832 protein-coding genes, 14 tRNA genes, 15 pseudogenes and 2 riboswitches (2 of these 863 only partly in view) are annotated in these 914,841 nt (G+C 65.1%); of the genes and pseudogenes, 416 read left to right on the top strand and 445 right to left on the bottom strand.

The window, feature by feature from the left end:
- Together V5F68_RS10080 and gltX are read right to left on the bottom strand one after the other, a co-directional pair.
- Nucleotides 1-73: the start of a sulfurtransferase TusA family protein gene (locus V5F68_RS10080; RefSeq protein ID WP_394012410.1), read on the bottom strand. The gene continues 206 nt to the left of window position 1, outside the view; only the first 73 of its 279 coding nucleotides appear in the window; the start codon lies at nt 71-73; the stop codon falls past the left edge of the window.
- Nucleotides 70-1,485: a glutamate--tRNA ligase gene (gltX, locus tag V5F68_RS10075; protein WP_394012409.1), complete on the bottom strand. Its 1,416-nt coding sequence runs from the start codon at nt 1,483-1,485 to the stop codon at nt 70-72. The genes V5F68_RS10080 and gltX overlap by 4 nt, the downstream gene beginning before the upstream one ends.
- Before the next feature lie 127 nt (nt 1,486-1,612).
- Here gltX and V5F68_RS10070 point away from each other — a divergent pair, with 127 nt between their 5' ends.
- Complete coding sequence (locus V5F68_RS10070; protein ID WP_394012408.1) at nt 1,613-3,904, top strand: ComEC/Rec2 family competence protein; 2,292 nt, start codon at nt 1,613-1,615, stop codon at nt 3,902-3,904.
- Between the two features lie 28 nt (nt 3,905-3,932).
- On the opposite strand, the gene lexA is transcribed toward V5F68_RS10070, so the two are convergent.
- The 9 genes from lexA to V5F68_RS10025 all read right to left on the bottom strand — a co-directional run bounded on the left by lexA (nt 3,933) and on the right by V5F68_RS10025 (nt 13,063).
- A complete protein-coding gene (lexA, locus tag V5F68_RS10065; RefSeq protein WP_348845220.1) occupies nt 3,933-4,652 on the bottom strand; it encodes a transcriptional repressor LexA in 720 nt (239 codons plus the stop codon).
- Between the two features lie 137 nt (nt 4,653-4,789).
- The gene (locus V5F68_RS10060; protein ID WP_394012407.1) at nt 4,790-6,001 is read right to left on the bottom strand and encodes a molybdopterin molybdotransferase MoeA; all 1,212 of its coding nucleotides are present in this window, start codon (nt 5,999-6,001) and stop codon (nt 4,790-4,792) included.
- A gap of 37 nt (nt 6,002-6,038) precedes the next feature.
- A complete protein-coding gene (gene moaC / locus V5F68_RS10055; protein ID WP_394012406.1) occupies nt 6,039-6,521 on the bottom strand; it encodes a cyclic pyranopterin monophosphate synthase MoaC in 483 nt (160 codons plus the stop codon).
- Nucleotides 6,522-6,525: 4 nt separating this feature from the next.
- Entirely contained in the window at nt 6,526-6,942 is a 417-nt protein-coding gene (locus V5F68_RS10050) for a DUF2147 domain-containing protein (protein ID WP_394012405.1), read from the bottom strand.
- Nucleotides 6,943-7,071: 129 nt separating this feature from the next.
- The gene (gene trpC / locus V5F68_RS10045) at nt 7,072-7,863 is read right to left on the bottom strand and encodes an indole-3-glycerol phosphate synthase TrpC (protein WP_394012404.1); all 792 of its coding nucleotides are present in this window, start codon (nt 7,861-7,863) and stop codon (nt 7,072-7,074) included.
- Nucleotides 7,860-8,894 carry an anthranilate phosphoribosyltransferase gene (trpD, locus tag V5F68_RS10040; RefSeq protein WP_394012403.1) on the bottom strand — a complete coding sequence of 345 codons (1,035 nt, stop codon included), beginning with the start codon at nt 8,892-8,894 and terminating at the stop codon, nt 7,860-7,862. The genes trpC and trpD overlap by 4 nt, the downstream gene beginning before the upstream one ends.
- Nucleotides 8,895-8,898: 4 nt before the next feature.
- Nucleotides 8,899-9,504 carry an anthranilate synthase component II gene (locus tag V5F68_RS10035; RefSeq protein WP_394012402.1) on the bottom strand — a complete coding sequence of 202 codons (606 nt, stop codon included), beginning with the start codon at nt 9,502-9,504 and terminating at the stop codon, nt 8,899-8,901.
- A 140-nt stretch (nt 9,505-9,644) separates the two neighbouring features.
- The gene (gene trpE / locus V5F68_RS10030) at nt 9,645-11,156 is read right to left on the bottom strand and encodes an anthranilate synthase component I (RefSeq protein ID WP_394012608.1); all 1,512 of its coding nucleotides are present in this window, start codon (nt 11,154-11,156) and stop codon (nt 9,645-9,647) included.
- An 11-nt stretch (nt 11,157-11,167) separates the two neighbouring features.
- On the bottom strand, nt 11,168-13,063 hold the full coding sequence (locus V5F68_RS10025; protein WP_394012401.1) for a peptidylprolyl isomerase: 1,896 nt from the start codon (nt 13,061-13,063) through the stop codon (nt 11,168-11,170).
- 169 nt (nt 13,064-13,232) lie between these two features.
- Here V5F68_RS10025 and tpiA point away from each other — a divergent pair, with 169 nt between their 5' ends.
- Nucleotides 13,233-13,991 carry a triose-phosphate isomerase gene (gene tpiA, locus V5F68_RS10020; RefSeq protein ID WP_394012400.1) on the top strand — a complete coding sequence of 253 codons (759 nt, stop codon included), beginning with the start codon at nt 13,233-13,235 and terminating at the stop codon, nt 13,989-13,991.
- A 65-nt stretch (nt 13,992-14,056) separates the two neighbouring features.
- Here tpiA and V5F68_RS10015 read toward each other — a convergent pair whose 3' ends face one another.
- Entirely contained in the window at nt 14,057-14,524 is a 468-nt protein-coding gene (locus V5F68_RS10015; protein WP_348845229.1) for an outer membrane protein assembly factor BamE, read from the bottom strand.
- 200 nt (nt 14,525-14,724) lie between these two features.
- On the opposite strand from V5F68_RS10015, the gene V5F68_RS10010 reads away from it, so the two are divergent.
- The 6 genes and pseudogenes from V5F68_RS10010 to V5F68_RS09985 all read left to right on the top strand — a co-directional run.
- Nucleotides 14,725-15,285 carry a ubiquinol-cytochrome C chaperone family protein gene (locus tag V5F68_RS10010; protein ID WP_394012399.1) on the top strand — a complete coding sequence of 187 codons (561 nt, stop codon included), beginning with the start codon at nt 14,725-14,727 and terminating at the stop codon, nt 15,283-15,285.
- A complete protein-coding gene (locus V5F68_RS10005; RefSeq protein ID WP_394012398.1) occupies nt 15,278-15,793 on the top strand; it encodes a YceD family protein in 516 nt (171 codons plus the stop codon). The genes V5F68_RS10010 and V5F68_RS10005 overlap by 8 nt, the downstream gene beginning before the upstream one ends.
- A gap of 100 nt (nt 15,794-15,893) precedes the next feature.
- Complete coding sequence (gene plsX / locus V5F68_RS10000) at nt 15,894-16,967, top strand: phosphate acyltransferase PlsX (protein WP_394012397.1); 1,074 nt, start codon at nt 15,894-15,896, stop codon at nt 16,965-16,967.
- The gene (locus tag V5F68_RS09995; RefSeq protein WP_394012396.1) at nt 16,964-17,938 is read left to right on the top strand and encodes a beta-ketoacyl-ACP synthase III; all 975 of its coding nucleotides are present in this window, start codon (nt 16,964-16,966) and stop codon (nt 17,936-17,938) included. Before plsX ends, V5F68_RS09995 begins: the two co-directional genes overlap by 4 nt.
- An 86-nt stretch (nt 17,939-18,024) precedes the next feature.
- Nucleotides 18,025-18,342, top strand: a complete 318-nt coding sequence (locus tag V5F68_RS09990) for an integration host factor subunit alpha (protein WP_348845236.1) — start codon at nt 18,025-18,027, stop codon at nt 18,340-18,342.
- Nucleotides 18,343-18,389: 47 nt separating this feature from the next.
- Nucleotides 18,390-18,668: pseudogene (locus V5F68_RS09985) on the top strand (MerR family transcriptional regulator); the annotation flags it as partial.
- 1,677 nt (nt 18,669-20,345) lie between these two features.
- Here the strand turns inward: V5F68_RS09985 and V5F68_RS09980 are convergent.
- A pseudogene (locus tag V5F68_RS09980) lies at nt 20,346-20,693 on the bottom strand (septal ring lytic transglycosylase RlpA family protein); the annotation flags it as partial.
- A gap of 443 nt (nt 20,694-21,136) precedes the next feature.
- On the opposite strand from V5F68_RS09980, the gene V5F68_RS09975 reads away from it, so the two are divergent.
- Nucleotides 21,137-21,214: transfer RNA gene (locus tag V5F68_RS09975), tRNA-Pro, on the top strand.
- Nucleotides 21,215-21,293: 79 nt separating this feature from the next.
- On the opposite strand, the gene V5F68_RS09970 is transcribed toward V5F68_RS09975, so the two are convergent.
- Nucleotides 21,294-22,454 carry a GGDEF domain-containing protein gene (locus tag V5F68_RS09970; protein WP_394012394.1) on the bottom strand — a complete coding sequence of 387 codons (1,161 nt, stop codon included), beginning with the start codon at nt 22,452-22,454 and terminating at the stop codon, nt 21,294-21,296.
- Between the two features lie 252 nt (nt 22,455-22,706).
- Here V5F68_RS09970 and V5F68_RS09965 point away from each other — a divergent pair, with 252 nt between their 5' ends.
- Nucleotides 22,707-23,435 (top strand): ZIP family metal transporter, encoded by a 729-nt coding sequence (locus V5F68_RS09965; protein WP_394012393.1) that lies wholly within the window; start codon nt 22,707-22,709, stop codon nt 23,433-23,435.
- 38 nt (nt 23,436-23,473) lie between these two features.
- On the opposite strand, the gene V5F68_RS09960 is transcribed toward V5F68_RS09965, so the two are convergent.
- Both V5F68_RS09960 and glgX read right to left on the bottom strand, forming a co-directional pair.
- On the bottom strand, nt 23,474-25,504 hold the full coding sequence (locus tag V5F68_RS09960; RefSeq protein ID WP_394012392.1) for an AI-2E family transporter: 2,031 nt from the start codon (nt 25,502-25,504) through the stop codon (nt 23,474-23,476).
- Nucleotides 25,501-27,651, bottom strand: a complete 2,151-nt coding sequence (gene glgX, locus V5F68_RS09955; RefSeq protein WP_394012391.1) for a glycogen debranching protein GlgX — start codon at nt 27,649-27,651, stop codon at nt 25,501-25,503. The genes V5F68_RS09960 and glgX overlap by 4 nt, the downstream gene beginning before the upstream one ends.
- Nucleotides 27,652-27,855: 204 nt before the next feature.
- Here glgX and V5F68_RS09950 point away from each other — a divergent pair, with 204 nt between their 5' ends.
- The 22 genes and pseudogenes from V5F68_RS09950 (at nt 27,856) to V5F68_RS09845 (ending at nt 49,101) form a co-directional block, all read left to right on the top strand.
- On the top strand, nt 27,856-28,650 hold the full coding sequence (locus V5F68_RS09950; protein WP_394012390.1) for an MBL fold metallo-hydrolase: 795 nt from the start codon (nt 27,856-27,858) through the stop codon (nt 28,648-28,650).
- A gap of 181 nt (nt 28,651-28,831) precedes the next feature.
- Nucleotides 28,832-30,205 carry a sensor histidine kinase gene (locus V5F68_RS09945; RefSeq protein ID WP_394012389.1) on the top strand — a complete coding sequence of 458 codons (1,374 nt, stop codon included), beginning with the start codon at nt 28,832-28,834 and terminating at the stop codon, nt 30,203-30,205.
- A gap of 53 nt (nt 30,206-30,258) precedes the next feature.
- Nucleotides 30,259-31,209: an NADH-quinone oxidoreductase subunit B family protein gene (locus V5F68_RS09940; protein ID WP_509274709.1), complete on the top strand. Its 951-nt coding sequence runs from the start codon at nt 30,259-30,261 to the stop codon at nt 31,207-31,209.
- The gene (locus tag V5F68_RS09935; RefSeq protein ID WP_394012387.1) at nt 31,206-32,684 is read left to right on the top strand and encodes a nickel-dependent hydrogenase large subunit; all 1,479 of its coding nucleotides are present in this window, start codon (nt 31,206-31,208) and stop codon (nt 32,682-32,684) included. Before V5F68_RS09940 ends, V5F68_RS09935 begins: the two co-directional genes overlap by 4 nt.
- A 7-nt stretch (nt 32,685-32,691) precedes the next feature.
- The gene (gene hypF, locus V5F68_RS09930; protein ID WP_394012386.1) at nt 32,692-35,052 is read left to right on the top strand and encodes a carbamoyltransferase HypF; all 2,361 of its coding nucleotides are present in this window, start codon (nt 32,692-32,694) and stop codon (nt 35,050-35,052) included.
- Between the two features lie 146 nt (nt 35,053-35,198).
- The gene (locus tag V5F68_RS09925; protein ID WP_394012385.1) at nt 35,199-36,281 is read left to right on the top strand and encodes a hydrogenase small subunit; all 1,083 of its coding nucleotides are present in this window, start codon (nt 35,199-35,201) and stop codon (nt 36,279-36,281) included.
- The gene (locus V5F68_RS09920) at nt 36,278-38,092 is read left to right on the top strand and encodes a nickel-dependent hydrogenase large subunit (RefSeq protein ID WP_394012384.1); all 1,815 of its coding nucleotides are present in this window, start codon (nt 36,278-36,280) and stop codon (nt 38,090-38,092) included. Before V5F68_RS09925 ends, V5F68_RS09920 begins: the two co-directional genes overlap by 4 nt.
- Before the next feature lie 12 nt (nt 38,093-38,104).
- A complete protein-coding gene (cybH, locus tag V5F68_RS09915; protein ID WP_394012383.1) occupies nt 38,105-38,863 on the top strand; it encodes a Ni/Fe-hydrogenase, b-type cytochrome subunit in 759 nt (252 codons plus the stop codon).
- Between the two features lie 259 nt (nt 38,864-39,122).
- Complete coding sequence (locus tag V5F68_RS09910) at nt 39,123-39,746, top strand: HyaD/HybD family hydrogenase maturation endopeptidase (protein ID WP_394012382.1); 624 nt, start codon at nt 39,123-39,125, stop codon at nt 39,744-39,746.
- A gap of 1 nt (nt 39,747) precedes the next feature.
- A complete protein-coding gene (locus tag V5F68_RS09905) occupies nt 39,748-40,077 on the top strand; it encodes a HypC/HybG/HupF family hydrogenase formation chaperone (RefSeq protein WP_394012381.1) in 330 nt (109 codons plus the stop codon).
- Complete coding sequence (locus V5F68_RS09900) at nt 40,077-40,496, top strand: thioredoxin domain-containing protein (protein WP_394012380.1); 420 nt, start codon at nt 40,077-40,079, stop codon at nt 40,494-40,496. Before V5F68_RS09905 ends, V5F68_RS09900 begins: the two co-directional genes overlap by 1 nt.
- A 10-nt stretch (nt 40,497-40,506) precedes the next feature.
- The gene (locus V5F68_RS09895; RefSeq protein ID WP_394012379.1) at nt 40,507-41,352 is read left to right on the top strand and encodes a hydrogenase expression/formation protein; all 846 of its coding nucleotides are present in this window, start codon (nt 40,507-40,509) and stop codon (nt 41,350-41,352) included.
- Nucleotides 41,353-41,361: 9 nt separating this feature from the next.
- A complete protein-coding gene (locus V5F68_RS09890; protein ID WP_394012378.1) occupies nt 41,362-42,228 on the top strand; it encodes a [NiFe]-hydrogenase assembly chaperone HybE in 867 nt (288 codons plus the stop codon).
- On the top strand, nt 42,225-43,175 hold the full coding sequence (locus tag V5F68_RS09885) for a nickel-dependent hydrogenase large subunit (RefSeq protein ID WP_394012377.1): 951 nt from the start codon (nt 42,225-42,227) through the stop codon (nt 43,173-43,175). The genes V5F68_RS09890 and V5F68_RS09885 overlap by 4 nt, the downstream gene beginning before the upstream one ends.
- 1 nt (nt 43,176) lies before the next feature.
- Nucleotides 43,177-43,518, top strand: a complete 342-nt coding sequence (hypA, locus tag V5F68_RS09880; RefSeq protein ID WP_394012376.1) for a hydrogenase maturation nickel metallochaperone HypA — start codon at nt 43,177-43,179, stop codon at nt 43,516-43,518.
- Nucleotides 43,518-43,691 (top strand): annotated as a pseudogene (locus V5F68_RS09875) (hydrogenase nickel incorporation protein HypB); the annotation flags it as partial. The gene hypA and the pseudogene V5F68_RS09875, both read left to right, overlap by 1 nt.
- A 57-nt stretch (nt 43,692-43,748) precedes the next feature.
- Nucleotides 43,749-44,468, top strand: coding sequence for a hydrogenase nickel incorporation protein HypB (hypB, locus tag V5F68_RS09870; protein ID WP_394012374.1), 720 nt, complete (start codon nt 43,749-43,751; stop codon nt 44,466-44,468).
- A 4-nt stretch (nt 44,469-44,472) separates the two neighbouring features.
- Entirely contained in the window at nt 44,473-45,948 is a 1,476-nt protein-coding gene (locus tag V5F68_RS09865) for a sigma-54-dependent transcriptional regulator (protein WP_394012373.1), read from the top strand.
- A gap of 12 nt (nt 45,949-45,960) precedes the next feature.
- Entirely contained in the window at nt 45,961-46,260 is a 300-nt protein-coding gene (locus V5F68_RS09860) for a HypC/HybG/HupF family hydrogenase formation chaperone (RefSeq protein ID WP_394012372.1), read from the top strand.
- An 11-nt stretch (nt 46,261-46,271) separates the two neighbouring features.
- Entirely contained in the window at nt 46,272-47,393 is a 1,122-nt protein-coding gene (gene hypD, locus V5F68_RS09855) for a hydrogenase formation protein HypD (protein WP_394012371.1), read from the top strand.
- Nucleotides 47,390-48,457 carry a hydrogenase expression/formation protein HypE gene (hypE, locus tag V5F68_RS09850; protein ID WP_394012370.1) on the top strand — a complete coding sequence of 356 codons (1,068 nt, stop codon included), beginning with the start codon at nt 47,390-47,392 and terminating at the stop codon, nt 48,455-48,457. Before hypD ends, hypE begins: the two co-directional genes overlap by 4 nt.
- 41 nt (nt 48,458-48,498) lie before the next feature.
- Nucleotides 48,499-49,101, top strand: coding sequence for a HupE/UreJ family protein (locus V5F68_RS09845; RefSeq protein WP_394012369.1), 603 nt, complete (start codon nt 48,499-48,501; stop codon nt 49,099-49,101).
- Nucleotides 49,102-49,404: 303 nt separating this feature from the next.
- Here V5F68_RS09845 and V5F68_RS09840 read toward each other — a convergent pair whose 3' ends face one another.
- Nucleotides 49,405-50,751 (bottom strand): UDP-glucose dehydrogenase family protein, encoded by a 1,347-nt coding sequence (locus tag V5F68_RS09840; RefSeq protein WP_394012368.1) that lies wholly within the window; start codon nt 50,749-50,751, stop codon nt 49,405-49,407.
- 188 nt (nt 50,752-50,939) lie between these two features.
- Nucleotides 50,940-51,737: a 3-deoxy-8-phosphooctulonate synthase gene (kdsA, locus tag V5F68_RS09835; RefSeq protein WP_509274708.1), complete on the bottom strand. Its 798-nt coding sequence runs from the start codon at nt 51,735-51,737 to the stop codon at nt 50,940-50,942.
- A gap of 276 nt (nt 51,738-52,013) precedes the next feature.
- On the opposite strand from kdsA, the gene cysQ reads away from it, so the two are divergent.
- The 4 genes from cysQ (at nt 52,014) to cbiB (ending at nt 56,943) form a co-directional block, all read left to right on the top strand.
- Nucleotides 52,014-52,850, top strand: coding sequence for a 3'(2'),5'-bisphosphate nucleotidase CysQ (gene cysQ / locus V5F68_RS09830; protein ID WP_394012366.1), 837 nt, complete (start codon nt 52,014-52,016; stop codon nt 52,848-52,850).
- 37 nt (nt 52,851-52,887) lie between these two features.
- Nucleotides 52,888-53,805 (top strand): sulfate adenylyltransferase subunit CysD, encoded by a 918-nt coding sequence (gene cysD / locus V5F68_RS09825; RefSeq protein WP_394012365.1) that lies wholly within the window; start codon nt 52,888-52,890, stop codon nt 53,803-53,805.
- Complete coding sequence (cysN, locus tag V5F68_RS09820) at nt 53,805-55,715, top strand: sulfate adenylyltransferase subunit CysN (RefSeq protein ID WP_394012364.1); 1,911 nt, start codon at nt 53,805-53,807, stop codon at nt 55,713-55,715. The genes cysD and cysN overlap by 1 nt, the downstream gene beginning before the upstream one ends.
- A 256-nt stretch (nt 55,716-55,971) precedes the next feature.
- Nucleotides 55,972-56,943, top strand: coding sequence for an adenosylcobinamide-phosphate synthase CbiB (cbiB, locus tag V5F68_RS09815; RefSeq protein WP_394012363.1), 972 nt, complete (start codon nt 55,972-55,974; stop codon nt 56,941-56,943).
- On the opposite strand, the gene V5F68_RS09810 is transcribed toward cbiB, so the two are convergent.
- The 9 genes from V5F68_RS09810 to V5F68_RS09770 form a co-directional block, all read right to left on the bottom strand.
- On the bottom strand, nt 56,927-58,387 hold the full coding sequence (locus tag V5F68_RS09810) for a cobyric acid synthase (RefSeq protein ID WP_394012362.1): 1,461 nt from the start codon (nt 58,385-58,387) through the stop codon (nt 56,927-56,929). The two genes, cbiB and V5F68_RS09810, sit on opposite strands and share 17 nt — an antisense overlap.
- A complete protein-coding gene (cobO, locus tag V5F68_RS09805; protein WP_394012361.1) occupies nt 58,387-59,019 on the bottom strand; it encodes a cob(I)yrinic acid a,c-diamide adenosyltransferase in 633 nt (210 codons plus the stop codon). Before cobO ends, V5F68_RS09810 begins: the two co-directional genes overlap by 1 nt.
- The gene (gene cobU, locus V5F68_RS09800) at nt 59,016-59,558 is read right to left on the bottom strand and encodes a bifunctional adenosylcobinamide kinase/adenosylcobinamide-phosphate guanylyltransferase (RefSeq protein WP_394012360.1); all 543 of its coding nucleotides are present in this window, start codon (nt 59,556-59,558) and stop codon (nt 59,016-59,018) included. Before cobU ends, cobO begins: the two co-directional genes overlap by 4 nt.
- 118 nt (nt 59,559-59,676) lie before the next feature.
- Nucleotides 59,677-59,882: riboswitch (cobalamin riboswitch) on the bottom strand.
- Between the two features lie 40 nt (nt 59,883-59,922).
- Entirely contained in the window at nt 59,923-61,362 is a 1,440-nt protein-coding gene (gene rfaE1 / locus V5F68_RS09795) for a D-glycero-beta-D-manno-heptose-7-phosphate kinase (RefSeq protein ID WP_394012359.1), read from the bottom strand.
- 54 nt (nt 61,363-61,416) lie between these two features.
- Nucleotides 61,417-62,427: an ADP-glyceromanno-heptose 6-epimerase gene (rfaD, locus tag V5F68_RS09790; RefSeq protein ID WP_394012358.1), complete on the bottom strand. Its 1,011-nt coding sequence runs from the start codon at nt 62,425-62,427 to the stop codon at nt 61,417-61,419.
- A 12-nt stretch (nt 62,428-62,439) separates the two neighbouring features.
- Nucleotides 62,440-63,531, bottom strand: a complete 1,092-nt coding sequence (waaC, locus tag V5F68_RS09785; protein ID WP_394012357.1) for a lipopolysaccharide heptosyltransferase I — start codon at nt 63,529-63,531, stop codon at nt 62,440-62,442.
- The gene (gene waaF / locus V5F68_RS09780) at nt 63,528-64,550 is read right to left on the bottom strand and encodes a lipopolysaccharide heptosyltransferase II (RefSeq protein WP_348848120.1); all 1,023 of its coding nucleotides are present in this window, start codon (nt 64,548-64,550) and stop codon (nt 63,528-63,530) included. Before waaF (V5F68_RS09780) ends, waaC begins: the two co-directional genes overlap by 4 nt.
- A gap of 216 nt (nt 64,551-64,766) precedes the next feature.
- Nucleotides 64,767-65,297, bottom strand: coding sequence for a phasin (locus V5F68_RS09775; protein ID WP_394104097.1), 531 nt, complete (start codon nt 65,295-65,297; stop codon nt 64,767-64,769).
- A 102-nt stretch (nt 65,298-65,399) separates the two neighbouring features.
- Complete coding sequence (locus tag V5F68_RS09770) at nt 65,400-65,963, bottom strand: phasin family protein (RefSeq protein WP_348848118.1); 564 nt, start codon at nt 65,961-65,963, stop codon at nt 65,400-65,402.
- 219 nt (nt 65,964-66,182) lie between these two features.
- On the opposite strand from V5F68_RS09770, the gene V5F68_RS09765 reads away from it, so the two are divergent.
- The 5 genes from V5F68_RS09765 to V5F68_RS09745 all read left to right on the top strand — a co-directional run bounded on the left by V5F68_RS09765 (nt 66,183) and on the right by V5F68_RS09745 (nt 72,797).
- Complete coding sequence (locus tag V5F68_RS09765; protein WP_394012355.1) at nt 66,183-68,777, top strand: PAS domain-containing protein; 2,595 nt, start codon at nt 66,183-66,185, stop codon at nt 68,775-68,777.
- A 206-nt stretch (nt 68,778-68,983) separates the two neighbouring features.
- Complete coding sequence (locus tag V5F68_RS09760; protein ID WP_394012354.1) at nt 68,984-69,220, top strand: (2Fe-2S)-binding protein; 237 nt, start codon at nt 68,984-68,986, stop codon at nt 69,218-69,220.
- A 103-nt stretch (nt 69,221-69,323) separates the two neighbouring features.
- Nucleotides 69,324-69,806 carry a bacterioferritin gene (gene bfr / locus V5F68_RS09755; RefSeq protein ID WP_348848115.1) on the top strand — a complete coding sequence of 161 codons (483 nt, stop codon included), beginning with the start codon at nt 69,324-69,326 and terminating at the stop codon, nt 69,804-69,806.
- A 200-nt stretch (nt 69,807-70,006) separates the two neighbouring features.
- Complete coding sequence (locus V5F68_RS09750) at nt 70,007-71,035, top strand: extracellular solute-binding protein (protein ID WP_394012353.1); 1,029 nt, start codon at nt 70,007-70,009, stop codon at nt 71,033-71,035.
- Nucleotides 71,036-71,156: 121 nt separating this feature from the next.
- Complete coding sequence (locus tag V5F68_RS09745) at nt 71,157-72,797, top strand: ABC transporter permease (protein ID WP_394012352.1); 1,641 nt, start codon at nt 71,157-71,159, stop codon at nt 72,795-72,797.
- Nucleotides 72,798-72,887: 90 nt separating this feature from the next.
- Here V5F68_RS09745 and V5F68_RS09740 read toward each other — a convergent pair whose 3' ends face one another.
- Nucleotides 72,888-74,831 (bottom strand): acetoacetate--CoA ligase, encoded by a 1,944-nt coding sequence (locus V5F68_RS09740; RefSeq protein ID WP_394012351.1) that lies wholly within the window; start codon nt 74,829-74,831, stop codon nt 72,888-72,890.
- A gap of 321 nt (nt 74,832-75,152) precedes the next feature.
- On the opposite strand from V5F68_RS09740, the gene V5F68_RS09735 reads away from it, so the two are divergent.
- Entirely contained in the window at nt 75,153-76,991 is a 1,839-nt protein-coding gene (locus tag V5F68_RS09735) for an AsmA family protein (RefSeq protein WP_394012350.1), read from the top strand.
- A gap of 36 nt (nt 76,992-77,027) precedes the next feature.
- Here the strand turns inward: V5F68_RS09735 and V5F68_RS09730 are convergent, their stop codons facing one another.
- Genes V5F68_RS09730 through thrC form a run of 3 tightly spaced genes read right to left on the bottom strand, consistent with a single transcriptional unit; the run spans nt 77,028 to nt 80,389 of the window.
- Nucleotides 77,028-77,681, bottom strand: coding sequence for a GNAT family N-acetyltransferase (locus V5F68_RS09730; RefSeq protein WP_394012349.1), 654 nt, complete (start codon nt 77,679-77,681; stop codon nt 77,028-77,030).
- Nucleotides 77,682-77,714: 33 nt separating this feature from the next.
- Entirely contained in the window at nt 77,715-78,980 is a 1,266-nt protein-coding gene (locus V5F68_RS09725; protein WP_394012348.1) for a M16 family metallopeptidase, read from the bottom strand.
- A complete protein-coding gene (gene thrC / locus V5F68_RS09720) occupies nt 78,977-80,389 on the bottom strand; it encodes a threonine synthase (RefSeq protein WP_394012347.1) in 1,413 nt (470 codons plus the stop codon). The genes V5F68_RS09725 and thrC overlap by 4 nt, the downstream gene beginning before the upstream one ends.
- A 248-nt stretch (nt 80,390-80,637) precedes the next feature.
- On the opposite strand from thrC, the gene purB reads away from it, so the two are divergent.
- Nucleotides 80,638-81,945, top strand: coding sequence for an adenylosuccinate lyase (purB, locus tag V5F68_RS09715; RefSeq protein ID WP_394012346.1), 1,308 nt, complete (start codon nt 80,638-80,640; stop codon nt 81,943-81,945).
- Nucleotides 81,946-82,031: 86 nt separating this feature from the next.
- Here the strand turns inward: purB and grxD are convergent, their stop codons facing one another.
- The 7 genes from grxD to purC all read right to left on the bottom strand — a co-directional run bounded on the left by grxD (nt 82,032) and on the right by purC (nt 87,631).
- The gene (gene grxD, locus V5F68_RS09710; protein WP_394012345.1) at nt 82,032-82,370 is read right to left on the bottom strand and encodes a Grx4 family monothiol glutaredoxin; all 339 of its coding nucleotides are present in this window, start codon (nt 82,368-82,370) and stop codon (nt 82,032-82,034) included.
- A gap of 110 nt (nt 82,371-82,480) precedes the next feature.
- On the bottom strand, nt 82,481-82,951 hold the full coding sequence (locus V5F68_RS09705) for a RidA family protein (RefSeq protein ID WP_394012344.1): 471 nt from the start codon (nt 82,949-82,951) through the stop codon (nt 82,481-82,483).
- A gap of 119 nt (nt 82,952-83,070) precedes the next feature.
- Nucleotides 83,071-83,304, bottom strand: coding sequence for a BolA family protein (locus V5F68_RS09700; protein WP_348848104.1), 234 nt, complete (start codon nt 83,302-83,304; stop codon nt 83,071-83,073).
- A 45-nt stretch (nt 83,305-83,349) separates the two neighbouring features.
- The gene (purL, locus tag V5F68_RS09695; protein WP_394012607.1) at nt 83,350-85,557 is read right to left on the bottom strand and encodes a phosphoribosylformylglycinamidine synthase subunit PurL; all 2,208 of its coding nucleotides are present in this window, start codon (nt 85,555-85,557) and stop codon (nt 83,350-83,352) included.
- A 37-nt stretch (nt 85,558-85,594) separates the two neighbouring features.
- Entirely contained in the window at nt 85,595-86,296 is a 702-nt protein-coding gene (purQ, locus tag V5F68_RS09690) for a phosphoribosylformylglycinamidine synthase subunit PurQ (RefSeq protein WP_394012343.1), read from the bottom strand.
- A gap of 226 nt (nt 86,297-86,522) precedes the next feature.
- A complete protein-coding gene (gene purS, locus V5F68_RS09685; protein ID WP_348848102.1) occupies nt 86,523-86,765 on the bottom strand; it encodes a phosphoribosylformylglycinamidine synthase subunit PurS in 243 nt (80 codons plus the stop codon).
- A gap of 71 nt (nt 86,766-86,836) precedes the next feature.
- Nucleotides 86,837-87,631 (bottom strand): phosphoribosylaminoimidazolesuccinocarboxamide synthase, encoded by a 795-nt coding sequence (gene purC / locus V5F68_RS09680; RefSeq protein WP_348848140.1) that lies wholly within the window; start codon nt 87,629-87,631, stop codon nt 86,837-86,839.
- Nucleotides 87,632-87,891: 260 nt separating this feature from the next.
- Between purC and V5F68_RS09675 the strand changes: the two genes are divergently transcribed.
- The 3 genes from V5F68_RS09675 (at nt 87,892) to V5F68_RS09665 (ending at nt 89,588) form a co-directional block, all read left to right on the top strand.
- The gene (locus tag V5F68_RS09675) at nt 87,892-88,215 is read left to right on the top strand and encodes a DUF1476 domain-containing protein (RefSeq protein WP_348848101.1); all 324 of its coding nucleotides are present in this window, start codon (nt 87,892-87,894) and stop codon (nt 88,213-88,215) included.
- 162 nt (nt 88,216-88,377) lie between these two features.
- Entirely contained in the window at nt 88,378-88,836 is a 459-nt protein-coding gene (locus tag V5F68_RS09670; RefSeq protein WP_394012342.1) for an SH3 domain-containing protein, read from the top strand.
- A gap of 59 nt (nt 88,837-88,895) precedes the next feature.
- Nucleotides 88,896-89,588: an MgtC/SapB family protein gene (locus tag V5F68_RS09665; protein ID WP_394012341.1), complete on the top strand. Its 693-nt coding sequence runs from the start codon at nt 88,896-88,898 to the stop codon at nt 89,586-89,588.
- Between the two features lie 82 nt (nt 89,589-89,670).
- Here the strand turns inward: V5F68_RS09665 and rpsD are convergent, their stop codons facing one another.
- Nucleotides 89,671-90,288, bottom strand: coding sequence for a 30S ribosomal protein S4 (gene rpsD / locus V5F68_RS09660; RefSeq protein ID WP_394012340.1), 618 nt, complete (start codon nt 90,286-90,288; stop codon nt 89,671-89,673).
- A 280-nt stretch (nt 90,289-90,568) separates the two neighbouring features.
- On the opposite strand from rpsD, the gene V5F68_RS09655 reads away from it, so the two are divergent.
- The gene (locus V5F68_RS09655; RefSeq protein ID WP_394012339.1) at nt 90,569-91,324 is read left to right on the top strand and encodes a type 1 glutamine amidotransferase; all 756 of its coding nucleotides are present in this window, start codon (nt 90,569-90,571) and stop codon (nt 91,322-91,324) included.
- Here V5F68_RS09655 and V5F68_RS09650 read toward each other — a convergent pair.
- From V5F68_RS09650 to V5F68_RS09640, 3 genes are all read right to left on the bottom strand, one after another.
- Entirely contained in the window at nt 91,279-92,523 is a 1,245-nt protein-coding gene (locus V5F68_RS09650) for a lytic murein transglycosylase (RefSeq protein WP_394012338.1), read from the bottom strand. The two genes, V5F68_RS09655 and V5F68_RS09650, sit on opposite strands and share 46 nt — an antisense overlap.
- 21 nt (nt 92,524-92,544) lie before the next feature.
- Complete coding sequence (gene murI / locus V5F68_RS09645; RefSeq protein ID WP_394012337.1) at nt 92,545-93,414, bottom strand: glutamate racemase; 870 nt, start codon at nt 93,412-93,414, stop codon at nt 92,545-92,547.
- 122 nt (nt 93,415-93,536) lie between these two features.
- Nucleotides 93,537-93,857, bottom strand: coding sequence for a 2Fe-2S iron-sulfur cluster-binding protein (locus V5F68_RS09640; RefSeq protein WP_394012336.1), 321 nt, complete (start codon nt 93,855-93,857; stop codon nt 93,537-93,539).
- Between the two features lie 294 nt (nt 93,858-94,151).
- Between V5F68_RS09640 and V5F68_RS09635 the strand changes: the two genes are divergently transcribed.
- Complete coding sequence (locus tag V5F68_RS09635; protein WP_394012335.1) at nt 94,152-99,314, top strand: apolipoprotein A-IV repeat region-like domain-containing protein; 5,163 nt, start codon at nt 94,152-94,154, stop codon at nt 99,312-99,314.
- A 193-nt stretch (nt 99,315-99,507) separates the two neighbouring features.
- On the opposite strand, the gene V5F68_RS09630 is transcribed toward V5F68_RS09635, so the two are convergent.
- Genes V5F68_RS09630 through V5F68_RS09615 form a run of 4 tightly spaced genes read right to left on the bottom strand, consistent with a single transcriptional unit; the run spans nt 99,508 to nt 102,978 of the window.
- On the bottom strand, nt 99,508-100,104 hold the full coding sequence (locus V5F68_RS09630; RefSeq protein ID WP_394012334.1) for an ABC-type transport auxiliary lipoprotein family protein: 597 nt from the start codon (nt 100,102-100,104) through the stop codon (nt 99,508-99,510).
- 33 nt (nt 100,105-100,137) lie between these two features.
- Complete coding sequence (locus tag V5F68_RS09625) at nt 100,138-101,058, bottom strand: MlaD family protein (RefSeq protein WP_394012333.1); 921 nt, start codon at nt 101,056-101,058, stop codon at nt 100,138-100,140.
- A gap of 15 nt (nt 101,059-101,073) precedes the next feature.
- Nucleotides 101,074-101,892, bottom strand: a complete 819-nt coding sequence (locus V5F68_RS09620; protein ID WP_394012332.1) for an ABC transporter ATP-binding protein — start codon at nt 101,890-101,892, stop codon at nt 101,074-101,076.
- Nucleotides 101,893-101,898: 6 nt separating this feature from the next.
- Nucleotides 101,899-102,978 carry an ABC transporter permease gene (locus V5F68_RS09615; protein ID WP_394012606.1) on the bottom strand — a complete coding sequence of 360 codons (1,080 nt, stop codon included), beginning with the start codon at nt 102,976-102,978 and terminating at the stop codon, nt 101,899-101,901.
- A gap of 195 nt (nt 102,979-103,173) precedes the next feature.
- Between V5F68_RS09615 and dgcA the strand changes: the two genes are divergently transcribed.
- The gene (dgcA, locus tag V5F68_RS09610; protein WP_394012331.1) at nt 103,174-104,151 is read left to right on the top strand and encodes an N-acetyl-D-Glu racemase DgcA; all 978 of its coding nucleotides are present in this window, start codon (nt 103,174-103,176) and stop codon (nt 104,149-104,151) included.
- Here dgcA and V5F68_RS09605 read toward each other — a convergent pair.
- The 4 genes from V5F68_RS09605 to V5F68_RS09590 form a co-directional block, all read right to left on the bottom strand.
- Nucleotides 104,103-105,290: an MFS transporter gene (locus V5F68_RS09605; protein WP_394012330.1), complete on the bottom strand. Its 1,188-nt coding sequence runs from the start codon at nt 105,288-105,290 to the stop codon at nt 104,103-104,105. The genes dgcA and V5F68_RS09605 overlap by 49 nt on opposite strands.
- An 88-nt stretch (nt 105,291-105,378) precedes the next feature.
- Nucleotides 105,379-106,365 carry a threonine ammonia-lyase gene (locus V5F68_RS09600; protein WP_394012329.1) on the bottom strand — a complete coding sequence of 329 codons (987 nt, stop codon included), beginning with the start codon at nt 106,363-106,365 and terminating at the stop codon, nt 105,379-105,381.
- The gene (locus V5F68_RS09595; protein ID WP_394012328.1) at nt 106,362-107,429 is read right to left on the bottom strand and encodes a glycosyltransferase family 4 protein; all 1,068 of its coding nucleotides are present in this window, start codon (nt 107,427-107,429) and stop codon (nt 106,362-106,364) included. The genes V5F68_RS09600 and V5F68_RS09595 overlap by 4 nt, the downstream gene beginning before the upstream one ends.
- The gene (locus V5F68_RS09590; RefSeq protein WP_348848085.1) at nt 107,429-108,229 is read right to left on the bottom strand and encodes a UDP-2,3-diacylglucosamine diphosphatase; all 801 of its coding nucleotides are present in this window, start codon (nt 108,227-108,229) and stop codon (nt 107,429-107,431) included. The genes V5F68_RS09595 and V5F68_RS09590 overlap by 1 nt, the downstream gene beginning before the upstream one ends.
- 284 nt (nt 108,230-108,513) lie before the next feature.
- On the opposite strand from V5F68_RS09590, the gene V5F68_RS09585 reads away from it, so the two are divergent.
- On the top strand, nt 108,514-109,362 hold the full coding sequence (locus tag V5F68_RS09585; RefSeq protein ID WP_394012327.1) for a fumarylacetoacetate hydrolase family protein: 849 nt from the start codon (nt 108,514-108,516) through the stop codon (nt 109,360-109,362).
- A 39-nt stretch (nt 109,363-109,401) separates the two neighbouring features.
- On the opposite strand, the gene V5F68_RS09580 is transcribed toward V5F68_RS09585, so the two are convergent.
- The 3 genes from V5F68_RS09580 to V5F68_RS09570 all read right to left on the bottom strand — a co-directional run bounded on the left by V5F68_RS09580 (nt 109,402) and on the right by V5F68_RS09570 (nt 112,032).
- On the bottom strand, nt 109,402-110,523 hold the full coding sequence (locus V5F68_RS09580; RefSeq protein WP_394012326.1) for a carboxylate-amine ligase: 1,122 nt from the start codon (nt 110,521-110,523) through the stop codon (nt 109,402-109,404).
- Between the two features lie 274 nt (nt 110,524-110,797).
- Nucleotides 110,798-111,553 (bottom strand): 16S rRNA (uracil(1498)-N(3))-methyltransferase, encoded by a 756-nt coding sequence (locus V5F68_RS09575; protein WP_394012325.1) that lies wholly within the window; start codon nt 111,551-111,553, stop codon nt 110,798-110,800.
- 77 nt (nt 111,554-111,630) lie between these two features.
- The gene (locus tag V5F68_RS09570) at nt 111,631-112,032 is read right to left on the bottom strand and encodes a c-type cytochrome (protein WP_394012324.1); all 402 of its coding nucleotides are present in this window, start codon (nt 112,030-112,032) and stop codon (nt 111,631-111,633) included.
- A 208-nt stretch (nt 112,033-112,240) separates the two neighbouring features.
- On the opposite strand from V5F68_RS09570, the gene V5F68_RS09565 reads away from it, so the two are divergent.
- Genes V5F68_RS09565 through V5F68_RS09545 form a run of 5 tightly spaced genes read left to right on the top strand, consistent with a single transcriptional unit; the run spans nt 112,241 to nt 116,202 of the window.
- Nucleotides 112,241-112,849, top strand: a complete 609-nt coding sequence (locus tag V5F68_RS09565) for an amino acid kinase family protein (protein ID WP_394012323.1) — start codon at nt 112,241-112,243, stop codon at nt 112,847-112,849.
- Nucleotides 112,846-113,415: a flavoprotein gene (locus V5F68_RS09560; protein WP_394012322.1), complete on the top strand. Its 570-nt coding sequence runs from the start codon at nt 112,846-112,848 to the stop codon at nt 113,413-113,415. Before V5F68_RS09565 ends, V5F68_RS09560 begins: the two co-directional genes overlap by 4 nt.
- Before the next feature lie 2 nt (nt 113,416-113,417).
- Nucleotides 113,418-114,842, top strand: a complete 1,425-nt coding sequence (locus V5F68_RS09555) for a DUF6513 domain-containing protein (protein WP_394012321.1) — start codon at nt 113,418-113,420, stop codon at nt 114,840-114,842.
- Nucleotides 114,839-115,420, top strand: a complete 582-nt coding sequence (locus tag V5F68_RS09550; protein WP_394012320.1) for a DUF447 domain-containing protein — start codon at nt 114,839-114,841, stop codon at nt 115,418-115,420. The genes V5F68_RS09555 and V5F68_RS09550 overlap by 4 nt, the downstream gene beginning before the upstream one ends.
- Complete coding sequence (locus tag V5F68_RS09545; protein WP_394012319.1) at nt 115,417-116,202, top strand: (5-formylfuran-3-yl)methyl phosphate synthase; 786 nt, start codon at nt 115,417-115,419, stop codon at nt 116,200-116,202. The genes V5F68_RS09550 and V5F68_RS09545 overlap by 4 nt, the downstream gene beginning before the upstream one ends.
- A gap of 98 nt (nt 116,203-116,300) precedes the next feature.
- Here the strand turns inward: V5F68_RS09545 and tgt are convergent, their stop codons facing one another.
- The 4 genes from tgt to V5F68_RS09525 form a co-directional block, all read right to left on the bottom strand.
- Nucleotides 116,301-117,437 (bottom strand): tRNA guanosine(34) transglycosylase Tgt, encoded by a 1,137-nt coding sequence (gene tgt / locus V5F68_RS09540; protein ID WP_394012318.1) that lies wholly within the window; start codon nt 117,435-117,437, stop codon nt 116,301-116,303.
- Complete coding sequence (gene queA / locus V5F68_RS09535; protein ID WP_394012317.1) at nt 117,434-118,525, bottom strand: tRNA preQ1(34) S-adenosylmethionine ribosyltransferase-isomerase QueA; 1,092 nt, start codon at nt 118,523-118,525, stop codon at nt 117,434-117,436. The genes tgt and queA overlap by 4 nt, the downstream gene beginning before the upstream one ends.
- 83 nt (nt 118,526-118,608) lie before the next feature.
- A complete protein-coding gene (locus tag V5F68_RS09530) occupies nt 118,609-119,211 on the bottom strand; it encodes an exopolysaccharide biosynthesis protein (protein WP_348848074.1) in 603 nt (200 codons plus the stop codon).
- Between the two features lie 121 nt (nt 119,212-119,332).
- The gene (locus tag V5F68_RS09525) at nt 119,333-119,602 is read right to left on the bottom strand and encodes an usg protein (protein WP_394012605.1); all 270 of its coding nucleotides are present in this window, start codon (nt 119,600-119,602) and stop codon (nt 119,333-119,335) included.
- 297 nt (nt 119,603-119,899) lie between these two features.
- On the opposite strand from V5F68_RS09525, the gene groES reads away from it, so the two are divergent.
- A complete protein-coding gene (gene groES / locus V5F68_RS09520) occupies nt 119,900-120,187 on the top strand; it encodes a co-chaperone GroES (protein ID WP_348848073.1) in 288 nt (95 codons plus the stop codon).
- Between the two features lie 46 nt (nt 120,188-120,233).
- Nucleotides 120,234-121,865: a chaperonin GroEL gene (gene groL, locus V5F68_RS09515; protein WP_394012316.1), complete on the top strand. Its 1,632-nt coding sequence runs from the start codon at nt 120,234-120,236 to the stop codon at nt 121,863-121,865.
- Nucleotides 121,866-122,011: 146 nt separating this feature from the next.
- Here the strand turns inward: groL and recQ are convergent, their stop codons facing one another.
- Nucleotides 122,012-123,856 (bottom strand): DNA helicase RecQ, encoded by a 1,845-nt coding sequence (gene recQ, locus V5F68_RS09510; RefSeq protein ID WP_394012315.1) that lies wholly within the window; start codon nt 123,854-123,856, stop codon nt 122,012-122,014.
- 42 nt (nt 123,857-123,898) lie between these two features.
- Nucleotides 123,899-124,609, bottom strand: a complete 711-nt coding sequence (locus V5F68_RS09505; RefSeq protein WP_394012314.1) for a metal-dependent hydrolase — start codon at nt 124,607-124,609, stop codon at nt 123,899-123,901.
- 254 nt (nt 124,610-124,863) lie between these two features.
- On the opposite strand from V5F68_RS09505, the gene ruvX reads away from it, so the two are divergent.
- Nucleotides 124,864-125,370, top strand: a complete 507-nt coding sequence (gene ruvX, locus V5F68_RS09500) for a Holliday junction resolvase RuvX (RefSeq protein ID WP_394012604.1) — start codon at nt 124,864-124,866, stop codon at nt 125,368-125,370.
- A gap of 105 nt (nt 125,371-125,475) precedes the next feature.
- Here the strand turns inward: ruvX and V5F68_RS09495 are convergent, their stop codons facing one another.
- Complete coding sequence (locus V5F68_RS09495) at nt 125,476-126,774, bottom strand: DNA polymerase IV (protein WP_394012313.1); 1,299 nt, start codon at nt 126,772-126,774, stop codon at nt 125,476-125,478.
- A 6-nt stretch (nt 126,775-126,780) separates the two neighbouring features.
- Nucleotides 126,781-127,107: a DUF3572 domain-containing protein gene (locus V5F68_RS09490; protein ID WP_394012312.1), complete on the bottom strand. Its 327-nt coding sequence runs from the start codon at nt 127,105-127,107 to the stop codon at nt 126,781-126,783.
- Nucleotides 127,108-127,248: 141 nt separating this feature from the next.
- Here V5F68_RS09490 and V5F68_RS09485 point away from each other — a divergent pair, with 141 nt between their 5' ends.
- Complete coding sequence (locus tag V5F68_RS09485; protein WP_348848135.1) at nt 127,249-127,617, top strand: response regulator; 369 nt, start codon at nt 127,249-127,251, stop codon at nt 127,615-127,617.
- 365 nt (nt 127,618-127,982) lie between these two features.
- On the opposite strand, the gene rpmG is transcribed toward V5F68_RS09485, so the two are convergent.
- From rpmG to rnr, 5 genes are all read right to left on the bottom strand, one after another.
- Nucleotides 127,983-128,150, bottom strand: a complete 168-nt coding sequence (gene rpmG / locus V5F68_RS09480; protein WP_132033308.1) for a 50S ribosomal protein L33 — start codon at nt 128,148-128,150, stop codon at nt 127,983-127,985.
- A gap of 119 nt (nt 128,151-128,269) precedes the next feature.
- The gene (locus tag V5F68_RS09475) at nt 128,270-129,445 is read right to left on the bottom strand and encodes an MFS transporter (RefSeq protein WP_394012311.1); all 1,176 of its coding nucleotides are present in this window, start codon (nt 129,443-129,445) and stop codon (nt 128,270-128,272) included.
- Nucleotides 129,446-129,490: 45 nt separating this feature from the next.
- A complete protein-coding gene (locus V5F68_RS09470; RefSeq protein ID WP_394012310.1) occupies nt 129,491-130,225 on the bottom strand; it encodes an NUDIX hydrolase in 735 nt (244 codons plus the stop codon).
- Nucleotides 130,222-130,695: a DUF983 domain-containing protein gene (locus V5F68_RS09465; RefSeq protein WP_394012309.1), complete on the bottom strand. Its 474-nt coding sequence runs from the start codon at nt 130,693-130,695 to the stop codon at nt 130,222-130,224. The genes V5F68_RS09470 and V5F68_RS09465 overlap by 4 nt, the downstream gene beginning before the upstream one ends.
- Nucleotides 130,692-133,097 (bottom strand): ribonuclease R, encoded by a 2,406-nt coding sequence (gene rnr / locus V5F68_RS09460; RefSeq protein WP_394012603.1) that lies wholly within the window; start codon nt 133,095-133,097, stop codon nt 130,692-130,694. The genes V5F68_RS09465 and rnr overlap by 4 nt, the downstream gene beginning before the upstream one ends.
- 379 nt (nt 133,098-133,476) lie before the next feature.
- On the opposite strand from rnr, the gene V5F68_RS09455 reads away from it, so the two are divergent.
- Nucleotides 133,477-134,979: an MDR family MFS transporter gene (locus V5F68_RS09455; RefSeq protein ID WP_394012308.1), complete on the top strand. Its 1,503-nt coding sequence runs from the start codon at nt 133,477-133,479 to the stop codon at nt 134,977-134,979.
- A gap of 77 nt (nt 134,980-135,056) precedes the next feature.
- Here V5F68_RS09455 and topA read toward each other — a convergent pair whose 3' ends face one another.
- Nucleotides 135,057-137,744, bottom strand: a complete 2,688-nt coding sequence (gene topA, locus V5F68_RS09450) for a type I DNA topoisomerase (protein ID WP_394012307.1) — start codon at nt 137,742-137,744, stop codon at nt 135,057-135,059.
- Nucleotides 137,745-137,941: 197 nt separating this feature from the next.
- On the opposite strand from topA, the gene V5F68_RS09445 reads away from it, so the two are divergent.
- On the top strand, nt 137,942-138,175 hold the full coding sequence (locus tag V5F68_RS09445; RefSeq protein WP_394012306.1) for a hypothetical protein: 234 nt from the start codon (nt 137,942-137,944) through the stop codon (nt 138,173-138,175).
- Between the two features lie 18 nt (nt 138,176-138,193).
- On the opposite strand, the gene dprA is transcribed toward V5F68_RS09445, so the two are convergent.
- Genes dprA through V5F68_RS09425 form a run of 4 tightly spaced genes read right to left on the bottom strand, consistent with a single transcriptional unit; the run spans nt 138,194 to nt 142,209 of the window.
- Entirely contained in the window at nt 138,194-139,303 is a 1,110-nt protein-coding gene (dprA, locus tag V5F68_RS09440) for a DNA-processing protein DprA (protein WP_394012305.1), read from the bottom strand.
- 7 nt (nt 139,304-139,310) lie between these two features.
- Nucleotides 139,311-139,922 carry a glycerol-3-phosphate 1-O-acyltransferase PlsY gene (plsY, locus tag V5F68_RS09435; RefSeq protein WP_348848061.1) on the bottom strand — a complete coding sequence of 204 codons (612 nt, stop codon included), beginning with the start codon at nt 139,920-139,922 and terminating at the stop codon, nt 139,311-139,313.
- Nucleotides 139,923-139,955: 33 nt separating this feature from the next.
- Entirely contained in the window at nt 139,956-141,269 is a 1,314-nt protein-coding gene (locus V5F68_RS09430; RefSeq protein WP_394012304.1) for a dihydroorotase, read from the bottom strand.
- Entirely contained in the window at nt 141,262-142,209 is a 948-nt protein-coding gene (locus V5F68_RS09425; RefSeq protein WP_394012303.1) for an aspartate carbamoyltransferase catalytic subunit, read from the bottom strand. Before V5F68_RS09425 ends, V5F68_RS09430 begins: the two co-directional genes overlap by 8 nt.
- Nucleotides 142,210-142,521: 312 nt before the next feature.
- Here V5F68_RS09425 and V5F68_RS09420 point away from each other — a divergent pair, with 312 nt between their 5' ends.
- Nucleotides 142,522-142,962, top strand: a complete 441-nt coding sequence (locus V5F68_RS09420; protein ID WP_394012302.1) for a hypothetical protein — start codon at nt 142,522-142,524, stop codon at nt 142,960-142,962.
- Between the two features lie 103 nt (nt 142,963-143,065).
- On the opposite strand, the gene V5F68_RS09415 is transcribed toward V5F68_RS09420, so the two are convergent.
- The 7 genes from V5F68_RS09415 to V5F68_RS09385 all read right to left on the bottom strand — a co-directional run bounded on the left by V5F68_RS09415 (nt 143,066) and on the right by V5F68_RS09385 (nt 151,003).
- Nucleotides 143,066-144,004 carry an AEC family transporter gene (locus V5F68_RS09415; protein ID WP_394012301.1) on the bottom strand — a complete coding sequence of 313 codons (939 nt, stop codon included), beginning with the start codon at nt 144,002-144,004 and terminating at the stop codon, nt 143,066-143,068.
- 113 nt (nt 144,005-144,117) lie between these two features.
- Complete coding sequence (recJ, locus tag V5F68_RS09410; protein ID WP_394012602.1) at nt 144,118-145,869, bottom strand: single-stranded-DNA-specific exonuclease RecJ; 1,752 nt, start codon at nt 145,867-145,869, stop codon at nt 144,118-144,120.
- Nucleotides 145,870-146,033: 164 nt separating this feature from the next.
- Nucleotides 146,034-147,017: a class II fructose-bisphosphatase gene (gene glpX, locus V5F68_RS09405; protein ID WP_394012300.1), complete on the bottom strand. Its 984-nt coding sequence runs from the start codon at nt 147,015-147,017 to the stop codon at nt 146,034-146,036.
- Between the two features lie 3 nt (nt 147,018-147,020).
- Nucleotides 147,021-148,316: a homoserine dehydrogenase gene (locus tag V5F68_RS09400; RefSeq protein WP_394012299.1), complete on the bottom strand. Its 1,296-nt coding sequence runs from the start codon at nt 148,314-148,316 to the stop codon at nt 147,021-147,023.
- A 24-nt stretch (nt 148,317-148,340) separates the two neighbouring features.
- A complete protein-coding gene (locus tag V5F68_RS09395; RefSeq protein ID WP_348848051.1) occupies nt 148,341-149,558 on the bottom strand; it encodes an LL-diaminopimelate aminotransferase in 1,218 nt (405 codons plus the stop codon).
- Between the two features lie 57 nt (nt 149,559-149,615).
- Nucleotides 149,616-150,704: a lipopolysaccharide heptosyltransferase II gene (gene waaF, locus V5F68_RS09390; protein ID WP_394012298.1), complete on the bottom strand. Its 1,089-nt coding sequence runs from the start codon at nt 150,702-150,704 to the stop codon at nt 149,616-149,618.
- Nucleotides 150,701-151,003 (bottom strand): hypothetical protein, encoded by a 303-nt coding sequence (locus V5F68_RS09385; RefSeq protein ID WP_394012297.1) that lies wholly within the window; start codon nt 151,001-151,003, stop codon nt 150,701-150,703. The genes waaF (V5F68_RS09390) and V5F68_RS09385 overlap by 4 nt, the downstream gene beginning before the upstream one ends.
- Nucleotides 151,004-151,202: 199 nt before the next feature.
- On the opposite strand from V5F68_RS09385, the gene phaC reads away from it, so the two are divergent.
- The 4 genes from phaC to V5F68_RS09365 all read left to right on the top strand — a co-directional run bounded on the left by phaC (nt 151,203) and on the right by V5F68_RS09365 (nt 157,236).
- On the top strand, nt 151,203-153,011 hold the full coding sequence (gene phaC, locus V5F68_RS09380; RefSeq protein ID WP_394012296.1) for a class I poly(R)-hydroxyalkanoic acid synthase: 1,809 nt from the start codon (nt 151,203-151,205) through the stop codon (nt 153,009-153,011).
- A 284-nt stretch (nt 153,012-153,295) separates the two neighbouring features.
- On the top strand, nt 153,296-155,029 hold the full coding sequence (locus V5F68_RS09375) for a Vps62-related protein (protein WP_394012295.1): 1,734 nt from the start codon (nt 153,296-153,298) through the stop codon (nt 155,027-155,029).
- Nucleotides 155,030-155,068: 39 nt separating this feature from the next.
- A complete protein-coding gene (locus V5F68_RS09370; RefSeq protein WP_394012294.1) occupies nt 155,069-155,449 on the top strand; it encodes a type 2 periplasmic-binding domain-containing protein in 381 nt (126 codons plus the stop codon).
- A gap of 395 nt (nt 155,450-155,844) precedes the next feature.
- Nucleotides 155,845-157,236: a GntP family permease gene (locus tag V5F68_RS09365; RefSeq protein WP_394012293.1), complete on the top strand. Its 1,392-nt coding sequence runs from the start codon at nt 155,845-155,847 to the stop codon at nt 157,234-157,236.
- 7 nt (nt 157,237-157,243) lie between these two features.
- On the opposite strand, the gene V5F68_RS09360 is transcribed toward V5F68_RS09365, so the two are convergent.
- The 7 genes from V5F68_RS09360 to V5F68_RS09330 form a co-directional block, all read right to left on the bottom strand.
- Nucleotides 157,244-158,905, bottom strand: coding sequence for a Na/Pi cotransporter family protein (locus V5F68_RS09360; RefSeq protein ID WP_394012292.1), 1,662 nt, complete (start codon nt 158,903-158,905; stop codon nt 157,244-157,246).
- A 143-nt stretch (nt 158,906-159,048) separates the two neighbouring features.
- Nucleotides 159,049-160,617, bottom strand: coding sequence for a methionine--tRNA ligase (gene metG / locus V5F68_RS09355; RefSeq protein ID WP_394012291.1), 1,569 nt, complete (start codon nt 160,615-160,617; stop codon nt 159,049-159,051).
- A gap of 44 nt (nt 160,618-160,661) precedes the next feature.
- Nucleotides 160,662-161,699, bottom strand: coding sequence for a DNA polymerase III subunit delta' (locus V5F68_RS09350; protein ID WP_394012290.1), 1,038 nt, complete (start codon nt 161,697-161,699; stop codon nt 160,662-160,664).
- Nucleotides 161,696-162,361 carry a dTMP kinase gene (gene tmk, locus V5F68_RS09345; RefSeq protein WP_394012289.1) on the bottom strand — a complete coding sequence of 222 codons (666 nt, stop codon included), beginning with the start codon at nt 162,359-162,361 and terminating at the stop codon, nt 161,696-161,698. The genes V5F68_RS09350 and tmk overlap by 4 nt, the downstream gene beginning before the upstream one ends.
- Nucleotides 162,358-163,503: a D-alanyl-D-alanine carboxypeptidase family protein gene (locus V5F68_RS09340; protein WP_394012288.1), complete on the bottom strand. Its 1,146-nt coding sequence runs from the start codon at nt 163,501-163,503 to the stop codon at nt 162,358-162,360. Before V5F68_RS09340 ends, tmk begins: the two co-directional genes overlap by 4 nt.
- A gap of 133 nt (nt 163,504-163,636) precedes the next feature.
- Complete coding sequence (locus V5F68_RS09335) at nt 163,637-164,662, bottom strand: septal ring lytic transglycosylase RlpA family protein (protein ID WP_394012287.1); 1,026 nt, start codon at nt 164,660-164,662, stop codon at nt 163,637-163,639.
- Between the two features lie 325 nt (nt 164,663-164,987).
- Nucleotides 164,988-167,081 (bottom strand): methyl-accepting chemotaxis protein, encoded by a 2,094-nt coding sequence (locus tag V5F68_RS09330; protein WP_394012286.1) that lies wholly within the window; start codon nt 167,079-167,081, stop codon nt 164,988-164,990.
- Nucleotides 167,082-167,331: 250 nt separating this feature from the next.
- Between V5F68_RS09330 and V5F68_RS09325 the strand changes: the two genes are divergently transcribed.
- Nucleotides 167,332-167,556: an FmdB family zinc ribbon protein gene (locus V5F68_RS09325; RefSeq protein WP_394012285.1), complete on the top strand. Its 225-nt coding sequence runs from the start codon at nt 167,332-167,334 to the stop codon at nt 167,554-167,556.
- Nucleotides 167,557-167,599: 43 nt separating this feature from the next.
- On the opposite strand, the gene V5F68_RS09320 is transcribed toward V5F68_RS09325, so the two are convergent.
- Nucleotides 167,600-169,132 (bottom strand): helicase HerA domain-containing protein, encoded by a 1,533-nt coding sequence (locus tag V5F68_RS09320; protein WP_394012284.1) that lies wholly within the window; start codon nt 169,130-169,132, stop codon nt 167,600-167,602.
- Between the two features lie 576 nt (nt 169,133-169,708).
- On the opposite strand from V5F68_RS09320, the gene V5F68_RS09315 reads away from it, so the two are divergent.
- The 4 genes from V5F68_RS09315 to V5F68_RS09300 all read left to right on the top strand — a co-directional run bounded on the left by V5F68_RS09315 (nt 169,709) and on the right by V5F68_RS09300 (nt 174,173).
- Nucleotides 169,709-170,758, top strand: a complete 1,050-nt coding sequence (locus V5F68_RS09315) for a helix-turn-helix domain-containing protein (RefSeq protein ID WP_394012283.1) — start codon at nt 169,709-169,711, stop codon at nt 170,756-170,758.
- 141 nt (nt 170,759-170,899) lie between these two features.
- Nucleotides 170,900-171,811: a formylglycine-generating enzyme family protein gene (locus tag V5F68_RS09310; protein ID WP_394012601.1), complete on the top strand. Its 912-nt coding sequence runs from the start codon at nt 170,900-170,902 to the stop codon at nt 171,809-171,811.
- Nucleotides 171,812-171,849: 38 nt separating this feature from the next.
- The gene (locus V5F68_RS09305; protein ID WP_394012282.1) at nt 171,850-173,328 is read left to right on the top strand and encodes an arylsulfatase B; all 1,479 of its coding nucleotides are present in this window, start codon (nt 171,850-171,852) and stop codon (nt 173,326-173,328) included.
- Complete coding sequence (locus V5F68_RS09300; RefSeq protein ID WP_394012281.1) at nt 173,328-174,173, top strand: porin family protein; 846 nt, start codon at nt 173,328-173,330, stop codon at nt 174,171-174,173. The genes V5F68_RS09305 and V5F68_RS09300 overlap by 1 nt, the downstream gene beginning before the upstream one ends.
- A gap of 59 nt (nt 174,174-174,232) precedes the next feature.
- On the opposite strand, the gene V5F68_RS09295 is transcribed toward V5F68_RS09300, so the two are convergent.
- Nucleotides 174,233-174,322, bottom strand: a tRNA-Ser gene (locus V5F68_RS09295).
- A gap of 152 nt (nt 174,323-174,474) precedes the next feature.
- Here V5F68_RS09295 and V5F68_RS09290 point away from each other — a divergent pair.
- Together V5F68_RS09290 and V5F68_RS09285 are read left to right on the top strand one after the other, a co-directional pair.
- Nucleotides 174,475-175,140: a class I SAM-dependent methyltransferase gene (locus tag V5F68_RS09290; RefSeq protein WP_394012280.1), complete on the top strand. Its 666-nt coding sequence runs from the start codon at nt 174,475-174,477 to the stop codon at nt 175,138-175,140.
- 115 nt (nt 175,141-175,255) lie between these two features.
- A complete protein-coding gene (locus V5F68_RS09285) occupies nt 175,256-176,032 on the top strand; it encodes a VOC family protein (protein ID WP_394012600.1) in 777 nt (258 codons plus the stop codon).
- 37 nt (nt 176,033-176,069) lie between these two features.
- Here the strand turns inward: V5F68_RS09285 and V5F68_RS09280 are convergent, their stop codons facing one another.
- From V5F68_RS09280 to V5F68_RS09255, 6 genes are all read right to left on the bottom strand, one after another.
- Nucleotides 176,070-176,663: a nucleoside 2-deoxyribosyltransferase gene (locus tag V5F68_RS09280; protein ID WP_394012279.1), complete on the bottom strand. Its 594-nt coding sequence runs from the start codon at nt 176,661-176,663 to the stop codon at nt 176,070-176,072.
- 86 nt (nt 176,664-176,749) lie between these two features.
- On the bottom strand, nt 176,750-176,944 hold the full coding sequence (locus V5F68_RS09275) for a hypothetical protein (RefSeq protein ID WP_394012278.1): 195 nt from the start codon (nt 176,942-176,944) through the stop codon (nt 176,750-176,752).
- A 68-nt stretch (nt 176,945-177,012) separates the two neighbouring features.
- Nucleotides 177,013-177,804: an amino acid ABC transporter ATP-binding protein gene (locus V5F68_RS09270; protein ID WP_348848003.1), complete on the bottom strand. Its 792-nt coding sequence runs from the start codon at nt 177,802-177,804 to the stop codon at nt 177,013-177,015.
- Nucleotides 177,805-177,815: 11 nt separating this feature from the next.
- Nucleotides 177,816-179,207: an amino acid ABC transporter permease gene (locus V5F68_RS09265; RefSeq protein ID WP_394012277.1), complete on the bottom strand. Its 1,392-nt coding sequence runs from the start codon at nt 179,205-179,207 to the stop codon at nt 177,816-177,818.
- A gap of 7 nt (nt 179,208-179,214) precedes the next feature.
- The gene (locus V5F68_RS09260; protein ID WP_394012276.1) at nt 179,215-180,507 is read right to left on the bottom strand and encodes an amino acid ABC transporter permease; all 1,293 of its coding nucleotides are present in this window, start codon (nt 180,505-180,507) and stop codon (nt 179,215-179,217) included.
- Between the two features lie 138 nt (nt 180,508-180,645).
- Nucleotides 180,646-181,656 (bottom strand): amino acid ABC transporter substrate-binding protein, encoded by a 1,011-nt coding sequence (locus tag V5F68_RS09255; protein WP_394012275.1) that lies wholly within the window; start codon nt 181,654-181,656, stop codon nt 180,646-180,648.
- Between the two features lie 174 nt (nt 181,657-181,830).
- Here V5F68_RS09255 and metC point away from each other — a divergent pair, with 174 nt between their 5' ends.
- On the top strand, nt 181,831-183,009 hold the full coding sequence (metC, locus tag V5F68_RS09250) for a cystathionine beta-lyase (RefSeq protein ID WP_394012274.1): 1,179 nt from the start codon (nt 181,831-181,833) through the stop codon (nt 183,007-183,009).
- A 131-nt stretch (nt 183,010-183,140) separates the two neighbouring features.
- Here metC and V5F68_RS09245 read toward each other — a convergent pair whose 3' ends face one another.
- The 11 genes from V5F68_RS09245 to V5F68_RS09195 form a co-directional block, all read right to left on the bottom strand.
- Nucleotides 183,141-183,473: a lipid-A-disaccharide synthase N-terminal domain-containing protein gene (locus tag V5F68_RS09245; protein WP_394012273.1), complete on the bottom strand. Its 333-nt coding sequence runs from the start codon at nt 183,471-183,473 to the stop codon at nt 183,141-183,143.
- Nucleotides 183,463-184,161 carry a glycosyltransferase gene (locus tag V5F68_RS09240; protein ID WP_509274687.1) on the bottom strand — a complete coding sequence of 233 codons (699 nt, stop codon included), beginning with the start codon at nt 184,159-184,161 and terminating at the stop codon, nt 183,463-183,465. Before V5F68_RS09240 ends, V5F68_RS09245 begins: the two co-directional genes overlap by 11 nt.
- Before the next feature lie 53 nt (nt 184,162-184,214).
- Nucleotides 184,215-185,120, bottom strand: coding sequence for a phosphatase PAP2 family protein (locus V5F68_RS09235; RefSeq protein WP_394012271.1), 906 nt, complete (start codon nt 185,118-185,120; stop codon nt 184,215-184,217).
- A complete protein-coding gene (locus V5F68_RS09230; RefSeq protein ID WP_394012269.1) occupies nt 185,117-186,847 on the bottom strand; it encodes a phospholipid carrier-dependent glycosyltransferase in 1,731 nt (576 codons plus the stop codon). The genes V5F68_RS09235 and V5F68_RS09230 overlap by 4 nt, the downstream gene beginning before the upstream one ends.
- Before the next feature lie 154 nt (nt 186,848-187,001).
- Entirely contained in the window at nt 187,002-187,820 is an 819-nt protein-coding gene (locus V5F68_RS09225) for a hypothetical protein (RefSeq protein ID WP_394012267.1), read from the bottom strand.
- Nucleotides 187,821-187,968: 148 nt separating this feature from the next.
- Nucleotides 187,969-188,157, bottom strand: a complete 189-nt coding sequence (hemP, locus tag V5F68_RS09220) for a hemin uptake protein HemP (protein WP_394012265.1) — start codon at nt 188,155-188,157, stop codon at nt 187,969-187,971.
- Between the two features lie 270 nt (nt 188,158-188,427).
- The gene (locus V5F68_RS09215) at nt 188,428-191,547 is read right to left on the bottom strand and encodes an efflux RND transporter permease subunit (RefSeq protein ID WP_394012263.1); all 3,120 of its coding nucleotides are present in this window, start codon (nt 191,545-191,547) and stop codon (nt 188,428-188,430) included.
- Between the two features lie 3 nt (nt 191,548-191,550).
- On the bottom strand, nt 191,551-192,711 hold the full coding sequence (locus tag V5F68_RS09210) for an efflux RND transporter periplasmic adaptor subunit (protein WP_394012261.1): 1,161 nt from the start codon (nt 192,709-192,711) through the stop codon (nt 191,551-191,553).
- Between the two features lie 180 nt (nt 192,712-192,891).
- Nucleotides 192,892-194,091, bottom strand: coding sequence for an aminotransferase (locus V5F68_RS09205; protein ID WP_394012259.1), 1,200 nt, complete (start codon nt 194,089-194,091; stop codon nt 192,892-192,894).
- A 112-nt stretch (nt 194,092-194,203) separates the two neighbouring features.
- A complete protein-coding gene (locus V5F68_RS09200) occupies nt 194,204-194,500 on the bottom strand; it encodes a hypothetical protein (RefSeq protein WP_394012257.1) in 297 nt (98 codons plus the stop codon).
- A gap of 75 nt (nt 194,501-194,575) precedes the next feature.
- Nucleotides 194,576-196,357, bottom strand: coding sequence for a potassium/proton antiporter (locus V5F68_RS09195; protein WP_394012255.1), 1,782 nt, complete (start codon nt 196,355-196,357; stop codon nt 194,576-194,578).
- A 149-nt stretch (nt 196,358-196,506) separates the two neighbouring features.
- Here V5F68_RS09195 and V5F68_RS09190 point away from each other — a divergent pair, with 149 nt between their 5' ends.
- Nucleotides 196,507-196,800 carry a hypothetical protein gene (locus tag V5F68_RS09190; protein WP_394012253.1) on the top strand — a complete coding sequence of 98 codons (294 nt, stop codon included), beginning with the start codon at nt 196,507-196,509 and terminating at the stop codon, nt 196,798-196,800.
- A 255-nt stretch (nt 196,801-197,055) separates the two neighbouring features.
- Here V5F68_RS09190 and V5F68_RS09185 read toward each other — a convergent pair whose 3' ends face one another.
- From V5F68_RS09185 to V5F68_RS09165, 5 genes are all read right to left on the bottom strand, one after another.
- Complete coding sequence (locus V5F68_RS09185; protein WP_394012251.1) at nt 197,056-197,760, bottom strand: hypothetical protein; 705 nt, start codon at nt 197,758-197,760, stop codon at nt 197,056-197,058.
- Between the two features lie 156 nt (nt 197,761-197,916).
- Nucleotides 197,917-197,993: transfer RNA gene (locus tag V5F68_RS09180), tRNA-Arg, on the bottom strand.
- A gap of 70 nt (nt 197,994-198,063) precedes the next feature.
- Nucleotides 198,064-198,369 carry an ETC complex I subunit gene (locus V5F68_RS09175; RefSeq protein WP_348847981.1) on the bottom strand — a complete coding sequence of 102 codons (306 nt, stop codon included), beginning with the start codon at nt 198,367-198,369 and terminating at the stop codon, nt 198,064-198,066.
- A 166-nt stretch (nt 198,370-198,535) separates the two neighbouring features.
- The gene (locus V5F68_RS09170) at nt 198,536-198,811 is read right to left on the bottom strand and encodes a hypothetical protein (protein WP_394012249.1); all 276 of its coding nucleotides are present in this window, start codon (nt 198,809-198,811) and stop codon (nt 198,536-198,538) included.
- Nucleotides 198,812-198,843: 32 nt separating this feature from the next.
- Entirely contained in the window at nt 198,844-199,167 is a 324-nt protein-coding gene (locus V5F68_RS09165) for a hypothetical protein (protein WP_394012247.1), read from the bottom strand.
- A gap of 278 nt (nt 199,168-199,445) precedes the next feature.
- On the opposite strand from V5F68_RS09165, the gene V5F68_RS09160 reads away from it, so the two are divergent.
- The gene (locus V5F68_RS09160) at nt 199,446-200,387 is read left to right on the top strand and encodes a hypothetical protein (RefSeq protein ID WP_394012245.1); all 942 of its coding nucleotides are present in this window, start codon (nt 199,446-199,448) and stop codon (nt 200,385-200,387) included.
- A 20-nt stretch (nt 200,388-200,407) separates the two neighbouring features.
- On the opposite strand, the gene V5F68_RS09155 is transcribed toward V5F68_RS09160, so the two are convergent.
- Both V5F68_RS09155 and V5F68_RS09150 read right to left on the bottom strand, forming a co-directional pair.
- Nucleotides 200,408-201,040, bottom strand: a complete 633-nt coding sequence (locus V5F68_RS09155; RefSeq protein ID WP_394012243.1) for an alpha/beta hydrolase — start codon at nt 201,038-201,040, stop codon at nt 200,408-200,410.
- Nucleotides 201,041-201,119: 79 nt separating this feature from the next.
- Nucleotides 201,120-202,049 (bottom strand): ring-cleaving dioxygenase, encoded by a 930-nt coding sequence (locus tag V5F68_RS09150; RefSeq protein ID WP_394012241.1) that lies wholly within the window; start codon nt 202,047-202,049, stop codon nt 201,120-201,122.
- Between the two features lie 336 nt (nt 202,050-202,385).
- Here V5F68_RS09150 and V5F68_RS09145 point away from each other — a divergent pair, with 336 nt between their 5' ends.
- Nucleotides 202,386-202,892 carry a GNAT family N-acetyltransferase gene (locus tag V5F68_RS09145; protein WP_394012239.1) on the top strand — a complete coding sequence of 169 codons (507 nt, stop codon included), beginning with the start codon at nt 202,386-202,388 and terminating at the stop codon, nt 202,890-202,892.
- 104 nt (nt 202,893-202,996) lie between these two features.
- Here V5F68_RS09145 and V5F68_RS09140 read toward each other — a convergent pair whose 3' ends face one another.
- Nucleotides 202,997-204,436 carry a class II 3-deoxy-7-phosphoheptulonate synthase gene (locus V5F68_RS09140; protein WP_394012237.1) on the bottom strand — a complete coding sequence of 480 codons (1,440 nt, stop codon included), beginning with the start codon at nt 204,434-204,436 and terminating at the stop codon, nt 202,997-202,999.
- Between the two features lie 259 nt (nt 204,437-204,695).
- On the opposite strand from V5F68_RS09140, the gene V5F68_RS09135 reads away from it, so the two are divergent.
- Both V5F68_RS09135 and V5F68_RS09130 read left to right on the top strand, forming a co-directional pair.
- Nucleotides 204,696-205,019 (top strand): hypothetical protein, encoded by a 324-nt coding sequence (locus V5F68_RS09135; RefSeq protein ID WP_394012235.1) that lies wholly within the window; start codon nt 204,696-204,698, stop codon nt 205,017-205,019.
- 142 nt (nt 205,020-205,161) lie between these two features.
- Nucleotides 205,162-205,608, top strand: a complete 447-nt coding sequence (locus V5F68_RS09130) for an RrF2 family transcriptional regulator (protein WP_394012233.1) — start codon at nt 205,162-205,164, stop codon at nt 205,606-205,608.
- A gap of 10 nt (nt 205,609-205,618) precedes the next feature.
- Here V5F68_RS09130 and V5F68_RS09125 read toward each other — a convergent pair whose 3' ends face one another.
- The 8 genes from V5F68_RS09125 to V5F68_RS09090 all read right to left on the bottom strand — a co-directional run bounded on the left by V5F68_RS09125 (nt 205,619) and on the right by V5F68_RS09090 (nt 211,590).
- Nucleotides 205,619-206,002 carry a hypothetical protein gene (locus V5F68_RS09125; protein ID WP_394012231.1) on the bottom strand — a complete coding sequence of 128 codons (384 nt, stop codon included), beginning with the start codon at nt 206,000-206,002 and terminating at the stop codon, nt 205,619-205,621.
- 140 nt (nt 206,003-206,142) lie between these two features.
- On the bottom strand, nt 206,143-206,448 hold the full coding sequence (locus V5F68_RS09120) for a ubiquitin family protein (protein ID WP_394012229.1): 306 nt from the start codon (nt 206,446-206,448) through the stop codon (nt 206,143-206,145).
- A 21-nt stretch (nt 206,449-206,469) separates the two neighbouring features.
- A complete protein-coding gene (locus tag V5F68_RS09115) occupies nt 206,470-207,552 on the bottom strand; it encodes a WD40/YVTN/BNR-like repeat-containing protein (RefSeq protein WP_394012227.1) in 1,083 nt (360 codons plus the stop codon).
- Between the two features lie 36 nt (nt 207,553-207,588).
- Nucleotides 207,589-208,002, bottom strand: coding sequence for a VOC family protein (locus tag V5F68_RS09110; protein WP_394012225.1), 414 nt, complete (start codon nt 208,000-208,002; stop codon nt 207,589-207,591).
- 208 nt (nt 208,003-208,210) lie between these two features.
- Nucleotides 208,211-208,302, bottom strand: a tRNA-Ser gene (locus V5F68_RS09105).
- 64 nt (nt 208,303-208,366) lie between these two features.
- A complete protein-coding gene (locus tag V5F68_RS09100; RefSeq protein WP_394012223.1) occupies nt 208,367-208,780 on the bottom strand; it encodes a DUF6165 family protein in 414 nt (137 codons plus the stop codon).
- Nucleotides 208,767-210,698, bottom strand: a complete 1,932-nt coding sequence (locus tag V5F68_RS09095; RefSeq protein WP_394012221.1) for a tetratricopeptide repeat protein — start codon at nt 210,696-210,698, stop codon at nt 208,767-208,769. Before V5F68_RS09095 ends, V5F68_RS09100 begins: the two co-directional genes overlap by 14 nt.
- A 187-nt stretch (nt 210,699-210,885) precedes the next feature.
- On the bottom strand, nt 210,886-211,590 hold the full coding sequence (locus tag V5F68_RS09090; protein ID WP_394012219.1) for a glutathione S-transferase N-terminal domain-containing protein: 705 nt from the start codon (nt 211,588-211,590) through the stop codon (nt 210,886-210,888).
- On the opposite strand from V5F68_RS09090, the gene V5F68_RS09085 reads away from it, so the two are divergent.
- The 5 genes from V5F68_RS09085 (at nt 211,558) to V5F68_RS09065 (ending at nt 215,571) form a co-directional block, all read left to right on the top strand.
- On the top strand, nt 211,558-211,755 hold the full coding sequence (locus V5F68_RS09085; RefSeq protein ID WP_394100455.1) for a hypothetical protein: 198 nt from the start codon (nt 211,558-211,560) through the stop codon (nt 211,753-211,755). The two genes, V5F68_RS09090 and V5F68_RS09085, sit on opposite strands and share 33 nt — an antisense overlap.
- Before the next feature lie 122 nt (nt 211,756-211,877).
- Nucleotides 211,878-213,008 (top strand): TRAP transporter substrate-binding protein, encoded by a 1,131-nt coding sequence (locus V5F68_RS09080; RefSeq protein WP_394012217.1) that lies wholly within the window; start codon nt 211,878-211,880, stop codon nt 213,006-213,008.
- A 167-nt stretch (nt 213,009-213,175) separates the two neighbouring features.
- Nucleotides 213,176-213,775 (top strand): TRAP transporter small permease subunit, encoded by a 600-nt coding sequence (locus V5F68_RS09075; RefSeq protein ID WP_394012215.1) that lies wholly within the window; start codon nt 213,176-213,178, stop codon nt 213,773-213,775.
- Nucleotides 213,775-215,100: a TRAP transporter large permease gene (locus tag V5F68_RS09070; protein ID WP_394012213.1), complete on the top strand. Its 1,326-nt coding sequence runs from the start codon at nt 213,775-213,777 to the stop codon at nt 215,098-215,100. The genes V5F68_RS09075 and V5F68_RS09070 overlap by 1 nt, the downstream gene beginning before the upstream one ends.
- Nucleotides 215,101-215,106: 6 nt before the next feature.
- On the top strand, nt 215,107-215,571 hold the full coding sequence (locus V5F68_RS09065; protein ID WP_394012211.1) for a DUF488 domain-containing protein: 465 nt from the start codon (nt 215,107-215,109) through the stop codon (nt 215,569-215,571).
- Nucleotides 215,572-215,574: 3 nt separating this feature from the next.
- Here the strand turns inward: V5F68_RS09065 and V5F68_RS09060 are convergent, their stop codons facing one another.
- The 4 genes from V5F68_RS09060 to V5F68_RS09045 all read right to left on the bottom strand — a co-directional run bounded on the left by V5F68_RS09060 (nt 215,575) and on the right by V5F68_RS09045 (nt 219,613).
- Entirely contained in the window at nt 215,575-216,774 is a 1,200-nt protein-coding gene (locus V5F68_RS09060) for an MFS transporter (protein WP_394012209.1), read from the bottom strand.
- Nucleotides 216,775-216,876: 102 nt separating this feature from the next.
- On the bottom strand, nt 216,877-218,538 hold the full coding sequence (locus V5F68_RS09055) for an NTP transferase domain-containing protein (RefSeq protein ID WP_394012207.1): 1,662 nt from the start codon (nt 218,536-218,538) through the stop codon (nt 216,877-216,879).
- Complete coding sequence (locus V5F68_RS09050) at nt 218,535-219,248, bottom strand: XdhC family protein (protein ID WP_394012205.1); 714 nt, start codon at nt 219,246-219,248, stop codon at nt 218,535-218,537. The genes V5F68_RS09055 and V5F68_RS09050 overlap by 4 nt, the downstream gene beginning before the upstream one ends.
- A 41-nt stretch (nt 219,249-219,289) precedes the next feature.
- Nucleotides 219,290-219,613 carry an XdhC family protein gene (locus V5F68_RS09045; RefSeq protein ID WP_394012203.1) on the bottom strand — a complete coding sequence of 108 codons (324 nt, stop codon included), beginning with the start codon at nt 219,611-219,613 and terminating at the stop codon, nt 219,290-219,292.
- Nucleotides 219,614-219,730: 117 nt separating this feature from the next.
- On the opposite strand from V5F68_RS09045, the gene V5F68_RS09040 reads away from it, so the two are divergent.
- Complete coding sequence (locus V5F68_RS09040; RefSeq protein WP_394012201.1) at nt 219,731-220,777, top strand: lysine-2,3-aminomutase-like protein; 1,047 nt, start codon at nt 219,731-219,733, stop codon at nt 220,775-220,777.
- Here the strand turns inward: V5F68_RS09040 and V5F68_RS09035 are convergent.
- From V5F68_RS09035 to V5F68_RS09010, 6 genes are all read right to left on the bottom strand, one after another.
- Nucleotides 220,747-221,997 (bottom strand): vWA domain-containing protein, encoded by a 1,251-nt coding sequence (locus V5F68_RS09035; protein ID WP_394012199.1) that lies wholly within the window; start codon nt 221,995-221,997, stop codon nt 220,747-220,749. The two genes, V5F68_RS09040 and V5F68_RS09035, sit on opposite strands and share 31 nt — an antisense overlap.
- A complete protein-coding gene (locus V5F68_RS09030; protein WP_394012197.1) occupies nt 221,994-222,947 on the bottom strand; it encodes an AAA family ATPase in 954 nt (317 codons plus the stop codon). Before V5F68_RS09030 ends, V5F68_RS09035 begins: the two co-directional genes overlap by 4 nt.
- A gap of 41 nt (nt 222,948-222,988) precedes the next feature.
- On the bottom strand, nt 222,989-223,600 hold the full coding sequence (locus V5F68_RS09025) for a TMEM175 family protein (RefSeq protein WP_394012195.1): 612 nt from the start codon (nt 223,598-223,600) through the stop codon (nt 222,989-222,991).
- A gap of 158 nt (nt 223,601-223,758) precedes the next feature.
- A complete protein-coding gene (locus V5F68_RS09020) occupies nt 223,759-224,559 on the bottom strand; it encodes an FAD binding domain-containing protein (protein ID WP_394012193.1) in 801 nt (266 codons plus the stop codon).
- Nucleotides 224,560-224,571: 12 nt separating this feature from the next.
- Nucleotides 224,572-226,962, bottom strand: a complete 2,391-nt coding sequence (locus tag V5F68_RS09015) for a xanthine dehydrogenase family protein molybdopterin-binding subunit (protein WP_394012191.1) — start codon at nt 226,960-226,962, stop codon at nt 224,572-224,574.
- Nucleotides 226,963-227,077: 115 nt separating this feature from the next.
- Entirely contained in the window at nt 227,078-227,569 is a 492-nt protein-coding gene (locus V5F68_RS09010; protein WP_394012189.1) for a (2Fe-2S)-binding protein, read from the bottom strand.
- A gap of 366 nt (nt 227,570-227,935) precedes the next feature.
- Here V5F68_RS09010 and V5F68_RS09005 point away from each other — a divergent pair, with 366 nt between their 5' ends.
- The 7 genes from V5F68_RS09005 to V5F68_RS08975 all read left to right on the top strand — a co-directional run bounded on the left by V5F68_RS09005 (nt 227,936) and on the right by V5F68_RS08975 (nt 234,308).
- Complete coding sequence (locus V5F68_RS09005) at nt 227,936-228,853, top strand: branched-chain amino acid ABC transporter permease (RefSeq protein WP_394012187.1); 918 nt, start codon at nt 227,936-227,938, stop codon at nt 228,851-228,853.
- Complete coding sequence (livM, locus tag V5F68_RS09000) at nt 228,853-230,280, top strand: high-affinity branched-chain amino acid ABC transporter permease LivM (protein WP_394012185.1); 1,428 nt, start codon at nt 228,853-228,855, stop codon at nt 230,278-230,280. The genes V5F68_RS09005 and livM overlap by 1 nt, the downstream gene beginning before the upstream one ends.
- Nucleotides 230,277-231,185: an ABC transporter ATP-binding protein gene (locus tag V5F68_RS08995; protein WP_394012183.1), complete on the top strand. Its 909-nt coding sequence runs from the start codon at nt 230,277-230,279 to the stop codon at nt 231,183-231,185. Before livM ends, V5F68_RS08995 begins: the two co-directional genes overlap by 4 nt.
- A gap of 47 nt (nt 231,186-231,232) precedes the next feature.
- Nucleotides 231,233-231,901: an ABC transporter ATP-binding protein gene (locus tag V5F68_RS08990; protein WP_394012598.1), complete on the top strand. Its 669-nt coding sequence runs from the start codon at nt 231,233-231,235 to the stop codon at nt 231,899-231,901.
- A gap of 3 nt (nt 231,902-231,904) precedes the next feature.
- Nucleotides 231,905-232,360 (top strand): DUF6867 family protein, encoded by a 456-nt coding sequence (locus V5F68_RS08985; protein WP_394012181.1) that lies wholly within the window; start codon nt 231,905-231,907, stop codon nt 232,358-232,360.
- A 111-nt stretch (nt 232,361-232,471) separates the two neighbouring features.
- Nucleotides 232,472-233,587: a branched-chain amino acid ABC transporter substrate-binding protein gene (locus V5F68_RS08980; RefSeq protein ID WP_394012179.1), complete on the top strand. Its 1,116-nt coding sequence runs from the start codon at nt 232,472-232,474 to the stop codon at nt 233,585-233,587.
- 100 nt (nt 233,588-233,687) lie between these two features.
- Nucleotides 233,688-234,308 (top strand): glutathione S-transferase, encoded by a 621-nt coding sequence (locus V5F68_RS08975; RefSeq protein WP_394012177.1) that lies wholly within the window; start codon nt 233,688-233,690, stop codon nt 234,306-234,308.
- Nucleotides 234,309-234,313: 5 nt separating this feature from the next.
- Here V5F68_RS08975 and V5F68_RS08970 read toward each other — a convergent pair whose 3' ends face one another.
- Complete coding sequence (locus tag V5F68_RS08970; protein ID WP_348848425.1) at nt 234,314-235,045, bottom strand: cytochrome c biogenesis CcdA family protein; 732 nt, start codon at nt 235,043-235,045, stop codon at nt 234,314-234,316.
- A gap of 244 nt (nt 235,046-235,289) precedes the next feature.
- Here V5F68_RS08970 and V5F68_RS08965 point away from each other — a divergent pair, with 244 nt between their 5' ends.
- Together V5F68_RS08965 and V5F68_RS08960 are read left to right on the top strand one after the other, a co-directional pair.
- Entirely contained in the window at nt 235,290-236,282 is a 993-nt protein-coding gene (locus tag V5F68_RS08965) for a P1 family peptidase (protein ID WP_394012175.1), read from the top strand.
- 10 nt (nt 236,283-236,292) lie between these two features.
- On the top strand, nt 236,293-236,802 hold the full coding sequence (locus V5F68_RS08960) for a hypothetical protein (RefSeq protein ID WP_394012173.1): 510 nt from the start codon (nt 236,293-236,295) through the stop codon (nt 236,800-236,802).
- 7 nt (nt 236,803-236,809) lie between these two features.
- Here V5F68_RS08960 and V5F68_RS08955 read toward each other — a convergent pair whose 3' ends face one another.
- The 8 genes from V5F68_RS08955 to coxB all read right to left on the bottom strand — a co-directional run bounded on the left by V5F68_RS08955 (nt 236,810) and on the right by coxB (nt 243,661).
- Nucleotides 236,810-237,553 carry an SURF1 family protein gene (locus V5F68_RS08955; protein ID WP_394012171.1) on the bottom strand — a complete coding sequence of 248 codons (744 nt, stop codon included), beginning with the start codon at nt 237,551-237,553 and terminating at the stop codon, nt 236,810-236,812.
- Nucleotides 237,550-237,933 (bottom strand): DUF983 domain-containing protein, encoded by a 384-nt coding sequence (locus tag V5F68_RS08950; RefSeq protein ID WP_348848421.1) that lies wholly within the window; start codon nt 237,931-237,933, stop codon nt 237,550-237,552. The genes V5F68_RS08955 and V5F68_RS08950 overlap by 4 nt, the downstream gene beginning before the upstream one ends.
- Nucleotides 237,934-238,031: 98 nt before the next feature.
- Nucleotides 238,032-238,862, bottom strand: coding sequence for a cytochrome c oxidase subunit 3 (locus V5F68_RS08945; RefSeq protein ID WP_394012169.1), 831 nt, complete (start codon nt 238,860-238,862; stop codon nt 238,032-238,034).
- A 142-nt stretch (nt 238,863-239,004) separates the two neighbouring features.
- Nucleotides 239,005-239,646: a cytochrome c oxidase assembly protein gene (locus V5F68_RS08940; protein ID WP_394012167.1), complete on the bottom strand. Its 642-nt coding sequence runs from the start codon at nt 239,644-239,646 to the stop codon at nt 239,005-239,007.
- Nucleotides 239,647-239,653: 7 nt separating this feature from the next.
- Entirely contained in the window at nt 239,654-239,836 is a 183-nt protein-coding gene (locus tag V5F68_RS08935) for a cytochrome c oxidase system small membrane protein (protein WP_394012165.1), read from the bottom strand.
- A gap of 3 nt (nt 239,837-239,839) precedes the next feature.
- Nucleotides 239,840-240,772: a heme o synthase gene (locus V5F68_RS08930; RefSeq protein WP_394012163.1), complete on the bottom strand. Its 933-nt coding sequence runs from the start codon at nt 240,770-240,772 to the stop codon at nt 239,840-239,842.
- Between the two features lie 250 nt (nt 240,773-241,022).
- The gene (gene ctaD, locus V5F68_RS08925; RefSeq protein ID WP_348848416.1) at nt 241,023-242,633 is read right to left on the bottom strand and encodes a cytochrome c oxidase subunit I; all 1,611 of its coding nucleotides are present in this window, start codon (nt 242,631-242,633) and stop codon (nt 241,023-241,025) included.
- Nucleotides 242,634-242,788: 155 nt separating this feature from the next.
- Complete coding sequence (gene coxB, locus V5F68_RS08920; protein WP_394012161.1) at nt 242,789-243,661, bottom strand: cytochrome c oxidase subunit II; 873 nt, start codon at nt 243,659-243,661, stop codon at nt 242,789-242,791.
- Nucleotides 243,662-244,113: 452 nt separating this feature from the next.
- On the opposite strand from coxB, the gene V5F68_RS08915 reads away from it, so the two are divergent.
- The 4 genes from V5F68_RS08915 (at nt 244,114) to V5F68_RS08900 (ending at nt 249,429) form a co-directional block, all read left to right on the top strand.
- Nucleotides 244,114-244,692, top strand: a complete 579-nt coding sequence (locus tag V5F68_RS08915) for an invasion associated locus B family protein (RefSeq protein WP_394012159.1) — start codon at nt 244,114-244,116, stop codon at nt 244,690-244,692.
- Between the two features lie 167 nt (nt 244,693-244,859).
- Complete coding sequence (locus V5F68_RS08910; RefSeq protein WP_394012157.1) at nt 244,860-246,695, top strand: monovalent cation:proton antiporter-2 (CPA2) family protein; 1,836 nt, start codon at nt 244,860-244,862, stop codon at nt 246,693-246,695.
- Nucleotides 246,696-246,853: 158 nt separating this feature from the next.
- Nucleotides 246,854-248,281, top strand: coding sequence for an MATE family efflux transporter (locus tag V5F68_RS08905; protein WP_394012155.1), 1,428 nt, complete (start codon nt 246,854-246,856; stop codon nt 248,279-248,281).
- A gap of 47 nt (nt 248,282-248,328) precedes the next feature.
- Nucleotides 248,329-249,429: a DUF937 domain-containing protein gene (locus V5F68_RS08900; RefSeq protein ID WP_394012153.1), complete on the top strand. Its 1,101-nt coding sequence runs from the start codon at nt 248,329-248,331 to the stop codon at nt 249,427-249,429.
- 98 nt (nt 249,430-249,527) lie between these two features.
- Here V5F68_RS08900 and V5F68_RS08895 read toward each other — a convergent pair whose 3' ends face one another.
- Nucleotides 249,528-249,827: a DUF1127 domain-containing protein gene (locus V5F68_RS08895; RefSeq protein WP_394012151.1), complete on the bottom strand. Its 300-nt coding sequence runs from the start codon at nt 249,825-249,827 to the stop codon at nt 249,528-249,530.
- Nucleotides 249,828-249,994: 167 nt separating this feature from the next.
- On the opposite strand from V5F68_RS08895, the gene V5F68_RS08890 reads away from it, so the two are divergent.
- Entirely contained in the window at nt 249,995-250,876 is an 882-nt protein-coding gene (locus V5F68_RS08890; RefSeq protein ID WP_348848410.1) for a LysR substrate-binding domain-containing protein, read from the top strand.
- Between the two features lie 2 nt (nt 250,877-250,878).
- On the opposite strand, the gene V5F68_RS08885 is transcribed toward V5F68_RS08890, so the two are convergent.
- The 5 genes from V5F68_RS08885 to V5F68_RS08865 all read right to left on the bottom strand — a co-directional run bounded on the left by V5F68_RS08885 (nt 250,879) and on the right by V5F68_RS08865 (nt 257,841).
- Nucleotides 250,879-251,805 (bottom strand): DMT family transporter, encoded by a 927-nt coding sequence (locus V5F68_RS08885; protein ID WP_394012149.1) that lies wholly within the window; start codon nt 251,803-251,805, stop codon nt 250,879-250,881.
- Nucleotides 251,806-251,921: 116 nt separating this feature from the next.
- Nucleotides 251,922-253,292: a glutamate--cysteine ligase gene (locus V5F68_RS08880; RefSeq protein WP_394012147.1), complete on the bottom strand. Its 1,371-nt coding sequence runs from the start codon at nt 253,290-253,292 to the stop codon at nt 251,922-251,924.
- Between the two features lie 236 nt (nt 253,293-253,528).
- Nucleotides 253,529-254,548: an AI-2E family transporter gene (locus tag V5F68_RS08875; RefSeq protein WP_394012145.1), complete on the bottom strand. Its 1,020-nt coding sequence runs from the start codon at nt 254,546-254,548 to the stop codon at nt 253,529-253,531.
- 154 nt (nt 254,549-254,702) lie between these two features.
- A complete protein-coding gene (locus V5F68_RS08870; protein WP_394012143.1) occupies nt 254,703-256,352 on the bottom strand; it encodes a long-chain-fatty-acid--CoA ligase in 1,650 nt (549 codons plus the stop codon).
- A gap of 157 nt (nt 256,353-256,509) precedes the next feature.
- Complete coding sequence (locus V5F68_RS08865; RefSeq protein ID WP_394012141.1) at nt 256,510-257,841, bottom strand: OmpP1/FadL family transporter; 1,332 nt, start codon at nt 257,839-257,841, stop codon at nt 256,510-256,512.
- A gap of 510 nt (nt 257,842-258,351) precedes the next feature.
- On the opposite strand from V5F68_RS08865, the gene V5F68_RS08860 reads away from it, so the two are divergent.
- The 5 genes from V5F68_RS08860 to V5F68_RS08840 all read left to right on the top strand — a co-directional run bounded on the left by V5F68_RS08860 (nt 258,352) and on the right by V5F68_RS08840 (nt 264,718).
- On the top strand, nt 258,352-258,732 hold the full coding sequence (locus tag V5F68_RS08860) for a MerR family transcriptional regulator (RefSeq protein ID WP_394012139.1): 381 nt from the start codon (nt 258,352-258,354) through the stop codon (nt 258,730-258,732).
- Nucleotides 258,733-258,973: 241 nt separating this feature from the next.
- Complete coding sequence (locus V5F68_RS08855) at nt 258,974-260,110, top strand: thiolase family protein (RefSeq protein WP_394012137.1); 1,137 nt, start codon at nt 258,974-258,976, stop codon at nt 260,108-260,110.
- Nucleotides 260,111-260,124: 14 nt separating this feature from the next.
- Complete coding sequence (locus V5F68_RS08850; protein ID WP_394012136.1) at nt 260,125-262,452, top strand: 3-hydroxyacyl-CoA dehydrogenase/enoyl-CoA hydratase family protein; 2,328 nt, start codon at nt 260,125-260,127, stop codon at nt 262,450-262,452.
- A gap of 85 nt (nt 262,453-262,537) precedes the next feature.
- A complete protein-coding gene (locus V5F68_RS08845) occupies nt 262,538-264,328 on the top strand; it encodes an acyl-CoA dehydrogenase C-terminal domain-containing protein (RefSeq protein WP_394012134.1) in 1,791 nt (596 codons plus the stop codon).
- A gap of 81 nt (nt 264,329-264,409) precedes the next feature.
- Nucleotides 264,410-264,718 (top strand): SCP2 sterol-binding domain-containing protein, encoded by a 309-nt coding sequence (locus V5F68_RS08840; protein WP_394012132.1) that lies wholly within the window; start codon nt 264,410-264,412, stop codon nt 264,716-264,718.
- Between the two features lie 39 nt (nt 264,719-264,757).
- Here V5F68_RS08840 and V5F68_RS08835 read toward each other — a convergent pair whose 3' ends face one another.
- Both V5F68_RS08835 and V5F68_RS08830 read right to left on the bottom strand, forming a co-directional pair.
- Nucleotides 264,758-265,240, bottom strand: a complete 483-nt coding sequence (locus V5F68_RS08835) for a ferritin-like domain-containing protein (protein ID WP_394012130.1) — start codon at nt 265,238-265,240, stop codon at nt 264,758-264,760.
- Between the two features lie 60 nt (nt 265,241-265,300).
- Nucleotides 265,301-265,666 carry a 2Fe-2S iron-sulfur cluster-binding protein gene (locus tag V5F68_RS08830; RefSeq protein WP_394012128.1) on the bottom strand — a complete coding sequence of 122 codons (366 nt, stop codon included), beginning with the start codon at nt 265,664-265,666 and terminating at the stop codon, nt 265,301-265,303.
- 556 nt (nt 265,667-266,222) lie between these two features.
- On the opposite strand from V5F68_RS08830, the gene V5F68_RS08825 reads away from it, so the two are divergent.
- Nucleotides 266,223-266,756 carry a hypothetical protein gene (locus tag V5F68_RS08825; protein WP_394012126.1) on the top strand — a complete coding sequence of 178 codons (534 nt, stop codon included), beginning with the start codon at nt 266,223-266,225 and terminating at the stop codon, nt 266,754-266,756.
- 118 nt (nt 266,757-266,874) lie between these two features.
- Here the strand turns inward: V5F68_RS08825 and V5F68_RS08820 are convergent, their stop codons facing one another.
- Nucleotides 266,875-267,300, bottom strand: coding sequence for an organic hydroperoxide resistance protein (locus V5F68_RS08820; protein WP_394012124.1), 426 nt, complete (start codon nt 267,298-267,300; stop codon nt 266,875-266,877).
- 262 nt (nt 267,301-267,562) lie between these two features.
- On the opposite strand from V5F68_RS08820, the gene V5F68_RS08815 reads away from it, so the two are divergent.
- A complete protein-coding gene (locus tag V5F68_RS08815; RefSeq protein ID WP_394012122.1) occupies nt 267,563-268,876 on the top strand; it encodes an MFS transporter in 1,314 nt (437 codons plus the stop codon).
- 83 nt (nt 268,877-268,959) lie between these two features.
- Here the strand turns inward: V5F68_RS08815 and V5F68_RS08810 are convergent, their stop codons facing one another.
- Together V5F68_RS08810 and V5F68_RS08805 are read right to left on the bottom strand one after the other, a co-directional pair.
- Complete coding sequence (locus tag V5F68_RS08810; protein ID WP_394012120.1) at nt 268,960-270,294, bottom strand: ATP-binding protein; 1,335 nt, start codon at nt 270,292-270,294, stop codon at nt 268,960-268,962.
- Entirely contained in the window at nt 270,291-271,013 is a 723-nt protein-coding gene (locus V5F68_RS08805; protein ID WP_394012118.1) for a response regulator, read from the bottom strand. Before V5F68_RS08805 ends, V5F68_RS08810 begins: the two co-directional genes overlap by 4 nt.
- Nucleotides 271,014-271,223: 210 nt before the next feature.
- Between V5F68_RS08805 and V5F68_RS08800 the strand changes: the two genes are divergently transcribed.
- Together V5F68_RS08800 and V5F68_RS08795 are read left to right on the top strand one after the other, a co-directional pair.
- Nucleotides 271,224-271,982: a hypothetical protein gene (locus V5F68_RS08800; RefSeq protein WP_394012116.1), complete on the top strand. Its 759-nt coding sequence runs from the start codon at nt 271,224-271,226 to the stop codon at nt 271,980-271,982.
- Between the two features lie 76 nt (nt 271,983-272,058).
- Complete coding sequence (locus tag V5F68_RS08795) at nt 272,059-272,295, top strand: hypothetical protein (protein ID WP_394012114.1); 237 nt, start codon at nt 272,059-272,061, stop codon at nt 272,293-272,295.
- Between the two features lie 25 nt (nt 272,296-272,320).
- Here V5F68_RS08795 and mdoH read toward each other — a convergent pair whose 3' ends face one another.
- The 12 genes from mdoH to exbB form a co-directional block, all read right to left on the bottom strand.
- Nucleotides 272,321-274,495 (bottom strand): glucans biosynthesis glucosyltransferase MdoH, encoded by a 2,175-nt coding sequence (gene mdoH / locus V5F68_RS08790; RefSeq protein WP_394012112.1) that lies wholly within the window; start codon nt 274,493-274,495, stop codon nt 272,321-272,323.
- Nucleotides 274,483-276,018 (bottom strand): OpgD/OpgG family glucan biosynthesis protein, encoded by a 1,536-nt coding sequence (locus tag V5F68_RS08785; protein WP_394012110.1) that lies wholly within the window; start codon nt 276,016-276,018, stop codon nt 274,483-274,485. Before V5F68_RS08785 ends, mdoH begins: the two co-directional genes overlap by 13 nt.
- A 144-nt stretch (nt 276,019-276,162) precedes the next feature.
- Nucleotides 276,163-277,161, bottom strand: a complete 999-nt coding sequence (thiL, locus tag V5F68_RS08780) for a thiamine-phosphate kinase (protein ID WP_394012108.1) — start codon at nt 277,159-277,161, stop codon at nt 276,163-276,165.
- Between the two features lies 1 nt (nt 277,162).
- On the bottom strand, nt 277,163-277,645 hold the full coding sequence (gene nusB / locus V5F68_RS08775; RefSeq protein ID WP_394012106.1) for a transcription antitermination factor NusB: 483 nt from the start codon (nt 277,643-277,645) through the stop codon (nt 277,163-277,165).
- Nucleotides 277,642-278,133 (bottom strand): 6,7-dimethyl-8-ribityllumazine synthase, encoded by a 492-nt coding sequence (gene ribH, locus V5F68_RS08770; protein WP_394012104.1) that lies wholly within the window; start codon nt 278,131-278,133, stop codon nt 277,642-277,644. The genes nusB and ribH overlap by 4 nt, the downstream gene beginning before the upstream one ends.
- 6 nt (nt 278,134-278,139) lie before the next feature.
- Nucleotides 278,140-278,778 carry a riboflavin synthase gene (locus V5F68_RS08765; protein ID WP_394012102.1) on the bottom strand — a complete coding sequence of 213 codons (639 nt, stop codon included), beginning with the start codon at nt 278,776-278,778 and terminating at the stop codon, nt 278,140-278,142.
- Nucleotides 278,779-279,002: 224 nt separating this feature from the next.
- On the bottom strand, nt 279,003-280,139 hold the full coding sequence (gene ribD, locus V5F68_RS08760) for a bifunctional diaminohydroxyphosphoribosylaminopyrimidine deaminase/5-amino-6-(5-phosphoribosylamino)uracil reductase RibD (RefSeq protein WP_394012100.1): 1,137 nt from the start codon (nt 280,137-280,139) through the stop codon (nt 279,003-279,005).
- Nucleotides 280,140-280,143: 4 nt separating this feature from the next.
- Nucleotides 280,144-280,653: a transcriptional regulator NrdR gene (gene nrdR / locus V5F68_RS08755; protein ID WP_394012098.1), complete on the bottom strand. Its 510-nt coding sequence runs from the start codon at nt 280,651-280,653 to the stop codon at nt 280,144-280,146.
- A 28-nt stretch (nt 280,654-280,681) separates the two neighbouring features.
- Entirely contained in the window at nt 280,682-281,995 is a 1,314-nt protein-coding gene (gene glyA / locus V5F68_RS08750; protein ID WP_394012096.1) for a serine hydroxymethyltransferase, read from the bottom strand.
- A 188-nt stretch (nt 281,996-282,183) separates the two neighbouring features.
- Complete coding sequence (locus V5F68_RS08745) at nt 282,184-283,041, bottom strand: energy transducer TonB family protein (protein WP_394012094.1); 858 nt, start codon at nt 283,039-283,041, stop codon at nt 282,184-282,186.
- Complete coding sequence (gene exbD, locus V5F68_RS08740; protein WP_394012092.1) at nt 283,038-283,547, bottom strand: TonB system transport protein ExbD; 510 nt, start codon at nt 283,545-283,547, stop codon at nt 283,038-283,040. The genes V5F68_RS08745 and exbD overlap by 4 nt, the downstream gene beginning before the upstream one ends.
- 3 nt (nt 283,548-283,550) lie before the next feature.
- Nucleotides 283,551-284,381, bottom strand: coding sequence for a tonB-system energizer ExbB (exbB, locus tag V5F68_RS08735; protein ID WP_509274686.1), 831 nt, complete (start codon nt 284,379-284,381; stop codon nt 283,551-283,553).
- Between exbB and V5F68_RS08730 the strand changes: the two genes are divergently transcribed.
- Nucleotides 284,380-284,958, top strand: coding sequence for a hypothetical protein (locus V5F68_RS08730; RefSeq protein ID WP_394012088.1), 579 nt, complete (start codon nt 284,380-284,382; stop codon nt 284,956-284,958). The genes exbB and V5F68_RS08730 overlap by 2 nt on opposite strands.
- Nucleotides 284,959-285,000: 42 nt before the next feature.
- Complete coding sequence (gene rimO / locus V5F68_RS08725) at nt 285,001-286,335, top strand: 30S ribosomal protein S12 methylthiotransferase RimO (RefSeq protein ID WP_394012086.1); 1,335 nt, start codon at nt 285,001-285,003, stop codon at nt 286,333-286,335.
- Nucleotides 286,336-286,419: 84 nt separating this feature from the next.
- On the opposite strand, the gene rpoZ is transcribed toward rimO, so the two are convergent.
- Nucleotides 286,420-286,806: a DNA-directed RNA polymerase subunit omega gene (rpoZ, locus tag V5F68_RS08720; RefSeq protein ID WP_348848380.1), complete on the bottom strand. Its 387-nt coding sequence runs from the start codon at nt 286,804-286,806 to the stop codon at nt 286,420-286,422.
- 203 nt (nt 286,807-287,009) lie between these two features.
- On the opposite strand from rpoZ, the gene V5F68_RS08715 reads away from it, so the two are divergent.
- A complete protein-coding gene (locus V5F68_RS08715) occupies nt 287,010-287,615 on the top strand; it encodes a LabA-like NYN domain-containing protein (protein ID WP_348848379.1) in 606 nt (201 codons plus the stop codon).
- 6 nt (nt 287,616-287,621) lie between these two features.
- The gene (locus V5F68_RS08710) at nt 287,622-288,257 is read left to right on the top strand and encodes a uracil-DNA glycosylase (RefSeq protein ID WP_394012084.1); all 636 of its coding nucleotides are present in this window, start codon (nt 287,622-287,624) and stop codon (nt 288,255-288,257) included.
- On the opposite strand, the gene V5F68_RS08705 is transcribed toward V5F68_RS08710, so the two are convergent.
- The 3 genes from V5F68_RS08705 to dapA form a co-directional block, all read right to left on the bottom strand.
- Nucleotides 288,254-288,820, bottom strand: a complete 567-nt coding sequence (locus V5F68_RS08705) for a peroxiredoxin (RefSeq protein WP_394012082.1) — start codon at nt 288,818-288,820, stop codon at nt 288,254-288,256. The genes V5F68_RS08710 and V5F68_RS08705 overlap by 4 nt on opposite strands.
- A 109-nt stretch (nt 288,821-288,929) precedes the next feature.
- A complete protein-coding gene (gene smpB, locus V5F68_RS08700) occupies nt 288,930-289,409 on the bottom strand; it encodes an SsrA-binding protein SmpB (RefSeq protein WP_394012080.1) in 480 nt (159 codons plus the stop codon).
- A 60-nt stretch (nt 289,410-289,469) separates the two neighbouring features.
- Nucleotides 289,470-290,369, bottom strand: coding sequence for a 4-hydroxy-tetrahydrodipicolinate synthase (gene dapA, locus V5F68_RS08695; RefSeq protein ID WP_394012078.1), 900 nt, complete (start codon nt 290,367-290,369; stop codon nt 289,470-289,472).
- Between the two features lie 261 nt (nt 290,370-290,630).
- Between dapA and V5F68_RS08690 the strand changes: the two genes are divergently transcribed.
- Nucleotides 290,631-292,844, top strand: a complete 2,214-nt coding sequence (locus tag V5F68_RS08690; RefSeq protein ID WP_394012076.1) for a transglycosylase SLT domain-containing protein — start codon at nt 290,631-290,633, stop codon at nt 292,842-292,844.
- Between the two features lie 138 nt (nt 292,845-292,982).
- On the top strand, nt 292,983-294,233 hold the full coding sequence (locus V5F68_RS08685; protein ID WP_394012074.1) for a multidrug effflux MFS transporter: 1,251 nt from the start codon (nt 292,983-292,985) through the stop codon (nt 294,231-294,233).
- 54 nt (nt 294,234-294,287) lie between these two features.
- On the opposite strand, the gene V5F68_RS08680 is transcribed toward V5F68_RS08685, so the two are convergent.
- The 3 genes from V5F68_RS08680 to gor all read right to left on the bottom strand — a co-directional run bounded on the left by V5F68_RS08680 (nt 294,288) and on the right by gor (nt 296,458).
- The gene (locus tag V5F68_RS08680) at nt 294,288-294,584 is read right to left on the bottom strand and encodes a hypothetical protein (RefSeq protein WP_394012072.1); all 297 of its coding nucleotides are present in this window, start codon (nt 294,582-294,584) and stop codon (nt 294,288-294,290) included.
- A 25-nt stretch (nt 294,585-294,609) separates the two neighbouring features.
- Nucleotides 294,610-295,002 carry a hypothetical protein gene (locus tag V5F68_RS08675; protein WP_394012070.1) on the bottom strand — a complete coding sequence of 131 codons (393 nt, stop codon included), beginning with the start codon at nt 295,000-295,002 and terminating at the stop codon, nt 294,610-294,612.
- Between the two features lie 94 nt (nt 295,003-295,096).
- A complete protein-coding gene (gene gor / locus V5F68_RS08670) occupies nt 295,097-296,458 on the bottom strand; it encodes a glutathione-disulfide reductase (RefSeq protein WP_394012068.1) in 1,362 nt (453 codons plus the stop codon).
- Nucleotides 296,459-296,633: 175 nt separating this feature from the next.
- Here gor and V5F68_RS08665 point away from each other — a divergent pair, with 175 nt between their 5' ends.
- The gene (locus tag V5F68_RS08665; RefSeq protein WP_394012066.1) at nt 296,634-298,784 is read left to right on the top strand and encodes a glycosyltransferase family 2 protein; all 2,151 of its coding nucleotides are present in this window, start codon (nt 296,634-296,636) and stop codon (nt 298,782-298,784) included.
- A gap of 24 nt (nt 298,785-298,808) precedes the next feature.
- Here the strand turns inward: V5F68_RS08665 and V5F68_RS08660 are convergent, their stop codons facing one another.
- The 3 genes from V5F68_RS08660 to V5F68_RS08650 form a co-directional block, all read right to left on the bottom strand.
- Entirely contained in the window at nt 298,809-299,330 is a 522-nt protein-coding gene (locus V5F68_RS08660) for a DUF2059 domain-containing protein (protein WP_394012064.1), read from the bottom strand.
- Between the two features lie 22 nt (nt 299,331-299,352).
- Nucleotides 299,353-300,057, bottom strand: a complete 705-nt coding sequence (rpiA, locus tag V5F68_RS08655) for a ribose-5-phosphate isomerase RpiA (protein WP_394012062.1) — start codon at nt 300,055-300,057, stop codon at nt 299,353-299,355.
- A gap of 97 nt (nt 300,058-300,154) precedes the next feature.
- Complete coding sequence (locus tag V5F68_RS08650) at nt 300,155-300,604, bottom strand: hypothetical protein (RefSeq protein WP_394012060.1); 450 nt, start codon at nt 300,602-300,604, stop codon at nt 300,155-300,157.
- Nucleotides 300,605-300,731: 127 nt separating this feature from the next.
- On the opposite strand from V5F68_RS08650, the gene gph reads away from it, so the two are divergent.
- Both gph and V5F68_RS08640 read left to right on the top strand, forming a co-directional pair.
- Nucleotides 300,732-301,418 (top strand): phosphoglycolate phosphatase, encoded by a 687-nt coding sequence (gene gph / locus V5F68_RS08645; protein ID WP_394012058.1) that lies wholly within the window; start codon nt 300,732-300,734, stop codon nt 301,416-301,418.
- 110 nt (nt 301,419-301,528) lie between these two features.
- Nucleotides 301,529-301,603 (top strand) — tRNA-Val (locus V5F68_RS08640).
- A gap of 273 nt (nt 301,604-301,876) precedes the next feature.
- Here the strand turns inward: V5F68_RS08640 and V5F68_RS08635 are convergent.
- The 4 genes from V5F68_RS08635 to V5F68_RS08620 form a co-directional block, all read right to left on the bottom strand.
- Nucleotides 301,877-302,170, bottom strand: coding sequence for a hypothetical protein (locus V5F68_RS08635; protein WP_394012056.1), 294 nt, complete (start codon nt 302,168-302,170; stop codon nt 301,877-301,879).
- Nucleotides 302,171-302,313: 143 nt separating this feature from the next.
- Nucleotides 302,314-303,318, bottom strand: a complete 1,005-nt coding sequence (locus V5F68_RS08630) for a hypothetical protein (protein ID WP_394012054.1) — start codon at nt 303,316-303,318, stop codon at nt 302,314-302,316.
- A complete protein-coding gene (locus V5F68_RS08625) occupies nt 303,315-304,895 on the bottom strand; it encodes a glycosyltransferase family protein (RefSeq protein ID WP_394012052.1) in 1,581 nt (526 codons plus the stop codon). Before V5F68_RS08625 ends, V5F68_RS08630 begins: the two co-directional genes overlap by 4 nt.
- A 45-nt stretch (nt 304,896-304,940) precedes the next feature.
- On the bottom strand, nt 304,941-306,233 hold the full coding sequence (locus V5F68_RS08620; protein ID WP_394012050.1) for an FkbM family methyltransferase: 1,293 nt from the start codon (nt 306,231-306,233) through the stop codon (nt 304,941-304,943).
- Nucleotides 306,234-306,668: 435 nt separating this feature from the next.
- Here V5F68_RS08620 and V5F68_RS08615 point away from each other — a divergent pair, with 435 nt between their 5' ends.
- The 5 genes from V5F68_RS08615 to V5F68_RS08595 all read left to right on the top strand — a co-directional run bounded on the left by V5F68_RS08615 (nt 306,669) and on the right by V5F68_RS08595 (nt 311,887).
- Nucleotides 306,669-307,652, top strand: a complete 984-nt coding sequence (locus tag V5F68_RS08615) for a class I SAM-dependent methyltransferase (protein WP_394012048.1) — start codon at nt 306,669-306,671, stop codon at nt 307,650-307,652.
- A 259-nt stretch (nt 307,653-307,911) separates the two neighbouring features.
- Nucleotides 307,912-309,462: a hypothetical protein gene (locus V5F68_RS08610; RefSeq protein ID WP_394012047.1), complete on the top strand. Its 1,551-nt coding sequence runs from the start codon at nt 307,912-307,914 to the stop codon at nt 309,460-309,462.
- A 144-nt stretch (nt 309,463-309,606) separates the two neighbouring features.
- Complete coding sequence (locus V5F68_RS08605) at nt 309,607-310,287, top strand: VIT1/CCC1 transporter family protein (protein WP_394012045.1); 681 nt, start codon at nt 309,607-309,609, stop codon at nt 310,285-310,287.
- 6 nt (nt 310,288-310,293) lie between these two features.
- A complete protein-coding gene (locus V5F68_RS08600; RefSeq protein ID WP_394012043.1) occupies nt 310,294-311,145 on the top strand; it encodes an alpha/beta fold hydrolase in 852 nt (283 codons plus the stop codon).
- 157 nt (nt 311,146-311,302) lie between these two features.
- A complete protein-coding gene (locus V5F68_RS08595) occupies nt 311,303-311,887 on the top strand; it encodes a L,D-transpeptidase (RefSeq protein ID WP_348848355.1) in 585 nt (194 codons plus the stop codon).
- A 144-nt stretch (nt 311,888-312,031) separates the two neighbouring features.
- Here the strand turns inward: V5F68_RS08595 and V5F68_RS08590 are convergent, their stop codons facing one another.
- The 6 genes from V5F68_RS08590 to V5F68_RS08565 form a co-directional block, all read right to left on the bottom strand.
- Nucleotides 312,032-312,238 carry a cold-shock protein gene (locus V5F68_RS08590; RefSeq protein ID WP_348848354.1) on the bottom strand — a complete coding sequence of 69 codons (207 nt, stop codon included), beginning with the start codon at nt 312,236-312,238 and terminating at the stop codon, nt 312,032-312,034.
- A gap of 434 nt (nt 312,239-312,672) precedes the next feature.
- A complete protein-coding gene (locus V5F68_RS08585; RefSeq protein WP_394012041.1) occupies nt 312,673-313,704 on the bottom strand; it encodes an ABC transporter substrate-binding protein in 1,032 nt (343 codons plus the stop codon).
- 18 nt (nt 313,705-313,722) lie between these two features.
- Nucleotides 313,723-314,532: an ABC transporter permease gene (locus V5F68_RS08580; protein WP_394012039.1), complete on the bottom strand. Its 810-nt coding sequence runs from the start codon at nt 314,530-314,532 to the stop codon at nt 313,723-313,725.
- Nucleotides 314,529-315,386: an ABC transporter ATP-binding protein gene (locus V5F68_RS08575; protein WP_394012037.1), complete on the bottom strand. Its 858-nt coding sequence runs from the start codon at nt 315,384-315,386 to the stop codon at nt 314,529-314,531. The genes V5F68_RS08580 and V5F68_RS08575 overlap by 4 nt, the downstream gene beginning before the upstream one ends.
- Before the next feature lie 235 nt (nt 315,387-315,621).
- The gene (gene infA / locus V5F68_RS08570; protein ID WP_012115181.1) at nt 315,622-315,897 is read right to left on the bottom strand and encodes a translation initiation factor IF-1; all 276 of its coding nucleotides are present in this window, start codon (nt 315,895-315,897) and stop codon (nt 315,622-315,624) included.
- Between the two features lie 26 nt (nt 315,898-315,923).
- A complete protein-coding gene (locus V5F68_RS08565) occupies nt 315,924-317,444 on the bottom strand; it encodes a DEAD/DEAH box helicase (protein ID WP_394012035.1) in 1,521 nt (506 codons plus the stop codon).
- A 340-nt stretch (nt 317,445-317,784) separates the two neighbouring features.
- Here V5F68_RS08565 and V5F68_RS08560 point away from each other — a divergent pair, with 340 nt between their 5' ends.
- Together V5F68_RS08560 and V5F68_RS08555 are read left to right on the top strand one after the other, a co-directional pair.
- Nucleotides 317,785-318,309: a DedA family protein gene (locus V5F68_RS08560; RefSeq protein ID WP_394012033.1), complete on the top strand. Its 525-nt coding sequence runs from the start codon at nt 317,785-317,787 to the stop codon at nt 318,307-318,309.
- An 82-nt stretch (nt 318,310-318,391) separates the two neighbouring features.
- Nucleotides 318,392-318,736: a hypothetical protein gene (locus V5F68_RS08555; protein WP_394012031.1), complete on the top strand. Its 345-nt coding sequence runs from the start codon at nt 318,392-318,394 to the stop codon at nt 318,734-318,736.
- Here the strand turns inward: V5F68_RS08555 and V5F68_RS08550 are convergent.
- From V5F68_RS08550 to V5F68_RS08535, 4 genes are all read right to left on the bottom strand, one after another.
- Nucleotides 318,729-319,874, bottom strand: a complete 1,146-nt coding sequence (locus tag V5F68_RS08550; RefSeq protein WP_394012030.1) for an AGE family epimerase/isomerase — start codon at nt 319,872-319,874, stop codon at nt 318,729-318,731. The two genes, V5F68_RS08555 and V5F68_RS08550, sit on opposite strands and share 8 nt — an antisense overlap.
- 210 nt (nt 319,875-320,084) lie before the next feature.
- On the bottom strand, nt 320,085-320,579 hold the full coding sequence (locus V5F68_RS08545; protein ID WP_394012028.1) for a DUF192 domain-containing protein: 495 nt from the start codon (nt 320,577-320,579) through the stop codon (nt 320,085-320,087).
- A 9-nt stretch (nt 320,580-320,588) separates the two neighbouring features.
- Nucleotides 320,589-321,167 (bottom strand): cold-shock protein, encoded by a 579-nt coding sequence (locus tag V5F68_RS08540; RefSeq protein ID WP_394012026.1) that lies wholly within the window; start codon nt 321,165-321,167, stop codon nt 320,589-320,591.
- Nucleotides 321,168-321,300: 133 nt separating this feature from the next.
- On the bottom strand, nt 321,301-322,062 hold the full coding sequence (locus V5F68_RS08535) for an SIR2 family NAD-dependent protein deacylase (RefSeq protein ID WP_394012024.1): 762 nt from the start codon (nt 322,060-322,062) through the stop codon (nt 321,301-321,303).
- Between the two features lie 51 nt (nt 322,063-322,113).
- On the opposite strand from V5F68_RS08535, the gene V5F68_RS08530 reads away from it, so the two are divergent.
- The 3 genes from V5F68_RS08530 (at nt 322,114) to V5F68_RS08520 (ending at nt 323,044) form a co-directional block, all read left to right on the top strand.
- The gene (locus tag V5F68_RS08530) at nt 322,114-322,536 is read left to right on the top strand and encodes a VOC family protein (RefSeq protein ID WP_394012022.1); all 423 of its coding nucleotides are present in this window, start codon (nt 322,114-322,116) and stop codon (nt 322,534-322,536) included.
- Nucleotides 322,537-322,715: 179 nt separating this feature from the next.
- A tRNA-Glu gene (locus V5F68_RS08525) sits at nt 322,716-322,790 on the top strand.
- 177 nt (nt 322,791-322,967) lie between these two features.
- Nucleotides 322,968-323,044: transfer RNA gene (locus V5F68_RS08520), tRNA-Pro, on the top strand.
- Between the two features lie 97 nt (nt 323,045-323,141).
- On the opposite strand, the gene V5F68_RS08515 is transcribed toward V5F68_RS08520, so the two are convergent.
- The 3 genes from V5F68_RS08515 to V5F68_RS08505 form a co-directional block, all read right to left on the bottom strand.
- On the bottom strand, nt 323,142-323,852 hold the full coding sequence (locus V5F68_RS08515; RefSeq protein ID WP_394012020.1) for a helix-hairpin-helix domain-containing protein: 711 nt from the start codon (nt 323,850-323,852) through the stop codon (nt 323,142-323,144).
- A 150-nt stretch (nt 323,853-324,002) separates the two neighbouring features.
- Nucleotides 324,003-326,210 carry a flagellar motor protein MotB gene (locus V5F68_RS08510; protein ID WP_394012018.1) on the bottom strand — a complete coding sequence of 736 codons (2,208 nt, stop codon included), beginning with the start codon at nt 326,208-326,210 and terminating at the stop codon, nt 324,003-324,005.
- Nucleotides 326,211-326,450: 240 nt separating this feature from the next.
- Nucleotides 326,451-327,962: a porin gene (locus tag V5F68_RS08505; RefSeq protein WP_394012016.1), complete on the bottom strand. Its 1,512-nt coding sequence runs from the start codon at nt 327,960-327,962 to the stop codon at nt 326,451-326,453.
- 578 nt (nt 327,963-328,540) lie between these two features.
- Between V5F68_RS08505 and V5F68_RS08500 the strand changes: the two genes are divergently transcribed.
- Nucleotides 328,541-329,548 carry an NAD-dependent epimerase/dehydratase family protein gene (locus V5F68_RS08500; protein ID WP_394012014.1) on the top strand — a complete coding sequence of 336 codons (1,008 nt, stop codon included), beginning with the start codon at nt 328,541-328,543 and terminating at the stop codon, nt 329,546-329,548.
- A gap of 123 nt (nt 329,549-329,671) precedes the next feature.
- Here V5F68_RS08500 and V5F68_RS08495 read toward each other — a convergent pair whose 3' ends face one another.
- The 3 genes from V5F68_RS08495 to V5F68_RS08485 form a co-directional block, all read right to left on the bottom strand.
- Nucleotides 329,672-329,926 (bottom strand): hypothetical protein, encoded by a 255-nt coding sequence (locus V5F68_RS08495; RefSeq protein ID WP_394012012.1) that lies wholly within the window; start codon nt 329,924-329,926, stop codon nt 329,672-329,674.
- A gap of 173 nt (nt 329,927-330,099) precedes the next feature.
- Complete coding sequence (locus V5F68_RS08490; protein ID WP_394012597.1) at nt 330,100-331,689, bottom strand: PEP/pyruvate-binding domain-containing protein; 1,590 nt, start codon at nt 331,687-331,689, stop codon at nt 330,100-330,102.
- A gap of 14 nt (nt 331,690-331,703) precedes the next feature.
- A complete protein-coding gene (locus V5F68_RS08485; RefSeq protein WP_394012010.1) occupies nt 331,704-333,632 on the bottom strand; it encodes a hypothetical protein in 1,929 nt (642 codons plus the stop codon).
- Between the two features lie 394 nt (nt 333,633-334,026).
- Here V5F68_RS08485 and V5F68_RS08480 point away from each other — a divergent pair, with 394 nt between their 5' ends.
- The 7 genes from V5F68_RS08480 (at nt 334,027) to V5F68_RS08450 (ending at nt 346,445) form a co-directional block, all read left to right on the top strand.
- Nucleotides 334,027-335,007 (top strand): alginate O-acetyltransferase AlgX-related protein, encoded by a 981-nt coding sequence (locus V5F68_RS08480; RefSeq protein ID WP_394100452.1) that lies wholly within the window; start codon nt 334,027-334,029, stop codon nt 335,005-335,007.
- A 375-nt stretch (nt 335,008-335,382) separates the two neighbouring features.
- Nucleotides 335,383-336,324 carry a KpsF/GutQ family sugar-phosphate isomerase gene (locus V5F68_RS08475; RefSeq protein ID WP_394012006.1) on the top strand — a complete coding sequence of 314 codons (942 nt, stop codon included), beginning with the start codon at nt 335,383-335,385 and terminating at the stop codon, nt 336,322-336,324.
- 531 nt (nt 336,325-336,855) lie between these two features.
- Nucleotides 336,856-337,707 carry a class I SAM-dependent methyltransferase gene (locus V5F68_RS08470; protein ID WP_394012005.1) on the top strand — a complete coding sequence of 284 codons (852 nt, stop codon included), beginning with the start codon at nt 336,856-336,858 and terminating at the stop codon, nt 337,705-337,707.
- 58 nt (nt 337,708-337,765) lie between these two features.
- The gene (locus tag V5F68_RS08465; protein ID WP_394012003.1) at nt 337,766-343,105 is read left to right on the top strand and encodes a glycosyltransferase; all 5,340 of its coding nucleotides are present in this window, start codon (nt 337,766-337,768) and stop codon (nt 343,103-343,105) included.
- A 196-nt stretch (nt 343,106-343,301) separates the two neighbouring features.
- Nucleotides 343,302-344,564, top strand: a complete 1,263-nt coding sequence (locus V5F68_RS08460; RefSeq protein WP_394012001.1) for a glycosyltransferase family 61 protein — start codon at nt 343,302-343,304, stop codon at nt 344,562-344,564.
- A gap of 91 nt (nt 344,565-344,655) precedes the next feature.
- Nucleotides 344,656-345,327: an FkbM family methyltransferase gene (locus V5F68_RS08455; RefSeq protein WP_394011999.1), complete on the top strand. Its 672-nt coding sequence runs from the start codon at nt 344,656-344,658 to the stop codon at nt 345,325-345,327.
- Between the two features lie 122 nt (nt 345,328-345,449).
- Nucleotides 345,450-346,445: a heparin lyase I family protein gene (locus V5F68_RS08450; protein WP_394011997.1), complete on the top strand. Its 996-nt coding sequence runs from the start codon at nt 345,450-345,452 to the stop codon at nt 346,443-346,445.
- A gap of 140 nt (nt 346,446-346,585) precedes the next feature.
- On the opposite strand, the pseudogene V5F68_RS08445 reads toward V5F68_RS08450, so the two are convergent.
- Nucleotides 346,586-346,987: pseudogene (locus tag V5F68_RS08445) on the bottom strand (transposase); the annotation flags it as partial.
- Nucleotides 346,988-347,171: 184 nt separating this feature from the next.
- On the opposite strand from V5F68_RS08445, the gene V5F68_RS08440 reads away from it, so the two are divergent.
- The 9 genes from V5F68_RS08440 to V5F68_RS08400 all read left to right on the top strand — a co-directional run bounded on the left by V5F68_RS08440 (nt 347,172) and on the right by V5F68_RS08400 (nt 362,215).
- On the top strand, nt 347,172-349,883 hold the full coding sequence (locus tag V5F68_RS08440) for a glycosyltransferase (protein ID WP_394011995.1): 2,712 nt from the start codon (nt 347,172-347,174) through the stop codon (nt 349,881-349,883).
- 82 nt (nt 349,884-349,965) lie between these two features.
- Complete coding sequence (locus tag V5F68_RS08435; RefSeq protein ID WP_394011993.1) at nt 349,966-351,384, top strand: mannose-1-phosphate guanylyltransferase/mannose-6-phosphate isomerase; 1,419 nt, start codon at nt 349,966-349,968, stop codon at nt 351,382-351,384.
- Nucleotides 351,385-351,523: 139 nt separating this feature from the next.
- Nucleotides 351,524-352,081, top strand: a complete 558-nt coding sequence (gene rfbC, locus V5F68_RS08430) for a dTDP-4-dehydrorhamnose 3,5-epimerase (RefSeq protein ID WP_394011991.1) — start codon at nt 351,524-351,526, stop codon at nt 352,079-352,081.
- A gap of 18 nt (nt 352,082-352,099) precedes the next feature.
- A complete protein-coding gene (gene rfbB, locus V5F68_RS08425; RefSeq protein ID WP_394011989.1) occupies nt 352,100-353,158 on the top strand; it encodes a dTDP-glucose 4,6-dehydratase in 1,059 nt (352 codons plus the stop codon).
- On the top strand, nt 353,158-354,051 hold the full coding sequence (rfbD, locus tag V5F68_RS08420; RefSeq protein ID WP_394011987.1) for a dTDP-4-dehydrorhamnose reductase: 894 nt from the start codon (nt 353,158-353,160) through the stop codon (nt 354,049-354,051). Before rfbB ends, rfbD begins: the two co-directional genes overlap by 1 nt.
- Nucleotides 354,048-354,920: a glucose-1-phosphate thymidylyltransferase RfbA gene (rfbA, locus tag V5F68_RS08415; protein ID WP_394011985.1), complete on the top strand. Its 873-nt coding sequence runs from the start codon at nt 354,048-354,050 to the stop codon at nt 354,918-354,920. The genes rfbD and rfbA overlap by 4 nt, the downstream gene beginning before the upstream one ends.
- Nucleotides 354,921-355,136: 216 nt before the next feature.
- Nucleotides 355,137-355,910 carry a ferredoxin--NADP reductase gene (locus V5F68_RS08410; RefSeq protein WP_348846515.1) on the top strand — a complete coding sequence of 258 codons (774 nt, stop codon included), beginning with the start codon at nt 355,137-355,139 and terminating at the stop codon, nt 355,908-355,910.
- 150 nt (nt 355,911-356,060) lie between these two features.
- Nucleotides 356,061-359,357 carry an autotransporter family protein gene (locus V5F68_RS08405; protein ID WP_394011983.1) on the top strand — a complete coding sequence of 1,099 codons (3,297 nt, stop codon included), beginning with the start codon at nt 356,061-356,063 and terminating at the stop codon, nt 359,355-359,357.
- Between the two features lie 230 nt (nt 359,358-359,587).
- The gene (locus tag V5F68_RS08400; protein ID WP_394011981.1) at nt 359,588-362,215 is read left to right on the top strand and encodes a PepSY domain-containing protein; all 2,628 of its coding nucleotides are present in this window, start codon (nt 359,588-359,590) and stop codon (nt 362,213-362,215) included.
- A 22-nt stretch (nt 362,216-362,237) separates the two neighbouring features.
- Here the strand turns inward: V5F68_RS08400 and V5F68_RS08395 are convergent, their stop codons facing one another.
- Entirely contained in the window at nt 362,238-362,858 is a 621-nt protein-coding gene (locus tag V5F68_RS08395) for a helix-turn-helix domain-containing protein (protein WP_394011979.1), read from the bottom strand.
- A gap of 87 nt (nt 362,859-362,945) precedes the next feature.
- Nucleotides 362,946-363,761 (bottom strand): bifunctional hydroxymethylpyrimidine kinase/phosphomethylpyrimidine kinase, encoded by an 816-nt coding sequence (thiD, locus tag V5F68_RS08390; protein WP_394011977.1) that lies wholly within the window; start codon nt 363,759-363,761, stop codon nt 362,946-362,948.
- Nucleotides 363,762-363,835: 74 nt separating this feature from the next.
- Nucleotides 363,836-363,940, bottom strand: a riboswitch (TPP riboswitch).
- A 130-nt stretch (nt 363,941-364,070) separates the two neighbouring features.
- Here thiD and V5F68_RS08385 point away from each other — a divergent pair.
- Nucleotides 364,071-364,307 carry an Lrp/AsnC ligand binding domain-containing protein gene (locus V5F68_RS08385; RefSeq protein WP_394011975.1) on the top strand — a complete coding sequence of 79 codons (237 nt, stop codon included), beginning with the start codon at nt 364,071-364,073 and terminating at the stop codon, nt 364,305-364,307.
- Between the two features lie 198 nt (nt 364,308-364,505).
- Here the strand turns inward: V5F68_RS08385 and V5F68_RS08380 are convergent, their stop codons facing one another.
- The 5 genes from V5F68_RS08380 to V5F68_RS08360 all read right to left on the bottom strand — a co-directional run bounded on the left by V5F68_RS08380 (nt 364,506) and on the right by V5F68_RS08360 (nt 370,199).
- Complete coding sequence (locus V5F68_RS08380) at nt 364,506-365,036, bottom strand: chromate transporter (RefSeq protein ID WP_348846509.1); 531 nt, start codon at nt 365,034-365,036, stop codon at nt 364,506-364,508.
- The gene (locus tag V5F68_RS08375) at nt 365,033-365,623 is read right to left on the bottom strand and encodes a chromate transporter (protein WP_394011973.1); all 591 of its coding nucleotides are present in this window, start codon (nt 365,621-365,623) and stop codon (nt 365,033-365,035) included. Before V5F68_RS08375 ends, V5F68_RS08380 begins: the two co-directional genes overlap by 4 nt.
- A 76-nt stretch (nt 365,624-365,699) precedes the next feature.
- Entirely contained in the window at nt 365,700-366,590 is an 891-nt protein-coding gene (locus tag V5F68_RS08370; protein ID WP_394011971.1) for a DMT family transporter, read from the bottom strand.
- Between the two features lie 327 nt (nt 366,591-366,917).
- Nucleotides 366,918-369,218: a xanthine dehydrogenase family protein molybdopterin-binding subunit gene (locus V5F68_RS08365; protein WP_394011969.1), complete on the bottom strand. Its 2,301-nt coding sequence runs from the start codon at nt 369,216-369,218 to the stop codon at nt 366,918-366,920.
- Between the two features lie 228 nt (nt 369,219-369,446).
- Nucleotides 369,447-370,199, bottom strand: a complete 753-nt coding sequence (locus tag V5F68_RS08360; RefSeq protein WP_394011967.1) for a competence/damage-inducible protein A — start codon at nt 370,197-370,199, stop codon at nt 369,447-369,449.
- 161 nt (nt 370,200-370,360) lie between these two features.
- Between V5F68_RS08360 and V5F68_RS08355 the strand changes: the two genes are divergently transcribed.
- From V5F68_RS08355 to V5F68_RS08310, 10 genes are all read left to right on the top strand, one after another.
- Complete coding sequence (locus tag V5F68_RS08355) at nt 370,361-371,776, top strand: circularly permuted type 2 ATP-grasp protein (RefSeq protein WP_348846504.1); 1,416 nt, start codon at nt 370,361-370,363, stop codon at nt 371,774-371,776.
- A gap of 73 nt (nt 371,777-371,849) precedes the next feature.
- A complete protein-coding gene (locus V5F68_RS08350) occupies nt 371,850-372,800 on the top strand; it encodes an alpha-E domain-containing protein (protein WP_394011965.1) in 951 nt (316 codons plus the stop codon).
- Nucleotides 372,801-372,844: 44 nt separating this feature from the next.
- On the top strand, nt 372,845-373,672 hold the full coding sequence (locus V5F68_RS08345; RefSeq protein ID WP_394011963.1) for a transglutaminase family protein: 828 nt from the start codon (nt 372,845-372,847) through the stop codon (nt 373,670-373,672).
- Between the two features lie 106 nt (nt 373,673-373,778).
- Nucleotides 373,779-374,213: an HIT family protein gene (locus V5F68_RS08340; RefSeq protein ID WP_394011961.1), complete on the top strand. Its 435-nt coding sequence runs from the start codon at nt 373,779-373,781 to the stop codon at nt 374,211-374,213.
- Nucleotides 374,210-375,238: a beta-ribofuranosylaminobenzene 5'-phosphate synthase family protein gene (locus V5F68_RS08335; RefSeq protein ID WP_394011959.1), complete on the top strand. Its 1,029-nt coding sequence runs from the start codon at nt 374,210-374,212 to the stop codon at nt 375,236-375,238. The genes V5F68_RS08340 and V5F68_RS08335 overlap by 4 nt, the downstream gene beginning before the upstream one ends.
- Nucleotides 375,239-375,299: 61 nt before the next feature.
- On the top strand, nt 375,300-376,211 hold the full coding sequence (locus V5F68_RS08330) for an NAD(P)-dependent methylenetetrahydromethanopterin dehydrogenase (RefSeq protein WP_394011957.1): 912 nt from the start codon (nt 375,300-375,302) through the stop codon (nt 376,209-376,211).
- A gap of 4 nt (nt 376,212-376,215) precedes the next feature.
- Complete coding sequence (locus V5F68_RS08325; protein WP_394011955.1) at nt 376,216-377,358, top strand: ATP-grasp domain-containing protein; 1,143 nt, start codon at nt 376,216-376,218, stop codon at nt 377,356-377,358.
- Nucleotides 377,355-378,308, top strand: coding sequence for a methenyltetrahydromethanopterin cyclohydrolase (mch, locus tag V5F68_RS08320; RefSeq protein WP_394011953.1), 954 nt, complete (start codon nt 377,355-377,357; stop codon nt 378,306-378,308). The genes V5F68_RS08325 and mch overlap by 4 nt, the downstream gene beginning before the upstream one ends.
- Before the next feature lie 6 nt (nt 378,309-378,314).
- Nucleotides 378,315-379,211 (top strand): ATP-grasp domain-containing protein, encoded by an 897-nt coding sequence (locus V5F68_RS08315; RefSeq protein ID WP_394011951.1) that lies wholly within the window; start codon nt 378,315-378,317, stop codon nt 379,209-379,211.
- A complete protein-coding gene (locus V5F68_RS08310; protein WP_394011949.1) occupies nt 379,208-380,089 on the top strand; it encodes a triphosphoribosyl-dephospho-CoA synthase in 882 nt (293 codons plus the stop codon). The genes V5F68_RS08315 and V5F68_RS08310 overlap by 4 nt, the downstream gene beginning before the upstream one ends.
- Before the next feature lie 7 nt (nt 380,090-380,096).
- Here the strand turns inward: V5F68_RS08310 and V5F68_RS08305 are convergent, their stop codons facing one another.
- Nucleotides 380,097-380,789, bottom strand: a complete 693-nt coding sequence (locus V5F68_RS08305; RefSeq protein WP_394011947.1) for a HisA/HisF-related TIM barrel protein — start codon at nt 380,787-380,789, stop codon at nt 380,097-380,099.
- A 35-nt stretch (nt 380,790-380,824) separates the two neighbouring features.
- Between V5F68_RS08305 and V5F68_RS08300 the strand changes: the two genes are divergently transcribed.
- The 6 genes from V5F68_RS08300 (at nt 380,825) to V5F68_RS08275 (ending at nt 387,015) form a co-directional block, all read left to right on the top strand.
- Nucleotides 380,825-381,802, top strand: a complete 978-nt coding sequence (locus V5F68_RS08300) for an ATP-grasp domain-containing protein (protein WP_394011945.1) — start codon at nt 380,825-380,827, stop codon at nt 381,800-381,802.
- Nucleotides 381,799-382,887 (top strand): hydantoinase/oxoprolinase family protein, encoded by a 1,089-nt coding sequence (locus tag V5F68_RS08295; RefSeq protein WP_394011943.1) that lies wholly within the window; start codon nt 381,799-381,801, stop codon nt 382,885-382,887. Before V5F68_RS08300 ends, V5F68_RS08295 begins: the two co-directional genes overlap by 4 nt.
- Before the next feature lie 5 nt (nt 382,888-382,892).
- The gene (folB, locus tag V5F68_RS08290; RefSeq protein ID WP_348846491.1) at nt 382,893-383,321 is read left to right on the top strand and encodes a dihydroneopterin aldolase; all 429 of its coding nucleotides are present in this window, start codon (nt 382,893-382,895) and stop codon (nt 383,319-383,321) included.
- A gap of 95 nt (nt 383,322-383,416) precedes the next feature.
- Nucleotides 383,417-384,406, top strand: a complete 990-nt coding sequence (locus tag V5F68_RS08285) for a class 1 fructose-bisphosphatase (RefSeq protein WP_394011941.1) — start codon at nt 383,417-383,419, stop codon at nt 384,404-384,406.
- Between the two features lie 77 nt (nt 384,407-384,483).
- Nucleotides 384,484-385,164 carry a ribulose-phosphate 3-epimerase gene (gene rpe, locus V5F68_RS08280; protein ID WP_394011939.1) on the top strand — a complete coding sequence of 227 codons (681 nt, stop codon included), beginning with the start codon at nt 384,484-384,486 and terminating at the stop codon, nt 385,162-385,164.
- Between the two features lie 234 nt (nt 385,165-385,398).
- Nucleotides 385,399-387,015, top strand: a complete 1,617-nt coding sequence (locus V5F68_RS08275; RefSeq protein ID WP_394011937.1) for an acyl-CoA synthetase — start codon at nt 385,399-385,401, stop codon at nt 387,013-387,015.
- 103 nt (nt 387,016-387,118) lie between these two features.
- Here V5F68_RS08275 and V5F68_RS08270 read toward each other — a convergent pair whose 3' ends face one another.
- The 3 genes from V5F68_RS08270 to V5F68_RS08260 all read right to left on the bottom strand — a co-directional run bounded on the left by V5F68_RS08270 (nt 387,119) and on the right by V5F68_RS08260 (nt 389,074).
- A complete protein-coding gene (locus V5F68_RS08270; RefSeq protein WP_394011935.1) occupies nt 387,119-388,228 on the bottom strand; it encodes a polyamine ABC transporter substrate-binding protein in 1,110 nt (369 codons plus the stop codon).
- A gap of 164 nt (nt 388,229-388,392) precedes the next feature.
- Nucleotides 388,393-388,599 (bottom strand): DUF1328 domain-containing protein, encoded by a 207-nt coding sequence (locus V5F68_RS08265; RefSeq protein ID WP_394011933.1) that lies wholly within the window; start codon nt 388,597-388,599, stop codon nt 388,393-388,395.
- A gap of 73 nt (nt 388,600-388,672) precedes the next feature.
- Entirely contained in the window at nt 388,673-389,074 is a 402-nt protein-coding gene (locus tag V5F68_RS08260; protein ID WP_394011931.1) for a hypothetical protein, read from the bottom strand.
- Nucleotides 389,075-389,148: 74 nt separating this feature from the next.
- Here V5F68_RS08260 and V5F68_RS08255 point away from each other — a divergent pair, with 74 nt between their 5' ends.
- A complete protein-coding gene (locus V5F68_RS08255; RefSeq protein ID WP_394011929.1) occupies nt 389,149-390,078 on the top strand; it encodes a diacylglycerol/lipid kinase family protein in 930 nt (309 codons plus the stop codon).
- 6 nt (nt 390,079-390,084) lie between these two features.
- On the opposite strand, the gene V5F68_RS08250 is transcribed toward V5F68_RS08255, so the two are convergent.
- The gene (locus tag V5F68_RS08250) at nt 390,085-390,819 is read right to left on the bottom strand and encodes an SIMPL domain-containing protein (RefSeq protein ID WP_394011927.1); all 735 of its coding nucleotides are present in this window, start codon (nt 390,817-390,819) and stop codon (nt 390,085-390,087) included.
- Nucleotides 390,820-390,935: 116 nt separating this feature from the next.
- On the opposite strand from V5F68_RS08250, the gene V5F68_RS08245 reads away from it, so the two are divergent.
- From V5F68_RS08245 to V5F68_RS08235, 3 genes are all read left to right on the top strand, one after another.
- Nucleotides 390,936-391,011, top strand: a tRNA-Ile gene (locus V5F68_RS08245).
- 227 nt (nt 391,012-391,238) lie between these two features.
- On the top strand, nt 391,239-391,997 hold the full coding sequence (locus tag V5F68_RS08240) for a YopT-type cysteine protease domain-containing protein (RefSeq protein WP_394011925.1): 759 nt from the start codon (nt 391,239-391,241) through the stop codon (nt 391,995-391,997).
- Nucleotides 391,998-392,291: 294 nt separating this feature from the next.
- The gene (locus V5F68_RS08235; protein ID WP_394011923.1) at nt 392,292-392,660 is read left to right on the top strand and encodes an RcnB family protein; all 369 of its coding nucleotides are present in this window, start codon (nt 392,292-392,294) and stop codon (nt 392,658-392,660) included.
- A gap of 62 nt (nt 392,661-392,722) precedes the next feature.
- Here V5F68_RS08235 and V5F68_RS08230 read toward each other — a convergent pair whose 3' ends face one another.
- A complete protein-coding gene (locus V5F68_RS08230; protein WP_394011921.1) occupies nt 392,723-393,427 on the bottom strand; it encodes a hypothetical protein in 705 nt (234 codons plus the stop codon).
- Nucleotides 393,428-393,637: 210 nt separating this feature from the next.
- On the bottom strand, nt 393,638-393,877 hold the full coding sequence (locus V5F68_RS08225; protein ID WP_348846544.1) for a GCG_CRPN prefix-to-repeats domain-containing protein: 240 nt from the start codon (nt 393,875-393,877) through the stop codon (nt 393,638-393,640).
- 553 nt (nt 393,878-394,430) lie between these two features.
- Between V5F68_RS08225 and V5F68_RS08220 the strand changes: the two genes are divergently transcribed.
- Entirely contained in the window at nt 394,431-394,703 is a 273-nt protein-coding gene (locus tag V5F68_RS08220; RefSeq protein ID WP_394011919.1) for a hypothetical protein, read from the top strand.
- A gap of 78 nt (nt 394,704-394,781) precedes the next feature.
- On the opposite strand, the gene V5F68_RS08215 is transcribed toward V5F68_RS08220, so the two are convergent.
- The 6 genes from V5F68_RS08215 to kdpF form a co-directional block, all read right to left on the bottom strand.
- Nucleotides 394,782-395,471, bottom strand: a complete 690-nt coding sequence (locus tag V5F68_RS08215) for a response regulator (protein WP_394011917.1) — start codon at nt 395,469-395,471, stop codon at nt 394,782-394,784.
- Nucleotides 395,472-395,481: 10 nt separating this feature from the next.
- On the bottom strand, nt 395,482-398,175 hold the full coding sequence (locus V5F68_RS08210; RefSeq protein ID WP_394011915.1) for a DUF4118 domain-containing protein: 2,694 nt from the start codon (nt 398,173-398,175) through the stop codon (nt 395,482-395,484).
- A gap of 79 nt (nt 398,176-398,254) precedes the next feature.
- Nucleotides 398,255-398,818, bottom strand: coding sequence for a potassium-transporting ATPase subunit KdpC (gene kdpC / locus V5F68_RS08205; protein ID WP_394011913.1), 564 nt, complete (start codon nt 398,816-398,818; stop codon nt 398,255-398,257).
- A 26-nt stretch (nt 398,819-398,844) separates the two neighbouring features.
- Nucleotides 398,845-400,896 (bottom strand): potassium-transporting ATPase subunit KdpB, encoded by a 2,052-nt coding sequence (kdpB, locus tag V5F68_RS08200; protein ID WP_394011911.1) that lies wholly within the window; start codon nt 400,894-400,896, stop codon nt 398,845-398,847.
- 15 nt (nt 400,897-400,911) lie between these two features.
- Complete coding sequence (gene kdpA, locus V5F68_RS08195; RefSeq protein ID WP_394011909.1) at nt 400,912-402,621, bottom strand: potassium-transporting ATPase subunit KdpA; 1,710 nt, start codon at nt 402,619-402,621, stop codon at nt 400,912-400,914.
- Between the two features lie 49 nt (nt 402,622-402,670).
- Entirely contained in the window at nt 402,671-402,757 is an 87-nt protein-coding gene (gene kdpF / locus V5F68_RS08190; protein WP_348846543.1) for a K(+)-transporting ATPase subunit F, read from the bottom strand.
- Between the two features lie 337 nt (nt 402,758-403,094).
- Between kdpF and V5F68_RS08185 the strand changes: the two genes are divergently transcribed.
- Nucleotides 403,095-404,636 (top strand): bifunctional aminoglycoside phosphotransferase/ATP-binding protein, encoded by a 1,542-nt coding sequence (locus V5F68_RS08185; RefSeq protein WP_394011907.1) that lies wholly within the window; start codon nt 403,095-403,097, stop codon nt 404,634-404,636.
- 6 nt (nt 404,637-404,642) lie between these two features.
- On the opposite strand, the gene V5F68_RS08180 is transcribed toward V5F68_RS08185, so the two are convergent.
- From V5F68_RS08180 to V5F68_RS08165, 4 genes are all read right to left on the bottom strand, one after another.
- Nucleotides 404,643-405,038 (bottom strand): hypothetical protein, encoded by a 396-nt coding sequence (locus V5F68_RS08180; RefSeq protein WP_394011905.1) that lies wholly within the window; start codon nt 405,036-405,038, stop codon nt 404,643-404,645.
- Between the two features lie 131 nt (nt 405,039-405,169).
- A complete protein-coding gene (selD, locus tag V5F68_RS08175; protein WP_394011903.1) occupies nt 405,170-406,219 on the bottom strand; it encodes a selenide, water dikinase SelD in 1,050 nt (349 codons plus the stop codon).
- Between the two features lie 72 nt (nt 406,220-406,291).
- Entirely contained in the window at nt 406,292-407,404 is a 1,113-nt protein-coding gene (locus V5F68_RS08170; RefSeq protein ID WP_394011901.1) for a transglutaminase-like domain-containing protein, read from the bottom strand.
- The gene (locus V5F68_RS08165) at nt 407,401-408,039 is read right to left on the bottom strand and encodes a TlpA family protein disulfide reductase (protein ID WP_394011899.1); all 639 of its coding nucleotides are present in this window, start codon (nt 408,037-408,039) and stop codon (nt 407,401-407,403) included. Before V5F68_RS08165 ends, V5F68_RS08170 begins: the two co-directional genes overlap by 4 nt.
- A 498-nt stretch (nt 408,040-408,537) precedes the next feature.
- Here V5F68_RS08165 and fdnG point away from each other — a divergent pair, with 498 nt between their 5' ends.
- The 10 genes and pseudogenes from fdnG to V5F68_RS08115 all read left to right on the top strand — a co-directional run bounded on the left by fdnG (nt 408,538) and on the right by V5F68_RS08115 (nt 419,679).
- Complete coding sequence (fdnG, locus tag V5F68_RS08160) at nt 408,538-411,624, top strand: formate dehydrogenase-N subunit alpha (protein ID WP_394011897.1); 3,087 nt, start codon at nt 408,538-408,540, stop codon at nt 411,622-411,624.
- Nucleotides 411,625-411,637: 13 nt separating this feature from the next.
- Complete coding sequence (gene fdxH / locus V5F68_RS08155; protein WP_394011895.1) at nt 411,638-412,579, top strand: formate dehydrogenase subunit beta; 942 nt, start codon at nt 411,638-411,640, stop codon at nt 412,577-412,579.
- Entirely contained in the window at nt 412,576-413,268 is a 693-nt protein-coding gene (locus V5F68_RS08150; RefSeq protein ID WP_394011893.1) for a formate dehydrogenase subunit gamma, read from the top strand. The genes fdxH and V5F68_RS08150 overlap by 4 nt, the downstream gene beginning before the upstream one ends.
- Before the next feature lie 164 nt (nt 413,269-413,432).
- A complete protein-coding gene (gene fdhE / locus V5F68_RS08145) occupies nt 413,433-414,362 on the top strand; it encodes a formate dehydrogenase accessory protein FdhE (protein ID WP_394011891.1) in 930 nt (309 codons plus the stop codon).
- Nucleotides 414,363-414,372: 10 nt separating this feature from the next.
- Nucleotides 414,373-415,809 carry an L-seryl-tRNA(Sec) selenium transferase gene (gene selA / locus V5F68_RS08140; RefSeq protein WP_394011890.1) on the top strand — a complete coding sequence of 479 codons (1,437 nt, stop codon included), beginning with the start codon at nt 414,373-414,375 and terminating at the stop codon, nt 415,807-415,809.
- Entirely contained in the window at nt 415,796-416,623 is an 828-nt protein-coding gene (locus V5F68_RS08135; RefSeq protein ID WP_394011888.1) for a tetratricopeptide repeat protein, read from the top strand. Before selA ends, V5F68_RS08135 begins: the two co-directional genes overlap by 14 nt.
- Nucleotides 416,620-418,440, top strand: a pseudogene (gene selB / locus V5F68_RS08130) (selenocysteine-specific translation elongation factor); the annotation flags it as partial. The gene V5F68_RS08135 and the pseudogene selB, both read left to right, overlap by 4 nt.
- A 144-nt stretch (nt 418,441-418,584) precedes the next feature.
- Nucleotides 418,585-418,680 (top strand) — tRNA-Sec (locus tag V5F68_RS08125).
- Nucleotides 418,681-418,781: 101 nt separating this feature from the next.
- Complete coding sequence (locus V5F68_RS08120; protein ID WP_394011886.1) at nt 418,782-419,270, top strand: hypothetical protein; 489 nt, start codon at nt 418,782-418,784, stop codon at nt 419,268-419,270.
- Complete coding sequence (locus V5F68_RS08115; protein ID WP_394011884.1) at nt 419,257-419,679, top strand: hypothetical protein; 423 nt, start codon at nt 419,257-419,259, stop codon at nt 419,677-419,679. Before V5F68_RS08120 ends, V5F68_RS08115 begins: the two co-directional genes overlap by 14 nt.
- A gap of 23 nt (nt 419,680-419,702) precedes the next feature.
- Here V5F68_RS08115 and V5F68_RS08110 read toward each other — a convergent pair whose 3' ends face one another.
- A complete protein-coding gene (locus V5F68_RS08110) occupies nt 419,703-420,530 on the bottom strand; it encodes a M15 family metallopeptidase (RefSeq protein WP_394011882.1) in 828 nt (275 codons plus the stop codon).
- 77 nt (nt 420,531-420,607) lie between these two features.
- Here V5F68_RS08110 and V5F68_RS08105 point away from each other — a divergent pair, with 77 nt between their 5' ends.
- The 4 genes from V5F68_RS08105 to V5F68_RS08090 all read left to right on the top strand — a co-directional run bounded on the left by V5F68_RS08105 (nt 420,608) and on the right by V5F68_RS08090 (nt 424,259).
- On the top strand, nt 420,608-421,534 hold the full coding sequence (locus V5F68_RS08105; protein ID WP_394011880.1) for an NAD-dependent epimerase/dehydratase family protein: 927 nt from the start codon (nt 420,608-420,610) through the stop codon (nt 421,532-421,534).
- Nucleotides 421,535-421,545: 11 nt separating this feature from the next.
- A complete protein-coding gene (locus tag V5F68_RS08100; RefSeq protein ID WP_394011878.1) occupies nt 421,546-422,862 on the top strand; it encodes an NAD(P)/FAD-dependent oxidoreductase in 1,317 nt (438 codons plus the stop codon).
- A gap of 26 nt (nt 422,863-422,888) precedes the next feature.
- Nucleotides 422,889-423,305 (top strand): GtrA family protein, encoded by a 417-nt coding sequence (locus tag V5F68_RS08095; protein ID WP_394011876.1) that lies wholly within the window; start codon nt 422,889-422,891, stop codon nt 423,303-423,305.
- 90 nt (nt 423,306-423,395) lie between these two features.
- On the top strand, nt 423,396-424,259 hold the full coding sequence (locus V5F68_RS08090) for a transglutaminase family protein (protein ID WP_394011874.1): 864 nt from the start codon (nt 423,396-423,398) through the stop codon (nt 424,257-424,259).
- Between the two features lie 30 nt (nt 424,260-424,289).
- Here V5F68_RS08090 and V5F68_RS08085 read toward each other — a convergent pair whose 3' ends face one another.
- The 7 genes from V5F68_RS08085 to V5F68_RS08055 form a co-directional block, all read right to left on the bottom strand.
- Nucleotides 424,290-425,285 (bottom strand): alcohol dehydrogenase catalytic domain-containing protein, encoded by a 996-nt coding sequence (locus V5F68_RS08085; protein WP_394011872.1) that lies wholly within the window; start codon nt 425,283-425,285, stop codon nt 424,290-424,292.
- A 10-nt stretch (nt 425,286-425,295) separates the two neighbouring features.
- On the bottom strand, nt 425,296-426,084 hold the full coding sequence (locus V5F68_RS08080) for an SDR family NAD(P)-dependent oxidoreductase (RefSeq protein ID WP_394011870.1): 789 nt from the start codon (nt 426,082-426,084) through the stop codon (nt 425,296-425,298).
- Nucleotides 426,077-427,390, bottom strand: coding sequence for a sulfopropanediol 3-dehydrogenase (gene hpsN, locus V5F68_RS08075; RefSeq protein WP_394011868.1), 1,314 nt, complete (start codon nt 427,388-427,390; stop codon nt 426,077-426,079). The genes V5F68_RS08080 and hpsN overlap by 8 nt, the downstream gene beginning before the upstream one ends.
- A gap of 73 nt (nt 427,391-427,463) precedes the next feature.
- Nucleotides 427,464-428,519 (bottom strand): ABC transporter substrate-binding protein, encoded by a 1,056-nt coding sequence (locus V5F68_RS08070; protein WP_394011866.1) that lies wholly within the window; start codon nt 428,517-428,519, stop codon nt 427,464-427,466.
- A gap of 52 nt (nt 428,520-428,571) precedes the next feature.
- Nucleotides 428,572-429,360 (bottom strand): ABC transporter ATP-binding protein, encoded by a 789-nt coding sequence (locus V5F68_RS08065; protein WP_394011864.1) that lies wholly within the window; start codon nt 429,358-429,360, stop codon nt 428,572-428,574.
- A 6-nt stretch (nt 429,361-429,366) separates the two neighbouring features.
- Complete coding sequence (locus V5F68_RS08060) at nt 429,367-430,149, bottom strand: ABC transporter permease (protein ID WP_394011862.1); 783 nt, start codon at nt 430,147-430,149, stop codon at nt 429,367-429,369.
- Nucleotides 430,146-430,931 (bottom strand): ABC transporter permease, encoded by a 786-nt coding sequence (locus V5F68_RS08055; RefSeq protein WP_394011860.1) that lies wholly within the window; start codon nt 430,929-430,931, stop codon nt 430,146-430,148. The genes V5F68_RS08060 and V5F68_RS08055 overlap by 4 nt, the downstream gene beginning before the upstream one ends.
- A 228-nt stretch (nt 430,932-431,159) precedes the next feature.
- On the opposite strand from V5F68_RS08055, the gene V5F68_RS08050 reads away from it, so the two are divergent.
- A complete protein-coding gene (locus V5F68_RS08050) occupies nt 431,160-432,179 on the top strand; it encodes a LacI family DNA-binding transcriptional regulator (RefSeq protein WP_394011858.1) in 1,020 nt (339 codons plus the stop codon).
- A gap of 24 nt (nt 432,180-432,203) precedes the next feature.
- Here V5F68_RS08050 and V5F68_RS08045 read toward each other — a convergent pair whose 3' ends face one another.
- Nucleotides 432,204-433,262, bottom strand: a complete 1,059-nt coding sequence (locus tag V5F68_RS08045; RefSeq protein ID WP_394011856.1) for a YeiH family protein — start codon at nt 433,260-433,262, stop codon at nt 432,204-432,206.
- Between the two features lie 95 nt (nt 433,263-433,357).
- Between V5F68_RS08045 and V5F68_RS08040 the strand changes: the two genes are divergently transcribed.
- Together V5F68_RS08040 and V5F68_RS08035 are read left to right on the top strand one after the other, a co-directional pair.
- Nucleotides 433,358-434,290, top strand: coding sequence for a LysR substrate-binding domain-containing protein (locus tag V5F68_RS08040; protein ID WP_394011854.1), 933 nt, complete (start codon nt 433,358-433,360; stop codon nt 434,288-434,290).
- A gap of 274 nt (nt 434,291-434,564) precedes the next feature.
- The gene (locus tag V5F68_RS08035; RefSeq protein ID WP_394011852.1) at nt 434,565-434,747 is read left to right on the top strand and encodes a hypothetical protein; all 183 of its coding nucleotides are present in this window, start codon (nt 434,565-434,567) and stop codon (nt 434,745-434,747) included.
- A 72-nt stretch (nt 434,748-434,819) separates the two neighbouring features.
- On the opposite strand, the gene V5F68_RS08030 is transcribed toward V5F68_RS08035, so the two are convergent.
- Nucleotides 434,820-435,854 (bottom strand): Ldh family oxidoreductase, encoded by a 1,035-nt coding sequence (locus V5F68_RS08030; protein ID WP_394011850.1) that lies wholly within the window; start codon nt 435,852-435,854, stop codon nt 434,820-434,822.
- Nucleotides 435,851-436,783, bottom strand: a complete 933-nt coding sequence (locus V5F68_RS08025; protein ID WP_394011848.1) for a hydroxyacid dehydrogenase — start codon at nt 436,781-436,783, stop codon at nt 435,851-435,853. Before V5F68_RS08025 ends, V5F68_RS08030 begins: the two co-directional genes overlap by 4 nt.
- Before the next feature lie 177 nt (nt 436,784-436,960).
- On the opposite strand from V5F68_RS08025, the gene V5F68_RS08020 reads away from it, so the two are divergent.
- The 25 genes from V5F68_RS08020 to V5F68_RS07900 all read left to right on the top strand — a co-directional run bounded on the left by V5F68_RS08020 (nt 436,961) and on the right by V5F68_RS07900 (nt 461,650).
- Nucleotides 436,961-437,731 carry a GntR family transcriptional regulator gene (locus V5F68_RS08020; RefSeq protein ID WP_394011846.1) on the top strand — a complete coding sequence of 257 codons (771 nt, stop codon included), beginning with the start codon at nt 436,961-436,963 and terminating at the stop codon, nt 437,729-437,731.
- A gap of 434 nt (nt 437,732-438,165) precedes the next feature.
- Complete coding sequence (locus tag V5F68_RS08015; protein ID WP_394011844.1) at nt 438,166-438,936, top strand: ABC transporter ATP-binding protein; 771 nt, start codon at nt 438,166-438,168, stop codon at nt 438,934-438,936.
- 73 nt (nt 438,937-439,009) lie between these two features.
- Nucleotides 439,010-439,819, top strand: coding sequence for an ABC transporter permease (locus tag V5F68_RS08010; RefSeq protein ID WP_394012596.1), 810 nt, complete (start codon nt 439,010-439,012; stop codon nt 439,817-439,819).
- Between the two features lie 96 nt (nt 439,820-439,915).
- Nucleotides 439,916-440,923, top strand: a complete 1,008-nt coding sequence (locus tag V5F68_RS08005) for an ABC transporter substrate-binding protein (protein ID WP_394011842.1) — start codon at nt 439,916-439,918, stop codon at nt 440,921-440,923.
- Nucleotides 440,924-440,987: 64 nt separating this feature from the next.
- The gene (locus V5F68_RS08000) at nt 440,988-441,737 is read left to right on the top strand and encodes a succinate dehydrogenase/fumarate reductase iron-sulfur subunit (protein WP_394011840.1); all 750 of its coding nucleotides are present in this window, start codon (nt 440,988-440,990) and stop codon (nt 441,735-441,737) included.
- Nucleotides 441,734-442,063 (top strand): succinate dehydrogenase/fumarate reductase transmembrane subunit, encoded by a 330-nt coding sequence (locus V5F68_RS07995; RefSeq protein ID WP_394011838.1) that lies wholly within the window; start codon nt 441,734-441,736, stop codon nt 442,061-442,063. Before V5F68_RS08000 ends, V5F68_RS07995 begins: the two co-directional genes overlap by 4 nt.
- Nucleotides 442,060-442,419: a succinate dehydrogenase, cytochrome b556 subunit gene (gene sdhC, locus V5F68_RS07990; protein WP_394011836.1), complete on the top strand. Its 360-nt coding sequence runs from the start codon at nt 442,060-442,062 to the stop codon at nt 442,417-442,419. Before V5F68_RS07995 ends, sdhC begins: the two co-directional genes overlap by 4 nt.
- Nucleotides 442,416-443,156 (top strand): sulfite exporter TauE/SafE family protein, encoded by a 741-nt coding sequence (locus V5F68_RS07985; RefSeq protein ID WP_394011834.1) that lies wholly within the window; start codon nt 442,416-442,418, stop codon nt 443,154-443,156. The genes sdhC and V5F68_RS07985 overlap by 4 nt, the downstream gene beginning before the upstream one ends.
- A 10-nt stretch (nt 443,157-443,166) precedes the next feature.
- Nucleotides 443,167-444,039, top strand: coding sequence for a fumarate hydratase (locus tag V5F68_RS07980; protein ID WP_394011832.1), 873 nt, complete (start codon nt 443,167-443,169; stop codon nt 444,037-444,039).
- Between the two features lie 10 nt (nt 444,040-444,049).
- Nucleotides 444,050-444,661 (top strand): fumarate hydratase C-terminal domain-containing protein, encoded by a 612-nt coding sequence (locus tag V5F68_RS07975; RefSeq protein ID WP_394011830.1) that lies wholly within the window; start codon nt 444,050-444,052, stop codon nt 444,659-444,661.
- Nucleotides 444,658-446,388 carry an L-aspartate oxidase gene (locus V5F68_RS07970; protein ID WP_394011828.1) on the top strand — a complete coding sequence of 577 codons (1,731 nt, stop codon included), beginning with the start codon at nt 444,658-444,660 and terminating at the stop codon, nt 446,386-446,388. The genes V5F68_RS07975 and V5F68_RS07970 overlap by 4 nt, the downstream gene beginning before the upstream one ends.
- Before the next feature lie 37 nt (nt 446,389-446,425).
- A complete protein-coding gene (locus V5F68_RS07965) occupies nt 446,426-448,060 on the top strand; it encodes a thiamine pyrophosphate-binding protein (protein WP_394011826.1) in 1,635 nt (544 codons plus the stop codon).
- Nucleotides 448,061-448,120: 60 nt separating this feature from the next.
- Nucleotides 448,121-449,119, top strand: a complete 999-nt coding sequence (locus V5F68_RS07960) for an ABC transporter substrate-binding protein (protein WP_394011824.1) — start codon at nt 448,121-448,123, stop codon at nt 449,117-449,119.
- 140 nt (nt 449,120-449,259) lie between these two features.
- Complete coding sequence (locus V5F68_RS07955; protein ID WP_394011822.1) at nt 449,260-449,580, top strand: UxaA family hydrolase; 321 nt, start codon at nt 449,260-449,262, stop codon at nt 449,578-449,580.
- 8 nt (nt 449,581-449,588) lie between these two features.
- Nucleotides 449,589-450,869, top strand: coding sequence for a UxaA family hydrolase (locus V5F68_RS07950; RefSeq protein WP_394011820.1), 1,281 nt, complete (start codon nt 449,589-449,591; stop codon nt 450,867-450,869).
- 452 nt (nt 450,870-451,321) lie between these two features.
- Complete coding sequence (locus V5F68_RS07945; protein WP_149577635.1) at nt 451,322-451,621, top strand: ArsR/SmtB family transcription factor; 300 nt, start codon at nt 451,322-451,324, stop codon at nt 451,619-451,621.
- The gene (locus V5F68_RS07940) at nt 451,618-452,682 is read left to right on the top strand and encodes a permease (protein WP_149577636.1); all 1,065 of its coding nucleotides are present in this window, start codon (nt 451,618-451,620) and stop codon (nt 452,680-452,682) included. The genes V5F68_RS07945 and V5F68_RS07940 overlap by 4 nt, the downstream gene beginning before the upstream one ends.
- Before the next feature lie 19 nt (nt 452,683-452,701).
- Entirely contained in the window at nt 452,702-452,938 is a 237-nt protein-coding gene (locus V5F68_RS07935; protein ID WP_149577637.1) for a thioredoxin family protein, read from the top strand.
- Nucleotides 452,935-453,351 carry an OsmC family protein gene (locus V5F68_RS07930; protein WP_432445298.1) on the top strand — a complete coding sequence of 139 codons (417 nt, stop codon included), beginning with the start codon at nt 452,935-452,937 and terminating at the stop codon, nt 453,349-453,351. The genes V5F68_RS07935 and V5F68_RS07930 overlap by 4 nt, the downstream gene beginning before the upstream one ends.
- Before the next feature lie 67 nt (nt 453,352-453,418).
- Nucleotides 453,419-454,606: a thiolase family protein gene (locus tag V5F68_RS07925; RefSeq protein WP_149577639.1), complete on the top strand. Its 1,188-nt coding sequence runs from the start codon at nt 453,419-453,421 to the stop codon at nt 454,604-454,606.
- Between the two features lie 232 nt (nt 454,607-454,838).
- Nucleotides 454,839-455,714 (top strand): substrate-binding domain-containing protein, encoded by an 876-nt coding sequence (locus V5F68_RS07920; protein ID WP_149577640.1) that lies wholly within the window; start codon nt 454,839-454,841, stop codon nt 455,712-455,714.
- A gap of 5 nt (nt 455,715-455,719) precedes the next feature.
- A complete protein-coding gene (locus V5F68_RS07915; protein ID WP_149577641.1) occupies nt 455,720-457,171 on the top strand; it encodes a sensor histidine kinase in 1,452 nt (483 codons plus the stop codon).
- A complete protein-coding gene (locus tag V5F68_RS07910) occupies nt 457,161-458,483 on the top strand; it encodes a sigma-54-dependent transcriptional regulator (protein ID WP_149577642.1) in 1,323 nt (440 codons plus the stop codon). The genes V5F68_RS07915 and V5F68_RS07910 overlap by 11 nt, the downstream gene beginning before the upstream one ends.
- 171 nt (nt 458,484-458,654) lie before the next feature.
- The gene (locus tag V5F68_RS07905; protein ID WP_012115921.1) at nt 458,655-459,176 is read left to right on the top strand and encodes an arsenate reductase (azurin) small subunit; all 522 of its coding nucleotides are present in this window, start codon (nt 458,655-458,657) and stop codon (nt 459,174-459,176) included.
- A gap of 11 nt (nt 459,177-459,187) precedes the next feature.
- Nucleotides 459,188-461,650: an arsenate reductase (azurin) large subunit gene (locus V5F68_RS07900; protein ID WP_149577643.1), complete on the top strand. Its 2,463-nt coding sequence runs from the start codon at nt 459,188-459,190 to the stop codon at nt 461,648-461,650.
- Nucleotides 461,651-461,698: 48 nt separating this feature from the next.
- Here V5F68_RS07900 and V5F68_RS07895 read toward each other — a convergent pair whose 3' ends face one another.
- Complete coding sequence (locus tag V5F68_RS07895) at nt 461,699-462,547, bottom strand: sulfite exporter TauE/SafE family protein (RefSeq protein WP_149577644.1); 849 nt, start codon at nt 462,545-462,547, stop codon at nt 461,699-461,701.
- A 227-nt stretch (nt 462,548-462,774) separates the two neighbouring features.
- Here V5F68_RS07895 and V5F68_RS07890 point away from each other — a divergent pair, with 227 nt between their 5' ends.
- Nucleotides 462,775-463,728, top strand: coding sequence for a helix-turn-helix transcriptional regulator (locus V5F68_RS07890; RefSeq protein WP_149577645.1), 954 nt, complete (start codon nt 462,775-462,777; stop codon nt 463,726-463,728).
- A gap of 84 nt (nt 463,729-463,812) precedes the next feature.
- Here V5F68_RS07890 and pstB read toward each other — a convergent pair whose 3' ends face one another.
- From pstB to V5F68_RS07870, 4 genes are all read right to left on the bottom strand, one after another.
- On the bottom strand, nt 463,813-464,652 hold the full coding sequence (gene pstB, locus V5F68_RS07885) for a phosphate ABC transporter ATP-binding protein PstB (RefSeq protein ID WP_012115925.1): 840 nt from the start codon (nt 464,650-464,652) through the stop codon (nt 463,813-463,815).
- Complete coding sequence (gene pstA, locus V5F68_RS07880; protein WP_394011818.1) at nt 464,652-465,611, bottom strand: phosphate ABC transporter permease PstA; 960 nt, start codon at nt 465,609-465,611, stop codon at nt 464,652-464,654. The genes pstB and pstA overlap by 1 nt, the downstream gene beginning before the upstream one ends.
- Entirely contained in the window at nt 465,598-466,506 is a 909-nt protein-coding gene (gene pstC / locus V5F68_RS07875; RefSeq protein ID WP_041575981.1) for a phosphate ABC transporter permease subunit PstC, read from the bottom strand. The genes pstA and pstC overlap by 14 nt, the downstream gene beginning before the upstream one ends.
- Nucleotides 466,507-466,611: 105 nt before the next feature.
- Nucleotides 466,612-467,613, bottom strand: coding sequence for a PstS family phosphate ABC transporter substrate-binding protein (locus tag V5F68_RS07870; RefSeq protein WP_012115928.1), 1,002 nt, complete (start codon nt 467,611-467,613; stop codon nt 466,612-466,614).
- A 545-nt stretch (nt 467,614-468,158) separates the two neighbouring features.
- On the opposite strand from V5F68_RS07870, the gene pstS reads away from it, so the two are divergent.
- From pstS to V5F68_RS07805, 13 genes are all read left to right on the top strand, one after another.
- Nucleotides 468,159-469,187, top strand: coding sequence for a phosphate ABC transporter substrate-binding protein PstS (gene pstS / locus V5F68_RS07865; protein ID WP_012115929.1), 1,029 nt, complete (start codon nt 468,159-468,161; stop codon nt 469,185-469,187).
- A gap of 45 nt (nt 469,188-469,232) precedes the next feature.
- Nucleotides 469,233-470,120, top strand: a complete 888-nt coding sequence (locus tag V5F68_RS07860) for an arsenate reductase/protein-tyrosine-phosphatase family protein (RefSeq protein WP_149577646.1) — start codon at nt 469,233-469,235, stop codon at nt 470,118-470,120.
- A gap of 81 nt (nt 470,121-470,201) precedes the next feature.
- On the top strand, nt 470,202-471,263 hold the full coding sequence (gene arsB / locus V5F68_RS07855; RefSeq protein ID WP_149577647.1) for an ACR3 family arsenite efflux transporter: 1,062 nt from the start codon (nt 470,202-470,204) through the stop codon (nt 471,261-471,263).
- 52 nt (nt 471,264-471,315) lie between these two features.
- Nucleotides 471,316-472,359, top strand: a complete 1,044-nt coding sequence (locus V5F68_RS07850) for an ArsJ-associated glyceraldehyde-3-phosphate dehydrogenase (protein ID WP_149577648.1) — start codon at nt 471,316-471,318, stop codon at nt 472,357-472,359.
- A gap of 1 nt (nt 472,360) precedes the next feature.
- Nucleotides 472,361-473,620: an organoarsenical effux MFS transporter ArsJ gene (gene arsJ / locus V5F68_RS07845; protein WP_149577649.1), complete on the top strand. Its 1,260-nt coding sequence runs from the start codon at nt 472,361-472,363 to the stop codon at nt 473,618-473,620.
- A 111-nt stretch (nt 473,621-473,731) separates the two neighbouring features.
- Nucleotides 473,732-474,655 (top strand): phosphate/phosphite/phosphonate ABC transporter substrate-binding protein, encoded by a 924-nt coding sequence (phnD, locus tag V5F68_RS07840; protein ID WP_509211091.1) that lies wholly within the window; start codon nt 473,732-473,734, stop codon nt 474,653-474,655.
- Between the two features lie 23 nt (nt 474,656-474,678).
- On the top strand, nt 474,679-475,533 hold the full coding sequence (gene phnC / locus V5F68_RS07835) for a phosphonate ABC transporter ATP-binding protein (RefSeq protein WP_149577651.1): 855 nt from the start codon (nt 474,679-474,681) through the stop codon (nt 475,531-475,533).
- Complete coding sequence (gene phnE, locus V5F68_RS07830; protein WP_394011816.1) at nt 475,530-476,336, top strand: phosphonate ABC transporter, permease protein PhnE; 807 nt, start codon at nt 475,530-475,532, stop codon at nt 476,334-476,336. Before phnC ends, phnE (V5F68_RS07830) begins: the two co-directional genes overlap by 4 nt.
- Entirely contained in the window at nt 476,336-477,154 is an 819-nt protein-coding gene (phnE, locus tag V5F68_RS07825) for a phosphonate ABC transporter, permease protein PhnE (protein WP_012115937.1), read from the top strand. The genes phnE (V5F68_RS07830) and phnE (V5F68_RS07825) overlap by 1 nt, the downstream gene beginning before the upstream one ends.
- A 17-nt stretch (nt 477,155-477,171) precedes the next feature.
- Nucleotides 477,172-477,606: an arsenate reductase (glutaredoxin) gene (gene arsC, locus V5F68_RS07820; RefSeq protein WP_012115938.1), complete on the top strand. Its 435-nt coding sequence runs from the start codon at nt 477,172-477,174 to the stop codon at nt 477,604-477,606.
- Between the two features lie 178 nt (nt 477,607-477,784).
- On the top strand, nt 477,785-478,132 hold the full coding sequence (locus V5F68_RS07815) for a PadR family transcriptional regulator (RefSeq protein WP_049776178.1): 348 nt from the start codon (nt 477,785-477,787) through the stop codon (nt 478,130-478,132).
- Nucleotides 478,133-478,193: 61 nt separating this feature from the next.
- On the top strand, nt 478,194-479,609 hold the full coding sequence (locus V5F68_RS07810; protein WP_149577653.1) for an FAD-dependent oxidoreductase: 1,416 nt from the start codon (nt 478,194-478,196) through the stop codon (nt 479,607-479,609).
- The gene (locus tag V5F68_RS07805; protein ID WP_149577654.1) at nt 479,606-480,904 is read left to right on the top strand and encodes an MFS transporter; all 1,299 of its coding nucleotides are present in this window, start codon (nt 479,606-479,608) and stop codon (nt 480,902-480,904) included. The genes V5F68_RS07810 and V5F68_RS07805 overlap by 4 nt, the downstream gene beginning before the upstream one ends.
- Nucleotides 480,905-481,210: 306 nt before the next feature.
- On the opposite strand, the gene V5F68_RS07800 is transcribed toward V5F68_RS07805, so the two are convergent.
- The 10 genes from V5F68_RS07800 to V5F68_RS07755 form a co-directional block, all read right to left on the bottom strand.
- Nucleotides 481,211-482,422, bottom strand: coding sequence for a ZIP family metal transporter (locus V5F68_RS07800; RefSeq protein ID WP_149577655.1), 1,212 nt, complete (start codon nt 482,420-482,422; stop codon nt 481,211-481,213).
- Complete coding sequence (locus tag V5F68_RS07795) at nt 482,419-483,549, bottom strand: multicopper oxidase domain-containing protein (protein ID WP_149577656.1); 1,131 nt, start codon at nt 483,547-483,549, stop codon at nt 482,419-482,421. Before V5F68_RS07795 ends, V5F68_RS07800 begins: the two co-directional genes overlap by 4 nt.
- A 453-nt stretch (nt 483,550-484,002) precedes the next feature.
- Nucleotides 484,003-484,119, bottom strand: a complete 117-nt coding sequence (locus V5F68_RS07790) for an SHOCT domain-containing protein (RefSeq protein ID WP_458575389.1) — start codon at nt 484,117-484,119, stop codon at nt 484,003-484,005.
- A 12-nt stretch (nt 484,120-484,131) separates the two neighbouring features.
- The gene (locus tag V5F68_RS07785; RefSeq protein ID WP_149577657.1) at nt 484,132-487,308 is read right to left on the bottom strand and encodes an efflux RND transporter permease subunit; all 3,177 of its coding nucleotides are present in this window, start codon (nt 487,306-487,308) and stop codon (nt 484,132-484,134) included.
- The gene (locus V5F68_RS07780) at nt 487,305-488,726 is read right to left on the bottom strand and encodes an efflux RND transporter periplasmic adaptor subunit (RefSeq protein ID WP_149577658.1); all 1,422 of its coding nucleotides are present in this window, start codon (nt 488,724-488,726) and stop codon (nt 487,305-487,307) included. The genes V5F68_RS07785 and V5F68_RS07780 overlap by 4 nt, the downstream gene beginning before the upstream one ends.
- Complete coding sequence (locus V5F68_RS07775; protein ID WP_149577659.1) at nt 488,723-489,130, bottom strand: FixH family protein; 408 nt, start codon at nt 489,128-489,130, stop codon at nt 488,723-488,725. The genes V5F68_RS07780 and V5F68_RS07775 overlap by 4 nt, the downstream gene beginning before the upstream one ends.
- Nucleotides 489,131-489,261: 131 nt before the next feature.
- Nucleotides 489,262-489,738, bottom strand: coding sequence for a hypothetical protein (locus tag V5F68_RS07770; RefSeq protein WP_232847562.1), 477 nt, complete (start codon nt 489,736-489,738; stop codon nt 489,262-489,264).
- Nucleotides 489,739-489,919: 181 nt separating this feature from the next.
- The gene (locus V5F68_RS07765) at nt 489,920-490,987 is read right to left on the bottom strand and encodes a helix-turn-helix domain-containing protein (RefSeq protein ID WP_209483269.1); all 1,068 of its coding nucleotides are present in this window, start codon (nt 490,985-490,987) and stop codon (nt 489,920-489,922) included.
- A 3-nt stretch (nt 490,988-490,990) separates the two neighbouring features.
- A complete protein-coding gene (locus tag V5F68_RS07760; RefSeq protein WP_209483271.1) occupies nt 490,991-491,632 on the bottom strand; it encodes a hypothetical protein in 642 nt (213 codons plus the stop codon).
- A gap of 291 nt (nt 491,633-491,923) precedes the next feature.
- On the bottom strand, nt 491,924-494,173 hold the full coding sequence (locus tag V5F68_RS07755; RefSeq protein WP_149577662.1) for a heavy metal translocating P-type ATPase: 2,250 nt from the start codon (nt 494,171-494,173) through the stop codon (nt 491,924-491,926).
- 67 nt (nt 494,174-494,240) lie between these two features.
- Here V5F68_RS07755 and V5F68_RS07750 point away from each other — a divergent pair.
- From V5F68_RS07750 to V5F68_RS07685, 14 genes and pseudogenes are all read left to right on the top strand, one after another.
- A pseudogene (locus V5F68_RS07750) lies at nt 494,241-494,675 on the top strand (MerR family transcriptional regulator); the annotation flags it as partial.
- A gap of 158 nt (nt 494,676-494,833) precedes the next feature.
- Nucleotides 494,834-495,265 carry a hypothetical protein gene (locus tag V5F68_RS07745; RefSeq protein ID WP_149577664.1) on the top strand — a complete coding sequence of 144 codons (432 nt, stop codon included), beginning with the start codon at nt 494,834-494,836 and terminating at the stop codon, nt 495,263-495,265.
- 65 nt (nt 495,266-495,330) lie between these two features.
- Entirely contained in the window at nt 495,331-496,602 is a 1,272-nt protein-coding gene (locus V5F68_RS07740) for a TolC family protein (RefSeq protein WP_149577665.1), read from the top strand.
- The gene (gene ihpB, locus V5F68_RS07735; protein WP_149577666.1) at nt 496,599-497,588 is read left to right on the top strand and encodes a divalent metal ion exporter adaptor subunit IhpB; all 990 of its coding nucleotides are present in this window, start codon (nt 496,599-496,601) and stop codon (nt 497,586-497,588) included. Before V5F68_RS07740 ends, ihpB begins: the two co-directional genes overlap by 4 nt.
- Complete coding sequence (locus V5F68_RS07730) at nt 497,578-497,967, top strand: P-II family nitrogen regulator (protein ID WP_149577667.1); 390 nt, start codon at nt 497,578-497,580, stop codon at nt 497,965-497,967. Before ihpB ends, V5F68_RS07730 begins: the two co-directional genes overlap by 11 nt.
- The gene (locus V5F68_RS07725; protein WP_149577668.1) at nt 497,964-501,173 is read left to right on the top strand and encodes an efflux RND transporter permease subunit; all 3,210 of its coding nucleotides are present in this window, start codon (nt 497,964-497,966) and stop codon (nt 501,171-501,173) included. The genes V5F68_RS07730 and V5F68_RS07725 overlap by 4 nt, the downstream gene beginning before the upstream one ends.
- Nucleotides 501,174-501,195: 22 nt before the next feature.
- Nucleotides 501,196-501,573: a hypothetical protein gene (locus V5F68_RS07720; protein WP_149577669.1), complete on the top strand. Its 378-nt coding sequence runs from the start codon at nt 501,196-501,198 to the stop codon at nt 501,571-501,573.
- A 673-nt stretch (nt 501,574-502,246) separates the two neighbouring features.
- Nucleotides 502,247-502,507 (top strand): hypothetical protein, encoded by a 261-nt coding sequence (locus V5F68_RS07715; protein WP_394011814.1) that lies wholly within the window; start codon nt 502,247-502,249, stop codon nt 502,505-502,507.
- Nucleotides 502,508-502,722: 215 nt separating this feature from the next.
- Entirely contained in the window at nt 502,723-503,379 is a 657-nt protein-coding gene (locus V5F68_RS07710; RefSeq protein WP_393983247.1) for a hypothetical protein, read from the top strand.
- Nucleotides 503,380-503,440: 61 nt separating this feature from the next.
- Nucleotides 503,441-503,788, top strand: a pseudogene (locus tag V5F68_RS07705) (heavy metal translocating P-type ATPase); the annotation flags it as partial.
- Nucleotides 503,789-503,864: 76 nt separating this feature from the next.
- Nucleotides 503,865-504,964 (top strand): IS3 family transposase gene (locus V5F68_RS07700; protein WP_348841875.1). Its coding sequence is split into 2 segments (ribosomal slippage): nt 503,865-504,117 and nt 504,117-504,964, totalling 1,101 coding nucleotides; the frame shifts between segments, so codons are not numbered across the junction.
- A 217-nt stretch (nt 504,965-505,181) separates the two neighbouring features.
- Nucleotides 505,182-507,185, top strand: coding sequence for a heavy metal translocating P-type ATPase (locus tag V5F68_RS07695; protein WP_373878174.1), 2,004 nt, complete (start codon nt 505,182-505,184; stop codon nt 507,183-507,185).
- A 58-nt stretch (nt 507,186-507,243) separates the two neighbouring features.
- On the top strand, nt 507,244-507,720 hold the full coding sequence (locus V5F68_RS07690) for a hypothetical protein (protein ID WP_394011811.1): 477 nt from the start codon (nt 507,244-507,246) through the stop codon (nt 507,718-507,720).
- Nucleotides 507,721-508,302: 582 nt separating this feature from the next.
- Complete coding sequence (locus V5F68_RS07685; RefSeq protein ID WP_149577671.1) at nt 508,303-509,283, top strand: LysR family transcriptional regulator; 981 nt, start codon at nt 508,303-508,305, stop codon at nt 509,281-509,283.
- On the opposite strand, the gene V5F68_RS07680 is transcribed toward V5F68_RS07685, so the two are convergent.
- The 11 genes from V5F68_RS07680 to trbB are packed head-to-tail and all read right to left on the bottom strand — an operon-like array spanning nt 509,171 to nt 518,759.
- Nucleotides 509,171-509,455 (bottom strand): DUF2274 domain-containing protein, encoded by a 285-nt coding sequence (locus V5F68_RS07680; protein ID WP_138397510.1) that lies wholly within the window; start codon nt 509,453-509,455, stop codon nt 509,171-509,173. The genes V5F68_RS07685 and V5F68_RS07680 overlap by 113 nt on opposite strands.
- Before the next feature lies 1 nt (nt 509,456).
- On the bottom strand, nt 509,457-510,701 hold the full coding sequence (locus V5F68_RS07675; protein WP_012115962.1) for a TraB/TrbI/VirB10 family type IV secretion system protein: 1,245 nt from the start codon (nt 510,699-510,701) through the stop codon (nt 509,457-509,459).
- Nucleotides 510,698-511,750, bottom strand: a complete 1,053-nt coding sequence (gene trbG / locus V5F68_RS07670; RefSeq protein WP_012115963.1) for a P-type conjugative transfer protein TrbG — start codon at nt 511,748-511,750, stop codon at nt 510,698-510,700. The genes V5F68_RS07675 and trbG overlap by 4 nt, the downstream gene beginning before the upstream one ends.
- Entirely contained in the window at nt 511,747-512,436 is a 690-nt protein-coding gene (gene trbF / locus V5F68_RS07665; protein WP_012115964.1) for a conjugal transfer protein TrbF, read from the bottom strand. Before trbF ends, trbG begins: the two co-directional genes overlap by 4 nt.
- Nucleotides 512,433-513,722 carry a P-type conjugative transfer protein TrbL gene (gene trbL / locus V5F68_RS07660; protein ID WP_012115965.1) on the bottom strand — a complete coding sequence of 430 codons (1,290 nt, stop codon included), beginning with the start codon at nt 513,720-513,722 and terminating at the stop codon, nt 512,433-512,435. Before trbL ends, trbF begins: the two co-directional genes overlap by 4 nt.
- A complete protein-coding gene (trbK-alt, locus tag V5F68_RS07655; protein WP_012115966.1) occupies nt 513,719-513,982 on the bottom strand; it encodes a putative entry exclusion protein TrbK-alt in 264 nt (87 codons plus the stop codon). The genes trbL and trbK-alt overlap by 4 nt, the downstream gene beginning before the upstream one ends.
- 9 nt (nt 513,983-513,991) lie before the next feature.
- The gene (gene trbJ / locus V5F68_RS07650; RefSeq protein WP_149577672.1) at nt 513,992-514,726 is read right to left on the bottom strand and encodes a P-type conjugative transfer protein TrbJ; all 735 of its coding nucleotides are present in this window, start codon (nt 514,724-514,726) and stop codon (nt 513,992-513,994) included.
- Nucleotides 514,723-517,161 carry a conjugal transfer protein TrbE gene (gene trbE / locus V5F68_RS07645; protein WP_012115968.1) on the bottom strand — a complete coding sequence of 813 codons (2,439 nt, stop codon included), beginning with the start codon at nt 517,159-517,161 and terminating at the stop codon, nt 514,723-514,725. The genes trbJ and trbE overlap by 4 nt, the downstream gene beginning before the upstream one ends.
- Nucleotides 517,162-517,171: 10 nt before the next feature.
- The gene (locus tag V5F68_RS07640; RefSeq protein WP_012115969.1) at nt 517,172-517,444 is read right to left on the bottom strand and encodes a VirB3 family type IV secretion system protein; all 273 of its coding nucleotides are present in this window, start codon (nt 517,442-517,444) and stop codon (nt 517,172-517,174) included.
- Nucleotides 517,444-517,743 carry a TrbC/VirB2 family type IV secretion system protein gene (locus V5F68_RS07635; protein ID WP_041577517.1) on the bottom strand — a complete coding sequence of 100 codons (300 nt, stop codon included), beginning with the start codon at nt 517,741-517,743 and terminating at the stop codon, nt 517,444-517,446. The genes V5F68_RS07640 and V5F68_RS07635 overlap by 1 nt, the downstream gene beginning before the upstream one ends.
- A gap of 29 nt (nt 517,744-517,772) precedes the next feature.
- Nucleotides 517,773-518,759 (bottom strand): P-type conjugative transfer ATPase TrbB, encoded by a 987-nt coding sequence (gene trbB, locus V5F68_RS07630; RefSeq protein ID WP_149577673.1) that lies wholly within the window; start codon nt 518,757-518,759, stop codon nt 517,773-517,775.
- A 498-nt stretch (nt 518,760-519,257) separates the two neighbouring features.
- On the opposite strand from trbB, the gene V5F68_RS07625 reads away from it, so the two are divergent.
- From V5F68_RS07625 to V5F68_RS07615, 3 genes are all read left to right on the top strand, one after another.
- Nucleotides 519,258-520,538 (top strand): DUF6035 family protein, encoded by a 1,281-nt coding sequence (locus V5F68_RS07625; protein ID WP_232847563.1) that lies wholly within the window; start codon nt 519,258-519,260, stop codon nt 520,536-520,538.
- Nucleotides 520,539-520,667: 129 nt separating this feature from the next.
- Complete coding sequence (locus V5F68_RS07620) at nt 520,668-521,351, top strand: HNH endonuclease signature motif containing protein (protein ID WP_232847564.1); 684 nt, start codon at nt 520,668-520,670, stop codon at nt 521,349-521,351.
- 84 nt (nt 521,352-521,435) lie between these two features.
- A protein-coding gene (locus V5F68_RS07615; RefSeq protein WP_394011809.1) for an IS3 family transposase occupies nt 521,436-522,534 on the top strand; the annotation gives its coding sequence in 2 pieces (ribosomal slippage) (nt 521,436-521,686 and nt 521,685-522,534; 1,101 coding nt in all).
- A gap of 167 nt (nt 522,535-522,701) precedes the next feature.
- Here V5F68_RS07615 and V5F68_RS07610 read toward each other — a convergent pair.
- The 14 genes from V5F68_RS07610 to V5F68_RS07545 all read right to left on the bottom strand — a co-directional run bounded on the left by V5F68_RS07610 (nt 522,702) and on the right by V5F68_RS07545 (nt 534,263).
- The gene (locus V5F68_RS07610) at nt 522,702-523,136 is read right to left on the bottom strand and encodes a CopG family transcriptional regulator (protein ID WP_149578520.1); all 435 of its coding nucleotides are present in this window, start codon (nt 523,134-523,136) and stop codon (nt 522,702-522,704) included.
- A gap of 5 nt (nt 523,137-523,141) precedes the next feature.
- On the bottom strand, nt 523,142-525,121 hold the full coding sequence (locus V5F68_RS07605; protein WP_149578521.1) for a conjugal transfer protein TraG: 1,980 nt from the start codon (nt 525,119-525,121) through the stop codon (nt 523,142-523,144).
- Nucleotides 525,122-525,145: 24 nt separating this feature from the next.
- Complete coding sequence (locus V5F68_RS07600; protein ID WP_149578522.1) at nt 525,146-526,885, bottom strand: relaxase/mobilization nuclease domain-containing protein; 1,740 nt, start codon at nt 526,883-526,885, stop codon at nt 525,146-525,148.
- 555 nt (nt 526,886-527,440) lie between these two features.
- Nucleotides 527,441-528,529 carry an IS110 family RNA-guided transposase gene (locus tag V5F68_RS07595; RefSeq protein ID WP_012112611.1) on the bottom strand — a complete coding sequence of 363 codons (1,089 nt, stop codon included), beginning with the start codon at nt 528,527-528,529 and terminating at the stop codon, nt 527,441-527,443.
- 190 nt (nt 528,530-528,719) lie between these two features.
- Nucleotides 528,720-529,385 (bottom strand): lytic transglycosylase domain-containing protein, encoded by a 666-nt coding sequence (locus tag V5F68_RS07590; protein ID WP_394011807.1) that lies wholly within the window; start codon nt 529,383-529,385, stop codon nt 528,720-528,722.
- 165 nt (nt 529,386-529,550) lie between these two features.
- The gene (locus tag V5F68_RS07585) at nt 529,551-530,096 is read right to left on the bottom strand and encodes a S26 family signal peptidase (RefSeq protein WP_394011805.1); all 546 of its coding nucleotides are present in this window, start codon (nt 530,094-530,096) and stop codon (nt 529,551-529,553) included.
- Nucleotides 530,093-530,623, bottom strand: a complete 531-nt coding sequence (locus V5F68_RS07580; RefSeq protein ID WP_394011803.1) for a DUF2840 domain-containing protein — start codon at nt 530,621-530,623, stop codon at nt 530,093-530,095. The genes V5F68_RS07585 and V5F68_RS07580 overlap by 4 nt, the downstream gene beginning before the upstream one ends.
- Entirely contained in the window at nt 530,620-530,871 is a 252-nt protein-coding gene (locus tag V5F68_RS07575) for a hypothetical protein (protein ID WP_149578524.1), read from the bottom strand. Before V5F68_RS07575 ends, V5F68_RS07580 begins: the two co-directional genes overlap by 4 nt.
- A complete protein-coding gene (gene parA, locus V5F68_RS07570; RefSeq protein WP_394011801.1) occupies nt 530,868-531,521 on the bottom strand; it encodes a ParA family partition ATPase in 654 nt (217 codons plus the stop codon). Before parA ends, V5F68_RS07575 begins: the two co-directional genes overlap by 4 nt.
- Nucleotides 531,518-532,672, bottom strand: a complete 1,155-nt coding sequence (locus tag V5F68_RS07565) for a replication initiator protein A (RefSeq protein ID WP_394011799.1) — start codon at nt 532,670-532,672, stop codon at nt 531,518-531,520. Before V5F68_RS07565 ends, parA begins: the two co-directional genes overlap by 4 nt.
- 15 nt (nt 532,673-532,687) lie before the next feature.
- Entirely contained in the window at nt 532,688-532,969 is a 282-nt protein-coding gene (locus V5F68_RS07560) for a helix-turn-helix transcriptional regulator (RefSeq protein WP_149578527.1), read from the bottom strand.
- 140 nt (nt 532,970-533,109) lie between these two features.
- Nucleotides 533,110-533,613, bottom strand: a complete 504-nt coding sequence (locus V5F68_RS07555) for a DUF2285 domain-containing protein (RefSeq protein ID WP_309298308.1) — start codon at nt 533,611-533,613, stop codon at nt 533,110-533,112.
- Nucleotides 533,534-533,878, bottom strand: coding sequence for a transcriptional regulator domain-containing protein (locus V5F68_RS07550; RefSeq protein WP_232847637.1), 345 nt, complete (start codon nt 533,876-533,878; stop codon nt 533,534-533,536). The genes V5F68_RS07555 and V5F68_RS07550 overlap by 80 nt, the downstream gene beginning before the upstream one ends.
- A gap of 127 nt (nt 533,879-534,005) precedes the next feature.
- On the bottom strand, nt 534,006-534,263 hold the full coding sequence (locus tag V5F68_RS07545) for a DNA -binding domain-containing protein (RefSeq protein ID WP_149578528.1): 258 nt from the start codon (nt 534,261-534,263) through the stop codon (nt 534,006-534,008).
- A 205-nt stretch (nt 534,264-534,468) separates the two neighbouring features.
- On the opposite strand from V5F68_RS07545, the gene V5F68_RS07540 reads away from it, so the two are divergent.
- On the top strand, nt 534,469-534,687 hold the full coding sequence (locus tag V5F68_RS07540; RefSeq protein WP_138397488.1) for a helix-turn-helix domain-containing protein: 219 nt from the start codon (nt 534,469-534,471) through the stop codon (nt 534,685-534,687).
- 57 nt (nt 534,688-534,744) lie between these two features.
- Here V5F68_RS07540 and V5F68_RS07535 read toward each other — a convergent pair.
- Both V5F68_RS07535 and V5F68_RS07530 read right to left on the bottom strand, forming a co-directional pair.
- Nucleotides 534,745-534,921 (bottom strand): annotated as a pseudogene (locus V5F68_RS07535) (DUF736 domain-containing protein); the annotation flags it as partial.
- Between the two features lie 161 nt (nt 534,922-535,082).
- Nucleotides 535,083-535,382, bottom strand: coding sequence for a DUF736 domain-containing protein (locus V5F68_RS07530; RefSeq protein WP_149578558.1), 300 nt, complete (start codon nt 535,380-535,382; stop codon nt 535,083-535,085).
- Nucleotides 535,383-535,417: 35 nt separating this feature from the next.
- Between V5F68_RS07530 and V5F68_RS07525 the strand changes: the two genes are divergently transcribed.
- From V5F68_RS07525 to V5F68_RS07515, 3 genes are all read left to right on the top strand, one after another.
- Entirely contained in the window at nt 535,418-536,308 is an 891-nt protein-coding gene (locus V5F68_RS07525; protein WP_509274674.1) for a tyrosine-type recombinase/integrase, read from the top strand.
- Entirely contained in the window at nt 536,211-536,441 is a 231-nt protein-coding gene (locus tag V5F68_RS07520) for an integrase (protein ID WP_188079666.1), read from the top strand. The genes V5F68_RS07525 and V5F68_RS07520 overlap by 98 nt, the downstream gene beginning before the upstream one ends.
- Before the next feature lie 436 nt (nt 536,442-536,877).
- The gene (locus tag V5F68_RS07515; RefSeq protein WP_149578558.1) at nt 536,878-537,177 is read left to right on the top strand and encodes a DUF736 domain-containing protein; all 300 of its coding nucleotides are present in this window, start codon (nt 536,878-536,880) and stop codon (nt 537,175-537,177) included.
- 356 nt (nt 537,178-537,533) lie between these two features.
- Here V5F68_RS07515 and V5F68_RS07510 read toward each other — a convergent pair whose 3' ends face one another.
- The 3 genes from V5F68_RS07510 to V5F68_RS07500 are packed head-to-tail and all read right to left on the bottom strand — an operon-like array spanning nt 537,534 to nt 538,897.
- On the bottom strand, nt 537,534-537,920 hold the full coding sequence (locus V5F68_RS07510; RefSeq protein ID WP_149578546.1) for a DUF302 domain-containing protein: 387 nt from the start codon (nt 537,918-537,920) through the stop codon (nt 537,534-537,536).
- Between the two features lie 45 nt (nt 537,921-537,965).
- Nucleotides 537,966-538,655, bottom strand: a complete 690-nt coding sequence (locus V5F68_RS07505; protein WP_245327175.1) for a c-type cytochrome — start codon at nt 538,653-538,655, stop codon at nt 537,966-537,968.
- Nucleotides 538,656-538,687: 32 nt separating this feature from the next.
- Entirely contained in the window at nt 538,688-538,897 is a 210-nt protein-coding gene (locus V5F68_RS07500) for an SHOCT domain-containing protein (RefSeq protein ID WP_149578544.1), read from the bottom strand.
- Nucleotides 538,898-539,075: 178 nt separating this feature from the next.
- Between V5F68_RS07500 and V5F68_RS07495 the strand changes: the two genes are divergently transcribed.
- The 9 genes and pseudogenes from V5F68_RS07495 to V5F68_RS07455 all read left to right on the top strand — a co-directional run bounded on the left by V5F68_RS07495 (nt 539,076) and on the right by V5F68_RS07455 (nt 550,700).
- On the top strand, nt 539,076-539,354 hold the full coding sequence (locus V5F68_RS07495) for a metal/formaldehyde-sensitive transcriptional repressor (protein WP_138399103.1): 279 nt from the start codon (nt 539,076-539,078) through the stop codon (nt 539,352-539,354).
- Between the two features lie 12 nt (nt 539,355-539,366).
- The gene (locus V5F68_RS07490) at nt 539,367-540,536 is read left to right on the top strand and encodes a nickel/cobalt efflux transporter (protein WP_149578543.1); all 1,170 of its coding nucleotides are present in this window, start codon (nt 539,367-539,369) and stop codon (nt 540,534-540,536) included.
- 63 nt (nt 540,537-540,599) lie between these two features.
- The gene (locus V5F68_RS07485; RefSeq protein ID WP_149578547.1) at nt 540,600-541,313 is read left to right on the top strand and encodes a response regulator; all 714 of its coding nucleotides are present in this window, start codon (nt 540,600-540,602) and stop codon (nt 541,311-541,313) included.
- Nucleotides 541,310-542,644, top strand: a complete 1,335-nt coding sequence (locus V5F68_RS07480) for an ATP-binding protein (RefSeq protein ID WP_209483288.1) — start codon at nt 541,310-541,312, stop codon at nt 542,642-542,644. The genes V5F68_RS07485 and V5F68_RS07480 overlap by 4 nt, the downstream gene beginning before the upstream one ends.
- 93 nt (nt 542,645-542,737) lie before the next feature.
- Nucleotides 542,738-544,363, top strand: a complete 1,626-nt coding sequence (locus V5F68_RS07475) for an efflux RND transporter periplasmic adaptor subunit (protein WP_238513388.1) — start codon at nt 542,738-542,740, stop codon at nt 544,361-544,363.
- Between the two features lie 9 nt (nt 544,364-544,372).
- Nucleotides 544,373-547,504, top strand: coding sequence for an efflux RND transporter permease subunit (locus V5F68_RS07470; protein ID WP_209483290.1), 3,132 nt, complete (start codon nt 544,373-544,375; stop codon nt 547,502-547,504).
- A 12-nt stretch (nt 547,505-547,516) separates the two neighbouring features.
- Nucleotides 547,517-547,891, top strand: a complete 375-nt coding sequence (locus V5F68_RS07465) for a hypothetical protein (protein ID WP_149577254.1) — start codon at nt 547,517-547,519, stop codon at nt 547,889-547,891.
- Between the two features lie 62 nt (nt 547,892-547,953).
- The gene (locus V5F68_RS07460) at nt 547,954-549,474 is read left to right on the top strand and encodes a multicopper oxidase family protein (protein WP_149577255.1); all 1,521 of its coding nucleotides are present in this window, start codon (nt 547,954-547,956) and stop codon (nt 549,472-549,474) included.
- A gap of 98 nt (nt 549,475-549,572) precedes the next feature.
- A pseudogene (locus V5F68_RS07455) lies at nt 549,573-550,700 on the top strand (MFS transporter).
- Nucleotides 550,701-550,976: 276 nt separating this feature from the next.
- On the opposite strand, the gene V5F68_RS07450 reads toward V5F68_RS07455, so the two are convergent.
- From V5F68_RS07450 to V5F68_RS07425, 6 genes and pseudogenes are all read right to left on the bottom strand, one after another.
- On the bottom strand, nt 550,977-553,364 hold the full coding sequence (locus tag V5F68_RS07450; RefSeq protein ID WP_232847551.1) for a heavy metal translocating P-type ATPase: 2,388 nt from the start codon (nt 553,362-553,364) through the stop codon (nt 550,977-550,979).
- A gap of 153 nt (nt 553,365-553,517) precedes the next feature.
- Nucleotides 553,518-553,874: pseudogene (locus V5F68_RS07445) on the bottom strand (methyltransferase family protein); the annotation flags it as partial.
- Nucleotides 553,875-554,026: 152 nt separating this feature from the next.
- Nucleotides 554,027-554,320, bottom strand: coding sequence for a DUF2933 domain-containing protein (locus V5F68_RS07440; protein WP_188079545.1), 294 nt, complete (start codon nt 554,318-554,320; stop codon nt 554,027-554,029).
- A 67-nt stretch (nt 554,321-554,387) separates the two neighbouring features.
- Complete coding sequence (locus V5F68_RS07435) at nt 554,388-554,987, bottom strand: Spy/CpxP family protein refolding chaperone (protein WP_149577257.1); 600 nt, start codon at nt 554,985-554,987, stop codon at nt 554,388-554,390.
- Between the two features lie 2 nt (nt 554,988-554,989).
- Nucleotides 554,990-556,888, bottom strand: coding sequence for a DUF3141 domain-containing protein (locus tag V5F68_RS07430; protein ID WP_149577258.1), 1,899 nt, complete (start codon nt 556,886-556,888; stop codon nt 554,990-554,992).
- A 138-nt stretch (nt 556,889-557,026) separates the two neighbouring features.
- The gene (locus tag V5F68_RS07425; RefSeq protein WP_041576132.1) at nt 557,027-557,410 is read right to left on the bottom strand and encodes a hypothetical protein; all 384 of its coding nucleotides are present in this window, start codon (nt 557,408-557,410) and stop codon (nt 557,027-557,029) included.
- A gap of 98 nt (nt 557,411-557,508) precedes the next feature.
- Here V5F68_RS07425 and V5F68_RS07420 point away from each other — a divergent pair, with 98 nt between their 5' ends.
- Entirely contained in the window at nt 557,509-557,718 is a 210-nt protein-coding gene (locus tag V5F68_RS07420) for a hypothetical protein (RefSeq protein ID WP_012116555.1), read from the top strand.
- A gap of 354 nt (nt 557,719-558,072) precedes the next feature.
- Here the strand turns inward: V5F68_RS07420 and V5F68_RS07415 are convergent, their stop codons facing one another.
- The 11 genes from V5F68_RS07415 to V5F68_RS07365 form a co-directional block, all read right to left on the bottom strand.
- Entirely contained in the window at nt 558,073-558,501 is a 429-nt protein-coding gene (locus V5F68_RS07415; protein ID WP_012116554.1) for a hypothetical protein, read from the bottom strand.
- Between the two features lie 137 nt (nt 558,502-558,638).
- Nucleotides 558,639-558,806, bottom strand: coding sequence for a hypothetical protein (locus V5F68_RS07410; RefSeq protein WP_188079546.1), 168 nt, complete (start codon nt 558,804-558,806; stop codon nt 558,639-558,641).
- 385 nt (nt 558,807-559,191) lie between these two features.
- Nucleotides 559,192-560,115, bottom strand: coding sequence for a DUF2493 domain-containing protein (locus tag V5F68_RS07405; protein ID WP_012116552.1), 924 nt, complete (start codon nt 560,113-560,115; stop codon nt 559,192-559,194).
- A 339-nt stretch (nt 560,116-560,454) separates the two neighbouring features.
- Nucleotides 560,455-561,492, bottom strand: a complete 1,038-nt coding sequence (locus tag V5F68_RS07400; protein ID WP_394016225.1) for a DUF7146 domain-containing protein — start codon at nt 561,490-561,492, stop codon at nt 560,455-560,457.
- A gap of 92 nt (nt 561,493-561,584) precedes the next feature.
- A complete protein-coding gene (locus tag V5F68_RS07395) occupies nt 561,585-563,648 on the bottom strand; it encodes a ParB/RepB/Spo0J family partition protein (protein ID WP_012116550.1) in 2,064 nt (687 codons plus the stop codon).
- A gap of 173 nt (nt 563,649-563,821) precedes the next feature.
- The gene (locus V5F68_RS07390; RefSeq protein WP_012116549.1) at nt 563,822-565,015 is read right to left on the bottom strand and encodes a hypothetical protein; all 1,194 of its coding nucleotides are present in this window, start codon (nt 565,013-565,015) and stop codon (nt 563,822-563,824) included.
- A 187-nt stretch (nt 565,016-565,202) separates the two neighbouring features.
- A complete protein-coding gene (locus V5F68_RS07385; RefSeq protein WP_012116548.1) occupies nt 565,203-565,724 on the bottom strand; it encodes a hypothetical protein in 522 nt (173 codons plus the stop codon).
- Between the two features lie 21 nt (nt 565,725-565,745).
- On the bottom strand, nt 565,746-567,740 hold the full coding sequence (locus V5F68_RS07380; RefSeq protein WP_012116547.1) for an ATP-binding protein: 1,995 nt from the start codon (nt 567,738-567,740) through the stop codon (nt 565,746-565,748).
- A gap of 2 nt (nt 567,741-567,742) precedes the next feature.
- Nucleotides 567,743-569,134 (bottom strand): SIR2 family protein, encoded by a 1,392-nt coding sequence (locus tag V5F68_RS07375; protein WP_188079547.1) that lies wholly within the window; start codon nt 569,132-569,134, stop codon nt 567,743-567,745.
- Nucleotides 569,131-569,574 (bottom strand): type II toxin-antitoxin system VapC family toxin, encoded by a 444-nt coding sequence (locus V5F68_RS07370; protein WP_012116545.1) that lies wholly within the window; start codon nt 569,572-569,574, stop codon nt 569,131-569,133. The genes V5F68_RS07375 and V5F68_RS07370 overlap by 4 nt, the downstream gene beginning before the upstream one ends.
- Nucleotides 569,571-569,873, bottom strand: coding sequence for a hypothetical protein (locus tag V5F68_RS07365; protein ID WP_012116544.1), 303 nt, complete (start codon nt 569,871-569,873; stop codon nt 569,571-569,573). Before V5F68_RS07365 ends, V5F68_RS07370 begins: the two co-directional genes overlap by 4 nt.
- A gap of 252 nt (nt 569,874-570,125) precedes the next feature.
- On the opposite strand from V5F68_RS07365, the gene V5F68_RS07360 reads away from it, so the two are divergent.
- The 3 genes and pseudogenes from V5F68_RS07360 (at nt 570,126) to V5F68_RS07350 (ending at nt 572,031) form a co-directional block, all read left to right on the top strand.
- Complete coding sequence (locus V5F68_RS07360; protein ID WP_229644185.1) at nt 570,126-570,353, top strand: hypothetical protein; 228 nt, start codon at nt 570,126-570,128, stop codon at nt 570,351-570,353.
- 19 nt (nt 570,354-570,372) lie between these two features.
- A pseudogene (locus tag V5F68_RS07355) lies at nt 570,373-571,167 on the top strand (recombinase family protein); the annotation flags it as partial.
- Nucleotides 571,168-571,353: 186 nt separating this feature from the next.
- Complete coding sequence (locus tag V5F68_RS07350; RefSeq protein ID WP_509274706.1) at nt 571,354-572,031, top strand: hypothetical protein; 678 nt, start codon at nt 571,354-571,356, stop codon at nt 572,029-572,031.
- Here the strand turns inward: V5F68_RS07350 and V5F68_RS07345 are convergent.
- Nucleotides 571,988-572,064 (bottom strand) — tRNA-Met (locus tag V5F68_RS07345). The two genes, V5F68_RS07350 and V5F68_RS07345, sit on opposite strands and share 44 nt — an antisense overlap.
- 127 nt (nt 572,065-572,191) lie before the next feature.
- Nucleotides 572,192-573,055 carry an RNA methyltransferase gene (locus tag V5F68_RS07340; RefSeq protein ID WP_394016224.1) on the bottom strand — a complete coding sequence of 288 codons (864 nt, stop codon included), beginning with the start codon at nt 573,053-573,055 and terminating at the stop codon, nt 572,192-572,194.
- A 197-nt stretch (nt 573,056-573,252) separates the two neighbouring features.
- Between V5F68_RS07340 and V5F68_RS07335 the strand changes: the two genes are divergently transcribed.
- Complete coding sequence (locus V5F68_RS07335; RefSeq protein WP_348846431.1) at nt 573,253-574,467, top strand: NADP-dependent isocitrate dehydrogenase; 1,215 nt, start codon at nt 573,253-573,255, stop codon at nt 574,465-574,467.
- Nucleotides 574,468-574,507: 40 nt separating this feature from the next.
- Here the strand turns inward: V5F68_RS07335 and V5F68_RS07330 are convergent, their stop codons facing one another.
- The 3 genes from V5F68_RS07330 to recA form a co-directional block, all read right to left on the bottom strand.
- On the bottom strand, nt 574,508-575,749 hold the full coding sequence (locus V5F68_RS07330) for a cyclic nucleotide-gated ion channel (protein ID WP_394016223.1): 1,242 nt from the start codon (nt 575,747-575,749) through the stop codon (nt 574,508-574,510).
- Between the two features lie 327 nt (nt 575,750-576,076).
- Nucleotides 576,077-578,725 carry an alanine--tRNA ligase gene (alaS, locus tag V5F68_RS07325; RefSeq protein WP_394016222.1) on the bottom strand — a complete coding sequence of 883 codons (2,649 nt, stop codon included), beginning with the start codon at nt 578,723-578,725 and terminating at the stop codon, nt 576,077-576,079.
- 281 nt (nt 578,726-579,006) lie between these two features.
- Nucleotides 579,007-580,089, bottom strand: coding sequence for a recombinase RecA (gene recA, locus V5F68_RS07320; protein WP_394016226.1), 1,083 nt, complete (start codon nt 580,087-580,089; stop codon nt 579,007-579,009).
- A 256-nt stretch (nt 580,090-580,345) separates the two neighbouring features.
- On the opposite strand from recA, the gene uxuA reads away from it, so the two are divergent.
- The gene (uxuA, locus tag V5F68_RS07315) at nt 580,346-581,419 is read left to right on the top strand and encodes a mannonate dehydratase (RefSeq protein ID WP_394016221.1); all 1,074 of its coding nucleotides are present in this window, start codon (nt 580,346-580,348) and stop codon (nt 581,417-581,419) included.
- Nucleotides 581,420-581,450: 31 nt separating this feature from the next.
- On the opposite strand, the gene V5F68_RS07310 is transcribed toward uxuA, so the two are convergent.
- A complete protein-coding gene (locus tag V5F68_RS07310; protein WP_394016220.1) occupies nt 581,451-582,185 on the bottom strand; it encodes a FadR/GntR family transcriptional regulator in 735 nt (244 codons plus the stop codon).
- Nucleotides 582,186-582,321: 136 nt separating this feature from the next.
- Here V5F68_RS07310 and V5F68_RS07305 point away from each other — a divergent pair, with 136 nt between their 5' ends.
- The 6 genes from V5F68_RS07305 (at nt 582,322) to V5F68_RS07280 (ending at nt 588,276) form a co-directional block, all read left to right on the top strand.
- Nucleotides 582,322-583,401, top strand: a complete 1,080-nt coding sequence (locus V5F68_RS07305) for a LacI family DNA-binding transcriptional regulator (RefSeq protein ID WP_394016219.1) — start codon at nt 582,322-582,324, stop codon at nt 583,399-583,401.
- Nucleotides 583,402-583,484: 83 nt separating this feature from the next.
- Complete coding sequence (locus V5F68_RS07300) at nt 583,485-584,510, top strand: ABC transporter substrate-binding protein (protein WP_394016218.1); 1,026 nt, start codon at nt 583,485-583,487, stop codon at nt 584,508-584,510.
- A gap of 245 nt (nt 584,511-584,755) precedes the next feature.
- On the top strand, nt 584,756-585,574 hold the full coding sequence (locus tag V5F68_RS07295; RefSeq protein ID WP_394013982.1) for an ABC transporter permease: 819 nt from the start codon (nt 584,756-584,758) through the stop codon (nt 585,572-585,574).
- A 5-nt stretch (nt 585,575-585,579) separates the two neighbouring features.
- A complete protein-coding gene (locus tag V5F68_RS07290) occupies nt 585,580-586,386 on the top strand; it encodes an ABC transporter permease (protein ID WP_394013981.1) in 807 nt (268 codons plus the stop codon).
- Complete coding sequence (locus V5F68_RS07285) at nt 586,383-587,456, top strand: ABC transporter ATP-binding protein (RefSeq protein ID WP_394013980.1); 1,074 nt, start codon at nt 586,383-586,385, stop codon at nt 587,454-587,456. Before V5F68_RS07290 ends, V5F68_RS07285 begins: the two co-directional genes overlap by 4 nt.
- A gap of 4 nt (nt 587,457-587,460) precedes the next feature.
- The gene (locus tag V5F68_RS07280) at nt 587,461-588,276 is read left to right on the top strand and encodes a phosphodiesterase (protein WP_394013979.1); all 816 of its coding nucleotides are present in this window, start codon (nt 587,461-587,463) and stop codon (nt 588,274-588,276) included.
- 40 nt (nt 588,277-588,316) lie between these two features.
- Here the strand turns inward: V5F68_RS07280 and V5F68_RS07275 are convergent, their stop codons facing one another.
- Complete coding sequence (locus V5F68_RS07275; RefSeq protein WP_394013978.1) at nt 588,317-589,018, bottom strand: GntR family transcriptional regulator; 702 nt, start codon at nt 589,016-589,018, stop codon at nt 588,317-588,319.
- Between the two features lie 132 nt (nt 589,019-589,150).
- Here V5F68_RS07275 and V5F68_RS07270 point away from each other — a divergent pair, with 132 nt between their 5' ends.
- The 11 genes from V5F68_RS07270 (at nt 589,151) to V5F68_RS07220 (ending at nt 600,463) form a co-directional block, all read left to right on the top strand.
- Nucleotides 589,151-590,230, top strand: coding sequence for a 4-hydroxythreonine-4-phosphate dehydrogenase PdxA (locus tag V5F68_RS07270; protein ID WP_394013977.1), 1,080 nt, complete (start codon nt 589,151-589,153; stop codon nt 590,228-590,230).
- A gap of 40 nt (nt 590,231-590,270) precedes the next feature.
- Nucleotides 590,271-591,164: an amidohydrolase family protein gene (locus V5F68_RS07265; protein ID WP_394013976.1), complete on the top strand. Its 894-nt coding sequence runs from the start codon at nt 590,271-590,273 to the stop codon at nt 591,162-591,164.
- A gap of 43 nt (nt 591,165-591,207) precedes the next feature.
- Complete coding sequence (locus V5F68_RS07260; protein ID WP_509274673.1) at nt 591,208-592,056, top strand: NAD(P)-binding domain-containing protein; 849 nt, start codon at nt 591,208-591,210, stop codon at nt 592,054-592,056.
- Between the two features lie 26 nt (nt 592,057-592,082).
- Nucleotides 592,083-593,018, top strand: coding sequence for an NAD(P)-dependent oxidoreductase (locus tag V5F68_RS07255; RefSeq protein WP_394013974.1), 936 nt, complete (start codon nt 592,083-592,085; stop codon nt 593,016-593,018).
- Nucleotides 593,019-593,068: 50 nt separating this feature from the next.
- Nucleotides 593,069-594,373, top strand: coding sequence for a histidinol dehydrogenase (gene hisD, locus V5F68_RS07250; RefSeq protein ID WP_394013973.1), 1,305 nt, complete (start codon nt 593,069-593,071; stop codon nt 594,371-594,373).
- A 9-nt stretch (nt 594,374-594,382) separates the two neighbouring features.
- Nucleotides 594,383-595,165 (top strand): SDR family NAD(P)-dependent oxidoreductase, encoded by a 783-nt coding sequence (locus tag V5F68_RS07245; protein WP_394013972.1) that lies wholly within the window; start codon nt 594,383-594,385, stop codon nt 595,163-595,165.
- 29 nt (nt 595,166-595,194) lie between these two features.
- On the top strand, nt 595,195-595,941 hold the full coding sequence (locus V5F68_RS07240) for an SDR family NAD(P)-dependent oxidoreductase (protein WP_394013971.1): 747 nt from the start codon (nt 595,195-595,197) through the stop codon (nt 595,939-595,941).
- Between the two features lie 82 nt (nt 595,942-596,023).
- Nucleotides 596,024-597,073 (top strand): ABC transporter ATP-binding protein, encoded by a 1,050-nt coding sequence (locus V5F68_RS07235; RefSeq protein WP_394013970.1) that lies wholly within the window; start codon nt 596,024-596,026, stop codon nt 597,071-597,073.
- A gap of 65 nt (nt 597,074-597,138) precedes the next feature.
- Nucleotides 597,139-598,491: an ABC transporter substrate-binding protein gene (locus tag V5F68_RS07230; RefSeq protein WP_394013969.1), complete on the top strand. Its 1,353-nt coding sequence runs from the start codon at nt 597,139-597,141 to the stop codon at nt 598,489-598,491.
- Between the two features lie 149 nt (nt 598,492-598,640).
- Entirely contained in the window at nt 598,641-599,534 is an 894-nt protein-coding gene (locus V5F68_RS07225) for a carbohydrate ABC transporter permease (protein ID WP_394014000.1), read from the top strand.
- 20 nt (nt 599,535-599,554) lie between these two features.
- Nucleotides 599,555-600,463 carry a carbohydrate ABC transporter permease gene (locus V5F68_RS07220; RefSeq protein WP_394013968.1) on the top strand — a complete coding sequence of 303 codons (909 nt, stop codon included), beginning with the start codon at nt 599,555-599,557 and terminating at the stop codon, nt 600,461-600,463.
- Between the two features lie 91 nt (nt 600,464-600,554).
- Here V5F68_RS07220 and V5F68_RS07215 read toward each other — a convergent pair whose 3' ends face one another.
- From V5F68_RS07215 to V5F68_RS07185, 7 genes are all read right to left on the bottom strand, one after another.
- A complete protein-coding gene (locus tag V5F68_RS07215) occupies nt 600,555-601,451 on the bottom strand; it encodes an alpha/beta hydrolase (protein WP_394013967.1) in 897 nt (298 codons plus the stop codon).
- 7 nt (nt 601,452-601,458) lie between these two features.
- Nucleotides 601,459-602,451: an ABC transporter substrate-binding protein gene (locus tag V5F68_RS07210; protein ID WP_394013966.1), complete on the bottom strand. Its 993-nt coding sequence runs from the start codon at nt 602,449-602,451 to the stop codon at nt 601,459-601,461.
- 79 nt (nt 602,452-602,530) lie between these two features.
- Complete coding sequence (locus V5F68_RS07205) at nt 602,531-603,397, bottom strand: ABC transporter permease (protein ID WP_394013965.1); 867 nt, start codon at nt 603,395-603,397, stop codon at nt 602,531-602,533.
- Nucleotides 603,394-604,164, bottom strand: a complete 771-nt coding sequence (locus V5F68_RS07200) for an ABC transporter ATP-binding protein (RefSeq protein WP_394013964.1) — start codon at nt 604,162-604,164, stop codon at nt 603,394-603,396. The genes V5F68_RS07205 and V5F68_RS07200 overlap by 4 nt, the downstream gene beginning before the upstream one ends.
- Nucleotides 604,165-604,177: 13 nt before the next feature.
- Complete coding sequence (locus tag V5F68_RS07195) at nt 604,178-604,963, bottom strand: SDR family NAD(P)-dependent oxidoreductase (protein ID WP_394013963.1); 786 nt, start codon at nt 604,961-604,963, stop codon at nt 604,178-604,180.
- Between the two features lie 9 nt (nt 604,964-604,972).
- A complete protein-coding gene (locus V5F68_RS07190; protein WP_394013962.1) occupies nt 604,973-605,779 on the bottom strand; it encodes an SDR family NAD(P)-dependent oxidoreductase in 807 nt (268 codons plus the stop codon).
- Nucleotides 605,780-605,783: 4 nt separating this feature from the next.
- Nucleotides 605,784-606,578, bottom strand: a complete 795-nt coding sequence (locus V5F68_RS07185; RefSeq protein WP_394013961.1) for an SDR family NAD(P)-dependent oxidoreductase — start codon at nt 606,576-606,578, stop codon at nt 605,784-605,786.
- Between the two features lie 510 nt (nt 606,579-607,088).
- Between V5F68_RS07185 and V5F68_RS07180 the strand changes: the two genes are divergently transcribed.
- Nucleotides 607,089-607,778 carry a GntR family transcriptional regulator gene (locus V5F68_RS07180; RefSeq protein ID WP_394013960.1) on the top strand — a complete coding sequence of 230 codons (690 nt, stop codon included), beginning with the start codon at nt 607,089-607,091 and terminating at the stop codon, nt 607,776-607,778.
- A gap of 34 nt (nt 607,779-607,812) precedes the next feature.
- Here V5F68_RS07180 and V5F68_RS07175 read toward each other — a convergent pair whose 3' ends face one another.
- The 5 genes from V5F68_RS07175 to V5F68_RS07155 all read right to left on the bottom strand — a co-directional run bounded on the left by V5F68_RS07175 (nt 607,813) and on the right by V5F68_RS07155 (nt 612,372).
- Nucleotides 607,813-608,271: a DoxX family protein gene (locus V5F68_RS07175; RefSeq protein ID WP_394013959.1), complete on the bottom strand. Its 459-nt coding sequence runs from the start codon at nt 608,269-608,271 to the stop codon at nt 607,813-607,815.
- A gap of 50 nt (nt 608,272-608,321) precedes the next feature.
- The gene (locus V5F68_RS07170) at nt 608,322-610,319 is read right to left on the bottom strand and encodes an amidohydrolase (RefSeq protein ID WP_394013958.1); all 1,998 of its coding nucleotides are present in this window, start codon (nt 610,317-610,319) and stop codon (nt 608,322-608,324) included.
- Nucleotides 610,316-610,591, bottom strand: coding sequence for a XapX domain-containing protein (locus V5F68_RS07165; RefSeq protein WP_394013957.1), 276 nt, complete (start codon nt 610,589-610,591; stop codon nt 610,316-610,318). The genes V5F68_RS07170 and V5F68_RS07165 overlap by 4 nt, the downstream gene beginning before the upstream one ends.
- A gap of 77 nt (nt 610,592-610,668) precedes the next feature.
- A complete protein-coding gene (locus V5F68_RS07160; protein ID WP_394013956.1) occupies nt 610,669-611,505 on the bottom strand; it encodes an alpha/beta fold hydrolase in 837 nt (278 codons plus the stop codon).
- A 213-nt stretch (nt 611,506-611,718) separates the two neighbouring features.
- A complete protein-coding gene (locus tag V5F68_RS07155) occupies nt 611,719-612,372 on the bottom strand; it encodes a hydrolase (protein ID WP_394013955.1) in 654 nt (217 codons plus the stop codon).
- 99 nt (nt 612,373-612,471) lie between these two features.
- Here V5F68_RS07155 and V5F68_RS07150 point away from each other — a divergent pair, with 99 nt between their 5' ends.
- Entirely contained in the window at nt 612,472-612,837 is a 366-nt protein-coding gene (locus tag V5F68_RS07150) for a winged helix-turn-helix transcriptional regulator (protein WP_394013954.1), read from the top strand.
- Nucleotides 612,838-612,964: 127 nt separating this feature from the next.
- Here V5F68_RS07150 and V5F68_RS07145 read toward each other — a convergent pair whose 3' ends face one another.
- From V5F68_RS07145 to V5F68_RS07130, 4 genes are read right to left on the bottom strand one after another with little or no spacing between them, the layout of a single operon-like run.
- Entirely contained in the window at nt 612,965-614,206 is a 1,242-nt protein-coding gene (locus tag V5F68_RS07145) for an MFS transporter (protein ID WP_394013953.1), read from the bottom strand.
- Complete coding sequence (locus V5F68_RS07140) at nt 614,203-614,532, bottom strand: hypothetical protein (RefSeq protein WP_394013952.1); 330 nt, start codon at nt 614,530-614,532, stop codon at nt 614,203-614,205. Before V5F68_RS07140 ends, V5F68_RS07145 begins: the two co-directional genes overlap by 4 nt.
- Nucleotides 614,533-615,099 (bottom strand): cysteine hydrolase family protein, encoded by a 567-nt coding sequence (locus V5F68_RS07135; protein ID WP_394013951.1) that lies wholly within the window; start codon nt 615,097-615,099, stop codon nt 614,533-614,535. It lies immediately after the preceding gene.
- Between the two features lie 36 nt (nt 615,100-615,135).
- A complete protein-coding gene (locus V5F68_RS07130) occupies nt 615,136-615,615 on the bottom strand; it encodes a MarR family winged helix-turn-helix transcriptional regulator (RefSeq protein ID WP_394013950.1) in 480 nt (159 codons plus the stop codon).
- Between the two features lie 209 nt (nt 615,616-615,824).
- On the opposite strand from V5F68_RS07130, the gene V5F68_RS07125 reads away from it, so the two are divergent.
- The 11 genes from V5F68_RS07125 (at nt 615,825) to V5F68_RS07075 (ending at nt 628,077) form a co-directional block, all read left to right on the top strand.
- A complete protein-coding gene (locus V5F68_RS07125) occupies nt 615,825-617,744 on the top strand; it encodes a methyl-accepting chemotaxis protein (RefSeq protein ID WP_394013949.1) in 1,920 nt (639 codons plus the stop codon).
- A complete protein-coding gene (locus tag V5F68_RS07120) occupies nt 617,737-619,278 on the top strand; it encodes a chemotaxis protein CheW (RefSeq protein WP_394013948.1) in 1,542 nt (513 codons plus the stop codon). The genes V5F68_RS07125 and V5F68_RS07120 overlap by 8 nt, the downstream gene beginning before the upstream one ends.
- Nucleotides 619,279-619,281: 3 nt before the next feature.
- The gene (cheB, locus tag V5F68_RS07115) at nt 619,282-620,370 is read left to right on the top strand and encodes a chemotaxis-specific protein-glutamate methyltransferase CheB (RefSeq protein WP_394013947.1); all 1,089 of its coding nucleotides are present in this window, start codon (nt 619,282-619,284) and stop codon (nt 620,368-620,370) included.
- On the top strand, nt 620,361-620,978 hold the full coding sequence (locus V5F68_RS07110; RefSeq protein WP_394013946.1) for a HEAT repeat domain-containing protein: 618 nt from the start codon (nt 620,361-620,363) through the stop codon (nt 620,976-620,978). Before cheB ends, V5F68_RS07110 begins: the two co-directional genes overlap by 10 nt.
- A 61-nt stretch (nt 620,979-621,039) precedes the next feature.
- The gene (locus V5F68_RS07105) at nt 621,040-621,819 is read left to right on the top strand and encodes a CheR family methyltransferase (protein ID WP_509274705.1); all 780 of its coding nucleotides are present in this window, start codon (nt 621,040-621,042) and stop codon (nt 621,817-621,819) included.
- Nucleotides 621,812-622,201: a response regulator gene (locus tag V5F68_RS07100; RefSeq protein WP_394013944.1), complete on the top strand. Its 390-nt coding sequence runs from the start codon at nt 621,812-621,814 to the stop codon at nt 622,199-622,201. Before V5F68_RS07105 ends, V5F68_RS07100 begins: the two co-directional genes overlap by 8 nt.
- Nucleotides 622,198-624,399: a chemotaxis protein CheA gene (locus tag V5F68_RS07095; protein ID WP_394013943.1), complete on the top strand. Its 2,202-nt coding sequence runs from the start codon at nt 622,198-622,200 to the stop codon at nt 624,397-624,399. Before V5F68_RS07100 ends, V5F68_RS07095 begins: the two co-directional genes overlap by 4 nt.
- Nucleotides 624,396-624,644: a hypothetical protein gene (locus V5F68_RS07090; protein ID WP_394013942.1), complete on the top strand. Its 249-nt coding sequence runs from the start codon at nt 624,396-624,398 to the stop codon at nt 624,642-624,644. The genes V5F68_RS07095 and V5F68_RS07090 overlap by 4 nt, the downstream gene beginning before the upstream one ends.
- Nucleotides 624,645-624,723: 79 nt before the next feature.
- Nucleotides 624,724-625,107: a response regulator transcription factor gene (locus tag V5F68_RS07085; protein ID WP_394013941.1), complete on the top strand. Its 384-nt coding sequence runs from the start codon at nt 624,724-624,726 to the stop codon at nt 625,105-625,107.
- Nucleotides 625,107-625,745: a chemotaxis protein CheX gene (locus V5F68_RS07080; RefSeq protein WP_394013939.1), complete on the top strand. Its 639-nt coding sequence runs from the start codon at nt 625,107-625,109 to the stop codon at nt 625,743-625,745. Before V5F68_RS07085 ends, V5F68_RS07080 begins: the two co-directional genes overlap by 1 nt.
- A 4-nt stretch (nt 625,746-625,749) precedes the next feature.
- Nucleotides 625,750-628,077 carry a PAS domain-containing hybrid sensor histidine kinase/response regulator gene (locus V5F68_RS07075; RefSeq protein ID WP_394013938.1) on the top strand — a complete coding sequence of 776 codons (2,328 nt, stop codon included), beginning with the start codon at nt 625,750-625,752 and terminating at the stop codon, nt 628,075-628,077.
- A 16-nt stretch (nt 628,078-628,093) separates the two neighbouring features.
- On the opposite strand, the gene V5F68_RS07070 is transcribed toward V5F68_RS07075, so the two are convergent.
- Nucleotides 628,094-628,975 carry an NmrA family NAD(P)-binding protein gene (locus V5F68_RS07070; protein ID WP_394013936.1) on the bottom strand — a complete coding sequence of 294 codons (882 nt, stop codon included), beginning with the start codon at nt 628,973-628,975 and terminating at the stop codon, nt 628,094-628,096.
- A 178-nt stretch (nt 628,976-629,153) separates the two neighbouring features.
- Here V5F68_RS07070 and V5F68_RS07065 point away from each other — a divergent pair, with 178 nt between their 5' ends.
- Nucleotides 629,154-630,065: a LysR family transcriptional regulator gene (locus tag V5F68_RS07065; RefSeq protein WP_394013934.1), complete on the top strand. Its 912-nt coding sequence runs from the start codon at nt 629,154-629,156 to the stop codon at nt 630,063-630,065.
- Nucleotides 630,066-630,153: 88 nt separating this feature from the next.
- On the opposite strand, the gene V5F68_RS07060 is transcribed toward V5F68_RS07065, so the two are convergent.
- On the bottom strand, nt 630,154-631,173 hold the full coding sequence (locus V5F68_RS07060) for a sugar-binding transcriptional regulator (protein ID WP_394013933.1): 1,020 nt from the start codon (nt 631,171-631,173) through the stop codon (nt 630,154-630,156).
- Between the two features lie 89 nt (nt 631,174-631,262).
- Between V5F68_RS07060 and phnA the strand changes: the two genes are divergently transcribed.
- The 6 genes from phnA to V5F68_RS07030 are packed head-to-tail and all read left to right on the top strand — an operon-like array spanning nt 631,263 to nt 637,982.
- Nucleotides 631,263-632,522 (top strand): phosphonoacetate hydrolase, encoded by a 1,260-nt coding sequence (gene phnA / locus V5F68_RS07055; RefSeq protein ID WP_394013931.1) that lies wholly within the window; start codon nt 631,263-631,265, stop codon nt 632,520-632,522.
- A gap of 1 nt (nt 632,523) precedes the next feature.
- Complete coding sequence (locus tag V5F68_RS07050) at nt 632,524-633,789, top strand: alkaline phosphatase family protein (protein WP_394013930.1); 1,266 nt, start codon at nt 632,524-632,526, stop codon at nt 633,787-633,789.
- Between the two features lie 12 nt (nt 633,790-633,801).
- A complete protein-coding gene (locus tag V5F68_RS07045) occupies nt 633,802-634,920 on the top strand; it encodes an ABC transporter ATP-binding protein (RefSeq protein WP_394013929.1) in 1,119 nt (372 codons plus the stop codon).
- Nucleotides 634,917-635,846, top strand: coding sequence for a carbohydrate ABC transporter permease (locus V5F68_RS07040; RefSeq protein ID WP_394013928.1), 930 nt, complete (start codon nt 634,917-634,919; stop codon nt 635,844-635,846). Before V5F68_RS07045 ends, V5F68_RS07040 begins: the two co-directional genes overlap by 4 nt.
- Nucleotides 635,843-636,676, top strand: a complete 834-nt coding sequence (locus tag V5F68_RS07035; RefSeq protein WP_394013926.1) for a carbohydrate ABC transporter permease — start codon at nt 635,843-635,845, stop codon at nt 636,674-636,676. The genes V5F68_RS07040 and V5F68_RS07035 overlap by 4 nt, the downstream gene beginning before the upstream one ends.
- Nucleotides 636,677-636,698: 22 nt before the next feature.
- Entirely contained in the window at nt 636,699-637,982 is a 1,284-nt protein-coding gene (locus V5F68_RS07030) for an ABC transporter substrate-binding protein (RefSeq protein ID WP_394013924.1), read from the top strand.
- A gap of 213 nt (nt 637,983-638,195) precedes the next feature.
- On the opposite strand, the gene V5F68_RS07025 is transcribed toward V5F68_RS07030, so the two are convergent.
- The 10 genes from V5F68_RS07025 to V5F68_RS06980 form a co-directional block, all read right to left on the bottom strand.
- Nucleotides 638,196-638,271: transfer RNA gene (locus V5F68_RS07025), tRNA-Phe, on the bottom strand.
- Nucleotides 638,272-638,462: 191 nt separating this feature from the next.
- The gene (locus V5F68_RS07020) at nt 638,463-639,422 is read right to left on the bottom strand and encodes an antibiotic biosynthesis monooxygenase (protein ID WP_394013923.1); all 960 of its coding nucleotides are present in this window, start codon (nt 639,420-639,422) and stop codon (nt 638,463-638,465) included.
- A gap of 11 nt (nt 639,423-639,433) precedes the next feature.
- Nucleotides 639,434-642,133 (bottom strand): molybdopterin-dependent oxidoreductase, encoded by a 2,700-nt coding sequence (locus V5F68_RS07015; RefSeq protein ID WP_394013922.1) that lies wholly within the window; start codon nt 642,131-642,133, stop codon nt 639,434-639,436.
- Nucleotides 642,130-642,960 (bottom strand): FAD binding domain-containing protein, encoded by an 831-nt coding sequence (locus V5F68_RS07010; protein WP_394013921.1) that lies wholly within the window; start codon nt 642,958-642,960, stop codon nt 642,130-642,132. Before V5F68_RS07010 ends, V5F68_RS07015 begins: the two co-directional genes overlap by 4 nt.
- 81 nt (nt 642,961-643,041) lie before the next feature.
- Nucleotides 643,042-644,046 carry a hypothetical protein gene (locus V5F68_RS07005; protein WP_394013920.1) on the bottom strand — a complete coding sequence of 335 codons (1,005 nt, stop codon included), beginning with the start codon at nt 644,044-644,046 and terminating at the stop codon, nt 643,042-643,044.
- Nucleotides 644,047-644,631: 585 nt separating this feature from the next.
- On the bottom strand, nt 644,632-647,871 hold the full coding sequence (locus tag V5F68_RS07000; RefSeq protein WP_394013919.1) for a hypothetical protein: 3,240 nt from the start codon (nt 647,869-647,871) through the stop codon (nt 644,632-644,634).
- A 180-nt stretch (nt 647,872-648,051) separates the two neighbouring features.
- Nucleotides 648,052-649,236: an extracellular catalytic domain type 1 short-chain-length polyhydroxyalkanoate depolymerase gene (locus tag V5F68_RS06995; protein WP_394013918.1), complete on the bottom strand. Its 1,185-nt coding sequence runs from the start codon at nt 649,234-649,236 to the stop codon at nt 648,052-648,054.
- A gap of 102 nt (nt 649,237-649,338) precedes the next feature.
- The gene (locus tag V5F68_RS06990; protein WP_509274672.1) at nt 649,339-649,758 is read right to left on the bottom strand and encodes a ribbon-helix-helix domain-containing protein; all 420 of its coding nucleotides are present in this window, start codon (nt 649,756-649,758) and stop codon (nt 649,339-649,341) included.
- 110 nt (nt 649,759-649,868) lie between these two features.
- Nucleotides 649,869-651,248, bottom strand: a complete 1,380-nt coding sequence (locus V5F68_RS06985) for an FAD-containing oxidoreductase (protein ID WP_394013915.1) — start codon at nt 651,246-651,248, stop codon at nt 649,869-649,871.
- The gene (locus V5F68_RS06980; RefSeq protein ID WP_394013914.1) at nt 651,245-651,709 is read right to left on the bottom strand and encodes a DUF4126 family protein; all 465 of its coding nucleotides are present in this window, start codon (nt 651,707-651,709) and stop codon (nt 651,245-651,247) included. Before V5F68_RS06980 ends, V5F68_RS06985 begins: the two co-directional genes overlap by 4 nt.
- 465 nt (nt 651,710-652,174) lie before the next feature.
- On the opposite strand from V5F68_RS06980, the gene V5F68_RS06975 reads away from it, so the two are divergent.
- The 9 genes from V5F68_RS06975 to V5F68_RS06935 all read left to right on the top strand — a co-directional run bounded on the left by V5F68_RS06975 (nt 652,175) and on the right by V5F68_RS06935 (nt 660,010).
- Nucleotides 652,175-652,330, top strand: coding sequence for a hypothetical protein (locus V5F68_RS06975; protein WP_348846347.1), 156 nt, complete (start codon nt 652,175-652,177; stop codon nt 652,328-652,330).
- Nucleotides 652,331-652,529: 199 nt separating this feature from the next.
- Nucleotides 652,530-652,901 carry a YciI family protein gene (locus V5F68_RS06970; RefSeq protein ID WP_394013913.1) on the top strand — a complete coding sequence of 124 codons (372 nt, stop codon included), beginning with the start codon at nt 652,530-652,532 and terminating at the stop codon, nt 652,899-652,901.
- Nucleotides 652,898-654,175 (top strand): RNA polymerase sigma factor, encoded by a 1,278-nt coding sequence (locus tag V5F68_RS06965; protein ID WP_394013912.1) that lies wholly within the window; start codon nt 652,898-652,900, stop codon nt 654,173-654,175. The genes V5F68_RS06970 and V5F68_RS06965 overlap by 4 nt, the downstream gene beginning before the upstream one ends.
- Before the next feature lie 125 nt (nt 654,176-654,300).
- A complete protein-coding gene (locus V5F68_RS06960; protein WP_348846344.1) occupies nt 654,301-654,960 on the top strand; it encodes a helix-turn-helix domain-containing protein in 660 nt (219 codons plus the stop codon).
- A 118-nt stretch (nt 654,961-655,078) separates the two neighbouring features.
- Nucleotides 655,079-655,978 carry a class II glutamine amidotransferase gene (locus V5F68_RS06955; RefSeq protein WP_394013911.1) on the top strand — a complete coding sequence of 300 codons (900 nt, stop codon included), beginning with the start codon at nt 655,079-655,081 and terminating at the stop codon, nt 655,976-655,978.
- Nucleotides 655,975-656,682 (top strand): protein glxC, encoded by a 708-nt coding sequence (locus tag V5F68_RS06950; protein WP_394013910.1) that lies wholly within the window; start codon nt 655,975-655,977, stop codon nt 656,680-656,682. The genes V5F68_RS06955 and V5F68_RS06950 overlap by 4 nt, the downstream gene beginning before the upstream one ends.
- A 20-nt stretch (nt 656,683-656,702) precedes the next feature.
- Nucleotides 656,703-658,040, top strand: a complete 1,338-nt coding sequence (locus V5F68_RS06945; RefSeq protein WP_348846341.1) for an FMN-binding glutamate synthase family protein — start codon at nt 656,703-656,705, stop codon at nt 658,038-658,040.
- A 97-nt stretch (nt 658,041-658,137) separates the two neighbouring features.
- Nucleotides 658,138-659,484 carry a type III glutamate--ammonia ligase gene (gene glnT, locus V5F68_RS06940; protein ID WP_394013999.1) on the top strand — a complete coding sequence of 449 codons (1,347 nt, stop codon included), beginning with the start codon at nt 658,138-658,140 and terminating at the stop codon, nt 659,482-659,484.
- 205 nt (nt 659,485-659,689) lie between these two features.
- Entirely contained in the window at nt 659,690-660,010 is a 321-nt protein-coding gene (locus V5F68_RS06935) for a glycine zipper domain-containing protein (protein ID WP_348846340.1), read from the top strand.
- Nucleotides 660,011-660,059: 49 nt separating this feature from the next.
- Here the strand turns inward: V5F68_RS06935 and V5F68_RS06930 are convergent, their stop codons facing one another.
- Nucleotides 660,060-661,049, bottom strand: coding sequence for a LysR family transcriptional regulator (locus V5F68_RS06930; protein ID WP_394013908.1), 990 nt, complete (start codon nt 661,047-661,049; stop codon nt 660,060-660,062).
- Between the two features lie 104 nt (nt 661,050-661,153).
- Here V5F68_RS06930 and V5F68_RS06925 point away from each other — a divergent pair, with 104 nt between their 5' ends.
- The 6 genes from V5F68_RS06925 (at nt 661,154) to atzF (ending at nt 669,526) form a co-directional block, all read left to right on the top strand.
- The gene (locus tag V5F68_RS06925) at nt 661,154-662,407 is read left to right on the top strand and encodes a sarcosine oxidase subunit beta family protein (RefSeq protein WP_394013907.1); all 1,254 of its coding nucleotides are present in this window, start codon (nt 661,154-661,156) and stop codon (nt 662,405-662,407) included.
- Nucleotide 662,408: 1 nt separating this feature from the next.
- Nucleotides 662,409-662,687: a sarcosine oxidase subunit delta gene (locus tag V5F68_RS06920; protein ID WP_394013906.1), complete on the top strand. Its 279-nt coding sequence runs from the start codon at nt 662,409-662,411 to the stop codon at nt 662,685-662,687.
- Nucleotides 662,684-665,647, top strand: a complete 2,964-nt coding sequence (locus V5F68_RS06915; protein WP_394013904.1) for a sarcosine oxidase subunit alpha family protein — start codon at nt 662,684-662,686, stop codon at nt 665,645-665,647. The genes V5F68_RS06920 and V5F68_RS06915 overlap by 4 nt, the downstream gene beginning before the upstream one ends.
- Entirely contained in the window at nt 665,640-666,254 is a 615-nt protein-coding gene (locus V5F68_RS06910) for a sarcosine oxidase subunit gamma (RefSeq protein WP_394013903.1), read from the top strand. Before V5F68_RS06915 ends, V5F68_RS06910 begins: the two co-directional genes overlap by 8 nt.
- A 63-nt stretch (nt 666,255-666,317) precedes the next feature.
- A complete protein-coding gene (gene purU / locus V5F68_RS06905; protein WP_394013902.1) occupies nt 666,318-667,187 on the top strand; it encodes a formyltetrahydrofolate deformylase in 870 nt (289 codons plus the stop codon).
- A gap of 545 nt (nt 667,188-667,732) precedes the next feature.
- A complete protein-coding gene (gene atzF, locus V5F68_RS06900; protein ID WP_394013901.1) occupies nt 667,733-669,526 on the top strand; it encodes an allophanate hydrolase in 1,794 nt (597 codons plus the stop codon).
- Between the two features lie 30 nt (nt 669,527-669,556).
- Here the strand turns inward: atzF and V5F68_RS06895 are convergent, their stop codons facing one another.
- The 12 genes from V5F68_RS06895 to V5F68_RS06840 form a co-directional block, all read right to left on the bottom strand.
- Nucleotides 669,557-670,270: a GntR family transcriptional regulator gene (locus tag V5F68_RS06895; RefSeq protein ID WP_394013900.1), complete on the bottom strand. Its 714-nt coding sequence runs from the start codon at nt 670,268-670,270 to the stop codon at nt 669,557-669,559.
- Between the two features lie 54 nt (nt 670,271-670,324).
- Nucleotides 670,325-670,723 (bottom strand): oxalurate catabolism protein HpxZ, encoded by a 399-nt coding sequence (hpxZ, locus tag V5F68_RS06890; RefSeq protein ID WP_394013899.1) that lies wholly within the window; start codon nt 670,721-670,723, stop codon nt 670,325-670,327.
- Between the two features lie 8 nt (nt 670,724-670,731).
- Nucleotides 670,732-672,159, bottom strand: a complete 1,428-nt coding sequence (locus tag V5F68_RS06885; protein WP_394013898.1) for an AtzE family amidohydrolase — start codon at nt 672,157-672,159, stop codon at nt 670,732-670,734.
- The gene (locus V5F68_RS06880) at nt 672,156-672,371 is read right to left on the bottom strand and encodes an AtzG-like protein (RefSeq protein ID WP_394013897.1); all 216 of its coding nucleotides are present in this window, start codon (nt 672,369-672,371) and stop codon (nt 672,156-672,158) included. The genes V5F68_RS06885 and V5F68_RS06880 overlap by 4 nt, the downstream gene beginning before the upstream one ends.
- 9 nt (nt 672,372-672,380) lie before the next feature.
- Nucleotides 672,381-674,198, bottom strand: coding sequence for a dipeptide ABC transporter ATP-binding protein (locus tag V5F68_RS06875; RefSeq protein ID WP_394013998.1), 1,818 nt, complete (start codon nt 674,196-674,198; stop codon nt 672,381-672,383).
- 29 nt (nt 674,199-674,227) lie between these two features.
- Nucleotides 674,228-675,124 (bottom strand): ABC transporter permease, encoded by an 897-nt coding sequence (locus V5F68_RS06870; protein ID WP_394013896.1) that lies wholly within the window; start codon nt 675,122-675,124, stop codon nt 674,228-674,230.
- Complete coding sequence (locus tag V5F68_RS06865) at nt 675,121-676,134, bottom strand: ABC transporter permease (protein WP_348846327.1); 1,014 nt, start codon at nt 676,132-676,134, stop codon at nt 675,121-675,123. The genes V5F68_RS06870 and V5F68_RS06865 overlap by 4 nt, the downstream gene beginning before the upstream one ends.
- A 206-nt stretch (nt 676,135-676,340) precedes the next feature.
- Nucleotides 676,341-677,963, bottom strand: coding sequence for an ABC transporter substrate-binding protein (locus tag V5F68_RS06860; RefSeq protein ID WP_394013894.1), 1,623 nt, complete (start codon nt 677,961-677,963; stop codon nt 676,341-676,343).
- A 294-nt stretch (nt 677,964-678,257) separates the two neighbouring features.
- A complete protein-coding gene (gene pssA, locus V5F68_RS06855; protein WP_394013892.1) occupies nt 678,258-679,079 on the bottom strand; it encodes a CDP-diacylglycerol--serine O-phosphatidyltransferase in 822 nt (273 codons plus the stop codon).
- Nucleotides 679,080-679,082: 3 nt separating this feature from the next.
- A complete protein-coding gene (locus tag V5F68_RS06850) occupies nt 679,083-679,784 on the bottom strand; it encodes a phosphatidylserine decarboxylase (protein ID WP_394013891.1) in 702 nt (233 codons plus the stop codon).
- Nucleotides 679,785-680,428: 644 nt separating this feature from the next.
- Nucleotides 680,429-682,402 (bottom strand): ABCB family ABC transporter ATP-binding protein/permease, encoded by a 1,974-nt coding sequence (locus tag V5F68_RS06845; RefSeq protein WP_394013890.1) that lies wholly within the window; start codon nt 682,400-682,402, stop codon nt 680,429-680,431.
- Nucleotides 682,403-682,412: 10 nt separating this feature from the next.
- Complete coding sequence (locus V5F68_RS06840; protein ID WP_348846321.1) at nt 682,413-682,757, bottom strand: ArsR/SmtB family transcription factor; 345 nt, start codon at nt 682,755-682,757, stop codon at nt 682,413-682,415.
- A 159-nt stretch (nt 682,758-682,916) separates the two neighbouring features.
- On the opposite strand from V5F68_RS06840, the gene V5F68_RS06835 reads away from it, so the two are divergent.
- Nucleotides 682,917-683,522: an LOG family protein gene (locus tag V5F68_RS06835; RefSeq protein WP_394013889.1), complete on the top strand. Its 606-nt coding sequence runs from the start codon at nt 682,917-682,919 to the stop codon at nt 683,520-683,522.
- Nucleotides 683,523-683,552: 30 nt separating this feature from the next.
- Here the strand turns inward: V5F68_RS06835 and cimA are convergent, their stop codons facing one another.
- From cimA to cysS, 3 genes are read right to left on the bottom strand one after another with little or no spacing between them, the layout of a single operon-like run.
- On the bottom strand, nt 683,553-685,202 hold the full coding sequence (gene cimA, locus V5F68_RS06830; protein ID WP_394013888.1) for a citramalate synthase: 1,650 nt from the start codon (nt 685,200-685,202) through the stop codon (nt 683,553-683,555).
- Nucleotides 685,199-685,729 (bottom strand): GNAT family N-acetyltransferase, encoded by a 531-nt coding sequence (locus tag V5F68_RS06825; RefSeq protein ID WP_394013887.1) that lies wholly within the window; start codon nt 685,727-685,729, stop codon nt 685,199-685,201. Before V5F68_RS06825 ends, cimA begins: the two co-directional genes overlap by 4 nt.
- On the bottom strand, nt 685,729-687,117 hold the full coding sequence (gene cysS / locus V5F68_RS06820; RefSeq protein WP_394013886.1) for a cysteine--tRNA ligase: 1,389 nt from the start codon (nt 687,115-687,117) through the stop codon (nt 685,729-685,731). The genes V5F68_RS06825 and cysS overlap by 1 nt, the downstream gene beginning before the upstream one ends.
- A gap of 438 nt (nt 687,118-687,555) precedes the next feature.
- Here cysS and V5F68_RS06815 point away from each other — a divergent pair, with 438 nt between their 5' ends.
- Nucleotides 687,556-687,870, top strand: a complete 315-nt coding sequence (locus V5F68_RS06815; RefSeq protein ID WP_394013885.1) for a hypothetical protein — start codon at nt 687,556-687,558, stop codon at nt 687,868-687,870.
- A gap of 54 nt (nt 687,871-687,924) precedes the next feature.
- Here the strand turns inward: V5F68_RS06815 and V5F68_RS06810 are convergent, their stop codons facing one another.
- On the bottom strand, nt 687,925-688,437 hold the full coding sequence (locus V5F68_RS06810; protein ID WP_394013884.1) for a CreA family protein: 513 nt from the start codon (nt 688,435-688,437) through the stop codon (nt 687,925-687,927).
- 156 nt (nt 688,438-688,593) lie between these two features.
- On the opposite strand from V5F68_RS06810, the gene V5F68_RS06805 reads away from it, so the two are divergent.
- Together V5F68_RS06805 and V5F68_RS06800 are read left to right on the top strand one after the other, a co-directional pair.
- On the top strand, nt 688,594-689,697 hold the full coding sequence (locus V5F68_RS06805) for a TRAP transporter substrate-binding protein (RefSeq protein WP_394013883.1): 1,104 nt from the start codon (nt 688,594-688,596) through the stop codon (nt 689,695-689,697).
- A gap of 111 nt (nt 689,698-689,808) precedes the next feature.
- A complete protein-coding gene (locus V5F68_RS06800; RefSeq protein WP_394013882.1) occupies nt 689,809-691,035 on the top strand; it encodes a DUF2865 domain-containing protein in 1,227 nt (408 codons plus the stop codon).
- 40 nt (nt 691,036-691,075) lie between these two features.
- Here the strand turns inward: V5F68_RS06800 and V5F68_RS06795 are convergent, their stop codons facing one another.
- Nucleotides 691,076-692,230 (bottom strand): GGDEF domain-containing protein, encoded by a 1,155-nt coding sequence (locus tag V5F68_RS06795; RefSeq protein WP_394013881.1) that lies wholly within the window; start codon nt 692,228-692,230, stop codon nt 691,076-691,078.
- A gap of 250 nt (nt 692,231-692,480) precedes the next feature.
- Between V5F68_RS06795 and V5F68_RS06790 the strand changes: the two genes are divergently transcribed.
- Entirely contained in the window at nt 692,481-692,831 is a 351-nt protein-coding gene (locus tag V5F68_RS06790; RefSeq protein WP_394013879.1) for a DMT family protein, read from the top strand.
- 111 nt (nt 692,832-692,942) lie between these two features.
- On the opposite strand, the gene V5F68_RS06785 is transcribed toward V5F68_RS06790, so the two are convergent.
- Together V5F68_RS06785 and V5F68_RS06780 are read right to left on the bottom strand one after the other, a co-directional pair.
- Entirely contained in the window at nt 692,943-693,305 is a 363-nt protein-coding gene (locus V5F68_RS06785) for a hypothetical protein (RefSeq protein ID WP_394013877.1), read from the bottom strand.
- 247 nt (nt 693,306-693,552) lie between these two features.
- Complete coding sequence (locus V5F68_RS06780; RefSeq protein ID WP_509274704.1) at nt 693,553-694,128, bottom strand: glutathione binding-like protein; 576 nt, start codon at nt 694,126-694,128, stop codon at nt 693,553-693,555.
- A gap of 317 nt (nt 694,129-694,445) precedes the next feature.
- Here V5F68_RS06780 and V5F68_RS06775 point away from each other — a divergent pair, with 317 nt between their 5' ends.
- The 5 genes from V5F68_RS06775 (at nt 694,446) to msrP (ending at nt 698,754) form a co-directional block, all read left to right on the top strand.
- Nucleotides 694,446-695,648: a pyridoxal phosphate-dependent aminotransferase gene (locus V5F68_RS06775; RefSeq protein ID WP_394013874.1), complete on the top strand. Its 1,203-nt coding sequence runs from the start codon at nt 694,446-694,448 to the stop codon at nt 695,646-695,648.
- A 182-nt stretch (nt 695,649-695,830) separates the two neighbouring features.
- Nucleotides 695,831-696,313, top strand: a complete 483-nt coding sequence (locus V5F68_RS06770; protein ID WP_394013873.1) for a DUF992 domain-containing protein — start codon at nt 695,831-695,833, stop codon at nt 696,311-696,313.
- Nucleotides 696,314-696,479: 166 nt separating this feature from the next.
- Entirely contained in the window at nt 696,480-696,968 is a 489-nt protein-coding gene (locus V5F68_RS06765) for a DUF992 domain-containing protein (protein WP_394013872.1), read from the top strand.
- A gap of 20 nt (nt 696,969-696,988) precedes the next feature.
- Entirely contained in the window at nt 696,989-697,654 is a 666-nt protein-coding gene (locus tag V5F68_RS06760) for a DUF992 domain-containing protein (RefSeq protein ID WP_394013871.1), read from the top strand.
- 134 nt (nt 697,655-697,788) lie between these two features.
- Complete coding sequence (gene msrP, locus V5F68_RS06755) at nt 697,789-698,754, top strand: protein-methionine-sulfoxide reductase catalytic subunit MsrP (protein ID WP_394013870.1); 966 nt, start codon at nt 697,789-697,791, stop codon at nt 698,752-698,754.
- A 6-nt stretch (nt 698,755-698,760) separates the two neighbouring features.
- On the opposite strand, the gene V5F68_RS06750 is transcribed toward msrP, so the two are convergent.
- From V5F68_RS06750 to V5F68_RS06740, 3 genes are all read right to left on the bottom strand, one after another.
- Nucleotides 698,761-699,570 (bottom strand): COG3904 family protein, encoded by an 810-nt coding sequence (locus V5F68_RS06750; protein WP_394013869.1) that lies wholly within the window; start codon nt 699,568-699,570, stop codon nt 698,761-698,763.
- Nucleotides 699,571-699,575: 5 nt separating this feature from the next.
- Nucleotides 699,576-700,955 (bottom strand): hypothetical protein, encoded by a 1,380-nt coding sequence (locus V5F68_RS06745; protein ID WP_394013868.1) that lies wholly within the window; start codon nt 700,953-700,955, stop codon nt 699,576-699,578.
- A 125-nt stretch (nt 700,956-701,080) separates the two neighbouring features.
- Nucleotides 701,081-702,313 carry a type III PLP-dependent enzyme domain-containing protein gene (locus V5F68_RS06740; RefSeq protein WP_394013997.1) on the bottom strand — a complete coding sequence of 411 codons (1,233 nt, stop codon included), beginning with the start codon at nt 702,311-702,313 and terminating at the stop codon, nt 701,081-701,083.
- Between the two features lie 300 nt (nt 702,314-702,613).
- On the opposite strand from V5F68_RS06740, the gene V5F68_RS06735 reads away from it, so the two are divergent.
- The 6 genes from V5F68_RS06735 to V5F68_RS06710 all read left to right on the top strand — a co-directional run bounded on the left by V5F68_RS06735 (nt 702,614) and on the right by V5F68_RS06710 (nt 708,038).
- Nucleotides 702,614-703,078: a hypothetical protein gene (locus V5F68_RS06735; RefSeq protein WP_394013866.1), complete on the top strand. Its 465-nt coding sequence runs from the start codon at nt 702,614-702,616 to the stop codon at nt 703,076-703,078.
- Nucleotides 703,075-703,740 carry a ribonuclease T2 family protein gene (locus tag V5F68_RS06730; RefSeq protein ID WP_394013865.1) on the top strand — a complete coding sequence of 222 codons (666 nt, stop codon included), beginning with the start codon at nt 703,075-703,077 and terminating at the stop codon, nt 703,738-703,740. Before V5F68_RS06735 ends, V5F68_RS06730 begins: the two co-directional genes overlap by 4 nt.
- A 39-nt stretch (nt 703,741-703,779) precedes the next feature.
- Nucleotides 703,780-704,631, top strand: a complete 852-nt coding sequence (locus V5F68_RS06725) for a 23S rRNA (adenine(2030)-N(6))-methyltransferase RlmJ (protein WP_394013863.1) — start codon at nt 703,780-703,782, stop codon at nt 704,629-704,631.
- Between the two features lie 110 nt (nt 704,632-704,741).
- Nucleotides 704,742-705,335 carry a glutathione S-transferase N-terminal domain-containing protein gene (locus V5F68_RS06720; protein WP_394013862.1) on the top strand — a complete coding sequence of 198 codons (594 nt, stop codon included), beginning with the start codon at nt 704,742-704,744 and terminating at the stop codon, nt 705,333-705,335.
- A 186-nt stretch (nt 705,336-705,521) separates the two neighbouring features.
- Nucleotides 705,522-705,911, top strand: a complete 390-nt coding sequence (locus tag V5F68_RS06715; RefSeq protein ID WP_394013860.1) for a response regulator — start codon at nt 705,522-705,524, stop codon at nt 705,909-705,911.
- Nucleotides 705,912-705,914: 3 nt separating this feature from the next.
- Nucleotides 705,915-708,038, top strand: a complete 2,124-nt coding sequence (locus tag V5F68_RS06710) for an ATP-binding protein (RefSeq protein ID WP_394013858.1) — start codon at nt 705,915-705,917, stop codon at nt 708,036-708,038.
- 151 nt (nt 708,039-708,189) lie between these two features.
- On the opposite strand, the gene V5F68_RS06705 is transcribed toward V5F68_RS06710, so the two are convergent.
- From V5F68_RS06705 to flgF, 21 genes are all read right to left on the bottom strand, one after another.
- A complete protein-coding gene (locus V5F68_RS06705) occupies nt 708,190-709,020 on the bottom strand; it encodes a CheR family methyltransferase (protein ID WP_394013996.1) in 831 nt (276 codons plus the stop codon).
- A complete protein-coding gene (locus V5F68_RS06700) occupies nt 709,020-710,231 on the bottom strand; it encodes a protein-glutamate methylesterase/protein-glutamine glutaminase (protein WP_394013857.1) in 1,212 nt (403 codons plus the stop codon). The genes V5F68_RS06705 and V5F68_RS06700 overlap by 1 nt, the downstream gene beginning before the upstream one ends.
- 56 nt (nt 710,232-710,287) lie before the next feature.
- Entirely contained in the window at nt 710,288-710,668 is a 381-nt protein-coding gene (locus V5F68_RS06695) for a response regulator (RefSeq protein WP_394013856.1), read from the bottom strand.
- A 27-nt stretch (nt 710,669-710,695) separates the two neighbouring features.
- Nucleotides 710,696-711,169 carry a chemotaxis protein CheW gene (locus V5F68_RS06690; RefSeq protein ID WP_348846293.1) on the bottom strand — a complete coding sequence of 158 codons (474 nt, stop codon included), beginning with the start codon at nt 711,167-711,169 and terminating at the stop codon, nt 710,696-710,698.
- Nucleotides 711,166-713,988 (bottom strand): hybrid sensor histidine kinase/response regulator, encoded by a 2,823-nt coding sequence (locus V5F68_RS06685; protein WP_394013854.1) that lies wholly within the window; start codon nt 713,986-713,988, stop codon nt 711,166-711,168. The genes V5F68_RS06690 and V5F68_RS06685 overlap by 4 nt, the downstream gene beginning before the upstream one ends.
- Nucleotides 713,989-714,198: 210 nt before the next feature.
- Nucleotides 714,199-715,872: a methyl-accepting chemotaxis protein gene (locus V5F68_RS06680; RefSeq protein WP_394013852.1), complete on the bottom strand. Its 1,674-nt coding sequence runs from the start codon at nt 715,870-715,872 to the stop codon at nt 714,199-714,201.
- A gap of 17 nt (nt 715,873-715,889) precedes the next feature.
- Entirely contained in the window at nt 715,890-716,405 is a 516-nt protein-coding gene (locus V5F68_RS06675; RefSeq protein ID WP_394013851.1) for a hypothetical protein, read from the bottom strand.
- A 3-nt stretch (nt 716,406-716,408) separates the two neighbouring features.
- Nucleotides 716,409-716,807 carry a hypothetical protein gene (locus V5F68_RS06670; RefSeq protein WP_394013849.1) on the bottom strand — a complete coding sequence of 133 codons (399 nt, stop codon included), beginning with the start codon at nt 716,805-716,807 and terminating at the stop codon, nt 716,409-716,411.
- A gap of 11 nt (nt 716,808-716,818) precedes the next feature.
- Entirely contained in the window at nt 716,819-717,325 is a 507-nt protein-coding gene (locus V5F68_RS06665; RefSeq protein WP_394013848.1) for a rod-binding protein, read from the bottom strand.
- A 50-nt stretch (nt 717,326-717,375) separates the two neighbouring features.
- Nucleotides 717,376-717,789 (bottom strand): hypothetical protein, encoded by a 414-nt coding sequence (locus tag V5F68_RS06660; RefSeq protein WP_394013846.1) that lies wholly within the window; start codon nt 717,787-717,789, stop codon nt 717,376-717,378.
- A gap of 15 nt (nt 717,790-717,804) precedes the next feature.
- Nucleotides 717,805-718,560 carry a flagellar biosynthesis protein FliR gene (gene fliR / locus V5F68_RS06655; RefSeq protein WP_394013844.1) on the bottom strand — a complete coding sequence of 252 codons (756 nt, stop codon included), beginning with the start codon at nt 718,558-718,560 and terminating at the stop codon, nt 717,805-717,807.
- Nucleotides 718,557-720,644, bottom strand: a complete 2,088-nt coding sequence (gene flhA, locus V5F68_RS06650) for a flagellar biosynthesis protein FlhA (protein ID WP_394013843.1) — start codon at nt 720,642-720,644, stop codon at nt 718,557-718,559. Before flhA ends, fliR begins: the two co-directional genes overlap by 4 nt.
- A 72-nt stretch (nt 720,645-720,716) precedes the next feature.
- Nucleotides 720,717-720,983, bottom strand: a complete 267-nt coding sequence (gene fliQ / locus V5F68_RS06645) for a flagellar biosynthesis protein FliQ (RefSeq protein ID WP_394013842.1) — start codon at nt 720,981-720,983, stop codon at nt 720,717-720,719.
- Between the two features lies 1 nt (nt 720,984).
- Nucleotides 720,985-721,398, bottom strand: a complete 414-nt coding sequence (gene flgD, locus V5F68_RS06640) for a flagellar hook assembly protein FlgD (protein ID WP_394013841.1) — start codon at nt 721,396-721,398, stop codon at nt 720,985-720,987.
- A 58-nt stretch (nt 721,399-721,456) separates the two neighbouring features.
- Complete coding sequence (gene flbT, locus V5F68_RS06635; protein WP_394013840.1) at nt 721,457-721,873, bottom strand: flagellar biosynthesis repressor FlbT; 417 nt, start codon at nt 721,871-721,873, stop codon at nt 721,457-721,459.
- Nucleotides 721,870-722,217: a flagellar biosynthesis regulator FlaF gene (gene flaF / locus V5F68_RS06630; protein WP_394013839.1), complete on the bottom strand. Its 348-nt coding sequence runs from the start codon at nt 722,215-722,217 to the stop codon at nt 721,870-721,872. Before flaF ends, flbT begins: the two co-directional genes overlap by 4 nt.
- A 20-nt stretch (nt 722,218-722,237) precedes the next feature.
- Entirely contained in the window at nt 722,238-723,287 is a 1,050-nt protein-coding gene (locus V5F68_RS06625; RefSeq protein ID WP_394013838.1) for a flagellar hook-associated family protein, read from the bottom strand.
- Between the two features lie 5 nt (nt 723,288-723,292).
- A complete protein-coding gene (gene flgK, locus V5F68_RS06620; RefSeq protein ID WP_394013837.1) occupies nt 723,293-724,750 on the bottom strand; it encodes a flagellar hook-associated protein FlgK in 1,458 nt (485 codons plus the stop codon).
- Nucleotides 724,751-724,787: 37 nt separating this feature from the next.
- Nucleotides 724,788-726,047, bottom strand: coding sequence for a flagellar hook protein FlgE (locus V5F68_RS06615; protein ID WP_394013836.1), 1,260 nt, complete (start codon nt 726,045-726,047; stop codon nt 724,788-724,790).
- A 107-nt stretch (nt 726,048-726,154) separates the two neighbouring features.
- A complete protein-coding gene (fliI, locus tag V5F68_RS06610) occupies nt 726,155-727,477 on the bottom strand; it encodes a flagellar protein export ATPase FliI (RefSeq protein WP_394013835.1) in 1,323 nt (440 codons plus the stop codon).
- 40 nt (nt 727,478-727,517) lie between these two features.
- Nucleotides 727,518-728,240 carry a flagellar basal-body rod protein FlgF gene (flgF, locus tag V5F68_RS06605; RefSeq protein WP_394013834.1) on the bottom strand — a complete coding sequence of 241 codons (723 nt, stop codon included), beginning with the start codon at nt 728,238-728,240 and terminating at the stop codon, nt 727,518-727,520.
- Nucleotides 728,241-728,491: 251 nt separating this feature from the next.
- On the opposite strand from flgF, the gene motA reads away from it, so the two are divergent.
- The 24 genes from motA to V5F68_RS06485 all read left to right on the top strand — a co-directional run bounded on the left by motA (nt 728,492) and on the right by V5F68_RS06485 (nt 750,819).
- Complete coding sequence (motA, locus tag V5F68_RS06600) at nt 728,492-729,382, top strand: flagellar motor stator protein MotA (protein ID WP_348846275.1); 891 nt, start codon at nt 728,492-728,494, stop codon at nt 729,380-729,382.
- A 2-nt stretch (nt 729,383-729,384) separates the two neighbouring features.
- Complete coding sequence (locus V5F68_RS06595) at nt 729,385-730,311, top strand: flagellar motor switch protein FliM (protein WP_348846274.1); 927 nt, start codon at nt 729,385-729,387, stop codon at nt 730,309-730,311.
- Nucleotides 730,292-730,618 carry a hypothetical protein gene (locus V5F68_RS06590; protein WP_394013831.1) on the top strand — a complete coding sequence of 109 codons (327 nt, stop codon included), beginning with the start codon at nt 730,292-730,294 and terminating at the stop codon, nt 730,616-730,618. The genes V5F68_RS06595 and V5F68_RS06590 overlap by 20 nt, the downstream gene beginning before the upstream one ends.
- A 60-nt stretch (nt 730,619-730,678) precedes the next feature.
- The gene (gene fliN, locus V5F68_RS06585; protein WP_394013830.1) at nt 730,679-731,053 is read left to right on the top strand and encodes a flagellar motor switch protein FliN; all 375 of its coding nucleotides are present in this window, start codon (nt 730,679-730,681) and stop codon (nt 731,051-731,053) included.
- 12 nt (nt 731,054-731,065) lie between these two features.
- The gene (locus tag V5F68_RS06580; RefSeq protein WP_394013829.1) at nt 731,066-732,100 is read left to right on the top strand and encodes a flagellar motor switch protein FliG; all 1,035 of its coding nucleotides are present in this window, start codon (nt 731,066-731,068) and stop codon (nt 732,098-732,100) included.
- A gap of 11 nt (nt 732,101-732,111) precedes the next feature.
- Entirely contained in the window at nt 732,112-733,188 is a 1,077-nt protein-coding gene (gene flhB / locus V5F68_RS06575) for a flagellar biosynthesis protein FlhB (protein WP_394013827.1), read from the top strand.
- Complete coding sequence (locus V5F68_RS06570) at nt 733,175-733,633, top strand: BspJ family T4SS effector nucleomodulin (RefSeq protein ID WP_394013826.1); 459 nt, start codon at nt 733,175-733,177, stop codon at nt 733,631-733,633. The genes flhB and V5F68_RS06570 overlap by 14 nt, the downstream gene beginning before the upstream one ends.
- Before the next feature lie 73 nt (nt 733,634-733,706).
- Nucleotides 733,707-734,087 (top strand): flagellar basal body rod protein FlgB, encoded by a 381-nt coding sequence (flgB, locus tag V5F68_RS06565; protein WP_348846268.1) that lies wholly within the window; start codon nt 733,707-733,709, stop codon nt 734,085-734,087.
- 17 nt (nt 734,088-734,104) lie between these two features.
- A complete protein-coding gene (gene flgC, locus V5F68_RS06560; protein ID WP_394013995.1) occupies nt 734,105-734,518 on the top strand; it encodes a flagellar basal body rod protein FlgC in 414 nt (137 codons plus the stop codon).
- A gap of 2 nt (nt 734,519-734,520) precedes the next feature.
- Entirely contained in the window at nt 734,521-734,865 is a 345-nt protein-coding gene (gene fliE, locus V5F68_RS06555; RefSeq protein WP_394013825.1) for a flagellar hook-basal body complex protein FliE, read from the top strand.
- A gap of 9 nt (nt 734,866-734,874) precedes the next feature.
- Nucleotides 734,875-735,663: a flagellar basal-body rod protein FlgG gene (gene flgG / locus V5F68_RS06550; RefSeq protein ID WP_394013824.1), complete on the top strand. Its 789-nt coding sequence runs from the start codon at nt 734,875-734,877 to the stop codon at nt 735,661-735,663.
- 77 nt (nt 735,664-735,740) lie between these two features.
- A complete protein-coding gene (gene flgA / locus V5F68_RS06545) occupies nt 735,741-736,340 on the top strand; it encodes a flagellar basal body P-ring formation chaperone FlgA (protein ID WP_394013822.1) in 600 nt (199 codons plus the stop codon).
- Nucleotides 736,337-737,473 carry a flagellar basal body P-ring protein FlgI gene (gene flgI, locus V5F68_RS06540; RefSeq protein WP_394013821.1) on the top strand — a complete coding sequence of 379 codons (1,137 nt, stop codon included), beginning with the start codon at nt 736,337-736,339 and terminating at the stop codon, nt 737,471-737,473. The genes flgA and flgI overlap by 4 nt, the downstream gene beginning before the upstream one ends.
- Before the next feature lie 264 nt (nt 737,474-737,737).
- Nucleotides 737,738-738,466, top strand: coding sequence for a MotE family protein (locus V5F68_RS06535; RefSeq protein WP_394013820.1), 729 nt, complete (start codon nt 737,738-737,740; stop codon nt 738,464-738,466).
- Nucleotides 738,466-739,212, top strand: a complete 747-nt coding sequence (locus V5F68_RS06530; RefSeq protein ID WP_394013818.1) for a flagellar basal body L-ring protein FlgH — start codon at nt 738,466-738,468, stop codon at nt 739,210-739,212. Before V5F68_RS06535 ends, V5F68_RS06530 begins: the two co-directional genes overlap by 1 nt.
- An 87-nt stretch (nt 739,213-739,299) precedes the next feature.
- Complete coding sequence (locus tag V5F68_RS06525; protein WP_394013816.1) at nt 739,300-739,743, top strand: flagellar basal body-associated FliL family protein; 444 nt, start codon at nt 739,300-739,302, stop codon at nt 739,741-739,743.
- An 11-nt stretch (nt 739,744-739,754) separates the two neighbouring features.
- Nucleotides 739,755-740,564: a flagellar type III secretion system pore protein FliP gene (gene fliP, locus V5F68_RS06520; protein WP_394013814.1), complete on the top strand. Its 810-nt coding sequence runs from the start codon at nt 739,755-739,757 to the stop codon at nt 740,562-740,564.
- A 280-nt stretch (nt 740,565-740,844) separates the two neighbouring features.
- Entirely contained in the window at nt 740,845-741,888 is a 1,044-nt protein-coding gene (locus V5F68_RS06515; protein WP_394013813.1) for a flagellin N-terminal helical domain-containing protein, read from the top strand.
- A gap of 329 nt (nt 741,889-742,217) precedes the next feature.
- Nucleotides 742,218-743,897, top strand: coding sequence for a flagellar basal-body MS-ring/collar protein FliF (fliF, locus tag V5F68_RS06510; protein WP_394013812.1), 1,680 nt, complete (start codon nt 742,218-742,220; stop codon nt 743,895-743,897).
- A gap of 2 nt (nt 743,898-743,899) precedes the next feature.
- Entirely contained in the window at nt 743,900-744,634 is a 735-nt protein-coding gene (locus V5F68_RS06505) for a hypothetical protein (protein WP_394013811.1), read from the top strand.
- Between the two features lie 9 nt (nt 744,635-744,643).
- Nucleotides 744,644-745,912: a MotB family protein gene (locus V5F68_RS06500; protein ID WP_394013810.1), complete on the top strand. Its 1,269-nt coding sequence runs from the start codon at nt 744,644-744,646 to the stop codon at nt 745,910-745,912.
- Nucleotides 745,909-748,290 (top strand): MotC family chemotaxis protein, encoded by a 2,382-nt coding sequence (locus tag V5F68_RS06495; RefSeq protein WP_394013808.1) that lies wholly within the window; start codon nt 745,909-745,911, stop codon nt 748,288-748,290. The genes V5F68_RS06500 and V5F68_RS06495 overlap by 4 nt, the downstream gene beginning before the upstream one ends.
- A gap of 104 nt (nt 748,291-748,394) precedes the next feature.
- Nucleotides 748,395-750,143, top strand: a complete 1,749-nt coding sequence (locus V5F68_RS06490) for a flagellar hook-length control protein FliK (RefSeq protein ID WP_394013807.1) — start codon at nt 748,395-748,397, stop codon at nt 750,141-750,143.
- A gap of 97 nt (nt 750,144-750,240) precedes the next feature.
- Nucleotides 750,241-750,819 carry a transglycosylase SLT domain-containing protein gene (locus V5F68_RS06485; protein ID WP_394013806.1) on the top strand — a complete coding sequence of 193 codons (579 nt, stop codon included), beginning with the start codon at nt 750,241-750,243 and terminating at the stop codon, nt 750,817-750,819.
- Between the two features lie 103 nt (nt 750,820-750,922).
- Here V5F68_RS06485 and V5F68_RS06480 read toward each other — a convergent pair whose 3' ends face one another.
- Nucleotides 750,923-751,582 (bottom strand): protein phosphatase CheZ, encoded by a 660-nt coding sequence (locus V5F68_RS06480; RefSeq protein WP_394013804.1) that lies wholly within the window; start codon nt 751,580-751,582, stop codon nt 750,923-750,925.
- Between the two features lie 226 nt (nt 751,583-751,808).
- On the opposite strand from V5F68_RS06480, the gene V5F68_RS06475 reads away from it, so the two are divergent.
- The 3 genes from V5F68_RS06475 to V5F68_RS06465 all read left to right on the top strand — a co-directional run bounded on the left by V5F68_RS06475 (nt 751,809) and on the right by V5F68_RS06465 (nt 755,285).
- Nucleotides 751,809-752,192: a response regulator gene (locus V5F68_RS06475; RefSeq protein ID WP_394013802.1), complete on the top strand. Its 384-nt coding sequence runs from the start codon at nt 751,809-751,811 to the stop codon at nt 752,190-752,192.
- A gap of 556 nt (nt 752,193-752,748) precedes the next feature.
- Nucleotides 752,749-753,417, top strand: a complete 669-nt coding sequence (locus V5F68_RS06470; protein WP_394013801.1) for a response regulator transcription factor — start codon at nt 752,749-752,751, stop codon at nt 753,415-753,417.
- Between the two features lie 191 nt (nt 753,418-753,608).
- Nucleotides 753,609-755,285 carry a methyl-accepting chemotaxis protein gene (locus tag V5F68_RS06465; protein WP_394013800.1) on the top strand — a complete coding sequence of 559 codons (1,677 nt, stop codon included), beginning with the start codon at nt 753,609-753,611 and terminating at the stop codon, nt 755,283-755,285.
- A gap of 250 nt (nt 755,286-755,535) precedes the next feature.
- Here V5F68_RS06465 and V5F68_RS06460 read toward each other — a convergent pair whose 3' ends face one another.
- The 6 genes from V5F68_RS06460 to V5F68_RS06435 all read right to left on the bottom strand — a co-directional run bounded on the left by V5F68_RS06460 (nt 755,536) and on the right by V5F68_RS06435 (nt 760,846).
- Nucleotides 755,536-756,321 (bottom strand): response regulator, encoded by a 786-nt coding sequence (locus tag V5F68_RS06460; RefSeq protein ID WP_394013799.1) that lies wholly within the window; start codon nt 756,319-756,321, stop codon nt 755,536-755,538.
- 3 nt (nt 756,322-756,324) lie between these two features.
- Complete coding sequence (locus V5F68_RS06455; protein WP_394013798.1) at nt 756,325-757,542, bottom strand: EAL domain-containing response regulator; 1,218 nt, start codon at nt 757,540-757,542, stop codon at nt 756,325-756,327.
- Between the two features lie 13 nt (nt 757,543-757,555).
- On the bottom strand, nt 757,556-757,951 hold the full coding sequence (locus tag V5F68_RS06450; protein WP_394013797.1) for a response regulator: 396 nt from the start codon (nt 757,949-757,951) through the stop codon (nt 757,556-757,558).
- Complete coding sequence (locus V5F68_RS06445; RefSeq protein ID WP_394013796.1) at nt 757,948-759,702, bottom strand: sensor histidine kinase; 1,755 nt, start codon at nt 759,700-759,702, stop codon at nt 757,948-757,950. Before V5F68_RS06445 ends, V5F68_RS06450 begins: the two co-directional genes overlap by 4 nt.
- A complete protein-coding gene (locus tag V5F68_RS06440) occupies nt 759,683-760,174 on the bottom strand; it encodes a putative pterin-binding protein (RefSeq protein WP_394013795.1) in 492 nt (163 codons plus the stop codon). The genes V5F68_RS06445 and V5F68_RS06440 overlap by 20 nt, the downstream gene beginning before the upstream one ends.
- A 273-nt stretch (nt 760,175-760,447) precedes the next feature.
- Entirely contained in the window at nt 760,448-760,846 is a 399-nt protein-coding gene (locus tag V5F68_RS06435; protein WP_394013994.1) for a DUF1236 domain-containing protein, read from the bottom strand.
- On the opposite strand from V5F68_RS06435, the gene V5F68_RS06430 reads away from it, so the two are divergent.
- Nucleotides 760,839-761,075 carry a hypothetical protein gene (locus tag V5F68_RS06430; RefSeq protein ID WP_394014001.1) on the top strand — a complete coding sequence of 79 codons (237 nt, stop codon included), beginning with the start codon at nt 760,839-760,841 and terminating at the stop codon, nt 761,073-761,075. The two genes, V5F68_RS06435 and V5F68_RS06430, sit on opposite strands and share 8 nt — an antisense overlap.
- Nucleotides 761,076-761,084: 9 nt before the next feature.
- Here V5F68_RS06430 and V5F68_RS06425 read toward each other — a convergent pair whose 3' ends face one another.
- A complete protein-coding gene (locus V5F68_RS06425) occupies nt 761,085-762,485 on the bottom strand; it encodes an aspartate aminotransferase family protein (protein ID WP_394013794.1) in 1,401 nt (466 codons plus the stop codon).
- 234 nt (nt 762,486-762,719) lie between these two features.
- Between V5F68_RS06425 and tmpT the strand changes: the two genes are divergently transcribed.
- The gene (gene tmpT, locus V5F68_RS06420; protein WP_394013793.1) at nt 762,720-763,358 is read left to right on the top strand and encodes a thiopurine S-methyltransferase; all 639 of its coding nucleotides are present in this window, start codon (nt 762,720-762,722) and stop codon (nt 763,356-763,358) included.
- A gap of 16 nt (nt 763,359-763,374) precedes the next feature.
- Here the strand turns inward: tmpT and V5F68_RS06415 are convergent, their stop codons facing one another.
- The 3 genes from V5F68_RS06415 to V5F68_RS06405 all read right to left on the bottom strand — a co-directional run bounded on the left by V5F68_RS06415 (nt 763,375) and on the right by V5F68_RS06405 (nt 765,844).
- On the bottom strand, nt 763,375-764,859 hold the full coding sequence (locus V5F68_RS06415; RefSeq protein WP_394013792.1) for an aldehyde dehydrogenase: 1,485 nt from the start codon (nt 764,857-764,859) through the stop codon (nt 763,375-763,377).
- A 146-nt stretch (nt 764,860-765,005) separates the two neighbouring features.
- A complete protein-coding gene (yacG, locus tag V5F68_RS06410; protein ID WP_348846241.1) occupies nt 765,006-765,227 on the bottom strand; it encodes a DNA gyrase inhibitor YacG in 222 nt (73 codons plus the stop codon).
- Nucleotides 765,224-765,844 carry a Maf-like protein gene (locus tag V5F68_RS06405; RefSeq protein WP_348846240.1) on the bottom strand — a complete coding sequence of 207 codons (621 nt, stop codon included), beginning with the start codon at nt 765,842-765,844 and terminating at the stop codon, nt 765,224-765,226. The genes yacG and V5F68_RS06405 overlap by 4 nt, the downstream gene beginning before the upstream one ends.
- A gap of 229 nt (nt 765,845-766,073) precedes the next feature.
- Between V5F68_RS06405 and V5F68_RS06400 the strand changes: the two genes are divergently transcribed.
- Complete coding sequence (locus V5F68_RS06400; protein ID WP_394013791.1) at nt 766,074-767,075, top strand: alpha/beta fold hydrolase; 1,002 nt, start codon at nt 766,074-766,076, stop codon at nt 767,073-767,075.
- 140 nt (nt 767,076-767,215) lie between these two features.
- Here the strand turns inward: V5F68_RS06400 and V5F68_RS06395 are convergent, their stop codons facing one another.
- The 6 genes from V5F68_RS06395 to V5F68_RS06370 all read right to left on the bottom strand — a co-directional run bounded on the left by V5F68_RS06395 (nt 767,216) and on the right by V5F68_RS06370 (nt 771,799).
- Nucleotides 767,216-767,680: an arsenate-mycothiol transferase ArsC gene (locus V5F68_RS06395; RefSeq protein WP_348846238.1), complete on the bottom strand. Its 465-nt coding sequence runs from the start codon at nt 767,678-767,680 to the stop codon at nt 767,216-767,218.
- A 1-nt stretch (nt 767,681) separates the two neighbouring features.
- On the bottom strand, nt 767,682-768,167 hold the full coding sequence (locus tag V5F68_RS06390; RefSeq protein ID WP_394013790.1) for a UPF0262 family protein: 486 nt from the start codon (nt 768,165-768,167) through the stop codon (nt 767,682-767,684).
- A gap of 4 nt (nt 768,168-768,171) precedes the next feature.
- On the bottom strand, nt 768,172-769,479 hold the full coding sequence (hisD, locus tag V5F68_RS06385; RefSeq protein ID WP_394013789.1) for a histidinol dehydrogenase: 1,308 nt from the start codon (nt 769,477-769,479) through the stop codon (nt 768,172-768,174).
- A 105-nt stretch (nt 769,480-769,584) separates the two neighbouring features.
- The gene (locus V5F68_RS06380) at nt 769,585-770,034 is read right to left on the bottom strand and encodes a DUF2948 family protein (protein ID WP_394013788.1); all 450 of its coding nucleotides are present in this window, start codon (nt 770,032-770,034) and stop codon (nt 769,585-769,587) included.
- Nucleotides 770,035-770,162: 128 nt separating this feature from the next.
- On the bottom strand, nt 770,163-771,452 hold the full coding sequence (gene murA, locus V5F68_RS06375; RefSeq protein WP_394013787.1) for a UDP-N-acetylglucosamine 1-carboxyvinyltransferase: 1,290 nt from the start codon (nt 771,450-771,452) through the stop codon (nt 770,163-770,165).
- Between the two features lie 152 nt (nt 771,453-771,604).
- On the bottom strand, nt 771,605-771,799 hold the full coding sequence (locus tag V5F68_RS06370; protein WP_394013786.1) for a hypothetical protein: 195 nt from the start codon (nt 771,797-771,799) through the stop codon (nt 771,605-771,607).
- A gap of 230 nt (nt 771,800-772,029) precedes the next feature.
- Between V5F68_RS06370 and V5F68_RS06365 the strand changes: the two genes are divergently transcribed.
- Nucleotides 772,030-772,105 (top strand) — tRNA-Thr (locus V5F68_RS06365).
- A gap of 56 nt (nt 772,106-772,161) precedes the next feature.
- Complete coding sequence (locus tag V5F68_RS06360) at nt 772,162-773,469, top strand: tyrosine-type recombinase/integrase (protein ID WP_394013785.1); 1,308 nt, start codon at nt 772,162-772,164, stop codon at nt 773,467-773,469.
- A 1,524-nt stretch (nt 773,470-774,993) separates the two neighbouring features.
- Here V5F68_RS06360 and V5F68_RS06355 read toward each other — a convergent pair.
- Nucleotides 774,994-775,626 carry a recombinase family protein gene (locus tag V5F68_RS06355; RefSeq protein WP_394013784.1) on the bottom strand — a complete coding sequence of 211 codons (633 nt, stop codon included), beginning with the start codon at nt 775,624-775,626 and terminating at the stop codon, nt 774,994-774,996.
- Between the two features lie 471 nt (nt 775,627-776,097).
- On the opposite strand from V5F68_RS06355, the gene V5F68_RS06350 reads away from it, so the two are divergent.
- Complete coding sequence (locus V5F68_RS06350) at nt 776,098-777,186, top strand: FRG domain-containing protein (protein ID WP_394013783.1); 1,089 nt, start codon at nt 776,098-776,100, stop codon at nt 777,184-777,186.
- Nucleotides 777,187-777,207: 21 nt separating this feature from the next.
- On the opposite strand, the gene V5F68_RS06345 is transcribed toward V5F68_RS06350, so the two are convergent.
- The gene (locus tag V5F68_RS06345; RefSeq protein WP_394013782.1) at nt 777,208-777,495 is read right to left on the bottom strand and encodes a helix-turn-helix transcriptional regulator; all 288 of its coding nucleotides are present in this window, start codon (nt 777,493-777,495) and stop codon (nt 777,208-777,210) included.
- 106 nt (nt 777,496-777,601) lie between these two features.
- Between V5F68_RS06345 and V5F68_RS06340 the strand changes: the two genes are divergently transcribed.
- The 6 genes from V5F68_RS06340 to V5F68_RS06315 all read left to right on the top strand — a co-directional run bounded on the left by V5F68_RS06340 (nt 777,602) and on the right by V5F68_RS06315 (nt 789,615).
- Nucleotides 777,602-777,937 (top strand): hypothetical protein, encoded by a 336-nt coding sequence (locus V5F68_RS06340; RefSeq protein ID WP_394013781.1) that lies wholly within the window; start codon nt 777,602-777,604, stop codon nt 777,935-777,937.
- A gap of 630 nt (nt 777,938-778,567) precedes the next feature.
- Entirely contained in the window at nt 778,568-779,704 is a 1,137-nt protein-coding gene (locus V5F68_RS06335; protein WP_394013780.1) for a hypothetical protein, read from the top strand.
- Between the two features lie 199 nt (nt 779,705-779,903).
- Nucleotides 779,904-779,979: transfer RNA gene (locus V5F68_RS06330), tRNA-Thr, on the top strand.
- A gap of 352 nt (nt 779,980-780,331) precedes the next feature.
- Nucleotides 780,332-781,108 carry a helix-turn-helix transcriptional regulator gene (locus V5F68_RS06325; RefSeq protein ID WP_394013779.1) on the top strand — a complete coding sequence of 259 codons (777 nt, stop codon included), beginning with the start codon at nt 780,332-780,334 and terminating at the stop codon, nt 781,106-781,108.
- Between the two features lie 112 nt (nt 781,109-781,220).
- Nucleotides 781,221-787,802: an MBG domain-containing protein gene (locus V5F68_RS06320; RefSeq protein ID WP_394013778.1), complete on the top strand. Its 6,582-nt coding sequence runs from the start codon at nt 781,221-781,223 to the stop codon at nt 787,800-787,802.
- Nucleotides 787,803-787,806: 4 nt separating this feature from the next.
- Entirely contained in the window at nt 787,807-789,615 is a 1,809-nt protein-coding gene (locus tag V5F68_RS06315; RefSeq protein ID WP_394013777.1) for a ShlB/FhaC/HecB family hemolysin secretion/activation protein, read from the top strand.
- Between the two features lie 27 nt (nt 789,616-789,642).
- Here V5F68_RS06315 and V5F68_RS06310 read toward each other — a convergent pair.
- Nucleotides 789,643-790,017 (bottom strand): annotated as a pseudogene (locus V5F68_RS06310) (integrase core domain-containing protein); the annotation flags it as partial.
- 51 nt (nt 790,018-790,068) lie between these two features.
- Nucleotides 790,069-790,275, bottom strand: a pseudogene (locus V5F68_RS06305) (transposase); the annotation flags it as partial.
- A 278-nt stretch (nt 790,276-790,553) separates the two neighbouring features.
- Between V5F68_RS06305 and V5F68_RS06300 the strand changes: the two are divergent.
- Nucleotides 790,554-790,658: pseudogene (locus V5F68_RS06300) on the top strand (EamA/RhaT family transporter); the annotation flags it as partial.
- Here the strand turns inward: V5F68_RS06300 and V5F68_RS06295 are convergent.
- The gene (locus V5F68_RS06295; RefSeq protein WP_394013776.1) at nt 790,655-792,202 is read right to left on the bottom strand and encodes an FAD-dependent monooxygenase; all 1,548 of its coding nucleotides are present in this window, start codon (nt 792,200-792,202) and stop codon (nt 790,655-790,657) included. The pseudogene V5F68_RS06300 and the gene V5F68_RS06295 overlap by 4 nt on opposite strands.
- Before the next feature lie 435 nt (nt 792,203-792,637).
- Nucleotides 792,638-793,546 carry a LysR substrate-binding domain-containing protein gene (locus V5F68_RS06290; RefSeq protein ID WP_394013775.1) on the bottom strand — a complete coding sequence of 303 codons (909 nt, stop codon included), beginning with the start codon at nt 793,544-793,546 and terminating at the stop codon, nt 792,638-792,640.
- Nucleotides 793,547-793,604: 58 nt separating this feature from the next.
- Between V5F68_RS06290 and V5F68_RS06285 the strand changes: the two are divergent.
- Both V5F68_RS06285 and V5F68_RS06280 read left to right on the top strand, forming a co-directional pair.
- Nucleotides 793,605-794,681: pseudogene (locus V5F68_RS06285) on the top strand (MFS transporter); the annotation flags it as partial.
- A gap of 201 nt (nt 794,682-794,882) precedes the next feature.
- On the top strand, nt 794,883-795,308 hold the full coding sequence (locus V5F68_RS06280; protein WP_394013993.1) for a GFA family protein: 426 nt from the start codon (nt 794,883-794,885) through the stop codon (nt 795,306-795,308).
- Between the two features lie 186 nt (nt 795,309-795,494).
- Here V5F68_RS06280 and V5F68_RS06275 read toward each other — a convergent pair whose 3' ends face one another.
- Nucleotides 795,495-795,953: a MarR family winged helix-turn-helix transcriptional regulator gene (locus V5F68_RS06275; protein WP_394013774.1), complete on the bottom strand. Its 459-nt coding sequence runs from the start codon at nt 795,951-795,953 to the stop codon at nt 795,495-795,497.
- Between the two features lie 57 nt (nt 795,954-796,010).
- Here V5F68_RS06275 and V5F68_RS06270 point away from each other — a divergent pair, with 57 nt between their 5' ends.
- Nucleotides 796,011-797,129, top strand: coding sequence for an FAD-dependent oxidoreductase (locus tag V5F68_RS06270; protein ID WP_394013773.1), 1,119 nt, complete (start codon nt 796,011-796,013; stop codon nt 797,127-797,129).
- A 341-nt stretch (nt 797,130-797,470) separates the two neighbouring features.
- On the opposite strand, the gene V5F68_RS06265 is transcribed toward V5F68_RS06270, so the two are convergent.
- The gene (locus V5F68_RS06265; protein ID WP_394013772.1) at nt 797,471-798,313 is read right to left on the bottom strand and encodes a helix-turn-helix transcriptional regulator; all 843 of its coding nucleotides are present in this window, start codon (nt 798,311-798,313) and stop codon (nt 797,471-797,473) included.
- 92 nt (nt 798,314-798,405) lie between these two features.
- Between V5F68_RS06265 and V5F68_RS06260 the strand changes: the two genes are divergently transcribed.
- Together V5F68_RS06260 and V5F68_RS06255 are read left to right on the top strand one after the other, a co-directional pair.
- Nucleotides 798,406-799,302 (top strand): SDR family oxidoreductase, encoded by an 897-nt coding sequence (locus V5F68_RS06260; RefSeq protein ID WP_394013771.1) that lies wholly within the window; start codon nt 798,406-798,408, stop codon nt 799,300-799,302.
- A 136-nt stretch (nt 799,303-799,438) separates the two neighbouring features.
- Nucleotides 799,439-801,469, top strand: coding sequence for a YgiQ family radical SAM protein (locus V5F68_RS06255; protein WP_394013770.1), 2,031 nt, complete (start codon nt 799,439-799,441; stop codon nt 801,467-801,469).
- Nucleotides 801,470-801,497: 28 nt separating this feature from the next.
- Here the strand turns inward: V5F68_RS06255 and V5F68_RS06250 are convergent, their stop codons facing one another.
- Entirely contained in the window at nt 801,498-802,769 is a 1,272-nt protein-coding gene (locus V5F68_RS06250; RefSeq protein WP_394013769.1) for an RsmB/NOP family class I SAM-dependent RNA methyltransferase, read from the bottom strand.
- Between the two features lie 282 nt (nt 802,770-803,051).
- Between V5F68_RS06250 and V5F68_RS06245 the strand changes: the two genes are divergently transcribed.
- Nucleotides 803,052-804,524 carry a protein adenylyltransferase SelO gene (locus V5F68_RS06245; protein ID WP_394013768.1) on the top strand — a complete coding sequence of 491 codons (1,473 nt, stop codon included), beginning with the start codon at nt 803,052-803,054 and terminating at the stop codon, nt 804,522-804,524.
- A 145-nt stretch (nt 804,525-804,669) separates the two neighbouring features.
- On the opposite strand, the gene V5F68_RS06240 is transcribed toward V5F68_RS06245, so the two are convergent.
- The 4 genes from V5F68_RS06240 to V5F68_RS06225 form a co-directional block, all read right to left on the bottom strand.
- Nucleotides 804,670-805,329 carry an aspartate racemase/maleate isomerase family protein gene (locus V5F68_RS06240; protein WP_509274671.1) on the bottom strand — a complete coding sequence of 220 codons (660 nt, stop codon included), beginning with the start codon at nt 805,327-805,329 and terminating at the stop codon, nt 804,670-804,672.
- 62 nt (nt 805,330-805,391) lie between these two features.
- The gene (locus tag V5F68_RS06235; protein ID WP_394013766.1) at nt 805,392-806,771 is read right to left on the bottom strand and encodes an MmgE/PrpD family protein; all 1,380 of its coding nucleotides are present in this window, start codon (nt 806,769-806,771) and stop codon (nt 805,392-805,394) included.
- Nucleotides 806,772-806,828: 57 nt separating this feature from the next.
- Nucleotides 806,829-808,160: an MFS transporter gene (locus tag V5F68_RS06230; protein WP_394013765.1), complete on the bottom strand. Its 1,332-nt coding sequence runs from the start codon at nt 808,158-808,160 to the stop codon at nt 806,829-806,831.
- Nucleotides 808,157-808,972 carry an alpha/beta fold hydrolase gene (locus V5F68_RS06225; protein ID WP_394013764.1) on the bottom strand — a complete coding sequence of 272 codons (816 nt, stop codon included), beginning with the start codon at nt 808,970-808,972 and terminating at the stop codon, nt 808,157-808,159. Before V5F68_RS06225 ends, V5F68_RS06230 begins: the two co-directional genes overlap by 4 nt.
- Nucleotides 808,973-809,432: 460 nt before the next feature.
- Between V5F68_RS06225 and V5F68_RS06220 the strand changes: the two genes are divergently transcribed.
- Nucleotides 809,433-810,335 (top strand): LysR family transcriptional regulator, encoded by a 903-nt coding sequence (locus tag V5F68_RS06220; RefSeq protein WP_394013763.1) that lies wholly within the window; start codon nt 809,433-809,435, stop codon nt 810,333-810,335.
- 39 nt (nt 810,336-810,374) lie between these two features.
- Here the strand turns inward: V5F68_RS06220 and paoC are convergent, their stop codons facing one another.
- Genes paoC through paoA form a run of 3 tightly spaced genes read right to left on the bottom strand, consistent with a single transcriptional unit; the run spans nt 810,375 to nt 814,160 of the window.
- A complete protein-coding gene (gene paoC, locus V5F68_RS06215; RefSeq protein ID WP_394013762.1) occupies nt 810,375-812,573 on the bottom strand; it encodes an aldehyde oxidoreductase molybdenum-binding subunit PaoC in 2,199 nt (732 codons plus the stop codon).
- A 4-nt stretch (nt 812,574-812,577) separates the two neighbouring features.
- Nucleotides 812,578-813,528, bottom strand: a complete 951-nt coding sequence (locus V5F68_RS06210) for an FAD binding domain-containing protein (protein ID WP_394013761.1) — start codon at nt 813,526-813,528, stop codon at nt 812,578-812,580.
- Entirely contained in the window at nt 813,525-814,160 is a 636-nt protein-coding gene (gene paoA / locus V5F68_RS06205; protein WP_394013760.1) for an aldehyde dehydrogenase iron-sulfur subunit PaoA, read from the bottom strand. Before paoA ends, V5F68_RS06210 begins: the two co-directional genes overlap by 4 nt.
- Nucleotides 814,161-814,526: 366 nt before the next feature.
- Between paoA and V5F68_RS06200 the strand changes: the two genes are divergently transcribed.
- On the top strand, nt 814,527-815,312 hold the full coding sequence (locus V5F68_RS06200) for an extensin-like domain-containing protein (RefSeq protein ID WP_394013759.1): 786 nt from the start codon (nt 814,527-814,529) through the stop codon (nt 815,310-815,312).
- Between the two features lie 15 nt (nt 815,313-815,327).
- Here V5F68_RS06200 and V5F68_RS06195 read toward each other — a convergent pair whose 3' ends face one another.
- From V5F68_RS06195 to V5F68_RS06175, 5 genes are all read right to left on the bottom strand, one after another.
- Nucleotides 815,328-816,410, bottom strand: coding sequence for an ABC transporter ATP-binding protein (locus V5F68_RS06195; RefSeq protein WP_394013758.1), 1,083 nt, complete (start codon nt 816,408-816,410; stop codon nt 815,328-815,330).
- A gap of 23 nt (nt 816,411-816,433) precedes the next feature.
- On the bottom strand, nt 816,434-817,828 hold the full coding sequence (locus V5F68_RS06190) for an FAD-dependent oxidoreductase (protein WP_394013757.1): 1,395 nt from the start codon (nt 817,826-817,828) through the stop codon (nt 816,434-816,436).
- Between the two features lie 46 nt (nt 817,829-817,874).
- Nucleotides 817,875-818,717 (bottom strand): carbohydrate ABC transporter permease, encoded by an 843-nt coding sequence (locus V5F68_RS06185; protein WP_394013756.1) that lies wholly within the window; start codon nt 818,715-818,717, stop codon nt 817,875-817,877.
- Nucleotides 818,707-819,579: a carbohydrate ABC transporter permease gene (locus tag V5F68_RS06180; RefSeq protein WP_394013755.1), complete on the bottom strand. Its 873-nt coding sequence runs from the start codon at nt 819,577-819,579 to the stop codon at nt 818,707-818,709. Before V5F68_RS06180 ends, V5F68_RS06185 begins: the two co-directional genes overlap by 11 nt.
- A 153-nt stretch (nt 819,580-819,732) precedes the next feature.
- Nucleotides 819,733-821,013, bottom strand: a complete 1,281-nt coding sequence (locus V5F68_RS06175) for an ABC transporter substrate-binding protein (RefSeq protein WP_394013754.1) — start codon at nt 821,011-821,013, stop codon at nt 819,733-819,735.
- A gap of 302 nt (nt 821,014-821,315) precedes the next feature.
- On the opposite strand from V5F68_RS06175, the gene hexR reads away from it, so the two are divergent.
- On the top strand, nt 821,316-822,182 hold the full coding sequence (hexR, locus tag V5F68_RS06170; protein ID WP_394013753.1) for a transcriptional regulator HexR: 867 nt from the start codon (nt 821,316-821,318) through the stop codon (nt 822,180-822,182).
- Nucleotides 822,183-822,305: 123 nt separating this feature from the next.
- Here the strand turns inward: hexR and V5F68_RS06165 are convergent, their stop codons facing one another.
- The 3 genes from V5F68_RS06165 to V5F68_RS06155 are packed head-to-tail and all read right to left on the bottom strand — an operon-like array spanning nt 822,306 to nt 827,332.
- Nucleotides 822,306-825,539 carry an ATP-binding protein gene (locus V5F68_RS06165; protein ID WP_394013752.1) on the bottom strand — a complete coding sequence of 1,078 codons (3,234 nt, stop codon included), beginning with the start codon at nt 825,537-825,539 and terminating at the stop codon, nt 822,306-822,308.
- A complete protein-coding gene (locus V5F68_RS06160) occupies nt 825,536-826,207 on the bottom strand; it encodes a hypothetical protein (protein ID WP_394013751.1) in 672 nt (223 codons plus the stop codon). Before V5F68_RS06160 ends, V5F68_RS06165 begins: the two co-directional genes overlap by 4 nt.
- Nucleotides 826,208-827,332 (bottom strand): endonuclease domain-containing protein, encoded by a 1,125-nt coding sequence (locus tag V5F68_RS06155; RefSeq protein ID WP_394013750.1) that lies wholly within the window; start codon nt 827,330-827,332, stop codon nt 826,208-826,210.
- 404 nt (nt 827,333-827,736) lie between these two features.
- On the opposite strand from V5F68_RS06155, the gene V5F68_RS06150 reads away from it, so the two are divergent.
- From V5F68_RS06150 to V5F68_RS06140, 3 genes are all read left to right on the top strand, one after another.
- Nucleotides 827,737-835,905: a hypothetical protein gene (locus V5F68_RS06150; protein WP_394013749.1), complete on the top strand. Its 8,169-nt coding sequence runs from the start codon at nt 827,737-827,739 to the stop codon at nt 835,903-835,905.
- Between the two features lie 122 nt (nt 835,906-836,027).
- Complete coding sequence (locus V5F68_RS06145) at nt 836,028-836,873, top strand: universal stress protein (RefSeq protein WP_394013748.1); 846 nt, start codon at nt 836,028-836,030, stop codon at nt 836,871-836,873.
- A gap of 269 nt (nt 836,874-837,142) precedes the next feature.
- Complete coding sequence (locus V5F68_RS06140) at nt 837,143-837,466, top strand: twin-arginine translocation signal domain-containing protein (protein ID WP_394013747.1); 324 nt, start codon at nt 837,143-837,145, stop codon at nt 837,464-837,466.
- A 99-nt stretch (nt 837,467-837,565) separates the two neighbouring features.
- Here V5F68_RS06140 and V5F68_RS06135 read toward each other — a convergent pair whose 3' ends face one another.
- Nucleotides 837,566-838,123 (bottom strand): DUF1269 domain-containing protein, encoded by a 558-nt coding sequence (locus V5F68_RS06135; RefSeq protein WP_394013746.1) that lies wholly within the window; start codon nt 838,121-838,123, stop codon nt 837,566-837,568.
- Between the two features lie 281 nt (nt 838,124-838,404).
- Nucleotides 838,405-839,805 carry an NUDIX hydrolase gene (locus V5F68_RS06130; protein WP_394013745.1) on the bottom strand — a complete coding sequence of 467 codons (1,401 nt, stop codon included), beginning with the start codon at nt 839,803-839,805 and terminating at the stop codon, nt 838,405-838,407.
- A 119-nt stretch (nt 839,806-839,924) separates the two neighbouring features.
- Between V5F68_RS06130 and egtB the strand changes: the two genes are divergently transcribed.
- From egtB to V5F68_RS06115, 3 genes are all read left to right on the top strand, one after another.
- A complete protein-coding gene (gene egtB, locus V5F68_RS06125; RefSeq protein ID WP_394013744.1) occupies nt 839,925-841,187 on the top strand; it encodes an ergothioneine biosynthesis protein EgtB in 1,263 nt (420 codons plus the stop codon).
- 13 nt (nt 841,188-841,200) lie between these two features.
- Complete coding sequence (gene egtD, locus V5F68_RS06120) at nt 841,201-842,169, top strand: L-histidine N(alpha)-methyltransferase (RefSeq protein ID WP_394013743.1); 969 nt, start codon at nt 841,201-841,203, stop codon at nt 842,167-842,169.
- Between the two features lie 164 nt (nt 842,170-842,333).
- A complete protein-coding gene (locus V5F68_RS06115) occupies nt 842,334-843,626 on the top strand; it encodes an MFS transporter (RefSeq protein WP_394013742.1) in 1,293 nt (430 codons plus the stop codon).
- A gap of 41 nt (nt 843,627-843,667) precedes the next feature.
- On the opposite strand, the gene V5F68_RS06110 is transcribed toward V5F68_RS06115, so the two are convergent.
- The 6 genes from V5F68_RS06110 to V5F68_RS06085 all read right to left on the bottom strand — a co-directional run bounded on the left by V5F68_RS06110 (nt 843,668) and on the right by V5F68_RS06085 (nt 851,074).
- On the bottom strand, nt 843,668-844,723 hold the full coding sequence (locus V5F68_RS06110) for a heme-dependent oxidative N-demethylase family protein (RefSeq protein ID WP_394013741.1): 1,056 nt from the start codon (nt 844,721-844,723) through the stop codon (nt 843,668-843,670).
- 216 nt (nt 844,724-844,939) lie between these two features.
- A complete protein-coding gene (locus V5F68_RS06105) occupies nt 844,940-845,896 on the bottom strand; it encodes a PDR/VanB family oxidoreductase (RefSeq protein WP_394013740.1) in 957 nt (318 codons plus the stop codon).
- Nucleotides 845,893-846,480 carry a dimethylamine monooxygenase subunit DmmA family protein gene (locus tag V5F68_RS06100; RefSeq protein ID WP_394013739.1) on the bottom strand — a complete coding sequence of 196 codons (588 nt, stop codon included), beginning with the start codon at nt 846,478-846,480 and terminating at the stop codon, nt 845,893-845,895. Before V5F68_RS06100 ends, V5F68_RS06105 begins: the two co-directional genes overlap by 4 nt.
- A gap of 192 nt (nt 846,481-846,672) precedes the next feature.
- Nucleotides 846,673-848,988 (bottom strand): trimethylamine N-oxide demethylase, encoded by a 2,316-nt coding sequence (locus V5F68_RS06095; RefSeq protein ID WP_394013738.1) that lies wholly within the window; start codon nt 848,986-848,988, stop codon nt 846,673-846,675.
- 5 nt (nt 848,989-848,993) lie between these two features.
- Nucleotides 848,994-849,596: a flavin reductase family protein gene (locus V5F68_RS06090; protein ID WP_394013737.1), complete on the bottom strand. Its 603-nt coding sequence runs from the start codon at nt 849,594-849,596 to the stop codon at nt 848,994-848,996.
- A 74-nt stretch (nt 849,597-849,670) separates the two neighbouring features.
- A complete protein-coding gene (locus tag V5F68_RS06085; RefSeq protein WP_394013736.1) occupies nt 849,671-851,074 on the bottom strand; it encodes an acyl-CoA dehydrogenase family protein in 1,404 nt (467 codons plus the stop codon).
- 312 nt (nt 851,075-851,386) lie between these two features.
- Between V5F68_RS06085 and V5F68_RS06080 the strand changes: the two genes are divergently transcribed.
- Nucleotides 851,387-852,514, top strand: coding sequence for an aminomethyl transferase family protein (locus tag V5F68_RS06080; protein ID WP_394013735.1), 1,128 nt, complete (start codon nt 851,387-851,389; stop codon nt 852,512-852,514).
- Between the two features lie 253 nt (nt 852,515-852,767).
- Nucleotides 852,768-854,030 (top strand): alpha/beta hydrolase, encoded by a 1,263-nt coding sequence (locus V5F68_RS06075; RefSeq protein ID WP_394013734.1) that lies wholly within the window; start codon nt 852,768-852,770, stop codon nt 854,028-854,030.
- A 16-nt stretch (nt 854,031-854,046) separates the two neighbouring features.
- On the opposite strand, the gene V5F68_RS06070 is transcribed toward V5F68_RS06075, so the two are convergent.
- The 5 genes from V5F68_RS06070 to V5F68_RS06050 all read right to left on the bottom strand — a co-directional run bounded on the left by V5F68_RS06070 (nt 854,047) and on the right by V5F68_RS06050 (nt 857,298).
- Nucleotides 854,047-854,307 (bottom strand): hypothetical protein, encoded by a 261-nt coding sequence (locus tag V5F68_RS06070; RefSeq protein ID WP_394013733.1) that lies wholly within the window; start codon nt 854,305-854,307, stop codon nt 854,047-854,049.
- Between the two features lie 150 nt (nt 854,308-854,457).
- Nucleotides 854,458-855,354, bottom strand: coding sequence for a dienelactone hydrolase family protein (locus V5F68_RS06065; RefSeq protein ID WP_394013732.1), 897 nt, complete (start codon nt 855,352-855,354; stop codon nt 854,458-854,460).
- Between the two features lie 168 nt (nt 855,355-855,522).
- The gene (gene copD, locus V5F68_RS06060) at nt 855,523-856,344 is read right to left on the bottom strand and encodes a copper homeostasis membrane protein CopD (RefSeq protein WP_509274670.1); all 822 of its coding nucleotides are present in this window, start codon (nt 856,342-856,344) and stop codon (nt 855,523-855,525) included.
- Nucleotides 856,345-856,403: 59 nt separating this feature from the next.
- On the bottom strand, nt 856,404-856,772 hold the full coding sequence (copC, locus tag V5F68_RS06055; RefSeq protein WP_394013730.1) for a copper homeostasis periplasmic binding protein CopC: 369 nt from the start codon (nt 856,770-856,772) through the stop codon (nt 856,404-856,406).
- A gap of 100 nt (nt 856,773-856,872) precedes the next feature.
- Nucleotides 856,873-857,298, bottom strand: a complete 426-nt coding sequence (locus V5F68_RS06050) for a Cif family virulence factor (RefSeq protein ID WP_394013729.1) — start codon at nt 857,296-857,298, stop codon at nt 856,873-856,875.
- A gap of 220 nt (nt 857,299-857,518) precedes the next feature.
- On the opposite strand from V5F68_RS06050, the gene V5F68_RS06045 reads away from it, so the two are divergent.
- The 5 genes from V5F68_RS06045 (at nt 857,519) to V5F68_RS06025 (ending at nt 862,869) form a co-directional block, all read left to right on the top strand.
- Complete coding sequence (locus V5F68_RS06045; protein WP_394013728.1) at nt 857,519-858,040, top strand: DUF305 domain-containing protein; 522 nt, start codon at nt 857,519-857,521, stop codon at nt 858,038-858,040.
- 12 nt (nt 858,041-858,052) lie between these two features.
- Nucleotides 858,053-859,510 carry a YncE family protein gene (locus tag V5F68_RS06040; RefSeq protein ID WP_394013727.1) on the top strand — a complete coding sequence of 486 codons (1,458 nt, stop codon included), beginning with the start codon at nt 858,053-858,055 and terminating at the stop codon, nt 859,508-859,510.
- 75 nt (nt 859,511-859,585) lie between these two features.
- Complete coding sequence (locus tag V5F68_RS06035; protein WP_394013726.1) at nt 859,586-860,116, top strand: RNA polymerase sigma factor; 531 nt, start codon at nt 859,586-859,588, stop codon at nt 860,114-860,116.
- The gene (locus V5F68_RS06030; RefSeq protein ID WP_394013725.1) at nt 860,113-860,892 is read left to right on the top strand and encodes an anti-sigma factor family protein; all 780 of its coding nucleotides are present in this window, start codon (nt 860,113-860,115) and stop codon (nt 860,890-860,892) included. The genes V5F68_RS06035 and V5F68_RS06030 overlap by 4 nt, the downstream gene beginning before the upstream one ends.
- 600 nt (nt 860,893-861,492) lie before the next feature.
- The gene (locus V5F68_RS06025) at nt 861,493-862,869 is read left to right on the top strand and encodes a Fic family protein (RefSeq protein WP_394013724.1); all 1,377 of its coding nucleotides are present in this window, start codon (nt 861,493-861,495) and stop codon (nt 862,867-862,869) included.
- Between the two features lie 234 nt (nt 862,870-863,103).
- Here the strand turns inward: V5F68_RS06025 and epmA are convergent, their stop codons facing one another.
- Entirely contained in the window at nt 863,104-864,153 is a 1,050-nt protein-coding gene (epmA, locus tag V5F68_RS06020; RefSeq protein WP_394013723.1) for an EF-P lysine aminoacylase EpmA, read from the bottom strand.
- A gap of 138 nt (nt 864,154-864,291) precedes the next feature.
- Between epmA and efp the strand changes: the two genes are divergently transcribed.
- The 4 genes from efp (at nt 864,292) to cydB (ending at nt 868,025) form a co-directional block, all read left to right on the top strand.
- Nucleotides 864,292-864,861: an elongation factor P gene (gene efp, locus V5F68_RS06015; protein WP_394013722.1), complete on the top strand. Its 570-nt coding sequence runs from the start codon at nt 864,292-864,294 to the stop codon at nt 864,859-864,861.
- A gap of 154 nt (nt 864,862-865,015) precedes the next feature.
- Nucleotides 865,016-865,405 carry a response regulator gene (locus tag V5F68_RS06010; protein ID WP_394013721.1) on the top strand — a complete coding sequence of 130 codons (390 nt, stop codon included), beginning with the start codon at nt 865,016-865,018 and terminating at the stop codon, nt 865,403-865,405.
- A 202-nt stretch (nt 865,406-865,607) separates the two neighbouring features.
- Nucleotides 865,608-867,008, top strand: a complete 1,401-nt coding sequence (locus V5F68_RS06005; protein WP_394013720.1) for a cytochrome ubiquinol oxidase subunit I — start codon at nt 865,608-865,610, stop codon at nt 867,006-867,008.
- A 12-nt stretch (nt 867,009-867,020) separates the two neighbouring features.
- Complete coding sequence (gene cydB / locus V5F68_RS06000; RefSeq protein WP_394013719.1) at nt 867,021-868,025, top strand: cytochrome d ubiquinol oxidase subunit II; 1,005 nt, start codon at nt 867,021-867,023, stop codon at nt 868,023-868,025.
- A 16-nt stretch (nt 868,026-868,041) separates the two neighbouring features.
- On the opposite strand, the gene ureG is transcribed toward cydB, so the two are convergent.
- From ureG to urtA, 11 genes are all read right to left on the bottom strand, one after another.
- On the bottom strand, nt 868,042-868,668 hold the full coding sequence (gene ureG, locus V5F68_RS05995) for an urease accessory protein UreG (RefSeq protein ID WP_394013718.1): 627 nt from the start codon (nt 868,666-868,668) through the stop codon (nt 868,042-868,044).
- Nucleotides 868,665-869,372, bottom strand: a complete 708-nt coding sequence (locus V5F68_RS05990) for an urease accessory protein UreF (RefSeq protein WP_394013717.1) — start codon at nt 869,370-869,372, stop codon at nt 868,665-868,667. The genes ureG and V5F68_RS05990 overlap by 4 nt, the downstream gene beginning before the upstream one ends.
- On the bottom strand, nt 869,365-870,156 hold the full coding sequence (locus V5F68_RS05985; protein WP_394013716.1) for an urease accessory protein UreE: 792 nt from the start codon (nt 870,154-870,156) through the stop codon (nt 869,365-869,367). Before V5F68_RS05985 ends, V5F68_RS05990 begins: the two co-directional genes overlap by 8 nt.
- A gap of 9 nt (nt 870,157-870,165) precedes the next feature.
- Complete coding sequence (gene ureC / locus V5F68_RS05980) at nt 870,166-871,884, bottom strand: urease subunit alpha (RefSeq protein ID WP_394013715.1); 1,719 nt, start codon at nt 871,882-871,884, stop codon at nt 870,166-870,168.
- Nucleotides 871,885-871,973: 89 nt separating this feature from the next.
- Nucleotides 871,974-872,594: an urease subunit gamma gene (locus V5F68_RS05975; protein WP_394013714.1), complete on the bottom strand. Its 621-nt coding sequence runs from the start codon at nt 872,592-872,594 to the stop codon at nt 871,974-871,976.
- Between the two features lie 11 nt (nt 872,595-872,605).
- Nucleotides 872,606-873,469: an urease accessory protein UreD gene (locus V5F68_RS05970; RefSeq protein WP_394013992.1), complete on the bottom strand. Its 864-nt coding sequence runs from the start codon at nt 873,467-873,469 to the stop codon at nt 872,606-872,608.
- A complete protein-coding gene (gene urtE / locus V5F68_RS05965) occupies nt 873,441-874,136 on the bottom strand; it encodes an urea ABC transporter ATP-binding subunit UrtE (protein WP_394013713.1) in 696 nt (231 codons plus the stop codon). The genes V5F68_RS05970 and urtE overlap by 29 nt, the downstream gene beginning before the upstream one ends.
- Before the next feature lie 3 nt (nt 874,137-874,139).
- The gene (gene urtD / locus V5F68_RS05960) at nt 874,140-874,910 is read right to left on the bottom strand and encodes an urea ABC transporter ATP-binding protein UrtD (protein WP_348846158.1); all 771 of its coding nucleotides are present in this window, start codon (nt 874,908-874,910) and stop codon (nt 874,140-874,142) included.
- A 4-nt stretch (nt 874,911-874,914) separates the two neighbouring features.
- Entirely contained in the window at nt 874,915-876,042 is a 1,128-nt protein-coding gene (urtC, locus tag V5F68_RS05955) for an urea ABC transporter permease subunit UrtC (RefSeq protein ID WP_394013712.1), read from the bottom strand.
- Complete coding sequence (urtB, locus tag V5F68_RS05950) at nt 876,039-877,670, bottom strand: urea ABC transporter permease subunit UrtB (RefSeq protein WP_394013711.1); 1,632 nt, start codon at nt 877,668-877,670, stop codon at nt 876,039-876,041. The genes urtC and urtB overlap by 4 nt, the downstream gene beginning before the upstream one ends.
- Nucleotides 877,671-877,812: 142 nt before the next feature.
- A complete protein-coding gene (gene urtA, locus V5F68_RS05945) occupies nt 877,813-879,114 on the bottom strand; it encodes an urea ABC transporter substrate-binding protein (RefSeq protein WP_394013710.1) in 1,302 nt (433 codons plus the stop codon).
- A gap of 498 nt (nt 879,115-879,612) precedes the next feature.
- Here urtA and V5F68_RS05940 point away from each other — a divergent pair, with 498 nt between their 5' ends.
- Complete coding sequence (locus V5F68_RS05940) at nt 879,613-880,224, top strand: carbonic anhydrase (RefSeq protein ID WP_394013709.1); 612 nt, start codon at nt 879,613-879,615, stop codon at nt 880,222-880,224.
- A 106-nt stretch (nt 880,225-880,330) separates the two neighbouring features.
- On the top strand, nt 880,331-881,695 hold the full coding sequence (gene mgtE, locus V5F68_RS05935; RefSeq protein ID WP_394013708.1) for a magnesium transporter: 1,365 nt from the start codon (nt 880,331-880,333) through the stop codon (nt 881,693-881,695).
- A gap of 73 nt (nt 881,696-881,768) precedes the next feature.
- Here mgtE and V5F68_RS05930 read toward each other — a convergent pair whose 3' ends face one another.
- Nucleotides 881,769-882,020: a hypothetical protein gene (locus V5F68_RS05930; protein ID WP_394013707.1), complete on the bottom strand. Its 252-nt coding sequence runs from the start codon at nt 882,018-882,020 to the stop codon at nt 881,769-881,771.
- 190 nt (nt 882,021-882,210) lie between these two features.
- On the opposite strand from V5F68_RS05930, the gene V5F68_RS05925 reads away from it, so the two are divergent.
- The 3 genes from V5F68_RS05925 to V5F68_RS05915 all read left to right on the top strand — a co-directional run bounded on the left by V5F68_RS05925 (nt 882,211) and on the right by V5F68_RS05915 (nt 885,340).
- Nucleotides 882,211-883,533 (top strand): HdeD family acid-resistance protein, encoded by a 1,323-nt coding sequence (locus V5F68_RS05925; RefSeq protein ID WP_394013706.1) that lies wholly within the window; start codon nt 882,211-882,213, stop codon nt 883,531-883,533.
- Complete coding sequence (locus V5F68_RS05920; RefSeq protein ID WP_394013705.1) at nt 883,530-884,687, top strand: MFS transporter; 1,158 nt, start codon at nt 883,530-883,532, stop codon at nt 884,685-884,687. Before V5F68_RS05925 ends, V5F68_RS05920 begins: the two co-directional genes overlap by 4 nt.
- 134 nt (nt 884,688-884,821) lie before the next feature.
- Nucleotides 884,822-885,340, top strand: coding sequence for a hypothetical protein (locus tag V5F68_RS05915; RefSeq protein WP_394013704.1), 519 nt, complete (start codon nt 884,822-884,824; stop codon nt 885,338-885,340).
- Nucleotides 885,341-885,616: 276 nt separating this feature from the next.
- Here the strand turns inward: V5F68_RS05915 and V5F68_RS05910 are convergent.
- Nucleotides 885,617-885,693: transfer RNA gene (locus V5F68_RS05910), tRNA-Pro, on the bottom strand.
- A gap of 147 nt (nt 885,694-885,840) precedes the next feature.
- Between V5F68_RS05910 and fabI the strand changes: the two genes are divergently transcribed.
- The 4 genes from fabI (at nt 885,841) to V5F68_RS05890 (ending at nt 888,306) form a co-directional block, all read left to right on the top strand.
- Nucleotides 885,841-886,668, top strand: a complete 828-nt coding sequence (gene fabI / locus V5F68_RS05905; RefSeq protein WP_348846145.1) for an enoyl-ACP reductase FabI — start codon at nt 885,841-885,843, stop codon at nt 886,666-886,668.
- Nucleotides 886,669-886,678: 10 nt separating this feature from the next.
- The gene (locus V5F68_RS05900) at nt 886,679-887,233 is read left to right on the top strand and encodes a hypothetical protein (protein WP_394013703.1); all 555 of its coding nucleotides are present in this window, start codon (nt 886,679-886,681) and stop codon (nt 887,231-887,233) included.
- Nucleotides 887,234-887,315: 82 nt separating this feature from the next.
- Complete coding sequence (locus V5F68_RS05895) at nt 887,316-887,720, top strand: hypothetical protein (RefSeq protein WP_394013702.1); 405 nt, start codon at nt 887,316-887,318, stop codon at nt 887,718-887,720.
- A gap of 1 nt (nt 887,721) precedes the next feature.
- Nucleotides 887,722-888,306 (top strand): histidine phosphatase family protein, encoded by a 585-nt coding sequence (locus tag V5F68_RS05890; RefSeq protein WP_394013701.1) that lies wholly within the window; start codon nt 887,722-887,724, stop codon nt 888,304-888,306.
- Nucleotides 888,307-888,338: 32 nt separating this feature from the next.
- Here V5F68_RS05890 and V5F68_RS05885 read toward each other — a convergent pair whose 3' ends face one another.
- Nucleotides 888,339-889,658, bottom strand: coding sequence for a hemolysin family protein (locus V5F68_RS05885; RefSeq protein ID WP_394013700.1), 1,320 nt, complete (start codon nt 889,656-889,658; stop codon nt 888,339-888,341).
- Between the two features lie 191 nt (nt 889,659-889,849).
- On the opposite strand from V5F68_RS05885, the gene aroC reads away from it, so the two are divergent.
- From aroC to V5F68_RS05870, 3 genes are all read left to right on the top strand, one after another.
- Nucleotides 889,850-890,965, top strand: a complete 1,116-nt coding sequence (gene aroC, locus V5F68_RS05880; protein WP_394013699.1) for a chorismate synthase — start codon at nt 889,850-889,852, stop codon at nt 890,963-890,965.
- Nucleotides 890,966-891,031: 66 nt separating this feature from the next.
- Entirely contained in the window at nt 891,032-892,342 is a 1,311-nt protein-coding gene (gene ribB, locus V5F68_RS05875; protein ID WP_394013698.1) for a 3,4-dihydroxy-2-butanone-4-phosphate synthase, read from the top strand.
- Nucleotides 892,343-892,451: 109 nt separating this feature from the next.
- Nucleotides 892,452-893,282: a DUF1194 domain-containing protein gene (locus tag V5F68_RS05870; protein WP_394013697.1), complete on the top strand. Its 831-nt coding sequence runs from the start codon at nt 892,452-892,454 to the stop codon at nt 893,280-893,282.
- Nucleotides 893,283-893,455: 173 nt separating this feature from the next.
- Here V5F68_RS05870 and V5F68_RS05865 read toward each other — a convergent pair whose 3' ends face one another.
- Together V5F68_RS05865 and V5F68_RS05860 are read right to left on the bottom strand one after the other, a co-directional pair.
- A complete protein-coding gene (locus V5F68_RS05865) occupies nt 893,456-894,679 on the bottom strand; it encodes a class I SAM-dependent RNA methyltransferase (RefSeq protein ID WP_394013696.1) in 1,224 nt (407 codons plus the stop codon).
- Nucleotides 894,676-895,404, bottom strand: coding sequence for a TlyA family RNA methyltransferase (locus V5F68_RS05860; protein ID WP_394013695.1), 729 nt, complete (start codon nt 895,402-895,404; stop codon nt 894,676-894,678). Before V5F68_RS05860 ends, V5F68_RS05865 begins: the two co-directional genes overlap by 4 nt.
- A gap of 168 nt (nt 895,405-895,572) precedes the next feature.
- Here V5F68_RS05860 and V5F68_RS05855 point away from each other — a divergent pair, with 168 nt between their 5' ends.
- Nucleotides 895,573-896,142, top strand: coding sequence for a hypothetical protein (locus tag V5F68_RS05855; protein WP_394013694.1), 570 nt, complete (start codon nt 895,573-895,575; stop codon nt 896,140-896,142).
- 102 nt (nt 896,143-896,244) lie between these two features.
- Nucleotides 896,245-896,706, top strand: a complete 462-nt coding sequence (locus tag V5F68_RS05850; protein WP_394013693.1) for a hypothetical protein — start codon at nt 896,245-896,247, stop codon at nt 896,704-896,706.
- 121 nt (nt 896,707-896,827) lie between these two features.
- Here V5F68_RS05850 and dxs read toward each other — a convergent pair whose 3' ends face one another.
- Entirely contained in the window at nt 896,828-898,747 is a 1,920-nt protein-coding gene (gene dxs / locus V5F68_RS05845) for a 1-deoxy-D-xylulose-5-phosphate synthase (RefSeq protein ID WP_394013692.1), read from the bottom strand.
- 232 nt (nt 898,748-898,979) lie between these two features.
- Nucleotides 898,980-899,873, bottom strand: a complete 894-nt coding sequence (locus V5F68_RS05840) for a glycosyltransferase family 2 protein (RefSeq protein WP_394013691.1) — start codon at nt 899,871-899,873, stop codon at nt 898,980-898,982.
- Nucleotides 899,874-900,023: 150 nt separating this feature from the next.
- Between V5F68_RS05840 and V5F68_RS05835 the strand changes: the two genes are divergently transcribed.
- Together V5F68_RS05835 and V5F68_RS05830 are read left to right on the top strand one after the other, a co-directional pair.
- Nucleotides 900,024-901,409, top strand: coding sequence for a hypothetical protein (locus tag V5F68_RS05835; RefSeq protein WP_394013690.1), 1,386 nt, complete (start codon nt 900,024-900,026; stop codon nt 901,407-901,409).
- Entirely contained in the window at nt 901,406-901,996 is a 591-nt protein-coding gene (locus V5F68_RS05830) for a protein-S-isoprenylcysteine O-methyltransferase (RefSeq protein ID WP_394013689.1), read from the top strand. The genes V5F68_RS05835 and V5F68_RS05830 overlap by 4 nt, the downstream gene beginning before the upstream one ends.
- Before the next feature lie 100 nt (nt 901,997-902,096).
- Here V5F68_RS05830 and V5F68_RS05825 read toward each other — a convergent pair whose 3' ends face one another.
- A complete protein-coding gene (locus V5F68_RS05825; protein WP_394013688.1) occupies nt 902,097-902,381 on the bottom strand; it encodes an exodeoxyribonuclease VII small subunit in 285 nt (94 codons plus the stop codon).
- A gap of 196 nt (nt 902,382-902,577) precedes the next feature.
- Here V5F68_RS05825 and V5F68_RS05820 point away from each other — a divergent pair, with 196 nt between their 5' ends.
- The 3 genes from V5F68_RS05820 (at nt 902,578) to V5F68_RS05810 (ending at nt 905,831) form a co-directional block, all read left to right on the top strand.
- Nucleotides 902,578-903,774, top strand: coding sequence for an ATP phosphoribosyltransferase regulatory subunit (locus V5F68_RS05820; protein ID WP_394013687.1), 1,197 nt, complete (start codon nt 902,578-902,580; stop codon nt 903,772-903,774).
- Nucleotides 903,771-904,751, top strand: a complete 981-nt coding sequence (gene hisG / locus V5F68_RS05815; RefSeq protein WP_394013686.1) for an ATP phosphoribosyltransferase — start codon at nt 903,771-903,773, stop codon at nt 904,749-904,751. The genes V5F68_RS05820 and hisG overlap by 4 nt, the downstream gene beginning before the upstream one ends.
- Nucleotides 904,752-904,856: 105 nt before the next feature.
- Nucleotides 904,857-905,831: a malate dehydrogenase gene (locus V5F68_RS05810; RefSeq protein ID WP_394013685.1), complete on the top strand. Its 975-nt coding sequence runs from the start codon at nt 904,857-904,859 to the stop codon at nt 905,829-905,831.
- 71 nt (nt 905,832-905,902) lie between these two features.
- Here the strand turns inward: V5F68_RS05810 and V5F68_RS05805 are convergent, their stop codons facing one another.
- The gene (locus tag V5F68_RS05805) at nt 905,903-907,123 is read right to left on the bottom strand and encodes an acyltransferase family protein (protein WP_394013684.1); all 1,221 of its coding nucleotides are present in this window, start codon (nt 907,121-907,123) and stop codon (nt 905,903-905,905) included.
- Between the two features lie 245 nt (nt 907,124-907,368).
- Here V5F68_RS05805 and pepN point away from each other — a divergent pair, with 245 nt between their 5' ends.
- The 4 genes from pepN to V5F68_RS05785 all read left to right on the top strand — a co-directional run bounded on the left by pepN (nt 907,369) and on the right by V5F68_RS05785 (nt 914,023).
- A complete protein-coding gene (gene pepN, locus V5F68_RS05800; RefSeq protein ID WP_394013683.1) occupies nt 907,369-910,002 on the top strand; it encodes an aminopeptidase N in 2,634 nt (877 codons plus the stop codon).
- A gap of 129 nt (nt 910,003-910,131) precedes the next feature.
- Nucleotides 910,132-910,440 carry a hypothetical protein gene (locus V5F68_RS05795; protein WP_394013682.1) on the top strand — a complete coding sequence of 103 codons (309 nt, stop codon included), beginning with the start codon at nt 910,132-910,134 and terminating at the stop codon, nt 910,438-910,440.
- 88 nt (nt 910,441-910,528) lie between these two features.
- On the top strand, nt 910,529-911,491 hold the full coding sequence (locus V5F68_RS05790) for a LysR family transcriptional regulator (RefSeq protein ID WP_394013681.1): 963 nt from the start codon (nt 910,529-910,531) through the stop codon (nt 911,489-911,491).
- A 216-nt stretch (nt 911,492-911,707) separates the two neighbouring features.
- Nucleotides 911,708-914,023, top strand: a complete 2,316-nt coding sequence (locus V5F68_RS05785; RefSeq protein WP_348846121.1) for an ATP-binding protein — start codon at nt 911,708-911,710, stop codon at nt 914,021-914,023.
- Between the two features lie 27 nt (nt 914,024-914,050).
- Here the strand turns inward: V5F68_RS05785 and V5F68_RS05780 are convergent, their stop codons facing one another.
- Nucleotides 914,051-914,841, bottom strand: the 3' end of a protein-coding gene (locus V5F68_RS05780; protein WP_394013680.1) for a bifunctional [glutamine synthetase] adenylyltransferase/[glutamine synthetase]-adenylyl-L-tyrosine phosphorylase. It continues 2,182 nt past the right edge of the window; the window shows 791 of its 2,973 coding nt (coding positions 2,183-2,973); its start codon lies off the right edge, out of view; it ends in the stop codon at nt 914,051-914,053.

Below are 914,841 nucleotides of genomic sequence, written 5' to 3'. Positions count from 1 at the left end.
GGTCCAGATGCACCTCGCACGGGCCAGCCTGCGGCTCCTCCACCGGCGATTTGCGCGGGAACGGGCCGATCACGCGGCCTGCTCCTTGAGCCGGGCGAGGCTTTCTTCGCGCCCGAGCACCGAGAGAACGTCGAAAATGGGCGGCGAGGTGGTGCGCCCGGTCAGGGCGGCCCGCAGCGGCTGGGCGACCGCCCCGAGCTTGACGCCGGCCGTCTCCGCATAAGCGCGCACCACCGCTTCCGTCGCCGGCACGGTCCACTCGGCAGCGGCAAGCGCCGGCAGGAGTGCACCAAGATGGGCGCGCGCCTCCCCCGTGAGCAGGGCGCTTGCCTTCTCTTCCAGCGGCAGGGGGCGTTCGGCGAAGATGAAGCCGGCATTGTCCAGCAATTCCACCAGCGTCTTCGCCCGCTCCTTCAGGCCGGGCATGGCGGCGCGCAGCTGCGCCTTGTGCTCCGGCGTCATCTTGGCCAGCCGCTCCGCGCCATCCGGCAGATAGGGGATGAGGGCCATGACCGCATCGAACAATTCATCGTCCGTGCTCGCGCGGATGTAATGCCCGTTGATGTTTTCCAGCTTCTGGAAATCGAACCGCGCGGCCGAGCGGCCCACATGGTCGAGATCGAACAAAGCGATCATTTCCGCGGTGGAGAACATCTCCTGGTCGCCATGGCTCCAGCCGAGGCGCACCAGATAATTGCGCAATGCCGCCGGCAGGTACCCCATGGCCCGGTAGGCATCGACCCCGAGCGCGCCGTGCCGCTTGGACAGCTTGGCGCCGTCCGGCCCGTGGATGAGGGGAATATGGGCCATTTCGGGCACCGGCCAGCCGAGCGCGCGATAGATCTGAGTCTGCCGCGCGGCATTGGTCAGGTGGTCGTCGCCGCGGATGATGTGGGTGACGCCCATGTCATGGTCGTCCACCACCACGGCCAGCATGTAGGTGGGGGTGCCGTCGGAGCGCAGCAGGACGAGATCGTCCAGGTCCTTGTTGGGGAAGGTGACGGTGCCCTGCACCAGATCGTGGATTACGGTCTCGCCATCCTGCGGCGCGCGCAAGCGGATCACCGGCTTGCGATCCTTCGGCGCCTCGGAGGGGTCGCGATCGCGCCAGCGGCCGTCATAGCGCGGCGGGCGGCCCTCCTTGCGGGCGGTCTCGCGCATCTCCTCCAGCTCTTCCGCCGTGGCATAGCAGGGATAGGCATTTCCCAGCGCCACCATCTGCGCCACCGCTTCCTGGTGCCGCGCGACGCGGGCGAACTGATAGACCGTGTCTCCGTCCCATTCGATGCCGAGCCAGGTCAGGCCGTCGAGGATCGCGTCGATGGCTTCCTTCGTGGAGCGCTGGCGGTCCGTATCCTCGATGCGCAGCAGCATCTTGCCGCCCTTGGCGCGGGCATAGAGCCAGTTGAACAGGGCGGTGCGGGCGCCGCCGATGTGCAGGAAGCCCGTGGGAGAAGGAGCAAAGCGCGTAACGATCTCTGACATGAAGGTCCGCCGAAAAGGGGTCTGGAGCGGGGCGGGCGTGCCGCCGGGATGCTGTGTGCACCGCCGGCATATGGCGCGCGGGCGGCGCCCGTGTAGCATAGGCGCGCGCGTTGGGGAACGCGGGGGCATGGCGGGCACATCAAACACTGGCGAGGAGGACCCGCCGCGCACGGAGATGCGCGGCGCGCGCGCTGCTGTCTGGGGCGCGGCGCAGGCTCTGCCGCGTCCGCGTCCGTTCGGTGCTCTGGGCGATCTGCGGGAACGCCTGCTGGCGGGTCTTGCCGCAGACATCCGCGCCGAGGCGGAGGCGGGGCGGCTGGTGTTGTGGCTGCCGGTGCTGTTCGCCGCCGGCATCCTGCTGTATTTCGGCGCCGATCAGGAGCCCTCCCTCCTCGCCGGCCTCCTGCTGACGGCGGCGCTGCTGGCCGCGACGCTGGCGGCGCGGGCGCACGTGTTTTCCTTCGCCGTGCTCGCGGGCGCGACGGCTCTTGCCTGCGGCTTCACCCTGGCATGTCTCCAGACCGCCCGTATCACGCGGCCGATCCTGATCCCGCCGGCGGGCAGCGTGCGGCTGACCGGATTTGTGGAGCACCTCGAGAAGCGGGCGAGCGCTGACCGCATCCTCCTGCGCGTCGAGACGGCGCAGGCCAAGGGGCTGGATTTCAAGCCCGAGCGGGTGCGCCTTTCGCTGCCGCGCGGTTCGGCACCGACGGTGGGCACCGGCATCGCAGTTTCCGCGCGCCTTCTGCCCCCGCTTGGGCCGGCGATGGTCGGCGCTCACGATTTTGGGCGCGCGCCCTGGTTCGCGGGGATCGATGCGGTGGGCTTTGCCCTCGGCCCGCCAAAGACGACAAACCTCGCGCAGGCCCCGCCGCTCTCGGTGCGCGTTGCCTCGCTGGTCCACACGGTGCGGGTCGCGCTCGCCGCGCGCATCCGCCTGGTGTTGAGCGGCACCGCCGCCGATATTGCCGTGGCGCTCGTGACGGGCGATCGTTCCTCCATCGCGCCGGCGGTGGAGGAGAGCATGCGCCTGTCCGGCCTCACCCACGTGCTGTCGATCTCGGGGCTGCACATGGCGCTGGTGGCTGGAACGCTGTTCGCGCTGGTGCGCGGGCTGCTGGCGCTGTTCCCGCCCTTGGCGCTCGGCGCGCCGGTTAAATCCCTGGCTGCGCTCTGCGCGCTGATCGGCAGCGCGCTTTATCTCGTCCTGTCGGGCAACGATGTCGCCGCGCAGCGCTCGTTCCTCATGCTGGGCCTAGTGTTGTTGGGCGTGATCGTCGGACGCGCCGCACTGACTTTGCGCAGCGTCGCGGTGGCGGCGGTGCTGGTGCTCGCGGCGGCGCCGATTTCAGTGCTCGACCCCGGCATGCAGATGTCGTTTGCCGCCACGCTCGCTCTGGTGGCCGCGTTCGAGCGGCTGCGGCCGTTGCGCCTCGGATGGACGGCCGAGGGTCGCGTCGCGCATGTCGCGCTCAAAGCGGCGCTGTTCGTGGGCGGCCTTGCGATGACCTCCCTTGTCGCCGGTCTTGCCACCGCGCCTTACGGAGCCCTGCATTTCCAGCGCATCGGAGCCTATGGCCTGCTTTCGAATCTCGCGGCCATGCCGGCCGTGAGCTTCCTGGTGATGCCGTTCGGCCTGCTCGGGGTGCTGCTGCTGCCGTTCGGCCTGGATTCGTTAGCATGGCCGGTCATGGGGCTCGGCCTCGACATCATGGTGGGGGTTTCGGACAAGGTGGCCGCACTGCCGGGTGCGGGCCTGCGGACCGACTGGTTCAACCCGCCCTCGGTTCTCGCGGCGAGCCTTGCCCTGCTGTGCCTGTGCTTGCTGCGCGGGCGGCTTGCGGCAATCGCCGTCTTCCCGGCGCTGGTGGCTCTCGCGCTCGGTGGCGCGGCGCCACGGCCGGACATTCTTATCGCACCGAACGGGCGCACGGTGGCGGTGCGTGGCGGCGACGGCAAGCTCTCGATCCTCGGGGCCAGCTCGAACCGGATGGTGGCAGAGCAATGGCTCAGCCGCGAGAGCGATACGCGCACGGCGCAATCCGAGGGGTTGGAGAATGCCTTTCGCTGCGACCCGCTGGGCTGCACGGCAACGACGCCCGGCGGCATCCTCGCCGTCTCACGCCGGCCGGAGGGGCTGGAGGCGGATTGCCTCAACGCGGCGCTCGTCGTGACCCCACACCCCGCTCCCAGGAAATGCCCGGCGAAGGTGATTACACCTGCCGACATGGCCCATACCGGCACGCTTGCGCTGTTCAGGGCCCCAGACGTACCGTCGTCCCCGGCGGGATGGCGCATCGTTCCGGCGCGCTCTCCCCGTCAGCAACGCCCGTGGATGCCGCCTTTGCCTCCGGTGGCCGCCGAGGGCGAGGAGGGACCGGGCGCTGCCGGACAGATGCAGGACGACGCCGCGCGCTGACGATCGAAATCGGCAGGGCTGCCCGCCCTCAATAGCGGCGCATCAGCCCGACCAGCCGGCCCTGCACCCGCACGCGGTCAGGTCCGAAAATCCGGGTCTCATAGGCGGGATTTGCCGCTTCCAGCGCGATGGAAGCGCCTTTCTTGCGCAGGCGCTTCAATGTGGCTTCCTCGTCATCCACCAGGGCGACGATGATGTCGCCCGTCTCGGCGCTGTCGCATTTGCGTATCAGCACGGTGTCGCCGTCCAGAATGCCGGCCTCGATCATGCTGTCGCCGCGCACTTCCAACGCGAAGTGCTCGCCCGTGCCCAGCATTTCCGGCGGCACGTTCAAGGTGTGGCTGCGGGTTTGGATTGCGGAAATGGGAGAGCCGGCGGCGATGCGGCCCATGACCGGCACGGTCACGGTGGGCGAACTCTCCTCGTCCTCCACCGGCGGGCGTACGCGGCCGAGGCTGCCTTCGATCACACTGGGGGAAAAGCCGCGCCCGCCTGAGGATGCGGCGCGGCTCGCGGCGAGGCCGGGGGCGGCGCTGTCCGGCAGGCGAACCACTTCCAGCGCCCGAGCGCGATTGGGAAGACGGCGGATGAAGCCGCGCTCTTCCAGGGCCGTGATCAGCCGATGAATGCCCGACTTGGAGCGAAGGTCGAGGGCTTCCTTCATCTCGTCGAAGGAGGGCGGGACGCCGGTTTCCTTCAGGCGTTCATGGATGAAACGCAACAGATCGTATTGCTTGCGCGTCAGCATGGTCTCACCCGTCCCCATCCCGCTTCCGGTTCGGCAGCGATGACCCGCAGGAGATCACCAAAACCGAAACAAATCATGAACAAGCATTAGCTGTTCCTTTTGTGTTCTGCAAGGGTGAACATCGCGTTAACGGTATTTCAGGAGGGCAATTGCAGGATCTGGCAGGGGTCCCCGATCGCGCCGGCCGGCGCAAAGGCGGGGCGGATCAACAGGCAATCGGCCGTGGCAAGGGTGGTCAGCATGGCGCTGTCCTGGATCGGCAGCGGGTTTGCAACCAATGCTCCGTCGGGCGCGAACGACAGGGTCGCGCGCATATAATCGACGCGGGAATCGTTGGCCTTCACCGGGCAGCCAAGACGCGCCGCGCGCAAAGGCTGGCCATGGGCGGCACCCTGGAGCGCATTCAACAGGGGAATCAGGAACAGCACGGCGCCGACATAGGCGGAAACCGGATTGCCCGGCAGGCCAAGCACGCGCATGCCCTCGCGCGCACCGAACATCAGCGGCTTTCCGGGCCGCAGCGCGATCCGATGGACGGTGAGCGTCACGCCCTCGCTCCGCAGGGCCGGCACGATCAGGTCATGCTCGCCAACAGATGCCCCGCCGGAGGTGACCAGCACGTCTATTCCCGATTCGGCGGCCGAGCGGATGGCGGCGCGGGTGGCCTCCAGCGAATCGCCGACGAGCCCCAGATCTACGGCTTCGGCACCGTGTGCACGGGCGAGGGCGGCGACGCCGTAGACATTTGAAACGACGACCTCGGAGAGGGCGCCGCTGCCTTGGCCCGGACGAACCAGTTCATCCCCGGTTTGCAGGATGCCCACCTTGGGGCGCGCATGGACGCGCAGAACGGGATGGTCCGCTGCGGCCGCCAGCATCACGTCGCGGTCGCTCAGGCGTCGCCCGGCGGGCAGGATCAGGCTGTCGGCGGGAAAATCGAACCCGGCCTTGCGCACGTTGCGCAAAGGCGCGGTGGGTGCGGTGGTGGTGAGAAAGTCACCGTCCCGCTCCACATTCTCTTGGATCACCACCGTGTCCGCGCCCGCGGGCAGCAGGGCGCCGGTGAAGATGCGAACCGCTTCGCCGGTCGCAATCGCTCCGGGAAACGGGCGCCCGGCGGCGGATTCCCCGATCACCCGCAAGGTTGCGGGAACATGCGCGATGTCTGAAGCCGCCACCGCATATCCGTCCATGGCGGACATGTCGGCCGCCGGTTGGCTTCGGCGGGCCCACAGATCGGCGGCGAGCACGCGGCCCGTCGCCTCGGCGACTGGCACGGACTGCGCAGACAGGGGCACGACGCCGGCCACCACGAGCGCGAGGGCCTCTTCCACCGGCATCAATGCCATGTCGCCTGCTCCGAATTCTATTTCTGGCTCGGGCGCCTTAGGCGTCGTCGGCGCGCCATTCGCCGGAGCGTCCGCCCGCTTTCTCCAGCAGGCGAATCCCCTCGATGCGCATGCCGCGATCAGCGGCCTTGGCCATGTCATAGATGGTCAGGCAGGCGAGGGAAACCGCCGTAAGCGCCTCCATCTCCACCCCGGTCTGGCCGCTGGTCTTGACGCGGGCGCGCACGACGAGGCCGGGGAGGGTCGCATCGGGCTCGATTTCAACTTCCACCTTGGAAATCATCAGCGGATGGCAAAGTGGAATAAGCTCGTGGGTGCGCTTGGACGCCATGATGCCGGCGATCCGGGCGACGCCGAGCACGTCGCCCTTCTTGGCATTGCCCGAGAGGATCAGCTCCAGCGTCGGCGCCGCCATCACGACCCGCCCCTCCGCCAGGGCCTCGCGCGTGGTCACCGCCTTTTGCGAGACGTCGACCATATGGGCCGCGCCCGAGGCATCGAGATGGGTCAGCTGCGCCATGTGGCTATTTCGCCCGCGTCCAGGTCTGGGTCTCGCAGAATGGCACCACGACGCAACCGCGCACCTTCAGCGTGTTGTCGCCGGCAAGGCTCAGCGAGGCGCTATAGGTCTTGCCGTCGTCGGGATTGTAGATCTGTCCGCCGGACCAGTTGCCACCGCTGCCGGTGAAGCCCTGGAGGATCAGCAGGCCCTTAAGGGTTCGCCCGCGCAGGCTGGCATTGGAATTCTTGGAATCGGTGAGGCCGGGATTGGTCTTGATGTCGTCCGAGGAGACGAGGCGGCCGCACACGGATCCGCCACAGGGCACGATTTCCACCACGCCCTGGTCAGTGGGCGTCAGCCACGTGCCGGTCACGTCGGCGGCTAAAACAGGCGATGCCAAAACGGACAGCACCGCCACCATCAAGGGCACCTTACGCATTGTCCCCTCCCGAAAATCCATGCCCGGAAGATTCGCGATCCCGGAACGCGCGGCACTATGGCAGAGGTGCCTTTGCGCAGCCAGCAGCCGAGCGGGATGGTCGCCACGCTCTTTACAGCGGTTCACCTGTCAGGCGGCAAGAAGCGTACGCGTCGCGGATGCGACATCGCTTTGCCGCATGAGGCTCTCGCCGACGAGGATTGTGCCGATGCCGATGCCGGCGAGGCGCGCCACGTCCTGCGAGGTGAAGATGCCGCTTTCGCCGATGCAGATGCGGTCCTTCGGCACCCGTGGGGCGAGGAGTGCGCTGGTGTCCAGCGTGGTCTCGAAGGTCCGCAGATTGCGGTTGTTGATGCCGACCAGCGTGCAGGGCAGGGCAAGCGCGCGATCCAGCTCTTCTGCGTCATGGACTTCCACGATGGCGTCCATGCCATAGGCGGTCGCCGCGTCCAGCAGGTCGCGGGCCAACGCGTCATCGACGCCGGCCATGATGATCAGGATGCAATCGGCGCCCCAGGCCCGCGCTTCCGCCACCTGATAGGTGTCGTACATGAAATCCTTCCGCAGCACCGGCAGGGAAACCGCCGCGCGCGCCTGGATCAGGAATTGCGGCGCGCCTTGGAACGAGGGCGTGTCGGTGAGGACGGAGAGGCATGCGGCCCCGCCCGCCTCATAGGCACGGGCGAGCGCGGGAGGATCAAAGTCGGCGCGGATCAGGCCCTTGGAGGGGCTGGCCTTCTTGATCTCGGCGATCAAAGCGGTGCGTCCGGCATCCAAGGCCGCGCGCAGGGCGCCGGCGAAGGGGCGCACCGGGCTCGCCGCGCGGGCGTCCGCTTCCACCTCGGCGAGCGGACGTGCGGCCTTGGCGGCGGCGATCTCTTCGCGCTTATAGGCTTCGATGCGGGTGAGGATATCGCTCATGACTTCACCGGAGGCGCGACTTTTTCGGAAACCATCACAAGCTGTTCCAGCCGGGCGCGCGCCGAGCCGGTGTCGAGGGAGGTCTGCGCCATGGCGACCCCCTCCGTGAGATCCGCGGCGCGGCCGGCGATGAGCAGAGCGGCCGCCGCATTCATCACGGCCACGTCGCGATAGGCGCCGGGTTCACCATCCAGCACCGCGCGCAGGGCGATGGCATTGTGAGCGGCATCGCCGCCCTTCAAGGCCTCGGGCGCGACGCACCGCAGACCCACATCCTCGGGCGCGATCTCGAACGTGTGGATGCGATCCTCGTCCAGGGAAGCCACGTGGGTCACGCCGGACAAGGTGATCTCGTCCAAACCGTCGGAGCCGTTCACCACCCAGGCGCGCTGCGATCCGAGTGTGCGCAGCACCTCGGCGAGCGGCACGATCCAGGATTTGGCGTAGACGCCGACCATCTGCCGCTTCACGCCGGCCGGATTGGAGAGCGGGCCGAGCAGGTTGAAGATGGTGCGGGTGCCCATTTCCACCCGCGTCGGCCCCACATGCTTCATGGCCGGATGGTGAGAGGGCGCGAACATGAAGCCGATGCCGGCCTCGGCGATGCAGCGCGAGATGCCCTCGGGCATAAGGTCCAGCCGCACGCCCAGCGCCGCCAGCACATCCGCGGCCCCCGACTTGGAGGAGAGCGCACGGTTGCCGTGCTTGGCCACCGGCACGCCCGCGCCCGCTACGATAAAGGCGGCGCAGGTGGAAATATTGTAGGAGCCGGAGGCATCGCCCCCGGTACCCACCACATCCACCGCCTCGTCCGGCGCTTCCACGGGCAGCATCTTGGCCCGCATGACGCTGACGGCGCCGGCGATTTCCTCCACGGTCTCGCCGCGCACACGCAGGCCCATGAGCAGCGCGCCCATCTGTGAGGGCGTGGCATCGCCCGACATCATCTTGTCGAAGACGTAGGCGGATTCCTCGCGCGTCAGCGCCGCGCCGGTCGCGACCTTGCCGAGCAGGGGACGGAACTGTTCCATGGCGTCAGCTCCGCCCCTGCCGGCTCGCGTTGAAGGCGCGGGCGATTTCAAGGAAATTGCGCAGCAGGGCGTGGCCATTTTCCGAGGCGATGCTCTCGGGATGGAATTGCACCCCGTGCACGGGCAGCGTGCGGTGGGCGAGCCCCATGATGAGGCCATCCTCGGTGCGCGCCGTCACCTCCAGCGCGTCGGGCAAGGTGTTCTGCTCGACGATCAGGGAATGATAGCGGGTCGCGAGGAAGGAATGGTTCAGGCCGCGGAACACCGAGCGGCCCTCATGATGGATCTGCGACATCTTCCCGTGCATGGGAATCGGCGCGCGCACCACGTCGCCGCCGAACACCTGGCCGATCGCTTGATGGCCGAGGCACACGCCGAACAGCGGCACTTCGGTGCTCGCCCGGGCGATGAGATCGCAGCAGATGCCGGCTTCCGTTGGCGTGCACGGGCCGGGCGATATGACGATGGCGTCCGGCTTTTCAGCCAGCACGTCCTCGACGCTCAGCGCATCGTTGCGGTGAACGGTGACATTTGCGCCCAGCTCGCCGAGATAATGGACGAGGTTGTAGGTGAAGCTGTCGTAATTATCGATCAGCGTAACGGCGGTCATCGTGGCTCCAGGCCCGGCGGATCCGGGCAGGCGCGCTCCTCGCGGAAGATTTGGGAGCTGCCCCTGAGTTAAAGCGCGGGGGTGACGGAAGGGTCAAGCCTCACGCCATCGCTCGTGGATGCACGCCAGCCGCGCCATGGTCACTGGCCCCTCTTGGCATGGGCGGCGAAACGCACCGCTTCCTCGCCGGCGCGGAACAGGGCCTTGGCCTTGTTGATGCATTCCTGGTGCTCGCTCAGCGGCACGGAATCATACACCAGCCCGGCGCCGGCCTGCACATACATGCGCCCGTCCTTCACCACGGCTGTGCGCAGCACGATGCAGGTGTCCATCTCGCCATTGGCGCTGAAATAGCCGATGGCGCCGGCATAGATGCCGCGCTTGTCCTTCTCCAGCTCGTCGATGATTTCCATGGCCCGCACCTTGGGCGCACCGGAGACCGTGCCGGCGGGAAAGCCCGCCGCGAGCGCGTCGAGCGCGTCGAAGCGCGGGTCCACCTTCCCCTCGACGTTGGAGACGATGTGCATCACCTGGCTGTAGCGCTCGATGAAGAAGCTGTCGGTGACCTCTACCGTGCCGATCTGCGAGACCCTGCCGGCATCGTTACGGCCGAGGTCCAGCAGCATGAGATGCTCCGCCCGCTCCTTGGGATCAGCGAGCAATTCCTGTGCGAGTGCCTCGTCCTCGACATGAGTCGCACCCCGCTTGCGGGTGCCGGCGATGGGGCGGATGGTGACCTTGCCGTCGCGCAGCCGCACCAGGATTTCCGGGCTGGAGCAGACGACGGAAAAGCCCTCGAAGTTCAGATACACCAGGAACGGTGCGGGATTGACCCGCCGCAACGCTCGGTAGAGCGCGAACGGGGGCAGGGCGAACGGGCTTTCGAACCGCTGGGAGAGCACCACCTGGAAGATGTCGCCGGCGCGGATGTAATCCTTCGCCTTCTCCACCATGGCGCAGAATTCCGCCTCGGTGGTGTTGGAAACGGGCTCCACATGGGTGTGAAACGGCTCCGGCGCCGGGTGGGCCATGGGCCGGTCGAGCCCTGCCACCACGCTGTCGAGCCGGGCGAGCGCCGCCTCGAACGCCGCGCGGGCGGACACGCCCTCCTGCGGGCGCACCGGCGTCACGGCGGTGAGTTCGTCCTTCACCGCATCGAACACCACCATCAGCGTCGGCCGGATGAGCAAAGCTTCCGGCACGCCGATGGGATCGGGCTTGGCCGGCGCGAGGCGCTCCATCTGGCGCACCATGTCGTAGCCGAGATAGCCGAAAACGCCCGCCGCCATGGGCGGGGCCCCGGCCGGCAGATCGATGGCCGATTCGGCGAGCAGGCTGCGCAGGGACATCAAAGGCGGCTCGGCGCAGGGCTGGAAGGCGCGCGTGTCACTCAGGGCGGAACGGTTGATTTCCGCCTTGTCGCCATTGGCCCGCCAGATCACGTCGGGATCGAGGCCGATCATGGAATAGCGGCCGCGCGTCTGGCCGCCCTCCACCGATTCCAGCAGGAACGCATTGGGCTTTTCGCCCGCGATCTTGAGGAAGGCGGAGACCGGCGTCTCGAGGTCCGCGATCAGGGTGGTGGTCACCACCTGCGCCTCGCCGCGCGCATAGCGCTGGGCGAAGGCATCGAAATCCGTGGGAGCGTTCATCATGGTCGCGATCAATTCGTGCCGCCGCCGATCGCCTGCTGAAGCAGGCGTTCGTTCACCGAGACGCCAATCTGGCTGCGCAGCTGGGCGAGATATTGCAGCAGCAGGTCGGTTTCGATCTGCTGGCCGATGCGGGCGGCGGCTTGCTGCTCCGCCGGCGTCACCTGCGGCACCGTGATGCCCGTCACCTGGAACACGATCCGCTCGGCCGGCACGGTCCCGGAGGCGAGGCCGAAGCCGTTCAACGGCACATCGAAGATCTTGGCGACGGCGTCAGCCGAGAAATCCGAGGCGGCGCGGCCTCTTTGCAGGTTCTGTGCAGTTTTCAATTCAAGCCCGGCGCCGGTGGCGACATCGACCAGCGGCTTGCCGCTTTGAAGGTAGGCCAGCAATTGCTTCGCCTTGGCATCCACCGCTTTGACGGTTTCGTCCTCGGTCCAGCGGGCGAGCACCTGATCGCGCACTTCGTCGAACGGACGCTCCCGCGCCGGCGTCACTTCATTGACGTCGTACCAGACATAGCCGCCGTTCTGCGGCAATTGCACCGGCTCGGTCTCGACACCGGGCCGCGAAGCGAAGGCACCAGCGACGACCTCCGCGCTGCCCGGAACGTCGCGAATCTCCGCGCCCGTGGGATCGCGGCCGGAGCGATCCACCGCGTCGATGGTTTCGGTATGGAGGCCGAGCTTCTGCGCGATCTCGGCGAGGGTCGCTCCAGAGCCGCGCTCGTCTTCGATGGAATCGTGCTTGTCGAGCAATTCGCGGCGCGCGCGATCGAGCGCAAGTTCCTTGCGCAAAGCGTCCTGCACCTGTTCGAACGGCTGTGTCTGGCCCGGTTCGATCTTGGTGACATGCACCAGCGCCGAGCCGAACGCACCGGGAATGGGCGCGCTGGTGCCATCGAGCGGCAGCGAGAACGCGGCTTCGGCAATCTTCGGGTCGATGAGATCGGACCGGACGACGGTGCCGAGGTCGATGTCCTTCGGGCTAAGGCCGCGCGCGGCGGCGATCTGCTCGAAGGTTTCTCCGGCCTTGATCTTGTCCGCGGCCTGCTGCGCCTCGTCGGCGTTGGAGAACACGATCTGCTGGACCGCGCGACGCTCCGGGCTGCCGAAGCGGCCGGTGTTGCGGTCATAGGCCGCCTTCACGTCCGCATCCGCCACCTGCACCCAGGGCGCAAGGGTGGCAGGGGTGAGGGCCAGCACCGTGATCTTGCGATACTCCGGCGCGCGGAACGTGATCTTGTGGGTGTTGAAGAACGCCTGGAGCTGCTCGTCGGTGGGCATGGGCACCGGGCCGGCGGTGGTCGGGCCGACCGACATATAGGCGACCGCGCGCTGCTCGCTTTCATAGCGATGCGCGGCGTCCAGCAGAACCGCGGGCGCCACGAGATCGCCGCCGAGCGCGGAGGCGATCTGCTGGCGCAGCATCCGCTGCTTCTCGGCCGCGAGGAAGCGCGGCTCGGTGAGATTGTTGGCGCGCAGAAGCTGTTGGAAATAAGCGGGATCGAATTCGGTCGCGCCGGGCCGGCGCAGGGCCGGATTGGCGCGCACGGCGCGCGCCACCTCTTCGTCCGAGATCGCAAGACCCAGGGCCTTGGCGGTATCGTCGAGGGTCGCCTCGGCCACCATCTGGTTCAGGATCTGGCGGTCCAGGCCGAACGCGCGTGCCTGTTCGGGCGTGAACGGGCGCCCGGTGCGGCGGCCAATCTGCTGCACCTGGTCCAGATACTGCTGGCGGAACGCGTCGGCCGAAATCTCGGTATCGCCGACCTTGGCGACCGCGCGGGCGCTTTGGCCCCGAAACACGTCTGCGATGCCCCAAACGAGAAAGCTGACGGTGAGCAGAAGAAGGAAGGCCTTGGCGATAAAGCCGGAGGCGCCTTTACGGAGAGTCTGAAGTACCATTGCTCAGTCTGGTTTGAGGAGGGGCGCGGCCCCGACGCAGAAGCCGCGCATCATAGGGAGGGGCACCCCGCGCCGCAACGGCGCAGGCGGTGCTGTTTGCCGTGTTGCGCGCCCTCTGATAACCGGTCCGAAACTTCCCTGTCCATCCGTGTCTGTCCTGGAGGATTTCATGCCCGCTGCCCGCCGTCCGCTCGTTGCCGGAAACTGGAAGATGAACGGACTGCGGCACTCGGGGGCGGAATTGCTCGCCATGGTCGATGGCTATGACGCCGCCCTGCAGGCTCGCGTCGATCTGTTGATCTGCCCGCCGGCCACTTTGATCGCCGGATTGGCGGGAGAGATCGCCGGCGCGGCCATCGCGATCGGCGGGCAGGATTGCCACGCCAAGCCCTGCGGGGCGCACACTGGGGATATTTCCGCCGAGATGATCGCCGATGCGGGCGGCACCTTCGTCATCGTCGGGCACAGCGAGCGCCGCACCGATCATGGCGAGAGCGACGACATGGTCCGCGCCAAGGCGGCCGCCGCGCTGCGCGCCGGCTTGGTTCCGGTGGTCTGCGTCGGCGAGACTCAGGCGGAGCGCGATGCCGATGCCTGCCTCCATGTGGTGGCGCGGCAGGTGCGCGGGTCGCTGCCGGACGAGGCCCCGGCAGACCGGCTGGTGATTGCTTATGAGCCGGTCTGGGCGATCGGATCGGGTCGCGTTCCCACGGTTGCGGAGGTTGAAGAGGTGCACGCCGAGATTCGCAACGTGCTGCGGGAGCGTTTCGGCGCGGACGCGGAAAAAGTCCGAATCCTCTACGGCGGCTCGGTGAAGCCGGAGAACGCAGTGGTTCTGCTCCGTGCCGCGAACGTGGACGGCGCCCTGGTGGGCGGCGCGAGCCTCAAGTCGGCCGATTTCCTGGCGATCGCCAGCGCCTATCTGTGAGACGCTGGGCCCTCGCGACAGGTTCAAGGTGCAGATAATAGGCACCCTGAACCTGCCGCGGCATCTTAAAGCGAGAAGTTGGTCGCGCTCAGCAATTGCTTGATGACGCTCAGCTCTTCGCCGCTGGTGGGGGTCTTCTGCGAGACGAAATCGAACACCTTTCCGTCCTGCAGGCCGTAGTTCGCGATGCGAGTGACGCGGCGGTTCTTGTCGAAATAGATCGCGAGCACCTTCTGCTCGGTGATCTCTGGCTTCAGGAAGGCGACCCGCTTTTCCACCTGCGAGATATAATAGAACACGTCGCCCTGAACGGTGGAGACGGTAGAGGGCGTGCCGAGCACCAGCAGCACCTGTTCCTGGCTCGAGCCCACGGGCACCTGTTCCAGCGCGCCTTCGCTCATGACATAGCCGCGCTGGTAGGTCCGCACCACGCCGCTGATGGACGTGCCCGCCCCGCCGACGAAGTTCGCGCAGCCGGACAGCGTGCCCGCCGTCACCACCAGCCCGAGCGCGGCGCAGACTTTCCTATGCAAGGCGCTACGCGAAACGGAACTTCTCACTTGCGATGACGCCACGCCGATTCCCTCGATTTCAGCCCGTGCGGCACATGCCGCCTGATCCCTGAGCGATGCTGCTGCAGATGCCACTGCCCTTGCCACGACGCCTCCAGCGCGCTACGCCCCATGCTCATCCGCGTCTAGCCAACGAGCGACGCACAGACCCGCAAAAAGTGATGCTGAATCTGTTTCGTCGACCCGAGCGCCGTGCGACCATCCAGCGCCTCTATGGCGTGATCGTGGCGCAGGCGCGGCAGCCCGCCTTCTATACCGACTTTGCCGTGCCCGATACCATAGAGGGACGGTTCGAATTGGTATTGCTGCATACATTTCTGGTGTGCCATCGCCTCAAAAGCGGGGATGAGGCGAGCCGCGACATGTCGCAAATGGTGTTCGACGCGTTTCTCGACGACATGGACCGCACGTTGCGCGAAATGGGCGTTGGGGACCTATCCGTGCCCAAGCGCATGAAGAAGATCGGCCAGGCGTTCTATGGCCGTGCCGGCGTGTTCGACGCGGCATTGCAGGCGGATGCATCCGCCGAAGCCTTGGACGAAGCCATCGCGCGAAATGTATATGAGGTCGAGCCGGCCGCGCTCGGCGCGCAGGGCAAGGCGCTCGCCAGCTATGTGCGACAGGCGGTCGCGGTCCTCGCCGCAACTCCCGCGGACCTGTTCGCGCGCGGCGAGGTTCATTTTCCCGCCCCGAATGCAGGCGAGGGTGCCGCTCATGACTGATCTGCCTTTTTCCTATCTGCTGTCCGTGGCCGATGTGCCGTCCCACAGCGTCACGGTGAACCTGGCGCCCGACGAGGCGCAGAGGAGCGCCGTGGCGCGTTTTCTGGACATTCCCGCCGTGCACGCTCTCACAGCAGAACTGCGGATCGTACCGGAAGGCGAGGGCGCGCATGTGGTGGGGCGCCTCAAGGCGCGGGTGCGCCAGATCTCCGTCGTCTCCCTGGAGCCGTTCGACAGCGACCTTGAGGAAGAGGTCGACGTGCATTTCGCGCCGGAGGAAGTCCTCGCGGCACGTGCGGTTGATGAGGACGATCCGGAGGCCGAGCTGGACCAGCCCGACGCCATCGTCAATGGAAGCATCGATCTCGGGCATCTCGTAACGGAATTTCTTTCCCTCGCGCTCGATCCGTACCCCCGGTTGCCGGGAGAGGTTTTTGAAACCGTTGCTGAAGCGCCGGAGGCGCTGTCGCCGTTTGCGGAACTCGCCCGCCTGAAGGACAAATCTTGATTGCCTGCGTCAAATATTGCGGTGTGCGCCCGAGTGGTTATTGTCCGGCCGCTCTGAAGCGGGTGCCTCGTCCGCAGAACAAACTGGAACGTTTGCCTCGATGACCGTGCCCGTTCGCATTGCCGTTGACGCCATGGGCGGGGACCATGGACCGGAGACCGTTCTCGCCGGATGCGCGTTCGCGCTGGAACGGCATCCGGACACGCAATTCATCCTGTTCGGAAACGAAGAGCGCGTTCGTGCCGTCCTGGCTGCTCATGCCAATCTCGCGGCGGCTTCCCGCGTCGTTCACACCGAGATTGTCGTCGGCATGGACGACAAGCCCAGCCAAGCGCTCCGCAATGGCCGGTACAAATCTTCCATGTGGCGCGCCATCGACGCGGTGAAGACCCATGATGCCGATGCGGCGGTTTCCGCCGGCAATACCGGCGCGCTGATGGCCATGGCCAAGTTCAACCTGCGCACGATGCCGGGCATCGGTCGCCCGGCGATCGCCGCCATCTGGCCGACCCTGCGCGGCGAGAGCATCGTGCTCGATGTCGGCGCGTCGATCGGCGCGACCGCCCAGAGCCTCGTCGAAATGGCGATCATGGGCTCGGCCATGGCGCGCTCGGTGCTGAGCATCGAACGTCCCACCATCGGTCTGCTGAATGTGGGCGTCGAAGAGATCAAGGGCGTCGAAGAGGTCAAGGAAGCCGGCCGCCTGCTGCGCGAGGACACCGCCACGGACCTGCTCTACCACGGGTTCGTGGAAGGCAACGACATCGGCGCGGGCACGGTCGACGTGGTGGTGACGGAAGGGTTTTCAGGGAACATCGCGCTGAAGACCGCCGAAGGCACCGCCAAGCAATTGGCGAGCTATCTGCGCTCGGCGATGGGGCGGACCTGGCGCACCAAGCTCGGATACCTTCTGGCGCGCGACGCCTTTCGCGTCTTGCGGGAAAAAATGGATCCCCGCCGCTCGAACGGCGGCGTTTTCCTTGGTCTCAACGGTGTGGTGATCAAGAGCCACGGCGGCGCCGACGCGGAGGGTTTCGCGGCGGCCGTGGACCTTGGCTACGACATGGTGCGGCATCAATTGCTGTCGCGCATCAAAACCAGTCTCCTCGCGCGCGTGCCCCCGTCCGATGGGGCAGGGGCGGCGGTGCCGGCAGAAGCGGAAGGTCAATCGTGAGCGTCATCAAGTCCGTGGTCCGTGGTGTGGGCTCCTACCTGCCGGAACGAGTCCTCACCAATAGCGAACTTGCCCGCTCGGTTGACACGTCGGACGAATGGATCGTGCAGAGGACCGGCATCCGCGAGCGTCATATCGCCGCGACCGGGGAGATGACGTCGGACCTCGCGCGGCATGCTGCGACCCGTGCGCTGGCGGATGCCGGCCTCGAAGCCGCCGACATCGATTTGATCGTCCTCGCAACTTCGACGCCGGATCAAACCTTTCCCGCAACCGCCGCAACCGTCCAGGCGGAACTGGGCATCACGCGCGGCGCGGCATTCGATCTGCAGGCGGTGTGCTCCGGCTTCGTGTTCGCGCTGGCGACCGCCGACGCGCACCTGCGCACCGGCAGCTTCAAGCGCGCGCTGGTGATCGGGGCGGAAACCTTTTCGCGCATCCTCGACTGGGAAGATCGCGGAACCTGCGTGCTGTTCGGCGATGGGGCCGGCGCGGTGGTGCTTGAGGCTCGCGACGCGGCGGATGTTGGCAATCGTGGGATTCTCACCACCCATTTGCGCTCCGATGGCCGGCACCGGAGCAAATTGTTTGTGGATGGCGGGCCCTCTTCGACCCAGACTGTCGGGCATCTGCGCATGGAAGGCCGCGAGGTTTTCAAGCATGCCGTGGGCATGATCACCGATGTGATCGTGGATGCATTTGAGGCGACCGGTGCCTCGGCGGAGACGATCGACTGGTTCGTGCCGCATCAGGCCAATCGGCGGATCATCGACGCGAGCGCTCAGAAGCTTGGAATTGCACCATCCAAGGTTGTGACCACCGTGGACATCCACGGGAATACCTCTGCGGCATCGATCCCCCTCGCGCTCGACGTGGCGCACAAGGATGGCCGCATCAAAACGGGTGACTTGGTTTTGCTGGAGGCCATGGGCGGAGGCTTCACCTGGGGCTCCGCCCTAATCCGATGGTAAGTAAATCATTAATGACGTTGACCAGCCTCGCCCTGAGTGGATAGGGTCGCAACGGCTGTCCCTCTCTCTTGGGGCCGGGGAGACATATGGCTGGTAAGACCATAACGCGTGCCGATCTCTGTGAGGCGGTCTACCAACAGGTGGGCTTGTCGCGGACGGAATCCGCAGCGCTTGTAGAACTTGTGCTGAGCGAAATCGCCGACTGCCTCGCCAAAGGCGAGACGGTGAAGCTTTCCTCTTTTGGTTCATTTGTCGTGCGCTCCAAGGGGCAGCGCATCGGCCGCAATCCGAAGACCGGCGAGGAGGTGCCAATTGAGCCCCGCCGCGTCATGGTCTTCAAGCCGTCCAGCATCTTGAAGAATCGCATAAACGGGCGCACAGAAAACGGCCTGGATCGCGACTGATCCGGTGGTGCGGGCATGATGCCCGCAGTGCATGGAGGCGAGCGCACGTGTCCGGAGCGAGGCAAACGGACAAATCACCGGACGCCTTTCGCACCATCAGCGAGGTGGCCGAGGATCTCGACCTGCCCCAGCACGTGTTGCGCTTCTGGGAAACCCGATTCACGCAGATCAAGCCCATCAAACGGGCCGGCGGCCGAAGGTTCTACCGACCTGAGGATGTCGATCTGCTGCGGGGCGTCCGTCACCTGCTCTATGGTGAAGGCTATACCATCAAGGGCGTGCAGCGAATCCTCAAGGAGCAAGGGATTCACTACGTCCAGGATCTCGCCATCGAAGAAGAGGCGGCCGGCTTCCAGCCGATGCCCGCGCCCGTCCAGGGACGCGCCGAACCGCCGCGCCGGCAGGCCGCTCCGCCGGACGATTACGACGAAGCGCCTTACGCGACCGATATCGAGCCTGAGCCGCGTCGGCGGGCCAATGGGCGCGGGCAAGCCGAAGGTGGTCAGGCCGGCTTCGGCGGCTTCCTCGGCCTCTTGCCACGTCGCGGCAAGGCGCGCACCGAGCCGCCGGTCGAAGAGCCTCCCGTCATCGCGGAGCTTCCGTTCCCGGAGTTTTCTCAACATACCCGCCGCCATGAAGGGCCTGTTGAGCCCCGCCTCGAGGCCCCGCGGCCGCCCGCACCCGTGCGTCCGGCTGCCGCGCCGCGCCGCGCCGGCGCCCCTCCGGGGCCGGTTGAGCCGAGGCTCGACCGGGACGATGAGAGCTTCTACCGGCGAATGCCTGAACCCGCCTATCCTGAGCCTGACTATCCTGAAGAGGATGACGAGGACGACGATCAGGTGGAGTCCTATGCTCCGCCCCGCGCCGCGCCCTCGTTCGCTCCAGAGCCGCGGCGCGAGCCTGATGTGGTCAGCCCGCCCGCCGTTCCGCAGCGGCGACCGACGCGCGGACCCGCCTCGCGGCTGCCAGAGCCACCACCGGTTCCCGAGCTTGAAGACCCCTTGTTGCCGTTCTTCGACGATGATGCCTTCGGTCCCGACAGCACGCAGATTTCGGAACCCCTGGATGCCCGCATCCGGCGGCTAAAGGAGCATGCGCCGGGGCCGCCGGAGGAATACATCCCCGCGCGCGCACGCCGGGCGGAGGTTCCACGTGGTGAAGTTCCGCGCGAAGACGACCGAGAGGTGACGTTCCGGGCGGATATGCGCGATAGCGAACGGCGTCCGCCGCCAGGCCCCGCACGCGGCATCTCGCAGCCGGCGGACGACTGGCCGAGAGAGTGGCGCGAGGACGAGGCGCAATTTGCTCCGGACCTCGGCGCGGAGCCGCGCGCTCCTAGCCTTAACGTGCCGCCTTTGCGGGCGGACGATCGTCGCGATCTCCGACGCTCCGAGACGCGGCCGCCGTCGCGACCTCACGCGGTCCCCCCGGCCGAGCCCGTTGGAAAATTGCGTCTGGGACCTTTGACCGGCCCGGTGGAGGAATTTGAATTGGAGGATCCGGAGCCGTTGCGGTGGGATCACCATCAGGGCTTTCGGCCGGATGTTGTCCCGCGCGAACCCCATCGGCCGGGTCCGCCGGAGCAATATCTGCCGCCGCACCTGCGCAGCGACCCGCGCGTGGTCGGCGCACCGCCGACCCCAATCCCGGTCCTGTCGCGCGACGACGTGCACCGCCTTCAGGCGACGCTCTATGAATTGGGTGAATGCCGCCGCCTGCTGACCGGAGCGGCGGAGCGGCCGGACGAGCCTTCGCAATAAGCGTTGGCACACGGCGCGTTCTGGGACGCCGCTTAGATCAGGCTTTCCCGCATTTCTTCACGCGGAAAAGCCTGAAGGCGGTGCCGGCCGACCAAGGACGGCACCTGAAGTCGCTCAGTTCGCGGGCTCTTCCGCCTGGGGCTGCTGCTGCAGCCATGCGAACAGATTAACCGGCGCGGGTGCTGCCGGCGCGGCTTGATCCTGATCCGGGGCGGCTTCGGCAACCTGCTCGCGCCCTAGCACGGCGACGGAGACGCGCGTCACGCCGTGGCCGGTGAATCCGAGTTCTGACGCCGCGGCTCGCGAGACGTCGATGATGCGGCCGCGGACAAACGGTCCACGATCGTTGATACGGACCACCACCGCGCGGCCATTGCGCAGGTTGGTCACGCGAACCTTCGTTCCGAAGGGGAGTGAGCGATGGGCCGCAGTCAGGGCATTGGGATTGAAACGTTCGCCGCTTGCGGTGCCCCGACCCTGCCAATAATAGGAAGCAACACCGGTTTGTCCGGCATCAGCTTTGGCGGGTGTACAGAACGCGCCGAGCGTTAGCGCAAATGTTCCAAGCAGAAACCCCTTCTGGATCTCCATTCCCTCGACCTCCATGTTGTTGATGGGAGATCGGCGAATGACGTTCTATTCAGGCGACAATGTCACCATTCCGCGGCGGAATCATGATATCGCGCAGCTAAGCTTAAAAAATCTTGTCGATTTTACCAGTATAAATCAAAGTTAACATCAAGTTTCTACGCAAGTAATGACGATATTCAGTGGTGTTTGTTATTTGCACCGATCTTTTACTTATAAATAAAAATGTCATGTGGCGAAGTCACCAAAGCGTGTTCGCCGGCTTGCCCGATTCCCGCCCCATAGCACCATGGCACCGGCAGTGGCGCGTCGAGGCCACCGGCGATTCACCCCCGGCACTGCGGAAGGGGGAGGGCCCGCTTTGGGGCCGCGACCCCGAGCGCGGTGGATAGCGTCAATTCACTCTTGTAGCCGCCAACGTGATGGTCTAAGCCTCCCCTCCACGTCGGAGCGTAGCGCAGCCCGGTTAGCGCACTAGTCTGGGGGACTAGGGGTCGGAGGTTCAAATCCTCTCGCTCCGACCATTTCAAATCCTTGAAAACATGAGCCTAGCTGGCACCCGTCCGGGGGGCATGGGCTTGCCTGCGATATCGGCCGGCCTGTTCAGAAATCCACGTCCACGCGATTGCGGCCCCTCGTCTTGGCCACATAGAGCGCCCGGTCCGCCCGCCGCAGCAGGGCGTCGAAATCTGGATCCGTGGGGCGGAAGCCGGCAACCCCGACGGAGACCGTGATCGGGATCATCACATTTCCGGCCATGAACGGGGCGTCGTGGACCGCGCGGCGCAGCCGCTCCCCGCAGGCCAGCGCCTGCGGCTCATCCACATCGCTCATCAGCACGACGAACTCCTCGCCGCCGAGCCGGGCGAGCATCTCGCTGCCACGCGTGCTGGCCTGTAGCCGCATTGCCACGTGCTTCAGGGCCACGTCGCCGATTTCGTGGCCGTGCCGATCATTGATATCCTTGAAATTATCCACGTCGATCACCGCAAGCGCGAGGCCGCCGCTCTGCACGCGGTTGGCTTCGAAGCGCAATGCGCCGATGTCGATGAGCGTACGCCGGTTGGCGAGCCCGGTGAGATAATCCGTGGAGGCGGCCCGCTCCCATTGGCGACGGATACGTTCCGAGCACATGAGCACGAAGGCCGTGGTTCCAATCACCGGCAGAAGCGCCGCCACCATCGTGGTGGCGAGGTTGACCCAGGTCGAGCCATTGCCGACGCTGAAGTTTGGCGGCAGGCCGACAAGGCCGAAATACACGGCCCTGAACAGAACGAACGTCATCACCCCGGCAAAAATTCCCATCAGGACCCGACGGCTCATTGCCGTATCACGGGCCGATTGGGCTCTCAGCGTGTACCAGCTCGCGCCCATCAGGGTGAGCCAGACGATCGAGACGATCTGGATGCGTGCCGAGGTGTCGGGCTGGACGAATGCGAACCAGGTGAGGCCGAAGACACCGACTGCCAAAGGCAGGAGCAGCAGCGGACGCGGCCGGCGGCCATAGAACTGCCGCAGCGCGTGGACGTAAGCCGTCAGGCCAAGCATGACCACGCCGTTTGCGAACATGATCATGAAGCCGCGCGGAATGAGGTCTTCCGATGCGAAGGTCGCACAGCCCAGAGCGATCAGGAGCGTCCCGATCTCCCAACTGATGGCGGCCGGCCGCAGCGCTGCCGGCAAGTCGCGATACATGAGGCCAAGCACGCAGCCATTGGTCAGCATCATGAGAGTCGCGATGCCGAGCGCACCCCATGGATCCATTCCGGCTGCCCCCGACCCTTGGTTCAATGCGGCGAGATGCTCGACGGATCAGCAACCCCAGGCGAGCATAGGCGCGGCGGCAGTATTGTTCGATATGACGATGCACGCGATCTTTATGTGACGCTGGGGCGAGATGATGCAGCCGAGTGCTCCCGCGTTTTGCACCGGCATGCTTCGATAGAAGGATACGGGGGTTCGTCGCCGTGTCACGGTGAAGCCCTAGACGGTGACTTTCCCTGCGGGACGCCCGGCATGCTGAATCCGCTTCTTTTGACCCTGATCCCCGCCGCCGCCGTCATCGTCGGCGCGTTGCTTGGCTTTGTCTGGCGCCCCGGCGCGGCGATCCGCAGCGCGGTTCAGCACTTCACCGCTGGCGTTGTGATGGCCGCCGTGGGTGCCGAGCTATTGCCGGAGCTTGGAGACGCACATCCCCTCGGCATCGCGATCGGCTTCAGTCTTGGCGGGGCGCTCATGCTGGCGGTCAAGCGATGGATCGGCGGGGCGGTAGAGCCGGAAGAGGACGCGCCCGACGCGAGATCAAACGGAAACAGCACCGGGCTGCTCGTTACGGTCGGCGTCGATCTGTTCATCGACGGGCTGCTGTGTGCGGTCGCGCTGGCGGCGGCGCCGGAAAGCGGGTTGGTGATCGTCGCTGCCCTGACGCTGGAGGTCTTTTTCCTAGGCCTTGCCACCAGTGTCTCCCTCAGTCGACCCGGGTCCGGGGCAGCAGGGGTGATCAAGGCCTCGGCGCTCGCCCTGTTGGTGCCTGTGGGCGGGGCGGTTGGCGCGCTCGCTTTCCTGTCCTTGCCGGACATTTGGCAGGTCGGCATCCTGGCCTTCGCGACCGCCGCCTTGATTTACTTGGTCGCTGAGGAACTCCTAGCGGAGGCCCACGCCGACGGTGAGGACACGCCTTTTGTGGCGGCAAGCTTTTTCCTGGGCTTTCTCGCGGTGCTGATGCTCAAGGCTTTTGGTGGGTGATCACCAGAGCGGACGCGCGGGGGCGGGGCGGCGGCGCTTTAGGCGGTTGCGGTTGCCGCCTGAGGGCCGATGGAAACGGCTCGGCCTTGGGGTTCGGGGCGGGGGTCTTCGGTTTGATCCGCAGACTCCACACGGCCCGCCGCGATCAGGCAGGCCGCCAGCGTATCTTCCAGGCTTGTCGCCACCGCGTTGATTCCCGATTGGCTTTCGAGCGCGGAGCGCATCGCGCTGTCGTCGTGGGCGCCAAATGCCGCAAGAAGGATCGCGCTTTCAGGCAGGCGCCGGCGCAGCCGACGACTGGAATAGCGCATGTGTGCGGTGCTCTCGCTTTCCAGGGAAGACAGAATGGTCAGCATATGGCCGGAGGTGCTGAGATTGGCCAAATTGGCAATCGTCAGTGTTTCCGGACCGCAGACACGCGCCGCCAAACCGTGGCGCTTTAGCAGATGGGCCAATAGATCGGCCGCCGCAAGATCGAGGCCGGACCGGGCCGCGATGCAGAGGATGGGACTTTCGCCACGCCAGCGCGGCGGGAGGGTTTCGGCGTCGACCACGGGATAGGCGCCGCCCGCCGGACTGAGCGCAACAGCCGCCTCGGCTTCCGCTTCGTCCGTCTCGCCCTTGGGAATCCCGTCCGGAATATCGGACAGATTCTCCAGCAGTTCCCCGAGGCTGAGGCGCAGGCGCGCGATCCGGGCATCGTCGAGGGTGCCACGGGCGAGATCCTGCTGTGCCAGTCGCAGGCCGGGCAGGGCGACATTGTCGAGATAGGAGAGAAAGCTGCGCTCCTTGAGGAATTCCTCGGCCTTGCTGGTCGCTTCGGTGGGATCACCCGCCAGCATGCGCTGGTAAAACAATTCGGGCGCGCTGAGCGGCGGCCGGTCCCCAAGCATCACATCGAGGAATTCCAGCTGGTCCACGTGCCGGCCGAGAACCACTGCGCAGAGGGTCAACGGAGTTGCGAGCACGAGCCCGATCGGCCCCCATAGCCAGGTCCAGAACGTCGCCGAGGCGACCACCGCCACCGGAGAAAGGCCAGTGCTCCGCCCGTAGACCAACGGCTCGATGATATGGCCGACCAAGGGTTCTACGAGTGCGAACAAGGCGATGGTGGAGAGCACGATGCTCCAGCCAGGATCGACTGCGAGTGCGAGCGCGATCGGCAGCAAGGCCGCGATGACCGCGCCGATATAGGGCACGAAGCGAAGCACCGCGGCCATGAGGCCCCACAGAAGCGGGCTGGGGACGCCGATAACCCATAGGCCAAGGCCGATCACGGTGCCGAAGCCGGCGTTCAGCATCACCTGCATCAGGAAGAAGCGAGAAAGCCTGCGTGCGGCATCGTCGAGCGCGGCGGTGGTGCGCTGAATGTCGCTTGCCCCCGCCAGGCGGATGAAGCGATTGCGCAGATCCTCCCGTTGCAACAGGATGAAGATGAGAAAGATGAAGATAATACCGGTCGTTGCCAGCGGATGGATCAACGGCGTCATCACTGCCCCGAGCATCCCTAAAGTGCCGGGATTCGGCTGCCTGATCTCAACGGGCAAAGGCGGTTGGTCGGCCGTATCCGAATTTGGGGTTCCCTTCCGGCTTTCCGGACTGGGGCGGTCGAGTTCATTGCCCAGATCCTGAAGCATCTGCGCCGCGCGCTCCAGGGTGCCGGAGCCCTCTGTCGCGCCACGGAGCGAGCGGATCTTGTCGCGGATATTCACTTGGTATTGCGGCAGGTCACCCGCCAGGTCGGCAACCTGGCTGGCCACCACAGCCCCCAAGGAGATCAAGCCGAAGAAGGTGAACAAGACGACGACGGTGACACACAGTGTGCGGGGAATTTTCAGCCGCCGAAGCACCACGATGACCGGAGCGAGCACGAAGCTGAGGAGCATCGCGAGCGCCACCGGGACAAGTACCTCGCGCCCGAAATAGAGCATAGCGATGATGGCGCTCGTCGCCAGCAGCGTGCCGACGGCACCGGATCCGAGCGGAATGGTGGCGCGCGGCGTGATGACCGGCTGCTGGAAGATGGGGCGGGCCGCGCGTTCGGCGGCATTGCCCTCCGGCTCGTTCATGAGGCGACTTCGAGCAGCAGGAGCGAGCGGCCGGTGACTTCATACACATGGCCGAACGGGAACGTCGGCTGCTGATCCGGGAAGGGTGCGTTGGTATCGACGATCAGACGCCAGCCCCCGCCGCCCACGACCTCGGGCAGGCTGAAATTCACCACGTCGAAGTGCGCATTCACGATGAGGAGGAGCGTCGTATCCGTCCCCTTCCGGCGGATGCCGGTGGGCTGGGCGCGTCCGTCCATCAGCACGCCCATGCACCGGCTCAACCCATCCTGCCACTGCTCATCGCCCATTTCGGTACCGTCGGGCGCAAGCCAGCACACGTCCTTGACGTCGAGTTCCTTGTTGTAGGCCCCGCTGAGGAAACGGCTTCTGCGCAGCAGGGGATGGGACTGGCGCACCGCGATGACTTTGCGCACGAAGGCGTGCAACTCACGGCCGGCAGGGGAAAAATCCCAATCAATCCAGCCAATCTCATTGTCCTGGCAATAGGCGTTGTTGTTGCCTCCCTGGGTGCGCGCGAACTCATCGCCGCCGAGGATCATCGGCGTTCCTTGCGAGAACAGCAGCGTCGCCAGCATGTTGCGCATCTGGCGCGCACGCAGGGCGCAGATCTCCGGGTCGTCCGTCGCGCCCTCGACCCCATGATTCCAGGAGAGATTGTGGGAATGGCCGTCGCGATTGTCCTCGCCATTCGCCTCATTGTGCTTGTCGTTGTAGGAGACCAGATCCGCCAGGGTAAAGCCGTCGTGCGCGGAAATGAAATTCACCGAGGACCACGGCTTGCGTCCGCGCCGGTTGAAGAAATCGCCGGAGGCGGTGAGACGGGTAGCAAGTTCCGCGATCTGGCCGTCGTCACCCTTCCAATAGGCCCTGACGGTGTCGCGATAGCGGTCGTTCCATTCCGCCCAGCCCGGCGAGAATCCGCCGACCTGATATCCACCTGGGCCACAATCCCAGGGTTCGGCAATCAGCTTTACTTGGGAGAGTACAGGGTCTTGCCGGCATGAATCGAGGAACCCGCCGCCCTCATCGAACCCATGGGATTCACGTCCGAGAATGGTGGCGAGATCGAAGCGGAACCCGTCGACCTGCATTTCGGTGGCCCAATAGCGCAGACTGTCCGTCACCATCTGCAGGACGCGCGGATGCGACAGGTTCACTGTGTTTCCGGTGCCCGTGTCGTTGATGTAAAAGCGCTTGTCGGCCGGAAGACGGTAATATGATGCGTTATCGATGCCCTTGAACGACAGTGTCGGTCCAAGCTCGTTGCCCTCGGCGGTGTGGTTGTAGACCACATCGAGGATGATCTCGATGCCCGCCGCGTGGTAGCGCGCGACCATCTCCTTGAATTCATTGACGTTGGGGCTCGCCAGATACAGCGGGTGCGGCGCAAAGAAGGAGATTGTGTTGTATCCCCAATAATTGCGCAGGCCTTTTTCGACCAGATAACTGTCATCCACGAAGCCATGCACGGGCAGCAGTTCCAGGGCGGTGATCCCTAGGTCGCGCAAATGGTCGATGACCTCCGGCGCCATGAGGCCGGCGAAGGTGCCGCGCAGGTCTTCGCGCACCTGGGGATGGCGCATGGTGTAGCCGCGCGCATGAGCTTCGTAGAGAATGGTGCGATCCCACGGCACCATGGGGCGGCGGGTCATGCCCCAGGTGAACGCCGGATCGATCACCCGGCATTTCGGCATGAAGGCAGCGCTATCGCGGGTGTCGAAAGTGAGGTCCTTGTTCTTGTCCTTGCTCTCGAGCTGATAACCGAACAAGGCGGGATTCCAGGTCAGCTCCCCCACCATCTGTTTGCCATAGGGATCCAGCAACAGCTTGTTGGCGTTGAAGCGATGGCCCGCCTGGGGCTCATAGGGGCCGTGGACGCGATAGGCATAAACCAGACCGGGACGGGCATCCGGCAGATAGCCGTGCCACACTTCGTCGGTATATTCGGGAAGCTCGATGCGCTCCACCTCGCGCTCGCCCTCGGGATCGAAGAGGCAGAGCTCCACCTTGGTGGCATTGGCGGAAAACAGAGCGAAATTTACGCCAAGTCCATCCCAGGTCGCGCCCAAGGGAAACGGATTCCCCTCCCGGACCCGCGACGCCTTCATCACCTGAGGAGCCGCTGCCGATACCAGCATATCCATGTCCTTGCCCCGCGTTGGTGCGTCCGGCCAGCGGGCCGACCCATGCCTGCTCAACGCAGCAAGGCTGCGTTGGTTGCGTCGCCGCGGAAGGTCCTGATCCGGTTCACAGAGCCTGGGGAGAATCGGGCACACTGCCCGCGAGAGCCTTGGTGATCCGCGCCGGCGGCGGTAAGGCTCCAGGGTGACAGCGTGCGGAAGCTTCCCATGGGCTTGACCTTCACCATACTCGGTTGCGGTTCCTCGGGCGGCGTTCCGCGCGTGGGCCAGGGCTGGGGCGCGTGCGATCCAACCAATCCCCGCAATCGGCGGCGGCGTTGCTCCCTGCTTGTTCAGCGGCAGGGGCCGGACGGCGTCACGACGGTGCTCGTGGACACATCGCCCGATCTGCGGGAGCAATTGCTGGATGCGCAGGTGGACCGGCTCGATGGCGTGCTCTTCACCCACGCCCATGCTGACCACACCCATGGGATCGACGATGTGCGCCCGCTGGCGATCCACTTGCGCCGGCGCATTGATGTCTACACCGATGCCGAAACCTCGGCCGCACTGCACGAACGCTTCGGCTATTGCTTCAGCACCCCGCCGGGAGGCGTCTATCCCCCGATCCTGACCGAGCACCGGTTTCATGAGGGCCGGGCCGTGCAGATCGATGGCCCGGGCGGACCCATTGTCGCACTACCGTTTCGCCAGCATCATGGCGAGATCGACTCATTCGGCTTTCGTTTCGAGGGTGTCGCTTATTCAAGCGATGTCAGCGCATTTCCAGATAATTCATTGAAATATCTGGAGGATCTGGATATCTGGATTCTTGATGCGTTGCGTGAAGCTCCGCATCCATCCCATTTCAGCCTGAGCGAGGCGCTCGCCCATATCGAGCGGTTGAAGCCCCGGCGCGCCATTCTCACCAACCTGCATACCGACCTGGATTACGGGCGCTTGGCCGCCATTCTGCCCGCAAGCGTCATCCCCGCTTTCGACGGCATGACGTTTCAGGCCTGAGAGCCCTCACCTGCCGCGTAAGATAAGCCATCGAGTCTAAGTGGCTGTGTTTCATCTGTTAATTTGTGAATGAAACCTGACCCGCACGGGTGGTGAAGGCGCCTCGCGGATCCTCTGTTGTGATCCGGGGCGCGGCGGGCTTAGCATGTCCGTTCATTCGTGAACCCTGGTCTCCACTTCCATGCCCGGATCCGGTAGCAAAGGCCGCGCGCTCGACCCCGCCTCTGGCGGGCTGGGAATCGATGCGGCCGCTGCTCTCAGCGCCGATGCCGAGCAGGCCTGGATCGCCGTCATCCGCAAGATGGATGAGACCTATGCCGAGCTGGTGACCCAGCAGGTGGAGCTGGAGAACAAGAACGCCGCGCTGGAAGAAGCCCAGGCCTTCATCGCCGGCGTGATGGCCTCAATGACCGACGCCCTGATCGCCTGCGACCTGACCGGCCGGATCGAACAGGTGAATGTCGCCGCCGAACGGTTGCTCGGCCGAGCGGGGTCGGACTTGCTGGAGCTCCGCCTGTCCGATTTGTTGGCGCCGGAGACGCCGACCGGCTTTGCCGACGTGCTGGCTATCGTCGCAAAGCGCCAGCGCATTGTGGATCGCGATTTTGCTTTCTCCACACCGGACGGACCCCTTCCGGTTTCGGTGAATGGCGCGATCCGGTTCGATTCTCGTGGCCGCGCGGTCGGCATTGTTCTGATGGGCCGGCCGATCGGAGAATTGCGTCAAGCCTATAGGGACCTCGCCGCTGCCCACGAGCGGCTGAAGCAGGCGCAGCAGCAATTGGTGCATGCGGAAAAAATGGCTTCGCTCGGGCGGCTGGTTGCCGGCGTCGCGCACGAATTGAACAATCCCATCTCCTTCGTTTACGGCAATGCCCACGCTTTGAAACTCTATGGCGAGCGGCTCGTGAGCTATGTGGACGCGCTTCACGGCTCTGGCCCGGTGCCGGATGACCTGCGAGCGCGGTTGAAGATCGACCGCACCTTGGCGGAGATGGCCCCAACCATCGCGGGCATGCTGGAGGGGGCGGAACGGGTTCGCGACATTGTCGCCGATCTGCGGCGCTTTTCCTCCGATCGAAGGCAGGCATCCGAACCGGTCGACATGGCGGCTCTGGTGCGCTCCTCGCTGGAATGGGTGGCGAAAGCGAAAAATCCGCCGGTCGACACCACGTTTCAGCTGGTAGGGCCGCTCGACGTGATCGGCCATCCCGGCCAATTGCACCAGATGATGATGAACCTCATTCAAAATGCGATGGACGCTATGGAAGGCGCCTCCGACCGCCGGCTCAAAATCGCCGGTGAGCAACGCGGCGACCGGGTGGTCATAACCGTGCAGGACAGCGGCCCCGGTATCCCGGCGGAGATCGCGACGCGGATCTTCGATCCCTTCTTTACGACGAAGGCGGTGGGCAAGGGCACGGGCCTCGGCCTTTCCATCAGCTATCGCATCGTGCAGGAGCACGAGGGTGTGCTTGAAGCGAGCAATCACCCGGAGGGCGGCGCTCTGATGCGCGTGACCTTGCCCGCGGCGCTGTCGGGCAGCCCGTCGTGAGCGGGCGATTCAACATCCTCTGGCTGCAATCTGGTGGCTGCGGCGGCTGCACCATGTCGCTGCTCTGCGCCGAGGGGCCTGATCTCATCACCACCCTCGACAGTGCCGGAATCCACCTCCTCTGGCATCCGAGCCTTTCTGAGGAGACGGGAGGGGAAGCGCTGGCCGTATTCGAACAGATACGGACCGGTGCGGTGCGTCTCGATGCTCTATGTGTCGAAGGTTCCCTTTTACGCGGCCCGAACGGAACGGGGCGTTTCCATGTGCTGGCCGGCACCGGGCGCCCCACAATCGAATGGGTGCGCGAGATGGCCGGCCTTGCCGAGCATGTGGTTGCCGTGGGTACCTGCGCCGCTTATGGCGGTGTGACGGCTGCCGGCTCCAATCCCACCGACGCATGCGGCCTGCAATATGACGGGCGGCGCGAGGGCGGCGCGCTGGGCGCCGCATTTCGCTCCCGCTCCGGCCTGCCGGTCATCAATGTTGCCGGATGCCCCACACACCCCAATTGGGTGACCGAGACCTTGATGCTGCTCGCCGCGGGGCTGCTCGGCGCGCAGGATCTCGATGCCTATCGCCGGCCGCGCTTCTATGCCGACCATCTCGTGCACCACGGCTGCCCGCGCAACGAATATTACGAGTTCAAGGCGAGCGCGGAGAAGCTCTCCGACCTCGGCTGCATGATGGAGCATCTGGGCTGCCTCGGCACCCAGGCCCATGCGGATTGCAACACTCGCTCTTGGAACGGGGAGGGCTCGTGCACCCGTGGCGGCTATGCCTGCATAAATTGCACGGCCCCCGAATTCGAAGAGCCGGGCCACGCCTTCCTGGAAACCCCGAAGGTCGCCGGCATTCCCGTCGGCCTGCCCACCGACATGCCGAAGGCCTGGTTCATCGCCTTGTCCTCGCTGGCGAAAGCGGCGACGCCGGAGCGGCTGCGGCGCAATGCGGTGAGCGATCATCTGGTGGTGCCGCCCACGGTGCGGGACATCAAGCGGCGATGAGCGAAGCACAAGGTTCAGCGGGCGAAGGCGTCACGCGGCTCATTGTCGGGCCGTTCAATCGCGTGGAAGGCGATCTCGAGGTGCGGCTGGACATCGCCAATGGCGCAGTGGCCCAGGCCCATGTGTCTTCGCCGCTGTTTCGAGGCTTCGAGCGTATTCTGGAAGGGCGGGACCCGATGGATGCGCTGGTGATCGCGCCGCGCATCTGCGGAATTTGCTCGGTCTCCCAGTCCCAGGCCGCCGCGCTTGCACTCGCAGGCTTGCAGGGGCTGGTCCCGACCAGAAACGGGCAAATCGCCACCAATCTCATCGTCGCGACCGAGAATGTGGCCGACCATCTCACCCATTTCCATCTCTTCTTCATGCCGGATTTCGCCCGCGCGGCCTATGCGGGGCGCCCCTGGTTCGCGAAGGCGGAAGCCCGCTTCAAGGCCGGGCGCGGCACCAGCGCGCGGCGCCTGCTGGAAGCGCGGGCAACCTTGCTCCATGTCCTCGGCCTGCTCGCCGGCCGTTGGCCGCACACCTTGGCAATCCAGCCGGGGGGCGTGACCAAGCGCGCGGAATCCCGCGATAAGGTCCGCCTTCTGGCGACGCTGGGCGCGGTGCGCGCGGTGCTGGAAGATCAGCTCTTCGGCACGAAGCTGGAGCAGGTGGCGGCGCTCACTGAACGCGCCGAGCTGTACGCGTGGCGTGCCAGGGGCCCGGAAGGGGATTTCCGCTTGTTCCTGGAAATCGCAGCCGATCTGGAACTAGCGCATCAAGGCCGCGCCTATGATCGGTTTCTCTCGTATGGGGCCTATCCCGCACAGGAAGGTACGCTCTATCCCGCCGGCGTCCATGTCGCCGGGCAGGCGGGTGGCTTCGATCCGGCGGATATCGCAGAGGATCACACCTTCTCCCGCATGGAGGAGCGCACGCACGCCCACCATCCGTTCCAAGGCTCGACCGTGCCCGACGCTGCGGACGAGACCGGATACACATGGTGCAAGGCGCCGCGCCTGAACGGCCTGCCGTTCGAAACCGGCGCTCTGGCGCGTCAGGTCATCGACGGCCAGCCCCTCATCCGCGATCTCGTGGCATCGGGCGGAGGCACCGTTTTTTCCCGCGTCATCGCGCGGCTGGTGGAAAGCGCCCGTACCCTCATGGCGATGGAAACCTGGGTGCGGGCGCTGGAGCCGGAGGGCTCCTGGTGTGCCCAGGGGCAGATGCCGGACCGGGGCCGTTTCGCAGGACTGACGGAAGCGGCGCGCGGCGCGCTCGGCCATTGGGTGGAAGTGGAGGGCGGCAAGATCTCGCGGTACCAGATCATCGCCCCGACCACCTGGAACTTCTCGCCGCGCGATGCCGCCGGGATGCCCGGCCCGCTTGAAGCCGCGCTGGTCGGGGCCGTCGTCCGGCCCGACGAAAGCACGCCACTGAGTGTGCAGCACATCGTGCGGTCGTTCGACCCCTGCATGGTCTGCACGGTGCACTGAGGCGGCGATGTCCGAAATTAAAGGGGCCGAGATCATCGTGCGCGGCATCGTGCAGGGTGTTGGATTTCGACCCTTCGTGTGGCGCCTCGCACGGCGCCTTGGGCTTTCGGGCGAAGTCGGCAACCGGGGCGATGCGGTCTTCATCCATGCGGGGGGCTCGGTGGAAGCCCTGGCCACATTGGTTTCGGCGCTGCGCGATGAGGCGCCCGTCCTGTCCCGGGTTGAGGCGATCTCCTCGCATCCCGCGCCCCCGCCCGTTAGCCGGGTGTTCCGCATTGCCGAGAGCGGGGCAGGGGCTGTTTCGGTCGGCATCGTGCCGGATATCGCCACTTGTCCTGCTTGTCGGGCGGAAATCGCAGATCCAGGCGCACGCCGCTTCCAATATGCTTTTACAAACTGCACGGACTGCGGGCCGCGATTTTCCATCGTCCGGGGTCTGCCCTACGACCGCGCCCGCACCACCATGCAGGGCTTTCCCCTGTGCCCTGCCTGCCGCGCAGAATATGAAAATCCGGAAGACCGGCGCTTTCACGCCCAGCCCATCGCCTGCTCCGCCTGCGGGCCGCGCCTGAGCTGGACCTCCTTGGGGCCTGTGCCCGATCCGGCAGAGGCTGATGACGATGCCCTGACCCAGGCCGTGACTGCCTTAAAGGCCGGCGGCATCATCGCCGTCAAAGGGATCGGCGGCTTCCATATCGCCTGCGACGCCACGGACTGTATGGCGGTGAACGAATTGCGGCTGCGCAAGCATCGGCCGTCAAAACCGCTGGCGGTGATGGTCGCGGATCTTGAGGCCGCCTCGGCGCTCTGCCATCTCGCTCCCGGCGATGCGGCGGCGCTCTTGGACCCGGCCGCACCCATCGTGCTCATGCGACGGCGGGACGACGGTCGGCTTGCGCCAGGGGTGGCGCCGGGACCCGGGCGGGTCGGCATCATGCTGGTCTATACGCCCTTGCACCATCTGCTGCTCCAGCGGGTCGGGCGGCCGCTGGTGATGACCAGCGCCAATCGCGCCAACGCGCCGCAGGTGTTTCGGGACGCGAATGCCGCGCCGATGCTTGCCGGCATCGTGGACGGCATTCTCGGCCACGACCGGCCGATCGCCCGCCGCCTGGAGGACCCCGTCGTCCGCGTCGTGGGTGGGCGCGCCCGCGTGATGCGACGCGGACGCGGGCAGGCTCCGCGTCCGCTCGATCTTCCGGAAGATTTCGCGGGCGCGCCGCCGGTGCTCGCCATGGGTGGGGATCTGAAAAGTGCGGCCTGCCTCACCCACGGGCGCAAAGCGCTGCTGACCCACCACTTCGGAGAGCTTGACGCGCCGACGGTGGAGGATGAGTTCGCCAGCGCGATGGCTGATTATGAAGGCGTCTTCTCCCACGTCGCTACGGCTGTCGCCGTGGATCTCCATCCCGATTATCGCGCCACCCGGTTTGGGAGCCAATATGCCGAGAAACGCGGCTTGCGCATGATCGGCGTACAGCACCACCATGCCCACATCGCGGCCGTCATGGCGGAAAACAGCTGGCGCCGCGACGCCGGCCCGGTCGTCGGCATCGCCCTGGACGGGCTCGGGCTCGGGACCGACGGCACCGCATGGGGGGCCGAGATTCTCGTGTGCGATTATCTCACGTTCCGAAGGCACGGCCGGCTGCGACCAATCCCGCTTGCGGGTGGCGACGCGGCGAGCCGAGAGCCGTGGCGCGTCCTACTCGCCCACCTCGACGCGGCGCTGACGGCCGAGGCCGTTCTGGCCGAGCTATTTGCGGGCAAGCCCATCGCCACCGTGCGGGCGATGATCGCGAAGCAGGTCAACGCACCGTTGGCGAGTTCAGCGGGGCGCCTGTTCGATGCCATGGCCGCACTGCTGGGTCTGGCACCGGATCGCCTCAGCTTCGAGGGCGAGGCCGCCATGGCGCTGGAAGCTCATGCCGAAGGGCGGGAGGCGCCGGCGCCCTATCCCTTCTCCATGTCGAATAAAGGCGACCTGCTTGAGCTCGACCCCGCCCCGCTCTGGCGCGCCGCGCTGGCGGATCGCGCAGCCAAGGTCGGCATCGAGACCTGCGCCGCAAATTTCCACGCCGGCGTCGCGATCGCCTTCGCGGATGCGGCGGCGCACGTCGCCCGTGCCGAAGGACTGCGCCACGTGGCCCTGTCGGGCGGGGTGTTCCAGAATGGCCTCCTGCTGGAAGCCATCACAGAACGCCTCGCCTCGGCCGGCTACGCGGTGATGTTGCCCGCCGAAGTTCCGGCCAATGACGGCGGGCTCGCTTTCGGCCAGGCGGCGGTGGCGGCAGCGCGCCTTCTGGCGGACCTGGAACTGGCGAACTTGAAAACCGGTCACGCGCTTTCCGCATCAGCTGGAAAGTGAGGTGTCACTTTCCGCCCCCGATGCCCCTATATTCTCCCAACACTTTGATATTATTAAAGATAAAAACTGGCACGCGGGTTGCTGATGGAGCCTGAGCGCATCGCCTCGACGCGATGGCGTGAGAGCACCACCAGGAGGGACGCCGCATGGTCGGCCTCGAAACCTTTTATGATGTCATGCGGCGGCAGGGCATCACCCGCCGCTCGTTCTTGAAATATTGCTCGCTCACCGCCGCCGCGCTCGGACTCGGCCCGGAACTCGCGCCGCAGATCGCCCACGCCATGGAAACCAAGCCGCGCCTTCCGGTGCTGTGGTTGCATGGGCTGGAATGCACCTGCTGCTCGGAGAGCTTCATCCGCTCTGCCCATCCCCTGGTGAAGGATGTGGTGCTCTCCATGATCTCGCTGGACTATGACGACACGCTCATGGCGTCGGCCGGCCACCAGGCGGAAGCCATCCTCGACGAGGTGATGACCAAATACAAAGGCAATTACATCCTCGCCGTGGAGGGCAATCCGCCGCTCAATGAAGACGGCATGTATTGCATCATCGGCGGCAAGCCGTTCGTGGACCAGTTGAAGAAGGTGGCCAAGGACGCGAAGGCCATCATCTCCTGGGGCTCATGCGCCTCCTACGGTTGCGTGCAGGCGGCGCGGCCGAACCCCACCCGCGCCACGCCGGTGCACGAGGTGATCTTCGACAAGCCCATCATCAAGGTGCCGGGCTGCCCGCCCATCGCCGAGGTGATGACCGGCGTCATCACCTACATGCTCACCTTCGATCGCATCCCGGAACTGGACCGCCAGGGCCGGCCCAAGATGTTCTATTCCCAGCGCATTCACGACAAATGCTACCGGCGCCCGCATTTCGACGCCGGCCAATATGTCGAGAAGTTCGACGATGAGGGCGCCCGCAAGGGCTATTGCCTCTACAAGATGGGCTGCAAGGGCCCGACCACCTACAACGCCTGTTCGACCGTGCGCTGGAACGACGGCGTCTCCTTCCCGATCCAAGCCGGACACGGCTGCATCGGCTGCTCCGAGGACGGCTTCTGGGACAAGGGCTCCTGGTACGCGCGCCTCGCGGACATCAATGGCAAGGGCTTCGGTGTGGAAGCCAATGCAGATCAGATCGGGCTCGCGGCTGCGGGCGTCGTGGGCGGCGCCGTGGCGGTGCACGCAGCGGTCAGCGCCCTGAAGCGCGCCCAGCATAAGGGAGACGCCAAGTGACCATCCAGACCCCCAACGGCTTCAGCCTGGACACCGCCGGGCGCCGCATCGTCGTCGATCCGGTCACGCGCATTGAAGGCCATATGCGCTGCGAAGTGAACGTGGACGCCAACAATGTGATCCGCAATGCGGTCTCCACCGGCACCATGTGGCGCGGGCTTGAGGTGATCCTCAAGGGCCGCGATCCGCGCGACGCCTGGGCGTTCGTGGAGCGCATCTGTGGTGTCTGCACGGGCTGCCACGCGCTCACCTCGGTGCGTGCCGTGGAAGATGCGTTGCAGATCAAGATCCCCAACAACGCCTTCCTGATCCGCGAGATTATGGCGAAGGTGCTGCAATGGCACGACCACGTCGTGCACTTCTATCATCTGCACGCGCTCGACTGGGTGAACCCCGTCAACGCCCTGAAGGCGGACCCCAAGGCGACGTCGGCGCTTCAGCAAGCGATTTCCGACCATTCCAAATCCTCGCCCGGCTATTTCCGCGACGTGCAGAACCGGCTGAAGAAATTCGTCGAGAGCGGCCAGCTCGGCATCTTCAAGAACGGCTATTGGGATAATCCGGCCTATCTCCTGCCGCCCGAGGCTGACCTGCTGGCGGTGACGCATTATCTCGAGGCGCTCGATTTCCAGCGCGAGATCGTCAAGGTCCACACCATCTTCGGCGGCAAGAACCCGCATCCGAACTACATGGTGGGTGGCGTGCCCTGCGCCATCAACATGGAAGGTGACATGTCGGCCGGCGCGCCTCTGAACATGGAGCGGTTGAACTTCGTGAAGCTGAAGCTTCAGGAAGCCTACGAATTTTCAAAGAACGTCTATGTGCCGGACGTGATCGCCATCGCAAGCTACTACAAGGGCTGGCTCTATGGTGGCGGGCTCTCGGCCACCAACGTGATGGATTATGGCGATTACGAAGCCATCCAGGGCAAGAAATCCACGGACCGCCTGCCGGGCGGCGTGATCCTGAATGGCAATTGGAATGAGATTCACCCCATCGACCCGCGCGACCCCGAGCAGGTGCAGGAGTTCGTCACCCATTCCTGGTACACCTACGGCGCGGGCAATAACGACAAGGGCCTGCACCCCTGGGACGGCGTGACCGAACCCAACTACCAGCTTGGCCCTGCCGCCAAGGGCACCAAGACCAATATCGAGGCCGTGGACGAAGCGGCGAAATATTCCTGGATCAAGGCACCGCGCTGGAAGGGCAATGCGTGCGAGGTGGGCCCGCTCGCCCGCTACACCCTCGCCTATGCCCATGGGGTGGATTATGTAAAGGGGCAGGTGGACGAGGCGCTCGGCCGCTTCAACACGCTGGCCGGCACCAACCTGACGCCGAAGCAGGCACTTCCCACCACCATTGGCCGCACGTTGGCGCGCGCCCTTGAGGCGCATTATTGCGCCGAGATGATGCTGACCGACTTCGACAATCTGATCGCTAACATCAAGGCCGGCGACAGCACCACTGCCAATGTGGAGAAATGGGACCCCGCCACCTGGCCGAAGGAAGCCAAGGGCGTCGGCACGGTCGCCGCACCCCGCGGCGGTCTTGGACACTGGATCAAGATCAAGGACGGCCGGATCGAGAACTACCAGTGCGTCGTCCCGACCACCTGGAACGGCGGCCCGCGCGATCCCAAGGGCAATATCGGCGCATTCGAAGCCTCGCTTCTGAACACGCCTATGGAACGGCCGGATGAGCCCGTAGAGATCCTGCGGACGCTCCATTCGTTCGACCCGTGCTTGGCCTGCTCCACCCATGTGCTGGCGCCGGGCGGCGAGGAACTCGCCCGCGTCACCGTGCGCTGAGGGGAGGGAGCAATGACCGACACCTCCCTCGGGGCCGGTTCCGGAGCGGCCGGCGCTGCGCCGGCTGCGGCTCCCGCACCATCGGCCAACGGCTGGCGGAAGCTGACCACCGTCTATGTCTATGAGGCGCCGGTGCGACTCTGGCACTGGGTCAACGCTCTCTCGATCCTGGTGCTTTGTGTCACCGGCTATCTCATCGGCTCGCCGCTCCCCACCTTATCGGGGGAGGCCAGTGCCCATTACATGATGGGAACGATCCGGTTCGTGCACTTCGCGGCCGCCTATATCTTCGCTATCGGCTTCATTGGCCGGGCTTTGTGGGCTCTGGTGGGCAACCAATATTCGCGCGAGCTCTTCACCTTCCCGTTCTGGAGGAAGGCCTTCTGGCGGGGGCTTTTTATCGAGGTGAAGTGGTACGCCTTCCTGAAGCCGCGCCCCCTGAAGTTTGTCGGCCACAATCCCCTCGCGCAGGTGTTCATGTTCTGGGTGATGGTGGTGGGCGGGCTGTTCATGATCGGAACAGGGTTCGCCCTCTATTCGGAAGGCGAGGGCCTCGGCAGCTGGCAGGATCGGCTGTTCGGCTGGATCATCCCCGCCCTGGGGGGCAGCATGAACGTGCACACCTTCCACCATATCGGCATGTGGGTGTTCATCCTGTTCATCATCATTCACGTCTATTCGGTGATCCGGGAAGACATCATGTCCCGTCAGAGCATGGTGTCGGCCATCACCAACGGCTACCGGACGTTTCGGGACGACGACCCGGAATAGCGGCGACCGACGACAGGTCAGAAAGGCGCGGCTTTTGCCGCGCTTTTTTGTTTTGGAAAGTTTCCTTACAAAAATCCAGAGATCTGGAAGGTTTTCAGCCAGACGGTCGTTCGGTCTCGGGCTAAGCTCGTGCGCGAGGCCTTGGCAGGGCTGGTTTTGCGGGCCGAAAAAGCGCTGGCACGGGTCTTGTATTGGTCCAATTCGAAAAAGCCGCGGCGGCAGACCGCATCGGGAGAATCCCCAGGGAGAAAGGCGTCGCATGGCCGACGATCGCATCCTCGTGCTCGGAATTGGCAACATCCTGTGGGCGGATGAAGGGTTTGGCGTGCGGGTCGTGGAGGCCATCGATCGCGACTTCGTCATGCCCGACGGCGTGACCCTACTGGATGGTGGTACCCAGGGCCTCTATCTGCTCCCGCACCTGGAAGAGGCCGACATCGTCGTGATCGTCGATGCGGTCGATTACGGCCTACCGCCCGGCACGCTGCATTTTCTGAGCGACGACGAGGTTCCCGCCGTGCTCGGCGCGCGCAAGGTGAGCCTGCATCAAACCGGGTTTCAGGAAGTGCTCGCTCTGCTTCAGTTGCGCGGCTGCGCGCCCCGCGTCTTGCGCCTGGTGGGGGTGCAGCCCCATACGCTCGATGATTATGGCGGCGGCCTGACCGACATGGTGGCGGCGCAGGTGGCGCCCGCAGCCGCGCACGTCGTCGCCTTGTTGAAGGATGCGTTCGGCGTCACGCTCGCGCCCCGCACGCTCGCAGACGAAGCCGTTCTGGCTCCGGCGATCGCCCGGCAAGCCTATGAATCCGGTCGCCCCAGCGCGGCGGAGGCGTGTCGCATCGGTGATGCGCGCGTACTGGCCCTCAGAAGCGAAGGCGCCTGAGATGTGTGTCGGTATCCCCATGCGCGTTGTCGAGCGCTTCGGCGATTTCGCCCAATGCGAAAGCGACGGCAAGGTAGAGCGGATCGACCTGTCTCTGGTGCCAGAAGCTGGGATCGGCGACCACGTCCTCGTGTTTCTGGGCGCGGCCCGGCGCGTCGTGGATGGGCACGAGGCGCGCTTGATCGCCGATGCGCTCGCCGCCCTATCCGCCGTCATCACCGGCAACGGTCCGGCCTCTGTCCTTAATGCGGCGTTCGCGGATCTCGATCGTGAACCGCAATTGCCGCCTCATCTGGCCGCCGCCCTTGCCGCCGGCCGAAAGGAAGCCTGATGGCCGAGATCGCATCCAACATCCCGCCCGCCGCGGCGGCGCTCCATCCCCTGGTCCAGCGGCTCATCACCGCCCACGGCTACGCTTATGTGGAAACGCCCGAGGACCTCGGCGCCGATCCGCGCGACCGGCTGCTGTTTCTGCCAGCCCACGGAAAAACGCACATGGAAACGCCCGATATCGCGGCGGTGCTCCCCGAACTGGTTCGGGCCCTGGATAGTGGGCGCCAGCCTTTGACGGGCGCGGTGGCTGGGCCTGCGATCGAACTCGCCCTGCGCGACGCCCTTGCTCTTGCCCTTCCGGCAATCGTGGTCCTGCGCGACGGAGATCCAATTGGGTCGATAGCGCGCATGCGCGACTGGGACGAATACCTCACCCGGCTCGGCACGGTGCTCGCCGAGACCTGCGTGACTCATTGAGGATCCCGGAATGGCATCGCTTCCCATCGCCACGCATCCGCCCATCGGCTTTGGTCCCGGCAGCCAGACGGAAGGCGCGGACGGCCTCGCCTATCTGCCGATGCCATCGGGGATGCGCGTATATGAATCCCATCTCCCCGAGGTCGAGGACAAGGCCCGCTACGCTGCGGCCTTCGCCGCCCTGGAAGAGGTGCAGCGCGCGCTGGAAGGCTGGAAGCCGGGCGACCATGCCAGTGTCTCGCTGAACGGCTTCGACGCGGCGAACCGGCGGCTGATCGATGAGGCGCTGGGCGAGGGCGAAGTCGCCGTGCGCGTCAGCGGCGGCGGTGCGCCCCTGGAAATCCAGGAAGCGACCTTCGCCGGGGTGTGGCGGGTGCGCGGCACGGAGGGGGTGGACCGGATCGAGGTTGGCGCGTTTCCGCGCGGCGCTCTTCTGCGTGCCTTTCCCTCGCATTGGGAGATTGATCTGGCGGACACCGCCCGGCCGCGCTCCGGTGTCGTCAACGCGCCGCCGATCATTGCCGAGATCGCCCACCGCACCGAAGGGCGCGCGCCGGGAACGCCGGCCCATGTCATCAATTTCTCCCTTCTGCCGCACACGCACGAGGATCTCGCGCTGATCGACGCGGCGGTCGGGGTCGGCGGCCTTACCATCCTCTCGCGCGGCTATGGCAATTGCCGCATCGACGCGGCGGCGCGGCGTGATGTCTGGCGTGTGCGCTATTACAATTCCACCGACATGCTCATCCTGGACACGCTTGAAATCACCGATCTGCCAGAGGTCGCCTGCGCCGCGCCGGAAGACATCGCCGATTCCGCCGAACGGCTGACCGAAGTGCTCGGGGCCATGCGATGAGGACCGATCATGCGGTTTGAAGGCTCATTTCGCGGCGCGAACGGCGGGCTCGACCCCAAGACCCGCCTGGAGTGCAAGGTGTGCTGGCACGTCTACGACCCCGCCGAGGGGTGTGAGACGTGGCAAGTGCCCGCCGGTACTCCTTTCGTGGACTTGCCGGACCACTGGCGCTGCCCGGTGTGCGATGGCGACCGCGAACAATTCATGGTGCTCGACCAGGGGGAGGGGATCGCCGCCGCGCCCGCGCCGGCGGTTGATCCGCGCCTGGAGGAGATCGTCCGCACGGTGCCGCTGCGCCTGGAAGCTGCGTTCCGCGAGATTCACGCAGGCCAGATGCGGGGCGTGCCCATCGTCAATGAGACGCTCTCGGTAAAGGCCGTGGGTTTCCGCGCCTATGAGGGGCGGGTGTTCGGCATGCTGATCACCCCCTGGTTCATGAATCTTGTCCTGCTTCCCGGCCCTGACGAGGATTGGACGCGCCTCGCCACCGGAACCAAGGAACTGATCGCCTTTCCCTCGGGCTGGTATGAATTTCTCAGCGCGAACCGCCCGGAAACCGGCCCCTACAAGGCTTGTTCGCTGTTTTCGCCCATGTTCGACTTCACCTCGATGCTTCAGGCGACGGAAACTGCGACCGCGGCCTTGATCGCTTTGCTTGATCCCGCTCATCGCGAAGAAGGCGCTCCGACGGCCGAAATTCGCCGCCGACGCACCGAGGAATTGGCGGCGCAGGAGGCTGCGGAGGCAGCGGCTTCACGCGATGACGCCGTGTCGCCCGATGCGGCGGAACAGCGGCCGGTGCTTTCGCCCCAGCCCACACGTCGCGAACTGATTTTCGGCGCCGCCGGCGCCCGCGCGGCATCGGAGCCGGCATGAGCGTGGCATTGACCATCGCGCGGCCCGGGGTCGCGGCAGGCTGGCACTTCACCAGCGCGCCGATGCTCGATCCGGAGCCGCTGCTGGTCGGCCGGCGCGTGGAAGATGCGCTGGAGCTGTTGCCGCGCGTGTTCAATCTCTGCGGGGCCGCCCATCGCGCGGCCGCAAGCCATGCGCTTGGCCTGCCCGGTACGGAAAACGCAGTCGAGATTCGGGCTGAGACCGTGCGCGACCACGGCATAGCGCTGTTTCAACTTTGGCCAAGCCTGCTCGGCACCATGCCCGATAGGGCAGGCCTTGCTTTGCTTGCACGCGGGACGCCGAAGGAATTGGTCCGGCATGTGTGCGGCGAAGACAATCTGCCCGAATTCTCCCTGGCCGATCTGGACTCTTGGCTGGCCCGCGCGCCGACACCCGCCGCACGATTGCTGAGCGAGGTGCGCGACCGCCTGGATCCGGCATGGGGGCGGGCCGCGCTTCCACCTCTCAACGTCGCGGCACTCGACCTGGACCTGATGGAAGACGTGCCTTCACCCCGGTGCGAGGCCACAGTGCTTGAACGTGTGCGCACCGCACCCGTGATCCGTGCGCTGCTCCAGGAGGAAGGCGCGAGCCTGTTCGTGCGCCTGCTCGCGCGCATCGTGGATCTGCTCTGGATGACGGAGAGCGGCCGCGACACGCGGCTTCATGGGCAAGCCGGGGCAGGGGTCGGGTACGCGCAAGCGGCGCGGGGCATCCTCGTCCACCAGGCGAAGGTGAGGGATGGCCTCGTCGCCTCCTATCGCGTCCGCACGCCCAGCGCCTGGAATCTGACGCCGGGCGGCCTGTTCGCGCGCGTGCTCGCGGCCTTGCCGGCGCGGCGCGAGGCGCAGATGCTGGCACGGATTGCCGAATGCGCGGTCAATCCCTGTGTTCCGCTCACCCTCCACTTTTCAACGGAGGCATGACATGCACGAGATGGCGTTATGCGAAAGCCTGCGTGCCGCCATTGAGGACGCGGCGCGGGTCCAGAACTTCTCTCGCGTGACGCGGGTGCGGCTGGCGATCGGGGCGTTCGCCGGCGTCGAGCCCGAGGCATTGCGCTTTGGCTTCGACGTTGTCATGCGCGGTTCGCTCGCGGAAGGCGCGGAGCTGGTGATGCTCGAGGACAGCGGCACCGCCTGGTGCTTCACGTGCGGAACGACGGTGCCGCTCGCCACGCGCCTCGACCCGTGCCCTGCCTGCGGGGGGGAGCGCCTGGTGCCCAATGGCGGCACCGAGATGAAAATCAAAGACCTGGAGGTCGTGTGATGTGCGTCGCCTGCGGTTGTGGATCCGATGCCGTCACCCTATCCGGTCCCGATGCGGCGCAGACGGGGCAGGGGACCCATACCCATACTCACGATGCGGATGCCCACTCCGGGGCGCACCATCATGAGCATGCGCATGCGCATGGGCATTCCCATTCCCATGACCACCAGCACCACGATGCTGCCGCGCAGCCGCAACACAGCCATGCGCCCGGTCTCGACGCGCGCCGCATGGTGGAGATCGAGCACAATATCCTGGCCAAGAACGACGGGTTCGCGGCGCAAAACCGCGTCCGGCTCGCAGCGGATGGGGTGTTCGCCCTGAACCTGCTCGCAGGTCCGGGTGCTGGCAAGACGACGCTGCTGGTCGAGACCCTGAAAGCCCTTTGCGGCCGCGTTCCCGCAGCCGTCATCGAGGGCGACCAGCAGACCGCGAACGATGCCGCGCGGATCCGCGCGGTCGGCTTTCCCGCGGTCCAGATCAACACCGGCAAGGGCTGCCACCTGGACGCGCACATGGTGGGCCATGCGCTGGACCGGCTACCGCTTCCGGCCGGTGGGATATTGTTCATCGAAAATGTCGGTAACCTGGTCTGCCCGGCGGCCTTCGATCTCGGTGAGGACAAGCGCATCACCCTCCTCTCCGTGACGGAGGGCGAAGACAAGCCGCTGAAATACCCGGATATCTTCCAGGGGGCCGATCTGGTCCTGCTCACCAAGGCCGACCTGTTGCCGCATCTGGACGTGGATTTCGACGCGATTGCCGGAAATGTCGCGCGCATCAATCCCACGGCGCGCGTGATCACCCTTTCCTCGCGCTCGGGCGCCGGATTTACGGAATGGCTGGCTTGGCTTGAGGGCGCGCGCCGCGCGCGGCTGGAAGATCTGGCGCGGGTCGCCGAACAGCGGGCACAGGCGCTGCGCGGCGTCGTCCATACGGCGGCGGAGTAGGGGGATGAGCACCCGCCCCGCCCTTCTCCTGGTGGACGACGAGCCCCGTTCGGTGGAGGTGATGGCGCGCGTGCTCGGCGAGGAGTTCGAGGTCTTCACCGCCCTCGGCGCGGCGGAGGCGCGGCGCATCCTGGAAAGCGAGTGGGTCCAGGCGGTGTTCTGCGATCAGCGCATGCCGGACGTGTCGGGCGTCGCCTTTTTGACCGAAGTGCGCGAGCGCTGGCCGGAAATCGTGCGCGTGATCGTCACCGGCTATACCGAGCCGGAAGACATGATCGGCGCGATCAACGGCGCCGGAATCTACCAATACATCACCAAGCCCTGGCATCCGGACCAATTGCTGCTGGTGGCGCGCAATGCCGCCCATCTGTTCGCCCTGCAACGCGACCATCATCGCCTCTCGCTGGAACTGAAGCTCGCCGCGCCGGTGGCGCAGGCCCGCCTTGCCGCCCAGCACGAGCGCGTGGCGCGGAATTTCCATTTCGATACCCTGATCCGCAGTCCCGAAAGCCCGTTGAACGAGACCTGCCGGCGCGCGGCCCAGGTGGCGGTGTTCGATGTGCCGGTGCTGATCCAGGGAGAGACGGGCACCGGCAAGGAACTGCTCGCGCGGGCAATCCATTATTCCAGCCTGCGTTCGGAGCGCCCGTTCTTCGCCGTCAATTGCGGAGCCATTCCCGACGAATTGCTGGAGTCCGAGCTGTTCGGGCACAAGAAAGGCGCCTTCACCGGCGCCCATACCACCCGCATCGGTCTGCTGGATGAGGCGGATGGCGGCACGGTGCTACTGGATGAGATCGGCGACGTTTCTCCCGCATTTCAGGTCAAGCTTCTGCGTTTCCTCCAGGAGGGCGAGATCCGGCCCGTCGGCTCCAACGAGGCCAAGCGCGTCAACGTGCGCGTGCTGTCCGCCACCCACCGCGACCTCACGCAGGAGGTCGCGGGAGGACGGTTCCGCGAGGATCTCTTTTACCGTCTGTCCGCCATGGTGCTGATGATGCCGGCCCTGCGCGCCCGACGCGACGATCTGCGGGTGCTTGCGACCACCATTCTGGATGGCTTGTGCAATCTCCACGGCAAGGTGGTGAAGGGCTTCACCGATGAGGCGCTCGCCTGCATGGAGGCTTACGATTGGCCCGGCAATGTGCGCGAAATGCAAAATGAGGTGCTGCGCATGCTGGTGCTCTCCACCGGGTCCCAGCTGGGCGCCGATCTGCTCTCGCCCCATGTGGTGCGCGCTGCCGCCGCGCCGGAGGGCGCGTCCCAGCAAATCGCCTTGCCCGACGGGGGTCTGCCCGACGGCGGGCTGCTGAAGGACCGCATCGAGCGCATCGAGGCATCCATCCTCATGGAAACGCTCGTGCGCTGTCGCTGGAACAAGAGCCGGGCGGCCGAGGAACTCGGCCTGTCCCGCGTCGGCCTGCGGGCCAAGATCGACCGCTACGGTATCGCCCGCGGTCGCACCTTCGCGCGCCATTAAGGAGACGAACCCATGTGCCTCGGGATTCCCGGTCGGATCGTCGCCATCACCGACGCGGACGCGATGCTGGCGATCGTGGATGTCTCCGGCGTCCGCCGCAGCGTCGATGTCGTGTGCGTGGCCGAGCCGGGTGCGCCGCTGGACGCGCTGGTCGGCGTGTGGGTGCTGGTGCACGTGGGCTTCGCCATGAGCCGGATCGATGAGGCGGAGGCAGCAGCCACGCTGAAGGTGCTCGCTGAAATCGGCGAGATGGACGCGGAGATGGACGCGATGCGCATCGGCAGCGTCGAGCCGCTTGTGCGGGCAGGGTAGGGGCGGCGATCATGCGTTTCGTCAATGAATTCCGCGATCCGGCCCTCGCGACCGGACTGATCCGGGAAATCGGCGTGCTCGCGGCCCGCCTGGAGCGGGGGCGCACCAATCCGGTGGCCGTCATGGAAGTTTGCGGCGGGCACACCCACGCCATCTTCCGCTACGGGCTGGAAGGGCTGCTCCCCGACATCATCGAATTCGTGCACGGCCCGGGATGCCCGGTCTGCGTGCTTCCCATGGGGCGGGTGGATGACTGCGTCGCCATCGCAGAGCGGCCGGAGGTGATCTTCGCCACCTTCGGAGATGCCATGCGCGTCCCGGGCTCACGCAAGAGCCTGCTCCAGGCCAAGGCGGATGGCGCCGATGTGCGCATGGTCTATTCGCCGCTCGATGCGCTGGAGCTGGCGCGGCGCAATCCCAACTGCGAGGTGGTCTTCTTCGGCCTTGGGTTTGAAACCACCATGCCTTCAACCGCGCTCACCGTGCTGCGCGCTGCCCGCGAGGACATCGCGAATTTCTCCCTGTTCTGCAATCACATCACCATCATCCCGACGCTGCGCGCCTTGCTGGAGCAGCCGGACTTCGGCATCGACGGCTTCATCGGGCCGGGCCACGTCTCCATGGTGATTGGCACGGCCCCCTACCGGTTCATCGCAGAGGAGTTCCATCGCCCGCTGGTTGTGGCAGGGTTCGAGCCGATCGACCTGCTGCAATCCTTGCTGATGGTGCTGCGGCAGCTCGCGGCCGGCGAGGCGCAGATCGAAAATCAATATGCGCGGGTGGTGCCGGAAGGCGGCAACCCCGCTGCGCTTGCCGCAGTGGCGCAGGTGTATGAAACCCGCCCCACATTCGAATGGCGCGGGCTCGGCTCCATTGCCGAATCGGGGGTACGGCTGCGTGAACCCTATGCCCGGTTCGATGCCGAACGGCGCTTCGCCGTGCCGGATGTGAAGGTCGCCGATCCCGCGGCCTGCCGCTGCGGCGAGGTGCTCACCGGCGCCGTGAAGCCCTGGGCCTGCCCGGTGTTCGGCACCAGTTGCACGCCCGAAATGCCGCTCGGCGCACTGATGGTTTCCTCCGAAGGCGCATGCGCTGCGTATTATCAATATGGCGGCATGAAGGGGGCGGCATGAACATTCCTTTTGACCGGCCCGTGCGCCGGCCCCGCCGCGTGACGCAGGCCACCGTGACGCTGGCCCATGGCGGCGGTGGCACAGCCATGCGCGACCTCATTGAGGATGTGTTTCTGGAAACCTTCGCGGGGGCAGGGCACCCCGCCCCGGAGGATCAGGCGCGGTTCGACCTGACGGCGCTGGCCGCGCTGGGCGACCGTCTGGCTTTCACGACCGATTCCTTCGTCGTCGATCCCCTGTTCTTCCCAGGCGGCGACATTGGCACCCTTGCCGTCTGCGGTACGGTGAACGATCTGGCCGTCGGCGGAGCGCGGCCGGTGGCTCTGTCTTGCGCGGTGATCATCGAAGAAGGGTTGCCAGTCGAGACCCTGCGCGCGGTCGTCGCCTCCATGGCGCGCACGGCGGCAGCGGCCGGCGTGTCCATCGTGACCGGAGATACGAAGGTGGTCTCGCGCGGAGCGTGCGACAAGCTGTTCATCACCACCACCGGCATCGGCGTGGTGCGGGCCGGCCTCCATGTGGGCATCGACCGCGCGCGGCCCGGCGATGTGGTGCTGGTGAATGGCCTGCTTGGCGATCACGGGGCGGCGATTTTAAACGCCCGCGGGGATCTGGCTTTGGAGACCACGATCGAGAGCGATTGCGCCCCGTTGCATGATCTCGTCGACGTTCTCGTCACGGCGGCGCCGGGGGTTCGAATGATGCGGGATGCCACGCGCGGCGGCGCTGCGGCGGTGCTGAACGAACTGGCAGACGCGAGCGCGGTGGGCGTGCGGATACGCGAAGTGGATCTGCCGATCCGCCTCGAAGTGAACGGCTTTTGCGAGATTCTCGGCCTCGACCCGCTCTATCTTGCCAACGAGGGCAAGCTGATCGCGGTGGTCCCTGCCGAGGAAGCGGCAGCTGCACTTTCGGCATGGCGTGTGCATCCACTGGGGCAGGGGGCCGTCGCCATCGGCACCGTGGTGGCGGAGCGGCCCGGCCGTGTCGTGATGGAAACGCGCTTTGGCGGCGAGCGCATCGTGGACATGCTGGTCGGCGATCAATTGCCCCGGATCTGTTGAGTTTGATGCAAGATGAACCCGTCCTTCAGGAGAGTGGCTTTATGACCCGTCCCGCCTTTCGTCTTCTCGCGATCGCCGGAGCCTTGGCCCTGGTGCCTTCAATGGCCTTCGCCCATACCGGCGTCGGAGCCACGCACGGCTTCGTCCATGGCTTCATGCATCCGGTCACCGGCCTCGATCACGTGCTGGCCATGGTCACGGTCGGCATTCTTGCCTGGCAGATGGGCGGGCGCGCCCTTTGGTTGCTGCCGGCTAGCTTCGTGGCCTTGATGGCGGCCGGCGGCGCCCTGGGCATGGGCGGCTTCAACCTGCCATACGTCGAGACGGGCATCGCCTTGTCGGTGGTCGTCCTCGGCGCAGCCGTGGCCATGGGGGTGAAAGCGCCGCTGGCCTTCGCCATGGGCCTGGTCGGTATGTTCGCCATTTTCCACGGTCACGCACACGGCGCCGAAATGCCGGAGAACGTCGGCGGCCTGTCCTATGGCCTCGGCTTCATGCTCGGCACCGCGCTGCTGCATCTCGCAGGCCTGGGTCTTGGCTTCGCCATTGGCCGGCTCGGCGAAACGTCCGGACGAGCGTGGGTACGCGGCGCAGGCGCTGCCATTTCCCTCGCGGGCGTCGCGCTACTGAGCGGCGCACTCTGAGCGATCCAACAAGCCGCTGAGAGTTTGGGCCGGTGCTGCGAAGTTCGCGGTGCCGGCCTCGCTTCTGATTAGAACCGGCGGCACACCGAGCGGTCTCATCCGTAGCCACGAATCCCACAGAGAATAGTTCCATAATATCTCTTCTGCGATTTATGGATTGGTGATTTCCATCCAGCGTGGGGCTTTCTTCCCTGCCCGCAGCTTGGATTTTGGCTGCGGGTGCATCTCTACATCCCTGGCATGCGGCGTGCGGTCTGACGGCATCCGGCCACAGGCGATGTTGCCCATGGCCGGAGTGCTTGATCATTCCGCGGCTTTGGCTGCCCCGACGCCGGACTGTGCACTCGGCCGTCCGACGCTGTCATAGGTGAAGCCAGCTTCGGCCATTTCGTCGGGCCGATAGATATTGCGCAGGTCCACAAGCACCGGCTGCGTCATGATCGTCTTCAGTTTGGCGAAGTCGAGAGCGCGGAACGCGTCCCATTCCGTCACGATGACAATCGCATCCGCCCCTTCCGCGATCTCATAGGGTCCGGAGCCGTAGTGCACGCCGGCGGGCAATACTTTCTTGGCTTCGTCCATTCCCTCGGGGTCGTACGCCCGTACCTTCACGCCACGATCCAGAAGCGTGTTGACGATGGCGATCGCCGGGCTGTCGCGCATATCGTCGGTGTTGGGCTTGAACGTGAGGCCGAGCACCGCAACGGTCTTGCCGCGGGGATCGGAACCCAGCGCGCGTATCACCTTCTTGCCCACTGCGAGCTTACGCACGTCGTTGACCGCGACCACGGTCTCGATAATCCGCAGCGGCGTGCCCGCCTGCTGCGCGGTGCGCGTCAGCGCCAGCGTATCCTTGGGAAAACACGAGCCACCGTAGCCCGGTCCGGCGTGCAGGAATTTGCCGCCGATGCGGTTGTCGAGGCCGATGCCCCGAGCAACTTCCTGCACATTCGCGCCCACTTCCTCGCATAGATCGGCGATCTCGTTGATGAAAGTGATCTTCATCGCGAGGAACGCATTGCCGGCATATTTGATCAGCTCGGAAGTGCGGCGGCTGGTAAACAGAAGAGGCAGATTGTTCAAGGATAGCGGGCGGTACACCTGCGCCATTACTTCGCGCGCACGAGGCTCCTCACTGCCCACCACCACGCGATCAGGCCGCTTGAAATCCTCAATCGCCGCGCCTTCCCGCAGGAACTCCGGGTTAGAAACCACGGAGATATCGGCATCCGGCCGAGTTTCGCGGATAACCCGCTCCACTTCGTCGCCGGTGCCCACAGGCACCGTCGATTTTGTAACCACGACGGTATAGCCGTCCGCTGCCGCTGCAATTTCACGCGCTGCCGCATAGACGTAGGACAAATCGGCATGTCCGTCGCCACGCCGCGACGGGGTGCCGACGGCGATGAATACGGCGTTTGCTTCCTTCACCGCTTCGGTCAGATCGGTGGCAAAATCCAGCCGGCCGGCCGCGACATTGCGATGAACGAGTTCGTCAAGGCCGGGCTCGAAAATGGGAATTTCTCCCTTCTCGAGCATGGCGATCTTATTGGCGTCCTTGTCTATGCACGTGACCCGATGGCCGAAATCCGCGAAACAGGCTCCGGATACCAGTCCAACGTACCCCGTTCCGATCATCGCAATGCGCATGTGTGCCAAAGTCCCAGTTTCGCAGAAAGGTGCTGCAGCTTACAGCATCTCGCCGCCGTGCGCCGCAATGCAGCAAAGAAACAGTGCTTTTCCTTAAACGATCCCAGCGCGCAGGCAAATGAGCATATGAGGGCACCAATCAGGTCCGCGGCAAAGCGTCTGGTACGGGGCGGCGTTGGCGTCGCTGATTAAGAAATTGCCGTCACCAGCGGCCCCTTGGCGAGGGCGTCGAAGGCCTGGAGGGCGCGGAGCAAGGGCTCCATGTTCCTCAGCGCAATCATGTTCGGGCCGTCCGAGGGGGCATGGTCGGGGTCGGGATGAGTCTCGATAAAAACAGCCGCCACGCCCACGGAAACCGCAGCTCGCGCAAGAACGGGCACGAATTCCCGCTGCCCACCGGAGGAGGCACCCTGCCCTCCTGGCTGTTGCACGGAATGCGTGGCGTCGAACACCACTGGCGCGCCGGTTGCCGCCAACTCGGGCAAAGCGCGCATGTCGGATACCAACGTGTTGTACCCGAACGAAACGCCGCGTTCGGTCACCAAGACATTGGGATTCCCGGACTGGGTCAGCTTGGCCACGACGTTCTTCATGTCCCAGGGCGCCAGGAACTGGCCCTTTTTGACGTTCACGACTCGGCCGGTCTGAGCTGCGGCGATCAGAAGGTCCGTCTGCCGGCAGAGAAAGGCGGGAATCTGCAGAATATCCACGACCTCAGCGAGGGGAGCGCATTGGTCGATCTCGTGGACATCGGTCAGGACCGGAGCGCCAATGGTCTCGCGGATCTCGGCGAAGATGGGCAGTGCGGCCTTGAGGCCAATGCCCCGAGCGCCCGAGATGGACGTGCGGTTGGCTTTATCGAACGAAGATTTGAACACCAACCCCATGCCCAGGCGCTTGGTGATGGCCGAAAGCTCTTTCGCCACGTCCATCACGTGGTCACGGCTCTCGATCTGGCACGGCCCCGCGATCAGCGTGAGGGGCATCCGATTCGAAATCTTGAGGTCGCCGACCTCAACGACCGCGTTCGGGACATTTGTGTCGCTCACGCGTTTCTCCTGCACTGTTTCACCGGCCCCGATAGTCCGCGTTGTGGCATGAAAAGGGGCTTGGAACGACATGTGTCCTACGAACGAGGGCGGCGCAACATTTCACAATAAACAATAATACGACGTGAAATATTTAATTTCCCGCTCACGCATTGCAAAGGCGTGTACGCACGTTTAGTTTGCCATTATCAGGATTGGTCTCAGCGCGCGCCCATGGCTCAAGTTTCTCCCGTTCCCGCACTGGTCTCGGGGCTTGTCTCGCTGGCCCTGCGCGCCGGACGCGTCATTCTCGATATATACGCCACCGATTTTGCAGTGAGCCAGAAGGCGGACGCCTCTCAGGTCACGCAGGCGGATCGTGACGCTGAAGCGTTGATCCTCGACGGGCTGGCGCGGCTGCATCCCGGCGTTCCTATCGTCGCGGAAGAAGAAGCGGCCGCAGGTCGCACCCCCCATGCGGGCGAGCGCTTCTTTCTCGTGGATCCGCTGGACGGAACGAAGGAGTTCGTCTCCCGCAACGGCGAGTTCACAGTCAATATCGCCCTTATCGAGCACGGCACGCCCATCGCCGGTGTCGTCTATGCCCCTGCTTTGGGCGTGCTCTATGCCGGGGAGGTCGGCTCGGGCGCGTGGAAAGGCCTGGTCCGCGACGATCATCTGACCTCGCTCGTGCCAATCCAGGTGCGCGACGCCCCTGCCCGGCTCTCGGCCATTGGCAGCCGCTCGCACGGCGCGGCTGAGACCGGCGACTGGCTTCAGCAATTCCCCATCGGATCCTTCGTCGCCGCGGGCTCCTCACTGAAATTTTGTCTGGTCGCGGAGGGCGCGGCCGATCTCTATCCCCGCCTCGGTCGCACGATGGAATGGGATACCGCAGCCGGCGATGCGGTGCTGCGGGCGGCGGGCGGCGTGGTCACCACGATGGACGGCCTGCCGCTGACCTATGGCCGGTGTATTCAGGCCGGGGATGCGCCGTTCGCGAACCCCCACTTCGTCGCCTATGGCGACCGCAATTTGGTCCGGCATTCGTCCGCCCAAGCTGGCGGCTGAGCCGCGATCGGCCCTCTCTTGGCCGAGACAACAAGGAATGTTGCACGTGTCGCCCAATCGATTGACGCATCTTCAGCGTCTTGAAGCGGAATCCATCTTCATCCTGCGCGAGGTCGCGGCCGAATTTCGCAACCCGGTGATGCTGTATTCGATCGGCAAGGATTCCGCGGTGATGCTTCATCTCGCGATGAAGGCGTTTTATCCGTCGAAACCGCCCTTCCCGCTTCTTCACGTGGATACCACATGGAAATTTCGAGAAATGATCGCGTTCCGCGATGAGATGGCCAAGACCCTGGGGTTCGACCTGCTGGTTCATACCAATCAGGACGGGTTGGCGCAGGGTATCAATCCTTTCGACCATGGATCTTCGCTGTACACCAATATTATGAAGACGGACGCCCTGAAGGAGGCGTTGACCAAATACGGCTTCGACGCCGCTTTCGGTGGTGCGCGGCGTGACGAGGAAAAAAGCCGTGCCAAGGAGCGTGTTTTCTCCTTCCGCACGGCCAATCATGGATGGGATCCAAAAAACCAACGGCCTGAATTATGGAATCTCTACAACGCCCGTGTGAAGCCGGGTGAATCCATCCGCGTGTTTCCGCTCTCCAATTGGACTGAGCTGGATATCTGGCAATATATTCTTGCGGAACGCATTCCCATCGTGCCGCTTTATTTTGCCGCCAGACGCCCAATTGTGTGGCGCGACGGGCAGATGATCATGGTGGACGACGCGCGCATGCCGCTATTGCCGGGAGAGACGCCGGAACACCGCATGATCCGCTTCCGCACTCTCGGCTGTTATCCGCTGACTGCCGCCATCGACAGTACTGCGGCCACGCTTGAAGATATCGTCCAGGAAATGCTGGTCGCACGCACCTCAGAGCGGTCTGGCCGCCTGATCGACCATGATGATGCCGCTTCGATGGAAAAGAAGAAGCGCGAGGGCTATTTCTGATGAACGTCGCTCCGCTTACGGAATTGTTCGCTACCGAAGGCAAGAGTCTCTTGCGCTTCCTCACCTGCGGCAGCGTTGATGACGGAAAGTCCACTCTTATTGGCCGCTTGCTCTACGATACCAAGCTGCTGTTTGACGACCAGGTTGCGACCCTTGCTCAGGATTCCCGCAAACACGGCACCGCCGGCGACGAGCTGGACTTCGCATTGCTTGTCGACGGTCTGGCGGCGGAGCGCGAGCAGGGAATCACCATCGATGTTGCCTATCGCTTCTTCAATACCGAGCGGCGGAAGTTCATCGTTGCTGATACGCCCGGGCATGAACAATATACCCGCAATATGGCGACGGGCGCCTCCAATTCGGATCTCGCAGTCATCCTCGTCGATGCACGGCAAGGACTTCTGACCCAGACCCGCCGCCATTCCTTCATCGTGTCTCTGCTTGGCATTCGCCATGTGGTTCTGGCGGTGAACAAGATCGACCTCGTTCAGTTTTCGCAGAGCCGGTTCGAGGAGATCGTCGCCGACTATACCAAGCTGATCGGTCCTCTGGGATTCGGGACCTTTCAAGCGGTGCCGCTTTCGGCGCGCTATGGCGACAACATCATGGGGCGCAGCGCCAATACGCCCTGGTATCACGGCCCCGCCTTGGTCGAATACCTGGAAAACGTGGACGTCGCCGAGAAGGCAGTCTCCCGCCCTTTCCGACTTCCTGTGCAATGGGTTAACCGGCCCAATCTTGATTTTAGAGGCTTCTCCGGCACCATCGTGAGCGGCTCCGTTCGCCCGGGCGACAGCGTGGTGGTTGCCGGATCCGGACGCACCACGCATGTAAAGTCCATTGTCACCAAAGACGGAAACCTCACCGAGGCTGTCGCCGGGCAGGCGGTGACGCTGACCCTTGCGGATGAGGTGGATATTTCCCGCGGGGATATCCTTGCCGACCCTGTGCACCGCCCGGAGCGGGCCGACCAGTTCGCGGCGCAGATTATCTGGATGCATGATGAACCGCTGCTTCCAGGACGGCCCTATCTAATCAAAATGGGGACGCGCACCGTCGGTGCCACCTTCACCGAAATAAAGCATAAAATGGACGTTAATACATTCCAGGAACTGGCGGCAAAAACGCTTTCCCTGAATGAGGTTGGCGTGGTGAATATCGCCAGCCGTGATGCGTTTTCGTTCGATGCATTCTCCGACGTTCCGGAAACTGGTGCCTTCATTGTCATAGATCGGTTGAGCAACCAGACAGTCGGCGCGGGAATGGTGCAGTTCGCCTTGCGACGGGCGACCAACGTGCATTGGCAGGCGCTCGATGTCTCCAAAGAAGCTCGCGCCACGTTGAAGCATCAGCGGCCCGCCGTATTGTGGTTCACTGGCCTGTCGGGATCAGGTAAATCGACCATCGCCTCCCTGGTCGAAAAGAAATTGTACGCAGCCGGCCGTCATACTTACATGCTTGACGGAGATAATGTTCGTCACGGTCTCAATAAAGACCTTGGATTTACGGATGTCGATCGGGTAGAAAACATCCGGCGTGTTGCTGAGGTCGCGCGATTGTTCGTGGATGCTGGACTAGTGGTTCTGGTCTCCTTCATCTCGCCGTTCAAGGCGGACCGGCAAATGGCCCGGGAGCTTTTAAGCGCAGGGGAGTTCATCGAGGTATTCGTGGATACCCCGATTGAGGTTGCGGAAAAGCGCGACGTAAAAGGCCTTTATAAAAAGGCACGCCAAGGGATTTTGGCCAATTTTACCGGCATCGATAGCCCCTACGAGGTCCCTGAAACTCCCGAACTGCACCTCGCCGGGGGCGAAAAAACGGCCGAGGAACTCGCGGAACAGGTGTTCAACTATCTATCCGAGCGAAATTACCTGCATAGCGACGAGGACGCGGGCGACTGGACGATCTAGGAAACTCTAGCGAGCGCGGGGGCGCGACCTGCCTGACCGCGCTCCACCGCCCCCCTTCTCGCCGACGAACATCGGATTCCTGGGCCATTTCCGCGGTTCTCAGCGAGATGAAACCGTGATTTCGGCCAAATAACTTCGGCGACATACAGCCTCGGTGGCCGGCGGGCCGCAAGGGGGTTTCCTCGCCGGTCGGCCTTGGTCTAAACCAGAGCGTGGGCCGCGAGAATGTGGCCTGCTACCAACGGGCTCGATCGCCTTGACCTTCCTGCTGACATTTCTGGCCCTCGCCATCGAAGCGGGGTTTGGCTATCCGGTCCGCCTGCTGAACCTGATCGGCCATCCCGTCATCTGGATCGGCCGGCTGATCTCGGTGCTCGATCTTGCCTGGAACCGGGCGGAGCTGAGTTTCGCCCGGCGGCGCATGCGGGGCGTGCTGGCGCTTGTGGTGCTGCTTGTGAGCGCCGCAGTGCCGGCCGCGCTTATCGCCGATGTGTTCGACCTGTTGCCCGGTGGGATAGTTCTCACCGCCATCGTCGGCTCGACGCTGCTGGCCCGGCGCTCGCTCCACGAGCATGTGGCGGCGGTGGCCGATGCGCTTGAAATCCACGGGCTCGAAGCGGGGCGCGCCACGGTCTCGCGCATCGTCGGCCGCGACCCGGCCCAGCTCGATGAAGCGGGCGTGACCCGGGCGGCCATCGAAAGCCTGGCGGAGAACTTTTCCGACGGTGTCGTGGCCCCCGCCTTCTGGATGGCCATGGCCGGGCTGCCTGGCATCGCCGCCTACAAGGCCATCAATACCGCCGACAGCATGATCGGCCATCGCACGCCGCGCCACGAGGCGTTCGGCTGGGCCTCCGCGCGGCTCGATGATCTGGTGAACCTGCCTGCCTCGCGCCTCTCGGGGCTGCTGATCATTGCCGCAGCGGTCTTCACGCACGGCGCATCGCCCGCCGGTGCGTGGCGCGCGGTGCGCCGCGATGCCGGCAAGCACCGCTCTCCCAATGCCGGATGGCCGGAAGCGGCGATGGCGGGCGCCCTCGGCATCTCAATCGCGGGGCCGCGCACCTATGCGGGCGTGCTCGCGGACCTGCCCTTCATGGGCGACGGCCGGCGCGAGATCGGCGCCGCCGACATTCGTTCCGCCTTGCATCTCTACCGGATCGCGAACCGCCTGCTCATGGGGCTCGCCCTGTTCTGCGCGGTGCTGGTGGTCATCGCGCGAGGCTGAGCAGAAGGTCGAGATCGAGATGGGCTTCCAGGTGCGCGGCAAGCGCATCCAGGGTCTCGTCCACCTGCGCCTCGTATGAGATTTGTGGCGCGCCGGCGCCCAGCGCGGCGAGCCAAGCGGCGCGCTGGGAATCATCGGCGAACAGCCCATGTACATAACTGCCCATGATGCGCCCGTCGGGTGTTGTCGCGCCATCCGCCTCGCCCGTGGCGAGGCGCGAGAACGGGCGGGCCGTGTCCGCGCCAGTGGTCTCGCCCATATGCATCTCATAGCCTGCGAAGGGCGCCTGGAGGCAGGAGTGGCCCGCAACGGCAACCAGACGCTTCTCGCCCGAGAGAATGGTTTCCACATCCAGCAGGCCGAGCGCCTCCGCCCGGCCCGGCGGGCCTTCGACGCCGTCAGGATCGTCCACCCACCGTCCCAGCATCTGATAGCCGCCGCACAGGCCCAGCACCCGCCCGCCGCGCCGGGCATGGGCGATGATGTCGTGATGCAGGCCGCTGGATTTCAACGCCGCGAGGTCGGAAATCGTGGCCTTGGAGCCGATCAGCAGCACAAGGTCGGTGTCCACCGGCAAGCTCTCGCCCGGCTGCAGGCGCACCACCTCGACCGCCGGCTCCGCATCCAGCGGGTCGAGATCGTCGAAATTGGAGACATGAGGCAGGATCGGCACCGCGATCCTCACCTTGGCGTGGGGCTTTGCCGGCGGCGGCCCCTGGAGCGCGAGCGCATCCTCAGCCGGTAGGCGCGCGGCGGCGGGAAAATGCGGGATGAGGCCGAGCGCAGCCCAGCCGGTGTGCCCCGCCACCAGCGCCATGCCGTCGGCGAACAAGGCGGGATCGCCCCGGAATTTGTTCACCACGAAGCCGGCGATCAGTGCGGCATCCTCCACCGCCAGGACGGTTTTGGTGCCGACGAGGCTGGCGATGACACCGCCCCGGTCGATGTCGCCGATCAGCACCACCGGCACGTCGGCGGCGCGGGCAAACCCCATATTGGCGATGTCGTTGCGGCGCAGATTGACTTCCGAGGCGCTCCCCGCCCCTTCCACCAGCACGAGTTCGGCCTCGCCCTTCAGCCGCGCGAAGCTCTCAAGCACGGCAGGCATGAGGCTCTGCTTCAGGCCCTGGTAGGCGCTGGCCTTGGCGGTGGTGAGCACCCTGCCCTGCACCACCACCTGCGCACCCACCTCGCTCTGCGGCTTCAGGAGCACCGGGTTCATGTGCACGCTCAAAGGCACTCGCGCGGCCCGGGCCTGAAGCGCCTGCGCGCGGCCGATCTCGCCGCCGTCGGCGGTCACGGCGGCATTGTTCGACATGTTCTGCGGCTTGAAGGGCCGCACCCGCAGGCCGCGATTGGCGAAGGCGCGGGCAAGGCCGGCCACCAGCAGGCTCTTGCCCACGTCCGAGCCGGTGCCCTGGAACATCAGTGCGCGGGCAGCCATCAGAATTCGATGCCGGCCTGCGCCTTCACGCCGGCGGAGAAATGATGTTTCACCAATCCCATCTCGGTCACGAGGTCCGCCGCCTCCAGAAGCTCCGGCTTCGCGTTTCGGCCGGTGACGACCACATGCAGGTCGCCCCGGCGCGCTTTCAGCGTCGCGACCACGTCGGTGAGGTCAAGATAGCCGTAGCGCAAAGCGATGTTCAGCTCGTCCAGCACGATCAGGGAGAGGGTCTCGTCGGCCAGCAGCTCGCGGGCTTTGTCGAACGCCCGCGCGGCAGCGGCGGTGTCGCGGGCGAGGTCCTGGGTTTCCCAGGTGAAGCCCTCGCCCATGGTGTGCCAGCGCACGCGATCGCCGAACGCTGCGAAGGCGTCCTTCTCACCGGTGTGCCAGGCGCCCTTGATGAATTGCACCACGCCCACCTTGCGGCCGTAGCCGAGCATGCGCAGCGCCAGCCCGAACGCGGCCGTGCTCTTGCCCTTGCCGGGGCCGGTGTGGACGATCAGCAGCCCCTTCTCCAGGGTCTTTTCCGCCACCTCGGCATCCTGCACCGCTTTGCGCTTGGCCATTTTCTCGCGATGGCGAGCGGCCTGGGCGTCGTCGCCGGCGGCATTTTCGGTTTCATCGCTCATCGAGGCGTGTCCTTCACAATCATGGGCAGGCCGGCCACCATGAAGATCACCTCATGGGCCGTTGCGGCCATGCGTTGGCTGAGCCGGCCGGCGGCGTCGCGAAACCGGCGGGCGAGGGCGTTGTCCGGCACGATGCCGAGCCCCACCTCATTCGCCACCAGCACGCTGAGTCCTGTGCGGGCGGTGATGGCGTCCACAAGGCGATCCTCTTCCGCCGCGAGATCGTGCTCCGCCAGCATGTGGTTGGTGAGCCACAAGGTGAGGCAATCCAGCAGCAGCGGCATGTCGGGCGGCAGGGCCTGGACGATATCGGCGGCATCGAACGGCGCATCGTGGGAGACCCAGCGCGCATCGCGCCGCGCCTGGTGCAGGCGGATGCGCTCGCTCATTTCGGCGTCGAAGGCTTGCGCCGTCGCCACATAGGCGAAGGGCGGGGCGGCGGCTTCCACCCGCTGCTCGGCATGGCGGCTCTTGCCGGACCGCGCGCCGCCGAGCACCAGCACGATCCGGCCCCGCGCCCCGGCCGCGCTCGCGCTCAAGCCGGCACCTGCGAGTGCCGGCGGCAAGAGCTGTGGCAGGCACTGGCCGCGATGCGCGGACCCAACATGAGAGTCTCCCTGGCCCTCCCGCCGAGAGCCGGCCTGTGGCGCCCGCGATGCGGGCTCTGCGTCCTCGGCAGGTCTCCTGGCTTGCGGATCTGCGCGCCCCCACCCTTCCCGAGGCGCGCCTCAGTGGTGGGCACCTCAGTGGTTCATGGGTTTGCTCTCCGCCGACAGTTGCGGGGGCAGCCGCGGCATAGGGAGAAACCCTCCCGCACCGCGTTCCCTTTTGATCCCGAAGGAACCGACGACGCGCCGACTATAAGGCCGCCGCCCCGCGCCGCAACCGCCCGCCCCCGCGATCTCAGCTTCTAGCTTTCGCAACCAGCGTCGAGGTGGACTGGCCCGGCGTCAGTTCGGCGAGCACCAGCTTTCCGCCATTGGCAATCACGATATCGGCGCCGACCACATCCTCGGGCTTATAATCCGCCCCCTTCACCAGCACGTCCGGCAGCAAGGCCGTAATGATCTCCAGCGGCGTGTCCTCCTCGAACAGCACCACCAGATCCACGCAGCGCATGGCGCCGATCACCCGCGCGCGGGCTGTCTCGTCCTGGAGCGGGCGCGTCGGGCCCTTCAGACGGCGCACCGAGGCATCGGTGTTGAGCCCCACGACGAGGCGGTCGCCCTGCGCGGCCGCCGCTTCCAGCATGCCCACATGGCCGGGATGCAGCAGATCGAAGCAGCCGTTGGTGAAGACGATGCGCGCGCCGCTCGCCCGCCAGCGGTCCATGATATCGCGCGCCTTGTCGCGCGAGACGAGGGCGCCCGCCGGCTCCAGCTGCGGCACCGAGCGCTGCAGCGCGGCGGTGAGTTCCGCGCGCGTCACCACCGCCGTGCCGAGCTTGGCCACGGCAATCGCGGCGGCGGCATTGGCGACCGGCACGCTGGCTTCCAGGTTGAGCCCGCAGGCGAGCGACAAGGCGAGCGCGGCCAGCGCCGTATCGCCGGCGCCGGAAACATCGAACACCTCGCGCGCCTCGGCCGGCACATGGAGCACGGTGCCGTTGCGGCGCCAGAGCGTCATGCCCTTTTCCGCGCGCGTCACCAGCACATCGCCGCCGAACTGGGCACTCGCGGCCTGTGCGGCGCGCTCGGCGTCGGCATCGGTCTCGTCCGGCAGGCCGGTGGCCTCGCTCAATTCGCGCCGGTTGGGCGTTACCAGCGTCGCGCCGCGATAGACCTCGAAGGTGCGGCGCTTGGGATCGACGATCACCGGCACGCCCAGCGTGCGCGCCTCGGCCAGCACGGCGGCGACGACACGGTCGCCGAGCACCCCCTTGGCATAGTCGGAGAGCACCACCACCGAACAGCCCGCCATGGCGCGGCTGGCGGCCGCGATCAAGGCGTCCTCGACGGCGGCGGACGGCGGGGCGGACATCTCGGCATCGATGCGGACGATCTGCTGGCGCCCGCTCATCACCCGCGTCTTGGTGACGGTGGGGCGGATGGCGTCCACCACCAGGCCGGACAGATCGATCCGCGCATAGGGCGCGAGCGCGGCGCGCAGCTGGTCGGCCTCCCCGTCGGCCCCGACCAGCCCCACGAGGCGGATCGGCGCGCCCATGGCGGCGGCATTGGCGGCGACGTTCGCCGCCCCGCCCGGCACGATGCGTTCCGCGCCATGCAGCAGCACCGGCACCGGCGCCTCGGGCGAGATGCGCGAAACCGAGCCGAGGATGTAGCGATCCACCATGACATCGCCGATGACGGCGACGGGACCGGGCTTGGTATCAGGAAGCATGGTGCCGGTATCCTGGGGCAAGATCAGCCGTTGGGTCGTGCAAGGTCCCGGTCATCAGGCGGAATTGCGGCCGCGCAGATGCTCGGTGACATAGATCCGCACGCCATCCTCCAGCGAGGTGAACGGGTGGGTAAAGCCTGCGGCGCGCAGTTTCGAGACGTCCGCCTGGGTGAAATATTGATACGCGTTGCGGATGGAAACCGGCATATCGACATAGGTGATGCGCGGTTCTTTGCCTGCCGCCGTGAACACGGCCTTTGCGAGATCCGCGAAGCTGCGGGCCTGCCCGGTGCCGACATTGAAAATGCCGCTGGCGGCGGGCGTCTCCAGCAGCCAGCGCACCACCGCGACGCAATCGCCCACATAGACGAAATCCCGCAGCTGCCCGCCATCCTCATATCCCGGATCGTGCGACTTGAAGAGCGTCACCGCCTCGCCCATCGCCGCGGTCGGATAGATCTTGTGGACCACCGAGCGCATGTCGTCCTTGTGGGCCTCGCCCGGGCCATAGACGTTGAAGAAGCGCAGGCCCGCCCATTGCGGCGGCACCGGACGGCCGGCGGCGACGTCGGCCGCGAAGCGGCGGTCCGCCATCAGCTTGCTCCAGCCATAGGCATTCAGCGGCGCCAGGCGGTCGAGCGCGGCTGCGCCCTCTTCATCCCGGAAGCCGTCGGTGCCATCGCCATAGGTGGCGGCGGATGAGGCATAGATGAAGCGGATGCCCTTGCGGGCGCATTGGTCCCACAGGTCCAGCGTCGGGCGGATGTTGCGGGCGACGATCTTGTCGCCGTCCCGCTCCGTGGTCGCGGAAATCGCGCCCATGTGGACGATCGCGCCCAGCCGTCCACCCTCGCGTTCCACGAAGGCGGAAACCGCCTCCGGCCGGATCACGTCATCCAAAAGGATGTCGCGCAGGTTGAGCCATTTGGGGCCGTCCTCCAGCCAATCGGCAATCACCACGCGCCAGCCGTCGGCAGCCAGGGCGCGGGCGATGTTCGAGCCGATGAAGCCGGCGCCCCCGGTGACAAGGATCGTATCGCGGGCGGAACGGGCGGAGCGGATCATTCAGGCTACCATTCAAGGCGAACGCGGTGATGTGCCCCCGTGTGCCACGCTGCTTCCGGTCTTGTCCATCGCATCGGCATGTCCGAAGCGCAGGACATTGAGCGCGCGCCACACGTCCCGTGCGCTGAAATCCGTCAGGCAGGGCGGTCCCTCGACGAGATCGGGGGCGATCCGGCAATGGGCGCGCTCGCACGGCGCGCACGGGCGCAGCGATTTCAATTCCAGCGCCTTCGGTCCGAAAAGGCCGGTCAGGCGGGGATTTGTCGGGCCGTAAAGCCCAACCGTCGGCACTGCGAGCGCGGCCGCGAGATGGCCGAGGCCGGAATCGACGCTTACCACCGCCTGCGCGCGCGCGATCACCGGGGCGAGCGCGGAAATGGGACCGGGCGGCACGATCCGCACCGAGGGGATCCCGTCCGCGATGGCGACGGCGCGCGCCGTCTCTTCCGAACCCTGGGCGAAGATGCGGGTTTCATAGCCCCGCTCGGCGGCCATCTGCGCCAGCTCGCGCCAGTGTTTCACCGGCCATGTCTTGGTGCGCCAGGTGGTGCCGTGCAGCATCACGATATAAGGCCGCTCGCCCCCCTGCCCTTGGGCATTGGCGGGCACCGAAAGTCCGGCGTCGGCGGTCAGCCCGTCCAGGGAATAGCCGAGGCTGGCGGCGAACAGCTTGCGCAGCCGCACCGCCATATGCTCGGTTTCCGGCACCACATGGGTCGCGTGATAGGTGAAGGTCGCAAGACTCTCGCGGGCGCTGCCACGGGCAAAGCCATGGCGCCGCCCGCGCGTGAACAGGCCGACAGCGGCGCTCTTCATCAGCCCTTGGGCGTCGATCACCACATCATAGGTTTCAGCGCGCAAAGCGGTGCGGATCGCGGCGACCGCCCCGCTGCGCAGCGCTTCGCCCGGCGCCTTGCGCAAGCGGCGCAGCGGCACGGGGATGGCGCGTCGCACGGCGGGGTGGGCCTCAACCAGGGGAACGAACGCTTCCTCCACCGCCCAATCGAGCGTGAGACCGGGAACCGCGCGCATGGCATCGGTCACCGCCGGGAACGTGTGCACCACGTCGCCCAGGGAGGACAGCTTGACCACGAGAACCTTCATGCCTGAACGGCCCGCGCCGCCGCCAGGACTTCCTCCGGGGCGATCACTTCAAGGCAGGCCAGGGTACCGAGCGGGCATTCGCGCTTGTGGCACGGGCGGCACGGCAGCTCGCGCGCCACGACGCGCGCCCGGGGGCCGGTCGGCGGCGTCATCTTCTCGGAGCTGGAGCCGTAGATCACCACAAGGGGCCGGTCGAGGGCGCCGGCCACATGCATGAGCCCGGAATCGTTCGAGACCACCACATCCGCCATGCCCAGCAGGGCGGCGGCGTCCATCAGCGTGGTCTTGCCAGCGATATTGTCCACCGGGACGCGGCTCAGCTTCACGATCTGCGCCGCGATGGACACGTCCTTCGGCCCGCCCAGGATGCGCACGCGATACCCCGCTTCCACGGCCCGCGCCGCGAGCCGGGCGAACTTGGTGGCCGGCCATTGCTTGGCCGGGCCATATTCGGCCCCCGGGCAGAGCGCCATCACGGGCCCCTCCCCGGTGAGGGGGAAACGCCCGGCGGCTGCTTCGCGCGCGCCATCCGGCAGGAAAAGGGTCGGACGCGGCGCGGCCAGCTGGTCGCCGCGCGGGGCGCCGAGGGCCACGAAACGGTCGATGGTGCGCGCGGTCTTGCGATCCCGATCGGGGCGCGAATCCGTCAGCAGCAGGCTGCGGCCCTCGGCGGCATAGCCGATGCGCTCGGGAATACCGGCGGCGAAGGGCACGATGGCGGCCTTGAAGGCCCGCGGCAGGATGATGGCTTTGCCATAGCCCTCCTTGCGCAGCGCCCTTCCCGCCTTCCAGCGCTCCATCAGCCCGAATTCGCCATGGCCGAGGCCGAGGGGAATGGTTCTGCGCACGCCGCGGATCAGCCGGGCGATCGGTAGGGAGGCCGGCGGCGCGATGACATCGATGGGGCGGCCCGGATCGCGGATGCGCAGGCTTTCGATCAGGCTCGCCGCCATCACCATGTCTCCGACCCAGGACGGGCCGACAAGCAGGATGGGCGAATAGGAACCGATGGCGCGCATTTTGTGCTCACTTGGACCCGCGCGTCTTGGCAAGACGCGCCGTGCCCGTCAAGGCGCGATCCCGTGACGAGGGCGGTGCGCGGGGCTGCGAAATCAGATGCGCCGCCGGGGTCACGTCGCCGGGCCGCTGAAGAAGAAAGCATGCGGCACGCCGCGGCAATAAAAAAGGCGCCGGCAATGCGGCGCCTCTTCCAAGAAGACAACGAAGGCGTGCGATCAGGCGGCCTTGTTGAGGGTCTTTTCCACGCCGGCCTTGATGGGCTCGGAGGTTTCGGTCGCGATCTTCTGCGCGAGGGCCGACAATTCCTTGGCCTGGCCGGAGAGCGCATCGAACTGGTGGCGCAGGTGAGCGGTGGAAAGTTCCACGGCTTCCGCTGCCGACTTCGCCGAAACCACCGACGCGAAGAAATCGAACGCGGCATTCACGTTCGAGCGCAGGATTTCGAGCGACTTGAGATTGTATTCAGAAACACCCTTGCTCGCGGTCGAATAGCTATCTTCGAGGATATCGCTGGTCTGGGCGGCGGCCGCCTTCATCTTTTCATAGTTTCCACGATAGCTCTCGACGCTCTTTTCCGCCATTTCGCGGAAAGCGGCCGGAACTTCCATTTTGGCGAACGCGCCGTTTGCTGCGTTCATCTGGTCTTGGAAGGCTTTGGCGAAGGTGTCGTTCATAGTTTCCTCGGTGCGGTGGCTTGGCTTCAATTCAGGCCCGCGCAGGCCGAAAAGCTCGCTCGATTGCAGCAAGCGCCTTTTCTGCCCTCAGCCTCGACCCCGCGACACTATAGCCTAAAAAGTGTGCGGCACAAAAATAATTTTTGCGCCGCACAACAACCTCGTCCCGTCTAATCAGTAAGTCCGGTTCGGATCGTGCGGCTGTTCGAACTGGCTTGCCGCCTGCTGCGTGGCGTTCTGCGCATCATGGGCGGCAGCGGTGCCGGCCGCCTGGGCGGCCTCGGCGGTGGACTTGGCATGTTGCGCCGCGGCAGCGCCGAGGGCCTGGACGCGCTCGGCCAGCGCGCGGGCGTGCTCGTCCAGCGAGCGCACGGTGGACTCCCCAAGGTTGCGGGCATCCGAGCCGAGGGCGGCGGCCTGGCTGGCCACGGCCTGCACCTGAGCGGTGACGAACTCCGCTTGCAGCGAGAGGACTTCCTGCGGGCTCTTTGCGCGCACCAGCTTGTTCAGAAAATCGAAGCTGGCGTTCACATTGGATTCGACAAGACCCAAAGTCTTCTGACGCAACTCGCGGATGCCGGACCGCACTTCCTCGATCCGCCCTTCGGACTCGTTGACGGCACTGCGCGCGGTATCGAACAGAGTATCGAAGGCCTGGCGCGCCTGCGTGACGTTCTTTTCGGCTATGGCCCTCAATTCCGCGGGCAGCTCAAGATCGGGACCCAGTTTCGTGGTCATCGTCGTCACTCCTCGGGCTCTTGGGGAGATCAGCCAACGGCGCCGGCCGCTCCGACCATATCTTAGTCTGTCATTGCCTATGCACCGCAATACGAAACATTAATGCGACGGCTATGGGCTTGCGGTACTGTTAAGGTTTATCTGCCACCATAGCATGTAGGGTGCTGGGATTTAGGTCGAGATGGTGCGATCGAAAAACAAGGGGTGTCATTCGCAGTGATGAGCGAACACACGTCGCGCCTCTTGGCATTGAACGAACCCGCGCTCGCTCCTCTGCTGCGCGACGATCTCGCTTCGTTTCTGATATCCGTGCGGGACGGCACAGTGGTAGCCGCCACCGCCGCCTGCGCGCGGCTTGGACTACGCGAAGATCAGGCGGCTCCGAAACCGCTGCTCGATATCGTGCGACAGGTTGCCGCCAGCCCAAATGGCCCGCGTCATCTGGAGCGGGTCCGTCTGCCGGCGCAGCTTTCGACGCGCCTATTCTCCTGCGCCTGCCTTTCCTCGCCCCTGGGCCGGCTGGTATTGTTCGCCGATCCTGAAGCCTTTGTGCCGGGAAACCTTCTGCCTACGGGCAAGGCGCCGCAGGCGGATGCACGGACCATGATCGAGGAAACACGCCCGATCCGCTTCACATGGGAAGCGGATGGTGACGGGGTCATCCGCTTTCTGTCGGAAACAGCGGTGGACGGGCTGGGGCTGCGCCTCGGCGGCTGGCTCGGCCGCAGCTTCCGGCAATTGGCGGACGCCGGGCTGTTGCGCGACAGCAGCGCCATCGAGGCTGCGCTCGAGGCGGGTTCGAGCTTTGCCGACGTCCTTCTCTATACGGAAGAACCGCAGCCGCGCCGTATCGTGCTGGGTGGCATGCCCCTGCTGGATGGCATGCGCCGCCGCACAGGCGTTCGCGGATTTGGAATCCTGTGGCCGCCCTCGGCCTTCGATGATACGGCAGCACGCATGTCCAGGAGCGGTGAGCGCGACGATGCGCCGATGAATGTCGTGCCTTTGCGGGGTGGTCATCTCACGCAACGGGAACGCTCCGCGTTTCACGAGATCGCCCGCACCCTGCACGAAGCCGTGAACGGCTGGAATGCGCCGCAGCGGGAGGCGCGCGATCCTGAAAACGCGGGTGTTCCGCCGGAAGGCGTTCCTGACGCCTTTCGGTCACCCCGCGAAGACGGGCCTGAGGATGCGGAGTTGGAGCCCGCGACTTCCGCAGAGGCCGGGGAACCAAGCGAGGTCTTAGATCCGAGCGACGCCTTGCCCGATCCCGTCCTGGATGATCTCTCGAACGCTTCCCCGTTCGTCCCCGCCTCGGAAGGGGACGACATCGCCCCAGGTTTCGCCGATGAAGTGAGGGAGAGCGCGGGTCGTCTCGTGGACGCCGCACCCATATTTGAGCCTGCGCCTAGCTTAGTCGGCTCCGCCGACAGCCTGCTGGACCGCCTTCCGCTGGGCATCGCCATTCAGCAGCATGGGCGGTTCGTGCGCGTCAACCGCACCATCCTGGGCTGGGCGGGGATGGCCGATACGGAAGAATTCCAGCGCACCGGAGGCGTGGCCCAACGCTTGTGGCGGGCGGAGGCCGGGGGCCAATTGCATTTCACGCGGGCCGAGGGCGAGGCCCTTCCTGTGGAGGTGCGCCTCGTCTCCGCGCCCTGGAACGGCGAGACGGCGCTTGTGCACCTCGTCCGCGCCATTGAGCCGACGTCGGCGGACACCCACGGTGCGCGGGCATCGGTTCGGCATCGCGCACGGCATGAGGCTCTGGACCTTATTCCCGTTCCGGTTGCTCTGCTGGATTCCGCCGGCACGCTGCAATATCTGAACCTTTCCGCGGTCAAGCTCGGCGGCCGCGCGCGAGACGCGCTGCTCGGTACCACTTTCGCCTCGCTTTTCGTCGCGGAGGACCAGCATCTGGTGGAGGCCTTGTTCGCCGCCGGTTCGCAGAGCGGGCGGGTCAATGCCTCCGGCTTTCGTCTGCTGAACGGGGACGGCCGCCCCTCCCCCGTCGACGTCACGATCGCGCGCGCCGACCACGCGCCCGAGGACCGGCCCACCTATTGCGCGGTATTCCGCGAGATCGCCCCCGCGCCCGACGCATCGGCGGCGCCTGCGGTTCAGGATACCGACGCGCTCCTGCGCCGGCTCTCCCACGGCGTGCGCGAGCCCTTGAACGTAATGTTCGGGTTCGTGGAAGCGGTGCGTTCCGGGGCGTTCGGTGCCATCGGCACACGCCGCTACAGCAAGCTTGCCGAAGGCGCTGTGCTCGCGGGCCGGCAGTTGATGGCCACGCTTGAGGACATCGAGGGGCTCATCGCCTCTCCCGACGCCCCCAACAAGACGGTGCTCGACATCAACGCGCTGGTGGATGACGCGGTGGCCCACCTGGCGGGGACCGCTCAGCGCCGGCGCATCCTGATCCGGCGGGATTTCAGCCCGCAGGCCACCATCCGCTGCGATGGCGCCCGCACCGCGCAGATGGTGCGTCTGCTGCTGGAGGAAGCCCTGCGTGGCACGCCCGAGGGCCAATATGTCCTTATCTCGACCATCGCGGAGCCGGGAGGCGCCGAGGATTCGATGACCTCCGTGGCGGTGCTGATCCGCGACGAAGGCGCGAGCCTCTCCGAGGAGGAAATCGCGCAGGCGCTCGACGTGACCCGTCATGCCGCCGTGGCGGACCGCTTTGGAACCGCAGGCCTGCCCTTCCGTATGGCGCGGATTGCCGCACTGGCGCGCAGTGTCGGCGGGTCCTTGAACCTGAGGCGCGGTATCGAGGGCGGGATGCTCAGCGAGCTGCGCCTGCCGAAGTGAAGAACACACGCCATTTCCGCAGCGTAGTCCTCATGGACGCAAAATAGAACTATTCGAAGGTTTAGTTTTAAAGCCTTCCAATGTCGCGTGCCAATCCCACATTGATGGGGTGATGGCATTGACGAGGCGCTCGGCCTTCTGCCAGAAATAACAAGGTTACGGTGTTGTTTAGAGCTTCTCTAAGCAACGGAGATCTTGGTCGGGCCATGATCGTTTGTTCGTGCAACGTGTTTTCTGACCATCAGGTCCGCGACGCCCTGGCGTCATCGGGCGGCGCCCGCTCGCCTGGCGAGGTGTATCGGTGCCTTGGCTGCTCGCCGCAATGCGGACGGTGCGCGCGTACTATTCGCGCCATCATGGATCAGGTACAAAGCTCGTGCTCTTCCTGCGCCGCTGAATGCCCGGCGGCCGCACTCACCGGCCGACTTATCGCCGCGGAATGAGGGAAATCCCGGAGTTGCACGGGTGCTGCTCTTAGTTTAGAACTTCTCTAACTATATTTCCAGTGAGACGGTGCCATGCGGCGCCGCTTTAAGGAGTTGGGACATGAAGGGTGATGCCAAGGTCATCGAGTATCTGAACCGAGGCCTTCGTTCGGAGCTCACCGCGATCAACCAGTATTGGTTGCATTACCGCATGCTCGACAACTGGGGATACAAGGCGCTCGCGAAGAAGTGGCGCGCCGAATCCATCGAGGAGATGGTGCACGCCGACAAGTTCGTGGACCGCATCCTGTTCCTCGACGGCTTCCCGAACCTGCAGGTGCTGGATCCGCTGCGCATCGGCCAGGACGTGAAGGAAATTCTCGACGCCGATCTGGCGGCCGAGCAGGAAGCCCGCGCCCTGTATCAGGAAGCCGCCGCTTACTGCCATTCGGTGAAGGATTTCCCGAGCCGCGACCTGTTCGAAGAGCTGATGACGGACGAGGAAGGCCACATCGACTTCCTCGAAACCCAGCTCGACCTCGTCGCCAAGCTCGGCCTGCCGCTCTATGCGCAGCATCACATTGGCGAACTCGACGAGCACTGAGCCTTTTTGCTTTCCATGCTTTGAAAGCCCGGCGGAAACGCCGGGCTTTTTCTTTTTCGGTCCCGCAACATCTTGTTTAGATATTCTCTAACCTTTTGTCTTCACACGCTCTTTCGTTGACGTTGCGTATGGTGGCGCGTTAGCGATCAAGCAGAGATTGGCAGCTCGCGTGCTGTCGCATCGCTTGGTGAGGCGTGTCCATGTCCAGGAAAGTTTGCTCCCCGCTCCTTCTCGCCGCCTGCGGCTGGGCCGTGCTCTCGGCCGCGCCCGTGGCCGCCGAAGAAGTGGTGAACGTCTATACGACCCGCGAGCCCGGCCTTTCGGCGCCGCTGTTCGACGCCTTCACCAAGGCCACCGGCATCACCGTCAACAGCGTGTTCGTGAAGGACGGGCTGGCCGAGCGCGTGAAGGCGGAAGGCGCCGCCTCCCCCGCCGACGTGCTGATGACCGTGGACGTGGGCAATCTGCTGGACGTGGTGGACGCCGGCGTCACCCAGCCGGTGGAAACCGCAGTCCTTACCGCCGCCGTGCCGGCCAATCTGCGCGATCCGGCGGGAAACTGGTACGCCCTCTCCATGCGCGCCCGCCTGGTCTATGAGGCGAAGGACGTGAAGCTGGCCGACTTCCACTATGAGGATCTCGCCGATCCCAAATGGAAGGGCAAGGTCTGCATCCGCTCGGGCCAGCACCCTTACAATGTCGCGCTGACCGCCGCCTATATCGTCCATCACGGTGAGGCGAAGACCGAGGAATGGCTGCGCGGCCTCAAGGCCAATCTCGCCCGCAAGGCCACCGGCGGCGACCGCGAGGGCGCGCGCGACATCCTCGGCGGCATCTGCGACATCGCGGTCGGCAATTCCTATTATGTCGGTCTCATGCGCTCGGGCATGGGTGGGCCGGAACAGAAGAAGTGGGGCGAGGGCATCGACGTGGTGCTGCCCACCTTCGAGGGCGGAGGCACCCATGTGAACGTCTCCGGCGCGGCGGTGGCCAAAAATGCGCCGAACAAAGCCAACGCCATCAAGCTGCTGGAATTCGCCGTTTCGCCCGACATGCAGCACATCTATGCGCAGCAGAACATGGAATACCCGATCCTGGCCGGCGCCAAGGTCGATCCCATCATCGGCGCGCTCGGCCCGCTGAAGGTCGATTCCATCTCGCTCGTGGACATCGCCAAAGCGCGCAAGAAGGCCAGCGAGCTGATCGACAAGGTCGGCTTCGACAATTGATCGACGCAAGATTGTGAGCGACGCGACCTTCGAGCAGAAACCAGGGACTCTGCCCGGCCCTAAATCCCTTAAGCTGCCGGGCACCGCGAAGGTGTCCCGGCTTCTGCTTGGGGCTGGAGCCGTGGCTGGATTCGTTCTGCTGCCGGTGGTCGCGCTGGTCGAGATTGCGCTTCAGGGCTCCGGGGATCTGTGGCCACACCTCGTCGATTCGGTGCTTCCGGTCGCGCTCGGGCAGACGCTGACGCTTCTGGTCGGTGTGGGCGTCGCGACCATCCTCATGGCGGTGCCGTGCGCCTGGCTGGTGGCGACCTGCGATTTTCCCGGCCGCAAGCTACTCGATTGGGCACTGCTGCTTCCCCTGGCGGTGCCGAGCTACATCGTCGCCTATTCCTATCTCGACGTGCTGCACCCCCTTGGGCCCGTGCAGAGCGCGATCCGCTGGGCGCTGGGCATTTCCAGCCCGCGCGGCCTGCATCTGCCAGACGTGCGCTCGGTGGGCGGGTGCATCTTCGTGCTCAGCTGCGTGCTGTACCCCTATGTCTACTTCTCCGCGCGCGCGAGCTTCATCGTGCAGTCTGCGGCGGCGCTGGAAGTGGCGCGGACCCTTGGGGCGAGCCGCATGCGCACCATCTTGCGCATTGCCCTGCCCCTGGCGCGCCCGGCCATTGTGGCCGGCGTCACCCTCGTCCTGCTGGAAGCCTTGGGCGATATCGGCGCCTCCGAATTCCTCGGCATGCGGACCCTGACGGTGTCCATCTACACCACCTGGGTGAACCGGGCGAACCTGCCGGGCGCGGCGCAGATCGCTTTGGTGATGCTGGTGCTCGTGCTCGCGGTCATCCTTACCGAGCGCTGGGCACGTCGTGGCGCGCGCTATGTCGCCACCGGCTCCACCCGCCCGCAATCACCGCTGCGCCTGACCGGGGGCGCCGGGATCACCGCCACGGTGTTTTGCTGCCTGCCGATCCTGCTGGGTTTCGTGGTGCCTGTGTTGCACCTCGGCACTGCTGCCGCGCAGCGCATCGAATTCAGTGGTTTTTCCGGCGGCATTCTCATTGAAACACGCAACAGCGCCCTGCTGGCCCTCTCCGGCACGCTGGTGGCGCTTACGCTCGGTTCGGTGGTCGCCATGGCCCAGAGGCTGACGCGCTCTTCGCTGGCGGTCTGGTTCGCGCGCATCGCCGGCCTCGGCTATGCGGTGCCGGGAACGGTGCTCGCCATTGGCCTGCTGACGCCGCTCGCCGGATTCGACAATGCGGTGAACCGGGCGATGACATCCCTGTTCGGCGTGTCCACCGGCCTGTTGATTTCGGGCTCCGGCGCGGCGCTGGTGATTGCCTATGCCATCCGCTTCCTCACCATCCCCATCGGCGGGCTGGAGGCGGGCTATTCCAAGCTTTCGCTGCATCTCGACATGGCGGCCCGCAGCCTCGGCTGCTCGCAGCGGGCGACCGTGCGGCGCATCCATCTGCCGCTGCTGCGGCCGGCTCTCGCGACCGCGGCGCTCATGGTGTTCGTGGACGGCATGAAGGAATTGCCGGCTACGCTGCTGCTGCGCCCCCTCGGCGTCGAGACGCTGGCGACGCATATCTATGCGGAAGCGGCCCGCAGTACCTACGAGGATGGGGCGCTGGCGGCGTTGCTGATCGTGTTGGTGGGACTGGCGCCGGTGATTCTGCTGGCGCGGATCTCGCGGGCCGGCGTGCCGACCTCGACCAGCCGCAGCCCCGTGAGCCCGAGCCCGGCGTCCGATCCGCGCTGAGGACGCGCGCGACGCGGCGAGCCGATCTTTAGCAAAAAGGCGTGCCGCGGGGATCGCCCACGACACGCCCATTCTTACTTGCGCAGGGTCTCAGCTGCGCAGGCTCTGCAGATCCTGATACTGGAACAGGGCCTCGGGGTTTGCGAGAGCGTCCGTGTTCTTCACCGGCCGCCCGTGGACGATCTCACGCACCGCAAGCTCGGTGATCTTGCCGGAGCGGGTGCGGGGAATGTCATCCACCTGCACCACCTTCGCGGGCACGTGGCGCGGGCTGGCGCCGGTGCGGATCTGGCTCTTGATGCGGCTGACCAGGGCATCGTCCAGCGTGATGCCTTCGCGCAGCCGCACGAACAGCACCACGCGCACGTCATTGTCCCAATCCTGGCCAATGGCGACGGATTCCATCACCTCGGAGATCTGCTCGACCTGGGCATAGATTTCCGCAGTACCGATGCGCACGCCCTGCGGGTTCAGCGTGGCGTCGGAGCGGCCGAGGATGATGATGCCGCCGTGCTCGGTCCACATGGCGAAGTCGCCATGGCACCAGATGTTCGGGAAACGCTCGAAATAGGCGGCGTGATACTTCGCGCCCTCCGGGTCGTTCCAGAACTTCACGGGCATGGAGGGGAAAGGCTTGGTACAGACCAGTTCGCCACGCTCCTGGCGCACCGGCACGCCCTCCTCCGACCACACGTCCACCGCCATGCCGAGGCCGGCCGCCTGGATCTCGCCGGCCCACACGGGCGCCGTCGGATCGCCCAGCACGAAGCAGGAGATGATGTCCGTGCCGCCGGAGATGGAGGCCAGATGCACGTCCTTCTTGATGGCCTCATAGACGTATTCGAAGCCCTCGGGCGCCAGCGGCGAGCCGGTGGACGTGATCAGCTTCACCGACGAAAGGTCATGGGTGTCGCAGGGACGCAGGCCTTCCTTGTGGAGCGAGTCGATATATTTGGCCGAGGTGCCGAACAACGTGAACTTTTCATCCTGGGCATAATCGAACAGCACCTGGGGCGTCGGGGCGAAGGGAGAACCATCGAACAGGCACAGGGTCGCGCCGATGCCGAGCCCGGATACCAACCAGTTCCACATCATCCAGCCGCAAGTGCTGAAATAGAACAGCCGGTCACCGGCGTTCGAATCGCACTGATAGCGGTGCTCCTTGAGATGCTGGAGCAAAGTCCCGCCTACCCCGTGGACGATGCACTTTGGCACGCCCGTCGTGCCGGAGGAGAAGGCGATGTACACTGGGTGGTTGAAGGGAACGCGCTCGAAAGTGACTGCAGCCGCCGTGAACGGCGCAATGAAGGCCGGGAAGGTGGCCGCGCGCGGCAGCTTGGCGGCGACCTCGTCGGCGCATTCCAGATAGGGAACGATGACGATCTTGTGGGCGGTCGGCAGCCCGGTCGCCACCTGCACCAGCTTGTCGCCGATATCCACCCGCTTGCCGTTATACCAATAGCCGTCGCAGGCGAAGAACACCTTCGGCTCGATCTGGCCGAAGCGATCCAGCACCCCGCGCTCGCCGAAATCGGGCGAACAGGAGGAGAAGATCGCGCCCAGCGAGGTGACCGCGAGCATGATCGCGATCGTTTCGGGCATGTTCGGCATCATCGCCGCGACCCGGTCGCCCACGCCGACCCCTTCGGCCTTCAGCGCCTGCTGAATGCGCGAGGTCAAGGCATGCAATTCGTCGAAGGACAGGCGCTTTTTCACCTTGTCCTCGCCACGGAATATCAGCGCCGTCTCCGCGCCCTGCTTGCGGAGCAGGTTCTCGGCGAAATTCAGCTTTGCATCCGGAAAGAACTGGGCGCCCGGCATCTTGTCGCCGTCGACCAAGCGTTCGACGCCTTTTTCGCCGATCACGGCGCAATCGTCCCACACCACGTCCCAGAAGTCGGCCGGGTTCGCGATGCTCCAGGCATGCAGGTCGGCATAGGACGCGAGAGACTGGCCGTGCTTGCTGTTGACCGCGCCGATCAGTGCCGTGACATGGGTGCGAGCGATGCGCTCGGCATCCGGTTTCCACAGCATATGTTCTCTTTGAGTCACGATGCCCTCCCTGACTTGGCCACCACGTGCCACGGCGGCGGTACCGCCTAAGACATAACCCCTGGCCAAGGCCTCTGCTAGCGGGTGAATTGAGCGCCACAGCCATCAAACCGACACAGACCCCGAAGAATGTCCCCGCTTCCTGGGAGAAGTGATAGAAGCTTCCGGCTCGGTGCGGCACGAGCCCAGTCCCAAACCCGAAGACCGGATGAATACGTGGTGAATTTCGGTGCAACGGCCCGGCGGTTGATTTTGATTCTGGCCGCGACCGCATGTGTGCTCGCAGCCGTATGTGTGGCCGCCATGGTTCTCGTTCCCGCGCTGGTGCCCGCCAATGAAGTGCGGCGCCTCGCGAGCGATGCCTTGTTGCGCGCGACCGGACGCGTCGCGCAGATCGCCAATGCCGACGAAGATATCGGCACCAGCGAACCTGGCGTGGCCCTCCTGCCCTCGCCTCGACTGATTCTCGGCAAGTTCGCGGTGGCGCTCGACGATGGCGCCTCTTTTGATGCCGAAGGCGCGGTCGCCCGGCTGCGTTTATTGCCACTGCTGTTCGGACGGATGGAAGTCGCCGACATCACATTGCTGCGCCCGACCCTGCTGGTCACGGGCAAGCGCCTCCCGCACGCCCTGCGGCTCAGTCCGTTGGTGGGCTCGGCCGATGTGCCCGAACTGCGCCTGCGCGGCGGCACGATCGCCATGCGCAACGCAGAGGGCCTCACGCAGGAACTGATCAGCGATATCGATGCGTCGCTTGAGCGGTCCTCGGGCGGCAATGCCCTGGCACTCACGCTCGGCTTCACCTGGCGCGACCGGCAGGTCGACGGCCGCATCTCCATTGCCGATGCGGCCGCCTTTCTCGCCGGCCAGGCGAGCGAGAGCCGCGTCGATCTTTCCACCGGAACGTCCTGGGTGCGGTTCCGTGGGCTCGCCGCAGGCGGAGAGGCGCCGACCTTGCTCGGCGATGCCTCCGGCGAGACCAATGCGCTACGCGGCCTGCTGGACTGGGTCGAGATGCCGGCGCCCACCTCTGGCGGGTTCGGCCATTTCTCATTTTCCGGCAAGGTTTCCGCGAGCCGTCGCGAAATCTCCCTCACGCCCGCCAATGCGGAGCTGGATGGCAATCGCAGCGAGGGCGCGCTCTCGGTCAAGCTCGATGGCCCCCGCCCTTCGGTTCAAGGCACGTTCGCCGCAGACAGCCTGAACGTGACGCCTTACGGGCGACTGGTGCTGACCGACGAGGGCGGCACCAATTGGGATCGGGGCACGCTTTCAACGGACGGCCTCAAGGCGATCGACGTGGACCTGCGCCTGTCCGCCGGAACGGTGCGCACCGAGGACCGCACCTTTGAGCGCGTCGCCACCAGCGCCACCTTGCGCGCGGGTCGCCTGGTTCTGGCGCTGGGCAATGTTCAGGCCTGGGGCGGGGCCGTGCGCGCCTCCCTGGCCCTTGCACCGCGCCCCGATAGCGCCGACGGCATCCTGGTCCATCTGGAAGGCGATGCCATGGATGTCGCGCTGGATCAGGCGCTCGATGACCTCGCCGGCTTGCGCAAGCTGGAGGGCAAGGGCGATCTTCAGCTGCTGCTGGAGGGATCGGGCAACAGCATTTTCGAGATCGCCCAGAGCCTGCAGGGCCGGATCGCGCTCTCGGGCAAGGCCGGCGCGGTGGTCGGGCTGGACGTGGCACAGGCGCTCAAGCGCATCGAGCAGCGTCCGCTTTCGGCCGGGGGCGACTTGCGCGGCGGCCGAACCGCCTTTGACGCACTATCCGCGAAGCTGACCATCGCCAAGGGCACCGCCTATGTGGATGAGGGCCGGCTCGAAGCCAAACAGGTGCGTGTCAACGTCACCGGCACCGTCTCGGTGATTCTGCGGGATCTGGATCTACACGGTCAGGCCGGGCTTTTGCCGGCGGCCGGCACCAGCGGCGACAAGCTGGCGTTCGATCTGCCCTTCCTCGTTCAGGGCCCCTGGACCAGCCCCAATGTGATGATCGACCCCCAAAGCCTCATTCGCCGGTCCGGCGCCGCCCAGCCGCTGCTGGACGCGGTGCGGGCACGCGGCTCCGGGGAAGCCGCGGTGCGCTCGGTGATCGAGCAATTGGCCAAGCCCGCCGCTGTGGCTCTTCCCGCGAACTGACGCACACCCAGCGGCTATTGGCCTGTCCGCCGACGGCTATTGAGACGTTCGGGTCGGCTCCACCGCGCGCAGGGGCGTCACCTGCGTCACCTGAAAGGGTGTCAGCGCCGCCTCGTCGCTCCGCAGGCGGGCGAACAGGAAATGGTCTTCCCAGGTGCCGTTGATGCAAAGATATTCGCGGGCGAAGCCTTCGCGTACGAACCCGGATCGGCGAAGAAGATTGATGGAGGCGGAATTGTTCGTCATGCACGCCGCCTCAATGCGGCGCAGATGCAGCACATCGAACGCCACGGGCACCACGGCCGCCACCGCCGCCTTCATATAGCCCTGCCCCGCGTGCCGCGCACCCATCCAATAGCCGAGGCTCGCGGCCTGGCACACGCCGCGCCGTACGTTCGACAGAGTGAGCCCGCCGAGGAGCGCATCGTCGGCGGTGCGAAAGATGAAGAGCGGGTAGGCTTCATCGCGCTGCATGTCCCGCGCGTAGCGGCGCAGCCGGCGGCGAAAGGCGCTCTTCGTCAGATCGTCCAGGGGCCAGAGCGGCTCCCAGGGGGTGAGGAAGTCGCGGCTTTCCTCCCGCAGGGCCTGCCAGCTTGCAAAGTCTTTCATCTGCGGCACGCGCAGATATACGCCGTCGCCCATGATGGATGGCAACGCGCTTTGCTCGAAGACAGAACTGAACAACCACATGCCCGATCCCGCCACAGCGAGGAATGACGCGCGTCACCGCATCGTCAAACGTTCCATCACCCGCGCAGCCGGTTCAAGCCCCTTCCCCGGCCCGATCGCCGATAAGGTTGGGCGCGCATTGGCCAGGAGGTCCCGCGCGCTCGCGCGCACGCTCTCCACCGTGACGGCTTCAACCTTGGCGACGATTTCTTCCACCGGGATGATCCGGTCGAACCCGAGGATCTGCCGCGCCGCCTGATCCGCCCGCGCGCCGGAGCTTTCCTGCGCGGTCAGCACGCCGACCTTCATCTGGGCCTTAGCGCGGTTCACTTCGACTTCGGTGGCGCCGTCCGCCAACGCGAGCAGTTGATCGATCACCACATCGGTCAGTTCACCGACATCGCCCTCGTCGGTGCCCGCGTAAATACCGAACAGGCCCGTGTCCGCATAGGCCCAATGAAAGGCATAAATCGAATAACACAGGCCGCGCGTTTCGCGCACTTCCTGGAACAGGCGCGAGGACATGCCCCCGCCCAGCACATTCGTCAGAACCTGAAGTGCATGATAGCCGGGGTCGGTATAGGCGCGCCCCTCCAGCCCCAGCACGATATGCACCTGCTCCAGATCGCGCGGCGTGAGCACCGTGCCGCCGCCATAGGCTGCAAGTGGCGTCGCCGGCTTTTGCGCGGAGCCTATGGTGCGCAGTCGCTCGGTCGCCTCGCGCACCAGATGGTCGTGATCCACGGCGCCCGAAGCAGACACGACCATGCGCGGGCCGCGATAGCTGCGCTCCAGATAGGTGCCGAGCGCGCTTGGGTTGAAGCCGCGCACCGTCTCCGGCGTCCCCAGAATGGAACGCCCGATGGCCTGTCCGGGAAAGGCGCGCTCCTGGAACAGATCGAACACGAGATCATCCGGCGTGTCCTGCACAGCGCCGATCTCCTGCACGATCACATTCTGCTCGCGCACCAGCTCGTCCGGCGCGAAGGCCGGCTCGGTGAGGATGTCAGCGAGGATATCGAGCCCGAGCCCGAGATCCTCGCCCAGGACACGCACATTATAGGACGTGTGCTCGACGGAGGTGGCGGCATTGATATCGCCACCCACCTGCTCGATTTCCTCGGCGATGCGCCGCGCGGAGCGCCGGCGCGTGCCTTTGAACGCCATGTGCTCGAGCAGATGGGAGATGCCGTGCTCGTTCTCCTGCTCATCGCGAGCCCCTGCCCCGACCCAGATGCCGAGCGACACCGTGCCGAGATGCGGCATCGGATCGGAGATGACGGTGATTCCGTTATCCAGCGTGGTCCGCGTGACGCTCATGCGGCCGCGCCCGAGGTGATGCGGGAATGGCTGGAGATGAAGCTTTCGATGGCCGCGAGATCATTCGGCAAAATGGTGGTCTTCTCCTTGCGGGTCATCAGGTCCGCCATATGCGGGGGCAGCGCGGGGCGCTTGCCGGTGGCGGCTTCCACCACGTCCGGGAACTTGGCCGGATGGGCTGTGGAAAGGATCACCTGCGGGACGCGGGGATTGTGTTCCACCTTCCCAGCAACCGCGAGCGCGACAGCGGTGTGAGGATCCACCACATAGTCGGCCTCGCGATAGATGCGGGTGATCGTGGCGAGCGTTTCCGGCTCGTCCGCCCGGCCGGCGGAGAATTCCCCGCAGATGGTGGCCATCGCCTCGCGCGGCAAGGTGAAGGCGCCGGACTGGGTCAGCGAAGCCATCAATTGACGCAGGGCGGCCGAATCCCGGTTGAGCGCCTCGAACAGGACGCGCTCGAAATTCGACGAGATCTGGATGTCCATGGAGGGCGAGGAGGACGGCTGCACGCCGCGCACCTCATAGCGCCCGCTCTCAAGCGTGCGGGCGAGGATGTCGTTCACATTGGTGGCGATGGTGAGATCGCGGATCGGCAAGCCCATGCGCTTGGCGACCCAGCCGGCCAGGATGTCGCCGAAATTGCCGGTCGGCACGACAAACGAAACCTCACGCGCCGGGGCGCCGAGGGCCGTGGCGGCGTAGAAATAATAGACCACCTGAGCGACAATGCGCGCCCAATTGATGGAATTCACGCCCGCCAGCGCCATGCGGTCGCGGAAGCCGTGATGGTTGAACATGCCCTTCACCAGGGCCTGGCAATCGTCGAACGTGCCTTCCACCGCGATCGCATGCACGTTGTGCGCGCCGACGCCGGTCATCTGGCGGCGCTGCACCTCCGACACGCGGCCATGGGGATAGAGGATGAACACATCCACCGCATCGGAATGGCGGAACGCCTCAATGGCGGCGCTGCCGGTGTCGCCCGAGGTGGCGCCGACGATGGTCGCCCGCGCGCCACGGGCGGATAGCACATGGTCCATGAGCCGCGACAGCAGCTGCATGGCCACGTCCTTGAACGCCAGGGTCGGGCCGTGGAACAGCTCCAGCACGAACCGGTTCGGTCCAATCTGGACCAGGGGCGTGGTCGCCGGATGGCGGAAATGGCGGTACGCATCCTCGATCATGAGGTCGAGGGCCTGCTGGGGAATCGCCCCGGCGACGAAGGGAGAAATGATTCTGCGGGCCACTTCGGCATAGGGCCGCCCGGCGAGCTCGGCGATCTCCTCCGCGGATATCGTGGGCCAGGTTTCCGGCACATAGAGGCCGCCGTCACGGGCAAGGCCCGCCAGCAAGGCATCGGCGAAGGACAATGGCGGCGCCTCGCCGCGCGTGGACACGTACAGCACTCATGTTCTCCGGGCATCGGCGTCCTCGGACGCCTCCCAACCTAACCCCGCAGAGCCGTTGCGGGAAGGCGCGGCCGAAACGATACCCCGCCTGTGGGCCGCGTCTTATCCGGCATTGCGGCTTGAAGCCAGCCCGCCGCAGCCTGCGTCATGCAAATGCGCACATATAGGCAGCGTCGGCGGCGCTACCGAAAGCGGCCTTGATCTGATACAGGGCTCGCCTTGCCGATAATGAAAAGAGCGTCGCGATGATCCCCCGCTACAGCCGCCCGGAAATGGCCAGCCTCTGGTCCCCCGAAGCACGGTTCCGCATCTGGTTCGAGATCGAGGCCCATGCCGCCGATGCCATGGCGGAGCTTGGCATCGTGCCGAAGGAAGCCGCCGCCAAGATCTGGGAACTGGGCCGGGACGCCGAATTCGACGTGGACCGCATCGACGCCATCGAGCGCGAAGTGAAGCACGACGTGATCGCCTTCCTGACCCATCTCTCCGAGATCGTCGGTCCCGAGGCGCGCTTCGTGCACCAGGGGATGACCTCCTCCGACGTGCTGGACACCTGCCTCGCGGTGCAGCTGGCGCGCGCCTCGGACCTGCTGATCGCCGACATCGACCATTTGCTGGCGGTGCTTGAGCGGCGTGCGTTCGAGCACAAGCTGACCCCCACCGTCGGCCGCTCGCACGGCATCCATGCCGAGCCGACCACCTTCGGCATCAAGCTGGCCATCGCCCATGCCGAATTCCAGCGCGCCCGCGTGCGGCTGGTGGCGGCGCGCGCGGAGATCGCGACCTGCGCCATTTCCGGCGCGGTGGGCACCTTCGCCCATATCGATCCGCGCGTGGAGGAGCATGTCGCGGCCAAGATGGGGCTGAGCGTGGAGACCGTCTCCACCCAGGTGATCCCGCGCGACCGGCACGCCATGTTCTTCGCCACGCTTGGCGTGATCGCCTCTTCGGTGGAGCGGCTGGCCACTGAAATCCGCCATCTCCAGCGCACCGAAGTGCTGGAAGCGGAGGAATATTTCTCCGAGGCCCAGAAGGGCTCCTCGGCCATGCCCCACAAGCGCAATCCGGTGCTCACCGAAAACCTCACCGGCCTTGCGCGCATGGTGCGCGCCTATGCGCTCCCGGCCATGGAGAATGTGGCGCTCTGGCACGAGCGCGACATCTCGCATTCTTCCGTGGAGCGCATGATCGGCCCGGACGCGACCGTGACGTTGGACTTCGCCCTCGCCCGTCTTGCCGGCGTTGTGGACAAGCTGGTGGTGCATGCCGACAACATGCAGAAGAACATGGATAAGCTCGGCGGCCTCATCCATTCCCAGCGGGTTCTGCTGGCCCTCACCCAGAAGGGCGCGAGCCGCGAGGACAGCTATCGCCTCGTCCAGCGCAACGCGATGCGCGTGTGGCGCGGCGAAGGCGATTTCCGCACGTTCCTGCTGAACGACGAAGACGTGCGCAAGTATCTGAGCGAGGACGACATTAACGAGAAGTTCGATCTCGGCTACCACCTCAAGCATGCCGATACGATCTTCAAGCGCGTGTTCGGCCACGCCTGAGGAGCGACGGGCAACTCCGAACCCCGAAAACAAAAATGCCCGGGTCAGCCCCGGGCATTTTCATTTCCACCTTTGGAACAGCGAAATCAGCCAAGGGCGCGATCGCGTACGGGCACGCCCTTTTCCTCGAACAGCGGGATCAGCTCGCCCGCCTGGAACATCTCGCGGACGATGTCGCAGCCGCCGAGGAATTCGCCCTTCACATAGATCTGGGGAATGGTCGGCCAGCTCGCATAGTCCTTGATGCCCTGGCGCAGCTCGTCGGATTCCAGGACATTGATGCCCTTATAGGCGACGCCCACATGGTCCAGGATCTGCACCACCTGGCCGGAAAAGCCGCACATGGGAAACTGCGGTGTGCCCTTCATGAACACGACCACGTCGTTGTCCTTGACCTCACGGTCGATGAATTCGCGAATGCTCATATCTCTAGTCCAGATCTGGTCCGAAGACGCCGGTTCATGCCGAGAACATCGGGCTTGAAAGCGCAAAGTGCAAGGGCGGGGCGCGACGGGCACCCATGCCCTCACGAGACTTATTTTTTCGCCGGAGCGTAGAATGTCCCCTCGACTTCGAGGATGTCGTCCTGGTTCAGACGGTCCACCTCGACGATGGTCCGCGGCGGATAGGGGCCGTTGCCCCACAGCTCTTCCTGGATCTTGTTGGCGATCGGACGGAAGCGGTACATGTCGGTAACATAGACCACGAGGCGCACCGCATCCTGAAGCGTCGCCCCTTCCGATTCCGCGATCAGCTTCATATTAAGGAAGGCCTGTCGCACGCGGGCTTCGTCTCCGGCGACCAAGGTATTGGTCGCCGGGTCGATGCCGCGCATGCCGGCGATGAAGACGAAGTCACCCGCGCGCGTGCCAAGGTTCCACGTGCCGGTCGGCTTAATGGCGCCGGGGGGCGATAGGGTCTTCACCCCATTCGGCGAATCGGCCAACGCCGTCAGAGGGGTTAGGGCTACGGCGGTTGCAACGAGTAGGGAATCAATGCGTGTCATGGCAAAACCTTGGCGCGAGAGATCGCCGAATGGTTTGCAATGAACCAGGTTAAGTCAATGATATTGTTTGATTAATTTCCATGCAACTGACGCCGAAACGAGCGCCGCCCGCGATCGTTTCAGGCAGGCGCCGAGGTCTTCAGCGCGAGGGCATGGAGCACGCCGCCCATGTTGCCCTGGAGCGCGGCATAGACCATCTGGTGCTGCTGAACGCGGCTCTTGCCGCGAAACGCCTCCGACACGATGGTCGCTGCATAATGATCGCCATCGCCGGCGAGATCCTCGATGGAGATCTGGGCGTCCGGCAGCGCGCTCTTGATGAGCCGCTCGATGTCGCGAGAATCCATGGCCATGGGTTTATTCCTTCGCTGGGAGCGCCGCAGTCGAGCCTTCGGCCCTCACGACATGGAACTCATGTAGATGGGCAGCCATGACTCGTGCCGATCGCGCAATGCTTCCACGAATATTGAGCGGTCGCCTGGCAGGATCAAGCGGTCGCCGCCGGTCTTGCCGATCTTGGTGATGGGAACGCCCGCCGCTTCCGCGCGCCGCACGATATCGCTGCCCTGGCCGTGGGCGGCGGTGACGACATAGCGCGCCTGATCTTCGCCGAACCAGAAGGCGTGGGGCGCCATGTTGCAATGGCTGTCCACGGCGGCACCGAGATTGCCGGCCATCGCCATTTCGGCGACGGCCACCAGCAGGCCACCGTCAGATACGTCATGGGCAGCGCTGACGAGGCCGTCGAGGATGAGCGCGCGCACGAAATCGCCGTTGCGCTTTTCGGCGACGAGGTCCACCGGCGGCGGGGCCCCCTCTTCGCGTTCGCAGATCAGGCCGAGATAGATGGAGGCGCCGAGCCAGCCCTCGGTCTTGCCGATCACATAGATCGGCTCGCCGGCGGCCTTGAAGGCAAGGCTCATGGTCTTGGAGAGGTCGTCGATCAGGCCGACGCCGCCAATCGTCGGGGTCGGCAGGATGCCCTTGCCGTTGGTCTCGTTGTAGAGGCTGACATTGCCCGAGACGACCGGGAAATCCAGCGCTTCGCAGGCCGCGCCGATGCCCTTCACGCAGCCGACGAACTGGCCCATCGTGTAGGGCTTCTCGGGATTGCCGAAGTTCAGATTGTCGGTGACGGCGATGGGGGTCGCGCCGACGGCGGTGAGGTTGCGCCAGGCTTCGGCGACCGCCTGCTTGCCGCCTTCGAAGGGATCGGCCTCGCAATAGCGCGGCGTCACGTCCGTGGTGAGGGCGAGCGCCTTCGGCCCTTCCTCGACCCGCACGACGGCCGCGTCGCCGCCCGGCTTCTGGACGGTGTTGCCGAGAATGAGATGGTCATACTGTTCCCAAACCCACCGCTTGGAACAGAGGTCGGGAGAGGAGAGCATCTGCTCCAGCGCGTCGGCGAGCGTTACGCTGGTCGGCACGTCCGCCGGTGTCAGCACGGGGCGCGGGGGCGATTCGTTGAACGGACGGTAATATTCGGGAGCCTCGTCGCCGAGTTCCTTGATGGGAAGATCGGCTTCCACCACGCCCTTATGCTTCACCACGAAGCGCAACGTATCGGTGGTCTTGCCCACCACGGCGAAGTCCAGGCCCCATTTCTTGAAGATGGCCTCGGCCTCGGCCTCCTTGCCGTCGGCGATCACCATGAGCATGCGCTCCTGGCTTTCGGACAGCATCATCTCATAAGCGCTCATGCCGGTTTCGCGGCAGGGCACTGCATCGAGATTCAATTCCACGCCGAGGTCGCCCTTGGCGCCCATCTCGACGGCCGAGCAGGTGAGGCCGGCGGCGCCCATGTCCTGGATCGCCACGACGCAGCCCGCCTTCATGATCTCCAGGCAGGCTTCCAGCAGCAGCTTTTCCGCGAACGGATCGCCGACCTGCACGGTCGGGCGCTTCTCCTCGGCATCGGCGCCGAACTCGGCCGAGGCCATGGTCGCGCCGTGGATGCCGTCGCGCCCGGTCTTCGAGCCGAGATAGACGATTGAACGGCCCACGCCTGCGGCCGCCGCATAGAAAATCTCATTGGTCTTGGCGAGGCCGACGGCCATGGCATTGACCAGGATGTTGCCGTTGTAGCGCCCGTGGAAGCCGATCGAGCCGCCCACGGTAGGCACGCCGAACGAATTGCCGTAGCCGCCAATGCCCGCAACAACGCCCGCTAGCAATTGGCGGGTGCGCGGGTGGTGGCAATTGCCGAAACGCAGGGCGTTCAGCGCGGCGATGGGCCGGGCGCCCATGGTGAACACGTCGCGCAGAATGCCCCCGACGCCCGTTCCCGCGCCCTGGTAGGGCTCGATGAAGGAGGGGTGGTTGTGGCTCTCCATCTTGAACACGACGGCAAGCCCGCCGCCGATGTCCACCACGCCCGCATTCTCACCGGGCCCCTGGATCACGCGGGGCCCCGTGGTCGGCAGGGTGCGCAGCCAGACCTTCGAGGATTTATAGGAGCAATGCTCGTTCCACATGGCGGAAACGATGCCGAGCTCGGTGATCGTGGGTTCGCGCCCGATCAATTCGACGAAGCGCTGATACTCGTCCGGCTTGAGGCCATGCTCGGCCACCAGTTCGGGCGTGATGCGCGGGGTATTGGGGATCATGTTCACGGGTGCGATCCAATCCGAGGGCGCGGGGCGGCTAAGCCGCCACCTTCAGCGCAGCGGCGAGACTTTCGAACAGGCCCCGACCGTCGGTCCGCCCGATCTGAGCCTCGATGCTATTTTCCGGGTGCGGCATCATGCCGAGAACATTGAGCTTCTCGGAATAAATGCCGGCGATGCCATTGATGGCGCCATTCGGCCCGTCGGCCTGGTCGATCTGGCCGTCGGCGCGGGCATAGCGGAAGGCGATGCGCCCTTCCGCTTCCAATTGCTTGATGGTCGCTTCGTCGGCGGTGTAGTTGCCCTCGCCATGTGCGACGGGAATGCGTAGCAGTTCATTCTTGCGATAGGCGCGCGTAAACGCCGTATCCGCCCGCTCCACCCGCAGGAAGACCTCGCGGCAGACGAAGCGCAGCTTGGCATTGCGCACCAGAACGCCCGGCAGCAGGCCGGCTTCGCAGAGAATCTGGAAGCCGTTGCAGATGCCCAGCACCAAGCCGCCCTTTTCGGCATGCGCGCGGACCGCGCCCATGATGTTGGCGCGCGCGGCGATCGCGCCGCAGCGCAGATAGTCGCCGTAGGAAAACCCGCCCGGCAGCACCACGAGGTCCGTGTGCTTGGGCAGTTCGCTCTCGCCATGCCAGACGATGTTCACATTGGAGCCGGCGACGAGCTTCAGCGCGCGGGCGGCGTCGTGCTCGCGGTTCGATCCAGGGAAGAGAATGACTGCTGATTTCATGGGATCAGTGCATATCCGCGCGTTCAAACCGGCAGGAGGCCCAAGCGGCCATGCAGGTTGAAATGGGGCCGGAGACTATACCAGTTTCAATACGGGGCCACGAAGCCGGGCTCGCCAGGGCGGGCTTGCAATCGTGGCCCTTGCGATCGTGACGGCGGACGATGCGGAGATCGGCCATGAGTCCCTCGTTCGCGTCAGAGGCGAGCGGTGACATCAACACACTCTATCACTCTGCAAACTCGACCTTGTAGGTCTCGATCACGGTATTGGCGAGGAGGCGGTCACACGCCTCCTTCAAGGCGCCCTCGGCGGACGCCCGGTCATTGCCGGCCAGCTCCACGTCGAAAACCTTACCCTGACGCACGCTCTGCACACCGGAGACGCCGAGCGAACGCAACGCGCCCTCGATGGCCTTTCCCTGGGGATCGAGCACTGCGGATTTCAGCGTGACGATAACGCGCGCCTTCATTGAACATCACTCACAACAGAAGCGGGGGCCTTTCGGCCCCCGCGTAGCAGCTAGGGTCAAAGGTCACAAGCTCACTTGACGAGCACCGGCCCAGTTCCCTGGATCGGCTCGTTCTCGGCGATGATGCCGAGCCGGCGCGCGACCTCGGTATAGGCTTCCACCAGCCCGCCCATGTCACGGCGGAACCGGTCTTTGTCGAGCTTGTCGCTCGACTTCACGTCCCACAGACGGCAGGAATCGGGGCTGATCTCGTCAGCAACGACGATGCGCATCATGTCGTTTTCCCACAGCCGGCCGCATTCCATCTTGAAATCGACCAGGCGAATCCCGACCCCGAGGAACAGGCCGGAGAGGAAATCGTTCACGCGGATTGCAAGGGCGATGATGTCGTCGATCTCCTGGGTGGTTGCCCACCCGAAAGCCGTGACATGCTCTTCGGAAACCAGCGGATCGTTCAGGGCATCGTTCTTGTAGTAGAATTCGATGATCGAACGCGGCAGCGCGGTGCCTTCCTCGATGCCCAAGCGCGTGGACAGCGAACCGGCAGCGACATTGCGCACAACGATCTCCAGCGGGATGATCTCCACCTCGCGGATGAGCTGCTCGCGCATATTCAGACGGCGAATGAAGTGCGTGGGCACGCCGATGTCGTTCAACCGCGAGAATATATACTCGGAGATGCGGTTGTTCAGCACACCCTTGCCGTCAATGACTTCGTGCTTCTTGGCGTTGAAGGCGGTGGCATCATCCTTAAAGTGCTGGATGAGTGTTCCAGGCTCGGGGCCTTCATAGAGGACCTTCGCCTTGCCTTCGTAAATGCGGCGGCGGCGGCTCATGGGTGTATACCGTCGATTGAGGAAATCCATGGGTTTGCCAAGGCTCCGTTTTCGGTGACGCTCCTTGGCGGGGCGCGCTGGGGCTGTTTCGCAGCACAGAACGCGCCTGATCGAACACTAGCCGATTGGCGCGCCAGATACAACGTATTGGGTCCACAGGGGTCGATGAGCCGTCCCGGTCCGTTGCGTCACATTGATCTGGGATGGCCGCGCCTATATTCAAGGGCCGCGAGGGTGACGTTCGGACATGAGCGATCCCCGGTCACGGAAACGTCAAGATGAGGGCTGCCATGACGACGTTCGACAAGCGCGAGGAGGGGTTCGAAAAGCGATTCGCGCTCGACGAAGAGATCCGCTTCAAGGCGGTGGCGCGGCGCAACAAGCTGCTGGGCCTGTGGGCTGCGGAGAAGCTCGGCCTGTCCGAGGAAGACGCGCAGGCCTATGCCAAGGAAGTGGTCGTCGCCGATCTCGAAGAGCATGGCGACGAGGACGTCTATCGCAAACTGCGGACCGATTTCGACGCCAAGGGCGTGGAAGTTTCGGAACATCAGATTCGCCGGAACATGGACGAGTTCCTTGCCCAGGCGGTGCTGGAAGTGCGTTCGGAAGGCTGAGCCTCCGCTTTTTTGCTTTCACCTGCGGTGCAAGCTTCACGCAGTGTTCCCGATGCAAATGGGGAGCAGCCGTTCCAAGGGATCGGATGCTCCCCGGCTGTCGGCCAACCGTCGATCCGCCAGGAGCGAGGTGCCGCGGCGCGCAATGTTGGAGCGTGAATCATGAAGGCGTTGATTCGAATCCTGGTCACCGCGTTCGGTTTGGTCGCCCCGGCCTCGCTCGCATATGCCGATTCCGCGACGGTGCTGGGCGATCTGAACGTCCGCGCAGGCCCGGGCACAAACTTTCCGGTCATAGGCAGCCTCGTGCGGGGCATGAACGTGCAGGTCATGAGCTGCACGCCGGCGTGGTGCAGCATCGGTTGGCGCGGCCCGGCCTATGTATCGGCCGCCTATCTCGGCTTCGACGGTCCCCCGCCTTATATCCAGCCCGGTCCCGTGGTGGTGGTTCCCGGCCCCTCTCCCGTGCCGGTCGCGCCGGCCATCGTGATCGCGCCGCCGACGGCCCCGCTGGTCTATGCCGCGCCGCCCCCGGTGCTTTTCTACCCGCCGCCGCCGCGTTTCTACGGGCCTCCTCCCGCACCCGGCCCCTATGTCGGCTTCGGCGTCTGGTCCTGGTAGGCAGCGCATTTCCGCTCCGGACGTGCTTATGCTTGGCGGGCACCTAGCCGGAGCCCGTCATGCCGCTTCACCCCGATTGGGCCGATATCGCCCTGCGCCTCGCCTGCGCCTTCATCGCATGTGGGTTGATCGGGCTTGATCGCGGCACCCAGCAGCGCGCCGCCGGCCTACGCACCAACATCATCGTCGGAATCGCAGCCTGCGTCGCGATGATCAGTGCGAATCTGCTGCTGACGCTGAGTGGCAAGGGTCCGGACTCCTTCGTGCAGACCGATGTAATGCGATTGCCGCTCGGCATCCTCACCGGCGTCGGCTTCATCGGCGCCGGCGCGGTGCTCCATCGGGAAGGGTTGACGCTGGGCGTCACCACCGCAGCCAGCCTCTGGTACGTCACGGTGATGGGCCTGTGCTTCGGTGCCGGCCAATTCGCATTGGGCGGAATGGCGCTCGGGCTCGGGCTTCTTACCCTGTGGGGGCTGAAGCGGATCGAAGAGAAGATGGCGCACAAGAAGCCGGTCAAGCTCAGCCTGGTCCTCGGGCGCGACGGACCCTCGGAAGCCGTGATCCGCAAGCTCCTGGAAGAGGCGGCCATGAAGGTGCGCCACTATTCGCTGCGGGTGGAGCCGGTCACGGGACAGCGCGAACTGCATTTCGACCTGTGGTGGTCGGTCCGCAGCGTAGCGGAAGCGCCCGCGCTCCTGGAGTTGCTCGCTTCCAAGCCCGGCGTGCTGCAATTGGACTGGGAAGTCTGAGCACCGGCCCCACGTCGTTCGCCCAGAAACAGAAAAGGCCGCCCGAGGGCGGCCTTTCCCAAAAATCCTGCGATCTGTTCGATCAGCGTGAATAGAATTCGACGACCAGATTGGGCTCCATCTGCACCGGATACGGCACTTCATTGAGCTCCGGGATGCGCACGAAGGTGGCAGCCATCTTGTTGTGGTCGACTTCCAGGAAGTCCGGCACGTCGCGCTCGGCGAGCTGGGATGCTTCGAGCACCAGGGCCAGCTGCTTGGAAGAATCCTTCACCTCGATCACATCGCCGACCTTCACCAGGTAGGACGGGATGTTGACGCGGCGGCCGTTCACCTTCACGTGGCCGTGGCTCACGAACTGGCGGGCGGCGAACACGGTGGGGACGAATTTGGCGCGATAGACCACCGCATCGAGGCGACGCTCGAGCAGGCCGATCAGGTTGGCGCCGGTGTCACCCTTGAGGCGGGAAGCTTCGACATAGACAGCGTAGAACTGCTTCTCGCCGATCGAGCCATAATAGCCCTTCAGCTTCTGCTTGGCGCGCAGCTGCACGCCGAAGTCCGAAAGCTTGCCCTTGCGGCGCTGGCCGTGCTGGCCGGGGCCGTATTCGCGGCGATTCACGGGGCTCTTCGGGCGGCCCCAAATGTTTTCACCCATACGGCGATCGATCTTATGCTTCGCCGCAATGCGCTTGCTCATGTAACGCGGATCCTTAGTTTCGTTTTCATTGGGTTTGGATCGCGACCCCTCCTCTGCGGCTTCCGAACACGTTCGAAAATCCACTGACAGGTCCTGCGGCGCGCTGCCGAAGGTCCACGGGTGCGTGAAACGCCAAATAGCCTTCCCGCCGGGGGATTGCTCACCCAGCGAGAACGGGGCTTCTAGTCGCAGATGCCCGCGCTGTCAACGCATAGTGCTTTGCCGGCGGCGCCGCCCGTCTTATTTTGCACCGCAGCACCACCGCCATGGGATGCCGCCGATGAAGGTTCTGGTCTTTCAACACGCAGCCGCCGAGCATCCCGGCAGCTTCCGGGACTTCATGACGGCCGACGGCGTCGAATGGGACGCGATCGAGCTGGACGAGGGGGAAGCCATCCCCGATCTCGCGCCCTACGACGCTCTCATGGTGTTCGGCGGCCCCATGGATGTGTGGCAGGAAGAGGCGCATCCCTGGCTCGTCGCCGAAAAGCAGGCCATCCGCGACTGGGTGCGCGCCAGCCGGCCTTATCTCGGCATCTGCTTCGGGCATCAATTGCTGACTGATGCCTTGGGTGGGACCGTGGCTCTTATGCCGACGCCGGAAGTTGGGGTTCGCGATGTCGCGCTCACTTCGGACGGCGCGGCCTCGCCCTTGTTTGCGGGCACTGCGGCCAGCTTTCCAACGCTGCAATGGCATGGCGCGGCCGTGACGGCGCCGCCCGAGGGCGCCGTGGTGCTCGCGGCAAACGCCCATTGCCCCATCCAGGCGCTTCAGGTTGGGGCGAGCGCCTTCGGCATCCAGTATCATGTGGAGCTGACCGAAGAGACGGTCCCCGAATGGGGCGTCATCGACGAATATCGCTGCGCGCTCGAAAGCATCACCGGCGAAGGTGGTCAGGCGATCCTGGAGCAGGATGTCGCCCACCTCCTGCCGATCTTCAAAGCCCAAGCCGAGCGGCTGTACCGGAACTTTCACGCGGTGGTGGAGGCTCACCGCGCCTTGCGCAGCGCCTCTAGCACCGCAATTCCGGGATAGCCGTCCGCAGGCGAAAGGCCGATCCTCTGCTGGAAGCCGCGAACGGCGCGCATGGTGTCCTGCCCCACCCGCCCGTCGGTGCCGCCGGTGTTGAAGCCGATTGCGGTCAGCCGCTGCTGGATTTCCTGGATCTCCGGCAAGGTCAGGGCCCGCTCTCCACCCGGCCAGGGCGTTTCGAAAGGCCCCTCCCCCATGACGCGGTCGCCCAGGTGCGCGACCGCGAGCGCATAGTTTGACGAAGGATTGTACGAGCGGACCGCATAGAAATTGTGGAGCAGAAGCAGCGCCGGGCCACCGTTGCCGCCGGGAAGCCAGAGCCGGGCATTGTCGTCATAGCCCGCCAGCGACTGGCCATCGATGGTTGTGACCCCGAGGCCGCCCCAGCCGGCAAGGGTCCGCGTGGTCTTGCCGTCGGCTTGCGCCATGTTGAAGCCGGCCGGCAAGCGCGCCTCGAAGCCCCACGGCTCCCCGCGCCGGTATTTGCCCCGCTTCAGAATGAAATTGGCCGTGCCGGCCAATGCGTCGTCGGGCTTTCCGAACGGCGAGATGCGTCCGTTGCCGTCATAATCCACGCCCATGTTGAGCCAGACTTCCGGCATCCACTGGGTGTGGCCCATGGCTCCGGCCCAGGAGCCGACCATCTCGCTCGGCGTGCCCCAGCCGCGCTGGACGATCACCAGCGCGTTGAGAAGCTCGGTTTCCCAATATTTGCGCCGGCGGGGTTCCCCCCAGGCGAGAGCCGAAAGGGAATTGAACACCGGCTTCATGTGCTTGGGGTTCTCGACCACGTCGCCGAAGGCCGATTCCATGCCCCAATAGCCGAGCATGATGCGGCGATCGACGCCGAAATCTGACTCGATCCGGCCGAGCAGCGCGGCATATTCCGTTGCCCGCTTCTTGCCGGTGGCGATGCGCCAGTCGGAGACGCGGCGATTGAGATATTGCCAGGTCTGCTCTTGGAATTCCGGCTGCGAGCGATCCTGCGCGTAGACGCTCTTGTCCGGCACCACCTCGGCGAACACGCGGTCATAGACCTGATCGGAGACGCCGCGCGCCTGGGCACGGGCGCGGAACTTCTGCACCCAGACGGGAAAAGGCTGGGCCGCGCTCTGCGCCTGCGCAGATGACGCAAGGATACCCGAGAGACCCGCGCCGATTAGGCCCGTCGTGAAGGTGCGGCGGTCCAGCTTGAGGCTCACAATGGTGTTCCCGATTGGCGGCTAGGATGCCACAGCCAGACGCGTGGGCAAAATCTCCGGCGTTTCGACGCGGCGCTGCACGAGACCGCCGACCAAGGCCGCGTCCATCGCCCGGCCCGTGGAGATCAGCCGCACGGGGCCGGGACTGCTGGCAAACGCGGTGGGGCCGAGCAGCGACACCACCCGCCGCGCGATGGCTTCGGCCGGATCCACCCAGGCGACCGGCCATGGCGCAAGCCGGCGAAGCTGATCGAGGATCAGGGGATAATGGGTGCACGCGAGAACGACCGTGTCGGTGCGCCCGCCGGCATCACGGACGAAGCAGGGCGCAATCTCCGCGCGAATGTCGGCGTCATCGACCGGAATGCCCTGGATCAGGGATTCAGCAATGCCGGCCAGCCGCTCGCTCGGCACGAGGGCCACCTGGCAGGAACTCGCGAACTCCCGGATGAGGGCGCTCGTATAGTCCCGCCGCACGGTTCCGGGCGTGGCGAGGACACTCACCCGTCGCGAGACGGAGGCGGCGCAGGCGGGCTTGATGGCGGGCACGGTGCCGACGAAGGGCACGCCATACCGCGCCCGGAGAACCGGAAGAGCCAAGGTGGAAGCGGTGTTGCACGCGACCACCACGATGTCCGGACGCACGGCCGGAAGGAGACCGTCCATCACGTCACAGACGCGGCCGGAGAGCGCGGAATCGCTCAGCGCGCCGTAGGGAAATCCGGCATCGTCCGCCGCATAGACATAATGCGCGTCCGGCCGCAGCCGTGTGATTTCACGAAAAACCGACAAGCCGCCCAGCCCGGAATCGAACACCAGGATGGTCGGCGGATGAAAACTCAAGGACGGCACGGCAGCATATCTCTCGGCCGAAGCGGTGACTCTTGCCATGGTGTATCCTCGTCGCCCCAGGCGATATTGTGGCTACGAGACGTAAATGAAGCATGAGCGGGGTGCGCCCATGCCATGGCGGTCCACATCGACGAGCGGAAGGTTTTGCGCCTGAAGCGGCCTCAGCCCTGGAATTCGGGGGTGTGCAGGACCAGGCCGTCCAGCTTCGCATCCAGCACGATCTGGCAGGAGAGGCGCGAGGTCGGACGCACGTCGCGGGCGAAATCGAGCATGTCTTCTTCCATGCCCTGTGGTTCTCCCACCGCCTCACGCCATGCTTCGTCCACATAGACGTGGCAGGTGGCACATGAACAGGCGCCGCCGCACTCCGCATCGATGCCGGGAACGAGGTGGCGGACGGCAACCTCCATGGCGGTACTGCCCTCCGGCGCCGTGAAAGTGCGCGCGACCCCATCAAAGGAAACGAATGTAATGCGCGGCATGTCTTAGTCAGTCCCACAGGTTCCGCAGCGGGCAGCGGCGTGCATGCCCGCTGGGGCGGCTATAACGGCCGTCGATCTGCAAGGCCAGAGCTAAGACGGCGCTGTTGTTAACGATATCTTCACATGTGTGGCCGGGTGTGGTTCCAATCACCACCGGCTCATAGTTAAGATAAGGTAAGGTAAACCGTCTGGTTCAGGAAGGCGCTTGCTCTCCGCGACCCGGCGATTTCGAGCGAAGTTCGGGCGATTGACGTGCTCGCACATCCATCCCCGCGACAGAGGCGAACGGCCACAATGAAGACCCCGAAGAAGATCCAGGATCCCACCGAGGCCGCCCTCTCGGCGATCCAGGAGGCGTTGACCCTGCCCCTCGACGATGCGGAGGTTACCTCTGCGGCGGACGAAAGGCCGGCACCGCCAGCGCGGGATGGAAGGTCTCCCGGGCGCCGTCCGAGGGTCGATGTCGCCGGCCGCCGTGCCGCCAACGATGATCGCCAGACGGTCGGTCAGTTGCTCAGCCAGTTGCAGCGCCGCTCCTCGGCCGCTCCGTTCTGGTGGGCGCTCGCGGCATCGGCGGTGTGGATCGCCTTCGGCGTCGCCTATGCGGTGGCGTCCCATTCCGCCGCCTTCGCCGAGGCCAATGGCGTCAATGCCATTCTTGCGTCTCCCGCGCTTCTGACCATCGTTGCGGGCCTCATCCTGCCGCCCCTCGCCTTCTTCGCCATGGCCGCGATGGTGCGCCGCTCGCGTGACCTGCAATTGATCGCCCGCTCCATGACGGAAGTGGCGCTGCGCCTGGCCCAGCCGGAATCCCTCGGCACCGATGCGGTGGTTTCGGTCGGCCAGGCGGTGCGCCGCGAAGTGGCCGCCATGGGCGAAGGCCTCGACCGCGCGGTGGCTCGCGCCGCCGAGCTCGAAGCCGTGGTCCGCAACGAGGTGTCGATCCTTGAGCGCGCCTATGAAGGCAACGAGATCCGCATTCGGAACCTCATCGAAGAGCTTCAGGCCGAACGCCAGAACATCCTGATCCACACGGACCGGTTGCGCGAAGGCATCATGGATGCCGACAGCCTGCTGTCCACCGACATCAAGGAAATCGCCGACCGCGTGGAAAGCGGCGTGCTCACGGCCGCGGAGCGCGTCACCGACGTGTTCACCCAGCGCGGTGGCGAAATTCTCGACAACCTCACGCGCTCCAGTGAAAAGCTGGAAGGCACCTTGAAGAGCCGCACCGAAGAATTGAACGCGAGCCTTCTCAGCTCGAGCGGCGAACTCGCGAGCATGATTTCCCGCTGGAGCGAGGAAGTCAGCGCGAATGTTGAAAACACCCGCTCCGTTATCGCCGATACGCTTGCCGCCAACAGTGCCCGTCTCAGCACCGACATGGCGGAGCGCGTTGCGGACATGAACGACACGGCCCAGCGGATGCAGGAGAATATCTTCGCGGCCGCCGACCGGGCGGGTGAGATGTTCGCTGAAAAGGGCGAGCAGATGGTCGAGACGCTCGCCCGCGTCGGTGACACGGTCGCGGACGGCATCAATGCCAAGAGCAACGAGGTGATCGACCGTCTCCATCTGACCGGCACCGAATTGCGCGCCGATCTCGCCCAGGCGAGCGAAAAGCTGGAAGGCACCCTCAAGGCACGGACCGACGACCTCAGCGCCTCGCTGATGTCGGCAACCACCGAAGTGTCCCTGCTCGTCTCGCGCTGGAGCGACGAGGTCTACTCGGGCGTGGAATCCTCACGCACGGTCATTGCCGAGACGCTCACGGCCAACAGCGTCCAGATCACCCAGGACATCGCCGAGCGCGTCGGCGACGTCACGGATACGCTACGCCGGACCGGCGAAAACATGGTGCAGGAATTCTCCACGCGCGGCGGCGAAGTGGTGCGCAAGCTTGAGGAGACCGGCGCCCGCGTCGCGGAAACCATCTCGCTCCATGGCGGTGATTTCGCTGACCGCATCGAGACAACCGGCAACCGCATTCACGAAACCATCGCGGCGCAAAGCGATGCGCTACAGGATCGCCTCGCCGACACCGGCGACCGCCTCGCGCAAGCGCTGGAGCAGAGTGGCATCCAGGTGACCGCGTCCCTGGTGCAGAAGGGCGATGAGATCGCCGAATCCCTCACCCGCGCCGGCACCGACATGACCGACCGCCTGGGTACCGTCGGCACCGAGGTGACCGAGGCCATCGGTTCGCGCGGCAGCAAGGTGACGCAGGCGTTCAGCGAGACCGCCGATCTGCTGGTCACCACCATCACCGCCAAGAGCGAAGCGATCGAGGACATGCTCGACGGGCGCCTCAAGGCCTTGGATGAGACCATCACGGTTCGCGGCGGCGAGCTTGCGGACCGCATCGGGCGCGACAGCACCCTCATGGCTCGGGCCGTACGCGATGGCGTCAGCACGTTCGACAGCACCCTGCGCGAACACGCGCCGGCCCTGGTGGACGGCATCGCCAATCAAGTCGACACGCTCAACCAGACTCTGCGCGGCGCGCTCGACACCATGGACGAGCGCTTCGGCACCGCCACCCAGGCGGCGGCGACCACCCTGGATGAGCGCGTTGCGCGCATCGCCCAGACCATCGACGCCCGGGCCGAAAGCCTGACGGACGCCCTTGCCGACCGGACTGCCGAGATCACCAAGCTGCTGGCGGACGGAACGCAATCGAGCCAGCTGGCGCTGGACGGCACCCTCTCCTCCCTCGACGCTTTCTTCGCGGAACGCACCCAGGCCCTGACCCAGGAACTGGCGAGCCGCACCAGCGCGATCAGCAACACGATCGCGGACGGCGCCCGCACCACCCGGGCCGCGGTCGAGCAGTCGCTCGACACCCTCAACGACCTGTTCACGCAGCGCAGCCAGGCGCTCACCGAGGCCTTGGACAGCCGGACCAGCGAGATCGGTAACGTCATCGCCGAGGGCACCCGTTCCACTCAGACGGCGGTCGAGCAGTCTCTGGACTCCCTCGGCGGCATGTTTGCCCAGCGCAGCCAGACCCTCACCGAGGAATTGGCCAACCGGACCACGGAAATCACTCGTGCCTTGAACGAAGGCACCCGCGCCACCCATGCGGCAGTGGAACAATCGCTCGACACACTGGAAGCCTTCTTCAACCAGCGCACCGAGAGCCTCAGCGACACGCTGACCAACCGCACCGCGGACATCGCCCGCACACTCACCGAGGGCACCCGTTCGACCGGTGCGGCCCTCGACCAATCGCTTGAATCTCTGGACGCTTTCTTCGGCGAACGGGCGGACAGCATCGCCGACAAGGTGGCAGCGCGCACGGCCCATATCACGCAGACCCTCGCCGAAGGTACGGACGCCACCAACGCGGCGCTCGACCAGTCTCTCAACCAGCTCGACTCCTTCTTCGCGACCCGCAGCCGCGCGCTCAGCGACATGGTGGGCGAACGCGCCAACTTCGCGAGCCGCACCATCGGCACGCGTGCCGACGAAATCGCCGCCATGCTCGACGGGCGCGTGGCGCGCATCGAGGACCTCGTGACCGGCCGCCTGGCCGAGGTCACGGAGGGATTGGAGCAGCGCGGCCTTGCCGTCGCCGAAAGCCTCGCCAGCCGCGTGGAAGCGGTGACCAGTCAGATGTCGAGCGAAGCCGGCACGGTCGAGCGGAACCTCGTGCAACTCGCGGACAAGGTCGGGCGCGGCCTCTCCCTCCAGGCGGAAAGCGTCTCTGCGACGCTGGGCACGCGCCTCAACGAAATCGGCGATCTCATCGATGCGAAGAGCGGCAGCTTCCTGGCGGCGCTCCAGAGCACCAGCGAGAGCGCGGTGGAGCGGATCACCTCCACCAACGCCACGCTCCAGGCGGACGTGCAGGGCATCGTCGAGCGGCTCAATACCGCCAACGGCACTTTCCAGGAGGCCATGAGCAATGTGGTGGCCTCGCTGACCCAGTTCGAGGGTGGCTTCGCCGATCAAGTGAAGGCGCTTGAAAGCTCAGTGGGCCTGATGGGCGATGCGGCAAGCGCGACTTTGGGCCAGATGGATGCGCAGGTTCAGACCCTGCGCACCCTCACCCAGGGCGCCTTGAAGGATATCGCCGGCCTGACCACCCGCTTCGAGGAACAGGGCCGGCTGGTGCGCGCCGCCTCCGAAGCGCTGGGCCAGAGCCACGAGCAGGTGGACCAGACCCTCACCAACCGGCGTGCGTCCATCGAGCAGCTGGCCACGGCCCTCACCGAACGCGTGCAGGATCTCGACGACCGGCTTCAGGGCTTCCACGGCACGCTGGAGCAGTCGCTCCAGACCGCGCAGAAGCGGGCCCGCGAGATCGCCGCCATCGTCGCGGATTCGGCCAGCAGCTCCTCGAAGGCACTCGAAAGCCAGATGGAGCGCATGCGCTCCAGTTCGGATGCGGAGCGCGAGCGGATGATGCAGGCGCTGACCAGCACCTACCAATCCGCGCTGACCGATGTGAACGGCCTGTTCGAGGACACCGGCCGCCGCTTCAACGATGTGGCGCGCGAGCTGAAGGGCGCGGCGCAGGAGGTGCAGCAGTCCATCGAGCTGGCGCGCGAGGAAATGAAGCGTGGCATCCTTGAACTGCCCGCCGAGACCGAGGCCAGCGCCGCAACCATGCGGCGCGCGGTTGCCGAGCAGATCAAGGCACTGGCGGAGCTGAACGAGATCGTAGCGCGGCAAGGCCAGACGGCCGATGTCGCGGCACCCGCGGGCCGCGTTGTGGCACGGGATGTTGCAGCGCGTGACCCGGTCGTTCGCGAGGCGGCGGTGCGCCGCGAACCGGTGCGAGAGGCCCCGCGCGACATGCGTCCCGAGCCGACCCAGGCCCAGCCCGTGCGCACCCGCGCCGAGCCGCCGAGCGCTCCCGTCGTTGGTCCGTTCGAACCGAACCGCCGCCCGGCCACACGCCGGCCGGAACCAGCAGCCGAGCGGACGCAGGAGACCCGCCCCGCCGCCCGCGCCCCGCAGCCGCGCGATAGCGAAGAAAATACCCGCGAAGGCTGGCTTTCCGAGCTTCTGGCGCGCGCGTCCGGCGATCTGGCGGAAGCCAAGCTGGATCCCAAGCCGGAGCCGGTGCGCCCCGCGCCCCGCCCTGCACGCGACCGGCCTCATCATCACACCATCGAGTCGCTTGACTCGCTCTCGGTGGATATCGCCCGCATGATCGATCATCAGGCGGCCGTGGAATTGTGGGAACGCTACAAGCGCGGCGAGCGCAACGTGTTCACGCGCAAGCTCTACACGATGCAGGGCCAGCAGACCTTCGAGGAACTGCGCCGCAAGTATCGCTCCGACGCGGAATTCCACGAGATCGTGGACCGCTATGTCGCCGAATTCGAGCGCCTGCTCGATCAGGTGGCGGCGGACGACCGAGGCAACGTGCTGACCAAGACTTACCTCACCTCGGATACGGGCAAGGTCTACACCATGCTCGCCCATGCGGCGGGACGCTTCGACTGAGGCCAGCCGCGCACAGATAGACATGAAAAAGGGCGGGAGTGATCCCGCCCTTTTTCATGTTCGCAGGCCATGGAGAGGTGCGCGACGAGCACATTCTTCCGGCGCAAGGGTTCGGAAAGCGCCGCGCACGGCTATCCCGCCGGCGTGATCGGCCCGACGGGATAGCGGCAAAGAGACGAAATTGATCGTGCGCTCAAAAGCGCACGGATGCCCAGCGCACGATCTCAACCAGCACCTGGTTGGATGCGGCATCTAGCGAAGCTGCCACGGTCGCGCCGTTGACGGTCGCCACGGGCACGCGCGCCGAGAACACCTGCGCCGCGAGGATGCGGCCGCCGGCATTGCCGATGATCTTGGCGGAAAGCTCGACCACCGCCGTGGAGGTGCCGTTCTCCACCCGCACGCCAAAGGTGCGGATGTCGATGTTGAGCTGATATTCTGCCGTGATCCCGTCACCCGGGCGCGCGACCCGGCGCAGCTTGCTGCCGTTCTCGAACGCCTGGATGGTGCGCGCCTGGAGCAGCGCCGGCAGGCGGTCGCCCCATTGCGCGTCGGCAAGGTAGGTGATCTGCCCCGGTGCCGGTTCCACCAGGATCTTCTCGGTGTCGAGCGCGGCCAGGGCCGTGGGAATCGGCACCACCATCTGCCCGTTGCCCGCTCCGCGCGCCGTGAAATTGCCGGGAGCCGAGAGGTCGAATGTCGGCACCGGCGCTGACGAACAAGCGGTCAGCGCCAGCGCCGTCATGAGGGCCAGGAACGGCCGCACAGGGTAGCGCGGAGAAAGGGACACGTTACTCACCCTCGGCTGGCGGATCATCACGGTTCACCGCCTGTATTCAGGAACGGAACTGCCGCCGAAGATGAACTGGCGGGGGTTGCGTTCCAGATTTTTGAAGACGCGCTCGATTTCCGAGAGCGTGCGACGTCCGTCCGTCGCCAGCGCCTCGTATTGGCGCAGGCCGGGGCCGGTAAACTTCTCGATCTGGCTCGCAAGATCGGCGGTGCGCTTATCCAAATTGTCCGAGAGGCGGCGCACGGATGCAGCCGCATCGGACACCTGCTGCACCATCCCGTCCTTGTCGCCGGTGGCACGCTTCAGATTGTCCAGCACGCCGTCCGCCTTGCTGGCGAGGTCGTTCAGCTGGCCGGACAGATCGTTCACCCGTTTCAGGAGCGAGCCGACATCCTCGGACTTGTCGGATACCGCCTTCGTAAAGGTATCCACATTGGCGACGATGGCGGCCACCTTCTGCGGGTCGATGGCTTCAAGCACGGTGTTTACGCGCCGCGCCACGCCTTGCACGGTCTCGACCAAGCTGGCGATACCCGTGCCGCCTTCGGCTTCGATGCGGGGAAAGCCGTTCGGGCCGATCGGCAGCGGCGCCGCATTGGCCGCGCCGCCGCGAATGCTGACCGCGACGATGCCGGTCAGCCCTTGCGACTCGAGCGTTGCACGCGCATCGGCGAGGATCGGCACCGTCGGCTGAACGCCGATGCGCACCAGAACCTCGTCGGGCGCCCCCGGGACCAGGCCCAGCTGCAACACCTGCCCGACGGGAATGCCGTTGAACAGAACGTTGTTGCCCTGCCTCAGCCCGCTCACGGTGCCGGAATAGACGATCTCATAGGTCTTCCGACCCTCTGAGTCCTGAGGCCGCGCGAACCAATAGACGAAGGCGAACGCGGCAACGATCACGATCAGGGTAAATGCGCCTATGGTGGTGTAGTTGGCACGGGTTTCCATCCTTACCTTCCCACCTCACCGTTTCGCCTGAACCGCGCGGGCGCGCGTTCCGTGGAAATACGCCCGCAGCCACGGATGCTGCGATTCCATCATCGTCTCGATCGTGCCTTGAGCAATAACTTTACCATCTGCCAGAGCCGCGATTCGATCGCAGACCGTGTGCAGACTGTCGAGATCGTGCGTTACCATGAAAACGGTCAGGCCCAAAGTCTGCTGAAGCGTTCGGATCAGTTCATCAAAGTCCCCGGCCCCGATCGGGTCCAGGCCGGAGGTGGGCTCGTCGAGGAACAGGATCTCGGGATCGAGGGCCAGCGAGCGCGCAAGTGCGGCACGCTTGATCATGCCGCCGGAAAGCTCGGACGGCAATTTCTCGCCCACATCGCATTTCAGCCCGACCATCTCGATCTTGGCATAGGCGATGTCATCCATCATGCGCTGAGAGAGTTTGAGATTCTCCCTGAGCGGAAACTGAATGTTCTGTTTCACGGTCAAGGACGAGAACAGAGCCCCCTGCTGGAACAGCACGCCCCACCTGCGTTCCATGGCGGAGCGTTCGGCCTCGCTCAAGGTATCGATGTCGTGTCCGAACACCTCGACATGGCCCGAACGCTTGGGAACCAGCCCGAGAATGGTGCGCGTGAGCACCGATTTTCCGCCGCCGGAGGTGCCGACGAAGCCGAGGATCTCCCCACGCAGGATGTCGAGGCTGAGGTGATCCAGGATAATGCGGTCGCCGAAACCCACCACAAGGTCGCGCACCCGGATGATGGGTTCGCGATAGCCCTCCATCTCCTCCAGTCCGCTGCGCCTCATTTCGAGCGTGGTGGTGTTCATCGCGCCTCACATATCGATCGAGGCGAAGAACATCGCGAACACGCCGTCCATGACGATCACGAGAAAGATCGACTGCACGACGGACTTGGTGGTGTGGTTGCCGAGCGATTCGGCGCTACCGCCCACGCTGAGCCCTTCCAGGCAGGCCACAAGCCCGATCACCGCGGCCATGAACGGCGCCTTGATCATTCCCACCAGGAAATGGTCGATGGAGATTGCATCCTTCAGGCGGTCGATGAACACGTCCGGCGCGATGCCGCCATAGGTCCACGCCACCAGCCCGCCGCCGATGAGCGCCGACATGGAGCCGATGAAGGTGAGCAGCGGCAACGCGATGATCAGGGCCAGGATGCGAGGGACCACCAGGATTTCCACCGGGTCGAACCCCATCACACGCAGGGCGTCCACCTCCTCGCGCATGCGCATCGAGCCGAGCTCGGCAGTATAGGCGCTGCCGGAGCGTCCGGCGATCATGATCGACACGATCAGCACGCCCAGCTCGCGCAGCACCAGCACGCCGACCATGTCCACCACATAGATGTCGGCGCCGAAGCGGCGGAAATGGAAGATGCCCTGCTGGGCCAGAATGCAGCCGATCAGGAACGTGATGAGAATGATGATCGGCACCGCGCGGAAACCGACGCGATCGACCTGATTGACCATGGCGGTGAAGCGGAACGTGCGCGGACGCCCCATCATGCGCAGCCCGGCGGCTATCGAGGCGCCGATGAAATTCAGCAGCTGCATGGCGTCGATGGAGATTGAGACCACTTCGCGGCCGACCCGCTCAAGGATCGAATCGTGCGGTCGCACGGGCGGCTGAGGCTCGAGCCCGGTGCGCTTCATCTCCTCCAGCAGCACCCGGTACCGGCGCTTGAGGCCGCGCACCTCGGGCTCCACCCCGTTCACCGCCCAGGCGCGGCGCAGGCGCTCCAGCAGCAGCGCACCGAAGGTGTCCATGCGCTCGATGCCGGAAAGATCGATGTCCACATTGCCGGCGCGAGGATGCGCGCTGGTGGCCTCGTCCACCAGATGCTCGAGATCGTTCGCCCGGTCCGATGTCCAGATGCCGCGCCCGACCACCATCAGGCGGCCATCGGTGGGCGTAACATCAAGGAGCGAGGCGTTGGCCACTCAGGTCTCCGGAAAAGGACTGCGCTTGAGCGCGCGCAGCACCATGGTCATACTCGGCCCGCCGAACCGCGTCGAGGGTGCAAAACCGCCGACGATCCGGGCCGAGGCCCGGCCATTCCTTCAACAGGCCCACAGCGTTAACGAAATATGCCATCCCTTACGGTCGAGATCGAGCGCTTTCCCATTGCGGGAACCTTCACCATTTCCCGCGGCTCGAAGACCGAAGCGGTGGTCGTGGTCGCCCAATTGCGGGACGGCCCTTTCCTCGGGCGCGGCGAATGTGTCCCCTATGCGCGCTATGGCGAGACCGTGGAGGGTGTCGCCGATGCCATTCGGTCCGTCGCGCCAGCCCTTGCGGTCGGGCTGGATCGTGCCGGGCTGCAACGGCTTATGCCCGCGGGTGCAGCGCGCAATGCGCTCGACTGCGCTTTTTGGGATCTTGAGGCGAAGCGCGCCGGCGTTCCCGCCCACCGTATCGCCGGCATCCCCGCGCCCCGGCCTCTGACGACCGCTTATACCCTGAGCCTCGACACGCCGGCGGTCATGGCCCAGGCGGCCGCAGCCGCGGGACGACCTCTGCTCAAGCTGAAGCTGGGCGGCGCGGGCGACGTTGAGCGGATCACCGCCATCAGCGCGGCTGTGCCGCAGGCCCGGTTGATCGTCGATGCCAACGAAAGCTGGAGCGCAGCCGATCTCCAAACCAATCTCGCCGCCTGTGCGCGCGCCGGAGTGGAATTGATCGAACAGCCCCTTCCGGCGAACGATGATTCCGCGCTGGCCCATGTCGCTCATCTCGTGCCGATCTGCGCGGACGAAAGTGTGCATGATCGCGCCGGGCTGGCGGATCTACGCACACGGTACGATGCCGTGAACATCAAGCTGGACAAGACGGGGGGCCTCACCGAGGCACTCGCGCTCGCCGATGCGGCGAAGGCGCAGGGCTTCACGCTCATGGTCGGCTGCATGCTCGCCTCTTCCCTTGCCATGGCGCCGGCTATGCTGGTGGCGCAACTGGCGCAGTTCGTGGACCTGGACGGCCCGCTGCTGCTGGCGCGGGATCGGGAACCCGGCCTGCGTTACGATGGCGCCCTCGCGTTTCCGCCAGAGCCGGCGCTCTGGGGCTGAAGCCAACGCGTCCCCAGGGCAAGAATGCCGCCAAGGCCGCCGAGCACCGCCGAAGCGAAGAAGCATTGCGCGCCATATTCGGTCCAAAAGGCGCCCGCCGCCGCGCTCGCTCCGGACAAGGCAAGGCTGACGGTCCAGGCGGCGATGGACTGCGCGCCTGCGGCGCGGTGCTCCGGCGTGGTGCGCGCCACAAGCTCGACCATGCCGAGATAGGTTGCGCCAAAAGTGGCGCCATGCAGCAGTTGCAGCAACACCAAAGCGGGCAACGGCAGGCTGTATGCATAGCAGGTGAAGCGGATCACCGCCGCAAGGCCGCCGAGCGCGATCAGATTCAAGGGGCCGAGGCGTGCGACAGCGCGGGTCCCGAAACGGAAAAATACGATTTCGGCCACCACACCAATGGCCCAGAGCGCGCCGATGACGCTCAGGGAGATCCCGGTTGCCGCCCAGTGCAGGGAGCCGAAGGCATAGAGCGTCGCATGGCTTGCCTGAACCAGCGCCGCCGCCGCTATGCCCGCGACCAGCACGGGCGGAACCCGCATGGCCGGGAGATTGAGCGCCGCCGTTTCCGGCGGGCGCTTCAATTCCGGCAACGCCAGGGTGCCGAAGAACAGGGCCACCTGCCCCGCGATCATCAGCAGCACCACGATGCTCGCGCCGGCCTGCGCCACCAGAACCCCACCCAGCAGATTGGCACAGACGAAGGCGGCCGAGCCCCACAAGCGGCTTCGGCCATAATCCACCACCCCGCGCCGCGCCTGCCGGGTTGTATAGGCGTCCAGCAGGGCGAAGGAGGGATTCCACGCCATGGCTGTGATGCCTAGCACCACATAGATGGCAAATGTACCGCTGCAGAAGGCGAGCGCCGCCATCATCGTGCTGCTCGCGAGGGCGAGGCCCACCAGAATGGCTTTGGGCCGGCCGAGGCGGTCCGACAGCAACCCAAGCACCGGCGTTGCCACGAGCCGTGTCACCAGCGGCACAGCCAGCGCCACGCCGATCTCATCAGGATCGAGGCCGCGCGCGATGAGCCAGAGGGAGAAGAACGGCATATAGATGCCGAGCGAGAAATAGAGGGCGCCGAAGGCACAGGCCAGGGACCGTTGAACCGAGCGTGCGTTCCTCTCGCCTTTCATCATCGAGGTCTTCCGCAGACGCCCACGTCCCTGGGCGCGACAGGGGGCACGGGCGAAGGTCGCCCGTTTTGGGAAGGTTCGAGATCCAGTTTCAGGCTTGCAGGCAGGCCACGAACGTCGCCACGTCCACATTGCCGCCCGACAGCACGATGGCGACCACCTTACCGCGCGCGTCGTACCGGCCTGCGAGCAGAGCTGCCAGAGCAACCGCCCCACCGGGTTCGACCACGAGCTTCAGTTCGCGGAACGCAAAGGCTACTGCCCGCGCGACTTCCGTGTCGGTGGCGGAAACCGCTTCCCCGGAAAGCCGGCGGTTGATCTCGAACGTGAGCGCGCCGGGTGTCGGGGCCAGCAGTGCGTCGCAGAAGGAACCGGTGGCACTGGCATTGCGCTCGCGAACGCCGGATTGGAACGAACGCACATGGTCGTCGAACAGGGCCGGCTCGGCGATGATGATGCGGGCATCGGGAACCCGCGCCTTGACCGCCAGGGCGATTCCCGCCATCAGCCCGCCGCCGGACGCATTGGCGCTGACGATATCCGGCGCCAGCCCCAGCGCGGCGAGATCCGCAACGATCTCAAGCCCGGTCGTCCCCTGACCGGCGATGATGTCGGGGTCGTCATAGGGGGGCACGAAGATCGCGCCCCGCTCTGCGGCGATTGCATTGGCGATCGCGTCCCGGTCTTCGGTGGTGCGGTCGTATTCCACCACTTCCGCGCCAAGCTCGATCGTGCGTTCGCGCTTCAGGGCCGGAGCATCGGTCGGCATAACGATGACCGCCGGCATGCCCAGCAGCTTCGCCGCAGCAGCGACACCCTGCGCATGGTTGCCCGACGAGCAGGCCACAACTCCCGCTGCCCGCAGTTCCACGGGAATCTGCGACATCCGATTATAGGCGCCGCGAAACTTGAAGGAGCCTGTGCGCTGGAGCGTCTCGGGCTTCACGAAGATGCGCCCGCCGGTCAACTCGCTGAGCACCGGGGAAAACACCAGCGGGGTCCGCACGGCGACGCCGGCGAGGCGAACGGCAGCGGCATCGACGTCCGCGGCGGTCGGGAGGTGAGGAATCGTATTCATGCGGACGAGACGATACGCGTCCTGCGCAGCAAGCGAAAGCGGCGGGCAACCGGGCCAAAATCGTGCGCGATCAGTACATTGTCGAGAAACTGGCGGGCGCATTCGCGCCAGGTGTGGCGCAACGCGAACTCCCGTGCGGCCACCGGCGACAGCTCCAGCGCCTTCAGGCAGGCGTTGCGCAGGTCTTCGTCCAGCACGCCGACAGGCTCGGTCGCATCTTCCAGAACATCCTTCGGCCCGGTGACGGGATAGGCGGCGACAGGCAGGCCGCTCGCCAACGCTTCAAGCAGCACGATGCCAAAGGTATCGGTGCGGCTAGGAAAAACGAAGACGTCGCTGCCGGAATAGACCCGTGCCAGATCCTCGCCCTCCATCGGACCGAGGAAATGGCTTTCAGGATAGCGCTCGCGCAAGCTGTTCAAAGCCGGCCCGCCGCCCACCACCACCTTGGAACCAGGCAGGTCCAGGGCGAGAAAGGCCTCGATGTTCTTTTCCACCGCCACGCGGCCGACAAACAGAAAGATCGGCTTGGGCAGGCCCAGGTCTACATCCGGACGGGGACGGAACATGTCCGCATCAACACCGCGCGACCAGCGCATCAACCGCTTGAATCCGCGCGCGTCCAATTCACGCTCCAGCGTCGCGGTGGAGACCATGACGCCGCCGCCGGCATTGTGGAAGCTGCGCAGCCACGCGTAGGTCAGGCGCTCCGGCACCGGCGCGCGGGCGGAGAGATATTCGGGAAACTTGGTGTGATAGCTGGTGGTGAAGGTGCGTTTGCTGGCAATGCAGGCGCGCCGCACCAGCATGCCGATCGGGCCCTCGGTCGCCACATGAACGAAGTCTGGCCGCATCGCCTCGATCCGCCGCATGATCATGCGCGGCGTTGCGAGCGCCAAGCGAATTTCCTGATATGTGGGAAGCGGAACAGTTTTAAACCCTTGAGGGCTCAGGAACATCATCTCCGCGCCAAGCGCCTCGGCCTCTCGGGCGGTGTGTTCAAGCGAACGAACAACCCCATTGATCTGGGGGTGCCAGGCATCCGTGGCGACAAGTACCCGCATCAGGCCGCCGCGCGCGCCCCCTCGACTTCGGATTCAGGCGCCGCCTCGAGGCGGCGTGTCCAGGAAATGATTTCCATGCGCCCGTCTTCATGCTCCGCGATCGCGGTGCAGCTCTCGACCCAGTCCCCGCAATTCACGTACCGCACGCCGAACTGGTCATGGATGACCGCATGGTGGATGTGGCCGCAGATCACGCCATCCACCTTATGCCGCTTGGCCTCATCGGCAACCGCTTCTTCGAATTTGCCGATGTAATTCACCGCATTCTTCACCTTGAGCTTCGCCCATTGGCTGAGCGACCAATAGGTGAGGCCGAGCTTGCGGCGCGCAAGGTTCACATAGGTGTTGACCGCGAGCGCGAGCGTATAGGCGCCGTCTCCGAGGAAGGCGAGCCACTTGGCGTGGCGCACCACTACGTCGAAGACATCCCCATGGATCACCAGATAGCGCTTGCCGTCCGCCGCCTCGTGGATGGCGGTCTCCACCACTTCTATGCCGCCGAAATGGGTGCCGTAGTAATCGCGAAGAAATTCATCATGATTTCCTGGCAGATAGACCATGCGCGTGCCTTTGCGGCCCTTGCGCAACAGCTTCTGAACCACGTCGTTGTGTTTTTGCGGCCAGTACCAGGAGCTGCGCAGCCGCCAGCCGTCCACGATGTCGCCGACCAGATAAACCGTGTCAGCATCATGGAATTTCAGGAAATCGAGAAGTAGGTCGGCCTGACATCCCTTTGTCCCGAGATGGACATCGGAGATGAATAAAGCTCTGAACCTGCGTGCTTCAGGGCTGTCGCTCACGGCATGGCCTCTGCGGAAAAATTGCTCCCTGAGAGCAGTGTGACGGACTTAGCCGGAGTCGTGTATCCTTTTTATGACGCCACTGCGAACAACTTCTCGGATCTTACTGCATAGCAACATATTGAGCCGACGACCAATCCCTACCCGCTTACAGGAAGGGACGCTGGAGGCGAATCGGCATAATCCGGCACCGCAAGCATTGACCAAATGGCCTCCGCGCGCCAGCTTGCGCGTCAGTGGACCCGTCCGTGTCCGCACCATCATTCAGCTCAGGGAGAGGTCCGATGAAGCTCGTTCGCTTCGGGGAAAAAGGGCGAGAAAAGCCTGGTTTAATCGATTCAACAGGCAAGATTCGGGACATCTCGTCGCTTGTTCAGGACATTTCCGGCGATGTTCTGACCCCGGAGGGTCTGGCCCGGATTCGCGCTGCCGATCCCCAGGGCTTCCCGCTCGCTCCCGAAGGCGTCCGCCTGGGATCCTGCGTCGCACGCCCGGGCAATTTTGTCGCGGTCGGGTTGAACTTCGCTGACCACGCGGAAGAAACCGGCAATCCCATTCCCGAAGAGCCTGTGTTGTTCAACAAGGCGCCCAATTGTGTCGTCGGCCCGAACGACGACGTGATGATCCCCAAAGGCTCCACCAAGCTCGATTGGGAAGTCGAACTGCTGATCGTCATCGGTGCCCGCGCACGCTATGTGGAAAAGGAAGATGCGCTCAAGCATGTGGCGGGCTATGCCGTGTGCAACGACGTGTCGGAACGCGCATTCCAGATTGAGCGCGGCGGCCAATGGACCAAGGGGAAGGGCAGCGAGACCTTCGGCCCCATCGGTCCCTGGCTCGTGACCAGCGACGAGATGCCGGACACCTCCGACCTTGCCATGTGGTTGGAAGTAAACGGCGAAAAGGTTCAGAACGGCTCCACCCGGACCATGATCTTCGATCCGGCCTATCTGGTGTCCTATATCAGCCAGTTCATGGTGCTGGATCCGGGCGACATCATCACGACCGGCACGCCGCCGGGCGTTGGCCTGGGCATGAAGCCGCCCCGGTATCTCAAGGCCGGGGACGTCATGCGCGTCGGCATCGAGGGCCTCGGCGAACAGCAGCAGACTGTGATCCCCTTCAAGGCCTGACCCAAGAGGGCCCCTCACGAAGGGGCCCTTTTCATTTTATCACTGCAGCGTGGCGTGGGCGAGCCAGGTCTTGACCGCGTTTAGGGCCTCGCCCCGGTTTCCGGTGCGATGATGCGCCTCCTGAAACACCGCCAATTGCATGTCTGCGCTTGTGCCGGCGAGGGAAATGGTCCGCAGGTGCAGCAACGCGTCGAGCGTGCCAATCGCGTCCGCGTCCTCCCCCACCATGGCGATCAGCGATTCCACCGCATCGGAAACCGGCACCGCGCGCCGCTCCGCGAGGTTCACGAACGAGCCGTGGATGCCGTAGCGCTGGGCGCGCCATTTGTTCTCGTTGGCGATGGCGCGATCGACCGCTCCGATGTTCGCATTGTGCTCCGGATGGCGCACGAGATAGCGCACCAGCGAGCGATAAAGCGCTGCAATCGCAACCGTATCCTGGATGCGGGTGCAGCTGTCCGGCGCCCGCAATTCCAAGGTGGGGTGCTTTGAAGACGGGCGGATGGCCCACCACACATAGCTCGAATCGGTGATCGCGCGGGCCTCGACCATGGCGTCCACATAGGCTTGGTAATCAGCGCTGTCCTCGAACAGCTCCGGCAGCCCGGTGCGCGGCAATTCGTCATAAGCGGCCAAGCGATAGCCCATCAACCCGGTCTGTTTCGAACCCCAGAAGGGAGACGAGGTGGCGAGCGCGATGAAGTGCGGGATGTAAGGCAGGATGCGCCGCATCACGTTCACCCGCTGGTCCGGGTCGGGCAGCTCCACATGGACGTGCAGCCCGCACACCATGTTGCGCTCCCCCAGCATCTGCAGGTCGTGCATCATGCCGGTGTAGCGATTGGCCTCGGTGTGGCGCACGCCTTCCCAGGTGGCCGTGGGGTGGGTGCCGGCGGCGATGAAACTCAAGCCGTGCTCGGCGGCGACCTTCGCCGCTCGGGCCCGCAATTCCCTCAGTTCATCGAGCGCGCTGCCGGTCTGGGTCGCGGGGCTGGTGGCCATCTCCAGCTGGGATTGCAGCAATTCCACCGTGACGGCGCTGCCGAGGTGATGGGACAGATCGTCGAAGAACCGAGCCGGCATGCGCCTTTGAACGGCCTTGGATTCCGCATCGACAACGAAGAATTCTTCCTCGATTCCGAATCGGTATTCTTCTGACATGGACCTTCCCTCCGCAATTCCCCCTGATGCGAGGCTATAACGCCACGCTTCGGGTTCGGTTGCCGTGAGGGTGAAGAAAAATGGGACCTAAATGCGACGAGACATACGAGAGGGGGATTTTTACTTATTTAGAATTATTGCGGCTAGAATTTACGTTGCGCTGTAAATGCCTTAGCTCGATAAAAATTAAGATGCTGAGCCTCGGAACAAAACTACGGGGGAGGCGTTTCGCGCGCCTGTTCTGGCGGCGCAACTCCCCCCCTGAACTCCAGGTTCAGCCAGATATGCCACCCGCGAGGTCGCCCCGGGCCGTCTGGGCGAGCGTGAGTGCGGCCACTGCGGCAGTGTCCGCGCGCAGGATGCGCGGGCCGAGCGAAAGCACCACCACGCCGGGATGGGCGTGGAGCATGCGCCGCTCTTCCGAGGCGAATCCCCCCTCCGGGCCGATCAGCACGCTCATGGGGCCGGGTGGCGCCGTCTTTAGCGCTGCGATGGGATCGCTGAGCGCCGCACTCTCGTCGCAGAACACCAGCACCCGCTCGGCCGGAAGGGCCGCGAGCCATTTGTCGAGGGCGAGCGGTTCGCCCACCGTCGGCAGGGCGAGAATGCCGCATTGTTCGGCCGCTTCCACCGCATTGGCGCGCATGCGTTCCGTATTGACCCGCGTCACCTGGGTATAGCGGGTCACTACCGGTGTCAGCCGCCCCGCGCCCATCTCCACCGCCTTCTGAATCATATAATCCAGCCGCGCGTGCTTCAGTGGCGCGAAGGCATATTCGAGGTCCGAGGCGGGTGGCTGGGGCCGCAATTGCCGCTCGGCGGCGAAGCGCGCCTCGCGCTTGTGCCCTTCGATGCGATGGGCCAGCCATTCGCCGTCCCGCCCGTTGAACAGCAGGAGGCTGCCGCCGACCTGCATGCGCAGCACATTGGAGACATAATGGGCCTGCTCGGCCGCCAGCAGGATCTGCGCGCCGTCGCTCAGATCATCGTCTACGAACAAGCGCTGAAGCCGCGAAGGATTGTCGGACATGAAGGCCCCTCCCGCCCAAGCCACACCATGGCCGAGGCGATATGACAAGCCTCCGCGGCGTCCTGATCAGGCGCGATCTACTTCTTCGTGCCGTCGGCGTTGAACTGGGCGAGGAAGGCGATCAGCGCGGCGCGTTCGCCCTCGGGCTTCACGCCGAAAAAGGCCATCTTGCCCTTCGGCGCCAGCACCTTGGGATTGGCGATGTAGTCGTTCAGCGTCGCCTCGTCCCACACCTTGCCGGCCTCTCCGCCGGCCTTGATGTCGTCGGAATAGGCATAGTCCGGATAGGCGCCCCATTTGCGGCCGACGATGCCGTTGAGCGGCGGACCGACCTTCACCTTGGCGTCGGGTCCGATCATGTGGCAGGCCATGCACTTGCGGAACGATTGTTCACCGCGCGCCAGATCCGGTTCTTCCGCATGCACGAGCGTCGTGGAGAGGGCCAGGGCGGCCATGGCCGAAAGCAAAAGACGAGACATGACTTCTTTTCCCTAGGCGGCCGCCCGGTCGCGGGCGTCGCCGGTCGCGACATAAGAACCGCCCTTTAGGCATTCCAATGAGCCATTTGCGCGCGGATGACCGTTGGTCAGTCAATGGTGCACCGCACGCGCGGGTGCCCTTGGAGCGGGAGCCGGCCTCCGCTAACATCTTCTTTTCTTGGATTCTCAATGGGCGAAGGGGCACGCCATGGCGCCTCAGGTCGTGAAGCTCGGCGGCAGCCTGGAACGCAGCGGCGACATCAGGTCGCTGGCGTCCCGGCTGAGCGACGTGCCGGGGCTGGTCCTTGTACCTGGCGGCGGGCGCTTCGCGGATGCGGTGCGGGAGGCCGAGCGCCCGCTTGCGCTTTCCGGGCCCGCCTGCCACCGCATGGCGATCCTGGCCATGGAGCAGATGGCCCACGTCCTGCTGGATTGCGCGCCAGCGCTGCGCCCCTGCCACACGCTCGACGAGCTCAGCTTGGCCGCGCATCGCCGGGTGGCCGCCCTGTGGTTTCCGGCGCAGATGCTGCTTCATCATCCCGAAATCCCGGAAAGCTGGGATGTCACCTCGGACAGCCTTGCCTGCTGGCTGGCCCGCACCCTTGGCGCGGAGCAACTGGTACTCGTGAAGGCGCCGGGCGCGCCGGTCCCGCCTTCGGGCCGGCCCGAGGGCGTGCGGGAATGGGCGGCGTGCGGGGTGGTGGATGCCGCCTTCCCGATGTTCGCCATGGGCTTTTCCGGCACGATTCGCCTCGTGGCCGCCGATGACGGGGCGACACTCGACCGTCTCTTTCCTCCCACCGCGAGCGCAGCATGAGCAAAGGCGCATATCCCCGCTGGGCCTGGGCGCTTTCGGGCTCCGGCCATTTCTTCACCGAGAGCTTGGAACTCATCCACACGCTGGGCGATGTGGATCTGTTCGTCTCAGCGGCGGCGGAAGAGGTTCTGCGCATGTACAAGCAGGACAAGAGCCCCCTGCCCGCCAATACCCACGTGTTCCGCGACACCACCGCGAGCGCGGCGCCCGTGGGCATGTTCTACGAGGGCAAGTACCACACGCTTGTGGTGGCGCCGGCCTCCTCGAACACGGTGGCGAAATGCGTCTACGGCATTTCCGACACGCTGGTCACCAATTGCTTCGCCCAGGCCGGCAAATGCCGGGTGCCGGGGATCGTCTTTGCCTGCGACACCGCGCCCGAGCTGATCACCATGGCGCCCGGCGGGCCGGTGCCCGTCTATCCCCGGAAGATCGACCTGGAAAACACCGAGAAGCTCAAGGGCTTCGAAGCGACGACGGTGGCTGAATCCCTCGCCGACCTGCGCGCCGCCATCGCCGCCCGCAAGGCCGAGCTGGACGCGCGCGTCCGCGAGCCGGCGCGCTAGGGATGGCGGAGCGCATCGTCCTCCTGACCGGATCGCTGGCGCAGCCACGCGTTGCCAAGGTGGCGGAGGAGATCGCGGACGCCTATCTGGAACCCGTGGTGGTGAATATTGGCGTGAAGGTCGCCGCCCTGATGACCTCGGAGATCGTGGAGCGCCGCCTCGTGCTGCCCGAGGGGGTGGAGCGGGTGGTGATGCCGGGGCGGTTCAAGGGGGATCTGGAGCGGCTCACGGCGCGCTTCGGCGTGCCCTTCCTGCGGGGGCCGGACGAGGCAGCGGACATTCCAGATTTCTTCGGCAAGGGCGGCGGTTCGGCGGACCTGACCCGGCACGACGTGACGATCTTCGCCGAGATCGTGGACGCAACGAAGCTGACGGTGGACGAGGTGCTGGCGCGCGCCCGCGCCTTGAAGGCCGACGGGGCAGACGTAATCGACCTCGGCAGTTTGCCGGACCAGGTCTTTCCCCATCTCGAAGCCTTCATCGCAGCCTTGCACAAGGACGGCATGAAGGTGAGCGTGGATTCCTTCGATCCGCAGGAGCTGTCCCGCGCCACCCGCGCCGGCGCCGATTATCTGCTGAGTCTCAACGAGGAGACGCTCGCAATCCTCGACGAAGGCCCGGCGGTTCCGGTGCTGGTGCCGGCCAAGCCCGGCGATCTGGACTCGCTCATCCGCGCGATCGACGCCTGCCGCGCCAAGGGGCGGAACTTCCTCGCCGATCCCATCCTCGATCCCATCCATTTCGGCTTCACGGCCTCGCTGGTGCGCTATGCCGAGCTGCGCCGGCGCATGCCGGATGTGCCGATCCTGATGGGCATCGGCAATGTCACCGAGCTGACGGACGCCGACACCACCGGCATCAACGCCATTCTCATGGGGGTGATTTCGGAGCTGCATATCGCAGCGGTGCTGGCGGTGCAGGTGAGCCCCCATTGCCGCACGGCGGTGCGCGAATTCGACCGGGCACGGCGGGAATTCTTTGCCGCGCGGGAAGCCGGGGCTTTGCCCCAGGGCTTCGGCGGCGGACTGATGGCGCTGCGTGACCGCAAGCCTTTCACCGCCTCCCCCGAGGAAGTGCAGCGCCTGGCAGGCGAGGTGCGGGACCGCAATTTCCGCATCGCCGTCTCGGACCAGGGCATTCACGCCTACAATCGCGACGGCCACCATGTGGCGGGCGATCCTTATGGGCTGTTTCCCCATCTCAAGGTGGAGGATGACGGCGCCCACGCCTTCTATCTCGGGGTCGAAACCGCACGGGCGGAAATCGCCTTGATGCTCGGCAAGCGCTATGCCCAGGACGAGGCGCTGAAATGGGGAGTCATCGGCGAGACCGCCGCCAGCGCCGAAGAGGCGCACCGGCTCGCCTTCAAGGAGCGTGGCGCGACGTTTTCTTCCAAGGCACGCACCGCGCCGGATGACGACGCATGATCCGCGAAACCATCGTCACCACTTTGTCGGTTGAGGGCGAACCACATGTGGCGCCCATGGGGGCGACGGTGATCGCGGGCGGCTATCTGCTGCTGCCCTTTCGCCCCTCGCGTACGCTGGACAATCTGTTGGCGCGCCGCGTAGGCACTATCAATCTTACGGATGATGCCCGCATTTTCGCCGGCTGCGTCACCGGCCGCAAACGCGACTGGCCCACCGTGCCGGCGGACGTGATCGCCGGCGTGCGGCTGGCGCAAACCGTGGCCCATGAAGAGTTCGAGGTTGTGGAGGTGGTCGAAGACGCCCAGCGGCCGCGGCTGACCTGCAGGGTGGTGCATCGTGCCCATGACGGCGCTTTCGCCGGCCTCAACCGGGCCGTGGCGGCGGTGGTGGAGGGCGCCGTTCTGGTCTCCCGCCTTTGCCTGCTCGATGCGGAAAAAGTGGACCGGGAAATGGCGTATCTCTCCATCGCCGTGGAGAAAACCGGCGGCCCGCAAGAGCGGGAAGCCTGGCAATGGCTGTGCGACGCCGTGGCGGAGTTCCGCGCCGGCGCGGCGGGGCGTGAGGTGACGCGATGACCGTTGTCTCCCGAGCCGCTCCTTCCGCCCCCGGCCTGCTGGCGAGTGTTGCAACCCTTGCGGAAATGGAGTGCGCGCTCGCGGGCGGCGCCGACATCGTGGACCTCAAGAACCCCTCGCGCGGCGCGCTTGGCGCCTGGGCCGTTCCTGCCCTGGAGGCGGCGGTGACACGCTGGCGTGCCCTGCCCGTCCCCCGGCCGCTGCTGAGCGCCACCGTGGGCGATCATCCCTTAGAGCCGCGGGTGCTGGCGCAGGCGGTGCGCACGGTCGGGGCAACGGGTGTGCCGCTGGTGAAGATCGGGTTCTGCACCCAGGCCGAAGATGGTGCCCTCAATGCCTGCCTCCATGCGCTCGAGCCGCTGGCGCGGGAGCATCGGCTGATCGCGGTTCTGTTCGCAGACCAGGCGCCGGATTTCGCGGTGCTCCCGCAATTGAAGGCCTGCGGATTCCACGGCGCCATGCTGGACACGGCGGACAAGGGCGCCGGGCGGCTCACCGACCATCTCCCCCTGCCCCGGCTCGCAGCTTTCGTTGCGGCGGCGCGGGACCTCGGCTTGCTGACCGGCCTCGCGGGGTCCCTGCGCCTCGCCGATATCGCGCCCTTGCGTGCGCTTTCCCCGGACTATCTGGGGTTTCGCGGCGCCCTGTGCGGCGGCGCGCGGACGGATGCGCTCGATCCCGTGGCCCTGGCACGGGTGCGGGCGGCGATGGATTTGAGCCTCGAAGGAGAGCGCGCCGGCCAGTTCTTTTCTAAAAATGTTTCACGTGAAACAATGGCTTAGCGCGGACGAACAGTGGTTTCCTGGCGCTTCTCCGCGCCTTTTTGGCCGATGGCACCGTCAATTCGGCCGAAGTTCCGCGAACATGAATCCGCCGACCCTCAGCCCCGCTCGGGAATATCGCCCGCCGCCCATCCGGCCTTCGTCTGGGCGCGAAACTCCTGGAACCGCCCCTCGGCGATGGCGGCGCGCATGCCGGCCATCAGGTCCTGGTAATAATGCAGGTTCGCCCAGGAGAGCAGCATGGAGCCCAGCATCTCGCCGCAGCGGATGAGGTGGTGGAGATAGGCGCGCGAATAATCCCGCAGCGCCGGGCAGCCGCTCTCCTCGTCCAGGGGACGCGGGTCCTCCGCGTGGCGCGCGTTCTTCAGATTGATCTTGCCGAAGCGGGTGAAGGCGAGCGCATGCCGGCCCGAACGGGTGGGCATGACGCAATCAAACATGTCGATGCCGCGCCCCACCGCCTCCAGCAGATCGTCGGGCGTGCCCACCCCCATGAGATAGCGCGGCTTGGTGGAGGGCAGATAAGGCTCCACCGTCTCGATCATGCGCAGCATGACCTCCTGCGGCTCGCCCACGGCGAGGCCGCCGATGGAATAGCCGGGGAAGTCCATATCCGCCAAGGCGTGGGCGGATTCGATGCGCAGGCGCTCCACGGCGCCCCCCTGGACGATGCCGAACAGGGCCCGCCCCTTGGGCTGCGCCTCGAACGCGCGCTTGGAGCGCTCCGCCCAGCGCAGCGACAGGCGCATGGCGCGCTCGGCCTCGGCATCCTCGCACGGCAGGCGCACGCATTCATCCAGCTGCATTTGAATGTCCGAGCCGAGCAGCCCCTGGATCTCCACCGCCCGCTCCGGCGTCAGCTCGTGCACCGCCCCGTCGATATGGGAGCGGAAGGTGACGCCGTCCTCGCTCAGTTTGCGCAAGGCCGAGAGCGACATGACCTGGAAGCCGCCGGAATCGGTGAGGATCGGCCGCTCCCAGCGCATGAAATGATGCAGCCCGCCGAGCCGGGCGATGCGCTCGGCGCCGGGGCGCAGCATCAAATGATAGGTGTTGCCCAAAAGGATATCGGCGCCCGTGGCGCGCACCTGCTCAGGATAGACGCCCTTCACGGTTGCCGCCGTGCCCACCGGCATGAAGGCGGGCGTGCGGATTTCACCCCGCGGCGTGGAGATTTCGCCCGTGCGCGCGGCGCCGTCGGTGGCGTGGAGGGCGAAGGAAAAGGCGTCGGTCATCGGTGCAGGCGCTCGGGCAGAAGCAGGCAGGCATCGCCATAGGAATAGAAGCGATAGCCGTCCGCGATGGCATGGGCATAGGCGCGCTTCTGGAGATCGTGGCCGATCAGGGCGGCCACCAGCATCACCAAGGTCGAGCGCGGCAGGTGGAAGTTCGTCAGCATCGCGTCCACGGCGCGGAAGGCATAGCCGGGGGTGATGAAAATGTCGGTCTCGCCGCGATAGGCAGACAGGGTCCCGTCGGGCGCGGCGGCGCTCTCGATCAGCCGGGTCGGCGTTGAGCCGATGGTGATGATCCGACCACCGGCCGCGCGCACGGCATTGAGGGCGGCGGCGGTCTCTTCGCTCACCTCGCCCCATTCGGCATGCATGCGATGGCCGGAGGTGTCGTCCGCCTTCACCGGCAGGAAGGTGCCCGGCCCCACATGCAGCGTCACCTTATGGAAAGAAGCACCGGCGGCGCGGACCGCGTCCATCAGCGCGGGGGTGAAATGCAGGCTGGCCGTGGGCGCGGCGACCGAGCCTTCCACCTGCGCGAAAATCGGCTGGTAGTCGATGCGGTCCTGCGCATCCTCCGGCCGTCGGGCGGCGATATAAGGCGGCAGCGGCATATGGCCGACCGCATCGATGGCGGCATCGAGCGCCGCGCCGGACAGGTCGAAGGCGAAATCCACGTCGCCCTCCTCGCCCTTGGCCAGCACGGTCGCATCCAGCGTGCCGAGGGCGCACGTCTCGCCCGCACCGCCGAAGCGCACCCGATCCCCCGGCGCGAGGCGCTTGGCGGGACGCGCGAAGGTGCGCCAGCACTCGGGTGAAAGGCGCTTCACCAACGTCGCCTCGATGCGCACGGTGGAGCCGCCCTCGCGGCTGCGGGTGCCGTCGAGGCGGGCGGGGATGACCTTGGTATCGTTGATGACCAGCGCATCGCCCGGCCGCAGGAAGCGGGGCAGGTCGCCGATATGGGCGTCCTCCAGCTCCGGCGTTCCGTCAGGGCGCACCACCAGCAGGCGCGCGGCGGCGCGCGGCTCGGCGGGGCGGAGCGCGATCAGCTCGGGCGGCAGTTCGAAATCAAAGGCGTCTACGCGCATGAAACCCACATGCGCCGCGGTCCATGCGGCGGGAGCGCCTTCCTAATTCGGTTTGGCCGGAAGGGAAACCACCAAACGAGCGCTCAGAAGATGGCGACGGCGCCCTGCCAGATGGCCCAGCTCATGGCCGCCGTGATCAAAATACCCAGCACGGTGGCGAAGAAGCCGGCGAGGATCACCGCGCCGTCGCGCTCCACCAGGCCGAGGCCGAAGATGCACACGGCAAAGCCCGGCGGCAGATTGCCGAGGAACGGAATGGGCAGCAGCAAGATGAAGCCGAGCAGCACCACCACCGCGCCCACCACCCGGCGGGCCGTGGGGCCGGCGAACATCTCCATGCGGGGCCGCGACCAGCGCTCGAACCATTCGATGGTGGGACGCGACCGGGTGACGATGGCGTCCAGCATGCTGCGGGAGAAGGTCTGGCGGGCGATCCGGTCCGGCAGCCACAATTCCTGCCGGCCCATGGCCATCTGCAGGCCGATGAGGCCGAGCACGATACCGCAGATCACCGGGATTCCCGGCGGCATGGGAATGCAATTGGGAATGCCGAACAGCAGAAAAGTAATGCCGAAGGCGCGGTTGCGCAGCGCATTGATCAGATCGCCGATGGCGACGCGCTCTCCTTCCTGGGCGGCGAGTACGGCGGCGAGCAGTTCAGACGTGCGCGGTGTGCGATGATCCACGGGGGCCTCGGGTCCTTCAGGCCTTCCTCTTAGCACCGCGAAAGCGGCGCTGTCAGGGCATAAGCTGCAATCGCTCCAGCCTGTTGGCTTGCCCCCGTGGATCGCTCCGGCGCCGAACGCCTCAGTGCAACACGAACAGGCCGCTGACGGTGCGCAGTTCGGCGGGCTTGATCAATTGCTGGTGCGTGACCTCCACCGAATGCAACTTTCCGTCCAGATCGCGCTCCCAAAATTCAAGGAATTTCATCAGCTCGGGAAATTTCGGGCACAAATCATATTGCTGCCAGATAAAGCTCTGCAAGAACGCCGGGTGGTCCGGCATGCGGTAGAGAATGTGAGCGGTGGCCAGGCCGTAGCCCGCCATCTGTTTGGCAAAACCCTCCGAAACCATCTTCGACACCTCCGTGCGGTGCTCCAATCGATCATGGGCAAAAGGATTGTCGGCTCGCTACCTTGCGCGGGCCAGACTAAAATTTGGTATATCGGTTCAAATTCAAGGCGTTAGCAGCGAAGGCGCCGGAGTGCTGACAAGGTGGCCGGGACCGGCCCCGTAGCACTCACCACCGAAGAGTGCTAATAATCCGCCCGCCTGCCCTTGCGAGGGGACGAAGCCCCTCCTAGATCAGGCTGGCCGCGGCGGTGATGCCGCGCCCGTGAAGAAGATCAAACATTGAACCGGAGGTTCCCGATGGGTTTCCGCCCTTTACATGACCGCGTGGTCGTGAAGCGCATTGAAGCGGAGCAGAAGACTGCTGGCGGCATCATTATCCCCGACACCGCCAAGGAAAAGCCCCAGGAGGGCGAGGTGGTTTCCGTGGGCCCTGGCGCGCGTGACGAAAGCGGCACTGTTGTCGCCCTCGACGTGAAGGCCGGCGATCGCGTGCTGTTCGGCAAGTGGTCCGGCTCCGAGGTGAAGATCGACGGCCAGGACCTGCTCATCATGAAGGAAAGCGACATCCTCGGCGTCATCGCCTGAGCCGTCGCCTTCCCTTCCACGTTCCTCGAAATTCAGGAGACGGCACATGGCTGCCAAAGAAGTAAAATTCTCCGTTGATGCGCGCGATCGCTTGCTGCGCGGCGTCGACATTCTCGCCAACGCCGTAAAGGTCACCCTCGGTCCCAAGGGCCGCAACGTGGTGATCGAAAAGTCCTACGGCGCCCCGCGCATCACCAAGGACGGCGTGACCGTCGCCAAGGAAATCGAACTGGAAGACAAGTTCGAGAACCTCGGCGCCCAGCTGCTCCGCGAAGTCGCGTCCAAGACCAATGACCTGGCCGGCGACGGCACCACCACCGCGACCGTGCTGGCCCAGGCCATCGTCCGTGAAGGCGCCAAGTCGGTCGCCGCCGGCATGAACCCCATGGACCTGAAGCGCGGCATCGACCTCGCGGTCGACGCCATCGTCAAGGATCTCGCCGCCAAGTCCAAGAAGGTGACCTCGAACGCCGAGATCGCCCAGGTCGGCACCATCTCCGCCAACGGCGATGCCGAAGTCGGCAAGTTCCTGGCCGAGGCCATGGAGCGGGTCGGCAACGAAGGCGTCATCACGGTCGAGGAAGCCAAGACCGCGCTCAGCGAGCTGGACGTCGTCGAAGGCATGCAGTTCGACCGCGGCTATCTCTCGCCCTATTTCGTCACCAATGCCGAGAAGATGCGCGTTGAGTTTGAGGATCCCTACATCCTCATCAACGAGAAGAAGCTCTCGGGCCTCCAGGAATTGCTGCCGGTTCTCGAAGCCGTCGTGCAGTCCGGCAAGCCGCTCGTGATCATCGCCGAGGACGTGGAAGGCGAAGCCCTCGCCACCCTCGTCGTGAACAAGCTGCGCGGCGGCCTCAAGGTCGCGGCCGTGAAGGCTCCCGGCTTCGGTGATCGCCGCAAGGCCATGCTGCAGGATATCGCCATCCTGACCGGCGGCCAGGCCATCTCGGAAGACCTCGGCATCAAGCTCGACAGCGTCGATCTTTCCATGCTCGGCCGCGCCAAGAAGGTCGTGATCGAGAAGGAAAACACCACGATCGTGGACGGCGCCGGCGAGAAGGCCGACATCGAAGCCCGCGTGGCGCAGATCAAGGCGCAGATCGAGGAGACCACCTCGGACTACGACCGTGAGAAGCTCCAGGAGCGTCTGGCCAAGCTGGCCGGTGGCGTCGCCGTCATCCGCGTCGGCGGCTCCACGGAAGTGGAAGTGAAGGAAAAGAAGGACCGCGTCGACGACGCCCTGCACGCCACCCGCGCTGCGGTGGAAGAAGGCATCGTCCCCGGCGGCGGCGTTGCGCTGCTGCGCTCCATCGCTGTGCTGGCCGGCATCGCGGTTGAGAATGCCGACCAGAAGACCGGCATCGAGATCGTGCGCCGCGCGATCCAGACCCCGGCCCGCCAGATCGTCCAGAACGCGGGCGACGATGGTTCGGTCGTGGTCGGCAAGATCCTGGAAAACCCGGATTATTCCTTCGGCTACAACGCCCAGACCGGCGAGTATGTCGACATGGTGAAGGCCGGCATCATCGACCCCACCAAGGTCGTGCGCACCGCCCTGCAGGATGCCGCCTCGGTGGCTTCGCTGCTCATCACCACGGAAGCGCTCATCGCCGAAGTGCCCAAGAAGGGCGGGGCCGCGATGCCCCAGATGCCCGGCGGCGGCATGGATTACTGATCGCTTCGCAGCGTTCGGTTCAGGGGAAGGGCGCAGCGCGAGCTGCGCCCTTTTTCGTTGCGCGCCGCCATTTTGAGCGCGCGTGTTGAGAGAAAGCTTTAAGTGCGGCGCAGGATTTTTCGCGCGGCCCGGAGCAATGCCCGCCGCTACGCCTCGCGCACGGCTTTCAGGAATTGCGTGCCATAGCGCTCCAGCTTGGCTTCGCCCACGCCGGACACATCGCCGAGCCCGGCCAGCGAGCGTGGCCGCACGCGCGCGATCTCCATCAGCGTCGTGTCGTGGAAGATCACATAAGGCGGCACGCCCTGAGCGCGCGCCAGCTCCAGGCGCAGCGCCCGCAGCTTCTGATACAGCGCCTCGTCGTGGGGATCGGAGAGCGCCGTCTTCGGCGCCCGCGCCCCGCCCGTCACCCGCGCCGCACGGGTGCGCGCTTCCACCTTCAGCTCGATACGCCGTTCCCCGCGCAGCACCGGCCGGCAGGCGGTCGAAAGGGACAGGCCGCCGTGGCCTTCCACATCCACCTGAAGCAGGCCGAGCGCCACCACCTGCCGGACGATGGCGCGCCACTCGTCCCGCGAGGTCTCCTTGCCGATGCCGAACGTGCTCAGCGTGTCGTGCTGGAATTTGGTGATCTTCTCCGTGGTCGCGCCCACGAGCACATCGATGACGTGCCCGGCGCCGAAGCGCTCGCCGGTGCGATAGACGCAGGACAGCAGCTTCTGCACCGCCTGCGTGCCGTCATAGGTGCGCACCGGCTCCAGGCAGGTGTCGCAATTGCCGCACGGCTCTTCGCGCTGCTCCTCGAAATAGGACAGCAGCACCTGGCGCCGGCAATTGGCGGTCTCGCACAGCCCCAGCAAAGCATCGAGCTTCTGCCGCTCCACGCGCTTGCGGGCTTCGGGCGCGTCGGAAGCCTCCACAAACTGGATCAGCTTCGCCACATCCTCGACGCCATAGAGCAGCAGCGCCTCGGAGGGCAGACCATCGCGCCCGGCGCGGCCGGTCTCCTGATAATAGGCCTCGATGCTCTTCGGCAGGTCGAGATGCACCACGAAGCGCACGTCCGGCTTGTCGATGCCCATGCCGAACGCCACCGTCGCCACCATCACGATGCCGTCTTCCTTCAGGAAGCGATCCTGGTGGCGGGCGCGCGTTTCGGCGTCGAGCCCGGCGTGATAGGGCAGCGCCATGCGGCCCTCGTCCATCAGCGCCTGGGCGGTGGCCTCCACCTTCGCGCGGCTCATGCAATAGATGATGCCGGCTTCGCCCTCGTGCTCGTCCAGCAGCGCCCGCAGCTGGGCCTTTGGGTTGGACTTGGCGGCGATGCGATAGCGGATATTCGGCCGGTCGAAGCTGGAGAGGAAGACCCGCCCCTCCTCCAGCCCCAGCCGCTCGACGATCTCGCGGCGCGTCGGCCCATCGGCGGTGGCGGTGAGCGCGATGCGGGGAATCCCGGGGAAACGCTCGTGCAGCAGCGTCAGCTGGCGATATTCCGGGCGGAAATCGTGCCCCCATTGGGAGACGCAGTGCGCTTCGTCGATGGCGAAGAGCGCGATGCGCGCGCCCTGGAGCAAGGTGAGGAAGCTGTCGGTCAGAAGGCGCTCGGGCGCCACATAGAGCAGATCGAGTTCGCCCATGGCGAGCGCCCGCTCCACCTGCCGCGCCTCGCCGGGCGGCAGCGAGGAATTGAGCGCCGCGGCTCTCACGCCCAACTGGCGCAGCGCCTGCACCTGGTCGTGCATCAAGGCGATGAGCGGGGAAATGACGATGCCCGTGCCGGGCCGCACCAGGGCCGGCACCTGATAGCACAGCGACTTGCCGCCGCCGGTGGGCATAAGCACGAGCGCATCGCCGCCAGCGCAGACGTGCGCGACGATCTCCGCCTGCGGCCCGCGAAACGCCTCATATCCGAAGACATGACGCAGGATCTCTCGCGGGTCCTTAGACGAAGGGGGGACCTTCGGCGACTCAAGCGGCAGGGCGGCGAACATGGCCCTTTATAACGCGGGCCGGCGAGCCGGCAACGCGCCGCCTCACAGCTCGAAGCTGCCGCCGCTCGCCGGCACGATCACCTTGGTGGGATGCCCTTCCAGCGCGGCGACGAACCGCCGGGCGTCCTTCACCAGAATGGGGAACGAGCCGTAATGGCACGGCACCACATTCTCCACATTAAGGAACCGCTTCACCGCCAGCGCCGCCGTGTCCGGCCCCATGGTGAACCGGTCGCCGATGGGCACGAACGCCACCTTCGGCTTGTGGATCTCGCTCAGCAGCGCCATGTCGGAAAAGATGTCGGTATCGCCCAGGTGCCACACCGTCGGCTGGCCCGGCGCCTTCACGATCAGGCCCGTGGGATTGCCGAGATATGTCGGGTGCGCGCCGCCGCCGCCGGAGGAATGATCCCCGCGCACCATGGTGACGGTGAAGCCGCCGAGATCGACCGTGCCGCCGGTGTTCATCATCTCGAACTTGGTCAGGCCCTGGCCGCCGAGAAAACCGGAAATCTCCGGATTGCAGACCACCGGGATCGCCCGGTGCGCCGCTTCGGCTTCTTTGACGATCTCCACGGTATCGCCGATGTGATCGCCATGCCCATGGGTCAGCAGAATATGCGTAACGCCCTGCACCGCATTGCGCCGCCCGGCCGAAAAGGATGGGTTGCCGGTGAAAAACGGGTCGATGAGCACGGCCTTGTCCGCGAAGTCCAGGCGGAAGGCGGCATGTCCGAACCATGTGATTTTCATGAAATGGCCTTCGAGATTCGATCCCCGGGGCGAAACCGAAGCGGAGCCCGCCGCCGTGGGGAAAGGATGGTCTTCCCGGGGCTTTCGCGCAGGAGGCATGTTGCGCGCCAACCGCCCTGGGGTGTCGGACGAGTATCGCGAAAGCCGTTCGTCGGTGCAACGCGCAAGGCATGCGGCGCGCGCATGTGTGACGCGGGGGGCGTCGCATGCTAGCCAAGGGAATGAGCAAGGATCAGCCCGCCGTCTCCCCCCCAATTGCCGCGCGCGTGCTGCCGCTTGCCGATCTCGTCGGCCTCCTGCCGCCGCGCGGCGCGTTGCTGGGACTGGACCTCGGCACCAAGACCATCGGCGTCGCCAGCTGCGACCCCGACCGGCGGCTTGCCACCGTGGTGGAAACCGTGTGGCGCACCAAATTCACCGCCGATGCGGCGCGTCTGCTGGTTCTCGCCAGGGAGCGCAATGCGGTCGCCTTCATCCTCGGCCTGCCGCTCAACATGGACGGGAGCGAAGGCCCCCGTGCCCAGGCGAGCCGCACGTTCGCGCGCAATTTCGCGCGCATCAGCGAGCGGCCCATCGGGCTCTGGGACGAGCGCCTCTCCACCGCCGCCGTCGAACGCGCGCTGATCGCGGCGGACGCGAGCCGGGCGAAGCGGGCGCAGGTGATCGACCAGCACGCCGCCGCCTTCATCCTCCAGGGCGCGCTGGATTTCCTCGGCCGCATTGCGGACGAGAACGCGCCCGAGGAAGACCTGCCGGATTAGCGCGGAGGAACGCAGGCGGAACACGCGGGCACGGGCGATTCGGACACGGTTCGGTCCCGCCACGTTCTCATCGCCGCACCGCCCCTGTCCCGCTTTGGGACGGCCTCAGCGCGGGCGCGGCGGACGGCGATGGCGCGGCGTCGCACCCAGCAGGATGCCGCGATCCACGGCCCCCGCCCCGAACTTGGCGCGCAATTGCTCCATGGCGTCTTCCGCCGCCTTGAGGCGCGGGGTTTTCGTGTCCACCAGGTCGGCAGGGTCTGCCTCGGCGCCCGGCACGAGATCGGACAGGCCGACGCCGATGAGGCGATAGGCCGTGCCGTCCACCTCCTTCAGCAACAGATCGTGGGCGGCCTCATACAGCCGCGCGGCCAGCCGGGTGGGCGTGTCGAGGGCGCGCGAGCGAGTCTTGGCGCGGAAATCGGCGCCCTTCAGCTTCAGCGTCACCGTGCGCCCGGCGATCTCGCCGCGCCGCAGGCGGCCGCACACCTCTTCGCACAGGCCGTAGAGAATCTGCTCTAGCGGGCGCAAATCGCGGATGTCGGTGTCGAACGTGGTTTCGGCGGAAACGCTTTTCGCCTCGCGATGCGGCTCCACCTTGCGCATGTCTATGCCGAACGACAGCCGCCACAGCCGCTGCCCTTCCGCCCCATAGCGGCGCAGCATGTCGATTTCGCCGAGGCGCTGGATGTCGGCGATGCGGTTCAGCCCATCGCGTGCGAGCTTCGCCCCGAAGGCGGGCCCCACGCCCCAGATGAAGGTGATCGGCCGAGGCGCGAGAAAGTCCGCGGCCTCCTCCTGCCCCAGCACCGAATAGCCGCGCGGCTTGTCCAGGTCGGAGGCGGTCTTGGCCAGGAATTTGTTGCTTGCGAGCCCTATCGAAACGGTAATCCCAACTTCGGTTTCCACCTGCTGGGCAAAGCGCGCCAGCGCGCGGCCCGGCGAGAGGCGGTGCAGCCGCTCGGTGCCGGCGAGATCGAGGAAGGCCTCGTCGATGGAGAGCGGCTCCACCAAAGGGGTCAGCGCCTGCATGAGCGCGCGCACCTGCCGGCCGGCGACGCGGTATTTCTCCATGTTCGGCTTCAGCACCACCGCCTGCGGGCACAGGGCCTTGGCCTTGAACATGGGCATGGCGGAACGCACCCCATGGATGCGGGCGATATAGCACGCGGTGGAGACCACCCCGCGCGTGCCGCCGCCGATGATCAGCGGCACATCCGCAAGGCTCGGATCGTCCCGCTTCTCGACCGCGGCGAAGAAGGCGTCGCAATCCACATGGGCGACGGTGAGCGAATCGATGTGCGCGTGCCGCACCAAACGCGGACTGCCGCAGGCAACGCACCTCGGCCCGCTTCCCGCATCGGCGAGGCAGTCGCGGCAGAAGCCCGGAAGCGGCGCGTTCACGGATCGTCAGCGCTCGCGGCGCGCCGGCGCGTCGGGATCGAAGGGCGGATTGAGCACGTCGTGGGCGCGCGCCACATCCTGCGGCTTCAAGCCGGCATGGGTCGAGAATTCGAGCAGCAAGGGCTCGTCTGCCAGCAAAAAGGCGAGCAGGCCGGCATTGAAATGAGGCTCGCGGGCCGCCGCGCGCAGTTCCGCCGGGCCGAGCCCGGTCTCGGCCAGGAAGCGGCCGATGCGGTCCGGCTCCTGCGCCAGGAACCCGAGGGCGGACAGCGCGACGGCATCGGCCGCATGCCGCACCCGCGCCGGTGTGTTCGAATGATCTTTGATGGGCATTTGCGCTTCCGCAACGAATGGTCTCTAGCTTGAGCCATCATGTCCGATCCTCGCGCGAAAAGCGAAGCGGTTGGCATGCAGCACGATGTTCGGAGCCGCGCCACCGGCGCGGAGGCGGGCCTCATGGGCGGGGACAGAGGTATGCCGAAAACGGTGATGATCGTGGAGGACAACGAGCTGAACATGAAGCTCTTCCACGATCTGCTGGAAGCCAACGGGTATCAGACCGTGCAGACCCGCACCGGCGTGGAAGCGGTGCCGCTTGCGCGCAAGCACAAGCCGGACCTTATCTTGATGGACATCCAGCTGCCCGAGGTCTCGGGCCTGGAAGTGACCGGCTGGCTGAAGGCCGACCCCGAGCTGCGCTCAATTCCCGTGGTCGCCGTGACCGCGTTCGCCATGAAGGGCGATGAGGAACGCATCCGGGCGGGCGGGTGCGAAGCCTATCTTTCCAAGCCCATTTCGGTTGCGAAATTCCTGGAGACGGTGCGCATTTATAGCGGGGGATGACCGCGCCGGGCGCGAATCGGGTGCTTTGACATCGCGCGCGCTTCCGCTACCTTCGACCTGTCGGGACGTGAAGCTCGGTGTCTGCGCAGGGCGCGGGCCCGCTTCGAAAATACCCTACGGAGTGCTCAGGTCCGCCGCATCTCCTGGGTCCGTGGGGTTCGGCCGGCGGCCGGGCTGTGTGGGTGGCCTCCCCGCGCGCCCGCCGTCGGCCACCCGCCCGATTCTTCTCATTCCGCATGCCACCCGCCCCTGCCCTCCCCCGCGGGAAAGACGCTGCACGCGGAAGGCGGAGCTGCGCCGCCCTCGCCGCAAAAGAAAAGGGCGCCCCGAGAGGCGCCCTGGTCAGTCACGATGAACGGGTCAGATCACTTGATCTTCGTCTCGCGGAATTCGACGTGCTTCTTGGCCACCGGGTCATACTTCTTCAGCACCAGCTTGTCGGTCTTGGTGCGGGAGTTCTTCTTGGTGACATAGAACACGCCCGTGTCCGCGCTGGACAGAAGCTTGATCTTAATGGTTGCAGCCTTGGCCATGGTCTATCCTTGATGCCGCTACGGCGCGCGAACCGAAAGCGGTCGCGGAAAAGAATTACGCTCGCGCCACCGCGTTGGCGGCACGTGGGCGCGGAAATTCCCCCATCACGCCCGAAATGTCAAGCATGGGCGCGCTTTTCCACCATCATGTGGCCGGCCACCACCAGCACATACATGCCCAGCATGCCGGCCATCACATACGCGAAGCCGTAAGGGTTGTAGATGTCCATGCCGAGACCGACCAGCGGCGGGCCGATGATGAGCCCCAGCGAATAGAGCATCACGAACGCCGCATTGGCGGCAGCAAGGTCGGCGCCGTGGAATCGCGCGCCGAGATGGGCGAGGCCCACGGTGTAGAGGCTGCCCACGACGCCGGTGGCCAGGAACACCGCGACCTTGAACGCCAGCGTATCGACCGCGATCTGCACCATCACCAGCGCGCCGATGGTGCCGAACAACGCGCAGCCCAGCAGCAGGATACGGCGGTCGATTCGGTCGCTGACGAGGCCGAGGGGAATCTGGAACACCACATTCCCCAGCACCGCGATGGTGAGCAGCAGCGAGGCCCCCCCCTCCGGCAGGCCGAGCCGCACGCCATAGAGCGGCAGGAAGCTCATGACGGCGGTTTCGATCGCGCCGAACACCAGGGCGGCGAGCGTCGCGACCGGCGACAGGCGGATGAACATCAGCACGCCGTGATGGTCGCCATCGGCGATTTTGGGCGTCATGCCACGGGCCATCAGGATGGGAATGGCGCCGGCCGCGAGCATGACCACGCCGGCCACATAGGGCGGCCAGCCGCGCGTGCCGAGCAGGCCGAGAATCGCCGGCCCGATGGCCGCGCCCACGGACAGGCCGGTGGCATAGATTCCCATGATCAGACCGCGCCGGTGCGGTGGCGCGACCGCATTGATCCAATATTCGCTCACCGCGAACAGGACGCAGAGCGCGGCGCCGAAGGCGAACCGCAACGGAAACCACAGCAGGAACGAAGGCACCAGCTTGAAGGCCAGCAGGCTCAAGGCGGTCACGGCGATCGCCAGCGTCAGCAGCGCCCGCACCCCGAGCTTGCGCACCATCAGCGGCACGAACGGCGCGGTCGCAACCGTCGCCACCCCCGCCACAGCGGTGTTGATGCCGATCCAGGTATTTGAAATGCCGCGCGATTCCAGCTCGAGCGCCAGGAGCGGAATCGACAGGCTGATACCGATGCCGACCACCGATATGGCGGAGATCGCTGCGGTAATTGAGGCAGCCCGGCTCATGGGAGCGCCGGACTGCTGGGGGGCATGCATGAGAATTCCTGAGACGTTCCTGAAGGGTGTCCGGCAGCCTGCCGCCTAATCGAGCAGGGTGCGCACGAATTTGCCGTAGCGCACGCTGTAGAACGGCACCGGCGTCTCGCGACGGAAGCCTGCGTCGAGCCGCGCCTGCACCTCTTCAAGTATGACGCGCGTGATGGCGGGAAGTTCCGCCTTCTCGGTTTCCTTGAAGGTGAGCCAGCGGGTTTCGATGAGCTCGGAGTCTGGGCCCACCATGCCTTCCACCTTCTTGGCGATGGCGCTCACGTCCGCTGCGAAGAAGCGCGTGTCGAAGCGCTTGGGGCGGCGCGGCGGCGTGATGGCCCGCAGCACGAAGGTGAGCGATTCGAGATTGGGGAACACGCCGTGCTCGCGGAAGGCGTTCCAGCCTTCGGCCGGGCTTTCCGGCGCGCCGGCTTCCGTGGTGCCGACCAGGATGCCGGTTTCCTCGTACATCTCGCGGATGGCGGCGGCGGCCAGGGCCCGGCTGCGCTGCGCGCTGGCGCGGGGCACCTGTTCCTGCAGGCGACGCTCGCTCTCATTGTCCAGCATGCCGAAGACGGGCATGGCGCGGTCGCTGGCCTCCAGGCTGCCGCCGGGAAACACGAACACGTTGGGCATGAAGCGGTGGCCGGGGTGCCGCAGCCCCATCAGCACGCGCGGCTCCTTGCGGCTGCGGTCCAGCAGGATCAGCGAAGCCGCATCGCGCGGCCGCACGTTGGGGCTGGTCTGCTGGCGTTCGACAGCGGAAAGGCGTGCAGCAAGATCAGTCATTGGGAGGCCGTTGGGAGAGCGGAGGGGCGCGGTTCGCGTTCGGGACTGTTCGGGTCGAAGCCATGCATGCGCCGCGACCATTGCAGCGCGATGAGGGCCCCCTTCAATACCGGGAGCAGCACCAAGCTCAAGACCAGAGTGAGGGGAAGGAACGTGACGAGGTGGATCCAGACCGCCGGGCGGAACACTTCTTCCACCAGAACGAGCAGTGGCACGACGATATGTCCCACCACGAAAATCACCGCATAGGGCGGGGCATCGTCGGCGCGGTGATGGTGGAATTCCTCATCGCAGACCGGGCACGCCTCGTTCACCTTGATATAGGAGCTGAACATGCGGCCGGTGCCGCATTGGGGACAGCGGCCGAGCGCACCGCGCGCCAGTGCACGCCCGAGCGGACGCTCGGCGCCTGGCGCGGAAGCCGCCTGCCCATAAGCATAGGCGCGGCCGGTCGGATCGATGGCACTCATGGTCGTTTGCGTCCCCCGCCCGCATCCGACGGGCCTGACTTGGATGGCCCGGATTTGGATGGCCCGGATTTGCCGGCGCCGGTTTTACCCGTGCGCGGCTTTCCCGGACCTTTGCGCGCCGGGCCGGCGGCATCGGCTGCCGGCCTGAAGCTGCGCCCCTTGCCCGCTGCCGCCTTGCCCGGACCGGGACGGCGGCCGGGACGTGCCCCGGCGCGGGCGCCCCTTACATAGGCGCCCTCCGACAGAAGCTCAAATCGCAGCGCGCCGGCGACGGGCGCGGCTTCCACGAGCTTCACCTCGACCCGGTCGCCGATGCGGTGCATCTCGCCCGTCCGATCGCCCACCAGGGCCTGCCGCGCCTCATCAAAGCGGTAATAATCCGCGCCCAGGGTCGAGGCCGGGATGAAGCCGTCGGCGCCGGTCTCATCGAGTGCGACGAACAGTCCCGCCTTGGTGGCTCCCGTGATGCGGGCGGCGAAGGTGGCGCCGATTTGGTCGGCGAGATGATGGGCGATGAGGCGGTCCACCGTCTCGCGCTCCGCCGCCATGGCACGCCGCTCGGTGCCGGAAATGGCGGTGGCCACCTCGGCCAATTGCTCCGCCGTGGTGCCCTCGGGCAGGCCGTCCTTGCCGAAATGATGCGCGCGCACCAGCCCGCGATGGACAATCAGGTCCGAATAGCGGCGGATCGGCGAGGTGAAATGCGCGTAGCGCCGCAGGTTGAGGCCGAAATGCCCGTAGTTTTCAGGCGAATATTCCGCCTGGGACTGGCTGCGTAGCACCACTTGGTTGACCATGGGCGCGATGTCGCTGCCCACCACCTGCGCCAGGATATGGTTGAAATTGGAGGGCCGAACCTGGTCGCTCTTGGGCAGCTTGATGTCCAGCGTCGCCAGAAACTCCCGCAGGATCGAGAGCTTTTCCAGCGTCGGGCCGTCGTGCACGCGATAGACCAGCGGCGTGCGCTTCTCTTCCAAAGTCTCGGCCGCCGCCACATTGGCGAGGATCATGAACTCCTCGATCAGGCGGTGGGCGTCCAGGCGCTGCGGCACGATCACCCGGTCCACCGTGCCGTCGTCCTTCAGCACGATCTTGCGCTCGGGCAGATCGAGATCCAGCGGCTGGCGGGCTTCCCGCGCGATCTTGAGGCAGGCATAGGCGGCATAGAGCGGGCGCAGCACGCCCTCCACGAGCGGGTCGGTGACCTCGTCCGCCTGCCCGTCGATGGCCGCCTGCGCCTGGGCATAGGCAAGCTTGGCCGCGGACCGCATAAGCACGCGATGGAACGTGTGACCGCGCTTGCGGCCGTCGGCGCCGATGACCATGCGCACCGCGAGCGCGGGGCGGTCCTCGTGCGGCCGCAGCGAGCACAGATCGTTGGAGATGCGCTCCGGCAGCATGGGCACCACCCGGTCCGGGAAATAGACCGAATTGCCCCGCAGCAGCGCTTCGCGGTCCAGCGCCGAGCCCGGCGGGATATAAGCGGCGACATCCGCGATGGCGACCGTGAGGATGAAGCCGCCCTTGTTGGCCGGGTCTTCGTCCGCCTCCGCATGGACCGCGTCGTCATGGTCCTTGGCGTCCGGCGGGTCGATGGTGACGAGCGGCAGCTTGCGCCAATCCTCCCGCCCGGCAAGCTTCACCGGCTTGGCGGCGGCGGCCTCCTCCAGCACGGCGGGCGGGAAGACGTGGGGAATGCCGTGGGCGTGGATGGCGACCAGCGAGATCGCCTTTTCGGTGGCCAGCGAGCCGAGCCGCTCCTTCACCCGCGCCGTGGGCAGGCCGAACACGCGCTGGCGCATGAGCTCGACCGAAACCAAATCGCCGTCCTGCGCCTCCTGTTCCGCGCCAGGCGGCACCTGCAATTCGCGGCCGAGATTCTTCTTGTCCACGGGGATGATGCGCCCGCCGCCGTGCGGGGCGGCGCGGAAAATGCCGATGGTCTGCTTGCGCGCCTTCTCCAGCACTTTGATGACGCGGCCGGTGGGCAACCCCTCCTGCGCGCGATCATCGAAGATGCGCAGCAGCACCCGGTCCGACAGGCCGGGCGCCGGCCCCTGCCCGCGCCGTGGCGTCACAACACGGATGCGCGGCGGCTCGCCGTGCTGCTCCTCGTCCCATTCCACCGGAACGGCGATCAGCTCGCCGTCGGCGTCGCGGCTCGAGATATCGGCCAGCAGCACGCCGCCCAGGGCGCCGGGCACGTGCACCTTGCGCCGACGGCGCTCTACCGCTCCATCTTCGGCGAGATCGCGCAGCAGCGCCTTCAGCTCGATCTTCTGCGCCCCGTTGAGACCGTACGCCCGAGCGATCTCCCGCTTGTCCACTTCGCCGCCGCGCGCCGCGATGAAGGCCGTCAGCTCCGCCTTGGTGGGCACCTCGCCCTGGCGGGCGGGGGGCACGAAGGCCGCGCGCGCCTCCGCCTCGACCGCCGCGAGCCGGCGGCCGGCGCGCGTCTTGCTCCCCGCCTTGGGACGGGAACGGGGAGAATGGCCGGCGGGCGTTGAGGATTTCGGCAAGGCAGGGGTCCAGTGATCGGGCAGAACCTACCTGAGCGAGGCGGCTTCGACCAGCTTTTGCCAAAGCCGCCCTCGCGGCACTTAGGCACCGCGCGCACGCCACGATGCGGTGTCACGAAAAAGCGAGCAGGGTCACTTCGGTATCAAATAACCGTCTTCGGCATTGAACCCAAGGCGCGGAAGGCAGAAAGTGCCGGCCTTTCCTATAGAAGCCTGCGTTGTTCGGGCTCGCGCGGCTCAGCCGCCTTCCCATGAGTGTTTCATGAGCGCCTCTTCCGAACCGTCCAGTTCCGCATCTTCCGGCTCGCCGTCCCTCGCCCACGCGGAAATCCTCACCATCATCGTCGGCATCATGCTGGCGATGCTGCTCGCCGCGCTGGACCAGACCATCGTCGCCACCGCCTTGCCCACGATCGGCTCGGACCTGAACGATTTCGTCAACCTGTCCTGGGTCGTCACGGCCTATCTGCTCAGTTCCACGGCCGTAACGCCGCTCTACGGGAAGATGAGCGACGTGCTGGGGCGGCGGGTGGTGCTGATGTTCGCCATCGGCGTCTTCATGCTGGGCTCGCTCGCCTGCGCGCTTGCCCCGTCCATGCTGGTGCTGATCCTGGCGCGGGGCCTGCAGGGTCTCGGCGGTGGCGGGCTGATCTCGCTGTCGCAGACCATCATTGCGGACGTGGTCTCGCCGCGCGAACGGGGACGTTACCAGGGCTACATCGCAGGAGTGTTCGCCGCCAGCAGCATCGCGGGGCCGGTGCTCGGTGGCGTCATCTCTGACCATCTGCACTGGTCGGTGATCTTCTGGATCAACCTGCCGCTCGGCCTCGCGGCCTTTCTGATGACCGACAGGACCTTGCGCCGCCTGCCCCGCCACGAGCGGCGCCACAAGGTGGACGTGCTCGGCGGCGTGCTCATGATCGCTTCCACAACGAGCCTGCTGCTGGCGCTGACCTGGGGCGGGGTGCGCTATCCCTGGTCGTCCCCACTCATCCTCGGCCTGTTCGCGACCGCGCTCGTGCTGTCCGTGACCTTCGTGTGGCGCATGAAGACGGCGCCGGAACCGTTTCTTCCACTCTCGATCCTCGCCAACCGGGTGGTGAGCATGAGCGTCAGCTCGGTGTTCTTCGTCGCCGGAATCATGATCGCGCTGTCGATCAACGTGCCGCTCTATTTCGAGACGGTGCGCCTGTTCACACCCAGCCAATCTGGCCTGGCGCTGATTCCGCAATCGGCGGGCGTGGTGCTCGGCGCGGTCATCTCGGGCCGGGCGATGGCCCACCTCACCCATTACAAGCTGCCGGCCATGATCGGGCTGTCCGTCTCCTGCACCTGCCTCGTCACGCTGGCGCTGCTGCCGGACCACACGCCGATCATCCTCTGGCTGGTCCTGCTCGGGCTGATGGGGATCGGCATCGGCACCGTTCTGCCGGTCTCCACGGTGGCGATCCAGAACGCCGTTCTGCCACATCAATTGGGCACCGCGACCGGCACTTCCAACTTCTTCCGTGCGCTTGGGAGCGCGGTGTCCGTGGCGATGCTCGGCGCGGTCCTGCTCGGAGCATTGGGCGTGTCGCAGCAGGGCGATATCGCCACCCTCGCCCACAATGCCGACCCGGCGCTGCTGAGCCATGCGTTCCATCTGGTGTTCGGTGCGGCGGCGGCGGCAATGCTCTGCGGCCTCGGCTTCCTCATTGCCATGGAGGAGCGCCCCCTGCGCCGGAGCGTGCGGGACACCGACGAGGTCCCCGCTTTGGCGGAGTGAAGACACCGGCCTGGGCGGCCGGAGTCCGTTCCGTTTTCGCCGCGGCCTAGGAGGCCACGGACTTGGGCTTCGGCGGCCTAGGATTCGGCGGACTTGGCCTTTGCCGCCGGCTTTTTCGCCGCAGCTTTCTTGGCGACCGTTTTCTTGGCCGCTGGTTTCTTGGCGGCAGCCTTCGCTGGCTTCTCGTCCGCGCTCTTCGGGGCCGCGCTCTTTTTGGCGGCGGTTTTCGCCGGCGCCTTGCGCGCGGTCTTGCCGGCGGGAGCGGTGGCCGCCTTGGCGTCGATCAGCGTGATCGCCTCCGCCAGCGTCAGCTGGTCCGGATCGAGCGCCTTGGGCAAGGTCGCGTTGATCTTGCCATGATTGACGTAAGGTCCGAACCGGCCCGGCCGCACGGTGATCGCGCCGCCGCTCGGATGGTCGCCGAGATTGCGGCCTGCGGTGGCCCCGCCGCGCGCGCCCCTGCCCTTGGACTGCTTCTCCGCCAGCAAGGTGATCGCGCGATTGAGGCCGATGGCGAGAATGTCGTCGCCATCCTCCAGATTCGCATAGACCTTGCCGTGCTGGATGTAGGGTCCGAACCGCCCGATGCCGGCGAGAATGGGTTCGCCATCTTCCGGATGGACGCCGATGGGGCGCGGAAGCGCCAGCAGCGCCAGCGCTTTTTCCAGGTCCACGTCGGCCGGCTTCAGCCCCTTCGGCAGGCTGGAGCGCTTGGGCTTGGCGCCGTCGACGCCTTCACCCAATTGCAAATAGGTGCCGAACCGCCCGTCCCGGATGGTCACTTCAAGCCCGCTCTCGGGATCGGTCCCGAGCTTGCGCGTGCCTTCGCCTTCCTGAGGGGCCTCGCCGCTGAGCGGCTGGGTGTGACGGCATTCGGGATAGTTCGAGCAGCCGATGAAGGCGCCGAACTTGCCCATCTTGAGCGAGAGCCGGCCGGTGCCGCAGGTCGGGCACAGGCGCGGATCGGTGCCGTCCGCCTTCGGCGGGAAGATGTGCGCGGTCAGCATCTCGTCGAGCGCGTCGAGCACCTGCGAGACCCGCAGATCCTTCGTGGCATCGACCGCGAGCGAGAAATCCGCCCAGAATTCGCGCAGCACCTGTTTCCAGTCCACCTCGTCGGCGGACACGCGATCGAGCTTCTCCTCCAGGTCGGCGGTGAAGTCGTATTCCACGTACTTCTTGAAGAAGCTCTCCAGGAAGGCGGTCACGAGCCGCCCCTTGTCCTCGGCGACGAGGCGCTTCTTTTCCAGCTTCACATATTCGCGGTCCTGCAGCACCGCGAGCACGGCCGCATAGGTGGAAGGCCGGCCGATGCCGAGCTCCTCCATGCGCTTCACCAGCGAGGCTTCCGAAAAGCGGGGCGGCGGCTCGGTGAAATGCTGGGTGGTGGCGATCTCGCGTTTGTCCAGCTTCTCGCCCGTCGACATGGCGGGGAGCCGGCGGCTCTCCTCGTCCTCGTCGTCGTCGTCCTTGCCTTCGCGATACAGGGCCAGGAACCCGTCGAACTTCACCACCGTGCCGGTGGCGGTAAGGTCCAGCGCACGGGCGCCGGCCTGGGCAACGATGTCTGCCGTCGTGCGTTCCAGCGCCGCCGATTCCATCTGGCTCGCAACCGTGCGGGTCCAGATCAGTTCGTAGAGGCGGGCCTGGTCGGTATCGAGATGGCGTGCCACCTCGCGCGGGCTGCGATGGGAATCGGTGGGGCGGATGGCCTCGTGGGCCTCCTGGGCGTTCTTGGCCTTGGTGGTGTATTTGCGCGGAACGGCCGGCAGGTAGCGGTCGCCGAACTGCTTGCCGATGGCGCTGCGCGTCGCCGCCACCGCTTCCGGCGCCATGTCTACGCCGTCGGTTCGCATATAGGTGATGAGGCCCACGGTCTCGCCGCCGATGTCCACGCCTTCATACAGGCGCTGGGCGATCTGCATGGTGCGGGCCGGCGCAAGGCCGAGCTTGCGGCTCGCCTCTTGTTGCAAGGTGGAGGTGGTGAACGGCGGCTGCGGATGCCGCTTGAGCGGCTTCGCCTCGATATTGCGCACCGAGAAGGCGGCGCTCTCCAGCGATGCGCGGAAGGCAGCGGCTTCCTCGGCCGTGCCGACGGACAGGCGCGTGATCTTCTTGCCATCCGCACCGGAGAGGCGCGCTTCGAACGTTTCGCCGCGCGGCGTCGCGAGCTGGGCGACGATGGACCAATATTCGCGCGGAACGAAGGTCTCGATCTCCCGCTCGCGGTCGCAGACCAGGCGAAGCGCCACGGACTGCACGCGGCCGGCCGAGCGGGCGCCCGGCAGCTTGCGCCACAGCACCGGGGAAAGGGTGAAGCCCACCAGATAGTCGAGGGCGCGGCGGGCGAGATAGGCATCCACCAGCGCGATGTCGATCGCGCGCGGCTGCTTCATCGCCTCAAGCACCGCCTGCTTGGTGATGGCGTTGAAGACAACGCGCTCGACCTTCTGGCCCTTGAGCGCCTTCTTCTCGCGCAGCACCTCGAGCACGTGCCAGGAAATCGCCTCGCCTTCGCGATCCGGGTCGGTGGCGAGGATCAGCCCATCGGCCGCCTTCACCGCCTTGGCGATGTCGCTCAGGCGCTTCTGCGATTTCGGATCGACCTCCCATAGCATGCGGAAGTCGGCCTCGGGGTCAACCGAGCCGTCCTTCGACGGGAGATCGCGGACGTGTCCGTAGGAGGCGATGACCTCGTAATCCGGACCAAGATATTTGTTGATCGTCTTCGCCTTTGCGGGCGATTCGACGATGACGACCTGCATGACGGCTGCTGTCTCTTGAAATCGCCGCGGCCCCTGGCGGCGCCGGCAACATGGGGTGCGATGCCCGGCCTGTCAAATCTGCCGGCGACGTGACCCCTCTCCGCAGGCTCTTTCGCCTAATACAACCCTGAGTAGCTTGTTTAACGTCCCCTAACTCGCAGGATGCGCACCTGTGGACAGGGCAAGAGGATGTCGGGATGTCTGGGGCGCGCGAAGACTTCAACGAGGACCAGGCCGCAGAGTTCGCCGCCTATGTGGCGTCACTGACTACAGAATTGTCCCGCCTGGCACGGCGGCACCGGCTGCCCACTCTCGCCTATTTGCTGGAAATGTCGAGGATGGAAGCGCGTGGTATCGCACAACCGTCACCTTTGGGTGAAAGCGGGAGCGCCCACGAGAAAGGCCAAGGCGCGCGCGACGCGCGCGAATAGACGGCGCGCGCGGAACAGCTAACGCAGGCTCACCAATCCTCCGCCATGTCGCTCCAGGCGCCCCGCCAGGTCCAGTTCCAGGAGCACCCATTGCACATCGCTGACGCTGGCCCCGGAGAATCGCACCAGATCGTCCATCGGCGTCGGCACCGGCCCGAGCAGTTCAGCGATGCGCGCGCGCACCGTGTCGTCGGGAGGAGAAGGATCGGGAGGCGGTGCGGGCGCTTCGAGATCCTGCGCCGGCGGATGTGCGAACAGGGGGGTCAGCGCCTCCACCACATCGGCGGCGGAGGTCACGAGGGTCGCGCCCCGCTTCAGCAAGGCATTGGTGCCCCCCGCGCGCGGATCCAGGGGCGAGCCGGGTATCGCGAACACCTCCCGGCCCTGTTCCGCGGCGAGGCGAGCCGTGATGAGGGAGCCGGAACGCTCCGCCGCCTCGACCACCACAACCCCGAGTGCCATGCCGGACACGAGCCGGTTGCGGCGGGGAAAATCCCGCGCGCGCGGCTCCCAAGTGATCGGCATCTCCGACACCAGCGCGCCGCGCTCGGCGACGGCCTCGATCAGCTTGAGATTTTCCGGCGGATATGGCCGGGCCAGGCCGCCGGCGAATACGCCGATGGTGCCGCTTGCGAGGCTGGCTTCGTGGGCGGCGGCATCGATGCCGCGTGCCAGCCCGGACACGACCGCGTATCCCGCTGCCCCAAGGTCACGGGCGAATCGGCCGGCGAGCGTACGCCCCGCGGCCGAGGCATTGCGCGCGCCGACGATGGCGACCTTGGGCGCCCTTAAGGTCTCGCCCGCGCCGCGCACGCACAGCAGTGGCGGCGCATCGTCGATCTCCTGAAGGGGATGGGGATAATCCGCCTCGCCCATGGCGACCAGCCGGCCGCCCATGCGCGCGAGGGCCGCGATTTCGTCCTCGACCTCGGCCAGAGTCGGAACGCGGGGCGGAATCAGCCGCCCGCCCTTGCGCGCGAGAGACGGCAGGGCCTCCAGAGCCGCGGCGGCGCCACCGAACTGGTTCACAAGCGCCCGGAAGGTGCGCGGCCCCACCTGTTCGGTCCGGATCAGCCGCAGCCAATCGGCGCGCTGCCGGGGCGAGAGGGTGACGCCCCGCCGTGCCATGGTGCGGTCAGCCCTTCGCGCCGATGCGGCCTTCGGTGCCCGAAAGAAGGCGGGCGATGTTGGCGTGATGTTTCGCCCAAAGCAGCACGGCAAGGCCCGCCATCAGCAGCCCCATCTTGGGCCCGGCCGCGAAATAGGCGCACAGCGCCGTCGCCGCCGAGGCAATGAGGGCCGAGAGCGAGGAATAGCGCGTGAGCGCGGCGATACCGAGCCAGACCAGGGCGAACACCAATGCGGACGGCCAATACAGCCCCAGCGCGACGCCGAGAAAGGTCGCGACCCCCTTGCCGCCCTTGAAGCCGAGCCACACCGGGAACAGATGCCCGAAAAACGCGCCGAGGCCGGCTGCGAGCGCCGCGTCTTCCCCCAGCCAGGCGCGGGCGATGAGCACCGCCGCCGTGCCCTTCAGGGCGTCTCCCAGCAAGGTGAGCGCGGCAAGGTCCTTGCGGCCGGTGCGCAGCACATTGGTGGCGCCGATGTTGCCCGAACCGATGGTGCGGATGTCACGCGTGCCGGCGATGCGCGTGATCAGAATGCCGAACGGGATCGAGCCCAGGAGATAACCGAGGGCCAGCGCCGCCAGGCTCCAGGGCAAGGCGAGAGTCCAGGAAAGCTGCATGCAGATGCCTCACGCGCCGGCAAGGCCGACCGATCAAACGTATTCGTACACCGTTCGCCCGGCAACCAGGGTGCGTAGCACGCGCCCGGTCATGCGGGCTTCGTCGAACGGCGTGTTGCGCGACCGCGAGCTGAGCTGCGCGGGGTCCACCAGCCAGGGCATATCGGGGTCGAACACCACGAGATCCGCCGGCGCGCCGGGACGCAGGGTTCCCACCGGCAGGCCGAGCAGTTCCGCGGGCCGGGTGGAGAGGGCGCGCAGCACGTTCACGATGTCCACCTGATCGGAATGCACCAGCCGCAGCGCCGCGGAAAGCAGCGTCTCCACGCCGATGGCGCCGGGCTCCGCCTCCGAGAAGGGGAGCCGCTTCATTTCCACGTCCTGCGGGATGTGATCGGACACCACCACGTCGATCAGGCCGGAGGCCAGCGCGTGAATGAGCGCCTGCCGGTCATCCTCGCTCCGCAGCGGCGGGTTCAATTTGAAATAGGTCCGGTACTGGCCGATATCCAGCTCGTTGAAGCTGAGGTGGTTGATGCTGGCGGAGGCGGTGACCGGAAGCCCGGCCTGCTTCGCGCGCGCCAGAACCTCCAGCGACTCGGCGCAGGTGATGGCGGCAGCGTGATAGCGCCCGCGCGCCCCGTCCACCAGCCGCAGATCGCGTTCCAGAACAATGGTTTCAGCCGATTTCGGATTGCCCGGCAAACCGAGCCGGGTGGCGAATGCGCCCTCGTTCATGGCCCCTTGGGACATGGAGGCGTCCTCGGTGTGATGCACGATCAGCGCATCGAAATCCCGCGCATAGGTCAGGCAGCGACGCAGCACCTGGGCGCTGCCGAGCGAATGCGGCCCGTCGGTGAAGGCCACGGCCCCAGCCGCCTGGAGCAGGCCGATTTCGGTCATCTCCTCCCCCTTCAGCCCTTTGGTCAGGGCCGCCATGGGGTGGACGCGGACGATCGCGGTGTCGCGGGCGCGGCGGAGGATGAAATCGACGATGGCGGGATCGTCCACCACCGGGTCCGTGTCCGGCTGGCACACGATGGTGGTGACGCCGCCGGCCGCTGCCGCCCGGCTGGCCGAGGCCAGGGTCTCGCGATGCTCGGCCCCCGGCTCGCCCACGAAGGCACGCATGTCGACGAGGCCGGGCGCGACGATGGCGCCCCGGCAATCCACGATTTCCGCGCCATCCGGGACGCCGGCGGCCGCGATGCCGAACGCGCTGTCCTCGATCCGGCCGCCGACCACCAGCACGTCGCCGTGGAAATCCGAGCCGCGCGAGGGGTCGATCACCCGCGCATTCGCGAGAACCACCGGGCGCACTTCCGAGGGACGGACGGGCTCACGCATTGGGCAGTTTCCGCGCCAGGGCATCGAGCACCGCCATGCGGACCGCGACGCCCATTTCCACCTGTTCCCGGATCAGGGATTGCGGCCCGTCGGCGACGCTGGAATCGATCTCGACGCCGCGGTTCATGGGGCCGGGATGCATCACCAGGGCATCGGGCTTGGCGCGCCGAAGCTTGGCCTGGTCGAGGCCGAAATAGTGGAAATATTCCTTCACCGAGGGAATGAAAGACCCGGCCATGCGCTCGCGTTGGAGGCGCAGCATCATCACGATATCCGCCCCCTCAAGCCCGCTGTCCATGGAGCGATGGACCTCGATGCCGAACTGCTCGATCCCACTCGGTAGCAGGGTGGAGGGCGCGATCACCCGCACCTTCGCGCCGAGCGTCGCCAGCAGGTGGATGTTGGAACGCGCCACGCGCGAATGCAGGACATCCCCGCAGATCGCGACCGTCAGCCCCTGGATCCGCCCCTTGTTGCGGCGGATGGTGAGCGCATCCAGCAGCGCCTGGGTGGGATGCTCGTGCGCGCCGTCGCCGGCATTCACCACGCAGCAATCCACCTTGCGCGCCAGCAGCGCCACGGCGCCGGAGGCATGGTGGCGCACCACCAATATGTCGGGATGCATGGCGTTGAGCGTCATGGCGGTGTCGATGAGGCTTTCGCCTTTCTTCACCGAAGAGGTGCCCACCGACATGTTCATCACATCGGCGCCCAGGCGCTTGCCGGCGATCTCGAAGGAGGATTGCGTGCGCGTGGAGGCCTCGAAGAACAGATTGATCTGCGTGCGTCCGCGCAGCGTGGTGCGCTTCTTCTCGATCTGCCGGTTGAGGTCGACGAATTCCTCGGCGAGATCCAGCAGCCCGACGATCTCGCCGGCTGAAAGACCTTCGATGCCGATCAGGTCGCGGCGATCAAGGGTGAAGGCGGGAGAAGGATGCATGGCAGGCGGCAGGCTTAACCACACTCGGCCCAAGCCGCAAGGGCGGAACGGGATGAGCCACAGCCCATTCACCGATTCCCGCCGCCATTTTTCCCCCTAATCTTTATCCGGTCTCTTGTTGGCCGTGGAGAACAGAAATTTGACGTTTCGCCGCCATTGTTCATTCACAGCGCATTCACGCGGTGCGGCGCAGTATTAATCCTCGAAAGCGCAGACACAATTCGGCTTAGATCGTGGCCGATACCAATTGAAACGGCTCTCGTAGCTCTAGGTTTGAGCGCGGGACACCGCAACGTTCAGGAGATGTTCACCATGTCCATTCTCACCAAGCAGGTCGCGGCGCTGGGGCTGGTGGCGGCCCTTGGCGTGATTTCGCTGACCCCGGCGATGGCCGGCGCCATCGGCACCGGCGCGGCGAGCCTCTCCGCAGCGGTGCCGAATGGCGTCACCCAGGTTCAATACTGGGGGCCCCGCTATGGCTATGGCCGCGGCGGCTGCTGGAATTGCGGCCGCTATTACAACAATAACAACAATGGCGCGGCGGTCGGCGCGGGCATCGCGCTCGGCATTCTCGGCGCGGCCGCGATCGCCGGTGCGGCAAGCGCACCCCCGCCGCCCCCGCCAGTCTATTACGCCCCGCCCCCGCCGGCCCTCTACGCGCCCGCGCCGCCCGTGGTTTATGCGCCGCAGGCCCGTGGCGGATGCTGGTTTCCCACCGACACCCACGGCAATGGCTATTGGGGCGCCTGCTGAGGCGTGCAGCTTAGCTTCAGGGATCCAAGGGCGGCTTTGGCCGCCCTTTTCTTTTGCGCCACTCCTGAACCGATGATCTCGGCGCGACCTGAGCGGGCGCACCTCACCCGCCGATGGCCAGGGCCGCGGCGATCACGAGCGGCAGGGTGATTCCCGCGACGATAAGTTGAAGGGTCAAGATCTGCGCCAGCAAAGGCGCGTCGCCGCCCATTTGACGAGCCAGCACATAGCCCGCCGGCGACGAGGGCACGGCACAGATGACGATCACCACGGCCAGTTCCATGCCCTTGAGGCCGAGCAGCAGGCCAAACGCCAGCGCCAAGGCGGGCTTGACCAGGAGGCACAGCACGAGGCTGTAAAGAACCGCCGCATTCGGCCGGGCGAGATGCTTCAGCCCCACGCCGGCGCCCACCACCACCAAGCCCGTCGCGAGCGAGGCGCGTCCCAGAATATTCCCCACTTCCAGGGCCACGGTCGGCACCGGCACGTGCAGCATATTGATTACCGCGCCGGCGACGCAGGATACGATAAGGGGATTTCTCACCAATTGCCGGACGATACGCCCAGCGGTCGGGGGCTCCGCGCCCGCATAGCGGGCGATCACCGCGACCACCACCACGTTGATCGCCGGAATGAGGCACACCAGCATCACCGCCGCTACGGCAACGCCCGAGGCGCCATAGAGGCCGTCCGCCAAGGCGAGCGCGACATAGGTGTTCCAGCGCACCGTGCCCTGATACACGGCGGTGAATGCCGGTCCGTCGATGCCATGCCGGCGCATCAGAAACGGACGGACCACCAACAGCCCCCCGCACAGCACGGCGAGCGAGAGCCCCATCGCGCCGACGGTGCCGAGCAGGCTCACGCGGGACATGTCCGCACGGATCGCCGAAACAAACAGCAGCGCCGGAAAGAGAACGTAATAGGTGATTTGCTCCATGCCGACCCAATGGGCCGGATCCGGCAGCACCCATTTGCGCAAACCCAGGCCCAGCGCCACCACGGCGACGACTGGCAGCAGCGCTGAGAGAATGGTTTCCATGGGCGACCGCGGACGCAAGGGGAAGGACGACGCGGGCGATTCGAAACGCGCCCAAGAGCTTTCCTTCCATGCGCCGGCTTCGACGGCGACTCAAGCAAACGCCGCGCGAAGGCTCATCCTTGCCCGTCGGGTCCCGCTTCCGCGACATCGCGCAGGCGCAGCGTGACACGGGCTTCGCCTTGCCAATGGTCGAGATCGAGCGAACCCGCCACATGCACAGTGCGCCCGCGCAGTTCCATCAGCGCACGGCCGAGCGGCTCCTCGGCGCAGCGGAAGGCAACAGCGCGCAAAGTTGAGCCGTCGCGCGCGGTCAGGCGGGCGCGCAGATGGCCGGCGCCAAAGGTTTCCACATAGGAGACGCGGTGTGCGGGAAACGCGAAAACGGGTTCGGGATTTCCCGCGCCGTAGGGCCCGGCCTTCGCCACCAGATCGACCAGCGATGGGGTCGCGCCAGAGGCGGTCAGGGCGGCATCGATGGTGAGCGCGCCTTCCGATCGCGCGCGGTCGACGGCTTCAGCAAGCTCCGCTTCCAGATAGGCGCGCAGATCGCCGAGCCGGCGGCGCTCTACCGTCAGGCCCGCGGCCATGGCGTGCCCGCCGCCTTTCACCAGCAATCCCGCTTCCACCGCGCCGCGAACCGCGCGCCCGAGATCCACTCCGGGGATGGAGCGAGCCGAGCCGGTGCCGATTTCGCCGAGGAAGGCGATGGCGAGCGCCGGGCGGTTGAAGCGCTCCTTGAGGCGCGAGGCCACAAGCCCCACCACGCCGGGATGCCAGCCCTCCCCGCTCACCACCACGGCGGCGCCCGCCTCATCGCCATGTGCCGCGAAGGCCTCCGCCTCCGCGCTGGCGAGGATCGCGCGCTCCACCTCCTGGCGCTCGGTATTGAGGCGGTCGAGTTCGGCCGCCATGACCTTGGCTTCCATCGGGTCCTGCTCCAGCAGCAGGCGCGTGCCGAGTGTCGCATCGCCGATGCGGCCGCCGGCATTGATGCGCGGGCCGAGCAGGAAGCCGAGATGCCAGGGGCGCGGCGGCCCGTCGAGCCGCGCCACGTCCATCAGGGCGGTGAGCCCCGGCCGCTGGCGCCGGCGCAGGGCAATCAACCCCTTCGTCACATATGCGCGGTTGAGGCCGACGAGCGGCACCACGTCCGCCACCGTGCCGAGCGCCACGAGATCGAGCGATGCGAGCAGGTCCGGCGCCGGCTGATCGGAGGTCCAGTGCCCCTCCTCACGCAGGCGACGCACGAGGCCGACCATGGTGACGAATACAAGACCCGCCGCACACAGGTGCCCCAGGCCGGAAAGATCGTCCTCCCGGTTCGGGTTCACGATCGCCTCGGCCTCGGGCAGGGTCTCGCCGGCCTGGTGATGGTCGATCACAACCACATCGAGGCCGATGCGCCGCGCGGCGGCGAGTGGCTCCAGGCTGGTGGTGCCGCAATCCACCGTGACCAGCAGCGTCACGCCGCGCGCCGCCAATTGCTCGATGGCGGCGATGTTCGGGCCGTACCCTTCGAAAATGCGGTCGGGAATATGGAACAGCGGGTCCAGCCCGCCGGCGCGCAGCACGCTCACCAGCAAAGCGGTGGAGGTGGCGCCGTCCACGTCGTAGTCTCCGAAGACCGCTACGGTTTCCCCGGTGCAGACGGCGGCGGCGAGGCGTTCCACCGCCGCTTCCATGTCGGTCAGCGTGTTGGGATCGGGCAGAAGCGTGCGGATGGCGGGATCGAGATAGGCCGGCACATCCTCGATGGCGACCCCGCGCCCGGCGAGGATGCGCGCCAGAAGCTCCGGCAGATCATAGCGCTGGGTGATGGCGAGCGCGCTCTGGGCGGCGCGCAGGTCCAGCCGGTCACGCCACATCCGCCCGGTGGCGGAGGTGGTGACGCCGAGAAAGGGGCGATTCGTCGGATGCACGGTCACGCCCCATGAAGCCAGAGCCACACTCCGGCGTCGAGAGCGCGCATGCGATCACCGGGCAGGAGGTGAGGAAAGCACGCGCCCGCCGGGGCAGGCCCCGCCGTGCCTCAGAACACGAACTTGGAAAAATCCCGGTGCTCGGTCTTCACCCGCCGCACGGTGCCGGTGGATGAGCGCATGAGCACGGTGTCGGTCTCGATCACCTCGCGGCCGAAGCGCACGCCTTCGAGCAGCGCGCCGTTGGTAACGCCGGTGGCCGACACCAGGCAATCTCCGCGCACCATCTCGGAGAGCTTGTAGATGCGCGAGAAATCGCGGATGCCCATCTGCTTGGCCTTGGCGCGCTTGGCTTCGCTGTCGAGCACGAGCCGGCCTTCCATCTGGCCGCCGATGCACCGCAGCGCCGCCGCCGCCAGCACGCCTTCAGCGGCGCCGCCACTGCCGAGATAGATGTCCACGCCGCTATCCTGGGGATTGGTGGTGTGGATGATTCCCGCCACGTCTCCGTCGGTGATCAGCTTCACCGAGGCGCCGACCGCATGAACCGCCTCGATCAGCGCGGCGTGACGCGGGCGGTCGAGCACCAATGCGGTGATCTCCGAGGGAGAGATCCCCCGCGCCTTCGCCAGCGCCTGGATGTTTTCCTGCGGCGTCGCCGCGAGCGAGACAATGCCTTCGGGATAACCGGGGCCGATGGCGATCTTTTCCATGTAGACCGGCGGCGCGGCGAGCAGCGAGCCGGTCTCAGCGATGACGATCACGGAGATGGAGCCGGGCATGTTCTTCGCGCACAGCGTGGTGCCTTCGAGCGGATCGACGGCGATATCCACCGCGTCGCCACCCTCGCCCACCTCCTCGCCGAGGAACAGATGGGGCACCTCCCCTTCCAGGCCTTCGCCGATCACCACCCGCCCGCTCAGCGGCATCTTGGAGAGTTCACGATAAGCGGCGGCGCTCGCCGCCTCGTCTGCCGCCTGCTCGTCGCCGCGGCCCCGAAGCCGCGCCGCGGCCACTGCGGCGCGTTCGGTGACGCGAGCGAGTTCGAGGGCAAAGCGGCGATCCAGCACCTGGGCGGCGCGCGGCTCGGGCATGGATCAGTCCTTCTCGATGCGGATCACCTGGGGCGGATTGGCGATCACGCCTTCCGCTTCGATCGCCGCCACGGCACGCCGCACGGCCTCTTCCGTGGTGGCATAGGTGATGAGGATCACCGTCGCCTGCTCGCCGTCGCCCTTTCGGGTGGGACGGTGCTGCACGATGGACTCAAGCGAGATGCCCTCGTCCGCCATGCGGCCGGCGATAGTGGCCGCTGTGCCCGGCTTGTTCACGGCAGCGAGGCGGATGTAATAGCCGCCCTCGTGCAATTGCATGGGCGCCCGGCGCGGCACCTGGAGGGCCGCGCTCGGCAGGCCGAACGGATAGCCGTGCGCGCCCCGCGCCAGATCCACCAGATCCGCAACCACGGCGGAGGCGGTCGCGGCGCCGCCGGCCCCGGGGCCAACCAGGGTAAGGGCGACCGCATCGCCATCCACCGCGACCGCATTGGTGACGCCCGCGACCTGGGCGATGGGCCAATGCTTGGGCACCATGGTGGGATGGACGCGCTGCTCGATGCCATCGTCGGTGCGCACGGCCACGCCCAGCAGCTTCACCTTGTAGCCAAGCTCGTCCGCCGCCTGGAGATCGGCCAGGGTCAGCGAACGGATGCCTTCCACATAGATCGCATCCGCATCCACCTGCGTGCCGAACGCGAGCGAAGTGAGCAGGGCCAGCTTGTGGGCGGTGTCGTGCCCATCGATGTCGAAGGTCGGGTCCGCCTCCGCATAGCCGAGGCGCTGGGCCTCCGCGAGGCAGGTTTCAAACGAAAGCCCCTCATCCGCCATGCGGGTGAGGATGTAATTGCAGGTGCCGTTGAGAATGCCGGAGACGCGGGCGATGCGATTGCCCACCAGCGCTTCCCGCAAGGTCTTCACGATGGGTATGCCGCCGGCCACAGCGGCTTCGAAGTCCAGCGAAACGCCGGAGGCCTCGGCAGCGGCGGCCAGGGCCATGCCGTGCTTCGCCAGCAATGCCTTGTTGGCGGTGACCACCGGCTTGCCGGCGGCCAAGGCGGCGGCGACCGCTGCCTTGGCGGGGTCGCCTTCGCCACCCATGAGCTCGACGAACACGTCGATCCCGGCATCGTTCGCGAGCGAAACCGGATCGTCGTGCCAGCGCACACCGGAAAGGTCGATGCCGCGGTCCTTCGAGCGGTCGCGGGCGCTCACCGCCACCACTTTCACGGTGCGGCCGGTGCGCGCCGCAATTTCCGCCGCCTGGCCCGCCAGCATCTTCACGACGCCGACGCCGACGGTGCCGAGGCCAGCCAGCCCCACGTTCAAGTCACTCATGGGAAATCGGACTTCCTAATGCGATCAGCGGGCGGCGCTAAGCGGCACGACATTGTGCAGCGTGGTGCCGGCGGTCTCGAAGAAGCGACGCACATTGCGCGCCGCCTGGCGGATGCGCTGCTCGTTCTCCACGACCGCGATGCGGACGAAATCATCGCCATGCTCGCCGAAGCCCACGCCCGGAGCCACGGCCACTTCCGCCTTCTCGATCAGAAGCTTGGCGAATTCCACGCTGCCCATGGCGCGGAACGGCTCGGGAATCGGCGCCCAGGCGAACATGGACGCTTCCGGAACGGGAATGGTCCATCCCGCGCGGCCGAAGCTTTCCACCAGCGCATCGCGGCGACGCTTGTAGGTCTCGCGCATCTCCGCGATGCAATCCTGCGGGCCGTTCAACGCGGCGGTGGCCGCCACCTGGATCGGCGTGTAGGCGCCGTAATCGAGATACGATTTCACCCGCGAGAGCGCGGCGATCAGCCGGTCGTTGCCGACCGCGAAACCCATACGCCAGCCGGCCATGGAATAGGTCTTGGACATGGAGGTGAATTCCACCGTCACGTCCATGGCGCCCGGCACCTGCAGCACGGAGGGCGGCGGGGTGTCGCCGTAATAGAGCTCCGCATAGGCCAGGTCCGAGAGGATGATGAGGTCGTTCTTCTTCGCGAAGGCGACCACGTCCTTATAGAAATCCAGGCTGGCGACGGTGGCCGTCGGGTTCGACGGGTAGCAAAGCACCACCGCGATGGGCTTGGGAATGGAATGCTGTACGGCCCGTTCCATGGCATGAAAGAAACCGGCATCCGGCTCCACCGGCACGGAGCGGATCACGCCACCCGCCATCAGGAAGCCGAAGGCGTGGATCGGATAGCTCGGGTTGGGCGTCAGGATGACATCGCCCGGCGCCGTGATGGCCTGCGCCATGTTGGCGAAGCCTTCCTTCGAGCCGAGGGTCGCGACCACCTGCCGGTCCGGATCAAGCTTCACGCCGAACCGGCGAGCATAATAGGCAGCTTGGGCGCGGCGCAGACCGGGAATGCCCTTGGAGGCCGAGTAACGGTCGGTGCGCGGCTTGCCGATGGTTTCCTTCAGCTTCTCGATCACATGGGCCGGCGCATCGAGATCCGGATTGCCCATGCCGAGGTCAACGATATCCGCGCCGTTGTTACGGGCGGCGGCCTTCACACGATTCACCTGCTCGAACACATAAGGCGGCAGCCGGCGAATGCGGTGGAAATCGGTCATCTCAGTCAAGCTCCCAAGCCGCGCGCCCTTCTTCTCCCGGCGCGGCGAACGAGCGTTCTACCACTGTTCGGTGAATGAAAAAGTGCTCATCGAATGCTGCAAGTGCGAGATTTGCATCAAAAGCGCATCTTCCACCGTCCGGGTTGCGATTTGCGTAAGGTCAAGGCCGCCATTCGGGGGGCGCACCTCTCGCACGCAGGCATTGCTTGGGCCCGTAATGGCACAGACGGTCGGGCCGAACAGGCCCACGCACGGCACGTCCAACGCCGCCGTCATATGCAAAATGCCCGAATCGTTCCCGAGCAGCACATTTGCGCTCGCGGCTTGATAGACGGCCTCCTCGAGCGGGGTTGCGGTAAAATCGCGCACTGGGGCCGACGCAGCGATAATGCGCGCCGCCTCCGCCTCCGCCGGTCCGCCGAGCACCCATACGGCAAAGCCGCGCGCCGCGAACGCGGCGGCGATCTCCCCGAAACGCTGCGCCGGCCAGAGCCGCTTCACATTGTATGCCCCCGGGGCCAGGGCCAGCACCGGCCGGCCGTCCGGCACGGCCTGGGCGCTTTTCTGCCACGCATAAAGATCGGTGGGCTGCACCTTGAGCCGTGGCGGGAGAATGGCTTCCATCACCTCCCCGGGCTCGCGCGCCAGGGCGCAGACCTTCTCGGTTTCACCGTGGATCTGCCGCTCGCCCCAGCGGACCTGATTGATGAGCAGCACACGACCCTCACCAAACCATCCGACGCGCTCGGGGATGCCGGCGAGGAAAGGCACGATGGCGGCCTTATAGGTGCGGCTCACCACGTAAACCCGGCGATACCTCTCGCCGCGCAATTGGCGCGCGAGATCCAGCTTCTGCCGCAGGCCGAGGGCGCGATGGGGGGTATTGTCGACCCAGGCCTTGCGCAGCTCCGGCACGAAGCGCACCAGGCGGTCGGTGGGGCTGCGGCAGAGGAAATCGATGGCGACGCCGGGAAACCGGCGGGCCACATGGCGGGCGAGCGCAAAACAGCGCACGTGATCGCCGATGCCGCCGAAACCGGCGATCAGGAATGCCGGGCGATCCTCTTGCCCGGTGCGGGCCTTCTCCAACCCAGGCGCGCCGCCGTTCGTTTCCTCAGCGGGCACCGTGCGCGCGGCAAAGCTCACGGCTGACCCTTCTGTGCGTCCGCGTCAGCCTGCTGGAGCCGGCGCTGGGCATCGTTTGCAGAATTCTCCAGCTCCGACTGAACCTTCGCCAATTCCGCGGGCGACATCGTCGGCGGGCGCGGAGTGGGCGGAACACTGAAGTTGGGGAAATTGCCCGCTTCCACCTTCGGCACGTCGGGGACCTTGGGTTCCAGGAAGGGAATGCTCGATTCGCCCGCGCAGCCCGCAAGCGCAAGCGCCAGGAGCAGGCCGGACACGGCCGCGCAGGCGCGCACGGACAGGAGCCGGCGTGTGCGCATGGCCGAAAATGTCTGGCGCCTCGCGCTATTCATCTTTTCCCCGCATAATCTTCCATGCCGCTCATCCGCCGCAGACGAAGCACCTCGCCCCTCGGCATGCGGCCCGCTAATATGCCCGAAGCAGGAAACGCGAAACAGGCCCCGTCACGATCTCTTAAAAAGATCCGACTCCCGGCGGGGCGCCGCCCAAGGATTGACCATGTCCGCGCCAAAGGACCTCACACCCGCCACGCGCCCCGGCCGGCTCGATATGGACGCCTTCGCCCGCAACCTTGCTCAATTGATCGAGGAAGGCGGCAAAGCGATGGCGGCTTATATCCGCCCCCGCGAGGCCGGCATCAAGAAGGACGATATGGCGGACGACATCGCCGACGCCTTCAAGACGTTTGGCCAAGTCGCGGAATATTGGATGTCGGATCCCCAGCGCACGGCCGAGGCGCAATCCCGCCTCATGACCAATTACATCTCGGTATGGTCCGCGGCGCTGAAGAGAATGTCCGGCGAAGCGGCAGAGACGGTCACCGCGCCGGATCCCAAGGACGGGCGCTTCAAGGATCCGGAGTGGAATTCGAATCCCTTCTTCGACGCGCTGAAGCAGACTTACCTCGTGACCACCCACTGGGCCGATTCCATGGTGAAAGAGGCCGATGGCCTCGACCCCCATGTGAAGCACAAGGCTGAGTTCCTGGTCCGGCAGCTCACCAACGCCATTTCCCCATCCAATTTCATTCTCACCAACCCGGAGCTGCTGCGCGAGACGCTCAACTCCAATGGTGAGAATCTGGTGCGGGGCATGAAGCACTTCACCGAGGACCTGATCGAGGGCAATGGCGACCTGCGCATCCGCCAGACCGACCTCTCCGCCTTCGAAGTCGGCCGCAACCTGGCGACCACACCCGGAAAGGTTGTATTCGAAACCGAGCTGATGCAGCTCATCCAATACGCGCCCACCACGCCGAACGTGAAGAAGCTGCCGGTGCTCCTGGTGCCGCCGTGGATCAACAAATTCTATATTCTCGACCTCAACCCCGAGAAATCCTTCATTAAATGGCTGGTCGACCAGGGCCTGACGGTGTTCGTCATTTCCTGGGTCAATCCCGACGCGCGCCTCGCCGCCAAGGGCTTCGACGATTATATGCGCGAAGGCATCATGGCCGCGCTCGATGCCATCGAGAAGGCCACCGGCGAGCATGAGGTCCACACCATGGGCTATTGCGTCGGTGGTACGCTGCTGGCCGTGACGCTGGCTTATATGGCCGCCGCCGGCGACACCCGCATCCCGAGCGCCACCTTCCTCACGACCCAGATCGACTTCACCCACGCGGGCGATCTGAAGGTGTTCGTGGACGAGGAGCAACTCGCGGTCATCGAACGCAAGATGCAGGAGACCGGCTATCTGGAAGGCCGCAAGATGGCCTCCGCCTTCAACATGCTGCGTTCCAACGATTTGATCTGGCCCTACGTGGTGAACAATTACATGAAGGGCCAGCAGCCCTTCCCGTTCGACCTGCTTTATTGGAACGCCGATTCCACCCGCATGCCGGCGGCGAACCATTCCTATTACCTGCGCAATTGCTACCTGGAAAACAACATCGCCAAGGGCCTCGCGCGGATCGCCGGCGTGCCGATCGACATGCATAAGGTGAACATCCCGGTTTATGCCCTTGCCACCCGCGAGGATCATATCGCCCCGCCCAAATCGGCCTTCATCGGCGCCGGCCTGCTGAGCGGCCCGGTGCGTTTCGTGCTGGCGGGGTCCGGGCATATCGCCGGCGTCGTGAATCCCCCCGCCAAGGTGAAGTACCAGCATTGGACCGGCGGTTCGGTGGGCGGGGCCTATGAGGATTGGCTCGGGGCTGCGCAGGAACATCCCGGCTCCTGGTGGCCGGACTGGATGCAGTGGTTTACCGCCATGCATGCGGACGAGGTTCCGGCCCGCGAACCCGGCGGCGGCGTTCTACAACCTATTGAAGACGCCCCCGGCCGCTACGTGCGCGCACGCTCCTAAGATCCTTATCAAAATCCAGCTTAACCGACGCTACGTAACCCCGGCGCGGCGACGGCAGGGTACACGCGCCACAACCAATTAGGTTGTGTATATTATTTATTGCACGTTTTTGGTGTATCCAGCATAGTCCTGCCACGGACGTCGCTCGCCCGGACCACATCAGCATGCGGCCGCCTTCTTTGGGCGGGCGCCCCCTTGCCGCACACCCCGGAGACGGGTGTGGCCAGGCCATGTCACTTGCTGCCTGGTCGCCGGTCGATGCTCCGATATCTGAGGAGGGATCTATGGCTAACGGCGATATGGAGCCCATCGGGGCTGAGAAAAGTGAAAAGAAGACCAAATCCAAAAGCGGAAGTTCTGGCGGATCCGGCGGCGGGAACCGGCTCTCGCAGATCGCCAATAAGAAGAACGATGCAGGTGTCGGACACGGCTATGACGTGAGCCGCGGCCTCAACCTCCAGCAGGCGCTGCGCAGCCAGCTGTTCGATCTGCAGGTGGAATCGACCGGCGACGACGATTTCGAGTTTGTCATCGTCAAGCGCAACGCCGACGGCACGGTTTCCGCCCGCGCCCAATTGGAGTGGACGGTTCTGCCCACCCAGGGCTTCAACCGCATTTTCGGCTCGACCGCCGACCAATACACCTCGGAAGTATCGGAAAAGCTCGGCCTCGATGCTTCTTATGGCGGCTTCTCCGGGGCTATATCCAATGCCGTCACCGATACGCGCACGCTGAAGACCACCAGCAGCCTGCTGACCTTGCGCTACGTGCGCACCATCGCGCGCGTCGAACTGCCGGCCAATTTCAAGAGCTTCGTGCGGCCCGAGGTGGCAGCGATCCTGAACGGCAAGGAAGAGGCGCTCACCGAATTCTTCGATCAATACGGCACGCACTTCGTCCGCCAGAGCCTCTACGGCGGCTATTGCGAATGCACCACGGTGCTCAAATCCGCCGAGAGTTCGCGCGTGGAGAAAGTGGAATCCTCCATCAAGGCCTCGTTCGACAGCACGGCGGGCCTTGCTGACGCGGCAGAGGGCACTCCCAAAGTGAAGGCCGGCTCGGTCACCGCCCGCGCGGAACGCAACAAGGAGACCAGCGAGACCTTCAAGAAGGAGACGGAATCCGTCGCCTGGCTCTCGGTGGGGGGCAAGAGCGCAGTGCTAAATCAGGACCATATTCCCGACTGGGCGGCCAGCATCGACGAGGCGCCGACCCTTTGCGGGTTCGAGACGCGAAACGCTTTGGTCCCCATCTGGACCCTGTGCACTTCGCCCGACCGCGCCCGCAAGGTGGAAGCGCACGCCCGGCAATTTCTGAAGCAACGCAATGCCGGCATCATCTATGCGACCGAGAGCCGGTTGAAACTTTCGAAGTGCGATACCTTCACGACGCTGCTGACCGACAAGGGCATGGGCACGGCAAACGACATGTCGGTCTTTGTCCCGGTCCGCAGCGCGCATCAGAAGGACTTCTTCCTGCTTGGCCACATGGTGGAAAGCCATTACGGCCAGGCGCGCGGCACCACCTATCTGGTGAAGGACCCGAGCCCCAATCAGACCCTGCTCAAGCCGCCGGTCAGCTGCATCCAGATCTGGTCTTCGGTGGGCAGCGGATTTCGCGAGTTCAGCATCTGGAGAATGGTGGCGCCCGACGGCTATGTCGCCCTCGGTCACATCATCTCGCCCACCTGGAAGGCGCCTCCGCTGGAGGATTTCCGTTGCGTCCGCGAGGTCGATACCGAGGCCGCGCGCTATAGCGGCTCGGTCTGGTCCAACACCATCGGCAAGGTGAATTTCCTCGCCACAGGCACCAATCTGTGGGGCTCCGGGTGGCGCATGTTCAGCGCCGGGGACGTCGGCGGGGCGGTTCGCGTCGGCGACCGGGAAGCCGAGATCTACCGTATCGAGCCCAAGACCGCGCTCAGCGGCATTCCGCTGAACCTGTTCCACGGCTTCGATTATTGGAACAACCCCTCGGGCACACCGGTCACGCTCAAAGCCAGCCTGCTCGAGGGCTGAGACCTCCCGTCTTTTCAACCGCAATGCTGGAGACCAACCATGATCCCTGTTTCGATGGGCGCGCACCGGCGTGTGATGTCCGGTGTGGGCGCTGCGCTTGCCGTCGCCCTGTTGTTCGCTTCGTCCGGCGTCGCCGAAGCCGGCACATGGCGCATTGGAGAGCGGCTGAATTATTTCTGCCGCAACGGAGAGAAATCCCGTGACAGCGTTCAGTATTGTCACAACTGCAACAACGTTTTCGGCCCGGGAAGCTATGTGACCTGGACTTTCCCGGTGACCTGCGATGGCCGGCGAACCAGTTTTCAGGTGCGGGGCGAGCTGAAATGCAACGGCTGGCCGTCAGAACCCGAGCAACGGCGCCGCATCACAGACAACGCGGTTTCCAAACTGCCGACGAGTTCCCGCGCCTGCCCGCGCTAGTTCGCTCGGCAATCGGCGGCGATGATCTGCGCGGAAACAAGTCCGTGCCGGTGCCGCCCTCGTCTTTCACTCATGATGGTCGGGCTTGTCCCGGCCATCCGCTCCGCACAGCCCATCCGCCCCTGAAAGCAGGCGCCGATGGGGTCGGGCGGGCCCGTCAATCCGCCCCGGATGTCCGTAAAGTCACCCCATCGTCACGCTTCCCTTACGCGAACCAGGACGGCACCAATGGCCTTGCCGCACATCCCACTACCGGGCTTGCGCATATGTCGCACGGCGGTCAGGTTAGCCCGCTAGTGATCGGTGTGCAGGTGCGAACATTCGCCCCGCACACCATCGACGGCACGCCAGGGGGCTGGCGGCCGACATTGTCCTCAGGGCTTAAGGGATAGACGATGAGTTTCCTCATCTGCCTGGGCGCGCTCGCGTTTTTGATGTTCGTCGCGTATCGCGGCTTTAGCGTGATCCTGTTCGCACCCGTCGCCGCGCTCGGCGCGGTCCTGCTCACCGATCCGGCGGCCGTGCCCGTCATCTATTCCGGCCTGTTCATGGACAAGATGGTGGGCTTCATAAAGCTCTACTTTCCCTTGTTCCTGCTCGGCGCCGTGTTCGGCAAGGTGATCGAGCTTTCCGGCTTCTCCCGCGCCATCGTCTCCGCCATCATCGGCATCCTCGGCGCCGGCCAGGCCATGCTGGCCATCGTGCTGGTGGGCGCGGTGCTCACCTATGGCGGCGTTTCGCTGTTCGTGGTGGTGTTCGCGGTCTATCCCTTCGGCGCGGAGCTGTTCCGGCAGGTGGGAATCCCGAAGCGGCTCCTGCCCGCTGCCATCGCGCTCGGCGCCTTCGGCTTCACCATGGACACCCTGCCGGGCACGCCGCAAATCCAGAACATCATCCCCACCACCTTCTTCCACACGACGGCCTATGCGGCGCCGATCCTGGGCCTGGTGGGCGCGGTCTTCATGCTGGCGCTTGGCCTTGCCTATCTCGACTTCCGCCGGCGGCAGGCGGCGAAGGCGGGCGAGACCTATGGCGAAAACCATTCCAACGAGCCCACCCTGCGCGCCGACGAGCCGCTGGTGAACCCTTTCATCGCCATCTCCCCGCTGGTGGTGGTGGGCGTCTCCAACCTGCTGATCGGCTGGGCGATTCCGCACGCCTATGGCGACACGGCCCGCGCGGCGCTCACGCCGGGCACCCCGGAAATCAGCCTTGCGGTGAATTCGGTGGTGGCGATCTGGTCGGTCGCCGGCGCGCTGCTGCTGGGCATTCTCACGGTTTTCGTCTTCTCCTTCCGCCGGGTGGCCGCGCAGTTCGCGGACGGTTCGAAGGCTGCGGTCGCGGGGGCGTTGCTCGCCGGTCTCAATACGGCGTCGGAATACGGCTTCGGCGCGGTGATCGCCGCCCTGCCCGGCTTCCTCGTCATCAAGAGCGCGCTCACCGCGATCCCAAACCCGCTGATCAACGAGGCGATCTCGATCACGGCGCTGGCCGGCATCACCGGCTCCGCATCCGGCGGCCTCTCGATCGCGCTCGCGGCCATGTCGGAGCAGTTCATCGCCGCCGCCAATGCGGCCGGCATTCCCATGGAAGTGATGCACCGCGTCGCCGCCATGGCGTCTGGCGGCATGGACACCCTGCCCCACAACGGCGCTGTGATCACCCTGCTCGCCGTGTGCGGCCTCACCCATCGCCAATCCTATGGCGACATCTTCGCCATTACGCTGGTGAAGACGTTGGCGGTGTTCTTCGTGATCGGCTTCTACTACCTGACCGGCCTGTATTGAGGCCCGGTCATGCCGGGTCGGATGCGATCCGGCTCGGCAGCAGGTCGCCGCTCTGTTCCAGCACGGGATAGGCGGCGGCCGCCACGATGTGGCTGTTGATCTGCTTCATGTCGCTGAGCAGGTCGAGATGCAGCGAGGAGGTCTCGATCGAATCTGTCTGGCCGCCGCGCATGCGCTCCAGATGGGATTTCGTGCCCTCGGCCTCCGCATTGCGGAACACGGATTTTTCCTCGGCCAGCATCCGCGCGGCGCGCGGATCCTCTGTCATGAACAAGGACGAGGCGAGGCGCAGATTTGTGCTCAGCCGTTCCATGAGCGCGCGTACCTCCGCCTCGCTCTGCGGCGAAAAGGCGAGGCCGCGCTTCACCCGCTTGTCGGCGTGGATCAGCAGATTGCTCTCCACCATATCGCCGGCCTGCTCCATCTGGGTGGAGAAGGTGAGCACCCGCTGGAGCCGGGCCTGATCGGCCTCGGACAAATCGTGCGGATCGAGCCCCATGAGATAGCTGCGGATCGCCGAATTGAGGCTGTCGATGATGTCCTCGTTGCGCTTTATCTGCGCCACATGGCTGAGATCGCCGCCGACGACCGCCGCCTGGGCGTCCTTCAACATGGTGTCCAGCAAATCGGCGAGACGCATCGCCTCACGCGCAGCCGCACCGAGCGCGACCACCGGCACCTCGCGCGCAGCCGGATCGAGATAGAGCGGGCGAGCGGGATCGGCGAGGTCCACATGTGCCGGCATCAGCTTTTCCAAAAGCTTCGCGAACGGCCCCAGGATGGGAAAGAACAGTAGCGCCAGCGCCAGGTTGAACAAGGTGTGGAAATCGGCCACGGCGCGGCCGTTGTCCGGCTGGAGCACCACCATCAGTTCGCCGATCGGGCCGAGAAGGGCCAGGGCGATGACCGTGCCGAAGATGCGGTTCAGCAAATTTCCCACCGGCAGACGGCGCGCCGCCGCCCCACCTCCGGACGCGCCTTCCAGCACCGGATTGATGGCCGATCCGATATTCGCGCCCAGTACCAGGGCGAACGCCGCGTCCGGCGGAACCACGCCTTTGCTCGCAAAGGACATGATGAGCAGGACCACGGCGACGCTGGAATGCGCCGCCCAGGTCACCACCGCGGCCAGCAGCACGTCGATCAGCGGCATGGTGGCCACCGCGCCGAGGAACATGCGCAGGCTCGGCGCGTCCTCGTACGGCGTCATCAGTTCCAGCAATTGATGCAGCGCCAGGAGCATCAGCCCCAGGCCGATGAACACACGCCCGATGTCCCGCGTACGCTCGACGCTGCCGCGCCGGAACATCATCACGCCCACCAGAATCAGCGCCGGGGAAAAAGCGGCGCCGTCGAAAGACAGCACCTGCACGATGAGCGTCGTGCCCACGTTCGCGCCCAGCATCACGGCAAGCGCTGGCACGAGGTCCACGAGGCCTGCGGCGGCGAATCCCGAGACCATCAGTCCGGTCGCCGTGCTGGACTGGAGGATCGCAGTGACGCCGAGTCCGGCGAGAAAGGCGCGCGGCTGGCTCTTGAGGGCATTGCCGAGCACGCTGCGCAGCTTCGGCCCGAACGTGCGCTGGATGCCGGACTGCACCATGTGCGTGCCCCACAGCAGCAGGGCGATGGCACCGGCGAGGTTCAGAAGGGTGAGCGAGATGTTCATCCTGAAGGGTCGCCTTGTTCGGTTCACAGGCACACGCGCGGGCCCGGCGCCGGCGCGTGTCCACGACCTGCCGCTCGCATGCGAGCGTTTCACCCTCAGCCGCCGCGATCAAGCGGCGACCGATGCGTTTTGCTCAAACCCGCTCAGGCCGACGCGCCCGCTTCCCCTTCGGGCTCCACATAGCGTGGGAAAATGCCGACAGGCGGGGGAATGACGACGCCGCCAGCCAGGCGGTGCCCGCCGCCGAGGCGGGAGAAATCCCGTTCGTCCGCAGGCAGCAGCAGCAGATCCAGCATTCGGCTGGCGCTGCCCGGCATCACCGGCTGCGCGAGAATCGCCACCTGCCGGATTACTTCGGCGGTGGTCCACAGCACCGTCTTCATGCGCTCAGGATCGGTCTTGCGCAGCGCCCAGGGGGCAGCGGCGGCGAAATAGCGATTGGCGTCCGCCACCACCGCCCACACCGCCGCGAGATATTGGTGGATCGCCTGGATGTCCATCGCCTCGCGAGCCCTGGCGAGCATGTCGTCGGCTGCCGCGAGAATGGCTTCGTCCTCTGCCGAGAGCGGGCCGGGCGCAGGGATAATTCCATCCAGATTCTTGGAAATCATGGACAGCGAGCGCTGCGCGAGATTGCCGAGGTCGTTCGCCAGATCCGCATTCATGCGCGTGACGATGGACTCATGGCTGTAGGAGCCGTCCTGGCCGAACGAAACCTCGCGCAGGAAGAAATAGCGCACCGCGTCCACGCCATAGGCTTTCACGAGGTCGAACGGATCGACCACATTGCCCACCGACTTGGACATCTTCTCCCCGCGGTTGAACAGGAAACCGTGGCCGAACACGCGTTTGGGCGCGGCAAGCCCCGCCGACCACAGGAAGGCCGGCCAATAGACCGCGTGGAAACGCGTGATGTCCTTGCCGATGACATGCACATCCGCCGGCCAGTATTTGGCGAACAACTCGCCCTGCGTATCGGGATAGCCGAGCGCGGTGATGTAGTTCGTCAGCGCATCCACCCACACATACATGATGTGCTTGGGATCACCCGGAACGGGAATGCCCCAGTCGAACGTGGTGCGCGAGATGGAAAGATCCTGAAGACCGCCGGAAACGAAGCTCACCACCTCGTTGCGGCGCGCGTCCGGGGCGATGAAATCGGGATTTGCGGCGTAATGGTCCAGCAATTTTTCCTGATAGGCCGAGAGGCGGAAGAAATAGCTCTCCTCCTCCACCCATTCCACCGGCGTGCCCTGGGGACCAAGGCGCACGCCGTCAGCGTTCAGCTGGGTTTCGTCCTCGGCGTAATAGGCCTCGTCGCGCACCGAATACCAGCCGGCATAGGTGGACTTATAGATGTCCCCGTTCGCGGCCATCTTTTCCCAGATCGCCTGGCAGGACTTCTTGTGGCGCTCTTCCGTGGTGCGGATGAAATCGTCGATGGAGAGGCCGAACGCCTCCACCATGGCCTCGAAGCGCGGCACATTGCGTTCCAGCAGCTGGCGCGGCGTCAAGCCCGCCTTCTGCGCGGTCTGGAGCATCTTGATGCCGTGCTCGTCCGTACCTGTCAGGAAGCGCACGTCATAGCCGTCGAGCCGCTTGAAGCGAGCGATGCAATCGGTGGCGATCGCCTCATAGGCATGGCCCATGTGGGGCACGCCATTGGGATAGGCGATGGCGGTGGTGATGTAGAACGTCGGCTTCAAAGACATGGCGGCCCGCTTGAATGCGCGAGGAGGCTCGCCTCGGTTCGCGCTCAGGCGCGCGCGGCCTCGGCCAGCTCGGTGAAAATGCGAAAGACCAACGCCTTGCGGTCGAGATTGAACGTATCCGCCTCGCCCGCCGCGCGCCGAACCTTCTCCCACACCTCACCCAAGCGGACAAGGCGCCCGCGCTCCCATTGCCCTCCGGTGGCGGTCTGCGCGATCCAGTCGCTCACCGCCTCGACGAACAGGTCGAAGCCGTCGCCCCGGTCTCCCTGCAGCCGGGCGCCGAGCGCGTGCATCTCTTCCGGCCGCGCCTGAGGCAGTTGATCCAGCAGCCGCAGGGTTGCGGCACGCACCTCCATACCCTCGCCGCGTGCAAGGATCAGCGCTCGCCGCACGCTGCCGCCGCTCGCCTCCGCCGCCTGTGGCAGGCGCGCGGGATCGAGATCCGGGATTTCATCCTTCAGATGGTCCAGGGCAGAAAGCACATCGCCCGGCCCAAGCTCCCGCAGGCGCACAAGACGCGTGCGTGACCGGATCGTGGGCAGTACCCGCCCGGGAGCATGGGTGACAAGAAGGAACAAGGAGCGCGGCGGCGGCTCCTCCAGCGTCTTCAGCAAGGCATTTGCGCCAGCCGCGTTGAGGTCGTCCACGGCGTCCACGATGCACACCCGCCAACCGCCGGACGACGCCGTGGCGCCGAAGAACATGCGCACGCGCCGCACCATCTCCGCCGGGATCATGGTGGGGATCTTGTCTTCGCCCGCTTCCGGCACGCGGCGGATGGCGAGCAAATCTGGATGCGTGAGAGCCGCCACCTGCCGGGCGACGGGATGGTGCGCATCTACGGCGAAGTTGTGCCGATCCGGCCCCGCCTGCGCGCCCGAGAGCACGAAGCGAGCGATGCGGTAGGCGAGCGTTGCCTTGCCGATACCCTCGGCGCCGCCGATGAGCAGTGCATGTGGGAACCGGCCCGAGCGCCAATCGCCGAGGAGGTCCGCCTCCACCGCCTCATGCCCGAAAAGAAGCGTCTGCTCGCGCGGGTGCAGTGCCCCCGCGAGGCGGTCACCTTCCACCGCCGCGCTCATGCGGGCGCATCCGCGACGGCTGGCAGCGGGAGGCGGGAGGTTACAGCCGATAGGATCCGCGCGGCGACGCTGTCCACGTCGCCCCCGGCGTCGATCACCATGCAACGCTCCGGCTCGGCTTCCGCCAGCGACAGGAAGGCGGTGCGGATGGCTGCATGATAGTCCGCACCCTCACGCTCGAAACGATCGGCCGCTGCCCCCTTCCCCCGTGCGGCGGCGCGCGCGAGGCCGATTTCCGGCGGCACGTCGAGCACGAGCGTCAGGTCCGGGACGGTATCACCGACGCTGACCCGATCGAGCGCGCGCAGCAGGCGCGGATCCGCCTTGCCGACGGCGCCCTGATAGACGCGGGTGGAATCTGTGAAACGGTCGCAGATCACCCAGGTGCCAGCAGCAAGTGCCGGCGCGATGGTCTCGCGCACGTGGTCGGCGCGTGCAGCGGCAAACAGGGCCGCCTCGCCTTGCGGGCCGAGGGGTTGGGCAAGGCCGGAGAGCAGAACCTCACGGACCTTCTCCGCGAACGGCGAGCCGCCGGGCTCGCGGGTGACGCGCACTTTGACGCCCCGCGTCTCGAGTGCCGCGGCGAGAATGCGGGCCTGCGTGGATTTTCCCGTGCCCTCGCCGCCTTCCAGGGTGATGAAACGGCCGCGCGCGGCGGTCATTTCTGGATCTTGGCCATCAGCTTGGTGCCGAGGTCGCGGGCCGTGTCGCCGACCAGGACACCGGCGCCGTCCATGGCGCGCTGCCACATCGTGCCGACCGGCACGTCGGCCGTCGTGACCAGAGGTACATCCAGCACCTTGAGCTGTCCGCGCGTGATTTCCAGCTGCGCCACCTCCGCCCCCTTGGCAATCGGCGCTCGCAGGGGACCACGATACGTGATGCGCGCCACCAGCTTGTCCTGGCTGTTGCGCGGCATCAGGAGAGAAATAGGCTCACGTGCGGCAAGCCCGACCGACCCCGTCTCGCCGCCGAAGACAGCAGCGCGAGCGAGTTCCGCATCGGCCGCAAACAGGGCGCGATGTTCGAAGGAATGGAAGCCCCAGTCCAGCAGGCGGCGCATCTCTTCCAGCCGCACCTTTTCCGAGGATGCGCCCATCACCACGGCGATCAGCCGCTGGTTGTTCTGCACCGCTGAGCCGACGAGATGATAGCCGACGTCCTTGACCCAGGACGCATGCAGGCCATCGGCGCCAACCCCGGCGTCCAGCAAGGGGTTGCGATTGCGCTGCTTGATCTTGCTCCACTCGATGCCCGGCACCGCGAAAATGGGATAGAGGTTCGGGAAGGTCCGGATGATGTAGCGCGAGAGCTGCGCCATATCACGCGCGGTGGTGAGTTGCCCGGGATCGGCGAAGCCCGTGGAATTGCGGAAGGAGGAACCCGTAAGGCCTAACTCCTCGGCCTTGGCGTTCATCTTCACCGTGAATTCGCCCTCGGTGCCCGCTACTCCTTCTGCCAGCGCGATGGCCGCATCATTACCCGAGATGGCGAGCGCCCCGATCAGCAGATCGCCGACGCGCACGTTGCTCTTGACCGCCGCGAACATGGCCGCGCCGCCGGAGGGGCCGCCGCCGCGCCGCCAGGCATTCTCGCTCACCGTGAAGAGCGTGTCCTGGGTAATACGGCCGGCCCGGATCTCGTCGAATACGATGGCGCCCGTCATGATCTTCACGATGCCGCCGGGCGCGAGGCGCTTTTCTGAATCCTTGTCGAACAGAATGGCCCCGGTGGAGAAGTCCACCAGAATCGCGCTCGGCACCACGGTTTGGAACGTGGATTGCGCGTGGGCCGGAAGCCCCATGGTCGCCGTACCCAGAATCGCAAAACCTGCCGCCAGGGCGACAGGCTTGGTAGCAGCGGATTTCAGAAAACGGCTCAGACGAGCGAGGGTACCGATTGCGCGTTTGGAAATGCGACGGTCGCGCCCGCCGGAATTAACGCCCAGAGCCATCGGTTGCCACACCTGCGTAGCTGAGGCCGCTCACGGGCGCAGGGCCCACGCTCCAGCCGGAAGAAGGAGCTGTACTGCGTGCCACAGGCTGGGCCTGGAAGGCAACACGCTGCTGAGCAGCGACGGGCACGGGCGCAGGAGCGACAGCAGCCGTGCGGACCGGCGCGGGGGTCGCCACGGCGGCGGTGCGGACCTGAACAGGGGCCGGGGCTGCTTCGGCTTCGGCCTGGCGGACCGGCGCCGCGGCCTCTTCGCCGTCCTCATGCCCGAGATCGAACGGGCGCTGCAGCGGCTCCGGCACGGAACCGGCGTTGGACGTTTCCGGCATGGCGCGCGGCAGCGCGGGCACGAACGGAGTGGCCGAAGCCACCATGACGGCCGAGCCGCTCGGCACTTGGGCCGGCTCGTTGATGCTCAGCGAGGCCGAGAGCTTGCGATCGTCCGATCCATCGAGCGGCGCGCGGGCGACATACTCCACCCGCACCTTCGCGACACCCTTGCCCGAGAAGCCGAGCAAGTCGGCGGTGCGATGGGACACGTCGATCACCCGGTTCTGGTGATAGGGCCCGCGATCATTCACACGCACGATAATGGAATGGTTGTTGTTCAGATTGGTGACGCGCACATAGCACGGCATGGGCAGGGTGGGATGGGCAGCGGAGATTGAGCCGCGATCGAAGACTTCGCCGTTCGCCGTCAGGCGCCCGTGGAAATCATCGCCATACCAGGATGCGATGCCCTCGGCCTTATAATTGGGATTTTCCGCCGGCACATAGGTGCGCCCGGCGATCACATAGGGTTTGCCGATACGATAGGCGCCACCGCCCTTGGGCACGGGCTGGCCATCCGCCACCACGCGCGGGCTGGCCGAAACGCCGTATTTCGGATCAATGGTGGAGCCGAGCTTGTTTGCGCTGCTGCAGCCGGCGAGAAGAAGGCAGATCGCGCCGAGGCTCAAAGTGCCGCGCCAGATGCGGAGCCGCGATGCGATCGTCTGCTCTGTCGTCATGTGCGCCCTGTCTCACCGACGTGCCGAAAGTCCGACTCGCCGTCCGCCCCATGGATAGCCGTCACTATGTCACGGCAGGCTTCGATATGACAGAATTGGACTGGAGAACACGGCGAAAATGCGGCGCAGCTGCGGCCATGGTTAATGTTCTGTAATGAAACGTTAGCTGCCAAGGGTTTGAAAGCACTGACTTCCTTAGCGGCATATGGCGAAGGCATCGCCATTTTCTGGCCTTGACAAGCGGCCGGCGACGAAATCTCGGTGTGAGGGAGGCGGCCTCCCTGGCCGCCCCTGGTCCCGCCTCCTGCGGTTCGGATGAGATACCTCACGCGGCCGCGCGAATGGTGCCGAGAAAACGTTGCATCTCCCCTTCCAGGCGCGCGGCCTGATCCGTGAGTGCAGCGGACGCATTGAGCACAAGCACTGCCGCAGAGCCCGTCTCGTCGGCGGTTTTGGCGACATCGGAAATATGGGAGGTGACCGAATTGGTGCCGGTCGCGGCCTGGTCCACGTTGCGGACGATCTCCTTCGTGGCCATGCCCTGTTCCTCCACTGCGGCGGAAATTTCGTTCGCGACGTCGCTCATTTTGCGAATTTGAGCGCCGACGCCTTCGATCACCTTCACCGCCTGCTGGGTGCTTTCCTGAATGGCGGTGATCTGGGTTTCGATCTCCTCGGTCGCTTTCGCAGTCTGGGTCGCGAGGGCTTTCACCTCCGAAGCCACAACCGCGAACCCCTTGCCCGCATCGCCGGCGCGAGCCGCTTCGATCGTTGCGTTAAGGGCCAGCAGATTGGTCTGGGAGGCGATGTTCGAGATCAGCACGATGAAATCGCCGATGCGGGATGCCGCCTGAGACAGTTCACGAATGACGTCTCCCGTCTTGACCGCTTCGTCGACGGCGGAGGCCGACATTCGCGCGGAATACTCCACCCGCCGGGCAATCTCATCCACGGACGAACCAAGTTCCTCAGCGGAAGAGGCGACCATGACAACATTGGTCGACGCCTCTTCTGCCGCTGCCGCCACGGCCGTGGAGCGTGAGGATGTTTTGTCCGCGGCCACCGTCATGTTTTGCGCCGTTTGATGCAGTTCGGCGGATGCCGACGACACGCTGCCGATGATGCCACCGACCGCATTCTCGAACCGGGTGGCGAGGTCGTTCATCGCCCGGCGCCGCTCGTCTTCGGCCGCCTGCCGATTTTTCTCGGCGGATTCCTCGATCGCCCGAGTCCGGGTGAGGCTTTCCTTGAAGACCATCAAGGCCTTTGCAATCGCGCCGACCTCGTCGGTCCGGGCGACATACGGAACACTGACCGTAAGATCGCCATCGGAAACCCGCGTCATCACGCTGGTGAGCAGGCCGAGAGGACCCGTGACGCGGCGGATCACAACCACAAGCCCGACCACGGCCAACGCAACCGCCACAATCAGGACCAGGCCGTAGATCACCAGCTTGCGCCCGGCCTCGGCTTCCGCAGCCGCAGCTCTGGCAGCGATCGCGTCCACGGCAACGGCCGCGACGTTGGCGATGGCCGTCTGCCCCGGCTCGGAGCGATCACGCCACTCCTGGAGCGCAATGCCCGCCGGCTTGCCGTTGCTCACATTGGCGATGACGCCGTCGCGCAGTGTCTTATAGGGACCCGAGAAAAATGCATTTTGCGCGGTGTCGATAGCGGCCTTCAGGTCAGCCGGGGCATTCGTCGCAAGTCCGATCTCACGCACGGTCGCCCAGGAGAAGGTGAAGCGGCCATTGTTGATGAGAAGGGTCTTCCATTCCTGCTCGTTCAGGGCGCGACCCTCACCGACGACCTCGTTCAACATGAGATTGCCGGAGCCGATCTCGGCACGCGTGGCCCAGGCCATCGAGCGGGCGAGAATGAGCTGCGACAGAGCCGGATCGATGCTGCGGATCTGCGCTTCCACGGCGGTGGACGTGTCTTCGAGGGTCGTGAGCAAGGCAGCCCCGTCCGCGAGCATGCGTTGCGCGACGCTCGCATCACGCTGTTCGCGCGGGCGGGTGAGCTGTACATCGATCTGCTGGCGAAGGATCTTGAGCTGGTCGTACTCGCGTTTCAGCTGGTCGAGCAACGGCTTCAGCGCGGGGTCGATGTCGGAAGCCGCCGCCAGAGTGGCATTCAATGCCGCAGTGACCCGCTCGCGACGCTCCGCGAGCTGCTTCAGACCGGTGGGATTGTCGCCGTTGGGCAGCGACAGCACGCTGACGCTTCCGCCGCGTTCGTAGCGAAACACGGACAGCGCCTGAAACAGGCTTCGCTCAATAGTCGCATATCGCGAAACCTCCTGCGCCGCCGTGAAGCTGCGGTATGCGCTGAGCAGGGACATGCTGCACAACATCGCGAGCATGAGGCTCATCAGGCAGAAGAGGGAGACCAGGGTTGTCTTGATGGAGATGCGCATGGTTCCGCCCGGGTAAGAATTCAGACGGCAAACTGCAGGCGCGAGCTTGCGCGGACCTTGATTTCTCCGGGGCTGAACCAGCGCTGTCTCCCCTGCCCGCGCGTGGCGCGATTTCTGCAAAGGAGGCTAAGCCCGGCGATCCGGGCATGCGGCTAACCTACGGGCTCCTGCGGAAATAGAGGCGGGGCCTGTCCGCGAAAACAAACATCGGTGGGTCCACCTCGCCGAACCGACATGCAAAGGCGCCGACATGCCGCTTTACAGCTTCCATTGTGCGCAATGCGACAAGGATGTCGAATTGCTGATCGGCTTCTCGGAAAAGCCGACCTGCCCATTATGCGGAGGAGCAGACATGCAGAGGCTGATGTCGCGCGTGGCGCCGGAGGGCAAGAGCGCCGGCATCGCCAAATCGGCGCGGGCACAAGCGGCGCGCGAGGGGCATTTGAGCAACTTCAGCCGCTCGGAACGGCGCTGACTTTCAATCGCCCTTCCCGGCTTGATCCGGCATCGTCTGCCGTTCAGTCGGCCGGCGTCGCCTCTGGCATGGCCGCGCCCGCCGCAGCGTTGGGATCGCCGGGCGCGGTTTCCCAGGCGAGGCCCGGAATCGCCACGATGCGGCGGCCGCGACTGTCGGCACGGCACACGATCACCCGCTGCTCCTCCATATAAGCCAGAAGGCGCCGCGCGCGGCCGGGCGAACGGCTGCCATAGGCGTGGGCTACATCCGCATCTGAAGGGCACGGACGGCGATCGAACGCGGCGCGCGCCAGCAGGAGGAACACCCCCTGCATGTCCTCGGGCAGAGCGCCGGCCATGGTAAGGACTTCCGCCCAGGGTGACTCTGCAGCTTCGGCTTCGGCGATGTCGATGCCGGCATGGGCGATGGCAAGCCGGCGGCGAAAAGCCGAGAGGCTGAGGGGCTCGCCGCCCACCCGACGGATCCGGCAGCGCACGAGAAAATCCTGATACAACACCGCCATCGTGCGGAATCCCGCGTCGCTTTCGCTGAGAATTTCACGCAGCGCGAGGTCGATCGCCGCCTGCCGCTGTTCCGGCGAGATACCTGGTACCGGCTCCGGAGCGGGCGGCGCGGATGCGGGCACGCTGCGGGAGAGCTGGGCCAGCACATCGGCGGTCGGCGCCACCGCCGGTGTCCGGCGCGGTATCAGCGCGCGCGTCTCCTCTGCGCCTGGCGTGAAGATCAGGTCGTGGGCGTCCTCGGCGGCTGCGGGCTCCGGTAGCGGCATCAGCTTGGGACTGGTGGTATGCGCCGCCGTCTCCACCGGGCCGATCCGCACCGGCAGGGGCCGGCGCGCCAATGCGGGACCCAGGGCGACGAAATTGCCGCTTTCCAAATCCCGGAACGTCTCTGCCTGCCGCCGCTCCATGCCCAGGAGATCGGCGGCACGGGCCATGTCGATGTCCAGGAAGGTCCGGCCCATGAGAAAATTGGACGCTTCGGCGGCGACGTTCTTCGCAAGCTTCGCAAGGCGCTGGGTGGCGATAACCCCGGCAAGGCCGCGCTTGCGGCCGCGGCACATGAGATTGGTCATGGCGCCGAGCGACACCCGGCGCGCATCGTCGGAAACCTCGCCGGCGGCGGCAGGCGCAAACAATTGCGCCTCGTCCACGACGACCAGAAGGGGGTACCACATATCCCGGTCGGCATCGAACAGGCCGCCGAGGAATGCGGCGGCGGCGCGCATCTGCTGCTCGCTATCCAGCCCCTCCAGATTCAGCACCACCGACACACGATGCTGGCGCACCCGGGCAGCGATGCGCTGGAGATCGGCTTCACCACGCTGGGCATCCACCACCACATGACCGAACCGATCAGCAAGAGCGGTGAACTCCCCCTCCGGATCGATGACCGCCTGCTGCACCCAGGGCGCGCTCTGCTCGAGGAGGCGGCGCAGGAGATGCGATTTTCCCGAGCCCGAATTCCCCTGCACCAGAAGCCGCGTGGCCAGCAATTCCTCGAGGTCCAGCACGGCCGTGGCTCCGCCTGCGCGAGTCCCGAGATCGATGGACACCTTGGCGGGAACCGTCATTGCAACGAGCGCCCTGCGGAGAACGGGGAAAGATTCATGACGCCACTCCTATCGATTCCCGCGCTGGATTCAACCGCAGCGCAGGCTCGGACTGGCGAGGTCCACCGGGTAACAAGCCGCCGGCGCCCATGGCGGCCGCAGCGCTAGCTGCCCCCATCCTCCCCCGACGGACGGGTCATGCGACGATATTCGCGTGGGCTCAAATCGGTGGCCTTGCGGAAGGAGCGGGAAATATGCGCCGGCGCGCGGAGCGCATCCTCAAAAGGGTCTTCTTTAGTTCGGCAGCGGCGGCAATCTCGGCATCGGCCTCTTCGCCGTCATATTGTTCGTGTCGTTGTTGCCCTTCTTCGCTTTCAAGAACGTGACCCGGATCATCGGTTGGCCAAGAATGCGTCATATCCTGTTTGGGCGTCCGGAGAGGATGCTGTGAGCCTCTTGCCGGCCCTCTGCGGCCGGCTACCGATCGTGACGTTGCGGGATGCAGCGACATTACGAACGGCTTGGTCCGGATCGCGACTGCCGCCGCATCGGCGGTGCCCGGCGGTGGTGCCGGGTGGTGCTTTCGGATCGCGCTAGATGTGGGACCGGCATCCGATCCGCTTGGCGCTGGTTCATATGCTGCCGCAGGTTGCCGGTGCGCATGGCATCGCGCTGGCGCCGCTCTTGGCAAGAGCCGGTATAGACGGCCGCCTGGAAGAAGACGGCGTGGTCGCACGAGCGCAGATATCGACCCTGCTGCAGGAAACCGCGCGTCGGACGGGAGAGCCGACCATCGGGCTTGATCTGGCCGCCTGCGCCGATCCGGTGCGGCTCGGCCTTTCCGGGCGTGCGCTATTTTCAGGCCGGACGCTGCGCGAGTGTCTCGCAGCCCACGCGCGGCATATGCCGACGCTGCAGGGCGGCGTGCGTCTCCAGATTGACGAGCGCGGCGGCCGTGTCTCGTGGCGCCACAGTTTCGATGATAGCGACCCGACCCATGGCGGCGTGCTTACTGAGGGCGTGGCAGGCTTCATGGTCGGTGCCTTGCGCGCGATCATGGGGACGAGCGAGAGCGCGATGCATGTCAGCCTGCCGCATCAGGCCCGCGCGCCGCTGCGCGCCTATGAGGACAAGCTGGCGGTGGATGTCTCCTTCGGCCATCGTCATGGGCTCGTGATCAGCTTCGACGCCCACTGGCTGGATCGACCCAACCCGCTGTTCGGCACCGAATGGGCGCGGGTGGACGGGACGCCCGTTCCGATCATTCAGTGGGATGGGCGTAATGATGCAGCATTGATGCTGGCGCTCGAGCGCCTGATATCCGTGGCCGCGCTTGCCGGTACGCTCTCGCTCGTCGATGCCGCGCGCAGCCTCGGGCGCTCGCCGCGCACGCTGCAACGCCGCTTGGCTCTCCTGGGCACCACGTTCGAGGTGCTGGTGGATCAGTGGCGGCGCGCGCAAGCCCGGCAGCAACTCACGGAGAGCTCACTCCCCGTAGCCGTCATCGCACGCCGGCTGGGTTATCAGGATCCCGCCCATTTCGTTCGCGCTTTCCGTCGGTGGGAAGGGCATCCGCCGCTTGCCTGGCGCCGTGCCGCTTGGCGCGAAATGGCAATTGAGCCGCGCGAAGGCGCCTTGTTATTGTAAATTTGGCGCGTCACCGGAATCGTGACACCTCGGAGGCTGGCTTCCCGAGGCGTGGCGTGTCGGAGTGGCAACGGAGCGGCGATGCAGGTGACAGCTACGGCCCGGAGCGGCCCCGCTCCGGAGGCTCCGGCAATGCCCGACATGGTGTGGATCCCCGCCGGTTCCTTCACCATGGGCTCGGATCGCCATTATCCCGAGGAGGCCCCTGCTCATCGCGTCGAGGTCGACGGCTTCTTCATGGACCGCATGCCCGTCACCAACCGCGCATTCGCCGAATTCGTCGCGGCGACCGGCCATTCGACGCTCGCTGAGCAGGCTCCGCGCGCGCAGGACTATCCCGGCGCCGATCCCAGCCTTCTGGTGCCCGGTTCCCTTGTCTTCACGGTGCCCGAGGCGCCCGTGGAAGAAGAGGATTGGATGGGCTGGTGGCGCTTCATGCCCGGTGCGGACTGGTGCCATCCCCAAGGGCCCGGCAGCGACCTTTTCGGTCGGGAGGATCATCCTGTCGTGCATGTCTGCCACAGCGACGCACTGGCCTTTGCACGCTGGTGCGGCAAGGACCTGCCGAGCGAAGCGGAATGGGAGTTCGCCGCGCGCGGCGGGCTCGATGGTGCCGATTTCGCCTGGGGCGACGTATTGGCACCCGGCGGCGTGCATCGCGCCAACACCTGGCAGGGCGTATTCCCCTACGAAAACCTGGCGGAGGACGGCTATACCGGCACCTCCCCGGTCTCCGCTTTCCCGCCGAACGGCTACGGCCTTCTCGACATGATCGGGAATGTCTGGGAATGGACCGATGATTGGTACGCGCCTCATCCGCACGCCACCGCGAAGGCCTGCTGCCTGCCGCGCAACCCGCGCGGCGGCCGGCGGGAGGATAGTCCCGATCCGGCGAATCCCTCGGCGCCGCGCAAAGTGCTGAAGGGCGGCTCTCATCTGTGCGCGCCCAACTATTGCCGGCGCTACCGTCCCGCTGCCCGCCAGCCGCAAACCCTCGACACGGCCTCGGTGCACATCGGGTTCAGATGCGTCCGTCGTGTCGCAGCATCATGACTTCCAACCCTTTGGACCACCCGATTCAAGGACCCTCCGTGACCAATCGTGATTCCTCTTCCGTGCCGGGGCGGATGCATGGCCCCAGCCGCCGCGAGGTTCTGGCCGGCAGCGCCGGCTTCCTCGCCGCCGTTTCCGGCCTGGCGCTCCTCGCCCCCGGTGCGCGCGCCGAAAACGCGCCACGCCCGCATATTCTCTACATCGTGGCCGACGATCTCGGCTTCGCCGATGTGGGATTCCGAGGTTCAGATATTCGCACCCCGAATATCGACGCTCTCGCGGCCGGCGGCGCGAAGCTCGACCGCTTCTATACCCAGCCCTTCTGTACCCCGACCCGTGCGGCGCTGCTCACGGGCCGGTACCCGATGCGCTACGGGCTTCAGGTTGGCGCGATCCCCTCGGGCGCCGGCTATGGCCTTGCCACCGACGAACTCCTGCTACCGCAGGTGCTCAAGGAGGTCGGCTATCGCACGGCTCTTGTAGGCAAATGGCATCTCGGCCACGCCGATCAGAAATACTGGCCGCGGCAGCGTGGCTTCGACTATTTCTATGGCCCGCTGGTCGGGGAAATCGACCATTTCAAGCATGAGGCGCATGGCGTTACCGATTGGTATCGCGGCAACGCGCTCCTAAAGGAAGATGGCTACGATACCGAGCTGTTCGGTGCCGATGCGATCCGCCTGATCGGCGGGCACGACCCGAAAACGCCGCTCTTTCTCTATCTCGCCTTCACGGCGCCCCACACGCCCTACCAAGCCCCACAACGCTACCTCGACCAATATTCGGGCATCGCCGATCCTGAACGCCGGGCCTATGCGGCGATGATTACCGCAATGGACGAGCAGATCGGCAAGGTGGTCGCAGCCCTCGAGGCGCGCGGCATGCGGGATAACACGTTGATCGTGTTCCACAGCGACAATGGCGGCACACGCAACAAGATGTTCGCCGGCGAGGGCGCGGTGGCCGGCGACCTGCCACCCAGCAACGCGCCGCTACGCGAGGGCAAGGGCTCTCTCTATGAGGGCGGCACGCGCGTCGTGGCGTTCGCCAACTGGCCGGGTCGCGTCGCGACAGGCACGGCGGAGGGCGTGATGCATGTGGTCGACATGCTGCCGACCCTGGCAAAGCTTGCGGGAGGATCGCTTGGCAGCAGCAAGCCGCTCGACGGCACGGATGTCTGGCCGGCGCTCGCGGCGGGCCAGGCCGGCCGCGGCGAGGTGCTCTACAACGTCGACCCGACGCAGGGCGCCGTGCGCGAGGGGAATTGGAAACTCGTCTGGCACGTGGCGCTTCCACCCAAGGTGGAGCTGTTCGATCTCGCCAACGACCCGTCCGAGCGGACGGACCTCTCGGCCGCCCATCCCGACAAGGTCGCGCACTTGCAGCAGCGTGTGGTGGATTTCGCCCTGACTATGGCGCCGCCACTCTTCTATACGGCCGCGCTCAAGGCTACGCTTTCCGCGCCCTTGGCGACCCCCGGCGAGGCGCTCTACGAGATGGGTCTGGAGAACGATTGATGCGCGAGCCCCGCTTCCGGCACCTTGGCCTGTTTTGCGCGGCTCAGGCGCTTAGCGCCGCGATCTTGCTCGCGCTACCCTGGGGCGCGCCGGCGCATGCGGCCGATCTGGCGGCCGCCCCGCCGCCGGCGCCGGCGCCGGTGGTCGTCGCGGTACCGACCGCCGACACGCCGGTATTCTATGGCACGCTTTATCTCTGGGCGAGTTCTCTCAGCGGCAGGACCTCCACTCTGCCAAATCTGCCGCCCGCAGACATCGACCTAAGCTTCAAGGACCTGTTGAAGAATCTCAACGGCGCCGTCATGGCCGCCGGCGAAATGCGCGTTGGACGCTGGGGCTTCCTCACGGATGTGATGTTCACGCAGGTCACGCCGACCGGCACGCTCCCTGGCCCCTTGCGGTCCGACATCGCGCTGCGCGCCCGCAGCCTCACCCTGTCGGCCGATGTGCTCTATCGGCTCTACGAATCCACGACGCTGAATGTCGATGCCGGCGCGGGCCTGCGCTATTGGCATCTCGGCAACAAGCTCAGCATAGACCCGGCCTTCCTGCCGGCCTCGTTTAGCTTCACTCAATCGGAGGATTGGGCCGACCCGGTCATCGCTGGCCGCATTCAGGCCCAGCTCGGCGGGCCCTGGAGCATGACTCTGGTCGGCGACATTGGCGGCTTTGGTGTTGGCTCTAATTCAACCTGGCAAGCGATCGGCACGCTCAACTACCAGTGGAACGATAAGCTCGCGCTGCGCGCCGGCTACCGCGCGCTCTCGGTGGACTATGAGAATGGCAGCTTTCTCTATGACGTGCTGATGCAGGGTCCTATCGTGGGCGCGACCTACCGCTTCTAGCGTGCACGCCCATCCCCCGAGGTGGCGCGGCGCGTGTCGCGTACCCAGTTGGGCGTGAATGGCGGAAGGGGTGGGATTCGAACCCACGGTGGGCTTGCACCCACGGCGGTTTTCAAGACCGCTGCCTTAAACCACTCGGCCACCCTTCCCGCCGCGCCATTTCAGGCGGAGCCTTCGCCTCATACCTCAAGGCAGTTGTCCGCGTCGAGTGTGCTCGGCCGGTGCTCCTGCGCCATCCCCGATTTCCTGCCGGCACGATCATCTGTAGGGTGGTAGTGCCACCATGGAGATCAGAGCACACATGAGCGAGATGCGAGCCGAGCTGGTGCGCAAACTGTGGCACGGCCATGACCCGTTTGAGGGCTTCGATCCCACGGGAATAAAGGTGGACATGCAGGGCTGGGGCTCAACCCACCCCTATCTCGTTACGAGCGTGCACGAGATCCGTCCGGCACTGATCATCGAGGTGGGCGTGTGGAAGGGGCGCTCCGTCATCACCATGGCGAAAACCCTACGCGCGCTCGGCATTCCCGGCATGGTGCTGGCGGTGGACACGTGGCTCGGCAGCTCCGAGCACTGGGCGATTCCCAACATGTTCGCGGATCTGCGGATGAAGCAGGGATATCCGAGCCTCTACCAAACTTTCATGGCCAATATCATCCATGAAGGTCTGCAGGATTTGGTGCTGCCTTTGCCGCTGGATAGCGGCAACGCAAGTGTCTTGATGCGCGCGCATAAGATCCGCCCGCAGATGATGCATATCGATGCCGGCCATGATTATCGCTCGGTCGCCAACGATATCTTGCAATGGTGGCCGCTGCTGGAATCCAAAGGCATTCTCATCGGCGACGACTACCGGGTGGACGGTCATTTTCCCGGCGTGCGGCGCGCTTTCGACGAACTTGCGGCAGCAGGCGGGTTGGAACTGGAACATGCCCCCACCAAATGCCGTATCCGTAAGCCCTAGCCGCTCCGCACGGTCACAAAGCCACCGCCCAACGGGCGTATGACGACAGATGCAATCCCGGCGCTCCCCGGGCCGAGCGCCCGCCGTGGCAAATGCTAAAACAGGAGGAAAACTCATGGCTTCGTCTCATGGCCGGTTCGTCTGGTACGAACTGATGACCCCCGACATGGATGCCGCCACCGCCTTCTATGGCGATGTTGTCGGCTGGGGCGCGCAGAAGCATGACATGCCCGGAATGCCTTATACGCTGTTCACCACAGACGTGGGACCGGTCGCCGGGCTCATGACCCTGCCGCAAGACTTGCGCGACCAAGGGGTGCCACCCAATTGGACAGGCTATGTGCATGTGGACGATGTTGACGCAACGGCCGAACGGTCCAAGACCCTCGGCGGCGCATTGATTTTCGCGCCGCGGGATATCCCGGGCGTCGGCCGTTTTGCAGTGATCGGCGATCCGCAGGGCGCGGTGATTTCCCTATTCAAATGGGAAGACGAGAGCGCCCATCCGCTTCCAGACCAGATGGCAAAGGGGAATGTGGGCTGGCACGAGCTTCTCGCCCGCGACTGGGAGGCCGCCCTGCCCTTCTATGCAGAGCTTTTTGGGTGGCAGAAGGATCAAGCAGTGGATATGGGCCCCATGGGCACCTATCAATTGTTTGGCCAGGGAGGTAACGCCTTCGGCGGCATGTTTACAAAACCTGATGCCGTTCCGATGCCGTTCTGGCTGTATTATTTCGTGGTGGGCGACATCGATGAGGCCGGCGCACGGGTTAAGGCGAGCGGCGGTCAGGTGATCAACGGGCCGATGCCCGTTCCTGGCGGCGCATTCATCCTCCAGGCGCTAGACCCGCAAGGCGCTATGTTTGCCTTGGTGGGCGGACGAGCGGCCTGAACCCATCGCACCCGCAGCCCGTGCGGCTTGCGGGTGCCTACCACCCGATGATGCGATTGACGATGAAGCTGAGGACGAACGACACAATGAGCGCGATGACGACCTTCGACCCGAGGCCAAGCTTCAGAGCCCGGGCGCGCTCCATCCGCTGAACATATTCCGCCGCCGCGGCGACCGCTTCTTCGGCGGTGGCGGCCACCGGCACGCCGGGATGGGAAATCATCAGATTTTCCACATGACCGAAATCCTCGATCAGATGTCCATCGGCGTCACGCAGTTCGGCTGCTTCCGACAGCGACTCGATCCGTTGTGCCATCGGGCGGGGATCGTTCGTCCACAGGAACACCGGAAGGCCGCGGGCCTCGGCATACCCGAGCTCCCATGCCGTGCCGGGATCCATATGCGGGCCCCGGAACGGCGTGATGTTGGCGATGATGGCATCGGCCCGATCAAGTTGGGAAATGCAGCGTGCCCGGATTTGGGCGGAGGTCACAGCATCGTCCTGATCGGCGGTGTCGAACGGATGTAATGCTGTGATCCCATGCTTGGCACACAACTCGACCAAAGCGACGTAATGTGCCTTGGCATCCGCGCGGAAGACATCCGGCCCTGCAAGATAAACGCGTGCCATGGTCCTGCGCCGAGCAATCATGGGGGCGCAAGCAGCGCCGGCCGCCCCTCATAGCACGCGACATCCCCATGAGGGCACCGGCTTCCTCACACCGAGGTCAGGTAACTCGCAGCAAAGCCGATAACCACCAGCACCAGCCCCACGGCGAGAATGGTGACGATGCGGCCCGAGGAAACACCCTGCTTCGCTTTGGGAGACGACTTCACCACCTCACCTTCCGTGCCGCGCTGGTCCGGGGCTCGAAAGGCTGCTTCCTCGCGGCGTTCTTTCTGATCGTCCATGTGATGTCTCCTTTTCTTTGGAGACGTAACGCTGGGACGTGGGTTTCGGTTCGGTGCTCCCCCACCGCTCAGTGCAGGATTTGCGAGAGGAAGAGCTTCGTCCGTTCATGCTGAGGATTGGAGAAGAACGCGTTGGGCTCGTTCATCTCGATGATCTGCCCAGCGTCCATGAAGATCACCCGGTCGGCCACCTGACGGGCAAATCCCATTTCGTGGGTGACGCACAGCATGGTCATGCCTTCCTCGGCGAGGCTCACCATGGTGTCGAGAACCTCTTTCACCATTTCCGGATCCAACGCCGAGGTCGGCTCGTCGAACAGCATGATGCGCGGACGCATGCAGAGGGCGCGAGCGATGGCGACGCGCTGCTGCTGACCGCCCGAGAGCTGGCCGGGATATTTGTTCGCCTGCTCCGGGATCTTCACCTTCTTCAGGAAGTGCATCGCCACCTCGTCCGCCTCTTTCTTGGGCATCTTGCGGACCCACATGGGGGCGAGCGTGCAATTCTCCAGGATGGTGAGGTGCGGAAACAGGTTGAAGTGCTGGAACACCATGCCGACCTCGCGGCGCACCTCGTCGATGCGCTTGAGATCGTTGGTCAGTTCGATCCCGTCCACGACGATGCTGCCCTTCTGGTGTTCCTCCAGGCGGTTGATGCAGCGGATCATGGTGGACTTGCCGGAGCCGGAGGGCCCGCAGATGACGATGCGCTCGCCGCGCTTCACGGTGAGGTTGATGTCCCGCAGCACGTGGAAGTCGCCGTACCATTTGTTGACTGCGACCAGTTCCACCGCGACCGCTGGCGCGGTCGCCTCGACCTCGGCGATGAGCGGATCTTGGGTATGAGAGACTGAAGACATGGCACGCTCCCTCAATGACGGTTGGACCGGTCGAGCCGCTTTTCCAGCGCCATCGAATACCGGGACATGCCGTAGCAGAAGACGAAATAGACAAGCCCCGCGAAGCCGAAGCCGGTGAACAGCGTGGTCGGCGTCGCCCAGGACGGATCGGTGAAGGACGCGCGCAGAATGCCCAGCAGATCGAAGATCGAAACGATCAGGACCAGTGTGGTGTCCTTGAACAGGCCGATGAAGTTGTTCACGATTCCGGGGATCACCAGCTTCAGGGCCTGAGGCAGGATGACGAGGCGCATCATCAGGCCTGAACGCAGGCCCATCGCCTGCGCGCCCTCGTATTGGCCCTTGGGAATCGCCTGGAGACCGCCGCGCACCACCTCCGCCATATAAGCGGAGGCAAAAAGCGCCACGCCCACCAGCGCCCGCAACAGCCCGTCGATGGTGAACCGGCCCGGCAGGAACAGGGGCAGCATATAGGTTGCGAAGAACAGCACGGTGATCAGCGGCACGCCGCGCCAGAACTCGATGAAAACGATGGAAGAAATTTTCACCAGCGGCAGGTTGGATCGCCGGCCGAGAGCGAGCAGGATGCCCAGCGGCAGCGACACGACAATGCCGGTGACGGCGATCACGAGCGTCACCAGCAGGCCGCCCCATTGGCGGGTCTCCACTTCCTGAAGGCCGAAATCTAGGTCCACGGCCAGCAGCACCAAGGCGATAACGCCGAAGGTGGAGAGCGTGCCGCGAACGGCACCGCGCCGGCTGCCACCGAAAACCGGCGCCGCGAGAGCTGCGATTGCACACGCAAGTCCGGTCACGATGATGAACTGCACCCAATAGGACAGGCGCAGCCCGGCGAACGAGCCCCGAATGTTTTCAAGCCCGGTGCCCCCCAGCAGGAAATTATTGAGCGCGAGATTGCCGCCGGTCAGCAGAACAAAGCTCACCACCGGATAGATGCCGAAAAAGGCAAGCGCGTTCAACCGCTTGTAGGGTACTTTGGGGAACAGAAGCGGGGCGAGCAACGCCGCACCGAGAAAATAGACGATATTGACCCGCCACCGCTCGCTCTCCGGATAGAAGCCGTACAAGATTTGGTTGAACTTGGCATAGATGAAGGGCCAGCACGCCCCGACAGGACGGCCGATCTTCTCAGGCAGGCATGCGTCGCGCCCAGCCCCGCTCCAGACTGCGTCAAAGATGAAGAACTTCAGCAGTGGGGGGATGGTGACATAGACCACCAAAATGCCGAGCAGCGTCAGCAACACCTGCCCGACCGAGCCGAACAGATGGGCGCGGGACCAGCCATAGATGCCGCGATTGGAGACCGGCGCCGGCTCCTGGGGGCGCAAATCCTTGGGAGCGACAAAAGCCGCCTGGGGCGCGGGGCGCGTTGCAGTGTTCATGGCGCCCTCACCGTTCCACGAGCGCGACGCGCTTGTTGTACCAACCCATCAACGCCGAAGTGAGGATGGAGATGGTGAGGTAGACCGCCATCGTGATGGCGATGATTTCGATCGCCTGACCGGTCTGGTTCAGCGTCGTACCGGCAAAGATCGCGAACAGGTCCGGATAGCCGACCGCGACGCCCAGGGTCGAATTTTTGGTGATGTTCAGATATTGGCTGGTCAGCGGTGGCACGATCACGCGCATGGCCTGCGGGATGACCACGAGACGCAGGGTCGGACCCGAGCGCAGCCCAAGCGATTTTGCCGCCTCGGTCTGGCCCTTGGACACAGCGAGGATGCCGGCGCGCACGATCTCGGCGATGAAGCCGGCGGTGTAGATCGACAATGCCAGCAGCAGCGAAACGAATTCCGGAATCACGCGCACGCCGCCAACGAAGTTGAAGCCTTGCAGCGCCGGCTTTTCGAGCGTGACAGGCACACCGAGCGCGAAGCACACGATGATCGGCAGGCCGACGATGAGGCCGAAGCCGGTCCAGAACACCGGGAATTGCTGGCCCGTCGCCAATTGCCGCGCCTTCGCCCACCGGCCGATCAGGAACGAGGCGAGGATGGCGAGGAAGAACGCCACCACAACCCAGACGAAGCCGCTCTCGAACACCGGTCTGGGAACGACCAGGCCGCGATTGTTGACGAACACCGACGGACCCGCCACATCGCCGGCAAGGGTCCGAAACGTGGAACCGAGTGGCGCGAGGCCGATTCCCGCGAAGGTGTCGGCAAGGAAATTGAACAGGGGTTGCAGGCCGAAGCCCCAGCTCTGGCGCGGGTTCGGCATCGCCGCCAGAACCGCAAGGTACCAGAACAGGATCTGGAACAGAGGCGGCAGATTGCGCGTCACTTCCACGTAAGCGGAGGCCAGCGCCTTGATGACCACATTCTCGGACAGGCGCGCGACACCCACCAGAAAGCCGAGGATGGTGGCAAGGATAATGCCGAGGAACGCCACCAGCAGCGTGTTGAGGAGGCCCACCAGGAAGGCGCGGCCGTAGCTCATGGATTCCGAATAGGGAATGAGCGTCTGCGTAATGCCGAAGCCGGCGGAATTGTCGAGGAAGCCAAACCCGGAGGCGATGCCTTGCCGGGCAAGGTTGGCCTGGGCATTGGCGAAGAACGACCAGGCGAGCCAGATGAGCGCGATGCCCAATGCGATCTGGATCACTGCGGAACGGAGCGCCGGGTCGGTCCACGACCATCGCCGGCGCGTCGGAGCGGGCTCCGACCAGCGTGCGTCTGTCATCTAGCCCCTCAAGATCCAGGACTCTGCGGCCCTTTGGAAAATGTAGAAAAGTGAGAAAGGTCGTTCCGCCTCCAGCCGAGACGGCGCCGGCGGGCCGGCGAAAAGATCCGGCGCCCACAAGGGCGCCGGATCGCTACTTCAGCGCACCGGCATGCCGTACTGGAGGCCGCCCTGGTTCCACAGCTTGTTGAGGCCGCGGTTGATGGCAAGCGGGGTCGACGCGCCGAGATTGCGCTCGAAGATCTCGCCGTAATTGCCCACCTGCTTCACGATCTTGACGACCCAATCATTGGGCACGCCCACCGCTTCGCCGTACTTGCCATCTGAACCCAGTAGACGCTTGATCTCCGGATTCTGGGAATTGATCATCTCGTCCACGTTCTTGCTGTTCACGCCAAGCTCTTCGGCATTGAGAAGCACGAAATAGGTCCATTTGATCAGATCAAACCACTGATCGTCGCCGTGACGCACCAGCGGGCCAAGCGGTTCCTTGGAGATGACTTCCGGCAGAACGACGTGGTCATTCGCGTTGGTCAGCTTCAGCCGCACCGAATAAAGCTGCGACTGGTCCGAGGTGAAGGCATCGCACCGGCCGGAATCATAAGCCTTCACCGTCTCGTCGATGGTGGCGAACGCGATCAGCTCATACTTGAGATTGTTGGTGCGGAAATAATCGCCAACGTTCAGCTCGTTGGTGGTGCCCGTCTGCACGCAGATGGAAGCGCCAGCCAAATCCTTGACGGACTTCAGGTTCAGCGACTTGCGCACCAGGAAGCCCTGGCCGTCGTAATACATCACGCCGGCGAAGTTAAAGCCGAGGGTGGTGTCGCGCGACATGGTCCAGGTGGTGTTGCGCGAAAGCACGTCGATGCCGCCTGACTGAAGCGCAGTGAAGCGGTCCTTCGCCGAAAGCGGGGAGAATTTCACCTTGGTCGCATCGCCGAAGATGGCCGCCGCGACGGCGCGGCAGAAGTCCACGTCGATGCCGGTCCAGTTGCCTTTGTCGTCGGGATTGGAAAATCCCGGAAGGCCTTGCGTCACGCCGCAATTCAGAGCGCCGCGCGCCTTCACGTCGTCAAGCGTCGCGGCATGCCCCGCGCCGACGCCAAGCGCGATCAATCCAGCCACTGCACACAGGATGCGTTTCACGGAAGGTCCCTTCTCTTGTTGCACCTGAAGCCAATCGGACAACGTCCCGGTGTTCGGGATCGACGCCGTTGTCCGGGACGTCGTATGGGATACATCTCAATCCCTCGCGACCGGGTGGTCAATAGCATGCCGCGAGCGTGGGCAGACGCAGGATTAGGCATTTCGGAGCATCCGATGACGCCCACCGACCGTAAAGCAAGTTTCGAGCCAGAAACCGAGGTGGTCCGCCTCGGCCGCGATCCGTTCCGTTTTGATGGGTTCGTCAACCCGCCCGTGGTGCGCGGTTCAACGGTGCTCTATCCAAATTATGCCGATCTCGCCGCCCACCGCAGCCGCTACAGCTACGGCCGCCGCGGCAATCCGACCACGGAAGCCCTTGAAACGGCTCTGCAAGCCTTGGAAGGCTCCGACGGCGTGGCACTTACGCCGTCCGGCCTGTCGGCCTGCTCGATCGCGCTGCTGAGCGCCCTGGCCGCCGGCGACCACCTGCTGATGGTGGACACTGTCTACTACCCCACACGCCGTTTCTGCGACACGGTGCTGCGCCGCATGGGTGTTGAGACCACTTATTATGATCCTCTCGCTGCGGCAGGGATCGCGCAACTGTTACGGGAAAACACGCGCGCCATATTCCTTGAGGCGCCAGGCTCCCAAAGCTTCGAAATGCAGGATGTGCCGGCCATCACCACGGTCGCGCGCGCTCGCGGCATCACCACGCTCATCGACAATACGTGGGCAACGCCCCTGTTTTTCAAGCCGCACGATTTCGGTGTGGATATCTCCATCCAGGCCGGCACGAAATATATCGGCGGGCACGCCGATCTCAATCTCGGCACCATTTCTGCGGTTGGGCAGAGCTGGAAGCGGGTGCACGACACCCATGGAGACATGGGAATCTGTATCAGCCCCGACGACGCCGCCCTTGGTTCGCGCGGCCTGCGCACCATGGCGGTTCGGCTCGAGCGCCATCAGGCATCGGCATTGACGGTGGCCCGCTGGCTGCAGGCCCGCCCCGAGGTCTCTCGGGTGCTCCATCCGGGGCTTGAGAACAATCCGGGTCACGCCATTTGGAAACGCGATTTCAAGGGTTCGTCGGGCCTGTTCAGCATCATTCTGAAGCCGGTGGCGGAGCCGGCGCTGGCGGCCTTCTTCGATGCGCTTGAACTGTTCGGCATGGGCTATTCGTGGGGCGGCTACGAAAGCCTCATCATCGCATTCGACTGCTCCACCTATCGCACCGCGACCAAGTGGCAGGCCGAAGGCCCCGGGGTACGACTCCACATCGGGCTCGAAAGCCCTGCGGATCTGATGGCGGACCTTGATCAGGCCTTCGCGAAGATGGCGGCGGCCTAGGACCGCCCGTCTTTTCCCAATTCGGTGCGCACCTCCCGGCCCACCGCAACCGCAGAACTCTCCCCCCTAACGCGGGGGGAAAGCTTGGAGGATCGGACAACGGGGGAGCCGTATTCGAGCCGCTACGGTCGTCACGTCGCCGCGCGGTCCGCCCGGCGCTCGCGCAAGGCGAATTGCAGATTGCGAATGTAGATGAAAGTCGAGAGGGCCTGCCCGGCGATGAACACCGGATCCTTGCGATACAGCGCATAGACCAGTAGCAGCGTGCCACCGCCCAGCGAAAAGGTCCAAAACGCAAACGGTATTACCGAGCGCCCGGCCCGCTCGCTCGCAAGCCATTGCACCACGAACCGCATGGTGAACAGGATCTGCGCCACGAAGCCGAGGACGACCCACCAGTCGAGTTGCGAGACGAACACGTCATGCAAATAATTCCCGGCGGCCTGGACCAGTTCAACGAGCATTCGGATCAACCTCAACCAGTTCCGGCACGCGACGGCGCCGGATCAGCCACCACACCCCCAGAAGATCGGCGATGCCGACCCAAAGGCGATCGAAGAAGCCATATTTGGATTTCCCGTGCCAGCGCGGCCGGTCCACCACCGGACATGTCACGATGCCGTACCCTTCACGCGCGACAAGCGCGGGCGTGAAGCGGTGAAGCCCGTCAAATACCGGCAGGCGCAGATAGAGTTCGCGCCGCACGACTTTCAAGCCGCACCCTGTATCCTTCGTACCGTCCTGCAGCAATCCCCTGCGCACGCCATTCGCGATGCGCGACTGGATGCGCTTGAAGACGGTATCCTTGCGTCCCTGACGCTCGCCCTGGGCCATACCGACCCGTGCCCCCCCCTCGTCCAGCAGACGCAAGAGCTGCGGCAGATAGATCGGGTTGTTCTGCCCATCGCCGTCGAGCAGCAGAAGAATCTCTCCAGTCGCCGCCCAGGCGCCGGTGTTGACGCCGGCGGATTTCCCGCAGGCCTTCGCGTGGCGCAGAATCCGCACATGGGGCCGGGTCGCGGCGACCGCGTTGAGCTGGACCAACGTGTCATCGGTGGATCCGTCGTCGACGAAGATCAGCTCAAAGGGCTCTTTAAGCGCGGCTTCGATCTCCACCACGAGCGGGGCGATGTTTTCCGCCTCGTCCTTCACCGAGATGACGACTGAAAGACGAGGATTTTGCGGGGAGTTGGGCGCGGGGGAATTCAAGATCTCGCCTCTTCGAGCGCGGATATGCGTGCGGATTTAGGAACAAGGTGGGCCAGCCTGCGTGCGCTCGGCCCGGCCATCGGGCGGACTGCACCGTCACCAGCCACGGCAAAGACCAGACGGCGTGCCGCGAACAGCTTTACCATCAAGATGGTCGAAAGGCTTGCGAGCGCAGCGCCAGCAAGCACATCGCTGGGATAATGCGATCCGAGCACCACACGCGATATGGCGACAAGGACCGCAACGCAAATCAGCGCCGCCCGCGCACGCGGATAAAGGGCGGCGAACGCGAGCGCGACCGCAAACACCACCGTGCTATGGCCTGAGGGGAAGGACGAGAAGCTGGCCCGCATGGCGAACCAATCGAACGTGAGCTGTGCGTTCGGGCCTGCAAGATGAAGGGCCATGTACGGCCGCGCGCGGCCGAGCAGATACTTCACCACCAGCACCGCCAGCCCGACCCCGGCGACATTCAAGAACAAGAAGCCGAGGCGCGCCGCCACCGCCGCCGCGATGCGCCGACCCATGTCGTCGAGATGCGGTTTGAGCGCGAGCACGCCGAGCAAGGCGAGCCCCAACGGCCACAGAATGACGCCGCCGAGCCCGAGCGCCGTGATGCGCTCGAAGAAATGCACGATGCCCATGGGCGTCTTCAGCCGCAGGCCCGGGATCAAAGGGTCCACAAGGATCATAGAAGCGGCAACCAGACTCGCCACGAGGATGGCCAGGGATATGCCTTCCACCGCACCGGCCAGCCCGACTCGCGGCTGCGGCCCGCGGACGGTACGCCGCCAAAGGTAGCGCCACGCCCCGAGCAGGCTCGCGAAGAGCGCCAGAAGATCGGCGAACATGCGCGCAAGGCGGCCATTCGCCCGGGTCTCCTGCGGCGCGGCATCGGTCATGGCGTGCCCTCCGCCGGCCGATAGGCGGTGATGCTCACCTTGCGCCCGCCATTATAGGTGAAGCCGTCCACCGTCGCAGTGGCGCGGTAGGCCAGCCCGATATCGCGAGCGTGGGCCTCGAACAGCGGCTTCATATCCGCCCCGATGAACGCGATCGCGCATCCGCCCTTCTTGAGCAGGTCGCCGGCTTGGTGGGGATCGGTGAACTTGATATCCGTGCCCACGAGGAAGACGAGGCTCGGCTCCTGATAGGGGACGGTTGCGACATTGGCCGCCGGGCAGCCGCTTTCGCGCACGATCTCGGCGAGACGCTCGGAAATCCACACGCCGCGCATTTGCGGCAGCAGCACCCCGAACACACCCCAATACAGAACGAGAGCGCCCAACACCGCAACCAGGAAAGCCGGTTGCGGCCCCGGCGCGGCAATGCTGCGCGCGGCGATCACCATCAGCACCACCGCCACAGCCAGCAATGGCCACGCGACAAGCGCGAGGCCGCTGCCGAGATAGTGGAACCCGACCACAAGCACGATGAACAACAGGCCGCCGAGGATCGGCCAGAAATTGGCGAAATCGCGCATCCGCCGGCCCTGCCCTGCGAGCGCGCCCCGTTCCATCGCCAGAGCGGCAAGAATGGCAAGAGCGGGATAGAGCGGCAGGACATAATGCGGCAGTTTGGTCGCGGTGATCTCGAATACGATCCAGGCCGGAACCACCCAGGCCAGCAGGAACCGCACCGCGCGTTCCCTGCGCGCGCGCCAGGCGAACGGCACCGCCATGGCGACAAGGGCGATTGCCGGCCAGAACGTTCCCCACATGGCGAGCAGATAGGTGCCCGGCGGGCCCCAATGCCCTTCCTGCCCGTCCGTGACCTTGCCCAACATGTCGACGCCGACCGCAAGTTTATAGAAGGCGCCGTTGGTCACGAAATAAATGGCGATGAACCATGGCAGGCAGACGAGCGCGCACCACGCCAACCCGGGCAGAGGCTTCAACCGCCGCAGAAACCCGCCGGATCGCTCGATGATCACCAGGACCAGGACCGGCAGGCCCACGAACAGCGGCGCCATGGGCCCCTTCACCATGATACCCACGCCGAGCCCGGTCCAGAAAATCGCAGCCCGCGCGAAATCGCCTTTCGTGTCACCATCGGGTGTCACATAGACACGCGCGAGGACCGCCATCGAGCACAGGGTGGTAAACAGCAGAACGGCATCGGTCTTCGCGAGGCGCGCTTCAACGCCCAGCAGGACACAGCTCGCCATCATCAGCCCAGCCATGAGCGCGCCACGCCGGGATACGAAGTTCAGCGCCGCCCAATAGGTCAGCAACACCGCACCGACGGCGGCGAACAAAGACGGCAGGCGGTAAAAGATGATGGACGAGCGCGCCGAGGGACCGACCACAGCCTCAGCGATCGTTACGCTCGCCGCCTGGAGCCAGTGAATACCGGCCGGCTTCTTGTAGCGCACCTGATCGTGGAAGCGGATGTCCACATAATTGCCGCTCTCGAGCATCTGCTTCGTCGCCTGGGCGAAGCGCGCTTCGTCGCGGTCGATGGGCGAGATGCTGGAAATGCCCGGGAGGAAGGCAAGGAACGCCACCACCACCAGCGTCAGCAGGGCGCGCGCATGGCTCGCGGCCACGCGATCGAGGCCCTCGCTCAAAGAGGTCCCAATGTCGATGGCCCGGGTGCGGCGCGTGCCGGCGGGCTCGGAAATGGCCATGCGTTCAGTTGGTCCGGTCGTTCAGGGCGCGGGACCATAGCAGAAACGCCCGCGCCGGAAAGAGCCACCTCCCCGCTTGGCACCGACCATATTCCCTTACGCCTGCACTGGCGGAGCAGATGGGCGGAAGAATGGCGACTCCCTGCCTGGAATGTCAGGCGGCGTCGCCGAACTCGTTCCAGTCGAGATCGGCTCCGAAGACAAGCCAACGGGCGTTCGCTCCCAGCACCCCCGCGAGGGCCACGCTACCGGGAATCAGCGCCGGCAGGGCCGAGAGGATCGCGCCGGGCCGCCTGCGTCCCCCGCCCCAAATCATGCGCTGGGTGCTATGCGCCTGGATGTGGCGGCTCGCCCGCTCGATGGCCAGCGGACTGGCATCGTGGGCAAGACGCAGGCGAAGCCATAAATCCGCATGGTTGCTCCGCGAGATGCCGAACGACGCCGCGTTCTCCTGCACATCACCGATGCGATAATCAAGCACGACCGGAACCGCGTGCCCCAACACAAAGGGCACCGCACGGTATGCTTCGGAACCGGAAAGCTGGAGATGCAGCCCGAAGGCGCCGAGCCGGCGCATCAGCGCACCGGCAGCGGCTTCGCCCGCGGCGGCAAGATCAGCCCCATCGACAGCAATGGCCGCCACGCCGTGTCGTGCAAGGTTCCCAAGGGTCGCAGCATCAAGCCAGGCATTGCCAGGAACCACGGCCCGCAAGCGCGTTGGCGCATGCCTGACAATCCCCAGCACGTCGGACAGCAGTGCCGGCGCCGGGATGCTTACAAGGGCTGCGGATGTTCCGGTCAGATCCATGCGGCGGAGCAGAAAGCGCGCCAGGGATTTCGTGCGTTGCTCGCCTTGTGCCGGCCAGGCGGCGAGGGTGTCACAATCCGGCAGGGGCAAGAACGCGTCCACCACGTCCATGCCGCCTGTGGCTTCAATCCCATCGCGGAGTGTGCGCGCGTCAACGGCCTTCATGTCTTCCGCCCCCCACCTTCGCACCCGGTATGTTATCGCCACGAGAGTGCGAAACAATAGCCGGCTTTTCGAAGGTAACGGAAGTCATCTTAATGAAGACTGCATCCGCTCTGGATGCAATCTGATCGGCCTTTTGTGCTGCACCGCACTATTTTGTCAGAATGAGCTTGCCCTGTGCGGTCAAACGCAATTGGTAAACTTGCTCTCCGTGGGCGATGGTAATCACACGCCCGGCAGCAAACAAATCGCGGCTGTCGAGTTGTTCGCCGATCATCGGCAAGGCCCGCGCCTTGTTTTCCGCCCCCCACGCAGCCCCGCTATGTTCATGCTTCGCCATTTTGAATTACTCCAAATCAAATTCTCGCCTAGAATGGCTTAGAGCAAGTTTTTGCGCTCCTTAGAACCATTCAATATTAGATCTTCACTACATGAATGTTCAGTAATACATTAAAGCGCGCAAATCAACGCAGGCGCATCAAGGCGCTTCGCAATGCACGCGGCATGGCGGCGGATCGGGCTAAAACGGCTCGAGGCGTTCGGATAATGCGTGACCGGCGGCAACAGCAATGGCGTTGGGTTGCTCAAGCCTGGCCTTTCGATCGGCGCGCTATTCGGCCGGCGCGGGTGGCGGCGCGGGGTGCGGATCCTCGCCGCCGGAGACTGCGCGGGTCACGATACGGTCGAATCGATCCAGATAGAGGTAGATCACCGGCGTGATGTAGAGAGTCAGCAATTGCGACACCAACAGCCCGCCCACCACGGCGATGCCGAGCGGCTGACGCAATTCCGAGCCCGCTCCGGCGCCGAGCGCAATTGGCAGCACGCCGAAGATCGCAGCCAGCGTGGTCATCATGATCGGGCGGAACCGCATCAAGCAGGCTTCCCGAATGGCATCCTGCGCGTCCACGCCCTCGCGCCGCCGGCCGAGGGCGAAGTCGATCATCATGATCGCGTTCTTTTTCACGATGCCCACCAGCATGACGATGCCGATGATGGCGATGACCGACAATTCCATGTCGAAAGCCATCAGCGTCACGATTGCGCCAATGCCGGCGGAGGGTAGGCCCGACAAAATCGTCAGCGGGTGGATGAAGCTCTCGTACAGGATGCCGAGCACGATATAGATCACCACCACGGCCGCCAGGATCAGCAGCGGTTGGTTGGAAAGTGAATCCTGGAAGACTTGGGCTGTGCCCTGGAAGCCGGTATTCACGCTTGGCGGCAGGTTCGCTGCCAGCTCCGCCGAGCGGATTTGCTCAACCGCCTGGCCAAGCGACGTGCCCGGCGTGAGGTTGAAGGAGATGGTCACAGCCGGTTGCTGCTGCTGGTGGGCGATCTGCAGCGGGCCGACCGTCCGGCGGATCTCGGCGACCGATTCCAGGGGCACCACCCCGCCCTTGGAGGTGCGCAGATAGACCTTGCTGAGGTCATTGGCATCGCGCTGGAAGCGCGGCTGCACCTCGGCGATGATCGCGTATTGGTTGGTCGAAGTGTAGAGCGTGGCGACCTGCCGGGTGCCGAACTGGGTATAGAGCGCGTCACGCAGCTGCGCTTCGGTAATGCCGAGGGCCGCCGCCTTGTCTTTATCGAGATCGATCGTGAGCTGCGGATTTGAGATCTGCAGATCCGATGTCACGTCGCGCAGCCCGGGGAGCTCGGCCAGACGATCCAGCAGCGCCGGAGCGGCGGTATAAAGAGCGGCCGTATCAGAGCTTTGCAGCGTGTATTGATACTGGCTCTTGGAGGCTACGCCGCCGATATTGATGTTCTGAACGGGCTGAAAGAACACGTTGACGCCGGGAATCACCGCCATCCGCTTGCGCAGGTCCTGAATGATCTGCGTCGCGTTTTTGCTGCGCTCCGCGCGCGGCTTCAGCGCCACGAACAGGCGCCCGGTATTGGTGGTGCGACTCACCCCGGTCGCGCCGGCGGTGGAGACGAGATAGGCGACGCTCGGGTCCTCGCGGACCGCGTCTGCGACCCGCTTTTGCCGCTCGACCATGGCTTCGAACGACGTGTCGGTCGCCGCTTCCACCGTGCCGGTGATGAAGCCGGTATCCTCGGTGGGGAAAAACCCTTTGGGGATCGCGATATAGAGAGCGACCGAAGCAAACAGCGTCGCAAACGTCACGCCCAGCATGAACGGACGGTGCCGCAGCACAAAATCCAGGCTGCGGCGATAGCCGCCGAGCCAGGCCTCGAACATGGCTTCGGTGACGCGAAAGAACGCGTTGGGCTTCTTGTGATGGTCCACAGGCTTGAGGACACGGGCGCAGAGCATGGGTGTCAGGGTCAGGGAGACAAAGCCCGACACCAGGATGGCGATCGAGATCGTGACCGCGAACTCGCGGAACACACGCCCGACCACGCCCCCCATGAACAACACCGGGATGAACACCGCGACCAGTGACAGCGTCATGGAAATGATGGTGAATCCGATTTCCCGCGCACCGAGGATCGCCGCCGCGAACGGTTTCATGCCGTTCTCGATATGGCGATAGATATTCTCCAGCACCACGATGGCGTCATCCACCACGAAGCCGACGCACAAGGTGAGCGCCAGCAGCGTCATGTTGTTGATGGAGAAGTTCAGCACCCACATGGCGGCGAAGGTGGCGATGATGGAGATCGGCAGCGCCAGCGCCGGTATGATGGTTGCGCGCACGTTGCGCAGAAACAGGAAGATCACCAGAACCACCAGCACGATGGCTTCCATCAAGGTCTTCTGCACGTCGGCCACCGCATCGCGGATGGAGACCGAGCGATCGTTGAGCACCTGGATGTTCACCGAAGCCGGAAGCTGGGCACGGTATTGGGCGAGATGGGCGCGCACTTCGTCCACGACGGCCACGGTGTTGGCTTCGGGCTGGCGGACGACGGCAAGGACGATGGATCGTTCGTCATTGAACCAGGAGGCGATGCGCTCGTTCTCCACGCCGTTGGTGATGCGGGCGATCTCATCCAGCCGCACCGGCGCGCCGTTGCGCCACGCCACCACCAGCCGGCGATAGACCTCCGCATCCGCCTTTGGGATGCCCATGTCGATGGTGATGGACTGCTTGGGCCCCGACAATTGCCCGATCGGCGTGTTGGAAGCCGCAGCCTGGATCGCGCCCTGGATGTCGGCGGCGGATATATTGCGGGTGGCGGCTGCGGCGGGATCCACGCGAATGCGCACCGCATACTTCTGGGTGCCGAAAATCTGCACCTGCGCCACGCCGGGCAATTGGGAAATCTGCTGGCCGATGATGGTGTCGGCATATTCGTTCACCGACGACAAGGGCAGCGTATCTGAGGAGATGGCCAGTAGGATCACCGGCGCGTCTGCCGGATTGACCTTCCTGAAGCTCGGCGGCGTGGTCATCTCGTCCGGCAATTGCCGCTGCGCCACCGAAAGCGCCGACTGCACGTCGAGAGCGGCCGCATCGATATTGCGGGACAGATCGAACTGGATGGTAATCGAGGTCGAGCCCTGGGTGCTCGATGAGGTCAACGAGGTGATGCCGGAGATGGTCGAAAGCTGGCGCTCGATGGGTGTCGCCACCGCGGAGGCCATGGTTTCAGGGCTGGCGCCTGGAAGCGTCGCGGTGATGTTGATGGTGGGAAAGTCCACCCGCGGCAGCGCCGCCACCGGCAGAAGCCGGTAAGCGAAGAGGCCGGCCACGATCAACGACAGCATCATGAGTGTCGTCAGGACTGGGCGGCGGATGCATAGTTCCGCAAACATGGCTCAGCTCCCGGCCGGCCGCTGCGGCGATATCGTCTTCACGTCCACCCGACTGCCGGCCCGCAGCGAAAGCTGGCCTTCCGTCACCACGGTCTCGCCGTCCGAGAGGCCCTTCGTGACCACAGCCTCGCCATCCACGGTGCGGGCGACGGTCACCGGACGTACTTGTGCCAAGCCCTTTTCGATCACGAACACGAACGCACCATTCTGGCCGTTCTGCACCGCCTCTGCAGGCACGGCGATCACATCCGGCTCCATGCGCAAGGTCACCGAAACGTCGCCAAGTGTGCCCGGCCAGAGGCGCTCGTCCTCGTTCGGGAACAGCGCTCGCACCATCAACGTGCCGGTCTGGGGGTCGATTGTGTTGTCAATGGCCACTACCCGCCCGCCGCTGACGCGGTCGTTGCTACCCTGGAGGCGCAGATCCACGTCCGCCTTGCCCATGGCGGCACGCACTTCTCCTACGTAGCGTTCCGGGACGCCGAAGGTGACATAGATGGGCTTGAACTGGCGAACGGTTGCGAGCGTATCGTCCACCCGGATGACAGCTCCGGGGCGCACGCCGGAAATGCCGATGCGGCCCGTCACCGGCGAGGCGATCTCATAATAGGTTCGCTGTACCCGCAGGTTTTGAAGATTGGCCTCATCCTGCTCGACCGTCGCCCGCTGCATGTCGGCGGTCGTCTTGGCGTCGTCGAGCTGGACCTGCGATACCGCGCTGCGGGCGAGAAGACCGCTGTAGCGCTCCACATCCCGCTGGGCTTTCTCAAGCTGAACCTTATCCTTGGCGAGCGTTGCTTCGGCCTGGCGAATCTGCGCGTCCACCTCGCGCGCATCGAGCACCAGCAGGACATCGCCCTTCTTGACCGCCGCGCCGTCTTCGAACAGCACCTGCTCCACCCGGCTGGTCACGCGGGCGCGGATGGCTACCGTGACCAGAGGTTCTACAGTGCCCAGCGCCTCGAGGCGCAAGGGCATGTCCTTTTCAACCGCTGGGGCCACCAGAACCGGTACCCGCCGTTCCTGCTGCGCCTGGGCGTTTGCGGTGCCGCCTGTTTTTCCGATCAGACCGTGGGTCCACGCATAGGCCACTGCGCCGATCGCGGCAAAGCCGAGAACGACGATGAGTATCCGGCGCCTGTTCGCACTGCGTCCCACACCCATGAACACCTCAACCGCAGAAGCCGCATGTGACCGGATCGCGCGCACGCGCTCCGACCTTCCGTAAGCGTACCTTCATTTGACCCCGATTGAGCGTCGAGGAAAGCGGCTTTTGTCGCTCGGCCCCTTCCCTAACGTATCCGTGATAACTCAAAATCACACTTACACCCGGCAAAAGGTAACTCACCGATATACCGCTATGGCGTTTTGCAGACGGTCGAGAGCGGCATCCAGAGTGCCGTCGCGCTTGGCAAAGCAGAAGCGCACCACCGAGCGCACCGGGTCCTGTGCATAGAAGGCGGATACCGGGATCGCGGCGACGCCGTGCGTACGCACCAGGTCCAGGCAAAAGGCCTCGTCGTCCAGTGCGGGATCGAGTGCCGAAAGATCGATGGACAGGAAATAGGTGCCCGCGCTCGGCAACACAGGAAAGCCAAGCGCGGAAAGCCCGCCGGCAAGCCGATCGCGCGCGCGCTGGAGCTGGGCGCGCATATCCTCGAAATAGCGGTCGTCCTTGCCAAGGCCATAGGCTACTGCAGCCTGGAGGTTCGGCGGCGTTGTGAAGGTGAGGAACTGGTGGGCCTTGGAAAGGACGCGCATCAGCTCCGGCGCGGCACAGACCATGCCGACCTTCCAGCCCGTCATGCCGAAGATCTTGCCCGCCGATCCTATTTTCACAGTGCGGTCGCGCATGCCCGGCAACGCCATGAGCGGCAGGTGGCGCCGACCGTCAAACACCACATGCTCCCACACGTCGTCGCACACCGCGAGTGCGTCGAAGGCTATGCAATGGTCCGCGATCAGCTGAAGTTCTTCGCGGCTGTGGACGACGCCGGTCGGATTTTGTGGGTTGTTGAACAGCACCAGCTTGGTGCGCGGACTGAACACGCGTGAGAGCTGCTCCGCGGTTATCCGCCAGGAGGGCGGCTCCAGCCGAACAAGGCGCGGCACGCCGCCGGCGCGCAGCACCAGCGGCAGATACGCGTCATAGAGAGGCTGAAAGAGCACCACCTCGTCGCCCGGCTCGATGAGCGCGAACAAAGCGCCGGCAAGCGCCTCTGTGGCGCCAGAGGTGACCATGATCTCGCGTTCAGGATCCAGATCGAGCCCCTGCCAATGACGGTAATGCACCGCCGCCGCTTGCCGCAATTCCGGCAACCCCATCATAGGCGGATATTGATTCCAGCCGTTCAGCACCACATCGGCAGCCTTCTGGCGCACATCGAGCGGACCCGGATCATCAGGAAAACCCTGGCCGAGATTGACAGCATCGTGGGTCCGGGCGAGTCCCGACATCACCTCGAAAATGGTGGTCGGCAGAGCGGAATAGACCGGATTGAGAGTTCGCCCTACGGGATGCGGGGCCGCGGCTGGCTGAGACATGACACGCACGCAATCATTCTTGAAAGGATGGGCAATCAAACCGGCGAGTGGCAGAGCGGGAATCGGTCCCCGCGTCAAGGCCGACGATCAAATCCGGACGGATGCTTCTGCGCTATGCGGTTTTTGCTTCTGGCGCGGAAAGCGGTACCAGGGCCGTTGCCAGTTCTTCGTCGGTGACGGATGCCAGAGGCTTCAGCAGCTTGGCGGCCCGTGTCCGCTCGCCCGCGCGCATGACAAGAATCACGGTCTCGGCTCCGCCGCAGGCAGGGTCTCCACAGGCAATCTCACTCACTGAAACCGAAGCCGCTTCATCCAGAGCCAGAATGCGCCGGACGCTTTCGGCGAGCGTTCGGCCCGCATCGCGCGCCCCGTCTCGCTCGCCCCGGCCCCGCATGAACAATCGCACCATCGGGTGCCTCCCCTTGCGACTCGCAATCCGTGCGCACGTGGCTCGGCCGAAGCGACCCGAGCGCCAACGTGGCGGTCACATAGTGCCTGTTTGATTGCGGCCTTTGCGTGCCAGGCGCAAAAACGCCTGAATGAATTGCGTCCCCCGCCCCGCGTCCTCCCGCTCCAGCCGCAGTGCGGCCAATGTCACGCGGCCGTTTTCCACCTGCCGCACCTCGATGGCCGCGTGGCCGAACACGATACGCATGCCCGGCGCCGGACGGTCGTCCGTACGATCCGCAAAGGCAGCTGCCACGGTGAAGTCCCGGTCCTTTGGCGGAATCGGCAAGCCATAGAGCTCGCCGATGTCGCCGAGCCGGATTTCGCCAGCAAAGGGAAAAGCCGCATCCTGGCCCCAGACCAATTCCTCCAGCATGAACAGCCGATCAAGCTGATGCACGCGCTGCGGCGGCGTGAGCAGATAGACGTAATCCCGGGACAACAGGAGGCCGGCCTCCTCGGGGCCCAGCACCTTCCCCTCACGCACCACCAGGACCATGCGCGCCCAGTCCGGCAGCAGGTCGGCCCGGATCCCCACCGTCCCAGCCGCTACGGGATAGGCCACAAGCTCATGCTCGCTTTGCCCCGGAAGATCGATCTCGAAGCGCTGCGGCTCGCGGAGCGGATCTGCGAGTGCCACATCCAGCCGGCGCGCTGCGAGCGCGAGGGTCCAGCCATGCAGCAACAGCGACGTCACGACCACGATGAAGGCGATGTTGAAATAGGTGTGCGCTCCCGGAAGTCCGGCAAGCATGGGAATGGTGGCAAGAAAGATGGAAACTGCGCCGCGCAGCCCGGCCCACGAAACGAACACCTTTTCCCGCAGCGAAAAGCCGAACGGCAATAGGCAGATAAACACCGTCGCCGGCCTCCCGAGCAGAATGAGGAAGGCGGCAACACCAAGGCCGGGCAGAATGGCGTCGATCAGGCTGTGCGGCGACACCAGCAAGCCGAGCATCACGAACATGACGATCTGGCACAGCCAGGTCACGGTATCGTGGAAGCTCGTGATGGCCGCGAGCGCCCGTACCGGCCGATTTCCGACAACGAGGCCGGCAAGATAGACCGCGAGAAACCCGGACCCATGCAGCACTGACGTAAACGCAAAGATCACGATTGCAGAGGCGACCACGAATACCGGATGCAGGCCCGCCGGCAGATCTATGCGATTGATCATGAAGGCGAGCAGGAATCCCCCGGCCACGCCGAACACGATGCCGAGAACAAGTTCCTGTCCCGCGCCGGCCAGGATGTCCCAGCCGGCATGGCTGCTGCCCGCCATGAGCAGCTCCACCAGGATGATGGTGAGAAACACGGCGGCGGGATCGTTGGTGGCCGATTCGATCTCGATGACCGCCCCGACCCTGCGGCCAAGACGCAGGCCCTGTGCACGCACCAGGAACAGGACCGCGGCAGCATCGGTGGATGCGACAATGGCCCCAACCAGCAAGCCTTCCAGAAAGCCCAGACCCAGCAGCAGCATGGCCGCGCCAGCGACCAGCGCCGCCGTCATGAATACGCCGGCGGTGGACAGCAGAAAGGCAGGAGCGAGCGCACCACGCATGGTAGTGGCCCGCATGCGCAGCCCGCCGTCGAACAGGATGACCGCCAAAGCGGCGGAGCCTACGACATAGGTGGCCCCGTAATCGCTGAAGTGGATTCCGCCCGGACCATCCTCTCCGGCGAGCACGCCGATCAAAAGAAAGATCAGCAGCAAAGGCGCGCCGAACCGCGCTGCCAGCAGGCTCGATAGCGTGCCGACCACCACGAGGGCGGCACCTACCAGCAGCACCAAATTTGATAGCCCGATCACTTCCATCAGCGCTTGAAATCCTGCATTTGCCTCACACTTGGGACATGCAATGCTCGCCTGTATCCCGATTGTGGCGCTGGGGGTATAAAAACCCCATGTGACGCCAAGGCCAACAAAACGTGCCGCGGCAGATCAGCCGAAGATGGATAGGACCCATGTCGTCAGATTTCGCTGCCCGAGCCTTCCTGGTCAGGGCGTGCTTGCGTACCGCATCAGGTGCGACCACGCCCGAACCTGATACCGTATGCTTCGATCTTGATCTTGCTCTGCAGATCGTCGACGACGATCTACCGTACGTTGCGGGGATCGCAGTCTTCGCCCTTAACGCGGATGGGCAGTTGCTGAGCCAGTTCCCTTTGGTGAGCAAAGGCGTGCAAATCCCGGCGCCCAGGCCCCTCACCTTGGTCTCGCAGCGCGCGCCGGAAAAGAAGTCCATCGCTGCGGCGTGAGGCCTAGCGTGGATTAACCGCGATTTGCCATGAAGCGCACGGCTTCTATCGGCGATGTAAAATTATAAATCCGCACTTTCTTGCTGCCGCACAGGTCACAGCGAAGGCTGATATCCTGCGCCGCCCTCTCCTCCTCCGTTCCCACTGGCTGAAGACGCGGGGATTCAGAGGAAATGATGGAGCGGCGGCGACATCTTGGGCATTCGGCACAGATCATTCTTCACTGTAGCCCCAAGCCACTAGCGATCATAGCCCTCAGCGGGTCCGGCGCACATTAAGGAACAGGCCGCTCCACGCCTCCGGTGGCAGCACGTCGCGCATCCCGATGGCTCGGAGAAAACCGGGCACGATCGTGCCTTCGGCTGCCGTGAGCGCATCGTAATCCAGCACAGTCACGGCATCATCACCCAAGACCTCGCGGAAGGGGGCGAGACGAGCCTCGTAGTCCCACAGCCAGGAATCATCGGCCGTGTAATGATATTCATCCGGCCGAATGACATCTCCCCACAGATGCCGAGATCTTTGGAGCTGCGCGCGATAGGAGGCCATAAAGGCCGTCTTCTCCCGAAGGCATGCAACGATCCGAACAGGCTGGGGCAGCACATCCCGCAGCCACGCGACTTCATCCCTGTAACGCAGCAGGCAGATCCCTTCCGCCGAGAACAAGCAGGTGCGGCCCACATGCGCGACGCGGAGCGCGAGGAGATCCTGCTCCACCGCGCTTCGATAGGCTTCGTCAAACACCAATCCGCTTTCGAGGCGGAACGTGGAAATGCGGCCCGGGCGCATCGCTGCAGCATGCAATTCCACATGATTGTTGATCAGATGGCGACCCGTGTAATAAACCCAGCCGGCCCGCAGCAGATCATCGCGCCCGTATCCGAGCACATGCTGTATGGAATTCGTTCCGGTCTTGTGGAAGCCGATGTGGACGATGCTGCCATTTAGCTGGATGCCCACAGCGGTCTCCGCTCACACGCCTTTCCACATACAGGTCGCAGCTTCGCACGAGACGTCAATTGCAGCGGGCTCGGACAACAGGCTGGCGGCAGTGAAAATATATAATTGCGCCAAGAGGAGCCAGGCGCGCCAGCAAGGTGCCCCATGGGGCCACGTTGGCGACCCCGGCAGGGCTCGAACCTGCGACCTGCCGCTTAGAAGGCGGCTGCTCTATCCAGCTGAGCTACGGGGCCACGCGGCCGTTCTAACATGAACGCACGCCGCTTTCGCCGCGCGTTGCACTGTCATCCACCGAACGCGCAATCAATGAGTCCACTGGCCCTGGCGTCGGAAGGAAAAGTTGTCCGAATACGCGATTTTCCGGCGTACCGGCTCGTGAGGCTCGAACACCTGGTAAGGAATGGCGCGGCGCTCGGCATAGGCCACGGCCTCTTCCTTGGTCTCGAAACGCAGGTGGATCTGGCTCTTCATGTCGGCGGAGCTGGTGTAGCCCATCAGTGGCTCGACGGAGCGCGCGCGCTCCGGCTCATATTCCAGCACCCAATGCTTGGTCTTGCCAACGCCGGACTGCATCGCGTTGCGCGCCGGCTTGAAGATGCGTGCCACCATTGCTCGCCTGCCCCGATGTATCGCCGAGCCGAGGGGCCTTGCCCCCGACAGGCCACGCCGTCGAAAATACTTAAGTTCGGATGCTTCTATCGTGACGTGAAGGCTCTTGCAATGCGGCCCTCGTCCCGCCGCCGGCGAACCGGCGACGGGCATTGTTCAGCAGCGATCAGGAATTGATCATCTTCAGGCAGGTGGCGGCAGCTTCAGCAGAGGCGCGTGCCGTTCCCTGGTTGATCTGGCCAGACATGACAAGGCTCTTGGTCTGCGCGGTAATGACGGCACGCGCATCAGCGCCGGGCTTCATCTGTGGCGCCGCGGCGGCATAGATCGCCTGAGAATCGGCGGTGAGACCGGCCGCGCATTTGTTCGCCGCCGGGCGATCCGCGAACACGGAGGTGGAGACGAGGCACAGGCTCAGGGCCGCAATCATCTTGAATGTCACAGGCTTCTCCATCGTGATGGCATTGGACCGCTTCAGCGGACGCCGACTCGGTTCACCGGTCCGCCAGCATTTGCACCATATCCCGGCGCACCGACACCGACTCCAGGTGTGACGCCCACGCCGGCAGCACCCGCACCAACGCCCGGCCGAACGCCCACGCCGGTGCCATTGGCGACGCACCCAGCCGGATAGCCGGGCCGGGTGCAATAAACCACGCGGGGCTTCGGGCGCACAACGCAGCCTGCGGGAACGCCGGGGCCGGTACAATAGACAACCGCCTGGCTCGGCGTAGGAACGGCGGCGATGGCGGCCAGGGCCAGAGCGGCGGCGGAAAGCGTGACGGCGAGACGAGACATGGCTCAACTCCCAGAGACATAGGGCGCTAAGGGTTAGGCGTGGCGACTGGGGTTCTCAATGGCGATTCTTGACCGTTCGCGGCAATAAATGGGGAAGATTTTTTTGGGCATGTCTCGCGCTCCGTCGAGGCGTGCTAGATGTCGGTATCACTTACTGCTTGTCTCAAACTTGCGGCTGGCCGGATACCGAGCGGGGAATGGACCTAGACCAGCGATCCTCTGAGAGCGCATCGCACGACGCGGCATCTTCCGCTGCGTTTGGAGACGCTTTCGTGCATATGGCTGCGCTGCGTCAGCAGCCTGGTTTCTCTGTGGCTGTCGACCAAGCCATGCGAGGCCTCACGGGCATGTACCGTGGCCACCTGCTCCCGAACCGCATTCTCAACGATCGCGGCCGCTTGGCGCTCGCCCTGTGCACGCTCTATCTCCATCACGAGCCGGACGAGAACGGCGTGGGCGTCACCGTGACACGGCTGTCCAACCTTTGCCAGGACACTGGCGTATGCAGCCGCGGGCGCGCGAAAGCCATGATTTTGCTGATGCGCTGGGCCGGCTTTCTCGAGGTCGGGCGCACGTCCGATATCCGTGCTCAAAGCGGGCGCATACGCCCGCTGGTCCCGACGCAGCGCCTCCTGGACGAACATACCCGGCGCTGGGCCATCATGAGTGGGGCGTTGGCCCACATCAATCCGCTCGGCTCCCTCATTCTTGCGGGGCTGGACAATCCAGACTTCCTAAGCGCCCTGATCCGGCAATTGGGCCGCCGGTATATGACCGGCGTGCGCCTGCTCGATACCGCGCGTGCGCTCGCTCTTTTTGCGGAGCGAGACGGTGGGCTGATGATGGCATTCCTTCTGGCGGCGGCAGCAAATGATGCGCTGGCGGCCGGGAGTGACGCGCCCCCCGCTGTTTCCATCTCCGCTCTGGCGCGAGGATGTCATGTATCGCGCGCGCACGTTCTGAAATTGGCGCGCGAGGCGGAAGCAGAAGGACTGCTGCGACGCCTTCCGGGTTTTGAAGGCGGCATCATGGCCACCTCCGCACTGCATGCTGGAATCGAGGATTTCTTCGCCGCGGGTTTTTCGGTTCTGATGAGTTGCGGGCGCGACGCGCTGGCAGAGATCGAGGATCGCACGCCACGGGGCACGGGCACGATGACCCACGCCCCGCATATGGCAGTGCCCCCACGGCCAGACTGCAGCTCCGACATCAGGCCCTGAAGCTCAGGCTTGCGCCGCCATCAGCTGGCTGCGGACAGCGCGTCGATCCACGCTTTCGCTTTGACGAGGTCGGCTTGCGTCAGGCCGTGCCCGGCCGGAACCGTCACATGCTCCACCTGAGCCCCGCTTGCCGCCAGCATCCGCGCCAGGGCGGCCGCATTGCCGGCCGGCACGATCGGATCCATGGCGCCCGAGAGGATCAGCACCGGCGCTGCCGAGTGACCGACGGGAAGTTTTTCTTCCAGCGGCACCATGGCGCGTAGCAACACGGCACCAGCCAGCGCCTCGGGCCGAAGCAGCAGCATGGCCGCCGCAATATTGGCGCCGTTGGAAAATCCGACCGCCACCGGCGCCGAAAGGCCGTATTTGGCGCGCGCTTCACCAATGAAATCGGCAAGCTCGTTGGCGCGGCGCTTGACGTCTTGATGATCGAAGACGCCTTCCGCAAGACGTTGGAAGAAGCGGGGCATGCCGGCTTCAAGCACCTTTCCGCGCGGTGAAAGCAGGGCCGCGTTAGGCGAAAGCGCGCGGCCCAGCGGCAGGAGATCGTTCTCATCACCGCCGGTTCCGTGGAGCAACAGCAATGGCGCAGCGCCAGGGCGGAGAGCAGGCTCGAAGCTGTGGGTGAAGGAGAGTGCGGCGTCTGCCGTCAATGGATAAGTGGTCATTTCAGACCTCGTATGGGCATGCCCTGCGCCGGTGCGCAGGGCGGGAGAGGGATGCTTTCAGTGATCAGACCAGGACCGGGAGCACCTGCTCGATGATCTCGCGGCGCGGTTCGAGGAAGGACGGCAATTTCAGCGCCTCCCCCAACTTGGCCGCCGGTTCGTCAACAGCGAAGCCGGGAATGTCGGTGGCGATCTCGAACAGGACGTGACCGGGTTCGCGGAAATAAACCGAGCGGAAATAGTTCCGGTCCTTCTGCTCCGTGGTGTGAATGCCGTGGTTCTCGGCCAACCGCTTCACCATTTCGGCCTCCGCCGCGTCATCGGCGGCGCGGAAGGCCACATGGTGCACGGAACCGGCACCGGCGCGGCCGCGCAGGAAATCCCCGGCCACACGCAGGTCGACGATGCCGCCCATGGCGGTGCCGGTCGAGTAGCGCACGAGGCTGCCCTCGCGTGCGGCTTCGGCAAAGCCCAGCACGTCCGTAAGGATGGCGCCCGTCGGGGCCGCATCGGCCACCAGCAGGCTCACACTATGAAAGCCGCGAATAGCGGCGTCCGGCGGGATTTCGCCAGTGCTCCAAGCCGGCTCCTTCTCCGCACCCGGCACGCCCACCAGGGCAAGGCGCGTTCCATCGGGATCACGGAAGCCGAGCACGCTCTCGCCGAAGCGCTTCGTCGGCGCGTCGTGAACCACTCCCTTCTCGACAAAGCGATGGGCCCAATAGCCGATGGCACCCTCCGGCACGCGAAAAACGGTCTCCTGCGTCTCGCCGACGCCAAGACGGCCCGCCGCCGCATGCTCCCAGGGGAAGAACGTCAGAATGCTGCCCGGGTGACCCGCTTCATCACCGTAATAGAAGTGATAGGTGCCCGGATCGTCGAAATTGACGGTCTTTTTCACGAGGCGAAGGCCCAGCGTGTCCGTGTAGAAGGTCTTGTTCCTCTGGGCGGGGCCGGAGATCGCGGTGACGTGGTGAATCCCGTGTGTGGTCATGGCTGGCTCCTATGCCAAAAATTCTGTCTCCCTTGAAATAGAGCAAGATCAACATTCTTCAACACGCAGATCATTGCATGGATGCAAGCTGACTTTGCCAAGCTGGGGGAGTGCGTTGGCGGATGCGTGACGGCCCGGGACTGGGTGCTGGACCGAGCCGCGCGCACATGCTATCCGCCGGCCTCCATTCGTTCGGGCCGGACTCTTTATGAGGCAGATGCAGCAGCGACGACGATCTGAAGGTACGCGCCAGACGGGCGCGTGATCGTTGACGCCTGCCCGCTTGACCGGCCTTTTGCCGGCGCGGCCCCCTGCATCTTGCCTGGTTCCCATCCCATGACCGAACTTCCCGTTACCGTTGCGCCCGAATCCCCCGCCGACGCCCCAGCAATCGACAAGCTGCACCGGCGCACCTTCGGGCCAGGCCGCTTCGCCCGCACCGCCTTTCGGCTGAGGGAGCAGGCGCCACATGATCCCGCTCTCTCCTTTGTCGCCTATCTCGGCACGATGATGGTGGGATCGGTGCGGCTGACGCCCATCGAGATCGGCGGCCATCCCGCCTTGCTGCTTGGGCCGCTGACCGTGGAGCCGCCGTTTCAGTCGGTGGGTATCGGCGCCCGGCTCATGCAGATTTCGATGGCGGCCGCCCGAGACGCGGGCCATCGGCTGATCCTCCTGGTTGGCGATGCGCCCTATTATGAGCGGTTCGGCTTCAAGCCAGTAACGAGTGGTCGCGTGAGTCTGCCCGGCCCGGTGGATCCCGGACGGCTGCTTGTGGCCGAGTTGCAGCCCGGCGCATTCGATGGTGTCAGCGGCCTGGCGCGGGGACGCCCCGCCCCATAGCTCAGCGCCGTTCCCCGCAAATCCCGGCCCCGAAAATGAAAACGCCCCCGGAGATTTCCGGGGGCGTCGTGTTTTCCGATCTCAAAAGCGAAGTGCCGACCACCTCACTCGGCAGCGGCGACATCCGGGCGGACGCGCGCCTGGCGCTCCCGCTTCAGCAGCTCGGCCACCAAGAAGGCGAGCTCGATGGACTGCTCCGCATTGAGGCGCGGATCGCAATAGGTGTGGTAGCGATCGCGCAGGTCTTCGTCCGAGATGGCCCGCGCGCCACCGGTGCATTCGGTAACGTTCTTGCCGGTCATCTCCAGATGCACGCCACCGGCAAAAGTGCCTTCCGCCGCGTGCACGTCGAAGAAGGTCTTGATCTCCGACAGGATGCGATCGAACGGGCGGGTCTTGTAGCCCGAACCGGCCTTGATGGTGTTGCCGTGCATGGGATCGCACGACCACACCACGGTGCGGCCTTCCTTTTCGACTGCGCGGATCAAGGCCGGCAGATGCTCGCCCACCTTGTCCGCACCGAAGCGGCAGATCAGCGTGATGCGGCCGGCCTCATTGTCCGGCTGAAGGATATCCAGCAGGCGCAACAGGCCATCGCCGCTGAGCGAAGGGCCGCACTTGATGCCGATCGGGTTACGGATGCCGCGGAAATATTCCACATGGGCATGGTCGGGCTGACGGGTGCGATCGCCGATCCACAGCAGGTGGCCGGAGGTCGCGTACCAGTCGCCCGAAGTGGAATCCACCCGGGTCAGCGCCTGCTCATAGCCGAGCAGAAGCGCTTCGTGGCTGGTGAAGATGTCCGTGGTCCGCATCTCTGGATGGGACTGGGGATCGATCCCGCAGGCGCGCATGAAGTCGAGCGCCTCGGTGATGCGGTTTGCCAGTTCCTGGTAGCGATGGGACTGCGGGCTGTCCTTCACGAAGCCCAGCATCCACTGGTGGGCGTTCGACAGGTTTGCATAGCCGCCGGTCGCGAACGCGCGCAGCAGATTGAGCGTCGCCGCCGACTGGCGGTACGCTTCGATCTGTCGGCGCGGATCCGGCTGGCGGGCTTCCGGGGTGAAGGCGATGTCGTTGACGATATCGCCGCGGTAGCTGGGCAAATCGACGCCGTTCACCGTCTCGATATCGGAGGAGCGCGGCTTGGCGAACTGGCCAGCAATGCGGCCCACCTTCACCACAGGCACGCCGCCCGAGAATGCGGTGACCACCGCCATCTGCAGAAACACGCGGAAGAAATCGCGGATATTGTCGGCCGAATGCTCGTCGAAGCTTTCTGCGCAATCGCCGCCCTGGAGCAGGAAGGCTTCTCCCTTCGCCACCTTGGCAAGCTCTGCCTTCAGACGGCGGGCCTCACCTGCAAAAACAAGTGGCGGGTAGGAGGCAAGCTTGCGCTCGACCTCCGTGAGGGCTTCCGCGTCGGTATAGTTCGGCATCTGCACGACCGGATAAAATCGCCAGGAATCCGGACGCCAGCCTTCGGCGCGGCGAGAGGTGGTCTCGGCGCCAGGGTTGCGGTCGGATACGAAGCGGGTCGTCATGATGCTCTCCATCGGGTCGTCCGGCGGCCTGCCCAGCACTTCGGGCAAAGCCAACCCCATGATGCGGTGCCGGAAGGCGGGCTTATACACCACCAGTCGCCACAGCGTAAGAGAAGGCCTCGACAGCCAGAAACGCCCCTCATATGGGGACGCCGGAGGCGGACGGCAGGGGTAGCGTTTGTGCGGGGAACGACTATCTTTACAGTTCATAATTGGGAATTAGGTTGAGCGCATAGCCGATGCGGCTACGGAGTGGCGGATGCCGAAGCTCGTGATCTTCCTCGCCAAGCATGCAGCGCTTGGCTTTGCAATCGCCGTGGGGTTTGTCGGCGGGCTGGTCGCGCTGGACTTGGGGCATTTGCGCACGCTGCTTGCCGGTAGCGGCGAAGCTTGGCTCCCTGCCTTCGTGTTGACGTTCGCGATGGGCCTGACTTTCTCCAGCGTGAAAATGGGTGTGGCGGTCATGCTGCTGAGCGAGGATGAGCCGCGTGGCCCTGCAGAGCCGAAGAGCGGCCGCGGCGCACGCCTTCCCGGTGCTGCTTCTTTTCGTCCGGCCCCTGTTCGCGTGCCGGTGCGCCGCTGAAGCCTCACCCTCTAAAAGTTGCAAGTGCCGCACCGACTGCAGGTCCCAGCCCTAACCCTGAGCCCAGCCATATCAAACCGAGCCCGTCTGCACGGTTGACCCCCGTTCGCGGACGAACCAAAAGGGGGCAAGGGGAGCAAACATGCTGACAAAAAAAGGAAAGTACGGGCTCAAGGCGGCGGTTCACCTCGCCCGCCTCGCCCCGGGAGACTCCGTTCAGGTGGCGGATATCGCCGAGGCGAACCAGATTCCGAAAAAGTTCCTGGACGTGATCCTCGGCGAACTGCGCAATGCCGGCATGCTATCCAGCAAGAAGGGGCGCACCGGCGGCTATCGTCTCGCCAAGCCGCCCGAGGACATTATCGTCGGCGATCTCATCCGCGCCTTGGACGGGCCCCTGGCCGCCCTGCCCTGCGCCAGCAGGAACGCTTACGTGCCATGTGACGACTGTGACATCGCGCATTGCGAGGTGCGCCTGTTAATGGTGCGGGTGCGCGATGCGATCGGTACGGTCCTCGATACCTATACCCTGGCGCAGATGCGGGACCTCTCCGCCGACCAGCTCGGTTCGTTCGTCGATTATATCTGAGGGACGTGTATCAGCGCCGGTTGGGGCCAAGATAGGGTGACGGCGGCTGCTCAGAGAACCGCTGAAGATCGTATTGCGGATAGGCGCGCGCCAAAGCTTTCGGCTCCGCCGGTGTGCTCCCGTCCACCGCATAGACCAGCTTTCCGTCGGCCAGACGCTCGACCCGGACGTCATGATGATAGGATCGCAGCAGAGCCACCATATCCCGTGCGCCAAAAGGCATGGCACGCTCGACCTCGGGAATCTTCATCTGCGCGTTGAAATAGATCCAGCCGGCAGGTATCGCCACGCACGCAATCAGAAGCAAAAGCCCCTTCGACATCTGAACAAGACGCGGGCCACGCTTCGCATAATCCGTGCGGATATTGACACGATCTTCGAAGCTGAACCCCATCCGGCCTCTCCATAAAAGGCGCGCGGTTGCACGGTGCGCCGGACGGCAAATATGGAAGAATTGAATTAAGAAGTTTAGCTGCGGGGCGCTCCTTCGTCACCTCGTGCCTAGCCCCATCTTGACGTCCCCGACCGACCCATTTAGCCGCCGCTGATGGCGGTCAGCACGAAGACGTCCATGCCCTGGGCCAGCGCTGTCGTGAGGCCCGCCCGCCGCCCGGCCACGAAGATATTGATATGCCGGCGCACCGCGGGGCTGGAATCGCAGAGCCGGTCGCGCATCCCCGGCCATCGGCCATCAAGCGCGCTCAACATCTCATCAACCGTTGTCGCGCGAAGCCGCACCCGCCGCTCGGCGCCCGGGAAAAGCCGAACCAGATGGTCGGGAAGGCGCACAAGAACCTCAGGCTTCGCGTCCAACCCGATCTGAGAGACCTCGTCCGCCATATCAGTCCTTCCACCGCAGGCTCAGACCTCGACCACCAGTGTTTCCACCGACGTGATCAGTGGCAAGTGCTCGGCGATACAGGTCCATCGGCAACCCTCGTCGGCACTGCAGTACAGTGCTCCGGAATTGGTCCCGAAATAGACCCCTGCAGGTTCCAGCGCGTCCGTCGCCATGGCCTGGCGCAGGACGTTGAAATAGGCTCCCTTCTGGGGAAGGCCTTCAATGTGCTTATCCCAGGACCGGCCGCCGTCCGTTGTGCGCCACACCGCCGCCTTCGCGTCCGGCATGAAACGCCCCACCGTGTCTCCATTCAGCGGGATCAGGTACAGCATCTCGTCATTGCGTGGATGCACGGCGGCCGGGAAGCCGAACGAGGACGGCAATCCGGCCTCGATGCTCGACCAACTGCGCCCGCCGTCGTCGGATCGATATATGCCGCAGTGATTTTGCTGATAAAGCCGGTCCGGCATGTTGGGCGCCATCACCAGGCAGTGCACGCACTGGCCGAACTCCGGATAATTCTGGCCCTCCGGCATATAATCCGCCCGCGTGCCGCGATTGCGGGCTTCCCACGTCTCGCCGCCATCAGCCGAATGGAACACGCCCGCGGCGGAGATGCCGACCCAGATCTGTGCGTCGTCCTTGGGATTCAGCACGAGTGAATGCAGGATAAGCCCCGCTCCACCAGGATGCCAATCCGAGCGGGAGGGATGGTTCTGCAGCCCGGACAGATGGGTAAAGCTCTCGCCGCCGTCGGAACTGCGGAAGAGCCCGGCAGGCTCGACACCGACATAAAGCGCGTCAGCCCCTTGGGCGAGGCTCCACGCGCTCTTCACCGGCGCAGCCCCAGCTTCATAGGAGAGACCCTCACTCGAATGCGTCCAGCTCTCACCAAGATCCGTGGACTTCCAGACCGCTGGGCCGAACCATTCGTTTCCGCCCGCCGCATAGATCGTTCCCGAGCGCGGATCGCCAACCACATGATTCAGCGGCCAAGTTTCACAAAACGGGCCGCGCACGTTCCATTTCGTACGAGCACTGTCGCTTTCCGCGATGAAAGCGCCCTTCTTCGTGCCGACCAGCACGAGGATCTTCGTCGCCATCGTCTCCTCCATGCTTCCAACGCCTTGCATTCGGTCTTACGGCACCAGATTGACCATCCAGGCGACACCGAAATGGTCCGTAACCATGCCGAAGCACGGCGAGAAGAAAGTCTTTCCCAACGGCATCTGCACTTGGCCCGTATCTGCCAGCGCGTTGAAGAAACGATGGGCCTCCGCCTCGCTCTTCACGATGAGGGACAGGCAGAAGCCATGAAAACTGGTGCTGTTCCGGCATCCCCCGTCGGAGGCCATGACGGTGCTTTCCCCGATCTTGAAGCTCACATGCATGATCTTGTTTTCGGAGCCGGGGGAGACCATGCCCGGCGGCGGCGCCTCAGGCGCCTCGCTGTACCGCATCAGCAATTCGACTTCGGCGCCGAGCGCGCCCTTATAGAATTCGAGCGCTTCCTCGCACTTGCCGTCAAAGGTCAGGTAGGGCTGGATCAGCATCAGATTTCCCCGCATGTCACGCTGCGACGTGGACGGATGCGGTTGGCGCAGCCGTCAGGGGCAAGGACGGGCGGCTCGCCATGAAGCCGACAGCCCGCTCGAAATTTTTTCGCAGAGCGGCCGGGGGAATTGGGCGGGTGATTGCGGTGCGATTGGCAGAGCTCGCAAGCCGCCTGCTGACGAGACCCGAATGGGATGTCGGGAAGGGTGGCGGAGACGGAGGGATTCGAACCCTCGAGACCCTTTTGGGGGTCTGCTCATTTAGCAAACGAGTGCCTTCAGCCTCTCGGCCACGTCTCCATTGCGCCCACCTATGCCGAACGAAAGACGGCTTTGCAAGTCGCCGCCGCCCTTGCCCCCGGAATTAAGTGCCGGCGTAGGACTTCTCTTCCACGATCAGAGAGCCGGAACGGACGTTGATCTCCTTCTTGATCGCGGCCCGCCGGTCGTTGGTCACATAGACCGAGCGGGCAAGCTCCACGAACTTGGCATCAAAGCGCTTTTCGGCTTCAAGTTCGCGTAGATCGTCCTCGATCACCCACAGCGCCTCGTTCACGCTTTTGATCTCGGCCGTCAGTCCCTCGAATCCGGTGCTCAGACCGTGAACATCGCGCAGCCGCTCCAAGGCGGTCAGCTCACGCACGACGTTTGCCCGCTTTACCGGATCGGTAATTCGCTCCGCCTTGATCTCGAGAATGGTGATCTTGTCGATCAGTTCGCCAGCAGAGACCGGAGCGAGAATCTCGACCTGGGTTGCGACAGCTTCACTTGTGCTCATGATTCTCGGCCTTGCCCATCTCAACTCCCGCCGCGATGGCAGTGAAGACGCCGCCCCAGTGCCCCGGTTGTTCCTGCCGCACCACGCGTACCGACGGGTAGAAGCGGCTTTCCACATCGCTCCCCGCGAAGGCGAAATGTGCCCCGCCGCTCGCCGCAAGCAACACCGGCCGGTTCATTGCCGCCGCAAGGTGCGCTATCGGCGCATCGACGCTCACGAGCAGATCCAAATGGTGAAGCAAAGCGGCACTGTCGAGAAACGTACCGTCGGCGTCAAAATCACTCTCCAGACGCAAAATGCGCCCGCGGAAAGACACGTGATCCATCTCGTCTGCGGCGGGTCCTTGTTGGAGACCAACAAGACGCACACCCTCGATCGCGGCAAGCGGAGCGAATGCTTCCAGCGGCGCGCTGCGCAGGGGATCGACGCGGCCCGCGTCCTCGCTCTGCCAATGGATGCCGATTACCAGATCCCCGGCAGAGCGCGCATGACTCCACGCCGAAAGCCGCTCCGGCGCCGCGTGCATGTAAGGCACCTGTGGCCACAGGGCGGGGTCGGGCGCGATGAGATTCGGCAGGCTCGTCAGCGCGACGCCCAGCACGCCCTCTTCCGCTGGATCGATTTGGGCGGGATCTGTGAGGATCACGACGCGGGGGTCGAGGTTGGCAAACAGAGCGGCGGCCGCTGGGTCGGAAAGCAGCAGACGGGGTTCGATTCCGCGGTCCGCCAAAATCGGCAGCAGGCGAACAAGGGCGAGCGTGTCCGAAAGACTTTCCCCAGCGGCCACGACCAAGGCGCGTGGGCTTCCCGCGCCATCCCAGATTCCAACGTTGCGCAGGGCAAGACGGGCGCGCGGCGCCTGCGCTGCGGCATCCAGCGCTGCCCATCCCTCGGCCCAGGCGCCACGCTCCAACGCTTCGCTCGCGCGGGCCGCAAGCGCGTGCGGATTGTGAGCGTCGAGATGCAGGGCCTTGTCGATTGCGGCGCGGGCGTCAACACGATCCGCGAGATGGGTCAGAAGCCGCGCCCGCGCCAGCAGAGCCTCGGTGAATGGCGGTTCCGCCGCAAGCAGGGCGTCGAGATCCTCCAGAGCGCCTTCCGCATCGCCGAGACCTTCGCGCGCCATGCCCCGTTCGAAGAGGGCCGCCGGGTCGGCCGGCATAGCCTCGAGGACGGCTGCGCTCTGTTCGAGCGCGGCGGCAAACGCCGCGAGGCGGCGCAGGATGAAGGCGTAGCGCAGACGAAAGTCAGCACGTAGCGGCGCAAGGGCAACAACCCGGTCGTAGGCGTCGCGCGCGCCCGGCAAGTCGCCGAGCTGAAAGCAGCATTCCCCGAGCAGGTGGTAGCCGTCGACAAAATCGGGGGCCAGCTTCACCGCTTGCTCGGCCGCGGCACGCGCCGCCGCCACCTCGCCGCGCTCCAGCAGGATGAAGCCCTTGTTGACGGGATGGACCGGAGACCAGGGCTGCAGCTGCAGCAGCCGTTCGCAATCCGCCAGTGCCGCATCGGGATGGCCCGCGCGCACCAAAGCGACCGAACGATTGGCCAGGGCCTCCACCGCCAGAGGATCCAGTTCCAGCGTCCGCGAATAGGCCTTGGCGGCTGCTTCGTGCCGGCCGAGGGCACCCAGCGCATTGGCCGCCTGGAAGTGAGCTTCACTCAGTTGGGGTGCGAGCTTGATGGCCCGTTCGGCGGCCGCCAGCGCCTTCTCGAATTGTCCGCCCCCCTGCAGCGCCACCGCAAGGAGGATTGCCGCATGCGGATCCTTAGGCGCCAGATTGGCGGTCCGGCGCGCGCTCGGCAGCGCCTCCTCCGCATTCCCCGTCTGGATCAGGGCCATGGCCAGCATCCGATGCGCATCGACAAGCGCCGGCTGGAGCTGCACAGCGAGGCGAAATCCCTCAATGGCCTTATCCATCTGCCCCGCCCGGGCAAATGCGGCGGCTTGGCCAAGTATCGTGCGCGGATCGGGCGACATTGAAAAAGCAACTCCTGGACCCTGCAGCCGCAGGCAATCCGAATGCCCGGGCGCGAGCGCCACGGGCGGTGGCGGCGGTCGCATCTAAGCCGAGCCGACGTAAAAAGCGAGGGCCCGCCTCTAACCTTCAGCGGGCGCGCTGTCCGAACAGGATGCTCTGAGCTTCCTTGTCCTTCGAAAGGTCGGGCTTGCGCTGCTCGGCGCTGACGGCGAGACCACGCTGCACCGCGGGGCGCATCTTCACCGTCTCCAGCCAGCGCTGGAAATGCGGGAATTCCTCGATTTTCTGGCCCTGGCGTTCCCAGAGCTTCGCCCAACCAACGCAGGCCATATCGGCAATGGAATAGTCGCCCGCCAGGAACTCGCGATCCTTAAGGCGGGTGTTCATCACGCCATACAGGCGGTGAACCTCGTTGGTATAGCGATCGATGGCATAGGGGATCTTTTCCGGCGCATAGATCCGGAAATGATGGGCCTGCCCCGCCATAGGGCCCAACCCGCCCATCTGCCAGAACAGCCACTCGTCCACCTCGACCCGTTTGCGCTCGTCGGCGGGGTAGAATTTGCCGGTCTTGCGGCCGAGATATTGGAGGATCGCGCCCGACTCGAACACCGAGATCGGATTGCCGTCCGGCCCGTTGGGATCGACAATCGCGGGGATCTTATTGTTGGGGGAAATGGCCAGAAATTCCGGCTTGAACTGGTCGCCTTTGCCGATGTTCACCAGTTGCACGGAATAGGGCAGCTCGCACTCCTCGAGCATAATGGCGATTTTCCACCCGTTGGGGGTGGGCCAATAATGAAGCTCGATGGGCTGCTGGACTTCGGCCATTTCAATGCTCCCCGCTCGACCGGGCAGACCCGGCGACGGTGCATACAGGTATTCCGCCGCGCGCATTCCGGCAAGCATGGCGCGCGTGGCATCGCCATCCGGCAAAAATGCGCCCGCCCCAAGGAAGGCGCGACCGGTTTCCGCCACCAGGTCGAATATTTTTGATCGAACTAGACTAAAGTCTATTGCCGTAACGGCATGACGTAGCGTCTGCTAAGACTTCGGGGGAAAGGTGCGCCAACACCGCAATGGTTCCAAAGAGAACCGCACCCCCTAGGGAGGATCCATTGACTGACACGTCCAACGTGAATGATTCCGCGCGTCCGTCGCGCCGCGGCTTTCTCACGGCTGCTGCGGCCACCGCAGCCGGTGCCGCCGTTATAGCGGCTCCCGCTGTCCATGCTCAGGCGCCGATCAAGCTAAAATTCCAGTCAACCTGGCCGAACAAGGACATCTTCCACGAATATGCGGGCGATTTCGTCCGATACGTGAACCAGATGGCCGGGGGCCGCGTGGAGCTCGAGCTCCTTGCCGCGGGCGCTGTGGTCCCGGCATTCCAGGTGCTGGACGCGGTCAGCTCCGGCATCATCGATGGCGGGCACGGTGTATCCGCTTATTGGTACGGCAAGAACAAGGCGTTCTCGCTGTTCGGAACAGCCCCCGCCTTTGGGTGGGACGCCGACGAATTGCTCGGCTGGGTGCGGTATGGCGGCGGCCAGCAGCTGTATGACGAACTCACCCAGCAGATCCTGAAGCTCAACGTCGTGGGGCTGCTCACCGGGCCCATGCCGACCCAACCGCTCGGCTGGTTTAAGGCCGAGATCACGAGCCCGGACCAGATGAAGGGCATGAAATACCGGACCGTTGGCCTCGGCGCCGATCTCTTCAAGGAAATGGGCGTCGCGGTGACCATCGTTCCCGGCGGCGAAATCGTGCCGGCCATGGACCGCGGCCTGCTGGAAGGAGCGGAATTCAACAATCCCTCGTCCGACACCGTGCTCGGCTTCCCGGATGTGTCCAAAGTTTACATGGTGCAGAGCTATCATCAGGCGCTCGAATGCTTCGAGGTCCTGTTCAACAAGACCAAGTTTGAGAGCCTGCCGAAGGACGTTCAGGCCATCATCCGAGGCGCCGCGGATGCTGCCTCCTCGGATATGATGTGGAAGGCGCAGGACCGCTATTCCAAGGATCTGGAGGCGCTCAAAGCCCGCGGTGTGAAGGTGATAACCACGCCGAAATCGGTGCTTGAGGCCCAGCTCAACGCCTGGGACAAGGTGATCGCCAATCTGTCCGCCGATCCGTTCTTCAAAAAGGTGGTGGACAGCCAGATGGCATGGGCCAAGCGCGTCGTCGGCTTCCGCCTTCAGTATGAGGTGGATAGCGCGTTCGCCTACAACCACTTCTTCCAGAAGGCCTGATCCGGGCGGCGACACGTGCCGGATGCAACTCCCTCGTCTCGAAACCGCGTCCATCCATGGCCCATGGCCATGGATGGCGGGCACATGAGGCACAGGCAGCATCGCGGCGCGTTCACCGCGGAGGATGAGGGGCGTCGTCACGGCTGCCGAAGCGGAGAATTCGCTCAATGCAAGCGTTTCTGATCGGTATCGATAAATTCAATACCTTCGTTGGAAAGTTGTTCGCCTGGGTCATCGTCATCCTAACAGTCGCCATCTGCTACGAGGTTTTCTGCAGATATGCGCTGCGCTCTCCCACGTCTTGGGCTTATGACGTCTCCTACATATTGTACGGCACTTTATTTATGATGGCGGGTGCCTACACGCTCTCACGTAACGGCCATGTCCGCGGCGACTTTCTCTATCGCAATTGGCCGCCAAAGCGGCAGGCTCTCGTCGATCTCGTCCTCTATTTTCTGTTTTTCTTCCCCGGCATCATTGCTCTGATCTACTCGGGCTGGGGCTATTTCTACCTTTCGTATTTGCTCAACGAGCATTCATCCTTCTCGCCCGACGGGCCGATGATCTGGCCCTTCAAGGGGCTGATCCCCATTACGGGCGTGCTCATGTTCATGCAGGGCGTCGTAGAGGTGATCCGCTGCATCATCACTCTGCGGACCGGCGTGTGGCCCGATCGGCTGCACGATGTCGAGGAAATGGAGAAACTCGTTCTCGAAGAAGCAGCCAACAAGGCGGATGCCGAAGCTATCGGCAAGGGGGTACTGTGATGTTTTTGTCGGATCCCGCCCTCGGCATTTTGATGCTCTTCCTCTTCCTCGTCTTCCTCATGCTCGGATTTCCCATTGCCTTTACGCTGATGGCTCTGGGCGTCGGATTTGGATACGTGACGCGCGGCGACACAGTGTTTCAGCTGTTCGTCCAACGCACCTATAGCGTTATGGCGAACGACGTTCTGATCTCGATCCCCCTGTTCCTGTTCATGGGCTATGTGGTGGAACGCGCCAACATTCTCGATCGCCTGTTTCGGGCGATCCAGTTGGCGGCGGGCTGGGTGCCGGGATCACTCGCGGTGGCCACTTTAATCACCTGCGCCATGTTCGCGACCGCCACCGGCATCGTCGGCGCCGTGGTGACGCTGATGGGGCTGCTGGCCTTTCCCGCCATGCTGCGGGCCGGCTACGATACCAAGATCGCCGCGGGCGTGGTCTGCGCGGGCGGTTGCCTTGGCATCCTGATCCCACCGAGCGTCATGTTGATCCTCTACGGCGCCACCGCCGGTGTCTCGGTGGTGAAGCTGTATGCCGCCGCGTTTCTGCCCGGCCTCATGCTCACCGGCCTTTACATGGGCTATGTCATCATCCGCGCCATGCTGAACCCGGCACTCGCGCCAAAGCTGCCGCCGGAAGAGAAAGCGAGTTCGTTCGGTGAAATCGCCTTCGCATTGGCGAGCTCGTTCTTCCCCCTGGCGGTGCTGATCAGCGGTGTGCTCGGAGCCATCATCTTCGGTCTGGCGACGCCTTCGGAAGCGGCCGCGGTGGGCGCGGCGGGCGCTGTGCTGCTCGCCCTCGCCTACCGAACCTTCTCGGTCGACAAGCTGAAGGAGAGCGTATTCCTCACCGCGCGCGCCTCCGCGATGGTGTGCTGGCTGTTCGTAGGCTCGGCGGTGTTCTCGGCGGTGTTCGCCTTGCTGGGCGGGCAGAGGGTGGTGGAGGAATTCATTCTTTCCCTCAATCTCGGCCCCATCGGCTTCCTGTTGTTGACCCAGGCCATCATCTTCGTGCTGGGCTGGCCCTTGGAGTGGACCGAGATCATCGTGATCTTTCTGCCCATCTTCCTGCCTCTGCTGGACGATTTCGGTGTGGATCCGATCTTCTTCGGCATCCTGGTGGCCCTCAACCTTCAGACCTCGTTCCTGTCTCCACCGGTGGCCATGGCCCCCTTCTATCTGAAGGGGGTGGCACCAAAGAACGTGTCCATTGACCAGATTTTCTCTGGCGTCATGCCCTTCCTCTACCTCGTCATCGTCGCAATGATCCTACTTTATGTCTTCCCCGGCATCGCGCTGTGGCTGCCGAGGGCGCTTTACGGATGAGGATCGATGGCGAAGACCAAAGCGACCGAACTCTTCACGGTCGGCTATGAGCAAACGACGTCCGGCGCGTTTCAGGACACACTGACCCGCGCCGGCGTTGATCTGCTGGTGGACGTGCGCGCGGTCGCCGCCTCGCGCCGGCCGGGCTTCTCGAAGACCGCGCTGGCGGCAGGGATCTCCGAACATGGCATCGCCTATGTCCATCTGCGGGCGCTGGGGACGCCGAAGGAGGGCCGGCTTGCAGCCCGCTCCGGCGATCACGATGCGCTGATGCGCATCTATGACGCTCACCTCGCGACGGACAAAGCCCGCGAGGCGCTGGATGAATTGGCGTCACTCGCACAGGGTCGCCGCATCTGCCTCATGTGCTACGAGCGCCACGTGGAAGGATGCCACCGTCTGCGGCTCTCCCAATTCCTGTGCGAGCGGCTCGACCTGCCGGTGACGCATCTGATTGCGGATCCGTTCTGAAGCTCAGGCCCGGTCTCGCGGCATGGTCAGCACGAGACCGAAAGAGAGAAGGCAGCCGATCGCGCCCGCAAGGAACATGGAGCCATATCCGAAGGCGGCTACCAATACGCCCGCCACCGGACCTGTAACGCCAAGCGCAATATCGAAGAAGGCCAAGAACCCTCCGACCGCAAGGCCCCGGCTTTCCGCCGGCACCCGACGGACAGCTTCGACTCCGAGAGCAGGAAAGATCAGGGAAAAGCCCACGCCTGAAAGGGCCGCGCCCGCCAGGGCGAGCGTGGGCTCGGTGGCGAGCCAGAGCATGAACTGGGCCACCGCTTCCACCAGCAACGAGACCGCAGCGACGCCGACGCCGCCGATGCGATCCGGCAGATGCGCGAGGAACAGACGCACGCCAATATAGCTGGCGCCGAACAAGAACAACCCTGCTCCGGCATTCGGCCACCCGCGGCTGGCAAACACGAGCGCCAGGAAGGTCGCCAGAACGGCAAACGGTGCGGTGGCCAGCGCCAGCGCGACGCCGTGGCGCCAGATCAGGCCCAACACGCGGTGAAAGCCGAGCCTTCGCCCCGGCATCGTGGGCACTCCTGCGATCAGGAATACCATCGGTATCGCAACGAGAGGCGCCGTAGCGGCGACTGCCGCGACGCCGGCGAATCCATAAGTGGCATTGATGGCGATCCCGACGGGAGCACCCAGGCCGATGGCGGCATAAAGCGCTATGCCCTGCCACGCCATGACCCGGCCGGTATTGGCAAGGCCGACGCGACCAATACCCCATGCCATGGCGCCGGTCAGAAACAAGCTTTCCGCAAGGCCGAGGCACAGACGGCCCGCGGTCAGGATCCCGAGGCTTACAACAGGCACTGCCGCCTCGAGGGAACCGAGATAGAAAAGCCCGGCCAGCACCGCCAGTGGCAGGCCCACCACAACGGTCTTCTTTGCACCGTAGCGGTCAACCGCCGATCCAGCCATCTGGCGGGTCAGCAAGGTGGCAAGAGATTGGATGCCCACCGCAAGCCCGGCGGTCGCGATGCTGAAGCCGAGCCCTTCGTGCACATGCAAGGCCAGCACCGGCAGCGGCACTGCGATGGCAAGGCCGCTAAAGAACACGATCCAGACGAGCGGCAATAGACGCAACAGCACGCCGCTCGATGAGACAGGGGCAAGCTCGGGCCGCAAAGGATTTGGAGGATTCAACATCAAACTGCGCTTTCGATGATGGCGGCCACACAAGCCGCACCACGTTGCGCGTTGGTTGACGTTAGACGCTTACGAAGGGAAGCCACCCTCATAACGGGGTCATTAGAGTTTGGCATTGGAATGGTCAAGCGTCTCTGTCGCCTGTTCCGACACCTGCGCGCGGGCTTGCGAGAGAGCCTCGGGTGTGTCCACGTCCAGGAAGGCGGCCGGTCCGTTCACCTCGATTTCCACAACGGCCTCCGCATGGGCCGCGACGAGATGGCGGGCCCCCACGTCACCCTCGAGTTTCGAAAGGGCGTCGAAGAATCGACGATCCCACAGGACCGGGTTGCCACGCCGCCCGTCCGCCACCGGCAGAACGATGAGACGGCCTGCATCGGGATCAAACGCGTCAACGAGGGTATCGAGGATCTGTGGCCCCACCAGGGGCATGTCGCCGAGCATGACCAATGCCGCACTTGCTCCGCCAGGCACCGCCGCGATGCCGGTGCGTACGGAGGTGGACAGACCCTCGGCGAATTCCGGATTGTGCACGAAGATGACCGGAAGATCGGCGAGGATCTGTTCCACCCGTGCACGCTCGTGCCCGGTCACTACCACCACCGGGGAGGCCCGAGAGGCAAGCGCGGCTTCCACCACACGGCGCACGACCGGGCGTCCGCCCACGTCCTCCAGCAATTTGTTGGGCCCACCCATGCGGGTTCCCCGCCCCGCCGCCAGCACAATGGCGGCCACGGGCCCCTTTTCGTCCGCCATCTCGTCAATCCCGATTCCACCGCGGGGCTGGGGCCGCGTGATGATTTCGCCCAAAAGGCCGCCTACGCCCCAGACACCGATGTCCGACGCCGTAAGGGGCACATCGGCAAGGCAGCGCATGAGCACCCAGTCGAAGCCGTTCTCCTTGGGGCTGCGTGCGCAGCCGGGCGCCCCCAGCACCGGAACGCCGTCGAGGATGCCGAGCATCAGCAGATTGCCAGGGTCCACCGGCATGCCGAGCCGTTCCACGCGGCCGCCCGCCATCTCAAGGGCGGCGGGGATCACATCTCGCCGATCCACAATCGCGGACGCGCCGAACACCACGATGCAATCCGCTCCCTCGGCGCGCACCCTTTCCAGGGCCGCTGCCAATTCCGGGGCTGCGTGCGGCACGCGCAGGTCGTGACAGATGGCAGCGCCCGCCGGGGCCAGGCGCTGGCGCGTGACCCGCAGGGTCTTTTCCACCACCTTGTCGGCAAGACCGGGAAGCAGAGTCGAAATCACCGCCACCCGCCGGCGGCGGAACGGAGCGATCCGCACTGCCGGGCGCGCGAGAGCAATCGCCCCCTCCATCAGCGCGGCTGAAATCGCATAGGGAATGATCTTCACCGTCGCCACCATGTCGCCCTCGGCGATGGCGCGGAACGGCTCCAGCGTGGCGAAGGTGACAGCTTCGTCCAGCGCGTTGAGGGCATCGACGGTCGGCCGATCGATCTCGAGAATCCCAGGACGTGTGGCGAACAGGTTTGCGCGGCCGGTGAAGGCCATGGCGGCGCGCAGTCCATCGCCGGCCAAGCACGCAGCGAGCCGGTCGGCTGCGGAATCTTCCGAGACATCGCCGGGCTCCAGCCGGGCGGCGACCACCGCGGTAAGCCCGGCCGCCTGGAGTGCCGCGATCTCTCCGGGCCCGATCCGCGCTCCCTTTTTCAGGGTGAAATGCTCCGTCCGCACAGAATGGGCAAGGATGGCGCCGTGCGCCAGCGCCAGCGGGACGGCTCCAAATTTCACGCGGCTGCCTCGGTCTTGGCCTGCGCGAGGCTACCGCCCTTGCGCAGGGCCCCAATGATCTGGGCGAGCACGGAAACGGCGATCTCCTCCGGACTCGCCGCACCGATATCGAGGCCGATGGGCGCATGGATGCGACCGATCTCCGCCGGCGAGAGCCCGAGCGCGGCCAAGCGCTCCATCCGCTTGGCATGGGTGCGCCGCGAGCCGAGGGCACCAACATAAAAGCAGTCCGCCTTCAGCGCGGCTTGAAGCGCGGGCTCGTCGATCTTCGGATCATGGGTCAGGGCGGCGACGGCCGTGAAAGCGTCGAGCGTCACATCCTTCAGCGCCTCGTCCGGCCATTTGGCGATAAGCGTCGTATCCGGAAAGCGCTCGGGCGTTGCAAAGGCGGTGCGCGGATCGATGATGGTGATGTCGTAGCCTGCGATCCGGGCAAGCGGCGCCAGCGCCTGGGAGATATGAACGGCGCCGATAGCCACGATGCGCGGCGGCGGCACCTGGACGGTCAGGAACACCCGACCCGCCGGCGTTTCGACGATGCCGCTCTTTCCGCTGGCCAGGGCGGCCCGCAATAAAGGCTCAAGCGCATCGCCCGAAATCGCATGACGCTCCACAAGGCGCTGCGCTCCGGTTTCAAGTTCGGTAATCAGGACGGTGGCGCGACGGGCGGCGCGCGCGGCTGTCAGCTGCGACAAGAGTTCGAGGTGCATGATCGCGCTTCCTCAGAATGCGGCGGGACGGGCGGCTCGGCTCAGTCCACGCGCTCAACATAGACGCGGATGGCACCGCCGCAGGAGAGCCCCACGCGCCACGCCGTTTCATCGGCGACGCCGAATTCCAGGATTCGCGGCTTGCCGGATTCGATTACGTCCATCGCTTCGCTGACCACTGCACCTTCCACGCATCCCCCGGACACGGAGCCCAGGAACCCGCCGTCCTGGTCCACAGCCAGATGGCTGCCCACCGGCCGTGGCGCCGAGCCCCAGGTTTCCAGAACGGTTGCAAGCGCGACCCCTTTGCCTTCTCGGCGCCAACGCAGGGCGCCTTCAAGGACATCCTCGTTCGAGTTGGTCATGGAATCCTCCTGCGGAGTGCGATTCTGGCAATTGGGCTGCGTTACCTATATAGGGGCGGCCCCGCGCATATTGCGCATTCAGACGCCACATCACGGAAATTTTCCGTCGGAAACGCCATGTCGACCCTGCGCACCGCCGACGATATCATCGCGGCCGGCCTTGCTCCCGAGGCGCGGCGGGAGGATCTGACGCGGGTCGGTGCACGCTATGCGGTGGCGATCACAGCAACCCTCGCGGAGCTCATCGCGCGCGAAGATCCAGAAGATCCCATCGCACGCCAGTTCTTGCCCGACCGTGCTGAACTCGATGTGCAGGCGGTGGAATTGGCCGACCCCATCGGCGATGACGCCCATTCCCCCGTGCCGGGCATCGTGCACCGCTATCCGGATCGGGTCTTACTGAAGCTGGTCAGCGTGTGTGCCGTCTATTGCCGCTTCTGCTTCCGCCGCGAGATGGTGGGCCCCGGCGGCGAAACCGCGCTGAGCCCGGCGCAGTTCGAGGCCGCCCTGGCCTATATCGCGGGCACCCCCGCTATCTGGGAGGTGATCCTCACCGGCGGCGACCCCTTCATGGTCTCGCCCCGCCGCATGGCCGAGGTGGTGCAGCGTCTTTCGGCCACCGAGCATGTGAAGGTGGTGCGCTTCCACACCCGCGTGCCCATCGCCGCGCCCGAGCGGGTCAACGATGAGCTGATCGCCGCCCTCAAGGCGCCGGGCCTGGCCTCCTATGTGGTGGTCCATGCCAACCACGCCCGCGAACTCCAACCGAATGTGCGTGCGGCGCTCGCCCAGCTCGTGGATGCCGGCGTGCCGGTGCTGTCGCAATCGGTGCTGCTCAAGGGCGTGAACGACGACGCGCAGGTGCTCACCAATCTGTTTCGCGCGCTCGTGGAATGCCGGGTGAAGCCCTATTATCTGCACCATCCCGACCTTGCGCCCGGCACGGCGCATTTCCGACTGCCCATCGCGACCGGAGAGGCCCTGATGCGCACCCTCCGGGGGCGCCTCTCCGGTGTTGCGCTGCCGACCTATGTGCTCGACATCCCAGGCGGATACGGCAAAGTTCCGCTCAGCGCTGGCTATCTTGAGCCCGACGGTCGGAACGTGAGGGACCATTGCGGAGGGGTGCACGCCTATCCGCCAGACTTCCCCGCAGGAGAGTGATGGGCAGCGTTGCTCCCGCCCACGCGCAGCGGCGCCTTCTCTGCTTCCCGTCCGAGCGCGGACACCAGCGCCTCAAGGCTCGCTAGATTGTGGACGGGCCGGAAGGCATCCACATGCGGCAACATCGCCCTGATTCCGCGCGCCTTGGGCTCGAATCGGTCGTAGCGAAGCAAGGGATTGAGCCAGATCAGCCGGTGGCCCGACCGGCGCAAACGGTCCATCTCAAGTTCGAGTGTGGCGTCGGCGTCCCGCTCCAGCCCGTCCGTGATGAGGAGCACGATAGGGTTTTGCCCCATCACCCGGCGTGACCAGATCTTGTTGAACGCCCGGAGCGAAGCAGCGATGCGCGTGCCGCCGGACCAGTCCTGCGCGGCCTGGCCGGCCTTCTCCAGCGCTTCGTCCGGATCGCGATGGCGCAGCACGCGCGTGACATTGGTGAGCCGCGTGCCGAACAAGAACGTGTGCACCCGTCCGCGCCGCTCCGTGAGCGCATGAAGGAAATGCAGGACCGGCCGCGAATAATCCGCCATGGATCCGGAAATATCCACCAGCGCCACCACCGGGCGCGGGCGCACGCTCGGCCCCTTCTTGCGCAGGGGCATAAAGGCTCCCCCGCTGGCGAGCGACGCTCGCAGGGTGGACCTGAGATCGAATGCCCGCCCTTTTCGCTCCGGCTTCAGGCGACGTGTCGAGACCTCGTCATCGGGCAGGCGTAGGCGGGCGATCCGCTGCCGCGCCAAGGCAATCTCCTCGGCGTTCATCTGGGCGAAATCCTTGGTACGCAGCACGTCCTCGCTGGAGGCTGTGAAATGAGCCTCGACCTCGATCTCGCTCTTCTTGGCGCGTTGCTCGCGGCCCACACCGGCGAATAGCGCATCTTCCACGCGCTTGCGCAGATGCGGCTTTTCCTTCGCCTCTGCCCCTGGCGCAGGCGGCGAGAGCATTGCGATCAGCCGCTCCGACTGCGCGCGCCGACGCCAGAATAAATGGAACGCTTGGTCGAATATCTCCTGGTGCTCATGGCGACTGACGAACACGGCCCGCAGCACGTTGTAGAAATCCTCGCGCGCGCCGATGCCCGCCGCATCGACCGCCTGGGCGGCATCCAGAACCGTGCCCGGCCCCACTGGCAGGCCGGCGGCGCGCAGCGCGCGGCCGAAATAGGCAATATTTTCCGAAAGCCGGCCTTCGGTCCCGGCAGACGATGCCGCGCCGCTCATTCGCGCGGTCGCAAGGCCTCGCGCGTTTCCGCGATCAGCCGTTCGATACGCCCGGCGTCGGTGCGGGCAATGTCATCCTGATATTTCAACAGCACGCCGAGCGTGTCTCCCACTATGGCAGGATCAAGAGCGGCGGCATCGAGTTCAACCAGGGCCGACGCCCAATCGAGCGTCTCGGCGACTCCGGGGACCTTGAACACGTCCTCCTTACGCAGCGCCTGAACGAAAGCCACCACCTCGCGCGACAGGCGCTCGGGCAGGCCCGGCAGACGCGCTCTCAGGATCTCGAGCTCGCGTTCGGCACTCGGATAATCCACCCAATGATAAAGGCATCGCCGCTTCAGGGCGTCGTGGATCTCTCGGGTGCGGTTGGATGTGAGGATGATCAAAGGCGGGTGCGCCGCCTTGATCGTTCCCAGTTCCGGGATGGTCACCTGGAAATCGGAAAGCACCTCCAGCAGGAAGGCTTCAAACGCTTCGTCGGTGCGGTCCAGTTCGTCTATCAGCAGCACCGGCGGGCCAGCCGGGTCGGGCATCAAGGCATCCAGCAACGGGCGACGCAGCAGATAGCGTTCCGAGAAAACATCGGAGGCGATCTCCCCCTTGTCGCTCTCTCCGGCGGCTTCCGCAAGGCGAATGGCGATCATCTGCGCGGCATAGTTCCATTCATAGACCGCGCCGGAAAGATCGAGCCCCTCATAGCATTGCAGGCGGATCAACCGCCGCCCAAGGGCTTTTGCGAGGGTGCGTGCCACTTCCGTCTTGCCGACGCCCGCCTCGCCCTCCAGCAAAAGGGGGCGCCCCATACGCAGCGCCAGAAACAACACGGTTGCGAGGGCCCGGTCGGGCACATAACCCGCCCCGCGCAGCAAAGTATCTGTGGCGTCGATGGACAAGGGAAAAGCGGAGGGTGAAACGTCGGATGCGGTCATGGGGCCAGTCTGGTTCATCGGCGCTCCCTCTCCCCCTTCACGCCGGCCCCGGCACACAGCTAGGCTTCGGCGGAGGCGGCGGGCGGCGCAGCAGGATCCTCGGAGGCGGCGGGCAGGAAACGGGAGAGCCCGTTCAGCAAATAGGCATACATGGCATAACGGGGTTCTATCAAACTGAAGAGCACGGAGACCGCCGCCGCGGCGCTGAACAAGAGCAGCCGTGCCTGCGCCGCGCGTGCCTCACCCTTCCTGGCCCGGGGCATGTCCAGCTGCAGCAGAAGCATGGAGAGCGCACCAAGGATCACCATGTTTGCGGCATAGAGCCATACCGCTGGAGCGAACTGGCCGTAATGGCCAACAACGCTGGACGAAAACGGCACGCTGGTGATGAAGAAGAGATAGAGCAGCCAAATTCGCCCGCACAGACGGGACAGTTCCTCGCCCCTGTGGCGCAGGCTGATGTTGCCGCGCCATAACGCGGCAAGCACGAAGAAGCTGATGATATAAGTGACATATTCCGATCCAAGGGTGCGCAGATGCGCCACTAGGTCCGCCGCACTGCTGATCGGCAGGCCGTCCGGCAAACGGAGCTCCAGCACCAGCAAGGTCATGGCGAAGGCGAATATGCCGTCGGTGAGAGCGTCGATCCGCGATGCAGGCAGAGTTCTCATCGGGATCAGCCAATCCGGCACAGGTCACTTCCGGGACCATCGCTCATGCAATGGGGATGGGCGGAAGACATAACCGGCCCGTCTCCTTTGTGCGGCAGCATCCTACAGAAGCAAAGCCGGTGGAAGTCCCGGTGTAGCGCACCGGGACCGCCGCCATCTTAGCCGACGATAGCCGCTACCGCCCGCTTCGCCATGACTTTCACGAGTTGAGCGCGATACTCGGCACTGCCGTGCAGGTCCGCCATGACGTCGGAAGGATCGAGCGTCAGCGCATCCACTGCAGCAGGGGAAAAATCCGCTGCGAGGGCGGCCTCGGCATCGCTCCATCGGAACACGCCGCCCTGCCCGGCTCCGGTCACCGCCACGCGCACCTCCCCGCCGCGCTCCGCCACGAACACGCCGGCCATGGCATAGCGCGAAGCGGGGTTGCGGAACTTGCGGTAGGCCGCGCGGGCCCCGACGGGAAACTCCACCGCCAGGATCACTTCATCCTCTGCCAGTGCGGTCTCAAACAAGCCGGTGAAGAAGTCATCGGCCGCGATGCGGCGCACATTGGTGATGATGGTGGCGCCGAGCGCGAGGCACGCAGCAGGATAGTCCGCGGTCGGATCGTTGTTCGCGATGGATCCTCCGATGGTCCCACGGTTTCGCACGGCCGGGTCGCCGATAAGGCCGGCCAAATCCCCCAGTGCGGGAATCGCGTCGGCCACCACGGACGAGGCGGCCACTTCTGCATGACGGGTCATGGCGCCGATGGTCAGGAAATATTGGCTGTGCTCGATGCGGCTGAGTTCCGGAATCGCCGCGAGGTCCACCAGGACGGTGGGTTGAGCAAGCCGCTGCTTGAGAGTCGGCAGAAGGGTCTGCCCACCGGCCAGCAGCTTCACATCCTCTCCTGCTCGCAGAGCTGCCAGCGCTTCATCGAGGCCGGTGGGGCGCTGATAATCGAACGCGTACATGATGCGTCTCCCTCACTCGGCCGCGCGGCGGGCGGTCTGGCCTTGTGCGATCTTCCATAGCGTCGCCGGGGTGGCCGGCATGGGTATATCCTCCGTGCCCAGCGCGTCCGTCAAAGCATTGATGACGGCCGGGGGCGCGGCGATGGCGCCCGCTTCCCCACAGCCCTTCATACCGAGCGGATTGGAAGGGCAACGGGTCTCGGTCATACCGACAACGAACGAGGGCAGATCGCCGGCACGTGGCATGGTGTAGTCCATAAAGGAGCCGGTCACGAGTTGCCCATCGGCATCATAGCGCACCCCTTCGAGCAGCGCCTGACCGACGCCCTGGGCGATACCGCCGTGGACCTGCCCTTCCACGATCATCGGATTGATGATCGAGCCGAAATCGTCCACCGCAACCCATTTGACGATCTCCGTGGTGCCCGTCTCCGGATCCACCTCCAGTTCGCAAATGTGGCAGCCGGCCGGGAAGGTGAAATTGACAGGGTCGTAGAACGCCCCTTCCTTCAACCCCGGCTCGATCTCGGACGTCGGGAATTTGTGCGCGACATAAGCGTTCAGCGCCACCGCGGCAAACGCGAGCGAACGGTCGGTGCCGCTGACGTTGAAATGGCCATCCTTGAACTCGATGTCGCCTTCCGAGGCCTCCAGGATATGGGCCGCGATCTTCTTCGCCTTGGCCTCAACCTTGTCCAGGGCCTTGGAGATGGCGGACATGCCCACTGCGCCGGAGCGCGACCCGTAAGTGCCCATGCCGAACTGCACCTTGTCGGTGTCGCCGTGGACGATGGTCACTTGGTCGATGGGAATGCCGAGGCGAGCGGAAACCAGCTGAGCAAAGGTAGTTTCATGGCCTTGGCCATGGCTATGGGAGCCCGTGAGCACCTCCACATTCCCGGTGGGATTCACACGCACCTCGGCGCTTTCCCACAGGCCCACGCCCGCACCCAGCGAGCCCACGGCCGCAGAAGGAGCGATGCCGCAGGCTTCGATATAATTGGAAAGCCCGATGCCACGCAGCTTGCCGCGCCGGGCGGCTTCCGCCTTGCGGGCCGGGAAATTGGCATAGTCCGCAAGCTCCAGCGCCTTATCGAGCGAGGCCGCATAGCCCCCGATGTCATAAGAAAGGATCACCGGCGTCTGATGCGGGAAGCTGGTGATGAAATTGCGCCGCCGGAACTCAGCCGAATCCTGCCCGATCTCACGCGCCGCCTTCTCCACGATACGCTCCACCAGGAACGTCGCTTCCGGCCGGCCGGCACCGCGATAGGCATCCACCGGCGCCGTGTTGGTATAGACCGCGTCGACCTCGCAATAGATGGCGGGGATATCGTATTGGCCGGACAGCAGCGTCGCGTAGAGATAGGTCGGCACGCAGGAAGCGAAAGTGGAGAGATAGGCCCCCATGTTCGCTACCGTCTTCACCCGGAAGCCGATGATCTTGCCCTGCCCGTCCATGGCCAGTTCACCATGGGTGACATGATCTCGCCCATGGGCGTCGCACAGAAACGCCTCCGAGCGATCGCACGTCCATTTCACGGGGCGGCCCACCCGCTTGGACGCCCAGGCGCAGACGGTCTCCTCCGCATAGATAAAGATCTTGGAACCAAAGCCGCCGCCGACATCCGGCGCGATCACGCGGAGCTTGTTTTCCGGGGCGAGGCCGACGAATGCTGAAAGCACCAGGCGCGCCACGTGCGGGTTCTGGCTGGTGGTCCACAGCGTGTAGGCTTCATCGCCCGCATCATATTCGCCGATGGCCGCGCGCGGTTCCATGGGGTTGGGGGCGAGGCGGTTGTTGACGAGGTCGATCTTGGTCACATGAGCGGCGCGGGCGAAGGCCGCCTCGGTGGCGGCCTTGTCGCCCAATTCCCATTCGAACACCGTGTTGCCGGGCGCGTCGTCGTGGATCTGCGCCGCGCCGGGCGCCCGCGCCGCCCCAAGGTCGGCTGCAGCAGGAAGCACTTCGTAATCCACCTCGATCGCGGCGGCGGCATCCTTGGCGGCATTCAGCGTCTCGCCGATCACCACCGCTATATGGTCGCCCACATAGCGCACCTTGTCCTTTGCGAGCGCGGGGTGGTGACCCGCCTTCATGGGCGAGCCGTCCTTGGAATGAATCATCCAGCCGCAGATGAGCCCGCGAATGCCGTCATGCGCCAAATCCTGCCCGGTAAGGATGGCGACCACGCCCGGCATCTTGGCGGCTGCAGAGGTGTCGATGCCACGGATCAAAGCGTGGGCATAAGGCGAGCGCAGGAAATAAGCGTGGGCCTGACCGGGCCGGGAGAGGTCGTCGGTATAGCGACCCTTGCCCGTGATGAAGCGGCGGTCTTCCTTGCGGCGGACCGGCGCGCCGAGTGGCGTCACCTTGCTGGTGTCGAAGCTGTTGGCGTTCATGGCGTCCTCCCTGGGGGACTGGCGGAACTTGGACCCCCGGGCAGCGCGCTTGCGTCTTGGCGGCCAGCGTCACGGCACCGGGACATGTGACAATCGGGCGAACGGCCCGGCACCGTCACTCGGCGGCGTGCTGCAGCGCGCCGCCCATGGCCTGCGCACCAGCCTCTACCGCCTTGACGATATTGTGATAGCCGGTGCAGCGGCAGAGATTGCCGTCGAGATGCGCGCGGATGGTCGCCTCGTCGAGTTCGGCGCCATGGTGGGCCACCAGATCCAGCGCGGTCATGATCATGCCCGGCGTGCAGAACCCGCATTGCAGGCCATGGTGCTCGCGGAAGGCTTCCTGCATGGGATGAAGAGTGGCCCCGTCCGCGATCCCCTCGATGGTGGTCACGGCGTGCCCATCGGCCTGCACGGCCAGCATCGTGCACGCCTTCACCGCGGCGCCATCCAGATGCACCACGCAGGCCCCGCATTGGCTTGTGTCGCAGCCGACGTGGGTGCCGGTCAGCAGCAGTTTTTCCCGCAGGAACTGCACCAGCAGGGTCCGTGGCTCGACATCCGCAGAAACCGCCTGGCCGTTCACTGTCATGGCAATTTGCGTCATCCAGGTCCTCCCGCAGCAGGCGCCACGCCGGTTGCGCGCTCGCGCTTCGGCCCGGCCCGCACCTTTTATTTCTTCCAGTGTGGGTCTGCCAAGGTGACGTGGTCAAGGCCGATCGCGGCCGAGCGAAAGCAAATCCAAGTCGACACTCCTTCCCTGCCCGGCCCGAGGTGAGGACATGAAAATCATGTGACGCCACGCAACCAGGTGTTGCGTCGCGCTTCGCCTGTGGGAAACTCCGGTGCTTGCGCGCAAAGCCGCGCACCGATTTGTCTCCCGACGCACCTCGCGCTATGAGTCGAATGGAAAGCGCCCAAACTCCAGGCACGATCAAGAAATAGGCGCACTCGAACACAGGGCATCGGACGGATGGATATTTTCCTCCAGCAGCTCATCAACGGGCTGACGCTAGGCTCCATCTACGGCCTCATCGCCATCGGTTACACGATGGTCTTCGGCATCATCGGCATGGTGAACTTCGCCCACGGCGACGTGTTCATGGTGTCGAGCTTCATCGGCCTCACCTGCTTCCTGCTGTTGACCTCCGTGCTCGGCATCACATCGGTCTTCCTCGTGCTCGCCATCGTGCTTGTGGTGGCCATGATCTTTACCGGTCTTGTGAGCTGGACGATCGAGCGCCTTGCCTATCGCCCGCTGCGGGGCTCGTTCCGCCTCGCGCCCATGATCTCCGCCATCGGCATGTCGATCCTGCTCTCCAACTTCGTGCAGGTGGCGCAGGGCCCGCGTAACAAATCGATCCCTCCCCTGGTGACGGACGTGATCGTGCTGATCGATCGGGACGGCTATCAGGTCACCCTCGCCTACAAGCAATTGATCATCATGGCTGTCACGGCCGTGTGCCTGGGCATCTTCTGGTTCGTGGTCCAGAAGACCTCGCTCGGCCGCGCCCAGCGTGCCTGCGAGCAGGACCGCAAGATGGCGGCGCTCCTTGGCGTGGACGTGGACCGCACGATTTCCCTCACCTTCATCATCGGCGCCGCCCTGGCCGCCGTTGCGGGCACCATGTATCTGATGAATTATGGCGTGGTGAATTTCTCCGACGGCTTCGTGCCCGGTGTAAAGGCGTTCACGGCGGCGGTGCTGGGCGGCATCGGATCGCTGCCGGGTGCAGTGCTCGGCGGCCTGCTCATCGGCCTGATCGAGACGTTCTGGTCCGCCTATTTCACAATTGAATACAAGGATGTGGCCGCCTTCTCCATCCTCGCCATCACGCTCATCTTCATGCCCCAGGGCCTGCTCGGCCGGCCGGAAGTGGAGAAGGTTTGATGCAGGCCGGCGTGTCTGCGGGACACCGGGAGGCCGTGCTGCCCGTCGCGCTGAAGGATGCCGCCATTAGCGCGGTGCTCACCTTTCTGGTCCTGACGCCTCTGGTCGGGCTGCGCGCAACGGAGGATTCCGGCGGCCCCTTGATTCTCACCTATCGGTTCGGGCTGGTGCTGATCTTCGCGGCCATTGTGGCGGTGCTGCGCTTCGTGCTGCATCTCACGCTCTGGCGGCCGGGGCGGATCAAGGGCGGGCGCAGCAATGCAGCGCTGGCAGCGCTCGCCGACAAGGCGGAGCCCTTCGCGAAGCCGGTGTTCTTCTCCTTCGCCATCGCCTTTCCCGCACTCGCGGTGCTCGCGGCCGGCGACCTCGGCGCAAGCCGCTATTACATCGATCTCGGCATCTACATCATGACCTATGTGATGTTGGGCTGGGGCCTCAACATCGTGGTCGGCCTCGCGGGTCTGCTCGATCTCGGCTATGTCGCCTTCTACGCGGTCGGCGCCTATGCCTTCGCGCTGCTTTCCACCAGCGTGCCGATCAACGATTTCTTCGCCGGCCACCTGGGAGAGGGATTTTGGGCCGCCTGGTCGTTCTGGCTGTGCCTTCCCATTTCCGGCCTCCTTGCTGCCTTCTGGGGGCTGATCCTCGGCTTTCCTGTTCTGCGGCTGCGGGGTGATTATCTCGCCATCGTTACTCTGGCCTTTGGTGAAATCATCCGTCTCGTGCTGATCAATTGGGTGGATCTGACCAACGGCGGCGCGGGCATCTCCTCCATTCCCGCCATTACCTTCTTCGGCATCCCCTTCTCCTCGGGCGATGATGGGTTCGCGGCTCTGTTCGGCCTGCAATTCAATGCGATGCACCGCATTATCTTCCTCTATTTCGTCATTCTCGGCCTTGCCGCCCTCACCGCCCTCGCCACGGTGCGGCTGCGGCGCATGCCGGTGGGGCGCGCCTGGGAGGCGCTGCGGGAAGACGAGATCGCCTGCCGCTCGCTCGGCATCAACACCACCCTGACCAAGCTCACCGCCTTCTCCATCGGGGCCATGTTCGGCGGCTTTGCCGGTGCTTTCTTCGCGGTGCGGGTGCGGTTCGTGTCGCCGGAATCATTCACCTTCATGGAATCGGCGGTCATCCTCGCGATCGTGGTGCTGGGGGGAATGGGATCCCAGATGGGGGTGGCGGCCTCGGCCATCCTGCTGATCGGGGGCATGGAATTGCTGCGCAACCTCACCTTCCTGAAGGACCCTTGGCTGCTCGGGCCGGATTTCGACCCCACCCTTTACCGCATGCTCATCTTCGGCTTCGCCATGGTCGCAGTGATGGTGTGGCGGCCGCGCGGGCTGGTCTCCAGCCGGCTCGCCACCATCTTCCTGAAGGAACGCAAGAAGGTCTCGGGCGATCTCGTGAAGGAGGGCCACGGATGAGGCCCTGGGAGAGCGACCCCATCCTGCTGGTTGACCATCTGAGTATGCGTTTCGGCGGCCTTGTCGCTGTCGGCGATGTCTCGCTGCGGGCCGGACGCGGCGACATTACAGCGGTCATCGGTCCCAACGGCGCCGGGAAGACCACGGTCTTCAACTGCATCACCGGCTTTTATAAACCGAGCTCGGGGCGCCTCGCGCTTGCCCATGGGGGGGCGCCGACGGCGGCCGAGATCGACGCCCTGACCCGCAACGGGCTCGCCGCCTCCCGCACCGATGCCGGTGCCCTGTTCCTGCTGGAGCGGCTGCCGGACTACAAGGTGGCCTCGCAGGCCAAGGTCGCCCGCACCTTTCAGAACATCCGCCTGTTCTCGGGCATGACGGTGCTGGAAAATCTGCTGGTTGCCCAGCATATGAGCCTGACCGAGACCGGACTTCTCTCCCCATCGGCCCTGCTCAACCTGCCGAGCTGGCGCCGGCGCGAGAAGATGGCGGTGGACCGCGCGCTCCACTGGCTGGAGCGCATCTCCCTGGTGGATCGCGCGGACGATCCTGCCGGCGACCTGCCTTACGGCGACCAACGTCGCCTTGAGATCGCCCGCGCCATGTGCAGTGAGCCGGCCCTGTTGTGCCTGGACGAGCCCGCGGCCGGACTCAATCCGCGGGAATCCGCCGCCCTCAATGCGTTGCTGCTGGCGATCCGCGAAGAAAAGACGTCCGTGCTGCTGATCGAGCACGACATGTCGGTGGTGATGGAGATTTCGGACCACGTGATCGTGCTGGAATATGGCCGCAAAATCGCGGATGGCACGCCCGCCGAAGTGCGCTCCGACCCGCGCGTCATTGCCGCCTATCTGGGCGTGGACGAGGATGCCATCGAGCAGGTGGAAGAGGAGGTGGGACCGTGAGCTCCCTGCTTTCCCTCTCCGGCGTGAAGACCTTCTACGGCAAGATCATGGCCCTGCGCGGCGTCGATCTTGAGGTAAACGAAGGCGAGATCGTCACACTCATCGGGGCAAACGGGGCCGGCAAGTCCACCCTCATGATGACCATCTGCGGGGCACCGCGCGCGCAGGAAGGAACCATCCTGTTCGCCGGGCAGGACATTACGCGCCTGCCCACCCACGAAATCATGAGGATGAACATCGCCCAGTCCCCGGAAGGGCGTCGCATCTTTCCACGCATGAGCGTCTACGAAAATCTGCAAATGGGCGCCGCATTGTCCGGCGGGGTTCATTTCGCGCAGGATCTCGAGCGCATGTTCGAGATGTTCCCGCGCCTCAAGGAACGCCTGCAGCAGCGCGGCGGGACACTCTCCGGCGGCGAGCAGCAGATGCTGGCGATCGCCCGCGCGCTCATGAGCCGTCCGCGCCTGCTGCTGCTGGACGAACCTTCCCTCGGCTTGGCACCACTTGTTGTGCGGCAGATTTTCGACGTGATCCGCGATCTGAACCAGACCGAGGGCCTCACCGTCTTCCTGGTGGAACAGAACGCCTATCACGCGCTCAAGCTCGCCCATCGCGGCTATGTGTTGGTGAACGGCGCCATCACCATGGCCGGCACCGGGCGCGAATTGCTGGAGCGACCCGAGGTGAAGGCTGCCTATCTGGAAGGGGGCGCGTGAGCCATGGCGAATCTGCCCCATCCCGGCCGCCCCTCCTCGCCCATGATCCTCCTGCCGGTTCTGGCTCTCGCGGCTATGCTGGTGCTCTTCATCGTACGGCCGAGCGCGGTGGTGGAAGTCTCAACCGGCGATTTCATGCTGGTGACGCTGTTTCTGGGCGGCGGCGCCGCCTGGCTCACGGGGCGGGCCGTGGCAAAGGGGTGGAAGCCCTTCACCCTGGTGCTCGTCTATTCTCTGCTGCTGACGGCGGCCGTGCGGTTCTGCCATTTCGCCCTGTTCAAGGGCACGCTGTTCGCGCTCGACTATTATCTCGTGGAAGCGGTGCTGCTGTTCGCCATCGCGACGCTCGGCTTCCGGTCCGTGCGCAAGCAGCAGATGACCGCGCGCTACGATTGGCTCTACGAATCTGCCGGCCCGCTTTCCTGGCGCAACAAGGCCGGCACGGATGAAGCGGCGTGACCTATTTGGCGTGTCGACAGGCGATGAGAAACCGGCACAATGGCGGCCGGACGCACGCTCTGCCGGCGCGGTGAGGGTCTTCGGCGCACGGTATAACCAGAGGAGAACAGGATGAGGAAGCTGTTACTTGCCGGCCTCGCGGTCGGTGCCGGCCTCGCCCTTGCGGCGGCCGGGTCGGCTGCCTATGCGCAGGCGCCTCTCAAGATGGGCGCGGGCGGTCCCATGACCGGCCCGAATGCCGCTTTCGGCGCGCAGATCAAGACGGGCGTCGAACAAGCCGTGGCGGACATCAATGCTGCCGGCGGCATCAACGGCCAGAAGATCGAGCTTTCGATCGGCGACGACGCCTCGAAGCCCGAGCAGGGCAAATCTGCGGCGAACAAGTTCATCTCCGACGGCGTGAAATACGTGGTCGGCCACTTCAACTCGGGCGTCTCGATCCCGACCTCCACGGATTATGAGGAAGCCGGCGTTCTGCAGATCAGCCCGGCCTCGACCAACCCGCAGTTCACTGAACGCAAGATGTGGAACACGTTCCGCACCTGCGGCCGCGACGATCAGCAGGGCGCGGTCGCCGGCGACTACATCGTCGCCAATTTCAAGGACAAGAAGGTCGCCATCGTCCACGACAAGACCCCCTACGGGAAGGGCCTTGCGGACGAGACCCAGAAAGCCATGAACAAGGGCGGCGTTAAGGAAGTGCTCTATGAGGGCATCAATCCTGGCGAGAAGGATTATTCCGCTCTCGTCTCCAAGCTGAAGGCAGCGGGTGTGGACTTGGTCTATTTCGGTGGCCTGCATCCTGAAGCCGGGCTGCTCGTGCGCCAGATGCGCGACCAGGGCCTGAAGAGCGTTCTGTTCTCGGGCGACGGCATTACCGACAAGGAATTCTGGTCCATTGCCGGGCCCGGCGCCGCCGGCACGCTGATGACCTTCGGTCCCGATCCCCGCAAGAACCCCGCCGCGAAAGAAGTGGTGGATAAGTTTAAGGCGAAGGGCATCGATCCAGAAGGCTATGTCCTGTATTCCTACGCCGCCGTGCAGATTATCAAGCAAGCCGCCGAGGCGACCAAGTCTACCGACCCGAAGAAGATCGCCGACTACATGCATTCCGGCGCGACCTTCCAGACGGTTCTTGGCCCGCTCTCCTTCGACAAGAAGGGCGACATCACCAAGAAGGATTACGTCGTCTATATCTGGAAGGACGGCGCCTACAGCGAAATCTGACCGTATTTCGGTCGGCTGATGAAAGGCCCGCGCTTCGGCGCGGGCCTTTTTCATGGCACGCCACTTATGTTACGCCGCCGCACTGACAAGAGGACGAGCGATGCTGAAGATCTGGGGACGCCTCAACTCCACCAATGTGAAGAAAGTGGTGTGGGCCGCACGGGAATTGAGCCTGCCTTACGAGCACGCCAACGCTGGCGGACCGTTCGGGCTCGTGAACGAGCCCGAATATCGCGCGCTGAATCCCAACGGACTCGTTCCCTGTGTGGAAGACCAGGGCTTGATCCTGTGGGAATCCAATGCCGTCGTGCGTTATCTTGCAGCCCGCCACGGAGCCGGCACGCTATGGCCGGAAAATCCAGCCGTGCGCGCCATCGGCGACAAATGGATGGATTGGACCTCCACCTCATTTGCCGCGCCGTTCCGGGATGTGTTCTGGAACCTCATCCGGCTCGATCCGGAGAAGCGCGACATGGGCGCGGTGGAGGCCGGCATCGTCGCCTGCGCAGATCTTCTGGCGCGGGCGGACGCCGCGCTCGCGGACCATCCCTATCTGTCGGGGGACGCTTTCGCGATGGGCGATATCCCGCTCGGCTGCTTCGCTTATGGGTGGTTCGAAATGCCCATAACCCGCCCGCCGATGCCTCATCTGGAAGCCTGGTACGTACGGCTGAAAGACCGCCCGGCCTATCGCGACGCGGTCATGACGCCGCTCACCTGAGCGCTTCACCCGATGGTGGAAAGGGCCGGAAACGTCTCAATCAGCCAGTAGGAGACGCTGGCAATCCAGCCCGACATGAAAGCGATGCCGGTGAGCACCAGCATCGCCCCCATCACCTTCTCCATCACCGGCAGAAGGCGGCGCATGTGGCGCAGGCCGTCCAGGAACGGCCGCACCGCCACCGCCGCCAACAGGAACGGCACACCGAGACCGGCGGAATAGATCGCAAGCAGGCCCGCACCCTTCGCGACCGTTGCCTCCGATCCGGCCACCGCGAGGATCGCGCCCAGCACCGGCCCGAGGCACGGCGTCCAGCCGAAAGCAAAGGCGAGGCCCATTACGAACGCCCCCCACAGGCCGGTCGGCTCGTTCACGTGCGGCCGGGCGGTCCGCGACAGCAGATGGATCTTGAAAACGCCGAGGAAATTCAGCCCCATCACGATGATCGCGAGACCGGCGATGATGGACAGCACCTCCTGATGCGCGCGCAGCACCTCGCCAATGGCAGAGGCGCCGGCGCCCAAGGCGACAAACACAACGGTAAAGCCACTCACGAACAGCAGCGCGCCGAAAATCGCGCGCCGCCCCACCTGCTGCAGCGGTTCAGCCTTGGAGAGGTCTTCCAGCGTCGCGCCGCCGAGGAAGCACAGATAAGGCGGCACCAAAGGCAGGACGCAGGGGGAGAGGAAGCTCGCAAGGCCGGCGGCGAAGGCGGCTGGCAGCGTGACATCGGCCATGGGAGGGTCGCACCCTTCGTACGCGAAACCGAAACCCGCCGATGGGAGACGCACGGCCGGGCCTTTCGCCGACTGTCATGGGCCGGAAGTGCGCCCTCGCACAAGGGGAGCGGAACGGCCCTCCCCGCCATGTGATATGCCCCTTTGCCGCAGCCCGGCCCAGGCTGGCTTGCGCTGGGTGTGGACGTGAAGGCAGATCCTGCTCTAGAGCTTAGGCGGGGTTGCCCGGGGGCCGGGAAGTGACATGCTGAATCTCCTCACCGACGTACCCGGGCTCCAGGTGGGCCACGCCACCGACCTCAAGCTTGGATCGGGCGTAACGGCGGTGCTGTGCGATGTACCGACCATCGCCGCCGTCGATGTGCGTGGTGGCAGCCCCGGCACCCGCGAAACAGACCTTCTCGCCCCCGGTGCCAGCGTCCAGCATGTGGATGCGCTCTTCCTCTCCGGCGGATCGGCCTTCGGACTTGATGCTGGCTCCGGGATCATGTCCTGGCTTGCGGAGCGGGGACGCGGGCACCCGGTCGGTTCCGTGCGGGTGCCCATCGTGCCCGGCGCGATCCTGTTCGACCTCCTCAATGGCGGCGACAAGGCCTGGGGCCGCCATTCCCCCTATGCCGGCCTTGGATATCAGGCCGCCGAGGCGGCGCGTGGCGGCAGCTTCCTGCTCGGCTCTGTCGGAGCAGGCACCGGCGCGACCACGGCTCACGTCAAGGGTGGCTTAGGCTCGGCTTCCGCCATAACACCGGGTGGGCATGTGGTCGGGGCTCTTGTGGCGGTCAATGCGGTGGGCAGCCCGCTTATCGGCACCGGGCCTCACCTGCGTGCGGCGCCGTTCGAGCAGAATGGCGAGTTCGGCGGTTGCGGCATGCCCCAGCATTGGCCGGACGATGCCTCGGCGCTCGCCATGAAGGGCGCCACGCCCCGCGCCAACACCACCATTGCGGTGGTTGCGACGGACGCTGTTCTCACACGCTCCCAGGCACGTGCCTTTGCCGTAATGGCGCAGGATGGTTTGGCTTTATCGCTGTTTCCGGTACACACACAGCTCGACGGCGATTGCGTGTTTGCCCTTGCAACGGGTCGCAAAGAGCTTGACCCGATCCGTCACGCTGAGGCCGAGCTCGGGGCAACCGCCGCATGCGTGCTCGCGCGTGCCGTTGGACGGGCCGTATTCGAAGCCACCACCTTGCCTTTTCCCGGCGCCCAAGCCGCTTGGCGCGACCGTTTCCGCTAAAGGATACCAGATGCCCCGCCTGCCCACGATCCGCCCGGTTCGGCATGACAATGACGACGCGCCGCGCCTTTCCGGCCTTTTGGCGATCGTCTTCTGGTGCGCGTGCGGGATCACAGCTGTTCCGCTCGCGGGTATCTTCACGCTGATTTCCCTCCTCGGCCCCCAAGCGGCATGGTCGGCCATTGCGGATTCGCTATCGGCTCCCGGTGGGTCCTCGCAAATGCTGAGGTTCGGCCTGCTGCCGCAAGTCGTTCTGTTTGTCTGGGCGATCAGCTTCGTCATTTTGACCGTGCGGCGCTCGGCGCGCACGCGTGCCCTGGCACCCGCCTTGTTGGTCGTGTGGTTGATCGTGACCGCGTTCAGCCAATTTGCCATCCGCGACCTCCTGGCCCCGGACGGCCTCACCGTGGGCGATCTCGCGGCACTGCTCCCTGCCCTTCTTGCCCAAGGCGTCGGCGTTGCCGGGTTCGTCGGCTATATGCGTGAAGGCGAGCGTCCACGCCGTTATTATCGAGTCTGAAGGCGGGTCACAGGGTCCCGCGGCGCCTCGAAATGACGAACGCCACATAGACGCCCGCGAGCGTTACCGCGAGGCCGTACCATGTGAGTGCATATTCCAAATGGCGGTTGGAAAAGGAGAGCCGCGTTTCCCCGCCCTGGGGCAAGCCCCCGGGGTTCGCGGTCGCATCGGCATCAATGATGAAAGGCGCAACTTTCGCTAGGCCGCGTGCGGCGCCGATCTCCGCCGGATCGCGGCGAAACCAGGCATTGTGCGCAGGGTCGTTCGCCGGCACGAACCAGCTGGCTTCTTCCGGCATGCGCAGAAGGCCCGTGATGGTGACGGTCCCTTCGATCTGCCCCTCCCGCCGCCTCTCAGGCGCGCGGCGATCTTCCGGCACGAAGCCGCGATTGACCAGGATCGCCGATCCGTCGGCCAGCATCAGCGGCGTCAGCACCAGGAATCCGGGCCCCTTGAACGGCCCTTTCGGGTCGGACAGCACCGTGTAGACCAAGGTCTCCTTCCCATGGTCGAAGATGCCGGTAGCACGCACCGGCTGATACTCGTCCACCTCACGGGTAACGCTTGGCCATTGGGACACGGGGAGCACCGGGTGCGGATGCTGGGTGGCACGCTCCTGGACTTGAGCGACCAGTTCGTTCTTCCAGCTTAGCCGTTCCAACTGCCACGTACCGAGGCCGATCAGCACGGCAAGCGCAGCGAAGGTGGCCAGGGTGGGCAGCAGCAGCCCGCGACGCGCCGCCCCGCTCATTCGCCGTCGCGCGGCTCCAGTCGCCCCTCGGATGCCCGGTTCGCATATTGCATCGCGACCAGCACACCCTTGAACGGGCGAAGGAGCCCGAGCGTGACGATCAGAATGCCGGGAATCCAGAGCAAGGCGTGGACCCAAAGGGGCGGTTCGAACGTGACTTCGACCCAGAAGGCGAGCGCCACCACCAAAAACCCGCCGATGAGGATGACGAACACCGCTGGCCCATCACCGGCGTCGATGAACGAATAGTCCAGGCCGCAGGCCTCGCATTCCGGCGCGAGCTGGAGGAACCCCTTGAACAGCTTTCCCTTCCCACAGCGCGGGCAGCGGCAGGATAGGCCGGCGACGATGGGCGAAACAGGGCTGTAATACGGTTCCATGGGTATTCCCGTTCCGCGGCCGCGGCCAGCTACCAAACAAAACGGGGCGGCTCACGCCGCCCCGCCGATTCCTAAGAAACCCGTGGGGCTCCACAACTTCAATGGACGGACGAGCCGGCGCCCCAGACGTAGATAAAGGCGAACAGGAAGAGCCACACCACGTCCACGAAGTGCCAGTACCAAGCGGCGGCTTCGAAGCCGAAATGCTTCTGCGGCGTAAAATCCCCTGCGACGGCGCGCAGCAGGCACACCAGGAGGAAGATGGTGCCCACGATCACATGGAAGCCATGGAAGCCGGTCGCCATGAAGAAGGTGGCGCCATAAATGTTGCCCGAGAAGCCGAAGTGCACGTGCAGATATTCGAACGCCTGGCACGTCGTGAACAGCACGCCCAGCACGACCGTGAGCAGCAGGCCCCACTTGAGGCCCTGGCGGTCATTCTCCAGCAACGCGTGATGCGCCCATGTGACCGTCGTGCCGGAGGTCAGCAGCAGCAGGGTGTTGAGCAGCGGCAGGTGCCAGGGATCCAGCGATTCGATGCCATGGGGCGGCCACACGCCGCCGGTCACCTCGAACCGCGAATAATTTATCGCTTCGCCGGAAAACAGCGCCGCATCGAAATAGGCCCAAAACCACGCGACGAAGAACATGACTTCGGAGGCGATGAACAGGATCATGCCGTAGCGCAGGCCTATCTGCACCACCGGGGTATGGAAACCCAGATGGCCTTCGCGGATCATGTCCCGCCACCAGCCAAACATGGTGTAGAGCACGCCCAGGAACCCGATGCCCATCGGGATCGCCGTTCCACCATGCATCCACACCACCGCACCAGCGGTGAGGATGAAGGCCGAGATCGAGCCCACGATGGGCCACGGGCTCGGCTCCACCATGTGATAATCGTGCTGCTTCACGTGTCCCTCGGCCATTTGAAGCGGCCTCCCCTTCCAGCATTAAAATTCTACCAGGACCTTACGCTCCGCCGCAATGCGACGGTTACGTCCATCCCAACAACCAACCCGCCCGGCAGTCCGGGCTTAATCCTGTCCTGGCGCCGCCGCTCACGCCGGCTCACAGAGCCTTTTTCGAACTCTCGCTCGCAGGCTCAGCCGCGCGCGCCACCGGTGCCGCAGGCTTGGGCGCCGGGAAGAAGGTGTAAGACAATGTGATGGTCTTCACAGTGTTGAATTCGGGATCGTCCGCGATGGCTGGATCAATGAAGAACACCACCGGCATGTCTACCTTTTCGTTGGCGTGCATGGTCTGCTCGGAAAAGCAGAAGCACTGCATTTTCACGAAATACGCACCCGCCGGGGCCGGCGTGACATTGTAAGTGGCGTTGCCATAGGTTTCCGCCGACGAAAGATTGCGGGCGAGATAATAGACCATCTTGGTCTCGCCAATGCGCACGCTCACGTCCGCCTGCTCCGGCTTGAACTCCCAGGGCAGGCCGGGGGCGATATTGGAATCGAAGCGCACCTGGATCGTGCGGTCGAGCACCTTGTCAGGTGCGGCCGTGCCGACCCGCGTCGCACCGCCGAAACCGGTGAGCGAGCAGAACATCGCGTAGAAAGGCACGATGGCATAAGCCGCGCCCACCATGCCGACGGCAAAGGCGAGGCACGCCAAAGCGACCGGCATATGCCGGAACCGACGCCGCTTTGCGACGATGGGACCAGGTTCGGGTAAGGGGGGGGGCGGGGAAGTGCTCATTGCGTCCTCACAGTGGCCTGTTCAGCACGGCCGGACCCATCTTCACGATGGTGACCACGTAGAAAAGGATCACCAGAAAACCCAGCACCGACGCGATGGCGACAGATCGCGCCCGTCGGCGCCGCTTCTGCTCCTCGGTCAGAACGACGCCCTGTACCTCAGGCGCTCGCTTGTCCTTCTCATCCACCACGGATCAAACTCCCACCAGCGCTTCGACCAAAAGCGAGGCGAAGAGCAAAAACAGATAGAGAATGGAGAAGCCGAACAATTGCTTGCTTGCCTTTACGGCCGCTGCGCCCTCGCGCACGCGATAGACCTTCACGGCGAGCCATATCATGCCCGCGCCCAAAATGGCGGCCACCGCACCATAGCCATACCCGGCATAGCCCAGCCCGACCGGCACCAAGGCCAGCGGCACCAGGAAAAGCGTGTAAAGCAGGATTTGACGACGGGTCTCATCGGGCCCCGCGGTTACGGGCAGCATGGGAACCCCGGCGCGGGCATAATCATCGGCGCGATACAACGCGAGCGCCCAGAAATGCGGCGGCGTCCAGAAGAAGATGATCGCCACGAGGAGGAGGCTTTCAAGGCCCACCGAGCCAGAGGCAGCCGCCCATGCCACCATGGGCGGAAACGCGCCCGCAGCACCGCCGATGACGATGTTCTGCGATGTCGAGCGCTTCAGCCACATGGTGTAGATGACCACGTAGAAGAAGATCGTGAAGGCAAGCAGGGCACCGGCGAGCACATTCACCAGCAGGCCAAGCACCACGACTGAAAAGGCCGAGAGGGTCAGGCCGAAGGCCAGCGCCTCCTGTGGCGTCACCCGTCCGCCAGGGATGGGGCGATTCTTGGTGCGCGACATGACGGCGTCGATATCGGCATCCCACCACATGTTGAGCGCCCCGGCCGCGCCAGCGCCAACCGCGATGCACAGCAGGGCTGTAAAGGCGATCACCGGGTGCACGTGGTCGGGCGCACGAACCAGGCCGACCAAAGCCGTGAAGATCACCAGCGACATGACGCGCGGCTTCAGGAGCGACAGGTAATCGCGCGGCGAAGCGAGGCCAAGGCCCGTTTCGCTACCTCCCGTCGTCTGGTTCAAGCTCACGCTCACGTCACTCATGCGTACCGGTCCTGTCATACTGATCTTGCTCGGAACCGCAGGGCGGCGCGGTTCCCTCATACGCGTCAACTAAGCCGGCCTTGCGGCGCCTCCGGTTCCCCACCGCGGGAACCTTCCCAGACCCTCCACCGGCATTTCAGTGGCGGATACATTGCAGGTGTCCGTCACCGCTGGCCGTTTTCGAACCAACTCTCGAAACAGAACCGGCGCGGGAAACCGCGCCGGTTCACCCCGAGGGAAAAGCCGACGCTCACTTGATGCGCGGCAGAACTTCGAACTGGTGGAACGGAGGAGGCGAGGTCAACGTCCACTCCAGGGTGGTCGCACCGGGACCCCAGGGGTTCGGTCCAGCCAACTCCTTGCGGCGAAAGGCAACCACGATGCCGGTCAGGAAGATCAGCACGGCGAAGCCGGAGATATAGGAGCCGATGGACGAGATGTAGTTCCAATGCGCGAACGCATCGGGATAGTCCACATAGCGGCGCGGCATGCCGGCGAGGCCGAGGAAATGCTGCGGGAAGAACACCAGGTTCACGCCCACGAACGTAACCCAGAAGTGCAGCTTGCCCCAGAATTCCGGGATCATGTAGCCGCTCATCTTCGGGAACCAATAGTACCAGCCGGCGAAGATGGCGAACACGGCGCCGAGCGACAGCACGTAGTGGAAATGGGCCACCACGTAATAGGTGTCATGCAGCGAACGGTCGATGCCGGCGTTCGAGAGCACGACGCCGGTGACGCCGCCGACCGTGAAGAGGAAGATGAACCCGATGGCCCACAGCATGGGGGTGCGGAACTGCACCGATCCACCCCACATGGTGGCAATCCAGGAGAAGATCTTCACGCCCGTCGGAATGGCGATGATCATGGTCGCCGCGACGAAATAGGACTGCGTCGAGGCGGAGAGGCCAACCGTATACATATGGTGCGCCCACACCACGAAGCCGACCACGCCGATCGCGACCATGGCGTAGGCCATGCCGAGATAACCGAACACCGGCTTGCGCGAGAAGGTCGAGACGATATGGGAGACGATGCCGAAGCCCGGCAGGATCAGGATGTACACCTCGGGGTGGCCGAAGAACCAGAACAGGTGCTGGAACAGGATCGGATCGCCGCCGCCGGCCGGATCGAAGAAGGTGGTGCCGAAATTGCGATCCGTCAGCAGCATGGTGATGGCGCCGGCAAGCACCGGGAGCGACAGCAACAGCAGGAAGGCGGTGATCAGCTGGGCCCAGGCGAACAGCGGCATCTTGTGCAGCGTCATGCCAGGCGCGCGCATGTTGAAGATGGTGGTGATGAGGTTGATCGCGCCAAGGATCGAGGACGCGCCAGCGATATGCAGCGCGAAGATCAGCAGATCCATGGCCGGGCCGGGGTGGCCGAGCTTGGACGACAGCGGGGGATAGATGGTCCAACCGCCGCCGAAGCCGTTGGAGCCGGCGGCGCCTTCGACGAACAGCGAGATGATCGCGAGCGCGAATGCGGGCGGCATCAGCCAGAACGCGATGTTGTTGATGCGCGGGAAGGCCGTGTCCGGCGCGCCGATCATCAAGGGAATGAAGTAATTGCCGAAGCCGCCGATCAGCGCGGGCATCACCATGAAGAAGATCATGATAAGGCCGTGGCCCGTGGTGAACACGTTGAAGGTCTGCGGATTCTTGAAATATTGAAGGCCCGGCTCCATCAGTTCCAGACGGATGCCGATGGACAGCGCGCCGCCCACGATCCCCGCCACGATGGCGAAGATCAGGTACATGATGCCGATGTCCTTGTTATTCGTCGAGAACACCCACCGCTTCCATCCCGTGGGATTGTGCTCGGCATGTGCCGCGTCGTGCGCGATAGCCTCGGTGGCCATGAGTCTAGTCCTCAATCTCTTGACGTTGCCGTCTTATCTTTAAGCGCCGTCGGGTCGTACCAGGCCCGTGGGCGGGCCCTTCGATTTCGCACACGAGGCGGCGTCCTGCCATCTCGCGCGAGTTGTTTCCGGTCGATGCGTCCGAGGCGGGCGCCTCAGTTGGCCGCATCAGCGAGCACAAGCGTTCCGGCGACCGGCGCCTGCACCGTGCGGACGGACGAGGGTGCCGCAGAGAACTTCTGCTTGGCCTGCGCGATCCAGGCGTCGAACTCGGCCTGGCTCACCACACGCACCGCGATCGGCATGAACGCGTGGTCGCGACCACACAGTTCGGAGCATTGGCCGTAATAGATGCCTTCCTTGGTCGCCTTGAACCAGGATTCATTCAGGCGCCCGGGCAACGCGTCGATCTTAACGCCGAAGGACGGCACCGCGAAGGAATGGATGACGTCGGCGGCGGTCACCTGGATCCGCACGGTCTTGTTCACCGGCACGATCACTTCATTGTCCACCGCCAGCAGGCGGGGCTGGCCTGGCTTCAGATCCTTCTCCGGCACCATCAGCGAATCAAAGCCGAAGCCGCCGTTATCCGGATATTCATAGGACCAGTACCACTGATGGCCCGTAACCTTCACGGTCATGTCCGCCGGCGGAATGTTCAGCTCCAGATGGAGCAGGCGGAACGAGGGGATCGCGATCGCCACCAGGATCATCACCGGAGCAACCGTCCAGATGACCTCGATCAGCGTGTTGTGGGAGGTCTTCGAGGGCACCGGATTGGCCCGCTCGTTGAAGCGGACCATCACGATCGCCAGCAGCACCATCACGAACAGCACGATGGCCACGATGATGGCGAGCACGAAATTGTTGAACGAATGGATGCTGGCCATCACGGGCGTCGCGGCATCCTGAAGGCCGATCTGCCAGTCGGACGGCTGGCCCATACCGGCCCACGCAGCCGAGCTCAGCGAAATCGCGGCGACCATCGCGGCCACGGCGAGAGCACCGGTGCGAATGAACGAAATCATGGTAATCTGCTCTCCCTGCGCGGCGCCGTCGCTACCGCAAGCGCAGCGGTGATCGGTAGTTGGCGGACGCCGTAAGCGCGCCCGGTGGACCGGCGCATTCTTGACTTAAATCAAACACAAATCACCGCACCCCGCAATTGCGGCGCACAGGCGCACCGATGCGACACAAGGTCGGACTCCCCCTCCCCTGACAACCTGCCGGCAAAGAATTTAGCGGGGGCATTTTTACCGCCCCCCGGTGTGGGGATCCGCGCGAGAGGGTGCGGCCGGAGCGCCAGAGTGGCCGGAAACAGCCGTTTCCCATCAATTCTCCGTTTTATTCCGCAAAGGGCCGCCGCATTCTTGACATGGACGGTCAGCCTTTTAAGCCAAAACTCACGGGCGGCACGCTACGCCCTCATTGACAGTCGCGGCCCGTTTTGGATCGCCGCCAGTTTTCGGAGCCGGTGCCCATGGAGTTCATGTTGTCGCGGGGCCTCGCCCGCACGGATCGGCGCCCTGAGGCCGCCCGCCTGGTGCCGGCTGGCAAGGTCATGTGCGCCTTCATCGTCGCGGTGTTCGGCTTTTGCGGCCTGCTCTCCACCTCCCGGCCGGCCGCGGCGCAGGGCGTCGTGAAGCAAGTCTATGGGGACTGGCAGATTCGCTGCGACACGCCTCCGGGTGCGCAAACCGAACAGTGTGTCCTGCTGCAGAGCGTCCAGGCCGACGACCGCCCGAATGTCGGCCTCACCGTCATTATTCTGAAGACCGCCGACCAGAAAAGCCGGCTGCTGCGCGTTCTGGCGCCGCTTGGCGTGCTGATTCCCTCCGGCCTCGGCTTGAAGATCGACGATACCGACGTCGGCCGCGCCGGCTTCGTGCGGTGCCTGCCCAATGGCTGCGTCGCAGAAGTGGTTATGGATGACGCGCTGGTGGGGCGGTTGCGCCAGGGCAAGCAGGCGACCTTCATCATCTTCCAGACGCCGGAAGAGGGCATTGGAATACCGTTGGGTCTCAACGGCTTCGGCCCCGGCTTCGACGCTCTCAAATAGGCGTTGCCGTTACGCAACAGGCCGGGGCCGGCGCCCGCATATCGTCACAATTCTCTTGGTGCGGAGCTGTGTCCCGCCTTTAATGACGGTCGGTTCTGGCGGCATGGTTTGGCCATTGTTGCTCTGCACAAGAGCGGCCGGCGCAAGCTTGGCAGAAGGCATGGCGGATGCACGGAGACGACCACACCCTGTTCATCAGCGCTCTCGCCTTTCTGGTGGCGGCGGTGGTTTCCGTGCCGGTGGCCCGGCGGCTCGGGTTATCGCCGGTGGTGGGTTATCTGGCCGCTGGCATCGCTATTGGCCCCGCCGGCTTCAATGTGGCCGATCCCACGACCGTCATAGCGGTGGCCGAACTCGGCGTCGTACTGCTGCTGTTCCTCATCGGGCTTGAGCTTCAGCCGTCGCGCCTGCTTTCCATGGGGCGCTATATTTTCGGCCTCGGCACCGCGCAATTGCTGATTACCGGCATGACGATCGCGCTCGTGTCCTGGCTGCTGGGGTTCGGCATCGCGGGGGCGATCATCACCGGCATGGCGCTGGCCATGTCTGCAACCTCGATCGCCCTTCAGCTGCTGGGTGAGCATAACGACCTCTCTTCCGGCTACGGCCAGCGCGCCTTCTCGATCCTGCTGTTCCAGGACATCGCCATCGTCCCCCTGCTGGCACTGGTGCCGCTGCTGGCGCCGGGCGAATCCAATCTCGGCACGGACGTGACGGCGACCCTCCTAAAGGCGGCGGCGGCGCTAGCGGCGGTCAGCGTGATCGTGGTGTCCGGACGCTTCCTGCTGAATCCGCTGTTCCGCCTGCTCGCCCGCTCCGGTGCGCGCGAGGCGATGACGGCGGCGGCGCTGCTGGTGGTGCTCGGCGCGGCCGGCCTGATGGCGACCGTGGGGCTTTCCATGGCGCTCGGGGCCTTCCTTGCCGGGCTGTTATTGTCCGAAAGCACCTTCCGCCACGAGCTGGAAGCCAATATCGACGCCTTCCGCGGCTTGCTGCTGGCGGTATTCTTCATGGGCGTCGGCATGTCGCTGGACCTCACGGTCCTGCTGCCGCACATCCTGCCGGTTGTGCTCGCCGCCTTGATGATCACGGCGATCAAATTCCTGGTGGTGTTTCTGCTCTATCGCACCGACCACCGCACGGACGCGGACGCGCTGCGCGCCGGTGCGGTGCTGATGCCGGCGGGCGAATTCGCCTTCGTGCTGTTTCCGCTGGCCCTCGCCAACGGCATTCTCAATCGCGAGCAGGCCGAGCTTCTCACCGCAACGGCCGCGCTGACCATGATGATCGGTCCGCTGGTGTTCGCCGGCATCGGGCGCCTGCTGCCACGGCTGCGCCACGCCGAGCCGGAGCCGGAGCCGGACGATTTCACCGACGCCAACGGGCGCGTGCTGGTGATCGGCTTCGGCCGCTTCGGCCAGATCGTCTCGCAATGCCTGCTGGCGGAAGGCGTGGGCGTCACCATCATCGACAATGACGTGGAGATGATTCAGAGCGCCGGGCGCTTCGGCGTGCACATCTATTATGGCGACGGCACCCGCCTGGACGTGCTGCGCGCCGCCGGCGCGGACCAGGCGGAAGTCATCGCCGTGTGCGTGGACGACCGCGAGGCGGCCGACCGGATCGTCGATATCGTGCAGGCCAACATGCCCAATGCGCGCCTTCACGTGCGCGCCTTCGACCGCGTCCACGCCATGGCACTGCTGCGCAAATCCGTCGATTACGAAATGCGCGAGACGCTGGAATCGGCCTTCGCCTTTGGCGGGCGGACGCTGGAAGCACTGGGCGTGGATCAGGAGGCTGTTGCCGCACTGGTCGCGGACGTGCGCGCCCGCGACCGCAAGCGGCTCGAATTGCAGGTGCAGGAAGGGCTTTACGCTGGTATCGAACTGGCCGGCCAGAAGGTGGAACCCGAGCCCCTCACCGACCCCAACAAGCCCGCCAAGCCGCTCAATCCAGAGGCGCAGGACGTGCTGGCCCACGAAACCGAATTTTCGGGCTGACCCCACCCGTTGCACGCTGGCGGATGGCGTCGTCCGCCGATTTGTGGCGCAAGATCGCGCGGCCTGATCTACAACGGGCGCGCTCGCCGGTCCGTCGCGGCCACGGCGATCAGCCCGGCTGAATCCCGCGAAACAGCCCCAACGAACCATCGGACCGCATGAGCGCAGCGCCCGCGAAATTCCTCCAAGGTTCCATCATGCGCCATGTGGCGGTGATGGCCGCCACGGGGTCGATCGGCCTGGTCGCCGTGTTCCTCGTGGACCTGCTGAACCTGTTCTACATCTCGCTTCTCGGCGAGGCGGAGCTGGCCGCCGCCATCGGCTATGCCGGGACGATGCTTTTTTTCACCACCTCGGTGGCGCTCGGCATCATGATCGCGGGCTCGGCCGTGGTGTCGCGCGCGCTTGGCGCAGGCAACCGGGAGGATGCCCGCGCGCTCGCCACCATCGCGGTTCTCTACATGGTGCTGGTGTGCGTGATCCTGACCGCCATCTCGCTGCCGCTCATCCGGCCGCTGCTGTCGCTGCTCGGAGCCCACGGGCGCACGCTTGACATCGCCGACCGTTTCCTCGTCGTGGTCACCCTGTCGACGCCGCTGCTGGGCATCGGGATGGTGACCTCCGGACTGCTGCGAGCGACCGGCGATGCCGGACGGGCCATGTGGGTGACGCTGGGCGGCGGCCTGCTGACGGCCGTCCTGGACCCGATCCTCATTCTCGCCCTGGGCCTGGGCGTGGATGGCGCCGCCATCGTCTCTGTCGCCGCGCGCCTGTTCATGGCGCTCTACGGGTTGCAGGCGTGCCACCGCAGGCACAATCTGTTTCGCCGTCCGACCCTTACCATGTGGCATCGCCATGCCGGACCGATCTCGGCGATCGCGATTCCCGCCATTCTCACCAATGTCGCGACGCCGGTGGGCAATGCCTATGTCACCGCCAAGCTCGCCCCGTTCGGCGATGGCGCGGTGGCGGCGTTCGCGGTCATCGGACGGGTGATTCCCGTGGCCTTCGGCCCGTTGTTCGCCCTCACCGGGGCGGTTGGGCCGATCTTCGGACAGAATTTCGGTGCCGGACTGTTCGACCGTCTGCGCACCACGCTCAAGGATAGCCTGATCCTGACCCTGCTCTATGTGGGTGTGGTGTGGGTGCTGCTGGCGCTGCTGCGCAATACCATTTCCTCGGTGTTCGGCCTCACGCCCGAGGGCCAGCAGATCGTTGCCTTCTTCTGCCTCGTCACGGCCGGAAGCTTCATTTTCCTCGGTGGATTGTTCGTCGCCAATGCGGCGTTCAACAATCTTGGGGCGCCGCTGCTCTCCACCTTCTTCAACTGGGGCCGTGCCACAGTCGGCACCATTCCGCTGGTGTGGATCGGCAGCGACATCATGGGCGCCAACGGGGTGATTCTCGGCCAAGCCATCGGCGCCGTCGCATTCGGCATCGCGGCCATGGTTTTTGCTTTCCGCGTGATCGAAAGGATCGCCGCGGCACCGCCGCCGGTAGCGGATCGAGGGCCCGCACCGCATCTGTCCACCGTAGAATTGCCCCCACTCTCCTCCCCTCAAGACGCGACCGCCATCGAGCCGTGATTTTGGCGAGACGATGGCGTAGAGTCGCTCCGTCGGGAGGCCGTTAAATGGACCAGTTCGTGCAATTGCTGAGGGCTGCTCAAGGCGGGCAGGGCCTGGAGAATCTTGCCCAGATCTACGGACTGACCGCGCAGCAGGCCCAGAAGGCCGCGGAAGCCGTCATGCCCGCATTCGCGGCCGGCATTCAGCGCGCTATGCAGTCGCCCGAGGGGCTCGCCAACCTCATGGTGCTGATGATGCGTGGCCCCTATGGCGGCTTTTACGATCGGCCGCCGTCCGCGCCCGACCAGTTCTCGCAAGCCGGCGCCAATGCGCTCGACGCGCTCTTCGGTTCGCCCGAGATCAGCACGGCGGTGGCCAATCACGCGGCCGCCAGCACCGGCCTGGCCACGGCGGTCGTGCGCAAGATCATGCCCGATTTCGCGACCCTCGTGATGGGGGGACTCACCAAATCGCTCGCCGCCTCGGGCGCGATGAACCAGATGCTCGCGGCCATGCTGGCGCGCGCAAACGGGCTCCCCGTGCCCACCGGCAATCCCTGGGTGGATGGCCTCGCCACCTGGATGAACAGCGCCATGCCGCGCCAATCCCAGAGCACCGGCAATCCATGGGTGGACGCGTTTGCGCAGATGATGCTGCAATCGCCGTGGAGCGGCGGCACCGCCGGCGCCTGGAGCCAACCGGGCATGGGCGCCTCCTGGGCCGATGCTGCGCGTCCCCAGCCGGGCGCTTATCGTGCGCCGGGGCGTTCCGGCGCCTCAAGCCAGGATTTATATGGCAATGCCACCAATGCGTGGCAGGAACTCATCGCCGCCATGATGGAGACCATGACCGCGGTTTCCGGAGACGCTGCTCAGCGCCAGGTCGCCGCGGCCGCAAAGCCGATCGCCCTACCGCCGCCCCCTCCCCCGCCGGAGCCGCTGGCGGCGCTCGGGCAATGGCCGATGCAGGATTATTTTGCCCAATTGTTCGCCCAGGGCTTCCCACCCAACGCGAAGACCGGCGGGCACGATCCGGCGGCCCCCTTTGCAGGCCTCGCCGCTTTCTATCCGTTTCCGGATTTCTGGAGCCAGATGCTCGGCCGCAGCGCGGCCCACGGCCATGCCTCGCCGACGAAGACCGGAACACGGCCGACTCGCAAAGGTTGAGACCGCGAAAACAAAGAAGGCCCGCGCCGGTTGCGGCCGGCACGGGCCTAGATGGGCGGTCGCGAGGGGCTTTGACCGCCGATTGAATGGCCGCGAGATCAGGCCTGGCGGCGTGCCTTGAGCCAGGCTGCCGTGCGCCGTTCCACCGCGCGGCGCACCAGCAGCACCGAGGGATCGACCCAGGCCGGCTCGGCCGCCGCGTCACGAATGTCTCCGCGCGTCAGGCCAATGTCGCGCAGCATATGATCGTCGAGCGCGTTAAGGGCGCGGACGGCGCGACGATGCTCCATGGCGCGTACCACTTTCAGTCCCTGGCCAAGGGTCTGCAGCACGAACGTGGCCAGGACGGCGCCGAAGGGCGCGAGACCGGCAGTGCGGATTTCGCCATGAATGCTCATCGTCATCTCCATTGTCCGGCGCCTGCCCGTTCTGCTCCCAGAAGCACCGGGGGGACCACCCGATCTCACTGCGCCGCGACCCCCTCCTTGTGCGACGCGACGTAAAATCACGCTAGCGAATGTTATTCATCTGAAATATCATTATTGCTGATAGATCGAGATCGCTCATGACCATATTGCTCGACACCGATCAGCTTCGGACCTTCGTCGCCATCGCCGAGACCGGCAGTTTCACGCGCGCCGCCGAAGTGGTTCACAAGACCCAATCGGCGGTGTCCATGCAGATGAAGCGCCTCGAAGAACGGGTGGGCCGCCCGGTATTCGCGCGAGATGGACGCGCCTCGCGCCTGACGGACGACGGCCAGCGCCTCCTCGACTACGCGCGGCGCATCGTGAAGCTCAATCTGGAGGCGGTCGCGAGCTTCGCCGACGCAACGCTGTCAGGCCGCGTCTGCCTTGGCGTGCCGGACGATTATGCAGATCGCTATCTGCCGGAAATCATGGCGCGATTCTCGCGCACGCATCCCTCCGTGGAACTGACGGTCATCTGCGAGCCCAGTTGCGAACTGGTGGAGCGCATCAAGGCCGGCACCCTCGATCTTGCGATCATCACCTATACGGAGACATCGGCGCGCGATTCCCAGGTGATCCGCCGGGAGCGGCTGCTGTGGGTCGGCTCGGCGCGGCATGCCGCGCACCTCGAAACTCCGGTGCCCCTGGCCCTCGGGCGCCCCACCTGCGTGTGGCGCGATGCGGCCGTAACCCGCCTTGCAGGCTGCGGGCGCGCCCATCGCGTGCTCTACACCAGCCCGAATGCCGGCGCCGTCTCCGCTGCCGTCTTGGCGGGGCTGGCGGTGAGCGTATTTCCCGAATCGGCGTTGCGGCCGGGCATGCGCGTGCTCGGGCCGGCGGACGGCTATCCGCCGTTGCCGCCGTGCGATATCGCGCTGCTGCGCAACCGCCACGAGCCGAACGCCCTCGCCGACGCGCTGGCCCTCCATATCATCCAGGGACTCGACAACGTCACCGAGGCAGACGCCGCCGAATAGCCTCAGGTAGCCACAGCGCGGCCCGGAGTGAGCACCACCACGTTGCCGGCAAGCACCAGCGCAACGCCAAGCCCCGCCTCGAGCGTCCAATGGTAGCCCTCGAAAACCGTCGAGATGAGCAGCGCCACCAGCGGGAACAGCACCGTGCCGTAGCCCGCGCGACTCGCGCCGATGCGGCGGATCAATTGCAGATAGATCGCGAACCCGAGCAGCGTCGGCCCGACGATGAGATAGGCCAGCGCGCCGAGATAGCGCGGCGTCCATTCCACCTGGACCGGCGCACCTGAGACCAGCGTCGCCAGCAGGAACACCAGGCACCCATAGGCCATGCCCCAGGCGGTGGCGGAAAACAGCGGCAGGCCGCGCCGCGAGACGACGCCAGTCAAGAGGCTGCCGAGCGAGAACAGGAGCGTGCCGGCGATCGCCAGCGCAAGGGCCACCAGCACCGCCCCATCGAATCCGGTTTCAACAAGACTCGGCTCGAATACCAGGGCGATTCCACCCACCCCCAGCAGCGTGCCCACCAGGATGCGCGCGGTGAGCCGCGTGCCGAACATCAGTGCCGACAGAACCGGAATGCACACCGAAGCGAGTGAGAACACCACCGACATGACGCCGGATTTCAGGTGATAGCCGGCATAATAGAAGGTGAGGAAGTTCAGCGAGAACAGGCATGCGCCCAGCCCGGCGAACAACAGGTGGTCGCGCGGCCTGAAAGCCAGCCGTCCGCCAGAAACGCCCACGGCGACGAACATGACCGCCCCCGCGATGAGGAAGCGTAGCATGCCGGAAACCTCCGGCGCGACGACGCCGAGTTGCAGGCGTAGCGGCAGCCAGCCAGTGCCCCAGAGCAGCACGGTTGCGACATAGAGCGTCGCCTCCACGGTGCCGAACGCGGTCGGGGCGGCGGGAGGCGTGGACGCGGCCATGGGTTCCAAACTCCGGGAGATGGCCCGTTAGACCCTAGCATCGCGTTGCGCGAACCACCTGTCCGCGCATAGCCGCCATGCGCGACGCACATGCGCGGCCGCCCGGTTGATCCGCCTCAGTAGGCGAGCGCCTTGAAGACCGGCTCCACGGACTCATCCCAGGGGCCGAGAAAGAGGTCGCGTAGCTTTTCCGCGGGTGTCTTGCCGCTGGCGAGAATCTCTTTCAGCGGGACAAGGAAGCGGGTTTCGTCGCGGCCCTGGCTGTCGAGATGGCGCCGCCGCTTCAAGCCGCCTGCCGACAAGGCCACCATGTCGGCCGCGATATCGCGCACCTTGCGGCCGGCGATGGCGGCATCGAGTGCCAGACGAGGCACATCGTCTCGAAGCGCCTGCCGCTCCGCCTCGGTCCAATCCTTCACCAGCTCAAGAGCCGCATCGAGGCTTTGAGAATCATACAGCACGCCAGCCCATAGGGCCGGCAGCGCGCACAATTCCGCCCAAGGGCCGGCGTCGGCGCCGCGCATCTCCAGGAAGCGCTTCAGCCGCACTTCCGGGAAGATGGTGGAGAGGTGATTCACCCAGTCCGACAGGGTCGCGGTCTCGCCAGGCAGCGCGGGATGGCGCCCCGCGAGGAGATCGCGGAAGGACGATCCCGCCACATCAATATAGGCATCGCCACGCTTGACGAAATACATAGGGACATCAAGTGCATAGTCTACGTAGCGCTCAAATCCCATGCCGTCTTCGAAGGCGAAGGGCAGCATGCCGGCGCGCTGGTTGTCGGTGTCCCGCCAGATCTGCGAGCGGAACGAGAGGAAGCCGTTGAGCTTGCCTTCGGTGAAGGGCGAATTGGCAAACAGCGCGGTCGCGATGGGCTGGAGGGCGAGGCTCGCCCGCAGCTTGCGCACCATGTCCGCTTCCGAGGAATAATCCAGGTTCACCTGCACGGTGCAGGTTCTGAACATCATGTCGAGACCAAGCTTGCCGACCTTCGGCATGTAATTGGCCATGATCTTGTAGCGGCCCTTCGGCATCACCGGCGTCTCGGCGCGGGTCCATTTCGGGCTCATGCCGATGCCGAGAAAGCCGATACCGAGCGGCTCGGCGACCTGACGCACCTGCGTCAAATGCGTGTTGATCTCCGAGCACGTTTCGTGGATCGACAGCAAAGGCGCGCCGGAAAGTTCGAACTGGCCGCCCGGTTCCAGCGAGATGGCGCCCCCGCCGTTGGGGTCGGAGAGCCCGATCAGGGTCTCGCCTTCCAGGATCGGCTCCCAGCCCGAAAGCTTCTGCATGCCTTCCAGGACCGCCCGGATTCCCGCCTCGCCTTCATAGGGAACAGGTTCGTGCCGGCCGATCGTGAAGGGGATCTTCTCGTGCTCGGTGCCGAGCCGGAAGGCGGATTCCGGCTTGTTCCCCTGTTCGATCCAGGCGACCAACTCGTCGCGGGATTGGATCGGGGTCGCATCCAGCATATCGCGAGCCATACGCGCATTTTCCCTGGCGCGATCCGCAAGGGCCCAAGGTCCCTTCGCCGGAGCGCACCGCGTAAAGAGGTTGGATCATGCACGCGCCAGCGCTGAGGCGCCGGCTGGCATGTTGAGAACGGGCGCGCGAACATACACGGCGTCCACGCCACCGCAAACCGTCCGATGCGCAGGCGTTTCAAACGCGCCTTAAGGTCGCGCTCAAGCCGCTCGCGCCTCTTCATGAGGTGTTCGTCTCAGGCGGATGATGTGCCCTGCCCGCCAGCCTCCGCGACGGAGTCGCGCCGCCACACCGCGAACACGACCACGGTCAACGGCGTCGCGAGAAGCACGCCGAGCGGGCCGAGCAGCGTGCCGAACGCCACCACGGCGAACAGGCTGACCGCGGGAGGAAGCGAAACCATCTCCTGCTGAAGCAGGGGTGAGATGACGTTGCCCTCCAATTGCTGGACCACCAGGAACAGGGCCAGCGTCCAGGCCGCCTCCTCATAGCCGACGGTGAAGGCGAGCAGCAGCGCGGGCACTGCTGCCGCCACCGGCCCGATCATGGGCACGAATTCCGCCAGCCCGGCAAACAGGCCAAGCGCGAACGCGGAAGGAATGCCGATAATGTAAAGCCCGACACCGCTCAGCACGCCGACCAAGATCATGGCCAGAACCTGCGCTTTTAGAAAATTGCGCAATCCAAGATTGGCGCGGTCCAGCGCCGAATCGATCTGCGGGCGCCAGCCTTCGGGAAAGACCGTGAGGATGCCGGACCGATACAATCCCGGCTGGATCGCAAGGTAGATGCCTCCGGCAAGGATCAGGAACACGCCCAGGAGCACATTGGCGACATTGCTGGTGAAGCCGCGCAAGGCGGTGAGCATGGTGGTGCCGGAGGGAACCGCATTTTCCGCATGGCGGATCAGGTCGTCGGTCAGGCCTTGCAATCCGAAGCGATCGCGGAACTCGGCCCAGGCCTGCGGCAGGCGCTGCACCAGTTCCATCACCTGGGCGCGAATGAGACTACCGAACAGGTAAAGGGTGAGCCCGATGGCCACGGCCACCAGCAGCCCCGCCACGGCAAGCGCGGCCCGCTGCGGCAAGGCGGTGGCGCGCGCGATCGGCTCGGCCAAAGCGTGCAGGGCGACGGCGATGAGCACCGCCGCGAAAATCAGCAGGATCAGATCGGAGAGCAGCCAGGCAATCAGGAAACCGGTGGCCACGAGACACCCGATCGCCACCCCGCGCGCAACGCGCGTCTCATAACTCATGTGCGGCCCCATCTGCGGCGTCCGTCATCGGGCGGCGCGAATCCCGTCGCTTCCGCAACGCCACCGGCAGTGGGGCGTTCCCCCACCATCCTAGCCCGCAGCGCCGCAGGCCGGGCAGGCATTTCGGCGCAGGGAGACGGCGCGCGCCGCACAATTACGGCAGGTTCTTGCGCCGCTCTTCCTCGACGAGCTCCTTCTTCGAGAGCTTGCCCACCATGGTCTTGGGCAGCGTCTCGCGGATTTCCACCTCCTTCGGCATCTCGATCTTCGACACCTGTTTGGTGAGGAAGGCGAGCAGATCCTCGGGCGTGGCGCTCGCCTCGGCCCGCAGCGTCACGAACGCCTTGGGACTTTGGCCGCGATATTTGTCCGGCACGGCGATCACCACGCATTCCGCGACGGCGGGATGCAGATAGAGAGCTTCCTCGATCACACGCGGATAGACATTGTAGCCGCCGCACAGGATCACATCCTTGATGCGATCCACCAGGAACAGATAGCCGTCCGCATCGAGATAGCCCACATCGCCGGTGCGGAAGGCACCTTCGATGAAGGCGTGGGCGGTTTCCTCGGGTCGGTTCCAATAGCCGGACATGACCTGTGGCCCGCGCGCACAGACCTCACCCTTTTCACCCAGTGGCATTAGCCGTGTCGGGTCGGTGAGGTCGCGGATCTCGATCTGCGTGCCCGGAACGGCGGTGCCGACCGAACCATCCTTGATAAGCCCGAGCGGGGGATTGGCGGTGAGCACCGGCGCGGTTTCGCTCAGCCCATAGCCTTCCACCAGCTTGCAGCCGCTCAGTTCCTCGAAGCGATGGCGCACTTCCCCCGGCAGCGGCGCGCCGCCGGAAATGCACAGGCGCAGCGAGGACAGGTCATATTTGGCTAGGTCCGGCGCATTGTTGATGGCGGTGTAAATGGTCGGAACACCGGGAAACAAGGTCGGCTTCTGGGAGGTGATGGTCGCCAACAGATCGCCCAGATGGAAGCGCGGCACCAGGATGATTTCTGAGCCGGCGGCGATGGGAATGTTCATTACCGTCGTCATGGCGAACACGTGGAACAGGGGCAGCACGCCCAGCACCCGCTCGCCGCCGACTTCCAGGCAGTTCACGTGCGCCTTCACCTGCCGCGCGTTCGCGACCACGTTCGCGTGGGTCAGCATCGCACCCTTGGGAATGCCCGTGGTGCCGCCGGTATATTGCAGCACGGCGATATCGCGCAGCGGATCGACCGATACCGGCGCCGGCCGCGCCACGTCATGCACGAGATCCTGATAACGGACGTGGCGGCCATCCTCCCGGGAAAACTCCGCCATGTCCTTGCGTCGCAGCAGGGGAAACAGCAGCCCTTTCAGCCAGGGGAGGATTTTCGCGAACGGGCAGACGATGATCGTCTTCAGCCCGGATTCTTCGGCCACCGACGCGACGCGGGAATGGATCACCTTCAGGTCCGGAACCACCATGATGGTCGTGCCGGAATCGCGAATCTGGTTGGCCAGCTCCCGCTCGACGTAAAGCGGGCTGAAATTCACCACGATGCCGCCGGCGCGCAGGATGGCGTAATAGAAGATCACCGAATATGGCGTGTTGGGCAGACACAGGCCGACCCGCGTCTCCTTCCGCACTCCAAGGCGCTGCAGGCCGGCAGCGGCGGCATCGACCATCGCGCCGAGCTGTGCGTAGGTCCATTTGCGACCCATGAAATTCATCGCCGCCCGCGTGCCGAACTCGGCCACGCTCACGTCCAGCAGGTCGGTCACCGGACCCACCGCGATGCCTGCTTCCTGATTGCGATCCAGCACCGACGTTCCCCTCTCGATGGAGGCGCGGACGCCGTGTGAAACGGGCCAGCCTCTCTTGCTTGCGACGGCCCCTCGCGACGCCGTCGAGCACATCATGGAGCGAAATTGTGCCGGGAAAGCGAAGCTTACGCGCTTTCCCGGTCACATCGCCCCTCACCTATTTGGTGATGAGGGCGGTCTTCACCGGGACAGTATCGAAGCGGTAGCGCACGCCGACGGACACGATGTCCACGTAGGCGTTGTTGACTTCGGCGACCAGCACGCCGCGGGTGAGATTGGCGGTGTCCAGCGGGGTCAGGTTGATCGGGCCGCTTTCGCCGAAGATATGGGTATAGGCAAGATCGATGCTCAGATTTTCCGTCCACGCATAGGTCAAGCCGCCGGAAAGCCAGAGGCGGTTGCTGTCGGGCAGACGCGGGGTGCGGTATTCGTCGGTGACCGGCGAGATTTCATAAGCAAGACCGGCGCGCAGGGTGAGCTTGGGGTCCCACTGATACTCGAAGCCGCCAGAGAAGAACCAGCCGTCCTGCCAATGCAGAGAGAGGATCGAGGGGGCCGAAGGCACCGCGCTGTTCGGCTGGATGACCAATTGCTGAAGGTTGGACCAATTGGTCCATTCAACCGTACCCAGCACGGTCCAGCGCGGATCGAGCTGCGAGCGCAAGCTGGCGGTGATCTGGTCCGGCAGGTTCAGGCCGGCTGACGCGGGCGCCTGACCGGCGATCACCCCGATGGGCAGCGACGACGTGACTGAGCCGCTCAGATTCTGGTCGATGGCCGAGCGATAGCCGATGCCGAGCGTCGTGCCGGGGCGCAGGGTGAACAAGGCGCCGAGGGTAAAGCCGACGCCCATGTCGTCGCCATTCACTTCGGCGGACCCCTGAAGATAGGACGGCGCACCGGTAAGGATCTGCGCCTGGTTCAGCTTGGCGTCGATGTAATTGACCGCCACGCCGCCACCGAGGGTCAGCCAGTCGTTGACCTTATAGGCCACCGAAGCGGTGGCGTTCATGTCGAAGATGCGGCTGTAGCAGCCATAATAACGGCCGGACCAATTGCACGGGGCGTCCGTGATGAGGCCGTAGGGCGACGTGATCGCGAGGCCGACCGCCCAGCGATCCCACGCATAGCTGACATAGCCCGTGGGCAGCGTGCCGTTATCGACGATATCACCCACGCCGACATTGCCGAGATTGGTGCCGAGCGCACTGCGGGCGCCGATCACGTCGATCGAGGCATGGGGCGCAATGTAGGTGACGTTTCCTTCCACCGACAGGCCGGGAGAAAAGCTCATGGCCGCCGGGTTCCAATACATGGACGCAAGGCCCGCCCCGCCCGCGGCGTCACCGGCGAACGACGTGCCTTGATAATAGGAGCTTTGTTCCCTCAGGCCGAACCCGCCGGCCGAGGCGGTCGAAACGCCGCCAAGAAGCAGGGCCGGCATCATCAGAGCGGTACCGGTACGGGCCATAGCGTGACGTTTGGACATGATGCCCCCTCAGGTTGCGTTTCCCATTGGGCATGCCGTCTTTTGTGCGGCGCACGTATCAGTGCTTCTCATGCCCTATACGTCAACAAGGATGCCTATTCGAACGGGGGCGTCAACCAGACTGGCGTCCGATTATCTCCAAAAACAACTTAAACCACACCTCTGTGGCAGACATGCAACGCACTTCCCGCAGACGTTCCAGCCGGGATGGTTGAATTCGATGACTGACAGCAGCAATGCGACAGCTCGATTGACCTTTCTTCTCCGTGAACCCTCCTCGCCGCTCAGGTAAAGGCGTTGTGCACTGCTCTGCCCGCCGGCTCGATTCTTGTGCGCCGCAATAATGCCTTCGGATCTCACGAATCCTTGTCTTGGCGGGCGGGGAGGTGGGGGCTTGTATCGAAGGTTAAAGCATGTATCCTGCCGTTCGTTGGATGACGTATAGGTGAGGGTGCGACAGTGGCAGTTAAGCGCGGCGCCTCGGGTGCCATAACCGACACATTTTTCACCGTGACCGAGTTGGCACGGGACCTGTCCGTCACGGCCCGCACCATCCGATTCTATGAAGACAAGGGGCTCATCACCCCCCGCCGCGCCGGCAACATCCGCGTCTATACCAAGCGGGACCGCGCACGGATGGCATTGATTCTGCGCGGCAAGCGGCTCGGCTTCAGCCTGCGGGAAATCAAGGACTATCTGGACCTTTACGACGTCGACCCCACCCAGATCGAGCAGATCCGTCTTCTGCTCAAGCAGGTTCGCAGCCGGCTTGAGATGCTGGAGGACCAGCGCCTGGCCCTGGAGGAAACGATCGTCGAGCTGAAGGAGATCGAGGAACAGACCGAGGCGGCCCTGAAGCAGGAAGTCGCCGCCAAGCGCATCGCCGGTTGAGGCGCGCGCCTCTCGGCGGCGTACCGCGCCGAGACGGGTGTCGATCTGGCGTCACGAAGCACGCCCCATAATCGGGCGGTCCGCGCCAGCGCTCGACCCGTCCCGCGCGCCCCAAGATGATACGAGCATTGATAGGTCGGCCCGCCCCTTTGCGAACGTTCGGCGCCTTAATGTGCTCGCCCAATCATCGAACACGACAAATAAGAACATTCGGCAAAAAAGACATCTGGTAGGAGAGCCCATGCAGAACGTGGTTATCGCAGGCTATGCCCGCTCGCCTTTCGCGCCCGCCAAGAAGGGAGATCTTGCGCGCGTCCGTCCGGACGATATGGCCGCCCAGGTTGTGCGGGAGTTGATCGCGCGCTCGAAAGTCAATCCCGAGGATATCGAAGATCTGATCGTCGGCTGCGCCTTTCCCGAGGCCGAGCAAGGGTTCAACGTGGCGCGCCTGATCGGCATGATCGCCGACCTGCCCCAATCAGTCGCCGGCGTCACGGTGAATCGCTTCTGCGGCTCCTCCATGCAGGCCATTCATATGGCCGCCGGGCAGATCCAGCTGGGCGCCGGCGAGGTGTTCGTATGCGCGGGTGTCGAGAGCATGAGCCGCGTGCCCATGACCGGCTTCAACCCCATGCCGAACCCGTCCCTGCACGAGAAGAACCCAGCCGCCTACATGGCCATGGGCGACACGGCGGAGAATGTCGCGCGCAAATGGCAGATCAGCCGCGCCGACCAGGACGCCTTCGCCCTCAAGAGCCAGCAGAAGGCCGCGAAAGCCCAGGCCGAGGGGCGGCTGAAGGATGAGATCGTCGACATCCGCATCAACGGCAAGAGCGTGGATGCGGACGGCTGCATCCGGACCGAGGCCAAAGCCGAGGATTTCGCTGGACTGAAGCCGGCATTCGACGAAAACGGCACCGTGACCGCCGGCACCTCCTCGCCGCTCACCGACGGCGCTTCCGCCGTGCTGGTGTGCACCGAAGCTTATGCCGAGAAGCACGGCCTCACCCCGCTCGCCCGCCTGCGCGGCGTTGCGGTGGCCGGCTGCGCGCCGGAAATCATGGGCATCGGCCCGGTCGCGGCCACCCGCAAGGCCCTGGCGCGCTCCAACATCCAGGTCGGCGACCTCGATGTGGTCGAGCTGAACGAAGCTTTCGCGTCCCAGGCGCTCGCCTGCATCAGCGATCTGGGGCTGCGGGACGACACCATCAATATCGACGGCGGCGCCATCGCCATCGGCCATCCGCTCGGCGCGACCGGCGCGCGGATCGTCGGCAAGGCGGCTTCGCTGCTCCAGCGCGAGGGCGGGCGCTATGCGCTTGCGACCCAGTGCATCGGCGGCGGACAGGGCATCGCCACCGTTCTCGAACGCATCTGAGCGGAGCGCGAGAGATGAACGAGATCAAGAAGGTCGCCGTCATCGGCGCAGGCGTCATGGGCGCCGGCATCGCGGCCCATGTGGCGAACGCGGGCATCCCGGTGTTGCTGTTGGACATCGTCCCCCAGGGCGCGACCAACCGCAATGCCATCGCGGAGGGCGCCATCGCCCGCCTGCTGCAGGCAGACCCTGCCGCCTTCATGTCCAAGGCCGCGGCAAAGCTGGTCACGCCCGGCAATACCGAGGATCATCTCGATCAGCTCGCCTCCTGCGATTGGATCGTGGAAGCGGTGATCGAGCGGCTGGACATCAAGCAGGCGCTCTATGCAAAAATCGAGGCTGCGCGCACCCCCGGCAGCGCGGTGTCCTCGAACACCTCCACCATCCCGCTCGCCGATCTGACCGCCGGCCTGCCGGAAAGCTTCGCCCGCGATTTCCTCATCACCCATTTCTTCAATCCGCCGCGCTACATGCGGCTGCTGGAGATCGTCGCCGGCCCCAAGACCGATCCCTCCACGGTGGCAAAGGTCTCGGCTTTCGCCGACGTGAAGCTCGGCAAGACGGTAGTGACTTGCAAGGACACGCCCGGCTTCATCGCCAATCGCCTCGGCACTTATTGGCTGAACCTCGCGGTGGGCGAAGCCATCGAGAAGGGCCTGAAGGTGGAAGAGGCGGACGCCGTAATGGGCCGTCCGTTCGGCATTCCCAAGACCGGCATCTTCGGCCTGCTGGATCTCGTCGGTCTCGACCTGATGCCGCATGTACAGGGCAGCCTGGAGCGCGCGCTTCCCAAGAGCGATCCCTTCCACGCCACGCTGCGCGACATCCCTCTGGTCAAGACCATGATCGAGACCGGGTACACGGGCCGCAAGGGCAAGGGCGGCTTCTATCGGCTGAACCGCGAGAACGGCGGCAAGCTGAAGGAAGCCATCGATTTGTCCACCGGCGCGTATCGCCCGCAGGAAAAGGCGGCGCTGCCGGAGCTTGAGGACGGCGGCGGCAAGGACCTGCTCGCCCTTCTCTCTGCCCCCGGCGCGGCCGGGCGCTATGCCTGGGCTGTGATGGGGCGCACCCTCTCCTATGCCGCTCGTCTGGTGGGCGAGGCGGCGGACGACGTGGTCGCCATCGATGAGGCCATGCGCCTCGGCTATAATTGGAAATGGGGCCCGTTCGAGCTGATCGACAAGATCGGCGCGGCCAACCTCATCGCCCGCCTGAAGGCGGACGGGGAAGAGATTCCCGCTCTCCTCGCCAGCGCCGAGGCCCAGCCTTTCTATCGGGTGGAGAACGGCACGCGGCGCTATCTCGGCCTCGACGGGGCCTATCACGACGTGGTGCGCCCGGACGGCGTGCTGCTGCTCGCCGACATCAAGCTCAACAGCGAGCCCTTGATGAAGAACGGTTCGGCGGCGCTGTGGGATATCGGCGACGGCGTGGTGTGCCTGGAATTCACCAGCAAGGGCAATTCGCTGGACGAAGGCATCATCACGCTCCTCGGCAAGGCGACGCGCCTCGTGAAGGACAAGTACAAGGCGCTCGTCATCTATAACGAGGGCACGAACTTTTCCGTCGGCGCCAATCTCGGCCTTGCTTTGTTCGCCTGCAACATCGCGGCGTTCGGCGAGGTGGAGAAACTGGTAGCGACCGGGCAGAAAGCCTATCAGGACCTCAAATACGCCCCCTTCCCCGTCGTCTCCGCGCCCGCCGGCATGGCCCTCGGCGGCGGCTGCGAGATCCTGCTGCATTCCGATACGGTGCAGGCCCATGCGGAAAGCTATATCGGCCTCGTGGAATGCGGTGTCGGCCTGCTGCCAGGCTGGGGCGGATGCAAGGAGATGCTGACTCGCTGGCAGAACGCCAAGGGCATGCCCAAGGGCCCCATGCCCGCCACCTCAAAGGTGTTCGAGCTGGTGAGCGTCGCCACCGTCTCCAAGTCCGCCGCCGAGGCGAAGGAATATCTGTTCCTGCGCGACAGCGACGGCATCACCATGAACCGCGATCGCCTGCTGGCGGATGCCAAGGCCAAGGCCCTGGCGCTGGCAGAAAACTACGTGCCGCCCAAGCCCAAAGACCTCACCTTGCCCGGCCCCTCTGGCAAGACCGCACTGGTGATGGCGGCGGAAGGCTTCCACCGGCGCGGCATGGCCACCAAGCACGACCTGGTGGTGGCCGGCGCGCTGGCCGAGGTGCTGTCCGGCGGCAAGGCGGACCATATCGAGCCGGTGACGGAAGCCCAGGTGCTGGAGCTGGAGCTGGCGAACTTCATGCGCCTCATCAAGACCAACGCCACCCTCGCCCGCATCGAGCACACGCTGGAAACCGGCCGCCCGTTGCGGAACTGAGCCGCCGGATCTGAACAGTCCCCTCTCCCGCTTGCGGGAAGAGGGCGCTTTTCGCGCAAAATTCAAGAATCTCGGGAGAGCGACCATGCAGACGTATCAGCCCCCGCTCCGCGACATGCGCTTCGTGCTGCACGAGCTACATGGCAGCGAAAGCCTGAAGGACATGAAGGGCCTCGAAGAGGTCACGCCTGATCTCATCGACGCGGTGCTGGAGGAAGCCGGCAAGCTGGTGACCGAGGTGCTGGCGCCCATCAACATGGCCGCCGATCAGGAGGGCTGCACCTACGAGAATGGCGTGGTGCGCACGCCCAAGGGCTTCAAGCAGGCTTATGAAACCTATCGCGAGGGCGGCTGGAACGGCATCGCCTGCGATCCCGAATGGGGCGGCCAGGGCCTGCCGGCGAGCGTGACCAAGTTCATTGAAGAGATGATGTGCTCGGCCAACCTTGCCTTTGGGCTCTATCCCGGCCTTACCCACGGCGCCTATATCGCCCTGAAGAACCATGCGTCCCAGGAGCTGAAGGAACGCTATCTGCCGAAGATGGTGGAAGGCGTCTGGACCGGCACCATGTGCCTCACCGAGCCGCATTGCGGCACCGACCTCGGCCTGCTGCGCACCAAGGCGACGCCCCGGGGCGACGGCAGCTATGCCATAACTGGCAACAAGATCTTCATTTCCGCCGGCGAGCATGACCTGACCGAGAACATCGTCCATCTGGTGCTGGCCCGCCTGCCGGATGCGCCGAAGGGCGTGAAGGGCATCAGCCTGTTCCTGGTGCCGAAGTTCCTGCCCACCGAAGATGGCCGCCCGGGCATGCGCAACGGCGTGCAGTGCACCGGCATCGAGCACAAGATGGGCATCCACGGCTCCGCGACGTGCCAACTCTCCTTCGACGAGGCGACGGGCTGGCTGGTCGGCGAGCCGCACAAGGGCATGCGCGCCATGTTCTCCATGATGAATTCCGAGCGCCTCTCCGTGGGCACGCAAGGGCTCGGCGTGGGTGAAGCCGCCTATCAGAGCGCGGTGACTTATGCCAAGGAGCGGCTCCAGGGCCGCGCGCTGACCGGCGCCAAATATCCCGACAAGCCCGCCGACCCGATCATCGTACATCCCGACGTGCGGCGCACGTTGATGACCATGCGCGCCTACAACGAGGGGTGCCGCGCACTTTCCGGCTGGGTCGCCCGCAATCTCGATCTGATGGAGCGTTCCAACGATCCGGAAGAGCGCCAGCGGGCGGAGGACTTCACCGCGCTGATGACCCCGATCGTGAAGGCCATGTTCACCGATCTCGGCTTCACCAACGCCTCGCTCGGCGTGCAGGTCTATGGCGGCCACGGCTACATCCGCGACCACGGCATGGAGCAGTATCTGCGCGATGCCCGCATCGCCATGATCTACGAGGGCACCAATGGCGTGCAGGCGCTGGATCTCGTGGGCCGCAAGCTCGGCGCCCATACCGGGCGCTATCTGCGGGCCTTCTTCCACCCGGTGCTGAACTATATCGACGCAAAGCTGGACGACCCCGATCTCGGACCCTTGGTCGGCCCGCTCGGCAAGGCGTTCGGCGCGCTGCAGCTGGCCACCGCCCATATCGCCCAGAAAGGCATGCAGGACCCGGACGAGGCCGGCGCCGCGGCCACCGAATATCTGCGCCTGTTCGGCCTCGTGGCGCTCGGCTACATGTGGGTGCGCATGGCAGAGGTGGCGTTGCAGAAGCGGGGCGAGGCCAATGGCGACGCCGGTTTTTATGAAGCCAAGATCGTGACCGCGCGCTTCTTCATCGACCGCCTGCTGCCGGAAGTGGCGGCCCTGTGGGGCTCCATCAAGGCGGGCAAGGCCTCCATGATGGCACTGGACGACGCGGCCTTCTGACCCTACCTCGGGGCGTGCCGCAGACGCGCGCCCCGCTTTGGATGCGGCGCCTCGACGAGGCGCACGGAGACAGGACCCAACATGGCAGACCTTTCCTCCCTCATCGAACTCATGAACGATCGCGCCGGCGCCCTCAGCGAGCTCGGCTATCGCGTGCGGTTCGACCTGACCGACACCGACGAATCCATCATTCTGGATGCAACGGGCCCTGCCGTGGAGGTGCGCGAAGGAACCGGCGAGGCTGATGCCGTTCTCAAGCTTTCCACCGATACGCTGGACAAGCTGATCACCGGCCGCATCGGCCCAATGCTCGCCTTCTCCACCGGCCGGTTGCGCGTTGAAGGCTCCCAGGGCGTGGCGCTGAAGCTAGCGGGCCTGCTGGATCAGTAATCCGGTCCAGCAGGGCGTTGATGGCACTCCGGTGCGTGCTTATTCAGCGACCACCGGCAGCGCTTCGCCCGCCTTGTGCGCTGCGATCCATTTGTGGATCTCCCGGACATGTTCGGATTCCTCTTCGACGAACTCCTTTGCGAGCACCCGAATTTCGGGATCTTGCGTGGTTTCGAAGATCTTCCGGTAATAGTCGAGGCTCGCCTGCTCGGCGTCGCGGGCGATGTCCAGCGCCTGTTCCCGCCCGATAAACGGATCCGCGGCCCAGATCGCCGCTGCCTCCGGGCTTTCCAGATCCGGCCAATCGAACTCACCCGGCTTCAGCGTGGGAATGTCGCGGAACATGGAACGCGCGCGCGCATCCGCGAGATGAAGGCGGGAATAATTCGACAGTCGGCGAAACAGAGTCGCGACCTGTTGGTTGCCGCAGCTTTGCATTACGTCAGCCAGCTCGCCGAAGCGGAGCGCCGCCTCCTCCTCAAGCTTGACCGCATACGCGAGAAATTGTTCTACAGTATCCACGCATCACCTTGCCAGAATTGAGGGAACTCATTGCTGCGCTCGAGTGGATGCAGCAGGGTGTCAGGCGGCAGCTCCCTCTTCCACATAGTGGATGATGATTTCCTCTTCGCGCGCGATAAACTGGCACGCCAGCCGGAAAGGCGGGGCGATGTCATTGATCTCGGCTTCCGTGATCTGTTCCTTGGTGATCTTGCCGAGATCCTGGAGCTTGGTCTTTTCCCGATCCGTCAGGGCGATGGCCATGCGAGGCTTGCCGATGACATATTCGATCTGGATGAGGCAGGATCCGCACTCACCTTCCTGACAATCATAAGCGATCTTCACTCCATTGGAGCGGGCGACCGCTAGAATAGTACTTGTGTCTCCCGCCACTGCGTAGACACGTTTATCTTTGACGGTCGGCGATCTGAACGTGACGATAGGCATGTTTAAATCCTATTGATTGGGCGTTCTTATTAGAGATATCTGCACATGACTGCCGCCACGTCACAGTCGCGACGGTCTTGCACGAACCTGCTCACGTTGAGACATGAGGCACATGTCCATTTCTTGAGCACTGTATTTCAGCAAGAAGCGTGCCACGCGATGCGCGGCTTGTTCTCCCCCGGGAAGAGATTGGGAAGCCTGGATTGACCGGCGATCTCGCGGCGCAATCTGCGCGCTGCCGGCTTCTTGGTGCCTGCACAAACTCAATGCCGGTGCGGCAAAGGGCTCAGGCCTCGCCGCTCATGTAGTGGTGGCAAAATCAGCGGTCGCGATGGGGAATATTGCAGGCGATCGTTGCAATGCCAATAGCCAACTTAGATTTCACGCTATGCGACGTCTTTGTCGCAAACCTCCTTAACGTTAACCTTAAGCCGACAACAATGTCGACTGCCTCAAATGTGCGGGCCCAGTTGTTCGGACACTAGCTATCCATATGCAGAATGATAATGTGCCCGTCATGGGGATGGATTCCATACCCGCGTACAGGGAGAGATCGATGAAATCTGTGATTTTCGGCGCGCTGTTCGCGATGGTCGGCGCCATCGGTATGGCGAACGCCCAAGGCGCAAAGCCCGCTAATACCGAGGAAATGAAGCCGGCGAACTGGTTGTTCGTTCAGGTGGCCGATTCGGTCACGGTCGACGACAAGACCATCACCCTGAAGGGCGTCGCGCCCCAGACCCTCATGTTCTCCGACCGCCCCGAGCGGATGACCGGCGATGCGCCGACCGCGAACTTCGTGAAGTTCTGGACCACCGGCAAGGACAGCTTCCAGAAGGATGCTCCCAACGCCACGCTCGCCGTGACCGTGGATGGAAAGCCCGTGACCGCCGTGGTGGAACTCACCAATCCGGTGCTCACCGGCGATACGCTGGTCTATAATTACAAGCTGCTCAGCGACGAGAAGCCCGCCTCCGGCACCAACGCCAGCCTGTTCATCGACTGGTGGTACGGCTACGGCCCCTATTGGCACCCCGGCTATTGCTGGCGCGGTCCCTACGGCGGCCTGCACTGCCGTCCGGGCTGGTGAGCCCTCGCTTCTCTGAAGCCTGAAACGAAGACCCCCGCCCGGCTCGGCCGCGGCGGGGGTTTTCTTTTTGAGGTGCGAGGGGCGGCCGTGCGGGCAGCCCATCGCACCTTCGATTCGTTCAGGCGACTTCGAGACCCACATCCACATTGTTGCGGGTGGCGTTGGAATAGGGGCAGATCTGGTGGGCCTTAGCGACCAGATCCTCGGCCTGGGCGCGCTCGATGCCGGGCAGCGAGATCTTCAGCGCGGCGGTGATTCCGAAACCGCCTTCCGAGCGCGGGCCGATTCCGATCGTGGCGGTGACCGTGGCATCAGCGGGGATGCGCACCTTCTCCTGTCCGCCAACAACCTTCAGCGCGCCGAGGAAGCAGGCGGAATAGCCGGCCGCGAACAATTGTTCGGGATTGTTGCCTTCGCCGCCGGCGCCGCCGAGTTCCTTGGGGGTGGTCAGCTTCACGTCGAGCGTGCCGTCGGCAGTGGTCGCGCGGCCGTCGCGGCCCCCGGTGGCGGTGGCCTGGGTGGTGTATTTCACATCGACAGACATGGGATGACTCCTTGAAAATCCATTTGGGACGCTGCGGCAACCGCTCCCCTTGCTCTGTGCGAGCCAGCGCGGCGACCTGATAAGAGTTTTATATCTCACGATTAAATCGCGCGCAATATATTTTTTGAGCTGTCTCTGATACCGCCTTGCCACACCGGCCGGACAAGCGCGGCGCGCGCCGCCGCGGCATTGCCTGCGGGCTGAAAGCTTCCTATTCAGAAGCGGTTGCAGCGGATGGGGCCTCAGGCCCATGGAGAACGCGATGTCTGAAACCGCGCATATGGACACCAGCCTGCCCCGCAAATCTCCCTCGAAGGCCGCCACGGTATTTCGCGTCACCAGCGGCAACTTCCTGGAAATGTTCGACTTCTTCCTGTTCGGTTTTTACGCGACGCACCTGGCCGCGGCGTTCTTTCCGGTGCACGACCCGTTCGCCTCCCTGATGCTGACCTTCGGCACGTTCGGCGCGGGCTTCCTGATGCGTCCCCTCGGCGCGATCATCCTCGGCGCGTATGTGGATAAGATCGGCCGGCGCAAGGGCCTGATCCTTACGCTGGCGATCATGTCGTGCGGCACCATTCTCGTCGCCTTCGTGCCGGGATACGCGACCATCGGCCTGCTGGCGCCGCTGCTCGTGCTCATCGGCCGGCTGCTGCAAGGCTTCTCCGCGGGCGTGGAGCTGGGTGGAGTCTCGGTCTATCTGTCGGAAATGGCGACGCCGGGCCACAAGGGCTTCTACGTGAGCTTCCAGTCCGCGAGCCAGCAGGTGGCGATCATCGTCGCCGCCGCCCTCGGCTTCGCGCTGAATGAATGGATGAGCCCGCAGGCCGTCTCCGACTGGGGCTGGCGCATCCCCTTCTTCATCGGCTGCCTGATCGTGCCGTTCATCTTCGTCATCCGTACCTCGCTCCAGGAGACGGAGGCGTTTCTCGCGCGCAAGCATCGCCCTGATGCCAGCGAGATCTTCCGCTCCATGCTCACCAACTGGCCGCTGGTGCTGGCGGGCATGATGCTGGTGGTGATGACGACGGTCTCTTTCTATCTCATCACCGTCTACACACCGACCTTCGGCCGCGCGGTGCTGAAGCTCAGCGCCGCCGACAGCCTCATCGTCACCTTCTGCATTGGTGTTTCGAACTTCTTCTGGCTGCCGGTGATGGGCGCGCTGTCGGACAGGGTCGGGCGCTGGCCGCTACTCGCGGGCTTTTCCTTGCTAGCCTTGGTCACAGGCTATCCCACCCTCGCCTGGCTGGTGAGCGATCCGACCTTCGGCCGCATGCTGCTGGTGGAGCTGTGGCTCTCGTTCCTGTACGCGAGCTATAACGGCGCCATGGTGGTCGCGCTCACCGAGGTGATGCCAGTGAACGTGCGGACCTCGGGCTTCTCGCTCGCCTACAGCCTCGCCACCGCCTTGTTCGGCGGCTTCACGCCCGCCGCCTGCACCTGGCTGATCGAGGCGACAGGCGACAAGGCCGCTCCTGGCCTATGGCTCGGGTTTGCGGCCCTGTGCGGCCTGCTGGCCACTGCCGCGCTCTATCTGCGCCGCGACGGCCGCAGCCTGGTGAATGCCGTCTAGGCGGCCGGTTGGGGCGAACGGGATCCGGTTCGCCCGAACACACCGCAAGAGCAACGCGCGGCGCCCCCCGCGTGTCACGGAGCCTAGGTCGCTGCCATGTCCTCAGGCTCGGCCACGCTGGGCAGTTCCACCCGCTGGATCAGGCCGCCGGACGGCTTGTTGGCGAGCGCCAGCTTGCCGCCGTGCCGCTGGATGATCTCGTGGGCGATTGCCAGCCCGAGGCCGGCACCGGGGATCGTCACCTGGCGCGCCGGATCGGTCCGGAAGAAGGGCTCGAACACCTGCGCCATCAGATGTTCGGGAATGCCGGGTCCGTCGTCCTCGATCAGCAGCAGGGCGCATCCCGCGCCCGAGCGCAGATAGACGCGCGCACCGCGCCCGTGGGTGGCGGCATTGACGATGAGATTGCGAATCGCGCGCTTGAGCGAGAGCGGCTTGCCCGCGACGTTCAACTGGCACGCCTCGACCAGCTCGGCACCGAGACTGCTTTGCTCGGTTTCGCGCACCACGGCCTTCACCACCTCGTCGAGCGGCACGTTTTCATCCGGCGCGCCGCTGACTTCCTCGCGCACCAGGCGGATGGCGCTGTCGGCGATGTGGTCGAGCTCGGCGAGATCGTGGAACCAGCGCTCGCGCTCCTCCTCATCTTCGATGAATTCCGCTCGCAGGCGCAGGCGCGTGAGGGGGGTGCGCAGATCGTGCGCGGCCGCGGCGACGATCCGCATGCGGCTGTCCATCGCCATCTTCAGCCGGTGGGACAGCAGATTGATGGTGCGCGCGGCAGCCCGCACCTCGGTAGAGCCGGTTTCAGCGAGCTGCGGCAGTGAACCGTCCACGCTGACCTGATCCACCGCCTGCTCGATGAGCGCGAGCGGCCGCAGCAGGCGCTGAACCGCCACCGCCACCACGATCGTGACACCGAGGGCCACCAGGGCGAACCATCCCAGCACCCCGTAGGGAATCGTCGGTGGCGGGGGCAGCATGTGCTGCTCGATGGGAAATCTCAGCCATCGGCCATCCTTGAGATGGACCAGCGCCAGATGCCCCCGGCTCTCCTCGTCCGGCGGGCCATCGGCGGGGGGCGGGCCCCCGGGTGACGAGCCGGGGGCGAATTCCGAAATTACGGTCACGGCGCGGGCGATACCCAGCCGGCCCAGAGCCTCGGTCAGCGCCCGGGAGGCAAACGGATCGGCCATGCCTTCGGGCGGGGTGACGCTGAAGATGTCTGGGCTTGCGACCGCATCCGCCCCGTTCTCGACCATCTTCACCACCATCGCGAGCTGGCTCGCGGTCACCGCCTGCTCGAACATCGGGCGCGGACGTCCGCTGAACAGAAAAAACACCGCGGTGGCAAGGACGAGCACCAGCAGGATCGCCGCGACCAGAAGCGCCGTGACCCGCGCGCGCAGGGATTTCACGATGCGCTCTCGAGCGTCTCCACGCGCGCGGCGAACTGATAGCCGCCGTTGCGCTGGGTCTTGAGGATCTGGAATGAGCCGGCATCGCCGAGCTTGCGCCGCAACCGGCTGACCAGCACGTCGATGGAGCGGTCGAACGGCCCCGCTTCCCGGCCCTGGGTGATGTCGAGCAACTGGTCGCGCGAAAGGATGCGGCCCGGCCGCTCCAGGAAAGCGAGCAGCAGGTCGAATTCGGCCGCCGTAAAGGCGAGGTCGACGCCTGCGGGATCGAGCACCTGACGCGAGGCGCGCTCCACCGTGAAGCCGCAGAAGCTGTATTTCTGCGCGAGTCCCGGGTCGGGCGGCACGTCATGCATGCGCCGCAGCACCGCGCGGATGCGCGCCACCAGTTCGCGCGCGTTGAACGGCTTGCCGAGATAATCGTCCGCGCCCACCTCCAGGCCGATGATGCGGTCAACCTCCTCCTTGAGCGCGGTTAGAAGAATGATGGGCACGCGCGAGCGTGAGCGCAGCGACCGGCACAGATCGAGGCCCGAGGCGTCTGGCAGCATCAGATCCAGCACCACGAAGTCGATGCGATTGGTGGTGAGCTTCTCTTCCATCTCCCGGCCGGTGGCGGCGAGGGACACGCGAAAGCCCTGGCTCGCCAGATAGCGGCCAAGCAGTTTTCTGATTTCGTGGTCGTCATCGACCACAAGAATGTGCGGCGCCGCTTCCAAACGATTGTTTCCCGTTGCAGTCCTCGACGCTCTAGCGCACGCCGCGAAAATATCTGCCGGCGGATTGCAATTTTCCATTGCCATCATGCGCTCAGCAATCGCCGCTCACAAATACCCGATTTTTAGAAACATCCAGAAACGCACCGCCACACCAGGGCAATTGCCGGGGCGCATCGTCAGGTCATCGCAAACGACTTGAGGACGACGCATATGTTGAAACGGGCCATTCTCGCCCCCTCGGTGGTACTGGCGCTCGGCATCGGCGTGGCCGGCTTTGCGGCCGGTGGCCTTGCCTTCGCGGATGGCGCAACCGTTGTGGCGAAGAGCACGGACCGCCTTTCAGCCAGCGAGGGCACGAGCCAGTTTGCTGTCAGCACCCGACCCTTTCAAGTGGCGGAGGCAACCGTGCCCGGCCCACGCGACCGGCAGGCGGACAGGTGGCAAAATGCCGATGAAGACCTGAAGGGGGCCCGACGCCCCGATCGAGGCCCCGGCCCGGTCGGCGGGCAGATGGTGGCGGCGGCCTCCCTTTCCACCATGGAGACCTATATCGGCATCCGCGCCGATCAACTCGATGCGTGGCGCGCCTATACCAATGCCGTGCTGGCGCTGCTCCAGCCGCCCAAGCCGCCGCAGGAAGAGCCCAAGCCCGCCGCCTTCGAGCGCGCCGAGGCGATCGCCACCCACATGGCGGATCAGGGCACCAAGGCACAGGCCGTTCTCGCCGCGCTCACGGCGCTGAAAAGCAAGCTCACGGAGGACCAGCTCCAGCGCGCGGCGGAGCTTTCCGCGCTGCTGCCGCCCGGCCCGCCGCGCGGCCCGCTCGCGTTTGCGTTCGGCGCGCCCCTCGCCCCGCCGATGCCGCCGCCCGGCGTCGAACACCCCCACCTAGGCGGACATGGCCCGCAGGCCCTGCCGGATCCTTCCGACGCCGACGCGGCGTCCCGGCATCCGCGCCCGGCGCTCTGAGCGCAGGCAGATCAACGGGCGGGGGCCCATGCGAGGACGGGCGCAAAGCGCCCTCCCGGTATCACAAGGAGCCCACATGACACCGACGCACGCGGCACATATCGACATCGCGCAGGCCGACGTAACCGAATTCGTCGCCAAGCTGATCTATGAGCGGACCTATCACAAGGTCTGGGAAGACGCGGCCCAATGGGCGCGCAAGGACAGTGTCTCCTGTGCCGAAACAGTGGTGGACGCGCTGCGGCACGCGGCGCTTTTGCCGGGCGAGCAGGCCCCCGTGCACCGGGCGCACGTGCAGCCGCCCCGCCGCTGAACCGCTTCGGGGTCAGGAAGCGACCTCAGCCGCGAGGGTCCGGGAGGGCCAGGAGCGCGGCGAGCGCCTCGCCATCGCCAAGCGCCGCGGCCTTTTCTCGCGCGGAAAGCGCGCCGATCGCCTCCGGCAGGCTTGCGGCATCGGCGATCTTGGCGCGTGCCACCAGGCGTTCGGGGGAATGATCCCCGCGCCGGCGCGCACCGCCGTCCGGCAGGAAGGCGATATGGGCCGCCCTCAGGCGCCCGTCGCCCCGCAGCCGGGCCACCGCCTCGCCCTCGCGCAGCTCCACGGCCAGTTGCTCGGCGATCCGACCGGCCTGTTCCAGCACGGGCGGTGGCGTGCGCTCCTCGGGCACCGTGAGGAGGCCGAGCCGCCGCAATCCCGTCCCGGCGCCGCGCAATGCCGTGAGCGCCACCAGCGGCACCGCCAGCACGAGGCCGAGGATCACCGGGCTCATCCACCAGAACAATGGCGCGGCGATGAGATAGGCCACCACACCCAGGGCGAGCCCGAGCAGGGTGTGAAAACCATACCGCTGCAGCAGCGCACCGAGCGGCACCGAGCCATCATCCCGCCGCTGCGGCTGCCAGCCGGAATCGCGGCCCATGAGGATGCTGGCCACCGCCGAGGATTGGATGATCATCATGATCGGCGCCATCAGGCCCGAGAGCAGGGTTTCCACCAGCACCCCGAAGAACGCCAGGATGCCGCCGCCGAACCCGCGCCGCCGGCGCGCGTCGAACAGCATCAGCACATAGGCGATGAGCTTCGGCGCCAGCAGCACCGACATGGTGCCGACGAACACCCAGGCGGCGCGGACGGGGTCCTGCGCCGGCCAGCTGGGAAACAGCGAGAATTGCGAGGGGAAATAGTCCGGCGGCACGAAGCGCCCCTGCAACGATACCAGAAGGCCGGCGGTCAGCATGGCGAGCCACAGCGGCGCCGTGATGTAGGAGCCGATCCCGGTCAGGAGATGCAGGCGGCTGATGAATTTCAGCCCGCGCCCCGGCAGCACCGCGGCGTGCTGGAGATTGCCCTGGCACCAGCGCCGGTCGCGCACCGCAAGGTCGGTGAGGGAGGGCGGGCCTTCCTCATAGCTGCCCTCCAGGCCCGGCACCATGTGCACCGCGAAGCCGCCGCGCCGGATCAGCGCCGCCTCGACGAAATCATGGCTCAGAATATGCCCGCCGAACGGCTTGCGGCCCCGCAGATGGGGCAGGCCCGCGCAGTGCGCGAAGGCGCCGGTGCGGATGATGGCGTTATGGCCCCAATAATTGCTTTCGCTGCCGTGCCACCAGGAAAGGCCGTGGGCCAGCAGCGGCCCGTAGAGCCGCCCCGCGAACTGTTGGAGCCGCGCGAACAGGGTGCGCCCGCCGACGATGATCGGCAGGGTCTGGATCAGGCCCACGCCGGGATGTTGCTCCATGGCGGCGGCGAGGCGCACGATGGCGTCGCCCGTCATGACGCTGTCGGCGTCGAGCACGATCATGCTCTCATAGGCGCCGCCGAAGCGCGTGACCCATTCGCCGATATTGCCGGCCTTGCGGTCGATATTCTTCGCCCGCCGCCGGTAGAACAGATGGCCCTCCCCGCCGGTGCGCCCGCGCAGGGCGAGATAGCCAGCCTCCTCGGCGATCCAGACATCCGGGTCGGTGGTGTCGGAGAGGATGAAGACGTCGAACTTGTCCCCCTGCCCGGTCGCCAGGAGCGATTCATAGGTCGCCTGGAGCCCCGCCATCACCCGCGCCGGGCTCTCGTTGTAGCAGGGCATCAGGAGCGCGGTGCGCGCGGAAACCTCCGGCAGGGGCGCGTCGGGGTCGATGCCCAGCGGCCCGGCGCCGTGATGCATCAGGGAAAAAATGCCGCTCAGCGCACTGGTGCAGGAAAAGGCGATCCAGGCGAACAGAATCACGAACAGGACCAGCACAACGCCTTCCAGCCAGGAGAGCGAACCCACCGAGAGCACCAGATACATCTCCCACGCCGCAAAGGCGGTCATGAGGATGGCGCCACCGATCACCAGCAGGCGCCGCCATGCAAGGCCGGCCGGCCCGGTGTCGGGCCGGCGCGTCACGTGCGGGGGAACGGAGAGAGATTGCACCGGCATGGCGAGCGGCGCCTGCGGGGGAAGCGCCGGGGCGATGGCCTCGGGCGACGGGGCACCCGCCGCGACGGGCCGCGCGTCCGTCACGCTGTCCATCGGTAAACCCAGACTTCCGAAACCAGGTCCTTGTCGCGCAGGATCTGCGCCCGCAGCTCCGCGAGATCCGTATTCTGCGGATCGAGCACGAACGAAAGTCGCCAGCCCTGGATATCTGGATTGGGCTGCAACACCACGTCCTTGACCGCCCCGGCGCTGGTCGAGACCTCGGCGCGCACGGTGGCGATATCCATGTCCTTCAGTTTGTCACCGACCACATCGACGACGAACAGCCGCCCCCCGCTGGCAGCGCCGGACCGGGTGGCGCCGAAGCGTGCCGGCGGGGCAGATTCCGCGTGATCCCAGGCCCAATAGAGGCGATAGGTGAAGGTATATTCCCCGCCCTTGCGCAGCGGCTCCTTGGGCCGCCAATAGGTCACGACATTGTCGTGCACCTCCTCGCGGGTGGGGATCTCGATCAGATGCACGGCGCCTTCGCCCCAATCGCCGATGGGCTCCACCCATACGCTCGGCCGCTTCTCGTAGCGTGCTTCCAGATCCTGGTAGTCGAAGAAGGAGCGCTGGCGCTGCATCAGCCCGAAACCGCGCAGATTGGAATCGACGAACTGGCTGACCTCCAGCCGCTTGGGATTGGTGAGCGGGCGCCACAGCCGCTCCCCCCGGCCGTTGATGATGGCAAGGCCCTCCGCATCGCGCACGGCGGGCCGGAAGTCGTCCACGTCGTTGCGGTCGTTGGGGGCGAAGAAGAACATGGACGTGAGGGTCGCGATGCCGGCCTGATCCATGTCGGCGCGAGGATAAAGCGTCATCTCCACCGTCATGGCCGTGGGATCGCCGGGACGGATGGTGAAACGGAAGGCGGCGGCCGCGCTCGGGCTGTCGAGAAGCGCGTGCACCACCACCGAATCCGTGTCCGGCCGCGGCTGCTCGATCCAATAGGCCACGAACAGCGGGAATTCCTCGCCGCCCGGATCTCCGGTCTTCACCGAAAGGCCGCGGGCCGAGGAGCCATACACCTGCCCCTTGCCGACCGCACGGAAATAGCTCGCGCCCTGGAAAGCGGCGACCTCGTCGAAATAATCCGGCCGGTTCATGGGGGCGTGCAGGCGGAAGCCGGAAAAACCGAGATTGTCCTTGGGGTCCGGTGCCGCGACATTGTGCTCGAAATTGAACAAGTCGGGCGAATAGGGCAGCGGGCGCGCCTTGCCGTCGGCAACGATGGCGATGTCCACCCGGTCGCGGAACAGAAAGCCGCGATGGAACATCTGCAATTGAAACGGCAGCTTCTCGGCGCGCCACAGCGCTTTGTCCGGGTTGAAGCGGATGTTGCGGTAATCGTCATAGCTCAGCTTGTCGAGCTGGGCCGGCAGCTTCTGGTCACCGGCCTTGTAGGGCTTGGCGGCGCGCTCGCGGGCCAGCTGGCGCACCGTGGAAGCGTCGAACGGCGTGCCGTCGCCCGCGGGCGCCTGCGCCTGCGCCGCCAGCCCGCCGAAGAACGAGGCGCCAAACGCGCCCATGAGCGGAAGGAAAGCGGCGGCCTTGACGACCTGGCGTCGATGCATGGACGAGCCTCATGTTAGGAAGGTCATGCCGCAACTCGCCTCCCTTAAGGATTGCGATGCCGCAGCTTAACTGTGGGCGGGGAGATTGGTTCCGCAGCGCAATGGCGGCATCACGGCGCGTTCGCGACCGCTCTGCGGCGATGCTCAGAAATGACTGAAACTAAGCCGTTCCAGAACCATGGGATTGCCGGCCGGATCGAGCAGATCCAGGCCGCTTTGCGCCCGCGTCTCGCCGATGATGGTGCAGGGCACACCGGCCGTCTGCGCCGCCGCCAGAAAGGCATCGACCTCGGCAAGCGGGATGGTGGCGGCGATCTCATAATCGTCGCCGCCGGTTAGGGCCGTGGCGAACAGGGCCGGTTCTGCGGCGATGGCGGCCCGCGCCGCCTCCGAGAGCGGCACCCGCGCGGCGAAGATCCGCCCGCCGCAGCCGGAGGCCGAAAGCATCTTCGCGACATCGCCGATGAGCCCGTCGGAGACATCCATGCCCGCCGCCGCATGGTCGCGCAACGCGCCGGCCAAGGGGAGGCGCGGCTGCGGATGAAGATAACGGTCGGCGAGATGCGCGATATCCTTCGTATCCAGGCCGGCGAAGCCCGCACGCGCGGGATCGAGCCGCCATTGCAGCCCCAGCGCCGCATCGCCGATGGTGCCGGAAACGATAATCGCCTGATCCGGCCGGGCACCCGTGCGGGGCACGAAGCGACCGCGCGGCACGGCGCCGAAGGCGGTGATCGAAAGGGTCAGCGGCCCCGGCGTATGCACCGTGTCGCCGCCGAGGATGGGGCAGTCGTAAAAATCCGCATCGGCGCCGAGGCCCGCGGAGAAGGCTTCCATCCATGCGCCGGTCACGTCGCGCGGCAGGGCCAGCGCGAGCAGCGCGCCGAGCGGGCGGGCGCCCTTGGCGGCAAGGTCGGAGAGGTTCACCCGCATCACCTTGCGGGCGATGGAGGCCGGCGGGTCGTCGGGAAAGAAATGCACACCCGCGACCACCGCATCCTTGGTGAGGACGAGGTCGCAATCGGCCGGCGGTGTGAGGATGGCGGCATCGTCCAGCAGCCCCCGCGCGGCGGCGTCCGTGGCGATGGGCCGGAAATACCGGCCGATGAACTCATCCTCGCCCGAACCGCCGTCCGCGACCATCTCAATCGGTTCCGTTGCGGGCGAACTCGCTGGCGCGCAGGTCACGCGCGAGAGCATCCAGCACGGCATTGACCATGCCGGTCTCGTCACGGTCGAGGAAGGCGCCGGCGACGTTGACATATTCGGCGATCACCACGCGGGCCGGCACATCCGGACGCGAGGACAGCTCAAACGCACCCGCGCGCAGCACCGCGCGCAGCACCACTTCCACGCGGCGCAGCGGCCAGCCGTCGGAGAGCGCCTTGTCCACCATGGGATCGAGCGTGCGCTGGTCGCGGACCACGCCTTCCACCACGTCCTTGAACAGGGTCACGTCGGCGTCGGGATATTGCGTGCCCTCCACCTCCTGCCCGAGCCAGTGGCTCTGGAACTCGGCGAAGATCTCGTTCACCGGCGTGCCGGCCACGTCCATCTGGTAGAGCGCCTGCACCGCGCCCAAGCGGGCGAGGCTTTTGCGCATGGGTTTCGGCGCGGTCTCGCTCATTCCGACACCCGGCGCTTGAGGCGCAGCAGATTGAGCGCCGCCTCGGCCGCCCCGCCGCCCTTGTTGCCCTCGGAGACGCGCGCGCGCTCCCAGGCCTGCGCCTCGGTATCCACGGTGAGGATGCCGTTGCCCACCGGCATCGCATGGGCGAGGCCGAGGTCCATGAGGCCGCGCGCGGATTCGCCCGCGACGATCTCGAAATGATAGGTCTCGCCCCGGATGACGCAGCCGAGCGCCACGACGGCGTCGATGGGCGTATCGGTGATTTCCGCGCCGTCCATGGCGATTTCGGCGGCGATGGGGATTTCCAGCGCGCCGGGCACCGTTACCACCTCGACCTCGACCCCGGCCGCTTCCAGCGCGGCGCGCGCGCCGGCGAGCAGTTCGTCGGCCAAGGCCTCGTAATAGCGGGCTTCCACAATGAGCACCCGCGCGCCGGAAACCGGCTCCGCCGCGGTGCCTGCGCGCTCGTTGCGCGTGCTGACCATGTCAAATCACTCCTGAATTGGGCGCGAGGGGTACTCGCCGCGAGGGAACTCCGCAAGTCGCGCCGCATAGCGCGCCATCAGGTCCACTTCGAGATTGACGTCGTCGCCGGCCTTCACGCCCCCCCAGGAGGTGACCGCGAGGGTGTGGGGGATGAGCAGGCAGGTGAAAAAATTGCCATCCACGGTGTTCACCGTGAGCGAGGTGCCATCGAGGCAGACCGAGCCCTTCGCGGCGATGAAGCGGGCGAGATCCGCCGGCGCCTCGAAGGTGAATTTGGTGGTCTCGGCAAAATCCTCCCGCGCCGCGACCCGCGCCATGGCGTCCACATGGCCGGTCACGATATGTCCGCCGAGTTCCGCGCCAATGGCCAGCGCGCGCTCCAGATTGATGCGCCGCCCCGCCTGCCATTGCGCCACCGTGGTGATGGCCAAGGTCTCAGGCGCCGCATCCACCGTGAAGAGGCTGCGCCGGGGGCCGCCCTCGCGCACCGCCGTCACCGTGAGGCAGACGCCCGAGCAGGCGATCGACGCGCCGATGGCGATGCCGGCGGGATCATAATCCGAGGCGATGACAAGGGTGCGCACCTCGTGATGCGCGGTCACCTCGGTGAGAAGGCCAAGATCCGTGACGATGCCGGTGAACATGGTGTGCGTCCAAATCCATATGGGCCCGGCCGTGCCGTCATCCCCCGCGGGAATGCGCGTGGCACCGCCCGGCCTCGGCGGCGGGCGCGCCAGGGTGCGCCGCAAAAGCCAGATGTCACGCCCTTAGAGCATGTCGCGGCGAAAATCGCGTCCCTTTTTCGCGATGGCGCAGCGCCGCAGCGCATGGCGCCCCTGCGTGTGGCGCGGACGGCGGCGCCGCGGCCTCACCGCCGGCGCAGGCGCATCAGATGGTCGGGGCCGAGGTCCGCATGCTCGACCTCGACGAAACCCACCGGCGCGGTGAGGCGCTCCAGCGCCCGGCCCGGCAAGGCGTCGAGCGCGTCGGGGCCGAGCGGGCGCGCACCGCGCAGCAGCGCCACCTCGTCCACGAGGCCAGCATCCAGCAGCGCGGCCGCCAGATGCGGGCCGCCTTCCACCATGAGCCGCGTCACGCCCAGCAGCCCGAGCAGATGCAGGCTCGCGCCAAGATCGAGCCGCCCGTCGCCCGCGCGCGGCACCCGCAGGACTTCCAGGCCGAGGTCCACCAGGATACGTTCGGGGCCGAGCGGGGCATCCTCCGCGCACACCACCCACACCGGCACCTCCTGCGCGGTGCGCACCAGAGCGGAGGACGGCGGCAGGCGCAGGTCGCTGTCCAGCACCACGCGCACCGGCGAACGCCCTTCCAGGCCCGGCAGGCGGCAGGTGAGCATGGGATCGTCGGCCAGCACGGTGCCGATGCCCACCATGATGGCATCGTTGTGGGCGCGCATGAGATGGACGCGGGTGCGCGCCTCTTCCCCCGTGATCGCCGCCGGGCGCGGGCCGGGTAGTGCCGCCTTGCCGTCAGCGGAAACCGCCATCTTCAGCAGCACATGCGGCCGTCCACGCGTGACACGGCTGATGTGCCCGGCATGATCTTCCAGGGCCTGTTCGGCGCCGACCCCCACCGTCACCCAGATGCCGGCGGCCCGCAGGCGCGCGACGCCCCGGCCCTTCACACGATGGTCGGGATCCTCGATGGCCGCCACCACACGGCTAATGCCGGCGGCGACCACCGCATCCGCGCAAGGGGGCGTGCGGCCGTGATGGGAGCAGGGTTCGAGCGTGACATAGAGCGTCGCGCCGCGTGCGCCCTCCCCCGACTGCGCCAAGGCAAGAGGTTCGGCGTGGGGCCGGCCGGCGGGCGCGGTGCCGGCGGCGCCGAGGATCTTCGGCCCGTGCTCCGTCTGCCGCACCACGAGCGCGCCGACCGAGGGATTGGGCCAGGTGCGGCCGAGGCCCTCCTGCCCGACCAGCAGCGCCTCAGCCATCAGCCGCTCGTCTTCCTGCGGGGAGATGACCGCCTCAGGGGCTGCCATGGGATCAGTCCTCGTGCGCCGCGGAAGCCGACTTGGGTTCGCCGGCGCCCGGCTTGGGCTCGCCGTCCGACGACAGCTCGCCGAGCAGGCTTTCGAAATCTTTCGCTTCGCGGAAATTGCGATAGACCGAAGCAAAACGGACGTAAGCCACGTCGTCGATCTGCTTGAGGCCTTCCATCACCAGTTCGCCGATGGTCTCGGAGGTGATGTCGCTGTCGCCGAGGCTTTCCAGCTGCCGCACCAGGCCGGAGAGCATGCGCTCCACCCGCTCCGGCTCCACCGGCCGCTTGCGCAGGGCGATCTCCACCGAGCGGGCGAGCTTGTCCCGGTCGAACGGGACGCGCCGGCCGGACCGCTTCAGGACCATGAGCTCGCGCAATTGCACGCGCTCGAACGTGGTGAAGCGGCCGCCGCAATCGGGGCACACCCGGCGGCGGCGAATGGCCGTGTTGTCCTCGGTCGGCCGGCTATCCTTCACCTGGGTGTCCAGGCTTCCGCAGTACGGGCACCGCATGTTGGATAGCTCCCCGGCGCCCCCGCGCTCAGCTGTAGATGGGGAAGCGCGCCAGAAGCTCGGCCACTTTCCCGCGAACCGCCTGTTCCACCAGGCTATCCTCGTCCGTGCCCTTCTGCGAGAGCACGTCGAGGACTTCCGCGATCATGTGGCCCACCTGTTGGAATTCCGCCACCCCGAATCCGCGCGTCGTCCCCGCCGGCGTACCGAGACGCACGCCCGAGGTGACGAACGGCTTTTCGGGATCGAAGGGAATGCCGTTCTTATTCGTGGTGATGTGGGCGCGCCCCAGCGCCGCCTCGGAGACCTTGCCGGTCAGCCGCTTGGGCCGCAGGTCCACCAGCATCAGATGGGTGTCGGTGCCGCCGGAGACGATGGCGAACCCGTGGCCGCGCAGCGTGTCGGCAAGCGCCTTGGCGTTCTCCACCACGTTCTTCGCATAGATCTTGAACGAGGGCTGGAGCGCCTCGCCGAAGGCCACCGCCTTGCCGGCGATGACATGCATCAGCGGGCCGCCCTGGATGCCCGGGAAGATCGCGGAATTGATCTTCTTGGCCAGATCCTCGTCATTGGTCAGGATCATGCCGCCGCGCGGGCCGCGCAGAGTCTTGTGGGTGGTGGTGGTCACCACATGGGCGTGCGGGAACGGGCTCGGATGCGCGCCGCCTGCCACGAGGCCGGCGAAATGCGCCATGTCCACCATCAGCTTGGCGCCCACCGAATCGGCGATGGCGCGCATCTTGGCGAAATCGATGATGCGGGGATAAGCCGAGCCGCCGGCGACGATCACCTTGGGCTTGTGCTGGTCGGCGAGCTTGGCCACTTCCTCATAGTCGATGCGCTGGTCATCCTCGCGCACGCCATAGGCGATGGGGGTGAACCACTTGCCGGACATGTTCACGGGCGAGCCGTGGGTCAGGTGTCCGCCGGCCGCCAGATTGAGACCCAGAAACGCATCGCCGGGCTGCATGAGGGCGAAGAACACGGCCTGATTGGCCTGGCTGCCGGAATTGGGCTGCACATTGGCGAAGCCGCACCCGAACAGCTTCTTCGCCCGGTCGATCGCGAGATTTTCCGCGACATCCACGAACTGGCAGCCGCCGTAATAGCGCTTGCCCGGATAGCCTTCGGCATATTTGTTCGTGAGAACCGAACCCTGCGCTTCCAGAACCGCGCGCGAGACGATGTTCTCGGACGCAATCAGTTCGATTTCCTCGCGCTGGCGACCGAGCTCCGCCGTAATCGCGGCGGCGATCTCGGGATCGCTCTCCGAGAGCGGCGCGGAGAAGAAGCGGTTCAGATCCTCCGTGACGGAGGCGCGGTTCGCGTCGAGCGAGGCCATGAAGGTGGTCTCCGAGGGTTTCGCTGCGCCGGCTCGCGGCACGGCTGGCGCGAACTTGGGCAGGGGTGGTCGCTTAGCACAGGGTTGCGGCCAAGTCCAAAGCCCCACCCCACCTTTCCGGCACGGCAGGGCTGCGCGGGCCGAGGGGCGTGCGCGGCGCGCGCTCCCTCGCCTCACGTATTGCACCGTCAGCGCGGGTTGAAGTTCACCGGCACGGTGAGGCTGATGGTGCTGCCGGTGACTTCCGGCGGCGGCGCCGGCACGGGCGAGGCGCGCTGGATCAGCGAAAGCACCTCCCGGTCCAGGGCGGCGGAGCCGGCGGAGCCGGCAAGGCTCGAGGACACGACCCGCCCCGAGCGGTCGATGGTGAAGCGCAGGCGCGCCATGCCCTTGTCGCCATTGGCGTCGGAGGGATAGCGCTTATAGCGGTTGAGGTGCGCCATCAGCTGTCCACGCCAGGTCGCCTGCGCCGCCGAATTCGCGGAGGACGCACCGATGGCCGGCGCCGCGGCGGTGGTCGCCACCGGCGCATCGGTCTTCGGCGCGGCGGTGGTTGCTGGCGCGGCGGGCTTGCGACTCGCCTTCTTTTTCGGCGGCTCGGGCTTTTCCTGCGGCTTCGGCTTTTCCTTCACCTCCTCCACCGGCTTCTGCTGGGGCAACGTCACCTCGGCCATGGGCGGCGGCGGGGGAAGCTCGAACACTTCCTCCACCTTCTCCATCACCTGCTGCTCGGGCGGCGGGGGCGAATCATCCGGGGTCTCTGGGGCGTCGGGCACCGGGTCCGGTGCTTTCACCATGGGCGGGCCGGGCGCGACATCGGGCGTTTCGGTCGGCGACGACACCGCGAGATCGGCCAGCTCGATCACCATCGCCGCCGCCGGAAGATCGCCCTCCTGGTCGCGCTGCCAATAGAGGCCGATATAGACCAGCGCCCCGTGGATGAGGAAAATCACCAGAGCCGCCAGAGCCCAGCGCGCGATGAAGCCCAGCACCTCCGCCCGCGTCGGATGATGCCAGTGGAAATGGGGATGGTGGATCGAGGTCACCGCCCCGCCCCAGGCCCAGCGGACACGGGCGCCGCGGAAGGCGGCGCCGCTGGTGCAGTGGCCGGCAGCGCAGGCGCGGCGGCGCCCGTGGTCGCGCCTTCCAGCCCCACCAGAGCCACCTTCAGATAGCCCGCATTGCGCAGCAGGTTCATCACTTCCATCACGTCGCCATAGGGCACGGAGCGGTCGGCGCGCACGAACACGCGCTGCTGCTTGTCGCCGTTCGAGGCGGCATCCAGAACCCGGCCGAAGCCGTCGCGCGGCACCTGGTCATTGCCCAGCGAAAGGGAAAGATCGCTCTTCACCGTCAGAAACAGCGGCTTGTCCGGTCGCGGCTGCGGCTGGGCGTTGGAGGTCGGCAGGTCCACCTGCACGTCCACGGTGGCCAAGGGAGCGGCGACCATGAAGATGATCAGCAGCACGAGGATGACGTCGATGAACGGCGTGACGTTGATTTCGTGGTTTTCGACGAGATCGTCCCCGCCGAGATCGAGCTTCGCGGCCATGGCTCACTCCGCCGCTGCGCGCAGGGACGGCGCCATGATGCCGGCCTCCTGCCGGTCGAGGTCACGCGAGAGGTGCCGCAGCACTTCGGAGGAGGAATCCCCCAGCGTCGCCTTGTAATTGGCGATGGCGCGCGCGAACACGTTGTAGATCACCACCGCCGGAATGGCGGCAACCAGGCCGATGGCGGTGGCGAGCAGCGCTTCCGCAATGCCCGGCGCCACAACGGCGAGATTGGTGGTCTGTGCCTTCGAGATGCCGATGAAGCTGTTCATGATGCCCCAGACGGTGCCGAACAGCCCGACGAACGGCGCCGTCGCGCCGATGGTGGCCAGAAGGCCCGTGCCCACCTGCATGCGGCGCGTGGCATAGGCATCGATCCGGCTCAGCGAAATCGCCACGCTCTCCTTGATGCCTTCCGCCGGCAGGCCGCGCGAGGCCTCGAGTTCCGCCAGGGCGGCGCGCACCAGGCGGTTGGTGGTGGTCTTGGCGGTGCCGAGCGCGCCGGCGGCCGGCAGGAGCCCGCTGGATTTGCGCAGGATCTTGAGCCCGCGCCGGGCCTGCGCCAGCGCCATGAAAAGTTCGAGCACCTTCACCACGGCCACGGTCCAGGTGACCACGGATGCGAAGGCAAGCCCGAGCATCACCGCCTTCACCACCAGATCCGCCGCCATGAACATGCCCCACGGCGAAAGATCGTGCGGCAGGATCAGGGACGCGGAGGTCGCCACGGGCGCTTGATGCGCGGCATCGGGTGCGGTGTTCGTCGCCGGCTGGGGGGCGCTGGCGGCCGGAGCGCCGAGCGCAGGCGTTCCAGGAGGCGCCGTCGGCGCCATGGGCTGGGCGGCATTCGATACGGGAGCGGGTTTTGCAGGACCTGCCGTCAAAGCCGGCGTCGCGGGTTGCGCGGGCGTGGAAGCAGAGGGAGCCTGCGGCAGCGGCTGCTGCGCCATCACCGCGCCGGGCGCCGCAAAGGCGCAGGCCAGGACCAGGGAAAAAATCGAACCCCAACGGACGCACGCGCTGGGCATGCATGAAAATTCGCGTGTCGTCATCGCGCTTCACCGGCAAGAAAAAGAAAGCTGGTTTGGCTGGCGACCCGCAAAGGGGATTGGCTGGCTGCCCATTCATTACGCCATCGGGCGAGCAACGTTAAGCCTTTTTCGCCGCTGCGACCATGCGCGCCAATACCGCAACGTCATGACACTCTTCTTGCATGGGCCCGCCGAACGCTCGGACGAAAGCCTGCGGACGGCTCCTCCAAGCGGCGCTCCCGGCGTGCTGGCCCCCACTTCCATCAAGCCGCGCGTCCCCACGGCGGAAGGCGGCACCGGCACGATCCGCCGCTGCGGCGCGGGGATTGCCAGTTTCGTGTTCCGGCGCGGGATTGACGCCGCCCCTATCCTCGCTTAACGCGTCGGCGCTCCTGACACTGATGGAAACGCGCCCCGCGCCATGGCCGAACTCGCGCCGAAGACTTCGCCTCGTATTTCGTTCGTCTCGCTTGGCTGCCCGAAGGCGCTGGTGGACAGCGAACGCATCATCACGCGCCTGCGCGCCGAAGGCTATGAACTCTCCCGCGGCCATGACGGCGCGGACCTCGTGATCGTCAACACCTGCGGGTTTCTGGACAGCGCCAAGGCGGAGAGCCTTTCCGCCATCGGCGAGGCGCTGGCGGAGAACGGCAAGGTGGTCGTCACCGGCTGCATGGGCGCCGAGCCGGAGCAGATCCGCGCGGTGCACCCGAGCGTTCTCGCCATTTCCGGCCCCCAGCAATATGAGAGCGTGCTCGCCGCCGTGCACGAAGCCGTGCCGCCGCAGCATGATCCGTTCCTGGATCTCGTGCCCGAGCACGGCATCAAGCTGACCCCGCGCCATTATGCGTATCTGAAGATTTCCGAAGGCTGCAACAATCGCTGCACCTTCTGCATCATCCCCAAGCTGCGCGGCGACCTTGTGAGCCGCCCCCTCGCCGATGTGATGCGCGAGGCCGAGCGCCTCGTCGCCGCCGGGGTGAAGGAACTGCTGGTGATCTCGCAGGATACCTCGGCCTACGGCGTCGACATCAAATATGCCGAGAGCCTGTGGCGCGATCGCGAACGCTCCGCCCGCTTCTTCGATCTGGCCGAGGCGCTGGGCGAGCTCGGCGCGTGGGTGCGCCTGCATTATGTCTATCCCTATCCCCATGTGGACCGGGTGATGGACCTGATGGCGAGCGGCAAGGTGCTGCCCTATCTGGATATTCCCTTCCAGCATGCGAGCCCGACGGTGCTCAGGCGCATGAAGCGGCCGGCGTCGCAGGAGAAGACCCTGGCGCGCGTGCAGGCTTGGCGCGCGGCGGTGCCGGACCTGACCTTGCGCTCCACCTTCATCGTCGGCTTTCCCGGCGAGACGGAGGAGGAATTCACCGAGCTGCTGGACTTCCTGAAGGAAGCCGAACTCGACCGCGTGGGCTGCTTCAAGTTCGAGCCGGTGGCCGGCGCCCCCGCCAACGCCCTCGCCGATCCGGTGCCCGACGAGGTGAAGGCCGAGCGCTACGATCGGTTCATGAAGACCCAGCAGGCGATTTCCGCGCGCCGCCTCAAGCGCAAGGTGGGCACGCGCCAGCAGGTCATCATCGACAGCGTCGGCCCGGCCGGCGCCATCGGCCGCACCAAGGGCGACGCGCCGGAGATCGACGGGCGCGTGCATGTCGCCTCGCGCCGTCCGCTGCGGGTGGGCGAGATCACCACCGTGAAGATCGATGCGGCGGACGCCTATGACCTGCGGGGCAGCGCCGTCGGCTTCTGAGACGCAAGCCGGCCAAAAGAAAACGCGGCCGGCAGAAGCCGACCGCGTTCACACATCACGCAAATTCAATCGAGACGAAGGGGTTCAGCCCTCGTCCTCGTCATTGTGCTCGGGCGGCACGAGGCCCTGGAGGCCGGCCAGAAGCTCCTCCTCGGTCATGCGGTCGAGCACGATATCGGTATCGTCGCTGGAGCCCACGCTGGAGGCGATCATCGGCACCGTCTCGGGTTCCGGCTCGTCCACCTCGGTGTACTTCTGCAGGGTGTGGATGAGGTCTTCCTTCAGATCCTCGGGGCTCACCGTCTCATCCGCGATTTCACGCAGGGCAACGACCGGGTTCTTGTCGTTGTCGCGGTCGACCGTGATGGGCGCCCCGGAGGAAATCATGCGGGCGCGGTGGCCGGCGAGGAGAACCAGCTCGAAACGGTTGTCGACCTTGTCGATGCAGTCCTCAACGGTGACACGGGCCATGGGCTCGGCACTCCCTCGTGCGCGGTAGAATAAGGTAGGATATTAGTTTGAAGAGGGGTTGTTTACATGAAAGCCCGGGACGCGGCAAGGGCGGGCAGGCTTTTCACTTGCGCTCCGCTTAAGTCTGGCGGAGAAAGGTCGGAATTCCCATTTTATACCCATTCTAGCTTGTACACTCTCCCTCTTGGTTTTGGACGCCCTTTATGAATGGACTGGAAAAGATCGCGCTGCTTATTGATGGCGCCAATCTCTATTCAGCGACAAAGGCTCTCGGTTTTGACATCGACTATAAGCGCCTCTTGAAAGAATTTCAGTCGCGCGGGTATCTTTTGCGCGCTTTTTACTACACCACCTTGATCGAAGACCAGGAATATTCTTCCATTCGGCCGTTGTTGGACTGGCTGGACTATAACGGCTATTCCGTCGTCACAAAACTGGCACGCGAATTCACGGACTCCCAGGGCCGCCGCCGGGTGCGCGGGAACATGGATATCGAAATCGCCGTGGACGCGATGGAACTCGCCGGCCACGTGGACCATATCGTGCTGTTTTCCGGCGACGGGGATTTCCGCTCCCTGGTCGAAGCCTTGCAGCGCAAGGGCATTCGGGTCAGCGTCGTTTCCACCGTCTCCACCCAGCCGCCGCTCATCTCGGACGAATTGCGGCGGCAGGCCGATATCTTCCTGGATCTCGTGGACCTGCAATCGAAGATCGGCCGCGATCCCGCCGAGCGGCAGGGACGCATGCACGAGACCCCGCGCTTTCTGGAGCGACGCGGCTCGCCGCTGCCCGACGCCGAAGAGCCCTGATCCTGCATGGAACAGCAGCCGGGGCATGATTGCCCCCTATGCCCGCGCCTCGCGGCATTTCGCGATCAATGGCGCGCGGCCGAGCCCTCCTGGTTCAATGGTCCGGTGCCCGGATTCGGCCCGCACGATGCCCGCTTGCTGATCGTCGGCCTGGCGCCGGGACTGCGCGGCGCGAACCGCACCGGTCGCCCGTTCACCGGCGATTTCGCCGGCGACCTGCTCTATCAGACCTTGCTGGATTTCGGTTTCGCCGTCGGCACTTACGGTGCGCGGCCGGACGACGGGCTGGAGCTGCGCGATGCCCGCATCGTCAATGCCGTGCGCTGCGTTCCGCCGGAGAACAAGCCCACGACGGAGGAGATCCGCACCTGCCGGCCCTTCCTCCATTCCGCCATTGCGGCCATGCCGAACCTCAAGGCGATCATCGCGCTCGGCAAGATCGGCCATGATTCAACCGTCGCCGCGCTCGGCGAAAAGCTGTCGCGCGTGAAGTTCGGCCATGGCGCGCAGGCGCAGATCGGTGCTCTGCGCCTGTTCGGCAGCTATCATTGCTCGCGCTACAACACCAATACGGGCGTCCTGACGCCGGCCATGTTCGCCGACGTATTCCGGGCCGCGCAGGCCTATCTGGAGACAGCCTAGGCGGAAACGTGGCGCCGCAGGAATTCCAGCACGTCCCCGGCATTCTTGTGGGGCGGGAATACCGGATAGAACACGTGCTCCACCACCCCGTCCTCGATGATGAGGGTGATGCGCTTCAGCAGCACCTTGCCCTCCACCGTGAAGGTGGGCAGCGAAACCGATCGTGTGAATTCCAGCGCGTGGTCGGACAGCAGCGAGAACGGCAAATTTAGCCGCTCCGCGGCTTCACGCTGGTAGTCGGTGTCCTGGGTCGACAGCCCGAAGACATGGTGCGCCCCAACTTCGATCAATTCCTCGAAATGGTCGCGAAAGGCGCAGCTTTGCGGTGTGCACCCACGGGCGCCGGGAATCTCGTCCCAACCTTCCGGGTTCGGCTGGTTCGGCTGGCCGGTGCGCGGGTAGCAATAGACCACGATGCGCCCGGAGAGGGAGGAGAGATCCACCACACGCCCATCGGTCGCCCGCAGGGGGATGATGGGCAGCTCCAGCCCCGGCAGATGGCTCGCCTGGCCGTCGTCCTCGGGGGTGGGAAGGTTTTCGGGAAGTTCGGTCCAGTCGGCCACGGCTCCACCCCATGTTGTGCGCGGGGCCAGGACGACCGACCCCGGATCATTGGTTATATCTTAGCAAAGGCGCGGCCACGATCCAGCTGGGGCACGGGCCGCCTGCCGGCTAACCGCGATCGCGCATGAGGCGGGCCTTGTCGCGGCCCCAGTCGCGTTCCTTCACGGCCTCGCGCTTGTCGTGCGTCTTGCGGCCCTTGCCGATCGCCACCTCGACCTTGGCGCGACCCTGCTCGTTGAAATAGATCTTCATGGCGACGATGGTCATGCCCTCGCGCTCCACCGCCTGCGCCAGCTTGCCGATCTGGCGCTTGTGCATCAGCAGCTTGCGGGGGCGGCGGGTCTCGTGGTTGAAGCGGTTGGCTTCCAGATATTCGGGAATATAGGCATTGTAGAGCCACAGTTCCCCGTTCTTGGCGGCGGCATAGCTCTCGCCGATGGTCGCCTTGCCGCTGCGCAGGCTCTTGACCTCGGTGCCGGTCAACATGATCCCGGCCTCGAAGACCTCGCCGATCTCATAGTCAAACCGGGCACGCCGATTGTCGGCGACCACTTTGCGCGGCAGTTCTTTCTTCTTTTTTTCTGACATGTGCATCCGGGGACGGCGGCGGAAGAGAAGAGATCTCCCGCCGCGTGCTGTCCCTCAACCTCAGTTCAGGAGGCCCGCATGGGCCATCGCGCTGCGCACGACCGCGCGGGTGGTTTCGGAGACCGGCACCATGGGCAGGCGCACGTCCTCGGCCATCTTGCCGAGCACCGAGAGCGCGAACTTGGTCGGCGCCGGGTTGGTCTCGACAAACAAGGCGGTGTGCAGGGGAAACAATTTGTCCTGCAGCGCCAGCGCCGTCTTGAAGTCGCCGGCGAGACAGGCGCCCATCAGCTCCGAGGAGAGACGCGGCGCCACGTTGGAGGCCACCGAGATGCAGCCGTGGCCGCCATGGGCCATGAAGCCGAGCGCGGTCGCGTCCTCACCCGAGAACTGGATGAAATCCGGCCCTAGGGTCAGCCGCTGCTGGGACACGCGCGCCAGATTGGCGGTGGCATCCTTCACGCCCACGATGTTCTTCAGCTCATAAAGCCGCGCCATGGTCTCGACCGACATGTCGATCACCGACCGGCTCGGAATATTGTAGATGAAGATCGGCAGGCCGACGGCGTCGTTGATCGCCTTGAAGTGCTGAAACAGGCCCTCCTGCGTGGGCTTGTTGTAATAGGGCGTCACCACCAGCAAAGCGTCAGCGCCCACCTTCTCGGCATGGCGCGAGAATTCGACCGCGCTCTCGGTGGAGTTGGAGCCGGTGCCGGCCATCACCGGAACACGCCCCTTCACCTGCTCGACGCAGATCTCGATCACGCGATTGTGTTCCTCGTGGCTCACCGTCGGGCTCTCGCCCGTGGTGCCGACCGGAACCAGGCCGTCGATGCCCTCGGCGATCTGCCAATCGACGAAGTCGCGGAACGCTTTTTCATCCAGCGCACCATCCCGGAAAGGAGTGACCAGGGCCGTAAACTGACCCCGGAAGTGCGGCAGGGACGACGAGGAGGACATGGCAGGTGCCTTGTTGTGAATCACGATTCGCGCCCGCGCGGTTTCGGCGAGCGGATCGCATCAGATAAACTGTTGCGAGCCGGCCGGAAAGGGTGGCGCGGGCTGCGGCCCTCGTTTTGCCGGTTTCGTGAGGCTCCTGGGCCTCGCCTGCTTAGCATTTCGTCAAGGCACATAGAGAACAATACGGCGAAACATCCGGCCTCGAACACGGTCGCGGGGCATCGGGCTCGACTGAGTCCTGCCAGGACGTGAGGAACGAACATGTCGCCTGCCTACCGCCTTATCTCCCGCACCGCTTTGGCGATTGCGCTCGCCTGGGCCGCGCCGGTGATGGCCGCATCCGACAGCTCCGATTCGCCGCCCGCAAAGCCCGCCGCCAAGACCACCTCCGCCAAGCCGGCCGAGTCCAAGGCGAAGACCGATCCGAAAAAGGCGGAGAAGAAGACCGACTCGAAGAAGGCCGAGAGCAAGAAGGGCGAATCCAAGAAGGCCGCGTCCTCGAAGCCGAATGCCAAGCCCGCGAGCGCCGCCCTCACCCTCGCGCCCGCTGGCGCGCCGCCGGTTTCGCTCTCGGGCGAACTTGGCCAGCTGCGCTCGGCCGTCACCGCCGCCAAGAACGGACAGGGCACCCAGGCCCTGGCGATGGCGCGCGAGCTGAGCGATCCCGTGGCCCGGAACCTCGTGACGTGGCTGGTCATCCGCAATGCGCCGAACGACCTCGGCTTCGATGGCATCAATGCGTTCCTGAAGGAAAAGCCCGGCTGGCCCACCCAGAACACCCTGCGCCGCCGCGCGGAACGGGTTCTGCTGGCTGAGAACCGCAGCCCGGACGTGATCCGCGCCTTCTTCTCGGAAGCCGACCCGCTTTCCGGCGAGGGCAAGATTGCCCTGGCCCGCGCTTTCGCCGCCTCCGGCGACCGCACCACCACCGCCGCTTTGGTGCGCGAGGCGTGGCGCGAGGATGAATTGAGCGAGTCCGTCGAAAAGACGGTGATGAGCGAATTCGGCACCATCCTCACCCGCGCGGACCACAAGGCGCGCGCCGACAAGTTCAGCTACAAGCCCGATACCGAGCGTGCTATGCGCGCCGCAGCGCGTGCGGGGTCCGACGTGGTGGCCCTCACCCAGGCCCGCCTCGCCATCGCCCGCAAGGAGTCCGACGGCGCGAGGCTGCTCGCCGCCGTGCCGTTCACGCTGGCCAACGACCCGGCCTATCTGTTTGCGAAATCCCAGCTCGCCCGCCGCGCGCAGAAGCCGGCCGAGGCCGCCCAGGCGCTGTTGAGCGCCCCCGACACGCGTGCCGCCGTGGGGGATGCTGACGAATGGTGGATCGAGCGCCGCCTGGTGTCGCGCGAGTTGCTCGACGACGGGGATTTCAAGACCGCCTATCGCGTTGCCGCCCATGGCGCGACGCCGACCTCGGACAATTACCGCGCCGAGGAGGAATTCACCGCCGGCTGGATCGCGCTGCGCTTCCTCAAGGACCCGCGCACCGCCGCCCAGCATTTCGCCCGCATGGAAAGCGAGCAGAAGCACCCGATCACGCTCGCCCGCGCCGCCTATTGGCAGGGCCGGGCGGCGGAGGCCATGGGCGACACGGGCACTGCCCGCGCCCGCTATGAATCTGCGGCCCGCTTCAGCACCACCTATTATGGGCAGATGTCCCGCGCGCGGCTCGGCCTGCCGCCGGTGGCGCTGCGCCGCCAGCCGGAGGCCTCCGGCCAGGCCCGCGCCACGTTCGATCGCATTGAGCCGGTGCGCGCCATCCGCCTGCTCTATGCTATCGGCGAGCGGGATATTCCGCTGACCATCTATTATGACCTCGCCTGGCGGATGGAGGATTCCACCCATCTCGCCATGGTGGCGGAACTCGCCCAGGCCAATAACGACACCCGCGGCGTGCTCGTGGTCGGCAAGGAAGGCTCGGCGGAGGGGCATCCCCTCGATGCCGCGTCCTTCCCCACCTTCGGCCTGCCGTCCTACACCTCCATCGGCAATCCGGTGGACAAGGCGGTCATCTATGCGGTGGCCCGGCAGGAGAGCCAGTTCAACCCGCGCACGCTCTCCAGCGCCAAGGCCATGGGCTACATGCAGGTGACGCCCGCCGCCGGCCGCGAAGTTTCCAAGCAGACCGGCGCGCCCTATAACGAGGCGCGGCTGATGAGCGACCAGTCCTACAACGTCCAGTTCGGTGCGGCCGAGCTTGGCGAGTTGGTCAGCAATTACGGCGGCAATTACGTGCTGGTGTTCGCCGCCTACAATGCCGGGCGCGGCAGCGTGCGCAAATGGATCGAACGCTATGGTGATCCGCGCGACCCGGACGTGGACGTGGTGGACTGGGTGGAATGCATCCCCTTCTCCGAGACCCGCAATTACGTGCAGCGGGTGATGGAGAATTACCAAGTCTACAAGGTGCGGTTCGGCGGCGCCTCCAAGTTCCAGCTGGAAGCCGATTTGCGCGGCACGACGCGCTGAACGAAAGCAAAAGGGGATCGCCGGGGCGTCGGTGCGTTTACACAATAAAGTGCGGGCACTCCCCGCACTGATCGCCTAGAAGCGGGCGGAACGCCCTCCCCTTGCGCCGTCGCACGGCGCGATTTCGAGCCCTTTCCCATGATGAACCGCAAGAGCGATCCGGCCCGGCCGGGCGCATCGGCACCCGGCTTTACCGAATTCGTCGCAATTATTGCCCTGATGATGGGGCTGACCGCCTTCTCCATCGATAATCTTTTGCCGGCCTTCGAGCCAATCCATCGTCATTTCGCGGTCCAGAACGCGAACGACCTCCAGCTCATCATCTCCGCCTATCTGATCGGCTTCGCGGTGATGCAGATCGTGTTCGGCACGCTGTCGGACGTGTTCGGCCGCAAGACCATGCTGATGATCGGGCTGGCGGTGTATGCCGGCGGCTGCGTCCTCGCCATGACGGCGGAGAGCTTCAACACGCTGCTGTTCGCCCGCGCCATCCAAGGCATGGGCTCGGCGGCCGCGCGCGTGCTTTCGGTCGCCATCGTGCGCGACCGCTTCCAGGGGCGCGACATGGCGCGGGTCATGTCGTTCGCCATGATGGTGTTCCTGGTGGTACCGATCGTCGCGCCGGCGGCCGGCGGAGCGATCCTTCTGGTCGGCAATTGGCACATGATCTTCGGCGCCATGCTGCTGATGAGCCTCGTCCTCGCCACCTGGTTCGCGCTGCGCATGCCGGAAACACTGCATCCGGAATATCGCGTGCCGTTTTCCATGCGGGCGATCTTCGCCGGCCTGAAGATGACCGTCACGAACCGGCGCTCCTTCGGCTACGCCAATGCCATGGGCCTCATGCTCGGCTGCCTGATGGCCTATGTGGGCTCCTCCCAGCAGATCTTCGAGACCGAGGTCTATCACCTCGGGCGCCTGTTCCCGCTGGCGTTCGCCGCCATCGCGGGCGTGATGTCTGTCGCCTCCTTCATCAACGCCCGCCTGGTGAACCGGGTGGGCATGCGGCGGCTGTCCCATTTCGGGTTGTGCGGCTTCACCTTGGTGGGGGCGCTGCAGGTGACGGCGGCGCTGGGCTTCGACGGGCGTCCGCCGGTGCTGCTGTTCTGCCTGCTGGTGGGGCTCAATCAGGCGCTGTTCGCACTGACGGTGCCCAATTTCAACTCCATCGCCATGGAGCCCCTGGGCGCGGTGGCGGGCACCGCCTCCTCGTTCCTGGGTTTCTACACGACGCTGATGGGGGCCCTGCTCGGCATGGCCTTCGGCCGTGCCTTCGATGGCACGGTGCTGCCGCTCGGCCTCGGCTATTGCCTGCTCGGGGCGCTCGGCGTGCTCGCGGTGCTATGGGCCGAGCGTTGGCGCCTGTTCGGCACCGCGCCCGGCCACTAGCCGACATCCCGGGCACGCCGGTCGGTTTCTCTCCCCGCCCAGGCGGGGAGAGGATTATTTACCGAGTTCCTTCTGGCAATCCGCGATGGTCTTGCCGAGCTTGGCGCGGCTGGCGTCGTCCTCGGTGGTCTCGCGCAGCGTGCACGCGTCGAGGCTGTCGAACGCGCCGAGATTGGAGATCTTGGCGCCGGTGAAGGCCTCCAGCGTTGCTTGGCGATCCTCCGGGCCGAGCCGCTGATACCGCAGCACCGCGCCCGGCTTGTCCTGGGCGGGGGTGATGGGATCGGCGAAGGCGAAAGTGGGCGCGAGGACGAGCGCGCAGACGAACAGGACGGCGGCGGGACGCTGCACGGGGAAACTCCAGGGTGGTGCGGTGTTACGCCTCTATTTGCACTGCCCGAAAATAGTCGTCCAGCATGTCTCTGGGGAAGGCCGGCAGGTTTTCTAGACCGATCTGTCGCAGCAGCGGCGGCATGGGCACATCGAGCATCACCTCGCTCTCGCGCTTAAGCTGCCGGGCGGCGCGCAGCACACTTTCCGATTGGTCGCGGATCACCGAGGCCAAGGTGTCGGCGTCCTCAAGATCGAACAGAGCGAGCATCACCTGCGGGTCGGCTTCCATCTGGTGGTGGAACACGGTGCGGTAATTGGCCGGCAGCGCGCGGATGCCCTCGGCCACACGCGGCGCGGCGGCGCGGCGCTCGTCCACATTGCTGGAGAGCGGGGCCCGGCCCGTGCTGTCGACATCGATCTGGGGAATCTGGGTCATGGCGCTGTCTCCGGCTTTCCCGCGGCGCGAACGGCCGCAGGACTCGCGCAGACAACGCCCTGAGGCCCCGTCGGGTTCGCCTCGGCGCGCCGGTTTATGACGCCTTCGTCCGCAACGTCACCAATTCCTCCGCCGAGGTCGGATGAACCGCGACGGTGCGGTCGAAATCCGCCTTGGTGGCGCCGAGGCCGAGGGCGACCGCCGCAAGCTGGATCATCTCGGATGCCGCATCGCCGAGGACGTGGCAGCCGAGCACCCGGTCGGTCTGCGCATCCACCACCAGCTTCATGAAAGTGCGCGCCGGATTGCCCGAGAGCGTCGCCTTGAGCGGGCGAAAATCGGTCTTGTAGATGTCGAGCGTATAGCCGGCCTTACGCGCGGCAGCCTCCGAGAGACCCACGGTGCCGATCTCCGGCTCGCTGAACACGGCGGTGGCGATCAGCGAATGATCCACCTGCCAGGGCTTGTTGCCGAAAACGGTATCGGCGAAGGCGTGCCCTTCGCGAATGGCGACCGGCGTCAGGTTGATGCGGTTGGTCACGTCACCGACCGCATAGACGGAGGCAATATTGGTGGCGGAATGGGCGTTCACCTTCACGGCGCCCACTTGGTCCAGCTCGACGCCTGCGGTTTCCAGGCCCAGGTTGCGCGTGTTGGGCACGCGGCCGATGGCCAGCATCACCTCGTCCACCTCCACCTCGGTGTCGTCCGAGAGGCGAACCCGCTTGCCGCCTTCCACCGCCGTGATGGAGGTGAGCGTGCGCCCACACAGCATGCGAACGCCGGCCTGCTCCATCTCCTTCGCGAGATGGGCGCGGATCTCATCGTCGAAGCCGCGCAGAATCACCTCGGCCCGCTGCACCAGCGTGACCTCGCAGCCGAGCGCGTTGAACATGCCCGCGAATTCCACCGCGATATAGCCGCCGCCCTGGATCAGGATGCGCTTCGGCAGCGCCGGGAGATGGAAGGCCTCGTTCGAGGTGATGGCCAGTTCGCAGCCGGGAATCGAGGGGCCGAGCGCGGGATGGGCGCCGGTGGCGATGAGGATATATTTCGCCCGCACCCGCTCGCCGGTGGCGAGGATGTGCACGGTGTTGGGCCCCTCGACCACCGCACGCGATGCAACGATCGTCACCCCCGCCGCTTCCGCATTGCGGCGATAGATGCCTTCCAGGCGGCCGATTTCGCGGTCCTTGTTGGCGATCAGGGTCGGCCAGTCGAAGCGCGCGCCCTCCACGCTCCAGCCGAAGCCCTCCATGTCCTTGAGGTCCTGCGCATAGCGGCCGGCGTAAACCAGCAGCTTCTTCGGCACGCAGCCGCGAATGACGCAGGTGCCGCCCATGCGGAACTCTTCCGCCAGCATCACCTTGGCGCCGTGCTGGGCGGCGATTCGCGCGGCGCGCACGCCGCCGGACCCGCCACCGATGACGAAGAGATCGATTTCGGTGTCGGACATGGCGTGCTCCTGTTGGCCTGCGCGGCTGGGCCTTCGCGGCCTTGCCGAGATGTAGACACGCAGCCTGCGCCGTCAAGCGCGCGCACGGCATGGCTGTACCCACGCTTGCGGGGCGCTGCCAGGGGTGCTTCAAGACGCGGAACGCTCCCCGCCGACCCAGGCAGAACGCACACGGATGCCCGCAGAGATTTCCCCGCTCTGGCTTCGCGCCGAAGATGCTCCCGAACGCGGCCGGCGCTTTTCCCTGCCCTGGCTCTGGCGCGCGCGCCTCGCCGTCAAGGAAGGCGTGTTCGCGGTGGAAATCGCCCGCGCGACGCCCGGGGACACCGAGCCGCTGGAACTCGCCTTTCTGGGTTTCGGCGGCGCGCCGCTCGGCCATGCGACCGTCGCCGCGCCGGTCGCCGCGCTCCTCCTGCCGCGCGGCACCGCGACAATCGCCGTCACGCACGGGGCCGCGCTGCGTCTGGGCCTCTATCCGCGCGGCAAATTGTGGCTGAAGCTGCATGCCTTCGCCCACGGCAGCTTTCCCGGCCTTCCCCCGCACCGGCGCTGGCGGGCGGCCGGCGCCGCGGCGCGGGACCTGCGCGGCATGCACGCCTCGCTGTTCGCGGATTCGCCCGCGCGGCAGGCCCAAGCGACGCGGCGCTACCGGCGTTATCGCAAGGCCTATGTGGAGGATTTCTCCGGGCCGCTGGCGCCTGCGGGAGCGACCCTTTCGTTCCTCAGCGTGCTCGGCACGGACACGCGCGCGGAAGATCTCGCCGCCTGCCTTGCCGCCCTGCGCGCGCAGAGCGACCCCCATTGGGAATGGCTGATCGGCCTGCCCGCCGGGGAGGATGCCGCGCGGGCGCAACTGACGGGCGAACCGCGCGTGCGCCTGCTGGCCGATGCCGGAACGGCGCCGCTCACCTTCAATGCGCTTCTCGCCGCCGCGAGCGGCGAGACGCTGGCCTTGCTCGATCCCTCCGGCCGCCCCACCCGCGATGCGGTGGCGATGCTCCGCGCGGCGTTCGCGGCCCATGCCGACTGCATGCTCGCCTATACCGACGAGGAGACGCTGGACGCGGCCGGCGCGCCCCTCGACGGCGTCTTCAAGCCGGCGTTCAACCGCCATCTCCTGCGGGCGGTGGATTATTTCGGCGATCTCGTCACGCTGCGCACGGCCCATGCCCGCGCCATCGGCGGCGCGCGGGCGTATCTGCCCCTGGCGTGGCGCTATGATCTGCTCCTGCGCGCGGCGGGCGCCCTTTCGCCCTCAGCCATCCGCCATATTCCGCGCGTCGGCTATGGACGGCAGGGCGCTGGCGGCTGGACCGGCTTTTCCTCCCCCGATCAGGCCCGCGAGGCCGCCCGGGCGCTGGAGGATGCCACCGGCGCCCCGGTGGAGATCCGCGCCGATCTGAAGCTGCGCCCGCACTACCGCCTGCCGGATGTGCCGCCGCTGGTGTCGTTCGTCATTCCGACGCGCGATCGCGCCGATCTCATGGGGATGGCGCTGCGCTCCCTGGTGACGCACACGGCCTATCGCAATTTCGAGATCGTCATTGTCGACAACGGTTCGGTGGAGCTGGAAACGTTCGCCTTGTTCGCGGAGATCAAGGCCGCCTGGCCGCGTACGATCGTGGTGCGCGATGACGGCGGGTTCAATTATCCGCGCATCTGCAACGCCGGCGTGGACGCGGCGTCGGGCGATCTGATCTGCCTGCTGAACAACGATATCGAAGTGGTGGAGCCCGGCTGGCTGCACGAAATGGTCTCGCTCGCTGCCTTGCCGCAGACCGGCATCGTCGGGGCGAAGCTGCTGTTTCCCGACCATACCCTCCAGCACGCGGGCGTGATCGCCGGGCTGTTCCGCTATGCCGCCCACTGGTTTTCCCACGGTGCCGAGGACATGGCCGGCCATCTCGGGCGCCTGCATGCGCGCAACAATCTCAGCGCGGTCACCGGCGCCTGCCTGATGATCAGCCGGCAGTGCTGGGACCAGATCGGCCCGCTCGATGCCGTGCGCTTCGCCGAGGATTGCAACGATATCGACCTGTGCCTGCGGGCGCGGGCCGGCGGGTTCGAGCTGGTGTGGACGCCGTTCGCGCTGCTGCTGCACCATGAATCCGCCTCGCGCGGGCGCCGGCGCAGCAAGGCCCATCGCGAGCGGCTCAAAGCGCAGCGGGCGCGCATGGAAGCGCTCTGGCACACCGCGACGCTGGTGGACCCGCACTACAATCCGAATCTCGCGCGCAATAGCCTGCACGCGGGAATCGCCAAGAGCCCGGAGGGCAGCCGGGCCCCCCGCACCGACGCCATCGCCCCGCCGCACGCGACGCCCTGAGGCGCCGCGCCGAAGAGGCTCAGATCACAGATCGTAGCCGCGCTTCTTCATCTCGACGCGGATCCGCTCCATGGCGTCCGAATTGAGCTTGGCGCTCCAGGCCTGGATGTTCTGCACCGCCTGCTGAACGATGGCGGGGCGATCGTTCACCAGCTTCTGCCCGGTGGGGGACTTGTAGAACGCCAGCGCGTCCTTCAGCTCCGCCTCGGTGAAGCGCTGGGCATAGGAGGTGGCGACCATGTCGATGATCTCGGCCTGGCGCTTCTCGAATTCCGGGCGCAGGGCGACGGCCACGTCGCGCAATTGCGGCGCGAGATCGGGATTGGTCTGCAGGAAGCCGAGCGCGGCGCCATCCACCAGGTTCGCGATCACGCCGTTGAAGGCATGTGCCTCGCCATTGGCGTTCACGAGATCGCGGGCGGCCTGCATCTGCCCGGCGGTGGGCTGGGCCGTCAAAGGCTGGGCCTGCTGGGCGAACGCGAAGCCACCGGAGAGCGAGAGGGCGAACAGGCCGGCACCGAGGCACTGGATAAAGGAGGGGCGCATATTCTTCTCCGTTCGATTGGGTTCAGGCAGACCGTTCGAGCAGCTCGATGCCGCCAGGACCAGCCAGGATGACGCGGCGCGCGAGGCCGAGGAAAAGTCCGTGTTCCACCACGCCGGCCACCTGCTCGATGCGGCGGGCGAGGCCCACCGGATCGGGGATGCGGCCGAGATGGGCGTCGAGAATGACATTGCCCTGGTCGGTGACGAAGGGTGTCTCCCCCCCGGTCCGCCGCAGGACCAGATCGCCGGGGCAGCCGGCGGCCGCCATCGCGCGCGCCAGGCGCAGCGTAATGGCGCCCACGCCGAAATCCACAATCTCGATGGGCAGCGGAAAGCGGCCGAGCACCGGCACATGCTTGGAGGCGTCGGCGATCACCACCATCTCGCGCGCGGCGCTGGCCACGATCTTCTCGCGCAGCAGCGCCCCGCCGCCGCCCTTGATGAGGGCGAGATCGGGCCCGACCTCGTCCGCGCCGTCGATGCACAGATCCAGCTCCGGCAGTTCGTCGAGCGTCGCGAGCGGCACGCCGAGCGACAGCGCCTGGGCACGGGTCTGCTCGGAGGTGGGCACGCCCACCACGTTCAGCCCCGCGCGGACGCGCACCGCGAGCAGATCGACGAAATGCCGCGCCGTGGAGCCCGTGCCTAGGCCAAGGCGCATGCCGTCCGTCACGAACTCGAGGGCGCGGGCGGCGGCGGCGCGCTTCAGGTCTTCGGCATCGGCCATGGGGGCGTCCGGTGGCTGGCGTTGGCTGGCTGAACGGTTGCTAGCCTTGATCGGCGCCGCGGACAAGCGGGGAGACCGGCGACAGATGGCTTCACGGCTACTTTGCCTGCGGCGTGCACAGGACCATGGGCTCCGCGCCGCCCCCGCCGCTCTTGGGGACGTCGCGCACATAGCACACGCTCATCTCGCCCGTGTCCGCATTCACGCGGAAAATGCCGGTCTCTCCGGCAAAGCGCGCCGAGACCAGGGAATAGACCCCCGCCTTCTGGGCGCCCGCGCCCTCGCCCTTCGGGAAGCAACGCGTGATGCCCACCAGCGCGCTGTCCGGCCGCTCGAACTGGCAGGCGGAGACTTCGCCAGTCTGCCGGTTGACCGAATAGACGCGATTGGCCTGGGCGGAAGGCGGCGCCTCGAAGGCGTAATTGCCCGCACCCGGCCCGGTTTGCGCCAGGGCCGCCGTGCCGCACAGCGCGCCCGCCGAAAGGCAGGCGGCCTGCAAGATCCTGCGCCCCGGAATGCCCCTGCCGCGTCCAGACCGTTCGACCATCTCTCGTCTCCTTCGCGCCGCGCCGCAGGGGCGCCATGTGCAGGCGACGCTGGACATGAAAAGCGGCAGGATTGTAGGCAGGGGGGCAGACAGCCAAGAAATGCCGACCCCCGCAAGGATTGTTCCCATGCCGCAGCCGCGCCCCGTCATCGCCTTCGACCTCGACGGCACGCTGGTCGATACCGCGCCCGACCTGCTGGCGACCCTGGATGCGGTGCTGGCCGATTATTCCATCGCCCCGGTGGACCGCGACGCCACCCGCAACATGATCGGCGGCGGCGCGCGCATGCTGATCGTGCGGGCGCTGGAGCATAACGGCATCGTTGCCCCCAAGGACGACCTGGACGCCCTGACGGGGCGCTTCATCACCCATTATGCCGAACATATCGCCGACCATTCCCGGCCCTTCCCCGGCCTCCTGGAGGCGCTGGACGCGCTCGAAGGGGAAGGCGCCCTGCTTGCGGTGTGCACCAACAAGCTGGAGCGCCTCGCCCGCCTGCTGCTGGACCGGCTCGACCTGACGCGCCGCTTCGTCGCCATCACCGGGGCGGACACCTACGCAAAGCCGAAGCCCGACCCCCTCCCCCTGCTGTCCACCTTCGCGGCGGCTGGCGCCGACGGCGGATTCGGGCTGATGGTCGGCGACAGCGCGACCGACGTCGCCACCGCCAAGGCGGCCGGAGTGCCGGTGATCGCCGTTTCGTTCGGCTATACGGAGGTCGCGCCCGCGGAGCTCGGAGCCGACCTCCTGATCCATCATTTCGACCAGTTGCAAGGCGCGGTGCGCGATCTGCTGCGCCAGCCGGCGCGGTGAACGCGGCTTGGGCGCGGCGCCTCGGCCTGTGGATAGGTCGCCCTGCCCTTGACACCCCCGCGTGGCGGCACTAAATCGCTGCCTCCTGCCAGACGGCAAACGAAATGGCCGGTCGATTAGCTCAGCGGGAGAGCACTCCCTTCACACGGGAGGGGTCGTAGGTTCAATCCCTACATCGACCACCATTCTTCTTCCCCCCATTCCGCTGATCCTCTCCGCGCACGAGCCCACGCGGCCCGCGGCTGTGTGCTTGGCAAGGCCGGCCGTCTCCGCTCCGCGTTCCTTTTCACTGGCAGGCGCCCCCCGGCGCGTGGCGGATTCATTCGCGTGAACTCGGCCGAAATCGCGGTTTCAACCGCCGAAAAGCCGGCGCGAAGCACCACAAAACCAATGTTCGTCCGCGCTAAGCCATTGTTTCACGTGAAACATTTTTGGTGAGACAGCGCCAATGCCCCGTCTCACCATCCCCACCTCCGGTCCCGTTCCGGCTCATAGCAGGTGTACCCCACGAAGCATTGGGGATTATCGCGGGTGCGCACCCATTCCGGCCGCAGCGCTTCGCCCGGCATGCAGAAGGTAATGTCCCGGACGTAGCGATCGAACGTGGTGGGCGAGGTGTCGAGCAAAGCGGCACCACGGCTTTGCACCAGCCCCGCCGTGGCGGCGCATGACATTTTATAGCTCGCCGGGCGCGCGCACGCCGCCGAGACCCCGGCGCACAAAAGCAGCAGGCTCAGACCTATTCTGTTCACGGGCGTATCCTCCCGGAGGTGCGGCATGACTCTGACCCTCCGCGCTCAACAAGCCGGTGTGAGCCTCGCAGTTCCAACGAGACGCAGAGCGGAGCGGAGCGGATCAGAGCGCAGACCACGCAGTCCGCCAAGAACCCGCCCGCCTAAGCAGTCGACAGGGGTTTCTCCGACGCGAACGGGTTCAGCGCCGCGTGTTTCGCCCCAATTGCAGTCCGGTGGTTCAGCCGATCCTCGCGCGAGATGGGCTGGCCAGAGTCATAATTTCCATATTTCCACCAGCGCGGCGGGAGACCCTGAACGGCATGGCGCCGCAGCGTGTCCTTGTACCACTTGACCAGTTCGAAGATGGCGGTCTCCCCTTCGGAATAGCGCTCGATCATGATCATGCCGACGTGCGTGACCTTGGTGAAATGGTAGAAGCGCAGCACGTCTCCGCCCGAGAGGATGTCGCCCTCGGGACTGATGGTGAGCTTGCGCTGGCTCAGGTTCCAACTGGCGACATTGTAGCCCTTATGACGCAGGATCGCCGTGGACGGGAAGAACACCGGCACGTGGTTGCACCATTTCTGATCCGTGAAGAGCCCGCCGGGAACGTCGTCGAAGCAGAAATCCAGCAGCCGGTCCCGCCACCATTCAGCAAACCGCAGCCCTTCGCTGGTGTTGGCGACAGCGACGAACCCGAGATTGAAAATTCCATACTTCAGCGAGCCGATCTCATTGTCCATGATTGCGGCGCGATCCGTGTCGGGATCGATCTGATGCGGGGTCAACACGATGCTGTGGCGGCCCAGCAGGTCAACGGCCTCAGTGAGCGGCGAGAAAACGGCGATGTCCGGATCCAGATAGATGACCTTGCCAATACCCTCATCGAGCATCCGGCAAAGCATCGCCCCCTTTACCGCGGTGCAAAGCTCCACAACGTCGTGCTGAAACGCCCAGGATAGGAAATTGGGAATGCCCAGATCGCGCGCCCAGACCAGATGATGGATCCCCTCCGCCTCAGCGTCGAAAACGAAACCCGCGGGTTCTTCATCGACCATGCACATCCAGATCTCCCAGTCCGGATGCGCGACGCGCAGAGTCTGAAAGAGGACGCGCGCACGGTCCAGATAGGCGAAGGACGCACTTGTAAAAAATGCCGTTCTCACGCGATCCCCCCCGACAACTCTGCCATCGGATCGGTATCTATGAGATCCGCACTGCCCATGGACGGTACGAGGGCGCCATAGCGGCGCGGCGAATCCCGCACAATGGTCACCAGCTTGCCCGATTTGAACAGATGGTTCAGATCCGCGTCGCTGCTCAACTCGACCGAGCAATCCCTGGCAAACTGCTTGATGGCGTCGCCCACATTCCCTTCCCCGAATCGGGCAACGATGAATGCACCTGCAGCAATCGCCTCATGCACCGTGAAGCAGAATGTCTCCGGCCAAATCGACCACGACACCACCACATCGATGCCGTGGATAAGGAGCGCATCCACCATGGCATTTCGATCTTCCGAAGTGACCCGGACGGGAACGTGTTCAATTCGGCTGCCGTGCGCCCCTTCCGCCTCCGAGGAGAAGGCGTAGAAGCGATAGCGTCGGTCCCCGGCAAGAGCGAGCGCCAGATCCTCGAAGCTTACCCAGCCCTTATGAAAACTCCGAGTGCCAATAAAACCAACGCGTAGCGGAAGCCTTGGTTCGGGTCGCTGTTCGCCGGCGGAGACGAAAAGCTCACCCGGATTTACAACGACGCTTTCAAAGCGACAGCCGGTCGTGCGTTCCCAAACGCGCAAAGCCGCGCGAGACGGCGCAACGATGGTCGGAGATAACGTGTCGAGCAAACCGCGGATCCGCGCCATATGCTCCCCGCGTTCGCGCCCATGTACGCAGATTCCGCACGCCATGGAATCGGGCGGTGGGCCGGCACAATAGACGATGTCGTTGCGCAGAAGAGCGTAGCTCTCACAGGCGGCAAAGAAATCATGGGCCCAGAAAAAGATCTTCCCGCTGGGCTGAGATTCGATCAGCCGTGTGAGGATCTCAGGCGAATGCCCCATCAAATGGTGAATGATCCAGCGCGGGGCCCCTTGCGAGGTTACCATCCGGCCTAGCAACCTCTGCAATTGATCGAAATCGAGACGCCCTGCTTCGGCACCATTGATCCTGACGCTGAAGATGAACTCGTCAGTCTCCTCTGACAATTTCGGCAAAGGCTGCGCCGGAGACAGATGGATATAGTTCACCTCGTCAGACAATTCACCTTGCTCGTCCGCGATGACGTTTTGCACGCCGCCGAAATTAACACGGTAATCGTCATGGCTAACGCTAACAACGGTAGGACGCCTCTCAATCAACAGGGCCGCGGCTTTTTCTTCGGCATCGTTTGCGGGAGGAATGATCTCTATCACCCAATCTTTCACGACTTCGCGCTGAGGCCGCGCATGCGCGAGCCGATACTTCAAGGCGCCGCTGCGATTCCGCGCGATCCGCCCCTCCGATTTGCCGGCTACAATATAATGATAAAATGGATTGATGCCGGCCGCCCGGATATCGTCATACCGCTCAAGATAGAAGGTTGTATCAAACTCTGCCGAAGGATTACGACCCTCGCGCCACCCATATTCACAATAATGAAATACAGGCTCAACCTCACGCGACCCCACATCCGGATACATACTTAGATAATACTTTTTGTCAAAATATTCGCGAACCGTGCATAGCTCATAATCATCTGACATCACTGCCACCCAATGAGTGAATTCGTGCTCAATACTATCCCTGCCCTAGAGCCCAATTCTTTTTCTCAAAGCCCGCAGTTTTCCGTGCTTTTTCTTAAGCTCAGCTATTCTAGCTTCGTTTTGAACCTGGATCTCGATAATTCGATCCTGAAGCGCACGTACCTCTGCCGCAGTCTCGGATTCGCGACCGGCGGCCTCGGCTTCGCGGCGCCCCCCTTCTGCCAGAAGCTCACGCATCTGCACCAGGGTGTTACGAAGATCATCAATGGTCAGGGCGAGCGTGCTTACAGTCTTGGCATGACGTTCAGCACCTTCTGCCAATGCCGCTTCCAGGCGCCGAACCCGCCGCTTCGTCTTCGAATCTGCTACGGCCGGACCATCAGGTAGGTCGACCGCAACGTCGAGGCGCTCAGGTGGTGAAATGAGGAATGTGTCTTCGGCGAGCCCCTGCGAACGATGACTGAGGACGCCGACCAATTGCTCCTTCGGCAGGTCCAGCCATTCGCGCTCACCCCAGCGAGGCGTCCGCCACATGGCACGCTGCAAGTCCACCAGCGATTCAATGCGCAACAATATGCAGGCCGCATCCTTCAGTGCCTCAGGGAGCGCCACATTGTGCACTCCCACGAGGAGACCCGCCTCATAGGCATAAGGAAAAATAGGCTCGACTTGCCCGGCATAATTGTTTGGATTGTGCGCAGACCAAGCGAAATACCAGACCGGCCGACCGGAGGTGAGCAACAGTTCAGCGAGCGAAAATACCGCCGGGGCTTCGTTGCACTCGATCCAGAAAACAGCTTCGGAGGTCAGGGCAGAGGGACTGCCGCGGAGGATGTCCAGCTCCATCCCCTCCACATCCATTTTGACGAGATCGAAGGGGCCAAACTCCGCAACGAGTTCATCGAGCGTGACGACCGTCGGAGGGGGCGCGACTGGCGTTTCGCCCTCTGCATCAGGCAGATAGCTCGTCCCTCCCATGTTCGATGGGTCGGCCCGGCCGGAGGTCAGCAAAGACTCCCTGCCAGCCACCAGAGCCTCAATCCGCCGGTAGGGGACGGAAAGATTCGTTTTGAGATTGGCTTCCAGCAGCGTGGAAGACTGAGGATTGGCCTCTACCAGGCAAGCAAAGCTCAAGTCCGCCTGCTGCGCGAGGCCCATGGTGAACGTACCAATAAAGGCGCCGAGATCGAGGATGCGCGCACCCGGCTGTATTATGGAAGAGACGAACACACTTTCTAGCCAGGCCCACTCGCCATAATAGCTGATAAACCGACCAATAATGTCATCAGCACTGGAGGGAAGACAAACAGTACCGTAACGGCAATCGAGATTTTTCATACCCATACCCGAAATGCTGCCGCGCCCCGGCCTTAGATTCACAACACAGAGCTATAAGGCCCGCTCCCGCCGGCTTCAAGCGTAGGTGGGCGCACACGGAGCAATCGCGAACGAAATGTCGTTAAATCCCCCCGATCTTCATTAATCCGCGCCCGATGAACCGCGGCACCGCGCCGACTGCGCTCAATATTTATCCAATCCAGCGCCCATTTTAGGATGACGACGGGCGTTTACGCTTAAGCTTAAGATTGTTTTCCTCCGTTTTTTATCAAGAGATTTGGTGTTGCGTTCGCGTCCAATTCCGTTTCCTATGCGCCACGAAATTCAATAATGATGCAAAATGACCTCAATCATTTGCCGTCGGACATTCGACGGGTGACATGATTATTATACCTCCGATTTTCAAAATTCCCCCTTCATGGGACGTCTTTTGCAATGCTCGATATACATTCCTATTTTACAGTTCCGCTCGTGGATCTCCAGACAGAAAGCGAGAATTATGCTGGTATTTTCGTACCGGCGCCCGAAATGGGGACTCAAAAGGTCGGGATTACACAGCAATTCTTAGAAAATGCCGAGGTCTATCACAACAGATATGCTGCATCGTCGCATTGGCTCGACATGTTTACTCGGATATTTGCCCAGACCGGAAGGCCGCATGGTGAAAATCTGAACATCCTGGACATCGGGACCGGGTCCGGGGTGAACACCGTCATCCCATTTCTTGAACTGTTCCCTGGCTGCCGCATCGTCGGCACGGATTTGTCCCCGCAGCTTCTGCGTCTTCTGCAGGCCTATGTCGCCTCCGCCGGGCTACAGGATCAGGTCGCCTGCGTCTGCACCGACGCGATGCGCGATTTCTTCAAGGCGGGCTCGGCGGACATCGTGATCGGCGGCGCGATTCTGCACCACCTGATAGACCCTGTCGCGTGCCTGAAGGCGGCCCATCGCGCGTTAAAGCCGGGTGGCATCGCCGTGTTCATTGAGCCGTTCGAGGGCTATAGCGTTCTGCGCGCTGCATTCAGCACCATAATTTCCCGGGCCGAGGCGACCGGTGAGGTCGTGAACGGAGATGCGGTCGCTTTCATGAAGCGCATGATGCTTGATTATGAGGTGCGGGCCGGACGCGACAAGACCGCATCCATCTATCCCCACCTCGACGACAAATGGCTGTTCACGCGCACTTATATCCAGGATGCGGCGCGCGAGGCCGGCTTCGCCTCCGCCGAGGTAGTGCCCATGTATCCCACCCAGTCACAGTATCGCAGCGCAGCCACCAATCTCCTCGGCATGGGCGACCTCGATTCCACCGCCCTGCCCGACTGGGCCTGGGAAATCATCGACACTTTCGACGTGTGCTTCTCCGATGACCTGAAGGGGGAAGCAACCATGGAAAGCGGCATCGTCTTTCGTAGTTGAACTGCGCTACCATGCCTATCAGAGCGCCTGACTGACAGCGGCCTGAGGTGCTTGCTTAGCACAGAAGGCGCTGGGGAAAAGAGCTGCGTGGGACGTGCGGACGCCAGAGAGCTGAGGCGAATCGCTCTCGGATTTCGCGTGTCATATAATGTTTGAGCTTGGTGGCAGCGTGCCAGCCAAAGCCCCCTGCGCACCGCTTTACATACGCCCTGCAATTATATAAATAATTCGATATCTTTATATATACTGCAGGCACGCTATGTATTACCGAATATTTTTGAGAAAATGTTATCCATATTTAGCACTTTCTTTGGGATTCACTTTGATATTTCTATTTATTAGCGTCTATAAATTCAATTGGCCATATATTGATGATTTTAATATTGCAAAATGGTATGATGAATTATATATATCCAAGACAAACACTGTTTTTAATATGTTATTTTTTACTCGGAATGGACCTCATTTTGTAGGTCTTTTTTCGGTTATTTCGGCAGCTATTTTTCATTTTTATGGAATTGATTATACTAAAATCGTTTTATGTAGCCTTTTTTGTCTCTTTTTATCTTCTATTTTAATATACTTTACTGTTAGAAAATCATTTGAGGGGCGCTTAAATTTGGCACTGCCTATCATAATAGTTTTATTGATTTTTCAACCTACCCAAATAAAACATATATTATGGGCTTTTGAACTTAGCTGGTTCTTGGTTACCCTGTTTTTATTTCTAAATTTATACTTAGTAGAGCGCTCTGGAAAATGGATCGTATTAACGCCTTTTTTCGCGTTACTCGCCTGTTTCTGTTCATTTCAAGGCTTTTTTCTGCTTCCCACGCTAGCGCTCCACCTGGCGCTCAAAAAAACTGCGCCGTACCGCCTTGCCCTGATCATCCTCAGCCTCGCAGTGTTTGTAATCATGATCGCCGCGTCCTTACGCTCGTCGGCCGACAGTACACATGTATCGCTGCAGCAGGCCCCCGCGATAGCAATGTATACGATCAGCGTCATTGGGGGCACCTTCGGCTTGCGTGACCCTACAGCCTCTTTCTTGTTGGGCCTCGGCATCTTGGCATGCGCCGCCACTCTCTGCGTGTCAGTAGCGCGCAAGGTTTTCGATTTGAGCGTCGTGGACCGAGTCGCCCTGGTCCTAGTTGGTGCGTCGCTCTTGATGATCGCAGCATTCAGTTTGGGCCGTTTTCAATATGGCCTGCCCTGGGCGTTGTTCAGCTTCCACGCGGCGCCATTGCTCATCCCCATGCTGCTCGGGATAGCACTCTGGTCGATGAACCAAACGATGGTGTCCGGCTCTGCCATCATGGTGCTCCCCGCCGTTTATGTGCTGGCCAGCTGGGTTGTCGCCGTACCCTACGCCGTCAAATTTGCCGCTTCATTTAGGGATCGCCAGCAAGTTGCACTGGTCATCACCTGCACACCCACGACTTCCCTCGAATATGCGACACGCGTAAACATAGGATCTTTAGATTTTATCTCCTTGGTTGAATCTACATTACCTATCCTGAAACCGCTGTGCGCCCAGCCTTTGCCAGAGCGCGTAGTGAGAATGGCGACCTTTCCAGAATTGTATAATCAAATTATCGCAAAAAATCCGGATGCCCGCGGGCCGCTAGAAGCCTTATGGCAATTGTATTTCACGCGTGCCGATCTGGTTGAGGCCTTCCAAGTCGAAAGTCCGACGCGGGCGAAAGATCTTTTGAATTGGGCGATCTCAGCATCAAGGACCGAAACTTTATTTGGAGGTGACCAACGCCCGTACCAGTCATATTTCGAACATAGATCGCCCTTGGATTGAACGCCCTTAACGACCACCCCTTCCGGCTGCAGTTCTAAACAACAAGCGCGGCCGTCACAGCGACAAAGGGATGTGCTAAGAGCGATCCGCCTTAGATCTGGGTGCCGTCGGCGCCCGCGCGGGCAACCAGGAGGCGTGGGGACGATGGGAGTATTTGAAGGGATTAGCCGCTCTTTCAAGGCCTCCATCGGCGAAATCGTGTTCGGCATGGAAGACGGTACCGTCTCCATCTTCGGCCTCGTGTTCGGCGTCGCCCTGACGACCAATGATGCCAAGACCGTGCTGATCGCCGGTGCCACGGGTGCTGCGGCGGCCGCCGTCTCCATGATGGCGGGCTCCTATCTCGATGCGGAATCGGTGCGCGATGCGAAGCGGGCCCAGATGCAGGCGGCGCCGGCCGAGCGGCGCGCTGAACTCGCCGAAAATCTCACCGCCATTCGCAACAGCCTGCGCACGGCCGGCGTCGCCCCCACCGATGTGGATCAGATCAGCGCCGCCATCGGCCGCAGCCCGCAGGCCGTGCCGGCCTTGCGCGCGGCGCTTACGCCGGACGGCAATGGCGACGCCTCCCCGGCGGCGCACGCCTTCTGGATGTTCGTGTCGGACCTGTTCGCCGGCTTCACCCCGGTCATACCCTTCGCCCTGCTCCCCATGGCGGAGGCGCGCATCGTGTCGCTGGCGGTTACAGCCTTGCTGCTTCTGGCGCTCGGCATCGGACGCGGCCTGGTGGCCAAGCGGCCGGTGGCCCGCACCGCGTTCGAAACCCTATCCGTCGCCACCTGCGCGGCCCTGGCGGGCATCGCCATGGGTCACCTTCTCTCCTGAGGCGCCATGCGCGATCCCGTCACCCTCCTGCCGCACCGGTCCACCCACGTGACCGCGCCAGACGGCGTATCGCTGGCGGTTCAGGAATGGGGCACGGCGCTAGGCCGGCCGGTGCTCTTCATCCATGGCTATAGCCAGAGCGGGCTATGCTGGCACCGGCAGGTGGAGAGTGATGCGCTGGCGCACCTTCGGCTGATCACCTTTGATCTGCGCGGTCACGGGGCTTCCGCCAAGCCGCTCAAGGCCATGTATTATAAGGAGGATGCCCGGTGGGCCGGCGATATCGCCGCGCTGATCTCTCAGCTCGAGCTTGATCGGCCGGTGCTGGTGGGCTGGTCGTATGGCGGGCGAGTCATTTGCGATTATCTGCACCAGCATGGCGATTCCGCGCTTGGCGGCGTGGTGTTCGTGGACGCGGTTGTGGCGACCGAACGGGCGCTGTTCGGCACCTGCAACAATCTGATGCGGCTGATGGGCAGCGAGGATCTCGCGACCAACATCACCGCCACCCGCGCTTTCCTGCGCAAATGCTTCGAGATCCCGCTTGATGCCGACAGCTTCGAAATCGCCCTCGCCGCGAACATGATGACGCCGCCTCTCGTGCGCGCGAGCATGGGCGGGCGGCCGGCGGATTATGCGGCCGAACTGGCCGCTCTTACCCGCCCGGTGTTGACAGTGCACGGGCGCAAGGATCAGGTGATTCTGCCCGCCATGGCGGATCGCATTGCCGAACATGCCAAACGGGCCGAGCACGTGGTTTTTGAAACCTGCGGCCACGCCCCGTTCCTGGAGGCCCCGGTGGCCTTCAACGCCCTGCTCGCGGGCTTCATCCAAATGGCTGGACATTCCCCTAAGTAAGCAATCGTCCCTCTTGCGGCGTTCGATCACAGATGCGTTCCGCGGGGAACCCTGTCGCCACAAATTGGTTGCATGATCGCCGCATTTGAGGCGACAACCGTTATGACGCTGGTGGACGCTGCGTTCCCGGCGACATCATTGACCGAGGTGGGTCCCCATGGCCTTCAAGACCTTCGCCGTCGCCAGTTTCGCCGCCCTCGTGATCGGGGCGCTGCCCGCAAAAGCCAACGACAATTACGACATCTTCGGCTTCAACAAGCTGTTCGGGACCTCCTCGATGGGGGTGACCGCCGGCACCTCGCCGATCCCGCGCCAGATGGTCGCGATCGACGGCAAGTACAAGCCCGGGTCGATCATCATCCGCACCAACGAGCGGCGCCTGTATTACGTGACGGCGCCGGGCCAAGCGATCCAATATGGCGTCGGCGTCGGCCGCGAGGGCTTTCAGTGGTCGGGGGTGAAGACCGTGAGCGCCAAGAAGGAATGGCCCTCCTGGACCCCGCCGTCACAGATGCTGAAGCGCCGTCCGGACCTGCCGCGCTACATGCCCGGCGGCATCGACAATCCGCTCGGGGCGCGCGCCATGTATCTTGGCTCGAGCCTGTACCGGATCCACGGCTCCAACGAGCCTGACACCATCGGACAGGCGGTGTCGTCCGGCTGCATCCGCATGACCAATGACGATGTGACCGACCTTTATAATCGCGTGAAAGTCGGCGCCACGGTCTACGTGATGCGCTGACCCAAAGGCGCGCCGGCAGTTCGGAGCGGGAAGCCTTGGACAAAGAAAAGGCCGCTGCGGCGAAGGCCGGCGGCCGAAAGTCCTGTCCGGGGTGCCGGACAAGGAAAGAACCGATCCGACTGATGCCGGATCGGCGGGGCAGCCTCAGAGGGCGGAGAGGTTCGAAGCCTTGGACTTGCCGCGGTTGTCGTCGACGATCTCGAACGACACCTTCTGGCCCTCGTTGAGGGTGTTCAGCCCAGAGCGCTCAACGTCGCTGATGTGGACGAACACGTCGGCGCCGCCGCCATCCTGCTGGATGAAGCCGAAGCCCTTCTGGGTGTTGAAAAACTTGACAGTACCTGTGGCCATATCGGCCTCCGTTCAGACGTTGCATTTGCTCCGCGCATGACACGCGGGAGCCTGACAGTCCGAAGGGAGTAGGCTTGAGATCGCGGCCCGAAGGGAACGAAACAAGGCAGGCCGCACGAACTGTCTCAGCCCCTTTCGCGCCGCGGTCTCACCGCCGGCCACGAAAAAGCACCCAGTCAGAGTCGGGGACTGGAGTACATCCGTCCACGCCCCCATGCCGCGCTCGCGCGCAGGACATCTGTCTGGGATGAATTCAACATAAGCACAAACTGCGTCGCAACAAGGGCATGCGCGCACTTTCCGCTCGGAGCGGCTCCGCCCGTTTGGCGAACGCCCCACGCGCGTCTTATTTTCATGCACAAAATCAATAACTTGAACGATCGCGGCGCGGCGACCGCTCCGCCATATTTCTTCTGCGCGACCCGCGGCCTGGGCTATTTGATGGTTTCGGCCGCCTTGGTGACGAAACGCCCGTCGAATGTCTTCGGCAGATCGATCTTCGCCGCCTTCAGCTCCGGGTCGAACTCCACCAGCATGTTCAGCGCGTTCTTCATCCCGCTCTCGGGGATGATTCCGGTTTGCGAATAGATGGGCTTGGATGCCTTCACCGCCGCGATATAGAGAGCCGGATCGCCGAGTAGATATTCTTCCGGCACCACCTTCGCCACATCTTCGGGCGTGGCGGTCTTCAGCCACATCAAGGCTTTGTAGAAGGCGTTAACCAGCTTCTGGGTGGTGACGGGATTTTCCGCGATGAAATCCGTCTTCATATAGAGCACCGCCGCCGGATTGGTGCCGCCGAAGATCTTCTGGTTTCCCTCCTCGGTGCGGCTATCCGCCAGCACCACCACGTCGCCGTCGCTCTCGAGCTTCGTGATGACGGGATCGAGGTTCGACATGGCGTCGATCTCGCCCCGCTTCATCTGCGCAACCGCGGACGCCCCACCGCCGACGCCGACGAAGGCCACGTCTTCCGGCTTCAAGCCTTCCTTGGCGAGCAGGAAATTAACGAAGAAATTGGTCGAGGATCCGGGCGCCGTCACGCCGATCTTCGCGCCCTTGAGATCCTTGATGCTCTTATAGGTATCGGCCTTGTCCTTGCGCACCACCAGGACGATGCCGGGATAGCGGCCGAGCTCGATCACAGACGTGATGTCCTGCCCCTTGGCCTGCATACGAATCGTATGCTCATAGGCGCCGGTCACCACGTCGATGGAGCCGCCGATCAACGCCTGGAGGGATTTCGCGCCGCCGCCGAAATCGTTGATGGTGACGTCGAGCCCCTCCTCCTTGAAGAAGCCCTTCCGCTCGGCGATCGTCAACGGGAGATAATAAAGCAGCGGCTTGCCGCCGACGCCGAGGGTCAGGCTCGGCTTCTCCGCCTTTTGAGCCATGGCAGGAACGGCCGCGCTAAGCGCCAGAAGACCGCCGAGCGCCAGCCGGGCCAGCTGAAATGCACGTCTCATGGGATTTCCTCCGTCCTATTATCTTTGGTTCGACGCGGCGGTGGGGCGCCACACCATCAGGCGATTCTCGATCGCGCTGACGAACGTGTCGATGATGATGACGAAGATCGCCAACACCAGCATGCCAGAAAATACGCCGGTGACGTCGAACACCCCTTCGGCCTGATGAATGCGATAGCCGAGCCCCGCCGCCGACCCCAGATATTCGCCCACCACCGCTCCCACCAGCGCGAACCCAACCGCGGTGTGAAGGGAGGAGAACATCCAGGAGAGCGCCGAAGGCCAATAGACATGGCGCAGAAGCTGGCGCTCGCTCATGCCGAGCATGCGGGCGTTGGCCAGCACGGTCGGGCTCACCTCCTTCACGCCCTGGTAGACGTTGAAGAACACGATGAAGAACACGAGCGTGACGCCGAGCGCCACCTTCGACCAGATGCCAAGCCCGAGCCATAGGGCGAAAATCGGCGCCAGCACCACGCGCGGCAAGGCATTGGCCATTTTCACATAAGGGTCGAACACGGCGGCCACCATCTGCTGGCGGGCGAACCAGAAGCCCACCAGCACGCCGCCGATGGCGCCGATGAGGAAGGCCAGCACCGTTTCCAGCAGGGTGACGCCGAGGTGATACCAGATCACGCCAGTCGCAAAATCGCGCCACGTGCGCTCGAAAACGGCGAGCGGTGTCGAGAAAAAGAAGGGGTCCAGAAGATAGAAGGCCTTGGCGGAAACCAGCCCGGCCGGAATTTTGATGGTGGACGCAAAGTGCCAAATGGCGATGAGGACTACCGCGACCAGCAATTGCAGCAGGTGAAGCACGAGGCGGTTCATGCCGGAACACCCTCGGCCTGACGATAACCCTTCACCACTTCCTCTTTCAGCGCCGACCAGATCTCGCGATGCAAGGCGTGGAAGATCGGGTCGAGGCGCACCTCGGCGATATCGCGCGGGCGCGGAAGGTCCACCTTCCATTGGCCGATGATGCGCGAGGCGGGGCCCGCGCCCATGATCACCACCCGGTCGGCGAGTGCGATCGCCTCTTCCAAGTCATGGGTGACGAACAGCACCGCCTTGCGGTCAGCGCTCCACAGGTCCAGCAGCAGATTGCCCATGATCTGGCGTGTCTGTGCATCCAGCGGACCGAAGGGCTCGTCCATCAACAGGATCTTGGGATCACGGATCAGCACCTGGGCTAGCCCCACGCGCTTGCGCTGTCCGCCCGAGAGCATGTGGGGATAGCGGTCGGCAAAGGCAGCCAGCCCCACCCGCTTGAGCCAAGCCATGGCCCGCTCGCGCGCTTCGGCGGCCGGCACGCCCACCACATTGAGCCCGATGGCGACGTTCTGGACCGCCGTTTTCCAAGGAAACAGCGCTTCGGCCTGAAACAGATATCCCGCCTGCCGGTTCAGGCCGGCGAGCGGCGCGCCGAAGATGGAGACCTTTCCGGCGCCCGGAATGAGAAGCCCCGCCGTGGCGTTGAGCAAAGTGGATTTTCCACAGCCGGTGGGCCCGACAATGGCCACGAACTCACCGTCGGCGGCCTGTAGATCGGCACCCTCGACGGCGATGAAGGCAGCTTCACCCTTGGCCCGGGCGGGAAAGACGATCTGGACGCCCGCGAGTTCCACGGCGCAAGGAGACGCTTGACCAGCGGAAACGGCCGTCTCCGGAATCGACCCTGCCATTCATCCTCCCGCGCTCCGGTGAGCCGGTTATTGCTTAGGCCGGGAGGGTAAGGGGATTTTTTCCCGATGGGGAGGGCGTACCCCAACGAAAACGCCGCCATCCCTGGGGATGGCGGCGCATATCACACGGATCTGAGGGGCGCCCGGGCGCGCCAAAAGTCCACCTGATGATGAAAGCACCAAGTGTCGCGGCGGCACGATCGGCGAAACGAAGCGGGTAGACCCCGCAAACGCATCAGCGACGGCGGAAATTTTGCTGGCGGCGAGCGCCGGGAGGGGGAGCATTGCCTTCCGCCTTGTGGCGGAAATTGATGCGACCGCGATCGAGGTCGTACGGCGACATCTCGACCACCACCCGGTCCCCTTCAATGGTGCGGATGCGGTTCTTCTTCATCTTGCCGGCCGCATAGGCCAGGATCTGATGATCGTTATCGAGCCGCACACGGAAGTTGCCGTCCGGCAGAACCTCCGTGACCGTTCCTTCGAATTCCAGCAATTCTTCCTTCGCCATATAGTCTTCTCCAGCTACCCCAGATTTCAACGCGGGCGCTTGAACGCCGTGCCCGGCTTGCCGCCGCTGGCAGGCCCGGAACCGGCGCGCATGAAGCCGACAGCACCGATTTCCGATGCGCCGCGTTGGCCGCCCGGGGCGCGAACCGCCCGTTGATCTTGCCGCGCGCCCGTGCGCGGCGATTCAGCAGGGCGGCCCGAGGGCACGCCCGCATTGCGAGATTCATTCGAGCGCCCCTCATGGGAACGCCCATCCTGGCCGCCACGGCCTTCGTGACCGCGATGGTCGCCGCGGTGGTCGTGTCCACGACCTTCAGGACGGGGACCGCGACCCTGGCTCGGCGCGCCGCTGCGGCCACCGGCCGGCTTGTTGCGTGCCGGGGCTCCGGCCGAGGGGTCGACAATCGGCGCTGTGCCGGGCGTCGAACGCCGATCGGTGAGCGGCAATTGCATGCGGATCAGCTTTTCGATGGAACGCAGGTACGCGCGCTCCTCGCCGTCGCAGAACGAAATCGCGATGCCCTCGCGCCCTGCGCGCGCGGTGCGGCCGATGCGGTGAACATAGGATTCCGGCACGTTCGGCAGATCGAAATTGAACACGTGGCTGACGCCAGTGACATCAATGCCGCGCGCGGCGATATCGGTGGCCACCAGGGTGCGCACGGTGCCTTCGCGGAACGCTGCAAGCACGCGATCACGCTGGTTCTGCGACTTGTTGCCGTGGATCGCCTCGGCGGCGCGGCCGTATTTGGCGAGCGCGCTCACCACCTTGTCCGCGCCATGCTTGGTGCGGGTGAAGACGAGCGAGCGCTCGACCCCCTCGCCGCCCAGCAATTCGGCCAGCAGGGCCGGCTTGCCCTGCTTTTCCACCAGCATCACGTGCTGCTCGACACGATCGGCCGTCTTGGCTGCCGGGGTGACGGAGACCGTTACGGGATTGCGCAGCATGGAGCCGGCAAGGTCCGCGATGGCGGACGGCATGGTCGCCGAGAAGAACAGATTGTGCCGCTTGGCCGGGAGGCGGCGAATGATGGCGCGAATGGCGTGGACGAAGCCCATGTCCAGCATCTGGTCGGCTTCATCGAGGACGAAGACTTCCACCGCGTCGAGCTTCACGGCGTGGTTTTCGGCAAGATCCAGCAAACGGCCGGGGGTCGCCACCAGCACGTCCACGCCGCGATGCAGGGCGCGGATCTGCCGGCCCATGGGCACGCCGCCAATGGCGAGTTCCACGGTGCGGCCGGTGTGACGGCCGAACTTCTCGAAATTCTCCACAATCTGGCCCGACAGCTCGCGGGTCGGCGAAAGCACGAGCACGCGGACGTGCTTGGGCTCGGGCCGGCGCGGATGGCGCACCATATGGTCGAGGATCGGGAGCGCGAACGCGGCGGTCTTGCCGGTGCCGGTCTGGGCGATGCCGATCAGATCATGACCGGCGAGGATTTGGGGGATGGCCTGCGCCTGGATCGGCGTCGGGGTAACATGGCGCTCTTCGGTGAGGGCCTGGACGATAGGTTCGGCAAGGCCGAGTTCGGAAAAAGAGGTCAAGCTCTGTCTTTCATGCGGCGAACGCCGCAGGAGCGCAGGACCAGGTCCGCGCGCCACGCGCATTCGCGAGGTGTGTGACACCCCGCGTGGCCTGGGCTGTCGAATTCTGCAAAATGATTATCGGGCTTAAGCCGACGAGAATGGAGCATTCCCGGAGCGTTCCGCTACGCGGCCCGAGAGCGACCTGACCGACATCATTCATGCCGCCGACCGCTACAGCCCGCCATATGGCCCAGATCCATGATGATTTCAAGGCAAAGCCCGTTCGCAGCCGCATTTTGTGCCCTGCCCCCCCTTGCGAGGGCTGCGGGCATGACCGAAATAGCCCGACGGAGGCCTTATGATCGATTTCGACGCCTATGCTGCGCCGGTGCTGGATTTCATTCGCGCGCGCCAATCCCTCGCTCCGGCAATCGTGTTTGCGCTGGCCTTTGGCGAATCCATCGCCTTCCTGTCCCTGCTGATCCCGGCGACCGTTCTGTTGTTGGGCATAGGGGCGCTGATCCAGGCTGGCGGGCTGGATTTTTGGTCCATCTGGTTCGCCGCTGCCTGCGGTGCCGTGCTGGGAGATGCGTTGTCCTATTGGTTCGGTCTCCATTTCAAACAACGGGCCAAGGCTTTCTGGCCGCTCTCCCGGCGACCGGACCTGGTACAACAGGGGGAAGGCTTTTTCGCCCGGTTCGGCATCTGGGGCGTGGCTTTGGGGCGCTTCTTCGGCCCCGCCCGCGCGGTGGTCCCTTTGATTGCGGGCATCCTGGCGATGCCGCAGATTCCGTTTCAAGTGGCAAACGTGCTGAGCGCGCTGGTCTGGGCCTTCGTGATGCTCGCGCCAGGCGCCGCCGTGCTTAAAGCCTTTGGCTGGTGAGGCCGGAATTCGGAACAGGTCTGGAGGGTGCGGGGTTGGCTTTAACGAAATCGGTTGAGCGAAAGCCCTACCAGGAGTCTCCATGCCCCATCGCCCGGATATCCGCGTTCCTAAGAACCGCTCCGGCGCACATGCGCGCCGCATCGTGGTGTTGACCACACTTGTCTATTCCTTTCTCGGTTTGGCCACGGGCGCGTTCGCGCAGGTTGGCAGTGATCCGCGTCCGCCGGATGCGCCCGGTCCGACGCTGCCCGCACCGCGCAGCGACGAAAATCTCAGCAAACGGCTGGACCGCACCGAAGGGGTCATTCCCCCGCCCCGCAATGTCGACCCGGAGTTGACCCACCCGGCACCGGATGTCGGAACCACTCCGATCATCCCTCCGCCCGGCAGCCCCGGGGGAAATCCGCAAGTACAACCTAAATAGTCGGCCTCGAGCCTTCTGCCTTCGCCAGAACCTCGATCGCCAGCACGATATGATAAAGGCTGCTGGCCCGCGTGGGCTCGACAATCGGCTTACCTTGGCGATCCATATGCTCCCACCAAGCGCCTGTTACCGGATGGTCGAAATACTTCATAATCCCGCGCGCCACCTCGGCAATCTTGCGCGTAACGCGTATGTGCTCGTCAGGGTCTTCCGTGATCCCTTGGAGGGCGACATAAGCCTTGAGCCGTTCCGTTTGCGGCCATAAGCGGGCACGGTCGTCACGCACGGTCAGATCGGCGCTGAGTTCGTTTATGGCGAGGCCAGTGGACGGATCTACGCCAAACCGGTCAGCAACGGTGATCAATCTCCGTCCGACAGCGACCGCATCAGGCCTCTGCCGAAGGAGGCCCCATTGGATAAGAAGCCACGCCCATTCGTACTGGTGCCCCGGCTCCACCACCTGCATAGCACCGGAAATCGGGCGCCAATCGTGATCGAAATGCTCGTAAAGGGCACCCGTATCTGGATCGATGAAGGCAGAAAGACAGAGCTCCGCGATCTCATCCGCAAGATCAGCCCAGGCCTTGTCTGGTGCCGTCCGCAACCAGGCCAGACACGCTTCCAACAAATGCATATGCGGATTGGCCTTCAGCGGAACGCTGGGCGGGCTCGATTCCTCGAATCCGGCACGCGGATGAGCGTAATCGCGTCGCATGTTTTCAAGCAAGCCACGGGCGCGCTGGAGCGCGGTCTCCTTCTGCTCCCCCACGGCGTGGCAGGTCGCCAATGCGAAGAGGACAAAAGCGTGGTCGTATGAGTCGAAGCCGCTGTTGAGGGTTTCGCCCAGCGACGTGCGCGTCGCGAGCAGCGCCCCGTCCGCAGTAAAAAATCTGTCTAGCGCCGACATTCCGTGGCGCAGGATCGGCCGGCCCGGCCCCTCCCAGCCAAGACGCTCCGTCGCTGCAAAGGCATAGATCTGACGGGCAACCAAGCGTGCGCGTCGCGGTTCGGAAATCACGATGCCTGATGGGTCAAACCGTTCGTAAAACCCACCGTGCTCTCGATCAACGCCGGACGTAGACCAGAACGGCATGGCCTGATGGAAGAGCCAATGAAGCAGTTTTGAAAGCTCACTCACTCAAACACCCTCACTTGGCGCCGCCCTTTTGAAATATCTTGCGGAGTAAATATTACTCTCCGTCGGAGAACTACGCTCTTAAGCAAAGCCACAGACAATCCTGTGCCGCCGCAGAGAATGAAATGCTGTCTGCTGGGGCGCTCAACAATGAAGCCACCGTCAGAGCAGGCTGGGGTTCAAAAGGCTGAAGACTGGGGAGGCGTTCCAGCCTCAGTCCTTCTTGAACAATGCCGTCGACAGCCGATCTCCCGGAGCGATACCAAGCCGTTTTGCCGCGCCACCGGAAATCTCCACCACCACCTTCACGGGCTCGCCCGAGGAGATGGTCCGGGTGGAGAAGGGGGTGGTCATCTCCTCGATGCGCGCAATGGTGCCGTCCTCCCGCACGAAAAGCATGTCGAGCGGAATAAAAGTATTCTTCATCCACATGTAGACGGGTTCGCTCTTGCCGAAATCGAACAGCATTCCCTGCCGTTCGGGCAATTCCTTGCGATACATGAGGCCGGTCTCTCGTTGTTGCTCTGTGCGCGCAACTTCGACCTCCAGGACGACTACGCCCTTGCGGGTTGCGATCTCCAATGCTTCGAGCGGCGCATCGGCCGCCCATACCGACGCAACATTTGCCGTCAGGGTCAAAAGCAGGGCGACGCAGAGAGACAGGACGCGAGCCGGCACCAGCGGACCCGCCCAAACCAAACGCAGCATGAAAGATCCTCAGTGCTTTTCCGGCAGGCCGTCTTCGACCTTCACGTCGGTGGCCATAAGGCCCTTCGGGCCGTCACCATACCGAACCTGCACGTCTTGCCCCGGTCGCAATTCCGTGAGGCCTCGGCGACGCAAGGTCTCCATATGGACGAAGATGTCGGGGCTGTCTTCGCCTTGCGTAAGAAAGCCAAAACCGCGCAAGCGGTTGAACCATTTCACCGTAGCCTTCTCGAAACCGCCGCTGGGCTCGATGGTGGCGCGGGCACGCGTTGCCGGCATGGACGGGGGAATGGCCGTGGACAGATCAAGCGATACGATGCGAAAGGCCTGCAGACCCTTGCTGCGCTCGATCGCCTCACAGACGATGCGGGCCCCTTCCATCGCCGTCTGGAAGCCGCCGCGCCGCAGGCAGGTGACGTGAATGAGAATGTCCGGTCCGCCGCTATCGGGAACGATGAAGCCGTATCCCTTGGTCACGTCGAACCATTTGATTGCACCGGCGACCTCGACGAGGCGCACCGGGGTTTCCGCCAGATCCTCTGACGGGGCGATGGGATGTGGCCCAAGCCCTTGTCCGTAGGAGCCCATGTCTACCCCGACCGTTACGCATACGGGTCATCGATTCAAGAGACGACAGGATAGCAAGACATCTATGGCTCGGACACCCTTTCCCGAGCCTGCTCGTACAGAATTCGAGCCGCAAAAATAGGCACAGGGAGAATTAGGCAAACGGCGCTAGCACATCGCCGATCTCTCCGCGCACCACCAGGTCGGCGATATCGTCGAGTTCCGTCGGCTCCCGGTTCAGGATCACCAGGCGCGCACCGTTCTGTTTTGCCCGAATCGGAAATGATGCCGCCGGATACACCACCAGGGATGAGCCGATCACGATGAAAAGGTCGCTGGCGCGCGTCATGGCTCCGGCGCGCAGCATTTCTCCCTGCGGCATGGATTGGCCAAAGGAGATTGTGGCGCTCTTCACCGGTCCTCCGCATGCGGGGCAATCGGGCGCAAGCTCGCCGTGGGCGTGGAATTGGGTGCGGACCCAATCCAGCTCGTAGCGTTCGGTGCATTCAAGGCACGTGGCATAGGTGCCATTGCCGTGCAGCTCCACAAGAGCATCATCCGGCACGCCGGAGGCTTGGTGGAGCCCGTCGATGTTCTGCGTGATGATGCCTGCGAGTCGCCCCTCCTGCAGCAGGCGAGACAAGGCGCGGTGGCCACGGCCGGGCTTTGCATCGGAGAAGGCCACATCCATCGCAAACTTACGCCGCCACGCTTCGGTACGCGCAGCCCGATGCGCGAGGAACACCTCCAAAGGAATCGGCTTGTTCTGCGACCACAGGCCGCCAGGCGAGCGGAAATCGGGAATGCCGCATTCGGTGGAGAGGCCGGCGCCGGTGAAAGCGACCGCATGGCGTGCGCTTGCAAGATATTCCGCCAGGCGGGCCTGGGCGCTCTTGAGATCGGCTTCCAAAGTCATACGTTGCGCGTGCCGCTCGCCGGCACTCCTATGTTCAGCCAAGGACCAGCCATGCGCTTCCTCCACACGATGGTCCGCGTGACCGACATCGACGAGTCTCTGGACTTTTATTGCAATAAGCTGGGTCTGCATGAGGTGCGCCGCAAGGAGGTGCCGCAAGGCCGCTACACGCTGGTCTTCCTTGCGCCTCCGAGGCAGGAGAATATTGCCGAGATTGAACTGACCTACAATTGGGACAAGGAGCCTTACGGCGAAGGTCGCAATTTCGGCCATCTGGCGTTCGAAGTGGACGACATCTATGGCCTGTGCGAACGCCTCCAGGCCGGCGGCGTCACCATCAACCGGCCGCCCCGTGACGGGTATATGGCGTTCGTTCGTTCACCCGACAACGTCTCGGTCGAACTGTTGCAGAAGGGCGGACCCAAGCCCCCGCAGGAGCCCTGGGCCTCCATGCCCAACACCGGGAAATGGTGAGCCCGACCGCGCGACGGCTGGATCGGATCTAACCTATTCGAATTGAGCAAGTCGCTATTTTTATTGGGCTTTTTAAGAATGACCGCGGTTCATAGCGACGTTCATCCACAGGCCGAGGTGTTTCGGCGGGTAAGGTCTTGCCCGCCGCAACGCCTGCCCCTATAAGGGCCACGCGCTTTGCGCCCTTCGTCTATCGGTTAGGACGCCACCCTTTCACGGTGGAGAGAGGGGTTCGACTCCCCTAGGGCGCGCCATCTCATTTATCCTCATCTTTCGGCGCGAGGAGCGAGATCGCTTCTTAAATTATGACGCTTCGCCTGGATACTTCCGGTGCGGCGGCACCCTAAACGCGGCGTGACGTCCCTTATTTCTTCCCAGGGCTTGCCCTGCCTCTCCGGAAAAACTAAGGAAGGCGAAGGCGCTTCGCCCGTCGGAGCATAGCGCAGCCCGGTAGCGCATCTGCTTTGGGAGCAGAGGGTCGCAGGTTCGAATCCTGCTGCTCCGACCATTTTCTTTCTCACCGCGAAAATTGCTGCGGCTGTGCATCATCAGCGCCCGCGCGCGGATTTGGCTCGGCCCCGGCACCCACGCGTACCTAAGAACGCTCACGCGTCGTCGGTCGACGGATTGGATGGTGTTCGTGCGCGCGCCTGTCCGATCCAGTCCTCGCGTTCGACTCGGCCGCGAAATCCAAGAGAGGCGCCGATCCATCGGGCCTCGTCCTGTGTCCAGTCGGCGATCTGCCGGAAGTGGTAGATGCCCAGCGCGTTCAATTTCCTTTCGTTCAAGGGACCTATTCCCTTGAGTTGCTTGAGGTCATCCGCGCCTGGGGAGTCAGGTTGCGCCAGCGCAGGCGGGCGCCTTCCCGGCAGAGCCGGGTCTCCCCCGACGGGTGCGGGTGTGAGTGCGAACAAAGTGGGTTGATCTACCTCTGCACCCTCCCCCAGCGTGCCAGCCTGCGGATCGCCGGGCGCGGATACTGACGCCGCCGCGGTGCGCCGTTTGGCATTGCTTGGCGGCGGGCGATCTGCTCCAGGCGCATCAATGCTGGGAGACGAAGAGGGAGGCTCATCCATCGATTTGCCCGGCGATATGGGCCTATCGCTCGGAGAAGCGGGGCCGTCCTGGGTGTCCATTCTCCCCGTTTCGGCATCCGTCTCTTGCCCCATGTCATCCAGCGGCAAGAAGGTTGTCTGGGCGAAGAGAGAGATCCGCCGACGATGTTCGGCGCGCCGCCGCAAAAGCAGGCCAAAAGCGACGCCGACCGCACATGCGAGCGTTAGGAGCAGCGCGGTTTCGATCTCGAAAGACATCATGGCTGCGGCCCTCGCGTCGCCGGCGGCAGGGCATATCCGACGGCAAGACCAAGGATGAATGCGCCAAGCACATACGGCCAGAGGGTGAATGCGAGATAGGCCATTTTCTCTGTCCTCGAGAGGCTGCCGTGTCCGCCGGTGTCTGAAATGTTATCGCAACACCGGTTCCGGTGCGGCTTCGCCGCTGGACCTGATATCCACCTGCACGCTCCCCCGCACGTGGCCGGAGACCGGATCGAAACCGGGTGCCGGCCCTCCGGTCCCGGTGCTCACGAACAATCTGCCCGGCGCAACGCCGGCCTGTTGCAGATAGGTGGAAATGGTGTCCGCACGGGCACGTGACAAGGCAAAATCGCCCCCGCCGCTGCCTTCCGGCACGCCAAGGACATCAACCTGCGTGGCGGGACAGCGTTGGACGGCATAGACAATGCGATCAAGGGCCGGGCCGCTCTGCCCGGCGAGACGAACGCTGTGCCCGTCAAACAACAACGGTCTGCGAGCGAGAATCTGCTCCACCTCACGGGCACATTCCTGATCGGATTCCGGCGTTCCCGGCGGCGCCCGGTCCAGGGAGATTTCGCTAACGAAGCCCCGCGGCAAAGCCTTGCGGACACTGGCGACAATCTCGCCGACCGCGGCCGGGTGCAACGCGGCGCCGGACAATTGCACCTGCCCATCGACGATCCTCAGTTCCGCCGTTTCGAGCCGCGCCATCTGGGATATGATTTTTGGAAGCACCTCGGAAAGCCCAGCGGGCGCACCGGCACCGACCCCGCTGACATCATTGATCCGCGCATCGGGATACAGATTCAGCAGAAGTGTGTGGATTGCCGCCTGGGTCGCCAGATCTGGGAAAAAGCCAGACACCGTGACGCCTTCGCCATCCCGACGCACGGCAAAAACATAAGGGGAAATGAGGGGCGGACGCAGCGCAGAAACATCCACCTGAATGCCCGGTGGAGGTGCCTGGGCCGCAGTGCGGATCGTCACATATGCGCTGGAATCGGCCGCCTCGCCCGATAATGTGATGCTCGTTCCGGAAAGCTCCACGCGCCCTTCGTGAAGTTTTGCCAGTTGCCCCAGGGCAAAGTTCGCGGCATTGACCCAGGCATCGGCAGACGGACCGCCCGAAGCGAGCTTTGTTTCATCAGAAACCGTGACGCTCGGCAATGCGCTGCGTGCCGCCTCCACGATGCCGCGGCTGGCCTCCTCACTTGGTGCCACGCCAGTAAGTTTGAGCGTGTCGCCATTCAGACTAGCGGCCCATAGGAAGGGCGAAACGCGCGGGGGCTCCACAAGGAAACGAGCGAACGTAAAGCCCTCCGGGGGTGTTCGGCGCGCCGCCATCAGCGCGTCGAACGAACCATAATCCGGACTGGCACCCTCCAAGGTGATCGAGGTATCGGCGATAAGGACCCGCCCCTTCGGCAGTTGCGCCAATTGCTGTAGGGCATAGCTGATAGCTTTTACCCAGCGCTCGGTGCTCGGTGCACCATCAGCGAGATGCATGTCGTCGGTGACGCGCGCATCATCAAGGGCGCCGCGGACCGCTGCGAGAACCTGCTGCCGTGCCTCTTCGGAGGGCACATATCCAAGCAAGCGGATCTGATCACCCTCACGGACAGCCGACCACATATACGGAGCGGCGACCGGCGGACGCACCGCGAATGTTCCGACGCGGAAGCCCTGAGGCAGCGGATCCCGGAAAGTCGCAGCGAGGGCATCATAGGTCGCGAGATCCGGGCTGCGGCCCTCGATGGTCATGACATCATCGGAGAGGGTCACGCGGCCGGCAGGCAGGCGAACCAATTGCTGAAGCGCGAAAGCAACCACCGATGAAAAATCGCCGGCCGGGGCGCCGCGGGCGCGAACCAGTCGGTCAATCCCTTGAACCGACAGACCACCGGGGAGCGCACGTGCGGCTTCAGTTATCCGCGCCAGAGCATATGCGGACGGCACATAGCCGGAAACCAGCAAAGTACGGCCGTCGCGCACAGCGGTGAAGGTGAAGGGGCGGCGTTCGGGGAGCATGACGATGGAGTCGCTCACCTGCCGGACGCCGAATAAATTCTCTAGCGCCGTCCGCACCTTAACTCGCGGCTGCTCCGCCAGAGCCTCGCCGGTGATCACCGCATCACGGCCATTAAACCGCACTTGAACCCACGATTCGCCGGTATTCCGCAAAGCTTCAATGGCACGTTCTTCGAGATCCGCCTCGATCGCCGGGCGTTGCAGCAAGGCGAGCCACCAGAGCAGAACCAAGCCCGCCAGCGCGAGTGCGAGGAGCCCAAAGGCAGGCCACCCGAGCCAGTTCCCGGAGCGCTGGCGTGGCAGATTTTCACCCGCTCCAGCTTGCATGCTGCGTCTCATTCCTCCTGGGATCCGGCACGGGAGGCCGATGATGTGTGATCCCATGGATCGGCGGATGGGTAAAGCCAATCCGAAAAGTGCGGGCCGTGCCTCGGCCGGCTTCGGCCCACCGGCCACATCACGCGGGTGCGGCCCTAACCTATCGGCGAAGTGGCAACTCATGGGCAGGAATCAAAAAGGCCCCGGTGGAAACCACCGGGGCCAATCTCAAACCGACTGTTGAGTCGATCAGAAGTTGCGCTGGGCGCGGAGACCACCCGACCACACGTCGGTGGAGCCACCAACGCCGGAGGTGACCGAAGACAGCGTGCCAACGGCAGTCGGGAAGTAGGAAACGTTGTTGGCGAGCGTGTTGTTGCCGCCTTCAACCTTCGAGTACAGGACTTCCACACCGAGGTCGAGGTTCTTGACCGGCGACCAGATGGTGTTGAGGCCGACCTGCCACATCTTCACGTCGGCAGCGCCAACGGTGTTCTGCGGCACGGAGACGTCCACGTAACCGGCATACACGGCCGAACGCAGGTTCGGCATCCAGTAGTGGCGATACTGACCCTGGAGGGCCCAGCCGGACTCGGTGTCGTAGCTGAGGTTGGAGCCGTTCCACACGGCATCAGCCAGCGGGTAGAACGCGCCACCGTAGGACACGTACGAACCGAAGGTGTTGATGTCGGTGGAGCCGAGGCTGGTGGCGCGGCCCTGGGTGGTGCCCGAGAGGCCGAGGTAGCTCAGAGCGCCGTCAGCATAGTTGGCCTGGATGTACAGGCTGTCGCCGGGGGAGATGACGGGGAGCTTGATCTCCACCGAACCACCGAGCGCCCAACCCCAGGTCGTGTCGGTGCTCTGGCCGAGGTAAGCAACGCCAGTCGGGTAAGCGCCCGAGGTGACGGGGGTGAGCGCAACGATCTGGTGCAGGGCACCGGACAGCTGAGCCGAACCCCAAGCCTGGTCGACGCGCAGGTTGGCGACGATGTCAGGAGCCTGCGTGCCGCCCTGGTAGTTGGTGTAGGAGCCGAGAGCGCCAATCGTGCCCGGCGTCACGGCCAGGAGGCCAGCGGCGGAGCCCTGCACACCGGTCACGCGGTTGGCCGCATCTTCCAACGCCAAGCTGGCGGAGAAGCCGTTGCCGAACTGCGCCGTGTAGGCGATCACGGTGTTCCACTGGTTCGAACCCGCATACGGGGTCGTCAGCATGTAGTCGATACCCGTGTCGAAGAACGACTGGGTGTAACCGAACGTGAAGCCAGCGAACTGGATGAACACGCGCTCGACGTAGAGGTTGCCGCCGCCGTTGGACGGGGTGGCCGAGGAGCCCGAAGCGCCCCAGGAGTTCCACTCGATGCCGCCGCGGACGTACGAACGCAGAACGCCGTAGTCGGTCGCGGTGCGGGCGTCGAAGTCGAACACGCCGCGAACGCGGGTCGTGTAGTCCGAGCTACGATCGGTCTTGAAGGGGTAAGCAGCAGCGCCGGTGCCGGGGTTGCTGAAGGCAGCGCCGGAGACGGAGGAGATCGCCGGGTTGAACGTGCCAACGCCGTTCACATAGTAGTCGGCGCGAGCATAGCCGCCGATCTTCAGGCAGGTGTCGGTGCCCGGAACATAATAGTAGCCGGCGCCGTAAGCGGAGCAGACCTTCACATACTCAACGGCCTTCGCCTTAACAGGCAGATCGGCGGCGTTCGCTCCAGCGACCGCGACGAGACCCGCCGCGCTGCCGAGGAGAAGGCTCTTCACCATCTTCATCGTGTGACCTCCAAGTTTCGTTCCGAGGGAGCTAGCGCCGCTTCGTCGGTGCCACTGCACCCCGAGAGGGTTCTTGCCCCGATTCCCCACCACGCCCGGGCCGAAGCCACAAACACAGGAAGGGCGACCGGGGACTGCCCCCCTTCGTCGCAAAGCAACCATACAAAAGGCTCACCTAGGATCAACGGCTGTATGGCCCGGAAAGGGCCTTGGACACTGGATTTCCAGGCGGTGTTGCAGGATTAACACGCCTTATTTTGACTATCATAGTACCGTACATATGTCGACAAATCGTGGCCAGCGTTGAAGCTCTGCGTCGCCGGCTGACGAAATTGTGCGCGCTGACGCGAAATTGGGCCGGACACCCCGTAAGCGAAAACTTGGCCGCCAGCCCGCCTTCCGCCATCGAATCGTTCTTGGAATCACTCTGGGTGGCGCTGAAGATTCGCCATTCCCCATGTCGGCCGCGCCCCTCGCACTGGAATCGGGCTGCCGAATGTGGTGAAGACACGCACGCGCCCGATGGTATCGCCACGGGCGTGGCGCTTAGCGTTCGGCAGCCCGACGAGACATCAGTTATGCGGATCTTGGTTACCGGCACCGCCGGCTTCATCGGCTTCCATCTGGCGCGCCTGCTGCTGCGCTCGGGGCATGAAATTGCCGGCGTCGACGGGCTGACTCCTTATTACGATGTCACGCTGAAGCGTCGACGCGAGGGATTGCTGCTGCAAAACGCCGGTTTCCAGGCCCATGAGGTGATGCTCGAAGATACCGTGGCGCTTCACGCCATCGCCGATGCGTTCCAGCCGGAGGCGATCATCCACCTCGCGGCACAGGCGGGCGTACGCTACAGCCTGGAAAACCCGCGCTCATATGTGGAAGCCAATCTGGTCGGCACTTTCAATGTGATGGAGTTGGCGCGGCTGCATGCGGTGAAGCATTTCATGCTGGCCTCGACGAGCTCCGTCTATGGCGCCAACACGCTGATGCCATTCGTCGAGGATGAACGCACCGATTATCCTCTCACCCTCTACGCGGCCACCAAGAAGGCCACGGAGGTGATGAGCCATTCCTATTCGCACCTCTGGAACATCCCCACGACCGCGTTTCGCTTCTTCACGGTCTATGGGCCATGGGGCCGGCCCGACATGGCGCTCTTCAAATTCACGAGTTGCATGCTCCGCGGCGAGCCCATTGACGTCTATAACCACGGCGAAATGTATCGCGACTTCACCTATGTGGACGATTTGGTGAAAGCGGTGGCGCTGCTGCTCAATGTCGTACCCGCCCGCGCGACGGCGGACGCGACCGACGACCACCTGGGCACAAGCCCGGTCGCGCCCTTCCGCGTGGTAAACATCGGCAAGGGCAGTCCGGTGCGTCTTCTGGATTTCATCGAGGAAATCGAGCGGTGCGTCGGCCACCGGGCCATTCGCAATTATATGCCCATGCAGCCGGGGGACGTGCCCCACACCTATGCGAATGTGGATCTGCTGGAGCGGCTGACGGGATATCGTCCCGACACCGAAGTCGCCGTGGGCGTCGCCGCGTTCGTTGCCTGGTACAAGGATTATTACGGCTGCTGACGTCGGCCGGGGAGAACTTTCGGGTCGGGTCGATGAACGAGGTCGAGCGCGCCGCCCTCGTTCATCGAGTCGCCCTGAACCTAACGCTATTACCTGAGTCCACGGGCTGAACCTGGTCGCGGCTCAGACCTTGCCGGGCAGCGTGGGAGCGGTCGGCAGCGGGGTGGCAGCGAGCTTGGCGTTGTTCGCCTGCAGGGCAGCGGCGGCGCTGTTGATCGCGGACAGGTCGGGGCTGGTCACCTTGGCCGGAACGGCCGAGACGGACGCCGGAGGGGTGGAGGTCGCGGCGGCCTTCGCGGCGACGGCGGTCGCAGAGGTCTGCTTGAGCTGGGCGATCTTCGCGGCAGCGCTGCTGGTGGTGGAAGTGACGGTGGTCATGGTTCTCTCCATAATGATCTGGATCACCAATTCGGTGTGATCCACCGGCACCTAAGCGTACGGGCCTGTCCCGAAGCTTGCCCCCGCAACGGGGCACCTCCCCGTTGGGGAAAAAGAACGGATCGGCCGCATTGCAGGCTCCCGTTCTAAGGCGCCGGGACAGGCGTGCCCGATCATGCGGCAGGCTGCGCCTGCGCCCGCCACCGCGCGATCTCGGCGAGATCGGCTTCAGGCCGCTCCTGCTCCACCCTGCCCTGCCCCAGGAACAAGGCGCCGGCGTCGGCATCGAGTGTCAGCCAATCGCCCTGGCGCAGCAGCGTGGTTCCGACCAGGGCCGTCTGCGTGGCGGGATCGATCCTTAGAGCAGCGCAGCCAACGATGCAGGGCTTGCCCAATTGGCGGGCCACCAATGCCGCATGCGCCGTGCGTCCGCCCACCGCCGTGACGATGCCGTCCGCCGCCGCGAATCCCGCCACATCGCTGGTGCTGGTATCGGGACGCACAAGCACCACCGGCGTTCCGGCGGCCGCAAGACGCACCGCACTTTCCGAATCGAACGCGATCCGCCCCACGGCGACGCCGGCCGAGGCGCTGATGCCCTGGGCCACCGGGACCCCCACATTCACCAATCGCTTCGTCAACAGGCTCGGGAGGTCGACATCGCCGAGTCGGGCCAACCCCTCGGCGGGGGAAATGAGTCCCTCCGCCACCAGATCGATGGCGAACCGCAACGCGGCGCGCGGGGTCCGCTTGGCCGATCGCGTCTGGAGGATCCAGAGCACGCCTTCGTCGATGGTGAACTCCACGTCCTGGACATCGCGGAAGGCCTGCTCCAGCTGCACCAGGCGCGTGCGCAAATCGCGCGCTGCCTCAGGCGCGGCTCGTATGATCGCGGCCTCTGTATCGGGCGTTCGGCTGCCGGACACGACATCCTCGCCCTGTGCGCCGAACAGCACGTCGATCACCGGCTGCGCCGCGCCGCTCGAAGGATCGCGGGAAAAGGCGACGCCCGCGCCGGAAGACAGGCCCCGATTGCCATAGACCATCGCCTGCACGGTGACCGCCGTGCCCTGCAGATCTTCCAGGTGCTGAAGCTTGCGATAGGTGGTGGCGCGCTCGCTGGTCCAGGAGCGGTAGACCGCCCGCGCCGCCGCCTCGACCTGCGCCTCCGGGTCGCCGGGGAGATCGAGGTCCGCCACGTCGATCAGCTGTTCATACAATCCGGCGAGCCGCTCGAGCGCCTCGCTGTCCAGATCGGCCTCGCTTAAGACCGCTTCCGTACGCACCAGGGTTTCACGGGCATGCGCGACCGCCGCTCTGTCCGCGCCCAGGACGACGTCCGCGTAGCTTTCCAGGAACCGGCGGCGGCAATCCCAGGCGAAGCGCGGGTTCCCGCTGGTGCGGATCAGCCCCTGAACCGCCTCCGTGGTGCAACCGACGTTCAAAACCGTGTCCAGCATTCCGGGCATGGATCGGGCGGCGCCGGATCGCACCGAAACCAGCAGCGGCCGCCTGCGATCGCCGAAAACCTTGCCGGTGGCCCCTTCCAGGAAGGCCAGCCCCTCGCGCAGCCCGTCCTTGAGCTTGTGCAGGGCGCTGGCTTCCCCCCGCACGATGGCGGCGCACAGATCCACGGGCAGGACGAAAGCGGGCGGAACGGGCAGACCCAGCGCCGCCATGCGCGCCAGATTGGCGGCCTTTGCGCCGATGACGTCGGCTGAAGGTGTCGCTGTGGACCCGCCACCGATGCGTGCGATGTGCATCATCCCCTCCGCGCTCACTTTGAAAGATCGGCGAGCACATGCTCGCGCAACACATGGCCGAAGCCGGCCAGCCGGTCGGTCGCGCGCTCCAGCGCCCGCGCGAGATCGAGCGCGCCGAGCGCGGTCCTCAGGTCATAAGTCTCGGTGAGCACCAGCGCGGTCACCGCGCGTTCGGCGGCATCGCCCGCATGTTCTTCCTCGATGAGCCGACCTACGGCGGCCAGCGCATCTTCCGAATCAACCCGCTGCCCCTCCGGCACTTCGGCCGCCGCGGTGACGCCGCTCGCGGCCCCGCCCGCCGCCGCCACCGCCGCCGCGCACAGATCCGCGAGCGGCTTCAGCAGGGCCGGGGGAAGCCCATCCGGCACCAGCGAGGCGACGAATGCCGCCTGCTCCAGTTCGTCGATCGCTTCCTCTATGCCATTCACGAGGCGCGCGATGGCGGGGTCGGCATCGAACCGCGCCGCGGTATTGCGTGCTTCCAGGGCGATGCGATCCGCCTTTTCCTCGATCCGCCGCGCCGCATCCGCAAGGCGCGTCCGATCAAAGGCGCGCTGTGCCTGTTGCTCCGCGATACTATGGGCAATGGCGACCGCGATCTCCCGCGCCAGCCCCGCCTGTCGCACCACGATCGCCAGCAAGGTGGCCTCGACCCGCTGCATGTGTCGCACCAGGTCTGCCTCGATCCGATCGCGCGCGAGCCGCACCGAGCTGCCGTTCAGAAGCGCCTCGGCGGACACCTTCAGAACGGTCTTGAGAAAATCCACGGCAGCATCGCGCCCGAGCGCGCTATCGAGCCGCTCGCCAAAGCCGATGCGCGTCGGAGCCGCATGATGGACGGCGGCCGCGACCAACTCGCTGCCACCCAGCTCCAGAAAACCGCGCTGACCCACCTTATTACGCGCCGCCCAATCGAGCACCCGCACGGCATCGGCCTTGATCACCCAGTTCCGGAGCACCTTGCGGGCCTTGTTCCAGTCGATCAGGAACACCAGGGACGCGCCGACCTCTTCCAGAAAGGCGTCGCGTGCCGCGGCATCACCATAGGGGTAGCGACCCGTGACGAGATAGAAGACCCCATCATCGCCGAGCGCCTCACCGCTCTTGCGCTCCAGCCCACTCCATTCGGCGGGAAAATCCCGCAGCAGACCGGTGAAGAACTTGGCGCGGGCGAGATGCACGTCGGTATAAGTGACGGTGACGGCCCCACCCTCCACCGAAATGACCACAACATGGGCATCGGTCTCGCCAATGTCGTTTTGAATGGTGAGGCGTGTGCCGGACCGCGCGGCGGTCGTGGAAAGGCCGGGATGATCGAACTTGAGCGCCCGGGTGGAGTCGAGTCCGCGCATGAAGGCTTCCACCGCCGGGCGGTCCTCGGGGAGCAACCCGAACGCATGGGCCCCGGCGACCACCTCTTCCGCGTGCAGCGCCGACAGGCGGTTGAGCGCCTTGTGCAGGTCCATCACCAGCCGATGCAGGCTGTCCCCGCCATGATCCGACAGGCCGGTGAGCTGGGAAATCAGCGCGACATCCACCGTGTCGCTGACACCGAGCGGCAGCGCAGCTTTCAGCGCCTCCAGCCGCGCGAGCCCAGAATCGCCCTCCGCCCGGTCCCCGGCGGCGACGCAGCGCGCCATGGTTTCCACATCGCTCCAGATTACGACCCCAAGATCGCCAACACCCGGCGCATGCACCTGGCCGCCCGGCAACAGCGCGGCTTGGGAGATCAGAGCCTCCATTGCCGAGGCATCGAGCCCGGCGGTCCGGCATTCCTCCGCCAGATCGAACGGCGCCCCCTGCGGGTTACGCGCATGGCGCCCTGCCCCCTGAAGGACGCTAAGGCGCGCCTTCACCTGGTCATTCGCGCGCAGGCCCTCGGCGATGAGCGCCGGAAGCAAGATATCGCCCTGCCCCAGCCGCTCGATGATTCCGGTTTTCATGACTGCCACCCTCGTCGGTCGCATCCGACCAAAGCACGAGAGCCCCCACCTGTGATTGCGGCAGGTCAGTCACGGGGTTGTCATGTTGGGAGTGGGTTCAGATGCGGGCAGCAACGTTTGCCGGAGCTGCAGAACCGGGTTGACGTTGGACAGCGGTAAATCGGTGAAAAGGGTTGTCTCCAAAACACCCCCGATGAGCTGTGCTTGAGCGCTTCTATGTCGCGTCGGTAGACACGACCGCGCCGCGGCGCCGGTGCCGGGGTATTCCGACATCCGCTTTGATCTCGAAGCGGGAGAAGGATATAGTTCTTAAGAGAGACAGGGAGGCTGGCTGGCCGAGTGCATTGTGCCGTCGCTGGCTGCGAGTGTAAGGACCTTAATGATGAGTCGAGAAGTGCCACAAGAAATTGCGATAGGAAAAAATGGCCAGCTCTTTCTCATTGGGGGAAACCACTCCGTCCTTGAATATATCTCCGGCGAAAAGCAGATCTTAGAGGGCGCAAAGCGTATATTTCGGAACAACATTCGTGCGCGCGCCGAATATTGCACCCAACGCGGCATGAATTATGCTCATTTTGTCTGCCCCGACAAACACACTATTTTGTTCGATGATTTTCCGTTCGAAATTAAAGTCAATGTCAGCAAGATTTTTGACGATTTTTGCGAAGGAGATGTTGTTCTCCCGACCGCTGAACTGAGAAAAGTTCAGGAACTCGAAGGCGCTTATATGCGGACCGATACGCATTGGTCTGCGTTGGGTCAGCTCGAAGTCGTGCGCCAAGTCATTAATCGTCTCGATTGGCAAATCCCGACGGCGAAGAAGAAGCTTGATGCGATCCGCAATGCCTTGATTATCCAAAAGGATTATATTGGGGACCTTGGAAACAAGCTCAACCCCAAAGATAAAGAAGATCGCTTAATTTACCCTCTTCCGTCCCATATTTTTAAGTTCAACAACGGCGTCACCGGAAACAATGGGACAATAACCGCCTACATTAATCCAGAGGCTACCGGCAAACTTATGGTCTTTGGAGACTCGTTTATTATAAGCTGTATGGACATGATCTCCTCATTTTTTGGGGAAAGCATTGTAGTAAGAACGCCATTCTTTCATCGTGAAATGGTCGATCAATTTAAACCCGACGCTGTATTAACGGCGAATGTCGAGCGGTATCTCCCCAATATGCCGCTGGACGATGACGCACCGATCGCAACGCTTTTTGCACAAATCCTGGACCGCGAATTCAGGCCAGATCCGTATCACTTTGAGGTTCTTTCCGCATTACTTCGCCCCGATTCCAACCATAAGGAGCGGACTTTAAAGCGGGTCTTTGCGGCTTTGGAGGAGAAGAAAACAGCAGCCGCCATGGCCTGAGAGGCTTCGGCGGCCTAGCTCCGGGAGCATGGTGTTTTGCGCGTGCCGATTTGGAATTTCGCACCGAGCCTTGGCCGATCTTAGTCGTCACACCGCCCGTTTTCTGCTGGCGAGCTGGTTATCGGTATTCTTGTCCCCGATGGGCCCCATCTCGTTGAATGGCACGACAAGCGGCAGCTACGAGACGGGTTCGAAATTGCGTTGGCTGACTCATTGGACGAGACAAGCAGTCCATTGCCGGGCTTTTTAATAGGCCTGAAGGTCTTGTTGTGCCGCCGCGAAGTGCCGGCCCGCTGCGGCTGATAAGGGGAAGAGCACGTGACTTTGTCTGTCGCCACCGTACCGGGTAGATCAAGCCCAACCCTTGAGACCGCCGTGCGTACCGTCGAACTCGAGGCACTTGGCCTGGCGCGACTGCGCGAGACCCTGCTAGGGCCGGTCGGAGTCGCTTTTGAACAGGCCGTCGATGCAATTTTGGCATCGCGCGGCCGCGTCGTTGTCAGCGGAATGGGAAAGAGTGGCCACATCGGCCGCAAGATTGCGGCGACCCTTGCGTCAACGGGAACGCCGTCCTTTTTCATGCATCCAGCCGAAGCGAGTCACGGCGACCTTGGTATGGTGACGAAAGAGGACGTTCTCGTCCTTATTTCGTGGTCCGGCGAAACCGTAGAGTTCCGCGCCATCATCGAATATGGGAAGCGGTATTCCATTCCGATGATTGCCCTCACCTCGGGGCGCGACAGTACGATGGCACGCGCAAGCGATTTCCCACTCGTTCTGCCTTCCGCGGAAGAGGCCTGCCCAAACAAGCTCGCCCCGACCACCTCCACCACCCTGCAACTGGTCATGGGCGATGCGCTCGCCGTCAGCTTGCTGAAACGAAGGGGCTTCTCGCCGGAGCAGTTCAAGGTTTTCCATCCAGGCGGCAAGCTTGGAACGATCTTGATCCGAGCATCCGATCTGATGCATTCGGGCCCGGACTTGCCGATGGTAAAATCCGATACGCCCGTGCCCGAGGTGCTGCTTGCCATGAGCGCAGGCCGGCTCGGCTGCGTGCTTGTGAGAGCCGAAGATGAGAGCCTTGGTGGCCTCGTGACCGACGGCGACATCCGTCGCGCTGTTGCCGATGGTGACTTGGCGGGAGTCGTCAGTAAATTTATGACGAAGACACCGGTGAGCGTGGCACCCTCTACGCTCGCGAGCGAGTGCCTTGCATTAATGAACGATCGGAAAATCACGGTCCTTGTGATCTGCGAGGGGACCAAGCCGGTCGGCCTCCTTCACCTGCACGACCTTCTAAGAGCGGGCGTTGGCTGAGGCCCGAATTTCGGACGCTCCCCTGCCACACGTGCGCTAACGGCAGACACGCTTTCCGGGCAAATCGCTGCCGCGTGCGCACTGGAATGGCAATCAAGCTGGCATTTAAATCGTCGCTCCGATATCCCGCTGACGCTCCGCATTGCGCTGCGACACGCGTCCTTCTTTGCGACACGCAGGCACCGCCTCAAAACCCATAGCCGACGACCCCTCAGATTACTTAACCGGTACCGCTATCCACACGGCGACGCGCCGCCGCATATCAAAGCGTGATGCAAAGCCTCCTTCCAACCTACGGTGTTTGCCCCTTTGAAAAATCACTTAATGGGGCTGGTTCGGCTCAAAATCGCCAGGTAATAACCCTCGCACAGCTTAGGCTTCGCAATTAAGGTGTGGCATCCTGGTGCCACTAAAATGCAGCCCTGGTGACACGGGGACTCCAAATCGTGAATCTGAGAACGCCTTATATTGCGATGCAAGATACATCGCGTTAAGCTTTTATGTCGGTTCGGTGTGCGGACGACCGCACCAATGATCAGTGATGTTTGGGGGGCCATTCTTGTCATGCGGTCGGGAGAAGCGGGGGGATCGAACACATTGATTGATAGCGAAGCTGCTGTTGAGGCAGCCCTTCAAAAGGCAAAAAACTCCGGCTTCCTTGCCAAGGCGGTAACAGAATACCGTCGCGTGTCTGCATGGATCGGCAACCAGATAGATTTAAATAGCGCGTCCATCCTTGATTTTGGTTGTGGGGAGGGCGTTCCCGCCGTATCTTTTGCACTGCGGCATCCAAAAGCAAAGGTCGTTGGCGCAGATATTGTCGCAACCTCGTTGAGAAATGTAACACGATCTTACAGATCTGAGGCCTCGCTGGACATTCCCGCAAACGTTACCTTTGAGACGCTTGCCGACGGTCGACTGACCCACACCAATAATTTTGATATTATTTATTCGTGGTCTACTTTTGAGCACATCAAACCGGATAGAATAGAACCGGTGTCTTTGCAATTGCGAGAAGCTTTAAAGCATGACGGATTGTTGTTCATTCAATCCAGTCCGCTGTATTTTTCGCCAACAGGCTCACATTTGTACCGGTATTTTAGCTCCCCGTGGCACCACCTCCTTCTACCGTTGGACGAAATTCGAAACGGAATAATTTCAGAGACTGCAGGAGATCGCGAATTAAGAGAATGGCAACAATTCCTCGATCTAAACAGGTTAACTGCCAATCAAATACTTTCAAAAATTGAAAATTGCGGGCTAAAACTAAAAAGAAAGCAATTATTTACTTCAGACATACAGCCACCTACAGAATTGCTGGATATATATTCTTCAGACGCTCTTATTACTACTGGATTTCAGGCGCTCTTTTTCAAAGAATAAAGTGATGTAAAAAATATACCGAGATATGGCGAGATTTATGGAACGCGGAACTTTTAATATGAAATCAGTCCCGTCAGAAAACGCATCGGACGACCCGTTTTCGCGGGCGATTGGTTACATATCTCGCCTGGATCGCCTGCTGGAGCGGATCGGTTCAAAGCTGAGCTCCACGTCAAATGGCAGCGCCGAAGACCGCGCCGCGTGGGAAACGATCTCTGCCGACTTGCTATCCGCTGGGGAAGAACAGGCGGCCGGCGCACATCTGCTGCGCCTCATCATGGTTAACCCCACACTTTTCAGGCGCATGCGTTATGCGGGCCTTGATGAAGTCTGGGAGCTTAAATCTCGTTGGGATCTACAAATTGAGAAGCTCAATCGGTTGCGAGCTCTCTATGTGACGCGTACGAACAAATTGGCAGCCACGGTTGCAGCACTGCCCGCACCCGACGTTGTCGCCAAACTGAGCAGCGCCAGCTCTCAACTGGCTGCCGTCTCTAAATGGACGGACATACTTGCCGATGCGACAAGGTATTTCGCCGAGCGAGCGGCCCGCACTCATTCGGCCTCCAAACACATGTTATCCGAACGCCAGCTGGAGCGCGACCTTTCTCCGCTTCCTGTGGACAAAGCCCTTCTTCGATCTTACGCAATTATTCAAAAAAGCGGTGCATTTGATTCAGTTTATTATCGCAGTCAGTTCTCGGATGGGCTTCCCGCCGTTAACGATTTGATATTGCACTATTTGTGCTTTGGATGGAAAATGGGGATTAATCCCCATCCGTTATTTTCAATTGACTATTACGTTAGGCAACGTCCTCAGTTTTCCGCTGGAATTGTCGATCCGCTGTCTGACTTCCTGACGCTCAACTCACATCAAATTATAAATCCGCATCCATTTTTTATTACGACCTATTATCTCACGACTCTTGCAGATGATAAAGTTTCAGGAAACGCGTTCCAGTATTTTGTCCGGAATAATCAATCAAACGCGTTCACACATCCACTTTTCGATGTCAAATACTACTCTAATCAAGCTGAGATAAATTTTCCCACCTACAAGGACGCGCTTACCCATTATCTGACATACGGGTGGCATCGCGGCCTCTCATTTTCACGGATGTTTGACGTTCAATTCTACCGTTCACAATTGCTGTTGGATCTGGACATTGAGCCGTTTACGCATTTTGTGATGCAAGGTGCGAAAAGCGGTTTGTTGCCCAACCCGCTTTTCGATACTCAACATTATATTTCTCTCGCTCCGCGTCTTTTTGATACGCATCCAGATCCACTGACGCATTATCTGCTTATCGGTGAAGAGATTGGCCTTGCTCCATCTCGCTTCTTTGATCCCGATTTTTACAAAGAAGGGCTTCCCAAGGAGCAGCGCGACACGAATTCTTTGCTACACTACCTAACGGTAGGAGGCCATGACGATAGAGACCCGGTCAATGGCTTCCGGGCCGCTGAGTACCGGCAAGCCTTTATGGCTGCCTCCCCCGATCGACGCTCTCTCACTCCGATGGAGTATTTTCTTACGGTCGGCGCGACGGAGCTGAACAGCGCTTTTCTCCGGGAATTTGTCCTACCGTCGGCTGAGACCAAAACGAACTCCGACGTTTCCTCGCAGCCTTCTCCCTCCGCCAACGGACCCCTGGGCGCCCCGGAGCCGGCGCCAGCGCGCGCCCAACTTCCTGGCCCAGCCCCCGGCAAGTCCGAATTAACGGAAGCGCCAAAGCCACGGCCCTCAGGGAACCAGCAACTCCTTATGCTCGACCTGACTCCGGAGGAGATCGCTCGGCATAATTTTAAGCAGTATCCTGGGAAATGCAAAATCCTCCCTGAGCGACCGTTCGTTATGCTGGTCGCTCACGCAGCCGGGGAGCAGCTTTTTGGCAGCGAAAGAAGCTTCCTCGACATGGTCGAGGGGCTCCACCTACTTGGATTGAATATCGCTGTCATACTGCCACGCAACATTCCCGACTATACAAATGCCATCCGCGCGAAATCGCAGTACGTCGCAACTTTTAATTACGACTGGTGGCGAAAAGATGATGAAGAATCGCCAGAGGCCATTGAACTCTTCTCACGGTTGATAAATTTTCACAATATTGATGTTGTTCATGTAAACACGTTAATGCTGCGCGAATGCCTTACCGCAGCCCGCGCATGCAACGTCTCTTCGGTCGTGCACATCCGAGAGCTGATCGGCTCTGATTTGGCGTTGCAAGAGTTGATCGGACGCTCTGGTTCCGACATCATCGCTGAAGTAACAAAGAATGCCGATTGGGTTATTTGCAACTCAAATACTACTGCCAAGAATTTTAACAAACCGGGCCGGACCTTTGTCGTTCCTAATATGGTTCATCTTGAGCATTTCAAGTTTGAAAATAAACTGACAGATAATAAAGTTCGCTTCGGTCTCATCAGCAGCAATATTCCTAAGAAGGGAATTTCCGATGTTGTGACTCTGGCTAAACTTGTCGAAAACACTGCTCCTAATGCAGAATTTTTGCTAATTGGGCCCGAGACCGATATCGTTCGAGGAATAAAGGCGGACCAAGCCGCAGGGACGGCGCCCCGCAATATTATATTCCCGGGATATGCGCGCACACCGATGGACGCCGTAGCTCAGGTCAATGTGGTGCTCACGTTTTCTCATTTTGCCGAATCCTTCGGGCGCACCGCACTTGAGGCGATGGCGGCGGAGCGACCCGTCATTGGGTACCGGCATGGGGCTATCCCTGAATTGGTGCGCCATGGCGTAAATGGCTATCTCGTACCGTTGGGCGAGCCCGAAGCGGCAGTGCCGTATATTGAGGAACTATGCACTGATCCCAAGCGCGTCGCTCTTCTGGGCGCATCAGGTCGGAGCATCGCCGAGCGCAACTACGGTTTGGAAAGCTATGTGAAGGCCTTCGATGAGGCCTACGGCGCGATCCTTGCCGACGTTACAGCTCGACGGGCACCGAGCTTCATGGTTGACGTCTCAAACGGTCCGATCGTACGCCCCGCGCGGAGAGCGGGGCTTAAAGAAGTTGAGGTCAAGCCACGGGTTGCATACTTCTGCTGGCACTTTCCTGTGCCTTCGGAAACGTTCGTTCTCAATGAACTGCGTCTGCTTGTGGCGGAAGGTGTGGATGTTATTGTCTTTTGCCGCCAGACCCCGCACAAGAATTTCAAGCCCGATTTTCCCATCACTTTTGAACGTGTAAGTTCAGTTGAACAACTTGCGGTTCGCATAAAGGAAACTGACCGAACAATTGTTCACGCCCATTTCGTTTATCCAACCGTCACGGATATGGTGTGGCCGGCATGTGAGATTGCGCAAATACCTTTTACTTTTATCGCGCATGCACAAGATATTTTTAAATACGACAATGATCGCCTTAATCGTCTTGCCGAAATCGGCGCGTCCCCTCTCTGCAGGGCGATGTTTACGCTTTCCAACTACCATCTTGAGTTCGTAGTGGCGCGCGGCTTCCCGCGGTCTAAAGTGATTATCAATCCCAACGCGGTCGATACCGATAAGTTCACGGTGCGTGATTTTTCGTCCGTGAGCCGTCAATCGCGGCGTGTCATTGCAGTCCACCGGTTCGTTCCCAAAAAGGGGCTCGACCTTCTCATCCGTTCCGCTCAGTACCTGATGGACCTGGATATCCAGATCGACATTTATGGCTACGGCGACCTGGAGGAACAATACAAAGCGATCATTAGCGAGCTTGGGTTGACCAACGTCCATTTGCGCGGGGCACTCACGCAAGACCAGGTCGCCGAGGTTATGGGCCAGGCAGACCTATTCGCCTGCCCCTGCGTCCAGGTGCCCCATACCGGAGATATGGATGGTCTTCCAACGTCCTTGATTGAGGGCATGGCGGCCGGCGTGCCGGTTTTGACCACGGACGTTGGGGCCGTTCCCGAACTCGTCGAAGACGGCATCACGGGTATCGTGGCGAAGCCGACCGCCGAGAGCGTCGCGGCAGCCATCCGCCGGTTCTATTCCATGCCCGAATCCCAGGTGCGGGCGATGGTCCGGTTCGCAGCTGATCACGTGGTTCGCACGCACGGCGCCGCCAGGCTTGTCCGGGTGCTAAAGCGTGTTTGGCAGAACAGGACCATTGATATCCTGATCGTCAGCTGGAATGAGCTCGAAGAATTGCGCGCGGTGATCGAGCGCGTGGTCGAAAACACCTCCCTGCCCTACCATTTGATTGTCTGTGACAACCAAAGTTCGAAGGAACCTGTCGCGGCCTATTTGGATTGGGTGCACGGCAAGTATGATCGCGTTACGGTCATCCACAACGATTCAAATGCAATGGTTGGCCCGGGCACCAATCGGTGCCTGGAGCACGGAATAAGCGACTACGCGATATATGTATGTGGACGCGAAGGGTTCAGCTTTAGCCGTGGCTGGGAGATTCCTTTCGTCCACACCTTCGAAGAAAATCCGAAGCTCGGTCTCGCAGGCACGCTGGGGCGTTCACCGACCTATATGACCGGAAAGGACTATCCCAGCGGAATTGCATTATTCGATGCCTTCCGAAACAAGGACTTCGCCGCCAACAACAAGGATCGCGATTTTTATCATATTCAGGGAGGGCTGTTTGGGATCCGGCGTTCTGTTGTGGATAAGATCGGGGGCTTTAGTTATGACGTCCCCCACAGCTACACGGATGTCGAATATTCATATTTCGTTGAAAGCGAAGGCTGGGAACTAGGTGAGGTTCCCGGGCTACTCGCCCTCTTTAATAAGAGTCGCCCAACACTAAGGCAACGCTTTGACGAGCGGGTAACCATAGCTCATCCGGTTCTCTTGAAGGACTTGGCGCTCTATGAAGGCGTCAAGGCGCGCAAGCTGAAGCATTGCAATATCTGTGACTGGTTCGGGTCCGATTTCGTTGCCGAGCAGATATGCCCGTCCTGCGAAGCCGATAGCAAATCGCGCACGCTCTATCGCTGGCTGAGCGATACATTCTATATGTACCGCCGTTTGCCGGCCCTTGCCGTCGGGCTCGAGGGTCGGATGCTCCAGGTATGGAAAGAGCAGTTCCAGGGTCCGCGGCACAGCAAGGAAGAATTTCTTGAGCTGCTACGGCAGAAGGGCAGGCTCCAGAATCGTGCCGGCGGCATGAGCTTGGCGGCCTTGCGGCTGGCTGGAGCGACCCCAGATGAAATGTCGCTGATTTTCAAAGAGTTGAAACGGCTCATGGTTCCAGGGGGCAAGGTCCTTCTGCAACTTCCTCCTGACGACCGCGACTTTGACGCCTGGCTTTCGAACATCCGATTGTTAATAGAGGTAGAATTTTTTGATTTCTTAAAGCACCATATCTATGTGTCTTCTGCTATCGCCTATTCCTGCGAAGGAATAATTGAGTTTCAACAGAGAAATGCACAATCATAGCTATTGCTGAACGAGACCGTTACAATCCACAGGAAAAGCCAAAATTTTAACAAAATGCCTCATTCGACCTATGGAGGCATGTTGCGCTTCTGTAACGAGCGGGAAACTCCAACTCTATGCATGCCGTTAAATTAACGCAATTTAACCCTTATTCTAACTTAATGACAAGTCACCACCGAAAGAAGAGGGTGCGAACGTGGGTTTGGATGAATTATTTCTAAAACTTCAGTGCACGCCGTCCCAAATGCGTTATTTTCGTGACAAACTTGTCGCAATAACGGGCGGTGCTTCCGGGGAAAATATTCCTTTATTGCTTGAGGGGCGATACGTAGCGCAAGATTCTGGTAGAATTTTTGGTGACGGCTTATATGAATTTGCGGATCCGATAAATTCGTTTGCGGAATGCATTCCTTTGAAAGGCGAAAGGGCGGTTGAAATCGGCGATGTTTTTTTTCTAACCGATGAGCGACCGCTTTCTGTGACTTCACTAATAAAGCGAAGACCACGCGCACCTGCAGTGACCGGATATATTTCAGATAAATCGTCATTCGCTTTTTCTGTTCTTTTTGATATCCCCATATTGTTCAAAATTGACGCCGAATTGCCCCGCATCGTTAAAGAATTATCTAGTATTAACTATGAGGGAATTTATTCGGTGGGAGGAAGGCGTCTTTGGCGCGACCCCCAGCGCACGATAGAAGGGGCCGCTTTAATATACGATGAATTTGTTGGCTATAATTATTGCCATTGGCTACTTGATTGGCTCCCTAGATTGTCATTGCTTGAAACGATTGGCGCCAGAATCGAGGATATCAACATACTCCTCACGCGTAAACCCACTCAATTTCAGAAGCAGACTTTTTTCCATTTAGGCGTTAAGGAAAATCAATATATAACATTGGGCAACAAAGAGCAGGACGATATGACTTTTATCGCATCTAACAGTTTTATTGGGACCTCAACAACAAGCCTCGGCTACCTACATGCGTTACATGGAGGTAGCGATTGGGCGGTTAACTTTTTGCGGACCAAACTTGTTCCCCCTTCAATAAAAGGAGAATCTGTTCGGCTAATTCTGAATCGACATCAAACGCGCCGGCTATTTTTTGATGATCAAGCTCAGAAGGCACTCGACGCGGCGGGATTTATAACCGTTTTTCCTGAAGACCTTTCAGTCGAAAAGCAAATTGCTCTTTTTTCTACAGCTGAGAGGATTGTTTCAGCTCACGGAGCCGGCCTAGCGAATATAGTTTTTTGTAGGCCACAAACCGCTATACTGGAGATATTTCCCGAAAATTACTCGACATCGGCATATTTTATTACGGCCTCAGCAGCAAGTCTTCGATATTCTTGCGCCGTTGCGACTCGAATCGAGGACGACACAAAGAGGGGACATATTAGAGATTTCGATCTTTTTTGTACTAATGATTTTGTTTCAAAATGGCTTGATCTCATTTAAATACGACCTGTTCTTGGCAATTGCCTTGAAAAGGCGTATAAATACTAAAGACATGTATATGGTAAATGTATACAAAATATAGGAATCGGTCATGAATCAGATAGATGATATCTTGAACTCCGAAGCGTTAAACAAGCTCGGCGCAAAGCTCAGCTTTTCTCAATTTGGAGAGGACATGCTTATGGCTCATTTTTTGCGCCACCGAGATGGCTTTTATGTTGATGTAGGATGTCATGACCCATTACGGTATTCAAATACCGCATGGTTTCATTTAGTCCGAGGTTGGTCCGGCATCAATATAGATGCCGATTCCGAATCTATTGCCAAGTTTTCTATCGCTCGGCCCAACGATATCAATTTAAATTATGGCGTAGGCGATTCTGCGAGTGTTTTGGAGTTTACAATATTCGGAGATGGTTCGCAAAATTCTTTTGATTCAAAGATGGTTGCTGCGGTTTCAGAGCGCTTCAAGGTATCCCGAAAGGTTAGCGTTCCTGTTTTGCCTCTTCGAGATATCTTATCCGAGCATCTGCCTGCGGGTCGGGTTATTGATTACATGAATATTGATTGTGAGGGATTTGATGAAAAGGTAATTGATGGAAATGATTGGACGTTGTATTCGCCCAGATTTTTATCAGTTGAAGTTCCCGGGCTTCGCATTGATCGCGTTTCTGAAAATTCTATTGTACGAAAGCTGACGTCTGTTGGCTATTTTTTTAGATCTCAGTGTTATTTAACTGCGATATTCCAACGAAAGGATTAGTATACCTAACTACCCCCTAATGTTCTAGTAAGCTTTTGGAAAAATTTGTCCAAGCGATCGGTCGAAATCTGATATCTGCCAGCGGAAATCGGCCAAAGATCGATTAATAACGGACTGCAGCCATGGAATTTAAACCTTGCTTAAGATTTTTAAATATTTTATGCGTCTTTCAAGTATTCGTTTTAGTACAATCAAGCGGGGCTTGTGGGGAACATTTATCCAACGTATTGAGATCTCTCTCATTCGATGAGCCCTATGTCCATATAGAATCAAAGCCTCCGAATTCATTTTCAAAGGGGGTCGGGCCAAAAATTGAGATTGGGCCCTCTACGTCACCTATTACAACAAGCGTTGATACTGATACTCCTTTTCATTTGTGGCTTTCCCAAGAGCATTTTGGAAATGGAAATCATGCACTTGGAATGTCTATAGACCGCGAATCAAGCTTAACCCGAATTGGAAAAAAGAGTAAAGTCGAACTTAATTTTGTTCGGCATGATGAATATGCTACAGATGAATTTTATAATCATAGATTTATACTTAAAGATGGAGTCGGCCTATATCTTGGCTTCGCCTTTAGGTTAGGCACGGATTACGAGGCTCCCAACCGCTGGGTATTGCATTTTCAGGTTTGGGAATCGAGCAGCATTGCGAGACCTAATGTACAACCACCTTTAGCGTTGGTCGTTGACCCTAACAGATCGTTAGATAAAGATTACATCTGGATGATGCTGATAAAGAGAAATGATTTCTTTGCTAATAATGCTCCAACTTACGACAATGGTCAAAAGCTCCTATTTTCCGACGGCAGCGAATATGTTAAGGTGAAGCGAAACAGATGGTATTCAATTGTCTTTTTTTTACGACCTAGCCCAGACGATTTGAGCCTTACTGAAGGGGGACTTAATTCTAGATCTATTATGATGTGGATAAACGGATTAGAGGTTTTAAATCATAAAGGATCTTGGGGATACAGCTCAAATGTACTATCAGATCCGCGCAATTATAGTATAAAACTTGGAATCTACCGCGCAGCACAAAATACGTCTCAGACTGTTTATTTTGATAGTATCCGATGGGGAACTTCTTTTGACGCTGTTGATCCATCCGCTCGATAAATCTCTGTTCGCCGCTTCTGCTTCTCGGTATCGATGTTGCATTAAAGTAGCACTACTTTGGCGGAATCAGATTGGCGGTCTGCAGATGGCCCTTCGGCAGTGGGGGCATGTTCGTGCGGGTGATGCCCAGCAGAATGCCTTTATGACGGCTCTGCGGACCTGAGGCAGGGTCGGCCTCGGCGGTCCCTTCCGCAGGTTTTTTCTCCGGTGGCCAGTTCCAGGCGCCAGTGCTGGAGGAAGGCATAGGCGATCATGGTCATCAGGGCATGGCGGTGGAGACCGCGCCGGGAGCGGCCCTCGTAGTGGTCGAGGCCCAGTTACTCCTTCATCTGCTGATGGGCCTGCTCGCACACCCAGCGCGCCTTGATGGCAGCGGCTTGCTTCTTGAGAGAGGCTTCGACCGGCAGGCTGGAGAGATAGTATTTGCGCTCGCCCGAGGCGCGCCACTCTTCCACCACCCAGGCCTCCTCCCCTGGCATGTGCTGCAGGCCCTTGTCGTGGATGCGCTGGGGCGGCCCATCGGCGATGCGGACGCGATGTGCTATTTGGCTGGGTTGAACCATATAGCCTGATACGAAGAATCATGAAGAGACCCCGAGCGCTGACCATATCCATCGGACTTGGAGCGAAAGGTCCCATACCGGTCCTGCAGCTCGGACATGCACGACGAACGTTGGGCGCAAGAAGGCTCAGGCGCGGCGTCATGAACCTCGTCGGAAGTCCCTGATGAGCATCGTCGGAAAGATCGAAACTATCGATGCCAATGCAATCACCGGCTTCATCCGGTTAGAGCAGAATTTATGTGTCGTTCGCAACCTGTTTATAGTCGTCGATAAGTTTCCCTTCCCGCTGCGCCCTGAACATATGTTCGCCTCTGGAGAGGATGGCGGCGCGCGGCTGGAATTTGCTGTGTCGACCGCCGAAATCTTACGAGCTGGCTTCTCCAACGTCGAGGTTGGTTGGTCCCGCGAGGAGAAAATAGTCGCCCTCACCTTCAACCTGCAAGTCCTTGATGCGCGCGCCGTTCGAACATTTGATGTCGAGATTTCCGCCCGTGCAGAAAAGGGCTGGTGCACCCTTCAGGCGACGACAGACATGCAGGTCTCGCGTGTATTGATCGAAGTTGAGATCAATGGTGTCTTTTACCTGGATTTTGTTCTCGACACGCGCAAGCCCACGAGCGGCGATACATCCCCACGCGCCATCTGTTGTTTTCCGCTGCCCTTCTCTGCGCAGGAGACAGAGACGTTCGACCTTGCTGTGTTTCAGACCAATGGCCTGGTTAGGTCCTTGAGGTTTGATGCGACACTCGACGCGTCCATGGCCCAGGATGCCGAGCGGCTTTCACGCCAATATTACCCTCCCGCATATCGCTCAGAACGGCCCGTCGCGATCCTCGCCCGGGTGGGCGGCGGGCTCGAATCCGTATGCGCCTGCGTTATTTCCGTGCTGACGCACACGGAGGCGAACGCGCGATTGGTCCTTGTACAAGATGGGCGTTTGGATCCTTCCGCCGCCAGTTATCTGGAACAGCTGAGCCGCTCGGATCGGGTTATTTTCATCAAGGATGATCCAGGACGTGTCTTCCGTGCAAATGCTGTGAACGCGGCCTTAAATATGGTGCCCGGCGAAGATATCGTGCTTCTGAAATCGGACGTGCTTGTCGGCCCGGGGTGGCTGTCCGGGCTTGCGACAGCGGTCTACAGTGAAGGAAACATCGCCACCGCGACGGCACTTTCGAACGCGGGGGGGCTGTTCGACTTGCCCATTGCGACCCCGCTCGAGACCCGTCTTCGCGACGGGCTGTGTCGGAGCGTCACGCAACGTAGCCTCAGTCTTTTTCCCGCGACGCCAGTGGCCCAGGGTCCATGCGTTTATATCCGACGATCTGCGCTTGAGGACGTGGAGATCCACGACGTTGAATCCCTTTCTATCGACGGGACGGCCCAGATCGCATTGTGTTTGAAGGCGAGCAAGCTGGGATGGCGCCATGTCGTCGACGATCGAACTCTGGTTCTGCGCAGTTTGAGTGCCGACCGTTTGGACCGAAAATTGGGATCGGGAGCGCTGCCGGGCGCAAATGCGTTGTTTTCGGTTTTCCCGGAGCTTGAGAGCTTGATCGAGTCGATCAGGGCCAATCAGGCACTCGCGATGGCGAGGTTTCGTGCCGAGGGAGCCCACGTGAGCGCGAAAATGCGAGTTCTGTCCGTCATTTCTACGGATACAGGTGGCACGCCACAGACAAATCGGGATCTTCAGCGCGGCGTCGCTAGGGACGTAGAGATGCTGGTGCTTCGCAGCGATGGGCAGATGCTGACGTTGACGGACCCCTCCGGCGCGCTCATTCGCAGCCATCGTCTACTGGAGCCGATGACCCTCGGGTCCCACGTTTCTGCTGAATATAATCAGATACTTCAACGTTGGCTGATTGAATTTGCGATCGAGTTGCTGCACATCCGCCATATCGCCTGGCACAGCCTTTCCCTTCCCTGGATTGCACGTACCCTGCATATTCCGGTGATCTACTCTTTTCATGATTATTATTCCGTATGTCCTTCGCTTCGACTTTTGGACGGCAATAACATTTATTGCGGAGGTGTGTGCACCCAATCCGAAACCGCGTGCACGCCGGACCTCTGGGACATGGCGCATTCACCCCCGCTGAAGCACCGCTTCGTCCGCACCTGGAAGGAGATGATGGAGAATACGCTTCTGGCATGCGATGCCTTCGTTACGACCTCGCAAGCCGCGCGGGACCTCATGCGGTCTCATTACCCGTTGTTGAAGGACCGCCCTTTCAATGTCATCCCGCACGGCCGCGATCTGGTCATGACGGAACTGGTCGATGTTTTTCCGCCCGCACCAGGCACGCCTTTACGGTTGATAGCGCCCGGCAATATTTCGCCCGCGAAGGGGTCTGATGTTCTGTTACAGATTCAGGAACTACGTCCGGTGGATGAGATGGAAATCCATGTCGTGGGCGCGTCTGTGGCGGAAGTTCAGAACAGCGCATTGATCACGTCCGGGCCTTATACGCGCGAGGATTTTCCCGAGATCGTAGCCAGGATTCGTCCCCACATCGGACTTGTTCTGTCAATCTGGCCCGAAACCTACAGCCACACACTGACCGAGCTTTGGTCCTGTGGCGTTCCGGTCATAGCTTTTGATCGTGGTGCGGTGGGCGAGCGGATCCGCGAATCCGGCGGTGGATGGCTTTTACCGCAAGACGCAGGCGCTGAAGACATATGCGCATTGATCGCGCATCTGGAACGGCGACCCGACGAATATGAGGCCAGACGGATCGAGATCGAACACTGGCAGTCCGGCACGGGAACCGAGCGTGACGTTGCAGCAATGGCGGACGACTACCTTTCGCTTTACCGACAGATCATGTTCCACAAATCACTGGCGAGCCATTTCCCCAGCCCGCTCGGGTGACATATTTATACCCACGCGATGTGCTGGACGAACTGGACGCCACCGTGCCAATTGAACGGCACGAGATGGATCGGAGACCACAATGAGCTCGGCGAAAATTGTCCCGGTTATTCTAGCGGGGGGAACGGGGACGCGCTTGTGGCCGCTGTCTCGGAATACGCTGCCGAAGCAATTTCTGACTTTAACCGAGGGATTGACACTTTATCAGGATACCATCTCCCGAGTCTCTGATAAATCGATGTTTCTTTCCCCCATCGTGGTTACGAACGATGATTTCCGCTTCTTCGCGCAGCGTCAGGCGGCGGAGATTGGCGTTGAGGCCACAGTGATCCTGGAGCCTGCGCGGCGCGACAGTGCGCCGGCGCTTATCGCGGCTGCGGCGATGGCTCAGAAGCTCCATGGGGAAGAGGTGCTGGTCCTGGCGCTTGCGGCCGACCATGTTGTGCTCAAACCCAAGGCGTTCCTTGAGGCTGTTAGCGTGGCGGCGCAGGTGGCGGCCACTGGGAAGATCGTGACTTTCGGCATCGTTCCGGATTCTCCGCGCACCAGCTATGGCTATATTCGCCTCGGCGCGCCGCTTGCCGCGGGCGGCAATGTGGTGTCCGCGTTCGTGGAGAAACCCGACAGAGAAACCGCTTCTCGCTACGTTTCGGAGGGATTTCTCTGGAATTCGGGAAATTTTCTCTTTCCCGCAGGGCTGATGATCGCCGAAGCCCAGCGCTTCGAGCCGGAACTGACCGATGCCGCGCTGAAGGCCGTCGCGACCGCGTCGGAAGATCTCGGATTCATCCGCCTCGGCCGTGAGGCGTTCGAGGCGGCCCCCGCCAAATCGATCGACTTTGCGGTACTTGAACATACCACCAACGCGGCGGTGATCGGCGGCGATTTCGGCTGGTCTGATATCGGCTCCTGGGATGCGGTGCGCGAAATCGGCACGCCGGACGCCGACGGCAATGTGGTTCAGGGCTCCGTTGCACTTCTCGATAGCCACAATTCTTACGTGCGCTCGGATGGACCGCTCGTCACCGGCATCGGCCTGGAGGGCCTGTCGGTCATCGCCACGGAAGACGCTGTGCTGGTGATGCCGTCCAATCGCAGCCAGGACGTGAAGGCTCTGGTCGCCTCGCTCAAAGCCGCCAAAATCAATGCCGCCGACGAGCACCTCAAGGTGCATCGCCCCTGGGGCACCTACCAGACCATCTGTCGCGGCGAGCGGTTCCATGTGAAGAGGATCGTCGTCGAGCCCGGCGCCAAGCTCTCGTTGCAGAAGCACCACCACAGGGCGGAGCATTGGGTGGTTGTGCGCGGCACGGCCGAAGTGACGATCGACGATCGCATCTTCACGGTGCGGGAGAATGAATCCACCTATATTCCGCTGGGGGGCGTGCACCGGCTCGCCAATCCCGGCCGGATCAACCTCGAACTGATCGAAGTCCAGACCGGATCTTATCTCGGCGAGGACGATATCGTTCGCATCGAGGACATCTACCATCGCGCATGATGCAATGCCGCATGGAGGGCGGGCTCACCCCGCGAATGGAGGCCCGCCCGCCCTGAAAATGCTGCAACTGCTCATTGACCTTGCGGGGGCCCAAGGCTAGTTTCCCGACACACCTTTGCAGGGGGCTGCGCGCTTTCATATGACGTCTTTCACCCCACTGGCGATCCCCGAGGTCATCCTGGTTGTTCCGCCCCGGTTCAAAGATCCGCGCGGCTATTTCAGCGAAACTTATGTTGAGGCGCGGTATAGCGCGAACGGCATTACCTCGCGCTTCATCCAGGACAACGAGTCCCTCTCGGTTCCCGTCGGGACTATTCGCGGGCTTCACTTTCAAGCCCCGCCGTTTGCCCAGGCAAAGCTGGTGCGCGTCATCGCCGGCGCGGTGTTCGACGTCGCGGTGGATATCCGCAAAGGGTCGCCGACCTACGGCCGCTGGGTGGGCGCCACGCTGACCGCGGAAAAGGGCGAACAATTGTTCATCCCTCACGGTTTCGCTCACGCCTTTTGCACAATAGAGCCCGACAGCAAGGTGGCCTACAAGGTCGACGGTTCGTATTCCCGCGAAAGCGAGGGCGGCATAGCGTGGGACGACCCCGACCTTGCGATCGAATGGCCGGCGTCGGATCCCTTGCTGTCCGATAAGGATCGCGAATGGCCGCGCCTGAAGGATTATGATAGCCCGTTCACCTACGCGTGACGGCACGACGGGGCGATTATGGCACAACGCATTCTTGTTACCGGTGGAGCGGGCTTCATCGGGTCGGCCCTGGTGCGCTATCTCATAGCGTCCACCTCCGCTGAGGTCCTGACCTACGACAGCCTGACCTATGCGGGTACGCTCACGTCGCTGGCCCCGGTGATGGACAATCCGCGCCACAGCTTCGTGCAGGCCGATATTTGCGATGCCGCCGCATTCCAGGCTGCGCTTGAGAGCTTCCGGCCCGACCGCGTCATGCATCTTGCGGCCGAAAGCCATGTGGACCGCTCGATCGACGGGCCTTCGGCCTTCATCACCACCAATGTCATCGGCACCTATACGCTGCTGCAGGAAGCCCTGCGCTATTGGCGCGGCCTGGAGGGCGCGGCGCGCGATGCCTTCCGCTTCCAGCACATTTCCACAGACGAGGTGTTCGGCAGCCTCGGCGCCGAGGGGTTCTTCCGCGAGGAGACGCCCTACCAGCCCAATTCGCCCTATTCCGCCTCCAAGGCTTCGTCGGACCATCTGGTGCGCGCCTGGCATCACACCTACGGCCTCCCGGTGGTGATGTCGAACTGCTCGAACAATTACGGGCCTTACCATTTCCCCGAGAAGTTGATCCCGCTCATCATTCTCAACGCGCTGGAAGGCCTGCCGCTGCCGGTCTATGGCGCGGGCGAGAATGTGCGCGACTGGCTGTTCGTGGAGGACCATGCCGAGGCGCTGCACCTGATCGGCTCGAAGGGCCGTGTGGGCGAGAGCTATAATGTCGGCGGCGCCAATGAGCGGCGCAATATCGATGTGGTGCGGACCATCTGCGCCATTCTCGACGACATCCGCCCGGATGCCCGCATCGGCAAGCGCGAGGATCTGATCCGCTTTGTCACCGACCGGCCGGGTCACGACGCGCGCTATGCCATCGACTTTTCCAAGCTGAACACCGAGCTCGGCTGGAGCCCGCGCGAAACCTTCGAAACCGGTCTGCGCAAGACCATCGAATGGTATCTCGCCAATCCCGGCTGGTGGGAGCCGCTGCGCACCCGCTATGCCGGCCAGCGGCTGGGGCTCGCCTCCTGATGCGCATCGTCCTCTTCGGCGCCAAGGGCCAGGTTGGCCAGGAACTCACGGCTCTTGCCGCCGAACGCGGCCTGGATCTCATCGCCTTCGAGCGGGCCCAGGTGGACATCTGCGACCCCGCGGCCGTTGCCCGCGCCCTGGAGGCCAAGCGCCCGGACCTGGTGGTGAACGCCGCCGCCTACACCGCCGTGGACAAGGCGGAGAAGGAAGCGGAACTCGCCACCCGCGCCAATGCGCAGGCGCCGGGCCTTCTGGCCGAGCGCTGCGCCCGCTATGGCACCCCGCTGATCCATATCTCCACCGATTATGTGTTCGACGGCACCAAGAAGGGCGCCTATCTGGAGAGCGATCCGATCGCCCCGCTCGGCGTCTACGGACGCACCAAGGCGGCCGGCGAAGCGGCTGTGCGGGCGCAGAACGAGCGCCACCTCATCCTGCGCACCTCATGGGTGTACGGCGTGCACGGCGCCAATTTCCTGAAGACCATGCTGCGCCTCGCCGGCGAGCGCGATCGCCTCACCATCGTCGCGGACCAGCAGGGCTGTCCGACCGCCACGCGGGACATCGCCGAGGGCATCCTGGCGGCCGCAAAGGCCGTCGAGGACGGAACGGCGCGCTGGGGCACCTATAATCTGGCCGGCAACGGCGCCACCACTTGGCACGGATTTGCCAGCGAGATCATCACGCAGGCGGCGCGCCATACCGGACGCACGCCCGAGGTGGCGCCCATCGCCACGGCCGACTATCCCACACCCGCCCAGCGGCCCGCCAATTCCGAACTGGATTCGAGCCTGTTCGAGCGCACGTTCGGCTATCGCGCGCCGCCCTGGCGCTCTCGCGTTGCCGAAGTGGTGGACGGACTGCTCGCATCGACGCTCAAGGAGCCCACGTGAAAGGCATCATCCTCGCCGGCGGGTCCGGCACCCGGCTGCACCCGATCACCCTCGTGGTGTCCAAGCAATTGCTGCCGGTCTACGACAAGCCGATGATCTATTATCCCCTGTGCACGCTCATGTCGGCGGGCATTCGGGATATCCTCATCATCACCACCCCGCATGACAGCGCGCTGTTCCAGTCGCTGCTCAAGGACGGCAGTCAGTTCGGCATCAAGATCACCTACGCCGTCCAGGACCAGCCGCGCGGCCTTGCCGATGCGTTCATCGTCGGCCGGGACTTCATCGGCGACGAGCGGGTGGCGCTGGTACTCGGGGATAACCTCTTCTTCGGCCATGGCTTGCCAGAACTGCTCCAGGAAGCCGTAGCCCGCCCCGAAGGCGCGACCGTGTTCGGCTACCCGGTCCAGGATCCCGAGCGCTACGGCGTGGCGGAGATCGACGACACCGGGCGGGTGATCTCGCTGGAGGAGAAGCCGGCAATGCCGCGCTCGAACCTCGCGGTGACAGGTCTTTATTTCTACGACAACCGCGTCGTGGACATCGCCGCCAATCTCGCGCCTTCCCCGCGCGGCGAGATCGAGATCACGGACGTCAACCGCGTCTATATGGAACTCGGCGCGCTGCATGTGAGCCTGATGGGCCGGGGCTTCGCCTGGCTCGACACCGGCACGCCGGATTCTCTGGTGGAAGCCGCGCAATTCGTGCAGATCCTGGAAAAGCGCCAGGGGCTCAAGATTTCCGCGCCCGAGGAAATCGCCTTCCGCGCGGGCTTCATCACCGCCGAGGAGTTGCGCGCTCAGGGCAAGGTGCGTGCGAAATCGGCCTATGGCGCCTATCTGATGCGCCTCGCCGACGACGGCATTTGACCTCACCGACCGGCGGGGACGTGCCCCGCCGTTTGATCTGGCGCATGGTCGATTGCCGCAGCCGCTGTCACATCTCGTCGATGATGCGGTGCAGCAGTAGCGCGCCGTCAGCGCATGATTTACAGTGGAACCATATATCCCACAGAGAGATCAGGTTAAACACGCATATGGCGTGGGTTTCCTGCTCCTTTCCGCGTTCCTCCTGACTGGCCGGCCATGAGCAATTTCAACGAAGAAACGGTGAAGAGCGTCCACCACTGGACCGAAAATCTGTTCACCTTCACCACCACGCGCGATCCCGGTTTCCGCTTCCTCAACGGCCAGTTCGCCATGATCGGCCTGATGGTGGACGGCAAGCCGCTGCTGCGCGCCTATTCCATGGCCAGTGCCAATTACGAGGAAGACCTCCAGTTCTTCTCCATCAAGGTGCAGAACGGGCCGCTCACCTCGCGCCTCCAGCATCTCAAGGTGGGCGACAAGATCCTGGTCGGCCGCAAGGCGACCGGCACGCTGATCCAGGACAATCTGCTGCCGGGCAAGAACCTCTATCTGCTCTCCACCGGCACCGGCCTTGCGCCCTTCCTCTCGGTGGTGAAGGACCCGGACGCCTACGAGCGGTTCGAGAAGATCGTCCTCATCCACGGCTGCCGTTCCGTGGCCGAGCTGGCCTATGACGAGTACCTCACCAAGGAGTTGCCGGAGAACGAATTCATCGGCGACGAGGTGAAGGCCAAGCTGATCTATTACCCGACCGTCACGCGAGAGCCGTTTCGCCACCAGGGCCGCATCACCTCCTTGATCGAGAACGGACAATTGTTCGCTGATATCGGCCTGCCCCCCATCGATCCGCAGAACGACCGCCTGATGCTCTGCGGCAGCCCGGCGATGCTCAAGGATCTGGTGCAATTGCTGGAATCCCGCGGTTTCGCGGAAGGCAGCCAGTCGCAGCCCGGCCATTACGTGATCGAGAAGGCGTTCGTCGAGCGCTGAGGCCAAGTCCGCCGTACCGTAAGTTCGGATACTGCGGCTTGATGGCAACAGCGCCGATGAATCCGAAACATATAGTCACCTACATGATACCACTAACTTGTCTCCGGATGAGGAAAGCTGCACCTTCCCCTTGAGTTGGGGAGGGTGGCGATGCTCAATTTCTTCCGGGCGGCGGGCAGTCGCGAAACGGCGGGCGCACGTCCGGCCGGAAAGCCGTTCGTGAGCCATCGGGCCTTGGCGGCGCGACTTGCCGGGCACATCACCGCATGCGCCTCCGCGCTTTTCCTGTCGCTCGCAGCAACGACCCCTGCGGCCGCGCAGAGCGCCTGCCTTACGGCGGATTGCATCGCATTCCAGACCAGCGGCCAGGTGGGTGCGCTTTCGGCCTTCGCCACCCTGCTCAGCACGGCGCAGGGCCAAGCCTTTCTGCAAGCGGTGATGGCGAAGGAAAACGAGATCTACTTCAGCTCGACCTACGACCAAAAGAATCTCGCGGTGCTGAACGCCATCGACCCCTTCGTGCCGAACGGCGTCTCCGCGAACGTCTGGAACATGGTGAATACGCCGCTGGCACCCACCATGGTGCAGAACGCGAACAACAATCTGCTGCCCGCCAATGTGGTCGACCTGCTGAACGTGGTGCTGAACGATACGCTGCAGGTCACCGCCCTGAAGGACGCATACGCCCCGACGAATATCTACGGCATTGCCTATAATTATAACGTCCCCGGCAGCGTGGGCGACCCGCGCCCGTTCCTGACTTCGCCGAGCATCGCGGCCAATCCCTGGACCACCGGACAGGCGGATGCCTTTTCGCTCACCGGTCCCGCCTCGCAGGCACAGCAATGGATCGACAACACCACGTCCGCCGCCTTTCCCAGCGGCCATTCCGCCGCCGGTAACAGCACCGCTCTGACCTATGCCTGGATGATGCCGGAGCAATATCAGGCGCTGCTGGTGGCGGGGCAGGAATTCGGCCTCAGCCGCAATATCCTCGGCGTGCACTACCCCACCGATGTGATCGGCGGCCGCATCGCGGCGATGTTCAATCTGGTTCAGCTCCTCTCCAACAATCCGAACTATTCCAGCAATTTCTTCGAGGTGGCCACGGCCGCCTCGGCCGAGCTGCACGTCCAGCTCGGCAGCGCGCTCGCCGTGCCCTATGCCGGCTGCGCGGGAAACGTGGCGGGCTGCATCGCCACAGGCACTTTCCCCAGCGCCGCAGCCTTCAGCCAGGCCCGCCAGCAATATATCTCGTCCATCACCTATGACCTCCCCTCGGTGGGGTCCACCACCGATGCGCCGATCGTTCCCCAGAACGCCGAGTTGCTGATCTTCACCCGCTTTCCCTACCTGTCGCAACAGCAGTTGCGCGACGTGCTGGCGAGCACCGAACTGCCCTCCGGCGCGCCGCTCGACGACCACCAGACCGGATGGGCGCGGCTCGACCTGTATTCCGCCGCAAGCGGCTATGGCGCATTCACCCAGGACGTCACCGTCACCATGAATGCCGCAGCCGGCGGCTACAGTGCCATCGACGTGTGGAGCAACGACATCTCGGGCCCGGGCGGGCTCACCAAGCTCGGCACCGGCACGCTCGTGCTCGCGGGCACTGATACCTACACAGGCGGCACCGTGGTGGGCGGCGGCACGCTCGCCGTCACGGGTTCCATCATCGGCGACCTCACGATCCTGGCGGGGGCGAATTTCGTGACCGCGGGCGGCTACAGCGTCGCGGCAGATGCGCAATTGCTCAATTCCGGCACCTTCACCTCGGTGAATGCCGCCCTGTACAGCTACGGCACATTGATTAATGGCGGCGCCCTCGACAGCGCGGTGATCAATGCCGGCACCATGGCCAACCTCGCCGGCGGCACGGTCACGGGCGCGATCACCAACACCGGCATGCTGATCAACAACGGCACCATCAAGGGCGACGTCACCAACACCGGCACCTTCAAGGGAACCGGCGTTCTCAACGGCGCCCTGGCCAATGCTGGCATTGTCGCGCCGGGCAATTCCATCGGCACCCTCACAGTCAACGGCGCCGTCAGCTTCTCACCCGGCTCCACCTATCAGGCGGAGATCGGAGCGCCGGGCCAGAGCGATCTGATCACCGCCACCGGGCCGGTCACGATTTCCGGCGCTGCGCTGAACATCATCGCAGGAGTGGGCGCGACGCCGCAGCTCGGCTCCTACACGCTGCTCACGTCGAACGCGGGCATCACCGGCGCCTTCGCCAGCGTGAACGACCCGTTTGGCACCGCCTATCCCTTCCTGGACCTGACCACCACGCTTTCCGGCACCACGCTCGGCGTGAACGTGGTGCTGGACACCTCCGCCCTCGCGGCGGCGGGCCGCACGCCCAATGAGCGCGCGGTGAGCGTCGCGCTCGGCTCCCTGCCCTCCTCCAATGCCGTGCTGCAGGCCGTCGTCGGGCTGAATGGCACGACCGCCCCGCCCGCATTCGACGCCCTCTCCGGCCAGATCTACGCCTCCGCCGCGACGGTGCTGCAGGAACAATCCATCTATCTGCGCGAGGCGATCGGCGCCCGCCAGCGGCAGGCCACTGCGGGCGCACCGCAGGCGGGGCCGCAGACCACGCAGCTCGCACCCGGCTTCGCGGCGACCGCATGGCTCCAGGGCTATGGCGCCTGGGGCAGCAGCGACGCCACGGCGGACACCGCGAGCCTTTCGCGCTCCATCGGCGGCGTCATTGCCGGCATCGATACGCCGGTGGGCGAAGCCTGGCGCCTCGGCATCGCCGGCGGCTACAGCCAATCCACCTATGATGTGAATGCCCTGGCCTCCTCCGGCACCAGCGACAATTACGACCTTGCCGTCTATGCCAGCACCCGGTTCGCGCAAGTGGACCTGCGGCTCGGGGCGGCCTACGGCTGGCACGATCTTTCCACCAGCCGCACGGTGCAGTTTCCCGGCTTCCTGAACGGCCTCTCCTCGGACAACAAGGCCGGCACCACGCAGGTGTTCGGCGAGATCGCACAGGGCTTCATGGCCGGCGCGACCCGCTTCGAGCCCTTCGCCGGCCTTGCCTATGTGCATCTGGACATGGACGGCTTCACCGAATCCGGCGGCGCCGCCGCGCTCACTTCCGGCGGCATGACGCAGGACAACACCTTCACCACGCTCGGCATGCGCGTCAGCCAGAGCATGGCCCTCGGCACCGGCACGCTCACCGCGCGTGGCGGCCTTGCCTGGCAATATGCCTTCGGCGACATCAATCCCGACATCGGCTTCGCCTTTGCGAGCGGAAGCACCCCGTTCACGGTGAGCGGCGCCCCCATCGGGCGCAATGCGGCGCTGGTGAATGCCGGGCTCGACTTCCGCGCCACCGCCAACATGGTGGTGGGCATCAGCTATGGCGGGCAATTCTCCGACCAGGGCATGGACAATGCGCTGAACGGGCGCCTCGCCATCAGCTTCTGATCCTGTCCGCAACCCAATGAAACATCCGGCAGGCCCGCGCCGCGCCGGATGTTTCATTGCCGATCTGTAATAAATCCCTGAGGTAAGGACCAGACAAGCCTTGCTTCCCAGTCTGGATTTATAATCATTCCATTCATTTGTCCGCGTATTGAGGAACATAAGTCCGGTTGATATGCCATAGCCTGGCTGTTTATTGCCATGTATGCCCGCGTGGCCCCAGGATATTGAGCATGTTGAAGGCCGTCTGGTTTCAGATCCATTGGTTTCTCGGCATAACCGCCGGCATCGTGCTGGCGGTGGTGGGCGTCACCGGGGCCATGCTCTCGTTCGAGGACGAAATCCTCGCCGCGCTCAATCCCGGAATCATCACCGTCCAGCCGGCGGCGCCCGGCCCGCTCGCGCCGGACCAATTGCTCGAGCGCATCCGCGCCAACGCGCCCGGCAAGACTCCGACAGCCCTGATGGTTTCCGCGGATCCCACCCGCGCCGCGCGCGTCACCTTCTCCCCGCCGCCCCAGCCGGCGGGCGCACCCGCCGCCGGTCCAGGCGGGCCGCGCGGCGAAAACCGCTATGTGAGCCCATATGACGGCACGCTGCTGGGCGATGTGCAGGGCCAGGCGTTCTTCCGCTTCGTGATGCAGGTGCACCGCTGGCTGGCGGCCGGCGATGTCGGCAAGCAGATCGTCGGCGCCTCCACCATCGGCCTGATCGTGCTTTCGCTCTCGGGCCTTTATCTGCGCTGGCCGCGCAGGGCGCTCGACTGGCGCAACTGGATGCGGCTGGATTTCGGCCGGCGGGGCCGCAGCTTCCTGTGGGAATTGCATTCGGTCATCGGCACCTGGGTGTTGCCCTTCTATCTGCTGGCCTCGCTGACCGGCCTGTACTGGTCCTACGACTGGTATCGCGGCGCGCTGTTCGACCTCACCGGCACGCCCCGCCCGGCTCAGCAGGGACAGCGCCCCGCGGGTCCGCCCCCCGCGCCCGCTGGAGCCCCGGGAGCAGGCCCACCTCCCACCGGCGAGCGCGCGCCGCGGGAAGGACGCGAGGCGCGCGGCGGGCCGCCGCTGAACCTTGCCGTGCTCTGGCCCGCGTTCGTGCGCGAATCCGGCGGCTTCAGCATTGCCACCGTGCGCCTGCCCCAAGGCAATGCGCAGACGCTGACGATCACCTATCAGCCCGTGAACCCGGCCCATGAACGGGCGAACAACACCCTTGTCCTGGACGCCTCTGGGCAGGTGCGCGAGCATCGCCGTTACGATGATCTGCCGGCGGGCCAGAAGCTCATGGGCAGCATCTTCCCGCTGCATTCCGGCAGCTTCTTCGGCTTTACCGGCACGCTGCTGATGATGGTGGCGAGTCTGTTGATGCCCTTGTTCGCCATCACCGGCTGGATGCTCTATCTCGACCGTCGCAAAAAGAAGCGCGAGGCCCGCGCCGCCGCCGCACCGGTCGCCGCCGCCATGCCCGACACCGCGCCGGTGCTGGTCGCCTATGCCAGCCAGACCGGCACCGCGGAGCGCCTCGCCTGGCAGAGCGCGAAGGCCCTGCAAGCGGCCGGCCTGCCGGTGACCGTGGAATCCCTGGCCGGGCTTGCACCCGAAGCGCTGACCAGGGCGAAGCGGGCGTTATTCGTCGTCTCCACCTTCGGCGAGGGCGAGCCGCCGGACACCGCCCGTGCTTTCGCTCGGCGGATGGCCGCGCACAACGGCGAGACGGGGCTGGCGAACCTTGATTATGGCGTGCTGGCGCTGGGCGACCGGTCGTTCACGCGCTTCTGCGGGTTCGGCGCGGAACTCGACGCCTGGCTGCGCACCCACGGCGCGACGCCGCTGTTCGATCGTATCGAGGTCGACATGGAGGATGCGGGCGCGCTGCGCCATTGGCAGCAGCATCTCGGCACATTGTCCGGCCTGACCACCCTGCCCGACTGGAGCCAGCCCAATTATGAGGATTGGCGCCTCGCCAGCCGCCGCCTGCTCAATGCCGGCAGCGCCGGTCTGCCGACCTTCCATCTCGCGCTGGACCGGGACGGGACACCCGCCGGCTGGGCCGCCGGCGACATCGCCGAGATCGGCCCGCGCCTGGATATGGAAACCGTTCGACGCACGCTCGATGCCCTCAAGCTCGACGGCGACGCCCCGGTCCAGAATGGCGGACAGACTCTGCCCCTGCGCGAGCTTTTGGCGCGCAGCCTGCAACCAGCGCAGGATCGGTCCGGCGGCAGCGCGCAGGAGATCGCAGACGGCCTCAAACCCTTGCCGCATCGGGAATATTCCATTGCCACCATTCCCGAGGACGGACGGATCGAACTCCTGGTGCGCCAGACGCGGACGCCCGAAGGCGACTATGGCCTTGGCTCCGGCTGGCTGACTCACCATGCGCCGGAAGGCGCGCGGATCGCGTTGCGCATCAGGTCCAACCCGGCCTTCCACGGACCGGACGATGCCCGGCCGCTGATTCTCATCGGCAACGGCACCGGCCTTGCGGGCCTTCGGGCCCATCTCAAGCGCCGCGTGCGCGCCGGGCAGGACGCCAATTGGCTGATCTTCGGGGAGCGCAACCGGCAGCACGATTTCTATTTCCGCGACGAGATCACCGCATGGCAGAGCGCCGGCGCGCTGGCGCGGCTGGACCTCGCCTTCTCCCGCGACCAGGCGGAGCACCTCTATGTGCAGCATCGCCTTAAGGAAGCCGGTGCGGAGGTGGTGCGCTGGATCGAGACCGGAGCGGCGATCTATGTGTGCGGCAGCCTCCAGGGCATGGCCCCCGCGGTGGACCATGTGCTCAGCGAGCTGATCGGCACCGAGGCGCTGGAACAGCTTGCCGCGCAGCGCCGCTATTGCCGCGACGTCTATTGACGGGGCGGGTAGCGCCCGACCCTCAGTCGAGCACGGCCGCCTTCAGCAGGCAGACCATGAAGGCGGCGGCCGGCTCGGTGCCGAGGTTGCGGATGACGTGGCGGCGGTCGCAGCGATAGCGCAGCGTTTCGCCCGCCTTCGCGGTCTCTGTCACGCCGCCCACCTCGACCGTGAGGGTGCCCGCGGTCACCGTCAGGCATTCGATGGAGCCGATCTGGTGGCCGTCGGAGTCCAGCTCGCCGCCCGGCTCGGCGAGGAATTCGTAATATTGCAGCCACTCCACCGTCTTGATCCAGCCGATGATGGAAAGCCGGCACCGCCCGTCCTGCGAAACCAGGATCGGCGTCTCGGCGCGGGTCATCTTCTCGATGAAGGGCGCTTCGTCCGAAGAGGCGAGGACGCGCTCCACCGTCATGTCCAGCGCGTGAGACAGGCGCCAGACGGTGGCGAGGGTGGGATTTGTCTCGTTGCGCTCGATCTGGCTGATGATGGACTTCGCCACGCCGGACTGCTCGGAGAGTTCGGACAGCGAGAGATTATAGGCCTTGCGCAGCCGCTGAATGGTCTTGCCGAGCTGCCCGGTCATCGCCTGGGCGCCATCCTCCGGCCCCCGCTCGCTGCCCTTCTCCCGCTGTTGCGCCATGCCCTATCCCTTTTGCCGAACGATCGTTCGCCGCACCGGACGATACTGCGAAAAGCCGTTCATGCAAGCGGGTTCAGCGCAATTTGCTCAATTGGCCCAGAGGGCATGGAAGTGGTGCACGGGGCCATGGCCATGGCCCACATCCAGCGCATCGGCGGCGGCGATGGCCCCGGTGATATAAGCCTTTGCGGCCCGCACCGCGCCTTCCAGATCCGCGCCCTTGGCAAGGCCGGCGGCGATGGCGGAGGAGAGCGTGCACCCCGTGCCGTGGGTGTTGCGCGTGGCATGGCGCGGGGCGGACAGGCGCAGCACCCCGTCGGCGCTCACCAAAAGGTCGATGCTCTCCGGCCCCGAGCCATGGCCGCCCTTCATGAGCACCGCGCCGCAGCCGAGCGCTAGCAAGGCTTGGCCCTGGGCGAGCATCTGCGCCTCGTCCTGCGCCACCGGCTGGTCTAGCAGGGCGCCGGCCTCGGGCAGGTTGGGCGTGATGAGCATGGCGCGCGGCAGCAACACCTCCTTGAGGGTGGCGATTGCGGCATCCTCCAGCAGACGAGCGCCGGAGGCGGCGACCATCACCGGATCCAGCACGATGGCGCGGGCCTGGTGCCGCGCCAGCCCCTCCGCCACCGCCTGGATCGCCGCCGGGCGCGAAAGCATGCCGATCTTCACCGCCGCGACCTTCAGGTCGCTGAACACGGCGTCGATCTGCGCGCCGATGAAAGCGGGCGGCACGTCGTGGATGGCGCTGACGCCCGTGGTGTTCTGCGCGGTCAAAGCCGTGAGGACGCTGGCGCCATACACGCCGAGGGCGGAGAAGGTCTTCAGGTCCGCCTGGATGCCGGCGCCGCCGCTGGAATCCGAGCCGGCAATGGTTACGGCGATGGGGATGAGGCTCTGTGACACGCGGCAGCTCCGACGGGCATCGAGGATGGCGCGGGAAGCCGGAAGATGCGGCGGGACAGGCGGCCCGAACGGCCGCCCTGCGCAATCTCGGTTTCCTTCGCCGGCATGATCCGGATCAGGTTCGCGGGTTGGACAAGCCTCTCAGCCCCGCATGATGCGGGACACCCCGACGAGATGGCTTAGATGTAGAGAACCCCTGCCCGCCCATCAAGCCCGGCGGGTCAGCCTATGCGGCCTGCGCCCTTGCAAGGGCGCGCCCTTTTCGCCACCTTGGCGCCGCCCCGACGGGCCGCGCCAAGGAGAGTTTCCGTGATCGCCTTCTTCGTCCAGATCAAATGCCAGCTTGGGAAATCCTATGAGGTGGCCAACGCTTTGGCGGATGCGGAGATCGCCTCGGAAATCTATTCCACCGCCGGGGATTTCGACCTGCTGGTGAAATTCTATGTGCCCACGGACACCGACATCGGCCATTTCGTGAACGAGAAGGTGCAGAAGCTGGAGGGCATCCAGGACACGCGCACCATCATCACGTTCAAGGCCTTCTGACGCCCGCCCGCCGGCGTCTGGCCGGAAAATGTTTCACGTGAAACAATGGCTTAGCGCGGACGAACAGCGGTTTACTGGCGCTTCTCCGCGGCTCCACCGCGGACGAAACCGCGATTTCGGGCGAAATTCCGCAGATGAATTTCGGCGACGCGCCCATCGGCCGGCGAAGCCTGCCGGCCGCCGCATGTCGCGCGACTTCTAGACCAGCCCGGCCAGGCCCAGCGCGCCGCCCACGGCGATCAGCCAGATCGGATTGAGCCGCGTCGTCAGCGCGCCGATGGCGGCGAAAGCGGTGAGCCCATAGGCGAGCCAATGGGTATCGGCCAGGCGCATGAGGATGTACGCGCTCGCCAGCACGATGCCGATGGTGAGCGCCGCCAGGCCGCGCTGGATGGCGATGCGCAGGGGCGCGTCGCGGAAGCGGTGGGACAGGCGCGACATGCCATAGGCCGCCGCCCCCGCCGGCACGCACATGACGAAGGTGCAGGCGATGGCGCCGGGAATGCCCGCCACATACCAGCCGATCAGCGTCACCAGCAGCACGTTCGGCCCGGGCGTGACCTGGGCGATGGCGAACAGATCCGCGAACGTATCCCCGCTCATCCAGCCATTGGCCTCCACCGCCATGCGGTGCAGCTCGGGGATCACCGCGTTTGCCCCGCCGATGGCGAGGAACGAGATGACGAACATATGGGCGACGAGATCGCCCAGGGGATCGCGCCCGCTCATCGCGACCACCGCCATGCGGCGATGATGGAAAACGGCGCCAACACCAGGATCACCAGCAGCAGGGGAAAGCCCATCAGCCCGGCGCCGGTGAAGGCGAGCGCGGCGAACACCAAGGCGATGGGGTTGCGCCGCTCGACGAAGCCCATCTTCAGCCCCAGCGCCACGAACAGCCCGACCGCCGCCGCCGAGATGCCCCGCAGCATGCCCGAGACGGCGGGCAATTGGCCGTAATGCACATACAGCGTCGCGAGCGTCAGGCCGATGATGCAAGGCGCGATGATGAGGCCGCCGAAAGCCGCCGCCGCGCCCAGGACGCCGCCGAATCGCGCGCCCACGCAGAACGACATGTTCACGATGTTCGGGCCCGGCATGAGCTGGCAGATGGAGAGCAGTTCGTTGAACTCGCGCGGGCCGAGCCAGCGGCGCTGCTCCACCAGTTCGCGCCGCGCGAACGGCAGCGCGCCGCCGAATCCCGAAAGGGCGATGCGCAGGAAACCGAAGAACAGATCCGGCACGCGCGGCGGCGCGACATCGCCCGTATCCGAGAGAAGGTCCTCGGGGCCGGACTTGCGGGGCGTGGGGCTCATGGTCTTGCCTTCATGGGCCAGTCGTCTCCTGCCTCGATGCCGCGCATCTTTCGGCGCCGGGCTTCACTCTCAATGCTTACGGCACGGTGCGCGGCGCGCGGCGGTGCTCCCGCCAGGCCAGGCCCGCGCCCGCCGCCACCACCAGCGCCGCGCCGCAGAACATGAGCGGATGCGGCCATTCATGGAAGAAAATGGCGCCGAACATGACCGCCCACAGCAGGGTCGCGTAATTGAAGGGCGCCACCACGGAGGCCGGCGCATGGCGATTCGCGGCGGTCAGGAAAATCTGCCCGAGGCCGCCGGCAATGCCGATGCCGGCCAGCGCCAGCCCTTCCCGCCAGCTCGGCAGGGTCCAGCCGAAGGGCGCCGTCGCGAGGCCGGCGACGCTCGCCACGGACGAAAAATAGAACACGATGGCGCCGGTGGTCTCGGTCTGGGTCAGCCGGCGCACCTGCGTCACCGCGAAACCCGCCCCCACCGCGCCCGCGAGCGCGAAGCCGACGCCGATCAGCACGCCCTCAGTGCGCAGGTCGCTGGGCGAAAACGCGGGCCAGAGCATGACAAGAATGCCGAGGAATCCCACCGCCACCGCGCACCAGCGATAGTTCGGCACGCGCTCGCGCAGCAGCAGCGCCGCCAGCACCACAGCCACCAGCGGGGTCACATAGGTGATCGCCACGGCCTCGGCGAGCGGGATGAAGGCCAGCGCGGCGAACCCGGCCCACATGGCCCCAACGCCGACCGTGCCGCGCACCACATGGCCGAACGGCGATCGGGTCACCAGCGCCGAACGCAACTCCCCGCGCCAGGCCAGCCACACCACCACGGGCAGCAGGCCCAGGAAGCTGCGGGCAAACACGATCTCACCGCTCGGCACGTCGTCGGCCACGGCGCGCACGAGGGCGGACATGATCGCGAAGGTGAGCGTCGCGCCCAGCTGAAAGAGGATACCGGCGATTGGGTTCATTATGGATTCTTGTCTGGCACGCTGCCCCCGCAGGGAGCACCGCCATGGCGAGAACCGCCATATAGCCCGGAGACCGGTAAAGGAGTCATGTCCGATCCACATGCCAGCGGCCCGAGCATTTCGCCCAGCGCCGGGCAAGCGGAACCACAGCCGGGCGTCACGCTGAGTCACGCACGGGCGCGTTCCCGCGCATCCACTCTAGCCGCCAGCGCCGGATTGCCCGCATCGCGCCGTCGGCGCCGCATGAATGGCCGGGACACGCCCGGCCATGACGCGCGGAAGACGCGGCCGCGGGTTCGCCGCGCCGCGCGGGGACTTCAGCGCCGCTCAGCGCGCGGCGGCGATGGCGGCGAACACGGCGGCCGGGGTTGCGGGCATATCCATCTGGCCGATGCGGTATGAACGCCACAGGGCATCCACCACCGCATTCATCACCGCCGGGCAGGAGCCGATGGCCCCCGCCTCGCCCGCGCCCTTCACGCCCAGCGGATTGGTGGCGCAGGGCACGTTGCGGGTTTCGAAATGGATCGGCGGTAGGTCTTCCGCGCGCGGCAGGGCATAGTCCATGAAACTCGCGGTCAGAAGCTGGCCCTCGGCGTCATAGACCGTGCGTTCCAGCAGGGCCTGCCCCACCCCTTGCGCCACACCGCCATGCACCTGCCCTTCCAGCAGGGCCGGGGTGATGACCGCGCCGAAATCGTCCACGATCACATAGGAGACGAGCTCCACCGCACCGGTGTCGGGGTCGATCTCCACCTCGCAGGCGTGGGTGCCGTTGGGATAGGTGGCTTCCGGCGGCGCGAAGGCATCCTGGGCGTTCAGCAGTTCGGGCGTGGCGGCCGGATGCACCGCCAGTTCGGCCAGCGACAGGCGTCGGTCCGTGCCGGCAACTTCCACGCCGCCCGCTTCCAGTTCGATGTCCGCCGCGTCGGCCTCCAGCGCCTCGGCGCCCAGCTCCCGCAGGTTCTGCGCGAGTCGGCGCGCCGCCCCCGCCACGGCCGCGCCGCCCACGGGAATGGAGCGCGAGCCGCCCGTGCCGCCGCCGGTCTTGGTGGCGTCCGTATCGCCCTGGTGCACCACGATCTGATCCATGGGCACTTTCAGATGGGCGGCGGCGAGATGGGCATAGGCGGTCTTGTGGCCCTGCCCGGTGGATTGCGTGCCGATGCGCAGCGAAATGGTGCCGTCGCCCTCCAGGCGCAGATAGGCCGGCTCCGGCGAGCCGCCGCCGCACGCCTCGATATAGGAGGCAAAGCCGAAGCCGCGCAGCTTGCCCCGCGCCTTCGCTTGCTGCTCGCGCACGGCGAAGCCGGCCTTGTCCGCCACCTCCAGCGCCCGCGTCATGTGGCCGTCGAACTCGCCGCTGTCATACAGCCGCCCGGAGCAGGTCTGGTACGGCATGGCGGAGGGCGGGATGAAATTGAGCCGCCGCAGCTCGTCCGGGGCGATGCCGGCTTCGCGCGCGGCCGCGTCCACCAGGCGCTCGATCACATAGGCCGCCTCAGGCCGCCCGGCGCCGCGATAGGCGTCCACCGGGACGGTATGGGTATAGATGGCGCGCACCCGCGCGTGAAACACAGGGATGGTGTAGAGGCCGGGCAGCATGCTCGCCCCGCCCACCGGGATATAGGCGCCGTAATAGGCGATATAGGCGCCGAGATTGGCCAGCGTATCCACGCGCAGCGCCAGGAACCGCCCGTCCCGGTCCATGGCCAGCTCGGCATAGGTGATGTTGTCGCGGCCGTGGCTGTCGCCCTGGAAATGCTCGCTGCGGTCGCCGATCCAGGCCACCGCCCGGTTCAGCCGGCGGGCCGCCAGCGCGGCGAGGGGATATTCGCCGAACGGGAACATCTTGGTGCCGAAGCCGCCGCCCACGTCCGGCGTCACCACGTGGAGGTCCTCGCGCGGCCAGTTCAGGATCTTGTCGGCGATGGCGTCGCGCAGCAGATGGCTGCCCTGGCTGCCGAGGGTGAGGCGCACGCGGCCGTTGTCCTCCACCTCCGCCAGCACGCCGCGCGTCTCCATGTAATTGGTGACGAGGCGGTTGTTCACCAGCCGGACCTTCACCACGCGATGCGCCTGGGCGAAGGCCGCGTTCGTCGCCGCCGCATCGCCCAGCTCGCTCGTGAAGGCGATGTTGTGCGCGCGCTCCGCGAACACCCGCGGCGCGCCGTCGGCGATGGCGGCCTCCATGTCGGCGACGGCGTCGAGCGGCTCCCAGTCGATCTCCAGCGCCTCGGCGGCATCGCGCGCCGCGTCCAGGGTCTCGGCGACGATGAAGGCCACCGGCTCGCCCACATGGCGCACCACGCCCTCCGCCAGCACCGGGTGATGGGGCTTCCACATATGGGCTTCGCCCACCACCGCCACGCTCGCCGCCACCGGCAGCCCGCCGCAGCCCTCGAAATCGGCGGCGGTCAGCACCAGGTGAACGCCCGGCATGGCGCTGACCGCCTCCAGATTGCCGAAGGCGAAGCGCGCGTGGGGATAGGGCGAGCGCAGCACGAAGCCCTGCAATGCCTCGGCCCGCGCCGCGATATCGCCGACATAGCGTCCGGCGCCGGTGAGCAAAGCGGGATCTTCCAGGCGGGTGAAGGGCTGGCCGTGGCCGAACTTGAGGGCAGTCATTCAGCATCGCTCCATGCTCGCCGGGCGGCGAAGGCGAAAGGGGGCGCCGCACCTTCCGCCGGGCGGACGCGCCGCGCACCCGGCCGGGTGCGCCGGCAGCAGCGCCGGGGTGGTGGACGGGAGAATCGGCGGGACGCGGACGGGGTGGGACGCTCTTCGACGAAATGGTCGTTCATCCCCGCAAGCGCAAGCGCGGGTGGGGATGAACTGTGCGGCGCAGCATAACCCTCAGGCGCGGGCGCGCGCCAGATCCGCCACCATGCGCGCCACCGCATCGCGCGCCGCCTCGACCACCTGCGGGTCGCGCGAGCGCACCACGATATTGGTGTTGGGCCCGCTCTCGTCGAAGAACGGATAGGAGCCGATGGTCGCTTCGGGATATTCCTCGGCGATCGCTTTCAGGGGCGCGGCGATATCGCCCTCGCGCGCATCGGCCCGCACGGTCTGCGACAGCATGGGGGCGTTGGAGCGCAGGGTCGGGATGATCTCCTCCAGCATCGCCTGCATGATGCGCGGCACGCCGGCCATCACATACACATTGCCGATGTTGAAGCCGGGCGCCTTGGACACGGAATTGACCACCAGTTCGGCCCCGGCGGGAATGCGCGCCATGCGCAGGCGCGCCTCGTTGAGGTCCTTCTCGGCAATGTGTTCCAGCAACATGGCGCGGGCGCGGGGATCCACGTCGATGGAGACGCCGAACGCCTTGGCCACCGCGTCGGCGGTGATGTCGTCGTGGGTCGGGCCGATGCCGCCGGTGGTGAAGACATAGGTGTAGCGGGCGCGCAGGGCGTTCAGCGCGGCGACGATATCGTCCTCCACGTCGGAGACCACCCGCACCTCCCGCAGATCGACGCCTGCTTCGGTGAGTCGCTCGGCGATATGGCCGATGTTCTTATCCTTGGTGCGGCCGGAGAGGATTTCGTCGCCGATCACCAGGAGAGCCGCGCTGACAATTTGCGCGCCGAGTGCTTCGCTCATGTCGCCTTCCCTTGCCCCGCCCGATGACAATCGGCGGGTTTTTGCCTAAAACTTAGTCACTGCCATTCAGCCGCAGAGGCGAAGGTTGGACTTGCTGCCATTATCTCTTCCTTGGCACGATGTTTGTACATAGGATTCAATCAAGCGGAGTGGCAGTCCCAATGCGGCGCGCGTTCGACGAGATGTCCTGTGAAGACGGCACGGTCCGTCAGGCTTACGATTCGCTCAATCGGTGGTTGAGCAAGGTTCCCCATGAGATTCTGGATCAGCGCCGGAAGGAGGCGGAGTTCATTTTCCGGCGGATCGGCATCACGTTCGCCGTCTATGGCGAGCAGAACGCGCAAGAGCGCCTGATCCCGTTCGACATCGTCCCGCGCATCATCACAAACGAGGAATGGGGCCGGCTCTCGAAGGGCCTGGAGCAGCGCGTGAAGGCGCTGAACATGTATATCAGCGACGTCTACGGCAAGCGCGAGGTGCTCAAGGCCGGCGTGGTGCCCGAGGATCTGGTCTATCAGAACCCCGCCTTCCGGCCCGAGATGAACGGCCAGCGCGTGCCGCACAACGTCTATGTGCACATCGCCGGCATCGACATCGTGCGCACCGACCCCGACACCTTCTATGTGCTGGAGGACAATGCCCGCACCCCGTCCGGCGTGTCCTACATGCTGGAAAACCGCGAGATCATGCTCCGCCTGTTCCCCGAGCTGTTCGCGCAGCATCGCGTGGCGCCGGTGGAGAAATATGCCGACGACCTGCTCGCCACCCTGCGCTCCCTCGCCCCGCGCGGCGGCAGCGAGCCGAACGTCGCAATCCTCACCCCCGGCATCTACAATTCCGCTTATTACGAGCACTCCTTCCTGGCCGATAAACTGGGCGTCGACCTGGTCGAGGGCCGCGACCTGTTCGTGAAGGACAATGTGGTGTTCATGCGCACCACCGAGGGCCCGAAGCGCGTGGACGTGATCTATCGCCGCCTCGACGACGATTTCATCGATCCCCTCGCCTTCCGGCCGGACAGCGTGCTCGGCGTGCCGGGCCTGATGAGCGCCTATCTCTCCGGCAACGTCACGCTGACCAATGCGGTCGGCACCGGGGTCGCGGACGACAAGGCCGTCTACAGCTACATGCCGGACATCATCCGCTTCTATCTCGGCGAAGAGCCCCTGCTGCCGAACGTGCCGACCTGGCGCTGCCGCGAGCCGGAGCATCTCGCCTATGTGCTCGATCATCTGAGCGAGCTGGTGGTGAAGGAAGTGCACGGCTCCGGCGGCTACGGCATGCTGGTGGGCCCGATGGCCGACAAGGCGCAGATCGAGATCTTCCGCGCCAAGCTGAAGCACGACCCCGCCAATTTCATCGCCCAGCCGACGCTCGCCCTTTCCACCTGCCCCACGCTGGTGGAAAAAGGCATCGCGCCGCGCCATGTGGACCTGCGGCCGTTCATCCTGACCGGCAGCGACAAGGTGCGCATCGTGCCGGGCGGCCTCACCCGCGTCGCCATGAAGGAGGGATCGCTGGTGGTCAATTCCAGCCAGGGCGGCGGCACCAAGGACACCTGGGTTCTCGACGCCTGAACCGCGGCTTCGACATGTCTCGCGGTGCCGCATCCGCGGCACCCTTCTCATCCTTCTGCCAGATGGGCTGACCATGCTCTCCCGCACCGCCGAAAACCTCTATTGGCTGTCGCGCTATGTGGAGCGCGCCGATTGTCTCGCGCGTATCCTCGACGTCGCCCAGCGCCTGTCCTACACGCCCGTGCCCACCGAAGGGCCGACCAATGAATGGGGGTCCGCCGTGCTCACGGCCGGCTGCGCCGAGGAATTCGTCGCCCGCCACGGCCCGCTCGAAGAAGCGAGCGAGGACCATGTGGTCTCCTTCCTCGCCTTCGACCTCGACAACCCCAGCTCCATCCGCAACTGCTTCGAGGTCGCGCGCACCAACGCGCGCTCGGTGCGCACCGCGCTGACCTCGGAAATGTGGGATGTCATCAACTCGTCCTGGATCGAATTGCGCTCATTCCCGGACAAGGCGCTGAGCCGCGAGGAACTGGCCCGCTTCCTGGCGTTCGTAAAGGAAACCTCGCTGCGCTTTGATGGCGCCACCTTCCGCACCATGCTGCGCAACGACGCCTATTGGTTCACCCGCGCCGGCGCCCATGTGGAGCGCGCCGACAACACCGCCCGCATCCTGGACGTGAAGTATCACGTGCTGCTGCCGGAGCAGGAGCACGTGGGCGGGCCGCTGGATTATTTCCAATGGGCCTCGATCCTGCGGTCGGTCTCGGCGCTCACCGCCTTCCACTGGGTCTATCGCGACAGCGTGAAGCCCTGGCTGGTGGCCGACCTGCTGATCCTCAACCGCGCCATGCCGCGCTCGCTCGCCAGCTGCTATGACAATCTCTCGCGCTGCCTGGACGACATCGCCGGCGCCTATGGTCGGCAGGGTCCCGCGCAGCGGCTGGCCCGCACCACCCAGGCGCGGCTGTCAAACCGGACCATCGAGGATATCTTCCAGAGCGGCCTGCACGAGTTCATCAGTGAGTTCATCACCGACAACAACAAGCTGGCCGCTGAAATCACGGAACAATATCTCGTCTGACCGTCGGCGTGCCGATCGGAATTGGATGAGGCGAGGGCAGAACGATGCGGGTCCGCATTTACCATCAGATCATCCACAAACTGGAGCCGGGGCTGCGCATCGCCACGGCCACCATCAAGCTCACCCCCCGCAACCATGAGGGCCAGCACATCGTGCGTTGGCCGCTGGATGTGCAGCCCGACTGCCGCCTCTATTCCCACGAGGACGCATTCGGAAACCTGTGCCACACCTTCTCGGTCGAAGGGCCGCTGGACCAGATCACCCTTCTCGCCGAGGGCGATGTGGAGACCCGCGACATGACGGGCGTGGTGCGCGGCACGGTGGAGCGCTTTCCGCCCTCCCTGTTCCTGCGGCAGACCGACTTCACGATGCCCGACGCCGCGATCGAGGCCATGGCCGCAGAGGCGGTGGATGCGGACGGCCCGCTGGCCCAGGCCCATGCCCTGATGGCGCTGGTCCATGAGGCCATCGACGAAGTTCCCATGCAAAGCGCCGCCCTGGCCCGCGCGGCCGCTGCGGTGCTCGCGGAAGGCGAAGGCACCTCGGGTGAGATCGCCCATGTGTTCACCTCCGCCGCGCGGCATTTGCGCATTCCGGCGCGGCATATTTCCGGCTATGCGACGCAGGATGACGAGCCAGGCACCGCACGCGAATGGGCGGAAGTGCATGTGCCCAAGCTCGGCTGGGTGGCGTTCGACTGCGGGCGCAAGGTCTGCGCCACCGAGGAGCACGTGCGGGTGGCGGTGGCATTGGATTCGCTCGGCGTCGCCCCGGTGCGCGGCACCGGCATCAACACCAGCGAGGAGGCCACGGCCAATGCCGTGAGCTATTCCTCGCGCCACGGCCAGAGCCAGAGCCAGACCCAGGAATGAACCGCGGGCCGGGGGCGCCCACCTGCGGCGCGCCCGCCCGTTTGCGCTTGACCCGGGACGCATCCCTTGCGATGCGGGACACCACATCCGGCACCGGGAGGTAATCATGAGCGAGACGCCCGCCTACGATCCCGCCAACATCTTCGCCAAGATCCTGCGCGGCGAACTGCCGGCCCACAAGATCTACGAGGACGACCGCGCGCTCGTGTTCCTCGACATCATGCCGCGCGCGCCCGGCCATGCGCTGGTGATTCCCAAGGCGCCGGCCCGCAATCTGCTCGACATCGCGCCCGACGACCTCGCCTATGTGGCGCAGGTGGCGCAGAAGGTCGCCAAGGCCGCCATGCGCGTGTTCGCGGCCGACGGCATCACCGTGCAGCAATTCAACGAGGCGGCCGGCGGGCAGGAAGTGTTCCACCTGCATGTGCACGTGATTCCGCGCCACGAGGGCGTCGCGCTGAAGCCGCCGGTCTCCTTCCGGGAAGACAATGCGGTTCTGGCCGACCAAGCCGCGAAGCTCAAGGCAGAACTCGCCCGGTGACGGGAGGTCGCGCCGCCCCGGCCGCCGGCGTGCGCATTCACGCGCCGGCGCGGCTGCATCTCGGCTTTCTCGACCTCGGCGGCGCGCTGGGCCGGCGTTTCGGCAGTCTCGGCCTCACGCTGGAGGCGCCGGAAACCTGCGTCCGCATCGAAAGGGCGGTAGAGGACAGCCTGGCCGGTCCCGATGCCGCGCGCGCCGGTCGCGCGCGGGACCTGGTGCGTGCGGCGCTCGGAATCGACCTGCCGCTCGCCATCTCCATAGAGCACGCGCTCCCCGCCCATGGCGGCCTCGGCTCCGGCACCCAATTGGCGCTGGCGGTGGCGATGGGCATCGCGCGCCTCGCCGGCCGGCCGCTGGACGTGCGCGACGCGGCCCGCCTGCTGACGCGCGGCCGCCGCTCCGCCATCGGCATCGGCGCGTTCGAAACCGGCGGGGTGATCCTCGACGGCGGCAAGCCGGTGGCGTCGGCGGCAGAAGATGTGGGGGCTGCCCCGCCGATTCTCGCCCGGCTGCCGGTGCCCGAGGCGTGGCGCATCCTGCTGGTGTTCGACACCGCGAAAAGCGGACTGTCCGGCGAGGCCGAGACCCGCGCCATGGAGACTCTGCCGCCGTTCGCGCAAACGCTCGCCGCCCATCTGTGCCATCTGGTGCTGATGCAGGCGCTGCCCGCCCTTGCGGAAGGTGATGCGGCGGGGTTCGGCAGCGCGGTCGGTGCGGTCCAAAGGCACCTGGGCGACCATTATGCCGCGGCCCAGGGCGGCGGGCGCCACACCAGCGCGGATGTCGCTCACGCCCTTGCTTTCGTTGAGGAAAACGGAATTTCGGGGGTCGGCCAGACGTCCTGGGGGCCGACCGGCTTCGCCATTGTGGAGAGCGCGGCACGCGGCGAGGCGCTTTTGCAGGCGTTGCGCACCCGCTATGCTGATCGCGCGAACCTGTCGTTCGCATGCGTGCGGGGAAACAACCGCGGCGCCCGTATCGTCGATCTGCCGGAGCAGGACCTGCCACAGCAGGATTTGTCCTAGCCGTTCGACGCCAAGGCGTGGCCACCCGCTTTCCTGTTTCCCCGGACGGAGCAAGACGGCCATGGCCACCGCCGCCCCCATTCTGCACATGATCTCGCCCCTGCCCCACGTCAGCCCGTTCGATGTGAACATGGCGGCGGACGCGGGCTATGCGCACCTGATGCCCTATTCCAACGTGACGCTCGATCAGGTCCGCGACCTGACGCAGGACATGATGTTCTCCCGCGCCCCCGAGGCGGCGGCCCGCACCGGCCTGTTCATCGGCGGCAAGGACGCCTCCCTCGCGCTCGACATGGCCGATGCCGCACGCGCCGCGCTGTTTCCCCCGTTCGAGATTTCGATCTTCGCCGATCCCGCCGGCGCCTTCACCACCGCCGCCGCCATGGTGGCACTGGTGGAGCAGGCGCTCTCCGAACGCGGCACCCTCGGCCTTTTGGGCGCGCGGGTGCAGGTCTATGGCGCCACGGGCGTCGTGGGTGGCATTGCCGCCGTCATGGCGGCGAAAGCCGGAGCGCAGGTGATGCTGGTCGGCCATCGCGAGATCGCCAGCGTCGCCACCAAGGCAGACGATTTCCATGAGCGCTTCGGCGTCGCCCTCACCGCCGTCGTCGCCCGCAACGACGCGGAAAAGCACAGTCTCGTGGGCGAGGCGGAGGTGATCCTCGCCACCGGCCGGGCCGGGGTGGAAATCCTCACCGCTGCTCACCTGGCGTCCGCGCGCGAGCTGAAGGTCGCCGCCGACGTGAATGCGGTGCCGCCGGCCGGCATCGCCGGCATCGGCCCCCATGACAAGGGCATCGCATTGCCTCATGGTGTCGGTATCGGAGCCCTCGCCGTCGGGAATCTGAAATACCGGGTCCAGCATGCGTTGCTCCGGCGCATGCACGAAACCGACACGGCCCTCTTCATCGGCCTCGACGAGGCCTTCGCGCTGGCCAGACAGATGGCCGCGGCGTTGCAAACTGCGGGTTGAGCTTATGGATCTCGCCGTCATCGCCCTGTCCGCGCGGCCCCTGGCGGCGAGCGCCGCGCGCGCCGGTTTCGCGGCGCTTTCCCTCGATCTGTTCGCCGATCTCGACACCTGCGCCAATGCCGCGCGCTGCGTGCGCGTGCACAAGAAGAACGGCTTCTCCTTCGATGGCGACGACCTTATCCAGGCGCTCGCAAACCTCTCCCCCCCCGGCCTGCCGGTGGTGCTGGGCGGCGGGTTCGAGGACGACACGCAGCTGATGACCCGCATCGCCGAGCGCAATCCGATCCTCGGCAACATGGCCGAGACGGTGCGCGTGCTGAAGGACCCGCTGGCGCTCGCCGCCCTGTGCGGCCATCTCGGCATCGCCTTTCCGCCCGTGACGCTGGAGGCCCCCGCGGGCGATCTCGCCGGCGCGCCGCTGCTGGAGAAAAAGATCGGTGGCGCCGGCGGCAGCCACATCCGCCGCCGCGCGCCGGAGGAAACCGGCCCGCCCGCCCCAGGGCATTATCTGCAGCGGGAAGTCAGCGGCACCGCTTATTCGCTGCTGATCCTTTCCAATGGAAAAGAAGCCCTTCCCGTCGGCGCGAGTTGGCAATGGTCGCATTCCGATAGCACCCATCCGTTCCGCTATGGCGGCGCGGTCGGCCCGGTGCCGTTGCCCGCCAAGCATGCGGCGGCGATCCTCGCTGGCGCCCTGCGCATCGCCACGGTCTGCGGGCTCGTGGGCCTGATCTCGGTGGACGTGCTGGTGGAGGCGGACCGCTGGTGGCTGGTGGAGATCAATCCCCGGATCGGCGCGAGCATCGACATTTTCGACGTGGAGCCCATGCCGCCCTTGCTGGCGCTGCATCTGGCGGCCTGCGGCGGCAAGCTGCCCAAGGGGCTGCCGCAGCCCAAGGGCGCGACCGCCGCCGGCATTCTCTATGCCGACAGCGACGTGATGATTCCCGCCGGCGCATGGCCGGACCATGTGTGCGACCGCACCGCCGCCGGCACCATCATTCCCGCCGGCGCGCCCATCTGCACGGTGAAGCGCACCGCCAGCGACATGTCGGCGGCCGTGGCACAGGTGCGCGACGGGCTGGCCGAAATGCGCAACCGCCTCGGCCTGCCGCAGAGCCAGCAGGTGGCGAGCAGCGACGCATGATCCGGCCCGATCTCTCGCGGCGCGCCGCCGTTCTGGTGGAGGCGCTGGTTCGCGACGCGGACGCGCTGCGCCTGTCACTCTCCACCGCCCCCCACGGCGCACGCATTGTCGATGCCGGCATCACCGCGCGCGGCGGGCTGGAGGCGGGACGGCGGATCGCCGAAATCTGCCTCGGCGGGCTGGGGCAGGTGACGTTCCAGACCTCCGACCGCTTTGCCCCCTGGACCACGCTTGTTACGGTCGGCACCTGCGACCCGGTGCTCGCCTGCCTCGGCAGCCAATATGCCGGCTGGCAGTTGGCGGCTGGCGATTTCTTCGCCCTCGGCTCGGGCCCCGGCCGCGCCACGGCGGCGAAGGAGCCGCTGTTCGCCGAACTCGGCTTGCGCGAACAGGGCGCGGACATCGTCCTGGTGCTGGAAACCGGCCAGATGCCGCCGGCCGAGGTGATAGAGCAGATCCGCGCCGCCACGGGGGTCGCGGGGGAAAACATCACCCTCATCCTCACACCCACCAGCAGCCTTGCGGGCGGGGTGCAGATCGCGGCGCGGGTGCTGGAGGTGGCGCTACACAAGGCGCATGCCCTGCATTTCCCGCTGGATCGCATCCTCGATGGGCGGGGCAGCGCACCGGTGCCGCCGCCGGCCCCGGATTTCATCGCCGCCATGGGTCGCACCAATGACGCGACCCTCTATGGGGGCGAGGTGCAGCTTTATGTGAGCGGAGCGGCGGACGACGCCCGCGATCTCGCCCAGCGCCTGCCCAGCCTCACCTCCCGCGATCACGGCCGGCCGTTCGCCGAGGTGTTCGCCGCCTATGAGTGCGATTTCTATCGCATCGACCCGCTGCTGTTTTCCCCGGCGCAGGTGCTGGTTACCGCCGTCGACCATGGCGTGAGCTTCACCGCCGGGGCGGTCGATCCGGCTCTGATCGCCCGTTCATTTGCCGGCTGAATACCAATGGCCGCCGCATTCGATCCCCGCATCGCGATCTTCGCCGAGCGGGCGGACTGGCATACCCGCCGCCTCGTCGCGGCGCTGAAGAAGCGCGGCCGCGCAGCGCGGCTGCTGTCGCTGAAATCCTGCGGCTTCGCGGTGGGCGCAACGCCCCACGGCCTGCTGCTGCCGGGCTTCGAGGAGGCGCTGCCGCAGAGCGCCTTCGTGCGCATCATGCCCGGCGGGTCCACCGAGCAGATCACCTTGCGGCTCGGCGTGCTGCATGCGCTGCGCGAGTCCGGCGTCCGGGTCATGAACGAGGCCCGCGCCATCGAGCGCTGCATCGACAAGAGTATGACCACCTTCCTGCTCGCCCGCGCCGGCCTGCCGACGCCGCGCACCTTGGTGCTCGAAGACCCACAGGCAGCGCAGATGCTCATCGACGCCGCACCGGGCGATACGGTGCTGAAGCCCTTGTTCGGTGCGCAGGGGCGCGGCCTGCGCCGCCTCGCGCCGAAGGACGCGCTGCCGGGGGCGGAGGAGATGGACGGGGTCTATTATCTCCAGGACTTCATTCCGCCCGCCGACGGCCGCCATGCGGATTACCGCGTATTCGTGGTGGGCGGCCGGGCGGAAGGCGCCATGCGGCGGGTCGCGAGCCATTGGATCACCAATATCCACCAGGGCGCCAAAGGCGAGCCGGTGCCGGCCACCGGCGCGCTGGCCGAAATCGCGGTTGCGGCGGCGGGGGCGGTGGGCGCGCATTTCGCCGGCGTGGACCTGATCGCTGACGCGGCCGGCCGCCTGCTGGTGCTGGAAGTGAATTCCATGCCCGCCTGGAGCGGCCTTCACGCCGCAACCGGGCTGGACATGGCCGTGCCGCTCGCCGCTTTGCTCGCCGGCGAAAGGGCGATGGCATGACACTGGAGTGCACCACACCGGATCGCGCCGCTGACCTGTTTGAGCGCGCCTGCCGGGCCGAGTTGCAGACCCTGAAGCCGGGCAATGTGCATGTGCACGCGGCCGGGCACGATATGGACGTGGCGCAGTTCGAGCGCGCCGCGGCGGCGGCGGCTCCCGCGCTCTCGGCGCCTGGCATCTCAGGGGTTGGGCTCTGCATCGGCGCGCGCATCGAGGCGGCGGTGTCGGCATCGCTCGCGGCGGCCGGCTGCAACACCAATCTCGGCATCGTGTTGTTGTGCGCGCCGCTGGTCCACGCCGCGCTCTCGCCCGGTCCCGGCGATTTGCGGGCGCGCCTGAAGGCGGCGCTGGAGGCGCTGACCATGGAAGATGCGGCCAGCGCCTTCCGCGCCATCGCCGCCGCCAAACCCGGCGGGCTCGGCACGGCGCGCGCCGATGTGCGCTTCCCCGCCGCCGTCGATTTGAAGGCGGCCATGGCCGAAGCCGCGCCCCGCGACCGCATCGCCTTTCAATATGTCCACGGCTTCGCGGACGTGTTCGAAATCGGCGGCGCGCGGCTTCACGGCTGCGCGGACCCGTTTGCGCCAGAGCTCGTGCAGGCGGTCTATCTGGATTTCCTCACCGCCTTTCCGGACAGCCATATCGCCCGCAAGTTCGGCGCGGGCACGGCCGAGGCGGTGCTGGAGGAGGCGCGTGAGACGGTCCGCCTCAGGGCCACCTTCAAAGAATGGGAGTCGCGGCACATCTCCCTGCTGGCCTTCGATTCATCCTTGAAAAAGCGCGGCCTTAATCCCGGAACCAGCGCCGATCTCACGGTGGCGAGCGTGCTCGCGCACGCCCTGGAGCGTGAGGGCCTGGAGCGTGAGGGCCATGGCTGAACCCGCGTCAGGAAAAGCGCGCGAGATCCTCGGGCGAAAGGCGCCCGTCGTGCAAGGCGGTGGCGATCAATGCGCCGCTGATCCCCATGGCGGCCAAGGTGTCGAGGTCCCCCGCATGGCGCACGCCGCCGGCGGCGAACAGAGCCAGATCGCCGCCGCGCGCCTGAATGTTCGCCAGCCGCTCCAGGTCCGGCCCGGCGCCCGAGCCTACTTTCGCGAGCGTCATGGCGATTACCCGGCGCGGCCAAAGCGCGGGCGTCGCATGCACCGCGTGTGGGCCGCGCGGCCCCTGCGCGTCATGATCGAGCGAGAGCACGAAATCCAGCCCCGCCATGCCGGCGAGCGCCCCCGCATCGGTCAGCGTCTCGCTGCCGACCACCGGAATGCCGGCATCGGCCGCATGACGCGCGGCGAGCGCCGCGCGGCTGTTCTCGCCCGCGTCCACCCACAAGGCGAGAGCGGGAAAGGCCGCGCGCAAGTCGCGGATGGCGGGCGCATTGTCGCCTTCCCCCGCGATGGCATCGAGGTCGGCCACGTAGAGGGTCTCGAACGGCGCCAGCGCCAGCAGTGCCGCCACGATGTCGCGCGGCGCGCTGCCGGCCACCAGCGGCGAGACGATGGGCGCATAAAGATGGCGCGCACCCTGGCGGGCGTGCACCACAAGCCCTCCCTTAAGATCGATGACCGGGATAACCTGCATCTTCGTGTCCGAGCCTGGTCCGGGAAGGAAAGCGCATGCGCGTCTTTGTCTGCGAGTTCGTGACATCCGGCGGCCTGCGCGACAAGGCGCTTCCGCAAACCCTGCTGCCGGAGGGCACGCTGATGCGCGATGCCATGGTGAGCGACCTGGAGAATATTCCGGGCGTGCAGGTGGTGTTGTGCCACGACGACCGCCTCGCGCCGCCCCGCGCGGACAGCGTTCCAGTGGCGGAAGGCGAGGATCCCTGGGCGGTCTGGGCGCGCCTCGCGGGCACGGCCCATGTGGTCTGGCCCGTGGCGCCGGAAACCGACGGCCTGCTGGAGCGTCTTGTGGCGCTCGCCCGCACTGGCGCGGCGCGGGTGATCGCGAGCGAAGCGGCGGCGCTGCGAATCGCCGGGCGCAAGAGCCTCACCGCCCAGCATCTCGCGGCGGCGGGCATTCCCCATATCCCGACCTATGCGCTCGCGGCGATGCCGGACACTCTCGCGGCCCCGCTCGTCACCAAGCCGGACGATGGCGCGGGTGCCACGCAAACCCACATCTGGCGCAGCCTGGATGCCCTACGCGCGGCGCAGTTGCCGCCCGCCGGCCTCATCGTCCAGCCCTATGTGGCGGGCGTCGCCGCCAGCCTCACCGTGCTGTGCCGGCCCGATGGCGTGACCTTGCTGACCGCCAATCTCCAGGAACTGGCGGAGGACGAGGGCCGTCTCTCGCTGACCGGGCTCACGGTCGGCTGCCTGCCGGACGCGGACGGCAAGTTCGCGGCGCTCGCGCGGGCCGTGGTGGCCGCCATTCCCGGCCTCAGCGGCATCATCGGCATCGATCTCATCATGACCGAAGACGGGCCGGTGGTGGTGGAGGTCAATCCCCGCATCACCACCTCCTATGCCGGCCTGCACGCCAGCCTCGGCATCAATCCCGCCGCCTTCCTGCCGGAACTGATCCGCGACGGCCGCCCGCCCGCCGTGCCGCACCTGCCCATGGCCGTGCCGGTGGAGGTGAAGGTGCGATGAGCGATTTCGCCTTCCTCGGCTGGGATGTGGGCGGCGCCCATCTCAAGCGCGCCGCCTTCGATGACGCGGGCATCCTGCGCGCCGTCGACATGGCCCCCTGCGCACTGTGGCGCGGCATGGACCACCTCGATGCCGCACTCGCCACCCTCGGCCCGCTGCCGCACCTGCCCTCCGCCGTGACCATGACGGGCGAACTGGTGGATCTGTGGCCCGACCGCGCCACCGGCGTCACGGCGCTCGCGGCGGTGCTCGGCGCCCGCCTCGGGCCCGGATGCCGGATCTATGCCGGGCCGGACGGCCTTGTGCCCGTCTCCGCCGCGACCGAGCATGTGGAGGGCATCGCCTCGGCGAACTGGCACGCCACCGCCGCCGCGCTCGCCACCGAGCTGCCGTGCGGGATTTTGGTGGATATCGGCTCCACCACCACCGATCTCATTCCCTTCGCCGGCGGCGCGGTCACGGCGCGCGGCTTCAGCGATGCCGAGCGCCTCGCCAGCAGCGAACTGGTCTATGGCGGCGTGGCGCGCACGCCGGTGATGGCGCTTGCGCCCGCGCTGCCGTTTGCCGGCGGCTTCGTGCCGCTGATGGCGGAGCATTTCGCCACCGCCGCCGATATCTACCGCCTCACCGGCGACCTGCCGGAACATGGCGACCTGCATCCCGCGGCGGATGGCGGCCCGAAGACGCTGGACGCCAGCGCGCGGCGTCTGCTGCGCATGGTGGGGCGCGATCTCGGGCCGGCGACTCTGGAGCAGGCGCGCCAGCTGGCGGACTATGCGGCGGCGGTGCAGCTCCACACGCTGCATGGCGCGCTCGCCTGCGTGCTCTCGGGCGCGAGCCTGCCCGCCGATGCGCCGATCGTCGGCGCCGGCATCGGCCGCTTCCTGGCCGAGCGGCTCGCGGCGCGGATCGGACGCCCCTATCTGGATGTGGGCGCCGTCTTCACCGACGATCCCGCGCTTGCGGCGCGCGCCGCAGATTGCGCGCCCGCCGTCGCCGTCGCCCGCCTTGCTTTTACCCGGCTTGCTTTCGCGGGCGCGGCCTCGCACCCTCGTTCCTCCCTCGTCACCCCGAGCCTCGCGTGAGCCCCATGATCGACCCCAGCGACCCGGAAGCCCTCGAAGCGGCCGAGGCCGAGCCCGCCGCCGCGGTGCCGCGTCGCGACCGCCTGTTCCTGCGCGCCCTGCCCTTCTACGCCCGCCATGGCGTGTTCGATGCCGAGCAGCAGCTGGGCCAGCGCTTCGTGGTGGATGTGGACTGGTGGCTCGACACGCGCCCCGCCGCCTGGGCCGACGATCCCGCCCTCACCGTCTCCTACCAGACGGTCTACGAGCATGTGCGGGCGGTGGTGGAGGACGACATCGTCCACCTGGTGGAAACGCTCGCCGAGCGCATCGCCGCGCGCCTGCTGGACCATTTTCCGCAGATCGAGCAGGTGCGCGTGGTGGTGCACAAGCCGGGGGCGCCGATCAGCGGCGTGTTCGGCGACGTGGGCGTGGAAATCCACCGCGGCCGGTGAACGGCACGCGCCAAAGCTCGACGGCTTCCCCGTCGTGCGCCATAAGAGCGCCGAACCGGCGGGATATGTCCCGCGGCGGATGATGGAGGCACAAGGTGAGCGACGTCGTGACCCTGCAAGGCTATCTCGGAAGCTGGGCGGCCGAGGATGATACCCGCAAGGCCGTTGCCGCAGCCGTGGAGCGCATCGCGCAGGCCGGCGTGACCATCGCCGACATGGTGGCGCGCGGCCCCCTCGCCGAGCATTTCGCCAAGATCCGCGGCGACGAGGCCAATGCCGGCGGCGATGCCCAGAAGGAACTGGACGTGATCGCCGAGGAGGCCATCGTCTCCGCCCTGAAAACTGCGCCCGTCGCCTTCCTCGGCTCCGAGGAAAGCGAGACGCCGATCCCGCTGAACGATGCCGGCACGCTGGTGGTGGCGGTGGACCCGCTGGACGGCTCCTCGAACATCGACACCAACGTCTCCATCGGCACCATCTATTCGGTGTTGCCCTATAGCGCCGCCGCTTTCCCCGACCCGGTGGAAGCTCTGAAGCAGAAGGGCACGGCCCAGCTCGCCTCCGGCTTCCTGGTCTACGGCCCCTCCACGCTGCTGGTCTCCACCGTGGGCGCGGGCACGCAGGTGTTCGTGCTGGACCGGGCGAGCGGCGATTTCATCCTCGCCCGTGCCGCCGTGGAAGTGCCCGCCGCCACCAAGGAATATGGCGTCAACCAATCCAACGTCCGCCATTGGGCGGCGCCCATGCGCGCCTATATCGAGGATTGCCTCGCCGGCAAGGACGGCCCGCGCGGCAAGGATTTCAACATGCGCTGGGTCGGCTCCATGGTGGCCGATGCGTTCCGCATCTTCACCCGCGGCGGCGTCTATCTCTATCCCGGCGACAGCCGCAAGGGCTATGGCGAAGGCCGCCTGCGCCTGATCTACGAGGCCAATCCGGTGGCCTTCCTGGTGGAACAGGCGCAGGGCGCCGCCACCGACGGCAAGACCCGCATTCTCGACATCGTCCCGCAGAAGCTGCACCAGCGCATTCCGCTGGTGTTCGGCTCGCGCGAGGAAGTGGAAAAGATCGCCAGCTATTATTGAAGGATGTGGCGGCGCGCCCGCCCGGTCCCCATATGACGGGCGCCGCATCGAAACGCCGCCGCTGAGGAGTTGAAGCCATGAATTTCCCGCTGATCGCGCCCTCGATCCTCGCCAGCGACTTCTCCCGCCTCGGCGAAGAAGTGCGCGACGTCGCGGCGGCCGGGGCCGATTACATCCATCTCGACGTGATGGACGGGCATTTCGTGCCCAACATCACCTTCGGGCCGGACATCATCAAGGCGCTGCGTCCCTACACCGACAAGGTGTTCGACGTGCATCTGATGATCTCGCCGGTGGAGCCCTATCTGGAAGCCTTCGCCAAGGCGGGGGCGGATATCATCACCGTGCAGGTGGAAGCGACCGACCATCTCGACCGCTGCCTCCAGGTCATTCGCGGGCTCGGCAAGAAAGCCGGCGTGGCGCTGAACCCGGCCACCTCCGAGCGGGTGCTGGACTATGTGCTGGATAAGACCGACCTCATCTGCGTGATGACCGTCAATCCCGGCTTCGGCGGACAGGCCTTCATCCCCGACGTGCTGCCCAAGATCGAGCGCATCCGCGACATGATCCGCGGCCGCGACATCCGCCTGGAGATCGACGGCGGCGTGAATCCGCAGACCGGCGCCCTGTGCGTCCAGGCCGGGGCGGACGTGCTGGTGGCGGGATCGGCCGTGTTCAAGGGCGGGATCGAGGGCTATCGCGCCAATATCGCCGCCATCCGCGACCAAGCCGCGAGCGCCCTCGGGCTGGTGGCCTGATCGGCGCGGCCAACGCCGCCGAGCGTGCCCCTCACCCGGCCGCTTTGCGGCCGACCTCTCCCCGGCGGGGAGAGGTGAGGGAACGGGGAACTCTTTCCTTCGGGAGGGATGAGGAGCCGGCGCTAGGGCTTCCATCCATCTTGACGTCGACATTAAAAAACGTTCGATCGTTTCCATAAAAGCCCGGGTCGCTCCTCTTGAAGAGAAAGCGGAAAACCGGCGGGAGGAAACATCATGCTGCGCCCGGCCTCGACCTATGATGCCCTCGTGCGTCAATTCCGCTGGGAGATTCCGGCGCGCTTCAATATGGGCGTCGCCTGCGCGGACGCACACGCCACGGGCGCGAACAAGCCGGCGCTGATCTTCGTGGAGGAAACCGGCGCGGTGACGCGCTATTCCTTCGAGGATCTCGCCGCCCTCACCAATCGCTTCGCCAATGTTCTGATAGCCTGCGGGCTCGCGCGCATGGACCGGGCCGCGGTGTTCCTGCCGCAGGCGCCGGAAACCGCCATCGCCCATATCGCCGCGTTCAAGGCGGGCATGGTCTCAGTGCCGCTGTTCACCTTGTTCGGCGACGAGGCGCTGGAATTCCGCCTCAACGCCTCCGGCGCCAAGGTGCTGGTGACGGATCTGGCCGGCCTCGCCAAGCTCCAGCGCATCCGCGACCGGCTTCCGGCCCTCACCCATGTCTTCGTCATCGGCCCGGACAAGGGCGATGCGGCGAGCCTCTCCTTCGACGATGCGCTCGCCCGCGCCTCGGATCGCTTCGCCCCGGTGGATACCGGGCCGGACGATCCCGGCATCATCATCTTCACCTCGGGCACGACGGGAAATCCCAAGGGCGCGCTGCACGGGCATCGCGTGCTGCTGGGGCATCTGCCCTGCATCGAATTCGTCCACCAATACATGCCTCAGCCCGGCGACCTGCATTGGACGCCGGCGGACTGGGCCTGGATCGGCGGCTTGTTCGACGTGCTGTTCCCGAGCCTTTATCTGGGCGTGCCCGTGCTCGCCTATCGGGCGAAGAAGTTCGATCCGGATGCGGCCATGGCGCTGATGGCGGACCACAAGGTGCGCAACGTCTTCCTGCCGCCAACCGCGCTGAAACTGCTGCGGCATGCCGATGTGCGCCGCCCGGCGGGCCTGAACCTGCGCTCATTGCTCACCGGCGGCGAGACGCTGGGCGCGGAGCTTGGCGACTTCGTGCAGGAGCGCCTGGGCGTCGAGGCGCGGGAGATCTACGGCCAGACCGAATGCAATCTGGTGGTCGGGTCCAATTCCAATTTCTTCCCCATCCGCCCCGGCGCCATGGGCAAGCCGATCCCCGGCCATGATGTCCAGATCGTCGACGATGCCGGCACTGTCCTGCCCGCGGGCACGGAAGGCCATGTGGCGGTGCGCCGGGGCGATCCGGTGATGATGCTGGAATATTTCAACAATCCGAAAGCCACGGCGGAAAAATACGCGGGCGACTTCCTGCTCACCGGCGACATGGGGCGCCAGGATGAGGAGGGCTATCTCTGGTATGTCGGCCGCTCGGACGATGTCATCACCTCCGCCGGCTATCGCATCGGACCGGGCGAGATCGAGGATTGCATCCTGCGCCACCCCGCCGTCGCCTTCGTCGCGGTGGTGGGCGTGCCGGACGCCGTGCGCACCGAGGCCGTGAAGGCCTGGATCGTGCTCAACGACGGCCATGCCGGCAGCGAGGCTCTGGTGGCGGACATCCAGCGCCATGTGCGCGAGCGGCTTTCCGCGCATGAATATCCGCGCCACGTCGCTTTCACCGATGCCCTGCCCATGACCGCCACCGGCAAGATCCTGCGGCGCGAACTGCGCGCGCGCGGCTGAGGGCGCACGGCTGAGGGCGCACGGCTGAGGCCGAGCAAAAGAAAAGCGCCCCGCGCACGAGTCGCGGGGCGCCATTGGCTTCAGACGGGGAGCCCCTTGGGGCTCACTTGCCGCGCTTGAACTTGGTCCAGGTCTTGGTCACCACGCGCTGGATATCCATCGGATAGGTGGTGACGGTGAACAGCAGGTCGAAGGTCGCCTGGTCCGGGTAGATCGAGGGATTGTCCAGGATCGCCTTGTCGATGAACTTCTGCGATGCCAGGTTTCCGTTGGCGTAGGAGATATAGTTCGAGTTCTTCGCGGCAACTTCCGGACGCATCATGTAATTGATGAAGGTGTGAGCCTCATACACATTCTTCGCGTCCTTGGGGATGGCGAAATTGTCGAACCACATCAGCGCGCCCTGCTTGGGAATCGCATAGGCGATCTCGACCGGCTTCTTCTTGGTCTTCTTTGCGGCTTCCGCGGCGCGGGTCTTGGCCTGGAACACGTCGCCCGACCAGCCCACCGCGATGCAGATGTCACCGCGCGCCAGCGCGTTGATATAGCCAGAGGAATCAAACTTGCGGATGAACGGGCGCACCGTCATCAGCAAATCGCCGGCCTTGGCGATATCGTCCGGATTCTTGGAATTGGGATCCATGCCGAGATAGCGCAGAGCGGAGGGAATGACCTCCTCCGGGCCATCGAGGAAATAGACGCCGCAATCCTTCAGCTTGGAGAGGTTTTCCGGCTTGAACACGATGTCCCAGGTGTTCAGCGGAATGTCGCCGAGCCGCTGCTTCACCATGTCCACATTATAGCCGATGCCCGTGGTGCCCCACATATAGTTCACGGCATAATCATTGCCGGGATCATAGACAGCCAGGCGCTTGGTGATTTCCGGCCAGGCATATTGCAGGTTCGGCAGCTTGGACTTGTCCAGCTTCTGGAACACACCCGCGGTGATCTGGCGCTGAAGGAACGAGCCGCTCGGCACCACCACGTCATAGCCGGTCTTGCCGGCCAGGAGCTTGGTCTCCAGAACCTCGTTGCTGTCGAAAACGTCGTAGCGAACCTTGATGCCGGTCTCCTTGGTGAAATCCTCCAAGACCGATTCGTCGATATAATCCGACCAATTATAGACGTTCACCACCTTCTGTTGTGCCAGCGCTGGCATGGCGCCGAAGGCGACCATCCCGAACGCCGCGGCGAGGGCAAGGCGACGCATCATTATTCTCCTCTGGAAGACCCCGCGAAGCCGTTGTCCGGCTTCATCCAGTAGAGGCTATTGCGCCGGAGCGATCGGCTCAACTCCCAAAACGTCGCTTCCTGCCGCACCGCACACCGATTGGCGTCGCACACCCTTGACATGCGCGCGCGGCGCCACACATGACGCTAGGTAAACACAACGGAAGAGAGAAGCGACGCCGAGCCGGTTGCATGACCGAGCAGCACAAAGAACAGAAGCACCAGCGCCGCCAATGCGATGAAAATCCCGAACAGGACAAAGGAAATGCGGCGCGCGACCGCAGACACGTTGAAGAATCCCATCGCCCCCGCGATCATGGAAATCACGAGGAAGATGATGGCGTATTTCAGCATTGCCACACTCCACAGAAGGGTTTCCGCCGTGGAACCACCAAGGCAATGCTTTCGTTCCCCTACCGCGCTCAGGTCAGCGCGCATCCGCCCATTGGCGAATTTCCTCCTTCAACCGGCGGAAATCCCAGAAGGCGGCGCCCATCAGCACGAACGGCACGGCGGCCAGAATGAGCGAGGTCGTCTGCGACCAGCCGACCGCGTTCCGCAGAAAGTCGTAGGCAAGATATGTGGTCAGCAAGGTCAGGACGGCGGCACCGGACAGGTACATGGCGCGCGTCAGGCGCGACACGCCGTAGCCCACCAGAAGAGCGAACACGAATGCCAGCCCGAGGGCCCAAACCCAGTTAAGTCCGAACTGGCGCGCGACGAAATTTCCGCCGGATATGCAGAAGAACACCAAAGCCACCAGCAGCAGAAGGCCGGCGCGCAAACGAAATATCCACGGCCGCGCCTGCGTTCCCTCAATGTTTGCCATTCGCGCAATCCTTATCGCCCATAACCAAGCCACACGCCCACGGTTTTCATCCCTGCGGCACTCGGAGTCAAAAGATGGGGCGAACCCTGGTCGTACTCAATGCAAAAGCCGGCACCGTGCAGGATCTGGGCGCCGAGCGCCTCCGCAAGGAGGTGGATGAAGCCCTGACCGAGCCGGGAAAAGAAGTGGACGTGGTGGTGCTGCAGGGCGAGGAGATGATCGAGGCGATCCGCTCCGCGCGCCGCAAGGGCTATGATGCGGTGGTGGTCGGCGCCGGGGACGGCACGCTGAGCTACGCGGCCTCCGTGCTTGCCGACACCGAAACCGCGCTCGGCGTGCTGCCGCTCGGCACCATGAACCTTCTGGCCCACGACATCGGCCTGCCGCGCGACCTGCCGGGCGCGCTCCAGGGCCTGCGTGAAGCCGAACCCATGCGGGTGGACGTGGCGACCCTGAACGGCCGGGCCTTCCACGGCGTCTCCGGCGTCGGCTTCTTTTCCCAGATGGCGCTGGCGCGCGAGGCGGTGCGCGATTCGCGCGGGCGCATCGTCGGCTGGCTCATGGCGCTCGGCAAGGCGCTCACCCGCTCGGGCCGGCTTTCACTGGAAATCGAAATCGAGGGCCGGCGCGAGCCCATCGATGCCTATGCGGCGCTGGTGACGAACAATGCCTTCGACGCGCCGGGCTGGCACCGCTCGCGCCTCGATGGCGGGGAATTGGAAATCCACATCGCCGAGGAGCGCGGCGCGCTGGCCAAGATCCGCGTGGGCGCGGATCTGCTGGTGGATTCCTGGCGCAACAATCCCGGCATCCACTCCTTCCGGGCCAAGGCGCTGACCATCCACGCCCCGCGCCGCCGGCGCGCCTGGGTGGCCACCGACGGCGAGATCACCCGCGAGACCATGCCCCTGCACTATCGCATCATGCCGGAGGCGCTCACCCTTCTGCTGCCGCCGAGTTCCGTGCAGCGGGCCGCGAAAGCCCAGCGCGACGACATCACCTGAACCCGTTCAGCGCGGCTCGACCTCATAGACGATGGTCACCTGGGCACGGGCCGTGGTCTCTCCGGCCTGGACGGGAACCGCGCGCGCATCAGCCTTCATCATCATAGGCGCCGGCGCGACCGCGCCCATATCGTGCGTCGGACTGATGCGGCGGATGCGCACGAGGCGCAGGCCCGCCGCCTCGGCGAGGCTCTGTGCCTGGGTCTTCGCGTCCTCGACCGCCGCCAGGCGCGCCTGCTGCTCGATGGCGCTCGGGTCCTGGAGCGAGAAGCTGAGGCCGCTGGCCTGATTGGCGCCCGCCTGCACCAGCTTGTCCAAAAGTCCGCCGAGCTTGGAGAGGTCGCGCACCTTCACGTTCACCGTGTTGCGCACCTCATAGCCGGTCAGGCGCGGCGCCTCGCGCTGGCCCTGCTGGGGATAGACATATTGCGGCTGGATCGAGAAGCCCGAGGTGACAAGATCCTTCGGTTCGACGCCGGCGGCCTGGATGGCCGCGATCACATCGGCCACGCTCTTCGAATTGCTGGAAAGGGCTTCGTCGGCGGTCTTGCCCACGGTGAGCACGCCGGTGGAGAGGCTCGCCATATCCGGCGTGGCGCTCGCCTCGCCCTGGCCTATGACGGTGAGGGTTGCGCGCGACAGGTCTTCCGCGCGTGCGCTGACGGTGCCGAGGGATGCGGAGAGGGCCAGGGCGAGAAGACCGCCGCAAAGGGCGCTGCGCCGGAACACGGGAAAAGACATGGGACGCTCCGCTGGGTGTGTGTCCCACACACCACTGTGGGAAGGCGGCGCCAATGGGGCGAAGGCGCGCTTATGCCGGTTGTTCACACGGCTAGGGATTGGTAGGACGTTGCGGGGGGCCTGTAGCTCAACGGTTAGAGCTGACCGCTCATAACGGTCTGGTTGCAGGTTCGAGTCCTGCCGGGCCCACCAATTCCAATGCCCCTGCTTATGTGCGCGGATCGGAACGTCTGGCGCAGTGGAACAGGTTCGGCGAGCAAGATCCGAACGAGCGCCGGTTCCCACGCATCGAAAGATTCGGTGAGAATTGGGCATTCTTAAATAAATGCGATTGCGGCCCAGCGCCTCAGTTCCACACGTCACATGCCTGCAATGAGGTAAGCGGTTAACTCCAGGGCCTGCCGGCGGAGGAGACTCGAATGCCTCAGCAAATCTCATTCGCGCCGTATGCTCAGCGCATCGAAGTTTTGAAGACGATCTGGGCCATCGACCTGGAGAATAAATTCGAAACGATGTCGGCCGAAGATAAAATGAGCGCCTATCCCTTCATAGGCGGCGTTTGCTTCGGTCTGTGCTGCAAATGGCTTGAACTTAGCTTGAACAGCCCGTCGACGGTCGGGGCAAATCGCGTAAAATTACTAAAATCCAACCCCTTCGTTCCTCCCGAACGAAAGAAAGAATCGCAGGCCTATTTTTACCAGGCGGTAAATGCGCAGAGCACATTTGAAAAAACGGAGATGATTCAAGGGAAAAAGCACGTAAAATTGACACCGATGGACAGATACCGACGCCTGCTGAAGCGTTTTGGATTAGACACGGATTATCCATCAAAAGATCAAATTTCGTGGCAATTTGCGCAAAACTTCTTAAAACAAACTGTTAATTTAATAAAACCAAACTCACGGTCGCTGATAGGGATCAGAGATACTGATGTCGGGTTTTCTCACGCCATATGCTGCCATCATTTCGATGAAAAGAGACATTATTTATTCGACCCAAATTCGGGAGAATATTTATTTGACCTTGGAGAAAATCCTGCCAAATCGATATGTGAATTATATAGAAAATTTCTATCTGATAAGAAATATCTAGATGGATACAGCCCAACTGAAATGGACATGGTTAGCATAGATGACTGCGCTATTTTCAATATTACGAGATGTCTTGAAACAGATTAAGTTATGAATGCCGATGAGGGTGCATTGCCTCCATCGCATCGTATGGCTACCCCCTCCATGGTCGTGAACGCGGGTTGAACCTTGGCCCGCTTCCCCATGGCGCCCCAGATCCCCCCTTCCAGCCCCCAGCGGGCAGCAGCGGCGGCGAACCGAGACCGGTGCGCATCGTCGCCCCTTCAGCCGTCCCGACCGCCCTCCCCCTACGGAATTAGGAACCTCTGCCGATGCGGGACAGTTGTCCTGCTGCGTCGCCACCTCTGCGCCGGCGCATTTTCCCACATCGGAAGGTTCTAGATGCGGAATCGAATAGCAATTCTCGCTGCCATCTCGCTTGAAGCCTCGCCCATCGCCATGGCCTCCCTCGCCCAGGCACAAACGCCTTACGGACAGCCCGGCAATCATCAGCCCGGCCCGCCACCGGGAGCGCATGTGAACCCAGGCCCAGGCTATCACCGGCCGGCCGCGCCGAAAGCCAATTCCTATGCCTGGCGCAAGAAAGGCGGGCGGGTGCCACACGGGCGCGGTCAAGTCGTTTCCGACTACCGACGTCACGGCCTGCGCCAGCCGCCGCGCGGCTATCATTGGGTCCGCGACGGCAACAGCTATATTCTGGCCGGGATCACCAGCGGCATCATCTCGAGCATTCTCAGCGCGACGCGATAGCCGTAATGGTCGGGGCGGGAGACGGGCTCGACCGTTCCCCGCTCGACCGTTGCGCCCCAGGGCTAATTCTCGTCATCGTCGGGCGGAAGTCGATTGACGACCTTCATCGCCGGAGGGGCGGCAACGCCCATGCCCATGCCGAGCCCAACACCGCCGCCTGCCCCTAAGCCTCCGCCTGCCCCTAAACCACCACCCTTATCGCCACCGCCGCGGCGCGCCTCCTCCCCGCCCCGCTCTTTGCCTTTCCCGCCCGTGCCGGTGGGTCGGGCCGGCCCTTGGCGCGGGATGACCAAATCCGGCGGAATAGGATCGAGATCCAGCGCTTCCCGCACGAAGTTCCGCAGCGAGACGACCAGATCGTGCGTATGCACCGGTCGGCCCGAGACCAGCTCATACACCGCGCTTGTGGCAAGGCGGACCTGCTCGTCGGTGCCAAGAAGGATGATGTCGGAAAGCGCGGCTTCCACCGCATCTCGCACGCGTCGGGCGCGTTCAGAACCCGCGAGCGGTTCGAGAACCTCTCCCAAATCCCCCTCGGCCGCCTGTTCGCCCCGGCGGCGAAGGTCTCGCAGATGGGTGGGGTCGACACTCAGATCGCCCGTGAAGGAACCGCCGAGCGTCTTGTAGGCGGCGATGAGCGTCCGCAACCGTTCGTTGATCTGGCGGTTCATGCGCTCGCGGCGCTTCTGGATCGTCGCCATCACCATCAGGCGGATGCCGACGCCGATAAGCGTCACCAGTGCGAGCCCGACGAGGGTTGCGATCACGCTTTCCCAGGAGCTGAAATCAATGCTTCGCAGGGCGGCCTCCGCAGGTTTCTCCCACCGCCCACACTACCCCAGAAATTAAAAGCGCCCGAACATTCCGTCCGGGCGCGGTGCTCTCTTCTCCAGGGCGCTGCGCCGCGCTGGGTCTCGCCGGCGGCGAGCGGTTTGACGAGAGCCGGACGGGTCCGGCTCTGTCAGGGCGCGCCGCGATTACCAGTTGCAAACGCGGCGGGGACCCCACGGGGTGGCCCGCCACCAGCAGCGACGCGGAGCATTGGGGCGACAGCCGCCATAGGGACCGCGATGCCAGCCCACGCCGCAGCCCTGGGCCACCTGGATCACATTGGCCGTCGCCGCCGCCGGCGGGAGCTGAACCGGAAACGCCTCGGCATCGACGGCGGCGAAAGCCGTCGAAAACAGAACCGCAGCGGCAAGGAGGGAATGGCGCATCATGCTCAAGCCTCACGTTGATGGAATGCGCCGACAATGCAGATCCCGGCCCAGCGTTCCAGGCAATCCGGGGAAGTAACCGTTTCCCCACGGCGATGAGCCGGGGAAGGAAGCTGAAGGATTACCGGGGTAGCTGCCTCGGGCGCATTGCAAGATGAAATAATGCGCTGCCGCATGTATTTGCTGCTTCGCGCAAGGTCATGTGGGCAGTGATCGGGGCCCGTCCGTGTCTTCTCCCGGAGCGTCGCTATACCGTCAAGAATCCGAATCGCGCCCTGCAAAAAGAGGCGGCCGCAGCTTCCATCTACCCCGCTACGGCGTGTGCGCCCTCCGTCGAAAATTCTTCAAAATCAAATTTGAAATTTTTTCGAAACCGATGGAACCTGATGCCAGCGCGTGCGTTTGGCCCTTGTTGTCCGCGGGCGTCACGCTTGTGGGCGATCCCTTCTTTTGTGGCTCGTTTTCTTTCGCGCTTCGCTTCCTTGACCGGGGCGGAGCATGTGATCGTTGGAGCGCAGGGAAGTGGGGAACACGCGGCCTTGGAGGGAATAAGATGCAAACACAATCCCCAAGTTACGTGTTGCGTCCGCTGCGTATCTTCATTGGCGGGGAAGACCACCACGTCCGTGGCCTGGAGGATGCCATCGGCTTCCTGCGGGCCCATGAGCGGGACGAGGTTGGAGAATATGCCGAAATGTTGCTGGCCCAGATGGAGCACGCCCGCACGCCGGAAATGCGGGCTCGTGCCTGGGTCGCCTTCGAAACCTGGTCACAGGCATTCGGGCTTTCGGTTGAAGGATTCGGGGCCTATTCGCACGCCGCCTGAGCGCGCGCCCCCTTTTTCAATATCGCCCGTCACGTCAACGCGACGGGCACCCGCTTCCCCCGGAGCGGAAGCGCGGCATCACCCCATGCCGCCGGCGCGATAGCCTATGCCCGGCTCGGTGATGATAAGGCTCGGCGCGCTCGGGTCTAGCTCCAGCTTCTGCCGCAGCTGCCCCACATAAACCCGCAGATATTGCGTGTCCTGCCCATGCGCGGGGCCCCACACGGTGGTGAGCAATTGGTGGTGCGTCACCACCTTGCCCTCGTGGCGGGCGAGAAACACCAGAAGGTCGAACTCTTTCGGCGTCAGCTTCACGTCTTCCCCGTCGCGCGTCACGCGATGGCGCGGACGGTCGATCTCGATCGGCCCCACGCGCAGGATCGGGTCTTCCGAGACGTCGCCGGCGCGATGGCGCAGGGCGGCGCGGATGCGCGCCATCAGCTCACCGATGCCGAACGGCTTGTTGACGAAATCATCGGCGCCGAGGTCCAGCGCCTCGATCTTCTCCGCCTCGCGGTCGCGGGCAGACAGCACGATCACAGGCACCTGAGACCAGCCGCGCAGCCGGCGGATCACGTCCTTGCCGTCCATGTCGGGCAAGCCGAGGTCGAGCACCACCGCGTCGGGGGGATGGGTCGCGATTTCGCGCAAAGCGCGGGCGCCGTCCTCCGCCGCCGCCACCTCATAGCCGGCTGCCGTCAGGGCCGGGGCGAGAAAACGATGGATCGCCGGCTCGTCGTCCACCACCAGGATCTTGCCGAGGCTCATGGCACCGTCCTCACACTGCCGCGGCGGCGGGCTCGCCGCCGATCGGAAGCGAAAAAATGATCCGCGCGCCGCGTCGGTCGCCATCCACCGGGCTTTCGGCGCGCACGCTGCCGCCGTGGGCTTCGACGATGCCCTTGGCGATGGCAAGTCCGAGGCCGGACCCCTCCCCGCCATCGGCCGCCTCGCGCACAGCGCGCACGAATTTCTCGAACACATGGGGCAGAAGATCCGGCGCGATGCCGGGCCCGTCGTCGGTGACGGAGATTTCAAGCCGATCCCCGGCCCGCCGTGCCGCCAGCACCACATGGGCGCCGGGGCCGGCATAGCGCACGGCATTGCCCACCACGTTCGCAAGCGCCTGGTTCAGCAGGATCTGGTCCGCGAACACCAGCGGCAGGTCCTTTTCGCTCTCCACCGCGAACAATTGCGTGGCGCCGCGCCGCTTGGCGAGCGCGACCGCCTGATTGATGACTTCGTTGATATCGGTCCAGTCGCGCCGCAGATCGAGCGCGCCAGCTTCCAGACGCGTCATGGAGAGCAGATTGCGCACCATGCCGTCCAGGTGCTCCGCTTCCTCGCGGACCTGCGAAAGCAGATCGCGCCGCTGCTCCGGGGCGATGCGGGTGCCGTAGTCGATGAGCGCGGTCGCGGCCCCCAGGATGGAGGAGAGCGGCGTGCGGAAATCGTGGCTGATGGAGGCGAGCAGGATATTGCGCACCCGCTCTGTCTCCGCCGCCGATTTCACGCCGGCCATCTCGTCGGCGAGCGCCGAGCGGTCGAGGGCGACCGCCGTCTGGTCGGCGAGCGTATCAAGCAAGACCGCCGATTCCGGATCGAGTGGACCGGCCGGCCCCGCGAATTCGATGCCGATCACGCCCACCTGCGCATTGCGGGCGCGTAGCGGCAGGAACAGCCACGGCACGCTCGGCAATGTGCCGGTGCCGGCGCCCGCCGGCTCGTTGCGCTCCAGCGCCCAGCGGGCGGCACTCATGGAGGCGGTGTCGAGCCGGTCTTCCGGCGGCCACGCCGCCGCCAGCACCACCTGCGTGCCCTGCGGCACCAGAATGGCGGTGGAGCGGCCGAGAATGGTCTGGATCTCGGAAGCCGCCGCCTCCGCAACGGCGCCGGATTCCACCAAAGTGGAGAGCTTGCGGGTGAATTCATAAAGCCGCCGCGCCGCGCGCATGCGGATCGCCGCCGCTTCCGCCCGCTCGCGCGAGCGGCCGGCCACCGCCGAGATCAGAACCGCGATGATAAGGAAGATGGCCAGCGCCAGCAGTTCGTGCGGCCGCGCGATGGTAAAGGTGTAGACCGGGTCGATGAAGAAGAAATTGTAGGTCAGCGCCGACAGCAGCGAGGCGAACACCGCCGCCCGCACGCCGAACTGGATCGCCGGCACCAGCACCGCGAGTAGATAGACCATTGAGACGTTGGGCAGCGCCACCAATTGGGTGAGCCCCTCCCCCGCGATCGTCGCAAGGGCCACGGAGCACGCCGCCACCACATAGCCGAGCGTGTCGCCGTGAGGTGCGGCGGGGCGCGGCGGGCGAACCGGCGGCGCTTCGTTTTCCTCGCCGAACGTCACCACGTGGACGGCGATGCCGCGCGCTTTGCGCACCAGGGCATCGGCAAGGGTGCGCCAGAACAGGCGGTTGAGGCGCGAGGGGCGCGCCTGCGCCACCACGATCTGCGTCACGTTCTCGAACCGCGCGAAGCGCAGCAGCTCGGCCACCAGATCATTGCCGACCAGCGCCCGCGTCTCGGCGCCGAGACTTTCCGCGAGGCGCAGCGCCTCCTGGATGCGCTGGCGCTCGGCGACGCTCGGCAGGGCGCCGGGACGCTCCACGGTGATGGCGAACCAGGGCGCGTCGGCAAGGTCGGCGAGGCGCTTCGCCTCTCGCACCACCCGCTGGGCCGACGCATCCGGGCCGACGCAGACGAGAATGCGTTCCCCCGCCGCCCACGGCCCCTCGATGGCGCCGCCCTGCATGTGCTCTACAAGATCGCTGTCCACCCGCGCGGCCACCCGGCGCAAAGCGAGTTCGCGCAAGGCTGTGAGGTTGGTCGGCTTGAAGAAATTCTCGATCGCCCGCGCGGCCGTATCCTGGATGTAGATCTTGCCCTCCGCGAGCCGCTTCAGCAGCTCGTCCGGCGGCAGATCCACCATCACCACCTCGTCCGCTTCCTGGAGCGCGGTATCCGGCACGGTTTCGCGCACCCGCACGCCGCAGATGCGCTGGACCACTTCGTTCAGGCTTTCCAGATGCTGGATATTGAGCGTGGTCCACACGTCGATGCCGGCATCAAGGATGTCGCGCACATCCTGCCAGCGCTTGGGGTGTCGGCTGCCCGGCACATTGGTGTGGGCGTATTCGTCCACCAGCAGCAAGGCCGGCCGGCGCGCCAGAGCGGCGTCGAGATCGAACTCTGGCACGAGGCGGCCGCGATAGGCGATGGATTTGCGCGGCAGGATCTCCAGCCCCTGCGTGATCGCCTCGGTCTCCCGGCGTCCGTGGGTCTCGACGATGCCCGCCACCACGTCCAACCCGCCTTCCTTGGCGACCCGTGCCGCCTGGCACATGGCATAGGTCTTTCCGACGCCCGGCGCTGCGCCCAGGAACACGCGCAGCTTCCCCCTGCCCTCGCGCTCGGCCTTGGCGAGGAGGGCATCCGGCGAGGCGCGCGGCTTGTCCTGCAATTTCAAGTCCCTTTTTGGTGCGCTCTGCGGCGGCGCTACGGGAATGGATGAGCCGATCCTTCGCGGACCGGCCCTTCCGTGGCAACTATTTTTGCGCGTCCAAGGCGATGTTCAGTTTCAGCACGTTCACGCGCGGCTCGCCGAAAATGCCGAGTTCGCGCGGCTCGATGTTCTGCGCCACCACCTGCCGCACCTTGTCTTCCGGAAGGTTGCGGGCGGCCGCGACGCGCTTCACCTGATCCTGCGCATAGGCCGGAGAGATGTGCGGATCGAGCCCGCTGCCGGAGGTGGTGACGGCATCGGCGGGGATTTCGCCGGTGATGCCGTCCGTGCGGAGCGCCGCAACATCGGCGACGATGCGGTCCTTCAGCTTGGCGCTGGTGGGCGCGAGATTGCTGCCGGAGGAGTTGGAGGCATCATAACCGTCTCCGGCCGCCGACGGCCGGGGATGGAAATAGCCCGCGCCCTCGGTCTTCTGGCCGATGAGGGCGGAGCCGACGACCACGCCGTTGCGTTCGATCCGGCTGCCGTTCGCGGCGGCGGGGAAGGCCAGTTGGGCGAGGCCGGTGACGGCGAGCGGATAGGCAATGCCCGTGATCACCGTGAATGCGGCGACCAGGACGATGGCGGGACGAAGCTGGGACAACATATGCGCCTCCTTCAGGCGAGGCCAGTTCAGGCGAGACCAAGTGCGGTCACGGCGAGATCGATCAGCTTGATGCCGATGAAGGGCACCAGGATGCCGCCGAGGCCGTAGATCAACAGGTTGCGGGCAAGCACGCTTTCCGCGCTGGCGGGCTTGTAGGGCACGCCCCGCAAGGCCAGCGGGATCAGCGCGATGATGATCAGGGCGTTGAAGATCACCGCGGAGAGGATGGCGCTCTGCGGCGTCGACAGGCCCATGATGTTGAGCACGCTCAATTCCGGGATCGCGACGATGAACAGCGCCGGGATGATGGCGAAATATTTCGCCACGTCGTTGGCGATGGAGAAGGTGGTCAGCGAGCCACGCGTCATGAGGAGCTGCTTGCCGATGCCGACGATCTCGATGAGCTTGGTGGGATCGCTGTCGAGATCCACCATGTTGCCGGCCTCGCGGGCGGCCTGGGTGCCGGTCTGCATGGCCACGCCCACGTCCGCCTGCGCCAAAGCGGGCGCATCGTTGGTGCCGTCGCCGCACATGGCCACCAGCCGCCCGCGCCGCTGCTCGTTGCGGATATAGCTCAGCTTGTCCTGCGGGGTGGCCTCGGCGATGAAATCGTCGACGCCGGCTTCCGAGGCGATGGCGGCGGCGGTCACGGGGTTGTCGCCCGTCACCATCACGGTGCGGATGCCCATGCGGCGCAATTCGGCGAAGCGCTCCTTGATGTCGGGCTTCACCACGTCCTTCAGATGGATGACGCCGAGCAGGCGACCGCCTTCCGCAAGGCCAAGCGGCGTGCCGCCCGAGCGGGCGATGCGATCCACCGCCGCCTTGAACTCGGCCGGCTCGCTCGCCTTGCCGGTCAGTCCTTCAGAGACGAAGCGGCGCACCGCATCCACCGCGCCCTTGCGCACTTTGCGCCCGGCAAGGTCGATGCCGGAGATGCGGGTGGACGCCGAGAACGGCACGAAGCTCGCCCCCTCCGGCACGAGGGTCACGTCGATGCCGAAGGTCTCCCGCGCCAAGGCGAGGATGGAGCGGCCTTCCGCGGTCTCGTCGGCCAGCGAGGCGAGCACCGCCGCCTCCATGGCTTCGCGCTCGCTCACGCCCGGAACGGGGATGACCTCGGTGGCCATGCGGTTGCCGAACGTGATGGTGCCGGTCTTGTCCAGCAGCAGGGTGTCCACGTCGCCCGCCGCTTCCACCGCGCGGCCGGACATGGCCAGCACGTTGTGGCGCACCAGGCGATCCATGCCGGCGATGCCGATGGCCGAGAGCAGGCCGCCGATGGTGGTGGGGATCAAGGTGACCAGCAGCGCCACCAGCACCGGCACCGCCAGTTCCGTGCCGCCATAGAGGCCGAGGCCATAGAGCGTCACGACGGTGATGAGGAAGATCAGCGTCATGCCCACCAGCAGGATGGTGAGGGCGATCTCGTTCGGGGTCTTCTGCCGTTCAGCGCCTTCCACCAGGGCGATCATGCGATCGAGGAAGGAGGAGCCGGCGGCCGCCGTGATGCGCACCACCACATAGTCCGACACCACGGTGGTGCCACCGGTCACGGCCGAGCGGTCGCCGCCGCTTTCGCGGATGACGGGCGCGCTCTCGCCCGTGATGGCGGCCTCGTTCACCGAGGCGATGCCTTCGATGATCTCGCCGTCGCCGGGCACGAGGTCGCCGGCTTCCACGAGGACGATGTCGCCCACCTTCAGATCCAGGGCCGAAACGCTGGAGAAACGCTCGCGGTTCTTCGGGTCGGCGAGCTTCTTCGCCACCGTGTCGGTGCGGGCGCGCTTCAGGCTTTCCGCCTGGGCGCGGCCCCGCCCTTCCGCCACCGCTTCCGCGAAATTGGCAAACAGGACCGTGAACCACAGCCAGCCCATGATCTGGCCGGTGAAGGACACCGGCGCGCCGGTGAGCAGGTCGCGCAGGAAAATGGCGGTGACGAGCGCCGCCACCACTTCGGTGACGAAAATCACCGGATTTTTCATCAGGGAGCGCGGATCGAGCTTCTTGACGGCATCGATCGCGGCCCGGCCGATCAGGTCGGGGCTGGCGATGGAGGAGACGGATTTTGCGGACATTTTAAGCTCCGTTCCTCAGAAGGTCTTGCCGGCCAGCATCTGCACCTGCTCGGCGATGGGGCCGAGGGCGAATGCCGGGAAAAACTGCAGACCGCCGAGGATCAAGATGACGCCGATGAGAAGGGCCACGAACAGCGGCCCATGGGTCGGGAACGTGCCGGTGGAAGCGGCGAGGCGCGGCTTGGCGGCGAGCGAGCCGGCGATCGCCATCATCGGCACGATGTAGGCGAAGCGGCCGAACAGCATGGCGAAGCCGAGCGTCGTGTTCCACCAGGGCGTATTGGCCGAGAGCGAGGCGAAGGCCGAGCCGTTGTTGCCGGTGCCGGAGGCATAGGCATAGAGCACCTCGGTCAAGCCATGGGGTCCGCCGTTGCCGATGCCGGCCGCGGGCCCCGGAAGATTGGCGGCGAGCGCCGTGAAGCCGAGCACGAAGATGGGCAGCACGAGGCTCGCCAGCACCGCCATCTTCACTTCCTTGGCCTCGATCTTCTTGCCGAGATATTCCGGGGTGCGGCCCACCATGAGGCCGGCCACGAACACGGCGATGATCGCCATCACCAGCAGGCCGTAGAGGCCCGAGCCGACACCGCCCGGAAGGATCTCGCCGAGCTTGATGAGCACCAGGGGCACCAGGCCGCCGAGCGGGGTGAAGGAGCCGTGCATTGCGTTCACCGCGCCGCAGGAAAGCCCGGTCGTCACCGCCGCCCAGAGCGCGGAGAGCGCGAGGCCGAAGCGCACTTCCTTGCCTTCCATATTGCCGCCGGCCGGGTCGAGCCCTGCCTGTTGCAGCACCGGCGTGCCGGCCGCTTCCGCCCAATAGGCGACGGCCACACCCGCGATCAGCAGGATGAAGACCACGGCGAGCAGGGCTTTCGCCTGGCGCTTGTCGCCGATGAGATGGCCGAAGGCGAACACGATGGCGGTGGAGATCACCAGCATCTGCCACACTTGCAGCATGTTGCCGAGCGCGGTCGGGTTCTCGAACGGGTGGGCGGCGTTGACGTTGAAGAAGCCGCCGCCGTTTGTGCCCAACTGCTTGATGGCAATCTGGGAGGCCACCGGGCCGATGGCGATGTTCTGCTGCGCGCCATCGAGCGTGGTGGCGGCGAACGAGCCGTCCAGCGTCTGCGGCATGCCGGTCGCCACCAGGATCAGAGCGGTGACGAACGCCAGCGGCAACAGAATGTAGAGCGTCGAGCGGGTGGCATCGACGAAGAAATTGCCAACGCCCGCCGCGCCGGAGCGGGCGAAGCCCCGCACCAAGGCGATGGCGAGCGCGATGCCGGTGGCGGCGGACAGGAAGTTCTGCACCGTGAGCCCCACCATCTGGCTGAAATTGCTCATGGTGGTCTCGCCGCCATAGGCCTGCCAATTGGTGTTGGTGACGAAGCTCACCGCCGTGTTGAAAGCGAGATCCGGCGTCAGGGCGCCGAAGCCCTGCGGGTTCACCGGCAGCACGCCCTGCAGGCGCAGGATCGCATACAGCAGAGCGAAGCCGGCGGCGTTCAGCGCCAGCATGCCGAGCGTATAGGCGACCCAACCCTGTTCCTTGTCCGGATCGACCCCGGCGAGGCGGTAGAGGCCGCGCTCGACCGGGCCGAGCACAGGGGTCAGAAAATTGCGTTCACCCGCGAACACGCGGGCCATGAAGCGACCGAGCGGGATGGCGCATGCCACCACCGCTATGAAGAGGATCGCGATCTGAAGCCAGCCATTGGAGGTCATGGCGTTGCATCACCTGAGAAAAGCGTTGGGGGGATTGGCGCGGGGGCGGTCAGAACCGCTCAGGTCGCACCAATGCGAAAACGAGATAGGCTGCGAGCGAGAGGCTCACCGCCGCCCCGAGAACGAGGTCGAGCATGGGTTTCTCCTCAGGCTTGCGCCGCAAAGCGCAGGTAGAGCGCCATCAAAGCGAAGAAGGCGAAGCCGAGAACGAGATAGATAAGGTCAAGCATGGAGCACTCCTTGCGTGGAGGTGTCCTAGACCCGCTGCGCATAAAGCCGCGATCCGGGATTTGCCGGCCGGCATAAGGATTCCATAAAGACGCGTCAGGGGGTGCGTCCCTGCGCACGCGGGACCCAGCAGGGCAAAGGCGAGCTTGCCCCTTGATCTGCGCCGCACCAATGAGGCGTATCAAGGCGGCCGGCTTCCGGCATAAGGATATTCAGGCATTCCCCGGCGCGCGGAGCTTTGGGCCATGGACAGCCATGTGGTCGCGGACCAGAACGCGGTGTTCGCCTTCCTGGCCGACCCCTCGACCCATGGCGGCGCGCAAGTCTCGCGCATCGATACCCATGGCGCCGCCGTCTTCCTGGCAGGCGCGGTCGCCTACAAGGTGAAGCGGGCGGTTGCCTTCCCCTATATGGATTTCTCGACCCTGGAGAAGCGCCACGCCGCCTGCGAGCGCGAGCTGGACGTGAACCGCGCCAACGCGCCCGGCATCTATCTCGCCGTCGTGCCGATTGCGCGCACGGCCGATGGACTTTCCCTGGGCGGCACGGGCACGCCGGTGGAGTATGCGGTGAAGATGCGCCGCTTCGACGAGGCCCAAACCCTCGACCGGCTGAAGAAGGACGCCTTCACCCCGGCCCTCATCGCCGCCCTCGCCCACGCCGTCAGCGCGGCCCACGCCCGCGCCCCGGTGATACGGAACGCGGCGGACGCCATCGCGCCGCTCGCCAGTGTCATCGAACAGAATGCCGCTGACTTCGCCGAAAACCCGGAGTTCTTCCCGCCGGAGGCAGCCCGCACCCTCACGCAGGCCACTGTCGACGCGCTGGAATCGGTGGCGCCATTGCTGCGGAGGCGGGCGGCGCAGGGCCATGTGCGGCGCTGCCACGGCGACCTGCACTTGCGCAACATCGTGCTGCTGGATGGCACGCCGGTGCTGTTCGACGCCATCGAGTTCAACGACGACATCGCCGTCTGCGATGTGCTTTACGACCTCGCCTTCCTGCTGATGGATCTGTGGGAGCGCGGCCTATCGGACGCGGCCAATGGGGTGCTGAACCGGTATCTGTGGGCGGGGCCGGAAGAGCATTATGCGGCGCTCGCGGCGCTGCCTCTGTTTCTCAGCCTGCGCGCCGCGATCCGAGCCAAGGTGCAGGCGGCGGGCTTGGCGCATCTGCCTGCGGCGCGGCAGGAGGAGGCGGGCGCGGAAATCGCCCATTATTTCGCCCAGGCGCGGGCATTCCTCGGCGCCCCGAAGGCACGTCTCCTGGCGGTCGGTGGGCTGTCGGGCACGGGCAAGAGCACACTTGCCGCTGCGCTCGCGCCAAGTCTCGGGCGGGCGCCGGGGGCCGTGATCCTGCGTAGCGACATCGAACGCAAGTCCATGGCAGGCATCGGCGAGACCGAGGCCCTTCCGCCGGAGGCCTATACGCCGGAAGCGACCCGGGCGGTCTATGATCGGGTGCGCACGCGCGCCGCTCTCGCGCTGACCGCCGGCCACACCGCCATCGCAGATGCCGTCCATGCACAGCCTCAGGAGCGCCGAGCGATCGAAGCGGTGGCGCACGAAGCCGGCGTCGATTTCCTCGGACTATGGCTCGACGCGCCCGTCGCCACCCTCATCGAGCGCGTCGAGAAGCGGCACGGCGATGCATCCGACGCCACGGCAGACGTGGTGCGCCGACAGGCCGATTACGATCTTGGCGAAATATCCTGGCACAGGATCGCGGCGGCCCACGGCGTGCGGGACGAAGCGCGCGCGATCCTCAAGGCTGCCGGCTTCATCTGACCGGGTTCAGCAATCCTTGCGGGTAGGCCCGACCACGGACGGATTGACCCCTTCGACAGTCGCCGGATGATCCGTGGGAGAACCGGACGTGGGTCCGCTCGGCCCGGTGCCGATGTAGGAGCCGCCGGTGCCGCCGGACCAGCCGGACGACCCCGCTCCGCCCGGCGCCGTGCCGGATCCATCACCACCCGCCGGAGCGGTTGCCGCCGCAGAGGCTGTGGCATCGCAGCCGCTATTGTTCTTGATGGGCGGCCCGGCCTTTTCAGCCGGCACCTGCGCGCTTCCCGGCTGCGGCGGGGTCACGACGGCTTGAGCCGCCGCGTCGCCCGAAAGGATGGCACCAAGCGCGACGGACGCGATGAGTGCGGCGAGAAGTTTCGCCGCCTTATTTGAGTGGGTCACAGGCGCGCCCTCCGGGCTGTTGTGTTTTCACAACGGCAACGCCCGACGGGGGCTCTGCGTTCCCTTGCGGCGTACGGGCCTGCCGTCGGATGCGCTCCGAAAGGCGCGTCGAGCGGGACCGGCCGACGCGCTCAGGCGTCCACCAAGACCTTCGCCTCCCCCGCCTCCACCCGGCCTATGCGGCGGGCAGCGGGATAGCCGGCGGCGAGAATCTCGCCCAGCACCCGGTCCGCCTGCTCCTGCGCCACCGATACCAGCAGGCCGCCGGAGGTCTGCGGGTCGGTCAGCAGGTGGCGCTGCCAATCCTCGATCCCAGGCGGCAGCTCGATGCCCTCGCCATAGCTCGCCCAATTGCGATGCGACGCGCCGGTGACGAACCCCTGCCGCACCAGGGCCTCGGCATGGGAGAGCACCGGCAAATCCTTCCTCTCGATATGAATGCGCACGCCCGAGCCGCGCGCCATTTCGAGCCCATGGCCCAGCAGGCCGAAGCCGGTGACGTCCGTGACGCCGTGCACCGCTTCGTCCTGCGCCAGCGTGGCGCCGACCTTGTTGAGCAAGGTGGTGGAGGCGATCATCTCCTCATAGGCGTCGGGCGAAAGCGCCTCTTTCTTGAAGGCGGCGGAATAGATGCCGATGCCCAGCGCCTTGGTGAGGATCAGCGTATCCCCCGGCTTCGCGTCGCTGTTGCGGCGGATCTGGCTCTTGCGCACCGTGCCGATGACGGCGAGGCCATAGATGGGCTCGCCGGTGTCGATGGAATGGCCGCCGGCCACCGGAATGCCCGCCGCCGCGCACACAGCCGCTCCCCCCTGGAGGATCTCGCGGACGATCTGCGTGTCCACCTTGCCGAGCGGCATGCCCAGGATGGCCAGCGCCATGATGGGCGTGCCGCCCATGGCATAGACGTCCGAAATCGCATTGGTGGCAGCGATGCGGCCGAAATGGTCGGGATTGTCCACCACCGGCATGAAGAAGTCGGTGGTCGCGACGATGCAGGTATCGCCGTCGAGATCCCACACGGCGGCATCATCCCCCGTTTCCGTGCCCACCAGAAGCTTTGCGAACGGCTGCGCCATCGCCTGCCCGCCCAGCAATTCCTGAAGAACGGAAGGGGCCAGCTTGCAGCCGCAGCCGCCGCCATGGGCAAGGCTGGTGAGACGGAAGACGGTATCAGTCATGCGGGGCGTCTCTCACTCGTTCGTTCGGCGAGACCCCCGCCGCGAAGGGCGGGGGTTTGGCACGGGACAGGCTCAGACCGAAATCTCGGTGGCGCGGATGGAATAGCGGAAGGTGTCGGGGTCGAGGCAATCCAGCCGACCCGCCACGGTCTCCGCCTGCGGATACATGAGGAAGCCCACTTTAGGCCCCTTGGAGCCGGGCAGCGCCACGTCGTGGGCGATATTATAGGCCATCCAATTGCCTTCCCAGGCGCCGAACAGGGTCTTGCGGGCCGCCACCACCTTGGGATCGTCAATGCCCAGCTTTCCCGGCGGCTCCTCCAGCACGACCTTGCGCACGTCGGCGGGGTCCATGGGCACCCATCCGTAGCCGGAAAGGAACACTTCCGAGCGGCAATGCTGCGCCTTCGTCACCACCTCGGAATTGGCACCGAGGCTCTTGTATCCGAATTTCGAAGGCGCCACGCGCAGGCCGTAGACATCGCGGGCGGGAATGCCGGCAGCGCGCACCAAACCGACGAACAGGGCATTCAGATCGGCGCACTTGCCGCCCAGATCGCCGCTCTTCAGCAAGCCGGCGATATCGCCCACCCCGCAGCCGCGGGTTGCCGGGTTGCGATAGGTGTTTTCCACGATCCATTCGTAGATGGCGCGCACCTTGGTGACCTCATCCTTGGCGCCGGAGGTGATCTTGTCCGAGGTCTGCTTGACGACGCCGTCGGTGGGGATGAGGTCGGTGGCGGCAAGGAAGGTCATGCGCTCCTTTTCCCCGAGCGGGGCGGCGGTACCGGGCTTGGACAGGTCCACCGCCCGGTCGCGGGTCGCGATCTTGCTGGTGATCTCCACCGCCGGAGCCGCTTCGCTCGCCGACCATTCGAGCGCGAGCATCTGTGCGCCAAATTTTGGATCGCCCACCACTTCGGCGGTGGCGGCATTGGTGGACCAGATGCTGCCGCCGGGACGGAACCATTGATCCTCGGAGAACGCCGGCAGCGGCACCCAGGCGCGCACTGGGCCGACGGTCTTGCCGTCCGGCTTCGCCACTTCCAGGCGCGTCACCACCTGAAAATTGCGCCAAGCGCCGGGCTGTGGCGCGAACCCGTTCTGCGCCCAGGCTCCGGCCGGCAGCAGGGCGGCGGCGGAGAGGGCCGCACCGGAAACCACGAAATCGCGACGCGTAATCATTGTGTGGGTCCTCCAGAAGGTGGATTGGTTGAATCTTGGGCCGGGTGGGCCGGGGTGCTGAGGGGAAACAATGCGGAGATCGTCCGGTCGTTTTCGGCGCGATCCCAATCCACCGGCCCCTGTGCCTGCGCGTGCACGCGGCCGTCCGGTCCCACGAGCACGCTGGAGGGCAGCACGCTGACCTCCCAGGCCCGCGCGGCCAGCCGCTCGCGATCCATCAGGATGGGAAAGGCGACCGGAGTGGTCTCGAGGAACCGGCGCACCCGCGCGTCCACCTCCCCCACGTCCACGGCGAGCAGGGTCATGGGCCGGTCAGCGAAGCGCGTGGCGAGGCGATTGAGCGCCGGCAATTCTTCCCGGCAGGGCTCGCACCAAGTGGCGAAGAAATGCACCAGAACCACCCGCCCTCGAAGTTCGGCGCGGTCCATGATCGCGGCCGGCGCCCCCACCGGGACGAGCGTTTCCAGCGCGAGCGGCGGCGCGGAGGCGGACGCAGGGGTGCCGTCTTCGCCCGTGACAAGGAGGCCAGCGCTTCCCTGGGCGGCGGCGGGGGCGGAAACACACGGCAGGCCGGTGAAAAGTGCGGACACCAGCAGCGCAGCGAAAGCGCCCCGCCGGCTCTCAACAGCGCGCATTCCTTGCTTCGGCTTTATGGTGCAGTTCAGCGGCCTTGCACGGCGCCAGCCACGGAGAAGGAACAGCGGGCGCGCGAATGCCCGCCCCATGCCGTAAGGGCAAGGGATTATGGCATCCAAAATATCGCCCCGAGCCTCGGGAGCCGGCGTGAGGTTCACGCTCAAATGGTGCGCCCGCCCCTCGCACCGGTCAATCGGTGCGCAATCAATATTTCGTGGCTCGACTGAGAAAGACATGCGATGCGCGCAATGATCTTCGCATCTGCAGCATTTTTTGAAATGTTCATTTCGCTGACGCAGCGTCGCCTTGAAAATATTTGCGAGTAAAAAGCAAATGAGACCGCATCATTTTCTTGAGACACGCGCATTTGTGCTCGCGAAGTTTGACATGGTTCCAATTCCAAAATAGCGTCGTGAAGAGCCGGAATCCCGGACAAGGGTGAGTTTTTCCCCTTTTGATTGTCCCCCGTTGGGGGCACTTATCGGAGGTCTTCTTCGATGAACATGGAGCTCTCGCGGCGCCAGTTCTTGAAAACGGCGGGTGCGGGAATCGCGGGCACGTCTCTCGGAGCGTTCGGCTTCGGAGGCATAGAGCAAGCCTACGCAGATTCCATCCGTCCCTTCCGCCTTTTCAATACCACTGAGACGCGCAACACCTGCACTTACTGCTCGGTGGCCTGCGGCATCCTGATCTATTCCAAGGGTGATCTGAAAAAGGGCGAAAAAGCCGAAATCACCCATATCGAGGGCGACGTCGACCACCCCACCAATCGCGGCACCCTGTGCCCGAAGGGCGCGGCCCTCCTCGACATCGTGCACTCCAAGACCCGCCTGCATCACCCCATGCTGCGCAAGGCCGGCTCCGACAAGTTCGAGCAGGTGAGCTGGGATGTGGCGCTGGACAAGATCGCGCGGGTCCTCAAGGATGATCGCGACAAGAACTTCATCGCCAAGAACAATGACGGCGTGACCGTCAATCGCTGGGTGACCACCGGCTTCCTCGCCGCCTCGGCCACCACCAACGAAACTGCCTGGTGCACGTACAAGGTTGTACGCAGCGCCGGCATGCTGGTATTCGACAACCAAGCGCGGGTTTGACACGGCCCCACGGTGTCCAGTTTGGGCCCAACTTTTGGCCGTGGCGCGATGACCAATTCGTGGACTGATATCAAGAACACGGATCTGGTTGTCATCATGGGCGGCAATGCCGCCGAGGCGCACCCTTGCGGGTTTAAATGGGTTACGGAGGCGAAAGCCACCCGTGGCGCGAAGCTTGTCGTGGTCGATCCGCGCTATACGCGGTCGGCGGCGGTTTCCGATTATTACGCGCCGATCCGCCAGGGAACCGACATCGCGTTCCTGAATGGCGTGATCAATTACTGCATCCAGAACGACAAGGTGCAGTGGGACTATGTGAAGGCCTTCACCAACGCGACCTATGTCGTGAAGGACGGCTTCGAGTATAAGGACGGCCTGTTCACCGGCTATGACGAAAGCAAGCGGGACTATAACCGCTCGACCTGGGACTACCAGATCGGCGCCGACGGCTATGCCGTGGTGGACGATACGCTGGAAAACCCCCGGTGCGTCTGGAACCTGCTGAAACAGCACGTTTCGATCTACACCCCGGAAATGGTGGAACGCATCACCGGCACGCCGAAGGATAAATTCCTGAAGGTGGCGTCGATGATTGCCGAGTGCTCGGCGCCGAACAAGACGATGACGTCGATGTACGCGCTCGGCTGGACCCAGCATTCCAAGGGCTCCCAGAACATCCGCACCATGGCGATGCTCCAGCTCATCCTGGGCAATATCGGCGTGCGCGGCGGCGGCATGAATGCCTTGCGCGGGCATTCCAATATCCAGGGTCTGACCGACATCGGCCTGATGTCGAACCTGATCCCCGGCTATCTGACCTTGCCGACGGAAAAGGAAGCCGACTTCCCCACCTATATGTCGACGCGCGGCTTCAAGCCGTTGCGGCCGAACCAGATGAGCTACTGGCAGAACTACAAGAAGTTCTTCGTCAGTTTCCAGAAGGCCATGTGGGGCCCGGCAGCGACGGCGGAAAACAACTTCGCCTACGACTATCTCCCGAAGCTCGATGTTCCCGCCTACGATGTCCTGCGTGCTTTCGAGCTCATGAAGCAGGGCAAGATGAACGCCTATTTCTGCCAGGGCTTCAACCCGCTCCAGGCGTTCCCCAACAAGGCCAAGCTTGCCGAAGCGCTCGGCAAGTTGAAGCTGCTGGTCATCATGGACCCGCTGGAGACCGAAACCGCCCGGTTCTGGGAGAACCACGGGGTCTACAATCCCGCCGATCCCGCCAAGATCCAGACTGAGGTGATCCAGCTTCCGACCACCTGCTTCGCCGAGGACGAAGGCGCGCTGGTGAATTCCGGCCGCTGGCTCCAATGGCATTGGGCCGCCGGCTCGCCCCCGGGCGAGTCCAAGCCCGATACCTGGATCATGGCGCAGATCTTCCTGCGGCTGAAAGCCTTGTACCAGAAGGAGGGCGGCGCGTTCCCGGACGCCATCGTCAATCTGCAATGGAACTACAAGGACCCCAACGAGCCATCCCCCGAGGAACTCGCGAAGGAGATGAACGGCTATGTCGTGAGCGACGTGGCCGACCCCAACGATCCGACCAAGAAGCTGCTGGAGGCCGGCAAGCAATTGCCGAGCTTCGCCGCCTATCGCGACGACGGCACCACCGCCGGCGGCTGCTGGATCTATTCCGGCTGCTTCACCGAGGCGGGCAACATGATGGCGCGCCGGGACAATAGCGACCCGGACGACACGGGTGCGTATCCGAAATGGACGTTCTCGTGGCCGGCCAATCGGCGCATCATCTACAATCGCGCCTCGGCCGACATCAACGGAAAGCCGTGGGACGATACCCGCAAGCTGCTCTGGTGGGACGGCGCCAAATGGACCGGATACGACGTGCCGGACATCGCGCCCACGGCCAAGCCGCAGGATGTCGGACCGTTCATCATGAACCCGGAAGGCGTGTCCCGCCTGTTCGCCCGGGGCATGATGCGCGAAGGCCCGTTCCCGGTGCATTATGAGCCGTTCGAGAGCCCGATCGCCAATGTGATCGCCCCGAAAGTCCGGGGCAATCCGGTGGCGCGCGTGTTCAAGGACGACTTCGCCCAGTTCGCCGAGGTCGGTTCGCCGGACTTCCCTTATGCGGCGACCTCCTATCGCCTCACGGAGCATTTCCACTACTGGACCAAGAACAACCACGTGAACTCGGTCCTGCAGCCGGAATTCTTCGTGGAAATCTCGGAACAACTGGCCAAGGAGAAGGGCATTTCCAACGCCGGATGGGTGCGCGTGTGGTCGAAGCGCGGCTCGGTGTTCGCCAAGGCCTATGTGACGAAGCGCATCCAGCCGCTGATCTGCGACGGCAAGACGGTGCACATCGTCGGCATCCCCATCCATTGGGGGTTCGTCGGCGCGGCCAAGAAGGGCTTCCCCGCCAACGTGCTGACGCCGTTCGTGGGCGACGCCAACATCGAGACGCCGGAATACAAGGCGTTCTGCGTCAACATCGAGCCCTCCACCGGGCCGGTGGCGTGAGGGAGGTGAGATAATGTTTCCCCCAGCCCCAAATCCCCCGGTGACCGCCGTTGCCCCGAAATACGGGCAGCAGGATCTGATCCGTCGGTCGGCGTCCACCATCGCGCCGCCCGCCCAGACGCAGACCGCCGTGGCCAAGCTCATCGACGTGTCGAAGTGCATCGGCTGCAAGGCCTGCCAGGCGGCGTGCCTGGAATGGAACAATCTCCATGAGGAGATCGGGACGTTCAACGGCACCTACACCAACCCGCCGGACCTGACGCCCAACACCTTCACCCTGATGCGTTTCACGGAATGGACCAATCCGGAAACGCAGAACCTGGAATGGCTGATCCGCAAGGACGGCTGCATGCATTGCGCGGACCCCGGCTGCCTGAAGGCATGCCCGGCACCTGGTGCGATCGTGCAATATTCCAACGGCATCGTGGATTTCGACCACGATAAGTGCATCGGCTGCGGCTATTGCGTGAAGGGCTGCCCCTTCAACATTCCCCGCATCTCGCAGGTGGACCACAAGGCGTACAAATGCACCTTGTGCTCGGACCGTGTCGCGGTGGGCCAGTGGCCCGCCTGCGCCAAGGCGTGCCCGACCCAGGCGATCGCCTTCGGCACCAAGGACGACATGAAGAAATGGGCCGATGGGCGCATCAAGGATCTGAAGTCGCGCGGCTTTGCTAATGCCGGCCTCTACGATCCGCCGGGCGTCGGCGGCACCCACGTCATGTATGTGCTGCAGCATGCGGACCAGCCGGAAATCTACGCCGGCCTGCCCAAGAACCCGACCATCAGCCCGGTGGTCGAGATCTGGAAGGGCATGACGAAGTACGTCGGCTTCGCCGCGATCGGCCTCGCGGCCGTAGCGGGCGTGCTCCACCATCTCGTCGCCGGCCCCAACAAGGTCAGCAACGAGGATGAGGAAAACGCCGAAAAACTCACCGGGAGTGACCCGCGATGAGCAATGACTATGACGTCGAATCCGGTGACGGGGTCCACAAGGGCCGCCCCGTCACCGTAGACCGCTACACGCTCGGCGCGCGCATCAACCACTGGATCACGGCCATCAGCCTGATCCTGCTGGCGCTTTCCGGCATGGCGCTGTTCAGCCCCTCGCTGTTCTTCCTCACGAACCTGTTCGGCGGCGGACAGTGGACGCGCGCGATCCATCCCTGGATCGGCGTGGTGCTGTTCTTCTCCTTCGCCGGACTGTTCCTGCGCTTCTGGCGTGCGAACCTGTGGAAAGCGGAGGACGGCACCTGGCTCGCGCGCATTCGCGACGTGCTGGGTGGCCATGAGGAGCGCCTGCCGGAAGTCGGCAAGTACAATGCCGGCCAGAAGTTCGTGTTCTGGGGCATGTCCTTGCTGATCATCGTGCTGATCACGAGCGGCTTCGTGGTGTGGGACCAGTATTTCTATGGGTTCACCACCATCCCCCAGAAGCGGGTCGCGATCCTGGTGCACGCGCTGGCCGCGATCGCCATCATCTGCGTGTGGATCATCCACGTCTATGCGGCGATCTGGGTCCGTGGCACCATCGGCGCCATGACCAAAGGCCAGGTGACCGGCGGATGGGCTTGGCGCCACCATCGCAAATGGCTGCGCGAGCTGGTTTCCAAGGGCAAGCCGGGTCGCACGCCGGCGGAATGAGGGCGGCGGACGCGGGGTGGCGCTCGGCCGGCGCCCCTTGAATCTGCCGCGCGGTCACATAGGTCTGAAACGCGCGGGGGCGGAGTGCCGATAAGGCGTCTCCGCCCCCGTGCTTCTGTCCCCGAGTTTGAACCACGTGGCCCGTGGGGTTCGTGAGGATTGGCATGTCAGAATTTTCCGGCGATCCGGGCGCCATTGAACCCGATCCGAGCCTCATTGGCGGCATTGCCCAGCCTCCCCTGGCCATACTTCCCGATCCGCCCGCTTTGTTCGCCAAGCGCGCCCAGCGCTTCCGGGACTTGGCGCCGCACAGCGAGCTTCGGCCGTACCTGCTGTTCCTCGCCGAGCTGGTGCAGGCGCAGCACGACATCCAGGATGGCCTACCCGCACCGATCCTTCCCGACGGGGCGGCGCGCAAGCGCGCGGCGGAATTCGCGATGCCGCCGCTGGATCGGACGCAATTCGCCTATGACGACGCGTTCGGCACCACGTTCGACCGGCTTCTCCACGCCATGCAGGGGGTCGAAAAGCCCGATGCGGCCGCCGCGGCGCTTGATGCGGTCATGCGCGCCCCGCCGCTGGCCCGGGAAGCCATGATCCTGAACGTGCTGGCGGATTCCATTCCGGCCGAGACGATGGCGGAGCACATCTATGTGGCCGCCGCGCTCCAGGTGCATTTCGCCCGCCTCGCCGCCCGCCTCGATGCAAAGGCGCTGGTCACGCTCGGAGACGGCGTGTGCCCCTGCTGCGGCGGGCCGCCAGTCTCCAGCCTGATCGTCGAATGGCCGAGCGCGCCGGGCGCGCGCTATTGCGCCTGCTCGCTGTGCGGCACCTTGTGGAACCAGGTACGCGTGCGGTGCGTGCTGTGCGGCTCGACCAAGGGGATTGGATTGCAGGAGGTCGAAGGCGCCTCGGGCGCCGCCAAGGCGGAGACCTGCGATTCCTGCCACAGCTACACGAAGCTTTTCTATCAGAGCAAGGATGCGGCGGCGGAGCCGGTCGCCGACGATGTCGCCTGGCTCGGGCTCGATCTGCTGATGCGGGACGGCCCCTATCGGCGCGGCACGTTCAATCCGTTCCTGCTCGGCTATTGAGGCGGCCGCCATGCGCGATCCCGCCCTCGCCGCGCGCGAAGCCCTGCGTGCGCTTCCCTCCGTCGATCAGGTGCTCAAGCTGGAAACGGCCCAGGCCGCGCTGAGCCGCCACGGCCGCGCGGCTGCAACGAAAGCCGTGCGCGCGGCGCTCGATGCCGCCCGCGCCGCGACTCGCGCCGGTGCCCCGCCCGCCGGCGCCGACGAGATCGCGGGCGCCGCGCTGCGCGTGCTGGAGACGGAGGCGCAGCCAAGCCTGCGTCCGGTCTTCAATCTCACCGGCACCGTGCTGCACACCAATCTCGGCCGCGCGATCCTCAGCGAGGAAGCGATCGCAGCCGCCACCGCCGCCATGCGCAGCGCGGTGGCGCTGGAATTCGACGTGGAGAGCGGCAAGCGCGGCGACCGCGACGACCATGTGCGCGCGCTTTTGTGCGACCTCACCGGCGCGGAGGATGCGACGGTGGTGAACAACAATGCCGCCGCCGTTCTGCTGGTGCTGAACACGCTCGCGCTCGGCAAGGAGTCCATCGTCTCGCGCGGCGAGCTGATCGAGATCGGCGGCGCCTTCCGCATGCCAGACATCATGGCCCGCGCCGGCACCACTTTGGTGGAGGTCGGCACCACCAATCGCACCCATCCAAAGGATTATGTCGGGGCCATCGGCCCGCAGACCGGGCTGGTCGTGAAGGTGCACACCTCCAACTACCGCATCGAGGGCTTCACCACCGAGGTTTCGCCGCGCGATCTGGCCGATATCGCGCATGAACGCGAAGTGCCCCTGTTCCACGACCTTGGCTCGGGGACGCTGGCGGATCTCGCGCGCTACGGCCTGGTGCACGAGCCGACGGTGCGGGAAAGCATCGATGATGGGGCTGATATCGTCACCTTCTCCGGCGACAAGTTGCTGGGCGGCCCGCAGACCGGCTTCATCGTCGGCAGGCGCGACCTGATCGCCGCCATCAACAAGAACCCCATGAAGCGGGCCCTGCGGGTGGACAAGATCCGCCTCGCGGCGCTGGAAGCCACCTTGCGGCTCTATCGCGATCCGGACCGGCTCGCGTCCCGCCTGCCGACGCTGCGCCTGCTCGCCCGGCCGCTCGCCGAGATGCAAGAGCTGGCGGAGCGGCTGAAGCCTCTGTTCGCCGAGCGGCTCGGCACCAGGTTCGCGGTGTCCATCGTGCCCTGCAAGAGCCAGATCGGCTCCGGCGCCCTGCCGCTGGAAACCTTGCCGAGCGTCGCGCTCGCGCTCGCACCCACCGATGGCAGCGGGCGTGCACTGGACGCGCTGGCGCGCGCTCTGCGCGCCTTGCCGGTTCCGGTCATCGGCCGCATCGAAGATGGGGCGCTGCTGCTGGATCTGCGGTGCCTGCTGGACGAGGCCGGCTTCAGCGCCGCGATCGCCCGGCTCACGGCATCAGAAAGCGAGCGGGCCCATGGGGTGGCTTGACCTGCTGCGCGGACGCAAGGCCACCCCCGCATCGCCCAGCGAGCCGCTGGCCGCGCCCGCCGATCCTGAGGCGCGCATGGCCGAGGCGCTCGCGGCCGCGCAGGCGGGCGATTACGAGACCGCACTCTATCTGTGGGAAGGTCTGGCGCGTGCCGGTGTCGCCCGGGCGCAGAACAATATCGGCGCCTGCTTTGCCGAGGGGCTGGGCGTGGAGCGCGATCCCGCCCTCGCCTTCCGCTGGCTGCATCTCGCCGCCGAGAATGGCGATCCCGTGGGCCAGCGCAATCTCGCGGCCCTGTATTTCAAGGGCGAAGGCGCGCCGCAGGACTATCTGCGGGCAGCCGAGCTCTATCGCGCCGCCGCCGACCAGGGCGACGCGCCCGCGCAGGACATGCTGAGCTGGATGCTGCTGGAAGGCGAGGTCGTCCCCTTCGACGCCGCGGCAGCCCGCCGCTTCGCGGAGCTGGCGGCGGACCAGGGAATAGCGTCCTCAATGACCCGCCTCGGCATGCTCTATCACAATGCCCTGGGGGTCGAGCGCGACCCGGCCGAGGCCGTGCGCTGGTGGCGGCGCGGCGCCGAGCGCGGCGATGCCGACGGCCAGGCCATGCTGGGCGCCGCCCATCATATCGGCTCCGGCGCGCCGCGCGATCCGCTTGCGGCCTATGAATGGCTCCTGCGGGGCTATCATGGCGGCAGCGGCCTTGCGGCGCCGTTCATGGAGGCGGTGCGCGCCACGCTCTCGCCGGAACAGGAAGCGGAAGCCGAACGGCGCGCCGCTTTGCCCCTTCCCGCACCGGAGCCGCTGCCATGATCATCGGCACCGCCGGGCATATCGACCACGGCAAGACATCGCTGGTGCGCGCGCTCACCGGCGTCGATACCGACCGCCTGAAGGAAGAGAAAGCGCGCGGCATCACCATCGACCTCGGCTTTGCCTATCTGCCGCTGGAAAATGGCGAGACGCTGGGCTTCATCGACGTTCCCGGCCACGAGCGCTTCGTCCACACCATGCTGGCCGGCGCAAGCGGCATCGATTTCGTGCTCCTGGTAGTGGCGGCGGACGACGGGGTGATGCCGCAGACGCGCGAGCATCTCGCCATCGTCGATCTTCTCGGCGTCTCCCACGGGCTCGTCGCCCTCACCAAGGCGGACCTCGTGGACGAAGCGCGCCGCGCGGAGGTCACGGCGCAGATCGCGGCCACGCTCGCGGGAACGGCGCTTGAAGGCGCGGAGATCGTGCCGGTCTCAACCCTCACGGGCGAAGGCGTGGCGCAGGTCCGCCAGCGTCTGGTAGACGCGTCCGAGCATCTGGCGCAGCGCGCCGCCTCCGGCCGGTTCCGCCTTGCGGTGGATCGTTCCTTCACGCTGTCTGGCGCGGGAACGGTCGTCACCGGAACCGTGCTATCCGGCGTGGTACGGGTGGGCGACCGCGTGGTCGTCAGCCCCTCCGGCCTTGCCGCGCGCGTGCGCTCGATCCGCGCCCAGGACCGGCCGGCGGAGGAAGGGCGCGCCGGCGACCGCTGCGGCCTCAATCTCGTCGGCGACGGCATCACCAAGGACGCCATCGCGCGCGGCGACGTGGTGCTGGACCCGAGCCTCCACGCGCCCAGCGACCATATCGATGCCACGCTGACCGTGCTGGCCAGCGAGGCGAAGCCGGTGGGCCAATGGTTTCCCGTGCGCCTGCACACCGCATCGCGGGAAGTCGGCGCCCGCGTGGTGCTGCTCGGCGACACCCTCGCGCCGGGCGCCAGCGGTCTGGTCCAACTGGTTCTGGAGCATCCCATCGCGGCGGCCGCCGGCGATCGCTATGTGGTGCGCGACACCTCGGCCCAGCGCACCATCGGCGGCGGGCGGTTTCTCGACCTGCGCGCGCCGAGCCGCAAGCGCCGCAGCCCCGAGCGCATCGCCCAGCTCGCCGCCCATGCCCTGCGCGACCCGCGCGATGCGGTGCTCGCTTTGTGCGAGACCGCGCCCTTTTATCTCGACCTGCCCGCCTTCGTGCGCGACCGCGCCCTCGCGCAGTCCGAGGCCGATACGATTGCCGAGGCACTCAACCTGGTGCGCCTGCCCATGGGCGAGAGCGTGCTCGCGCTGTCCGCCGGACGTTGGCAGGCCTTGCACGACGCCCTGATCGAACGGCTCGAAGCCTATCACGCGGAAAATCCCGATCTCGCGGGCATGGGGCGCGAACGCCTGCGCCTGCAATTGTCCCCTCGCCTTCCGGCCCCCGCCTTCCTCGCCGCCTTGCAGGCGATGGCGCGCAAGGGCGAGATCGCGCTCGATGGCGCCTGGGTGCGGCGCGCGCATTTCGAGGTGCGGCTGACGGCGCGCGACGAAGCCTTGTGGGCGCAGGCGCTGCCGTTGCTCCAGGGCGCGGAGCGATTTCGCCCACCGCGCGTGCGTGATATCGCGAACCTGCGCGCCCAGCCCGAAGCGGACGTGCGGCGCATGTTCAAGCTGCTCGGGCGGATGGGACGCGTGGACGAGATCGCGCACGATCATTTCTTCCTGCGCAGCACGGTCGCCGAAATGGTGGAAATCCTCATCCGGCTTGGCGCCGCGCACGGCAGCTTCACCGCCGCGCAATTCCGCGACGAGGTGGATAACGGGCGCAAGGTGGCGATTCAGATCCTCGAATTCTTCGATCGCCATGGCGTGACCTTGCGCCGGGGCGATCTGCGACGCATCAATCCGCATCGGCTGGACCTGTTCCGCGCGCCGGGCGATGATGCGCCGGCACAGGAACCGGCGGGAACGCCGCAGACCTACGGAAGAGAAGCGTCCCTGGTGGGGCGTCCGGACTTCAAATCCGGGAGGGGCCGCGAGCCGGTCCTTGGTGGGTTCGACTCCCACTCTCTTCCGCCAAATCCACCGACGCCCAATCCGCAAACGCCAAACCCGCCCGCTCGCACGGGCACGCCCGCGCGCAAAGGGACAGAAGCCGCCAAGGCGGCGCGAGGACGCCGATGACCGTGCTTTCCGCCTATCTCGCCAGCCTTGAGACGGCAGCCGCGGCTGCGGAACAGGCCGAGGTCGACTTCCGGCGCGAAACCGAGGCGCGCGCGGCGGTGCTCGCCAACGCCCGCGCCCACGCCTATCGCCGCAGCAACCTGATGGCGACCCTGGCCACCCTGGCCGAAGGGGCGGAGACGCCGGAACTGGCGGTGGCCGCCGTTCAGGCGCATCTGCGCGTGCGCCTCGGCTGGGACGACACGAGCGATGCCCGCGACGCGGTCCTCAGCCGATTCGCCCCGGTCGCCCTCGCCCTGTTTGCCGCCGCGCATCCCGTCGAAGAGGGGAGCGGACCAAGCGACGCCAGGGGGCCTGGGGACGCAGCGCCCGATCCTGCCACTGCGCTGGCCGCGTTCGAGGACTGGTACAGCCAGACGCGCGAAAGCCCGTTCTGGTATCTCTTCGAGCACTACATACCGGAGACGCCCCGTGTCGACTTCTAGCCGCAAGGCGGGCGGCGGCAAGCGTGCCGGCCGCGACGATGCGACCGAATTCGACCTCTGGCTGCAGGAAACCTTCGCCAAGGAAGGGGCCTTCACCGCGCTCGTGGTGCTGGTGAAGATCGGCGGGCTGGAAGTGGCGCCGCTGGCCTCCACCTTCTTCAACATCATCGGCGACGAGATCCGCTGGCCGCAGATCGTCGCGCTGTTCGCGGGCTCCGGCAAGCAATGGGACGGCGCGGCCTTCTTCCCAGTGCTCGATTCCGGCGGTCCGCTGCTCAACGGGGAAGCGAGGGCCCGCCTGCGCGCCGTGGAGGCGCGGGTGAAGGCGGACCGGCTGGTCCTCAACGAAGGCCATTTCTTCGATGCCTGGGGCCGACGGCTCAAGATCGAGGAAGCCACCGCCCATTGAGCGCCAGCGCCGCCCGCGCACCTTCAGCGGATGGGAAAATCGAAATAGGTGTCGGGAAACGGCTCGTTCGCGAGCGTGAAGTGCCACCACTCCTTCTCGAACGGCACGAAGCCGTGGCGCACCATGGCGTCCGCCAGCGTCCTCCGGTTCGCCCGCTGCTGCGGCGTCACCGAGGTGTCGCCCGGCCACGAGCGCGGGCTGAACAGATCGAACGGCGTGCCCATGTCCAGCTCCCGGCCGCTTGTGGCGTCGATCAGCGTGAGATCGAGCGTCGAGCCACGCGAATGGCCGGAGCGGGCCGCGATATAGCCCTCGGCGAACAGGTCCTTCTTGTCCATGTCGGGATAAAAGCGCGCCTTGGTGTGCTGGTCCGCGAGGTCCGCCGCCCAGCGCGCGAAATGCGCCACCGCCCGCGTCGGCCGGTAGCAATCGAAAATCAGCAGGTCGAGGCCCGCCGTGCGCAGATCCGCTTCCACCCCGGCAAGGGCCTGAGCGGCGGGCCGGGTGAGATAGCAGCGCGCGGCCTCATAGCCGTCGACGCGCGCGCCGACGAAATTGTCGGTGCCGTGATAGCGCACGTCGAAACGCGCGCTGGTCAGAACCGACGCCACGTCGACGAAAGCGGCCGGCGGGGCGTCCCGTGCTTCAACGGCGGGCGCAATCCCGCCCACGGCAAGGGCGAAGGCGGCGGGCTTCACGATGCGGTCGATCATGGGGGTCCGGAACAGCACGAGGAGGAGAGCCAGAATAAACCAGCCGGCCGCGCGCGCCACCCCGCGCGCCGAGGCGTTCGCGGGCAAAGCATCGGCGCGCGCCGTGGCCGCCCGCAGCGCTGCGCCAGCGCCGGCCATTGCAAGGGCGTGGCGGCTCTGGCATGTGATGGCGCACTTTCGCACTGCACTCCAATTTGCATCGGTGCCGGCCGCCCATGAAGACCATCATCGTCACCGGAGCCGCGGGACTCGTCGGACAGAATCTCGTGCCGCGCCTGAAGGCCCGCGGCTATCGGGTCGTCGGCATCGACAAGCACCCTGCGAACACCGCCCGGCTGCGGCAGCTTCACCCGGATATCGAGGTGATCGAGGCCGATCTCAGCCAGCCCGGTGCCTGGATGGACGCATTCGCCGGTGCCGATGCCGTGGTGGTGAACCAGGCGCAGATCGGCGGGCTCGACCGCGCCGAATTCGTCGCCAATAACGTCACCGCCACGGAACGGATCATCGAGGCGGTGCGCCGGCATGGCGTGCCCTATTTCGTCGCCATTTCCTCATCCGTGGTGAATTCGGAAGCCAAGGATTTCTATGTGGAGACGAAGACCGCGCAGGAGCGCTTCGTCGACACGGTCGAAACGCCCCACGTTGTGCTGCGCCCCACGCTGATGTTCGGCTGGTTCGACCGCAAGCACCTTGGCTGGTTGCGGCGCTTCATGGACCGCGTGCCGGTGTTCCCGATCCCCGGCTCCGGCAAGTTCCGCCGCCAGCCGCTCTATGCCGGCGATTTCTCCGCCATCATCGCCTCGGCCATCGAAAGCCGCATCACCGGCACCTACGACATCTCCGGCCGCACCGAGATCGACTATATCGACATCATCCGGCTCATCAAAAACATCACCGGCGCCAAGGCGCGCATCGTCAAGATCCCCTACGCTGCCTTCTACGCTTTGCTGAAGACCTATGCGCTGGTGAACAAGAACCCGCCGTTCACGGTCAACCAGCTCCAGGCCCTGGTGATTCCCGAGGTGTTTCCGGTGATCGACTGGCCGCAGATCTTCAACGTGCCGGAAACACCCCTGAAGCAGGCGTTCGAGGAGACCTTCCTCGATCCGCGCTATTCCCCGATCATCCTGGACTTCTAGGAGCGACCCGCATGACGAAGACCGTCATCATCGGCGCGGGCGCCATGGGCCTGGCGGCGGCCCATTACGCCCTCAACCTCGGCCATGACGTGGATGTGGTGGAGGCCGACGCGGTGCCCGGCGGCATGGCGGCGCATTTCGATTTCGACGGGCTTTCCATCGAGCGCTTCTATCATTTCGTCTGCAAGCCGGACGCGCCGACCTTCGCGCTGATGGCGGAACTGGGCATCGCCGACAAGATGCGCTGGCGGCCGACCTCCATGGCCTATTTCAAGGACGGTGGGCTGCATAAATGGGGCGATCCCATTTCCCTGCTTGCCACCTCCCTGCTGAACCCGGTGGAGAAGCTGCGCTACGGGCTGCAGATGTTCGCGACATCCAAGCGCCGCTCGTTCGACGATTTGGAAACGGTCTCGGCCCGCGACTGGATCGAGAAGGGCTCGGGCGCGAGCGTCTATGACAAGCTCTGGCGCCGCCTCATGGAGCTGAAATTCTACCAGTATGCCGACGACGTCTCGGCCGCCTGGATCGCCACGCGCGTGCGGCGCATCGGCAATTCGCGCCAGTCCCTGTTCCAGGAGCAGCTCGGCCATATCGAAGGCGGCTCGCAGACCCTGGTGGATGCGCTGATGCGGTCCATCGAGGGGCGCGGCGGGCGCGTGCATCTCTCCACGCCCTGCGAGCGGGTGGACACGGCCGACGGCAAGGTCACCGGCGTAACGGCGGGCGGCCGCTTCTTTCCCGCCGATGCCGTCATCTCCACGGTGCCGACGCCGTTCGTCTCGCAATTGGTGCCGAGCCTCCCGCAGGCCTCGAAGGACGCCTATGACGCGATCCGCAACATCGGCGTGATCTGCGTTCTGCATAAGCTGAAGCGTTCCGTGACGCCGCATTTCTGGGTCAACATCGTGGACCCGGAGATCGAGATCCCCGGCATCATCGAGTTTTCAAACCTGCGGGCCATGCCGGATACGGTGGTCTACGTGCCCTATTACATGCCGCACGACCACAAGAAGTGGCAATGGTCCGACGAGGCGTTGATCGCCGAAAGCTTCGGCTATCTGCGGCGCGTCAATCCGGCCTTGTCCGAGGGCGACCGCCTCGCCTCCCGCGTCGGCCGGCTGCGCTATGCGCAGCCCTTGTGCGAACCCGGCTTCGCCGCGAAGATCCCACCAATCCGCACGCCCATCGCCGGCCTGCAGATCGCCGACACCTGCTTTTATTATCCCGAGGATCGCGGCGTTTCCGAAGGCGCGCGGCTCGCCAAGGAAATGGCGGCGGCGATCGGCACCGATCATGTTCCGCGCCGCGAGCCGGTCTTCGGCTGAGCCCGCGAAGCGATTGAAGAGATGAGATGCACCGCCTGATCGCCCTTTATGTGAACGGCCAGTTCGGCAAATTCCTGCTCGCGGGCGGATTCGCTGCGGCGATGAATTTCGCCAGCCGGTTCGGCTTCGATCTCTATTTCAACTATTGGGTCTCGGTCAGCCTCGCTTATCTGGTCGGCTTTCTCACCGCCTTCACGCTGAACCGCCTGTTCGTGTTTCCGGCCTCGGGCAAGCCGATGCATACGGAAATGTCCTGGTTCTTTCTGTTCAATGCCCTTGCCTTTCCCGTGGTGCTGGGCGCCTCGGTGGGGCTGGATCGGGCCTTTTCCCCGTTTCTCCCGGCGCCGCTGGCGGAGGCGGGCGCGCATGCCATCGCCATCATGCTGCCGGTGTTCGTGAATTTCGCCGCGCATAAATTCATCACGTTCCGCAGCCGGGCCTGACGGCACCTGCGCGCTCGCAAAGCTGTGGCTCGCGGGCGCATCGCGCCGGTCTGCGATTGCTGCGATTGCGAAGCGCGATGATAATGGTGAATGGTTCAGCTTCGCATTCACCATCGCACCACCTATTTCTACCGCCGCCGGATCGTCCTCGGTCCGCATCGCCTGATGCTGCGCCCGCGTGAGAGCCTGGACCTGCGGCTCATCTCGATGAAGGTCGCGACCTTTCCGGCCAGCGTGTTGAGCTGGACCCAGGACGTGTTCGGCAATGCGGTCGCCACCGCTTCCTTTGGCGAGAGTTCGGAAACGTTGACTGTGGAAAGCTCGGCAGAGCTTGAGCATTATGCCTCCGCTTGGCCTGTGTTCGAGATCGCAGGCTCGGCGATGAATTATCCCTTCCGCCATTCCAACGATGAATGGACGGACCTCGGCGCACTCACACGCCCGCAATATGCCGATCCCGCAGGGCGCCTTCAGGCCTGGGCCCGGAGCTTCGTGCGTTCGAATCCCACCAATACTCTGGCGCTGCTGAAGGATTTGAACGCGGGCATTCCCGCCACCGTGCGCTATCAGAGCCGGGATGAGGAAGGCACGCAGACGCCGCTCCACACCCTGGATCGCGGATGGGGCTCGTGCCGCGACTTCGCGGTGCTCCTGGCGGAGGCGGCACGCAGCCTCGGGTTCGGCGCGCGGATCGTATCTGGATATCTGCACACGCCCGGCACCACGCTGCTCGGCAGCACGGATGCCGGCACCACCCACGCCTGGACCGAAATCTACGTGCCGGGCGCGGGGTGGATCACGTTCGACCCGACCAATGGCGGGGTCGGCGCCTCCAACCTCGTGCCCGTCTCCGTGGCGCGGACGATCGAGCAGACGGTGCCCGTGGCCGGCACCTATGTGGGCGCGAGCGACGATAGCCTCGGCATGTCGGTGGAAGTGCGCGTGACCTCCTGAGGCAGCGGCCCGCCAACGCCCCGGCCCGCCCTAGAGCCGGAGCACGATCTTGGCCGCAGCGGCACGTCCCGCGTCGATATCCTGGAACGCGGCGATGCCCTGCGACAGCTCGCGCTCCTCGAACCAGTCGAGCGCGCCGAGGCGCCCCGAGGCGAGGGCATTCACCGTCGCGCGGAAATCGGCGGGCGTGTAGCAATAAGTGCCGCTGACGATGATTTCCTGAAGCGTGATGCGGCGCACGTCGAAGCCGTCCATCCCCGGCAGAAGCCCGGCGTGGACGATCACCCCGCCCGGCCGCACCAGCGCGCTGGCGCTCGCCCGCGTGGCGACGGCGCCCACCGCGTCGACGATCAGATCGATGCTGCTCTCCTCCGGCGCCCCGGCCTCCCCCGGCGCGTAGCACCGGAAATTCCCGGCGCGTGCCAGCGTGGCCCGCCGCCCGGCATGGGGCTCGGCAACGAAGATCTCGGCGGCGCCCTGCATGGCCAGAACCAGCGCCGCCGCAAGGCCGATGGCACCGCCGCCGATGACAAGGCAGCGCGCGGCGGAGAGCGGCATGTCCAGCAGGCGCGCGCCCTGGTTCACCGCGTGATAGGACACCGCCACCGGCTCGGCCAGCGCCGCCTTGGCAATCGGAAAATCCTCAGCGATCGCCACGAGATTGCGCTCCGGCACCCGCACCAGCTCGGCGAACGCACCGGGACGCGGCGGCATGGAGAGGATCTGCCGCGACGGGCACAGGTGCGGCCGCCCGGCCTCGCAGGCGCGGCAGGTGCCGCACACGACCAGCGGGTTCACGGTGACGCGCTCCCCCGCGCGCGGCCCGCTGGCAATGCGCCCGGCCGCCTCATGGCCGAGCACCAGAGGGGCGGGTCGGCGCGCATCATGCCCGTGATAGGCGTGCATGTCGGACCCGCAGATGCCCACGGCCTCGACCCGCACCAGCACTTCGTCATTGCCGGGCACGGGCTCGGGCACCTCGCCGAGCGTGAGGGAATGGGGGCCGGTATAGACCAGCGCTTTCATGGCAAAACCCTCATTTGGCGGTGAAGCCGCCGTCCACCGCCAGCACCTGCCCGGTGACATAGGCGGACGCGTCGGAAGCGAGGAAGACCACGGCGCCGTGCAGATCTTCCAGCGCCCCGTTGCGGCCGATGGCGGTCTGCTGCGCGTTGCGGGCGGCGCGGACTTCGTCGTCAAACACCGCTTGCGTCAGCGGTGTCGGGAAAAACCCCGGCGCAATGGCGTTGCAGTTGATGCCCTTCGCCGACCATTCCTCCGCCATCGCGCGGGTGAGCTGCGCGACCGCGCCTTTCGCCGCGCCATAAGGAGCGGAATTGGGAAAGGCCCGGAAGGACTGGAGCGAAGCGATGTTGACGATCCGCCCCCAGTTGCGCGCCGCCATCGCCGGCGCCAGCAATTGCACCAGGCGGAACGGCGCGCGCACGTGCACGGCCATGTGCAGGTCGAACGCATCCATGGTCACATCCATGAACGGCTGGCGCAGGTTGATGCCGGCGGCATTCACCAAAATGTCGGGCGCACAGCCGCGCTGCACCAGTTCGGCGGCGATGGCGTCGGGCCCGTCGGCGGGAGCGAGATCGCCGGCGATCCATTGGCTGGCGATGCCCTCGCCCTGAAGGTCGCGAACAGCGGCCTCCAGATCGGCGGGCCGGCGCGCCACCAGCACGACGGAGGCCCCGGCAAGCCCGAGCGCACGCGCCAGCGCCAGCCCGATGCCGGAGTTTCCGCCGGTGATGAGAGCGGTGCGCCCGGTCAGGTCGAACAGGGCCTGAAGGCGGAAACGCGAAGAGGTCTCAGGCATCGACCGGAACACCCATATCGAAATTATGGCCGGGGAAATATTTCGCGAGCCGCGCGTCGGCGGTGCGCGCATGGGCTTCCATGCCTTCCAGCCGCGAGATGCGCGCCGTCGTCTGGGCGATGGTCTTGCACGCGTTGGCATCCATGCGCTGCCAGGTGAGCGGCTTGAGGAATTTATGCACCGAGAGGCCGGCGGAATAGCGGGCGGCGAACTTGGTGGGCAGGATGTGGTTCGGCCCGGACGTCTTGTCGCCGAATGCCACCGTGGTCTCCTCGCCCAGGAACAGCGAGCCGTAGTTTGAGAGGTTGGCGAGCCACCAGTCGAGATCGGACGTGTGCACCTCCAGATGTTCGCTGGCGTAACGGTCCGACACCTCGACCAATTCTTCGCGCGTGTCGCACACGACCACCTCGCCATAGTCGTTCCAGGCGGCGGTGGCGGCATCGCGGGCGGTCGGCGGCAATTCGGCGATGAGGGCGGGGATGCGGCGCATCACGTCCTCGGCGAGGGCGCGGGACGAGGTGAACAACCACGCCGGGCTTTCGTGCCCATGCTCCGCCTGCCCCACGAGATCCACCGCGACAATGTGGGCATCCGCCGTCTCGTCGGCGATGACAGCCACTTCGGAGGGGCCGGCGAATACGTCGATGCCGACCTTGCCGAACAGCATGCGCTTGGCTTCCGCCACGAACTTATTGCCGGGCCCGACGATGATGTCCGCCGGCTTGCCGGTGAACAGGCCGAAGGCCATGGCCGCGATCGCCTGCACGCCGCCCAGCGTCATGACGATGTCGGCGCCGGCGACCTTCATGGCATAGAGCACGTACGGGTGGATGCCCTGCCCGCGGAACGGTGTCGAGCAGGCCACCACGGTCTGCACGCCAGCCGCCTTGGCGGTCGCCACCGACATATAAGCGGAGGCGATATGGGCATATCGGCCGGTGGGCACATAGCAGCCGGCCACCGTGCAGGGCACCAGCTTCTGCCCCGCGACGAGGCCGGGCAGCAGTTCCACGGAAAAGTCCTGCACGCTGTCGCGCTGGGCCTCGGCGAAGCGGCGCACCTGGGCGGCGGCGAAATCGATGTCCCGGCGCACGATCTCAGGAACCTCGGCGGCGCGGCGCTCCATCTCCTCGCGCGTCACGAGGATATCGCCGTCCCATTTGTCCAGCTTCAGCGCATAGTCGCGCACCGCCTGCTCGCCGCGCCGCTCGATCTCGCCGAGCATGTCCGTGACCACCTGGCGCGCGGTGCCGGTTTCGCTCTCCGGGGTCTTGGTGGCCCGCTTCAGATACTCGATCGCCATCTTCAGTCTCCATGGGGTCCGGCCAACGGCGCCGGTGTTGGATCATCACGCTCCGGCGACGCCGCGAACGGCGTCAGTTGGACTTGTCGAACTCGGTGGCGAAGGCCTTCAGCTTGGGGTCTGCGCCCACCTGCTTCATGAAGCTGTCGCTCACATAGGTTTTGGGGTCGGGCGAGGCCGAGATGGTGCCGACATCGCTCATGAAGGTGCCGATGCGCGAGAGCCAGCCGTCCAGCTCCGAGGCGCCCTTGCTGCGATCCATGAGGCGCAGCTGTTCGGCGAGGGTGAAGGTGGGGCGCAGGGCGAATTCCTGGTCGATGGCGGCGTCCGATGCCTCGACGCCGCCCTGGGCGTAGAATTGCTTCGCGAGCGCCTTCGCCTCCTTGGGGTGGGCCTTGGCCCAGCTCCAGGCGCGCACATAGACCGCGAGCACCTTCGCCACCGCCTCGGGATTCTGCTTGGCATAGTCGGCGCGCACGACCAGTGCGCCGGGCACCACCGCGTCGGCATCGGCGCCGGAGCACAGCACCTTCGCGCCGGCCTTTTCTTCCAGCGTATAGGTATTGGGCGCCCACACCCCCACAACGTCGCCATTGTTGGAGATCATGGCCGAGATGATCTGCGCTTGCCCAAGGTTCACGAACTGCATGTCGGAGGAAGACAGGCCCCACTTCTTCAGGCAGTTGCGGGCGGCATAATCGGCTGTGGAATTGGTGGTCAGCAACAGCTTCTGGCCGACCAGCTTCTTGGGGTCCTTGCGCAGGGCCTCCACCTTGTCGCCCCGCGCCATGATGGCATTGGTCTTGGATTCGTCGTTGGTGATGCCGATGGTCATCAGCCCGAAGCGCGCCGCGCCGAGCACGGCGGGCACGGAACCGGTACCGCCCACGTCCCAGGAACTCGCCTGGGCGGCGGCCACCTGCGGCGCGCCGGCCGGGAAGGTCGCGAACGTGGGCGCGAGGCCCACATCCTTCCACCAGCCCTTTTCGGAGGCGATGTAGAACGGCAGCGCCCAATAGAGCGAGGGCTGATATGAAATGTTGATCTTCTGCTCCTCGGCACGCGCCGCCGGGGCGATCGCGGTTGCAAGGCCAAGGGCCAGGACCGCTGCTTTCAGGCTCGTCTTCATGTGATTTTCCTCCCTGATCGGCCGCTTTGCGGCTCTCGATGGCGGCCCGTCCTCAATGGCCGGTGCCTGCCTTTTCCTCGCGTAGTGATTTCCAGATGTGCGTGCGCAGATGGACGAAGGATTCCAGGTCCATCACATCCTCGATGCGGCTGTGGCGCTCCCAATTGTCGGCGAGGCGCACCGATTTCACATCGATGATTTCCTTGATGCGGCCCGGCCGCTTGCTCATGATCGCGACGCGATCGGCGAGATAGACGGCTTCCTCCACCCCGTGGGTGATGAAGAGCACGGTGCGCGGATTGCGGCGGGCAAGGCGAACCAGCTCTTCCTGCATCACCACGCGGGTCTGCGCGTCGAGCGCGCCGAACGGCTCGTCCATCAGCAGCACCTGGGGATCGAGCACATAGGCGCGGGCAATGGCGACGCGCTGCTGCATGCCGCCCGACAATTGGTGAGGATAGGCCTCCTCATACCCGCCAAGGCCGATCATGCCCACGGCATCGGCGACGCGGGTGCGCCGCTCTTCCCGCGCCATGCCCTTGTTGCGCAGGCCGAGCTCGATGTTCTCGGCCACCGTCTTCCAGGGAAACAAGGCGAACTGCTGGAACACCACGGCCCGGTCCGGCCCCGGCCGGGTGACCACGCTGTTGCCCACCAGCACGCGGCCGGAGGTTGGAAACTCAAACCCCGCCGCAAGCCGCAGGCAGGTGGTCTTGCCGCAGCCCGACGGGCCGACGATGGCGAGGAATTCCTTGTCGGCCACGTCGAGATTGATGCCTTCGAGGACGGAAACCGCATTTCCGAACGTCTTGCCGACAGCGTCGAAGCGGATGCTGCTCATGGGTCCTCACACTTTTCCGAGCCGGCGGCCGATGCGCGCTTCGACCCTACGAAGGGCGACGTCGATCAGGACGCCGACGAAACCGATGGCCAGCATGCCGACCATCACGGTGGTGGTTGAAACCGCGCTCTGCGCCTGCACCATCAGATAGCCGACCCCCGTGGAGGCCACGATCAGCTCCGCGCCCACCAGCGATTGCCAGCCAAGCCCCGCGCTGATGCGCAGGCCGGAGACGATGGAGGGGATGGAAGCGGGCAGCAGCACTTCCGTGATGATCCGCCAATTGGGCGTGCCGAGCATCTCGGCGGCTTCCAGATAACGGGCATCCACATAGCGGGCGCCGCGATAGGCATTGATGAGACAGGGCGGAAACGCGCCGGAGAAGATGATCAGCACCGGACCGCCGAAGCCGGTGCCGAACCACAGGGCTGCGAACGGCACCCAGGCGATGGGCGCGATGAAGCGCAGCGCATCGAACAGCGGGGTCACGATATCGTCCAGCAGGCGGAAACGGCCCATCAGCAGGCCGAGCGGAATGCCGATCGCCACCGCCAGCAGATAGCCGCTGGCGAACCGCTGGAGGCTGGACGCCAGATGCAGCTGAAGCGTGCCGCCGGCGAACGGCGTCGTCAGGAGCGTCAGCAAGCGCGCCACCACGGAAACCGGGCCAGGCAGGAAGGCCGCGTTCACGAGCCCGCTTGCCGACAGCCCGGCCCAGAACGCGAGGAAAGCCAGGAAGCCGACGGTGCCGAGGGCCAGGCGATGAAGCGGCGAGAGCGTCGCGGTCATACGCTCGCTCCCTTCACCCGCACCCAGGTCACCACATGGCGCTCGGCATAAGCGAGCACGCCGGTGGTGAGCGCGCCGAAGATGGCGACCGAGATCATGCCCACCAGGATCATGCCGGGGAAAAGATCCTGCTGCGCCACGTTGAGCACATGCCCAAGACCCGCCAGCGCGCCCACCAGCTCTGCCGCCACAAGGGTGGTCCAGCTCGCCTGGAGCGAGAGGCGCAGGCCGGTGAAGATCATCGGCGCGGCGCCCGGCACCAGCACCTCGCGCACGAACCGCCACCGCGGCGTTCCGAGCATGCGCGCCGCCTCGATCAACGGCCGGTCGATGTTGCGCACGCCGGCATGGGTATTGATGACCGAAGGCACGAAGGCGGCGAAGAAGATCACCATGATCTTGGCGGCATCGCCCAGGCCGAGCCAGAGGATGGCGAGCGGAATCCAGGCCAGCGGCGGGATCGGCCGCAGGAGCAGAAACACCGGGTTCAGCAGCGCCTCGGCCACCGGGTTCCACCCCATCAGCAGGCCAAGCGGCACGCCGACCACGATCGAGGCCAGGAAGCCGAGCACCACCAGCTTGAGCGATTGGAGAACATGGACCGGTAAGGTCGCGTCCGCATACCCCCGCCCGAGCGACTGCGTCGCCGCGGCCCAGGTGTCGGCCGGAGCCGGAAACCGGCCGGGCGAGATCAATCCGGTTGCGCTGGTTGCAAGATACCACGCCGCCACGAACGCGGCGACGGTCGCAAGACCAACCGCAGACCTACGGTCGAGCGGCATCCCTTCCTCCCATTGATTCAGCGCCTCATCTGCGGAGGCGTCCGAGCGCGGCATTGACAAACCAATGTAAGCGCTTTCATTTGAGGCTATCAGACCACGATTGCCTGTCAACGGGCGACGCCCTATTTTTCAGTAAGTTTCTAGTTGCTGTTGAAGTTCATCGGCGGAAATGTGCCGAAATGCGCAATAAATCGCCGGAAAAGTAGCGTAGAAAGTGGCGAGAAGAGCATGAAACCCAAGGGCAAGGCGACCCTCGACGACGTGGCCCGGCTCGCGGGCGTGTCGTCCGCCACCGCATCGCGCGCGCTCTCGCGTCCCGACCTGGTCCAGCAGGAAACGCGGGAAAAGGTAAGCGATGCCGTGCGCCGCCTGAACTATGTGCCCGGCGGCGCCGCCCGCGCCCTCGCCTCCGGCCGCACGCTCACAATCGGCGCGGTGGTCCCCACCCTCGACCACGCCATCTTCGCGCGCGCGATCCAAGCCATGCAGACCGAGCTTGCCGCCAACGGGTATCAACTCCTTGTGGCAGCACACGAATATTCTCCCGAACAGGAGGCGGTTTCGGTCCGCGCCCTGCTCGCGCGCGGCGTCGATGCGCTGATGGTGGTGGGGGCCGACCATTTGGAGGAGACGTGGGAGGTGCTGGGTGCGGCCACGGTGCCGGTGATCCTCAGCTGGTCCTTCGATCCGCGTTTCGCCTCGATCGGTTTCGACAATGAATCCGCCGGGCGGCAGGCGGCGGAACATCTACTCTCCCTCGGCCATCGCCGCTTCGGCGTGATAACGGGTTACACCGCCTCCAACGACCGCGCCCGCCTGCGGGTCGCCGGAGTGCGCTCCGCCCTCGCCGCCGCCGGTCTCGACCTGCCGGAAAAATGCGTGGTTCAACAACCCTTTACCCTCACCGGCGGGCGGGCGGGAATGGCCGAACTCCTGGGGCATAGGCAGCCGCCGACGGCGATCATCGGCGGCAACGACCTGCTGGCGGTGGGTGCGCTGTTCGAGGCGCAGGCCCGCTCAATCCCCGTGCCGCAAGCGATCTCGATCGTCGGCATCGACAATCTCGAGATCGCCGCCCACGTCACCCCGCCTCTGACGACAATGCACCTTCCCACGGCACAGCTCGGCCGCACGGTCGCAGCGCATCTACTCGCCGAGCTGAAAGGCGTGCGACAGGACCAATGGACCGAGTTGCCGATCGAATTGGTGGTGCGAAAGTCAACCGCCGTGCCGGTCGATGGAATTTGATACCCGATTGAATTTTCTGATTAATCAGACCACGCCGAGGCCGCGGATGAGCGCAACGCTGACGCCCAGCAGCAGCAGGAGCGAGAGCGTCACCACAAGCGTCGCCCGCCCGCCGACCCTGCTCAGCACCCGCAGATCCACACCCAGGCCGAGCGCCGCCATGGACAGCACGGTGAAGATTGTCGTCAGGAAGGCCAGGGGCGCCAGCAGCGCCTGCGGCAGCAGGCCGAGCGAGCGCAGTACCGCGAACGCGACAAAGCCGATGATGAACCAGGGGATGAGCTTATGAATCGGCAGGCGCGACGGCTGCGCGACCACCGCGGCGCCCACCGGCACGGCCCGTGTCGCGGCAAGGGATTGGCCATGGGCGATCGCGGCGCAGAACACCACCGGCCCGAGCAGCAGCACCCGCACCAGCTTGACCATGGTGCCGATCTGCAAGGCGAGTGGCCCGACGGGCGCGGTAGCCGCGAGCACTTGCGGCACCGCATAGACGGTGAGACCCGCCAGCACGCCATATTGGGTATCGGACAAGGCCAGGATCGGGATGAGCAGCGGCAGGCTCAACACGACGATGACGCCGAGAATCGCGGTGAAGGAGATGGAAGAGGCGACATCGTCCCCCTCCGCCTCGATCACCGAAGCCACGGCGGCAATGGCGGAATTTCCGCAGATGGAGTTTCCGCAGGCGATCAGCAGGGCCATTTTGTGCGGCAGGCCGAGCAATCGCCCCAGCCCATAGGACGCAAACAGCGCCACCGCGACCACGGCCGCTATGCCCAAAAGCAGCGATGGCCCGGCCGCCGCCAATGCCGCGGCACTGAGCGAGGCGCCAAGGAACATGACGGCGATTTCCAGCAAGATCTTTCCGGAGAAGGCGATTCCCGGCTTGAAGCGCGCGCCCGGCGTCCAGAACGTGCGCACGATTGTCCCGATCAGGATGGCGAGCACCAAAGCTTCCACATATGGATGCCCGCTGATGCGCTCCTCCACGATCTGGATGAAATAAGCGACACCGGTCACGGCTGCGCACAGCACGATTCCAGGGGTAACATCCAGCGACCAGCGAAGGGCTCTCGACACAGCTCAACCCACGTTCTTTTCTTCGAAATTATTAGTGCGCGCAGGCGGGCCAGAAGCGCAAATACAGTTTGCTCACTCCATCATGAAGTGCGGTTATGGCGATAAATCTCCATCTTCTTCGTCTATTTACTACAGTTGCCGAACAGCACGGCTTTTCCCGGGCGGCCGAGGTGCTCAACATCAGCCAGCCGGCGGTCTCCAAGGGCGTGCGGGAGCTGGAAGCGCAACTGCATTGCGTGTTGATGGAGCGCAGCCCGGGCGGGGTCCGCCTGACCGAAGCCGGCACCGTATTGCTCTCCCACGCCACCGCGCTGTTTGCCGCTGAACGGCGTGCCGAGGAGGAGCTTCAGGCCTTGCGGGGCCTGACACAGGGCGAATTGCACGTGGGTGCCAGCACCACGATCGCCACCTACGTCCTGCCCCGCCTGCTCGGCGCATTCCAGGATATCCATCCCGAGCTGCACCTGCGCCTGACCAGCGCCAACACCCAGGACATCGCCGAACGGCTGCTGGCCCGCGATATCGACGTGGCGCTGGTGGAAGGACCGGTGGAGCATCCCAACCTCATCACCCATCCCTGGCTGACCGACGAATTGGTGGTAATTGCCGGGGCAGATCACCCTCTCGCCCGGATGGAGGGGCCGATCCTCCCCTCCGATCTTGCCCAGGCACGGCACATCGTGCGCGAAGAGGGATCCGGCACCCGGGAGGTGGTGGGAATGGCACTGGACGGTTTCGGGGTTCGCCCCGCGATCATCATGGAGGTCGGCAGCACCGAAGCCATCAAGCAGGTCGTCGCGGCCGGCCTCGGCATCGCGATCGTTTCGGCGGCCGCCGCAAAGGACCAAATCGCCCTCGGGGTGCTGAAAGTGGTGCCCGTGCAAGGCCTGTCGGTTCAGCGTCCGCTCTATCGGCTCACCTTGAAGGGGCACAATTTGCGATTCGCGGCTGAGGCGTTCGAGCATTTCATCTGCCAGACGGACCTGTCGCCGGGCCTCCTGACAAACGCGACGAGGCCTCTAATTTAACACAGAAATTTTGTTATTTTTTATATTCACATACATTGATAGGATTAATCTCAGTTGAGGTTATCGAATTTGTGCATTACCGCCCATGACAAAAATCGCCGTACAAAATCTCTTCGCCTCGGTGCTCGACACATTTGGGGCGCGCGCTCCGTCCGCGCCGGCGGCGTTGCGTCATGGCCGGAGCCAGAGTGTCCCGGGAGGGGACCGCACCCCTGGCGGTGCTGACCCGGCGGGGCAGTCCACCTTCAGCATCACGGCGGTATGCGCAGAGGATATGGTTGAGATTGAGGACGCACACGCGGTGCGTCAGCGCATCGTGCTCAGCTATGGCGCACGCGAAATGCTGGATCTGGCTATGAAGCGCGACGGACGGCAGAGCCCCGTGGGCCTGCGGATCAAGCGCGAAGCCTTCGAGGTGGAAGGCCTCGCTTTCTCCCGCTGGGCGCTCGCGGACTGAGATCCGCGCCTGTCGCGCGGAATCTCCACTGAAATGCAGTGAATTGCGGGGCGCCTTCGGCCACTTGACGGATCAGGTTCTCCCGGCGCGCCGCAGGAGATCGGCCAATATCTCCGGTTCCACATGGATGCCATCGCGCGCCGCCTTTTGGCGGGCGGCGATTCGGCGCTCTCCAGGCAATCGGGTTCCCTCTTGGCCGAGAATGGCCGCCAGCAGAACCTCGAGCCTCGCCAAGATATCCACGCCGCCAAGGCGCACGGGGTCCAGCGCCAGGAAGAGATGGCCGATGCGCGGTGCTGGCCCTTCCGCCGTGAAGAAAGAACTGGCTTCGAATCCAAACTGCCCGCCGGTGAGCACCGCGGCCAGGATTTCCACCATCAGCACCAGCGCCGCGCCCTTGGCATCGCCGATGGGCAGCATGGTGCCCGCGAGCGCCGCCTTCGCGTCGCTGGTTGGCTGGCCCTGCGAATCCAGCGCCCAATCAGATGGAATCGGCGTGCCCTTCTGAGCCGCGATCATGATCTTGCCGCGCGCGACCTTACTCAGCGAGGCGTCGATGACCAGCGCCGGCCCTTTTTCGCGCGGCACGGCAAAGGCGATCGGGTTGGTGCCGAAAACGCCCCGCGAACCGCCCCAGGGGGCAATGCCCGCCGGCGAGTTGGAAAACGCAAGACCCACCAGCCCCTGGTCCGCCAACCATTCCACATGATGCCCCATGACGCCGGCATGATGGGACGCACGCACCGCGACCGCCACCACGCCGGTGTCCCTGGCGCGTTGGGCGGCGGCGGCGAGCCCTTGGCCGATCGCTGGGAAAGCAAATCCGGTTCCCGCGTCGACCCGTAGGGTCGCCGGCCCGGTCCATTCCAGCCTGGGTTCAGCAAACCCGTCGATCTTTCCCGAGATCGCCTGTTGCGCATAAGCCGCCATGCGCGCGAGGCCATGGCTCGATATTCCGTCGGCTTCCGCCGCCACCAGAGCGGCGGCGGTGACCCGCGCGTTGTTTTCGCCGGTGCGCGACGCCATCAACGCATCGGCGGCAAGCGCGCGGGCGTCATCGAGGGAAAGCAAGGCACTGGTCGCGGAGTTCATCGTCGCGGTGTTCATGACCGACCTTTCAGGAACTGGCTGACTTTCGTGGCGATAAGGGCGCTCACCCGGACGTTCGATTCCTCGGTGACCCCGGCGATGTGCGGCGTGAGGATCAGGTTCGGAACGTCGGAGAGGCAATTTCCCGCGCCAAGGGGTTCGGTCTCGAAGACATCCAGCATGGCGCCGCCGATCGCGCCGCGCCTCAGCGCGGCGGCGAGCGCCGCCTCATCGACCACGCCGCCCCGCGCAGCATTGATCAGCACCGCACCGGCCTTCATCCGATCCAGTGCGGCGGCATTTATGAGATTGCGGGTCTGCGCCGTCAGCGGCACATGCAGGCTTATCGCGTCGCTTTGCGCGAGCAGATCGTCGAGGGCCTGGGGCGCCACATCGAGCGCACGCCAGGCGGGATCGTCGGCGGCCACGAAAGGATCAAAGGCCGCCACCTCCATGCCGAGCGCACGGGCGCGCTGGGCGGTTTCCCGCGCGATGGCGCCAAACCCGATGAGGCCGAGCCGCTTCCCGCTCACCTCTCGACCCATGAGGCGGGTGCGCGGCCATGCGCCCGCAGCCACCTCGGCGCTCGCGTGATACGCGCGACGCAGCAACATCAGCGCACCGCAGACCACATATTCCGCGACCGCCACATCATTGGCGCCGGTGGCCGGATAGACCTCGATGCCCTGCGCACGACAAGCCTCCACATCGATATTGTCGAGCCCAACGCCCAGCCGGCCCACCACCTGCAGGTCCGGCGCATGGGCCAGCAGGCCCGCGCGCACCTGGGTGCGATTGCGCACAATCAACGCGCGCACGCCCCGCGACATCCGCTCGAGGTCATCGACCTTGTCCACGAGCGCGGGATCGTAATGCACATCGTGATCTGCCCGCAGCGCATCGAGCGCGGCCGAGTCCATGAATTCGGTGACGAGGATTTCGGGCATGAGAGGTCCGTGGTTTAGCCGCGAAGCAATCGAAGGGCGCCGTTGCGGCAGATCCTGGATGCGCTGGCGCACAAGATGGCGTACGCTATTATATATAAGACAGATGACACAAGATAAAAGCGATACATCCCGGGCTCTGGTGCGAGGCCCCAACCTCATGCATAAATGGAGGATCATGTGAGAATCGACGGGAACGGGATGGCACGGGGCACCAGCGCGGACGCGGCGGAAAGACCGGAAAGCCTTGGATTTCGGCCGCTTTATCGCCAGGTGCGCGAGACCCTTATTCGTCGCCTCGTGGACCGGGTGTGGGCCCCCGGCCAACCCTTGCCGAGCGAGATGCAGCTGGCCGCCGAGCTCGGCGTAAGCCAGGGCACGGTGCGCAAGGCCCTGGACGAGATGGCGGCCGAAAACCTCGTGGTGCGCCGCCAGGGCCGCGGCACCTTCGTCGCGAGCCATGACGAGGACCGCATCCTCTTCCAGTTTTTCAAGCTGGTCGCCGATGACGGGGAGCGCCGGTTTCCCGAGAGCCAGGTGGTCAGCACCGCCCGAGGGCGCGCAAACGCCGCTGAACGGGAGGCCCTCAGCCTTCCCAGAGACGGCAGGGTGATCCGCATCCGCCGCATCCGCAAGCTGGATGGAACGCCGCTGATCGTTGAGAACCTCGCCTTACCCGAGAGCCTGTTTCCGAGCCTCGGCGAAGCGCCGATACCGAACAATCTCTATGGCCTCTATGCGAGTAAATTCGGGATCGGCGTCGGCCGGGCGCAGGAAAAGCTGAAGGCGATCGCCGTTGCGGCGGATGATGCGGCGGCCCTCGGTGTTCCTGAAGGCACGCCCGCTCTGCTGATCGATCGCCTTGCCCTGTCCCTGGAACAGACGCCGGTCGAGTGGCGGGTGAGCATCTGCCTCACTGAAGGTTTTCACTACCTTTCCGAACTGAGCTGAACGCGCGCCCGGCGGATTTCGTCCCGTCCGCGTCGTGCTCGCCTGCCCGCGCAATCGCAAAGCCAGCCGCCACAAACCATTGCGGCATATCACAGCGCAGACTTGCGTCGCCTCAAGTCTTATAAATGATATTAGACCACTTTACATCTGCAGGAGGCTCCGTTAGCGTCTGATGGACGATAGGCGAAAGAGCATGCAGGGGTCCGCCAAAGAGACCCATCGCCACGCATGCTTTGCCGTTCGACGAGGGAAAAGGGTGACCTGATGCCGAGGCCGACGCACCGCCCTGCCCCATAATCATCGCAAACCTGATTCAGCGACACGATCCGAAGGACATACCGACTCCGCTCCCGCCAGTTTCAATGTTCTGCGTGAGCGCCACAGAATTAAAAGAATAAAGCAGAAAAGCTGCTTATTCCTAGGGAGGTCCAAATATGGATACGCAGGAACCTCTTCTGGAGGTCAAAGGCGTAACGCTGCAATATAAGACCCCGCATCTTTTGATCACAGCGACCTATAGGGTCGACTTTAACGTGATGAAGGGCGACCGCTTTATTCTTCTCGGTCCCTCGGGCTGCGGCAAGTCCACTCTGCTCAAGGCGGTGGGAGGCTATATGTCGCCCACGGAAGGTGAAATGCGCCTCAAGGGGCATGTGATCCGCGCCCCCGGGCCCGATCGCATGATGGTATTTCAGGAATTCGACCAGCTCCTTCCATGGAAAACCGTGCGTCAAAACGTGGCTTTCGCGCTCGAAGCTTCGCGTCGTCTGCATGGCCGCGAAGCGGATGAGCGCGCGATGCACTATATCGACAAGGTTAATCTCACAAAATTCGCAGATAGCTATCCGCACATGCTTTCCGGCGGCATGAAACAGCGCGTCGCGATCGCGCGCGGCATGGCCATGGAACCGGACATCCTGCTGATGGACGAGCCCTTCGCGGCGCTTGATGCCCTGACCCGCCGCAAGATGCAGGACGAGTTGCTGATGCTGTGGGAGGACACCAAGTTCACGGTGCTGTTCGTGACCCATTCCATCGCCGAGGCGATCAAGATTGGCAACCGCATCCTGCTGCTCTCGCCCCATCCCGGACGGGTCAAGGCCGAGCTGAACAGTGCCGCCGAATCCCCGGCCGCAGCCCAGCTCGAAAAGCGCATTCAGCACATGCTGTTTTCTGACGAAATCAAGGAGACGGCCGATGCGTGAGTCCGCGAACGCCCTCTCGAACGTGCACGCCCTGCGCCCCGAGATCGTGCGGGAGGAAGAGCCCGTCGCGACGATGACCATCGTCGAGAAGCCTCTTTCAACGATTGAGATGATCTACAATATCTCGGTCGTGCGTAAGATCATGATATTGATTGTTCTGGCTATCATATGGGAAGTTTACGGTCGCATCCTGAATAACGATCTTTTGTTCCCCACATTCAGCGCCACGATTACCGCTTTCTACCACAATGTGATGAACGGCGTACTGCCGGCTCGCGCCTGGGCCTCGATCAAGGTGCTGCTGGCAGGCTACGCGCTCGGGATTGTGCTCGCCGCCGTGCTCACGGCCGTCGCCATCGCCTCACGCATCGGCACCGATTTTCTCGAAACCATGACCTCCATGTTCAACCCGCTGCCGGCCATCGCGCTGCTGCCGCTGGCGTTGATCTGGTTCGGCCTTGGAAACGGAAGCCTCGTGTTCGTTCTGGTGCATTCGGTCACCTGGGCGATCGCCCTGAACACACATTCCGGCTTCCTCTCCGTGAGCAAGACGCTGAAGATGGTGGGACGTAATTATGGCCTCGGCGGTCCGCGCTTCATCTGGAAAATCCTGATCCCGGCGGCTTTTCCAAGCATCCTGACCGGCCTGAAGATCGGCTGGGCCTTCGCCTGGCGTACCCTGATCGCGGCGGAACTCGTGTTCGGCGTCTCCTCCGGCTCCGGCGGGCTCGGCTGGTTCATCTTCGAAAACAAGAACCTGCTTGATATTCCGAACGTGTTCGCGGGGCTTCTCACGGTCATCATCATCGGCCTCGTGGTGGAAAACCTGATTTTCCAGACCATCGAGCGGCGCACCATCGCCCGCTGGGGCATGCAGGCCTGAACCCCAGGCGCGGCGGCAATGCCCGCCGCGTCACCTGCTTTGAAGACGCCAACAAATCACAAGAAGCTGCGCAAAGCCGCGGCATGGGAGGGACGCATGACCAAGGACTTCCTGAAGACGCTGGGCCTTGCCGCCGCCTTCGCGGTGAGCCTGGCCGGAGCCGCCGCAGCCGAGGTGGATACGGTACGCCTCGCCAAGCAGTTCGGCATTTCCTACCTGCCGCTCACGGTGATGGAGGAAGAGAAGCTGCTCGAGAAGCACGCCAAGGACCTCGGCCTCGATGTAAAGACCGAATGGCTGCGCTTCACCGGCGGCTCGGGCATGAATGAGGCCCTGCTCTCCGGCAATCTCGATTTCGCGGCCGGCGGCGTCGGTCCCATGCTGACCATCTGGGGACGCACCCAGAAGAGCATCGGCGTTAAAGGTGTCGCGGCTCTGAACGCGATGCCGCTTTACCTGGTCACGGTGAACCCCAACGTGAAGACCATCAAGGACTTCACCGACAAGGATAAGATCGCGCTGCCGACGGTGAAGACCTCGATCCAGGCCGTCACCCTGCAGATGGCGGCGGAGAAGACCTTCGGCGAGGGACAGCAGAACAAGCTGGACCCGCTCACGGTCTCCATGGGTCATCCCGACGCACAGGTCGCGATGATGGGCGGGCGCTCGGAGATCAACGCGCATTTCGGCTCCTCACCCTTCCAGGAATTGGAGTTGAAGGACCCGCGCGCCCATAAGGTGCTCGACAGTTACGACGTGCTCGGCGGGCCACACACCTTCAATCTCGTCTGGACCACGACCAAGTTCGCTGAATCCAACCCGAAGGTGATGAAGGCGTTCCTCGCGGCGCTGGAAGATGCCATGGCCCGCATCAAGGCCGACCCGAAGGGTATCGCGGCGCTCTGGCTTAAGGCGGAAAACTCCAAGATGTCGGAGGATGAGGCGGTCGCGCTCATCACCTCGCCGCAGAACCAATGGACGACCACGCCCCAGAAGATGATGACCTATCTCGATTACATGAACCGCGCGGGTCTGGTGACCGCGAAGGCGAAGGACTGGCGCGATCTGTTCTTCGCCCCCATTCACACCGCTTCAGGTAGCTGACCGCCGTTCGCCGGTGCAACGGGCCGCCGCCCCCGGCGGCCCCCATTCGAACCGAAGAAGAACGATGAACACTCGAACCTCCACCGAAACCGGGCTCCCCGACGGGGACCTCACAGTGCGCGTCTGGCGCGGGGCAGAAGCGGGCGGATTCCAGGATTTCGCCACGCCCCGGCGCGCCAACCAGACGGTGCTCGACGTGGTCACAGAGATCCAGCGCGAGCAGGACCCGACCCTCGCCTATCGTTTCGCGTGCCGTGTGGGCATGTGCGGCTCCTGCGCCATGATCGTGAACGGCCGCCCGCGCTGGACATGCCGCACCCGCGTCGCGCAGGTCGAGGAGAACGGCCTGCTCACCCTGGAGCCCCTACGCAACCTGCCGGTGGTCAAGGATCTGGCCGTCGAGATGGAGCCGTTCTTCGAGAAATGGACGCAGGCCCACGGCTATTTCGAGCCCGGTGCGCAGCCGGCGGCGGATTTCATCCCCGTGGCGCCCAGCGCGCCGGAACGCCAGGAGGCGGATGCCGGCATCGAGTGCATCAATTGCGGCGTATGCTATTCCGCTTGCGACGTGGTCTCGTGGAACCCGGATTATCTCGGCCCGGCCGCCCTCAACCGCGCCTGGACGCTGGTCAACGACGTGCGCGACCGGGGGCAGGATGCGCGGCTTGCCGCGGTCTCCGGCGATGCCGGCTGTCACTCCTGCCACAGCCACATGAGCTGCACCGAATTCTGCCCCAAGGGCCTCGCACCGACCTTCTCCATCGCAGGCCTGAAGCGCGCCACCGCGAAGCGGATCTGGAAAGGCGGACGATGACACCCATGCTCTACCTTGCCCAGCGCGCCACCGCCCTCATCCTCGCGGTGGCCGTCAGTGTGCATCTGGCAACGATGATCTATGCCGTGCGCGGCGGGTTGTCGGCGGGCGAGATCCTCGCCCGCACGAACGGCAACCGCTGGTTCCTGGCGTTCTACGCGCTGTTCGTCGTGGCCGCGTCTATCCACGCGCCCATCGGGCTGCGCAGCGTGCTGCGCGAATGGACCGCCTGGCGTGGGCGTTCGCTCGATCTCGCCATGGTGGCGTTCTGCCTGCTGATCCTCGTGCTCGGCCTTCGGGCGGCGTTCGCGGTATACCGGCCATGAGCATCACCCACACGCATCTGCGCGCTTCCCGTCGCAAACCCGGCTTCCTGGCCGCTATCCTGCACCGGGCCTCCGGGGTCGCGCTGGCGGTTTTCCTGCCGATGCATTTCATTGCCCTCGGCACGGCTCTTGGCGGCGCGGACAAGCTCGAATCGTTCCTCCAGATCACCCATTACTGGCCCGTGCGGATCGCCGAATGGGGCATGGTGAGCGCGCTCGCGCTGCACATGGCGCTCGGCCTGCGTGTGCTGGCCATAGAATGGCTGTCCCTGCGCACCCGCACAGGTGCGCTCGTGGGGGCGTGTTGCGCCGCTGCGGCCGCGGTCGGCCTCGCGTTTCTGCTGAGCGGGGCATGACGATGATGTTCGGCGTGCCCCTCGCCACCCTTTCCGTGCTGTGGGCCGGCGCCTTCATCGGGGCGCTCGCGGCCGGCGGCGCGGGCTTTGCCTTCGCGATCGCGGCCTCGGCGATCTGGCTGCACGCTCTCGACCCCATCCAGACCACGGCGCTGATCGTTGCCTGCGGCACGCTTCTTCACATCACCCTGGTCTGGCCGATCCGCCGATCGATAGAGGGAGTGCGCCTCACCCCATTCCTGCTGGGCGCGCTGATCGGCGTTCCCATCGGCGTCATGATGCTGACGCGCGTGGATTCCGCCTCCCTCAAGCTCGCGCTCGGAATGGGGATGGCGCTTTACGGGATTTATGCCCTGCTCGCGCCGCGCCTGCCCCATGTCTCAGGCGGCGGCCGGGCGGCGGATGCGGCGGTTGGCTTCGTCGGCGGAATATTGGGCGGACTCGGCGGCTATTCCGGCGTCCTGCCCACCATCTGGACGCAGCTGCGGGGCTGGCCGAAGCCGGTCGCGCGGGGGGTCTACCAACCCTTCATCCTGTTCGCCCATATCCTCACGCTGGCGTTGGTCGGCATGTTCGCCATCGATCAGGACGGCATCGTTCTCTTCTTTCTCGCGCTTCCGCCGCTGTGCATCGGCGCCTTCGTGGGACTGCGCATTTACGGGCATCTCGACGAGGTGCGCTTCAAGCAGATGCTCGCCGCGATGATCCTCGCCTCGGGCGTGCTTTTTCTGATTTAGGAGTGATCCCATGGAGTTGGACATCAGAGAGGTCGAGGACGTCTGCGCGGCACTGTACGTGCAGGCCCTCAAGATCCTGCCGCCGGATATCAAGGCCGGCTTCAAGACCCTCGTGCAGACCGAGACCGACGCGACGGGCAAGACCATTCTCGGCACCATGGTGGAGAATATCGCGGTCGCCGAGCGCACCAAGAACATCCTCTGCCAGGACACCGGCATTCCCATTTACAACGTCACCATCGGCCGAAACGTCACCTTCGACGGGGCCGAGTTGAAGGCGGCGATCCGGCGCGGCTGCGAGCGGGCGACGAAGGAAAATTCGCTGCGCTCCTCGGTGGTCCATCCCATCACCCGCAAGAACGACCAGAACTCCTGCGGTATCCGCGTGCCGATTATCCATGTGGATTTCGACACCCGCGAGGAGACCGTGGGCATCGAGATGATCCCCAAGGGCTCAGGCTCGGAGAACGGGTCGTTCCTCAAGATGCTGTTGCCCTCCGACGGCATCAAGGCGGCGAAGCGCTTCGTCATCGACCGGGTGGTGGAACTGGGCGGCCGCGTGTGCCCGCCCACCATCGTCGGGGTCGGGCTCGGCGGCACCTCGGACCTGTGCATGCACCTTGCCAAGATCGCCGCCACGCGGCCCCTGCGCACGGTGTGCTCGGATCCCGAAGGCGCGAAGATCGAGGCGGAACTGTCGCAGGCGGTGAACGAATTGGGCATCGGGCCGCAGGGCCTCGGCGGACGCTCCACTAGCTTCGCGGTGCATGTGGAAGTGGCGGCGACGCACATCACGCAGAACCCCGTGGCCGTGAACATCCAATGCCATTCGGCGCGGCGCGCCCTGGCAACCCTGACACCCGGCGGCATCGCCTTCAGCTGAGGATCGCCCCATGACCCATCATGTCCTCGACATGCCGATCGATGCCGATACGGCGCGCAGCCTGAAGATCGGCGACACGGTCACCCTGCGGCGCACCCTTTACGGTATCCGCGACGCGACCTTGATCCATATGTTCGACCGTGGACGCCGCACCCGCATGGATCTCAACGGCCATGCGGTCATTCACACCGCGCCCAACGTGCACAAGGTTCCGGTCTCGGCGGAGGCGCCCGCCGGCTACACGCCGTTCTGCATCGGCACCACCACCTCCATGCGCATGGAGCGCTTCACCAAGCCGCTCATGGAACGCGAAGGCGTGCGCCTCATCATCGGCAAGGGCGGCATGGGGCCGGCGACGCTGGACGCGTTCCGCGAGTTGGGCGGCGCATATCTCGCCATCGTCGGTGGCGCCGCCGCCCTGGAAACCACCTGGATCGAGCAGATCGAGGACGTGGACATGGACGATCTGCACCCCGAGAGCTTGTGGCGCTTCCGCATCCGCGATTTCGGGCCCCTCCTGGTGGGGATGGATTCCCACGGCGGCTCGCTGTTCGCCAATGTCCAGGATGCGGTCGCGGCGCGCCGCGACGCGGTGCTCGCCAGCATCGGAGCCAGCGAATGACCCCCGCCCTGCGCATGGTGGAAACCGACATTCTCATTCTCGGCGCGGGCGGCGCCGGCTTGTTCGCCGCGCTTCATGCCAAGAAAATCGCCCCCGACCTCGAGGTGACGGTGGCAGTGAAGGGCCTGCTCGGCAAATGCGGCTGCACCCGCATGGTGCAGGGCGGCTACAATGTCGCCCTCGCCCCCGGCGATTCCGTCGAACGCCATTTCATGGATACCATCGAGGGCGGCAAGTGGCTCAACAATCAGGATCTGGCCTGGACCCTCGTCACGGAAGCGCAGGTGCGCATCCGCGAGCTTGAGAACGAGCTCGGCTGCTTCTTCGACCGCAATCCGGATGGCAGCGTTCACCAGAAGGCCTTCGCAGGACAGACGTTCGACCGCACGGTGCACAAGGGTGATCTGACGGGCATCGAAATCATCAACCGCTTGTCCGAGCAGGTGTGGCGGCGGGACGTGCGGCGGCTGGAAGATCACCGGGCGCTGGACCTGATCCCGGCCGCCGACGGCTCGGGCCTTGCGGGCGTCGTCATGCTGGACATGCGCACCGGCGAACCCGTGTTCGTGCGGGCGCGGGCAACGCTGCTCGCCACCGGCGGCGGGCCGACCATGTACAAATATCACACCCCATCAGGCGACAAGACCTGCGACGGCCTCGCCATGGCCCTGCGCGCAGGTCTTCCGCTGCGCGACATGGAGATGGTGCAGTTCCATCCCACCGGCCTGCTGGCGGGCGAGGACACGCGCATGACCGGGACGGTGCTGGAAGAGGGGCTGCGTGGAGCGGGCGGCTGGCTACTGGATTCCACCGGCGAGCGCTTCATGCACCTCTACGACCCGCGCGGCGAGCGCGCGACGCGCGACGTGGTGAGCCGCTCCATCATCCGCCGCATTCGCGATGGCTATGCAACGCGAAACGGCGGCGTTCATATCCAGATGAGCCATCTTGGCCCAGAGAAAGTCGCCAAGAATTTCAAGGGCATGGTGGAACGTTGTGCCGATTGCGGCTTCGATCTCGCCGGCGGCCGGGTGGAGGTGATCCCCACCGCCCATTACATGATGGGCGGCGTGGAGTTCGCCGGCGATTGCCGCACCGAAATGCCCCGCCTCTATGCCGCCGGCGAGGACACCGGCGGCGTGCACGGCGCCAACCGGCTGGGTGGAAACGGCGTCGCCAATTCCACCGTCTTCGGGGGCCTGGCGGGCCAGGCGATGGCCCGCGCCGTGGTGCGCGGCAGCGCGCTGGCCGATGCGGACAGCGCGGCGGTGGCCCGCAGCCTGGAGCGCGCATTCGGGCCGCTGGGGCGGCCTTCGCGCGACCTGCCGGCGATCCGCGCCGCGCTGTACGACACCATGTGGAACGACGTGGGCATCCTGCGCACGGCCGAAGGCCTGGGGCGGGCGGGTTCCGCCCTCACGGATCTCGCGGCTGCGGTCACACGCTGCGGCGCGCCCGACAGCGAGCGGCGCTACAATCTCACCTGGATGGACCGGCTGAACCTGGAAAACCTTGTGGCGGTGAGCCAGGCGATCTGTGCCGCGGCGCTCGCGCGCACCGACAGTCGCGGCGCGCACTTCCGCGAGGATTTTCCCGAGACCTCCGACCTTGCGACCTCGCGCTTCACGAAGGTGCGGCGCGACGGCGAAAGCCTTTCCATCACCACCGAGCCCGTCGCGTTCACGCGCGTGCGCCCGGGGCAATCCCTGCTCGACGAAGCGGCATAAGCCGAACGCGCGCGCCTCTCCATTGCGGGAACACCACATGACCACGCTTCGCGGGGCAGACATCGTCGCCCGGACGCTCGAAAGCCTCGGCGTCACGCGCATCTTCACCTTGTCGGGCAATCACATCATGCCCGTGTTCGACGCGCTCCTGTCGACGGGGATCGAGATCATCCACGTGCGGCAAGAAGCGGCCTGCGTGCATATGGCCGACGCCTGGGGCCGCCTCACGGGCGAGGTCGGCGTCGCCCTGGTGACCGGTGGCCAGGGCCATTCGAACGGCGCGGCGGCCTTGTTCACCGCGCTCGGCGCGGAATCCCCGGTTCTCCTTCTTTCTGGGCACGCCGGACTGAAGGAACTCGGCCGAGGCGCGTTTCAGGAAATGGCGCAGGCCGACATCGCCCGTCCCATGACCAAGGCCTCCTGGACCGCCGCCAGCACCGCGGGCCTCGCGGACGACCTGACGCGCGCCGTGCGCATCGCGCGGGAAGGACGACCGGGCCCGGTGCACCTCAGCCTGCCGGTGGACCTGCTGGAAGCAAGCGTGACCGCCACGACCTTCACACCGCCCTCCCCCGGACCCATTCCTGCACGCCATGCCGAGCCTGCTGTGCTTGCGAAAGCGGCCGATCTGCTGCGCGAGGCGAAGCGACCGTTGATCCTCTGCGGGCCCGCGCTATGCGACGTCTCCGGCCGAGCCGCTATGCTGGCGCTGGAGACGGCCACCGGCATTCCGGTGATCGGCATGGAAAGCCCGCGCGGCATCAACGATCCGAGCCTTGGCAGTTTTGCCGAGATTCTCGCCAAAGCGGACATTATCGCCCTGGTCGGCAAGGCGCTCGATTTCACCTTGAAGTTCGGCGACGCGCCCGCCGTGTCGGAGCGCTGCAATTTCATCGTCCTCGACCCCGATGCCGAGTTGATCGCCCGGGCCGCGCGGGACAAGGGGCCGCGCCTGCTGGCCTCCGGCATCGCCGACCCGCGTCCCACCTTGGCCGACCTCGGCTCGGCGCTCGCCGGCGCGGAACGGGAAGGATTATGGCTCGCCGAGGTGCGGGAGGCGCTGCGCTACATCCCCCAGGATTGGAACAGCGCCACCGGCGCGCCGGGCCGCGTGCACCCGGTGGAATTGTGCCGCGCGGTCGGCGCCTTTCTCGACCGGCACCCCGGCGGCACCCTGATCTGCGACGGTGGCGAGATCGGCCAATGGCCACAGGCCCTGATCAAGACGGAGCGGCGGCTGGTTAACGGGGTCTCCGGTACAATCGGGGTCTCCGTCCCGTTCGCCGTCGCTGCCAAGGCGCTCGTTCCGCAGGCGCCGGTGGTGGCGATCCTGGGCGATGGAACATTCGGCTTTCACATGGCGGAGTTCGATACCGCTGTGCGCTATGGCTTGCCGATCATCGCGGTCGTCGGAAACGATGCCCGATGGAACGCCGAGCATCAAATCCAGCTTCGCAGCTTCGGAGCCGAGCGCGCCCGCCACTGCGATCTGCTGCCGACCCGATATGACCAGGTGGTCGCCGCACTCGGTGGCTTCGGCGCCTGCGTGACCCACGCGGACGACTTGCCCGATGCGCTCGAACGGGCGCTCGCGAGCGGAAGGCCCTCCTGCATCAACGTGATGATCGAGAGCGTGCCCGCGCCTGTCATTCGCCGCGCAGCGCCCGGATAGACGCACGGTCCGCAGCGCGCACGTACCCATCAAGACCAATAAGCAAGGGGAGTGACACGCATGTTCGAAACACGAGGGATCTTGGCCGCCGCGATCCTGCTGGCAGGCATGGGCGCAGCATCGGCGGAGATGACGGAGATTCGCATCGCCCGGCAGCCGAGCCTCGGCCATCTGCCGCTGATGATCATGGAGGACCAGAAGCTGGTGGAAAGGGAAGCCGCCGCGCGCGGCATTCCCGATCTCAAGGTGGGTTATTCGACGCTCGCCGGCGGTGCCGCCATGAACGACGCGCTGCTCTCCGGCGCCATCCAGTTCGCGGCCGGCGGAGTGCCGCCTTTGGTGCTTCTGTGGTCGAAGACCGAAGGCACCAAGATGCAGGTAAAAGGCGTGGCGGCGATGAACTCCATGCCGCTTCTGATGAACACGACCAATCCAAACATCAAGTCTTTGCGGGACTTCACCGATGCCGACAAGATCGCCCTGCCGGCGGTGAAGGTTTCGGTTCAGGCCATGTTCCTGCAGATGGCTGCGGAAAAGGAATTGGGCGAGGCCCATCGCAACGATCTCGACAAGCTCACCGTCACACTGTCCCACCCCGACGGCATGGCCGCCATGTTCGCCGGCCAGGTGACGGCTCATTTCACGGCAGCCCCGATTCAGGAGCTGGAGCTGAAGCGGCCGGGCGTGCACACCGTGCTGAATACGTTCGATATCCTGGGCGGCCCCTCCACCTTCAATGTCGTTTGGGCCGCCTCCTCCTTCGTTGAACAGAATCCGAAGATCTACGAGGCTTTCACTGCCGCCCTGGACAAGGCGATCGGCATCATAAACGCCGACAAGCCGGCCGCTGCCGCCACCTATGTGCGCCTCACCAAGGATGCGAGCGACCTCGCCCTCATTCAACAGATCCTCACGGATCCCCAGGTGACCTTCACCACGACGCCACAGAGCATCCAGCAATATATCGACTTCATGGCGCGCACGAAGGCCATCCGCCGTCGCGCGGAGAGCTGGAAAGAACTGTTCTTCGTCAACATGCACGACAAGGCGGGGAACTGATTTTTCGCGCCTAAGCAGCCACGCGCGGCTTGAGCGCATAAAGGCAATTGACCTTTTATCATATCTTATGTCTTATAAAAGACATGGGAAGGCAGGGCGAGCCCTGGGACCCCGGGCCGGCATAGGAGGACCTCAAGAAAATGAGCGCGAATCAAGAAACGCGAGGCAATGGCGACGGCATCCCGCACGTCCTCGCCCATAGCCCAAAGGACAATGTGGCGGTCGCGGTGGTCGAGGGGCTCAGCGCCAATACGCAGGCCTTCGGCGTCATCACGGAAGACAATTCCACCTTTGAGGTGTTCGTGAAAAGCGACATCCCCATCGGCCACAAGGTGGCGCTCGTGGATCTGAAGTCCGGCGATACCTTGATCAAGTACGGACAAGATGTCGGCCGGATCGTCGCCGACATCGCCAAGGGCGAGCACGTCCACGTCCACAATGCCAAGACGAAGCGCTGGTGAGGCCGAACATGTCCGAGAACATCACGATCAACGGCGAAAGCCCGACGAACCCGTTCGCCGGCAGCGCGCCGGACCAGTTCGTCACCCCCGCCCTTTCGGCGGAGCGCGCTTCCAGCGACTACGCGAATGCCACGATCATGGGCTGGCGCCGCGAGAACGGCCGCGTCGGCGTACGCAACCACGTGGTCATCCTGCCGCTCGACGATCTTTCGAACGCGGCCTGCGAGGCCGTGGCGAACAATGTAAAGGGCACGCTGGCGCTGCCGCATGCGTACGGGCGGCTGCAGTTCGGCGAGGATCTGGAAATCCATTTCCGCACCCTCATCGGGATCGGCTCCAACCCGAACGTGGCCGCGGTCATCGTTATCGGGATCGAGGACCAGTGGACCAACCGCGTCGTCCAGGGCATCGCCAAGACCGGCAAGCCGGTCGTGGGCTTCGGCATCGAGGGCCATGGCGATATCGCGACCGTCGCCAAGGCCAGCTATCAGGCCAAGCGCTTCCTGCAATGGGCGACCGAGCTCCAGCGCGAGGAATGCCCGATCACCGACCTTTGGATCTCCACCAAATGCGGTGAATCCGACACGACGACGGGTCTGTCCTCCTGCCCCACCGTCGGCAACATGTACGACAAGTTGATCCCGCACGGCATCTACGGCGTGTTCGGCGAAACCTCCGAGATCACCGGCGCCGAGCACCTCTGCAAGGATCGCGCGGCCTCTCCGGAAATTGCCGACAAGTGGTACAAGATGTGGAAGTCCTATCAGGACGACGTCATCGAAGCCCACAAGACGGACGATTTGTCAGACAGCCAGCCCACCAAGGGCAATATCGCCGGCGGCCTGACGACGATCGAAGAAAAGGCCCTCGGAAACCTCGAGAAGATCGGCCACGAGTGCACCTATATCGATGCGCTCGAGCCGGCAGAGGCCCCCGCCAAGGGACCCGGCCTCTATTTCATGGATACGTCCTCCGCCGCCGCCGAATGCGTGACCCTGATGGCCGCGGCCGGTTATGTCGTTCACACCTTCCCCACCGGGCAGGGCAATGTGATCGGCAACCCGATCATTCCGGTCATCAAGATCTCCGGCAACCCGCGCACCGTCCGCACGATGGGTGAGCATATCGACGTCGACGTTTCCGGCGTCCTGCGTCGCGACATGACGATCCCGCAGGCCGGCGATGCGCTCATCGACATGATCGTGCGTACCGCCAACGGTCGGCTCACGGCAGCCGAATCCCTCGGCCACCGCGAATTCGTCATGACGAAGCTCTATCGCAGCGCCTGAACGCTCAAAGGACGGGCGGCTCTCGCGCTGCCCGTCTCCCGTTCCGTATCAAATTGAAAATGCGCGGTTGGGACGAATAGGCGAACGCCGCGAAGGCGATACCGTCGTCTCCGTACGCATAAAATGAAAGCGGCTCTGCTTGGATCACCAAGCAGAGCCGCTTTCATATAAGCACGCTGGTTGCGGGGACCTGCTCTGATCAGAACTTGCGAACGCAAAAAAGCCGCCCGGTGGGGGCGGCTGATTTGCGCGATTTGGTATCGCAATTTGAGATGGTTGCGGGGGCACGCAACCATCTCAAATTGCTATTTCGAGCCGCAGCATAGATATCCGCTCCGAGGTCGAGGGTGAGGGTTCAATTCCCCCTGATTTCGAGAAGCCCTGCGTTCCCAGTGACAAGCTAATTATAAAATGCGCTTGAACGCATATGCGCATTAAAGTAAAAGAAGCGTATGCAGTCCGCCCTCACCCTTCTGTCGGCCCTGGCCGAACCCACCCGCCTCGCGGCGGTCCACCTCCTGTGGGATGGGCACGAGCATTGCGTCTGCGAACTCGTGCGCGTCCTCGGCGTCACCCAATCCCGCATGTCGCGCCATATGGCGGTGCTCAAGCAGGCTGGCGTCGTGGTGGATCGGCGGGACGCCCAATGGGTGCGCTACCGTCGCAATCCCGAACTGCCGGCCGAGCAGGCAACCATCATCAATGCTGTCCTCACCACCCTGGACGCTTCATCGAACAGGAGAGCCGCATGAGCGCCGACCTGTCATTGACCGGGCGCAAGCCACCGAGGGATGCATCGTCACTGACCTGGGCGGCGGTGACGGCCGCGGCGATCGCCCTCTGGTTCGTGGTCTATGCCCAGCTCGCGCCGTTCTCCCAATGGCTAGTGGCCCGCCTGCCGGTGGAGCAAGGCAGCCATCTCGCTGAAGCGGTCGCGTTCTTCATCTACGACACGCCCAAGGTGCTGATGCTGCTGACGCTGGTGGTCTTCGCCATGGGCGTGGTGCGCAGCTTCTTCTCCGCCGAGCGCACCCGCGCCCTGCTCGCTGGAAAACGCGAGGGGCTCGGCAACATTGCGGCCGCCGGCCTCGGCATCGTCACGCCCTTCTGCTCCTGCTCGGCGGTGCCGCTGTTCGTCGGCTTCGTCTCCGCCGGGGTGCCCCTGGGCGTCACCTTCTCCTTCCTCATCGCCGCGCCCATGGTCAACGAGGTGGCGCTGGGCCTCCTGTTCGCGCTGGTCGGCTGGAAGGTGGCGCTCACCTATCTGGCATTCGGCCTCTCCATCGCCATTATCGCCGGCTGGGTCATCGGACGCCTGCACCTGGAGGGCTGGCTGGAAGACTGGGTGCGCAACGTGCGTGCCAGTCCGGTCGAGCTGCCGCCAAACGGTATGACGCTGGTGGATCGCATCAGGGCCGGCCTCGACGCGGTGCGCGACATCGTCGGCAAGGTCTGGATGTGGATCATCGCCGGCATCGCAGCGGGCGCCTTCATCCACGGCTATGTGCCGGAAGATCTCCTCGCCTCCATCATGGGGCGGGATGCGTGGTGGTCGGTTCCGGCTGCGGTGCTGCTGGGCATTCCCATGTATTCCAATGCCGCGGGCATCATCCCGGTGGTCGAGGCCCTGCTGGCGAAGGGGGCAGCGCTGGGCACCGTGCTCGCCTTCATGATGGCGGTCATCGCCCTGTCGCTGCCGGAAATGATCATCCTGCGCAAAGTCCTAAGCCTCAAGCTGATTGCCGTGTTTGTGGGCGTGGTCGGCATCGGCATCCTCGCCGTGGGCTTCCTGTTCAACGCGCTGTTTTCTTAAAACAAGAAAGGCAAAAGCCATGAAAGACGTGAAGGTGCTGGGCCCCGGCTGCTCTCGCTGCGAGGCAACGGCGCAGATGGTGCGGGATGAGGCGGCCAAGCTCGGGCTCGACGTCACGGTGGAAAAGGTCACCGACTATGCGGTGATCGCCGGATACGGCATCGCCTCGACGCCGGGCATCGTCATCGACGGCAAGGTGGTGCACGCCGGCGGCCTGCCGAAGCCGGACGATCTCGCCCGCTGGCTCGCGGCGTGAGCGCCGCCATGCTGGAATACAAGGTTCACGCGTCGCGCATCGACGTACACGGCAGCCTCGCCCGCACCAAAGAGGCCGAGATCACCCTCGACACCGACATTGGCGGGCGCGCCGATGCTTTCAACCCGGCGGAACTGTTCCTTGCCGCCATCGCGGCCTGCATGATCAAGGGCATCGAGCGGGTGACCCCGATGCTGAATTTCGAGCTGCGCGGGGTGGATGTCACGCTCCACGCCGTTCGGCAGGACGCGCCGCCGAAGATCATCTCGGTGGATTACGAGCTGATCATCGATACGGACGAGACGGAGCAGCGCCTGGCTTTGCTCCACACCAACGTCCGCAAGTACGGCACGATTTCGAACACCGTGGCGGAAGCGACCCGATTGGACGGGACGATCCGAAGGAAGGCATGAGGCGCATCAAGGCGCTGCGCGCACCCGCGCGAATGCGATCTGTCGTTATCCATGAAAGGCCAAGTCCATGACGAAACGAGACGTGGTCATCTGCGCGCCGGTGCGCACGGCGATCGGCACTTATAATGGCGCTCTGAAGGCGGTCCCCGCGACCGAGCTGGGTGCGACAGTCGTGCGCGAGACGCTCCGTCGCTCGGGCCTCGATGCAGCCAAGCTGTCGAGCCTCATCATGGGCAATGTGGTCCAGGCCGGCAACAAGATGAACCCCGCCCGCCAGGCGGCCGTCCATGGCGGCGTACCGGTGGAGGTGCCGGCCATGACTGTGAACCGGGTCTGCGGCTCCGGCGCCCAGGCCGTTGCCTCGGTCGCCCAGGAGATCTGGCTGGGCTTCGCCGATGCGGCGATCGCCGGCGGCATGGAGAACATGGACGCCGCGCCCTACCTCATGAGCGGCGGGCGCTGGGGCTATCGCATGGGCGATGCGCAGATCTACGATTCCATGCTGCGCGACGGCTTGAACGACGCCTTCTCGGGCGAGCATTCCGGTTGGCACACCGAAGACCTCGTGACCAAATGTGGTGTCTCCCGCGAGGATCAGGACCGTTGGGCGGCGCGCTCGCAACAGCGCTTTTCCCAGGCGCAGGCCGCCGGAAAATTCGATGCCGAGATCGTCGGTGTCGAAATCAAGGGCCGCAAGGGGCCGGAGATCTTCGCTCGCGACGAGCACAATCGGCCGGACACCACGATCGAATCCCTCACCAAGCTGAAGCCGGCCTTCCGTAAGGACGGCACCATCACCGCCGGAAACGCGCCCGGTCTCAATACCGGCGCCGCGGCGATGATCCTCGCCGAACGCGATTTCGCCGCGGCGAACGGCCTTGAGCCGCTGGCGCGGCTCGTCGCCTTCGGCGTCGGCGCGGTGGAGCCAGGCATGTTCGGCATCGGTCCGGTACCAGCCGTGCGCCAGGCGCTGGGGCGTGCGGGCTGGACGATCGCGGAGGTCGAGCGGGTGGAAATCAACGAGGCCTTCGCGGCGATCGCCCTCGCCGTTACCCGCGAGCTCGGCCTTGCCGAAGAGGTCGTCAATGTTGAAGGCGGGGCCATCGCCCATGGCCATCCCATCGGCGCGAGCGGGGCGATCCTGACCACGCGGCTCATCCATTCGATGCGGCGCGACGGCCTCAAGCGTGGCATCGTTACCCTCTGCATCGGCGGCGGCCAGGGCATCGCGCTGGCGATCGAAACACTGGCCTGACAGGCAGGTCAGACGCCCGTGCGGGCTGCCGGCTTCGGCCGCGATCCCGCGCGGGTTCTTTGAAAGTGGCCCTCGCGCCGCCAATTGATTCCACGGCAGAAGAACAAGCCTCCTGGCGGGGGCACTGCGCAAATTGTCGTTTCTCACGCCGACACGGATGCCCGTTTGCCTTTCAGGCCATCCGCGTTATTCTTCGATTTAAGAAGAATTACAAAGCGGGAGGCCCTAGCAAATGGGCGCCGGTTCGCGCATCGACCGCAGGGCGGTCCTTGCTGCCGCTGCTTCCATGGTCGGCGCGACGCTCGTGCCCCTGTTGGCGCGCGCCTCGGCCGGCATCATCCGTTTTGGCCTGACCCCCGTCTTCCTGACCTCCGACCTCGAACTGCTCGGCCGGCTTCAGATTTACCTGCGGCGGGCCACCGGCTTACCGGTCGAACTCGTCAGCCGGCGGACCTATCAGGAGATCACCGCGCTGCTGGTCTCGGGTCAGCTCGATGCCGCGTGGATCTGCGGCTATCCGTTCGTCGCCCATCGTGACGCGCTCCAGCTGGTCGCGGTTCCGCTGTGGCGCGGGCAGCCGCTCTATCAGTCCTGCCTCATCGTCGACCGGGACCGTGACGCACGGGACTTCCAGGACCTCAAGGGCGATATCCACGCCTTCTCGGACCCCGATTCCAATTCCGGCTTCCTCGTCACCCGCGCGCTTCTCGCGGAGCACGGCCTGAAGCCCCCGTCCTTCTTCGCCCGCACCTTCTTCACCTACGGCCATCGCAACGTGATCCGTGCCGTGGCCTCGGGCCTCGCCCAATCCGGTTCCGTGGACGGCTACGTCCTGGACGTTATGCGGGAGATCGAGCCGGAGCTGACGTCGCGCGTCGCCATCCTGCGCCGGTCCGAATGGCTCGGCTTCCCGCCCATCGCTGCCCCGCGCCATCCGCCAGACCCGCAGGCGCTCGCCGCGCTGACGGAGGCGCTTGCGCGCATGAACGAGGACGAGGATGGCAAGGCGGTGCTCGCCATGCTGCGGCTCGATGGTTTCGCGCCGCAGGAGGCGAGCCTCTTCGACCCCATCGCCGCAAAGGCGGCGCTCGTCGCGGGCACCGGGTGACGCCCATGATCGCGCGCCTTGACCCCCGCCAGTGGCCCGTCACCCTCAAGGTGCCCCTAGCGGTTGCGGCGCTCATGGTGCTGGTGGGGCTTGCACTCTCCGAGCGCGTGCTGAGCCGGCTGGGGGAGACGCAGGAGCGCCAGTTGCGCGCCTTGGCGCAGACCTATCTGGACAGCCTCTCCTCCGCGGTCGCACCCGCGATCCTAAGAGACGATGTCTGGGAAGTTTATGACGCCATCATGCGGGCACAGGCCCTCAACAAGAGCCTGCATCCGTTGAGCGCCGTGATCACCGACGCGGAGGGCCTCGTGATCGCGGCGTCCGATCCCCGTCGCTTCCCCATTGGGGTGCGTCTCCCGTCCGATCTCGCTCCGCTCGCAACCGGCCGGGATTTCAGATTCGAGGCGGGCGCCAGATCCGCCACCGCGACGCGCGTGCTTTCCTATCCTGGACGCATCGTCGGAATCATCCACGCCACTTTCGACACCAGCCATCTGGCTTTGGAGCGGCGCGACGTCGTCCTCGCGCTCGCGGCCACGAACGGGATGGTCACGCTGCTGCTCGCCGTGGCCGGCTGGTTGCTCGTCGCCCGCATGATGGCGCCGGTGCGCACGCTCTCGCGCTATCTGGGCGCTGCGAGCGAAGGGCGGGCGACGCCCGTTCCCCCGGAGGCGGTCGCGCGCAACGGCGCTGAATTCGCCCGCCTGTTCCTAGCCTACAATGCGCTGGTCCGGTCCATGTACGAGCGGGAGGACCTAGCCCGACAATTGGCGGACGAGCATCGGCTCGGCAGCCTCGGGCGGCTCACCTCGGCGCTCGCCCACGAGATCAACAACCCGCTGGGCGGCCTTTTTAACGCGCTGGCGACGCTGAAGACCCATGGACACCATGCGGCGGTCCGAAAATCGTCCCTCGGCCTTCTCGAACGAGGCCTCGTCGGTATCCGCGACGTGGTGCGCACCACCCTCGCTTTGTATCGGCCGGAGCAGGCGCCGCGACCCCTCGCCATGGCCGATTTCGAGGACCTGCAGCTACTGATTGCCCCCGCGGCGCGCCGGAAGGGTGTCGATCTGAGGTTCTCCGGTCCCGTCGACGTGTTGCTTCCTCTGCCCAGCACCCCGGTGCGCCAGGCCGTGCTGAACCTGCTGCTGAATGCGGTTTCCGCCGCCCCGCCGGGAAGCGAAGTGGCGGTGGATGCGTCGCTCACGCCGACGGCCCTGCATGTAATCGTGTCGGATCGAGGCAGCGGCCTGCCCGAGCCTGCGGGGTGCCTTCTTGCGGCTGGCGGGGAAACGGGTGGCCCACCCTGGGGCGGCGGCCTCGGCTTGTGGACCACCCGGCGCATCCTGGACGACCTCGGTGCCTCGGCCGAGGTCGAGCGGCCTGAAACGGGGGGAACGCGGATCCGTCTTCTCTTCCCTTTCATCGCCCCAATGGAGCTCGCCCATGTCGCATGAGCCTCCCGTCATCGGCCTCGTGGAGGACGATCCCATCATGGGCGAGAGCCTCGCGCAGCGGCTCGGCCTGGAGGGAATGAGGGTGCATTGGTGGCGGACCGGCTGCGCAGCGGTGGCGGATATCCGGAAGATTCGCTTCGAGGCTATCGTATGCGACATCCGCCTTCCGGATCTCGATGGGGAGGCTGTGTTCCGGGAAGCGGCGCACGTGCCTCGGACGCCGCCTTTCCTGTTCGTGACCGGCCATGGCGACATCGACCAAGCGGTGCGCCTGATGCGGTCCGGCGCGGCGGACTACGTCACCAAGCCCTTCGAGATGGAGGACTTCCTGGCGCGGCTCACCGACTTGCTGATGCCGCATGGAACCACGGAAGGCGGCACGTTGGGCGTCTCACCCGCCATCCGGCAGGTGGAGGCTCTGTTGTGCAGGATGGCTCGCCTGTCCTCCAATCTGCTCATCACGGGGGAGACAGGGACAGGTAAGGATGTAGCCGCCCGCTTCATCCATGCGCAATCGCGGCACGCGACCGCGCCGTTTATCGCGGTCAACTGCGCCGCCATTCCCGCCGACTTGATGGAAAGCGAGCTGTTCGGCCACGAGCGAGGCGCGTTCACCGGTGCCGCGCAGCGCCATCTCGGCTATGTGGAGCGCGCCGGCGACGGCACGCTGTTTCTCGACGAGATCGGGGAATTGCGTCCGGAGTTGCAGGCAAAACTCCTGCGGCTGATCGAGAGCAAGACGTTTCAGAGGGTCGGCGGTGAGCGCGAGATCGCCTTCGGCGGCCGTATCGTGACGGCCACCAACGCCGATCTGGCGCTGCGAGTTGTCGAGCGACAATTCCGCGAGGATCTCCTTTACCGCATCAACGCGGTCAGCATTCGCCTGCCATCTCTGCGGGAGCGCCCCGATGACATCCCATGGCTCATGGAGCGCTTCTTTACGGAATATAGCGCGGACACCGAGACCAACCTGAAAGGGATCAGCGCCCTCGCCGAGGAGGCCGCGATGCAGCATCCTTGGCCCGGGAATGTGCGGGAGCTGCGGAACCGGATGGAGCGTGCGGTCGCTCTTGCCTTGGGCCCCTGGCTGATGCCCGGGGATCTCTTTCCCGAGATCGTTCGCGAAGGCGCTGACGCCGGCCTACGGATCGGCTCACTGGAATCCGCGCGCCAGGAGGCGGAGAAGCGTCACATCCTCCGGGCGCTGTCCGCGACCGCGGGCGAACTCTCCGCCGCCGCCCGGCTCCTCGGCGTTGGGCGCACCACCCTGTGGGAGAAGATGCGCCGCCTCGGTTTGGGTAGCGACGGCTGACGGCGCGTTCGGGTTTCCGGACAGACGGCGCCGCAGCATGTTCGGGACGGCGGACGTGCTCGCCTCATCTCGCTCGTTAAATCATTGAATTCTCTACTCAGCTCCGCATGGCGCAGCTTCTGCAGGACGTCTTGCGTCCGAAAGGACCAATACGCTCTGGGAGGAGCTTTCATGAAAAGATGTCCCAGCCTCGTCGATGCCGGCCGCCGCAGCTTCCTGACCGGCGCCGGCCTTGCGACCGCAGGCGCCGCCGTCGCCTCCGTTCTGCCGGCCCAAGCCAAGGCGGCCCCTGCGGTCGCGTTGGTGAGATATCCAGCGAACCGCCTCGCCAATGTGAAGGACCTGAAAGTTAATGAGCCGCTGGACGTGGCCTATCCCGATGACGACGCGCCCGGCGTCCTTCTGAAGCTCGGGACACGCGTGGCCGGAGGCGCCGGACCCGACGGCGACATCGTCGGCTTCACCACCGTCTGCCCGCACAAGGGATTTCCCCTTTCTTACAGCACGACGGACAAGACGCTGAACTGCCCCGGCCATTATTCCCGCTTCGATTGCGAGAAAGGCGGCCAGCAGATCTGGGGCCAGGCGACGCAGAACCTGCCGCAATACGCGCTGCGTGTGGACGCGAAGGGCGACATCTATGCCGAAGGCGTGGATGAGCTGCTCTACGGCCGCCTCTCCAACGTGCTCTGAGGGAGGACACCATGGCTTACAAGCGCCAGATCGGCCAATTGCCCATCATTCCCGCCAATGCGACCGTCCACAACGTCGTCTGCCACTATTGCATCGTCGGCTGCGGCTACAAGGCCTATAGTTGGGACGCCCGATACGAGGGCGGCACGGCGCCGGGCGAGAACGCCTTCGGCGTCGATCTCTCCAGGCAACAGCCGGCAGAGACCGCAGCCTGGTATGCGCCGTCCATGTACAACATCGTCAGGCAGAACGGGCGAGACGTGCACATCGTCATCAAGCCCGACAAGGCGTGCGTGGTGAATTCCGGCCTCGGCTCCGTGCGCGGCGCGCGGATCGCCGAGATGAGCTATTCGCGCCAGCGCAACACCCAGCTCCAGCGCCTCACCGATCCCCAGGTCTGGCGCTACGGACAGCTCCAGCCCACGAGCTGGGACGACGCCCTCGACCTCGTCGCCCGCGTCACCGCAGCGGTGATCGCTGAGCAGGGCGAGGACGGCCTGTTCGTGTCCGCCTTCGACCACGGCGGCGCGGGCGGCGGATACGAGAACACCTGGGGCACCGGAAAGCTCTATTTCGGCGCCATGAAGGTAAAGAACATCCGCATCCACAATCGCCCGGCCTACAATTCGGAGGTCCACGGCTCGCGCGACATGGGGGTGGGCGAGCTCAACAATTGCTACGAGGACGCGGAGCTCGCCGACACCCTCGTAGCGGTGGGCACGAACGCGCTGGAAACCCAGACCAACTATTTCCTGAACCACTGGGTGCCCAACCTGCGCGGAACCTCCCTCGACAAGAAGAAGGCGGAGTTCGGCAGCGAGCCGGTGGCCAAGGCGCGCATCGTCATCGTCGATCCGCGCCGCACCGTCACCGTGAATGCCAGCGAGGTGGAGGCGGGCAAGGAGAACGTGCTCCATCTCGCCCTCAATTCCGGCACCGACCTGATCCTGTTCAACGCCTGGCTCACCTACGCGGCGGAGAAGGGGTGGATCGACAAGGGTTTCATCGCGGCCTCCACGAAGGACTTCGACAAGGCCCTGGCGGCCAACAAGGTGAGCGTGGCGGAAGCCGCTCGCGCCACCGGCCTCAGCGAGGCGGACATCGTCAAGGCGGTCACCTGGATCGGCGAGCCCAAGGCCGGCGGGGCACGTCGGCGGACCATGTTCGCCTATGAGAAGGGCCTCATCTGGGGCAATGACAACTACCGCACCAACCAGGCGCTGGTGAATCTCGCCCTCGCTACCGGCAATATCGGCCGTCCGGGCGGCGGCTGCGTGCGCATGGGCGGCCACCAGGAGGGTTATTGCCGCCCGTCCGACGCCCATGTGGGCCGGCCCGCAGCCTATGTGGACAAGCTGCTGATCGAGGGCAAGGGCGGCGTGCACCACATCTGGGGCTGCGACCACTACAAGACCACGCTCAACGCCATGGCTTTCAAGCGCGCCTACAAGATGCGCACGGACCTCGTGAAGGACGCCATGGCCAGCGTGCCCTACGGCGACCGCGATGCCATGGTGGCCGCCATCTTGGGCGCCATCCGCAAGGGTGGGCTGTTCAGCGTCGACGTGGACATCGTGCCGACCCATATCGGCGAGGCCGCCCATGTGATGCTGCCCGCCGCGACATCCGGCGAGATGAACCTCACCTCCATGAACGGCGAGCGGCGCATGCGCCTTACCGAGCGCTACATGGACCCGCCGGGCCAGGCCATGCCCGATTGCCTCATCGCCGCGCGGATCGCCAATCACATGGAGCGGGTGCTGCGCGCCATGGGCAAAACGGAGGTGGCGGACAAGTTCAAGGGCTTCGACTGGAAGAGCGAGGAAGACGCCTTCATGGACGGCTACGCCAAGAACGAAAAGGGCGGCGCGTTCGTCACCTACGATCGCCTGCGGACCATGGGCACTAACGGCTTCCAGGAGCCCGCCACGGCCTTCGCAGACGGCAAGATCGTCGGCACCAAGCGGCTGTTCGCCGATGGCAAGTTCAACAAGCCGGACGGCAAGGCGGTGTTCGCCGAAACCCGGTGGCGCGGCCTCCAGGCCCCCGGCAAACAGGCGGAGAAGGACAAGTTCGCCTTCCTCATCAATAACGGGCGGGCGAACCTCGTCTGGCAGAGCGCCTATCTTGACGTGGAGAATGAGCTGGTCATGGATCGCTGGCCCTATCCCTTCATCGAGATGAACCCGCAGGACATGGGCGAGCTTGGCCTCAAGAGCGGCGATCTCGTGGAGGTCTACAACGAGAACGGCTCCACCCAGGCCATGGCCTATCCCACCCCCACGGCGAAGCGGAAGGAGACTTTCATGCTGTTCGGCTTCCCGACCGGCGTGCAGGGCAATGTGGTGTCCGCGGGGGTCAACGAGGACATCATCCCCAACTACAAGCAGACGTGGGGCAACATCCGCAAGATCGCCGACGCGCCGGAAGGCGTGCGGCACCTGACCTTCAAGTCGAAGGAGTATCCGGCCTGACGGCGGGCACCATCGGCCGGCGTTCTGGCGCCGGCCGAGACCGCACCCTCATCCGTGGCGCCACACTTTCACCGATGACACGACGAGGATCAGCGCCAGGATGGGAAGCAAGACCTGCTCGGGCACAAGCCCAAGGAGGTGCCCGCCGATGAAGGCGCCCACGATGGAGCCCACCGCCATCACGGCCACGAACACCTTGTTCTGCGCGACGGTGGCGAAGGCGTTGTCGCGGCTGTAGCGGGTGAAGCCGACGATCATGGTGGGCAGGCTCACCGCCAGCGACAGGCTGCCGGCGAGCTTGATGTCCGCGCCGAAGAGAAGCACCAGCGTCGGAATCAGCAGCTCACCGCCGGCCACGCCCATCAGCGAGGCGACCACGCCAATGGCGAATCCCGCAATGACGCCGGCCACGATCAGCCAGGGTCCCGAAAGCAGCGCGGACGCTGCGGTCGATCCGTGTCCGAACAGGAGGGCGACGGCGATCAGCACCAGCAGGACTGCCAAGACCCGGTAGAGGGTGCGGGAGCTGAGCCGGGTGGCCCAGCCGGCGCCGAACCAGGCGCCAACGAGGCTACCCGCCAATAGGTTGAGGATGATCGGCCAGTTGGTCGCGATCGCGCTGAAGGGCACCGTCGCCGCCCTGAACGGCAGCGCGCTAGCGACGACGACCAGGCTCATGGCCTTGTTGAGGATGACCGCTTCGAGCGCCCGGAAGCGGAATGGGCCGATCAGCAGCGGCAGGCGGAACTCTGCGCCACCAAGCCCGATGAGACCGCCGAGCATGCCGATGAGGGCGCCCCCGGCGAAGGCCGGCACCGGCGGGGGGCCAGGGTTGGACCCCCGCTCGTCCCGTGTGTTGGCACGCTCGGACGACAGTGGAATGGACTGCTGGGACATGGATGAGCCTCCGGCCATGATCGTTCGGACGGAGCCGCCATCATGGTATGAAATGATATGAATTGATACGAAAACAAACGATTTGACGGGTATATTGCTGGTTTAATGAGCCGAGCGTGGCGAATAGATGTTGTTTTGTAAAGATAGAATGGTCAGGACGGCTGGCCGAAGGCCGAGCTATATGCCAAATGATATGAAATTAGATGAATTGAGATGCCGGACATTCCATGGATACGCCTAACGCCCTGACTGTCGAAGATGTGGCCGAGCGGCTGCACGTCAGCCGGAGCGGCATTTATGCTCTGATCAAGGCAGGCGGGATCGGCTTCTACAAGGTCGGCCGTAAGATCCGCTTCACCGAGGCGAACGTGCGCGACTATATCGAGCGCTCCGGCAGGGCCGCGCGCGCGCCCGAGCTGGCAGGCCGCCCGGCATTCGACGAGAACCGGTATTTTGACCTGAAGGCGGAGCGTCGGGCCGGGGACGGCTTCATCATCTGCGGCCAGGACCTCATCCTCGACATCCTGTCCAACTTCATGCGCATGCACGGCGTCATGGCGCTCAGGGCCTATATCGGCAGCTACGACAGCCTCGTCTCGCTCTATTACGGCAAGGTCTCCGTCGCGAGCGCACATCTGTGGGACAGCGCCGGCGACGACTACAACGTGCCCTATGTCCGTGCCTTACTGCCTGGCGTGCGCTGCGCGGTGGTCAACGTCACCTACCGCATGCAGGGCCTCTACGTCGCCAAAGGCAACCCGAAGGCCATCCGAACATGGCAGGACTTCGCCCGCGACGACATCACCATGATCAACCGCGAGAAGGGGGCGGGATCGCGGGTGCTGCTCGACGAGAACCTGAAGCTCCTCGATCTCTACGCCAGCCGGATTAAGGGCTACGATAGCGAGAACCAATCCCATCTCGCCGTGGCGAGCGCAGTGGGCCGTGGCGACGCCGACGTGGCGGTGGGGATGGAAAAGGTCGCCCGCCAAGTAGATAATGTGGACTTCGTCCCACTGAAGAGGGAACGCTACGACCTTGTGGTCCGTAAAGAGCATCTCGACACACCGGAGGTCGCGACGATGCTCAAGATCCTGCGCTCGGAGCGGTTCCAGAACGAGTTCAAGAGCATCGGCGGATATGACATCACCGACATCGGGAAGATCGTGGCTGAGACGTGAGGCCGAATCTACTGCCGTCGCTGAAGCGCCCGAATGCCAAGTCCACGAGCGAACTTCCCGCCGCCTCCCACCGAGCCGAACGCCTCAGCCGAACCGGCCGGTGATATAGGAGCGCGTGCGCTCCTCGGTTGGGTTGGTGAAGATCAGGCTGGCCACGTCGTATTCCACCATGTGGCCGAGATGCATGAAGGCGGTGAAATCCGAGATGCGCGCCGCCTGCTGCATGTTGTGGGTGACGATCACGATGGTGTAGGCGCCCCGCAACTCGTCCATCAGTTCCTCGATCTTCGCCGTGGCGATGGGGTCGAGGGCCGAAGTGGGTTCGTCGAGCAGGATGAGCTCCGGATCTGGGGCGAGGGTGCGGGCGATGCACAGGCGCTGCTGCTGGCCGCCCGACAATCCATAGGCGGATTCCTGGAGGCGGTCCTTCACCTCGTCCCATAGGGCGGCTTGGCGTAGCGCGGCTTCCACGCGCCCATCCACTTCGGAGCGATTCCGGATGCCCCGGATGTGGAGGCCGGATGCCACATTCTCATAGACCGATTTCGGAAACGGGTTGGGCTTCTGGAACACCATGCCGATGCGCAAACGCGCGAGCATTGGATCTACTTCCGGCGCCACGATGTTGATCCCCTCCGGATAGAGGATGATCTCGCCCTGATACCGGTTGCCCGGATATAGGTCATGCATGCGGTTGAAGCAGCGCAGGAGCGTGGACTTTCCACATCCCGACGGCCCAATGAGGGCGGTGACCTTACCCTCGACGATCGGAAGCTCCACCCCCTTGAGCGCCTGGTTGTCGCCGTAGAAGAAATTGAGGTTGCGAACAGAAGCGCGCAGGGGGGCGGGCTCCTTGCTGGCCACGGCGTCCAATGCTGGGGTCACGGCGGTCATCTCGTTCTCCGAAAGGCCGGGCTGCAGCATCAGCGCATGCTCCGGCGGATCTTGTAGCGCAGCCAGATGGCGATCGCATTCATCAGCAGCGTCATAAGCAGCAGAATGAGACCGGTTGCTGCTGCGTTCACGTGGAACGCCGCCTGGGGACGTGAAACCCAGTTGAACATCTGGATCGGCATCACCGTGAACGGCGAGTTGAGCCAGTTGAAATTGATGAACGGAAAGGTGTCCTGGACCGGTGAAGGCGGCAGGAAGGCGATGAAGGTGAGCGCGCCGATGGTGATGATGGGCGCGGTCTCGCCGATGGCCCGTGACATACCGACGATGGCACCCGTGAGGATGCCGGGACGCGCGGTGGGCAGGATGTAGCCGCTCACCGTCTGCCATTTGTCGGCGCCAAGCGCATAGGCGCCCTCGCGGATCTCGAGCGGGATGGAGCGCACCGCCTCGCGTGTGGCGACTATGATGATGGGCAGGATGAGAAGCGCCAGCGTGATGCCCGCAACTAGAATCGTCTGGCCCATGGCGAAGCTCTGCACGAACAGGCCGAGGGCGAGCAGCCCATAGATGATGGAGGGCACGCCCGCGAGATTGGTCACATTGATTTCGATGAGATGGGTGATCCAGTTCCGCGGCGCATATTCCTCAAGATAGAGGCCTGCTGCGACGCCGAGCGGCACCGCCAGCGCCGTCGTCACCAGCATCACCAGCGTGGTGCCGACCCAGGCGGACAGAATGCCGGCCTCCGAAGCGCGTCGGGAGGGGAAGCTCGTCAGGAAATCAAGATCAATGCGGCCAAGCCCGTCCACCATGAAGTCCACGATGAGCGACAGCAGAACGATCATGGAAATGACGAGCACGCTGAGGCCCAGGATCGCGAAATTGCGGTCGGACCGATGCGCCCGAGCGACGATTTCCGCGTCGGAGAGGCGGCGGGAGGGTTGAGCGGCGAGCGGCTTCACGGCCATCCCCTCAATAGACTTCACGGTATTTCTGGCGGAGCCAGAAGGCGAGAATGTTGAAGGCGAAAGTCATGAGGAACAGCGTCATGCCCGCCGCGAAGATGGTGAGATAAGCGATGGAGCCATGTGGCACGTCGCCGAGGCTGATCTGGACGATATAGGAGGTGATCGTGGCTGCGCCCTCCAGAGGGTTCAGGGCGAGCTTCGCCTGCTGGCCCGCAGCAATGGCCACCACCATGGTCTCGCCCACCGCCCGCGACATGCCGAGGATGTAGGCCGCCGTCACCCCGGAGAAGGCGCCGGGGATCACCACCCGCGTCGCCGTCTGGAGCCGCGTGAAGCCCAGCGCATAGGCCCCCTCCCTCAGTTCCGCAGGGACCGCGCGCATGGCGTCCTCGCTCACGGAAACGATGTAGGGCAGGATCATGATGCCCATGACGATGCCCGGCACGAGCAGGTTGAAGCCCGCCAGCCCGGGAATGAAGATCTGGAAGATGGGCGTGAGGAACAAAAGAGCGAAATAGCCGAATGCCACAGTGGGCACGCCTGCGATAAGCTCCAGAAACGGCTTGATGGTCTCGCGCACCTGTGGCCGCGCGAACTCCGACAGATAGATTGCGAGCACGGTACCGGCTGGAATCGCGACGAGCAGGGCGATGAGCGAACTCACCAAAGTACCGGATACCAGAGTCATGATGCCGAAGTGCTTGTCCTGAAACACCGGCGTCCATTGTGTGTCGGTCAGGAAGGAGATGATCGACACCTGTGCGAAGAATTTCAGGCTTTCGGACAGGAGGACGTAGACGATGCCCGCCGTGACCAGGACAGAGAGTGCGGCACTGAGAAACAGGACAACGCGCATGATGCGGTCCACCACCCGGCGTCGCGCCAGGAAGACCGGAGAAACCGTCAGGCGCAACCGGCCTGTTCTTGAGTCTGGAGACACCGGTGCGACCACGTCCAACCCTCACCTGAATGGAGGGAGGCGCCGGAGCACCTCCCTCAGGTCCCTCAAGATCACCTGTCAGTAGACGAGCTTTTCCTTGACGAGATCCTCGACGGAGACGCCGACCTTGGACCCGGTGAAGCCGGTGCCGATCTCACGCTTCTTGAAGCGCTCCTGGAACACCTTCAGGGCGGCCTCGGGCAGCGGCACATAGCCGACTTCCTTGACCAGCTCGACCGCGTGCTTCGGGTCCTGGTAGAACTCAACGAACTTCGCCACCTCCGGACGGGTTTCGGCCGCCTTCTTGTTCACGTAGATGAAGATCGGCCGCGACAGAGGCTGGTACTTGCCGGTGCGGGCGTTCTCGACCGACGGCTCCACGGCGGGCGCGGCGTCATCGACCTTGATCTTCACCGCCTTCAGCTTGCCGGTGTTCTCTTCATAGTAAGCAAGGCCGAAAAAGCCGAGGGCGTTGGGATCGCCCGCCACGCCCTGGACCAGCACGTTGTCATCCTCCGATGCGGTGAAGTCGCCGCGGCTGGAATGCTCCTTGCCGACGATGGCGGCGGTGAAATAGTCGTAAGTGCCTGAGTCGACGCCCGCGCCGTAGAGCACCAGCGGCCGATCCGGGTAGCTGTCGCGGACCTGCTTCCAGTTGGTGATCTTGCCCTGGGCCTCGGGCTCCCAGATCTTCTTCAGATCCGCAACCGTCATCTCGCTCGCCCAGGTGTTGGACGGGTGGACGATGACCGTGAGCGCATCAAGGGCGACCGGCAATTCGATATACTCGATGCCGGCTTCCTTGCAGGCCTTCTGCTCGGCGGAGGTGATGGGGCGCGAGGCGTCAGAGATGTCGATCTCTCCGCGGCAGAACTTCTTGAAGCCGCCGCCGGTACCGGAGATGCCGACCGTCACCTTGATATCCTTGTTCGCCTTCTGGAATTCCTCCGCCATGGCTTCGGTCACGGGGAATACCGTGGACGACCCGTCGACCTTGACCAGTGCCTGGGCAGCGGCGCCGTTGAAGGCCGCGCCGGTAGCGAGCAGCGCGAGGGCGCTCGCGAGAGTGATGATCTTCATGAGGATGCCGTCTCCCTGGACAGTGCCGCTAGGGCTTCTGATGCTCACCTAGCCTCACGGGCTCTAAGCATGTTATGTAACAAATTCATGACAATTTGTGTATATCGAGCGATATTCCTGAATCAACAGAGATTTTATCGAATATGACGCAACGTAGTTCTAGGCTATGGTTGGCTTTATTTCATGTAAATCATATGGACATCGTGGCAATTGTCCATGGTTGATTGCAATTTTTGAGAGGCTATCCGACTTCGATTGACGTATATTACTTATATAAAGTCCATATGAAGCGCCTATTATTCATTTCTCCTCCCGAACAAATTTGCCTCTCAACCTCGCGAGCATTCCGTCTCTACATTACATCATTTCCATTTGTATCGACATATCGATAATTTATACTATCGCTGCGATTGGCGCGACGTAAATGGCGTCACAAGAGTGACATGAAGGCCATATAGCGATCTGTCCACTCCTATCGACATAATGACTCGTATGGAGCTATCTGTTTCCAGCGATATGTCGCTAGGACCCAAGGGAGGCCAGCCGTGAATCGCATTCTTGTCTGGACAGCTGCGGCGACGCTCGCGGCCCTGTCGATGTTCGCGCCTCCGGCGCGCGCCGCGGAGGTGCGGGGTGCCGGCTCCACCTTCGCCTATCCGATCATCTGGAAATGGGCGGAGGCGTTTCGTGAGCGCACAGGCCACATCGTAGGATACCAGTCGGTGGGTTCGTCGGCCGGCGTCAACCGTATTAAGGACGGGGTGGTGGATTTCGGCGCGTCCGACAAGCCGCTGAAGCCGGAAGAACTGGAGAAATATGGCCTCGGCCAGTTCCCCATCGTGTTCGGTGGCGTCGTTCCGGTGTTCAACGTGGACGGCGTGGGGCCCGGCCAGCTCCGCTTCACCGGCGCCCTTCTCGCTGACATCTATCTCGGCAAGGTCACGACCTGGTCCGATCCCGCCATCAGGGCCCTCAATCCCGACGTCAAGCTGCCCAACGCGAAGATCGTGGTGGTGCACCGTTCCGATGGATCTGGAACCACGTTCAACTGGGTGTCCTACCTTGCCAAGGCGAGCCCGGAGTGGAAGCAGCAGGTCGGCGAAGGCAGCGCAGTCGCCTGGCCGGTGGGGTATGGCGCGCGCGGTAACGAAGGGGTCTCGACCGAGGTCAAGCGGGTCCCGAATGCCATCGGCTATGTCGAATACACCTATGTGGTGCAGGTGAAGCTGGCCTATGGCCTCGTCCAGAACCGTGCTGGCAAGTTCATCGCACCCAGCGCGGCGGCGTTCCAGGCGGCGGCGCTGAGCTTCGATTGGGCCGGCGCCAAGGACTTTTTCGTCGTCATCACCGATTCCCCCGCCGAGGATGCCTATCCTATTGCGGCGACCACCTTCGCTCTCATGTACCGCGAGCCGAAGGTGCCGGCGAACAGCCAAGCCGCCTTCGAGTTCTGGCGTTTCGCCCTGGGCGAGGGCGAGAAATTTGCGTCCGAGCTCGGCTATGTTCCCTTGCCGCCGGCTCTGGTCCAGCAGGTCAAGGACTATTGGGCCAGGACCTTCAAGGGCGGCGCCTGAGGCACTTGGGCTGACGCGTGAGCAGCATTCGAACGGTGAGACAAGATGGACGAGACGAAGCTGAATGGGGAAGACGCCACGCGGATCTTCGATGCGCTGTCCCAAGGCACGCGCTTCGAGACTTATCGTCTTCTGCTGCGCTATGTGCCCTATGGCCTTCAGGCGGGCGACATCGCCCGCCTGCTGGCGGTAGCGCACAATACCATGTCGGTGCACCTCGGCGTGCTGGAGCGTGCCGGCCTTGTCACGTCGCGGCGCGAGGGACGGTCCATCATCTATGCCGTCAGCTTGTCCACAGCGGGCCCTGTGCTGAGCCAACTGATGGCGGAGATGGGTTTTGCCGTCTCCCCCCGGTGCGGGACCGGCCCCGCGGCCTTTCCACAGCTGCGTCCTGCCGCTGGGAATGATCGCGTCTACAATGTTCTGCTGGTCTGCTCGGCCAACTCGGCACGGTCGCTGATCGCGGAGGCGTTGCTCAACCGCGAGGGGCGAGGCCGCTTCAAGGCCTACTCGGCCGGCAGTCGGCCGAAGCTCAAGCCGCACTCGATGGCTATCGATCTGCTCGACTCGCTCGGCTACGACACGACGAACCTCGCCTCCAAGAGCTGGGATGGGTTCGCCAGGCCGGATGCGCCCCAGATGGATTTCGTCATCACTACCTGCGACGCCGCAGCTGGGGAAATCTGCCCTGCCTTCCCCGGTCATCCGCTACAGGCCCATTGGGGTCTGCCCGACCCGATCCGGGTGAAGGGAACCGAAGCTGAGCAGAAGGCTGCCTTCGTTGCCACCTACCGTCGGCTCGCCGGGCGTATCTCCGCCTTCGTCAACCTGCCATTTGAGCAGCTCGATCTTGCTTCGCTCAAGGAGCGCATCGGCGAGATCGGGAAAATGGAGGGAGCGACGGACCTCACACTCTCGGGACAGGCCGCGTGAACTGTCGTCGTCCTGAAACAGACCGCGCCCACGCTCTCGCCGCAATCGGCCGCAGCTGGCGGCCTTGGGAGATCCCGCACCGTGTCCGTGTTTGAACGCTATCTCACTCTCTGGGTGTTCCTGTGCATCATCGCCGGCGTCGCGCTTGGCGCGCTGGCGCCGTCCGTGTTCCAGACCATCGGGGCGCTGGAAGTGGCGCGGGTCAACCTGCCGGTAGCCATCCTCATATGGCTGATGATCGTGCCCATGCTGGTCAAGATCGACTTTGCCGCGCTCAAGGAGGTCGGCCGGCACTGGCGCGGAATCTCGGTGACGCTGCTGGTGAACTGGGCGGTGAAGCCGTTCTCCATGGCGTTCCTCGGCTGGCTGTTCATCGGCTATCTGTTCCGACCCTACCTGCCAGCCGACCAGATCGATAGCTATATCGCCGGCCTCATCCTTCTGGCGGCGGCGCCCTGCACGGCCATGGTGTTCGTCTGGTCAAATCTCACCAAGGGTGAGCCCCACTTTACCTTGTCCCAGGTGGCGCTGAACGACGCCATCATGATCGTCGCCTTCGCGCCCGTCGTGGGGCTGTTGCTCGGGCTCTCCTCCATCACCGTGCCGTGGGACACACTCTTCCTGTCGGTGATGCTCTACATCGTCGTCCCGGTGATCGCGGCGCAGCTCCTCCGCGGGCGCATCCTGGCGACCGGTGGACAGGCCGGGCTCGATCGCCTGCTCGGCGTGCTCCAGCCGCTCTCCCTGGTGGCGCTGCTCGCCACCCTGGTGCTGCTGTTCGCCTTCCAGGGCGAGCAGATCCTCGCCCAGCCGCTGGTGATTGCGCTGCTGGCCGTGCCGATCTTGATCCAGGTCTATTTCAACTCGGGCCTTGCCTATCTCCTGAACCGGCTGTCCGGCGAAGCCCACTGCGTGGCCGGCCCCTCTGCCCTCATTGGGGCCTCCAATTTCTTCGAGCTGGCGGTGGCTGCCGCCATCAGCCTGTTCGGATTCAAGTCGGGTGCGGCTCTCGCCACCGTGGTGGGTGTGCTCATCGAGGTTCCGGTGATGCTCTCGGTGGTGTGGATCGTGAACCATACCAAGGACTGGTACGAAGCCGGCGGCGTGAGGGTGACGGACGCCGGCGACCGCACCAAAGCCTGAGATCATCGCGGCAACGCCGCACCTTTTCAAAGTTTGCGAGGATGACGGTGCCATGAGAGTAGGGATCAACGGCCTCGGCCGCATTGGACGGCTTTCGCTTCGCGCGGCCATGGGGGCGGCCTACCGCCCGGACAATGATCCGCGCGGCAACAACCGGCTCGAGATCGTTCATCTCAACGAGATCAAGGGTGGGGCGGAAGCCATCGCCCATCTCCTCGAATTCGACAGCGTACAGGGGCGCTGGCGTGCGCCCATCGCAGCCGAGGGCGCGGATAGTGTGCGCATCGGCGAGAAGAGCTTGTCTTTCTCCTCTCACGCGACGCCGGGCGATATCCCCTGGGGCGATCTCGGCGTGGACCTCGTACTGGAGTCCACCGGCAAGTTTCTCACCCCCGCCGTGCTCGAAGGTCACCTGAAGCGCGGCGCCAAGCGCGTAATCGTCGCCGCGCCGGTGAAAGACCCGTCCGTGCTGAACGTTGTGGTGGGGGTGAACGAGCAGCTCTACGACCGAGAGACGCATCCCATCGTCACCGCTGCCTCCTGCACCACCAACTGCCTCGCCCCGGTGGTGAAGGTGGTGCACGAGGCCATCGGCATCCGCCACGGCCAGATCACCACCATCCACGATCCCACCAACACCAACGTGGTGGTGGACGCGCCCCACAAGGACCTGCGCCGCGCCCGCTCGGCCATGCTCTCGCTGCAGCCTACTACCACCGGCAGCGCCACCGCCATCGCCCTCATCTATCCCGAGCTGAAGGGCAAGCTGAACGGCCATGCGGTGCGCGCCCCGGTGCTCAACGCCTCGCTCACCGACTGCGTGTTCGAGCTCAACCGCGAGACCACGGCGGACGAGGTGAACGCGTTGTTCGCCAAGGCCGCCGCGGGTGCGCTCAACGGTATCCTCGGCTTCGAGCCGCGCCCTTTGGTGTCGGCGGACTACGCCCGCGACACCCGCTCCGCAATCGTTGATGGGCCGTCCACCCTCGTCACCGACGGCACCTTGCTCAAGGTCTATGCCTGGTACGATAACGAGATGGGCTATGCCTGCCGCATGGTGGACCTTGCCTGCCACCTCGAACGCGTGGGGCTGTGAGATGGCGGCGTCATCCTCCGCGGGCCTGCGCAACTACGCCATCGTCACCGCGGCCTATTGGGGCTTCACGCTGACCGACGGCGCCTTGCGCATGCTGGTGCTGTTCACCTTCTTCAAGCTCGGCTACTCGCCCTTCACCCTCGCCTTCCTGTTCTTGCTCTACGAGGCGGCGGGCATCGGGGCGAACTTCATCGGCGGCTGGCTCGCCGCCCGCTTCGGCATCACCCGTATGCTGACAGTCGGGCTCACGACCCAGATCGCCGGCTTCCTGCTGCTCTCCGCCATGTCGCCCACCTGGGAAACGGCCGTTCTTGTTGCCTGGGTGGTGGCGGCGCAGGGCGTGTGCGGCGTGGCGAAGGACCTCACCAAGACCGCCTCCAAGTCCGCCATCAAGGTGACGGAGGCCGAGGCCAAGGGTAACGCCGAGGGGCGCCTGTTTCGCTGGGTGGCGTGGTTCACCGGTTCCAAGAATGCCATGAAGGGCTTCGGCTTCTTTCTTGGCGGCGTGCTCCTGGAGGCGTTCGGCTTTCGCTTGTCGCTGTGGCTCATGGCTGCCGTGCTGGCGCTGGTGCTTCTCGGCGTGCTGCTGTCCCTGCCGCCTATGATGGGCAAGGCCAAGGCGAGTAGTTCGGCAAGAGAATTGTTCGGCAAGAGCCGGGGTGTGAACCTGCTCGCTGCTGCCCGCGTCGCCTTGTTCGGCGCGCGGGACGTGTGGTTCGTGGTGGGCGTGCCGGTCTTCCTCTATGGGATGGGCTGGACCTTTCCCATGGTGGGCGGCTTCCTCGCGCTGTGGACCATCGGCTACGGCATCGTGCAGGCATCCGCGCCCGCCGTGGTGAGCCGCAGCCCGGACGGCCTGTCCAAGGAAGTGCCAGCGGCGCGCTGGTGGGCGCTCGGCCTCGCTCTGGTGCCGGTGGCCATCGCCGTGCTCCTCGCCGTGACACCCCTGCGGCCGGACATCATCGTCGTGATCGGGCTCGCCATCTTCGGCGCCGCCTTCGCCGTGAACTCCTCCCTGCATTCCTACCTGATCCTGGCCTATGCCGGATCGGAGAAGGCAGCCGAGGACGTGGGTTTCTATTACGCCGCCAATGCAGCGGGGCGCTTCATCGGCACCCTCCTGTCCGGCCTGCTCTATCAGGTGGGTGGGATCTATGCCTGCCTCGGGGGGTCGGCCCTGATGCTCGCCGTCTGTTTTGGCACCACCCTCCTGCTGCCGCTTCATTCCCAGCCGATGGGAACGCCGGCACCGAGCAGATAAGGCTCCGGCTTCGAGTTCGCGTACCAGCATCGTCCGATTGAACTACACCGTCACTGGAGAGAAGAGATGACGCTACCGCGCTTTCTCGCACGCACCCTCTTGCTTGCCGCCATGTGCCTGGGGCCAAGCATCGCCCATGCCGACTTCAAGCTCGACCCACGCTTCACGGACGCGAATGGCGACATGGTCGCGGACGCGCCGACTGATCCTTCCAAGCAGATCGACCCGGACACGCTGATCTTCTCCTACACCCCCGTTGAGGATCCGGCCGTCTACGCCAAGGTGTGGCAGGAATTCACCGACCATCTCGCGAAGGTGACCGGCAAGAAGGTGCAGTTCTTCCCCGTGCAGTCCAACGCCGCCCAACTCGAAGCTATGCGCGCCGGGCGCCTGCATGTGGCCGGCTTCAACACCGGCTCCAATCCCATCGCCGTCGCCTGCTCCGGCTTCGTGCCGTTCGCCATGATGGCCTCGAAGGACGGTGCCTACGGCTACGAGATGGAGATCATCACCTATCCCGGCTCCGGCATCACCAAGGTCGAGGACATCAAGGGGAAGAAGATGGCCTTCACCTCGGAGACCTCCAATTCCGGCTACAAGGCGCCGTCCGCGCTGCTGCGCTCGCAGTTCGGCATGGAGGCGGGCAAGGATTACGAACCCGCCTTCTCCGGCAAGCACGACAATTCCATCATCGGCGTCGCCAACAAGGATTATCCGGCAGCGGCCGTCGCCAATTCGGTGATGAAGCGCATGATCGCCCGCGGCGTGATCAAACCCGAGCAGGTGGTGACGATCTACAAGTCGCAGACCTTCCCCACCACCGGCTATGGCTATGCCTACAATCTGAAGCCCGAGCTCGCCGCCAAGGTGAAAGAGGCGTTCTTCAGCTTCAATTGGGATGGCACTGCTCTCCTGAAGGAGTTCCAGTCGGCCGAGCCGCCGCAGGAGAAATTCATTCCCATCACCTTCAAGGAGACCTGGGCGGTGGTGCGCCAGGTCGATGACGCCATGGGCGTCAGCTACGCCTGCAAGTAAACTCTGGAGAGAGGGACTGTGGGATGCTGACCATCGCCGGTCTGTCCAAGCGCTACGCCAAGGGGGACAAGGCCCTCGATGATGTTTCGCTCAGCATCCCCGCCGGCCAGGTGGTGGGCCTGATCGGTCCGTCGGGGGCAGGCAAGTCCACCCTCATCCGCTGCATGAACCGGCTGGTGGAGCCCACGTCCGGCTCCATCCGCCTCGGCGACACCGAGATCACCCGCCTCGGAGGCATGGGCCTGCGGCGCGCGCGGCGGCGCATGGGCATGATCTTCCAGGAATATGCCCTGGTGGAGCGCCTCACGGTGATGGAGAACGTGCTCTCCGGCCGGCTCGGATACGTGGGCTTCTGGCGCGCCTTCCTGCGCCGGTTTCCCCAGGCCGACGTTGACCGGGCCTTCGCCGTGCTCGACCGCGTTGGCCTGATGGATCACGTGGACAAGAGGGCGGACGAGCTGTCCGGCGGCCAGCGCCAGCGCGTCGGCATCGCCCGCGCTCTGGTGCAGGAGCCGGACATCATGCTAGTGGACGAGCCCACCGCCAGCCTCGACCCCAAGACCTCGCGCCAGATCATGCGCCTCATCGTCGAGGTGTGCGCCGAGCGCCGGCTCGCCGCCATCGTCAACATCCACGACGTGGCGCTGGCGCAGATGTTCGTCCAGCGCATCATCGGCCTCAAGGCCGGGCGCACCGTGTTCGACGGCCCTCCGGAGGCACTCGACACCGATGTGCTCACCGCCATCTATGGCGAGGAGGACTGGTCGCGCACCATCCGCGAGGCGGAGGATGATGCGGTGGAAGAAGCCGCCGCCGAGGATGCGGTCCGTGTCCTGCGGGTCCAGGCCACGCCATCCGCCGTGGCGAGGACGCTGTGAGCGCTGTGTCCGTTCCGGCGCACCGCTGGCGGCCGCCGCCGCTCGTCGCCAATCCCTGGCTGCGCTATGCACTCATCGGCGGCGCGGCGCTCTATCTGGCGCTCGCCCTCGGCAGCGTCGAGGTCAACTGGGCACGCCTGTCGGAAGGCTGGGCGCGCGGGTTGCGCTTCATCTCCGGCTTCCTGGAGCCGAACTTCTCCCGGCGCTGGGACGACATCATCCAGGGCATGATCGAGAGCCTGACCATGACGGTGACCTCCACCGTGGTGGGCATCGCCATCTCGGTTCCCATCGGCATCGGCGCCGCCCGCAACGTGGTGCCGCGCGGGGTCTATTTCGCTTGCCGGGCCATCATCGCCGTGTCGCGGTCCCTGCAGGAGATCATCGTCGCCATATTGCTGGTGGCCATGGTGGGCTTCGGGCCGTTCGCGGGCTTCCTCACCCTGTCGTTCGCCACCATCGGCTTCCTCTCCAAGCTGCTGGCCGAGGACATCGAGGACATCGACCCCGCCCCTGTGGAGGCGATCCGCGCCACCGGGGCGCCCTGGCCATCGCTGATCGCCTTTGGGGTGCTGCCGCAGGTGGCGCCGCGCCTCCTCGGGCTTTCGCTCTACCGGCTCGACATCAATTTCCGCGAATCCGCGGTGGTGGGCATCGTCGGCGCGGGCGGCATCGGTGCCACGCTCAACACCGCTATCGATCGTTACGAGTTCGACAGCGCCGCCGCCATCCTCATCCTCATCATCGCCATCGTGATGGCGAGCGAATATGTCTCCGGCCTCGTGCGCGGGCCGGTGAAATAATGCCGGTCATAGCCCTCCCCGAAGGCCGCCGGTCCTGGCAACGGCGCACTTCGCGCGGCCAGATCGCCGTGTGGTTCGGCTGGCTTCTCGCCGTGGCCTTCACCGTGTTCTGCTGGCGGGTGATGACGGAAGGCACCATCTGGGCCTTCGTCTGGGATGCCCCCACCCAGGCCGCCGACATCGGCGCGCGCATGGTCCCGCCGCGCTGGTCCTATTTCCCGGCACTGCTCAAGCCGCTTTGGGACACGCTCAACATTGCCACCCTCGGCACGCTCATCGCCATCGTGCTGTCGGTGCCGGTGGCCTTCCTCGCGGCACGCAACACCACGCCTAGCGCCGCCTTCGTGCGGCCGCTGGCGCTGTTCGTCATCGTCGCCTCGCGCTCCATTAATTCCATCATCTGGGCGCTGCTGCTGGTGGCGATCCTGGGTCCGGGCGTGCTGGCCGGCATCATCGCCATCGCGCTCAGGTCCATCGGCTTCATCGGCAAGCTGCTCTACGAGGCCATCGAGGAAATCGACGAGAGCCAGGTGGAGGCGATCCGCGCTACCGGCGCCTCGGGCGCCCAGACCCTCGCCTACGGGATCGTGCCGCAGATCATGCCCGCCTTCGCCGGCATCAGCGTGTTTCGCTGGGACATCAACATCCGCGAATCCACGGTGCTCGGCCTGGTTGGCGCGGGCGGGATAGGACTCAACCTGGAAAGCTCGCTCAATACGCTGGCGTGGCCGCAGGTGACGCTGATCCTCATGGTGATCCTCGCCACCGTGGTGGTGAGCGAATGGGTGTCCGCCAAGGTCCGCCACGCCATCATCTGATCTTCGGAGCCTGAACGATGACTGAGCATTCCCTTGTCACCATCTGGCACAATCCGGCCTGCGGCACATCGCGCAACACGCTCGCCCTGATCCGCAACGCCGGTATCGAGCCGACGATCGTCGAATATCTCAAGACCCCGCCCGCGCGGGAAGAGGTCGCCGCCGCCATCGCCGCGGCGGGCCTCACGGTGCGCGCCGCGACCCGCCAGAAGGGCACACCCTATGCCGAACTCGGCCTCGACGATCCCGCCCTCACCGACGACACTCTGCTCGATGCCATGATGGCCCACCCCATCCTCATTAACCGGCCGTTCGTCTTCACCCCGCTCGGGGCGCGGCTGTGCCGGCCGTCGGAAAGGGTCCTGGACATCCTGCCCGCGCCGCAGAAAGGGCCGTTTACGAAGGAGGATGGAGAGGTGGTGATCGATGCCGAGGGACGGCGCGTTTGCTGACGCGGGGAGCGCTTTCAAGTATGCCTTGATGATTGACACATTGATGATCGATGTATAGCCTTCCTGCATGTCTCGAACCTCTCCATCGGCCACCCCATCCGTTCCGCCGTCGCCCGCCCCGGTGCCGAAGCCCGGGCCCGATTTCCTGAGCCGTGCCTACTGGAACGGCACCATCAAGATGAGCCTGTCCAAATTCTTCATTCTGTGCGTGCTGCATCAGCGGCCCATGCACGGATACGACGTGGCAAGGGCAGTCGAGGCAACGACGAACGGCTGCTGTTCCCCTGCAGAGGGCACCATCTATCCGGTGCTGCGGGAGTTCGAGGAGGGCGGATACGTCACCGCTGCAAGCGAGGTGGTCTCGGGCCGCGAGCGCAAGGTCTACACCCTCACGGACAAGGGCCGCGCCGCCTTCAAGGTGGCGGTGGAGGCCTGGATGGACGTAACGCGCTGTCTGGTCGACGCGGAGAAGATGATCGCCGGCGCGCCGGACAAAGTCGGGAGCACTCCGGGATGCTGCCCCTGACCCGCATTCATTTGCCCTTAAGCATCGCTCGTCAATGGATCGACCATCGGAGTCTCCCGTCATGACCGGATCGCTACCCGTCGCTATCATCGGAGCCGGCCCCGTGGGGCTTGCCGCCGCGGCGCATCTGCTGGCCCGCGGCCTCGCGCCTCTCGTCTTCGAGCGCGGCGCCGGCGTCGGCACCTCGCTCAAGGCCTGGGGCCACGTGCGGGTGTTCTCGCCCTGGGGCTACAACATCGACGCGGCCGCCCGCACGCTGCTGGAGGAAACCGGCTGGAGCGCGCCGAACCCCAAGGCCCTGCCGCTCGGCGGGGAGATCGTGCGGCACTATCTCGAGCCGCTGGCGGCTCATCCCGCCCTTGCGCCCCACCTGCGGTTCGGGGCACAGGTGAGCGCCATCGCCCGCCACGGCCTCGACAAGATGTCATCCGAGGGGCGCGCGGACACGCCGTTCGCGATCTGCTGGCGCGACGCGAACGGCGCTGAGCACCGTTCGCTCGCCCGTGCCGTCATCGACGCCTCCGGCACCTGGAGCCAGCCCAACCCCATGGGCGCGGACGGCCTGCCGGTGCCCGGCGAGGAAGAGGCAGCCGCGCATGTCGCCTATGGCATTCCCGACGTGTCCGGCGCTGAGCGCGAGACCTATTCCGGCCGGCGCGTGCTGGTGGTGGGCTCCGGCCATTCGGCCATCAATGTGGTGCTCGATCTTCTCCGCCTGCAGGAGGCGGCGCCAACGACCCGCGTCACCTGGGCGCTTCGGCGCAACCGCATGGAGAAGCTGCTGGGCGGCGGCCTCAACGACGCGCTGCCCGCCCGCGGTGCCCTCGGCCTTGCGGCGACGCAGGCCATCGCCGCCGGCCGGCTCGATGTCCTCGCGCCGTTCGCGGCGGAGCGGATTGTCGGCGGCGCGGCGGGGCTGGACGTGTCCGGCCGTCTCGGCACGGAGCCCTGGACCAGGACCGTGGACCGGATCGTGGTGGCCACCGGCTTTCGCCCCGACCTTGCCGTGCTGCGCGAGGTGCGCGTCGCCCTCGATCCCGCCGTCGAGGCACCGCCGGCCCTCGCGCCGCTGATCGACCCGAACCTGCATTCGTGCGGCACCGTCCCGCCCCATGGCGCGGCGGAGCTGGCCCACCCCGAGCCGGGCTTCTACATCGTCGGCTCCAAGTCCTACGGCCGCGCCCCCACCTTCCTGATGGCCACGGGCTATGAGCAGGTCCGCTCCATCGCGGCGGAGATCGCCGGCGATCACGACGCGGCGCGCAGTGTCCATCTGGTGCTGCCGGAGACCGGCGTCTGCAGCGCCGCACCGGTGACGGCAGGGGCATCCGGCTGTTGTGGTGGGCCTGCGCCTCGGGACGCCGATGCCTGCTGCGCGGACGATGCCCAGGCCAAGGCGGAAGGCAAGGACGGCTGCGGCTGCGATACCGCCGCGCCGCAGGCCGAGGCGCCACCCCGCCGCGGGACGGCCGCGTGACCAGCGGCCTGAGCGGCGAACTCGCGCAACCGGCGCCAGCGCGCCCGCTTTCCGGCCGCAGCCTGTTCATCACCGGCCTCGGCATTGGCCAGATCTGCTCCTGGGGATCGCTCTACTACAGCTTTCCCCTGATAGCGGAGGCCATGGAGCGCGACCTCGGCTGGTCGAAGCCGGATCTGTTCGGCGCCGCGACGCTCGGCCTCGCCCTCGGGGGCATGGCCGCCTTCCCCGTGGGCGCCGCCGTCGACAAAGGCCACGGCAGGTGGGTGATGGCGGCGGGAGCCGGCCTCGCCGGCCTCTGCCTCCTTGCCTGGTCGCAGGTGCAGCAGCTCTGGCTGTTCTATAGCCTGATGGCCGCCATCGGCGTCCTCCAGGCGGCAACCCTTTATGAGCCGGCGTTCGCGGTGGTGGCGCGCAGGACCGGAGCGGCCGGCGCCCGGGCCGGCATTACCGCGCTCACCCTATGGGGCGGATTTGCCTCCACGGTCTTCATTCCGCTGATCCAGATCCTGCTGGATCTGGCGGGCTGGCGTGGCGCACTGGTGGCGCTCGGCGCCGTGAACCTCGTGGTGTGCGCGCCGCTCTATGCCGCGGTGATCCGGCCCGCGGCCGACCACGCGGCATCGCCGGTCCACGCTCTTGCACTGTCGGGAGCGGGCACCCTGCGGCAGGTCATGGGGCGCGTTGCCCGCCGGCCCACCTTCTGGGCCCTGGCGGTGGCGTTCACCGCCTATGCCGCCACCTTCTCCGCCTTCACCTTCCACCTCTATCCCCTGCTGCTGGAGCGCGGCTTCACGGCGGGCAGCGTGGTGCTGGCCATGGCCATCATCGGCCCAACCCAGGTGGCGGGTCGGATCGCCGTCTCGGTGTTCGCGCCGCGCGCTCCGGTGCGACTCATCGGCAGCTGTGCCGTGCTAGCCTTTCCGGTCGCCATACTCGCCTTGGCGTGGCTGCCACCCAGCTTTGCCCTGGTGGCGGCCATCGTGGCGCTCTACGGCAGCGCCAACGGCATCATGACCATCGTGCGTGGGCTCGCCGTGCCGGAGATGCTGACCCGGCAGGCCTATGGCGCCGTGAACGGCGCGCTGGCGGCGCCCTCGATGCTCGCCCGCGCTTTGGCACCCGCCGGTGCCGCGCTCCTCTGGGCGCAATCCCAGTCTTACGGCGCGGTCCTCTCTGCCATGGCTGCGGGAGGCGTCCTGCTGGCGGGCGCCTTCTGGGCCGCAGCAGCCTTTTCGCGGAACGAGGACATGGAGCGCCACGAGAGGGCTCCTTCTATGCCGGACCGCCGCTAAGCCCCCGCCGCAACACACCCTTCCTGAAAAGAATTAAAGCGGAACAACGCATCCAACACCATCCGGCTTATCAGCGCTCGGCGGCTCACTGCATACGCGCTAAAGCTGCAGGAAACTGATGTGCTCCTCATTTCCCCTGCCAGTTACAAGTTTAGGTCTGGCGGGGTTTGGGTCCTCGTGGGACTGGTTGGCGAACGTCGACGATGGGAGGCCACCGAGGCTCATGTGAAGTCTGACGATATTGTAGTCGATTGCCCGAGCCTCGATGATCCGCCTCACCTCTACAAGTGAGGATGTTTGAAGCGTTCAGATCTTTACGAGCATCGCGGTCACGTACATCAGGCCCGCGCCGGTGGCGAGCCCCGTCATTGCGGCTGGCGTGAAGAACGAAACATGAGTCTCGCCGCTTCTGCGCACTAGTAGCGATCCGACTTCCGCAATCACCTGAAGGATAGCCCCGGCACCGACCGCCAGCGCTAGCGCCGACCACTGCGGCGCGTAGGCAAGGCTGCCGATCCACAGACCTGCGACGGCTGGTCCGCCCGCAAGCAGCGTCAACCCGGCGAAGGTCCAAAGTGGTGGGCGTACTTTCAGTATCGGCGCGGCAATGCCGATGCCTTCCGTGATGTTGTGCAACGTAAAGCCGAGCACCAGAAAAATACCGAGATCCGCCGCTCCGGAGGCGAAAGAAGCGCCGATGGCAAGGCCTTCGCCGAGATTGTGCAATCCTATCCCCAGCGCAATGAAGGTCGATAGGGCCAGCCCGGTCGGTGTGCCACGGCTGCGGCCGACAGCCATCAGCAAGAGGAAACTCCCCATAGTGGTGAGGATGACCATCACCGGTCCCTGGAACAAGGCGGCGGCCTCGCCGGCAAGTTCGAGCGCTTCAGCAACTGCATCAATCACGAGGAAAGCGAGAAGCCCCACCGTCAATGCGAGTAGGAAGTCCATGCCGTTGCGGCCAACGCCACGGAGAACTGGGTAGAACATGAGGCCGATAGCGACGGGAAGGATGCCGACAAAGACGCCAAGGGCAGCCTGGGATACGAAGCTCATCGAATCCACGGTCGGTGTCGCAACCGCGACGGGGATCTCACGCTTGAACGTGGCGCCGGTGTTGGTGAGGATTTTCACGCCGTGCGCCTCGCCGACCACCCAAGGGAACGGCAACTGAACCCAGGCGGTCGCGCCGCGGGCGATCGGACCCGGCGGTGTCTGCGTAAACTGCCAATAGGCGTCATCGACCTGGACCTGGGCGATCGTCATGGGTTGCGAGCCGCCGGCACGGACCAGTAGGCGAACTCCATCGGAACCTAGGATCGTCCGCTCGAAGGTCAGCTTCTCGACCGGCGGTGCGCCGTTGCGAAAGCTCGATAACGGATCGGTCCCAATCAACCACGCCATCGCGAGACCAAGCACGGTAAACGGGATAGCGATCCAGAACAACGAGGCTCGACCCGGACGCCCGACTGGAAGTGTTGTCGCAGCATTGGAAGGGGGCCGCCCAGCTTGGTTCATGATACGGTCTCCACGACATCGAACATGCCCACCCAACCGAGTTCGGTGAACTCCGACTGATGCGGGTGGAACATGTAGAGACCGGGCTCGTGCTCCGTGAAATGGAACTCAAGGATGCCGCGCTCGGCTTGGCATTGGGTGATGAGGTCGACGGTCTTCAGGGTCGGGGTCAAGGTCGTGCCTTGATTGAAGTATTCAAAGAAATTAGCATGCAAATGAAAAGAATTTATCGGATCGAACTCGATCACATTGATAAGGTAGACGCGAACCGGTTTGTCTCTAAGGATCTTGATGGGTTTTTTTGCATAGGCATGGGCTACCGTATTGACAGCATAGACCTCGTTCTTGCCGTCGAAATTGGTATCGAATGCATTCATAACCATTACGAGTTCTTGCCACTCGGCATTCTCCGCCGTGCCGAGCAGGCGTGAGCGGGCAACTGCCTCATATTCGGGATGGCGAGTGGGATCCGGGTCGATGACGAAGGCTCCGTACATGCCCTTGTGAATATGCCGCTTCAGCGGCAGAGCGTGACAGTGATAGAGGTGACATCCGAAAGGCAGTGCATCAAACTCGTAGACAAACTCCTCGCCCGGAGCGACTAGCCCTGCGCCTGGAACGCCATCCATCCGCGCCGCATGGATGCCATGAAAATGCATCGAATGAGGATGCGAGCCGTAGTTTTTGAAGACGATCCTCAGCCGCTCACCTTCGGTCGCGCGCAGTGACGGGCCGGGCACCCGGCCATTATAGGTCCAGGCCAGAAACATGATGCCGGGGGCGATCTCGATCTCCTTGTCCTCGGCGGTGATCTCGAAGGTTCTTAGCGTCCGCCCATCCGGAAGCTGGGACACAGTGCCTCTATCCCAGTCGGTCAGAAGCTTGGTCGGATCGAAGCCATTACGAGCTTCGTCGACCTCGCCCACCGTGATCATCGCACCATGGGGTCCGCTGTGGGCTGAGGCCAGCTTTGCTTCAGCGCCGACAGTTCCTGCATGCGAAGCGTGTCCTGACTGCGCTAGAGCACCAGTCATACCTATCGCTGCGCCGCTGGCAGCCGCTAGCCCGCCTCCCAGCACCACGCGCCGGCTCAGCCGTTTACGTAACCAAGCTGGCACTTTGATCATATGCATCGCTTTCTGCAAATGCGAATTAGTCGCATATAAATAGCATAAGCTACAATTGGTGGCCATTGCCAATTGACGTCGAGAAGGGCTTCCTCCTCTCCGCAACATGGGCGCCAACTTCCGCCATATCGCAGAAGATCAGGCAATCGGGGCATGCCGAGTCTAGCCTTGAGGGGCGCGAGGTTGGCTGCCTCGATCAGGTCCGGAAATCCGACTGCCCTCACATAGGCAAGCCAACCGCTACGATGGCCACAGTTCGGATCGCGGGTCACGGTCATCTTGTGCGATGTCTCGGCCGCCCAGAGGCGCGATAGCACGAGCATAGAAGTCGCCTATGTGGCGCCGATCACCAACTCACGGTGTGCTGCGAAAAGCTCGGCTGTCACGGCGCTTCTCCTTTCGCTGGCTGTTTCCTCGCGTCCGGCTTCCGATCGAAGCTGCGCATGACGCTCCTCACCGAAAGAAGACGTATTTCGTGAGGGCGGCGATCACCAGCACCAAGACGAGGATGCCGATCAGGCCGGCAAGGCCCATGCCCCATCCCATGGATCCGATCATGTCGTGCATCATTGGAACCTCCTCTCATTTGGCGGCAGCCTTGAGGCCGGCTGGCCCCTGTTCGATTGCCCTCTCGTCGGCGGTGACGGTCCGCGGCAACCGCCAGCCTTTGATCAGTCCATAGACAGCGGGGATCACGACCAGCGTCAGCACCGTCGACGAGACCATGCCGCCGATCATCGGCACCGCGATGCGCTGCATCACCTCCGAACCGGTGCCGGTGCTCCACAGGATTGGGACGAGGCCGGCCGTGATGGCGATGACCGTCATCATCTTCGGCCGCACCCGCTCGACGGCACCGAGCATGATCGCCTGGTGGAGGTCGATCCGAGTGAAAGGCCGCCCTTCCGCCTCCCGCTCGGCCTTCAGTTCCGCCATCGCCTGCTCGAGATAGATCAGCATGATGACGCCGGTCTCGGCGGCGACGCCGGCGAGCGCGATGAAGCCGACCGCCACGGCAACCGACATGTTGAAGCCAAGCCACCACATCAGCCAGATGCCGCCCACCAGTGCGAAGGGCAGCGACAGCATGACGATGAGCGTTTCCGTCAGGGCCCGGAAGTTGAGGTAGAGGAGCAGGAAAATGACCAGCAACGTCACCGGCACGACGATCTTCAGCCGCGCTTCGGCGCGCTGCAGATATTCGAACTGGCCGCTCCACGAGACGTAGGTGCCTTGCGGCAGCTTCACCTCGTTCGCCACCGCCGCTTGAGCCTCCGCGACATAGCCGCCAAGGTCGCGGCCGGCGATGTCGACGAAGACATAGACCGCGAGCTGGCCGTTCTCGGTACGGATCGAGGTCGCGCCGCGCGTGAGCTCGACCTTGGCGACTTCGCCGAGCGGCACCGTGCCGCCGCCCGGCAGCGGCACCTGCACGTCGCGGGCGATTGATTGCGGATCGCTCCGGAAGTCGCGCGGATAGCGGATGGTGACGCCATAGCGCTCGCGCCCCTCCACCGTGGTCGTCACCGTCTCGGCCCCGAGCGCGGTCGCGATCACGCTCTGGACGTCGCCGACGGCCAGGCCGTAGCGGCCGAGCGTTTCCCGGTCCGGCACGATGTCGAGATAGTAGCCGCCGATCACGCGCTCGGCATAGGCGCTGGACGTGCCCGGCACGGACCGCAGCACCCGCTCGATCTCGCGGGCGCTCTGCTCCATCTGGGCGAGATCGGTGCCGAACACCTTGACCCCGACCGGAGTGCGGATGCCGGTCGCCAGCATGTCGATGCGGGCGCGGATCGGCATGGTCCAGGCGTTCGACACGCCGGGGAATTGCAGCGCCTGGTCCATCTCGGCCTTCAGGCTGTCGATGGTGACGCCCGGCCGCCATTCGCCCTTCGGCTTCAGATTGATGATGGTCTCGAACATCTCAGTCGGCGCCGGATCGGTCGCGGTCAGTGCTCGCCCGGCCTTGCCATAGACCGAAGCCACCTCCGGGAAGCTCTTGATGATGCGGTCCTGCACCTGCAGCAGCTCGGCGGCCTTGGTGATGGAGATGCCCGGCAAGGTGGTCGGCATGTACATCAACGTGCCCTCGTCGAGGCTCGGCATGAACTCCGAACCGAGCTGGCGTGCCGGCCAGAGCGTCACCCCGAGCACGACAAGCGCGACGAGGATGGTGAGCGTCTTGGCCTTCAGGACGCCGCGGATGACCGGGCGGTAGACCCAGATCAGGAACCGGTTGATCGGGTTCCGGTGCTCCGGAATGATCCGGCCGCGCACGAAGACCACCATGAGCGCGGGCACCAGCGTCACCGATAGAAGGGCCGCGGCCGCCATGGCGAAGGTCTTGGTGAAGGCGAGCGGGCCGAACATCCGGCCTTCCTGCGATTCCAGCGTGAAGATCGGCAGGAAGGAGACGGTGATGACCAGCAGGCTGAAGAACAGCGCCGGACCGACCTGGCTCGCCGCCTCGATCAGGATCTCGACCCGCGGCTTGTCCGGTGGCGCGCGCTCCAGATGCTTGTGGGCGTTCTCGATCATCACGATGGCGGCGTCGATCATGGCGCCCACCGCGATGGCGATGCCCCCCAGGCTCATGATGTTGGAGCCGAGCCCGATCGCCTTCATCGCCGCGAACGCCATCAGGATGCCGACCGGCAGCATCAATATGGCGACCAGCGCGCTGCGCAGATGCAGCAGGAACACCACGCAGACCAGCGCGACGATGATGCTTTCCTCGATCAGCGTGCCCTTCAGCGTCTCGATCGCCCGGCCGATCAGCTCGGATCGGTCATAGACCGGCACGATTTCGGCGCCCTTGGGGAGGCTGGAGGCGATCTCGGCAAGCCGCGCCTTGACGTTCTCGATCACGGTCAGCGCATTGGCACCGAAGCGCTGCAGCACGATGCCGCTGGTGACTTCGCCCTCGCCATTGAGCTCGGTGATGCCGCGTCGCTCATCCGGCCCGATCTCTACGCGGGCCACATCCTTTATCCGCAGCGGCACGCCACGATCGGTCTTCAGCACCACATTCTCGATGTCGGCAATGCCTCGGAGATAACCGCGGCCGCGCACCATGAACTCGAACTCGGAGAGCTCGACGGTGCGGCCGCCGACATCGTTGTTGCTCGCCTTGACGGCGTCGCGCACCCGGTCGAGCGGGATGCCCAGCGCCCGCAACCGGTTCGGATCGACCACGATCGCATACTGCTTGACGAAGCCGCCGACGCTGGCGACCTCGGCGACGCCCTCCGCCTTGGAGGCACCGAAGCGGACCACCCAGTCCTGCAGCGAGCGCAGCTCGGCGAGCGTCATCTCCTTGGCGACGACGGCGTATTGGTAGACCCAGCCGACGCCGGTCGCATCCGGCCCCAGCGTCGGCGTCACCCCCGCCGGCAGGCGCTGCGCGGCGGCATTGAGATATTCCAGCACGCGCGAGCGCGCCCAATAGGGATCGGTGCCGTCCTCGAAGATCACATAGACGAAGGAGACGCCGAAGAAGGAGAAGCCGCGCACCACCTTCGATTTCGGCACCGTCAGCATCGCCGTGGTGAGCGGATAGGTGACCTGGTCCTCGACCACCTGCGGCGCCTGGCCGGGATAGTCGGTGTAGACGATCACCTGCACGTCCGAGAGGTCGGGAATGGCGTCGAGCGGCAGCGTCTTCAGCGCATAAAGCCCGGCGGCGACGGCGAACACCGTACCGACAAAGACCAGCACGAGGTTGCGGGCGGACCAGCCGATGAGGCGGGCGATCATGGCTGCACCTGCGGCGGTGTCAGGCCGCGCAATGCCGCCTTCAGATTGCTTTCGGCGTCGATCAGGAAGTTCGCCGCGACGACGACACGGTCGCCTTCCGCAATGCCCTCGCGGATCTCGGTGAAGCCTTCGCCGCACAGGCCGATCTTCACCTCGCGCGGTTCGAACCGGCCCTCTCCACGATCAATGATCACGACCTGCCGCGTGCCGGTGTCGATCACCGCGCTATCGGGGACAGCAACCACCGGCGCGGCATCGCCTGTGCCGATCTCCACTTCGGCATACATATTGGGAAGCAGAACACCGCCGGGATTGGCGATCTCAATCCGCACTCGCGTGGCCCGCGTTGCTTCACCGACCTGCGGATAGATCAGCGACACACGTCCTTCGAAGGTGCGTCCCGGCAGGCTTCGAGCCCGGATCGTCACCGGCGCGCCGAGCCGGACGGCCCCAAGATCGAACTCCGGCACATCTGCCAGTACCCAGATGGTCGAAATGTCCGCGAGGCGGAACAGCACATCACCCGGCGCTGCCTTCATGCCGTCGACGACATTGCGTTCGAGCACGACGCCATCGCGCGGCGCACGCCACGTCATCGACAGCGGCACCTTGCGCGTCCGCTCGATCTCGGCGATCGCCTCGGGTGGCAGGCCAAGATTCTCCAGGCGCTGGCGGGCGCCTCCGAGAGCACTGTCGCGGCCGCCAATGTTGAGATCGGTGAGGAGCTGGGCGCCGGCGGTGGCAATGTCCGGCGCATAGAGCCGGAGCAGCATCTGGCCCTTCGTCACCCGGTCGCCCGTGGTGACGTTCGCCACCTCGTTGATGAAAGCGTCGCTCCGGGTGGCGACCACGGAGATGCGCCGCTCGTCGAGCTGGACGGTTCCCGGCACCCGCACCAGCCTGCCGACGACACGCTGCGCTGCCAGCTCGGATCGCACGCCGGTCCGCTGGAGTTTTCCAAGCGACACCCGCACGACCGAGCCGCCATCATCCTCGCCTTCATAGACGGGGATGTAGTCCATCCCCATCGAATCCTTCTTCGGCACCGGCGAGGTGTCCGGCAGACCCATCGGATTGCGGTAGTAGAGGATGCGTCGCGGGCCTGCCTGCCCGGTCGCCTCGGCCGTCGCCGGCGGCCTGTCCTCGAAGCTGACATCCTCGCCGGCGCGGACGGCACGGAAAGCCCGGCCATCCCCGGTCCGGCGTGGCGTTGCCGAATAGGCGGGCTCGCGGTCGGGATCCTGATAATAGATCACCGCTCCGGTGCCGGTCGGCTCAGCCGCCGCAAGGGTCGCCTCGACACCAAGCCATTCGCGCAGGCCGGCCACCGGAAGACCCCGGATGCCAGCCCAGTAGCCTCCGGCCCCCGCCGCCACAACGGCGGCGAGGGCGAGGCCCGTAAGGGCGACCCGTTTCACGGTACGGCCTTCAGGACCAGCTTGTTCTCGATCGTGCCGGTCTCACCCTGGATCTTGGCACCGAGCGAAAGCCGCCAGCCGCCAGCCATCATCAGATTGGTCTTGAAGCGATAGACACCCGGCTCGGTCGACGGCAGAGCCTCGATCGGCGCTGCCATCGTCTCCATGCCGTCAGGCGCCATGTCGATCCGGGTCGCGAAGATGACGGCGTCGGGGACCGCCTTGCCGGATCGCTTGTCGACGAGTCGGACTGCGACGATGGCGCCGTTGCCCTGCTTGATGTCCGTCTGAACGAGCCGGAACTCGTAGTCCGTGATGTCGGCACGCGCCGATGAGAGAGCCGCGACGGAAAGCGCGGCCACGAGCGCCGCCGCAGCGGCGCGCTTCATAGAAGAGGTCGTCATAGTTTGAAAATCCTAGATTCATCGGAGCGCCGTGCGCATGGCCCGGCGTTGCGCGGCCTACGGCCACGCGCTCTCGGCCGCCCGAGCCTCGCGGGGGCGGCACGAACCGGCGCGCAAACGCCGGCGATGTTCTAGGTTCGCGGAGGTCGGGCTGGGGGCTCTATCGCGAGCGCGTCGCCCATGACGTCACTGCCCGGGCGGAGGGCATCGCCCTCGGCCCGCAGAACGAAGGCCAGGCGTGAAAGCATTGGTGCCACCGAGAAGCACTTGGCCATGCACAATGCCATCAATGGGCAGGTCTTCTGGCAGTCGGGAATCGCCGGCGTCTCATGCGGACAACACGGCATGTCGTCCGCCATTTCGGGCATGGACATATCAACGGCGGCCGCCATGGCGGCCCCGTTCACCGGTGCGGTGAACGATCCGGCAACAAGCCCTACGATCGCAAGGATCGGGAGCAGCCTGTGGAGCCAAGTGGCGACCTTCATGCAGCGCAACATGTCATAGGCGAGGCGTTCTGGGAATGCGAGCAGCGGTACGAAGCTGTCACAGGTTCGTGGCAAATGGACGTCGCTGCCCTTCTCAGGATGAGTGAGTGCGTCGCGCACGCACGCACCCGGCGAAGGAAAGGCATCGGAACTGCCGTCGCCGGATCACATCTCGGGGATGGTCACGCGGCGCCAAGCAGGATCACCTCCAGCGGTAGCCTCAAGCGCAAAGAGACCACGCCATACGAAGAGAGCTCGGGGCGTGGCCGCTCGATGGAATCCGCGACACTTCCGGGCTCAATCACGGAACTAGCCGGAGAGATGAACCACCGACGGATGGCGGATTCACATCGCCGGTAAGCCCGAACAGCAGATTGTCGAGTTCTGCCTCGGGGATATCCAGGCGGGCCGCAACGTGCCGGCGTGTCACGCCTTCCCGCCAAAGCTCCGTGAGGACACGGTGCCATATTGCAGATCGCTCCGACGGGAGACCGTCAGGTTCGTTTGTGCCGAACCGCTTGTTTATCTGGATGCAGAAGGTCCGGTAGTTCCAATCGGAGATCCGGCCGATCCGGTGAAGCCGGTGCGCGAGTGCCGCTACGGACACGCCCCACCGCTTCTTTGCGAGCACCAATTGATCGAGACTTCGGACGAATGGGATCGTCGCCACGACGTCGTCGTGAGGCATCAGGAACGACGATGCAAACGCATGTGCCTCGAGCTCGGCAGCGCGCCCTTGATTGGGACCGCCGTGCTTGTGCAGGACGAGGTGAGCCAGCTCATGAGCGGCGTCGAACCGGCTGCGCTCTGTGGTCTTGAAGGTGTTGAGGAAGACATACGGCTCGCCATCATGCCAACAGGAAAAGGCATCCACATTCTTCGTGTTCTCGGCCAGCGAGAAGACGCGAACGCCCTTCGTCTCAAGCAGCTTGATCATATGCGAGATCGGCCGCTCGCCGATCGCCCAATGCTGGCGCAGCGCACGTGCGGCTCCAGCGGGATCGCGTTCATGGCTGAGGTCGAGCAGGTCTGGCTGAGGCAGAACGAACCTTTCCCGCACCCAGGCTGACATCTCGAAGGCCAGTGAGCCGGCGGCGAGCGCCGCATCGCGCTCTCGCGCCGACATCGCCGTGAGGCTCCGGAAGCTGGCGGCATCAGCGCTGATCGGAGCCGCGTCGTCCCGGAAGAAGAACTCCCGCGGGAATCCCAGCGCGCGCACCAAGCCGTCGACCGTGTCTTCATCCGGAATCTGCTGCCCGTTGACGACACGCGACAAGGTGACCGGCGATATGCCAGCCCGCTCGGCGAGAGCCTTGGCGGTCAACCGTTGCCGCTTTCGCGCGAGCTCCATTCTGCCAATGTTGAACATGGCCTAGCGACGCAAAACAGCAGGCTCGAACTCGATGCCATCCGGACGATCGCTATCAACGATGACATCCGCCGGCCATTCACCACCACCGAGGATGAAGATGCGCTCGATAAAGCCCTCGAAATTGCCGCCGGAAATGCCCGAAGGCAGCGACAGCTCGGCACGGACATCACCACCTTGAACCGACACGCAGAAGAACCATACGCCGGTCTGGAGCTCCGCGAGGCTCTGATCCCGCGCCGCTGACATCTCCTCCTCCGGGAACAGTCCCGCCTGTCCCACCGCAATGATGCGGTCAGCACCGGAACCTTTTCCGGACACTGCCTGCGGCTTGTGCAGCGTGTCGGCCGCGAGATCGACGCTCTGGTACACGACCTTCAGCGGCCGGTCGGGATGTTTGACCGATTCGACGTTGTTCTCGCGGTAGCGGACCCATTCGTGGGCCAGGAAGACCTGCCGCACATAGCGGGTGCCATAGATATACGCTAGCAGCCCTTCGGCCGAGGCGGGATCGTCCAACGTCGCGTCCGAGCGAGCAGCGACCACGCCGCGCACGACCTCAAGCAGTTCCTGACGCGTGACGCCGAACTCGGCGAGGCGAGCGTCAACTTCAGGATGATCGGCAAGCACGCGAACCGCAGCCATCGAATCGCTTCCACGATAATTTTCTTACCCTCATTTGTGGAGGAAAAAATTATCGCGAGCAACTGTCTTGGTTGGGTGGTCGGGGGCGGCGAAGGATCGAAGAAGAGTTCTAGTGTGAAGGTATACTCCGCCATCGCCGGCCACCGAGCGCAATAGCGGGCCTGATCTTCGCGGGCAGCCTCATATTCGTAACCGCCGTGCTCAAAAAGATCTGAAGCAAGAGACTCGCGCGCGTTGAGCTATCAAGGTCTGGAATGAAGAGCCGGGCTTCGCTGCGAATTGCCCGCCCTGTCACCCACGCCCCCAGGAGAGGAGCCGCAGCGCGTTCAGGGTCACCAGCACGGTGGCGCCGGTGTCGGCCAAAATCGCGGGCCACAGCCCGGTGATGCCGGCAATGGTGGTGACGAGGAATACCGCCTTCAGCCCCAGCGAGATGGCGATGTTCTGGTGAATGTTGCCCATGGTGCGCCGGGACAGGGCGATCATGGAGGCAACGTCCTTCACCCGGCCATGGAGGGCGGCGGCATCCGCCGTTTCCAGCGCCACGTCGGTGCCGCCGCCCATGGCGATGCCGATGTCGGCGGCGGCCAGCGCCGGGGCGTCGTTGATGCCGTCGCCCACCTTGGCCACCACCGCGCCTTCTTGCTGCAGCTCGCCGACGATGCGCAGCTTGTCCTGCGGCAGCAGCTCGGCACGCACCTCGATGCCCAGCTGCCGGCCGATAGCCTCCGCCGTGCGCCGGTTGTCGCCGGTGAGCATCAGCGTGCGGATGCCCTCCCGCTTCAGCGCGGCAAGGCCCTCGGGGGCGTCGGGGCGGGGCTCGTCGCGCATGGCGATGGCCCCGGCGATGGCGCCGTCGGCCACCAGCAGGGACACGGTCTTGCCGGCGTCGTTCAATGCCGCGATCCGGTCGGCCTGCTCTTGCGACAGGGCCGCGCGCGCGGCGGCGGCCTGGGGCGAGCCGAGGAACACCTCGCGTCCTTCCACCTGCGCCGACACGCCCTTGCCGCCCAGCGCCTGCGCGGCTTCCGCCACGGGAATGGCGATGGCGTCCGCTGCCGCGCGATCAAGGATGGCCTTGGCGAGGGGGTGGCTCGAACCGGTCTCCAGCGCTGCCGCGAGGCGCAGCACCTCGGCGTCCGGCAGGGCGAAGGCGATCACGTCCGTCACTTGCGGCTTTCCTGCGGTGAGGGTGCCGGTCTTGTCGAAGCAGACGGTGGTGACCTTGCCCGCCGTCTCCAGCACGGCGCCGCCCTTCAGCAGCAGCCCGCGCCGCGCCCCGGCGGAGAGGCCGGCTGCGATGGCGGCCGGGGTCGAGATCACCAGCGCGCAGGGGCAGCCGATGAGGAGGATGGCAAGGCCCTTGTAGATCCAGGCATCCCACGCCCCGCCGAACAGCAGCGGCGGGATGACCGCCACCAGCGCCGCCACCACCACCACGCCGGGGGTGTAGTAGCGCGAGAAGCGATCGATGAGCCGCTCGGTGGGCGCGCGCTTTTCCTGCGCCTCCTCCACCAGCTTCACCACCCGGGCGATGGTGTTGTCCTCGGCGGTGGCGGTGACGCGCACGCGCAGCGCCGCCTCCCCGTTCACGGTGCCGGCGAAGACGGTGGCGTCGGGCCCCTTGCGCACCGGCACGCTCTCGCCGGTCACCGGGCTCTCGTCGATGCCGCTCTCGCCGGCGACGATGAGGCCGTCAGCGGAAATCCGGTCGCCGGGCCGCACCAGGATCACCTCGCCCACGACGAGGCTGGCGGCGGGCACCTCGACCGTGGCGCCGTCGCGCTCCACCAATGCGGTCTTTGGCACCAGCGCGGTGAGCGCGCGGATGCTGGCGCGCGCCCGGCCGGCGGCGACGCCTTCCAGCAATTCGCCCACCAGGAACAGGAACACCACCGCCGCCGCCTCCTCGGCCGCGCCGATGACCACGGCGCCCGCCGCTGCGATGGTCATCAGCATCTCGATGGTGAAGGGCATGCCGTTCGCGGCGGCCGCGATGGCGCGCCGGGCGATGGGCACGAGGCCCACCAGCATGGCGGCGAGGAACAGCCACGATTGCACCGCCGGGACGAAGGTCCCGATGCCGGAGGCCGCAACCAAAGCGAGGCCGCTCAGGAGGGTGAGGCGCGCCTTGCCGGTGGACCACCATCTGCCTTCGGCGGCGGGGACAGCACCATGGTCGTGGCCGCCGGTTTCGGCGTGGTCGTGCTTTGCGTGATCGTGGCCGGTGTGGTCGTGGCCCGCATGGTCGTGGTCGGAATGATCGTGCCCCGCGCAGCTCTCTCCATGGTCGTGTGCCTTGCGCTGCCCGCCGCCGGCCGCGAGCGGAGCGAGGGCGTAGCCCATGGGGGAAAGGCGCCCGGCGAGGGGCGCAAGGTCGGCGTCCGGGGCGTGGCGGATCACCAGCGTGCCGGCCGCCACCGAGACCTCGGCTTCCGCCACGCCGGCGATGCGCAGCGTGGTGCCCTCGATCTTCGCGGCGCAGGAGGCGCAGTCCATCCCGGTCACCCGGAACCGGCTTTGAACGAGAGGAGCGGTCATGATGCGGCCTTTCTTTGCGTCACGCTGCGGATCCTAGATGCTCTAGTCACTAGAGGAGCAAGCCCCAATGTCCGGCCCGTCGTCCGAAAATTTTCCCGACCTCCTGCCCATCGGCGCGGCGGCGCGCTTAAGCGGGGTGAAGGTGCCCACCATCCGCTTCTATGAGGAGATCGGCCTGATGCCGGCGCTGCCGCGCACCGAGGGCAACCGCCGCCTCTACAGCGCCACCCACCTGCAGCGGCTGGCCTTCATCCGCCATGCGTGCGAGCTGGGCTTTGACATCGAGGCTATCCGCACCCTGCTGACGCTGCAGGACCGGCCCGAGCAGTCGTGCGCGGCGGCGGACGAGATCGCCAGCGCGCGGCTGATCGAGGTGCGCAGCCGCATCGCCGCGCTAAGGGCGCTGGAGGCGGAGCTTCAACGCATGGTCGACGGCTGCGCCCACGGCCACGTGGCACAGTGCAGGGTGATCGAGACGCTTTCCGATCACGGACAATGTCAATTTCATAACGGCCAGGGCGAAAACCTTGGGATCGGCCGAAATTCAAGCGATCTCCCAAGCTTTTCGGGTACGCTGACGCAGCGCTTCCGAAAGACTTGACACATCGCGGCTCTTGGGGTCTCTCATGGTCCATGCTTCGCGTCTTGGCAAAAGTCCTCATGTCGATCACCGGTCCGGCGTTCCGCCGCGCCGTGTCGGTCGTCGTGGTGGCATGCCTTGTGGCCGGGCCGTTCGCAAGCGCACTGGCAGCGCATCACATCTTTGATGTGGACGGCGCTCTGGGAGAGTTGGCTGGGACCTCAGTTACGCTGACGGGCGTCGGTGTGTCGAGCACCGACCTGTCGCCCGTCGAGGCATCCGTTGCGGACCCCTCCCTCGCCGCTACGGATGCCAAGGTGTTCGGCGCCGCGCATGACCCGGCCCAGCCCCAGCCTGCCTCGGACCATGACTGCCATGGCTGCTCCATGGTGGTGCCATATACTCCGGCAGCAAGCGAGGCCCTGCGTCTGCCATCCACGTCGGAGGTAGCGCCCACGCGCCTGAGCGCCGGCCGCTCCGTTCCCGCAGACATCCGCCCCCCGCGCGCCTGATCCGACTTCTGCTCGCGCGCTGACGCCCCGCGTCGGCGATCCGCCATCAGACTTTGGATCAGATCATGTCGCCTCGTGCCCTCGCGCTTGCGCTTGGGGCAGCGCTCGCGCTGCTTCACGCGTCGCAGACGCGCGCCGAAACCGCCCGTCCGCTGACCCTCACAAGCGCCCTCGCCAGCGCCCTTGCCGCCAATCCGCGCCTCACGGCGGCGGAACGCGACATCGGCATCGCAGCCGGCCGCAATACCCAGGCCGGGGCCCTGCCCAACCCCAACCTCTCCCTAGAGGTGGACAATGCGGCGGGCTCGGGCTCCTACCAGGGGCTGGACCTTGCCGAGCAGACGATCCAGATCAGCCAACTGGTAGAGCTGGGCGGCAAGCGCGAGGCGCGGCTGGCGGCCGCCGGCGCCGGGGTCGGCGTGGCGCGCTGGGAGCGGGAGGCGATCCGCCTGCAGGTGCTGGCGGATACCGCCGCCGCCTTCGCCGCCGTGCTCGGGGCGCAGCAGCGCGCCCAGATTCTTGAGACGCAGGTGGCGGCGATCCAGCGGCTCGCTCCCTTGCTGCAGAACCGCGTCCAGGCCGGCGCTTCCTCCCCGGCCGAGATTTCCCGCGCCCGTGTCGCCGCCGATTTCGCCCGGGTGGAGCTGGACCGAGCCCGCGCTGCGCTCGGCACCGCGCGGCGGGAACTCGCGCTGCTCATGGGCCTTCAGGAGGCAAGGTTCGGGCGGGCGACCGGCAACCTGCTGAAGGTCAGCGCCCCCCCGCCACTGCCGGGGCTTGTCAAGCAGGCGCTGGGCAATCCGCAGCTCACCCGCTTCACCGCCCTGCGCGCCCAGCGGCAGGCGGACCTGCGCTCGGCACAGGCCAAGTCGGTGCCGGACGTGACCCTGGGGGTCGGCTACCGGCATTACAACGAGACCGCTGACAGCGGCATGCGCTTCTCATTGTCCATGCCGATCCCCCTGTTCGACCGCAATGACGGCGGCATCGCCGAGGCGAACGAACAGATGCTGCGGGCCGAAGCGGAGGAAGCCATCGCCCGCAATGCCCTCATCTCCCAGCTTGGCCGGGCCCATGACGGGATGAGGGCGGCCTTCGACGAAATAGCGCTATTGCGCGGCAGCACCATTCCAGGCGCGCGGACTGCCTTCGAGGGGGTAGAGACCGGCTATTCCGAAGGCCGCTACACGCTCCTGGAACTGCTTGACGCCCAGTCCACCCTCACCGACGCCGCCCTGCGCGAGCTCGATGCGCTGGTTTCGTTCCACACCGCACTCGCCACCCTCGAAGGGCTGACGGGTCGGCCGGTGAATCTCAACAAAGGAAAAGCCAAATGAGCCGCACGGCGCGACGCGACGTGGCGATGCTCCTCATCGGCCTGCTGGCCGGCGCGGGGGCGCTGTACGCATTCCAGGACCGCAACGCTCCCGTTTCGGGCAGCCTAGCCGCTGAGCGCGGACATGGTGCGGAGGGTGGGCATGGAGAAGAGGGAGGCGGACATGCCGAGGGCGGGGTGGAACTGGACGACACCAGGCTTGCTGCTGCCGGCATCGGCCTGGAGACGGCCAGCCCCGGGACGCTTCGCCAGAAGCTACGCCTAAATGGCTTGGTCCAGCCCAATCAGGAAAACGTGGTCCAGGTAACCCCGCGCTTTCCCGGCATCGTCCGGGAGATCCGCAAGCGGATCGGCGACAAGGTGGCCAAGGGCGACGTTCTCGCGGTCGTCGAAAGCAACCAGAGCCTCACCACCTACGACATGAAGGCGCCGATCTCCGGCACGGTGGTGGACCGGCAAGTCGGGCTTGGCGAATACGCCTCCGAACAGAAGCCGGCTTTCGTGGTGGCCGACCTTTCGACTCTATGGGTGGATCTCTCCGTCTATCGCCGCGATTTTCCACGGGTGCGTGCCGGCGATAAGGTCGCCATCGATCCGGAGGACGGTGGGCAGGTCATCGACGGCCGAGTGGCTTATGTCTCGCCCATCGGATCAGCCGACACCCAGACCGCGCTGGCGCGGGCGGTCATTCCCAACGACGGCATGCGGCTGCGGCCCGGCCTGTTCGCCGTGGGCACCATCACCCTGACTGAGAAGCCGGTGGATCTCGCGGTCCGAACCAGCGCGCTTCAGACCATCGACAACCGCACCGTCGTGTTCGTGCGCGACGGTGACGCGTTCGCCCCCCGCGATGTGGAGATCGGTGATCGCGATGCGGAATGGGCCGAGGTGCTGTTCGGGCTCATGCCCGGTGATGTCTACGCCGCGCGAAACAGCTTCGTGGTGAAGGCGGAACTCGCCAAAGGGAGCGCTAGCCATGAGCACTGAGGCGTCCCCCGGCGCGATGGACGACGGCCTGCGGCTCGTCACTGCCTTCATTCATCCTCATCTTGAAGGGCGCGTGGTGCGAGCCCTGCACGAGCTACCTGAATTCCCGGGATTTACCTTCACCGAAGCGCGCGGCCAAGGTCGCGGCCGCGGTGCCGGCGGCACCTATGTGGCGAGCGAATACGACCTCACCTACCAGCGCCATCTCCAGTTGCAGATCGTCTGCCGTGCCGGCGTCGTGGAGGCAGTGATCTCGACCCTCACGCGCGCTGGGTGGACCGGACACCGCGGTGACGGAGTGGTTTTCGTTACGCCGGTGGAGCGCTTCGCCCGCATCCGTGAGGCAGGCAAAGCTCAGGCTCAGGAGGGGGCGCGATGATCGACGCCATCCTCGCCTTCTCCATCCGCCAGCGTTGGCTGGTGGTCATGTTCTGCCTCGCCATCGGCGCCTTCGGGGCCTGGAACTTCACGCGCCTCCCCATCGACGCGGTGCCCGACATCACCAACGTGCAGGTGCAGATCAACACCTCGGCGCCCGGCTTCTCGCCGCTGGAGACCGAGCAGCGCATCACCTTTCCCATCGAGACCTCCATGGGCGGCCTGCCCGGCCTGCAATACACCCGCTCGCTGTCCCGCTATGGCCTCAGCCAGGTGACGGTCGTGTTCCGCGATGGCACCGACATCTACTTCGCCCGCCAGTTGGTGAACGAGCGCATCCAGCAGGCGAAGGACCAGCTTCCGCTGGGGGTGGAGACCGCCATGGGGCCGGTGTCCACGGGCCTTGGCGAGATCTACATGTACACGGTGGAGGCCAGGGACGGGGCGAAGAAGCCTGACGGCCAGCCCTTCAGCCCCACCGACCTACGCACCATCCAGGACTGGATCATCAAGCCGCAGTTGCGCACCGTGCCGGGGGTGGTGGAGGTGAACACCATCGGAGGTTTCGAGCGGCAGTTCCATGTGCTGCCCGATCCGGCGCGGTTGATGGCCAATCGCATTTCGTTCCGCGAGGTGATGACGGCGCTGGCCGCCAACAACGCCAACGTGGGCGCCGGCTATATCGAGCGCAACGGCGAGCAGTATCTGGTGCGCACGCCGGGCCAGGTGGCGGACGCCGCCGAGATCCGCGAGATCGTCATCGGCAGCCGGGGCGGCACGCCGCTGCGGATAGGCGATATTGCCGAGGTGCGCGAGGGGCGTGAGCTGCGCACCGGCGCGGCGACCCTGAACGGAGAAGAGGTGGTGCTGGGCACCACCATGCTCCTCATCGGCGAGAACAGTCGCACCGTGGCCCAGCGTGTCGCCGCGCGATTGGAGGAGATTTCCCGCTCGCTGCCGGAAGGCGTCATCGCCCGTGCCGTCTACGACCGCTCACACCTGGTGGAAGCCACCATCGCCACGGTGGAGAAGAACCTTCTGGAAGGCGCGCTGCTGGTGGTGGTGGTGCTGTTCGTGCTGCTCGGCAATTTCCGCGCGGCGCTGGTGACGGCCTTCGTCATTCCGCTCGCCATGCTCTTCACCATCACCGGCATGGTGGAGAACCGTGTCAGCGCCAACCTCATGAGCCTTGGTGCCATCGACTTCGGAATCATCATCGACGGGGCGGTCATCATCGTCGAGAACTGCCTACGCCTGCTGGCGGAAGAGCAGCATCGGCGCGGCCGGCTCCTGACCCGCGCCGAGCGGTTCGAGACCATCCTCGCCGGCTCCAAGGAGGTGATCCGGCCGAGCCTGTTCGGCACCATGATCATTGCCGTGGTCTACCTGCCGGTGCTCACCCTAACGGGGGTGGAGGGCAAGATGTTCACGCCCATGGCCATCACCGTCCTGATGGCGCTGGCCGGCGCGGCTCTGTTCTCCATGACCTTCATCCCGGCGGCCATCGCGCTGCTGGTAACGGGCAAGGTCTCCGAGCACGAGAACGTCATCATGCGCGGGGCGCGGCGCTTCTATACGCCGTTGCTCGATGCCGCCATCAACTACCGCGCCGTGGTGGCGGTGGCCGCGGCCGGCCTCGTGGTTGCGAGTGGCCTTGCCGCCTCCCGCATGGGCGGCGAGTTCATTCCGAGCCTCGACGAGGGCGATGCGGCGATCCAGGCGCTCAGGGTGCCGGGCACCAGCCTTACCCAGTCGCTGGAGATGCAGCAGGCGCTGGAGAAGAGCCTGCTGAAGGTGCCGGAAGTGAAGGAGGTGTTCGCCCGCACCGGTACGGCGGAAGTTGCCACCGACCCAATGCCGCCCTCCATCTCCGACGGTTACGTGATGCTGAAGCCACGCGCCGAATGGCCGGACCCCGGCAAGTCCAAGAGCGCGGTGATGACCGACATCGAGAAGGCGGCGGAGGGCGTGGCGGGGAGTAATTACGAACTCTCCCAGCCGATCCAGCTGCGCTTCAACGAGCTGATCTCCGGCATCCGCAGCGATGTGGGCGTCAAGATCTTCGGCGACGACCTCGACATGCTGCTGCAGGTGGCCGGGCAGGTGCAGAGCGTGCTCCAGGCGGTGCCGGGCGCCGCCGACGTGAAGACCGAGCAGGTCTCCGGCCTGCCCATGCTGACGGTCGCCCTCAATAGAGCGGCCATGGCCCGTTACGGGGTAAGCGTCGCCGACGTGCAGGAACTGGTGGAGATCGCGGTGGGCGGCCGCGAGGCCGGCGCCCTGTTCGAGGGCGATCGCCGCTTCGACATCGTGGTGCGCCTGCCGGAGGAATTGCGCACCGACATCGAGGCCCTGCGCGCGCTGCCGGTGCCGCTTCCCCCTGCGGCGAGCGATGAGGCCAAGCCAGTCCAGGCCGCTTGGGTCCCCGGATCTGGCGGGCAGATCCGCTACGTGCCGCTGTCCGCCATCGCCAACCTCACGGTCTCCCCTGGCCCGAACCAGATCAGCCGGGAGAACGGCAAAAGGCGCATCGTGGTGAGCGCCAACGTGCGCGACCGCGACCTCGGCTCCTTCGTCACCGACGCCCAGCGCCAGGTGGCAGATAAGGTGAAGCTGCCCGAAGGCTACTGGATCGGCTGGGGCGGCCAGTTCGAACAGCTGGTTTCGGCCACACAGCGCCTTGCCATCGTGGTGCCCATCGCGCTGTTGCTCATCTTCCTGCTGCTGTTCATGAGCTTCGGCTCGGTAGCGGATGCGCTGCTGGTGTTCTCCGGCGTGCCGCTGGCGCTCACGGGGGGCATCGCGGCGCTAATCTTGCGCGACCTGCCGCTCTCCATCAGCGCCGGCATCGGCTTCATCGCGCTCTCGGGCGTGGCGGTGCTGAACGGCCTCGTCATTATCGCCTTCATCCAGCGCCTGCGGGCGGAAGGGCGGGACGTGGTGACGGCGGTGCGCGACGGCGCCCTGACACGCCTGCGCCCGGTGCTGATGACGGCGCTGGTCGCTTCGCTCGGCTTCGTGCCAATGGCCATCGCCACCGGCCCGGGCGCGGAGGTGCAGCGGCCGCTCGCCACCGTGGTCATCGGCGGCATCATCTCCTCCACCATCCTCACCTTGCTCGTGCTGCCAGCGCTCTACGTGCTGTTCCGGCGCGAGACCAGGCCAGCGGCCTCCCCCGAGGCGCAGGCCGAAGCCCCATCCCCCTAGCCCCAAAATCGGAGAAAGACCCGTGCTTAAGAGCCTGATCGTCGCTTTCAGCCTGCTTGCCGCTGGGCCCGCCCTCGCCCAGCATGCCCATGGTGCGCAGAAGGGTCCCAATGGCGGCCCCTTGGAAGACGTCGCCGGCGTCCATGCCGAACTTGTCGTCTCGGGCGAGACCTTGACCTTCCACGTAGTCGATGAGGCAGGCAAGCCGGTCGATACCGCCGGCTTTACCGGTTCTGCCATGCTGGCCTCCGGCGCCGATCGCAAGACTATCCAGCTTACCGCAGGCGGTCAGACCCTGGCCGGCAAGGCGCCCTCAACCATCGTCAAGGGCACGGCGGTCACGCTGCTCATTAAAACCCCGGCCGGCAAGTCCGGTCAGGCCAAGTTCACCACCCCATAAGGAAGTGTGTCATGAAAAGTACTGTGTGGAACTACGTTGCCCGCGGCACCTTGTGCGTGCTCGTGTTCGGCATCGCGTCGCCGGCACTGGCACTCGATCCGCGACCGAAGACATATCGTGAGAAGCAGAGGCACGATTTTCGAGACGTCCAACTCGGGGTTACTCACCCGTTGCCCCATGGTCGCAGCACATCTATCCGTTCCGGCCAGACGCGCGATGTTCCGTCCGAGCAACGCACTATGGAATCCAGCCGGTGAATTCAATATTCGGTCGTTTCGATCAAGAGGGAGAGGCGGTGTGAGAGGCTTTCTCCGAAGCATTTTGCTAAGTCTCATGCTGATCGTAGTCTTGTGTATTCCGGGGTATTCCTGGAACGCGAGCGCGATGTCATTAGAAGCGAGCGCATTAACGGATGAAAACCACCATCAGAGTGACGAAGACACCCGCAATCCGGCCTGCGCTGCGGTGCGGTGCGAGTGCCACGCTTGCCCGCACGTCTCCCCCTTCGATGAAGGTGCGTCGTCGGGGCCCCCAGGGTGGAGAGTGTGCGGGCAATGGGCGAACGAGACCCGTAGTGGTGTCGGCCTAGGCGTAGAAATCCCCCCTCCTCGCTACGCGAATGTTGAAAACAAATGAAATAAATCAAGTTTAATTCGACATTCGAGGTTAAATCATGAAGATTTATGTCGTTGCTCTTAGTTTCATCCTCCCTCCGCTTACGGCTTTCGCAGAGCCGTATCCGTCGACGCTCGGCGTGGAGGAGCAAGAGCGACATGAATTCCTTGACGTGCAGCAGGAAAGTTATCCCGGCGGCCGTCTTTCTGGGACAACGAGCGGCTCGCCTAAGGTGCAGATGAGCCGCCCTCAGGCGCCTACCCCAGGGACCTTCATTCCCTCGCCCTCGCCGTGGCTTAACGATCGCGCGGTGCGCTAAGCCGAGTCATTAAGAAGGAAGAGGGACGAATATTCGCCCCTCTTCATCCATCTAAATTCCAATTTTTGGAGGTAAAATCATGAATAAGGCGATTTTTACAGCGTGCATTTGCATCGCGTTAAATAGCATTTGCATCGGAGCGGCTTTCGCCGCGGGCACGCAATTCACCCCATTTTATCTGCCTGCGCAAACTTCACAAACGTCGGCAATAGGCTGTGAACATTCAAATGTCGGAGAGCATAAATTGTTTTGTGCAAAGAATAAATCTTCATGTTACGACAAAAATAGGTCTTTCAGGCCGCACGAGCTTACTCATTGCAAAATTCAATATGATCAATGCATGCGAGCTTGGGACTAACGCAATGATACAAATAGTGAAAGAAAAATTATCTATATGTGCATTTGTCGCATGTATTTATATGTTATGCATCGATATCAGATTCGCTAATGGAAACGAAATATTGGAAACAATATTGACTAGATCTTTTTTTATACAGAATATTACAATATATTGCTCTCAGTTTATACCAGATGTAACCGAGAGGTCGTCAGGAAAATATGGTGATATATCTCGATTGACCTATCATATACGCCAAGAGGTGGTTGGTGAGTTGCCCGCTGACCAATCGATCTTTGTAGTCCGCCGTTCAGCTGACATGGCGCGAGCGGGTGCGCTGCAGGCAATTCGGCAACTTTATGAATTCGACCGAGATCGTGAGCAAGCACGTATCGTAGAGTGGTGCGAACAGTCCGCGGCAGTCGAGATTGCCGAATACGTCCGCGACCATGATGGAAGACACGATGAATTCGTTGCAATCATTGCTGCAGCCAAGAAGGGCGGCGATAGATCCAAGTCAGAATTAAAACCCTAAGGTGTCTTTATTGTCAGATGTCGGGTTGGGCGATGCTGGTGAATCTGGGGAGCTTACAAAGATGATCGAGAAGCTTCGACTGGACATTCCAATCCTTCTGCCAAACGTGCCCGACGCTGTAGACTCCTGTGTGAGTCGGCTCGTTTCGGAGCTTCAGGAGCGCGCGGGCATTGAGTATGTGCACGTCGCTGGCGGCGAGTCGGCGCAGCTCTGCCTCCACTATGACCCGACGGTAATCGGCTTACCTCGCATCCGGGAACTTGCCCAAAGCGTTGGCGCGCAGATTACCGAGCGGTTCGGTCACGCGATTTGGCAGGTGGAAGGGATCACCCATGAACGGCGTGCGCGCACCGTTGCCGAGAAACTGCGTAAGCTTTCCGGGGTATTGGAGGCCGAAGCCAGTGTGACGTGCTCCCCATTTTTTAGGCCAGTTTGAGCTGGAATTTTCCACTTATGATCCCCGGTTCGGGGACGAGGAGAGTTCCATGAAGGCATCGAAGTTCACGGAGGCGCAGATTGCGTTCGTGCTGAAGCAGGCGGAAGACGGAACACCGGTGGCGGAGGTGTGCCGGAAGGCCGGGATATCGGACGCGACGTTCTACAACTGGCGCAAAAAATATGCGGGGCTGATGCCTTCGGAGATGCGGCGACTGCGCCAGTTGGAAGACGAGAACGCCAAGCTGAAGCGGATCGTTGCGGATCTGTCGCTGGACAAGGCGATGTTGCAGGACGTGCTGTCAAAAAAGCTCTGAGGCCTGCGCGCAAGCGGGAGCTTGTGGACAGGCTGCGCGAAGACTGGAAGGTGTCGGCCAGGCGTGCCTGTGCCACCCTGGCGGTCGATCGTGCGCTCTATGCCTACAAGTCGAAGCGGGGCACGCAGGCTGAGCTGAACCAGCGGATCAAGGAGATCTGCGAGACGCGCGTGCGCTATGGCTATCGCCGCGTGCACATCCTGTTGCGGCGAGAGGGCTGGGCGGTCAATCCGAAGCGGATCTATCGCCTTTACAAGGACTTGGGCCTTCAGTTGCGGAACAAGGTGCCGAAGCGCCGTGTGAAGGCGAAGCTGCGGGACGACCGTCGTCCGGCGACGCGGAGCAATGAGACCTGGGCCATGGATTTCGTCCACGATCAGCTCGCCACGGGCCGGAAGATCCGGGTTCTGACCATCGTCGACACCTTCACGCGGTTCTCGCCGGCGGTGGATCCGCGGTTCAGCTATCGGGGTGAGGATGTCGTGCTGACGCTGGAGCGGATCTGCCGGAGCACCGGCTATCCGCAGAGCATCCGGGTGGATCAGGGATCGGAGTTCGTCAGTCGGGATCTCGACCTGTGGGCCTATCAGAAGGGCGTGGTGCTCGACTTCTCGCGGCCCGGAAAGCCCACGGACAACGGCTTTATCGAGTCGTTCAACGGCAAGCTCCGGGCCGAATGCCTGAACACGCACTGGTTCATGAGCCTTGACGACGCGCGGGCGAAAATGGAGGCTTGGCGTAGAGACTATAACGAGGTTCGGCCGCACAGCGCGATCGGCAACAAGCCGCCGATCGCGCTCATGAATGGCTCTCCGGCATCCCCGCCGGAATGAGCTCTAACCCCGGAATTTTCCAGCTCTGGGTGGCCTAGAAACGGGGAGCGCTTCAAGTGCATCTGGTCTCGTACGCGTCGAATTCGACCGCGAGGCGGTAACAGAGCAGGAAATCCGAAACGCCCTCGTTCAAATGGGGGCTATCGCCGCGAGGGATGCGGCCGCGCTACGGCTGGATAGGCTGCCCTCTCACGCTTGATATGATCATCGGTCAGTCATGTTTACGCATGCCAGGTCAGAACATAAGGACGGAAAAGGGGAGCACGATCATGCCCATGGCAGGATCCTCGGACCGAACACTGAGCTAATCTTCTCTCTTGCCTGCGGCGCGCTGCTCGTCGTCGGTTTTGCCATCGAGAAGCTATTACCGGCCGCACCCGGCTGGCTGCCTATCGTGTGTTTCGTTGGAGCATATTTCTTTGGCGGCTTCTACACGGTCCGCGAAGCGATAGACAATCTGCGCCTGCGCAGGTTCGAGATCGATACGCTGATGCTGGTAGCGGCTGCGGGCGCGGCTTCGCTTGGCGCATGGGCGGAAGGCGCGCTGCTGCTCTTCCTGTTCAGCCTAGGCCACGCATTGGAACACTATGCCATGGGCCGCGCCAAGCAGGCGATCGAGGCCCTGGCCAAGCTCGCTCCACGCACGGCCACGGTGCGCCGCGCTGATGGCACCTTGGAGGTTCCCGTGGAGGAACTTGTGATCGGCGACGTGGTGCTGGTCCGCCCTAACGAGCGTCTACCTGCCGACGGCTTCCTGGTGAAGGGCTCCTCCGCCATCGATCAGGCTCCTGTCACCGGCGAGAGTATCCCGGTGGACAAGCGCCCGGTTGACGACGTTGCTGAGGCACGGGCGCGGCCCGACACGGTTGGCTCTGCCTCGCGGGTCTTTGCGGGAACAATCAACGGTGCCGGCGCCATTGAGGTGGAGGCGACGCGCTTGTCGAGCGACACGGCGCTGGCAAAGGTCGTGAAAATGGTGAGCGAGGCGGAAACGCAGAAATCACCGACCCAGCGGTTCACTGAGACGTTCGAACGTATCTTCGTGCCCGTGGTACTGGCGCTCGCGATCCTCCTTCTGTTCGCCTGGGTGGTGGTGGACGAGCCATTCAGCTCAAGCTTCTATCGCGCCATGGCGGTACTGGTCGCCGCAAGCCCGTGCGCTTTAGCCATCGCTACACCGAGCGCGGTGTTGTCAGGCGTCGCGCGAGCGGCACGTGGCGGCGTGCTGGTGAAGGGCGGCGCGCCACTGGAGAATCTGGGCTCGCTGAGCGCTATCGCATTCGACAAGACGGGAACGCTGACGGAGGGCAAACCGCGTATCACCGACGTCTTGCCGGCCGACGGGGTTCCGGAACATGAGCTCCTCTCAGTAGCGGTTGCGGTAGAGGCGCTCAGCGATCACCCGCTAGCCGCCGCAATCGTTCGCGACGGGCGAGCCCGGCTGGGAGGACGAGAAATAGAGGAGGCGACTGAACTCAAAAGCCTCACCGGGCGAGGCGTGGTCGCTACATTTGCCGGGCAGCCGGTCTGGCTCGGGAAGGCCGAGATGTTTGGGCAAGACGGCATTACCCAGCTGAATCCAGCTGTGAAGGCGTCGATCGCGAAGCTGCGGGACGCCGGGCGCACTACGATGGCTGTGCGGATTGGTGAGCGAGATCTCGGAGCCATCGGCCTTATGGACACTCCGCGGGCTGCCGCTCGCGACGCGCTCAAGCGGCTGCGCGATCTTGGCATCACTCGGATGCTCATGATCTCGGGCGATCACCAGAAGGTGGCCGACGCCATCGCCAAAGATTTAGGACTAGACGAAGCTTGGGGCGACCTGCTCCCCGAGGACAAAGTTGCGGCGATTCAAAAGCTGAGGAAGGAAGCCAAGGTTGCGATGGTCGGCGATGGGGTCAATGATGCGCCGGCCATGGCGAACGCCACGGTCGGCATCGCTATGGGAGCCGCGGGTTCCGATGTGGCGCTAGAGACCGCAGACGTCGCACTCATGGCGGATGACCTGCGACATTTGCCGTTCGCGGTCGGACTAAGCCGCCGCACGCGCTTCATCATCCTTCAGAACGTGTTCATAAGCTTGGGTGTGGTGGCGTTGCTGGTTCCGGCGACGATATTTGGCCTCGGCATCGGCCCGGCCGTGGCGGCGCACGAGGGGTCCACGCTGGTGGTAGTGTTCAATGCACTACGTTTGCTTGGCTACCGCGATGGGCAGGCATGACGTGATAGTGAATGTAGAATCGCAACCTATCAAAAACAGCTCGGTGCGGGAATATGACATGAAGAAAACGTCAATTGCAATATTTGCTTGGATTATAATTTGTGTGTCTTTTACAGACTCTGCCTTTTCAGAGGTTGAACAGTCAACTAATTCTACTATTTCCGATTTGAGAGGGCAAGCCGTTAGTCATTTGAATTTTATGTATGGTATGTATTTCGCGATTAGGGGATGTTTAGAAGCATATAATGATCAATCTGAACCTAATTTCAAGCCGACAGTTACTTTATCCGAGGCGCAGCAGGTTCTGCGTGCGGCGGATGCTGCTGCTAGATCAGTCGGCATCGATGTTGACAAGGCATGGCTTGAAATGAGCTCCATTGGACAAGCAGCGGGAGAAGCGCTTAAAATTAAGACAGACGATAATTTTAAAAAATGTCAACAAAGTGGAATGTTTTTCCGCACAGTTACATCTCGCCTTCAGATGACAATTCGTAAATTAGATGGAAATATTCCTATAATAAGAAAGGATTTTTGATATGTATAATTCTTCATAAATAACATAACTTTATCTGATTTGTTGAAATATATAGCTAATTTTAGTGATAACAAATTCGACTTGGCGCAGCAGATGGCACAAATCACGGTTCCTAAATTGTCATTCCTATGTCGTTTATATTATCAAAAATTATACTATCAATTTCTATCTAACATTTCATAAGTGTGGCATGAAATTTGAGGCGGGCGATGTGAATCCAGCTTAATGGTGACAATTCCGTCGCTTGGAATAGCGGAAGAAGGTCGTTGGGCGCGAACAGACAACGAGCTTACTTAGAAGGAGACTTTCATTAGCATGGTTTGGTCTAAATCATCTATTTTATGAAATGGCCGCGCCCTCTCTCGATCTAATCTCTAATGTCCAAGTTACTGATGGTAAAATATCTCAAAAATATGATGTATTATGTAAAAGTTATGCATTAATGTACGTTATAATCCGACGATATAATTTTAATATTTCGCATACTTGCACATAAAATACAAACATTTGATGCGTAATATTTGTGATATCATGTAATTCATACTGAATTATATGCCGTTATTGAAATGGAGAACGTTTCCAATGTCGAATAACAGTACGGAAATTGAAATCCGCTACCTCAGGTATTTAATCGCTGCTTCCGAATATGGAAGCTTTCGGAAGGCAGCAGCGGCACTCGGTGTGCAGGAGTCCTCCGTTAGTCGGCGGATCCGGGACATCGAGGATCAGGTCGGGGCCTCCCTGTTCTTGCGACACCCCGGGGGGATCAACCTGACCATAGCCGGACAACGCTTCCTGCATCGGGTCCGCCATGCGTTGGACCACATTCGCGACGCGGCGGCGGAGGTGGCCGCCATTGGTCGTGCCGAGGACGGATACGTCAAAGTGGGACTATTTTCTTCACTTTCATCGGGTTTTTTGTCGGACTTATTTCGAGAATATGACGCAAAATATGGATCTGTTCATATCGATTTCGTCGACGGCGAAGCACACGATCACATCAACTCCATTCGGAAATTTCAGCTTGATATTGCTTTTGTCATCGGATTGGGCGATTGGCCGGAATGCGATACAACTTATCTTTGGTCGGAACAGGTTCTTGTGGCATTGCCCGAAGGCCATCCGCTTTCCACCGAGGACGCGTTGACATGGCGAGATCTCAGTTCTGAAAAAATTCTTATCCGAGACACTGCGGCTGGGATGAGAATCCAAGACTATGTCATTCGCAAAATCCGGGAAGTCGAATGCGAGCCCCGTGTCGAGGCTCAGCGGGTTGGGCGATATAAGCTTCTCAATCTCGTCGCGTCCGGCCGCGGAATAACGTTGGTCATAGAATCCGAAAATTTGGTCAAGGTCCCCGGCGTTATCTATCGTTCTCTGCGCGGCGAGGTGCTCCAGTTCTATGCTGCATGGTCGCCGAAAAACGACAATCCCGCGTTTCGGACATTGCTCAGCCTTGCTCGATCGATGGCTCGCTCTTCAGCACCCCAGACGTCATCCCCCGTGCAGGATCTGGATGGGGTGCTTGCCGAGCCTTCGCGAAAACGCGATCTGTCGCGATGAAGCGCTCCAGCATGGGCGCGATCAGCCTGACGGGATCGGTGATCGGATTCCCCGTCTCGCCACCCAGCACCTGCGCATAGGCGACAAGATCGCGGTGCAGCTTCGCTGGCAGTTCCACGGTCACCTTCACCGGCTTGTCGTCGAGGATCTCGCTGAGCTTCAGCTTCGGCATTTCAACCTCCATAGGATTCAAGAACGAGGTCGCGCGTGACGATGATCCGCACCGGGAATCCCGGCCGGATCGTGAGGGTCGGCGCAATGTTGAGCTGGCGCTGGACGAGCTGCCGGCCGGTCTGGCTGATGCTGTCGGATGCGCCTTCCCGCAAAGCACTCACGAGGTCGCTATCGCTGCCGGACGTTCCTGCGCTCGCCCCGACGCTGAGGATGGTCGAGAGCACCGCCGCCTTGAACAGCTCGCCCCAATGGTAGTCGATGCCATCCTCAAGGCCAGCGTAGCCTTCCGCGTCGGCTCCGGTCTGGCGCTCCAGCACGATGGACCGGCCATTGGGGAAGATCAGGCGGTTCCAGACGAGGAGCACCCGGCGCTGCCCGAAGCCGACGCCATTGTCATACTGGCCAATGATGCGGGTGCCCTGGGGGATCAGGAGGATCCGCCCGGTCGGGCTATCGTGGACATTCTCGGTCACCTGGGCGGTGATCTGGCCCGGCAGGTCCGAGCGGATGCCGGTGATCAGCGCCGCGGGGATGACGGCGCCGGCCTGCAGGATGTTGGCGGAGGCAGGAGCCGCCACGCGGTCGGGCGACACGGTGCGCCGGTCCACGGCCTGGCTCAGGAAGGCAAGCTGGCGCTCCTGGGCCGTCGGCGTCGCCGCCTGCGGCGCAAGGCCGAGGCTGGTGAGATCGGCGGCCGGCGCCGCTGACGCTGAAGTGACTCCCGCCTGCTGGGTCACCGCCGGGCTTGCCGACCGGGTATTGGTCTGAGCGAACAGCCGTCCGGTCCGGGCGTCTTCGCTTTCCCGCTGCTGGCGTTGCTCCTCGGGGCTCAAGGCGGGATTTGGCATGCCTCCCATTGTCGGCACCGTCGGCTGCACTGCCGTCTGCGCATTGAGGATCGGCCGGCCGAGGTCGCCGGGCAGCGGAGGCCCGAGCTTGGGGATGCCGGTGTAATCCTTGGGTAGGCCGGCGAGCCCGTCCGGCGTCGCCTTGACGTCGGTGGCGTAGAGTTCCTGGCCGTGTCCGTGGTCCTTTCGCGCTTGCAGGGCGTAGATCAGCGCCCCGCCGATCCCAAGGCCGGCAACGAGCCCCAGCCCGGCTAATACCTTTCGGGACAGGCGGGTCACCCGCGGCGGTTCCGGCCGCAGCCGCATGGCCGACACAGTCTCCCCCGTCAGTGGCCGAGCGCCGTCATCACCGCTCAGCTCCGGCCCTGTCTCCTTCCCGGGTTCGATGCCGCTCATAGGACCGGCCTCCCGTCGGTGCGGGAGATGCGCACGCGCTTCTGGTCCTTGTCGGCGCCGAAGCGCAGCTCGGCGGCTGCGAAGAGCCGGTCCACGATCATATAGGTGCCGCGCACGCGATAGTTCACGAGTTCGGAGGTGTCGCCTTGCGGCCCGACCACGAACAGCGGCGGCATCTCGCCATGGGCGATCCCGCGGGGAAACTCGATGAAGACCTGCTGCCCATCATCGAAGGCGCGCAGCGGCCGCCACGGTGCCCGGTCGCCGCTCACCTCGTAGCGGAAGTTCACCTTTGCCAGGTCGATGCCCGTGGCGACGGGCTGCACCGCCTGCGCTTCCGCGTTCTGGCGCCTGAGGGCGATGAGCTGGTCTTGGGGATATTGCCAGGAGACCGAGGCCATGTAGGTCTTCTCGGTGGAGCGCAGCTCCATGTGGTAGGTGCGCAAATTGGTGTTGATGACGAGGTTGGTGGTGAGGTCCGGCCGTGTCGGTTTCACCAGGATGTGGACTTGCTTTGCCCCGCCCGCCCCGCTCTCGGTGTCGCCGATGATCCAGCGCACCGTGTCGCCGGCAGCGACCGGCCCCGTGCCCACCAGTTGCTCGCCGGGTTGCAGGGCGACGTCGGTGATCTGACCGGGCGAAGCGTAGACCTGATAGAGCGCGCCATCCACGAAGGGATAGACCTGCATGGAGTTGATGAAGCCGTTGCGCACCGGCTGAACGCGCGCGGCAGCATTGGCCTGGTTCACTCGGGCCGTCGGGTCCGCGGACTCGGGCTCGGCCTTGCCGTCCTTGCCCACCGGCTTCAGCTGGCCGGGCAGCGGCAAGGGCTTCGGCAGCTCAACGATGCGCACCGGCCCCGGCGGCTCAGCCTTGAAGACGGCGGGCGGGGCATCGTCATATTCGATCTCCGGGGGCTTCTCGAAGGTGGCGCAGCCCGCCAGGGCCGATGTGCAAAGCAGGAGAAGCGGCAAGCCGGACTTCCGGAAAGACGGAAAGGAGAGGACGCGGAAAGCCGGCCTCCCGGATGTGCGGATGGCAGGCATCATTGTGCGAGTTCCTTCGACCAGTTGATGGCGTTGACGTAGATCCCCAGCGGATTGGCCCGGAGCCGATCCGCATCCCGCGGCGCCTGCACCGCGACGGTGAGGATGGCGCTCCAGCGGGAGGTGTCGGCGAGGCTGCCGTCCTGGAAGCGGCGCTCGGTCCAGGCGATGCGGAAGGAGTCCGGCGAGGCCCGGATCACGCTGGAGACCTCCACCGCCACCTGCTGCTTGCCGACCCGGGCGAAAGGATCATTGGCGCGGGCATAGTCGTTGAGGGCGATTGCTCCGGCCAGGGTCGTGTAGGCGTAGGCCCTGAGCCAGTTCTGGCGGACGATCACGGGATCGGCAGAGATGCTGCGGACCTCTTCAATGAAGCGGGCGAGGTGGAAGGCGATCTGGGGATCGGAGGGGCGATAGTCCGAGGCGGCCGGCGCGACCGCCTGCGCCTGACCGAGCTTGTCCACCTGAACCACCCACGGAACCACCGAGCCGCTCAGGGCCTGCCACGCCAGGGCGCAGGAGAGGCCGGCCGACAGGGCGAGGCAGCCGAAGGCCATGAGGCGCCAGTTCTTCGCCTGGACCCGGGCCGAGCCGATGCGGTCATCCCAGACCTGGGCCGCGCGCTGATACGGCGTCTCAGGCTCGGGGGAGCGGCCGTAATGGACCGACGGGCGCTTGAAGGGGGTCATGGGCGATCGCTTTCGGAGAGGGAGATGGACGACCCGCCGCCATGGCTGTCGCCGGATCGGACGGCATGGGTCGCGGTCTGGATGCCGTGGGCGACCTGCTGGGAGCGGCGCATGCGCCGGGCCCAATCGGGGGCATCGCCGGAGGAGGCCGGGTTGCTCGACGGGGCTGGGCCGGAGCTGCTGGCCGCCGCTTCGCCTGATGTGTCGGCCGAGCGCTGCAAGGGAGATGTCGCGGCCGCGCCGGCTGCTCTCGCCACGCCACCCAAACCGCTCCCGACACCGGAAAGGCCGGACTGGCCAGCGGCTCCCGCGCTGTAGGCGGATGCAGCACCCCCGGCGAGGCTCGCGCCCGCACGCGCCGCAGCGGCGGCTCCCGAGAACACGGCACCGGCTCCACGCACGGCAAGGCCCGCGGCGCCGGCTCCGGCGAGTGCCATGCCGCCGGCGGCAAGGCCCGTACCCACGGCGGCTCCGGCGCCGAGCTGCGGCGCGCCCGTGATCAGTCCCGTGGCGATTCCCGGCCCGAAGATGCCGAGCCCGAGGAGCGCGAGCGCGGCCAGCACCGCGGCTAGCGCCTGGCTGATGGTGGGCTGGGCATCGCCGTAGGAGGTGGTGAACTGGGAGAAGAGCCCCGAGCCGATGCCGATGATGACAGCGAGCACCATCACCTTCACGCCCGACGCCACGATGTTGCCGAGCACCTTCTCGGCGAGGAACGCGGTCTTGCCGAAGAAAGCGAAGGGGATGAGCACAAAGCCGGCGAGCGTCGTCAGCTTGAACTCGATGAGGGTGACGAAGAGCTGCACCGCCAGGATGAAGAAGGCGATCAGGATCAGCAGCCAGGAGACCAGCAGCACGGCGATCTGCACGGCATTGACGAAGATCGCCACCGGCCCGGCGAGCTGGCTTGCGGCGTCGAGCAGCGGCTGGGCGGCGGTGAGCCCCACTTCCGCAAGTCGCCCCGGCCGCAGGAATTCCGCCGTGCTGATGGCGGAGCCGCCGGCCTTGAGGCCGAGCCCGGCGAAGCTCTCGAACACGATCTTCGAGAGCGAGTTGAAGTTGCCGATGATCCAGGCGAAGAAGCCGATGGCGAGGGTTTTGCGCACCAGCCGGCGCATCACGTCCTCGTCGGCGCCCCAGGCCCAGAACAGGCCGGCGAGCGTGATGTCGAGTGCGATCAGGATGGAGGAGAGGCCCGTCACCTCGCCCTTGATCAGGCCGAAGCCGGAATCGATGTAGCTGGTGAAGGTGTTGAGGAAGGTGTCGATGACGCCCACGTCGTTCATGGCGTTGCTCCTTCCACGGGCTTGCCGAAGAAGCGGCGGCGGTTCGCCTCCCAGAGCGCGGCGCAGCGCGGATCGATGGGATTGGCCATCTCCAGCGTGGCGCAGCTCTTGAGGTCGGCCGAGGAGACGTTCCCTGCCTTCACGCTGCTGATAGTGACAGTCGGCTCGTGAGGCCTGCCTGAGGCGATGGCGAGGGCTGCGATCACCGCGCCCACAAGGCCGGCGACGACGAGGGTCCTGAGTGCAGTGCCCTGATCCATGGCCGCCCCTCAATTGCCGCGGAACATGGTGACGGCGGAGGACTGGTAGCTCGACCGGGTGGAGAAGCGCCGGTAGTGCTCCTGCCCCTCAGACACCGCCGTGGCACGCTCAGCTTCGGACAGCGCCTGCGCCCGGCCATTGGCGACCACCACCGCGGTGAGATCGGAGAGCTGCTGCGCCTGGAGCGCCTGGAGCTGGTTCCCTGCCTGCATGGCCTGCAACGCGCCGGTCGCCGCCTGGCTCTGGCCGACCAGTGTTGAGGCCTGGGTCCGGCCAATGTCGAGATTGCCGACGACGCCCGCCTGCACCCGCAGCGCATCCTGAAGACCGGCGACCGTGGTCTCCCAGCGGGTCTTAGCCTGGGTGACAAGAGCAGCGTCCGAGGTGCTCAGGGAAACCGAGCCGTACTGACCTTGGAACGCCCGGTCGATGGCGCCGACGTCATAAGCGATCTTCTGCGCCTGCCCGAGCAACTGCTGGGTCTGCTGGGCGGATTGCTGGAGCGCGCTGAGGGAGGAATACGGCAGGCTTGCGAGGTTGCGGGCCTGGTTGATCAGCATCTGTGCTTCATTCTGAAGCGAGGTGATCTGGTTGGTGACCTGCTGCAAGGCCCGCGCCGCCTGGAGGACGTTCTGGGCATAGTTGGAGGGGTCAAAGACCACGGCCTGTGCCGCGGCCGGCGCGAGAGGGCACATGAGGAGCGGCGCAGCGACGAGCGCCGCCCGCAGCATCAGGCGGATCATGAGCGTGTCTCCAGAAGGTCGAGGGTGGGGATGAGGTCGGCGGCCCAGCCGAGGCCCCGATGCCGTAGCCAGGCGGCGAGGAAACCATCGCGCCCATGCTCGGCGAGGATCAGCGAGAGCGCAGCCTGATCGGTCTTGGACCCGGCGGCGCACAAGGCGAGCGCCACCTGCGACAGCCCGAGCTCGAACAGGCGGCTGCCGCGTCGGGACTGGCAGTAATAGTCCCGCTTCGGGGTGGCCCGTGCGAGGATCTCGATCTGCCGGTCGTTGAGGCCGAAGCGCCGGTAGATGGCGGTGATCTGGGGCTCGACGGCCCGCTCGTTGGGGAGCAGCAGCCGCGTCTGGCAGCTCTCGATGATGGCCGGGGCGATGGCCGAGCCGTCGATGTCGGAGAGGGACTGCGTGGCGAAGACGACGCTGGCGTTCTTCTTCCGCAGCGTCTTAAGCCACTCGCGGAGCTGGCCGGCAAAGCCCTGGTCATCAAGGGCGAGCCATCCCTCATCGATGATGATGAGGGTCGGAGACCCGTTGAGCCGGTCCTCGATGCGGTGGAACAGATAGGACAGCACGGCCGGTGCCGCGGTGGTGCCGATCAGCCCTTCGGTCTCGAAGGCCTGGACGAAGGCCTGCCCCAGGTGCTCCGCCTCGGCATCGAGCAGCCGGCCATGGGCGCCACCGATACAATAGGGGCGTAGCGCCTGTTTGAGATCGTTGGACTGGAGCAGGACGGCGAGGCCGGTGAGGGTCCGTTCCTCGACGGGAGCGGAGGCAAGGGAGGTGAGGGTCGACCAGATGTGCTCCTTCACCTCCGGGGCGATGGAAACGCCCTCGCGGGAGAGGATCGCCGTGATCCAGTCGGCGGCCCATGAGCGTTCGGCGAGATCATCCACACGGGAAAGAGGCTGGAGCGCGACGCTGTCCTCGCTCCCATCGGACAGGCTCCCGCCGAGGTCGTGCCAGTCGCCGCCCATGGCGAGGGCGGCCGCCCGGATGCTGCCGCCGAAGTCGAAAGCGAACACCTGGGATCCAGCGTAGCGCCGGAACTGCAATGCCATCAGCGCCAGCAGCACCGACTTGCCGGCGCCCGTCGGCCCGATCACGAGGGTGTGGCCCACATCGCCAACGTGGAGGGAAAAACGGAACGGGGTCGCCCCCTCGGTCTTGCCGTAGAACAACGGCGGCCCGCCGAAATGCGCGTCCTGTGCCTCGCCCGCCCACACCGCCGACAGCGGGATCATATGGGCGAGGTTGAGGGTGGAAATGGGCGGTTGGCGGACATTGGCGTAGACGTGCCCCGGCAAGCTGCCGAGCCAGGCATCCACGGCATTGATCGTCTCGACCATGGCCGTGAAGTCCCGGCCCTGGATTGCCTTCTCCACCAGCCGGAGCTTCTCGTCAGCGATGCGGGGATCGGCGTCCCAGACGGTCACCGTCGCGGTAAGATAGGCGATGCCGGCATGGTCGGCGCCGAGCTCCTGCAAAGCGAGGTCGGCATCCACCGCCTTGTTGGCGGCATCTGAATCCACCAGTACCGAGGCCTCGTTGGTCATCACCTCCTTCAGGATGGCGGCGATGGACTTGCGCTTGGCGAACCACTGCCGGCGGATCCTGGTGAGGAGCCGGGTGGCGTCGGTTTTGTCGAGGAGAATGGCGCGGGTGGACCAGCGATAGGGAAAGGCGAGCCGGTTGAGGTCGTCGAGGATCCCCGGCGTCGTCGCCGTCGGGAAGCCGACGATGGTGAGGACGCGTAGATGCTCGGACCCCAGCATCGGCTCGAGCCCGCCGGTGAGCGGCTGGTCTGCCAGCAGGGCGTCGAGATACATGGGCGTCTCGGGAACGCGGACCCGCTGGCGCTTGGTCGAGACGCAACCGTGCAGATATGTGAGGGTCTCGGCATCGTCGAGCCAGCGGCACTCGGGCATGAAGGCCTCGACGAGCCGCAGGACTCGGTCCGTGCGGTCGACGAAGGCGCCGAGCGCCTCATAGGGATCGACGCCACCACGCGCGCGGCCTTCATAGAGCCAGCTCTCCGCCCGTGCAGCGTCCTCCGCCGGCGGCAGCCAGGTGAAGGTGAGGAAATAGCTGGATTCGAAATGGCTGCCGGCTTCCGCGAAGTCGGCCTTGCGCTCGGCTTCGACCAGCGCGGAGGCGGGATCGGGAAAGACACTCGCCGGATAGGCACCCGCCGGGTGTCGCTGGGCCTCCACAAAGAGTGCCCAGCCGGAGCCGAGGCGGCGAAAGGCGCTGTTGAGGCGACCCGCCGCCGCCACCAGTTCGGCCGGCACCGCGGAATCAAGGTCCGGCCCACGGAAGCGTGCCGTCCGCTGGACGCTGCCATCCTTGTTGAGGACGACGCCAGAGCCGACCAGTGCCGCCCAGGGCAGGTAGTCGGCGAGCCGGCTGGCGTGACGCCGGTATTCCGCGAGGTTCATCATGATGCGCCCCTCAGACCGACAGATGACCGGGGATGCGCAGATGGCGGCGCACCACATCGACGAAGAGCGGATCGCGCTTGGCGGCCCAGACGGCGGCGAGATGGCCCACGGCCCCGACCGCGAGCCCCACAAGCCAGAGCCTCAGCCCCAGCCCGACAGCACCGGCGAGGGTACCGTTGAAGATGGCGATTGCCCGCGGCGCGCCGCCGAGCAGGATCGGCTCGCTCAAGGCCCGATGGACCGGGACGGAGAAGCCCGGCACCCCGCCAATATCGCCCGGCATCAGACCAGCGCTCCGCCGCTGAAGGAGAAGAAGGAGAGGAAGAAGCTCGAAGCGGCGAAGGCGATGGAGAGGCCGAATACGATCTGGATCAGCCGCCGGAATCCGCCAGAGGTGTCGCCGAAGGCGAGCGCGAGGCCGGTGGAGATAATGACGATCACCGCGATGATCTTGGCGACTGGCCCCTGGATCGAATCCAGGATCGACTGCAGCGGCGTTTCCCACGGCATGGAGGAGCCGGAGGCGTGGGCCGCGGAGACAACACACACGCAGGCGGTGGCACCGGCCACGGCCTGCAGCAATCGGCGGTAGAATGGAGGGAGCGTGAAAGTCACAGGGAGGTTCCTTCTTCGGATGGAGCGGTGATGGGGATGACGCGGTAGTCGCCGTCGGGCCCGAGACCTTCGACGTGAGAGAGCTCGGAAAGGCGGGGCGCGGAGCCGCGGCCCGACAGCACGGCGATGAGGTCGATGGTCTCGGCGATCAGGGCCCGAGGTACGGTGACGACGGCTTCCTGGATGAGTTGCTCGAGACGCCTCAAGGCCCCGATGGCGCTGCCGGCGTGGATGGTGCCGATGCCCCCAGGGTGGCCTGTGCCCCAGGCCTTCAGGAGGTCAAGGGCTTCGGCACCTCGGACCTCGCCGATGGGGATGCGATCCGGCCGCAGGCGCAGCGATGAGCGGACGAGGTCCGAGAGCGAGGCGACGCCGTCCTTGGTGCGCATCGCTACAAGGTTGGGGGCTGCGCATTGGAGTTCTCGTGTGTCCTCGATGAGGACGACGCGTTCGGAGGTCTTGGTCACCTCGGCGAGCAGCGCGTTGGTGAGCGTGGTCTTGCCGGTGGAGGTGCCGCCGGCGACCAGGATGTTGGCGCGGGAGGCGACGCCATGGCGCAGGGCTTCGGCCTGCGGCGCAGACATGATGCCGGCGGCGACATAGTCGTCGAGCGTGAAGACGGCGGCGGCCGGTTTGCGGATGGCGAAGGTCGGGGAGGCCACGACGGGCGGGAGCAGGCCTTCGAACCGCTCTCCCGTTCCCGGCAGTTCGGCTGACACCCGCGGGGCGCCGGCATGGACCTCGGCGCCGATATGGTGCGCAACGAGGCGGACGATGCGTTCGCCATCGGCGGCGGCTAATCGCTCGCCTGTATCGCGAAGCCCCTCGGACAGCCGGTCGACCCACAGGCGCCCGTCCGGATTGAGCATGACCTCGACGACGGCCGGGTCTTCAAGAAGGCGGGTGATCATCGGGCCAAGCGCGGTGCGCAACATGCGTTCGCCGCGTGTCAGGCCTTCCGAACTGTGAGGTGAAGTCGCCATCTCATCCCCGCCCATGCCGGGGATGATTAAAAGAGCCGGAAATTGGGAGGTTTCAACAAGCCAATGCGGCCGTCGCGGTCTGGCGTGCAGATACTTAAGAACGGCGGGATGCTGCTATTGTACCTGAGGACCGAAGACTCGGAGCAGAGGACATCGCAGACGACGAGAGCGCAGCATGCTGCTGTTGGAGCCTAATCGGCATTCACGTGGAGCGGTTCAAAATGCCCCCCGCCAGTTTCTAGCCGGGGGTCGGAATTGACCTGTCGCACATGTCCGCTCGCAGGGATTCTGGTAAGTCATCCGGGTTGCTAAATGCTGCCCATTGTCTCCAATAGCCGGAACGCTTCGCGTAACATTGCAGGGAGCCTGGCTCGCGCATTCTCCAAGTTTATAGCAACCAATTCGCCTGGGCGAGGCGTGGACGTGAAGGTTGGCTGGCATCTAACGTATGATTATTGCACTTATAAATCATGAACTTGAATGAGATGGTCCCGTGCGATGGGGAAGATCGAACCGAAGAGAACGCTTAGAAATGTCGTCGATCTGGACTCGATGCAAACGATCTCGAGTGATCAGCTCTTGAGCCTGCATCCGGACGACTATCAGGTCATCCGGAGATCGGCGACCCGGGCACGTTTGGATCGAAAGTCCCGATATGTGTGCGGGCAATGCGGATATGCGGTCTATGCGCCGAGGGAAGGACGTACCGGCCAGCCATACTGGAAGCATCATCCCGGCGCCCCTGAGGATTGTCCGTGGTGGACTGGCACCCCATTGGGAGTGGACGAAGTCAGTCGCAGGCAGTTTCAGGGTGCGCAGGAGAGCCCGCTCCACGTCGCGATAAAAACCGTTGTCGGAGAACTGCTGCGTCTGGATATCCGCACCGCGCCCGACAGCGTGGTCATCGATGAATATTTAATCATGAAGGACGGGAAACGTCGTCCCGACATTCGAGCCATTTATGGCGGTGTACCACTTGTCGTGGAGGTGCAACTCGCGGCCACCCAGATTCCAATCATCGTTCAGCGCGAAGATTTCTACGATGAACTAGCCTATCGGCTATTGTGGCTGACGTGGAATTTCCAGCCTCCGTTGACTGAGGGGCGCCTTCTAAGTTCGTTCGAGGATATTTTCTACTCGCACAATAAGAATCTGTTTTCGATGGATGACGAGACCGTCAGTTTGTCGCGACAGATAGGCGAGGTAATCCTTCGAGTGTTTTGGAAAGGCGGCGACGGATGGCTTTCCAGGCTCGTCAAGCTGTCGGAGCTAAACTGGCTATCTAGCGGCCGGGCATTCGCGGTCGCGCCAGTGCCACACTGGAACGAGGATTTTCTCGTGAGATGGCGCGCGGCGACCGGCGGGCATGGAACCCAATGGCCCGAGCGCGGGGTGCTTCTTGCCGAACTCGCCGCCCAACTGACGTCCCCGGATATAGATAGCCGTGAGCTTAAGGACACTGACGATCTGATCAACTGCCTTCTTTCGTTGCTGGACGGCCGGCCAGTGGGATCTCAGCAGAAGAACATCGTCGAGTTGCTGAACACGTTCCTCGGTGTCGAGCCCCGGTATCGTTTCGCCCGCGTTGTCCGGCGGTTCGCCGAGCTTTGCGGACGACAAGAGGCACTCAGCACTAGGAGTGTCCAGACCAAACTTAGAACGGCGTTGGCAGCCCCTCAGGACGATCCGGCAAGTCTCACCGGCCGTATCGTGCTGAGGCTGTTTCCCGACATTTTTGCGCGACGCGCCATCGACGCGGACAACGCGTCGGCGTCTTGAACACAGCATGAATGGGAGAGCATATTGCCGGGACCATCAGAGAAGACGATCCGACGACTGTTCGCAATGTCGGGAAACATGTGCACATTTCCGGGATGCTCATCCCGAATATTCGAAGCGACGGGAACAGTGACCGGCGAGGTCTGCCATATTCGGGCTCAAAGCTCAGGTGGCCCTCGGTTTGATAGCACGCAGACAGAGGACGCACGGCACGCCTTCGCGAATTTGATCCTGCTATGCCGCCGGCACCATAAGATCATTGACGCGGAGCCCGGACTCTATTCGGTCGACACTTTGGAGGAGATCAAGACGATCCAGGAAGAACATCTCGGCCGCCCCAAGCAGGAAACGGATGGTTTCTTTGCCAAGGTTCTGCTTAATGCGATGTCGCGTATTGAGACCAGAAACAATACGGGCAATGTGGTCATCGGTAGCCTTGGCGCAATCGTGGCCGGAACCCTGAATTTCAAGGGTTCGGGAAAAGCTCCTAGGTTCCAGACCGCGGCCGGGACAATCGGTGCCGATCAGGAAGCAAGCCGATATGTCCAATATCTGATCAGGCAATACAATCAATTCGCCTCGGCCGACACCTCGCGGGCGACGAAATTCAACCATGCCGTGATTTCGAAGAATATCGAGTCCAGGTTCCGCTCCTCCTGGCGGGACACGGCGATGGAGAGGTTCGCCGAGGTCTGCGTGTATCTCCAGGAGCGGATCAGGAAGACTCGAGTCGCCAAGTCAAACTCGGTGAAAGGGCACCGATCATTCTCAACATTCGAAGATTACACACGAGAGACCAAGCGCGCGCCATAGGAGGGCTTTCCAAGCTTGGCTCTGACCTGAGCCCCAGAACCTCCTCCAGATTTGGGTAGAGTCCGTCGATCACGGAGACGGACGATGCGAGCCTCACGGTTCACAGAGGAACAGATCATCGGGATGCTGAAGGAGCAGGAGGCGGGCGCGAAGACCGCTGACGTCTGCCGCAAGCACGGCATCTCCTCGGCGACCTTTTACAAGTTCAAGGCCAAGTACGGCGGCATGGACGTGTCCGATGCCCGGCGGCTGAAGGCGCTTGAGGAGGAGAATACGCGGCTGAAGAAGCTGCTGGCCGAGCAAATGCTCGACAACGCGATCCTGAGGGATGTCAGCTCAAAAAATGGTGACGCCCGATGCGAGGCGCAAAGCCGTGGCTCATGCCTGTGCGGCGCACGGGGTGAGCCAGCGTCGGGCGTGCCAGGCGCTGGGCGTCGATCGCACCAGCGTGCGCTACCGAAGTGTGCGTCCCGACGATGCACCCCTGAGGGAGGCCATGCGGGCCGTGGCCGGCGAACGCCGCCGCTTCGGCTATAGGCGCATCCACATCATACTGAGGCGCCAGGGCATCGTCATGAACCAGAAGAAGCTGCGCCGGCTGTATCGGGAAGAGAAGCTTCAGGTTCGCCGGCGTGGGGGACGCAAGCGAGCGCTCGGCACGAGGCGTCCCATCCTGGTGCCGGATCGGGTCAACGTCCGCTGGAGCCTCGATTTCGTGTCGGATGCCTTCACGGACGGTCGGCGCTTCCGGGTGCTGGCCGTCGTCGACGACTTCAGCCGGGAGTGTCTGGCGCTGGTGGCCGACACCTCGCTCTCGGGCCTTCGGGTGACGCGCGAGCTCGACGCGCTGCTCGCCATTCGAGGCAGGCCTGCAACCATCGTTTCCGACAACGGCACGGAGCTGACTTCGATGGCAATTCTCAAATGGTGCCAGCAGACCGGCGTCGAATGGCACTACATCGCTCCCGGCAAGCCCATGCAGAACGGCTTCGTCGAGAGCTTCAACGGCCGCTTCCGGGACGAATGCCTGAACGAGACCCTGTTCTCGAGCCTGGCGCAGGCCCGTGCCGCCATCGCCGCATGGAAGGAGGACTACAATATGAACAGGCCCCATTCCGCCCTCGGCCATCGATCCCCTGCCGAGTTCGCCGCAACAATCGCACTGGAAATCCAGGCCGCCTGAGGCCAAAAATGAAACCTAGGACTCTCTCCTAAGCCGGAGGAGAAAAGGGGCTCAGGTCAGCTCCTGTAACATAATACCGTATGGCTTTGGCGGATTCCGCGTAGTGGCGGGATAGCAAAGGGGCAGGAATATGTAGAACCATGCGGCCAGCTTCTGGCGCACTGTGCTCATAGTCGCGGTGTGGGAGCGGCCTTGTCCTCCGTGACCTCTTGAATGAGCTTCGGTCCCTTCGCGAGCCGCCGTCCCAGTGCCGCGACAAACGCTTCATACCGCTCCCCCGCTTTTGCCCTGGCTGCCTGGGCCGCGGGTTCGGGCAGGGCCGGCGTCGTGGTGAGCCAGAAACGGATGAACACGGCCAACGTCTCGACCGAGATGCCGACGTCGCGCTCCATCCGCGTCATCCGTCTGTCCAGTAGATCCAGGCGCTTGGCGATCGCGGCCTCGCGTCGTTCGGTGGCGTCCGGGGACAGGAACGACGCGATGGCAGCCTCGGCGACCAGCGACTGAGGCTGGTCCCGGCGCGCAGCGTAATCTGCGAGCAACGCCATGGTGTCCGGATCGAGATAGACAGTGATCTGCGCCTTCTTCTTGCGTGGGGCCATCGCCGTCACAGCTCCATGCCGTCGCGGGGGTCGAGCGAGACCTGACGTGCCACCCCCTGCATGACGCGCGTCATGCGGCTGTTTCGGGCGACGTCGTCCTCACCCTCGTCCGCGAGATCGATCTCGAACTCGTTTCGGGGTTGCGCAGGGGTCTCGACCGGCGCCACCCGCGCCAGCTCCGGCTGGCGCCGACGCTCTGACCCGGTGGTGTCATCATCGTCAGTCCCCTCAACCATGAGGCTCAGTTGCGAGGGCACCGGCAGCGGCAGGATCGTCCAGTCGTCGGCCCTCCGCTCCCTTGGTTCCGAAAACTCCGGCGGCGGGAGGATCCGCTCCTTGAACCGCTCATCCTCATAGTACCGCGCCTTCTTTGCCCGGATCGGGGGCGTGCCTGCGACCATGACGATCTCGTCGGAGGGCGGAAGCTGCATCACCTCGCCCGGCGTGAGGAGCGGGCGTGCCGTCTCCGAGCGCGACACCATGAGGTGACCGAGCCAGGGCGACAGCCGGTGGCCGGCATAGTTCTTCATGGCCTTCATCTCGGTGGCGGTGCCGAGGGCGTCGGAGACGCGCTTGGCGGTGCGCTCGTCATTGGTGGCAAAGCTCACCCGCACATGGCAGTTGTCGAGGATGGAGTTGTTCGGGCCATAGGCCTTCTCGATCTGGTTCAGCGACTGAGCGATCAGGAAGCTCTTGAGCTCGTAGCCCGCCATGAACGCGAGGGCGCTCTCGAAGAAGTCGAGCCGCCCCAGCGCCGGAAACTCGTCCAGCATCAGGAGGAGCCTGTGGCGACCGGCTTTGGCCTGAAGGTCCTCGGTGAGGCGGCGCCCGACCTGGTTGAGGATCAGGCGAATGAGCGGCTTGGTGCGGTTGATGTCCGAGGGCGGCACGACGAGATAAAGGGTGGTCGGCTGCCGGCGTGCTACGAGGTCGGTGATGCGCCAGTCGCAGCGCCGGGTCACCTCGGCGACCACGGGATCGCGGTAGAGCCCGAGGAAGGACATGGCGGTGGAGAGCACGCCGGAGCGCTCATTCTCGGACTTGTTGAGAAGCTCCCGTGCCGCGCTGGCGATCACCGGATGGGGACCCGCCTCGCCGAGGTGCGGCGTCGTCATCATGGCGGCGAGCGTCGCCTCGATGGGGCGCCTGGGGTCGGAGAGGAAGACGGCGACGCCGGCGAGGGTCTTGTCGCGCTCGGCATAGAGCACATGGAGGATGGCGCCGACGAGCAGAGCGTGGCTGGTCTTTTCCCAGTGGTTGCGCTTTTCCAGTGAGCCCTCGGGGTCCACCAGGATATCGGCGATGTTCTGGACGTCGCGGACCTCCCACTCCCCGCGACGAACCTCCAGCAGCGGATTGTAAGCGGCCGATTTCACATTGGTGGGGTCGAACAGCAACACGCGCCCGTGCCGTGCCCGGAAGCCGGCGGTGAGCTGCCAGTTCTCGCCCTTGATGTCGTGGACGATGGCAGAGCCTGGCCAGGTGAGGAGCGATGGGACGACGAGGCCCACGCCCTTGCCCGACCGGGTGGGCGCGAAGCACAGGACGTGCTCGGGCCCGTCATGGCGCAGATAGTCCCCTCCATGGCGGCCGAGCACTACCCCGTCGGATCCGAGAAGACCGGCTGAACGGATCTCGTCCGGCTCGGCCCAGCGGGCGGAACCGTAGGTCTCGACCCGCTTCGCCTCCCGGGCCCGCCAGACCGACAGGCCGATGGCGATCGCAATGGACAGGAACCCGCCCGAGGCCGCGATGAAGGCGCCTTCTGTGAAAATCTCCGGCGCATAGGCATCGTAGAAATACCACCACCAGAAGAAGGCCGGCGGGTGATAGACGGGCCAGTACCCCAGCACGAACCAGGGTGAGCCGAGTTGGTCCTGGAAGCCCAGCCGCCAGGCGACATATTCCGTCGCCCCCCAGGTGGTGGCGAGCACGATGGAGAAGACTGCGAGGATCTGGCCCCAGAGGATCTTGGTCGCGGACATCCGGCGGTCCTTTTGCGCTTGAGGTCAGAGGCCGAGGCCGCGCTTGCGGCCGAAGGACCAGTCGATGCCACCATCGGACCGGGCGACACCGGAGACGTGCTTGCCGAGCTGCTTCTCGAGCGAGGGCGTCCAGGGCACGAGCTGGAAGCCGAGGCCGTCGTCGATCATGGCGAAGCGGCCTGAGGCCAGGGCGAAGCGCTGGCGATAGGTGCCGGTGACGTACTCACCAGTCCCGGCACGTTTGAAAGGCTGCCCGTTCCCGGCGGCGAGCCGCTCGCCCAGTGCGCTTATCTCCTGCCGGCGCAACGTCTCGATGAGGTCGCGAGCGAAGACGATGTGTTGGCCCTGACGCTGGGCGAGGCCTTCGGCGACCAGATGTACGGCACGGCGGTCCATGGCATCCCGCACATCGCCGCCGAAGCCGTTGTCGGAGAGGGAGGCGGGCTCGCGGGCGAGCGCCTGCCGGTCGAGCCAGGTCGCGCCCGCCGCCGTGACCTGTCGCTCGATGTCGAGGTCCGAGCGGACCGCGAGCGCGGCCCGTTGTTGGCCGTGGGCATCCTCGAACCTCCTCAGCTCGACGATGGAGCCGGGAGCGCCATCGCCTGCCGCATCGAGGTCGGGCAGCCTGATGTGGTGGGTGCGCCCGTCGACGCCGTCGACCACGGCATAGGCCGTGCCCTTCAGCTCGTCGTCGAGGCCGCGGTCGACCAGGCGGCCGATGATGGGTGCATCGAGGTGCTCACCAGAAAGCACATAGCTTGCGGTACCGCGCTCGATGCCCTGCGAGGTCAGAGCCCGGTGCATACGCTTGATGATGTCGCCGCGCTCGCCCAGCGCGCGGAGCGTGGCCTCGGCCTTCTCGTCGATCACCCACTGGCCGGGGCCGACCTGATCGGCGAGTCCGATGGTTTCGAGCTTGCGCAGTCGTCCGACCTTCAGGGCATGGAACGCGTCCGGCTGGCGATCGGCATGGGGCGCGACGTCGATCACGCCGGTCTCGTGCTGGTCCCGGACCAGTTGACGGTCGAGCTGCGTCCACCTCTCCGCCTCCACTTGCCGCTCGATGGCGCGGCGGATGTCGAGGTCGGTGTGCGGCCCCAGCTCCTGGGTGACCAGATCCTGTGCGCGGGCGCGCATGCCCTCCTTGATGTAATCGCGGGAGATGACGAGGTCCTGGCCGTCGTCGGTCTGGCCACGCACCAGGATGTGCAGGTGGGGGTTGTCCGTGTTCCAGTGGTCGACGCCGACCCAATCCAGCTTCGTGCCGAGGTCCGTCTCCATCTGGCCCACGAGGTCGCGGGCGAAGGACCTCAGGTCGGCCATATCCGCCGCGTCCTCGGGCGACACGATCAAGCGGAAATGGTGCCGGTCGTCAGCGCATCGCTCCGCAAAGGCGCGGCCATCTTCCTCCTCGGCGCCCGGCCCGAACAGGCGGGCCTTCTCCCCGTCCTGGGTCGCGCCCTCCCGGCGCAGGTAGGAGAGATGCGCGATCAGCGGTGTGGCGCGGGCGGTGTGGCGCACCACGCGGGTCTTGATGACGACGACGCGCGAGCGACCCGTGAGCAGGCGGTTGGCCTGGATGCTCGCCGTCCGCCCGCGGCCGAAGTGCGAGCGGGTGCCGGAGGTGAGGCGGCCGGATCGGGAGACGTGGCCACCGGCCTTCTGGGCCGCGGCGAGGGCCTGGGCGATGAAGGGACGGGCCCTCTGGGCACGGGACGAGCGGATGCGGCCGGGCCGGACGCGGAATTCCCGGTCATCGGTCATGACGCGCCCCTGCAAGGTGGGGGAAGGCCAACAGGATCAGTGACTTGAGTACTCGATGCACATTGTCGAGCAGCAGCGCAATGTGCGTTTGGCTCAAAATTCCCAAGCAAAAACAACCGCCCGACCTCAGCGCACCTTGCGCCCTTTTATCTCGCCCTCCTAATCGGTCGTATTTCCACTGCTCTTGCGGACATCGTCGTTCATCCTTCCCGATGCGAGAATATACTATGCTGTTCGCCACGGCACGCCTCCGCTCGCGGGCTTCGAGTTCCGATGCGCCTTGCACTCCTCCGCGCTCTGCGACGGGGTGTTCCGGCTGCACGTCGGCAGCGCTCGAACCGTCGCGGCGCACTTTTCCATCGGATTGACGGAGCATCGTCACAGGCAATCGAGCGCGGTCCGGCCGTCTTCCGATCGGCACAGCCGCAGGCAAGATAACGTGCGTTCCGTCGGTCCTGGTCTGCATCGGTCCTCATCCGCCGAGGGCGGATCTCCATGTTCAGAATGGCGTCCGTCAGTTGCGGGCGCGCTGCATGTCTCGTGTCAGCAAGTTGCTCATCGGTGGGCTCCCAGGAGCTTGCGATCCTTGGTGTGCGCCCGCTGCGCGGCGTCGGCAGTGCTCGCTGCCGGATCGCCGAGATAGAAGGTGCCGTCGCTCCACATGGCGTGCATGATGACGGCCAGTTTGCGGGCCACGGCGACGCACGCCTTGCGATGGCAGGAGCGCTTGGCGATCTCCTGGCCCCAGGCCTTCACCTTGTCCTTGCCCTTGAAGCGGGTCAGCAGTCCCGATGCCGCCTCGTAGAGCGCGCGGCGCACATCAGAGTCCCCAGCCTTTGAGATACGCCCCTGCACGTCGATCGATGTGCCCGACTGCCATCGCCTGGACGTCAGCCCGAAATAGGCGGCAACGTCGCGCGAGCGGCGGAAGCGGGACGGGTCGTCGATCGCCGTCATGAAGCTGAGCGCCGTCACCGGCCCGACGCCTGGGATCGCCATGAAGCGCCGGCACAGCTCGCTTTGCGCCACCAGCTTCACGACGAGATCGTGCAGCCGGCAATACTCCTTCCACAGCGCGGCGCGCGCCGACAGCATGGCGTCCATGAGCTCGCAGGACAGCGGATCGTCGGCCACCGCCTCCCGCACCGCCTGGTCGAACTTGCCGCGCGAGGTGCCACCGAGCTTGATCCCGAAGCTCTTCAGCGAGTGGCGGATGGCGTTCTCGAGATCGAGGAACTTGCGCTTCAGGTTGCGTCGATGCGTCAGCAGCAGGCGCATCCGGTAGCAGCTTTCCGTCTTCACGTGCGCCTGGCGGAACCAGCCTGTGCGCATGATGTGGGCGATCCCGAGGGCGTCCGCTGCGTCGGTCTTGTTGCGCTGGGCCGACATCGCGGCCCGCACATGCTGCGTCTCCAGGCAGATCGCCGGCAGGCCGAGCTTCTTGAGCTCGGGATGGAGCCAGGGCGACAGCGAGCCGGCCTCGTGGCCGACACGCTTCAATCGCCCAACGAAGGGCTTCAGCACCGCCAGCAACGCCTCCGGCTCGGTCGCCACCTTCACCGTCAGATGTACTTCACCGCGATCATCGACGACGCACACCGCCGTCTCCTCGATGGCCACGTCCAGCCCGCAAAAGAAGTCCATCACCCGCCTCCTGCGTTGCGTAACGCGGGAGATTTTACCGGGCGGCGAAGCTGTTGGTGGCGCGCTCTTCGGCGGGGAACCGTCCTGCCGATTACGGGCGGCAATCGGACGGTTGTGTCCTGCGTCTCCCATCCCGCCCCTCGCCTGAACACGAGAGGCCCCGCCAATCTGCGAATGAGCCCGGTCGTGGTCATTGCACGCCTCCAGAGCCGCCACGGGCGACGAACAGGCCAGCAGACTGCGGAACGATGGCCGAGATATCGCGCACGTCAGGTGTCGGCTGAGCATGATCCGTTGACATTGGATCTGCCGCTGACGTGCGCACTGGCTGCACGGCGAAGATCGGAGCTTGAGCCCAGGAGGGTGTCTCGACCGCCGGCGGAGAGGGTGATTTCGGCGCGGAAGGTTCGGCTTCGCCGCGCGCGATGTCCGGCGCCAACTTGTCGACGTAAGCGCGCGTCTCCGGGGGCAGCGGGCGTCCCTTCCGAGAGGCCTCGTAGCGGCCCGGCCCCGCATTGTAGGCGGCGAGGAAGCCAGGATTGCCGTAGCGATCGAACAACTCCCGCAGGTAGGCCGCACCCGCCATGATGTTGTCGTGCGGGTCGTAGGGGTCGTCGCCGAGGCCATAGTGGACACGCAGTTCAGCCCAGGTCTGCGGCATGATCTGCATCAGCCCCATGGCGCCTTTTGGCGAGGTAGAGCGCGCGTCGCCGTCGCTTTCGGCGCGCATGACGGCCCGGATCCAGGCTGCGGGAATGTCGAAACGCTCCACCGCTTCCGCGATGAAGTCGGCGTAGCGATCGCTTGACGACGGCGGGTTTTGTGGCCCTCGTGTTTCCGCCGCCATGGCTGTCATTGACCAGCCGCAGAGCACTCCGGAAAGGAGAAGAAGGACCAGCGCACGAGGGCAAATGAGCACGCGCATCGGTCCGCACGCGCCATCACAGGCGCGCAAAAACAGTCTCGTCCGCGGCATGACGGCCTCTCGACGTGTGATGAAGGTGAAGATGGTCGGTCGCCCTCAGCGCGTCGGCGCACGCCAGACGAAGTGCCCATCGCCGGCCTCATCGGTGTAGAGCGGCACGGCGCGGCCGATCACGGTGCTGGCGGGCAGTGGCCCGAAATACCGCCCATCGAGACTGTCGGGCACATCGAAGTTCATGAGGAAGAGCTCGCCGTGGGCGATGCGACGGCATCCGCGCCAGACCGGCAGGGGACGTCCCATGCGGTCGCGCTCCAGCGCCTCACCGTAAGCCACGCCATCGACGGTGATGGTGCCGTCTTTGCGGCAGACCTCCTGCCCGGGAAGCGCCGCCACGCGCTTCATCAATGGGACGCCGGCGCCCACATAGGCGCGCTCCACCAGGAAGCGGGCGAGCGCTGCCGGCGGCGTGATGGCGAGGAGGTCCATGACATCGAGCCTGCGCGCGGGCTCGATTTCGTAGAGCCCGACGGGCGCGCTGGCGGAGACGTTCCACACCAGCTTGAGCGGTGTCGGAACAAAGGCGGCCGCCGCCGCCCCCATCACCGAGAAATACGTCACCATCACAGTGCCGAAGCGGGTCATTCTCCGCACTCCCGCCGCTTGAGCCACGCGTGATGGCGCTCAGTCGTGTAGGCGCGGGGCATATGGCCGGCGACCAGGCGATTGTGGACATGCCGCCAGTGGTCGGGGGCGACATCAGCGCCGTTGACGCCGATGGCCTCAACGGCATCCATGTGCTGGAGCACTTTCTCGACCTTCGGCCAGCCGTCGGCGCGCAGCAGGATCTCTCCGCCGGGACGCACGAAGGGCAGCGTCTGGTAGGCCTCGCCGGGTGCGACGGCGCGCACGATGTCGATGCGCGACACCACGGTGCCGAAGTCGTTTGCGGCCCAGCGGACGAAGGCGAAGATGGAGTTCGGCGCAAACGATACGATGCGGCGGCTACGGTCGAGAGTTTGTGCCTGCGCAGGCCGGCCGAAGCGGATCCAGTTCTCGATCCGCTTCTCGATCCAGGTCAGCTCCACATGGGTGAGCGGGTCTGGGGTCGGCGCGGCGGGTGATGGGGCGTTGGGTTTGGGAACGGAGGATGGCACCGGCGGGCTCATCATGAGGCCTCTCCTGATGTCGGGGGAAACTCACGGGCGAGGAGATCGCGGAGCATGTCCGCGACGGTCTGGCCGCGGCCGAAGGCGGCGATCTTGATCCGCCCGCGCAGGTCGGGCGTGACGTCGATGGTGAGCCGCGCGGTAAAGCCGCCGGTGACGTCATTTGACGTCTTCGCCTCCGCAGCCTTGATCCACTGCTCCGGATCAGCCGGCCGCGCGGCGAAGCCCTTGCGGGTCGGCGGTGCGCTCATGGGGCGGTTTCCGGAACACCGAGACCAACGATCTCAGCAGCCAGGGACGCGATCTCGCGCGCCGCCCGACCACCTTCGTCGAGCTCGCCGACCAGCCGCCCGGACTGGGCGGATATGGCGAAGGACACGCGCTGGCCGATAGTGGTCGCAAGAACGGGCGGATCGTGATCCGCTAATGTCTCGGCCGTCTCACGGGCGAGCACGGTGCGGGCGCCGCATCGGTTCAGCACGAAGCGGGCGGCCAGTTCCGGCCGGTAGATGCGCGCCTCATTCAGGAGCGCGAGCATCTCCGCGGAGGCCCAACCATCGAGGGGAGAGGGCTGCACAGGGATCAGCACGAGGTCAGCAGCGAGGAGTGCGGAGCGCATCAAGCCGGCGACACGGGGCGGCCCGTCGATGACGATTATATCGGCATCCCGCGCCAGCTCGGGGGCTTCCCGATGCAGCGTGTCTCGGGCGAGGCCGACGACGCCGAACAGGCGCGGCAGCCCTTCGCGGCTGCGCTGCTGCGACCAGTCGAGGGCGGAGCCCTGCGGATCCGCATCGATGAGCGTGACGCGCTGACCGCGGCTCGCCCACGCACCGGCGAGGTGCAAGGCGAGCGTCGTCTTGCCGACACCACCCTTCTGATTGAGCAGCGCGACGATCATCGCGGGCCTCCCGGTGTGTCGGCAGGCATCGTCTCGGGTGCGGAGAGAGGATCTGGAGCCTGAAATCCGTCTTTACGGAAAGACGGAAGACCTTCATCCTTAGAGGTGTGCAGAAGGGCAGGTTTTTGGGCCGGCTGAGCGCGGTTATCCACATCGCCCGCGCGCCTTTTAAAGTTAGAGTCTATGTTAGACTCTAAGTTAGGGGCGCGATTTTGCGTTTTCGGGCTTGGGGTTAACCCCTGTTTCGGTTCCCGAAAGCACGAGGGGCCGGTTCCCGATGGCACGTGGCACCGGGTTCCCGATGGCACGAAGGGATTCACAGGCTGTCCACAGGCCGGCTCGAATGCGAGCAGCGTGCGCGCACTCGCGTCACACTCCAGGAACAGGGTGTAGCCGGGCAGCGGCTGGCGGCGGATGATGTCGCGCAGCTCGAAGGCGAAGCGCTTGAAGGGCGAGAGGCTGCCCGATTTGAGGTGGAGGTGGCGGAAGTCGAAGCGCCAACCATTGCGCTGGTGGCCGCCGTGCTTGCGCACCAGCCGGTAGAGCCAGCGGTCGAGCCCGCCCGTCAGGTCGAAATAGGCCCGGTCGATGGTGAGAACGAGGGCATCTTCGAGAATGGCGCAATAGAACCAGTCAGGAACGATGAGCTCGATTCCCGCGGGTCTGCCATCCCGGTCGGTGCGCTCCTTCCACTCGTTGATCCAGGAGAAGCGATGGCGCCGTCCCTCGGCCCGCTGGCGGATCGAGGTGGACACGGTTGTGGATTGCAGCCGGTCGAGCGCCGCCTTCAGGCGCTGGTAGTCCCGCAGCGAGGTGCCGCGCCCCACGAACCTGAGGATCTCATAGGGGGTGGCGACCATGAAGCGCGACGTGCGCAGGCCAGCGTCGCGGGCCTCCACGATCTGGCTCGCCGCCCAGATCAGGATGTCGGCGTCCCAGATGGTCGCCATGCCGTGGTCAGGCACGGCCTCGACCCGGATGGAGACATCGCCGGCGGCAAAATCGATGGGCGCGATACGATGGGTCTTGGAGAGGGAGAAGAAGGGATAGGCCATGAGATCCTGCGCATCCCGTGGCGCGAACGCGCCGGGAAGCGCGCGGAACAGATCGAGCTGTCCGCGCTCCGGCTGGGAGCGATGCCGCGCCGCCATGGAGAAGGGTTCCGATCAGCGTGCGAAACGGTGGGGCTCGACAACGCCGGGCAGGGCGTGGCGCTTGGCCGGCAGCACGCAGCCGCGCGGATCGGAGGTGGAGGTGACGGCGCCACGGGCGACCCAGGCCTGCAGGTCCTCGATGGCATAGACGACGCGTCCGCCGAGCTTGCGATAGCCGGGTCCGGTTCCGTAGGTGCGGTGCTTCTCGAGCGTGCGGGGCGAGAGGCTGAGGAAGACGGCGGCTTCCTTGGTGCGCAAGTAGCGTGGCGGCAGCGGGACAGCGTCGGGTCGCATGGATCGAACCTCCGTGGGCGATCTCGGGCCGCTGGTCATCAGCGGCGGATGGCGATCACGGTGGCGAAGGGCAGCCGTCGAGGGGGATGGGGAAGTTGAGGGGGGCGAAAATCCCCACCCTCAGGATGCCGACGATGCGGCTATGGTCTTCTGCGATGACGCAGGAGCCTGAGATAGCCGCCGCCGATCATGGCGAGGCCGCCTTTGACGAGGCCGATGACCTTGTCGCGCAGCGCCGAGGTTTTCCAGGGCTCGGATGCCACGCGCTTGTGGCTGTAAAGGAAGATGGCGATGTCGCGATAGCTGGCGCCGTTCGCCCGACCATCGGCCGCCAGCATCATGGTGCGCAGCCGGCCACGCTGCTGCGCGGTGATGCGGGTGTCGGGGATCGCCGGCCGACCCTCGACAGCGCGCCAGAAGCGGGTCAAGGCCTCCACCCGTCCAATGGTGTCCGCGTCCAGCGGGATCAATGCCGCCAGCGGCGCGTCGGGGCGAGTCCCGGTCAGCAGCAGCACCTGCGCGGCATGAGGTGCCGAACCATGGACCCAGTATCGTCCCTCGGTGCTATCGCGCGGCGCAACCATGCCGCCGAACGACACGCTGGGCGCGCCCGGAAGAAACGCGGGCTGTTGGGCGAGAAGCACGATGGCCGGATCGACAACCGGCGACCACGGGACGTTCTGTTCCACAGCGGAGAGAGATGGCCGCGCGGCGAAATCGCAGCCCCCAGCGTTGCTCCACCTCCCGGGGGAGCGGGTCGGCGTCCGAGCCGGCCTTCACGAGGGACTGGTAGTGTTCCTGGTAGGTCTCGTCCCGGCGCAGGCATTCCCAGGCGAGGCCCTCCACCGACAGCGTGTCGAAATAGACGTAGCTGGCATCCTCTCGCCAGCGCGATGTATCGGGCTTCATCACTCGTCTCCGCATCCAGCGTGCGTGTCGAGTGAGGACAATCTGGGATTGAGAATACTGGGGGAAGTCTGCCAGGGAGCATCGCGTGATGCCGCAGCCGCATCACCCCTGCAAACGGGCTGCAACGTCAGACAGGGCGGTGGAGGAGGTCCTTGTAGCCGCTGGAGGCCACCCATCGGGCCCGGGCCAGATGGCTGTCATGGACATGACGGGCACGTTCGGACTCCCGAGCCGCGTCGATGCCGAACAGCACCGAGGCGATCTCCTCCCAGCCGGCGCCATCCGCCGTGGCGTCCAAAAGGCGCGCATAGAGCTTGATGTGCGCTCGGTCGTAGTCGGTGAGCTCGGAAGCGGACGGAGCGGTGTCTGCAAACGCGTCGGTCATGTCACCCCCCGTTTCCATGCCTGGCGCAGCCTTCGTCCCTTCTAGACGACGGCGGATGGTGAAGCGAGCCCGCGAGCCGGGAGCATCCCCGGGCCGCTCGGTGATCGATCGGCATCGGCATTGCCGCCGTCTAACCCGCTAGGGCCGCTTGATTACATATTATAGTTGATAAGCTCAAAGTGTGTAAATTGCGATCCGTCTGCGCATGGATATGCGCAAGCTGGTCGGCCGGAACTTCGCTCGCCTGCGTCAGGAAAAAGGCCTGACGCAGGAGGATGTCGAGGCGCGCTCCGGTTTCAGCCAGCAGTATATCAGCGGCCTCGAGCGTGGCCGGCGCAATCCGACGGTCATCACCCTCTACGAGCTGGCTCAGGCGCTGGGGGTCAGCCACGTCGAACTGGTGCGGCCGGACGGCAACGACTGACCGGTGAACCCGGTGGCGGGAAGGCCCCGGCCGGAACCGGCCGGGGCCTTGTGCGGCTCACTCGCCGCGGCGCCCGCTGGGGCGGGACCAGATCAGCGAGAAGGTGTCGGCGTCCTCGTCGTCGAAGAGGTTGGCGTAGATCGGGGCGTTGAAGCTCGGGTCGTCGAGCTTGAGGCCCAGATAGTCGCGGCCTTCGCTGGAGCGCTTGGACCAGGCGGCGCCGATCTCGATCTTATGTGGAGCTCCACATAACGTCGATTATGCGGAGAGCGGGATTATGCGGAGCGCTGGCCTGTGAGGTCTGTGTTGCCGCCGGTTTCGGCGGGGGTTCTGCTCCGCATAATTGCGAGGGTGGAAGGCGGGCGCCCCGCGGGAAGCGGAGCGCCCGTGGCCGGTCATCGCGACCAGATGAGCTTGTGCTCGCCCTTGTCGCCCTGGACCAGGGAGGCGTAGACCGGCGCCGTGAAGGACGGATCGTCGAGCTTGAGCGAGAGGTATTCGGTGCCCGTCTCGCGGGCGGTCCGGCTCCAGCCGGCGCCGAACTCGACGCCGTTGGCGGTGACGCGATAGTCGGGCGCCTTGTCGGTGTCGCGGTCGCAGGGCTTGATGGTGGCCTTGACGTTGAGGGTGAGGGTCTTGATCGTCCCGGCATAGGCGCCGTTCTCGTCGCGGGTGAAGGTGCCGATCTGAGCCATTGTCATATCTCCTGAGAGTTGCCCGAAGCCGCCCGATGAGGCCTCGATGGCGGTCGAGAGGCGACGGACCGGACGGCTGCACCCCTTGTGGGCCGCAGCGGCAGCGGAGGACGGTGGCAGCCGAGCTTGTTGTCCCGCGAGGAATGACCGCTTGCGGTCAGGGGAAGAAGGTCGGCGGAGCCGTTGCAGGCCATGGCCGAACCGGCGCCAGACCAGCCCGGAAGAGAGGCCGCCTGGGGGCTTCGCCGCATGATCGGCAGAGATCGACGCAGGCGGTCGGCACCTCATCAGCACGTCGGCGACGCCAGCGCGTCATCCTCCCGCGGTCACCGACGCCAGCCTCCGAGCCAACGACACATGCCCCGCCCGATACGGCACAGACCGTGGCCGCGTTCGGACCGGCCATCCTGCTCCTGGCCCGACTGGGCCTCAGGGCCAGCGAAGTCGCCAACCTCGACTTCGATGAGATCGACTGGGTGACAGGCCGCATAACCCTTGCTGGCAAGGCGCGGCGTGAGGAGCGCCTGCCGCTGACCCAGGAGATCGGGGACGCCATCCTCGCCTATATCGAGCGGGCGCGGCCACGGATCGCGACGACGCGGGTGTTCCTGACGGACACGGCGCCTGTCCGCCAGCTGAGCCGGATCGCCGTGAAGTGCATCGTGCGCCGCGCCCTCGACCGGGCCGGCGTCAAAAGTGTCCATCGCGGCGCCCACGTTCTGCGCCACTCCGCCGCGACGTCCATGCTGCGCAGCGGCCGAGACCTGCTCATCGCTGCGTGGTCGGAGCGTCTCGCCACATCAGCTCCGGCACAGCTGCGCGGTCGTCATGCTGCAGGCCACCCACGACATCCGGAAGGTTGCCCTGTGGCTTGGTCATGCCGACATCCGCACGACGGAGGCCTATCTCCGCATGGACCCCTCTGAAAAGCTGGAAGCGATCGAGGCGGTCATCCCGCCGGAGCTCAGGCGCGGCCGGTTCAAGGCACCGGATGCGCTGATCGCTTCCTTGCTCTCGGACCTGGAGGCACCGGCCGGATCGGAACGGGTCCGCACCTGAAGCGGCTCTCTCGCCCAATCGCCCCGGTCCTGCACCGGCATCGTGTTCGACACGGTCTGTGCCGTATCGGGCGGGGCATGTGTCGTTGGCTCGGAGGCTGGCGTCGGTGACCGCGGGAGGATGACGCGCTGGCGTCGCCGACGTGCTGATGAGGTGCCGACCGCCTGCGTCGATCTCTGCCGATCATGCGGCGAAGCCCCCAGGCGGCCTCTCTTCCGGGCTGGTCTGGCGCCGGTTCGGCCTTGGCCTGCAACGGCTCCGCCGACCTTCTTCCCCTGACCGCAAGCGGTCATTCCTCGCGGGACAACAAGCTCGGCTGCCACCGTCCTCCGCTGCCGCTGCGGCCCACAAGGGGTGCAGCCGTCCGGTCCGTCGCCTCTCGACCGCCATCGAGGCCTCATCGGGCGGCTTCGGGCAACTCTCAGGAGATATGACAATGGCTCAGATCGGCACCTTCACCCGCGACGAGAACGGCGCCTATGCCGGGACGATCAAGACCCTCACCCTCAACGTCAAGGCCACCATCAAGCCCTGCGACCGCGACACCGACAAGGCGCCCGACTATCGCGTCACCGCCAACGGCGTCGAGTTCGGCGCCGGCTGGAGCCGGACCGCCCGCGAGACGGGCACCGAATACCTCTCGCTCAAGCTCGACGATCCGTCCTTCACGGCGCCGGTCTACGCCTCCCTGGTCCAGGGCGACAAGGGCGAGCACAAGCTCATCTGGTCGCGATGACCGGCCACGGGCGCTCCGCTTCCCGCGGGGCGCCCGCCTTCCACCCTCGCAATTATGCGGAGCAGAACCCCCGCCGACCGAGCCCGACAGATTGACCTATACGATCAGTGCCGTATCGATCGGCGTCTTCTTGCCCGAATCCTGCGCCGCTGCACGATCCGCCGCGACCAGAGCCAAGCCGAAGGCAGAAAATCGAAGCAAGGAAGATCTCTCTGGAACCGAGATGCTATCATCCATTTGCGCGGAATAGTCCGCGCATTCAACGTGATAATGCGGCGACGCGCCCTTTCCAGTAAGCCTAAATAAATCCAGGCGCCGGGAGCGACCCATGAGGATGCAATGCGCCCGAAACCGTGTCAGAGCGAACCGATCACGCTCTTGAGCTTCGCCTGGACGTGTTCGGCCGCCTGCTTGAGCCGCGGATTGTCGATCGCTTGCATTGAGGCGACGGGATCGATCGCCGCCACTTCGGTGTTGCCGTCCCCCTTGTCCTGCACGATGACGTTGCACGGCAGCATCGTGCCTACCTTGTCCTCAATCTCAAGCGCCTCGTGGGCAAGCGCCGGGTTGCAGGCGCCGAGAATGCGGTAGGGACGGAAATCGACATTGATCTTCTTCTTGAGAGTGTCCCTGACGTCGATCTCGGTGATGATGCCGAAACCCTCGCGCTTGAGCGCCTCAGTCGTCAGCCGCACGGCGTCATCGAAGCCGAGCGCAAGCGTTTTGGCGAAATAATAGCTCATGGTTCACTCCCAAGGCGTTCTTGCAAGACGCGAATATAGGAAAGTTCAACGCAGGCCGGAGAGATATTCGGCCACGGCCCTCTTATCGGCTTCGCTCAGCGCCGCCGCGATACGGCCCATCATTGTCGACGACGGACGCGCGCCACTCGCGAAGCGATCCAATTGATCGACGATATATGCCGCATGCTGTCCATTCAGATAGGGAGCGTCGGCCATCATGCCCATCATCGGCATCCGCTCCATCATGCCGCCTCCCATCATGCCCGTCACGGGCATGCCGCGTTGGCCGGACGCACGGTGACACATGGCGCAAGCGGGCATTCCCGCGAAGAAGATGCGCTCTCCAATCGCCGCCAAGCGTTGGTCCTTGACCGCGTCCGCCTTGCGCGACTGCTTGCCATAAAAGCTCGACGCATTCGCCATGTCGGCGTCGCCGAGGTCTGCCGCGATTGGCGCCATGATGTCCGACCTGCGAGTCCCATTCCTGAAGGCCCAGAGTTGGCGATAAAGGTAAGCCGGACTTTGACCCGCCAGTTTCGGAAATTGCGATTCGCTGCTATTGCAATCCGCGCCGTGGCACTCGGCGCATTTGGCATCGGCCACATGGCTTCCTAGCGCCGGGTCGCCTGCGCGCGCGCCATCCGATTGTCCCCGTGAGGCTCCCGTCATGGCGAGTAAACCTGCTCCAGCGATGAGAATGATCGCACCCGCTAATGAGATCGCCATCTTGCTCATTGTCATGGCTCCGCGACGTCACCCGGTCCGGATCAGGCGCTGAGGTCGCGCTTTTCCTGGAGGTATTCGTCGCGCTGGATTTCTCCCTTCGCGCAGTACTCACCGAGAATGTCGAGGCCTCGCGAAAGGCTTCGATCGTTACCGATCCGCACGGCGCCTCCAAAGAAGGAGAGGACAAGCGCAACGATCCCAACTGTCAGAAGCACCAGCAACAAAAAGGAGAGGATGCCGTCGGCATCCATCCCCAGCTATGTCTATCAGCCCGAGGGCCGTTCCACCACATCGGGGTCATTGCGCAGATTGCCAAAAGCCCGTCCGCCCCGATGTCCGCGGCCGGTTCCGCAAGTTCCCGTATTTGGCCCTGCCGCCGAGCGAAAGGAACGATTTATATAGGGTACCCCCCTATATTATAAACCCGTGATGGCACACACGATCAAGCACAAGACCAAGCTTCTCGCCCGCATCCGCCGAATCAAGGGGCAGGCCGAAGCCGTGGAGCGCGCGCTGGAAGCCGAGATCGGCTGCACCGACGTGTTGATGCTGGTCGCCTCCATGCGCGGCGCCATCAACGGACTGACGGCGGAGCTGATGGAGGACCACATCCGCCATCACGTGGTGAACCCGGACGCCGAGCCGGACCCCGAGCGTGCCAAAGGCGCCGCCGACCTGATCGAGGTCGTCCGCACCTACCTCAAGTGATCTGAGAGCAAGATGACTGCGTTTACAGACCTGCTCCAGCAGGGGGCCGCGCACGCCTGGCTGTTCATCCCCTCGGCCATCCTGCTCGGTGCCCTGCACGGGCTTGAGCCGGGCCATTCCAAGACGATGATGGCCGCCTTCATCATCGCCATCCGCGGCACGCTCACCCAGGCCGTCCTGCTGGGCCTCGCCGCAACGGCCTCGCACACGGCGGTGGTCTGGCTCATTGCCCTCGGGGGGCTGTATTTCGGGCAGCAATGGGGTGGCGAGGCCAGCGAACCCTATTTTCAGCTCGCTTCAGCCGTGGCGATCATCACCATCGCCGCCTGGATGGCCTGGCGGACGTGGCGCGAGCAGAGCGACGCGCATCACCACCATGAGGACAAGACCCGTCTCCTCTCGACCGCAGAAGGGGAACTGGCGCTCGACATCTTCGAGGATGGCGTGCCGCCGCGGTGGCGCATCTCCAGCCCCGGCGGGCGCATGCTTCCTGACGCCGAGCGCGTCTTTCTCGAAACCCTGCGGCCCGGCGGCGGCCGTCAGGTCTTCCCGTTCGTGCACCGGGGTGAATTCCTCGAGAGCACGCACGATATTCCCGAGCCCCATGCCTTTTCAGTGGAGCTTCGCATGCGCCTCGCCGACGGCGGGGAGGAGGTCCATGCCCTCGTGTTCGAGGAGCATGACCATGCCCACATGAATCTCGGCGACGAGGACGACGCCCACGCCCGCGCCCACGCCGCCGATATCCGCAATCGCTTTGCCGGCCGCCCGGTGACCACCTGGCAGATCATCGTCTTCGGACTGACGGGCGGGTTGATCCCGTGCCCGGCGGCGATCACCGTGCTGCTGATCTGCATGCAGCTGAAGGTCTTCAGCCTCGGCTTCGTGCTGGTCCTGTGCTTCAGCATCGGCCTGGCGCTCACGCTGGTGTCGGCCGGCGTGCTCGCGGCCCTCAGCGTCCGGCACGTCTCGCAACGTTGGTCGGGCTTCAGCGCCTTCGCCCGGCGCGCGCCCTATGCCTCGGCCGCGCTGATCCTGATGGTCGGCCTCTACACCGGCTGGCTCGGCTGGCATGGTCTTTCACGGGAGCACGCTCCGTCGGCCGGCATCAGCGCGGGCGCGGTGCAAGGCGATTTCTTGCCTGCGCCAACTTCGTATGGCGAAGCACGCCGGCTGGGATAAAAGGGCTTGTCCGCAGAGCAGCCGTCGCGCCCGCAGGACGGCCTCGCAGGAGTGCGTCACCCCGTGTCTCCCGAATGCCATATCCTGATCGTCGATGATGATGCCGAGATCCGACGCCTCGCCGGCAAGTTCCTGCGCGAGCACGGGCACAAGGTCACCGCGGCACAGGATGCGCGCGAGATGCGCGAGGCAATGAAGGCGGGGGCGGTGGATCTCATCATCCTCGACATCATGCTGCCCGGCACGAGCGGGCTCGACCTATGCCGGGACATCCGCCGCACGTCGGACGTGCCCATCATCATGCTCACCGCGCGCGGCAGCGACGTGGACCGGATCGTGGGGCTGGAGCTCGGTGCGGACGACTATCTGTCGAAGCCCTTCAATCCGCGCGAGCTGCTCGCGCGCATCCATGCGGTGCTGCGGCGCATGCGGCCTTCGGGCGACGCCACGGCTTCCGGGGGCACCCTGCTCGCCTTTTCCGGCTGGACCCTCGACACCCGCCGGCGCGAGCTGACCAATCCCGAAGCCGTGGTGGTGGATCTGTCGACTGGCGAATATGACCTGCTCCTGACCTTCCTCGAACATCCCCAAAGGGTGCTGACGCGCGACCAGCTGATGGACGCTGCCAAGAACCGCACCGCCACAGGCTTCGACCGCGCCATCGACATCCAGGTCAGCCGGCTGCGCAAGAAGCTTGAGTCCCATGGCGGACCGGAGATGGTGAAGACCGTGCGCGGCGCCGGCTATTTCTTCGTCCCGGAGGTGGAACGCTCGTGATCCGCGCCCTGATCCGCGCATCGGACAGCCTCGCCGTCCGCACCGCCGTGGTGGCGGTGCTGGGCATCGTCGTCGTGCATGTGCTGAGCCTGTGGACCTACGAGCACGCCATGGAGCGCGAGCGCCATGCGGCCCATGCCATCCGCCTCGCCGACCAGATCGTCGCGCTGCGCCGGTCGCTGGCAGCAGCGCCGCCGGAAAGCCGCGAGGATGTGGCCCATGACTTGTCCGGCGGCGCCATCGACGCGCACTGGAGCCGGGAAGCCATGGCCGCACCCGGCCCCCATGCCGCGGAGGGATGGCAGCGCCTCGCCGACGACGTGCGCACGCTGGCGCCTGACCTCGGACCGCAGGATGTGCTGGTGGGCGCGGGCACCGATCCGCACCTCAGCCTGGTCGCCGTGCGCCTTCCGGACGGCAGCTGGCTGAACGCCCGCCTGTTCGCCTCCATGCCGCAGGCGGCCGGGACGCACGGATCGGTGCTCTCCACGACCCTCATGGCGACGGGCGTGCTGCTGCTGTCGCTCGCCATCGCCGCCTGGCTGACGCGGCCGCTCAGGGCCATGGCGCGGACCGTCGCGGCCCTGCCTCCGGACGCCCCTCTGGTGCGGCTCCCGGAGACCGGCCCGACGGAGGTGCGGGAGCTGGCCCACGCCTTCAACGGCATGCAGGCTCGCATCGCGGAGCTGATGGAGCGGCGCACCCAGGCCCTCGCCGCCGTCTCCCACGATCTGCGCACGCCCATGACACGCCTGCGCTTCCGCATGGAGGACGTGGGCGACCCCGCCCTGCGCGAGGCCATGGCGGCGGACGTGGCGGAGATGGAGCAGATGGTGGACGCCACCCTGTCCTACCTGCGCGGCGAGGCCAGCGAGGAGCCGGTACGCCCGCTCGACCTCGTGGCGCTGGTGGAGACGCTGGTGGACAATGCCCGCGACCGGGGCCTTGCCGCCGATCTTGCAGCCCCGCCGCGCCTGGTGGTGGCAGGCCGCCTCGTCAGCCTGAAGCGGATGGTGTCGAACCTGCTGGAGAACGCGCTTCTCTATGGCGGCGCCGCGCATGTCGTGCTCGCGGAGGAGGGCGCCGAGGCGGTGCTGACGGTGAAGGACGAAGGCCCAGGCATTCCGCAGGACCAGTTCGCCGCCGTGCTCGAACCCTTCGTCCGGCTCGACACCTCGCGCAGCCGGTCCACCGGCGGGGTGGGGCTCGGCCTTCCCATCGCCCGTGCGGTGGCCGAGGCCCATGGCGGCACGCTGACCCTCGCCAACGGCGCCGGCGGCGGCCTCGTCGCGACAGTGCGCCTGCCCAAGCTCCAGACTGAAACAAACTGATACAGAAGCGATACGCGGCGTGACAGCCCGTGCGCTATCTGGCTCCCGTACCGGATTGAGGATCGGACGGGTTGAAGGATGGTGCGTCATTTCATGCGGAGAGTTGGCCTTGGGTCGTGGGCCCTTCTCGCCGGCCTGGTGCTGGCGACGGGCGCGATGGCGCACGAAGGCCACGACCACGGCGCGCCTGCCGCGCCTCAGGTAACGTCTCTCGCCCCCCGTGCCGAGGCCGCCTCCGCCGATTTCGAGCTGGTGGCAGTGCTGCGCGACGGCATCCTCGCCATCCACCTCGACCGCTTCACCGACAACGCGCCGGTGGACCGCGCGACCATCGAAATGGACACGCCCGAAGGCGCGCAGACCGCAAAGCCCGAGGAGCCCGGCACCTATGTGGTTGCCGCTCCGTTCGCCGCGAAGCCGGGCACGCACGACCTCGCTTTCACGGTCACGGCCGGCGGCACGGTGGACGTGCTCGCAACCACTCTCACGGTGCCTGCGGCTTCGGTGACGGCCGACCCCAGAGCCACTGCGCCGGCGGCGCTGGCGCTGCTGGGCGGATCGCAATTGGGCTTGGGTGCCGGCGTCGTTATCGGCTTTCTCGCGGCCGTGCTCTTGATGTCGCTGCGGCGGCGCACGGCGGCACTCGTTCTCGCTGCCGGTCTGGGGCTTGCCTCCGCCGCGCTCCCGCCGGATGCGCAGGCCGCGGATACGCCGAAGCCTTCCGCACGCGATGCGGCCCAGCGCCTGCCCGACGGCTCGGTGATCGTGCCGAAGCCCAGCCAGCGCATCCTCGGCGTGCGCACCATCGTCACGGCTTCCGCCAGCCATGCCCGCGCGGTGGAACTGCCGGGGCGGGTGGTGCCGGATGCCAATGCCAGCGGGCTCGTGCAGACGGCGGTGGGTGGGCGGCTGGCACCGCCGCAGGGCGGCTTCAAGCCGCTCGGCACCAAGGTCGCGGCGGGCGACATCCTCGCGTTCGTGCACCCGCCCATCGGCGCCTCGGACCTCAAGGACCTGGAGCAGCAGGGCTTTGAGCTGGACCAGCAGATCGCCATCGTGAAGCGCCGCTATGAGCGCCTGTCGGCTATCCAGAACGCGGTCACCCGCCGCGAGGTGGAGGAGACGGAGATTGAGCTGAAGGGTCTACAGACTCGCCGCGCCACGCTGGAGCGGGTGCAGCGCGAGCCGGAGGCGCTGCGCGCGCCCGTTGCCGGCATCATCGCCACCTCGGACGCGGTGGCGGGACAGATGGCGGACCCGAACACTGTGGTGTTCCGCATCATCGATCCGGATCGGCTGTGGGTGGAGGCGCTGGGTTTCTCGCCGGACATGGGCCGCTCCGGGGCTTCCGGGCGATTGCCCGATGGCCGCTCCGTCGCGCTCACCTTTCTGGGCGCGGGGATGTCCGACCGCAGCCAGGCCGTTCCGCTGCAGTTTTCCGTCACCGCGGGTGCCGAGGGGCTGCGTCCAGGCCAGTTTCTCACGGTCCTCGCGGAGGCCGGCGCCCCGCGCATGGGCATCGCCATCCCCCGCACGGCGGTGGTGCGCGGGGCGAACGGTCAGGCCATCGTCTATGAACATGTCGCAGCCGAGCGCTTCGTTGCGCGCGAGGTAAAGACGGAGCCCCTCGATGCCGGCCGCGTGCTGGTGGTGGCCGGCCTGCCGCCCGATCGCCGCGTGGTTACCGAGGGCGCCGAACTCATCGACCAGATCCGCTGAGGCCGGCCGATGTTCAGCTTCCTCGTCACCCAGTCCCTCAAAAACCGCCTGCTGGTGCTGGCGCTGTCCCTCGTGCTGGTGGTCACCGGCGCCTTTGCGGTCACCCGCCTGCCGGTGGATGTGCTGCCCGACCTCAACCGGCCCACCGTCACCATCATGACCGAGGCGGAGGGCCTTGCCCCGGCCGAGGTGGAACAGCTTGTCACCTTCCCGTTGGAGACGGCGATGAACGGCCTGCCGGGCCTCATCCGCCTGCGTTCGGTCTCGGGGGTGGGGCTCTCCGTCCTCTATGTGGAGTTCGATTTCGGCACCGACATCTTCCGCGACCGCCAGCAGATCGCCGAGCGCATCGCTTTGGTGCGGGACCGGCTGCCGGCGAACGTTGCCCCGCAGATGGGGCCCATCAGCTCCATCATGGGGCAGATCCTGATGTTCGCGGTGACGAGCGACACTGCGTCCCCCATGGCGGTGCGCGAGGCGGCGGACTTCATCATCCGCCCGCGCCTGCTCGCCATTCCCGGCATCGCGCAGGTCATCCCCATGGGCGGGGAAGTGCGGCAGTTCCGCGTTTCGCCGGACCCTGCGGCCATGCGCGCCCATGGCATCTCCCTCGATGCGCTGGAAAAGGCGGTGGCGCAGTTCGGCACCAATTCGGGCGGTGGCTTTGCTGACCATGGCGGGCGCGAGTTCCTGATCCGCAACATCGGCCGCACCCTCAGCCTCGACGACCTGAAGGGGCTGGTGCTGCCCCGCCCCGCCGGCGGCACCGTCTTCCTGCACCAGGTGGCGCAGGTGGATTACGCGGCCCGCATGAAGCGGGGCGATGCCGGCTACATGGGCCGGCCGGCGGTGATCGTCTCGGTGGAGAAGCAGCCGGAGGTGGACACGATCGCCCTCACCCGCGCGGTGGAGGACGCGGTCAACGACCTGAACCGCACGCTGCCCAACGGCATCCGCATTTCGCCGCCGGTGTTCCGGCAGGCCGACTTCATCGCCGCCTCCATCGGCAACGTGGAAAAGGTGCTGATGGAGGCCATGGCGGTGGTGGCCGTGGTGCTGTTCCTTTTCCTCGTCAACTGGCGCACCACCTTCATCTCGCTCACCGCTATACCCGTGTCGATCCTCGCCACGGCCATCGTGTTCCACGCCTTCGGCCTCTCCATCAACACCATGACGCTGGGCGGCCTCGCCATCGCCATCGGCGAGCTGGTGGATGACGCGGTGGTGGACGTGGAGAACATCTTCCGCCGCCTGCGCGAGAATGCCGCCGCCGCGGCGCCGCGGCCGGTATTCGACGTGGTGGTGGCGGCGAGCCGGGAGGTGCGCTCCGGCATCGTCTACGCCACGCTCATCATCGTGCTGGTGTTCGTGCCCTTGTTCGCGCTGCCGGGCATCGAGGGGCGACTGTTCGCGCCGCTGGGGCAGGCCTATATCGTCTCGATCCTCGCGAGCCTTGTCACCTCCGTCACGCTCACGCCGGTGCTCGCCTTTTACCTGCTCCCCGCACTCAGCCGCCATGTGGAGCGGGAGAGCGTGCTGGTGCGGGGTCTGAAGCGCGGATACGCCGGCCTGCTCGCCGCCGCCTTCCGCCACCAGCGCCTCGTGATGTGCGCAGCCGCGCTTCTCTTCCTCGCGGCGGTGGCGGCCGCCGTGGGCCTGCCGCGCGCCTTCCTGCCGCCGTTCAACGAGGGCTCGCTCACCATCTCCATGTCCTTCCGGCCGGGCCTTTCCCTCGCCGAGAGCCATCGCATGGGCCTTGTCGCCGAAAAGCTCATCCTGGACGTGCCGGAGGTGAAGGCGGTGGGTCGGCGCACCGGCCGGGCCGAGCTCGACGAACACGCCGAGGGCGTCCATGCCTCCGAGATCGAGGTGGATCTAGGACCCTCCGCCCGCAGCCGCGCCGAGATCACCGCCGACATCCGCGACCGCCTCGCGGTGCTGCCGGCCGCCTTCAACCTGGGCCAGCCCATCTCCCACCGGCTGGACCACATGCTCTCCGGCGTGCGGGCCGAGATCGCCCTGAAGCTGTTCGGCGACGACCTCGATACCCTGCGAACTACGGCGGAAGACCTGCGGGGGCGCCTCGCCGGCATTCCCGGCCTTGCGGACCTGCAGGTGGAGCGGCAGGTGCGCGTGCCGGAAGTGACGGTGCGCGTGGATTATGGCCGCGCCGCCCTCTACGGCCTCCAGCCCGCGCAGGTGACGGACGCGCTGGAGCGGCTTTCCAACGGCCGCGTGGTCTCCCGCCTCGTGGACGGCGCGCGGCGCTTCGACGTGGTGGTCCGCCTGCCCGATGCGGCGCGCACCACGGAGGGACTTTCGGGCCTGCTGATCGAGACGCCCTCTGGCTGGGTGCCGCTCTCGCAGGTCGCCGAGGTGACGGAGACGGACGGGCCGAACCAGATCCTGCGCGAGGGCGGGCGCCGGCGCATCGTCGTGCTGGCCAACACCTCCGGCGGGCGCGACGTGGCGGTGGTGGTGGCCGACATGCGTGAAGTGATCGCGGCGACCGCACTGCCGGCCGGCATCTCCGCGAGCCTTGAGGGCACCTTCGCCGCGCAGGAGCAATCCATGCGCACCATCGGCGGCCTGTCCGCAGTGTCGGCGCTACTCGTTTTCGCGCTCCTCTACAGCCGCTACCGCTCGGCGCTGTTCGCCGCCATCATCATGGGGAGCGTGCCGCTGGCGCTCATCGGCGCGGTGGTGGCGCTGTGGATCGCCGGGCAGCCCCTGTCGGTGGCGAGCATGATCGGCTTCGTGACGCTCACCGGCATCGCCGCGCGCAACGGCATCCTGAAGATCAGTCACATCATCAATCTCGCCATCGCCGAGGGCATGGCGTTCGGCCCCGCTCTGGTGATGCGCGGCAGCCTGGAGCGGCTGACGCCGGTGCTGATGACCGCCGCGTCCGCCGGCATCGCTTTGCTGCCGCTCATGAGCGGGGCCGAGGTTCCGGGCAAGGAGATCCTCCACCCCGTCGCCATCACCATTTTCGGCGGCCTGGTCAGTGCCACGCTGCTCGACGCCGTTCTCACCCCCGTCCTCGTCCTGCGCCATGGCCGACGCCCGCTGGAGCGGCTGGTGGCAGCGGCGTGGGAGACCGCCCCCTCCACCGCCGCCGCCCGCGCGGACGCCTTCTGACCGGAGCCTGTCATGATCTTTCGCCGCCTTTTGCCGGCCGTCCTCAGTCTCCCGCTGGTCGCCTTGCCCGTCCTGGCCCACGAGCCCGGCGCGGGGGCGAACGGCGGGGTGCGGGTGGATGCCGGCCATTACCACGCGGAGCTGGTGGCCGACGGCACGCCCAATGTCGCGCTTTATCTGAGCGACGGCGCCGACAAGCCGGTGGCGGCCGAGGGCTTCAAGGCCAACGCCATCCTCGTGGTGGACGGCAAGGCCCAGCGCTTTCCCCTCTCGCCCGCCGGCGGCAACCGGCTCGCCGGGACGGCGGCGGTTGCCATCCCAAAGGGCGTGAAGGGCGTGGTCCAGATCTCCGCGCCCGACGGCGCCTCCGCTCAGGCCAAATATTGAAGACCGCCCGAAACCCCTTCGCTTCGCCTCGTCTGCCCGGCGACGAGCCAAAGAGGCCGATCATGACCCGACCCGTGTTCCAATCCGCCCTCTCCCGCCGCGCCGTCCTGACCGGTGGCGCGGCGCTCGGCGCCCTCGCCTTCTCCAGCGGCTGGCAGCGCGCCCTTGCGGCTCCGCTTCTCACGGTGGAAAGCCTCACCCTCGACGTGAACGGCAAGGCGGCGAAGGTGTTCGCCGTTAAGGGCCCTTCCGGCGAGGGCCTCTTCGCCAAGGAGGGAGACCGGCTCACCGGCGCGGTGCTCAACGCCTCGCAGAGCCCTGCGGTGATGCACTGGCACGGCCAGATCTTCGCCCCGCCGGACCAGGACCTCGCCCGTCCCAATGGCGGCGAACTTGCCCCCGGGGGCATCGATCAGGTGGATTTCCGCCTTACCCCGGGCACCCACTGGATGCACTCCCACACCTTGAGCGAGCAGCAATTGCTCGCCGCGCCCCTCGTCACCCGGGAGGCGGACGCGGGCGATGTCCAGGACGTGGTGGTGATGCTGCACGACTTCTCCTTCCGCAGCCCGGAGGAGATCCTGGCCGAACTCGGCGGAGCGAACGCACACGGCGGCCACGGTGGTCACGGCATGGGCCAGCAGATGCAAGGCATGCCGGGAATGGCGATGCCGGGAATGGACCACTCCGGCCACGGCATGGGGGGAATGGGTGCCGGGCCGGGCGCTGGAATGGGCGCCGCGATGCAGGGGGGAGGTATGCAAGGCGGCGGCATGATGGTGCACGCCAACGATGTTGCCTACGACGCCTTCCTTGCCAACCGCCGCACCCTCGCCGATCCCGAGGTGGTGCAGGTGGAGAAGGGCGGTCGGGTGCGGCTCCGCATCATCAATGGCGGCACCGCCACCGCCTTCTTCATAACCGTGCCGGGCCTGAAGGCGACCTGCATCGCGGTCGATGGCACGCCTTGCGCCCCGCTGGTGGCGGATGCCTTTCCGCTCGCCCAGGGACAGCGCATCGACCTCCTCGTGGAGATCCCGGCAGGGGGCGGTGCCTTTCCGGTGCTGGCGCAGGTGGAGGCCTCGCCCCGTCGCACCGGCTTCGTGCTGGCGACGGCCGGTGCTGCCATCGCCCGCCTCGGGGAGACGGCCGACAGACCGCAGGGGCTTCTCGACCTCGCCTTCGAGGGGCGGCTTTCCGCCTTAAATCCTCTCCCGGCGCGGCGGGCGGACAAGGTCTTCCCCATCATGCTGGGCGAGGAGCCGGGCTATCGCTGGACCATCAACGGCCGCATCCACGGGGAGGACGTGCCCTTCAGCGTGCAGCAGGGCGAGCGGGTGGAGATGACCTTCCTGAACCCCACCGGCATGAGCCATCCCATGCACCTGCACGGCCACCATTTCCAGGTGGTGGGCATCGGCGGGCGCCGCTTTGCAGGCGCCCTGCGCGACACGGTGATGGTGCCGCCGCACACGCCCGTGACCATCGCCTTCGATGCCGGGCAGAGGGGCGAGTGGTTCCTGCACTGCCACCACCTCTATCACATGGCCACCGGGATGATGGCGGTGGTGAAGGTGGCTTGACGATCGAGGTGGACAGGAAGCAGCAGGAAGCCTGGCGGGAGGCTGCAGGTCCGCGCCCCGCCATCCCGAGGACCGTCTGGGCCCTCGGCTTCGTCAGCATGTTCATGGAAATCTCGTCCGAGATGATCCACGCGCTGCTGCCGCTCTTCCTCGCCGGCACCCTCGGTGCGAGCGTCGCCATGATGGGCATGATCGAGGGCGTGGGGGAATCCAGCGCGCAGATCGCGAAGGTCTTCTCGGGCTATTTGTCGGACCACTTCGGTCGGCGCAAGCCGCTGATCCTGCTCGGCTACGGGTTCGGCGCCGCATCCAAGCCGTTCTTTGCCCTGGCCGGCGCTCCGGCGATGGTGTTCGCCGCGCGCTTCGCCGACCGCGTCGGCAAGGGCATCCGGGGCGCGCCCTGCGATGCGCTTGCGGCCGACGTCACCCCGCCCGAGATCCGCGGACGCGCCTATGGCCTGCGCCAGGCCCTCGACACGGTGGGCGCCTTCGTCGGGCCGCTGCTTGCCGTCGCGCTGATGGCGCTGTTCGCCGACGACATGCGGGCCGTCTTCTGGGTCGCCCTCGTTCCCGGCGCTCTTGCCGTGCTCTGCGTCGTCCTCGGCGTCGAGGACAGGTCCGTGGGCACGGTTGGAACAGGCCGGCCTCCACCGGTGCGGATCGCGGATCTCAGGCGCCTCGAACGTCCCTTCCTTGTCGTCGTGGCCATCGGTGTCGTCTTCACGCTCGCGCGCTTCAGCGAGGCCTTCCTCGTCCTGAATGCCTACGACGAGGGACTGCCGCTGGCGCTCGCTCCGTTCGTGCTCGTCGCGATGAATGTCGTCTATTCCCTCGGCGCCTAACCCGCCGGCGCCTGGTCGGATCAGGCGCCGCCGGAGCGGCTTTTGCTCAGCGGCCTTGCCGTGCTGGTGGCGGCCGACCTCTCCCTCGCCTTCGTCCCGGGCCTGTGGGGGGCGTTCCTCGGCATCGGCTTGTGGGGCGCGCTCATGGCGCTCACCCAGGGCCTTCTCGCCAAGCTCGTGGCCCAGAACGCCCCGGCGGCGCTGCGCGGATCAGCCTTCGGCCTGTTCAACCTCGCCACTGGCCTCGCGACGCTGGCGGCGAGCCTTGCCGCCGGGCTGCTGTGGGACATCAGTGGCGCCCGGGCGACGTTCATCGTCGGCGCCGTCTTCGCCCTCCTCGCATCCGCGCTCGTGATCACCTTCGATCCCAGCCGGAAGTCCTGAGGCGGTCCCGCCGACCATCGTCGCGGGAGGCGCGCTGGTCCTGTCCGACAGGGGGCGGTGGACAGGCTTGGCCTGCCCACCCCTTTCGTCCCCGGGACGCACTCTCATCGGCCGAGATACTTGAGGAGCGCCGCGATCCCGAGGACGACCAGGACCAGGATCAGGAGGCCGAACAGCCACATCCCCCACATGCCGGAGCCCATCATTCCGTCGAAATTCAGCATGGTTCCCTCCCTGGAGCCGGATCCGTCTCTGCAGTCCAAGAACGAGGACGCCTTAGCCAAGCGGCGTGCGCCGCAGGCGCAGGGCATTGGCGATGACGCTGACCGATGACAGCGCCATGGCCGCGGCGGCGATGATGGGCGACAGCAGAAGCCCGAACAGGGGATAGAGCACGCCCGCCGCCACCGGTATGCCGGCCGCATTGTAGATGAAAGCGAAGAACAGGTTCTGGCGGATGTTGCTCATGGTGGCGTGGCTCAGCTGCCGGGCGCGGGCGATGCCCTGGAGATCGCCCTTCAGCAGCGTCACGCCGGCGCTCTCGATGGCGACGTCCGTCCCGGTACCCATGGCGACGCCGACGTCCGCCGCGGCGAGGGCGGGCGCATCGTTCACGCCGTCGCCGGCCATGGCGACGATCCGCCCTTCCTGGCGCAGCCGCGTCACCACCTGCGCCTTGTTCTCCGGCAGCACCTCTGCTTCCACCTCGTCGATGCCCAGGCGCCGGGCCACCGCCTCGGCGGTCGTCCGATTGTCGCCGGTGAGCATGACGACGCGGACCCCGGCGGCCCGGAGCGCCGCCAAGGCCACGGGGGTGGTCGCCTTGACCGGGTCGGCGATGGCGATGAGGCCGCCGATGCGCCCGTCCATTGCAACGAAGATCACGGTGGCACCATCGGCGCGTAGCGCCTCGGCCTCGGCCGACAGGGGGGAGAGGTCCACGCCTTCCTCGCCCATGATGCGGTGGCTGCCGATGACGAGCTTTTGGCCGTCCACCGTGCCAGTCACGCCCTTGCCCACCGGGCTGTCGAAATCCTGGGCCTCGCCGAGAGGCAGGGCGCGCTCCTCCGCCGCGGCGACGATGGCCGCCGCGAGCGGGTGCTCGCTCGCCCGCTCGAGCGTCGCCGCAAGCCGCAGGAGCGCGTCCTCTTCCAAGGCGCCGGCCGTCTTCAGCGCGACCACCTTCGGCTTGCCTTCCGTCAGGGTGCCGGTCTTGTCCACCACCAGCGTGTCCACCTTCTCGAACCGCTCCAGCGCCTCGGCATTCTTGATGAGCACGCCCATGGATGCGCCGCGACCGACGCCCACCATGATGGACATGGGCGTCGCCAGCCCGAGCGCACAGGGGCAGGCGATGATGAGCACCGCCACGGCGGCGATCAGCCCGTGGGCGAAGCGCGGCTCCGGCCCAAAGATGCCCCACGCCGCAAAGGCAAGGACCGCGATGGCGATCACCACCGGCACGAACCAGCCGGATACCTCGTCGGCGAGGCGCTGGATCGGCGCGCGCGAGCGTTGCGCCTCGGCCACCATGTGGACGATCTGCGCCAGCATGGTGTCCCGCCCCACCTTGCCGGCGCGCATGACGAAGCCGCCGCTCTGGTTGAGCGTGCCGCCGATGACCTTCGCGCCGACGTCCTTGGTGACTGGCATGGATTCGCCGGTGATCATGGATTCGTCCACCGAGGAGCGGCCCTCGACCAGCTTGCCATCCACCGGCACCTTCTCGCCTGGCCGCACGCGCAGGCGGTCGCCCACCACGACCGCCTCCAGCGCCACGTCCTCGTCGCTGCCGTCGTCACGCACGCGCCGGGCGCTCTTGGGGGCGAGGTCGAGCAAGGCGCGGATGGCGCCGCCGGTCTGCTCGCGGGCGCGCAGCTCCAGCACCTGGCCGAGCAGGACCAGCACTGTGATGACGGCAGCGGCCTCGAAATAGATGGCAACCGATCCGTCGGCGGCGCGGAAGGTCGCGGGGAAGATCTGCGGCGCGAAGGTCGCCACCACGCTGTAGGCCCACGCCACGCCCGTGCCCATGGCGATCAGCGTGAACATGTTGAGGCGGCGGGTGACCAGCGACTGCCAGGCGCGGGTGAAGAACGGCCATCCCGCCCACAGCACCACCGGTGTTGCCAACACGAGCTGGGTCCAGTTGGACGCTTGCGCGCCGAGCAGCATGTGGAGATTGGTGAGGTGCCCGCCCATCTCCAGGGCCAGCACCGGCAGCGCCAGCGCAAGGCCGATCCAGAAGCGGCGCGTCATGTCCACGAGCTCGGCGCTGGGACCGGTTTTGCCTGTCGCCACCTCGGGCTCCAGCGTCATGCCGCAGATGGGGCAGTTGCCCGGTCCCAGCTGACGGATCTGCGGGTGCATGGGGCAGGTGTAGATCACGCCTTGAGGCTGACCCTTCGCTGCGGGCGGCGTTTCCGCCGCACCGGCGGTATAGGCAGAAGGGTTTGCGTCGAATTTGTCGTGGCATTTTGCCGAGCAGAAGAAATAGCTCTTGCCGCCGTAGTCCGACCGGAACCCGGCGGTGGCCGGGTTCACCTCCATGCCGCAGACGGGATCCTTGACCATTTCCGTGGGCGCGATCCCGGCGCCTTCGGGCGGGTGAACTGCATGGTCGTGGTGGTGATGGTGGCCGGCGTGCGTGTCGTGCTCAGTCATGAGGGCGGTCTCCGGAGCGAGGGGCTGTCGCGGATGAAATTCCGATACGGGGAAAAAGGCGGGGACGCGGCTGGCATAATCATCCCACGTCGGCCCGAACTCAGTGCGGGCTGCGGCTTCTTCCTGCCGTGCGAGCCGCACATAGACCGAGACGAGAATGGGGAACATGGCGAGCGTGACCAGCGTCGGCCATTGCAGCAGGAAGCCGAACATGATGACGACGAAAGCGGCGTACTGGGGATGCCGCACGCGGGAATAGGGACCTTCGGTCGCGAGGCGGTGATCGCGCTGGGCCGCATAAAGCACGTTCCAGCTCGCGACGAGCAGCCAGAAGCCGCCGAAGATCAGAATATTGCTGAAGATGTGGAACGGCCCGAAATGGGGGTTCACGCGCCATCCGAACAGGGTCTCCAGCAGATGGCCGGCGTCGTGGGACCAGAAATCGACACCGGGAAACTGCCGGCCGAGCCATCCCGACAGGAGATAGATGGTCAGCGGAAAGCCGTACATCTCGGTGAACAGGGCAAGGATGAAGGCCGAGAACGCCCCGAGCGTGCGCCAGTCCCGCGGTGTCTGCAGCCGGGTGAAGCTTGCCGCAAACAGGATGAAGACCGCCGAGTTGATGATCACGAGGCCCCACAGGCCATAAGCGGAGGTCTCGGTCATCGGTTGCCCCCATCGGGACCCGGCGGCCGTTCGCCTGGCTGGTGTCCCGCATGATGGCCGTGGCCGTGATGCATGAACATGTGCATCAGCGGGCAGGCGAGCAGCAGGAGGAAGGGCAGATACCCCAGCGCATGGACGCGGTGCTCCGAGAACAAAAGAAAGGCCACCGCGAGAAGAAAGCCGATGGCGACGATGCCGCCGGGCGAGCGCCAGAAGCTTCGGTGCGGGGCGCGCGTGCCGGTGTCATTGCCGGGCCGCGGCATATGGCCGGTGTCGTCATGCAAGGACATTTGGTCCTCCTCCACCTGAGCGAAGCAGGCCGGCTGCGATCGCCGACCCGCCAGCGAGGTTCGACGCTCACATGGGGCCCATTCCACCCGGCATCATGAGCTGGTCCGCCGTGCGCTTCTGCGCTTCGTCGAACGACGCGTAGAGCGGCCCGAGCGCGGCCTTGAGGCGGCGCACCGCTTCGAGGCGGGCGACGAGCATGCGCTCGTGACCGTCGATCCGCTGCGGCAGGGTCGGCGCCGAGCCGCCCTGCGCGGCCATCATCATCTCCTGCATGTCACCCATCATGGCGCGATTGGCCTTGAGCGCTTCCGTGAATGCGCTCCACAGGGGCTGCTGCGCCTCAGTGATCTTCAGTTCGGCCTTCAGGAAGGCGATGCGCCCTGCGATGCGGTCGGGGTCCATCATCTGGCTCATCCCCATGCCGGCCCCTGCGTTTCCGCCGCCCATCATGCCCATGCCACCCTGGCCCATCATCCCCATCATGCCCGGCCCCATCATGCCTTGAGGGCCACCTGGCGTCGGCGTGGCCTGAGATGGCTGCGGTGCCGGCGCGGCAGCCTGGGGCGCAGCAGGCTGGGCCTCCGGCGGATGGTGCGCGTCCTCGGCGAAGCCCGGCGTCGAGAGCAGCAGCGCGCCGGCGAGCATCAGATTGCGAAACGTCGTCATAGTCAGTTCTCTCCTATCGCTGCGGTCCGGCTGATGCCGGCCGCCTGGAAATCCAAACCGCTCCGTGTATCCTGTGGCCCTGTGCCCTCACTCCTGTGCTGTGGGTCCGCACCGGCTGGGTGGGCACTGCCCACGCCGTCATAGAGACTGTCGAAGAGGCGCTCCCACAGGGCGTCCCGCAGGCGCCGGCCCTGCTCGATCCCCTCGGCGACGCGCGAGACGACGTGCTCCTCCTCGACCTTGAAGGGGTTGTCCGCTGCGGCCGGATGCCGGTCGGCGGCGACCTGCTCCGCGAGCCATCGGACATCGCGCATCCAGGGCATAAAGCCTTCCGACAACAGGTAGCGGCTGGTGCGCATTGGGTGCAGCGTCTCAAGCATCGCCGCCGACCAGGGCGTCGTCAGCGCCCGTACCCAGGGGCTGACGAACGTGCGGTAGAAGGCTTCGTTGCGCTCCGACAGGTCGCGCACGCGCTCGAAGGCAGGGTCCTGCCGGGCGAAGCGGATGTCGGACACCTCGCGCGCCTCGAAGCGGACCTGATAGGCGCCCTCACGGCAATCGGGATCGCCGGACGGATTGTCGATCTTCATCTCGTAGAGGCCGGGCGGGAGCGTCTCGATCCGCGGCAGGCTCTCGAGGATGGCCCGATGCTCCAGCCGCGCAACCTTTGCGGAAACGAAGATGCCGAGGTGACCCACATGGCGGTTGATGAGATAGACGATGCGCTGGCCCGCCGCCTTGAGATCTTCCGTATCCTGGTACACGATCGGTAACCAGCCGAGCGCCTGATGGGGCGGCGTGATGTTGTCGCCATAGGATGCGAAGATCACGAGCGGGTTGCGGATGCGCCTGAGATCCGCATGGCACCCTTCGCAGATCCGGACGCGGCCCTGCTCCAGCCTGTTGCCGACGAAGAAGTTCTCCACGATGGCGAGGATCTCCTCGCGGCTCAGGAAGTAATAGCCGCCCCACCAGCGCTCGAAGGCGAGGAACCGCTCCCGCTCAGTATCCATGTGGGCATAGAGGTTCGCGTACTTCTCCCATACCGCCTCGGGCTTCAGCCCCTCGAAGTTCTGCACCAGAAAGGCGCCGTCGAAGCGTCCGTCCCCGAGGTCGGCGAGAAGGTGTGTCAACCACGCCCCGCCCTCGAAGCCGGCGGCGATGCGCATGGGGTTGATGCCGGTCTCGCCGGCCCAGTAGGACAGAGGGGTCCCGTTCAGCACGGCCGGTCCGGCCAGCCCCGCGCAGTTCGCGGCGAGCAGCGTCACCGCCCAGCCGGCCTGGCAGTTCCCATAGAGCACAGGCGCGGCGCCGGAATGTCGCCATGACACCTCCTCGACGAACCGCCGCAGCACGTGAAGCACGTCGGCGAGCGTCTGCCCCGCGGCGGGCTCTGGATAGAAGGTGACGAAATAGACGGGGTGCCCCTGGTGCAGGGCGATGCCGACCTCGGAGTCCTGCTTGAAGCCACCGATGCCGGGGCCGTGGCCGGCGCGCGGGTCGAGGATCACCACGGGCGGCTTGGCCGCGTCCAGACAATCTTCCAGGCACTCGTCCCCCACGCGGGTCACGCGCAGGAGGGCATAGTTTGCCGGACGCTCGAGCCGGCGGGCATCGAGCAGGACCTCATAGTCGAAGTCGAGCAGAGCCGGCTTACCGGCGCGCTCGTGCGCCAGCATGTTGTCGGCCCGCTGGCGCAGCGTGTCCCAGAACAGGATCCAGCGCTCGGCCACGTCCCTGCCATAGGACAAGAAATCGCGAGCGAACGTTCCGGGATCGCTGGAGAAGGCGCTCCCTTGGGCATTTCGGGTTTGCCGCGGGGTTCCGGTGCCAGTCGGTCCGGATTGTCCAAGCGCAGCCGTGCCGGCCATAGGCTCGGCAAGCGTGTCGCGACCATACATGGAAAGGTCCTCGTTTCGCCATCGGCACGAGGCCGACGCTGATTTCGGGGGCATCTTGCGGCACGTCGACGCGCCGGCGCCCTCAACGGGCGCTGCTTCGCGCGTCCGCCTCACGCCTGAAATGCGTTGAGACCGGTATCAGCTCTGGAAACGCGGGGGATCGAGGCCGGGCAAGACCGCCAAGCCGTCCGCGGCCTGGTTGGCGAGATCAAAGGGCTCTCGAACAAAGGTCAGATCCAGAACGTGCAGGCTCGCGCCGTCGGCCACGGGCACATAGACACTGCAGGAGACGCTGCAGCACTTTCCGTGTTCAGCGGGTTGGGTCGGCTCGTCCGGATGATGATCTGCGGGATCAAGCGAGGCGATCTGGTACGGATGATCCGCCGCAGCTGCGTATGCCGAATCCTCGTCATGGCACGGCGCGGAATAGGCGCTCGCGATGGGTCCGAACAGCATGGCCATTGCCACCAGGATCGCTGGCAGCACCTTCACCCACCCCGCTGCCGACCTGAGCCTGATCATATGCCTCATCGCCTCACCGGCGAACTATGCCTCATCATAGGTGCGCATGAAAGGACCGCCTTGAGCAGGATCAACGCGGGCGCCGACGAGGTCACCTGTTGCACGTGCTGTTCGGCGAGATCATCACGCTGAACACGCTGGGACTGGGCCTGGAGGTGCCGATGTTGGCGTCGATCCGGCCAGCGTCCCTGATCCTCACCCTTGCCGCGCTCAACGCCGTGTTCCGCTTCCACCTCGGCGTGATGACGATTTTGGCAGGCTGTTCAGTGCTCGGACTGCTCTATGGGCTTGCGGGCGGTATCGGGTGAGCCATGAATAATGGCTCTGTTCGACTTGGCGCGTCGACGGACGGATGCCGAACGGGGATGATGGCGGCCTCCGCAACCTCACAGAAGACCGGCCCGATCCTCTTCGGCTTCACGTCCCCCGTTCCGGGCCGGCTCCGTGCACTTCCGCCGCGACGGGTAGGACCAGATAAGATAGCTCCCATCATGCGCTGGTCCGCGACCGACCACGTGGCGTCGTCTCGTCTCAAGTAATCGCGATCGACCGCCGCTTGGGCCTCTGCCACAATCCGGACGGCGCCACCGATCCGCATCCTCGGACAGCATGGATGGCAAGGCTCTTTCGGCTCCGGCCCTGCCGAATGACATGGAGCGTGCTCAGATCTGCGCAAGGTCCCAACTGGACGCGCTGGCCGCGACCCGCAACAGCGTCGTGACGCCGATGGCAATAGCGCCGATGATCGAGAAGACGATCTGCCACGTCTCGGACGGCATGGCGAGCTTCGCGATGCCATGCGTGGCGTGATAGCCGACGATGACGGCCGGGATGACGAAGGCGAGCGCAAAGAGGAGCCGCGCCCACATCGGACGAACGACCGCGAACAGAACCTGGCCGATGCCGAGCGTGATGCCCCCGGCGATCAGGCCAACGACGATCGCACCGAGCCAGCCCGCGCCGGTTTGGTGTGCCCAAGTGCCGGCGCTGACAGCGGCGAAGAACGGCAGCGCGAAGACCGCGAGCGTAAACAGCAGCCAGCAGAATAACGCGATGGCGGCGAGACCAAGCAGGATGCCGAGGAAAATCATGGTGGTATCTCCATAAGGAAAGCTCTGACGGTTGCGCCTTCCACCACCACCACCGCGGCGCGATCACCAGCATAGCAAGGGAAAAAGCCGCCGGAATCCCTGCAATGGGGATGCTCGGGACTTCCGCGCTCCCTCCGCTATCTGGCGAAGGGATCAATCTCCCAGACGATCTGGGAGGCATCGCCGTCGAATTCGTCGGCCGGCACGACCGAGAGGCTGCCGTCGCCGGCGCGAAAGATCACGATGACGACCATCAGGGTCTTGGCAAGGCTGAGGGCGAAGGCCTGCGCATCGGTAGAGGACATGGGGTCCGGCTCCTGCTCGAAGCGGAGGACCATCCCCCGCTGACAGGCGCCCGATTGGTCCGGCCGATGGCCGCAATCACCGCGACGGCGAAGCGGAGCGGCGGCACGCGGTGCGTAGCCGACCCCTTGCGGGTTGATGGCGTCAGGCCCTCGGCCGGACCAAGGATCAGCGCAAAAAAAGCGGGGGTGGATGGTCGCTCGAAGATCGGCAGGTGCGGCCGTCTCCCTGCATAAGCTGACTCTGGAGGCTTTGTTCAGCTACACGTCTGATGAGTACAGGTCCTGCTCGTCAGTCCGGTGAAAATCGATAATGGAGCCAGCACTTTCATGAGAAACGTTCAGGGCTCGTGAAATTCGATTCCGATGGTCGAGAAGGGGGCAGCGCTCATGCGCCGCCTGACCCGAACCGATAGACCGGGATGCCGAGCTTGCGGGCCTTGTCGGCGAGGTTGTCCTGGATGCCCGTGCCGGGGAAGATAATGACCCCGATGGGCATGACCGAGAGCATCTGGTCGTTGCGCTTGAAGGGGGCGGCCTTGGCGTGCCGTGTCCAGTCGGGCTTGAACGCGACCTGCGGCACCTTACGGGCATCGGCCCAGCAGGCGGCGATCCTCTCGGCACCCTTGGGCGAGCCACCGTGCAGCAGCACCATGTCAGGGTGCTTCGCGCGGACCTGATCGAGCTTCGCCCAGATGTGCGTGTGGTCCATCGTGTCGCCGCCGGAAAAGGCGATCTTCGGACCTGTGGGCATCATCACCTCGGTCTCAGCCCGCCTGCGGGCGGCGAGGAAATCGCGGCTGTCGATGAGGGCTGCGGTGAGGTGCCGATGGTTCACCAGGGATCCGGAGCGCGGGCGCCAGGCTGAGCCGGTGTGCCGTTCGAAGGCATCGGCAGCCTCGTCGCGCATCAGCTCGAAGGTGTTGCGGCGTTCCATGAGGCTCTGGCCCTCGGCGATGAGTCGCTCCAGCTCCGCCGAGCGCACCTCGCTGCCATCCTGCTCCTGCTGGCTGCGGCGCTGGCCTTGCTCGTTGTCGTCAAGGGTGCCCGAGATACGGCCGGCGGCACGGTGGAAGAGATGGACGGTCGACCACAGGAGATCGGGAAGGTCCGGCTCGAGGCGAGTGTCTTGCAGCGTCGCGATGAGGGCATCGAAGATGTCGGCAATTGCGCCGGTGATGCGGTCGGCATCGGGAAGCGGCCGCGGATCCGTTTCGTCGTCCGAGGGACGGTAGCCATAGAGCTGAAGTTCCTGCAGCAGGTGATCGGTGGGAGAGGAAGCGTGGCGGGGTCCGTCGTGCTCGGTGCTCATGGGAGGCTCCGTCGGTTGGACCGCAGCCTTGCGGCCTTCATGGCGACGAAGCCGGCGGGCGGGACGGACCTGCACCCCGCGGGAAGCGCGGGGCCGGAGCGTGAGCGGAGGATGGCGAAGGCCGGGGATTTTGTTTCGCGATGGAAAGGCGCGTGTCAGGGCCCCGCGACGCTTGTGTCGTGGGGAAACACCGCCGCCGGAAAATCACCGGCCGGAGCCATTGCCGGTCCGGGACGACTGCCGGCCGATCGCCCTCTGGAAGGCCTGGCTGCGGATCCTCTAGCAACGGTGGGCATCAGAGCGTGACGTCAGAGCATTCCCGCTCCCTGTCGCTCCAGCTCACGGGCTCAGCACCATGAAGCGGCCGACGTCATCAGGTGCAAGCAGACATCGGAGTCCCGCTCGCAACGCATCGAAACCAAAGGCGCGCAGATCCTCGTTGAAGTCTCCGAGAGCTGGTGAGAGCACGATGGCCTCGATCCCGGCAGAAGCCGCTCGTGCGATAAGGCTGTCCCCTGCCCTGTTGCCGGCAGGATCGTTGTCGCAGACGATGTAGAGCCGCCGCAGCCTGGGTGGAAAGGCGATGGCGGCGAGGTGTGCTGCCGAGAGCGCCGCCGCCATCGGGAGGTTGGGCAGCACGTAGCGGAGGGACAGGATGGTCTCGATTCCCTCGCCGGCGGCCATGACCTCGCTTGGGGTGCCGAAGCGAACGGCATGCTCCAGCAGGTGACCCATGGCGCGCCGGGGCGTGGTGATGGCTGCCTTGTCCGACCCGTTCGGTGTGAGCCAAGTGCGTTGCACGCCCATGATCCGTCCGCGGAGATCCGTGACGGCGGCGATCATGGCCGGCCGGGGTTGAATGGGCCCGTGTGCATCTGGACGATAGTAGCAGCGCGGGTGAAAGCGCAAGCTTCCGGTTTCGTGCAAAGCCGAGATGCCGCGGGTCCGCAGATACGCCTCTACGATTGTGCCCGAAATCGGCTCTGCAGCGGCGAACAGCCGTCGTGCCGAGATGACCGGATCACGTGAGGAACATTGCTTTCCGCCATGAGGAGCTTCCGCGTCTGGTGAGATTGGTGGAAGGCGCAGAAATGCTTGAGCCTCTGCGACCACATCGGTGAAGTTGAGCAGGCCCCGGCTTTCGCGGATCACGTCGAGGAGGTCGCCGTGCTCGCCCGTGGCAGCGTCGGTCCATTTTCCGGCTGGGCCCTTCGCGGTGTCCGTCAGCCGCACGAACATGGAGCGGCCGGGAGAGTTGCGAACATCGCCGACCTGCCAATAGTGCCCCTGCCGTCGGCCCGCGGAGAGATAATGGCGGCAGACTGCCTCCGCCTGCCGCCCCAACTGCCGGGCCAGATCATGGGTCACATCCGTCATGGGGACGCTCCAAGAAAATGGCCCGCCGTCCGGGCCACGCGATAGGGGGGATCGCGGAGCCACAGACGGCGGGCCAGGTTGCCCGGGGAGGATTATTCGGCAGCGATCGAGGAGGAGATCGCTTCGGGCTCCTCAGTGTCGGCGAGGTCTTCGCTGTCGGCCATGGCCGTTTCGCCGTCGGTCTCCGCCGTTTCCTCGCCGACGGTGTCCAAGGGCTGGGTCCGCAGCGCCTCCGGGAGCCAGCCGCTGTCGGCGAGGAGGGTCTCGGCCTCCCGGGCCATGTCGCCCTTCTTGAGGTGGGCGATCCGCTCGGCCGGGCGCTCCCCCTTGGCCTCGGTCACCGCCTGCAGGATGCGGGCCTTGGTGACCCTGCCGAGGAAGGTGTCCACCGTGGGCTTCCATCCGACGGCTGCCATGTCGAGCGACACCGCCTGCGCCAGCCTATCGGCATGGGCGAAGGCGCGGGGACGGCGGTTCCAGGCCTCATGCACCGCATTGACCGAGAGGCTCACCACATGGGCGAACAGTGCGGCCCGGCTGTCGTGGTCCCACCCGCTCAAGGTGTCCCAGAGCGTGCCCGGCTCCTTCGGCAGAGCCTTGGCCCAGCTCTCATGCCGGACACGAATGGACTCGGCGGAGACGCTGTCATTGAGGCCCGGCGCCTGGGCATTGAACGAGACGCTCTTGAGATCGAGCTCAAGGCAGCTGTCCGAGCCATAGGCGTAGAAAGCTTTCAGCGTCAGGGCATGGACCGCGGCAAGGAAGGCGACGTCAGGCTGCTCGCCCAGCGAATGGCGCAGGCCGAGGGTGCGGTGGGTGGTCAGCTCCGTGAGCAGCCGGTCGGAGATGGGGGTGAGGCCGTCCTCCTCCTCGGGCTCGCCAGGAGCATCGCCTGCTGCCGCCTCCTGCCGAGGGGATGAGGCCACGAGGTTGGCACCGTCGGTCTCGATGGAAGGGTCATGGTCCTCCTCGACCGGCACCTCGTCCTCCGGGCGGACGAAACCCCGTTCCACCCGGAGCTTTCCATCCTGTGCGATGCTGACGAAGGCGCCGGCCCGGGCGACCTCCGCCGGATCGAACGCGAGAGGACGCGCTTCGAAGGCCTCCAGCATCGCCTCGAGTGCCCCGAGCCGCGCGTCGACCTCTTCGGGAAGCTCGTCGACATCGGCATGTTCTTCGGACAGACGATCGTATTCCCCCTGGGCTGCCTCCCGCGCAGCCTCCTCCGCTTCGGTCAAATGCATGGGCTCGCCCCGCAATTGGCGTAGGCCATAGGTGTGGCCATAGGCGAAGTCCGGCGCGACCTCGATCCACTTCCAACCCTCGCTCCGGATCACGTCGGCCTCGGCGACGAGCTTCTCGGCCACCATCCGGTCGACGAGGGGCACATCCTGCAGCCAGCCACCGTCATCGCCCTGGAACAGGTCGCGCAGCACCGTGCCGCCGGCCATCTCGTAGGCCTCGATGCCGATGAAGCGGGCCCGCTTGTCGGATGCCCGCACCGCGCCCTCCGTCAGCATGCGCCGGATGACATAGGGCTGCTTGTCGTAAGCTTGGGCGAGACGCTCCAGCACCTGCTCCTGCCGTTCATGGTCGCCCGATACGGTGAAGGCCATGAGCTGGTCGAGGGTGAGGCCATCCTCGGCATAGGTGTCGAGGAGCGTCGGAGAGAGCGAGGCGAGCTTCAGCCGCTGCTTCACCACCGCGACCGAGACGAAGAAGGCGGCGGCGATCTCCTCCTCGGACTGGCCCTTCTCCCGCAGAGCGAGAAAGGCACGGAACTGGTCGAGGGGATGGAGCGGCGCGCGCTGGACATTCTCGGCGAGGGAATCCTCCTCGGCGATGCCGCCCTCACGGACAATGCATGGCACCGGGGCCGTCCTGGCGAGGCGCTTGCGCTTCACCAGCAGCTCCAGCGCCCGATAGCGCCGCCCGCCGGCCGGGATCTCATACATGCCGGTCTCGACGCCGTCGGGATCGACCACGGCTCGGACATTGAGGCCCTGGAGCAGGCCGCGCCGGGCGATGTCCTCGGCGAGTTCCTCGATGGAGACGCCCGCCTTCACCCGGCGGACGTTGGCCTGACTCAGCACCAGCTTGTTGAAAGGGATGTCGCGGGAGGACGAAAGGGTGATCTTCTGAACGGCCGTGGCCATGGGATATTTCTCCGCGACGGGCGGCCAGAGAACCTCTCTCTGGCCTCCAACCCGTCACGAAGGACGGCGCCGCCCTCTTCCTCTGAGGGCAGCGCCGCAGAACCGATGATCCGGAAATCCGGAACAACACGAAGCCGGAGACACGACATTCCGCATCTCCGGCTTCGCGGATCTCAGACGGCGCGGTCGAGGAGTTTCTTCGCCCGCGCCTCCAGATCGAGGCGGGCATCCTGGTGGGGCTTGTCCCGGGCCACGGCCGTGATGCCCTGCACGAAGTCGAAGATGCTCTCCGGCTTGCGACCTTCTTCGGCCAGCACGGTCTCGATCACCTTCTGCGTCTCCGCCTTGGAGAAGCCCTTGCGGCGCAGGAACTCGGTGCGGTCCTCGTCGGTGCGCGCCACGATGCGCTCGCGTGCCGCCTTGATGCCGTTGACGAAGGGCATGGGGGAGGAGTTAGCAAAGCGCTCCAAAGCCGGCGCCGCCTGATGGGCGAACCGAGATGCGGCATACTTGGAGTGCCGGATGGTGATCTCCTCGAAATCCTCGACGCCCCACAGGTTGCGGTTCTGGCAGACGGCCCGCAGGTAGAAGCTGGCGATCCCCAGCGTCTTGGCGCCCACCTCCGAGTTCCAGCAATAGAAGCCCCGAAAAAACAGGTCCGGAGAGCCGTCCGGCAGCCGGCCAGCCTCGATGGGATTGAGATCATCCACCAGGAACAGGAAGACGTCCCGATCCGAGGCGTAGAGCGTGGTGGTGTCCTTGGTGATGTCGACGCGGGGATTGTAGATGCCTGTCGACCAGTCGAGCACACCCGGCACCTTCCAGCGGGTGTCGCCGGTGCCATTGCCGGCGATGCGGCGCACGGCATCCACCAGCTCGTGGTCGTAGATGCGGCCGTAGTCGGGACCGGTCACGGCCCGTAGCTCGACGCGGCCGTCCTCCACCTCCAGCGTCTTCACCTGCTCAGCGCGGTGCGTCAGCAGGCCGTGCTGCAGATTGATGCCGGCGAGCGGAGCCGGGAGTTGCCGCAGGTAGGCCGCCGGCGCGCCGATGAGGCTTGCAAGCTGGCCGAAGCTCCAGTGGGTCGGCGCAACAGGAGCCTCCGTCCCCGGCAGCGCGAGCGTCAGCCGGTCCGGCGCCTCTCGGCTCGCTTTGACGCGGATAGCCGCGCTCTCCACCGTCCGGGTCCGGCTCCGGTCGGACCGGCCGCGCACCGCGCCATACAGCTCCGACAGGGACAGATAGCGTTCGTCCGCCGGCCGGGAGAACCACTCCGACGACACGCGGCCGACGCGCTCGCCGCGATTGACATCCACCTTATACCCGCCGCTCGGATCACCGCGGGCGTCCAGAACCTGTTCGTTCATGGGATCGTTCTCCATGACGGGCGCCGGCAGCCTCTCTCCCGGCAGTCAACCCGTCACGGAAAACCGGTCCACCCTCTGACTCTTGAGGGGCGTTGCGGGGGCTCCCCGCTCGATGGGGTCGGCCGAGACCTGGCTCGGCCGCAGGGGAAGGCTTTCCCCTAGCAGCGTCACATCAGAAGAGCCGGATTCATTCAGGCCGGCTCGGGAACAGGAGATAGATCCAGTCGGCGCAAGCCGCCAGGATCTTCAGCGCCATGCCGGGGGAATGAATTTCAGCGCTGCCGTGGGACAGACCATTACGTAATGCGATAAGCGCCTCGACAGGATCGGCCATCAGCATGCTGCCCTCGACCATTGGCGGCAACGCGCCCGTTTTGCGTGCTCGATCGACCAGATTGCGCAGCGTGCCGCGTGCGTCTCCACCATGCCCACTCAAACGAAATTTGAGCGCTAGCTCGAAAGCTCCGAATGCTTGGATTTCTCCCACCACGAAGAGATCGTAGTCAAAAAAGGCGTAAAGCATGATGCTACGCGCTCTGTCGAAGGCCTTTTGAACCTCTACGGGTGCCGCACCCTTCAAGCCGACATCAACTATTCCGGCATGATGGTCTCGAAGCGTCATTCGACGCGCGACATCTTGCTCAATAACATAGAGGTCAGCGAACCGGGGATCGGGCTCGAGAAGGGAGTCGAATGGCTTGAGAGACATGGGGCAGATGGCTCCTCTGAGCTATGCGCCCCAAGCGTCAATGATTTGGCGCAGAGGAAACGGAGCTCTTTCCTTCGACCATTCGTGGTACGGCGCTGCCGTCTGGCTATAGGGGCCAGGCTCCGGTCGATCGAACTGAACCCGCGCCGGGATATGGAACGCGCTTCCGAAAACGATCGCCTCGCCCGACGACAAAATCGTCACCTGATCGAGCAAACGCCGCGCCTGCATCGGGATGATGCGTCGGAAATGGTCGATGTCGTCCGGGTTCTGCAGACGATGGCTGATGAAGTTGGCACACTGGCTGATAATTGTCTGGCTGATCTCGCTCGGTCGCTGGCTGGCGATGATCAGTGAGAGGCCAAACTTCCGTCCCTCCTTGGCGATACGCTCATAGGCGAGACGTGCGAGGCGATGGCCGCGGTCTTCGTCCGATCGCGCCGGCCGCGCGTAGTTGTGCGCCTCCTCCAGGACGAGCACCCAAGGATGCTTATAGCGTGATGCCGCCGGCAATCGCTCCCTTGCCTCGAGGAGTACGCGCCCGATGACGGCGCAAGCATAAGGGAGAATCTCGTTTCCCAACATGGATAAGTCGAGCACCGACACCTTAGGCCCGCCCGCATTTCCGAGACCAAAACGGGAAAACCACGATGCCAGATCCGGGATGCTAGTTTCGGCGTTCTCATAATTGAGAAACGAATGCCAGCGTTTATCGTCGAGGCGCGTCTTCAACCTCAGTTTCAACGTCGTGAGGTGTGCATCGACCCTTATGGTATCTTCCTTGGACACCGCTCGATTGATCAGGGATGGATCTGTCAACGTCGAACGGGAGATGCGCAACGGTGAATCGGCTGTCCGAACGGCAGTCTCGGCGACATGGCTGCCGCCGATGATCTTTGCGCGGATTTCATCCTGGAGCTTTCGAGCCTCGGCTTCGATCTGAGCAGCATTCGCGAGGACCTCTTGATTGAAACCGGTGATCGCTTTGTGCGATGCGAACAGAGTTTCAAATGAGGCTGTATCGATGTCGGAATTCGCCAGATAGCCTACAATCAGATCGCAATATGAACCAGCCGACTTCCGTTGTATCTTTTGGAGATCGGAAAGCAGCTTTTCGATTGAGCTTAAAGCACTCTGGAATGTATTAAGATTCGAAACCTCATCAGCATTCCCGCCCTTCGCGATCGCCCACCAATCCTTCAGGACCGGCTCCTGCGTTTGTTCGGCAGCGCTCAACCAAGCGCAGATCTCTTCAGCATTGAGAAACCAGAGTGGAAGGCCGAATTCTTCACCGTTGAGGTAGATGCGATCGGGCAATCGTGTGACGGTCTTGCCTGTTGGGAATGCCTTTTCATACTCGCCATTAATGTCGAGGATAAAGACATGCGGCTCCTCGGCGGCACCATCGAGCGCCTTCATCGCCTTCTGGATCAGGCTGGAAACGGAAAAGGACTTGCCCGAGCCGGTGTTGCCGACGATCGCCAGAGGGCGCGAAAACAGATCGTTGTAGGAGGCGCGCACGACATTGCGCGTCTGGCCCGTTGGAAACCCGATTTTCAGGTCGTAGTCGAAGTCCTTGTCATCATAGCCTTCTGGCCTATTGCGCCGCGGCGGAAGCTCGAACACAGCGCGCAGCACGGCCGGCGATCCGATCTCAGCAGGGGTATCGAGGGTTGGCAGAACGGATATGCCCGGGCTGAAGGAGGCGTCGTCATCAATGTTCTCGATCGTGCCCAGCAACTGCACGCTGGCGATCCGGCGAGACTTCATCAACTCAAGGCTGAGGTCGTCGCCACTTGCAGGGTCGAAGCTCTCGCGCGCCTCGAGGTCGGTAATGATGCCGATGACGGTTTCGCCCGCCCCCAATGAAAATGTCAGGTAGGCGTTGATGGCGATCGCGACCTGGACGCCGTCAAGGGTCGCGCGAAGCGCCGAGCGGGTTTCGGGCAAAAGCTCGACTTTCACCCGAAACCCCTGAACAGCGACGATGTGGCCGACAAGTCTAGGATTATCCATGGTCAAGCCCCCGTATCGGGTTCGGCGGGCATTGCAGACGAGGCGATCTGCTTTTCAAAACGACGCAGACGCAAGAAATCGTCGAGCCATTGGACGTCGGGCATCGCTGACCGCGCAAAATCATCAAAGGTCGCGTGCTTGAACGTGGCAGCCGCAAAGGCTGCGTCGGTCGGGCACAACACGAAAGCGCGCTTGCCAAGGTCCTTGTACCGCCGGATGCGCTCGACGACCGGGCTCTCCGGATTGGGCTCCACCACCAGCATAACCAGCGACGGGTTGATCAAGGCACTCTCGATGATTCGGCTGACATGATCGTCGCCGAAGCCGTAGCCGAGGACGAGCAGGAACGTCTGAGGGATGCCGAGGCGCACTTGGAATGATCGGAAGAGATGCGCATACGGCATCGTCAGCGTCTGCGTGAACTTATTCGCGGTCGGCAGAATACCGATCGATGCGGTTCCCTCGGCAAGATCAACGAGTGCGGCTGCCTTCTCCTCCGGCTTCAAGTCCACATAGGCTCGGAACGGCGCGAGGTCGGGGTGCCGCGCCCGCATCTCGCCATCTTGCTCGAACCAGTGAATTGACCCATGCAGCTTGTAAAAATGCAGGAACTTGTCGAAGCGCCGGACTCGGCCTTCGGCGACTTCCCCCGGATAATAGACGTCAAGGCCGTAGACGGAGGGATCGAACCGCGCTGCGGCGCGGCCGGTGAACCCATCGAAATACTGGATGCCGAGCAACTCCAGCGCCTGCTCGAACAGGGTGTCGTAGTTCAACGTGAAAAGATGAGTTCGCCCGAGATTGCTATCTCGGGCGACGAGCTTGGAGAGAAATGCGAGCTGCGGCGGGGTCTCTCTTATCGACTTCGCCATGGCCTTATCGGGCAAGGACAGCGCGCATTCTGCGAAAATCGACATGCGCAGATGGTTTACGAACCACTGGAGATCGTCAAAGCTTGGTGCGGGTGTGCTCGGCCAGGTGACACCGGAGAATGGTGCGTCTTTCGACTGGCCAATGACCAAGGCGTTGGCGACGAAGGATAGCCAAGCTTCGAAACCTAGCGTCGGTTCATCGATAAAATTAGCCAGCCAGACGGCGTCCCTCCGCGCCTTGATGATGGGGCCGATTGAGGCAGGCACATCCGGGAGGGCCTCGATCGTTTCGAAGACAGCGGTTTCAAGATTCGCCATGGTCTTCCCGCCGGCTGAAACCGACGTACCGGAACCCGTCAAAACCACGAGGTTTTCCATGCGTAGCCATTCGGAGATCAGAGCTTGGAGGCGAACTCGCCCCTGTTTCTGGTCAAGCCCAAGCAGGAGATCTCCAGCATTGCCGTCTTCGGTCAGACCGATGAGCTGGTACTCGATGGGTACAGGCGGCGGCGCCATCTTCATTTTTCCCCCTCCAGGCCGCCACGCAACGGATTGATGATCTGGAGCCCGGCGAAGTCCTTCTCGTTGTCAGTCACCACGACGCATTCATTCGCACCGGCGACGGCGGCGATGATCATGTCGAGTCCGCTACGGGGACGACCCGCCACCTTGCCCTCCGCCATCAGCCGCGCCCAGATCAGGCCGGCCTTGGCGTCGAAGGATAAAATGCGGCCCGTGAACAGGGCCTGCGGCCCCTCCGGCCCGACAAACCAGGCGTCGAGCGCATCGCGTTTCTTGCCGCGGGGCTTTTCCAGAATGCCACGTCGAATTTCAGCGACGGTCAATGACGCAATAAACAGGTCCTCGTCGCGCTGTGTTGCCATCCAAGCCAGCAACGACGCCGACGGCTGCGGCTTGACGATATTGCTGATGATGTTGGTATCGAGGAGATAGCGCGTCACAGATCGACCTTACGCCCCTCTTCACGCGGGCGGGAAAGATCAAGCTCCGCGCCCACCAGCGGCGAGCGGCGTAAAGCGGTGAGGATGCCGCCGGGCTTGGGTGGTTCGCCAGCGACGACTGTCTTCACGGCCGCGCGAACCTGCTCCGCTTCCGGCCCTTCCTCAGCCAGACGACGGGCAAGAGCGCGTATCAGCTCGCGATCGGATTCGAGCGCCATGATCTCGAAGCGCGTGAAGCCGCGCTGCGTCAGACGGGCGCGGTAATTCTGGATCGCTCTCTTCTGTGCAGCATTGCCCATGGCCACCCTCCATGCTATATCTGGATATATAGCCCAGATTTGTTGTGCAGACAAGTGAGGACGCGATGGCGAAACGCGTTTCAGACAGGCTTGGCCAGAGAGCGGATCGCCGCGCCATCCGATGCCGGTATTTTCCGTCTGCTGTGATGCGCTTTTCTACGCCGGATGGCGCCAGCACCAGCAACAATATGCCGAATGCCGTCGAATACTCTCCGTTGATTTGCGTTGCTTATACTTCGATTCACAACAATCGTGAAGCCGATCAACTTGCAATCGCTATCGAACGGCGCAACGATGGACCAGGACAAACGCCAGCAGCAAAGGAGCGCGCTTCGGCTCGTCGAGCCGGAACTGTCGCTCGTGCGCCGCGGCGACGGTCCCGACCCGCGCCTGAGCGAGTTGGCTCGCCTGCTCGCCCGTCGTGCTGCGCGGGAGGTGTTCGAAGAGCAGATGAAGGAACGCAGCACGACGCGCTCCTGACACCTCAGGAGAGTGCGCTTTGAAAGTCGCGATCTACGCCCGCTATTCGTCCGACAATCAGCGCGACGCCTCCATCGCCGACCAGCTCCGCATCTGCCGCCTCCATGCCGAGAAGCAGGGTTGGCAGGTGGTCGAGGAATATACCGACCACGCCATTTCCGGCGCCTCCCTTCTTCGTCCCGGTATCCAAGCCCTGATCTCGGACGCAGCGCGCGGCCGTTTCCAGTACGTGCTGGCCGAGGCGATGGATCGTCTTTCGCGCGATCAGGAGGACATTGCCGGCCTCTACAAGCGCATGGCCTATGCGGACGTGAAGATCGTCACGCTCTCCGAGGGCGAAGTCACGCATCTGCATGTCGGTCTGAAGGGCACGATGAACGCCCTGTTCCTCAAGGATCTCGCCGACAAGACGCGCCGAGGCCAGCGCGGGCGCGTCGAGATGGGCAAGTCCGGCGGCGGCAACGCCTATGGCTATGATGTGGTGAAGAAGTTCGACGCCGGCGGCGAGCCCATACGCGGCGACCGGACCATCAACGAGTTTCAGGCGGGGGTCATCCGCCGCATCTTCCGTGACTATTCGGCCGGAAAGTCGGCGAAGCGAATTGCCTTCGAGCTGAACAAGGAGGGCATCTCCGCGCCGGGCGGTGGAGAATGGGGCTTCAGCACGATCAACGGCAATCCGAAGCGCGGCAACGGAATCCTCAACAACGAGATGTACGTTGGCAAGCTGGTCTGGAACCGTCAGCGCTTCATCAAAGACCCGGACACTGGCAAGCGCCAGGCGCGCATAAACCCGGAGGAGGACTGGATCACCCAGGATGTGCCCGAGTTGCGCATCCTTGACGACGAGCTGTGGCGGGCGGTCAAGGATCGCCAGAAAGCGGTCAAACTGAACCGTAGCGACAACGGCGAGACCGAGAACCACTTCCGGGAACGTCGGCGCCCCAAATACCTTTTCTCGGGCCTGACCAAGTGCGCCTGCTGTGGCGGTGGCTATTCGATGATCTCGGCTGACCTGGTTGGCTGCTCGACAGCCCGGAATAAGGGCACTTGCGACAATCGCAGGAACATCCGGCGCGATCAGTTCGAGGCGCGCGTCCTGAACGCGCTGCGCCATCACCTGATGGACCCAGCGCTGTTCAAAGAATTCTGCGAGGAATTCACCCGCGAGATGAATCGGCTGCGCATGGAAGGCCGAGCGTCGATCGATGCGGCCGAGGCCGAGATCAAGCGAATCGACCGGGAACTCGACAAGTTGATGAAGCTCATCCTCGCGTCCGACAGCGACGACGCCCCCACCCGGATGATGAAGCAGATGAAGGAGCTGGAGGCTCGCCAGAAGGAGCTAAAAGCGTTCCTGCAGGACGCCCAGGAGCCGCCGCCCCTCCTGCATCCAAACATGGCGCATCACTACCACGCCCAGGTGGATGAGCTGTATGCGGCGCTTCAGGAGGATTCGGAGGAAAAGCGGATGACGGCGGCCGACCTGATTCGCTCGCTGGTGAAGGAGATCATCCTGACGCCGGCAGGAGGCGAGCTTCGGGTCGACGTGCGAGGTGATCTGGCTGGAATTCTTGCGATTTCGCTCAAAAGCAAACGGCCCGCCAGAGGGGCGGGCCGATCGCAAGTCGAGATGGTTGCGGGGACAGGATTTGAACCTGTGACCTTCAGGTTATGAGCCTGACGAGCTACCGGGCTGCTCCACCCCGCGTCAGAGCTGACGATTTGCCGGCGAACCGGCGTGTCAGTGGCGTGTATGTAACAATGCCGGCCGGGGAAGGAAACCCCTGGCGCGAAAAAAAGCGAAGCCATCTCACTTGCCTGTGGACGGTTTGCGCTCATGCCTCCTCGTCGGTGGGCGAAGATCCAAGGCCGGCAAGGCCTCTCGCGCGTTTCGCCTCTGCCTTGGCATTGCGCTCGCTCTTGCGCTTCTCCCGGCCGATGCGCCCCTCCACCAGGGAGGTGATCATCCCGTGCAGGGTCGCGAGGTCCTGCTTGGAGAGCGCGATGCGGTGAAAGATGTTGCGGATGTTCCGCGTCGTCGACGGCTGCTTGTCCGCCGAGCGGAAAAAGGCCGCGGCCTCCAGCTCGCCTTCCAGATGGTCGAAGAAGGCCAGAAGGTCCTTCTTCTCGGCCACAGGGGATTTTTCCGCCGAAGAGAAGGGCAATGCGCCGCCCGTCGCGCGCTTGAACCATTCGTACGCCACCACCGATACCGCGGTGGCGAGGTTCAGCGAGGCGAAGGCGGGGTTCACCGGCAAGGTGAGGATGACATCGCAGAGCGAGACCTCCTCGGTGTAGAGGCCGGTGCGCTCGCGTCCGAACACGAGCGCGACGTCCTCGCGCTGCGCGAGCCGGGCAGCCGTCTCGGCCGCGGCCTCGTCGGCGCCAAGCACCTGCTTGGCCATGCCGCGCTCGCGCGCGGTCGCGGCAATCGCAAAATTCACATCCGCGAGGGCCCCGCGCAAATCGGGAAAAAGGGTCGCCTCTTCCAGGATGCGATCGGCGCCGGCGGCGAAGATGCGGGCCCGGTCATCGGGCCAGCCGTTGCGCGGATTGACCAGACGTAAGCGAGACAGGCCGAAATTGCCCATCGCCCGCGCCGCCGAGCCGATATTATCGCCGAGCTGCGGTTCCACCAAAATGACCACCGGGCCGCCACCGATCCAGGGCTTCGTGCTGTCAGTTCCTGCGCCGGGCATCAATTTTTTCCTTTAACGGCTCTCTAGCCCGTGGGCACGGCCAAAGTCGAGGTGTCACGCGCTTCTTCTTCTGGCGCGTGAATGCTATAGCGGCCTCGCCTGGGCGGGATGCCGGCGGCGCCAGCGGGGCGCGGGCCGATACGGCATCTCCCATAGACCCTCTTTACGCTCTCAGAGCGCCCCGAAAGGTCGTCCACATGGCGAAGATCAAGGTGGCAAATCCTGTCGTCGAACTCGACGGCGATGAGATGACGCGGATCATCTGGCAGTACATCAAGGACAAGCTGATCCACCCCTATCTCGATATCGACCTGGAATATTACGATCTCTCGGTCGAAAATCGCGATGCCACCAATGACCAGGTGACGATCGACGCTGCCGAAGCGATCAAGAAGCATGGCGTTGGCGTCAAGTGCGCCACCATCACGCCCGATGAAGCGCGCGTGAAGGAATTCAACCTGAAGGAAATGTGGAAGTCGCCCAACGGCACGATCCGCAACATCCTCGGCGGCGTCATCTTCCGCGAGCCGATCATCTGCAAGAATGTGCCCCGCCTCGTGCCGGGCTGGACTCAGCCGATCATCGTCGGCCGCCATGCCTTCGGCGACCAATACCGCGCTACCGATTTCAAGGTGCCCGGCAAGGGCACACTGACCATCTCCTTCGTGGGCGAGGACGGCACCAAGATCGAGAAGGAAGTCTACAAGTTCCCGGGCGCCGGCGTCGCGCTCTCCATGTACAATCTGGACGAATCGATCCGCGATTTCGCCCGCGCCTCGCTGAATTACGGTCTCAACCGCAATTACCCCGTCTATCTCTCCACCAAGAACACGATCCTGAAGGCCTATGACGGCCGCTTCAAGGACATCTTCCAGGAGATTTACGACGCCGAGTTCAAGGAAGAGTTCGAGAGCCGCAAGCTCACCTACGAGCATCGCCTGATCGACGACATGGTCGCCTCGGCGCTCAAGTGGTCCGGCGGCTACGTGTGGGCCTGTAAGAATTACGACGGCGACGTGCAGTCGGACATCGTGGCCCAGGGCTTCGGCTCGCTCGGCCTCATGACCTCCGTGCTCATGACTCCCGATGGCATGACGGTGGAAGCGGAAGCCGCTCACGGCACCGTGACCCGCCATTATCGCGAGCATCAGAAGGGCAAGGAAACCTCCACCAATTCCATCGCCTCCATCTTCGCCTGGACGCGGGGCCTCGCCCACCGCGCCAAGCTCGATGGCAATGACGAACTGGCCAAGTTCGCGAATACGCTGGAGAAGGTGTGCGTCGACACGGTCGAAGCCGGCGATATGACCAAGGATCTGGCCCTGCTGGTCGGCGCCGACCAGAAGTGGCTCTCCACCACCGGCTTCCTCGACAAGGTTTCCGACAACCTCACCAAGGCCATGGCGGCCTGAGAAGCTAACGGACGGGGCGCCGCGCGGCGCCCCGTCCCCGTCACGCGTCCGATGAGGGTTGGCGGTCCGCCTCGTCGAGTTCTTCCGGCGAAATATCGCCGCGTGGCCGCAGCGCATGGGGCGCTTCCTCGCGATGCTCGAGGTCGGCGATGCGATCTGCGATTTCCGGTCGCCGAGCCAGCAAATCGGTAAAATCCTTTCCTTCCAGGATCAGCAATTGCGTGCGCGAGAGTGCCCGCACCGTGGCGCTCCTTAGCCGACCGGTGCGCAAGGCCATCTCCCCGAAGAAATGCCCCTCGCCCAGGCGCAACGGGCCTGAATCCAGCTCGATCTGCACCTCGCCCGAGAGGATGAAGAACATCGAGCGGGCGACATCGCCCCGCCGCATGAGAACTTCGCCGGGCTCAGCCGTGTGCGAGGAGAGGAGGCGCAGAATCTCGCCGATTCCCGCCGCATCCAATTCGGCAAACAGTGGCACCCGGGCCACCATGCCCCAGCTCACCACGAACTCGCGGCGGCGGATCACATCCGCGAACGCTGAGGTGATGATGCCCACCGGCAGGGCGATCATGACCAAGCCCGTTATCATGGTGACGCCCGCCACCATCCGGCCCGCGAGCGTGACCGGCACGACATCCCCATAACCGACGGTGGTCACCGTCACCACCGCCCACCAGGCGGCTAGCGGGATGGACCCGAACTTGTCGGGCTGCGCCTCATGTTCCACCACATACATCACAGACGCGGCCAGCAGCACCACCGCACCGATAATGCCCAGACAGGCGACCAGCGCATGCCGCTCGATCCGGATGGCTTCCAGAAGCGAAGCGATGCCGGGTGAATAGCGCGCGAGCTTCATGAAGCGCACGAGCCGAAACAGGGCGAATATGCGCAGGTCAGCGTTCAGCAGCAGCAGAAGGCCGAACGGCATGACCGCCAGCAAATCTATGATAGCCGCTGGGGTCGCGGCATAACTCAGCCGCGCGCGCGACGATCGCATCCCCCGAAAACGCGGGTTCTCGGGCGCTGCCCACAGACGCAGGCCGTATTCAACCGCGAACACCACGAACGAGACCAGCTCGAACAGGTGCAAGCCCGACAGGTAGGGCGTGCCGATGCTTGGCACCGTCTCGACGATCGCGGCGAAGGTATTTGCGAGAATGAGCACGATCAGAATAGCGTGCACGATCTGCGCCGTGGGATCGCGGACGGCATCGCGCTCCAGAATGGCGAACACGCGCTTGCGCAAGGCGTGCCGCGGCAGGCGCCAAAGAAACAGCATAGGTGGCGGCTTCTGCCCTGCGGCCGGCATCAGGGGCAGGTTCTCCCATCAAGCTTGGCGTCGCGGACCCTCGGGTGGAGGGACTCTAAAGCCCGACGACCCATCGTGGCACGATGTCAGGCGCACTCACAAAGGCAAACTTGAGCGGCACGATGCCCAATCGCCGCATCGCATGCGCCGAGGTTCCCTCCGAGCGGACCCGCAAAGACCTGACGAAAGCGAAGGCGCGAGACACCACCCGGTGCCCCCAAGCGGCTCGTGATCAGAAAAGCTCACGCGGAACCGCTGCCGTCTCGCTGCAAACCCTGCCGGCGCATCGGCGCGGACTCACCCCGCCAGTGCGCTTTCAATGGCCGCCAGGGCCGCATCCGCCTTGGCCGCGTCGGGACCGCCGCCCTGCGCCATGTCGGGCCGGCCGCCGCCGCCTTTGCCACCCAGCGCTTCGACGCCGGCGCGCACCAGCTTCTGTGCATCAAATCGGGCGACGAGGTCGGCGGTCACTCCCACCACCAGGCCCGCCTTGCCGTCCTCGGTGACACCGACGATGGCGACCACGCCGGAGCCAAGTCGCTTCTTGCCTTCATCGACAAGGCCCTTGAGGTCCTTGAGTTCAATGCCGGCGACTTGCTTAGCCATCAGCTTTACGTCGCCGACGGTGCGCACCGGCTCTTCGCCACCCGCCTCGCCCATGGCAAGGCGCTTGCGGGCGTCAGCGAGGTCACGTTCCAGCTTGCGCCGCTCCTCGACCAAAGCGAGGATCCGCGCATCCAGCTCAGACGGCACCGTTTTCAGGCTCGCGGATGCCGACTGGAGAGCCGCATTGGCCGCATTCAGATGGCGGCGGGCCGTAGTGGCGGTCAGCGCCTCAAGCCGCCGCACGCCGGACGCCACCGCGCCTTCCGAAACGATGGACACGATGCCGATATCGCCGGTGCGCGACACATGGGTGCCGCCGCACAGCTCCACGGAATAAGGTGCGCCATTGCCAGGGTCCATGCCCATGGAGACGACGCGCACCTCGTCGCCATATTTCTCGCCGAAGAGTGCACGGGCGCCGGATTCAATGGCCTCGTCAACCGCCATGAGCCGCGTGTCGACGGGCTCGTTCCGCAGCACGTAGGTGTTGGCGATATCTTCCACCTGGGCCAGTTCGGCCGGCGAAAGGGGCTTGGGATGGCTGAAGTCGAAGCGCAGGCGATCAGGCGCCACGAGCGACCCCTTCTGAGCCACATGGTCGCCCAGCACGCGCCGCAGCGCCTCATGCAGCAGATGGGTCGCCGAATGGTTTGCCCGAATGGCGGACCGCCGGTCATGATCCACTGACAGCGAAACCGGTGCCCCGACCCGCAGCACGCCTTCCTTCACGACGATATCGTGGACGAACAGGTCGCCGAGCTTCTTCTGGGTGTTGAGAATATCGGCCGAGACGCCGCCTTCGGCCGCCAGGCGGCCGCTGTCGCCCACCTGCCCGCCGGACTCACCATAGAAGGGCGTCTGGTTGACCACGAGCAGCCCTTGCTCACCTGCCTTGAGTTCGCTGACCTCGGCACCATCGCGGACCAGAGCCCGCACCACACCCTCGGCACGTTCCGTGTCATAGCCGAGGAACTCGGTGGCACCCTCGCGCTCCCGCAAGGCAAACCAGACAGCATCCGTGGCTGCCTCGCCGGACCCCTGCCACGCGGCGCGCGCATCCGCTTTCTGCCGCTCCATGGCGGATTTGAATGCGTCGGTATCCACATGAATTCCGCGACCGCGTAGCGCGTCCTCGGTCAGATCAAGCGGGAATCCATAGGTATCATAAAGCTTGAAGGCCACGTCGCCGGGAAACCGCGCCCCACTGGTGAGGCCGGCGCTTTCCTCTTCCAGGATCAGCAGACCGCGTTCCAGGGTCCGGCGGAACCGGCGCTCCTCGAGCAGCAGTGTCTCCGTTGCGAGCGCTTCAGCCCGCACAATCTCAGGATAGGCACGGCCCATTTCCCGGACCAGGATCGGCACCAGGCGGTGCATGAGCGGATCCCGCGCACCGAGAAGCTGAGCATGGCGCATGGCGCGCCGCATGATCCGCCGCAGGACGTACCCTCGCCCCTCGTTCGAAGGCAGCACGCCGTCAGAGGTAAGGAACACCGAGGCGCGCAAATGGTCCGCGATGACGCGATGGCTCGCCTTCTGCGGCCCGTCCGGCGAAACGCCGGTGAGTTCCGCGACCTCCGCGATGATCGCCCGCATGAGGTCGGTTTCATAATTGTCGTGCGTGCCCTGCAGCAGGGCGGAAATGCGCTCGAGCCCCATGCCGGTATCGATCGAGGGACGCGGCAGCGACAGGCGCTCTCCGCCCGGCAGCTGCTCATACTGCATGAACACGAGATTCCAGATCTCGATGAAGCGATCGCCGTCGGCGTCCGCTGAGCCCGGAGGACCGCCGGGGATGTGAGCGCCGTGATCGAAGAAAATTTCCGAGCACGGGCCGCAGGGGCCGGTATCGCCCATTGCCCAGAAATTATCGGAGGTCGAGATGCGGATGATGCGGTCGTCCGGCAGTCCGGCGATCTTCTTCCACAAAGCGTGTGCTTCGTCGTCCTCGGAATAGACCGTGACGAGGAGCCGGTCTTTCGGCAGCTCGAACTCACGGGTCACGAGGTTCCAGGCCAGCTCGATGGCGCGGTCCTTGAAATAGTCGCCGAACGAGAAATTACCCAGCATTTCGAAGAAGGTGTGATGCCGCGCCGTGTAGCCGACATTGTCCAAATCGTTGTGCTTGCCGCCCGCGCGAACGCACTTCTGGGAGGTCACCGCCCGCGAGTACGGACGTTTTTCCATGCCGGTGAAGACATTCTTGAACTGCACCATCCCCGCATTGGTAAACATGAGCGTGGGGTCGTTGCGCGGCACCAGGGGCGAGGAGGGAACCGCCTCATGGCCCTGCTTCACGAAATAATCGACAAAGGTCGACCGGATCTCATTCACGCCGCTCATGTGCCGGCCACCATACCCTTGACTGGATTTCCCCCAACGCGCGGAAGGGCGCAGCGTCGGTTCTCACATGGGCTCGGACAAACGCCAAAGCCGCGATGCATAAGCGAAGATCGTTTAACGATGCCGTTTCCGCTTGTCCAGAAAAGCGTTTTCGATGCCTTCCGGCCGGCACGATATATCATTCGCATATCTTAAGCGCCGAGGCGGGGCTAATGGCTTCGCGCGCATAAAAAAGGCGGAGCAGAGCCCCGCCTTCTCTAACCGGAACTTAACGCGGACACTCAGTCCTCGGCGACCTCGGCAGAATCTTCCTCGGGGGAACCGGCGAGGATCTGCTCGGCGATCAGGCCCGCATTCTGGCGCACCGCAGCTTCGATTCGCCCCGCGACTTCAACATTCTGCTTCAAGAACGCCTTGGCATTCTCGCGCCCCTGGCCAAGACGTTGGCTGTCGTAGGAGAACCACGAGCCGGACTTTTCGACCACGCCGGCGCGAACCCCAAGATCGAGCAGCTCCCCGGTTTTGGAGACGCCTTCGCCATAGATGATGTCGAATTCCACCTGCTTGAACGGAGGAGCCAGCTTGTTCTTCACGACCTTGACGCGGGTCTGGTTGCCGATCACCTCGTCGCGCTCCTTGATCATCCCGATGCGGCGGATGTCGAGGCGGACGGAGGCATAGAATTTCAAGGCGTTGCCGCCGGTCGTGGTCTCCGGAGAGCCATACATCACGCCGATCTTCATGCGGATCTGATTGATGAAGATCACCATGGTGTTGGACTTGGAGATGGACGCGGTCAGCTTGCGCAGGGCCTGGCTCATCAGGCGGGCTTGCATGCCGGGTTGGCTGTCGCCCATCTCGCCGTCCAGTTCGGCGCGTGGGGTCAGGGCCGCGACCGAATCGACGACCAACACGTCCACGGCCCCAGAGCGGACCAGCGTGTCGCAGATCTCGAGCGCCTGTTCGCCCGCATCCGGTTGAGAAATAAGGAGATCGTCCAGGTTTACGCCAAGCTTGCGGGCATAGATAGGATCGAGGGCGTGCTCGGCGTCGATGAAGGCGCAGACGCCGCCCTTTTTCTGAGCTTCTGCAACGGTATGCAGCGCCAGCGTGGTCTTGCCGGAGGATTCGGGGCCGAAGATCTCGACCACCCGCCCGCGCGGCAACCCGCCGATGCCGAGCGCGATGTCCAGCCCCAGGGACCCGGAAGGAATGCTTTCAATTTCAATGGCTTTGCCGCTCTTTCCGAGCCGCATGATCGAGCCCTTGCCGAAATGCCGCTCGATCTGTGAGAGCGCGGCGTCGAGCGCTTTCGTCTTATCCATGGAGGAACCTTCGACGAGTCTGAGTGTGGACTGAGTCATCGCTGTGCTCTCCGCCGCGTGCAAGGATTATTCGCTACCCCGGTTTCGTACCTGTTTTGTTCGATGTTCGCAATATGTTCTCATCAAATTCGGGCGCTTATCGCTAATATTCGGTGAAAGTTCGCGAGCCGAAATTCATCTGCCGCTCTTCCGTGACGAAATCCGGATCGAAACCGCATTTCGGATTCGTTGCGCCACTGGTCCAGCCACTGTACCAGTCCCCGGAATGGACCGCGACCGCAGCCGGGAGGCCGCCATGAAGATGACGTTCCGCTGGTATGGGGAGGACGATGCCGTCACCCTCGCCAACATCCGCCAGATCCCCGGCATGTCCGGCATCGTTTCCGCCGTCTATGGCGTGCCGGTGGGCGAGGCGTGGCCGCTTGAGCGGATCGTCAGTCTCAAGCACGAGGCGGAGGCGCACGGGCTTCAGCTCGAGGTCATCGAGAGCGTGCCGGTGCATGAGGACATCAAGCTGGGCAAGGCCGGCCGCGACCGGCTGATCGGCAATTATTGCGAGACCCTCTCCCGCCTCGGCAAGGCCGGGGTGAAGGTGGTCTGCTACAATTTCATGCCCATGTTCGACTGGACCCGCACCACGCTCGACATGAAACTGCCCGACGGCTCCACCACCCTCGCCTTCGACGCGCAGGCCATCAGCCGCATCGACCCGCGCGAGGGCATTCGCCTGCCCGGCTGGGACGCCAGCTATGCGCCCGAGGAACTGCGCTTTCTTCTGGACGAATATGCCCATGTGAGCGAGGGCAAGCTCTGGGAAAATCTGAATTATTTTCTTCAGCGCGTGATTCCGGCAGCAAAGGAAGCGGGCGTGCTGATGGCGATCCACCCCGACGATCCGCCGCGCCCGATCTTCGGCCTGCCCCGCATCGTCAAGAACCACGCGGACCTCGCCCGCATCCTCGATGCGGTGGACGACAAGGCCAATGGCCTGACCCTGTGCTCGGGGTCGCTCGGCGCGGACCTTTCAAACGACGTTCCGGCCATGGTGCGCACGTTCGGCGGCCGAGGCCGCATTCACTTTGCCCATCTGCGCAACGTAAAGGCGCAGCCGGACGGCAGCTTCTTCGAGACTGCGCATCTTTCCTCCGAAGGCTCGCTCGACATGGCGGAGATCGTGCTGGCGTATTTCGAGACCGGCTTCACGGGCTATTTCCGGCCGGACCATGGACGGATGATCTGGGGCGAAACCGGGCGGCCCGGCTACGGCCTTCATGATCGCGCCCTCGGCGCCGTGTATCTGAATGGGCTGTGGGAAGGCGCCCGCAAGGCTTCATCCCATAAGGCCGGTGCGGCCGCGGGGTCACGATAGCGGCGCCCATCTCCTCGCCGTACGAGCGCGGCTATCGCGCCTTGCTGCGCGGAGATTTATCCGCCACGCCGGCCTTGTCGAACAAGCGGGCATAGACGTTCTGAAGATGGCGGCGCATGCGGGTTTCGGCCGCCGCAGGATCGCCGGCGAGGATCGCCTCGGCGATCTGCCGATGGTCCTTGTTCATCGCGAGCGGCAGTTCGTCGGCGGCGTAGTTGGCTTCGAGCTGCTTGAACATCGCGCCATAGCGCTTGTCCCAGAGAAACTCGACCACCTCCTTGAGCACCTGATTGCCCGTCATCTCCGCGATCAGCAGGTGGAATCGCTTGTCCTGGGCCAGGAAGGCCTCGTTATTGACCGGGTATTCGTCGAATTCCTTCGTCACCCGCCGAAGCGCCGCTTTTTGCTCCTCGGAGCCGTTGAGGGCGGCAAGCTCGGCGGTGCGGCTCTCCACCGCCTCGCGCGCCGCCAGAAGCTCCACCGCGCCGGCACCGTGTGGGTCGGCCTCCTGCGTCGCCGGCACCGGGGCCGCCGCCGGGTCGCGCACATAGACGCCCTGCCCCGTGCGGATATCCACCCGACCCTCGATTTCCAGAAAGATCAGCGCCTCGCGGACCGAGGTGCGGCTGACGCCGAATTGCTTCGCCAGTTCCCGCTCCGCCGGCAAGGTCTGGCCCGGCTTGAAAGCGCCGCTGTCGATATGCTCGATCAGCGATTGCGCGATCTGCTTGTAGAGCCGGTCCACCTTGATCTTGGGTAAACGCATCGCTTGGATTGATCCTGCCGTTGCGTACACCGTTGCACACGCACCTCCTTATCGCATTGCGCGGCGTCACGTCATACGGCTGTAACATCGGGGCCCTAGGAGAGCCGTGTAAACGGTTACATACTCCGGAGCCGCCGTGGCGCGCACAGTCACCATCCGCACCGTCGCCGAGCGCGCCGGCTGCTCCATCGCCACCGTCAGCCGTGTCATCAACGGTACGGCGCGGGCGAGCGTGGAGGCGGAAGCCCGGGTGCGCGCGGCCATCGCCGAGCTGAGCTTCCGCCCGAGCGAGATCGGCCGTTCCCTCAAGACTTTGCGCACCCGCACCATCGGCGTGGTGATCCCGAGCCTGACCAACCCGGTGTTCGCCAGCTCCGTCGCCGGCATCGAGGCGGAAGCGCGGGTGCGCGGCCATGCGCTGCTGGTCACCGCCACCGATTACGATCCCGAACGCGAGCGCAGCGTGGTGGATACCCTCGTCGCCCAGAGCGTGGCCGGCCTCGTGCTCACCGTCGCCGATCCCGATGCCAATCCCACGCTCGACATGCTGGATGCCGAGGGCATCCCCTATGTGCTGGTCTATAACGAACCGCAGCGCATTCCCCGCCCCGCCGTGACGGTGGACAATGCCGGCGCCACCCGCGCGCTCACCGCCGCGCTGATCGCCCAGGGGCACCGGCGCATCCTGTTCATCGCCGGGCGCTTCTCCTCGTCCGACCGCTCGCGCCTGCGCCACCAGGGCTATCTGGCCGCCATAGCGGCGGCCGGTCTTGTGCCGGAACCGGTGCTGGAGCTGGACTATATCGCCGACGCCCCGGCCCATCGTGCCGCGCTGGAAAGCCTGTTCGCGGCGCATGGGCGGCCCACCGCCATGATCTGCTCCAACGATCTGCTGGCGCTCTCCATCATCGCGGCTGTTCGCGCCATGGGGCTTTGCGTCCCCGGCGACATGTCGGTGGCCGGGTTCGACGGCATCGCCATCGGCCGCCTCGTGACGCCGGAACTCTCCACCGTGGACCAGCCCACCCGTCTCATGGGGGCGCGGGCCATCGAGCGGCTGTTCGACATGTTCGAGGGCGCGACGGGACGGGCGGTCGAGCACCTCCCCTACCATCTGCGCCTCACCGGCACCCTCGCCGCCGCGCCGCCGGACCCCGGCGCCGCCCTCCATTCTTCCGGTCCGCCCGCGGGCGGATCACGCGCCCCGGCCGCCTGACGGCCCGCCTTTCGTACCGCGTTCCCGACCCGTCCGGCTTGCTCAGCCGGCACCCCTTTGTGCGACCTATGAAAGACCACGGCATGACTTTCTCAGCCTTGAAGTCCCTGCTCGCCGCGCCGCTGCTCGCGGGCTCGCTCCTGCCTGCCGCCATGCTCGCACCCGCCAAGGCGGCGGACGCCATCTGCTACAATTGCCCCACCGAATGGGCCGACTGGGGCAGCATGCTCAAGGCCATCAAGGCCGACACCGGCGTCGAAGTGCCGCCGGACAACAAGAATTCCGGCCAGTCGCTGGCGCAGATCATCGCCGAAAAGGCGAGCCCGGTGGCGGACGTCGCCTATCTCGGCGTCACCTTCGGCATCAAGGCCAAGGAAGCCGGCGTCACCCAGGCCTATGAGCCGAAGAATTTCTCGCAGATCCCCGCCGGCCTGAAGGATCCCGAGGGCCATTGGTTCACCATCCATTCCGGCACGCTCGGCCTGTTCATCAACAAGGATGCGCTGGGCGGCGCGCCGGTGCCGGCCTGCTGGTCGGATCTGCTGAAGAGCGAATACAAGGGCATGGTGGGCTATCTCGACCCGTCCAGCGCCTTCGTCGGCTATGTGGGCGCGGTGGCGGTGAACAATGCGCTCGGCGGCTCGCTGGAGAATTTCGGCCCCGGCCTCGACTTCTTCAAGAAGCTCGCCGCCAACCAGCCGATCGTGCCGAAGCAGACCTCCTATGCCCGCGTGGTCTCCGGCGAGATCCCGATCCTGTTCGATTATGATTTCAACGCCTATCGCGCCAAATACAGCGAGAAGGGCAATTTCGCCTTCGTCATTCCCTGCGAGGGCTCGATCGTCGTTCCCTATGTGATGACCATGGTGAAGAACGACCCGCATCCGGACGCCGCCAAGAAGGTGCTGGACTATGTGCTGTCCGACAAGGGACAGGCCATGTGGGCCGCCGCCTATCTGCGCCCGGTGCGCGACGTGCCGCTGCCGAAGGAGGTCGCCGACCGCTTCCTGCCCGCCGCCGATTATGCCCGCGCCAAGCCGGTGGACTACGGCAAGATGGAGAGCGTGCAGAAGGGTTTCTCGGACAAGTATCTCGCCGAGGTGAAATAGGCGCGCCGCCCGGGCTGCCCCCTCACCCACTCCTCTCCCCGGCGGGGAGAGGGAGGGCGCCAGCGGGTGCGACGTCTGGACTTTTCGAAGCCGTCCCTCCCAAATCACCTCTCCCCCACGGGGAGAGGTCGACCGCGCAGCGGGCGGGTGAGGGGCAAGGCCCGAGGACAGGCGCAGCCCCCTCCCCAGCCCTCCCCCGCACGCGGGAGAGGGAGCCAATTCTGATCCCCGACACAGGCACTTCCATGAATAGCGCCGATCGCCTGGCCAACATCCTGCTGCTGCCGCTCGGCGTGTTCGTGCTCGCCTTCTTCCTGCTGCCTCTGGTGCGGGTGGTCGCGGTGGCCGGCGAGGGGCCGAACGGGGTGGCGGAATATCTCGTCATCCTCACCAATCCCCGCCATTTCGCGACCCTCATCGCCACCCTCACCCTCTCCGCCGGGGTGACGCTGGCGACGCTCGCCATCGGCACTGTGGTGGCGCTGTTTTTGGCGCAGAACCGGTTTTTCGGCCGGGCTCTCCTCGTCTCCATGCTCACCTTGCCGCTCGCCTTTCCCGGCGTGGTGGTGGGCTTCATGATCATCCTGCTGGCGGGCCGCCAGGGACTGCTCGGCGGCATCACCCAGAGCCTCGGGCTCGGCAAATGGGTGTTCGCCTATTCCATGGCCGGCCTGTTCGCGGGCTATGTGTATTTCTCCCTGCCGCGCGTGCTGGTGACGCTGATGGCGGCGGCGGAAAAGCTTGATCCAGCGCTGTCGGAAGCCGCGCGCTCACTTGGTGCGGGGCGGTTCGAGGTGCTGCGCGACGTGATCCTGCCGGGGCTGGCGCCGGCGCTGATGGCCTGCGGCGCCATCGCGTTCGCCACCGCCATGGGCGCGTTCGGCACCGCGTTCACGCTCGCCACCCGCATCGATGTACTGGCCATGACGATCTATACGGAATTCACCCTGGCCGCGAATTTCTCCAGCGCCTGCGCCCTCTCGCTGGCGCTGGGGTTGATCACCTGGGGCGTGCTGGCGGCGACGCGCAATTTCGCCGGCGCCGGCGTCGCGGCGGCGGGGTGAGAGCCATGCGCACCAATCCCCTCGTTTTCGCATTTCAGCTCATCGTGACGCTGCTTGCGGCCGCTTTTCTGGTTGTGCCGGCCCTCACGAGCATACTTGCGGGCCTTACGGTCAATTATTTTCAGGGGGTACGCTCCGGCCTCACGCTAGAATGGGTGGCCCAGGTGTGGGGCCTCTATGCCCCCACGATCTTCCGCTCGATCCTGATCGCGCTCGGGACGCTCGCCGTCACGCTGCTGATCGGCGTGCCCGCCGCCTGGGCGCTGGTGCGCAAGCCCGGCCGCTTCTCCCGCCTAGTGGAGGAGATCGTAACCTTGCCCGTCGCCATCCCGGGCCTCGCCCTGGCGCTGGCGCTGATCCTCGCCTATGGCGGCATCCGGGCGTTCCGAGCGAGCGATGCGTTCATCCTGGTGGGGCACGTGCTCTACACCTTGCCCTTCATGCTGCGGGCGGTCATGGCGGTGCTCGCGGCCGTGGACGTGCGCACGCTGGAGGAAGGCGCGGCGAGTCTCGGCGCCTCGCCCTGGCAGCGCTTCATCCAGGTGGTGGTGCCCAATGCGCAGCCGGGCATCCTGGCCGGCGCGCTGATGGTGGTGACGCTCTCCATCGGCGAATTCAACCTCACCTGGATGCTGCACACGCCGCTGACCGCCACTTTGCCCGTGGGGCTGGCCGACAGCTATGCCTCCATGCGGCTCGAAATCGCGAGCGCCTATACGCTCGTCTTCTTCATCATGATCGTGCCGCTGCTGCTCGCCATCCAGTTCGTTGGCGGCGAGCGCCGGGCCCTGAACCGGAAAACCCGCCCGTGAGCCACTCTGCCCCGCCCGCCCCCGCTGCCGCGCTCGCCGGCCATGGCGCAGCCATCGCGCTGACGCGCTGCGCCAAAACCTTCGCCGACGGCACCCGCGCCCTGGAGCCGCTGGATCTCTCCATCGCGAGCGGGGAAACGCTGGTGCTGCTTGGTCCCTCGGGCTGCGGCAAGACCACCACCTTGCGCATCATCGCCGGGCTGGAGGCGCCCGACGCCGGCGGCACAGTGACCTTCGACGGCACCGACGTGACCGCTCTGCCCATCGAGAAGCGCCATGTGGGCATGGTGTTCCAATCCTATGCCCTGTTCCCCAACATGAACGTTATCGAGAACGTCTCCTACGGCCTGCGCGTGCGCGGCGTGCCCAAAGCCGAGCGGCTCAAGCGCGCCGCCGAGGTGCTGGAGATGATGCGCATCGACGCCCTCGCCACCCGCCGCATCGACCAATTGTCCGGCGGCCAGCGCCAGCGGGTCGCGCTGGCCCGCGCGCTCGCCGTGCGGCCCCGCGCCATCCTGCTGGACGAGCCGCTGACCGCGCTCGACGCCGCCTTGCGCGAGCATCTGCGCACCGAGATCGACGCGCTTTTGCGCAGCCTCGCCATCACCGCCATCTATGTCACCCACGATCAGGCGGAAGCGCTGGCGCTGGGCGACCGGATCGTGGTGATGCGGCAAGGCGCCATCGCCCAGATCGGCACCCCGCGGGAGATCTATTTTCACCCCGCCGACGCCTTCGTCGCCGGTTTCGTCGGCACCACGAACCGGCTTGAAGGCAGCGTGCGCAACGGCCGCTTCGAGACCGCCGCCGGGTGCCTGCCCCATGCGGGCGCGGACGCCGCACAGGCAGCGCTGGCCTTCCGGCCGGAGGTCGCGCGCATCTGCGCCCCGGAAGAGACCGGGCTTCACTTCACCATCGCCCAGGTGCATTTCCTCGGCGCGCGCCAGCGCGTGGTGCTGGCCGCGCCCGACGGGACCCGCATCATCGTGGAAACCGCGCCCGAGGACGCGCTGACGCTCGGCGCGCGCGTCGGCCTCGCCATCGACCCTTCCCGCCTCGTTCCGGTGTGAGCCCATGCTGATTGCCCAGTTGACCGATACCCATATCCGCCCCTCCGGCAAGCGCGCCTATGGCGTGGTCGACACCGCAGCCCACCTGGAGCGGGCGGTCGCGCACCTTCAGGCGCTCACCCCCCGCCCCGAGGTGGTGCTGGTGACGGGCGACCTCACCGATTTCGACCAGCCCGAGGAATACGCGCGCTTCCGTGCGCTCACCGACGCGCTGCCCATGCCGTTGCTGCCGATTCCCGGCAATCACGACAGCACGGCGGGCGTCGCGGCGGCCTTTCCGCAGATCGCGGCGCGGGCGCAGGCGGGCAAGCTGAACTATGTGGTGGAAGATTTTCCGGTCCGCCTCGTGATGCTGGATTCCTCCGTGGCGGGCGCGCCCCACGGCGAACTCGGCGCCCCCACGCTCGCTTGGCTCGACGAAACGCTTTCCGCCACACCGGAGCGGCCGGCGCTGGTCGCACTCCACCACCCCCCGTTCCTGACCGGCATCCGCCACATGGACCTGCAGAATTTGCGCGACGGGCAGGCGCTGGAGCAAGTGCTCGCGCGCCACGGGCAGGTCCTGGCGCTGATCTGCGGCCACGTACACCGCACGGTCTTCACCCGCTTCGCGGGCATCCCGGCCTCCATCTGCCCCTCGCCGGCCCATGCCGTGAGCCTGGATTTCGACCCGGCGGGCGAGCCGGGCTTCCATATGGAACCACCGGGCCTGCACCTGCACCGCTTCGACGGCGGGCGGCTGGTGACGCACTTGAGTTTCATCGGAAAATACGACGGGCCGCATCCCTTCTTCGGCCCGGACAAGACCTTGTTGGGCTGAGCCGGCCGCGGGCGCGAAAGTCGTTGCGCTCGAAAATGCTCTAAAGCTCGCTCTCCTGCGAGACATCCTGAAGGCGGTGGAGCGTCAGGTCCAAATGGCGCTCCAGGACGAGATGCAATCTCTCCTTGTCCCGCGCCTCCAATGCAGCCGCGATTTCGATGTGCTGCTTGACCGCCTCGGTCCAGATTTTCGGCTTGTCGTTGCCGATGAAGCGCACCCGCCGCAGCCGCTCCTGAACCGTGCGGTGAAAGCGCGCGAGCGTCTCGTTGTGCGACATATCCACCAGTAATTGGTGGAGCTGCTGGTTCAGCTTGAAATACGCGAGGCGATTGCGCGCCTCATAATCGGCGACCATCTCGTCATGGGTGGCGCGGAAGCGGGCGATCTCCTCGTCGGTCGCGATTTCGCACGCCATGCGCGCGCAGGTCTGCTCGATCGCGCCAAGCGCGCGCATCATGTCGATGGTCTCATCCAGCGCGAACTTGCGGATAATGGCGCCCTTGTTGCGCACCAAATCTACCAGACCTTCGCTGGCGAGCGTCTTCAATGCCTCGCGCAAAGGCGTTCGGGAAACGCCGAGTGATTTTCCCAGCTGAACTTCATTGATCCTGCTTCCGGGATCGAGGCGCCCTTCCACGATCATGTCGCGAATACGCATGGCGACTTCATCATGCAGCGTGCGCTGCTGAATCGGCACCTCCTGATAATCCACGGCGGCGGTTGGCCCACGGAGCAAGGTCACGGCAAACTCGAAGTTGTTCTCTCTCGTGTCTAGCGCAAAAAAAAATGCTTGCAAGCGGCTGCCCACTGCGTGCAGAACACTGTATGCACTTTGAGAGGGCGGCGACAGATCGCCCCTTGGGAGGAGCCAAGCATGGGATTTTCGACCGCCTTCAGCGGGCCGGATCGGTGCGTCATGGGTCTCGCCATGGGCGATCCGGGCGGCATCGGCGCGGAACTCGCCGCCAAAATGCTCGCCGACCCTGCCATCAGCGATGCAATGCAGCTGGTCGTCCTCGGCAACCGGGGGCTGCTGGATGCGGGCGCAGCCACCTGCGGCGTGACGCTCGATCTCTCTTCCCTGCCGCTCCAAAATCTCAGCCGCAAGGCGATCGCCGCCGCGGGCGGCCACGTGATGGTCGAGGTGGGCCGCGAAGCCGATTTGAGCCATCTGCCGGCCGGTGAGCCCACCCGGGAGGGCGGCGCCTTCGCGCTGGAGAATTTCCGCGCCGGCATCCGCCTCGCCGACGCGGGCGTGTTGGACGCGTTGTGCTTCACGCCCTTCAACAAATACGCGATGCGCCTCGCCTATCCGACGTACCAGGACGAGATCGTCTTCATTTCGGAGATCCTCGGCTCGGGCACCGGAGTCGCCGAATTCAACGTGGCCGACATCTGGACCGGGCGCGTCACCTCCCACGTGCCGCTCTCGCAGGTCGCCCCGCTCATCACCCGCGAGGCGGTGCTGGGGCGGCTGGTGATGACCGATCGCATCATGCGCGCCGGCGGCGTCGCCCATCCGAAGATCGCGGTTGCGGGACTCAATCCCCACGCCGGCGACAACGGCAATTTCGGCCATGAGGAAATCGAGGTGATCGCGCCAGCGGTCGCCGAGGGACGCGTGCGCGGGATCGACTGCGACGGCCCCTTCTCGCCGGACACGGTGTTCGTCCGCGCCAGCCGTGGCGACTTCAATTCCGTGCTGACCATGTATCACGACCAGGGTCAGATCGCGATGAAGCTCATGAGCTTCGAGAAGGGCGTGGTGCTGTTCGGTGGCTTTGCCTTTCCCATCTGCACGCCCGCCCACGGCACCGCTTATGACATCGCCGGCCACGGCAAGGCGCATCCCGGCGCGATGCGCGCGACGCTCCTACTGGCCGCAAGTCTCGCGTCCGACAGGGTCCCCACCCCTGCCCCCGCCTTGAAATCAACCGCCGCCCTCTCCGCCTGAGCGGAACCCGAGCGAAGAAAAAATAAGGGAGATTGCAGTCGTGGATTCTTTCCCGATGGTCGACGCGCATGTCCATTTCTGGGACCCCACCACCCAGAATTACCCCTGGCTGTGCGAGAAGCCGCTCATCCCGTTCCGCTACGGCGATTATTCCGCCATCTGCCGCAAATATTATCCCGAAGACTATAAGAAGGACGCCAAGGGCCACCAGGTGGTGAAGACCGTCTATATCGAGGCGGAATGGGACCCCACAGACCCCATCGGAGAGATGGAATTCATCTCCGAGATGCGCAAGCAGACCGGCTGGCCCAACGTCGCCGTCGGGCAGGCCTGGATGGATCAGCCCAATGTCGCCGAGGTGCTGGAGCGCCTGGCGGCCTTCCCCTTCGTGCGCGGCGTGCGCCACAAGCCCGTGGGCAGCAAGACGCCCGGCACCTCGGTGCAGAGCACCATGATGGACCCGGTGTGGCGGAAGGGCTTCGCGCACCTGAAGCCGAATGGCCTGCGGTTCGACCTGCAGACCCATTGGTGGCACCTGGACGATGCCGCGGACCTCGCGCGCGCGTTTCCCGACACGCAGATCATCCTGCTGCATTCCGGCCTGCCGGCGGATCGCAGCGAGAACGGCATCACCGGCTGGAAGGCCGCCATGCGCGCCTTCGCCAAGTGCCCGAACGTGGCGGTGAAGATTTCCGGCATCGGCCTGCCCGGCATTCCCTGGACGGTGGACAATAACCGCGACATCGTTCTTTCCATCATCGATTTCTTCGGCGTGGACCGCTGCATGTTCGGCAGCAATTTCCCGGTCGACAGCGTCTGCGGCGATCTCGATACGATCTTCAGCGGCTACAAGACCATCACCTCCGGCTTCTCGCTGGAGGAGCGCACCAAGCTGTTCCATGATAACGCGATCCGCTTCTATGCCATCGACTAGGCTCACATTCGCCTATATCGGCGTGGGCCTGATGGGAGGCCCCATGGCCGCGCGTCTCGTCGCCCGCGGGCACGAGGTGCATGCCTATGACGTCAGCGCCGACCGCCTGGCCGAGGCCGTGGCTGCGGGTGCCCGGCCCGCGCTCGATCCCGCCGATGCCGTGGCGGGCGCGAATGCGGTGCTGCTCAACCTGCCGACCCCGGCGGCGGTGGAGCAGGCGGTGTTCGGACCGGACGGCGTCGCGCAGGTGATGCGGCCGCCGCAGGTGCTGGTGGATTTCTCCACCATCGAGGTGGAGCGCTGCCGCGCCTTCGCCGCGCGCCTTGCCGCGCAGACGGGCTGCGCCTGGATCGACGCACCGGTCTCCGGCGGCCCGCCCGCCTCCGCGGAGGGAAAGCTTGCCGTGATGGCCGGCGGCCCGAAGGACGAGATCGAGCGTCTCGCGCCGCTGTTCGCGGATATTTCCTCCGCCTTCACCCATGTGGGGCCCACCGGCGCCGGGCTGACCGCCAAGATGGTCAGCCAGTTGATGGTCTCCTGCCTCTATGTGGTGCTGGCCGAGGGCGCCAAGCTCGCGGAACAGGCCGGCATCGACGTGGCGCGTGTTCCCGCCTGCGTCAGCGGCGGGCATGCGGACGGGGAATTGCTGCGCCAGATCTTCCCGCGCTTCGCCGAACGCGACTTCCGCCCGCGCGCCTATACGCGCCAGCTCGTCAAGGACATGCACATGGTGAAGGAGCTGGCGGACGCCGCCGGCGCGCCGACCCCCATGATGGACGAGGCCCTGCGCCTCTACGACCGCTATGTCGCCCTCGGCGGCAGCGAGCGGGACACCTCCGCCATTCTCGAACTCTACGACCACGATGCGCAGCCGCGCCACGCTCAGCCGTGACGCCAGGCCCAGCGAAGGAACCTGCGATGTCTTCCAGCACCTCGAACGTCCCGCAAACCTACGGTTTCGTCGGCCTCGGCGCCATGGGCGCGGCCATGGTGGAGCGCGCGCGCGGCAAGGGCCTCGCCGTCCATGTCTATGACCTCAACCAGGCCGCCGTCGACCGCGCCGTCGCGCTCGGCGCCACCGCCGGCAAGAGCCCCCGCGCGGTCGCCGATGCCGCCGAGATCGTGTTCTCGTCCCTGCCCACTCCGGCCATCGTGGAGCACGTCGCGCTGGGCGAGAGCGGGCTCTGCGAGGGCAGCGCCATGCGGCACTATGTGGACATGTCCACCATCGGCCCGACCATGATCCGCCACGTGGCGGAGGTGCTGGGCAAGAACGGCGTCGCCACCCTCGACGCGCCGGTGAGCGGCGGGCCGATCGGCGTGGTGAACGGCACGCTGGCGGTGATGACCGCCGGCCCGAAGGCGACGGTGGAGAAGGCCCGCCCCTTCTTCGACAGCTTCGCCCGCATGGTGGTGGAGATCAGCACCGAGGTCGGCCAGGCGCAGACGGTGAAGCTCGCGAACAACATCCTCACCGCCACCAACATGATCGCGGTGGGCGAGGCGATGGCGTTCGCGGAAAAGGGCGGCATCGACCCCGCGCTGCTGTTCCAGGTGATCAATGCCGGCTCCGGGCGCTCGTGGGTCTCGGAAGTCGCCTATCCGAATTTCGTGGTGCCGCGCACCTACAACCAGAACTTCCGCACCGAGCTGATGCACAAGGACGTGGTGCTGTGCCTGGAAGAGGCGGACCGCGCCGGCGTGCCCATGTGGCTCGGCTCATCGGTACGCCAGATGTGGCAGTTCTTCATGAGCCAGGGCATGGGCAAGGACGATTGCTCGCGCATCTCCACGGTGATCGAGGATTGGGCCGGCGTCGAGCCCACCCCGCCCAAGAGCCGCGACGCGGCCTGAGCCGCAGCCCTCACAGCCAACAGGCCACCGGAAGGTGGCGGGAGCAGACCATGCGGATACTCAAGGAAGGGCGCCAGAGCGCCGACAAGGCAGCCGATCAGGCCAAGGTGCGCGCCGTGGTGGAAGGCATTCTCGCCGATATCGAGGCGCGCGGCGACGATGCGGTGCGCGACCTCTCGGTGAAGTTCGACGGCTGGGACCGGGCCGATTATCGCCTCACGGACCGCGAGATCCGCGACTGCCTCGCCGAGCTTTCGGCACGCGATATCGAGGACATCAAGTTCGCCCAGGAGCAGGTGCGCAATTTCGCCCAGCACCAGAGGGACGCGCTCCGCGACATCGAGGTGGAAACGCTGCCGGGCGTGGTGCTCGGCCATAAGAACATCCCGGTGAATTCGGTCGGCTGCTACGTGCCGGGCGGCAAATATCCGCTGCTCGCCTCCGCCCATATGTCGGTGGTCACGGCGAAGGTGGCGGGCGTGCCCAATATCGTCACCTGCGCCCCGCCGTTCCACGGCAAGCCGGCACCCGCCATCGTCGCCGCCCAGCATCTCGCGGGCGCGGATGTGATCTATTGCTTCGGCGGCGTGCAGGCGGTCGGCGCCATGGCCATCGGCACGCAGACCATTTCCCCGGTGGACATGCTGGTGGGTCCCGGCAACGCCTATGTGGCCGAAGCCAAGCGCCAGTTGTTCGGCCGCGTCGGCATCGACCTGTTCGCCGGCCCCACCGAGACCCTCGTGATCGCCGACGAGAGCGTGGACGCGGAAATGTGCGCCACCGACCTGCTCGGCCAGGCGGAGCACGGGCCCAACTCCCCGGCCATCCTGCTCACCAATTCGGAGAAGCTGGCGCGCGAGACCATGGCCGAGGTGGAGCGCCTGCTGACCATCCTGCCCACGGGCGAGATTGCCGCGAAATCCTGGGCCGATTATGGCGCGGTGATCGTCTGCGACGATTACGAGGAAATGGTCCGCGAGGCCGACCGCATCGCCTCCGAGCATGTGCAGGTGATGACCCGCGACCCGGATTATTTCCTGAACAACATGCGCAATTACGGCGCCCTGTTCCTCGGCCCGCGCACCAATGTGGCGTTCGGCGACAAGGTGATCGGCACCAACCACACCCTGCCGACGCTGGGAGCTGCCCGCTACACCGGCGGGCTTTGGGTCGGTAAGTTCATCAAGACCGTCACCTACCAGCGCGTCACCACCGACGCCGCCTCGGCGATGATCGGCGAATATTGCTCGCGCCTCTGCATGCTGGAGGGCTTTGCCGGCCATGCCGAGCAGGCCAACATCCGCGTGCGGCGGTATGGCGGGCGGAACATCCCCTATGCCACGGCCGCGGAATAGGGGTTAGCCATGAACACGACCGACCACCACACGGGCGGATACGTCCCCGCCTTCGACCTCACGGGCAAGCGCGCGCTGATCTCCGGCGCGGGACGCGGCATCGGCCTCGCCTCGGCCCGCACGCTCGCAGCCATGGGCGCCCATGTCACCCTCGCCGCCCGCTCGGGCGATGAGATCGGCGCAGCGGCGGATGAAATCATCCGCGAGGGCGGTTCCGCCGATACGCTGTGCATGGACGTGAGCGCCGTCGAGACCATTCCGGCGGCACTGGAGGGGCGCGCGCCCTACGACATCCTGGTGAACAACGCCGGCACCAACCGCACCAAGCCGTTCCTCGACGTGCCGGTGGAGGATTTCGACGTCATCATGGGTCTCAACGTCCGCGCCGCCTATTTCGTGGCGCAGGCGGTGGCGCGCGGCATGGCCGCCGCCGGGCGCGGCGGCTCGATCATCAACATGTCCTCGCAGATGGGCCATGTGGGCGCGGCCACCCGCACCGTCTATTGCGCCTCCAAATGGGCCATGGAGGGCATGACCAAGGCCATGGCGGTGGACCTCGCGCCCTATGGCATCCGCGTCAACACATTGGGTCCCACCTTCATCGAAACGCCCCTCTCGGGAAATTTCCTGAGCAATCCCGCGTTCCGCGCCGAGGTGCTGAGCAAGATCAAGCTCGGCCGCATCGGCAAGGTGGAAGACCTGATCGGCGCGGTGGTGTTCCTCGCCTCCGACGCCTCCGCCCTGATGACCGGCTCGTCCCTCGTGATCGACGGCGGCTGGACCGCCGACTGACGGCGCCGCCACCCAACTGGAGTTTGTACATGCTGCTCGAAGGCAAGGTCGCGATCATTACAGGCGCGGCGTCCGAACGCGGGATCGGCCGCGCCACGGCGAAACGGTTCGCCGATGAAGGCGCGCGGGTGGTGATCGTCGATCTCGACGCCATCGCCGCTGAGGCCGCCGCCGCCGGCATCGGCCCCGCGCATCGCGGCTTTGCCTGCGATGTCGCCGACCCCGACCAGTGCCATGCGCTGATCGCCGCCGTGCTGGCCGAATATGGGCAGATCGACGTGGTGGTGAATGCCGCCGGCGTCAGCCAGAGCGACAGCCTGATGGAGATCACGCAGGAGAAGTTCGACCTCGTGATCGACGTCAGCCTGCGCGGCAGCCTCAACATGTGCCAGGCGGCGGTGCCGCACATGCGCGAAAGCGGCGGCAGCATCGTTTGCTTCGGCTCGGTCGCAGCCCAGCGCGGCGGCGGACTATTCGGCGGCCCGCATTACGCCGCTGCCAAGGGCGGGGTGCACAGCCTGACCAAATCCCTAGCGCGTGAACTCGGCAAAGACCGCATCCGCGTCAATGCCGTCTCCCCCGGCACCATCGATACCGACATCTTCCAGGGCAAGATGAGCGCCGAGCGCAAGGCGCAGATCGCCGCCGACATCCCGCTCGGCCGCCTCGGCTCGGCGGACGACGTGGCCTGCGTCTGCCTGTTCCTGGCGTCCGACCTCGCCCGTTTCGTCACCGGCTCCATCCTCGACGTGAACGGCGGGCAGTTCATCCATTGACGCGCCCCGGCCGGCGCATGCGTCGCCGGCCCAACAAGAATTCCGCGCCAACGCGGCTCGCACCAACAGGGAGATAAAGACGATGGCCTCAGTCGAAGTTCGTGACGTCAAGAAGCGGTTCGGCGCCGCCGCGATCATCGACGGGGTGTCGATCGACATCACCGACGGGGAATTCGTCGTGCTGGTCGGCCCGTCCGGATGCGGGAAATCCACCTTGCTGCGCATGATCGCAGGGCTGGAGAGCATCTCCGGTGGCGAGATCCGCATCGCCGAGCGGGTGGTGAACGACGTGCCGCCCAAGCAGCGCGACATCGCCATGGTGTTCCAGAATTACGCGCTCTATCCGCACATGACGGTGCGCGCCAACATGGGCTTCTCGCTCGATTTGCAGCGGGCGCCCAAGGCCAAGATCGAGGAGCGGGTGGATCGCGCGGCGCAGATCCTCGGCCTGTCCCATCTGCTCGACCGCTTTCCGCGCCAGCTCTCCGGCGGCCAGCGCCAGCGCGTGGCCATGGGCCGGGCGATCGTGCGCGATCCGCAATTGTTCCTGTTCGACGAGCCGCTCTCCAACCTCGACGCCAAGCTGCGCGTGACCATGCGCGCCGAGATCAAGGAACTGCACCAGAAGCTCGGCACGACCATGATCTATGTGACCCACGACCAGATCGAGGCCATGACCATGGCCGACAAGATCGTGGTGATGCGCGAGGGCGTGGTGGAGCAGATCGGCGCCCCGCTCGAGCTCTACGACTCCCCGGCGAACCAGTTCGTCGCCGGCTTCATCGGCTCGCCGGCCATGAATTTCCTGGAAGGCACCATCACCCCCGCCGGTTTCTCGCTGGGCGAAGGCATCGTGATGCCACTCCAGACGCGCGCGGTGAAGACCGGGCCGGCGATCTACGGCGTGCGGCCGGAGCATCTGCGCCTCGATCCCGCGGGCGTGCCGGTGGAAGTGGTCGTGGTCGAGCCCACGGGCGCTGAGACCCACGTGGTCGCGCGCGTCGCCGGGCAGGACATCAATTGCGTGCTGCGCGAGCGGCTCGCGATCGCGCCGGGCGACCGGCTGACGGTGGCGCCCGACGCCGGCATCGAACACCTGTTCGATGCCGTCACGGGGGCACGCCTCAACTAGCTGCGCATTCAAAGCTCAAAAACAAAGGATCTCGCTTCCGAAGATCCTGGTGGGAGGAAAGCCTGATGACATTGGACCGTCGAACATTCCTGACCGGGGCCGCCGCCGTCGGCGTGGCCGCGAGCACTGATCTTCTCTCCTTCGCAAAGGCCTGGGCCGCCACCAATTCGTGGAAGCCGGAAGCGGGATCCGAACTGCGGATCACCCGTTGGCGCCGCTATCTGGAAGCCGAGGACAAGGCCTTCATGGCGATCACGGAGGCCTTCACCAAGGCCACCGGCACCAAGATCACGGTGGTTTCCGAAAACTGGGACGACATCCAGCCCAAGGCCTCGGTCGCGGTGAACGTGGGCAGCGGCCCGGACATGTTCTGGGGCCTGTTCTCCCTGCCCCACCTGTTCCCGGACCATGCGGTGGACGTCACCGATGTCGCCGACTATCTGGGCGGCAAATACGGCGGCTGGATCGGCGCCTCGTCGACTTTCGGCCGCAGCGGCGACAAGTGGATCTGCATCCCGGTCGCGGTGAACGGCAATTACATCAACTACCGCATCTCGGCGGTGAAGAAGGCCGGGTTCTCCGAATTCCCGACCACCAACGCCGCCTTCCTCGAACTGTGCAAGGCGATGAAGGCGAACAATACGCCCGCCGGCATGCCGCTCGGCCGCGCCACCGCGGACGCCAACGCATGGCTGCACTGGGCGCTCTGGAGCCACAACGCCTCGCTGGTGGACGAGAAGGGCAAGGTCATCATCGACGCGCCCGAAACCGCGGACGCGCTGCGCTATGTGAAGGCGCTCTACGACACCTTCCTGCCCGGCACCGCCTCCTGGCTGGATCCCACCAACAACGCGGCGTTCGCGGCCGGCGAATGCTATCTCACCAACAACGGCTGCTCGATCTACCAGAACGCCCTGGCGCAATCGAAGGTGCCGGAAGGCGCGGACGCGGGGGCCAAGGAGCAGGCCGCCAAGATGGCGGCGCTCGCCGCCGACATGGACCACGCCGTCTATCCCATCGGGGTTGCCGGTAAGCCCACCGAGCTGCAGCTCGCCTTCCCGCTGGTGGCCTTCAAATACACCAAGTATCCGCAGGCCTGTAAGGCGTTCATGGCGTTCCTGATGGAAGCCAACCAGATGAACCCGTGGCTGGAAAGCTCGCGCGGCTACCTGACTCAGACGCTGAACGCCTACGATTCCAACCCGGTCTGGACCTCCGACCCGAAGATCAAGATCTTCCGCGAGGCCACCGCCCGCAGCCTGTGGCCCGGCTTCCGGGGCGCGCTCGACCGCCGCGCGGCGGCGGCGCTGGCGGACTTCATCATCGTCGACATGTTCGCCTCCGTGGCAACCGGCCGGTCGAACGAGAAGGAAGCCATGGCGAACGCCGCCCGATCGGCCCAGCGCATCTATCGCTGAGCCGGCACGACCTTCGCTGGCCGCCCGACGCTTCCCGCGCCGGGCGGCCCACGACGCCCGCTGAACAGCGCAGAGATTTCGGGATGAGCCTCATCATGAACGCCCAAGTGGCCACCAAGCCGGAAACGCCCGTCCGCCGCTCGCGGTGGATGGCGCTGAGCGGAAATCGAAACTTCCAGGCCATCTGGTTCATGCTGCCGGCGGTGGCGTTCTTGATCCTGTTCCTCGCCTATCCGCTCGCCTATGGCGTGTGGCTGAGCTTCACCGACACACGCATGGGGAGCCCGGGCGAGTTCATCGGCATCGGCAATTATATCTGGCTGATCGACGATCCGGTTTTCATCATCGCGGTGATGAACACGCTGATCTTTACCGCCGGCGCGAGCATCTTCAAATTCGTCATCGGTTTCTACCTCGCGATCCTGCTGAACAAGCGGCTGCCGTTCAAGGCGCTGATCCGGGCGGTGGTGCTGCTGCCCTGGATCGTGCCGACCGCGCTCTCGGCCATCGCCTTCTGGTGGATCCTGGACAGCCAGTTCTCGGTCATCTCCTGGTCGCTGAAGTCCCTCGGGCTGATCGACCACAACATCAACTTCCTCGGCGACCGCAATCTTGCACGCGCATCCGTGATCTTCGCCAATGTGTGGCGCGGCATTCCCTTCATCGCCATCACCCTGCTCGCGGGGCTTCAGACGGTTCCGGCCTCGCTCTATGAGGCCGCCACCATCGACGGTGCGTCGAGCTGGCAGATGTTCCGCCGCATCACCTATCCCATGCTCACCCCCATCATCGCCGTCGTGATGACGTTCTCGGTGCTGTTCACCTTCACCGAATTCCAGCTGATCTGGGTGCTGACGCGCGGCGGACCGGCCAATGCCACCGACCTGATGGCGACGCTCTCCTACCAGCGCGCGATTCTCGGCGGCCAGCTGGGCGAAGGATCGGCCATCGCGGTGGCGATGATCCCGTTCCTGCTCGGCGCCATCATGATTTCCTGGTTCGGCCTGCAGCGGCAGAAATGGCAGCAGGGGAACGACCAATGACCCATCCCACGGAGGCCACCATGGCTGACACATCGGCGGCCCGGATCGGGCGCAAGGCGAAATCCGCCCCCGAGGGCGAGGGCATGGACTATCTGGAGACCCTCCCGAAGCGGGTAGTCTATCTGTATGTCCCGCTCACCATCATCCTGTTCGTGCTGCTGTTCCCCTTCTATTGGATGACGCTGACCTCGTTCAAATCGACGGCCGAGCTGACGGATTTTAACACCTTCAACCCGTTCTGGGTGTGGCAGCCCACCTTGCAGCATCTCAAGGACCTGCTGTTCGGCTCGCATTATCCGCGCTGGCTGCTCAACACCATGATGGTCTCGGTGACGGCCACCGCCCTCTCGCTCGCGGCCGCGGTGCTGGCCGCCTACGCGATCACCCGCATCCGCTTCCGCGGGGCGCGCTTCATGGGCGTGATGATCTTCTTCGCCTATCTCGTGCCGCCCTCGGTGCTCTTCATCCCGCTCGCCGTGGTGGTCTCCGCCTACGGCCTGTTCGACAGCCCGCTGGCGCTGATCCTGACCTATCCGACCATCCTGATCCCGTTCTCCACCTGGCTGCTGATCGGCTATTTCAAGACCATTCCCTACGAGTTGGAAGAGTGCGCGCTGATGGACGGCGCCTCGCGCCTGCAGATCCTGCTCCGCATCATCCTGCCGCTGGCGGTGCCGGGGCTGATCTCGGCCGGCATCTTCTGCTTCACCTTGTGCTGGAACGAATTCATCTACGCGCTGGTGTTCATCCAGTCGGAGGCGAACAAGACCGTGCCCATCGCCATCGTCACCGTGTTCACGGACGGCGACAATTATCGCTGGGGTGCTCTGATGTCCGGGGCTCTGGTGGGCTCCCTGCCGATCTGCATCCTCTATTCCTTCTTCGTGAACCACTATGTCTCCTCGCTGGCCGGCGCCGTGAAGGAGTGAGTGCCGGCCGCTGAAGCTTCGACACGAAAAAAGCCGGGGCGCTCGCGCGCTCCGGCTTTTCGTTAAAGAGGGGACTGGTCCGCGCGCCCGTTCAGGCCACGCCCGCGGTAAGGAATTCGTCCACCGCGTTCCAGAGCAGGTGCCGCTTGATGCCCAGCGGGCTCACATGGGCAATGCCCGGCAGGCTGGCGAAGCGCTTGTCGCCCGCGGGAAGCTGGCGGAAAAACTCCAGCAGGTCCTCGATGGTGGCGATGCCGTCGTGCTCACCCCGCACGATCAGGGTGGGCGCGGCGATCTTCTGCGGGTCCACCAGGGGCAGGTTCGTCGTCATGTCGAGATAGGTGCCGGTGGGCACGCTGTCGCCGAGCGCCATCTGCGCTTCGGCGCATGCGGCGATGACGGCCGGATGGGTCGTACCGGGCAGGTCGCGGGTGAAGATGCTCTCGATATAGGCATAGCTGATGGGCCGGCGGTTGCTGGCCCGGAACGAGGCGATGCCTTCCTTGCGCTTGGCGAGCGTGGGCGAACCCTCGCCGGTCCACACGAAGGCATCGAGCACCAGGCGCTGCACCACGTGCGGCGCATTCTGCGCGAACAGGGCCGCTCGCAGAGCGCCGGAGGACATTCCATAGACATAAGCGTGGGGCGAGCCCGTCGCCTGCGCGATCACTTCATGGGCGGCGGCAAGATCCAGCGCGCCCGAGGCGACATCCGAATTGCCGTCGGTGATGGTCGAGCGGCCATAGCCTTCGTGGTCTAGCGTCCACACGTCCCAGCCGCGCCACGCCAGCCAGTCCATGAACGAATAATCCGGTTGTCCCGGCACCTGGAGATCGAAGGAGGGGATGCCGCAGGTGGAGGAGCCGTGCACGAGAATGATCGGCGGGCGACCGTCCGGTGCGGGGTGCGCCAGACGCTTGCGCCACAGGAACAGGGACACCGGGCCCTTTCGGGCCCAGTGCTCCTCGCTTTGGATTTCGGACGTCATTGCAGCCTCAGTTCTTGGGCAGGAAGTCGTTCGTGAAGGTGTTTTCGTAGACGATGGGGGTGGTGCCGGCGGGCTGGAGGAAGTCGTACACCTTCTTCGCGCCCTCCAGGCTCATGCGGCCGTCTGTGCTCCAGATCTGGCGCACGATTTCGTAGGCCTTGTCATTGGTCGCGGAGGACATGTCCGGGAATTCGGCGGCCATGATCGCCTTGCCGCGTGCGGGGTCGAGCAGGATCTTCTGCGCTTCCGCGAACACCGCCACCACCTTGCGCACCGTCTCCGGCCGCTCGCGCAGCATGTCGGGGTGGGTGGCCAGCGTCATGAACACCAGGTCGCGGAACTCGGGGATTTCGCCGTTCATCAGATTGATGAAGATCTTGCCCAGCCCCTCCTGCTCGACCACCGCGCCTGCGGGCTCGAACGGGATGCCCGCATCCACCAGCCGGCCGCGGAACGCGCCCACGTAGGAGGCGGCATCCGTGCCGAGATAGACCAGCTCCACGTCGCCCGGCAGCGCGAGGCCGTAGCGCTTGGCCAGCACGCCGAGCATTTTCTCGCCAGACCCGCCGGCGGACGGCGCACCCACCTTCTTGCCCTTCAGCGCCCGCACCTTCTGCTCGATGGTGGCGTTGGGGTAGGCGTCATAGAAGGCGTTGGTGGCGATGAGATTGTTCAGCGGCCGCGTGGTGACATTGAACACCGAGACGATGTTCTTGCCCTGCGCCGCGGCGGTGAGCACGTGCTCATAGCTCAGCACGCCGAAATCGGCGCTGCGCCCGAGCACCGCCTGGAACACCAGGGCGCCGCCCTTGATGAAGGTGACATCCGCCTTCAGCCCGTGCTTTTCGAACAGGCCCTCGCGCATGGCCACATAGAGCGGGCCGGCATAATAGCCGTGTCCGATATTGGCGATGCGCACGGTTTCCTGCGCGCGCGCGGCGCCTTGCCAAAGAAAGCTGGCGCAAAGCGCGGCCAGCGCCAGTTTCAGGTGCTGTTTCATCTGTTCCTCCCGATGCGCCGGCCCCTTGTTTTTTACGAGGCTCGGCTTTTCTTCTTTTCTTCCAACTGCGCCACACGGCTCAGCGGCTGATGACCTTCCAGCCGTCCAGCTTTGCCTGGACCGTGCCGACAATCTCGTTGAACACCACCGCGAGTCCGGCGATCGCAACCAGCGCGGCGAACACGCCGGCCGTGTCGAAATCGCTGCCGGCGCGCTGCACCAGATAGCCGAGGCCCCGGTTGGCCGCGATCATCTCACCGATGATGGTGCCGATCAGCGCGAACGGCACCGCCGTCTTCAAGCCCACGAAGATCCAGGCCAGCGACGAGGGCAGGATGACCTTCATCAGGATCTGCCGCTTGGAGGCCCGCATGAGGCGGGCGCCGTCGATCAGGTCCTGGTCCACCTCGCGCACGCCGGCATAGGTGTTCACGAACACCAGGAACACCACCAGGATCGCCGCAAGCGCCACCTTGGATTCGATGCCGAGGCCGAACCACAGGATGAACAGCGGCGCGAGCGCGACCTTCGGCACGGCGTTGAAAGCCCAGATATAGGGGTTCAGCAGGCGGCTGAGAAACGGCGACAGGCCGAGCCACACGCCGCCCGCGACGCCGGCCACGGCACCGATCGCGAAGCCGAGAACGGTCGCGTACACCGTCGCCCAGATATGGATGAAGATCGAGCCGTTCAGGGTCCAGGTCCAGAGCCTGCCGGCGATGGCGATGGGATTGCTGATGAGGAAATTGTCCACCAGCCGGCCGGAGGCGAGCTGCCACACGATGAGCAGCGCGACCCCAAGCAGGACCTGAAGCCAGACCATCCGGCCCGTGCCCATGTCCGCCAGCCGGCGCGGCTCGTTTGCGGCCTGCTTGCCGCCGGGGGCGGAGCGGGGAGTCTGCATGAGGCTGGTCTCCGGTTCTGCGGCCACCTTCGCCGGGGTCATAGGCGCACCTCGTCATATTGGGTGCGCAGGCGGTCCCACAGGGCGTTGTGAATGCGGTGGAACGGTTCGGTAAAGCGCACTTCGTGAACGTCGCGCGGGCGGGGCAAATCGATCTCCTGCTCCAGCACGATGCTGGCGGGGCGGCGGGTGAACACCACCACCCGGTCGGCCAGCGTGATCGCCTCCACCAGATCGTGCGTCACGAACAGGATGGTCTGCTGCTGCTCCTCCCACAGGCGCATCAGGAGCGCATGCATGGCGATGCGCAATTGCGCATCCAGCGCCGCGAACGGCTCGTCCAGCAGCAGGGCGTTCGGCTTGTAGATCAGCATGCGGGCGAGGCAGACGCGCTTGCGCATGCCGCCCGACAATTCGTGCGAATATTTCTGCTCGAACCCCGAGAGACCCACGAGGTCGATCAGCTTTGCGGCGGCGGCATAGCGTTCCGCCTGCGGCACCCCGGCGACCTCCAGGGGAAAGGCGACGTTGTCCAGCACCGTGCGCCACGGCAGCAGATTGTCCTTCTGCGTCATGTAGCCGACGTTGGTATTGACGTCGGTGACGCGGGCACCGTCATAGAACACCTGCCCCTCGCTCGGCGGATAGAGGCCGGCAATCATGTTCAGCAGCGTGGATTTCCCGCAGCCGGACGGGCCGATGAGCGCGACGATGGACTTCGGCGCAATCGAAAGGTTCACATCCTCCACGGCATGAAGCGCGCTCTCCTTCTTCTTGAACGTCTTGCTGATGTGCTGAAGCTCGATCATGCCTGTTTCCCGTTCAGAAGATCATGCGTTGCTGGCCGCCATCCACGTCGATATTGGCGCCCGTCACGAAACCGGCGCGGGCCGAGGCGAGGAACGCCACGGCGTCGGCCACCTGGTCGGGTGTGCACCAGCGGCCGAGGGGCGGTGCGGTGCCCCACCCGCTCTCCTGCTGGCCGAGGCCGCGCCCGAGATAGGGTTCGGTACCGATGCTCCTGCCCTGGGGGCCGGGCGCCGCGGCGCCGACACACACCGCATTGACCGTTATGCCCTTGGGTCCGAAATGGTCGGACACCGACTTTACGAAAGCATGCTGCGCGGCGCCAAGCACGGCCGCCGCCAGAAAATCGCTGCTGGGAATCTTGCCCGCCGCGTTGACGAGCACGATGATCCGCCCGCCGCCATCCTTGGGCATATGGGCGGCGCCCGCCTGCACGAAGGCCCAGAGCGCCACCAGCCCGTCCCGCAGATACTGCGCGAGGCGCTCCGCCGGCACCGTGTCCAGCGTTCCTTCCAGCGGCGCGCAGACATCCGCCACCAGAATGTCCGGCGCCCCGAACGTGACCACAGCGGCGCGCACCATCTGCGCCATGCCTGCCGCCGGATCGCCTTCAGGCATGGGGATCGCCCGGGCTTCCCCGTGGGCCCCCAGCGCCGCAATCGCGGCCCAGAGCGCGCGGGCGTCCTGCCCGCCGATGGCGACGCGCGCGCCCTCCTGGAGGAGCCGCGCGGCCACCGCCGACCCGAACGGGGAACAGCCGTTGGAGACGATAGCGGTCTTTCCCGACAAGCTCAGATCCATGGCGCCCGCCTATCCGAACACGTGGCGGTGATACCCGCCGTCGATCGACACCGAGCTGCCGCTGACATGGTCCGCCCGATCCGAAACCAGGAAGGCCACGAGGTCCGCCACCTCCTCGGCCGTGCCGAGGCGCCCGAGCACATTGGCCCGAGTGAAACCGGACGCCGCGCTCGCGCGGTCGAGGTTTCGGTCCGCCATTTCCTTGGCGATGACGCCCGCGAGAATATCGGTCTCGATATATTGCGGGCACACCGTGTTGATGCGGATGTTCTCCCGCGCCAGCGCGTCCGCCAATGCTTTCGACATGGCCTGGGCCGCCGCGTTCGCGATGCCCGATGGCAGCCGGTCGGGATGGGGATGACGCGTTGCCTGGCCGATGATGTTCACCACCCGGCCATCGCCGCGCGCCCGCATGCCGGGCAGCACCGCCCGGATCATGCCCAGAAAGCCGAACAGCTTGTCGTCGAGCTGGCCCTGGAGCTGCGCGTCGGTCATGTCGTCCACGGTGGCCCGCACGTGGGTGCCCGCATTGTTGACGAGGATGTCCACACGCCCGAACCGCTCCAGGGTCGCCTCAACCAGCCGGTCGCGATCGGCGGACACCGAAGTATCCGCCGCCACCGCGAGCACGGCTTCCTCCACCGCATCCCCGCAAGAAGCGCGCAGCCGTTCGGCCGCCGCTTCCAGCCGGGCGGGATCGCGCCCACAGATCGCCACGCGCGCCCCCTCCGCGAGCAGGCGGGCGGCAATGGCGAAGCCGATCCCCCGCGAGCCCCCGGTGACGATCGCCGTGCGTCCTGTCAGCGCGAGGTCCATGGGCTCACCAAAGCCCCTTGAGACGGCCGCCGTCCGTGTTCAGCGACACGCCGGTGATGTAGCTGGCGCGCTCCGAGCACAGGAAGGCGATGGCGTTCGCCAGTTCTTCCGGCCGGCCGAAGCGGCCGAGCGCGTTCTTCTTGGCGGCGAGCTTGCGCGCTTCTTCGGTGGACTGGACGCCGAGGTCCTTCTTCAGGCCCTCCTCGTTGCGCCGCCACAGATCGGTGGCCACCCAGCCGGGGCAGATGGCGTTCACCAGCACATTGTCCGGCCCGAATTCGGTGGAGAGCGACTTGGTCATGTTAAGCAGAGCGCTGTTGGTAATCGCCGAGCCGAACATGTAGGGGTCCGGCTCCTTGCCGGCGCCGCCGATGAGGCTGACGATGCGGCCCCACTTCTTCTCCCGCATGATGGGCGCCACCGCGCGGATCGCCCGCATCCAGCCGAACAGCTTGGTGTTGAGCTGGTTTTGCAGGCCCTCGTCGGTCATCTCCTTGAACCGGCCGGAATACATCTCGCCGGCGCAGTTCACGAGAATATCGACGGTGCCATAAGCGGCGACCGTTTCCTTCACGAGGCGCTCGACATCGGCCTGCTGGCGGGAATCCGCCTGGGTGGCGCGGATTTCGCCGCCGGTCTTCTGCGCGAGTTCAGCGGCGGTCGCCGCCGCCTGATCGCCATGACGCGAGGAGATCATGACCTTGACCCCCGCTTCCAGGAATTCGCGCGCAGCCTCGCGGCCGATGCCTCGGCTGCCGCCGCTCACGATGGCCACCCGCCCTTTGATCCCAAGATCCATGTGTGTCGTCCTTTGAGGTGAAAATCCAGCGGCCGGCGGCCGCGTGCTTCTGCCGGCCGCCCGCGGCGGGCCGGAATGATCGGGGCATGCGGCAGCGCTCCCTGCGGCGCCGAGCCCGAGACGAATGCGCGAGGAAAGGCGCAGGGCCGCCCTGCCGGGCCAAATCGGCGCCGGCCGGGAACTCCATGCCGTTCAGGGATTGCGTGCGACGCACCGCGGCGGCCGGCGGCTCCGCTGGAGAAGAGCCGGCACTGACGCGGGCGTACTACGCCTCAGATGGGTGTGGAACCATGGGACACCTCGCTTGTCCGCTGGATGGGCCCGCGCGACGTGTCGCGGCGAGACCTGTCAGGACTGGCCCTTGCGGGCGGCGTTTCTCTCCGGGGCTGCTGACCCCACCCGGCTTTATGTTTGATTTCGTTTCAGCCAGGATTGTAGGATAATCTTGTTGGATAGATATCCTGTCAAGGCCTCTTGTGCTAATCCGGTCGAAGCGGTGAGAGGGTGGCGATGGAGCTGAATGGAGAGGGCCTCGATGCCCGGCACGGACAGACCGTGGAACACACGGTCCAGCGGCTGCGCGATGCGATCTTCGCGGGCCGGCTCGTTCCCGGCCAGCGGCTGATTGCCGGCGATCTGACGGCGGAAATCGGCATCAGCCGCGGAACGGTGCGCGAAGCGTTTCGCCGCCTGGAGGCTGACGGCCTGCTGGAAATCATCCCCAATCGCGGCGCTGTGGTGCGCCGGCTCTCACGCGAGCAAGTGCGCGAGTTGTTCCAGATCCGCGAAAATCTCGAAAGCCTCGCCGCCCGCCTTGCCGCCGAGCATATCGGCATCGACGCGAACCGTGATTATTTCATCAATGTCTGGAATACGGTGCGCCCGTCTGGCGAGATGCTGAAGACGCACCTCTTCATGGAGCACAACCGGCTGTTCCACCGCAGCATCGTCAAGATCAGCGGCAACACCATGCTGTCCGATCTCATCGAAACCTTGCACCTGCCGGTGGTGATGTTCCAGGTGGGACAGGTGATGCAGCCGGAGAATATGGAAAGCTCGCACCAGGACCACGTGCGGGTCGCGCAGGCGATCCTCGATGCGGACCCCGCCAGCGCGGAGCACGAGATGCGCCTGCACCTCAAGCGCTCCGGCGAATGGGTGCTGCGCCTGCCGAGCTTCGCCTTCAAGGGCGACCGCTGATCCCGCGCTCTCCCGCGCGACCAATTCGGCGCGCCTATCGTCCGCCCGCCTCGCGCCCGTCGGCCGGAGGCCGTGCGGCGAGGATCGCCACCGCCGCGAGCCCGCCGATGATCGAAATATGCTCAATGAAGATGTTGCGGTTAAGCACCTGCTCCGCCACCGGCTTGAGCCAGAAGGCGTGGGCGCTCAGGGTCGCGACGGCCGTGAAGGCAGCGAGCAGCGCGGCGCCGATCCAGGTGAGCCGCGCACCCGCGATGAGCAATGCCGAGCCGCCGAGCTGGGTCGCGATCACCAGCGCCGCGAAAAGCGCCGCCGGCTCCAGCCCCGTGAGCCCGCGCACCTCGCCGATCGCCCCGTTAAAATCGGCGAGCTTGGCAAAGCCGCTGAAAAGGAACGGCGCCGCCACCGCGATGCGCGCCAGAAGCGCCATCGCGGGGGATCGCAGGATGGCGTCGGCGCACGCCTGAACGCCGCCGAGGATGCTTGTCGCCATGGCCTTCGCCTCATTTTGCCGCCGGTTCGCGAACCGCGCGGCGCCCGGTTTCAGAACGCCCAGCAGGAACAGCCGAGCGCACCCCAGAAGGCCCCTTCGTCGCGTGCCGGCGCGGCTGAGGAGAGTGCCTTGGCATGGGCGTGCCCATGCACGCCGCAGGCGCTGGCGCAGCCGCAGCCGGTGAAGGCATAGCGGCGGTCTTCCGCCTGCGCCCGCTTCTGATAGCCGCCGAAGGTGCGCACCGGCGACCAGTCCGGCATGGCAGGCGGCAACGGCGGGGCAAGCCCGGCGTAATCGCCCACGCCATGCACCGGCTTGCCTCCCAGCAAGGTGAGCACGCTCTCGATGTCCTGGATCTGGTCCTCGGGCACGGAGAAATAATCGCGGTCCAGCACGATCAGATCAGCCAATTGCCCGGCCTTGATCTGCCCCTTCTTGCCGACTTCGGTGGAGAACCAGGTGTTGGCCTCGGTCCACAGACGCAGCGCGTCTTCCCGGTTCAGCAGGTTCTGCTGGGGATAGAGCTTCAGGCCGCCGAGCGTCTGTCCGGTCACCAGCCAGGACAGCGAGACCCAGGGATTATAGCTCGCGACGCGGGTCGCATCCGTCCCGGCGCCGACCGGAACGCCGGCCTCCAGCATGCGCTTGATGGGCGGGGTCCGCTCGGCCGCCTTGGCACCGTAGCGCTCCACGAAATCCTCGCCCTGGAACATCATACGGTGCTGAACCGCGATGCCCCCGCCGAGCGCGGCGATGCGGTCGATGTTGCGGTCGGAAATGGTCTCGCAATGGTCGAAGAACCAGTTGAGGCCCTTAAGCGGCACGTCGCGGTTTACCTTCTCGAACACGTCGAGGGCGCGGGTGATGGTTTCGTTATAGGTGGCGTGCAGGCGCCAGGGCCAGCGGTTCTGCGCCAGCAGGCGCACCACGGGTTCGAGATCGCCTTCCATGGAGGGCGGCATGTCCGGCCGCTCGAAGCTGAAATCCTCGAAATCCGCCGCCGAATAAACCAGCATCTCGCCGGCGCCGTTGTGGCGATAGAGGTCGTCGCCCTGCCCCGGCTTCACCTGCTTCGACCAGCTCTCGAAATCCGCCAATTCCTGCTTCGGCTTCTGGGTGAAGAGGTTGTAGGCGATGCGCACCGTCAGCTCGCCGTCCGTGTGCAGCTTCTCGATGATCGAATAATCTTCGGGATAGTTCTGGAACCCGCCGCCGGCGTCGATGATCGTGGTGACGCCCAGCCGGTTCATTTCGCGCATGAAATGACGGGTGGAATTGATCTGGTATTCCGGCGGCAGCTTCGGTCCCTTGGCGAGGGTCGCATAGAGGATCGTCGCATTGGGCCGCGCCAGCAGCAGGCCGGTGGGATTGCCGTTCGGATCGCGCTGGATCTCGCCGCCGGGCGGGTTCGGCGTGTCCTTGGTATAGCCTGCCGCGCGCAGGGCCGCTCCGTTCAGCAGCGCCCGGTCGTACAGATGGAGGATGAACACGGGAGTGTCGGGCGCGGCGAGATTGATCTCCTCCAGCGTCGGCAGGCGCTTTTCCGCGAACTGGTGCGCGGTGAAGCCGCCGACCACCCGGACCCATTGAGGCGCGGGCGTTTTCGCCACCTGCTGCATCAGCATTTCCATCGCCTGCGCGAGCGAGCGCACACCATCCCAGCGCAGTTCCAGATTGTAGTTCAACCCGCCGCGGATGATGTGCATGTGGCTGTCGATGAGGCCGGGCACGGCGCGCCGTCCGCCAAGGTCGATCACCTGCGTCTGCGGGCCGGCCAGCGCGCGCATCTCCGCCTCGGTTCCGGCGCCGATGAACACCCCGCCTGCGATGGCCACCGCCTCGGGCGCGGGATTGGAGCGGTCCAGCGTGGTGAAGCGGCCGTTGACGAGGATCAGCTCGGCATGGGTCTTTTCGGCGGGCGTCGGTCCGGCGGTCATGGGGGAAGCCTTCGGCTGATCTGAATTCTGGGCGTTGGCGGGGCCGCCGAGGAGGGAGGCAGCGCCCATGGCTGCGGCGCCGGTGGTGAGGGTACGGCGGGACAGGCTCATGACGGGTTCCTCGTTTCGGAGGGCGGAACGGATGTGGAAGATTTGCGGGGCGCCCCGAGGATCGGCGGGGCGCATTCGCTCATGAACCAGGACAGCGTCACCGGCTGGCCACTGAGCGCCCGCTTCGCCACCGGCACCGCCTGCTCGCCGATCAATATGCCGAGCAGCCCCATCAGGGCCACGACCGGCGGCGCTGGGGATTTCACATCCAGCAGCGCGTAGATGATGCCGACGAGAATTCCGACGGCCAGCGAGGTCACATAGAGCTTCATCGAACCCTCCGGTGGGTTTCAGCCGGCGTGCGGCCGGCGGGAACGCCGCCGGCCGCCAGGAGCAAGTGCCCCGAGGATCATGCCTTGATGAAGGCGAGCAGATCCGGATTGATCACCTCGGCATGGGTGGTGAGCATGCCGTGGGGATAGCCCTCATAGGTCTTGAGCGTGCCGTTCTTCAGCAGCTTGCTGGACAGGAGCGCGGAATCGGCAATGGGCACGATCTGGTCGTCGGTGCCGTGCAGCACCAGAGTCGGGACGCTGATGGCCTTCAGGTCCTCGGTCTGGTCGGTTTCGGAGAACGCTTTGATGCCCTCGTAATGGGCCTTGGCGGAGCCGATCATGCCCTGGCGCCACCAATTGGTGATGACCCCCTGGGAGACGGTCGCGCCAGGCCGGTTGAAGCCATAGAAGGGACCGGTGGGCAGATCCAGGAAGAACTGTGCCCGGTTGGCGGCGAGCGCGGCGCGCAGGCCGTCGAACACCTCGATCGGCAGGCCGCCGGGATTGGCCTCCGTCTTCAGCATGAGCGGCGGCACCGCGCTGACCAGCACCGCCTTGGCGACGCGGCCGGCCGGCTCACCGTGCTTGGCGACATAGCGGGCAACTTCGCCGCCGCCGGTGGAATGGCCGATATGGACCGCGTTCTTCAGGTCGAGATGCTCGGCGACGGCGAAGGCGTCGGCGGCATAATGATCCATGTCGTGGCCTTCGCTCACCTGGGCCGAGCGGCCGTGGCCGCGCCGGTCGTGGGCGATCACGCGGAAGCCCTGGTTCACGAAGAACAGCATCTGCGCGTCCCAATCGTCGGACGAAAGGGGCCAGCCGTGGTGGAACATGATCGGCTGGGCGCTCTTGGGACCCCAATCCTTGAAGAAGATATCAACGCCGTCCTTGGTGGTGACGAAGCCCATGGTATCGGTCCTTTCAGCTTTGGACTGGAAACGGGAGTGCCCCCGGCGATGGCGCGGCGGCGAACGGAGCCGACAGCACCGCGAAGGCGGCAGCGCCGGCACCGAACGTTAAGTGATCCCGACGGCCCGGATTATCGGGTTGGCACTGTGAGTGTGTGATCATCCTGTGACGCCCCCATGTCGTGATGTCCGCTCAACGGGTCTTCGGAGGCGTCAGTGCGCCTCGGAGGCGCCGAACATGCTCTTGGCGTAGATGATGCCGAGACCATAGCTGCCGCCATGCACTTTCGCGATGCCGGTGGTCAGCTCATAGGTTTCGCCGCGCGCCCAATCGCGCTGGAGTTCCAGCAGATATTGCAATGACGTCATGGGCCGGGCGCCGGCCTGGATCATGCGCTGCAGGGCGCGCTCGTGCGCCTCGTCCGAAACGTCGCCGCAGGCGTCCGCGATCACATAGACCTCGAACCCCTGGTCGATGGCCGACAAGGCCGGCCCGACGATGCACACCGAGGTCCACAGCCCGCCGAGCACGATCCGCCCCTTGCCAGCGGCATTCACGGCGGCGGTGATGTTCTTGTCTTCCCAGCTGTTCATGCTGGTGCGGTCGATCGGCACGGCGTTGGGAAAGGCCGCCTTGATCTCGTCGAACATCGGCCCGGAGAAGGTTTTCTCCGCGACCGTGGTCAGGATGGTGGAGACGTTGAATCCTGCGGCCGCCGCTGCCACCATGGCGGCATTGTTGCGCAGCAGGACCGCATCGATGGACTTGGTGGCGAACGCCATCTGGGATTGATGGTCGATGAGAATCAAGGTGTGGTCATCGGGCGAAAGCAGTCCCTTGCCCGGAATGGGGGATGCTTGAAGCATGCGGCCACCTTTTGGTTACACCGGAACTTGGCGATCCAAATTCCGCACCCTATGCGCCACAAATCGGTTTGGAAAAAAAGTAGTAACCGGGAAGATACTATGGATGCAAAGGTCCCTGGCAAGGGCGAAACACTTGACGATCCGGCGGGATGCCAGCTCGATCATCTGTTAAAATTCCTGGCGCAGGAGTGGATGAGCCATATTGTTTGGGCGCTCGGCCGCAATACAACCATCCGCTTCGGCGCGCTGCGCCGCGCCTTGCCGGGTCCCATCTCCGCCCGCGTCCTCTCAGGCCGGCTCAAGGATCTGGAAGCGAACGGATTCGTCGTTCGCAGGGACATCGGCGCGCTGCCCCTGCACGTCGAATACAGCCTCACGGAACAGGGCCGACGGCTCGATGCCCTGCTCAGCCGCAGCGAGAGCCCGGCTCAGCATCTCAATTTGATCCAGATCAAAAATTCGTGAGAAACACCGCCCGGCGGGCGCTGCGGCGCTCGACGAGCGGCAGCCCGGCGGAAGCGAAAGGAAGAGCGGACCCCTTCACGCGCCGCAATGGGCCGGTTCGGTCCCGTAGACGACCCGTTTGTCGCCTTCAAAGTGCGGGATTGCTTTCGGCAGTCCGGCGGGAGGATCGGATCAGGAAGACAGCGGCCACCGCAGCCGCTGCGAAGCCGGAGGCCGCGCCCATGCCCATGGACCAGCGCGGGCCGAAGGTGTCCGCCACCCAGCCGACCAAGGGCGCGCCGAGCGGCGTACAGCCCAAGGCGATGGCGATGCGCAGGGCCATGACCCGCCCGCGCATGGAAGGCTCTGTCGTCAGCTGCATCAGGCCGTTGGTCGCGTTGGCGAAAGTCAGGAGCGCCGCGCCGGCCAGCGGCAAAGCGGCGGCAAACAGCCAATAGCCCGGCGCCATGGCCGCGAGCGCGCAGCCGAGGCCGAACACGGCGGCCCCGCCGAGCAGCGTGCGGAACCCGATCTCGCGGCGCGCCGCCGCCACGAGCGCGCCTGTCAACGCGCCCACGGCCATGATCGAGGACAGGAGCCCGAAGCCGCGCGCGTCCACGTGGAAGACCATCACCGCCATGGTCGAGGTGAAGATCGGGAAGTTCATGCCGAAGGTTCCGATCAGGAACAGCATCAGCAGGATCATCCGCAGATCCGGCCGGCCGCGCACATAGCGGATTCCTTCCACGAAGCTGCCCTTGGCGCGCCGGGCCCTGGCGTTGGGCCGCAACTCGTGCACGCGCAGCAGGAGCAGCGAGGCCAGCACCGCCCCGAACGAGACCCCGTCGATCACGAACGCCCAGCCGGTGCCGATCCCCGCGATCGTCAGGCCGGCGATCGCAGGGCCGAACATCTGCGCGCTGGTGAACAAGGTCGAATTGAGCGCGACCGCGTTCGGAAGATCCGCATCGCCGACCAGTTCCGCCACGAATGTCTGGCGCACCGGCGCATCGAACGCCGCCGCGCAGCCGGAGAGGAAAGCGAAGACATAGACATGCCAGAGCGCGACGGCGCCCGAGAGGGTCAGCATTCCAAGCCCGAGGCCCAGCACGCCCATGCTCGCCTGGGTCGCCATCAGCAGCCGGCGCTGGTTGAAATGGTCGGCAGCGGAGCCCGTCCAAGGCAGAAGCAGAAGTTGCGGACCGAACTGGAGCGCCATGACGAGGCCGACCGCCGCAGCGCTATGCGCCGTGAGATAGGTCAGCACGAGCCAGTCCTGCGCCGTGCGCTGCATCGCTGTGCCGATGTTGGACAGCAGCGCGCCCGCGGCCCAGAGCCGGTAGTTATGGTTCCGGAGCGACCGGAATGGGCCGCTGCCCGGTATCCTCAAGGCCGCTCCTGCACATTGCCGCCGTGGAAGCGGCCGAAGTGCCGCGCGGCAAACACGGAGATCAAGAAGGCCCCGGCGGCAGATGTGATGATGTCGGCAATGTCGCTGGGTTCGAATGCCCCCACATGGCAGAGAAGCGCGTAGGCCAGAGCGAGATTGAAGAAGCCCCACAGGACATTGACGGTCGAGGATGACAATCCCTGTCCCGGCGGCTTGGCAAAGGGCGTCTGGAACGGGCGGCCCATCATGCCGGCGACGAGATGGGGAACCGCATTCGCCAGGAATACACCGCCGAAAAAGAGGGAGAGGAAATGGGGCCAGGCCATTCAGGCGCTCCGTTTGGCGAGCAGGTCGATGATGTCCTGGCTGGTCCCGGTCTCGCCCAGCCGCGGGAAGACGTGCCGCAGGCTGAAGTCGTGGGCCTCGGGGCGCGCGTCGGTCATGGCGTCGACGGCGAGGGTGACGTTGAAGCCGGCCTCATAGGCTTGGCGTGCGGTTGATTCCACGCCAGTACCCGTGGCAACGCCCGCGATCACAACCTGCGTGACGCCGAGCGCCCGCAGCCGCGCTTCGAGGTCGGTACGGGCGAAGGCGCCCCAGGTCTGCTTGGTGACGACGATGTCGTCCGGCTGCTGGCCGAGCTCGGGCAGGAATTCGGTGAAGCCCGGCGGCAGCACCTCCGGCAGGCGTCGCGCCTGTTCCGTGCGGCCCGGCGCGACGCCCGACACATTGATGAGAACGACGGGCAGCCGGTGATGCCGGAACACGTCGATCAGCGCCCCTGCCCGCTCCGCCACGTCGTGCATGGGGGGAAGGAAGGCGTTGCCGAGGAGGCCTTTTTGAAGATCGACCACGAGCACGGCGGTGTTCGGGTCGAGCGTAGTCAGTGCCATGGATCATGCCTTTCGGGTGGGCCGGCGCGAACACCGTCAGTCGTCGATGAGCCGCTTGACCAGCGTGATGGCGGCGGCGAGGTCGTCCTGCTCCTGCGGCGTCAGGCGCGCCGCGATGGTGCGCGACAGCCAATCCTGGCGCGCCGCGCGCCCGTCGCGGATCCGCGTGCGGCACTCGTCGGTCAGCGACAGGAGAGTCTGGCGCCCGTCATTCGGGTCCCGTGCGCCGCACACCAGCCCTGCGGTCTCCAGCGCCGCGACCACCGCCGCCATGGACTGCGGACGCATGCCTTCCGACCGCGCCAGGCTCGATGTCGTGGCGGCGCCGTCCGCTTCGAGGCGCAGAATCACCGACACCTGCGAGGGCGTCAGATCTCCCATATCCGCCTGCGCCCGCAGGCGCCGCTTCAGCTTGCCGAAGGTGGCCCGCAGTTCGGTCGCAAGCGCGGCGGCGCGGACGGGGCCTTGATCGTGTGGAGCTTCCATGCGTTCGAGCATGCCATATGTACAGGTCATCTGTAAAGTTTAGCTGTACAGTTAAGCTGTATAATTATCCAAGGCACCGCCTGCGAGAGGCGGCCGTGCTTCCGGGTTCGAGGCGCCAGCGTGGCGCGGGAGAACGCGCGATGCCTTTCGCCCAAACGGCCGTGACCTTTGTGCGCAATGATCTTCCCGTGCTAAACAAGGCACTTAGCTTCAAGGTTCTTTTCTAGAGCGAGCGCAGCATGGCCCTGGTGAAAAGCTCAAAAATCGCCACGCGGGCGCGAAACGTTCAACCGGAAACAACGACACCTCCCTCTTCCGCTGCCGCGCAACGGCGCAAAAGTCCCGCGCAATCCACCCACGACAAGCTTTCCGAGCGTCTCGCGGCGGCAACGGAAGAACTCGCCAGCGGGCTTGGAGAAGCATCCGCGGCGGCGGAAGAGCTGCGCAGAGCCATGGAGCAGACCGCGAGCGGCGCCGAAGAGGCAGCCGGCGCATCGCAGGAACAGCTCGCGGCCATTCTTCAGATGTCGCGCAGCTTCGGCATGGCGCGCGCCCATGCGGAATCGTCCCGGCGCAAGACGGAGACCGTGCAGGAGGCGCTGTCCGAGGCCACGGTCCAGATCACGACCGTCGCACAGGCCATCGACCGCAACGCCGAACGCCAAGGTGCCTCGGTCGCCGTGATCTCGGCGCTGGAGCAGCGCGCGCAGGCCATGGGCGTGATCAGCCAAACCGTCAGCGGTCTTTCCGACCAGACCAACATGCTGGCCTTGAACGCCGCCATCGAGGCGGCGCGCGCGGGCGACCATGGACGCGGCTTCGCCGTCGTCGCCGAGGAGGTCCGCGCGCTGGCGGAGCAGTCGGATCTGAGCGCGCAAGAGGTGCGAAAGCTGGCCGGGCAGATCAGCATTGACGTGCGGAGCGTCGCCGCCTCCGTCCAGGCGTCGGCGCAGACGGCGGCTGAGGAAGCCAAAGCGGGCCTTTTGGTCGTCGAGACCCTCGACGCCGTCCGCCAGGACATGAACCGGCTGGCCCAGGGCAGCGAAGAGACGCTGACCGCGGCCATGGAGGCCGAGCGGTCCGCGATCGAGGCGCAGCGGGGGGCCGAACAGGTCGCATCGGCGGCCGAGCAGCAGTCCGCCGCCGCCGCAGAGGCCCAGCAAGCGGTCCTCCAGCAGGCGCAAGCGCTCGACCAGGGGCAGGCCGCCGCGCAAATGCTCGCCACCTTGACCGACGCTGTGCGCTCGGGACGCGCGGACGATGCGGCGGCCGAGCAGATCGGCGCGACGGCGGAAGAGCTTTCGGCCACGATCCAGGAGCTCTCCAGCGCAGCCAGCCAGATCATGGTCGCGGTGGAGCAGATCAGCCGCGGCTCGCAGCAGCAGGCCGCCGCCACGCAGCAGACCTCCGCCGCGCTGGAGCAGATCGTCAACAGCGCGAGGCTCGCCCAACAGAACGCCATCATCGCCGGCGACCGCATGCAGCTCATGACGGCGGCCTTGCAGGACAGCCGCACCTCCATCGAAAGCCTTTCGCACGGAATGACCACCGCGCTGGAAACCGCGCGCGATAATCTGGCCGCCATCCTGCGCATCGAGGCTTTGGGCCGCACGATCGAAAAGACCGTCGATGCCATCACGCTGATCGCCGTCCAAACCACGATGCTGGCCGTAAGCGGCGCCGTGGAAGCGGCACGCGCCGGGGAATTCGGGCGGGGCTTCGCGGTGGTTTCCAAGGACATCCGCGCCCTGGCGCAGGAAGCCTCGGAGAGCATGGGGAACGTCAAGGACACGGTCCGGGACATTCTCGATCAGGTGAATGCGCTGAAGCGCGACCTTGAGCGGTTCCTCACATCCGCCGAGGCGCAGTTGCAGAACAACACCGCGATCTTCGCCGTCCTGCAGAAGCTGGACGGGGATATCGCCGCTCTCCGCGCCGCCGGCCTGCAGATCCAGCAGGGCGCCGGCGATATTCTTTCCGCCGTGGAGCAGACTGCGGCGGGCGCGCGGGAAATCTCCGCCGCCGCCGAAGAGGCGGGCTCCGCGTCCCGCCAGGCGGCCATCGCCGCAACCGAACAGGCCAAGGGCGCAGAAGATCTCGCGGCAGCGATTGAGGAAATCGCCTCGCTCGCCGATGAGCTGAAGACGCAGAATGGCTGATCCCAGCCCGCACGCCTCCGCGCCGGTGGGCGACCGGCGCCGCTTCCTGACGTTCCGGTCGGATGCGGACCTCTATGCTTTGCCTGTGGAGATGGTCAGCGAGATCATCTCCGTCCCGCACCTGGCCCGCGTGCCGATGGCGCCGAAGAGCCTGCTCGGCATCGGCAACCTGCGCGGCGCCGCATTGCCGGTCGCAAGCCTGCGCGGGCTGCTGGAGCGCGAGGTGGGCAATGCCCCGCCCTCCAGCGTCGCGATCGTGCTGCAAGGGGCGGCCCCCGTCGCCCTCACGGTGGACAAGGTCGAGGCCCTCGTCTCGGTGGAGGCGGCGGGCATCGAAACCTGGCAGGCGGAACTCGCCGCCGGTCCGGGAGAGCGTCTGCACGGCACCTTTGCCTATGCCCCGGGCGGCGCGGGGGCCGTTGCCAAGATCCTCGACATCGCCGGATTGATCGGCAGCAGCTTCGTGCAAAGGGCTTCCCATCGCGGTCCGGCCCGTGCGGGATCGCGGGCCGAGCCCGACCTCCAGCGTGCCTGGGACGGCGGGGAAGGCACGGCCCATCGCGGGCGGATGGTGACGTTCGAGGTGGCGGGGCAGGAATATGCCCTGGCGCTGGAGGATGCGCGCGAGATCGTGCCCGTGCCGAAGCGCTTCGCCCTCGTGCCCAGAGCCGAAGCCCTGGTGCTCGGCATGATGTCCTATCGCGACACCCTGCTGCCCCTGTTCTCGCTCCGCGGCCTGCTTGGCCTGCCGGATGGCGCACCGGACGGCCGCGAGAAAGTTGTCGTGACCACCGTCCATGGCGCGCTGGTCGGGCTGATGGTGGACCATATGCGATCCGTCCTGTCGGTCGATCCGGAGCTGATGGAAGACGTCCCCTCCGTGCTCGCGGCCCGCACTGGAGGCGAGGCGCGGATCAGGTCCATCTACCGCGCGGAAAAGGGGCGCAGGTTGATCTCGGTGCTTGCGCCCGAGCAGTTGTTCAAGGAGGACATCATGCAGCGTCTGGCGGCGGGATATGCCGCGTCAGCGGCTGGCGCCGAGGCCGGGGCCGAGGAGGAAAAGGCGCTGCATTATCTGGTCTTCCGGCTGGGGGAGAATGAATTCGGCCTGCCCGTCGAGGCCGTCGACGAGGTGGCGGCGGTGCCGGCGCGCCTGACGCGCGTGCCCAAGACGCCGGCCTTCCTGGAGGGGGTGGTGAACCTGCGCGGCGAGGTTCTGCCGGTGGTGGATCAGCGCCGCCGCTTCGGCATGCCGCCGCTGGAGAGCGACGCGCCGCGCCGGCTCGTGGTCACCCGCACCGCGCGCCACCGCGCCGGCATCATCGTCGATGCGGTTTCTCACGTGCTGCGCACCTCGCACGACCTGATCGAACCGGCACCGGACCTCGCGGGGGAGGACACCCGGCTGGTCCACGGCGTCGTCAACCTGCCGGAAGAAGGGCGCATGGTGCTGCTGCTTGATCCGCAGGAGCTTCTGACGCGCGCCGAACAGGGCCTGTTGGATGCATTCGCCCGCCGGCAAGGGGCCCGTTGATTTGTGATCAAGATCCTGGTGGTCGACGATTCAGCCTTGATGCGGAAGCTGCTCGGCCAGGTGCTGGCCGCCGAGCCCGACTTCGAGGTGCAGTTCGCGCGGAACGGCGTCGAGGCCCTCGATCAGCTGGCCAATTTCGAACCTGATGTCATCACCCTCGACGTCCACATGCCGCAGATGGACGGGCTGGCCTGCCTCGACCGCATCATGGTGGAGCGTCCGCGCCCGGTGGTGATGGTGTCCTCGCTGACGGCGGCCGGCGCGGACGCCACGCTGGAGGCGCTTCGCCTGGGCGCCGTGGACTTCGTCGCGAAGCCGGCAGGCGCCGTCTCGCTCCATATCGAATCCATGGCCGCCGAGCTGGTCGAAAAGGTGCGCGGGGCGGCGCAGGCGAAGCTGAAGGCGAGCCTGCGACTGAAGGAGCGCGTGCGTCATCGCATCGGCGCCCGCGCCACCGTCAGCGCGAAGCCGAAGGCGCCGCCTCGGCAGGCGCGTGTTCCGCAGGCCTCCGGCGATGGCCTCGTGCTGGTGGGCACATCCACCGGCGGGCCGCCGGCGCTTGAAACCCTGCTGACCGCGCTTCCCGCCGGCTTCCCCTGGCCGGTCCTGGTCGCGCAGCATATGCCCGCGACCTTCACCGGGCCGCTGGCGCGGCGTCTCGACAACCTGTGCGCCGTGACCGTCCAGGAGGTGGCCCAGCCGACCCTCCTGCGCCCCGGCCACGTCTATATCGGGCGCGGTGATGCCGATCTCATCGTTGCGCGGCGGGCGGCGGGCCTGGTGGCCATGGCCGCGCCGGCCCAGGCGGGATATCCTTGGCATCCCAGCGCCGACCGCCTGGTGCGCAGCGCGATGGACCATCTGCTCGCGAGTCAGCTGATAGGCATCCTCATGACCGGAATGGGAAACGACGGCGCCGAGGCTATGGCGCTGCTGCACGGCCAGGGCGGGCGCACAATCGCCGAGGCGGAGGAGACGGCCGTCGTCTGGGGCATGCCGGGCGAGCTGGTCCGAAGGGACGGCGCCGATTTCGTCATGCCCCTCCCCGCCATTGCCGGCTGCCTTCTCGGATTGGCGCCCCCATGCCCCTGATCCGCACCACCTCATCCAAGCCCACCGAGCCACCCTCCCCTTCGCGGGCCGGCCTCGCGAGCGGCTCAAGCGAGGAACGCTGGACGGCCGCACGCGCCGCCGGCGGCTCGGCCCAGAACGTGGCCGCCCTCGGAGTCGCGCTTGCGCAGGAGCAGGACCCGCGGGTCCGCGAGGCAATCTTCACGAGCCTCGCCCTCATCAACACGGACGAAAGCGTCGCAGCCGTCCTCCCGCACCTGCGATCCGACGATGCCCAGGTGCGGGCTGCAGCACTCGATGCTCTGCGCGCCATGCCCGAGCGGACCGCCGGCCATCTGCCGACGCTGCTCGCGGACACCGATGGCGACGTGCGCCTGCTCGCTTGCGAACTCTGCCGCACTCTGCCCCTGGCCGAGATGCACCGCATGCTCGGCGCGCTGCTGGCGAACGAACATGAGGCCAATGTCTGCGCCGCGGCCGTGGATGTGCTCGCCGACTGTGGCGGAGAGGAGATTCTTCCGGCGCTGGCCCTATGCGCGCGCCGGTTTGCCAGCGACCCCTTCCTGACCTTTTCGATCAAGATCGCCAGCCAGCGCATCGCCTCGCAAAGACCCGACCGTCGTGAATGAAGCAGGCGAAACCGACGAGGAATTCCGCAGGCTCTGCGACTTCCTCTACCGGCGAACCGGAATGCTTTTCTCCGACAGCAAGCGCTATTTCGTGCAGCGGCGGATCGCCGACCGCATGGCCGCGACGGGATCCTCCTCTTTCGCGAGCTATTTCTCCCGCCTGCGCAGCGACGTGGACGGCGAGATCGAGCAGTTCATCAACGCGTTCACGGTGAACGAGACCTATTTCTACCGTGAGGATCACCAGTTCCGCTGCCTGTCCAACGACCTGCTCGGCAGACGGCTGAAAGGCAAGCTGCCCGGGGCGCCCATCCGCATCTGGTCGGCGCCCTGCGCCACCGGGGAGGAGCCCTATTCGATCGCCATCTGGCTGCTGGAGAACTGGCCGCAGGTGGACGCCTACGATGTGGAGATCATCGGCTCCGACATCGACACCGCCGTCCTGGAGGCCGCGCGCGCAGGGCAATATGGCCGGCGCGCCCTGATGCGGCTGCCGGCCGAGCTGGTGGAGAAATATTTCGTCCAGACTGGGCCGGAGAGCTGGCGCATCATCGACGAGCTTCGTGAGTCCGTGCGCTTCACGCCCGTCAATTTGTCGGTGCCGGGCGAGACCAAGGGCCATGGCGTCTTCGACGTGATCTTCTGCCGGAATGTGCTGATCTATTTCGATCCCGCCTCGCGCCGCGTGGCGGCGGAAAATCTGTTCGAGAACCTCGCGCCCGGCGGGTATCTTTGCCTTGGGCACACGGAATCCATGAGCCGCATATCGCCCCTGTTCGAGGTGCGCCGATATGCCGATGCCATCGTCTATCAGAAGCCCGGAGGACGTGCCGATGGCTGAGGATGCAAGGAAACGGGTGCTCGTGGTGGACGATGCCGGCCTCGTGCGGCTCTATTATCGCGAAGCCCTCGAAAGCGCCGGCTATGAGGTGGACGAGGCGCTGAACGGGCTCGAGGCGCTGGAGAAGCTGCTGCTGACCCCGGCCGACCTCGTGGTGGTCGATGTGAACATGCCGCAGATGGACGGCTTCACCTTCCTGAAAACCCTGCGGCGGCAAGCCCAGCCGCTGTGCGCCATACCGGCTCTGGTCATCAGCACCGAGGCCGGGCCACAGGATTTTGCGGCGGCGCAGGCGGCCGGGGCAAATTTCTACCTGGTGAAGCCGGTGGGCCAGGCGGTTCTTGCGGACTATGTCGCCCTGATGTGTGGAGCGGGCGCGTGAATGAGCTGCTTCAGCAATTCCTGATCGAGGCGCGAGAACTGGTGGCGCAGGCCACCGAGGATCTGCTCGCGCTCGAACGCACGCCCGGCGACGCGGCCCGCCTCGACAGCGCGTTTCGTGCGGTCCACACGCTCAAGGGCGGGGCCGGCATCGTCGATTTCGATGCCATGGCGCGGGCGCTGCACAAGGCGGAAGACGCTCTGTCCCAGTTCCGCGCCGGGGCGCTGCCGATGACCTCGGCGCAGATCGGCGACTATCTCGCCTGCCTCGATCAGGTGGTGCAGTGGCTCGATCATATCGAAGCAACCGGCGCCCTACCGCCCGACGCCGAGACAGGCGCCGCCGCCATCGAGCGCCGCTTCCGCGGGACCCCAGACGCGGTGCCTCCCGCGGCGGATTCCGCCGATCGCTGGGTGCAGACCTTGCTGGAGGCGGCGGGCACCGATGGGGAAGGCGCGCGCACCGCCTTGCGCTATCGGCCCGATGCGGACTGCTTCTTCCGCGGCGAAGACCCGCTAAAGCACGTAGAGGCTCTGCCGGGGCTGCTTGCCCTTCGCCTGGAATCCACAGGCCCCTGGCCCGCCCCGGAGGAGCTGGACCCCTTCGCGTGCCGCCTGGTCTTCCTGGCCCTGTTCTCGCAGCCGCCCGAAGCGCTCGCCGGCCTGTTTGAAGCCATGCGGGACCAGGTGGACCTGGTGCCTCTCGGCGGCCAGGAGGCAGAACCGCCGGACGATGCATCCCTGCCGCCCCCGGCGCGGGCGTTGCTGGATGCGCAGATAAGGTTGCTGGCGGGCCTTGGCGGGGAAGGCGCTTCCGGGCGGCTGTCGTCGGCCGGCCGGGTTGCCGTGAACGTGCTGCGCCGCATCGGTGCAGCCGCCCAGGCCGAGACCGTCTCGCGCGCCCTGGAGGCGAGCGAACAGGCCAATGATCCCGGCATCCTGTCCTCCGCCATCCTCCTGGCGCTCGCCGCCCCTGCCGCTCCCGCGGACGCCGAAGCCCCGGGCGTGCCGGCCGCGCAAGAGACCACCGCGCGGACCCTGCGGATCGATGTGGAGCGGATCGATGCCCTGGTGAAGCTCACAGGGGAGCTGACCATCGCGAAGAATGCGGTCGGGCACCTCTCCCGGCTGGCGCAGAAAGGCGCGGACCTCCCCACCGTCGCGGCCGGGCTGAAGGACCAGCACGCGCTGCTGGAGCGGCTCATGGACGAACTCCAGGGCGCGGTCCTGCGCCTGCGGGTTCTCCCCCTGCGCCAAGTCTTTCAGAGGTTCCCCCGCCTGGTGCGGGAGATTTCTGCCGGCCTTGGAAAATCGGTCCAGCTGGTCACGGAGGGCGAGGCCACCGAGGCCGACAAGGCCATCGTCGAAGCGCTGTTCGAGCCGCTGCTCCATGTCATCCGAAACGCGCTCGATCACGGCATCGAGCCGGACGTGCGCCGGATCGCGGCCGGGAAGCCGAAGCGGGCCACGGTGCTTCTGCGTGCCGCGCGCCAGGGTGAGCATGTGGTGGTGGAGGTGCAGGACGACGGCGGCGGCATCGACGTGGCGCGCGTCCGCCAGACGGCCGTCGCGCGGGGCATCGCCACGGCTGAAGCCGTTGGCACCATGGGCGACGCCGAGGCCCTCGACCTGATCTTCCAGCCCGGCTTTTCCACGGCCGAGACCGTGACGGACCTATCCGGCCGGGGTGTGGGGATGGATGCGGTACGCGCCGCCATCGCCCGGCTCGGCGGGCGCGTTGCGGTGGAAACCGCGCCCGATCGCGGCACGACGGTGCGCTTCACACTGCCCTTCACCATCATGGTCACGCGCGTGATGACCGTGCATGCGGGCGGCCAGGCGTTCGGCATTCCCATGGACATGGTGGTGGAAACCGTGCGGGTGCCCCGCGAGCGCATCGTGCGCATCGGGGCGGCCGAGGCGTTCGCCCTGCGCAACCGCACCGTGCCGCTGGTGCCGTTGGCCGGGGTGCTCGGCGAAACCGAAAACGGCCGGGCGACGGCGGATGCGAATGTCGTGGTGATCGGCATGGGGGCGCAGCTTGGCGGGCTTGAGGTCGACGGCCTCGGCGAACGGATCGACGTCATCCTCCAGCCCCTGGACGGCATCCTCACCGGGATGCGAGGCATCGCCGGAACCACCTTGCTCGGCGATGGCCGCGTCCTGCTCGTGCTGGATGTGCAGGAGATGCTGCGATGAGCGTGAGGATCATCAATCCCACCCTGATCGTTCTGGAGGGTGCGTGTCCGGCGGAGGACGCCGAGGCGCTGCTGGGGCACCTTTGTGCCCATCCAGGCGCCCTGGTGGATTGGCGCGGATGTGAAACGGCGCACGCGGCGGTTGTTCAGATCCTCCTTGCCACCCGCGTGGCGCTGCAGGGGCCGCCCTTGGGACGCTTCCTGCAGACCTGGATCGCGCCCGCGCTCAAAAAAGGTATTGGATGATGCATCTTTGTGGCCTGTCGCGCGTTGAGATAGCGCACGCCCGCATTTCGATGTTTAATCTGTTTTTGCCGGAGAGTTCATGAGCTTGACCGTCCTCATTGTCGACGACAGCAAATTGGCCCGCATGTCCGTCATCAAGGCGCTGCGGTCGCTTTGCCCGAGCTGGTCTCATCTGGAGGCCGCGAATGCAGATGAGGCCCTGGCGCAGATGCAGAAAAACAAGGTGGACCTCGCCCTGCTGGACTTCAACATGCCCGGTCGCGACGGTCTCGCCTTGGCCGCAGAGCTGAGGGCCATGGACGCGAACCTGCCGCTCGCGGTGGTGTCGGCCAATCATCAGGAGGAGATCGTGCGGCGAGCGACCGATATCGGTGCCGTTTTCCTCGCGAAGCCGCTTACCGAGAAGTTGCTGGCTGGCTTCCTGAACAGCGTGGCGGAGACCCCGAAGCCGGCGGCCCACTAATGCAAAGCTCAGCACCTGTCCTCTCCGATCTGGAACTGGACGCCCTCACCGAGCTGGTAAATCTCGGCGTGAGCCGTGCCGCCGTCAGCTTGCGCGAAATGGTCGGGGAGCAGGTGCTGCTCTCCGTTCCCAACCTGGCCCTCGTGAGTTCTGCGCGCGCGGTGGAAATTCTCAAAGAGCGCGAGGATCGCAACCTAGTCGCGGTCCATCAGGCGTTCGAAGGCGACATCGCCGGCCGGGCGATGTTGATCTTTCCGGAGACCAAGAGCCTCGAACTGGTGCGCGCCGTCACGGGCGGCGAACTGCCGCTCGAGGACATCATCGAACTGGAGCAGGAGGCGTTGGCCGAGACCGGCAACATCATCCTGAACAGTTGCCTCGCCACCATCGCCAATCTGCTGCAGCGCAGCCTTAAGATGTCCTTGCCGGAAATCCTGCGTGGAGAGGGGACGGATTTTTTCACCCTGAGCCCGATTTCTGAGGCTGATGACGTCGTTATGTTCCTGTATATCGACTTTGCAGTCCGACAACGGGACATTCGCGGTTATATTGCTATGCTAATGGACATGCCGTCGCTTGCGACACTGAAGGATCTGCTCGGTGAATTTATCGAGCGCACGGTGGGTACAACCGGCTGAAGCCATGCCACGACCTGAAAATACGTTCTGGGCAGATGTTGTGGACGCCCAGGACACCGGCCTAATCGTCGTTGATCCGGCCCAACGCGTAATCGCATGGAATGATTGGCTCGCAACCGCCAGCGGACTGACCTTGGCCCAAGTCACCGGCCGGAAGCTCGACGAGCTTTTTCCCGGCCAGCACACGCGCGGGCTGTCCTCCGCCATCTCCCAGGCCTTTGAAGCCGGCACATCGGCCTTCCTGACCCACACGCTCCATCCGCAGCTGTTTCCGATCAAGACGCGGACCGGGGCGGAGCTGTTTCATAACGTCACCGTGCGCCCGGTGGGCGAGAAACCCTACGCCTGGTGCCTGATCCAGATCGCCGACATCACCACGGCGGTGCATCGCGAGCGTGTGCTGCGCGAGCGTCAGAACGCGCGTTACGACGCGGTCATGAGCAGCGCGTCCGATGCCATCCTCACCCTGGATGTCGAGGGGATCATCCAATTCGCCAATCCGGCTGCCGCCAGCAAGCTCGGATACCCGCTTCAGGACCTGCTGAACCGCCCCATCGCCGCGCTTCTGCATGATGAGCACGCATGGGCGGCGGCGTGGAACACCGTGTTGGCCCACGGCGCGTTTCATCACCCGCTGGAGGTGGTGGTCCGGCGCAAGGACGGCTCCCTCAGCTATATGGAGGCGTCCGCCTCCCGCTGGCTCAGCGACTCGCGCGTGTTCGTCACCGCGATCCTGCGCGACGTGAACGAGCGCCGCGCCGCCGAAGAAGCCCTGCGGAACCTTAACCAGACGCTGGAGCGGCGGGTCGCGGAGCGCACCGCAGACCGCGATCGCATGTGGCGTCTGTCCACCGACGTGATGATGGTCGCGCAGCTTGACGGCACCATCAACGCGATTAACCCCGCCTGGGGCCCGCTGTTCGGCTGGAGCGAAGAGGTTCTCGTGGGCGCCAACATCGCCGACTTTGTCGCCGATGAGGATCGGGCCGAGTTCCAGGCCATTCTTCACTCCTTCTCCCGGTTTCACGCGCCCCGCCTGTTCGAGCTGCGGATCCGGACCCGCGACCATGGCGTCCGCCGGGTGGCCTGGAGCGCCGTGGCGGCCGACGGTCTTTTGCAGGCGGTCGGGCGCGACGTGACGGCGGAGCGCGAGGCCGAGCAGGCGTTGAAGGAGGCCGAGGAAGGCCTGCGACAATCCCAGAAAATGGAGGCCATCGGCCAGCTCACCGGCGGCATCGCCCACGATTTCAATAATCTGCTGACGGGCATCATCGGCGCGATGGACCTGGTCAAGCGGCGGATCAAGGCCGGGCAATATAGCGATGTGGAGCGCTTCATGGACGCCGCTTCCACCTCGGCGAGCCGCGCCGCCGCCCTCACACACCGCCTGCTCGCATTCGCGCGCCGCCAGCCGCTCGATCCGAAGGCGGTGAACGCGAACGATCTCATCCTCGGAATGGAAGAACTGCTCAATCGCTCGCTGGGCGAGCAGACCCGGCTTCAGGTCGAACTCGCCTCCGATCTGTGGCCCACGCTTTCGGATGCGAACCAGCTGGAGAATGCGATTCTCAACCTGGCGATCAATGCGCGCGACGCCATGCCGGAAGGGGGAAAGCTGATTATTTCCACCACGAATCTGGTCGTTGCCGAGCCCGAGCAGCACCGGCAGGACGTGCTGGAACCCGGCGATTATACGCTGATCCGCGTGCGGGATACGGGCATCGGCATGGAGCCGGACGTGCTCGCCAAGGTTTTCGAGCCCTTCTTCACCACCAAGCCGATCGGCCAAGGCACGGGCCTCGGGCTGTCGATGATCTACGGCTTCGCCAAGCAATCGCGCGGTCACGTGCGCATCGAAAGCACACCCTGCGCGGGCACCACGGTGAGCCTCTATCTTCCAAGGCACGAAGGCGGCTTTGCCATCGAGGAAGGCAGCCCCCTCACCAACACGCCGAAGGGCGCGGGCGAAACCGTTCTCCTGGTCGAAGACGATCCCGGCGTCCGCCTGCTCATTGGCGAGGTGCTGCGCGACCTTGGATATACCTGCATCGAGGCGAGCGACGGTCAGGCGGCGATGCCGATCCTGTCGTCCGATATTCGCCTCGACCTGATGATCACGGACGTGGGCTTGCCGGGAATCAATGGCCGCCAGCTGGCCGCGCTCGCGCGCGAGCAAAGGCCGAGGCTCAAGATCCTGTTCGCAACGGGATATGCCGAGCGCGCCGTCGAGCAGGCGAAGTTTCTGGGGCCGGGAATGGAGATGGTCTCAAAGCCTTTCACGCTCGACGCGCTGGCGTCGAAGATCAGCGCGATGATCGTCTCGGAGCGCTAAGCCGGAGAGGCGCCGCTCACGCCTCGGTCTTGGCGCCGCCGGCCTTCACCAGTTTCGCGACGACGTTCTCAAGGGTGACAACCCCCTTGCGCGCCGTGCGGCCCTGATCGGCAAAGTCGATCCAGCCTTCGTTGAAGCCGTCGATCATGCGGATGCGCGGCAGCGGGTTGCGCGCGCCCTGCGCCCGGAAAATGTCCTCCCAGGCCTCGCGCGGCACGATCTCCACCGCAACAGGGTGCCCCAGCGCGGCGGCGAAGGCGCGGGCGAGGTCGTTCGGCGAAACCCGGGCGGGCCCTTCCAGCTCGACGACACGCGTTCCGCTCCAGTCCTCGCGCAGCAGCGCAGCGGCGGTGCGGCCGACATCCTCGGTCGCGATCATGGGAAAGGGCTTGTCGGCCGGCTGCAGGAAGCTGCGCAGCACCCCTTCGTCGCGGGCGGCGGAAACGTCCCATTGCGCATTTTCCATGAACCAGCCGGGCCGCAGGAAGGTGACGGGCAGGCCGAGGCCGCCGAGCGCCTGCTCCATCAACGTGCGGGCGGTCAGCAGGTTCTCATGGGCCGCGTCGGCGCCGATGGTGGAGAGGCACACCACCTTGGCCGGACGCGCCGCGCCGAGGGCCTTGGCCACGGAATCGATGATGCGGCGGGCTTGCGGAAAGCCGGGCTCCGGGTCGAATTCGGACGGCGGGAGGATGAAGACGCCCGCCGCATCCTTGAAGGCGGCGGCGAGGCTTGCCGCGTCGTTCATCTCGGCGATGGCAACCTCGCACCCTCTGGCGCGCCACTCGGCCGCCTTGGCCGCGTCGCGCAGCACCGCGCGAACGGGCAGACGATCGGCAAGCAGGCTAAGCGCCAGCGCGCCGCCGACCTGCCCGGTGATTCCGGTGATGGCATACATGGTCGTTCTCCGGTGAAGCTTATGGGACCGCCCGGCCTGAGGCATGCGGGCCTCATGGCACCGCGCGTTCCGTGATGGAGCTGGTTTTATGTGGTGCGGTGACATGATTCACGCGCATTAGGATCAGTGTTATGTTGACTCAAATTCACGCATACGGCCGAGGCGGAGCGCGCAGGGCATGGTGTTCGACACGCGACTGCTGACGGGCGTGGGTGTCATGGCCGCCGTCACCGAAGCGGGTAATTTTGCGCGTGCCGCTGATATGCTGGGCCTGACGCCTTCCGGCGTGAGCCGGGCTGTCGCGCGACTGGAGGCGCGCGTGGGCGTGCGGCTGTTTGATCGCAACCCGCGCGAGGTCAGCCTGACCGAAGAGGGGCGGCGCTTCCATGCCCAGGTGATGCCGTTGCTCGCTGGGCTCGACGAGGCCGCTGCCGAGGCCGCCGGCGCGGCGGCGGTGGTGCGGGGACGCCTGCGCGTCTCGGTGGACCCATGGTTCGCCCGAATGGTGCTCGCCCCGAAGCTGCAAGAATTTCTGCAGCGCTATCCGCTGCTGTCGCTGGATTTCACCACCAGCAATTACCGCGAGGAGATGATGGCGGGCTTCGATGTGGCGGTGCGCTTCGGCCCGCCGGATGCGTCCTCCCTCATCGCCCGCAAGCTGTTGGACACCCGCGTGGTGACGGTGGCCGCACCCGCTTATCTGGAGCGGCACGGCGTGCCGCGCGCGCCGCATGACCTTGTCCATCACGAGGCGCTGCTGTTTCGCGATCCGCAGACCGGCCTGCCGTTTCCCTGGGAATTCCATCGCGACGGCGAACACGTCGCGGTCAAGGTGACGAGCCGCCTCGTGCTGGACGATCCTTCGGTCGCGGTCTCCGCCTGCATGGCGGGCCAGGGGATTTTCCAGGGCCTCGCCGTGGGCCTTGCGCCCGTCCTGTCAGCCGGCGACCTCGTGCAGATCCTGCCAGAATGGTCAGAGGAGCTTTATCCGCTCTACGCCTACCACCCCTCGCGCCACCTCCCGCCGGCAAAGGTGCGGGCGTTTCTGGATTTCGTGCGGGAAATCGCACTGGACGCGGGATCCAGCTGAAGCTCGGGCAGCCGGCCTCGAACGCGACCCGAGATGGGATCAAACTCGCTCCGGCTGCGGCGCCCGTTTCGGTGCGATGGCGTGACCGTTACAGGAGGGCGCGCGCCACCTGCTCGTCGGTGATCAGCACGTGGCACAGCTTGGCCCGGATCGCCGCACGGATGATAGGCACTTTCTGCGCGCCGCCGGCCGCCAATACGATCTCCCGCACGCTGCGCAGAATGGTGAGCGGCGGGTGCACCACGCGCGCCCCGAGCGGATGGTCCACCACCTGTCCGTCCGCATCCAGATAGTGTCCGCAAATGTCACCCACGGCCCCCGCCTCCTGGAGGGAGCGCCAGAGCGCGTCGTCGATCAGCCCATATTCCAGGGCCTTGGACTGGGCCGAGAGGTCGATCGCCGCCAGCAGCGCCATGTGGAGCCGGGGCACCAGATCGAACACGCCGCGCACCGCCTGCGAGGCGACGAAGGCATCGCGCAGGTCCGGCGTATCCGCGAACATGGGTGCCGTCACATAGTGGCAGGTGGCGTTCAGCGCGCGGGCCATCATGGCGGCGTTGTCGTAGGGATTCACGCGGGTGCTCTGCGCGAGGCCGCCGCAGAGCAGGACGATTTCGTTGCCTCCGCCGACGCGGCGACGCAGATTCTGGGCTGCCGCGTTCACCGTACCGCCCCAGCTTATGCCGAGCAGTCCGGGCTCGGGCAGGTGCTCGGAAATGTAATCCCCCGCAGCCGCGCCGACGATTGGGCGGGCGTCGCCGCCGTCCATCGGCGACGGCACCACGATGGCGCGTCGCAGGCCGCAGGTGGTCACCAGCGCGTGCTCCAGTTCGCCGAAGGCGCTGGTTTCGCTGTTGATGGTCACTTGCACGAAGCCGCTCTCCCGGGCTTCGGCAAGCACCCGGTTCACGCGCTTGCGGGTGATCTGGAGATGCTGGGCGATGGCATCCTGCGTCTGGCCCTCCTTGAAATAGTGCCAGCAGATGCGGGCCATCAGCGCAGCATCGCCTTGAGCCTCGCGCTCGTCCTGCTTCGCCCGCTTGTCGATCTTTTCCAGCACCGCCGCCTCCCGATTCATCGATGCATAGCGCACGCAGATGACAGACACAAATGTTCCTACATCGTCACAAATGTGTCGCCACTCGCCGCATAGAAGGGCGACGACCGCGGGCGAAATGGCCCGCCCTGGATGATGAGATGACAAGCAGCACCGTGAGCAGCCCCAAGACCCCCCTCGAAGTGAATGGCCGTCTCTATGCCTGGCCGCGAATGCCGGTGGTGGGTGTCTGTTTCGACGGCTGCGACCCCGCTTATATCGCCGCCGCCAGCGCCGCAGGCGTGATCCCGACCCTGGACCGCATGCGCCGGGAGGGCTTCTCGGCATTGGCGCTGGCCGCCATGCCCACGTTCACCAACCCGAACAATGTCTCGATCATCTGCGGCGCGCCGCCTGCCGTGCATGGCGTCTCCGGCAATTTCTATCTCAACCGGGAAACCGGCGCCGAGATCATGATGGTCGATGCCACTCCGGTGCGCGCGCCGAGCGTGCTGGCCGCCTTCTCCCAGGCGGGGGCGAAGGTCGCCGCCGTCACCGCCAAGGACAAGCTGCGCAAGGCGCTGGGCCGGGGCGTGACGGGCATCGTCTTCTCCGCCGAAAAGGCGGACGTGGCCACCGAAGCCGAGAATGGCATCGGCGGCGTCTGCGAATTGGTCGGGCGCGGCGTGCCGGACCAATATTCCGCAGACCTCTCCCTGTTCGTGCTCGACGCCGGCATCCGCCTTCTGGAGACGGTGCGGCCGGATATCTCTTATCTCTCGCTTTCCGATTATGTGCAGCACAAGCATGCGCCGCAGGCGCCGGAAGCTCTGGCCTTCATGGCGGCGGTGGATGAACGCCTCGGCCGCCTTGTGGACTTGGGCGCCATCGTCGGCATCGTCGCCGACCACGGCATGAGCGACATGGCACAGGCCGACGGCACGCCCGCCGTGACCTATCTGGGCGACCTGCTGGACGCGGCGTTCGGCGCCGGCGCCACGCGGGTGATCTGCCCCATCACCGATCCCTTCGTGCGCCACCACGGCGCGCTCGGCAGCTTCGTGCGCGTGCATCTCATGCGCCCCGACGTGGCTGTGGCCGGCGTGCTGGATTTCTGCCGCAGTGCCCCCGGCGTCAGCCTCGCCGCGCCACGCGAAGAAGCCTGCCTGCGCTTTTCGCTGCCGGAGGATCGTGAGGGCGACATCGCCGTGATCGCGGCCAAGGGCTTTGCCATCGGCAGCCACGCCCGCGACCATGACCTCTCGCAGCTGGCCGGGGCGCGCCTGCGCTCCCACGGCGGGCTTGAGGAGCAGGTGGTGCCGTTCATCGTCTCGCGCCCGGTCACACGAGCCGCGGTGCAGGCCACGCCTTTGCGCAATTACGACATCTTCTCCGTGCTGCTGAACGACGTGGTGGCCTGACATGCGCCGCGCCATTCTCGTCATCCTCGACGGCCTGCGGCGGGACCTGATCTCGCCCGAGACCACCCCGAACCTTGCTGCGTTCGCCGCAGGGGCGGAGGGCTTTTGCGACTATCGCACGGTCTTTCCCTCCTGCACGCGCGTGGTGTCGTCCAGCCTTGCGACCGGCTGCTATCCGGCGCGCCACGGCCTCCAGGGCAACACCATGGCGCTGGTGGAAGACGGCCGTCTGGTGCGGCACGATGCCGGGCGCCCGGACTTTCTCCAGCACAAGCGCACGGTGACCGGGCGCTCGCTGGCGGTGCCGACGCTCGCCGAGCGGCTGCGCGACGCCGGCGGCGTGGTGATCTTCAACAATGTCTCGCCCGGCGCGGCTTATGCCCATGATCCGGACGGGCACGGCCATGTCTATCACCGGGCCGGATCGTTCGGCCCGGGGCGCACGCCCCTGCCCGAGGACCGGCAGATGCGCATTTCGCTGGATGCCGCCGGCGAGCGCGTGATGACCGATCGCTTCATCGCCGAGGCGGTGCAGGGTGCGGAAGCACCTGCCCTTGCCGTGCTGTGGCTGGGCGAGCCGGACTCCTCCCAACACAGCCTGCCCCTGGGCTCGCCGAAGCACCTTTCCATCCTGAAACAGGCCGACGCCAATGCGGGGCGCGTGATCGCGGCGGTAGACGGCCTGGCGCAGGGCGAGGACGTGCTCCTGCTGATCGGCTCAGACCACGGCCACCAGACGGTCCGCGACGTCATCCATGTGGAGGCGGAATTGGTCGCCGCCGGCCTGAAGGCGGACCTCGCCTCCACCGACCTCGTGGTGGCGTCCAACGGCACGTCCTTTCTCGTCTATCTCCACCCCGATCTCATGCCACGCGAGGCGGAGATCGCCGATTTCCTTGAGCAGCGTGCGTGGGCGGGCACGGTGGTGCCCCGCCGCGACCTCCACACGGTCGGCCATCGCGACGAGAACGGCCTCGCCTTTGCCGTCTCGATGCGGGCCGACGACACGCCCAACGCTTTTGGCGTGCCGGGCACCAGCTATGCCGCGCAACGCTCCGAGGGGAAGGAAGACACCATCGGCGCCGGCCAGCACGGCGGCCTTGGGACGGGCGAGCAATCGCCCTTCCTGATGGCACGCGGGCCGGGATTTGCGCCCGGCACCGTGCGCTCCGGCGCGGCGTCGGTCATCGACATCGCCCCCACCGTTCTCGCCCACCTGCGCCAGCCCGCGAACGGCATGGACGGCACAGCGCTCCAGCGCGGCTGATAGGAGGCGGACATGGCGACCATAACGCTCGACGGCATCCGCAAGCACTACGGTGAAACCGAGATCCTGAAGGGAGTCTCGCTCGACATCCGCGACGGCGAGTTCCTCACGCTGGTCGGACCGTCCGGCTGCGGCAAGTCCACGCTCCTGCGCATCCTGGCCGGGCTGGAAGAGCAGGACGCGGGCGACGTCTCCATCGGCGGGCGGAGCGTGAACGGCACCCGCCCCAAGGAACGGGACATCGCGATGGTGTTCCAATCCTATGCGCTCTATCCGCACCTCTGCGTGTTCGACAATATCGCGCTGCCGCTACGCACCCGCCGCCTTTCCTTCGCCCAGCGCCTGCCGTTCCTCGGGCCGCTGGTGCCCGGCCGCAGGGTTATCGAAGCCGGCATCCGGGCAGAGGTGGAGCAGGCCGCGGCCATGCTCGACGTGACCCATCTCCTCGCGCGCAAACCCGGTCAGCTTTCCGGCGGCCAGCGCCAGCGCGTGGCGCTCGGCCGGGCCATGGTGCGCCATCCCGCCGTGTTCCTCATGGACGAGCCGCTGTCCAACCTCGACGCCAAGCTGCGGGTGCAAATGCGCGCCGAGATCACCGCATTGCACCGCCGCCTCGGCGTCACCTTCGTCTATGTCACCCACGACCAGTCGGAGGCCATGACCATGTCCGACCGGGTCGCGGTGATGATGCACGGCGAGCTGCTGCAGGTGGCCCCGCCGGAAGCGCTTTATCGCGACCCGCAGGATCTTCGCGTGGCGGAGATGATCGGCAGCCCGAAGATCAACGTGCTCCCCGCCGCCTATTGGCGCGGGCAGGGCCTCCCCCTGCCCCCTTGCGTTCCCGCCACGGCGACGCACGTGGCCTTCCGGCCGGAGGCCTCCCGCCTCGGCCCTCCGGCGGACGGCCAATTGCTCGGGACGGTGGCCAACATCGAGAACCTCGGCTCCGACCTGTTCCTGCACGTGGTGCTGCGGGACGGGCCGGTTCAGCCGGCGGTCGTGCGTCTCTCCCCCGAGGCGCCGCGTTTCGCAATCGGTGACGCGGTGAGCCTGTGGCTGGATGCCGGGCGCCTGCTGGCCTTCGACGGCGCCGGGCACCGCTGCGCCACCTACGAGCAGGTGGCGGCATGAGCGTGACAGCCATGGAGCAGGCACACCCCTGCGTTCCCAAAGCGCGGCGGGGCGGCGCGCGAGAGGCCGCGATAGCCGCGCTGGCCGTTTCCCCGGCGGTGATATTGCTGGCCGGATTGCTGTTCGGCCCGGCACTCGCCGTCGTGCTGTTCTCGCTGACCGACTGGCAACTCGGCGGCGCCAGCTTCAACTTTATCGGTCTCGCGAACTTCCAGGCACTGTTTGCCGATGCCCTGTTCTGGAAAGCGCTGGGCAACACCGCCCTTTATGTCGTGCTTGTGGTTCCGGGCACGGTGCTGCTGGGCCTGCTGGTCGCTTTGCTCATCGAGGCCAGCCCCGGTTTGCGCGGCTTCTATCGCGCGGTGCACTTCCTGCCGGTCATGTCCACCATGTCGGCCATGGCCATCGTGTGGGGCACCATGCTCCATCCCACCATCGGCCTCGTGAACCGCCTTCTCGGCGTGTTCGGGATCGCCGGCCTGAACTGGCTGCGCGATGAGCACACCGCCCTGCTGGCGCTGGCGCTGATCGGCATCTGGCAGGGCTTCGGATTTGCCATGGTGCTGTTCGTCTCCGGCCTCAAGGCGGTGCCGCAGCAGCTTTACGACGCCGCTGCGGTGGACGGCTGCGACGGCCCCTTCGCCCGGCTGCGGCTGGTGACGCTGCCCATGCTCGGCCCGGTGACCATGTTCGTGGTCATCCTCACGGCGAGCCGCGCGTTCGAGGTATTCGACAGCGTGCGCGTGCTCACCCAGGGCGGCCCCAACTACGCCTCCGAAGTGCTGCTGACGCGGCTTTATGCGGAGAGCTTCGACTATCTGCGCACCGGCTATGGCGCGGCCCTCACCGTGGTGTACCTCGCCATCGTGGTGGCCCTCACGCTGACGCAGGCGCGCTTCCTCGAACGGCGGGTCCACTACGCATGAGCCGGCGTTCCCGCCTCCTCGGCCCCATCCTGCGCCATGCGCTGCTGATCCTCACCGGGGCTTTTGCGCTGCTGCCCTTCATCTGGATGATCAGCCTCTCGCTGAAGCCGCCGGAGGAGATCTTCCAGCCGGACTTCCAGCTGTGGCCCACGCGCTTCGCCGGCTTCGAGAACTACGCGGCCGCCTTCACCGCCGCGCCGATGCTGCGCTTCCTGCTCAACGGCGCGCTGGTCTGCAGCCTCATCTTCGCGCTCCAGCTGCTGGTGTGCGTGCCGTGCGCCTATGCGCTCGCAAAGCTGCGCTTCAAGGGACGGGACACGCTGTTCGCCTGCGTGCTCATCGGCCTGCTGGTGCCGCCGCAGGCGCTCGCCATCCCGCATTTCGTGCTGCTGTACGTGTTCGGGATGCTGGACACCTATTCGGCGCTGGTGCTGCCGTGGATCATCTCGGCCTTCGGCATCTTCCTGATGCGGCAGTTCTTCCGCTCCATCCCGGACGAGGTGATCCACGCCGCGCGGCTCGACGGGCTCGGCGAGTTCGAGATCATCTGGCGCATCATGATGCCCATGAGCGCGCCGGCGCTCGCCGCCTTCGGCATCTTCTCCGTGGTGGCGCACTGGAACGACCTGTTCTGGCCACTGATCGCCGTGCGCAGCGAGGACATCTCCACCCCTGCCCTCGGCATCCTGCTGTTCCGCGACGACGAGGCCGGCCAGTTCCTCGGCCCGCTCATGGCCGGCGCCGCCATCATCGTGGCGCCGTTGCTCATCGCCTTCCTGATCGCCCAGCGCCGTTTCATCGACGGGCTCGCGGCCTCCGCCCTGAAGTAACCCTCCACGGAGCTTGACCCAGATGCTTGACCGTATGCCCCGCCTCGGCCTGAAGGTCGCCGGCGCAACCCTGCTCGCTTTGCTGTCCACCGCGGCGGCTCGGGCGGAGGTGACGCTGGACGTGCTCTACACCACGCCCGGCACCTTCAATAAGCTGCAGGAAGACCTCGCGAAGCGCTTCACCGAGGCGCATCCCGACATCAAGGTGAAATTCCGCAACCCGGTGGCCGGCTACGAGGAGGCCGCCCAGCAGATCCTGCGCGACCAGATCACCGGCCGCCTGCCGGACGTCGCCTTCAACGGCATCAACCAGATCGGCCTGTTCGTGGATCGCGGCCTCGGCGCGCCGCTGGACGCCTACATCCAGGCCGACGGCGGGCTCGACAAGCTCGGCTATTACCCGACGCTCGCCGCCCTCGGCCAGTGGAAGGGCAAGCAATACGGCCTGCCGTTCGCCGTCTCCACCCCGGTGCTCTATGTGAACGCCGATCTCGTGAAGAAGGCGGGCCTCGATCCGAACACCCTGCCCACCGGCTGGCCAGAGCTGATCGAGGCCGGCAAGAAGATCCAGGCGGCCGGCGGCCCGGGCACCACCGGCTTCTATTATCAGTGGGAGCAGACCGGAAACTGGCTGTTCCAGTCGCTCGTCACCAGCCGCGGCGGCAAGATCCTGAAGGATGGCTGCGCGGTCGCCTTCGATGACGACAAGGGCATGTGGGCGCTGAAGACGCTGGAATCCTTCGGCGCGTCGGGCATGCCCAATCTCGCGCTCGGGCAGGCGCGGCAGTCGTTCGTCGCCGGCAGCATCGGCATCCTCGCCGATTCCACCTCCTACGTGGCTGCGGCCGAGCGCCAGATCGCCAAGCGCTTCGCTTTCGAAACGGTGGCCTTCCCCTTGGCCGCCGAGAACGGCCTGCTGCCGGCGGGCGGCAACGTGGCCATGGTGTTCTCCAAGGATCCCGAGCGCCAGAAGGCGGCGTGGGAATATGTGAAGTTCGTCACCGGCCCGGTCGGCCAGACGCAGATGGTGAACCTCACCGGCTACATGCCCGGCAACGAGACCGCCGTGAAGACCCCGGACATGCTGGGCGACTTTTACGCCAAGAGCCCCAACCACATGACCAGCATCAAGCAACTGCCGGTACTGACGGAGTGGGTGTCCTTCCCCGGTGACAACTCGCTGAAGGTGATCGAGGTCATCAAGGGCTACACCGAAGCCCTCGTCACCGGCCGCCGCACGGCGCAAGAGGTGATGCCCGACCTGGCGCGTGACGTGACCGCCCTGCTGCCGAAGTGCGGCGGTTGACGGGCGCGACCTGAGCACTCACGGGAAGCGGGCGGAAAACGCCTCGCTTCCCGTCGCGGCGTTCGACAACAGAAGCGGAGGGCGCATCCAGGCGATTGCCCTCCGCTTTTGCGTTTACGGGCACACGAAGCGGCGCAATGAAGCCAGAAAACTGGTTCAAGCCATTGATTTAAATGAATTTGAAGCTTTGTGAGACGCTCTGAAAAGAGCGAATGGTGCCCAGGGGCGGAATCGAACCACCGACACTGCGATTTTCAGTCGCATGCTCTACCAACTGAGCTACCTGGGCGTCCGCAAGGCCGAAACCTCTTGGAGACGGGTGTGTATAGTGTCTCCCCCGCGCTCTGTCCATAGCCGGCAGAAACGACAGGCGCACCTGTGGATGACTGACTCGGCGACCGTTGCGCGGAATGGGTTTTCCGCCGTTCCGGCAGCGCCGTGCGGCGCCCACGCCGGGGCCGGCGGCCTCGAGCGGCGGCTTCAGGAAAAGAGGGTGAACACGGCCAGCAAGGCGGCGTAGATGGCGGTGATGATCGCCGCGCCGCGCAGGTCCAGCCTGCGCGAGGGCGCCGCCGGGCTGAGCCACCAGCCGAAGCGCCCGCTCGCCCAGGGCACCAGGAAATTCAGCAGCAGCACGCTGACAACATTGCCGATGAACAGCGCGATGGGAAAGGCAAGACCCGCCCACCCCATCAGCAGAGGGTTCTGCACCGCGATGCCGAACAGGTACACAACCGGGTAAAGCAGCATCAGAACGATCATGTTCTGCTTCCACACGGCTGCTGCGGGCTGGCCCTTGGCGCCGGAGGCGAACCATTGGTCGAAGCCGGAACGGGCGATGCGGGCGTGGAACTCCTCGGTGAAGGGCTCTGCTTCCGCCAGCAGCGCCTTGCGCTCGGGGGAATTGAGCCAGGCTTGGAGATTTTCCTCGCTGTCGAACCGCAGGATCGAAAGCCAATCGTCCTGCACGCCGGGGATCGGCGGCTCGAAGCGATAGCCCTGGAAGCCGAGCGCGCGGGTCTGGGCCGAGGCGATGCGCTGCTCCCAGGCGCGATAGGCGAGTTCCTGCCCCGGCTTGATGCGCGTGGAAATCACCGCCGAGACGGCGGCGGGCAGCACGCCGGAGGCGCCATCCGGCACGATGTGCACGTCGTCGCGGCCCACCAGCATGGACTGGGCCCCCGCGACGCGCGCGAGGCGGGCCGGCGAATTGAGCCAGGCGATGGCGGCGGTGCTGCTCTCGAAGCGCTGCAGGATCACCCAATCCACCTGGGCCGGCGGGCTCGGGCGCATCAGGGTCTGGCCCAGAAATCCCGGAAGCGCGGCGATGGAGGCACTGGTCTGCTCCTGCCACACCGCGAACGCCTCCTCGAAGCCAGGCAGCACGCGGGTCTGCGTCACGATGGTGACGGCGGAGGACGGAGTGGGCGAGGCACTCATGGGCGAAGGACTCATGGGCGGGGCTGCAACTGGTCGAAGATGCGATCGGGCGTGAACGGCAGGCTGGCGAACCGCACCCCCGTCGCGTCGAACAAGGCGTTGGAAATGGCCGGCGCGATGGGATTGATGGCGCATTCCCCCTGCGCTTTCGCGCCGAGCGGGCCGATGGTGTCATAGGTGTCGGCGAACAGGATCTGGGTGCGCGGCACGTCCGCGAAGCTCGGAATGCGGTAATTGCGCAAGGCCGCGTTCTTCATGTGGCCGCTCTCGTCATAATCCATGTGCTCGGTCAGCGCCCAGCCGAGCCCCATGACGATGGAGCCGTTGATCTGCCCGCGGCACTGCATGGGATTGATGAGGCGGCCGATATCGGCGGCGTGCACGCTTTGCAGGATCTCGATGTCGCCGGTGATGCGATGCACGGCGAGGCGGATGCCCTGCACGTTGAAGGCCACCGTGCGGGGCGAGAGATAGGCCTTGCGCTTGGCCTGGAAGCGATGGCCCGCCGCCGTGCCGGTGGCGTGAAGCTCGGGCAGCGCGATGCGGGTGTTGCCGTTCACCACCGCGCCGGCCTCCAGCGTCCAGTCGCCCGGCTTGGTGCCGGTGATGCGGGCGACATAGGACAGGATGTTCTGGCGCAGCGCCGTCGCGGTCAGCGTCACCGCCTGCCCGGCCACCACCGTGCCGGTGCTGGCGAAGGTGCCGGTGTCGAAGGGCGCCGCGTCGGTGTCGGCATTGATGATGTCGATGTCTTCCGCGCGCGTGGCGAGCACGCTGGCGGCCAGCTGGCGATGGGAGGTCACCGAGCCGTTGCCCATTTCCGTGGAGCCGACCGCGAGGTGGTAGCGCCCATCCGGCAACAATTCCATCACCGCGCCGGAGCGGTGCTCGGTGGGCGGGCCGGATTCCAGCATGGCGAGCGCAATGCCGGTGCCCTCCGCCCAATGGGCCCCTTCGGGCTTGGGCCGCCGCTCGCCGGTGGCAAGCGCGTTCTCCACCAGGTCCATGCACTGGTCGAGGCCGTAGCTGCCGAAATCCACGTCCGAGACGCCGCTCCAGATCGCCTCAATCCAATCGTCGGCGGTCACCATGTTGCGCCGTCGCAGGGCGAACGGGTCGATGCCGAGGAGCTTGGCGAGGTCGTCCATCGCGCATTCGATGGCAAACGTGGTCTGCGAGGCGCCATAGCCGCGAAATCCGCCGGCCGGCACCATGTTGGTATAGACAACGAGGCCCTCGCCCTTCTTGTTCGCGCAGCGATAGGCGCTCATGGGGCTCGCGAGAGAGGCCGCCAGCGTCTCACTGGCGTGGCCGCCATAGGCGCCGGTGTTGGACACCACCTTGATCTCGATGGCGGTCAGCGTGCCGTCCGCCTTGGCCCCCAGCTTCACGCGGGTGGTCATCTGGTGGCGCGTGCTGGCGCCGATGAACTGCTCCTCGCGGGTGTATTCCCACTTCACCGGCCGGCCGAGCTTCATCATGGCGAGGACGCAGAGATCCTCGGTCAGCATCTCCTGCTTGCCGCCGAAGCCGCCGCCGACGCGCTCGGTGAAGATGTGCAGGTCCGCCGGCACGAAGCCGAACAGATGGCACAGCTTCTCATGAGCGATGAAGGGCGCCTGGGAGGAGGTGCGCACGTGGATGCGCCCGTCGGCGCTCTTCCAGGCGATGGAGCCGTGGGTTTCCAGATGCACGTGCTGGACCCGCGACGTGGTGTAGGTGCGCTCGTGGATCGCCTCCGCTTGCGCGAAGCCGGCGGCGATGTCGCCCACCTCGCCGCGGATCTCGGCGAAGATGTTGCCCCGCGCCTCGCCGCCCTTGTGGTGCAGCACTGGCGCTTGCGGGGCCATGGCCTGTTCGGGATCGAACACCGCCGGCAGCACGTCGTATTCCACCTTCAGCGCGCGGCAGCCGGCTTCCGCCGCCGCCTCGCTCTCGGCCACCACCGCCGCCACCCGCTGGCCGACGAAGCGCACCACGTCGTCGAGCATGTAGGTGTCGTCGGGATCGACCAGATGGTCCTCGTGGGTCGCGGTGCTGTAGAGCCGGCGCGGCACGTCTTCCCAGGTGAACACCTCCAGCACGCCGGGCACCGCCAGCGCGGGCGCCTTGTCGATGGAGACGATGCGCGCGTGGGCGTGCGGCGCGCGCAGCACCTTCAGATGCGCGAGCCCGGCCACCTCCAGATCCATGGTGTAGCGGGCGTGGCCGGTGACGATGCCCGGCCCGAACGGGTTCGGCAGGCTCGCCCCGCAGGCATTGCCGGCGATGTCTTCGCTCACGTTCACCACGCCCTCTATGGCGTCGCGGATCGAGGCGTAGCCGGTGCAGCGGCACAGATTGCCCTTGAGGTTGCGCGGCAGGTCGGCCCGCTGCTCCTCATCGAGCGCGGCGATGGTCATGATCATGCCGGCCGAGCAATAGCCGCACTGGAACGCCTGGGCGTCCAGGAAGGCGCGCTGCACCGGGTGCAGATCCTCACCGCTGGCGAGCCCCTGGATGGTGGTGACCTCCCGACCGGCGGCGCGGAAGGCGGGCATCAGGCAGGAATGGATCGGCGCCCCGTCCACCCACACGGTGCAGGCGCCGCAATCGCCCTGGTCGCAGCCCTTCTTGACGCCGAAATCGCCGCGCTCGCGCAAGAACGTGCGCAGGCACTGGCCGAGGCGCGGCTCGGCGGAAAAGCTGTGTCCGTCGATGGAGAAGTTCATGCGGCAGCTCCCGGCCCGGCGAGTTCCGCGCGGATTTCCTCGGCGAAATGGTAGGTCAGATGCCGCCGATAGGCGGGCAGCCCGTTGACGTCGTCGAAATAGCCGTCGTGCGGGATCGCGGCATCGACGGCGTGCCGCACCTCTTCCGCGCTCGGCGGGGCGGCGAAATGCAGTTGCACCGGGCGGAAGGTGGAGGCGGTGATGGTCAGCAGCAGGTCGCCGTCGGGCCCGCTGGTACCGATCAGCAGCGCAGCGGAGCGGCCGAGGTGATAGAGCGACGACCGGCGGAAGGCGAAGCGCTTCTTCAGCGCCGCGGCCGGCAGATGGATCGCCCGCAGCAATTCGCCCGGCGCCAGGATATTGGCATGGTTGCCGGTGACGAAATCCACCGCCTTCACCGTGCGCGGCGCGCCCTCGCGCGGCCAGAGCGTGTAGGTGCCTTCGAGCGCCACGGTGAGCGAGATCATGGCGCCGGCCGGCAGGGACATGCAGATGTTGCCGCCGACACTCGCCTCATGGGCAATCTTGAACGACATCAGCAGCGAGCGGCAGCAGATGGAGAGCAGCGGCCCGGCGGTCCATTCCGGCGGAAAGACGAGGCCGTCCAACGCGCCGATGCGGGCGGTGGCGGCAATCTCGAGGCCGTCCGGCGTCACCTCCAGGTCCGGCCAGTCGAACGCCCGCAGGTCGATCAGCGTATCGAGGGCGGGCTGGGGCTCGGAAAACAGCCAGGTGCCGCCGGACAGCCAGGCGAGGCCCTCGCGCCAATGGGTCACCTCTTCCGCCGAGCGCGGACGCTCGATATGGCGAATGGTGTTGATGTCCATGACAGCAATCGCTCCGTCGCCGTGACGCAAGGGTTTCGCGGATCAGGTGCCCGGCGCGCCAGGGACGCGCCGGGTGGGGCCTCAGGGCAATTGGGACAGGGTCGCCGGGCCGGGGCCGGGGGTAATCAGCGTCGGCCATTGCTTGGAGCCGAACGGCACCAGCGGCGGCAAGAACGGCGTCATGCCGCGCTTGGTGGCGTCGGCGATGATGGCGTCGCGCGCGTCCCCGCCCATCAGCTCGTAATCCATCACCGCATTGTTGCCGAAGAACAGGCCGCCCACGGTGCGGTCCGCGATGATGCGGGTGAGCGAGCCGAGCATGTCTTCCGGCGTGGTGGTGAAGGAGACGGTCTCGATCAGGATCAGACGGGAATTGATGGCGTCCGGCCCGAAGAACTGGGCGAGCACGCTATAGAGAATGTTGTTCTGCCGCGCGACATAGATGGTGTTGCTGGCGCCGTAGGTCTTTTCCCAGTCCGGCCCGAGCATGGCCTTCCATTCGGCGAGCACGCCCATCCAGTGGTTGACCTGCGTCTGCGCGGCCCAGGCGATGCTCTTCTTCAGCTGCGGGCCCTGCTTCTTGGTGAAGGCGGCCAAAGCATCGAAGGTGATGACGCCCTTCTTCAGGCTCTCGTCCATGAAGGCGATATTGTCTTTGAGGATCTGCGCGTTGTTCGGCCGCCACTCTGCCGGCATGGAGGTCTTGTCGAGGCTGTCCAACGCCGCCTGCATCTGCGCGCGGAACGCGGTCATGGGCGAAACCCAGCTCATGTCCGTGGGCTTGTCCAGATGAGGCCCGGCCAGCACCGAGAGCACCATGGTGCTGTGGCCGATGGATTTGAGCAGCTGGTACACCTCCGGCACCGGCGGCGCCTCCAGGCGCGGCTGGCCCGGCCGGTACAGCAGCAGCCGCCCGCCCGCGCCGGAGAACAGCGCCAGGATGACGGGATGCTGGGCGAGGATATTCTCCGAGATGATGCGGCCGGAATCGCCATAGAGCGCGAACATGGCGGTGTTCAGCGCCAGAACGTCTTGCTTCGCCGTCTCGGCGGCGCTGGGCGCGGCCCCGCCCACGATGATGTTCATGAAGGGAGGCGCTTCGGCGGCTATAGCAACGCTAGAGCTTGCTCCGCCCAGCAGCGCCAGGCATGAAACCGCGAACGCCCGCAAGGGTCGCCTGTATTGTCCCATGTTCCCCCCAAGAATTGCCGGTGCAAAAGCCACGCCGCCATCAAATGACAATCAAGCGCTGCGCTGCCCTTTTCTATTTGTCTCGACATTACTAGCGTTTCATGGCGCGGATTGCACTGCGCTTTGGAGAATTACGCGAAAAAATTCTTGGGGCGCGCGGTATCCCATGCCGCGGCCCACCGCGCCTGCGGCCGCTTCGGCATTTAGATGACACGCGCGGCCGCGGCGGGAGGTTGGCGCCGTGGGAGAGACGCGGGCGGCGGCGGCCTTCCCCCGCGGCTGGGTCGTCCGGTCGGGAGACGGGCGGCACTGTTCAGGATTGTCCCGCTCGCCGAAATTCATCGTCGAACGTTCGCCCGAATTGCGGGTTTCAACCGCAGAAGAGGCGCGGAGAAGCCCCAGTAAACCGCTGTTCGTCTTCCCTAACCCATTGTTTCACGTGAAACATTTTCCGGTTCCAAACCGGATGGGAGCTTATGTTCAAAGAAACAGGCCGGAGGCCGGGGTCAGCCGCACGATCATGTCGTTATAGTCGAAATCCGAGCCCTGGTTGTAGGCGAGATCCTCGAACCCGAAGGTGTTCTCGCCATACATGCGCACCTGCTCGCGCCCGCCGGGATTGTTCTCGCCGATCACGAAGGTCTCCCCCGAGGGCGTGAGGAGCACCGGCGCGTAAAACCCGGTCGCGCCGGAAACCGTCCAATGGGTGGCCTGGTCGAACGCCCCGCCGCTGGTGGCCGTCAGGCCCGGGTCCAGATGGCTGCGCACCGCCGCGATATAGGCCTCGGTATTGCCCGCCGGCACCCCGCCCACGCTCCAGTCGCCGGTCGCGGCATCCACGTCGATATGCACGAAGCCGAGGGTATTGGTGTTGGCGCTGCTGCCGGTGATCTGGACATCGAGCGCCTCGCCATGCTGGAGATAAACCACCGGCAGGCCGCTCATGCGCTGGCTGCCGGCGAGCACCGCCGCATCCGCCAGCGTGTTGTCGGTGGTGGCATTGAGTTCCAGCCCCGCGACCGCGATATGCAGACCGCCGCCCGGCTGGCTGGTGACATCCACGGCGGGCGTGGGGTCGAGCATGTGATCCCCGGTGAGCACCGCGAAGCGCAATTGCTCGCCGGTCCCGAGCCAGACCGATTGCCCGCCCTTGAGCAGATTGACCCCGTGATCGTCCGGCGCGGCGCCCACGCTCGCCAGGATCGCATCCTGAAGCGTCACGCTGCCGCCCACCGCGCCGTCACGGCCGACCAGCTGCCCGTGGGAATCCACTGCGTAGAGCAGCAGGGTGGCGCCGCTGGCCTGGGTCGCATGCAGCACATCGAGCCGCACCCAATTGCCGGTGGTGGTGCCGTCCGTTACCAACGAAAGCCCGCCGTTGCCCGCCGCCTGAAGCGCCAGATCGGCGACGCTGACGGTCAGGGTAAGCGCGCTGGAAACCGGGCCGAGCGGCGTCGTGAAGCCGGCGTCGGAGGCGGAATATTCATGCATCGTAACGGCATAGGTTCCATTGCCGAACTGCTGCATGGCGGCGGTGGACCATTGGCCGTCGATATCCGCGACCGCCGTGATCGGCTGCGGCCCGCTCACCCCCTGCCCCGCGAAGCTGATCTGCGCCACATTGAGCGCGCCGATCTTGTTGGTGTAGCCGGACACCCAGGAGGTGGTGCCGGGGGCGGAATTCAGCCCGGTCCAGCCGAACGCCACCTCGGCGTCGCTGACCGTGATGGCGTTGGTGACCTGGTTGACCTGATTGGCGGCGGCGGTGAAGACATCGCCTGCCAGGGTCCCCGCCACGGGCGCATTGGGCGCCGGCAAGGTGGCGATGAAGCTCGCATTGGTGTTCTGCACCAGCAGCGAGGGATCAAGCGTGGTCGTGCCGCTATAGGCGAAGCTGAGGGTGAAGGTGGGAATGGTCTGGTCGCCCGAGGAGGGCGGCGTCACCAGGGCCAGCCCGTCTACCGCGAGGCTCCCCTCCTGCCCGGTATAGTCCGGATTGAGGAATTGCGAGCCTGACATGGTCGTATAGAGGTTGAACGTCTTCTGCGCGTCGCCCTCGCCCACCAGCACCTGATACCAGGCCACGCCATCGGCGGCCTTGGGAATGTTGTTGATCAGGATGCTGCCTTCCGGCTGCGAAGACCCCGCCTGCGCGCTGGCGGAATAGGTGCCGGTGGAGGAATCGTAGGCGATGTTCCAGTTCTGCCAAAGGGTTGAACCCGTCGGCGGCGTGATCGTCACCTGCTTCCATTGGGGAACGGAATCGACCTCGCCGGCATAGAATTGCAGCGTGATCGGCGTGCCGTCAGCCAGGACCATGTTCTGGTTGGCGAACGACATCACGATATTGGTGCCGTCGCCGACCCATACCGGCTGCGCATAGCCCTGCGAACCGGGGGCGATATAATTGTAGATGACCGGCGGAATATAGCCCTGCGGCTGCTCGCCGTCATCATACAGGGTCAAATTGATGGTGGAGACATTGGTGCCCAGCGAAGGATCGTAGACCGAGATCAGCGGCCCGCCGACGCTATACTGCTTCATCAGATTGTCGGAATAGCCGGACCCGTAGGAATTGGAGTTGAAATAATAGATCTCCGAATAGGGATCCATATAGGTCGGCGTCACGCCGGAGGTCAGGTTCTTTCCGAAGGCATAGGTCGGGTCCCAGTTCCAGTTGGAATTGAGATCGATGGGCGTGGTGATCGCGGAATTATAGGACTGGCCGGTGGTGTTGTAGAAGCCGGCGGTGAACCCGGTGAGGAACTGCGTGAGCACCTCGCCCCACTGGTTGTTCTCCCCCGTGTTCATCTCCGGCGAGGCGTCGCCATATATCTGGTAGGGCGTCGCGTCGGTCTGGTTGGTATAGATTTCAACCGAACCCAGGGTCGAATAGATACTGTTTTCCAGGTTGGCGGGCGAAATCTTGATATAGCCCTGGATCTGGCTGCTGGATTCCGGAGCGAGCCAGAAGTTCGTGCCGTCCCATTGCAGGGAATAGGAAAAGAACCCGGCGTTGTGCCAATTGCCGTTGGCATCCGGCGCGCCGTTGAAGAAGCCGGCGATGGAGATGGGCTGGTTCGCGACACCGGTCTCAAGGCTCGTGACGTAGCCGGTCCAGTCGGAGGCACTGAAGCTGTTGGGGGTGCCGAGACTGACCGCCTGGGACGGCGAGATGCCGGCGCGGTGGTCGCCCTGCAACGGCCCGCTGGTATAGTCGAAAACGTAGGTGTTGCTTGAATTGATGTCGGCGATCGCCTGGAACAGGCTGGTGCCGGTGATGCCGTAGCCGCGGCTGTCCGCGGTCTGGGTAGCGCCGGAGCCATAGGTAATGCCCACCTGCATCGGCAGGCCAAACCCTTCCACCGAAGTCAGGTTGCCCACGTCGCCCGGCAGGTTCTTCAGCGTCACTTCGAAGCTGTCGTACCGGAAATCATAGGCCGTGGCGTTGTTCCACGAAATGTCCTGCTCGCCGGTGATGAGCGTCTGGAGATCGTAGGGCTGGGAACTGTCCTGGCTCTGGACGAGAAAGTAGACCTTCCCGCTGTTGTAGGGCTCCGGCAAGACGATGGAGCTGCTGGCGGTGACGGCGCCATTTTCCACCAGGGTGGTCCATTGGGGGGCGCCGCTGGAATCGAAATAGACCGAATAGGCCCACACGCCCTGCTGTCCCAGCGTTTGCTGCAGTTGCGTGCTGAGATCGACGTTCAAAGTGGTCATGGGGCACCAGCCTGCAAGAAAGCCGGACGCCATATAGCCACGGGCCCCGAGCCCATATCAATGCCGCTGGCCCCTGCGGCAGGAATGTTTTTCACGGCTACGGCCGAGCCAGGCATCGGCCGGCCGCATGCGCCTTCCAAAGGGGGCGTAAAAACAACGGTGCCGCCCGGCGGCGGCGCCTCACTCCGCCGCGGCAGCGTGCGCGTGGCGGAGGAAGAACCGAACCATCTCGCGGCTGGCATCCGGCCCGCGCGGGTCGGTGAAGCTGCCTTTGGCGCTGCCGCCGGCCCAGGCATGTCCGAGGCCGTGCAGCACCCAATGCTCCAGCACCACGCGGCCGCGCGGATCGGTGAGGATGGTGCGGCTGTAGCTGGTGCCGTCAGGGCTTTTTCCCTCCGTCACCACCTCGTCCAGCTCCGCCCCACCGCGCGACTGGGTGACCACGTGATCGCCATTGACGGGATGGACCGTGTTGTCCCGGTCGCCATGGAAGACGATGGTCGGCACGATGCCGTCGCCGTCGCGTGCGCTCTGGGTGCGGGAAACAAAGGGCACCGCGCTGCCCTGGCGCATGGCCATGAAGGCGGAAGACATGTCGCTCGCCGCCCCACACGCCAGCCCAGAATGCACACCGATGGCCGAATAGAGGTCGGGATAGGCGGTGCCCATGATGGCCGCGGCCGCGCCGCCGGCCGAAAGACCCGCCACATAGACCCGGCCGGACGCCACCTCATAGTGCTGCATCACCTGCCGGGTGATGCCGGCGATCAACGAAGGCTCGCCCTGCCCGCGCTTCTGATCCGCGGCATTGAACCAGTTCCAACATTTCGAGGCGTTGGCGGATTGCACCTGCGCGGGATAGGCGACGAGGAGGCCATGTTCCTCGGCGATTTCATTCATGCGCGTGCCGGCGGCGAAATCGTCCGGCGATTGCGTGCAGCCGTGGAGCATCACGATCAGCGGCAGGCGCTGCCCACGGTAGCAGCTCGGCACGTAAAGCTTATAGCTGCGGCTGCCGGCGGTGTTGGAATAGACATGCTCCTCGAACGTCCCGCTCTGCCCCGGTTCCGCGGTGGGGACCTCGGGACTGAGGAAGCCCCGCAGGGCCTCGGGAAGATAATCCACCACCGATTTGCCGCCAGGCGCGGCCGGCGGGGCGGTCTCGAAGGGCAGAGCCCATGTGGTGCCATTGTGCCTCGGCATCAGATTGATGTCCTCGCGGCCCCTGGAGGGCGCACCGGCCTCAGCGCGCTGCGGATGCTCCCCGGAAATGGCACCGCGCAGAATGGCCATGGCCTCTTCCAGCCGGCCTTCCCGCGTCAGCCGCGTGGCCTCCATCATGTCGATCTTGGTGGGCACATGCATTGATAACGTCCTGCACTGAAAGGCTTCCGACACAGCCGGATCGCCTTCCTGTTGGAAGCAAAATAGGGGCCCAAGCTTGCGCGCAGGCGGAGCGGAGAGAAATCAGCGCATGCGGTCGCTCAGCGCCGCCTTCACCGCCGGGCTGGCCTGGAGGGCGCCGAGGATTTGGAGGGAAGAAATCGTGCCGCGCGCAAGTTCGGGCGGCACGTCGTGGGCGATGACGGCAAGGCCGAGCACCTGGATATCCAGCCGCTCGCCGGCGGCCTGAACGTTTTCCAGATCCTGGCGGCTGAAATGGCGCAGCCCGAGATCCAGCTGATTGCGCGCGACCGACTTCTGCACCGTTTCCGCATGGCGATCCAACTGATTGCGGATCGCGGTGCGGATGAAATCGGTCCGGTTGGAATAGAAATTTTCCCGGACCAGCAGGTCGATATGGCCGAGGTCCACAAAGCCCAGATTGATCGTGATCTTTTCCGTGTCCGGCCCCTTAGGGCGAATGTCCTTGACCAGCGCCGTCATCGCAACCATCCCCACACCATCCATCTGGATGGGAGATAGGCCACCTTTGCTGCAATGCAATAGCGAACGCCACCGAAATAATGCGATGCAGCAGATATCGTGGAAAGCCCTCAGGATGCAGGCTTCAGATCGCCGATCAGCGTGGGAATGAGTTCCGACACCGTGGGATGGATCGGCACAGCCCATTGCAGGACGTCATAAGGCTGGTCCGCGTTCATCATGTCGAGAATGCCGTGGATCGCCTCGTCGCCCGACGTGCCGAGGATGGCCGCGCCCAGAATGCGTTTCGTCTGCGCATCGGCCACCATTTTCATGAAGCCGATGGTTTCGCCCTTTTCCACCGCGCGCCCCACCCGCGCCATGGGACGGGAGGAGACCAGCAGCGGCCGGCCGCTCGCGCGCGCCTGCGCCTCGCTCATGCCAACCCGTCCCAACGGCGGGTCGGTATAAAGAGCGTAGGCGGGAATACGGGCGGACAGTCGCCGGTCCGCGCCGTCGAGCAGATTGGCCGCGATGATCTCGAAGTCATTGTAAGCCGTATGGGTGAAGGCGCCCCGGCCGTTGCAATCCCCCATCGCCCAGACGCCGCTGATGTTTGTCTGCAAGTGATCGTCGACGCGGATATAGCCGCGCTCATCTCGTTTGATGCCGGCCGCCTCGAGCCCCAGATCGCCCGTATTGGGCACCCGGCCGATGGCCACAAGCACATGGCTGGCCCGAACCTCGGCCGCCCCGCCATCGCCGTCCATCTCGACGCGAACCTCTTCGCCGTCCTTGGCAAAGGAGAGGACATCAATGGTGGTGCGGACCGCGATGCCCTCCGCGCTGAGAAAGCGCGCGATTTCGGCGGAGATGTCCTCATCCTCGCGGGCGACGAGGCGTGGCCCCTTCTCCAGCACCGTCACCTCGGCGCCGAAGCGTCGGAAGGCCTGGGCGAATTCGAGCCCGATATAGCTGCCGCCCACCACCACCAGATGGCGCGGCACCACATCGAGATCGAGCATGCTCGTGTTGGTGAGATAATCGATATCGGCAAGGCCCGGCATGTCCGGCACCAGGGCACGCCCGCCCACATTGATGAAGACGCGGGGCGCGGAGAGGAGATCGTCGCCGACCCGTACGGCCGTCGGGCTTTCGAAGCGGGCATGGCCATGGAACAGGGTAAGTCCAGCCATGGCCTCCATCCAGGCGGTCAGCCCGTTGCGCGCGTTCATCGTCACTTGATGCGCGCGGGCATGCACGCGTTTCATGTCGATGCCCACGTCGCCCGACACCATCACCCCGAAATCCGCCGCGCGACGGGCCATGTGCGCGGCATAGGCGCTCGCCACCAGGGCCTTGGTGGGCATGCAGCCGGTATTCACGCAGGTGCCGCCGATGAGATGGCGCTCGATGAGCGCCACCTTCATGCCCGCCCCCGTCAGGCGCCCGGCGAGCGGCGGACCGGCCTGGCCGGCGCCGATGATGATGGCATCGAAGCTCTGGTTCATTGCAGGCTCCCCAGGATCAGCAGCGCACCGAAGACGGCGATCGCATCCTCGATCAAGGCCGCCGGCAGGTCGCGACCGAACCGCGCGGCAAGCCGTCCGCGCACGGCTGCGCCGCCCAAGGTGCCGATGATCGCGCCCACGACGCCCAGCGCCGCGCCTGCCAAAGCCAGACCCGCGGGCGTCGCGAGGGCCGCGCCGCAGACGGCGCCGCTGACGATGCGGGCGCCGAACTGCATGGGTACCTTGCGGCTCGGCGTGAAAGGCAGCTTGTCGGCGACCAATTCACCGAGGGCGAATAGGGTGAGAACCCATGCGGCGACCGGCGTGGCGAGAAAGGAAAGAAACGAGCCATCCAGCGAAAGCCTGCCGAGGACGGCGGCCCAGCTCACCATGGCCAGCGGCGTCATGGTCCGCAGCCCACACAGGATTCCGGTCAACAGCGGCAACATAAAAGGTGTCATGGCTGATGTCCTCTCGGGATAGGAAGGAGGCAGCCGGGAAGACCCGCACGGCGGGGGATTGCCTGATGATCGGCCCAGCCACGATCACAAGAAAACGGTTCATCACTCAGATCAAATATGAAGGTACGCCTGAACTTAAACGCGACAGACAGCAAATCTGTGGGCTCTGTCATTTGCAACCCAACAATTCGGCCACCAGATCGACAGCCCGCATTCTGTCGGGCTTGCCCTCTCGCGCGCTCGGAAAAATCGAACGGTGAGACCGCGCGCGTAAAATAGGCGCCTGGCACCCCACGCGACCCAAAACAAACACGACCTCACATCGGTAAAGTCGTAGCTCTGCGGACGTGAAGAGCGTATAGTATTTTCATGTCAATTCATAAATTTTCACTCGGCGATCACGTCGAGCTTTCCATCGGTCCGTTTTACCGGGCTACTGCGGGCGCATACGATATCGTTGCGCTGATGCCTTTCGAACGGGGGGAATGCTCCTATCGCGTGCGCGCCTCGGCCGAAAAGCATGAGCGCGTGGTGCTCGAAAGCGATATCCGCCTCATCCCGCGCCCGGAAGGCATGCCAGTCCAGATGCCCAGCATCGCCATCGGCAAAAAGCGCGCCTGATCCGCTTTTATTTCCAATCCCTTCGTGTTGTCCAATGCCTGCTGCGGCCTCGCCGTACGCGGGCGTTTGGCGTTCCGTCGCCCGGCCCCTGCACGCGAAATTTCCCTTGGGGCAGGCAATAGAAATCCGGTTTTAATTCCGCGCACCTGTCGGCTGAGGGTAACCTTGCCCGTCTTAGACAGGACGAGGATGCTGCCCGATGCTCTATGCTATTCTTTGCTACCATTCCGAGGATGTTGTCTGTTCCTGGTCCAAGGAGGAAGACGATGCGGTCATGGCCAAGCTGATGACCGTTCATGAGAAATTGGAAAAGGATGGCCGCCTGGGCCCGGTGGCACGGCTCCTGCCCACCACGGCCGCCACGACGCTGCGCAAGGACCAGGACCCTCCCCTCGTGATCGACGGGCCGTTCGCCGAAACCAAGGAGCAGTTGCTCGGCTTCTATGTGGTTGAGTTCGACACGCTGGAAGAAGCGCTCGATGCCGCACGCGAGCTCGGTCGCGCCAATCCCGGCGGCGCCTATGAGATCCGGCCGATCGCGCTGTTCCACCCCGGGAGCGCAGGCGCGTGAGCGACCTCGCCTGGATCGACTCGACGCTGGCCGCCGCGCGCCCGCAGGCCGTCGCGGCCCTGCTGCGCTATTTCCGGGACCTCGATTTCGCCGAGGAAGCGGTCCAGGAAGCCTGCCTGCGCGCCCTGCGCACATGGCCCCAGAATGGGCCGCCGCGCGATCCCGCCGCCTGGCTCATCATGGTCGGTCGCAATTCCGGCATCGACGAGACCCGCAGGCGCGCCAAGCTCACGTCATTGCCGCCGGAGGAACATCTCTCCGATCTCGGCGACGCCGAGGACGACCTCGCCGAGCGGCTCGACGGCGATCATTATCGCGATGACGTTCTGCGCCTTCTGTTCATCTGCTGTCATCCGGAACTGCCGGCGACGCAGCAGGTCGCGCTCGCCCTGCGCATCGTCTCCGGGCTCAGCGTGCCGCAGATCGCACGAGCGTTCCTGGTGAGCGATGCTGCCATGGAGCAGCGCATCACCCGCGCCAAGAGCCGCATCGCGCGGGCCAGCGTCCCCTTCGAGACGCCCGGCGCGGTGGAGCGCGCGGAACGGCTCGCAGCCGTGGCGGCCATGGTCTATTTGCTGTTCAACGAGGGCTATTCGGCCACCGGTGCCGACGCCGGAGTGCGCCGCCCGCTGTGCGACGAGGCGATCCGCCTGGCCCGCCTGCTGCTGCGCCTGTTCCAGGCCGAGCCGGAGGTCATGGGGCTGCTCGCCTTGCTGCTACTCCAGCATGCGCGTTCGGCGGCGCGCCTGGATGCGGACGGTGCCATCGTGCTGCTGGACGACCAGGACCGCACCTTGTGGAACCCGACCATGATCGCGGAAGGTCTCGCGCTGATCGACAAGGCGATGCGCCATCGGCGGCCCGGCCCTTATCTGGTACAAGCCGCCATCGCCGCATTACACGCGCGGGCGACACGCCCGCAGGATACCGATTGGGGCCAGATCGATCTCCTCTATGCCATGCTGGAGCAGCTCCAGCCCTCCCCGGTGGTGACGCTCAATCGCGCCGTGGCGGTTTCAAAAGTGCGCGGGCCCGGCGCGGCGCTCGCGATGATCGAGCCGCTGGGGCAACGGCTTTCAGCCTATTTCCATTTCTTCGGGCTAAAGGGCGCCCTCCTGTCGGAGCTTGGCCGCAGCGACGAGGCGCGAATCGCCTTCGGCCAAGCCATCGCGCTGGCGTCCTCGGCGGCCGAGGCCGCACATATCCGCCAGCACCTCGACCGTCTGCAACGCGGGAGCGGCGCGCCTCCCCAATCCAATGGCTCTGCCGCCTGAGACGCTTTCGCGTTCGGCGGTGCAGGACGCCCCGCAGGGCGACGCACGCAGAAACGCTAGCCTTCGCGCCCAAGACACGGGAAGATGTACATGGTGCACATTTCCGCGGGACCAGGGGCAAGAGAGTGGCAGAGCGCAAGACGAAGGCCGCAAGTGAGGCCGCCGAGGTGGTCGACTATCAGACCGGGTCGGGTGCTCCCGCAGCCATTGCCAGCACCCTGGAAGATGCCCTCGGCATTCAGGTGCGCGCCATCCGCCGGCAATTGGATCTCACCGTTTCCGACCTTGCGGGCGCCGCCGGCATTTCGGTGGGAATGCTGTCCAAAATCGAGAACGGGCAGATTTCCCCTTCCCTTGCGACGCTCCAGGCGATCTCCAAGGCACTGAACGTGCCCATCACCACCTTGTTCTCCACCTTTGAGGAGCGGCGCGACTGTTCCTTCGTGCGCGCGCACCAGGGCGTCATCATCGAGCGGCGTGGCACCAAGGTGGGCCACCAGTATGAATTGCTCGGCCATGGGCTGGGCGGCGATATCGTGGTTGAACCTTACCTTATCACGCTTTCTCAGGACGCGGCGACCTATACCGGGTTTCGCCATGCCGGCGTTGAGTTCATCTATATGCTGAGCGGAGAAGTGGTCTATCGCCACGCGGACCGCACCTATCACCTGCGGCCGGGCGACTCCCTGATGTTCGATTCCGGCGCGGCCCATGGTCCCGAGGATCTGATCGTGACGCCCATGTCCTACCTCTCGGTGATCGTCTACAGCCGCGATCCGCGCTGAGCCTCCCCTACGGCATCGTTTTCCTAGAGGGAAAATTTTATTCCGCCCGCGTTGACGAGGCGCCGCTTGGGGCGTACCACTCTGGAGACGGCCATGTTTCGGCCACCGGAGTTCAGCCATGTGCGGCATTGTCGGCATCTTTCTGAAGGACCCCAAGCTCGAGCCAGAGCTTGGGCAAATGCTTTCCTCCATGCTGTGCGTGATGACCGATCGCGGCCCCGACAGCGCTGGCTTCGCCATCTATGGCAACGGCGCGGTGGACCACGTGAAACTCTCCCTGCGGGCCGTGGAAGGCTATGACTTCGAAGGTCTTGCCCACTCGCTCTCGGTGGTGGTCGGCGGCGATCCGCGCCTCGTGGTGCGCGCGAGCCATGCAGTGATCGAGGTTCCGGCGGATCAGGAAGCCGCCGTGCGCGCGGCGCTCGCGGCCCATCACCCGGAGGTCGCCATTGTCGGCACCGGGGCGCGCATGGAGATCTTCAAGGAGATCGGCCTGCCGAGCGAGGTTGCCGAGCGCTTTGACCTGCCGAAAATGAGCGGCACCCACGGCATCGGCCATACCCGCATGGCCACGGAAAGCGCGGTGACCACCGCTGGAGCGCATCCCTTTTCCACCGGCGCCGACCAGTGCTTGGTGCACAATGGCTCGCTCTCCAACCACAACGATCTGCGCCGTCAATTGAAGCGCGAGGGGATATCCTTCGCCACCGAGAACGACAGCGAAGTTGCCGCAGGCTACCTCACCTGGCGCATGAAGAACGGCGCCACCCTGGGCGAGGCGCTGGAAGCCGGCCTCAAGGATCTGGACGGCTTCTTTACCTTCGTCGTCGGCACGGAAAGCGGCTTCGGTGTGTTGCGCGATCCCATCGCCTGCAAGCCCGCCGTGATGGCCGAGACCGACCAATATGTGGCCTTCGCCTCCGAATACCGCGCTCTGGTGAACCTGCCCGGCATCGCGAATGCCCGCGTGTTCGAGCCAGAGCCTGCCACCGTCTATTTCTGGGACCGAGCCGCATGAACGCCTTCAGCCCCGATATCACCTTCGATCTCGCGCAGAGCGAGCTGCGCGAGCTGAACGGCGCACTGCACAAGGCGACCGGCGAGACCAACGCCAAGCTCTGGCGCGTGCTGAACCCGAATGGCCGGCACGCTTTGGCAGCCGGCGTAGATGCCCCCCTCACCATCCAGGTCGAGGGCCACGTGGGCTATTATTGCGCCGGGATGAACCAGCAAGCGAGCATCATCATCCATGGCAATGCCGGTGTCGGCGTCGCCGAAAATATGATGAGCGGCTTCGTCCATGTGCTGGGGGACGCCAGCCAGGCGGCAGGCGCCACGGCCCATGGCGGCATGCTGCGCATCGACGGCAATGCCTCTGCCCGTTGCGGCATTTCCATGAAGGGCGTGGACATCATCGTGAAGGGCTCCATCGGCCACATGAGCGCCTTCATGGGCCAGTCCGGCAATCTCATCGTGTTCGGAGATGCCGGCGAGGCGTTGGGCGACAGCCTTTACGAAGCCAAGCTGTTCGTGCGCGGCTCGGTGAAGAGCCTCGGCGCCGACTGCATCGAGAAGGAATTACGCGACGAGCACAAGCAATTGCTCAGTGAAAAACTGGCAGCAGCAGGTCTTTCCGGCTCCATCGATGTGTCCGAGTTCAAAAGATACGGCTCGGCGCGCCGGCTCTACAATTTCCACATCGACAATGTCGATGCCTATTGATGCGTGAGGACGATCCCATCATGAGCGCCCACTCCAACGTCCCCCGCACCCTGCCCCGCTTTTCCGCGACCTTCGACCCTCACACCTTGTCGGAAATTCGGCGGGCGGCGGCGACCGGCATCTACGACATTCGCGGCGCCGGCACCAAGCGCAAGCTGCCCCATTTCGACGACCTGCTCTTTCTGGGCGCCTCCGTCTCGCGCTATCCGCTTGAAGGCTATCGCGAAAAGTGCGGCACCGATGTGGTGCTTGGTACGCGCTTCGCCAAGAAGCCGATCACCCTCAAGACCCCTGTGACCATCGCCGGCATGAGCTTCGGCGCCCTCTCCGCGCAGGCGAAGGAAGCGCTGGGACGCGGCGCCTCGGCGGTCGGCACGTCCACCACCACCGGCGACGGCGGCATGACGCAGGAAGAGCGGGGCCATTCCCAGACCCTGGTCTACCAGTATCTGCCCTCGCGCTACGGCATGAATCCCAATGACCTGCGCAAGGCGGACGCGATCGAGATCGTCATCGGCCAGGGCGCCAAGCCAGGCGGCGGCGGCATGCTGCTGGGACAGAAGATCTCCGACCGCGTCGCCGCCATGCGCAACCTGCCACAGGGCATCGACCAGCGCTCGGCCTGCCGTCATCCGGACTGGACCGGACCGGATGATCTGGAGATCAAGATCAGCGAACTGCGCGAGATCACCGACTGGGAGAAGCCGATCTATGTGAAGGTCGGCGCCTCGCGCCCCTATTACGATATTTCACTGGCGGTGAAGTCCGGCGCCGACGTGGTGGTGCTCGACGGCATGCAGGGCGGCACGGCGGCAACCCAGGACGTGTTCATTGAGCATGTGGGCCTGCCCATTCTTTCGGCCATCGGCCCGGCCGTGCAGGCGCTGCGCGACCTCGGCCTGCACCGCAAGGTGCAGCTCATCGTCTCCGGCGGCATCCGCAATGGCGCGGACGTGGCGAAGGCGCTGGCACTCGGAGCGGACGCGGTCGCCATCGGCACGGCGGCCCTGGTGGCGCTGGGCGACAACGACCCGCAATACGAAGCCGAATACGAGGCTCTCGGCAGCACCGCCGGGGCCTATGACGACTGGCACGAGGGCTTGGATCCGGCGGGCATCACCACCCAGGACCCCGTGCTCTCGGCGCGGCTCGATCCCGTCAAGGCCGGCCGTCGGCTCGCCAATTATCTCAGCGTCATGACGCTGGAGGCGCAGACCATCGCCCGTGCCTGCGGCAAGAGCCATCTGCACAATCTTGAGCCGGAGGACCTCGTCGCCCTCACGGTTGAATCGGCCGCCATGGCTGGCGTGCCGCTTGCAGGCACCAACTGGATTCCCGGCAAGGGCGGCGCCTACTGATCGCCCGACCGGACCGGCGCCCCTTCACGGGGGCGCGTCGGAAGCACAACGACAAGACCTTCCCAGAGGATTTGACATGATCCGCTTGCCCGAACCCATGCGCGAAGCCGATGGCCGCGCCGCAGTCGCCGCCCTCGCCCCCGATGCCGATCTGGAAAAGGTCGCCCAGGAACGGGGCATCAAGTATTTCCTGATCTCCTATGTGGACCTGTTCGGCGGGCTGCGGGCGAAATTGGCGCCAGCATCGGCCATCGCCGGCATGCAGAAGGATGGCGCCGGATTCGCGGGCTTTGCCACCTGGCTCGACATGACGCCGGCCGACCCGGACCTGTTCGCGATCCCCGACCCAACCTCGCTGATCCAGCTGCCCTGGAACCCGGAGATCGGCTGGCTCGCGTCCGACCTGTACATGGAAGGCAAGCTGGTGGAGCAGGCGCCGCGCACGGTTCTGAAGAACCAGCTCGCGGCCGCAGCCGCCCTCGGCTACGAGATGAAGAGCGGCGTGGAGTGCGAATACTTCCTCACCAACGCCGACGGCACGGGCATCCACGATGCCGCCGATACAGCGGTGAAGCCCTGCTACGACCAGTCCGCCTTGATGCGCCAGTATCCGGTCATCAAGGAAATCTGCGACGCCATGCTGTCGCTCGGCTGGGGCGCCTACCAGAACGACCATGAGGACGCCAACGGCCAGTTCGAAATGAACTGGAATTACGACAACGCCCTCGTCACCGCCGACCGGCACGTGTTCTTCAAATTCATGGTCAAGAGTATCGCCGAGAAGCACGGCCTGCGCGCGACCTTCATGCCGAAGCCGTTCATCAATCTCACCGGCTCGGGCTGCCATTGCCACGTTTCGCTGTGGGACAAGGACGGCAAGAACGCCTTCGCCGACAAAGCCGGCAAGCTCGGGGTCTCCGATCTGGGCTACAGCTTCATCGGCGGCCTGATCCACAATGCCGATGCGCTCTGCGCGCTCACCAACCCGACGGTGAATTCCTACAAGCGCATCAACGCCCCGCGCACCATTTCCGGTGCCACCTGGGCGCCCAACACGGTGACCTATACCGGCAACAACCGCACCCACATGATCCGCATTCCCGATGCCGGCCGGTTCGAATTCCGCCTCGCGGACGGTGCAGCGAACCCCTATCTGCTCCAAGCCGGGGTTCTGGCGGCCGGGCTCGACGGCATCACCAATGCGCGCGATCCCGGTGAGCGCCTCGACATCAACATGTACACCGACGGCCACAAGGTGGAGGGCGCGAAAAAGCTGCCCCTCAACCTGCTGGACGCGCTGCGGGCGCTGGAGACCTCGTCCGTGCTCGCCGAAAGCCTGGGGCCGAGCTTCGTCTCCGGCTTCGTCAAGCTGAAGATGGAGGAGTGGAACGCCTATTCGCGCCATCTCACCCAATGGGAGCGGGAAACCACGCTGGATATCTGAGAGCCAGCAGCTCCCAGGAAACAGACCCTATGGCCCGGCGCTGCTGTCGCCGGGCTTTTCTTTTGCGGTCTCGCCCGAGGATTTTCGGGCCTCCCGAAGCGATACCTTGGCCGGATCGCTGGAATAATAGTATTTCTGGTCCCCTTCTAATGGGAACCCAAGATGGACCCCGCCGTTGCTTTCGCGAATGCAACAGGAGGTTCCCATGAAGAAGACCCTATATGCGATCAGCCTTGCGGCGTTGCTGGCAGGCTCTTCTGCCTATGCCGGCGAAGAAGGAGTCGCGGCTGGTGCAGTTGCAGGTGGCACGGCCGGCGCTGTGGTCGGCGGCCCGGTCGGAGCGGCTGTCGGCGCGGGCGCCGGTGCAGTGGCAGGTGGCGCGGCGTCAAATCACGATCGCGACCGGGTGATCATCGAGCGTCACGATCCGGACACAACGGGCTCGATCAATTGCTCGTCGAAGACCGTCCATCGGGAAAATGGAATGGGCGATTCCACGACGGTGCGCCGCGAGTCGTGCAACTGACACGGCTCTCGACGCAATGGGCAAACCGGCGGCCGCTCGGTCGAAGACCTCAAGGACGCAGGCGGGCGGTTTCGCCGAGCCAAGGCATTGCCGCTCGCAGCACGGGCCAGCACGTCTCTTCCAGCTGTGCCTGGCAGAAGACGGCCACATCGCGCGGCAGGCGGCCGAGTTCCTGGCGACGCGCAATAAGGGTCAGTTTGCGCTGGAAGGCGGGGCCGGGTAGCGGCCAGCACGCCAGTTGCTCCATCGCGACCGCCGCCTCCAAGAGACAGAGGGGCGTCGTCACCGCAAATCCTCCCCCTTGCGCCACCATGGCGGTGACGCATTGAGGCGTGTCGAATTCCAGACGGCGCGGAAGGTCGAGCTTCAGGCGGCGCAAGTGCCGTTCCACCTCGATGCCGGTCTTTGACCGAGCCGAGAACCGGACCAGGGGCAAACGAGCGGCCAGATCCATCAGGTCGTCAACCCGTGCTGGCCTCATCGTGCCGGCGGGCGCGATCAGGATATAGGGCTCCGTCAGCAGCGGGAATCGCTCCAACCCTTCGATTTCCTCCAATTCGTCGGGGGCCAGCAGCAGGTCCATCTGCCGCGTCAGCAGCGCCGACGCATGGGACGCCGTCAGGCCGGAGAGGATGGAAACCTGATCCGCCAAAGCGATGAGATGGACGCCCAGAGGGGCTGCAAGCGCGCGGGAAAGGGAATCCACCAAGCCGACGCGCAGAAGCGGCAAGCGGCTATGCTCGGTTTCCCGCAGCATGGGGGCAATTTGGCGAGCCTCGGAGAGCAAGGCGCTCGCCCGCTGGCGCAGCACACCGCCGGCCGGGGTAAGGCCCAAGGGGCGCACCGAACGATCGAACAACACGGCGCCGGTGCGTGCTTCAAGGTCCGCGACCGCCTGCGACACCGCTGGCTGGGTCAGACCCATTTGGCGGGCGGCGCCCGCCATCGCGCCCTGCTCGCAGACCGCCAGAAAGATCTCCAGGACCCGCAGATCGAACGGCAATGGCTCGGCGCGCTGGACGATGCCTCGCAAGGCCATAAGCCGGCTCCCATACTATAAGCAATAATTATATCATGCCTCGTTTTCAGTTGCGGTATGGAATCTCATACGGGCGTTTCGTCCGCGTGAGTGAGCCGATCGGCATGTCGCATTATTCCGTCCTCTCCATCCTTGCCAACGCGTTCAACGACCAGAAGGGCTGGACCCCGGCATGGCGCGACGCCGCGCCGAAACCCGCTTATGACGTGATCGTGGTCGGCGGCGGCGGCCATGGCCTTGCGACGGCCTATTACCTCGCGAAGGAGCACGGCATCCGCAATGTGGCGGTGCTGGAGAAAGGGCATATCGGCTCCGGCAATGCCGGCCGCAACACCACCATCATCCGCTCCAACTACCTGCTGCCGGGCAACGAGCCTTTCTATGAATGGTCAATGAAACTGTGGGAGGGCCTGGAGCAGGATCTCAATTATAACGCCATGGTCAGCCAGCGTGGCGTTCTGAACCTCTATCATTCCGACGCCCAGCGCGATGCCTATGCCCGGCGCGGCAACGCCATGCGGCTGAACGGAGCGGACAGCGAATTGCTGGACCGCGATCAGGTGCGCGACATGGCACCATTCCTGAATTTCGATCAGGCGCGCTTCCCGATCCAAGGCGGCCTGCTGCAGAAGCGGGGCGGCACGGCGCGACACGATGCGGTGGTGTGGGGCTATGCCCGCGCGGCCAGCAAGCTGGGCGTCGACATCATTCAGAATTGCGAGGTCACTGGCTTCATGCGCGCAGACGATGCCGTGGTGGGCGTCGAGACGACGCGCGGGCCGATCCGCGCCGGCAAGGTGGGGTTGGCGGTGGCCGGTTCCACCTCGCGGCTCACGCGGTTGCTGGACATGCGCCTGCCGATCGAGAGCCACGTGTTGCAGGCGTTTGTCTCGGAGGGGCTGAAGCCGCTGGTGCCGGGGGTCATCACCTTCGGCGCAGGCCATTTTTACATCAGCCAGTCGGACAAGGGCGGTCTCGTCTTCGGCGGCGACATCGACGGCTACAATTCCTATGCCCAGCGCGGCAATCTACCCGTCATCGAGGACGTATGCGAAGCCGGAATGGCGCTGTTCCCACGCATCGGCCGGCTGCGCATCCTGCGCCACTGGGGCGGCATCATGGACATGTCCATGGACGGCTCCCCGATCATCGACAAAACGCATCTGCCGGGCCTCTATCTCAATGCCGGCTGGTGCTATGGAGGGTTCAAGGCGACCCCGGCCTCCGGCTGGTGCTTCGCGCACACGCTGGCCAAGGATGCGCCCCACGCGCTGAATGCGGCCTTCCGCCTCGACCGTTTCCGAACCGGCCATCTCATCGACGAGAAGGGGGTCGGCGCCCAGCCGAACCTGCACTGACATGCGCATTCCCTGTCCCTATTGCGGGTCCCGCGACGCCCACGAATTCTCTTATCTCGGAGATGCCACGCTCAAGCGGCCCGACCCCGAAGCCGCGGACGCGCAAGAGGCGTTCTTCCGATACGTCTATCTGCGCGAAAATCCCGCCGGGCCACACGAGGAGCTTTGGTATCACGCGGCCGGCTGCCGGCAGTGGCTGGTGGTTGAGCGCGACACCCGCACCCATGCCATTTCAAGAGCCCGCTTTGCGCGCCCCAAGGCTGGCGAGGTAACTTCGTGAGCCGCCTGTCATCCGGTGGCCTGATCGACCGCGCCAAGCCACTGTCCTTCACCTTCGACGGCAAGCCGTACACAGGTTTCGCCGGCGATACGCTCGCCTCGGCGCTGCTGGCCAACGACGTACGGCTGGTGGGCCGTTCGTTCAAATATCACCGCCCGCGCGGCATCTATTCCGCCGGCTCCGAAGAGCCGAATGCGCTCGTGGAATTGCGCACCGGTGCCCGGCGCGAACCCAACACCCGCGCCACCATGGCGGAATTGTACGAAGGCCTGGAGGCCACCAGCCAGAACCGCTGGCCTTCGCTCGCGTTGGATCTGCTGAGCGCAAACCAATGGCTCTCGCCCTTCCTCGGCGCGGGCTTCTACTACAAGACCTTCATGTGGCCGGCGGCGCTATGGGAAAAGCTCTACGAACCTGCAATCCGCCGCGCCGCTGGGCTCGGGCGGGCGGCGGAAGAGGCGGACCCGGACAGCTACGAGAAGGCATTCGCGTTCTGCGATGTGCTAGTAATCGGCGGTGGTCCGTCGGGCCTCCTCGCAGCCCTCACGGCGGGACGCGCGGGGGCGCGGGTGATCCTGGCGGACGAGGACGTGATCCTCGGCGGCAAGCTGAACAGCGAGCGTACCCCGATCGATGACGCCCCGCCCGCCGAATTCCTTGCGCGGGTATGCGCCGAACTCGCCGCGCTTCCCAATGTCCGCGTGATGCCACGCACCACCGTATTCGGCATCTATGACGGCGGCACCTACGGCGCGCTGGAGCGGGTGGGTGATCACCTGCCGGTACCGGCGCCGTTCCAGCCGCGCCAGCGCTATTGGAAGATTATCGCGACGCGCGCCGTTTTGTGCGCCGGAGCGTTCGACCGGCCCATCGTGTTCGGCGGCAACGACCGGCCGGGCGTCATGTCAGCTCAGGCGCTGCGCACTTATGCAGTGCGCTATGCCGTGTCTCCTGGCGCCAATGCCGTGGTGTTCGCCAACAACGACCACGCCTGGAGCGCCGCCTTCGACGCTGCCGATGCGGGGGTAAAGCTATCCGCGATCGTCGATGTGCGCGAGCACGTGGCCGCTGCACTAGCGGACGGCGCCAAAGCCCGCAATATCCGCGTCATCACCCACGGTGAGGTGACCGCCACGTCAGGCAAGAGCCTCTCGTCCGTCACGGTTCGCACCAGGGGCGCGACCGAGACGCTTCGGGCAGAAGTGCTGGGCATTTCGGGCGGGGCGACGCCCAATCTCGCGCTGGCCAGCTATTTCGGCGGACGGCCGAAATATGATGTCGCGCGCGCCGCCTTCGTGCCCGAGACCACCCCGCCGGCGCTCAGCGTCGCCGGGGCGGCAGCGGGGTGGTTTTCGCTGGCCGAATGCTTCGCCACCGGCGCCGAACACGGCGCTGCCGCGGCCAGCGCTGCCGGCTTCACGGCAACGCCCGCGCCACAGCCGAAGACGGTCGATACGCCGACCTCCTTCTCCGCCTTCTGGCACGTGCAGGGCTCGAAGGGCCTCGCTTTCGTAGATTTCCAGAATGACGTATCGGCCAAGGATATTGCCATCGCTTACAAGGAGGGCTTCCGGGCGGTTGAATTGCTAAAGCGCTACACCACGCTCGGCATGGCCACCGACCAAGGCAAGTCCTCCAACATGGCGGGACTCGCCATCATGGCCGAACTGACCGGCCAGGGCATAGGCGAGACCGGCACCACCCTGTTCCGCCCGCCCTTCACGCCGGTGGCTTTGGGCGCGCTCGCGGGCCACCATCGCGACAAGGATTTCCGCCCGACGCGGCCCACCCCAACCCACGACTGGGCGAAAAAGCAGGGCGCGGTCTTCGTGGAAACCGGCCTTTGGCTGCGCGCCCAATATTTCCCCAAACCCGGCGAAACAGACTGGCTGGAAGCCGTCACCCGGGAAGTGAAAGCGGTGCGCTCTTCCGTCGGCCTGATCGATGTCTCCACCTTCGGCAAGATCGATCTCCAGGGGAGCGATGTCGGCGCCTTTCTCGACCGGGTCTATATCAACACCTTCTCCACCCTCGCCGTGGGCAAGGCGCGCTATGGCGTGATGCTGCGCGAGGACGGCCTCGTGATGGACGACGGCACCACGGCGCGGCTCGCCGACGACCATTACGTGATGACCACCACCACAGCCAACGCCGCCAAGGTCTATCAGCACCTTGAATTCTGCCTCCAGGTGCTGTGGCCGGAGCTGGACGTTCAACTTGCCTCCATCTCCGAGCAATGGGCACAGATTGCCATCGCCGGCCCGAAATCCCGCGAGGTGCTGGCCAAGGTGGTGGATGCGCCTTTGGACGTTTCCAATGGCAACCTGCCCTTCATGGGCGTGGTGGAAGGCAAGGTGATCGGCGGCGTGAAGGCGCGCATCTTCCGCCTCTCCTTCTCCGGGGAGCTGGGTTACGAGATCGCGGTGCCGGCGCGCCAAGGCGAGGCGCTGACCCGCGCGCTGATGGCGGCGGGCGAGCCGTTCGGCATCACGCCCTACGGCACCGAGGCGCTCGGCGTGATGCGGATCGAGAAGGGGCATGTCTCCGGCAACGAACTGACCGGGCAGACCAGCGCCCGCGACCTCGGCCTGGGCAAGATGGCGTCGGTGAAGAAGGATTATATCGGCCGCGTCATGGCCACGCGGCCCGCCTTCGCCGATCCGGACCGTCCGAGCTTCATCGGTTTCAAGCCGGTGGACCGCGTACAACGGCTGCGGGCTGGTGCTCACTTCCTGCCCCTCGGCGCTGCGGCGGTGATGGAAAACGACGAAGGCTATATGAGCTCGGTCGCCTATTCGCCAAGTCTGGGCCATTGGATAGGCCTTGGCTTCCTCAAGGGGGGACGGGCGCGGATCGGGCAGAAGGTGCGCGCCTATGACCCGGTCCGGGGTGGCGACATCGAGGTGGAAGTATGCGATCCCGGCTTCGTCGATCCGGAAGGGGAGCGGCTGCGTGTCTGAGCTTCTTGCTGAAATTCCCGCAAGTGCGTTCGTGCCCGAAGGGCATTACGGCGCACACGTGGGTGCGCCCGGCGTCGTTGCTTCAGTGATCAGCGCGGTCGCGCTCGCCCAGGTGGTGGTGCGCCGGGACGGGCTTGAAACGGTGGCGGAAATCGCGCGCGAGCGTCTCGGCATCGCATTGCCACGCGGACCGCGCGCCGCATCCGCCGGAGACCTGACCTTGATCGGCACCGGCCCGGGCCGCTTCCTGGCGGTCGCCGAAGGCATCACCGGCGACCCGTTGCTGGCGCGCCTCGCGCATGCACTCGGCAAAGCCGCCGCGCTCACCGACCAGAGCGACGGGCAAGTGGTGATCCAGCTTTCCGGTCCGCGCACCAGAGAAACCCTCGCCAAGCTGGTGCCAGTTGATCTCGACCCCAGCATCTTCAAGGCCGGCGATGCCGCCGCGACCCTGGTGGCGCTGATCCCCTTGCTGATCTGGCAGGCCGATGCGGCGCCCACCTATCGTTTCGCGGTGCCGCGCTCTTTCGGGCCGGCCTTTCTGCGGGCACTCGTCGGGGCGGGCGGGGAATTCGGCATCCAGCTCATGGGCACCGGGCGAGGTTGAAGGCGGCGCGCCGCGCGCTTTCCGCTTCGCTCCTGAATTCCTCTTCGACGTGATGGATGTCCCATGACCACGCCTTCGGACCAATTCGTTCTCGCTTTTTCCTGTCCCAACCGCCCCGGTATCGTCGCGGGCGTATCGACCTTCCTGTTCCAGCACGGCTGCAACATTCTGGAAGCCCAGCAATTCGACGACACGGAAAGCGGCCGTTTCTTCATGCGCGTCGTGTTCAACGTGGTGGAGGGCGATACAGCCCTATCCACGATCCGGACCCAGTTCGAGGAAGTGGCGCAGCCTCTCAACCTTCAATGGACGCTGCGCTCCCAGAACGAGAAGCGCCGCGTTCTGCTGCTCGCGTCCAAATTCGATCATTGCCTCGCGGACCTGCTCTACCGCTGGCGCATCGGCGAAATCCCCATGGATGTGACGGGCATCGTCTCCAACCATCCGCGCGAGACCTACGCCCATCTCGATTTCGACGGCATCCCGTTCCACCATCTGCCGGTGACCAAAGCGACCAAGCTGGAGCAGGAAACTCAGATCTGGAGCCTGTTCCAGTCGACGCGCTCGGATCTGGCCGTGCTTGCGCGCTACATGCAGGTGCTCTCGGATGGGCTCTCGGCGAAACTGTCCGGCAAGTGCATCAACATCCATCATTCCTTCCTGCCCGGCTTCAAGGGCGCCAAGCCCTATCATCAGGCCCATCTGCGCGGCGTGAAGCTGATCGGCGCCACTGCCCACTACGTGACCTCCGACCTGGACGAAGGGCCGATCATCGAACAGGACGTGGAGCGCATCAGTCACCAGGACAGCCCGGACGACCTGGTCCGCAAGGGTCGCGATATCGAGCGCCGGGTGTTGGCCCGCGCGCTCTCCTGGCATTTGCAGGACCGGGTCATTCCCAACGGCCACAAGACCGTGGTCTTCCGCGACTGAGACAGCCCGATGCCGGAGCCGGACAGGCGCGGCATCCAGGCGCAATGAACCAGACCGCTCCTCCGGCGTTGATAACGTTAGGTCAAACAGCTCTGGAGGAGCCACATGTCTCGCGGCACAACCCTCACAGTGGGCGCCGTCGTCCTGGTTGCGGCCATGACGGCGGCGGTCATGTTTTCCGGCCGCGGCACGCCGGATCCGACCGAAACCGCGCCGGCCAACGTGCCGACGGTCATCGAGCCCGCGCCGCCCACGACATCGCCCGCTACGCCCCCGGGCGTCACGCCATCCAATCCGGTCAAGCCGTCATATGCATGCAATGGCGGTTTATAAGTCTATTTAATAAGCATATGAATATTAAATAGACATTCTACATGCGCGTTTGGCGGCTCTGCCAGCCGCTGAATGGCATGCATGGCCTCCGGCCGGTATTCGCTTTTCCAGCGTCCGCGCGTCTTTGCGGAGGCGCGCGGCACGGGGGTTTTAAACGCCATGTGTGGCCCGGTTCCTGCTTAGCTCATGGCGAATATGCTTCGGAGTTCCGCATGCCCACGGTCGCCAGTCTTCTCGCTGCCCATCGCCAAGGATCACGCTCTCCCAGCGACACGGTGCGCCAGACCTATGCGCGTATCGCCGCTCATGACGATCCGGCGATCTTCATTACCCTGCGCCCTGAAACGGACGTGCTGGCGGACGCGGCCGCGCTGGAGCGCGATGGCGACACCAGCCTGCCGCTCTACGGCATTCCCATCGCGGTGAAGGACAATATCGACGTTGCCGGCCTGCCCACCACGGCCGCCTGCCCCGCCTTCGCTTATGAGCCGACCGCCGATGCCACTGTGATCGCTCGCCTCAAGGCGGCGGGTGCGCTCATCATCGGCAAGACCAATCTCGATCAATTCGCCACCGGCCTTGTCGGCACGCGCTCGCCCTATGGCATTCCGCGCAATGCCTTCAAAGCCGACCTCGTGCCGGGCGGTTCTTCCTCGGGCTCGGCCTCGGCGGTCTCCGCCGGCATCGTGCCGCTGGCGCTGGGCACGGACACCGCCGGCTCGGGCCGGGTTCCGGCCATGCTTCAGAACATCGTGGGCGTGAAGCCGAGCCTCGGCCTCGTGCCCAACACCGGCCTCGTGCCAGCCTGTCGCACGCTCGATGCTATCTCGGTCTTCGCACTGACCGTGGACGATGCCATGGCAGCGCTTCAGGTGATGGCCGGTTTCGATCCCACGGACGCGTTCTCGCGTGCCTTGCCGCTTGAACCGATGGCCGCGCCGTCGGCACCGGTGCTCGGCATCCTGCCGGTCGCCCAACGCGAATTCTTCGGCGATGAAGACGCCGCAAAGGCTTACGAGGACGCGCTTGATCGGCTGCGGGCGTCGGGTGCGGAACTGGTTGAATTCGACTACACGCCCTTCGCCGAGACGGCACGGCTGCTTTATGAAGGTCCCTGGGTCGCCGAGCGCTGGATCGTCGCGGAAAAGCTGCTCACCACCAATCCGGATGCGGTGCATCCGGTGACGCGCACCATCACCGAGGCGGGCGCCAAGGGATCGGCGGCGGATCTATTCCGCGCCCTGTACCGCCTTCAGGAGTTAAAGGCGAAGGTTAAGCCGGTGCTCGCATCGCTCGATGCCATCGTCCTGCCTACCGCGCCCACGGCCTATACGCTGGACGCCGTGCTGGCAGACCCGATCCGCCTCAATTCGCGCAACGGCACCTACACCAATTTCGTCAATCTGCTGGACATGTGCGGCACCGCCGTGCCGGCCGCAATCGCCGCAAGTGGCGTGCCGTATGGCATCACACTCCTGGCTCCCGCGGGCAACGACGCCAAGCTCGCTACCATCGCCCGCGCCTTCGCAGCCTCCACCGGCCTGCCCTTGGGCGCAACCGGGGAAACCGCCCCGCCAGTCGCGCCGGTCACCCTCGAGGCTGAACCGGGCAGGCTCGATGTCTGCGTGTTTGGCGCCCATCTGTCCGGCATGGGGCTGAACGGGGAGTTGGTCGCCCTCGGCGGGCGGCTGGTGGGCACGGTCAACACCGCCCCGCTTTATCGTATGTCTCTGCTGTCCGGCGGCGTCCCCCGTCCGGGTGTCACCCGTATCGGCGAGGGTGGAGCATCGCTCGCCGGCGAGGTTTGGTCCCTGCCGTTCGAGGGGGTCGGCCGCCTGCTCGCGCAGATTCCCGCGCCGCTCGGACTCGGCAGCGTCATCTTAGCCGATGGGACGCGCGTCGCCGGCTTCCTCGCGGAGGTGGCGGGCGTGCAAGGCTGCGTCGATATCACCGCCTTCGGCGGCTTCCGCACCTATATGGAGAGCCTGGCCGCAAAGTCAGCCTGATCAAAAATGTGAGGCCGCCAGGCTGCGGCCTCACACGCTTTCCGCGTAGCGCTCATACGCGATCTCGACCGTAATGATGTGGGCGCGCATGGCGTTCGCAGCCTCCGCCTTGTCGCCGCGCAGTATGGCCGTCACCACTTGGTCATGCTCCGCATAGGAGAGCGCGAGGCGGCCGAGATTGCGGAACTGCGCCCGCCGGAAGGGCTGCAGCCGGGCGCGCGTCGCAAGCGTGATCTCGGCGAGATAATCATTGTGCGCCCCGCCATACAGGAAGGTATGGAAGCGCTCGTTCAGGAAGCTGTAATTGGTTTCGTCGCCCCTGCGCGTCAGGTCGGCCAGATCCGCATGGATGGCTTGTAATTGGCCGCGCTCCGTCCGCGTCATATGCAGCGCGCACAGCCCGGCGCACAGAGCCTCTAGCTCGGCCATGACGTCAAACATGCCCCGCAACCGCTCAAAGCTCGGCTTCGCCACCAAAGCGCTGCGATGGGGCCGGGTCTCCACAAGGCCCGAGGCGGCAAGATCGCGAATGACCTCACGCACCGGCGTGCGGGAGACGCCGTAGCGGCGGGCGATCTCCATCTCCTCCAGCGGGGTCCCGGGTGCGATGCGGCCCCCCACGATGTCGTCGGCGATCTGCAGCCGCAATTCCTCGGTGCGCGTCACACTCCTCGTCTGGGCGCGGCGCCGACGGGGCCGCGCGACGCGCGCAGCCGCCTCGGTGGAGGATGCTGGAAAGGTCATGACACGACGCTACCGGATTCGTGGGACACGGGGAAAAGATCTTGCCTGAGGCAATCAGGGCGCATCGTCGGGCGGCCGGGGAATGCTGCTGACATGAGCCGCCACCACCTTCCAACCGTGAGGAAAACGCACCCAGCTCTGCTGCTGGCGTCCGATCTGCCCCGGCGTGGAATCGCGTGCGAACAGAGTCGAGGCGATGGCGAAATCCCGGCCATAAGTGGTGATGACGGTGCCGCTGAGCGTGCGCGTGAGCCCGGCAGGCGAGCGGGCCCGGCGGAACGCACGGATGGCGTCCATGCCGTAGAGATTCTCCCCGCCGCCGTATCGAATGGTGCGTGGATCGTCAAAGAACAGGTCTTCCAGCGCCGGCACATCATTTTCAACCAGCGCAGCCTCGTAGCGCGCGAAGGCTTCGGCGACCTCGGCCACGACTTCGGGGATATCGATCTCCATGCGCGCTCCTAAAGCGATGCGACAGGCGCGCGGGCGATGCCGCGGGCTTCGAGTTCATAGGCGACCCGCAGCGCGAGATCCTCGCGCCACGGCGGTGCGATGACCTGCACGGCGAGGGGAAGTCCGTCGTCGAGCCACACGGGCACCGCCGCCACCGGCAGGCCGATGAAGGAAATCGGCTGGGTGAAAAGACCGAGATTGGGGCGCACCGGCAAGGTGATCCCATCAAGAACGAAGGTCTTCTGGCCGAGCTTGGGCGCGCGCGTCGGGGTCGCCGGGGCGAGCAGGATGTCCACATTTTCGAAAAGGGCCAGCATCTGCGCGCGGAAATGGCGGCGGAAGCGCTGCGCTGCTGTGGTCCAGGCCGCGGGTATGGCAAGCCCGGCGATCAGCCGGTCCCGAACGGCGGGGTCGTAATCCTGCGGGCGGGTGCGCAGCCGTTCGGCATGGAGCGCCGCCCCGTCCGCGGCCGTGATGATATAGGCCGAGGCACGGGCGCGCGCCGCGTCCGGAATATCAATGGTGCGCGTGGCGCCCAGCGCCTGCGCCACCTTGTCCACCACCGCCAGGGCTTCCGGCATGGCGCGCTGGCGGAAATAGCCGCCGGCGACCGCGATGCGCAGCCCGCCGATCCCTTGCTTCAGGCTCGGAAACGCCGGTTCCACCGGCTGATCGGCGACCGCGGGATCATCGCCATCCGCGCCCTGCATGGCGTCATAAGCGAGCGCGAGATCCGCCGCAGAGCGGGCGAACGGCCCGAGATGATCGAAGGCGCACACGAACGGAAAGCTGCGGGCGCGCGAGAGCCGACCATAAGTGGGCTTTAGCCCGAAAATGCCACACAAGGACGACGGTACGCGGATCGAGCCGTTGGTGTCCGAGCCGAGCGCGAGAGGCACCTCGCCCGCGGCGATAGCCGCACCGGAACCGCCTGAGGAGCCTCCCGTCATATGGTCGAGCGCATGGGGATTGCGCGAGGCGCCGTCATGGACATTCTCGCCGGTGAAATCATAGGCGTATTCGCCCATATTCAACCCACCCACAAGCACCGCGCCCGCAGCCTCCAGCCGCTCCACAAGCGTGGCATCGCGGGTGGCGGGCGGCAGTTCTCGATTGATCTTCGAGCCGGCACGGGTGGGCAGCCCGGTAATGTCGAACAGATTCTTCACGGCGAACGGTACGCCCGCGAGCGGACCCAGGGCTTCCCCCTTCGCGCGCGCGGCGTCCAGGGCATCGGCACGGGCGCGGGCACGGGCCGCCACCACGTCGGTAAAGGCGTTCACCTTGGGGTCGAGCGCGGCGATGCGCGCGAGCGCGGCCTCGACCACTGCTCGAGCGGTGACCGTTCCGGCGGCGACGGCGGCGGCGATTTCGGCGGCGGTTGCGGATGCGGACAGCACGCCCGCCGTCGCCTTGGGATCGAGGGCGAGGTTCATGGGCGATACACCGGGGCAGGATCGAACTCATCGCCGAGATCGAGGCCGCGCACCAGATTGGCCGCGTCCGCGATCAGCCGCAGGTTGACCAGGGCTTCCTTCCGCCAGTCCGGCTCGATCTTCAGCGCGAAGGCTTCGATCGCGCCATCCAGCATGAGCTCCAGCGCCCCGTCGGACACGGCGGGAATGGTCCTTTCGACAGGATGGGACATATCAGCTCCCTAAGCCGGAGGATGGGGAATGGCGGCGATCAGTTCGCGCGTATAGGCGGCCTTGGGAGCTTCCAGCACCTGCTCGGATGTCCCCTCCTCCACCATCTTGCCCTGGCGCATGACGATGACCCGGTCGCACAACAGACGCACCACGTGCAGATCGTGGGAGACGAAGAGATAGCTCATGCCGAGCGTCTGCTTCAGTTCTTCCAGAAGGTTCAGCACCACCGCCTGCACGGACACGTCAAGGGCGGCGGTGGGTTCGTCCAAAATCACCAGGTCCGGCTTAAGGGCGATGGCGCGGGCGATGCCGACGCGGGCCTTCTGCCCGCCGGACAGCTGGTGGGGGAAGCGGTCCAGCAGGTCCAGGGGTAGGCCGGCCATTGTGGCCAGTTCCTCCACCTTGGCACGCATCTGCGCCGCGCCGCGAATGCCGAACTTCTCGCCCATGCGCAGCAGCGGATCGGCGATAGCGCGCGCCGCCGTGTAGCGGGGATTGAGACTATCGGTCGGATCCTGAAACACCATCTGGATGCGCCGGCGTATGGGATGGTGCGCGAATTCCTTCGCAGGGATCGCGCCGATGTCCGTGCCGTCAAAGGTGATCTTGCCCGACGTGGCATCGATCAGCCGCATGACAATGGTGGAGGTGGTGGACTTGCCGCATCCGCTCTCGCCAACGAGTCCGACGCTCTCTCCCTTCTTCACCTCGAACGAGAGCCCGTCCACGGCACGGAAGATGGCGTCCTCGAGTGGCGCCTTCTTGCCCATCAGGCCGGCGAAGACTCCGGTCGGGACACCCTGGCGCGGGTATTCCTTCAGGAGGTTTTCCACCTTGAGGAGAGGCATTCCCGATATGCCCTTTTCCCCGGCGGGGTGAGCTGCGGGTATCGCCGATGAAACCGGATCCCCCTCTCCCGCCGCCCGCGGCACCGCACTCTCGCCTTTGGTGAGAAGTGGAGAAACAACGGGCACCTCCGGCAACAGATCGCTCAGGGCAATCCCCGGCCGCGGCGTCGCACGCACCAATTTCTGCGTATAGGGATGCTGCGGGGCGCGGAAAACCTGTTCCGCCGGGGCGGTTTCCACCACCTTGCCCTTCTCCATCACCACCACCGTGTCGCAATAGGTGGCGGCAAGGCCGAGATCGTGGGTGATGAGGATGGTCGACATGCCCCGCGCCCGCGTCAGCTCGGTCACGAGGTCCATCACCGCCTTCTGGGTGGTCACGTCGAGGCCGGTGGTGGGCTCGTCGGCGATCAGCAATTGCGGCTGGCAGGCGAGCGCGAGCGCGATCACGATGCGCTGGCACATGCCGCCCGACAGCTCGAACGGATAGGCGTGATAGCGCTCCTCGGGCCGGGCGATGCGCACCTGCTCCAGGATTTCGATCACCTTGGCCTTCACATTGCGCGGCTCGGCCTGAAGGTGGTGCAGCAGCACGTCGCCGATCTGGTCGCCGACCTTGCGGATCGGGTTCAACGCCGCGCGCGGGTTCTGGAAGATCATGGAGATCTCCCGCCCGCGCAGGTCGCGCATGGTGCGTTCCGTGGCGTTGGCGACGTCGATGCCGGAGAAGGTGATGGTGCCTTCCGCGATCCGCCCCGCCCGGTCAAGGATGCGCATCAGGGTGTAGGATGTCACGGACTTGCCGGATCCGCTCTCGCCCACGATGCCCACCGTCTCGCCTTTGCGGACGGTCAGGTCCACTTGCTTGACCGCCGTCACGATGCCCTTGCGGGTGGCGAACTCCACCGTGAGGTGATGCACCTCCAGCAGCGGGCCGCGCGCGTCCTCGGTGGGGGCTGGGGTAGAGGCCTGCGTCATATCGATCGCACCATGCATGGCACGCCCCCTCAGGTGCGGCGCTGGGGATCGACGATGTCGCGCAGACCGTCACCCAGCAGGTTGAAGCAGAACACAGCAAACATCAGCGCAAGGCCGGGAAACAGCGCGATCCACCATTCGCCGGAAACGATGAAGGCCGAGCCTTCCGCCACCATGATCCCCCATTCGGGGGTGGGCGGCCGCACGCCGAGGCCGATGAAGGACAGGCCGGCGGCGTTGAGGATGGCGTAGCCCATGGTCAGCGACATCTGCACCATCATGATGGGCAGGATGTTGGGCAGGATCTGGGTCAGCATGATGCGCCATTCGCTGTTGCCGGTGAGCCGCGCCGCCTGGATGAAGCCCGACTGGCGGCGGATCGCCGCCTCCGCCCGCGCGACGCGGGCATAGAGCGGGAAATTGATGATGGCGGTGGCAATCACGATATTGGTCACCGTGTTGCCCAGCGCCGCGACAATGCCCATGGCCAGCACGAACAGCGGGAAGGCCATGATGGTATCGGAGATGCGGCCGACGATCCGGTCCGTCCAGCCGCCGAAGAAGCCGGCCGCGATGCCGGCGATGCCGCCCGCCGCGAACACCAGGGCCACCGAGAAGATGGCGATGCCCATGTCCAGCCGGGTCGCGACGATCACGCGGGAGAACATGTCGCGGCCGAGCTGGTCGGTGCCGAACCAATGGGCCCAGGAGGGCGCCTGGAGCGCCGCCTTGGTGTCGCTCGCGAGCGGATCGTACGGCACGATATAGGGACCGATGGCTGCCGCCAGGATCAGCACAAGGAACATGCCGAAGGCGAGGCCCGTGACCGGATTCTCCGAGATCACATATTTCGCATGGCGCAGCGTTGCGGCGAGGCCGCTCGACGAAGATGCCGATCCGCGATCGGCCGGGTTGGCGAGGGTCATGCTTCGCTCCGTGCGCGCGGATCGATGACGCCGTAGGCGAGGTCGATCACGAGATTGAGGACGATGTAGAGAACGGCCATGGCGAGCACGAAGCCCTGCACAGGTGCGTAATCCGAGGAGATCAGCGCCTCGACCGCATAGGAGCCGATGCCCGGCCAGGCGAACACCTTCTCCACCAGCACATTGGCGCCGAGCAGGAAGGAGAACACCATGCCGAGCGTGGTGATCACCGGCAGCATGGCATTGCGGAAGGCATAGACCATGATGACCTTGTAGGGCGTCAACCCCGCGGCGCGCGCCGTGCGCACGAATTCCGACGACAGCACCGAGAGCATGGAGGCGCGCGTGATGCGGGCGATCGGCGCAAGGGCGAAGATGGCGAGCGTTACCGTCGGAATCGCCAATTGGGCGGCGGCTGAGCGGAACGTCTCGAAATCCCCGGCGATCAGGCTGTCGATGAGATAGAAGCCGGTGACCGTGGGCGGCGCCGTGTAGAACACATCCAGCCGCCCGAGCGGCGCCGGCGCCCAGCCGAGCTTGAAATAGAACACATAGACCAGCAGCAGGCCGGTGAAGAACACAGGCAGAGACACGCCGGCGGTGGTGATCACGCGGCAGGCATGATCAATCCAGGTGCCCTGCCTGACCGCCGCCATGATGCCGAACGGAATGGCAATGGCGAGTGCCAGGATGAGCCCCGAGAGCGTGAGTTCGGCGGAGGCGGGCAGGCGGCTCGCGATCTCGCTCGCCACCGGCTGGCCGGTGGAGAGCGAGGAGCCGAGATCGCCTTTCGCCAGCGCGGAGACATAGTCGACGAACTGCACGGGCAGCGGCTTGTCGAGGCCGAGCTTGGTGCGGATTTCGGCGATGGCCTGGGGGGTGGCGGCAGGACCGGCGAAATAGGCTGCGGCATCCCCCGGCAGCACGCGGGTAAGCATGAAGGTCACGATCACCACGCCGATCAGGCTCGGGATCGCGGTGGCGATGCGGCTGGCGATGAGCTTCAACATCACAGCTTCCTTTCAGCTGGTGCGGGACACGCGCCCGCCCGCGATGCTCCCTTTCCACCCTCCCTGAAAAACGGGAGAGAGACCGCACCTGCGCCTTTGAATCGGATCCCCTGCCTCTGCACCGAAGAAGTCCCTCTCCCCAATTGGGAGAGGGCGAGGGTCAGGGGACCGCCGTAGGCGAGGGAGTCGCGCGGACGACGAAACCTTCAGCTCTTCACGAACGAGCGATAGTCCAGCCGGCGGTGGAACCAGTATTCGTAGCCGGTGACGTTCTTCTGCATCGCGATGTTTACATAAGGCTGGTAGAGCGGGATGCGGGGCACATCGGCAAACGCGAGGTCGATCATGCCCTTCACGTCGGCATCGTAGGCAACCTTATCGCCGTTCGCCGCCGCAGCGCGGGCGCCGTCGATAAAGGCATCCATCGCTGCCGACTTGTAGCTCATGGTGTTGAACACGGAATTTTGCCCGTGGTAGCACCAGAAAAAGAAGTATTCTGGATAATCCAGCCAGCCGGAAAACACATTTGTGAAGAGCGGCAGCTCTTTCTTGTTCAGCTCCGTGCGCCAATTGGCGCCGGGGATCTTGTTGATCGTGGTCTTGATGCCGAGTTCCTGCAGGTTCTCCTGCAGCAGCACGCACAAGGGCTCGTTCACGCCGGCGAAGCCGAGGTCGAACGAAATGGTGGTCTCGAGCCCGTTGGGATAGCCGGCCTCGGTCAGCAATTGCTTGGCCTTTGCGAGATCCGTCGTGAACGGCGCTGGCTGCGGCCACACCGCCTGGCTCACACCGCCTGGAGCTGCACCAAACATCGGCTTGCCGAGGCCGAACAGAACCGCATCCATGATCTTCTGATAGGGGATGGCATAGGCGATCGCCTGGCGCACCTTCAGATTGTCGAAGGGCGGCTTGGTGACGTTCATGCCGATATATTGCAGGCCGTTGGAATATGGCGTGGAGATGATGGTCAGCTTGCCGCTGTCCTTCAGCTCGACGAAGTCCTTGTTGGGCAGGTCATAGGAGATATCCGCGTCGCCGCGCTCCAGCAGCGCGCGACGATTGCCGGCGGAGGGCACCATGCGCCAGATCACCCGCTTGATCTTGGGCATCGGGCCGCCGACCCATTTCTCGTTGCGCTCGAACACCACTTCGGTGCCGGGGGTCCATTTGGTGACCTTGTATGCGCCGGAGCCGACGGTGTTCTGCTTGGCATATTCCAGGGCCCAGGGATCCTGCGCCGTCGCGTTCTTCTTCAGCAGTTCGGAATTCATCACGCACGGTACCACCACCGCCAGATCGGGGATGGTGAGGCGATCCTTGCGCAGGAAATCGACACGGAAGGTGTGATCATCCACCACCACGAACTGCTCCGGCTTCTCCAGCGAGCCGGCCTTCATCTGGAAGGTGGGGAAGCCGCCGACGCTGACCGCCCGGTCCATGGACCATTTCACGTCCTTGGCCGTCACCGGGGTGCCGTCCTGGAAAGTGGCGTTTTTCTTCAGCTTGAAGGTCGCCGACATGTCGCCGAGAGTCATGTCCTCGGCCAGTTCGCCCTCGATCTTCTCGCGGTCGTAATAGGGCGTGCCGTTCACGTCCTTCATGGGATGGGTGATCAGGCGATCGTAGCAATTCCAGCTGACTTCATAGCCGGGCACATTGGTGCCGACGCCCTGGACGTCGAGATTGTTCGGCCCGCTCTCGGAGACGATCAGCAAGGTTTCCGAACGCGCCTGGGCCTGCGCGGAAGAGAACACCGCAGGTGCCGCAACCCCGGCCGCGCCGGCGGTGGCAGTTACGGAAGCCGTTTTGATAAACTCGCGACGATTCATGCCTTCGATCCCCATCTGAGAAAGCGTCCCTACGCTCTCTCATTCAAGGGATGTGCCAATTGCATACCGTTTTTGAGTTATCTTTTAATTTCAAATTATTAAGCAATAAAATTAGCCGTTAGGCTGGCGCTTACCAGGGGCCATTTGCCCTTAAATTAGGCACATGTGGCGTCATTGCATGCATTTGCACATGAGCACGAATATACGAATATTCTACAAATAGCATCATGCCCGCACAACGGGATGTGCCGCGCGACGTGGGGTCGCGCGGCGGATGCTACCACGATGGGAGAGTCAGGTTGGGGGCGGGGCGGCCTCGGTTTCCGCAATATGGGCCGCCATCAGGCGGCGGTAGCGCAGGAACGAGAAGGGCAGGAAGCCGAGGTACAAAAGGCTGCACACGGCGAGCACGGTCCAGGGGTAGCTGGCAAGGAGGCCGACGAACATCGCCACCACCACGAACAGCGGCAGCACCATGTCCCGCCGCACGCGCTTGCCCAGCGTCTTGCCGGAATAGGCCGGCACCTTGGAGATCATGAGCAGGCCGATGCACAGGCAATAGACCAGCGCCACCGGGGCCGTGGCGGCGCCGCGGGGCAGGCCGAGCAGGTCCAGATAGACCGGCAGCAGCGCCACGATGGCGCCGGCCGGCGCGGGGATGCCGGTGAAGAAGTCCGCCGCGAAGGCCGGGCGGTTGGGGTCGTCCAGCATCACGTTGAAACGCGCAAGGCGCAGCGCCGCGCAGATGGCGAAGATCAGCACCACCAGCCAGCCGATGGAGCCCACCATGTCGAGGCCCCACAGATAAAGGATCAGGGCCGGGGCGCAGCCGAAATTGACGAAGTCGGCGAGGCTGTCCAGCTCTGCGCCGAAGCGGGAGGTGCCCTTCAGGGCCCGCGCCAGCCGGCCGTCGACCCCGTCGAGGATGGCGGCGAAGACGATCGCCGCAAGCGCCAGTTCCAGCCGCCCCTCGATGGCCATGCGCACCGCCGTGAGGCCGGAGCACAAAGCCAGCAAGGTCACGAGGTTCGGCAGCAGAACGCGCACCGGGATCTTGCCCAGGCGCCAGACCTGCGGCGTGCCCTGCGGATCGAGGGGGGGAAGGGAGGCGGCCATTGCTCAGCTCACGCGATAGGCGGTGTCGCGCACGCCCGGCGCGGCGAAATCGGCGATCACGGTCTCGCCCGCCGTGGTCAGCTGGCCTTCCGCCACCTGCACCCGCGTGCCGACCGGCAGATACACATCCACCCGCGAGCCGAAGCGGATCAGGCCGAAGCGCTCGCCCGCGCCCAATTCCTCGCCCTCGCGCACGAAACACACGATGCGCCGGGCGATCAGACCGGCGATTTGCACGCAGCCGATGGGGCCGGCGGCGGTGCGGAACACGACGCCGTTGCGCTCATTGTCCTCGCTCGCCTTGTCGAGGTCGGCATTGAGGAAGATGCCCGGCTTGTAGGCCACGCGTTCGATGCGGCCGGAAACCGGCGCGCGATTCACGTGCACGTTGAACACGTTCATGAAGATCGACACGCGCAGCAGGGGGGTATCGGAAAGGTCCAGCTCGCGCGGCGGAACGGCCAGCGAGATCTGCGACACCGTGCCGTCGGCGGGGGCGACCACGAGCCCTTCGCGCAACGGGGTCACGCGCGGCGGATCGCGGAAGAACAGGGTCGTCCAAAGGGCGAGCCCCAGCGCGATCATGCCGAAGAAGGTGGAGACCATCAGCAAACCGAGGGCGATCACCACCGCGATGGCGATGAAGGGATAGCCTTCGCGATGGATGGGAACGAGGCTCTTGCGGACGGACGCGACGATGGACACTCAAGTCTCCGGATCAGGCCGCGCGTTCGGGGCGCGGAGAAAACAGGTAGTCACCCCCTGCCCCGCCGTCAAATGGCGATCGTGCGGCGCCCGCCCGCCGTGGGCCGCCGGGAGCGGGCGGGGGAAGGTGCCGAAATTTTTTGGCGCGGGCGTTTTTCAGGTCATTGCGCGCGCATCTGGGGGCCGGATGCTGACGGTGATCCAGTCCCGGCGCGGCGTTCCGCAAAATGTTTCACGTGAAACCAAGAACTTGCGGCGGACGAACAGGGGTGTCGTGAGACGTCTCCGCAGCTTTTCGCCGCATGACACTGCCATTTCGGCAAACGTTTCGGCGCGGAGTTCGGCAACCCGCGCGGGGAGATTGGCCAGACCTATTTCGCGCTCGGATCGGTGTGGAGCGGTGAGGCAGAGCCTCAAAATTGGGCAGTCGGTGTCGATGGAGCGGGAGCCCCCCCACCCGCCCGCTGCGCGGGCGGCCTTTCCCCGGCGGGAGGTCAGTTACGGCGGGCGGCATCCGGAGAAGCCCCCTCCCGCCCGGGAAAAGTGAGGTCCATGCGGCATCCCGCAATCCCCCTCTCCCCGCCGGGGAGAGGGTTGGGGTGAGGGCGCAGCGCTGCCGGAAAACGCGGCCCGGCCAGCCGCCCTCAGGCGGCTGAACTCGCCTCGTCCTCGTGATGGTCCACCAGCCGCACCGCCGGCACGGCATCCTTGTCGAGCACCGGCACGTCGCTTTCCTGCGCGGCGGCGAGCTTTTCGCGGGCGTCGTCCGCTTCGCGCTGGCGGCGCCAGAGCGCGGCGTAAAGACCGCCCTTGGCCAGAAGCTCGGCATGGCTGCCGCGCTCAGCCACCGTGCCCTGCGACAGAACCAGGATTTCGTCGGCGCCGATCACGGTGGACAAGCGATGGGCGATCACCAGCGTCGTGCGCCCTTCGGAAACCCGCTCCAGCGCGTTCTGGATTTCCTTCTCGGTGTGGCTGTCCAGCGCCGATGTGGCTTCGTCCAGCAGCAGGATGGGCGGGGCTTTCAGGATGGTGCGGGCGATGGCGACGCGCTGCTTCTCGCCGCCGGAAAGCTTCAGCCCGCGCTCGCCCACCTCGGTCTTGTAGCCCTTGGGCATGGCGCGGATGAAGGGATCGATCTGGGCGAGCTTGGCCGCCTCCTCCACCTCCGCCTCGGAGGCGTCCTGCCGGCCATAGCGGATGTTGTAGGCGATGGTGTCGTTGAACAGCACGGTATCCTGCGGGACCATGCCGATGGCGGCGCGCAGGCTCTCCTGCGTCACGTCGCGAATGTCCTGCCCGTCGATGGTGATGCGCCCGCTCTTCACGTCGTAGAAGCGGAACATGAGGCGCGAAATGGTGCTCTTGCCGGCGCCCGACGGCCCGACGATGGCCACCGTGCGGCCCGCCGGCACCTCGAAGGAAATGCCCTTCAGGATTTCGCGGTCGTTCTCGTAGGAGAAGCGCACATTCTCGAAGCGCACCGTGCCGCCATTCACCTGGAGCGCGCCGGCGTCCGGCTTGTCCTCGATTTCGGGATCGCGCGAGAGCACGGCGAACATCGCCTCGATATCGACAATGGCCTGCTTGATCTCGCGATAGATCATGCCGAGGAAGTTCAGCGGCTGGTACAGCTGGATCATCATGGCATTGACCATGACGAAGCCGCCCAGGCTCTGCCGGCCGGAGCGCACATCGAATGCCGCCAGCACCATGGTGGAGGTGAGCCCCAGGGTGAAGATCGCCGCCTGTCCCGCGTTCAGCCATGCCAGCGAGGTGAAGGTGCGCACGGTGGCGTTCTCATAGCGCGCGACCGAGCGGTCATAGCGCTGGGTTTCCCAGCGCTCGGCGCCGAAATATTTCACGGTCTCGTAATTGAGCAGGCTGTCCACGGCCTTGGTGTTGGCCTCGGTGTCGCTCTCATTCATGTCGCGGCGGATTTGAATGCGCCATTCGCTCGCGGCATAGGTGAACCAAGTGTAGAGCCCCACCGTCACCGCTACGACGGCCACATAGCGCCAGTCGAAGACGAAGGCGAGCACCACCAGCACCAGCACCATTTCCAGCACGGTCGGCGCCAATTGGAGCACCAGCATGCGCACGATGGTCTCGATGCCCTCGCGCGCCCGCTCCAGCACGCGGGTCAGCCCGCCGGTCTTGCGCTCCAGATGGAAGCGCAGGGACAGCGCGTGCATGTGTTCGAATGTCTGGAGCGCCAGCTTGCGCACCGCATGCAGCGCCACCTTGGCGAAGATGCCGTCGCGCAATTGGGTGATGCCGGCCATGACCAGGCGCGCGCCGCCATAGGCGAGCGTGAGCAGCACCGGCGCCGCCAGGAACCAGGCGATATCGATGTCGCCTTGCCCGTCCGGCCGGGTAGTGAGCGCGTCGGTCGCCCATTTGAAGAAGAACGGCACCGCCATGGTGGCGAGCTTGGCGAGCACGATCAGCGCGCTGGTCGCCACCACCCGCGCCTTGAGATCGGCGCGATCCTGTGGCCAGAGATAGGGCCACAAAGCGGCGACGGTTTTCGTCAGGGCGCCGCCGGCGGCCGCAACCGCCTTGAAGGCGCCGCGTGCAGTCTCCCGCGAGGCGCGGGCCGTTGAAGAATCGGACATCAAAACCTACTTATTCTTGAAGCGCTGCCGTGCGCGCGGCATCGCCCGCCGAAGCGAGCGCGGCGAACAGGCCATCGAGGCGGCCGCGCAAGGCGCTCAGCGCCGCGTGGTCAATGCAGTAGCAGGATCGCGGACCGTCCAGCGTGGCGCGCACCAAGCCCGCTTCCGCGAGAACCTTTATGTGTTGCGACACGGTCGATTGCGCCAGGGGGAGACCGGCGACGATTTCCCCGCACACGCAAGCCTCATGGCGCGCGAGGGTTTCGAGCACCTTGAGGCGCGCGGGATGGGCGAGCGCCCGCAATTGCAGCGCAAGCTGCTCCGATTCGGCCGAGGAAGGGAAAGCATCAATCATCGGCCATCGGCGATAAACGATGATCTGAACCAAAACAAGGCGAGGTCGTTGTTTTCTCCCGCGTCACGAATTCGTCGCGGCGCATCATCAATTTGAAGGAGCCGGCGGGTAACGTCGGCCATGTGACATACAGTGAACAAACATATCAAAGCAGGCCCCATGGCACGTATCGAAAGCGTGTGCGTCTATTGCGGTTCGTCCCCGGGCTCGGACCCGATCTTCCTTGAGGAAGCCCGCCTGTTCGGCGAAATCCTCGCCCGCAACGGGGTGCGCCTCGTCTATGGCGGCGGCGGCGTGGGGCTGATGGGGGAAGTCGCGACCGCCGTGGCGCGCAATGGCGGGGAGGTCACGGGCATCATCCCGCAATTCCTGATCTCCCGCGAACGCGCCTTCGATCATGGCGGCGAACTCGTCGTCACCACCGACATGCACGAGCGCAAGAAGCTGATGTTCGAGCGCGCGGATGCCTTCGTCGCCCTGCCGGGCGGGGTCGGCACGCTGGAAGAATTGGTGGAGCAGCTCACTTGGGCCCAGCTCGGCCAGCATCGCAAGCCGATCCTGGTGGCGAACATCGCCGGCTTCTGGGACCCGTTCCTGTCGCTGCTCGACCATATGCGGGCGAACGCCTTCATCCGGGGAACGGCGCCGGTGAACCTGCTGGTGGCGGAAGACGCCGGGCAGATCCTGCCCATGCTCCAGGCCGCCGCGGCCGGGGTGAAGGAAGCCGACATCCACGCCGCGAGCACGGCCATCCAGGGCATGTGAGCGCCAAAAATTCGCGCCGGCCTGGGACGTTCAGCCCCGCGCCGCCGGCGCGCCGGCCTGGATCAGCTTCCAGGTGATGGAATCCAGCAGGGCCTCGAACGAAGCGTCGATGATGTTGGGCGAGACGCCGACCGTGGCCCAGCGCGCGCCGGTCTCGTCCGCGCTCTCGATCAGCACCCGTGTCACCGCGCCCGTGCCGCCATCGAGGATGCGCACGCGATAATCGGTGAGCCGCAGCCCGGCGATATAGGGCTGGTACTTGCCGAGATCCTTGCGCAGGGCGAGGTCGAGCGCGTTCACGGGGCCGTTGCCCTCGGCGGCGGAGATCAGGGTCTCCTCGTCCACCTTCACCTTCACGACCGCCTCGGCCACGGTGGCAAGCTCGCCGCGCGCGTTATAGCGGCGCTCCACCTGCACGGAAAAACGCTCCACGAAGAAGAAGTCCGGCACCGAGCCGAGCATGCGCCGCGCCAGCAGGGCGAAGGAGGCGTCCGCCGCCTCATAGGCATAACCGAGGTGCTCGCGCTGCTTCACCTCATCCAGCAGCCGCACGAGGCGCGGGTCCTGCTTGTCCACATCGACGCCGAGCCGCTCCAGCTCCGCCAGCACGTTGGAGCGGCCCGCCTGGTCGGACACCAGCACCTTGCGCCGGTTGCCCACCTTTTCCGGCGGGACGTGCTCGTAGGTGGTTGGGTCCTTCATCAGCGCCGAGGCATGGATGCCCGCCTTGGTGGCGAACGCGCTCTCGCCCACATAGGGGGCATGGCGGTTCGGCGCACGGTTCAGCATTTCGTCGAGATGGCGTGAGACCGGGGCAATTTCCGTCAGCGCTCCAGCGGTCGCGCCGAGATCGAACCGGCTCGCGAACGGCGCCTTCAGCGCCAGGGTCGGGATGAGCGAGCACAGATTGGCATTGCCGCAGCGCTCCCCGAGCCCGTTCAGCGTGCCCTGGATCTGCCGCGCGCCGGCGAGCACGGCGGCCAAAGAATTGGCCACCGCCTGCTCGGTGTCGTTATGGGCGTGGATGCCGACATGATCGCCCGGCACGACGGACGTGACGGCGCCGACGATCTGCGAGACCTCATGCGGCAGGGTGCCGCCATTGGTGTCGCACAGCACCACCCAGCGCGCGCCCGCCTCATAGGCCGCGCGGGCGCAGGCCAGGGCAAAGTCCGGCTTCTCCTTGTAGCCGTCGAAGAAGTGCTCGCAATCCACCAGCGCCTCGCGCCCGGCGGCCACCACCGCCGCAACGCTCTCGCGGATCGAGGCGAGATTCTCCTCTTCGCTGGTCTCCAGCGCCACCCGCACCTGGAAGGCGGAGGCCTTGGCGACCAGGCACACCGCGTCCGCCTGGGCCGCCACCAGCGCGGCAATGCCGGGGTCGTTGGATGCCGAGCGCCCGGCCCGCTTGGTCATGCCGAAGGCGGCGATCTTCGCCCGCGCGGGGCGCTTTTCCGCGAACAGCGCGGTGTCGGCGGGATTGGCGCCCGGGTATCCAGCCTCGGCATAATCGATGCCGAGCCGGTCCAGCAGGCCAATGACCGTGAGCTTGTCGGCCAGGGTGAAATCGACGCCCTGGGTCTGCGCCCCGTCGCGCAAGGTGGTGTCATAGAGATAAAGGCGTTCGCGCGCCGGCTCCGGCGCGGCCTGCGGGGCGGAAGCCGCGACGGCGTCGGTCATGACGACTTGGCTTTCAGCTCCGGCAAGGTCTTCTGCATGGTGGTGTTGCCGAGCCACGCATTGCCGAGCGGCACCGTATTGCGCCGCTGGGGCACGTAGCCGCGCCGGGCGAAGAAGCGCTGCGCCGTGTCGCTGGCGTCCACCGTCAGAGTTTCCTTGCCGCGCGCCTTGGCGATGGTCTCCGCCGCCTCGCACAGCAGCGTGCCGACGCCCTTCCCCGCGACGCCCGGATGCACATAGAGCATGTCGATCAGCTCATCGCCCTTGAGCGCGATGAAGCCCACCGGCGTGCCGCCCATGGTGGCCACCAGGGTCAGCTCCGCCGCGAGGCGGGCGCCGAAGGCCGCCTCGTCGTCGGCCGCGCCGATCCAGGCTTCCTGCTGGTCGGTGTCGTAATCCTCGCCGGTCAGTTCCTCCACCGAGGCGCGGAACAGCGCCGCCAGCGTTTCGGTATCCGAGGGCAGCAGCGGCCGCAGGGCCGGGCGCGGCAGGGCATCGGCGGCTTCGGAATCGGGGGTCTTTGCCATCACCGCGTCACCTCCCAGGAGGTGGTTCCGTCCTTGCCGTCCATCAACACCACGCCCTTCGCGGCCAATTGCTCGCGGATATGATCCGCCGCGGCGAAGTCGCGGGCCTTGCGCGCCGCGTTGCGGGCGGCAATCAATTCCTCGACCATGGCGGGGTCCACCGCCGCGTCCTGGGCCTGGCGGGCGCGCCACTCGCTCTCCGTCTCCTGCAGCAGGCCCATGAGATTGGCCGCCGCCTTGAACCGCCGCTTCAACGCCGAGGAGGAATCCACATCCTCCGCGACCTCGGCGAGATGATGCAGATGGGTGATGGCGGACGGAGAGTTCAGGTCATCCCCCAGCCGCTCGGCGATCTCCGCCTCGAACGGATTTTCGCCCTCGCTCTCCGCCGGCTCGTCGCCGATGATGCGATACCATTTGTCCAGCGTCTTGGCGGCAAAGCCGATGCCCTGCCGGGTCCAGTTGATGGGCTGGCGATAATGGGTGGAGAGCATGGCGAGGCGCAGCACCTCGCCCGGCCAGTCGTTCAGCAATTCGCGGATGGTGACGAAATTGCCCAGCGACTTGGACATCTTCTCGCCTTCCAGCATCAGGAAGCCGTTGTGCATCCACACCCGCGCCATCACGCCGCTGTCGAACGCGCAGCGCGTCTGCGCGATCTCGTTCTCATGGTGGGGAAACACGAGATCGATGCCGCCGCCATGGATGTCGAACGTCTCGCCGAGATGCTTCCACGACATGGCCGAGCACTCGATGTGCCAGCCCGGACGGCCCGGCACGGCGATGCCGCAGGGCGACTCCCAGCCCGGCACGCCCTCCGCGCTCGGCTTCCACAGCACGAAGTCCATGGCATCGCGCTTGTAGGGGGCCACATCCACGCGCGCGCCGGCGATCATCTCGTCCAGCGGGCGGCGCGAGAGGCGGCCGTAATCCGGCATGGCCGGCACGTTGAACAGAACGTGATCCTCCGCCACATAAGCGTGGCCGGACGCCACCAGCCGCTCGATGAGGATCTTCATCTCCGCGATATGCTCGGTGGCGCGCGGCTCGACCGTGGGACGCAGGCAGCCGAGTTCCGTCGTGTCCTTGCGGAACCAGTCGTAGGTCTCCTCGGTCAAATCGCGGATCGATATGGCGCGCTCGGCGGCGCGCGCATTGATCTTGTCGTCCACGTCGGTGATGTTGCGCACATAGGTCACCTGCCGCTCGCCATAGAGGCGCCGCAGCAGGCGGAACAGCACGTCGAACACGATCACCGGCCGCGCATTGCCGATGTGGGCGTGGTCATAGACCGTGGGGCCGCACACATACATCCGCACATTGGCGGGATCGATGGGCCGGAACGGGTCTTTCGACCGGGTCAGGGTGTTGTAGAGCCGCAGCTCCATGGATCGTGTGCTCCCTTTGGACCTATTGGACGCGCAGGCGCCGCTCCGGGCCGGCCGGGGCGTCCAAACTCCTCAAGAGGGGTGCAGCATAGGACGGCCGCGGCCAGCTATTCGGGCTAACCGCAGATAATCGACAGGTGGGCGCGCGGGCGCGCTGAAATCTGGCCGTTCATGGCGCGGGACAATGGGAGGCGATCACGCAAGCGTCAAGCCGATTCCGCGCGCCTGCGGGTGCTTTATGGCCGCGCCGCCGATTTGCGGGCCGCGCGATCGAGCCCCCGCCTCGTGCCCCAGGGATAGGGTTGACCAAAATGCTGCGACGCGGCTATGCCAATGCCGCTTCGGTATCGCGTATCTGTTTCGCGCGTCATTCCTGCGGCCCCCGCGCCTGATGTCGATATCAGGCCCTCGGGTCCCTCAGAGGTTCCCGATCTGCCCATGCAGAAACCCGCTTTGCTTCTCGCCGCCGCTTTCATGCTCGTCTCGGGCGCCGCGTCGGCGGAGACGCGAATCTTCCTGATCGAAAATTCAGACGCCTATGGCGTCGACATGTGTCTCGCCAACGGCGAACGGTGCGGCGAGCAGGTCGCAACCGCGTGGTGCCACACCCACGATTATTCGCGCGCCCTCGACTATGGGCGGATCGCTGACGCAAGCGGCATCGTCCCCATCGCCAGCACCCAGCAGACTCCGCGCGCCGTCTGCACGGGGCAGAACTGCCCCGCCGTCGTCGCCATCACCTGCACGCGCTGACCGTTCGCACGCGCTAAATCCCACGCCCGCAGGACGCTTAGCGCCGCGCCCGCGCTATTTCAGGAAGTCGGCGCAGCGCGGCACCTCGCCCGAGGTCCCCCACGGCATGATCGGCACGGTGGAGGTGGAATTCTTCGGGCTGCCGTCGATCAGCTTGTCGGAATAGACGAGATAGACCAGCACGTTGCGCTTGGTGTCGCAGCCTCGCACGATCTGCATCTTCTTGAAGAAGAAGGAGCGGCTCTCGCGGAACACCACGTCGCCCTGCTCGAACTTTTTCGTGAACGAGATCGGCCCGATCTGCCGGCAGGCGAGCGAAATGTCCGAGGTCTGCTCCGCCACCCCGACCATGCCCGAGATCCCGCCCTTCTCCGGCGTCGTGTAATGGCAGGCGACGCCGGACACCACCGGATCGTCGACGCCATAGACCGCGAGCTTGTCGTCGGGGGTCAGGAATTTCCACACCGTGGACTTCTTGAAGATCAGGTCCGGCTCCTGCGCGCCGGCCGCGGAAGGTGCGGCAATCGCGAGCGCCAGCAAAGCGGCAATCCAGGTCGGCCGAAACATAAGCTCAATCCTCACAGAAGGGCGCGGGTTCACGATGCTGCGACGCGGCAGGCAGACGCCGCGATTGACGCCACCGTTCCGTCGTGACACCTCTCCCGCGACAAAATCAAGACGCCCCAACCAAGACATAAGAACGAAGACGCTCAGGAGATCCCCATGGATACCGCACGCCGCCGTTTTCTCGGCGCTTCCGGCACCGCGATCGCCGCGACCGCAGCCACCACCCTCGCCATGCCGGCCCTCGCGCAGAGCCAGCCTGAGGTGAAGTGGCGCCTGACCTCTTCGTTCCCGCGTTCGCTCGATACCATCTTCGGCACCGCGCAAACCCTCTCGAAAATGGTGAGCGAGGCCACCGACGGCAAGTTCCAGATCCAGACCTTTCCGTCCGGCGAAATCGTGCCGGGGCTGCAAGCGCTGGACGCGGTGCAGAACGGCACGGTGGAATGCGCCCAGAGCGCCACGTATTTCTATATCGGCAAAGATCCCACCCTGGCCTTCGGCACCGGCGTGCCGTTCGGCTTCAACTCGCGCCAGCAGCATTCCTGGTGGTTCTTCAGCGGCGGCGCCGACATCATCAACGGCGTGCTGGCCAAGTACAACACCGTCGGCATTCCCATGGGCAATTCCGGCACCCAGATGGGCGGCTTCTTCCGCAAGGAAATCAACACGGTCGAGGATTTGAAGGGGCTGAAGTTCCGCATCGGCGGCATCGGCGGGCAGGTTCTGGCCAAGCTCGGCGTGGTGCCGCAGCAATTGCCGCCGAGCGACGTCTATCCCGCGCTGGAGCGCGGCACCATTGATGCCGCCGAATTCGTCGGCCCCTATGACGACGAGAAGCTCGGCCTCGTGAAGGTGGCGAAATATTATTACTACCCCGGCTGGTGGGAAGGCGGCGCCATGCTCCACCTGCTCATCAACAAGGACCAGTGGGACAAGCTGCCGAAGAATTACCAGGCGATTCTCGCCAATGCCTGCGAGGCCGCGAACAATTGGATGCTGGCGAAATACGATGCGGTGAACCCGCCCGCCCTGCGCCGGCTGGTGCAGCAGGGGGCGGAGCTGCGGGCCTTCTCCACGCCGATCCTGGAAGCGGGCTACAAGGCCTCGTTCGAGCTTTACAACACGTTGGCGGCGCAGAATCCGAGCTTCAAGCAAGCCCTGGAAAGCCTGGTCAGCATCCGCTCCGAACAACTGCTGTGGTGGCAGATCGCAGAATATTCCTACGACAGCTTCAACATCCGCATGCGCGGCCGCTCCTGAGGGCGGACGGAGTTTTCCAGCCCCGATCAAACTTTCGTCACCATTGACCGCCCCGAATGGCGCTATAAGGGCGTCGGTGATCGGCCTGGGTGGGTCCGAACAGGGTAGAGAATGAAATCGGTTCGCGTGTTCGGCCTGTGTCTGGCCCTCATGTCCGGCCCCGCGCTGGCGCAGGCCCCCGGCCAAAGCTATGGGGCGCCACCGCCCGGCTATGGCGCTCCCCCGCCGGGCTACGGCCAGCAGGCCCAGGCCCAGCCGCAGGGCGGCGCGAGCCAGGGCGCCGGACCGAGCTGCCTGCAATTGGAAGGCGCCCTCGCCTCGCTCGACCGCAGCACCAACGATCCCAATAACGGGCGCGCGGCACAGCTGGCGCGGATGCGCGGCGATCTGGACCGGCTGAGCAGCCAGGCCAAGCAGATGAATTGCGACGCGCCGCGCGGCTTCTTCATCTTCCAGGGCCCGCCGCGCCCGCCCCAGTGCGACGTGGTGGACGACCAGATTTCGCGCCTGCGCGCCTCCATCGCCAGCGTCGAGCGCGGCGGTGGCGACCAGGACGGCCAGCGCCGCCAGCTGATCCTCGCCCTGGCGCAGAACAATTGCGGCCAGCAATATCGCGCCGCCGCCCAGGCCATGGGCGCGGGCCAGCCGGCGCAGCGCCAGCCGCCGCGCCAGCGCAATTTCTTCGAGGCCCTGTTCGGCGGCCCCGTGAACAGCGAACCGGAGGAAGCCGGCCCGGGCATCGACGTCGCGCCCATGGAGCTGCCGAAATCCTCCACCTATCGCACCGTGTGCGTGCGCACCTGCGACGGCTATTATTTCCCGATTTCCTACGCCACCGTGCCGTCTCGCTTCGCCAGCGACGAAGCCCAGTGTCGGCGCCTGTGTCCGGCGACGGAAGCGCAGCTCTTCAGCTATCGCAACCCCGGCGAGGACATCCAGCAGGCGACCTCCATCAACGGCAAGCCTTATATGTCGCTGCCGACGGCGCTGATGTATCGCAAGCAGCTCGTGCCCACGTGCTCCTGCCGCGCACCGGGCCAATCCTGGTCGCAGGCGCTCTCGGGCCTTGAGGATGCCTCCACCCTTCAGAAGGGCGACATCCTCGTGACCGAGGAGCAGGCCAAGGAAATGTCCCAGCCGCGCCCGGCGAGTGATCCGGCCTCCGCCGGCGCCAAGGGCAAGGCCGCCGCGACGGCGACCCCCTCGCGTCCCGCCACCGCGCCGCTCGACACCGCGCCCTCCACTTCGGCCGCGCCGCTGGCGCCCGCCGCCGAGCAACCCGGCCGTCGCCCGGTGCGGGTGATTCCGGCGCCGGAAACCGGCTCCTCCACGCAATAAGCGCGGGCCTGCCCCGGCCGGCATCGTGCCGGGCGCAGGCCTATGACATGAAGATCGCGCGGTTGCGCCCGGCATTCTTGGCCGCGTAGAGGGCGCGATCGGCGCGGGCGAGCACGTCGAACACGCTCCCATCCGCGGCGCAGCGCGACGTGCCGCCGATGCTCAGCTGCACCGGGATCCGCCGTTCGCCCACGGCCACCGGCGACTGCGAGACCTCGGCGATCAGCCGGTCGGCGAGCGCCATGGCCATGTGCGGCCCCGCCTGCGGCATCAGCACCGCAAATTCCTCACCCCCCATGCGCGCGATGCTGTCCTCGCTCCGCAGGATCTGGCGGCACAGCTCGGCGACAATGGAAATCACCGCATCCCCGGTGGCATGGCCATGGGCATCGTTGATCGCTTTGAAATGGTCGATATCCAGCATCAGCATGGACAAATCCGTCGCATCCAGGGGCGCGGCGAAGACCGCTTCCGCCTGTTCCAGGAAGCGACGGCGGTTGAGCAGCCCGGTGAGCGGGTCGGACCCCGCGAGGCGCCGCAGGTCCTGTTCGAGCTGGCGCTGGGCGGTCACGTCCGAGAGCACCAGCACATAGGTCTGCCCCACCCAGCGGAAGCGGAATTGCACCGCCCGGTCGGTGCCGTCGCGGCAGCGCACCAGCCATTCGGTCTGCTGGATCGACTCGGGATCCCGCGCCGCGGCGGCCATGCGCTGGCGCCATTCTTCCACCACGAGGGCGCGCACCTTCGGATCGGGAAAGCCGAGGCTCCACCAATCCTCGAAATGCACGACGGCATGCTCGGGGTACAGGAACAGATCGTCCGAAGCTCTGTTGTAGAACAGCGCGTTGAGATCCCGGTCGTAGAGTTCGACGCCGACAGGAAGCGCATGAAGGATTTCAGCAAACGAACCCGGCCATTCGCCCTGCCCCGCCACGGCGGGAGCGACAGTGGCGAGCCAGCGTCCCGGCGCATCCGGCAGAGCGGCGAGCGAGAAGGTCAAGGTGCGCACGCCGTGCGCGGTGCGGCAGGGCAGGCGCAGCACGGCACGAGCCTCGCCGCCCGCCCGCGCGCCTTCCATCGCGGCGCGCAAAGCCTCCGGCACCGCGGCGCCGAAGTGTGTCGCCGCGCTGGGCAGCGGGCCAAGCTCAGGGCCGAACAAGCGGGATGCCGCGGGATTTGCCGCCTCTATCGTCATGGGCGGCTCGTGGAGTACCAGGAGAGCCGCATCCACATGCTTGAATAAAGGGCTCTCCCCCCAGTGCGTCACCCCATCCACTTTACACCGGACCCCACTTCGCCTCGCCTTTCGGGCGATTGAAGTGTAGTGCCGGCGAAGGTTCTGGGGAATGTAAATTTACCGGTACAACAACACCTCGGCGCCGTGACGGCGTCGTCTCCTCTCACCTCGCCCCGGATCGCGGGCGCTCTTTCCAGATGGAACCGCCATGCCGTTTTCCACCCCTGCGATCCTGCCGATCGGGATGCTGATCGCCTCGAACGTCTTCATGACCTTCGCTTGGTATGGGCACCTGAAATACAAATCTTCGCCGATCCTGCTGGCGATCGTGGCGAGCTGGGGCATTGCCTTCTTCGAATATTGCCTGGCGGTGCCGGCGAACCGTATCGGGTCGGCCGCCTATTCCACCGCGCAGCTCAAGACCATGCAGGAGGTCATCACGCTGGTGGTGTTCGCCGGATTTTCGGTGCTGTATCTGAAGGAGCCGCTGGGCTGGAACCACGCGCTGGGGTTCAGCTTCATCGCGCTTGGCGCCTATTTCATCTTCCAGAAGTTCTGAAGATCAGGCACGGGCGCGGCTCTGCGCGTTTCATATGGGAAAGCGCGGCCAAGCGAGGCCGCGCCGGAACTTTGAGAAATCGTCGAACGAACCGAAGCCGGATCGGAAAGATCAGCGCGGCATGCGACGGCGGTTGGCGCGAACCGGCACCGGCTGGGGACGCGGCGCGCGCAGGCGCGCCATGAGCGTCGCGCCCGCCAGGGCCACAAGGCCTAACAGCGAGAGCGAGAGCAGCGAGGTGGAGAGGAGCGAACTGGACATGGTCGCCTCCGCGGCGTTGAGGACCGATGCGCTTGCGCGATCGAAGGACAGTACCACGGTTACGGCGCAAATCGCCAACATCAACGCAATCGTGAGCGCGACCTGTGCGAGCGCATCGCCCCGCTTGTGATTGCGCACCGCGCGCGCCAAGGCCTCTGGATCGGCGGAGGAAACGCCGTGTTCGAGCACGGCAAACTCACGAAACTCAGACATCGCTTCGCCTCGGACGGTTCGACTGACCTATAGAAGCCGGAATGCCGCGAATCGGTTCCCTGCGACTCACCAAGAGTTGCCCTTCAAGCAAGCCGCGATTGTGGCGACGCGACGGCAGGTGCTGGAATAAGCGTGGCGTTTTCGTGACTTAGATCACGCGAACGCGAGTCTTGACGCTGGATAAGGTTGCAGAGCGCGCGCTCCGGTTCTTCTGCGCGCAATCTCACATTATCCCGTGAAGCTTGCGTCAGGCTGCCTGCTCGAGCGGGCGCCAGTCGATCTGGACATGATCAGGCTCGCGCTCCACCCGCTGCAGCCACGCCTGGACGGCCGCGAAGGGCGAAAGGTCGAACTCGCCTTCGTGCGCGACGTGGGTGTGGGCATAGAGCGCGATGTCGGCGATGGACAAGCGCTCACCCACAAAGAAGGCGCGGCCCTGGAGATGGCGCTCCATGACCTTCAGCGCGCCATAGCCTTCCTCCATCCAGCGGTCGATGTCGTGGGTGCGCAGCTCGCGCCCGCCCCGCACCTGCTGGAGCCAGAACCGCGCTTGCCCTATGCCCGGCTCGTGGTTGTTCTGCTCAAAGAACATCCAGCGCAGGGTCTCCGCCCGTGCCAGGGGGGCGGCGGGCAGCAAAGGCGTACCGTCGGCCAGATAGAACAGGATGGCGTTCGACTCGGCCAGCGTCGCCCCGCCGGACAATTCCAGCAGCGGCACGCGCCCATCGGCATTCTTGGCAAGGAATTCGGGCGTGCGGTGCTCGCCGGAAAGAATATCCACCTCGGTCAGGCGGAACGGCAGGCCGAGCTTCGCCAGCAGCATTCGCACCTTGTACGAATTTCCCGATGCCTGGGTGGAATAGAGCGTCAGCACGGCGTTTCCCTCTCGGCCCCCGCCTAGATGGAGGGTGCCGCGCCACCCCGCAAGACGGGGCGGCGGGGTGTGCGCCGGCAATCCATCAGTGCATTGCGTCCCACCCATTCACAATGCTTGCTTGTTCGGGAAATCACCCTCGACTAATAAAGTGCCGCATGCCGGCTTGCCTTGCGGTGGACCGGCGCTTCGTCTCACCCTTCGCGTCCGACGGAACCAGCGCATTCGCGTGCGGCGCCGCCGGCCTGCGTCCGGAGTCAAAGGCCATGAGCCTCCTTTCGCCCGCTTTGAAGCGCATCAAGCCCTCGCCGACCATTTCCATCTCCAACAAGGCGCGGGAGCTGAAAGCGGCCGGCCGCGACGTGATCGCGCTCAGCGCCGGCGAGCCGGACTTCGAGACCCCCGAGAACATCAAGGAAGCCGCCATCGCCGCCATCCGCCGGGGCGAGACGCGCTATACCGCCGTGGACGGCATTCCCGAGCTGAAGGCCGCCATCGTCGCCAAGTTCAAGCGCGACAACGGCCTCACCTACAAGCCGAGCCAGGTCTCGGTCGGCACCGGCGGCAAGCAGGTGCTGTTCAACGCGCTGGTGGCCACCGTCGGCCCCGGCGACGAGGTCATCGTCCCCGCGCCCTATTGGGTGAGCTATCCCGATATCGTGGAATTCTGCGGCGGAACGCCGGTGAGCGTGCCCACCACGCTTGAAGACAATTTCAAGCTGCGCGCCGACGTGCTGGAAGCGGCGATCACGCCTAAGACCAAGTGGCTGATCTTCAACTCCCCGTCCAACCCCTCGGGCGCGGCCTACACCTATGACGAGCTCAAGGCCATCACAGACGTGCTGGTGCGGCATCCCCATGTGTGGGTGCTCACCGACGACATGTACGAGCACCTCGTCTATGACGACTTCAAGTTTGCCACCCCGGCCCAGGTGGAGCCCTCGCTCTATGACCGCACGCTGACCATGAACGGCGTGTCGAAGGCCTATTGCATGACCGGCTGGCGCATCGGCTATGCGGCCGGTCCGGAGGCCCTCATCAAGGCCATGGGGACGCTGCAGTCGCAGTCCACCTCCAACCCCTCCTCGATCGCCCAATGGGCGGCGGTGGAAGCGCTGAACGGCCCGCAGGACTTCATTCCCCGCAACAATGCGGTGTTCAAGGAGCGGCGCGACCTCGTGGTGTCCATGCTCAACCAGGCCAAGGGGCTCACCTGCCCGAAGCCGGAAGGTGCCTTCTACGTGTTCCCCTTCTGCTCGGGCGCCATCGGCAAGAAAGCCCCGTCCGGCAAGGTGATCGCCACCGACGAGGACTTCGCGACCGAATTGCTGGAAGCGGAAAATGTGGCCGTGGTGCACGGTTCGGCCTTCGGCCTCGGCCCCGCCTTCCGCATTTCATATGCGACCGCCACCAGCGACCTGGAAGAAGCCTGCACGCGCATCCAGCGCTTCTGCGGGGCCCTCAGCTGAGCCGCCCCCTGCGCCCAGCGTGACTTAATCGTCGCAGGGCGCGCGGAATCTTCAAAAACCGCGCGTCCGCGATGGAACTTGAGCCTTTGGTAAGCGTTGGCGGAACACTTGGTCCAGGCTAAGGCTTAACGGCGCCGGCCCTGCCCCCCCGCCAGCCGGCGTTTCATTGGAGGAAGCATACCATGAAGATTGCTTTGAAGGCCGGCTTCGCTGCCGCTTTGGCCGCGTCTGCCCTCGCGCTCGGCGCAGCGCCTGCCGCCGCCCAGACCCGCATCCAGGTCGGGACCCTGGTCTGCCAGATGGCGCCGAACGTTGCGTTCATCATCGGTTCGATCCGCGAAATGTCCTGCACCCTGCGTCCGGCGGTTCGCCACGTTCCCCGCGCCTCCTACACCGGCACCGTGCGCCGCTTCGGCCTGGATATCGGCGTGAATGGCCAGGGCACCCTGGTGTGGACGGTGCTCGCGCCGACCCGCAAGATCAGCCCGAACGACCTGCGCGGCACCTATGTGGGCGCCTCCGCCAATGCCGCCTTCGGCGTCGGCCTCGGCGCCAACGCGCTGGTCGGTGGCTCCAACAACACCATCGCGCTGCAGCCGCTCTCCGTCGAAGCCCAGACCGGCGTCAACCTCGCCCTCGGCGTCGCTGACCTGACCCTGCGCTGAGCCTGGCGGCCAAGGCGCCTCATTGCGCCGATCGTCGCATACCTTGCCCCGCCACCTCGGCGGCGGGGCATTCCAGGGCACCTGACCCAGGCTTCAGGTATATTCCTCTATTGTACCCCTTCCGTCGCGGACGTACGACTGAGCCGTCAGACAATTGGGGGATTCCATGCGAATCTATACAGTACTTGGCGCCCTATTGGCCGGCGGCCTGATGGCCACCTCCGCCCTGGCGCAGACCGCGCCGAAAATTCAGGTCGGCGTTCTGCAATGCAAGGTCGCGCCTGCGGTCAGCTTCATCATCGGCTCGGTGCGCGACATGAGCTGCCAGCTGCTCACCGGCACGCCCAGCGCGCCCGTGGTGCGCGCGTCCTATAAGGGTACCGTCTCGCGCTTCGGCATCGATATCGGCGTCAACAACGCGGGCACGCTCAGCTGGGCGGTGTTCGCCCCGCACACCTCGCCTGCGGCCAGCGATCTCGCCGGCAAATATGTCGGCGTGAGCGCCGATGCGGCCTGGGGCCTCGGCGGCGGCGCGAATGTGCTGCTCGGCGGCTCCAAGAGCACCATCGCCCTCCAGCCGCTCTCGCTCCAGGGCACCACCGGCGTCTCAATCGCCGCCGGCGTGTCCGACCTGACCCTCACCCCGGCAAAGTGAAGCCGAACGGAGGACACGACATGGCCTCGCTCCTCCGCTCCCTTCTCCTCGGTTCGGCTGTGATGCCGGCGCTCGTCGCGCCGCTTTCGGCCGCGCAACTTGAACTGGTGCCGGGAGCGGACCAACCCGCCCCGGCCCAGACCACCGTGCAATTGCCTACCATCCAAGCGGTACAGGCCCCGGCCCCGCAAGCCGCGCCCGTTGTGCCCGCCCCGCCGGCACCGGAGCCCGCAAAGACCGAGATGCAGAAGGTGGAATCCGGGCTGCTGGAATGCCGGGGCGAATCCGCCATCGCCTACGGCTTCGGCTCCACCCGGAAGGTGGAGTGCGAGTTTCGCGCCACCCTCGGCATGAACCAATATTACACCGGCACCCTCGACCGGGCGGGCCTGGATTTCGGCGTCTCGGATCAGGGCAGCATGCTCTGGGCGGTGCTCGCCACCACGCCCAAGCTCGGACCGGGCGCGCTCTCGGGCCAATACGTGGGTCTTTCCAGCGGCGCATCACTGGGCCCCGGCTTTTCCGCGAACGTGCTGATGGCCAAGGACGCCAAGCTCGGCATCGCCCTGCAGCCGCTGAGCGTCTCGGCCGACAGCGGGCTCAGCATCTCGCTTGCCGCCGCCACGCTCACCTTGCGCGCCACCCTTCCCCCGGTTCGCACCAACGAGCAGGTGCTCTCGCGCTGACGTCGCGAGCCCGCGCGACGGATGGCGGAGGTCTCACGCCACCGTGAGACACATACCTTAATACCGTTTACACGGGCGTTTGAATTGCCTCCCCCAGCGTTGGCTCCCAATGCTCCGAACCACGGAGGCCATTCATGCTCATTCGACATAAACGCGGCTGGGAAATCCCGGAAAGCCAGGCGACGCCCGAAAGCGTCTTTCTCTCGCGGCGCGCGCTGCTGGGCGCAGGTGCGGGATTGATCGGTGCCGGCGTTCTGCCCGGCCTCGCGGCGGCGCAAGGCGCAGTGCAAGCCGACCCTTCCGCGAGCCTCTATCCCGCCAAGCGCAATCCCACCTACACGCTCGACCGCCCGGTGACGCCCGAGGACGCGGCCAGCACGCTGAACAATTATTACGAGTTCGGCACCAATTACGATGTGGCCAAGGCCGCCGCCAAGCTGAAGGTGCGCCCTTGGACGGTGCATATCGACGGCCTCGTCGAGCAGCCGCGCGATGTCGCCATCGACGACCTGCTTAAGGCCATGCCCCTGGAAGAGCGGCTCTATCGCCACCGCTGCGTGGAAGCGTGGTCCATGGCCGTGCCTTGGACCGGCTTTCCCTTGAAGGCGCTGGTGGATTACGCCAAGCCGCTGAGCGGAGCGAAATATGTGCGGTTCGAGACCTTTCTCGACCGCGACGTGGCGCCGGGCCAATACGGCCGCTTCTATCCCTGGCCCTATGTGGAAGGGGTCACGATCGAGGAAGCCACCAACGATCTCGCCTTCATGGTCACGGGCATTTACGGCAAGCCCGCGCCCAACCAGTTCGGCGCCCCGCTGCGCCTCGCCCTGCCCTGGAAATACGGCTTCAAATCCGCCAAGGCGATCGTGAAGATCTCGTTCGTGGAGAAGCGGCCGAAGAGCTTCTGGGAAGTGGTGCAGGGCGCGGAATACGGCTTCTGGGCCAATGTGAATCCCGCCGTCTCCCATCCCCGCTGGAGCCAGGCGACCGAGAAGGACATCGCCACCGGCGAGCGTCGCCCTACCCTGATTTACAACGGCTATGGGGAATATGTCGCGTCGCTCTACACCGGGCTGGAGAAGGAAAAGCTCTTCATGTGAGCGCGCTTACCCGCGCGGCGGCACAGGTGTCGCCGGCGGGTTCGCAAGCGGCCCGAGGGCCGGCGTGGTGAGTTTCAGCCGCGCCATTTCCTCGGGCGTGAAATAAAACAGCTTGTCCTTCGGCGTCTCCATGGCGCGCAGCCACACTTCCAAATCCACCCCCATGTCGCGCAGATAGCGCTGGCATTCGGCGGAAACCCGCTGCGCCTGCGCCATACCGTCGGGCGGTGCGGCGCCTGCCGGAACGCTCGCGCCGTACACCTGGTGAACACCGAGCGCCGCCTTTTTCCCCACCCGCCGCTCCGTTCCGCCGGAGAACACCAGCGGACAGGAGGAGGCGCAATAGGCGCCCGCCGGCACTTCGGTGGCAAATCCCTTGGCGCGGATCAGCCGGCCCATGGCGAGCGCATCCTGAACCGAGCCGCCGGGCGAGCGCAGCACCACGGTCTTCACATAGGAGCCGCGCTTCTCCACCTCCGCCGCGAACAGGGCCGCCGTGCCGGGCGCGATGGTGCCGGTCGCGGCAAGACGGCCGTCGCTCTGGAGATCGAACGTCATGGGCGCATTGAGCGCGCCGTCGGCGGCGGGCGCCTCCGGCCCGCCCTCCCGCGCCGGGCCGAGGGGCGCGGCGGGCGGCGTCTCCAGGCCTGGAACCGGCGCCGAGAGCGCGGCCTGGGCTTTGCGAAGCTGGCCGAAATCCTGCACCAGCATGGTGGCGCTGGCGATCAGCAGCCCCGCGAACAGCAGATGCAGCAAGGCATCGTCGGGGCGCCTGCGCCAGTCGCGCAGTGCCTGAAGGAAGACGGCCGGGGTCATGGCGATCAGTCGCGCTTGGCCGGGCGCAGGCCGTGGCCGTGCAAGGTCGTCACCTTTTCCTCGTCCGCCGGCTCGGGCGGCTGCACCGACGGCGGCGCGGCCGCACGGGGCATCTCGGCATGGAGCGCCTCCGCCGGTTCGGCGATGTCGGCCCGCTGCGGCGCGGCGGGCGCGATGGCGAGATCGGGAACCAGCGGCGCGCGCAAATCCGCATGCGCCTGCTCGACCGCGCGGGCCATGCGCAGGGCGGCGAGCAGTTCGCCGGCGGTCATGGTGTCCGTGCCCGCCTGGGGCTGGCCCTCACGGCGCAGGCTGGCGTGGACGATGCACAGGATGAACACGAGCACCGCCGGCAGAAGGTCGATGGAGATGGCGCCCGCCCAGCTCGGGATGAAATCGGAGGCATAGCGCAGCACCGCTTCGGCGGGCGAGATGTGCTCGAAACGCGGCGGCACGTAAGCCGGCATCTGGATCACCTTGTCCGCCGCGCCCGCGAGCGCTTTCGACTGCGCCGCCACCGCCCCCTGCACCCGGCCCACCACCTCGTTCTGCCGCCCGACCACATCCGGGGAGCGCCCATCGGCGGCGGGCGCGATGAAGCCAGAGGCGAAATCGGTGGCCGCGCGCTTCACCGCCGGTGCAATGGAGGCCTGCTGGAGCGCGGTCAGCACACCCGCGAGCGCGGTCGCCTCGCCGCCGAAGGCGTCGGCGCGCGGCGTCACGCGCCCCGAGCCGGAGGCCAGCTCACGCATGGTGGCAAGATGCTTGGCGCCTTGGTCATAGGCCTCCTTCACCTTGTCGCCGGAAGCCGCGACCTCCTTGGAAAGAGCGCCGAGCTGGCTCGCCATTTGGGTCAGCAGTTGCACCACGGTGCCGGACCCGGTGGTGCCGGTGAGCGAGCCGGTGCGCTCGGCATCCGCCAGTTGGGAGAACCGCGCGGCCGCCATGGCGATATCGGGCGCCAAGCCCTGCGCGGCCAACGCCTTGCCGTGATTTTCCTCCAGCGCGCGGTCGTAATCCTCGATCGCCCGTCCCATGTGCTGCTCGATGGCGGCGGAGCCCGCGAGCGCGCTCGCGTTCAGCCACGAGCACATGGCGACGATCATCAAAGATCCCAGAGCCATGGCACCGAACATCAGGGCTCGGCTCGCGGCATCCTCCACGTGGGGCAGGAAGCGCATCATGAAGGTCCAGAAGGCATAGATGCCGACGGACACCGCGACTGAATAGATGATGGCCGCGAAGAACACCGCCGTGGCGCTGCCGTCCAGCAATTCCCGCACGCCGATATAGGTATAAACTCCGCTTGCAAGGGCAAGCACCATCAAGCAGATGCGCGCCGTCGTCTCAAGTTGACGCACACCATCCCGCAGGGCCGTGGCCATGGCGATCTCCATGCACGCCCCGCGGGGCTGCATCAATGTCTGTAGGAACAGTCAGATGATGCAGGATTAACCATGAAATCGGTCGGCATTTTGTTGCGATTACGCCGATTTCGGCCGTGCCGCGTTCAAGCTTCCTCTACGTTCGCCCGCCGCTCCGGCTCGGCGAAGCCGGCCACCATGCCATCTGCCTCGAACGGCCGCGCGACCTCCACGAAGGTGTCGGGGTAGAAGCCGTTGAAATGGGTGCGCAGGGACAGAGAATAGGCGCCGATATGGCCGATCTCGATCCAGTCCCCGGTGTCGATGCTCTCGGGCAGATAGAAGGGGCGCGAGAGCACGTCCACGCTGTCGCAGGTGGCGCCATAGATGCGGAACGGCACCACCTTGTCCGAGGAGCCGACGCGGCGCCGCCGGGCGGGATCGGGAATGTGGCGGGCGGGCAGCAGGATCTTGCCGGTCCAGCTGTCGGACAGCGAGGCCCAGATGCCGTCGTTGATATAGAGCCGCTGCCCCTTCTTCAGCAGCACCCGCACGATCACCGAAAAGGCGCGGGCGACAATCACGCGCCCCGGTTCCGCCACCAGGGGCGTATCGGCAAAGCCATGGCGCTTCACCGCGTCCATCACGGTTCCCATCAGGTCCGGCAAGGGTGGCAGGGCCGGCGCCGGGCGGCGCGGGTCCTCGGCATAATGGGCCGGAAACCCGCCGCCGATGTCGAGCACCGCGATCGGCACCTTGGCGATGTCCCGCACCTCGGCGGCGGTTGAGATGGCGCGCTCATAGGTGGCGGGGTCCACCATCTGGCTGCCCACGTGAAAGGCGATGCCGCAGCGAAAGCCGATGTGGTGGATGCGCTGGAGCAGTTCGGCCGCATGCATGGGCGCCGCGCCGAACTTCTTGGAGAGTTCGTAGGCCGCCTCCCCCTTGCTGGCGATGCGGACGAACAAGGTGATCTGCGTCGGGTCGAGATCGAGCGCCCGCACCATGCGCAGGATCTTGGCGACCTCGTCCTCATGGTCCAGCGCCAGCACGGAAATGCCGTAGCGCTCCAAGGCGAGGCGGATATCCGACTGTGCTTTCACCGGGTGCATGTAGAGCAGCTCGGCCCGCGGCGCGGCGGCACGGGCGGCGGCGAATTCCGCCGGGCTCGCCACGTCGAACGCGGCGATGCCGAGGTCGGCGAGGGTTTCCAGCACCATGGGCTCGCCATTGGTCTTTACCGCATAGGCGGTCTTGCCGGGAAAGGCGGAAAGAAAGGCGCGCGCATCCGCCCGCAGCACCGAGGGGCGGAAGCAATAGACCGGCTGATCCGGCCGCAGGCGCAGCGCCGCCTCGCGTCCGGTTTCGAAGCGCGCCAGGGCGCCCTGCCCTTCTCCCACCGCTTGCGATGCGCCGATGATCTCGGGGGCGAAGCGGGTGTGCGACATGCGGGCATCCCTCTCGTTGACGCTGCGGGAGCGTGATGGCGGGGCGGCCTCGCCCATGGCACCCGGGCGGGCGCGGGTTCGGTCCGAAGCGGCATGATGCCGGAATTTCGCAGCACAAGGATGGCGGGACGATCGCTTTTTCCGCCGGTGTGTCTCCGCTGCGCTTGACCGGGACAATTGCCGGTTCCATCGTCCCGCCAAATATCGGATTGTAGTGACGGGAGAGTGGGAATGGGTCGCACGATGCGCAGCGGGCGGGCTTTTGCCGGGATCGCGGCCATGTTGGCCGGTCTCGCCGTTGGAGTGCCTGCCAAGGCTGCGAGCATTCTCGACAATTTCTGGCTGCCCAACGACAGCTATAGCGGCGACCTTCCCGCCTGCACCGAGCCGCTCGCGCTCGGCACCATCTCCATGCGCTTTGCCGAGACCGAGCGCATGTATTGGAACGCGCCGCTGAACATCGTGTCCTATTCCAACGTGCGCGAAACCGCCTTCCGCCCCTGGGGCGAGGCGTTCCAGCCGCGCCGCTATTGCACCGCCAAGGTGGTGCTCTCGGACAACAAGATCCACCAGATCGACTATTCCATCATCGAGGACTCCAGCTTCCAGGGCTACACCTGGGGCGTGGAATGGTGCGTGAACGGGCTGGATCGCAATCTGGCCTACGCGCCCGGCTGCAAGATGGCCCGTCCGTGATTCGACGCTTCTGCGCCGCCGCGCTGCTGCTGCTCCTCGCGGCGGCGGGTGCGGCGCGGGCCGAGACGCCGGGTACGCCCGGCGCTTTTGATTTCTATATCCTCGCTTTGTCCTGGTCGCCGACCTATTGCGCGGAACAGACCCGCGCCGACGGCGCCCAATGCCGCGCTGGCCGGCCGTTCGGCTTCATCGTCCACGGCCTGTGGCCGCAGAACGAGCGCGGCTATCCCCAATCTTGCCAGAATCCGGCGCCCTACATTCCCAACGAGACGCTCAATGGCATCCAGGACCTGATGCCGAGCCGCGGCCTCGTGATCCACGAATGGCGTCGGCACGGCACCTGCTCGGGCCTTCCGCCCGATGCCTTCTTCGCCAAGCTGCGGGCGGCACGCGAGAAAATCACCATACCGACGGCGTTCATCGCCCCCACCGAGGCCGCCACGGTGACCCCCGCCGAGATGGAGAGCGCCTTCATCGCCGCCAATCCCGGCCTGACGAACGAGATGATCGCTGTCGATTGCGGCGCCAACCGCTTGCGCGAAGTGCGGGTTTGCTTCAGCAAGGACCTTACATTTCGGCCCTGTCCCGAAGCGGACCGGCGGGGATGCCGGGCCGGGCGCACCCTGCAGGTTCCCCCTGTGCCGGCGCCTCCCGCGCGATAGGGCGCAGCGAAGGCCGACGCCGCCCATGACGTATCGCCGATGAATTATCGCCACGCCTTCCATGCGGGAAACGCCGCCGACGTGATGAAGCACGCCGCCCTCGCCCGCGTGCTTGCCTATCTCAACAAGAAGGACGCGCCCTATCGCGTGCTCGATACCCACGCGGGCGCCGGGCTCTACGATCTCGGCGGCGCCTCGGCGCAGCGCACCGGCGAAGCGGACGCCGGCATCGAGCGGGTGCTGGAAGCCGACCTTCCCGCCCCGGCGGCCGAACTGCTGGCGCCCTATCTCGACGCGGTGCGCCATCTGCGCACCTATGCCGGCGCGCGCCGCTATCCCGGCTCCCCCGCCCTGGCGATGGCGCTGGCCCGGCCGCAGGATCGCTTCCTGTTCTCCGAACTGCATTTCGAAGAGCGCGCGAAGCTGGAGAAGAACGTCGGCGACGACCCGCGCGTGAAGGTGCTGTCGCAGGATGGCTGGAACGCCATCGCCGCCCATCTGCCGCCGCGCGAACGGCGCGGCGTCGTGCTGGTGGACCCGCCGTTCGAGGAAGGCGGCGAGTTCCAGCGCCTCGTGGGCGCCCTCACCACCTTCCGTGAGCGGTTCGCCACGGGCATCCTTATGCTCTGGTATCCCATTAAGGATCTGCGGGCGGTGGATGCGTTCCGCCGTGAGGTGGCTCAGGTGGGCCTGCCGAAGACGCTACGGGTGGAGCTGGATTTCGCCGAGGTGCGCACCACTACGGCCCTCTCCGGCAGCGGGCTCATCATCGTCAATCCGCCCTTCACATTGGCGGATGAGATGCGGGTCATCCTGACCGCGCTCGCACCGCTGCTGGCCCATGACGGCAAGGGCCGCTCGCGCATCTCCTGGATCGTACCCGAGCGCTGAGTTCGCGCCCTGCGCGCGCCCCATGCGAAAAAATCCATAAGGCCCCTTCTCGCATATGGGAAAGGGGTTTAGCTCTGCTGCGGGACCCTCACGCCAGAAGAGCCAGCCTCATGCGCCTGCGTTATTCGCCTTCCTCGCCCTTCGCCCGCAAGGCGCGCGTCGCCGCCGACCATCTCGGCATTCCGCTGGAGCTGGAAACCGCGGACACCATGAATGCGGAAGACACCGTCCGCCAGCAGAACCCGCTTGGCAAAATCCCCGTCCTGCTGCGCGACAACGGCCCGGCCCTGTTCGATTCCCCGGTGATCCTCGCCTATCTCGACCATGTCGCAGGCGGCGGACGTATCCTGCCCGAGGATGCGGAGGCGCGCTTTACCGCGCTGCGGCTGGAGGCGCTCGCCGACGGCATCATGGATGCCGCGCTGCTCCAGGTCTATGAAGGCCGCTACCGCAGCGCAGACAAGCGCGTTGAAAGCTGGGTGGAGATCCAGGCCGGCAAGGTGGCCCGCGCCCTCGCCGAGTTGGAAGCCGACCTGCCCCCCGAGGGCGAGCCCAATGTCGGCGACATCACGCTTGCGTGCGCGCTCGAATATCTGGACTTCCGCCTCCCCGGCACCTGGCGCGAGGGCCATCCGCAGCTGGTGGGCTGGTTGGAGCGCTTTTCCGCCCGTTGCCCGGTGTTCTCGGCCAGCAAGCCCGGCTGACCCGCGTGCCGCCGGTGGTGCCGCCGGCAGCAATGCTTCCAAAGCGGAAGCATCTCATCTTGACCTCGCGTCGCTCTGCGTGCTGGCTGGAGAGGGTTCAGCTCGCCGGTCCTCCGGGCCGGAGCGAACCACCAGCGTCGTTCGCCCGGGACAAAGCCTGGCGGGCGGCGGAGGCCCGGTGAGAAAATGTCCCATCTGCTGATCGTGGATGATGAGCCCGAATATCTCGACGAATTAATCGAGGCCTTGGGGTTCGACGATCTGAAGGCCCATTCTGCCCGCAGCGCGGCGCAGGCGCTGGAGCTTGTCCACACGCACCCGCGCGTCAACGTCGTGCTGACCGATATCCGCATGCCGGATCTCGACGGCATTCGCCTGCTCAATGAAATCCAGCTGCGCTATCCCGAGCGCGCGTTCAAATTCATCGTGATGACGGGCCACGCCTCCTCCGAGGACATCACGCGGGCGGTGAATGCCGGCGTGGAGGCCTGCCTGCCCAAACCGCTCGTGATGGAGGAGCTGCAGCGCGTGCTCAGCCGCGTTCTGGCCCCTAGCGACGGCGATGGAAAGAGCTGAGGCGTGCGCAGGCTTCCCCGGCTCTTCCAAGCCCTGAACCTCGGGCGCCGCTCGCTGGTGGTCCTCGGCTCGATCATGTTGCTGGCCTCGATCACCCTGGTTGGGGCGATCTTGCTGTTCACGCTGCATCACAACGCGGAAGTGAAGGAATTCCGCGAGCTGGCGCAGCGCAACGCTTATCTGGTGCTCAACAGTTTCGACCAGACCGTCGCGCCCATCGACGCGGCCCTGCAGAATTTCGACCGGGAATTCTCGGCGAAATGGAACCGCCAGCAGGCTTATGAGGCGCTGCGCGGGTTCTCCCTGCCGAGTTCGATCGTGCTGCTCAGCATCATCGACCGCAACGGCAAGCTGGTCGCCACCAGCGCCGACCAGCCAGACTATGCCGCTCCGCAGATTGACCTTTCCGATCGCGAGCATATACGCGTGCACATGGACGGCAGCGCGGGCGAGAGCATGTTCATCTCCAAGCCGGTGCTCGGCCGGGTCTCCAAGCAATGGACCATCCAGTTCACCCGCGCATTGCATGCGGAGGACGGCAGCTTCGCCGGCGTGGTGGTGGCCTCGTTCAACATCCAGGAATTCCTCACCCTCTATAGCCGCGTGCGCACCGAGCCCAACGCCCTGATCGCGCTGATCGGGTTCGACGGCGTCGTGCGCGCCCGCGCTTCCGCCTCCACCAGCTTCGGCGGCGACGTTTCCGGCAGCCAGACCTTCAAGCGCATGCTGACGATGAACGAGGGCACCTACGAGACCAGCAGCGTCATCGACGGCATCGACCGCATCGGCTATTTCGTGCGCTCGCAACGCTATCCCATCATCGTCGTGGTCGCCTTCGACAAGGCGTTCGTGTGGGCGCAGACAAACGATTTCCGCCAGGTGATCTGGATCACCTTCATCGGCCTGTTCCTGATGCTGGCGGCGGTCGCGGTGATCGCCGCGCGCTACCTTCAACTCCAGGATCGCATGCGCACCGGCGTCATCGAGGCCAGCGCGCGCCAGCGCGAGGCGCTGTTCCTCCAGGCCATCGGCCGGGTGCCGGGGGTGTGCGTGATCCATGTCACGGTCAATGGCGTGGCGCAGGTGAGCGAGGACGAGGGCACGGTGATCGCCGAGCTGATGGCCGACTTCGTCTCCACCGACACCTTCCGCGCCACCCTCACCATGCTGCGCCGTCCCCTGCTCAGCCTGGAGCATTTCACACGCGACGGGCAGGAATACGAGGTCCAGGTCGTGATTGCGCCGCTGGAGCCGATCCGCCCCGGCAGCAATCCCGGCGCGACGCAGGAAGTGGTCGTTTTCGCGCTCGACCAGACCTCTCAGCGTATCGAGGCGAACAAGCTCTACCAGATGTCCAAGCTCGCCTCGCTCGGCGAGGTCGCGACCGGGCTCGCCCACGAGATCAACCAGCCTCTGGGCGTGATCCGCCTCGCGGCGGCGAACGGCCTCACCGGGCTGCGGCGCGGCCTCGCGCACGACCATTTGGAATCCAAGCTCAACCGCATCCTCCAGCAGACCATCCGCATGAGCCGGATCATCGACCATATGCGGATCTTCGGCCGGACGAGCGACGAGGTGTTCGCCCCTTCCGAGCCGACAGAATCCATTGAAGGCGCGCTGCAGGTCGTCGGCGCGCAGCTGCGCCTGCAGAACATCACCGTCCAGTTGCACGGCCACAGTGACCACGAGTGGGTCATGTGCCGCCAGGATCAGCTGGAACAGGTGCTCATCAACCTGCTCCAGAACGCGGCCGACGCGATCAACGAGAAGCGTGCGCGGGGCGGCGGCGAGGCCCAGGGGCTCGATACCATCGAGCTGTCGGTCTCCCCGTGCCGGTCGGACGGGCAAAAACCGATGGTCTACATCCGCGTGAAGGACAATGCCGGCGGGGTGCCGGACGCGGTCATCGAAAAGGTGTTCCAACCCTTCTTCACCACGAAGCCGGTCGGCAAGGGCACGGGTCTCGGCCTGTCGGTGAGCTTCGGCATCATACGCGATCACGGCGGCACGCTGAGCGTGGAAAACGATGCCACCGGCGCGGTGTTCACCATCGCGCTGCCCGCCGTGCCCGCGGACATGACCGGCGAGGCCCGGCCGTACCGCGGCGCAAGCGCAGGCATGGCCTAGAATATCTGAGACCCCGCCGCCGGCACCGGAGTCAGCGAGATTGGCCCGGCGCACCATCCCGGGCGCCGCAAAAAGGGCGCCCCTTCGAGCGCCCTTTTTGCCGTGGTCGGCCTGCTTTGGTGAAGGATCTGACTCCTTCGCGCGGAACGCTCTAGGCGCCCGCCAGGGCCGGCACGGACGGCACATAATAGCCCGGCTGCGACGGCACCGAGCGGAAGGCTTCCGAAAGGCCCAGCACGGTTTCCGCCCCGCCCAGAAGCAGATAGCCGTCCGGACGGGTGACGCGGGCGACCCGGCCGAGGATGTCCCGCTTGGTGGCGGCGTCGAAATAGATCAGCACATTGCGGCAGAACACGATGTCGAACATGCCGAGATTGCTGAAATTATGCAGCAGGTTGAGCTTGCGATAATCGACCATGGCGCGCAGCGCCGGCTTCACCTGCCAGTTGTCGCCATCCTTCTCGAAGTATTTCAGAAGCAATTGCACGGGCATGCCGCGCTGAACCTCGAACTGAGTGTAGCGCCCCTGCCGCGCCCGCTCCAGCACCTCCCCTGACAGGTCGGTGCCGATGATCTCCACCCGCCGCCCGCCGGTGAGGTGCGGGTTCTCGAGCAGCGTCATCGCGATCGAATACGGCTCCTGCCCGGTGGAGGCCGCGGCGCACCAGATGCGCAGCGGCTCGCCCGGACGGCGCGCCGCGTTCAAGGTCGGCAGCATGATCTTGGTGAAGTGCTCAAACGGCGACTTGTCACGAAAGAACAGCGATTCATTGGTGGTCATTGCCTCGAGCACCGCCTCGGCGATGACGCCCGACGGCTGCTCGCGGATGATCGCGGCCATGCGGGCGAAATCGGGAAGCTCGAACTTCCGCAGCAACGGCAGAAGACGGCTTTCCAGCAGATATTGTTTGTCGCTTGCGAGGATCAGCCCGGAATGGACTTTCAGAAATCTGGAGACCGACTCGAAGTCAACCGCGGAGATCATGCCCGTCCCCCCATCAGCAGGCGCGCGACCTTCGCGCCGATATTGTTTAAGGAAATCAATTCGCTGGCGTTCCCCGCCGCATAGGTGGCGCCGGGCATGCCCCAGACGACGCTGGATTCCTCGTCCTGCACGATCACGCTGCCCCCGGCATCGGCGATAACGCCCGCGCCCTTGGCCCCGTCGCTGCCCATGCCCGTGAGCACGATGGCGAGCACATGGCTGCCGTAGATCGCCGCGACGCTGTCGAACAACGGGTCAACTGCGGGTTTGCAGAAGTTCACCGGCGGACCGTCCGACAGGCGGATCACTGTGTCGTTGCCCGATTTGGCGAGCAGCATGTGCTTGCCGCCCGGGGCGATATAGATGCGGCCCGGCTTGAGGATCTCGCCATCGACCCCTTCTCCCGCCGTGCGCGCGGCGGCGCGCCCCACATGCTCGGCCAGGATGGCCGTGAAGGTGGGCGGCATGTGCTGGGCGATCACCACCGGCACATTGGCGAGGGCAGCACCGAAATCGCTGAAGATGCGGGTCAGGGCCTGCGGCCCTCCGGTGGAACTTCCGACCGCGATGATTTCCACGGGCGACATGGAATAGGGGCGCTTGCGGGCGATCTTCGCCGCCCCGCCGGCAGGGGCCGCCGCCGGGGTGCTGGACACGGCAGGCCGTGCCACGGCCGGCTGCTGGGGCGGAAGCAAGCCGGCCGGCGCCTTGACCGCTGCGGGCGAAGCCGGAGCGGCACCGGCCGCAGACGCTGGCGCGGCCGCGGGGCGCAGCGAGGCAGCCGCGGGGGAGCCCGCCGCGGACGTGCCACGCCGCCTGGCGCGATCGACAAGCCCGCGCAGCTTGCCGAGCAGCTCGGTGCGGAACTCTTCCGCCGCGATGTTGCCGCGCTCCGCACTGGGCTTGGCGAGATAATCGGCGGCCCCGAGGTTCAGCGCCTTCAGGCTGATCTCGGCGCCGCGCCTTGTGAGCGCGGAGGCCACCAGCACCACCGTATTCGGCCGGCGCTCCAGGATCAGCGGCAAAGCGGTGAGGCCGTCCATCTCCGGCATTTCAAGGTCGAGAATGATGGCATCAGGCGTCGTGCGCACCACGTCGTCCGCCGCGCGCTTGCCATTGGAATGGGTCGCGACCACCTCGAAGCTTTTGTCGCTGTCGAGCCAGCTGGAGATAATGCCGCGCACGAACACGGAATCATCGACAATCATCACGCGTATCGGTCCGCCAGCGGGCGGAGTTCCGGGGGGCGTCAGCGCCTGCGGGCTCATGTCACTGCCTTTTCCAATGCGCCGACTTCCTCCAGCTTCTCGCGAAGCAGATCGAAGTCGAAAGGTTTCATGATGTATTCGTTCGCGCCGGCCGCAATCGCGGTCGAGATGTGAGCAAGATCGTTTTCGCTCGAACAGAAGATCACCAGCGGCACCAGGCCCGCCGGCCGCGCGCGCAGCTGCGTGAGGAAGCCGAGCCCATCCACCACCGGCATGTTCCAATCCAGCAGGATCACATCCGGCAAGGCGATGTCGCATGCCGCGAGGGCTTCCAGGCCGTTCGCCGCCTCGGTCACACTGAAGGATAAGTCTTCCAGCATGCGCCGCGCGACTTTGCGCACGACGCCGGAATCATCGACCACAAGGCAAGTCTTCATGGGTTCATCCTGTTGGGCGGCCGGGCATTACGCCGCGCGATCGGTGGTGAGGCGGGCCAAGGCGAGTTCGACATCCAGCACCAGCAGCAGCTCGCCCGGCAGGCGATGCACGCCGACGGTGAGGCCGGCCCATTGCGGGTCGAGATTGGTGGGATTGGCCTCGCACGCGGCATGGTCGAGCATCATCACCTCGCCCATGGAATCGATGATGAGCCCGTAGGATTCTCCCTTGTGCTCGATGCCGACGGCCATACTGGCCTCGCCGCCATCGGGGAGCCCCAGCAGGCGGCGCATGTTCACCATGGTGACGATGCGGCCGCGCAGGTTCAGCACCCCCTCAATCTGCGGAATGCAGAGCGGGACATGGGTGACGTGATCGGGCACGAACACTTCCTGCACCGCCTCGATGGGCAGGCCGAACAATTGCGGCCCGATGCGGACGGTGACGAACTGCGAGCCGCCGGGGCTCACGTCCTGCTTGATGACGACGTGCTGGCTCATGCCGCTTCTCCATGGATGGCGCCGGTGAATTCCTTGAGCGCGGCGATCAGGCCGGCGCGATCGGACTTGGCGATGTAGTCGGTGAATCCGGCGGCGCGGCCGCGCTCGACCAGGTCGTAGGCGCCCTCGCCCGCCAGGGCGATGATCGGCAGGTTGCGGATCTGCGGATCGCCGCGCACCGCCTGGGCGAACTGGAAGCCGTCCATGCCGGGCATTTCGATGTCGCTGACGATGATGTCGAAGCGCGTTTCCCCGCCCAGCCGGTCGAGCGCCTCGCGGGCTGAGCCGCAGGCCGTCACCTCGAAGCCGTTGCCCTTCAGCACCGGCTCGATGAGGTTGCGATAGAAGGCGCTGTCATCGACCACCAGCAGCTTGCCGCCGGACTTGTCCCGCGTGCCGGAGAGGCGCTTGAACCAGCTGCCGAACGCCTGTTCGACATAATGGCCGACATCGAGGATCTCGGCGGCCTGGCCGTCGATGATCGCCGCGCCCAGCAGGTTGTCCGCGTCGGAGGACAGCTGCATGTCGAGGTGGGCATCCACCACGTCCACGATCTCGTCGACCACCAGGCCCATGGTCTGGCCCTCGTCCGAGAAGATCAGCATCGGCTGGGTGCCGGAGGTGGCGCGCTTCACCTTCTCGTTCACGTAGACGATCGGGATCAGGGCCCCGCGATACTGGATCACCGGGTGGCCGTTGACGTGCTCGACCTTGTTGGCTTCCAGTTCCTCCAGGCGCGTCACCAGCGAAAGCGGGACCGCCTTCAGCTCGTCCGAACCGGCGCGGATCAGCAGCAGAGGCGTCGTCTGTTGCTGAGCGGCGGTCGCGGCGGCGGCCGTGTTCTGCAGGTCGGCGCCGAGGTTCTCATCGGGCGAGGCGGCAACCTTGGCGAGGCCGACCGGATCCACGATCATGATCACCCGGCCATCGCCGAGGATGGTGCTGCCGGAGACCATGGGCAGCTGGCGCAGCACCGAGGCCATGGGCTTCACCACGATTTCCTCGGTATGGGAAACCGCATCCACCACCACGCCGAACAATTGGTTGCCGACCTGAAGCACGGCGATCAGCGCATCGTCGAACTTCTGCTCCTTGCTCTCGTCGGCAATGCCGAGCAATTGCGCGAGCGGAACGATGGGCAGAAGCTTTTCGCGCAGGCACAGCACCGGCGCTTCCTTCAGGCGCTTCACCTGGTGGAAGGAATTGGGCTGCACGCGCACCAGCTCCACCACCGAGCTTTGCGGCAGGGCGAACCGCTCGCCCATGGCCTCGACGATCAGCGCCGGGACGATGGCGAGGGTCAGCGGAATCTTGATGGTGAAGGTGCAGCCGGCGCCGGGACGGGAGGAGACGTCCACCGCCCCGCCGATGACTTCGATATTGCTGCGCACCACATCCATGCCGACGCCGCGGCCGGAAACGTTGGTGATCTTCGCGGCGGTGGAGAAGCCGGCGGCGAAGATGAAACGGAACACCTGCGAGTCCGGCATCTTCGCAAGTTCCGCGGCGGTGGCGAGGCCGTTTTCCTGCGCCTTCGCCTTGATCCGCGCGACGTCGAGGCCCTTGCCGTCGTCGGAGATCTCGACGATGACGTGGCCGCCCTCGTGATAGGCGGAGAGCCGGATCGTGCCCTTGTCGGGCTTGCCCGCGCGGCGGCGTTCCTCGGTGGTCTCCAGCCCGTGGTCGGCGGAATTGCGGACCATGTGGGTGAGCGGATCCTTGATCTGCTCCAGCACCTGCCGGTCCAGCTCGGTCTCCGCGCCAATCTGCTCAAGCTCGATATGCTTGCCCAGTTCCTGCGCCAGGTCGCGCACGATGCGGGGCAGCTTCTGCCAGGCATTGCCGATTGGCTGCATGCGGGTGCGCATGATCGCGCCCTGCAACTCGCCGGTGACGTTCGAGAGCCGCTGAAGCGCGACCTTGAAGTCGGAATTCTCGTCGCGCCGGGCGATTTCCAGAAGCTGGTTCCGCGTCAGCACCAGTTCGGACACCATGGTCATCAGGTGTTCGAGCAAGGTGACGTTGACGCGGATGGACTGGTTGGAGACGCTCAGCGCGTGATCCTCCGCGCGGGCGGCCTTTGCATCGTGCTCGACGGTCGGGACCGGCGCCGCGTCGCGCACCGCGGGAAGCGCGGCGCCGGGCGAAGCCGTGGCGGCCGGCGCTGCGGGAGCTGTGGCGGAGGCCTTGGCATTGTCCAGTTCCGCGAGCTTCTCCCGGGCGGCGGGCAACTCGACGGCGGTTTCGCGGAATACCCGCTCCAATTCATCCAGCGAAACTTCGCCGGGCTTGAGGGCGCGTTCCAGCTGCTGCATCACTGCCGCGACGCCCGGCTTGGGCTCGCTGACCGGCGCGGTGGCGCCGTTCATGAAGGATTTAGCGGGTGCTGCAACGGGTGCAGCCACAGGCGCGGGCGCAGGCGGCGGCGCGGCGGCGGCGGCCGGAGCGGCGGAGAGCGCATCCAGCTGGGAGATGAGATCCTCATCGGACCCGGCGGGTTCCGTTCCCTCCGAGGCCTCGATCTCGACCAGGATTTCCTTGATCCGGTCCACCGTGATGAGCACCAGATCGACCGCCTCGGTGGTCACTGGAATGCCCTGGCGAAACTGGTCCATCAAGGTTTCCGCGGCGTGGGCCAGCGTTGCCAGGCGCGACAGCCCGATGAAGCCGCAGGTGCCCTTCATCGTGTGCACCAGGCGGAAGATGTTGTTGAGAATCTGAGCGTTGTTCGGGTCCTGCTCGAACTTCACCAACTCGACGTCGGCGACGTCGAGGCTCTCATTCGTCTCAGTCAGGAACTCTCGCAGCAGATCGTCCATGGGTTCAACTCCGGGTCGAAGACAAGTAGTTCAGGCGCCCCGCGGGACCGCCCGGCCGCGCCGGAGAACGGCAAGGTCGGACCGCGCCGCACGTCTCGCTTGTGAGACGCCGGCGCACGGGAGCAGGCACGGTGGAGGCCGGATCGCCGGCCTCGGCTTTCGTTTGCGGGAAGGGACAGTGCCCCCGCCCGCTGGAGACGGCGGGACCGGTCAGGCCGCCCGCACGCGCTCTATGAAGATGTTCACCTGCCGGCGCAGGTTCGCCGCCTGGGAAGACAGGTCCGTTGCGGCGTGCACGATGTCGCCGGATACCTTGCCGGTGGTCGCGGCCACCGAGCTCACCTGGGTGATGCTGGAAGAGACTTCCTGCGTTCCCCGCGCCGCCTGATGGACGTTCTTGGCGATCTCCCCGGTGGCCGCGCCCTGCTCCTCGATGGAGGTGGCGATGGCAGTGGAGATCTCGTCGATGCGGCGGATCGTGCCGGAAATGCCCTCGATGGCGCGCACCACTTCGTTCGTCGCGCCCTGGACGGCGGAGATTTGCGAGGAAATCTCGTCGGTGGCCTTGGAGGTCTGTTCCGCCAGGGTCTTGACCTCCTGGGCCACCACGGCGAAGCCGCGGCCGGCTTCCCCGGCCCGCGCCGCCTCGATGGTGGCGTTCAGGGCCAGCAGATTGGTTTGCGAGGCAATGTCGGTGATCAGGTTCACCACCTTGCCGATGCGCGCGGCGCTGGCGGCGAGGCCCCGCACCACTTCGGCGGTCTCGCTGGCCTGGTCGGTGGCCTCACCGGCGATCTTCGCGGCGGAGGAAACCTGGGCGCCGATCTCCCGCACCGAAGCGGCAAGTTCCTCGGCGGCGGACGCCGCGGTCTGCACATTGCCGGTCGCTTCCTCGGCGGCGGCGGCGACGATGGTGGACTGGCGGCTGGTCTCGGCTGCCGAGGTGCTCATGGAGCTGGCGTTGCGCTCCAGCAGCGTCACGGCGTCCGCCACGGTGCGCACCACGCCGGAAACCTCGGCGTCGAATTGGTTCGCGAGCTGCTGCATGGCGGCGCGCTTATCGCTCTCGGCACGGCTGGCGGAAACCTCCTGCTGCGCCCGCAGATCTTCCGCGACCCGCAGCTTCGCCACCAATTGCTCGGTGCTGTTCCACAGATCGGCGATCTCATCCTTCGAGTGCGGCTTCTCCAGCGTGACGTCGAGCTTGCCCAAGGCGAGGTCATGGAGCGTGCGGGACACCCGGATGATCGGGCCGCTGAGCATGCGATTGCCAATGAACAAGGCGATGGCGATGCCGACCGCGAGCCCGACGACGAAGATGGCGATGATCATCGCCTGGACGCTGTCGTGCACGCCCTCCTGCTCGGCGCGCATGGGGGCCAAGGTGTCCTGGATCTTTGCGGTAAAGGTCCGCAGGGATTCCTGCAACGCTTTGCGATTGTTACGATTTTCGTCGGTATTGCCCTGGCGGTTCGCGGCCTGCGGACCCTCGCTCAGCGCGACCCGGGCGGTCTCGGTGCGGAATTCGCGAAACTTGGCGAGATCGGCCACGACGCGCGCGAAGGTCGCGCCATCGGCGGGCGGTGTCGTGACTTTGAGCTCGGCCAGCTTCTCATCGATCCGATCCAAAGCCTTGGCGAGGCCTGCGGCGAACTGCTTGGCGGCGTTCGCGTCGGTTGCCATGTAGAGGCCGCGCGATTCCATCACGACGACGGTCACGTCGCCATTCAGCTGTTCCGTCAGGAACGCCCGACGGGAAGTCTCAGCCAGGCTCTTGGCGATGTCGGCCTCACGGCCGAGGCCCCAGAGAGAAACCGCGCACACCAGCGCTGTCGCACATCCGAGCACACCGACGATGCTGTAGATTTTCCCAATGATCTTCACGGTTCGCCCTCGTTCTGCTAGTGCGCGGCCTTCGGCGGCGCAGCGGATTCTGCCGGCTTGATGGGCGCGTTGCTTCCGCTCGCCGCCCGCATGTCGGTCTTGTCGATGTAGTTGATGGAGTCGACGAGCACTTCTTGAATAACATCACCGTTCAGGTGTGCATTCGTGCTCACCTTGATGCGGTCCATCATGTCCTTGATGTTGTATTTCGACAGTTTCCCAGTATCGACGCGGCCGTTGTTGTAGATCTCGGAAAACGCGTCATTCACCACGAAGATCGCCGGATCCAGCGGCAACTGGCGCAAGGTGGTCGCATCGGCGGTGAAGACCAGTTTGGCGAGCACATAGCCCTTCACCTGACCGTCGATGATCATCGGCACGGTGATCGGCTGAAGGCGCTTGTATTCGAGCCCCGGCATATAGGGATCCGCGGTCTTCGCCTTCGCGACGCCGGCCGCCCAATAAGCGGCGCCGTAGCTGGAGCCGAGCGCGACCACGCACACCCAGAGCCCGATGATGATGAAGCGGACCATCGCTCAGACCCCGTCCTTGGACGGCATGCTGGAATAGGTCCCATCGGATTCCGCGTCACGCAGAGCATTGGCAAGAATGCCGCTGATCTCCTGCGAAGCGGCGAGGTTGATGGACAGCAGATAGAGATTGCGCGCGAGCTTATCCCGCACCACGCCGAGCCGGTGGGCGACGGCGGGATCGACCTCCGGCGGCAGCGCCCGGCTGGCGCGGCTCAGCTCCAGCAGGCTCCGGCTCTTCCGGCGGTTGATCTCGTGCAGATCGATCGGCAGATGAGCTTCGAGCGAGCCGGTTTCCTGATCGATGATCTCTTCGAGCCGGTCGAGGGCCGCGATCATGGTTTCGCGCGCGGGCCCTTCCGGGCTAAGCAGGCGCGGCAGGACGGTGGACTCTTCGTGTCTCATCTGTCGCATCCTCAGGCGGCGGAGCTGGTGGCCGACACGACCGGGAGCGAAGGCGCGGCGGCGGAAGCCGAAGGCGTGAGGCGCGCCTGGGCCGAAGCGATGCGGTCCGCTATGCCTATGCCGCCATGCTTGGCCACCTGATCGGCGACTTTCTCCGCGAGCATGGACTTCCAGATCTGCCCGGCATTGCCGCTGCCATAGACGGCGGCGGCCTTGCTCGGCAGCATGGATTGCACGAATTGCGACAGCACCATGCTCTCGAACCGCCGGTGGGCCGTGGCCGCGGGGCTAGAAACGGCGGCGGAGGTCTTGGTGAGGGCGGTGGCGTTCTGAAGGCCGATGGACGACGTCGAAGCGTAGGCCAGGCCGTTCGCAGCGCCAAGCGCGCCCTCCTGGCTCATGGCCTGGGAGAAGCCCGAGCCGAGCGCCTTGAGGTTCGACGTGATCTTCTGGGTGCGGGCCGGATTCCCGGCCTTGACCACGTCCATCACAATGTCTGTGGTGAGTTGAATGCCCATGGCCCGATCATCAAACGGTGTTTCGACCAGGGCAGTTTGCGGGCGCTTGCTTATGTGAGGCTTGCATCCTTCGGCGCGGAAGCGCCCGGCCGCAACGCGGCAGATTCTGTCAGTTCCTGAAAGGCCTTACGATCTTCGTGCGCGCGTGTTTCGCGCGCCACCCGATCGGCCATGCGCTCGGCCCGCTTGAGGGCGAAGGCCTGTTCCTGCACCCGCTCAGCCTGCGCCGCCTCTTCGATGGCGAGGCGCGTCGCCTCCTGCGAGAGGCGCGTCAGCGAGCGCGAGACCATGTCCACCAGGAGCGGCCCGAACAGGGTGTTGTTCAGCGTCTCCATGATGCTCGCGCGATCGCGCTCCAGCTCCGCCTGCTCCTTGCGGATGCGAGCGAGATCCCATTCGGCGGTGCGGTGCATCTGCGCCCGCACCCCGACGATGCGCTTGGTGGTTGCCCGGCGATCCCCCATGTCCCTGCGCGCTCCCTATCCCGCCGCCAGCCATTGGCTGAACGCCATCATGAATCCGGCGAGCAACTGGTCCATGATCGCGTAGAGCAGCAGCATGCCGCCGGCGGTGACGAACGGCGTCGCGATGAAATAGACCGGAAGCTGAGGCGTGAACTTATTGGTGATGCCCACCGCAAAGTTGACGATGATGGAATAGACGATAAACGGGCTCGCGATCCGCAGAGCGAGCAGAAAGGCGGTCGTCAGTTGGTCCACCACGTCGCTCAGCCCGAGGCGCGCCGTGAACACGGTGCCGGGCGGCAGGCGGCGATAGCTGTCGAACAGTGCGCGGACCAGTTCGAGATGCTGGTCGCTGACGAACAGCAGGGTCATCGCGCTGAAGGCGAACAGGGTGGCGATGGGCGGCAGCATCTCGTCATCCTCGATCATCGTTCCGGCCATGGAGGCGAGGCCGATTGATTGGGCGATGGCACTCGCCATGGATTGCAGGGCGAGGAAGAAAATCCGCGCCAGCAGGCCGATCATGGCGCCGGTCGCGGTTTCCGACGCGATCGCGCCGAGCAGGGTGAAGGCGCTCGCCCCGCGAACGAATCCCTCGACGCCCGGCTGGAGCATGGGCACGAAGGCCAGCGACAGGCCGATGGCGAGGAACAGGCGGAACTGGGGAGACAGGTGCCGTCCGCCCACGCCGGGCATCAGCATCAGGCACCCGCCGATGCGGCAGAAGATAAGGAACGCCGAGATCACGCCCTCGGCGGCCAAGGCATTCACGAGATGGTCCCGAGGGACTGAACCTCCACCCCGCGTGCAATTTCAACGTGCGACAGCACCGGCAGCGCGGGGAACATGCGCTCGATGATCATGCGCACATAGGGGCGCGCGTCCGGAGCGGTAACCAGGGCGAACGGCCGGCCTTCGCGCAGATGCTCGCGCACCGCAGTGGCAGCCTCCATGCCAAACTGCTCCACAAGGCGCGGGTCGATGTCGAACTCCACCACGTCGCCCTTGGCATCGCGCTTGAGGCTCTGGTGGAAGGCGAGATCCCACTTGCCGCCCAACCGCAGCACGCGCAGCACGCCGCCCTCGGCGAGATCGCCGCAGATCTGCTGCGCCATGCGCATGCGCACATGCTCGGCCACCTGCTCGGAGCGGCGGGCATGGGGGACAATCTCGGCGATCGCTTCCAGGATCAGGTGCAGGTTGCGGATCGAGACCCGCTCCGCAAGCAGCAGCTTCAGCACCGCCTGGAGGCCGGAATAGGAGATCTGGGCCGGGCACATGTCCTCGATCAGGCGCTTATATTCGGGATCCAGCCGGTCGAGCAGGTTGCGCATGTCCTTGTAGGACAGGAGCTGCGGCAGGTTGTTAGCGATCACCTCGCTGAGATGGGTCAGGATCACGCTGATATTGTCGATGGGCGAGAAGCCCTCGCGCTTCACCTCGCCGGCATAGGCCTCGGGGATCCACATCGCCTTCATGCCGAAGGCGGGCTCGCGCGTGTCGTCGCCCGGCACGTCCGGCCGCTCCCCGTCGCCCAGCACCACCAGCAGTTCGCCGATGCGCATCTCCTGCGAGGAGACCACGGTGCCGTGGATGCGGATCTGGTAATTCTTGGCCGGAACGCTCAGGCTTTCGGTCATGCGGATGTCGGGCACCACGAAGCCGTAGCGCAGGGCAAACTTGCGGCGCATCTTCGCGATGCGGTTCTGCACCTCCACCGGCAGCCGCAGGACCTGGCCCGAGAGCTGCTTGCCGATGCCGACCTCGATTTCCGCCGTGCGCAGGGATTCCTTGACCGAATTCTGCGCCTCGCGCGCCGCCTGCTCGTCGCTCTCCTGCTGCTTGGCTTCTTCCTCGGCCCGCTTGCGCGCCAGCTTGCGGGGGATGGAATAGCCGACGAACGCCATCGTCGCGCCCAGCAGCGCAAACGGCACAAACGGCAGGCCGGGCATGATCGCGAGGCCGAACATCAGGCCGGCGGAAACGAACAGGGCGCGCGGATAAGCGCCGAGCTGTCCGAGCACCGCGACTTCCGCGCGGCCGCGCGTTCCACCCTTGGACACAAGCAGGCCGGCGGAAAGCGACACGATCAGCGCCGGAATTTGCGACACCAGCCCGTCGCCCACCGAGAGACGGGTGTAGATATCCGCCGCCTCGGAGAGCGGCAGGCCGTGGCGCGTCACGCCAATGATGATGCCGCCGAAGATATTGACGGCGATGGTGATCAGGCTCGCCACCGCCTCGCCGCGCACGAATTTGGAGGCGCCGTCCATGGAGCCGAAGAAGGCGCTCTCCTCCTCCAGCTCGGAGCGCCGCAGCTGCGCTTCCTTGTCTGTGATGAGGCCGGCGTTAAGATCGGCGTCGATCGCCATCTGCTTGCCGGGGATGGCATCGAGGGTGAAGCGCGCGCCGACTTCCGCAATGCGAGTCGCGCCCTTGGTGATGACGAGGAAGTTCACCGTCACCAGGATCATGAAGACCACGATGCCGATGACGAAATCGCCGCTCATGACGAGTTGCGAGAAGCCGTGGATGATGTGCCCGGCCGAGTTCACCCCATCAGATCCATGGGCAAGGATGAGGCGCGTCGTCGCCACCCCGAGCGCGAGGCGCAGGATGGTCGCAAGCAACAGAACGGTGGGAAAGGCGGAGAAGTCGAGCGGCTTCTGAATCCATAAACCGACCATGAGGATGAGCACGGCCAGGGCGATGGAGAGCGCGAGCCCGATGTCGATCAGGAACGGCGGGACGGGGACGAACAGGATCGCCAGGATCGTGACGATGCCAATGGCAAAGCCGATATCGCGCCGTGACTGCGGCGGCACCGCTGCGACCCTCACCGGAACGTCCGACATCGTCTGGCGCCCCTCCCCCGAGGCGAGCTAGGCGCATCCGGCTGCGGGCAGTCCGGGCGCCGTGCGATAGTTTTAGAATCCCGTTGCGATGCGGCCGTAGATGCCTTCCGTGAAGGCGAGGATCTGCGAGCCCATGAAGGACGCGGTGAGCGCGGAGACCACGAGCACCGCGATGATCTTGGGAATGAAGGTCAGCGTGACCTCCTGGATCTGTGTCAGCGCCTGAAGCAAGGCGATGACGATGCCGACGATCATCGCCGCCGCGACGGCCGGGCCGGCGGCAACGATGATGGTCCAGATCGCGGCATGGACCACGTCCAGCGCATCGGCTTGGTTCATGTCAGGACAGCGTGACGCCGGCGCCGAGGGCGATGGTGGAGCCGTTTGAGAGCGTCGCTACGGGACCGCCGGATGTGATCTGCACCGAGGTCACCTGGCCGCTCACGGAGCCGTCCGCGGAAGTCACCGTGCGGCCGAGCGCCCGGTCGGCGGTCTGCAGCGCCGTGGCGGAGAGCAGAGAATCAAGCTTGGTGTTGCTCGCCACGCTCTGTTCCACCTGCGAGAAGGACGCCAGCTGAGACATATAGGCGGTGGAATCCATCGGCGAGGTCGGGTCCTGGTTCTTCAGCTGGGCCACCAGGAGCTGGAGAAAGGAATTGTAATCCACGCTCGCCGGCTTGCCGGCGGGAGTGGAGGAAGAGGTGGTGGCCGTCTGGCCGGTCGTGGACCCCTGAAGGCCGGAAATCGCTGTCATCTGAGATCCTCCTGCCCCTTCAATGGCCCATGAAGGTTGCGCGAGGCCGACTTCCGTTTCAGGCCGCGCGCGGCGGCTGGACGCCGCGTCCCAGAATCTCGTCCTCGATCGGGAACAGGGCGCGCAGGGTGCGCAGCGCCTCGAACGTGCGCCCGCCCTCCATCAGCTGAGCGACCCCATCCAGCGCGAGCAGCACCGTCTGGTTGGAGAACGAGCCGAACAGCGCCGCCAGTTGCTGGAAAAACAGCGTGCGTGCGGTCGCCGCATTGACCGGATCGACCAGGATGGCCTGGGCGACGAAATAAAGCTGCCGCAGTGGCGTCGTGGTGTCTTCCACCTGCATGACGTGGCTTTCCAGCAGGAAGGTCACATCGTTCAGCAGCTCCAACGTGACCTTGCGATCCACCCGCAGGACGCCGCCATTGATATAGATCTTCTCTCCCGGCCGCAGGCTGATCTGCATCGTCTTGCTCATCTCAGCCCGTCCCGGATGGTCCGGTTGATGTCTATGAGTCCGGCGAAATTCTGCGAGCGGTCCTGCACGATCTGGTCGGCCTCCTTTAGCATCCACAAGCCGATGGAGATGAGGTTCGCGCGCAGCGCTTCCGCCAGTTCGTTGTTGGGATTCGCCAGGTCGCGGATCAGGAACGCCCACAATCTCTGCAGATATTCGAGCGCGGCGGTCGCCTCGTGCGAATTGGGGCCGGCGTCGGCCGCCACGGTCAGCAGCTCGATCGCATGGTCGAGCGCCATGCGCTCGCGCTCGCGTGTGACGGCGCCCGATTCCTCGAAGATCTCGTCATATGAAAACCGATACATCGCGCCCTCCTCCGGCTGCTTTAGACGTAATTGAGAATGCTCAGTTGCATGAGCTTAGCGGTGGTCGCGTAAGACATCTGGAGCTGAGTGGTCAGCGTATCCATGCGCGTCTTGGCTTCCGCCGGGTCCACCCCTTCCAGGGCGGAAATCTGGGCCTGCGTCGCCGCCACGACCTGTGCCATGCTGTCGTTCGAGCTGGCCACCCGCTGCTGGGTGACGCCGAGCGCCGCCTGGGTGTCCGTGACGCCGGAAACCGCGGAACCCACCACCGTGCGGGCCTTGTCGAGCACCACCTGAAGCGTGCTGGCCGACATCTTGCCGATGCCGAGATCGCCCACCATGGCATAGGCCATGGCCAGTTCGCGCATCGGTTTCGTATTTGCGTTGGTGGAGACGGTCGCGCGCTCGTTCTGCGAGATCCGGCTGACCAGGTTCTCGTTGGATGCGGACGACCAGGACGTGCCCCAGGCCGGATCCTTGAACATGTTGGCGAATTCGGTGTCGAGGAAGCTGGACATCGCGGCGGGCGTAATATTCGCGATCTGCGGATCGTTCTGCGGATCGGTGGGATCGAGCCCGAACTTGGCAGCAAAGGCGGCGTTGAGCGCTGCCTTCGGAGCGGCGCTGTAGTCTGCCACCGGCTTTACCGAGCTGTTCACGCCGGCGAAGATGAAGCGCTTGCCGTCGCTGGTGTTCAGCGTCGCCGTGAGACCGTTCATGGAGGTCCGCCCCTGCGCCTCCAACGAAGCCGCGCCGCCGGACGTGTCGGGCACGGACATCAGGCTCTGGAGAAAGCCGTTGGCCGTATTGGCAATGTCGGTGAGGGCATTTTGCGTGAGGCTGAGCTGATTTGTGGTCAGGGCGTTGGCGTCGATCAGCGACTGCACCGCGGTTTCCTTGGTGTGCAGGTCAACGCTACGGCCGGTGGTGATGCCGAGCGTCAGCCCCACGTCGGCATGACGGCCGGTCGCGATCTCGGTGTTTGCCTTCGACACCTCCGATTGCAACTTCGGCAGCGTGTTCAGCGCCGCGCTCGTCCACGACAGGGTGGAGATGTAAGAGCTCATCATGTCATTCACCTGATGGCCGCAAAGAGGGAATCATAAAGCTGCCCGACCACGCCGATCAGCTTCGAGGAGGCCTGGTAGCTGCGCTCCAGCTCCAGCTGCGCGGCATATTCCTGGTCCAGATTGATGCCGGTGGTCGTGGACAGGGCGTTGGAGGCCTGGGAGAGCACGGCACTCGCACTATCGGACGCGGCGGAGGCACTCTGCCGCTGCGCCTCCAGCCAGCTCACGGAGCCCGCCGCGAAAGTCGCAAGATCGGTTCTCGAGGATAGCTGGCCGGCGGGATCGAAGGTCCGCGCCGCCTCCAGCGTCGTCACGGTCGCCTGCAGATGGGCGCTGTATGCGGCGGCGGACGCGGTATTGACGACATAGGCCGCGCCATTGGCGCCGCCGTCCCGCAGCAGGGCTGGGCTGCCGCCGAGCGTCGGATCGAACGCCGAATTCACCGCGATCACACCCGCGAGGCCGGGAGTCAGCGCACCCGGCACGCTCGCCGAGCCGGGAGTGAAGAGGCCGGGTAACGTCGGCGCGCCGCTCGCCGACTGGTCGCTTTCAGCGAACGTCGCCACCAGACCGCGCGCGACCTCGTCGAGCTGGTTCTGATAGGTGACCGTGAGGGAATCCCGCACGGTCGTGAGGCCCGCGATCTCTCCGCTCTGCACCGGCATGGCGGCCGAAGGACCGCTGACCGATACGCCATCCACGAACACCGAATTGCCGGAGGTCGCCGCGTCGAACACCGGAGTGGATTTAAAAGAGACGGTGCGGGCCGTGGTCTCGAACAAGGTGGCGCCGCTGTCCGTGTAGACCACCATGTCGTTATGGGCGCGTGTCACCGTGGTGACGCCCATCTTCTCGGCGATCTTGGAAAGGATGGCGTCGCGCTTGTCGAGGGCATCCGTGACGTCGATGCCGTTCTCGCTGCCGACCACCACCGCCGTGTTCTGCGCCTGGAACTGGGTCAGCAGATCGTTCACCTGGCTCACGGCGTCGGCGATCTTGCTGTCGGCGGTGCCGCGCAATTGCTGCACCGTCATGGTCGCGGTGTTGAGGCCGATGGCCACATCCTTGGCTGCAGTCACCACAGCCGTTGCGAGGGTCGTATTGTCGGGCGCGTTGGCATAGGTGTTCAGCGCATTGTCGAGCGCACCGAGCTTGGCCGCCGGAGACGTGGACGAGGTGGTGTCGCCGACCGTGAGCTGAAGCTGTCCCAGCCCCTGCAGCACCGCCTGCTGCCCCGCGCTGGCCGAGGTGGCGCGGAGCGTGCGCTCATACAGCAGATTGTCGCTGGCGCGCGTGATGTTGACCACGCGTGCGGATCCGTCCGCCGTCGTGGTGGTGACGGTGATCTTGCGGGATGCCGAAGGATCTCCGGCGCCGGCCACGTTCCGGCTCGACGTCGCAAGCTGCGTCGCCGTGGTGAGCAGCGAGGACTGCGCGGTATTGAACGCCGTCGTCAGGCTCATGACGCACTCACAAGATCAAGAGGAAGAATAAATACGTTCACCGCTTCAGATTCATCAGCACATCAAGCAATTCCGTGCCGGTCTGAAACACCTTCGAATTCGCCGTGTAATCGCGCTGGGCGACGATCATCTTCGTCAGTTCCGATGCCATATCGACATTGGACTGCTCAGTGGCGCCCGAAATAACGCTGCCGATACCCGCCTGCTCAGGAAAGCCCACCTGGGCCGCACCCGACTGCTGGTTGGCAATGAAGGCATTGCCGGCCACCGGGGTCAGATGGTCCGGGCTCTCCACGGAGGCGAGCGGAATCTTGAAGATGGCCGACTGGCGTCCGTTCTGATCAGTGGCGTAGACGGTGCCGTCCTTATTGATGGTCACGCCGGATACCGAGCTCGGGGCATTGCCGTTCACGCTCGCGGTCAGGGGCGTGTAATTGGCGGCGAGCTGGGTCATGCCGCTCATGTCGAGGGTCAAAGGCTGGCCGCCCGGCACATTGAGGCTCAGCGACCCACCCGAAGTGAGATTGCCGTAGCTGTCGAAGGCCAGGGTCTGGGTCGCCAGCGCCGCGCTCGAATACGGGAAGTTTCCGGAGGCGGGAGCGTCCGCCTGGTTGAACACCGCCACCTCCCAAGTGGCCGGCGAAGCCGCGGTCTTGCTCATATAGATGTCGAGCGTCACCTGATTGCCGACATTGTCATAAGCCACCAGCGACGACTTCTGGCTGAATGACGAGGTTGCGGAATTGGCGCCCGCCGTCGGCGCGGCGACGACCGCCGCATTGGAGGGTAGGTTGGCCGCAAACGCCCCGGTCGTCGAGGGATTGGCGGCCAGCTTCGTGTTCTGAAGATTGATCGGCGCGAGCCCACCGGCGCCGTTGAGCACCACATTGGGGCTCTTGCCGTTGGCGATGTCGTAGCCCATGAGCGTGAGGCCGGCGCTGTTGGTAAGGTTGCCGGTGGCGGCATCCACCTGGAACCCGCCCGCGCGGGTCAGCAGCGTTTGACCGGAGCGGTCCTGCACCATGAAGAAGCCGTTGCCCTGCACCGCAAGGTCCGTGGACGTGCCGGAATAGGACAGGTTGCCCTGCTGGCCGATGGCGTGGCGCACATCGGTGACCACGGAGCCGGGCTCGTAGGACGTCGCCTCGGTCTGCAGAAGCAGCGAGGAGAATTCCGTAGAGGAGCTCTTGTATCCCGTGGTGCCGGAATTGGCGATGTTGTCGGAAACCGTGCCCAGGAGGTTCGACTGGGCATTCATTCCGGACACGCTCGTGCGCAGCATTCCATAAAGGCTCATGTATCTCTGTCCTCGGTTTGGCGCGACGCCGGAACGGCCTGGGCTTGCCGCGAGGCTTCACCCTTCGGGCCATCTGATCAAACTTAGCTTGTGTGAACCTGCCGGATTCAGCTCTGGATCGCCTCGGCAAGCTCCCGGAACGGGTCGATGCTGGGGGGGGAATGGGGATCCTGGCGCAGGCAGTCATAGATGCGCGGCACCAAATCCACCGCACGGTCGAGGTCGAGGTCGCTGCCGGGCTGGTAGCCGCCCATCAGCCGCAGGTCGCGGGTGTCCTCGAACCTCGCGATCATGCCCTTGAGCTTCTGCACGAGCTCGCGCTCCGGCCGCGTCCAGACCAGATCGGCGAGCCGCGAGATGGAGCCGAGGACGTTGACGGCCGGGAACCGTCCCTGGTCGGCGATGGCACGGTCGAGCACGATATGTCCGTCGAGCGTTCCCCGGATGGCGTCGGCGACCGGGTCGTTGTGGTCGTCACCGTCCACCAGAACCGAGAACACCCCGGAAATGCTGCCCGCGCCCTGCGGGCCGGGCCCCGCGCGTTCCAGCAGCTTGGGCAACGTGGAGAAGACGCTCGGCGCATAGCCGCGCGCCACCGCAGGTTCGCCGGCGGCCAGGGCCACATCGCGCGCCGCATGGGCATAGCGGGTGACCGAATCGACGATCAGCAGCACGGATTCGCCCCGGTCGCGGAAATATTCCGCAATGCCCAGGGCCGCCTGCGGTGCGAGGCGCCGCATCATGGGGCTCTCGTCGCTTGTGGAGACCACGACCACCGCCTTGTCGCGATTGGGCGCCAACGGGCCTTCGAGAAATTCGCGCACTTCGCGGCCGCGCTCGCCGACCAGGGCGACCACCACCGTATCGAAGCCCTGGCAACCCGCAAACATGGACAGCAGCGTGGATTTACCGACCCCGGAACCGGCAAAGATGCCGATGCGCTGGCCCTCGCAGATGGGCGTGAAAATATCGATCACCCGCACCCCCGTGCGCAGCGGCTTTTCGATCCGGTTGCGGCTCATGGCGGCCGGCGGCTCGGCATCGAGCGGCATGCGCATCGTGCCACGGATCAGCGGCCCGCGTTCGTCGAGCGGCACGCCGAGGGCATTCACCACCCGCCCCTTCCAGCTGGGATCGGGAGTCAGCGTCAGCGGGCCGATCCGATAGGCCGTCGCGCCGACGCCGATGCTCGCGCGCTCATCGAACGGCTTCACCACGGCGCCGGCATCGTCCACCCGCACCACCTCGCCGATGCGCATGCGTCCGTCCACGTCGATGCCGACGCGCTCGCCGAGCTTCACCAAGTGCGAGAGGCCGCAGACACGGAAATGAGTGGGAGCCACCTCCCGCACGACGCCACCGACGCGCACCGGGGGACTGTCCTCCAGCCCGGATTCGAGGGTCGCGCGCAGCTTCAGCAAAGCGCTCATATCGATGCCCCCACGCAGGCGGACAGGAAAGCAGGCGCAATCATGTGGGGCCGAGGGTGCGAATGGCCGAATCGGTGCCGTTTTCGCTCTGCTGGACGGCGCTCGCCGCCTCCTCGAACGCCCGCTGCACCAGGATAAGGCGCGTCATCTCCATGATCGGATCGACGTTCGAGCCCTCGACATAGCCTTGCGCGACCTTGTTATGGGTGAAATCGCGCACCGGCTCTGCCGGGCCATCGGGGATAACGGTGCAGTTTTCGCCACGCTTGAGCTTGGCGCCGGGAGAAATGGTGAAGACGCCGATCGACCCGACGGTGTTGCCGCCCTGAGTGATGCTGCCATCCGAGCCGATGCCGATCGGCCCGGCGGCAGGATTGAGCGTGATCGGCCCGCCGCTATTGTCGAGCATCGGATAATTATTGACCGACTTCAGCTGGCCCTGGTCGTCCAGGTGCATGCGCCCGTCGCGGGTATAGGCGGTGCCGTCCGGCCCCTTCACGGCGAACCAGCCCTCGCCCTGCACGGCGACATCAAGCGGATTGCCGGTGTAGCTCACCGGCCCCGCGCGCAACGAAGTGTAGGTCTCGCCGGCTGACGTGAACGCAACCGAGCGTCCGCCCGCTTGTGATACCAGCGACTCGAAGCGGACGTGCTCGGCGCGAAACCCGGCCGTGTTGGCGTTGGCGATATTGTTAGCGACGGTCGAGAGACGACGATCCGTCGCCATCTGGGCGGAAAGCGCGACATAGGCGCTTGACGACATGAGCGGCCTCCGGGGGCGATTGCGGGCGGGCGGCCGACGGCGGATCGAGCCCGCCGGACCTTCGCATTGCCGGACCTTCGCCGGTGAAGCTTGCTCGAGCCTTTGCTGGGCGCGCTCGCGTTCTAGCCGACCGCTCTGGCGCGGCCCACGTGCTCGCGTTCGTCCCGGTTCAACAGATCCGACAAGCACACTCCAGCCTCGCGCAATCCACGCGCCGTACCACCGGCCAACAGCACAGGAGGAGAAGCGCCTTGGGCGTCCTGATCGGCATCATCCTAGGCCTCGTCGCGACGTTCGGCGGCTTCATGGCCATGGGCGGCCACATCGATGTGGTGTGGCAGCCATTCGAATACGTGATCATCGGCGGCATCGCCCTGGGCACCTTTATTATCGCCAACCCCATGTCCACCATCAAGGACACCGGCAAGGCGGTGGTGCAGGGCGCGATGGGCGTCGCCCCCAAGCGCAAGGATTTCATCGCGCTGCTCGGCCTGCTCTACACGCTGATGCGCGACATGCGTCAGAAGCCGCGCAACGAGGTGGAAGCCCATATCGACAATCCGGGCGAGTCCACGCTGTTCGCGCACTTTCCGACCATCCTGAAGGACAAGGAGCTGACGCAGTTCATCTGCGACTATGCCCGCCTCATCATCATCGGCAATGCAAAGTCGCATGAGATCGAAGGCCTGATGGAGCAGGAAATCTCCACCATCAAGAAGCACAAGACCAAGCCCGCCGGTGCGCTGAGCACGGTGGCCGAGGGCCTGCCCGCGCTCGGCATCTGCGCCGCGGTGCTCGGCATCGTCAAGGCCATGGGCGCGATCGACCAGTCGCCGGAAATCCTCGGCCACTATATCGGATCGGCCCTGATCGGCACATTCTTCGGCATCTATTCGTCCTACGCGATCCTCGGCCCGCTGGCGCACAAGGTGAAGATCACGCGCGAGAAGCAGTGCGCGCCCTTCATCATCACCAAACAGACGTTGATCGCCTTCATGAACGGCGCCCTGCCGCCGATTGCGCTGGAACACGGGCGCAAGACCATTTCCGCAGGCGACCGGCCGAGCATCGATGAAGTCGAGAGCGAGGTCATCTCCTCGGCGCCCTCCTCCTCTTCCGCGCCACAGCAGCAGGCGGCCTGACCATGAGCGAACACAAGCACCAGGACATTCGCGACATGCTGCTGGACGCGGCCGGGCTCTCGCTTGACCGGCTGCCCATGCTGCACGTCATCTTCGACCGCATGAGCACGTTTTGCGCCGACAGCCTGCGCACGCTCGCCGCCTCGCAAGCCTATTATTCCCTTTCCAGCGTGGAGAGCGGACGCATCGGCGACGTGCTGGAAATGTACGAGGGCATGGCGGTCGCGGGCATTTTCCACGCACCGAGCTGGGACAGCCACATCATCGTTGGCTTCGACCGCGATTTCATCTTCACCATGATGGAGGTGCTGTTCGGCGCCGATGGCTCTGAGCCGCCGGTGGACGACGAGCGCAGCTTCTCGAACATCGAATCGCGCGTGGCTCAATTGCTCTTCGAGCAGATGAGCAAGGTTCTGCGCTCGAGCTTCGCCCCCGTCACCGACACCACCTTCACGTTCGAACGCCAGGAAACCCGCATGGATTTCGCCGTGATCGGACGGCGCAACAACCTTGCGATCGTGACGAAATTTCTCCTCCAGGCGCTGAACCGCGGCGGCGAGATGTTCGTCATCATTCCGCAATCGGCCCTCACCCCCATGCGCCAGACCCTCTCGCGCACGACGCCCGCCGAATCCAGCGGGCGCGATCCGAAATGGACGCAGCAGATCCGCGGCGAGGTCAATCGCACCCAGGTCAAGGTCCGCGCGATCCTGGAAGAGCGGCATTTTCCACTCGGAGACATCGCCGAGCTGAAGGTCGGCCAGGTCATCAAGCTCCAGGCCACGCCGCGCACGCGGATCAAGCTGGAGAGCAAGGATCAGCCGCTGTTCTGGTGCCACCTCGGCCAGGCGGAAGGCTCCTACGTGCTGCGGGTGGACGACCTCATCAGCCAAGAACAGGAGTTTCTGAATGACCTCTTTCCCCGCTGACCTGCTGCTGCTGGCAGCCCTGCTGGCCACCACGGTCTGCGTGGTTATGGTCCATCGCAAGCTCAAGCGGCTCGACGTGCTGAACGCCGATTACGAGCGCGCGCTCGCGGATACCTCGCGCGCCCTGACCGCCGCGCGCGACGCGCTGGTCACGCTCGACCTCGACGGCAAGGAAACGCTGATCCTGCTCGCCACCCGGATCGACCAGGCCCATGCCCTCATCGACGAAATGGACCGCCGGGATGGCGGACGGCGGCCCGCCAGCGAAAGCGCCCGTCCGCCGTCCGGCGATGTCCGCCGCCGCTGATTGCCGTTTTTACTTAGAAATACATCGTTCGTCACACGAATACATAAAAGGGGAGTTCACATGGCCAACCTGCCTGTCGATGAAATCGAGCTGAACGAAGCCACCGCCAATGCCCAGGACGAAGCGCTTCTCGCGCGTGTGGGAGGCGTCCGCGAAGAGACCCTCGCCACCGGGCGTGGCCTGGAATCGGTGATGCGGATTCCCGTGCTGCTCCAGGTGGTGCTCGGCTCGGCCTCGATGCCGGTCTCGAATCTGCTGAAGCTCGGCCGCGGCGCCATCGTGCCGCTCGATCATCGGGTCGGCGAGCCGGTGGACGTGGTGGTCAACGGGCGGGTCATCGCGCGCGGCGAGGTGATGGTGGTGGAGGACGACAATTCGCGGTTCGGCGTGTCGCTCACCGAGATCGTCGGCCCGAGCGGCCCCGAAATCGCCTGATAGCGCCGTACGATGCCCACCTCATCCCCCTCCTACGCGGCAAGCAAAAGCCGGCCGCTGCACGGCACCGACAAGGTGGCTGCGCTGCTCATGACCATGGGCGCGCCGGTCGCCAACCGGATCATGAAGCATTTCGAGGCGGACGAGATCAAGCTCGTCACGCGCTCGATCGCAGAACTGAAACCGGTCAGCAATGCGCAGATCGAAAACCTCATCGAGGACTTCGCGACCCATTTCGTGGCCGGAGCCAATCTGGTGGGCACGGCGGCCGACGTGGAGCGCCTGCTGACCGGCGTGCTGCCGCCGGAGCAGATCGCCGAGATCATGCTGGAGCTGCGCGGCGCGTCGAACCATTCGATCTGGGATCGTATCTCCACGGTCACGGAAAATGTGCTCGCCACCTACATCATGAAGGAGCATCCCCAGACGGCCGCCCTCATGCTGTCCAAGGTGAAGCCCGCCTGCGCCGCCAAGGTGATGGGATTCATCCCGGAAGACCGGCGCAACGGCATCATGCGGCGCATGCTCACCTTCAAGCCAATCGTCGACAATACCATGCAGGTCATCGAAAAGACCGTGCATGAAGACTTCATGATGAACTTCTCGCGCAATGCCGGCGCAGATCCGCATGCCCGGATGGCCGACATCATCAACAAGATGGAGCGCGATGACATGGAGACGGTGCTCAACAGCCTCGCCGCCACGCGCCCCAAGTCCGCCGAGATCCTGAAGGGCCTGCTGTTCACCTTCGACGACATCATCAAGCTGACGCCGAAAGCCCGCACCGCCCTGTTCGACCAGGTGCCCAACGACAAGCTGGTCCTCGCCCTTAAGGGAACGGACCTGGATTTCCGCGAGATCATCCTGCAGTCGCTGGGGGCACGCGTGCGCCGCATGGTGGAGCAGGAACTGGGCGGGGGCGAGCCGGTGGCCCAGCGCGATGTGCATGACGCCCGCCGCACCATCACCGATCTTGCGCTCGACATGGCGGGACGCGGCGAAATCGAACTCAATTCCGGCAACGAGGAAGACACCTATGTGCGCTAGGGTGTCAGCCGATGTCTGAAGCCCCGGACAAGGAGAGCCAGACAGAAGAGGCGAGCGAAAAGAAGATCAACGACGCGGTTGAAAAGGGCAATGTGCCGTTTTCGCGGGAAGTGACGCTGTTCGCCTCCCTGGTTGGCATCCTCCTTTGCCTGACGTTCTTCGCCTCGAATCCGGTGCGCCGGCTCGCGGACGACCTCGCGCGCTTCATCGACGATCCCGGCGGCTTCCGCCTGGATGAGAGCGGCGATGCGGTGGATCTGCTGATGGGCCTGCTCATGGTGGCGGCGCGCTTTCTCACGCCCATCGTCATCATTCTCGCGCTGGCCGGCGTTGTGGCGACCGTGTTCCAGAACATGCCGCGCGTGGTGCTGGACCGCATCACGCCGAAATGGTCTCGTGTGTCGCCGGCGGCGGGCTGGTCGCGCATCTTCGGCACCCAGGGCCATGTCGAGTTCGGCAAATCGCTGTTCAAGTTCTTCGTCATCGGCCTTGTGTGCGCGATTCTGCTGTATTCGCTTCAGTATCAGATGGTGAACGCGATGTTCTCCGATCCGCTGCTGATTCCCTCCGTCGTGCTCTCCTTATCCACGCGCCTGGTTTCGGCGGTCTGCATCGGCACCATCGCTCTGGTGGGAGCGGATCTGGTGTGGGCGCGGTTTCACTGGCGCGCCGACCTGCGCATGTCGCACCAGGAACTGAAGGACGAATTCAAGCAAGCAGAGGGCGATCCCATGGTGAAGGCGCGCATGCGCGCGCTCGCCCAGCAACGGGCCCGCCAGCGCATGCTCACCAACGTGCCCAAGGCATCGCTCGTGATCGCCAACCCCACCCATTACGCCATTGCCCTGCAATACGACCGCGCCAAGGGCGGCGCGCCGCTGGTCGTGGCAAAGGGCATGGACTTGATCGCGCTTAAGATCCGCGAGATCGCCGAGCGCAACGACATTCCCGTGATCGAAGACAGGGCCCTCGCCCGCGCCATGTATGACGCGGTCCAGGTCGATCAATGGATTCCGAACGAATTCTATCGCCCGGTGGCGAAAATACTTTACTTTATTTACTCGAGGAAGCCCAATGCGACCCGGTGACGGCCCCCACATCCTCGAGATCCAGCGCCTGGACCACGCCGAGATCGAGCGGTACGAGAAACTCCTCGCCAATGCGCTGAAGCAGGTCATCACCGAGCTCGCGTTCACCAACGCCGGGCTGATGCTGTCTTATGTCAGCGCGGGGCAGGAAAGCATCATCGCCGACATCCTCGCCTCTTCCGCGGAAATGTCCCTGAAACCCGGCATCCTGCGCTACGCCCATCAGGCGACGAGCTGCGCCGAATGGGGCGTTGCGCCAATGATGAGCCTCAGCCTGGAACTGCATCACGCCAGCCTGAGCACCTTCTTCCGGCTGGTCTTCGATCAGTTCGCCATTGGGGTGGATATCGATTCGATCCGCTTTGCCCGTGCCGCCGGCACGCCCGATGAAGACCTCGCCTGCTTTGCGGCGGCGCTGGAGGACGTGCGGATCGTCACCCAATAGAGGGGACCGGCAAGCGCCAGCCTGGGGCAAGGTTCTGAACCTAGCTTGCGGACAGGTCATCCGGGAGGTCGGTTTGGAGCCCCTATTTCTGTTCAGCCTCGCATCGCGCCACGCTCAATGGGCGTCGGTCCGTCAGGCCGCCATTTCTGGAAACATCGCCAACGCCAACACTCCGGGCTTCAAGGCCGCGGATGTGGAGCCTTTCACGGCCGTGCTCGACAAGACGCATCTTTCGATGAACCTCACATCGGCCCGGCATATGGATGTGGCGAATGCCGGGGCGCCGACCACCAAGGTTTCCAAGGCCGAGGGCTGGGACGTGAACCATTCCGGCAACACCGTGAGCCTGGAGCAGGAAATGCTCAAGGCCGATGAGGTGAACCGCGCCTTTTCCCTCAATACGAATGTCGTGCGCTCGTTCCAGCGCATGATGCTCGCCAGCGTGAAGACCTGATTATGACCGTTCTCACCATCGATCCGCTGCGGGCGGCGTCCGGCATCGCCGCCGCTGGACTGGAAGCCCAGTCGACCCGCCTGCGCATCGCGGCGGAAAACGTCGCCAACGCGCGCTCCACCGGCAACACGCCGGGCGCGGATCCCTATGCGCGCAAGACCGTTCAGTTCTCCGCCGAACTGGACCGCGCGCTCGGCGCCTCGACGGTTCGCGTCAAATCCCTCGGCCGCGACCGCGCGCCGTTCCAGACCGAATACGACCCCGGCAATCCGGCCGCCGATGCCTCCGGGCAGGTGAAGATGCCGAACGTGAATACCCTGCTGGAAATGGCCGACATGCGCGAGGCGGGCCGCTCCTATGAGGCCAACCTCCAGATGATCAAGCAGGCCCGCTCCATGGTGGCGATGACCATCGATCTCCTGAGGAGCTGAACATGATCGACGCAGTCAATTTCAGCGCGCTCTCGCGCACCTCCAGCACCAGCCTCGGCGCGACGCGCACCGACACCCAGATGACGACGCAGGCGGCGTCCAAGGTCGCCCCCGGCGCCGGCGCCGCGCCGTCCGATTTCACCGACATGCTCTCGCAGATGTCGTCAAACGCCGTGACCACCCTGAAGCAGGGCGAGCAAGCGGCGATCTCGGGCATCTCCGGCAAGGCCTCGGTTCACCATGTGGTCGAGGCAATCATGTCGGCGGAACAGACCCTGCAAACTGCGATCGCGGTGCGCGACAAGGTTGTCGCCGCCTACCAGGAAATCAGCCGGATGGCGATCTGAGGATAAGACATGCGCGCCCTAGCCATTGCCGCCACCGGAATGTCCGCCCAGCAGACCAATGTGGAGGTGATCGCGAACAATATCGCGAACATCAACACCACGGGATTCAAGCGCGCCCGCGCTGAATTTTCCGATCTGCTGTACCAGGCCGAACGCGCCCAGGGGGTGCCCAACCAGGATGGGGCGGGTCCCATTCCCGAAGGCGCGCGCATCGGCCTCGGTGTGCGCACGGTCGGCATCCGCAACCTGCACATCCAGGGCCCCCTGGCGCAGACCGGCAATCCGCTCGATCTCGCCATCAACGGGCGGGGCTGGTTCGAAGTCACGAGTCCGTCGGGCGAAACGCTCTATACGCGCGCCGGCTCCTTCAACAAGGGGCCCGCCGGACAGCTCGTCACCTCCGACGGCTATGCGGTGATGCCGGCCATCACATTCCCCGCCAACGCGACGGGCATCGTCGTCAACGATTCCGGGCAGGTCTACGCCCAGATCCCGAACCAGCAGAATCCGCAATTGCTGGGTCAGCTCAGCGTGGCGAATTTCGCCAATGATTCAGGCCTCGACCCGCTCGGCAACAATCTCTATCGCGAGACCGCCGCCTCCGGCCAGCCGGTGGTGAGCGTTGCGGGCGACGTGGGCTTCGGAACCATCAACCAGGGATATCTGGAAGGCTCCAACGTCGATCCGGTGAAGGAAATCACCGAGCTGATCTCGGCCCAGCGCGCCTATGAAATGAACTCGAAGGTGATCCAGGCCGCTGATGAAATGGCGAGCACGGTCTCCAAGGGTATCCGCTGATCGTCATGAGGTTTTCCGTGTTCGCACATCGTCAAGCGCCGGCGCCGCTTCGCGCGTCCCGCACCGAAGGTGCGCACATGTCTTTCCGGCTCGGCCGCGTTCCGTCGAGCTTCGCCGCGCTCGGCCTGCTCGTGCTCTCCTGCGCGATGCCGGCCGCCGGCCATGCACAGACCATCTCCGCCATGGCTGCGCAGGCCGAAGCCGGCCGTGAGCCGCCAGCCCCGCTGCCAAGTGCCGTCGATGTCGCCACGCCGCGCGCGCCCGCCCCTGCGGTCGCAGCGAGCGAGGATATTCCCGTGCCGGTTCCAGCCGTGACGATCTTCCCCGGCGATGTCATCACCGCCGGCATGCTCACCGAGAAAATGATGCCGCAATCCGCGGTCGCCCGTTCGGGCACAATGGCCGGCGCGCCGTCGCTGATCGGCAAGGCGGCACGCCGCCTGCTGGTGGCTGGGCAGCCGATCCCGCTCAATTCCGTGTCCGAGGTTCCCCTCGTTATCAAGGGCGCCGCGACGCGGGTGCGGCTGGAAGAAGGCGGCCTCTCCATTTCCGGCTATGCGACCGCCTTGGAATCCGGAGTCGCTGGCGCGGTTGTTCGCCTCAAGAACATGGACAGCGGCCAGACCATCCTCGGAGTCGTGCAGGCCGACGGCTCCGTGCGCGTGAGCATGAAATGAAGACCCACGCTCCCCTTCGCGGTCTCCTGCATCTGGCGGCCGTCCTCGGACTTTTGCTGACCGGTGGGATGGCAGATGCCGATCCCGCTACCGCCGGCACGCGAATCAAGGATATCTCCAGCGTCCAGGGCGTGCGCGACAACCAGTTGATCGGCTACGGCCTCGTCATCGGCCTTCAGGGCACCGGCGACACGCTGCGCAATTCCCCGTTCACCGAACAGGCCCTGCAATCCATGCTCGACCGCATGGGCATCAATGTGCAGGGGCTGCAATTGCGGGCCCGCAACATCGCCGCAGTGGCGGTGACCGCAAATCTCCCCGCCTTCGCCGCCATCGGCACCCGCATCGACGTCACCATCGCCTCGCTGGGCGATGCAACCTCGTTGCGCGGCGGCACCTTGCTCGCGACCCCGCTCAGCGGCGCCGACAATCTCGTGTATGCGGTGGCGCAGGGCCAGCTGGTCTCCGGCATCGCCATCACCGGCCAGGCGGAGACCCTCACCCAGGGCGTGCCCACGGCCGGGCGCATCGCAAATGGCGCTCTGGTGGAGCGGCAGCTCTCCGGCCAATTGCGCGATCTGCCGGAGATCGTCATCGATCTCAACAATCCCGATTTCAAAACCGCCGCCATGATGGCGGACGTGATCAACGGTTATACGCGCGAGCGCTACGGCCGCCCGCTTGCCCGCGAGCGCGACCTGCGCACCGTGGTGGTGCAGCGTCCGCCGCAGGCCAATCCCGCGCGCTTCATTGCCGAATTGGGCGATCTCACGGTCAATCCCGACACGCCTGCGAAGGTGGTCGTGGATCAGCGCACCGGCACGGTGGTGATCGGGCGCAACGTGCAGATCTCAACCTTCGCTGTCACCCAAGGCAATCTCACCGTGCAGGTGCAGGAGACCCCGGTGGTGTCACAGCCCGCGCCGTTCTCCTATGGCGAGACGGTGGTGGTGCCGCGCACCGACATCACCGCGCAGGAAACCGGCGGCCCCATCGGCATCGTCTCCGGCACCAATCTGCAAACCCTGGTCAACGGGCTCAACCGCTTCGGCCTGAAGCCGAACGACATCATCTCGATCCTCCAGGCGGTGAAGACGTCCGGCGCGCTCCAGGCCGAGCTGGTCTTCCAGTAGGCCGCCACGGCGGCGCGGCGGTCAGCGTCGCGCAAGCCACTCCTCCTAGAACGGAATCATGGAGAGAGGCGGGACGTGAGGCGGCGCAAAGCCGCCCACGCGCAAGAATGGAACACCATTCTGCGGGACCCGCACGACAGCGCGAAAAGCCTGTCACGGCGACATCCGGCTTTGATCCTGAAACCCGCGCCCTCTGCTGGCCGGCGACGGCAACGGCCGCCCGCCGCGGCAGAGCCCGTGCCCAATCGAACGGGAGGATGCTCGATGACCGCAACCATGTCCGCTCTGCTTCCATCTCTGCTGCTTTTCCTGACCGGCCTCGTCACAGGCGCTGCCTGCATCTCGCTGCTGGTCCAGGCGCAAATGAAGCGCCTGCGGGAAGACAAACGCTATCTCGTCGAATTGCTCGACGGCGCGATTCTGATGCGGCGCGACAACGCCCCGAAGGGGCCGAGCCGCCCCCGTTCGTTGCCCCTGCCCATGTTGCTGATGCTATGCGGCGCGCTGATCGGCGTCGGCCGCGAAGCTCATGCCCAGAGCACGCCGGCTGCCAAGCCGCAGGAAGTCGCCATCGCCGATGCGGGGCGCGAGGACAATGCCATTCAATATTGCCGCAGCATCGTGAACGCCGCGTCCGACGCCCGCTTCGCGCGGCAGAAGGAGGCGCTGGCGGCCATGGAGAAGGATATCGAGGCCCGCATCGCAGCGCTGGAAGCCAAGCGCGCGGAATACCAGGACTGGCTGCAGCGCCGTGAAGTGTTCCTGAAGAAGGCCGACGATTCCCTCATCTCGGTGATCTCCCAGATGCGCCCCGATGCCGCCTCTGCGCAGATTTCCGCCATGAGCGAGGAGGCCGCCGCCGCCGTGCTGGCGAAGCTGACCCCGCGCGTGGCGAGCGCCATCCTGAACGAGATGGACCCGCCTCGCGCGGCCCGGCTCACCTCCATCATGGTCGGCCTCGGCCGCCGCACGGTCGACGGGCGGGCTAGCTGATGCATCTGTTTCCCAATCGGCCGGGTATCGTGCGCGTGGTTTCGGCGCTCGGCCTCGCGATCACGCTGGCGGGCTGCCAGACCACCTATGACAGCCTCGCTTTCGGGCCCGCCCTCACCCCGGTGGGCACCGGGCTGGACACCACGCGCCAGCCGGTGCCCATGGCGTTCCGCCAGCCGGCTCAACGCACCTTCCGGTCGACCTGGGATCAGGCAAACGGGCAGAGCATGTATCGCGACCTGCGCGCCTCTAAGGTAGGCGACGTCATCCGCGTTGCGATCGCCATCGACGACAAGGCGCAGTTCGACAATGCGACCGACCGCTCGCGCGATTCCAAGACCAAGCTCGGCGCCGATGCCGCTCTGAACCTCTCCGGCTTCGGCAAGGGCGCCAACGCCGCCGCCGGTTCCGGCAATCTCGACACCAACTCCTCCACCAGCACCACCGGCAAGGGCACCATCGACCGGTCGGAGAAGCTGCGCCTCTCCATCGCGGTGGTGGTCACCGAAGTGATGCCCGACGGCAATCTGGTCATCAGCGGCTCGCAGGAAATCCTGGTGAATTACGAAGTGCGCGTGCTGAACATCGGCGGCATCGTCAATCCGCTCGACGTCTCCGCGAGCAACATCATTCCCTACGACAAGATCGCCGAGGCGCGGATTTCCTACGCCGGACGCGGTCGGCAGACCGATGTGCAGCAGCCCGCATGGGGGCAGCGCATCTACGACATGGTCGTTCCTTTCTAGGTGGAGAAGACAGAAAAAATGGCCGTCCTCCCCCCTAAGAAAGCCGCCGCGGAACCTGCGGCTGCGCCCGCCAAGAAAGGCGGCGGCATGATTATCGCGCTTCTCATCCTTACCGTCCTCGGCGTAGTGATGGGCGGTGGCCTCGGCTACCAGCTGGCCGGCACCTTGGAAAAGGTGGTCGCCGCCAAGCCCCCCGCTGAGCCGGAAAAGAAGCCGGAGCCGCTCGCCTACACCGGCAATCTCTCCTCCCAGGCGCTGAAGCCGGTGGTGGTGAACCTGGCCGCCCCCTCGGGCACCTTCGCGCGTCTTGAATCCACGATCATTTTCAAGACCGGCGCCTTGGCGAACCCGCAGCTCACCGCAAGCGAGATTCGCGAAGACATCATGGCTTATGTGCGCACGCTTTCGCTGAGCCAATTGGAGGGTCCAAGCGCCCTGCAGCATCTGCGGGAGGATCTCAACGAACGCGCCGGCATCCGCTCCGAGGGCAAGGTCAGCGAGCTGGTGCTCGAAACGCTGGTGGTGCAGTGAACAGGCCGGCCATGTCCACGCGCGCCCTGCTCATCGCCGGCGGCGCTGCGCTTGCGGGCGCGCTCCTGATCACTGCCACTCCGGCCGCCGCGCAGACGCTCAATCTCGAACAATTGTTGCCCGACAGCGGTGGCGGAAGCACCAGCGGGCGCATCATCCAGATGGTGGCGCTCCTGACCGTTCTTTCGGTCGCGCCGGGGCTGCTCATCATGATGACGAGCTTTACGCGCCTCGCCATCGCCCTGTCGTTCCTGCGCTCCGGGCTCGGCTTGCAATCCACGCCCGCGAACCTCGTGCTGATCAGCCTGTCCTTGTTCATGACCTTTTACATCATGGGCCCGACCTTCGAGCGGGCCTGGCAGGACGGCGTGCGCCCATTGACCGAACAGAAGATCACCGAACAGGAAGCGATCGCACGGATCGCCGATCCCTTCCGGGAATTCATGCTCTCCCAGGTGCGCAGCAAGGACCTTCAATTGTTTGCGGATATCGCGCAGGCCAATGCCGAGAAGCCGGACCGCAAGCTCGCCGCGCCCCTGCCCGCCCCACCGAAGGCCGCGAACGCGCCGGAGGAGAAAATCGACATGCGCGTGCTGATTCCCGCGTTCATGATTTCCGAGCTGCGGCGCGGTTTCGAGATCGGCTTTCTGATCGTGCTGCCGTTCCTGATCATCGACATGATCGTCGCGACGCTAGTGATGTCCATGGGCATGATGATGATGCCGCCCTCGGTGATCTCTCTCCCCTTCAAGGTCCTGTTCTTCATCCTGATCGACGGATGGAACATCCTTGTGAGCGGGTTGGTGCGCTCCTTCTATTGACGCTGTGCGCTCCCCTAACTTCCCTCTCCCAAAGCGCGCCCGAACGGCGCGCTTTTTTTGCTTTTCGACAATGGGCGAAGCTGATCGCCTGATGCAAGCCTCGCACAAGCTTGCCGGGCTAGTGTCTGGTCCATGGAAGGTTGACTGCTCGACCGAGCAGAGTGCCGATCAAATGAGATTGGCCCCAAAGGCATGATGCCGCCCTTCCATGCCGGTTGAAGTCCGGCATGTCCCCCCGAAATCACCAAATCCATCAAACCCAATCGAGGGACATTTCGCCATGACCAGCATGATCACCAACACCTCCGCGATGGTTGCCCTGCAGACCCTGCGGAGCATCAATACCGCGCTCGACACGACCAACAACCACGTCTCCACCGGCAAGAAGATCAACTCTGCTTCGGACGGCGCGGCTTACTGGTCCATCGCCACCACCCTGACCTCCGACAACGGCGCGCTCGGTGCTGTTAAGGACGCGATGAGCCTCGACAAGAACTCGGTCGATGCGGCGAGCGGCGGCGTGAACGCCATCATCTCCACCCTCGGCAGCATCAAGAACGATCTGACGGCGGCCCTCTCGCCGAACGTGGATCGCACCAAGCTGCAGACGGAAATCTCGTCCTTCATCAGCCAGATCAAGACGACCTCCGACAACTCGGTGATGAACGGCTCCAACTGGCTCTCCGTCGACACCAGCGCTTCCGGCTTCAACGGCACCAAGAACCTGCTGTCGTCCTTCTCCCGCACCGGCAGCACCGTGACGGTCGGCTCGACGGCCATCGATACCGGCGCGTTCGCGATCTACAACGCGGCGACCGCGGCCACTTCGTCCGGCACCTCCTCCACCACCGACGTGGCGGTGACGGCTGTCGCGACTGCGGCGAACGTCTCTGGCGGCGCGACGGTTTCCGTCGACACCGCGGCTGGCAGCCTCAAGGGCTTCATGGACACGAAGTACAAGATCGGCGGCACGGCCACGACCGGCACCGAAGCGATCAAGGACTTCGACGTCTCCGCCCTGGGCAACACCAGCGCCGATCTGGCGAAGATCCAGGCCTATGTGAAGATCGTCGATGCGACCATGCAGAAGCTGCAGAATGGCGCCACCACCCTCGGCACCACCTCGACCCGCCTCGGCTCGCAGCAGACCTTCGCCCAGAGCCTGATCGACCTGAACACCTCCTCCATCGGTTCGCTCGTCGATGCCAACATGGAAGAGGAATCCACCAAGCTGAAGGCCCTCCAGACCCAGCAGCAGCTGGCGGTGCAGTCCCTCAGCATCGCGAACAACTCCACGCAGAACGTGATGACGCTGTTCCGTTGATCCACTAAGGGACGCCGCGCCGCTCGCCGGCGCGGCCGTCCCGCTCGCGGTTTTCCATTTTCTGCGCGGTGTTCCGCGCGTTTTGAAGCTCCTCCGTCGTCCTCGCCCGGACGGCCGACTTGGCCACGTTCCAGCCTCTGGAGCGTGGCCTTTGTGTTTGCAACGTCCAGGCAAGATTAAGTCCCGAGATTGCACGCCAGGCACATGCAGCGCCGAAGCCAGCCGGCCGACGCGCGTGCCCGATCGACCTCCGCCGAAGGCTCCGTCCGATCCCCACCGGGGCGCGGTCACGGCGCTCCCCAGGATGCAATCGAGATGAGATCCCGCCGATGATCGGCCGCGAGCAACTGACAGCCCTGTGGAACAACTTGATGGCGCTTGGCGCCCGGCGTCTGATCGCGCTTGGCGTGATCGGCTTGACCGTCGTGGCGGTGGTGGGCCTCGGGGCGTATTTTCTCAGCCAGCCGGAGCGCGAGACGCTCTATGCCAACCTCAACCGCGAGGATGTCAGCCGGATCGGCGGCGCCCTCAAGGATGCCGGCATTTCCTTTGATGTCAGCGCAGATGGCGCGGCGGTGCTGGTGGGGCATTCCGACACCGCCCGCGCGCGCATGCTGCTGGCGGTCAAGGGCCTGCCCCAGAGCAGCAATTCAGGCTACGAGCTGTTCAACGACGTACGCTCGTTCGGCCTCACATCGTTCATGCAGGAAGTCACCCGCGTGCGCGCCTTGGAAGGCGAGCTGGCACGCACCATCCAGACCATGAAGGGCATCAAGGCGGCGCGGGTGCACATTGTGCTCCCCGACCGGGGCTCGTTCCGCCGGGACCAGCAGACGGCGTCCGCCTCGGTGGTGATCCGCACCGAGAATTCCGACGACGCCTCCACCGCCCAGGCCATCCGCCGGCTCGTGGCTTCGGCGATTCCGGGCATGAAGATCGATACCGTGTCGGTGCTCAACACCGACGGCGCGGTTCTGGGTGCAAGCGACGGCGAAGGCGCGGCCGCAGGGCGCAAGTCGCTGCTGCAGCAGCAGGTCAATCGCGAGACCGAAGAGAAAATCCGCCGTACGCTGACTCCCTATCTCGGCCTCGGCAATTTCGAGATTTCCGTCTCCTCGCGCCTCAATACCGACCAGACCACCACCCACGAAACCATCTACGATCCCGCCTCCAAATCCGAGCGGTCGGTCCGCACGGTGAAGGAGAGCGGCCAGTCGCAGAATCGCACGAAGCAGCCGAACACCTCGGTGCAGCAGAACGTGCCGGCGGCCCAGACCAATAACGATGCCAGCGCCGATTCGAACGAGAACAACACGCACAAAGAGGAGATCACGAATTTCGAGATTTCCTCCCGCACGGTTCAGACCGTTCACGAAGGCTACTCGCTTCAAAATCTCTCCGTCGCGGTGCTCCTGAACAAGGACCGCCTCATGGCTTCCGCTCCGCAGGGCGCAGACGCTGTGCCGCTGGAGCAGCAGCTTTACGAGATCGAGCAATTGGTCGCTTCGGCGGCGGGCTTCGACAAGGAGCGCGGCGACAAGATGAAGGTCTCGGCCGTCTCCTTCGCTGACGGCGGCCGCGCCCTCGAACCGATCCCGCCGCTGCCCTGGACCGAACTGCTGCTGCGCCAGGCCGGCACGTTAATCAATGCCGTCACGATCCTGATCGTCGCGGGCCTGCTGATCTGGTTCGGGCTGCGCCCGGCCGTTCGCGCAATCCTGGCCCGTCCCGAGATCGAGGCGGAGACCGAAGATGCATCGGCGATCGAGGCTGCCATGCTGGCTCCTCCGAGCGTCCCGGCCGTCGCGGGGCCGCCCGGCCTCCCGGCAGAGGTGGGGAGCGAGGGGCATCCGGACGCCATCGCCGCCACTTCCGTCAATCTGATCGAGGATCTGACGAGCCGCATGAACCGCTCGCCGCAGAAGCGGTTGGAGCAGATCGTCGAGTTCGATGAGGCCCAGGCGGCGGCGATCCTGCGGCAATGGCTGCATCAGGAGGCGAAGGTCTGACCATGCACGCTCTGTCGCGCCACCTTCCCCATTTCGGTCCCGTAAAAGCCAATGCGGGCACGCCCCAGGCGCGCGCCGCCAGCGTGATCGAGACCATGACACGTCCGCAGGCGCCCGGTGTCGGCGCGGCGACGACGGTGCGCAGCGCGGAGGCGGCAGCGCCGGCGAAAGCTGCGGCCCCCGCACCTGCGCCCGAGGTGCCACGCCCCGATTCCACGCCTCGCATCACGGTCGAAGACCTTGAGCGAGCGGTGGCCCTTGCCCGGCGCGAAGGCAGCGCGGCCCTCGCCGCTGCGAACGAGGCGGCGGCCCAAACCCGGATCCAGGACCGCGCCGAATTCGACGCCCGCCTTGCCGGAGCGCGCGCGGACTGGGCTCGGGATGAGGGCGAGGTCCTGGCCAGGCAAATCCACGAGGCCATCGGCGTTTTGGAACGCAGCATCGGCGACACCGTGGCCCATGTGCTGACGCCGTTCCTGGAACCCGAAATCCGCGCCAAGGCGGTCACCGACCTGTGCGCCTTGGTGCGCACTCGCTTCGCCGGCGGCCCCGGTGCGGCGGTGCGGATTAGCGGTCCCAAGGATTTGCTGGAGGCCATGCGGACCGGTCTCGGCGAGATGCCGGGACTCGCCTTCGAAGAGGAGGACGGCCCGGAAATTCGCGTCGTCGCCGGAGACACGCTCATGGAAACGCAGCTTGCCGCCTGGTCCGAGCGCCTGCGCACGATCCAGGTTTGAGGAAGAATCATGTCCGACAAGGCCGAGCACGGCGAAATCATCATCATCAAGCGCCACCACGACGAGGAGCACGAAGCTCATTCGAGCGCGTGGAAGGTAGCGCATGCCGACTTCATGACGGCGATGATGGCGTTCTTCCTCATCATGTGGCTCATCAACGCCACCGATAAGGACACCCGCAAGGCCATCGCCAATTACTTCAACCCGGTGGACCTTGCCTCCTCCATCACCGAGATCAAGGGCCTGAATGACCCCGAGGACACCCAGGCGAAGGGAACCTCCTCGGAGGGTGAAAAGCAGAACTCGCTCAAGAACACCTCCGGCGGCAAGACCGGCGCGGGCGACGACCGCCAGCAGGGGGACAAGGAGCGCAGCGCGTTCCAGGATCCCTACGCGGTGCTCAACAAGCTTGCAGCCGATGCCGACCCGAGCCCCGGCAATGTCACTGCGGACACCACGATCGGCGATATCGGTTCCCCGGGTAGCGGCGCCGGCGACACGTCGCGCGATCCGTTCGATCCGGTTTATTGGCAGACCAATGCCGCCCGCAAGGTCAAGACCGATACCCCAGGCGCCGTTAAATCCAATGTCGCGCCCGCCGGTGCGCGCCCGGACGTGACTGCGCCGCGTCCTGACGCGCAGACCGCCCAAGACAAGGACACGACCCAGGCCCTTGAGGCGGCACAACCGCCGGCCAAGGGACAGAGCACCGGCGCAGCGCCGAAGGCCGGTCCCGGCACGACCGGGCAGGCGCAGGGCGGACAGGCGCAGAACGGGCAGCAATCGTCCGCACAAGGCCAGGCTGCGCAGATGCAGGCCGCCCAGGCGCTGCAGGCCGAACTCGGCGCGGCGCTGAAATCCACCATGGGTGCGTCCCATGCGCCCAACCTGGAGGTGAAGGCCACTCGGGAAGGCCTGATCATCAACCTCACCGACGACATCGACTATTCCATGTTCGGCGTGGGCTCCGCCATTCCGGACGCCAAGCTGGTGCGCGCTATGGAGAAGATCGCGAAGATCTTGGCTGCGCGTTCGGGCGAGATCATCTTGCGCGGGCATACCGACGGGCGGCCATTCCGCTCGGAAACTTATGACAATTGGCGCCTTTCAACGGCGCGGGCCCAGATGGCCTATTACATGCTGGTGCGCGGCGGGCTCGAGGAGGCACGCGTGCGCCGTATCGAGGGCGTGGCCGACCGCGATCTGAAAAATCGCACCGACCCTTATGCGGCGGGCAACCGTCGCATTGAAATCCTCCTGCGCGAGCCGACGCAATGAGCGCACGCGCACGCATTCTGCTCGCGGGGGCGAGCCTGCTGTGCCTGCTGTCGGCGCCCGCGGCCGCGCTCGATCCCTGGGCCGACACGCGCGCGCCTGGCGAGCAAGCGGCCCCCAACTGGCCCAAAAAACTACCCGTTCAGGGCGCGCGCCCCGATCCCCAGGCAGCACCCGCGGCAACCGGATCCGCCGCCACCACGGGCGCCGCTCCGATCGCCGCCGCTCCTCCCCCCCAAGCGCGCCCGGCCCTGTCCAGCAATATTCCCCTGCCGCTCGCCGCGCCGTCCGAGATCCGCCGCGCGGGGATCGCACCGCCGCGCGATACGACCCCTCACGTCACGGCCGCCCTGCCCCCGCTTGCCCCGGCGGCCGCGGCGCAGGCCGGACCTTCGGCCCCGGCGGCAACCCCGATGGATCGCGTGGCTGCAGAGGCATTGGTGCGCGCGCTTCCGGGCGCGGCATTACCTTTGCTGCCGCCGCCGAGCGTCTCAAGCCCCTATGCTCCGACCCCTAACCTTCAGCAAGCCGCGAACCGCGCACCCTTCGCGACCCTTGCCGCCGGCGCCGATGCCATCGTCGAAGAGGCCAGTCAGCCCGACCGTGCCGTTTCTGGTCCTGCCACCAATCCGCCGGACCAGACGACACCGGAGCGCGTGCCTGAAGTGACGGCGCCTGCTGCCGCTCCGCAATCCGCGCAAGCTCCCGCAGCAGAGCCAGTAGCTGCGGCACCGGAGCAACCCCATGAGCCTGCAGGTCAGGTGGCACACACCGAGACGACGCCGGCACCCTCGGATCATGCCAATGCGGAACCCACCACCGAGGGGCACCGCGATGTCGCCCATTCGGGTGCTGAACCTCAAGGTGAGGCGCCCCATGCCGGAGTGCCGCAGGGACAGGCACACGAAGTGCCAAGCAAAAATGACGCCCACTCCCCCGCGCCCGCCGAGGCCGCGTCCCACCTCCCTGCCGAGAAGGATGCCCACGGCGGCGACCACAAGGCCGACGGTAAGACCCCTGCGCCGCCGATAAAGGCCCTGGTGGTCGCCCCGCCGCCGGCCATGGCGAATGGGATCTCGCCGATGGAGGCGGTTCGCGCCCTGCAACGTCTGCAGGACAAGGTCGCCGCGGGATCCGTGGAGGCCGTCGAAGGCCAGCGCCGCATGCTGGCGCAGATCGACCAGGATTTCAAAGCCGCCGCCCCAACGGTATGGCAGGACCCGCGCAACGCCCGCGCCCTGGTGATCCACGTGCTGAGCGGCGGCAATCCCGCCGTGCTGCGTGGCATCCTCGCCCAGGAGCCGCTCCCGGCGCTCGACGAGCGGCTTCTGCGCGGCGCGCTGGCCTATGTGGAGGGACGCGAGGAGCAGGCGCTGCGCCTGTTCGGCGAGATCGACGCGCGGACGCTGCCGAACGCGCTCGGCGCACAGGTGGCGATCGCCCAGGCCGCGACCACGGTGCGCAAGGACCCCGCAAAGGCCGCGCGTCTCCTTGATCTGGCGCGCCTTCTGATGCCCGGCACGTTGATCGAGGAAGCCGCGCTGCGGCGCCAAATCCTCGTCGCCAGCCAGAGCGACGACCCGGACCAGTTCGGCCGGCTCTCCCGGCAATATCTCGACCGCTTCGCCCACTCGGTCTATGCGGGCAACTTCCGCCAGCGCTTCGCCGCGGCGCTCACGCGCATGCCCTTCATCGATGCTCCCGATGGCTTTCAGCGCCTCGACAACCTGCTGCAGCCACTGGACCAAGCGAGCCGGCGCGAAATCTTCCTGCTGGTGGCGCGCAGCGCGGTCATCCAGGGCAAGGCTAAGACCACAATCACGGCCGCCGAACGCGCGCTCGCCAGCGCGCCGCCGCTCAGCAGCGATGCCGAACGCGCCCGCCTCTACAAGGCTGCCGCGCTAGCCGCCACGCACGAAGGATTTCAACAGGCCCAGATCGAGCTCGCCGCGCTGGATCGTGACCGGCTGGCACCGCCGGATGCGACTTTGCTAGATGCGGCCCTGGTGGCCGCCGACCTTGTGCGCACCGCCCCAAACGTCGCGGACGCGCCGCCTGGATCCGCGCCGAAAACCTCCGATTCGCCGCCGGCGCGCGCCGCCCCTGCGCAAGGTACCTCGCCGGGTGCGGGCGGAACACCCCCCGCGATCGCATCCTCAGCCGCGGCGGCTCCTCAATCCCAAGCGCCCCAGAACGCAGCCTCCGAAATGGCACGCGCCCCTGTGCCCGCTTCGCCCGCCAAGCCACCACAACCCGGCGCGCCGCAAGCCCCGGTTACGCAGACCACCGCCCAGGCCGATCCCGCACCCTCTGCCATTGAGGAGCAGGCACGCGGCACGTTGGCGAAGATCGACAAGCTTCTGAAGGAGGCTCCGCGATGACAGCGCTGGATTATTCCATCGGCCAGGGTGCAGGGCGCGGTGATGTCGCCGCCGGCAAGGCGTCCGCGCGCGCGGGTGCCGGACTCGGCAATCCCCCCGAGGGCATGGACGGCGGGGCGGACCAGGGCTTCGCTGCGGTGTTCAAACAGATTGCCGCTCCCGCCCAGGATCTAAACGCTACCGCCGCAGCAGCAGCCGGCTGCGACGCGCCGCAAGCTTGCGCCGTTGCGCAGGCCGAAGACATGCTGATGTCCGCGCCGGACGAGACAACATCTGCCGATATGCCGCCGGCGGGCGAGCGTCCGGCCCGTCCTGGCCGTACGGCCGTGACCAGCGGGCCGGGCTCGCTGTCCCAACTGCTTTTGGCCCTGGGCCGTCCCGCGCGCGCATCGGCGGAAGCCTCGCCGCTGGACCAGGACGTTGCGGACGATCGGCCGGATTCCCCGCTTCAGGCGGTGCCGGATCTTCCGACAATCCCGCATCTCGCGGCATACCCGCTGTCCATAATGCCGCCAGACCTTCCGCCGGCCTCCCTCCTGCCGCCCCAGCCAAAGGAGGGGACCGAGCCGGCGGCGCCGCAGACGTCATCCACGGCTTCGGGTGATCCCGCTATGCCCGATGAAACGCATGTCCCCACAAGGGCGGAGGAGGATGCGGCAGGCGTTGCCTTCGTCACGATGCTTGGAAGCGTGGATACGACCGCAAGCATGATGCCGCTCGCCCAAAATGGGGAGAGCACCGAGCCCCCCACCGCTCAAACCCCTGACATCCTCTCGGCCGACAGTGGGGCTGGCGAGCAGGCGAGGCCGATTCAGGTCTCCGTCATCTCGCGGGAGACCCATTTCGCGCCGATCCGGAACCTGAATGGCCAAACCCTGCCCTTCGCGCAGACTCTCGCCGCCGTTTTGCCGGCTGGCCCCCTCTCCGGTGTCACGCCGGCTCTGGCTGCAAACAATGGACACACGCCGCCCTCTTCCGTCCGCACGAGCGTCGAGGAACGGCCTTTGGCGATGTCGCGTCCGCAGGTCTCCCAGCCCCCGGCGCAAGTGGCGGCTGCTGGCCAATCGTCCGGTCCGACAGCATCCGACGTGGACCGCGCGCCGCGCTTGCATCCGACGACGGACCAGACGCACGAGGGCGGTGCCCTGCGCACGGCTGACGCCGCGCGCGCCCATGGGGAAGCCGCGCCAACGGATCACGTTCACGATGCGCATGCTGTGCAAAAGAAAGAGCAGGAGGCAGAAGCGAAAAACACCTCCTCGCCCGAGCCATCCGCCGGGCCGCAATCCACCGCGATGGGAAGCCCGGTGGCCCCAGCGGGCAGCCGCACGCTCGCCGAAATGCCCACAGTGCGGCAGGTCGCCGAGGCGATCTCCAACGAGATGGCGAGCCTCGGCGCTCCGGACACCGTGGGCGCGGCCACGAGTTCACTCGCCGGGCCCGTACGGGTGTTGGAGATTCAGCTTCATCCCGACGACCTCGGCATGGTGAACGTGCGCCTGCGCCTGACGCCGCAAGGTCTGGAGGTGCGACTGCGCGCCGGCAATCCCGACACGGCGCGGATGCTGGAACAAGATCGCGACGCCTTAGGGGAAATCCTGCGCTCCGCGGGCTATCAGGCGGACGATATCCAGATCATCACGACCGACACAGCCGGATTTACCGGCATGACCGGGCATGATTCCACATCGTTCCTGGCCGAGCCGCCCGCGTCTGGCGAAGAGCGCGGCAGCGAGCGTCAACCGGGTGGCGGCTCCGGCCGGCAGCACTCCGATTCTTCCAACCAGAAAGGGACAAGGGGCGATGAAAAGGGCGATCGCGACAGCTTTGGCCGGGGCGATTTCTCTCGCTAGTCCCACAAGCGCGCAAACATTCTCCACCGGCGTACCGGAGCCCATCGGCGCGCGGAAGACTCCCGCGACGCCCGCTTCGGCGCCCATTACCGCGCCTGTGGGCACGATCGCGCGGGCGCCAGCCAAGCCGGCGCAGGGGTCCTCAGCGCAGGCGGGCAAAGGGAAGAGCGGCGGCGCTTCCACCTCGAACGTGTGCGAGCGCGAGCTGGCCCGCGCGTCGGCGATCTACAACATTCCGCTGCCGGTGCTCTATGCGGTGGGCTTACAAGAGACCGGGGTCAACGGCCATCTTCAGCAATATATGCTGAACATCGCGGGCAAGGATTATCTCGCGACTTCGCTTCCCGACGCGATGCGCGCCTTCAATGCAGCGCGCGCGCAAGGCATCAGCCTGATCGACGTCGGCTGCCTACAGGTAAATTACTATTATCACGGCAAAAAATTCCGCTCGGTGGAGCAGATGTTCGAACCGCGGCTGAATGTCGAGGTGGCCGCGCAGGAATTGCAGGATTGGCGCAAGAGCCAGGGCAACTGGACGATGGCGGTCGCCCGCTACAATGCCTCGAAGCAGAATGTGGCCGGCCAGAAGCGCTATGTCTGCGCCGTCATCCGCCGCCTCGTGGAAACGGGGATGGGAGACTGGACGCCAGAAGCGCGCACCCTTTGCGCCAGTTGAAGCGGTGCGCGCTCCACTAGCTCATCCAATTCGCTGGCCAAACAAAAAACCCCGCGCCCGCACGTCATGGAGACGGCAGGCGCGGGGTTTTGCTTTGGAACGATCAGTTGAACAGGGAGTCGATGTCGTCCTGCGACACTACATTGGCGTCGTCGGCGAGCGAGGGGCCGTTCAGCAAGGCCGCATCGCCCTCGCGGCTTTCAGGAATGATGGAATTAGCCGTGGCCACCTCGGCCGCACCGCCCCAGATGTTCGCCATGCTGGAAATGCGCTCCTCTACGAAGCGCAGCAGCTTCACCACCTTGCCGATGCGCTGGCCGGAAATGTCCTGAAAGTTGCAGGCCTCGAATATCTTGATGGTCTGGGCCTGAATCGCCTCGGCCAGCGCCAGGTCGTCGCCGACCAGCGAGCGCGACAGCTTCCCGGCAAGGGCATCGACATCCTCCGCCGCGCTCAGAATGGTTTCCGTCGCGGTTTCGGTGGCGGCAACCACCGCGTCCAGTTCGTCGGTGGCGCGAAACAATTGCTCGCCCCCGCCGCCTTCCGAATGCAGGGCGGCGATCTCAGACTTGGTGTTCTGGATCGCTTCCTGAATCGTCTCTAGCCCCGCCCACAGGGCGTTGCGATCGCGCTCCTTATCCATGAGCGGATTGCGATATTTGAAAGTCTCGATCTCCCCGCGCATCTGGGAGAGCTCAGCCAGGATACGGTCCAGCTGGCCATCGACAGGGCTGCGCAGACCGAAGTCGGCTTCAGCGGGCATGCGTGTCGAAGCTTCAATGCGAAACGGTCGCCGACTCGCGGACATCCCGACCTCCAGTATTCGTAGATTAGGTTGTCCCTTTATATTTCGAATATCGCCCTGAACACCAGCCCACCACCTGCAGCGCTGCAAGCTTCGCGCAAGGCGACCTCCGGTAAAAGAAACGAACAGAGCCGATGAGACATCTCTCGGTCGGCATTTCTTATGCCCTCAAACGGAGCGTCCCATGGCGGTAGACCTTTCGATGAAAATTCTTGTGGTAGACGACTACAAGACCATGGTCCGGATCATTCGTAACCTCTTGAAGCAAATCGGCTTCGAGGATGTGGATGAGGCATCGGACGGAACCGAGGCGCTCTCGCTGCTCAAGGTGAACAAGTACGGCCTCGTGATCTCCGACTGGAACATGGAACCCATGACCGGATACGAGTTGCTCAAGCGCGTCCGTGACGACGATGTTCTCAAGGAGACTCCGTTCATCATGGTGACTGCCGAGGCGAAGTCGGAAAACGTCATCGCGGCGAAGAAGGCCGGCGTCAGCAACTATATCGTCAAGCCGTTCAATGCTCAGACTTTGAAGGGTAAGATCGATACCGTGTTCGAGGCGTGAGGCTCCAGCTTCTACAAGGCGCGTCGCATCCGCATGCGGTAAGCCGCAGATAAAATTCAGAGTAGTACCTCCAGCGCCCGGCCTTCGTGCCGGGCGTTTGGATTCAGGGCCGGCGATTGCGTTCTCGCAGGTCCACTTCGGCCGGTTGCACCTAATGGCCTTCGGCGCCATCGCAGAGTTTTCCGCGCACGGGCGGTCGCCCCAGGATGTGCACAGGCGGAAAACGCATCCATCTCACCTTTGAAGCGTTCCAAATACCCCCAGAATGGAATGAGTCTGACCTCGGAAACGGAGGAAACACTCCCGCATGTTGCGGGTTGGGAGTGGTTCTCCTCACCAGAACACCACTTTGCGTAGAAAACCCGCTCCATATCGCATCGCTAAGCCGAAACCACTGCAGATGGCGCTCCAAATCCGCGCCAACTCTGGTTTTGGGCGATTCAATTACTTCTTACCAATTCAATAACGGATCTGGAGCCGCACGCTCTCACCGGAAAAAATTCTGAGCAAATAAATAAGCCGAGCCAAACGGCCAAGGTTTATGAGGAGAAGTCCCATGTATGTGGTTGTCGATCCCCGCGCATCTGTCGCTGAGAGCTATGTTTCCGGATTTTCTCGCGAAGGATTTTCCTCTCTTGGCTTCGGACATGGCGAATTCAAGGAATGGCTGCAATCTGCTTCCGATCAGGACCTGGGAGCGGTTCAGGGTTTCTTGCTCGGCGATTTTGAATCTCGGAACTCCTATCCGGAGATGATCCGCACCCATTCCCGCGCTCCGGTGATCGCGCTGGAAGACATCAAATCTCTGTCCCAGACGCTCGAGCTCTATACCGCCGGCATTGATGACGTGGTGCGTAAGCCAGTTCATGTGCGGGAGATCGTCGCCCGGTCCGACGCGGTTTGGCGCCGCATGAACACCAATAACGGCCCCGCCACCACGGGTCGCCTCAGCGTGTATTTCGATGGACGCGATCCGGCGGTGGACGGCGTGCCGCTGCCCTTGCCCCGCCGCGAGCGCCACATTCTTGAATACCTGGTCAAGAACAGCAAGCGCCGCGTCACCAAGACCCAGATCTTCAACACGATCTATGGCATCTTCAATGAAGACGTGGATGAGAGCGTGATCGAAGGCCACATGAGCAAGCTGCGCAAGAAATTGCGCATGCGCCTCGGTCACGACGTTATCGATGCGAAGCGCTACATCGGCTATCAATTCGTCGGTTGATCTCCCGCAACCCGACGCCTGGCCGCCTTGTCGCACGACAAGGCGGCTTTTCTTTTTCAATCCGGTCCCTAACCGCCCCATCGACTTGGACCCGCAAGCTTCGGTCCAGCTTCTGCGTTTAACACGCAGTTGATCCTGGCCTCCACATGCGACGGCAGGAACCGCCTGGACTTGCCTTCCCGGAGAGACACATGCGCCTCACACTCAAAACTTCGCTTATCGGAACCGTGCTCGTTCTGCTGGTCTGCCTCTTGGGCCAGGCGGTCATCGGCACGCTGATGCTCAACCGCCTGAATGTCGCGACCCAGGATATTTCCACCAATTGGCTGCCCAGCGTGCGGGTGCTCGGCGAGATCAAGTATGAGCTGACCCGCGTGCGCTCCTCGCATGTCCGTAGGTCGATTCTGTCGAATGTCGAGGAAATCAAGGCGCACGATCTGCGCATTGCCGCGTTGCAGAACAATCTTAAAGAGTCCACCAAACTCTATTTGACGTTGATCTCTTCGCCCGAAGAGGGGGAGATCTGGCGCAGTGTCGAGCAGAAATACGCGGAATACGGCCTCGTCGTCGAGAAGCTTTTCGCGGCTCAGGCGGCCGGCAATTCCGAGATGGTCATCAAGCTGCTGAATGAATCGGCAAGTGCATTCGACCGTGTGCTTCAGCCGCTCGATGCGGATGTTAAGATGAACAACGACAGCGCTGCGGTTGCGGCCGATGTCGCGGAGAAGGCGTTCGCGGATGGCCGGCTGTCGATGTTTGCGGCCAGCGGCGCCGCGATGGTCATCGCCATCGGTGCCATTTGCTTCATCTTCTTCGGCGTCACGCGCCCGCTCACCAACATCACCGACGCCATGAAGCGCATCTCCGGCGGCGCGCTGGATACCGAGATCGACGGACTCACGAAAGCCAACGAAATTGGCGAGATGGCTCGCGCCCTCAGCGTGTTCCGCGACAATCTCGCCGACAACGAGCGTATGCGGCTTGAGCAGATCCGCAAAGATGAGGAAATGACCGCGAAGCTCATTTCCGAGCGCAATTCCATCGCGAATGCCTTCCAGCAGACCATGGGCAGCCTCGCCGAGCGTTTTGCCTCCTCCTCCAATGAAGTCGCGGACGCCGCCCGCGGCCTCTCGGCCAGCGCCGAGGAAACCTCCCGCCAGGCCCATGCGGTTTCCAGTGCCGCGGAAGGCGCCTCCAGCAACGTCCAGACCGTCGCCGCCTCGGCCGAGGAGCTTTCCGCCTCGATCCGCGAAGTGAGCGAGCAGGTGGCGAATTCCGCCAAGATCGCCCATTCCGCCGCCGACGAAGCCGGCCGTACCAGTGACAATATCCGCGCCCTCTCGGCAGCCGCCAATTCCATCGGCGGCGTGCTGAACCTGATTAAGGATATTGCCGAACAGACCAACCTTCTGGCCCTCAACGCCACCATCGAGGCGGCGCGGGCGGGCGACGCGGGACGTGGCTTCGCGGTGGTTGCCGCCGAGGTGAAGGAACTCGCGGCGCAGACCGCAAAGGCCACCGACGAGATCGCCGCCAAGATCGGCGAGATCCAGGAGGCGACCGGCGCCACGGTGACGTCGATCAGTTCCATCGTGTCCACGATCAACTCGATCCGCGACGTGACGGGAGCTATTTCCAGCGCCATCGAAGAACAGCGTGTCGCCACCAGCGAGATCGCCGGCAACACCCATCGTGCCGCGGAAGGCGCGAGCCAGGTAACACTTAACATGACGGAAGTCGGCAAGGCCGCCGGTTCAACCGGCTCCGCAGCGACCCAGCTTATGAGCCTGTCGTCTGCGCTCTCCGAGCAGTCCCAGTCCATGGAGAGCGAGGTCAGCCGCTTCGTCAGCTCCCTACGCGCCGCCTGATCGGCCCATCCCGACGACCTTAAGGGCGGTGCCGAAAGGCACCGCCCTTTTTCGTTCTATGATCCGCGGGTGGAAGCACCGCACATCTCGGATCAGGCATTGCGCCCATTCGAGGAACGCGCCCGACGCGCGCGTTGCACGCCGAGGCGCAAGAGCTGGGCATTGTGTACCGAAGAAAGAATTCCGGCCCGCAACGCGAAAAGCCCGCGCCAGGGCGCGGGCTTTTAACGCAACACAGCGACGTCTGCAGTCAGCCAATCTTGAGCCCGAGCCGTCCCGCCTGCCGCTGGACGAAGGCTTCCATCCGCTCACGCCCCACGGCCGTCAGTTCCACCAGAACGCGGCGGCGATCGCCGGGATCAGGCAGCCGGTCCAGCAGGCCGGCCTCTTTCAGATCCTCGATGCGGCGTAGGGCTGTGGTGGTGGGCACGCCCGAGGCGATACAGAGGCTGGTCACCGAAATCGGCCGGCCCGTCGCCTCTGCCACTGCCAGATCCAGCAGCATGTCCCAGGCGGGATCAGAGAACAATCCGGCCTGGAAGATCGCGTCGCGATCCGCCCGTGCGGCCACCAGCGCCTTGAGATAATTCGGCCGCGCCGTCGGCACGACGATCGGCGCCTGTGGCGAGATGCTGGATTCGTCCTCGACCAGCGAGAGCGCTCGTTCTACGGCGTGCTTCACTTCCTCGGCCGACAGCGGCTTCTGAAGGAAATCGACGGCATGCAGGCGCAGGGCGCCCACGGCGCGGTCGAGCGAGGCGTGACCGGTGATGACGATGGCGGCGAGCGGCTTTACGCGCCGGCGCACCGCCAGCTTCTGGAGCAGCTCAATGCCGTCGATACGCGGCATGTGGAGGTCTGTGACGATGACCTGAAGCTCATTGTGACGGGCGACCAGATCAAGCGCCTCCACGGCTGTCTCGGCGGTGCGCGTCGGCATGTCGAGTGCCTGGAGGCCCTCGCTCAACTCCGCAAGAACGTCCGGATCGTCGTCGACCAAGAGAACGCGGGGTGCCGCTTCGATGTCCTGTTCCATAATCTAGGCCCCAGTGTTCCACTCAACGCCTGCCGCCTCGCTCCCAGCCTGCGCACTGAGCGCGCGCAACAATTCTGGCAGGGGACGCTTCGGCGAAATCAAGTAACCTTGAACATAATCGATTGGGAAACTGCGCGCGAGCTTTAGATCGTCGGGAAATTCAACACCCTCAGCAACAACCTTAACGCCCAGTTTGCGACCTAATTCTGCAATCGAAGCGAAGATATTGCGGGCCTTGGTCCAGGTCCGCGCGTCACGCACGATCTGAAGATCAATTTTAATTTCCGTGACGGGAAGCGCGGACAGCTGAAGCAGCCCACTCTGGCGCCGCCCGACATCGTCGAGCGCGAGGCCGAAGCCGGCCATGCGCAAACGCGCCAGCATCGACATGGATTCGGCGCAGGAATCGTATAGCGAATCCTCCGTGAGTTCGAAGATCACGTCGGCTGGCGAAAGATGTGCGTCCTCCACGCTCTGGATCAGGTTGCGCAGCGAATCCGGCTGCAGCACCACTTCCAGGGGCAGGTTGACGCTGATGGGGCCGCGCCAGCCCGCCTTGATCCACTGTGCGCAGCCTCGCGCGGCAACTCCCAGCACATATTGGGTCAGATGCACCAGCACCGAGGGGTCGGAAGCCGCCGCGGCGACAATGTCCAAGGGGCTCACCGGTCCCACGCCCGGTAACACGCCGGTCAACAGCGCCTCCGCACCGGCGAAGCGCAGCGTCTGCACCTCCACCTTCGGCTGAAAACTCACGGGCAAGCTACCCGCGGCCAGACTGGCCTTGAGCGCCGGCAGGATGGCGCGCCGCCCCCTGCGCGGCGGAGCCGCTGTCACTGCCCCGCAATCGGCATAGTCCAGCAGGCGCAATAAGTGTTGCGGGTCGAAGGGCTTCGTCAGTGCGCCGAGCACGGTGAGCTTCTGTTCGCCGGCCACCTGCGCCACCACGCGAAGCACATCCTCGCCGACACCGCTGATGAAGATGAGGCGCGGCTGCTCAGCGAAGGCGGTCAGCCGGTTCATGATATCGATGCCGTCCATGGCCGGCAGGCCAAGGTCAAGCAATACAACGTCGACACTGGCAAGTTCGGACATATTGAGCTTGCGCGGATCCGTACACCAGCGCGCGCTGTGGCCGGCGGCTGAAATCAGCTCGCACAGGTCCTCACACAATGGTTCTTCATCATCGAGAATGAAAACGGATCGAGCCCGCGCTGTCATTGCTACCTCGCAGCTACAAGCTGGTAGCGCTTGCAGCTTGCGCGAGGACGGCTTCGATCTGGTCGACCATCAGGATGGGATCGAGAGGTTTCACATACAGGAGGTCGGCGTCGAAATCAGCTGCCTCGGCTTCATTGATAATGTGACCCGTAATTATCACAACAACCTGCGGCTGCAAATCTTTTGGCAACAGGCGCGCGGCCGCCACCAATTCGGCCCCGTCGTGTTCGCCGACCCGAAGATCGGTAATCAGGCATATCGGATGATACCCTTCGAGGAGCACCGTGAGGGCATCGGGCGCGGAATGGCAGGTCCGCACATGCCAGCCGGCGGCGGTGAAGAACTCACCGAGCTCCTCCGCAAGCTCGGGCTCGTCGTCGCAGATCAGCAGGGTGCGGCGCCGGCTCATTCTGCCATCGCCGAAACGGGAGCGGGCAGCCTTGGAATATCCACCGTGAACCGCGCCCCCTCAGCCAGATTGGCCGCGCTGATGGTGCCGCCCATGTCGCGCACCACGGTCCGTGACAGGGAAAGGCCAAGGCCGGTGCCCTTGTCCGCGGGCTTGGTGGTGGTGAAGGCCTCGAACAGGTGCGGGAGGATATCGGGAGCGATACCACCGGCGTTGTCGTCCACTTCAATTATGACGTGATCGTCCTCGACCCGGCAATGCACGAGGACCCGTGGCGGGGCCCCTCCCGGCGCCAACGCATGGCTCTCGCAAGCATCGCGTGCGTTCACCAGGAGATTGACGATCAATTGCTCGAACATGATCTGCTCGCCCACGACCATCACATCCGGCGACACATTGAACCGCAGCAGAAGCTGGATTCCGGCCGCGCGATATTGCTCTGCCACGAAGCCCGCCGCCAATTCCAAAGCGGCACGGATGGAGAAACTCGTGGAATGGTCGGTGGGCATGCGCGCGTAGCGTCGCACCTGGTCGGTGATGCGCTTGGCGCGATCCACCTGTCCTTGAATCCGCTCGAGTTTCGCCTGTACCAGTTCGTGGCCAGCACCCGATTGCAGCAGGCGCGCGGCGTTCGCTGTGGCCATCTTGATTACGGCGAGAGGCTGGTTCAGCTCGTGGGCGATGGCCGTGGCCATCTCGCCCAGGGTCGCAAGCTTGGCCGCTTGCATCACCTGAAGCTCGGCGTGGCGGATGCGGCTGGTGTCGGCCACTACCAGCAAGGCCTGCGGCGTCCCGTGCCAGAGCACCTCGCACAGACTGCCGCGCAAGGAGACGACATCGCCCTGCCGGCGCGAGAACGTCATGGTGATGCCGCCCCAGGGGTTGCCGTTCGTATCGACCGCCACTTCGCGTGCCGCTCGGGTCAGGCGTTTCCAGTCCGGATCGCTGAGCGGCGCATCCACAACCGCCAGCGCCGCCGGATTGATCAGCCGGACCTGCTCGCTGGCGGGATCGAACACGATCACGCAGGCCGGCGTTGCCTGGATCACCGCCAGCAGACTCGATTCCATTGACTGCAACGCGGCCTGCCCCTGCATAACCTCCGTGAGGCGCATCTCCACCCGCCGTTCCATCGCCAGCAGGATGAGCACCAGGATGGTGCCGGAGGCAAAGAGAAGCAGCAGCGGAATGCGCGCCGGATTGGCATCGAGCTGAGCCTCGATCTGCGCCGTCGCCTCATTATAGGAGACTGACGACAGCAGGACGCGCTGCAACAGGCGCCCCAGGGGCTGCAATTCAATGTCCCATTCATGGAAGACGTCTGTGCCGCTGACCTCGAAAAGATCGGGATGCGAAAGGGCATCGATCATGCCGTCCAGCCGCTGCTCAAAAATCTGCAATTCCGGCTTGTAACCGGTCAACCCCGGCAGCAGATCGGCTTCATCGGATTCATAGAGGACTGGCAAGCGCGAGCGCAGCAGTTCCAGGCGCAGCTTAAGCGCATCGAATTCATCGGCACTGGGCGAAACGGCGGCCAGGCGCAGGCGAGATGTCGCCTTGAGGAATTCCAACTGGGCCTGGTAGACGATCCAGCCCGAATTATGGATCTTCTTCGCCAGCATCGATCTCTGACTGTCAGTAGAATTGTAAACCATCACGGTCGCGACAAAAAATACGATCGTCGTCACCACCATGGCGGCGGAGACGAGGCGCATGCCGCGCGTGGTCAGTTTATCGAACGATAAATTCAATGGACTTGACCTGCCACACCATGCGCTCTCGGAAGGTCGCGGAATTGAACCGGGGCTCCGCGTCCATGGGATAGATGATCCAGAACGGGCCCTTGTCGCGCACCGGCATCGAAAGCTTATTGCGGCGCGTGGCGAGGATCGGGCCGGAATAGGTCATGTCCTCGGCCGGAATGGCGGCGGAATAATCATTGAGCGCCTCCACCCGCGCTTCTTTTATCTCTCCTGGGAAAAGACGTGACAGATCGAGAAGGCTGGGCCCATCGAAGGCTTGGCGGCCGCGCGTCCAGGGCGTGGTGGTATCGATATGGAAGGGCGGGAACGCCTCGAGCTCCGCCACGGCGACCTGCCGCTCCGCGACGAGGGAGCCGCCGCTGGTCCGCCAGCTGAGCGACAAGGTCTGCGCGGCACTGGCGTCGTCCAGCCCCACCAGCGCACACAGCAGCAGGACGACATGGGCGCGGAATGTCTTCATCAGTCTTGTTCAGGGCAGCTGGGCGAGGCCATAACCGCCCGCGGCCGACCCATTCTCCTCATGATGGCGATGGGTCCATCTTCACATAACGACCAAGGATCGGCGCGGCCAATCCCATCCAGTTTGGCGCTTCACCGGGTCCTCCCGATCCAAATCGGATGCAATTTTTGCGATGCGCAGACAAAAAAATCCCGGCCGGGGTGCCCCGACCGGGTTATCACATTCCTCACTGCCCGACGCACGAACAGGCGCCGCGCCTGACCTTGTGGTGGCTCAGGGCGTGACGACCTGAATCACCTTGCGACTGCCGCGATCGACGATGACGCGGCGGTCGTTCACGACGGTGTACGCATATTCGTCGTGATTGGGCACCGAATAGACCTGAACGCTGGGCGGCAGCGGCTCGCCCACCACCACTTCACGCTGATAGGCGATGGAAGGACGGTTTTCATGGATCACGTAGGAGCGAACCTCCTGCGGGGGCTCGGCCGCCGCGCCCATGGTGGCGCCCACTGCGCCGCCGACCACAGCACCTACGGGGCCGCCGACGACGGCGCCCACAGCCGCGCCGCCCACAGCGCCGGTTGCCGTGGAAGCCTGGGCGAAGACGGCGGTCGGGGATGCAATGGCCAGAGCCACCGCGGCAATATAGATCGGGGACTTCATGTTGATCTCCTCTCGACGGTTGGTCGATGGTTCAAACGAAGGCCCGCGCGCTTCGTTCCCTAGAGGAGAAAAATGTGAAGACGTGAAATATTCGGTTGCGATGTTTAGGCTACGACGGGAAGCCATTTTTCGTTTCTTTATTGCCAAGCTTCTTATTTTGAACGCCACCCCGCTCGACGCGCGCCGCAATTACAAATACCCAAAGCTTGGCCTTAAGGAGCGGAAAGCGGTATGAGCGCTCTCGTCATGCCGCTTTAAGCAGATCCCGCCGCTTGAGCTCCGCAAGCGTCAGATCCAGCACGCGGTTGGCGGTGGCCACGATCTGGTCCGCCTCGGCATAGCTCAGGGTGAAGGGCGGAGCGAGGATCAGTCCGTCCCGCACCGCCCGCATCACCAGCCCTTCGGCGAAGGAAAAGTCGCGCGCGATAAGGCCGACAGTGCCTTGCTCGCCGGCAAATTTTGCGCGGCTCGCCTTGTCCGGGGTGAGTTCCAGCGCACCGATAAGGCCGATCATGCGCGCCTCCCCCACCAGCGGGTGCTCTGCCAGCTTCAGCCAGCGGTCCTGCAGATAGGGGCCGATATCATTCTTGACCCGTGCGACCAGCTGTTCCTCATGCATGATCTTGAGATTGGCGAGCGCCGCCGCGCACCCGCCTGGGTGGCCGCTATAGGTGAAGCCGTGGTTGAAATCGCCCCCATGCTCGATGAAGCCATCCGCGACCCGGTCGCCGACGATGACTCCGCCTAAGGGGAAATAGCCGGAGGTGATGCCCTTGGCGAAGGTAATGAGATCGGGCTGAACGCCCATATATTGGCAACCGAACCACTCGCCCGTGCGGCCAAAACCACAGATCACCTCATCGCTCACCAGCAGCACGTCGCGCTCGCGGCAGATCTTCTGCACTTCCGGCCAATAGCTGGCGGGGGGAATGACGACGCCGCCTGCCCCCTGGATCGGCTCGCCGATGAACGCCGCCACATTCTCCGGACCGGCCTCGTCGATGGCGCGGGCCACCTCGCGGGCCGCGAACAGGCCGAACGCCTCATGGTCCATATCGCCGCCCTCGGCCCACCAATAAGGCTGCTGCACATGGATGATGCCGGGAATGGGCAGCCCGCCCTGGGCGTGCATGGGCTTCATGCCTCCAAGGCTCGCCCCGCCGACGGTCGAGCCGTGATAGGCGTTATGCCGGGCGATGAAGATATGCTTTTCCGGCTTGCCCATGGCGGCCCAATAATGCCGCACCATGCGGATCACCGTATCCACAGCCTCCGATCCGCCGGAGGTGAAGAACACGCGGTTCATCCCCTCCGGGGCGACGGCCGCGATGGCGGCCGCAAGCTCGGCGGCGGCGGGATGGGTCGTCTTGAAGAAGGTGTTGTAATAATCGAGCTTCCGCAGCTGATCGGCGATCGCATCGACGATCTCATGCCGGCCATGCCCGACCTGGGAGCACCACAGGCCCGACATGCCGTCGAGGATCTTGTTGCCCTCGGAATCGAAGATGAAATTCCCCTCCGCATGGGTGATGACCCGCACCCCTTCCGCATTCAGCGCCTTAGTGTCCGAAAAGGGATGCAGATGGTGCTCGGCATCCAGATGGCGCCAATGGGCGGTGGAATTGGAGGGGGGAACGGACGTCACGATTGCGATGCTCCCTCAGAGCCGAAAGGACAAGTTTTCCTTAGGGCCGCCCTGCCCTTTTAACAAGCTTGGCTTTGAGGCGGCGGGTGGGTTGAATTGCCCGCTTTGGCGGCAGGCCGCTAGCCGCGCCGCGACCGAGGGTCCGCCTCGGCACAGGGGACTCTTTGCGTCTCCGGAATGTGCTAGGTCGTCACAAAAAGCGGCCAATGCGTCCGCGCACCGGAGAATGCCCGCATGGATTTGGATTTCTGGCGATCGAAGTGGGAAAACAACCAGATCGCCTTTCACGAAGGCAAGCCGAATGCGCTCCTCGTGAAGCACCTTGCCCATCTCAACCTTCGCCCCGGCGCCCGCATCTTCGTGCCCTTATGTGGCAAGACGCGAGACATCTCGTGGCTGCTCTCGCAAGGTTTTGAGGTCGTCGGTGCCGAGCTGAGTGCGCTCGCTGTCGAGGGTTTGTTCGCCGACCTTGGCGTATCGCCTGAGATCTCGGCTCTGGGCCCGCTCACACGGTGCAGCGCCCCGGGCATAGACATCTTCATCGGCGACATCTTCGAATTGACCCAGGAGACGCTCGGACCGGTGGATGCCGTATATGACAGGGCGGCGCTGGTCGCCCTGCCCGAGCTCCTCCGCGCGCGCTATGCAGCCCATCTCATCGAGATTACCGGCGCGGCGCCACAGCTCCTCATCTGCTTCGATTACGATCAATCCCTCATCGCCGGCCCGCCGTTCGCCGTAAGCACGGAGCACACGCGCATGCTGTACGGGAAAACCCATCGCATCTGCGTCCTTGAGAGCGTGCCGGTTCCTGGCGGCCTGAAGGGCACCTGCGAGGCGACCGAAAGGGTGCTGCTGCTTGAACGTGCGTAGGGCCGGAGAGCGGGCCTTACAGTCGCGTCCAAACCGTCTTGAGATCGGAGTATTTTTCCAACGCGTGGAGCGATTTGTCCCGCCCGAAGCCGGATTGCTTGACCCCGCCGAACGGCACCGTCATGTCGTCGGCGTCGAAACAGTTCACATAAACGACGCCGGCTTTGAAGCGCCGCGCCACCTTGTGGGCGGCCGCGAGATCGCCACTCCAGATGGCGGCGCCGAGACCATAGACCGTGCCGTTCGCGATCTTCACCGCCTCGTCCAGCCCGTCGAAGCCGATCACCGAAAGCACGGGACCGAAGATTTCCTTCTGCTCCAGCGCTGAGCCGGGCGAAACATTGTCAAAAATAGTGGGCGCCACGAACGCACCGCCGGTCTCCTCGCGCACCGCCGTGCCGCCCACGACCAGACGGGCACCTTCCGCAAGGCCCTGGTCGATGGCGGAGAGGATGCGATTTTGATGCGCGCGGCTCACCACCGCGCCGGCCCGCGTGTCCGGGTCAAGCGGGTCCCCGGGCATCCATTGGGCCGCGGCGGCGGCGATGCGCTCCACCAATTCGCTCTTGATGCGATTGTCCACCAGCAGGCGCGAGCCGGCCGTGCACATTTCGCCCTGATTAAAGAAGATGCCGGCCGCCGCCGCCTCGGCCACCGCGTCGAGATCCGGCGCGTCGTGGGCGACGACGAAGCCGGTCTTGCCACCCAGCTCAAGGCCCACGCGCTTCAGATTGGTGTCGGCCGAATAGCGCATGAAATAGCGTCCGACTTCAGTGGAGCCGGTGAAGGCGATGGCATCCACGTCCATGTGCAGACCCAGCGCGGCGCCCGCCTGCTCGCCAAGGCCGGGCACCACATTGAATACGCCGTCCGGGATGCCCGCTTCCTGCGCCAACTCCGCAAGGCGAAGCGCGGTCAACGGGGATTCCTCCGCCGGCTTAAGGATCACGGAATTGCCCATTGCCAACGCCGGCGCGAACTTCCACGCTGCCATGATCATGGGGAAGTTCCACGGCGTCACGCAGCCGACGACACCGAGGGGCTCGCGCAGGATCAGCGCGAGATTTTCGTCGTTGGTGGGCGCGACCTCGCCATAGATCTTATCCGCCGCCTCGCCGTAATAGGCGATGCAATCCGCGGTGGCGCGCACATCGATGGATTTCGCATCCGAGATGGGCTTGCCCATGTTGAGCGTTTCAAGCAGCGCCAGCTCGTCGCGATGGGCACGGACCAGATCTGCGAAACGCATCAGGACGCGCTTACGCTCCCCCGGCTTCAAACCGGCCCAGCGACGATCCTCGAACGCCGTCCGGGCCGCGGAAACGGCGCGATCCACGTCAACGCCGTCGCAGGACGCGATCTGCGCCAGCTCCTGCCCAGTAGCTGGATTAATGGCCGCGAACCGCTTGCCGCTCGCGGCAGGTACGAAGCGACCGTCAATGAAGGCATCGGTACGGAATGTGGAAACGGCACTCGAAGCTGGAGGGGCGCTGGCGCTCATCGACTTACTCCTGCAAGCCTAGCCGTGTAACCGGGCCGGCACCCTCGCCTTTGTCCCCTGGCGTCGTCAAGGCGAACGCCCGGTCACAAGCTGGCCGGGCAGATGGAGCTGCGACGCAGTCCCCTTCCCTCGAGGTACACCGGCGCTCAGCCCTCCCGCTCGGGGGCGCTGCCTTCGCCGTCCTCATCCTCGTCCTCGACCACGGGAATGGCATAGGCGCCCTTGAGCCAGCGGTTGAGGTCCACGTCCGCACACCTTTTGGAACAGAAGGGGCGATAGCGCTCAACGGAAGGTTTGGCGCAGATGGGACATGGGCTGGAGACGAACGGCACCGTGGCCCGCGCCCCCTTTGGCTTATTGTCGTTCACGCCGCGCGCTCCGCCCAGCCTGCGCGGACCGGATAGCCCTCGCTCGTCAACAGCGCGACGGTTTCCGCCAGGGGCAGGCCGACCACCGAACTATAGGAGCCCATGAGCTTCACCACGAACGAACCGGCAATGCCCTGGATGGCATAGCCGCCGGCCTTACCGCGCCATTCCCCGCAGGCGAGATAGGCTGTGATGTCGTCGTGCGAGAGGCGGCGGAACCGCAGGCGGGTTTCCACGAGGCGTGTGCGCGAACGCCCGCGGGCGGAGACCACGCAGAGCCCGGTGAACACCCGGTGCGCACGGCCCGAGAGCAGGCGCAGGCATTCTTCCGCCTCGCCCTGAAGCTCCGGCTTGGGCAGGATGCGCCGGCCCACCGCGACAACCGTGTCGGCGGAAACCACGATGGCCGACATGCCGGCCTCCTTGGCGCGGGCCGCAACCAATTCGCCCTTCTGCCGGGCGAGCCGCTGGGCGAGGTGGCGCGGCAGTTCGCCTTTATCCGGCGTCTCGTCCACGTCGGCGGGCATGAGCAGGTCGGGCTCGATGCCGGCCTGATTGAGCAGAGCGAGCCTGCGGGGCGAACCGGAGGCCAATACGAGCTTCACCCTGTCGTTCACGTCTGCGTCACCTCGAACCGGCTGAAAAAATGCCGCGCAGCACGGGGCACGCGGCGCGCGGACGCTAGCGCAAAGGGTTGCGCGTGTGAACGCCCGTTTGCGCGCATCATAGGCCGGCGCTGCGGCGGGAACGGACAGCGGTCGCATCATCCCGGTGCCGCCGACCGTTCATAAAGCGCTGCTAGAAGGCGGCCGGGGGGGATTTGGAACGAGGACACGCGCGATGCGCATGAGTTTCGCAGCCACCGGTCTCCTGCTTGCCCTTTCCGCGTTGCCGGCCGCCGCCCAGAGCGGCGTCGCCTACGGCCCGGAGCTGGAGGGCTTTGAATATCCCTACCCCGTGGGGCGATTCGACTTCACCTCGCAACGTCAGCCGTTGCACATGGCCTATATGGACGTGAAGCCGGAGCAGGCGAACGGACGCACCATCGTATTGCTGCATGGCAAGAATTTCTGCGGCGCCACATGGGAAGGCGTGATCGCCCCGCTCACCAAGGCCGGCTATCGCGTGGTGGTGCCGGACCAGATCGGGTTCTGCAAATCCTCCAAACCGCAGGACTACCAATTCTCCCTGCACCAGCTCGCCGCCAACACCCATGCCCTGCTCGCGCAGCTCGACGTGGAAAACCCCATCATCATGGGCCATTCCATGGGCGGCATGCTTGCCATCCGCTACGCCCTGACCTTCCCGCAGGACGTCTCGGGGCTGGTGCTGGTCAATCCCATCGGGCTGGAGGACTGGCGCGAAAAAGGTGTGCCCTCGCTCACGGTGGACCAGTGGTTTGCGGGCGAGCAGCGCAACAATTTCGAGGGCATGAAGAAATACCAGCAGAACACCTATTATGCCGGCACCTGGAAGCCCGAGTACGACAAGTGGGTCGACATGCTCGCCGGCATGTATCTCGGCGCCGGCAAGGACAAGGTGGCCTACGACCAGGCGCTCACCTCGGACATGGTGCTGAGCCAGCCGGTGGTACACGAGTTGCACAACATCACGGCGCCCACCTTGCTGTTGATCGGCATGAAGGACAACACGGCCATCGGCAAGGCGGCGGCGCCGGCGGATGTGCAGAAGCAGCTCGGCCATTATCCCGAACTCGGCAAGGCAGCCGCGAAAGCGATACCCGGCGCCACGCTGGTGGAATTCGCCGATCTCGGCCATGCGCCGCAGATCCAGGACCCGGCCGGCTTCAATGCGGCGCTTCTGAAGGGGCTCGACCTGATGAAGTGAGGACGGCGCGCGTCCTCCGCCTTCCCGGGCCTCCCCCTCCCGTCTCACGTGCGGAGAAAGGCAGGGAAGGTCTCCTCCAAAGGTGGAGCCGAGAAGATACGAAAGCGCTCGACACGGTCGTGGCCAAGCCGGCCGCACTGTCAGCCCTGACGGAAGCGCGCCCGCACGTGCCGTTCTAGTTCGTCCCGCACGGTGCGGTAGGCGTCCAGCCGCTGCTCGCGATTGCCGGTCTCAAGCGTGGGATCGGCGGTCGGCCAATATTCCACCCCGAGCGCATTAGTGCGGGTGATTTCCAGCGCGCGATGGTGCGCGTCCGGCGACAGCGAGATGGCGAGGTCGAACCCCAATCCCTCCAGCTCCTCAAGTTCCTCCACGCTCTTGGGCCGGTGGCGGCGCACGTCGAGGCCCACTTCCTCCATCACCGCCGTGACGAAAGGATCGGCCTCGCCCGCGATAACCCCCGCTGAACCCACATAAAGCGACTTGCCGAACAGATGCTTCGCCCAGGCGGAGGCCATGACGGAGCGCACCACATTCTGCCCGCAGATAAAAAGAACCGATTGCGGCCGCGCTGAGCGCGAAGGTACCGCGGGAGGCTCGTCCAACTCATCCTCTCCAATGGAGCGCACAAATCAGGGTAAACAGGCGGCGGGCGGTATCGAAATCCACCTCGATCTTGTCTTTCAGCCGCTCCTGCAGCAGCTCCGAGCCTTCGTTGTGGAGCCCGCGCCGTCCCATGTCGATCGCTTCAATCTGGGTGGGCGAAGCCGTGCGAATGGCGTCGTAATAGCTTTCGCAGACCAGAAAATAGTCCTTCACCACCTTCCGGAACGGTGTGAGCGAGAGGTGGTGCTGCACCACCGGATCTCCGCCCTCGCGCTTGATGTCGAGCACCAGGCGGTTGTCCATCAGGCCGATATGAAGCGTGTACGGCCCGTCTCCCGGATCGTTCGCGAGGGCGAAACGATTGTCTTCGAGCAGATCATAGATGGCCGTCGCGCGCTCGTGCTCCACATCGGGCCCGCCGCGACCGATGGAGGTTTCGTCCAGGGTGACGCTACACAGGCGGTCGGTGCGGGAGCTTTGCGTCATGGCATCAGGCGTCCGGGCTGCCGGCGTTGGAACGGATGAGGACGGAACGCCCGTGGGCCTGCAGGCGCTCCACCTCGGCGAGACGTACCGCCGCTCCGCCGATCACGCGCAGGGCTTCCGGCGTGCATTTCAGCAGCGAGGTGCGCTTCATGAAGTCCAGCACGCCGAGGCCTGACGAAAAACGGGCCGAGCGCGCGGTCGGCAGGACGTGGTTCGTGCCGCCCACATAATCACCGATGGCTTCGGGCGTATAGGCGCCGATAAAGATCGCACCCGCGTGGCGGATGCGGGCGGCGAGCGCCTCGGCATCGGCACTGTGGATCTCCAGGTGCTCGGGCGCCACGCGGTCCACCAACGGGACAGCGGTCGCGAGGTCGTCCACCAGAATGATGGCACCGTGGTCGCGCCAGGACGCGCGGGCGATCTCGGCCCGCGGCAAGGTGGCGAGCATGCTTTCCACCGAGCGCTCCACCTGATCCGCCAGCGCTGGGCTGTCGGTCACGAGGATCGACTGGGCGGCGGTGTCATGCTCGGCCTGCGCCAGCAGATCGGCGGCGATCCAGTCCGGATTGGCCTCCCCGTCCGCCAGGATCAGCACTTCGGACGGGCCAGCCACCATGTCGATGCCCACCTTGCCGAACACCTGCCGCTTGGCGGCGGCCACATAGGCATTGCCGGGACCGACGATCTTGTCCACCGGGGCGATGGTCTGGGTGCCGTAGGCGAGCGCGGCCACGGCCTGCGCGCCACCCACGCGATACACCTCGTCGACGCCGGCGAGACGGGCGGCGGCCAGCACCAGGGGGGCAATCTCCCCATCGGGCGCCGGCACCACCATGACCACGCGGGGCACGCCAGCGACCTTCGCCGGCACCGCATTCATCAGCACCGAGGAGGGATAGGCGGCGGTTCCGCCGGGCACGTAAAGCCCCACCGCATCCACGCTGGTCCAGCGCTGGCCAAGCTCCACGCCGACAGCATCGGTGTAGCGCTCGTCCTGGGGCTTCTGCCGCGCATGATGGGAGAAGATCCGGGCCTTCGCGAACTCCAGGGCCTCGCGCGTCTCGGCCGGGATGGAGGCGAGCGCGGCGTCGATCTCCGCATCGGTGACGCGAATGCCACGCTCGGCGAGATTCACCCGGTCGAGCCGGGCGGAGATTTCGATCAGGGCGTCATCGCCCCGCGCGCGGATGTCGGCGATGATCTGCGCCACGACGGCGGCGACATCCGCATCGGTTTCCCGCTTGCTGGCGAGAAATGCGGCGAAGGCGGCGGGAAAATCGCTTTGCTGGGTATGAAGACGGATCGGCATGCCGTCTCCCTAGAGCATGTGCCCGAAAAGTTGAATGCCTTTTCCGCTCCGCTCTGGCTCGGGGCGGGTGCGACGCATCGCGCGATCCTCTCCCCGCCGCTCGTTTCAGCCGACCTTCACATCCGGCAGCGGATCGTGCTTGGGGGCGCAGGTGCAGCCCCAGGCGGGGCCGAGATCGCTCAGCCGCGCCTCGATGCATTCCACCGACAGGCGGATTTCCGCACCGCCGGAGAAAGTCAGCAAAATATGGCCGGAGGGCTCGTCCGTGGGCTCGAACGTGACCGCGAGCAAGTTCAGAACCGTCTCGCTCTTGCGCGGGTCGAAGCCACGGGCCTGCACGGCGCTGACGCGCTCAAAATGCAGCCCGGCGCGCCGGCGCACCAATTCGTCAGCTGTTTCCATCTGGTCCCAGTCGAACCGATTGAGCAGGAGGGCGAACCGGCGGCTGCTCGGCAGGAAGCCGATATCCTCCACCTTGATCACCGCATCCTGAAGATGAGCCGAGATGATGGCGAGGTCTTCGCCATCCATGGCGAGGAGCTTGAGACTTTCCATCGGCGTGCGGCCTTCTTATCGCTTCTTGTGACGAACCGCAGATGGCGACGCCCACGCCATCCATCAAGGGACCGCGTGCATTTGCATGCCGCCCCATCATGGCGCGCGATGCTGCGCGCACAAATTCCTCAGCCGCTGATGCGCTCGATCTGCGCGCCGCAGCGCGAAAGCTTCTCTTCCAGCCGCTCGAAGCCGCGGTCGAGGTGATACACCCGCTGCACCATGGTTTCGCCCTCGGCAGCAAGGCCGGCGATCACAAGCGAAACCGAAGCGCGCAGATCGGTGGCCATAACGGGCGCGCCGGTGAGCCGCTCGGTGCCCTCGACGGTTGCGGTATCTCCATCCAGCTGGATCTTGGCGCCGAGCCGCGCCAATTCCTGCACATGCATGAAGCGATTCTCGAAAATCGTCTCGGTGATGCGGGAGCGGCCCTTCGCACGGGTCATCAGCGCCATGAACTGCGCCTGAAGATCGGTGGGGAAACCGGGGAACGGGGCGGTCGTCACATCAACGGCGGTGATACCGGCACCGTTGCGGCGCACGCGGATACCCTCATTGGTGGCGTCGATCTCTGCGCCCGCCGCCCGCAGCGTGTCGAGCGCGCTCTCCAGCAGATCCGGCCGCGCACCGGAAAGCATCACATCGCCCCCGACCATGGCGGTGGCCATGGCATAGGTGCCGGTCTCGATGCGGTCAGGCAGAACCGCATGGCGTGCCCCCCGCAGGCGCGGGACGCCCTGAATCTCGATCCGCGGCGTGCCGGCGCCGGAAATGCGGGCGCCCATCTTCACCAGGCAGTCGGCAAGATCGACCACTTCCGGCTCGCAGGCGGCGTTCTCGATCACCGTATCCCCATGGGCGACGGCCGCCGCCATGATGGCGGTGTGGGTGGCGCCCACCGAAACCTTCGGGAACACGATGCGCGCGCCCTGCAGCCCCTTCGGCGCACGGGCGAGCACATAGCCCGCGTCGATCTCAATTTCAGCGCCCAGCGCCCGAAGGGCGTCCAGATGAAAATCCACCGGCCGGGTGCCGATGGCGCAACCGCCGGGCAGCGAGACCCGCGCCTCGCCCATGCGGGCCAGCAGCGGCCCGACCACCCAGAAGCTCGCGCGCATCCGCGACACGAGGTCGTAAGGCGCGGTGGTATCGACGATCACACGCGCGTCGATCTCCAGCGTCTGGCCGGCGTGGGGATCGTCCCCGTTGCGCTTGCCGTTGGTGGTGATATCGACGCCATGATTGCCGAGGATGCGCTGAAGCAGCGCCACGTCGGCGAGGCGCGGCACGTTCTCGAGGATCAGCTTCTCTTCGGACAGCAGGCTCGCGATCATCAGCGGCAAGGCGGCATTCTTGGCGCCCGAGATGGGAATCGTGCCTTCAAGGGAAGACCCGCCGACGATGCGAATTTTATCCATGCGCTGAACGCTCCTGGTGCCCGGTGGCCGCCCTGCCCCTCGTCACGGCCGTCGAGTAAACGCGTTGTCTAGCAAGGCTCGCCCTCGGGCACAATGATGGCCGGCTTCAATCCACCACCCGCGGACACCAGCGCACCTTCCGAAACGGAAAATCAGGTCATTTCGTCCCGCTCGGGAGATGGCTCCTCCGAAGTGACGCCCGTCGTCGCCCCATTGCCAGTCGCAGGCCGATCGGCCTCTTCCTTGCGGGCGCGCCCCTGGGCCTTGCGGCGGGCAAGATTGGCCCGCAAGGCCTGGGCAAGGCGAGCGGACTTATCCTGCGTGGGGGTCTTTGGGTCGGCGGCCATGTCCAAGGGTTAGCCGCGTCCGCATCATGAGGCAAGAGTCGCCGCGCGGAAGCTTTTGCAGGGGATGGGGCGGACGCGGATGCATGGCACCCTTGAATCTCGCGACGGCTCCACGTATGAGGAGCGCCTGTTTCGGCCGTGGGGCTTGCGCGGAAGCGTGGTTACAGGCAACGCGGCGCGGGGGCTGATGGTCCCCGAAGCCCGAGACAGGAAGCCTTGAACGCTTCAGGGCCGCAATAGCTCAGCTGGTAGAGCACCTCATTCGTAATGAGGGGGTCGGGGGTTCGAATCCCTCTTGCGGCACCATTTTACCTTACTTTTCAATGACTTAGCCCTCGGTGATACAAGCCGAGGGATACAACTTGAGTCGTTGGCTTTTATCGCTGCCCTATTTGCAGAGGTCCCGGCATGGCGTCTTTCGCTATCGGCGGGCGGTTCCCTTGTCGCTCAGGGAAACAGCCGGGAAGCGGGAAATCCTCATCTCGTTGCGGACCAAGAACCCTGCGGACGCAGAGTTGCGCCTTCTGCAAGCGCACTTGGATGCTGAAACGTGGCTGAGAGCGCTTCAGCCTGGTGCGCCAATCGAGCCGCTGCCCTGGCCTCCACATAACCTGAATCCGCCCGCAAGCACCGCTCCGGCGCCGCAGGGCGCTTCAAGTGCCCAGCTTGTGCCCCCAATGGCGCCCCAGGCGCCCAACGCAAACCAACCGAATCCGGTTACGTTAAACGGTGCGCTCGCCCTCTACCTCGACTTGAAGGAGAACGAATTCGCCGCTTTCAAAGGCCGGCAAAGGCAAGTGCGGCTGAACGAAAAACACCGAGTGCTCAGATATCTCACGCAGGCGCTGGGATGCGATAAAGCGGTGGTCTCCCTCACACGGGAGGACGCCAGAACCTTCCGCGACTTCCTCCGGGGCAATGGACTCGCCCCCGGCTCAATCAATAAAAACATAAAAATTGCAGCTGCGATCATACAGACCACGCTGATCGAGCATCAGCTGACCACGAGAAATCCATTTCACAATTTTCATGTGGCCAATGAGATTGCTGATCGAGACGCCCGCCTTCCCCTCAGCACGGAGGAAATCGACACCGTTCTGCGGCTCAAGGTGAACGACGAGCTATTAGCCATCGTCAAGCTCTTGGCCTTCACCGGCGCTCGACTGAACGAAATCGCCGGCCTGACGTGGGAGGACATTCGGCTTTCTTCAGCAGGCCAGGAAATTGCGCATATCGAAATCAGAGCAAATGCCGTGCGCAGCCTCAAAACTGCCAATAGCCGGCGCACCGTCCCGTTGATTTCCGTAGCGGAATATGCTATACTCCAGTACCTTAACCTGACATCAACCCCACCTTCGCCGACAGCTCCGGTCTTCCCTCGATATGGACGTCCAGGGGGCTCGGACGCCGCATCGGCGGCCTTGATGAAAGCGCTCCGGAAGGCGGGCATCACTGATGCTCGGAAATCCATTCATTCCTTGCGCCACAGCATGAAGCAGGCCCTTCGGGATGCAGGGTGTCCCAAGGACCTCCGGGACGCGATCCAAGGGCACGCCTCAGGCAGCATTGCCGAGAACTACGGGCTCGGCCATTCTCTTAAGCAAATGAATTTCTGGATCGAAAGCGGATTAAATGGTATAAAAATCGGAAAATTACGTAACTACTTATAAAATATCGCGCTAGACCTTGACAAACCACGGACGAACGTGGTATAGTGCGAGCATTAATTTCGAGACTTCACCCTGCACGGCCAAAGGGCTGGGGAGTTGCCGCTACAGGCGAAAGGCGTCGCTAAGTTCTCCGGGGAACTGGCTCCGCCTGCCCCGATGGTCTTAAACGTCATCTACCGGATGATGGGCCAACATCGGCTTTCGCTGTTAGCTGAGGAGCTCACCCCGCACGGCCTGATTGGCCGCAAGGGCGTCGCCCGCTCCCTGTGTCCACAAAATTATAAATAATAACGAAAGGAGGCAACAATGAATGAAAGCTAAACAAAAGCTCACTCTAACCCTTAGAGTGAGGGTAAGTCCCGAAACATTATTTGCATTATCAACGCTCGCTAAGCGTGATGGCTCAGATCAAAGTAAAACTATTCGGATGTTGATCTGGCGTGAATTTAACCACCACGCTGCATTAGAAAAATAGTTTAAATTCGTCTCATTAAATATCAGATGGATTTAACATATATATTATGAATGACATAAGCGAGCGCATTTCGCCGCCTATGAACGTGAAATTCAAAACCACCCACACATATTCCGCTTCTGAAAATTCACATTTCAGGGCATTTGTAGAATATTGCCTATAACAATATAAATATAATTCAAACAGTATTCAACTATAAGGACAAATTATACATGAACAAAATATATATAACAAAAAATAACATACATTATATTACAAATGGGATTCTGATTGACGGTGACATTGAGGAGTTTCAATCCCTGAAGCGCCGCAAACCTCAGTCGAATATATATCACATAACTCTTACTTTTAACCAAAATAGATTTTCGTCAGCGAGTTTCTATGGAGCATCATATAGGCAAAGATATCAAAATATCGACAATATCACTCCGATATTATTCGATCTCGTTCGCGGATGGTATATGAACGGCCTGCTTAGGCATGCTATTCCGCATTTCAATAGACCAAATAAACAGAAAATATTACCAAAATTTGTCTGCTATATTGATGACAAGAGCGACGATAGCCCACGCCCTCACGTCCACGGAATAATGTGGGTGCCAGAAGACAGGAATTCCCGAATTCATCAATGGCTTACTTCCGGGAACGGTGACTTCTCATGGTATCATATCGAACCACGGGGCAATTATCACTGCCGTCCGATACCCGGAGACCAGATCGGAAATGTTTTCGGATACGCCTCAAAATACTTCCAGAAACGATACTCTGACGCCCCTCAATATCTCGTCATGAAGCTGCCGAATTGAATGGAGCGCCCCGCCTCACCTAAGAAGCTGCTTAAATCAATAAATTATATTTACGTTGTTTATGCAAAGTTTTATTTATACGCACATAGGTCAGATGAAATATTATCGATACTAATCGCAATTATTACATTTTTATAATCGAAAAGAAAATTGATACTGAAACAAATACTGATAGGCCGCCACATCTCCCAATTGACACGATAAGGCTATTGGAAGGTGAGGCGACCTTCAGCGCCGGGGCATTCAACCACCCCATCTCGCCAAACCAGCCGCCGCAGCCGCCGGCGCATCTTTGATGCGATAAATGGATTGGCGGGATAGGCCGGTAATAGCCGCAATCTCACTTACGCCAACTCCCTTAGACAGAGAATCCCTTACCGTTTCGAATTGCTCCGCTGTAAAGCTGGGCTTTCGGCCTCTATAGGCGTCCCCTCGCCCCTTGGCATGCTCAATGCCAGCGCGTTGCGCCTCTTTGGTCGCCTCGGCCTGCGCCTGTGCGGTAGCGGCCATAAATGCGATCAACGCATCCCGGACGGCCTGCTGCATGGGGTCCCGGGTAGCGCCATCAAAAGTGAGGCCATTGATCACCGTCCGGATAATCACCCCTCGCCTCATGAACTCCCGGATGGCGTCCGTCACATCCTGATAATTGCGCCCCAGGCGATCCACCCACCGCACGACCAATGTGTCGCCGGCTCGGAGCATGTCGAAAAGCCTCCGGCCCTGGGGTCTCTCATTCAGCTTCGTGCTAACGCCCGACACGCCTTCGTCGGAAATCACCTCATCGATCTTGAAGCCCGCCTGCTCCGCATGCTTGCGCTGGTGAGCGATGGTCTGATCGACGGTCGAAACACGAGCATAAAAAATGGTCGCCAATTCGCTCCCCCAAACTGTCCGTTGATCTGATGTCCGTATAATATATGTCCGAAATGCAAAAATCAACCCTTACGGACACTTGAATTGGGCGCTGACTAAGTGTCCATTAGGGCATGCGCTATCGAACATCATTCGAAACTTTCGACCCCAGTATTGACACGATTGACATAGATTTCCTGCGCTTTGACCAAAGATTAAATCGACACTTTTAAGGTGACAATTTATAGGGCGGATATTCCTAAATTGAAGAGATACGAAGATTCGAGCCGAACGTCTTGGTCGACGGCGCGTGGTAATGACGAAAAAAACGCTGCTCTGGATGATTGAAAAGAACTAAAATGATACCAGTAGACGCATAATAAATGTTAAAATGGACTTAACCTTTGGGATAAACCTCCCGTGGGGGTATAACTATGTGATTCACCTCTACCCGGTTTACAGATGGTTTGATGAGCGACGGAGTACTTGTTAATGCACGGTCAATGGGTGAAAAATTCGCCCGATAACAGCAAAATATTCGTTCTCGACATTGATGACTGCGGCACCTTTTTTGAGGGGCATGCATATTATTTTGTAGATGGGTGTCAACCTGCGTGGATGCCTATTCGCACGTCATCTAACAGCGGACGAGAGTCCACTTCCAGTCTTGTGTTCACACTTACACCCGATGGAAAGAAGGTAATCAGTGGAACTGAGATATCTCAAGCTTATCCTGATGGAAGCGTGCCTCCTGCACTTGAGCTAATTCTCAATCGAAGCGCAAAGAGCCTTAGGATTGACTACCGAAATCCATTAAATCAGAAAAGCGGGTACATAATATTGCGTCCCGGAAAATCAAATAGCCCTGGACGGAGTCCGATCAGATCGATTAAATCGTGGCAATCATTTAAAAAATATGCGATTTCCGTAGAAAGAGGACGATATATATTCAGAGGACAGTCTGTTTGTAATCGACTAAGGACGGCATTTCACCGAACTAGGCGAAAAGATTTGTTTAATTTCATTACGGAAGATATTCCATATATTCACCGTGTGCTTTCAGCAAAAACACATCACCTCTTCAATTTAGCGGATCCGGCCCAAAATGGTGCGTTCTGGAACCTGATTCAACACCACGGGTATCCAACCCCTCTTTTAGATTGGACCTACTCACCTTTTGTCGCCTCGTACTTCGCCTTTAAAGGTGCGACAGCAGAGGTTTCCAAAGTGAGGATCTTTGTATTTGATAAACGAGAATGGATGCGAGATTTTAAACAAATGCAAACTGTCATTCATATTCCTCCGCATTTCTCAATTTTTGAAGCGCTGCCCATAAATAATGAGCGATCAATCCCGCAACAGGCTATATCTACAGTTAGTAATGTTGACGATATTGAAACATATATAAAACAATGTGAAAAATTGAGAAATAAAACATATTTGCAGGCCATCGACCTTCCAAGTATTTCAAGACCGGAAGTTCTTAGAGAGCTGAGTTTGATGGGAATTACACCTGGATCACTATTCCCTGGATTTGACGGAATCTGTCAAGAGATGCGTGAGCGATATTTTGAACTATGACCTTTTGAATCAACGAAGGTTCTATCGGTTATTACGCTGGTGAAGAGGTGGAGCGGGTTTTCGGCCCTTTTGAAGCGGCCTCGGTTTGACGGCCCCTTCTGGAAACGGCCGGAACAGCTCGGAGATATGCACGTTGAGCGACTGAGCGATTTGTTCCAGTAAGTCCACCGACCCGTTGGCGCGCTCAACCTCCAGGCTGGCTAAATACGACATATCGACCTGCGCAGCGAAGGCCAAAGCCTCTTGGGTGAGACCCCTCTCCACCCTTAGCCTCCGCAGATTCCATGCCACTAATCGCTTCGCTTTCATCCTCGCAGGGCAACGCCTTGCGGGGATACAATCTATGGATTATAGCCCATAAATTAGAGAAAGCCGCAATCTTGCGGCCTGCGCGATCAGAGCCGGGGGGGCTCGAATGCGGATAGCCGTTCTCATTATCTCGTTGTGCCTGGTGGCCATTCTTGGCCTGCAGTCCTGTGCCATCATGGTCGGAAGCAATCTCATCAGCGATAAGACGACTTCCGAAGCCGGCGCCGCTGGCCTGGTGATGGCCTTCATGTTCGTGCTCGGCGGGGCATTCGCGATGGGCCTCCCCCGCCTCTCCGCAGCGATTTTTCTCGCAGCGGGCCTTATCGGTTTTGCCATGGCCTCCGCATCGATCTTTCGCGATTTGCAAATTTGGGCGGGGATTTCATGCGTCCTTGCCGTCCTTGCCCTTCTCGGGCGCCGTGAAATCCGAAAAGCGAATTAATCTATTCGATCCAACAAGGGATTATTTGCAGCCATGACCGAATATAATGCTCCTCGGGAAGAAGAGATTCAGGCGCCTTCAGGCATCCATTCAAACCCACCCCTCAACGATCCATCGGCGAAATCCGTTAAATACACGACAAAAAAGGCCAAAGAAGATCCTTTGCAATTTTGCCTACTTCCGCTATACTACTCGATAATTATATTCATACCATATTTTTTGATTGAGTCAGGCTACATCACCAAAGGAAACGCAGGGCTTTTGTCATTTTTCATGATCGTATTATCTTTAGGATTTCTAATTCGGTATATTACGCAAGCGGTTAGAGATATTCGGTCATTACCGATGAGCTTGAATATCGCAACCGGCACCTTAATGTTCTTATCAGCATTACTAATGCCTCCGGTCTATTTTGGAGTTCGATACATCGCAACACATTCAGGGTTGTATCTTATTTTTGTTAGTCTAATTATATATATCGGAACTATTTTATTCAATTACTCGTCCTTCATCTTCAATTAACGAGCGAATAGTTCAGATCTGACTATTTCGTGAGCATCGGCTTCGGAATGGGTGCAATGTCGACGAACATTCGGTGGCCGAACCGATGCACCGCAGGAGAACGAGCTAATGTCGAAGCGAAGAGCAATAGCCGGCGCATTGGTAACGGCATGGCTTTCGTCTGTATCAATTTCTACACCCGCAGATGCCTGGAGCTGGACCGACGATGCCGCCGGCCAGAAGCGTGATCAAGAGGCAAGGCACTGGCTCACGGCGCAGAACATATGCGGCGTGCAGCTCAAGGCGGACTATCTTGCGGATTTGGATTCCTGGATTGTCACGCATTTCACGACGATGGCTGATGACTATCGTCAGTTCCTCCTCGGCTCCGTTCAGAGAGCGAACGCCGACTATCTCCAGAATGCAAAGCCGGAGGAAATTAAGAAGGAATGCGCTGGTCGGGTGGAAGAGGCGTCCAAAGCCGGAGTCATCGCCGACACCAATGCCAAGCCCTTCCAATGGGCGGCTATGGCATCGCAGACCGCAGGAACACCCACCCCAAGCGCACCGCCACCAGCCGCCGTCTCAACTCCAATGGCCCCCACCGTCCCGGCCACATCACCTAAGCTTTCAGATTTCATCGGTGTCTGGAGCGACGTGACGGATGCATGTCAAAGCTACAAGCAGCGGACGGAAGGACCGTGGTTTGAGATCAAGGAAAAGTCCTTTACGTCTGAGGGCGGCGGGCTTTGCAAGGCTCCCACCTACACTCTGAAAGGGAATGGCCTCACCATATCTGCACGTTGCAGAGCTGAGGAGTCGGGTTATGAGCCCTACAAAGAGACATTCACTCTGCACGAAGGCCGGCTTAAGAGTGCCGACAGAACCTTTATGCGCTGCACCTCGGCTACTTCCGGCGGGAATTCAGCGGCGCCCACACAAAACGAGAGGGGGGCGCTGAGAGGCCTCATAGCCATCATTGGCAAGCCAAAGAGCAATGCAGAAGCCATCGCCCAGAACACAATCATCATGGTTTCAAGCGCCCAAATGTGCGGTTTGGGAAAACGTGGCACCGCATATTCGAAGCAAAATGACCGAGCAATTCAAGGAGCAATTGCCGCAGCCTATGGGAATAGCGGGCAACAGGAAATAAGGAAAATCACCACGGGCATAATGAGGTGGCTGAATACAACAGAGTCGCCCGCAGAAGCCCGAAACGCCCTTTGCAGAATGATCGATAATTCGCTGGCTCACTTGGGGTTCTGAACTCTGGACCGGCGCTTGGATGACCAAGGCCGTCAACTCGCCGGAAAAGCGGGCGTGGATTCCCTCCAGATCGCGTCAAAGCAGGGATACAAGGGCGGGGGTCAAAGGGATACAATCACTGATCCGAGGGCCAAGTCAGAGAGTAAGGAAATGGATTTTCCGGTCCGCGCCCGAGACAGGAAGCCTTGAATGCTTCAGGGCCGCAATAGCTCAGCTGGTAGAGCACCTCATTCGTAATGAGGGGGTCGGGGGTTCGAATCCCTCTTGCGGCACCATTTCCTGGAAAAAATATATTTAATTTCATATGTTTGCTGGCAGCCAATCGCGCCAGCCGACAAATCGGCCCACAAAATCACCCGACTGTTCGCTCACGGGAACTTTGGGATGGCGCGAGACCGACCGGATTGCGACGTCGTCGGTCGGGGTGCCGGTCGTTCTACCTATTGCGCAGTCGCGTGCTCGACACCTAATCCAAGGTAGCAGTTGCAGCTTCTCGAAGCGCAAAGAGTGGGCGGGGCTGGGGGGTCAGCAAAAGCCTGCGGTCTTGGCATTCATGCTCGGCTATTCACGAGTCCCACAATCTAGCTTAAGCGTGGGATTAGCGAAATTAATGCTGACAGGCGATCCATGCAGGCGGATTTTCAGGACGTAGCCCATCGCCTTTGGGATGAAATTTCCGATTTCGAGCAGACCCAGTCCGGATCCGCCGTGACCCACCTCATGGGCGCGCTGTGCAAGCGGGTGGGCGCGTGGAATGCGACATGGGCCGGCGCAATCCGGGTGAATGACGCGCCGGACGGCGATCCGCTTCAAGGGTGGCGGGTTGCCTCGGTTCAGGCGCTGCATCCGGTCGAGCCCCACCCGGATGAAACCCACTTCATGGAGATCCTCGATGTGTGGGACCGTCGAGAGATCGACCCCTCTTTCCTGCTGCCGCTTAAGCAGGTGGGCGCCTTCAGAAGCTATTCGCTGCGGCGCGAGTTGCCGCGCAGCTGGTTCTCATCGGAATTCTACAAGCGCCATTACGCCTCCGTGGGCACGCGCGACGCTGCATTCGTCGCGTTTCCGCTTAACGATGATTGCGAGTCGCATTTCGGTTTCTATTCCAAAACAACTTTCCAGGACCAGCATATTGCAGAATTGATCTACGCATTGCGCGGTATAAAATGGTTTCATCGCCACTTAATGTTGAGCAACGGCTTGTTTCTGGCGAAAGAATTGCTCACGCCGGCTGAGCGCAAGGTCTTGCGCCTTTTGCTTACCAAGGCGTCGGAAGCCGAGATCGCGCGCGTTCTGGACCTCTCGAAGGCAACGGTGCACCAGCGGGTCACAAGTATATTTCGGAAGTTCGGTGTTTCCAGCCGCGCAGCGCTGATGAGCCTATGGATCCAAAGTGTAAGCTGAAACCCCGCGGATAATCGTATCCTCTATTTAGAGGAATGGTGAAAATTACCCGACGATACTATGCTTCGCCGACGACGCTGCGCGAGGGTGGCTAACGACACTCGCCTGTGGCATGGGGGCTGGAATGGCGGGGCTGATGGGGGGTGCTGGAGCGAACGTTCCGCACCAAGGTGTTCTTTCGCGGCGCGCGATTGCGCTGCTATCCAGCTCGGCATTGGTCTTCGCTTCTGGTCCGGTTTTAGCTCAAGCGTTGCCCACCGGCGGCAGCATATCGTCTGGGCAGGCAGCCATCTCGTCTTCCTCGGGATCGAGCATGCTGATCACCCAGGGCTCGCGCACTGCCATTATCAATTGGGGCAGCTTCTCCATCGGTGCCGGAAACAGCGTGCGTTTCGAAAATGGCGCCGGTGCGACGCTCAACCGCGTCACCGGCCTCTCGCGCTCGCAGATCGATGGCATGCTTTCCGCGACCGGCAGCGTCTATCTGGTCAATCCCAACGGCATCACTGTCGGACCCGGCGGCCAGGTGAGCACCGGCGGCTCATTCGTGGCCTCGACGCATGATGTCTCGGATGCCGAGTTCAATGCCGGCGGGGCCATGACCTTCCGGGGATCCAGCAAGGCCAGCGTCATCAACTACGGTACCATCGGCGCGCTCGGCGGCGACGTGGCCCTGATCGCCCGGAAGGTGGAGAATGCCGGCACCATCACTGCGCCCAACGGCACAGTGGGGCTGGCGGCCGGCTACGAAGTGCTGGTGCGCGACGCCGCGCTCTCCGACGGCAAGTTCGTGGTGAAGGTCGGCGGGGCCGATACCGAGGCGAAGACCTCCGGTGTCATCAAAGCCGCCGAGGTGGAGCTGAAGGCCAACGGCGGCAACGTCTATGCGCTGGCGGGCAATACGCACAGCCTCACCAAGGCTACCGGCATCGCCAGCAGGGGCGGACGCATTTTCCTGACGGCTGGCGAGGGGGGCACCGTCACCGCCACCCAAAAGGTGGTCGCGCGCTCCGCACCCTCGGGAGCACGGGCGAAGGGCGGCGAGATCCGAGTCTCCGGCGGAAAGGTTACGGTCTCGGGCAAGCTGGATGCCACTGGCGAAGGAGACAACGGCGGCACCATCGTCGTGACGGCCCGCGAGATCGAGCTGGCGGCGGGCGCCGATCTGGATGTGTCCGGATCCGCGGGCGGCCTGGTGCTGGTGGGTGGCGACTATCAAGGTGGCAAGGACGCGGCGACAAAATATCTATCGGCGACGGTGGCCAATGCCGAGACGGTGACGGTGGCACCGGGCGCCACCATCCGGGCGGACGGCACGCAAGGGGCCGGCGGCAAGGTGGTGGTGTGGTCCGATTCGCACACCAGCTTCCAAGGCTCTCTTTCCGCCACGGGCGCCGGCATGGCCGACGGCGGCGATGCGGAAGTCTCCGGAAAGGCGGTGCTGGATTTTCGCGGCACGGCGGACCTACGCAGCGAAGGCGGCAGCTTCGGCACCTTGCTGCTTGATCCATACGATCTGACCATTTCGGCGGGAACCAGTTCCGGCATGTCCGGCTTCGATGCCAGCGCCGATAACAGCATCCTCAATGTGACCACGCTTACCGCCGCCCTTGCCGGCGCGAACGTGGTGGTGACAACTGGAAGCAGTGGTTCGCAGGCGGGCAACATCACGGTAGCCACGCCCATTACCTGGAGCGCGAACAGCGTGCTGACGCTGACCGCGGCGGGCAGCATCCTGATCAATGCGGATATCACCGCGACCGGCGCGACGGCGGGATTGGCGCTGAACTTCGGCGGCAGCTACAGCCTGAACAATGGCGCGCGCGTCACCCTCTCGGGCGCGTCCGCCTCCTTCGCCACCAATGGCTCCGCTTATACCTTGATCCACGACGCCACAGGCCTTCAGGCCATGGGAACCAGCGGCCTCTACGCTCTCGGCAACGACATCGACGCCTCGGCCACGGCGGGCTGGAACGCCGGTGCCGGATTCGCGCCCATCGGGGCCTTCGCCGGAACATTCACCGGTTTGAATCACGTCATCGACGGGCTCACCATCAACCGCCCCGACACCGACAGTGTCGGCCTGTTCGGCTCCACGAGCGGTGCGACCATCAGCAATATCGGCCTGACCAACAGCCGCGTCACCGGGCGCGAAAGGGTCGGCGGACTCATTGGTAACCAGATAGACAGCTCGGTTAGGGCCTCTTTCAGTGACGGTATTATCGTCGGCTTGCAGGATAATGTCGGCGGGCTGGTCGGCATCGTCTTTGGTTTAGGGAGCGTGACGGATTCCTACACCCTCGGCTCTGTCTCCGGAGGCGGCAGGACCGGTGGCCTGGTTGGACTGTTGAACGGGAGCATATCTGCGGTGTCCGTTTCCGGATCCCACAGTCAGGCGAGCGTCGCCGGGACCTCGCAGGTCGGTGGCCTGGTGGGCTTTACCGTGGGCGGCGATTTCTCGGTGTCGGTCAGCAACAGCTACAGTGTCGGGAGCGTGACCGGCGACAGCAATGTCGGCGGGCTGATCGGTGATGCGCGGGGAAGCATTTCGAATGTCTACAGCACCGGCCGCGTTTCAGGTTCGTCATCGGTCGGTGGGCTGATTGGCAATGACATCGCTTCGATCAGCGGCGCGTATTGGGACGTCGACAGCTCGGGCACGAGCAATGCCGTGGGCGCGGGCAGCGGCACCGGCATTACCGCGATCTACAGGTCTTCCACGACGCCGAATGCGTTCGCGCAGGCCACCTATGCCGGATTCGACTTCGCCAACACCTGGTACATGATCGAGGGCTCGACGAGGCCCTTCCTGCGTTCGGAATATTCCACCACCATCGCCAACGCTCACCATCTCCAGTTGATGAGCATGAATCTTGGCGCCAGCTACACGCTGGGCGCCAATATCGATCTCTCCGTCTTGCAGCAGCCCGCACAGATGTGGAGCAGCGCGGGCTTTTCGCCGGTTGGGTCGATGGCAACGCCCTTCACCGGGAGCCTGAATGGCGCGGGCCATACGCTGGCCAATCTCTATATCAACCGGCCGAGTGCCGATTATACTGGCTTGTTTGGCGCCACGGGGAACGCCACGATCGCCAATATCGGATTGCTCGGTGGCTCCGTGGTGGGACGGGGGCAAGTGGGTGGCATTGCGGGTTACGCTGGCAACTCAAATCTTCTGCAAGTATATTCCAGCGCCGCAATCTCCGGGTACAACTTTACTGGTGGACTTCTGGGGGAAAGCTGGATCGGAAGCATCGTCAATTCTTACGTGACGGGTTCGGTCTCTGCCCTCGGCTCCACAGGCGGGCTGATTGGCTATGCGGAGGCAACCAGCCTTTCCAGCGTCTATGCGTCTGGCTACGTCTCAGGCGGTGTCGGAGGAGGGCTTATCGGTGTTTTTGGCTACTCCCCCACATTGGTGAATGCCTACTGGGACAGTGAAACAACAGGACGCTCGACCAGTGTCGGCGGCGGCGTTACGCTTCCGGGCGGCACTGCGCTTACGACGGCCCAATTGCAGGGCACCTTGCCCGCGGGCTTCGACCCCACGGTTTGGGGCACGGGACCGGGATTGTATCCCTATCTGAAGGCGTTCTACGGGGCGGGCGAGGTGCCCGTCGCCATTTCCGGCAAGGCCTATACGGACAGCGGCACGACGGCCTCCAAGGGCGCGGGCGTCACGGTCATGGCCGGCGGTACTCAGGTCGGGCGCGCAACCAGCGGCGCGAACGGCTATTATTACGTCTTGTCCGCGCCCGGCTTCACCGATCCCGGCACCGGCTTCCTGGCCTATACCTCCTCATCCGCCAGCTACGGCAATGCCTCGTCTGGCCTGAACCTGTGGGGCAATACCCTGCGCGTGGCCACGGGCGCAGCGACGAATTCCGCCATGCAAACCGTCCTCGCGGGGGCCTATGGCTCGAATACGGCCGTGGGCACGCTGCTGAGCGGGCTCGCCAATCTCGATGTCTCGGCCTCCGGAGCCTTCGCCGTGGATACGGCCGTCACTCGCACCGGCGCCGTTGGCATTGCCGCGGGCGGCGATCTCGAGATCGCGACGACGGGCACCGTCCAGGGTGGAGGCAATGTCACCTTGTCCGGCAGCCACTTCGTCAACCTGCGCGGCGCGGATGCGGTGGCAAGCACCGGCGGGCGCTGGCTGGTCTATCTGCCGGGCTCCACGGGCAACACCTACGGCGACCTCGACAGTGCCAATTATGCGGTCTGGAACCGGACGCTGGCGGACGGAGCGGTGGCGCAGAGCGGCAATCGCTATATCTTCGCCGTCCAGCCCACAGTGACCATCACGGCGGATGCGGCAACCAAGACCTATGGCGATGCCGTGACCCCGACGGCCTACACGCTGTCCGGCGAAACGGCAGGGGTGGCCGGCGCCTATCTCGGCATCGACAGCGGCGCCTTCACCGCCGGCCCGACCCTTGCAAGCACCGGCAGCGCCGCGACGGCCGATGTCGGCGGCTACACCATCACCGCCTCGGGCGCCACCACGGACCTCGGCTTCGCCATCACCTATGGCACCGGCACCCTGACGGTTGATCCGGCCACGCTCATCGTTACCGCGGACAGTGGCACCATGGTCTATGGAGATCCGGTGCCGACGCTGGGCTACGGCGCCTCGGGCTGGAAGAACGGCCAGACGGACAGCTTGCTGACCGGTGTCGACGTGACCACGGACGCGACCTCCACCTCCGACGTGGGAACGAGCTACACCACCACCGCTTCCGGAGGCACCCTTTCCGGCGCCGCCACGGGGAACTATGTCTTCTCCTACGCGGGCGGCAGCTTCTCCGTGACGCCGCGCCCGCTGACCATCACCGCCGACGGCCAGAGCATGGCGTATGGCGATACGGTGCCGGGGCTGACCTACGGGGTCGGCGGCGGTGGGTTGGTGAATGGCGATACGCTCTCCGGCGCGCTGGCCACAACCGCCTCGTCCACGACGGGCGTGGGCCTCTACGGCATCACGCAAGGCACGCTGGCCGCTTCAGCCAATTATAACCTGAGCTATGTGGGGGCGAACGTCTCGGTGACGCCGCGCCCGCTGACCATCACCGCCGATGGCCAGAGCATGGTGTATGGCGATACGGTTCCGGGACTGACCTATTTGGTCGGCGGCGCTGGCCTGGTGAACGGGGATATGCTCTCCGGCGCGCTGGCCACAACAGCGTCTTCCACGACGGGCGTGGGCCTCTACGGCATCACGCAAGGCACGCTGGCCGCGTCAGCGAATTATGCGCTCAGCTATGTGGGGGCGAATGTCTCGGTGACGCCGCGCCCGCTGACCGTTACCGCAAATGGCCAGAGCATGGTGTATGGTAACGCAGTCCCTGATCTGACTTACGCCGTCGGCGGTGCTGGCCTCGTGAATGGCGATACGCTCTCCGGCGCGCTGACTACAATGGGCTCTTCCACGACGAGCGTGGGCCTCTATGGCATCACGCAAGGCAGCCTCGCGGCCTCGCCCAACTATAGCCTGACCTACACGGGCGCAAACCTCTCCATCACCCCGCGCCCGCTTTCGGTGACGGCAGATAGCCAGAGCATGATCTATGGCAACGCAGTCCCTGATCTGACTTACGCCGTCGGCGGTGCTGGCCTCGTGAATGGCGATGTGCTGACCGGCGCGCTGGCCACAACCGCCTCCTCCACGACGAGCGTGGGCCTCTATGGCATCACGCAAGGCAGCCTCGCGGCCTCGCCCAACTATAGCCTGACCTATAAGGACGCAAACCTCTCCATCACCGCGCGCCCGCTTTCGGTGACGGCAGATAGCCAGAGCATGATCTATGGCAACGCAGTCCCTGATCTGACTTACGCCATCGGCGGTGCTGGCCTCGTGAATGGCGATGTGCTGACCGGCGCGCTGGCCACAACCGCCTCCTCCACGACGAGCGTGGGCCTGTATGGCATCACGCAAGGCAACCTCGCGGCCTCGCCCAACTATAGCCTGACCTATACGGACGCAAACCTCTCCATCATCCCGCGCCCGCTTTCGGTGACGGCAGATAGCCAGAGCATGATCTATGGCAACGCCACGCCGGCGCTGACCTATGTCGTCGGCGGCGCGGGCTTGGTAAATGGCGATATGCTGACCGGCGCACTGGCGACGAGCGCCGCGTCCACGTCCGACGTGGGCACCTACGTCATCGAACAGGGCACGCTCGCCGCTTCGTCCAACTATGCGGTCGGTTATAGTGCGGGGCTTGTCAGCGTGATGCCGCGGGCGATCACGGTGGCCGCCGTCAATCAGCAGCGACCGGTGGGGACTGCCAATCCGGTCTTCACCTATACCCTCGGGGGCCTTGGCCTGGTGAATGCCGACGCGCTCTCGGGCGCGCTTGCCAGCCCGGCAGATGCGCGTTCGGCAATGGGGCAATATCCGATCCTCCAGGGAACGCTCACCGCCACGGCCAATTATGCGCTGGCCTACTTACCTGGCGTGCTGGCAGTCATCGGCGATAACCGGCCCGGCGCGACCACCTTTGTGGAGATAACCGCGCCGGATCAGTTCATCGCAACCCTCGACACCAAAGATCTCGTCTCCCTCCTGTACCAACCCGCCTCGCCGCCCGTCGTCGCCCAATGCGGCGCCTCGTCGGGCAACCCGTGCGCGCTTCTGCCCACCGCCGCCAACTTGCCCAGCGGCCGCTGGCTGAGCTTCCGGAGCCAGTGACGAGATGCCTTTCTCCTGGCGCGACCTAACGATGCACGGCGCTCTCCGCGTGACCGCCATGGGCGCCCTGCTGCTGCCGGCGCCTGCCTTGGCGCAGGTGATCGCCCCCATCGAGCGCAACCTCCCGCCCGTGATCTCCGGCCAGGGGCGCCTCATGATCGGCCCTCAGGACCTGTCGGGGAGCACGGACGACACGACGCTGGGCGTGCGGCTTTCGGGGCTGGCGCTGATCGGCGCCAAAGAGGCCCTGGTTGGGCGCGGCGGCCGCGGCATCCGCATCGGTGCCATCGGCGATATCTCCCATCCGGCCCTGGAACAGGCGCTCTCGCCTTTCATCGGCCGGCCCCTGTCGCGCAAGCTGATTGCGGACATCCAGGCCGCCATCGCCAAGGTCTATCGCGAGGCCGGCTATCCCTTCGTGTCGGTGACACTGCCGCCGCAAGAAGTCACATCCGGCGTGCTGACGCTGCGCGTGGTGGAGTTCCGAACGGGCGCGGTGAAGGTGTCCGGCGCGGAAGCGGGCACGGATGCGGATCTCGCAGGCCGGGTCCGCGCAGCGCCGGGACAACGCATCTCGGTGGACGCGCTCGATGAAGACCTCGCCTGGCTCAACCGCTATCCCTATCGCTCGGTGAACGGCGTGTTCGCGCCTGGCGACGACCTTGGCCTCAGTACGCTGACGCTTGAGGTGACGCCGCAGAAGCCCTGGCAGGCATTCGCCGGCTGGTCCAACACCGGCACCCATGCCACTGGATTCGACCGCTATTTCGCCGGCTTCGGTGCGGCATTGGTGGGCATGCCGCAGAGCTTCTTGTCGTATCAAGTCACCGGAAGCCCAAATTTCTGGAACAACCCCAGCAGCGTGGGCACCGGCCCGGAGCAGCCGAGCTACTACAGCCAAGCGGGGCGGCTTGTGATCGCCACGGGCACACGGCAGAGCATCGAGATCGTGCCCAATTACGTGGCCACGCGCCAGATTGTCCCCCTAAGCGACTTCACCTACGACAACACCACGCTCGAAATCCCGATCTATTATCGTACTGCCGTCTCCAATCTGCTGCCGAACGTCTATGCCGGAGATCTTCTTCTGGGGGCTACCGCCAAGACGGTGTCGCGCACCAGCTATTTCGGGACAGCGGACATCGGCGGGGCGCAGGCGGACCTGTTCGAACTGGTCGCCGGCTGGTCGGTGTCGCGCGCCGACCCCTATGGCACCACCAGCCTGGAGCTGAAGCTGGTGGGCAACCCCGGCGGGGTGATCGGCAGCAATGATGGAGCACAATGGAGCACCTATAGCGGCGGCCGAGTCACGGACATCACCTACGCCTACGGCCAGGCGGACTTAGCACGGGTGACGCGGCTGTCCGGAGGCTTCAACTGGGTCAGCCAGTTCACGGGTCTTGCGGCGGGCCAGCCGCTGCCGGACACCGAGCAACTGAGCCTCGGCGGGTTCTATGCGACGCGCGCCTACACGCTGGACGACGGAACGGTGGATACGGGCCTTGTCTGGCGCAACGAACTGCGTACCCCCACATTCGAGTTGCTGCCCGCGCTCGGCGTCGGGGGCATGAGCGATCAGGTCTCGCCTTATGCGTTCTTCGATGCCGGCTGGGGCCACACTTACGGCTATCAGGGCCTGCTCGGCCCTGTGGGAGGTCAGGACTATTCGCTGGCCGGCCTCGGCGCCGGCCTCGACTATACCCTCGGCCGAAACTTTACCGTGAGCCTTGTGGCCGGCATAGCGCTTACTGACGCCATCTACACGCGAGCCGGAGATGCCAACGTGCAAGCGCGGGTCTATGTGAGCTACTGAGCGGAGCGATCGCGGGTGGAACGGTGAGGCGAAGGCCGTTGGTGTCTGCCATCCCAGCTTGGAGTAAGGCCGGGCTGTGTTGTAGTTGAGCTGCCACCGGGCGAGAGCGGCTCTGGCCTGGGACAGGCTGGAGAATAGCGTTTCATTCAGCAGATCATCCCGCAGGCGACCATTGAAGCTTTCGATGAAGCCATTCTGCATCGGCTTGCCGGGCGCGATGTAGGGCCATTCGACCCTCGCGGCGTCGGCCCAGCCCAGAATGGCATTGGAGGTGAACGCGCTGCCATTGTCGCTGACGATCATCTTCGGTCGGCCGCGCTCATCCAGAAGCCTGTCGAGTTCGCGAGCGACCCTCACCCCGGATGGCGACGTGTCCGCCACCAGCGCCAGGCACTCGCGGGTGGCCGCGATGCATATTGCTGGGAAGAAGGTGTGGGAACATCGGTCGTTGCGTGCGGCGATGCGGCGCCAGTCCTTGAGCTTGGCAAAGAGGTTTTCGATCTTGTGTCGCTGCCGGTAGAGGGCTTTGTCATAGGTGAAGGGGCGCTTGCGGCTCCGCGATGAGGGAATACATGGCGCAATGCCCTTGGCGGCGAGCGCGTCCCGGAACCAGACGCTCTCATAGCCCCGGTCGGCGATCAGGCTCTTGGCCGGTGGCAAGGCGTTGAGAACAAGGCGAGCCCCTTATGGTCGCTCATCGGGCCCTCGGAAAGCAGCATGATGATCGGCCGACCCTCGCCGTCGCAGACGGTGTGCAGCTTGGAATTCAATCCGCCTTTGGTGCGCCCGATACGACGGGGAACAGCCCCTTTTTGAGCACGTGCAGGGCCAAGATACACGGACCGGATTGAGCGCGATCCGATCCGTGCGTGGCGCAAGGAGACCACAGTCATCGAGGTTGACCCAGGCGATGGCAGCTGAACGCGTCTCTTCTTCTGATCGGCGTCGTTTTCCTCGGCGAGACGCTGAGCTCAACTGCTTGGATCGGGCTCGCTGGCGTGATCGCCATGACGCTGCCACGCATGAATGGCGAAGCTGCTTAAGCGGCTGAGCCCTCGCCGATCCATCGCAAGGCGGCCTCACGCAGGCCTTCGTCATCGCCGGCGGTGTCACTGGCCCAGGCAACGAACCCATCCGGACGCACGAGCACGGCGCGGAGGCCCAGCCGATCAAGCGGCTCGCCGGCGACGTAGGACATCCGTCCTTGCCAACGCTCGGCGATCGACTTAAGCGGCGCGCCCGGAGCGAAGTCGAGCAACAGCGCCCTCCCGTCGCGCAGGCGCTCGCCGGTCCGTGGGCCACTCAAGAACGCAAAATCAGGGACGCTGCGGCCAACGAGCGGATGGAGAGATCCGAGGTCGTAGCGCAAGGATACGTTCCAGGTCTTCTCGGCGAAATAGGTGGCGCCGTCGCCAGTGGCGATCAGGTCGCGGATGATGGTCTCCAACGCGCGGGTGCTCCGAGTGGGCCGCATCACCGCAACCTGGGCGCGCGACCAGTCGAGGATGCGGGCACCTTCCGGACGGCGCTCGGCGGCATAGCTATCGAGCAGCGCGATAGGCGCGTGCCCTTGGATCGCGGCGGCGAGCTTCCAGCCCAGATTCGTGGCATCGCCAAGGCCGAGGTTCAGCCCCTGACCTCCGAGCGGTGAATGGATGTGCGCCGCGTCGCCCGCCAGGAGCACGCGCCCCCGACGGTATTCCGTCGCCTGGAAGGCGCGGTCGGTCCAGGTCGTGGCGCGCTTGAGTGCGGTCACGGTGACGTCGACGCCCGTGACTCGCCGTAGCACGGCCTGCACATACTCCAACGTAGGCGGCAAGGTCCGGTGAGCGGCACCGCCGTCGAACTCGACCATGGCAATCACGCCGGGCGCAGCGTAGGTGTACATGCCGGTCGCCGTGTACGTTCGCCCAGGTTTGAGCGCGTCTGGATCGGCCAGCACGACCTCGACCGAATAGCCGGTAAACTCGGGGTTGGTACCTACGAAGGCGAAGGCGCCGGCCTTGCGCACCAAGCTGCGGCCACCATCGCATCCGACCAACCAGCGTGCCTGGAAGCTCTCATCGCCGCTTTGGGCAATGACGAAATCGTGCGACTGTTCGAAGCCCTCGACGCCTGAGCCGCGCCGGATCTCGGTCCCCATGGCGATGGCCCGCTCCGCGAGCACCGTTTCAAGTGATTGCATGTCTACGGCCAGGTTGACTCCCGCCGGGCTAGGCAGCCGATACGGCCAGCGCGCGATGTCGATGTTCTCGTGGAAGAACTGGATGCCAGCGAAATGGCCTGCAGGGCGACGCGGCTGCTGCATCCAGTGGGAGGCCGCCTTGGCGGCGCCGGTGGACTGGTTAAAGCGTTGCGCGGCTTTGACCGCGTTCAAGAGGTCGCGGCGATCGAAGGCCTCAAGCGTGGGCGCCGACAGGCCACGCATGCCGAACGGCAGTTCCTTAAGCGCGGAGCGTGGATCGGCCGCACGTTCAAGGATCAGCACTGAGACGCCCGCGAGCCTGAGTTCGCAGGCAAGGAAGAGCCCGACCGGACCGGCGCCAGCGATGACGACGTCATAGGTAAAGGGATGATGGATAGGCATAGGCGCTCCTTGGTCGAATGTTCGACCGGAGCGTTCCTCGGGCTGGAGATCGCTCGCACGAACGACGGCGCTCGCGAGAGCGTCAATGTTCGTCGCGGGGATCCGAGGCACGAAGCCAAAGACCAGAGCTTTCGTTACCGAAAGGACTTGGGCTGACCAGACCAAGTCTGCCTTTTCCGACGGAGGCTCCATAGCGGAATGGCCGTCGTCGCGCAATCGACAATCCGCTCGGCAAATCAGATCAATTCAGGTTCCGACGTCACTTCGGCACGCGGACTTGGAGTTATGTAATGGGCGAGTTGAGTTCTGAGCGGCGTCCGTCCACCGGACCCGGTTTCTAGCTTGCGCCGGAAGAGGTCATTAGCGCTCTTCTGGAAAGCGGTCATGTAAACAACGGCACGATACTGGCCGATCTCTACCGCTCACCGATTTGCGTTAGGGCGTGCTGTCGAAGCCCTCGATCCACGCGCATACTCGGTCGCTGGCGACGCGCAGCGGCGAGTCAAGTGGCGTGTAGGCAAAATAGCTGCGCGACGGCAGCCAGATGTGCGGAAAGGGCGTTATCAACCGCCCGGCGCGCAGGTCGTCCTCAATCAGGGTGGAAGGTGCCATTGCGACCCCGAGGCCGTCCACTGCGGCCTGGATAGACAGATAGAAATGATCCAGCGTCAGCATCGCGTCCGGTTCGAGAGACCCATGCCCGGCCTTCGCTAGCCAGTCGCGCCAGAGCCTGGGCATGCTGGCAACATGGAGAAGCGTGTGCTGCGCCAGATCCCCCACCTCATCCAGCGGCTGGCGTTGCAGCAACGCGGGGCTGCACGCGGGGAGCCGTCTCTCCGGCAGCAGCGAGCGGGCCGCGAAGCCGTGGAACGCATCAGGCCCGCCGCGGATGACCAGGTCATAGTCGCCGGCTAGCCCGTCCACCGGCTCGTTGCTGGTCGTCAGCTCGATCTCGATGTCGGGATGCGTCTCCCGCAGCAACCCGAGCTTCGGCACCAACCAACGCAGGCTGAAGGTGGCGAGCGCGTTAACCCGAAGCACCACCGTGCCGCTCGCCTTCCGGCCGTGGACCGCCGCCGCTCTGCCGATGCGCTCGAGCGCCGGCTGAATTTCACCGAGCAGCGCGCGGCCCTCCGCCGTCAGGGCAACCCCGTGACTCAGGCGGCGGAACAGCGCCGGCGGACCGAGCCACGCCTCCAGAAGCCGGATCTGCCGGCTGACCGCGCCATGGGTGACGCCGAGTTCCGCAGCGGCGTCCTTGAAGCTCGACCGGCGCGCGGCAGCCTCAAACGCGCGGACGGCGTTGAGAGGCGGCAGAGGCCGATCTTTCGAGGGAGCTGTCATGTGAGTTTATCTGACAACAATGGAGTGAATTAGTCGTTTGCGCGCCACATTATAGCAGGTGCACACTTGTGAAGTGACAAATTCATCCAACACAGCCTCCACCACCTCACCAGCGCAACCCTGCGCACCGCCGAACCGCAGGCGCACTTTGGCCCTTTCCGGCCTCGCGCACGCGCTGCATGATGGCTACACCGACGCCATCTACGTGCTCCTTCCGGTATGGCGGGCCGAGTTCGGGCTCGACTATGTCGCGCTCGCGCTGCTGCGCGGTCTCTATGCCGGTGCCATGGCCGCGCTGCAGGTGCCCGCGAGCTGGCTGGCCGATCATGTCGGCGGACGGGCGGTGTTAATCCTCGGGACGGTACTCGCCGCGGGCGGCTATGCGCTGGCGGGCTTCAGTGGCGGCGCGATGGGGCTGTACGCCGCGCTGCTCGTCTCCGGTGCCGGCTCCAGCGTCCAGCATCCAATCGCCTCCAGCGCGGTGGCGCGCGCCTATGGATCTGCGGCGCGCGGGCCACTCGGCACTTATAATTTCAGCGGCGACCTCGGCAAGGCGATCATTCCGGCCGCGCTGTCTCTCGGCCTGTCCATCGCGCCGTGGCGGCCGTCGCTGTGGCTGCTCGCCCTCGCCGGCGTCGCCGTCGCGGCAGTGCTCACTTTGTCCATGCCGAGGATCGAACCGGCGCCGCCGACCTCAGCCTCTCACCCCAGAACGCCGCGCCGCAGCGGGGGTGGTTTCCCGTTGCTGCTCTCCATCGGGGTGATCGATACCGGCGTGCGTATGGGCTTCCTGACGTTCCTGCCGTTTCTATTGCAACTGAAGGGCGCGTCGCAGCCGCTCATCGGGGCGGCGTTCGCCCTCGTTTTCCTGGGCGGCGCGTCGGGCAAGCTCGCCTGCGGCTGGCTCGCACAGCGCTGGGGCGTCGTCGCCGTCACCCTGTCCACCGAGGGGATTACGGCCCTTATGATTGCGCTTGCCGCCGTGCTGCCGCTGGTGCCGCTGATGATTGTCCTGCCGCTACTGGGGCTCACCTTGAACGGCACCTCCTCAGTGCTCTACGGCACCGTGCCGGAACTGGCACCCGCTGACCGGACCGAGCGTGCCTTCGCCATCTTCTATACGGGCGTGATCGGCTCTGGAGCGTTGTCGCCGCTGCTATTCGGCGCGGTTGGAGATCAGGCCGGCCCCGTCGTCGCGACGCTGGGTACCGCTCTGTCGCGGCCCTGGTCAATCTGCCGCTCGCCCTTGCCCTCGGGCCGCGGCTGGCAAGGCGGTGAGTGGCGACCATCGCGCCTATATATCCCCGCGCCGCGTGAGACTTCGAGAAGGAACGACATGGTAAGCGATAGGAACGCCCGGTCTGGCCAGTGCCATTGCGGAGCCGTGCGCTTCGAGGCGGTGCTCAGCGACGGCTTCAACGCGATCAGGCGCTGTACCTGCTCCTACTGCCGCATGCGCGGTGCGGTCGTGGTGATGGCGCAAATGGGCGGGGTCCGGATCCTCGAAGGCGCGGAGATGTTAACGACCTATCGCTTCCATACTGGAGCCGCACAGCATTTCTTCTGCTCGCGCTGCGGGATTTACACGCACCATCAACGACGATCCGATCAGAGCCTGTACGCTGTTAACGTCGCCTGCCTCCATGGAGTAAGCCCGTTCGATTTCTGCGAGGTGCCCGTCATGGACGGCGTCAACCACACGAGCGACACCGGAAAGCCAACGCGCCGAGCCGGCACCCTGCGTTTCATTCCAGCAGGCTGACCGTGACGGATCGGCAGGCGCTACAATGCGTAAGATCGCCAGTACCATCGTCACCGTTTGCCATATCCAGGCCAAGCCCCCTTGTTGCTACCGCGTCAAGAGCAGGCATGTATTTGGCTGCGAAATCCGGACGTTCAGCGGGCGGCGCCCGACTAGAACGCGAAGGACCACAGGACATCGCGCTTCCTAGTGATCCGCACGACGTTCCATCTCCTCGGCATTGGCGAGCACACGTTGCAGAAGGCTGATCAGGGTCGCCACCTCCTCTTCAGATAGGCCTTGCATCGCCTCGCGATTGCCGGCCTCCAAGATCGCCCGGCCGGCCGGCAGCTTCGCGCGCGCTTCGTCCGTCAGCGCGATGAGGCTGCTGCGGCGATCTCTCGGGTCCGGCTCCCGGCGGATGATCCCGTCCCGCTCCATGCGCGCCAGAAGCTGCGCCATGCTCGGCTGCTCCACCTTGGCCCAGCGCGCCAGCTCGGTTTGCGAGAGTCTTGCGCCGTCCTTGAGCGCGGTCAACACGGGCAATTGCGCCGTGGCAAAGCCCAACTCGCGCAGCCTTATGTCGCCGATACGGGCGAAGGCACGGGCAATCCGGCTGAAATAGTGCCCCGGCGTTTGCATCGGGCTCCACTCGAAATCCGCCATTGCATAGGCCCCTATGTTTATAATATATAGGTGCCTATGTAATCGGAAGGAGCAGACATGGCAACCTTACCTCGCATCGCCATCATCGGCGGCGGCCCGGGCGGGCTGATGCTCGCGCGCCTGCTGCAGATCCGCGGCATGCCGGCGACCGTCTTCGAGCGCGATCCGCATGCCGCCCATCGCCCGCAGGGCGGCTCGCTGGATTTGCACCTGGAGACGGGGCAGCGCGCGCTGTGTCTCGGCGGCCTTGAGGCAGCCTTCCGCGCCCATGCCCGGCCCGAGGACCAGGGCGACCGGCTCTACGATCCGTCGGGCGCGTTGTTGTTCGACTATGACGGCGAGGGGTTCGAGCGGCCAGAGATCGACCGCACCGACCTGAGAGCCATTCTGCTGGACTCCCTTGACGAGGGAACCGTGCGTTGGGGTGCCAAGGTGACCGAGGTGAGGCCACGGATCAACGGCGCCCATGAAGTGGTCACCGAGGACGGCGCAGCGGCCTACGACATCGTGGTGGGCGCGGACGGCGCATGGTCGCGGGTGCGGCCTCTGCTGTCCGGTGCCGCGCCTCTCTACGAAGGAGTTGTGTTTGTCGAACTCGGCTTCGAAACGCGGACGCACCCCTTCGTCGCGGAATTGGCTGGCAGCGGCAAGATGTTCGCCGTGGGCGACAACCGGGCGCTCGTCGCGCAGCGCAATGGGCACGGCCACATCCGCGGCTATGCGGGCTGGCGGGCGCCCGAGGCGGCGGCCCAGATCCTTACCCGCCAGTCGCCAGAGCAGGTGCGCGCGGCGATGCTGGAGGTGTTCGACGGCTGGGCGCCCAGGCTCACGGACATGATCCGGCAAGGCACCCTTCTTGCCGTTCGGCTCCTCTCGGCTCTGCCTATCGGCCATAGTTGGACCAGCCGGCCCGGCCTCACATTGTTAGGGGACGCCGCCCACCTCATGTCCCCCTTCGCCGGCGAGGGCGTGAACCTTGCCTTAGCGGATGCGGCCGATCTGGCGGAGGCTCTCACCTCGGGGCGGGGTTGGGCGGCCGTGGCGGACGCCGAAACGATGATCGCAGAGCGCTCCAAGATCGCGGCGGAAGGCTCGGCCGGAGGCCTGCGATCAGTGTTCTCGCCAGACGGCGCTGCGCGGGTGCTTCAGCACTACCGTCAGCGTATCGCGGCCTAGCCCCTGCCAGTGTCCGCGCGCCCACTGGGAGTTTGATCGCGCGGTTGCTGCGACCGTCGCCAGCTATACGCATTTACCTATGATTGAGGAGGTGCAAGGCAAGGCCGGCAACGTTCGGAGATCGTCGGCCGCAAGCGGGAGGAGACGCTTCACCTTCAAATCGGATCGAATATTTGGTTCTAGAACCTGAGCCTATGGTCACCACGCTTGTCCGTCCGGAGTTCAAAGCTCTCATCATCGATGTGGTTTTCGGAAGTCATCGTCGATATTTGGAAACCAAGCGGCTTGGACACCGATCCGCGGTTTTCGGCAGAGCTGCGATTCGCAGATTATCGGATGGTTCACTCTTGCTTTGGGGCGGATGCGAGCACCGACCGGATCTTCTCGGCATCGGCAGGACTCGCCGGATTGTAGACCACCATGCCAAGATCTGGACGGCCATCCACCGCGAATGCGGAATATTCAAACGACACCGGGCCGAGAATTGGGTGCCGCAAGTGCTTGATGCCCTCGCCATGGCCGTGGACATCATTATCGCGCCACATGGCCGCAAACTCGGGGCTGAGGCGGCACATTTCGTCGACCAGGGGCTTCACTTCCGCGGCCGCTCCCGCCCGCGCGGCGTCCGCGCGGAAGGCGCCGACCACGAACCTCGCCACGCTTTCCCAGTCATACTGGGCCGCGCGCACACGCGCATCGAGGAAGATGAAGCGCAGGACGTTGCGCTGCTCCGGCGGCAGCTTTCCATAGTCGGTCAGGATCACCGTCGCCGCCGTGTTCCAGGCGAGGATGTCCCAGGTGGCGGTCCGGATGAAGGCAGGGCTCGGGTTCAGCGCATCCAGCACGCGTTGCAGGCGTGGAGTGACGCCTTCGTTCTTGCGATAGCGCACGTCGGGCGTGCGCCCGAGGCCGAGCAGGAACAGATGCTCGCGCTCAACGTCAGTCAGCATCAAGGCGCGCGCGATCCGGTCCAGCACGTCGGCGGAGGGCGCGCCGCCGCGCCCCTGCTCCAGCCATGTATACCAGGTGGCGCTGATATTGGCCCGCTGCGCGACCTCCTCGCGCCGCAAGCCGGGCGTGCGCCGGCGTGCCGGGGAGAAGCCGAACGCCAGGGGATCGAGCTTCGACCGACGGTCCTTGAGATAGGAGCCGAGCAAATTGTCCTGGGCGGCGGAGATGTCCATGCTGTTAGTTTTCATACCCTGATAAGGTCACTACTTTACCAGGATATCCTGAGCGCGGACATAGGTCTCCAGTAAACAGGGAGACTATGCGCATGCGTGTTTTTGTGACGGGCGCGACGGGGTTCATCGGCTCCGCCGTCGTCAAAGAGCTCATCTCCGCCGGCCATCAGGTGCTCGGCCTCGCGCGTTCGGATGAGACCGCGGCGGCCCTGGCGACCACCGGCGCCGAGGCCCATCGAGGATCGCTGGAGGACCTGGATGGCCTGGCGCGCGGGGCGGCCCGATCGGATGGCGTGATCCATTTGGCCTTCAACCACGACTTCTCGAAGTTCGTGGCAAATTGTGAGGACGATCGGCGCGTCATCAAGGCGCTCGGATCGGCCCTCGCGGGCTCCGACCGGCCTTTGATCGTGACCTCCGGCACCGGCATGGCCAACACCGTGCCCGGCCAGCCGGCCAGGGAGGACGGGGCGGTGATCGGTTCCGACGTGATCCCGCGCGCGGCTTCGGAAGAGGCGGCGGCCGCTCTCGCCGCGTCGGGGGTCAATGTATCGGTGATGCGGCTTCCGCAGGTGCACGATACGCAAAAGCAGGGGCTCGTTTCCTATGCGATCGCCATGTTCCGGGAAAAGGGCGCGTGCGCTTATGTGGGGGATGGCAGCAACCGCTGGCCGGCGGCCCATGTTCTCGACGTTGCGCACCTCTACCGGCTGGCGATCGAAAAGGCCAAGCCGGGCGCCAAATATCATGCGGCCGCCGAAGAGGGCGTGGCCTTCCGCGACATCGTGGAGGTCATTGGCCGGCGCCTCGATCTGCCGGTCAAATCCATTCCTGCGGACGAGGTCGAAGCTTATTTCGGCTGGCTCGCAGCGTTCGTGAAGCATGACGCCCCGGCGTCAAGCGCCCAGACGCGGGAACAGCTCGGATGGAACCCGACCGGCCCCACCTTGCTCGCCGATCTCGAACAGTTGCCCGTTTCGACCGCCTGAACCTCACGGATCACCGCACGGGCCGCCGTCCGTCGCGCCGCCGCGCCGCCGCGCCCGGCGGCCCATATGCCGATTTGCTCGGAGCGCAAACGCCTTTAGTTGAATTCGCGGGACTGGCGCCTTATGCGTGGACGCCATGGACACCCGAGCTGCCGTCGAAAACCCCTTGAACGCCCTATCCGCACACCGGCCGCCTTCAGGCAAGGCAGTGCCGTTCCTGCCGATGAGCCGCGCCGAAATGGCGGCGCTCGGCTGGGACGCCTGCGATATCGTGCTGATCACGGGCGACGCTTATGTGGACCATCCGAGCTTCGGCATGGCGATCATCGGCCGGCTGCTCGAAGCTCAGGGGTTCCGCGTCGGCATCATCGCGCAGCCCGATTGGCAGTCAGCGGAGCCGTTCAAAGCGCTGGGCAAGCCGACTCTGTTTTTTGGGGTCACCGGCGGCAATCTGGACTCGATGGTCAACCGCTACACCTCGGACCGCCGGCTGCGCCATGACGATGCCTATACGGCGGGCGGCGAGGGCGGCAAGCGGCCGGATCGCTGCACCATCGTCTATACCCAGCGCTGCCGCGAGGCGTTCAAGGATGTGCCGATCGTGCTCGGCGGCATCGAGGCGTCCCTGCGCCGTATCGCCCATTATGATTATTGGTCCGACAAGGTGCGCCGCTCGATCCTGGCGGACGCGAAGGCGGACCTGCTGATCTACGGCAATGCGGAGCGAGCCGTCGTCGAGGTGGCGAACCGCCTCGCAGCCGGAGAGGCGCCGCGCGATCTTGAGTCGATCCGCGGCGTCGCGCTGTTTCGCAAAGTACCCGAGCATTACGCGGAGCTTCACGCCGACGATCTCGACTCCGCCGACGAGGCGGCGGCGCGCCATTCGGGCGACACCGTGATCCGGCTGCCGTCCTACGAGCAGGTGGAGCAGGACAAGGAAGCCTATGCCCGCGCTTCGCGCGTGCTGCACCGGGAGGCCAATCCCGGCAATGCGCGCCCGCTCGTCCAGCGCCACGGCGACCGCGACTTGTGGCTGAACCCGCCGCCCATCCCGCTGACCTCCGACGAGATGGATGCGGTCTACGATCTCCCCTACGCACGCGCGCCGCATCCCTCCTACGGGGAGGCGAAAATCCCCGCCTGGGACATGATCAAGTTCTCAGTGACCGTCATGCGCGGCTGCTTTGGCGGCTGCACCTTCTGCTCCATCACCGAACATGAAGGCCGCATCATTCAGAACCGCTCGGAAGGCTCGATCCTGCGCGAGATTGAGCTCATCCGGGACAAGACTCCGGGCTTCACGGGCGTGATCTCGGACATCGGCGGGCCCACCGCCAACATGTACAGGATGGCGTGCAAGGATCCCAAGATCGAGGCGGCCTGCCGGCTGCCGTCCTGCATCTTCCCAGACATCTGCCCGAACCTGAACACCTCGCACGACGACCTGATCCGCCTCTATCGCAAGGTGCGCGAGGTGAAGGGCGTCAAGAAGGTGATGGTCGCCTCCGGTGTGCGCTACGACCTCGCCGTGACGAGCCCGGAATACGTCAAGGAGCTGGTGACCCATCACGTGGGCGGCTATCTGAAGATCGCGCCCGAACACACCGAGCGCGGGCCACTCGACAAGATGATGAAGCCGGGGATCGGCACCTACGATCGCTTCAAGGAGATGTTCGAGGCCGCGGCGAAGCAGGCCGGCAAGAAATACTATCTTATTCCGTATTTCATTGCCGCCCATCCGGGCACGACCGACGAGGACATGATGAACCTCGCGCTTTGGCTGAAGAAGAACCGCTATCGCGCCGATCAGGTCCAGACATTTTTGCCCTCGCCGATGGCCACGGCCACGGCCATGTACCATACCGGCGTCAATACGCTGCGGGGCGTGCGGCGCGGGGCGAGCGAGAAGGTCGAGGCGATCAAGGGCGGTCGGCAGCGGCGGCTGCACAAGGCGTTCCTGCGCTACCACGATCCCGACAATTGGCCGCTGCTGCGCGAAGCGCTGAAGGAGATGGGCCGCGCCGATCTCATCGGTTCGCGCCCCGAGCAGCTGGTGCCCGCCTTCCAGCCGCCCGGAACCGGCAAGGCCGCCGGCACGAAACGACCCACGAGCCGTCCGGTCGGGGCGCAGCGCTTCACCACGAAGGGCGTCCCCATAAGAAAGTGACGTGTCCCAGCGCTGGCAGCGCCCGCGCTCAGGCAACGGATGGCATCTGATCGCGCTGCATGACGGCGGCGAAGAAGCCGTCGGTATCGTCGCGCGCGGGCGTCAGCGCCAGATGGTCGGGATGCGCCGATACGCTCAATTGCGGCGCCGCCTCCCGCAACGGCACCACCCGAAAGGCCGGATGCGCCGCGAGGAACGCGGTCACCTGCTCTTCGTTCTCTTGCGGCAACATGGAGCAGGTGGCGTAGACAAGCCGCCCGCCCGGCTTCACCAGCCGCGCCGCGCTGGCGAGAATCTCGGCTTGTAGTGGCAGGAGATTGTCCAGTCCGGGCCCCAACGCGCGCCAGCGCGCATCGGGATTGCGCCGCCACGTCCCGGTGCCGCTGCACGGCGCGTCGACCAGCACGCGATCATAAGCGCCCTTGTGGCGCTTCACCCAGCGATCCCGCTCACTCTCCAGGAGCCGGGTCTCGATGTTGTGCAATCCCGCACGGCGGAAACGCTCCGCGCTGCGCTTCAGGCGGCTCGCCGAGACGTCGCAGGCCACGACATGGCCCTTGTTTGCCATCTGTGCGGCGATGGCCAGCGTCTTGCCTCCGGCGCCGGCGCAGAAATCGACGACGCGTTCGCCCGCACGTGCGTCGACCAGCATGGCGACAAGCTGCGACCCTTCATCCTGAATCTCGACCTCGCCGGTTTTCAACATCGGCAGGCCGGACAGCGAGGGGCGCTCCTTCAAGCGAATGCCATAAGGCGCCAAACGAGACGCCTCCGCGCGCAGGCCGAGATCCCGCAGCCCACGCAGCACGTCCTCTCGCGTGGATTTCAGCGGATTAACCCGCAGATCGAGCGGGGCTGGCGCCAGAAGCGCCGCCATCTCCGGCCCGAATGCGCTCTCGAACCGGCGCCGCAGAGGCTCGAGCGCCCAGGACGGGCATTCAAGACGCACCTCGTCCGGCATAGCGGGATGGTCGATCGTGCAGCCCTGTAATTTCACCAGCAATCCGCGCTCGTGATCGCTGAGCAAGGCAGGTGAGAATTTTCCGCCGTTGAACAGGGCCTGGATCTGATCCCGCGTCTTGCCAGCATGGAGCACGAGCCAAGCGAGCAACCGGTTGCGCGATGTGTGTTCGCGCCCGTGCTTTGTCAGCCACCAGCCCAATCGGGCGTGATGGCGCAGCAACGCATAAAGCAAATCCGAGATGGGGCCGCGATCTTCCGCGTCGATATAGCGACGGGCGCGAAACCACGCCGACACGACGGCGTCGGCGGGGCGCGCGACGCTGTCGACTTCCTGCATCAGCTCAAGGGTCGCTTGTAGTCGGGCGGCGGGAGTCACTGCGAGAGATCAGGCTAGAAAAACGGCGGCACCATAATTCAGCGCCGTGCCATTGGCCATTGATTCGCGTGCTCCGCTGTCTGAGGCTTGCAACCCCGCGGCCACGCACCGCAAACCTGCAGCACGCGATGTGGCTCGGCGCCGGCGAAACCGCTGAGGGAGACCGGCGGCCGGTTGTCCCGGTGGTTCTCCGTGCCCATGTATCTACGCACCGTGGGACGACCACACCAACTAGGTCCAGTCATGGCGATTGCATTCGAGAGCACGTTCAGTTCGCTTCCAGAAAGCCTCTTTTCGCCCGTGCGTCCCAGCGCCGTCCGCGAGCCGGTTCTAATCCGGCTGAACGACGATCTGGCCGCAGAACTGGGCCTCAACGCACAATGGCTCCGTGGCGCGGAAGGGCTCGCGGCCCTCTCCGGAAACGCGGTTCCGCACGCGTCCACCCCAATCGCGCTCGCCTATTCCGGGCATCAGTTCGGCACCTTCGTTCCCCGGCTCGGAGACGGGCGCGCCATCCTTCTGGGAGAGGTGGTGGACCGAAGCGGCCGCCGGCGCGACATCCAGCTGAAGGGTGCCGGCCGAACGCCCTATTCCCGACGGGGCGACGGGCGTGCGGCCCTCGGCCCGGTGCTGCGGGAATACATCGTCAGCGAAGCGATGGCGGCGCTCGGTGTTCCCACCACGCGCGCCTTGGCTGCCGTTGCCACCGGCGACCGGGTCCAGCGCGAGATCGGGCTTCCCGGGGCGGTTCTTACCCGCGTCGCCTCAAGCCACATCAGGGTCGGGACGTTTCAATATGCCGCTACGCAAGGTGATATCGCGGCCCTGCGAAGCCTCGCGGACTATGTCATCGCGCGGCATTATCCGCAGGCCGGGACGGCGCAAAACCCCTACCTCGCCCTGCTCGATCATGTCGTGCGGGCACAGGCCAGCCTCATCGCGCACTGGATGTCGCTCGGCTTCATCCACGGGGTGATGAACACCGACAACATGGCGGTCTCGGGCGAGACCATTGACTATGGGCCCTGTGCCTTCCTGGACGCCTACGACCCCGCCAAGGTGTTCAGTTCGATCGACGAATTCGGCCGATATGCCTTCGGCAACCAGCCCCGCATCGCGGTCTGGAACCTGGCGCGGCTGGCCGAGGCCCTGCTGCCCCTCATCGGCACGGACATGGACGAAGCGGTTGCGTGTGCCCAAGAGGTGCTCGCAGGATTCGCAATCCAATATGAGGATGCCCACCTGCGCCACATGCGGGCGAAGCTCGGGCTCAGCACCGCCATGCCCGAGGACGCCAAGCTGGTTGAGGAGCTCCTGCTGACGATGCACGATGGGCAGGCAGACTTCACCCTCACCTTTCGGGCCCTCTCGCGACCCTCGGTCAATGAAAGCGCTCCGGCCGAGCTGACGAAGCTCTTCTCCGATCCGAAGCGATTCAATGGCTGGTACGAGCGATACCAGGACCGGCTGCGGCGGGAGCCTGTCTCCCCGGAAGAAAGGGAGCAAGTGATGATGAGGGTCAATCCACGCCTGATCCCGCGCAACCATCGGATCGAATCCGTCATCGGCGCGGCCGTGACTGATGGTGACTATGCGCCGTTTCATGAAATGGTCACGGCGCTTGCCACGCCTTATGCGGAGAAGCCCGAAGACGACCTGTTCGCGGCGCCACCCGCGCCCGGCGAGGAGGTCCTGCGGACGTTCTGCGGTACGTGAGGCGGGTCTCGCGCGCCAGCCGGATGCTCGCGCGCGAGATGCCACAATGCGACCGCCCGGGGAACACGCGACCTTTGCTCAAGAGCGCGCATTTCTCATGCGACAGGGGATGGTGAAGCCCCCTGTTCAAGAGGTTTGCCCGTGGTCAAAGGCCGGCGTAGAGCCGGCCATAACCGGGCCGGGGCTCGTGAATTCCGGCGATGCGCAGCGCGTTCCACATCATGCAGCCCGCCGCCGAAAGCACCGGCTTGCCGATGTCGTTCTCCAATTGCTGCAAAGCGGCGAGCGTCGGCATTCCGACGCCACTGAGGAAGACCGCGTCGACCCCTTCCACATAGGCCTGCCGGCCCGCCATATAGGCGCGCTCCGGGGTTTCCTCATAGATGTTGCGGACGCCTTCGAGGCGGGCATAGCGCGGAACTTCTACGCCATGGGCCTCAAAATGGGCCTTACCCTCCAGCGTGACGTCCTCGCCATAGGGCGTCGCATAGCCAATGCGGCGGATGCCCAAATGCTCGAACGCTGCGAGCGCGCTGCCGAAGGCGGTGATGAACCGGGTCCCGGTCTCGGTCTCCACCTGCTTCACCAGCTCGGCCTCCCGTGCTTTGCCGATGGTATAGCTTGTGGCGGTGTGCGCCATCACGATGACGTTCGGGCTCAGCATGGCCAGCAGCTTGGAGGCCGCCGGCACACTCGCGACCTGGCTGAGGTTGCGTTCCGTCTGGCCGCTATGGGTTCCGGCCGGCCCGGACGCGTCCATCCGTGTGAAATGGACCGAGACCCCCTTGGGGGCGAGCTCGGTCATTTCCGGTTCGACCGTGGGATTGCCAGGCGGGACCAAGAAGCCAATACGGGCTCTCCAACCAATCATTGCGCTGCCTCCGAAACGATCGCTGCGCCGCCCGGCTCCCGATTGGCACGCAGCAACTGCGCCAGGGTGCCGATGTTTTCCAGCGTATCGAGCTTGTGCACCATCTCCAGGATCCGTTCGCCACGGGTGCCGAGCAGGGTGCCGGTGATGCGGGTGAATTTACCCGCAATCTTTTGCCGCGTGGGATGGAGGGTCTCCCCTTCCCCTCCCCTGGCCGATACGACCTTGCCAAGAGCAGTGCGGATTTCGACATCGACGATGTCGGCGCGCACCGGATCCAGCACGAGATCGATCTTGTCCGCGAGCGCAAGAACGTCCGCGTCGGTGTAGTTCGAATAGTATTCGTATTCGTCGATCGGCCGTCCCAGCAGGGCGGCGGCGATGCAGAAGCGGGCGGACACGCGCGCGTTGAGGGCGCTCGCGAAAGGCGCCACATTGGTGAAGCCCGGATTGGTGTAGGTGAGGTCGGACACCGTGACCGTCACCTTCTCGATCTCGGCGACCGCACGGCCCAATTGCTCGGCGAGGCCGCGCGCCAGGGTAACCGGCGTCTGCACGAAGATGCAGACGGGGTATTCCTTGTAGATGGTATCGGCGATCAGGAAGTGTTCGCCGAGCCCGTGCACCGTGCGCTCCGCATACTCGGCGGTATTGGCGACGGCTTTGTAGAAGCCGGCCTCGCCCTCGAATTCCAGCGGCGAGGCGGTGGCGCCGGCGCGTGCCATCAAGGCCGCCGTCGCGCCGTTGCGGGACGCCATGCCGACATTGAGCTTCACATCCATCGTGCCGGTGAGAAAGCCGGCGCCGATGCCGGCGGCGAACACAGCGGAGCAGCCGAGCGCGTCGGCGGTCTGCTCGGCATCGAGGCGCAGCAGCTTGGCCGCCGCAGCGGCGGCGCCGATGCAACCGGCAACGCCCGTGGCGCGAAAACGCGGCAACATACCCGGTCCGCCGAGATAGGCGCGAGCGACAACGTCATAGCCGATGACCAAGGCGGTCAGGAAGTCGCGGCCGCTCGCACCCTCCGCTTCGCCGACCGCCAGCGCGGCCGGAACCACCACCGCGCCGGGATGGGACTTGGCGAGGAAGTCGTCCTGCGTGCGGCCGTTGATCAGCGTGGCGTTCACCAGGGCAGCATCCACGATGGGATATCCGCCTGCGGCCCCGATGATGGTGGCCGGGCCCTGATTGCCCAGAGCGATTGCCATGGCGACGTTCGGCACAGGCAGACCGTGGGCGGCAATTCCGGTGGACAGGCTGTCCAGAAGCCGGTCCTTGGCCTGTTCGACCACATCGGCCGGCAGGTCTTCAAACCTCAAGCCGTGTGTGAACGCGGCCAGTCTTTGGCTCACCGTGAGTGGCCTCAAAGTGCTCATACGAACCTCCGTGGTGGAGAAATGCGGGCCCGCCAGCTAGGCGGGCCCGCGGAGAGATCAGCGCGCCGCCCGCAGGGAATCGGCGCCGACGGCTTTGCGGCCACGCCGGTAGAGATAAAGGGTCGCGAGCATGCCGCAGAGGCCGCCCACACCCATCCAGATTCCGGGGGCGCCACGATCGCCGGTGGCGGCGATAAGCCAGGTGACGATGGCCGGCGTGAAGCCGCCGAAGGTTGCGACGCTGAGGCTGAAGGCGAGCGACCATGCGGTCGTGCGCACTTCGAGCGGCATCACCTCGGTGAGGCCCGCGTACATGCCGGCGGTGTAGCCGCAATAAGCGAAATTCAGCCAGAGCAGGACGATCAACATGCGCGGGAAGCTCGGCGCCTCCACCAGCCAGTGCAGCACCGGATAGGCGGTGAGGATCATCAGCGCGGAGAAGGTGAGAAGAAGGCGCTTGCGGCCGATGCGGTCCGACAGCGCGCCCATCACCGGGAACATCACGGCGTTGAAGATGGCGCTCAGCAGTGACACCATGAGGCTGTCAAGGATGCTGAGATGAAGCACCGTCTTGCCGAAGGTGGGCGTGTAGATGCTCAGCAGATAGAAGGACACGCTTGTGCCGGTCACCAGCAGCATGCCGGCGATCACCACCTGGAAGTTCCGCGCAACGGAGCGGAAGATTTCCCCATTGGTCGGGCGGCGCTTGCGGGCCAGGAACGTGTCAGTCTCCACGAGCGAACGTCGCAAGACGAACAGCAAAGGCACGATCATGGAGCCGATCACGAACGGGACGCGCCAGCCCCAATCGTCGATCTGCTGCGCAGAAAGGATCGCATTGATCACATAGCCGATAATGGCGGCGAGGATGATCCCGACCTGTTGGCCCACCGCCTGCCAGGAGACATAGAAGCCTTCGCGGCCTGGGGGAGCGATCTCGGTGAGATAGACCGCGACATTGCCCAGCTCCGCTCCGGCGGAGAGCCCTTGTACCAGGCGACCGATCAGAACGAGACACGGCGCGAGCGCGCCGATGGTGGCATAGTTCGGGGTGAAGGCGATGAGCACCGTGCCGAGCGCCATCATGCCAAGCGTGATCAAAAGGCCCTTACGCCGTCCGACACGGTCGACATAGGCGCCCAGTACAATCGCGCCGACAGGCCGCATCAGGAACCCCGCGCCGAACGTCATAAACGTCAGCATGAGTTGGGCATATTCGCTGTAGGACGGAAAGAACGCCCGGCTGATGCTGGTGGCGTAGAAGCCGAACAGGATGAAATCGAACATCTCCAGGAAATGTCCGCTGGTGATACGCAGAACGGCCATCGGCCCCGCCTTCTGCTTTTCGGCCGCCTTGGGCACCGAGATTGGTGCGACGATGTCGGTCATCTGATGTCTCCTGCCGCGCGGCGCATGCCGGATGCTGCTACGTAGGGTTGGCGGTGCCGGCCATCGGCCGTGGAATTGATGTCTGCAATGAAGCTTGCGGTGGCTGCGGCGCAGGCGTCCGGGTGGGTCGCCGCGATGTGGTAGGAATCTGCTTCCACGAACCCCAGCCGGGAGTTGGGGATGCGCTCCTGAAGTCGCCGCACGTCGGTGATCGCCGGGCGCTGGTCGTATCCACTTCGCGCGGGATCTCCACCCGCGGAAACCAGAAACAGGGTCGGGCACGCAATCCGTTCGGGATTGGGCGGGCCGTCGAGACCCGGCAACAGGCGCAGACAGGCAATCACCGACTCCGGCTCAGCCTCGGCCATGAGGCCGACCCACCAATCCAGGGCGGCCGGCGAAAGCGAAGGCCCCATGCGCCCGGGCATGGTCATTCGCGCCCAGCCTTCGACTCCGTTGCGCTCGACCTCGGCGACCCATTCCTCGACCCAGGGCCCGAGCGACCTGCTGGCCGAAGCCAGCATGCCCGCGAGGGTCAGCGACGCCAGCCAGGGCGGCTGGCGCTGCGCCAGTTCGCACGCGACGAGGGCGCCGAGCTTGGTGGCCACAAGGTGCACGCGGGCCGCGCCGAGGCTTTCGACAAGACGCTCGATATCGTCCGCCCAATCCGAAAGCGAGAACACTCGCCTCCTCGGCAAATGCGAGGAGCTTCCGAAACCGCGCAGGTCCGGCCGGACGACACGGTGGTTCCGCGCCAGATGCGGCACCCAGGGACGCCAAATGACGGCCTCCTCCGCGATGCCATGCAGCATCACTACAGTGTCCGGCTCTGTCCAAGGATCGGAAAAATCGTCCGCGCAATAAGACAGCTGGGCATCGGGCGCGATACCCAAGCTAAACTTGCGCTCAGCTGGCGAGATCATTGCCCGACCTCGGGCACGCGCTCTACCTTAGATTGCATCCGAGGTCCGAGCAGAAAATCACAATTCTCATCTCGAAATGGACGTGCGCCATCTCTCGCCTGAAGCGAGTTTTGGTGCCCCGACATGATCCTCTCCTATTTAAATTATTGTTATTTGTTTTGTTTTTGACTCATCCCCCGGAGCAGCTCTCGAAGATGCCTTCGCAACGGAGGGCGTTTGCTTCCCGCCACTTCCCCAGTTCGTCGGATGGCCTGATAAGGACATCAGATCAAACCCTTGACAATCATCCGTCATACAAACCATCTTTTCGCCAAATGAAAAGATCGAGGCCATGGATACACTTGCCCATATGCAACTCTTCCTCCGGGTGGTGCAGGGCGGCAGCTTGTCAGCGGCGGGGCGGCAGATTGGCGTTTCGCCGGCCTCTGTGTTTCGTGGCATCAATGCGCTGGAAGACAGCCTCGGCGTGCGGCTCCTCAACAGGACCAGCCGAAAGCTGACGCTCACCGAGGCCGGACAGCTTTATCTGGCGCGGATCGAACCGATCTTAAGCGAAATCGAGGGATTGAACGCCGAGATCGGCCAATTGCAGGTGACCCCGCGCGGCACCTTGCGCGTCCACGCCCGCATGTCGTTCGGCAACCGGCAGCTCGCGCCGCGCCTCCCGGACTTCCTCTCCCAGCATCCGGGCTTGTGCGTCGACCTGCGCTTGTCCGACCGGCCGCTGGATCTGGTGGACGAGAATATCGACGTGGCCCTGCGCGTGGGCGAGGTGAACAGCCCCTCGCTGATGATCCGCAAGCTCGTCTCAAGCCGGCGCGTGGTGTGCGCAAGCCCGGCCTATCTCGCGCACAATCCTCTGCCCGAGCGGCCGGAGGATCTGACGGAGCACAATTGCCTGACATTCTATTCCGAGTTCAATCAGCCCATCTGGCGCTTCATGAAGGACGGAGAGCTGACCGAATGCCGTGTCCGGGGCAGCCTGCAATCGGACGGAGGCGATGTTCTGCGCCTGGGCGCTCTAAAGGGATTGGGCATCGCATTATTGCCCACATGGAACATCGGACCCGATCTTGAGGATGGCAGCCTCATCGCTCTGTTGCCGGGATATCAGGCGACGCCGTTCGGATTCGACGATTCCATCTACATCGTCACGCAAAAGGTCCGCCATCGCTCCTTGAAAGTGCAGCTCTTCATCGACTTTTGCCTGAAGTCGTTTCGAGATCGCCAGGATTGGAAAATCCCGGCGTGATCGCTTGCACCGCGTGCGGGCCGCCCGATGCGCCTCGGTTCAGCTGAGTTCGGGCAGCTTGTCGAGGTGCTTGTCCAAAGTGATTGGATAGTAGCGCACCCTGACGCCCGTGGCGTTGTAGATCGCATTGGCCACCGCCGCCGCGACGCCGCAAATCCCGAGTTCGCCGACGCCCTTGGCCTTCATCGGCGAGGACATGGGATCGGTCTCTTCGAGAAAGATGACCTCCTGGTGCGGAATGTCGGCATGGACCGGCACCTCATAGCCGGCGAGATCATGATTGACGAAGAAACCGTGCCGCTTGTCGATCTTCAGCTCTTCCATCAAAGCGGCTCCCACCCCCATGGTCATGGCACCGATGACCTGGCTGCGGGCCGTCTTGGGATTGAGGATGCGCCCGGCGGCACACACCGCCAGCATCCGCCGCACACGCACCTCGCCGGTCACAACGTCCACGCCGACTTCCACGAAGTGACCGCCGAATGTGGACTGCTGATACCTCTTGCTGAGGTCGCCATATTCCATCGCATCTTCAACGACGAGGCCATCCTGACCCACCGCCTCGGCGAGGGGAACGCCGCGGTTGCCCAGGCGCACATTGCCGCCGGCAAACACCGCATCCGCTGAATTGAAGCCGAGCTTCTGGGCCACAGCTTCGCGCAGCTTCACACACGCCGCATAGACGCCGGCCGTCGCGCTGTTGCCGCCCCATTGCCCACCCGACCCCGCAGATACCGGGAAGGTGGAATCTCCGAGGCGCACACGGACCTTCTCCAGAGGCATGCCCATCATCTCGGCCGCCGTCTGAGCAATGACGGTATAGCTCCCGGTGCCGATGTCGGTCATGTCGGTCTCGACCGTAAGGAAACCCGTGCTGTCGAGCCGCACGCGAGCGCCAGACTTCATCACGAGGTTATTGCGGAAGGCTGCCGCCACGCCCATGCCGACCAACCAATCGCCATCCCGTGCGCTCCCCGGATGGGGCTTCCGCGCACTCCAGCCGAACCGCTCGGCGCCCTGCCGCAGGCAATCCACGAGCCGGCGTTGAGAGAACGGCCTTTCGGGGTTCTCGGGGTCCACCTGCGTATCGTTGACGACACGAAACTCGATCGGGTCCATGCCGAGCTTTTCCGCCATCTCGTCCATGGCGATCTCAAGCGCCATCATGCCCGGCGCCTCGCCCGGTGCGCGCATGGCGTTGCCTTCCGGCAAATCGAGCTCTGCAAGGCGCAGGGCCGTCATGCGGTTCTCGCCGGCATAGAGCAGGCGAGTCTGCTGCACGGCGAGCTCGGGCCCACCCCCCGGCAGATCGCCAGACCAGCTTTCGTGACCGATCGCCGTGATCTTTCCGTCCTGCGCAGCGCCGATGCGGATGCGCTGGATCGTGGCCGGGCGATGGGTGGTGTTGTTGAACATCATCGGTCGCGACAGCGCCACCTTGACCGGCCGCCGCGCGGCGCGGGCCCCGAGAGCCGCCATGAGCGCGTCCGCCCGCAGAAAAAGCTTCCCGCCAAAGCCACCACCGATGAAGGGGGAAATAAGGCGCACGTTTTCCTTTGGAATGCCGAGCGTCTTCGCCATGTCGCCGACACCCCACGCGATCATCTGGTTGGATGTCCAGAGCGTCAGCTTGTCGCCGGACCATGCGGCGATGGTGGCGTGCGGCTCCATCATCGCATGGGCATGATCGGGCGTGCTGTAGGTCTCGTCCAGCTTAACGTGCGCGGCGGCAAATGCCGCCGCGAAATTCCCGCGCTTGCTGTCTGCCTGAGTGTCGGTGGGCGCCGTTGCGCCTTTCCGCGCGTCCGCAAGGTCGAACGCGCCGTCGGCCTTCACATAATCAACGCGGATGAGCTGCGCGGCCGAGCGCGCCTGCTCGAAGCTTTCCGCAACGACCACCGCGACAGCCTGGTGATAATGCTCGATCTCGGGACCGCCTAAGAGCTTCGCTGTGTTTTTGGTTCCCTTATCCAGCGCGCCGGCATTCTCCGCGGTGACGATCGCGATGACACCGGGCGCAGCCTTGGCCCGTGACAGGTCCATGGACGCGATGCGCCCCTTGGCGACGGCAGCGCCCAACACATAGCCATAGGCCGTGTTCTCCAGCCCTTCGTGGTGCTCATAGGCATAGGGCGCGGTGCCTGTGGTCTTCAGGGGCCCGTCGATGCGATCGACCGGATGGCCGACGATCTTGAGCTGGTCGATGGGGTTGGTGGTCGCGGGAGTATCAAATTTCATTGGATCAGCCCTTCACCTCGGCGAGCGCGCTGGCGAGCGTGCGTCGAACCAGTGGAAGCTTGAATGCGTTGTCGCTCGTGGGCTTTGCGTCTGCGAGAAGACGCTCGTGCACCGCCTTGGCGCCGCGCGGCATCTGGGCGTCGGCTGCTTCCAGGCGCCACGGCTTGTGCGCCACGCCTCCGAGGGCCACGCGGCCCGTGCCGTCCCGCTGCGCGACAACAGCGACGGAGACGAGCGCGAACGCATAAGAGGCCCGGTCGCGCACCTTTCGATAGATATGTGTTCCGCCGACAGGCTTCGGGAGTGTCACTGCGGTGATGAGCTCTCCCCCTTCCAGCACCGTCTCCTCCTGAGGCGTGTCGCCGGGAAGACGGTGGAAATCCGCGATCGCGATGCTGCGCGTCGAGCCATCCGCTTTCACGGTTTCCACGGTCGCGTCCAGCACGCGCATGGCCACCGCCATGTCGCTTGGATGGACGGCGATGCAGGCGTCGCTTGCTCCAAGCACCGCGTGCTGCCGGCTAAAACCGCCGATCGCCGCGCAACCGCTGCCGGGCTTGCGCTTGTTGCAGGGCATGTTGGTGTCGTAAAAATACGGGCAGCGTGTGCGCTGAAGCAGGTTGCCGGCCGTGGTGGCCTTATTCCGCAATTGCCCCGAAGCACCCGCCAGCAAGGCCCTGGACAGAACGCCGTAATCGCGGCGAACGCGGGCGTCCGCGGCGAGATCCGTGTTTCGGACCAAAGCGCCGATGCGCAGCCCGCCGTCGTTCGTGGGCTCGATCTTGTCGAGTGCGAGCCCGTTAACATCGATGAGATGCCCGGGTGTTTCGATTTCGAGCTTCATAAGGTCCAGCAGGTTCGTCCCGCCGGCGATGAACTTGGCGTCCGGCACACGCGACGCCGCAGCAGCGGCTTCGGCGGGAGACGCGGCCCGCTCATAAGTGAAGGACTTCATGCCTGCCTCCCGGCAACTTCGGTGATGGCATCGTGGATGTTGGAATAGGCGCCACACCGGCAGATGTTGCCGCTCATGCGCTCGCGCACCTCGGCAGCCGTGACATCGGGGGCTGAGGTCAGATCGGCGCTGACGTGGCTTGGAATGCCGGCCTTGATCTCCCCCAGCATCGCGACGGCGGAGCAGATCTGCCCGGGCGTGCAATAGCCGCACTGGTAGCCGTCGTGCTTTACAAACGCGGCCTGCATGGCGTGGAGATTATCCGGCGTCCCCAACCCCTCAATGGTGGTGACCTGGCTGCCTTCGTGCATGACGGCGAGTGTCAGACACGAATTGATGCGCCTGCCGTCCACCAGCACTGTGCAAGCGCCACATTGGCCGTGGTCGCAGCCCTTCTTTGTGCCGGTGAGATGCAGGTGTTCGCGCAGCGCATCCAATAGTGTCGTTCGATTGTCGAGTTCGAGCTGTCGCGCCACACCGTTAACATCAAAGGAAACCTTGGAATTCATTGATTTAACGCCAGTTTGCGCGATCGCTGCCGATGGCGCAGCGGAAGCGGGGATCGCCACGGAAAGCGCGGTTCCGATCAGCAATTCCCGCCGGGTGACTTCCAGGATGCATGGGGTCTGCACTGGATCACTCCCCTCATATGGACGATGGGACAGACGCCGCCGCCTGGGACGCCCGTTGTCCCCCGTTCAACGTGCGCTGCAGCAATCGGATCCCCGGCGGCACTTCACGTTTCAGTTGATGACGCGCGGCGCCCAAAAGGCCGATCTGCATCCGGGGCGGAACCGCATGGGAAACCAAGCGTTTAGGAAGGAACGGGGGCCAATGTGCATCGGATCGAAGCTAACGACGCGACCAGCGGAAGGGCTGCATGCGGGACGAACAAGAACGTCCTAGCGAGCGGCCCGCCACCATCCGCCGCGACGAGACACCCCCGGTTCATGCGGTCGGCAAGGCTTGCGGGATTGGCATGGGCGGCAGGGGCAGCGATGATTACCGGGCCGCATTTGTCCGTCGCGCAAGAAAGGCCCATAACCTCTCCCGCAGGCGTCGCCGCGCCTTTCCCGATCCCCGCGCCGCAAAAGCGCGCGACATCCCGCCCGACACCGGCCTTGCCGCCGCTTCCCCTGCCCCGCCCGAGTGATCACGGACCGGCGGGCGACGCTTCGGCCACCAGCGACACCAAGGCTACGGATCCAGGCGATGCGGCGCTTGCAACCTGCCTCACGGCGCTTGCGGCCCGCGGCGGCGAGGCCCTCCCCGTCTCTTCTGAAGAAACCCGAGAGGCGACAGGCGCGTGCGCGATTCCCGGCGCTGTGACCTTTTCACGGGTAAATGCGGCGGGCGCCCCGCTCGTGTCGCTTGACAGCTCCGTGACCATCCGGTGCACCCTTGCCCTCGAATTATCCTCTTGGATCCGCGACGACCTCGCGCCGATCGCCAAGCGCCACGGCGCGGATCTGGCTGAACTGACAGGCGTCGGTGGGTTTGCCTGCCGCCCCCGGAATGGCCAGGCCGGTGCCCAGATCAGCGAGCACGCGAGCGGCAACGCGCTCGATCTTCTCGGACTCCGCCTCACCGACGGGCGGGTGATTGAACTTTCGAGCACCGATGCCGCCACCCGGACGATCCGCGAAGACATCCGCAACAGCGCCTGCGCGCGCTTTCTCACGGTCCTCGGCCCCGGTGCCGATAGCGCCCATAAAAGCCATGTCCATCTCGACATGCGTCAGAGGCGCGGCTATTTCCGGATGTGCCAATGGGATGTGAAATAACGACCTCAGCGCGGATTAGATGGCCGTGCCATTCTCATCGAACAGATGAAGATCTTCAGGGCTGTATCCGATGGTGTGGACACAGTTGAGATTCATGGCATAGCCCGCCGGTACAAGAACACTCAGCGGACCAATAGGCGTGACGAGGTGGCAATAGCTGCGGTCGCCGAGGTTTTCTATCCCCATCAATTCGAGGCTTTCGCCCGGAAAGCTCAAGGTTACCGCGGTCTGCGCGCCGTTCAAGACCACATGCTCGGGCCTGATGCCGGCATGGGTCACGCGCCCGGAAAGACGCCGTCCGAGTTTCAACGCCGACCCGTCCTTCAGGATGAACGAACGTTCGCCGTTTTGGTCCCTGGCCTCGACGCCATCGAATATGTTCATCGCTGGCGATCCGATGAACCCGGCGACGAAACGGTTCGCCGGCTTGCGGTAGATCTCAAGCGGCGCGCCGACCTGCTGGATGATGCCGCCGCGCATGATGACGATCCGGTCGGCGAGGGTCATCGCCTCCACTTGGTCGTGGGTGACGAAGATCATCGTAGCGGAAAGCTCGCGTTGCAGCCGGCTGATCTCCAGCCGCAGGCGCACGCGCAGTTCCGCGTCGAGGTTCGACAAGGGTTCGTCGAACAGGAACACCTTGGGCTGCCGGATCATGGCCCGGCCCATGGCGACGCGCTGCCGCTGACCGCCCGAGAGGTCCTTCGGGCGGCGGTCCAGCAATTCGGAAATGTGGAGCTGCCGGGCGATCTCCTCCACCCGCCGCTTGATCTCGACAGCCCCGATCCGCTCCATGCGGAGCGGAAAGGCCAGGTTTTCGAACACCGACTTATGCGGATAGAGCGCATAATTCTGGAACACCATGGCGCAGCCGCGTTCCTTCGGGCCGAGGTCGTTCACCACCTTGCCGTCGATCCGGATCTCCCCCGAAGACACTTCCTCCAGTCCCGCCACCAGCCGAAGGAGGGTGGATTTTCCGCATCCCGACGGTCCGAGCAGCACTGTGAGCTTGCGGTCCGGGATTTCGAGGTCGAGGGAGCGAAGCACTTCAGCCGAGCCGAAGCGCTTGGCGACCGCGTTCAGTTGGATCGACGCCATGGAATGTTCCTCGCCTCTGCCGGTCAGACGATCGCGCCTTGCCGCGTCAGGCTCTCGCGCAGCGCGTCCACGTCTACATGGCGCGGCTGGGTGTTGCCCTTCACGCACATCGCCGCCGCAGTGCCCGCCGCCTGTCCCATCGCCTGGATATGGGCCTGGTTGCGGGCAGAGCCATTGGCGAAGCGCTCGGAGGACAGGCAGCGGCCGGCCACCAGCACCCCATCGAGCGCAATGGGAACAAGGCAGCCGTAGGGAATGCCATAGGATTCCCCGCCCTCCACATGCTTGTGCTCGATGATGCCCGAGGCCTGATGGACATCCAGGCAATAGGCGCCGCGCGCAATGTCGCGCTCGCTCTTCGTGCCGGCCACACACCAATCGTCGGTCAGGGTCTCCACGCCGACAATGCGGCGGCTTTCCCGCACACCGAGTGCGGAGGCGGAATCGAGCACGAACGAATTCTCGAAGCCCGGCACATATTTCTTGTAGAAATCAGCGACTTTGTAGATCTGCTCGCGTCCTTCGATGGCGGCCTTGGTCAAATCGTCGCCGTCCACCGGGTTGAGGCCAAGCATGGATGTCGAATTCAGCGTCACGACGCCCGGGATGGGGGTGATGCTGAAGACGACGCGTTGGCGGTTCGGGTGGAACTCGCCCTTCTTCTGCGCTTCCTTCACCGCGGTGTAATGGCCGGTAACGAGGGGAAAATCCTTCCACTCCTTGAGTTCCGCAGCCTTCTCGGCCTTGGTCTTGCCGATATAGGGATCTTCCGCGAGCATGAATTCCTGCGGATTTTCCTTCACATATTCAAAGTGCTTCTGCAGATCCACATTGCCGAGGCGCGAGAACAGGCTGATGGACATGGTGCGGCCCTCGCTGTCGCCTTGCAACACCGCGCCGCCGGCCTTCGCCACCACGTCTGCATCGCCGCTGCAATCGATGACGATCTTGGCGCCATATTCGATTTCGCCGCTCTTGTTGACCGCACGCACGCCGGCGACGCGTTCGCCCTCCATCAAGGGGCCCATGGTGTAGGTATTGAGTGCGAGGGTGACGCCCGCCTCCAGGCACATTTTCTGAGCCACCAGCTTCAGCGCCTCGCCGTCGATGGGCGTCACCGAATAGGCGTTGCCATAGGCGTTGGGCAGATGGCCGTCGTGCTCCTTGAAAGCACCACCCACCGCGATGCAGCCGTCGACCACTTCCTGGGCGATGCCGTCGCAGATTTTCTCACCCTTCATATTATGGAAGGTCAGGAAATTGCCCAGCAGCCCGGCCGTCACATTGCCCCCGAGAAAGGTATAGCGGTCGATCAGCAAGGTGTTCGCCTCGTTGCGCGCTGCCGCGATGGCGGCGCAAACGCCGGCCATGCCGGCACCCACAACCACCACATCGAAATCCTGGCGTATCGTCGTCATGATGACGCTCCTCCTGTTTTGAAAATCTGTCCTGGATGGAAAGAACTCAGCCCTTCACCGATCCCGAGGTGAGCCCCTCAATCAGGTATCTCTGGGCTAGGATGAGGACGGCCACGATGGGCACGAGCTGGATCGTCGCGGCGGCGAACAGCACGCCCCAATCGACCCCGGTGGCCGATCCCATAATCTCGCTCAGCACCACCGGCGCCGTCTTCGCCGCAGTGGTGGTGAAGATGAAGGCGAAGAGATATTCGTTCCACGCGAAGATGAACACGAAGACACCCGCGGCGATCATGCCTGGAATACCCAGCGGCATGGAGATGTGTCGCAAGATCCCCGCGAACGAAGCACCATCCACCGCACCCGCCTCCTCCAGTTCACGCGGGATCTGGTCGAAGGAAGCCTTCATGATCCAGGAGCCGAGACTGATGAAGAAGGTCGCGTACAGCAGGATCAGGATGAGATGCGTGTCGTTGAGCCCCACATAGTTCACCAGCGGAAACAGCGGCAAAGTAATCACGATGGGTGGCAGCAATCGCAGCACGATCATCGAAAAGGCGGACAGCGTCAGGAAGCGGCTCGAGAAACGCGAGAACACCCAGCCCGCGAGCGCCGACGCCACGACCGTCAGCAGCGTCGCGCCCAGCGTGACGATGAGGCTGTTGATCAACCCGTCGAAGAAGACCGGCCAGTCGTTCCAGAGACGCACGTAATTTTCCAGCGTCGGCTGGAAGATGAGGCGAGGAGGAACCTCGAATATGTCTCGCGCCGGCTTGAACGAGGAGGCGACCACGAGATAGAGCGGAAAGATCGACCAGGCCAGGAACCCGCCAAGCGCCACCCAGCGCCCGGCGGTGCCGAGAGACTTGAGCAGCCGTTTAGCGCGCATCGACGAACATCCTCTTGTACATGAGCCGCAGATACGGTGTCGCGATAAGAAGAGACAGGACGACCATGGCCCAGGCGGTCGCCGAGGCGAGGCCGAAATCGTCGTAGCTGAAGGCCGACTTGTAGAGATATACCGCGAGCACTTCGGTCTGCCGCGCAGGGCCACCACGGGTCAGCAGCCAGACTTCCACAAAGATGCGGAACGCGAAGATGTAGCGGAACAGCAGCGCGATGAGCACCGCGGGGAGCAACAGCGGGAAGGTCACATTTGTGAAGCGGCGCCAGGCGTTGGCACCGTCCACCCGCGCCGCCTCGTACAATTCCCCCGGCAAGCTCAGTCGCGCGGTATAGACGATCAGGAAGGTGAACGGAACGTGGTGCCAAACGCTAAGCAGGATCACCAGAGCGAGCGCCTGGTTGGGCTGCGTGGTCCAGGCGATTTCCGGCAGGCCGAGGCTGGTGAGCGCCCGCGACGCCATGCCGACGCCGGGGTCGAACATGAACTTCACCATCAGCACGCCCACCACCTCGCTCACCGCGTAAGGCAGTAAAAGCAACGTTATGATCGTGCGCCGGAAATGGCGCGTGGACATGAGCAGAACGGTGAGGCCGAGCGCCAGCGCCAGCTCGATATAAACCACGGCATTGACGACGATGAATGTGTTCCAGGATGCCCGCCAGAAATACGGGTCACTCAACAGCGTCACGTAATTCGCAAGGCCCACGAAGCTCGGCGCGGTGCCGTAGCTGGACGCCGAGAAGCTCAACACAAGGACATAGATCGCCGGAATAACGATGAAGACGCCCGTGAGCACATTGGCCGGCGATGTCAGAAGAAAAGGAATGGCACTGAGCCGGCGCATGCGAGCCTCTCACGAACTTTGAACGATCCCCCCGTACATTTCGCGCACAGAGGTCGAAACTGAAGGCGTGGAGATCCGCGCGGCTTCGGCTTTACCGACCGCAGGTCATCCCCTCGCACCGCCCTTTCCTCGATCAAGGAAAGGGAGGGCCGCTCATTTGGGCAGAAGCGGCTGAATGCGTCGCTTGAGCTGGTCAGCGGCAGCCTGGGGCTCGACCAGCCCGAGCATCACCGCCTCGAATGTCTCTTTCCAGATGTCGGCAGCCTTCGTCGCATTGTCGAAGGTCGGAATGGGCAAGGATCCCGAGAGGAATGCTTTGCGCTCGTCATCGGCATAAGGCATGGCCTTGCGCACCCGGGGGTCGTCATATGTTGCGGCGCGGATCGGCCCGTTGCCGTTCAATGCTTCACGAATGGTACTGTCCGGAGACGAAAGCTGTTTGATGAAGCTCCAGGACAGTTCCTTGTTCTTGCTATTCTTCGGAATACCCATGGCCCAGAATTCATACTGGCCCGGAGCCGTTGCGAGACCGCTGTCCTTGGCCGGCGGCACCGCAATGGTGGTGATGCGGCCGGGATATTTGGACATGCTGGGATTGTTCATCTGGGCATTGCGTGCGGTGGGATAAATCACCATCGCTGCCCGGCCCTGCAGCATCCATTCCAGCGGCGTGTTCTGGTCGAAGGTGGGGGTCGCCTCCGGCAGCACCCCATCCTTGAACAAAGTGCGAATGGTGGCGAAATAGGCCGCGAGCTTCGCGGTATCGCCGAACTTCAGGTCCGGCGTGATGAATTCGCCGCCCATGGCCCGCAACAAGGTGAGCTGGTGCGAATAGGCGCCGAGCACGAGGCCATAGACCTTCGTGCCGTCCGGCCGCGTGAAGGTGAGCTTGCGCGCGTCGTCCAGCACCTCTTCGATGGTTCTCGGCGGGCCGGAGACGCCGCGCTCCTCGAAGAGGGCTTCGTTATAGTTCAGCCCCTGGGTCGCCTGCCGATAGGGGATCGCATAAATCTTTCCGTCGAAGGTCAGCGCCGCGACCGGACCCTTGACCACATCGTCCCAATTCTCGATCGGATCCTTGGCGAGATAATCGTTCAATGGCTCGAATAGCTTGGTGATCTGGGGCGTGGCCTGGGTGTTCAGAATGAAGCCCACGTTGACCGAAGTCGTGCCGAGGCTCAGCTCGCGAAACAGCCGCTCGCGCAGCGGGTCGGTGCCGAGGGTGATCCAATCGACGCCGGCGTCCTTCGCCGTCTTCCATTGCGCGGTGACATCGCCGCCGGGCCCGACGGTGGCGGAATCCTGATGCACCTTGTGGCCCATGACCACGAGGGTATCCTTGGCGAAAGCGGGAGCATGAAGTCCCGTTGCCAGCAGAGCGCAGACCGCGCCGGCACGAAGGCCGCGCGCCGCGTAGAACGCAGCAGACGCCACCGTTTCCTCCCAGTTTATTGGCCGGGCGTTTGATTGGCGTTTCGCCCGTGCCCCGCAATCATATCGCTGTTTTGAAATTTTCAAACATTTTTTTGAGCGATCTCCAAAACGGATCAAAGGCACATGTCTTCGTTTAAAACTCTTGTGAACGTGCCATTTTATCGTCGCCCTCGCCGCGCTTGCGTTTTTCAGAATGCCTTTGCGTCATCCACTTTCTGCGCATCTCGCAAAAATATGTAGTTCAGCTACAATTTGGAGAACACGGCCCCGGCGTGTATCAGTTGCGGTCGCAGGAGGGTGGGATGACGGCACGGGTGAATTTGCTTCGGCGTATCGACGAGGTGCGCCCGCAATTGCGCAAATCGGAAAAGAAGGTCGCGGATCTCATTCTCGCGGCGCCGAGCCCGGTCATCCACATGAGCATCGCCTCCCTCTCCGCCGAGGTGGACGTGAGCGAGCCGACGATCCTGCGCTTCTGCCGCGCCATCGGCTGCGATGGGTTTCCGGATTTCAAGCTGAAGCTGGCGCAAAGCCTGGTCTCTGGCACACCCTATGTGCATGCCGACATCGAGGCCGGCGACGACATGCTCGGCATCACCTCAAAGGTATTTAACGCGGCGATCAACACGCTTGGCTCGGTGCGCGAGCGCATCAATTTCGCGGCGATGGAAGAGGCGGTTGCGTTGCTCAATTCCGCGAACCGCATCGACGTGTTCGCGCTCGGCCTGACCAGCGCGGTGGGCCTCGATGCGCAGCAGAAATTCCTGCGCTTCGATATCCCCGTGGTGCTCCATATGGACTCGTCGCTGCAAACTATGGCTGCGGCGACCCTGAAGAGCGGGGATGTCGCGCTGATGTTCTCCTATCACGGCCAGCAGAAGGAATTGCTGCGCACGGCCGAGGTGGCAAAAGCGAGCGGCGCGAGCATCGTATGCGTCACCCGCACCGGTTCGCGGCTTGCACGCATCGCCCATGTGGTGGTGAATATCGACACCGAGGAAGACACCTTCATCTACGCGCCTATGACGACGCGCATCGCCCACATGGCCATCGTGGACGCCCTTGCCACGGGCGTCGCCCTGCAGCGCGGGCCCGCGGCGGTGGAGCGCTTCAAGAAGATCAAGGCGACGCTGCGCCACGAGCAATGGCCGGAGGAAGCAACGGATTAGTGCTATGGCCACAGCCCCCCCGCGGCCGGCTGGATAGCCTCTTCGGGATGATCTGCTCCGGGGTCCGGCGGCAGGTATCGGTCCAAAATGATGCGGGGAGGAGCGCTCTCCCCGCATCGTTGCTCATGCCCCTTGCAGCTTTCGATGGATGGCGCGCGCACGTTCGACGACCTCATCTGCGGTCGGCGGATTCTGCGGATGCCAGCTCAGGCTGAGGGGCGTGTGAATTTTCATCGGGCGGCCGATGCCGTCGGTGGAGAAATAGAATTCGCCACGCGTCAGCCGGGCGATATCGTCCGCCGCGCCGCCCTTTGCCGCCATCAGGTCCCGCGTCGCCTCGATGGTGGCGGGCGCGCTCATGCGCCCATACACATGGGTGGTGCAGTTGGAAATGATGGCGTTGTCGATCCCCCGTGGAAGCTGGGTCGCGAACACCATGCCCAGCCCGTATTTGCGGGCCTGGGCGGCAAGCGATTTCGTGCTGGCCTTGCACGCGGTGTTCAGCTGCGACGGCGCGAAATTCTGCGCTTCGTCAAGCACATATAGCCGGCTTGTCGGACTTGGGTTCTGCTTGACCCAGGTGAACAGCGCCATCTGGAGTTGGTTCACGAAGGTCTGGCGCGACTCGTCGCTGGCAAGCCCGGAAAGATTGATCACCGAGATCCGCGTCTTGTCGGGTGTGCTGGCTTGAAACAGCAGGCTGGGATCAAGCTTGGGGCCCTCGGCGCGCAGCAATGGGTTGGTGGCGATGACCGCCTGAAGCTGATCGGCAATTTCCGCCGCCAGGTCTGCAGCGTGCCCGATCCTGCTGAGATGGTCGGGCAAGTCGGCCAGAAGAGCGATTAGATCGTCGAGATCGCCTCCGCGTTTGGCGAAGGCGCGCAAGGCATCCGCAAGGACGCCTTCCTTTAGCTGCGCCCTGCGGCCGCCGCCGCCGAGAAACGGCGCGAGGGTCGCCCGCGCCATTTCGACCGCCTGAGCGCGTTCATCCTTCTGAGCGTCACCGATGGCGGCAAAATCGGGAAGCAGATTGAGCGAGATCGGGTTGCCGCCGCTCACCCCCGGCGTCCAGATCACGACCTCCGCCCGCTGGTGATACCGTGCGGCTTTCTCATCGTCCTCGCCGGTGAAGCCATCCGGCCGCAGAGGCCACCGGTCGCCCAGCCGGGCCAAGTCGTTGTTGATATCCAGCACGATGGAGGGGATACCCAGCAGCGCCGCTTCCTCCACCATCCGCCGCAGCAGCACGGTCTTGCCGGAACCGGAACCGGCCAGGATCGCCACATGGCGGCTGAGCAGATCGGCAGCCAGCGACACCGGTTCGCCGAGAGCGCCCTGCCTGAATTTGCGGCCGATCGCGATTTCGCGCGGCGCCGATATGGGCGCCGCCGCATCGGCCTGACCGGACGTTTCCAGGGTGCCTTCGTGGGAGAGGGCGTTGGCCGCCGCTTTGGTTTCGACCTCGCCTCCAGCGCGTTGCAGGAATGGCGGGGGGCACAGGCCGACGGCTCTGAACACGGCGGTCTCGCACAGCGGCTTGCGCGCCTTCAACCACGCATCGAATTCCGGCAGCCGCCGCGCGGCAAGATCGGCGAGGGCGGCGAACGCGCGAAGATCCTCGTCGGTCGGGGCGATGAAACGGCCACCAGCCTTCAGGAAATGCTCCACCTGCGCCCGTGATTTCGGACCAGCAGGGGCGTCGCCTTGGCGCAGAACGAACAAATGACGGAAATTCAACGCCCGGTCGATGCCAGACGCGGTCATGGCCGCCGCAAGGCGCGACTGGAAGGCGATGGCATTGGTGTGGCCGATCAAACGGAAACAGTAATGCTGCTCGCTGTCGCCCGATTCACGAAAAGTGAATGTGAGGCGGCCGTGCAGAGAAGGGCGCTTCTGGTCCGGATCCGGCTGGAACTCGACATCGATGTCGTCGGACAGATCGAGATGCTGTTCGAACAGGCGAAGCGTCCGCTCGAACAATTTGCGCAAATCGTCCTCGCGCTCCAGCGACATGAGGCCGGCGACATTCGCCATTGCCATCGCCCGCGCATAGATCGGGTCCAGGTCATTCGTCGCCGCCGGTGGGGGCGCGAGCACGCCAGATGGATCGAAGGTGAGACATTCGGTGACGCGCCCGTCTGCGACACACCGCAGCCGGTGGTCTTCACAGCGCTTCAGCAATTGCCGGGGCGAGTAACCGATGGCGGTTTCAAATGCCCGTTCCGCGAATGGCCAGGTCGGATACGGCGGGACGAAATCCGTGGCGGCATAAGCCGTCATCAACCGCGCCTCCACCACCGCACGGGCAAGCGCGCTGCTCGGCAACGGGTGCAGCAGGGTCGGGTCCTTATAGCGGGCGGTCACGGCCACGCTCGCGGTCCGCTCCAGCACCCGCCAGGTGGCCTCCAGACAGGAGATGACCGTGACCGCGCGCCGTTTCGTCTCGTGCAGATCCATCAGCCCGTGAGCGAGCGCCTCGACGATGGAGCGGGCCTCCGATTGCTCCTCCGCCCCGCCGTCGGCGACAGCGATGGCGCGCATGTTGGCGGCGGAAACGATGGCGTCGATCTGGTCCACGGCGATCAATGTGGGCGCGACAAGGCTCATCAGCCAGGAAAGGCCACGTACCACATCGATGGGTCGGTTCTCTCCCTTGAAGCCGAGCTGCCGCACGTCCTGCGGATCCAGCGTCATGCCCTGGAGCCACGCATGGGCGATGCTCTGCTGATCAAAATCGGACGAATTCAGCAGGATCAGCGCCGTCACCACGTCCCTGTGCAGCCTGGTTTCGTTGTTGTGGTGCCGCGACAGCCCGCGCAGATAGCAATTCGCCACGTCGCGGATCAGCGCGTTCGGATCGCTCGTCTCGCGTTGCGCGAGCGCCTCCACCTCCCCGTCGATGCCAAGCAGTTCCGCGATCTTCAGGACTAGATGCTCGTATTGGGTGAGCCCGTCGGGGCGGCGGACCTGAAGGGAGTTCAGGAACCCCAGGGACACCGAGGACCAGAAATCCTTCACGCCCACCAGGTCCAGCAGGACGAACCACCCGCCCTGCTCCCAGATCCTGCGGCGCAACTGGCCGATGAGATGCGTTTTTCCATAGCCCGCCGGGCCCATGATGACGCGCCCCAGCGGCTCGTCCGGATTTTCCGGATCGCGCGTCTTTTGAGCGAAGTAGCCGACGATGTCGTCGAGGCAGTCTTTGTGCAGCACCGCCACATGATGCTGAGGGTCGCGCCACACGCTCTTGAGGTGCCGCGTCCAGTCGAAATCGACGGTGCGAAAAACATCGAGTTCCCGCGTTGAAGGCGAGACTCTTGCGGCCGCTGCGGCGGCAAGTTCCACGGTATCGCTCATCGCTCGATCCACAAGATGTGACGCGGCTCACCGCCGAAATAAATGGCAGCCTCGCGGTCGCCGTCGGTGACTTCCATCCGATTGTCGAGCTGATACAGAATCGCCTGGCGGTCCGCCTGCATCTGCTTGAGTTTTTTATCGAGGGTATCGCGATCCACATCCGTCATCTTTGCCCGCACATCTTTCAGCAGCGCACGCGTGTTGAAGCGGCCTGCTGTCAATTCGAGATAGATGCCGCGGATGCGGGCCTCCAGATTGCCGGTGGACGGCTCCAGGCCGGATGCGGGTTCCGATGGCGGCGCATGCTGCGCCTGTGCGGGCTGCGGATCGAGAATGTTGGCGAGCGCGAAGCCACGCACCGCCATGAAGCTTTGGAGCTTCGTAAGCCAGGCATGGAGAATGGCAGTGCCAGCGATGGAGCGATCCGGCAATGCGGCGCCCATATTGTCGCTCGCCCACCCCCACCCCTTTTCCGTGACCTCGACCCAGATCGCGCCCCGGCGCCGCTCGCAGCGGATCAGCCCCGCTTTTTCCAACGCGTCGCGATCCGCTTTTTCCGGCACCGGTTGAACATCTCGTTGAAACGCCGCTGCTCCGGTGCGTGCAAGCAAAGCCCACATGAATAGTGCCTGCTTATCGGGTCTAACTGCTTTCGTCTTCCCTGCCACTTAGCCCTCCTGAGGGAATTGAGCGCGCCGCAGGCGCACCAGATCACGGATTTTCTCGACGGCCTTCTGGTAATCCTGCGTGACTTCATCGTTTGCCAGGCGCAGCACCATGTATCCGCTGAGCATCAGTTCGTAGTCGCGGTGCCGGTCGCGCAAGAAAGCGCCACGGGTGCCGTGGTCCGAGAAGCCGTCGCACTCGACCACCAAGCGCCCTTCGGGCCATAGAAGATCAACCTTGGGGCGGGTTCCGCGCACGGTCGTCACCGGGCGGTTGAAGCCGAACAGCGGTCCGAGTTCGGCGTCGCCCAGCAGTATTTTGGCAAGCCGCTGTTCGATCTCGCTGAGCGGATGCGGATTGCCGCGTGCAGGCGCGAGCCACGCGCCCTCGGATTCCCGCGAATCCACCCCAGCCCCATCCACGTCTGCGAGCTCCGGATCGTCCGGATCGCCGGCGCCGTTCGGCATCACCCGGCGGGCACCATGCATCAGCCGATCGAACGGTGGTTCGTTGGGCGGGAGTCGCGCGAACAAGACAACAACGATGCCGGGCAGATGCCGAGAGATCCATTCGAGGCCGTCCACGAGGACCGATGCATGCGTTGCCGCGTCTTCGATATCCGCCGCATCGAACACGAGGACCAGGCCCTCCGGGCAGATGGTCCGTGCCAGATACTGAATTTCGCTGCCCTCCGGCAGTCCCGGAACGCGCGGCAGCCGCTCGTTCAGGACCAGGCGCGCCGCCGCCTCGGCCCACGACGGCGAAAGACCGAGGATGCGCGTCGCCGCATCGCGTGCGCGAATTCCCGTGGCAAGCCGCCCAAGAGTGTCGTTTCGATATTCCGCGAAGCCTTCCTCGCCGAACCAGACCGGCCAGATCTCGAACGCAGCGCGCGCCAGCACATCAAGCACCTGCGCAATCATGGCACCGGCGGTCGTAACCGCCGCGAGCGGGACGTAGATTGCCCGGCCGCGCTGCGCTCCGGGACCCACTCGATCGAGTCGCACGCGTAAGGTGCGTGCAGTCATCCCTTCGATCGCGAGCAATCGGCCCTGCGGGATACCGAGGATGAAGGACGCGACTTCACCCGAGGCGATACTTTCCAACGGAACGCCCTCCACGTCCATGTGCGCTCGTCGAGTCTAGAGGAAGGGCCAAGGGGGGTACAAAAAGAGATTGAAAATCACCAGAACACATATTCAGGCTGTAACGCTAAAAGGTCTCTCCACCAACGGCAAGCTGCCAAGCGCCGCCTGCGGCAATTGCTCCTGCATGTTTTCAGGCTTGGCCAGGGGGCATCGGAGGGGGCACGCATTTTAAGCCGACTACCCGCTTGAATTGAGCCGGGAATGCCGTTGTTCGAAAGGGCAAGAAGGAGCGGAAGGCCGGTTGGCTCAAACGCCGAGCGCCGCCGAAAAATTCTCTCTTCGCGATCCTTCTCCGCCCGGTGACGCCGTTGGAAAGCCCTGCTATCCAAAGCAACGCTCCAGCTGTTTTGGCGCGCTGGAGCGGGTTCTTTCGGGGGCGAAAGATGGATTTGCCGTTCTGGGGCCAGGCCAGCGAAGAGCGGTCTGCGCGGGCGTCGCGTTATCTGGCATCCACCTCTTTAGCATCGATCTGTCTCGGCGGCTCGCTCGCGCTTCTGCTCTCCGCGAGCGGTTCGGCGGGACAAAGCTTCACCTGCGTCGCCAACTCCTGCACCACCGATAATGCCACTTGGTACACCGCCAACAGCAATGGCACGCAGGGCACGAACTCGTCGGACAATGATTATCCCGGCGGAACGGGAAATCCGGGTACACCGGCGCAGGTGGGCAATGCCTCGACTACCGCCATCGCCATCTACGCCACCTCGATCGGCGGCCTGGGCGGCAGCGGCGCGGAGGCGGGATTGGACGGCGACCATCCGACCCAGGGTCCCTCCAATGGCGGCGACGGCGGCTCGGGGAACATCGCCACGGCGATCAACAGCGGTACAATCTCCATTCCCGCGGGCGCGGCGACGGTGCGATCGGCGGTGAATGCCTACGCCACCGGCGGAAACGGCGGCGCAAGCCAGGATGGATCCGGTTTCAACGGCGGTTCGGACGGCGGCTCGGGCGGCATGGGCGGCACCGCAACCGCGAACAATAGCGGCAGCCTCACCTTGATCTCGAACGGCGCCAGCGGCCTCCTCGCCGTAGCGTCGGGCGGAAACGGCGCGATGGGTGGCGACGGCGGCTTCGGCTCGGGCGCTGGCAACGGTGGCAGCGGCGGCGCGGGCGGAACGGCAAACGCCACCAATGCTGCAGGCGGTACCATTTCCACTGCCGGCTCGGACGCCGCGGCGATGCTCCTCTATGCACTCGGCGGCACCGGCGCGAACGGGGAAGATCCAGGCAATGATTACGGTGCCGGCAATGCCGGCAATGGCGCAAAGGGCGGCACGATCGGCGCCACCAACAATGGGACGCTGATCACCTCCGGCTACAGCTCCGCAGGCATCTGGGCCGATGCCAGCGGCGGCGCAGGCGGTGCTGGGGGCGACGACGAGGGGTCCGGCTCAGCCGGTGGGGCGGGCGCCATCGGAGGCACCGTCATTCTGGTGAATTCCGGCCCCATCACGACGACCGGAGGATTGTCGTTCGGCGTCGGTGCCGCTGCCACCGGCGGCGCAGGCGGGCACGGCGGCTACGGCGCCAGCGAATACAATTCCATGGGGTCTAGCGGAGGCAACGGTCTCACCGGCGGGACCGCGACCGTCAACACCACCGCCAGTTCCGTCATCGTCACGACCGGCGCTTCGTCCTTTGGCCTTTGGGCCCAGGCGAACGGCGGCGCGGGCGGCAATGGCGGCGGCCTGGAGGCCGGGGCAGACGCGCCGGGCGCGGGTGGCACCGGCGGAAACGGCGGCACGGCCAGTATAAATGCACTTGGCACGGTCGCCACCTCGGGCGCGAATGCGCCGGGCATCGGCGTCTTCGCGCTCGGCGGAAACGGCGGCATCAGCGGCGCGCTCACGAGCGGCGGCGCTGGCGGCAACGGCGGCACGGCAAGCGCCATCGTCAATCTTTCGGCAAACTCGAACGGCGCGCCCACCGCGTCTGGCACCGCGTCGGACGCGCTTGTGGTGATGGCGACCGGGGGCGCCGGCGGCACCGCGGATACAGGCGGCATCGGCGGGACGGGCGGGTCGGCAACGGCGATCGTCACCGGCACGCTTTCCACCACCGGCGATACCGCCTCGGCGGTGGTCTGGGCCGTGGCGAATGGCGGCGCGGCAGGCAACAGCACCGCTTCGCGGGGCATTGCCGGCAGCCTCGGTGGAACTGCCGGAACCGCCAGCGCATCCCTCGGCACGGCCGAAGGAGGCACAGCGCAGATTTCCAGCACGGGCACCTATTCCCCCGGCGCCGGCGCCACCGCGATCGGCGGGGCGGGCTCTGCGGCGTCGCCCGGCAACAATTTCGGCGACGGCGGAAATGGCGGAAACGGCGGCGGCGGCAGCTCGGCGACCGTGGTCGCCTATGCGGGAAGCACGATCTCCACCACCGGCGCCAATTCCGCCGGCCTTTATGGGGCGAGCGACGGCGGGGCCGGCGGCCAGGGGGGCAGCTTTTCCAACGGCGGCACCGGCGGCAAGGCCGGCACCACGCAGGTTACCAACGGTGCCGCGATCACCACCTCCGGACAGAGTAGCGCCGGCATCCTTGCCACCGCCATCGGCGGCGCCGGCGGCAGCAACCCCAACCCGGATTCCAGCAATCTTCAGGGTTATGGCGGAAATGGCGGAGATGGCGGCACCGTCACCCTGACAAACAGCGGCACGATCCTTACCTCCGGCGACACATCCGACGGCCTTGCGGCAACGGCGGCCGGTGGCGCGGCCGGAACCGCGGCGCTCGGCAATGGTGCGGCGGGAAATGGCGGAACGGTCACTGTCACCACCACTGCTTCCTCGATCATCGCCACCCAAGGCACGGGATCGAGCGCGATCTGGGCGGACGCCTCTGGCGGGACCGGCGGATCGGTCACCGTCACCGCGGGCGGCATCATTTCCACTGCCGCCAGCAACGCCCCGGCTCTGCTCGCCACCAGCTTCGGCGGCATCAGCAATAGCTCTGGCCTCGGTGGGGCGGGCGGCGCAGTCACCGTCACGGCAAACCTCGCCCTGCCCAATGGCGGCGCTACGACGGCGGCGGCCAATTCGGCGGGCCTGCTGCTCCAATCGACCGGCGGCGCGGGCGCGGGCAATGCGGCTGGCGCAGACGGGGGCGGGGGCGGCGCGGTTACGCTTAACCTCACTGGAAACGTGACCACCGGCACGAGCCTCGCCGGCGCGAACTATTCATTTTCGCCGGCCGCATGGATCGCCAGTACCGGAGGCGCGGGCGGAGCGGCCTTAAGCGGCTATGGCGCCCATGGTGGAGCAGGCGGCAGCGGCGTCACCGCCACCCTGAATTTCGGCAACAGCTCCGGCGTGGCGGCCCAGGCGGTCACCTATGGCACCAGTTCGGCGGCGCTCGGCGCGGTCAGCCAGGGCGGCACGGGCGGCAACGGCTCCTCCGCCAATGCGGGCGACGCGAACGGCGGGGCGGGCGGGGCCGGCGGTGGAGCTGGCGCCAGCGCGCTCACCACCTATGCCGGAACCTCCGTAACCACCAACGGTGCCACCTCTGCCGGCCTCGTCGCGCTCAGCGTCGGCGGCGATGCCGGCACAGGGTCCGGCCAGAACGGCACCGTAGGCAATGCCGGCAACGGCGGCCGCGGCGGCGACGGCGGCACGGTTTACGTCACCAACGCTGCCGCCATTACGACTTACGGCACATCGTCCTACGGCATCTATGCCGCCGCCCTGGGCGGCAATGGCGGCGCCGGCGGCCTCTCCACGGAGACGTTCGATTCTGACGGTGGATCGGGCGGAGCCGGCGGGTCTGGCGGTTCCCTCTCCGTCGATTTCGCGGTGACGGTGACCAATGCCGGCACCATCACAACCAGCGGCAACGCCGGCTACGGCATCTACGGCCTCAGCCAGGGCGGGAGCGGCGGCGCCGGCGGCGGGGCCAACGGCCATGTCTATGAGCAAGGCGGCAATGCCGGAAACGGCGGCGCGGGCGCCGGCATTTCGCTGACCAACACGGGGACCATCACCACCTCGGGCAACCAGGGCTACGGCATGTTTGGCCAGTCCATCGGCGGCGGCGGCGATTCCGGGGGCGCGGTGGACGGGCTCGGGCCCATCTCCATCACGGTGGGCGGCAACGGCAGCGGCGGCGGCGCGGGCGGCGGCCTGAACCTGGTGAATTCCGGGCTCATCGCCACGACCAACGATTCCGCCGTGGGCATTTTTGCGCTCAGCGTCGGTGGCGCAGGCGGGGCGGGCGGCACGGTGGGCACCACCGCCGGAAGCTTCGTGGTACCGAGCGTGGCGGTGGCGCTGGGCGGCGGTGGCGGCTTCGGCGGCAACGGTGGCGACATCAACGTCACCAATGCCGCGACCGTGATGACCCAGGGCCTGGACGCGGCGGGCATTGCCGCCCTGAGCATCGGCGGCGGCGGCGGATCCGGCGGCAATGCGGATTCCAGCTCCTACAGCCTCGGCTATGGCGAAATCCCGAACATCGGCGTCACCATCGGCATCGGCGGTTCAGGCGCCTATGGCGGCAACGGCGGACAAGTCATCGTCTCCAACCTCAATTTCATCAGCACGCAGAGCGACCAGGCCTATGCCATCCTCGCCCAGTCGATCGGCGGGGGCGGTGGCAACGGCGGCAATGCGGCCACCTCAACCTATACCTACGGCTCCTCGCTGGTGCTTGCTCTCTCGGTCGCGGTGGGGGGCGGCGGCGGCGGCGGCGGAAGCGGCGAGACCGTGACCGTCATCAACAATCCCAACGCCTCGCTGACCACCTCGGGCTTCGCCGCGGATGCGATCTATGCGGCCAGCATTGGCGGCGGCGGCGGCAATGGTGGCACCGGCACGGCCGCGACCTCAGTGAGCCTCCCCTGGTCCTGGTCGGGTCAGCAGGATGGCGTCGACCTGAGCACGAGCATCATTCCGTTCTCGTTCAATGAATCCTTCGCCGCGTCCATCGGCGTGGGCGGCACCGGCGGGTCGGGCAATATCGGCGGCACGGTCAACGTCACCAACAACGGCTTCATCAGCACCACCGGCGTCGATGCGCGCGGCATCTTCGCCCAATCGGTCGGCGGCGGCGGCGGCACGGCGGCGGCGGGACAAGCCGCGGGCACCGACGACTACCAGCTGAACCTCTCGGTGGGCGGCAAGGGCGGAAGCGGCGGCGACGGCGGCGCGGTGACGGTTGTCAACGCCGCAGGCGCCAGCATCGTCACCACCGCCGATGGAGCCCATGGCATCGAGGCGCAATCGATCGGCGGCGGCGGCGGCAGCGGCGGTACCGCCTCGTCAGATCCGGCGGGCGCGCTTGCTGGCGTCCTCGCCGACACGATCGAATCCGAGCTGAAGGCGATCCTCGCCGCCAAGCTTCCCGCCTATGCCAATTCCGAGGCTCTCAAGCTGTCCTTTCCGACCACCGAGGCGAATATCGCCGTCGGCGGCGCGGGCGGAGCGGCGGGCAACGGCGGCGTGGTCACCGTTTCCAACGCCGGCAGCATCTCCACACAGAATGACGCGGCGTTCGGCATCTTCGCCCAGTCGGTGGGCGGTGGCGGCGGCAATGGCGGCGGCGCCACGCTCTCGGGCAGCAACGTGATCAATGTGAACGTCGGGGTGGGCGGCGCTGGCGGCGCGGCGGGAACCGGCAATCTTGTGACCGTGACCAACACATCGCTCATCACCACCCAGGGGGATTCCGCCTTCGGCATCCTCGCGCAGAGCGTGGGCGGTGGCGGCGGCGTTGGCGGGCTTGCTGTGGATTCGACCAGCCTTTCCCTCACCGCGTCGATCACGGTAGGCGGCGCGACGGCCGCAAACGCCAACAACAACAATACCCAGCAAGGCGCCACCGGCGGCGCCGACACGGTTCAGATCACCAATTCCGGCACCATCAAGACCGCGGGAAGCGAATCCCACGCCATTGTCGGGCAGGCGATCGGCGGCGGCGGCGGCGTGTTCATCATCAATCCCGAACAGGCCGGTCTGAACGGCCCCACCAATGCCGAGATCGTCTCCCTGGAAAACCAGATCGTCCAGGGGCTGCTGGGCCTCGGCGTGGATCTCAACGCCATCGCCGCCGCCTATGCGCAGCAATTGTACGCCGCAAACGGCACCCTCGCGCTCACCATCGGCGGCTCCGCACTGACCAGCGGTGGAGGCGGCATCGTGAACATCACCCACACCGGCACGGTCACCACCACCGGCGACAATGCGTTCGGCATCCTGGCGCAATCCATCGGCGGCGGCGGCGGCTTTGCCACCGACGGCGCGGGCCCGACCATGCCCGTTACCGTCACGGGCGGCGTCGGCGGCAGCGGAGCCGGTGCCGGCGGCAACGTGAACATCCTGCTCGGCGGCGGCAGCAGCATCCGCACCACGGGCACCGGCGCGATCGGCATCTTCGCCCAGTCCATCGGGGGCGGCGGCGGCTATAGCGGCGCCATGAATACGTCGGGCATGAGCGTGCTGCCGCCGAGCGCGGACCCGGACGTCAATATGCTTGCGGGCGTCGTGAGCATCGCCATGGCACCGAATACGCAAGGCGGCATGCTGATCTCCACCACCGGCGCCAACGCGCACGGCATCTTCGCACAGAGCCTCAGCGGAGGTGGCGGAGCGATCGGCTCGGCCCAGGGCATAGCGCTTCCACCCGCCACCGGCACTTTGCGAGGCGCTTACGGCTTGTTCGGCGGCGGCGGCGTGAACATCGACTTGACCGGCACCATCTCCGCCACCGGCGCGGGGTCCGCCGGCATCTTCGTGCAAAGCGGATTCCAGGGCACGAATGGCGCCATCATCGGGGGCGGCGGCACGATCAATGTGAATTTCACCGGCACCTTGGTCGGCGGCAGCGGCTCCGGCGCGGCCTTGGTGCTCCAGGGCGGAAATCCGAACAATACCGTCACTTTGGGGGCGGGCAGCAACGTCAGTGCGCTGTCCGGCACCGCGATCATCGGAACTTATGAAAACTTCACCATCACAAATGCCGGCACCCTCTCGGGCAACGTGGACCTCACTCAAGCCCAGGCGAGCACGTTCCAGAATTCCGCCGGCGCTCTTTTCAATCCCGGCGCGCTGGTCGGGCTCGGCACCAGCACCACATTCGAGGGTGTGCCCTATGGCGGCACGTTTACCAATGCCGGAACGCTGAATCCCGGTGGCCGCAACGTACAGCTCTCCACCATGCTGCAGGGCAATTACATCCAGAGCGCAGGCGGCATCCTGGGCATCGACATCAATGCGGCCGTCAATGCCGGGCAAACCAACGACGTCCTCAATGTCTCCGGCACGACGAGCCTGGGCGGCAGCGTGCAGGCGCTGGTCGGCGCGAACCTGCTGCCGCTCACCTACACCATTCTCACCAGCTCCGGCGCGATGACCGGCAGCGCGCAAGTGATCCAGCCCTCGCCGCTGGGGGTGATCAATTTCGGCCTTCTGCAGCAGGACAATCAGCTGCTGCTGACCCCGACCGCCAATTTCACCCCGTCGGGAGTGCCCCTCACCACAAACGAACTGGCGATGGCGCAATCGCTCCAGCAATCCTGGAATACCACCTCGACGGGCCTGTCCTCGGTGTTCGCGAGCCTCGCCAATGTGCAGACGGCGGCCGGCTATGAGCGCGCCTTGCAGAACCTCTCCGGCGACCAGATGCAGGCCGCCGCCGTGAACCAAACCCGCGGCGCGCGCGCGTCGCTGACCGCGGCGCTGAGTTGCCCCCTCTTCTCCGGCACAGGAACCCTGCTTGCGGAGACCGACTGCACCTGGGCGCGGGTCATCGGGAGCCACACCGAGCAATATGCCGACAGCAACGGCAGCGGCTTCACGCTGGACGCCCTCACCTATCGCGTGGGCACGCAGAAAGAGGTGATGACGGACTGGTTCGTGGGCGCGACGTTCGGCTATTCCGACACCTCGCTCACCACCAACAATGGCTTCGGCTCTTCGGATGGCGAGGGTGCGGACGGTGCCCTCTCGGTCAAGCATCAGGTGGGGCCGTGGCTGTTCTCGCTCGCCGGGCACGCCGGCTTTGGCAGCTATGACAACACCCGCAATATCGTCATCGGCACCAATCGGTGGATTGCCGACGGCAATGCCAGCGTATTCACGGCCGGCGCACGCGCCCGCGCCTCCTATGAGTTCGCCTTCGCCGATTGGTATCTGCGGCCCTACGCCGATCTCGACCTGCTCTACACCTATATGCCCGGCTATTCGGAGACCCAGGCCGGGCCGCTGAACCTCTCCATCTCCTCGCTCAAGGAATGGACGTTCGCCTTCAGCCCGGCAGTGGAAATCGGCGCCCGCCTGGACCTAAGCCCGGATTATTGGCTGCGGCCCTACGGCAGCGTAGGCGTGACCTTCCTGTCCAACGACAGTCTGGAGTTCCAGAGCAGCCTGGTCGGCTCGGCGCCGTCGGTGCCGAATTTCATCAATTCCGTGCCCATGCCCGCGACCTTGCTGGATCTGACGGCGGGGCTCCAATTGGTGAATTCCAAGCGCTATGAGGTCCGGGCCGAATACAAGGCGCAGATGGGAAATGATTTCCTCGCGCAAGAGCTGAGCGCCCGGCTTTCAGTGCCGTTCTAGCACACGGGTTCGCGCCGGCCGCAGCAAGGAAAGACCGGCGCGGCTTTTGACTTGAATCATACCGCCACGCCCATCATATGCCGTAAGGTAAGAATATAATGAATACATTGAGGAGCAACGCCGTGGCCTCTATCTCGGATTTCAAGAGCATCCTTGTGGGCGTGATGGAAGAAGGCACTGAGCGCGCCAGTTCTGCCCTGGCCTATGGTCTGTCCTTTGCCCAGGCGAATGCGGCGCACATCACGGTGCAGGCTGCTGCCTTGAAGGTCAGCGTGCCGCGCAGCGCGCTGAGCCATTTCGCGGATGAACTCGCTGGTTCGGAAAATCGCCGGGTGCGCGAGGCGGCGGTCGCGACGGTCGAACGCGCGCGCGGCGCAGCGGATGCCTCGGGCCTCACCTGCTCGGTGGAAACCCTGCAACTGCCGCTGGCGGAGTTGCTGGACGCCTTCGTCGGCCAAGCGCGGGTGCATGACATCACCGTGCTGGAGACCACGCCCGAGCCCATGGAGATCGGCCGCGACATCATCGAGAACGTGGTCACCCGGGGCGGCCGCCCCGTGCTCGCCGTGCCGCCTGGCATCACCACCTTCAGCGCCGAGCGCATCGTCATCGCCTGGGACGGCAGCGAGCGCGCCACCCGCGCGGTCGCCTTCGCCCTGCCGCTGCTCAAGGCCGCGAAGGAGGTGGAGATTCTCTGTATCAAGGGCGAGAAAGATCTTGCCCACGCCATTCCCGGCGCAGAGCTGGCGCCGAACCTCGTGCGCCACGGTGTGAACGTGAGCGTAAACGACATCAGCGTGCGCGACGGCGATGCGGCCGAGACGTTACGCGGCCAGGTGGGCCTGTTCCGGGGCGACGTGGTGGTGATGGGCGCGTTCGTGCACTCGCGGCTGCAGCAATGGGTTCTGGGCGGCTTTACCCGCGCCTTGATCGAGCGCTCGCCAGTGCCGCTGTTCCTGGCGCACTGAGAGACTGTGATCCATTGGGCGATTGGAGGCGGTAACCTGCAGCCTCTTCTCGCGGCAAGGTTAACGCGATCTTCATCCGCTCCTTATAGCTGCCATAACGGCTTCAAGGACTTATGGCGCCATGCCTGAGAGCGACGAAATCCGCTGCCTTCGGGATGGCACAATGTCGCTCAAAAACGCCATAAGGCCCTGCCAAATCGGCCGTCTGCCGCCGGATTGGACCGCAGAGTCCACCCGGCGCATCGGATGAATTCAAGGATGTATCGCCCATGATCTCTCGACGGTCCCTCCTCGGCGGTCTGCTCACCGCCGGCATTGCCGCTGCCGCGCCCATCGCCGCGTCGAGCCAGGCCGATGCCCAGATCTTCATTCAACCGCCGCCACCGCCGCTGCGCATCGAACGCCGCCCGCCTCCGCCCCGGCCGGGCTGGGTGTGGGTATCGGGTTTCTGGACCTGGGATCGGCGTCGCCGCCGCTATGTCTGGGTGCCGGGCCGTTGGGTCGCCGGTCGTCCGGGCTTCCGCTATCGCGACGGCACGTGGGTGCGGCGCGGCAACACCTGGGTTTATCAGCCGGGCGGCTGGTGGCGCTGAACGCAGCTGCCCAAGGCGCAAATGAAAAGGGACCGTTCGCCTGGCGAACGGTCCCCCTGTTTTGATCCGGCGATACTTTGATCCGCCGACGCGAAGAGCTCAGGCGGTCGGCGCGGCCGGAGCCTGGCCGGCGGCGGGAGCCGGGGCGGGATCAGCGGTGACTTCACCCGCCGCATGGGCCGCGAGGGCGTCGCGCAACGCGTTTTCCTTGGTATGGTCGAAGGACGTGCTCATCACCGTGCCGCCGACGCCGCGCAGATCTTCCAGCACCTTGTCGGTGGTCATCTTGCGGATCAGCAGGAACAGGCCGGCCGTGCCGGGCTGCAGCGCGCTGGCGGCATCCTTCACGAACTGATCGTTGATGCCGACATCGGTCAGCGCGCCGCCCAGCGCGCCCGAGGCCGCGCCAATGGCCGTGCCCACTAGCGGCATCATGAAGATGAAGCCGATGAGCGTGCCCCACAGCGCGCCGGACATGGCGCCGGTGGCGGTGGTGTTGATGAGCTGGTTCAGCTTGATGTGGCCGTTCTCATCCTTGACGGCGATGACCGCATCGCCGAGTTCGATGAGATATTCCTTCTGCATGCCCAGGATCTTGTCGCGAACCTCGACGGCCCGCTGTTCCGTGGGGAAGGCGATGAAGACAAGATCGCTCATGGCCGGTTTCCTTAAAGCTTGCTGCGGATATCCACCGCGCCCGCTTGGTGCGGCGCGGCGGCTCCGGCCGCTGGAGCCGGCGGATTTCGACCCGCCAAAAGCCGCCCCGTCAGCCCGAAGCCGGGGCATGTGTGACATGGTTTCATGTCAATTCAAACAGCGGAAGCGGGAGCGCAGCAATTGCGTACACGACAGCCAATGCCAGCGCCGTCGTTGCCGCTTAGAGTCAGGCGAAGGGCTCGCCTGTGCGCTCACGTCCTGCTCGGGACGGCTTTGCGATCTCAACGATCGGACGTCAGCGCATCCGCCGGCGCACGCGCCTCTCGCACGGCCGCCGGCGCCTGGCTGGAGGCTACGCCCAACGACGAGTCGCGCTCACCCTTCTTGGGGTTCGCCTTTTTAGCGGACTCCTTCTTGCCGACGGCCTTCTTGGTGCCGGTCTTCTTGTCGGCCGCTTTCTTGCTGCTTGGCTTCTTGCGATCATTTTTCTCAGCCCCCGTTTTTTGGGGACCAGCCTTCTTCCCGGCCGCCGGCTGTACGCGCGCGCCGCTCTCGAGAGAGGGCTCGGTGGGATGCGGCGTAGGAACGGCGCCGCGCGTCTCGATAGTAACGCCGTTGGCAGAACCCGGCGGAACCGCTTTCAAGGCCTTCACGCCTGCAGCTTTGTTCGGCTGCTTCTTCGCCGCTGGCTCACGCGGCAGAGCCTTCTTGGCCGGCAGTTTCTGCGGCTTCGGCCGCCCTGTCCCAATTTTCTCCGGTGCTTGGTTCCCGGCACCGACGCCGAGTACGACTTCGCCAGTCCCGGCATCATCGTCCGAGCGCTGACCTTTCCCGGCCGCGGGAGATGCGCTGCTCGCCGCGCTGAGGTCGGCCTTTTTGATATCGGCCGGCCCGACTGCACCCTTCTTGGGCGCAGCCTTTTTGGAGGCAGCCTTCTTCGGTTCGGCCTTTTTGGGGGCGTCCTTCTTTGCTTCTGGCTTCTTTGCTTCCGCTTTCTTGGGCGCACGCTTCTTGGCCGCTAGCTTGCCTGCGATCGCGGGTTCGGCGTCGCGCGGCCGCGCGTTTGGCGGAGCGGCTTCGCCCTCGGCGGCCACAGGCTCCTCGAGCCCCTTGCGCTTATGGGAGCCCTTCGCGACGCTCTTGGCGGCCTTTTCCTCTTCCAGAGCGGCCAGCTTGGCGGCATGCCGGGCGGTGAGCGCTGCGGCGAATTGCAGGATGAGCTGGCCGAGCCCCTCTTCCTGAACGGCGGCAGCCGCGCTTTCCGCGCTGAACCAGAAGCCGACACGCTCCAACCGCTCCGGCCACTTCTTCACATAGCGTTTCACTTTCATGGGAAACACCATCACGTCGCACGACACCGAACGGGTCGGCGAGAGGCGCTTCTCATAGCTGTATAGGCCAACAGCGGCATGCGCCATGGCGCCGATCAGGCCAGCCTCTTCATAGGCTTCGCGCGCGGCTGTCTGAGAGGGCGTCAATCCCTTGATGGGCCAGCCCTTGGGCACCACCCAGCGGCGCGTCTCGCGCGACGTGATCAGGCGAATCTGCACTTCCCCGTCCTGCCGCTGCCGATACGGCAGAGCGGCATATTGCAGGCGGCGCAGCGAAGGTTTGTCGGACGTTATCGGCATTTTTTGAAATAGAATCTCCCTTGAGGCATTATGAGGCAAGGCGGCTGTCATAAGTCCACCGGTGATGAAAAAAATCCCGCGCCCCCTTTCGGAACCGCCTTGCCGACCCGACGTTGGACCTAATCGACGTCCCGGTTAGGCATCACGCCCGGCGGACAATGGAGAAGCCCATGTCCTGGCAATCCCAGGCCGCGTCCGCCCCGTCCCAGGCCCGAACCGACACCGAGGCATCTGCCCTGCGGTCCGGCCTGATCGCGGCGTATCGTTCCGTCCGCGGGGAAACCGAGCATCGCTCCGCACCCCTTTCGCCCGAGGATCAGATCCTCCAGTCCATGCCCGATGCGAGCCCCATCAAGTGGCATCGCGCCCACACCACGTGGTTCTTCGAGCAGTTCGTGCTGCGCGAGCACGCGCCCCGCTATGTGCCGTTCGACGATCGCTTCGCCTTTCTGTTCAATTCCTATTATGTCGCCGCCGGCCCGCGTCACGAGCGGCCTAAGCGCGGGCTGATCTCACGCCCTACCGCGCAGGAAGTGGGTGCCTATCGCGCCCATGTGGATGCGGCGGTGATCGCGCTGCTGGAAGAGGTGGAGGAGGCCCGCCTTCACGGCCTCGCCACACTGATGGAAATTGGCTTCAACCATGAGCAGCAGCATCAGGAATTGATGCTGACGGACATCCTCCACGCCTTTTCCATCAACCCCACGAACCCGGCCTATGATGCCGCCTGGACCGCCCCCTCCACTGGGCCGGACGTGGGCGAGGACCCGCGCGAACAGGTGCTGCTCGCCGGAGGGATCTACCGCATCGGCCACGAGGGCCCCGGCTTCTCTTTCGACAATGAGGGGCCCGCCCACCAGGTGCTGGTGCCTCCCACCAAGATCGACCGCCATCTCGTGACCAATGGCGACTGGCTCGCCTTCATGGAAGCCGGCGGCTACAGCGACCCGCTCCTGTGGCTCTCGGAAGGCTTCGGCGCCGCCCAGGCCGGTGGCTGGGAGGCGCCGCTCTATTGGCGGCAGGTGGACGGGCACTGGTTCGCCCTCACCCTCGGCGGCCTGCGCCCGGTGGATCTCACGGCACCGGTCTGCCACGTCAGCTATTACGAGGCCGACGCCTTCGCGCGCTTCGCCGGCAAATCCCTGCCCACCGAGCAGGCGTTCGAGGTGGCCGCCGGCAAGGGCCTTCTCGCCGATGCCTTCGGGGTGGTCTGGCAATGGACGCGCAGCTTCTACGGCGCCTATCCCGGCTATCGCGCGGCCCCCGGCGCGCTTGGCGAATACAACGGCAAGTTCATGGTCAACCAGATGGTGCTGCGCGGCTCCTCGCTCGCCACCCCGGTCGGCCATGAACGCACGACCTATCGCAATTTCTTCCATCCCCATCAGCGCTGGCAGTTCAGCGGGCTGCGCCTCGCCGACGAAGCGATCTGACCGAGGAATCATCATGTCCCCGTCCCATGCCGCCGAACGGTCCGAGCCGCTGGCTCCGACCGCAGAATTCGCCCGCGATCTCGCGATCGCCCTTTCCGCCCGCACGAAGCGGCTCGCGCCGAAATATTTCTATGATGCCGCCGGTTCGGCGCTGTTCGAGCAGATCACCCAGCTTCCCGAATATTATCCCACCCGCACCGAGATCGGCATCCTGCGCGACCATGCGGAAGATCTGGCGGCGCTGCTTCCGCCGGGCGGTGTCTTGGTGGAATTCGGCAGCGGCGCCAGCGTGAAGGTGCGCCTGCTGCTGGATCGCATTCCCCACCTCGCCGCCTATGTGCCGGTGGATATTTCCGCCGAGTTCCTGGAGCGCACTGCCACCGACCTGCGCCGTGCCTATCCGGGCATCGAAATCCTGCCTCTGGCTGACGATTTCACCCAGCGCTTCGCCTTACCGCAGATGGCGCAAGGCCGGCCGCTGCTGGGCTTTTTCCCCGGCTCCACCATCGGCAATTTCGAGCCGGCGGACGCGCAGGACTTTCTCGCCCAGGCCCGCGAAACCCTCGGCCCCGGAAGCCGGATGGTGGTGGGCGTGGATCTGGTGAAGGATCCGCGTCTATTGCATGCAGCCTATAACGACGCGGCGGGCGTGACGGCGCAGTTCAATAAGAACGTGCTGGTACGGGCCAATCGCGAACTGGGTACGGATTTCGAGCTTTCCGCCTTCGTCCACCGTGCCTTCTTCAATGCCCCGGCGAGCCGAATCGAAATGCATCTGGTGAGCGCCAGCGCGCAGACCGTGCACCTGGACGGCGCGGCCTATCATTTCGCCGCAGGCGAGAGCCTGCACACCGAATGCAGCTACAAATACACACTGGAGGGCTTCGCGGACCTTGCCGCCGCTGCCGGCTGGACAAGCGAGACGGCGTGGACCGATCCGCAGCAACTGTTCAGCGTGCATGTGCTGGCGCGTGCCGCCTGAGCGGAAGCGCGGAGCCAGGTGGCGCGGATGCTCGGGAGGCTCTGGCCTCCCTCGGCTTTTCCACATTTGCCGCAGGACGTGCCGCAGCGCGGCAGCAAAAGAACTTGGCCTTCCGATTGCTTCATGTGACCTTGCCTTAAAGAGGTCGCATCGGAGCGGGGGATATGCTTATCGAGGATCGCGGACCCGGCTTTCAGGGAAAGGCATCCCTGCACGGCTGGATGATCTGGGGCACCGCGGCCCTGTTCTATCTTTATGAATTCTTCGTGCGCGTCGCCCCCTCGGCCATGGAGCCGGAGCTGCAGGTGCATTTCGGGCTGTCGGCGGCCGCTTTGGGCGCCGCGGCGGGCACCTATTATCTCATCTATTCGCCCATGCAGCTCATTTCGGGCACCATCATCGACCGCTTCGGGGTGAAGCAGGTGCTGGTGCTCTCGGCCCTGATCTGCACTTCCGGCGCGTTTCTGGAAATCATCGGGTCCAACAGCTTCTTCCTGGTGGCGGCGCGGTTCGCCCAGGGCTTCGGCTCGGCCTTCGCCTTCGTCGGCACCATGTATATCGCCGCCGAATGGTTTCCCCGCTCCATGCTGGCGCGGCTCTCGGGCCTCACCACATCGCTCGGCATGGCGGGTGCCATCATCGGCAATGCCGGCATCGCCCGCTTGGTGGAAACCATGGGCTGGCAAAGCGCGCTGATCGGAGCCGGGTTCGTCGGCATCGCCGTCACCGCGCTGATCGTGTTCGTCATTCCGAGCCGTCCGCCGGTCGGCACGGACGTGCCCCATCCGTACAAGCCCAACGTGCTGCGGGCGCTGCGCATCGTCTATGCGAACCCGCAGAGCTGGTATCTCGGCATCATCGGCGCGGCGCTCTACATGCCGCTGTCGATCCTCGGCGCACTGTGGGGCGCGGAATACATCTCCGCCATCACCGGCGCCTCGAAGCTGGAGGCCACCGGCGCGGTTTCCATGATGTATGTGGGCTGGCTGGTGGGCGGCCCGCTCGCCGGATACGCCTCCGACAAGCTCGGCATCCGCCGGCCGATCCTGCTCTATGCCAGCGCGGCGACGCTGGTGGTGACGTTCGTCATCGCCATCATCCCCAACATGTCGTTGCCCGTGGCCTATATGCTCCTGCTTCTCCTGGGGCTCGCCTCATGCTCGCAGGTGATCTGCTTCGCCACCGTGGTTGAGCACAATCCCCAAACCGTCACGGGCACCGCGCTCGCCTCCACCAACATGATCATCATGTTGCTGGGCGGCGTTGCCGAATGGGCTTTCGGGTTGGTGCTGGATCTCGTCGGCGGCTCGGGCGATACCGGCCAATATTCCGCGCAGGCCTATCATTACGCCATCCTGATGCTGCCGGCGATTTCCCTGGTGGGCCTCGCGGCGGCGACGATGGTGAAGGAAGCCAAGGAGATCGTTGGCGTGCAGGAAGCCGCCGCGCCGGCCTGAGGCGAAATGGGGGCGGGCCGCAGAAGGCCCCGCCCCTTAGCTCACAATTGGGTCAGTTCGCTCTGGATGCCCTTGTTGAGCTCAGCGCCGTCATCGAGCGGTGCCAGATAGTCCACCGCCATTTCGCGGAAGCGCAGCAGGCCCTTATAGGCCTGGATATCGGGGTGCAGGTCGCGCAGCACGCGATGCAGCCGCTTGCCCCATTTGGGCACCCGCGCCACCTCCTCCAGGCTCGCCAGATAGCAGCGGATGCCGAACAGGATCGCGTTCGAGCGCGGCAGGCGGAACAGAGTCTGCAATTCCACCCGCAGATGCACCTTCTGCCCGACATTCTCCGGCGTGACGCTCGCCTTGTCCGGCCCCCACACGGGATAATTCTCCGGCGAGGTATCGAGGCGGGGGTTGATGGTCATGGTCCAGTTCAGCCGCCGCACCGGCTGGCCATATTGCAGGCGCAGCAAATATTTCAGCGCGCGGTCGAACACGCCCTTCTCGTGCGCCAGCGGCACCGGGCCGTGCCATTCGTGGAAGCTCATGCCGATGTCGAATTCCAGCGACCAGTCAGCCTGGGTCGTGACCATGCCACCGTCCACAAAGAGATTGTCCTCGCGCTGGTCCTGCAGGGTGAAATCGCCCTGCGCCTGGCGGGTGATGTATTCGAACGGCGGGCACGGCAGGGTCTCCGCCTTGCCGAAGGTGAAGCTCTGGTGGATGCCGAGCGGCCGATTCACCCAGGTCCAAAGGTCCCCCGCCTTGGTGAGCGAGAAATGCTCGGGATAATCGGCGGCGAGGCTCTCCATGATCAGTTCGAGCGTATCCCACTGCGCCGCCATCATGTGGGGCAGCACCTGGCAGCGCTTGGGATCCTCCGCCAGAACGAGTGCCCGCTCCCGGCACTCGGCGACATAATGCTCGTCCACGTCGAACACATGGTCATAGGCCGGGCTTGCGCCGCCCTTCACATGGGGCTCGATGTTCACCGAATACATGTATTGGTCTTCGGGAAACGGGAACGGAAAGTGCAGAATCGCCGCGCTGGAATTGCGATAGGTAAAGTCGCGGCGGAAGGTCTCGTTGGGCTTGAACTGAAGGGTCATGGAAAGTCCTTCCGGTCACGATGTCAGTCTCAGAAATGCCCCTCCCCCGCTTGAGGGGTTTGAGCACGGGCACCCCCGGCTTTCACCTCTCCCCGCCGGGGAGAGGTCGGCCGCGCAGCGGACGGGTGAGGGGGCGCCACCCATTCGATCGCAACGCTTTCACCCCTCACCCCAGCCCTCTCCCGCTCGGGGAGAGGGAGCAACCGATGGCACGAGTCAAAAATCCAACACCACCTGCGCGGTGCGGGCCCGCGAGACGCAGGGCATGATGAATTTCTGCGAAGCCTTCTCCTCCGCCGAGAGGAAGTCGTCGCGGTGCTCCACTTCGCCGTCGAGCACATCGAGCTTGCATTCCCCGCAGGCCCCGCCGCGGCACAGGCAGGGGGCCGCGATGCCTTGTGCTTCGAGTGCTTCCAACAGGGTCTGGTTGTCGGCGACCTGCACCTCGATGCCGGATTTCGCCAGCACCGCCTTGAACGGCAGGCCTCCGGAGGCATCGCCGAAGCTCTCGCGGTGGATCTTGCCTGAAGGCCAGCCGAGCGCGGCGGCGCTGGAGACCACCGCATCCATCAGCGCGCGCGGGCCGCACGTATAGACATGGGTGCCGAGCGGCTGGCGCGCCAAAATCCCTGCCAGATCGAACGCGGCGCGCCCGTTGCCGTGGATGAAGATGTCCTCGCCCGCCGCATGGGGCGCCAGCAGCTTCTCAAACACCGGCGCCTCTTCGGCCGTGCAGAGCTGATGCAGCTCGAACCGCGCGCCGCGCGCCTTCAGCGCTGGCACATAGGACAGCAGCGGCGTGATGCCGATGCCGCCCGCGATCAGCAGATGCTTGCGGGCCTTGGCCGCGAGCGGAAACAGATTGCCCGGCACGCCGATCTCGATCACGTCGCCGCGCGCCACGTTCTGGTGCAGGAACCGCGAGCCGCCCCGCGACTGCGCCACGTGGCGCACGATGATCTCATACCGCGCGCGGCTCTCGGGCGGAGAGACCAGGGAATAGGAATTCTTCATCACCCGCCCCTCGTGGCGCAGAGTGACCATGACGTGGGCACCGGCGGAGGGGGTCGGCAGCGGGCCGCCGTGCAGCGGTTCGAAGGCGAAGCGCTTCAGGGTCGGCGAAAGCTGTTCGATCTCGTGGATGCGCACGGGGATCGGGCCTGAAGCGATCATGCGTAAAGCTCCTCCGCATCGGGAACGTCGCCGGGCACTTCGGCATCCACCTGCACGCCCATGAAGGCCGCATGCCGGCGGGAGAAATGGTCACGCACGAACAGGCTCGCCCCACAGCCGGCGCAGGTGAAGATGGAGGTCGTCACCCCCTCGCCATAGGTGCGGCAATGCACGCAGAACACGCGCCGCGCCTTGGTTCCCGCATGGGCGAGGCGGATTTCCTGCCGGCTCATTCCGGCGGCTTCGGCAATGCGGAACACATCCCACAGGAACGGCTCTGAACCGGCTCCATAGAGCCGCAGCCCCATGGTCTCGCGGGCGAGGCGCTCCTCCAGGGCGGAGAACAGATGGCCGTTGGAGCGGAACGGCCGCACGCTGTCGCCCGCCCCATCCACCACGGAGACCGGGAGCAGCGCGCTGCGGTTTACGACGGTCCAGGTCTCGCAAGCGGCCGGCTCGAACCCCTCGGCCAGCGCTTCCGCCGGCAGCGCCGGACCTTCGACCACAAGCAAATGGTGCCGCCCGGCCGGGTCCAGCTCCAGCGGGGCGTATTTAGGCCGGCTCTTGATGCCTTGATCGCTCATGATGCCTTCCGCTTCAGATCAAATTCAGACGGCCGCGCTTGTGGCAGCCGCCTCACCCCAGCCCTCTCCCCGTCGGGGAGAGGGGGCGCGCCCCTGACCCTGCCCTCCACCTCTCCCCCACGAGGACAGGTCGGCCGCGCAGCGGACGGGTGAGGGGGCAAGATCGACCCATCGCCCAAAGCCCGCCCGCACCTACGCCCGCACCCGCGTCTTCTGTGGGTCGAAATGCGGGAACGGCACGATCTGCGCGGGAATGCGCTTTTGGTGGCCGTCCAGCTTGCCGATTTCGATCGGCTCGCCCGCCTCCGCCGCCGCAATGTCCAGCCGCGCCAAAGCGATATTCTGTTTCAGGATCGGCGACTTGGTGGCGCTGGTGACGACGCCCACCTGGGCGCGGCCACTATAGATCGGGTCGCCGTGTCCCACGTCGTCGTTGGAACCGATGAGCAGGCCCACCATCTTGCGCGCCGGATTGGCCTTGCGGCGCAACAGCGCCTCGCGGCCGACGAAATCCTCGTCCTTATTGGCCACCGCGAAGCCGATGCCGGCCTCGAACGGGTCGGTCTGGTCGCAGAAATCATAGCCCGCGAACACCAAGCCGGCCTCAACCCGCAGCATATCCAGCGCGGTGAGGCCGAGCGGCTTCATGCCCTTGGGCGCGCCGGCTTTCCACACCGCATCCCACAGCGCGGTCGCGTCCTTGGGATGGCACCAGATCTCGAAGCCGAGTTCGCCGGTGTAGCCGGTCCGCGAGACGATCAGCGCCGGCCCTTGCGGCCCGCCGAGGCGGGCGATGGCGAAGCGGAACCATTTCAGCTCGGCGATCGAAGGCTGAACCGGCGAGGTCCAGATGATTTCGGACAGGATCTCGCGGCTCAGCGGCCCCTGCACGGCGATGTTATGGAGCTGGTCGGTGGAGGATTTAACCCAGGCTTTCAGGCCCCATTCCGCCGCCTTGTCGCGCAGCCATTTGCCGGTGAACTCCTCGCCGCACACCATGCGGAAATTCGCCGGGCCGAGGCGGAAAACGGTGGCATCGTCGATCATGCCGCCGTGCTCGTAGCACAGCGCGGTATAGACCACCTGGCCGACCGAGAGCTTGCGGATGTCGCGCGTTACCGTGCGCTGGAGCAGCACTTCCGCGTCCGGTCCCGTCACCTCGAACTTGCGCAGCGGCGAGAGGTCCATCACCGCCGCCTTTTCGCGGCACGCCCAATATTCCTCGATCGGCCCCACGCCGGTGAAGCAGGTGGGCAGCCAGAAGCCGCGATACTCCACGAAATTGCGGGTCTGCTCGGCGATCCTTGGATGGAAGGCGCTCTCCCGCGTCAGGCGCGGCTCGGCTTCGGGGCTCATGCGGAACGCGGTTCCTTTGGAGATGGGGGTGCCGCCGTCATAGACGCGCACATGAATGTCGGTCGGATTCCAGGCATTGGCGGAATCGATGTCGTCGGCGCAGGAGGAGGAGGCGCACAAAAGGTCCGTCATGGCCCGCAGCAGCACATAATCGCCGGGGCGCGACCAGGGCTCGTCCATGGTCAAGGCGTTGGAGCTTTCAACGCAGGTGTTGAAGAAGAAATTGATCGCCGGCCAGCCGCGCTTTTCCTTGATGCCGTAAGGCTTCAGCACAAGGTTGAAATTGTCCGAGCAATTGTCGTGCCCGGGATAGCCCATGTCCTCGTAATATTTGGCCGAGCAGGCGAGCGCGAACGTATCGTGCCGCCCCACCGTGTCGCGCACCACTTCCACCAGCGGCATCTGGCGTTCGTCGAAATATTTCGAATGCAGGCCCGGGCCGGGGAAGGCCGAACCCATGAGCGTGCGGGTGGTGGTGGAGTCGAGGCCATATTCCAGCCCCTCCTCGTCCAGCGCCTTGGCGTCGAAGGCGAGGAAGTCGGAGCATTGCCGGCCTTCCACGTCGATGATCTGGATGTAGTTGCCGGCCTTCACGCGATAGGCCTTGGCGCGGGCGGCGGGCACCCGCAGGTCCAGCACCACGTCGCCCAGCGGCGGGGGAAGTTCCGGCAGGGAGCCGGCGACGCGGGAAATGTCTACCTTCAGCTCGGTCGGCGGGCTCTGCTCGTCCGGCGCCATCAGCGGGCCGGCGGCGGCGATCACCACCAGAAGATCGCTGAGCGCGGTCAGGCGCGCCTGGGTGCCCGGCGCGTCGCTCGCGCCGAGAAGTGTGCGGGCGGGGGCCTGCGTGTCGATGCCGCGCTGCGCCAGGAGGCGGGCGACGTCCGCGCCCCCCTCGCCGGTCAGGCGGGCGGCGAGCGGCGCGCCGAGCGGCGCCGTATCGAGCCCCAGCGCCGGCGCGGCATCGGCGCCGGCCGCGTCGAAGGCGAAGATGTCGGCGGCCTGGAGGCCCTCAGGATCGGTGATGCGGATTTCATCGCCCGCCTTCAGCGCGAAGGCGGCACAGCCGCCGCCCGGCACCACGCGCCGCTCCGCGAGCGAACGGGGCGCGGGAGAACCGGAAGACTGGGGCGGCGCGGTAATGGCATCCATGGGCTTCAGTCCGGATCTGTGAGCGAGCGGTAGCGCCCGCGGTAATAGATGAGCGGCGCGCCCTCCCCCTCGGCATGGAAATGCACCACGCGGCCGACGAAGATCTCATGGTCCCCGCCGTCATAATGGGCATAGGCGGCGCATTCGAAGGAGGCGTGGGCCGGGCGCAGAACGGGGGCGCCCGAATGGCCCTCGTGAAGCTCGAGATTGGCGAACTTGTCCGCGCCGCCGCGCGCGAAGCGGTTGGACAGCTCTTCCTGTCCTTCCAGCAGCACATTGACCGTGAAGAACTTGAGCTTCTCCAGCCGCGCCAGCGAATGCAGCGAGCGGGCCATGGAGAACAGGATCAGCGGCGGGTCGAGGGAGACGGAGGAGAAGGAATTCACCGTCACGCCGAGCGGCCCCTCTTCGTCGCGGCCCAGCACCACGGCGATGCCGGTGGCGAACCGGCCGAGCACGTTGCGCAGTTCGCGCGGGTCGAAGCGGGCGTCGAGATCAATGCGGGTCATGAGTTGAAGGCGCTCCTCGCTCCCGCGTTCGCCGGCGACGGCAAGGCCGCCGACGCCGTGCGGAACGCCCGAAGCCGGGAAGGTGACGGAAGCCGGCATGGGGGACAAGCCTTGTCCCCCATGTTGCGCGGCCGCACCCCGCAGGCCCGCGTCCGACTGCATGGCGGCGGCGCTCACGCCACCTTGGCCGGCTGAAGCTCGGCGAGGAGCTTCTCGGCGAAGGCGCGCTTCTGCGCGTCGTCCATCTTCTTCACTTCATTGTTGAGCATGCGCTGGTTGATGGACTTGTTCCAATAATCCAGGCTCTCGAAGCCCAGCAGCGAGGCCTTGCCGACGAACTGGCGCAGCACTTCGTTGGTGGGGCCCATGACCCAGCCGGCCTTGCCGTCGCGCAGGTAGCGCTCGATCTGGAGCGCCGGGCGATAGCCGGTGCCGCCGCAGGCGTGCAGCATCTTGTCGGTGACGTGGGTGACGTTCTTGGCGGCCTCGAACTTCACCTGCCACAGCCAGTGCAGCAGCGCCGAGCGCGGCAGCGCGTCGAGGTCCTTGTGGATCGACCAGTCGCAATTGTTGGTCACGCTGTCGAGCGCCTGGGCCATCTGGAAGACGAAGGCACGGCACGCATTGGTGTCCATGATCGCTTCGCCGACATAATCCTGGATGGTCGGATAATCGGCGACGCGCATGCCCACGTCATTGTGGGTCTTGCGGGTGGTGTGGCGCTTGGCGATGTCAATCACCGCAAGCGAGATGCCGTTCCAGCAGGCGGACGAGCAGGTGAGGAAGAACGGGTCGACCACCTCGTCGTTGGATTTCGCGCCGTCGCCGATGGGGCCGACCATGGCGTCCTTGGGGATCACCACGCCTTCCACCTGGATCGGGCCGGACTGGTTGCCGCGCAGGCCAAGGCCATCCCATTCGGACGGATTGGACTTCACGTCGTCCTTGAGCACCAGGAAGCAGGAGAGGTCGGAATAATCGCCGGAGAAGCCGGGGCTGGTGGTCTGGAGGATGTACCAGTCGGCAAAGCCGCCGGAGGTGGTCCAGGAGGCCTTCTTGGTGATCTTCCAGCCGTCGCCGAAGGCTTCGGCCTTGGAGGAGATGGGGTACCAGAAATGCGAGCCGGTCTCAGGATCGGAATAGGAGAGCGTGCCGATCAGCACGTCGGCGTCGAGCCGCTTGAGAATGTCGGTGAGGCGGGCGTTGTCGTGATAGCGCAGCAGCGCCGCCGCGACCGCGCCGAGGTGCATGGTGTAGCACATGGCGGTGGAGGGGCAGCCGTAGCGCGCGATGGTCTCGACCACCATGGCGGCGCAGACATGGCTTTCGCCGAGGCCGCCGAGTTCCTTCGGCACGGTGAGCGCTAGCAAGCCGAGGGTGGCGAGCGCCTCGAAATTCTTGCGCGGATAGATGTATTGCGCGTCACTCTCCACCGCATTGGCGCGCAGCGTGGTCTCGCACAGAGCGATGAGCTTGGCCTGCAATTCCTTCTGCGCGGGGGTGAGCAGCCATTGCGGGTCCCACTCGAACCCGAGGCCCCAGAATTCCTCCTGGCCCCACATTTTGACTTGCGACATGACGCTTGCTCCGAACGCCCGGCGCCTCAGCACGCGAGCGGTGAATGTCCCGGCGTAGCTGTTCCCCTCAGTGAACTTTTTTGCCGCCGTAGAAACAGATTGCCAAATGCACCGTCGGACGCAAGAACCAAAAGCAGGCACATAAACGCCTGCGATTTAGGCAAAATATTCAACGGCAATGACTTAGCGTTTTTACATCGCCCTAATATTAGGCATCTTAGCCAAAAGATTTCTTCTCAGGAAAAGTAATTGACAGAAAATGCCCCTCGCTCAAGGATGGCGCGCCTTGCAGAGCCTGAGGGGACGCAAAGAATGAGCCCGACGCAATTGCGCCAGTCGATCCTGAACGAGCGCCATCGCGCGCTCGGATCGAAGCTTGAAGAATCCTGGAACGACACCGCTTTGCCCCAGCATTATGCCACCGATCCCTATGAGGAGACGGCGGCGGTGCGCACCCGCGCCGGCCTCATCGACGTGTCGGCGCTGAAAATCGTGAATGTCTCCGGCCCCGACGCCACCGCCTTCCTCAACCGCCTCGTCACCACGGACGTTGCAAAGATCGCGCCCGGTCGTTCCATGATCTCCTCCATGGTGGGGGAAGACGGCGGGCTGATCGACGACGTGCTGATCTATTGCGACAGCCCCACCGCCTATCGCCTCTCCCATGGCGGCGGCGCCACCGAGGAGGTGCTGCCGCTCCTCACCGAGGGGCTCGACGTCACCTTCGCCCGCGACGACGACGTGCATATCCTCTCCCTGCAAGGGCCGAAAGCGCTGGAAATCCTGCAGCCGGATACGCCGCTGGATGTCGCCTCGATCCCCTATTTCGGCCATGCGCGCACCACTCTCTACGGCATCGACGTTTCCCTCGCGCGCGGCGGCTATTCCGGCGAGCGCGGCTATGAGGTGTTCGTCAAGGCCAAGGATGCGGTCGAGGTGTGGGACAAGATCCTGGAGGCCGGCAAGCCGTACGGCATCATGCCGGTGTCGTGGGATTGCCTGGACATCGGCCGCGTCGAAGCCGCCCTGCTGTTCTTCCCCTTCGACATGCCGCACAAGGACACGACCCCCTGGGAAGTGCTGATGGATTGGACCGTGGACCTCTCCAAGCCGGATTTCCGCGGCAAGGAGGCCCTCATCCGCCGCAAGGGCACCGAGCGCACCCACCAGGCGGGCCTGGAAGTGATGCATTCCGCCGCCATCACCCCTGGCGCGAAGATCCTCAAGGACGGGCAGGAGGTGGGCACGGTGAATTCCACCGTGTTCAGCCAGCACCTGATGAAATCGCTGGCCCTTGTCTCGCTGCTGCCCAGCCTCACCGCCCTCGGCACCGCCGTGACCGTGGTGGACGACGGCAAGAGCTATGAGGCGACCGTCGTGCGCACGCCCTTCTACGATCCCATGCGCCTGCGCACCCATCCGCTCGAAGAGCGCGGCTGAGCCCCGCGCCTTCCCCCTCACCTGTCCGCTGCGCGGCCGACCTCTCCCCGGCGGGGGAGAGGTGATCTCGAAATCCCCCTCTCCCCGCGGGGAGAGGTCGGATGGGGGCCATTCATTCCGCAAAGCCCGCTACGGCGTACGCCCGTCGCTCCCTGTTCAACATCTCTATGCGGCTAAAAATGCCAATCGCCGCCCGGCCGGTGCTTCTGCTATGCTCAAGCACCGGGGTGACCGGGAGCGAGGCGGACATTCGGTGATTTTCATATCCAGGCAGATTTCCCGCGGCGCCGGCAGCGCCGCTCCTGTGCAGACCAAGCGTGCCGCACTCTTCTCCGCCCTGCCCTTCATCGCCCTGCTTCTTGCCGCCGCGACCTTGCTTTCCGCCTGCGCCGACCGGCCGGGCGCCGATGTGCTGACGCCGAACCTCGTCGAGGCGCCGGGCGCCAAGCCGCATACCGTCCTCGTCGCCACCACCCGCGCGCGAGACCCGAGGCCGGGCACACTGTTCAGCGGCGAGCGTGGGAACGGGCTCGACTTTGCCACCGTGACGCTGACCGTGCCGCCCGCCCACCAGCCTGGCGGCATCGAATGGCCCAAGCAGGCGCCCGGCAATCCCGCCACCGACATGGTGGTGCACGAAGCGGTGTATCGCGACACCGACCAGGATTTCGTGCGCGACCTCAATGCCCAGCTCGCCCTGCTGCCGGCCGGCAGCCGCAACGTTCTGGTGTTCGTGCACGGCTACAACACCATGTTCTCGGAGGCGCTCTACCGCTTGACGCAGATGGCCCACGATTCGGACGTGCCGGGCGTGCCGGTGCTGTTCAGCTGGGCCTCGCGCGGCAAGACCGAGGATTATGTCTACGACAACAACAGCGCCACCGCCGCGCGCGACAATCTGGAACACACGCTGACCCTGGTCGCCTCCAGCAAGGCGGAGAAGATCACCATCATGGCCCATTCCATGGGCAATTGGGTGACCGTGGAGGCGCTGCGACAGATGAAGATCGGCGGCAAGGGCATCGCCCCCAACCGCATCGGCAACGTTATCCTCGCCGCGCCGGACATCGACGTGGACGTGTTCAAGTCCCAGCTGAAGCGCTTCGGCAAGCCGGAAAAGCCGTTCGTCGTCATCGTCTCGCGCGACGACAAGGCCCTCGGCTTCTCGGATTTCCTGGCAGGCGGCAAGGTGCGGCTCGGCAATTACACCAATGACGATGAATTGGTGGCGCTCGGCGCGGTGGTGATCGACATGACCAATGTGAAGGCCATGGATCCCATGAACCACGGCAAGTTCGCCCAGCTGGCGCAGCTCGCTCCCGCCCTTCGCGGCCAGCTCGCGGCCCATGGCGCATTGGCCGGCGACAAGCCCAACACGATCGAGCTGGACGGCATCCAGATTTCCGGCGTCAACCGGAACATCGGCGTGCTGCCCGCGGCCGTCCTCGCCCCCGCACCGATCCTCACCCCTGCGGCGGCGGCCGCCCCTGCTGCCGCGGCAGCGCCGGCCCAATAGCCCGGCTGGGGCGCCTTCAGGCCTCCGGCGTGCCCGGCTGCGACAGGATCGTGAGCTTCTTCACGGTCAGTTCGTCGATGGTGAGCCTGCGGATGCGCGCCCGCCCGATGGCGAGCCGGCCGATGGCCAGCGCCCCTATGGCGAGCGCCCCGATCGCCAATGCGCCCAACGCGACGGCGCCGAGCGAAGCGGTGCCGACGGTGGAGGCGCCGATCGCGGATGCGCCCACGGCGGACGCCTTGGTGCGGGATAAGGACCTATCCGAACGGCGCAGCATGATGGCTCTCCCCGATGCGCAAGCTCGGGCGGCGCGGCCGCCCGCATCAATTCCCCACCGAGCTTAGACCCCGTTCGAGCATTTGAAAGGGGGAGAGCCGCAAAGCGGCCCCCCAGGCCCGGCCTGTGCCGGGCCTGGGGCAAAGCGCGCTCAGGCGACGCCGTATTTCTTGAACCAAGCGAGCATGCGCTTCCAGCCGTCCTCTGCCGCTTCCTTGCGATAGCTCGGGCGGTAGTCGGCATGGAAGGCGTGGGGGGTGTCGGGATAGAGCACGATCTCCACCGTCTTGCCGGCGGCGCGCGCGGTGTCGCGCTGCTTCTCCACGTCGGCCACCGGAATGCCGGTGTCAGCCGCGCCATAGAGGCCCAGCACCGGGGCCTTGATGTCGGCGGCAACATCGGCCGCGGTCTTGGGCTGGATGTCGGTGCGCGCGCCACCGATGGGGCCGTACCAGGCAACGGCGGCCTTCAGCTTGGGATTATGCGCCGCATAGAGCCACACGGAGCGCCCGCCGCGGCAGAAGCCGGTGATGCCAAGCCGGTTTTCGTCGCCCTTGGAGCTTTTCACCGCCCAGGCCACCGCCGCATCGAGATCCGACAGCATTTCCGCGTCGGGCTTCTTGGAGATGACGTCGCGAACGATCTGCTGGATGTCGGTCATGCCCGTGAGATCGCCCTGGCGGGCATACAGCTCGGGCGCGACGGCGCAATAGCCCTGCTTGGCGAGGCGGCGGCAGATGTCCTTGATATATTCGTGGACGCCGAAAATCTCCTCCACCACGATCACCAGCGGGAACGGGCCGTTGCCCTCGGGCATGGCGCGATAGCCGGGCATGTCGCCGTCGGCGGTGGGGATCTTCACTTCCCCGGCGACCAGGCCGACGGCATCGGTGTGGATCGCCTGGGCTTCCACCGAAGTGGTGGCGAGGGTGAAGCCGGCGATCAGGCCTGTCATGACGAAGCCGCGCCGGGACAGGGGTTCGCGCACCAATCCCTCGAGCCCTTCCAGGGCGGGATCGGCGGCGGGCGCGATGGGCGTGGAATCCATGGCGATATCCTCGTGCTGGCCGCAGGCAAAGCGGCGGCGTCATTTGGCACGGGATCATGGCGGGAGGTAGGGGGGAGGGTTCTCGATTACCGGGAGGCGCGAACACCTGCGCGTGATCGCCTCCGGGCCCCTGCCGCGCGCCGGTGCCAGGGGCCGGCACCAATGCGGTCAGCTGGGGTCCATCAGGCCGAAGACGGCGACGAGCGCCAAGGCTCCGGCGCCGAGGGCGATCTCGGCCAGGGTGCCGGTGCGAAGGCGTGCGACGGCGCGCTCGGGCTGGGTTTTGAGGCGCGGCACGAACATATAGCGGTTGAGAATTGCAACGCCGGCCATCGCAAGCACGAGGAGGATCTTGAGGTCCAGCAAGCGCTGATAGGGCGAGGCCAGATCGTTCGGCCAGCGACCGAGGATGAGCGCGGTGTTGACGATCCCGGTCGCAATGACCAGGGCAACGGCGACATGGCCCGCCTGCGAAAAGCGGCGGAGCGCCGTCTTCGCCTCCGTGCCGAGCGCGGGGTCCCGCAATCGCGTGAGGCAGGCCGGCAACAGGATGAGCGAGCCGAGCCAGAAGCCGCCGGACAGCAGATGCAGGCCATCGTTGAGAATATGGAGCGCCCTGCGTGCGCCGTCGTCCATCTCGGCGTGGCCTAAGAAGGCGAGACTCGCCAGCAGCAAGGCGGCGAGCACGGCCTGTCCCCGGCGCGCGCGCGGCCGAGCGAGGAAGACAGCTGCGGCCAGCAGCGCGAGACCGACGCGAACCATCCATGCCGTGCCGATCACCGTGCCGAAGGCGAGCGCCGACAGCGTCGGGCCGTCGATGGCCGAGGGCCAGCCGCCCCCGATGACGGCGGCTTCAAGCGGCAGCCAGGCAAGGCTGGCGGCGAACGCGACGACACTGGCCACCCTCATGCCGGCCCCCGCCGCAGCGCTCATCTTCAAGCCCAATCGCGGCGGCGCGACGACGGCGATAAAACAGCCCGCGCCATACATGACGATGGCGGCCGCTGAGAAGAGCAGCCTGCAGAGCGCCAGCGCGGTCTCCGGCGCGCTCACGGGCCTACGGTGAACTGGTAGGAACCGTGGGTGGTGTGGCCGTCCTTCGAGAGCGCATGCCATTCGATAGTATAGATGCCGGCGGCGAGCGGGTGGTTGAGCGGTACGCTCATCTGCTTGGTGTCGCCGGCCGCGAGCGAGGCCGCGCCGGTCGGGATGACTTGGCCATCCGCGCCCTTGAGCGTGACGCCGCTGAGATTGATCTCGAGCCCTTCCGAGAAGCTGAGCGACAGGGCGGCCGGTGAGCCGACGACCACCTCGTTGGCGGAGGGCGTCTGCGACGTCAGATGGGCATGGGCGAACGCGCCGGTTGCCGACAAGAGGCAGATGGCGAGCGCGAGTGCGGGAGTGATGGGACGTTTCACGTTATGGGTCCTCCGAGAGGACGGCGCCGGTCGCGGCGCCGTCCTGTGGCATGGGTGATGATGGACATGCGGCCGCTGCCGGCCGACGCACAGGGATTACTCAATAGGATGCGGTGGGATTCACCTGCCAGATCTCATCGACCAGCTTGCCGTCCCGATAGAGCAGCACGTAGCGCACCTTGACCGTGTTCTTGCCGGCGAAGTTGGCATCAAGCGTCACCGTGCCGCCCTTTGGATTGGCGGCTTCCGCCGTCGCGGCGATGGTGGCCTTCTGGGCGCCCTGGGCGGCAAAGAATTTCGACCAGACTTCCTTGATCTTGCCCGGCTGGCCATAGGTGCCGTCGAGCGGCCCGCCGACCCAGTGCAGGGTTGCGGCCGGGTCGTAAGCGGCGGTCACGGTGGCGAGGTCGCCGCTGGCGATGGCGTCGACGCGCGCCTTGGCGAGGTCCTCGATGGGCCCCGCGAGCGCGGCCGAGCCGGAAGCGGCCACGAGAACGAGGGTGGCGGCGAGGGTTGAAAGGCGCATGTGCGTGTCTCTCCAAATGGGGCCTGCACACAGGAGGACTCGTGCCACCGCGATTTATTCCACCCGGCCGGACTTAAATCCGTGAATTTCTGCCCGCGCGGCGGGGCGGCGAGCGGGCCGATGCGAGGGCCTGAAGAAAATTTGCGCCGTCGCGGAATAATCGGCGGGGGCGGGAGTCCCACCTCCTGAAGGCGCCATCGCGCCGGACGGAGAAAACCCCATGCGAACACGACACCTCGCCTGTGTCGGCGCGCTGCTTGCGGCCTGCCTCACCGGCGCCGTCGCCGAAGCACATGACCACGATCACGGTGCCGGCACCGCCGCGGCCGCCAGCGCAGCCCCCGCCAGCGCAGCCCCCGCCAGCGATGAAACGCCCTTCCTCGCCGAGAACGCCGCCGCCATGGACAAGATGATGGCGGACATGGAGGTGAAGCCGACCGGCGATATCGAAGCCGATTTCACGGCGATGATGATCCCCCATCATCAGGGCGCCATCGACATGGCGGTGGCCTATCTGCGCTACGGCAAGAACCCGCAGCTGCGGCGCATCGCCCAGGAAATCGTGGTCGAGCAGCAGCAGGAAATCGTCGCGATGCGCCTCGCGCTTGGCCAGCCCCTGCCCCCCTCCGCGCCGGCACAGACCCAGCCGGATGCCGCTCCCGCCCAGCCTCACCTCACCCAAGGCAATGCGCCCATGGCGCACGACGCCCCCATGACGCAGCCGGCCGCTCCGGCGAAATAGGAAAGACCAACGATGAACAAGACCATCCTGCGTGCGCTGCTCGCCAGCACGATTCTGGCTTGCGCGGCTCCGGCCTTTGCCGGTGAAGCCCCCTTCGCCGCCTCTGCGCCGGCGATCGCGGTGAGCAGCCATGACCGCGTCTATGCGGCGGAACAGTTCTCCAACACCGTCTCGGTCACCGATCCGGCCACCAACAAGCTGCTCGGCGTCATCCGGCTCGGCGATCCGCAGCCGGGCAATTTCAGCCCGCTCTACAAGGGCCAGGTGCTGGTCCACGGCATGGGCTTCTCGCCGGACCGCAAGACCCTCGCCGTGGTGTCGATCGGCTCGAATTCCGTCACCTTCATCGACACCGCGACCAATGCCGTGAAGCACACCACTTATGTCGGCCGCTCGCCGCACGAGGCGTTCTTCACCCCGGATGGCAAGGAAGTGTGGGTGACCGTGCGCGGCGAGGACTATATCGCCGTGCTCGACGGCGCGACCTATGAGGAAAAGACCCGCATCAAGGTGCCGAACGGCCCGGGCATGCAGATCTTCTCGCCCGACGGAAAGTACGGCTATGTCTGCTCCTCCTTCATGCCCGAGACGGTGGTGATCTCCACCGCCGACCATCAGATCGTCGGCCATGTGAAGCAGGAGAGCCCCTTCTGCCCGAACATCGCAGCGTCGCCCGACGGCAAGCAGGTGTGGTTCACGCTGAAGGACATCGGCAAGACCCAGGTGTTCAACGCGCAGCCGCCCTTCGACGTGATCAAGACGATCGAGACCGGCCCCATCACCAACCACGTCAATTTCGCCCATAACGCCCACGGCAGCTTCGCCTATGTGACGGTGGGCGGGCTCAACGAAGTGAAGGTGTTCCGCACCGACGATTTCTCGCAGGTCGCGACCATCCCCGTGGGCAAGCTGCCGCACGGCATCTGGCCGTCGGGCGATGGCTCGCGGGTCTATGTCGGGCTTGAGAATGCCGATGCGCTCGCCGCCATCGACACGCTGACCAACACGGTGATCGCCACGATCCCGATCGGCCAGGCGCCGCAGGCGGTGAACTATGTCCCCGGCGCGGTGCCCGAGGGCGACGGCATGCAGAACCTCCAGCCGCTCGGCGTGGCGGGGCAGACCGTGCATCTCACCCTCAGCCCGGACGGCAAGGCAGAGGCGAAGGCGCCGACCAGCGTCTCGCTGTTCGATCAGGGGCTGATCCAGATCCTGCAAGCCTCCGTCACCGGGCTGACGCCGAAGAAGCCCTATGTGCTGGCGCTCGCCAGCCAGCCGGATGGCAAGGGCACGCTGGAGCCGCTCTCGGCGTTCATGACCAACCCCGCAGGTTCGGCTATCGTCAACGCCGCCGGACCGATCCGGCAGATCGTGCAGAACGATGCGAAGGCACAGCGCCGCTATCTCGTCATCGCCGAAGGGACGACCGCGCAGACCGGCGCCGTCGTCCAGCACCAGACGCTCGACTGACGCCTCCGGGCCCAGAACGGAGGAGAAGGCGGGCCGCTCGCGCAGGAGAGGCCCGCCTTCCGGGAAGGAGATGTCATGAACCACGAGATGGTGCGCCTCATCGAGCCGCTCATCCCCGCTTTGCGGCGTTATGCGCGCGCGCTGATGCGCGAGCGGGCGGCGGCGGACGATCTGGTGCAGGACTGCCTGGAGCGCGCCATCAGCCGCTGGCACCAACGGCGCCAGGAGGACGATGCGCGATCCTGGATCTTCGCCATCCTGCACAACCTCGCCATGACGCGGCTGCGCCGCGCGAGCCAGCGGCCGGTCCATATCCCGCTCGACGACGCGGAGGCCGCGCACCTGTCTTTCGCCCCGCGACAGGAAGACGGGCTGCGCCACCGCGACCTGATGGACGCGCTGGCGGAACTGCCGGAGGAGCAGCGCACCGTGCTGCTGCTGGTCACCGTCGAGGAACTCTCCTATGCCGATACCGCACGCGTGCTCGATATCCCGATCGGCACGGTGATGTCGCGCTTGTCGCGCGCCCGCGAACGCCTCTCGCGGCTCATGTCCGCTGAACCGCGGGCGACCCTTTCGCCGCCTTATCTCCGGAGCGTGAAATGAGCTCTCGCCCCATCACCGAAGACGACCTCCACGGCCTCATCGACGGTTCGCTCGACCCCGCGCGCCATGCCGAGGTGAGCGCCTGGCTCGATGCCCACCCCGAGGTGGCCGGGCGCATCGCGCACTATGGCGAGCAGCGCGACATGCTGCGCGCCGCCTTCGCGCCGGTGATCGAGGAACCGGTGCCGACCGAACTCGACCTCTCGCGCATGATCGCGGACCGCCGCCGCCCGCAGCGGCCGCCCCGCTGGGCGATGGCTGCGGCGGCCGCCCTGCTCCTCTGCTTCGGCGGGCTTGGCGGCTGGTCGCTGCGCGGCATGGCGGTGCCCGCTACCGAGGGCGTGCAGGCCCTCGCCCGCGAGGCGGCGGCGAGCTATGTCGCCTATGCGCCGGATCAGGTCCGCCCGGTCGAGATCCGCGCCGGCGACCGCGACACGCTGGCCGCCTGGACCACCAAGAGCGTCGGCCGCCCGGTCGCCATTCCGGATCTCACGGCGGCGGGCTACCGGCTCATGGGCGGGCGGGTGGTGCCGACCGAGCACGGGCCGGCGGCGCTGTTCATGTATGACGACGACCGGGGCACCCGGCTCGTGATGCTGGCGCGTCCCATGCGCAGCGAAGGCGACGCGCCCATGTCGCCCCACACGCAGGGCGATCTCAACGGCCTCGCCTGGGCCGACCACGGCCTCGGCTACAGCCTGATCGGCGCGATGGCGCCGGACCGCCTGCATCCGCTGGCCAACGAAGTGCGCCGCCAGATCCGCAACGAGGCCTGAGCGGGAGACGACCAAGGGGCCGCTTAATTTCGAGCGGTGCTGGCCGGGATGGTGGCAGGGTATGCCGGCGCGGGATCGGCGGCGGGCGCGATGGGCGTGGAATCCATGGCGATCTCCTCATTCAGGCCGCCGGCAGCAGCGGCCCCCGTCCTGTGCCACGGGACGCGGCCGGGAGGTAGGGGGGAAGGTTTTGGATTACCGGAAGCGGCGAACACCTGCGCGTGATCGGGGGGTGGGGGGCAGGGGGCGGTAGTGGGTGAAATTGGTGGCGGCGTCGAGCGAGGGTAGGAGGAGTAATGATCTAGTGCAGCCACTTGAGCTGCCTCTCAGCGACGTCCGCTTTGCGCCCTCTTTTTGGCCGTTCCCTAGAGATTCCACCGCGCCGAAAAGCGGACGTTGGAGTTATGATCGTGTGTGGGACAAAAGCCGCCTTGCCTATCGACAGGCGGCAGCGACTGCTAACGCCCAAATCGGCCATAGCCAGCTTGATCGCTTATCTACGCGGAGCGGAAATAGAGCGCTGTTCTTCACCCCACGCCTTGCCTCCGACCATGCGGTAGGTTTAGCTAGCGCATGGTCAGCATTCGGGAGGTAGTAAAGGTGACACCGCTAAACGTAATTCAGGCTCCAAAAGGAATAACGTTGTCTGGCGATGTTTTGGCGCTCCTTCAACAAGTTGATGAGAACGCGGAGAGATTGAACGAGCGACGGCCGTTTTCCCGCGAGACTGAGCTGGAAGTTCGAAAGGCGTTTCTTCCTGATCGTGTAACCGCTACCCTAAATATCGAGGGTATTGCAGCTACGCGTCGCCAAACTTTGGCAATCATGGACGCCATGGTGATTTCTCAGAATCCAGCTAAGGAGGATCAGGAAATCTTCAACGCTCTCAAGGCTGACGGCTTTGTCTATAACCAATATGAGGATGGAGCCGATCTCGACGCTCGAATGGTACGCGAGATAAACAGGTTGTTTCTAGACAACATCAAGGAAGAGGCTGGTGAATTTCGAAGAATATCTGTCGAAATTTCTGGAGCTTCGTTTCAGCCACCACCGCCACTCGATGTTGCTCCATTGGTAAACGACGTTCTTTCTGGGTATAAAGACGCGTCGTTCTTACACCCCGTGATCCAGGCAGCTTGGATACACCATCAAATTTCGTTTGTGCATCCGTTTGTAGATGGAAATGGCCGAACAGCGCGCTTACTACAGGATTTCGTTTTGCTGAAGCGGGGGCTCTATCCAATAGGTGTTCCATCATCCCAGCGAGATCACTATTACCAAGCTCTACAAAAGGCAGATGCTGGTGATTGGGACGAGATAGTCTCAATTCTTGCTCAGAACCAGCTTAGCACCCTCGGCAGAATCGATGCGATCACACGCGCTCCTGAAGAGCGCATGAAGTGGATCACTAATCTGACGCGAATTGCTTCAACAAAGAAGACTGGCGCACTTCACAAGCAGTATGTTGTATGGAAATCACGGATGGAGCAAATCCGGGACGCCTTTGCGAGGGCTGCGAGCGAATTAGACGAGTCATCAGATGTAATTGGCGTGTCGTATCGGTGGTATGATACGATAGATTTTGATGACTGGAAGAGTCTCGTGACAACCGGTCGTCGACCAGCGTTTACATGGTCAATATCCCTCCTATTTTTTATGGATGGAGAACCCGTCTATAAGGTAATTGGATTTTTCTCTCGTCATAGAACGAAACCAGACGATTTTACGGTCGATCTCAGAGAGGTCGTTTCAATGCAATTTACGGGTATAGAGGCCAGGAGTGAGGAACGTCCAGACTTCCTAAGATATAGCGATCCAGATATTAGACTTCGCGAGCTGATATACCATGATGATAGACTGTATACATTCATGGAATCCAAGGGAATTCGGGAATGCATCGATGACAAATCTATCGAGGACGTGGTGAGAGAGCTGTTCGAGGACGTTTTTTATAGGAAGGGAGGTTTGGGCAGCTAAGCGGCAGCCTACCTTTAAGTTGCACAACTTTAGATTGTGCTGACTCCAATAGGCAGGTGTCGGCGTGAGCCGACATTCCAACATTGCACCGGAGCGGGGTATGTTGGTCGGCAGCCGATGCGGCGTGAATGTCAGCTATTCTCGCAACCCGGCTCACAAACAGACATTGCGCTACCGGCCCATACCGGAGGTCCAGACATCCATATGGAAAGTCCCGCTCCGGCCACCTTCCCCTCAAACCTCCACCGGCGCCCACAGCACATCGTCCACGCTGCGCGCGCCGCTCGCCAGCATCGCCAGGCGGTCCAGCCCCAAAGCGCAGCCGCTGGCGGGGGGCATGAGGGCGAGGGCGGCCAAAAAACCTTCGTCCAGGGGATAGCGCTCGCCATAGAGGCGGGCCTTTTCCGCCATCTCCACTTCGAAGCGGCGGCGCTGCTCGTGCGGGTCGGTCAGTTCGCCGAAGGCATTGGCCAGCTCCACCCCGCAGGCATAAAGCTCGAACCGCTCGGCGACGCGCGGGTCCGCCGGCTTGGGCCGGGCCAGCGCCGCCTCGCTGGTGGGGTATTCGTACAAAAGCGTCGCCCGCCCCCGGCCGAGATGGGGCTCGATGCGCTCCACCAGCACCTTGGAGAAGATATCCGCCCAGGTGTCGTCCTCCGCCACCCGGACGCCTGCGGCGCGCGCCGCCTGCGCCAGGGGGGCGGCCTGCGGCTCCTCCCCCGGCGGCGCCAGCAGCGGGGAAAGATCAATGCCGGCGTGGCGGGCGAACGCCTCAACCAAAGTGAGCCGCTCGGGCGCAGCGAACGGGTCGCACTCCTGTCCGCGCCAGGAGAAGCGCGCGACGCCCCCCGCCCGCGCCGCCAGCGCCAGGAGCGCGGCGCAATCCTCCATCAGGGTTTCATAGGGTTCCCCCGCCCGATACCATTCCAGCATGGTGAATTCGGGATGGTGGGTCGCGCCGCGCTCGCGGTCGCGGAACACGCGGGCGAGTTCGAAGATGCGCGTTTCCCCCGCCGCCAGCAGCTTCTTGGCGGTGAACTCGGGCGAGGTGCGCAGACAGAGCGGCGCGCAGGTGCCATCCGGCGCGCGCCAAGTGGTTGAAAAGGCGTGCAGATGCGCCTCGTTGCCGGGCGAGACCTGGAGGATCGGCGTCTCCACCTCGGCGAAACCCTCGCCCTCGAAATGGGCGCGGATGGCCTTCGTGATGCGCCCCCGCGCGCGCAGGAACGGCAGCCGGTCCTGGTGGCGATCCGGGCTCCACCAGGGGGAAGGAGCGGCGCTCAAAACTGTGGGCCGCGTGGAAAAACACTTGCGTCGGCGCACAAAAGCAGCCGGCAAGGGTGGCGAAAAGCGAGAAGATCGCTATGTTGCGCCCCGATCAAGGGCGCCCGGGCGCCCCAAGCCGTTCGAGGAAGAAACACCGTGGTCAAGGTCATCGCCAGCTCTCTGCGCAAAGGCAATGTGGTCGAAATCGACGACAAGCTCTACGTCATCCTGAGCGCCGAGAACATCCATCCCGGCAAGGGCACGCCCGTCACGCAGATGGACATGCGCCGCATTTCCGACGGGGTGAAGATCTCCGAGCGCTACCGCACCACCGAGCAGGTGGAGCGCGCCTATGTGGAAGACCGTCCGCACACCTATCTCTACCAGGATAGCGACGGCTACACCTTCATGAACCCGGAGAATTACGACCAGATCGCCGTGCCCAAGGACGTGATCGGCGATATGGCCGTCTACCTCCAGGAGGGCATGGAGTGCATGATCTCCATGCACAACGGCGTCGCCATTGCCATCGAGCTGCCCCAGCGCGTGACCCTGGAGATCGTCGACACCGAGCCGACCGTGAAGGGGCAGACCGCCTCCTCCTCCTACAAGCCGGCCATGCTTTCCAACGGCGTACGTACCATGGTACCGCCGCACGTGGCCACCGGCACCCGCGTGGTGGTGATGACCGCCGACGCCTCGTATGTGGAGCGCGCCAAGGACTGATCCCTCCCCTTCGGTGCGAGCGGATTTTCACTTTTTCTGCATGTTGAATATGCGCGCTGCCGTCCGGTTTGCGCGCATTTTCATTTCCGCACGGAACATTCGGGCGAATAGGCGGTTTAGTCCGGCGGACATTTGCTGAGGGGCGGGACGAAACATGACTTTGTCGGGCAAGCGCGTGCTCGTTGCGGAAGATGAGATGCTTGTGGCGCTCATTCTGGAAGACGCGCTTTTGCGGCAAAACTGTACCGTCATCGGCCCCACGGGCACCCTCGCCGAGACCCTCGCGGCGGCCCGCACCCTGCCGCTCGACGCCGCCATCCTGGACCGAAACCTCCACGGCGAGGACGTGCTTCCGGTCGCTGAGATTCTCACGCGCCGAGGCATTCCCCTTTTGTTTTGCAGCGGTTACGGGCAGGACTCCACCTTGCCCGCCCATCTGCGCACGGTGCCGGTGCTCCTGAAGCCCTACCTTGAGGCGAGCGTGATCGCCGCCATCTGCGGGCTCTTTTCGGCCCCTGTCCAGCCGGTCGCCCCCACGACCTGAGCCTTGAAAAGGCTCATCTTTTTGCCCAGATGGACGAAATGCCCAGCCCGGGCGGCGAAATGCCTCTAGGCGCACCTGCCGCATTCCATTGGCGCTGGAGCCCAGCCTAGAAGTCAGGTACGTTGAGCGCGCGCTGGCCAAGCTCAACCCAATCCGGGCGGGGATAGTGGACCCGCCTCTTCCGCCGAAGGGGGAAGAAGCAATGGATCTCGATCCGGTCGTTCTGGCACGTCTTCAGTTCGCGTTCACCGTCTCCTTCCACATCATTTTCCCGAGCTTCACCATCGGGCTATCTGCTTTTATTGCGACGCTAGAACTCTTGTGGATCAAGACGGATCGCGACGTCTTCCATCGCCTCTCCCGTTTCTGGACCAAGATCTTCGCCGTGAGCTTCGCCATGGGCGTGGTCTCGGGCATTGTCTTGTCCTATCAATTCGGCACCAATTGGAGCCGCTTCTCCGAGGTGACCGGCAGCGTTATTGGCCCGCTGATCGGCTTCGAGGTGCTGACGGCCTTCTTCTTGGAGGCCACCTTCCTGGGCGTGATGCTGTTCGGCTGGAACCGCGTGCCCCGCTGGCTGCATGTGCTGGCCTGCGTGATGGTCGCGGTCGGAACCGCCATGTCGGCCTTCTGGATCCTCTCCGCCAATTCCTGGATGCAGACGCCGACCGGCTATGAGATGCGTGACGGCCTCGCCTATCCTCTTGACTGGCTTGAGATTATCTTCAATCCGAGCTTCCTGCACCGCCTGCCGCACATGCTGCTTGCGGCATATCTTACCACCTCGCTGGTGGTGCTGGCGGTGGGCGCGCGCTATCTGCTGGCTGGCAAGTTTCCGGAAGAATCCCGCGTCATGATGCAGATGGCCATCGGCATGCTGGCCATCGTCGCGCCGATCCAGGCCTATGTGGGCGACGCCCATGGGCTGAATACCGCGAAGTATCAGCCGGCAAAGATTGCCGCCATCGAAGCACATTGGGACGGCTCGAAGCCCGCACCCCTTGTTCTTTTTGCCTGGCCCGACGCAAAGGCGGAGAAGAATCTCTTCGAAATCTCAATCCCCCGCGGCGCATCTTTAATGATCACCCATTCCCTGGATGGGCTCTTCCCTGGGTTGAAGGACTTTGCTCCGAATGACCGGCCGCCCGTCATCGGCCCCTTCTTTGGCTTCCGCGCCATGGTGGGAATCGGCGTGTTGATGATCCTCTTCGGCTGGGTCGGCGTGTTTCTGCTCTACAAGCGCAAGCTTTACGATAGCCGGTGGTACCTTTACCCTGCCCATCTCGCATGGCCCCTGGGCTTTCTCGCCATACTTTCGGGCTGGATCGTCACGGAGCAAGGTCGCCAGCCTTGGCTTGCCTACAATATCCTGCGAACGGCGGACGCGATTTCGCCGGTGAGTGCGGGGTCAGTCGCTTTCACCTTGGTTCTGTTCGTTCTCGTCTATGGCATCGTCTTCTCGATGGGCATCTATTACATCAACCGCCTGATCGTGAAGGGACCTGGCGGATCCGCCATCGCGCCTTCCGGCAACGACACGCCGAGCCGTCCCATCGCAGCCGCGCATGAAGCCGGTCGCGAAGCCATCGCATCCGGTTCGTGAGGAGAATAGGCCATGGAATGGTATCTCCCCGTCATCTGGTCGCTCATCATCGCGGTGGCGGTGGTCATGTACGTGGTGCTCGACGGTTTCGACCTCGGCATCGGCATCCTGTTCCCGTTTGCGAAGGAAGAGCGCGAGCGCGACCAGATGATGAATACGGTCGCCCCGTTCTGGGACGGCAACGAAACCTGGCTTGTCCTGGGTGGCGGCGGCCTTTGGGTCGCTTTTCCCAAAGCCTATGCGGTGGTGATGCCGGCGCTTTACTTGCCGATCATCATCATGCTGTTGGCCTTGGTGTTTCGCGGGGTCGCTTTCGAATTCCGGTGGGTGGCGCTCACCAGCCGGCGCTGGTGGAACCTGTCCTTCTCCGCCGGTTCCACCCTTGCCGCCTTTTGCCAGGGTGTGGTCCTGGGGGGGCTGGTGCAGGGCATCAACGTGCAGAACGGCCAATTCGCCGGCGGTTCGTTCGATTGGGCGACTCCGTTCGCCCTTCTTTGCGGGGTCAGCGTGGTGGGCGGCTATGCCCTGCTGGGCAGCACCTGGCTGCTCATGAAGACGGACGGCGCGGTCGCCGCCCAGGCGCGGAAGACCGCACTGACACTGCTTCCTGTGGTTCTTGGCTTCATGGCCATCGTCAGCCTCTGGACACCGCTGGCCTTCGACCGCATCGCACAGCGCTGGTTCGTGACCCCGAACATCTTCTATCTCGCCCCGGTTCCGCTGGTCACAGCCGCGGTGGCCTATCTGGTGTGGCGCGGCTTGAAGGGGACGGCGGAATATGCCCCCTTCTTCGGCTGCATCGCCTTGTTCGTGCTGGGCTTCCTGGGGCTCGGCATCTCGACCTTCCCTTATCTCGTGCCGCCCAGCCTCACGGTGTGGCAGACCGCCGCTGCCGCGCCGAGCCAGATCCTGATGCTGTTCGGCGTCATTTTCCTGCTGCCGGTCATCCTCGGCTACATCGTGTTCGTCTACTGGCTGTTCCGCGGCAAGGTGCGCGAGGGCGAGGGCTACCACTGACCCGCGCGCGGGTGCCTCACCCGCGCGGAGTCAGGCCCCCCGCCTTCTCGATGAAGCGCGTCACAACCTCCACCCCGATTGCGTTGCGGATGGAGGAGAAGACGTATGGCCGCCCGGCGCGCATGCGCTGGGTGTCCGCCTCCATCACCGAGAGGTCGGCGCCCACCATAGGGGCAAGGTCGGTCTTGTTCACCACCAGCAGGTCCGAGCGGGTGATGCCCGGGCCGCCCTTGCGCGGGATTTTCTCGCCGCCAGCGACATCGATCACGTAGATGGTGAGGTCGGCCAGCTCCGGGGAAAAGGTGGCGGCGAGATTGTCTCCGCCGGATTCGATCAACACGATGTCCAGATTGGGGAATTTGGCCTGCATATCGGCCACCGCCCGCAGATTGATGGACGCGTCCTCGCGGATCGCGGTATGGGGGCAGCCGCCGGTCTCCACCCCGAGGATGCGCTCCGGCTCCAGCGCGCCGGCCACCGTGAGGATGCGCGCATCCTCCTTGGTGTAGATGTCGTTGGTGATGGCGCAGATGTCGTAGCGGTTGCGGAAGGCCTTGCAGAGCGCTTCCATCAGCGCCGTCTTGCCCGATCCCACCGGGCCGCCGATGCCGACGCGAAGCGGACCATTTGCCGATGTGCTCATGAGCGGAACAGCCTCGTATATTGGGTTTCGTGTCGGAACGAGCCGAGATCGGCCCGGAAGGTCGCGCTGCCCAGGTCGTCCAGGGTAAGCGCGGGAATGTCGGCCGCCAGCACCCGCACTTTGGGCGCGAGAGCGGCCACCACCCGCGTGCCCGCGGTCTGGCCGATGGGCGCAAGGCGGATCGCGGCGGACACCAGATTCTGCATCATCGCCAGGAGGAAAGCTTCGAGCGCCGGCTGCCGCGGCACGCCATGGGCGGCGGCGGCAAGGCCCACCGCCACGGGATAGGCCACCTCCCCCTTGAGCAAGCCGGCCTGCGCAAGCAGAGCGGGTGTCGGCCAAGCGGCGCACACGGCATCGAGAAAGCTGCGTCCCTGCTGGCAGGTCTCCAGCCGCAGCTCGGCCGAAGGGGCGAGCGCGACCGCGAGGGCGTTGACCTCGACCAGGCGCGCACCCTCCCCCGCCCCGGCCGCTGCCATCGCCTGCTCGAACAGAATGCCGTCGTTGCCGCCGAGGCCGTGCAGAAGCAGGTCTTCCAGCCAGCCGGCGAGGTCCGCCTCGGTGCGGATGTCGCCCGCCTCCACAGCCCACTCCAGAGCGTGGGAATAGGCGTAGGCGCCCACGGGAAAGGCCGGGGAGAGCCACGCCAGGAGCGGGAGAATATCGGCCGTCCCGGTTTGCGGGACGGCGGCATGATCAGCCATGGCGATGGGAGGGATCCCGGCCGTGGGAATTATCGTGGGAATGATCGTGGTCGTGGGAATGATCATGGCCGCACTCCGGCCCGTGCACATGGGCGGAGGCGCTGGCGGAGGCGACCGTCGCTTCGCCGTGATGCCCGTGGTCGTGGTGCGCATGATCGCCGTGGGTGTGATCGTGACCGGCCGCATGATGGGCATGGTCGTGGTCGTGATCATGGCCGTGGTCGTGGCCGCAACCGCACGCGTGCGCCTCCGCATGGGCGTGATGCTCGTGGGCATGATGGTCATGGCCGGCGTGCTCATGCCCATGATCGTGGGAATGCCCGTGATCGTGGCCGTGCCCATGGGCCTCTGCGGCCTCATAGGCGCCGCGCTCGGGACGGAAGGGCCGCAGCACCGGGGCGGCGCCGGCGCCGAGGCCGCGCACCATTTCCACCAGCACATGGTCATAGGCGATATAAAGCGCGTCCTCGGTGATCTCGGTGGGCACATGGCGGTTGCCCAGGTGCCAGCCCACTTTCATCAGCCGCAGCGGACTGCCGGTGCGCACCTCGATCAGCTTCTCGGGCGCCGCTTCCACCCGCACCAACGAGCCGTCCTCCAGCTTCAGCGCATCGCCGTGATCCAGCAGTGTCGCTTTCTCCAGGTCCAGCAGGAAATCCAGGCCCTTTGCGCCGGTCATGGCGACGCGACGGCGATGCCGGGCCTGATGGTCGAGCATGATGGTGTCCACCACCTTGTCCTCACGGACGGCAGCACGGCGAACGACGGCGGTGGCACGAAGCATGGAAAAACCTCAGAACAGGAAATAGCGCTGGGCCATGGGGAGAACCTCCGCCGGCTCGCAGACGAGCAATTCCCCGTCCGCGCGCACGTCATAGGTCTCGGCGTCCACCTCGATATGGGGCGTCGCGTCGTTCAGCACCATATCCTTCTTGCCGATGCCGCCGCGCACATTTTCCACCGCCACCAATTGCTTGGCGACCTGGAGTTTCGCCGCCAGCCCGTCCTCGATCGCCGCCTTGGAGACGAAAGTCAGTGAAGAGCCCGTGCGCGCCCTCCCATAGGCGCCGAACATGGGGCGATAATGCACCGGCTGCGGGGTGGGAATGGAGGCGTTCGGATCGCCCATCTGGGCGACCGCGATCACTCCACCCTTCAGCACCAGATCCGGCTTCACGCCGAAGAATGCGGGCGACCAGAGGACGAGGTCGGCGAGCTTCCCCGCCTCCACCGAGCCGATATGCTTCGACATACCATGGGCGATCGCCGGATTGATGGTGTATTTCGCGATGTAGCGGCGGGCGCGCAGATTGTCATTGTCGCCCGTTTCGCCCGGCAAGGCGCCGCGCTGGCGCTTCATCTTGTCGGCGGTCTGCCAGGTGCGGATCACCACCTCGCCCACGCGGCCCATGGCTTGGCTGTCCGAACTCATCATGGAGAGCGCGCCGAGATCGTGGAGGATGTCCTCGGCCGCGATGGTCTCCTTGCGGATGCGGCTTTCGGCGAAAGCGAGATCCTCGGCAATCGAGGGGTCGAGATGGTGGCACACCATCAGCATGTCCAGATGCTCGTCGATGGTGTTGCGGGTATAGGGCCGGGTGGGATTGGTGGAGGACGGCAGCACGTTCGGCAGGCCAGCCACCTTGATGATATCCGGGGCATGCCCGCCGCCCGCGCCTTCCGTGTGGAAGGCATGGATGGTGCGGCCCTTGAAGGCGGCGATGGTGTCCTCCACAAAGCCGCTCTCGTTCAGCGTGTCGGAATGGATCATCACCTGCACGTCGAAGGCGTCCGCCACCGACAAGCAGCAATCGATGGCGGCGGGGGTCGTGCCCCAATCCTCGTGCAGCTTGAGCGCACAGGCCCCCGCTCGCACCATCTCCTCCAGCGACGCCGGCAGCGAGGCATTGCCCTTGCCTGCAAAGGCGAGGTTCATGGGAAAGGCGTCGGCCGCCTCGATCATGCGGGCGATGTGCCAGGGCCCGGGGGTGCAGGTGGTGGCGAAGGTCCCCGTGGCGGGTCCGGTGCCGCCGCCCAGCATGGTGGTGACGCCGGAGGCCAGCGCCTCTTCGATCTGCTGCGGGCAGATGAAATGAATGTGGCTGTCGAAGCCCCCAGCGGTGAGGATCTTGCCCTCGCCCGCGATCACTTCCGTGCCGGGGCCGATGATGATGTCCACCCCGCCCTGCACATCGGGATTGCCGGCCTTTCCGAGTTTCACGATGCGCCCGCCGGAGAGGCCCACGTCGCATTTCACGACGCCCCAATGGTCGAGCACCACCGCATTGGTGATCACCGTGTCGACCGCGCCATTGGCGTTGGTCACCTGGCTCTGGCCCATGCCGTCGCGGATCACCTTGCCGCCGCCGAACTTCACCTCCTCGCCATAAATGGTGAAGTCCTTCTCCACCTCGATCACCAAAGACGTATCTGCGAGCCGGATCTTGTCGCCGGTGGTGGGGCCGAACATATGCGCATAAGCGGAACGGGGCAGATGGGCGGGGGTGGACATGGGCTCATCCTGGTCAGAACCGATTGTGCCGGTTCATTGAAGGCGATGTTTGCGGCCTCTCGGGCCATCGAAAGCGCGTGTCGCGGGCCTCACAATTTTCCCGAGACCGCGCCCCGGAAACCGAATACTTCGCGCTTGCCGCCGAACGGCACCAACGTGACTTCCCGCGTCGCCCCCGGCTCGAAGCGCACGGCAGTGCCGGCCGCAATGTCGAGCCGCATGCCGCGTGTCTTGTCGCGATCGAAGGCAAGCGCAGGGTTGGTCTCGAAGAAATGATAGTGGCTGCCGACCTGGATCGGCCGATCGCCGGTATTGGCGACCGTGAGCGTCACCCGCTCCGCGCCCTCGTTGAACACGATCTGCCCCGGCGCGGTGATAATCTCTCCCGGCACGTCGTCGGAGGCTTCGCCCCGGATGGGATGGTGCACCGTGACGAGCTTGGTGCCGTCGGGAAAGGTCGCCTCCACCTGGATGTCGTGGAGCATTTCGGCGATCCCCGGCATCACCTGATCAGTGGTGAGCACATGGGCGCCGGCGGACATGAGATCGGCCACAGTGCGCCCGTCGCGCGCGCCTTCCACCACGAAATCGGTGATAAGGGCCACCGCCTCGGGGAAATTGAGCTTCACGCCACGGGCGAGGCGCTTGCGCGCCACTTCCGCCGCCATGGCGATGAGCAGCTTGTCCTTTTCGCGCGGCGTCAGCAGCAAGGCCTATCTCCTCAGGAAGCCCAGACGCGGGGCAGCGGCGCACCCCGGAACGTCATCAAAAACGAGGTGGCGTCGCGCCGCAACATCTCGATGTCCTCGGCAAGCCAACGCACCACAAGAAGTCCATTCCAGGCACTCGCGCCGCATTCGCTGGCGCACGTTTCGAGCGCCGCACGCACATCCTCGAGCCGCGCTTCTGCGTCGGGAGCCACATAGAGCAGGGTTGCCAGCGCATGCCGGCCGTTGGCGATCGCCGGCTTAGTCAGAAGGGCGCCGATGGGACCGGCCAGCCGCAGCGCGTCGGCATAGATCAGGCCGCCGCCGCGCCGCACCCGCCATTGGTCAACCAGCGCCCCGCCCTTCATCACCTCGCCGCGCGCCGCGCGCCCCAAAACCAGCGCCTCAAAGGCGAGGAACTGGCTTTCGGGCGCAAGGTCCACCTCGTAGCGGCGCGTCAGGCGGGCCTGGTCGAACAGGATTGTTTCCTGTGGCAACCAATGCAGAGCGGCACCATGGCCGGCGGCGAGCCGCACATGGATCGACGCCTCATCGGCATCGGACCGGTAGACTTTCTCAGCGGCAGGGGTGGAGACCGTCAGCCGCGCGCCGTCGCGCGCCTCGATCTCGATGGCAAACGTATCGCCGCAGGCAACCCCGCCAGAGGTGTTGACGATCACCGCCTCCATGTCGCCGCCATCGCTGCGCGGCAGGCGACCGCGCAACGCGCCTTGCTCCTCAAGCTCCTGCAAATGCGTCCGCCCGCGTGCGCCGGCCGCGGCGATCCGAAGGCGCCCCACGCTGCGCTGGCGCTTCGGCGCTTCGCTCACCGGAATCGGGGGCAAATCCTCAGATCGCCATGAGGCGGCGGACGTCATCCCCATCAAGCCCGCTCCGGTCCCCGCTCGCCACCACCTCGCCGCGCTCCATCAGAATGAAGCGGTCGGCCAAATCGCGGGCAAATTCGAAATATTGCTCCACCAGTACGATGGCCATATCCCCCTTGTCGCGCAAATAGGAAATGGCCCGGCCGATATCCTTGATGATGGACGGCTGAATGCCTTCCGTCGGTTCGTCCAGCACCAGCAGGCGCGGACGCGTCACCAAAGCGCGGCCGATGGCCAATTGCTGCTGCTGCCCGCCCGAGAGGTCGCCGCCGCGCCGGCCCATCATGGATTTCAACACCGGGAAGAGTTCGAAAATCTCGTCCGGCACATATTTTTCCTTGCGGGCGAGCCGGGCGAAACCGGTCTCCAGATTCTCCTTCACGCTCAGCAGCGGAAACACCTCCCGCCCCTGGGGCACGAAGCCGATGCCGAGCGCGGCGCGATCCGGCGTCGGCAGGCGGGTTATGTCGCGGCCATCGAAATTGATCGAGCCGCCGGCGATGGCGCGCTGGCCGACGATGGCGCGCAGCAGCGAGGTCTTGCCGACCCCGTTGCGCCCGAGCACGCACGTCACCTGCCCCGGCATCGCCTCCAGCGACACGCTGCGCAAGGTGTGGGCGGCGCCGTAATAGAGATCGAGATTCTCGACCTTCAGCATCCCTCACCTCCCCAGATAGACTTCGATGACGCGCTCGTCGGCGCTCACCTGATCGAGCGGCCCTTCCGCGAGCACGGAGCCTTCGTGCAGCACAGTCACCTTCACGTCCAGGTCGCGCACGAATTGCATGTCGTGCTCCACGACTACCACGGCGCGGGTCTTGGCAATCTCGCGCAGCAGTTCGGCGGTGTCGGCGGTCTCCTGGTCGGTCATGCCGGCGGCGGGTTCATCCACCAGCAGGAGCCGCGGCTCCTGCGCGAGCAGCATGCCGATTTCCAGCCATTGCTTCTGCCCATGGCTGAGCTCGGAGGCTTTGCGGCCGCGATGGTCCTTCAGGCGGATACGTTCCAGCAGCGCATCGATGCGCTCGCGCTCATGGGCGGTGCGGCGCCAGTAGATGTTGGAGAAAGGCCGCCGGTCGGCTTTCACTGCCAGCAGCAGATTGTCCTCGACCGTGTGCATGTCGAACACGGTCGGGGTCTGGAACTTGCGGCCGATGCCGAGCTCCGCAATCGCCGCCTCGTCCAGGCGCGTCAGGTCGTGCACGCCGGCGAACAGGGCCTCGCCCTTGGTGGGGCGGGTCTTACCGGTGATGACGTCCATCATGGTGGTCTTGCCGGCGCCGTTAGGGCCGATGATGGCCCGCATCTCCGCTTCCTCAATGGTCAACGACAAGGCGTTGAGCGCGCGGAAACCGTCGAACACCACCGAGACATTGTCGAGATACAGCAGAGATTGGGCAAGGATCGGGGTGAGGGCTTGGCTCGCTTCCATGGTCTCACTCCGCGGGCTTGGCCGAAGCCACGGCACTGGGCGCGGGCTTGTGGCGTTTGGCCGAAAGGCTGCCCCACAAGCCGAGCACGCCACGCGGCAGGAACAAGGTCACCAGCACGAACAGCGCGCCGAGAGCGAACAGCCAGGCTTCCGGCAGCACGCCGGTGAACCAGGTCTTGCCCGCGTTCACGATCAGCGCCCCAAGCGCAGCGCCCACCAGCGTTCCACGCCCGCCGACCGCCACCCAGATGACGATCTCGATGGAATTGGCCGGCGCGAATTCTCCCGGATTGATGATGCCCACCTGCGGCACATACAGCGCCCCCGCCGCGCCCGCGAGCATCGCCGAGACGGTCCAGGCCAGCAGCTTGTAGTTGGCGACCCGGTAGCCGAGGAACCGCGTGCGGCTTTCCGCGTCGCGCACTGCGACCAGCACCTTCCCGTATTTAGAGGTCACCAGCGCCCGGCACAGCAGATATCCCGCCGCAAGCGCGATGGCGGAGAGGACAAACAAGGCCACGCGCGTCCCGTCGGCGGAGATGGAGAAGCCGAGGATATCCTTGAAATCGGTCAGGCCGTTATTGCCGCCGAAGCCCATGTCGTTGCGGAAGAATGCCAGCATCAGCGCAAACGTCATGGCTTGCGTGATGATGGAAAGGTACACGCCGGTGACGCGCGAGCGGAAGGCGAACCAGCCGAACGCGAAGGCGAGGACGCCGGGAACCACCAGGGCCATAATCATGGCGAAGGGGAACCAGTCGAACCCATACCAGAACCAGGGCAGTTCCTTGTAATTGAGGAACACCATGAAATCCGGCAGCACCGGATTGCCATAGACGCCCCGCGCGCCGATCTGGCGCATCAGATACATGCCCATGGCATAGCCGCCGAGCGCGAAGAACGCACCGTGGCCCAGCGAGAGCACCCCACAATAGCCCCACACCAAGTCAACCGACACCGCCAGCAGCGCGTAGCAGAGATATTTGCCCAGCAACGGCACAAGGTAATTGGAGATGTGGAAGGGGTTGCCGGGCGGCACCAGGAGATTGGCCACCGGCACCAGGATGGCGGCGGCCGCCACCAGAACAAGGAAGATCGCCCCAGGGCGATCAACGATGCCGAGGCCCTTCATGATTCCACCGCCCGGCCCTTGAGCGCGAACAGGCCGCGCGGGCGCTTCTGAATGAACAGGATGATGAACACCAGCAGCGCAATCTTCGCGAGCACGGCGCCGGCGAACGGCTCGAGCAGCTTGTTGGCGATGCCGAGGCTGAAGGCCGCCACCAGCGTGCCCCACAGATTGCCCACGCCGCCGAACACCACCACCATGAAGCTATCGATGATGTAGCCCTGGCCGAGGTTCGGGCTCACATTGTCGATCTGCGAAAGCGCCACGCCGGCGATGCCGGCGATGCCCGAGCCGAGCCCGAAGGTAAGCGCGTCGATGCGGCCGGTGCGGATGCCCATGGCGCCCGCCATGCGGCGGTTCTGGGTGACGGCGCGCACATAGAGCCCGAGGGAGGTGCGCTTCAGCACCACCAGGAGCGCGAAGAACACGCCGAGCGCGAAGATGATGATGCACAGGCGGTTATAGGTGATCGACAACTGCCCGAGCTGGAATGCCCCGGACATCCAGGACGGCGCGCCGACTTCCTTGTTGGTCGGGCCGAAGATCGTGCGCGTCGCCTGCTGAAGCATCAGCGAGATGCCCCAGGTGGCCAGCAGGGTTTCCAGCGGGCGGCCGTAGAGGAAGCGGATCACCGTGCGCTCGATGGCGATGCCCACGAGGCCGGTGAACAGGAACGCCAGCGGCAGGGCGATGGCCAACGACCAGTCGAACAGATAGGGCGCCTTGGTGCGGATCAGCTCCTGCACCACGAAGGTGGTATAGGCGCCGAGCATCACCATCTCGCCATGGGCCATGTTAATGACGCCCATCACACCGAAGGTGATGGCGAGCCCGATGGCCGCAAGCAGCAGCACCGAGCCCAGAGAAAGTCCGTACCAGACGTTCTGCGCGACATTCCAGAACGCCAAGGATCGATTGATCTTGGCGATGCCTGCATCGGCCGCCGTGCGCAGCGCGGGCGACGCATCCGCAGGCACACCGGCGAGCAGGGCCAGGGCCTCCTGGTCGCCGCGATCGACGATCAGCTTGGTTGCGGCGACTCGGTCGGCCTCCGGCGCATCCGCCTTGGTCAGCACGATGGCGGCCTGGGCCTGGGCGAGCGCATCCTTGATGGCCGGATCGCGCTCCTTCGCTATGGCGGCTTGGAGGGCCGGCAGGGCCGCGAGATCACGCGATTTGAACACGGCTCCCGCTGCCTCAAGGCGCTTTTGCGGATCGGGGCTGACCAGGGCGAGAGCGCCGGCCGCGGCCTCGACGGCACGCCGCACGCGATTGTTGAGACGAACCGTCTTGAGATCTGCGGGCGCGCCCGACACAGCGGCGCCAGTGGCCGCGTCGGTGAGCGCCCCAGCCTTGGTCTTCACATAAACGGACTTCGTTGCGGGATCGAACACCAGACGCCCGTCACCGACCGCCTCGACGATCACGGCGGCCTGGGGATTCGGGCTGAGGGCGAGAGCAGCGAGGCCCGCCTCGGTATCGGAATAACTGTCGGCGGCGAATTTTGCCACGGCGGGCGCGATATCTGCGGCGCTCTGGCTGCGGCCCTCGGTCACGAACCCTGGGCCCGCCCCGAGGAGAACCAGGGCCAGCAGGGCGGACAGGGCCAGCCGCATCAAGGAAATCGTCATCTCGGCCTCGCCTGGAAGCGGTGGCGATGCGTCCGTCTGCTCCCCCCGAAGCAGACGGACGACGCCGCGACTTGCCTTCTTTCGAAGACTCACCCAACGCGCGGGGCGCGCGGTGGGACGGCTGTTCGGAGCGCTCAAGCGCTCACTTGGCGGCGGTGCCGAGGCAGACCTTCTTCACGGAATCATAGTTGCCGCACTTCAGCTGCACCCAATCGGCCACCAGGTCCTTCGAGCCCTCGAGCTGCTTCGACCAGGCTTCGCCGGGGATGAGGTTCTCGGTCTTCCACACCACATTGAACTGGCCGTTATCCTCGATCTCGCCGATGAAGACGGGCTTGGTGATGTGATGGTTCGGAAGCATTTCCGAGACGCCGCCGGTGAGGTTCGGCTGCTTGGTGCCGGGCAAGGCGTCGATCACCTTGTCGGGGTCAACCGAGCCGGCCTTGGTCACGGCCTGGACCCACATGTTGAAGCCGATGTAATGGGCTTCCATCGGGTCGTTGGTGACAGCCTTCGGGTTCTTCATGAAGGTCTGCCACTGCTTGATGAAGGCGTCGTTTTCCGGCGTCTTGATGGACATGAAGTAGTTCCATGCCGCCAGATGGCCGACGAGCGGCTTGGTGTCGATGCCGGCCAGCTCTTCCTCGCCCACCGAGAAGGCAACGACCGGAATATCAGTCGCCTTGATGCCCTGGTTGGCCAGCTCCTTATAGAACGGCACGTTGGCGTCGCCATTGATGGTAGAGACCACCGCCGTCTTCTTGCCTGCCGAGCCGAACTTCTTGATGTCGGCAACGATGGTCTGCCAGTCGGACTGACCGAACGGGGTGTAATTGATCATGATGTCCTCGGACTTGACGCCCTTGGACTTCAGATAGGCTTCCAGGATCTTGTTGGTGGTGCGGGGATAGACATAGTCTGTGCCCGCAAGCACCCAGCGCTCCACCTTTTCTTCCTTGGCGAGGTAATCCACCGCCGGAATGGCCTGCTGGTTGGGGGCGGCGCCGGTATAGAATACGTTGCGCTCGCTTTCCTCACCCTCGTATTGCACGGGGTAGAAGAGGATCGAGTTCAACTCCTTGAAAACCGGCAGAACGGACTTGCGGCTCACCGAGGTCCAGCACCCGAACACCACCGAAACCTTGTCCTTGGTGATGAGTTCGCGTGCCTTTTCCGCGAACAGCGGCCAGTTGGAGGCCGGATCGACGACGACCGCTTCCAGCTTCTTGCCGAGCACGCCGCCCTTCTTGTTCTGCTCGTCGATCAGCATCAGCATGACGTTCTTCAGCGTGGTCTCGCTGATGGCCATGGTGCCGGAAAGGGAATGCAGGATGCCGACCTTGATGGTCTCCTGCGCCGCGGCGGTGCCGATGCTTGCCGCGAGGGCGGCCGCTGCCGCCAGCGCCCCGATGCCTTTGGTGGTCCGTCCCAGAAATTCGAGCATACGCTCTCTCCGTGTTCGTCGGCCGGCGCGAAGCCAGCGATCACGAAGAGCAAGGGACGTGCCACAATTCTGCCAAACGCCGCGAGGGTTCAGCCGCGCGCACTCAAGCGCCGACGGCCGTCGCCTAATTTGTATACAGCGCCCAGAATGTGATTACAAAATAAGCTTATGCCTAATAATTACCCACTGCGGAGCGGCCGTTTGCCTCATCGCGGAAGCGACGGCCCGCTTTCCAATCGGATCGCGGGCCGGCCGATTAAAGAACGTTGAAGAGGTAAAGCAGAACGATCACCGAAAACGGCACGCCCAGCAGCCACAGTACAAAACCGCGCATCGTCTTCACTCCTCTCAGGTTTTGCTGTCTGGAGCTCAAACGCAGCGATTGGGGCATGCGTTCCCTGCCCTTGCCGCACAATCCTCCGTATTGCGTTGCGGAACGCTTGACCGCTGACGCAGCACGCTCTTTTGTGCCCCGTTTGCACGAAGCGAGGAAACACCATGGACTCTCTGCTCGAAGGATACCGTCGGTTCCGCGAAGTCTCGTGGCCCACTCACAAGGATCTTTTCGAGCGCTTGGCCGCGCGAGGCCAGAAGCCCCATACTTTTGTGGTCGCCTGCTCCGATAGCCGGGTGGATCCGCAGCTCATCTTCGATGCCGGCCCGGGCGAATTGTTCGTGGTGCGAAACGTCGCCAATCTCGTGCCGCCCTATGAGCCGGACGGCAATTATCACGGCACCAGCGCGGCCCTGGAATTCGCGGTGCGGGTGTTGGAAGTCGAGCGCATCGTCGTGCTCGGCCACGCCCAGTGCGGCGGCGTCCACGCCCTGCTGGAAGGCGCTCCGGCGCTCGCCCGCGACTTCGTCGCGAGCTGGATCACCATCGCCGAGCCGGCACGGGCCGAAACGCTGAAAGCCGACCTGCCCCCCGGCGAACGGCAGCGCTTCTGCGAATTGTGCTGCGTGCGCCTGTCGCTCGAAAATCTGCGCACGTTTCCCTGGCTCAGCGAACGGATCGCCGAAGGCAAGCTTGCGCTCCATGGGGCCTATTTCGGGGTCGCCACCGGCAAGCTGGAACTGCTTGACGCGGACGGCACATTTCGCGCCGCATAACCTTGGCGATCTGCACGGCCCTGTCACACGCGCTTTACCCCTTCATCATACAGGCTTGATTTGACATCGTGCGTGGCGTCACACGCCGGGCTGGGAGCTCAGGATCATGAAGCAGGACACCATCGATCCGGTGCAGGCGACGCTGTTGCCTGAAAATGCCGGGCGCCGGCACGTCGCCGATATTGTCGAGTTCCTCAATCAAAAGGAGCTCCCGGAGGTGGTGCAGTTCGTCACCACCCTGCCGATCGAATGGGCGGTCGAGGTCCTGGACCAGCCCGATTTCGACCTGGCGTGCGAGGTGATCGAAACGCTGCCCCAGGAGAAGGCGGTGGCGCTGCTGGAAGGCATGTCCAGCGATCGCGCCGCCGATATCCTGCGCTGGGTCGAGGATCCGGTGCGCGGCGAGTTGCAGCATCGCCTCTCGCCCGACGCGCGCACGGCCATCGCGCATCTGCTGACGTATCCGGAGAACACCGCCGGCAGCCTGATGACGACAGAATACGTCAGCGTTCCCGCCGACTGGACCGTCGAGCAGACGCTGATCTATCTGCGCGAGGTTGAGGCCTCCCGCGAGACCATCTACGCCATCTATCTTCTGGACCCGACCTCGAAGCGCCTGGTGAATGTGGTGCGGCTGCGCCGGCTGATCTCGGCCAAGCCAACCGACACCATGATGTCGCTGGCCCAGCCCTATGAGGTCATCACCACCAAGCCCCTCACCGACCGCGAGGACGTGGCCCGGCTGATCGCCAAGTATGATCTGATCGCCCTGCCGGTGGTGGACAGCACGCATCATCTGCTCGGCATCGTCACCTTCGACGACATCATCGACGCCATCATCGCCGAGCAGACCGAGGACGTGCAGCGCATGGGCGGCATGGAGGCCATCGACGAGCCTTACATGCAGATTTCCTTCATGCAGATGATCAAGAAGCGCGCCGGCTGGTTGTGCGTGCTGTTCCTCTCGGAAATGCTCACGGCCAGCGCCATGCAAGTCTATGCCGACGAACTCTCCAAGGCCATCGTCCTGGCGCTCTTCATTCCGCTCGTCATGAGCTCCGGCGGCAATTCCGGCTCGCAGGCCACCTCCCTCATCATCCGCGCGCTCGCGCTCCATGAGGTCAAGCTGGGCGATTGGTTCCGCGTGGTGCTGCGCGAAATTCCCACCGGCGTGGTGCTTGGTGCCATCCTGGGCGTCATCGGCTTCATCCGCATCGCCGTGTGGCAGGAACTCGGCATTTTCGACTACGGCGAACATTGGGTTCTGCTCGCATTCACCATCAGCGCGGCACTGGTGGGGATCGTCACCTTCGGCTCGTTCGCGGGATCGATGCTGCCGTTCATCCTGAAGCGCGTGGGATTTGATCCCGCGAGCGCCTCTGCGCCCTTTGTCGCGACCCTGGTCGATGTGACCGGCCTCATCATTTATTTCAGCGTGGCCTACGTGTTCCTGCGGGGCACGATTCTGTGAGGCGACGCCGCCGCTGACAAGCAAGGGCCGGCCCCTCGAATGGGTGCCAGCCCTTTTGCGCTAGTTTCGATCGTCAGTGATTGACGATGAATCGCATGAGCGCGCCATAGCCGCCCTCGCCTTCGCCGACCGGCGTTTCCTCGCGGGCCTCTGCGGCGGCGGCTTCGGTCAGATCGCGGGTCGACAGGTCGAAGCCACGCGACGCAAGAAAGTTGACCGCGTCGTCGGCGGTCACAAAGTCCGCGACCGCTTCCGCCAGCGTCTCACTCAGCGCGGTGTTTCCCGAGGCATCGGCCTTCAACCGTTCAATATCCGTGTCGCCCATTTCGGCCTCCGCATCGTTCGTGTTCAGGTTCAGGAGATCAACGGCGGAACCCTGGCCGTGTTCCCGACTCCTCTTCCAACACCTGTGTCATCGTTGCGAGCGCTGGACGCCCGAAGCGTCCCCAGCTACCTAAATATCCGACGTGCAGCGGCACGCTGGCAAGCTTAAGCACAACGGCAACGGGTCATTCATGGGGCAGATCGCGTTCCTTCTCATCGGCTCGGATTCCATGCGTCAGCGGTGGTTCGTGATGGCAGGGCTCGGCGCCTTGCTGGTGGCCGGCGGCGGATTCCTGATCGTCGATGCGCAGGACGGAAAGACCCTTCTGCCCAATGGCGTGCTCGGCTTCGTCTTCCTGCTGGAGGGCCTGTTCGCCGTCCTGACGGCGCTGGCGGGTCAAGCGGGTGTGAGCCGCACCATCTCGGCCCTTAAAGCGGGTGGATTGGTCGTTATCGGCTACCTGATCATCCAATATCCCGACACCAACACCTACGTCGTTACGATCCTTTTTGCGGGCGCCTTCGCCTTCGACGGCGTGACGCGGATCTGCACCGCCAGCGTCGTGCGCTTCCGCAACTGGCGCGTGGTGGTGGCGTGGGGCGCCTTCGAGCTGATCCTCGCCCTGGTTATTGCCGCCGACTGGCCGATCCCGCGAACGAAGAACATCCATTTCTGCGTCGGCCTGCTTCTGCTCTTCTCAGGGTGGGTGCTGATCCGCATGAGTCTGATGATCAAGTCGCTGGAGCCGGAGGCGGCGATCCTCACCCTGCCCATGTTCGGCGCGCGCGCCTGGTACGACCACGCCCCGGTGCTGCTGGGGGAGGATCCGCATCCGAAATCCTCCCAAGCGATGGTGGTGCGGGTATGGACGCCGGTCGGCTCGGCGGACGTCGCAAATCGGCGCGTCGTAGTGGATCGCTACATCGCCGCGCTGGATCGGCACGGCACCATATCAACGGGCCATTCCGCGCTGGAATTGCGACCGGACGTCTATATCAGCCATTATCCCGCGCAGGAGATCGAGCAGAGTGCCGGTGCGTTCATGAACGCGCTGCGCGCCACGGCGGACAACGATATCCCCGGTCGCTTCCAGCCCTCCTACGAGGTCGAGCGGGCCGGCTGGTGCGATGCCGATGCGCAGGTCACCTTCCACAATTTCAATGCCCGTCGCCTGCGCGCCTTCTGGATCGGCTACCGGCAGGAGAACACTTATAATCTCACCAACCGCAATTGCTCGGTCGCGGTTGCGTCCGCCCTCGACGCGGCGCTGGAGGGCACGCTGGCCACGCCTTATCCCTGGCTGCGCCTGCTGCGCCTCATGGGCAATCCCGATCTCTGGCTCGCGGCCGCCATCCGCGCCCATGCCGAAGCCATGACCTGGACGCCCGGCCTGGTGCTGGATTATGCGCGCGCGCTCCAGCGCCTGGTTGAGCCGACCCAAATCACCTGGCTGGAACGCCTGAAAGGCGCCCTCGCCTTCCTTCTTCCCAAATCGAAAGCACCCGCCGCATGACGACCCCGGAGGCCGGCACCGCCGCACCCGCGCACCTGCTCTCGCGCGGCGCGGTGATTCTCACCGCCATGATGTTCGGCCTCACCTACAGCCTGAGCGCAGCGCTGATCGCGCTGGATCTGGCGGGGCGCGGCATCAGCGACGCCGTGATCGGCGCCAATGCGGCCATGCACGCCGTTGGCGTCCTGGCCACCGCCCTCGTCCTTCCGCGCCTTGTGGCGAGCGTGGGCCCGCGTCGCCTCATCCTGACCGCCCTGGGGCTCGCAGCGCTGACGCTGATGGCATTCCCGCTCACACCGGCCATCTGGTTATGGTTCCCGCTGCGCTTCGTGCTGGGGGCTGCCTCCGAATCCCTGTTCGTGCTCTCCGAGACCTGGATCAACAGCCTCTCCACCGAGCAGACCCGTGCCCGTGCCATGGCGGCCTATACTGCCGCCTTGTCCATCGGCTTCGCGCTCGGGCCCTTGATCCTTTCCCTGGTGGGGGCTCAGGGGATTCTGCCCTATGCGGTGGGCTCCGGCATGGCGGTGGTCGCCGCCTTGTTCGTCGCCTCGCCCAAGGTGGAGGCGCCCGTGTTCGAGGCGCCGAGCCATTCCAACCCGATGCACTATCTCCGCCTCGCCCCCCTTGCCATGTCGGCGACCGTGCTGAATGCCGCCATCGAGGCGGCGGGGCTGTCGTTCCTGGCGCTCTATGCGATCAATCTCGGCTGGGCCGAGCAGGATGCGGCGCGGCTCATGTCCTGCATGATGGTGGGCGCGATCGTGCTCCAACTGCCCATCGGCTGGCTGGGCGACATGATGAACCGGCGCCATCTGGTGATCGCGCTGGCCGCAACGGCGACCGGGGGCGCGCTTCTGTGGCCGCTGGCCCTGCAAAGCCCCCTCGCGACCTACGGCCTGCTGTTCCTCTGGGGCGGCGCCTTCGTCGGCATCTACACCATCATGCTCACCGTCGTGGGCAGCCGCTTCCAGGGCAGCGCGCTGGTCGGGATCTATGCGGTGATGGGGCTGACATGGGGCGGCGGCGCGCTCATCGGCCCGCTCGCGGCCGGCTTCGCCATGCAGCTCACCTTGCACGGACTTGCGCTGTTCGCCGCCTTCGCCTGCGGCCTCTTCATGCTGGCGGCATTGTTCATCCGTGAGGAGAGCTGATTCACTACGCCTCGATGGGCCGAAAACGGTACCACAGGAAGGGCGGACGCATCGCGCCTTGCGTGGGATCGTCACAGGTTCATGCTAGAGCGCTACTACAACTTAGGTTCACTGATTAACCCAGGGGAAGCGCAATGAAAGCATTATGGGGTGCCCTCCTTCTCAGCCTGACCTGCGCCTTGTCGCCGGCCCTGGCCCAGGATGCCAAAGGCCTGCCTGCGAATTCGCAGCCGATGCCTCCCGCGAACTGGCTGTTCGTCCAGGTGGCCGATTCCGTGACGATCACAGGCAACAAGATGGTCCTGAAGGGCGTCGCGCCGCAGACGGTGATGTTCGCCGATCGCCCCGAGCGCATGACCGGCGACACCGCCACGGCCGATTTCGTGAAATTCTGGACCGTCGGCAAAGACAGCTTCCAGAAGGACCCACCCAACGCCACCGTCTCGGTCACGGTGGACGGCAAGAGCGACGTTTCGGTGGTCGAGCTCACCGATCCGGAATTGTCCGGCGATACGCTCACCTACACCATCAAGGTCCTGAGCGATGCGGGGCCCAAGTCCGGCGAGTCGGCCAGCCTGTTCATAGACTGGTGGGTGGCGGGACGCGGCGGCTGCTATCGCGGCCCCTACGGCGGCCTGCACTGCCGCTGGTAGGCTTGTGAGGCCTTTCCTGAGACGACAAACCCCGCCCGATCCCTCGGCGCGGGGTTTTCTTTTCAGCGGGCGATTCGTGACCTCGCCCGAGGTAGCCACCGCCGCGGCGCGAATCGCAGGCTTGGCCGCTGCGCGATGGGGCGCACGATCCAGGCCGTGCCGAGGCCAAGGCGGCAAACCATTATGGAATAAGGATCAGCGTTCCGCGGCTTCGCGCGGCGTGCTGGGACGTGGATTTTGAATGAAGCGAACGGGCGGGAAACCGTTCAAAATCCTTGGTCGGAGTGGCAGGATTTGAACCTGCGACCCCCACGTCCCGAACGTGGTGCGCTACCGGACTGCGCTACACTCCGAACCAGGGCGCTGCCTCTAGCATGCGCTTCGGCAGGGAGGCAAGCGCGTTCTCGCAGGGCATTGTCGTTTCGCCTTCGCTTGAACCCCCATCGCCCGCGTGCCATAGGAGGCCGCCTGTTACAGGACAACGAGTGAGGAGTGGTGGAATGTCGAGCGACAGCAACGCGAGCGGTCTCATGAAAGGCAAGCGCGGGCTGATTCTCGGCGTCGCTAACAATCGGTCGATCGCCTACGGCATCGCCAAATCCGCTCGCGCCCACGGTGCCGAGATCGCCCTCACCTATCAGGGCGAGGCGCTGAAGAAGCGCGTGGAGCCCCTCGCGGCGGAACTGGGCGCCCATCTGGTCGGCCATTGCGACGTCACCGAGCCCGCCACCCTGGACGCGGTCTTCGCCGAAACGGAAAAGCTGTTCGGCAGCATCGACTTCCTCGTCCATTGCATCGCCTTCTCCAACAAGGACGAGCTGGACGGCCGCTATGTGGACACGACGGCGGATAATTTCGCCAAGACCATGTTCATCTCCTGCTACTCGTTCACGGCCATCGCCCAACGGGCCGAGAAGCTGATGACGAACGGCGGCTCGCTTGTGACACTGACCTATTACGGCGCCGAGAAGTGGATGCCGCACTACAATGTGATGGGTGTCGCCAAGGCCGCGCTCGAAGCCTCGGTGCGCTATCTCGCCGCCGACCTCGGCCCGAAGAACATCCGCGTGAATGCCATTTCCGCCGGCCCCATCAAGACCCTAGCGGCCTCGGGAATCGGTGATTTCCGTTATATTCTCAAGTGGAACGAGCTGAACTCGCCGCTGCGCCGCACCGTCACCACGGACGAGGTCGGCGACGCCGGCGTGTATCTGATTTCCGATCTCTCGCGCGGTGTCACCGGCGAGATACATCATGTGGACGCCGGTTATCATATCGTTGGCATGAAGCATCCCGACGCGCCGGACCTGGCGCTCGTGCGGGACTGAGGAGAGGCCGATGATTCGCTCCGCCAAGATCCACACCCGTGCACTCTTCCTGGGCCTTGCCCTGCTCGCCAGCGGCGGTGCCGCCGAGGCGCAGACCCAGATGCAGATCCAGGTGCCGGTGGGCTCGGGCGGCGCCCCTCCCGATTTCAACGCCTATCCGCTGCGCGACCGCCTGTTCGGGCCCGGCGGGGCGATCTTCCCCGATTACGTCAACCCGCCCAGCGAGGGCGCGCCCGCGGGCAGCCCGCCGGCCTATGTGATCGGCGCCGCGCCGGGTGTCCTGTTCGGCGCTGGCACTGCGGACCTGCTCTGCCAGCCAGCCGGCCGGCCGCAGATCAAGGTGATCAGCGCCCCGCCGGGGGCCAAGCTTTCGGTCGCGCCGGGTGCCTTCACGGTGACGGGCACGGATGCGGGCTCGACCCTGTGCTACGGCAAGCCCATGGTCGGCAATGTGGTCCGCGTCGCGGGCAAGGGACCGCGCGCCGGGGGGACCGTGGTGCTGCGCGTGACCTATCCGCCCATCGGGGCGTGGTACGATCACCAGGTCATGATCCCGGCCCGCTGAGCAGCGCATTCCGGTGGGAAAAGCGTGCCGCACGTAGGGCACGATGGAGGGGGCGATGCAGGGGGTGCCGATGAGGGGGCGGATGAAGGCACGGGCGCTCGCCGCGGCCGTGTGTCTTTCCATCGCGGCGGCATGCTCTGCGGCGCAAGCCGGCCCTGACAACGATCCCGATGCCTATGTCACCAATTATTTCACCGGCGGCGGCAGCGGCGGCATCCTGTTTGCGGCGGGTACGGCCAATCAGGAGTGCCTCAATATCGGGCCTCCGGCGATCGAGGTGATCAGCGCATCGCCCGGCGTGCACCTCTCGATCCGCCCCGGCACCTTCATCGTGACCGGAACCGACTATGGCTACCTGGTGTGCCAGGGACAGCGCCTCGCCGGAACCATCGTGACCGGAACCGGCACCGGGACCGCGCAGATCCGCGTGACCTATCCGCCGATCGGCCAATGGTACACCCACACCCTGACCCTTACGGGCCGGTAAGATGGCGCGCCTGTTCCTGGTTCGCCACGGAGAAACCGATTGGAACGTCGCCGGCCGGCTGCAGGGACGGCACGACATACCGCTGAACAGCCTCGGCCGCGCACAGGCCGCACAGGTGGGACGGGTGCTCCACCAGCTGGCGGGGGACGTGGCGCCGCTGACCTTCGTGTCGAGCCCGTTGATGCGAGCGGTGGAAACCATGCGCATCCTGCGCACCACGCTCGATTTGCCCGCGTCCGGCTATCATCTGGATCCGCACCTTGCCGAACTGTCGTTCGGGCGATGGGAAGGCAGCACCTGGCCGGAGTTGAAGCGGCGTGACAGCCAGGCGGTCCGCGCGCGGGAGCTGGCGCCCTGGACCTTCGTGCCGCCCGACGGGGAAAGCTATGAGATGCTGTGCGTGCGCGCCGGCACCGCCCTGGACCGCCTGCAGGAGCAGGATGCGGTCGTGGTGACCCACGGTGGCGTCATTCGCGCCCTGCTGCACACCAAGGCCGGCATGCCGCAGGAAGAAGCGGCGCTCCTGCCGGTACGGCAAGGGGCGGTTTATGTGCTCGCGGGCGGCGGTTTCCGGGTCGCGGAATAGCGACGCGGCGCGGTGAACCCGGCGGGCGCCAATCAGTGCGTCGCGCCGGTGGTCTTCTGCCGATGCAGCACCGGCGGGCGCGAGACCAGCAGCTTGTCGATCCGGCGGCCATCCATGTCGACGATCTCGAAACGCCAGCCGAGCGAATCAAAAACGGCACCCACCTGCGGCAATTCCTTGATCTGCGAAAGCGCGAACCCGGCCACAGTGTGGAAGCCGCGGTCGACCGGGAAATTTAGCTGAAGCACTTCGCGCAGTTCGTCCACCGGCGCATCGCCGGAGATGAGGAACGAGCCGTCCTGCCGCTCCACCACATGGGGCTCGTCATGCTGGCTGTCGTCGGAGATCGACCCGGTAATGGCGGCCAGAAGGTCATAGCCGGTCACCACGCCGACCATGTCGCCATATTCGTCGACCACGATGCCCATGGGCACCTCGGCGCCGCGCAAAGTGCGCATGGCCTCAAGCGCGCCCACCGTCTCCACCAGGAAGGTGACGGGTTGCACGAAGGTGCGCGGGTCGGGCGTCTCACCCTTCAGATAGGCATCGAGCAGGCGCTTGGCCTGGATGACGCCTACGGTCTCCTCGGGGGATTTGTCGCACGCCGGCAGGCGGCTGTGAGGCGTGGAAAGAATGATGTCGCGCACCTCGTCGGCGCTGCCGGAAATATCCACCCATTCCACGTCGGGCCGTGGCGTCATGATTGCGGTGACGGGACGGTCGGCAAGGCGCATGACGCCCGAGATCATCCGCCGCTCGGCGGGTTCGATCACGCCCGCAGTCTCGGCCTCGTTGATGATGGCGCGGATTTCCTCGTCGGTGACGCCGCCTTCCTGACCGCCCGAATTGCCGAGCAGCCGGAGCACGCCGCGGGTGGACACATCGAGCACCCACACCACCGGCGCGCCGACCTTCGCAAGGCCGACCATCATGGGCGCGACGATGCATGCGAGGCGCTCGGGATTCTGGAGCGCGAGCCGCTTCGGAATCAATTCGCCCACGACCAACGAGATATAAGTGATGCCGGCGACCGCCACGGCATAGCCGATCGGCTCGGCGAGGCGCACGGCGACGCCCGCGCCCTCGAGAACCTGCCCGAGATAAGCGCCGAGGCTCGCGCCGGAAAAGGCGCCGGCCAGGATGCCGATCAGGGTGATGCCGATTTGGACGGTGGAGAGGAAGCGGCCGGGCTCGGCCCCCAGGGCGAGGGCGGCCTTGGCGCCCTTGTGCCCATGGTCCGCCTTATGGCGCAGCCGCGCCGGACGGGCCGAGACGATGGACAGTTCCGCAGCAGCAAGAACGGCGTTCAGGAGAACGAGAAAAAGGACAATAACAATTTCGATGATGGGCATGGCGGGAAAATCGGACCCTTCCGTCCGCCCCTCCATAGCACAGGCGCGCCGCGATGGGCGAGGCCGTGCGGTATTTTCGTGAAGCCGCGCGTCTTTATCGCGGCGGTGCCGCCGGGCGGCAGGCTCGCCCGAGACATTGTGCTTTTTCCTGGACCGACCTAGATAACCTCAGCACATCACACAGGCAGGCCATGTCCTTCAATACGTTCGGCCACATGTTCCGGGTCACAACCTTCGGCGAGAGCCATGGCGCCGCCATCGGCTGCGTGGTGGATGGTTGTCCTCCGGGGCTTCGGTTCACGCTCGAGGAAATCCAGGCCGCGCTCGATCGGCGGCGCCCCGGCCAGTCGCGTTTCACCACCCAGCGGCGCGAGCCGGACCAGGTGCGGATCATCTCGGGCACGCTGGACCATCCCGAAGGCGGGCTCGTGACCACCGGCACGCCGGTCGCCATGCTGATCGAGAATGTGGACCAGCGCTCGAAGGATTATTCAGACATCGCCGGCAGCTACCGTCCCGGCCATGCGGATTTCACCTACGACATCAAATACGGCATCCGCGACCACCGGGGCGGCGGGCGCTCCTCAGCGCGTGAGACCGCGACGCGGGTGGCGGCTGGTGCGCTCGCCGCCAAGGTGCTGCCACAGGCGCAGGTGCGCGCTGCCCTGGTGCGCATCGGCGAGATCGAGATCGACCGCGCCCGCTGGGACTGGGCGCAGGTGGACGAGAACCCGTTCTTTTGTCCGGATGCCGGCACCGTGCCGCTGTGGACCGACTATCTCGACGCCATCCGCAAGCGCGGCTCGTCCGTCGGCGCGGTGGTGGAAGTGGTGGCGGAAGGCGTGCCCGCCGGCCTCGGCGCGCCGCTCTATGCCAAGCTCGACGCGGACCTCGCCACCGCTTTCATGGGTATCAATGCGGTCAAGGGCGTGGAGATCGGCGAAGGCTTCAACGCCGCCCGCCTCACCGGGGAAGAGAATGCGGACGAAATGCGCCTCGGCAACGAGGGGCACCCGGCCTTTCTCTCGAACCATGCGGGCGGCATCCTGGGCGGCATCTCCACGGGAGCGCCCATCGTCGCCCGGTTCGCGGTTAAGCCCACCTCCTCCATCCTCACGCCCCGGCGGACGGTGGACAAATTCGGTGCCGAGACCGACCTCATCACCAAGGGCCGGCACGATCCCTGCGTCGGCATCCGCGCGGTGCCTGTGGGGGAGGCAATGATGTCGTGCGTGTTGGCGGACCACCTGCTGCGCCATCGTGGGCAGGTCGGAACGCCTCCCGCATGGCCCTTCCCGAAGGCTTGATTTCAGCAACACTGAATTTTTCAATATTTCATTGTCACTGAAAATAAGCCCTGCTAGCTTCCGGCCATGAAGCTCGCGGAATGGCTCGAAAGCACCGGGACCAAGCGGAGCGCCTTTGCCAGGCAGGTGGGGCTTTCGCCCGCCAGCGTGACGGCGCTGTGCAATGACGCGCGCGCGTGGATCTCCCGCGAAACCGCCGAGCGGATCGCCGAGGCCACGGGCCACGCCGTCACGCCCAACGACTTTCTCGGCCTCCCCGCGCCCCGCATCCGAGGTTTGCCTGTGACCGATACCGTTCAATCCCGCGTTCAGCTTGCCATTGAAGCCATCGCCCGTGGCGAAATGGTCGTGGTCACCGACGATGACGACCGTGAGAACGAGGGCGACCTTATCCTCGCCGCCTCCCTCGCCACGCCCGAGAAGATGGCCTTCGTCATCCGCAACACCTCCGGCATCGTGTGCACGCCTGTGCCCGCCTCCGAGGCCAAGCGTCTGCGGCTGGAGCCCATGGTGGCGAACAACGATGCCCCCATGGGCACGGCCTTTACCGTCTCCATTGACGTGCGGCACGGCACCACCACCGGCATCTCGGCCGAGGAGCGTACCAACACCGTGCGCGCGCTCGCAAATCCCAACATGGGCGCGGGCGATTTCGTGCGTCCCGGCCACGTCTTCCCGCTGATCGCAAAGGATGGCGGCGTGCTCATGCGCTCCGGCCATACGGAAGCGGCGGTGGATCTGTGCCGCCTCGCCGGCCTGCCGCCCATCGGCGTCATCGCCGAATTGGTGAATGACGACGGCACGGTGCAGCGCGGGCCGCAGGTCACCGCCTTCGCGGAGAAGCACACTCTTCATCGCATCTCCGTCGCCGACCTCATCGCCTACCGACAGGCGCGCGAAAAGCTGGTCAGCCGGTCGGCGGAATTCCCGGTGCCCACCAGCGTCGGCGAATTGCAGGGCTTCTCTTTCGTCACCCCGTTCGATTCCGTGAACCACCTGGCGCTGGTCCACGGCCGCATCGGCGATGGGGAGAATGTGCTGGTGCGCCTGCATCGCGCCGATCCGGTCGCCGATGCCTTCACCGGCGCCAAGGTGCTGCAGAAGGCGCTGGAGCGCATCAAGGTCGAGGGACGGGGGGTTCTCGTCTATCTGCGCGACGGCACAGCCGGCGTTCCGCCCACCGCCATGGGTCCCGGCGAGAAGACCCCGAGCGAGTTGGAGCGCGACCGCCACTGGCGCGAAGTCGGCCTCGGCGCGCAGATCCTGCGCGATCTCGGCATCGTCTCCATCCGCCTGCTGGCCTCCAAGGCCCGCACCTATGTGGGCCTTGCGGGCTTCGGCATCGAGATCGTCGAGACCGAGCACCTGGAAAGCTGACGGGAAAGTCGCCGCCGGCGAAAAGCGGCGGCGCGCCTCTTTTGCACCGCCGCGGAAGGTGGCAGCATGCGTCGATCGTTCGTCGCGGCTTACACCTCCCGGAGGCGCCATGACACAGCGGATCGTGCGCCAGCCCCGCGCCCCGACCCTTTGGATCGCGTTTCTCTGCCTGCTGACGCTGCTTGCGGCGGCGCCTGCCGCTGCGGCGGACCTGCCGGTGGACGTTCAGCTTGTGCTGGCGGTGGACGTTTCCTTCTCCATGGATCCGGACGAACAGGCGCTTCAGAGGGAGGGTTATGCCTCCGCGCTGATCTCGCCGGAATTCCTCGACGCCCTGCGGCTCGGCCCCAACGGGCGGATCGTGGTCACGTATGTGGAATGGGCCGGCGAGCACGAGCAGAGGGTGGTCATTCCCTGGCAGGTGATCGACGGGCCGGACAGTGCGCGCACCGTCTCTGAGGCGATCCGCGCAGCGCCGCTGCGCCGGGTCTACCGCACCTCCATTTCCGGCGGCCTGTACTTTTCAGCGGATCTTTTCAAGAACAGTGGCTTTCGCCCCCTGCGCAAAGTCATCGATGTGTCCGGGGATGGTGTGAACAACCAGGGAGCGCCGGTAGAGCGGGCGCGCGACGAAGTGGTGGCCCGCGGCATTACCATCAACGGCCTGCCGCTGCTGCTGAAGCGCGCCAGCAACTCGCTCCTCGATATCGCCGATCTCGATCTCTATTACGAGGATTGCGTCATCGGCGGCCCCGGCGCGTTCGTCATTCCGGTGCGGGAGCAGGCCGAATTCGCCCGCGCGATCAAGACCAAGCTGGTGCTGGAGGTGGCGGGGGTCGAACCGCCCGCGCCCCGCCTTCCCGTCATCAAGGTGGTGCAGCCGGCCCGCGTTTCCTGCCTCATCGGCGAGCGGCTGTGGCAGGAGCATTGGAACAATTGATCCGGCCGCCAACTGCACCCGCCCCCCGGCCGGCGGGAAATGTTTCACGTGAAACAATGACTTGGCGCAGACGAACATCGGTTTACTGGCACTTCTCCGCCGCTTGGCGCCGGACAACACCGCCATTTCGGGCGAATGTTCGGCCAACATTTCGGCGACGACCGGGTTCGGTCCTACCGGGAGAACACGCCCACCAATTCCACATGGGGCGAATAGCGGAACTGGTCCACCGGCGTCACCGACCGCAACACGAACCCGCCCTCGGCGAGGAAGCGAGCGTCGCGGGCGAAGGTGACGGCGCTGCACGAGACATAGGCCAGGCGGGGCACCTTGGAGCGGGCGAGTTCGCGCGCCTGGGCCTCCGCCCCCTGGCGCGGCGGGTCGATCACCACCGCGTCGAAGCGGGCCAGCTCCTCCGCCACCAGCGGCCGGCGGAACAGGTCGCGCACCTCGCCCTCCACGCTCTTGAGGCGCGCGGTGGCCTTCGCAGCGCGCTGCATGGCCGCAACCGCCGGGGCGTTGCTCTCATAGGCGCTCACCCGCGCCGTCTGGGCGAGGCGAAGCGCGAAGGTGCCGACGCCGCAGAACAGATCGGCGACGCGCTTTGCCCCCTCGACCGCGCTCAGCGCCAGCCCGGCCAGGGTCTCCTCGCCCAATTGCGTCGCCTGGAGGAAGGAGGCCGGCGGCAGCTCGACCCGCGCGAGCCCCATGGTGAGCGCCGGCGCGGCGCGCTGGAGCACCAATTCTCCATGGCGGGTCAGGCGCGCGAGGTCGAATCGTTCCGCCAGCGCGCCAAGCTCCACCATCAGGTCCGGCGGTAGGGGCCCCGAGCCGCGCACGTCGAGATCGAGCCCTGTCTCGGTGGCGGTGACATGCAGATCCAGCGGCTTCTTCAAGGGCGCCAGCGCATCGGCCACCGCCTGGGCGGCCGCGAGCGCGCGGGCAAGGCCCGGCGCCAGCACCGGGCATTCGCGCAGGGCCACCATGGCGTGGGACTTGCGCTCGGCGAAGCCCACCACGGTGCGCGCGCCATATTGGCGGGCATGAAAGATCGCCCGGCGCCGGCCTGCGCCATGGGCGTCCACCAGATCGCCCACGGGCGCAGCTATGCCCTCGCGCGCCAGCGCCTCCACCACCAGGCCGCGCTTCCACGCCTGATAGGGCGCAGCTTGCCAATGCTGGAGCAGGCACCCGCCGCACACGCCGAAATGGGAGCACACCGGCACCGCGCGGTCCGGGCTGGCGGAAACGATGGTTTCCACCTTCAGCCGGTCCTTCTCGCGCACCCCGACCACGGTTTCCCCCGGCAGGGCATAAGCGGCGAACAGCGGGCCTTCCGCCGTCTCGGCGATGGCATCTCCCTGGGCGCCCATGCGGGCGATGACGGCCTCCATCATGGCTTCACCGCCCCGATCAGGAATTCATGATTGCCGTCGCCCCCCGTGATGGGCGAGGGAATGAGGCCCGTGACGCTCCAGCCCAGCGCCTCGACGCTCTCGCGGACGCGCGCGCAGACGGCGGCATGGATGGCGGCATCGCGCACGATGCCCTTGCGCACATGGGCCGGGCCGGCCTCGAACTGCGGCTTCACCAGCGCCGCGAGGCGCGCACCGGGCGCGGCCAAGGCGAGCGCCGCCGGCAGCACCAAGGCGAGCGAGATGAAGCTGACGTCGATGACGACGAGATCGACCGGCTCGGGCACCTTTTCGCGGTCCAGGCTGCGCGCGTCGGTGCCTTCCAGCAGCACCACGTCGGGATGGCCGCGCAGGCGGGCGTGGAACTGATCGTGCCCCACGTCCACCGCATAGACGCGCCGTGCCCCCCGCCGCAGCAGCACGTCGGTGAAGCCTCCGGTGGAGGCGCCGACATCCAGCGCCACGCGCCCGGCGGGGTCGATGGCGAAGGCGTCCAGCGCGGCCTCGAGCTTCAGCCCGCCGCGCGAGACGAAGGGGTGAATGTCTTGCGCCTCGATGGCCGCGTCCTCGGCCACCTCGTCGGAAGGCTTGGCGACCTGCTTGCCGTCGGCATGCACCTGCCCCGCCAGGATGGCGGCCTGCGCGCGCGCCCGGCTGTCGAACAGGCCGCGCGCCACCAGAAGCTTGTCGATGCGCTGCCGCGCCATGAACCACATCCGCGTTAAGGGAACCGCATTCGCGTTAAGCCAGCCGTGCAAATCTGATCGCGCGCGGCCGGCCGGTCGTGATATGCGATGGCTGGGGGAGAGGCAAACGGCAAGCGACGGAGCAGGCGGCCTTCAAGAGGACGCGCCGGCTGCCTGATGGGAGAATGTATGCGTATCGCCCTCGCAGCCCTGTGCGCCCTGGCGCTTGTCGCGCTGCCCCTCGCGGCTGGCGGCGCCAAAGCCAATACCTCCAAGACCGGCACCACGAAGACCGGCACAACCAAGACCGGCACAACCAAATCCACCGCGTCCAAGACCCAGGCGCCCGCGGATACGCGCGTGTGGAGCCTGGTGCGGGGCGACGGCACCTATGTGCTGCGCTTCGGGCAGCCCCGCGCCACCGATCCGGTGTTCGCCGCCACATGCCAGCCCTCGGCGCAATTGCTTCAGATCGCCCTGGAAGTGAATTCCACCAAGATCCGCTCCGGCGACGGGGTCGCGCTGTCACTCTCCAGCGGCAAGCGCCATCTTGAGCTTGCGGCGAGCGCTTTTCTCGGCTCCAGCGACGGCCTGCTGGTGGTGGAGGCGGCGGTGACCCTGGAACCGCGCGTGTTCGACATCTTCCGCGACGGGGACACCCTGACCATCCGCCTCGCCGGGCAGACACAGACCCTGCCGTTCGCCGGCGCTCGTGCCCGCCTGCAGGATTTCGAGCGCGCTTGCCTGGCATCCAGGTAATATATAACCGATATTCACCACGCTGACATAGGGGCAGCCCGCCCGGCTTCCCCTTTTCTGACGGCTGGTTATGATCCCGCGCCATTTTGTGAGGAATTGAGCATGTATCGTAAGGTCCTCGCGCTCGCGCTTCTCGCCGCCTCCGCGATGCCCGCGGCAGCCCAGGTGAAGATGCAGTGGGCCAGCAGCAACAGCGATACCGGGGCGACCCTGACCTTCGGCGTGCCGGAGACGGACGAGTCGATCGTCAGCTTCACCTGCGACAAGGGCAAGGACATGGTCCTGGTCAGCTCCTACATCGGCTCCAAGGGGCTGAAGGCGGAGGAAGCGGCCCACATTCTGCTGACCGCCGGCAAGGTGAAGAAGGATCTTGTCGGCCGCGCGGTCGCCAATGAGGAAAGCGGCGCGGTGGATGTGGAAGCCGGCGCCAAGATGGCCGATCTGAAGGCCCTGCTCGCCAGCGGCAAGCTACTGGTGGTCGAGACCAAGGGCGCCAAGCAGCAGGTGGCGCTGGCCGGCGCACCGGAAGCCTTCGGCCAGTTCGAAAGCGCCTGCAAGAACTGAAGCCGCACCACCACGGGCGGAACATCGCAGCCCGGCCGCTCAGGTCGGGCTCGATGAGGATCGGGTGGAAGGACGGGCCGGGTTGAAGCCCCCTGCGCGGGGCGCGACCCGGGGTCTTGATTCAGGCCCGCCGGGTCAAGCCGATACGGTCGGGGCGCTGCAGCACCGAGAGCACCTTCGCCACGATGCCGTCGGCATCGAGCCCGGCCTGGGCGATCTGACGGGCCGGCGTCTCCTGGTCGATATAGATGTCCGGAAGCACCATGGCGCGCAGCTTGAGCCCGCGATCCAGGGTTCCCGTATCGCTCAGGAACTGCATGACCTGACTGCCGAACCCGCCGACGGAGCCTTCCTCCACCGTAATCAGCGCCTCATGCTCCCGCGCCAGACGGCCGATGAGGTCCTGATCGATGGGCTTGGCGAAGCGGGCATCGGCGACGCTCGCGGAAATGCCGAGATCCGCCAGTCGCTCCGCCGCCACGAGGCAGGCGCCCACCCGCGTGCCGAGGCCGACCAGCGCGACGTCCGTGCCCTCGCGCAGAAGGCGGCCGCGCCCGATGGGCAGCACCTCGCCCCGCTCCGGCCGCTCCACGCCCACGCCTTCCCCGCGCGGGAAGCGGATGGCGCTCGGCCCCTCGTCGAACGCAACCGCAGTCGCGATCATGTGGGTCAGCTCGGCCTCGTCGGACGGGGCCATGATGGTGAAGCCCGGCAGGCAGCCGAGAAAGGCGATATCGTACGCGCCCGCATGGGTCGCGCCGTCCGCGCCCACGAGGCCGGCGCGATCGATGGCGAAACGCACCGGCAGGCCCTGCAGCGCCACGTCGTGCACCACCTGGTCATAGGCCCGCTGGAGGAAGGTGGAATAGAGCGCGCAGAACGGCTTGTAGCCTTCCGCCGCGAGCCCGGCCGCGAACGTCACCGCGTGCTGCTCGGCGATCGCCACATCGAAAGTGCGGTTTGGGAACGCCTGGCCGAACAGATCGAGCCCGGTTCCGCTCGGCATGGCGGCGGTGATGGCCACCACCTTGTCGTCATGCCGCGCCTCGTTAATGAGGCTCTCCGCGAACACGCGGGTATAGGTCGGCGCATTGGACTTTGCCTTGACCTGCGCGCCGGTCACCACGTCGAACTTCACGACGCCATGATATTTGTCGGCGGAGGCCTCGGCGGGCGCGTAGCCCTTGCCCTTCTGCGTCACCACATGAACCAGGATCGGCCCGGTCTTGGCGTCGCGCACATTGCGCAGCACGGGCAGCAGGTGCTCGAAATTGTGACCGTCGATGGGCCCCACGTAATAGAAGCCCATCTCCTCGAACAGCGTGCCGCCGGTCCAGAAGCCGCGCGCGAACTCCTCCGCCCGCTGGGCGCCGCGCTCGACGAACTTCGGCATGTGGCCGGCGAGCTGCTTGCCGATCTCGCGCAGGGAGAGATAGGTGCGCCCGGAAATCAGCCGGGCGAGATAGGCCGACATGGCGCCCGTGGGCGGGGCGATCGACATGTCGTTGTCGTTGAGGATGACGATCAGCCGGCTGTCCATGGCGCCGGCGTTATTCATGGCCTCATAGGCCATGCCCGCCGACATGGCGCCGTCGCCGATGACGCAGACGATGTTGCGCTCCTCGCCGGAGAGGTCGCGCGCAACCGCCATGCCGAGGCCGGCGGAAATGGAGGTGGAGGAATGGGCCGCGCCGAACGGGTCGTACACGCTCTCCGCGCGCTGGGTGAAGCCGGACAGGCCCCCGCCCTGGCGCAGCGTGCGAATGCGGTCGCGCCGCTCGGTGAGAATCTTGTGGGGATAGCACTGGTGCCCGACGTCCCAGATCAGGCGGTCGTGCGGGGTGTCGAAAACGTGATGCAGCGCCACCGACAATTCGACCACGCCGAGGCCCGCGCCCAGGTGTCCGCCGGTCACGGACACGGCGTCGATGGTTTCGAGCCGCAGCTCGTCGGCGAGCTGGGGCAGCTTTTCGTCGGGCAGGCGCCGCACATCAGCGGGGCTGTGCACCGTATCGAGAAGCGGGGTCTTGGAAGCGGTCACGGAACACTCCGCACATGCCGGGATCGCCGGCCCTATTCAATCTGCCGGCATCGCCGGCCCTGTTCATCCGCCGGCGTCGCCGGTTCTTGCGCCGACCCGAGCGGCTGAGCCGGGGATCGTACCCGGTATCCGGGACAAAAAAGCCTTACACACACAGATGGTCATGTGCAACGCGCACCGCCAGACCCGTTAACCATACATTGGGATGATGTTACCGTCCGCGCGGCGCGCACTATCCCCGGCCGTCATGGGCCGGCCCGGTGGGCGCGCCCGGCCCGTCAAGCAGGCCGGCAAGTTTGCCCGCCCGGATCATGAAGCGATGCATGTCGAGGGTGGCCAGCGCCAGCAGGCAGCCGCCGGCGAGGCGCATCAGATCGCGTGCGAACGGGGTGGAGCGCCCATACTTGCGGCGCACATAGAGTTCCGAACGCTTCTTGTAGCGATTGATGGCGAAGGTGGCGGCCCAGGAAGAGGTGCTGGATTTCCCGCCGCTGTGGGACACCTGCGCGCCCGGCACCACGACGATCGGCAGGTCGCGCGCCAGCGCCCGCAGGGCGAGGTCGTCGTCCTCGTGATACAGGAAAATCTGCTCGTCGAACCCGCCGAGGTCGAGGAACTCCTGGCGCTTCATGAGAAAGGCGGCGCCGTGCACGAACCGCGTGCAATAATCGCCCGCGATCTCCTCCGCCTTCAGCCGCGCGCCGCGCGCCACAGGCTCGAGAATCGAGCCTTCCTTGCGCATCGGCCGGCCGGTATCACCGAGGATGGACGGCATGATGATCGCCGGGCCATAGGCCCGTTCCGCCGCCACTAGGCGCTCCAGCGCGCCCGGCGCCAAGGCCGCATCGGGATTGAGGAAGAAGACGTATTCGCCCCGCGCGGCGCGCGCGCCTTCATTGCAGGCGGTGCCGAAGCCGAGGTTGCGCGGCAATGCGATCAGCCGGGCGGGACGCGCGAGGCCGTCCATGAAGCCGGTGCCCCGCGGGCTCGCATTGTCCACCACGATCACCTCGCACCCTTCGGGCACCGAGGCGATGGCACGGCCGATCACCGCGCCGCTGTTGTAGGAGACCAGGATCACGCTCACCGGCGGCGCATCATTGGCCTCAGTGTCGGTCAAGGTCATCGGTCCTCCGCAGGGCGCTTGGCCCATGTGTGGGCGCTTTGCCCATCTGTGGTAGCACTCCCGCGCGGCGGCTCCAACGCGGCCTGACGCGCACCGTGCGGGCGCGGGGCCTTTCATCGCGCGCCGCGCTCCGTTAGAAGGCCATCGACCATGGCCGTGCACGAACCAGACCAGACGCTCCGCCGCCATTTCTTCTTCGTGGCGGGCTTCGATCCCATGAGCGCGGAAGGCCATCACAAGGTCTTCACCCGCGAGATCGCCCGATTCGCCAAGGTGTGGAACGTCGAGACCGGCTGCGATCACGCCATCGCGCCCACCTCGACCGGCGCCACATGGAATGCCCACGCCACGGGTCCCGGCTGGTCCACGCAGACCCGGTTCGAGCTGCTCGCCTGGGATGAATTCGTGCGTGCCGACATGGCGCGCAGCCGCTGGTCGCACATTCTCGGCACGACCCGGGCGCTCGCGGACATGATCGCCAGCGGCACGGTGGTGCGCTATTTCCGCCTCAGCCACCGCTACGGCATCTTCTTCGTGCTGACCTATGTGGTGCTGCTCGCCATCACGGCCGCAGCCCTCGCCGCCGGCTATGGCGCGGCCTATTTTTCCGCCACGCCGCTCGGCCCCATCCCGGCGCTCATCCTCGGCGCGATCGCCACCGCCGGCGTTTTCTTCGGCCTCATGGCGACGCTGGGCAAGCGGCTGCGGCTCAAGCAATCGCTGGATCTTGCGGAATTCTCGGTGGATTACGCGCGCGGCCGGCATCCCGACATCGATGCGCGGGTCGCCGCCTTCGCGGCACGGGTGCGCGAGGTGGCGCGCAAGGGCGGCGTGGATGAGATCGTCATCGCCGGCCACAGCCTCGGCGCCATGCATGTGGTGAGCCTCATGGCGCAGGTGCTGGCGCGCGACCCGAAATTCGGCACGCGCATGCCGATCCGCCTGCTCACGCTCGGCTCCACCACCGCGAAATTCGCTTTGCATCCCGCCGGCACCCGCCTGCGGGCGGCGGCGCACAAGGTGCATGCCGCGCCGGCCGTGGGCTGGGCGGAATTCCAGGCACGCGACGACATCGTCAGCTTCTACAAGGTCAATCCGGTCACGCTCGGCCACGCCGGCAACGCCGACGGGCGGCGCCGGCCGTTCGTGCGGCAGATCACCATTCGCGGCCTGCTGACGCCCAAGACCTATGCCCGCTTCCGCTTCGACGTGATGCGGCTGCACTGCCAGTTCTTCCTCGCGAACGACCGCAAGGCGCCCTACGATTTTTACGCCTTCATTTGCGCGCCGGTGACTTTCGACGAGATGGTGCGGCAGATGGAGGGGCCGATGGCGATCTTCGCGCCGGACGGCGCGCTCATTCCGCTGGCCCAGCGGCAATCCACGGCGGTGGGCGGCGCGGCCCCGGCCAAGGCGGCCGAACCGGCCGCCGCGTCCGCCGGCCCCGCACAGCCGCCGGCGCGCGCCAAGGCGCATCCCAGATCCGGCGGCCGCGCCCGGCAATATCCCAAAAACAGGAGCAGGAAGCGCCCATGAGCACGCTCGCCATCGCGAAACTGGCCTGGGCGCTCGGCGTCATCGCCTGGTACGTCATCCGCATGCCGTTCGAGCGCAAGGCGCGCAAGGCGCGGGTGGCCGACCGGCGCCATCGCACGACGCGGGAACTGGTGCTGCTGTCCATCTCCACGCTCGGGCTCGGCATCATTCCGGCGATCTATGCGGCGACCGGCTTTCCCCGCGCGCTCGGCTATGCCCCCTCCCCGCTTCAGGTGGCGGCCGGCATCGCCGTGTTCGCGGTGTCGCTCTGGCTGTTCTGGCGCACCCATCGCGATCTCGGCCGCAACTGGTCGGTGACGCTGGAGATCAAGGACGCGCACCAGCTCGTAACCTCGGGCGTCTATGCGCAGGTGCGCCACCCCATGTATTCCGCGTTTTTCCTATGGGCGGTGGCGCAGGCGCTGCTGCTGCCGAACCTGCTGGCCGGATTTTCCGGCCTGGTGGGCTTCGGCATCCTTTTCTTTTTCCGGGTCGGCCAGGAAGAGGCAATGATGCGCGAGACCTTCGGCGCGCAATATGACGCCTATTGCGCCCGCACCAAGCGCATCATCCCCGGGCTCTACTGAAAAGAACAAAGCCCGCACACGGCGCGGCGCGCGATTCGGACACGCTGTGTTCCCCGCGCGTTCGGCCCGAGGGGTGGCGTGTGTCCCGCCCTGGCACAGCTCAGCCCGGATCGAGCGGCGCCGTGCCGCTCGGGCGGCCGTCGGAATCGCGGGTGATGGTCTCGACCCGCGCCTCGGCCTCCTTCAGCAGCGCGTCGCATCGGGCCTTCAGCGCCTCGCCGCGCTCATAGATGGCGATGCTTTCCTCCAGGGGCACGTCGCCGCGCTCCAGGCGCTGCACGATGCCCTCCAGCTCGGCGAGCGCCATTTCGAAGGAGAGGGTCGCGACCGCCGGGCCGGCGCTGGCGCCTTTGGCCTGCGGGGTTGTCTTGGGAGCATCGGCCATGGGCTTTCCTTTTTGCGTGCGGGCATCGGAGGCGGACCGGCCGCGCCGATTCCTCGGGTCGTTTGCGCGCACCATAGCCGAGCCGGACGCGAGGCTTAAGCGCCGTTCGGGCAGGCCGGGGTGGCCTGAGGGCTTCGCCTTTGCTAGAAGCCGCGCGAACACTTGAGCCCTATCCGGACCGCGGCGGACGAATTTCATGCCCTCCAAGGCGCAAAGCCGATTTCCCGAGCGCACAGGCCGCGCCCTGGACGATGCCCTTCTCGCGCGTTACGAGGCCGCCGGCTTCGTGCGCATCGACACGCCCATTCTCCAGCCGGCGGACGTGTTCCTGGACCTTTCGGGCGAATCCATCCGCCGCCAGCTCTATCTCACCACCGATATGGACGGCCAGGAACTGTGCCTGCGGCCGGATCTGACCATTCCCGTGGCGCGGCAGGTGCTCCAGTCCGGCGCGCCGCTGCCGACCTTCGTGAGCTATCTCGGCCCGGTGTTCCGCTTTCGCGGCGAAAGCAGCGGCGAGTTCCGCCATGCCGGCGTCGAATCCTTCGGCCGCACGGATCTTGAGGCGGCGGACGCGGAGATTCTCGCCCTCGGCCTGGAAACCTGCGCCATCTACAATGTGCCGGACCCGGCGATCCGCCTCGGCGACGTCGCCCTGTTCGCGGCGTTGCTGGAAGCCCTGCCCCTGCCCCCGGCGTGGCGGCGGCGGCTGCTGAAGGATTTCGGCCAGAGCAGCCTGGACGCCGACCTGACCCGCCTCAACGCCGAGCGCACGACCAATGGCGCGAGCCATGCCGGCGTGCTGAATGCGCTCACCGGCTCGGATCCGGAAGGTGCGCGCGCGCTGATCACCGACCTGCTCTCCATCGCCGGCATCACCACGGTGGGCGGCCGCAGCGTTTCGGAGATCGCCGAGCGGTTCCTGGAACAGGCCTCGCTCGACGCGGGCAACGGCCTGTCGTCGGAAACGGCGGTGATTCTCGGACGCTATCTCGACATCAAGGGCAATCCGGACGAGGCTTCGGCCCGCCTGCGGGCGCTGGCGAAGGATGCCGGCATCGCGCTCGACGCTGCGCTCGACGCGTTCGACCGGCGCGCCGGCTTCATCAGCGCTCACGGCATCGCCCTGGCCGACATCCAGTTCTCGGCCGCCTTCGGCCGGCCGCTCGATTATTACAGCGGCATGGTGTTCGAACTGCACGACCCGCACGGGCGCGTGGACGGCCCGCTGGTGGCGGGCGGACGCTACGACCGGTTGCTGGAGCGGCTCGGCGGCGGCGCGGTGGTTCCCGCCGTGGGCCTCGCCGCATGGGTGGAGCGTCTCGCGCAGCTGGATCATGCAGCGATGGACCAGGCCGCGACGCGCCCGGCCGATGGGGAGGCGGGACGATGAGCGACACCTTGATTCTCGCCGTTCCCTCCAAGGGCCGGCTGCAAGAGAACGTGCAGGCCTTCTTCGCCCGCGCCGGCATGCCGCTGCTGCAGGCGCGCGGCGCCCGCGACTATCGCGGCGCCATCGGCGGGGTTGAGAATGTGGAGGTCGCCTATCTCTCGGCGTCCGAGATCGCGGCCGCCCTCGCCGCCGGCACCGCCCATGTTGGCGTCACGGGCGAGGATCTGGTGCGCGAGAACATCTCCCACGCCGACACCCGCGTCGCCCTGCTGGAGAAGCTCGGCTTCGGCCATGCCAATGTGGTGGTCGCGGTGCCTCAGGCCTGGATCGACGTGCGCAGCATGGACGACCTGGACGATGTGGCGAGCCATTTTCACAGCCGCACCGGCCGGCGCATCCGCGTCGCGACCAAATATGTGAACCTCACCCGCGCCTTCTTCGCCCGGCACGGCATCGTCGATTACCGCATCGTGGAAAGCGCGGGCGCGACCGAGGGCACGCCGGCCGCCGGCAGCGCCGAATTGATCGTCGACATCACCACCACCGGGGCCACCTTGTCCGCCAATGCGCTGAAGGTGGTGGACGACGGGGTGATGCTGCGCTCGGAGGCCAATCTGGTCGCCTCCCTCACCGCGCCCTGGAATGCCGGGACGCGCGCGGTCGCCCGCGCCATCTTCGACCGCATGGCGGCGGAAAAGCGCGCCCGCACCATGCGGGAGGTGCGCACCCGTTTCAGCAGCTGCGATGCCGACCTCGTGGCCAAGGCGGTGGAGCTGTTCCGCTGCGTCGCCCCATTCGGCGGGCCGACCTCCTCGGGCATGCTGACCCTGCACTGCCCGCCGGATACGCTGCATGGCCTTGCCACCTTTCTGCGCGCCAAGGGCGCCAGCATGGTGACGGTCGGGGCGCTGGAATATGTGTTTGCTTCCGACAACCCGCTCTACGAGGCGCTGGAAGCGCGGCTCGCCTCAAGCTGAGGTCCGCGCGCTTTTGCGCAAATCCATGCTGAAACGTCGGGAAAGCCGTCTTATAAGCCTGAGCCGGGCGCACGCGCGTCCGATCCCGTTTTGGAGCTCAGCCTCATGACACGTCCCGCCAAGCGTATCGCAGTGACCGGAGCCGCCGGCCAGATTTGCTACTCCCTGCTGTTCCGTCTTGCGCACGGCGACGTGTTCGGCGCCGACCAGCCGGTGGTGCTGCAGCTGCTCGACCTGCCGCAGGCCCAGGCCGCCGTCGGCGGCGTGGTGATGGAACTGGAAGACTGCGCGTTCCCGCTGCTCGCCGGCGTCACCATCACCGACGATCCGAAGGTCGCCTTCCGCGACGTGGATGCCGCCATCCTGGTGGGCTCGCGCCCCCGCTCGAAGGGCATGGAGCGGCGCGACCTGCTGCTGGCCAATGGCGAGATCTTCAAGGTGCAGGGCCGGGCCCTGAACGAAGCGGCCAGCCGCGATGCCCGCGTGCTGGTGGTCGGAAATCCCGCCAACACCAATGCCGCCATTCTGGCCCAGAACGCGCCGGACTTCCCGCGCGAGAACATCAACGCGATGCTCCGCCTGGATCACAACCGCGCCCTCTCCCAGCTCGCCGCCAAGGCCGGCGTCGAGGTCGCGAGCATCCAGAAGATGGCCGTGTGGGGCAACCATTCCCCCACCATGTTCGCCGACTGGCGCTTCGCCACCTCCGGCGGCAAGAGCCTGCCCGAGCTGATCAATGACGAGGCCTGGTATCGCGATACATTCATCCCCACCGTCGCCAAGCGCGGCACGGCGATCATCGAGGCGCGCGGCGCTTCCTCCGCCGCTTCCGCCGCGAACGCCGCCATCGACCACATGCACGACTGGTTCCAGGGCTCGAACGGCGACTGGGTCTCCATGGGCCTGCCGTCCGACGGCAGCTATGGCATTCCCGAAGGCGTCTATGCGGGCGTTCCCGCGATCTGCACCAACGGCAGCTATGAGCGCGTCACCGGCCTGCCGATCGACGATTTCGCCCGCAGCATGATCGACCGCACGGTCGCCGAGCTGACCGAGGAACTGGACGCGCTCAAGTCCTGAGTCGACCGAAAGCCCGAACGCAAAAAAAGGCGCGGCCGGCGGGGGAAACCCGCCGGCCGCGCCAGCTTCACTTAACGCAGGTGCGCCGACGCCATATTGGAGATTCGCCGCGTCCGCGCCTGATGAAAGGCCTGCCGCACCGCCTCCCCACGCTCCATGCGCTTGGCCATCGCGTTGAACGCGAGCCGCGCCGGCTCCTCGATGCGCGCATAGGTCAAGGCGGAAAGCGCCAGCACCGCGGCGAGCACGCCCGCCAGCACCGCATAGCTCTGCCAGAGGCCGCCGAGGTCGTAGAGCGTCTTCGCGTGCCCCTCCACCATCACCTCCTGCTCCAGAGCGAAGCCGGTGGCGCGCGCAATGGTCCAGGCGAGGAAGGCGGCGGCCATCAGCACCAATTGATGTGTCATGTAGATGGAATAGGACCAGCGCCCGAGCGCCGCGAACGGGCGCGCCCTCAACAGGCGGGAGACCGCCCCCTGTTCGCGGGCGAACACCAGCACGGCCGCGGCAAACGCCAGCGGCGCGGCAAGGCTGAGCGCCCGCACGGCATCCGGGCCATGGCTCGCGCGAATCACGAAAAGCGCCACGAGGGCGACGATGCCCACTTCCCACGCCGTCGCCAGCGGCAGGCGCCGGTCGCCCCATTTCTCATGCAGGCGGTAGGCGATGACGCCGGTGAAGAAGCCCGCGACGCACCGGAACAGGCCGAAATCCGCCGTCGAATTCATATAGGTGGGCGAGACCAGCGCCAGCAGGCCGATGCTGGCCACCACCAGCACGGCGGCCGCGAGGCTGAGGCGCCGCAGCGCCAGCACGCACACCGCGCCGAACAGGAGGTAGGTGTAGAATTCGGCGCCGATGCTCCAGCTCGGGGCGTTCCACGCCATGCCGTGCAGATCCACTGCATTGAGCAGCAGGGCATGGATGGGAATGGCGATGGCGGAATATTCGCTCGGGCCGAGGGTGAAGGTGAACCGATCCGGATGCGGCAGCACGTTCACCAGCGCGATGAACACGATGAAGAGCGCGAGCATGGCGGCATGCAGCGGCCAGAGGCGGCCAAAACGCCGCACCACGAAGGCGCGCCAGGACGGCGCATCTCCCAGGCGGTCGCGATACGCGTGACACACCACGAAGCCGCTGAGCACAAAGAAAAAGTCCACGAACAGAAATGCGTTCGAGACAATCGGCGTTGCCATGAGCGGAGAAACAAACACGAAACAGAAGTGGAATAGAACCACCAGTAGCGCGCAGATCCCACGCCAAGCATCCAGAGCTTCGAAGCGAACCATGAAATGTACCTCCGATGCTTGAAATCCGGAGGCAGGCCTAAGGTTCCCATGCGGAGAAGCCTTGGCTGAAATGCGGATACTTTGTGGTGATGGGCCGCAGAAATATTTCTACCTTTGCTGTTGCGAAAATTGGGAACCATCGCAGTTTCGCCACACCGCTCCCCGCCCCTTCCCCCCTACCGGACGACGGCCTAGTCTTCCCGCGCGCCGCAGGCGCCTTATTGTTGCTTGTCCCGGAGTGATCGATGCGTGAAGCCGAGCCCCAACCCGTGCGCCTGGCCGATTACCACCCGCCCGAATGGCTGGTGGATACCGTCGATCTCGATATTTCGCTGCATCCGACCGCGAGCCGCGTGGTCTCCCGCCTTGCCTTGCGCCGCAATCCGGCAGGCACCGCGGGGGCGCCCATCGTGCTGGATGGTGACGGGCTGACGCTGGTGCGTGTGGCGATCAACGGCACGCCGCTCGCCGGGGGCGCCTATGAGGCGACGCCCCAGGCGCTGGCGATTCCCGCCCCGCCGGCGGACCGCCTGATGCTGGAAATCGAAACGCTGGTGGATCCCACCGCGAACACCCAGCTCATGGGCCTGTTCCGCACCAGCGCGAACTATTGCACCCAGTGCGAGCCGGAGGGCTTTCGCCGCATCACCTATTTCCCGGACCGGTCCGACGTGCTCGCCGTCTATACGACCCGCATCGAGGCCGACAAAGACGAGGCGCCGGTTCTGCTCGGCAACGGCAATCTGGAGAAGAGCGGGCCGATTGCCGGCACCAATCGCCATTATGCCGTCTGGCACGATCCCTGGCCCAAGCCGAGCTATCTGTTCGCCTTGGTGGGCGGCAAACTCGACAAGGTGCCGAGCCATTTTGTCACCGCCTCCGGACGGCCGGTCGATCTCGGCATCTATGTGGAGCCCGGCAAGGCCGATCGCGCCGCCTATGCCATGGAGGCGCTGAAGCGCTCCATGCGCTGGGACGAGCAGGTGTTCGGCCGGGAATACGATCTCGACGTGTTCAACATCGTCGCCGTGTCGGATTTCAACATGGGCGCCATGGAGAACAAGGGCCTCAACGTCTTCAACGACAAATACGTGCTCGCCACGCCCGAGACCGCCACCGACGCCGACTATGCCAATATCGAGGCGATCATCGCCCACGAATATTTCCACAATTGGAGCGGCAATCGCATCACCTGCCGCGACTGGTTCCAGCTGTGCCTGAAGGAAGGCCTCACCGTCTTCCGCGACCAGGAATTCTCCTCCGATCAGCGCTCGCGCCCGGTGAAGCGCGTCGCCGACGTGCGCCTGCTAAAGGCGCAGCAATTCACCGAGGATGCCGGCCCGCTCTCCCATCCGGTGCGGCCGCAGGTGTATCGCGAGATCAACAATTTCTACACGGCGACCGTCTATGAAAAGGGCGCCGAAGTGGTGCGGATGCTGAAGACCCTGCTGGGCGAGGAGGGGTTCCGCGCCGGCATGGATCTCTATTTCACCCGGCACGACGGGCACGCCGCCACCATCGAGGATTTCCTGAAATGCTTCGCGGACGCGACGGGCCGCGATCTCGATGCTTTCGCGCTCTGGTATTCCCAGGCCGGCACCCCGAGGCTTGACGTGACCGGTACCTATGACGCCGCCGCCGGCACCTATCGCCTGGACGTCGCCCAATCGACCCCGCCGACGCCGGGCCAGAGCGAAAAGCAGCCGCTCGTCATTCCGCTGGCGCTCGGCCTCGTCGGCCCCAACGGCAGCGACATGCCGCTGGTTCTGGAGGACGGAACGAGCGTGGAAAACGGCGTGCTGGAAGTCACGGCCCCGCAACAGAGCTTTGTCTTCACCGGCATCGGCACGCGGCCCGTGGCCTCGCTCAATCGCGGGTTCTCGGCGCCGGTCAATCTGTCGTCCAACCTTACCAGCGACGATCTGGTGTTCCTGGCGGCCCACGACAGCGATCCGTTCAACCGCTTCGACGCCATCCAGGGGCTCGCCTTCGCCCTGCTGAAGGAGGGCGCCCGCACTGGTGTCCTACCGGACCCCAAGGCGCTGGTGGAAGCTGCCCGTCTGCTGCTGAGCGATCCGGCCCTTGATCCCGCCTTCAAGGCGCAGGCCCTGGCGCTGCCGGGGGAAGCCGAAGTGGCGCGGGAACTGGCGCGCAACGTCAATCCCGATGCCGTCTTCGCCGCCCGCAAAACGCTGCGCAAGGCCTTCGCCGAGGGCCTCAGCGACCTGTTCGCTGCGGCCTATTTGAGCCTTGCGACCTCCGGCCCCTATTCGCCCGACGCGGCCTCGGCCGGCCGCCGCGCGCTGCGCAATCTGAGCCTGGATTACCTCACCTTGCCCGGCACGCCGGAAGCGCTCGCCCGCGCCATGGCGCAGTTCGAGCGGGCGGACAACATGACCGACCGCTTCGCCGCCCTCGCGGTGCTGTCCCAGCACGACACACCCGAGCGCACGCAAGCCCTCGACGCCTTCTTCCGCCGGTTCGAGAACGACCCACTGGTGATCGACAAATGGCTGAGCCTGCAAGCCATGATTCCCGAAGCGGGAACGCTGGAGCGGGTGAAACGTCTGTCGCTGATGCCGTTCTTCTCCATGACCAATCCGAACCGCGTGCGCGCCCTCATCGGCGCGTTTGCCACCGGCAATGCGACCCAGTTCAACCGCGCCGACGGCGCAGGCTATGATTTCCTGGCAGAAGTCGTGCTGGGCCTCGACGGTACCAACCCGCAGGTGGCCTCGCGCATGCTGTCCGCCTTCAAGACCTGGCGGCAATTGGAAGAAGGCCGCGCCGCGCGGGCGGAAAAGGCGCTGCGACGGGTTGCCGAAACGCCCGGCCTGTCCGAAGATGTGGCCGACATTGCGATGAGATCGCTCGGGTAACGCAGAAATTATCGACAAAAACGGGATAATAAGCTGCGCAATTGGCTTATTATCCCGCCCACCGCAGAGGACTAGGTTTCCCGCATCAACACGCCGGCCCCGCCGGCTTCCCCATGCAGGAGACTTTCCATGCGCAATCTCACCCTTGCCGCTTTTGCCATCGGCGCGGCCCTTACTGTTTCCGGCGCCGCGAGCGCCGATGAATACGTCACGGCGCTGAACAAGGAAGCTTATGCGGTCGCGGCCGAATCCGCCCGCGAGGCGCCCGCCACCGACCCGTTCGCCGTTGCCCCGCTCGGCTATGCCGCGACCCCGACCGCCAGCCATCCGCTGAACGCGATCTTCCCGGCCCAGAATGCCCAGCCCACCACGATGAGCGCGGCTGATCGCGCCCAGCTGCACATCGGCAACCGGGGCATTGGCGGCGCGGCCGAGTGATCCCCATATAGCTTCAAAGGTCCGGACCGGGCGCGGTGCGCAGCAATGCGCGCCGCGCCCATTTCCGTTCGCAAGATGGAGCAACGCCGTGGCGCGCTTCGATGATATTGAGGTGTTCCTGCGGGTGGTGGAGCGCGGCAGCTTCAGCGCCGCCGCAACCCAGCTGGGCCTTCCCGCAACCTCCGTCAGCCGCAAGCTGAAGACGTTGGAAGACCGGCTCGGCGTGCAATTGCTCCACCGCACCACGCGCCGTGTCTGGCCGAGCGAAGCGGGGCAGGCCTATTACAACCAATGCGTGGACGCGATCGCGGTTCTGGACCGCGCCGAAGCGAGCGCCCGCGCTTTGACCAAGGAACCGGAAGGGCCGCTGAAGGTGCTCATCACCTATGCGCCGGCCATCCTGATCCTGGAGCCGGAAATTGCGACCTTCCGCGCCCGCTATCCCAAGGTGCAGCTCAACCTGACCCTCGACAATCACCCACTCGATCTGGCTGAGCATGGCTATGACGTGGCGGTGCGCCCGGGACCGGTGCGCGATTCCAGCTATCATGTGCGCTCGCTCGGCCTGCAGACGCTCAGCCTGCTCGCGAGCCCCGCCTATCTCGACCGCAAGGGGCGCCCATCCCATCCAAGCGAACTCGGCCTGCATGATCTGGTGGCGATCCGCAGCCGCCCGGGGCCGCTGCACTGGGATCTGGACGGTCCCGGCGGCCCGATAGATCTGCAGGTTCAGCCCGCGCTCGTCACCAACGACCCCATCATGGCCCTGCGGCAGACGCTGAGCGGAGCCGGCATCCTCATGATCTCGCGCTGCCTCGCCCGCCGGCGGGTGGAGGCGGGGGAGTTGGAGGTGGTTCTGCCGGACTGGCAGCGCCGCGAACCGCTGGAGACGGTCGCCCTGTTCCCGGCCCGTGCCACCCAGGATCTGAAGGTGCGGGTGTTCGTGGACTTCATGGTTGAAGCCTATTCGCGCTGGATCCGCCCGGCTGAATCCCCGCCCGTGACGCTCGCGGCGCAGCAGAGCGCACCCCGCACTCTCAACGCAGCTTGAGCGATACCGTGGAACAACGGCCGGCGGCGAAAAGAACCCGCGAATTGCGTGAATTTTTGCGGTCTTGACTCTCGCGGACTCTAGACAACACCCCCCCGATTCGAGTCCAATCGACCCCGATTCGGAGAGATGCGGCACGTCCCTCCAAGTCTTGTGAGGACGATAGGTCGAAGGGCGTGGCCGCCCTAAGACCGGACACCGGAGGAGGGGCCGGCGATGGCACGCGCCAACGCTGAGAGCGTCGGTGTGCGCGGTCATGCCATAGGTGGATTGGCAAAATCCGTAGCACGACCCGCCTACCAACGGCTTCTCGAAGCCGAGCCTTTTCTGCGCCGGATCGTCCCGGCGCTGATCATCACCTTCCTGGTCGTCATCGGCGTCGGCGCCGCTGTGCAGGTGCACAGCCACCGCCAAGCCGTGATCGACAACGCCAAGGATGACCTGAGTCTCCTCGCGCTCGCAACCGCCGAAGGGCTGAGCCAGCGCCTGGGCGGAAATCTCGCCCGGGTCGGACAGGCCTTGCAGGATTCCCTCCCGCCCCGCGCAACGCTGGGCGGGCGTCGCATTTATGTGACCGATCCGCAGGGCCGCATCCTCGCCTCAGCGCCCCAAGGCCTGCCGCCGGCGGCGAACCTTGCCGACGTGCTCGATCCCTCGCAGCCCCTCACGGTCTTCGCCGAGCGCGCCGGCGTGCTGGAAATCCCCTTCGGCGAAGACAGCGCGCTCGCCACCGTGCGGAACCTCAACCCGCCGCTCGGGCAGATCATCTACATGCAGCCCATGGCGCGGGCGCTCTCGACTTGGTCGGAAAGCACCACGCTGACGGTGACGCTGTTCACCACCACCGGCGCGGTGCTGCTCATCCTCGGCTTCTCCTTCCACTGGCAGGCAAGCCGGGCGCGCGAGGCGGACCACATCTACGACACCGTGCGCGTGCGCATCGACACCGCGCTCAATCGCGGCCGCTGCGGCATGTGGGATTGGGACATGGCGCGCGGCCGCATGTACTGGTCCGACACCATGTTCGAGATCCTCGGGCTGGACCGGCGCGACGACCTGCTCTCCTTCGGCGACATCGCCAAGCTCGTGCATCCCGACGACGTGAACCTCTACGAACTGGCCCAGGACCTCGCCGACCGTCCCGGCGCCTCCGTGGACCGGGTGTTCCGCATGCGCACCGCGCGCGGCGACTTCGTGTGGCTGCGCATGCGCGCCGAAGTGGTGCAGCAGGGCGGTGAGGACGGCCCGCACCTCATCGGCATCGCCATGGATGTCACCGAGGCCCAGCGCATGGCGGAACGCACGGTGACCGCCGACACCCGCCTGCGCGACGCCATCGAGAGCATCTCGGAAGCCTTCGTCCTGTGGGACAGCCAGAACCGCCTCGTGCTCTGCAATTCCAAGTTCCAGAGCCTGCATGAATTGCCGGACGATGCGATCCAGGTCGGCACCTCGTTCGACACCATCGCCACCGTCGGCCGCCACCCGGTCACGCGCACGCCGCTGAAGCCGGAGGACAAGCCGGAAGAAGGCTCGCGGGCGTTCGAGGCCCAGCTTTCCAACGGCCGCTGGCTGAAGATCGCCGAGCGTCGCACGAAGGACGGCGGCTACGTCTCGGTGGGCACCGACATCACCCCGCTCAAGCGCCATGAGGAACGCCTCATGGACAATGAGAAGCGCCTGATGGCGCTGGTCGCCGACCTGCGCAAATCCCAGCAGACCCTGGAGCTTCAGGCCCAGCAGCTGGCCGAGCTGGCGGAGAAATATTCGGAAGAGAAGAACCGCGCGGAGGACGCCAACCGCGCCAAGAGCGAGTTCATGGCCAATATGAGCCACGAACTGCGCACGCCGCTCAACGCCATCATCGGCTTCTCCGAGATCATGGAGAGCGGCATGTTCGGCCCGCTCGGCTCGGAAAAGTACGCGGAATATTGCGGCGACATCAAAGGTTCGGGCACCTACCTGCTGGACGTCATCAACGACATTCTCGATATGTCGAAGATCGAAGCCGGCCGCATGCAGCTGGAGCTGGAAGATGTGCGGCTCGACGAGATCGTCACTGACGCCCTGCGCGTTATGGCCCTCAAGGGACAGGAGAAGCAGATCTCCGTCACCGCCGAGGCCGGCGAGGGGCTCGCGGTGCGGGCGGACAAGCGGGCGCTCAAGCAGATCCTGCTGAACCTGCTCTCCAATGCGGTGAAGTTCACGCCGGAAGGCGGACGCATCGCCATCAAGGCGCGGGTGAACGGCGGGGCGGCGGTGATCGCCATCGAGGACAGCGGCATCGGCATCGCCAAGCACGCCCTCGCCAAGCTGGGCCGTCCGTTCGAGCAGGTGGAAAGCCAATTCACCAAGACCCACAAGGGCTCAGGCCTCGGGCTCGCGATCGCCAAGTCGCTGACCGAGCTGCACGGCGGGGCCATGCGCATTCGCTCGCAGGAAGGGGTGGGCACCACCGTCATCATCCGCCTGCCGCTGGATGGCGGCGCGGCCAATTCCAACGAGACGCCGCGCCTCACCTCGGTGGTGTGAGGCGCTACCCTCGCCCGAACACGGGGGTCACGCCACCGCCTGCTCCAGCACGCGCGTAAAAATCTCGCGCACCCGGTCTTGGGTTTCCCGCAGATGGGCGTTCAAGGTCGCGAAATCGGGCATCTCTCCGGCACGGGCCAGCAGGGCCTTCAGGGCCGGGCTCGCCTCGGCTGGAAGGAAATGGGTGTCCAGCGCCAGCCGCAGCACCTGCGTCAAATCCTGATAGAGCCGGCAGGCATTGGCGAGGAGATGAATGTCCTCCGCGGGCAACAGGTGCAGCTCGCCCGCCACCGCGATGATGCGCGCGGTCGCCGTGTCGACAATCTGCGGGTGGTCGGCGGCATGCACCAGCACCAGATATTGCGCTAGGAACTCCACATCCACCTGCCCGCCGAGGGCATGCTTGAGGTTCCAGCGGTCGGACTCGCCTTTCTCGGCGGCGATGGCGCCGCGCATGTCCAGGATGTCGCCGGCGATGCGGCGCGGATCGCGCGGCCGGGCCAGCACGTCGCGGATCACCCCTTCCACGCGCTTGCAGAATTCCGGATGCGCCGAGATCACGCGGGCGCGGGTCAGCGCCATGTGCTCCCAGGTCCAGGCCTCGTCCCGCTGATAATTCTCGAACGAGCGCAACCGCGTCGCCACCGGGCCGGAGCGCCCGGAGGGCCGCAGGCGCAGGTCCACGTCATAGAGCTTGCCGGCATTGGTCAGGCTGGTGAGGGCGGTGACCAGGCGCTGGGTGAAGCGGGCAAAATATTGCGCCCCGTGCAGCGGTCGCGGGCCATCGGACGCGGGGTCGGCATCCGGGTCGAAATCAT

The organism is Roseixanthobacter pseudopolyaromaticivorans (assembly GCF_043195145.2).
In the GTDB taxonomy this organism is placed as follows: Bacteria; Pseudomonadota; Alphaproteobacteria; order Rhizobiales; family Xanthobacteraceae; genus NCEH01.
The sequence above is the reverse complement of the archived record's forward strand: the minus strand, read 5'-3'. Positions and strand labels throughout refer to the sequence as shown.

Coding starts and splice junctions, on each gene's coding strand:
- gltX (WP_394012409.1), bottom strand. CDS start 1,485: ATGTCAGAGATCGTTACGCGCTTTGCTCCTTCTCCCACGGGCTTCCTG.
- V5F68_RS10070 (WP_394012408.1), top strand. CDS start 1,613: ATGGCGGGCACATCAAACACTGGCGAGGAGGACCCGCCGCGCACGGAG.
- lexA (WP_348845220.1), bottom strand. CDS start 4,652: ATGCTGACGCGCAAGCAATACGATCTGTTGCGTTTCATCCATGAACGC.
- V5F68_RS10060 (WP_394012407.1), bottom strand. CDS start 6,001: ATGGCATTGATGCCGGTGGAAGAGGCCCTCGCGCTCGTGGTGGCCGGC.
- moaC (WP_394012406.1), bottom strand. CDS start 6,521: ATGGCGCAGCTGACCCATCTCGATGCCTCGGGCGCGGCCCATATGGTC.
- V5F68_RS10050 (WP_394012405.1), bottom strand. CDS start 6,942: ATGCGTAAGGTGCCCTTGATGGTGGCGGTGCTGTCCGTTTTGGCATCG.
- trpC (WP_394012404.1), bottom strand. CDS start 7,863: ATGAGCGATATCCTCACCCGCATCGAAGCCTATAAGCGCGAAGAGATC.
- trpD (WP_394012403.1), bottom strand. CDS start 8,894: ATGGAACAGTTCCGTCCCCTGCTCGGCAAGGTCGCGACCGGCGCGGCG.
- V5F68_RS10035 (WP_394012402.1), bottom strand. CDS start 9,504: ATGACCGCCGTTACGCTGATCGATAATTACGACAGCTTCACCTACAAC.
- trpE (WP_394012608.1), bottom strand. CDS start 11,156: ATGAACGCTCCCACGGATTTCGATGCCTTCGCCCAGCGCTATGCGCGC.
- V5F68_RS10025 (WP_394012401.1), bottom strand. CDS start 13,063: ATGGTACTTCAGACTCTCCGTAAAGGCGCCTCCGGCTTTATCGCCAAG.
- tpiA (WP_394012400.1), top strand. CDS start 13,233: ATGCCCGCTGCCCGCCGTCCGCTCGTTGCCGGAAACTGGAAGATGAAC.
- V5F68_RS10010 (WP_394012399.1), top strand. CDS start 14,725: ATGCTGAATCTGTTTCGTCGACCCGAGCGCCGTGCGACCATCCAGCGC.
- V5F68_RS10005 (WP_394012398.1), top strand. CDS start 15,278: ATGACTGATCTGCCTTTTTCCTATCTGCTGTCCGTGGCCGATGTGCCG.
- plsX (WP_394012397.1), top strand. CDS start 15,894: ATGACCGTGCCCGTTCGCATTGCCGTTGACGCCATGGGCGGGGACCAT.
- V5F68_RS09990 (WP_348845236.1), top strand. CDS start 18,025: ATGGCTGGTAAGACCATAACGCGTGCCGATCTCTGTGAGGCGGTCTAC.
- V5F68_RS09970 (WP_394012394.1), bottom strand. CDS start 22,454: ATGGATCCATGGGGTGCGCTCGGCATCGCGACTCTCATGATGCTGACC.
- V5F68_RS09965 (WP_394012393.1), top strand. CDS start 22,707: ATGCTGAATCCGCTTCTTTTGACCCTGATCCCCGCCGCCGCCGTCATC.
- V5F68_RS09960 (WP_394012392.1), bottom strand. CDS start 25,504: ATGAACGAGCCGGAGGGCAATGCCGCCGAACGCGCGGCCCGCCCCATC.
- glgX (WP_394012391.1), bottom strand. CDS start 27,651: ATGGATATGCTGGTATCGGCAGCGGCTCCTCAGGTGATGAAGGCGTCG.
- V5F68_RS09950 (WP_394012390.1), top strand. CDS start 27,856: ATGGGCTTGACCTTCACCATACTCGGTTGCGGTTCCTCGGGCGGCGTT.
- V5F68_RS09945 (WP_394012389.1), top strand. CDS start 28,832: ATGCCCGGATCCGGTAGCAAAGGCCGCGCGCTCGACCCCGCCTCTGGC.
- V5F68_RS09940 (WP_509274709.1), top strand. CDS start 30,259: ATGTCGCTGCTCTGCGCCGAGGGGCCTGATCTCATCACCACCCTCGAC.
- V5F68_RS09935 (WP_394012387.1), top strand. CDS start 31,206: ATGAGCGAAGCACAAGGTTCAGCGGGCGAAGGCGTCACGCGGCTCATT.
- hypF (WP_394012386.1), top strand. CDS start 32,692: ATGTCCGAAATTAAAGGGGCCGAGATCATCGTGCGCGGCATCGTGCAG.
- V5F68_RS09925 (WP_394012385.1), top strand. CDS start 35,199: ATGGTCGGCCTCGAAACCTTTTATGATGTCATGCGGCGGCAGGGCATC.
- cybH (WP_394012383.1), top strand. CDS start 38,105: ATGACCGACACCTCCCTCGGGGCCGGTTCCGGAGCGGCCGGCGCTGCG.
- V5F68_RS09910 (WP_394012382.1), top strand. CDS start 39,123: ATGGCCGACGATCGCATCCTCGTGCTCGGAATTGGCAACATCCTGTGG.
- V5F68_RS09905 (WP_394012381.1), top strand. CDS start 39,748: ATGTGTGTCGGTATCCCCATGCGCGTTGTCGAGCGCTTCGGCGATTTC.
- V5F68_RS09900 (WP_394012380.1), top strand. CDS start 40,077: ATGGCCGAGATCGCATCCAACATCCCGCCCGCCGCGGCGGCGCTCCAT.
- V5F68_RS09895 (WP_394012379.1), top strand. CDS start 40,507: ATGGCATCGCTTCCCATCGCCACGCATCCGCCCATCGGCTTTGGTCCC.
- V5F68_RS09890 (WP_394012378.1), top strand. CDS start 41,362: ATGCGGTTTGAAGGCTCATTTCGCGGCGCGAACGGCGGGCTCGACCCC.
- V5F68_RS09885 (WP_394012377.1), top strand. CDS start 42,225: ATGAGCGTGGCATTGACCATCGCGCGGCCCGGGGTCGCGGCAGGCTGG.
- hypA (WP_394012376.1), top strand. CDS start 43,177: ATGCACGAGATGGCGTTATGCGAAAGCCTGCGTGCCGCCATTGAGGAC.
- hypB (WP_394012374.1), top strand. CDS start 43,749: ATGGTGGAGATCGAGCACAATATCCTGGCCAAGAACGACGGGTTCGCG.
- V5F68_RS09865 (WP_394012373.1), top strand. CDS start 44,473: ATGAGCACCCGCCCCGCCCTTCTCCTGGTGGACGACGAGCCCCGTTCG.
- V5F68_RS09860 (WP_394012372.1), top strand. CDS start 45,961: ATGTGCCTCGGGATTCCCGGTCGGATCGTCGCCATCACCGACGCGGAC.
- hypD (WP_394012371.1), top strand. CDS start 46,272: ATGCGTTTCGTCAATGAATTCCGCGATCCGGCCCTCGCGACCGGACTG.
- hypE (WP_394012370.1), top strand. CDS start 47,390: ATGAACATTCCTTTTGACCGGCCCGTGCGCCGGCCCCGCCGCGTGACG.
- V5F68_RS09845 (WP_394012369.1), top strand. CDS start 48,499: ATGACCCGTCCCGCCTTTCGTCTTCTCGCGATCGCCGGAGCCTTGGCC.
- V5F68_RS09840 (WP_394012368.1), bottom strand. CDS start 50,751: ATGCGCATTGCGATGATCGGAACGGGGTACGTTGGACTGGTATCCGGA.
- kdsA (WP_509274708.1), bottom strand. CDS start 51,737: ATGCCCCTCACGCTGATCGCGGGGCCGTGCCAGATCGAGAGCCGTGAC.
- cysQ (WP_394012366.1), top strand. CDS start 52,014: ATGGCTCAAGTTTCTCCCGTTCCCGCACTGGTCTCGGGGCTTGTCTCG.
- cysD (WP_394012365.1), top strand. CDS start 52,888: ATGTTGCACGTGTCGCCCAATCGATTGACGCATCTTCAGCGTCTTGAA.
- cysN (WP_394012364.1), top strand. CDS start 53,805: ATGAACGTCGCTCCGCTTACGGAATTGTTCGCTACCGAAGGCAAGAGT.
- V5F68_RS09810 (WP_394012362.1), bottom strand. CDS start 58,387: ATGGCTGCCCGCGCACTGATGTTCCAGGGCACCGGCTCGGACGTGGGC.
- cobO (WP_394012361.1), bottom strand. CDS start 59,019: ATGAGCGATGAAACCGAAAATGCCGCCGGCGACGACGCCCAGGCCGCT.
- rfaE1 (WP_394012359.1), bottom strand. CDS start 61,362: ATGCTTCCTGATACCAAGCCCGGTCCCGTCGCCGTCATCGGCGATGTC.
- rfaD (WP_394012358.1), bottom strand. CDS start 62,427: ATGATCCGCTCCGCCCGTTCCGCCCGCGATACGATCCTTGTCACCGGG.
- waaC (WP_394012357.1), bottom strand. CDS start 63,531: ATGAAGGTTCTCGTGGTCAAGCTGTCCTCCCTGGGCGACGTGGTGCAC.
- waaF (WP_348848120.1), bottom strand. CDS start 64,550: ATGCGCGCCATCGGTTCCTATTCGCCCATCCTGCTTGTCGGCCCGTCC.
- V5F68_RS09770 (WP_348848118.1), bottom strand. CDS start 65,963: ATGACCACGAAACTGGGTCCCGATCTTGAGCTGCCCGCGGAATTGAGG.
- V5F68_RS09765 (WP_394012355.1), top strand. CDS start 66,183: ATGAGCGAACACACGTCGCGCCTCTTGGCATTGAACGAACCCGCGCTC.
- V5F68_RS09760 (WP_394012354.1), top strand. CDS start 68,984: ATGATCGTTTGTTCGTGCAACGTGTTTTCTGACCATCAGGTCCGCGAC.
- bfr (WP_348848115.1), top strand. CDS start 69,324: ATGAAGGGTGATGCCAAGGTCATCGAGTATCTGAACCGAGGCCTTCGT.
- V5F68_RS09750 (WP_394012353.1), top strand. CDS start 70,007: ATGTCCAGGAAAGTTTGCTCCCCGCTCCTTCTCGCCGCCTGCGGCTGG.
- V5F68_RS09740 (WP_394012351.1), bottom strand. CDS start 74,831: ATGCTGTGGAAACCGGATGCCGAGCGCATCGCTCGCACCCATGTCACG.
- V5F68_RS09735 (WP_394012350.1), top strand. CDS start 75,153: ATGGTTCTCGTTCCCGCGCTGGTGCCCGCCAATGAAGTGCGGCGCCTC.
- V5F68_RS09730 (WP_394012349.1), bottom strand. CDS start 77,681: ATGTGGTTGTTCAGTTCTGTCTTCGAGCAAAGCGCGTTGCCATCCATC.
- V5F68_RS09725 (WP_394012348.1), bottom strand. CDS start 78,980: ATGAGCGTCACGCGGACCACGCTGGATAACGGAATCACCGTCATCTCC.
- purB (WP_394012346.1), top strand. CDS start 80,638: ATGATCCCCCGCTACAGCCGCCCGGAAATGGCCAGCCTCTGGTCCCCC.
- grxD (WP_394012345.1), bottom strand. CDS start 82,370: ATGAGCATTCGCGAATTCATCGACCGTGAGGTCAAGGACAACGACGTG.
- V5F68_RS09705 (WP_394012344.1), bottom strand. CDS start 82,951: ATGACACGCATTGATTCCCTACTCGTTGCAACCGCCGTAGCCCTAACC.
- V5F68_RS09700 (WP_348848104.1), bottom strand. CDS start 83,304: ATGGCCATGGATTCTCGCGACATCGAGCGGCTCATCAAGAGCGCGCTG.
- purL (WP_394012607.1), bottom strand. CDS start 85,557: ATGATCCCCAATACCCCGCGCATCACGCCCGAACTGGTGGCCGAGCAT.
- purQ (WP_394012343.1), bottom strand. CDS start 86,296: ATGAAATCAGCAGTCATTCTCTTCCCTGGATCGAACCGCGAGCACGAC.
- purS (WP_348848102.1), bottom strand. CDS start 86,765: ATGAAGGCGCGCGTTATCGTCACGCTGAAATCCGCAGTGCTCGATCCC.
- purC (WP_348848140.1), bottom strand. CDS start 87,631: ATGGATTTCCTCAATCGACGGTATACACCCATGAGCCGCCGCCGCCGC.
- V5F68_RS09675 (WP_348848101.1), top strand. CDS start 87,892: ATGACGACGTTCGACAAGCGCGAGGAGGGGTTCGAAAAGCGATTCGCG.
- V5F68_RS09670 (WP_394012342.1), top strand. CDS start 88,378: ATGAAGGCGTTGATTCGAATCCTGGTCACCGCGTTCGGTTTGGTCGCC.
- V5F68_RS09665 (WP_394012341.1), top strand. CDS start 88,896: ATGCCGCTTCACCCCGATTGGGCCGATATCGCCCTGCGCCTCGCCTGC.
- rpsD (WP_394012340.1), bottom strand. CDS start 90,288: ATGAGCAAGCGCATTGCGGCGAAGCATAAGATCGATCGCCGTATGGGT.
- V5F68_RS09655 (WP_394012339.1), top strand. CDS start 90,569: ATGAAGGTTCTGGTCTTTCAACACGCAGCCGCCGAGCATCCCGGCAGC.
- murI (WP_394012337.1), bottom strand. CDS start 93,414: ATGGCAAGAGTCACCGCTTCGGCCGAGAGATATGCTGCCGTGCCGTCC.
- V5F68_RS09640 (WP_394012336.1), bottom strand. CDS start 93,857: ATGCCGCGCATTACATTCGTTTCCTTTGATGGGGTCGCGCGCACTTTC.
- V5F68_RS09635 (WP_394012335.1), top strand. CDS start 94,152: ATGAAGACCCCGAAGAAGATCCAGGATCCCACCGAGGCCGCCCTCTCG.
- V5F68_RS09625 (WP_394012333.1), bottom strand. CDS start 101,058: ATGGAAACCCGTGCCAACTACACCACCATAGGCGCATTTACCCTGATC.
- V5F68_RS09620 (WP_394012332.1), bottom strand. CDS start 101,892: ATGAACACCACCACGCTCGAAATGAGGCGCAGCGGACTGGAGGAGATG.
- V5F68_RS09615 (WP_394012606.1), bottom strand. CDS start 102,978: ATGGTGGTCGGGCGCGGCATCTGGACATCGGACCGGGCGAACGATCTC.
- dgcA (WP_394012331.1), top strand. CDS start 103,174: ATGCCATCCCTTACGGTCGAGATCGAGCGCTTTCCCATTGCGGGAACC.
- V5F68_RS09605 (WP_394012330.1), bottom strand. CDS start 105,290: ATGATGAAAGGCGAGAGGAACGCACGCTCGGTTCAACGGTCCCTGGCC.
- V5F68_RS09600 (WP_394012329.1), bottom strand. CDS start 106,365: ATGAATACGATTCCTCACCTCCCGACCGCCGCGGACGTCGATGCCGCT.
- V5F68_RS09595 (WP_394012328.1), bottom strand. CDS start 107,429: ATGCGGGTACTTGTCGCCACGGATGCCTGGCACCCCCAGATCAATGGG.
- V5F68_RS09585 (WP_394012327.1), top strand. CDS start 108,514: ATGAAGCTCGTTCGCTTCGGGGAAAAAGGGCGAGAAAAGCCTGGTTTA.
- V5F68_RS09580 (WP_394012326.1), bottom strand. CDS start 110,523: ATGTCAGAAGAATACCGATTCGGAATCGAGGAAGAATTCTTCGTTGTC.
- V5F68_RS09575 (WP_394012325.1), bottom strand. CDS start 111,553: ATGTCCGACAATCCTTCGCGGCTTCAGCGCTTGTTCGTAGACGATGAT.
- V5F68_RS09570 (WP_394012324.1), bottom strand. CDS start 112,032: ATGTCTCGTCTTTTGCTTTCGGCCATGGCCGCCCTGGCCCTCTCCACG.
- V5F68_RS09565 (WP_394012323.1), top strand. CDS start 112,241: ATGGCGCCTCAGGTCGTGAAGCTCGGCGGCAGCCTGGAACGCAGCGGC.
- V5F68_RS09560 (WP_394012322.1), top strand. CDS start 112,846: ATGAGCAAAGGCGCATATCCCCGCTGGGCCTGGGCGCTTTCGGGCTCC.
- V5F68_RS09555 (WP_394012321.1), top strand. CDS start 113,418: ATGGCGGAGCGCATCGTCCTCCTGACCGGATCGCTGGCGCAGCCACGC.
- V5F68_RS09550 (WP_394012320.1), top strand. CDS start 114,839: ATGATCCGCGAAACCATCGTCACCACTTTGTCGGTTGAGGGCGAACCA.
- V5F68_RS09545 (WP_394012319.1), top strand. CDS start 115,417: ATGACCGTTGTCTCCCGAGCCGCTCCTTCCGCCCCCGGCCTGCTGGCG.
- tgt (WP_394012318.1), bottom strand. CDS start 117,437: ATGACCGACGCCTTTTCCTTCGCCCTCCACGCCACCGACGGCGCCGCG.
- queA (WP_394012317.1), bottom strand. CDS start 118,525: ATGCGCGTAGACGCCTTTGATTTCGAACTGCCGCCCGAGCTGATCGCG.
- V5F68_RS09525 (WP_394012605.1), bottom strand. CDS start 119,602: ATGGTTTCGGAGGGTTTTGCCAAACAGATGGCGGGCTACGGCCTGGCC.
- groES (WP_348848073.1), top strand. CDS start 119,900: ATGGGTTTCCGCCCTTTACATGACCGCGTGGTCGTGAAGCGCATTGAA.
- groL (WP_394012316.1), top strand. CDS start 120,234: ATGGCTGCCAAAGAAGTAAAATTCTCCGTTGATGCGCGCGATCGCTTG.
- recQ (WP_394012315.1), bottom strand. CDS start 123,856: ATGTTCGCCGCCCTGCCGCTTGAGTCGCCGAAGGTCCCCCCTTCGTCT.
- V5F68_RS09505 (WP_394012314.1), bottom strand. CDS start 124,609: ATGAAAATCACATGGTTCGGACATGCCGCCTTCCGCCTGGACTTCGCG.
- V5F68_RS09490 (WP_394012312.1), bottom strand. CDS start 127,107: ATGCCCATCAAAGATCATTCGAACACACCGGCGCGGGTGCGGCATGCG.
- V5F68_RS09485 (WP_348848135.1), top strand. CDS start 127,249: ATGCCGAAAACGGTGATGATCGTGGAGGACAACGAGCTGAACATGAAG.
- rpmG (WP_132033308.1), bottom strand. CDS start 128,150: ATGGCCAAGGCTGCAACCATTAAGATCAAGCTTCTGTCCAGCGCGGAC.
- V5F68_RS09475 (WP_394012311.1), bottom strand. CDS start 129,445: ATGCATGCCCCCCAGCAGTCCGGCGCTCCCATGAGCCGGGCTGCCTCA.
- V5F68_RS09470 (WP_394012310.1), bottom strand. CDS start 130,225: ATGACTGATCTTGCTGCACGCCTTTCCGCTGTCGAACGCCAGCAGACC.
- V5F68_RS09465 (WP_394012309.1), bottom strand. CDS start 130,695: ATGAGTGCCATCGATCCGACCGGCCGCGCCTATGCTTATGGGCAGGCG.
- V5F68_RS09455 (WP_394012308.1), top strand. CDS start 133,477: ATGAGCGCCTCTTCCGAACCGTCCAGTTCCGCATCTTCCGGCTCGCCG.
- topA (WP_394012307.1), bottom strand. CDS start 137,744: ATGCAGGTCGTCATCGTCGAATCGCCCGCAAAGGCGAAGACGATCAAC.
- V5F68_RS09445 (WP_394012306.1), top strand. CDS start 137,942: ATGTCTGGGGCGCGCGAAGACTTCAACGAGGACCAGGCCGCAGAGTTC.
- dprA (WP_394012305.1), bottom strand. CDS start 139,303: ATGGCACGGCGGGGCGTCACCCTCTCGCCCCGGCAGCGCGCCGATTGG.
- plsY (WP_348848061.1), bottom strand. CDS start 139,922: ATGCAGCTTTCCTGGACTCTCGCCTTGCCCTGGAGCCTGGCGGCGCTG.
- V5F68_RS09430 (WP_394012304.1), bottom strand. CDS start 141,269: ATGCGTGAGCCCGTCCGTCCCTCGGAAGTGCGCCCGGTGGTTCTCGCG.
- V5F68_RS09425 (WP_394012303.1), bottom strand. CDS start 142,209: ATGCATCCTTCTCCCGCCTTCACCCTTGATCGCCGCGACCTGATCGGC.
- V5F68_RS09420 (WP_394012302.1), top strand. CDS start 142,522: ATGTCCATTCTCACCAAGCAGGTCGCGGCGCTGGGGCTGGTGGCGGCC.
- V5F68_RS09415 (WP_394012301.1), bottom strand. CDS start 144,004: ATGGAAACCATTCTCTCAGCGCTGCTGCCAGTCGTCGCCGTGGTGGCG.
- recJ (WP_394012602.1), bottom strand. CDS start 145,869: ATGTGGCGTGACCGGCTGGACCTGCGCGCCGCCCAGAGCGCGCTCGCC.
- glpX (WP_394012300.1), bottom strand. CDS start 147,017: ATGCCCGAGCCGCGCGCCGCCCAGGTGCTGGATCGCCGCTTTGCCCTC.
- V5F68_RS09400 (WP_394012299.1), bottom strand. CDS start 148,316: ATGAGTGACTTGAACGTGGGGCTGGCTGGCCTCGGCACCGTCGGCGTC.
- V5F68_RS09395 (WP_348848051.1), bottom strand. CDS start 149,558: ATGACCGATTTCCACCGCATTCGCCGGCTGCCGCCTTATGTGTTCGAG.
- V5F68_RS09385 (WP_394012297.1), bottom strand. CDS start 151,003: ATGCGCACACGCCGGCTCCTGTCCGTGCGCGCCTGCGCGGCCGTGTCC.
- phaC (WP_394012296.1), top strand. CDS start 151,203: ATGTCCGCGCCAAAGGACCTCACACCCGCCACGCGCCCCGGCCGGCTC.
- V5F68_RS09375 (WP_394012295.1), top strand. CDS start 153,296: ATGGCTAACGGCGATATGGAGCCCATCGGGGCTGAGAAAAGTGAAAAG.
- V5F68_RS09370 (WP_394012294.1), top strand. CDS start 155,069: ATGATCCCTGTTTCGATGGGCGCGCACCGGCGTGTGATGTCCGGTGTG.
- V5F68_RS09365 (WP_394012293.1), top strand. CDS start 155,845: ATGAGTTTCCTCATCTGCCTGGGCGCGCTCGCGTTTTTGATGTTCGTC.
- V5F68_RS09360 (WP_394012292.1), bottom strand. CDS start 158,905: ATGAACATCTCGCTCACCCTTCTGAACCTCGCCGGTGCCATCGCCCTG.
- metG (WP_394012291.1), bottom strand. CDS start 160,617: ATGTCTTTGAAGCCGACGTTCTACATCACCACCGCCATCGCCTATCCC.
- V5F68_RS09350 (WP_394012290.1), bottom strand. CDS start 161,699: ATGAGCGCGGCGGTGGAAGGTGACCGCCTCGCGGGGGCACTGCACCCG.
- tmk (WP_394012289.1), bottom strand. CDS start 162,361: ATGACCGCCGCGCGCGGCCGTTTCATCACCCTGGAAGGCGGCGAGGGC.
- V5F68_RS09340 (WP_394012288.1), bottom strand. CDS start 163,503: ATGGGGCTTCCGGCCCACGCGCAATCCACGTTCCAAACCGTGGTGCCG.
- V5F68_RS09335 (WP_394012287.1), bottom strand. CDS start 164,662: ATGACGACAGAGCAGACGATCGCATCGCGGCTCCGCATCTGGCGCGGC.
- V5F68_RS09330 (WP_394012286.1), bottom strand. CDS start 167,081: ATGCGCATCTCCATCAAGACAACCCTGGTCTCCCTCTTCTGCCTGATG.
- V5F68_RS09325 (WP_394012285.1), top strand. CDS start 167,332: ATGCCGCTTTACAGCTTCCATTGTGCGCAATGCGACAAGGATGTCGAA.
- V5F68_RS09320 (WP_394012284.1), bottom strand. CDS start 169,132: ATGACGGTTCCCGCCAAGGTGTCCATCGATCTCGGGACTCGCGCAGGC.
- V5F68_RS09315 (WP_394012283.1), top strand. CDS start 169,709: ATGTGGGACCGGCATCCGATCCGCTTGGCGCTGGTTCATATGCTGCCG.
- V5F68_RS09310 (WP_394012601.1), top strand. CDS start 170,900: ATGGTGTGGATCCCCGCCGGTTCCTTCACCATGGGCTCGGATCGCCAT.
- V5F68_RS09300 (WP_394012281.1), top strand. CDS start 173,328: ATGCGCGAGCCCCGCTTCCGGCACCTTGGCCTGTTTTGCGCGGCTCAG.
- V5F68_RS09290 (WP_394012280.1), top strand. CDS start 174,475: ATGAGCGAGATGCGAGCCGAGCTGGTGCGCAAACTGTGGCACGGCCAT.
- V5F68_RS09285 (WP_394012600.1), top strand. CDS start 175,256: ATGGCTTCGTCTCATGGCCGGTTCGTCTGGTACGAACTGATGACCCCC.
- V5F68_RS09280 (WP_394012279.1), bottom strand. CDS start 176,663: ATGGCACGCGTTTATCTTGCAGGGCCGGATGTCTTCCGCGCGGATGCC.
- V5F68_RS09275 (WP_394012278.1), bottom strand. CDS start 176,944: ATGGACGATCAGAAAGAACGCCGCGAGGAAGCAGCCTTTCGAGCCCCG.
- V5F68_RS09270 (WP_348848003.1), bottom strand. CDS start 177,804: ATGTCTTCAGTCTCTCATACCCAAGATCCGCTCATCGCCGAGGTCGAG.
- V5F68_RS09265 (WP_394012277.1), bottom strand. CDS start 179,207: ATGAACACTGCAACGCGCCCCGCGCCCCAGGCGGCTTTTGTCGCTCCC.
- V5F68_RS09260 (WP_394012276.1), bottom strand. CDS start 180,507: ATGACAGACGCACGCTGGTCGGAGCCCGCTCCGACGCGCCGGCGATGG.
- metC (WP_394012274.1), top strand. CDS start 181,831: ATGACGCCCACCGACCGTAAAGCAAGTTTCGAGCCAGAAACCGAGGTG.
- V5F68_RS09245 (WP_394012273.1), bottom strand. CDS start 183,473: ATGCTCGTTGAACTGGTCCAGGCCGCCGGGAATTATTTGCATGACGTG.
- V5F68_RS09235 (WP_394012271.1), bottom strand. CDS start 185,120: ATGACCGATGCCGCGCCGCAGGAGACCCGGGCGAATGGCCGCCTTGCG.
- V5F68_RS09230 (WP_394012269.1), bottom strand. CDS start 186,847: ATGGCCATTTCCGAGCCCGCCGGCACGCGCCGCACCCGGGCCATCGAC.
- V5F68_RS09225 (WP_394012267.1), bottom strand. CDS start 187,820: ATGAAGGCCGTTGACGCGCGCACACTCCGCGATGGGATTGAAGCCACA.
- hemP (WP_394012265.1), bottom strand. CDS start 188,157: ATGGCGAAGCATGAACATAGCGGGGCTGCGTGGGGGGCGGAAAACAAG.
- V5F68_RS09215 (WP_394012263.1), bottom strand. CDS start 191,547: ATGTTTGCGGAACTATGCATCCGCCGCCCAGTCCTGACGACACTCATG.
- V5F68_RS09210 (WP_394012261.1), bottom strand. CDS start 192,711: ATGGGTGTGGGACGCAGTGCGAACAGGCGCCGGATACTCATCGTCGTT.
- V5F68_RS09205 (WP_394012259.1), bottom strand. CDS start 194,091: ATGTCTCAGCCAGCCGCGGCCCCGCATCCCGTAGGGCGAACTCTCAAT.
- V5F68_RS09200 (WP_394012257.1), bottom strand. CDS start 194,500: ATGGTGCGATTGTTCATGCGGGGCCGGGGCGAGCGAGACGGGGCGCGC.
- V5F68_RS09195 (WP_394012255.1), bottom strand. CDS start 196,357: ATGGAAGTGATCGGGCTATCAAATTTGGTGCTGCTGGTAGGTGCCGCC.
- V5F68_RS09190 (WP_394012253.1), top strand. CDS start 196,507: ATGTCGTCAGATTTCGCTGCCCGAGCCTTCCTGGTCAGGGCGTGCTTG.
- V5F68_RS09175 (WP_348847981.1), bottom strand. CDS start 198,369: ATGGTGGCACGCATCTTCAAGCCGGCGCGCAACGCGATGCAGTCCGGC.
- V5F68_RS09165 (WP_394012247.1), bottom strand. CDS start 199,167: ATGTCTCGTCTCGCCGTCACGCTTTCCGCCGCCGCTCTGGCCCTGGCC.
- V5F68_RS09160 (WP_394012245.1), top strand. CDS start 199,446: ATGGCTGCGCTGCGTCAGCAGCCTGGTTTCTCTGTGGCTGTCGACCAA.
- V5F68_RS09150 (WP_394012241.1), bottom strand. CDS start 202,049: ATGACCACACACGGGATTCACCACGTCACCGCGATCTCCGGCCCCGCC.
- V5F68_RS09145 (WP_394012239.1), top strand. CDS start 202,386: ATGACCGAACTTCCCGTTACCGTTGCGCCCGAATCCCCCGCCGACGCC.
- V5F68_RS09140 (WP_394012237.1), bottom strand. CDS start 204,436: ATGACGACCCGCTTCGTATCCGACCGCAACCCTGGCGCCGAGACCACC.
- V5F68_RS09135 (WP_394012235.1), top strand. CDS start 204,696: ATGCCGAAGCTCGTGATCTTCCTCGCCAAGCATGCAGCGCTTGGCTTT.
- V5F68_RS09130 (WP_394012233.1), top strand. CDS start 205,162: ATGCTGACAAAAAAAGGAAAGTACGGGCTCAAGGCGGCGGTTCACCTC.
- V5F68_RS09125 (WP_394012231.1), bottom strand. CDS start 206,002: ATGGGGTTCAGCTTCGAAGATCGTGTCAATATCCGCACGGATTATGCG.
- V5F68_RS09120 (WP_394012229.1), bottom strand. CDS start 206,448: ATGGCGGACGAGGTCTCTCAGATCGGGTTGGACGCGAAGCCTGAGGTT.
- V5F68_RS09115 (WP_394012227.1), bottom strand. CDS start 207,552: ATGGCGACGAAGATCCTCGTGCTGGTCGGCACGAAGAAGGGCGCTTTC.
- V5F68_RS09110 (WP_394012225.1), bottom strand. CDS start 208,002: ATGCTGATCCAGCCCTACCTGACCTTTGACGGCAAGTGCGAGGAAGCG.
- V5F68_RS09100 (WP_394012223.1), bottom strand. CDS start 208,780: ATGAGCACAAGTGAAGCTGTCGCAACCCAGGTCGAGATTCTCGCTCCG.
- V5F68_RS09095 (WP_394012221.1), bottom strand. CDS start 210,698: ATGGATAAGGCCATTGAGGGATTTCGCCTCGCTGTGCAGCTCCAGCCG.
- V5F68_RS09085 (WP_394100455.1), top strand. CDS start 211,558: ATGAAGCTCGATGGGCTGCTGGACTTCGGCCATTTCAATGCTCCCCGC.
- V5F68_RS09090 (WP_394012219.1), bottom strand. CDS start 211,590: ATGGCCGAAGTCCAGCAGCCCATCGAGCTTCATTATTGGCCCACCCCC.
- V5F68_RS09075 (WP_394012215.1), top strand. CDS start 213,176: ATGCAAGCGTTTCTGATCGGTATCGATAAATTCAATACCTTCGTTGGA.
- V5F68_RS09070 (WP_394012213.1), top strand. CDS start 213,775: ATGTTTTTGTCGGATCCCGCCCTCGGCATTTTGATGCTCTTCCTCTTC.
- V5F68_RS09065 (WP_394012211.1), top strand. CDS start 215,107: ATGGCGAAGACCAAAGCGACCGAACTCTTCACGGTCGGCTATGAGCAA.
- V5F68_RS09060 (WP_394012209.1), bottom strand. CDS start 216,774: ATGTTGAATCCTCCAAATCCTTTGCGGCCCGAGCTTGCCCCTGTCTCA.
- V5F68_RS09050 (WP_394012205.1), bottom strand. CDS start 219,248: ATGCACCTCGAACTCTTGTCGCAGCTGACAGCCGCGCGCGCCGCCCGT.
- V5F68_RS09045 (WP_394012203.1), bottom strand. CDS start 219,613: ATGACCAACTCGAACGAGGATGTCCTTGAAGGCGCCCTGCGTTGGCGC.
- V5F68_RS09040 (WP_394012201.1), top strand. CDS start 219,731: ATGTCGACCCTGCGCACCGCCGACGATATCATCGCGGCCGGCCTTGCT.
- V5F68_RS09035 (WP_394012199.1), bottom strand. CDS start 221,997: ATGAGCGGCGCGGCATCGTCTGCCGGGACCGAAGGCCGGCTTTCGGAA.
- V5F68_RS09030 (WP_394012197.1), bottom strand. CDS start 222,947: ATGAACCAGACTGGCCCCATGACCGCATCCGACGTTTCACCCTCCGCT.
- V5F68_RS09025 (WP_394012195.1), bottom strand. CDS start 223,600: ATGAGAACTCTGCCTGCATCGCGGATCGACGCTCTCACCGACGGCATA.
- V5F68_RS09020 (WP_394012193.1), bottom strand. CDS start 224,559: ATGTACGCGTTCGATTATCAGCGCCCCACCGGCCTCGATGAAGCGCTG.
- V5F68_RS09015 (WP_394012191.1), bottom strand. CDS start 226,962: ATGAACGCCAACAGCTTCGACACCAGCAAGGTGACGCCACTCGGCGCG.
- V5F68_RS09010 (WP_394012189.1), bottom strand. CDS start 227,569: ATGACGCAAATTGCCATGACAGTGAACGGCCAGGCGGTTTCTGCGGAT.
- V5F68_RS09005 (WP_394012187.1), top strand. CDS start 227,936: ATGGATATTTTCCTCCAGCAGCTCATCAACGGGCTGACGCTAGGCTCC.
- livM (WP_394012185.1), top strand. CDS start 228,853: ATGCAGGCCGGCGTGTCTGCGGGACACCGGGAGGCCGTGCTGCCCGTC.
- V5F68_RS08995 (WP_394012183.1), top strand. CDS start 230,277: ATGAGGCCCTGGGAGAGCGACCCCATCCTGCTGGTTGACCATCTGAGT.
- V5F68_RS08990 (WP_394012598.1), top strand. CDS start 231,233: ATGGCCCTGCGCGGCGTCGATCTTGAGGTAAACGAAGGCGAGATCGTC.
- V5F68_RS08985 (WP_394012181.1), top strand. CDS start 231,905: ATGGCGAATCTGCCCCATCCCGGCCGCCCCTCCTCGCCCATGATCCTC.
- V5F68_RS08980 (WP_394012179.1), top strand. CDS start 232,472: ATGAGGAAGCTGTTACTTGCCGGCCTCGCGGTCGGTGCCGGCCTCGCC.
- V5F68_RS08975 (WP_394012177.1), top strand. CDS start 233,688: ATGCTGAAGATCTGGGGACGCCTCAACTCCACCAATGTGAAGAAAGTG.
- V5F68_RS08970 (WP_348848425.1), bottom strand. CDS start 235,045: ATGGCCGATGTCACGCTGCCAGCCGCCTTCGCCGCCGGCCTTGCGAGC.
- V5F68_RS08965 (WP_394012175.1), top strand. CDS start 235,290: ATGCTGAATCTCCTCACCGACGTACCCGGGCTCCAGGTGGGCCACGCC.
- V5F68_RS08960 (WP_394012173.1), top strand. CDS start 236,293: ATGCCCCGCCTGCCCACGATCCGCCCGGTTCGGCATGACAATGACGAC.
- V5F68_RS08955 (WP_394012171.1), bottom strand. CDS start 237,553: ATGAGCGGGGCGGCGCGTCGCGGGCTGCTGCTGCCCACCCTGGCCACC.
- V5F68_RS08950 (WP_348848421.1), bottom strand. CDS start 237,933: ATGGAACCGTATTACAGCCCTGTTTCGCCCATCGTCGCCGGCCTATCC.
- V5F68_RS08945 (WP_394012169.1), bottom strand. CDS start 238,862: ATGGCCGAGGGACACGTGAAGCAGCACGATTATCACATGGTGGAGCCG.
- V5F68_RS08940 (WP_394012167.1), bottom strand. CDS start 239,646: ATGAGCACTTCCCCGCCCCCCCCCTTACCCGAACCTGGTCCCATCGTC.
- V5F68_RS08930 (WP_394012163.1), bottom strand. CDS start 240,772: ATGAGTGACGTGAGCGTGAGCTTGAACCAGACGACGGGAGGTAGCGAA.
- ctaD (WP_348848416.1), bottom strand. CDS start 242,633: ATGGCCACCGAGGCTATCGCGCACGACGCGGCACATGCCGAGCACAAT.
- coxB (WP_394012161.1), bottom strand. CDS start 243,661: ATGATTTCGTTCATTCGCACCGGTGCTCTCGCCGTGGCCGCGATGGTC.
- V5F68_RS08915 (WP_394012159.1), top strand. CDS start 244,114: ATGGAGTTCATGTTGTCGCGGGGCCTCGCCCGCACGGATCGGCGCCCT.
- V5F68_RS08910 (WP_394012157.1), top strand. CDS start 244,860: ATGCACGGAGACGACCACACCCTGTTCATCAGCGCTCTCGCCTTTCTG.
- V5F68_RS08905 (WP_394012155.1), top strand. CDS start 246,854: ATGAGCGCAGCGCCCGCGAAATTCCTCCAAGGTTCCATCATGCGCCAT.
- V5F68_RS08900 (WP_394012153.1), top strand. CDS start 248,329: ATGGACCAGTTCGTGCAATTGCTGAGGGCTGCTCAAGGCGGGCAGGGC.
- V5F68_RS08895 (WP_394012151.1), bottom strand. CDS start 249,827: ATGAGCATTCATGGCGAAATCCGCACTGCCGGTCTCGCGCCCTTCGGC.
- V5F68_RS08890 (WP_348848410.1), top strand. CDS start 249,995: ATGACCATATTGCTCGACACCGATCAGCTTCGGACCTTCGTCGCCATC.
- V5F68_RS08885 (WP_394012149.1), bottom strand. CDS start 251,805: ATGGCCGCGTCCACGCCTCCCGCCGCCCCGACCGCGTTCGGCACCGTG.
- V5F68_RS08880 (WP_394012147.1), bottom strand. CDS start 253,292: ATGGCTCGCGATATGCTGGATGCGACCCCGATCCAATCCCGCGACGAG.
- V5F68_RS08875 (WP_394012145.1), bottom strand. CDS start 254,548: ATGAGTTATGAGACGCGCGTTGCGCGCGGGGTGGCGATCGGGTGTCTC.
- V5F68_RS08865 (WP_394012141.1), bottom strand. CDS start 257,841: ATGTCCAAACGTCACGCTATGGCCCGTACCGGTACCGCTCTGATGATG.
- V5F68_RS08855 (WP_394012137.1), top strand. CDS start 258,974: ATGCAGAACGTGGTTATCGCAGGCTATGCCCGCTCGCCTTTCGCGCCC.
- V5F68_RS08850 (WP_394012136.1), top strand. CDS start 260,125: ATGAACGAGATCAAGAAGGTCGCCGTCATCGGCGCAGGCGTCATGGGC.
- V5F68_RS08845 (WP_394012134.1), top strand. CDS start 262,538: ATGCAGACGTATCAGCCCCCGCTCCGCGACATGCGCTTCGTGCTGCAC.
- V5F68_RS08840 (WP_394012132.1), top strand. CDS start 264,410: ATGGCAGACCTTTCCTCCCTCATCGAACTCATGAACGATCGCGCCGGC.
- V5F68_RS08830 (WP_394012128.1), bottom strand. CDS start 265,666: ATGCCTATCGTCACGTTCAGATCGCCGACCGTCAAAGATAAACGTGTC.
- V5F68_RS08825 (WP_394012126.1), top strand. CDS start 266,223: ATGAAATCTGTGATTTTCGGCGCGCTGTTCGCGATGGTCGGCGCCATC.
- V5F68_RS08820 (WP_394012124.1), bottom strand. CDS start 267,300: ATGTCTGTCGATGTGAAATACACCACCCAGGCCACCGCCACCGGGGGC.
- V5F68_RS08815 (WP_394012122.1), top strand. CDS start 267,563: ATGTCTGAAACCGCGCATATGGACACCAGCCTGCCCCGCAAATCTCCC.
- V5F68_RS08800 (WP_394012116.1), top strand. CDS start 271,224: ATGTTGAAACGGGCCATTCTCGCCCCCTCGGTGGTACTGGCGCTCGGC.
- V5F68_RS08795 (WP_394012114.1), top strand. CDS start 272,059: ATGACACCGACGCACGCGGCACATATCGACATCGCGCAGGCCGACGTA.
- mdoH (WP_394012112.1), bottom strand. CDS start 274,495: ATGGACAGCGTGACGGACGCGCGGCCCGTCGCGGCGGGTGCCCCGTCG.
- V5F68_RS08785 (WP_394012110.1), bottom strand. CDS start 276,018: ATGCATCGACGCCAGGTCGTCAAGGCCGCCGCTTTCCTTCCGCTCATG.
- thiL (WP_394012108.1), bottom strand. CDS start 277,161: ATGGTCGCGGACGGCGGTTCGGGCGAGGATGAGTTCATCGGCCGGTAT.
- nusB (WP_394012106.1), bottom strand. CDS start 277,645: ATGAGCGAGACCGCGCCGAAACCCATGCGCAAAAGCCTCGCCCGCTTG.
- ribH (WP_394012104.1), bottom strand. CDS start 278,133: ATGGTCAGCACGCGCAACGAGCGCGCAGGCACCGCGGCGGAGCCGGTT.
- V5F68_RS08765 (WP_394012102.1), bottom strand. CDS start 278,778: ATGTTCACCGGCATCGTCACGGATCTTGGCCTTCTCACCGAGGTGACC.
- ribD (WP_394012100.1), bottom strand. CDS start 280,139: ATGGCAGCCCCTGAGGCGGTCATCTCCCCGCAGGAAGACGAGCGGCTG.
- nrdR (WP_394012098.1), bottom strand. CDS start 280,653: ATGCGGTGCCCGTACTGCGGAAGCCTGGACACCCAGGTGAAGGATAGC.
- glyA (WP_394012096.1), bottom strand. CDS start 281,995: ATGGCCTCGCTCGACGCGAACCGCGCCTCCGTCACGGAGGATCTGAAC.
- exbD (WP_394012092.1), bottom strand. CDS start 283,547: ATGGCCGCGAAGCTCGATCTCGGCGGGGACGATCTCGTCGAAAACCAC.
- V5F68_RS08730 (WP_394012088.1), top strand. CDS start 284,380: ATGGGCTGGGCGGCATTCGATACGGGAGCGGGTTTTGCAGGACCTGCC.
- exbB (WP_509274686.1), bottom strand. CDS start 284,381: ATGGCGCCGACGGCGCCTCCTGGAACGCCTGCGCTCGGCGCTCCGGCC.
- rimO (WP_394012086.1), top strand. CDS start 285,001: ATGGCCGAACTCGCGCCGAAGACTTCGCCTCGTATTTCGTTCGTCTCG.
- rpoZ (WP_348848380.1), bottom strand. CDS start 286,806: ATGGCCCGTGTCACCGTTGAGGACTGCATCGACAAGGTCGACAACCGT.
- V5F68_RS08715 (WP_348848379.1), top strand. CDS start 287,010: ATGAATGGACTGGAAAAGATCGCGCTGCTTATTGATGGCGCCAATCTC.
- V5F68_RS08710 (WP_394012084.1), top strand. CDS start 287,622: ATGGAACAGCAGCCGGGGCATGATTGCCCCCTATGCCCGCGCCTCGCG.
- smpB (WP_394012080.1), bottom strand. CDS start 289,409: ATGTCAGAAAAAAAGAAGAAAGAACTGCCGCGCAAAGTGGTCGCCGAC.
- dapA (WP_394012078.1), bottom strand. CDS start 290,369: ATGTCCTCCTCGTCGTCCCTGCCGCACTTCCGGGGTCAGTTTACGGCC.
- V5F68_RS08690 (WP_394012076.1), top strand. CDS start 290,631: ATGTCGCCTGCCTACCGCCTTATCTCCCGCACCGCTTTGGCGATTGCG.
- V5F68_RS08685 (WP_394012074.1), top strand. CDS start 292,983: ATGATGAACCGCAAGAGCGATCCGGCCCGGCCGGGCGCATCGGCACCC.
- V5F68_RS08675 (WP_394012070.1), bottom strand. CDS start 295,002: ATGACCCAGATTCCCCAGATCGATGTCGACAGCACGGGCCGGGCCCCG.
- gor (WP_394012068.1), bottom strand. CDS start 296,458: ATGTCCGACACCGAAATCGATCTCTTCGTCATCGGTGGCGGGTCCGGC.
- V5F68_RS08665 (WP_394012066.1), top strand. CDS start 296,634: ATGCCCGCAGAGATTTCCCCGCTCTGGCTTCGCGCCGAAGATGCTCCC.
- V5F68_RS08660 (WP_394012064.1), bottom strand. CDS start 299,330: ATGCGCCCCTCCTTTATCCAGTGCCTCGGTGCCGGCCTGTTCGCCCTC.
- rpiA (WP_394012062.1), bottom strand. CDS start 300,057: ATGGCCGATGCCGAAGACCTGAAGCGCGCCGCCGCCGCCCGCGCCCTC.
- V5F68_RS08650 (WP_394012060.1), bottom strand. CDS start 300,604: ATGGTCGAACGGTCTGGACGCGGCAGGGGCATTCCGGGGCGCAGGATC.
- gph (WP_394012058.1), top strand. CDS start 300,732: ATGCCGCAGCCGCGCCCCGTCATCGCCTTCGACCTCGACGGCACGCTG.
- V5F68_RS08625 (WP_394012052.1), bottom strand. CDS start 304,895: ATGTCAGATGATTATGAGCTATGCACGGTTCGCGAATATTTTGACAAA.
- V5F68_RS08620 (WP_394012050.1), bottom strand. CDS start 306,233: ATGAAAAATCTCGATTGCCGTTACGGTACTGTTTGTCTTCCCTCCAGT.
- V5F68_RS08615 (WP_394012048.1), top strand. CDS start 306,669: ATGCTCGATATACATTCCTATTTTACAGTTCCGCTCGTGGATCTCCAG.
- V5F68_RS08610 (WP_394012047.1), top strand. CDS start 307,912: ATGTATTACCGAATATTTTTGAGAAAATGTTATCCATATTTAGCACTT.
- V5F68_RS08605 (WP_394012045.1), top strand. CDS start 309,607: ATGGGAGTATTTGAAGGGATTAGCCGCTCTTTCAAGGCCTCCATCGGC.
- V5F68_RS08600 (WP_394012043.1), top strand. CDS start 310,294: ATGCGCGATCCCGTCACCCTCCTGCCGCACCGGTCCACCCACGTGACC.
- V5F68_RS08595 (WP_348848355.1), top strand. CDS start 311,303: ATGGCCTTCAAGACCTTCGCCGTCGCCAGTTTCGCCGCCCTCGTGATC.
- V5F68_RS08590 (WP_348848354.1), bottom strand. CDS start 312,238: ATGGCCACAGGTACTGTCAAGTTTTTCAACACCCAGAAGGGCTTCGGC.
- V5F68_RS08585 (WP_394012041.1), bottom strand. CDS start 313,704: ATGAGACGTGCATTTCAGCTGGCCCGGCTGGCGCTCGGCGGTCTTCTG.
- V5F68_RS08580 (WP_394012039.1), bottom strand. CDS start 314,532: ATGAACCGCCTCGTGCTTCACCTGCTGCAATTGCTGGTCGCGGTAGTC.
- V5F68_RS08575 (WP_394012037.1), bottom strand. CDS start 315,386: ATGGCAGGGTCGATTCCGGAGACGGCCGTTTCCGCTGGTCAAGCGTCT.
- infA (WP_012115181.1), bottom strand. CDS start 315,897: ATGGCGAAGGAAGAATTGCTGGAATTCGAAGGAACGGTCACGGAGGTT.
- V5F68_RS08560 (WP_394012033.1), top strand. CDS start 317,785: ATGATCGATTTCGACGCCTATGCTGCGCCGGTGCTGGATTTCATTCGC.
- V5F68_RS08555 (WP_394012031.1), top strand. CDS start 318,392: ATGCCCCATCGCCCGGATATCCGCGTTCCTAAGAACCGCTCCGGCGCA.
- V5F68_RS08545 (WP_394012028.1), bottom strand. CDS start 320,579: ATGCTGCGTTTGGTTTGGGCGGGTCCGCTGGTGCCGGCTCGCGTCCTG.
- V5F68_RS08540 (WP_394012026.1), bottom strand. CDS start 321,167: ATGGGCTCCTACGGACAAGGGCTTGGGCCACATCCCATCGCCCCGTCA.
- V5F68_RS08535 (WP_394012024.1), bottom strand. CDS start 322,062: ATGACTTTGGAAGCCGATCTCAAGAGCGCCCAGGCCCGCCTGGCGGAA.
- V5F68_RS08530 (WP_394012022.1), top strand. CDS start 322,114: ATGCGCTTCCTCCACACGATGGTCCGCGTGACCGACATCGACGAGTCT.
- V5F68_RS08515 (WP_394012020.1), bottom strand. CDS start 323,852: ATGATGTCTTTCGAGATCGAAACCGCGCTGCTCCTAACGCTCGCATGT.
- V5F68_RS08510 (WP_394012018.1), bottom strand. CDS start 326,210: ATGCAAGCTGGAGCGGGTGAAAATCTGCCACGCCAGCGCTCCGGGAAC.
- V5F68_RS08505 (WP_394012016.1), bottom strand. CDS start 327,962: ATGAAGATGGTGAAGAGCCTTCTCCTCGGCAGCGCGGCGGGTCTCGTC.
- V5F68_RS08500 (WP_394012014.1), top strand. CDS start 328,541: ATGCGGATCTTGGTTACCGGCACCGCCGGCTTCATCGGCTTCCATCTG.
- V5F68_RS08495 (WP_394012012.1), bottom strand. CDS start 329,926: ATGACCACCGTCACTTCCACCACCAGCAGCGCTGCCGCGAAGATCGCC.
- V5F68_RS08490 (WP_394012597.1), bottom strand. CDS start 331,689: ATGCACATCGCACGCATCGGTGGCGGGTCCACAGCGACACCTTCAGCC.
- V5F68_RS08485 (WP_394012010.1), bottom strand. CDS start 333,632: ATGAAAACCGGAATCATCGAGCGGCTGGGGCAGGGCGATATCTTGCTT.
- V5F68_RS08470 (WP_394012005.1), top strand. CDS start 336,856: ATGATCAGTGATGTTTGGGGGGCCATTCTTGTCATGCGGTCGGGAGAA.
- V5F68_RS08465 (WP_394012003.1), top strand. CDS start 337,766: ATGAAATCAGTCCCGTCAGAAAACGCATCGGACGACCCGTTTTCGCGG.
- V5F68_RS08455 (WP_394011999.1), top strand. CDS start 344,656: ATGAATCAGATAGATGATATCTTGAACTCCGAAGCGTTAAACAAGCTC.
- V5F68_RS08450 (WP_394011997.1), top strand. CDS start 345,450: ATGGAATTTAAACCTTGCTTAAGATTTTTAAATATTTTATGCGTCTTT.
- V5F68_RS08440 (WP_394011995.1), top strand. CDS start 347,172: ATGAGCATCGTCGGAAAGATCGAAACTATCGATGCCAATGCAATCACC.
- V5F68_RS08435 (WP_394011993.1), top strand. CDS start 349,966: ATGAGCTCGGCGAAAATTGTCCCGGTTATTCTAGCGGGGGGAACGGGG.
- rfbC (WP_394011991.1), top strand. CDS start 351,524: ATGACGTCTTTCACCCCACTGGCGATCCCCGAGGTCATCCTGGTTGTT.
- rfbB (WP_394011989.1), top strand. CDS start 352,100: ATGGCACAACGCATTCTTGTTACCGGTGGAGCGGGCTTCATCGGGTCG.
- rfbD (WP_394011987.1), top strand. CDS start 353,158: ATGCGCATCGTCCTCTTCGGCGCCAAGGGCCAGGTTGGCCAGGAACTC.
- V5F68_RS08410 (WP_348846515.1), top strand. CDS start 355,137: ATGAGCAATTTCAACGAAGAAACGGTGAAGAGCGTCCACCACTGGACC.
- V5F68_RS08405 (WP_394011983.1), top strand. CDS start 356,061: ATGCTCAATTTCTTCCGGGCGGCGGGCAGTCGCGAAACGGCGGGCGCA.
- V5F68_RS08400 (WP_394011981.1), top strand. CDS start 359,588: ATGTTGAAGGCCGTCTGGTTTCAGATCCATTGGTTTCTCGGCATAACC.
- V5F68_RS08395 (WP_394011979.1), bottom strand. CDS start 362,858: ATGGCGCAACAGCGGGAGAAGGGCAGCGAGCGGGGGCCGGAGGATGGC.
- V5F68_RS08380 (WP_348846509.1), bottom strand. CDS start 365,036: ATGAGCGGGCGCGATCCCCTGGGCGATCTCGTCGCCCATATGTTCGTC.
- V5F68_RS08375 (WP_394011973.1), bottom strand. CDS start 365,623: ATGAGCCCCACGCCCCGCAAGTCCGGCCCCGAGGACCTTCTCTCGGAT.
- V5F68_RS08370 (WP_394011971.1), bottom strand. CDS start 366,590: ATGAACCCAATCGCCGGTATCCTCTTTCAGCTGGGCGCGACGCTCACC.
- V5F68_RS08365 (WP_394011969.1), bottom strand. CDS start 369,218: ATGACTGCCCTCAAGTTCGGCCACGGCCAGCCCTTCACCCGCCTGGAA.
- V5F68_RS08360 (WP_394011967.1), bottom strand. CDS start 370,199: ATGAGCGAAGCACTCGGCGCGCAAATTGTCAGCGCGGCTCTCCTGGTG.
- V5F68_RS08355 (WP_348846504.1), top strand. CDS start 370,361: ATGCGGCGCGCGTTCGACGAGATGTCCTGTGAAGACGGCACGGTCCGT.
- V5F68_RS08350 (WP_394011965.1), top strand. CDS start 371,850: ATGCTCTCCCGCACCGCCGAAAACCTCTATTGGCTGTCGCGCTATGTG.
- V5F68_RS08345 (WP_394011963.1), top strand. CDS start 372,845: ATGCGGGTCCGCATTTACCATCAGATCATCCACAAACTGGAGCCGGGG.
- V5F68_RS08340 (WP_394011961.1), top strand. CDS start 373,779: ATGAGCGAGACGCCCGCCTACGATCCCGCCAACATCTTCGCCAAGATC.
- V5F68_RS08330 (WP_394011957.1), top strand. CDS start 375,300: ATGGCCACCGCCGCCCCCATTCTGCACATGATCTCGCCCCTGCCCCAC.
- V5F68_RS08325 (WP_394011955.1), top strand. CDS start 376,216: ATGGATCTCGCCGTCATCGCCCTGTCCGCGCGGCCCCTGGCGGCGAGC.
- mch (WP_394011953.1), top strand. CDS start 377,355: ATGATCCGGCCCGATCTCTCGCGGCGCGCCGCCGTTCTGGTGGAGGCG.
- V5F68_RS08315 (WP_394011951.1), top strand. CDS start 378,315: ATGGCCGCCGCATTCGATCCCCGCATCGCGATCTTCGCCGAGCGGGCG.
- V5F68_RS08310 (WP_394011949.1), top strand. CDS start 379,208: ATGACACTGGAGTGCACCACACCGGATCGCGCCGCTGACCTGTTTGAG.
- V5F68_RS08305 (WP_394011947.1), bottom strand. CDS start 380,789: ATGCAGGTTATCCCGGTCATCGATCTTAAGGGAGGGCTTGTGGTGCAC.
- V5F68_RS08300 (WP_394011945.1), top strand. CDS start 380,825: ATGCGCGTCTTTGTCTGCGAGTTCGTGACATCCGGCGGCCTGCGCGAC.
- V5F68_RS08295 (WP_394011943.1), top strand. CDS start 381,799: ATGAGCGATTTCGCCTTCCTCGGCTGGGATGTGGGCGGCGCCCATCTC.
- folB (WP_348846491.1), top strand. CDS start 382,893: ATGATCGACCCCAGCGACCCGGAAGCCCTCGAAGCGGCCGAGGCCGAG.
- rpe (WP_394011939.1), top strand. CDS start 384,484: ATGAATTTCCCGCTGATCGCGCCCTCGATCCTCGCCAGCGACTTCTCC.
- V5F68_RS08275 (WP_394011937.1), top strand. CDS start 385,399: ATGCTGCGCCCGGCCTCGACCTATGATGCCCTCGTGCGTCAATTCCGC.
- V5F68_RS08270 (WP_394011935.1), bottom strand. CDS start 388,228: ATGATGCGTCGCCTTGCCCTCGCCGCGGCGTTCGGGATGGTCGCCTTC.
- V5F68_RS08265 (WP_394011933.1), bottom strand. CDS start 388,599: ATGCTGAAATACGCCATCATCTTCCTCGTGATTTCCATGATCGCGGGG.
- V5F68_RS08260 (WP_394011931.1), bottom strand. CDS start 389,074: ATGGCAAACATTGAGGGAACGCAGGCGCGGCCGTGGATATTTCGTTTG.
- V5F68_RS08255 (WP_394011929.1), top strand. CDS start 389,149: ATGGGGCGAACCCTGGTCGTACTCAATGCAAAAGCCGGCACCGTGCAG.
- V5F68_RS08250 (WP_394011927.1), bottom strand. CDS start 390,819: ATGTCTTTTCCCGTGTTCCGGCGCAGCGCCCTTTGCGGCGGTCTTCTC.
- V5F68_RS08240 (WP_394011925.1), top strand. CDS start 391,239: ATGCCTCAGCAAATCTCATTCGCGCCGTATGCTCAGCGCATCGAAGTT.
- V5F68_RS08235 (WP_394011923.1), top strand. CDS start 392,292: ATGCGGAATCGAATAGCAATTCTCGCTGCCATCTCGCTTGAAGCCTCG.
- V5F68_RS08225 (WP_348846544.1), bottom strand. CDS start 393,877: ATGCGCCATTCCCTCCTTGCCGCTGCGGTTCTGTTTTCGACGGCTTTC.
- V5F68_RS08220 (WP_394011919.1), top strand. CDS start 394,431: ATGCAAACACAATCCCCAAGTTACGTGTTGCGTCCGCTGCGTATCTTC.
- V5F68_RS08215 (WP_394011917.1), bottom strand. CDS start 395,471: ATGAGCCTCGGCAAGATCCTGGTGGTGGACGACGAGCCGGCGATCCAT.
- kdpC (WP_394011913.1), bottom strand. CDS start 398,818: ATGTTGTCCCAGCTTCGTCCCGCCATCGTCCTGGTCGCCGCATTCACG.
- kdpB (WP_394011911.1), bottom strand. CDS start 400,896: ATGTCCGCAAAATCCGTCTCCTCCATCGCCAGCCCCGACCTGATCGGC.
- kdpA (WP_394011909.1), bottom strand. CDS start 402,621: ATGACCTCCAATGGCTGGCTTCAGATCGCGATCCTCTTCATAGCGGTG.
- kdpF (WP_348846543.1), bottom strand. CDS start 402,757: ATGCTCGACCTCGTTCTCGGGGCGGCGGTGAGCCTCTCGCTCGCAGCC.
- V5F68_RS08185 (WP_394011907.1), top strand. CDS start 403,095: ATGGACAGCCATGTGGTCGCGGACCAGAACGCGGTGTTCGCCTTCCTG.
- selD (WP_394011903.1), bottom strand. CDS start 406,219: ATGACTGATACCGTCTTCCGTCTCACCAGCCTTGCCCATGGCGGCGGC.
- V5F68_RS08170 (WP_394011901.1), bottom strand. CDS start 407,404: ATGATTACGCGTCGCGATTTCGTGGTTTCCGGTGCGGCCCTCTCCGCC.
- V5F68_RS08165 (WP_394011899.1), bottom strand. CDS start 408,039: ATGCGCGCTGTTGAGAGCCGGCGGGGCGCTTTCGCTGCGCTGCTGGTG.
- fdxH (WP_394011895.1), top strand. CDS start 411,638: ATGTTTCCCCCAGCCCCAAATCCCCCGGTGACCGCCGTTGCCCCGAAA.
- V5F68_RS08150 (WP_394011893.1), top strand. CDS start 412,576: ATGAGCAATGACTATGACGTCGAATCCGGTGACGGGGTCCACAAGGGC.
- fdhE (WP_394011891.1), top strand. CDS start 413,433: ATGTCAGAATTTTCCGGCGATCCGGGCGCCATTGAACCCGATCCGAGC.
- selA (WP_394011890.1), top strand. CDS start 414,373: ATGCGCGATCCCGCCCTCGCCGCGCGCGAAGCCCTGCGTGCGCTTCCC.
- V5F68_RS08135 (WP_394011888.1), top strand. CDS start 415,796: ATGGGGTGGCTTGACCTGCTGCGCGGACGCAAGGCCACCCCCGCATCG.
- V5F68_RS08120 (WP_394011886.1), top strand. CDS start 418,782: ATGACCGTGCTTTCCGCCTATCTCGCCAGCCTTGAGACGGCAGCCGCG.
- V5F68_RS08110 (WP_394011882.1), bottom strand. CDS start 420,530: ATGGCCGGCGCTGGCGCAGCGCTGCGGGCGGCCACGGCGCGCGCCGAT.
- V5F68_RS08105 (WP_394011880.1), top strand. CDS start 420,608: ATGAAGACCATCATCGTCACCGGAGCCGCGGGACTCGTCGGACAGAAT.
- V5F68_RS08100 (WP_394011878.1), top strand. CDS start 421,546: ATGACGAAGACCGTCATCATCGGCGCGGGCGCCATGGGCCTGGCGGCG.
- V5F68_RS08095 (WP_394011876.1), top strand. CDS start 422,889: ATGCACCGCCTGATCGCCCTTTATGTGAACGGCCAGTTCGGCAAATTC.
- V5F68_RS08090 (WP_394011874.1), top strand. CDS start 423,396: ATGGTTCAGCTTCGCATTCACCATCGCACCACCTATTTCTACCGCCGC.
- V5F68_RS08085 (WP_394011872.1), bottom strand. CDS start 425,285: ATGAAAGCGCTGGTCTATACCGGCCCCCATTCCCTCACGCTCGGCGAG.
- V5F68_RS08080 (WP_394011870.1), bottom strand. CDS start 426,084: ATGCCTGAGACCTCTTCGCGTTTCCGCCTTCAGGCCCTGTTCGACCTG.
- hpsN (WP_394011868.1), bottom strand. CDS start 427,390: ATGGCGATCGAGTATCTGAAGCGGGCCACCAAGACCCCGGAGAGCGAA.
- V5F68_RS08070 (WP_394011866.1), bottom strand. CDS start 428,519: ATGAAGACGAGCCTGAAAGCAGCGGTCCTGGCCCTTGGCCTTGCAACC.
- V5F68_RS08065 (WP_394011864.1), bottom strand. CDS start 429,360: ATGAGCAGCATCCGCTTCGACGCTGTCGGCAAGACGTTCGGAAATGCG.
- V5F68_RS08060 (WP_394011862.1), bottom strand. CDS start 430,149: ATGACCGCGACGCTCTCGCCGCTTCATCGCCTGGCCCTCGGCACCGTC.
- V5F68_RS08055 (WP_394011860.1), bottom strand. CDS start 430,931: ATGCCGCTCGACCGTAGGTCTGCGGTTGGTCTTGCGACCGTCGCCGCG.
- V5F68_RS08050 (WP_394011858.1), top strand. CDS start 431,160: ATGAAACCCAAGGGCAAGGCGACCCTCGACGACGTGGCCCGGCTCGCG.
- V5F68_RS08040 (WP_394011854.1), top strand. CDS start 433,358: ATGGCGATAAATCTCCATCTTCTTCGTCTATTTACTACAGTTGCCGAA.
- V5F68_RS08035 (WP_394011852.1), top strand. CDS start 434,565: ATGGTTGAGATTGAGGACGCACACGCGGTGCGTCAGCGCATCGTGCTC.
- V5F68_RS08030 (WP_394011850.1), bottom strand. CDS start 435,854: ATGAACACCGCGACGATGAACTCCGCGACCAGTGCCTTGCTTTCCCTC.
- V5F68_RS08025 (WP_394011848.1), bottom strand. CDS start 436,783: ATGCCCGAAATCCTCGTCACCGAATTCATGGACTCGGCCGCGCTCGAT.
- V5F68_RS08015 (WP_394011844.1), top strand. CDS start 438,166: ATGGATACGCAGGAACCTCTTCTGGAGGTCAAAGGCGTAACGCTGCAA.
- V5F68_RS08010 (WP_394012596.1), top strand. CDS start 439,010: ATGACCATCGTCGAGAAGCCTCTTTCAACGATTGAGATGATCTACAAT.
- V5F68_RS08005 (WP_394011842.1), top strand. CDS start 439,916: ATGACCAAGGACTTCCTGAAGACGCTGGGCCTTGCCGCCGCCTTCGCG.
- V5F68_RS08000 (WP_394011840.1), top strand. CDS start 440,988: ATGAACACTCGAACCTCCACCGAAACCGGGCTCCCCGACGGGGACCTC.
- V5F68_RS07995 (WP_394011838.1), top strand. CDS start 441,734: ATGACACCCATGCTCTACCTTGCCCAGCGCGCCACCGCCCTCATCCTC.
- sdhC (WP_394011836.1), top strand. CDS start 442,060: ATGAGCATCACCCACACGCATCTGCGCGCTTCCCGTCGCAAACCCGGC.
- V5F68_RS07985 (WP_394011834.1), top strand. CDS start 442,416: ATGACGATGATGTTCGGCGTGCCCCTCGCCACCCTTTCCGTGCTGTGG.
- V5F68_RS07980 (WP_394011832.1), top strand. CDS start 443,167: ATGGAGTTGGACATCAGAGAGGTCGAGGACGTCTGCGCGGCACTGTAC.
- V5F68_RS07975 (WP_394011830.1), top strand. CDS start 444,050: ATGACCCATCATGTCCTCGACATGCCGATCGATGCCGATACGGCGCGC.
- V5F68_RS07970 (WP_394011828.1), top strand. CDS start 444,658: ATGACCCCCGCCCTGCGCATGGTGGAAACCGACATTCTCATTCTCGGC.
- V5F68_RS07965 (WP_394011826.1), top strand. CDS start 446,426: ATGACCACGCTTCGCGGGGCAGACATCGTCGCCCGGACGCTCGAAAGC.
- V5F68_RS07960 (WP_394011824.1), top strand. CDS start 448,121: ATGTTCGAAACACGAGGGATCTTGGCCGCCGCGATCCTGCTGGCAGGC.
- V5F68_RS07955 (WP_394011822.1), top strand. CDS start 449,260: ATGAGCGCGAATCAAGAAACGCGAGGCAATGGCGACGGCATCCCGCAC.
- V5F68_RS07950 (WP_394011820.1), top strand. CDS start 449,589: ATGTCCGAGAACATCACGATCAACGGCGAAAGCCCGACGAACCCGTTC.
- V5F68_RS07945 (WP_149577635.1), top strand. CDS start 451,322: ATGCAGTCCGCCCTCACCCTTCTGTCGGCCCTGGCCGAACCCACCCGC.
- V5F68_RS07940 (WP_149577636.1), top strand. CDS start 451,618: ATGAGCGCCGACCTGTCATTGACCGGGCGCAAGCCACCGAGGGATGCA.
- V5F68_RS07935 (WP_149577637.1), top strand. CDS start 452,702: ATGAAAGACGTGAAGGTGCTGGGCCCCGGCTGCTCTCGCTGCGAGGCA.
- V5F68_RS07925 (WP_149577639.1), top strand. CDS start 453,419: ATGACGAAACGAGACGTGGTCATCTGCGCGCCGGTGCGCACGGCGATC.
- V5F68_RS07920 (WP_149577640.1), top strand. CDS start 454,839: ATGGGCGCCGGTTCGCGCATCGACCGCAGGGCGGTCCTTGCTGCCGCT.
- V5F68_RS07915 (WP_149577641.1), top strand. CDS start 455,720: ATGATCGCGCGCCTTGACCCCCGCCAGTGGCCCGTCACCCTCAAGGTG.
- V5F68_RS07910 (WP_149577642.1), top strand. CDS start 457,161: ATGTCGCATGAGCCTCCCGTCATCGGCCTCGTGGAGGACGATCCCATC.
- V5F68_RS07905 (WP_012115921.1), top strand. CDS start 458,655: ATGAAAAGATGTCCCAGCCTCGTCGATGCCGGCCGCCGCAGCTTCCTG.
- V5F68_RS07900 (WP_149577643.1), top strand. CDS start 459,188: ATGGCTTACAAGCGCCAGATCGGCCAATTGCCCATCATTCCCGCCAAT.
- V5F68_RS07895 (WP_149577644.1), bottom strand. CDS start 462,547: ATGTCCCAGCAGTCCATTCCACTGTCGTCCGAGCGTGCCAACACACGG.
- V5F68_RS07890 (WP_149577645.1), top strand. CDS start 462,775: ATGGATACGCCTAACGCCCTGACTGTCGAAGATGTGGCCGAGCGGCTG.
- pstB (WP_012115925.1), bottom strand. CDS start 464,652: ATGCTGCAGCCCGGCCTTTCGGAGAACGAGATGACCGCCGTGACCCCA.
- V5F68_RS07870 (WP_012115928.1), bottom strand. CDS start 467,613: ATGAAGATCATCACTCTCGCGAGCGCCCTCGCGCTGCTCGCTACCGGC.
- V5F68_RS07860 (WP_149577646.1), top strand. CDS start 469,233: ATGGACGAGACGAAGCTGAATGGGGAAGACGCCACGCGGATCTTCGAT.
- V5F68_RS07850 (WP_149577648.1), top strand. CDS start 471,316: ATGAGAGTAGGGATCAACGGCCTCGGCCGCATTGGACGGCTTTCGCTT.
- arsJ (WP_149577649.1), top strand. CDS start 472,361: ATGGCGGCGTCATCCTCCGCGGGCCTGCGCAACTACGCCATCGTCACC.
- phnD (WP_509211091.1), top strand. CDS start 473,732: ATGTGCCTGGGGCCAAGCATCGCCCATGCCGACTTCAAGCTCGACCCA.
- phnC (WP_149577651.1), top strand. CDS start 474,679: ATGCTGACCATCGCCGGTCTGTCCAAGCGCTACGCCAAGGGGGACAAG.
- phnE (WP_012115937.1), top strand. CDS start 476,336: ATGCCGGTCATAGCCCTCCCCGAAGGCCGCCGGTCCTGGCAACGGCGC.
- arsC (WP_012115938.1), top strand. CDS start 477,172: ATGACTGAGCATTCCCTTGTCACCATCTGGCACAATCCGGCCTGCGGC.
- V5F68_RS07815 (WP_049776178.1), top strand. CDS start 477,785: ATGAGCCTGTCCAAATTCTTCATTCTGTGCGTGCTGCATCAGCGGCCC.
- V5F68_RS07810 (WP_149577653.1), top strand. CDS start 478,194: ATGACCGGATCGCTACCCGTCGCTATCATCGGAGCCGGCCCCGTGGGG.
- V5F68_RS07800 (WP_149577655.1), bottom strand. CDS start 482,422: ATGAACCAAGCTGGGCGGCCCCCTTCCAATGCTGCGACAACACTTCCA.
- V5F68_RS07795 (WP_149577656.1), bottom strand. CDS start 483,549: ATGATCAAAGTGCCAGCTTGGTTACGTAAACGGCTGAGCCGGCGCGTG.
- V5F68_RS07790 (WP_458575389.1), bottom strand. CDS start 484,119: ATGATGCACGACATGATCGGATCCATGGGATGGGGCATGGGCCTTGCC.
- V5F68_RS07785 (WP_149577657.1), bottom strand. CDS start 487,308: ATGATCGCCCGCCTCATCGGCTGGTCCGCCCGCAACCTCGTGCTGGTC.
- V5F68_RS07775 (WP_149577659.1), bottom strand. CDS start 489,130: ATGACGACCTCTTCTATGAAGCGCGCCGCTGCGGCGGCGCTCGTGGCC.
- V5F68_RS07765 (WP_209483269.1), bottom strand. CDS start 490,987: ATGTTCAACATTGGCAGAATGGAGCTCGCGCGAAAGCGGCAACGGTTG.
- V5F68_RS07760 (WP_209483271.1), bottom strand. CDS start 491,632: ATGGCTGCGGTTCGCGTGCTTGCCGATCATCCTGAAGTTGACGCTCGC.
- V5F68_RS07755 (WP_149577662.1), bottom strand. CDS start 494,173: ATGACCGCTCCTCTCGTTCAAAGCCGGTTCCGGGTGACCGGGATGGAC.
- V5F68_RS07745 (WP_149577664.1), top strand. CDS start 494,834: ATGTCGATCACCGGTCCGGCGTTCCGCCGCGCCGTGTCGGTCGTCGTG.
- V5F68_RS07740 (WP_149577665.1), top strand. CDS start 495,331: ATGTCGCCTCGTGCCCTCGCGCTTGCGCTTGGGGCAGCGCTCGCGCTG.
- ihpB (WP_149577666.1), top strand. CDS start 496,599: ATGAGCCGCACGGCGCGACGCGACGTGGCGATGCTCCTCATCGGCCTG.
- V5F68_RS07730 (WP_149577667.1), top strand. CDS start 497,578: ATGAGCACTGAGGCGTCCCCCGGCGCGATGGACGACGGCCTGCGGCTC.
- V5F68_RS07725 (WP_149577668.1), top strand. CDS start 497,964: ATGATCGACGCCATCCTCGCCTTCTCCATCCGCCAGCGTTGGCTGGTG.
- V5F68_RS07715 (WP_394011814.1), top strand. CDS start 502,247: ATGAAGATTTATGTCGTTGCTCTTAGTTTCATCCTCCCTCCGCTTACG.
- V5F68_RS07695 (WP_373878174.1), top strand. CDS start 505,182: ATGTTTACGCATGCCAGGTCAGAACATAAGGACGGAAAAGGGGAGCAC.
- V5F68_RS07690 (WP_394011811.1), top strand. CDS start 507,244: ATGAAGAAAACGTCAATTGCAATATTTGCTTGGATTATAATTTGTGTG.
- V5F68_RS07685 (WP_149577671.1), top strand. CDS start 508,303: ATGTCGAATAACAGTACGGAAATTGAAATCCGCTACCTCAGGTATTTA.
- V5F68_RS07680 (WP_138397510.1), bottom strand. CDS start 509,455: ATGCCGAAGCTGAAGCTCAGCGAGATCCTCGACGACAAGCCGGTGAAG.
- V5F68_RS07675 (WP_012115962.1), bottom strand. CDS start 510,701: ATGAGCGGCATCGAACCCGGGAAGGAGACAGGGCCGGAGCTGAGCGGT.
- trbG (WP_012115963.1), bottom strand. CDS start 511,750: ATGATGCCTGCCATCCGCACATCCGGGAGGCCGGCTTTCCGCGTCCTC.
- trbF (WP_012115964.1), bottom strand. CDS start 512,436: ATGACCCCCTTCAAGCGCCCGTCGGTCCATTACGGCCGCTCCCCCGAG.
- trbL (WP_012115965.1), bottom strand. CDS start 513,722: ATGAACGACGTGGGCGTCATCGACACCTTCCTCAACACCTTCACCAGC.
- trbK-alt (WP_012115966.1), bottom strand. CDS start 513,982: ATGGATCAGGGCACTGCACTCAGGACCCTCGTCGTCGCCGGCCTTGTG.
- trbJ (WP_149577672.1), bottom strand. CDS start 514,726: ATGATCCGCCTGATGCTGCGGGCGGCGCTCGTCGCTGCGCCGCTCCTC.
- trbE (WP_012115968.1), bottom strand. CDS start 517,161: ATGATGAACCTCGCGGAATACCGGCGTCACGCCAGCCGGCTCGCCGAC.
- V5F68_RS07640 (WP_012115969.1), bottom strand. CDS start 517,444: ATGCCGGGCGATATTGGCGGGGTGCCGGGCTTCTCCGTCCCGGTCCAT.
- trbB (WP_149577673.1), bottom strand. CDS start 518,759: ATGGCGACTTCACCTCACAGTTCGGAAGGCCTGACACGCGGCGAACGC.
- V5F68_RS07625 (WP_232847563.1), top strand. CDS start 519,258: ATGGGGAAGATCGAACCGAAGAGAACGCTTAGAAATGTCGTCGATCTG.
- V5F68_RS07610 (WP_149578520.1), bottom strand. CDS start 523,136: ATGGCCCCACGCAAGAAGAAGGCGCAGATCACTGTCTATCTCGATCCG.
- V5F68_RS07605 (WP_149578521.1), bottom strand. CDS start 525,121: ATGTCCGCGACCAAGATCCTCTGGGGCCAGATCCTCGCAGTCTTCTCC.
- V5F68_RS07600 (WP_149578522.1), bottom strand. CDS start 526,885: ATGACCGATGACCGGGAATTCCGCGTCCGGCCCGGCCGCATCCGCTCG.
- V5F68_RS07595 (WP_012112611.1), bottom strand. CDS start 528,529: ATGGACTTCTTTTGCGGGCTGGACGTGGCCATCGAGGAGACGGCGGTG.
- V5F68_RS07590 (WP_394011807.1), bottom strand. CDS start 529,385: ATGACAGCCATGGCGGCGGAAACACGAGGGCCACAAAACCCGCCGTCG.
- V5F68_RS07585 (WP_394011805.1), bottom strand. CDS start 530,096: ATGACCCGCTTCGGCACTGTGATGGTGACGTATTTCTCGGTGATGGGG.
- V5F68_RS07580 (WP_394011803.1), bottom strand. CDS start 530,623: ATGATGAGCCCGCCGGTGCCATCCTCCGTTCCCAAACCCAACGCCCCA.
- V5F68_RS07575 (WP_149578524.1), bottom strand. CDS start 530,871: ATGAGCGCACCGCCGACCCGCAAGGGCTTCGCCGCGCGGCCGGCTGAT.
- parA (WP_394011801.1), bottom strand. CDS start 531,521: ATGATCGTCGCGCTGCTCAATCAGAAGGGTGGTGTCGGCAAGACGACG.
- V5F68_RS07565 (WP_394011799.1), bottom strand. CDS start 532,672: ATGGCGGCGCGGCATCGCTCCCAGCCGGAGCGCGGACAGCTCGATCTG.
- V5F68_RS07560 (WP_149578527.1), bottom strand. CDS start 532,969: ATGCGACCCGACGCTGTCCCGCTGCCGCCACGCTACTTGCGCACCAAG.
- V5F68_RS07550 (WP_232847637.1), bottom strand. CDS start 533,878: ATGAAGCCCGATACATCGCGCTGGCGAGAGGATGCCAGCTACGTCTAT.
- V5F68_RS07545 (WP_149578528.1), bottom strand. CDS start 534,263: ATGACCGACGCGTTTGCAGACACCGCTCCGTCCGCTTCCGAGCTCACC.
- V5F68_RS07540 (WP_138397488.1), top strand. CDS start 534,469: ATGGATATGCGCAAGCTGGTCGGCCGGAACTTCGCTCGCCTGCGTCAG.
- V5F68_RS07530 (WP_149578558.1), bottom strand. CDS start 535,382: ATGGCTCAGATCGGCACCTTCACCCGCGACGAGAACGGCGCCTATGCC.
- V5F68_RS07525 (WP_509274674.1), top strand. CDS start 535,418: ATGAGGCCTCGATGGCGGTCGAGAGGCGACGGACCGGACGGCTGCACC.
- V5F68_RS07520 (WP_188079666.1), top strand. CDS start 536,211: ATGCTGCAGGCCACCCACGACATCCGGAAGGTTGCCCTGTGGCTTGGT.
- V5F68_RS07515 (WP_149578558.1), top strand. CDS start 536,878: ATGGCTCAGATCGGCACCTTCACCCGCGACGAGAACGGCGCCTATGCC.
- V5F68_RS07510 (WP_149578546.1), bottom strand. CDS start 537,920: ATGAGCTATTATTTCGCCAAAACGCTTGCGCTCGGCTTCGATGACGCC.
- V5F68_RS07505 (WP_245327175.1), bottom strand. CDS start 538,655: ATGAGCAAGATGGCGATCTCATTAGCGGGTGCGATCATTCTCATCGCT.
- V5F68_RS07500 (WP_149578544.1), bottom strand. CDS start 538,897: ATGGATGCCGACGGCATCCTCTCCTTTTTGTTGCTGGTGCTTCTGACA.
- V5F68_RS07495 (WP_138399103.1), top strand. CDS start 539,076: ATGGCACACACGATCAAGCACAAGACCAAGCTTCTCGCCCGCATCCGC.
- V5F68_RS07490 (WP_149578543.1), top strand. CDS start 539,367: ATGACTGCGTTTACAGACCTGCTCCAGCAGGGGGCCGCGCACGCCTGG.
- V5F68_RS07475 (WP_238513388.1), top strand. CDS start 542,738: ATGCGGAGAGTTGGCCTTGGGTCGTGGGCCCTTCTCGCCGGCCTGGTG.
- V5F68_RS07470 (WP_209483290.1), top strand. CDS start 544,373: ATGTTCAGCTTCCTCGTCACCCAGTCCCTCAAAAACCGCCTGCTGGTG.
- V5F68_RS07465 (WP_149577254.1), top strand. CDS start 547,517: ATGATCTTTCGCCGCCTTTTGCCGGCCGTCCTCAGTCTCCCGCTGGTC.
- V5F68_RS07460 (WP_149577255.1), top strand. CDS start 547,954: ATGACCCGACCCGTGTTCCAATCCGCCCTCTCCCGCCGCGCCGTCCTG.
- V5F68_RS07450 (WP_232847551.1), bottom strand. CDS start 553,364: ATGACTGAGCACGACACGCACGCCGGCCACCATCACCACCACGACCAT.
- V5F68_RS07440 (WP_188079545.1), bottom strand. CDS start 554,320: ATGTCCTTGCATGACGACACCGGCCATATGCCGCGGCCCGGCAATGAC.
- V5F68_RS07435 (WP_149577257.1), bottom strand. CDS start 554,987: ATGACGACGTTTCGCAATCTGATGCTCGCCGGCGCGCTGCTGCTCTCG.
- V5F68_RS07430 (WP_149577258.1), bottom strand. CDS start 556,888: ATGTATGGTCGCGACACGCTTGCCGAGCCTATGGCCGGCACGGCTGCG.
- V5F68_RS07425 (WP_041576132.1), bottom strand. CDS start 557,410: ATGATCAGGCTCAGGTCGGCAGCGGGGTGGGTGAAGGTGCTGCCAGCG.
- V5F68_RS07415 (WP_012116554.1), bottom strand. CDS start 558,501: ATGATTTTCCTCGGCATCCTGCTTGGTCTCGCCGCCATCGCGTTATTC.
- V5F68_RS07410 (WP_188079546.1), bottom strand. CDS start 558,806: ATGTCCTCTACCGATGCGCAGGCCTTCGCCCTCAGCCTTGCCAAGACC.
- V5F68_RS07405 (WP_012116552.1), bottom strand. CDS start 560,115: ATGAGCACCGAGCACGACGGACCCCGCCACGCTTCCTCTCCCACCGAT.
- V5F68_RS07400 (WP_394016225.1), bottom strand. CDS start 561,492: ATGACGGATGTGACCCATGATCTGGCCCGGCAGTTGGGGCGGCAGGCG.
- V5F68_RS07395 (WP_012116550.1), bottom strand. CDS start 563,648: ATGGCCACGGCCGTTCAGAAGATCACCCTTTCGTCCTCCCGCGACATC.
- V5F68_RS07390 (WP_012116549.1), bottom strand. CDS start 565,015: ATGAACGAACAGGTTCTGGACGCCCGCGGTGATCCGAGCGGCGGGTAT.
- V5F68_RS07385 (WP_012116548.1), bottom strand. CDS start 565,724: ATGTCTCTCAAGCCATTCGACTCCCTTCTCGAGCCCGATCCCCGGTTC.
- V5F68_RS07380 (WP_012116547.1), bottom strand. CDS start 567,740: ATGGATAATCCTAGACTTGTCGGCCACATCGTCGCTGTTCAGGGGTTT.
- V5F68_RS07375 (WP_188079547.1), bottom strand. CDS start 569,134: ATGAAGATGGCGCCGCCGCCTGTACCCATCGAGTACCAGCTCATCGGT.
- V5F68_RS07365 (WP_012116544.1), bottom strand. CDS start 569,873: ATGGGCAATGCTGCACAGAAGAGAGCGATCCAGAATTACCGCGCCCGT.
- V5F68_RS07350 (WP_509274706.1), top strand. CDS start 571,354: ATGATCTCGGCTGACCTGGTTGGCTGCTCGACAGCCCGGAATAAGGGC.
- V5F68_RS07340 (WP_394016224.1), bottom strand. CDS start 573,055: ATGCCCGGCGCAGGAACTGACAGCACGAAGCCCTGGATCGGTGGCGGC.
- V5F68_RS07335 (WP_348846431.1), top strand. CDS start 573,253: ATGGCGAAGATCAAGGTGGCAAATCCTGTCGTCGAACTCGACGGCGAT.
- V5F68_RS07330 (WP_394016223.1), bottom strand. CDS start 575,749: ATGCTGTTTCTTTGGCGCCTGCCGCGGCACGCCTTGCGCAAGCGCGTG.
- alaS (WP_394016222.1), bottom strand. CDS start 578,725: ATGAGCGGCGTGAATGAGATCCGGTCGACCTTTGTCGATTATTTCGTG.
- recA (WP_394016226.1), bottom strand. CDS start 580,089: ATGACTCAGTCCACACTCAGACTCGTCGAAGGTTCCTCCATGGATAAG.
- uxuA (WP_394016221.1), top strand. CDS start 580,346: ATGAAGATGACGTTCCGCTGGTATGGGGAGGACGATGCCGTCACCCTC.
- V5F68_RS07310 (WP_394016220.1), bottom strand. CDS start 582,185: ATGCGTTTACCCAAGATCAAGGTGGACCGGCTCTACAAGCAGATCGCG.
- V5F68_RS07300 (WP_394016218.1), top strand. CDS start 583,485: ATGACTTTCTCAGCCTTGAAGTCCCTGCTCGCCGCGCCGCTGCTCGCG.
- V5F68_RS07295 (WP_394013982.1), top strand. CDS start 584,756: ATGAATAGCGCCGATCGCCTGGCCAACATCCTGCTGCTGCCGCTCGGC.
- V5F68_RS07290 (WP_394013981.1), top strand. CDS start 585,580: ATGCGCACCAATCCCCTCGTTTTCGCATTTCAGCTCATCGTGACGCTG.
- V5F68_RS07280 (WP_394013979.1), top strand. CDS start 587,461: ATGCTGATTGCCCAGTTGACCGATACCCATATCCGCCCCTCCGGCAAG.
- V5F68_RS07270 (WP_394013977.1), top strand. CDS start 589,151: ATGGGATTTTCGACCGCCTTCAGCGGGCCGGATCGGTGCGTCATGGGT.
- V5F68_RS07260 (WP_509274673.1), top strand. CDS start 591,208: ATGGCCGCGCGTCTCGTCGCCCGCGGGCACGAGGTGCATGCCTATGAC.
- V5F68_RS07255 (WP_394013974.1), top strand. CDS start 592,083: ATGTCTTCCAGCACCTCGAACGTCCCGCAAACCTACGGTTTCGTCGGC.
- hisD (WP_394013973.1), top strand. CDS start 593,069: ATGCGGATACTCAAGGAAGGGCGCCAGAGCGCCGACAAGGCAGCCGAT.
- V5F68_RS07245 (WP_394013972.1), top strand. CDS start 594,383: ATGAACACGACCGACCACCACACGGGCGGATACGTCCCCGCCTTCGAC.
- V5F68_RS07240 (WP_394013971.1), top strand. CDS start 595,195: ATGCTGCTCGAAGGCAAGGTCGCGATCATTACAGGCGCGGCGTCCGAA.
- V5F68_RS07235 (WP_394013970.1), top strand. CDS start 596,024: ATGGCCTCAGTCGAAGTTCGTGACGTCAAGAAGCGGTTCGGCGCCGCC.
- V5F68_RS07230 (WP_394013969.1), top strand. CDS start 597,139: ATGACATTGGACCGTCGAACATTCCTGACCGGGGCCGCCGCCGTCGGC.
- V5F68_RS07225 (WP_394014000.1), top strand. CDS start 598,641: ATGGCGCTGAGCGGAAATCGAAACTTCCAGGCCATCTGGTTCATGCTG.
- V5F68_RS07220 (WP_394013968.1), top strand. CDS start 599,555: ATGGCTGACACATCGGCGGCCCGGATCGGGCGCAAGGCGAAATCCGCC.
- V5F68_RS07215 (WP_394013967.1), bottom strand. CDS start 601,451: ATGACGTCCGAAATCCAAAGCGAGGAGCACTGGGCCCGAAAGGGCCCG.
- V5F68_RS07210 (WP_394013966.1), bottom strand. CDS start 602,451: ATGAAACAGCACCTGAAACTGGCGCTGGCCGCGCTTTGCGCCAGCTTT.
- V5F68_RS07205 (WP_394013965.1), bottom strand. CDS start 603,397: ATGACCCCGGCGAAGGTGGCCGCAGAACCGGAGACCAGCCTCATGCAG.
- V5F68_RS07200 (WP_394013964.1), bottom strand. CDS start 604,164: ATGATCGAGCTTCAGCACATCAGCAAGACGTTCAAGAAGAAGGAGAGC.
- V5F68_RS07195 (WP_394013963.1), bottom strand. CDS start 604,963: ATGGATCTGAGCTTGTCGGGAAAGACCGCTATCGTCTCCAACGGCTGT.
- V5F68_RS07190 (WP_394013962.1), bottom strand. CDS start 605,779: ATGGACCTCGCGCTGACAGGACGCACGGCGATCGTCACCGGGGGCTCG.
- V5F68_RS07185 (WP_394013961.1), bottom strand. CDS start 606,578: ATGGATCTTGGGATCAAAGGGCGGGTGGCCATCGTGAGCGGCGGCAGC.
- V5F68_RS07180 (WP_394013960.1), top strand. CDS start 607,089: ATGGAGCTGAATGGAGAGGGCCTCGATGCCCGGCACGGACAGACCGTG.
- V5F68_RS07175 (WP_394013959.1), bottom strand. CDS start 608,271: ATGGCGACAAGCATCCTCGGCGGCGTTCAGGCGTGCGCCGACGCCATC.
- V5F68_RS07170 (WP_394013958.1), bottom strand. CDS start 610,319: ATGAGCCTGTCCCGCCGTACCCTCACCACCGGCGCCGCAGCCATGGGC.
- V5F68_RS07165 (WP_394013957.1), bottom strand. CDS start 610,591: ATGAAGCTCTATGTGACCTCGCTGGCCGTCGGAATTCTCGTCGGCATC.
- V5F68_RS07160 (WP_394013956.1), bottom strand. CDS start 611,505: ATGGGCTTCGTCACCACCAAGGACGGCGTTGATATCTTCTTCAAGGAT.
- V5F68_RS07155 (WP_394013955.1), bottom strand. CDS start 612,372: ATGCTTCAAGCATCCCCCATTCCGGGCAAGGGACTGCTTTCGCCCGAT.
- V5F68_RS07150 (WP_394013954.1), top strand. CDS start 612,472: ATGGATGCAAAGGTCCCTGGCAAGGGCGAAACACTTGACGATCCGGCG.
- V5F68_RS07140 (WP_394013952.1), bottom strand. CDS start 614,532: ATGGCCTGGCCCCATTTCCTCTCCCTCTTTTTCGGCGGTGTATTCCTG.
- V5F68_RS07135 (WP_394013951.1), bottom strand. CDS start 615,099: ATGGCACTGACTACGCTCGACCCGAACACCGCCGTGCTCGTGGTCGAT.
- V5F68_RS07130 (WP_394013950.1), bottom strand. CDS start 615,615: ATGACCTGTACATATGGCATGCTCGAACGCATGGAAGCTCCACACGAT.
- V5F68_RS07125 (WP_394013949.1), top strand. CDS start 615,825: ATGGCCCTGGTGAAAAGCTCAAAAATCGCCACGCGGGCGCGAAACGTT.
- V5F68_RS07120 (WP_394013948.1), top strand. CDS start 617,737: ATGGCTGATCCCAGCCCGCACGCCTCCGCGCCGGTGGGCGACCGGCGC.
- V5F68_RS07110 (WP_394013946.1), top strand. CDS start 620,361: ATGCCCCTGATCCGCACCACCTCATCCAAGCCCACCGAGCCACCCTCC.
- V5F68_RS07105 (WP_509274705.1), top strand. CDS start 621,040: ATGCTTTTCTCCGACAGCAAGCGCTATTTCGTGCAGCGGCGGATCGCC.
- V5F68_RS07100 (WP_394013944.1), top strand. CDS start 621,812: ATGGCTGAGGATGCAAGGAAACGGGTGCTCGTGGTGGACGATGCCGGC.
- V5F68_RS07090 (WP_394013942.1), top strand. CDS start 624,396: ATGAGCGTGAGGATCATCAATCCCACCCTGATCGTTCTGGAGGGTGCG.
- V5F68_RS07085 (WP_394013941.1), top strand. CDS start 624,724: ATGAGCTTGACCGTCCTCATTGTCGACGACAGCAAATTGGCCCGCATG.
- V5F68_RS07080 (WP_394013939.1), top strand. CDS start 625,107: ATGCAAAGCTCAGCACCTGTCCTCTCCGATCTGGAACTGGACGCCCTC.
- V5F68_RS07075 (WP_394013938.1), top strand. CDS start 625,750: ATGCCACGACCTGAAAATACGTTCTGGGCAGATGTTGTGGACGCCCAG.
- V5F68_RS07070 (WP_394013936.1), bottom strand. CDS start 628,975: ATGTATGCCATCACCGGAATCACCGGGCAGGTCGGCGGCGCGCTGGCG.
- V5F68_RS07065 (WP_394013934.1), top strand. CDS start 629,154: ATGGTGTTCGACACGCGACTGCTGACGGGCGTGGGTGTCATGGCCGCC.
- phnA (WP_394013931.1), top strand. CDS start 631,263: ATGACAAGCAGCACCGTGAGCAGCCCCAAGACCCCCCTCGAAGTGAAT.
- V5F68_RS07050 (WP_394013930.1), top strand. CDS start 632,524: ATGCGCCGCGCCATTCTCGTCATCCTCGACGGCCTGCGGCGGGACCTG.
- V5F68_RS07045 (WP_394013929.1), top strand. CDS start 633,802: ATGGCGACCATAACGCTCGACGGCATCCGCAAGCACTACGGTGAAACC.
- V5F68_RS07040 (WP_394013928.1), top strand. CDS start 634,917: ATGAGCGTGACAGCCATGGAGCAGGCACACCCCTGCGTTCCCAAAGCG.
- V5F68_RS07035 (WP_394013926.1), top strand. CDS start 635,843: ATGAGCCGGCGTTCCCGCCTCCTCGGCCCCATCCTGCGCCATGCGCTG.
- V5F68_RS07030 (WP_394013924.1), top strand. CDS start 636,699: ATGCTTGACCGTATGCCCCGCCTCGGCCTGAAGGTCGCCGGCGCAACC.
- V5F68_RS07020 (WP_394013923.1), bottom strand. CDS start 639,422: ATGAGTGCCTCGCCCACTCCGTCCTCCGCCGTCACCATCGTGACGCAG.
- V5F68_RS07015 (WP_394013922.1), bottom strand. CDS start 642,133: ATGAACTTCTCCATCGACGGACACAGCTTTTCCGCCGAGCCGCGCCTC.
- V5F68_RS07010 (WP_394013921.1), bottom strand. CDS start 642,960: ATGGACATCAACACCATTCGCCATATCGAGCGTCCGCGCTCGGCGGAA.
- V5F68_RS07005 (WP_394013920.1), bottom strand. CDS start 644,046: ATGAACATCATCGTGGGCGGGGCCGCGCCCAGCGCCGCCGAGACGGCG.
- V5F68_RS07000 (WP_394013919.1), bottom strand. CDS start 647,871: ATGACCACTTTGAACGTCGATCTCAGCACGCAACTGCAGCAAACGCTG.
- V5F68_RS06995 (WP_394013918.1), bottom strand. CDS start 649,236: ATGCATGTGCCCACCAAGATCGACATGATGGAGGCCACGCGGCTGACG.
- V5F68_RS06990 (WP_509274672.1), bottom strand. CDS start 649,758: ATGACGGCGCTGGTCAAGGACATTCGCCCTAAGGGGCCGGACACGGAA.
- V5F68_RS06985 (WP_394013915.1), bottom strand. CDS start 651,248: ATGAACCAGAGCTTCGATGCCATCATCATCGGCGCCGGCCAGGCCGGT.
- V5F68_RS06980 (WP_394013914.1), bottom strand. CDS start 651,709: ATGACACCTTTTATGTTGCCGCTGTTGACCGGAATCCTGTGTGGGCTG.
- V5F68_RS06975 (WP_348846347.1), top strand. CDS start 652,175: ATGCCTTTCGAACGGGGGGAATGCTCCTATCGCGTGCGCGCCTCGGCC.
- V5F68_RS06970 (WP_394013913.1), top strand. CDS start 652,530: ATGCTCTATGCTATTCTTTGCTACCATTCCGAGGATGTTGTCTGTTCC.
- V5F68_RS06955 (WP_394013911.1), top strand. CDS start 655,079: ATGTGCGGCATTGTCGGCATCTTTCTGAAGGACCCCAAGCTCGAGCCA.
- V5F68_RS06950 (WP_394013910.1), top strand. CDS start 655,975: ATGAACGCCTTCAGCCCCGATATCACCTTCGATCTCGCGCAGAGCGAG.
- V5F68_RS06945 (WP_348846341.1), top strand. CDS start 656,703: ATGAGCGCCCACTCCAACGTCCCCCGCACCCTGCCCCGCTTTTCCGCG.
- glnT (WP_394013999.1), top strand. CDS start 658,138: ATGCGCGAAGCCGATGGCCGCGCCGCAGTCGCCGCCCTCGCCCCCGAT.
- V5F68_RS06935 (WP_348846340.1), top strand. CDS start 659,690: ATGAAGAAGACCCTATATGCGATCAGCCTTGCGGCGTTGCTGGCAGGC.
- V5F68_RS06930 (WP_394013908.1), bottom strand. CDS start 661,049: ATGGCCTTGCGAGGCATCGTCCAGCGCGCCGAGCCATTGCCGTTCGAT.
- V5F68_RS06925 (WP_394013907.1), top strand. CDS start 661,154: ATGTCGCATTATTCCGTCCTCTCCATCCTTGCCAACGCGTTCAACGAC.
- V5F68_RS06920 (WP_394013906.1), top strand. CDS start 662,409: ATGCGCATTCCCTGTCCCTATTGCGGGTCCCGCGACGCCCACGAATTC.
- purU (WP_394013902.1), top strand. CDS start 666,318: ATGACCACGCCTTCGGACCAATTCGTTCTCGCTTTTTCCTGTCCCAAC.
- atzF (WP_394013901.1), top strand. CDS start 667,733: ATGCCCACGGTCGCCAGTCTTCTCGCTGCCCATCGCCAAGGATCACGC.
- V5F68_RS06895 (WP_394013900.1), bottom strand. CDS start 670,270: ATGACCTTTCCAGCATCCTCCACCGAGGCGGCTGCGCGCGTCGCGCGG.
- hpxZ (WP_394013899.1), bottom strand. CDS start 670,723: ATGGAGATCGATATCCCCGAAGTCGTGGCCGAGGTCGCCGAAGCCTTC.
- V5F68_RS06885 (WP_394013898.1), bottom strand. CDS start 672,159: ATGAACCTCGCCCTCGATCCCAAGGCGACGGCGGGCGTGCTGTCCGCA.
- V5F68_RS06880 (WP_394013897.1), bottom strand. CDS start 672,371: ATGTCCCATCCTGTCGAAAGGACCATTCCCGCCGTGTCCGACGGGGCG.
- V5F68_RS06875 (WP_394013998.1), bottom strand. CDS start 674,198: ATGACGCAGGCCTCTACCCCAGCCCCCACCGAGGACGCGCGCGGCCCG.
- V5F68_RS06870 (WP_394013896.1), bottom strand. CDS start 675,124: ATGACCCTCGCCAACCCGGCCGATCGCGGATCGGCATCTTCGTCGAGC.
- V5F68_RS06865 (WP_348846327.1), bottom strand. CDS start 676,134: ATGTTGAAGCTCATCGCCAGCCGCATCGCCACCGCGATCCCGAGCCTG.
- V5F68_RS06860 (WP_394013894.1), bottom strand. CDS start 677,963: ATGAATCGTCGCGAGTTTATCAAAACGGCTTCCGTAACTGCCACCGCC.
- pssA (WP_394013892.1), bottom strand. CDS start 679,079: ATGGCCGCCTCCCTTCCCCCCCTCGATCCGCAGGGCACGCCGCAGGTC.
- V5F68_RS06845 (WP_394013890.1), bottom strand. CDS start 682,402: ATGTCCGATTCTTCAACGGCCCGCGCCTCGCGGGAGACTGCACGCGGC.
- V5F68_RS06840 (WP_348846321.1), bottom strand. CDS start 682,757: ATGATTGATGCTTTCCCTTCCTCGGCCGAATCGGAGCAGCTTGCGCTG.
- V5F68_RS06835 (WP_394013889.1), top strand. CDS start 682,917: ATGGCACGTATCGAAAGCGTGTGCGTCTATTGCGGTTCGTCCCCGGGC.
- cimA (WP_394013888.1), bottom strand. CDS start 685,202: ATGACCGACGCCGTCGCGGCTTCCGCCCCGCAGGCCGCGCCGGAGCCG.
- V5F68_RS06825 (WP_394013887.1), bottom strand. CDS start 685,729: ATGGCAAAGACCCCCGATTCCGAAGCCGCCGATGCCCTGCCGCGCCCG.
- cysS (WP_394013886.1), bottom strand. CDS start 687,117: ATGGAGCTGCGGCTCTACAACACCCTGACCCGGTCGAAAGACCCGTTC.
- V5F68_RS06815 (WP_394013885.1), top strand. CDS start 687,556: ATGCAGAAACCCGCTTTGCTTCTCGCCGCCGCTTTCATGCTCGTCTCG.
- V5F68_RS06810 (WP_394013884.1), bottom strand. CDS start 688,437: ATGTTTCGGCCGACCTGGATTGCCGCTTTGCTGGCGCTCGCGATTGCC.
- V5F68_RS06805 (WP_394013883.1), top strand. CDS start 688,594: ATGGATACCGCACGCCGCCGTTTTCTCGGCGCTTCCGGCACCGCGATC.
- V5F68_RS06800 (WP_394013882.1), top strand. CDS start 689,809: ATGAAATCGGTTCGCGTGTTCGGCCTGTGTCTGGCCCTCATGTCCGGC.
- V5F68_RS06795 (WP_394013881.1), bottom strand. CDS start 692,230: ATGACGATAGAGGCGGCAAATCCCGCGGCATCCCGCTTGTTCGGCCCT.
- V5F68_RS06790 (WP_394013879.1), top strand. CDS start 692,481: ATGCCGTTTTCCACCCCTGCGATCCTGCCGATCGGGATGCTGATCGCC.
- V5F68_RS06785 (WP_394013877.1), bottom strand. CDS start 693,305: ATGTCTGAGTTTCGTGAGTTTGCCGTGCTCGAACACGGCGTTTCCTCC.
- V5F68_RS06780 (WP_509274704.1), bottom strand. CDS start 694,128: ATGCTGCTGGCGAAGCTCGGCCTGCCGTTCCGCCTGACCGAGGTGGAT.
- V5F68_RS06775 (WP_394013874.1), top strand. CDS start 694,446: ATGAGCCTCCTTTCGCCCGCTTTGAAGCGCATCAAGCCCTCGCCGACC.
- V5F68_RS06770 (WP_394013873.1), top strand. CDS start 695,831: ATGAAGATTGCTTTGAAGGCCGGCTTCGCTGCCGCTTTGGCCGCGTCT.
- V5F68_RS06765 (WP_394013872.1), top strand. CDS start 696,480: ATGCGAATCTATACAGTACTTGGCGCCCTATTGGCCGGCGGCCTGATG.
- V5F68_RS06760 (WP_394013871.1), top strand. CDS start 696,989: ATGGCCTCGCTCCTCCGCTCCCTTCTCCTCGGTTCGGCTGTGATGCCG.
- msrP (WP_394013870.1), top strand. CDS start 697,789: ATGCTCATTCGACATAAACGCGGCTGGGAAATCCCGGAAAGCCAGGCG.
- V5F68_RS06750 (WP_394013869.1), bottom strand. CDS start 699,570: ATGACCCCGGCCGTCTTCCTTCAGGCACTGCGCGACTGGCGCAGGCGC.
- V5F68_RS06745 (WP_394013868.1), bottom strand. CDS start 700,955: ATGGCCACGGCCCTGCGGGATGGTGTGCGTCAACTTGAGACGACGGCG.
- V5F68_RS06735 (WP_394013866.1), top strand. CDS start 702,614: ATGGGTCGCACGATGCGCAGCGGGCGGGCTTTTGCCGGGATCGCGGCC.
- V5F68_RS06725 (WP_394013863.1), top strand. CDS start 703,780: ATGAATTATCGCCACGCCTTCCATGCGGGAAACGCCGCCGACGTGATG.
- V5F68_RS06720 (WP_394013862.1), top strand. CDS start 704,742: ATGCGCCTGCGTTATTCGCCTTCCTCGCCCTTCGCCCGCAAGGCGCGC.
- V5F68_RS06715 (WP_394013860.1), top strand. CDS start 705,522: ATGTCCCATCTGCTGATCGTGGATGATGAGCCCGAATATCTCGACGAA.
- V5F68_RS06700 (WP_394013857.1), bottom strand. CDS start 710,231: ATGATTGTCGATGATTCCGTGTTCGTGCGCGGCATTATCTCCAGCTGG.
- V5F68_RS06695 (WP_394013856.1), bottom strand. CDS start 710,668: ATGAAGACTTGCCTTGTGGTCGATGATTCCGGCGTCGTGCGCAAAGTC.
- V5F68_RS06690 (WP_348846293.1), bottom strand. CDS start 711,169: ATGAGCCAGCACGTCGTCATCAAGCAGGACGTGAGCCCCGGCGGCTCG.
- V5F68_RS06685 (WP_394013854.1), bottom strand. CDS start 713,988: ATGGACGATCTGCTGCGAGAGTTCCTGACTGAGACGAATGAGAGCCTC.
- V5F68_RS06675 (WP_394013851.1), bottom strand. CDS start 716,405: ATGGTCCGCTTCATCATCATCGGGCTCTGGGTGTGCGTGGTCGCGCTC.
- V5F68_RS06670 (WP_394013849.1), bottom strand. CDS start 716,807: ATGAGACACGAAGAGTCCACCGTCCTGCCGCGCCTGCTTAGCCCGGAA.
- V5F68_RS06665 (WP_394013848.1), bottom strand. CDS start 717,325: ATGGGCATTCAACTCACCACAGACATTGTGATGGACGTGGTCAAGGCC.
- V5F68_RS06660 (WP_394013846.1), bottom strand. CDS start 717,789: ATGGGGGATCGCCGGGCAACCACCAAGCGCATCGTCGGGGTGCGGGCG.
- flhA (WP_394013843.1), bottom strand. CDS start 720,644: ATGTCGGACGTTCCGGTGAGGGTCGCAGCGGTGCCGCCGCAGTCACGG.
- fliQ (WP_394013842.1), bottom strand. CDS start 720,983: ATGAACCAAGCCGATGCGCTGGACGTGGTCCATGCCGCGATCTGGACC.
- flgD (WP_394013841.1), bottom strand. CDS start 721,398: ATGACAGCGATTTCCGGCCTTCAGGGGTCCACGACCGGCCAGACGGCC.
- flbT (WP_394013840.1), bottom strand. CDS start 721,873: ATGAGCAAGACGATGCAGATCAGCCTGCGGCCGGGAGAGAAGATCTAT.
- flaF (WP_394013839.1), bottom strand. CDS start 722,217: ATGTATCGGTTTTCATATGACGAGATCTTCGAGGAATCGGGCGCCGTC.
- V5F68_RS06625 (WP_394013838.1), bottom strand. CDS start 723,287: ATGATGAGCTCTTACATCTCCACCCTGTCGTGGACGAGCGCGGCGCTG.
- flgK (WP_394013837.1), bottom strand. CDS start 724,750: ATGAGCCTGACGACGGCGTTCAATACCGCGCAGTCCTCGCTGCTCACC.
- V5F68_RS06615 (WP_394013836.1), bottom strand. CDS start 726,047: ATGAGCCTTTATGGAATGCTGCGCACGAGCGTGTCCGGAATGAATGCC.
- fliI (WP_394013835.1), bottom strand. CDS start 727,477: ATGAGCGCTTTGCTGAAGCTGCGCGCGACCCTCGAATCCGGGCTGGAG.
- flgF (WP_394013834.1), bottom strand. CDS start 728,240: ATGTCGTCAAGCGCCTATGTCGCGCTTTCCGCCCAGATGGCGACGGAT.
- V5F68_RS06595 (WP_348846274.1), top strand. CDS start 729,385: ATGAGCGAACACAAGCACCAGGACATTCGCGACATGCTGCTGGACGCG.
- V5F68_RS06590 (WP_394013831.1), top strand. CDS start 730,292: ATGACCTCTTTCCCCGCTGACCTGCTGCTGCTGGCAGCCCTGCTGGCC.
- fliN (WP_394013830.1), top strand. CDS start 730,679: ATGGCCAACCTGCCTGTCGATGAAATCGAGCTGAACGAAGCCACCGCC.
- V5F68_RS06580 (WP_394013829.1), top strand. CDS start 731,066: ATGCCCACCTCATCCCCCTCCTACGCGGCAAGCAAAAGCCGGCCGCTG.
- flhB (WP_394013827.1), top strand. CDS start 732,112: ATGTCTGAAGCCCCGGACAAGGAGAGCCAGACAGAAGAGGCGAGCGAA.
- V5F68_RS06570 (WP_394013826.1), top strand. CDS start 733,175: ATGCGACCCGGTGACGGCCCCCACATCCTCGAGATCCAGCGCCTGGAC.
- fliE (WP_394013825.1), top strand. CDS start 734,521: ATGATCGACGCAGTCAATTTCAGCGCGCTCTCGCGCACCTCCAGCACC.
- flgG (WP_394013824.1), top strand. CDS start 734,875: ATGCGCGCCCTAGCCATTGCCGCCACCGGAATGTCCGCCCAGCAGACC.
- flgA (WP_394013822.1), top strand. CDS start 735,741: ATGTCTTTCCGGCTCGGCCGCGTTCCGTCGAGCTTCGCCGCGCTCGGC.
- flgI (WP_394013821.1), top strand. CDS start 736,337: ATGAAGACCCACGCTCCCCTTCGCGGTCTCCTGCATCTGGCGGCCGTC.
- V5F68_RS06535 (WP_394013820.1), top strand. CDS start 737,738: ATGACCGCAACCATGTCCGCTCTGCTTCCATCTCTGCTGCTTTTCCTG.
- V5F68_RS06530 (WP_394013818.1), top strand. CDS start 738,466: ATGCATCTGTTTCCCAATCGGCCGGGTATCGTGCGCGTGGTTTCGGCG.
- V5F68_RS06525 (WP_394013816.1), top strand. CDS start 739,300: ATGATTATCGCGCTTCTCATCCTTACCGTCCTCGGCGTAGTGATGGGC.
- fliP (WP_394013814.1), top strand. CDS start 739,755: ATGTCCACGCGCGCCCTGCTCATCGCCGGCGGCGCTGCGCTTGCGGGC.
- V5F68_RS06515 (WP_394013813.1), top strand. CDS start 740,845: ATGACCAGCATGATCACCAACACCTCCGCGATGGTTGCCCTGCAGACC.
- fliF (WP_394013812.1), top strand. CDS start 742,218: ATGATCGGCCGCGAGCAACTGACAGCCCTGTGGAACAACTTGATGGCG.
- V5F68_RS06505 (WP_394013811.1), top strand. CDS start 743,900: ATGCACGCTCTGTCGCGCCACCTTCCCCATTTCGGTCCCGTAAAAGCC.
- V5F68_RS06500 (WP_394013810.1), top strand. CDS start 744,644: ATGTCCGACAAGGCCGAGCACGGCGAAATCATCATCATCAAGCGCCAC.
- V5F68_RS06495 (WP_394013808.1), top strand. CDS start 745,909: ATGAGCGCACGCGCACGCATTCTGCTCGCGGGGGCGAGCCTGCTGTGC.
- V5F68_RS06490 (WP_394013807.1), top strand. CDS start 748,395: ATGGACGGCGGGGCGGACCAGGGCTTCGCTGCGGTGTTCAAACAGATT.
- V5F68_RS06480 (WP_394013804.1), bottom strand. CDS start 751,582: ATGCCCGCTGAAGCCGACTTCGGTCTGCGCAGCCCTGTCGATGGCCAG.
- V5F68_RS06475 (WP_394013802.1), top strand. CDS start 751,809: ATGGCGGTAGACCTTTCGATGAAAATTCTTGTGGTAGACGACTACAAG.
- V5F68_RS06470 (WP_394013801.1), top strand. CDS start 752,749: ATGTATGTGGTTGTCGATCCCCGCGCATCTGTCGCTGAGAGCTATGTT.
- V5F68_RS06465 (WP_394013800.1), top strand. CDS start 753,609: ATGCGCCTCACACTCAAAACTTCGCTTATCGGAACCGTGCTCGTTCTG.
- V5F68_RS06460 (WP_394013799.1), bottom strand. CDS start 756,321: ATGGAACAGGACATCGAAGCGGCACCCCGCGTTCTCTTGGTCGACGAC.
- V5F68_RS06455 (WP_394013798.1), bottom strand. CDS start 757,542: ATGACAGCGCGGGCTCGATCCGTTTTCATTCTCGATGATGAAGAACCA.
- V5F68_RS06450 (WP_394013797.1), bottom strand. CDS start 757,951: ATGAGCCGGCGCCGCACCCTGCTGATCTGCGACGACGAGCCCGAGCTT.
- V5F68_RS06440 (WP_394013795.1), bottom strand. CDS start 760,174: ATGAAGACATTCCGCGCCCATGTCGTCCTGCTGCTGTGTGCGCTGGTG.
- V5F68_RS06430 (WP_394014001.1), top strand. CDS start 760,839: ATGTTGATCTCCTCTCGACGGTTGGTCGATGGTTCAAACGAAGGCCCG.
- tmpT (WP_394013793.1), top strand. CDS start 762,720: ATGGATTTGGATTTCTGGCGATCGAAGTGGGAAAACAACCAGATCGCC.
- V5F68_RS06415 (WP_394013792.1), bottom strand. CDS start 764,859: ATGAGCGCCAGCGCCCCTCCAGCTTCGAGTGCCGTTTCCACATTCCGT.
- V5F68_RS06400 (WP_394013791.1), top strand. CDS start 766,074: ATGAGTTTCGCAGCCACCGGTCTCCTGCTTGCCCTTTCCGCGTTGCCG.
- V5F68_RS06390 (WP_394013790.1), bottom strand. CDS start 768,167: ATGACGCAAAGCTCCCGCACCGACCGCCTGTGTAGCGTCACCCTGGAC.
- hisD (WP_394013789.1), bottom strand. CDS start 769,479: ATGCCGATCCGTCTTCATACCCAGCAAAGCGATTTTCCCGCCGCCTTC.
- V5F68_RS06380 (WP_394013788.1), bottom strand. CDS start 770,034: ATGGAAAGTCTCAAGCTCCTCGCCATGGATGGCGAAGACCTCGCCATC.
- murA (WP_394013787.1), bottom strand. CDS start 771,452: ATGGATAAAATTCGCATCGTCGGCGGGTCTTCCCTTGAAGGCACGATT.
- V5F68_RS06370 (WP_394013786.1), bottom strand. CDS start 771,799: ATGGCCGCCGACCCAAAGACCCCCACGCAGGATAAGTCCGCTCGCCTT.
- V5F68_RS06350 (WP_394013783.1), top strand. CDS start 776,098: ATGCACGGTCAATGGGTGAAAAATTCGCCCGATAACAGCAAAATATTC.
- V5F68_RS06345 (WP_394013782.1), bottom strand. CDS start 777,495: ATGAAAGCGAAGCGATTAGTGGCATGGAATCTGCGGAGGCTAAGGGTG.
- V5F68_RS06340 (WP_394013781.1), top strand. CDS start 777,602: ATGCGGATAGCCGTTCTCATTATCTCGTTGTGCCTGGTGGCCATTCTT.
- V5F68_RS06335 (WP_394013780.1), top strand. CDS start 778,568: ATGTCGAAGCGAAGAGCAATAGCCGGCGCATTGGTAACGGCATGGCTT.
- V5F68_RS06325 (WP_394013779.1), top strand. CDS start 780,332: ATGCAGGCGGATTTTCAGGACGTAGCCCATCGCCTTTGGGATGAAATT.
- V5F68_RS06320 (WP_394013778.1), top strand. CDS start 781,221: ATGGGGGCTGGAATGGCGGGGCTGATGGGGGGTGCTGGAGCGAACGTT.
- V5F68_RS06315 (WP_394013777.1), top strand. CDS start 787,807: ATGCCTTTCTCCTGGCGCGACCTAACGATGCACGGCGCTCTCCGCGTG.
- V5F68_RS06295 (WP_394013776.1), bottom strand. CDS start 792,202: ATGCCTATCCATCATCCCTTTACCTATGACGTCGTCATCGCTGGCGCC.
- V5F68_RS06290 (WP_394013775.1), bottom strand. CDS start 793,546: ATGACAGCTCCCTCGAAAGATCGGCCTCTGCCGCCTCTCAACGCCGTC.
- V5F68_RS06280 (WP_394013993.1), top strand. CDS start 794,883: ATGGTAAGCGATAGGAACGCCCGGTCTGGCCAGTGCCATTGCGGAGCC.
- V5F68_RS06275 (WP_394013774.1), bottom strand. CDS start 795,953: ATGGCGGATTTCGAGTGGAGCCCGATGCAAACGCCGGGGCACTATTTC.
- V5F68_RS06270 (WP_394013773.1), top strand. CDS start 796,011: ATGGCAACCTTACCTCGCATCGCCATCATCGGCGGCGGCCCGGGCGGG.
- V5F68_RS06265 (WP_394013772.1), bottom strand. CDS start 798,313: ATGGACATCTCCGCCGCCCAGGACAATTTGCTCGGCTCCTATCTCAAG.
- V5F68_RS06260 (WP_394013771.1), top strand. CDS start 798,406: ATGCGTGTTTTTGTGACGGGCGCGACGGGGTTCATCGGCTCCGCCGTC.
- V5F68_RS06255 (WP_394013770.1), top strand. CDS start 799,439: ATGGACACCCGAGCTGCCGTCGAAAACCCCTTGAACGCCCTATCCGCA.
- V5F68_RS06250 (WP_394013769.1), bottom strand. CDS start 802,769: ATGCAGGAAGTCGACAGCGTCGCGCGCCCCGCCGACGCCGTCGTGTCG.
- V5F68_RS06245 (WP_394013768.1), top strand. CDS start 803,052: ATGGCGATTGCATTCGAGAGCACGTTCAGTTCGCTTCCAGAAAGCCTC.
- V5F68_RS06240 (WP_509274671.1), bottom strand. CDS start 805,329: ATGACCGAGCTCGCCCCCAAGGGGGTCTCGGTCCATTTCACACGGATG.
- V5F68_RS06235 (WP_394013766.1), bottom strand. CDS start 806,771: ATGAGCACTTTGAGGCCACTCACGGTGAGCCAAAGACTGGCCGCGTTC.
- V5F68_RS06230 (WP_394013765.1), bottom strand. CDS start 808,160: ATGACCGACATCGTCGCACCAATCTCGGTGCCCAAGGCGGCCGAAAAG.
- V5F68_RS06225 (WP_394013764.1), bottom strand. CDS start 808,972: ATGCTGCATGGCATCGCGGAGGAGGCCGTCATTTGGCGTCCCTGGGTG.
- V5F68_RS06220 (WP_394013763.1), top strand. CDS start 809,433: ATGCAACTCTTCCTCCGGGTGGTGCAGGGCGGCAGCTTGTCAGCGGCG.
- paoC (WP_394013762.1), bottom strand. CDS start 812,573: ATGAAATTTGATACTCCCGCGACCACCAACCCCATCGACCAGCTCAAG.
- V5F68_RS06210 (WP_394013761.1), bottom strand. CDS start 813,528: ATGAAGTCCTTCACTTATGAGCGGGCCGCGTCTCCCGCCGAAGCCGCT.
- V5F68_RS06200 (WP_394013759.1), top strand. CDS start 814,527: ATGATTACCGGGCCGCATTTGTCCGTCGCGCAAGAAAGGCCCATAACC.
- V5F68_RS06195 (WP_394013758.1), bottom strand. CDS start 816,410: ATGGCGTCGATCCAACTGAACGCGGTCGCCAAGCGCTTCGGCTCGGCT.
- V5F68_RS06190 (WP_394013757.1), bottom strand. CDS start 817,828: ATGACGACGATACGCCAGGATTTCGATGTGGTGGTTGTGGGTGCCGGC.
- V5F68_RS06185 (WP_394013756.1), bottom strand. CDS start 818,717: ATGCGCGCTAAACGGCTGCTCAAGTCTCTCGGCACCGCCGGGCGCTGG.
- V5F68_RS06180 (WP_394013755.1), bottom strand. CDS start 819,579: ATGCGCCGGCTCAGTGCCATTCCTTTTCTTCTGACATCGCCGGCCAAT.
- hexR (WP_394013753.1), top strand. CDS start 821,316: ATGACGGCACGGGTGAATTTGCTTCGGCGTATCGACGAGGTGCGCCCG.
- V5F68_RS06165 (WP_394013752.1), bottom strand. CDS start 825,539: ATGAGCGATACCGTGGAACTTGCCGCCGCAGCGGCCGCAAGAGTCTCG.
- V5F68_RS06155 (WP_394013750.1), bottom strand. CDS start 827,332: ATGGACGTGGAGGGCGTTCCGTTGGAAAGTATCGCCTCGGGTGAAGTC.
- V5F68_RS06150 (WP_394013749.1), top strand. CDS start 827,737: ATGGATTTGCCGTTCTGGGGCCAGGCCAGCGAAGAGCGGTCTGCGCGG.
- V5F68_RS06140 (WP_394013747.1), top strand. CDS start 837,143: ATGATCTCTCGACGGTCCCTCCTCGGCGGTCTGCTCACCGCCGGCATT.
- V5F68_RS06135 (WP_394013746.1), bottom strand. CDS start 838,123: ATGAGCGATCTTGTCTTCATCGCCTTCCCCACGGAACAGCGGGCCGTC.
- V5F68_RS06130 (WP_394013745.1), bottom strand. CDS start 839,805: ATGACAGCCGCCTTGCCTCATAATGCCTCAAGGGAGATTCTATTTCAA.
- egtB (WP_394013744.1), top strand. CDS start 839,925: ATGTCCTGGCAATCCCAGGCCGCGTCCGCCCCGTCCCAGGCCCGAACC.
- egtD (WP_394013743.1), top strand. CDS start 841,201: ATGTCCCCGTCCCATGCCGCCGAACGGTCCGAGCCGCTGGCTCCGACC.
- V5F68_RS06115 (WP_394013742.1), top strand. CDS start 842,334: ATGCTTATCGAGGATCGCGGACCCGGCTTTCAGGGAAAGGCATCCCTG.
- V5F68_RS06110 (WP_394013741.1), bottom strand. CDS start 844,723: ATGACCCTTCAGTTCAAGCCCAACGAGACCTTCCGCCGCGACTTTACC.
- V5F68_RS06105 (WP_394013740.1), bottom strand. CDS start 845,896: ATGATCGCTTCAGGCCCGATCCCCGTGCGCATCCACGAGATCGAACAG.
- V5F68_RS06100 (WP_394013739.1), bottom strand. CDS start 846,480: ATGAGCGATCAAGGCATCAAGAGCCGGCCTAAATACGCCCCGCTGGAG.
- V5F68_RS06095 (WP_394013738.1), bottom strand. CDS start 848,988: ATGGATGCCATTACCGCGCCGCCCCAGTCTTCCGGTTCTCCCGCGCCC.
- V5F68_RS06090 (WP_394013737.1), bottom strand. CDS start 849,596: ATGCCGGCTTCCGTCACCTTCCCGGCTTCGGGCGTTCCGCACGGCGTC.
- V5F68_RS06085 (WP_394013736.1), bottom strand. CDS start 851,074: ATGTCGCAAGTCAAAATGTGGGGCCAGGAGGAATTCTGGGGCCTCGGG.
- V5F68_RS06080 (WP_394013735.1), top strand. CDS start 851,387: ATGAGCCCGACGCAATTGCGCCAGTCGATCCTGAACGAGCGCCATCGC.
- V5F68_RS06070 (WP_394013733.1), bottom strand. CDS start 854,307: ATGCTGCGCCGTTCGGATAGGTCCTTATCCCGCACCAAGGCGTCCGCC.
- V5F68_RS06065 (WP_394013732.1), bottom strand. CDS start 855,354: ATGGATTCCACGCCCATCGCGCCCGCCGCCGATCCCGCCCTGGAAGGG.
- copD (WP_509274670.1), bottom strand. CDS start 856,344: ATGTATGGCGCGGGCTGTTTTATCGCCGTCGTCGCGCCGCCGCGATTG.
- V5F68_RS06050 (WP_394013729.1), bottom strand. CDS start 857,298: ATGCGCCTTTCAACCCTCGCCGCCACCCTCGTTCTCGTGGCCGCTTCC.
- V5F68_RS06045 (WP_394013728.1), top strand. CDS start 857,519: ATGCGAACACGACACCTCGCCTGTGTCGGCGCGCTGCTTGCGGCCTGC.
- V5F68_RS06040 (WP_394013727.1), top strand. CDS start 858,053: ATGAACAAGACCATCCTGCGTGCGCTGCTCGCCAGCACGATTCTGGCT.
- V5F68_RS06035 (WP_394013726.1), top strand. CDS start 859,586: ATGAACCACGAGATGGTGCGCCTCATCGAGCCGCTCATCCCCGCTTTG.
- V5F68_RS06030 (WP_394013725.1), top strand. CDS start 860,113: ATGAGCTCTCGCCCCATCACCGAAGACGACCTCCACGGCCTCATCGAC.
- V5F68_RS06010 (WP_394013721.1), top strand. CDS start 865,016: ATGACTTTGTCGGGCAAGCGCGTGCTCGTTGCGGAAGATGAGATGCTT.
- V5F68_RS06005 (WP_394013720.1), top strand. CDS start 865,608: ATGGATCTCGATCCGGTCGTTCTGGCACGTCTTCAGTTCGCGTTCACC.
- cydB (WP_394013719.1), top strand. CDS start 867,021: ATGGAATGGTATCTCCCCGTCATCTGGTCGCTCATCATCGCGGTGGCG.
- ureG (WP_394013718.1), bottom strand. CDS start 868,668: ATGAGCACATCGGCAAATGGTCCGCTTCGCGTCGGCATCGGCGGCCCG.
- V5F68_RS05990 (WP_394013717.1), bottom strand. CDS start 869,372: ATGGCTGATCATGCCGCCGTCCCGCAAACCGGGACGGCCGATATTCTC.
- V5F68_RS05985 (WP_394013716.1), bottom strand. CDS start 870,156: ATGCTTCGTGCCACCGCCGTCGTTCGCCGTGCTGCCGTCCGTGAGGAC.
- ureC (WP_394013715.1), bottom strand. CDS start 871,884: ATGTCCACCCCCGCCCATCTGCCCCGTTCCGCTTATGCGCATATGTTC.
- V5F68_RS05970 (WP_394013992.1), bottom strand. CDS start 873,469: ATGACGTCCGCCGCCTCATGGCGATCTGAGGATTTGCCCCCGATTCCG.
- urtE (WP_394013713.1), bottom strand. CDS start 874,136: ATGCTGAAGGTCGAGAATCTCGATCTCTATTACGGCGCCGCCCACACC.
- urtD (WP_348846158.1), bottom strand. CDS start 874,910: ATGGAAGCGAGCCAAGCCCTCACCCCGATCCTTGCCCAATCTCTGCTG.
- urtC (WP_394013712.1), bottom strand. CDS start 876,042: ATGAAGGGCCTCGGCATCGTTGATCGCCCTGGGGCGATCTTCCTTGTT.
- urtB (WP_394013711.1), bottom strand. CDS start 877,670: ATGACGATTTCCTTGATGCGGCTGGCCCTGTCCGCCCTGCTGGCCCTG.
- urtA (WP_394013710.1), bottom strand. CDS start 879,114: ATGCTCGAATTTCTGGGACGGACCACCAAAGGCATCGGGGCGCTGGCG.
- V5F68_RS05940 (WP_394013709.1), top strand. CDS start 879,613: ATGGACTCTCTGCTCGAAGGATACCGTCGGTTCCGCGAAGTCTCGTGG.
- mgtE (WP_394013708.1), top strand. CDS start 880,331: ATGAAGCAGGACACCATCGATCCGGTGCAGGCGACGCTGTTGCCTGAA.
- V5F68_RS05930 (WP_394013707.1), bottom strand. CDS start 882,020: ATGGGCGACACGGATATTGAACGGTTGAAGGCCGATGCCTCGGGAAAC.
- V5F68_RS05925 (WP_394013706.1), top strand. CDS start 882,211: ATGGGGCAGATCGCGTTCCTTCTCATCGGCTCGGATTCCATGCGTCAG.
- V5F68_RS05920 (WP_394013705.1), top strand. CDS start 883,530: ATGACGACCCCGGAGGCCGGCACCGCCGCACCCGCGCACCTGCTCTCG.
- V5F68_RS05915 (WP_394013704.1), top strand. CDS start 884,822: ATGAAAGCATTATGGGGTGCCCTCCTTCTCAGCCTGACCTGCGCCTTG.
- fabI (WP_348846145.1), top strand. CDS start 885,841: ATGTCGAGCGACAGCAACGCGAGCGGTCTCATGAAAGGCAAGCGCGGG.
- V5F68_RS05900 (WP_394013703.1), top strand. CDS start 886,679: ATGATTCGCTCCGCCAAGATCCACACCCGTGCACTCTTCCTGGGCCTT.
- V5F68_RS05895 (WP_394013702.1), top strand. CDS start 887,316: ATGAAGGCACGGGCGCTCGCCGCGGCCGTGTGTCTTTCCATCGCGGCG.
- V5F68_RS05890 (WP_394013701.1), top strand. CDS start 887,722: ATGGCGCGCCTGTTCCTGGTTCGCCACGGAGAAACCGATTGGAACGTC.
- V5F68_RS05885 (WP_394013700.1), bottom strand. CDS start 889,658: ATGCCCATCATCGAAATTGTTATTGTCCTTTTTCTCGTTCTCCTGAAC.
- aroC (WP_394013699.1), top strand. CDS start 889,850: ATGTCCTTCAATACGTTCGGCCACATGTTCCGGGTCACAACCTTCGGC.
- ribB (WP_394013698.1), top strand. CDS start 891,032: ATGAAGCTCGCGGAATGGCTCGAAAGCACCGGGACCAAGCGGAGCGCC.
- V5F68_RS05870 (WP_394013697.1), top strand. CDS start 892,452: ATGACACAGCGGATCGTGCGCCAGCCCCGCGCCCCGACCCTTTGGATC.
- V5F68_RS05865 (WP_394013696.1), bottom strand. CDS start 894,679: ATGATGGAGGCCGTCATCGCCCGCATGGGCGCCCAGGGAGATGCCATC.
- V5F68_RS05860 (WP_394013695.1), bottom strand. CDS start 895,404: ATGGCGCGGCAGCGCATCGACAAGCTTCTGGTGGCGCGCGGCCTGTTC.
- V5F68_RS05855 (WP_394013694.1), top strand. CDS start 895,573: ATGCGTATCGCCCTCGCAGCCCTGTGCGCCCTGGCGCTTGTCGCGCTG.
- V5F68_RS05850 (WP_394013693.1), top strand. CDS start 896,245: ATGTATCGTAAGGTCCTCGCGCTCGCGCTTCTCGCCGCCTCCGCGATG.
- V5F68_RS05840 (WP_394013691.1), bottom strand. CDS start 899,873: ATGACCTTGACCGACACTGAGGCCAATGATGCGCCGCCGGTGAGCGTG.
- V5F68_RS05835 (WP_394013690.1), top strand. CDS start 900,024: ATGGCCGTGCACGAACCAGACCAGACGCTCCGCCGCCATTTCTTCTTC.
- V5F68_RS05830 (WP_394013689.1), top strand. CDS start 901,406: ATGAGCACGCTCGCCATCGCGAAACTGGCCTGGGCGCTCGGCGTCATC.
- V5F68_RS05825 (WP_394013688.1), bottom strand. CDS start 902,381: ATGGCCGATGCTCCCAAGACAACCCCGCAGGCCAAAGGCGCCAGCGCC.
- V5F68_RS05820 (WP_394013687.1), top strand. CDS start 902,578: ATGCCCTCCAAGGCGCAAAGCCGATTTCCCGAGCGCACAGGCCGCGCC.
- hisG (WP_394013686.1), top strand. CDS start 903,771: ATGAGCGACACCTTGATTCTCGCCGTTCCCTCCAAGGGCCGGCTGCAA.
- V5F68_RS05810 (WP_394013685.1), top strand. CDS start 904,857: ATGACACGTCCCGCCAAGCGTATCGCAGTGACCGGAGCCGCCGGCCAG.
- V5F68_RS05805 (WP_394013684.1), bottom strand. CDS start 907,123: ATGGTTCGCTTCGAAGCTCTGGATGCTTGGCGTGGGATCTGCGCGCTA.
- pepN (WP_394013683.1), top strand. CDS start 907,369: ATGCGTGAAGCCGAGCCCCAACCCGTGCGCCTGGCCGATTACCACCCG.
- V5F68_RS05795 (WP_394013682.1), top strand. CDS start 910,132: ATGCGCAATCTCACCCTTGCCGCTTTTGCCATCGGCGCGGCCCTTACT.
- V5F68_RS05785 (WP_348846121.1), top strand. CDS start 911,708: ATGGCACGCGCCAACGCTGAGAGCGTCGGTGTGCGCGGTCATGCCATA.